The 922,746-nt window shown below is 72.9% G+C and carries 786 protein-coding genes, 10 tRNA genes, 1 other RNA gene, 3 pseudogenes and 4 riboswitches (2 of these 804 cut by a window edge); of the genes and pseudogenes, 444 read left to right on the forward strand and 356 right to left on the reverse strand.

All coding sequences use genetic code 11. The features are described from left to right. A protein-coding gene (locus K7396_RS23690) for a Gfo/Idh/MocA family protein (protein WP_086721242.1) crosses the window boundary here: on the reverse strand, positions 1 to 250 show its beginning. Its footprint begins 782 nt before the window's first position; only the first 250 of its 1,032 coding nucleotides appear in the window; the start codon lies at positions 248 to 250; the stop codon falls past the left edge of the window. 209 nt (positions 251 to 459) lie between these two features. Between K7396_RS23690 and K7396_RS23695 the strand changes: the two genes are divergently transcribed. Then, positions 460 to 1,551: a LacI family DNA-binding transcriptional regulator gene (locus K7396_RS23695; protein WP_086721241.1), complete on the forward strand. Its 1,092-nt coding sequence runs from the start codon at positions 460 to 462 to the stop codon at positions 1,549 to 1,551. Between the two features lie 53 nt (positions 1,552 to 1,604). On the opposite strand, the gene K7396_RS23700 is transcribed toward K7396_RS23695, so the two are convergent. The 6 genes from K7396_RS23700 to K7396_RS23725 form a co-directional block, all read right to left on the reverse strand. Next, positions 1,605 to 2,528, reverse strand: a complete 924-nt coding sequence (locus K7396_RS23700; RefSeq protein WP_086721240.1) for a 2-dehydropantoate 2-reductase — start codon at positions 2,526 to 2,528, stop codon at positions 1,605 to 1,607. A 121-nt stretch (positions 2,529 to 2,649) separates the two neighbouring features. After that, the gene (locus K7396_RS23705; RefSeq protein WP_086721239.1) at positions 2,650 to 2,844 is read right to left on the reverse strand and encodes a helix-turn-helix transcriptional regulator; all 195 of its coding nucleotides are present in this window, start codon (positions 2,842 to 2,844) and stop codon (positions 2,650 to 2,652) included. A gap of 365 nt (positions 2,845 to 3,209) precedes the next feature. Then, positions 3,210 to 3,575 carry a peptidoglycan-binding domain-containing protein gene (locus K7396_RS23710; protein ID WP_223660178.1) on the reverse strand — a complete coding sequence of 122 codons (366 nt, stop codon included), beginning with the start codon at positions 3,573 to 3,575 and terminating at the stop codon, positions 3,210 to 3,212. Positions 3,576 to 3,737: 162 nt separating this feature from the next. Beyond that, on the reverse strand, positions 3,738 to 5,153 hold the full coding sequence (locus K7396_RS23715; protein WP_086721243.1) for a sugar porter family MFS transporter: 1,416 nt from the start codon (positions 5,151 to 5,153) through the stop codon (positions 3,738 to 3,740). 346 nt (positions 5,154 to 5,499) lie between these two features. Next, the gene (locus K7396_RS23720) at positions 5,500 to 6,519 is read right to left on the reverse strand and encodes a Gfo/Idh/MocA family protein (RefSeq protein WP_086721928.1); all 1,020 of its coding nucleotides are present in this window, start codon (positions 6,517 to 6,519) and stop codon (positions 5,500 to 5,502) included. A gap of 194 nt (positions 6,520 to 6,713) precedes the next feature. Then, the gene (locus tag K7396_RS23725; protein WP_086721927.1) at positions 6,714 to 7,634 is read right to left on the reverse strand and encodes a sugar phosphate isomerase/epimerase family protein; all 921 of its coding nucleotides are present in this window, start codon (positions 7,632 to 7,634) and stop codon (positions 6,714 to 6,716) included. 357 nt (positions 7,635 to 7,991) lie between these two features. Here K7396_RS23725 and iolC point away from each other — a divergent pair, with 357 nt between their 5' ends. The 8 genes from iolC to K7396_RS23765 all read left to right on the forward strand — a co-directional run bounded on the left by iolC (position 7,992) and on the right by K7396_RS23765 (position 19,539). Next, positions 7,992 to 8,984 (forward strand): 5-dehydro-2-deoxygluconokinase, encoded by a 993-nt coding sequence (gene iolC / locus K7396_RS23730; protein ID WP_086721926.1) that lies wholly within the window; start codon positions 7,992 to 7,994, stop codon positions 8,982 to 8,984. 234 nt (positions 8,985 to 9,218) lie between these two features. Further along, complete coding sequence (locus K7396_RS23735) at positions 9,219 to 10,106, forward strand: Cgl0159 family (beta/alpha)8-fold protein (RefSeq protein WP_152104440.1); 888 nt, start codon at positions 9,219 to 9,221, stop codon at positions 10,104 to 10,106. Between the two features lie 30 nt (positions 10,107 to 10,136). Beyond that, positions 10,137 to 11,030, forward strand: coding sequence for a 5-deoxy-glucuronate isomerase (gene iolB / locus K7396_RS23740; protein ID WP_086717387.1), 894 nt, complete (start codon positions 10,137 to 10,139; stop codon positions 11,028 to 11,030). Further along, a complete protein-coding gene (gene iolD, locus K7396_RS23745) occupies positions 11,027 to 12,943 on the forward strand; it encodes a 3D-(3,5/4)-trihydroxycyclohexane-1,2-dione acylhydrolase (decyclizing) (protein ID WP_086717386.1) in 1,917 nt (638 codons plus the stop codon). The genes iolB and iolD overlap by 4 nt, the downstream gene beginning before the upstream one ends. 36 nt (positions 12,944 to 12,979) lie before the next feature. Beyond that, complete coding sequence (locus K7396_RS23750) at positions 12,980 to 14,473, forward strand: CoA-acylating methylmalonate-semialdehyde dehydrogenase (RefSeq protein WP_086717385.1); 1,494 nt, start codon at positions 12,980 to 12,982, stop codon at positions 14,471 to 14,473. Between the two features lie 175 nt (positions 14,474 to 14,648). Further along, positions 14,649 to 15,848 carry a hypothetical protein gene (locus K7396_RS23755; protein WP_086717384.1) on the forward strand — a complete coding sequence of 400 codons (1,200 nt, stop codon included), beginning with the start codon at positions 14,649 to 14,651 and terminating at the stop codon, positions 15,846 to 15,848. 137 nt (positions 15,849 to 15,985) lie between these two features. Continuing rightward, a complete protein-coding gene (locus K7396_RS23760; protein ID WP_086717383.1) occupies positions 15,986 to 18,682 on the forward strand; it encodes an alpha/beta fold hydrolase in 2,697 nt (898 codons plus the stop codon). Then, positions 18,679 to 19,539 carry an ABC transporter permease gene (locus tag K7396_RS23765; protein ID WP_086717382.1) on the forward strand — a complete coding sequence of 287 codons (861 nt, stop codon included), beginning with the start codon at positions 18,679 to 18,681 and terminating at the stop codon, positions 19,537 to 19,539. The genes K7396_RS23760 and K7396_RS23765 overlap by 4 nt, the downstream gene beginning before the upstream one ends. Positions 19,540 to 19,614: 75 nt before the next feature. On the opposite strand, the gene K7396_RS23770 is transcribed toward K7396_RS23765, so the two are convergent. Continuing rightward, on the reverse strand, positions 19,615 to 20,634 hold the full coding sequence (locus tag K7396_RS23770) for an alpha/beta hydrolase (RefSeq protein ID WP_086717381.1): 1,020 nt from the start codon (positions 20,632 to 20,634) through the stop codon (positions 19,615 to 19,617). 265 nt (positions 20,635 to 20,899) lie between these two features. Here K7396_RS23770 and K7396_RS23775 point away from each other — a divergent pair, with 265 nt between their 5' ends. The 3 genes from K7396_RS23775 (at position 20,900) to K7396_RS23785 (ending at position 25,506) form a co-directional block, all read left to right on the forward strand. Next, positions 20,900 to 23,038 (forward strand): FUSC family protein, encoded by a 2,139-nt coding sequence (locus K7396_RS23775; RefSeq protein WP_086717380.1) that lies wholly within the window; start codon positions 20,900 to 20,902, stop codon positions 23,036 to 23,038. Positions 23,039 to 23,142: 104 nt separating this feature from the next. After that, on the forward strand, positions 23,143 to 24,222 hold the full coding sequence (mreB, locus tag K7396_RS23780) for a rod shape-determining protein (RefSeq protein ID WP_086717379.1): 1,080 nt from the start codon (positions 23,143 to 23,145) through the stop codon (positions 24,220 to 24,222). A gap of 201 nt (positions 24,223 to 24,423) precedes the next feature. After that, positions 24,424 to 25,506, forward strand: a complete 1,083-nt coding sequence (locus tag K7396_RS23785; RefSeq protein WP_086717378.1) for an alpha/beta fold hydrolase — start codon at positions 24,424 to 24,426, stop codon at positions 25,504 to 25,506. Here the strand turns inward: K7396_RS23785 and K7396_RS23790 are convergent, their stop codons facing one another. Further along, a complete protein-coding gene (locus tag K7396_RS23790) occupies positions 25,507 to 26,280 on the reverse strand; it encodes a TetR/AcrR family transcriptional regulator (RefSeq protein ID WP_086717377.1) in 774 nt (257 codons plus the stop codon). It abuts the gene before it with no gap. A gap of 112 nt (positions 26,281 to 26,392) precedes the next feature. Between K7396_RS23790 and K7396_RS23795 the strand changes: the two genes are divergently transcribed. Both K7396_RS23795 and K7396_RS23800 read left to right on the forward strand, forming a co-directional pair. Then, positions 26,393 to 27,760 carry an FAD-dependent monooxygenase gene (locus K7396_RS23795; RefSeq protein ID WP_086717376.1) on the forward strand — a complete coding sequence of 456 codons (1,368 nt, stop codon included), beginning with the start codon at positions 26,393 to 26,395 and terminating at the stop codon, positions 27,758 to 27,760. A gap of 339 nt (positions 27,761 to 28,099) precedes the next feature. Then, positions 28,100 to 28,912 (forward strand): IPT/TIG domain-containing protein, encoded by an 813-nt coding sequence (locus tag K7396_RS23800; protein WP_086717375.1) that lies wholly within the window; start codon positions 28,100 to 28,102, stop codon positions 28,910 to 28,912. A 92-nt stretch (positions 28,913 to 29,004) separates the two neighbouring features. On the opposite strand, the gene K7396_RS23805 is transcribed toward K7396_RS23800, so the two are convergent. Further along, entirely contained in the window at positions 29,005 to 30,054 is a 1,050-nt protein-coding gene (locus K7396_RS23805) for a tyrosine-type recombinase/integrase (RefSeq protein WP_223660179.1), read from the reverse strand. A gap of 1,431 nt (positions 30,055 to 31,485) precedes the next feature. On the opposite strand from K7396_RS23805, the gene K7396_RS23810 reads away from it, so the two are divergent. The 4 genes from K7396_RS23810 (at position 31,486) to K7396_RS23825 (ending at position 40,514) form a co-directional block, all read left to right on the forward strand. Next, positions 31,486 to 31,692, forward strand: a complete 207-nt coding sequence (locus K7396_RS23810) for a DUF5988 family protein (RefSeq protein WP_223660180.1) — start codon at positions 31,486 to 31,488, stop codon at positions 31,690 to 31,692. 79 nt (positions 31,693 to 31,771) lie between these two features. Then, positions 31,772 to 33,106, forward strand: coding sequence for a beta-ketoacyl-[acyl-carrier-protein] synthase family protein (locus K7396_RS23815; protein ID WP_223660181.1), 1,335 nt, complete (start codon positions 31,772 to 31,774; stop codon positions 33,104 to 33,106). A 35-nt stretch (positions 33,107 to 33,141) separates the two neighbouring features. Continuing rightward, positions 33,142 to 39,495 (forward strand): type I polyketide synthase, encoded by a 6,354-nt coding sequence (locus K7396_RS23820; RefSeq protein WP_152104439.1) that lies wholly within the window; start codon positions 33,142 to 33,144, stop codon positions 39,493 to 39,495. Between the two features lie 611 nt (positions 39,496 to 40,106). Next, on the forward strand, positions 40,107 to 40,514 hold the full coding sequence (locus tag K7396_RS23825; RefSeq protein ID WP_086718440.1) for an ATP-binding protein: 408 nt from the start codon (positions 40,107 to 40,109) through the stop codon (positions 40,512 to 40,514). A 196-nt stretch (positions 40,515 to 40,710) separates the two neighbouring features. Here the strand turns inward: K7396_RS23825 and K7396_RS23830 are convergent, their stop codons facing one another. Continuing rightward, entirely contained in the window at positions 40,711 to 42,105 is a 1,395-nt protein-coding gene (locus tag K7396_RS23830; protein WP_086718423.1) for a transcriptional regulator, read from the reverse strand. Between K7396_RS23830 and K7396_RS23835 the strand changes: the two genes are divergently transcribed. After that, entirely contained in the window at positions 42,104 to 42,790 is a 687-nt protein-coding gene (locus K7396_RS23835; RefSeq protein ID WP_086718424.1) for a LysE family translocator, read from the forward strand. The genes K7396_RS23830 and K7396_RS23835 overlap by 2 nt on opposite strands. A gap of 45 nt (positions 42,791 to 42,835) precedes the next feature. On the opposite strand, the gene K7396_RS23840 is transcribed toward K7396_RS23835, so the two are convergent. Next, entirely contained in the window at positions 42,836 to 43,612 is a 777-nt protein-coding gene (locus K7396_RS23840; RefSeq protein ID WP_086718425.1) for a class I SAM-dependent methyltransferase, read from the reverse strand. Positions 43,613 to 43,978: 366 nt separating this feature from the next. On the opposite strand from K7396_RS23840, the gene K7396_RS23845 reads away from it, so the two are divergent. Further along, positions 43,979 to 44,704, forward strand: a complete 726-nt coding sequence (locus K7396_RS23845; protein WP_373866893.1) for a M24 family metallopeptidase — start codon at positions 43,979 to 43,981, stop codon at positions 44,702 to 44,704. A gap of 37 nt (positions 44,705 to 44,741) precedes the next feature. Here the strand turns inward: K7396_RS23845 and K7396_RS23850 are convergent, their stop codons facing one another. Together K7396_RS23850 and K7396_RS23855 are read right to left on the reverse strand one after the other, a co-directional pair. After that, the gene (locus K7396_RS23850) at positions 44,742 to 46,688 is read right to left on the reverse strand and encodes a copper resistance CopC/CopD family protein (RefSeq protein ID WP_170314263.1); all 1,947 of its coding nucleotides are present in this window, start codon (positions 46,686 to 46,688) and stop codon (positions 44,742 to 44,744) included. A 448-nt stretch (positions 46,689 to 47,136) separates the two neighbouring features. Beyond that, entirely contained in the window at positions 47,137 to 48,204 is a 1,068-nt protein-coding gene (locus K7396_RS23855; RefSeq protein WP_167392850.1) for a sporulation protein, read from the reverse strand. A gap of 584 nt (positions 48,205 to 48,788) precedes the next feature. Here K7396_RS23855 and K7396_RS23860 point away from each other — a divergent pair. Both K7396_RS23860 and K7396_RS23865 read left to right on the forward strand, forming a co-directional pair. Next, entirely contained in the window at positions 48,789 to 49,547 is a 759-nt protein-coding gene (locus K7396_RS23860; protein WP_152104437.1) for a DUF4232 domain-containing protein, read from the forward strand. 86 nt (positions 49,548 to 49,633) lie between these two features. After that, positions 49,634 to 49,882 carry a hypothetical protein gene (locus K7396_RS23865; protein WP_152104436.1) on the forward strand — a complete coding sequence of 83 codons (249 nt, stop codon included), beginning with the start codon at positions 49,634 to 49,636 and terminating at the stop codon, positions 49,880 to 49,882. A gap of 239 nt (positions 49,883 to 50,121) precedes the next feature. Here K7396_RS23865 and K7396_RS23870 read toward each other — a convergent pair whose 3' ends face one another. Next, a complete protein-coding gene (locus K7396_RS23870) occupies positions 50,122 to 50,484 on the reverse strand; it encodes a DoxX family protein (RefSeq protein WP_152104435.1) in 363 nt (120 codons plus the stop codon). A gap of 165 nt (positions 50,485 to 50,649) precedes the next feature. After that, a complete protein-coding gene (locus K7396_RS23875) occupies positions 50,650 to 51,177 on the reverse strand; it encodes a cupin domain-containing protein (protein WP_152104434.1) in 528 nt (175 codons plus the stop codon). 80 nt (positions 51,178 to 51,257) lie between these two features. Here K7396_RS23875 and K7396_RS23880 point away from each other — a divergent pair, with 80 nt between their 5' ends. From K7396_RS23880 to K7396_RS23890, 3 genes are all read left to right on the forward strand, one after another. Beyond that, entirely contained in the window at positions 51,258 to 52,109 is an 852-nt protein-coding gene (locus tag K7396_RS23880; protein WP_223660182.1) for a LysR family transcriptional regulator, read from the forward strand. 522 nt (positions 52,110 to 52,631) lie between these two features. Beyond that, positions 52,632 to 53,390, forward strand: coding sequence for a hypothetical protein (locus tag K7396_RS23885; RefSeq protein ID WP_143589275.1), 759 nt, complete (start codon positions 52,632 to 52,634; stop codon positions 53,388 to 53,390). Positions 53,391 to 53,513: 123 nt separating this feature from the next. After that, a complete protein-coding gene (locus K7396_RS23890) occupies positions 53,514 to 53,813 on the forward strand; it encodes a hypothetical protein (RefSeq protein WP_208629204.1) in 300 nt (99 codons plus the stop codon). A gap of 1,176 nt (positions 53,814 to 54,989) precedes the next feature. Here the strand turns inward: K7396_RS23890 and K7396_RS23895 are convergent. Next, positions 54,990 to 55,062, reverse strand: a tRNA-Arg gene (locus K7396_RS23895). A gap of 311 nt (positions 55,063 to 55,373) precedes the next feature. Here K7396_RS23895 and K7396_RS23900 point away from each other — a divergent pair. The 7 genes from K7396_RS23900 (at position 55,374) to K7396_RS23930 (ending at position 65,838) form a co-directional block, all read left to right on the forward strand. Continuing rightward, entirely contained in the window at positions 55,374 to 57,299 is a 1,926-nt protein-coding gene (locus K7396_RS23900) for a GTPase domain-containing protein (protein ID WP_152104470.1), read from the forward strand. 588 nt (positions 57,300 to 57,887) lie between these two features. Next, positions 57,888 to 59,840, forward strand: a complete 1,953-nt coding sequence (locus K7396_RS23905; protein WP_223660183.1) for a GTPase — start codon at positions 57,888 to 57,890, stop codon at positions 59,838 to 59,840. A gap of 374 nt (positions 59,841 to 60,214) precedes the next feature. Continuing rightward, positions 60,215 to 60,955, forward strand: a complete 741-nt coding sequence (locus K7396_RS23910) for a single-stranded DNA-binding protein (protein ID WP_308686894.1) — start codon at positions 60,215 to 60,217, stop codon at positions 60,953 to 60,955. Between the two features lie 226 nt (positions 60,956 to 61,181). Beyond that, the gene (locus K7396_RS23915) at positions 61,182 to 62,576 is read left to right on the forward strand and encodes an LAETG motif-containing sortase-dependent surface protein (protein WP_086720980.1); all 1,395 of its coding nucleotides are present in this window, start codon (positions 61,182 to 61,184) and stop codon (positions 62,574 to 62,576) included. Between the two features lie 435 nt (positions 62,577 to 63,011). Continuing rightward, a complete protein-coding gene (ettA, locus tag K7396_RS23920) occupies positions 63,012 to 64,676 on the forward strand; it encodes an energy-dependent translational throttle protein EttA (protein WP_086720979.1) in 1,665 nt (554 codons plus the stop codon). Positions 64,677 to 64,681: 5 nt separating this feature from the next. Continuing rightward, complete coding sequence (locus tag K7396_RS23925; RefSeq protein ID WP_086720978.1) at positions 64,682 to 65,116, forward strand: acyl-CoA thioesterase; 435 nt, start codon at positions 64,682 to 64,684, stop codon at positions 65,114 to 65,116. Beyond that, positions 65,113 to 65,838, forward strand: a complete 726-nt coding sequence (locus tag K7396_RS23930) for a hypothetical protein (protein ID WP_086720977.1) — start codon at positions 65,113 to 65,115, stop codon at positions 65,836 to 65,838. Before K7396_RS23925 ends, K7396_RS23930 begins: the two co-directional genes overlap by 4 nt. 150 nt (positions 65,839 to 65,988) lie before the next feature. On the opposite strand, the gene K7396_RS23935 is transcribed toward K7396_RS23930, so the two are convergent. The 8 genes from K7396_RS23935 to K7396_RS23970 all read right to left on the reverse strand — a co-directional run bounded on the left by K7396_RS23935 (position 65,989) and on the right by K7396_RS23970 (position 77,472). Further along, positions 65,989 to 66,393, reverse strand: a complete 405-nt coding sequence (locus tag K7396_RS23935; protein ID WP_086720976.1) for a globin — start codon at positions 66,391 to 66,393, stop codon at positions 65,989 to 65,991. A 127-nt stretch (positions 66,394 to 66,520) separates the two neighbouring features. Further along, positions 66,521 to 68,026, reverse strand: a complete 1,506-nt coding sequence (locus K7396_RS23940) for an FHA domain-containing protein (protein ID WP_223660184.1) — start codon at positions 68,024 to 68,026, stop codon at positions 66,521 to 66,523. A 60-nt stretch (positions 68,027 to 68,086) separates the two neighbouring features. Continuing rightward, the gene (locus tag K7396_RS23945) at positions 68,087 to 69,439 is read right to left on the reverse strand and encodes a vWA domain-containing protein (RefSeq protein ID WP_152104432.1); all 1,353 of its coding nucleotides are present in this window, start codon (positions 69,437 to 69,439) and stop codon (positions 68,087 to 68,089) included. Positions 69,440 to 69,616: 177 nt separating this feature from the next. Further along, complete coding sequence (locus tag K7396_RS23950) at positions 69,617 to 70,993, reverse strand: PP2C family serine/threonine-protein phosphatase (RefSeq protein WP_152104431.1); 1,377 nt, start codon at positions 70,991 to 70,993, stop codon at positions 69,617 to 69,619. A gap of 1 nt (position 70,994) precedes the next feature. Further along, a complete protein-coding gene (locus tag K7396_RS23955) occupies positions 70,995 to 73,586 on the reverse strand; it encodes a serine/threonine-protein kinase (RefSeq protein ID WP_152104430.1) in 2,592 nt (863 codons plus the stop codon). Further along, positions 73,583 to 74,905: a hypothetical protein gene (locus K7396_RS23960; protein ID WP_086719113.1), complete on the reverse strand. Its 1,323-nt coding sequence runs from the start codon at positions 74,903 to 74,905 to the stop codon at positions 73,583 to 73,585. The genes K7396_RS23955 and K7396_RS23960 overlap by 4 nt, the downstream gene beginning before the upstream one ends. A gap of 147 nt (positions 74,906 to 75,052) precedes the next feature. Continuing rightward, on the reverse strand, positions 75,053 to 76,078 hold the full coding sequence (locus K7396_RS23965) for a glutamate ABC transporter substrate-binding protein (protein WP_086719112.1): 1,026 nt from the start codon (positions 76,076 to 76,078) through the stop codon (positions 75,053 to 75,055). 20 nt (positions 76,079 to 76,098) lie between these two features. Further along, complete coding sequence (locus K7396_RS23970; protein ID WP_086719111.1) at positions 76,099 to 77,472, reverse strand: hypothetical protein; 1,374 nt, start codon at positions 77,470 to 77,472, stop codon at positions 76,099 to 76,101. Between the two features lie 301 nt (positions 77,473 to 77,773). On the opposite strand from K7396_RS23970, the gene K7396_RS23975 reads away from it, so the two are divergent. Continuing rightward, the gene (locus K7396_RS23975) at positions 77,774 to 78,466 is read left to right on the forward strand and encodes a FadR/GntR family transcriptional regulator (protein ID WP_086719110.1); all 693 of its coding nucleotides are present in this window, start codon (positions 77,774 to 77,776) and stop codon (positions 78,464 to 78,466) included. Between the two features lie 40 nt (positions 78,467 to 78,506). Here the strand turns inward: K7396_RS23975 and K7396_RS23980 are convergent, their stop codons facing one another. From K7396_RS23980 to K7396_RS23995, 4 genes are all read right to left on the reverse strand, one after another. Further along, the gene (locus tag K7396_RS23980; RefSeq protein ID WP_086719109.1) at positions 78,507 to 79,487 is read right to left on the reverse strand and encodes an N-acetylglucosamine kinase; all 981 of its coding nucleotides are present in this window, start codon (positions 79,485 to 79,487) and stop codon (positions 78,507 to 78,509) included. Beyond that, positions 79,478 to 80,797, reverse strand: a complete 1,320-nt coding sequence (locus K7396_RS23985; protein WP_086719108.1) for a 6-phospho-beta-glucosidase — start codon at positions 80,795 to 80,797, stop codon at positions 79,478 to 79,480. Before K7396_RS23985 ends, K7396_RS23980 begins: the two co-directional genes overlap by 10 nt. Positions 80,798 to 80,911: 114 nt before the next feature. Beyond that, positions 80,912 to 82,048, reverse strand: coding sequence for an ROK family transcriptional regulator (locus K7396_RS23990; RefSeq protein WP_086719107.1), 1,137 nt, complete (start codon positions 82,046 to 82,048; stop codon positions 80,912 to 80,914). A gap of 319 nt (positions 82,049 to 82,367) precedes the next feature. Beyond that, positions 82,368 to 83,456, reverse strand: coding sequence for a mechanosensitive ion channel family protein (locus K7396_RS23995; protein WP_174886870.1), 1,089 nt, complete (start codon positions 83,454 to 83,456; stop codon positions 82,368 to 82,370). A gap of 291 nt (positions 83,457 to 83,747) precedes the next feature. Between K7396_RS23995 and K7396_RS24000 the strand changes: the two genes are divergently transcribed. Beyond that, complete coding sequence (locus K7396_RS24000) at positions 83,748 to 84,284, forward strand: HNH endonuclease (RefSeq protein ID WP_006605595.1); 537 nt, start codon at positions 83,748 to 83,750, stop codon at positions 84,282 to 84,284. A 194-nt stretch (positions 84,285 to 84,478) separates the two neighbouring features. Here the strand turns inward: K7396_RS24000 and K7396_RS24005 are convergent, their stop codons facing one another. Then, on the reverse strand, positions 84,479 to 87,652 hold the full coding sequence (locus tag K7396_RS24005) for a beta-N-acetylglucosaminidase domain-containing protein (RefSeq protein WP_086717656.1): 3,174 nt from the start codon (positions 87,650 to 87,652) through the stop codon (positions 84,479 to 84,481). Positions 87,653 to 88,154: 502 nt separating this feature from the next. Between K7396_RS24005 and K7396_RS24010 the strand changes: the two genes are divergently transcribed. The 6 genes from K7396_RS24010 (at position 88,155) to alc (ending at position 94,541) form a co-directional block, all read left to right on the forward strand. Then, positions 88,155 to 88,424 carry a hypothetical protein gene (locus K7396_RS24010; RefSeq protein ID WP_086717658.1) on the forward strand — a complete coding sequence of 90 codons (270 nt, stop codon included), beginning with the start codon at positions 88,155 to 88,157 and terminating at the stop codon, positions 88,422 to 88,424. 6 nt (positions 88,425 to 88,430) lie between these two features. After that, positions 88,431 to 90,731, forward strand: a complete 2,301-nt coding sequence (gene malQ / locus K7396_RS24015; RefSeq protein WP_152104429.1) for a 4-alpha-glucanotransferase — start codon at positions 88,431 to 88,433, stop codon at positions 90,729 to 90,731. Beyond that, positions 90,728 to 90,976: a hypothetical protein gene (locus tag K7396_RS24020; protein WP_086716161.1), complete on the forward strand. Its 249-nt coding sequence runs from the start codon at positions 90,728 to 90,730 to the stop codon at positions 90,974 to 90,976. The genes malQ and K7396_RS24020 overlap by 4 nt, the downstream gene beginning before the upstream one ends. A gap of 299 nt (positions 90,977 to 91,275) precedes the next feature. Continuing rightward, a complete protein-coding gene (locus tag K7396_RS24025) occupies positions 91,276 to 92,256 on the forward strand; it encodes an acyl-ACP desaturase (RefSeq protein WP_086716163.1) in 981 nt (326 codons plus the stop codon). Positions 92,257 to 92,327: 71 nt separating this feature from the next. Beyond that, positions 92,328 to 93,305 (forward strand): LysR family transcriptional regulator, encoded by a 978-nt coding sequence (locus K7396_RS24030; RefSeq protein ID WP_152104428.1) that lies wholly within the window; start codon positions 92,328 to 92,330, stop codon positions 93,303 to 93,305. Positions 93,306 to 93,395: 90 nt separating this feature from the next. After that, positions 93,396 to 94,541, forward strand: a complete 1,146-nt coding sequence (gene alc, locus K7396_RS24035; protein ID WP_152104427.1) for an allantoicase — start codon at positions 93,396 to 93,398, stop codon at positions 94,539 to 94,541. A 202-nt stretch (positions 94,542 to 94,743) separates the two neighbouring features. Here the strand turns inward: alc and pepN (K7396_RS24040) are convergent, their stop codons facing one another. Then, entirely contained in the window at positions 94,744 to 97,338 is a 2,595-nt protein-coding gene (gene pepN, locus K7396_RS24040; protein ID WP_086721877.1) for an aminopeptidase N, read from the reverse strand. Between the two features lie 188 nt (positions 97,339 to 97,526). Here pepN (K7396_RS24040) and K7396_RS24045 point away from each other — a divergent pair, with 188 nt between their 5' ends. Continuing rightward, on the forward strand, positions 97,527 to 98,087 hold the full coding sequence (locus tag K7396_RS24045; RefSeq protein ID WP_086721876.1) for a DUF1203 domain-containing protein: 561 nt from the start codon (positions 97,527 to 97,529) through the stop codon (positions 98,085 to 98,087). A gap of 80 nt (positions 98,088 to 98,167) precedes the next feature. Here the strand turns inward: K7396_RS24045 and K7396_RS24050 are convergent, their stop codons facing one another. Then, on the reverse strand, positions 98,168 to 99,199 hold the full coding sequence (locus tag K7396_RS24050; protein ID WP_152104426.1) for an aspartate-semialdehyde dehydrogenase: 1,032 nt from the start codon (positions 99,197 to 99,199) through the stop codon (positions 98,168 to 98,170). 424 nt (positions 99,200 to 99,623) lie between these two features. Between K7396_RS24050 and K7396_RS24055 the strand changes: the two genes are divergently transcribed. Next, the gene (locus K7396_RS24055; protein WP_086717412.1) at positions 99,624 to 101,369 is read left to right on the forward strand and encodes a TIGR03767 family metallophosphoesterase; all 1,746 of its coding nucleotides are present in this window, start codon (positions 99,624 to 99,626) and stop codon (positions 101,367 to 101,369) included. A gap of 21 nt (positions 101,370 to 101,390) precedes the next feature. Here K7396_RS24055 and K7396_RS24060 read toward each other — a convergent pair whose 3' ends face one another. After that, positions 101,391 to 102,413 carry a hypothetical protein gene (locus K7396_RS24060; protein WP_086717413.1) on the reverse strand — a complete coding sequence of 341 codons (1,023 nt, stop codon included), beginning with the start codon at positions 102,411 to 102,413 and terminating at the stop codon, positions 101,391 to 101,393. Between the two features lie 125 nt (positions 102,414 to 102,538). Then, complete coding sequence (pepN, locus tag K7396_RS24065) at positions 102,539 to 105,127, reverse strand: aminopeptidase N (protein ID WP_086717414.1); 2,589 nt, start codon at positions 105,125 to 105,127, stop codon at positions 102,539 to 102,541. 126 nt (positions 105,128 to 105,253) lie between these two features. Here pepN (K7396_RS24065) and K7396_RS24070 point away from each other — a divergent pair, with 126 nt between their 5' ends. Then, positions 105,254 to 105,898, forward strand: a complete 645-nt coding sequence (locus tag K7396_RS24070) for a mycothiol-dependent nitroreductase Rv2466c family protein (RefSeq protein WP_086717415.1) — start codon at positions 105,254 to 105,256, stop codon at positions 105,896 to 105,898. A gap of 126 nt (positions 105,899 to 106,024) precedes the next feature. Here the strand turns inward: K7396_RS24070 and K7396_RS24075 are convergent, their stop codons facing one another. From K7396_RS24075 to K7396_RS24085, 3 genes are all read right to left on the reverse strand, one after another. Next, the gene (locus K7396_RS24075; protein WP_086717416.1) at positions 106,025 to 106,666 is read right to left on the reverse strand and encodes a superoxide dismutase; all 642 of its coding nucleotides are present in this window, start codon (positions 106,664 to 106,666) and stop codon (positions 106,025 to 106,027) included. A 173-nt stretch (positions 106,667 to 106,839) separates the two neighbouring features. Next, entirely contained in the window at positions 106,840 to 108,282 is a 1,443-nt protein-coding gene (locus tag K7396_RS24080; RefSeq protein WP_086717417.1) for an amino acid permease, read from the reverse strand. A gap of 295 nt (positions 108,283 to 108,577) precedes the next feature. After that, the gene (locus tag K7396_RS24085) at positions 108,578 to 110,026 is read right to left on the reverse strand and encodes an amino acid permease (protein WP_086717418.1); all 1,449 of its coding nucleotides are present in this window, start codon (positions 110,024 to 110,026) and stop codon (positions 108,578 to 108,580) included. 324 nt (positions 110,027 to 110,350) lie between these two features. Between K7396_RS24085 and K7396_RS24090 the strand changes: the two genes are divergently transcribed. Beyond that, complete coding sequence (locus K7396_RS24090; RefSeq protein WP_086717419.1) at positions 110,351 to 110,947, forward strand: biotin transporter BioY; 597 nt, start codon at positions 110,351 to 110,353, stop codon at positions 110,945 to 110,947. A gap of 56 nt (positions 110,948 to 111,003) precedes the next feature. On the opposite strand, the gene K7396_RS24095 is transcribed toward K7396_RS24090, so the two are convergent. Next, positions 111,004 to 112,494 (reverse strand): amino acid permease, encoded by a 1,491-nt coding sequence (locus tag K7396_RS24095; RefSeq protein ID WP_107421258.1) that lies wholly within the window; start codon positions 112,492 to 112,494, stop codon positions 111,004 to 111,006. Positions 112,495 to 112,715: 221 nt separating this feature from the next. On the opposite strand from K7396_RS24095, the gene K7396_RS24100 reads away from it, so the two are divergent. Both K7396_RS24100 and K7396_RS24105 read left to right on the forward strand, forming a co-directional pair. Next, positions 112,716 to 113,201: a ribose-5-phosphate isomerase gene (locus tag K7396_RS24100; RefSeq protein ID WP_152104425.1), complete on the forward strand. Its 486-nt coding sequence runs from the start codon at positions 112,716 to 112,718 to the stop codon at positions 113,199 to 113,201. Between the two features lie 70 nt (positions 113,202 to 113,271). Beyond that, positions 113,272 to 114,090, forward strand: coding sequence for an Fpg/Nei family DNA glycosylase (locus tag K7396_RS24105; protein WP_086721894.1), 819 nt, complete (start codon positions 113,272 to 113,274; stop codon positions 114,088 to 114,090). 25 nt (positions 114,091 to 114,115) lie between these two features. On the opposite strand, the gene K7396_RS24110 is transcribed toward K7396_RS24105, so the two are convergent. Further along, positions 114,116 to 115,345, reverse strand: a complete 1,230-nt coding sequence (locus K7396_RS24110; RefSeq protein ID WP_086721893.1) for a GNAT family N-acetyltransferase — start codon at positions 115,343 to 115,345, stop codon at positions 114,116 to 114,118. Positions 115,346 to 115,472: 127 nt separating this feature from the next. Between K7396_RS24110 and K7396_RS24115 the strand changes: the two genes are divergently transcribed. Continuing rightward, complete coding sequence (locus tag K7396_RS24115; protein ID WP_086721892.1) at positions 115,473 to 116,618, forward strand: PP2C family protein-serine/threonine phosphatase; 1,146 nt, start codon at positions 115,473 to 115,475, stop codon at positions 116,616 to 116,618. A 67-nt stretch (positions 116,619 to 116,685) separates the two neighbouring features. Here K7396_RS24115 and K7396_RS24120 read toward each other — a convergent pair whose 3' ends face one another. Further along, positions 116,686 to 117,846 carry an acyltransferase family protein gene (locus K7396_RS24120; RefSeq protein ID WP_086721891.1) on the reverse strand — a complete coding sequence of 387 codons (1,161 nt, stop codon included), beginning with the start codon at positions 117,844 to 117,846 and terminating at the stop codon, positions 116,686 to 116,688. Positions 117,847 to 118,543: 697 nt separating this feature from the next. On the opposite strand from K7396_RS24120, the gene K7396_RS24125 reads away from it, so the two are divergent. Continuing rightward, positions 118,544 to 118,738: a hypothetical protein gene (locus K7396_RS24125; RefSeq protein WP_030082107.1), complete on the forward strand. Its 195-nt coding sequence runs from the start codon at positions 118,544 to 118,546 to the stop codon at positions 118,736 to 118,738. Between the two features lie 44 nt (positions 118,739 to 118,782). Here K7396_RS24125 and K7396_RS24130 read toward each other — a convergent pair whose 3' ends face one another. Together K7396_RS24130 and K7396_RS24135 are read right to left on the reverse strand one after the other, a co-directional pair. Further along, on the reverse strand, positions 118,783 to 119,169 hold the full coding sequence (locus tag K7396_RS24130; protein WP_086718376.1) for an arsenate reductase family protein: 387 nt from the start codon (positions 119,167 to 119,169) through the stop codon (positions 118,783 to 118,785). Positions 119,170 to 119,280: 111 nt separating this feature from the next. Beyond that, positions 119,281 to 119,351 (reverse strand) — tRNA-Gly (locus K7396_RS24135). Between the two features lie 181 nt (positions 119,352 to 119,532). On the opposite strand from K7396_RS24135, the gene K7396_RS24140 reads away from it, so the two are divergent. The 5 genes from K7396_RS24140 (at position 119,533) to clpX (ending at position 124,325) form a co-directional block, all read left to right on the forward strand. Continuing rightward, a tRNA-Pro gene (locus tag K7396_RS24140) sits at positions 119,533 to 119,609 on the forward strand. A 230-nt stretch (positions 119,610 to 119,839) separates the two neighbouring features. Continuing rightward, the gene (gene tig / locus K7396_RS24145; protein WP_158101130.1) at positions 119,840 to 121,228 is read left to right on the forward strand and encodes a trigger factor; all 1,389 of its coding nucleotides are present in this window, start codon (positions 119,840 to 119,842) and stop codon (positions 121,226 to 121,228) included. 297 nt (positions 121,229 to 121,525) lie between these two features. Next, a complete protein-coding gene (locus tag K7396_RS24150; RefSeq protein ID WP_030283915.1) occupies positions 121,526 to 122,128 on the forward strand; it encodes an ATP-dependent Clp protease proteolytic subunit in 603 nt (200 codons plus the stop codon). 66 nt (positions 122,129 to 122,194) lie between these two features. Further along, positions 122,195 to 122,872 (forward strand): ATP-dependent Clp protease proteolytic subunit, encoded by a 678-nt coding sequence (locus K7396_RS24155; RefSeq protein WP_086718396.1) that lies wholly within the window; start codon positions 122,195 to 122,197, stop codon positions 122,870 to 122,872. Between the two features lie 169 nt (positions 122,873 to 123,041). Beyond that, complete coding sequence (gene clpX, locus K7396_RS24160) at positions 123,042 to 124,325, forward strand: ATP-dependent Clp protease ATP-binding subunit ClpX (protein ID WP_086718378.1); 1,284 nt, start codon at positions 123,042 to 123,044, stop codon at positions 124,323 to 124,325. 107 nt (positions 124,326 to 124,432) lie between these two features. Here clpX and K7396_RS24165 read toward each other — a convergent pair whose 3' ends face one another. Then, complete coding sequence (locus tag K7396_RS24165; protein ID WP_086718379.1) at positions 124,433 to 125,374, reverse strand: hypothetical protein; 942 nt, start codon at positions 125,372 to 125,374, stop codon at positions 124,433 to 124,435. A gap of 150 nt (positions 125,375 to 125,524) precedes the next feature. Between K7396_RS24165 and K7396_RS24170 the strand changes: the two genes are divergently transcribed. Beyond that, the gene (locus K7396_RS24170; protein ID WP_086718380.1) at positions 125,525 to 128,146 is read left to right on the forward strand and encodes a valine--tRNA ligase; all 2,622 of its coding nucleotides are present in this window, start codon (positions 125,525 to 125,527) and stop codon (positions 128,144 to 128,146) included. Here K7396_RS24170 and K7396_RS24175 read toward each other — a convergent pair. Continuing rightward, a complete protein-coding gene (locus K7396_RS24175) occupies positions 128,112 to 129,329 on the reverse strand; it encodes a hypothetical protein (RefSeq protein WP_086718381.1) in 1,218 nt (405 codons plus the stop codon). The two genes, K7396_RS24170 and K7396_RS24175, sit on opposite strands and share 35 nt — an antisense overlap. Before the next feature lie 214 nt (positions 129,330 to 129,543). Between K7396_RS24175 and K7396_RS24180 the strand changes: the two genes are divergently transcribed. The 9 genes from K7396_RS24180 (at position 129,544) to rodA (ending at position 140,156) form a co-directional block, all read left to right on the forward strand. Next, positions 129,544 to 130,998 (forward strand): peptidoglycan D,D-transpeptidase FtsI family protein, encoded by a 1,455-nt coding sequence (locus tag K7396_RS24180; protein ID WP_086718382.1) that lies wholly within the window; start codon positions 129,544 to 129,546, stop codon positions 130,996 to 130,998. A gap of 130 nt (positions 130,999 to 131,128) precedes the next feature. Continuing rightward, positions 131,129 to 132,643, forward strand: coding sequence for a bifunctional tetrahydrofolate synthase/dihydrofolate synthase (folC, locus tag K7396_RS24185; RefSeq protein ID WP_086718383.1), 1,515 nt, complete (start codon positions 131,129 to 131,131; stop codon positions 132,641 to 132,643). A gap of 2 nt (positions 132,644 to 132,645) precedes the next feature. Continuing rightward, positions 132,646 to 132,999 carry a DUF4233 domain-containing protein gene (locus K7396_RS24190; protein ID WP_086718384.1) on the forward strand — a complete coding sequence of 118 codons (354 nt, stop codon included), beginning with the start codon at positions 132,646 to 132,648 and terminating at the stop codon, positions 132,997 to 132,999. A gap of 126 nt (positions 133,000 to 133,125) precedes the next feature. Next, entirely contained in the window at positions 133,126 to 133,539 is a 414-nt protein-coding gene (gene ndk, locus K7396_RS24195) for a nucleoside-diphosphate kinase (protein ID WP_086718385.1), read from the forward strand. A gap of 294 nt (positions 133,540 to 133,833) precedes the next feature. Further along, positions 133,834 to 134,853, forward strand: coding sequence for a rod shape-determining protein (locus K7396_RS24200; RefSeq protein WP_003985182.1), 1,020 nt, complete (start codon positions 133,834 to 133,836; stop codon positions 134,851 to 134,853). A 237-nt stretch (positions 134,854 to 135,090) separates the two neighbouring features. Next, positions 135,091 to 136,023 (forward strand): rod shape-determining protein MreC, encoded by a 933-nt coding sequence (mreC, locus tag K7396_RS24205; protein ID WP_086718386.1) that lies wholly within the window; start codon positions 135,091 to 135,093, stop codon positions 136,021 to 136,023. 3 nt (positions 136,024 to 136,026) lie between these two features. Further along, complete coding sequence (gene mreD, locus K7396_RS24210; RefSeq protein WP_086718387.1) at positions 136,027 to 136,746, forward strand: rod shape-determining protein MreD; 720 nt, start codon at positions 136,027 to 136,029, stop codon at positions 136,744 to 136,746. A 48-nt stretch (positions 136,747 to 136,794) separates the two neighbouring features. Next, positions 136,795 to 138,945 carry a penicillin-binding protein 2 gene (gene mrdA, locus K7396_RS24215; RefSeq protein ID WP_086718388.1) on the forward strand — a complete coding sequence of 717 codons (2,151 nt, stop codon included), beginning with the start codon at positions 136,795 to 136,797 and terminating at the stop codon, positions 138,943 to 138,945. A gap of 29 nt (positions 138,946 to 138,974) precedes the next feature. Further along, complete coding sequence (gene rodA, locus K7396_RS24220; RefSeq protein ID WP_223660417.1) at positions 138,975 to 140,156, forward strand: rod shape-determining protein RodA; 1,182 nt, start codon at positions 138,975 to 138,977, stop codon at positions 140,154 to 140,156. 46 nt (positions 140,157 to 140,202) lie between these two features. Here the strand turns inward: rodA and K7396_RS24225 are convergent, their stop codons facing one another. After that, a complete protein-coding gene (locus K7396_RS24225) occupies positions 140,203 to 140,655 on the reverse strand; it encodes an ATP-binding protein (RefSeq protein ID WP_086718390.1) in 453 nt (150 codons plus the stop codon). Between the two features lie 183 nt (positions 140,656 to 140,838). Between K7396_RS24225 and K7396_RS24230 the strand changes: the two genes are divergently transcribed. The 9 genes from K7396_RS24230 to obgE all read left to right on the forward strand — a co-directional run bounded on the left by K7396_RS24230 (position 140,839) and on the right by obgE (position 153,884). After that, positions 140,839 to 142,467, forward strand: a complete 1,629-nt coding sequence (locus K7396_RS24230; protein WP_086718391.1) for a CYTH and CHAD domain-containing protein — start codon at positions 140,839 to 140,841, stop codon at positions 142,465 to 142,467. Between the two features lie 179 nt (positions 142,468 to 142,646). Then, on the forward strand, positions 142,647 to 144,572 hold the full coding sequence (locus tag K7396_RS24235) for a TIGR03960 family B12-binding radical SAM protein (protein ID WP_086718392.1): 1,926 nt from the start codon (positions 142,647 to 142,649) through the stop codon (positions 144,570 to 144,572). 76 nt (positions 144,573 to 144,648) lie between these two features. After that, on the forward strand, positions 144,649 to 145,203 hold the full coding sequence (locus tag K7396_RS24240; RefSeq protein WP_086718393.1) for a GNAT family N-acetyltransferase: 555 nt from the start codon (positions 144,649 to 144,651) through the stop codon (positions 145,201 to 145,203). A gap of 101 nt (positions 145,204 to 145,304) precedes the next feature. Next, positions 145,305 to 146,495 carry a hypothetical protein gene (locus K7396_RS24245; RefSeq protein ID WP_086718394.1) on the forward strand — a complete coding sequence of 397 codons (1,191 nt, stop codon included), beginning with the start codon at positions 145,305 to 145,307 and terminating at the stop codon, positions 146,493 to 146,495. Between the two features lie 48 nt (positions 146,496 to 146,543). Beyond that, entirely contained in the window at positions 146,544 to 147,344 is an 801-nt protein-coding gene (locus tag K7396_RS24250) for a TIGR03936 family radical SAM-associated protein (protein WP_086718395.1), read from the forward strand. A gap of 221 nt (positions 147,345 to 147,565) precedes the next feature. Further along, positions 147,566 to 151,399 (forward strand): Rne/Rng family ribonuclease, encoded by a 3,834-nt coding sequence (locus tag K7396_RS24255; RefSeq protein WP_152104424.1) that lies wholly within the window; start codon positions 147,566 to 147,568, stop codon positions 151,397 to 151,399. A 280-nt stretch (positions 151,400 to 151,679) separates the two neighbouring features. After that, the gene (rplU, locus tag K7396_RS24260; RefSeq protein WP_006605648.1) at positions 151,680 to 152,000 is read left to right on the forward strand and encodes a 50S ribosomal protein L21; all 321 of its coding nucleotides are present in this window, start codon (positions 151,680 to 151,682) and stop codon (positions 151,998 to 152,000) included. Between the two features lie 14 nt (positions 152,001 to 152,014). After that, positions 152,015 to 152,272, forward strand: coding sequence for a 50S ribosomal protein L27 (gene rpmA / locus K7396_RS24265; RefSeq protein ID WP_018088248.1), 258 nt, complete (start codon positions 152,015 to 152,017; stop codon positions 152,270 to 152,272). Between the two features lie 175 nt (positions 152,273 to 152,447). Further along, positions 152,448 to 153,884: a GTPase ObgE gene (gene obgE / locus K7396_RS24270; RefSeq protein ID WP_086718177.1), complete on the forward strand. Its 1,437-nt coding sequence runs from the start codon at positions 152,448 to 152,450 to the stop codon at positions 153,882 to 153,884. A gap of 136 nt (positions 153,885 to 154,020) precedes the next feature. On the opposite strand, the gene K7396_RS24275 is transcribed toward obgE, so the two are convergent. After that, positions 154,021 to 156,108: a hypothetical protein gene (locus K7396_RS24275; RefSeq protein ID WP_086718176.1), complete on the reverse strand. Its 2,088-nt coding sequence runs from the start codon at positions 156,106 to 156,108 to the stop codon at positions 154,021 to 154,023. A 440-nt stretch (positions 156,109 to 156,548) separates the two neighbouring features. On the opposite strand from K7396_RS24275, the gene proB reads away from it, so the two are divergent. The 5 genes from proB to K7396_RS24300 all read left to right on the forward strand — a co-directional run bounded on the left by proB (position 156,549) and on the right by K7396_RS24300 (position 161,696). Next, complete coding sequence (gene proB, locus K7396_RS24280) at positions 156,549 to 157,673, forward strand: glutamate 5-kinase (protein ID WP_167392764.1); 1,125 nt, start codon at positions 156,549 to 156,551, stop codon at positions 157,671 to 157,673. A 236-nt stretch (positions 157,674 to 157,909) separates the two neighbouring features. Continuing rightward, a complete protein-coding gene (locus K7396_RS24285) occupies positions 157,910 to 158,404 on the forward strand; it encodes a hypothetical protein (RefSeq protein WP_086718175.1) in 495 nt (164 codons plus the stop codon). A 72-nt stretch (positions 158,405 to 158,476) separates the two neighbouring features. Then, positions 158,477 to 159,745, forward strand: a complete 1,269-nt coding sequence (locus K7396_RS24290) for a glutamate-5-semialdehyde dehydrogenase (RefSeq protein WP_086718174.1) — start codon at positions 158,477 to 158,479, stop codon at positions 159,743 to 159,745. 62 nt (positions 159,746 to 159,807) lie between these two features. After that, a complete protein-coding gene (locus tag K7396_RS24295; protein WP_086718173.1) occupies positions 159,808 to 160,464 on the forward strand; it encodes an SCO2584 family spore wall biosynthesis protein in 657 nt (218 codons plus the stop codon). Between the two features lie 107 nt (positions 160,465 to 160,571). Then, positions 160,572 to 161,696: an SCO2583 family membrane protein gene (locus K7396_RS24300; RefSeq protein WP_086718172.1), complete on the forward strand. Its 1,125-nt coding sequence runs from the start codon at positions 160,572 to 160,574 to the stop codon at positions 161,694 to 161,696. An 18-nt stretch (positions 161,697 to 161,714) separates the two neighbouring features. On the opposite strand, the gene K7396_RS24305 is transcribed toward K7396_RS24300, so the two are convergent. Further along, positions 161,715 to 162,803, reverse strand: coding sequence for a M48 family metallopeptidase (locus K7396_RS24305; protein WP_086718171.1), 1,089 nt, complete (start codon positions 162,801 to 162,803; stop codon positions 161,715 to 161,717). A gap of 153 nt (positions 162,804 to 162,956) precedes the next feature. Here K7396_RS24305 and K7396_RS24310 point away from each other — a divergent pair, with 153 nt between their 5' ends. The 9 genes from K7396_RS24310 to K7396_RS24350 all read left to right on the forward strand — a co-directional run bounded on the left by K7396_RS24310 (position 162,957) and on the right by K7396_RS24350 (position 168,196). Continuing rightward, positions 162,957 to 163,106, forward strand: coding sequence for a hypothetical protein (locus K7396_RS24310; protein WP_167392763.1), 150 nt, complete (start codon positions 162,957 to 162,959; stop codon positions 163,104 to 163,106). A gap of 117 nt (positions 163,107 to 163,223) precedes the next feature. Further along, positions 163,224 to 163,385 carry a hypothetical protein gene (locus K7396_RS24315; protein WP_086718179.1) on the forward strand — a complete coding sequence of 54 codons (162 nt, stop codon included), beginning with the start codon at positions 163,224 to 163,226 and terminating at the stop codon, positions 163,383 to 163,385. Positions 163,386 to 163,436: 51 nt separating this feature from the next. After that, positions 163,437 to 164,048 carry a nicotinate-nucleotide adenylyltransferase gene (gene nadD / locus K7396_RS24320; protein ID WP_086718170.1) on the forward strand — a complete coding sequence of 204 codons (612 nt, stop codon included), beginning with the start codon at positions 163,437 to 163,439 and terminating at the stop codon, positions 164,046 to 164,048. A 24-nt stretch (positions 164,049 to 164,072) separates the two neighbouring features. Continuing rightward, positions 164,073 to 165,908: a LytR C-terminal domain-containing protein gene (locus K7396_RS24325; RefSeq protein ID WP_086718169.1), complete on the forward strand. Its 1,836-nt coding sequence runs from the start codon at positions 164,073 to 164,075 to the stop codon at positions 165,906 to 165,908. Between the two features lie 261 nt (positions 165,909 to 166,169). Next, positions 166,170 to 166,604, forward strand: coding sequence for a ribosome silencing factor (gene rsfS / locus K7396_RS24330; protein WP_086718168.1), 435 nt, complete (start codon positions 166,170 to 166,172; stop codon positions 166,602 to 166,604). Beyond that, on the forward strand, positions 166,601 to 167,254 hold the full coding sequence (locus K7396_RS24335) for a histidine phosphatase family protein (RefSeq protein WP_086718178.1): 654 nt from the start codon (positions 166,601 to 166,603) through the stop codon (positions 167,252 to 167,254). Before rsfS ends, K7396_RS24335 begins: the two co-directional genes overlap by 4 nt. A gap of 113 nt (positions 167,255 to 167,367) precedes the next feature. After that, a tRNA-Ala gene (locus tag K7396_RS24340) sits at positions 167,368 to 167,440 on the forward strand. Positions 167,441 to 167,710: 270 nt separating this feature from the next. After that, complete coding sequence (locus K7396_RS24345) at positions 167,711 to 167,959, forward strand: hypothetical protein (protein WP_086718167.1); 249 nt, start codon at positions 167,711 to 167,713, stop codon at positions 167,957 to 167,959. 3 nt (positions 167,960 to 167,962) lie between these two features. Further along, positions 167,963 to 168,196 (forward strand): hypothetical protein, encoded by a 234-nt coding sequence (locus tag K7396_RS24350; RefSeq protein ID WP_086718166.1) that lies wholly within the window; start codon positions 167,963 to 167,965, stop codon positions 168,194 to 168,196. Positions 168,197 to 168,316: 120 nt separating this feature from the next. Here K7396_RS24350 and K7396_RS24355 read toward each other — a convergent pair whose 3' ends face one another. Beyond that, the gene (locus K7396_RS24355) at positions 168,317 to 169,663 is read right to left on the reverse strand and encodes a glycosyltransferase 87 family protein (protein WP_086718165.1); all 1,347 of its coding nucleotides are present in this window, start codon (positions 169,661 to 169,663) and stop codon (positions 168,317 to 168,319) included. Positions 169,664 to 169,814: 151 nt separating this feature from the next. On the opposite strand from K7396_RS24355, the gene K7396_RS24360 reads away from it, so the two are divergent. From K7396_RS24360 to K7396_RS24395, 8 genes are all read left to right on the forward strand, one after another. Further along, positions 169,815 to 169,887 (forward strand) — tRNA-Ala (locus tag K7396_RS24360). A 356-nt stretch (positions 169,888 to 170,243) separates the two neighbouring features. Beyond that, positions 170,244 to 172,202 (forward strand): S53 family peptidase, encoded by a 1,959-nt coding sequence (locus K7396_RS24365; RefSeq protein ID WP_086718164.1) that lies wholly within the window; start codon positions 170,244 to 170,246, stop codon positions 172,200 to 172,202. 313 nt (positions 172,203 to 172,515) lie between these two features. Further along, positions 172,516 to 175,413: a leucine--tRNA ligase gene (locus K7396_RS24370; protein WP_086718163.1), complete on the forward strand. Its 2,898-nt coding sequence runs from the start codon at positions 172,516 to 172,518 to the stop codon at positions 175,411 to 175,413. Between the two features lie 328 nt (positions 175,414 to 175,741). Further along, the gene (locus K7396_RS24375) at positions 175,742 to 176,557 is read left to right on the forward strand and encodes a hypothetical protein (RefSeq protein WP_152104423.1); all 816 of its coding nucleotides are present in this window, start codon (positions 175,742 to 175,744) and stop codon (positions 176,555 to 176,557) included. A 287-nt stretch (positions 176,558 to 176,844) separates the two neighbouring features. Further along, positions 176,845 to 177,690, forward strand: a complete 846-nt coding sequence (locus tag K7396_RS24380) for a DegV family protein (RefSeq protein WP_086720997.1) — start codon at positions 176,845 to 176,847, stop codon at positions 177,688 to 177,690. A 580-nt stretch (positions 177,691 to 178,270) separates the two neighbouring features. Then, a complete protein-coding gene (locus tag K7396_RS24385; RefSeq protein WP_308686893.1) occupies positions 178,271 to 179,074 on the forward strand; it encodes a ComEA family DNA-binding protein in 804 nt (267 codons plus the stop codon). Further along, the gene (locus K7396_RS24390; RefSeq protein ID WP_223660186.1) at positions 179,071 to 182,160 is read left to right on the forward strand and encodes a ComEC/Rec2 family competence protein; all 3,090 of its coding nucleotides are present in this window, start codon (positions 179,071 to 179,073) and stop codon (positions 182,158 to 182,160) included. The genes K7396_RS24385 and K7396_RS24390 overlap by 4 nt, the downstream gene beginning before the upstream one ends. A 533-nt stretch (positions 182,161 to 182,693) precedes the next feature. After that, positions 182,694 to 183,488, forward strand: a complete 795-nt coding sequence (locus K7396_RS24395; RefSeq protein ID WP_086720469.1) for an arylamine N-acetyltransferase family protein — start codon at positions 182,694 to 182,696, stop codon at positions 183,486 to 183,488. A 188-nt stretch (positions 183,489 to 183,676) separates the two neighbouring features. Here K7396_RS24395 and K7396_RS24400 read toward each other — a convergent pair whose 3' ends face one another. Further along, positions 183,677 to 183,943, reverse strand: a complete 267-nt coding sequence (locus K7396_RS24400) for a hypothetical protein (protein ID WP_086720468.1) — start codon at positions 183,941 to 183,943, stop codon at positions 183,677 to 183,679. Positions 183,944 to 184,125: 182 nt separating this feature from the next. Between K7396_RS24400 and holA the strand changes: the two genes are divergently transcribed. Then, positions 184,126 to 185,109 carry a DNA polymerase III subunit delta gene (holA, locus tag K7396_RS24405; protein ID WP_086721648.1) on the forward strand — a complete coding sequence of 328 codons (984 nt, stop codon included), beginning with the start codon at positions 184,126 to 184,128 and terminating at the stop codon, positions 185,107 to 185,109. Between the two features lie 670 nt (positions 185,110 to 185,779). Here the strand turns inward: holA and K7396_RS24410 are convergent. Further along, the gene (locus tag K7396_RS24410) at positions 185,780 to 186,694 is read right to left on the reverse strand and encodes a hypothetical protein (protein WP_223660187.1); all 915 of its coding nucleotides are present in this window, start codon (positions 186,692 to 186,694) and stop codon (positions 185,780 to 185,782) included. A 772-nt stretch (positions 186,695 to 187,466) separates the two neighbouring features. Further along, complete coding sequence (rpsT, locus tag K7396_RS24415; RefSeq protein WP_152104422.1) at positions 187,467 to 187,733, reverse strand: 30S ribosomal protein S20; 267 nt, start codon at positions 187,731 to 187,733, stop codon at positions 187,467 to 187,469. A 448-nt stretch (positions 187,734 to 188,181) separates the two neighbouring features. On the opposite strand from rpsT, the gene lepA reads away from it, so the two are divergent. From lepA to K7396_RS24440, 5 genes are all read left to right on the forward strand, one after another. Further along, on the forward strand, positions 188,182 to 190,056 hold the full coding sequence (gene lepA / locus K7396_RS24420; RefSeq protein WP_152104421.1) for a translation elongation factor 4: 1,875 nt from the start codon (positions 188,182 to 188,184) through the stop codon (positions 190,054 to 190,056). Positions 190,057 to 190,365: 309 nt separating this feature from the next. Further along, positions 190,366 to 192,255, forward strand: coding sequence for an AMP-dependent synthetase/ligase (locus K7396_RS24425; protein ID WP_086717330.1), 1,890 nt, complete (start codon positions 190,366 to 190,368; stop codon positions 192,253 to 192,255). A gap of 311 nt (positions 192,256 to 192,566) precedes the next feature. Beyond that, positions 192,567 to 194,684 carry an ATP-binding SpoIIE family protein phosphatase gene (locus K7396_RS24430; protein WP_086717331.1) on the forward strand — a complete coding sequence of 706 codons (2,118 nt, stop codon included), beginning with the start codon at positions 192,567 to 192,569 and terminating at the stop codon, positions 194,682 to 194,684. 100 nt (positions 194,685 to 194,784) lie between these two features. Next, positions 194,785 to 196,017 (forward strand): radical SAM family heme chaperone HemW, encoded by a 1,233-nt coding sequence (gene hemW / locus K7396_RS24435; RefSeq protein WP_086717332.1) that lies wholly within the window; start codon positions 194,785 to 194,787, stop codon positions 196,015 to 196,017. A gap of 107 nt (positions 196,018 to 196,124) precedes the next feature. Then, entirely contained in the window at positions 196,125 to 196,694 is a 570-nt protein-coding gene (locus K7396_RS24440) for a Uma2 family endonuclease (RefSeq protein ID WP_223660188.1), read from the forward strand. On the opposite strand, the gene K7396_RS24445 is transcribed toward K7396_RS24440, so the two are convergent. Continuing rightward, positions 196,672 to 197,505: a DUF3097 domain-containing protein gene (locus K7396_RS24445; RefSeq protein ID WP_152104420.1), complete on the reverse strand. Its 834-nt coding sequence runs from the start codon at positions 197,503 to 197,505 to the stop codon at positions 196,672 to 196,674. The two genes, K7396_RS24440 and K7396_RS24445, sit on opposite strands and share 23 nt — an antisense overlap. Positions 197,506 to 197,566: 61 nt before the next feature. Next, entirely contained in the window at positions 197,567 to 198,301 is a 735-nt protein-coding gene (locus tag K7396_RS24450) for an MBL fold metallo-hydrolase (RefSeq protein WP_086720413.1), read from the reverse strand. A gap of 194 nt (positions 198,302 to 198,495) precedes the next feature. On the opposite strand from K7396_RS24450, the gene hrcA reads away from it, so the two are divergent. The 4 genes from hrcA to K7396_RS24470 all read left to right on the forward strand — a co-directional run bounded on the left by hrcA (position 198,496) and on the right by K7396_RS24470 (position 202,569). Beyond that, entirely contained in the window at positions 198,496 to 199,512 is a 1,017-nt protein-coding gene (gene hrcA / locus K7396_RS24455; RefSeq protein WP_086720412.1) for a heat-inducible transcriptional repressor HrcA, read from the forward strand. Beyond that, complete coding sequence (gene dnaJ / locus K7396_RS24460; protein ID WP_086720411.1) at positions 199,513 to 200,649, forward strand: molecular chaperone DnaJ; 1,137 nt, start codon at positions 199,513 to 199,515, stop codon at positions 200,647 to 200,649. Positions 200,650 to 200,746: 97 nt separating this feature from the next. Continuing rightward, positions 200,747 to 201,829, forward strand: coding sequence for a nitronate monooxygenase (locus K7396_RS24465; RefSeq protein ID WP_086720410.1), 1,083 nt, complete (start codon positions 200,747 to 200,749; stop codon positions 201,827 to 201,829). Beyond that, positions 201,826 to 202,569 (forward strand): 16S rRNA (uracil(1498)-N(3))-methyltransferase, encoded by a 744-nt coding sequence (locus K7396_RS24470; protein WP_086720409.1) that lies wholly within the window; start codon positions 201,826 to 201,828, stop codon positions 202,567 to 202,569. Before K7396_RS24465 ends, K7396_RS24470 begins: the two co-directional genes overlap by 4 nt. Before the next feature lie 67 nt (positions 202,570 to 202,636). Here the strand turns inward: K7396_RS24470 and K7396_RS24475 are convergent, their stop codons facing one another. Further along, entirely contained in the window at positions 202,637 to 203,065 is a 429-nt protein-coding gene (locus K7396_RS24475) for an OsmC family protein (RefSeq protein ID WP_086720408.1), read from the reverse strand. Between the two features lie 191 nt (positions 203,066 to 203,256). On the opposite strand from K7396_RS24475, the gene K7396_RS24480 reads away from it, so the two are divergent. Together K7396_RS24480 and K7396_RS24485 are read left to right on the forward strand one after the other, a co-directional pair. Beyond that, a complete protein-coding gene (locus K7396_RS24480) occupies positions 203,257 to 203,616 on the forward strand; it encodes a histidine triad nucleotide-binding protein (protein ID WP_086720407.1) in 360 nt (119 codons plus the stop codon). Positions 203,617 to 203,622: 6 nt separating this feature from the next. Further along, complete coding sequence (locus tag K7396_RS24485) at positions 203,623 to 204,528, forward strand: ribonuclease Z (RefSeq protein WP_086720406.1); 906 nt, start codon at positions 203,623 to 203,625, stop codon at positions 204,526 to 204,528. Between the two features lie 40 nt (positions 204,529 to 204,568). Here K7396_RS24485 and K7396_RS24490 read toward each other — a convergent pair whose 3' ends face one another. Further along, positions 204,569 to 205,384, reverse strand: coding sequence for an HAD family acid phosphatase (locus K7396_RS24490; RefSeq protein ID WP_152104419.1), 816 nt, complete (start codon positions 205,382 to 205,384; stop codon positions 204,569 to 204,571). Between the two features lie 314 nt (positions 205,385 to 205,698). Here K7396_RS24490 and K7396_RS24495 point away from each other — a divergent pair, with 314 nt between their 5' ends. After that, positions 205,699 to 206,784: an S-(hydroxymethyl)mycothiol dehydrogenase gene (locus tag K7396_RS24495; protein ID WP_086719378.1), complete on the forward strand. Its 1,086-nt coding sequence runs from the start codon at positions 205,699 to 205,701 to the stop codon at positions 206,782 to 206,784. After that, positions 206,784 to 207,413, forward strand: coding sequence for an MBL fold metallo-hydrolase (locus K7396_RS24500; protein ID WP_086719379.1), 630 nt, complete (start codon positions 206,784 to 206,786; stop codon positions 207,411 to 207,413). The genes K7396_RS24495 and K7396_RS24500 overlap by 1 nt, the downstream gene beginning before the upstream one ends. Before the next feature lie 126 nt (positions 207,414 to 207,539). On the opposite strand, the gene K7396_RS24505 is transcribed toward K7396_RS24500, so the two are convergent. Then, complete coding sequence (locus K7396_RS24505) at positions 207,540 to 208,880, reverse strand: family 4 glycosyl hydrolase (RefSeq protein WP_086719380.1); 1,341 nt, start codon at positions 208,878 to 208,880, stop codon at positions 207,540 to 207,542. Between the two features lie 66 nt (positions 208,881 to 208,946). On the opposite strand from K7396_RS24505, the gene K7396_RS24510 reads away from it, so the two are divergent. From K7396_RS24510 to era, 6 genes are all read left to right on the forward strand, one after another. Further along, complete coding sequence (locus K7396_RS24510) at positions 208,947 to 210,086, forward strand: carbohydrate kinase family protein (protein WP_086719381.1); 1,140 nt, start codon at positions 208,947 to 208,949, stop codon at positions 210,084 to 210,086. 174 nt (positions 210,087 to 210,260) lie between these two features. Further along, entirely contained in the window at positions 210,261 to 211,265 is a 1,005-nt protein-coding gene (locus K7396_RS24515) for a PhoH family protein (RefSeq protein ID WP_086719382.1), read from the forward strand. Between the two features lie 65 nt (positions 211,266 to 211,330). Further along, complete coding sequence (gene ybeY / locus K7396_RS24520; protein ID WP_086719383.1) at positions 211,331 to 211,828, forward strand: rRNA maturation RNase YbeY; 498 nt, start codon at positions 211,331 to 211,333, stop codon at positions 211,826 to 211,828. Between the two features lie 11 nt (positions 211,829 to 211,839). Next, a complete protein-coding gene (locus tag K7396_RS24525) occupies positions 211,840 to 213,183 on the forward strand; it encodes a hemolysin family protein (protein ID WP_086719384.1) in 1,344 nt (447 codons plus the stop codon). Positions 213,184 to 213,475: 292 nt separating this feature from the next. Further along, positions 213,476 to 213,841, forward strand: a complete 366-nt coding sequence (locus tag K7396_RS24530; protein ID WP_086719386.1) for a cytidine deaminase — start codon at positions 213,476 to 213,478, stop codon at positions 213,839 to 213,841. 115 nt (positions 213,842 to 213,956) lie between these two features. Further along, positions 213,957 to 214,904 (forward strand): GTPase Era, encoded by a 948-nt coding sequence (era, locus tag K7396_RS24535; protein WP_373866892.1) that lies wholly within the window; start codon positions 213,957 to 213,959, stop codon positions 214,902 to 214,904. Between the two features lie 244 nt (positions 214,905 to 215,148). Here era and K7396_RS24540 read toward each other — a convergent pair whose 3' ends face one another. The 4 genes from K7396_RS24540 to K7396_RS24555 form a co-directional block, all read right to left on the reverse strand. Continuing rightward, positions 215,149 to 216,396, reverse strand: a complete 1,248-nt coding sequence (locus K7396_RS24540; protein WP_152104418.1) for an MFS transporter — start codon at positions 216,394 to 216,396, stop codon at positions 215,149 to 215,151. Then, positions 216,393 to 217,766: a GH1 family beta-glucosidase gene (locus K7396_RS24545; RefSeq protein ID WP_152104417.1), complete on the reverse strand. Its 1,374-nt coding sequence runs from the start codon at positions 217,764 to 217,766 to the stop codon at positions 216,393 to 216,395. Before K7396_RS24545 ends, K7396_RS24540 begins: the two co-directional genes overlap by 4 nt. 103 nt (positions 217,767 to 217,869) lie before the next feature. Further along, positions 217,870 to 218,136, reverse strand: a complete 267-nt coding sequence (locus tag K7396_RS24550) for a protealysin inhibitor emfourin (RefSeq protein WP_152104416.1) — start codon at positions 218,134 to 218,136, stop codon at positions 217,870 to 217,872. Positions 218,137 to 218,249: 113 nt separating this feature from the next. Then, positions 218,250 to 219,338: a M4 family metallopeptidase gene (locus tag K7396_RS24555; protein WP_152104415.1), complete on the reverse strand. Its 1,089-nt coding sequence runs from the start codon at positions 219,336 to 219,338 to the stop codon at positions 218,250 to 218,252. A gap of 325 nt (positions 219,339 to 219,663) precedes the next feature. Here K7396_RS24555 and leuA point away from each other — a divergent pair, with 325 nt between their 5' ends. The 3 genes from leuA to K7396_RS24570 all read left to right on the forward strand — a co-directional run bounded on the left by leuA (position 219,664) and on the right by K7396_RS24570 (position 223,656). Next, a complete protein-coding gene (leuA, locus tag K7396_RS24560) occupies positions 219,664 to 221,442 on the forward strand; it encodes a 2-isopropylmalate synthase (RefSeq protein ID WP_086720775.1) in 1,779 nt (592 codons plus the stop codon). 182 nt (positions 221,443 to 221,624) lie between these two features. Beyond that, complete coding sequence (locus tag K7396_RS24565) at positions 221,625 to 222,710, forward strand: SGNH/GDSL hydrolase family protein (RefSeq protein WP_223660189.1); 1,086 nt, start codon at positions 221,625 to 221,627, stop codon at positions 222,708 to 222,710. A 238-nt stretch (positions 222,711 to 222,948) separates the two neighbouring features. Then, on the forward strand, positions 222,949 to 223,656 hold the full coding sequence (locus tag K7396_RS24570; RefSeq protein ID WP_086720773.1) for a TerB family tellurite resistance protein: 708 nt from the start codon (positions 222,949 to 222,951) through the stop codon (positions 223,654 to 223,656). Positions 223,657 to 223,735: 79 nt separating this feature from the next. On the opposite strand, the gene K7396_RS24575 is transcribed toward K7396_RS24570, so the two are convergent. The 6 genes from K7396_RS24575 to K7396_RS24600 are packed head-to-tail and all read right to left on the reverse strand — an operon-like array spanning position 223,736 to position 229,084. Next, complete coding sequence (locus K7396_RS24575) at positions 223,736 to 224,971, reverse strand: cytochrome P450 family protein (RefSeq protein ID WP_086720772.1); 1,236 nt, start codon at positions 224,969 to 224,971, stop codon at positions 223,736 to 223,738. Further along, a complete protein-coding gene (locus tag K7396_RS24580) occupies positions 224,887 to 226,269 on the reverse strand; it encodes a cytochrome P450 family protein (protein ID WP_086720771.1) in 1,383 nt (460 codons plus the stop codon). Before K7396_RS24580 ends, K7396_RS24575 begins: the two co-directional genes overlap by 85 nt. Then, a complete protein-coding gene (locus tag K7396_RS24585) occupies positions 226,266 to 226,844 on the reverse strand; it encodes a GTP-binding protein (RefSeq protein ID WP_086720770.1) in 579 nt (192 codons plus the stop codon). The genes K7396_RS24580 and K7396_RS24585 overlap by 4 nt, the downstream gene beginning before the upstream one ends. 28 nt (positions 226,845 to 226,872) lie before the next feature. Then, positions 226,873 to 227,235 carry a DUF742 domain-containing protein gene (locus tag K7396_RS24590; protein WP_086720769.1) on the reverse strand — a complete coding sequence of 121 codons (363 nt, stop codon included), beginning with the start codon at positions 227,233 to 227,235 and terminating at the stop codon, positions 226,873 to 226,875. Continuing rightward, positions 227,232 to 227,660: a roadblock/LC7 domain-containing protein gene (locus K7396_RS24595; RefSeq protein WP_086720768.1), complete on the reverse strand. Its 429-nt coding sequence runs from the start codon at positions 227,658 to 227,660 to the stop codon at positions 227,232 to 227,234. Before K7396_RS24595 ends, K7396_RS24590 begins: the two co-directional genes overlap by 4 nt. Next, on the reverse strand, positions 227,657 to 229,084 hold the full coding sequence (locus tag K7396_RS24600) for an ATP-binding protein (RefSeq protein WP_152104414.1): 1,428 nt from the start codon (positions 229,082 to 229,084) through the stop codon (positions 227,657 to 227,659). The genes K7396_RS24595 and K7396_RS24600 overlap by 4 nt, the downstream gene beginning before the upstream one ends. Before the next feature lie 891 nt (positions 229,085 to 229,975). On the opposite strand from K7396_RS24600, the gene recO reads away from it, so the two are divergent. Both recO and K7396_RS24610 read left to right on the forward strand, forming a co-directional pair. Then, positions 229,976 to 230,722, forward strand: a complete 747-nt coding sequence (recO, locus tag K7396_RS24605) for a DNA repair protein RecO (RefSeq protein WP_086720795.1) — start codon at positions 229,976 to 229,978, stop codon at positions 230,720 to 230,722. 90 nt (positions 230,723 to 230,812) lie between these two features. Continuing rightward, on the forward strand, positions 230,813 to 231,631 hold the full coding sequence (locus tag K7396_RS24610; RefSeq protein WP_086720792.1) for an isoprenyl transferase: 819 nt from the start codon (positions 230,813 to 230,815) through the stop codon (positions 231,629 to 231,631). 102 nt (positions 231,632 to 231,733) lie between these two features. On the opposite strand, the gene K7396_RS24615 is transcribed toward K7396_RS24610, so the two are convergent. The 7 genes from K7396_RS24615 to K7396_RS24645 form a co-directional block, all read right to left on the reverse strand. Beyond that, positions 231,734 to 232,333 (reverse strand): hypothetical protein, encoded by a 600-nt coding sequence (locus K7396_RS24615; RefSeq protein WP_086720791.1) that lies wholly within the window; start codon positions 232,331 to 232,333, stop codon positions 231,734 to 231,736. Positions 232,334 to 232,438: 105 nt separating this feature from the next. Continuing rightward, the gene (locus K7396_RS24620) at positions 232,439 to 233,473 is read right to left on the reverse strand and encodes an NlpC/P60 family protein (RefSeq protein ID WP_086720790.1); all 1,035 of its coding nucleotides are present in this window, start codon (positions 233,471 to 233,473) and stop codon (positions 232,439 to 232,441) included. A 201-nt stretch (positions 233,474 to 233,674) separates the two neighbouring features. Next, positions 233,675 to 234,031, reverse strand: coding sequence for a WXG100 family type VII secretion target (locus K7396_RS24625; protein WP_086720789.1), 357 nt, complete (start codon positions 234,029 to 234,031; stop codon positions 233,675 to 233,677). A 229-nt stretch (positions 234,032 to 234,260) separates the two neighbouring features. Continuing rightward, positions 234,261 to 234,692 carry a Fur family transcriptional regulator gene (locus K7396_RS24630; protein ID WP_086720788.1) on the reverse strand — a complete coding sequence of 144 codons (432 nt, stop codon included), beginning with the start codon at positions 234,690 to 234,692 and terminating at the stop codon, positions 234,261 to 234,263. Between the two features lie 140 nt (positions 234,693 to 234,832). Further along, complete coding sequence (locus K7396_RS24635) at positions 234,833 to 235,732, reverse strand: metal ABC transporter permease (RefSeq protein WP_086720787.1); 900 nt, start codon at positions 235,730 to 235,732, stop codon at positions 234,833 to 234,835. Then, entirely contained in the window at positions 235,732 to 236,511 is a 780-nt protein-coding gene (locus tag K7396_RS24640) for a metal ABC transporter ATP-binding protein (protein WP_086720794.1), read from the reverse strand. Before K7396_RS24640 ends, K7396_RS24635 begins: the two co-directional genes overlap by 1 nt. 32 nt (positions 236,512 to 236,543) lie before the next feature. Then, entirely contained in the window at positions 236,544 to 237,506 is a 963-nt protein-coding gene (locus tag K7396_RS24645) for a metal ABC transporter substrate-binding protein (protein ID WP_086720786.1), read from the reverse strand. A gap of 211 nt (positions 237,507 to 237,717) precedes the next feature. Here K7396_RS24645 and K7396_RS24650 point away from each other — a divergent pair, with 211 nt between their 5' ends. Beyond that, positions 237,718 to 239,100 (forward strand): glycine--tRNA ligase, encoded by a 1,383-nt coding sequence (locus tag K7396_RS24650; protein WP_086720785.1) that lies wholly within the window; start codon positions 237,718 to 237,720, stop codon positions 239,098 to 239,100. 382 nt (positions 239,101 to 239,482) lie between these two features. On the opposite strand, the gene K7396_RS24655 is transcribed toward K7396_RS24650, so the two are convergent. Further along, positions 239,483 to 239,935, reverse strand: a complete 453-nt coding sequence (locus tag K7396_RS24655) for a hypothetical protein (RefSeq protein ID WP_086720784.1) — start codon at positions 239,933 to 239,935, stop codon at positions 239,483 to 239,485. 175 nt (positions 239,936 to 240,110) lie between these two features. Here K7396_RS24655 and K7396_RS24660 point away from each other — a divergent pair, with 175 nt between their 5' ends. The 5 genes from K7396_RS24660 (at position 240,111) to K7396_RS24680 (ending at position 243,577) form a co-directional block, all read left to right on the forward strand. After that, on the forward strand, positions 240,111 to 241,337 hold the full coding sequence (locus K7396_RS24660; protein WP_086720783.1) for a sensor histidine kinase: 1,227 nt from the start codon (positions 240,111 to 240,113) through the stop codon (positions 241,335 to 241,337). Positions 241,338 to 241,345: 8 nt separating this feature from the next. After that, entirely contained in the window at positions 241,346 to 241,984 is a 639-nt protein-coding gene (locus tag K7396_RS24665; RefSeq protein WP_086720782.1) for a response regulator, read from the forward strand. Positions 241,985 to 242,248: 264 nt separating this feature from the next. Beyond that, complete coding sequence (locus K7396_RS24670) at positions 242,249 to 242,677, forward strand: VOC family protein (protein ID WP_086720781.1); 429 nt, start codon at positions 242,249 to 242,251, stop codon at positions 242,675 to 242,677. A 70-nt stretch (positions 242,678 to 242,747) separates the two neighbouring features. After that, positions 242,748 to 243,023: a DUF2087 domain-containing protein gene (locus K7396_RS24675; protein WP_086720793.1), complete on the forward strand. Its 276-nt coding sequence runs from the start codon at positions 242,748 to 242,750 to the stop codon at positions 243,021 to 243,023. Between the two features lie 2 nt (positions 243,024 to 243,025). Beyond that, entirely contained in the window at positions 243,026 to 243,577 is a 552-nt protein-coding gene (locus K7396_RS24680) for an anthrone oxygenase family protein (protein WP_086720780.1), read from the forward strand. Positions 243,578 to 243,655: 78 nt separating this feature from the next. Here K7396_RS24680 and K7396_RS24685 read toward each other — a convergent pair whose 3' ends face one another. Beyond that, complete coding sequence (locus K7396_RS24685) at positions 243,656 to 244,711, reverse strand: YncE family protein (protein WP_086720779.1); 1,056 nt, start codon at positions 244,709 to 244,711, stop codon at positions 243,656 to 243,658. A 222-nt stretch (positions 244,712 to 244,933) separates the two neighbouring features. On the opposite strand from K7396_RS24685, the gene K7396_RS24690 reads away from it, so the two are divergent. Next, positions 244,934 to 245,890 carry a LysR family transcriptional regulator gene (locus K7396_RS24690; protein ID WP_086720778.1) on the forward strand — a complete coding sequence of 319 codons (957 nt, stop codon included), beginning with the start codon at positions 244,934 to 244,936 and terminating at the stop codon, positions 245,888 to 245,890. Positions 245,891 to 245,915: 25 nt separating this feature from the next. Here K7396_RS24690 and K7396_RS24695 read toward each other — a convergent pair whose 3' ends face one another. The 3 genes from K7396_RS24695 to K7396_RS24705 all read right to left on the reverse strand — a co-directional run bounded on the left by K7396_RS24695 (position 245,916) and on the right by K7396_RS24705 (position 249,470). Continuing rightward, positions 245,916 to 246,497, reverse strand: coding sequence for a TetR family transcriptional regulator (locus K7396_RS24695; protein WP_086720777.1), 582 nt, complete (start codon positions 246,495 to 246,497; stop codon positions 245,916 to 245,918). Between the two features lie 206 nt (positions 246,498 to 246,703). Next, a complete protein-coding gene (locus K7396_RS24700; RefSeq protein ID WP_152104413.1) occupies positions 246,704 to 247,708 on the reverse strand; it encodes an aldo/keto reductase in 1,005 nt (334 codons plus the stop codon). A 244-nt stretch (positions 247,709 to 247,952) separates the two neighbouring features. Further along, on the reverse strand, positions 247,953 to 249,470 hold the full coding sequence (locus K7396_RS24705; RefSeq protein ID WP_223660190.1) for an MFS transporter: 1,518 nt from the start codon (positions 249,468 to 249,470) through the stop codon (positions 247,953 to 247,955). 101 nt (positions 249,471 to 249,571) lie between these two features. On the opposite strand from K7396_RS24705, the gene K7396_RS24710 reads away from it, so the two are divergent. Next, positions 249,572 to 250,492 (forward strand): helix-turn-helix transcriptional regulator, encoded by a 921-nt coding sequence (locus K7396_RS24710; protein ID WP_086715883.1) that lies wholly within the window; start codon positions 249,572 to 249,574, stop codon positions 250,490 to 250,492. Between the two features lie 39 nt (positions 250,493 to 250,531). Here the strand turns inward: K7396_RS24710 and K7396_RS24715 are convergent, their stop codons facing one another. Beyond that, positions 250,532 to 251,113, reverse strand: a complete 582-nt coding sequence (locus K7396_RS24715; protein WP_143589035.1) for a hypothetical protein — start codon at positions 251,111 to 251,113, stop codon at positions 250,532 to 250,534. A 103-nt stretch (positions 251,114 to 251,216) separates the two neighbouring features. Next, a complete protein-coding gene (locus K7396_RS24720; RefSeq protein WP_086715880.1) occupies positions 251,217 to 252,671 on the reverse strand; it encodes an MFS transporter in 1,455 nt (484 codons plus the stop codon). Between the two features lie 149 nt (positions 252,672 to 252,820). Here K7396_RS24720 and dusB point away from each other — a divergent pair, with 149 nt between their 5' ends. The 5 genes from dusB to K7396_RS24745 all read left to right on the forward strand — a co-directional run bounded on the left by dusB (position 252,821) and on the right by K7396_RS24745 (position 261,515). Further along, entirely contained in the window at positions 252,821 to 253,969 is a 1,149-nt protein-coding gene (dusB, locus tag K7396_RS24725; RefSeq protein WP_086715878.1) for a tRNA dihydrouridine synthase DusB, read from the forward strand. 285 nt (positions 253,970 to 254,254) lie between these two features. Beyond that, a complete protein-coding gene (locus K7396_RS24730; RefSeq protein WP_167392702.1) occupies positions 254,255 to 254,878 on the forward strand; it encodes a MarR family winged helix-turn-helix transcriptional regulator in 624 nt (207 codons plus the stop codon). A 686-nt stretch (positions 254,879 to 255,564) separates the two neighbouring features. Further along, complete coding sequence (gene ppdK / locus K7396_RS24735; protein ID WP_086715874.1) at positions 255,565 to 258,258, forward strand: pyruvate, phosphate dikinase; 2,694 nt, start codon at positions 255,565 to 255,567, stop codon at positions 258,256 to 258,258. 499 nt (positions 258,259 to 258,757) lie between these two features. Beyond that, positions 258,758 to 260,050 (forward strand): hypothetical protein, encoded by a 1,293-nt coding sequence (locus K7396_RS24740; RefSeq protein WP_086715872.1) that lies wholly within the window; start codon positions 258,758 to 258,760, stop codon positions 260,048 to 260,050. Between the two features lie 619 nt (positions 260,051 to 260,669). Then, a complete protein-coding gene (locus K7396_RS24745) occupies positions 260,670 to 261,515 on the forward strand; it encodes an ArsR/SmtB family transcription factor (protein ID WP_086715869.1) in 846 nt (281 codons plus the stop codon). Between the two features lie 174 nt (positions 261,516 to 261,689). Here K7396_RS24745 and K7396_RS24750 read toward each other — a convergent pair whose 3' ends face one another. The 5 genes from K7396_RS24750 to K7396_RS24770 form a co-directional block, all read right to left on the reverse strand. Next, positions 261,690 to 262,643, reverse strand: a complete 954-nt coding sequence (locus K7396_RS24750) for a TauD/TfdA dioxygenase family protein (RefSeq protein ID WP_152104412.1) — start codon at positions 262,641 to 262,643, stop codon at positions 261,690 to 261,692. 230 nt (positions 262,644 to 262,873) lie between these two features. Further along, a complete protein-coding gene (locus K7396_RS24755; RefSeq protein WP_158101190.1) occupies positions 262,874 to 263,014 on the reverse strand; it encodes a hypothetical protein in 141 nt (46 codons plus the stop codon). 116 nt (positions 263,015 to 263,130) lie between these two features. Next, positions 263,131 to 263,967 (reverse strand): carbohydrate ABC transporter permease, encoded by an 837-nt coding sequence (locus K7396_RS24760; RefSeq protein ID WP_086720666.1) that lies wholly within the window; start codon positions 263,965 to 263,967, stop codon positions 263,131 to 263,133. Between the two features lie 6 nt (positions 263,968 to 263,973). Then, positions 263,974 to 264,924: a carbohydrate ABC transporter permease gene (locus K7396_RS24765; protein ID WP_086720668.1), complete on the reverse strand. Its 951-nt coding sequence runs from the start codon at positions 264,922 to 264,924 to the stop codon at positions 263,974 to 263,976. Positions 264,925 to 265,010: 86 nt separating this feature from the next. Continuing rightward, positions 265,011 to 266,270, reverse strand: coding sequence for an ABC transporter substrate-binding protein (locus K7396_RS24770; protein WP_174886869.1), 1,260 nt, complete (start codon positions 266,268 to 266,270; stop codon positions 265,011 to 265,013). 328 nt (positions 266,271 to 266,598) lie between these two features. On the opposite strand from K7396_RS24770, the gene aac(6') reads away from it, so the two are divergent. Beyond that, positions 266,599 to 267,075, forward strand: coding sequence for an aminoglycoside 6'-N-acetyltransferase (gene aac(6'), locus K7396_RS24775; protein ID WP_086720667.1), 477 nt, complete (start codon positions 266,599 to 266,601; stop codon positions 267,073 to 267,075). Positions 267,076 to 267,141: 66 nt separating this feature from the next. Here the strand turns inward: aac(6') and K7396_RS36000 are convergent. The 15 genes and pseudogenes from K7396_RS36000 to K7396_RS24860 form a co-directional block, all read right to left on the reverse strand. Further along, positions 267,142 to 267,555 (reverse strand): annotated as a pseudogene (locus K7396_RS36000) (immunity 49 family protein); the annotation flags it as partial. 19 nt (positions 267,556 to 267,574) lie between these two features. Next, positions 267,575 to 267,886 (reverse strand): hypothetical protein, encoded by a 312-nt coding sequence (locus tag K7396_RS24785; RefSeq protein WP_086715612.1) that lies wholly within the window; start codon positions 267,884 to 267,886, stop codon positions 267,575 to 267,577. 211 nt (positions 267,887 to 268,097) lie between these two features. After that, a complete protein-coding gene (locus K7396_RS24790; protein ID WP_086715614.1) occupies positions 268,098 to 268,448 on the reverse strand; it encodes a toxin-antitoxin system YwqK family antitoxin in 351 nt (116 codons plus the stop codon). A gap of 2 nt (positions 268,449 to 268,450) precedes the next feature. Continuing rightward, a complete protein-coding gene (locus K7396_RS35835; RefSeq protein WP_308686896.1) occupies positions 268,451 to 275,848 on the reverse strand; it encodes a toxin glutamine deamidase domain-containing protein in 7,398 nt (2,465 codons plus the stop codon). 137 nt (positions 275,849 to 275,985) lie between these two features. After that, positions 275,986 to 276,456, reverse strand: a complete 471-nt coding sequence (locus K7396_RS24810) for a hypothetical protein (protein ID WP_086719901.1) — start codon at positions 276,454 to 276,456, stop codon at positions 275,986 to 275,988. Between the two features lie 165 nt (positions 276,457 to 276,621). Further along, a complete protein-coding gene (locus K7396_RS24815; protein ID WP_086719902.1) occupies positions 276,622 to 276,990 on the reverse strand; it encodes a hypothetical protein in 369 nt (122 codons plus the stop codon). A gap of 306 nt (positions 276,991 to 277,296) precedes the next feature. Then, positions 277,297 to 278,106, reverse strand: coding sequence for a maleylpyruvate isomerase family mycothiol-dependent enzyme (locus tag K7396_RS24820; protein WP_152104410.1), 810 nt, complete (start codon positions 278,104 to 278,106; stop codon positions 277,297 to 277,299). Positions 278,107 to 278,217: 111 nt separating this feature from the next. Then, complete coding sequence (locus K7396_RS24825) at positions 278,218 to 280,149, reverse strand: APC family permease (protein ID WP_152104409.1); 1,932 nt, start codon at positions 280,147 to 280,149, stop codon at positions 278,218 to 278,220. A 277-nt stretch (positions 280,150 to 280,426) separates the two neighbouring features. Beyond that, positions 280,427 to 281,371 (reverse strand): oxidoreductase, encoded by a 945-nt coding sequence (locus tag K7396_RS24830; protein ID WP_086720275.1) that lies wholly within the window; start codon positions 281,369 to 281,371, stop codon positions 280,427 to 280,429. A gap of 71 nt (positions 281,372 to 281,442) precedes the next feature. Further along, positions 281,443 to 281,748: an ArsR/SmtB family transcription factor gene (locus K7396_RS24835; RefSeq protein WP_086720274.1), complete on the reverse strand. Its 306-nt coding sequence runs from the start codon at positions 281,746 to 281,748 to the stop codon at positions 281,443 to 281,445. A gap of 116 nt (positions 281,749 to 281,864) precedes the next feature. Continuing rightward, the gene (locus K7396_RS24840) at positions 281,865 to 282,392 is read right to left on the reverse strand and encodes an SRPBCC family protein (protein WP_086720273.1); all 528 of its coding nucleotides are present in this window, start codon (positions 282,390 to 282,392) and stop codon (positions 281,865 to 281,867) included. 130 nt (positions 282,393 to 282,522) lie between these two features. Further along, a complete protein-coding gene (gene nirD, locus K7396_RS24845) occupies positions 282,523 to 282,924 on the reverse strand; it encodes a nitrite reductase small subunit NirD (RefSeq protein ID WP_086720272.1) in 402 nt (133 codons plus the stop codon). Beyond that, positions 282,924 to 285,584: a nitrite reductase large subunit NirB gene (gene nirB / locus K7396_RS24850; protein WP_086720271.1), complete on the reverse strand. Its 2,661-nt coding sequence runs from the start codon at positions 285,582 to 285,584 to the stop codon at positions 282,924 to 282,926. The genes nirD and nirB overlap by 1 nt, the downstream gene beginning before the upstream one ends. Positions 285,585 to 285,975: 391 nt before the next feature. Beyond that, positions 285,976 to 286,146: a hypothetical protein gene (locus tag K7396_RS24855; RefSeq protein ID WP_170314261.1), complete on the reverse strand. Its 171-nt coding sequence runs from the start codon at positions 286,144 to 286,146 to the stop codon at positions 285,976 to 285,978. A gap of 659 nt (positions 286,147 to 286,805) precedes the next feature. Continuing rightward, positions 286,806 to 288,815, reverse strand: a complete 2,010-nt coding sequence (locus K7396_RS24860; protein WP_086720270.1) for a glycoside hydrolase — start codon at positions 288,813 to 288,815, stop codon at positions 286,806 to 286,808. A 151-nt stretch (positions 288,816 to 288,966) separates the two neighbouring features. Here K7396_RS24860 and K7396_RS24865 point away from each other — a divergent pair, with 151 nt between their 5' ends. Both K7396_RS24865 and K7396_RS24870 read left to right on the forward strand, forming a co-directional pair. Then, positions 288,967 to 289,620, forward strand: coding sequence for a hypothetical protein (locus tag K7396_RS24865; protein ID WP_174886868.1), 654 nt, complete (start codon positions 288,967 to 288,969; stop codon positions 289,618 to 289,620). 116 nt (positions 289,621 to 289,736) lie between these two features. After that, a complete protein-coding gene (locus tag K7396_RS24870; protein WP_223660191.1) occupies positions 289,737 to 290,798 on the forward strand; it encodes a zinc-binding dehydrogenase in 1,062 nt (353 codons plus the stop codon). Between the two features lie 56 nt (positions 290,799 to 290,854). Here the strand turns inward: K7396_RS24870 and K7396_RS24875 are convergent, their stop codons facing one another. From K7396_RS24875 to K7396_RS24895, 5 genes are all read right to left on the reverse strand, one after another. Next, positions 290,855 to 291,142: a hypothetical protein gene (locus tag K7396_RS24875; protein WP_086720268.1), complete on the reverse strand. Its 288-nt coding sequence runs from the start codon at positions 291,140 to 291,142 to the stop codon at positions 290,855 to 290,857. Positions 291,143 to 291,181: 39 nt separating this feature from the next. Continuing rightward, the gene (locus tag K7396_RS24880; protein WP_164993062.1) at positions 291,182 to 291,340 is read right to left on the reverse strand and encodes a DUF7196 family protein; all 159 of its coding nucleotides are present in this window, start codon (positions 291,338 to 291,340) and stop codon (positions 291,182 to 291,184) included. Between the two features lie 280 nt (positions 291,341 to 291,620). Continuing rightward, positions 291,621 to 294,236 (reverse strand): beta strand repeat-containing protein, encoded by a 2,616-nt coding sequence (locus K7396_RS24885; protein WP_158101180.1) that lies wholly within the window; start codon positions 294,234 to 294,236, stop codon positions 291,621 to 291,623. Positions 294,237 to 294,584: 348 nt separating this feature from the next. Then, positions 294,585 to 294,872 (reverse strand): DUF397 domain-containing protein, encoded by a 288-nt coding sequence (locus tag K7396_RS24890; RefSeq protein ID WP_086720267.1) that lies wholly within the window; start codon positions 294,870 to 294,872, stop codon positions 294,585 to 294,587. Continuing rightward, positions 294,869 to 295,699, reverse strand: coding sequence for a helix-turn-helix domain-containing protein (locus tag K7396_RS24895; RefSeq protein WP_086720266.1), 831 nt, complete (start codon positions 295,697 to 295,699; stop codon positions 294,869 to 294,871). The genes K7396_RS24890 and K7396_RS24895 overlap by 4 nt, the downstream gene beginning before the upstream one ends. Positions 295,700 to 295,874: 175 nt before the next feature. On the opposite strand from K7396_RS24895, the gene K7396_RS24900 reads away from it, so the two are divergent. The 3 genes from K7396_RS24900 to K7396_RS24910 all read left to right on the forward strand — a co-directional run bounded on the left by K7396_RS24900 (position 295,875) and on the right by K7396_RS24910 (position 298,147). Next, complete coding sequence (locus K7396_RS24900) at positions 295,875 to 296,216, forward strand: hypothetical protein (protein ID WP_086720279.1); 342 nt, start codon at positions 295,875 to 295,877, stop codon at positions 296,214 to 296,216. A gap of 428 nt (positions 296,217 to 296,644) precedes the next feature. After that, on the forward strand, positions 296,645 to 297,859 hold the full coding sequence (locus tag K7396_RS24905) for a ferredoxin reductase family protein (RefSeq protein WP_373866899.1): 1,215 nt from the start codon (positions 296,645 to 296,647) through the stop codon (positions 297,857 to 297,859). 72 nt (positions 297,860 to 297,931) lie between these two features. Beyond that, a complete protein-coding gene (locus tag K7396_RS24910) occupies positions 297,932 to 298,147 on the forward strand; it encodes a hypothetical protein (protein WP_086720265.1) in 216 nt (71 codons plus the stop codon). A 47-nt stretch (positions 298,148 to 298,194) separates the two neighbouring features. Here the strand turns inward: K7396_RS24910 and K7396_RS24915 are convergent, their stop codons facing one another. Continuing rightward, positions 298,195 to 298,830, reverse strand: a complete 636-nt coding sequence (locus K7396_RS24915) for an aldo/keto reductase (protein ID WP_308686892.1) — start codon at positions 298,828 to 298,830, stop codon at positions 298,195 to 298,197. Positions 298,831 to 298,899: 69 nt separating this feature from the next. Between K7396_RS24915 and K7396_RS24920 the strand changes: the two genes are divergently transcribed. Beyond that, positions 298,900 to 299,688, forward strand: coding sequence for a sulfite exporter TauE/SafE family protein (locus K7396_RS24920; protein WP_086720264.1), 789 nt, complete (start codon positions 298,900 to 298,902; stop codon positions 299,686 to 299,688). Between the two features lie 200 nt (positions 299,689 to 299,888). Here K7396_RS24920 and K7396_RS24925 read toward each other — a convergent pair whose 3' ends face one another. Further along, positions 299,889 to 300,254 (reverse strand): cupin domain-containing protein, encoded by a 366-nt coding sequence (locus K7396_RS24925; RefSeq protein WP_086720263.1) that lies wholly within the window; start codon positions 300,252 to 300,254, stop codon positions 299,889 to 299,891. A 288-nt stretch (positions 300,255 to 300,542) separates the two neighbouring features. Between K7396_RS24925 and cutA the strand changes: the two genes are divergently transcribed. Beyond that, a complete protein-coding gene (gene cutA / locus K7396_RS24930; RefSeq protein ID WP_373866891.1) occupies positions 300,543 to 300,911 on the forward strand; it encodes a divalent-cation tolerance protein CutA in 369 nt (122 codons plus the stop codon). Position 300,912: 1 nt separating this feature from the next. Beyond that, positions 300,913 to 301,938 carry a trypsin-like serine peptidase gene (locus K7396_RS24935; protein WP_174886867.1) on the forward strand — a complete coding sequence of 342 codons (1,026 nt, stop codon included), beginning with the start codon at positions 300,913 to 300,915 and terminating at the stop codon, positions 301,936 to 301,938. A 31-nt stretch (positions 301,939 to 301,969) separates the two neighbouring features. Here the strand turns inward: K7396_RS24935 and K7396_RS24940 are convergent, their stop codons facing one another. Next, positions 301,970 to 302,689 carry a SanA/YdcF family protein gene (locus K7396_RS24940; protein WP_373866890.1) on the reverse strand — a complete coding sequence of 240 codons (720 nt, stop codon included), beginning with the start codon at positions 302,687 to 302,689 and terminating at the stop codon, positions 301,970 to 301,972. A 132-nt stretch (positions 302,690 to 302,821) separates the two neighbouring features. On the opposite strand from K7396_RS24940, the gene K7396_RS24945 reads away from it, so the two are divergent. The 8 genes from K7396_RS24945 to K7396_RS24980 all read left to right on the forward strand — a co-directional run bounded on the left by K7396_RS24945 (position 302,822) and on the right by K7396_RS24980 (position 312,808). Further along, positions 302,822 to 303,262 carry a gamma-glutamylcyclotransferase family protein gene (locus K7396_RS24945; protein ID WP_086721895.1) on the forward strand — a complete coding sequence of 147 codons (441 nt, stop codon included), beginning with the start codon at positions 302,822 to 302,824 and terminating at the stop codon, positions 303,260 to 303,262. A gap of 197 nt (positions 303,263 to 303,459) precedes the next feature. Next, positions 303,460 to 304,497, forward strand: a complete 1,038-nt coding sequence (locus tag K7396_RS24950) for an adenosine deaminase (protein WP_223660193.1) — start codon at positions 303,460 to 303,462, stop codon at positions 304,495 to 304,497. Between the two features lie 178 nt (positions 304,498 to 304,675). Further along, positions 304,676 to 305,557 carry a sirohydrochlorin chelatase gene (locus tag K7396_RS24955; protein WP_152104408.1) on the forward strand — a complete coding sequence of 294 codons (882 nt, stop codon included), beginning with the start codon at positions 304,676 to 304,678 and terminating at the stop codon, positions 305,555 to 305,557. Next, entirely contained in the window at positions 305,554 to 306,867 is a 1,314-nt protein-coding gene (locus K7396_RS24960; RefSeq protein ID WP_152104407.1) for a deoxyguanosinetriphosphate triphosphohydrolase, read from the forward strand. The genes K7396_RS24955 and K7396_RS24960 overlap by 4 nt, the downstream gene beginning before the upstream one ends. 247 nt (positions 306,868 to 307,114) lie before the next feature. Then, positions 307,115 to 308,380: an NAD(P)/FAD-dependent oxidoreductase gene (locus tag K7396_RS24965; protein WP_086717674.1), complete on the forward strand. Its 1,266-nt coding sequence runs from the start codon at positions 307,115 to 307,117 to the stop codon at positions 308,378 to 308,380. A gap of 9 nt (positions 308,381 to 308,389) precedes the next feature. Further along, positions 308,390 to 309,391 (forward strand): pyridoxal-phosphate dependent enzyme, encoded by a 1,002-nt coding sequence (locus K7396_RS24970; RefSeq protein WP_086717676.1) that lies wholly within the window; start codon positions 308,390 to 308,392, stop codon positions 309,389 to 309,391. 87 nt (positions 309,392 to 309,478) lie between these two features. Beyond that, complete coding sequence (gene dnaG / locus K7396_RS24975; RefSeq protein WP_086717678.1) at positions 309,479 to 311,395, forward strand: DNA primase; 1,917 nt, start codon at positions 309,479 to 309,481, stop codon at positions 311,393 to 311,395. A 267-nt stretch (positions 311,396 to 311,662) separates the two neighbouring features. Beyond that, the gene (locus tag K7396_RS24980) at positions 311,663 to 312,808 is read left to right on the forward strand and encodes an RNA polymerase sigma factor (RefSeq protein WP_223660194.1); all 1,146 of its coding nucleotides are present in this window, start codon (positions 311,663 to 311,665) and stop codon (positions 312,806 to 312,808) included. A gap of 103 nt (positions 312,809 to 312,911) precedes the next feature. Here K7396_RS24980 and K7396_RS24985 read toward each other — a convergent pair whose 3' ends face one another. Continuing rightward, on the reverse strand, positions 312,912 to 314,393 hold the full coding sequence (locus K7396_RS24985) for an FGGY family carbohydrate kinase (RefSeq protein WP_174886866.1): 1,482 nt from the start codon (positions 314,391 to 314,393) through the stop codon (positions 312,912 to 312,914). 66 nt (positions 314,394 to 314,459) lie between these two features. Then, on the reverse strand, positions 314,460 to 314,759 hold the full coding sequence (locus K7396_RS24990; protein WP_086717682.1) for a hypothetical protein: 300 nt from the start codon (positions 314,757 to 314,759) through the stop codon (positions 314,460 to 314,462). Between the two features lie 219 nt (positions 314,760 to 314,978). Here K7396_RS24990 and K7396_RS24995 point away from each other — a divergent pair. The 3 genes from K7396_RS24995 to K7396_RS25005 all read left to right on the forward strand — a co-directional run bounded on the left by K7396_RS24995 (position 314,979) and on the right by K7396_RS25005 (position 315,381). After that, positions 314,979 to 315,051: transfer RNA gene (locus K7396_RS24995), tRNA-Asn, on the forward strand. Between the two features lie 5 nt (positions 315,052 to 315,056). Continuing rightward, positions 315,057 to 315,129, forward strand: a tRNA-Asn gene (locus K7396_RS25000). A gap of 178 nt (positions 315,130 to 315,307) precedes the next feature. Then, positions 315,308 to 315,381, forward strand: a tRNA-Ile gene (locus tag K7396_RS25005). 428 nt (positions 315,382 to 315,809) lie between these two features. Here K7396_RS25005 and K7396_RS25010 read toward each other — a convergent pair. Beyond that, positions 315,810 to 316,058: a hypothetical protein gene (locus K7396_RS25010; RefSeq protein ID WP_086717684.1), complete on the reverse strand. Its 249-nt coding sequence runs from the start codon at positions 316,056 to 316,058 to the stop codon at positions 315,810 to 315,812. A 152-nt stretch (positions 316,059 to 316,210) separates the two neighbouring features. Further along, a complete protein-coding gene (locus K7396_RS25015; RefSeq protein WP_086717686.1) occupies positions 316,211 to 316,870 on the reverse strand; it encodes a hypothetical protein in 660 nt (219 codons plus the stop codon). Between the two features lie 288 nt (positions 316,871 to 317,158). Between K7396_RS25015 and K7396_RS25020 the strand changes: the two genes are divergently transcribed. After that, complete coding sequence (locus K7396_RS25020; RefSeq protein ID WP_086717690.1) at positions 317,159 to 318,112, forward strand: DUF5996 family protein; 954 nt, start codon at positions 317,159 to 317,161, stop codon at positions 318,110 to 318,112. Between the two features lie 136 nt (positions 318,113 to 318,248). On the opposite strand, the gene K7396_RS25025 is transcribed toward K7396_RS25020, so the two are convergent. Next, entirely contained in the window at positions 318,249 to 319,124 is an 876-nt protein-coding gene (locus tag K7396_RS25025; protein WP_086717688.1) for a glycosyltransferase family 2 protein, read from the reverse strand. A gap of 329 nt (positions 319,125 to 319,453) precedes the next feature. Here K7396_RS25025 and K7396_RS25030 point away from each other — a divergent pair, with 329 nt between their 5' ends. From K7396_RS25030 to K7396_RS25040, 3 genes are all read left to right on the forward strand, one after another. Next, the gene (locus K7396_RS25030) at positions 319,454 to 319,816 is read left to right on the forward strand and encodes a cupin domain-containing protein (RefSeq protein ID WP_152104406.1); all 363 of its coding nucleotides are present in this window, start codon (positions 319,454 to 319,456) and stop codon (positions 319,814 to 319,816) included. Positions 319,817 to 320,130: 314 nt separating this feature from the next. Beyond that, complete coding sequence (gene trxA / locus K7396_RS25035) at positions 320,131 to 320,541, forward strand: thioredoxin (protein WP_152104405.1); 411 nt, start codon at positions 320,131 to 320,133, stop codon at positions 320,539 to 320,541. Continuing rightward, positions 320,538 to 321,134 carry a histidine phosphatase family protein gene (locus K7396_RS25040; RefSeq protein ID WP_152104404.1) on the forward strand — a complete coding sequence of 199 codons (597 nt, stop codon included), beginning with the start codon at positions 320,538 to 320,540 and terminating at the stop codon, positions 321,132 to 321,134. The genes trxA and K7396_RS25040 overlap by 4 nt, the downstream gene beginning before the upstream one ends. 2 nt (positions 321,135 to 321,136) lie before the next feature. Here K7396_RS25040 and K7396_RS25045 read toward each other — a convergent pair whose 3' ends face one another. The 3 genes from K7396_RS25045 to K7396_RS25055 all read right to left on the reverse strand — a co-directional run bounded on the left by K7396_RS25045 (position 321,137) and on the right by K7396_RS25055 (position 323,942). After that, complete coding sequence (locus K7396_RS25045; RefSeq protein ID WP_152104403.1) at positions 321,137 to 322,168, reverse strand: rod shape-determining protein; 1,032 nt, start codon at positions 322,166 to 322,168, stop codon at positions 321,137 to 321,139. A gap of 141 nt (positions 322,169 to 322,309) precedes the next feature. Then, on the reverse strand, positions 322,310 to 322,969 hold the full coding sequence (locus K7396_RS25050) for a hypothetical protein (protein ID WP_152104402.1): 660 nt from the start codon (positions 322,967 to 322,969) through the stop codon (positions 322,310 to 322,312). Continuing rightward, on the reverse strand, positions 322,953 to 323,942 hold the full coding sequence (locus K7396_RS25055; RefSeq protein WP_152104401.1) for a TetR/AcrR family transcriptional regulator C-terminal domain-containing protein: 990 nt from the start codon (positions 323,940 to 323,942) through the stop codon (positions 322,953 to 322,955). Before K7396_RS25055 ends, K7396_RS25050 begins: the two co-directional genes overlap by 17 nt. 171 nt (positions 323,943 to 324,113) lie before the next feature. Here K7396_RS25055 and K7396_RS25060 point away from each other — a divergent pair, with 171 nt between their 5' ends. After that, entirely contained in the window at positions 324,114 to 325,733 is a 1,620-nt protein-coding gene (locus K7396_RS25060) for an MFS transporter (protein WP_152104400.1), read from the forward strand. Positions 325,734 to 325,858: 125 nt separating this feature from the next. On the opposite strand, the gene K7396_RS25065 is transcribed toward K7396_RS25060, so the two are convergent. Then, on the reverse strand, positions 325,859 to 326,290 hold the full coding sequence (locus K7396_RS25065) for a MarR family winged helix-turn-helix transcriptional regulator (protein WP_152104399.1): 432 nt from the start codon (positions 326,288 to 326,290) through the stop codon (positions 325,859 to 325,861). Between the two features lie 88 nt (positions 326,291 to 326,378). On the opposite strand from K7396_RS25065, the gene K7396_RS25070 reads away from it, so the two are divergent. The 8 genes and pseudogenes from K7396_RS25070 to K7396_RS25100 all read left to right on the forward strand — a co-directional run bounded on the left by K7396_RS25070 (position 326,379) and on the right by K7396_RS25100 (position 336,299). Then, the gene (locus K7396_RS25070; protein ID WP_152104398.1) at positions 326,379 to 327,398 is read left to right on the forward strand and encodes an NADP-dependent oxidoreductase; all 1,020 of its coding nucleotides are present in this window, start codon (positions 326,379 to 326,381) and stop codon (positions 327,396 to 327,398) included. A 417-nt stretch (positions 327,399 to 327,815) separates the two neighbouring features. Then, on the forward strand, positions 327,816 to 328,244 hold the full coding sequence (locus K7396_RS25075) for an organic hydroperoxide resistance protein (RefSeq protein WP_152104397.1): 429 nt from the start codon (positions 327,816 to 327,818) through the stop codon (positions 328,242 to 328,244). Between the two features lie 259 nt (positions 328,245 to 328,503). Next, on the forward strand, positions 328,504 to 328,629 hold the full coding sequence (locus K7396_RS35710; RefSeq protein WP_263295956.1) for a hypothetical protein: 126 nt from the start codon (positions 328,504 to 328,506) through the stop codon (positions 328,627 to 328,629). 489 nt (positions 328,630 to 329,118) lie between these two features. Next, on the forward strand, positions 329,119 to 330,120 hold the full coding sequence (locus tag K7396_RS25080) for a LacI family DNA-binding transcriptional regulator (RefSeq protein ID WP_152104463.1): 1,002 nt from the start codon (positions 329,119 to 329,121) through the stop codon (positions 330,118 to 330,120). A gap of 134 nt (positions 330,121 to 330,254) precedes the next feature. Continuing rightward, complete coding sequence (locus tag K7396_RS25085; protein WP_086721543.1) at positions 330,255 to 331,844, forward strand: sugar ABC transporter ATP-binding protein; 1,590 nt, start codon at positions 330,255 to 330,257, stop codon at positions 331,842 to 331,844. Next, a pseudogene (locus K7396_RS25090) lies at positions 331,834 to 333,809 on the forward strand (ABC transporter permease/substrate-binding protein). The gene K7396_RS25085 and the pseudogene K7396_RS25090 overlap by 11 nt, the downstream one beginning before the upstream one ends. 58 nt (positions 333,810 to 333,867) lie before the next feature. Then, positions 333,868 to 334,794 (forward strand): ribokinase, encoded by a 927-nt coding sequence (locus K7396_RS25095; RefSeq protein ID WP_086721546.1) that lies wholly within the window; start codon positions 333,868 to 333,870, stop codon positions 334,792 to 334,794. A gap of 392 nt (positions 334,795 to 335,186) precedes the next feature. Next, positions 335,187 to 336,299 carry a sensor histidine kinase gene (locus K7396_RS25100; protein ID WP_373866889.1) on the forward strand — a complete coding sequence of 371 codons (1,113 nt, stop codon included), beginning with the start codon at positions 335,187 to 335,189 and terminating at the stop codon, positions 336,297 to 336,299. A gap of 59 nt (positions 336,300 to 336,358) precedes the next feature. Here the strand turns inward: K7396_RS25100 and K7396_RS25105 are convergent, their stop codons facing one another. The 3 genes from K7396_RS25105 to K7396_RS25115 form a co-directional block, all read right to left on the reverse strand. Then, on the reverse strand, positions 336,359 to 337,003 hold the full coding sequence (locus K7396_RS25105) for a M15 family metallopeptidase (protein ID WP_086720518.1): 645 nt from the start codon (positions 337,001 to 337,003) through the stop codon (positions 336,359 to 336,361). 26 nt (positions 337,004 to 337,029) lie between these two features. Next, positions 337,030 to 337,473, reverse strand: coding sequence for a nitrilase-related carbon-nitrogen hydrolase (locus tag K7396_RS25110; protein ID WP_086720517.1), 444 nt, complete (start codon positions 337,471 to 337,473; stop codon positions 337,030 to 337,032). Positions 337,474 to 337,709: 236 nt separating this feature from the next. After that, positions 337,710 to 338,177, reverse strand: coding sequence for a MarR family winged helix-turn-helix transcriptional regulator (locus tag K7396_RS25115; protein ID WP_086720516.1), 468 nt, complete (start codon positions 338,175 to 338,177; stop codon positions 337,710 to 337,712). Positions 338,178 to 338,229: 52 nt separating this feature from the next. Between K7396_RS25115 and K7396_RS25120 the strand changes: the two genes are divergently transcribed. Continuing rightward, positions 338,230 to 338,898 carry a TIGR03086 family metal-binding protein gene (locus K7396_RS25120; protein ID WP_086720515.1) on the forward strand — a complete coding sequence of 223 codons (669 nt, stop codon included), beginning with the start codon at positions 338,230 to 338,232 and terminating at the stop codon, positions 338,896 to 338,898. A gap of 40 nt (positions 338,899 to 338,938) precedes the next feature. Here the strand turns inward: K7396_RS25120 and K7396_RS25125 are convergent, their stop codons facing one another. Together K7396_RS25125 and K7396_RS25130 are read right to left on the reverse strand one after the other, a co-directional pair. Then, on the reverse strand, positions 338,939 to 340,231 hold the full coding sequence (locus tag K7396_RS25125; protein ID WP_086720514.1) for a C15 family peptidase: 1,293 nt from the start codon (positions 340,229 to 340,231) through the stop codon (positions 338,939 to 338,941). Between the two features lie 160 nt (positions 340,232 to 340,391). Beyond that, on the reverse strand, positions 340,392 to 340,781 hold the full coding sequence (locus tag K7396_RS25130) for a hypothetical protein (protein WP_170314260.1): 390 nt from the start codon (positions 340,779 to 340,781) through the stop codon (positions 340,392 to 340,394). Between K7396_RS25130 and K7396_RS25135 the strand changes: the two genes are divergently transcribed. Beyond that, positions 340,770 to 341,348: an LppU/SCO3897 family protein gene (locus tag K7396_RS25135; RefSeq protein ID WP_223660195.1), complete on the forward strand. Its 579-nt coding sequence runs from the start codon at positions 340,770 to 340,772 to the stop codon at positions 341,346 to 341,348. The two genes, K7396_RS25130 and K7396_RS25135, sit on opposite strands and share 12 nt — an antisense overlap. Positions 341,349 to 341,382: 34 nt before the next feature. On the opposite strand, the gene K7396_RS25140 is transcribed toward K7396_RS25135, so the two are convergent. Beyond that, on the reverse strand, positions 341,383 to 342,063 hold the full coding sequence (locus tag K7396_RS25140; protein ID WP_373866888.1) for a TetR/AcrR family transcriptional regulator: 681 nt from the start codon (positions 342,061 to 342,063) through the stop codon (positions 341,383 to 341,385). A gap of 140 nt (positions 342,064 to 342,203) precedes the next feature. Here K7396_RS25140 and K7396_RS25145 point away from each other — a divergent pair, with 140 nt between their 5' ends. Next, positions 342,204 to 344,747, forward strand: coding sequence for a beta-glucosidase (locus K7396_RS25145; protein ID WP_152104394.1), 2,544 nt, complete (start codon positions 342,204 to 342,206; stop codon positions 344,745 to 344,747). A 50-nt stretch (positions 344,748 to 344,797) separates the two neighbouring features. On the opposite strand, the gene K7396_RS25150 is transcribed toward K7396_RS25145, so the two are convergent. From K7396_RS25150 to K7396_RS25160, 3 genes are all read right to left on the reverse strand, one after another. Further along, positions 344,798 to 345,499 carry a DUF4097 family beta strand repeat-containing protein gene (locus K7396_RS25150; RefSeq protein ID WP_086721075.1) on the reverse strand — a complete coding sequence of 234 codons (702 nt, stop codon included), beginning with the start codon at positions 345,497 to 345,499 and terminating at the stop codon, positions 344,798 to 344,800. 56 nt (positions 345,500 to 345,555) lie between these two features. Then, entirely contained in the window at positions 345,556 to 346,668 is a 1,113-nt protein-coding gene (locus K7396_RS25155; protein WP_086721076.1) for an aldose epimerase family protein, read from the reverse strand. A 91-nt stretch (positions 346,669 to 346,759) separates the two neighbouring features. Beyond that, on the reverse strand, positions 346,760 to 347,659 hold the full coding sequence (locus K7396_RS25160) for an SGNH/GDSL hydrolase family protein (RefSeq protein WP_086721077.1): 900 nt from the start codon (positions 347,657 to 347,659) through the stop codon (positions 346,760 to 346,762). Between the two features lie 322 nt (positions 347,660 to 347,981). Between K7396_RS25160 and K7396_RS25165 the strand changes: the two genes are divergently transcribed. Then, positions 347,982 to 348,476 (forward strand): DUF3145 domain-containing protein, encoded by a 495-nt coding sequence (locus tag K7396_RS25165; protein ID WP_086721078.1) that lies wholly within the window; start codon positions 347,982 to 347,984, stop codon positions 348,474 to 348,476. A gap of 70 nt (positions 348,477 to 348,546) precedes the next feature. Beyond that, positions 348,547 to 349,437, forward strand: coding sequence for an NAD(P)-dependent oxidoreductase (locus tag K7396_RS25170; protein WP_086721079.1), 891 nt, complete (start codon positions 348,547 to 348,549; stop codon positions 349,435 to 349,437). Between the two features lie 58 nt (positions 349,438 to 349,495). Here the strand turns inward: K7396_RS25170 and fabF are convergent, their stop codons facing one another. The 5 genes from fabF to K7396_RS25195 form a co-directional block, all read right to left on the reverse strand. After that, positions 349,496 to 350,758: a beta-ketoacyl-ACP synthase II gene (gene fabF, locus K7396_RS25175; RefSeq protein ID WP_152104393.1), complete on the reverse strand. Its 1,263-nt coding sequence runs from the start codon at positions 350,756 to 350,758 to the stop codon at positions 349,496 to 349,498. A 77-nt stretch (positions 350,759 to 350,835) separates the two neighbouring features. After that, positions 350,836 to 351,084 carry an acyl carrier protein gene (locus K7396_RS25180; RefSeq protein WP_006605825.1) on the reverse strand — a complete coding sequence of 83 codons (249 nt, stop codon included), beginning with the start codon at positions 351,082 to 351,084 and terminating at the stop codon, positions 350,836 to 350,838. Positions 351,085 to 351,189: 105 nt separating this feature from the next. Continuing rightward, complete coding sequence (locus tag K7396_RS25185) at positions 351,190 to 352,236, reverse strand: ketoacyl-ACP synthase III (RefSeq protein ID WP_152104392.1); 1,047 nt, start codon at positions 352,234 to 352,236, stop codon at positions 351,190 to 351,192. Positions 352,237 to 352,249: 13 nt separating this feature from the next. After that, positions 352,250 to 353,191, reverse strand: a complete 942-nt coding sequence (locus K7396_RS25190) for an ACP S-malonyltransferase (RefSeq protein ID WP_152104391.1) — start codon at positions 353,189 to 353,191, stop codon at positions 352,250 to 352,252. 89 nt (positions 353,192 to 353,280) lie between these two features. Further along, on the reverse strand, positions 353,281 to 354,465 hold the full coding sequence (locus tag K7396_RS25195) for a PucR family transcriptional regulator (protein ID WP_030081381.1): 1,185 nt from the start codon (positions 354,463 to 354,465) through the stop codon (positions 353,281 to 353,283). A 57-nt stretch (positions 354,466 to 354,522) separates the two neighbouring features. Here K7396_RS25195 and K7396_RS25200 point away from each other — a divergent pair, with 57 nt between their 5' ends. Continuing rightward, positions 354,523 to 355,194: a pirin family protein gene (locus K7396_RS25200; RefSeq protein ID WP_086720256.1), complete on the forward strand. Its 672-nt coding sequence runs from the start codon at positions 354,523 to 354,525 to the stop codon at positions 355,192 to 355,194. A gap of 73 nt (positions 355,195 to 355,267) precedes the next feature. Here K7396_RS25200 and K7396_RS25205 read toward each other — a convergent pair whose 3' ends face one another. Further along, positions 355,268 to 356,089, reverse strand: a complete 822-nt coding sequence (locus K7396_RS25205) for a serine hydrolase domain-containing protein (RefSeq protein WP_086720258.1) — start codon at positions 356,087 to 356,089, stop codon at positions 355,268 to 355,270. A gap of 185 nt (positions 356,090 to 356,274) precedes the next feature. Between K7396_RS25205 and K7396_RS25210 the strand changes: the two genes are divergently transcribed. Beyond that, positions 356,275 to 356,760, forward strand: coding sequence for a MerR family transcriptional regulator (locus tag K7396_RS25210; RefSeq protein WP_223660196.1), 486 nt, complete (start codon positions 356,275 to 356,277; stop codon positions 356,758 to 356,760). Between the two features lie 6 nt (positions 356,761 to 356,766). Continuing rightward, positions 356,767 to 357,792: an aldo/keto reductase gene (locus tag K7396_RS25215; protein ID WP_086720255.1), complete on the forward strand. Its 1,026-nt coding sequence runs from the start codon at positions 356,767 to 356,769 to the stop codon at positions 357,790 to 357,792. A 70-nt stretch (positions 357,793 to 357,862) separates the two neighbouring features. Here the strand turns inward: K7396_RS25215 and K7396_RS25220 are convergent, their stop codons facing one another. The 7 genes from K7396_RS25220 to K7396_RS25250 form a co-directional block, all read right to left on the reverse strand. Next, positions 357,863 to 359,101 carry an acyltransferase family protein gene (locus K7396_RS25220; protein WP_086720254.1) on the reverse strand — a complete coding sequence of 413 codons (1,239 nt, stop codon included), beginning with the start codon at positions 359,099 to 359,101 and terminating at the stop codon, positions 357,863 to 357,865. Between the two features lie 103 nt (positions 359,102 to 359,204). Then, positions 359,205 to 360,371 carry an alpha/beta hydrolase gene (locus K7396_RS25225; protein ID WP_086720253.1) on the reverse strand — a complete coding sequence of 389 codons (1,167 nt, stop codon included), beginning with the start codon at positions 360,369 to 360,371 and terminating at the stop codon, positions 359,205 to 359,207. 192 nt (positions 360,372 to 360,563) lie between these two features. Beyond that, positions 360,564 to 361,244, reverse strand: a complete 681-nt coding sequence (locus K7396_RS25230; protein WP_086720252.1) for a response regulator — start codon at positions 361,242 to 361,244, stop codon at positions 360,564 to 360,566. Further along, on the reverse strand, positions 361,241 to 362,644 hold the full coding sequence (locus tag K7396_RS25235; RefSeq protein WP_086720251.1) for a sensor histidine kinase: 1,404 nt from the start codon (positions 362,642 to 362,644) through the stop codon (positions 361,241 to 361,243). Before K7396_RS25235 ends, K7396_RS25230 begins: the two co-directional genes overlap by 4 nt. A gap of 116 nt (positions 362,645 to 362,760) precedes the next feature. Next, positions 362,761 to 363,639 carry a DUF4429 domain-containing protein gene (locus K7396_RS25240; RefSeq protein WP_086720250.1) on the reverse strand — a complete coding sequence of 293 codons (879 nt, stop codon included), beginning with the start codon at positions 363,637 to 363,639 and terminating at the stop codon, positions 362,761 to 362,763. Between the two features lie 206 nt (positions 363,640 to 363,845). Further along, positions 363,846 to 365,060 carry an alpha/beta hydrolase gene (locus K7396_RS25245; protein ID WP_086720249.1) on the reverse strand — a complete coding sequence of 405 codons (1,215 nt, stop codon included), beginning with the start codon at positions 365,058 to 365,060 and terminating at the stop codon, positions 363,846 to 363,848. Positions 365,061 to 365,275: 215 nt separating this feature from the next. Then, positions 365,276 to 365,929, reverse strand: coding sequence for a TetR/AcrR family transcriptional regulator (locus K7396_RS25250; protein ID WP_086720248.1), 654 nt, complete (start codon positions 365,927 to 365,929; stop codon positions 365,276 to 365,278). A 115-nt stretch (positions 365,930 to 366,044) separates the two neighbouring features. On the opposite strand from K7396_RS25250, the gene K7396_RS25255 reads away from it, so the two are divergent. Together K7396_RS25255 and K7396_RS25260 are read left to right on the forward strand one after the other, a co-directional pair. Next, the gene (locus K7396_RS25255; protein ID WP_086720247.1) at positions 366,045 to 367,646 is read left to right on the forward strand and encodes an MFS transporter; all 1,602 of its coding nucleotides are present in this window, start codon (positions 366,045 to 366,047) and stop codon (positions 367,644 to 367,646) included. 528 nt (positions 367,647 to 368,174) lie between these two features. Next, complete coding sequence (locus tag K7396_RS25260; RefSeq protein ID WP_086721100.1) at positions 368,175 to 368,594, forward strand: peptidase inhibitor family I36 protein; 420 nt, start codon at positions 368,175 to 368,177, stop codon at positions 368,592 to 368,594. A gap of 108 nt (positions 368,595 to 368,702) precedes the next feature. On the opposite strand, the gene aceE (K7396_RS25265) is transcribed toward K7396_RS25260, so the two are convergent. Then, complete coding sequence (aceE, locus tag K7396_RS25265) at positions 368,703 to 371,435, reverse strand: pyruvate dehydrogenase (acetyl-transferring), homodimeric type (protein WP_086721101.1); 2,733 nt, start codon at positions 371,433 to 371,435, stop codon at positions 368,703 to 368,705. Between the two features lie 515 nt (positions 371,436 to 371,950). Here aceE (K7396_RS25265) and K7396_RS25270 point away from each other — a divergent pair. From K7396_RS25270 to K7396_RS25295, 6 genes are all read left to right on the forward strand, one after another. Continuing rightward, positions 371,951 to 372,382: a DUF3052 domain-containing protein gene (locus K7396_RS25270; protein ID WP_030081424.1), complete on the forward strand. Its 432-nt coding sequence runs from the start codon at positions 371,951 to 371,953 to the stop codon at positions 372,380 to 372,382. A 147-nt stretch (positions 372,383 to 372,529) separates the two neighbouring features. Further along, the gene (locus K7396_RS25275) at positions 372,530 to 372,988 is read left to right on the forward strand and encodes a peroxiredoxin (RefSeq protein WP_086721102.1); all 459 of its coding nucleotides are present in this window, start codon (positions 372,530 to 372,532) and stop codon (positions 372,986 to 372,988) included. Positions 372,989 to 373,164: 176 nt separating this feature from the next. Continuing rightward, positions 373,165 to 373,740 carry a TerD family protein gene (locus tag K7396_RS25280; protein ID WP_086721103.1) on the forward strand — a complete coding sequence of 192 codons (576 nt, stop codon included), beginning with the start codon at positions 373,165 to 373,167 and terminating at the stop codon, positions 373,738 to 373,740. Between the two features lie 226 nt (positions 373,741 to 373,966). Next, positions 373,967 to 374,542, forward strand: coding sequence for a TerD family protein (locus K7396_RS25285; RefSeq protein WP_086721104.1), 576 nt, complete (start codon positions 373,967 to 373,969; stop codon positions 374,540 to 374,542). Between the two features lie 53 nt (positions 374,543 to 374,595). Further along, positions 374,596 to 375,726, forward strand: coding sequence for a DUF475 domain-containing protein (locus K7396_RS25290; protein WP_086721105.1), 1,131 nt, complete (start codon positions 374,596 to 374,598; stop codon positions 375,724 to 375,726). A 99-nt stretch (positions 375,727 to 375,825) separates the two neighbouring features. Next, positions 375,826 to 376,569, forward strand: a complete 744-nt coding sequence (locus tag K7396_RS25295) for a TerD family protein (RefSeq protein ID WP_086721106.1) — start codon at positions 375,826 to 375,828, stop codon at positions 376,567 to 376,569. Positions 376,570 to 376,632: 63 nt separating this feature from the next. Here the strand turns inward: K7396_RS25295 and K7396_RS25300 are convergent, their stop codons facing one another. Next, positions 376,633 to 377,796, reverse strand: coding sequence for a TerD family protein (locus K7396_RS25300; RefSeq protein WP_152104390.1), 1,164 nt, complete (start codon positions 377,794 to 377,796; stop codon positions 376,633 to 376,635). Between the two features lie 218 nt (positions 377,797 to 378,014). On the opposite strand from K7396_RS25300, the gene K7396_RS25305 reads away from it, so the two are divergent. The 4 genes from K7396_RS25305 (at position 378,015) to K7396_RS25320 (ending at position 383,465) form a co-directional block, all read left to right on the forward strand. After that, positions 378,015 to 379,187: an HpcH/HpaI aldolase/citrate lyase family protein gene (locus K7396_RS25305; protein ID WP_086719527.1), complete on the forward strand. Its 1,173-nt coding sequence runs from the start codon at positions 378,015 to 378,017 to the stop codon at positions 379,185 to 379,187. Between the two features lie 24 nt (positions 379,188 to 379,211). Continuing rightward, on the forward strand, positions 379,212 to 381,761 hold the full coding sequence (locus tag K7396_RS25310; protein WP_086719528.1) for a phosphoribosyltransferase: 2,550 nt from the start codon (positions 379,212 to 379,214) through the stop codon (positions 381,759 to 381,761). Next, complete coding sequence (locus K7396_RS25315; protein WP_373866887.1) at positions 381,761 to 382,636, forward strand: HAD family hydrolase; 876 nt, start codon at positions 381,761 to 381,763, stop codon at positions 382,634 to 382,636. Before K7396_RS25310 ends, K7396_RS25315 begins: the two co-directional genes overlap by 1 nt. Positions 382,637 to 382,841: 205 nt before the next feature. Continuing rightward, on the forward strand, positions 382,842 to 383,465 hold the full coding sequence (locus K7396_RS25320) for an O-methyltransferase (protein ID WP_174886881.1): 624 nt from the start codon (positions 382,842 to 382,844) through the stop codon (positions 383,463 to 383,465). 98 nt (positions 383,466 to 383,563) lie between these two features. On the opposite strand, the gene K7396_RS25325 is transcribed toward K7396_RS25320, so the two are convergent. The 7 genes from K7396_RS25325 to K7396_RS25355 all read right to left on the reverse strand — a co-directional run bounded on the left by K7396_RS25325 (position 383,564) and on the right by K7396_RS25355 (position 390,348). Then, positions 383,564 to 383,776: an FmdB family zinc ribbon protein gene (locus tag K7396_RS25325; protein ID WP_086719530.1), complete on the reverse strand. Its 213-nt coding sequence runs from the start codon at positions 383,774 to 383,776 to the stop codon at positions 383,564 to 383,566. 26 nt (positions 383,777 to 383,802) lie between these two features. Then, complete coding sequence (locus K7396_RS25330; protein ID WP_086719533.1) at positions 383,803 to 384,951, reverse strand: sugar kinase; 1,149 nt, start codon at positions 384,949 to 384,951, stop codon at positions 383,803 to 383,805. Continuing rightward, positions 384,948 to 385,568 (reverse strand): bifunctional 4-hydroxy-2-oxoglutarate aldolase/2-dehydro-3-deoxy-phosphogluconate aldolase, encoded by a 621-nt coding sequence (locus K7396_RS25335; protein ID WP_086719531.1) that lies wholly within the window; start codon positions 385,566 to 385,568, stop codon positions 384,948 to 384,950. The genes K7396_RS25330 and K7396_RS25335 overlap by 4 nt, the downstream gene beginning before the upstream one ends. A 237-nt stretch (positions 385,569 to 385,805) precedes the next feature. Then, entirely contained in the window at positions 385,806 to 386,951 is a 1,146-nt protein-coding gene (dgoD, locus tag K7396_RS25340; RefSeq protein ID WP_086719568.1) for a galactonate dehydratase, read from the reverse strand. A 145-nt stretch (positions 386,952 to 387,096) separates the two neighbouring features. Then, entirely contained in the window at positions 387,097 to 387,804 is a 708-nt protein-coding gene (locus K7396_RS25345) for a FadR/GntR family transcriptional regulator (protein ID WP_086719567.1), read from the reverse strand. Positions 387,805 to 388,028: 224 nt separating this feature from the next. Beyond that, entirely contained in the window at positions 388,029 to 388,820 is a 792-nt protein-coding gene (locus tag K7396_RS25350) for a DUF4383 domain-containing protein (protein ID WP_086719566.1), read from the reverse strand. A 139-nt stretch (positions 388,821 to 388,959) separates the two neighbouring features. Continuing rightward, the gene (locus tag K7396_RS25355) at positions 388,960 to 390,348 is read right to left on the reverse strand and encodes a coiled-coil domain-containing protein (protein ID WP_373866886.1); all 1,389 of its coding nucleotides are present in this window, start codon (positions 390,346 to 390,348) and stop codon (positions 388,960 to 388,962) included. A gap of 142 nt (positions 390,349 to 390,490) precedes the next feature. On the opposite strand from K7396_RS25355, the gene K7396_RS25360 reads away from it, so the two are divergent. The 4 genes from K7396_RS25360 to K7396_RS25375 all read left to right on the forward strand — a co-directional run bounded on the left by K7396_RS25360 (position 390,491) and on the right by K7396_RS25375 (position 394,002). Next, positions 390,491 to 390,562, forward strand: a tRNA-Val gene (locus tag K7396_RS25360). A gap of 433 nt (positions 390,563 to 390,995) precedes the next feature. Continuing rightward, a complete protein-coding gene (locus K7396_RS25365; RefSeq protein ID WP_086716971.1) occupies positions 390,996 to 392,387 on the forward strand; it encodes a hypothetical protein in 1,392 nt (463 codons plus the stop codon). A 414-nt stretch (positions 392,388 to 392,801) separates the two neighbouring features. Then, on the forward strand, positions 392,802 to 393,353 hold the full coding sequence (locus K7396_RS25370; RefSeq protein ID WP_086716972.1) for a DoxX family protein: 552 nt from the start codon (positions 392,802 to 392,804) through the stop codon (positions 393,351 to 393,353). Between the two features lie 148 nt (positions 393,354 to 393,501). After that, positions 393,502 to 394,002: a VOC family protein gene (locus K7396_RS25375; protein ID WP_086716973.1), complete on the forward strand. Its 501-nt coding sequence runs from the start codon at positions 393,502 to 393,504 to the stop codon at positions 394,000 to 394,002. 211 nt (positions 394,003 to 394,213) lie between these two features. On the opposite strand, the gene nicT is transcribed toward K7396_RS25375, so the two are convergent. The 3 genes from nicT to K7396_RS25390 all read right to left on the reverse strand — a co-directional run bounded on the left by nicT (position 394,214) and on the right by K7396_RS25390 (position 397,259). Further along, positions 394,214 to 395,422 (reverse strand): Nickel transporter NicT, encoded by a 1,209-nt coding sequence (gene nicT / locus K7396_RS25380; protein WP_373866898.1) that lies wholly within the window; start codon positions 395,420 to 395,422, stop codon positions 394,214 to 394,216. After that, a riboswitch (cobalamin riboswitch) is annotated at positions 395,421 to 395,632 on the reverse strand. Its footprint overlaps the gene before it by 2 nt. A gap of 101 nt (positions 395,633 to 395,733) precedes the next feature. Further along, complete coding sequence (locus tag K7396_RS25385; protein ID WP_086716974.1) at positions 395,734 to 396,588, reverse strand: alpha/beta fold hydrolase; 855 nt, start codon at positions 396,586 to 396,588, stop codon at positions 395,734 to 395,736. Then, the gene (locus K7396_RS25390) at positions 396,585 to 397,259 is read right to left on the reverse strand and encodes a MarR family winged helix-turn-helix transcriptional regulator (RefSeq protein WP_223660197.1); all 675 of its coding nucleotides are present in this window, start codon (positions 397,257 to 397,259) and stop codon (positions 396,585 to 396,587) included. The genes K7396_RS25385 and K7396_RS25390 overlap by 4 nt, the downstream gene beginning before the upstream one ends. A 168-nt stretch (positions 397,260 to 397,427) precedes the next feature. Between K7396_RS25390 and K7396_RS25395 the strand changes: the two genes are divergently transcribed. Beyond that, positions 397,428 to 397,850 (forward strand): hypothetical protein, encoded by a 423-nt coding sequence (locus K7396_RS25395; protein WP_086716975.1) that lies wholly within the window; start codon positions 397,428 to 397,430, stop codon positions 397,848 to 397,850. Here the strand turns inward: K7396_RS25395 and K7396_RS25400 are convergent. Beyond that, positions 397,807 to 398,463 (reverse strand): nucleoside/nucleotide kinase family protein, encoded by a 657-nt coding sequence (locus tag K7396_RS25400; protein ID WP_086716976.1) that lies wholly within the window; start codon positions 398,461 to 398,463, stop codon positions 397,807 to 397,809. The genes K7396_RS25395 and K7396_RS25400 overlap by 44 nt on opposite strands. A gap of 133 nt (positions 398,464 to 398,596) precedes the next feature. Between K7396_RS25400 and K7396_RS25405 the strand changes: the two genes are divergently transcribed. Continuing rightward, on the forward strand, positions 398,597 to 399,364 hold the full coding sequence (locus K7396_RS25405; protein ID WP_086716977.1) for a MerR family transcriptional regulator: 768 nt from the start codon (positions 398,597 to 398,599) through the stop codon (positions 399,362 to 399,364). Between the two features lie 157 nt (positions 399,365 to 399,521). On the opposite strand, the gene K7396_RS25410 is transcribed toward K7396_RS25405, so the two are convergent. The 7 genes from K7396_RS25410 to K7396_RS25440 form a co-directional block, all read right to left on the reverse strand. Continuing rightward, positions 399,522 to 400,730, reverse strand: a complete 1,209-nt coding sequence (locus tag K7396_RS25410) for a methyltransferase (RefSeq protein ID WP_086716978.1) — start codon at positions 400,728 to 400,730, stop codon at positions 399,522 to 399,524. Between the two features lie 258 nt (positions 400,731 to 400,988). Next, on the reverse strand, positions 400,989 to 401,570 hold the full coding sequence (locus K7396_RS25415; protein WP_086716979.1) for a GNAT family N-acetyltransferase: 582 nt from the start codon (positions 401,568 to 401,570) through the stop codon (positions 400,989 to 400,991). Positions 401,571 to 401,825: 255 nt separating this feature from the next. Then, positions 401,826 to 402,434 carry a DedA family protein gene (locus K7396_RS25420; RefSeq protein ID WP_174886879.1) on the reverse strand — a complete coding sequence of 203 codons (609 nt, stop codon included), beginning with the start codon at positions 402,432 to 402,434 and terminating at the stop codon, positions 401,826 to 401,828. Positions 402,435 to 402,768: 334 nt separating this feature from the next. Next, the gene (locus K7396_RS25425) at positions 402,769 to 403,239 is read right to left on the reverse strand and encodes a DoxX family protein (RefSeq protein WP_152104389.1); all 471 of its coding nucleotides are present in this window, start codon (positions 403,237 to 403,239) and stop codon (positions 402,769 to 402,771) included. Positions 403,240 to 403,318: 79 nt separating this feature from the next. After that, a complete protein-coding gene (locus K7396_RS25430; protein ID WP_223660198.1) occupies positions 403,319 to 405,445 on the reverse strand; it encodes an FAD/NAD(P)-binding protein in 2,127 nt (708 codons plus the stop codon). A gap of 207 nt (positions 405,446 to 405,652) precedes the next feature. Next, positions 405,653 to 407,401, reverse strand: coding sequence for an alkaline phosphatase D family protein (locus K7396_RS25435; protein WP_086720814.1), 1,749 nt, complete (start codon positions 407,399 to 407,401; stop codon positions 405,653 to 405,655). A gap of 142 nt (positions 407,402 to 407,543) precedes the next feature. Continuing rightward, positions 407,544 to 408,188, reverse strand: a complete 645-nt coding sequence (locus tag K7396_RS25440) for an HNH endonuclease family protein (RefSeq protein WP_086721270.1) — start codon at positions 408,186 to 408,188, stop codon at positions 407,544 to 407,546. A 212-nt stretch (positions 408,189 to 408,400) separates the two neighbouring features. On the opposite strand from K7396_RS25440, the gene K7396_RS25445 reads away from it, so the two are divergent. Together K7396_RS25445 and K7396_RS25450 are read left to right on the forward strand one after the other, a co-directional pair. After that, positions 408,401 to 409,159 (forward strand): ABC transporter permease, encoded by a 759-nt coding sequence (locus tag K7396_RS25445; RefSeq protein WP_086721271.1) that lies wholly within the window; start codon positions 408,401 to 408,403, stop codon positions 409,157 to 409,159. Between the two features lie 179 nt (positions 409,160 to 409,338). After that, the gene (locus tag K7396_RS25450) at positions 409,339 to 409,920 is read left to right on the forward strand and encodes a TMEM165/GDT1 family protein (protein WP_086721272.1); all 582 of its coding nucleotides are present in this window, start codon (positions 409,339 to 409,341) and stop codon (positions 409,918 to 409,920) included. A 127-nt stretch (positions 409,921 to 410,047) separates the two neighbouring features. On the opposite strand, the gene K7396_RS25455 is transcribed toward K7396_RS25450, so the two are convergent. Both K7396_RS25455 and K7396_RS25460 read right to left on the reverse strand, forming a co-directional pair. Next, positions 410,048 to 410,710 (reverse strand): HAD-IA family hydrolase, encoded by a 663-nt coding sequence (locus tag K7396_RS25455; protein ID WP_152104388.1) that lies wholly within the window; start codon positions 410,708 to 410,710, stop codon positions 410,048 to 410,050. Positions 410,711 to 411,037: 327 nt separating this feature from the next. Then, on the reverse strand, positions 411,038 to 412,150 hold the full coding sequence (locus tag K7396_RS25460; protein ID WP_223660199.1) for a peptidoglycan-binding domain-containing protein: 1,113 nt from the start codon (positions 412,148 to 412,150) through the stop codon (positions 411,038 to 411,040). 231 nt (positions 412,151 to 412,381) lie between these two features. Between K7396_RS25460 and K7396_RS25465 the strand changes: the two genes are divergently transcribed. Beyond that, positions 412,382 to 414,460 carry an MFS transporter gene (locus K7396_RS25465; RefSeq protein WP_152104386.1) on the forward strand — a complete coding sequence of 693 codons (2,079 nt, stop codon included), beginning with the start codon at positions 412,382 to 412,384 and terminating at the stop codon, positions 414,458 to 414,460. 85 nt (positions 414,461 to 414,545) lie between these two features. Here K7396_RS25465 and K7396_RS25470 read toward each other — a convergent pair whose 3' ends face one another. The 3 genes from K7396_RS25470 to K7396_RS25480 all read right to left on the reverse strand — a co-directional run bounded on the left by K7396_RS25470 (position 414,546) and on the right by K7396_RS25480 (position 416,004). Beyond that, the gene (locus K7396_RS25470) at positions 414,546 to 415,085 is read right to left on the reverse strand and encodes a GNAT family N-acetyltransferase (protein ID WP_086720164.1); all 540 of its coding nucleotides are present in this window, start codon (positions 415,083 to 415,085) and stop codon (positions 414,546 to 414,548) included. A gap of 63 nt (positions 415,086 to 415,148) precedes the next feature. After that, the gene (locus tag K7396_RS25475; protein ID WP_086720163.1) at positions 415,149 to 415,481 is read right to left on the reverse strand and encodes an antibiotic biosynthesis monooxygenase family protein; all 333 of its coding nucleotides are present in this window, start codon (positions 415,479 to 415,481) and stop codon (positions 415,149 to 415,151) included. Between the two features lie 61 nt (positions 415,482 to 415,542). After that, entirely contained in the window at positions 415,543 to 416,004 is a 462-nt protein-coding gene (locus K7396_RS25480) for a DUF2000 family protein (protein ID WP_086720162.1), read from the reverse strand. A 67-nt stretch (positions 416,005 to 416,071) separates the two neighbouring features. Between K7396_RS25480 and K7396_RS25485 the strand changes: the two genes are divergently transcribed. Further along, on the forward strand, positions 416,072 to 416,926 hold the full coding sequence (locus tag K7396_RS25485) for an AraC family transcriptional regulator (RefSeq protein WP_086720161.1): 855 nt from the start codon (positions 416,072 to 416,074) through the stop codon (positions 416,924 to 416,926). A 144-nt stretch (positions 416,927 to 417,070) separates the two neighbouring features. On the opposite strand, the gene proP is transcribed toward K7396_RS25485, so the two are convergent. From proP to K7396_RS25500, 3 genes are all read right to left on the reverse strand, one after another. Next, complete coding sequence (proP, locus tag K7396_RS25490) at positions 417,071 to 418,570, reverse strand: glycine betaine/L-proline transporter ProP (protein ID WP_086720160.1); 1,500 nt, start codon at positions 418,568 to 418,570, stop codon at positions 417,071 to 417,073. A gap of 484 nt (positions 418,571 to 419,054) precedes the next feature. Beyond that, on the reverse strand, positions 419,055 to 420,083 hold the full coding sequence (locus K7396_RS25495; RefSeq protein ID WP_152104385.1) for a CU044_5270 family protein: 1,029 nt from the start codon (positions 420,081 to 420,083) through the stop codon (positions 419,055 to 419,057). Next, on the reverse strand, positions 420,076 to 420,726 hold the full coding sequence (locus K7396_RS25500) for an RNA polymerase sigma factor (protein WP_152104384.1): 651 nt from the start codon (positions 420,724 to 420,726) through the stop codon (positions 420,076 to 420,078). The genes K7396_RS25495 and K7396_RS25500 overlap by 8 nt, the downstream gene beginning before the upstream one ends. A gap of 126 nt (positions 420,727 to 420,852) precedes the next feature. Here K7396_RS25500 and ctaD (K7396_RS25505) point away from each other — a divergent pair, with 126 nt between their 5' ends. Next, positions 420,853 to 422,499 carry an aa3-type cytochrome oxidase subunit I gene (gene ctaD, locus K7396_RS25505; RefSeq protein ID WP_223660200.1) on the forward strand — a complete coding sequence of 549 codons (1,647 nt, stop codon included), beginning with the start codon at positions 420,853 to 420,855 and terminating at the stop codon, positions 422,497 to 422,499. A gap of 26 nt (positions 422,500 to 422,525) precedes the next feature. After that, positions 422,526 to 422,867 carry a hypothetical protein gene (locus K7396_RS25510; RefSeq protein ID WP_152104988.1) on the forward strand — a complete coding sequence of 114 codons (342 nt, stop codon included), beginning with the start codon at positions 422,526 to 422,528 and terminating at the stop codon, positions 422,865 to 422,867. 65 nt (positions 422,868 to 422,932) lie between these two features. On the opposite strand, the gene K7396_RS25515 is transcribed toward K7396_RS25510, so the two are convergent. The 4 genes from K7396_RS25515 to K7396_RS25530 all read right to left on the reverse strand — a co-directional run bounded on the left by K7396_RS25515 (position 422,933) and on the right by K7396_RS25530 (position 426,322). Continuing rightward, positions 422,933 to 423,631 (reverse strand): hypothetical protein, encoded by a 699-nt coding sequence (locus K7396_RS25515; RefSeq protein ID WP_152104987.1) that lies wholly within the window; start codon positions 423,629 to 423,631, stop codon positions 422,933 to 422,935. A gap of 128 nt (positions 423,632 to 423,759) precedes the next feature. Next, a complete protein-coding gene (locus K7396_RS25520; RefSeq protein ID WP_152104986.1) occupies positions 423,760 to 424,176 on the reverse strand; it encodes a DUF6114 domain-containing protein in 417 nt (138 codons plus the stop codon). Further along, positions 424,167 to 424,787, reverse strand: coding sequence for a DUF6230 family protein (locus K7396_RS25525; protein ID WP_152104985.1), 621 nt, complete (start codon positions 424,785 to 424,787; stop codon positions 424,167 to 424,169). Before K7396_RS25525 ends, K7396_RS25520 begins: the two co-directional genes overlap by 10 nt. Before the next feature lie 302 nt (positions 424,788 to 425,089). Further along, on the reverse strand, positions 425,090 to 426,322 hold the full coding sequence (locus K7396_RS25530) for a cytochrome P450 (RefSeq protein WP_086721983.1): 1,233 nt from the start codon (positions 426,320 to 426,322) through the stop codon (positions 425,090 to 425,092). 241 nt (positions 426,323 to 426,563) lie between these two features. On the opposite strand from K7396_RS25530, the gene K7396_RS25535 reads away from it, so the two are divergent. The 3 genes from K7396_RS25535 to K7396_RS25545 all read left to right on the forward strand — a co-directional run bounded on the left by K7396_RS25535 (position 426,564) and on the right by K7396_RS25545 (position 429,300). Next, the gene (locus tag K7396_RS25535) at positions 426,564 to 427,733 is read left to right on the forward strand and encodes a steroid 3-ketoacyl-CoA thiolase (RefSeq protein WP_086721984.1); all 1,170 of its coding nucleotides are present in this window, start codon (positions 426,564 to 426,566) and stop codon (positions 427,731 to 427,733) included. Between the two features lie 173 nt (positions 427,734 to 427,906). Beyond that, a complete protein-coding gene (locus tag K7396_RS25540) occupies positions 427,907 to 428,665 on the forward strand; it encodes a hypothetical protein (protein WP_223660201.1) in 759 nt (252 codons plus the stop codon). Beyond that, the gene (locus K7396_RS25545) at positions 428,656 to 429,300 is read left to right on the forward strand and encodes a hypothetical protein (protein ID WP_208629197.1); all 645 of its coding nucleotides are present in this window, start codon (positions 428,656 to 428,658) and stop codon (positions 429,298 to 429,300) included. The genes K7396_RS25540 and K7396_RS25545 overlap by 10 nt, the downstream gene beginning before the upstream one ends. A gap of 86 nt (positions 429,301 to 429,386) precedes the next feature. Here K7396_RS25545 and K7396_RS25550 read toward each other — a convergent pair whose 3' ends face one another. The 6 genes from K7396_RS25550 to K7396_RS25575 form a co-directional block, all read right to left on the reverse strand. Continuing rightward, positions 429,387 to 430,268, reverse strand: a complete 882-nt coding sequence (locus K7396_RS25550; RefSeq protein ID WP_174886993.1) for an ECF transporter S component — start codon at positions 430,266 to 430,268, stop codon at positions 429,387 to 429,389. Continuing rightward, positions 430,265 to 431,956 carry an ABC transporter ATP-binding protein gene (locus K7396_RS25555; RefSeq protein ID WP_152104984.1) on the reverse strand — a complete coding sequence of 564 codons (1,692 nt, stop codon included), beginning with the start codon at positions 431,954 to 431,956 and terminating at the stop codon, positions 430,265 to 430,267. Before K7396_RS25555 ends, K7396_RS25550 begins: the two co-directional genes overlap by 4 nt. Beyond that, positions 431,953 to 433,155: a CbiQ family ECF transporter T component gene (locus K7396_RS25560; protein ID WP_152104983.1), complete on the reverse strand. Its 1,203-nt coding sequence runs from the start codon at positions 433,153 to 433,155 to the stop codon at positions 431,953 to 431,955. The genes K7396_RS25555 and K7396_RS25560 overlap by 4 nt, the downstream gene beginning before the upstream one ends. Further along, complete coding sequence (locus K7396_RS25565) at positions 433,152 to 433,823, reverse strand: SCO2322 family protein (protein ID WP_086720123.1); 672 nt, start codon at positions 433,821 to 433,823, stop codon at positions 433,152 to 433,154. The genes K7396_RS25560 and K7396_RS25565 overlap by 4 nt, the downstream gene beginning before the upstream one ends. Further along, positions 433,823 to 435,109 carry a prenyltransferase/squalene oxidase repeat-containing protein gene (locus K7396_RS25570; RefSeq protein WP_086720125.1) on the reverse strand — a complete coding sequence of 429 codons (1,287 nt, stop codon included), beginning with the start codon at positions 435,107 to 435,109 and terminating at the stop codon, positions 433,823 to 433,825. The genes K7396_RS25565 and K7396_RS25570 overlap by 1 nt, the downstream gene beginning before the upstream one ends. Before the next feature lie 217 nt (positions 435,110 to 435,326). After that, positions 435,327 to 435,453: riboswitch (cobalamin riboswitch) on the reverse strand. Positions 435,454 to 435,608: 155 nt separating this feature from the next. Beyond that, positions 435,609 to 436,658: an MBL fold metallo-hydrolase gene (locus tag K7396_RS25575; protein WP_086720127.1), complete on the reverse strand. Its 1,050-nt coding sequence runs from the start codon at positions 436,656 to 436,658 to the stop codon at positions 435,609 to 435,611. Between the two features lie 300 nt (positions 436,659 to 436,958). Here K7396_RS25575 and K7396_RS25580 point away from each other — a divergent pair, with 300 nt between their 5' ends. Further along, complete coding sequence (locus tag K7396_RS25580) at positions 436,959 to 438,410, forward strand: aldehyde dehydrogenase (protein ID WP_152104994.1); 1,452 nt, start codon at positions 436,959 to 436,961, stop codon at positions 438,408 to 438,410. Continuing rightward, positions 438,410 to 438,643, forward strand: coding sequence for a ferredoxin (locus K7396_RS25585; RefSeq protein ID WP_152104982.1), 234 nt, complete (start codon positions 438,410 to 438,412; stop codon positions 438,641 to 438,643). Before K7396_RS25580 ends, K7396_RS25585 begins: the two co-directional genes overlap by 1 nt. A 136-nt stretch (positions 438,644 to 438,779) precedes the next feature. Here K7396_RS25585 and K7396_RS25590 read toward each other — a convergent pair whose 3' ends face one another. After that, on the reverse strand, positions 438,780 to 439,469 hold the full coding sequence (locus K7396_RS25590) for a TetR family transcriptional regulator (RefSeq protein ID WP_152104981.1): 690 nt from the start codon (positions 439,467 to 439,469) through the stop codon (positions 438,780 to 438,782). Positions 439,470 to 439,708: 239 nt separating this feature from the next. Here K7396_RS25590 and K7396_RS25595 point away from each other — a divergent pair, with 239 nt between their 5' ends. The 4 genes from K7396_RS25595 (at position 439,709) to K7396_RS25610 (ending at position 444,065) form a co-directional block, all read left to right on the forward strand. Next, positions 439,709 to 441,121 carry a glycosyltransferase family 4 protein gene (locus K7396_RS25595; RefSeq protein ID WP_086721322.1) on the forward strand — a complete coding sequence of 471 codons (1,413 nt, stop codon included), beginning with the start codon at positions 439,709 to 439,711 and terminating at the stop codon, positions 441,119 to 441,121. Positions 441,122 to 441,192: 71 nt separating this feature from the next. Beyond that, on the forward strand, positions 441,193 to 442,131 hold the full coding sequence (locus tag K7396_RS25600; protein WP_086721321.1) for a class I SAM-dependent methyltransferase: 939 nt from the start codon (positions 441,193 to 441,195) through the stop codon (positions 442,129 to 442,131). After that, a complete protein-coding gene (locus K7396_RS25605) occupies positions 442,128 to 443,198 on the forward strand; it encodes a prenyltransferase/squalene oxidase repeat-containing protein (protein ID WP_086721320.1) in 1,071 nt (356 codons plus the stop codon). Before K7396_RS25600 ends, K7396_RS25605 begins: the two co-directional genes overlap by 4 nt. A 63-nt stretch (positions 443,199 to 443,261) precedes the next feature. Next, positions 443,262 to 444,065: a maleylpyruvate isomerase family mycothiol-dependent enzyme gene (locus K7396_RS25610; RefSeq protein ID WP_086721319.1), complete on the forward strand. Its 804-nt coding sequence runs from the start codon at positions 443,262 to 443,264 to the stop codon at positions 444,063 to 444,065. A gap of 15 nt (positions 444,066 to 444,080) precedes the next feature. Here K7396_RS25610 and K7396_RS25615 read toward each other — a convergent pair whose 3' ends face one another. From K7396_RS25615 to K7396_RS25635, 5 genes are all read right to left on the reverse strand, one after another. Next, positions 444,081 to 445,091: an LLM class F420-dependent oxidoreductase gene (locus K7396_RS25615; protein ID WP_086721318.1), complete on the reverse strand. Its 1,011-nt coding sequence runs from the start codon at positions 445,089 to 445,091 to the stop codon at positions 444,081 to 444,083. 152 nt (positions 445,092 to 445,243) lie between these two features. Beyond that, positions 445,244 to 446,068 carry a DUF5336 domain-containing protein gene (locus tag K7396_RS25620; RefSeq protein WP_086721317.1) on the reverse strand — a complete coding sequence of 275 codons (825 nt, stop codon included), beginning with the start codon at positions 446,066 to 446,068 and terminating at the stop codon, positions 445,244 to 445,246. A gap of 198 nt (positions 446,069 to 446,266) precedes the next feature. Further along, the gene (locus K7396_RS25625; RefSeq protein WP_086721316.1) at positions 446,267 to 447,175 is read right to left on the reverse strand and encodes an N-acetylmuramoyl-L-alanine amidase; all 909 of its coding nucleotides are present in this window, start codon (positions 447,173 to 447,175) and stop codon (positions 446,267 to 446,269) included. A 19-nt stretch (positions 447,176 to 447,194) separates the two neighbouring features. Beyond that, on the reverse strand, positions 447,195 to 447,860 hold the full coding sequence (locus K7396_RS25630; protein WP_086721315.1) for a class I SAM-dependent methyltransferase: 666 nt from the start codon (positions 447,858 to 447,860) through the stop codon (positions 447,195 to 447,197). A 517-nt stretch (positions 447,861 to 448,377) separates the two neighbouring features. Beyond that, positions 448,378 to 449,157: a TetR/AcrR family transcriptional regulator gene (locus K7396_RS25635; RefSeq protein ID WP_086720434.1), complete on the reverse strand. Its 780-nt coding sequence runs from the start codon at positions 449,155 to 449,157 to the stop codon at positions 448,378 to 448,380. Positions 449,158 to 449,241: 84 nt separating this feature from the next. Between K7396_RS25635 and K7396_RS25640 the strand changes: the two genes are divergently transcribed. From K7396_RS25640 to K7396_RS25655, 4 genes are all read left to right on the forward strand, one after another. Continuing rightward, complete coding sequence (locus tag K7396_RS25640) at positions 449,242 to 449,631, forward strand: VOC family protein (protein ID WP_086720433.1); 390 nt, start codon at positions 449,242 to 449,244, stop codon at positions 449,629 to 449,631. Positions 449,632 to 449,856: 225 nt separating this feature from the next. Further along, on the forward strand, positions 449,857 to 452,040 hold the full coding sequence (locus K7396_RS25645; RefSeq protein ID WP_086720432.1) for an acyl-CoA dehydrogenase: 2,184 nt from the start codon (positions 449,857 to 449,859) through the stop codon (positions 452,038 to 452,040). Positions 452,041 to 452,075: 35 nt separating this feature from the next. Next, positions 452,076 to 453,269 carry a lipid-transfer protein gene (locus tag K7396_RS25650; RefSeq protein ID WP_086720431.1) on the forward strand — a complete coding sequence of 398 codons (1,194 nt, stop codon included), beginning with the start codon at positions 452,076 to 452,078 and terminating at the stop codon, positions 453,267 to 453,269. A gap of 317 nt (positions 453,270 to 453,586) precedes the next feature. Beyond that, positions 453,587 to 455,032, forward strand: a complete 1,446-nt coding sequence (locus tag K7396_RS25655; RefSeq protein WP_174886991.1) for an MFS transporter — start codon at positions 453,587 to 453,589, stop codon at positions 455,030 to 455,032. Between the two features lie 37 nt (positions 455,033 to 455,069). Here the strand turns inward: K7396_RS25655 and K7396_RS25660 are convergent, their stop codons facing one another. Genes K7396_RS25660 through K7396_RS25675 form a run of 4 tightly spaced genes read right to left on the reverse strand, consistent with a single transcriptional unit; the run spans position 455,070 to position 458,826 of the window. Further along, on the reverse strand, positions 455,070 to 455,675 hold the full coding sequence (locus tag K7396_RS25660; RefSeq protein ID WP_086717508.1) for a response regulator transcription factor: 606 nt from the start codon (positions 455,673 to 455,675) through the stop codon (positions 455,070 to 455,072). Next, a complete protein-coding gene (locus K7396_RS25665) occupies positions 455,672 to 457,114 on the reverse strand; it encodes a sensor histidine kinase (RefSeq protein ID WP_086717510.1) in 1,443 nt (480 codons plus the stop codon). The genes K7396_RS25660 and K7396_RS25665 overlap by 4 nt, the downstream gene beginning before the upstream one ends. Positions 457,115 to 457,120: 6 nt before the next feature. Beyond that, positions 457,121 to 457,849 (reverse strand): ABC transporter permease, encoded by a 729-nt coding sequence (locus tag K7396_RS25670; RefSeq protein ID WP_086717511.1) that lies wholly within the window; start codon positions 457,847 to 457,849, stop codon positions 457,121 to 457,123. After that, entirely contained in the window at positions 457,849 to 458,826 is a 978-nt protein-coding gene (locus K7396_RS25675; RefSeq protein ID WP_086717512.1) for an ABC transporter ATP-binding protein, read from the reverse strand. The genes K7396_RS25670 and K7396_RS25675 overlap by 1 nt, the downstream gene beginning before the upstream one ends. A 352-nt stretch (positions 458,827 to 459,178) precedes the next feature. On the opposite strand from K7396_RS25675, the gene K7396_RS25680 reads away from it, so the two are divergent. The 3 genes from K7396_RS25680 to K7396_RS25690 all read left to right on the forward strand — a co-directional run bounded on the left by K7396_RS25680 (position 459,179) and on the right by K7396_RS25690 (position 462,333). Then, positions 459,179 to 460,054 carry a MaoC/PaaZ C-terminal domain-containing protein gene (locus K7396_RS25680; protein ID WP_086717514.1) on the forward strand — a complete coding sequence of 292 codons (876 nt, stop codon included), beginning with the start codon at positions 459,179 to 459,181 and terminating at the stop codon, positions 460,052 to 460,054. A 142-nt stretch (positions 460,055 to 460,196) separates the two neighbouring features. Further along, positions 460,197 to 461,273, forward strand: coding sequence for a Zn-dependent alcohol dehydrogenase (locus tag K7396_RS25685; protein WP_086717515.1), 1,077 nt, complete (start codon positions 460,197 to 460,199; stop codon positions 461,271 to 461,273). Positions 461,274 to 461,373: 100 nt separating this feature from the next. Then, a complete protein-coding gene (locus tag K7396_RS25690) occupies positions 461,374 to 462,333 on the forward strand; it encodes a 3-oxoacyl-ACP reductase (RefSeq protein WP_086717516.1) in 960 nt (319 codons plus the stop codon). A 107-nt stretch (positions 462,334 to 462,440) separates the two neighbouring features. Here the strand turns inward: K7396_RS25690 and K7396_RS25695 are convergent, their stop codons facing one another. Beyond that, positions 462,441 to 462,608, reverse strand: coding sequence for a hypothetical protein (locus K7396_RS25695; protein WP_167392746.1), 168 nt, complete (start codon positions 462,606 to 462,608; stop codon positions 462,441 to 462,443). A gap of 161 nt (positions 462,609 to 462,769) precedes the next feature. Next, positions 462,770 to 464,248, reverse strand: coding sequence for a hypothetical protein (locus tag K7396_RS25700; RefSeq protein WP_086717517.1), 1,479 nt, complete (start codon positions 464,246 to 464,248; stop codon positions 462,770 to 462,772). A gap of 230 nt (positions 464,249 to 464,478) precedes the next feature. Between K7396_RS25700 and K7396_RS25705 the strand changes: the two genes are divergently transcribed. The 3 genes from K7396_RS25705 to K7396_RS25715 are packed head-to-tail and all read left to right on the forward strand — an operon-like array spanning position 464,479 to position 467,291. Further along, a complete protein-coding gene (locus tag K7396_RS25705) occupies positions 464,479 to 465,357 on the forward strand; it encodes a Nif3-like dinuclear metal center hexameric protein (protein ID WP_174886990.1) in 879 nt (292 codons plus the stop codon). Further along, complete coding sequence (locus tag K7396_RS25710; protein ID WP_208629203.1) at positions 465,354 to 466,097, forward strand: zinc ribbon domain-containing protein; 744 nt, start codon at positions 465,354 to 465,356, stop codon at positions 466,095 to 466,097. Before K7396_RS25705 ends, K7396_RS25710 begins: the two co-directional genes overlap by 4 nt. Before the next feature lie 3 nt (positions 466,098 to 466,100). After that, positions 466,101 to 467,291 carry a bifunctional RNase H/acid phosphatase gene (locus K7396_RS25715; RefSeq protein ID WP_086721519.1) on the forward strand — a complete coding sequence of 397 codons (1,191 nt, stop codon included), beginning with the start codon at positions 466,101 to 466,103 and terminating at the stop codon, positions 467,289 to 467,291. 105 nt (positions 467,292 to 467,396) lie between these two features. On the opposite strand, the gene eda is transcribed toward K7396_RS25715, so the two are convergent. Then, entirely contained in the window at positions 467,397 to 468,125 is a 729-nt protein-coding gene (gene eda, locus K7396_RS25720; RefSeq protein WP_152104979.1) for a bifunctional 4-hydroxy-2-oxoglutarate aldolase/2-dehydro-3-deoxy-phosphogluconate aldolase, read from the reverse strand. 103 nt (positions 468,126 to 468,228) lie between these two features. After that, positions 468,229 to 469,026: a peroxide stress protein YaaA gene (gene yaaA, locus K7396_RS25725; protein ID WP_152104978.1), complete on the reverse strand. Its 798-nt coding sequence runs from the start codon at positions 469,024 to 469,026 to the stop codon at positions 468,229 to 468,231. A gap of 170 nt (positions 469,027 to 469,196) precedes the next feature. Here yaaA and K7396_RS25730 point away from each other — a divergent pair, with 170 nt between their 5' ends. Beyond that, positions 469,197 to 470,681: an RNB domain-containing ribonuclease gene (locus K7396_RS25730; protein ID WP_152104977.1), complete on the forward strand. Its 1,485-nt coding sequence runs from the start codon at positions 469,197 to 469,199 to the stop codon at positions 470,679 to 470,681. 41 nt (positions 470,682 to 470,722) lie between these two features. On the opposite strand, the gene K7396_RS25735 is transcribed toward K7396_RS25730, so the two are convergent. Together K7396_RS25735 and K7396_RS25740 are read right to left on the reverse strand one after the other, a co-directional pair. Then, positions 470,723 to 471,403 (reverse strand): hypothetical protein, encoded by a 681-nt coding sequence (locus K7396_RS25735; protein WP_223660202.1) that lies wholly within the window; start codon positions 471,401 to 471,403, stop codon positions 470,723 to 470,725. Next, a complete protein-coding gene (locus K7396_RS25740; RefSeq protein WP_152104976.1) occupies positions 471,400 to 472,212 on the reverse strand; it encodes a MerR family transcriptional regulator in 813 nt (270 codons plus the stop codon). Before K7396_RS25740 ends, K7396_RS25735 begins: the two co-directional genes overlap by 4 nt. Before the next feature lie 114 nt (positions 472,213 to 472,326). On the opposite strand from K7396_RS25740, the gene rnpB reads away from it, so the two are divergent. From rnpB to K7396_RS25765, 5 genes are all read left to right on the forward strand, one after another. Continuing rightward, an RNA gene (gene rnpB, locus K7396_RS25745) (RNase P RNA component class A) lies at positions 472,327 to 472,727 on the forward strand. A 661-nt stretch (positions 472,728 to 473,388) separates the two neighbouring features. Continuing rightward, a complete protein-coding gene (locus K7396_RS25750; protein ID WP_086718521.1) occupies positions 473,389 to 473,658 on the forward strand; it encodes a hypothetical protein in 270 nt (89 codons plus the stop codon). Positions 473,659 to 473,749: 91 nt separating this feature from the next. Next, the gene (locus K7396_RS25755; protein WP_223660203.1) at positions 473,750 to 474,421 is read left to right on the forward strand and encodes an ABC transporter ATP-binding protein; all 672 of its coding nucleotides are present in this window, start codon (positions 473,750 to 473,752) and stop codon (positions 474,419 to 474,421) included. Then, entirely contained in the window at positions 474,418 to 476,604 is a 2,187-nt protein-coding gene (locus K7396_RS25760; RefSeq protein ID WP_086718519.1) for a hypothetical protein, read from the forward strand. Before K7396_RS25755 ends, K7396_RS25760 begins: the two co-directional genes overlap by 4 nt. Before the next feature lie 484 nt (positions 476,605 to 477,088). Next, positions 477,089 to 477,820 carry a helix-turn-helix domain-containing protein gene (locus K7396_RS25765; RefSeq protein ID WP_086718518.1) on the forward strand — a complete coding sequence of 244 codons (732 nt, stop codon included), beginning with the start codon at positions 477,089 to 477,091 and terminating at the stop codon, positions 477,818 to 477,820. Between the two features lie 181 nt (positions 477,821 to 478,001). Here K7396_RS25765 and K7396_RS25770 read toward each other — a convergent pair whose 3' ends face one another. The 7 genes from K7396_RS25770 to K7396_RS25800 form a co-directional block, all read right to left on the reverse strand. After that, complete coding sequence (locus tag K7396_RS25770; protein ID WP_086718517.1) at positions 478,002 to 478,952, reverse strand: phytoene/squalene synthase family protein; 951 nt, start codon at positions 478,950 to 478,952, stop codon at positions 478,002 to 478,004. A 254-nt stretch (positions 478,953 to 479,206) separates the two neighbouring features. Next, positions 479,207 to 480,538 (reverse strand): FAD-dependent oxidoreductase, encoded by a 1,332-nt coding sequence (locus K7396_RS25775; protein WP_086718516.1) that lies wholly within the window; start codon positions 480,536 to 480,538, stop codon positions 479,207 to 479,209. Between the two features lie 159 nt (positions 480,539 to 480,697). Beyond that, positions 480,698 to 482,104, reverse strand: a complete 1,407-nt coding sequence (locus K7396_RS25780) for an MAB_1171c family putative transporter (protein WP_086718515.1) — start codon at positions 482,102 to 482,104, stop codon at positions 480,698 to 480,700. Beyond that, a complete protein-coding gene (locus K7396_RS25785) occupies positions 482,097 to 482,711 on the reverse strand; it encodes a hypothetical protein (RefSeq protein WP_143589117.1) in 615 nt (204 codons plus the stop codon). Before K7396_RS25785 ends, K7396_RS25780 begins: the two co-directional genes overlap by 8 nt. Positions 482,712 to 482,829: 118 nt before the next feature. Continuing rightward, positions 482,830 to 483,855, reverse strand: a complete 1,026-nt coding sequence (locus tag K7396_RS25790; RefSeq protein WP_223660204.1) for a trypsin-like serine peptidase — start codon at positions 483,853 to 483,855, stop codon at positions 482,830 to 482,832. Between the two features lie 183 nt (positions 483,856 to 484,038). After that, complete coding sequence (locus tag K7396_RS25795) at positions 484,039 to 484,974, reverse strand: SDR family oxidoreductase (protein WP_152104975.1); 936 nt, start codon at positions 484,972 to 484,974, stop codon at positions 484,039 to 484,041. Between the two features lie 49 nt (positions 484,975 to 485,023). Next, a complete protein-coding gene (locus tag K7396_RS25800; RefSeq protein WP_086719962.1) occupies positions 485,024 to 485,953 on the reverse strand; it encodes a DUF4429 domain-containing protein in 930 nt (309 codons plus the stop codon). 165 nt (positions 485,954 to 486,118) lie between these two features. On the opposite strand from K7396_RS25800, the gene K7396_RS25805 reads away from it, so the two are divergent. The 4 genes from K7396_RS25805 to K7396_RS25820 all read left to right on the forward strand — a co-directional run bounded on the left by K7396_RS25805 (position 486,119) and on the right by K7396_RS25820 (position 491,330). Beyond that, positions 486,119 to 487,747, forward strand: coding sequence for an alkaline phosphatase D family protein (locus K7396_RS25805; protein WP_086719960.1), 1,629 nt, complete (start codon positions 486,119 to 486,121; stop codon positions 487,745 to 487,747). A gap of 127 nt (positions 487,748 to 487,874) precedes the next feature. Next, positions 487,875 to 489,203 carry a multidrug effflux MFS transporter gene (locus K7396_RS25810; RefSeq protein WP_086719958.1) on the forward strand — a complete coding sequence of 443 codons (1,329 nt, stop codon included), beginning with the start codon at positions 487,875 to 487,877 and terminating at the stop codon, positions 489,201 to 489,203. Between the two features lie 77 nt (positions 489,204 to 489,280). Next, positions 489,281 to 490,336 (forward strand): serine hydrolase domain-containing protein, encoded by a 1,056-nt coding sequence (locus K7396_RS25815; protein WP_174886989.1) that lies wholly within the window; start codon positions 489,281 to 489,283, stop codon positions 490,334 to 490,336. Between the two features lie 40 nt (positions 490,337 to 490,376). Then, complete coding sequence (locus K7396_RS25820) at positions 490,377 to 491,330, forward strand: small ribosomal subunit Rsm22 family protein (protein WP_152104974.1); 954 nt, start codon at positions 490,377 to 490,379, stop codon at positions 491,328 to 491,330. Between the two features lie 40 nt (positions 491,331 to 491,370). Here K7396_RS25820 and K7396_RS25825 read toward each other — a convergent pair whose 3' ends face one another. Continuing rightward, positions 491,371 to 491,547, reverse strand: a complete 177-nt coding sequence (locus K7396_RS25825) for a DUF6243 family protein (protein ID WP_170314303.1) — start codon at positions 491,545 to 491,547, stop codon at positions 491,371 to 491,373. Positions 491,548 to 491,680: 133 nt separating this feature from the next. On the opposite strand from K7396_RS25825, the gene K7396_RS25830 reads away from it, so the two are divergent. After that, positions 491,681 to 492,280 carry a TetR/AcrR family transcriptional regulator gene (locus K7396_RS25830; RefSeq protein ID WP_152104973.1) on the forward strand — a complete coding sequence of 200 codons (600 nt, stop codon included), beginning with the start codon at positions 491,681 to 491,683 and terminating at the stop codon, positions 492,278 to 492,280. A gap of 163 nt (positions 492,281 to 492,443) precedes the next feature. Continuing rightward, a complete protein-coding gene (locus K7396_RS25835; RefSeq protein WP_086719752.1) occupies positions 492,444 to 493,187 on the forward strand; it encodes a bifunctional DNA primase/polymerase in 744 nt (247 codons plus the stop codon). A 96-nt stretch (positions 493,188 to 493,283) separates the two neighbouring features. Here the strand turns inward: K7396_RS25835 and K7396_RS25840 are convergent, their stop codons facing one another. Genes K7396_RS25840 through efeO form a run of 4 tightly spaced genes read right to left on the reverse strand, consistent with a single transcriptional unit; the run spans position 493,284 to position 497,682 of the window. After that, positions 493,284 to 494,156 (reverse strand): hypothetical protein, encoded by an 873-nt coding sequence (locus tag K7396_RS25840; protein WP_223660205.1) that lies wholly within the window; start codon positions 494,154 to 494,156, stop codon positions 493,284 to 493,286. Continuing rightward, entirely contained in the window at positions 494,143 to 495,135 is a 993-nt protein-coding gene (gene efeU / locus K7396_RS25845; RefSeq protein ID WP_086719753.1) for an iron uptake transporter permease EfeU, read from the reverse strand. The genes K7396_RS25840 and efeU overlap by 14 nt, the downstream gene beginning before the upstream one ends. Before the next feature lie 57 nt (positions 495,136 to 495,192). Continuing rightward, complete coding sequence (gene efeB / locus K7396_RS25850) at positions 495,193 to 496,506, reverse strand: iron uptake transporter deferrochelatase/peroxidase subunit (RefSeq protein WP_086719754.1); 1,314 nt, start codon at positions 496,504 to 496,506, stop codon at positions 495,193 to 495,195. Between the two features lie 24 nt (positions 496,507 to 496,530). Further along, the gene (efeO, locus tag K7396_RS25855) at positions 496,531 to 497,682 is read right to left on the reverse strand and encodes an iron uptake system protein EfeO (protein ID WP_086719755.1); all 1,152 of its coding nucleotides are present in this window, start codon (positions 497,680 to 497,682) and stop codon (positions 496,531 to 496,533) included. A 336-nt stretch (positions 497,683 to 498,018) separates the two neighbouring features. Here efeO and K7396_RS25860 point away from each other — a divergent pair, with 336 nt between their 5' ends. Further along, the gene (locus K7396_RS25860) at positions 498,019 to 498,684 is read left to right on the forward strand and encodes a PhzF family phenazine biosynthesis protein (RefSeq protein WP_152104972.1); all 666 of its coding nucleotides are present in this window, start codon (positions 498,019 to 498,021) and stop codon (positions 498,682 to 498,684) included. 50 nt (positions 498,685 to 498,734) lie between these two features. On the opposite strand, the gene K7396_RS25865 is transcribed toward K7396_RS25860, so the two are convergent. Next, positions 498,735 to 499,421: a biliverdin-producing heme oxygenase gene (locus tag K7396_RS25865; protein ID WP_152104971.1), complete on the reverse strand. Its 687-nt coding sequence runs from the start codon at positions 499,419 to 499,421 to the stop codon at positions 498,735 to 498,737. A 209-nt stretch (positions 499,422 to 499,630) separates the two neighbouring features. Next, positions 499,631 to 500,488: a type I methionyl aminopeptidase gene (gene map, locus K7396_RS25870; RefSeq protein WP_152104970.1), complete on the reverse strand. Its 858-nt coding sequence runs from the start codon at positions 500,486 to 500,488 to the stop codon at positions 499,631 to 499,633. 66 nt (positions 500,489 to 500,554) lie between these two features. On the opposite strand from map, the gene K7396_RS25875 reads away from it, so the two are divergent. After that, a complete protein-coding gene (locus tag K7396_RS25875) occupies positions 500,555 to 500,794 on the forward strand; it encodes a hypothetical protein (RefSeq protein ID WP_152104969.1) in 240 nt (79 codons plus the stop codon). 31 nt (positions 500,795 to 500,825) lie between these two features. On the opposite strand, the gene K7396_RS25880 is transcribed toward K7396_RS25875, so the two are convergent. From K7396_RS25880 to K7396_RS25890, 3 genes are all read right to left on the reverse strand, one after another. After that, on the reverse strand, positions 500,826 to 502,196 hold the full coding sequence (locus K7396_RS25880; protein ID WP_223660420.1) for an MFS transporter: 1,371 nt from the start codon (positions 502,194 to 502,196) through the stop codon (positions 500,826 to 500,828). Positions 502,197 to 502,354: 158 nt separating this feature from the next. Continuing rightward, entirely contained in the window at positions 502,355 to 502,984 is a 630-nt protein-coding gene (locus tag K7396_RS25885) for a hypothetical protein (RefSeq protein ID WP_152104967.1), read from the reverse strand. A 129-nt stretch (positions 502,985 to 503,113) separates the two neighbouring features. After that, a complete protein-coding gene (locus tag K7396_RS25890) occupies positions 503,114 to 504,073 on the reverse strand; it encodes a dihydrodipicolinate synthase family protein (protein ID WP_086721036.1) in 960 nt (319 codons plus the stop codon). Between the two features lie 162 nt (positions 504,074 to 504,235). On the opposite strand from K7396_RS25890, the gene K7396_RS25895 reads away from it, so the two are divergent. The 7 genes from K7396_RS25895 to K7396_RS25925 all read left to right on the forward strand — a co-directional run bounded on the left by K7396_RS25895 (position 504,236) and on the right by K7396_RS25925 (position 509,607). After that, positions 504,236 to 504,922 carry a FadR/GntR family transcriptional regulator gene (locus tag K7396_RS25895; protein WP_152104966.1) on the forward strand — a complete coding sequence of 229 codons (687 nt, stop codon included), beginning with the start codon at positions 504,236 to 504,238 and terminating at the stop codon, positions 504,920 to 504,922. Positions 504,923 to 505,100: 178 nt separating this feature from the next. Beyond that, positions 505,101 to 505,298, forward strand: coding sequence for a hypothetical protein (locus K7396_RS25900; protein WP_152104965.1), 198 nt, complete (start codon positions 505,101 to 505,103; stop codon positions 505,296 to 505,298). Then, the gene (locus K7396_RS25905) at positions 505,295 to 506,629 is read left to right on the forward strand and encodes an ABC transporter substrate-binding protein (protein ID WP_086721936.1); all 1,335 of its coding nucleotides are present in this window, start codon (positions 505,295 to 505,297) and stop codon (positions 506,627 to 506,629) included. Before K7396_RS25900 ends, K7396_RS25905 begins: the two co-directional genes overlap by 4 nt. Positions 506,630 to 506,637: 8 nt before the next feature. Then, complete coding sequence (locus K7396_RS25910) at positions 506,638 to 507,609, forward strand: carbohydrate ABC transporter permease (protein ID WP_086721939.1); 972 nt, start codon at positions 506,638 to 506,640, stop codon at positions 507,607 to 507,609. Then, positions 507,606 to 508,451 (forward strand): carbohydrate ABC transporter permease, encoded by an 846-nt coding sequence (locus K7396_RS25915; protein WP_086721937.1) that lies wholly within the window; start codon positions 507,606 to 507,608, stop codon positions 508,449 to 508,451. The genes K7396_RS25910 and K7396_RS25915 overlap by 4 nt, the downstream gene beginning before the upstream one ends. Positions 508,452 to 508,552: 101 nt before the next feature. After that, positions 508,553 to 509,284 carry an NADPH-dependent F420 reductase gene (gene npdG, locus K7396_RS25920; protein ID WP_086721938.1) on the forward strand — a complete coding sequence of 244 codons (732 nt, stop codon included), beginning with the start codon at positions 508,553 to 508,555 and terminating at the stop codon, positions 509,282 to 509,284. Positions 509,285 to 509,397: 113 nt separating this feature from the next. Then, positions 509,398 to 509,607: a hypothetical protein gene (locus K7396_RS25925; protein ID WP_086721976.1), complete on the forward strand. Its 210-nt coding sequence runs from the start codon at positions 509,398 to 509,400 to the stop codon at positions 509,605 to 509,607. Positions 509,608 to 509,673: 66 nt separating this feature from the next. On the opposite strand, the gene K7396_RS25930 is transcribed toward K7396_RS25925, so the two are convergent. Next, positions 509,674 to 510,480 (reverse strand): site-2 protease family protein, encoded by an 807-nt coding sequence (locus K7396_RS25930; RefSeq protein ID WP_086721977.1) that lies wholly within the window; start codon positions 510,478 to 510,480, stop codon positions 509,674 to 509,676. A 173-nt stretch (positions 510,481 to 510,653) separates the two neighbouring features. Here K7396_RS25930 and K7396_RS25935 point away from each other — a divergent pair, with 173 nt between their 5' ends. After that, entirely contained in the window at positions 510,654 to 514,094 is a 3,441-nt protein-coding gene (locus tag K7396_RS25935) for an AfsR/SARP family transcriptional regulator (protein ID WP_152104964.1), read from the forward strand. A gap of 52 nt (positions 514,095 to 514,146) precedes the next feature. Here the strand turns inward: K7396_RS25935 and K7396_RS25940 are convergent, their stop codons facing one another. From K7396_RS25940 to panB, 3 genes are all read right to left on the reverse strand, one after another. After that, positions 514,147 to 514,977: an ABC transporter permease gene (locus tag K7396_RS25940; protein WP_086721189.1), complete on the reverse strand. Its 831-nt coding sequence runs from the start codon at positions 514,975 to 514,977 to the stop codon at positions 514,147 to 514,149. Beyond that, on the reverse strand, positions 514,974 to 515,999 hold the full coding sequence (locus K7396_RS25945; protein WP_086721188.1) for an ATP-binding cassette domain-containing protein: 1,026 nt from the start codon (positions 515,997 to 515,999) through the stop codon (positions 514,974 to 514,976). Before K7396_RS25945 ends, K7396_RS25940 begins: the two co-directional genes overlap by 4 nt. A 578-nt stretch (positions 516,000 to 516,577) precedes the next feature. Next, a complete protein-coding gene (panB, locus tag K7396_RS25950; RefSeq protein WP_086721917.1) occupies positions 516,578 to 517,438 on the reverse strand; it encodes a 3-methyl-2-oxobutanoate hydroxymethyltransferase in 861 nt (286 codons plus the stop codon). A 194-nt stretch (positions 517,439 to 517,632) separates the two neighbouring features. On the opposite strand from panB, the gene K7396_RS25955 reads away from it, so the two are divergent. The 4 genes from K7396_RS25955 (at position 517,633) to K7396_RS25970 (ending at position 522,604) form a co-directional block, all read left to right on the forward strand. Continuing rightward, on the forward strand, positions 517,633 to 519,252 hold the full coding sequence (locus K7396_RS25955; RefSeq protein ID WP_086721918.1) for an MFS transporter: 1,620 nt from the start codon (positions 517,633 to 517,635) through the stop codon (positions 519,250 to 519,252). After that, positions 519,249 to 519,920, forward strand: a complete 672-nt coding sequence (locus K7396_RS25960) for a TetR/AcrR family transcriptional regulator C-terminal ligand-binding domain-containing protein (RefSeq protein WP_152105296.1) — start codon at positions 519,249 to 519,251, stop codon at positions 519,918 to 519,920. Before K7396_RS25955 ends, K7396_RS25960 begins: the two co-directional genes overlap by 4 nt. A 255-nt stretch (positions 519,921 to 520,175) precedes the next feature. After that, on the forward strand, positions 520,176 to 521,180 hold the full coding sequence (locus K7396_RS25965) for an endonuclease/exonuclease/phosphatase family protein (RefSeq protein WP_373866986.1): 1,005 nt from the start codon (positions 520,176 to 520,178) through the stop codon (positions 521,178 to 521,180). 164 nt (positions 521,181 to 521,344) lie between these two features. Next, on the forward strand, positions 521,345 to 522,604 hold the full coding sequence (locus K7396_RS25970) for an MFS transporter (protein WP_223660206.1): 1,260 nt from the start codon (positions 521,345 to 521,347) through the stop codon (positions 522,602 to 522,604). A gap of 81 nt (positions 522,605 to 522,685) precedes the next feature. On the opposite strand, the gene K7396_RS25975 is transcribed toward K7396_RS25970, so the two are convergent. The 6 genes from K7396_RS25975 to K7396_RS26000 all read right to left on the reverse strand — a co-directional run bounded on the left by K7396_RS25975 (position 522,686) and on the right by K7396_RS26000 (position 529,122). Next, positions 522,686 to 524,440 carry an NAD+ synthase gene (locus tag K7396_RS25975; protein WP_086721005.1) on the reverse strand — a complete coding sequence of 585 codons (1,755 nt, stop codon included), beginning with the start codon at positions 524,438 to 524,440 and terminating at the stop codon, positions 522,686 to 522,688. 167 nt (positions 524,441 to 524,607) lie between these two features. Further along, the gene (locus K7396_RS25980; RefSeq protein ID WP_152105297.1) at positions 524,608 to 526,242 is read right to left on the reverse strand and encodes a multicopper oxidase family protein; all 1,635 of its coding nucleotides are present in this window, start codon (positions 526,240 to 526,242) and stop codon (positions 524,608 to 524,610) included. 342 nt (positions 526,243 to 526,584) lie between these two features. Next, positions 526,585 to 526,821, reverse strand: coding sequence for a hypothetical protein (locus K7396_RS25985; RefSeq protein WP_152105298.1), 237 nt, complete (start codon positions 526,819 to 526,821; stop codon positions 526,585 to 526,587). Positions 526,822 to 527,154: 333 nt separating this feature from the next. Beyond that, positions 527,155 to 527,814 carry a hypothetical protein gene (locus K7396_RS25990; protein WP_086719503.1) on the reverse strand — a complete coding sequence of 220 codons (660 nt, stop codon included), beginning with the start codon at positions 527,812 to 527,814 and terminating at the stop codon, positions 527,155 to 527,157. A gap of 37 nt (positions 527,815 to 527,851) precedes the next feature. Then, positions 527,852 to 528,799, reverse strand: a complete 948-nt coding sequence (locus K7396_RS25995; protein ID WP_086719504.1) for a WXG100 family type VII secretion target — start codon at positions 528,797 to 528,799, stop codon at positions 527,852 to 527,854. Beyond that, entirely contained in the window at positions 528,796 to 529,122 is a 327-nt protein-coding gene (locus tag K7396_RS26000; protein ID WP_086719505.1) for a hypothetical protein, read from the reverse strand. The genes K7396_RS25995 and K7396_RS26000 overlap by 4 nt, the downstream gene beginning before the upstream one ends. A 317-nt stretch (positions 529,123 to 529,439) precedes the next feature. Between K7396_RS26000 and glnA (K7396_RS26005) the strand changes: the two genes are divergently transcribed. Beyond that, on the forward strand, positions 529,440 to 530,801 hold the full coding sequence (gene glnA / locus K7396_RS26005) for a type I glutamate--ammonia ligase (RefSeq protein ID WP_086719506.1): 1,362 nt from the start codon (positions 529,440 to 529,442) through the stop codon (positions 530,799 to 530,801). 28 nt (positions 530,802 to 530,829) lie between these two features. Beyond that, positions 530,830 to 533,853 (forward strand): bifunctional [glutamine synthetase] adenylyltransferase/[glutamine synthetase]-adenylyl-L-tyrosine phosphorylase, encoded by a 3,024-nt coding sequence (locus tag K7396_RS26010; RefSeq protein WP_086719507.1) that lies wholly within the window; start codon positions 530,830 to 530,832, stop codon positions 533,851 to 533,853. A 587-nt stretch (positions 533,854 to 534,440) separates the two neighbouring features. Here K7396_RS26010 and K7396_RS26015 read toward each other — a convergent pair. The 3 genes from K7396_RS26015 to K7396_RS26025 form a co-directional block, all read right to left on the reverse strand. Beyond that, positions 534,441 to 535,265 carry a phosphatase PAP2 family protein gene (locus K7396_RS26015; RefSeq protein WP_086721874.1) on the reverse strand — a complete coding sequence of 275 codons (825 nt, stop codon included), beginning with the start codon at positions 535,263 to 535,265 and terminating at the stop codon, positions 534,441 to 534,443. 119 nt (positions 535,266 to 535,384) lie between these two features. Next, positions 535,385 to 536,434, reverse strand: a complete 1,050-nt coding sequence (locus tag K7396_RS26020) for a LacI family DNA-binding transcriptional regulator (RefSeq protein WP_086719636.1) — start codon at positions 536,432 to 536,434, stop codon at positions 535,385 to 535,387. A gap of 24 nt (positions 536,435 to 536,458) precedes the next feature. Next, the gene (locus K7396_RS26025; RefSeq protein ID WP_152105202.1) at positions 536,459 to 538,132 is read right to left on the reverse strand and encodes a glycoside hydrolase family 13 protein; all 1,674 of its coding nucleotides are present in this window, start codon (positions 538,130 to 538,132) and stop codon (positions 536,459 to 536,461) included. Between the two features lie 224 nt (positions 538,133 to 538,356). Here K7396_RS26025 and K7396_RS26030 point away from each other — a divergent pair, with 224 nt between their 5' ends. The 6 genes from K7396_RS26030 (at position 538,357) to K7396_RS26055 (ending at position 544,341) form a co-directional block, all read left to right on the forward strand. After that, entirely contained in the window at positions 538,357 to 539,643 is a 1,287-nt protein-coding gene (locus K7396_RS26030) for an extracellular solute-binding protein (protein WP_086721441.1), read from the forward strand. Continuing rightward, the gene (locus tag K7396_RS26035) at positions 539,640 to 540,575 is read left to right on the forward strand and encodes a carbohydrate ABC transporter permease (protein WP_086721440.1); all 936 of its coding nucleotides are present in this window, start codon (positions 539,640 to 539,642) and stop codon (positions 540,573 to 540,575) included. Before K7396_RS26030 ends, K7396_RS26035 begins: the two co-directional genes overlap by 4 nt. Positions 540,576 to 540,577: 2 nt before the next feature. Next, positions 540,578 to 541,414: a sugar ABC transporter permease gene (locus K7396_RS26040; RefSeq protein WP_086721443.1), complete on the forward strand. Its 837-nt coding sequence runs from the start codon at positions 540,578 to 540,580 to the stop codon at positions 541,412 to 541,414. 1 nt (position 541,415) lies between these two features. Then, positions 541,416 to 543,002 (forward strand): glycoside hydrolase family 13 protein, encoded by a 1,587-nt coding sequence (locus K7396_RS26045; RefSeq protein ID WP_086721439.1) that lies wholly within the window; start codon positions 541,416 to 541,418, stop codon positions 543,000 to 543,002. Beyond that, positions 542,999 to 544,054, forward strand: coding sequence for a LacI family DNA-binding transcriptional regulator (locus K7396_RS26050; protein WP_174887029.1), 1,056 nt, complete (start codon positions 542,999 to 543,001; stop codon positions 544,052 to 544,054). The genes K7396_RS26045 and K7396_RS26050 overlap by 4 nt, the downstream gene beginning before the upstream one ends. A gap of 74 nt (positions 544,055 to 544,128) precedes the next feature. Further along, the gene (locus K7396_RS26055) at positions 544,129 to 544,341 is read left to right on the forward strand and encodes a DUF4287 domain-containing protein (protein ID WP_086721194.1); all 213 of its coding nucleotides are present in this window, start codon (positions 544,129 to 544,131) and stop codon (positions 544,339 to 544,341) included. A 59-nt stretch (positions 544,342 to 544,400) separates the two neighbouring features. On the opposite strand, the gene K7396_RS26060 is transcribed toward K7396_RS26055, so the two are convergent. The 3 genes from K7396_RS26060 to K7396_RS26070 all read right to left on the reverse strand — a co-directional run bounded on the left by K7396_RS26060 (position 544,401) and on the right by K7396_RS26070 (position 546,912). Continuing rightward, positions 544,401 to 546,032, reverse strand: a complete 1,632-nt coding sequence (locus K7396_RS26060; RefSeq protein ID WP_086721195.1) for a serine/threonine-protein kinase — start codon at positions 546,030 to 546,032, stop codon at positions 544,401 to 544,403. An 80-nt stretch (positions 546,033 to 546,112) separates the two neighbouring features. Beyond that, positions 546,113 to 546,373, reverse strand: a complete 261-nt coding sequence (locus K7396_RS26065) for a DUF397 domain-containing protein (protein WP_086721196.1) — start codon at positions 546,371 to 546,373, stop codon at positions 546,113 to 546,115. Then, positions 546,370 to 546,912, reverse strand: a complete 543-nt coding sequence (locus K7396_RS26070) for a Scr1 family TA system antitoxin-like transcriptional regulator (protein ID WP_086721197.1) — start codon at positions 546,910 to 546,912, stop codon at positions 546,370 to 546,372. The genes K7396_RS26065 and K7396_RS26070 overlap by 4 nt, the downstream gene beginning before the upstream one ends. Between K7396_RS26070 and K7396_RS26075 the strand changes: the two genes are divergently transcribed. The 5 genes from K7396_RS26075 (at position 546,811) to pulA (ending at position 554,638) form a co-directional block, all read left to right on the forward strand. Next, positions 546,811 to 547,257: an ATP-binding protein gene (locus K7396_RS26075; RefSeq protein WP_152105200.1), complete on the forward strand. Its 447-nt coding sequence runs from the start codon at positions 546,811 to 546,813 to the stop codon at positions 547,255 to 547,257. The genes K7396_RS26070 and K7396_RS26075 overlap by 102 nt on opposite strands. 114 nt (positions 547,258 to 547,371) lie before the next feature. Next, positions 547,372 to 547,671, forward strand: a complete 300-nt coding sequence (locus tag K7396_RS26080) for a trypco2 family protein (protein WP_086721851.1) — start codon at positions 547,372 to 547,374, stop codon at positions 547,669 to 547,671. After that, positions 547,668 to 550,619 (forward strand): NACHT domain-containing protein, encoded by a 2,952-nt coding sequence (locus K7396_RS26085; RefSeq protein ID WP_086721852.1) that lies wholly within the window; start codon positions 547,668 to 547,670, stop codon positions 550,617 to 550,619. Before K7396_RS26080 ends, K7396_RS26085 begins: the two co-directional genes overlap by 4 nt. After that, complete coding sequence (locus K7396_RS26090; RefSeq protein ID WP_308686928.1) at positions 550,616 to 551,584, forward strand: DUF6801 domain-containing protein; 969 nt, start codon at positions 550,616 to 550,618, stop codon at positions 551,582 to 551,584. Before K7396_RS26085 ends, K7396_RS26090 begins: the two co-directional genes overlap by 4 nt. Before the next feature lie 417 nt (positions 551,585 to 552,001). Beyond that, entirely contained in the window at positions 552,002 to 554,638 is a 2,637-nt protein-coding gene (gene pulA, locus K7396_RS26095; RefSeq protein ID WP_223660207.1) for a pullulanase-type alpha-1,6-glucosidase, read from the forward strand. A gap of 8 nt (positions 554,639 to 554,646) precedes the next feature. On the opposite strand, the gene K7396_RS36005 is transcribed toward pulA, so the two are convergent. Both K7396_RS36005 and K7396_RS26105 read right to left on the reverse strand, forming a co-directional pair. Continuing rightward, positions 554,647 to 554,844 (reverse strand): hypothetical protein, encoded by a 198-nt coding sequence (locus K7396_RS36005; protein ID WP_373866977.1) that lies wholly within the window; start codon positions 554,842 to 554,844, stop codon positions 554,647 to 554,649. Positions 554,845 to 555,232: 388 nt separating this feature from the next. Continuing rightward, positions 555,233 to 555,661: an RICIN domain-containing protein gene (locus tag K7396_RS26105; protein ID WP_086719431.1), complete on the reverse strand. Its 429-nt coding sequence runs from the start codon at positions 555,659 to 555,661 to the stop codon at positions 555,233 to 555,235. 426 nt (positions 555,662 to 556,087) lie between these two features. Between K7396_RS26105 and K7396_RS26110 the strand changes: the two genes are divergently transcribed. Beyond that, positions 556,088 to 556,804, forward strand: a complete 717-nt coding sequence (locus tag K7396_RS26110) for an MOSC domain-containing protein (protein WP_086719432.1) — start codon at positions 556,088 to 556,090, stop codon at positions 556,802 to 556,804. 275 nt (positions 556,805 to 557,079) lie between these two features. Here the strand turns inward: K7396_RS26110 and K7396_RS26115 are convergent, their stop codons facing one another. From K7396_RS26115 to K7396_RS26135, 5 genes and pseudogenes are all read right to left on the reverse strand, one after another. Further along, positions 557,080 to 557,787: a TetR/AcrR family transcriptional regulator gene (locus tag K7396_RS26115; protein ID WP_086719433.1), complete on the reverse strand. Its 708-nt coding sequence runs from the start codon at positions 557,785 to 557,787 to the stop codon at positions 557,080 to 557,082. Positions 557,788 to 557,835: 48 nt separating this feature from the next. After that, positions 557,836 to 558,066 (reverse strand): annotated as a pseudogene (locus K7396_RS26120) (2Fe-2S iron-sulfur cluster-binding protein); the annotation flags it as partial. A gap of 188 nt (positions 558,067 to 558,254) precedes the next feature. Continuing rightward, positions 558,255 to 560,225 (reverse strand): hypothetical protein, encoded by a 1,971-nt coding sequence (locus tag K7396_RS26125; RefSeq protein ID WP_152105198.1) that lies wholly within the window; start codon positions 560,223 to 560,225, stop codon positions 558,255 to 558,257. Between the two features lie 134 nt (positions 560,226 to 560,359). Then, positions 560,360 to 560,590: a DUF397 domain-containing protein gene (locus K7396_RS26130; RefSeq protein WP_086715096.1), complete on the reverse strand. Its 231-nt coding sequence runs from the start codon at positions 560,588 to 560,590 to the stop codon at positions 560,360 to 560,362. A 49-nt stretch (positions 560,591 to 560,639) separates the two neighbouring features. Next, on the reverse strand, positions 560,640 to 563,801 hold the full coding sequence (locus tag K7396_RS26135) for an alpha-N-acetylglucosaminidase (RefSeq protein WP_086715094.1): 3,162 nt from the start codon (positions 563,799 to 563,801) through the stop codon (positions 560,640 to 560,642). 422 nt (positions 563,802 to 564,223) lie between these two features. On the opposite strand from K7396_RS26135, the gene K7396_RS26140 reads away from it, so the two are divergent. From K7396_RS26140 to K7396_RS26150, 3 genes are read left to right on the forward strand one after another with little or no spacing between them, the layout of a single operon-like run. After that, positions 564,224 to 565,033: a GNAT family N-acetyltransferase gene (locus K7396_RS26140; RefSeq protein WP_152105197.1), complete on the forward strand. Its 810-nt coding sequence runs from the start codon at positions 564,224 to 564,226 to the stop codon at positions 565,031 to 565,033. Beyond that, on the forward strand, positions 565,030 to 565,989 hold the full coding sequence (locus tag K7396_RS26145; RefSeq protein WP_152105196.1) for a lysophospholipid acyltransferase family protein: 960 nt from the start codon (positions 565,030 to 565,032) through the stop codon (positions 565,987 to 565,989). Before K7396_RS26140 ends, K7396_RS26145 begins: the two co-directional genes overlap by 4 nt. Further along, a complete protein-coding gene (locus K7396_RS26150; protein ID WP_152105195.1) occupies positions 565,982 to 566,719 on the forward strand; it encodes a DedA family protein in 738 nt (245 codons plus the stop codon). Before K7396_RS26145 ends, K7396_RS26150 begins: the two co-directional genes overlap by 8 nt. 25 nt (positions 566,720 to 566,744) lie before the next feature. Here the strand turns inward: K7396_RS26150 and K7396_RS26155 are convergent, their stop codons facing one another. The 4 genes from K7396_RS26155 to glnII form a co-directional block, all read right to left on the reverse strand. Then, positions 566,745 to 567,365, reverse strand: a complete 621-nt coding sequence (locus tag K7396_RS26155) for a winged helix-turn-helix domain-containing protein (RefSeq protein ID WP_152105194.1) — start codon at positions 567,363 to 567,365, stop codon at positions 566,745 to 566,747. A 485-nt stretch (positions 567,366 to 567,850) separates the two neighbouring features. Next, complete coding sequence (locus K7396_RS26160; RefSeq protein ID WP_223660208.1) at positions 567,851 to 568,609, reverse strand: rhomboid-like protein; 759 nt, start codon at positions 568,607 to 568,609, stop codon at positions 567,851 to 567,853. Positions 568,610 to 568,619: 10 nt separating this feature from the next. Beyond that, positions 568,620 to 568,814: a DUF6891 domain-containing protein gene (locus K7396_RS26165; protein WP_152105193.1), complete on the reverse strand. Its 195-nt coding sequence runs from the start codon at positions 568,812 to 568,814 to the stop codon at positions 568,620 to 568,622. Between the two features lie 163 nt (positions 568,815 to 568,977). Further along, positions 568,978 to 570,000 (reverse strand): glutamine synthetase, encoded by a 1,023-nt coding sequence (glnII, locus tag K7396_RS26170; RefSeq protein WP_152105192.1) that lies wholly within the window; start codon positions 569,998 to 570,000, stop codon positions 568,978 to 568,980. A 248-nt stretch (positions 570,001 to 570,248) separates the two neighbouring features. Here glnII and K7396_RS26175 point away from each other — a divergent pair, with 248 nt between their 5' ends. The 3 genes from K7396_RS26175 (at position 570,249) to K7396_RS26185 (ending at position 573,218) form a co-directional block, all read left to right on the forward strand. Next, positions 570,249 to 571,193 (forward strand): Gfo/Idh/MocA family protein, encoded by a 945-nt coding sequence (locus K7396_RS26175; protein ID WP_086720485.1) that lies wholly within the window; start codon positions 570,249 to 570,251, stop codon positions 571,191 to 571,193. A 66-nt stretch (positions 571,194 to 571,259) separates the two neighbouring features. Next, the gene (locus K7396_RS26180; protein WP_086720486.1) at positions 571,260 to 572,819 is read left to right on the forward strand and encodes an AMP-binding protein; all 1,560 of its coding nucleotides are present in this window, start codon (positions 571,260 to 571,262) and stop codon (positions 572,817 to 572,819) included. Positions 572,820 to 572,945: 126 nt separating this feature from the next. Continuing rightward, positions 572,946 to 573,218 (forward strand): hypothetical protein, encoded by a 273-nt coding sequence (locus tag K7396_RS26185; RefSeq protein ID WP_086720487.1) that lies wholly within the window; start codon positions 572,946 to 572,948, stop codon positions 573,216 to 573,218. A gap of 69 nt (positions 573,219 to 573,287) precedes the next feature. On the opposite strand, the gene K7396_RS26190 is transcribed toward K7396_RS26185, so the two are convergent. Both K7396_RS26190 and K7396_RS26195 read right to left on the reverse strand, forming a co-directional pair. After that, a complete protein-coding gene (locus K7396_RS26190; protein ID WP_086720488.1) occupies positions 573,288 to 573,869 on the reverse strand; it encodes a PadR family transcriptional regulator in 582 nt (193 codons plus the stop codon). Positions 573,870 to 573,897: 28 nt separating this feature from the next. Beyond that, complete coding sequence (locus tag K7396_RS26195) at positions 573,898 to 575,913, reverse strand: NADPH-dependent 2,4-dienoyl-CoA reductase (RefSeq protein ID WP_086720489.1); 2,016 nt, start codon at positions 575,911 to 575,913, stop codon at positions 573,898 to 573,900. A gap of 360 nt (positions 575,914 to 576,273) precedes the next feature. Here K7396_RS26195 and K7396_RS26200 point away from each other — a divergent pair, with 360 nt between their 5' ends. Together K7396_RS26200 and K7396_RS26205 are read left to right on the forward strand one after the other, a co-directional pair. Then, positions 576,274 to 577,143: a HalD/BesD family halogenase gene (locus K7396_RS26200; protein WP_086720490.1), complete on the forward strand. Its 870-nt coding sequence runs from the start codon at positions 576,274 to 576,276 to the stop codon at positions 577,141 to 577,143. A 156-nt stretch (positions 577,144 to 577,299) separates the two neighbouring features. Continuing rightward, a complete protein-coding gene (locus K7396_RS26205; protein WP_152105191.1) occupies positions 577,300 to 579,114 on the forward strand; it encodes a choline/carnitine O-acyltransferase in 1,815 nt (604 codons plus the stop codon). Between the two features lie 107 nt (positions 579,115 to 579,221). Here the strand turns inward: K7396_RS26205 and K7396_RS26210 are convergent, their stop codons facing one another. After that, complete coding sequence (locus tag K7396_RS26210) at positions 579,222 to 580,091, reverse strand: Fpg/Nei family DNA glycosylase (protein ID WP_223660209.1); 870 nt, start codon at positions 580,089 to 580,091, stop codon at positions 579,222 to 579,224. 57 nt (positions 580,092 to 580,148) lie between these two features. On the opposite strand from K7396_RS26210, the gene K7396_RS26215 reads away from it, so the two are divergent. After that, positions 580,149 to 580,388: an NUDIX domain-containing protein gene (locus tag K7396_RS26215; RefSeq protein ID WP_223660210.1), complete on the forward strand. Its 240-nt coding sequence runs from the start codon at positions 580,149 to 580,151 to the stop codon at positions 580,386 to 580,388. A gap of 238 nt (positions 580,389 to 580,626) precedes the next feature. Here K7396_RS26215 and glnA (K7396_RS26220) read toward each other — a convergent pair whose 3' ends face one another. Further along, positions 580,627 to 582,036, reverse strand: a complete 1,410-nt coding sequence (gene glnA, locus K7396_RS26220) for a type I glutamate--ammonia ligase (protein WP_086715079.1) — start codon at positions 582,034 to 582,036, stop codon at positions 580,627 to 580,629. A gap of 338 nt (positions 582,037 to 582,374) precedes the next feature. Between glnA (K7396_RS26220) and K7396_RS26225 the strand changes: the two genes are divergently transcribed. Next, positions 582,375 to 582,842 (forward strand): RDD family protein, encoded by a 468-nt coding sequence (locus tag K7396_RS26225; protein WP_223660211.1) that lies wholly within the window; start codon positions 582,375 to 582,377, stop codon positions 582,840 to 582,842. Between the two features lie 284 nt (positions 582,843 to 583,126). Here the strand turns inward: K7396_RS26225 and K7396_RS26230 are convergent, their stop codons facing one another. The 4 genes from K7396_RS26230 to lipB all read right to left on the reverse strand — a co-directional run bounded on the left by K7396_RS26230 (position 583,127) and on the right by lipB (position 586,172). Next, positions 583,127 to 583,837 carry a DUF4191 domain-containing protein gene (locus tag K7396_RS26230; protein WP_086715074.1) on the reverse strand — a complete coding sequence of 237 codons (711 nt, stop codon included), beginning with the start codon at positions 583,835 to 583,837 and terminating at the stop codon, positions 583,127 to 583,129. 10 nt (positions 583,838 to 583,847) lie between these two features. After that, positions 583,848 to 584,066 (reverse strand): SCO2195 family GlnR-regulated protein, encoded by a 219-nt coding sequence (locus tag K7396_RS26235; protein WP_086715072.1) that lies wholly within the window; start codon positions 584,064 to 584,066, stop codon positions 583,848 to 583,850. A 213-nt stretch (positions 584,067 to 584,279) separates the two neighbouring features. Continuing rightward, positions 584,280 to 585,230, reverse strand: coding sequence for a lipoyl synthase (gene lipA / locus K7396_RS26240; protein WP_086715070.1), 951 nt, complete (start codon positions 585,228 to 585,230; stop codon positions 584,280 to 584,282). A gap of 183 nt (positions 585,231 to 585,413) precedes the next feature. Then, positions 585,414 to 586,172 carry a lipoyl(octanoyl) transferase LipB gene (gene lipB, locus K7396_RS26245; protein WP_086715068.1) on the reverse strand — a complete coding sequence of 253 codons (759 nt, stop codon included), beginning with the start codon at positions 586,170 to 586,172 and terminating at the stop codon, positions 585,414 to 585,416. 331 nt (positions 586,173 to 586,503) lie between these two features. Between lipB and K7396_RS26250 the strand changes: the two genes are divergently transcribed. Next, the gene (locus K7396_RS26250; RefSeq protein ID WP_086715066.1) at positions 586,504 to 587,961 is read left to right on the forward strand and encodes a regulator; all 1,458 of its coding nucleotides are present in this window, start codon (positions 586,504 to 586,506) and stop codon (positions 587,959 to 587,961) included. Between the two features lie 19 nt (positions 587,962 to 587,980). Here K7396_RS26250 and K7396_RS26255 read toward each other — a convergent pair whose 3' ends face one another. The 3 genes from K7396_RS26255 to K7396_RS26265 all read right to left on the reverse strand — a co-directional run bounded on the left by K7396_RS26255 (position 587,981) and on the right by K7396_RS26265 (position 591,083). Further along, positions 587,981 to 589,360, reverse strand: a complete 1,380-nt coding sequence (locus K7396_RS26255) for an NAD(P)/FAD-dependent oxidoreductase (protein ID WP_086715064.1) — start codon at positions 589,358 to 589,360, stop codon at positions 587,981 to 587,983. Between the two features lie 257 nt (positions 589,361 to 589,617). Beyond that, complete coding sequence (locus K7396_RS26260) at positions 589,618 to 590,502, reverse strand: TIGR01777 family oxidoreductase (protein ID WP_086715062.1); 885 nt, start codon at positions 590,500 to 590,502, stop codon at positions 589,618 to 589,620. A 62-nt stretch (positions 590,503 to 590,564) separates the two neighbouring features. After that, entirely contained in the window at positions 590,565 to 591,083 is a 519-nt protein-coding gene (locus tag K7396_RS26265; protein WP_086715060.1) for a DUF4240 domain-containing protein, read from the reverse strand. A 241-nt stretch (positions 591,084 to 591,324) separates the two neighbouring features. Here K7396_RS26265 and K7396_RS26270 point away from each other — a divergent pair, with 241 nt between their 5' ends. Both K7396_RS26270 and K7396_RS26275 read left to right on the forward strand, forming a co-directional pair. Beyond that, positions 591,325 to 593,217 carry a hypothetical protein gene (locus K7396_RS26270; RefSeq protein ID WP_086715058.1) on the forward strand — a complete coding sequence of 631 codons (1,893 nt, stop codon included), beginning with the start codon at positions 591,325 to 591,327 and terminating at the stop codon, positions 593,215 to 593,217. Between the two features lie 126 nt (positions 593,218 to 593,343). Next, a complete protein-coding gene (locus tag K7396_RS26275) occupies positions 593,344 to 594,282 on the forward strand; it encodes an SDR family oxidoreductase (protein WP_174887027.1) in 939 nt (312 codons plus the stop codon). Between the two features lie 17 nt (positions 594,283 to 594,299). Here the strand turns inward: K7396_RS26275 and K7396_RS26280 are convergent, their stop codons facing one another. The 7 genes from K7396_RS26280 to K7396_RS26310 all read right to left on the reverse strand — a co-directional run bounded on the left by K7396_RS26280 (position 594,300) and on the right by K7396_RS26310 (position 605,725). Further along, entirely contained in the window at positions 594,300 to 595,433 is a 1,134-nt protein-coding gene (locus K7396_RS26280) for a helix-turn-helix transcriptional regulator (protein WP_086715056.1), read from the reverse strand. Between the two features lie 433 nt (positions 595,434 to 595,866). Beyond that, positions 595,867 to 598,539 (reverse strand): pyruvate dehydrogenase (acetyl-transferring), homodimeric type, encoded by a 2,673-nt coding sequence (gene aceE / locus K7396_RS26285; protein ID WP_086715054.1) that lies wholly within the window; start codon positions 598,537 to 598,539, stop codon positions 595,867 to 595,869. 372 nt (positions 598,540 to 598,911) lie between these two features. After that, positions 598,912 to 599,535, reverse strand: coding sequence for a GntR family transcriptional regulator (locus tag K7396_RS26290; protein ID WP_086715052.1), 624 nt, complete (start codon positions 599,533 to 599,535; stop codon positions 598,912 to 598,914). 156 nt (positions 599,536 to 599,691) lie between these two features. Continuing rightward, entirely contained in the window at positions 599,692 to 601,425 is a 1,734-nt protein-coding gene (gene sucB / locus K7396_RS26295) for a 2-oxoglutarate dehydrogenase, E2 component, dihydrolipoamide succinyltransferase (RefSeq protein WP_152105190.1), read from the reverse strand. Positions 601,426 to 601,481: 56 nt separating this feature from the next. After that, positions 601,482 to 602,870 (reverse strand): dihydrolipoyl dehydrogenase, encoded by a 1,389-nt coding sequence (gene lpdA / locus K7396_RS26300; RefSeq protein ID WP_086721716.1) that lies wholly within the window; start codon positions 602,868 to 602,870, stop codon positions 601,482 to 601,484. Between the two features lie 325 nt (positions 602,871 to 603,195). Beyond that, the gene (locus tag K7396_RS26305) at positions 603,196 to 604,731 is read right to left on the reverse strand and encodes a leucyl aminopeptidase (protein WP_086721715.1); all 1,536 of its coding nucleotides are present in this window, start codon (positions 604,729 to 604,731) and stop codon (positions 603,196 to 603,198) included. 199 nt (positions 604,732 to 604,930) lie between these two features. Next, positions 604,931 to 605,725 (reverse strand): adenosylcobinamide-GDP ribazoletransferase, encoded by a 795-nt coding sequence (locus tag K7396_RS26310; RefSeq protein ID WP_086721714.1) that lies wholly within the window; start codon positions 605,723 to 605,725, stop codon positions 604,931 to 604,933. A gap of 125 nt (positions 605,726 to 605,850) precedes the next feature. On the opposite strand from K7396_RS26310, the gene K7396_RS26315 reads away from it, so the two are divergent. Further along, complete coding sequence (locus K7396_RS26315) at positions 605,851 to 606,588, forward strand: hypothetical protein (protein ID WP_086721713.1); 738 nt, start codon at positions 605,851 to 605,853, stop codon at positions 606,586 to 606,588. Here the strand turns inward: K7396_RS26315 and K7396_RS26320 are convergent. The 5 genes from K7396_RS26320 to K7396_RS26340 form a co-directional block, all read right to left on the reverse strand. Beyond that, positions 606,563 to 607,339, reverse strand: a complete 777-nt coding sequence (locus tag K7396_RS26320; RefSeq protein ID WP_174887026.1) for a hypothetical protein — start codon at positions 607,337 to 607,339, stop codon at positions 606,563 to 606,565. The two genes, K7396_RS26315 and K7396_RS26320, sit on opposite strands and share 26 nt — an antisense overlap. Then, positions 607,336 to 609,099: a phosphatidylglycerol lysyltransferase domain-containing protein gene (locus tag K7396_RS26325; RefSeq protein WP_152105189.1), complete on the reverse strand. Its 1,764-nt coding sequence runs from the start codon at positions 609,097 to 609,099 to the stop codon at positions 607,336 to 607,338. Before K7396_RS26325 ends, K7396_RS26320 begins: the two co-directional genes overlap by 4 nt. A gap of 144 nt (positions 609,100 to 609,243) precedes the next feature. Then, entirely contained in the window at positions 609,244 to 610,290 is a 1,047-nt protein-coding gene (gene cobT / locus K7396_RS26330) for a nicotinate-nucleotide--dimethylbenzimidazole phosphoribosyltransferase (RefSeq protein ID WP_086720767.1), read from the reverse strand. Between the two features lie 16 nt (positions 610,291 to 610,306). Beyond that, complete coding sequence (locus K7396_RS26335; protein WP_086720766.1) at positions 610,307 to 611,056, reverse strand: class I SAM-dependent methyltransferase; 750 nt, start codon at positions 611,054 to 611,056, stop codon at positions 610,307 to 610,309. A gap of 62 nt (positions 611,057 to 611,118) precedes the next feature. Continuing rightward, positions 611,119 to 612,450: a bifunctional adenosylcobinamide kinase/adenosylcobinamide-phosphate guanylyltransferase gene (locus tag K7396_RS26340; RefSeq protein ID WP_086720765.1), complete on the reverse strand. Its 1,332-nt coding sequence runs from the start codon at positions 612,448 to 612,450 to the stop codon at positions 611,119 to 611,121. 161 nt (positions 612,451 to 612,611) lie between these two features. Between K7396_RS26340 and K7396_RS26345 the strand changes: the two genes are divergently transcribed. After that, on the forward strand, positions 612,612 to 612,827 hold the full coding sequence (locus tag K7396_RS26345; protein ID WP_086720764.1) for a hypothetical protein: 216 nt from the start codon (positions 612,612 to 612,614) through the stop codon (positions 612,825 to 612,827). 180 nt (positions 612,828 to 613,007) lie between these two features. Here K7396_RS26345 and K7396_RS26350 read toward each other — a convergent pair whose 3' ends face one another. Further along, complete coding sequence (locus K7396_RS26350) at positions 613,008 to 613,604, reverse strand: DUF3043 domain-containing protein (RefSeq protein ID WP_086720763.1); 597 nt, start codon at positions 613,602 to 613,604, stop codon at positions 613,008 to 613,010. Positions 613,605 to 613,919: 315 nt separating this feature from the next. Between K7396_RS26350 and K7396_RS26355 the strand changes: the two genes are divergently transcribed. The 7 genes from K7396_RS26355 (at position 613,920) to K7396_RS26385 (ending at position 622,398) form a co-directional block, all read left to right on the forward strand. Beyond that, on the forward strand, positions 613,920 to 614,720 hold the full coding sequence (locus K7396_RS26355) for a PspA/IM30 family protein (RefSeq protein WP_086720762.1): 801 nt from the start codon (positions 613,920 to 613,922) through the stop codon (positions 614,718 to 614,720). 56 nt (positions 614,721 to 614,776) lie between these two features. Continuing rightward, positions 614,777 to 615,055, forward strand: a complete 279-nt coding sequence (gene pspAA, locus K7396_RS26360) for a PspA-associated protein PspAA (protein ID WP_086720761.1) — start codon at positions 614,777 to 614,779, stop codon at positions 615,053 to 615,055. Positions 615,056 to 615,136: 81 nt separating this feature from the next. Beyond that, positions 615,137 to 616,438 carry a sensor histidine kinase gene (locus K7396_RS26365; RefSeq protein ID WP_086720760.1) on the forward strand — a complete coding sequence of 434 codons (1,302 nt, stop codon included), beginning with the start codon at positions 615,137 to 615,139 and terminating at the stop codon, positions 616,436 to 616,438. Beyond that, positions 616,435 to 617,121, forward strand: coding sequence for a response regulator (locus K7396_RS26370; protein ID WP_086720759.1), 687 nt, complete (start codon positions 616,435 to 616,437; stop codon positions 617,119 to 617,121). The genes K7396_RS26365 and K7396_RS26370 overlap by 4 nt, the downstream gene beginning before the upstream one ends. 151 nt (positions 617,122 to 617,272) lie before the next feature. Further along, positions 617,273 to 620,512 carry an efflux RND transporter permease subunit gene (locus K7396_RS26375; RefSeq protein WP_086720758.1) on the forward strand — a complete coding sequence of 1,080 codons (3,240 nt, stop codon included), beginning with the start codon at positions 617,273 to 617,275 and terminating at the stop codon, positions 620,510 to 620,512. Between the two features lie 260 nt (positions 620,513 to 620,772). Then, a complete protein-coding gene (locus K7396_RS26380) occupies positions 620,773 to 621,858 on the forward strand; it encodes a methyltransferase domain-containing protein (RefSeq protein ID WP_086720757.1) in 1,086 nt (361 codons plus the stop codon). A gap of 99 nt (positions 621,859 to 621,957) precedes the next feature. After that, on the forward strand, positions 621,958 to 622,398 hold the full coding sequence (locus K7396_RS26385) for a hypothetical protein (RefSeq protein ID WP_086720756.1): 441 nt from the start codon (positions 621,958 to 621,960) through the stop codon (positions 622,396 to 622,398). Between the two features lie 245 nt (positions 622,399 to 622,643). Here K7396_RS26385 and nadA read toward each other — a convergent pair whose 3' ends face one another. Beyond that, positions 622,644 to 623,831 (reverse strand): quinolinate synthase NadA, encoded by a 1,188-nt coding sequence (nadA, locus tag K7396_RS26390; protein ID WP_086717021.1) that lies wholly within the window; start codon positions 623,829 to 623,831, stop codon positions 622,644 to 622,646. Positions 623,832 to 624,189: 358 nt separating this feature from the next. Between nadA and erpA the strand changes: the two genes are divergently transcribed. Then, positions 624,190 to 624,543: an iron-sulfur cluster insertion protein ErpA gene (gene erpA, locus K7396_RS26395; RefSeq protein WP_006606077.1), complete on the forward strand. Its 354-nt coding sequence runs from the start codon at positions 624,190 to 624,192 to the stop codon at positions 624,541 to 624,543. A gap of 123 nt (positions 624,544 to 624,666) precedes the next feature. Here erpA and K7396_RS26400 read toward each other — a convergent pair whose 3' ends face one another. Together K7396_RS26400 and K7396_RS26405 are read right to left on the reverse strand one after the other, a co-directional pair. After that, positions 624,667 to 626,193: a hypothetical protein gene (locus tag K7396_RS26400; RefSeq protein WP_086717022.1), complete on the reverse strand. Its 1,527-nt coding sequence runs from the start codon at positions 626,191 to 626,193 to the stop codon at positions 624,667 to 624,669. 104 nt (positions 626,194 to 626,297) lie between these two features. Beyond that, positions 626,298 to 626,525, reverse strand: coding sequence for a hypothetical protein (locus K7396_RS26405; protein WP_086717023.1), 228 nt, complete (start codon positions 626,523 to 626,525; stop codon positions 626,298 to 626,300). 159 nt (positions 626,526 to 626,684) lie between these two features. Here K7396_RS26405 and K7396_RS26410 point away from each other — a divergent pair, with 159 nt between their 5' ends. Next, on the forward strand, positions 626,685 to 627,659 hold the full coding sequence (locus K7396_RS26410) for a carbohydrate kinase family protein (protein ID WP_086717024.1): 975 nt from the start codon (positions 626,685 to 626,687) through the stop codon (positions 627,657 to 627,659). 11 nt (positions 627,660 to 627,670) lie between these two features. On the opposite strand, the gene K7396_RS26415 is transcribed toward K7396_RS26410, so the two are convergent. After that, positions 627,671 to 629,128, reverse strand: coding sequence for a cysteine desulfurase/sulfurtransferase TusA family protein (locus tag K7396_RS26415; RefSeq protein ID WP_086717025.1), 1,458 nt, complete (start codon positions 629,126 to 629,128; stop codon positions 627,671 to 627,673). Between the two features lie 385 nt (positions 629,129 to 629,513). Here K7396_RS26415 and ctaC point away from each other — a divergent pair, with 385 nt between their 5' ends. The 4 genes from ctaC to K7396_RS26435 all read left to right on the forward strand — a co-directional run bounded on the left by ctaC (position 629,514) and on the right by K7396_RS26435 (position 634,010). Then, positions 629,514 to 630,476: an aa3-type cytochrome oxidase subunit II gene (gene ctaC, locus K7396_RS26420; protein ID WP_174887025.1), complete on the forward strand. Its 963-nt coding sequence runs from the start codon at positions 629,514 to 629,516 to the stop codon at positions 630,474 to 630,476. Continuing rightward, entirely contained in the window at positions 630,473 to 632,209 is a 1,737-nt protein-coding gene (gene ctaD / locus K7396_RS26425; protein WP_223660213.1) for an aa3-type cytochrome oxidase subunit I, read from the forward strand. The genes ctaC and ctaD (K7396_RS26425) overlap by 4 nt, the downstream gene beginning before the upstream one ends. After that, positions 632,206 to 632,604 carry a cytochrome c oxidase subunit 4 gene (locus tag K7396_RS26430; protein WP_086717028.1) on the forward strand — a complete coding sequence of 133 codons (399 nt, stop codon included), beginning with the start codon at positions 632,206 to 632,208 and terminating at the stop codon, positions 632,602 to 632,604. The genes ctaD (K7396_RS26425) and K7396_RS26430 overlap by 4 nt, the downstream gene beginning before the upstream one ends. A gap of 134 nt (positions 632,605 to 632,738) precedes the next feature. Then, the gene (locus tag K7396_RS26435) at positions 632,739 to 634,010 is read left to right on the forward strand and encodes a L,D-transpeptidase (protein WP_174887046.1); all 1,272 of its coding nucleotides are present in this window, start codon (positions 632,739 to 632,741) and stop codon (positions 634,008 to 634,010) included. A 19-nt stretch (positions 634,011 to 634,029) separates the two neighbouring features. On the opposite strand, the gene K7396_RS26440 is transcribed toward K7396_RS26435, so the two are convergent. Continuing rightward, the gene (locus K7396_RS26440; RefSeq protein WP_086717030.1) at positions 634,030 to 634,431 is read right to left on the reverse strand and encodes a DNA-binding transcriptional response regulator; all 402 of its coding nucleotides are present in this window, start codon (positions 634,429 to 634,431) and stop codon (positions 634,030 to 634,032) included. Between the two features lie 265 nt (positions 634,432 to 634,696). Between K7396_RS26440 and ctaE the strand changes: the two genes are divergently transcribed. The 6 genes from ctaE to K7396_RS26470 all read left to right on the forward strand — a co-directional run bounded on the left by ctaE (position 634,697) and on the right by K7396_RS26470 (position 641,874). Continuing rightward, positions 634,697 to 635,317 carry an aa3-type cytochrome oxidase subunit III gene (ctaE, locus tag K7396_RS26445; protein ID WP_086717031.1) on the forward strand — a complete coding sequence of 207 codons (621 nt, stop codon included), beginning with the start codon at positions 634,697 to 634,699 and terminating at the stop codon, positions 635,315 to 635,317. Between the two features lie 77 nt (positions 635,318 to 635,394). After that, positions 635,395 to 636,204 carry a cytochrome bc1 complex diheme cytochrome c subunit gene (gene qcrC / locus K7396_RS26450; RefSeq protein ID WP_086717032.1) on the forward strand — a complete coding sequence of 270 codons (810 nt, stop codon included), beginning with the start codon at positions 635,395 to 635,397 and terminating at the stop codon, positions 636,202 to 636,204. After that, the gene (gene qcrA / locus K7396_RS26455) at positions 636,201 to 637,265 is read left to right on the forward strand and encodes a cytochrome bc1 complex Rieske iron-sulfur subunit (protein WP_086717033.1); all 1,065 of its coding nucleotides are present in this window, start codon (positions 636,201 to 636,203) and stop codon (positions 637,263 to 637,265) included. The genes qcrC and qcrA overlap by 4 nt, the downstream gene beginning before the upstream one ends. Then, positions 637,262 to 638,899 (forward strand): cytochrome bc1 complex cytochrome b subunit, encoded by a 1,638-nt coding sequence (gene qcrB / locus K7396_RS26460; RefSeq protein WP_086717034.1) that lies wholly within the window; start codon positions 637,262 to 637,264, stop codon positions 638,897 to 638,899. The genes qcrA and qcrB overlap by 4 nt, the downstream gene beginning before the upstream one ends. A gap of 139 nt (positions 638,900 to 639,038) precedes the next feature. After that, positions 639,039 to 640,103: an anthranilate phosphoribosyltransferase gene (trpD, locus tag K7396_RS26465; RefSeq protein ID WP_086717035.1), complete on the forward strand. Its 1,065-nt coding sequence runs from the start codon at positions 639,039 to 639,041 to the stop codon at positions 640,101 to 640,103. Positions 640,104 to 640,194: 91 nt separating this feature from the next. Further along, positions 640,195 to 640,312, forward strand: a riboswitch (SAM riboswitch). Positions 640,313 to 640,494: 182 nt separating this feature from the next. After that, the gene (locus K7396_RS26470) at positions 640,495 to 641,874 is read left to right on the forward strand and encodes an aminotransferase class V-fold PLP-dependent enzyme (RefSeq protein WP_152105287.1); all 1,380 of its coding nucleotides are present in this window, start codon (positions 640,495 to 640,497) and stop codon (positions 641,872 to 641,874) included. Positions 641,875 to 642,132: 258 nt separating this feature from the next. Here K7396_RS26470 and K7396_RS26475 read toward each other — a convergent pair whose 3' ends face one another. The 3 genes from K7396_RS26475 to K7396_RS26485 all read right to left on the reverse strand — a co-directional run bounded on the left by K7396_RS26475 (position 642,133) and on the right by K7396_RS26485 (position 643,907). Continuing rightward, positions 642,133 to 642,621, reverse strand: coding sequence for a GNAT family N-acetyltransferase (locus K7396_RS26475; protein ID WP_152105288.1), 489 nt, complete (start codon positions 642,619 to 642,621; stop codon positions 642,133 to 642,135). Positions 642,622 to 642,948: 327 nt separating this feature from the next. Further along, positions 642,949 to 643,230, reverse strand: coding sequence for an Lrp/AsnC family transcriptional regulator (locus K7396_RS26480; RefSeq protein WP_086716532.1), 282 nt, complete (start codon positions 643,228 to 643,230; stop codon positions 642,949 to 642,951). Beyond that, the gene (locus K7396_RS26485; protein ID WP_086716534.1) at positions 643,227 to 643,907 is read right to left on the reverse strand and encodes a rhomboid family intramembrane serine protease; all 681 of its coding nucleotides are present in this window, start codon (positions 643,905 to 643,907) and stop codon (positions 643,227 to 643,229) included. The genes K7396_RS26480 and K7396_RS26485 overlap by 4 nt, the downstream gene beginning before the upstream one ends. Positions 643,908 to 644,200: 293 nt before the next feature. Here K7396_RS26485 and K7396_RS26490 point away from each other — a divergent pair, with 293 nt between their 5' ends. The 5 genes from K7396_RS26490 (at position 644,201) to K7396_RS26510 (ending at position 649,855) form a co-directional block, all read left to right on the forward strand. Continuing rightward, the gene (locus K7396_RS26490) at positions 644,201 to 644,440 is read left to right on the forward strand and encodes a hypothetical protein (RefSeq protein WP_030086623.1); all 240 of its coding nucleotides are present in this window, start codon (positions 644,201 to 644,203) and stop codon (positions 644,438 to 644,440) included. A gap of 18 nt (positions 644,441 to 644,458) precedes the next feature. Next, positions 644,459 to 645,832, forward strand: coding sequence for an NYN domain-containing protein (locus tag K7396_RS26495; RefSeq protein WP_152105289.1), 1,374 nt, complete (start codon positions 644,459 to 644,461; stop codon positions 645,830 to 645,832). A gap of 295 nt (positions 645,833 to 646,127) precedes the next feature. Continuing rightward, positions 646,128 to 647,153 carry a C40 family peptidase gene (locus tag K7396_RS26500; protein WP_086716958.1) on the forward strand — a complete coding sequence of 342 codons (1,026 nt, stop codon included), beginning with the start codon at positions 646,128 to 646,130 and terminating at the stop codon, positions 647,151 to 647,153. Between the two features lie 233 nt (positions 647,154 to 647,386). Beyond that, positions 647,387 to 648,427 (forward strand): C40 family peptidase, encoded by a 1,041-nt coding sequence (locus tag K7396_RS26505; protein WP_086716957.1) that lies wholly within the window; start codon positions 647,387 to 647,389, stop codon positions 648,425 to 648,427. Positions 648,428 to 648,478: 51 nt separating this feature from the next. Then, a complete protein-coding gene (locus tag K7396_RS26510; RefSeq protein WP_086716956.1) occupies positions 648,479 to 649,855 on the forward strand; it encodes a hypothetical protein in 1,377 nt (458 codons plus the stop codon). 13 nt (positions 649,856 to 649,868) lie between these two features. Here the strand turns inward: K7396_RS26510 and K7396_RS26515 are convergent, their stop codons facing one another. Continuing rightward, positions 649,869 to 651,191: a glycosyltransferase 87 family protein gene (locus tag K7396_RS26515; protein WP_086716955.1), complete on the reverse strand. Its 1,323-nt coding sequence runs from the start codon at positions 651,189 to 651,191 to the stop codon at positions 649,869 to 649,871. Between the two features lie 228 nt (positions 651,192 to 651,419). Between K7396_RS26515 and K7396_RS26520 the strand changes: the two genes are divergently transcribed. Beyond that, on the forward strand, positions 651,420 to 652,562 hold the full coding sequence (locus tag K7396_RS26520; protein ID WP_086716954.1) for a glycosyltransferase family 4 protein: 1,143 nt from the start codon (positions 651,420 to 651,422) through the stop codon (positions 652,560 to 652,562). A gap of 167 nt (positions 652,563 to 652,729) precedes the next feature. Here the strand turns inward: K7396_RS26520 and K7396_RS26525 are convergent, their stop codons facing one another. Beyond that, entirely contained in the window at positions 652,730 to 654,526 is a 1,797-nt protein-coding gene (locus tag K7396_RS26525) for an AMP-dependent synthetase/ligase (protein WP_086716953.1), read from the reverse strand. A gap of 272 nt (positions 654,527 to 654,798) precedes the next feature. Between K7396_RS26525 and K7396_RS26530 the strand changes: the two genes are divergently transcribed. The 6 genes from K7396_RS26530 to K7396_RS26555 all read left to right on the forward strand — a co-directional run bounded on the left by K7396_RS26530 (position 654,799) and on the right by K7396_RS26555 (position 660,051). Beyond that, the gene (locus tag K7396_RS26530; RefSeq protein ID WP_086716952.1) at positions 654,799 to 655,575 is read left to right on the forward strand and encodes a metallophosphoesterase family protein; all 777 of its coding nucleotides are present in this window, start codon (positions 654,799 to 654,801) and stop codon (positions 655,573 to 655,575) included. 252 nt (positions 655,576 to 655,827) lie between these two features. Beyond that, entirely contained in the window at positions 655,828 to 656,331 is a 504-nt protein-coding gene (locus K7396_RS26535; protein ID WP_086716951.1) for an SRPBCC family protein, read from the forward strand. A 2-nt stretch (positions 656,332 to 656,333) separates the two neighbouring features. Then, positions 656,334 to 657,536 carry an ArsA family ATPase gene (locus K7396_RS26540; RefSeq protein ID WP_086716950.1) on the forward strand — a complete coding sequence of 401 codons (1,203 nt, stop codon included), beginning with the start codon at positions 656,334 to 656,336 and terminating at the stop codon, positions 657,534 to 657,536. A gap of 104 nt (positions 657,537 to 657,640) precedes the next feature. Beyond that, positions 657,641 to 658,114 carry a DUF5304 domain-containing protein gene (locus tag K7396_RS26545; protein WP_086716949.1) on the forward strand — a complete coding sequence of 158 codons (474 nt, stop codon included), beginning with the start codon at positions 657,641 to 657,643 and terminating at the stop codon, positions 658,112 to 658,114. Positions 658,115 to 658,238: 124 nt separating this feature from the next. Next, the gene (locus K7396_RS26550; protein ID WP_086716948.1) at positions 658,239 to 659,180 is read left to right on the forward strand and encodes an ROK family glucokinase; all 942 of its coding nucleotides are present in this window, start codon (positions 658,239 to 658,241) and stop codon (positions 659,178 to 659,180) included. A gap of 121 nt (positions 659,181 to 659,301) precedes the next feature. Next, positions 659,302 to 660,051 carry an endonuclease/exonuclease/phosphatase family protein gene (locus K7396_RS26555; RefSeq protein WP_086716959.1) on the forward strand — a complete coding sequence of 250 codons (750 nt, stop codon included), beginning with the start codon at positions 659,302 to 659,304 and terminating at the stop codon, positions 660,049 to 660,051. A 1-nt stretch (position 660,052) separates the two neighbouring features. On the opposite strand, the gene K7396_RS26560 is transcribed toward K7396_RS26555, so the two are convergent. Next, complete coding sequence (locus K7396_RS26560; RefSeq protein WP_086716947.1) at positions 660,053 to 660,655, reverse strand: hypothetical protein; 603 nt, start codon at positions 660,653 to 660,655, stop codon at positions 660,053 to 660,055. Further along, the gene (locus K7396_RS26565) at positions 660,642 to 661,439 is read right to left on the reverse strand and encodes an alpha/beta hydrolase (RefSeq protein WP_086716946.1); all 798 of its coding nucleotides are present in this window, start codon (positions 661,437 to 661,439) and stop codon (positions 660,642 to 660,644) included. Before K7396_RS26565 ends, K7396_RS26560 begins: the two co-directional genes overlap by 14 nt. Before the next feature lie 162 nt (positions 661,440 to 661,601). On the opposite strand from K7396_RS26565, the gene K7396_RS26570 reads away from it, so the two are divergent. The 5 genes from K7396_RS26570 (at position 661,602) to K7396_RS26590 (ending at position 666,835) form a co-directional block, all read left to right on the forward strand. Then, positions 661,602 to 662,348, forward strand: a complete 747-nt coding sequence (locus tag K7396_RS26570) for a lysophospholipid acyltransferase family protein (protein WP_086716945.1) — start codon at positions 661,602 to 661,604, stop codon at positions 662,346 to 662,348. Positions 662,349 to 662,449: 101 nt separating this feature from the next. After that, positions 662,450 to 663,742 carry a MacS family sensor histidine kinase gene (macS, locus tag K7396_RS26575; RefSeq protein WP_373866982.1) on the forward strand — a complete coding sequence of 431 codons (1,293 nt, stop codon included), beginning with the start codon at positions 662,450 to 662,452 and terminating at the stop codon, positions 663,740 to 663,742. Positions 663,743 to 663,762: 20 nt separating this feature from the next. Further along, entirely contained in the window at positions 663,763 to 664,407 is a 645-nt protein-coding gene (locus tag K7396_RS26580; RefSeq protein ID WP_373866983.1) for a response regulator, read from the forward strand. Positions 664,408 to 664,628: 221 nt separating this feature from the next. Further along, on the forward strand, positions 664,629 to 665,657 hold the full coding sequence (locus K7396_RS26585; RefSeq protein ID WP_086716942.1) for a 6-phosphofructokinase: 1,029 nt from the start codon (positions 664,629 to 664,631) through the stop codon (positions 665,655 to 665,657). A gap of 161 nt (positions 665,658 to 665,818) precedes the next feature. Further along, positions 665,819 to 666,835: a 2-hydroxyacid dehydrogenase gene (locus K7396_RS26590; RefSeq protein WP_086716941.1), complete on the forward strand. Its 1,017-nt coding sequence runs from the start codon at positions 665,819 to 665,821 to the stop codon at positions 666,833 to 666,835. Here K7396_RS26590 and K7396_RS26595 read toward each other — a convergent pair. Next, entirely contained in the window at positions 666,801 to 668,813 is a 2,013-nt protein-coding gene (locus tag K7396_RS26595) for an anthranilate synthase family protein (RefSeq protein ID WP_152105290.1), read from the reverse strand. The two genes, K7396_RS26590 and K7396_RS26595, sit on opposite strands and share 35 nt — an antisense overlap. Positions 668,814 to 669,065: 252 nt before the next feature. Here K7396_RS26595 and K7396_RS26600 point away from each other — a divergent pair, with 252 nt between their 5' ends. Together K7396_RS26600 and K7396_RS26605 are read left to right on the forward strand one after the other, a co-directional pair. Continuing rightward, the gene (locus tag K7396_RS26600) at positions 669,066 to 670,415 is read left to right on the forward strand and encodes a class II 3-deoxy-7-phosphoheptulonate synthase (RefSeq protein ID WP_086721173.1); all 1,350 of its coding nucleotides are present in this window, start codon (positions 669,066 to 669,068) and stop codon (positions 670,413 to 670,415) included. A 173-nt stretch (positions 670,416 to 670,588) separates the two neighbouring features. Then, entirely contained in the window at positions 670,589 to 670,843 is a 255-nt protein-coding gene (locus K7396_RS26605; protein WP_086721172.1) for a (2Fe-2S)-binding protein, read from the forward strand. Positions 670,844 to 670,907: 64 nt separating this feature from the next. Here K7396_RS26605 and bfr read toward each other — a convergent pair whose 3' ends face one another. Further along, entirely contained in the window at positions 670,908 to 671,384 is a 477-nt protein-coding gene (gene bfr / locus K7396_RS26610) for a bacterioferritin (protein ID WP_086721171.1), read from the reverse strand. 146 nt (positions 671,385 to 671,530) lie between these two features. Here bfr and K7396_RS26615 point away from each other — a divergent pair, with 146 nt between their 5' ends. Then, positions 671,531 to 672,163 carry a sulfite oxidase-like oxidoreductase gene (locus K7396_RS26615; RefSeq protein ID WP_086721170.1) on the forward strand — a complete coding sequence of 211 codons (633 nt, stop codon included), beginning with the start codon at positions 671,531 to 671,533 and terminating at the stop codon, positions 672,161 to 672,163. A 23-nt stretch (positions 672,164 to 672,186) separates the two neighbouring features. Here the strand turns inward: K7396_RS26615 and K7396_RS26620 are convergent, their stop codons facing one another. The 5 genes from K7396_RS26620 to thiO all read right to left on the reverse strand — a co-directional run bounded on the left by K7396_RS26620 (position 672,187) and on the right by thiO (position 678,016). Next, positions 672,187 to 673,080, reverse strand: coding sequence for a deoxyribonuclease IV (locus K7396_RS26620; protein ID WP_086721169.1), 894 nt, complete (start codon positions 673,078 to 673,080; stop codon positions 672,187 to 672,189). A 64-nt stretch (positions 673,081 to 673,144) separates the two neighbouring features. Further along, entirely contained in the window at positions 673,145 to 675,100 is a 1,956-nt protein-coding gene (gene pknB, locus K7396_RS26625; RefSeq protein WP_223660214.1) for a Stk1 family PASTA domain-containing Ser/Thr kinase, read from the reverse strand. A 607-nt stretch (positions 675,101 to 675,707) separates the two neighbouring features. Next, complete coding sequence (locus tag K7396_RS26630; RefSeq protein ID WP_233476849.1) at positions 675,708 to 676,448, reverse strand: thiazole synthase; 741 nt, start codon at positions 676,446 to 676,448, stop codon at positions 675,708 to 675,710. 120 nt (positions 676,449 to 676,568) lie between these two features. Further along, positions 676,569 to 676,796, reverse strand: a complete 228-nt coding sequence (gene thiS / locus K7396_RS26635) for a sulfur carrier protein ThiS (protein WP_152105236.1) — start codon at positions 676,794 to 676,796, stop codon at positions 676,569 to 676,571. Beyond that, the gene (thiO, locus tag K7396_RS26640; RefSeq protein WP_174887036.1) at positions 676,793 to 678,016 is read right to left on the reverse strand and encodes a glycine oxidase ThiO; all 1,224 of its coding nucleotides are present in this window, start codon (positions 678,014 to 678,016) and stop codon (positions 676,793 to 676,795) included. The genes thiS and thiO overlap by 4 nt, the downstream gene beginning before the upstream one ends. Continuing rightward, a riboswitch (TPP riboswitch) is annotated at positions 678,014 to 678,126 on the reverse strand. It overlaps the preceding gene by 3 nt. A gap of 156 nt (positions 678,127 to 678,282) precedes the next feature. On the opposite strand from thiO, the gene K7396_RS26645 reads away from it, so the two are divergent. The 5 genes from K7396_RS26645 (at position 678,283) to K7396_RS26665 (ending at position 683,148) form a co-directional block, all read left to right on the forward strand. Further along, entirely contained in the window at positions 678,283 to 679,524 is a 1,242-nt protein-coding gene (locus K7396_RS26645; protein ID WP_086720135.1) for an NAD(P)/FAD-dependent oxidoreductase, read from the forward strand. A 122-nt stretch (positions 679,525 to 679,646) separates the two neighbouring features. After that, on the forward strand, positions 679,647 to 680,012 hold the full coding sequence (locus tag K7396_RS26650) for an Rv2175c family DNA-binding protein (RefSeq protein ID WP_042162000.1): 366 nt from the start codon (positions 679,647 to 679,649) through the stop codon (positions 680,010 to 680,012). 120 nt (positions 680,013 to 680,132) lie between these two features. Next, complete coding sequence (thiE, locus tag K7396_RS26655; protein WP_086720137.1) at positions 680,133 to 680,783, forward strand: thiamine phosphate synthase; 651 nt, start codon at positions 680,133 to 680,135, stop codon at positions 680,781 to 680,783. Positions 680,784 to 680,973: 190 nt separating this feature from the next. Then, entirely contained in the window at positions 680,974 to 681,891 is a 918-nt protein-coding gene (gene metF, locus K7396_RS26660) for a methylenetetrahydrofolate reductase [NAD(P)H] (RefSeq protein WP_086720139.1), read from the forward strand. A 36-nt stretch (positions 681,892 to 681,927) separates the two neighbouring features. Beyond that, on the forward strand, positions 681,928 to 683,148 hold the full coding sequence (locus K7396_RS26665) for a hypothetical protein (protein WP_086720141.1): 1,221 nt from the start codon (positions 681,928 to 681,930) through the stop codon (positions 683,146 to 683,148). Positions 683,149 to 683,215: 67 nt separating this feature from the next. Here K7396_RS26665 and K7396_RS26670 read toward each other — a convergent pair whose 3' ends face one another. The 5 genes from K7396_RS26670 to K7396_RS26690 all read right to left on the reverse strand — a co-directional run bounded on the left by K7396_RS26670 (position 683,216) and on the right by K7396_RS26690 (position 689,793). Continuing rightward, entirely contained in the window at positions 683,216 to 684,733 is a 1,518-nt protein-coding gene (locus tag K7396_RS26670; protein WP_086720142.1) for a phytoene desaturase family protein, read from the reverse strand. A gap of 92 nt (positions 684,734 to 684,825) precedes the next feature. Then, a complete protein-coding gene (locus K7396_RS26675) occupies positions 684,826 to 685,446 on the reverse strand; it encodes a DUF4126 domain-containing protein (RefSeq protein WP_086720143.1) in 621 nt (206 codons plus the stop codon). A gap of 406 nt (positions 685,447 to 685,852) precedes the next feature. Next, on the reverse strand, positions 685,853 to 686,467 hold the full coding sequence (locus K7396_RS26680) for a TetR/AcrR family transcriptional regulator (RefSeq protein WP_086720144.1): 615 nt from the start codon (positions 686,465 to 686,467) through the stop codon (positions 685,853 to 685,855). Between the two features lie 145 nt (positions 686,468 to 686,612). Continuing rightward, entirely contained in the window at positions 686,613 to 688,820 is a 2,208-nt protein-coding gene (locus K7396_RS26685) for a YhgE/Pip domain-containing protein (protein ID WP_086720145.1), read from the reverse strand. After that, positions 688,792 to 689,793, reverse strand: a complete 1,002-nt coding sequence (locus K7396_RS26690; protein WP_152105237.1) for an ATP-binding cassette domain-containing protein — start codon at positions 689,791 to 689,793, stop codon at positions 688,792 to 688,794. Before K7396_RS26690 ends, K7396_RS26685 begins: the two co-directional genes overlap by 29 nt. Before the next feature lie 225 nt (positions 689,794 to 690,018). Between K7396_RS26690 and K7396_RS26695 the strand changes: the two genes are divergently transcribed. The 3 genes from K7396_RS26695 (at position 690,019) to K7396_RS26705 (ending at position 692,304) form a co-directional block, all read left to right on the forward strand. Further along, positions 690,019 to 690,504, forward strand: a complete 486-nt coding sequence (locus K7396_RS26695) for an SAV_6107 family HEPN domain-containing protein (protein WP_086721985.1) — start codon at positions 690,019 to 690,021, stop codon at positions 690,502 to 690,504. Positions 690,505 to 690,882: 378 nt separating this feature from the next. Continuing rightward, positions 690,883 to 691,638 (forward strand): methyltransferase, encoded by a 756-nt coding sequence (locus tag K7396_RS26700; protein ID WP_152105238.1) that lies wholly within the window; start codon positions 690,883 to 690,885, stop codon positions 691,636 to 691,638. A gap of 258 nt (positions 691,639 to 691,896) precedes the next feature. Further along, positions 691,897 to 692,304 (forward strand): DUF3040 domain-containing protein, encoded by a 408-nt coding sequence (locus K7396_RS26705; RefSeq protein WP_086721867.1) that lies wholly within the window; start codon positions 691,897 to 691,899, stop codon positions 692,302 to 692,304. 489 nt (positions 692,305 to 692,793) lie between these two features. Here the strand turns inward: K7396_RS26705 and K7396_RS26710 are convergent, their stop codons facing one another. From K7396_RS26710 to K7396_RS26725, 4 genes are all read right to left on the reverse strand, one after another. Further along, the gene (locus K7396_RS26710) at positions 692,794 to 695,235 is read right to left on the reverse strand and encodes a transglutaminase family protein (protein ID WP_152105239.1); all 2,442 of its coding nucleotides are present in this window, start codon (positions 695,233 to 695,235) and stop codon (positions 692,794 to 692,796) included. 124 nt (positions 695,236 to 695,359) lie between these two features. After that, the gene (locus K7396_RS26715) at positions 695,360 to 696,748 is read right to left on the reverse strand and encodes a DUF58 domain-containing protein (protein ID WP_152105240.1); all 1,389 of its coding nucleotides are present in this window, start codon (positions 696,746 to 696,748) and stop codon (positions 695,360 to 695,362) included. Continuing rightward, positions 696,748 to 697,761: an AAA family ATPase gene (locus K7396_RS26720; RefSeq protein WP_152105241.1), complete on the reverse strand. Its 1,014-nt coding sequence runs from the start codon at positions 697,759 to 697,761 to the stop codon at positions 696,748 to 696,750. Before K7396_RS26720 ends, K7396_RS26715 begins: the two co-directional genes overlap by 1 nt. A gap of 309 nt (positions 697,762 to 698,070) precedes the next feature. Beyond that, a complete protein-coding gene (locus tag K7396_RS26725; protein ID WP_086721769.1) occupies positions 698,071 to 698,631 on the reverse strand; it encodes a beta-class carbonic anhydrase in 561 nt (186 codons plus the stop codon). 506 nt (positions 698,632 to 699,137) lie between these two features. On the opposite strand from K7396_RS26725, the gene rsmH reads away from it, so the two are divergent. From rsmH to K7396_RS26805, 16 genes are all read left to right on the forward strand, one after another. After that, positions 699,138 to 700,106 (forward strand): 16S rRNA (cytosine(1402)-N(4))-methyltransferase RsmH, encoded by a 969-nt coding sequence (rsmH, locus tag K7396_RS26730; RefSeq protein ID WP_152105242.1) that lies wholly within the window; start codon positions 699,138 to 699,140, stop codon positions 700,104 to 700,106. Next, positions 700,103 to 700,651 carry a septum formation initiator family protein gene (locus tag K7396_RS26735; RefSeq protein ID WP_152105243.1) on the forward strand — a complete coding sequence of 183 codons (549 nt, stop codon included), beginning with the start codon at positions 700,103 to 700,105 and terminating at the stop codon, positions 700,649 to 700,651. The genes rsmH and K7396_RS26735 overlap by 4 nt, the downstream gene beginning before the upstream one ends. 7 nt (positions 700,652 to 700,658) lie before the next feature. Beyond that, on the forward strand, positions 700,659 to 702,650 hold the full coding sequence (locus K7396_RS26740) for a peptidoglycan D,D-transpeptidase FtsI family protein (protein ID WP_152105244.1): 1,992 nt from the start codon (positions 700,659 to 700,661) through the stop codon (positions 702,648 to 702,650). Positions 702,651 to 702,668: 18 nt separating this feature from the next. Continuing rightward, a complete protein-coding gene (locus tag K7396_RS26745) occupies positions 702,669 to 704,474 on the forward strand; it encodes a UDP-N-acetylmuramoyl-L-alanyl-D-glutamate--2,6-diaminopimelate ligase (RefSeq protein WP_373866979.1) in 1,806 nt (601 codons plus the stop codon). Between the two features lie 62 nt (positions 704,475 to 704,536). Continuing rightward, positions 704,537 to 705,988, forward strand: a complete 1,452-nt coding sequence (locus tag K7396_RS26750; RefSeq protein WP_086719199.1) for a UDP-N-acetylmuramoyl-tripeptide--D-alanyl-D-alanine ligase — start codon at positions 704,537 to 704,539, stop codon at positions 705,986 to 705,988. A gap of 5 nt (positions 705,989 to 705,993) precedes the next feature. Beyond that, complete coding sequence (mraY, locus tag K7396_RS26755; protein WP_086719201.1) at positions 705,994 to 707,058, forward strand: phospho-N-acetylmuramoyl-pentapeptide-transferase; 1,065 nt, start codon at positions 705,994 to 705,996, stop codon at positions 707,056 to 707,058. After that, positions 707,055 to 708,509, forward strand: a complete 1,455-nt coding sequence (murD, locus tag K7396_RS26760; protein ID WP_086719198.1) for a UDP-N-acetylmuramoyl-L-alanine--D-glutamate ligase — start codon at positions 707,055 to 707,057, stop codon at positions 708,507 to 708,509. Before mraY ends, murD begins: the two co-directional genes overlap by 4 nt. Positions 708,510 to 708,569: 60 nt before the next feature. Further along, positions 708,570 to 709,916, forward strand: a complete 1,347-nt coding sequence (ftsW, locus tag K7396_RS26765; protein WP_086719197.1) for a putative lipid II flippase FtsW — start codon at positions 708,570 to 708,572, stop codon at positions 709,914 to 709,916. 6 nt (positions 709,917 to 709,922) lie between these two features. Then, on the forward strand, positions 709,923 to 711,014 hold the full coding sequence (gene murG, locus K7396_RS26770; RefSeq protein ID WP_086719196.1) for an undecaprenyldiphospho-muramoylpentapeptide beta-N-acetylglucosaminyltransferase: 1,092 nt from the start codon (positions 709,923 to 709,925) through the stop codon (positions 711,012 to 711,014). 23 nt (positions 711,015 to 711,037) lie between these two features. Next, the gene (locus K7396_RS26775) at positions 711,038 to 711,853 is read left to right on the forward strand and encodes a cell division protein FtsQ/DivIB (protein WP_086719195.1); all 816 of its coding nucleotides are present in this window, start codon (positions 711,038 to 711,040) and stop codon (positions 711,851 to 711,853) included. A 282-nt stretch (positions 711,854 to 712,135) separates the two neighbouring features. Then, complete coding sequence (ftsZ, locus tag K7396_RS26780; protein WP_086719194.1) at positions 712,136 to 713,365, forward strand: cell division protein FtsZ; 1,230 nt, start codon at positions 712,136 to 712,138, stop codon at positions 713,363 to 713,365. A gap of 14 nt (positions 713,366 to 713,379) precedes the next feature. Further along, the gene (gene pgeF, locus K7396_RS26785) at positions 713,380 to 714,144 is read left to right on the forward strand and encodes a peptidoglycan editing factor PgeF (protein ID WP_086719193.1); all 765 of its coding nucleotides are present in this window, start codon (positions 713,380 to 713,382) and stop codon (positions 714,142 to 714,144) included. After that, a complete protein-coding gene (locus K7396_RS26790; protein WP_086719192.1) occupies positions 714,096 to 714,863 on the forward strand; it encodes a YggS family pyridoxal phosphate-dependent enzyme in 768 nt (255 codons plus the stop codon). The genes pgeF and K7396_RS26790 overlap by 49 nt, the downstream gene beginning before the upstream one ends. 123 nt (positions 714,864 to 714,986) lie before the next feature. Next, positions 714,987 to 715,607, forward strand: coding sequence for a cell division protein SepF (locus K7396_RS26795; protein WP_086719191.1), 621 nt, complete (start codon positions 714,987 to 714,989; stop codon positions 715,605 to 715,607). Positions 715,608 to 715,679: 72 nt separating this feature from the next. After that, positions 715,680 to 715,973 (forward strand): YggT family protein, encoded by a 294-nt coding sequence (locus tag K7396_RS26800; protein ID WP_086719190.1) that lies wholly within the window; start codon positions 715,680 to 715,682, stop codon positions 715,971 to 715,973. A gap of 49 nt (positions 715,974 to 716,022) precedes the next feature. Continuing rightward, the gene (locus tag K7396_RS26805; protein WP_086719189.1) at positions 716,023 to 717,138 is read left to right on the forward strand and encodes a DivIVA domain-containing protein; all 1,116 of its coding nucleotides are present in this window, start codon (positions 716,023 to 716,025) and stop codon (positions 717,136 to 717,138) included. A 166-nt stretch (positions 717,139 to 717,304) separates the two neighbouring features. On the opposite strand, the gene ileS is transcribed toward K7396_RS26805, so the two are convergent. Next, on the reverse strand, positions 717,305 to 720,448 hold the full coding sequence (ileS, locus tag K7396_RS26810) for an isoleucine--tRNA ligase (protein WP_086719188.1): 3,144 nt from the start codon (positions 720,446 to 720,448) through the stop codon (positions 717,305 to 717,307). 653 nt (positions 720,449 to 721,101) lie between these two features. Here ileS and K7396_RS26815 point away from each other — a divergent pair. From K7396_RS26815 to K7396_RS26830, 4 genes are all read left to right on the forward strand, one after another. Then, positions 721,102 to 721,839 carry a TraR/DksA family transcriptional regulator gene (locus tag K7396_RS26815; protein ID WP_086719187.1) on the forward strand — a complete coding sequence of 246 codons (738 nt, stop codon included), beginning with the start codon at positions 721,102 to 721,104 and terminating at the stop codon, positions 721,837 to 721,839. Positions 721,840 to 721,961: 122 nt separating this feature from the next. Continuing rightward, positions 721,962 to 722,564, forward strand: coding sequence for a signal peptidase II (gene lspA, locus K7396_RS26820; RefSeq protein ID WP_086719186.1), 603 nt, complete (start codon positions 721,962 to 721,964; stop codon positions 722,562 to 722,564). Between the two features lie 84 nt (positions 722,565 to 722,648). Next, the gene (locus K7396_RS26825; RefSeq protein ID WP_086719992.1) at positions 722,649 to 723,590 is read left to right on the forward strand and encodes an RluA family pseudouridine synthase; all 942 of its coding nucleotides are present in this window, start codon (positions 722,649 to 722,651) and stop codon (positions 723,588 to 723,590) included. A gap of 103 nt (positions 723,591 to 723,693) precedes the next feature. Continuing rightward, positions 723,694 to 725,289, forward strand: a complete 1,596-nt coding sequence (locus K7396_RS26830; protein WP_086719990.1) for a Na+/H+ antiporter — start codon at positions 723,694 to 723,696, stop codon at positions 725,287 to 725,289. A gap of 24 nt (positions 725,290 to 725,313) precedes the next feature. Here the strand turns inward: K7396_RS26830 and K7396_RS26835 are convergent, their stop codons facing one another. Continuing rightward, complete coding sequence (locus K7396_RS26835; RefSeq protein ID WP_086719987.1) at positions 725,314 to 726,402, reverse strand: mechanosensitive ion channel family protein; 1,089 nt, start codon at positions 726,400 to 726,402, stop codon at positions 725,314 to 725,316. Positions 726,403 to 726,514: 112 nt separating this feature from the next. On the opposite strand from K7396_RS26835, the gene K7396_RS26840 reads away from it, so the two are divergent. After that, a complete protein-coding gene (locus K7396_RS26840; RefSeq protein WP_174887037.1) occupies positions 726,515 to 727,126 on the forward strand; it encodes a dienelactone hydrolase family protein in 612 nt (203 codons plus the stop codon). 34 nt (positions 727,127 to 727,160) lie between these two features. On the opposite strand, the gene K7396_RS26845 is transcribed toward K7396_RS26840, so the two are convergent. The 6 genes from K7396_RS26845 to K7396_RS26870 all read right to left on the reverse strand — a co-directional run bounded on the left by K7396_RS26845 (position 727,161) and on the right by K7396_RS26870 (position 733,490). After that, complete coding sequence (locus K7396_RS26845) at positions 727,161 to 728,804, reverse strand: alkaline phosphatase D family protein (RefSeq protein ID WP_086719983.1); 1,644 nt, start codon at positions 728,802 to 728,804, stop codon at positions 727,161 to 727,163. 90 nt (positions 728,805 to 728,894) lie between these two features. After that, complete coding sequence (locus tag K7396_RS26850) at positions 728,895 to 729,833, reverse strand: thioredoxin domain-containing protein (protein WP_086719982.1); 939 nt, start codon at positions 729,831 to 729,833, stop codon at positions 728,895 to 728,897. A 46-nt stretch (positions 729,834 to 729,879) separates the two neighbouring features. Beyond that, positions 729,880 to 730,290, reverse strand: a complete 411-nt coding sequence (locus K7396_RS26855) for a hypothetical protein (protein WP_152105245.1) — start codon at positions 730,288 to 730,290, stop codon at positions 729,880 to 729,882. A 122-nt stretch (positions 730,291 to 730,412) separates the two neighbouring features. After that, on the reverse strand, positions 730,413 to 731,261 hold the full coding sequence (locus K7396_RS26860; protein ID WP_086721154.1) for a thioredoxin domain-containing protein: 849 nt from the start codon (positions 731,259 to 731,261) through the stop codon (positions 730,413 to 730,415). Positions 731,262 to 731,360: 99 nt separating this feature from the next. Continuing rightward, the gene (locus K7396_RS26865; RefSeq protein WP_152105246.1) at positions 731,361 to 732,020 is read right to left on the reverse strand and encodes a hypothetical protein; all 660 of its coding nucleotides are present in this window, start codon (positions 732,018 to 732,020) and stop codon (positions 731,361 to 731,363) included. Positions 732,021 to 732,131: 111 nt separating this feature from the next. Next, positions 732,132 to 733,490: a DUF2252 domain-containing protein gene (locus K7396_RS26870; protein ID WP_086717136.1), complete on the reverse strand. Its 1,359-nt coding sequence runs from the start codon at positions 733,488 to 733,490 to the stop codon at positions 732,132 to 732,134. Positions 733,491 to 733,722: 232 nt separating this feature from the next. Between K7396_RS26870 and dnaE the strand changes: the two genes are divergently transcribed. Then, on the forward strand, positions 733,723 to 737,280 hold the full coding sequence (dnaE, locus tag K7396_RS26875; protein ID WP_086717135.1) for a DNA polymerase III subunit alpha: 3,558 nt from the start codon (positions 733,723 to 733,725) through the stop codon (positions 737,278 to 737,280). Positions 737,281 to 737,358: 78 nt separating this feature from the next. On the opposite strand, the gene K7396_RS26880 is transcribed toward dnaE, so the two are convergent. Beyond that, on the reverse strand, positions 737,359 to 737,538 hold the full coding sequence (locus K7396_RS26880; RefSeq protein WP_030085912.1) for a hypothetical protein: 180 nt from the start codon (positions 737,536 to 737,538) through the stop codon (positions 737,359 to 737,361). A 273-nt stretch (positions 737,539 to 737,811) separates the two neighbouring features. Between K7396_RS26880 and K7396_RS26885 the strand changes: the two genes are divergently transcribed. The 4 genes from K7396_RS26885 (at position 737,812) to K7396_RS26900 (ending at position 741,825) form a co-directional block, all read left to right on the forward strand. Beyond that, on the forward strand, positions 737,812 to 739,119 hold the full coding sequence (locus tag K7396_RS26885; protein ID WP_086717134.1) for an NYN domain-containing protein: 1,308 nt from the start codon (positions 737,812 to 737,814) through the stop codon (positions 739,117 to 739,119). A gap of 162 nt (positions 739,120 to 739,281) precedes the next feature. Continuing rightward, positions 739,282 to 740,214 carry an ABC transporter ATP-binding protein gene (locus K7396_RS26890; RefSeq protein WP_223660425.1) on the forward strand — a complete coding sequence of 311 codons (933 nt, stop codon included), beginning with the start codon at positions 739,282 to 739,284 and terminating at the stop codon, positions 740,212 to 740,214. Positions 740,215 to 740,287: 73 nt separating this feature from the next. Next, complete coding sequence (locus tag K7396_RS26895) at positions 740,288 to 741,109, forward strand: ABC transporter permease (RefSeq protein ID WP_107421164.1); 822 nt, start codon at positions 740,288 to 740,290, stop codon at positions 741,107 to 741,109. Between the two features lie 68 nt (positions 741,110 to 741,177). Then, complete coding sequence (locus K7396_RS26900) at positions 741,178 to 741,825, forward strand: ABC transporter permease (RefSeq protein WP_174887038.1); 648 nt, start codon at positions 741,178 to 741,180, stop codon at positions 741,823 to 741,825. Positions 741,826 to 741,866: 41 nt separating this feature from the next. Here K7396_RS26900 and ybaK read toward each other — a convergent pair whose 3' ends face one another. The 3 genes from ybaK to K7396_RS26915 form a co-directional block, all read right to left on the reverse strand. Next, a complete protein-coding gene (gene ybaK / locus K7396_RS26905; RefSeq protein WP_086717131.1) occupies positions 741,867 to 742,361 on the reverse strand; it encodes a Cys-tRNA(Pro) deacylase in 495 nt (164 codons plus the stop codon). A gap of 66 nt (positions 742,362 to 742,427) precedes the next feature. Beyond that, positions 742,428 to 743,174: an LON peptidase substrate-binding domain-containing protein gene (locus K7396_RS26910; protein WP_086717130.1), complete on the reverse strand. Its 747-nt coding sequence runs from the start codon at positions 743,172 to 743,174 to the stop codon at positions 742,428 to 742,430. 603 nt (positions 743,175 to 743,777) lie between these two features. Further along, positions 743,778 to 745,379 (reverse strand): oxidoreductase, encoded by a 1,602-nt coding sequence (locus tag K7396_RS26915; RefSeq protein WP_086716856.1) that lies wholly within the window; start codon positions 745,377 to 745,379, stop codon positions 743,778 to 743,780. A 263-nt stretch (positions 745,380 to 745,642) separates the two neighbouring features. On the opposite strand from K7396_RS26915, the gene hisD reads away from it, so the two are divergent. From hisD to K7396_RS26970, 11 genes are read left to right on the forward strand one after another with little or no spacing between them, the layout of a single operon-like run. Continuing rightward, entirely contained in the window at positions 745,643 to 746,965 is a 1,323-nt protein-coding gene (gene hisD, locus K7396_RS26920; RefSeq protein ID WP_086716855.1) for a histidinol dehydrogenase, read from the forward strand. A gap of 8 nt (positions 746,966 to 746,973) precedes the next feature. Then, a complete protein-coding gene (locus tag K7396_RS26925; RefSeq protein WP_086716859.1) occupies positions 746,974 to 748,092 on the forward strand; it encodes a histidinol-phosphate transaminase in 1,119 nt (372 codons plus the stop codon). After that, positions 748,089 to 748,682, forward strand: coding sequence for an imidazoleglycerol-phosphate dehydratase HisB (gene hisB / locus K7396_RS26930; protein WP_086716854.1), 594 nt, complete (start codon positions 748,089 to 748,091; stop codon positions 748,680 to 748,682). Before K7396_RS26925 ends, hisB begins: the two co-directional genes overlap by 4 nt. A 3-nt stretch (positions 748,683 to 748,685) precedes the next feature. Further along, positions 748,686 to 748,850, forward strand: coding sequence for a hypothetical protein (locus K7396_RS26935; protein ID WP_167392733.1), 165 nt, complete (start codon positions 748,686 to 748,688; stop codon positions 748,848 to 748,850). After that, positions 748,841 to 749,497 carry an imidazole glycerol phosphate synthase subunit HisH gene (gene hisH, locus K7396_RS26940; RefSeq protein WP_086716853.1) on the forward strand — a complete coding sequence of 219 codons (657 nt, stop codon included), beginning with the start codon at positions 748,841 to 748,843 and terminating at the stop codon, positions 749,495 to 749,497. Before K7396_RS26935 ends, hisH begins: the two co-directional genes overlap by 10 nt. After that, complete coding sequence (gene priA, locus K7396_RS26945; protein WP_086716852.1) at positions 749,497 to 750,228, forward strand: bifunctional 1-(5-phosphoribosyl)-5-((5-phosphoribosylamino)methylideneamino)imidazole-4-carboxamide isomerase/phosphoribosylanthranilate isomerase PriA; 732 nt, start codon at positions 749,497 to 749,499, stop codon at positions 750,226 to 750,228. The genes hisH and priA overlap by 1 nt, the downstream gene beginning before the upstream one ends. A gap of 21 nt (positions 750,229 to 750,249) precedes the next feature. Further along, positions 750,250 to 750,657: a Rid family hydrolase gene (locus K7396_RS26950; protein WP_086716851.1), complete on the forward strand. Its 408-nt coding sequence runs from the start codon at positions 750,250 to 750,252 to the stop codon at positions 750,655 to 750,657. After that, the gene (hisF, locus tag K7396_RS26955) at positions 750,654 to 751,418 is read left to right on the forward strand and encodes an imidazole glycerol phosphate synthase subunit HisF (protein ID WP_086716850.1); all 765 of its coding nucleotides are present in this window, start codon (positions 750,654 to 750,656) and stop codon (positions 751,416 to 751,418) included. The genes K7396_RS26950 and hisF overlap by 4 nt, the downstream gene beginning before the upstream one ends. A gap of 26 nt (positions 751,419 to 751,444) precedes the next feature. Continuing rightward, entirely contained in the window at positions 751,445 to 751,714 is a 270-nt protein-coding gene (locus K7396_RS26960; protein ID WP_086716849.1) for an SH3-like domain-containing protein, read from the forward strand. Continuing rightward, entirely contained in the window at positions 751,704 to 751,991 is a 288-nt protein-coding gene (locus K7396_RS26965; RefSeq protein WP_086716848.1) for an SH3-like domain-containing protein, read from the forward strand. The genes K7396_RS26960 and K7396_RS26965 overlap by 11 nt, the downstream gene beginning before the upstream one ends. After that, on the forward strand, positions 751,988 to 752,578 hold the full coding sequence (locus tag K7396_RS26970; RefSeq protein ID WP_086716847.1) for a nitrile hydratase subunit alpha: 591 nt from the start codon (positions 751,988 to 751,990) through the stop codon (positions 752,576 to 752,578). Before K7396_RS26965 ends, K7396_RS26970 begins: the two co-directional genes overlap by 4 nt. Position 752,579: 1 nt before the next feature. Here K7396_RS26970 and K7396_RS26975 read toward each other — a convergent pair whose 3' ends face one another. Genes K7396_RS26975 through K7396_RS26985 form a run of 3 tightly spaced genes read right to left on the reverse strand, consistent with a single transcriptional unit; the run spans position 752,580 to position 755,987 of the window. Next, positions 752,580 to 753,323 carry a succinate dehydrogenase/fumarate reductase iron-sulfur subunit gene (locus K7396_RS26975; protein WP_086716846.1) on the reverse strand — a complete coding sequence of 248 codons (744 nt, stop codon included), beginning with the start codon at positions 753,321 to 753,323 and terminating at the stop codon, positions 752,580 to 752,582. Then, positions 753,320 to 755,278 (reverse strand): fumarate reductase/succinate dehydrogenase flavoprotein subunit, encoded by a 1,959-nt coding sequence (locus K7396_RS26980; protein ID WP_086716845.1) that lies wholly within the window; start codon positions 755,276 to 755,278, stop codon positions 753,320 to 753,322. The genes K7396_RS26975 and K7396_RS26980 overlap by 4 nt, the downstream gene beginning before the upstream one ends. Position 755,279: 1 nt before the next feature. Then, on the reverse strand, positions 755,280 to 755,987 hold the full coding sequence (locus K7396_RS26985) for a succinate dehydrogenase (protein ID WP_086716844.1): 708 nt from the start codon (positions 755,985 to 755,987) through the stop codon (positions 755,280 to 755,282). 95 nt (positions 755,988 to 756,082) lie between these two features. Between K7396_RS26985 and K7396_RS26990 the strand changes: the two genes are divergently transcribed. Together K7396_RS26990 and K7396_RS26995 are read left to right on the forward strand one after the other, a co-directional pair. Further along, entirely contained in the window at positions 756,083 to 756,979 is an 897-nt protein-coding gene (locus K7396_RS26990; RefSeq protein WP_086716843.1) for a LysR family transcriptional regulator, read from the forward strand. Positions 756,980 to 757,067: 88 nt separating this feature from the next. Continuing rightward, positions 757,068 to 757,700, forward strand: coding sequence for a TIGR03085 family metal-binding protein (locus tag K7396_RS26995; protein WP_086716842.1), 633 nt, complete (start codon positions 757,068 to 757,070; stop codon positions 757,698 to 757,700). A gap of 59 nt (positions 757,701 to 757,759) precedes the next feature. Here the strand turns inward: K7396_RS26995 and K7396_RS27000 are convergent, their stop codons facing one another. Further along, positions 757,760 to 757,900: a hypothetical protein gene (locus K7396_RS27000; protein WP_158101104.1), complete on the reverse strand. Its 141-nt coding sequence runs from the start codon at positions 757,898 to 757,900 to the stop codon at positions 757,760 to 757,762. 33 nt (positions 757,901 to 757,933) lie between these two features. Between K7396_RS27000 and hisI the strand changes: the two genes are divergently transcribed. From hisI to lgt, 11 genes are all read left to right on the forward strand, one after another. Continuing rightward, positions 757,934 to 758,323, forward strand: coding sequence for a phosphoribosyl-AMP cyclohydrolase (hisI, locus tag K7396_RS27005; protein WP_086716858.1), 390 nt, complete (start codon positions 757,934 to 757,936; stop codon positions 758,321 to 758,323). A gap of 11 nt (positions 758,324 to 758,334) precedes the next feature. Beyond that, a complete protein-coding gene (locus K7396_RS27010) occupies positions 758,335 to 759,879 on the forward strand; it encodes an anthranilate synthase component I (RefSeq protein WP_086716841.1) in 1,545 nt (514 codons plus the stop codon). Between the two features lie 100 nt (positions 759,880 to 759,979). Continuing rightward, the gene (locus tag K7396_RS27015) at positions 759,980 to 760,645 is read left to right on the forward strand and encodes a TIGR02234 family membrane protein (RefSeq protein WP_086716857.1); all 666 of its coding nucleotides are present in this window, start codon (positions 759,980 to 759,982) and stop codon (positions 760,643 to 760,645) included. 85 nt (positions 760,646 to 760,730) lie between these two features. Further along, positions 760,731 to 760,976, forward strand: coding sequence for an HGxxPAAW family protein (locus K7396_RS27020; RefSeq protein ID WP_086716840.1), 246 nt, complete (start codon positions 760,731 to 760,733; stop codon positions 760,974 to 760,976). A gap of 146 nt (positions 760,977 to 761,122) precedes the next feature. Next, on the forward strand, positions 761,123 to 761,584 hold the full coding sequence (locus tag K7396_RS27025; protein WP_152105232.1) for a DUF2752 domain-containing protein: 462 nt from the start codon (positions 761,123 to 761,125) through the stop codon (positions 761,582 to 761,584). A gap of 184 nt (positions 761,585 to 761,768) precedes the next feature. Continuing rightward, positions 761,769 to 762,578, forward strand: a complete 810-nt coding sequence (gene trpC, locus K7396_RS27030) for an indole-3-glycerol phosphate synthase TrpC (RefSeq protein ID WP_152105231.1) — start codon at positions 761,769 to 761,771, stop codon at positions 762,576 to 762,578. Positions 762,579 to 762,603: 25 nt separating this feature from the next. Further along, on the forward strand, positions 762,604 to 762,894 hold the full coding sequence (trpM, locus tag K7396_RS36010; RefSeq protein ID WP_152105230.1) for a tryptophan biosynthesis modulator TrpM: 291 nt from the start codon (positions 762,604 to 762,606) through the stop codon (positions 762,892 to 762,894). Between the two features lie 316 nt (positions 762,895 to 763,210). Beyond that, entirely contained in the window at positions 763,211 to 764,497 is a 1,287-nt protein-coding gene (trpB, locus tag K7396_RS27035) for a tryptophan synthase subunit beta (RefSeq protein WP_086721347.1), read from the forward strand. Further along, on the forward strand, positions 764,494 to 765,312 hold the full coding sequence (trpA, locus tag K7396_RS27040; RefSeq protein ID WP_086721346.1) for a tryptophan synthase subunit alpha: 819 nt from the start codon (positions 764,494 to 764,496) through the stop codon (positions 765,310 to 765,312). The genes trpB and trpA overlap by 4 nt, the downstream gene beginning before the upstream one ends. 114 nt (positions 765,313 to 765,426) lie before the next feature. Then, a complete protein-coding gene (locus K7396_RS27045) occupies positions 765,427 to 766,371 on the forward strand; it encodes a DsbA family protein (RefSeq protein ID WP_086721345.1) in 945 nt (314 codons plus the stop codon). 131 nt (positions 766,372 to 766,502) lie between these two features. Continuing rightward, positions 766,503 to 767,612, forward strand: a complete 1,110-nt coding sequence (lgt, locus tag K7396_RS27050; RefSeq protein ID WP_086721344.1) for a prolipoprotein diacylglyceryl transferase — start codon at positions 766,503 to 766,505, stop codon at positions 767,610 to 767,612. 76 nt (positions 767,613 to 767,688) lie between these two features. On the opposite strand, the gene K7396_RS27055 is transcribed toward lgt, so the two are convergent. Further along, on the reverse strand, positions 767,689 to 768,984 hold the full coding sequence (locus K7396_RS27055) for an ADP-ribosylglycohydrolase family protein (protein ID WP_152105229.1): 1,296 nt from the start codon (positions 768,982 to 768,984) through the stop codon (positions 767,689 to 767,691). A 440-nt stretch (positions 768,985 to 769,424) separates the two neighbouring features. Between K7396_RS27055 and K7396_RS27060 the strand changes: the two genes are divergently transcribed. The 3 genes from K7396_RS27060 (at position 769,425) to K7396_RS27070 (ending at position 776,521) form a co-directional block, all read left to right on the forward strand. Beyond that, complete coding sequence (locus K7396_RS27060; RefSeq protein ID WP_152105234.1) at positions 769,425 to 770,156, forward strand: VIT1/CCC1 transporter family protein; 732 nt, start codon at positions 769,425 to 769,427, stop codon at positions 770,154 to 770,156. A gap of 289 nt (positions 770,157 to 770,445) precedes the next feature. Then, a complete protein-coding gene (gene gltB / locus K7396_RS27065) occupies positions 770,446 to 775,068 on the forward strand; it encodes a glutamate synthase large subunit (RefSeq protein ID WP_086715589.1) in 4,623 nt (1,540 codons plus the stop codon). Further along, on the forward strand, positions 775,061 to 776,521 hold the full coding sequence (locus K7396_RS27070; protein ID WP_086715591.1) for a glutamate synthase subunit beta: 1,461 nt from the start codon (positions 775,061 to 775,063) through the stop codon (positions 776,519 to 776,521). Before gltB ends, K7396_RS27070 begins: the two co-directional genes overlap by 8 nt. A gap of 139 nt (positions 776,522 to 776,660) precedes the next feature. Here the strand turns inward: K7396_RS27070 and K7396_RS27075 are convergent, their stop codons facing one another. Continuing rightward, positions 776,661 to 777,248: a hypothetical protein gene (locus tag K7396_RS27075; protein ID WP_152105228.1), complete on the reverse strand. Its 588-nt coding sequence runs from the start codon at positions 777,246 to 777,248 to the stop codon at positions 776,661 to 776,663. Positions 777,249 to 777,315: 67 nt separating this feature from the next. Here K7396_RS27075 and K7396_RS27080 point away from each other — a divergent pair, with 67 nt between their 5' ends. Next, entirely contained in the window at positions 777,316 to 778,077 is a 762-nt protein-coding gene (locus K7396_RS27080) for a winged helix-turn-helix domain-containing protein (RefSeq protein WP_086719743.1), read from the forward strand. Positions 778,078 to 778,156: 79 nt separating this feature from the next. On the opposite strand, the gene K7396_RS27085 is transcribed toward K7396_RS27080, so the two are convergent. Beyond that, complete coding sequence (locus K7396_RS27085) at positions 778,157 to 778,735, reverse strand: MarR family winged helix-turn-helix transcriptional regulator (protein ID WP_086719742.1); 579 nt, start codon at positions 778,733 to 778,735, stop codon at positions 778,157 to 778,159. A 68-nt stretch (positions 778,736 to 778,803) separates the two neighbouring features. Here K7396_RS27085 and K7396_RS27090 point away from each other — a divergent pair, with 68 nt between their 5' ends. Further along, a complete protein-coding gene (locus K7396_RS27090) occupies positions 778,804 to 779,526 on the forward strand; it encodes an SDR family NAD(P)-dependent oxidoreductase (protein ID WP_086719741.1) in 723 nt (240 codons plus the stop codon). A gap of 20 nt (positions 779,527 to 779,546) precedes the next feature. Here K7396_RS27090 and K7396_RS27095 read toward each other — a convergent pair whose 3' ends face one another. Both K7396_RS27095 and K7396_RS27100 read right to left on the reverse strand, forming a co-directional pair. Then, positions 779,547 to 780,023 carry a PPOX class F420-dependent oxidoreductase gene (locus tag K7396_RS27095; protein WP_086719740.1) on the reverse strand — a complete coding sequence of 159 codons (477 nt, stop codon included), beginning with the start codon at positions 780,021 to 780,023 and terminating at the stop codon, positions 779,547 to 779,549. An 89-nt stretch (positions 780,024 to 780,112) separates the two neighbouring features. Then, a complete protein-coding gene (locus K7396_RS27100) occupies positions 780,113 to 780,601 on the reverse strand; it encodes a hypothetical protein (RefSeq protein ID WP_086719739.1) in 489 nt (162 codons plus the stop codon). Positions 780,602 to 780,762: 161 nt separating this feature from the next. On the opposite strand from K7396_RS27100, the gene K7396_RS27105 reads away from it, so the two are divergent. Both K7396_RS27105 and K7396_RS27110 read left to right on the forward strand, forming a co-directional pair. Then, the gene (locus tag K7396_RS27105; RefSeq protein WP_086719738.1) at positions 780,763 to 781,497 is read left to right on the forward strand and encodes an MBL fold metallo-hydrolase; all 735 of its coding nucleotides are present in this window, start codon (positions 780,763 to 780,765) and stop codon (positions 781,495 to 781,497) included. 137 nt (positions 781,498 to 781,634) lie between these two features. Beyond that, positions 781,635 to 782,330: an alpha/beta fold hydrolase gene (locus K7396_RS27110; RefSeq protein ID WP_086719737.1), complete on the forward strand. Its 696-nt coding sequence runs from the start codon at positions 781,635 to 781,637 to the stop codon at positions 782,328 to 782,330. A gap of 63 nt (positions 782,331 to 782,393) precedes the next feature. Here the strand turns inward: K7396_RS27110 and K7396_RS27115 are convergent, their stop codons facing one another. After that, a complete protein-coding gene (locus K7396_RS27115; RefSeq protein WP_086719736.1) occupies positions 782,394 to 783,290 on the reverse strand; it encodes an RING finger protein in 897 nt (298 codons plus the stop codon). A gap of 268 nt (positions 783,291 to 783,558) precedes the next feature. On the opposite strand from K7396_RS27115, the gene K7396_RS27120 reads away from it, so the two are divergent. From K7396_RS27120 to K7396_RS27140, 5 genes are all read left to right on the forward strand, one after another. Beyond that, on the forward strand, positions 783,559 to 784,368 hold the full coding sequence (locus tag K7396_RS27120; RefSeq protein ID WP_086719735.1) for a S1 family peptidase: 810 nt from the start codon (positions 783,559 to 783,561) through the stop codon (positions 784,366 to 784,368). 240 nt (positions 784,369 to 784,608) lie between these two features. Then, complete coding sequence (locus tag K7396_RS27125) at positions 784,609 to 784,785, forward strand: hypothetical protein (protein WP_158101169.1); 177 nt, start codon at positions 784,609 to 784,611, stop codon at positions 784,783 to 784,785. Positions 784,786 to 784,882: 97 nt separating this feature from the next. Then, a complete protein-coding gene (locus K7396_RS27130) occupies positions 784,883 to 785,563 on the forward strand; it encodes a response regulator (RefSeq protein ID WP_086719734.1) in 681 nt (226 codons plus the stop codon). A gap of 143 nt (positions 785,564 to 785,706) precedes the next feature. Then, entirely contained in the window at positions 785,707 to 786,795 is a 1,089-nt protein-coding gene (locus K7396_RS27135) for a sensor histidine kinase (protein ID WP_223660428.1), read from the forward strand. Between the two features lie 219 nt (positions 786,796 to 787,014). Beyond that, a complete protein-coding gene (locus K7396_RS27140; RefSeq protein WP_152105227.1) occupies positions 787,015 to 790,095 on the forward strand; it encodes an endo-alpha-N-acetylgalactosaminidase family protein in 3,081 nt (1,026 codons plus the stop codon). Positions 790,096 to 790,115: 20 nt separating this feature from the next. Here K7396_RS27140 and K7396_RS27145 read toward each other — a convergent pair whose 3' ends face one another. Continuing rightward, positions 790,116 to 791,900: a glycoside hydrolase family 35 protein gene (locus K7396_RS27145; protein ID WP_223660216.1), complete on the reverse strand. Its 1,785-nt coding sequence runs from the start codon at positions 791,898 to 791,900 to the stop codon at positions 790,116 to 790,118. Between the two features lie 157 nt (positions 791,901 to 792,057). Between K7396_RS27145 and K7396_RS27150 the strand changes: the two genes are divergently transcribed. Together K7396_RS27150 and pepN (K7396_RS27155) are read left to right on the forward strand one after the other, a co-directional pair. After that, positions 792,058 to 792,945, forward strand: a complete 888-nt coding sequence (locus tag K7396_RS27150) for a helix-turn-helix domain-containing protein (protein WP_152105225.1) — start codon at positions 792,058 to 792,060, stop codon at positions 792,943 to 792,945. Between the two features lie 436 nt (positions 792,946 to 793,381). Then, entirely contained in the window at positions 793,382 to 796,027 is a 2,646-nt protein-coding gene (pepN, locus tag K7396_RS27155; protein WP_152105224.1) for an aminopeptidase N, read from the forward strand. A 126-nt stretch (positions 796,028 to 796,153) separates the two neighbouring features. On the opposite strand, the gene K7396_RS27160 is transcribed toward pepN (K7396_RS27155), so the two are convergent. Next, positions 796,154 to 796,864 (reverse strand): N-acyl homoserine lactonase family protein, encoded by a 711-nt coding sequence (locus K7396_RS27160; RefSeq protein WP_086718785.1) that lies wholly within the window; start codon positions 796,862 to 796,864, stop codon positions 796,154 to 796,156. A gap of 211 nt (positions 796,865 to 797,075) precedes the next feature. Between K7396_RS27160 and K7396_RS27165 the strand changes: the two genes are divergently transcribed. Together K7396_RS27165 and K7396_RS27170 are read left to right on the forward strand one after the other, a co-directional pair. Continuing rightward, complete coding sequence (locus K7396_RS27165) at positions 797,076 to 798,509, forward strand: pyridoxal phosphate-dependent decarboxylase family protein (RefSeq protein ID WP_152105223.1); 1,434 nt, start codon at positions 797,076 to 797,078, stop codon at positions 798,507 to 798,509. Then, positions 798,506 to 799,936: a lysine N(6)-hydroxylase/L-ornithine N(5)-oxygenase family protein gene (locus K7396_RS27170; RefSeq protein WP_152105222.1), complete on the forward strand. Its 1,431-nt coding sequence runs from the start codon at positions 798,506 to 798,508 to the stop codon at positions 799,934 to 799,936. Before K7396_RS27165 ends, K7396_RS27170 begins: the two co-directional genes overlap by 4 nt. Before the next feature lie 83 nt (positions 799,937 to 800,019). On the opposite strand, the gene K7396_RS27175 is transcribed toward K7396_RS27170, so the two are convergent. Beyond that, on the reverse strand, positions 800,020 to 801,822 hold the full coding sequence (locus K7396_RS27175; RefSeq protein WP_086721788.1) for a bifunctional metallophosphatase/5'-nucleotidase: 1,803 nt from the start codon (positions 801,820 to 801,822) through the stop codon (positions 800,020 to 800,022). A 237-nt stretch (positions 801,823 to 802,059) separates the two neighbouring features. On the opposite strand from K7396_RS27175, the gene K7396_RS27180 reads away from it, so the two are divergent. After that, positions 802,060 to 802,797, forward strand: a complete 738-nt coding sequence (locus K7396_RS27180) for an SIMPL domain-containing protein (protein ID WP_152105221.1) — start codon at positions 802,060 to 802,062, stop codon at positions 802,795 to 802,797. A gap of 145 nt (positions 802,798 to 802,942) precedes the next feature. Continuing rightward, positions 802,943 to 804,379, forward strand: coding sequence for a pyruvate kinase (gene pyk / locus K7396_RS27185; protein WP_086720120.1), 1,437 nt, complete (start codon positions 802,943 to 802,945; stop codon positions 804,377 to 804,379). A 52-nt stretch (positions 804,380 to 804,431) separates the two neighbouring features. Here the strand turns inward: pyk and K7396_RS27190 are convergent, their stop codons facing one another. Both K7396_RS27190 and K7396_RS27195 read right to left on the reverse strand, forming a co-directional pair. After that, on the reverse strand, positions 804,432 to 805,220 hold the full coding sequence (locus K7396_RS27190) for a hypothetical protein (RefSeq protein ID WP_086720118.1): 789 nt from the start codon (positions 805,218 to 805,220) through the stop codon (positions 804,432 to 804,434). An 84-nt stretch (positions 805,221 to 805,304) separates the two neighbouring features. After that, positions 805,305 to 805,387 (reverse strand) — tRNA-Leu (locus K7396_RS27195). Between the two features lie 89 nt (positions 805,388 to 805,476). On the opposite strand from K7396_RS27195, the gene K7396_RS27200 reads away from it, so the two are divergent. Then, positions 805,477 to 806,133, forward strand: coding sequence for an ANTAR domain-containing response regulator (locus tag K7396_RS27200; protein WP_086720117.1), 657 nt, complete (start codon positions 805,477 to 805,479; stop codon positions 806,131 to 806,133). 116 nt (positions 806,134 to 806,249) lie between these two features. Here the strand turns inward: K7396_RS27200 and K7396_RS27205 are convergent, their stop codons facing one another. From K7396_RS27205 to K7396_RS27235, 7 genes are all read right to left on the reverse strand, one after another. Continuing rightward, complete coding sequence (locus tag K7396_RS27205; protein ID WP_086720115.1) at positions 806,250 to 806,966, reverse strand: ABC transporter ATP-binding protein; 717 nt, start codon at positions 806,964 to 806,966, stop codon at positions 806,250 to 806,252. Next, positions 806,963 to 807,925: an ABC transporter ATP-binding protein gene (locus K7396_RS27210; RefSeq protein WP_086720114.1), complete on the reverse strand. Its 963-nt coding sequence runs from the start codon at positions 807,923 to 807,925 to the stop codon at positions 806,963 to 806,965. The genes K7396_RS27205 and K7396_RS27210 overlap by 4 nt, the downstream gene beginning before the upstream one ends. After that, positions 807,922 to 809,718, reverse strand: a complete 1,797-nt coding sequence (locus tag K7396_RS27215) for a branched-chain amino acid ABC transporter permease (RefSeq protein ID WP_086720112.1) — start codon at positions 809,716 to 809,718, stop codon at positions 807,922 to 807,924. Before K7396_RS27215 ends, K7396_RS27210 begins: the two co-directional genes overlap by 4 nt. 5 nt (positions 809,719 to 809,723) lie before the next feature. Then, positions 809,724 to 810,653, reverse strand: coding sequence for a branched-chain amino acid ABC transporter permease (locus tag K7396_RS27220; protein WP_086720110.1), 930 nt, complete (start codon positions 810,651 to 810,653; stop codon positions 809,724 to 809,726). Positions 810,654 to 810,775: 122 nt separating this feature from the next. Next, a complete protein-coding gene (locus K7396_RS27225; RefSeq protein WP_086720108.1) occupies positions 810,776 to 811,996 on the reverse strand; it encodes a branched-chain amino acid ABC transporter substrate-binding protein in 1,221 nt (406 codons plus the stop codon). A 475-nt stretch (positions 811,997 to 812,471) separates the two neighbouring features. Continuing rightward, positions 812,472 to 812,945 carry a PaaI family thioesterase gene (locus tag K7396_RS27230; RefSeq protein ID WP_152105220.1) on the reverse strand — a complete coding sequence of 158 codons (474 nt, stop codon included), beginning with the start codon at positions 812,943 to 812,945 and terminating at the stop codon, positions 812,472 to 812,474. A gap of 115 nt (positions 812,946 to 813,060) precedes the next feature. Then, complete coding sequence (locus tag K7396_RS27235; RefSeq protein ID WP_152105219.1) at positions 813,061 to 815,346, reverse strand: FdhF/YdeP family oxidoreductase; 2,286 nt, start codon at positions 815,344 to 815,346, stop codon at positions 813,061 to 813,063. Positions 815,347 to 815,632: 286 nt separating this feature from the next. Here K7396_RS27235 and polA point away from each other — a divergent pair, with 286 nt between their 5' ends. The 5 genes from polA (at position 815,633) to K7396_RS27260 (ending at position 822,872) form a co-directional block, all read left to right on the forward strand. After that, positions 815,633 to 818,371: a DNA polymerase I gene (polA, locus tag K7396_RS27240; protein ID WP_152105218.1), complete on the forward strand. Its 2,739-nt coding sequence runs from the start codon at positions 815,633 to 815,635 to the stop codon at positions 818,369 to 818,371. Between the two features lie 210 nt (positions 818,372 to 818,581). Next, complete coding sequence (locus K7396_RS27245) at positions 818,582 to 819,283, forward strand: rhomboid-like protein (protein ID WP_223660217.1); 702 nt, start codon at positions 818,582 to 818,584, stop codon at positions 819,281 to 819,283. Between the two features lie 242 nt (positions 819,284 to 819,525). Beyond that, on the forward strand, positions 819,526 to 821,313 hold the full coding sequence (locus K7396_RS27250) for a lytic transglycosylase domain-containing protein (RefSeq protein ID WP_223660218.1): 1,788 nt from the start codon (positions 819,526 to 819,528) through the stop codon (positions 821,311 to 821,313). A 284-nt stretch (positions 821,314 to 821,597) separates the two neighbouring features. Beyond that, positions 821,598 to 821,732 (forward strand): SPW_0924 family protein, encoded by a 135-nt coding sequence (locus K7396_RS27255; protein WP_152104946.1) that lies wholly within the window; start codon positions 821,598 to 821,600, stop codon positions 821,730 to 821,732. 111 nt (positions 821,733 to 821,843) lie between these two features. After that, positions 821,844 to 822,872, forward strand: a complete 1,029-nt coding sequence (locus K7396_RS27260) for a DUF3068 domain-containing protein (protein WP_152104947.1) — start codon at positions 821,844 to 821,846, stop codon at positions 822,870 to 822,872. Between the two features lie 38 nt (positions 822,873 to 822,910). On the opposite strand, the gene K7396_RS27265 is transcribed toward K7396_RS27260, so the two are convergent. Together K7396_RS27265 and K7396_RS27270 are read right to left on the reverse strand one after the other, a co-directional pair. Beyond that, complete coding sequence (locus K7396_RS27265; RefSeq protein WP_152104948.1) at positions 822,911 to 825,763, reverse strand: ATP-dependent RNA helicase; 2,853 nt, start codon at positions 825,761 to 825,763, stop codon at positions 822,911 to 822,913. A gap of 808 nt (positions 825,764 to 826,571) precedes the next feature. Next, complete coding sequence (locus K7396_RS27270) at positions 826,572 to 827,393, reverse strand: class I SAM-dependent methyltransferase (RefSeq protein ID WP_086717409.1); 822 nt, start codon at positions 827,391 to 827,393, stop codon at positions 826,572 to 826,574. A gap of 378 nt (positions 827,394 to 827,771) precedes the next feature. Between K7396_RS27270 and rpsA the strand changes: the two genes are divergently transcribed. The 5 genes from rpsA (at position 827,772) to K7396_RS27295 (ending at position 833,112) form a co-directional block, all read left to right on the forward strand. Then, positions 827,772 to 829,289: a 30S ribosomal protein S1 gene (gene rpsA, locus K7396_RS27275; protein ID WP_086717408.1), complete on the forward strand. Its 1,518-nt coding sequence runs from the start codon at positions 827,772 to 827,774 to the stop codon at positions 829,287 to 829,289. Between the two features lie 522 nt (positions 829,290 to 829,811). Then, positions 829,812 to 830,765 (forward strand): PAC2 family protein, encoded by a 954-nt coding sequence (locus K7396_RS27280; RefSeq protein WP_086717407.1) that lies wholly within the window; start codon positions 829,812 to 829,814, stop codon positions 830,763 to 830,765. 302 nt (positions 830,766 to 831,067) lie between these two features. Further along, positions 831,068 to 831,658, forward strand: a complete 591-nt coding sequence (gene coaE / locus K7396_RS27285; RefSeq protein ID WP_086717406.1) for a dephospho-CoA kinase — start codon at positions 831,068 to 831,070, stop codon at positions 831,656 to 831,658. Positions 831,659 to 831,849: 191 nt separating this feature from the next. Further along, the gene (locus tag K7396_RS27290; protein ID WP_223660429.1) at positions 831,850 to 832,170 is read left to right on the forward strand and encodes a cupin domain-containing protein; all 321 of its coding nucleotides are present in this window, start codon (positions 831,850 to 831,852) and stop codon (positions 832,168 to 832,170) included. A gap of 519 nt (positions 832,171 to 832,689) precedes the next feature. Next, the gene (locus K7396_RS27295) at positions 832,690 to 833,112 is read left to right on the forward strand and encodes a tetratricopeptide repeat protein (RefSeq protein ID WP_086717405.1); all 423 of its coding nucleotides are present in this window, start codon (positions 832,690 to 832,692) and stop codon (positions 833,110 to 833,112) included. Between the two features lie 314 nt (positions 833,113 to 833,426). Here the strand turns inward: K7396_RS27295 and K7396_RS27300 are convergent, their stop codons facing one another. After that, on the reverse strand, positions 833,427 to 833,744 hold the full coding sequence (locus K7396_RS27300) for a DUF6343 family protein (RefSeq protein WP_167392744.1): 318 nt from the start codon (positions 833,742 to 833,744) through the stop codon (positions 833,427 to 833,429). A 71-nt stretch (positions 833,745 to 833,815) separates the two neighbouring features. After that, entirely contained in the window at positions 833,816 to 835,381 is a 1,566-nt protein-coding gene (locus K7396_RS27305; RefSeq protein WP_086717403.1) for a UvrD-helicase domain-containing protein, read from the reverse strand. Positions 835,382 to 835,559: 178 nt separating this feature from the next. Here K7396_RS27305 and K7396_RS27310 point away from each other — a divergent pair, with 178 nt between their 5' ends. The 4 genes from K7396_RS27310 (at position 835,560) to K7396_RS27325 (ending at position 842,343) form a co-directional block, all read left to right on the forward strand. Then, positions 835,560 to 835,724 (forward strand): hypothetical protein, encoded by a 165-nt coding sequence (locus K7396_RS27310; protein ID WP_158101115.1) that lies wholly within the window; start codon positions 835,560 to 835,562, stop codon positions 835,722 to 835,724. A gap of 294 nt (positions 835,725 to 836,018) precedes the next feature. Then, complete coding sequence (locus K7396_RS27315) at positions 836,019 to 838,961, forward strand: DEAD/DEAH box helicase (protein ID WP_086717402.1); 2,943 nt, start codon at positions 836,019 to 836,021, stop codon at positions 838,959 to 838,961. Beyond that, entirely contained in the window at positions 838,958 to 840,409 is a 1,452-nt protein-coding gene (locus K7396_RS27320; RefSeq protein WP_152104949.1) for an SWIM zinc finger family protein, read from the forward strand. The genes K7396_RS27315 and K7396_RS27320 overlap by 4 nt, the downstream gene beginning before the upstream one ends. Continuing rightward, a complete protein-coding gene (locus K7396_RS27325) occupies positions 840,406 to 842,343 on the forward strand; it encodes a helicase-associated domain-containing protein (RefSeq protein ID WP_170314302.1) in 1,938 nt (645 codons plus the stop codon). Before K7396_RS27320 ends, K7396_RS27325 begins: the two co-directional genes overlap by 4 nt. A 331-nt stretch (positions 842,344 to 842,674) precedes the next feature. On the opposite strand, the gene K7396_RS27330 is transcribed toward K7396_RS27325, so the two are convergent. After that, complete coding sequence (locus K7396_RS27330; protein WP_152104950.1) at positions 842,675 to 844,306, reverse strand: FAD-dependent oxidoreductase; 1,632 nt, start codon at positions 844,304 to 844,306, stop codon at positions 842,675 to 842,677. Between the two features lie 726 nt (positions 844,307 to 845,032). On the opposite strand from K7396_RS27330, the gene K7396_RS27335 reads away from it, so the two are divergent. From K7396_RS27335 to K7396_RS27350, 4 genes are all read left to right on the forward strand, one after another. Beyond that, complete coding sequence (locus K7396_RS27335) at positions 845,033 to 845,977, forward strand: quinone oxidoreductase family protein (RefSeq protein ID WP_086721646.1); 945 nt, start codon at positions 845,033 to 845,035, stop codon at positions 845,975 to 845,977. 153 nt (positions 845,978 to 846,130) lie between these two features. Further along, complete coding sequence (locus tag K7396_RS27340; RefSeq protein WP_086721645.1) at positions 846,131 to 847,060, forward strand: IclR family transcriptional regulator domain-containing protein; 930 nt, start codon at positions 846,131 to 846,133, stop codon at positions 847,058 to 847,060. Positions 847,061 to 847,222: 162 nt separating this feature from the next. Then, positions 847,223 to 847,861, forward strand: a complete 639-nt coding sequence (locus K7396_RS27345) for a nucleoside/nucleotide kinase family protein (protein WP_086721644.1) — start codon at positions 847,223 to 847,225, stop codon at positions 847,859 to 847,861. A 335-nt stretch (positions 847,862 to 848,196) separates the two neighbouring features. Continuing rightward, positions 848,197 to 848,658, forward strand: a complete 462-nt coding sequence (locus tag K7396_RS27350) for a type II toxin-antitoxin system PemK/MazF family toxin (protein ID WP_152104951.1) — start codon at positions 848,197 to 848,199, stop codon at positions 848,656 to 848,658. Between the two features lie 17 nt (positions 848,659 to 848,675). On the opposite strand, the gene K7396_RS27355 is transcribed toward K7396_RS27350, so the two are convergent. The 3 genes from K7396_RS27355 to K7396_RS27365 form a co-directional block, all read right to left on the reverse strand. Then, positions 848,676 to 849,218 (reverse strand): DUF1697 domain-containing protein, encoded by a 543-nt coding sequence (locus K7396_RS27355; RefSeq protein WP_152104952.1) that lies wholly within the window; start codon positions 849,216 to 849,218, stop codon positions 848,676 to 848,678. A gap of 52 nt (positions 849,219 to 849,270) precedes the next feature. After that, complete coding sequence (locus K7396_RS27360) at positions 849,271 to 849,870, reverse strand: methylated-DNA--[protein]-cysteine S-methyltransferase (RefSeq protein ID WP_152104990.1); 600 nt, start codon at positions 849,868 to 849,870, stop codon at positions 849,271 to 849,273. 79 nt (positions 849,871 to 849,949) lie between these two features. Next, positions 849,950 to 850,834: a glycerophosphodiester phosphodiesterase gene (locus K7396_RS27365; RefSeq protein WP_152104953.1), complete on the reverse strand. Its 885-nt coding sequence runs from the start codon at positions 850,832 to 850,834 to the stop codon at positions 849,950 to 849,952. Between the two features lie 636 nt (positions 850,835 to 851,470). Between K7396_RS27365 and uvrB the strand changes: the two genes are divergently transcribed. The 4 genes from uvrB to K7396_RS27385 all read left to right on the forward strand — a co-directional run bounded on the left by uvrB (position 851,471) and on the right by K7396_RS27385 (position 857,957). Continuing rightward, the gene (uvrB, locus tag K7396_RS27370) at positions 851,471 to 853,597 is read left to right on the forward strand and encodes an excinuclease ABC subunit UvrB (protein WP_086715887.1); all 2,127 of its coding nucleotides are present in this window, start codon (positions 851,471 to 851,473) and stop codon (positions 853,595 to 853,597) included. 238 nt (positions 853,598 to 853,835) lie between these two features. Continuing rightward, positions 853,836 to 854,414 carry a TerD family protein gene (locus K7396_RS27375; RefSeq protein ID WP_086715889.1) on the forward strand — a complete coding sequence of 193 codons (579 nt, stop codon included), beginning with the start codon at positions 853,836 to 853,838 and terminating at the stop codon, positions 854,412 to 854,414. Positions 854,415 to 854,529: 115 nt separating this feature from the next. Beyond that, the gene (locus tag K7396_RS27380) at positions 854,530 to 856,755 is read left to right on the forward strand and encodes a TerD family protein (protein WP_223660219.1); all 2,226 of its coding nucleotides are present in this window, start codon (positions 854,530 to 854,532) and stop codon (positions 856,753 to 856,755) included. Between the two features lie 218 nt (positions 856,756 to 856,973). Then, the gene (locus K7396_RS27385; RefSeq protein WP_086716872.1) at positions 856,974 to 857,957 is read left to right on the forward strand and encodes a TerC family protein; all 984 of its coding nucleotides are present in this window, start codon (positions 856,974 to 856,976) and stop codon (positions 857,955 to 857,957) included. Between the two features lie 122 nt (positions 857,958 to 858,079). Here the strand turns inward: K7396_RS27385 and K7396_RS27390 are convergent, their stop codons facing one another. From K7396_RS27390 to K7396_RS27400, 3 genes are all read right to left on the reverse strand, one after another. Further along, positions 858,080 to 858,736: an MBL fold metallo-hydrolase gene (locus tag K7396_RS27390; RefSeq protein ID WP_086716871.1), complete on the reverse strand. Its 657-nt coding sequence runs from the start codon at positions 858,734 to 858,736 to the stop codon at positions 858,080 to 858,082. 9 nt (positions 858,737 to 858,745) lie between these two features. After that, positions 858,746 to 859,489: a maleylpyruvate isomerase family mycothiol-dependent enzyme gene (locus tag K7396_RS27395; RefSeq protein WP_086716870.1), complete on the reverse strand. Its 744-nt coding sequence runs from the start codon at positions 859,487 to 859,489 to the stop codon at positions 858,746 to 858,748. Positions 859,490 to 859,640: 151 nt separating this feature from the next. Continuing rightward, entirely contained in the window at positions 859,641 to 861,200 is a 1,560-nt protein-coding gene (locus tag K7396_RS27400) for an FAD-dependent monooxygenase (protein WP_086716869.1), read from the reverse strand. A gap of 60 nt (positions 861,201 to 861,260) precedes the next feature. Between K7396_RS27400 and K7396_RS27405 the strand changes: the two genes are divergently transcribed. Both K7396_RS27405 and uvrA read left to right on the forward strand, forming a co-directional pair. Continuing rightward, positions 861,261 to 862,031: a TetR/AcrR family transcriptional regulator gene (locus K7396_RS27405; RefSeq protein WP_086716868.1), complete on the forward strand. Its 771-nt coding sequence runs from the start codon at positions 861,261 to 861,263 to the stop codon at positions 862,029 to 862,031. A gap of 264 nt (positions 862,032 to 862,295) precedes the next feature. Beyond that, positions 862,296 to 865,262: an excinuclease ABC subunit UvrA gene (uvrA, locus tag K7396_RS27410; protein WP_086716867.1), complete on the forward strand. Its 2,967-nt coding sequence runs from the start codon at positions 862,296 to 862,298 to the stop codon at positions 865,260 to 865,262. A gap of 84 nt (positions 865,263 to 865,346) precedes the next feature. On the opposite strand, the gene K7396_RS27415 is transcribed toward uvrA, so the two are convergent. After that, positions 865,347 to 866,342, reverse strand: a complete 996-nt coding sequence (locus K7396_RS27415) for a carbohydrate kinase family protein (protein ID WP_086716866.1) — start codon at positions 866,340 to 866,342, stop codon at positions 865,347 to 865,349. After that, positions 866,339 to 867,385 (reverse strand): LacI family DNA-binding transcriptional regulator, encoded by a 1,047-nt coding sequence (locus tag K7396_RS27420; RefSeq protein ID WP_086716865.1) that lies wholly within the window; start codon positions 867,383 to 867,385, stop codon positions 866,339 to 866,341. Before K7396_RS27420 ends, K7396_RS27415 begins: the two co-directional genes overlap by 4 nt. A 180-nt stretch (positions 867,386 to 867,565) precedes the next feature. Here K7396_RS27420 and K7396_RS27425 point away from each other — a divergent pair, with 180 nt between their 5' ends. From K7396_RS27425 to K7396_RS27435, 3 genes are read left to right on the forward strand one after another with little or no spacing between them, the layout of a single operon-like run. Next, positions 867,566 to 868,576: a zinc-dependent alcohol dehydrogenase family protein gene (locus K7396_RS27425; protein WP_086716864.1), complete on the forward strand. Its 1,011-nt coding sequence runs from the start codon at positions 867,566 to 867,568 to the stop codon at positions 868,574 to 868,576. A gap of 5 nt (positions 868,577 to 868,581) precedes the next feature. Beyond that, a complete protein-coding gene (locus K7396_RS27430) occupies positions 868,582 to 869,994 on the forward strand; it encodes a sugar porter family MFS transporter (RefSeq protein WP_086716863.1) in 1,413 nt (470 codons plus the stop codon). A gap of 22 nt (positions 869,995 to 870,016) precedes the next feature. Further along, entirely contained in the window at positions 870,017 to 870,430 is a 414-nt protein-coding gene (locus K7396_RS27435) for a Rieske (2Fe-2S) protein (RefSeq protein ID WP_086716862.1), read from the forward strand. 42 nt (positions 870,431 to 870,472) lie between these two features. On the opposite strand, the gene K7396_RS27440 is transcribed toward K7396_RS27435, so the two are convergent. Further along, complete coding sequence (locus tag K7396_RS27440; RefSeq protein ID WP_086716861.1) at positions 870,473 to 871,411, reverse strand: hypothetical protein; 939 nt, start codon at positions 871,409 to 871,411, stop codon at positions 870,473 to 870,475. 545 nt (positions 871,412 to 871,956) lie between these two features. Here K7396_RS27440 and K7396_RS27445 point away from each other — a divergent pair. From K7396_RS27445 to pgi, 11 genes are all read left to right on the forward strand, one after another. Further along, on the forward strand, positions 871,957 to 872,847 hold the full coding sequence (locus K7396_RS27445) for a hypothetical protein (protein ID WP_086716860.1): 891 nt from the start codon (positions 871,957 to 871,959) through the stop codon (positions 872,845 to 872,847). A gap of 135 nt (positions 872,848 to 872,982) precedes the next feature. Further along, positions 872,983 to 875,079, forward strand: coding sequence for an excinuclease ABC subunit UvrC (gene uvrC / locus K7396_RS27450; protein ID WP_152104954.1), 2,097 nt, complete (start codon positions 872,983 to 872,985; stop codon positions 875,077 to 875,079). Further along, complete coding sequence (gene rapZ / locus K7396_RS27455) at positions 875,076 to 876,020, forward strand: RNase adapter RapZ (protein ID WP_086719577.1); 945 nt, start codon at positions 875,076 to 875,078, stop codon at positions 876,018 to 876,020. The genes uvrC and rapZ overlap by 4 nt, the downstream gene beginning before the upstream one ends. Next, on the forward strand, positions 876,017 to 877,078 hold the full coding sequence (locus K7396_RS27460) for a gluconeogenesis factor YvcK family protein (RefSeq protein WP_086719578.1): 1,062 nt from the start codon (positions 876,017 to 876,019) through the stop codon (positions 877,076 to 877,078). The genes rapZ and K7396_RS27460 overlap by 4 nt, the downstream gene beginning before the upstream one ends. Further along, entirely contained in the window at positions 877,069 to 878,058 is a 990-nt protein-coding gene (whiA, locus tag K7396_RS27465; protein WP_018091880.1) for a DNA-binding protein WhiA, read from the forward strand. Before K7396_RS27460 ends, whiA begins: the two co-directional genes overlap by 10 nt. Positions 878,059 to 878,312: 254 nt before the next feature. Next, a complete protein-coding gene (gene gap / locus K7396_RS27470; protein WP_086719579.1) occupies positions 878,313 to 879,317 on the forward strand; it encodes a type I glyceraldehyde-3-phosphate dehydrogenase in 1,005 nt (334 codons plus the stop codon). 113 nt (positions 879,318 to 879,430) lie between these two features. Further along, positions 879,431 to 880,633, forward strand: coding sequence for a phosphoglycerate kinase (locus K7396_RS27475; protein WP_086719580.1), 1,203 nt, complete (start codon positions 879,431 to 879,433; stop codon positions 880,631 to 880,633). A 38-nt stretch (positions 880,634 to 880,671) separates the two neighbouring features. Then, positions 880,672 to 881,427, forward strand: a complete 756-nt coding sequence (gene tpiA, locus K7396_RS27480; RefSeq protein WP_086719593.1) for a triose-phosphate isomerase — start codon at positions 880,672 to 880,674, stop codon at positions 881,425 to 881,427. A 141-nt stretch (positions 881,428 to 881,568) separates the two neighbouring features. Beyond that, on the forward strand, positions 881,569 to 881,805 hold the full coding sequence (secG, locus tag K7396_RS27485; RefSeq protein ID WP_086719581.1) for a preprotein translocase subunit SecG: 237 nt from the start codon (positions 881,569 to 881,571) through the stop codon (positions 881,803 to 881,805). A gap of 156 nt (positions 881,806 to 881,961) precedes the next feature. Continuing rightward, positions 881,962 to 882,297 carry an RNA polymerase-binding protein RbpA gene (locus tag K7396_RS27490; protein ID WP_006606296.1) on the forward strand — a complete coding sequence of 112 codons (336 nt, stop codon included), beginning with the start codon at positions 881,962 to 881,964 and terminating at the stop codon, positions 882,295 to 882,297. A gap of 271 nt (positions 882,298 to 882,568) precedes the next feature. Beyond that, positions 882,569 to 884,221: a glucose-6-phosphate isomerase gene (gene pgi / locus K7396_RS27495; RefSeq protein WP_086719594.1), complete on the forward strand. Its 1,653-nt coding sequence runs from the start codon at positions 882,569 to 882,571 to the stop codon at positions 884,219 to 884,221. Positions 884,222 to 884,311: 90 nt separating this feature from the next. Here the strand turns inward: pgi and pgl are convergent, their stop codons facing one another. From pgl to tkt, 5 genes are read right to left on the reverse strand one after another with little or no spacing between them, the layout of a single operon-like run. Further along, positions 884,312 to 885,094: a 6-phosphogluconolactonase gene (gene pgl, locus K7396_RS27500; RefSeq protein WP_086719582.1), complete on the reverse strand. Its 783-nt coding sequence runs from the start codon at positions 885,092 to 885,094 to the stop codon at positions 884,312 to 884,314. Further along, on the reverse strand, positions 885,091 to 886,101 hold the full coding sequence (gene opcA / locus K7396_RS27505) for a glucose-6-phosphate dehydrogenase assembly protein OpcA (protein WP_086719583.1): 1,011 nt from the start codon (positions 886,099 to 886,101) through the stop codon (positions 885,091 to 885,093). The genes pgl and opcA overlap by 4 nt, the downstream gene beginning before the upstream one ends. Further along, positions 886,098 to 887,630 carry a glucose-6-phosphate dehydrogenase gene (zwf, locus tag K7396_RS27510; RefSeq protein WP_086719584.1) on the reverse strand — a complete coding sequence of 511 codons (1,533 nt, stop codon included), beginning with the start codon at positions 887,628 to 887,630 and terminating at the stop codon, positions 886,098 to 886,100. Before zwf ends, opcA begins: the two co-directional genes overlap by 4 nt. Before the next feature lie 6 nt (positions 887,631 to 887,636). After that, positions 887,637 to 888,755, reverse strand: coding sequence for a transaldolase (tal, locus tag K7396_RS27515; RefSeq protein WP_086719585.1), 1,119 nt, complete (start codon positions 888,753 to 888,755; stop codon positions 887,637 to 887,639). Positions 888,756 to 888,792: 37 nt separating this feature from the next. Continuing rightward, entirely contained in the window at positions 888,793 to 890,895 is a 2,103-nt protein-coding gene (gene tkt, locus K7396_RS27520) for a transketolase (protein ID WP_086719586.1), read from the reverse strand. 461 nt (positions 890,896 to 891,356) lie between these two features. On the opposite strand from tkt, the gene K7396_RS27525 reads away from it, so the two are divergent. From K7396_RS27525 to K7396_RS27535, 3 genes are all read left to right on the forward strand, one after another. Beyond that, the gene (locus tag K7396_RS27525) at positions 891,357 to 892,307 is read left to right on the forward strand and encodes a heme o synthase (RefSeq protein ID WP_373866958.1); all 951 of its coding nucleotides are present in this window, start codon (positions 891,357 to 891,359) and stop codon (positions 892,305 to 892,307) included. 15 nt (positions 892,308 to 892,322) lie between these two features. Then, positions 892,323 to 892,715, forward strand: a complete 393-nt coding sequence (locus K7396_RS27530; RefSeq protein WP_174886987.1) for a type 1 periplasmic-binding domain-containing protein — start codon at positions 892,323 to 892,325, stop codon at positions 892,713 to 892,715. Between the two features lie 136 nt (positions 892,716 to 892,851). Next, positions 892,852 to 893,898, forward strand: coding sequence for an amidohydrolase (locus K7396_RS27535; RefSeq protein ID WP_086719588.1), 1,047 nt, complete (start codon positions 892,852 to 892,854; stop codon positions 893,896 to 893,898). On the opposite strand, the gene K7396_RS27540 is transcribed toward K7396_RS27535, so the two are convergent. The 3 genes from K7396_RS27540 to K7396_RS27550 form a co-directional block, all read right to left on the reverse strand. Beyond that, positions 893,871 to 894,875, reverse strand: a complete 1,005-nt coding sequence (locus K7396_RS27540; protein WP_086719596.1) for a COX15/CtaA family protein — start codon at positions 894,873 to 894,875, stop codon at positions 893,871 to 893,873. The two genes, K7396_RS27535 and K7396_RS27540, sit on opposite strands and share 28 nt — an antisense overlap. Positions 894,876 to 894,962: 87 nt before the next feature. Next, positions 894,963 to 895,781, reverse strand: coding sequence for an ABC transporter permease (locus K7396_RS27545; protein WP_086719589.1), 819 nt, complete (start codon positions 895,779 to 895,781; stop codon positions 894,963 to 894,965). 180 nt (positions 895,782 to 895,961) lie between these two features. Further along, positions 895,962 to 896,924: an ABC transporter ATP-binding protein gene (locus K7396_RS27550; RefSeq protein WP_152104955.1), complete on the reverse strand. Its 963-nt coding sequence runs from the start codon at positions 896,922 to 896,924 to the stop codon at positions 895,962 to 895,964. A gap of 278 nt (positions 896,925 to 897,202) precedes the next feature. Between K7396_RS27550 and K7396_RS27555 the strand changes: the two genes are divergently transcribed. From K7396_RS27555 to K7396_RS27610, 12 genes are all read left to right on the forward strand, one after another. After that, positions 897,203 to 898,066 (forward strand): helix-turn-helix transcriptional regulator, encoded by an 864-nt coding sequence (locus K7396_RS27555; RefSeq protein ID WP_086718029.1) that lies wholly within the window; start codon positions 897,203 to 897,205, stop codon positions 898,064 to 898,066. Beyond that, entirely contained in the window at positions 898,063 to 899,484 is a 1,422-nt protein-coding gene (sufB, locus tag K7396_RS27560) for a Fe-S cluster assembly protein SufB (protein WP_086718023.1), read from the forward strand. Before K7396_RS27555 ends, sufB begins: the two co-directional genes overlap by 4 nt. Before the next feature lie 87 nt (positions 899,485 to 899,571). Then, positions 899,572 to 900,756 carry a Fe-S cluster assembly protein SufD gene (gene sufD / locus K7396_RS27565; protein ID WP_086718021.1) on the forward strand — a complete coding sequence of 395 codons (1,185 nt, stop codon included), beginning with the start codon at positions 899,572 to 899,574 and terminating at the stop codon, positions 900,754 to 900,756. After that, complete coding sequence (locus tag K7396_RS27570; protein WP_030086270.1) at positions 900,753 to 901,070, forward strand: non-heme iron oxygenase ferredoxin subunit; 318 nt, start codon at positions 900,753 to 900,755, stop codon at positions 901,068 to 901,070. The genes sufD and K7396_RS27570 overlap by 4 nt, the downstream gene beginning before the upstream one ends. 7 nt (positions 901,071 to 901,077) lie before the next feature. Further along, a complete protein-coding gene (gene sufC / locus K7396_RS27575; RefSeq protein ID WP_086718019.1) occupies positions 901,078 to 901,842 on the forward strand; it encodes a Fe-S cluster assembly ATPase SufC in 765 nt (254 codons plus the stop codon). After that, on the forward strand, positions 901,839 to 903,095 hold the full coding sequence (locus tag K7396_RS27580) for a cysteine desulfurase (RefSeq protein WP_086718017.1): 1,257 nt from the start codon (positions 901,839 to 901,841) through the stop codon (positions 903,093 to 903,095). The genes sufC and K7396_RS27580 overlap by 4 nt, the downstream gene beginning before the upstream one ends. Before the next feature lie 37 nt (positions 903,096 to 903,132). After that, entirely contained in the window at positions 903,133 to 903,591 is a 459-nt protein-coding gene (gene sufU, locus K7396_RS27585; protein ID WP_086718015.1) for a Fe-S cluster assembly sulfur transfer protein SufU, read from the forward strand. Further along, positions 903,588 to 903,923, forward strand: coding sequence for a metal-sulfur cluster assembly factor (locus tag K7396_RS27590; protein WP_086718002.1), 336 nt, complete (start codon positions 903,588 to 903,590; stop codon positions 903,921 to 903,923). Before sufU ends, K7396_RS27590 begins: the two co-directional genes overlap by 4 nt. A 131-nt stretch (positions 903,924 to 904,054) precedes the next feature. Continuing rightward, a complete protein-coding gene (locus K7396_RS27595; protein ID WP_086718000.1) occupies positions 904,055 to 904,375 on the forward strand; it encodes a DMT family transporter in 321 nt (106 codons plus the stop codon). Further along, positions 904,375 to 904,914, forward strand: a complete 540-nt coding sequence (locus tag K7396_RS27600) for a TetR/AcrR family transcriptional regulator (RefSeq protein ID WP_086717998.1) — start codon at positions 904,375 to 904,377, stop codon at positions 904,912 to 904,914. Before K7396_RS27595 ends, K7396_RS27600 begins: the two co-directional genes overlap by 1 nt. 114 nt (positions 904,915 to 905,028) lie before the next feature. Further along, positions 905,029 to 906,024: a 2,3,4,5-tetrahydropyridine-2,6-dicarboxylate N-succinyltransferase gene (gene dapD / locus K7396_RS27605; protein ID WP_086717996.1), complete on the forward strand. Its 996-nt coding sequence runs from the start codon at positions 905,029 to 905,031 to the stop codon at positions 906,022 to 906,024. A 138-nt stretch (positions 906,025 to 906,162) separates the two neighbouring features. After that, positions 906,163 to 907,113 (forward strand): EI24 domain-containing protein, encoded by a 951-nt coding sequence (locus K7396_RS27610; RefSeq protein WP_223660220.1) that lies wholly within the window; start codon positions 906,163 to 906,165, stop codon positions 907,111 to 907,113. Here K7396_RS27610 and dapA read toward each other — a convergent pair. From dapA to K7396_RS27625, 3 genes are all read right to left on the reverse strand, one after another. After that, positions 907,022 to 907,981 carry a 4-hydroxy-tetrahydrodipicolinate synthase gene (dapA, locus tag K7396_RS27615; RefSeq protein ID WP_086718031.1) on the reverse strand — a complete coding sequence of 320 codons (960 nt, stop codon included), beginning with the start codon at positions 907,979 to 907,981 and terminating at the stop codon, positions 907,022 to 907,024. The two genes, K7396_RS27610 and dapA, sit on opposite strands and share 92 nt — an antisense overlap. 153 nt (positions 907,982 to 908,134) lie before the next feature. Then, complete coding sequence (locus tag K7396_RS27620; protein WP_167392758.1) at positions 908,135 to 908,284, reverse strand: hypothetical protein; 150 nt, start codon at positions 908,282 to 908,284, stop codon at positions 908,135 to 908,137. Between the two features lie 123 nt (positions 908,285 to 908,407). Continuing rightward, a complete protein-coding gene (locus K7396_RS27625; RefSeq protein WP_086717992.1) occupies positions 908,408 to 910,249 on the reverse strand; it encodes an endonuclease/exonuclease/phosphatase family protein in 1,842 nt (613 codons plus the stop codon). Between the two features lie 242 nt (positions 910,250 to 910,491). Here K7396_RS27625 and K7396_RS27630 point away from each other — a divergent pair, with 242 nt between their 5' ends. Then, the gene (locus tag K7396_RS27630; protein ID WP_086717990.1) at positions 910,492 to 912,009 is read left to right on the forward strand and encodes a hypothetical protein; all 1,518 of its coding nucleotides are present in this window, start codon (positions 910,492 to 910,494) and stop codon (positions 912,007 to 912,009) included. A gap of 169 nt (positions 912,010 to 912,178) precedes the next feature. Next, positions 912,179 to 913,630 carry an alkaline phosphatase PhoX gene (locus tag K7396_RS27635; protein ID WP_086717989.1) on the forward strand — a complete coding sequence of 484 codons (1,452 nt, stop codon included), beginning with the start codon at positions 912,179 to 912,181 and terminating at the stop codon, positions 913,628 to 913,630. 23 nt (positions 913,631 to 913,653) lie between these two features. Here the strand turns inward: K7396_RS27635 and K7396_RS27640 are convergent, their stop codons facing one another. From K7396_RS27640 to K7396_RS27670, 7 genes are all read right to left on the reverse strand, one after another. After that, positions 913,654 to 914,529 (reverse strand): class I SAM-dependent methyltransferase, encoded by an 876-nt coding sequence (locus K7396_RS27640; RefSeq protein WP_086717986.1) that lies wholly within the window; start codon positions 914,527 to 914,529, stop codon positions 913,654 to 913,656. Positions 914,530 to 914,736: 207 nt separating this feature from the next. After that, the gene (locus K7396_RS27645; protein WP_152104991.1) at positions 914,737 to 915,981 is read right to left on the reverse strand and encodes a TerD family protein; all 1,245 of its coding nucleotides are present in this window, start codon (positions 915,979 to 915,981) and stop codon (positions 914,737 to 914,739) included. 73 nt (positions 915,982 to 916,054) lie between these two features. Beyond that, positions 916,055 to 916,327 (reverse strand): GlsB/YeaQ/YmgE family stress response membrane protein, encoded by a 273-nt coding sequence (locus tag K7396_RS27650; protein WP_086721970.1) that lies wholly within the window; start codon positions 916,325 to 916,327, stop codon positions 916,055 to 916,057. 141 nt (positions 916,328 to 916,468) lie between these two features. Then, positions 916,469 to 917,278, reverse strand: a complete 810-nt coding sequence (locus K7396_RS27655) for an NAD-dependent epimerase/dehydratase family protein (RefSeq protein ID WP_152104956.1) — start codon at positions 917,276 to 917,278, stop codon at positions 916,469 to 916,471. 165 nt (positions 917,279 to 917,443) lie between these two features. Beyond that, complete coding sequence (locus K7396_RS27660) at positions 917,444 to 918,154, reverse strand: response regulator transcription factor (RefSeq protein WP_086720442.1); 711 nt, start codon at positions 918,152 to 918,154, stop codon at positions 917,444 to 917,446. Between the two features lie 79 nt (positions 918,155 to 918,233). Next, entirely contained in the window at positions 918,234 to 919,478 is a 1,245-nt protein-coding gene (locus K7396_RS27665) for a sensor histidine kinase (protein ID WP_086720441.1), read from the reverse strand. A 229-nt stretch (positions 919,479 to 919,707) separates the two neighbouring features. After that, on the reverse strand, positions 919,708 to 920,478 hold the full coding sequence (locus K7396_RS27670; RefSeq protein WP_086720439.1) for an IclR family transcriptional regulator: 771 nt from the start codon (positions 920,476 to 920,478) through the stop codon (positions 919,708 to 919,710). Between the two features lie 137 nt (positions 920,479 to 920,615). On the opposite strand from K7396_RS27670, the gene K7396_RS27675 reads away from it, so the two are divergent. Further along, positions 920,616 to 922,157, forward strand: coding sequence for an aldehyde dehydrogenase (NADP(+)) (locus K7396_RS27675; protein ID WP_152104957.1), 1,542 nt, complete (start codon positions 920,616 to 920,618; stop codon positions 922,155 to 922,157). Positions 922,158 to 922,162: 5 nt separating this feature from the next. After that, positions 922,163 to 922,702 (forward strand): GNAT family N-acetyltransferase, encoded by a 540-nt coding sequence (locus K7396_RS27680; protein ID WP_152104958.1) that lies wholly within the window; start codon positions 922,163 to 922,165, stop codon positions 922,700 to 922,702. On the opposite strand, the gene K7396_RS27685 is transcribed toward K7396_RS27680, so the two are convergent. Continuing rightward, a protein-coding gene (locus tag K7396_RS27685) for a class I SAM-dependent methyltransferase (protein WP_152104959.1) crosses the window boundary here: on the reverse strand, positions 922,653 to 922,746 show its final stretch. 596 nt of this gene lie beyond the right edge of the window; the window shows 94 of its 690 coding nt (coding positions 597-690); its start codon lies off the right edge, out of view; it ends in the stop codon at positions 922,653 to 922,655. The two genes, K7396_RS27680 and K7396_RS27685, sit on opposite strands and share 50 nt — an antisense overlap.

Here is a 922,746-nt window from a genome sequence, read left to right on the forward strand (position 1 = left end):
CGGCGTCCAGGGCCTGATGGAGCAGCGCGGCGTGCGCACTGGTCGCGGCGGTGATCACCACGCCGTCGAGGCCGTCCGCGTACAACTCCCCGATGCTCGCGGCGGACCGTACGCCCAGGGCCGTGGCCAGGGACGCGGCGCGTGCGGTGTCCGCGTCGGCGACGACGAGGTCGGTGACGCCCGGGACGCCCAGCAGGGTGCGGGCGTGGAACGCGCCGATGCGCCCGGTGCCGATCAGGCCGATCTTCATGCCTCGGTTCCTCTCCGGGAGGGACGTGCGGACGCGCGCACCCGCACCTTTGGAACGGTCCAACGCTCACCGTCACGGGCACCCTGCATGTCCTGATGTCCGCATGTCAACCGTTCGTAGGCGTCGAGCAGGGGCGCACTGGCAGGGCGCGCGGGCGGGGCGTGTGCGGGCGTTGACGCCGATCCGGCCCGCTGCGAGGATCGGCGTCCATGGAACGGTCCAATGAGCAGCCGGGTGCGCGGTCCGGACAACCGCCCGCGGAGCCCCCCGCGGACCGGCATCCGACGATCCGCAGCGTCGCCGCGCGGGCGGGCGTCTCCAAGTCCCTGGTCTCGCTGGTGTTGCAGGGCTCGCCACGGGTCGGCGACGCCCGGCGGCAGGCCGTACTGGCGGCCATCGAGGAGCTGGGCTACCGCCCGAACGCCGCGGCCCGCAGCCTCGTCGCACGCCGCACCCACACCGTCGGCGTGCTGCTGCACGATATGCGCAACCCCTGGTTCGTCGAGGTCCTCGACGGCCTGAACTCCCTGCTGCAGGCGCACGGCCTGCGGATGCTGATGATCGACGCCCGGCTGGACCGCCGGGCCGGCCAGGACTTCGCCCGCACCTTCCAGGAGCTGCGGGTCGACGGCATCGTCGTCGTCGGCACCCTCCCGGACACCGAGGGGCTCGCCGAGGTCGCCGCGCGGCTGCCCATCGTCGTCGCGGGCAACCACGAACCCCGGCTGCCGCGCGTCGACCTCGTCGCCAACGACGACGAGCGCGGCGCCCGGCTCGCCACCGAGCACCTCATCGGCCTCGGCCACCGCCGGATCGCCCATATCGCCGGCCAGGGAATCGTCGGCGAGCTGCGCCGCCGCGGCTTCGAGGCCGCCGTACGCGCCCACGGCCTGACGCCGACCGCCGTGGTGGAGAGCGGCGACGGGACCGAGGAGGGCGGCTACCGCGCGGCCGTCCGGCTGCTCACCCCGGCGCGCGGCACCGGGCGCCCCGCCACCGGACGCCCCACCGCCCTCTTCGCGTTCAACGACATCTCCGGCGTCGGCGCGCTGTCCGCCGCCCAGGAACTGGGCCTGGCCGTCCCCGCCGACCTCTCCCTCGTCGGCTACGACAACACCTACCTCGCCCGCATCCGCCACCTCTGGCTGAACTCGGTGAACAACGCCAGCCACGAAGTCGGCCGACGGGCGGCCCGCTGCCTCCTCGACCGTATGGAGCGCCCGGACGCCCCGGCCGGGCAGCAACTCGTCACCCCGGAACTGGAGATCAGAGGCTCGACGGCAGCACCCCGCCCCACCTGAACCACGCGGGGGCGGGCGCCGGCCCCGGCCCGCTGCCCTGTGCTCCCACGTCTCTACGCCTTCCCGTCCCGCAGTTCGCGGTCCACCGCGCGCAGCAGGGTCAGCAGCATCCGGTTCAACGGGGTGGCGATACCGTGCCGTTCACCGGCCCTGACCACCGCGCCGGTGAGGAACTCATGCTCCATGGGGCGGCCCGCCATGCGGTCGTAGAGCATCGAGGAGCCGCCGTCGCGCGGGGCGGTGGCGTAGAGCTCCAAGGTCCTGGCGATGTCCGCCTCACCGATGTCCGCGCCCTCGGCGCGCGCGACGACGGCCGCCTCGCGCAGCAGATCGCGGGTGAGCGCGGCCATCTCCGGATCGGCGAAGATCCCGATCCGCTGCTGGAGAAGTGCCGTGACCGGGTTGGCCGCGAGATTGGTGAACAACTTCCGCCAAGCGGCCGTCGTGAAGTCGGGCACGCGGTGCACCCGCAGCCCGCTGCCGTCCAGCAGGGCGGCGAACCGGTCGGCCAACGGGCCCTCGGGTACGTGCAGTTCGCTGGCGACGTGGTGCAGGATCCGGCCCGGAGCGGTGCGCTCCGCCGAGATGTAGACCACGGTGGGCAGGATGCGGGTGCCCCGGGGGACGAGCGGAGCGACGCGCTCCTCCTGGCCGATGCCGTTCTGCAGCACCGCGACGGCGGTGTCCCGGCCGCACAGCCGCCGCAGCCAGCCCTCGGCGCCCGCGGTGTCCTGCGCCTTGGTGGTCAGCAGCACCCAGTCGACCGGCCCCACCTGCGCCGGATCGGTGACGATACGCACCGCCGCGGGCCGGACCTCCCCACCGCTCTCGACGCTCAGACCCGCCAGCGGGCTGCGGACGCACAGCGTGACGTCGAGGCCGGCCCACCGTGCGAGGGCGGCCGTGTAGCCGCCGATCGCGCCGCCGCCGATCACCGCGATCCGGGCGGGCGCCGCTGCTGGGGACGTCCGGGGCATACCTCGATCGTAGAGCCGGGATCGCGGCGCCGGGGACCTGACGGGTGGGTGCCGTCCGTGCCCCGGCGCCCGGTCCGCGGCGTCGCCCGGGCGGCGGGGCCCGGACCGGTTCCGGTGGCTCTCAGCGCCGGCCGCGTTGGCCCGGCCGCTGCGCCACCCACGCTCTGACCGTGTCGGCGAACCAGTACGGTTTTCCGCCCTCCACCAGATCCGGTTCGGGCAGCAGCCCGTGCTTGCGGTACGAGCGCACGGTGTCCGGCTGCACCTGGATGTGCGCGGCGATCTCCTTGTACGACCAGAGCTTGCGGTCGGTCATCTCTGCCACCTCCTGGGCGCCGTACGCAGGATCGGCCCGGGGGAGCCGGCAGGGGGCTGCGTACGGCCTGGTGATCACTCACCCTGTGCCTGGACAACGACACCGAGTAACCATGGGGGAGGGGCTGTTGATCGGCTGTGACGGAAGCCCCGCGTAACGGTGACAGCCGTGACGCGGGGCGGATGGCTGTGACGGGGGCGGGACGGTCCGCCGATGGCGCCGCCCGGGTGGCAGGCCCCGCCCCTCGAAAGGCCCGAAAGGCCCGGAAGGCCGTGCCCTGTCCGGGGACGCGGTGCGAAAAGCCGTGTGGCGGGCCGGTTCCCCCGCTGGGAACCGGCCCGCCACACGTACATGCCCGCCGCGGCTCAGGCGTACAGCGCCCGCCAGGTCTTCTTGCCGACCTTGCCGTTGGCGGTCAGATGGTGCCGGGACTGGAACTTCTTCACCGCGGCCAGGGTCTTCGGACCGAAGTACCCGGTCACGTCCCGCCACGGGAGATAGCGGCGGTTCGCCAGCAGGCACTGCACCTGCGAGACGCGGTCACCGCGCTGACCGTGGACCGTGAGGGCGGTTCCGTTGTAGTAGGCGCAGGCGGCGAGTGTGCCGGGCCGGGCGGCGGCCGGACCGGCGGCGGACGCCGGGCCGGTGAGCAGTCCGGCGGTCAGCAGCCCGGCGGTGGCGGTCAGGACGGCCGTGCGCTGGACGGCACGGCTGAGAGCATGGGCATTCACGAATTCCACCGTTTCCCCCGTTGGATGCGTTGGATGTGATTCCACCCGCTGTGACGCCGGGGGAGCGCTGCGTGGTTCCGGCGAATCCGGAGCAATTGCCGCGCGACGGCATACGGTTCGCTTGCCTTGCCTTGCCTTGCCTTGTCCGGCCCCGGCCCGCCGTCAACTCCCGCTCGTCGTCGCCGCCCTGCGCAGCTCGTGCTCCAGATCCTCCAGCGCCAGCCCCTTCGTCTCCGGGGCGAACCGCTTGCAGAACACCAGGGACAGCACGCACATCAGGCCGAAGAACCAGAACGTGGTGCCGGCCCCGACCGCGTCGAGCAGCAGCGGAAAGGCGAGCGCCACCCCGAAGTTGACCAGCCACATCATGAACACCGCGGCGCCCATGGCCAGTCCGCGCACCTTGAGCGGGAACATCTCGGCGAGCAGCAGCCAGACCCCGGTGTTGAGGGTGGCCTGCATGAACGCCATGTAGAGCACCATCAGGCCGAGGACGAGGGCGCTGACGGCGGGGGAGTGCGGCAGGCGGAAGGCGGCGCCCAGCAGGGCCAGCGAGCCGGCCATACCGGTCAGGCCCCACAGCAGCATCGGCCGCCGGCCGACCCGGTCGATCAGGGACATCCCGATCGCGGTGGCCAGGACGGAGACCGCGCCGACCGCGATGGTGGCGGTGATCGAGGCGCCGGTGCCCAGTCCCGTCGACGCCAGGATCTTGGGCGCGAAGTAGACGACGGCGTTGACCCCCGTGATCTGCTGCACGGCCGCCAGACCGATCCCGACCAGCAGCAGCCGCCGCACCCACGGCGTGCGCAACTGCTGCCAGGCGCCGCGCCGGGCGTCGGCCTCCAGGGCGCGGGCGTGATCGATACGGGCCAGCTCGGCGGGGACGTCCTCGGCCGGCAGCGTACGGTGCAACACCCGCGCCGCGTCGTCCGGTCGGCCCTTGCTGATGTACCAGCGCGGCGTGTCGGGCAGGAAGAACAGCCCGACGAACAGCGCCACGGCGGGCAGTGCCGCCAGGCCCAGCATCCAGCGCCAGGCCGCCCAGTGCGCCAGAACGGCGTTGATGAGGTAGGCGAGCAGCTGACCGCTGACGATCATCAGCGAGTTGAAGGAGACCAGCCGGCCGCGGATGTGCGGGGGCGCGATCTCGGACAGGTACAGCGGGGTGATGACGGAGGCGCTGCCGACGGCGAGCCCGAGGACGAAGCGCGCCGCGGTCATGAACGCCACGCCCGGGGAGAGCGCGACGGCCAGCGCGCCGCCGATGAACACGATGCCCGCCCACAGCAGCGCGTTGCGCCGGCCCAGCGCATCGGACATCCGGCCGCCGATCAGCGAACCGAAGGCCGCGCCGATCAGCAGCGCGCTGGTGATGACGCCCTCCCCGAGGGAGGTGAGGCCGAAGTGGTCCTCCATGAAGGGCAGGGCCCCGGAGATCACTCCGGTGTCGTAGCCGAACAGGGCGCCGCCGAGGGCGGCTATGGCAGCGATGCCGACGATGAAGCGCTTGGCGCCGCGGGCCCGCACGCTCTCGCGCGGGCCGGCGGACGCCACCTGGCTGGTCGGAGCCGCCATCGTCAGCTCCGGCACGCCGCGCGGGACGACCCCGCGGCCGGGGCCGGTGTCGGCGGCGCCGGAGAGCGGCGGGCCGGAGAGCCAGGAGCCGGGGAGCGTCGGGCGGGCGCCGGGCCCAGGGATATGCGGTCGGCGCGGAGCCGGCCGGCGGCGGGGGCGACGTACATGGTGCGGGGCCTTTCGGTGGAACGGGCCGTTCAGCGGGGCGAGCCGTCGGTGCGGCGGGCCTCTCGGTGCGGGGGCGCGGCGGCTCGGGTGCTCGCGGGCGCGGGAGGTCAGAGGCGCGGGCGCCTTTCGGGGGACGGGGTTCAGGGGGCGGACTCTTGAACTGCGACGGGGGTGCCCTCTAGCGGTACAACGCCGGCCGCTCGATCAGTTCGACGGGGACCCGTTCGCCGGTGGTCTGGGCCCGTACGCCCGCCTCGCACACCGCGGCCGCGGCGTAACCGTCCCAGCAGCTGGGGCCCTCTACCTCGCCGCGCCGGGTGGCGTTCACCCAGTGCTGCACCTGCCGGTCGTAGGCCTCCTCGAAGCGCTCCACGAAACCGGGCGGAACGGCGCCGCCCCAGCGGCCCGCGGCATTGCTGAACACGCCGTGGTCGTCACCGATGCGGGCGGTGCCGTTCTCGCAGACCGCCTCGCAGCCGACCTGGTAGCCGAAGCCGCAGTTGACGAAGATCTCGGTGTCCACGACCTGGCCGCCGGCGGTCTCGAACAGGACCAGCTGCGGGTCGCTGAGGCCCTCCGGGGCGTTGCCCGTGGGGGCCGGGCGCAGCACCCGGACCGCGGTGATCTCCTCCTCCAGCAGCCAGCGCGTCACATCGATCTCGTGCACCACCGAGTCGTTGATCATCATCGCGTTGGTGAAGCCGGGCGGGGTGTCGGCGTTGCGGTGCTTGTTGTGCAGCATCAGCGGACGGCCGTGGGCGCCCTGCTCCAGGAGGGACTTGAGGGAGCGGTAGTCCGCGTCGTAACGGCGCATGAAACCGACCTGGACGCGGCGGTGCCCCAGCGCCTGCTCGGCCTCCAGGACCCGCAGCGCGGAGGCGGCGTCCGGCGTCAGCGGCTTCTCGCACAGCACGGGCAGATCCCGCGCGAAGGCCGCCAGCAGCGCCGCCTCGTGCGCGGGCCCGGGCGAGGCGATCAGCACGGCGTCCACCGCGGGGTCGTCCAGGGCGGCGGCCGGGTCCGTGTACGGCGTGCACCCGGTGATGCCGTCGGCGAGGCGCTTGATGCGGTCCGCGTCGATGTCGACCACGGCCGCCACCCGGGCCCCGCTGATCACCTCGTTGATCCGGCGTACGTGGTCGGCGCCCATCCGGCCGGTGCCGATGACCGCCACACCGAGCGTTTCGTGCGAAGTCATGTCGTCCTCAAGTCCTTACGTGCTACGGAGTGTGATGTACGCTGGGAACCGATTACGCTCAGTAATCGTTGCCGGGGTGTGAGGAGGCGTCGTGAGGCATCCGCATGCGAGACATTCCTGTGCGAGACATACCTGCACGGGGCGCCCGCATCAAGGCGCGGATCGCAAGCGGGGCCGGCGTGGCGGCGACCGGCTCAGGCGCCGCAGGAGCGCAGGAAGCGGCGGGTGCGCTCGGCGATGGGGAACGGCTGGTCGGGCGGACAGGGGTACATGTCCTGCTCGACGATGGCGAAGAGGTCGACGTCCAGTTCCTGGGCGGCCTGCAGGACGGGCGGCAGCGCGGGCACGCCGAGCGGCGGTTCGCACATCACGCCCTGCCTGACGGCCGGCCCGAACGGGGTGCCCTTGGCGACCACGTCGCCGAGGATGTCCGGGTCGACCTGCTTGAGGTGGAGGTAGCCGATCCGCTCGCCGTAGGTGCGGATGAGCTTGACGCTGTCGCCGCCGCAGTACGCGTAATGGCCGGTGTCCAGGCAGAGGTTGACCAGGCCGGAGTCGGTGGCGTGCAGGAACCGCTCGACGTGCTCCTCGGTGTCGATGTGGGTGTCGGCGTGCGGGTGGACCACGATGTCCAGCCCGAACTCGTCCCGCACCCGCTTGCCCAGCCGCTCCATGCCGGTGGTCAGGTGCTTCCACTGCTCCACGGTCAGCTCGCGCGGCTCGATCTCCTCGGCGGTCTTGTCGTCCCGCCAGAAGGACGGGATGACGACGAGGTGCTTCGCGTCCATCGCCTGAGTGAGGGTGGCGACCTCGGAGACGTGCGCCCAGGTCTTGTCCCATACGGACGGGCCGTGGTGCAGCGAGGTGAAGATCGTGCCGGCTGAGACCCGCAGGCTGCGGCGGGCGATCTCGTCGTGCAGGACGGCGGGGTCGGTGGGCAGGTAGCCGTACGGGCCGAGTTCGATCCACTCGTAGCCGGCCTCGGCGACCTCGTCCAGGAAGCGCTGCCAGGGGACCTGCTGGTCGTCGTCGGGGAACCAGACTCCCCAGGAGTCGGGGGCGGAACCGACGCGGAGGCGGTCCAGGACGGGCGGGGCGGCATGGGGAACGGACATGCTGCGGCTCTCCTCTCGCCGGTCGGCGGTGACCGGGAGGCGCTGGGGCGGGTCGTTGGGGCGGTTCGTGGGGCACAGCCTCTCTGCCGCCCCGAGGGGTGTCAAGACTTCGTCCTGACATAAGGACTTAAGGACTTTGTGGCGTGGGGTGGCTTGCGGGAGGGGGCGGCGGTCTAGGTCGTCGAGGTCGTCGGGGAAGCCTTCTTCCGGGAGGGGGTGAGGGCTTCGGGCGGGTAGTTCTGCCTGACGTCAGTATGTAAGGACAAATTGTTGACAGGGTCTGGCTGTCCCCGTTAGACCTTTCCTCGGAGCCGAACCTGTCGAACCCGCCGCGCCGGCCGACCCGAAGGGGCGCACATGACCGAGCCGTACGACCTGATCACCATGGGGCGCATCGGAGTCGACATCTATCCGCTGCAGACCGGTGTGTCGCTGGCGCAGGTGGAGACGTTCGGGAAGTTCCTCGGGGGGTCGGCCACCAATGTGGCGGTCGCCGCGGCCCGGCTCGGCCGGCGGAGCGCGGTCATCAGCCGTACCGGGAACGACCCGTTCGGCGACTACCTCCACCAGGCACTGCGCGACTTCGGGGTGGACGACCGCTGGGTGACCCCCGTCGACGCCTATCCGACGCCGGTCACCTTCTGCGAGATTTTTCCGCCGGACGACTTCCCGCTCTACTTCTACCGCCGCCCCAAGGCTCCTGACCTGGTCATCCACCCCGAGGAGCTGGACCGGGACGCGATCGCGGCGGCCCGGATCTTCTGGATCACCGGCACGGGGCTGTGCGAGGAGCCCAGCCGCACCGCGACCCTCGCCGCGCTGGAGGCCCGCGCCAAATCCGGCCCGACCGTCTTCGACCTCGACTGGCGGCCGATGTTCTGGGGCGGCGAGGGCGGGGCCTCCGGGGACGGCGGCGCGAGCGGTGCCGCGGCGATGGCGGCCGCCCGCCCGCATTACGAAGCCGCCCTCCGGTACGCCACCGTGGCCGTCGGCAATGTCGACGAGGCCGAGGTCGCCACCGGGCTGCGCGATCCCGCCGCCTGCGCCCGGGCGCTGCTGGACATGGGCGTGGAGCTCGCCGTCATCAAGCAGGGCCCCAAGGGCGTGCTCGCCGTGCACCGCGACGGCCGCACCGCCGAGGTCCCGCCCACCCCCGTCGAGGTCGTCAACGGCCTGGGCGCCGGCGACTCCTTCGGCGGTTCGCTCTGCCACGGTCTGCTGGCCGGCTGGGACCTGGAGCCGATGATGCGCTACGCCAACGCGGCCGGCGCCCTCGTCGCCTCGCGCCTCGCCTGCTCCTCCGCGATGCCGACGGCCGACGAGGTCGAGGCGTTCCTCGCGGAACGGTGACCCCCATGGCCGTGACCGCCCCACCCTCCTCGTCCCGCCGGCCACCCTCGCCCCCGGCCACCCCGCCGTCACGGCCACCCGCCGTCACGGCCACCACGCCGTTACGGCACCCGGCCCCGTCGGCCACCCGGCCCCCTCGGTCACAGATCCCCCTCGGCCACCCGACCCCAGCAGCCGCCCCGCCCCTCACCCCATCCCCTCCCCGCCCGTGCTCCCCAGAAGGTGAGTTGAGTCTTGAACCCTCGGATCAGTGACCTCGCGACGCTCCGGGCCCGGCATCCCGAAGCCGTCGCGGAGGCCGCCGCGCGCCGCACCCGGCGGCCGCTGCTCGGCGACAGCGGGCGGCTGATGATCATCGCGGCCGATCATCCGGCGCGCGGCGCGCTGGCCGTCGGGGACCGGCGGCTCGCCATGGCCAACCGCCTCGATCTGCTGGAACGGCTGGTTCTGGCGCTGTCCCGGCCCGGCGTGGACGGGGTGCTCGCCACCGCCGACATCCTGGAGGACCTGCTGCTGCTCGGGGCCCTGGAGGAGAAGGTGGTGATGGGCTCCATGAACCGCGGCGGCATCGCGGGTGCCGCCTTCGAGATGGACGACCGGTTCACCGGCCACCGCCCCCAGGACCTGGTCCGGCTCCGCTTCGACGCCGGCAAGCTGCTGCTGCGCATCGACTACAGCGACCCCGGTTCGCTGACCACCCTGGAGGCCACCGCCCGCGCGATCGACGCGATGGCCGAGCGGCACCTGCCCGTCTTCGTGGAGCCGTTCCTCTCCTCACGGACAGAAGGCGCGGTCCGCAACGACCTCAGCGCCGAGGCCGTGACCCGCTCGGTGGCCATCGCCTCCGGCCTCGGCGGCACCTCCGCCTACACCTGGCTGAAGCTGCCGGTCACCGACGACCCGGACGCCATGGCCCGGGTCTGCGAGACCACCACCCTGCCGACCGTGCTGCTCGGCGGCGATATCGGCGGCACCGTCCGGGAGCAGGAGGCCGCCTACGAGAAGTGGCGCAAGGCGCTGCGGCTGCCGACGGTGCAGGGCCTGGTCGTCGGCCGTTCGCTGCTCTACCCGGCCGACGGCGATGTCGCGGCCGCCGTGGACACCGCCGTCGGCCTGCTGTGAACACCGCGATTTCCGCAGGAGACTCGAGATATGAGCACTGAATTCCACCTGACGGCCGCGGCGGCGGCCGACGGCCCGTACGTGCTGGACATCGACCCCGAGCGGGCGGGCTGGGGGTACTCCTCGCTGCGCGTCCTCGATCTGCCGCCCGGTGGCCGGCACTCCTTCGCGACCGGCGACAGCGAGTGGATCGTGCTGCCGCTGTCCGGCGGCTGCACGGTGCTCACCGACGACGGTGAGGTGTTCGAACTGACCGGCAGGGAGAGCGTGTTCAGCGGGGTCAGCGACTTCGCGTACGTACCGCGCGACGCCCATGTGCAGGTCGCGAGCGGCGCCGGCGGCCGCTTCGCGCTCACCGGCGCCCGCTGCGAGCGCCGGCTCCCCGCCCGCTACGGCGCCGCGTCCGACGTGCCGGTGGAGCTGCGCGGCACCGGCAACTGCTCCCGCCAGGTGAACAACTTCGGCGCCGCGGGCACCTTCGAGTGCGACCGGCTGATCGCGGTGGAGGTGCTCACCCCCGGCGGCAACTGGTCCTCCTATCCGCCGCACAAGCACGACGAGTGCCGGCCCGGTGAGGAGTCCGAGCTGGAGGAGATCTACTACTTCGAGGTCGAGCCCGCCCACGGCACCGAGGGCGTCGGCTACCAGCGTGTGACGCCCTCGGGGCGCGGCCGCGGCACCGATGTGCTGGCCGAGGTCCGCAGCGGTGACGCGGTCCTGATCCCCGACGGCTGGCACGGTCCGTCGATCGCGGCGCCCGGACACGCCCTGTACTACCTCAATGTGATGGCCGGGCCCGGCGAGACCCGTGAGTGGCTGATCTGCGATCACCCCGACCACGGCTGGATCCGCTCCACCTGGCCCGAGCAGCCCGTCGACCCCCGCCTCCCCCTCTACGAAGCACCCGCAGGAGACGCCCGATGAACGCTGTGACGACGCGCCGGCTGACGGTCGCCCAGGCCCTGGTCGAGTTCCTCGCCCACCAGTACACCGAGCGGGACGGCCGCCGGCACCGCCTGATCAACGCCTGCTGGGGCATCTTCGGCCACGGCAACGTCGCCGGCATCGGCCAGGCGCTGCTGGAGTCCGGCGCCGCGTCCCACCAGGGGGCAACCCCCGGGCCCCCGGTGCTGCCCTATCTGCAGGGCCGCAACGAACAGGCCATGGTGCACGCCGCGGTCGGCTACGCCCGGCAGCGTGACCGGCTCGCCGCGCAGGCCGTCACCACCTCCATCGGGCCCGGCGCCACCAACCTCGTCACCGGCGCCGCGCTCGCCACCGTCAACCGGCTCCCGGTCCTGCTGCTGCCCGGCGACGTCTTCGCGACCCGGCCCGCCGACCCCGTCCTCCAGCAGCTCGAAGTGCCCTCCGCCGGCGATGTCTCGGTCAACGACGCGCTGCGGCCGGTGTCCCGCTACTTCGACCGGGTCACCCGGCCCGAGGCGCTGATCCCCGCGGCCCTGCAGGCCATGCGGGTGCTGACCGACCCCGTCGACACCGGGGCCGTCACCCTCGCGCTGCCGCAGGACGTGCAGGCGGAGGCGTACGACTGGCCGGAGGAGTTCTTCGCCGACCGGGTCTGGCGGGTGCCCAGGCCCGCCCCCGACGCCGACGCCCTCGCCGAGGCGGTGCGGGTCCTGCGCGGCGCCCGCCGGCCCCTGGTCGTCGCGGGCGGCGGGGTCCATCACAGTGAGGCCGAGGACGCGCTGTGCGCGTTCGCCGACGCCACCGGCATCCCGGTCGCGTCCACCCAGGCCGGCAAGGGCTCGCTGCGCCACGACCACCCGGCCGACGTGGGCGGCATCGGCCACACCGGCACCGCCACCGCCGACGCCCTCGCCCGCGAGGCCGATGTGGTGCTGGGCGTCGGCACCCGCTACACCGACTTCACCACCGCTTCCTCGACCCTGTTCGCCGCGCCCGGCGTCCGCTTCGTCAACCTCAACATCGCGTCCTTCGACGCCCACAAGCTGGGCGGCCTGTCTCTGGTCGCCGACGCCCGCGCCGGGCTGGAGGCGCTGGCGAAGGAGCTGTCCGGCGAGCGCGTCGACGCCGAGTACGAGGCCGCCTACCGGGAGGCGAAGGCCGGCTGGGAGCGGCGGGTGGACGCCGCGTACGGGGCCGCGGACCCGTCGGCGCGGCCCTCGCAGACCCAGGTGCTCGGCGCGCTGGACGCCGTCGTCGACGACACCGACGTGATCATCAACGCGGCCGGGTCGCTCCCCGGTGACCTGCACAAACTCTGGCGCTCCCGGTCCCGCAGGCAGTACCACCTCGAATACGGCTACTCCTGCATGGGCTACGAGATCCCCGCCGCGATCGGGGTCCGGCTCGCCGCCCCCGACCGGCCGGTGTGGGCGCTGGTCGGCGACGGTACGTATCTGATGAACCCCACCGAACTGGTCACCGCGGTCCAGGAGGGCATCCACATCAACGTCGTCCTCGTCCAGAACCACGGCTACGCCTCGATCGGCGGGCTGTCCGGGGCCACCGGCGGTGAGCGCTTCGGCACCGACTACCGCTTCCGCGCCGCGGACGGCACGTACACCGGGGCGCCGCTGCCGGTCGATCTCGCGGCCAACGCCGCGTCGCTGGGCATGCGGGTGCTGCGCGCGGCCACCGTCGGTGAGCTGCGGGCGGCGCTCGCCGAGGCGCGGGGCGCGAACCGGCCCACATGTGTCTATGTCGAGACCGAAACGGCCGACACTGTGCCGGGCGCGCCGGAGGCCCAGGCCTGGTGGGATGTTCCTGTTGCCGAGACCGCGACACGTCCGGCGGCGGTGGCCGCTCGTGAGGCGTACGACCGGCAGGCCGCCGGGCGGCGCCGCCACCTCTGACTCCGCTCGAAGTCGTCACCCAGAAAGGCCCTCCGCATGAAGACCATCAGCCACTGGATCGGCGGGAAGCCCGTCGAGGGCGTCTCCGGCAACTTCGGCCCGGTCTACAACCCGGCCACCGGCGCCCAGGAGAAGCAGGTCGCCTTCGCCTCGGCCGACGAGGTCGACGCCGCCGTCCGCGCGGCGAAGGAAGCCTTCCGGACCTGGGGCACCAGCTCCCTGGCCAAGCGCACCTCGGTGCTGTTCAAGTACCGCGAGCTGGTCGACGCGCACCGCGAGGAGATCGCCCGGCTGATCACCGCCGAGCACGGCAAGGTGCACTCCGACGCGCTCGGCGAGGTCGCCCGCGGTCTGGAGATCATCGAGCTGGCCTGCGGCATTCCCGAGAAGCTGAAGGGCGAGCTGTCCACCCAGGTCTCCACCCGGGTGGACGTGGCGGCGATCCGCCAGTCCCTCGGGGTGGTCGCCGGCATCACGCCGTTCAACTTCCCGGCGATGGTGCCGATGTGGATGTTCCCGCTCGCCGTCGCCTGCGGCAACACGTTCGTGCTCAAGCCGAGCGAGAAGGTGCCCGGCGCCGCGTTCAAGCTGGCGGAGCTGGCCGCCGAGGCGGGGCTGCCCGACGGTGTGCTGAACGTCGTCAACGGCGACAAGGTGGCCGTCGACGCCATCCTGGAGCACCCGGACATCGCGGCGGTCTCCTTCGTCGGCTCCACCCCCATCGCCCGCTACATCCACACCACCGGCACCGCCAACGGCAAGCGGGTGCAGGCGCTGGGCGGCGCCAAGAACCACATGCTGGTCCTGCCGGACGCCGACCTCGACCTGGCCGCGGACTCCGCGATCAACGCGGCGTACGGCTCGGCCGGCGAGCGCTGCATGGCGATCTCCGTCGTGGTGGCCGTCGGCGAGACCGCCGACCCGCTGATCGGCAAGATCAAGGAGCGTGCGGACAAGCTGCGGATCGGCCCCGGCGACGACCCGGCCTCCGAGATGGGCCCGCTGATCACCAAGGTCCACCGCGACAAGGTCGCCTCGTACGTCACGGGCGCCGCGGCCCAGGGCGCCGACGTCGTCATCGACGGCACCGGCTACACCGTCGAGGGCTACGAGGACGGCCACTGGATCGGCATCTCGCTGCTGGACCACGTCACGCCCGAGATGGACGCCTACCGTGACGAGATCTTCGGCCCGGTGCTGTCCGTGGTCCGCGTCGACACCTACGACGAGGCCATCGCGCTGATGAACAGCTCGCCGTGGGGCAACGGCACCGCGATCTTCACCCGGGACGGCGGCGCGGCCCGCCGCTTCCAGATGGAGGTCGAGGCCGGCATGGTCGGCGTGAACGTGCCGATCCCGGTGCCGGTGGGCTACCACTCCTTCGGCGGCTGGAAGGACTCGCTCTTCGGCGACCACCACATCTACGGCAACGACGGGGTGCACTTCTACACCCGCGGCAAGGTCGTCACCACCCGCTGGCCCGACCCGTCGGACGGCGGCATCAACCTGGGCTTCCCCAGCAACCACTGACGGGGCCTTCGACGGACCCCCGGCCGGCACCCGCCGGCCGGGGGTCCGCCGTGTTCCGGAGGCGGCGGCCGCCCGGGGCGGAGGGCGCCGGTCCGGTGGGAGGGCGCCGGCCCGCGCGTTGCTACGGTGCTGCCTCGCGCAGCACCGACAACCGGGGGACGTAATGCCGCAATCCATGGCGCTCGCCAAGGGCGCCCGTATCACCGGCGGGATCTTCTGCCTGCTGTTCTTCCTGTTCACGGCCTACTGGCTGATCGTGGACCTCGGCGAGTCCGGCCCCGGCGGGCTCTGGGAGTCCTGGACCTTCCAGCACCGCGGCGCCACCGACCAGGTCACCGTCCCCTTCCATGTGGGCCTGGCCGCGGTCCAGTTGGCGGCGGTGTTCGCGGCCTTCGCCGGGCAGCGGGTGGCGGGCGGACTGCTGGCCGTCGCCACCACCCTCACCTTCGCCACCGCCCTGCAGGCCGCCATCAGCACCGGCACCCACACGGACGACAACCGCTGGTTCCTGCACGCCGACAACAGCTCCACGACCTTCGAGGGCGTCTTCATCGGCAGCGTGCTGCTGTTCCTGCTGACGCTGCCCGCCGGCCTCGTGCTGCTCGCCGGGATGCGCTCTTGGCCGCGCCGCACCCCCAGCGATCCGCCGATGCGGCCGGCCCGCACGGCCTCGGTGGTGGCCGCGCTGCTGCTCGGGGCGATGGTGCTGTGCAACCTGGCCTGGCAGGTGTACCTGCTGGTCCAGGGCGGTACCGGCTCGTTCACCATGTTCTACCTCGGCAAGGGCGTCCTCGGCTCGCTGCTGGCCCTGGCCCCGGGCTGGTCGGCGGTGTTCTTCCTGGTGCTGACGGTGGTGGCCGGGCTGAGCAGTGTGATGCGGGGCCCGGCGGCCCGCGGGCTGGCCTTCGGGCTGGCGATCGTGACGCTGCCCGGCGCCCTGGTGTCGGTGATCGGGACGGCCGGCAACGGCTCGCTGTTCTCGCTGGCCGGCGCCACGCCGGGGCTGACCGTGATCGGTGACCTCGGGCTGCTGCTCGACCTGTTCGGCTCGCCGGCCCTGCTGTTCCTGATGGCCCGCGGTGAGCCGGTCGCTCCCGCCTGGTTCCCGCCGGCGCCGGGCCCGCAGTTCGCCGCGCCCGGATTCGGGCCGCAGGCCGGGCCGGCGGGCGCGCAGCCGGGCTTCCCGGCCCCGCAGGCCCCGCAGCCCGGTTTTCCCGCTCCGCAGCCCGGCCCGCAGACCCCGCCGGCCTGGCAGCCGCCGGCCGGCCCGGTGCCCCCGGCCGGCGGTCCGCCGGTGCCGCCGCCCGGCATCCCGCCGATGCCGCCCGGCACCCCGGCGCCCCCGCAGGGCGGGTTCGGGCCGCCGCAGTACTGAGACGCGCAGGTCACGGGCGGGTCCGCCGGCGTGCCGCGGCCGCGGGAGAAGAGCGCGCACCCTACTCCCCGGGGCGGCCGCCGGGGTCGCCCCGGGGTACCGGCCGCCCGCCGCGGCCCGTCCCTAGGATTCACGGTATGGATCTCCGAGGACTCAGACCGCGCGCCCGCCGCCTGTACGCCGCGGCGGGCGCACTTGCCGTCCTCATAGGAGGCGGCACCTGGGCGGCCGCCTCCTCGGACGCCGCGCCCGCCGTCCACCGCGCCGACCGGGTGATGACCATGCCCGACCGGCCGGGCAGCGCGAAGCGGGTGCGGATCGACACCTCCTACTTCACGGCCGGCAGCCCCGCGCGGCGGCGGCCCGCGGTGCTGCTCGCCCACGGCTTCGGCGCCACCAAGGACACCCTCCGCCCCCAGGCCGAGAAGCTGGCCCGGGACGGCTACGCCGTGCTGACCTGGTCGGCGCGCGGCTTCGGCCGGTCCACCGGGAAGATCGGGCTCAACGACCCGCACGGCGAGGTCGCCGACGTCCGCCGGCTGATCGACTGGCTGGCGAAGCGCCCCGAGGTGCGGCTCGACAAGGCCGGCGACCCCCGGGTGGGCGTCGCCGGCGGCTCCTACGGCGGCGCGATCTCGCTGCTGGCGGCCGGCTACGACCGGCGCGTGGACGCCATCGCCCCGCAGATCACCTACTGGAACCTCGCCGACGCCCTCTTCCCCCACGGGGTCTTCAAGAAGCTGTGGGCGGGGATCTTCTTCACCACCGGCCCGGCGGGCACCACCGGCTCGCCGACCGCCTCCCCCTCGGCGCCCGGCGGCTGTGTGCGGTTCGAGCCGGAGCTGTGCCGGACGTACGAGCGGGTCGCCGAGAAGGGCCGGCCCGACGAGGCGGCCCGCCGGCTCCTGGAGGCCCGCAGCCCCGCCGCCGTCGGCGACCGCATCAAGGTGCCGACCCTGATCATGCAGGGCCAGACCGATTCGCTGTTCCCGCTCGGCCAGGCCGACGCCATGCAGCGGGCGATCCGCAAGAACGGCGCCCCCGTCGACGTCGACTGGATCGCCGGCGGGCACGACGGCGGCGACCGCGAACTCGGCCGCCTGGAGGCCCGTACCAAGGACTGGTTCGACCGCTATCTGAAGGGCGACGCGCACGCCGCCACCGGGCCCGCGTTCCGGATCAGCCGCACCGGGGGCGTGGACTCCACCGACGGCGCGGCGCGGCTTCGCGGCGCGAGCGGGGGCCGCTACCCGGGCCTGGACAACGACCCCCGGCGGGTCCGGCTCGCGGGCCGCCCCCAGACCTTCAGCAACCCGGCCGGCGCCGGACCGCCCGCGATCTCCGCGGTGCCCGGTGTCGGCGCGCTCGGCGACCTCTCCTCGATGGGCGCCGGCGGCCTGTCCGTGGACTTCCCCGGCCAGTACGCGGCCTTCCTCTCGGCGCCGCTGCGCACCCCCGTCCACCTCACCGGCAGCCCCACCGCCACCGTTCACGTGCGCTCCAGTTCCCGGGACGCGGTGCTCTTCGCCAAGGTCTACGACGTCGCCCCGGACGGCCGCCGCCAGGTGCTGCCGTCCCAGCTCGTCACGCCCTACCGCGTCAAGGACGCCCACGACGGCCGGACGGTGCGGCTGCACCTGCCGGCCGTCGACCACGAGCTGGCGGCCGGCCACCGGCTGCGGCTGGTGCTCTCCGCCACCGACCTGGGCTACGCCTCGCCGGCCGAACCCGCCACCTACCACGTCGCGCTGGAGGGCGGCGCCCTGAACGTGCCCACCGCGCCCCAGGTGCGCAGCGCCGCCACCCCGTTGCCGGCGTGGACCTGGCAGCTGCCCGCGGCGGCCGCGGTGGTGGCCGCGCTGCTGCTGCTCACCGCCCGTCGCAGGGCCGCGGCGCCCGCCCCCGACCCGGCGCTCGCCGAGGTCCCGCTGCGGATCAGCGGCCTGAGCAAGCGCTACGCGAAGTCCGCCGACCGCTACGCCGTCCAGGATCTCGGCTTCCGCGTCGAGCGGGGGCAGGTGCTCGGGCTGCTGGGGCCCAACGGCGCCGGCAAGACCACCACCCTGCGCATGCTGATGGGGCTGATCACGCCCGACGCGGGGGAGATCCGGATCTTCGGGCAGGCGGTCCGGCCGGGCGCCGAGGTGCTGTCGCGGGTCGGCGCGTTCGTCGAGGGCGCCGGTTTCCTGCCGCATCTGTCCGGCCGCGCCAACCTGGAGCTGTACTGGCAGGCGACCGGCCGTCCGGCCGCCGACGCGCACCTCGACGAGGCGCTGGAGATCGCCGGTCTCGGCGACGCCCTCCAGCGCGCCGTCCGCACCTACTCCCAGGGCATGCGGCAGCGGCTCGCGATCGCCCAGGCCATGCTCGGCCTGCCGGACCTGCTGATCCTCGACGAGCCGACCAACGGGCTCGACCCGCCGCAGATCCGGGAGATGCGCGAGGTGATGATCCGCTACGCCGCCGCCGGACGGACCGTCATCGTCTCCAGCCATCTGCTGTCCGAGGTCGAGCAGAGCGCCACGCACCTGGTCGTCATGGACCGCGGCCGGCTGGTGCGGGCCGGGCCGGTCGACGAGATCACCGGCTCCGGCGACACCGTCCTGGTCGGCGCCGCGGAGCCGGTCGGCGACGCCGTGGTGGAGAAGATCGGCGCGCTGCCGGGCGTCGCCTCGGCGGTACGGGCCGACGGCGGCCTCCTGGTCCGGCTGGACGGGGCCACCACCACCCACCTGCTCGCCGAACTCCTCCGGCTGGAGGTCGCCGTGGACCGCATCGGGCCGCACCGACGCCTGGAGGACGCCTTCCTCACCCTGATCGGAGGGGACCGATGACCGCACAGGACACCGCGCGGGCGCCGGGGTACCGCCCGCGCCGCACCCTCCCGCTGCGCGTCGAGGCCCGCCGCCAGCTGCGGCGCCGCCGCACCCTGGTGATCGCCGCGACCCTGGCGCTGCTGCCGTTGGTGCTGGTCGCCGCGTTCGAGCTGGGCGGCGGCCCGCACGGGCGCGGCAACGGCCGGGTCACCCTGATGGACGCCGCGACCGCCTCCGGCGGGAACTTCGCCGCCACCGCCCTGTTCGTCTCCGCGGGCTTCGTGCTGGTGGTGCCGGTGGCCCTGTTCTGCGGTGACACGGTCGCGTCCGAGGCGAGCTGGTCCTCGCTGCGGTACCTGCTGGCCGCGCCGGTCCTGCGGGCCCGGCTGCTGCTGAGCAAGCTCACCGTCGGGCTGCTGTTCAGCGCCGCGGCGATGGTGCTGCTGCCGCTGGTGGCGCTGGGCGCGGGCACCGCGGCGTACGGCTGGGGCCCGCTGCAACTGCCCACCGGCGGCGCGCTGTCCGCGCAGGCGGCGCTGCCGCGGCTGGCGGTCGTGGTCGGCTACCTCTTCGTGAGCCAGCTGGTCACCGCGGCCCTGGCGTTCTGGCTGTCGACGGTGACCGACGCGCCGCTGGGCGCGGTCGGCGGCGCCGTCGGGCTGACCATCGTCGGCAACGTCCTCGACCAGGTCACCGCGCTCGGCACCTGGCGCGAGGTGCTGCCCGCCCACTGGCAGTACGCCTGGGTGGACGCCCTGCAGCCGCGGATGGAGTGGGCCGGGATGGTGCAGGGGGCGGCGGTGTCGGTGTCGTACGCGCTGGTGCTGTGCGCGCTGGCGTTCCGGGGGTTCGCGCGCAAGGACGTGGTGTCCTGACGGGCCGGCGCGGTGCCGGGCCGTGGTCCGGTGGTGCCCCGGCCCGGCCGCGGTGGCCGGCCCGGGGCCCGGCGGTCAGGCGGTCGGCCCCTGCATGCGGGCGCTGACCCACCGCATCGTGCCCTCGCCCAGGCCCTGCACATAGGTCGCCGCGCTGTGCGTGCCGTCCGGGACGACCTGCAGCCGGGTGTGCACGGGGCCGTGCCCGTAGCGGGCGATGAAGTTCCGTACCTTCGGCAGCACGGTGTTCTCCCGGGAGCCGTCCTGGAAGGCGAGGTAGACCGGCGGTCCGCCGCGGGCGATCAGCCGGCGGGCGAGCACCTCGGGGTTGTTCTCCCGCTCCTGGCGGGCGTGGCCGTTCCACAGCGGTGAGTCGGGCACGATGTCGGGCCCGTTGGGGATCGCCACCTTGAACGCGTCCGGGTGCTGGAGGACGTTCTTCAGGGCCGCGAAGCCGCCCGAGGAGGAGCCCATGATGGCCCAGGCGTCCCGGGTCCTGAGGGTGCGGAAGTTCTGCCGTACGAGGTCGGGCACGTCCTGGCTGAGCCAGGTGCCGATCTTGGGCCGGCCCGGTATGTCGCTGCCGTCGTAGTACTGCTTGTCGTCGGGGTTGAGCACCGGCATGACGACGATGAACGGCAGGCTGCTGCCGTCCCGCGACCACTGGGCGAGGTTCTCCTCCAGCTTGAGGTCGGAGCCTGTCCAGTAGTTGACGGGGAAGCCGTACGAGCCGGGCAGCGCCTCCATCACCGGGAAGCCCTTGTGGGCGTTGCGCTTCTCGTAGTACTCCGGCGGCGCCCACACCCACACCTTGCCGGTGAAGCCCGACTTCGGGCCGTGCAGGGTGGTCACGCCGATCGGGGTGTCGCGGCCGGCCCCGCCGACCCGGCTCTCCTCGGTGAAGCTGATGGGGTGGGTGGGCCACTGCACCAGCGACCGCTTCCCCGGGGGCACGGCATGCAGGGCGGCGCCCGCCCGGGGGCCGCCGAACCGTACGGGGGAGGCCGGGGAGGCGCCGGTGCCGCAGCCGGCCGTACAGGCGAGGACGGTCAGGGCGATCAGCGCGATCACCGGACGGAACAGGGCTTTGCGCACGGGGCCTTCTCCTTGCCGAAACCCGGGAGCACTCCCGGCTGACCGGCTAGAGGGCGCCATGGCGGGCGGCGGTTTCCGTCCGGGGGTGTCGCCTTGGTCGCACCGCCGCGCGGAATCCCGGCATCCCCTTCGTGACCTGGGGTGCTTTACGTCCACGGGAAGGGGGGTTTACCAGGATTTTCCCGGTGGCGGGGCGGCGGGGCGCGCCCGGACGCCGTGCCCGCGGCGGTCCGGAACGTCCCTGCCCGGCCCGTATCCTCTCGCTATGACCTGGTCGCGCGCGCTCAAGGAAGCCGCTCGCTCGGGGGTGACCATCGAGCGGACCAAGCTCACCCCGCTGATCGCCCTCCGCGGCACGGCCGGCGTCGCCCTCGTCATCGGCCTGTGCCTGTGGCGCGGCGACCCGTCCCTCGCGGTCTCCTCCGCCTTCGGCGCGTTCTCCTCGGGCATCGTCACCTTCCAGCGCAGCATGCGGCCGCGCCCGGTGCTCGCCCTGGCCGTCGCCGGCGCGCTGGCGGTCTCCACCTTCCTCGGCTATCTGGCCGCCGCCCACCTCGTCGCCTTCGTCCTGCTGCTGGCCGGCTGGACCCTGCTGGCCGGGATGGCCTGGGCGATCGGCCCGGTCGCCGGGCTGATCGGCACCCAGACCGTGGCGATCATGCTGGTCACCGTCACCCTGCCGACGTCCGTCCTCGGCGCGCTGGCACACGCCGCCCTGATCTTCTTCGGCGGCCTCGTCCAGGCCACGCTCATCGTGCTCCTCCCGGTCCGCCCCTGGGGCACCCAGCGCGACGCGCTCGCCGACGCGCTCGCCGACGAGGCGGACTACGCCCGGCGGCTGCGGCACGACCCGGTCGCCCCGTTCGACCCCTCTCCCCTGATGGACGCCCGCCTCGCCTCCGCCGTGACCCCCCGTCAGGCCCGGCGCCGCCCCGTCCAGCTGCACGGCCCCCGGGGGCTCGCCGAACGCGTCCGGCCGGTCCTCGCCTCCCTCGCCGACCCGGTCGTCGGCGCCCCGCTGGAAGGGCCCGAACGCGACCGGGCCCGCGACCTGCTGGGCGCCGCGGCCACCGTCCTGGACGCCGTCGCCCACGCCGTACGGCACGCCCGGCCGGTCCGGCTGCCCCCCGAGGCGATGGCCACCCTCGAAGTCCCCGCCACCGGCCCGATGCTGCACGGGGCGGCCCGGCGCTCCGCCTACCGGCTGATCTCGCTCCTCGCCGACGCCGTCGAGCTCACCGACGAGCCGGTCCGGGCCACCCGCCCCACCACCGAGGCCGAGCGCGGCCATCTGCTGCGCCCCAGCGTGCCCCGGCTGGTGCCGGGCGCGCTGCGCTCGCTGCACCGCGAGGCCCGCTGGTCCTCGCACGTCCTCCGGCACGCCCTGCGGGTCTCCGCGGTCGCCTGCGCCGGCTATCTGCTGGGCACCGTCCTGCCGTTCGGCCACGGCTACTGGGCGCCGCTGGCCTCCGTCGTGGTGATGCGCCCCGACTTCGCCCAGACCTACTCCCGCGGCATCGCCCGCTTCCTCGGCACTCTCGTCGGCGTCACCGTCGCGGGCGCGCTGATGGCCCTGGCGCACCCGGGCACCTACGTCAGCGCCGGGCTCGCCGTGGTCTGCGCGGGGCTGATGTACCTGCTGATGCGCACCGGCTTCTCGGTGACCTCGGCGTGCGTGGCGGCCTACGTCGTCTTCCTGCTCGGCATCGCCGGCGCGGGCTGGGAGCAGACCGTCCAGGAACGCCTGGTGCTCACCCTCCTCGGCGGGCTGCTCGCGATGCTGTCGTACGCGCTGTTCCCCGCCTGGGAGACCCCCAAGCTCCGCGACCGGCTCGCCGAGTGGCTGGCGGCCAACGGGCAGTACGCGCTGGCCGTGTTCGACCTGTACGCGCAGCCCGCCGAGCGCCGCCCCCGGCAGGTCCGCGACGCCCTGCTGGACTCCCGCGCGGCCCGTGCCGCCTGGGAGGAGAGCGAGGCCCGCGCCGAGAAGGAACCGGTGCGCCACCGCGGCCTGTCGCTCGCCTCGGCGAACGCGGCCAGTACCGCGCTCGCCACGATGGGCCGGGTCACGATGATCCTGGAGGTGCACCTCCCGGAGCGGGACGCCGCGGCCTCGCCCGGTGCCACCGCGTTCGCCTTCGAGCTGCGCGCCTCCCTGGAGGAGGCCACCCGCGCCGTACGCGAGCGCGGCGAGTTGAACTGGAGCGACCTGCGCGCCGTATGGGAGAGGTGGGACGCGGAGGACGAGAGCCGCGGTGTCGCCCTGCGCGTGGCGGACCTGCAGCTCGACGCCCTCGACGACCTGGCGGAGGCGCTGTCCCGGGAGCCGCGCACGGACCCCGGGGAGGGCGGCCGCGATGCCGCGCGGGGCCGGGGGGAGGGAACCATTCCGGGCCCTGAGTAGTCTTATTGATTGCCCGCAATGAACGCCATTGCTCGCCCATGGGGTTGTCTGCGGGGCAATGTCCCAGGATCCCACTTTGTCGCGAGAGAGCACACGAAATCCCCATGGCGCCCAGCACTTCGTCCGGTACGTACGACATAGGCATCGACCTCGGCACGGCCAACACCCTGGTGTACGCCCGCGGCAAGGGCGTGGTGCTGAACGAACCCTCCGTCGTCGCGGTCAACGCCGCCGGTGACGTCATCGCCGTGGGCGCGGACGCCAAGCGGACCATCGGCCGCACCCCCTCCGGCATCACCGCGATGCGCCCGCTGCGCGACGGCGTCATCGCCGACTTCGACGCCGCCGAGCGGATGCTGCGCGCCCTGATGAAGAAGGCCCTGCCCAGCCGCCGGTTCTCCCGGCCCCGGGTGGTCATCTGCGTCCCCTCCGGCGTCACCGGCGTCGAGCGGCGCGCGGTCATCGACTCCGCCCGGAGCGCCGGCGCCCGCGAAGTGCACCTCATCGAGGAGCCGATGGCCGCCGCGATCGGCGCCGGGCTCCCGGTGGACGAGCCGGTCGGCTGCATGGTGGTGGACATCGGCGGCGGCACCACCGAGGTCGCCGTCATCTCCATGGGCGGGCTGGTCACCGCCCAGTCCGTACGGGTCGCCGGCGACGCCCTGGACGCCGCCGTCGCCGCCCACATCAAGAAGCAGCACTCCCTGGCCATCGGCGAGCGCACCGCCGAGGACATCAAGATAGCCATCGGCTCGGCGGTCTGGACCCCGGTCGACCTCGACGAGGACGGCGCACCCGACCGCCCCTTCTCCTACACGGTCCGCGGCCGCGACCACGTCAACGGCCTGCCCCGGGTCCAGGAGATCAGCGAGGAGGAGATCCGCGACGCGCTGGCCGAGCCGGTCGACGCGATCGTCCGCGCCGTGCACCGCACCCTCGACGAATGCCCCCCGGAGCTGTCCGGCGACATCGTCGAGCGGGGGATCGCCCTCACCGGCGGCGGCGCCCTGCTCCGCGGCCTGGACCACCGGCTGCGCCAGGAGACCGGCGTCCCGGTGACGGTCGCCGACGATCCCCTGGACTGCGTGGTCAACGGCACCGCCAAGTGCGTCGACGAATTCGCCTCCCTGCACGGCCTGCTGACGGGCGCGAAGGAACAACCGAGGCGGACGGTGCGGTTGTAGGAAGCGGCCGGGGCGCGGGGTCCCGCGTCCGGCCGGTTTGCCGTTCCGGCAAGATCCCTTGCGCGCGGTGGGACACCGCCGTGATCGTGGGGGAGCGGTCGCGGGGACCGCGGGCCGCGCCGGACCGGGGCCCGCGCGCCCGTGGCCGCCGCCCGCAGGCATCGCCACCACCGGCGCCGCCGCACTCCCCGAGGAGGATGCATGCCGCAGTCCGCCAACACGCCGTCCACACCCCCCGCTTCCCCGGCCGCCCCGGTGCCGCGGCCGCCGGCCGGCCCGCTGCCGGAGGCGGTCCACCGCACGGTCGAGGTCCCCGGCGGCCGTATCCACCTCGTGGAGCAGGGCAGCGGACCCCTCGTCCTGATGGTCCACGGCTTCCCCGAGTCCTGGTACTCCTGGCGCCACCAGCTCCCCGCGCTCGCCGCAGCGGGCTACCGGGCGGTCGCCATCGACGTACGGGGCTACGGGCGTTCCTCGAAGCCCCGTGACGTGGCGGCCTACCGGATGCTCGCCCATGTCGCCGACAACGTCGCGGTGGTGCGTGCCCTCGGCGAGGAGACCGCGATCATCGTGGGCCACGACTGGGGCTCGCCCATCGCCGCCAACACGGCGCTGCTGCGGCCCGATGTGTTCACCGCCGTGGCCCTGCTGAGCGTCCCGTACGCGCCCCGCGGCGGCATCCGGCCCACCGAGGCGTTCGCGCGGCTCGGCGGCGGGGGCGAGTTCTACATCAACTACTTCCAGGAGCCGGGCCGGGCGGAGGCGGAGATCGAGCCCGGTGTCCGCGACTGGATCGCCGGGTTCTACGTCGTGGCCTCGGGCGACGCCAAGCAGGACGCCGCGCGCCCCGGCTCCGCCCAGGACCACGTGGCGCACTTCTCGGTCGCCCCGGGCGGCAAGCTCTCCGACCGCTTCCCCGAGAAGCTCCCCCTGCCGCTGCCCTGGCTGGCCGAGGCCGATCTCGACTTCTACGCGGGCGAGTTCGAGCGCACCGGCCTGACCGGCGGCCTCAACCGCTACCGCAACGTCGACCGGGACTGGGAGGACCTCGCGGCCTGGGACGGCGCGCCGCTGCGGCAGCCGTCGCTCTTCATCGGCGGGGAGCACGACGCCCCCACCAACTGGATGGCCGACGCCATCAAGGCGTTCCCGCACACCCTCCCGGGCCTGTCCGCCTCCCACATCCTCGACGGCTGCGGCCACTGGGTCCAGCAGGAACGCCCCGAGGAGGTCAACCGCCTGCTGACCGACTGGCTGGGCTCCCTGCCCGGGACCGCGGCCTAGCTAGGACGTGCCCGCCCTGCCCGTATAGGACTCCAGGCCGTCCAGGATCCGCTCCAGGCCGAACTCCCAGGCCTGGTCGCGGGAGGCGCCGCCGCTGTCGGCGAGGGCCGCGGCGACCGCGGGGAAGCGGTCGGCGCGGCCGGCGAGCAGCTCGTTCAGCGCCGCGCTCATGGCCTCCTCCGGCCCCGTGGCCCGCGCGCCGCCCGGCCCCGTCGGCGCCGACACCTGGGCGAGGGTGCGGACATGGCCGGTCACCACGACCACGGCGTCGAGCCGCTCGGCGCCGGTCAGGCCGGTGCCGGCGAGCGCGGCGAGGGCGCGGTCGGTCCAGCCGAGTTCGTGCGGGCCCATCACGCGGGGGCCGACGGCGGTCTCCAGCAGCCAGGGGTGGCGGTGGTAGACCGCCGCGAGCGCCCCGGCCCAGGCGCGCAGCGCCGCCCGCCACCCGCTCCCGTCCCGGCCGGATGCCGCGGGCTCCGCCGCGGCCGGCGGCTCGCCCAGCGCCGTGTCGATCATCAGCGCGACCAGCTCGCCCTTCCCCGGCACATAGCGGTACAGGGACATCTTGGTGAAGTCGAGCTCGGCCGCGACCCGTTGCATGGAGACCGCCCCGAGCCCGCCGGCGTCGGCGAGGGCCATGGCCGTGCGCGTGATCCGCTCCAGGCTCAGCGCCGGTTTGGGGCCGCGGCTGGGACGCTCCCGCCCGCCCCACAGCACCTCGACACTCCCCGCCTGATCACCGAACACGCTGCGCCTGCCGTCGTCTGCCGCCATCCCCGCATCCTAAAACTGTGTCCGGGGTATACAAATCCGTGTCCGGCGGATACAGTTTCTTGTGTCGGTACGACGATCGAGGCCCGTGCGGCGGGCCATGGGGGAGTGTGTGATGACGTACGGAACGGCAAGGGAGTGCGGGGACGCCGTCGGGTCCGGCCAGGAGCCCGGCCAGGAGCAGTCGCGAACGGCGGCGCGGGGGCGCTCGGTTCTGATCTCCGGCGCGAGCGTGGCGGGCCCGGCGCTTGCCTACTGGCTCGGCCGCTACGGCTTCGAGGTCACCGTGATCGAGGTGGCGCCCGCCCTGCGCCGCGGCGGCTTCGCGGTCGACTTCCGCGGGGCGGCGCAGCTGACGGTGCTGGAGCGGATGGGCGTCCTGGACGCGATCAGGCAGCACAGCACGGGCGGCGGTGACCCGCTCACCTTCATCGACGCCCAGGGCCGCCCGCTGGCCGCTCTGCCGCCCGAATTCACGGGCGGCGAGGTCGAGATACTCCGCTCCGACCTGTCCCGCATCCTCTACGAACACAGCCTGACCCCGCACGCTCCCGGGCCTGCGCCCGGCGGCCCCGGCGCGCCCGAGCACCTCCCCGGGCGGCTTCCCGAGTACCTCTTCGGCGACTCCATCGCCTCCCTCGCCCAGACCGCCGATGGCGTCCAGGTCACCTTCGAGCGGAACGCGCCGCGCACCTTCGACCTCGTGATCGGCGCCGACGGTCTGCACTCCACCGTGCGCCGGCTCGCCTTCGGCCCCGAGCGGGACTTCGTCCGCCACCTCGGGTACTACGTCGCCGCCTGGGACCTCCCCGAAGACGCCGGGGACCTCGCCGCCCGCCCGGTCGGCTACGGCGAACCCGGCCGCCTGGTCACCGTCGGCCGCACGCCCCGCCGCGCCGGGGAGCCGGGCTACGGGGGCGAGGCGTTCTGCGTCTTCGCCTCCGAGGAGGAGTTCGCCCACGACCGGCGCGATCCGCGGACCCGGAAGCGGGCCATAGCGCGGGCCTTCGACGGCGCCGGCTGGCGGACGCCGGAACTCCTCGCCACCCTCGGGCAGGCCGGCGAGCTCTACTTCGACTCCATCAGCCGGGCCGACGTCCCGAGGTGGTCCACGGGCCGGATCGCGCTCCTGGGCGACGCCGCCCACGGCGCCACGGTCGGCGGCATGGGCACCGGCTCCGCGGTCATCGGCGCCTATGTCCTCGCCGGTGAACTCGCCCTCGCCGGGGACGACCACCGCACGGCCTTCGTCCGCTACGAAGACCGGCTCCGCCCCTATGTGACGCAGTGCCAGGAGGGCGGCCGCGGCGCCGGCGCCTTCCTCGCCCCGGCCACCCGGGACGCCATGGACGCCCGCAACGCCGCCCTGAACTCCCCCTCCGCCGTCGCCGCCATGCTGCAGCAGGGCCACGACATATCCGCCGCCCTCGCGCTGGAGGACTACCCGGCGCGAAGCGCCGCCGCGGTCCGCGCCCGGTGGTGAACGGGCCGGTCCGCACGCTGAGCCGGACGAGTGTTCCGGCGTCAACCTGATTGCCCGCCGTCACCTCTTCTGGGTTACTGGTGGGGCCTGGTCGGCGGCCGTCCATCCCCCTCGGGCTTCAGCAGTCGGCCCACCCTCCAGCCCTCTTCGCTGTGGGGCCCGAAGGACGGCCGGCCGCACGACGGCCCCCTCCCCGCCCCGGGTGCGACCGGCCACCGTGCGCCGTCCGGGCCGTCCTCCTGTCCGGCCGGCTGCTGCCAGTGCCCGGGCCCCGGCGTGTGCGCCAAGTCCGTCACGGGCGGGCCCGGCAGCAGCGAGCTCACACCGCAGGAGGACTCCATGTCCACACCCACCATCCAACCCGCCCTGCCGGCCCTGCCCTTCGCGCCCGTGCTGCTCGGCGTCGTGCCGAGCTCGGGGCCGCCCGCGGGCGGCAACACCGTCCAGCTGGTCGGGCTCGGCCTCGGCGGTGCCACCAGCGTCCTCTTCGGGACGTCGACGGCGACCATCGTCGCGCAGGACCCGCTGGGGCTGACCGTGACGGTCCTGGCCCCCGCACACGCCGCCGGCGCCGTGCAGGTCACCGTCACCACCCCCAGCGGGACCAGCAACCCGGCGTCTTACGTGTACGTGGCGCCCGTCCCGCCGACGGCCGCGGCCATCACTCCCGGCTCGGGCCCGGTCGCGGGCGGCACGTCCTTCCTCATCGCCGGCTCCGGTCTCCAGGGCGCGAGCGTCACCATCGGGGGCAACGCCGCCACCGTCGTGGGCACCGACCCCTCGGGCAGCATCCTGTTCGGCGTCACCCCGGCGGGACCGCCCGCCGGGGGCAACGTCCCGGTCGTGGTGACGACCCCGGGCGGCACCACGACCGTCCCCGGCGGCTACACCTACCTGGCGGCGCCGCCGACGGTCACCGGAACGGTCTCGCCGTCCTCGGCGGCGGCGGGCGCCTCCTTCACCATCGTCGGGACCGGTCTCCTCGGGGCGACCGTGCTCTTCGGGGCCGCGCCGGCCACCGGCGTGGTGGTCAACGCGGGCGGCACGTCCCTGACCGGTACCGTCCCGCCGGGCACGGTCGGCACGACCGTGCAGGTCAGCGTCCAGACGCCGGCCGGCAGCGCCAACGCCGGGTCGTTCACCTACCTGTGACGGCCCGCCCTCCGGGGTGACGGCCCGGCGCCCGGCCGGGGTCGGCGGGCCGCACCCGGCCCGCCCGGACCCGCCCGGGCCACCCGTCGCCGTCACCCCGCGGGGGGACGCCGGAAAGCGGTTCGGCCCCCGCCCGTCGTACGGGCGGGGGCCGAACTCACCGGTGGCTCCCCGGGGCGCTCCGCCGGCCTCACGGGCCGGTCGGGGGGCAGGTACCCCCGGGCCTCCTGCGGAGGGCGCCCGGCGGCGCCGCACAGCAATGGCAGCGGAAGCCCGGCGTCCGCCATCCAGGTCAGGCCCGTGTGACGCAGGTCCTGGCGCCGGAGGTGCTCGTGTCCGAGTTCGGCCACCACATCGTCCCAGCGGGTGGTGTCCCGCAGCACCGCGGCGGTGAACCGCCGGCGGTGCGGTCCGGTGAACAGCCGGGCCACGGGCGTGTGCCGCGCCGCCTCCAGCCGGGCGGCCGCCAGTTCGCGGGCGGCGGGGCGCAGCGGCACCACCCGGTGGTGCCTGCCCCGGCAGGCGCGGTCGTCCAGGCCCCCGGGCCCGGACACGGTGAGGCGCTGGACCTGCCAGGTCCAGGTGCTGATGTCGATGTCCTGGGCCTGCAGGGCGGACACCTCGCTGAAGCGGGTACCGGTCCAGGCGGCGAACCGGACGATGTCGCCCCAGCCCTCGTAGCCGTCCGACGACCGCTGGACGAGGGTGGTCGCCAGCCGCTCCAGCGCCTGCTCGTCCGGCAGGGCCAGCGTCCTGGGCGTGGCGCGTTCGCTCTGCGCGCGCTGGTACTCCTGCTGCCAGCCGGCCACCCGCGCCGGATTGGCGTCCAGCACCCCGTCCCGTACGGCCTGTTCCAGGACCCGGACGAGGACGGCGAGGCTGTTCTTCACCGTCGACAGGCCGCACTCGTCGGCGATCCAGCAGTGCAGCGCGCGGTTGACGACGCGGCGGGTGACGTCCCGGACGCGGACGTGGCCGATGCTGGGCACGACCCGCAGCCGCCACCCGGCCCGGTAGGGGGACATGGTCAGCTCCTCCAGGCCGTGCATCGCCGCCGGCCACCGCCGTTCCCCGTAGTCGGCGAGCGACATCGTGGGGATGCCGGCCTCCTCCGGAGTCGGGCACCCCGTGTTTTTGTTCATTATCGAATCACCCTTGTCTGCTGAGGAGTTATTCGGCTGTTCCGGTACTGATGGCGTGATTCGCTCTTGGGCGTGAAACCGGCGCCGGGGAATCGCGCGGACTTCCTGCCCGTGGACGGTGCGGTGAACTGCGGTCCCCGGCGCGGAGCGCTTTGGCGCGCTGTCCGCCGAGGGCGGGACAACGGACGGCCTGATCGGCGGAAAAGACCGGACTCTCCGCCGGGGGGCGGACCCGTGCCGGCGGCCGCCCGCGACTCTGCCGCCCGTTCAGTAGAATATGGAAATCTTCTTCAACTGGGTTATGGGGGAGAGGAGTTGTGCATGCGGCGCGGGGCGTTTGCCGATGCCGTAGAGACTTCCGGTGTCCGGTCGGTCCCGGTCGCTGCCGGTTCCTATTGGCGAAACGTCCGTTGTCGCCGCGTTCCGCGCACAAGAATGACAAGCGACGAGCTCGCTGCGGCGCACGGTTCTTCTGCGTGACCGGGCAGGAGCAGCGAGCAATCAAACGCTTCATCAGTCATGAGTGGAATAAAGGCATCTCCTCAGGCCATTGCGCAAGTTGGTACGAGTTCCTTCATTTCGCGCTGCTCCGAACGGGTGGCCTTATCGGTTGACTGTTGTAGCTCGCCGAGCCGCATGGATAACTAGTCGCATCCAACCGGTGGGCCGCCCATCCTCTCCGGGGAGCGGCACCTGGCCTACCCGTTGGCCCGGCCCAGCGCCTGGTTGCGGTCAGACCGAGATGCCGTATGGGCGTCCCCGGTAGAGGGTTTTGGATCCGTCAGCCGGTGTCGATTCGTCGGCACCGGCTGATCGGCCCCCACATTCGGTCAGGGGGCGTCATGCGAATCATTTCCATCCTTCGCTGGGTCTGCGGTCTACGCGCCTTGACCCCGGCCCTCACCACGACATCCCAGGCACTTGCCCGGTCCGGCGGCGATGCGACCCGCACGGTCCCGGCGCCCGGCACCCTGTCCGTGCCCGCCGCCGCGGATCATGTGCTTCCCGCGGCCCGCCGCTGTGCGCGGCTCCCGGCACCGTTCCGCAGCCGCCCGCACCGTGGCCCCCGCGACGGGGACGGCGCGCGGCGCGCACGGCTCCCGTACGGCACCGCGCAGGCCGCCCCGCGGGAGCCGCATCCCGCCCCCGCCGTCCCCGCGGCCCCAACGGTCCCGGGCGGCACCCCGTCCACGGCTCCCCGCCCCGCCGGCGCCCCCCTGCCCGTCTTCCTCCACGGGGCACGTCCGGCCCACTGAGGCCGGCCACGCCACCCTTCCACCGCGCCCCGGGCCGGACCCGGCCCTTTCCCACGGCAGCCCGGACCCGGGCCTGCCCAGGCCGCCGCACCCGCGGTGAGCCGCACCCGGGTTCCCCCGACCACATCCGAAGCCTCCCCAGAAATCCCACGGGTACAGAACACCGGAGGACAGCATGGCGCAACGAAAAATGGTGATCCTCGTCGACGGGCCGGAGGGAAATGGCCTGCCGCAGCATGCGCGCGACAACGCGAGCGATCCGATAAGGATCCTGCGGGGCAACGGGTACGAGCGTTTCGAATTCTACGGCGAGTACGCGGACTTGGGCGGAGACCCGGTCCCGGTCTATCGCTGGTGTTACCGCACACAAATCGCCGAATAGGTGCTGTGCGTCCCGAAGAAGAAAGCGATGCGCAGAGGAGAACAACCATGTGGAACCTCGTGAAGGACGGAGTCCTGTCGTGAACCGAGAATCTGGAAAAGACGAAAGCCGAGGCGGCGGCCGGGACGTGGTGGTGACCGGCGTCGGATTCTGCCTGCCCGGTGGCACGGAACCGGTCTTCACCGCCGACGACATGTGGGACGTCGTCTCCAACGGCCGGTCCTGCCTCAAGCGCGACGAGGTCTACTACGGCTCCGTCGAACTCACCCAGGAGATGTTCGACGAACGCCTCCCGGACGTCCCCCCGTTCTTCTCCCAGCATTACACCTCGGCACACCGTTTCGGTCTGGTGGCGATGGCGGAGGCCACCGCCGACGCCGGGCTGACATTCTGCGGCGGCGCCCTGGGAGAAGCCGCAATTCTGGTCGGACGCGGGGGCGTCGACTCGAATGTCGAGAGCTATCTCTCGGTGCTCGGTGCCGATCCCGGAAAGACCTCCGCGCCGGACGCGATGGAATTGTTCGTCGCGGCGCAGCAGGCCGTGACACCCTCCGACGTCGCCCTGGTGCAGGCGGCGCTGACACAGTCCAACGGCCCCTGCTACACCGTCTCGTGCGGCTGCGCCTCGTCCGCCGTCCAGATCGGCAACGCCCGGCGGCTGATCGCCCGCGGCGAGGTCGACATCGCCGTGGTGACCGGGGTCGACGTCTTCAACGTCCACCTCATCCAGAACATCCAGCGGCTGCTGAGCGGGGCCCAGCAGACCTACGACGCCCTCCGCACCACCGACATGCCGGAGCTGCTGCCGTCCTTCACCTCCCTGATGCGGCCCTACGACCGCCGGGCGGACTGCATCAACCACGGCGAGGGCGCCGCCACCGTGATCATGGAGAGCCGGGAGCACGCGGCCCGGCGCGGGGCGCACGTCTACGGCCAGGTGCTGGCCACCGCCATGACCCGCGACGGGCTGGCCAACCCCCTCGCCTGCGACGAGACCGGCGCGGAACTCGTCAGCGCCGTCCGCCGCTGCCTCGGCGACCGCCGGCGGATCAGCGATGTGCCGTACGTCCACGGCGGCAGCGACGGCAACGTCATCGTCACCGCCTTCGAGGCGAACGCCATCAAGGAGCTGTACGGGCCCGAGAGCGACGTGCTGGTGACGTCCCAGGAGGGCTGCTTCGGCCACAACGGCGCACCGGCCGGCTGCCTGGGCGTCGCCATGACGCTGATGATGATGGAGCGCGGGCAGGTCTGCCCCACCGCCAACTGCGAGCAGCCGGCCGAGGGGCTCCCCTTCGACCCGGTCCCCGGCGTGCGGACGCGGCCGCTCGACTTCGACTACGCGCTGAGCTTCAACTACCAGGTCGGCGGCGTGAAGAACGCCATTCTCCTCGGCAGTCCGGAAGCCGTGTGACCACGGGCAGATCACCTCCCACGTACGGAGCCCCGATGAGCAACGACATGCACGGCTCGACAGCCGAGATGCGACCCACCCACGAGACAGAGCAGATCGCCGTGATCGGCATGGGCTGCCGGCTGCCCGGCGACACCGACTCGCCCGCGGCCCTGTGGCGGCTGCTGGTCGAGGAGCGGGACGCGGTGGGCGAACTGCCCGCGGAGCGCCGCCGCCTCGTCCCGGAGGACTCCCCCGGCTCCCCGGGGCCGGGGAGCCGGGCGCCGACCCCCCGCCAGGGCGGATTCCTGCGCGAGGTCGCCGGGTTCGACGCCGCCTTCTTCGGCGTCTCGGGCCGGGAGGCCGACGTCCTCGACCCCCAGCACCGCCTGCTGCTGGAAGTCACCTGGGAGGCCCTGGAACACGCCGGCCTGCCACCGGACCGGATGAACGGCACCCCGACGGCCGTCTTCGCCGGCATCAGTTACAGCGACTACATGGACCGGCTGGCCGGGCAGCCCCAGGAGCTGGAGGGGTCGATCCTGACCAACGGCCACTGTGTGGCCGCCGGCCGGATCTCCTACCTGCTCGGACTGCAGGGCCCGTGCGTGGCGCTGGACACCGCCTGCTCCTCCTCGCTGGTGGCCGTGCACATGGCACGCCGGGCGCTGACCGCGGGGGAGTGCGACCTCGCACTCGCCGGCGGCGTCACCCTCAGCTTCCAGCCGCGCATCACCCGCTCCTTCGCCAGGATGGGCATGCTGTCGGCCGGCGGGCGCTGCCGGACCTTCGACGCCGGGGCGGACGGTTTCGTCCGCGGCGAGGGCTGCGGCGTCGTGGTGCTGAAACGTCTCTCCGACGCCGTACGGGACGGTGACCGGGTCCTCGCGGTGCTGCGCGGCTCGGCCACCAACCAGGACGGCTCGTCCGAAGGGCTGGCCGCCCCGTCGGTGACCGCCCAGGCGGCCCTCTACCAGGAGGCGCTGGCCGAGGCCGGCGTCGACCCGCGGGACGTGGGCATGGTCGAGGCCCACGGCACCGGCACCCCGGTGGGCGACCCGATCGAGTTCGCCAGCCTCGCCGAGGTCTACGGCAACGGACCGGGCCGCTGCGCCCTCACGTCCGTGAAGACCAACGTCGGGCACCTCGAACCGGCCGCCGGCATCACCGGGCTGATCAAGAGCGTGCTGTGCCTGCAACGCGGCACCATCCCCGCCAACCTGCACTTCCAGCGCTGGAACCCGGCCATCTCCGCGGCCGGCACCCGCTTCTTCGTCCCCACGGAGCTGTCCTCCTGGCCGCTGCGCACGCCCACCCGGCTGGCCGCGGTGTCCTCCTTCGGCTTCTCGGGGACCAACGCCCACGTCCTGCTGGAACAGGCCCCGGAACGCCCGGCCGCCCGGCACCGGGACACCGGCCGGCCGCCCCGGGGGACCTCCGAGGTCTTCCTCGTGCCGGCCGGCTCGCCCGACGTGCTGCCCGCCGCGGCCGGCCGGCTCGCGGACTGGATGGAGGGCGACGGCGCGAACGTGCCGCTGCGCGACCTCGCGCACACCCTCGCCCTCCGCCGCTGCGCCGGCCACGGGCGGCTCGGCGTGGTGGCCTCCGGCCGCCGCGAACTCCTCGCCGCCCTGCGGTCCTTCGCGTCCGGACAGCGGCACCCGGCGGTCGTGACCGGCGCCGTGGGCGCCGCCGTGGAGCGGCAGCCCGTCTGGGTGTTCTCCGGCCAGGGCTCCCAGTGGCCCGGCATGGGGCGCGGGCTGCTCGCGACCGAGCCGGCCTTCCTCGACGCGCTGACCGAGGTCGACGAACTCATCCGGGCCCAGAGCGAGGTCGCGGTCCTCGACGTGGTGCGGCGCGGTCAGCCGGTCCACGGCTGCGGCACCGTGCAGCCGGTCCTGTTCGCGCTGCAGATCGCCCTCGCCGCCACCTGGCGCTCGTACGGCGTCGAACCCGCCGCGGTCATCGGGCACTCGATGGGCGAGGTCGCGGCGGCGGTGGTGGCCGGGGCGCTGACGCTGGCCGACGGGGTCCGGGTGATCTGCCGGCGCTCCGGGCTGCTGAGTGACCTCGCGGGCTCCGGCAGCATGCTGAGCGTCGGCCTGGACGCCGAGACGGTGCGGGCGGAACTCGCGGACAGCGCGGCCGACACCGTGTCGGTCGCCGTCCTGTCCGCGCCCGACTCCACCGTCGTGGCCGGGCGGACCACGGAGGTGAGCCGGCTGGCCGCCGCCTGGGAGGCCCGGAAGGTCCCGGTCTTCCCGATCGCCGTGGACGTCGCCTCGCACTGCCCGCTGGTGGACCCGGTGTTGCCGGCCCTGCGCTCGGCCCTGGCCGGTCTGGATCCGCGCTCGCCCAAGGTGCCGTTCTACTCGACGGTCGTCGAGCCCGGTGAGACGCCGGCCTTCGACGCCGACTACTGGTGCGACAACCTGCGCCGCCCGGTGCGCTTCGCCGAGGCGGTGGCGGCCGCGGCCGCCGACCGGCACGTGGTCTACACCGAGGTCTCGCCGCACCCCGTGGTCACCCACTCCGTCGAGCGGAGCCTGGCCGGACTCGTCGCCGAGCCGGTCGTGCTGCCCACGCTGCGCCGCGAGGAGGACGAGCAGGCCACCTTCCGCACCCAGCTCGCCGCGCTGCACTGCGCCGCCGTGCCGGTGGACTGGCGGCGCCTGTACGGCGAGGGCAGCCTCGTGGACGCCCCCACCGTCACCTTCGACCGCCGCCACCACTGGGCCGACGCCGTCGCCCCGCCCGAGCCGGCCCCCGAGGCCCCCCGGGCCCAGCTGCCCGGCCACCACACCGAGTTCCCCGGCGAGCCCGCGCGGCACTGCTGGCGCGCCGACGCCGGCACCGACGCGCTGCCCTGGCTCGCCGACCACCGGGTGCACGGCAACGCGGTCCTCCCGGGCGCCGCGCACTGCGGGCTGGCGCTCGCCGCGGCCTGCGAGGTCTTCGGCGCGGCACCGCACGAAGTGGAGGTCACCGACGTCCACTTCACCCAGCTGCTGCGGCTCGGCGCGGACACCGAGATCTCCACCGCCGTCACGATGACCGCACCGGACCGGGCGCACTGCGAGATCCTCGCCCGCAACGAGCAGGGCGACTGGGAGGTGCAGGCCGACGCCGTGCTGCACCGGCTGAGCGTACGGCCCGACCTGCGGCCGAGATCCGTCGACGCGATGAGCCAGCGCCACCCGCTGCCGCTGGACCCGGCCGCGCTCTACGAGAGCCTGCGGCGGCGCGGCCTGGAGCACGGCCCGGCGTTCACCGGCGTCCTCGACCTGCACGCCGGCCGCCACAACGACAGCTTCTGGGCCAGGGTCGCGGTGCCGCCCCGGGCGAGCACCCCGCCACCGGGCCTGCCGGTCCACCCCGTCCTCCTCGACCTGTGCGCCCAGCTCGCCGTCGCGCCGCTGGTCAACGAGGACGACCCGGCGCTGGTGCTGCCGGTGGGCATGCAGGCGGTGCGCGTCCTGGCCGATCCCACGACCGCGGTGTACTGCCACGCGCACGTCAGCGAGATCACCCCGGAGGCCATCGTGGCCAATGTGCGCCTCCTGGACGACAGCGGCGCCGTGGTCCTCCTCGTCAACGGACTGCGCTTCGCCCGGCGGGCCAAGCGCGACACCCCGGAGGTCGACGACTGGCTCCTGGACATCGCCTGGCGGTCCGCGCCCCGCGCGGCGCCGGACGGCGGCCGGGCACCGGGCAGCTGGGTCGTCGTCGGCGAGGCGGACGGCTCGGCCCAGGCGCTGGCCGCCGCGCTGCGCTCCCGCTGCGCCCGCACCGTGGTCTGGGACCGTCCGCTGGACGACACCTCCCTCGGCGGGTTCCGCGACGCCCTCACCGGCCGCCTGGCCGCCACCCTCGAAACCCCGCGCGCGGTGGTGCTGGTGTGCGGACGGGCCCAGGGCGGGGAGCCGACCGTGCAGTCCCTGTGGCGCACCCGCCGGCTGCTCGGCGCCGTCCAGGCGATCGCCGCCACCTCCTCGTCCCCGCGCCTGTACGTCGTCACGCGGGGCGCCCGCGGGGTGCTGCCGTCCGACGAGGTCGACCTCGGGCAGACCGCGGTGCGCGGACTGCTGCGGGTCGCCGCGCTCGAACACCCCGAGATCCGGCCGGTGCTGGTGGACGCCGACCCGCACGACGCCGACCCCGAGGAGGTGGCCCTGGAGCTCCTGGCCGACGCGGACGACGACGAGGTCGCCCTGCGCGCGGGCGGCCGGCACGTCGCCCGTCTGGCACACGCCGCGCCCGGCGACGGGCAGGACCGGGCCGCCACCCCCTGCACGGTGCGCCACGGCGAGGACGGCTTCCGGCTGCGCGCGAGCCGGCTGGGCGACCTGTCGAGCCTGGAGTACGCCGCCACCGGCCGGCGGGCACCGGGGCCCGGCGAGGTCGAGGTGCGGGTCACCGCGGCCGGCCTGAACTTCCGCGACGTGCTCACCGCCATGGGCCTGCTCCCCGGCGACCTGGACGTCCGCTACCGGATCGGGTTCGAGTGCTCCGGTGTGGTCAGCGCGGTCGGCGCCGGGGTGGAACGGCCGCAGGCCGGGGACGAGGTGATCGCCGTCGATCTGCGCGGCGGGGCGTTCGGGTCGTACCTGACGCTCCCCGCCGACGCGGTCGCCCCCATCCCGTTCGGCATCGAACCGGTCGCCGCGGCCGGGCTGCCGATCGCCTTCCTGACCGCCTGGTACGCGCTGCGCTCGGTGGCCCGGCTGTCCGCCGGCGAGCGGGTGCTGATCCACTCCGCGACCGGCGGCACCGGGCTGGCGGCGATCGCGGTGGCCCGGATGCTGGGCGCCGAGGTGCTGGCCACGGCCGGCAGCGAGGACAAGCGCCGCTTCCTGCGGAGCATGGGCATCCGCCACGTCATGGACTCCCGCACGCTGGAGTTCGGCGAACGCACCCGCGAGGCGACGAACGGCGAGGGCGTCGACGTGGTCCTCAACTCGCTGTCCGGCGCGGCCATCCGCACCGGCCTGGAGACGCTGCGCCCCTTCGGCCGGTTCGTGGAGCTGGGGGTGCGCGACATCATGGCGGACGCCCCACTGGGGATGCTGCCGCTGCGGCACAACGTCACCCTGAGCACCGTCGACCTGATCGAGCTGCACCGCAACCGCCCCGACACCTTCGCCACGGTGTGGAAGGAGGTGCTCGGCGCGTTCGAGGAGGGGCGGCTCAAGCCCCTGCACTGCACCGAGTTCCCGCTCGCGGAGGCCACCACGGCCTTCCGCACCATGGCGGCCGCCGACCACATCGGCAAGCTGGTGCTGACCGTGCCCGGCGAGGGCGAAGCGCCCGCGGTGCTGCCCGAGATGGACATGCCGGTGGAGGAGGGCGGCGCCTACATCGTCACCGGCGGGCTGCGCGGACTCGGCCTGGCCACGGCGAAATGGCTCGCGGCACACGGCGCCGGGCATGTGGTGCTCAACGGCCGCAGCGCCCCGGAGCCCGACGTCGCGCAGACGCTCGCCACGGTGATCGGCAGGACCGCGAAGGTGTCGGTCGTCCTGGGCGACATCGCCGACCCGGACGTCTCCCGGCGGCTGGTGTCCACCGCGGTGGGCGACGGGTTCCGGCTCCGCGGCGTGGTGCACTGCGCCATGGTCCTGGACGACGCCGTGATCACCAATGTGCGGGACGACCAGCTGGAACGGGTCTGGCTGCCGAAGGTCGTCGGCGCCTGGCACCTCCACCACGCCACCCGGGACCATCCGCTGGACTGGTTCGCCGCGTTCTCCTCGATGGCCTCCCTGCTGGGCAACCCCGGCCAGGGCGCCTACGCGGCGGCGAACTCCTGGCTCGACGGGTTCGCGGCCTGGCGCTCCGGCCAGGGGCTGCCCACCGTCGCGGTCAACTGGGGCCCGTGGGGCGAGATCGGTGTCGCCACCGACTTCAGCCGCCGCGGATACCGCACCATCCCCACCGACCACGGCCTGGCGGCCCTGCGGACGCTGCTGGCCCGCCGGAAGGTGCAGACCGGGGTGCTCCCCGGCCCGCCGGACACCTGGATCCCGTCCGCCGGCCGGCATCTCCCGTTCTTCAGCGGGGTGTCGGGCCAGGCACCGCCGGAGGCGACCGCGCCGCCCGAGGAGGAGAGCGACGACATGCGCGCCCGGCTCGCCGCACTGCCGCCCGGCCTGGCCCGGAGGGCGGCGCTGGAGGAGCACCTGGCCGGACACGTCCGTGACGTGCTGCGGCTGGGGGAGAGCGCGCTCGACCCGCAGACGCCGCTGAAGTCCCTGGGCTTCGACTCCCTCCTGACGATGGAGCTGCGCGTCCGCATCGACCGCTCCTTCGGCATCTCCCTGCCGAGGAACTTCGTCTGGGACCACCCGACCCTGGCCGCGCTCGCCGCCGGCATCGCCGAGCACCTGGGCCTGGAACTGACGGCGAACTAGCCCCGGGACCCCGGGGACCGCACACGCCCGGCGGGCTGCCCACCAGCCCGCCGGGCGTCCGCGTGCGCGCCCGCGGGGATCGGCAGGAGGCTCCGGGGCCGGCCCGGCCCGCCCGCCACAAACGGATGCCGCAATTCCGAACTGCCGCAATGTCTGGTAAATTCTTGCCGCCGCAACTCCGGCCCCTTGCCGCGCATTACCGGTAATTATCCCACCGGTAATGCGCAACCGTTTTTTTATGGTCATAGTATTTCGCGTCGCGAAATGCCCCGCCCGCTCCCGCCGCCGCACCGTGCGCCTTCCCGGCCGCACTCCCGAACTGCTTGAATTATCAGGGAAAGTGAAGGTCGGAAAGCGGCCCGGTACGCACCGGGGGGCGACGCGGCGCACTGCGAGGGCCGCCGCCAGGACAGTTCGAGCGATGGCGCTGGCCGTGCTTCATGAGGCGAGAGCGGCATCGAGGTCCATGAGGCACGTCTGAAAGGGGTAGTCGCATGTTACCCACCACCACGCATTCGGCCGACGTCATGGTGACCGCCCGGCACATCGTGAGCTGGCCCCGGGAAAGAAATTCCTTGATTCCCGCCGACTGCTGGCGCTCCGCGCAGCGCGTGACATTTCGTCTGCCGGCCGTACGGCGGGCGGTGCCGGTCTGCCGGAACCTGGCCCGCGCCTGGCTCGACGGACAGGGAATCGATGACGACGACACACGCTATCCGGTGTTGCTCGTCATATCGGAGCTTTTCACCAATGCCGTCCAGTATTCCGCGGGACGGCGTGTCACCTGCCGGATATGGCGGTCGGAGAGCCTGCTGCACATCGAGGTGCACGACCGCGGGGGCACCGCGTCCGTTCCCCTGATGCGCAGCGCCGGCCAGAGCCAGGAGTACGGTCGCGGCCTGGCGCTGGTCGCCGGTTCCTCCTCGCGGTGGGGCCGCAGGACCGAGGACGACGACAGCTGCACGGTGTGGGCGGCGATACCCCTGGCGGCCGGCGTGCCGCACCCCATGACGCCGTGACACCGGACCCACCACGAGCGGCCGGCCGGACCGCCACCGGCGACCGGCACGCATCCGCCGCTGCCCCCACCCTCCGGGGTGGCACCCCGCCGCCGACGGCCGCGCAGGCACCGGCCCGCACCTCCCCGCGGGACCGGACGGCCACCCGGCCGTCGGCACCCGTACGGCCGGCGGTCCCGCGCGTCCCGGACCCGCGTCACCGGGGCACCCGCACCCCGCTCTCCTGCACCAGGGCGTCGAACTCGCGCACCGGCTGGGCCTCCGCGTACGGCCGCAGCTCGTCCCGGAAGTTCTGCAGGTACCGCTCGCCGAGCGCCGACCGCAGCCGGCTGAGCAACGCCACCGCCTGCGCCCCCGCCCGGCACGCCTCCTCGACGTCGCCGGCCTGCGCCAGCACGCAGGCGAGCAGCAGCAGATCGAGGGTGCGGCGGCGCACCCGGGTCCGCGGATGCCGGGCGAGCGCTTCCTCGGCCCGGCGCGCGGCCGGACGCGGCTGCTGGAGATCCCGGTAGCAGTGGGCCAGTTCGTCCGCCAGGTAGGCGCGGTCGAAGTGCGCGATCCACTCCGGGCCGTCCCCCGGGACGGCATGCGCCATCGCGTCCGTGGCCTTGTCCGCCAGTATTTTGCACATCCGGGCGTCCCCGAGCATGGCGTAGCCGCGGGCCTCGGCCGCGTAGAACAGGGCCTGGGCCGCCAGCGGGGCCCGCCCCCGGGTGCCCTCCTGGGCGGCCCGCGCCAGCTGCACCGCCTCCCTGGCGCAGCCGGCGCCGACGGCGAGACGGCTCAGGCCGGCCGCCAGCACATAGCCGCCGTAGCAGCGGTCGTCGGCGGCCTGCGCGAGCCGCAGCGCCTGGATGTAGTAGCGCTGCGCCAGGCCCGCCTGCCCGGTGTCCAGGGCGGTGTACCCGGCGAACTCCGTCAACCGGGCCGCCGCGGCGAACAGTTGCCGCCCCGTGGTCTCGCCGTAGCTCCCGTCCATCAGCCCGGACAGCACGCTGCTCAGGCACGAGACCACCACCGGCCGCACATATCCGCTGCCGACCCGGTGGTCGAGTTCGGCCAGCGCCTGGGTGGTCGCCCGGACCAGCTCCACGTCGGCCGTGCCCACCCGCGGCCCCGACCGCCCGTCGCGTGCCACCTGCGGGTCGGGGGAGCTGATCAGCCAGTCCCTGCTGGGCTCCACCAGCGCCGAGGCGGTCATGGCGGAACGGGACAAAAGCCCCCGGGATTCGGCGTCCATGTGCCATAGTTCACGGACCTGCTCCAGCGCGTCCTCGACGGTCGCCGCGAAGTGGAGCCCCACCCCGCAGGTCACGCTGTTGCCGTTGGCCATGCCGATCTCTTCCGTCGAGACCGTGCGGCCCAGCCTGCCGCTCAGTGCCTCGGCGATGATGGCGGGCACCCGGCCGCGTGGCCGCTGACCGCCCAGCCACCGGCTCACGGACGTCTTGTCGTACCGCAGATCCAGACCCTGTGCCTCTCCCAGGACGTTCACCTGGCGGGCCAGAGCGGAGTTGGACAGCGAGGCTTCCTGGATGAGGGACCGCAGTCGCTGGTTGGTCTGACGCGCGACGAGTGGTCGGGCGGCCATGGATCGCCTCCAAGCACATGCCGCCAACGGTTCACGTTGGCATATCCAGAGAGAACGGGATGGAACAGTCAATACCCAACAAGCGGGACTGAATCGCGATGACCAAAGTCAAGTAGCCGCCTGGGCGTGGCGCGCAGTAGCGCAGGCGCACCAAGGGGCTCCAGCCGTCGCCCACTTGCGCCCGGCACCCGTCCGCGCTCCCGCGGCCCCACCGGCGCCCGCCCCTCCGCACCGCGCACAACGGCGCGGCCCGGAGCGCGCGGGAGGGCCCCGCCTGGCCGGCGCCGCCTACCTGGTGTTCCTGGGCGTGCAGAGCCTGTGGGCCCACCGCCGCGGCGCACCGGCCGGGCCCGGGGCGCCCGGCGAGGGAGCGGAGCCGGCCCCGGCCGCCGGGCGGGCCTTCCGGCAGGGGCTGTTGAGCTGCCTGCTCAACCCCAAGGTGGGCGTCTTCTTCGTCTCGGTGGTCCCGCAGTTCCTCCCCGACGGCCACGCGGCGCTCGCCACGACCCTGCTCTTCGGGGCCATCGACGCCGCCATCGCCGCCGGGTGGCTGACGCTGGTCACGGTGTTCGCGGCCCGCATGCTGACCTGGCTGCGCCGCCCCCGCGTGCACACGGCGATGGAGCGCACCGCCGCCGGCGTCCTGGTGGCCCTGGGGCCGGGCACGGCCGTCGAGACGGTCTGAGGGGCCGGCGGCGTCCCGCTCCCGGCCGTCCCCCTCCGCCGCCCCTCAGGGCGTCGCGCGAACGATGACGAGCGCCCCTTCGTACGCCGGCTGCCTGCGCAGATGGCCGAACTCCCGGTCCCAGGCGCCGGACCCCAGATCCTGGCGCAAGGCCGCGTCGAAGTGTTCGCGGACGCGGTCGTCGACGAAGCTCCAGGCCGAACACGCCTGACGGGCCGCCGGATCGAGCAGCATCTCGGGGCGCCCGTAGTACGCCTCGTTGAAACCGTCCGTGCAGCCGAGGGGGATGGGCACGGACCGGACCGTGCAGGTGCCGCCCAGCGCGGCGGTCAGCCGGCCGACGGGCGGATAGCGGCGGGCCTCGGTGTCGAGGACCTCGGGCGCGTACCGGTACAGCCAGAAGTCCCGTACCAGGGCGGGATCGCAGGTGAGCAGGACGACCGGCCCGCGGGTCACGCGGCGCATCTCGCGCAGCCCGGCCCCGGCGTCGGACCACTGGTGCACGCTGAAGAGCGTCATCGCCCCGTCGAACGCCCCGTCGGGGAACGGCAGGTCCTCCGCGACGGCGTCGATCGCCCGCGCGAGCCGCGCCGGCCGCTGGGCGCGCATCGACTCCGAGGGCTCGACCGCCGTCACCGCGGGCACCGCGGCCTCGTACGACCCGGCGCCGGCGCCGACGTTGAGGACCGTGCGGCAGTCGCCCAGGGAACCGGCGATGAACCGGGCGATGCGCGCGTCCGGCCGGCGGAAGGAGGCGTACCCGGAGCCGATCGCGCCGTAGTCGACGTCGCCCGCGCTGCCGTCCTCGGTTCGTGTGGTCATCGGCCTTGCCTCGCCTCGTGAGCAGGAATCAGGAGAACATCCGCGGCCTCGGCACTCCCATCCTGCATCTGCGGCAGGAATTCGACAATCACCTGGTGATTGCCTGGTCCATCACCCAAACTGCATGGCGGAAGTGACGGCCGGAATTGGAGGTGGCGACAGCGCTCAGCAGGGGGGCGGGCGCACCTCCGCGCCCACACCTGCCTCGTGCCTCCACGCTTACGTGCGGAGCGAACCTGCTTGCCCCGGCGCACCCGGCCGGACGATGATCGACCGCGAACGCGCACCGCGTCCGGGCGGCCGCCCCGAAACGCCGCCTCGCGCCGGCCACGGCGGTGCGCCCGCCACCACGGGAGGGAAGACCTCGTGACAGACGAGACACCGGACGCGGACGGGACACCGAAGGTGCCGGAATCCCGGCGGGCCGAGGGGCTGATCGCGGCCCAGGAGAAGGCCGTCGCGCTGTTCGCCGAGACCGAGAGGCGCGGACTGGTGGCGCCCGGCCGGGGCGAGCGCGAGGTCAGCGACCTGATCCGCGACCTGGCCAACGACATGTTCGGCACCACCAAGCACTGGCACAAGCGGATCATCCGCTCCGGGCCCAACACCCTCCGGCCGTACCGGGACAACCCGCCGGACCGGGTCATCGGCCCCGACGACATCGCCTTCGCCGACTTCGGCCCGATCTTCGAGGAGTACGAGGCGGACTTCGGCCGCACCTACGTCTTCGGCGACGACCCGCACAAGCACCGCCTCAAGGACGACCTGCCGCGCATCTTCGACGCCGGCCGCGCCCACTTCGCCGCCCACCCGGACCTCACCGGCCGTGAGCTGTACGCCGAGGTGGACCGCCTCGCCACGGCCGCCGGCTGGAGCATCGGCATCTGGCACTCCGGCCACCTGGTCGGCGAGTTCCCCCACGAGACCAACGACGGCGCCAAGGCCGACTCCTACATCACCCCGGAGAACACCTCGCCCCTGCGCCGCACGGACCGCGCGGGCCGCACCTCCCACTGGATCCTCGAACTCCACCTCGTCGACCGCGCCCGGGGCTTCGGCGGCTTCTACGAACAACTCCTCGACCTCGCCTGACACCCCCGCCCCGCGGCCCGGCGGACGGGAACCCGCGTCAGCCGATCTCCAGTGGCGCGGTCTCGGTGTCCTGCTCGGTGTCGCTGGTGCGTACGGTGACGGTCACCTTCCACTTCCCGGGGAACGGGATCTCGAAGTCCTCCGCCGCCCAGTAGCCGCCGATCTTCTTCATCTTCACGGGAAGGGGGCCGAGGCCCTTTCCGGGGAGCGTGAGGGTCACCTTGAGCTCCGGCACGACGGCCACCCCGCCGTCGGGCGTACGCACCAGCGCGTTCAGGGCGTTCGTGCCGGTGGTGGCCGGGTCCACGGTGACGGCGACCTTTCCCTTGCCGCGGCCCTTCGGGGCGCCGGTGTCGAAGGGGATGTCGGCGAAGGCCGCGGCCCGCTCGCCCGCGGACGCGGGGGACACCCCTGCCGGGGCCGGGCGGCTGTCGTTGCGCCCGGGGTCGGTGCCGGTGAGCAGCGCGGTGAGGGCCAGGACGATGCCGCTGACGGCCGTCTCCACGGCAACGGAGCGGCGCAGGGCGCGGCGGGCGGGCGTCTCGGCGTCGCGGGGCACGGTGTGCGACGCGAGGGAGAGGCGGGCGGGGGCCGCGCCGACTCCGCCCGACGTGCCGCCTGCCTCCGACGTGTGGGCATCCTCGTCGGCCGACAGGGCCTCGGCCGAAGCGACATCCACCGGTCCGGCCTCCACCGAGGCGCCCGAGCGGACCGCCGAGCGGGCCCCCGACGGGACCGCGACCAGGTGGACTTCGGGCGTCCGGTCCCGCTCGATGTCGGCACGCGGGGCGAGGGGGCGCAGGTTCCGCGTCCACCGGCGGGAGAGCCCGGCCGCGAGCAGCATGAGCAGGACGGCGCCCACCTTGGCGAGCAACACCTTGCCGTAGAGGGTGGATCCGAGGGCGTGCCAGGAACCCACCTGCCGCCACGACTGGTAGATCCCCGTGAGGACGAGGGCCGCCACCGCGCCGAAGGCCAGCCGCGAGAAGCGGGCGGCGACGGCGTCCACGCCGTCGTCCTCCGCGGCGGCCCGCCGCAGCGCGACGAGCAGCGCGGCCAGCCCGCCGAGCCATACGGCCATCGCGACGGAATGCACCACGGACACCGGCACGGCCAGGGCCACCTGCGGCCCCACCGAGGCGTGCTCCGCCAGCGACCAGGTGCCGGCGACCGCGGCGGCGATGACGGCGCCGACGGCGAGGACGGCCTTCCGTGGTCCGCCGGCGAGATCGCCGCTCAGCCGCTGCCCGAGGAAGTTCCACAGCAGCCAGGTGCCGAGCAGGAGCGCCACCCGTGCCGTCAGGAACTGCCCGGTGTCGCTGATCAGGGTGTTGCGGAGGGCCGACACGTCCAGCGCGCCCCCCGGTCCGCTTCCGGACTCGTACGGTGCCCGCAGCAGCAGTTGGGTGACCGTGGACGCCAGCAGCAGCCCCCAGCCGGTGCCCATGAGCCGGCGCAGCGGCCGGAGGTTCATGCCCCGGGGGAGGCACAGGACGGCGAAGGCGGCCACGCCCACCATGAGCGCGTAGCCCGCGTAGGTCGTCCCGCGCGCCACGCCGTACAGCGCCCCCGTCACCTCGCCCGCCGGAGAGTCCGTCGGCACGACGGCACGGTGGGGGCTCGCCTTTCCGATGGAGAAGGCGAACGCCCCGGAGATCGGGTGGCTGTCCGCCGACACCGCTCGCCACGACACCGTGTAGGTGCCCTTGGCCAGGCCGTCGGGCAGCGCCGCGCGGATCGTGGCGTGGTCGTCCGGGGCCCACCCCGCCGGCCCGGTGCGCACCCGCTTGCCGTCCGGCGCGAAGACGCGCAGGGGCTGATCGGGCAGCGACATGGTCTCGGAGAAGGTGATCGCGACCGTCTTCGGCGCGGTTTTGACGATCGCGCCCTCCGCCGGAGCGGTACTGGACACCTTGGCGTGCGCGGACGCCGTACCCGCGCCGCCCAGCAACAGCCCCCAGGCGGAGGCCAGAAGCAGGAGCACGGCCAGGATCCCGCGGCGTGGGCGACCGCGCCGCGGCGTGCCAGTGGGCATGAGAGCTCTCCATACACTCGGTCGTCATCCGCCGGCCGGCTCGAACGGCACCCGCCCGAGTCCGCGTCGCGGCGGTGCCGGACGGGTGTTTCCCGGCGGCTCCGGGCCCGCGTCCGCACCGGTCCGCCGCGCCGCGGCGCGTCCGGCCCGCGCGCGGGAGGCCCGGACGCCGACGACCCTCATCACCTCATGAACACGTGCGCCGGAGACGCTCTTTGGCAGCTTCTGACATACGCCGCGCCCGCTCTTGCGCCCCCGCCGACCACGCTGTTAGGGGGACGGGAGAACGCGCCCGCGCCGGTGTGGCGCGGTCCGGGCCGACCGGGAAGGCGGCCCGGACCGTCACGCCTCCTCGGCGGGTACCGGGGGCCGGGGCCACCTGGGCGGCCCGGCCGCGTCAGTCGTCGTCGCCGTCGTCCTCGTCGTCGCCCTCGAAGAAGTCGCCCACCTCGTCGACGACTTCGGCGGCGACCATGCCGCCGACCACGCCGACGGCGACCCCCGCCGCACCGGCCGCGATGGCCGTGCCCATGCCGGGCCCGGAGCGGTGCCCGTGGCCGTCGCCGTGGCCGTGCGCGTCCTTGTGGGCGGTGCTGCCGTGCCCGGCGTAGGGGTCGCCGTGCCCGTAGTGGCCGCCGGGGTGCGGGACGTGTCCGTGCGCGCCGTGGTCGTACGAGCCGTGCCCGTAGGAGGCGCGGTGTTCGACCAGGCTGCGGATCCAGGAGTCGACCTCGGCGTTCCAGTCGACGTGCTCGACGCCGTGGTGGCCGACGGTGAAGCGGTTGACCGCGTCGTGGCCGCCGGAGAAGAAGCCGCCACGCTTGTCGGCCTCCAGGACCACCTCCAGCCCGCCCGGACCCGCGAGGAAGGTCAGCTCGATCTCGTTGACCTGGTGCGCGTACTGCGCTGACGGGGAGAGTTCGATCTCCTGGTAGAAGGGCAGTTGCTGGCCGGTGCCGCCGATGCGGCCCAGCTCCAGGTCCGCCGACCGGAAGCCGAACCCGAGCTGCCCGAGCGCTTCGAGGACGGCTTCCTGCGCGGGCAGGGGACGGACGGCCAGCGGGTCGATGTCGCCCTTGTCCTTCGCGCCCGCCACCGCGAGGTCGGTGCGCACCCCCAGGACGATGCCCAGGCTCTGGCCGTGCAGCTCGGTGATCGGCGTCTCCCACGGCACCGTCAGCCCGAAGGGCACGCTGCGCAGTTCACCGGCGGCGAGGCGGAAGCTCCCGCCGGCCCCGAACCGGTCGAAGACGACCGTGCCCTCGGCCTCCCCGTCGTCGTGCTCCGCCTCGACGTGCGCCACCAGCTCCAGGCCGATGTGCTCGATCGTGACGTCGCGGTCGCCGCCCTTGAGATGGACCTGTCCGCTCAGGGTCCCGCCGGGGAGCACCGGGCCGGGGTCCAGGACCGTGTCGACCGTGGGTCCGCCCACGCCGAGTGAGCCGAGCAGCCGCTTGAACACCATCGTGGCGTTCACTCCTTCATTGGTACGTGTGCGTCGGTACGTGCGGATCGCCAACTGCCGGCCGGCCGGGCCGGGTGCGAAGAGCGCGCAGCTCAGCGGCCGGTCGGGGTGCTTCTACACGTGTGTAGAAGCATAGGGGCGAGGGCCTCGCGAGGGGCGCATTCCGGCCTCGGTCGCCGGTCGTTCGACGCCGGCGTGGCCTGGCTCCCCTGGCTCACCCTGGCGGCCACGGGCCTCCTCTGCGCCGCGGCCATGGCGGGCCTCCACCGGGGCGGACACCTCACCCCACGGCCTGCGGTGGTGGCGACGGAGGGGTGAGGGCGGCCGCAGCGGGCGCACCGGACGGACTGGCCGCATCGGCCGCGCCGGGCGCATCGGGCGGGAGGACGACCCCGGGGCGTCCTCCCGCCCCTCTCGCTGCCCGTGTCACCAGCCCTCTCACCAGCCTTCTCACCAGCCATCTCCTCCATCTCACCCGTGTTAGCCGGACGTTAGCGGCGCGGCAGGTGAGCGATAGTGCCCCCGACCAGAGTGGGTGACGTACCGAGGAAACAACGACACCGACTGCCCCGGGGGACCCCGTCATGAGCGCCCAGACCACTGCCCGCACCGCCCGTCGCCGCCGCACTCTGCGCCTGGCCGCCGCAGCTCTGACCGCCGCCGCCGGCCTCACGCTGACGGCCTGCTCCGGCTCGGACGCCGCCGGCGCGAAGCCCGCGGGCCGTACGGACTCGGGCGCGGCCGCCGCGGAGACCGGCGGCGCGAACTCCTCCGGCGGAGCACAGGGTTCCGGCGCCCAGGCGGGTGGCTCCGGTACCCAGGCGGACGCCGGTGCCAAGCCGGGGGCCAAGTCGGGCGCCGCGGGCAAGCAGTCGGCGGGCGGCGGGCAGGCCGCGGGCGGTTCCGGTGCGAGCGGGGGCATCGAGCGGTGCCACACCTCCGGCCTGAAGGCGGCGTTCGCCACGGGCGGCGACGCGGCCCCGGACCCGGACGCGGAGGGAGCGACGACCACCAGCGTCGTTCTGACCAACAAGGGCGGCCGCGCCTGCAAGATCGGCGGCTTCCCGGGCGTGGACCTCAAGTCCGAGAACGGCGGCGAGCGCTGGGCGCTGGCCCGCTCGTCGAAGAAGTACGGCTCGATCACCCTGCAGCCCGGTGACAGCACCGACTTCACGATCAACGTCGCCATGACCAAGGAAGAAGAGGGCTTCTACCAGCCCGCCTACGCGGACGTCACCCCGCCCAACGAGACCAAGTCGATCACCATCCAGTGGCCCTGGGGCACGCTCGTCGACCAGCGCAGCGCCACCCACCCGGGCACCTTCGTCAACCCGATCGGCTGACCACCTCGGTGCCGCCCTGGGCGTGAGCCCAGGGCACCTCTGAGCCCGACCGGCTCGGTTCGTCGAAGAGGAACAAGGAGACCACCATGAAGTCGTGGCGCACCCGAATCGGCGTCGGTCTTGCCGTCTGTACGGCAGCGGTCGCCGTCCCCCTGACCGCCACCACCGCCTCCGCCGCCCCGCCCCCCGGCGAAGGCTGGGTCCCGATCGGCGCCGAGCGGTACCCCTCGAAGGGCGAGTGCGAAGCGAAGGAACTCCCGAGCGCCCAGGCGAACGGGTACCACGAGGTGTGGTGCGACGACAGCAAGGCCATCATGCCCATCTTCTACCGCTGACCGTTCCCCGCCCGGAGGGGACCTGTCCCGCTGACGCGGTACCGAGAAAGTCCGCTTTCTGCTGGAGCCGGAGCCGGAGCCGGAGCCGGAGCCGGAGCCGACGCCGATGTCGGAGCTGAAGCCGCTGGCGACTCCGACGCCGACGCCGAAGCCACTGGCGACGGCGCTGGCGACGGCGCCGGCGACGCGGATGTCCGCGGACGCAGGCACCCGCCGGCCGGGGGCCCGGCCCTCCCCCCTCACAGCCAACCGGCGGCCGCCCAGAGGGCCGCAGCCGCCGCGGCGAGGAGCCCGACGTTGAGCCCGATCCGGCGGTCCCGGCCGGTCAGGTGCACGGTGATCGCCCCGATCTGCAGGAGTACGAACCCGACGGCCGCGGCCGGGGCCAGCCAGGGCGCGAGGCCGGCCGCCGGCGGCAGCAACAGCCCGACGGCGCCCAGAACTTCGACCGTTCCCAGCGCCCTGACGACCGGGAGCGGTACACGGTCCACCCACGCCATCATCGGGCGCAGCAGATCGGGGCTGCGGACCACCTTGACCACACCCGAGTAGAGAGAGAACGAGGCGAGCAGCCCGGCGACGATCCAGTAGGCGATGGTCATGAGGTCCCTTCCTGGTCACCGCTGACGGATGACCCGCCGGTTCCTGGGTTGCGCACACCCGGAACCGGCACGTGAGCGTGAGCGAACGACCGGACGCCGGGAGCCGGGAGCGCCCGACCCGCGCCCGTCCGGTGGCGGCGGCCGGGGCGCGCCGCCCCACCTGCTTCAGGCGAATTCGGAAGCGGGCTCGGTGGCGTAGCGGCTCATCGTGGCGATGGTGTCCCGGGGCGTCAGCGGCCGGCCGTCGGCGGCCATGCTCCGGAGGTCCCGGAAGTACTGCACATACAGGTCCGGGGTGAACGTGCTGAGCATGACGGCGGGTTGGCCGGTCAGGTTGGCGAAGGTGTGCGGGGCGCCGCGCGGGACCATCACGAACGTGCCCGCGGTCGCTTCGTGCTCCTCGTCCCCGACGGTGAACCGCACCGTGCCGGAGATGACATAGAAGCCCTCGTCGTGCCGCGCGTGGCGGTGCTGCGGGGGGCCGGGGGTGTGCGGTGCGAGAACGGACTCGGCCATCCCCAGGCGATGCCCGGTGTGACTGCCGTCTTCGAGGACCCGCATACGCGTGGTACCCATGACGATCACCTCGCCGTCCTCGGGCCCGACCACGGATACGCCGGGGCCGGCCACCGATGCGTTGGGGACGGCCTGCGATTGATCACTCTTCTGATTGCTCTTCGCTTCGTCGGTCATGCTCCGAGTGCACCGTCAGGGCCCGGTGACTGTCCAAGACCTGTTCCGCCACGCCGATACCTCACGGGTATCGTTGCAGCGTGGAGCTACGCACCCTGCGCTACTTCGTGGCGGTCGCCGAGGAACTCCACTTCGGCCGCGCCGCCGCCCGACTGCACATGAGCCAGCCGCCGCTGAGCCGGGCGATCAAGCAACTGGAGTCGGAGACCGGCGCCCCGCTCTTCGCCCGCTCGCCCGCCGGCGTCACGCTCACCCCGGTGGGGGCGGTGCTGCTCGACGAAGCGCGGGCCCTGCTCGACCAGGCCGAGCGCCTCCGTGTCCGCGTGTCCGCGGCGGCCGGCGCCTCGTCCCTCACCATCGGCATCCTGGGCGACGGCACCGACCCCGGCAACACCAGGCTCGCGGCCGCCTTCCGCCGAACCCACCCCGGCGTCGACATCCACATCCGCGACACCGACCTGACCGACCCGACCTGCGGACTCCGCGCCGGACTGGTCGACGTCGCCCTGACCCGTGCGCCGTTCGACGACACCGCCCTGACGGTGCGCGAACTGCGCGCCGACCCGGTCGGCGCGGTACTGCGTGCCGACGACCCGCTGGCCCGTCGCGACCACCTGAACCTGGCCGACCTGGCCGACCGCCGCTGGTTCCAGTTCCCCGAGGGAACGGACCCGATCTGGCAGTCGTACTGGAACGGCGGCACTCCACGCGAGGGCCCCGTGGTGCGCGTCGTCCAGGAATGCCTCCAGGCCGTGCTCTGGAACAGCACGGTCGGCCTGGCCCCCCTCGGACACGACCTCCCCGAGCCCCTGACCACGGTCCCCCTGACCGACATGCCCCCGAGCCGGGTGGTAGCGGCCTGGAAAGCCGACGACACCAACCCCTTGATCCGCTCCTTCACCAAGATCGCACGAACCGCCTACCAAACCTGACCCGACCGATCCCCGCCCCACCGGTCATGCGCCCATCCCTCCACCCAATCCCTCGCCCCAGGCTGACCGGCGACAACAGCCCGCCCACGGTGGGCCCTGTCTGTACGCCACCGCCGACAAGCACCCCTGACCAGCAAAAAGCCATCCCATGGTTGCAGCCCATCTGTAACCGCGCAGCCCGGACACGTCGCGCCCAGGGCTGTCCGGGTCGTTTCCACAGGCCACAGCTTCAACCGGATAGTCGGACGGCTGGGGCAGGCAGGTCCAAACCTGCCACACAGGTCCGGAGGGTATGCCGCGACGTGCCGTCGCGGAGGTTCCTGAGCTAGGCCTGCTGCACTTCACCGTTCGCAGAGTCGGTCCACTCAGTTGCCTCTCACTGGGAAGTAGGCATGGCGATCGTTGCGGGGGAGTCGCCGCCCAGCGGCGACGTATCAACTTAGGTTTTTATAAGCGTGGTTGGCTAGGATCGCAGGCTCACGCGGACGTCATTGTTGGCTTCGGTTGAGTGAGGGGGAGAGCTTGGAGACGGCTCGGGTCTTCTTCGGTCTCGCAGCACCGTTGGCGGTCTCATGGGAACGGGAGTGGTTCTCCAACCGCCCGCGCCTGGCGCTCGTGTTCTCGCTCGCATATGGTGCATGCGCCATCGCGCCGTACAGAGATGACGCCAAGGCATTGGGGGCACTCGGTGTATCCGTACTCATGGCATTAGGGCTGTCGTTGGTATATGGCTCGCACCACGCGCTGTTCGCCAGCGTCTCCATCTTCACCCCCGTGACCAGTGGGCGGGCGACCATCAATAAGAAGCTGGGTGTGATCCTGCTGGCAATCGCGGCGGTAACTGCCGTGTGGGTGGCAGGTGCCACGATAGTGACCCTTGTCGCCCAGTTGTTGTTGAGTGATAAGGCCATCGTGATGACATCCGCCTTGCTCTTGGCGGTCTTCGGGGGTGGCTCGGTGGTCAAGGCCGCGACTGACCCGGTCAAGGAGGAGGTGCGCCAGCTGCAGCCGGGGCCGGCAAAGACGGCTGCTGAGGCTCTGGTAGCGAGTGGTGGCAGGAGTATTGGGCTCTTCGAGCGTGGGGTCTTATTTGTCTTCCTCGCTGCAGGCCAGCCCGAAGCTGCTGCGCTCGTGCTGGCGGCCAAGGCCCTGGCGCGTGCTCCTGTCGACCACGTTAATCACGCTTCCAAATATTTCCTCGTCGGTACGCTGGGCAGTGTCATCGCTTCAGCAGCTATGAGTATGGCTGCGCGTTCAGCGATCGGGTTGCCCATCTTGTAGGAGGTTGTCTTGGAGCTCAGGGGGCACCCACTTGTCCACAAGCTGCTTTCCCTTAGGTTGCCCCCGTCGGACTACGTGGTAGCAGGCAGCGGCCCCCTCCTCGCGCATGGCCTCAGGGACGAGGTGACTGACCTGGACGTAGTCGCGCGGGGCGAAGCCTGGAAGATTGCCACGGATATTGCCGAGCCGATGCCGCCACCTTCTGGCCACGGACTGCGTGTTGTGATCTTCGGCGGTGGCATCGAGGTTTTTGATCGCTGGTTGCCGGGCACGGTCGATGCTGATGAGTTGATCGACGGTGCCGAGTTGATTCAAGGTATTCCTTTCTGCCCGCTCTCCGCGGTTCTCGCCTGGAAGCGCAGGTCCGACCGAGAGAAGGACCAGGCAGATATCAAAGCGATACAGGATTTTCTGCGCCTCTAGGTACCCACAGCCTTGTTGGTGAAGCCAGGCGTTGGAAACGTCAATTCAGCCACTTCCCGCCGTTACTTCACGGCGTTTCGCAAGCATCCTGCGGACTGACTGCGGCGATAGTCGGTGTAGCGGGCACGCTCAGCGCTCCTGTCTTGTCGCAACGGCTGATGGGCCGTGTACAAAGAGAGCACTTCGAGAGTCAACAGCAGGTCGAGGCAGCTCAGTGGGTCCGAGAGCAGCAAGTTGCCGAGCTGGACCGCAAGCGCCACTGCTACTTGTCGGTGAACGCAGCCTTCCGAGAGTACCGAACCCACTTAATGAACTTCCTTTGGCTTGTGCACAAGGGAGAGGTGACGCCAGAAGCTCGTGAAGTGGTGGAGGAGGCGAGGCGCGCCCATCACGCCGCTTTTGCTCGTCACGCGACCGGACTGCCCAAACAGTCGTGCTCGGAGCTGTCCGGTTAGTTGGTGCAGGCCACAAGCCCTGTCAGGCAAAAGCTCCGCACTGATCTCTACCGTTCCATGCAGCCGTTGGCGGACGTCTGCAGGAAGGGCCACCGAGTTGCGGCAGCGGCACAGGGCTTGAGGACGCTACCTATGTGGGGAAGCTTCTCTTCCACGCTGCACGCCCCGAGGTGGGGCGGCAGTGGACGGACGTCGGCGAAGTCCACGAGGAGCGCGGGCTGAAGGGGCGAGCCGACGGCGATGCCCGCGGCGTACCGCGCCGTCGAGGCGGAGGGCCTGACGTCAGGCGACCGACTGTTCCAGGGTGAGTGGGGTGGCACGCTTGCTGGCTCCGTCATCTGTCGCCGATGGCGGAGTGCTCGGGCTGCTGTTCCCACCCCGGACCAACTGGCTCAACGCCGGCGTTTCGGCCGCGACCGTGGCCGAGTGGGCGGGCAACAGTGTCCCCGGTGCTACTGGCCACGTAGACCCGCTGCATCGACGGGCAGCTCGATGACCTGAGCGCAGGATCGAGGAGGCGGGGGAGCTGGCGGATCCGGCAGCCTCGGGGGCCTGAGAACTTCTCCGCGTATTCTCCGCCGCCACCCGCAGAAGCCCGGTTTCAGCCGGACACCGTCGGACGTGCCTCACCCCCGTCGAGGGGCGCGTCCGGCCCTGCGCCGCGCACTGGGAATGGGCTTTGACCAGCAAAAAGACCCTCCCGAGGGAGGGTCTTGCGGAGCGCCCCCGGCAGGACTCGAACCTGCGGCCAAGTGCTTAGAAGGCACCTGCTCTATCCACTGAGCTACGGGGGCCGGGTGTGGGCGTGGATCACGGACCGCGGTCAAGGATAGAGGTCCGGGTGCCTCGTCCCGGTTGCTTCACCTCCGTGGCACGTTGTGGAGGTTCGGTGAAGCGGTCCCGATAATCGCAGGCAGGTACGAATCCTGCACCGCTTTTGACGCCTCGTGCGGCGGGTGTTGTGCACTCGTTATGCCTGTGCCTCGCTTGTCGCGAGCGTCCCGTGCGTCACTCGTCCCGTTCTGTGAGGGTTCTCGCGGCGCGCACGAGGGGTTATACGCTTCAAAAACCTAACGAAATTGGGCATTCTGCACATGTGGCGACCTTGGACGTACGACCCCGGCTGATCGACGCACTGTCCGTTCTGCGCGACCGCGTCGACGCCGCACGCTTTCCCCTGCCACTCCGGGGCGCTGCCCGGGCCCGGCGCAACCGGGCCGAGCTGCTGGCCCAGCTGGACGACTATGTGATTCCACGCTTGCGCTCGCCGCAGGCCCCGCTGCTCGCGGTGATCGGCGGGTCGACCGGGGCGGGCAAGTCCACGCTGGTGAATTCCCTGGTGGGGCGGCGGGTCTCGGAGGCGGGGGTGCTGCGGCCGACGACGCGGACGCCGGTGCTGGTCTGCCATCCCGACGACCTCCACTGGTTCGCCGGGCCACGGGTCCTGCCGCAGCTCGCCCGGGTGTGGGTCCCCGAGCAGGACGACGGCGGCGAGGGCGGATACCCGGCGGCCGGAGACGGCCTGGGCCGGGGCGACTACGGCAGGCACGGCGCGGGCGGGACGGCGCCCGGTGGGGCGCGTGGGGCGTTCGGCGGCGGAGGGGCGTACGGCGGAGGGCCGTACGGCGGTGCGGGCGGCGGCGGTGGCGCGGGTCCGGACGGGCCACCGGGCTCGGGCCCTGCGGTGGGGGGCGGGAGCGAGGCGGGGCTGTTCACGGTGCGGATCGAGACGGACCGGGCGTTGCCCAGCGGGCTGGCGTTGCTGGACGCCCCGGACATCGATTCGCTGGTCGCGCGCAACCGGGAGCTGGCCGCGGAGCTGATCTGCGCCGCGGACGTGTGGGTGCTCGTCACCACGGCGGCCCGGTACGCGGACGCGGTGCCCTGGCATCTGCTGCGCACCGCGAAGGAGTACGACGTCACGCTGGTGACCGTGCTGGACCGGGTGCCGCATCAGATCGCCACGGACATCTCCGGGCGGTACGCGGAACTCCTCCAGCGGGCCGGCCTCGGCCATGTGCCGCGGTTCACCATTCCCGAGCTGCCCGAATCGGCCGGCGGCGGCAGCGGCCTGCTGCCCGCCACCGCCGTGGCGGCGCTGCGGGACTGGCTGGAGCGGCACGCCCAGGACCCCGTCGCCCGTACCGCCGCCGCGGACCGTACGGCCGCCGGAGTGATCGCGTCGCTGCGCAGCAGGCTGCCCGCGCTGGCGGGGGCCGCCGCCGCGCAGCACGCCGCGGCGCTGCGGCTGGCCGGGCGGGTCGAGGAGGCGTACGAACGGGCCGCGGAGCGGGTACGGCAGGAGGTCGCGGCCGGTGAGGTGCTGTCCGGGGACGCGCGGGCGCACTGGCGTGACCACGGGCTCGACGGCCGCTCCGACGAGCTGCTCGACGCGCTGACCCACGGGCTGGCCTCGCTGCTGACCTGTGCCGTGGAGGAGGCCGACGAGCGGGCCGCGGAGAGCTGGCGGCGCGATCCCGCGGCGGCCGAGGTCTCGCTGGCGGCCGCCGCGGGCGCGGCCGGCCGGCTCGGGGTGATCGTCCGGCGCTGGCGGCGCTGCCTGGAGGAGCTGGCCGAGGAGGAGACCCGGGAGGCCCGCGCGGGGCAGGCCGGTGAACGGGCGGGGTCGGTGGAACCGGAGGAGTCGGCGGCGCTGTTGGCCACGGCCCTGCTCGGCGGCCGGCGGGCCCGTACGGCGGGCGAGAACCTCGCCGACCTCCTGGGGGCCCAGACCGCGCTGCGGCTCTGCGACCGGGGCGCCCGGCTGCTGGCCACGTACGTGGAGCGCGCGCTCGACGGGGAACGTGAACGGCGCCTGGCGCCGCTGGACCAGCTGACCGTGCCACTGGACCAGCAGGCGGAGCTGATCGCCGCGCTGTCCGTACTGCAGAGGGAGCGGCAGACGGGGAGGCCGGGGGAGGTGGAGGAGCGCAGACGTCGGCGGGACGAGGAGGAGCGGGCGCGGGAGCGGGCCATGGAACGGGCTGTGGAGCGGGAGCGGCAGATGGAGAAGGAGGAGGTGTCGGGGTGAGCGATTCCGAGGCGGTGGCTGGTGCTGAGGCGGTGGCTGGTGTCGAGGGGGCGATTGGTTTGGGGGAGGCGGTTGGTTCGGGGGCGGCGGTTGGTTCCGGGGACGGGGTGGGGCTGAGGAAGGGGCTGGAGGCCGGGGAGAGGGCGGGGGAGAGGGCAGGGGAATGCGTGGCGTCGGTGGAGGGCGTTGGGGGTGCGGCGTCGGTGCCGGTGGGGGCCGGGGAAGTGGGTGGGGGCGGAGAGGCCGGGGGCTTGAGGGGCTTGGGGGCTTGGTGGGCAGGGGGAAGTCGGAGGAGAGCGGGAGAGGGGGGTGCTGGAGGAGCCGGCGGGGCGGGCGGTGGTGGCCGGTGGGACGTGGGATGACGGGTTGATCGCGCGGCGGGCGCGGGACGTGGGGGCGCCCCGGGCCGTGGTGCGGCAGGCGGGGAGTGAGGAGCGGGGCGAGGCGCCCGTGGCGGCGGGTGTGGCGTCGTCGGGTGGGGCCCATGTGGTGTCGGGGACGCGGGCGCCGGGGGCGTCGCGGGGGGTGTTCCGTGGTGAGGCGATGGTGCAGCCGCGTTCACCGGTGGAGGCGGAGGGAAGCGGGGGCATGGGCGGATACCGGTGGGTCGCCGACGGTGGCCGGCGGGCCGTGGTGGGCGGTCTGCGCGGGCGGCTGGATGCCCTGCGGGAGTTGATCGCGCTGTCCCGGTCCCGGCTGGACGGGCGGGCGCTGGAGGGCGCGGGGCGGGTGCTGGAGACGGCGGACGAGCGCTACCGGCTGTCCGGCGAGCACACCGTCGTCGCCATCGCGGGGGCGACCGGCAGCGGTAAGTCGTCGCTGTTCAACGCGCTGGCCGGGGCGAACCGTTCGCAGGTCGGGCCGCGGCGGCCGACGACCGCGGAGCCCGTGGCCTGTGTCTGGCCGGGCGGCCGGGCCGGCGCCGAGGGGCTGCTGCACCGGCTGGGAGTGCCCGCGCACCGGCGGCACGCCCCGGCGGACGGCAGCTCCGAGCTGCACGGACTCATCCTGATCGACCTGCCCGACCACGACTCCTCCGCCACCGAGCACCGCGCCCAGGTGGACCGGATGCTGGAGCTGGTGGACGCGGTGATCTGGGTGGTGGATCCGGAGAAGTACGCGGACGCGGTGCTGCACGAGCGGTATCTGCGGCCGCTGGCGGGCTACGCCGAGGTCATGTTCGTCGTCCTCAACCAGGTGGACCGGCTGCCCGGCGACGCCGCCGACCAGGTCGTGGACGATCTGCGCCGGCTCCTGGACGAGGACGGGCTCGCGCTCGGCGAGCACGGGGAGCCCGGGGCGGCGGTGCTCGCGCTGTCCGCCGCCACCGGCAAGGGAGTCGGCGAACTGCGGGAGGCGCTCGGCCAGTTCGTCGCGGAGCGGGGCGCCGCGGACCGGCGGCTGGCGGCGGACGTGGACGCGGCGGCCGAACGGCTGCGGTCCGTGTACGTGGCGCAGAGCCGGGTCGGGCTGACCGAACAGGCGCGGGCCGAGTTCGACGACCGGTTGGCGGAGGCGGTCGGGGCGGTGGCCACCGGGCGCGCGGCGGAACGCGATTGGCTGCGGTACGCGGAGCACGCGTACGGGTCGCCGTGGGCGCGGATGCGGGGGTGGCGGGGGAGCCGGTGGCGGGCCGGCGGCTCCGGGGCGGTGACCGGCGCGGGGGCTCTCGGGGGAGGGGCGACGGGTGCCGGACCGGCACATGGCGGGCAGGGCGCCGACGGATGGGGCTGTGCGGGGCGGACGGGGACGGGGAGAGCGGAGGTGCGCGGCACCGGGGCCGGGCGGGCCGAGGTGTGTGGGACCGGCGCCGGTCAGTCGGATGCGCGGAGGGGCGGGACCGGTGCGGCGGGTGTGGGTCGTCCCGGTGCCGGCCGGGCAGTTCCACGGCGTGGCGGCAGGTGGCGGGGATCGGTCGGGAGGCAGGCGGGCTCGGGGCATCTGCCGTCGGCCGCCGGCGCGTCCGGCAGCGCGGTCGAGGGGAGCGAACCGGCGGTGGACGGGCGGGCGGCGGCGCGGCCCGTGGTGGAGCAGGCCGTACGCACGGTGGCCGGTGACGCGGCGCACGGCTTGCCGGCACCCTGGGCCCAGGCGGTGCGGGAGGCGGCGGACCGGGGCGCGTACGGGCTGCCGGAGGCGTTGGACAAGGTGGCGGCGGACGCCGAGGAGTCGCTGCGGGGCGGACCGGCCGTGAAACCGCGCTGGTGGACGGTGGCCGCCTGGCTCCAGGGAATGCTGTGCGTGCTCCAAGTCGTCGGCCTGCTCTGGCTGCTGGGCGCGGTCACGGGCGCGGGCGGGGCGGCGGCCTGGATCTCGGGGCTGCTGCCCGTGCTGCTCGGCGCGGTGGGCGGGCCGGCGCTGACCTGGCTGTGCCGGGTGGTGGCACGCGGCCCGGCCAGGCGTTACGGGCAGGACGCCGAACGGCGGCTGCGGAGCGCGGCGGCCGGGTGCGGACGGGCACGAGTCCTGGAACCGGTCGCCGCCGAGCTGTTGCGCTACCGCGAGGTACGGGAGCAGTACGCGGTGGCGTCGGGCAGCTGAGGTGCGGGGGGGCGGGCGGCCGTCCGATGTCTGATCGGCGGTCGCCCGACTCGCGGTCCTCGGTCGCCGGACTTGTGACCTGCGGTCGGGCGGCACTTCACGCCCGGCCCCCGACGCTTGGCGCCCGACCCCGACGCCTGACGCCCGACGCCGACGCTTGGATTCGACCCCCGACCCCCGACCCCCGACCCCGACCGGCAGTTGCCCGACAGCGGGATGGGTGAGGGCGGATTCCCCCTCCCGGGTGGCCGGGTTTTCCACAGCCGGCCACCCGTCCACATGCTGCGGCGGCGCCTGCCGCAACCGTGCAGCATGAGGTCAACGCGGCGCGAGCGGCACATGGCAGGAGCGAGCGCCTGACGCGGGGGAGGCGGATGTCCGTGTACGACACGATGGTGACGCTGGTGGGGAATGCCGCGACGGCGGTGGAGCACCGGCAGACGACGGCGGGAGTGACGGTGGCCAGGTTCCGGCTGGCCACGACGTCCCGCCGGTGGGACCGGGCGCAGGAGCGCTGGACCGACGGGGGGACGAGTTTCTACACGGTCCGGTCGTGGCGCGCGCTCGCCGACAACGTCGCGGCGTCGGTGGCGGTGGGGGAACCACTGGTCGTCCAGGGGCGCTTGCGGCTGCGGGAAGGGGAATCACCCCCGGAGCGGGGCGGGCAGCGCTGGTTCTCGGCGGAGGTCGACGCCGTGGCGATCGGCCACGATCTCGCGCGCGGCACCGCGGCGTTCCGGAGAGTCGTCCGGCCGCCCCGCACGGAAGGGACGGTGCCGGTGGACGAGTCGCCGCCCGCCGACGCGGGTTCACCGCCGGACGCCGCGGACTCCCCGCCGACCGCCGCCAGTTCACCGGTGACAGAGGGCGAAGCCGGGACAGGACGCACAGCGCCGCCGGATGGGGTGGCGAGGGCGGAGGAAGGGGCGGGAGCAGCGGAAGCAGCGGCGGAAGCAGCGGCGGCAGGAGCGGAGCGGAAGACCTCCGCGAAGCCGCCCACGCCTCCCAAGAGGCCGTTCGCCGGCGTGATTTCGCCACCGTCCGAGCCGCCGGACGCTGCCGTTCCGCCGACCTCGACCGCACCCTCTTCGCCCGAGAAGGTAGCTATGCCCTGATAAGCCCCGGCGATTTGTCGATAATGCCAGGTCAGGGTGCCCGGTATCGGTAACGATTGCGATTCGGATCGCTTATGGGATGCCATTACTGGGGACCCTGATGCGCCTGCTCCATAAGATCCGACAAGTACTCACGGGGGCTGACGTGTTCGGCTGTTGAGTTCTTTGGGATCTTTCCGGCGAGGCATCCTCTCCCACTCGACCGCCTCGCCCAGAGGGGAAATTCATGCTTTCGATGAAGAGGCGGGGCGCAGCTCGCCTTGCCGCCGCGGTCGTGGCCTCGGGCCTGGTCGCGGCGGGTGCGATAGCCACCGCGGGCACTGCCGCGGCGGATGACGCGACCCCCACCCATGGGGGTGCCACCGCCACGCTCGGCGGTCTGAAGACGTTCGACCAGGCGGTCGTGCACAACGACGGAGGGGACCAGCGCGTCGGCGCCGGCCTCTTCGAGATGGCGGTCGACAACGGCGGCACGCTCCAGACGTACTGCATCGACATCCACAACCCGACGCAGCAGCAGGCCAAGTACCAGGAAGTGCCCTGGAGCGCCTCGTCGCTGCACAACAACGGGGACGCGGGCAAGATCCGCTGGATTCTGCAGAACTCCTACCCGCAGGTGAACGACCTGGCCGCGCTCGCGACCAAGGCCGGCGCCGGCAACCTCACCGAGAAGACCGCCGCGGCCGGCACCCAGGTCGCGATCTGGCGCTTCTCCGACCACGTCAAGGTGGACGCGGTCGACCCGGCGGCCGAGAAGCTCGCCGACTACCTGGAGAAGAGCGCGCAGAACGTCGGCGAGCCCCAGGCGTCGCTGACGCTGGACCCGCCGGCCGTCTCCGGCAAGTCCGGCGGCAAGCTCGGCCCGGTCACCGTGCACACCAATGCCGACAGCGTCACGATCTCCCCGGCCGCCGGTGCGCCGGCCGGTGTGAAGGTCGTCGGCAAGGACGGCAAGCCGGTCACCAGCGCGGCCAACGGCACCCAGCTGTTCTTCGACGTGCCGAAGGGCGCCGCCGACGGCAGCACCTCGCTGACCGCGCAGGCCGCCACCAAGGTCCCGGTCGGCCGTGCCTTCACCGGTATCGGTGAGCACGCCAAGAGCCAGACCCAGATCCTGGCCGGCTCCAGCGAGTCCACGGTCTCCGCGGCCGCGTCCGTCTCCTGGAAGAAGCAGGGCGCCATCCCGGCGATCACCGCCGAGAAGAACTGCGCCAAGGGCGGCGTGGACGTCACGGCGGCCAACAAGGGCGATGAGGCGTTCCGCTTCCAGCTCTCCGGCAAGCAGTACGAGATCGCCCCGGGCAAGTCGCAGACCGTGACCGTGCCGGTGGCCGAGGACCAGCCGTACAACATCACCATCAAGGGTGAGGGCGGCTTCAAGAAGTCCTTCTCCGGCGTCCTGGACTGCAAGACCGCCGGCAGCGGCGGCGGCAAGCCCTCCAGCAAGCCGAGCCCGGCCTCGGTCGGCGGCAGCACGGGCGGCGACAAGGGCGGCGACCTCGCCGAGACCGGTTCCAGCAGCGCCACCCCGGTGATCGCGGGCATCGCGGTCGTCCTCGTCGTGGTCGGCGGCGGCGCGGTGTTCTTCCTCCGTAAGAAGAAGACCGGCACCACCGCATAAGGACACGCGGCGCCCGGTGCGAACCGGTTCCCGGCGGCACCCGGCCGGACCGGCCGGCACCACCGGCGCACGGTGACCACCGGCGGCCGCTCGCCCACCCCGGGTGAGCGAGCGGCCGCCGAGCGGCAAACCCCCAGCGGCCCCGGAGCGCACCGACGCTCCGGGGCCGTCGGCGTCCGGCGGCCACTCAGCGGTGCGCCCTCCCGGCGCCGTGCCCCCCGCTCCGCGGTGACCAACGCTGACAGACGGCGACCAAGCGGACACCGGGTCGTGGCGGGCCGGTGCTGAACAGGGCTGCTCTGACCTACTCGTTTCCGCCAGAGCACAGGCGTACGGCAAGATGGGGTGTATCTGCCCTCCCTCGGATCCGTCGCACGACGGGCCGGGGCGGTGCCGCACAGACCCTGATCGATCCAATCTGCCGGACGGTTTCTCTTGGCTGAGTACATCTACACGATGCGCAAGGCGCGCAAGGCGCACGGCGACAAGGTCATCCTCGATGACGTGACGCTGAGCTTCCTGCCCGGCGCAAAGATCGGTGTCGTGGGTCCCAACGGCGCCGGTAAGTCCACGGTGCTGAAGATCATGGCCGGTCTCGAGCAGCCGTCGAACGGCGACGCGTTCCTCTCCCCGGGCTACACCGTCGGCATGCTCATGCAGGAGCCGCCGCTGGACGAGTCGAAGACCGTGCTGCAGAACGTGCAGGACGGCGCCGCCGAGATCATGGGCAAGCTCCACCGCTTCAACGAGGTCGCCGAGCTGATGGCGACCGACTACTCCGACGAGCTCATGGAGGAGATGGGCAAGCTCCAGGAGGACCTCGACCACGCCAACGCGTGGGACCTGGACACCCAGCTGGAGCAGGCCATGGACGCGCTCGGCTGCCCGCCCGGCGACTGGCCGGTCACCAACCTCTCCGGTGGTGAGAAGCGCCGTGTCGCCCTCTGCAAGCTGCTGCTGGAGGCCCCCGACCTGCTGCTCCTCGACGAGCCCACCAACCACCTGGACGCCGAGTCCGTGCAGTGGCTGGAGCAGCACCTCGCGAAGTACCCCGGCACCGTCGTCGCCGTCACCCACGACCGGTACTTCCTCGACCACGTCGCCCAGTGGATCTGCGAGGTCGACCGCGGCCGCCTGCACGGCTACGAGGGCAACTACTCCAAGTACCTGGAGACCAAGGAGACCCGTCTCAAGGTCGAGGGTCAGAAGGACGCCAAGCGCGCCAAGCGCCTCAAGGAAGAGCTGGAGTGGGTGCGCTCCAACGCCAAGGGGCGGCAGGCCAAGTCCAAGTCGCGACTGGCCCGTTACGAGGAGATGGCGGCCGAGGCCGACAAGATGCGGAAGCTGGACTTCGAGGAGATCCAGATCCCGCCGGGCCCGCGCCTGGGCAACGTCGTCGTCGAGGTCGACAAGCTCAACAAGGCCTTCGGCGAGAAGGTCCTGATCGAGAACCTGAGCTTCACGCTGCCGCGCAACGGCATCGTCGGCGTCATCGGCCCGAACGGCGCCGGCAAGACCACGCTGTTCAAGATGCTCCAGGGCCTGGAGACCCCGGACTCCGGCGACATCAAGGTCGGCGAGACCGTCAAGATCTCCTACGTCGACCAGAGCCGCGAGAACATCGACCCCAAGAAGACCCTGTGGGCCGTGGTCTCCGACGAGCTGGACTACATCAACGTCGGCCAGGTCGAGATGCCCTCGCGCGCCTACGTCTCGGCGTTCGGCTTCAAGGGCCCGGACCAGCAGAAGCCGGCCGGGGTGCTCTCCGGCGGTGAGCGCAACCGCCTCAACCTGGCGCTCACCCTCAAGCAGGGCGGCAACCTGCTGCTCCTCGACGAGCCGACCAACGACCTCGACGTCGAGACCCTGTCCTCGCTGGAGAACGCGCTCCTGGAGTTCCCGGGCTGCGCCGTGGTCGTCTCCCACGACCGCTGGTTCCTCGACCGCGTCGCCACGCACATCCTGGCGTACGAGGGCGAGTCCAAGTGGTTCTGGTTCGAGGGCAACTTCGAGTCGTACGAGAAGAACAAGGTCGAGCGCCTCGGTGCGGACGCGGCCCGTCCGCACCGCGCCACGTACAAGAAGCTGACCCGGGGCTGACCGCCGTGCGTCACCTCTACTCCTGCCCCCTGCGCTGGTCGGACATGGACGCGTTCGGCCACGTCAACAACGCGGTGTTCGTCCGCTACCTCGAAGAGGCGCGGATCGACTTCATGCGCCGGCTGGCGCCGGGGGACGGCAGCCCGTCGTTCACGGGCGGCTCGGTCGTCGCCCGGCACGAGATCGACTATGTGCGGCCGCTGGTCCACCGGCCCGAGCCGGTGGCCGTCGAGCTGTGGGTGACGAAGATCAGCGCCGCGTCGATGACGGTCGGCTACGAGGTCAAGGACGAGGACACCCTCTACCTGCGGGCCTCGACGGTCGTCGTGCCGTACAACTTCACCGAGGAGCGCCCCCGCCGCCTCACCGCGGAGGAGAAGGCGATCCTCAAGGAGTACCTGGACGACGCGTCGCGCCAGGAGGGGGCCGTCGCGGTATGACGGCGCTGCACCTCGCCGACGCGGGGGAGGCGGCGGACCTCGCCGCCTTCCTCGCCCGGCTGATCCACTACGACAAGGCCGCCGCGGTGCGTCTCCAGGCCGGCGGCGGGGTGCTCGCCGTGTTCGGCCGCCCGCCGTCCTTCGAGGTGCTGGCGATCCGCACCGCCCGGCTCGCCGAGGACAGCGCCCTGGACACCACCGTCTCGGCCGGTGAACTCCTCGACGGCATCGAGGAGCCGGCCGGCGCGGTGACCGTGCCGGCCGCGGTCACGGGCCCGCCGTGGACCGGGCTGCTGCCGCCGCGCGGCGGCTGGCAGCGGGTGCCGGGGCTGCCCGCCCCCGAGGCGCTGGTACGCACCGTGGCTGCCGCGGTGGCCGAATTCCGCGCCCGGGACGAGGCGTTGCCGCCGCAGCACCGCACCCGCGCCGAACGGGACCGTATCGGCCGGGAGATCTGGTCGCGGACCCTGGGCGACACCCACCTTCCGCTGCGCGCCGCCCATGCCGCGCAGTCCCTGGGCTTTCTGCGCCCGGCGCGCGCCGCCGCGCTCGTGGGGGGCGGTACGTCTCCCGGAGCCGCCGCCCCCGCGCACCGGCAGCCCCAGCCGCTGAGCCTGCTGTCGGCGGGCGGCTGGCTGCGCCTGAGCACCCCGTACGGGTCGGTTGCCGTACGGACCGGGGGCCCGGCCGGGCTGTCCGGTCTCACGGTGACGCCGGCCTGACGACGAGGCGGCGGGCGGCCGGTCGCGGACCGGCCGTGCCGGGACGGGACGGGGCCGGAGAGTCCTCGCCCCGCGGCGTCGCCCAGTCCACCGCGTCACCCGGCCCGCGGCATCACCCGGTCCGCGGCGCAGCTCGGTCCGTCGTGCTGATCAGTCCGCGGTGTTGACCATCGAGGCGGCCGCGTACGTCAGGTAGTTCCACAGCTGCGTCGCGTGGGCCTCGGAGAGGTCGAGGGAGTCCACCGCGTCCCGCATGTGGCGCAGCCAGGCGTCGTGGGCGGCCCGGTCGACGGTGAAGGGGGCGTGCCGCATCCGCAGCCGGGGGTGGCCTCGGCCGTCGCTGTACGTACGGGGGCCGCCCCAGTACTGCATGAGGAAGAGCGCGAGCCGCTCCTCGGCCGGGCCCAGGTCCTCCTCCGGGTACATCGGCCGCAGCAGCGGGTCCTCGGCGACTCCCTGGTAGAAGCGGTGCACCAGGCGCCGGAAGGTCTCCTCGCCACCGACCTGTTCGTAGAAGGTCTGCTCCTCGAGCGTGCCGCGTGGAATCTTGTTCACCCGTCCATGGTGGCAGACGCACCGGCTGAGGACTTCGGTCGTAGGACGCGAGGGGCGGCGGGGCCGGAAATGCGGCCGGGGCGTGACCGGTTGGTCACGCCCCGGGGTCGCGGGCCCTCGGCGGCGGTCAGCCGCGGCGGACGGTCAGCGTCGTCCAGGCACCGACGTGCACCCGGTCGCCGTCATGGAGCGGCACCGGCACGTACGGCTGGATGGGGTCCTCGGCCAGGTTGATCGTCGTTCCGTTGGTGGAGTTCTGGTCCACCACGGCCCAACTGCCGTCCTGCTGCTGCACCAGCAGCGCGTGCTGGTGCGAGACGCCCGGGTCCTCCGGCGCGCTGCCCAGATCGATGTCCGGGGCCTCGCCGGTGCTGTTCCGGCGGCGGCCGACCGCGATCTGGCCGTTGGCGAGCGGGAGCACCTGCTCGGGGGAGTACGAGGGCAGGTTGAGCCCCGCCGCCTCCGGGCCGCTGCGGCCCATCATCGCCATGAAGTACTCGCGGTCCGGCGCGATCGCCACCACCCAGCCGTCGCCGACGACCGGCGACGGACCCTGCGGCGGCGCGGCGGGACCCTGGCCGGGCCCGCCGTTCCACTGCTGGTCGGGGCCGGGCTGCTGCGGCGGCATCGGCTGCTGCTCGAACGGAGCCGGCGGCTGCTGCTCGAACGGCTGCTGCTGCTGCGGCGGGAACGGCGAGGGCTGCTGCTCGTACGGGGCCTGCGGGCCCGGGCCGGGCGGCGCGGGGGCCATCGGCGGGGGACCGGGCTGGGCGCTCGGCGGGTTCAGCGTCCAGTCGTCACCCTGCTGCGGCGGCGGGCCCGGCTGACCGGACGGGCCGGGGCCCGGCATGCCGGGGAAGCCGCCGGGGCCGCCGGGGGGCATGCCGTGCTGCTGCGGGGGCTGGGGCTGCTGCGGCGGCGGGAAACCGTAGCCGTCCTGGCCGCCCTGGGGGCCGGGTGCGGGCGGGGGAAAGCCGTAGCCGCCCTGGCCGTCCTGGTCGCCCTGGGGGCCGGGCGCGGGCGGCGGGAAACCGTAGCCGCCCTGACCGCCCTGCGGGCCCGGCTGCTGGGCCGGCGGGGCGTAGGACGTCGGGGAGTTGGTGAGGAAGTTGTAGCGGCACCCCTCACAGAACGGCGCCATCGACTCACGCGGCGTACCGCACTGCGGGCACGTCTCGGGCGCTCCGGACGGCGCGGGGCCGCCCTGGGGGCCCGGTGCGGGCGGCGGGAAGCCGTAGCCGCCCTGATTGCCCTGCGGACCCGGGCCGGGCGCGGGCGGGGGGAAGCCGTAGCCGTCCTGGCCGCCCTGGGTTCCGGGGCCGCCCTGCGGGCCGGGCGCGGGGGGCGGGAAGCCGTAACCGCCCTGGCCGCCCTGGTTGTCCGGGGCGCCGGGGCCGGGGCCGCCGAAGCCGGGCGGCGGTCCGGCCTGACCCGGGGGCGGGCCGGGCTGACCCGGAGGCGGACCTGCCTGACCGGGCGGCGGGCCGGGCTGCCCGGTGGGCTGGCTCGGCGGTGCGTTGAGAAAACCTGCAGGCAGGGAGGGCGGCGGGGGGACAGCGCCCGCCATCCGCTGGCCGCACACCTCGCACCAGTCTTCGGCCACCGACTGGTGGCCGCTCGGGCAGGTAGGCATGTCGGTTCTTCCCCCTCCGTACCGAATGTCTGCGGTGGTACTGCTCGGTACTGATCGTGGCTATTTCTTCACGCGAACGGTTCTCGTCGAGCGCGTCCCGAGAGTCATCTCGTCCGCCTCGGCGACCTTCGCCTTCAGTCGCACAGTACCGGTCGCCGCATCGACGACGTCCACCACCTTCGCAAGGAGTTTCGCAGTCTCCTCGTTCCCCGAGGCACCGGCCAGCTGTACCGCGCGGCCCAGTTTCGCGAGGGCGTCGGCGGTATCGCCCGACTTGCGCGCATCAAGTCCCTGTTGGATGACATGGGAGAGTTCCGCCTGTCCTGTGTAGTGCGCGACCTGCGGATCGATCGCTGTGGAAACCGCCACATCGTCCGTCCACACGGCGCGTACCAGCCCCTGGGACAGCGGCCGCGGCGGGCCGTCGGGCGCGGGGAGGCCGTCCGGCGCGGAGGCGATCAGGGTGACCCGGCCGGCGAGCATCTCCCGGCCGACGGCGGCGGCCGGGACCCGCAGGCAGAGGTGGTAGTCGCGGGACTCGTCGCCCCAGGAGCCGGTCGGATAGTCCCCCGACCGCGGACCGGAGTCCTGCCGCGCGCCGGTCAAGTCCGCCACGGTGGGCGCCACTTGCCGGACGAAGACGGTCTCGGCGCCCAGCGGGGTCCACAGCCGCAGGGCGACGCCGGCGATCCCCTTGGCCATCGCCTTCTCCATCAGCCGGGTGAAGTCGGCGGCGAGGCCCGCCGGATCGGCGACGATGTCGGCCGTGCCGAGCAGCGCCGAGGCGATGCCGGTGACCTCCTTGACCTCCCAGTCCGTGCCGACACCGCGGGCGTCGCAGGTGAACGCGCCGCCGCAGGCGTCCAGGGCGGCGCGCAGGTCCTCGGGCGACTCGTGCTCGTTGCGGCCGTCGGTGAGCAGGAGGGCGTGCCGGATGCAGGCGTCGGCGGACGACAGCAGCCGGCCGGTGAGCCGCAGCCAGCTCCCGATGGCCGTGCCGCCGCCCGCGTTCAGCCGCCGCAGGGCCTCCTTCGCGCGCGTACGGGTGGCCGCGCCGGCCACGGCCAGCCGGCCGCCGCCGGGGAAGATCTCGGCGGCACGATGGGTTCCGGCCACCACCGCGAAGCCGACCCCGTCACGCAGGGTGTCGATGGCGGCGGCCGTCGCCTCGCGGGCGCCGTGCATCTTCGCCGGCGGACGGTCCATCGACCCGGAGCAGTCCACCATGATCACCACGGCGGCGTCCGGTCCGCCGGTGCCCGCCGCGGGGACCGGACGGCCGCCGGTCGTCCCGCCCCCGGTCGCGGTGATCGTGACGATGGCGTGCACCTCGCGTCCGCCCTCGGGCAGATACGGGTTCTGGTGCACCTCGGCACGGAAGCGCGGCACACGGGACTTGGTGAGGTGGGCCATCCGTTCGCTCCTCGGGACGCCGTAACCGGTCGATCGGGTGCGCGGTGCGTGGTGCTGTTTTCCGTGGACGGGGCGGGGAGCGCCGGCTTCCCGCCCCTGACGCGCCGTTCCTCGCCGGCGGGGCGTCCGATGTGCCGCGCGCCCCGCCGGTGTCCGGCGTGTCCGGTGCTGGGCCGGTCAGGCCGGTGCGGCCTGCCCCGCGGGGGCGGGGAACGGCACCAGTGCCACCGTGACGTTGTCGTGCCCGCCGCCGTCGAGGGCGTGGGTGACCAGGGTGCGGGCGCTGTCGAGGGGGTGGGCGGGCGCGTCGTGCGGCAGCACCGCGGCCATCTGCTCCGCGGACTCCGCGTAGTTCCACAGCCCGTCGGTGCACACCACCACGACACCGGGACCGTCCGGCTTGAACGTGGCGGTGTGCGGCTCGACCTCGTAGGCGTCCGCGCCGAGCCAGCCGGTGATGGCGTGCGCCCGCTCGTCGGCGTTCGCCTCGGCCTCCGACATCAGGTTGTTGGCGACCATCTGGGCGGCCCAGGAGTCGTCCTCGGTGAGCCGGGCGGGCGGCGCCGTGCGGTCGTCGGGGATCCAGTAGACGCGGCTGTCGCCGACCCAGCCGACGGTCAGCAGTCCGCCGCCGACCACCGCGCCGACGAAGGTGCAGGCGGGGGCGTTCTGCCGGTGGTGCTCGTCATGGGCGGCGGCGGGGTCGGCGGCCAGCGCGTCGACCGCGGAGGAGGCCGCGAGGATCGCCTCGTGCATGGCCTGCTGGGGGTGGGTGCCGTGCGGCAGCGACGCCTGGAGTGCCTCGCCGGCGGCCTCGGACGCCGCCGCCGACGCCTCGTCGGGGCGGGTCGCCGAGGAGACGCCGTCGCAGACCACCGCGACCACGGCGGGGCTGCCGTCCGGGAGGGTGGCGGAGCGCAGCGCGAAGAAGTCCTCGTTGCGGTGGTGCCGGTGGCCGAGGTCGCTGACCGCCGCGACACCCGCCAACGCGCGCTCCATGTGGTCGCGTTCGCGGGGCCGGGCGTGGCCGCAGCGCTCGCAGTAGCCGTCCGGCCCCACCGCGCCGGACCGGCAGACGGCGCACAGGGCGGTGCCGTGGGCGGGGGTGCCGGCGGGCGCGTCGGCTGCCGGAGCGGGCGCGGCCTCCTCCGTGGCCGGGGCGCCGGACCCGGCGGCTGCCGCGTCGGCCGCCGCCGCGTCGGCCACCGCCTCGTACCCGGCGACGCGCGGGTCGGCGGGCGGTGGTGCGGCGGCCGTGGCCGGGCCGGGCACCGCGGGCGCATGGCCGGGCGGCGGCGGGACATGGCCGGACGGCGCGGCCGGGTCGCCGTACGGGAGGCGGGCCTGCGGGTCCGGCGGCGGCGGGCCGGGCGGCCCGGGGGGCGACGGCGGCAGCGGCGGCGGGGGCGGTACGGCGCCGGGCGCGGGCGGGGCGCCGTACGCCGGCGGCGCGGCGGGCGCCAGGAGCTCGGCGCCGCACCGCCCGCAGAAGTTGTCTCCCGCGTTCAGCGGTTCGTCACAGCCCGGACACCGGGACGGCCCAGTCACACCCATGTCACACCCACGTCCTGGGGCGGAAGCGGTTGGCCCGTTCCACCAGTTCGATCCTTTTCTCACCACGCTGCGCCAGCCGTGCCAGCAGGCGGTACGACCCCTCCAGGCCGAACCGCAGACCACGCTCGTCCAGCGGGCTGCCGAGCAACGAGCCCCGCTCGTCCACGGCCGCCGCGCCGTCCGGCCCGGCACCGTGGCTACCGGAGAGTACCCAGTCCAGGGCGCTGCCCAGTACTTCGGTGGTGAGTTGTTCCCTTCGTTCGGCGTCCAGACCGAAGTCCGCGAGCGCCTCGACCTGTTCGGCGGCCGCGTGCAGATCCACCAGCAGCGGATCGCGGGGCGGCCGGTCCCGCAGCCGGGCGCGGACCGCCGCGATCCGCGCCGCTATGTAGTGGATGGACGACTCCGGGACGGACTCCAGCGCCTCGACCGCGCCCGCGCGCTCGCCCGCCGTCAGCCGCACCCGCGCCAGCCCGAACGCCGCGCTGACATAGCTGCGGTCGGTCGCCCACACCAGGCGGTAGTACTCCACCGCGTTGTCCAACTGCCCCAGCAGCTCCGCGCAGATCCCCAGCGCCAGCTTCGGCGCCGGCTCACCGGGGAACGCGTCGTACACCGCGTCGAACGCCATCGCGGCGCTCTCGCGGTCGCCGCCCCACAGCGCCACCACGCCGCGGTGCCACACCACCCGCCAGTCCGCGCCCCAGGCGTCGGGCTCGTCGCCGCCCCGGCGGGCGGAGGCCCACTCCTCGGCGGGCGCCGCGGCGATCTCCGCCAGCACCCGCCGCGCCGCCGCGCCGTCGCCCGTCTCCAGATGGGCGCGCAGCGCGCGCAGCCGGACCTCCAGGGAGTCGACGGGCGCCGAGCGCAGGGCACCCAGCAGGTCGGCGGGCGGGGCGGCCAGCAGCCCGGCCAGCAGCTCGGCGTGCGGATCGCCCGGGTCGACCCGCGGCACCGGCAGGGCCAGGGCGGCGCCGGCGACGTCCAGCGGGAGCAGCGCGGGGCCGCCGGGGGCCGGCTCCGCCCGGCGCGCCGGCCCGGCGCCCCGCGCGCCCAGCCGCGAACTGTCGCCCTCCGCGGGGGCCGTCAGCTCCGTGTCGACCACCCGCAGTTCGGGCCCGAACAGCGGGGACAGCGCGGGCCGCGGCTCGCCCGACTGGAGCGCCACCACCTCCCGCAGCACGCCCGTCAGCTGCTCGGCCATCTCCTCCGCCGAGGCGAACCTGCGCCCCCGGTCCGGGTCCGTGGCGCGCACCAGCAGCCGGTAGAACGACTCGTAGGTGCGGAACACCTCGATGTGGTCGGGGTCGGGCAGGGAGTCCGCGAAGACGTTGGTGTAGCCCTGGAAGTCGAAGGTGAGGACCGCGAGGGTGCGCGCGACGGTGTAGAGGTCGGAGGCGACGGACGGGCCCAGCGCGGCGACCTCCGGCGCCTGGTAGCCGATCGTGCCGTAGATCGGGCTCTCGTGGTCGTCCATCCTGCGCACCGCGCCCATGTCGATCAGCTTGAGCCGGTCGTGCTGCTGGATGGCGTTGTCGACCTTGAAGTCGCAGTAGAGGTAGCCGCGGCGGTGGAGGTGGCCGAGCGCCTCCAGCGCCTCGATGCCGTACGCGCAGGCCTGTTCGACCGGCAGCGGATCGCGCCTGCCCCGGGGCGTGCGCCGGTCGTTGGCGAGTTCCTTGAGCGACTTGCCGCCGACGTACTCCATGACGATGTAGCCGTCGAGGCTGCCCGTCGCCCGGTCGAGGTGCTCCACGAAGTTGTAGATCCGCACGATGTTGGCGTGCTCGATCTCGGCGAGGAAGCGCCGCTCGGACATCGCCACCGCCAGCGCCTCCTCGTCGCCGGTGTCCAGCAGCCCCTTGAGCACCACCCACCGGTCGGAGACCGCGTGGTCCGTCGCGAGGTAGATCCAGCCGAGCCCGCCGTGCGCCAGACAGCCCACGACCTCGTACTGGCCGTGCACCATGTCGCCGGGCCGCAGCTTGGGCACGAAGCTGTACGGGTGGCCGCACTTGGCGCAGAACCCTTCCGTGCGGCCCGGCTCCTCGCCGCGCGCCCGGCCCACCGGAGCCCGGCAGTCCGCGCGGCTGCAGAACCGCTTGCGCTCCGGGACCTCCGGGTCCGCCAGCACCGCCGTCCGCGGATCGGGCCGCGGCACCTCCGGCACCGTCACCAGCCCCGCGCCCAGGCGCCCCCGCGCCGCCGCGGACGACGAGCCGCTGCCCGCCCCGCGCAGCGACACCGCCGCCTCGCCGGACGTGCCCTGCGACAGCCGTCCGGGCACCGAGCGGCGCGACGCCGAGGGGCGCGCGGTCGGCGTGCCGGCGCCGGAACCGGGGGCGGGCGAGGGCACCGTCAGCAGCGCGCCCGCCGCCTCGCGGTCCGCCGCGGCACCGGCGAATGCCCGGTCCGTCGCCTCGTCGGCGAGCGCCCGGCCGGTCAGCCCGGTGGGCGGCGACGACACCAGGCCGTCCGGCGAGACCACCGGCGCCAGCCCGCACAGGTCGCAGTACAGCTCACCGCCGCCGACATCCTCGTAGCTGCCCGCGCACTCCCGCCGCTGGCAGCGCTCGTCGGCCCGCTCCGTCACGAATCCCCCCTGCCCTCCCGCTGCACCGCCAACGCCTCCGCCGCCGCCTGCTGATAGCGCCACACCGCCTGCTCGGCCGCGCGCAGATCGCACGGCGCACTCCACAGCATCCGCCGCCCGACGTCGTACCGCTCGGTCAGCAGCGGATCCTCCGCCAAACCGTGACGTGCGAGCTTCGCGCGGTACGCGTCGAGGCGGCCGCGCAGCTCGGCCCGCACCGCCAGCGGCGCCGTCACCGCGGTCAACGACTCGCGGGCCCGCAGGAGTTCGTCCTCGGCCCGCTCCTCCAGGCTCTCCAGCAGCGGCGACAGCCGGTGCCACTGCGCCCGCCTGCGGTAGTCGGCGGCCGCCGCCAGCTGTTCGTGCAGCGCCGTCGACGGGCCGCTGACCGCCGGCACCTCCGACGCGGCGATCTTCGCCAGCACCTCGCCGCGGGCCTGCCGCGCCTCGGTCAGCGTGCGGTCCGCCCGCGACAGCACGTCCCGCAGCTGCATCAGCCGCCGCTCCGCGTCCTGCCGGACGTCGAGGACCGCCGCCACCTCCCGCCGGATGTCCTCCAGCGCACGGGCCGCGCGGTCGTAGCGCCCGGTGTCCGGACGGCCCCCGCCCGGCGCCGAACTCCCCGTCGACGACGACACCCAGTACGCCAGCGGATCCGCGATCACCTCGGCCCGCAGCCGCACCAGTTCGTCCGTGATCCGCTCCAGGTCGTCGCCCGCCGGGTGCTCACCGGGGCGCACGCCCACCGAGTGCGCCAGCGAACGCGTCCGCTGCAGCTCGGCGGAGAGCAGGTCTATCCGGGCGGGCAGCGTCGACCAGACCGCGTCGGCGGCGACGATGACGTCCAGCGACCGGGCGTACAGCCCGTTCATCCGCTCGACGAGCCCCTCCAGGCTGAACCGTTCGCCCGACGGCGCCGGAGACCCGGGGGCGTCGATGCCGGCCGCGGCCGCCTCCGGCACCGTCACCCCGTCGCCGTGCAGCAGTTCGGTCAGCTCCGCCAGGTCCTCCGGCGACGGCCGGCGCCGCCGCGCCCGCAGCTCACGCGCGCTCTCCAGCGCCGCCGTGTACGCGTCGAACAGCGTCCACAGGACCGTGATGGACCGCTCCGCCTCGGCCCAGCGCTCCTTGGTGCGCCCGGTCACGCCGGCGCCCTCCAGCAGCCGGCGCCCCGCGTGGTCCTGCAACGCGAGCAGTGATGTCTCGATCGCCTCGTACTCGGCACCGAGCCGCGCCAGGGCGCGGTCCACCTCCTCCCGGTCCAGCACCGGGGCATCGGGCCGCCCCGCAGGGCCGGGGAAGGATCCAGGGACCCCCATCGATCACCTTTCCACTTCGTGTACGGTGCACGGCGTTCGGCGCGGCCGGGCGGCCGCTGCTCGCTGCTCCTCCCACGTCCTGTTCCATAGTGACGGCATCGGGGCCTCCCGGGGCGTTCGGCGGGGGTGGTCCGCTCCTTGGAGCGATCAGTCGCTGTACTGCGGCGAAGGCGGCCCCGATATGCCCGGCAGGTCGGCCCGCAGCCAGGTGCGGTAGGCCCGCATCCAGGGGCTCTTGGCGCCGCCGCCGCGGTAGTCGTCCAGGACCTTGTTCACCCGCCGCACCAGATCCGTGTCGTCCTTGTTCATCGCCACGCCATAGGACTCGTCCGTGAAGGGCTTGCCCTTGAGCTCCACTGCCGGATCCTGTGCCGCCTGCGCCGCCGCCAGCGCGCTGTCCGTGACCACCGCGTCCGCCCGGCCCAGCTGCAGCCGCACCAGACAGTCGAGTTGATTGGGCACCGTCAGCACCTTCGCGCCGTGCGGCCGCGCCCTCAGCGCGGTCTCGCCGGTCGAACCCGCCGCCGTGCACACGCGTTTGCCGCGCAGCGAATCGTCGTACGCCGTGACCGCCGAGGAGACCGGGGCCAGCACCTGCTGGCCCGCCTGGAAGTACGAGGTCGAGAACGCCACCTGCTGCTTGCGCACGCAGTTGACCGTCATCGTCCGCACCACCATGTCGACCGAGCGCTTCCGCAGCGCCGGGATCCGCTGGTTGGTGGGCACCGCCTTGAAGACCACGGGCGGACGCGGCCCGAGGATGTCCTCGGCTATCGCCCGCGCCAGGTCGATGTCGAAGCCCTCCAGCTCGCCGGTGGCCGGATCGCGGTACCCCCACCGGTAGGTGTTCTGGTCCACCCCGACGACCAGCTGGCCCCTCTCCTTGATCCGCTTCACCGCCGCGCCGTCCTCCGAGGAGGGGCGCAGGCTCTCCGCGGCGGTGCGCGCCGTGCACGGCGCGGAAGCCGGCGCGGCCTGCGCCGCTCCCGGGACGTACGCCCGGTGCGTCGCCGCCGGAGGGGGGACCCGGCCGGGACCGGGCGCGTCCCGCGCGGCGTCGCCGCCCAGCGCCGGCACCAGGACGGCGGCGGCCGCGGCCATCACCCCCATCCCGGAGGCGACCGGTGCCAGCACGGCCCGCAGATTCACCAGGCCACGCGCGCGCACCCGCATCCCTCTCCCACCGGACCCCGTCACCGGTACTCCGCCAGCCTGCGGCCGATCCCCAGCACCGCGCCCACCGCTCCCGCCGCCGCCAGCACCGCGGCTCCCACCGCGAGGCCGCCCAGCGCCGCCCGCCCGGCGTCCGCCGCCGACCGGAACTCCGCCTGCTCGTGCACCAGCGCCCGCTGCAGCCCGGCGGCCACCCGGTCGAAGGACTCGCCGGTGGACCCCTCGGGGCCGATCACCTTGGCCAGCGCCCACTCGTAGTCGCCCTTGTCGTCCGCCGCCCGCGCCGCGCCGTGCCGCTCCTGCCACTGCCGCACCCCGGTCAGCGCCTCGCGCACCGGACGCCGCCCGGCCTCGTCGTCCGCCAGCGCCAGTGCCGCGCCCAGCCTGCTCCCCGGCCCCGCATCGCCGTGCTCGCCCCCGCCCGCCAGATCCGCCATCCCGGACCGGAAACCGGCCTCGTAGAAATCCTGCCCGCTCCCGGTCAGCACCGCACCGCGCGCCACCAGCGTGAGGTTCTCGTCCCCGCGCGCCCGCAGCGCGTCGATCCGCGCCTCGTTGAGCACCCGCAGCGACCGGGCACCGTGCTCGTACGAACCCGTCAGGCCCGTACGCGCCACCGTATGCCCCGCCACCAGCCACACCAACACCACGGCGGACGCGGCCGTCGCCGCCACCAGGCCGCGGTTGAACACCCGATTGGTGCGCCGGTAGTGCCGCCGCTGCGCCCACCCCAGCGCGCCGATCGCCACCACCCCCGCCCCCGTCGCGAGCCACGGCCGGGACCCGGCCGCGCGGTAGTCCGCCGTCAGCCGGTCCGTCTCCGCGTCGTACAACGCGCGTGCGGCGGGGAGGAGTTCCGTCCGCATCTGCTCGTTGGCGTACCGCAGGTACGCGCCGCCCAGCGGCAGCCCCTGCCGGTTGTTGGCCCGCGCCGTCTCCACCAGGCCCGTGTAGCGGGGCAGCCCGCTGTTGAGCCGGGCGATCTGCGCGCGTGCCGCGGGCGAACCACCGCTGTTGGCGGCCGCCTTGACCAGCAGCGCGGATGCGGTGGAGAGGTCGGCGGCATAGCGGTCGCGGATCGCCCCGTTCTCCTTGCGGCCGGCCAGGAAGCCGGCCGCGGCCGTCGTGTCGGCGTCCGCCAGCGAGCGGTAGATGCTCGCCGCGTCCGCGGTCAGCGGCTGGCTGTGCTCCACGACGTCGTCGGCGGCCGCCGCCCGGTTCGTGACCTGCCAGGCCGTCACCGCCCCGAACACCACCACCAGCAGGGCCAGTACGGCGCCGATCACCCGCAGACGGCCCGGCTCCGTGCGCGCCGCGGCCCGCAGTTCGTCCAGCCCCTCGGCCCAGGCCGTCCTGCGCCCCGTGGCCGGCGGTGAGGCGCTGCTGATCGACACGGAACCTCCCCCTGGGCGCTGACTTCGGTACCGGCCCCCGTGCCCGGCGCAGGGAGCGCTCACACGGAGGACTGGTGCATGGGCAGCAGTATGTCCGCAGCCGCCGGGGCACACACCGCGATTGCCCCGATCTTGTTCGGATCGCGATCCGGCGGGCCTGTCCCGCCACCGGGGCGGACGCTCCCCAGGGCCGGGGCTCGCGGGGCCGCCGCCACCGGGGCCCGCACTACAGTGGGCGGCAAGTCGTCAGACATCAGGTGAGACCGGATACCGGACACCGCGCCGGAGGGGGAGTGAGCTCGTGCAGTCGGTCCGCAAGGGCAGGGTGTCGCTCGTGGAGACCGCGACCGACGAGATCCGCGCCCAGATCGTGAACGGCACCTGGCCGGTGGGCAGCCGCATCCCGCCCGAGAGCGCGCTCTCCGACACCCTCGGCGTCAGCCGCGCCTCGGTCCGCGAGGCCGTCCGCTCCCTGGTGCACTCCGGCCTCCTGGAGCCCCGGCAGGGCGACGGCACCTTCGTGATCTCCGACGACGACAGCGCGGTCGCCCTGCGCCGCCGCCTCGAACGCGCCGAGCTCAGCCATGTCACCCAGGTCCGCCAGGGCCTCGACGTGGTCGCCGCCCGCCAGGCCGCCAAGCACCGCACCGACGCCCAGCTCGCCGGGATCGAGGCCGCGCTGACCCGCCGCAGGGCGGCCCTCGCCGCGCAGGACGACGAGGCGTTCACCGCCGCCGACGCGGAGTTCCACGTCCTGGTCGCCGAGGCGAGCGACAACCCCGTCCTCGCCGACATCTACCGCTCCCTGAGCGCGGCCCTGCGCGAGGAACTCCGGCGCGCCGCCTGCCTGGACACCGCCACCGCCGCTCCCGACGACCCGCACTCCCGCCTCACCGACGCCATCCGCGCCCGCGACCCGCAGGCCGCCGTGGACGCCGCGGTCCTCCTCCTCGCCGGGCACGTACGGGACCTGGCGCTTCCCGGGGAGGACTGAGGCAGGACCGGGCAGAGGGGCCCTTCCCGAAGGCGACCTGTCACTCCCACGCCCGCCTCAACCGCCGATAGGCCCCCGGCTCCGCCCCCGCCCGGTCCAGGGTGTCCAGGGCCGCGCCCAGGACCGGCGGGGCGGTCACCACAAGGGGGCGGGCCCCGGGGGCGCGTTCGGCGAGGAGCCGGGTGACCTGGTCGTCGAGGAGGGGGTGCCGGGCCGCCAGGACCCCGCCGCCCAGCACCACGGGGACCGGGGCGCCGAGGAGGCCGAGCCGGTCCAGGGCGACGCCGGCCAGCAGGGCGATCTCCTCCGCCTGGCGGGCCACGAGGGCGCGGGCGACGGCGTCGCCGGAGTCCGCGACGGCGAAGAGGAGCGGCGTCAGCTCGTGGCGGCGGTGGCCGGGCAGGGACCGCAGGTGCAGGGCCTCGGTCAGCTCCGCCACGGTGGTCAGGCCGAAGTGCGCGGGCAGGGCCGTGGCCAGCCCGGTCGGCGCGCCGCGGCCGTCCTCGGCACGGGCCGCGCACCACAGCGCCTCGTCGGCGAGGAACGCGCCGCCGCCCCAGTCCCCGGAGAGCCTCCCGAGGGCGGGGAAGCGCGCGGTGGCCCCCGCGCGGCCGGTCCCCGCGCAGTTGATGCCCGCCCCGCACACCACGGCGACGCCCACCCGCTCCCCGTCGTCCGGCAGCCCGGCCCGCAGCAGCGCGAAGGTGTCGTTGCGGACGTGCACCGTGCGCGCCCATCCGCGGCCCGCGATCTCGGCGGTGAGGGCGGCCTCCTCCACGGGGAGGTCGGCGTTGGCGAGGAAGGCGGAGAGGCGGTCGACGGGGCCGGTGTGTCCGGCCCCGGCCAGGACCGACCGCACCAGCGGCGCCAGGACGTCGACCGCGGGGCCGACGCCTGCCACCGGCGGCCGGAAGCCGCCGCCGCGTGCCGTGCCGAGCACCTCGCCGTCCGCGGCCACCAGCGCCACGTCGGTTTTGCTGTTGCCCGCGTCGACGGCGAGCGCCCTGCCCGTCAGGCCCACGCCAGGTGCTCCCGGTTGTGCGCGAGCAGCTGGTCGGTGAGCCGGCCGGCGCGGTCGGTCTGGCCGATGAGGGGGTGCGCGAGGAGCGCGGAGAACACGGCGTCGCGCCCGCCGGCCCGGTCCGCCCGCCGGCCGCCCCTGCCCCACAGCGCGGCCTCCAGGGCGAGGTGTTCGTAGGCGGTGACGTGGGCGACCAGCCCGGCGTACAGCGGTTCGAGGGGGCGCACGGGGAGCGGCGTCGCACCTGTGGCGTCCACGGTCGCCGGCACCTCGATGACCGCGTCGTCGGGCAGGAACGGCAGGGTGCCGCGGTTGAGGGTGTTGACGACCTGGGTGTCCCCGGTGTCCCGCAGGAGGGACGCGGTGAGCGCCACCGCGGCCTCCGAGTAGAAGGCGCCGCCGCGCCGCGACAGCAGCTCCGGCTTCTCGTCGAGCGCCGGATCGCCGTACTGCTCCAGGAGCCGCCGTTCGAGGGCGGCGACCTCCTCGGCCCGGGAGGGTCTGCCGCGCGACTCCGCGACGACCGCGTCGTGTTGGTAGTAGTAGCGCAGGTAGGAGGAGGGGACGGCGCCGAGGCGGTCGAGGAGCGCGCGGGGCAGGCGCAGGTGGTCGGCGAGGGCGTCGCCGTGTTCCGTCAGCAGCCGGGGCAGCACGTCCTCGCCCCCGACGCGCACGGCCCGCTCCCAGGTGAGGTGGTTGAGGCCGACGTGCTCCAGCTCGACCTCGCCGGGCGGGACGCCCAGCAGCGCGGCGAACCTGCGCTGGAAGCCGATGGCGACGTTGCACAGCCCGACGGCGTGGTGGCCGTGGGCGAGGAGCGCGCGGGTGACGATGCCGACGGGGTTGGTGAAGTCGACGATCCAGGCCCGGGGGGTGCGCCGGCGCACCCGTTCGGCGATGTCCAGGGCGACCGGGACCGTGCGCAGCGCCTTGGCGAGGCCGCCGGCGCCGGTGGTCTCCTGGCCGACGCAGCCGCACTCCAGCGGCCAGGTCTCGTCCTGGTGGCGGGCGGCCTGGCCGCCGACGCGCAGTTGCAGCAGCACGGCGTCCGCGCCGTCCACGCCGGCGTCCAGGTCCGCGGTCCAGGAGATCCGGCCCGGATGCCCCTGCCGGGCGAAGATCCGCCGGGCCAGGCCGCCCACCAGCTCCAGCCGGTCCGCCGCCGGGTCGATCAGGACGAGCTCCGCGAGCGGCAGGACGTCCCGCAACCGCGCGAAACCGTCGACGAGTTCGGGGGTGTAGGTCGAGCCGCCGCCGACCACGGCGAGCTTGAAGCCGGGGTGCGCGGTACGTCCCTGGAAAGCCGGCATACGGATCAGCCCTTCACTCCGGTGAGCGTGACGCCTTCGACGAAGACCTTCTGTGCGAAGCGGACAACGAGCGTGCACGGCGCCGCGGGCGGGCGGCGTCGCGGCGAGGCCCCCTCACCCCGTGGGGAACACCGCGTCGCGCGCCTGCGCGAGGGCGGTCCGCAGGGCGCCGATGAGGATCGGCGGGCCGTCGACCTCGCTCAGGCGCAGCGCGGGGCGGGGCAGCGCGAGGCCGGTGAACTCCTCCTCGACCAGGGCGCGCAGCGCTTCCCCGCCGGCGTGGGCGACCTCGCCGCAGAGCACCACCAGCCGTGGGTCGACCACCGCGACCACCGCCGCGATCCCGGTCGCCAGCCGCCGTGCGACCTCCGCCCGGACCTCGTCCCGCGCCAGCGCCCCGGCGACCGTACGGACCCGCGGGTCCCCGTGCTCCCGGGCCAGCGCGAGCACGCTCGGCGCCCCGACGAGCCGCTGGAAGCCGCCGCCGGCGTCCGGCCGCGCGGCGCTGCGGTCGCCGCCCCGGGACAACGGGGCACCGGGCAGCGGCATATAGCCGATCTCGCCCGCGCCCCCGGTGGTCCCGCGCAGCAGCCGGCCGTCCAGCACGATGGCGGCGCCGACCCCCTCGTCGACCCACACCAGCACGAAGTCGCCGACGCCCTGCGCCGCCCCCTCGTACTGCTCGGCGACCGCCGCCAGATTCACGTCGTTCTCGATGGTGACCGGCGTGCCCAGCACCTCCGTCAGCTCCTCCTTGAGCGCCCGCGAGTGCCAGCCCGGCAGGTGCGGCGCGTAGCGCAGCCGCCCGGTCCGCGGGTCCAGCGCGCCGGGCGTGCCGATCACCGCCCCGTGCACCTGCTCGCGGGCCAGCCCGGCCCGGGTCAGTGCCCCGTCGAAGGCCCGCGCGACCAGCCGCGTCGTCCGCTGCGGCGCGTCCTGGGCCGCGTCGCCGGTGCCGACCCGCTCCTGCCCGAGCACCTGCCCGGTGAGGTCGGCGAGGGCGGCGGTGACCCCCTGCCGGTCGACGGTCAGCGCGGCGACGTGCGCCGCCGCCGGATCGATCCCGTAGAGCCGCGCACTGGGTCCCGGCCGCCCGGTCACGTTCCCGGCCGACCGCACCAGCCCCGCCGCCTCCAGCCGCGCCAGCACCTGCGAGGCGGTGGGCTTCGACAGCCCGGTCAGCTCCCCGATCTGCGTACGGGTCAACGGCCCCCGCGCCACCAGCAGATCGAGCGCGGCCCGGTCGTTCATGGCCCGCAACACCCGCGGCGTCCCCGGCACCCCCCGCACACCCTGCCCCGCACCCATGCCCCACCCCGCCCACCGGCGGCCCCACGGACCGCTCATCTGTTAACAAACCTTCCAATAACTCCACAGGAAGGTAGGGGGCGGGCGGGGGCGCGTCAATGGGGCGAGCGGAGCGACTTCGCGGCGGTCCGCGGGGCTCCTGCCCGCCCGCCACTCGCCGGACAGGGGCGTCCGGCGCCCCGTCACAGGGACGGCGACGCGTGACGCCCCGGGCTCGGCGAGCGAGGCCCGGGGCGTCACGGCGGTGCGGCGTGGCGGGGTGCTACTTCCCCATCTTCGACGGCGCCGCGATCGGGTTGGTGGCCATGGACTGGGGGGAGAGGGGGTTGTTGAGGGCGGAGGGGGCGGACATGGCGGCGGTGGGGTCGGCGGCCTCCTCATCCTCTTCCTCGGGGGCCGGGCGGGGGGCGAGGTGGACGCCGGCGGCGTCGAGGGCGCGCTTGATGCGCCAGCGCAGTTCGCGTTCCACGCCGGGGGCCTTGCCGGGCATGGTTTTGGCCGAAACGCTGATGGTGACCGTGTCGAGGTGCACCTCGCTGAGGCCCAGGACCTCCACGCCTTCCCACAGCTGCTCGTTCCAGGGCTCGGACTTGGACATCTCCTCGCCGGCGGAGGTGATGGTCTCGCGGGCGCGCTCCAGGTCCTGGTCGGCGGCGATCACCACGTCGACGGCGGCGGTGGACCAGCCCTGGCTGAGGTTGCCGATCCGCTTGACCTCGCCGTTGCGGATGTACCAGATCGCGCCGTTGGGGCCGCGCAGCTTGGTGACGCGCAGGCCGACCTCGATGACCGTGCCGGTGGCCACCCCGGCGTCGATCTCGTCGCCGACGCCGTACTGGTCCTCCAGGATCATGAAGACGCCGGAGAGGAAGTCGGTGACGAGGTTGCGGGCGCCGAAACCGATGGCGACACCGGCCACACCGGCACTGGCCAGCAGCGGCGCCAGGTTGATCTTCAGGACGGAGAGCACCGTCAGCGCGGCGGTACCCATGATCACGAACGAGGCGACGCTGCGCAGCACCGAGCCGATGGCCTCGGAGCGCTGCCGGCGTCTCTCGGCGTTCACGAGCAGACCGCCCAGCGCGGTGCCCTGGGCGGCGGCCACGGTGCGGTTCATCCGCTCGATGAGCTTGGTGATCGTGCGGCGGATCACATGCCGCAGCACCACCGCGATCACGATGATGAGCAAGATCTGCAGGCCGGACGTGAGCCACGTCCCCCAGTTCTCCTGCACCCAGCCGGCGGCGTTGGTGGCCTTGTCCGTGGCGTCGTCGAGCGACGTCGGGCCGGATGAGCCGGGCGTGGCGGCGCGCAGGTGCGCGCCGGCGGCCGGCGAAGCGGACCAGAACACAGTCGAACCTTCCGTGTGGGACAGCAGACCCGGGCCTCGGCGGGACCCCGAGAAACCGGGCAGACCAACCACACTAACGGGGCAACGGGAGCGGTCCGCGCCCTTGTTCGAGTCGGATAGTTGTGCGGAGGCCGGAATGAGCCCGGTTCCGGACGGACGTGCTGGTGTGTGGTGGAAAACACCTCCGACCCGTTACTCGGTCATGGTGGCGCTCTCACCAGGCACCGGGGGACACTGTGGGGAGATCGTCCCGGCGCGAGCCACGCGCCGCCGGCGTACAAGGAGGCACCCGTGCCGCATGTCCTGGTCCTCAACGCGTCGTACGAGCCGCTCGGCGTCGTACCGCTCCGCCGCGCGCTCATCCTCGTCCTCAATGAGAAGGCTGTCAGCCTCGAGGAGTCCGGCGCCCTGATGCACAGTGCGACCCATGTCATACCCGCTCCGAGCGTGGTCCGCTTGAAGCGGTTCGTGCGGGTGCCCTTTCGCGGCCCCGTGCCCCTGACCCGCCGGGCGCTGTTCGCCCGTGACGGCGGGCGCTGTATGTACTGCGGTGGCGTCGCAACCAGCGTCGACCACGTCATCCCGCGCAGCCGCGGAGGTCAGCACACCTGGGAGAACGTCGTCGCCGCCTGCCGGCGCTGCAACCACGTCAAGGCCGACCGCCATGTCGCCGAGATCGGCTGGCGGCTGCGGCATCAGCCCGCCCCGCCGTCCGGACTGGCGTGGCGGATCATCGGTACGGGCCATCGTGACCCGCGCTGGCTGCCGTATTTGCAGCCGTACGGCGCGGATGACGCCCTGGCCCGGATCGACGCCGTATCGGCGTAGGTCCGGGTTTCTGCGTCTTCGACGGTGGTGCCGGACGTCCCGGGCTCCAGGGGACGTCCCGCTCCGGCCGGGGCGGACGCCGCCGGACCCTCGCCCCGTGGCCGCGCGCCGCGGCGACGAGGGTCCCGCGGCGCCCACGACGGCAGCCCGTTGTCCCGAGGGGGCCGCCCGCGCGCCCCGGTGGGCGCCTGCCCTCAGTCGTGGCCCGCGCCCGACTGCTCGGGCCCCTTCCCCTTCCCGGCCGGCCCGGAGCCGTTCCTGCCGCCCGGGCCGTCGCCCTTCCCGGCCGGCCCCCGGTCCGTGCCGTCCGGCCCGTGGTCCGGGTCCGCCGGCGTCCGGTCGGCGTCGTCCGGCCCCTGTCCCGCGACCGCGTACGCCTCCACCGACCACAGCGAGTAGCCGAAGCGGGTGGCCCGCTTGTCGCCCTGGACACGGACGAACCGGGCGTCCTTGGCGTCCATCCTGATGGATTCGCGGCCGCCCTTGCCGTCCCGGACCGTGGCCGCGGTGCGCCAGCTGCGGCCGTCCGCCGAGACCTGGATGCGGTAGCGGGCGGCGTAGGCGTCCTGCCAGTTCAGGACGACCCGGCCGAGGCGGGTCGGGCGGGCCAGCGCGAACTGCAGCCAGGCGCCGTCCTCGGCGGGGGAGGACCAGCGGGTCGCGGGGTCGCCGTCGGTGGCCGCCGACGCCGGGAAGCCGGCGGTCTCGTCCCCGGAAGAGGTGGCGACGGTGCCGCGCGCCAGGTCCCTGCCGCCGGTGCGCGGGTACGTCCGCACCGTCAGCGTCTGCTCCGCGCCGCCGATCTCCACCGGGATCCCGTACGTCCCCGACGGGGCGTCCTCGGGGACGTCGACGGTGATCCGGACCGTGGCCGTGCCGCCGCGCGGCGCGGTGACCTTCGCGGGGGCGTGCACCGTGAAGCCCTTGGGCGCCTTGACCGACAGCTTCCCGCGGACGTCGCCGGGGCGGCGGGAGTAGACCAGGGCGTCGACCGTGGCGCTGCCGCCGGTCTGGGCGTCCGCCTCCTTGCGGGACAGTTCGAGGCCGGCGGCCGGGGTGTCGTCGAACCAGGGCGTGACGGCGTGCACGGCCGGGGCGTCCGCGCCCTTCGCCCAGGTCAGCCGTACCGCGTCGGCGCGCAGCCCGGGGGTCTTCGACTCGGTCCAGCCGGTGGGGGAGAGGCGGTCGAGGCGGCGCCAGCCCTCGCCCGGGACGTGCGCCTCGACGGAGACGGCGCCCGCGGACGGGCCCGGGTCGGTCAGGGCGGTCACCGCGGCCAGCGGGCGGGTGCGCTGGAAGGGGACGGTCAGGGACGTCGTGCCGGCGCCGCCGTCGGGCCGGGGGGTGTCCCGGCGGGCGCCGGTCCAGGCGTCGGCCTCGGTCATCGCCCGCTGGAGGAACGGCGCCAGCACGCCCTTGCCGACCGTCGCCGGGCTGTGCGCGCACTCCGTGCGCAGCCGCTGCACCGCGCGCTGGGCCGACCAGGCCGCGTCGCCGTCGCCATGGGCCTGCGCCATGAGCGTGTCGACGGCCTGCTCGCCGGCGCTGCCGTAGCGGGCCAGCTGCTCGGCCCACGGACGGATCTCGGTGGCCAGGTCCGGGCGCAGGTCGCGGGGCACCGTGCTCATGGTGCGGAACGCGGCCCGCAGCGCCTCGGCCGCTTTGGCGAGGTCCGGGTCCCGGCCGGGCCGGCCGTGGTTGACGGCCGTCTCACGGGCCTTCCAGAAGCGGTCGATCAGTGGTCGCAGATACCCCGACTCGGTCCGGTCCAGCAGCGAGGAGGAGGCGTTGCCGGCCAGCGCGCGCAGCGCGGCACGGCCTCGCGCGTCGCCGCCCGCCAGATCGTCGACGGCCGCGTCCCAGGACCGGTCGGGATGGTAGTCGCGCGGGTTCCAGGCGTAGTCGGCGGCCGTGAACAGCGGGATGCGCGAGGCGAGGGGCTGTTCCATGGCGTTGGCGAGCAGCGCCGTGGAGCCGGTGGCGACGGCCGGTTCCCTGCCGCGGTAGGCGCCGAGGAAGATCCGGTCCTGGGCGTAGTCGTTGACCGGGTAGTTGTCCATGGTGACCAGGGAGTGGCCGAACGCCTGGCGGGCGGTGGACAGCTCGCCGCCGGTGATGGTCCGCGGGACCACGCCCACGCCGGTCCAGGCCACCTCGACCCGGTCGCCGAGCGCGTCGGACAGCGCCCGGCGGTAGGCCGTCGTGCCGTCCTGGTAGTACTCGGTCGGCATCAGCGAGAGCGCCGGGGCCTGCGGGTGGCGCCGCGCCAGGTGCGCGGCGAGCGCGTTGGCGACCTTGGCCTGCGCCTCGGCGGCGGCCCGGGGGCCGGAGCCGAACGCGTCCGCGTCGGCGTCGCAGTGCCACTCGCTGTAGCTGACGTCCTGGAACTGCAGCTGGAAGGAGCGCACGCCCAGCGCCCACATCGCGTCCACCTTGCGCCGCAGCGCCCGCAGGTCCTCCTCGGACGACAGGCACATCGCCTGGCCCGGGGCGACGGCCCAGCCCAGCGTGACGTGGTTGGCGCGGGCCCGCTCGGCCAGCGCACGGAAGCCGGCGCGCTGGTCGGCCGGGTAGGGGTCGCGCCACCGCGCCTGGCGGTACGGGTCGTCCCCCGGCGCGTACAGGTAGTGGTTCTGCTTGGTGCGGCCCATGAAGTCCAGCTGGGCGAGCCGCTGGGCCTGGCTCCAGGGCTGCCCGAAGAAGCCCTCGGTGGTGCCGCGCACAGCGGTGCCGGGCCAGTCGCGTACGGCGACCGAGGCCAGCTGACGGCCGGTCCGCCGCCCGCCGCCCCGGCCGGAACCGCCCCCGGAGCCGGTCCGGGAGGACCCTTCCGTGCCGTCGGTGACCAGCTGCCGCAGCGTCTGCGCCCCGTGGAAGAGGCCGTCGGGGCCGACGCCGTCCAGGGCGACGGTGTCCCGGCCCGCGACCTGGCCCACGGCCAGGCGGTAGCCGCCGGCGGGCAGGTCGCCGCGGGCCGGTGCCCGCAGCGCCCGCAGGGCGTCCGCGGCCTGCTCGCCGCCGACCCGGATCACCGGCCCGGCCGCGGGCAGCCGGTCGCCGGGCGCCACCTGCCGCACGGTGCGCACTCCGGCGTCCCGCAGCAGGTCGCGCAGCACGTCCAGCGTGTAGGGGTCGGTGTCCGGGGCGGCCACCAGGGTCGCCTGTTCGCCCAGCGGCACGGCGGTGCCGAGCTCCCGCATCGACTGCGGGCGCGGCCAGACGGCGGGCAGCCGCCCGGCGCCGGCCGGCCGGTCCGGCTGGTCGGGGGCGGCGCCGACGGTGTGGTCGGCGGGCGCCGCCTGGGCGCTGGGCACCCCGCCGAGCAGACCCCCGATGACCGCGGCGGCCAGCGCGGTGGTCCCCGCCACCCGCGCCCGCGCACCCGAGCCGGTCCCCCTGCCGCTCCTACCGATACTTCCGACGCTCCATCCGCCCCGGCCTCGCACGGCTGCTCCTCGTCCCCGTCCATCACCCGCCGGTCCGCACCGGCGCCCCGATTTACCCCGCCGATGCCCGTTCGGGCAGACCTTCGGCCGTGAGCCCACCATTGTGGCGGTTCGGGTGTCAACAAGGCGATGGCGGGTCCTGGACGGTCGGCCGCGGCCCTGTCGCCGGCCCCTCGGCGAGCGGGCCGGCGACCCCCTTCCCAGGCGGTGCCGAGAGCCGTCCCGGGGTGGTTCCCGGTCCGCAGGAATTCCGTCCCCGGGCCCCGCTTCCCGGCGTTCTGTACGCCCTCCGGGGCTCCGCGCAGTGAAATCGCCTGCGTGGGGGATAATGTGACGTGGGACACGTTTCGTGAGCAGATACGTCTGCGATCGTGTCGAGTGGGTAGGGCCAACGTGTCCCATTACCGATGAACGGGAGGCCCTCGTGGCCGCATCCGCTCAGCTGCTCCTCGACGCCCTGTCCTCCAAACCGGGAGGTGCGACGATGGAGTCCGACATCTTCGACGGGGTGTCCGACCCCGATTCCGGCCTGGACGGCTCCGGCTCCTTCAGCTTCGTCGAGCCGCCCCTGACCAGCGAGCCCCCGCTCGCCGACGCCGCCCCGCTGACCAGCGAGGTCCCGATCTCCGCCGAGCTGCCGCTGACCAGCGAGCCGACAGCCGCCGGCCTGGGTACGGAGTCCATGGAGGTCTGAGGACCCATGGGCCGCGCGCGGCTCGCCCGGCTGCACGGCATCGCCACCTCCTACGAGCCCTCGCCGGGCAGGAGCGTCCAGGTCGCCGGTGACACCGTCGTCGCCGTGCTCGCCGCACTGGGGGTCGACGCCTCCACGCCGCAGGCCGTCCGCAGCGCCCTGGCCGCGCACGAGGACCGCGCGGCCCGCGCCCTGCTTCCCCCCACCGTCGTCGCCCGACCGGGCCGCCCGCCCGACCTCGCCCCTCTCCCCGAAGGCACCGTCCTGCGGGTCGAGACCGAGGGCGGGGCCACCGCGGAAGGCCCGGCGGCTTCCGATCTCGCGGCCCTGGCCCGGCTGCCCCTCGGCATCCACGCGCTGCACGCCGCCGCCCCCGACGGCCGCGGCGCCCGCGCCCGGCTGATCGTCGCGCCCGACCGGGTGCCCGCGCCGCCCGGCCGCAGCCACGGCTTCCTGGTGCAGCTCTACTCCCTCCTGTCCCGGCAGTCCTGGGGCATGGGCGACCTGGGGGACCTCGCCGACCTCGCCGCCTGGTCCGGGCGCGCGCTGGGCACCGGCTTCCTCCAGCTCAACCCGCTGCACGCGGCCGTCCCCGGCCCGCCCACCGACCCCTCGCCCTACCGCCCCTCCTCGCGCCGCTTCCCCGACCCGGTCCATCTGCGCATCGAGCACATCCCGGAGTACGCCCGGCTCACCGGCGCCGCGCGATTACGGGCCGACGAACTCGCCGCGCGGGCCCGGGAGCTGCGCGACGGGGTGCTCGACGGGGGCGCGCTGATCGACCGGGACGCGGTCTGGGCGCTCAAACGCGAGGCCCTGGAGCTGGTGGGGACCATCCCGCTGACCCCGGGCCGCCGGGCCGCGTACTGCGACTTCCTCGCCGAGCAGGGACAGGCTCTGGAGGACCACGCCACCTGGTGCGCGCTCGCCGAGCGGCACGGCCCCGACTGGCGCGGCTGGCCCGACGGGCTGAGCGACCCGCGCTCCCCGGCCACGGCCCGGCTGCGGCCGCGGCTGCTGGACCGGATCGACTTCCACAGCCGGCTCGCCTGGCTCACCGACCAGCAACTGGCCGACGCCCAGCGCAGCGCGCGGGAGGCCGGGATGGAAGTCGGGCTGGTGCACGACCTCGCCGTCGGCGTCCACCCCTCCGGTGCCGACACCTGGGCGCAGCAGGACGCCTTCGCCGCCGGGATGTCCGTCGGGGCGCCGCCGGACGCCTTCAACTCCCGCGGCCAGGACTGGGGGCTGCCGCCCTGGCGTCCGGACGCGCTGGCCGCCGCCGGGTACGCCCCCTACCGGGACCTGCTGCGCGGCATGCTGCGGCACGCCGGGGCGCTGCGTATCGACCATGTGATGGGGCTGTTCCGGCTGTGGTGGGTCCCGGAGGGCCGGCCGCCGACGGAGGGCGCCTATGTGCGCTATGACGGTGAGGCGATGCTCTCGGTGCTCGCCCTGGAGGCGCACCGGGCTAGCGCCGCGGTGATCGGCGAGGACCTGGGCACCGTCGAACCGGGCGTCCGCGGCGCGCTCGCCGAACGGGGCGTCCTGGGGACGTCGGTGCTGTGGTTCGAGCGGGACTACGGGGGCGGGGAGGCCGGCGGGCCGGGCGGGGAAACGGGCGGACGGGGCGGGGAGGCCGGCCCGGAAGCCGCCTCGGATCCCGCCGGGGACCGGGCCCCGGCCCGCGTCCCGAAGCCGGCCTCCGAGCCCGCCCCGGATCCCGCCCCGAAGCCCGCCCCCGCCCCCGCCGCCCGCATCCTGGCGCCCGAGGAGTGGCGCGGTGCCTGTCTGGCCACCGTCACCACCCACGATCTGCCGCCCACCGCGGCCCGGTTGACCGGTGAGGACGTCGCCCTGCGCGAACGGCTCGGGCTGCTGGCCGGGCCGCCGGAGCGGGAGCGCTCCCGCGCCCGGTGCGAACGCACCGAATGGCTGCGGGAGTTGGTGCGGCGCGGCCTGCTGCCCGAAGGGGTGGCCGACGAGGAGGCGGCGGTCAAGGCCGTGCACCGCTTCCTGCTGCGGACCCCGGCGCGGATGGTGGGCGTCTGGCTGCCCGACGCGGTGGGGGACCGGCGCCCGCAGAACCTCCCCGGGACCTGGCAGGAGTACCCGAACTGGCGGCTCCCGCTCGCCGGCCCCGACGGCCGTCCGCGCACCCTGGAGGAACTGGCCGCCTCGCCCCGTCTGCACGCGCTGATGCGCGAAGTGTCCGACGGCCGGTGGTGGCCGCGTCCGGCCGGGGCCGCCGGTTGTGCGACCCCGGGCGCGCGGGGCGCGGGGGCGTCCGATACGTTGACTTCGTGAGCAACAAGGTCAATAAGAATGTCCTGCGCGCCGGAACCATCACCGCCGGCACCGCGCTGATGCTGCTGATGTCGTCCCCCGCGTTTGCGCTCACCCGCGACGATGGTGACGACCCGGGTCCGGGTCTGAGCGTGATCGCCACGCTCGGCCTCTATGTCGCTGCACCCATCGTGCTCTTCCTCGTCATCGCCGGACTGGTCGTCGCCGGCGACAAGTCCCGCAAGCAGGCCGGCTCCAAGGGCTGACGCCGGGCACCAGTGACGCCTTCGGGGCGCCTCGCGGTCACAGGACCGCGGGGCGCCCTTCGTCATGTCGAAAAGCGTCCCGGACCGGGCGCCCATCGGTGACAGAACCGAGGGGCGCCCTTTGTCGTACCCGGATATTTCCGCAGGTGGAAAAGGGGTTGCGGGGCGGCTATCGAGGGCTTTTCGGCCGGTTTGCTCGGGGGGAGGTGTTTAACCGGCCCTAACCTACGATGACGTAACCTACGCAGCCGTAGGTCAAACCTACGGACCCGTAGGTCATCGTCCCCAGGAGTTCCCCCGTGACCATCGCCCCCGCCCGCCATAACGGAGAGCTCGGCCAGGCCGCCTGGAGCGACGCTCAGCTGCTCTACGCGCTCGAAGAGGTCGTCGAGAAGGAACTCGACCGCCACCTGAAGGTCGCCAAGGACTGGATGCCGCACGAGTACGTGCCCTGGAGCGACGGGCGCAACTTCCCCGGGCCGCTGGACGGCGACGCCTGGGAGCCCGAGCAGTCCAAGGTCAGCGACATCGGCCGGATCGCCCTCGTGGTCAACCTCCTCACCGAGGACAACCTCCCCAGCTACCACCACGAGATCGCCACCCTCTTCGGCCGCGACGGCGCCTGGGGCACCTGGGTGCACCGCTGGACCGCCGAGGAGGGCCGGCACGGCATCGTGATGCGCGACTACCTCCTCACCAGCCGCGCCGTCGACCCGGACGAGCTGGAGCGCTTCCGCATGGCCCACATGTCGGAGGGCTTCGAGTCCGACAACGCGCACAGCATGCTGCACTCGGTGGCGTACGTCGCCTTCCAGGAGCTGGCCACCCGCATCTCGCACCGCAACACCGGCCACCACTCCGGCGACCCGGTCTGCGACCGGATGCTGGCCCGGATCGCCACCGACGAGAACCTCCACATGGTCTTCTACCGCAACCTCCTGGGCGCGGCCTTCGAGATGGCGCCGGACCAGACCATGTGCGCGGTGCGCGACGTCGTCACCGGCTTCCGGATGCCCGGCCACGGCATGCCCGGCTTCGAGCGGTCCGCCGCGCGGATGGCGATAGGCGGGATCTACAACCTGCGGATCCACCACGACGACGTGCTGCAGCCGGTGCTGCGCTTCCTGAAGGTGCTGGAGATCGGCGGGCTGGGTCCGGCCGGGCTGGCCGCGCAGGAGGAGCTGGGGCTGTTCATGGACGGCCTGGACGGCCAGGCGCGGAAGTTCGACGAGCGCCAGGCCGCCATCCTCGCCCGCCGCGAGGCCAACCGCCGCGCCTGACCCGGCGGGCCCTCCCAGGGGCCGCAGCCTGCGGGCGGGTGACCGGGCCGGCGGGTGCGTACGCTGCCCGCATGGCCGACTGGGATCTCAAGAAGCTGCGCATCCTGCGCACCCTCCACGAGCTGGGCACGGTCACCGCGACCGCCGAGGCGCTGCACATGACGCCCTCGGCGGTCTCCCAGCAGCTGACCGGGCTGGCCAAGACGCTCGGGGTCACGCTGCTGGAGGCGCAGGGCCGGCGGGTCCGGCTGACCGACGCCGCGCAGCTGGTGCTGCGGCACGCCGAGGCGGTCTTCGCCCAGCTGGAGCGTGCGGACGCGGACCTGCTCGGCTACCTCCAGGGCGAGGCCGGCCAGGTGCGGGTCGGCGCCTTCTCCACGGCCATCCCCGCCCTGGTGGTCCCGGCCGTCCAGGGTCTGCGCGCCAGCCACCCGGGGCTGTCGGTCGTCGTACGGGAGGCGGAGGCCGAGGCGGCGTACGAGCTGCTGGCCGAGGGCAGCGTCGATCTGGCGCTGTCGCTGGCCGCGCACGCCCCCACCCCGCGCGACCCCAAGTTCAGCCGGGTCGCGCTGCTCGCCGACCCGCTGGACGTGGCGCTGCCGGCCGGCCATCCGCGGGCCGGCGAGCCGGGGCTGCGGCTGGCCGACCTCGCGGGCGAGCCCTGGATCTTCGGCAGCAGCGGCCCCTGGTCGCAGATCACCACCGCCGCCTGTGAGAACGCCGGGTTCGTGCCCGAGCAGGCGCACGCCGCCGCCGACTGGAGCGCGATCTGGGCGATGGTCGCGGCGGGCATGGGTGTGGCGCTGGTGCCCCGGATGGCGCTGGCCGGCGGGCTGGCCGCCGGGCGCGGGGCGGCGGAGGGCGGCGTACGGGGCGGGGGCCGCGGAGTGGCGGTGCGGGTCCTGGACGCCGACCAGCCGCGCCGTCATGTGGTCGCCGCCGTCCGCCGCGGCTCCGAGGCCGCGCCGGGCCTGGCGCGGGTGCTCGCCGCGCTGCGGCAGGCGGCCGCCGCCCAGGCGCCGGGAGACCCGACCGTTCAGCCCAGCTGAACGTATTCCTCAAAAACTTTCGATGGACCTGAGGGGTGGGCGCTGCGACCGTGGAGGGGTCCGCACCGTTCACCTCGTCGAAAGGCCACGATGACCGCCGAACCGGCCGCCCACGCCACCGATCCGCACGCCAACGACGCGAACCCGTACGGCGGCGGAGACCCCTACGCCGACTACCGCGGCGGCGACTTCCCCTTCACCTCGCTCGTCGACCTCGCCGACCGCCGCCTCGGCGCCGGGGTGATCGCCGCGAACGACGAGTTCTTCGCCGAGCGCGAGAACCTGCTGAAGCCCACCCCGGCGGTCTTCGACCCCGAGCACTTCGGCCACAAGGGCAAGATCATGGACGGCTGGGAGACCCGGCGCCGCCGCGGCGCCGACGGCGACCACCCCTTCCCGGCCGACGACGAGCACGACTGGGCGCTGATCCGCCTCGCCGCCCCCGGCGTGATCCGCGGCGTGATCGTCGACACCGCCCACTTCCGGGGCAACTACCCCCAGCAGATCACCGTCGAGGCCACCGCGCTCCCCGGCAGCCCCGGCCCCGAGGAGCTGCTCGCCGACGGGGTGAAGTGGGAGGAGCTGGTCCCGCGCACGCCCGTCCGCGGCCATGCCGCCAACGGCTTCGCGGTCACCGTGGAGCGCCGCTTCACCCACCTCCGGCTCAAGCAGCACCCCGACGGGGGCATAGCCCGCCTGAGGGTCCACGGCGAGGTCGTGCCGGACCCGGAGTGGCTCGACGCGCTCGGCACCCTCGACCTGGTGTCGGTGCTGCACGGCGGCACCGTCGAGGACGCCTCCGACCGCTTCTACTCCTCGCCCACCCAGCTCATCCGGCCCGACCTGTCCCGCAAGATGGACGACGGCTGGGAGAACCGCCGCCGCCGGGTGCGGGGCACGAACGACTGGGTCCGCTTCCGGCTCGCCGCCCAGGGCGAGATCCGCGCCGTGGAGATCGACACCGCCTACCTCAAGGGCAACTCCGCGGGCTGGGCCGCCCTGTCCGGGTGCAATGGCGACCCGTCCGACGAGGCCGGCTGGTTCGAGATCCTGCCGAAGACCAGGCTCCAGCCCGACACCCCGCACCGCTTCCGGCTGCCGGCGGCCGTGACGGCCACCCACGTACGGCTGGACGTCTTCCCCGACGGCGGCCTGGCACGGCTGCGTCTGCACGGCGAACTCACCGCGGCGGGCCGCGAAGCCCTCGGCAGCCGCTTCACCGCCCTCGGCGGCTGAGCCGCACCCCCTCTTCCGCCGGGCCCCGCGGGAGGGGCCGGGGCCCGGCGGACACCGGCGCGCCCCGGCGTACGGACGAGACCGGCTCCCGTCCGCCGGGCGCCCCCACGGGCCGTGGCGGCGAAAGGGGCTCCCGCCGCCACGGCGGGAGCCCCGAGGGGCCGGGCGGGTTCCGCGAGGGCGGACCCGCCACGGGGGACGGTCAGGCCGCCGCGTCCGCGGCCTGCGCCTTCAGCGCCCGCTCGATGCCCGCGCGCGACTCCGTCATCAGCCGGCGCAGCGCCGCGCTGGGCTCGGCCGACGCCAGCCAGGCGTCCGTGGCGTCCAGCGTCTCCTGGGAGACCTGCAGCGCCGGGTAGAGGCCCACCGCGATCTGCTGCGCCATCTCGTGGCTGCGGGCGTTCCAGATGTCCTTCACCGCGTCGAAGTACTTCGCGGTGTAGGGCGCCAGCAGCTCCCGCTGGTCGGTCTGGACGAAGCCGCCGATGACGGCCTCCTGAGTGGAGTTGGGGAGCCGGTCGGACTCCACCACGGACGCCCAGGCCTCGGCCTTCGCCTCCGCCGTGGGACGCGCCGCGCGGCACGTGGCCGCGTACCGCTCGCCCGCCGAGGTCTTGTCCCGGTCCAGCTCCGCCGCGATGGCCTTCTCGTCCGCCCGGCCGGTGGCGGCCAGCCGGTGCAGCAGCGACCAGCGCAGCTCGGTGTCGACGGCGAGCCCGGAGAGCTCCTGCGTGCCCTCCAGCAGGCCCTGCAGCAGGTCCAGTTGCTCGTCGGTACGGGCCGCGGCGGCGAACGCGCGGGCCCAGGCCAGCTGGTGGTCGCTGCCCGGCTCGGCCGCCCGCAGCTGCTCCAGCGCCGCCGCCGTCCAGGCCGCCAGGCCCGTCTCGCGCCAGTCCGGGGCCGCGTACAGGTCCAGCGCCAGCTTCACCTGGCGGTGCAGCGACTGGACGACGCCGATGTCCGACTCCTTGCCGATGCCGGACAGCACCAGCGACAGGTAGTCGCGGGTGGCCAGTTCGCCGTCCCGCGTCATGTCCCAGGCCGACGCCCACGACAGGGCGCGCGGCAGCGACTCGGTGAAGTCGCCGAGGTGCTCGGTGACGGTCCTCAGCGACTCCTCGTCCAGCCGGACCTTGGCGTACGACAGGTCGTCGTCGTTGAGGAGCAGCACGGCGGGCCGCCGCTCGCCCGTCAGCTGCGGCACGGGGGTCAGCTCCCCGTCCACGTCCAGCTCGATCCGCCGGGTGCGCACCAGCTTGCCGTCCTGGAGGTCGTAGGCGCCGACCGCGATCCGGTGCGGCCGCAGCACGGGCTCGCCCTTGGCGCCGGCCGGCAGTGCCGGGGCCTCCTGCCGGACGGCGAAGGAGGTGATGACGCCGTCGGCGTCCACCTCGATCTCCGGCCGCAGGATGTTGATCCCGGCCGTCTCCAGCCACTTCTTCGACCAGGTCTTCAGGTCCCGCCCGCTGGTCTCCTCCAGCGCGCCGAGCAGGTCCGACAGCCGGGTGTTGCCGTAGGCGTGCGCCTTGAAGTACGCCTGGACGCCCTGGAAGAACTCGTCCGTGCCGACGTAGGCGACCAGCTGCTTGAGGACGCTGGCGCCCTTGGCGTAGGTGATGCCGTCGAAGTTGACCAGGACGTCGTCGAGGTCGTTGATCTCGGCCATGATCGGGTGGGTGGACGGCAGCTGGTCCTGCCGGTAGGCCCAGGTCTTCATGGAGTTGGCGAACGTGGTCCACGAGTGCGGCCACTTCGAGCCCGGGGCGTACGCCTGGCAGGCGATGGAGGTGTAGGTGGCGAACGACTCGTTCAGCCACAGGTCGTTCCACCACTCCATGGTGACCAGGTCGCCGAACCACATGTGCGCCAGCTCGTGCAGGATCGTCTCCGCGCGCACCTCGTAGGCCGCGTCCGTCACCTTCGAGCGGAAGACGTACTGGTCGCGGATGGTCACCGCGCCCGCGTTCTCCATCGCGCCGGCGTTGAACTCCGGCACGAAGAGCTGGTCGTACTTCTCGAAGGGGTAGGCGTAGTCGAACTTCTCCTGGAACCAGTCGAAGCCCTGCCGGGTGACCGCGAAGATCTCCTCCGCGTCCAGGTGCTCGGCCAGCGACGGCCGGCAGTAGATGCCCAGCGGCACCGTCCGCCCGTCCTTCTCGTAGGTGCTGTGCACGCTGTGGTACGGACCCACGATCAGCGCGGTGACGTACGTCGAGATCCGCGGGGTGGGCTCGAACCGCCAGATGGTGCCGGCCGGTTCGGGCGTCGGCGAGTTGGAGATCACCGTCCAGCCCTCGGGGGCCTTCACGGTGAACTGGAACGTCGCCTTCAGGTCCGGCTGCTCGAACGAGGCGAACACCCGCCGCGCGTCCGGCACCTCGAACTGCGTGTAGAGGTAGGCCTGCTGGTCCACCGGGTCGACAAAGCGGTGCAGTCCCTCACCGGTGTTGGTGTAGGCGCAGTCCGCGACCACCCGCAGCTCGTTGCGGCCGGCCCGCAGTCCGGACAGCGCGATCCGCGAGTCCTGGAACACCGCGTCCGCGTCCAGCGCCTCGCCGTTGAGCAGCACCTCGTGCACGGCCGGCGCGACCAGGTCGATGAAGGAGTCCGCGCCCGCCTCGGCGACGTCGAACCGCACCGTCGTCACCGACCGGTAGGTGCCGCCCCCGTTCCCGTCGTCGCCCGGGGTACCCCCTTCCTGCGCGCCGGAGAGGTCGAGATCGATCTCATACGCGTCCACGGTCAGCAGGCGCGCCCGCTGCTGTGCCTCTTCGCGGGTCAGATTCGTGCCAGGCACCAGGTCATCTCCTCGTAAGCGTCCTCGTATGCGGCGTTCGCGTCATCCTTCCACGGCACGGGCCCCTTGATCGTGGCCAGCCGGGGATCGGGCGCCGCCCGGCTTCGCGCCCGCGGCACGGGCGCCGCCCGCAGCGCGGCGTCCGATTCCCGCCAGCACCGCGCGCCCGCGACGCCGACCCTGGAGGCATGACGACCCACACCGTGTACCCGGCCCGCCCGCACACCACCGGCCACACCGCTCTCGCCATCCCCGGCACCGCACTGGAGGAGCTGCGGGTCACCGACGACGCCGGACGGCCCGCCGAACCGTTCACCGCCCGGGAGGACGGGGTGCCGCAGGACGCCGTCGGGGCGCCGCTGCGCTGCTGTCTGCGCGAGGTCCGGGCCGGCGAGCGGGTGGCGCTGGTCTCGTACGCGCCGCTGCGCCGCTGGGCGGCGGGGACCGGGGCGGCGCCCGGGGCGTACGACGAGCAGGGGCCGGTGTTCATCCACGCCGAGGCGTGCGGCGGGCCGGACGGCGCGGCCGGCCGGTACCCCGCGCTGCGGGCCGGTGCGCTGCGGGTGCTGCGCCGCTACAACGCCCGGGGGCAGATCATCGGCGGCCGCCTGCTGGAGGTGTCCGAGGACGCGCAGGCCGCGTTCGACGCCGCCCTCGCGGAGGCGTTCGCCGACCCGGACACGGCGCTGGTGCACGTACGGGCCGTGGAGTACGGCTGCTTCCACTTCGAGGTCCGGCCGGTCCGCTAGCCGGGGCGCCCGGAAGCCGAAACGGCGGGTGCCCCCGCGGAGACTCCGCCGGGGCACCCGCCGTGTTCCGGGGGCCGGGGTCAGCCGCGCAGCTCCGCGGCGACCAGCTCCGCGATCTGGACGGCGTTCAGCGCCGCGCCCTTGCGGAGGTTGTCGTTGGAGACGAACAGCGCCAGGCCGTTCTCGGCGGTCTCGTCCTCGCGGATCCGGCCCACGAAGGACGCGTCCTGGCCGGCGGCCTGGAGCGGGGTGGGGACGTCCGAGAGGGTGACGCCGGGGGCGCCGGCCAGCAGCTCCTGGGCACGGGCCGGGCTGATCGGCCGCGCGAAGCGGGCGTTGACCTGCAGCGAGTGGCCGGTGAAGACCGGGACGCGGACGCAGGTGCCGGACACCTTCAGCTCCGGGATCTCCAGGATCTTGCGGCTCTCGTGGCGGAGCTTCTGCTCCTCGTCGGTCTCGTTCAGACCGTCGTCGACGATCGAGCCGGCCATCGGCAGCACGTTGAAGGCGATCGGGCGGACGTACTTGTCCGGCTCGGGGAACTCCACGGCCGCGCCGTCGTGCGTCAGCTTGGTGGCGTCCTGCTCGACGGCCTTGCGGACCTGGCCGTCCAGCTCCTCCACGCCGGCCAGACCGCTGCCGGAGACCGCCTGGTAGGTGGCGACGACCAGGGAGACCAGGCCGGCCTCCTCGTGCAGCGGGCGCAGCACGGGCATCGCCGCCATGGTGGTGCAGTTCGGGTTGGCGATGATGCCCTTGGGCCGGTCGGTGATCGCCGAGGGGTTGACCTCGGAGACGACCAGCGGGACCTGGGGGTCGCGGCGCCAGGCCGAGGAGTTGTCGATCACGACCGGGCCGGCGTCGGCGACCTTCTCGGCCAGCGCCTTGGACGTGGCGCCGCCCGCCGAGAAGATCACGATGTCCAGCGCCGAGTAGTCGGCGGTGGCCGCGTCCTCGACCGTGATCTCGGTGTCCTGCCAGGGCAGGGTACGTCCGGCGGACCGGGCCGAAGCGAACAGCCGCAGCTGCTCGACCGGGAAGTTCCGCTCGGCGAGGATGCCTCGCACCACGCCGCCGACCTGTCCGGTGGCTCCGACGATTCCGATCCTCATGGGACTCCTTCTTTCTGGCCTGACATGGGTGTCTGCTCGGGACACCTGCTCAGTAGTGCCTCCATCATGTGTGTGATACCCGTCGCGTTGTCCAATCCGTTCCCTTCCGTGGCGGGTCGGGAGGCCGTACCGGCGCGTAGCGCGCCGGCGTGCTCACGGTGCGTACGGGGCCTGGCCGGCGCGGACCCGCGCGGCCCCCGGAGCGGGTCCGGCTACCCCGGGGGATGAACAGCCGGTGACCGCCGGCCGCACCGCCGGGCAGGGCTCCGTGGCCGGCAGGTGACCGGCAGATCCTCGTGCGGTGATGGGTTCTCCGCGTTGCGGTGGCGTTCACGCACCGGTCACCCCCGATGCCAACCATCCGAGGTGACAGGGCAGTTGTGCTGCCCGGCCGCCTTCGTGTTCGCACCCGGGGAGCCCGCGTATGTCCCGTATACGGTCCGCCGCCACCTTCGACCGCCGTACGTTCCTCACCGCCACCGGAGCGGCCGGCGCCGCCACCGGGCTCGGGCTCGCCTTCGGCGTCGGCCCGGACCGGCAGGCCCAGGCCGCCACCGTCACCTCCGGCCCGGCCCCGGCCGCGCCCGCCCCGGTACAGGCCCCGGCCGTCCCGCGCACCCCGTACACCCGGGGCACCACCCTCGCCGGGGTGTCCGCGCCGCGCGGCAGCGGGGGCTACCGCCGGCTCACCGACGGCCCCGCCTGGAAGCGGGTGGTCCGCTCCGACCTCGCCGCGGCGCACGGCGGGCGCGACGGGCGGCGCACCGCGCTGGCGTCGTTCGTGCAGTTCACCGACCTGCACCTGGTCGACGTGCAGAGTCCGCTGCGCTACGAGTACCTGCGCGCCGAGACCGCCAGCGCCTGGCGGCCGCAGGAGGCGCTGTCGGTGGCCGGGGTCGTGTCGCTGATCGAGCGGGTCAACGCGCTGCCCGGCGGACCCGCCACCGGCGCCCCGCTGTCGTTCGTGATGACCACCGGCGACAACACCGACAACAACTCCAAGCTGGAGCTGGAGTGGTTCCTGACCGCCATGAGCGGCGGCCGGATCACCCCGAACTCCGGCGACCCGCGCCGCTACGAAGGCGTCCAGGACAGCGGCCTGAAGCTGTACTGGCAGCCGGAGAGCGCGCTGCGCGACGCCGACAAGCAGGTGGGCTTCCCGCGGCTGGACGGGTTCCTCGACGCCGCGATCCGCACCGTCCACAGCCCGGGGCTGCGGCTGCCCTGGTACTCGACGGTCGGCAACCACGACTCGCTGCCCGGCGGGTGCTACGCCCCCGGCGACCCCTTCTGGGCCGAGTTCGCCACCGGCGACCGCAAGCTGGAGACGCTGCCCGCCGCCGAGGCCGCCAAGGTCTGGAAGGCGGTCAAGGACGGCCTCGACCCGCGGGGCGCGGACTTCAAGCGGCTGCTGACCTCGCACGCCAAGCAGACCCGGCAGGTCACCCCCGACGAGCGGCGCGCCCCCTTCACCCGGGCCGAGTACCTGCGCGCCCACCTCGACCCGGCGCACACCGGCCCCGGCCCGCACGGCCACGGCTACACCTCCGCCGACCTCGCGGCGAACCGGCTGTACTACACCTTCCGGATCTCCGACGACGTCCTCGGGATCAGCCTGGACACCACCGACCCCGGCGGCCACTACACCGGCTCGGTCGGCGACGCCCAGCTGCGCTGGCTGGAGCGGACGCTCAAGGGGAACGAGAAGGGGGAGAAGGCCCATGTGCTGGTCTTCAGCCACCACACCAGCAAGACGATGAACAACACCAGGACCGACCCGGCCCACCCGCACGAGCGCCGGCACACCGGCGCCGAACTGGTGGAGGTGCTGTCCGCGCACCCCTCGGTCGTCGGCTGGATCAACGGCCACAGCCACAAGAACGAGATCCTCGCGCACGACGGCTTCTGGGAGATCTCCACCGCCTCGCACATCGACTTCCCGCAGCTGGCCCGGGTCATCGAGCTGGTGGACAACCACGACGGCACGCTGTCGCTGTTCACCACCCTGATCGAGTCGGCCGCCCCGCACCGCACGGACTTCGACGACCTCTCGCAGACCGGGCTGGCGGCCCTCTACCGCGAGCTGTCCTTCAACGCCCCCAAGGCCCGTACGGACCTGGCGGGCACCGCCGGGGACCGCAACGTCGAGCTGCTGCTCAAGCGGCGCTGACGGGCCCGGGGAGCCGGCTCCCTAGCGCGGCAGCACCACCACATACGCGCTCGGCTCCCGGTCGCCCGCCGCCATCAGGGCCGTACGGATCACCGCGGCCTGCTGCTCGGGGGACGTGCGCAGGGTGCGCGGCAGGCAGCGGACGACGGTGATGCCCAGCCGCTCCAGGTGCTCGCGCTTGTGGAAGAACGGCGACTGCAGCGGGTCCTCCTCGGGGCGCGGCGCCCGGGTGTCGATCTCCAGGGCCACCGCGTGCTCCGGCCAGAAGGCGTCCACGCCGCCCAGGTGCGGCCCGCCCGGCAGCCGCAGCTCGACGTTCCACAGCGGGTCGGGCAGTCCGTGGGCGCGCACCATCGCGTAGAGCCGCTGCTCGGCCAGCGCCCGGCCCTCGGCCAGCAGGGTGTCCACCGCGTCCACCACGTGCGGCCGGGTCAGCAGCCGGGCCCGGCTCAGCTCCCGCACCACCGACGTCGCCTCGCAGTGCCCGCCGCGCACCGCCTCGGTCAGCAGCCGGCGCACCGTCGCGGCATCGGTCAGCGAGGCGACCGCGTCCGCCACCGCGCGCGGCACCGGCGCGGCCGGCACCCCGGTGATCTCCTGCGCGACGGGCAGCTCCACGGTCCGCACGATCCGGGTGAAGCCGGTCGAGCGCAGCCGCCGGGTACGGGCCACCAGCACCTCGATGCGGTCCAGGGCGAGCAGCGGGGGTGCCTCGGTGAAGCCGTGCAGGGCGAGCGCCGCCAGGCCGGTGATCATCGCCTCGGGGGCGTCCGCGGACTCGGAGCCCTGCCGGGGTACCGCGGGGCCCCGGTGGCTGGCGTACAGCAGGGCCGCGTGCAGCCGTTCCTCGCTGGTGGGAGGTCCCGCGTGCAGCAGGTAGATGCCGGGGAGCAGTTGCTGCCAGGGGCCGCCGGCGCGGCAGCGTTCGGTGGTCTCGGCGGACGGGACGCCGTGCTCCCGCAGCTGACGGGTGGTCATCACCCGGCACTGCGCCTCGGAGAGGTGACGGAGGGGGAGGGGGGAGAGCGGGGTGTCGTGGTTCATGTCACCTCGATTCCCGCGCCCGCTCCGCCCCCTAACCGCTGTTACACGCCCGTGCCACAAACCGGACAACCCTGTACTAAAGTACGGGCGTTCGACTGCCGAAACGGGGCTGGTCGCCCCGGGGGTTACGGCCTCGGCCCGGCCGCCTCGTCACAAGCCTGTGCCCGCAGCGCCCGCGCCAGATCGTCCCGCTTCTCCAGCACCAGCCGGCGCAGCGCGGGCGCCGCCTGCGGGTGCCCGTCCAGCCAGCCGTCCGCGGCGTCCAGGGTGGCCCGCTCCACCAGCCAGGCGGGGAAGAGCCCGTGCACCACGTCCATCGCGATCTCGATGGACCGCTCCCGCCACACCCGTTCGAGCGCCCCGAAGTAGCGCGGCAGGTACGGGGCCAGCAGCTCCGTCTGCCCGAACTGCGCGAACCCGGCGACCGTCGCCTCCACCAGGGCGTTGGAGAGCACGTCGGACTCCACGACCCGCGCCCACGCCTGCTCCTTGACCTCGGCCGAGGGGCGGGCGGCCAGGCAGCGCACCTGGTGGCGCCGGCCGGAGGCGGTGTTGTCGCGGGCCAGCTCGGCGGCGATCACGGCCTCGTCCGCGACGCCGTGCGCCGCGAGCGGCTCCAGGACCGTCCAGCGCAGCTCCTGGTCCACGTCCAGACCGTCGATCTTCGCCGTGCCGTCCAGCAGGCCCTGGAGCAGCTGGAGGTCGGCGGGGGTGGTGGCGACGGCGCTGAAATGCCGGGCCCAGGCGAGCTGGTGGCCGCTGCCGGGGTCGGCGAGCCGCAGCTCGTGCAGGGCGGCCTCGGCCAGCTCCCGGGCGGCCCGCTCCCGGCCCTCCGGCGCGGAGTACTGCTCCAGCGCCGTCTGGGCCTGGGCGTGCAGCGACTGCAGCACCCCGATGTCGGTCTCCCGGCCGGCGAACCGGCGCACCAGGTCGAGGTAGTCGCGGGCCGGCATCAGCCCGTCGCGGGTCAGGCCCCACAGCGCGGCCCAGCACACCGCCCGCGCCATCGGGTCGGTCAGGTCGCCGAGCCGGGCCCGCAGGGTGGCCAGCGAGCCCTCGTCGAACCGGACCTTGGCGTACGTCAGGTCCTCGTCGTTGACCAGCACCAGCTCGGGCCGTTCGAGGCCGGCCAGCTCGGGCACGGTGGTCCGCGGCCCGGAGACGTCCACCTCGGCGCGGGCGTAGCGCACCAGCGCCGAGTCCGCATCCTGCCGCCGGTACAGGCCGACCGCGACCCGGTGCGGCCGCAGCTGCGGGTGGGAGGGGGCCGCCTCCTGGAGGATGCCCAGCTCGGTGATCCGGTCCTGGGCGTCGTAGGTGACCTGCGGGGTCAGGGAGTTGACGCCCGCGGTCTCCAGCCAGGCCCGCGACCAGGCCGCCAGGTCCCGGCCCGAGGTCTCCTCCAGCACCGCCAGCAGGTCCGTCAGCCGGGTGTTGCCGTAGGCGTGCCGCTTGAAGTAGCGCCGGGCGCCCTCCAGGAAGGCGTCCTGCCCCACGTACGCCACCAGTTGCTTGAGGACGGCCGCGCCCTTGGCGTAGGTGATGCCGTCGAAGTTGAGCTTGGCGTCCTCCAGGTCCCGGATGTCGGCGGTGACCGGGTGGGTGGAGGGCAGCTGGTCGGCGCGGTAGGCCCAGGACTTGCGGCGGTTGGCGAAGGTGATCCAGCCGTCGGTGAAGCGCGTCGCGCCCACCAGCGCGAAGGCCCCCATGAAGTCCGCGTAGGACTCCTTGAGCCACAGGTCGTCCCACCACTGCATGGTGACCAGGTCCCCGAACCACATGTGCGCCATCTCGTGCAGGATGACGTTGGCCCGGCTCTCGTAGGACGCCTCGGTCACCTTCCCGCGGAAGACGAACTCCTCGCGGAAGGTGACGCAGCCCGGGTTCTCCATCGCCCCGAGGTTGTACTCCGGGACGAAGGCCTGGTCGTACTTCCCGAAGGGGTAGGGGAAGTCGAAGTGGTCGTGGAAGAAGTCCAGGCCCTGCTTGGTGACGGTGAAGATGTCGTCCGCGTCGAAGTGCTTCGCCAGGCCCTTGCGGCACAGCGCGCCCAGCGGGATCTCCAGCTCGGTCCCGTCGTCGAAGGCGCGCCGGTAGCTGTCGGAGACGTAGTGGTACGGGCCGGCGACCACGGCCGTGATGTACGTCGAGATCGGCTCGGTGGTGGCGAAGCGGTGCCGCCCGCCCTCGGACGGGCCCTCCTGCACCCCGTTGCTGAGCACCCGCCAGCCCTCGGGGGCGGTCACCTCGAAGGTGAACGGGGCCTTCAGGTCGGGCTGTTCGAAGTTGACGAAGACCCGGCGGGAGTCGGCCGGCTCGTACTGGGTGTAGAGGTAGACCTCGCCGTCCTCGGGGTCCACGAAGCGGTGCAGGCCCTCACCGGTCCGGCTGTAGGCGCACCGGGCGTCGACGACGAGGGTGTTCTGCGCGGCCAGCGCGTCCAGCGTGATCCGGGTGCCGTCGAAGACCTCGGCGGGGTCCAGCTCCCGGCCGTTGAGGGTGACGGAGGTGACCGCGGGCGCCAGCAGGTCGGCGAAGGTCGAGGCGCCGGGCTCGGCACAGGAGAAGCGCAGGGTGGTCAGGGAGCGGAAGGTCTCCGCGGCCGTACCGGAGGCGACCGCGGAGCGGACGTCCAGCGCCACGTCGTACGCGTCGACGCTCAGCAGCCGGCCCCGCTCGCGCGCCTCGTCCCGGGACAGATTCTCACCTGGCACGACGTGACTCCCTCGTCCTCGTATCGAATATCGAACAACGGGAATCATGGCACGCCCCCCGTCGGTTGAACCTTCCACAGAACGGCACCGCCTGCCGACGCAGCCGCGCTCTCAGAAGGAGACCCCGTGTCCGACCCCGCGAAGACCCCCGCAGACTTCTGGTTCGACCCGCTGTGCCCCTGGGCCTGGATGACCTCCCGCTGGATGCTGGAGGTCGAGAAGGTCCGCCCGGTCGAGGTGCGCTGGCACGTGATGAGCCTGGCGGTGCTCAACGAGAACCGGCTCGACGAGCTCCCCGCGGAGTACGCCGAGAACATGCGCCCCGGCGGCAAGGCATGGGGCCCGGTCCGGGTGGTGATCGCCGCCCAGCAGCTGCACGGCGACGAGGCCGTGGGCAGGCTCTACACCGCGCTCGGCACCCGCATCCACAACGAGGGCCTCGGGGTGACCCCGGAGAGCATCGCCGCCGCCCTGGACGACGCGGGCCTGCCCGCCGACCTGCTCGCGTACGCCGAGAAGGACACCTACGACGCCGAGCTGCGCGCCTCCCACAAGGCGGGCATCGACCTGGTCGGCCAGGAGGTCGGCACCCCCGTGATCGCCGTGCCGGGTCACGACGGCGAGCAGATCGCCTTCTTCGGCCCGGTGGTCACCCCGGCCCCCAAGGGCGAGGAGGCCGCCAAGCTGTGGGACGGCACGCTGACGGTGGCGTCCATCCCCGGCTTCTACGAGATCAAGCGGACCCGGACCCAGGGGCCCGTCTTCGACTGATCCCGGTCGCACGGGCACATGGGAGCGCCCCCGCACGTATCGGACGTGCGGGGGCGCTCCGTCATTCCGCCTGCCAGGTGAAGGGTGAGAAGACGATCACGAGGCAGGACGACGGGGGACCGTGCGTTACGGCACCAGCAGCAGGTTGTTGGCGCGCTCCTTGGCGGACGCGTACCGCTTGGCGACGTCCTGCCAGTTCACGACCTGCCACATGGCCTCGATGAAGTCCACCTTCTGGTTCTTGTACTGCAGGTAGAAGGCGTGCTCCCAGGCGTCGAAGACCAGGATCGGGACGGAGCCCTGCCCGACGTTGCCCTGGTGGTCGTAGACCTGCTCGACGACCAGGCGGCCGCTGACCGGCTCGTAGGCCAGCACGCCCCAGCCGGAGCCCTGGGTGGTGGCCGCGGCCTTGGTCAGCTGCGCCTTGAAACCGGCGTACGAGCCGAAGCTCTCGGCGATGGCGTCGGCCAGCTCGCCCACGCCGTCCTTCTCGTGCGGCTCGCCGCCGCCGTCACCGGTCATGTTGTGCCAGTAGATGCTGTGCAGGATGTGGCCGGAGAGGTGGAACGCGAGGTTCTTCTCCAGGCCGTTGATGTTGCCCCACGCTTCCTTGTCACGGGCCTCGGCGAGCTGCTCCAGGGTGTCGTTCGCGCCCTTCACGTACGCCGCGTGGTGCTTGTCGTGGTGCAGCTCGATGATCTCGGGGCTGATGACCGGTGCCAGCGCCGAGTAGTCGTACGGAAGTTCAGGAAGTGTGTAGGTGGCCATGCCGATCCCGCCTCCAAGCTGCTGATGAGCAGTAGTTGCAATCCATGTGCAGGAGCACGCTATCAGCAGGAGTGATCACCGGCCGGTTGCGGTGGACGGCCTGGTCCCAAAGACGGAGGCGGGGCGGGACCCCGGTAGGAGGTCCCGCCCCGCCTCGGGGGAGTGGGGGAGCGCTACTGCCCGGCCGGGCCCGCGCCCCTGCCCAGCGACCGCTGCCGGACGAGGCCGATCACGGCCAGCACCACGCCGAAGCCGCCGGTGAACAGCAGCTGGATCCGCTGGCTCTCGTCGCGCAGCATCAGCAGCAGCACGGCGACAATGCCCGCCAGCGCCACCCAGGTCAGGACCGGGAAGGCCCACATCTTCACCACGAGCTTCTCGGGCGCCTCGCGCTCCAGCGTCCGGCGCATCCGCAGCTGGGCGGTGGCGATGAAGCCCCACACCACCAGGACGGCCGCGCCGACCATGTTCAGCAGCCACTGGAAGACCGTGGTGGGCCACAGGAAGCTGAAGACGACCGCGAGGAAGCCGAAGGCGGAGCACAGCAGGACGGCGCGGCGCGGGACGCCGCCGCTGACCTTGCCGAGGAACGCCGGGCCCTGGCCGCGGGAGATGAGGGAGTAGGCCATCCGCGAGGAGCCGTAGAGGTTGGCGTTCACCGCGGAGAGCAGCGCGACCAGGATGACCACGTTCATGATCTGGCCGGCCGCCGGGATCTTCAGGTAGTCCAGGACCGCCACGTACGGGCCGCTCTTGGCGATGGAGGGGGCGCTCCAGGGGATGACGGTGACGATGACCGCCATCGAGCCGACGTAGAAGAGGGCGATGCGCCACATCGCGGTGCGCACCGCGCGGGCCACGCCGCGCACCGGGTCCTTGGACTCGGCGGCCGCGATCGTCACCGTCTCCAGGCCGCCGTAGGCGAACACCGAGGCCAGCAGGCCGACCATCAGCCCGTCGACGCCCTTGGGGAGGAAGCCGCCGTCACCGGTGAGGTGCGAGGCGCCCGGGGCCTGGGTGCCGGGCAGCAGGCCGAGGATGGCCAGCACGCCCAGGACCAGGAAGACGCCGATCGCCGCGACCTTCAGCGCGGCGAACCAGAACTCGAACTCGCCGAAGTTGGAGACCGCGGTGAGGTTGGTGCCGGTGAAGATCACCATGAACAGCAGGACCCACATCCACGGCTGGCTGGCGGGGAACCACTGCACCATCACGTCCGCGGCGCCCAGCGCCTCGGCGGCCACCGCCACGCACAGCAGCGCGGTGAACATCCAGCCCGCCGTGAACCCGGCCCAGGAGCCTATGGAGCGCTCGGCGTGCACGGAGAAGGAGCCGGAGGCCGGGTTCGCCGCGGCCATCTCGCCGAGCATCCGCATGATCAGCATGACCAGCGCGCCGGAGACGGCGTAGGCGAGCACGATCGACGGTCCGGCCGCCGCGATGCCGGCGCGGGAGCCGACGAACAGGCCCGCGCCGATCACCCCGCCCAGGGCGATCATCGAGAGGTGGCGCTGCTTGAGGCCGTTGGACAGCGTGGAATCGCTGCCGGGGCCGGCGCCCTGGACCGCGTCGCCGTGCTCGCGCGCGGGTGCGGCGGACGAGGGTGTCCGATTCATGTCGTACCTGTCCCAGTAGGTGAGAGCGGAGCAAGGCGTTACTGCGTTCTCCCCGGGCCGCGACCGGTGCGACGGTGCTGTCGGGCCCCCGGACCCCCACCGGGGCGGGCGGATCGCGCGGGGCCTGCCGACGGCTGGATCCGGGGTCCTCGGCAAAGCGGGCTCAGTTTGAGCGCCGCTGTCCGCTCAGGGCAACAGTCGTGCAGCGAATGTTCGGTATTCAGACGTGATCGCGACTGTCGGTGTTCGTTCTGTTGTCGATTGTGACGCGGGGTGATGTCTGCGACACCGGGTCTCAGCGGCGCGCGCGGCGCTCCCGCAGCGCCCGGACGCCCGCGACGAGCAGCACCACGGCGGTCGCCCCGGCCGACCACAGAAGCTGCGGCCGGGCCGTGTCGTCGGTCAGCATCAGCACCAGCACACCGCCCATCGCCACCAGCGACGCCCAGGTCAGATAGGGGAAGCCCCACATCGGCAGGGTCAGCTTGCCGGGCGCCTCGCGGGCGATCCGCGGCCGCAGCCGCAGCTGGGAGACGGCGATCAGGCCCCAGACGAAGAGCAGCACCGCGCCGACCGCGTTGAGCATGTAGAGGAAGACCGAATCCGGCCATTCCAGATTCAGCAGCACGGAGACGAAGCCGAAGGCCACCGAGGCGAGCACCGCCCGGCGCGGCACGCCTCCCCCACTCTCGGCCTCGCTCGAGCGGGGGGACCCCCCTTGGGACACCTTCAGCAGCGCCCGCGGTGCCTCGCCCCGCTGGGCCAGCGAGAAGACCATCCGCGACGAGCCGTAGAGGTTGGCGTTCAGCGCGGAGAGCAGCGCCACGAACACCACGATGTTCATGATCTGGCCGGCGCCCGGCACGCCGATGCTGTCCAGCACCGCGACGTAGGGGCTCTTGCCCGGCTGCATCGACGACCAGGGCAGCAGGGTCACGATGACCAGCATCGAGCCGACGTAGAAGAAGAGGATCCGCCACACCGCGCTGCGCACCGCCCGGCCCACCGCGCGCGCCGGGTCGTCCGACTCGGCCGCGGCGATGGTGACGACCTCCAGGCCGCCGAAGGCGAACACCACCGCGAGGACCCCGGAGACCACCCCGGACCAGCCGTGCGGCAGGAAGCCGCCCTGTCCGGTGAGGTTCGTCAGCCCCACGGGCTCGGTGTCCGGCAGCATCCCGAAGACCGCCAGCAGGCTCAGCGCGAGGAACAGCACGATCGCGGTGACCTTCAGGGTCGCGAACCAGAACTCGAACTCGCCGAAGTTCTTCACCGCGGTCAGGTTGGCGGCGGTGAAGACGATCATGAATATCAGCACCCAGCCCCACTGCGGCACCCCCGGCACCCAGCCGTTGGCTATCTGCGCCGCGCCGGTCGCCTCCACGGCGAGCACCACGACCAGCAGGAACCAGTACAGCCAGCCGACGCTGAACCCGGCCCAGCGCCCCAGCGCCCGCTCCGCGTGCACCGAGAACGCGCCGGAGGCCGGTATCGCCGCCGACATCTCGCCGAGCATCCGCATGACCAGCGTGGCCAGCGTCCCCGCGATCAGATACGACAGCACGATCCCGGGACCGGCCACCGCGATGCCGGCGCCGGAGCCCACGAACAGGCCCGCGCCGATCACCCCGCCCAGGCCCAGCATCGTCAGATGACGCTGCTTGAGGCCCGCGGACAGCGGCTCTTTCCCTTCGGTGACCGTCCCCGGGGAGGGCTCGACGGCGGTGGTCGGTGCGTCGTGCATGGGCTCGTACTCTCGCAAGGGCCGGGGCGGCGGGGCCGCCGGCGGGTTGGGGGAACTCCACAGGTCACCGCGGGGCGCGCCCAGTGTCGCCGCATGTCGCGCGCTACCACAAAACCGGCGTCCGGACGCGGCCAGGGCCGTGATGAGCGTCACGTGACCTGCGAGGACGTCCCGCGGCCCGCCGGGGCCGGGCATTCTGGCGGTTGTTCGGAACTCTCCAAGCGGGCCACCCCGGCTTTGTCGCCGCCACACGATGATCTCCAGTGGCCCGCTGGACTAACGTCAACGCGTCCGTCCCATCCCTCTCACACCCGCGGAGTCCCGATGAGCACCGCCGCTCTGTACCGCCCCGGCACCGTCCTCGCCGACCTGCTGCCGGCCGCCACCGCCTCCCGCGCCCGCGTCCGTGACGCCGCGCTGGTGCTCGGCGGCGCCGCGCTCACCGGCATCGCGGCGCAGATAGCCGTCCCGGTCCCCGGCTCCCCGGTCCCGGTCACCGGCCAGACCTTCGCCGCCCTCCTGGTCGGCGCCTCGCTCGGCGCGGGCCGCGGTCTGCTGTCGCTGGCGCTGTACGCCCTGGCGGGCATGGCGGGCCTGCCCTGGTTCGCCGGCGGTGCCTCGGGCGCGGGCGGGGCCACCTTCGGCTACATCATGGGCATGCTGCTCGCCGCCACCGTCGTGGGCGCGCTGGCCCGCCGCGGCGGCGACCGCGGGATGCTGCGCACCGCCGCCACCATGGCCGCGGGCACGGCCCTGATCTACGCCGTCGGTGTCCCCTACCTGGCGCTGAGCACCGGCATGTCCCTCGGCCAGGCCGTCGCCGCCGGCCTCGTCCCGTTCCTGATCGGCGACGCCCTCAAGGCCGCGCTGGCCATGGGCGCGCTGCCCACCGCCTGGAAGCTGGCCGGCCGCCGCGGCTGAGCGGACCGCACGCCGCGGGCGCACCGCGAGACGAAGAAGGGGCCGGGCCCGGTCCGTCAGACGCCGGCGCCCGGGGCGTCCGCCCCGTCCGCCACGGCCGTCCGCGGCCGCCGCCGGTCCAGGACCAGCCCGACCGCCAGCACCACCACGGCCGCGACCACCGACAGCACCATCTGCTGGCGCCCGTCCGGGTTGTAGAACATGTAGCCGATGACGAAGACGATCAGCGCGATCGTCGCGTACGTCAGCCACGGGTAGAGCCACATCCGCACCGTCAGCCGCTCCGGCGTCTCCCGCTCGATGGTCCGGCGCATCCGCAGCTGCGAGAAGCAGATGACCAGCCACACGAACAGCGCCACCGCGCCCGACGAGTTCAGCAGGAACTGGAAGATCGTGTCCTTCGAGGTGTAGCTGAAGATCGTCGCCACGAAGCCGAAGGTGACCGACGCCCAGATCGCGACCGCCGGCACCCCGCCCTTGTTGACGGTGGCGAACGACTTCGGCGCGTCGCCGCGCTGCCCGAGCGAGAACGCCATCCGGGAGGCGGTGTAGAGCCCGGAGTTCAGACAGGACAGCACCGCGGTCAGCACCACGACGTCCATCACGGTGCCCGCGTACGGGATGTCCAGCGACTCCAGCACGGCCACGTACGGGCTCTTCTCCACCGCCTTGGCGTTCCACGGCAGCAGCGTCACGATCACCGCGATCGAGCCGAGGTAGAAGAGCGCGATCCGCCAGATGACGCTGTTGACGGCCTTGCGGACGGCCTGCACCGGGTTCGGTGCCTCGCTCGCCGCCAGCGTGACGATCTCGCTGCCCATGAAGGAGAAGACCACCAGCAGCATGCCGGAGAGGATCGCGCCGGGACCGTGCGGCAGGAACCCGCCGTGCCCGGTCAGGTTCTCCGTGCCGACCGGGGCGTCGCCGGGCGGCAGCCCGAATATCGCCAGCGCGCCGACCACGATGAAGACGACGATCGCGACGACCTTGATCCCGGCGAACCAGAACTCGAACTCGCCGAACGACCCGACCGAGATCAGGTTCGTGCCGGTCAGCACGATCATCACCAGCAGCGCCCAGGCCCACTGCGGGACGGCCGGGACCCAGCCGGTGAGGATCGAGGCGGCCGCGGTCGCCTCGACGGCCAGCACGACCGACCAGAAGAACCAGTACAGCCAGCCGATGGTGAAGCCGGCCCAGCGGCCCAGCGCCCGGTCCGCGTAGGCGGAGAAGGAACCGGAGGTGGGGGAGGCCGCGGCCATCTCGCCCAGCATCCGCATGACCAGCACGACCAGCAGGCCGGTCAGCGCGTAGGAGAGCAGAATGCCGGGCCCGGCGGCCGCGATACCGGCGCCGGAGCCGACGAACAGGCCGGCGCCGATGACACCTCCGATGGCGATCATCGACAGATGGCGGTTCTTGAGTCCTGCCTGCAGCCCGTCCTGCGACTGCGCCCCGGTCACTCCGCCGCCGAGGTCACCGGGGACCGCTGTGGTGGTGGGGGTGCCCCCTGCTCCCTGAGAGCTCGGGGGAAGGTGCGCGCCCATGTGCACCGTCCTTCGTGGTTCGCGGATGGATCCCCCGCATTAGATCTTCGTTAACCGTGGATTGGAAGGTCTGACGCCGGATTGTTGTGTGAAACCCTGGGGGGTTGGGTGATGTGCTTGCGTACAGAAGGTGGGGGGTGGCTTTCTGTGCACGCCGCCGGGTGCTGCCCCGGGACAACCCGGCGGCGCCTACCCGGTCCCGCCCGTGTCACACTCATCGCATGCGCGTGTACCTCGGCTCCGACCATGCCGGCTTCGACCTCAAGAACCACCTCGTCGAGTGGCTCAAGGCCCACGGCCACGAGCCCGTCGACTGCGGTCCCCACATCTACGACGCCCAGGACGACTACCCGCCGTTCTGCCTGCGCGCCGCGGAGCGGACCGCCGCCGACCCGGACGGCCTCGGCATCGTGATCGGCGGCTCCGGCAACGGCGAGCAGATCGCCGCCAACAAGGTCAAGGGCGTACGGGCCGCACTGGCCTGGAGCGAGGAGACCGCCAAGCTCGGCCGCGAGCACAACAACGCCAACGTCATCTCCGTGGGCGGCCGGATGCACACCCAGGAGGAGGCGACCCGCTTCATCGAGGTCTTCCTCGCCACCCCCTACTCGGGTGAGGAGCGGCACACCCGCCGCATCGACATGCTCTCGGCCTACGAGACCACCGGCGAACTGCCGCCCGTCCCCGCCCACCACCCGCAGGGCTGACCCCCGCCCGCTCCGCCGCCCGCTCGCCCCGGACACCGGGGAGGGCGGGCGCGCCCACTGGAGGACACCCGTGCCCGAGGGGCATACGATCCACCGCCTCGCCCTGGACCACCGCTCCCGCTTCGAGGGCGCACCCGTACGGGCGAGCAGCCCCCAGGGGAAGTTCGCGGACGGCGCGGCGCTCGTCGACGGCCAGGTCATGACGAGCGCCGAGGCGCACGGCAAACACCTCTTCCTCGGCTTCGACCAGGACCGCTGGATCCACGTCCACCTCGGCCTGTTCGGCAAGCTCGGCTTCGGCACGGCCCCCGCCCCGCCGCCCACCGACACGGTGCGCCTCCGGCTCGCCAGTCCGTCCGCCTACGCGGACCTGCGCGGCCCCACCACCTGCGCACTGATCACCGACGACGAGAAGCACGCGATACACGACCGGCTGGGCCCCGACCCGCTGCGCCCCGACGACGACGGCACCCGCGCCTGGCAGCGGATCTCCCGCAGCCGCACGACGATCGCGGCGCTGCTGCTCGACCAGAAGATCATCGCCGGGGTCGGCAACGTCTACCGTGCCGAGGTCCTCTTCCGCCACGGCATCGACCCCTACCGCCCCGGCCGCGACCTCACCCGCGGCGAGTGGGACGCGATCTGGGCGGACCTGGTGTTCCTGATGGCCGAGGGCGTCCGGCACAACCGGATCGACACCGTCCGCCCGGAGCACCTGCCGGAGGCGATGGGCCGCCCGCTGCGGGTCGACGACCACGGCGGCGAGGTGTACGTCTACCGCCGCGACCGCCAGGGCTGCCACATCTGCGGCGCCGGGATCCGTACCGCGGGGCTCGCCGCCCGCAACCTCTTCTGGTGCCCGGGCTGCCAGCCGTCCACCGGCGGCTGACCGCGGGGGCGGGCCGGGCCGGCCCTCAGAACCCGTGCGGCAGCCAGGGCGCCACCTCCGACCCGAACGCCCGCGAGGCCGCCGTCAGCGCACCGGGCCGCAGCTCGCGCACCCGCCCCGCCGCCGCCAGCGCGGACAGCGCGAACCCGCCCAGATAGGCCGACCCCAGCTCCCGTACGGACAGCGCCAGGCCGGCCGGCGCCGTGGTCCGCTCGCAGACCGCGCCCTCCGCGTCGCCGGACAGCCGCCAACGCCCCTCGTTCCAGGGGCAGAACGGGTCCGATACCGCCAGCACCACGTCCACCGGCGTCCGGTACGTCCTTGCCGCCAGCGCCGCGCCCACCTCCACCGGGCGGACGAACAACGACTCCTCCAGCCGGATGCCGCACCGCCGCATGTCCGGTACGAGGTGCGGCAGCGCGTCGTCCACCGGCCGGCCGGGCACCGACACCGACGTCGTCAGGTCGATCCCGAACAGGAAGCCCCACAGCGCCGCGTACCCCACCGGGTCCAGCGCCTCGACGTCCCGGACCAGCACCGTGCCCGTCGGCCCGGCATGGTCGTGCGACGGCTTCACCGCGAAGCGCGCGTACCCCACCACCTCGCCCGCCGCCTCGGCCACCACGCACTGCAGCACCCCCGCCCCGTCCCGCCTGCCCGGCTCGTCCAGCACGGGGAGCCGCTCCCAGCCGGGCCGCCGGGCCAGCATCCCGGGACGGCCGGGCACCAGGCGGGCGTAGACCCGCTCGCAGTCGGCCACCGCGGCCGCCGGATCGACCAGCCGCAGCCGTACGTCCTCCACGCCGGGCAGGTCGGGGGCGGGCAGCCGCACGGTGTCCACGGACAGCTCCATGTCCTGGGTCGCGGGCCCGTAGCCGAACCGGCCGTAGATCGCCGGCTCGGAGGCGGTCAGCACCGCCAGCGGCTCCCCGCGCTCGCGCACGTCCCCCAGCTGCCGCCGCATCATCGACCGCAGCAGGCCGCGGCGGCGGTGCGTGGCGCGCACGCTCACCGCCGTCACCCCGGCCACCGGCACCTCGGCCCCGCCCGGCACCGTCAGCCCGAAGGAGAACGCCCCCGCCGTGCCGACACAGTCCCCGTCGTCCCAGATGGCCAGACCCCGTTCGACCTCGGTGAGGGCCCGCCGGAGCGCACGGTTCTCCCGGGACGGCGGCACCCCGCCGAACGCCCGGTCCAGCGCGTCGGACCAGTCGTCCCACTCGGCGTCCCGCAATGTCCGCAATTCGCTTGCCATGGCCCATGCCTAGCAGGGCGCTCTCCGCCCGCGCGACCGCATTTCGAACGGTGTTTCCCGGCTATTCTCCGGGGCGACGTGCGGCGAATCGACGCGCCGCCGAACGGGTGGATAAGGTCCCAGAGCTATGACAAGCGGCCAGGGCACAAAACCCCTGACGGCCCGGATGCACAAAGGTCTGCACCGGGCCCGCGTCGGCGTGCGCAAGGCCGGGGTCGACTACTTCCGCGGCGAGGGCTCCGACCGCTTCGCCCTCGCCGTCCTCCTCCTGGCCATACCCGCCATCGCCGCGGGCACCCTGTGGTGGCCCGAATGGATCGCCCCGGCGGCACTGGTCCTTCCGGTCATCGCCGGCGGCCTGCTGCTGCGCCCGGCCAACCTCCTGGTCCTCTACGGCGCGTCCGCGACCGCCCTGGTCGTCGAGGCCGCCCTGTTCGGCCCGTACGACGAGGGGCCGGACCGGATCACCCCGGGCACGGTCCTGGTCGTCGCCGCGGTCGGGCTCTTCGGCCTGCTGATCGCGCAGTTCCGCAGCCGGGTCGGCGTGCCCTGGCGGCGCGGCGGCACGATGCTCTTCGACCTGCGCGAACGGATCCGCGTCCAGAGCGAACTGCCGCGGCTGCCCGAGGGCTGGCACCACGAGATGGCGCTGCGCCCGGCCGGCGGCCAGTCCTTCTCCGGCGACTTCGTGGTGGCCTCCCGCACCCACGGCGGCGACATCCTCGAAGTGGTGCTGACGGACGTCTCCGGCAAGGGCATGGACGCGGCCTCCCGCGCGCTGCTGCTGTCCGGCGCCTTCGGCGGCCTGCTCGGCTCGCTGCCGCCGCACGCCTTCCTGCCCGCCGCCAACGGCTACCTGCTGCGCCAGGACTGGGACGAGGGGTTCGCGACCTCCGTGCACCTCGTCCTCGACCTGGAGTCCGGCGACTACGAACTCCTCTCCGCCGGCCACCTGCCGGCCCTCCAGCTCAGCGCCGGCAGCGGCCGCTGGGAGGAGAAGCCGGGGGAGGGGCCGCTGCTCGGCGTCTACGACGGCGCCCAGTTCGACCCGGTCAAGGGGACGCTGCGGCCCGGCGACGTGCTGATGCTGTTCACCGACGGCCTGGTCGAGGCCGCCGACCGCGACATCGCCGAGGGCATCGACCGCCTCACCGGCGAGGCCGACCGCTATGTCGCCAGCGGTTTCGCCGGGGCCGCCTGGCACCTGATCGAGGCCGTCGCCAAGGACGTCAACGACGACCGCGCGCTGCTGCTGATCTGCCGGGACGCGTGACGCGGACGCCGGGCCGGACTCTTCCGGCCCGGCGGGGAAGCCGATATCGGGCGCGGGCGCCGCGTGCTCAGGCGCCGACGCGGGCCCGCGCGGAGTCGGCCGGGTCCTTCCGGAACGCCCAGGCCATCGTCGGCTCCATCGCGAAACGGAACATCCGGCGGACCGGCGGGGTGCACAGGGCCGTCACGATGGCCGCCGCGATCAGCGTGACCGCGACCTCGCCGAGCGGCGAGTGCAGCCACTGGTAGTCGTCGAACCAGCCCCAGAACCGCGAGCCCTTGGCCAGGAAGCCGTGCAGCAGATAGCCGTACAGCGTCCCCGCGCCGAGCACCGTGAACCACGTCCGCCGCGTCGGCACCCAGGAGAAGAAGCAGGCCGTCATCACGATCGAGCAGCCGAAGAGCGCCAGCGTCATCACCGCGCCGATCCACCAGGTGGTGCCCAGTTCCTGGGCGCTGTCCCGGTGGTAGAACCACGCCGAGCTCATCCGGGGCGCCGCCCAGTAGGCCATCACCAGCGCACACGCGAAGACGGGCAGGGACGCGATCCGCACCGCCCGCCGCTGGACCATCGCGAAGTGCTCGGGCCGCAGCGACAGTCCCAGGACGAAGAACGGCAGGAACTGCAGCACCCGCTGGAGGTCCAGGTCGTCGCCGATGTCCGGGGAGACGGACGCGAGGACGGCGATGGCCACCGCGAGCGGGATCGGCCAGCGCACGACCTTCCACAGCGGGGTGGTCAGCCGCCAGATGAACAGGGCCACCAGGAACCACGTCAGGAACCACGGGTCCAGCAGGCTGATGGGGTGCCCGGGGTCGTCGTCCGCCCAGCGCTTGAAGAACGCGTAGGCGGTCTCGAAGAGGACATAGGGCACGGCGACGCCGGTGACCAGCCGCTGCAGCCGGTCCTTGCGCATGTCGAAACTGCGCGAGAAGTAGCCGGAGATGATGATGAAGGCCGGCATGTGGAAGGTGTAGACGGTCATGTAGAGCGCCTCGGCGGCGCGGCTGCCGTCGGTCAGCGGTTCCCAGGCGTGCCCCATCGCCACCAGCACGATGGCCAGGTACTTCGCGTTGTCGAAGAACGCGTTGCGGCCACCACTCTTCGGCGCGGGTGCCGCCGCGCCCTCGGCGCCGGACGGCCGGTCCGCGGACTGCGGCCGGTCGGTGCCCTCCGCCGCCCGGGCAGCGGGAAGTTCGGGTCGCGGTGTCGGCGCAGCGGGAAACATTGGAGGCACGATAGCGGCGGCCGGCGAATGCGTAAAACCGCACGGGACGCATTCCTCTTTTTCCTCGGGTTCCGCCGCGGACGGGCCCCGGATAAAATCCGCAATCACCGGGGAGAACCCGGAAAACCCCTCCCCAGGAATGTCCGGTTCATGGTCGTACGTCCCCCCAAATCGGGCTCTATCCCCCGCAAACGACTCAGGGGGAATGTCCGATTCCTTAGTCTTATGTCCTAATGCTAATAAGCCTCGATCGCGCCCATCGAGGCAGTGACGGATGCCACGGAAGAGAAATTCCCGCAGGCCGGAAAATGATCAGAATGCGGCCGGAAATGATCCGCGCGAATTATCGGAGCCGTGCCGGGAAACCTGACGCCGTCTCGGATGTGGAATCCGGTATCGCGCCGGCCGGGGGGAATGCGCCGGCCGCTCCGGCCCGCGCATCCCCTCCGGCCGGCCGCCGGGCACCGTCGCACGGGATCGTCGCGGCGGCTCCGCACCCCGCCCCGGCCGTCACCCTCGCGCCCCTCGCGTCACCCTGCCGCGGCCCCGCGGCCCCACCGGCCGGAATCGGGCAAAGCGTTGGCCGATGATTCGTCACCGGCCTGCAGTGGGCATGGAGTTGGTGGCACGATGGTGCAGGGGGTGTGCGCGGCATGCCCCGGGCCGGTGAGGCGTTCCGACCGAGGGTGTGATCAGTGTGGCTCTTTCGCTGTCAGTGGTGCTGCTGTTGGGGATCATTCTGATCGTCCTGATCAGAGGGAAGTCGATCAAGGCGGGGCCGGCGTTCGTCGCCATACTGTTCGGCTTCTTCCTCGCCTCCACGGGCATGGCGCCGTCCATCAACCGGTTCCTCAACTCGATTGCGGACACCATCAACCACATCACCTTCTAGGCGGCCCGCCGCCCGCCGCCCCCGTGCCGGGCGCCGTACCGGGCTCAGCCGTCCGAGGCCCCTTCGCCCCCGGCCCGCGCCACGGCCTCGCGTACGGCTTCCTCGCTCCGCCCCACCAGCGCCGAACCGTCGTCCGCGGTGATGATCGGCCGCTGGATCAGCCGGGGATGTGCCGCCAGCGCCGCGATCCACCGCTCGCGCGCGGCGTCGGTGCGCTCCCACTCCGCGAGGCCCAGCTCCCCGGCCTCGGCCTCCTGGGTCCGGGTGATGTCCCAGGGCTCCAGGCCCAGTCGCGCCAGCACGCCGCGCAGGTCCTCGGCGTCCGGCGGATCCTCCAGATACCGGCGCACGGTGTACCGGGCGCCCTCTTCGTCGAGGATCTCCACGGCCGAACGGCACTTGGAGCACGCGGGATTGAGCCAGATCTCCATGCGGCCACCCTATGGGGCCGCGGCCCCGGGGCGAAGAGGTGCGCGGGCACCCGGCGATCCGGCCCGGAACGCGGAAAACCCCAGGCCACCAGCCCGGGGTTTCCTCGGAAGAGCGGGCGACGGGAATCGAACCCGCGTAGCTAGTTTGGAAGACTAGGGCTCTACCATTGAGCTACGCCCGCGAGCGCCACAGGTCGCAGGACCTCGGCACGCAGTGCATCCTAGCGGGTCGCGGCGGTGTGCCGCACATCCCCTTCGCGCGGACCGTGTTCCCGGCCCGTCCGCGCCCGCGCGCCGCTCCGGGGCATCCCGATAACTGGCAGCCGCAGCGCGTGCGGCCATGTACCCTACGTGTCGCACCGACGGGGTGTGGCGCAGCTTGGTAGCGCGTCCGCTTTGGGAGCGGAAGGTCGTCGGTTCGAATCCGGCCACCCCGACCAGCAGGTCAGCCCGGCAGTACGCCGCCGGGCGGAACCCCGGCCCGCCCGGCAGCGCCGCAGGATCGGCGGCCATCCATGATCGCGTTGTGGGCGTCATCCTCCTTGCGGTTACTATGCAAGCTGCGTGCCCGTGTGTCTGTGTACCGGGCGTGATCGGCCGGACCCGGATCAGCCGGGAACCGGCGGATCCCATGCAGAACCCCAGAAGTCAGCCCCAAGGAGACCGAACCGTGAAGAGCGCCGTGGAGACCCTGAACCCGACTCGGGTTCGGCTCACTGTCGAGGTGCCCTTCGAGGAGCTCAAGCCCAGCCTCGACGCGGCGTACAAGAAGATCAACCAGCAGGTCACGGTGAAGGGCTTCCGCCAGGGCAAGATCCCGGCCCGGGTCATCGACCAGCGGTTCGGCCGTGGCGCCGTGCTGGAGGAGGCCGTCAACGACGCGCTCCCGAAGTTCTACACCGAGGCGGTCAACGAGGGTGAGCTGAACGTCCTCGGCCAGCCCGAGGTCGACATCACCGAGCTGAAGGACGGCGAGCTGCTGGCCTTCACCGCCGAGGTCGACATCCGCCCCGCCCTCGAGATCCCGGACTACTCCGGCATCGAGGTCGAGGTCGACGCCGTGGAGGTGTCGGACGAGGACGTCGACAAGTCCGTCGAGCAGCTGCGTGAGCGCTTCGCGACGACCAGCCCGGTCGAGCGCGCGGCCCAGGACGGCGACGTCCTGACGCTGAACCTCGAGGCCAAGGTGGACGGCGAGGTCCTGGAGGACGGCGTCGCCCAGGGCGTGACCTACACCGTCGGCTCCGGCGAGCTCCTCGACGGCATCGACGAGGCCGTCACCGGCGTGGAGGCCGGCAACAGCGCGACCTTCACCTCCGAGCTCAAGGGCGGCTCCGCCGAGGGCAAGGAGGCCGAGGTCACCGTCGAGGTCACCGAGGTCAAGTCCCGCGAACTGCCCGAGCTGGACGACGACTTCGCCCAGCTGGCGAGCGAGTTCGACACCCTCGAGGAGCTCAAGGCGGACAGCCGCAAGCGCCTCGCGCAGATGAAGAAGTACGACCAGGCCACCCAGGCGCAGGAGAAGGTCCTGGACGAGCTGCTCAAGCTCGTCGAGGTGCCGATGCCGGAGAAGCTGCTCGCGGACGAGATCCAGACCCGCAAGCACAACCTGGAGAACCACCAGCTCGCGCAGATGGGCCTCGACCTCGCGAAGTACCTGGAGATCCAGGGCAAGAGCGAGGAGGAGTTCGACGCCGAGACCAAGGAGCAGGCCGAGAAGGGCATCAAGACCCAGTTCATCCTGGACGAGCTGGTCAACAAGGAGAAGCTGAACGTCAGCCAGGAGGAGCTCACCGAGCACCTCATGCGCCGCGCGCAGTCCTCCGGCATGTCCCCCGACCAGTTCGCCCAGGCCGTCGTCGAGGGCGGCCAGGTGCCGATGCTCGTCGGTGAGGTCGCCCGCGGCAAGGCCCTCGCGGTCGTCGTCGAGGCCGCCACGGTCAAGGACACCAACGGCGAGGTCGTCGACCTCGACGACGAGGACGAGACCGCCGAGACGGTCGAGGCCGGCGAGGCCGCCGAGGCCGAGGCCGGCGCGGAGGAGAAGCCCGAGGCCTGAGCCCCGGACGCCGCCCTGCGCCTGCGCGCAGCTCTCTGACCACGGGCCCGAACACGCACGTCCGCGTGTTCGGGCCCGTGGTCGTACCGCCCCGTGAGCCTGCGCTCACAGCGAACAGTTATCGATGCGGGATGGCGTTGTCCGACCTGCGCGTTAGGGTCCGTAGATACGAGGGCAGGGGAGTCCCTGAAACCGCGCCGGGCCCACACACGGCGCCGCCTCCCCACGCCCCGGCAGACGACGCTGAGACGGCCTGGAGCCGTCCGACAACGAGCAGGTGGACACGTGACGATCCCGATGCCTTCCGCCGCCGCTGAGCCGACCTTCGGTGGCCTCGGCGACCAGGTCTACAACCGGCTGCTCGGCGAGCGGATCATCTTCCTCGGCCAGCCGGTCGACGACGACATCGCCAACAAGATCACCGCGCAGCTGCTTCTCCTCGCCGCGGACCCGGACAAGGACATCTTCCTCTACATCAACTCCCCGGGCGGCTCGATCTCGGCCGGGCTGGCGATCTACGACACCATGCAGTACATCAAGAACGACGTGGTGACGATCGCGATGGGCCTCGCCGCCTCCATGGGACAGTTCCTGCTGAGCGCCGGCACCCCCGGCAAGCGCTTCGCGCTGCCGAACGCCGAGATCCTCATCCACCAGCCCTCCGCGGGCCTGGCGGGCTCCGCGTCGGACATCAAGATCCACGCCGAGCGGCTGCTGCACACCAAGAAGCGGATGGCGGAGCTGACCGCCTTCCACACCGGTCAGACCGTCGAGCGGATCACCCAGGACTCGGACCGCGACCGCTGGTTCTCCGCCGATGAGGCCAAGGAGTACGGCCTGATCGACGACGTGATGACCTCCGCCGCCGGCGTTCCGGGCGGGGGCGGCACCGGGGCCTGAGCCCCGTACCACTCGCCCTACAGCCCCCCAGCCCACTTGATCGCCACCAGGACGGTGAACACCACGATGAACAACTTCCCCGGCAGCGGCCTCTCGCAGGGCGCGGAGTCCGAGTTTTCCGGCCCGCGCGCCGAGTCCCGCTACATCGTCCCGCGCTTCGTCGAGCGCACCTCGCAGGGCGTGCGCGAGTACGACCCGTACGCGAAGCTGTTCGAGGAGCGCGTGATCTTCCTCGGCGTGCAGATCGACGACGCCTCGGCCAACGACGTCATGGCGCAGCTGCTGTGCCTGGAGTCGATGGACCCGGACCGGGACATCTCGATCTACATCAACAGCCCCGGCGGCTCCTTCACGGCGCTCACGGCCATCTACGACACGATGCAGTTCGTGAAGCCGGACATCCAGACGGTCTGCATGGGCCAGGCGGCCTCCGCCGCGGCCGTGCTGCTCGCCGCCGGCACCCCCGGCAAGCGGATGGCGCTGCCCAACGCCCGGGTGCTGATCCACCAGCCCTACAGCGAGACCGGCCGCGGCCAGGTCTCCGACCTGGAGATCGCCGCCAACGAGATCCTGCGGATGCGTTCGCAGCTGGAGGACCTGCTGGCCAAGCACTCCTCCACGCCGGTCGAGAAGATCCGTGACGACATCGAGCGTGACAAGATCCTGACCGCCGAGGAGTCGCTGGCGTACGGTCTGGTCGACCAGATCGTCTCGACCCGCAAGTCGTCCGTCTCGATCGGCTGACGATCTTCGCGAAGTGAGCCGGAGCGTTGCCCCCTTGGACCGGATTCGGAACGAGTGAACCGAGTCGGTCCAAGGGGGGCCCGTACGGGGGGCCCGGCAAGGTACCGTCGATAGGCAAGCACCCGGGTCCGCGGAGCAATGCGGATCCCAGGCGAAGGGGAAGCACCTCGTGGCACGCATCGGTGACGGCGGCGACCTGCTCAAGTGCTCATTCTGCGGAAAGAGTCAGAAGCAGGTGAAGAAGCTCATCGCGGGACCTGGTGTGTACATCTGCGACGAGTGCATCGACCTCTGCAACGAAATCATCGAGGAGGAGCTCGCCGAGACCTCCGAGGTGCGGTGGGAGGAGCTCCCCAAGCCGCGGGAGATCTACGAGTTCCTGAACGGCTACGTCGTCGGCCAGGATCCCGCCAAGAAGGCCCTCTCGGTGGCCGTCTACAACCACTACAAGCGGGTGCAGGCGGGCGAGAACGGCCCCGGCCGCGGCGACGAGGGCATCGAGCTCGCCAAGTCCAACATCCTGCTGCTCGGCCCCACCGGCTCCGGCAAGACGCTGCTCGCGCAGACCCTCGCCCGGATGCTGAACGTCCCCTTCGCCTTCGCCGACGCCACGGCGCTGACGGAGGCCGGCTACGTCGGCGAGGACGTCGAGAACATCCTCCTCAAGCTGATCCAGGCCGCGGACTTCGACATCAAGAAGGCCGAGACCGGCATCATCTACATCGACGAGATCGACAAGGTCGCCCGGAAGAGCGAGAACCCGTCGATCACCCGCGACGTCTCCGGCGAGGGCGTCCAGCAGGCGCTGCTGAAGATCCTGGAGGGCACCACCGCCTCCGTGCCGCCCCAGGGCGGCCGCAAGCACCCGCACCAGGAATTCATCCAGATCGACACCACCAACGTCCTCTTCATCGTCGGCGGTGCCTTCGCCGGCCTGGAGAAGATCATCGAGGCCCGGTCCGGCGCCAAGGGCATCGGCTTCGGCGCCACGATCCGCTCCAAGCGCGAGATCGAGTCCAAGGACCAGCTCCAGGACGTCATGCCGGAGGACCTGGTGAAGTTCGGGATGATCCCGGAGTTCATCGGCCGCCTCCCCGTCCTCACCTCGGTCCACAACCTCGACCGCGAGGCCCTGCTGCAGATCCTGGTCGAGCCGCGCAACGCGCTCGTCAAGCAGTACAAGCGCCTCTTCGAACTCGACGGTGTCGAGCTGGACTTCGACCGCCCGGCCCTGGAGGCCATCGCCGACCAGGCCATCCTGCGCGGCACCGGCGCCCGCGGTCTGCGCGCCATCATGGAGGAGGTCCTCCAGGCGGTGATGTACGAGATCCCGTCCCGCAAGGACGTGGCCCGCGTCGTCATCACCGAGGACGTCGTCCACTCGAACGTGAACCCGACCCTGGTCCCGCGGGGCCGCGGTGAGTCGGGAGAACCCCAGGAGAAGAGCGCATAGGCGCCCGCGACGCATGACGAGAGCCGCCCGGCAGCGCATCACGCTGCCGGGCGGCTCTGTTGCGCGGCCGGTCACCGGCGGCGCGGCCCTCGGGCCGCCCGGCGGGGCTACTTCTCCTTGCGGACCTCGTCGCGGATCTTCGCGGTCTTCTCGGAGAGCTGTTCGGCGGTGGCGGCCTGGGCCGACGGGGCGCTCGGGGTGGGGACCGCCTGGTTCAGGACCACGCCCACCGCGCTGGAGTCGCCCCAGATGCAGACGCTCATCCCGCCGGACGCGGTGATGGTCCCGGCGGTGAAGGAGACCTTGTAGGCCTTGCACTTCATGACCTCGCCGTCGAAGCCCTCCGGCGAGTAGGTGGTGACCGGCGTGACCGTCTCCACCTTGGCCTTGGACTCGCTCTGCTTCTGGCTCTCGTCGAGCTTGGCGAACATCTTGTCCACGGCTCCGGACGGGTCCGCGATGTCGCCGTAGACGCCGCCGACACTGATCTTGTCCGTCTTGGACTTCTGGTAGCTCGCGTTGACCGAGGTGCCGTTGGTGATGCCCATCGCCTTGGCTTCCTTGTCGTCGGCGAGGGGCTTGGAACCGCCGGCTCCGCCGTCGGCCGCCTTGGTGTACTCACCGTTCAGCAGGCTGCCCGGCAGGACCATCGTGTACGGCTTCACATCCCCGCCCGAGCCGAAGGCGAAGTACGCGCCCACGCCGATCGCGGCGACGACCGCGACCGCGCCGACGATCAGGCCGATCTTCTTGCCGTTGCCGCCGGTCTCGGGGGCGCCCTGGGGGATCATGCCGTAGGGGGTCTGCTGGCCGCCGTAGGGAGCCTGCTGGCCGTAGCCTGCCTGGGCGCCCTGCTGGGGGTAGCCGTAGCCCTGCGCGGGGGCCTGCTGCGGGTAGCCGTAGCCCTGTTGCTGTCCAGGCACCTGGCCGCCCTGCTGCGGGTAGCCGTACCCCGGCTGCGGGGCCTGCGGCTGCGGCGGCTGGCCGTACGGGCCGGGCTGCGCGGGCTGCTGGCCGTACGGGCCGGGAGGCGGCTGGTTGAAGCTCATGGAGCGGTTCCCCTCGTGACAACTGAAGCCAGTTGAGTGCTGCGTGATGTTTATACGCTCCCGACATCCTGTACGACGCCGCCGACAACCGTTGCCCCGGGGGCGAAACCGATTCGAAGCTGCTACATCCGCGCCCGTACACTGTGCGTCGTGACCGAGAACACTCAGCAGAGCAACCACAGCGCCCCCGAACTGCCGACTCAGTACACGCCGGCCGATGTAGAGGGGCCGCTGTACGAGCGCTGGGTAGAGCGGGGTTACTTCGAGGCGGACGAGAAGAGCGACAAGCCGCCGTACACCGTCGTCATCCCGCCGCCGAACGTCACCGGCTCCCTGCACCTGGGGCACGCCTTCGAGCACACGCTGATCGACGCGCTCACCCGCCGCAAGCGCATGCAGGGCCACGAGACGCTCTGGCAGCCGGGCATGGACCACGCCGGTATCGCGACCCAGAACGTCGTCGAGCGCGAGCTCGCCAAGGAGGGCCTCTCCCGGCACGACCTGGGCCGTGAGGCGTTCGTCGAGCGGGTCTGGCAGTGGAAGAACGAGTCCGGCGGCCAGATCTCGGGCCAGATGCGGCGCCTGGGCGACGGCGTCGCCTGGTCCCGTGAGCGCTTCACCATGGACGAGGGCCTGTCCAAGGCCGTCCAGACGATCTTCAAGCGCCTCTACGACGACGAGCTGATCTACCGCGCCGAGCGCATCATCAACTGGTGCCCGCGCTGTCTGACCGCCATCTCGGACATCGAGGTCGAGTACCAGGACGACGACGGCGAGCTGGTCTCGATCCGGTACGGCGAGGGCGACACGTCGATCGTCGTCGCCACCACCCGCGCCGAGACGATGCTCGGCGACACCGCCGTCGCCGTCCACCCCGAGGACGAGCGCTACGCCCATCTCGTCGGTACCGAGATCGAGTTGCCGCTCACCGGCCGCCGTATCCCGGTCGTCGCCGACGAGCACGTCGACCCGGAGTTCGGCACCGGCGCGGTCAAGGTCACCCCGGCCCACGACCCCAACGACTTCGAGATCGGCCGCCGGCACGACCTGCCCAACCTCGCCGTCCTCGACGAGCGCGGCGTGATCACGGCCCACGGTCCCTTCCAGGGCCTGGACCGCTTCGAGGCCCGCTCCGCGATCGTCGGCGCGCTGCGCGCCGAGGGCCGGATCGTCGCCGAGAAGCGCCCGTACACCCACTCCGTCGGGCACTGCTCGCGCTGCAAGACCACCATCGAGCCGCGGCTGTCGATGCAGTGGTGGGTCAAGGTCGGCCCGCTGGCGCAGGCCGCGGGCGACGCGGTCCGTGACGGCAGGGTCGCGATCCACCCCAAGGAGATGGAGTCCCGCTACTTCGGCTGGGTCGACAACCTCCACGACTGGTGCATCTCGCGGCAGCTGTGGTGGGGCCACCGCATCCCGGTCTGGTACGGGCCGAACGGCGAGGTCGTCTGCGTCGGACCGGACGACGAGGCGCCCACCGGCGAGGGCTGGACGCAGGACACCGACGTCCTCGACACCTGGTTCTCCTCCGGACTGTGGCCGTTCTCCACGCTCGGCTGGCCCGAGCAGACGCCCAGCGTCGGGAAGTTCTACCCGAACTCCGTCCTGGTCACCGGCTACGACATCCTCTTCTTCTGGGTCGCCCGGATGATGATGTTCGGGCTGTACGCGATGGACGGCACCCCGCCGTTCCACACCATCGCGCTGCACGGCATGGTCCGCGACCAGTTCGGCAAGAAGATGTCGAAGTCCTTCGGCAACGCGGTCAATCCGCTGGACTGGATGGACGCGTACGGCTCCGACGCCGTCCGCTTCACCCTGGCCCGCGGCGCCAACCCCGGCGTCGACGTCCCGATCGGCGAGGACTGGGTCCAGGGCTCCCGGAACTTCGCCAACAAGATCTGGAACGCCACCCGCTTCGCGCTGATGAACGGCGCGACGGTCGAGGGCGACCTCCCGCCCGCCGAGCAGCTGTCGGCGACCGACCGGTGGATCCTGTCCCGGCTGAACTCGGTCGTCGCCGAGGTCGACGCGTACTACGACGACTACCAGTTCGCGAAGTTGTCGGACACCCTCTTCCACTTCGCCTGGGACGAGGTCTTCGACTGGTACGTCGAGCTGTCCAAGACGACGTTCATGGCGGGCGGCCCGGCCGCCGAGGTCTCGCGCCGGGTGCTGGGCGAGGTCCTGGACGTCACGCTGCGGCTGCTGCACCCGATCGTGCCGTTCGTCACCGAGGCCCTGTGGACGACGCTGACCGGCGGTGAGTCGGTCGTGATCGCCGACTGGCCGAAGGACTCCGGCTTCCGGGACGCGGCCGCCGAGCGGGAGATCGAGACCGTCCAGCAGGTCGTGACCGAGGTCCGCCGCTTCCGCTCCGACCAGGGTCTGCAGCCGGGCCAGAAGGTCCCCGCCCGGCTGGAGCTGTCCGGCACGGCGCTGGCGCCCCACGAGGCCGCGATGCGCTCGCTGCTGCGGCTGCAGCCGGCCGGTGAGGGCTTCAGCGCCACCGCGTCGCTGCCGGTCGCGGGTGTCACGGTCGCGCTGGACCTGTCCGGTGCCATCGACGTCGAGGCCGAGCGCAAGCGGCTGACGAAGGACCTGGGCGCCGCCGAGAAGGAGAAGGCGCAGGCCACCGCCAAGCTCGGCAACGAGGCGTTCCTCGCCAAGGCGCCGGAGAAGGTCGTGGACAAGATCCGCGGCCGGCTGGAGGCCGCGGAGGCGGACATCGTCCGGATCACCGCGCAGCTGGCGGCCCTGCCCACGGCGTAGCCGCGGGCCCCGGGCCGTCCCCGGGAGCGCCCTGCGCAGGCCCCTCGTCCGTACGGGCGGGGGGCCTGCGCCGTCCCGGCCCCCGCCGGCCCCGCTCGCGCACCGGCCAGAGCAGCACATACGCCGTCGAGACGGCCACGAACGCCAGGCGGATCAGGCCGCGGGCGGCATCGTCGGGCACCGCGAAGACACTGCCGTAGAGGATCAGCAGGGCCAGCCAGCTCCACCAGGGGACCAGCCGGCGCTGGCCGATGACGTCCCACAGCAGGGTGCCGAGCAGCACGGACGCGGTGTAGTACGTGTAGACGCTGGGGTCGAGGACGATGCGGGCGTTGGCGCCGAGCAGCACGACCGCCGCCCAGCGGCCCCGCCGGACGGCGATCGCGCCCAGCGCCAGGCCGAGGGCCGCCTGGGCCGGGCGGTCCCAGGAAGGGGTCTCGGGGTCGCCGACGCCCAGCCAGCGCAGGGCGGACGCTGGATGGTTGGGGATGGCGAACTTCGCCGCGGCGAAGGACTGCGGGTCGCCGAGGAAGAACGGCAGCCAGGCGACCGCGACCAGCCCCGCGCACCACAGGGCGGCGCGCGGCCACTTCTCCCTCGGCAGTGCCAGCAGCAGCGGGACGAAGGCCAGCGCGGTGGGCTTGGAGTCCATCGCCAGGGCCAGGCAGGCGCCGGTGAGGGCGGCGTTGCCGCGGGTGAGGGCGCGGACCGCGAGGGCGGTGAAGAACAGCGCCAGGACGTCGTCGAGATGCCCGAAGCGGACCGCGACCTCGGTCCACATCGGGATGAAGGCCAGCCCGGCGATCAGTACGCGCTGCCGCAGCCGCTGGTGGTTGGTGCCGGTGCCCAGGAAGTGGAAGGCGGCGCTGCGGCCCGCCAGCACCACGATGACCAGGCCGAGCAGCGACATCAGGGCCGCGGCCAGGAACTGCCCGGTGGCCTCGGGGAAGGGGTTGAACAGGCCCGCGGCCAGGAAGCTGAGCGGGCCCATCTGGAGCTCGGGGTGGTGGGCGTAGAGGTTCAGCCCGCCGGAGCCGTCGCCCGCGCCGCCCTGGTAGATCAGTTCGCCGCCGGTACGCAGGTAGTGCCAGGAGAAGCCGCCGTGCGGCTCGACGACGACGAACCACAGCACCGTCCAGGCGGTGAGCAGTATCAGATGCGTCCGCTGACCGATTGCCGGCACCCGTCCTCAGCTCCTGCCGTCCCGCGTCCTGCCTCGTGGTGATCATCGGGGGAGACCACAGCCCGCCGTGGAAGAGGGCGAAAGGCGGCGGGAAGTTGTCCCGGGACGGTGGATCCGTCCGTTCTCATCGCTCTCTCATGTGGCCGGGGCACGGTGGACCGGAATGCCGGAGTTCCGGTGCCACCGCACGCCCCCCACCGAGGAGCCGCGACCCATGAACAAGCCCCTGCGCCGGGCCGCGATCTTCTGCCTGTCCCTGATCGTCGCGCTGATGGGCTGGGCCACCTGGATCCAGGGCGCGAAGGCCGGCGACTACAAGGAGGACCCGCACAATCCGCGGGTGACGATCGGCAAGTACGCGGCGCCGCTGGGCAACATCCTCGTCGGCGGGGAGCCCGTGACCGGCTCCGCCGCCACCGACTCCACGCTCAAGTACAAGCGGACCTACAAGGACGGCCCGCTCTACGCCCCGGTCACCGGCTTCACCTCGCAGATCTACGGCAGCAACCAGCTGGAGAGCCTCTACGGCGACCTCCTCGACGGCTCCGACAGCCGGCTGCAGAGCCCCGCCGACGCGCTGACCCGCACCCGGGCCAAGGGCGGCGACGTGGCCACCACCATCGACCCCGCGGTCCAGAAGGCCGGCTACCGGGCGCTGGCCGGCAAGAAGGGCGCCGCCGTCGCCATGGACCCGGCCACGGGGCGCGTCCTGGGCATGGTCAGCACCCCGTCGTACGACCCGGGGAAGTTCTCGGGCTCCTCGGGGGCCGACCAGAGGGCCTGGAAGAAGATGTCCGGTGACGCGGAGCACCCCGAGGTCAACCGGGCGCTGCGGCAGCCGCTGCCGCCCGGCTCCACCTTCAAGCTGGTGGTCGCCGCGGCCGCGCTGGAGAACGGCCTGTACTCCTCGGTGGACGAGCCCACCGACAGCCCCGACCCGTACACCCTCCCGCACACCCGCACCAAGCTCACCAACGAGAACCGCGCCGCGCCCTGCAAGAACGCGGACATCCGCACCGCGCTCCAGTACTCCTGCAACACCGTCTTCGCGAAGATGGCCGTCGACCTGGGCAAGGACAAGGTGAAGGCGCAGGCCGAGAAGTTCGGCTTCAACGACGACAAGGTGGACACCCCGGTGCGGGCCGGCAAGAGCGTCTATCCCTCGGACATGGACGAGGCCCAGACCGCGCTGTCCGGCATCGGCCAGTTCGACGACCAGGCGACGCCGCTGCAGATGGCGATGGTCTCCGCGGCCATCGCGAACGGCGGCGAGCTCAAGGCCCCGCAGCTGGTCGACAAGCTCACCGACGGCGGCGGCAACACCGTCCAGGACTTCGGGCCGCGGACGTACCGCGACGGCCGGACCATGTCGGCGCGCACGGCACAGCAGCTGCGGTCGGCCATGCAGACGGTCGTGGACAAGGGCACCGGGTCCGGCGCGAAGATCGGCGGACTGACCGTCGGCGGCAAGACGGGCACCGCCCAGCACGGCGTCGACAACAGCGGTACGCCCTACGCCTGGTTCGTCTCGTACGCCGAGGACGGTAAGGGGCACCAGGTGGCGGTGGCCGTGATGGTCGAGGACGGGCACGCCGCCCGCAACGAGGTCTCCGGCAACGGCCTGGCGGCCCCGACCGCGCGGGCCATGATGAAGGCGGCACTGGGGTAGGGGGCGGCTCCGGCGTACGGCGGGCTCCGGCGGGCCGGTCGCCCGCCGGCCGGGCCCCCGGGCGCGGGCGGTGCCCCGGGAGGGGCGGCGCAGCGCACCGCTGTCACACGTGCCTCGTAGACTGGTCGGCGTGAGCGAGCGCCCCCAGAACGACGACCCCGACCCGAACGAAGCCTTCGACGAACTGGTCGAGGCGGAGACCGACCGTGACCCGGATCTTGCGGTGATCGAGGCCGGCAGCCGGACCCTGCGCGCCCAGGCCGGGCCGCCGCAGGGGGACGGGATCCCCGCCCGGCCGGCCGATCCCGAGGTCGACCGTGCGCTGCGCGCCGTCGAGGACGAGCTGGCCGGCCGCTGGGGCGAGACCAAGCTCGACCCGTCGGTGCAGCGCATCGCGGCGCTGCTGGACATCCTCGGCGAACCCCAGCGCGCCTACCCCTCCATCCACATCACCGGCACCAACGGCAAGACCAGCACCGCCCGCATGATCGAGGCCCTGCTGTCCGCCTTCGACCTGCGCACCGGCCGCTACACCAGCCCGCACGTCCAGTCGATCACCGAGCGGATCAGCCTGGACGCCGCCCCGATCTCCGCCGAGCGCTTCATCGAGACGTACCGGGACATCGCCCCGTACGTCGAGATGGTCGACGCCCAGCAGGAGTACCGCCTGTCGTTCTTCGAGGTGCTCACGGCCATGGCGTACGCCGCCTTCGCCGACAGCCCCGTGGACGTCGCGGTCGTCGAGGTCGGCATGGGCGGCACCTGGGACGCGACGAACGTCATCGACGGCGATGTCGCCGTGGTCACCCCGATCTCGCTGGACCACACCGACCGGCTGGGGGAGACGCCCGAGGAGATCGCCGGCGAGAAGTCCGGGATCATCAAGAAGGACGCCACGGTCGTGCTGGCCCAGCAGCCGGTGGACGCGGCGTCGGTGATGCTCAAGCGCGCGGTCGAGGTGGACGCCACGGTCGCCCGTGAGGGCATGGAGTTCGGCGTGCTCAGCCGCGAGGTCGCGGTCGGCGGGCAGATGCTGACCCTGCGCGGGCTGGGCGGCGAGTACCCCGAGATCTTCCTGCCGCTCTACGGCGCCCACCAGGCGCACAACGCCGCGGTGGCGCTCGCCGCGGTCGAGGCGTTCTTCGGCGTCGGCTCGGACCACGCCCGCACCCTGGACATCGACACCGTCCGCTCCGCGTTCGCCGCCGTCAGCTCGCCCGGCCGGATGGAGGTCGTGCGGCGCAGCCCGACGGTCGTGCTGGACGCGGCGCACAACCCCGCGGGCGCGCGGGCGACGGCCGAGGCGGTCACCGAGGCGTTCGGCTTCAGCCGGCTGGTGGGCGTCGTCGGGGCCAGCGGGGACAAGGACGTGCGCGGCTTCCTGGAGGCGTTCGAGCCGATCTTCGCCGAGGTCGTGGTGACGCGTAATTCCAGCCATCGTGCGATGGACCCGGACGAGCTGGCGGCCGTCGCCGTCGAGGTCTTCGGCGCGGAGCGGGTCCAGGTCGAGCCGCGGCTGGACGACGCCCTGGAGGCGGCGATCACCCTCGCCGAGGAGGAGGGCGAGTTCTCCGGAGCGGGTGTCCTGGTGACCGGCTCGGTGATCACGGTCGGCGAGGCCCGGCTGCTGATGGGGAGGGGCTGACCATGCGCACGCTGTGTGCGAGCACCCTGATAGGCGAATTCTTCGTGATCGGCTTCGCGGGCCTGGTCGCGATGCAGATGACCGATCTGCCGGCGGCCACGGTCTGGACGGTCAGCGGCGTCGCGATGCTGCTGTGCCTCGCGCTGTGCGGGATGCTGACCCGTCCGGGTGGTGTCCAGCTCGGCTGGGCGTTGCAGATCGCCCTGATCGCCGGCGGTTTCGTGGTGCCGACGATGTTCTTCCTGGGCGTGGTCTTCGCGGCCCTGTGGTGGGCGTCGGTCCACTTCGGCCGCAAGATCGATGAGGCGAAGGCCCGTTGGGCCGCGCAGGCCGAGGCGTCGGGCGAGGCCGTCTAGCGGCCGTCCGCGCGGCCCCCGGACGGCCGGTGTCCGCAGACCGGGGGCGGGGCCGCTGACGGCCCGGTCACCCATGTAGCCTCAGTTCACCCGCTGACCCGTTGTTCATATCCAGGGAGTTTCTCCGTGAGCCAGCGCACCCTCGTCCTTCTCAAGCCCGACGCCGTCACGCGCGGCCTGATCGGCGAGATCATCGGCCGTATCGAGCGGAAGGCCGGCTGGACGATCACCGCGCTGGAGCTGCGCAGCCTGGACCGTGCCCTTCTGGAGCAGCACTACGCCGAGCACGTCGGCAAGCCGTTCTACGAGCCGCTGGTCGCCTTCATGTCCTCCGGTCCGGTGGTCTCGATGGTCGTCGAGGGCGAGCGGGTGATCGAAGGCGTGCGGATGCTCGCCGGTCCGACTGACCCGATTGCCGCACCGGGTGGGTCCATTCGTGGGGACTTCGGAACGATCACCCGGGAGAATCTGATCCATGCGTCGGATTCCGAAGAGTCCGCCGAGCGCGAGATCAAGATTTTCTTTCCCGGCATTTCCTGACGAGTCATCAGCTGTACACCCCTCGTGACCAGGGGCGACCGAAAAAATCATCGGTCGCCCTTTGGTGTATACGACACGATCGGGGGAACGCATCATCGCGACACGACGTCACCATTAAGGGGGGCGGGTGCGTGTACGGCTGACAATGGCGGAACAGCCTCCCGACGTGTTCGAGTGGGCGCACTACGAACTACGATGGAGACTTCCGCGCCGCACAGCGCATCACCTCCTGCCGACCTCCAGTAAGCATTCGCTCCAGTTGGGAAGGCCAGACGTATCCTCATGGGGAACAACATGTCGTTCATCGGCCGTGACATGGCTGTCGACCTCGGGACCGCCAACACGCTGGTGTACGTCAGGGGCCGCGGCATCGTCCTCAACGAGCCGTCGGTCGTGGCCATCAACACCAACACCGGCGGCATTCTCGCGGTGGGTGCTGAGGCGAAGAAGATGATCGGGCGCACGCCCGGCAACATCGTCGCCGTACGGCCCCTGAAAGACGGCGTGATCGCCGATTTCGAGATCACCGAGCGGATGCTCCGCTACTTCATCCTCAAGATCCACAAGCGGCGCTATCTGGCCCGCCCGCGGGTCGTGGTGTGTGTCCCCTCCGGCATCACCGGAGTGGAGCGCCGCGCGGTCATCGAGGCCTCCACCCAGGCCGGCGCGCGCCAGGTCCACATCATCGAGGAGCCGATGGCCGCGGCGATCGGCTCCGGCCTGCCGGTCCACGAGGCCACCGGCAACATGGTCGTGGACATCGGCGGCGGCACGACCGAGGTCGCGGTCATCTCGCTCGGCGGCATCGTCACCGCGCAGTCCATCCGGGTGGCCGGCGACGAGCTCGACAACGCGATCATCCAGCACATCAAGAAGGAGTACAGCCTTCTGCTGGGCGAGCGCACCGCCGAGAGCATCAAGATCACCATCGGCTCGGCGTACGACCTCGAACAGGACGAGCACACCGAGATCCGCGGCCGTGACCTGGTCTCCGGCCTGCCGAAGACCGTCGTGATCTCGGCCGCCGAGGTCCGCAAGGCCATCGAGGAGCCGGTCAACTCCATCGTCGACGCGGTCAAGACGACGCTCGACAAGTGCCCGCCGGAGCTGTCCGGTGACGTCATGGACCGCGGCATCGTGCTCACCGGAGGCGGCGCCCTGCTCCGCGGCCTCGACGAGCGGCTGCGCCGCGAGACCGGTATGCCGATCCACATCGCCGAGGACCCGCTCGACTCCGTCGCGCTCGGTTCCGGCAAGTGCGTCGAGGAGTTCGAGGCGCTCCAGCAGGTCCTCGACTCCCAGCCGCGCAGGTAGCACGGCCCGGGTCCCGGTCCGCGCCGCGGCCGTCGAACGGCGTCCGCGGCGCCCGGGAACCCCGGCGCCGGCGGCCGGGTCCGCCCGGCCGCTGGTATACAGGCACAACACCCCGACAGACACGGTGCGCTGACGCTCCATCACCCGGGCACCGTCACACAGGCACAACAACTCCCGAACGAGACCGGCGGGGCCCGCAGCCGGCCGGTCCTACGAGGAAGGACACGGCCGCCGCACGTGAGGGACACACGAGAGAGCCGGCTGCTGCTGGTGCTGCTGGTCGCGATCGCGTTCGCGCTGATCACGGTCGATATCCGCGGCGGCGAACAGTCCCCGCTCGACGGTGCCCGGCAGGTCGCCGCCTCCGCCTTCGGCCCCGTCGAGAGCGGCGTCGCCCGCGTCGTCAATCCGGTCGGCAACGCCATCGGCGCCGTGCGGGACTCCGGCAGCCGGCACGACCGGATCACCAGGCTGGAGCACCAGAACGAGGCGCTGAAGGCCAAGCTCGGCTCCTCCGACCGCAACCGCAGCCGTGCCGCCCAGCTGGACAAGATCCTCAAGATCGCCGGCACCGGCCAGTACGGCATCAAGGGCGCCCAGGTCATCGCCATCGGCTCGGCCCAGGGCTTCTCCTGGACCATCACCATCGACGCCGGCCGCCGCGACGGCATCGCCCGCGACATGACCGTGCTCAACGGCGACGGTCTGGTCGGCCGGGTCACCACCGTCGGCGCCGACACCTCCACCGTGCTGCTGGCCGCCGACCCCGACTTCACCGTCGGCACCCGCATGGAGAAGACCAACGAGATCGGCTTCGCCAACGGGCAGGGCGTCCGCTCGCTGCGCGTCCAGCTCCTCAACGGCAAGGCCAACATCAAGCGGGGCGACCGCCTGGTCACCTTCGGCTCCAGCCGGGACAAGCCGTTCGTGCCCGGCGTGCCCGTCGGCCGGGTCGTCCGGGTCGAGCCGTCCAACGGCGATCTGACCCGCAACCTCCAGGTGCGGCCCTTCGTGTCCTTCTCCCAGCTCGACATCGTCGGCGTGGTCGTCGCGCCGCCCCGCGAGGACCCGCGCGACACCGTGCTGCCGCCCGCGCCCGCGAAGCCCAAGCCGACGCCGACGGTCACCGTCACGGCCACCCCCTCCGCGAGCGCCTCCCCCAGGAGCTGACCGATGCGCATCAACCGGATCCTGCTCTCGGCCCCGCTGGTGGTCGTCGCCCTCGTCATCCAGGTCACCATGCTCGCCAGACTCCAGCTTCCCGGCGCGGTACCGGATCTGCTGCTGCTCGTCGTGCTCGGTCTGGCGCTGGTCTACGGCCATGTCGGCGGCGCCCTGGTCGGGTTCTTCGCCGGGCTGCTGGCCGACCTCGCCCCGCCCTCCGACCACGCCATCGGCCGCTATGCGCTGGTGCTCTGCGTCATCGGCTACGTCGCGGGCCTGACCAAGCCGGACTCCGGCCAGCACCGTTCGGCGACGCTGCCGCTGATCGTCGTCCTCGGCGCGGCCGTCGGCTCCACGCTGATGTACGCCGGCGTCGGCGCGCTGGTCGGCGACACCGCCGCCCGGCACGTCGGCATCGTCGGGCTGGTGCTCAGTGCCACCCTCTACGACCTGCTGCTGGCCCCGTTCACGGTGCCGTTGGTGATGGCGCTGGCGCGCAGAACCGAGGGCGATCTGCTGACCGGTGACGGTTCGAGCAGTACCAGCGGGGCCGGCGGCAGCCGCGACGCGGGCTACGGCTGGCTCACCACCGGCACGGGCCTGAAGGCCAGCCGCGGCGCCATGAAGTCCCTGCGCACGGGGACGGGCATCGGCAGCCAGCGCGGCAGTCTGCTCGGCAAGTCGGCCCGCGACAAGGTGGGCCGCATCAAGGGGGTCAAGCGACTGTGACGCCCTCCCCTCTCCCGACCACCACCCCTCGTGGAGGCGCTGCGCGCCATGAGTAATCTCCCGGAAACCCGGACCTCCCGGGTCGGCGTCCGGCTCATCGCGATCCAGATCCTGGTCTTCTCCCTGCTGCTGACCCTCGGCGGGCGGCTGTGGTATCTGCAGATCCGCAACGGCCAGGAGTACGCCACCGAGGCGAAGAACAACCACGTCCAGCAGGTCATCGAGCCCGCCACCCGCGGCTCCATCCTCGACGCGCGCGGGGTGCCGCTGGCCGACAACCAGACCCGTCTGGTCGTCTCCGCGAGCCGTACCGAACTGCTGAAGATGAAGGACGACGGCAAGGCCGTGCTCGGCCGGCTGGCCGACGTGCTCGGCATGTCCGAGAAGGAGATCCGCAACAAGGTCCGGCTGTGCGACGCCAAGACGCCGCAGCCGTGCTGGAACGGCTCGCCGTACCAGCCGATCCCGATCACCGACGAGGCCACCACCCAGCAGGCCCTCCAGATCCGGGAGCGCTCCGAGGACTTCCCCGGCATCAGCGCCGAGCCCACCGCCGTGCGCCGCTACGCCGAGCCCGGCAACGCCAACACCGCCCAGGTGCTCGGCTATCTCTCGCCGGTGACCGACGAGGAGATCAACAAGGCCAAGGACACCAGCTCGCCGTTCCTGCGCTCCGACCAGATCGGCCGGTCCGGTCTGGAGCGGACCTACGACCGCTACCTGCGGGGCAAGGCCGCCGTCACCCGCTACGAGGTCGACAACCTCGGCCGGGTCATCGGCCGGGCCGACAGCGAGAAGGGCCAGGGCGGCGCGAGCGTCGTCACCAGCATCGACGCGAGGGTCCAGGCCATAGCGGAGAAGCAGCTCGAACAGGCCATGAAGGACGCCCGCAAGGTGCACGACAAGAACACCGGCACCAACTACAAGGCCGACTCGGGCGCCGTGGTCGTGATGGAGGCCAAGACCGGCCGGGTGGTGGCGATGGCCTCCAACCCCGCCTACGACCCCAACGCCTGGGTCGGTGGCATCTCCGGCAAGGACTACGCCCACCTCACCGGCAAGGACTCCAACTACCCGCTGCTCAACCGCGCCATCCAGGGACAGGCCGCCCCCGGCTCGATCTTCAAGGTCATCTCGACCACGGCCGCGATCAACGCGGGCTACGACTTCAACGGCCACTACCCCTGCACCAGCTCGTACAGCATCGGCGGCCAGGTCTTCAAGAACTTCGAGGGCGAGGGCCACGGCGACATCAGCCTCGGCCGGGCGCTGGAGGTCTCCTGCGACACCGTCTTCTACCGGCTCTCGCACGACGAGTGGAAGAAGGACGGCGGGGACAAGCCCAAGAAGAACCCCAAGGACTGGTTCTACCGCACCGCCCACCAGTTCGGCCTGGGCAAGGAGACCGGCATCGACCTCCCCAATGAGGTCACCGGCCGGGTCCCCGACCGCAAGTGGAAGACCGACTTCTGGAAGGCCAACAAGGCCGGCTGGTGCGAGCAGGCCAAGGCCTGGCCCAAGAAGAAGGACTTCGGCACCAAGCTCGCCCGTGAGGGCTGCCTCGAAGGCATGAAGCTGCACGCCTACGACTCCATCAACTACGCGATCGGCCAGGGCGACACCCTCGTCACCCCGATCCAGATGGCGACCATCTACGGCGCGATCGCCAACGGCGGCACCCTCTACAACCCGACCGTCGGCAAGGCGATCGTCAGCCCCGACGGCAAGCGGGTGCAGCAGATCAAGCCCACGTCCCACGGCAAGCTGCCCGACAGCCCCAAGACGCTGCGGCAGATCGACTCCGCGCTGGCCGGTGTGGCCACCCGCGGTACCGCCGCCTGGCGCTTCCAGGGCTGGCCGCAGGACAAGATTCCGATGCACGCCAAGACCGGTACCGCCGAGGTCTACGGCAAGCAGACCACCTCGTGGTTCGCGACGTACACCAAGGACTACACGATCGTCATGACGATCGCTCAGGGTGGTACCGGCTCCGGCGCCTCCGGTCCGGCCGTGCGCAACATCTACAACGCCCTGTACGGAGTCGACGAGAAGGGGGGGATCAACCCGAAGGCCGCCCTGCTGCCGAAGCCCCAGGGCTCGCTCCCCAAGATCGAGGGTGACGGGACCATCCAGGCTCAGCCCATCAAGCCGTACGTCCCGCCGTCGCCGTCGCCGTCCGCATCGGAGAGCCCACAGTGACGACCAGCCATACCTCCCGGGCGTTCTCGATCCGGCGCTACACCCCCGAGCTCGGCACCTGGGGCAAGCTGACGGCGCGCGATTCGGTGCTGCGCAAGCTGGACTGGATACTGCTGCTGTCCTGCCTGGTGCTCTCGCTGATCGGCTCGCTGCTGGTCTTCTCCGCCACCCGCAACCGCACCGAGCTCAACCACGGCGACGAGTACTACTACTTCCTGCACCATCTGCTGAACCTCGGCATCGGCCTGGCGCTGACCGCCGGCACGATCTGGCTCGGGCACCGCACGCTCCGCGGCGCGGTCCCGATCCTCTACGGCCTGTCGGTGGTGCTGGCGCTGCTGGTGCTGACGCCCCTGGGCGCCACCATCAACGGATCGCGCTCCTGGCTCGCGATCCCCGGCGGCTTCTCGCTCCAGCCCGCCGAGTTCGCGAAGATCACCATCACGCTCGGCATGGCGATGATCCTGGCCTCCCGGGTCGACGCGGGCGACCGCCCGCACCCCGGCCACCGGACCGTCGTCCAGGCCCTCGCGCTGGCCGCCGTCCCCGTCGCCGTGATCATGCTGATGCCGGACCTCGGCTCGGTGATGGTGCTGGGCGCCGTCATCCTGGGCGTCCTGCTCTCCTCCGGCGCCTCCAACCGCTGGATCCTCGGGCTGGCCGGCACCGGCGTCGTGGGCTGTGTCGCGATCTGGCAGCTCGGACTGCTGGACGCCTACCAGATCGCCCGCTTCGCCGCGTTCGCCAACCCGAGCCTCGACCCTGCCGGTGTCGGCTACAACACCAACCAGGCCCGGATCGCGATCGGCGGCGGCGGACTGACCGGCTCCGGCCTCTTCCACGGCAGCCAGACCACCGGCCAGTTCGTCCCCGAACAGCAGACGGACTTCATCTTCACCGTCGCCGGTGAGGAACTCGGCTTCCTGGGGGCGGGCCTGATCATCGTGCTGCTCGGCGTCGTGATGTGGCGGGCCTGCCGGATCGCGCGCGAGTCGACCGAGCTCTACGGCACGATCGTCGCCGCCGGCATCATCGCGTGGTTCGCCTTCCAGTCCTTCGAGAACATCGGGATGACCCTGGGCATCATGCCCGTCACCGGCCTTCCCCTGCCGTTCGTCTCCTACGGCGGCACGTCGATGTTCGCGGTCTGGATCGCGATCGGGCTGCTGCAGTCGATCCGCGTACAGCGCCCCCTGTCGGCCTCGCGCTGACGCCGGCGCCCCGCCCGCGACGCCCGTGCGCCGTCCCCGCCCGCGCTCACGCCGCGGCCGGGAGGCGCAGTTCGAACCAGAGGGTGGTGGACCGGGGCAGGTCCCCGGGCGGGGTGGTGCCCCAGTCGTCGGCGAGCCGGCCGGTCAGCAGCAGCCCGTAGTCGCCCTGCGGCTCGCCGGCCGCGGAGCCGGGGCGCGGAATCCGGACCGGTGCGTCGTCGTGCACGCTGATCCGCAGGCCGTGCCCGGCGGTCAGCAGCCGCAGCCGGATGTCGGCGGTGCGCGGGGTGTGCAGATGGGCGCGGGTCACCGCCTCCGACGTGAGCAGCACGGCGGTGTCCAGGAGCGGGGCGAGCGGGCCGCGGCGGAGCACGGCGCGGACGAAGTCGCGGGCCGTCTTCGGGGCCCGGGGAGTGCTCGGTGCGGCAAGGACGTACGGGCGGGCGCCTGCCGGGACGCGGATGGGCGACCGGGTGACGGATGCGGTCGAGGGGTGCACGGGGGTCTCCCTCCCCGAGGGGTCGAGTGGGCGCCGGTTCGGCTCCGCACTCTGCGTATTCGTTTCATCACGCAGCGTAAGTCATCGTGTGCGGTGGGTGCCACCCGCTCCGGGCATCCCGTCGCGCGGAGTTCCCCGGTCGGGCGGGTGGCCCCGGCGGGGGCGGGTGGCTAGCCTCGATGCATGGCGGACACCGTGCGGGAGATCGAGCGGAAGTACGAGGTCGACGACGACGCGCACCTGCCCGACCTGGCCGGCGCCGGCCGGGTCGCCACGGTGGGGAAGGCCGGGGCCGAGGAGCTCGACGCCCTCTACTACGACACCCCTGACCAGCGCCTCGCCGCCGCCCGCATCACGCTGCGCCGGCGCACCGGCGGCAAGGACGCGGGCTGGCACCTGAAGCTGCCGGTCGCGCCCGGAGTGCGGGACGAGGTGCGGGCCCCGCTGTCCGAGGAGCCGCCCCCGGAGCTGACCGCCCTCGTCCGGTCGCGGGTGCTGGACCGGGAGCCCGTCCCGCTCGTACGGCTGCGGACGCGGCGCACGGTCCGGGTGCTCAAGGACGCCGCGGGGGCGCCGCTCGCGGAGCTCGCGGTCGACGAGGTCCGCGCCCGCCGGGCGGGGAAGGCCGGCTCGGGGCCGGCCGAGGTCCGCTGGCGCGAGATCGAGGTGGAGCTGCTCGGGGGCGGCGATGCGGCGCTGCTGGACGAGGTCGGCCGGGCGCTGGTCGCGGCGGGGGCGCGTCCCGCCGTCGCGGAGTCCAAACTGGCGCGGGCGCTGGCCGAGACGGGTCTGGACCGCGACCGGCCCGCGCCCCCGGGCGCACGGCCGCACACCCCGCGACCCCGAGGCGCCGGGAAGCGCGGGGGGAAGGTCAAAGGCAAGGGGGAGGGCAAGGGCAAGGCCAAGGGCGCCGGGAAGAAGGCCGGGCCCACCGCCGCCGACGTGGTGCTCCGGTACGTCCGCGAACAGGTGCGGGTGATCGTCGAGCTGGACCCGGCGGTGCGGCGGGACCTGCCCGACGCGGTGCACCGGATGCGGGTCGCCACCCGCCGGCTGCGCAGCGTCTTCCGCTCGTACACCACGGTGCTCGACCGCGCGGTCACGCTGCCCCTCGGCCTCGAACTCAAGTGGCTGGCCGCGGAGTTGGGGATCGACCGGGACCGCGAGGTGCTGACCGAACGGCTGCAGGGCGCGCTGGCCGAGGTGCCCCGGCCGCTGCGGCTCGGCCCGGTGCCCGCCCGGCTGCGCATCTGGTCCGAGCGGCGGCGGGCCGGCTCGCGCCAGGAGGTGCTCGCCGTATTGGACGGGTCTCGCTATCTGGCGCTGCTGAAGAGCCTGCACGCCCTCCTGGAGGCGCCGCCGCTGCGCCCGGCCGCCGATCGCCCGGCGCCCGGGATCACGGCCGCGGCCGTGCTGAAGGACTACCGGCGGCTGGCCCGCCGGGTGGAGGCCGCGCTGGCGGCACCGGCCGGGCGGGAGCGGGACGAGGCGCTGCACGGCGCCCGCAAGGCCGCCAAGCGGGCGCGGTACGCGGCGGAGGCCGCCCGACCGGCGCTCGGCGGGCCGGCGAAGGCGTTCGCCAAGCGGATCAAGCGGGTGCAGCAGCTGCTGGGCGACCACCAGGACAGCGTGGTGGCGCGCGGCGCGCTGCGCGAGCTGGCCACCCAGGCGCACCAGGCCGGCGAGGGCGGCTTCACCTTCGGGCTGCTGTACGGGCGCGAGGAGGCCCGCGCGGCGGACCGCGAGCGGGAGCTGCCGGGCCTGTGGCAGAAGGTCTCCCGGCGCAAGCACCGGGACGCGCTCCGGGCGTGACGGCGCGCGCCGGCCCGCCGCCGCGCCCCGGCACACCGGCACGCGGCCCGGCGGAAGGCAGAGCGCGTGCGCCGGCCCCCGGCGGGCCCTTGCCGCGGCCCGCCGGCCGCCGTGCGAGGGGGGTGCCCGCGAGCGGTTACGCTTGAGAGTCGCCCCCTGCCAGCTCACGAAGGTTCGAGATGTCTGCCGAGTCGGTCTTCCCGCAGCTCGAGGCCCTGCTCCCGCATGTGCAGAAGCCCATTCAGTACGTCGGCGGTGAGCTGAACTCCACCGTCAAGGACTGGGACTCCTGTGACGTGCGGTGGGCGCTCATGTACCCGGACGCCTACGAGGTCGGTCTGCCCAACCAGGGCGTCATGATCCTCTACGAGGTCCTCAACGAACGCGAGGGCGTGCTCGCCGAGCGCACGTACAGCGTGTGGCCGGACCTCGAAGCGCTGATGCGCGAGCACCACGTCCCGCAGTTCACGGTCGACGCGCACCGCCCCGTCGGCGCCTTCGACGTGCTCGGGGTCTCCTTCTCCACGGAGCTGGGATACACCAACCTCCTCACGGCCCTGGACCTCGCCGGCATCCCGATGGAGGCCAAGGACCGCACCGAGGACCACCCGATCGTCCTGGCGGGCGGCCACGCGGCCTTCAACCCCGAGCCGATCGCGGACTTCCTGGACTGCGCGGTCGTGGGCGACGGCGAGCAGGCGGTGCTGGAGATCACCGAGATCATCCGCGCCTGGAAGGCCGAGGACCGGCCCGGCGGCCGCGACGAGCTGCTGCTGCGCCTCGCGAAGACCGGCAGCGTCTACGTCCCCAAGTTCTACGACGTCGAGTACCTCGCCGACGGACGGATCTCCCGCGTCGTGCCGAACCGCTCCGGCGTCCCGTGGCGGGTGTCCAAGCACACCGTCATGGACCTGGACGAGTGGCCCTACCCCAAGCAGCCGCTCGTCCCCCTGGCCGAGACCGTCCACGAGCGGATGTCGGTCGAGATCTTCCGTGGCTGCACCCGCGGCTGCCGTTTCTGCCAGGCCGGCATGATCACGCGCCCCGTACGGGAGCGAAGCATCACCGGCATCGGCGACATGGTGGACAAGGGCCTGAAGGCCACGGGATTCGAGGAGGTCGGCCTGTTGTCGCTGTCCTCCGCGGACCACACCGAGATCGGTGACATCGCCAAGGGGCTCGCCGACCGGTACGAGGAAGACAAGATCGGCCTGTCGCTGCCGTCGACCCGGGTCGACGCCTTCAACGTCGACCTCGCCAACGAGCTGACGCGCAACGGCCGTCGCTCCGGTCTGACCTTCGCGCCCGAGGGCGGCTCCGAGCGGATGCGCAAGGTCATCAACAAGATGGTCTCCGAAGAGGACCTGATCAGGACCGTCTCGACGGCCTACGGCAACGGCTGGCGGCAGGTGAAGCTGTACTTCATGTGCGGTCTGCCGACCGAGACCGACGAGGACGTGCTGCAGATCGGCGACATGGCGGTCAAGGTCATCGCCGAGGGCCGCAAGGTCTCCGGGCAGAACGACATCCGCTGCACGGTCTCCATCGGCGGTTTCGTGCCCAAGCCGCACACCCCGTTCCAGTGGGCGCCGCAGCTGTCGGCCGAGGAGACGGACGCCCGGCTCGAAAAGCTCCGGGACAAGATCCGCGGCGACAAGAAGTACGGCCGCTCCATCGGCTTCCGCTACCACGACGGCAAGCCCGGCATCGTCGAGGGCCTGCTCTCGCGCGGCGACCGCCGCGTCGGCTCGGTCATCCGCGCCGTCTACGAGGGCGGCGGCCGCTTCGACGGCTGGCGCGAGCACTTCTCGTACGACCGCTGGATGAAGGCCGCCGAGGAGACGCTGCCCGGCTTCGGCGTGGACGTCGCCTGGTACACCACCCGCGAGCGGGAGTACGAGGAGGTCCTGCCCTGGGACCACCTGGACTCCGGCCTCGACAAGGACTGGCTCTGGGAGGACTGGCAGGACGCCCTCGACGAGACCGAGGTCGAGGACTGCCGCTGGACCCCGTGCTTCGACTGCGGCGTCTGCCCGCAGATGGACACCGAGATCCAGATCGGCCCGACCGGCAAGAAGCTGCTGCCGCTGTCCGTCGTCAAGTAGCCCTTCCCGTACGCCCCTTCGGCCCGGCCCCCGCATCTGGGGGCCGGGCCGCGGTGCGTTCCCGCACAATGGGGTGATGCCGCCTCAGCTCATCGCCCCCACCGTCGCCGTCCACGCCTCCTTCCTCGCCGCGATGGCGGAGTTCCGCGCCGACGGCACCGAGCACGTACCGCACTCCGGCCTCGCCCGGGAGCTGCGGACCTGGGCCGGCCGCTGGCCGACCGCCGAGGGGTTCGCCGCGTACGTCGGCACGGTAGGGGACGCGGCACCGGTGGAACGCGCCGACGGCGTGGTCCCCGTGACGACCCGGTGGTGGGTGGCGGACGGCGTCTACCTGGGGCGGGTCACGTTCCGCCACCGCCTCACCGACGAACTCCTCCACTACGGCGGCCACATCGGCTATGCCGTGCGCCCCGGCGCGCGCCGCCAGGGCCACGCCACCGCGATGCTGCGCGCCGCCCTCCCGGTCGCCCATCACGAACTGGGCATCGACCCGGTGCTGGTCACCTGCGACGACACCAACACCGGCTCGCGTAAGGTCATCGAGTCCTGCGGCGGGATCTTCGAGGACCGGCGGGACGAGAAGCTGCGCTACTGGATCCACGCGCCCGCCACCGCCGCCGGGCGGTAGCGGAACCGGCCCGCCCGGAGGGGGCGGGGAGCGCCGGCGCGCATCCGGGGCGGCGGTCCCGGGACGCGGCAGGACGAGGACGGACGTACGGGGGAACGGGAATGGAGCGGGAACACACGGGGACGGACCGGCAGGTGCCCGCCCGGTACGAGCCGGGCGAGGGCTGTGTGACCCAAGTGGTCCGGATTCCGGTGCGGATCGTGGTGCTGGTACTCGTGGTGCCGGTGCGCCTGGTGTGGGACGCGCTGACCGCGGCCGGCCGGGCCGTCGACCGCAGCGTGCTGCGCCCCCTCGGACGCGGCCTCGCCCGGCTGTGGCACACCCTCGTGGTCCGCCCCGTGGCCTGGGCCTGGCGCACCCTCGTGGTGGTGCCGGTCGCCTGGGCCTGGCGCACCCTCGTCGTGCTCCCGCTCGGCTGGACCTGGCGCACGCTGGTGCTCGCCCCGCTGGGGTGGCTGTGGCGCGCCGTCCTCGCCCCGGCGGGCCGGGGAACCGGCAGGGCGGCGGCCTGGCTGGTGCGGTACCTGCTCGTGGTCCCCGTCCGGTGGTTGTACGCGCAGGTTTTCACGCCCCTGGGGCACGGCCTCTCCTGGCTGCTGCGCGGCCTGGGCGCGGCCCTGCTGTGGCTGGGCGGCGCGGTGTTCGTCCGGCCGTGGGTGGCCCTGTGGCGGTACGTCCTGGTGCCCGTCGGCCGGGCGGCCGGCGCGGCCCTGGTGTGGCTGGCCCGCCACCTCGTCGTGGTCCCCGCCCAGTGGCTGTACGCCCACGTGCTGGCGCCGTGCGGACGGGGCATCGCCTGGCTGGTGCGCGGCACCGGCACCGTGCTGGCCGCCCTCGTGCGATGGCTCGTGATCGTGCCGCTGGTCACCCTGTGGCGGTATGTGCTGGCGCCCGCAGGACGGCTGCTGGCCGCGGTGGTGACGGTGGTGGTGCGCGAGACCGGGGCGGCGCTCGGGCACTGCTGGCGCGCCGCCGGCATCGTCTCCCGTGCCGTCGGCCGGTTCCTCGCCGCGGTGCTGCGGTGGCTCGTCGTCGAACCGCTGCGCCGGACCTACCGCACCGTGCTCACCCCGCTCGGGCACGGCATACGCGACGGCGTCTGGCGACCGGTCCGGCAGGCGCTGCGCAGCGCCCGCGAGACCGTGCGGCAGACCCGCGGGGAGATCCGGCGGGCACTGTTCGGCGCCCCCGAGGAGCCGCGGCGGGTTCCGGCCGCCCGCCCCCGGCGGGAACCGCGGGCGCCCGGGACACGTACTCTAGGTAGCAGTACGACCGCACTCACGAAGGACTGAACGACACTGGGCAAGCGACAGCCCGAAGGCCCGCCGCCCGCACCGGCGGTGCAGCGCATCCGACTGCGCTACACCAAGCGCGGCCGCCTCCGGTTCACCAGCCACCGCGACTTCCAGCGCGCTTTCGAGCGGGCGCTGCGCCGCGCCGAGGTCCCCATGGCCTATTCCGCGGGCTTCACCCCGCACCCCAAGGTGTCGTACGCCAACGCCGCCCCGACCGGTACGGGCAGCGAGGCCGAGTATCTGGAGATCCAGCTCGCCGAACGCCGCGACCCGGACGTCCTGCGCACCCTCCTCGACGAGTCGCTGCCCGACGGGCTCGATGTGACCGACGCGGTCGAGGCCCGCACCAGCGGCCTGGCCGACCGGCTGCAGGCCTCGGTGTGGGAGATCCGGCTCGACGGCGTCGAGGCCCCGGAGGCCGCGCGCGCCGTCGAGGCGTTCCTCGCCGCCGACGAGGTGCTGGTCGAGCGGCGGACGAAGAACGGCATCCGCACCTTCGACGCGCGCGCCGCCGTGGCGCGTCTGGAGGCCGCCGGCCGCGACAGCGATAGGCCCGACGGCAAAGCCTGTGCGATACTGCGGCTGGTTGTTCGGCATCTGACACCTGCCGTTCGACCCGACGACGTCCTGTCCGGCCTCCGAGCTACGGCCGACCTGGCGCCGCCGGTCCCCGCAGCGGTGACCAGGCTGGCGCAGGGGCTGCTCGATGAGGAGACCGGCGCGGTGACCGACCCGCTCGTGCCCGACCGCGACGCTGCCACGGCCGCCCCACCCACGGCCGCCGGGCTGAGTGCCGCGAAGGCGACGAGCGGGGCCTCCCCGGCAGCCGGGGACGGTACTGCGTAGGACCGCCGTCGTCGCGTCGCCGATCAGCCAGGGAGCCACCCCGGTCCGGCAGGCGCACTGACCAGGAGACTTTCGCCGGTCACCGCCCTACGGGGACCGGCGAGCGAGACGACAGCTCCCGTGCGGCGCCCACGCCCCGGACAGCGGGACCGCGCTCATCACGCGGACCGCGGGCCGGAACCAGGCGCGGCGCCCGGGAGCGTGACGGGAGAACCGCCCGCATGCTCGAGCCCATTGAGCCCACCCGCTCCACGCCGTCCCAGGACCGTGGCGCCGACGACAACCACTCACCCAGCGACACCCTGCCGCCGCGCCGCCGGCGCCGTGCGGCCTCCCGGCCGGCCGGTCCTCCGGTGGCCGGCGGCGTCGCCGAAGAGGTGGTGAGCACCGAGACCGCGGCCGCGGCCGATCCGGCCCTCGACGAGGAGACCACCGCCTCCGCGGTCACCACCGGGGACGAGGCGAAGCCCGCCCGTACCCGCCGCCGCGCGACCCGTAAGGTCACCGCCCCGGCCGGCGCCCCGCAGCCCGCCGACGCCGAGCCGGCCGAGGCCCCCGCCGAACCCGCCGCCGAGGCCCCCGCGCCCGCCGCGGAGACGCCCGCCGAGGTGCCGCAGGCCGAGGACGCCGCGCCGCGCCGTACCCGCCGCCGCGCGACCCGCAAGGTCACCGCTCCGGCCGGTACCCCGCAGCCCGAGGCCGTCCAGGAGACCGCCGCCGAGGAGACCGCGCCCGCCGCGCAGCCCGCCCCGGAGGCCCCGGCCCCGGTGGAGGCCCCGGCCGCCGCCGAGACCGAGGACGCCGCACCGCGCCGTACCCGCCGCCGCGCGACCCGCAAGGTCACCGCTCCGGCCGGTGCCCCGCAGCCGGACGCCGCCGAGGAGGCCGCCGCCGAGACCACCGCGCCGGCCGCCGAGAGCGCCGCGCCCGCCGCCGCCGAGGAGGAGGCCCCGGCCCCCGCCGAGGACGCCAAGCCGCCCCGGGCGCGTCGCCGTGCCACCCGTAAGGTCACCGCGCCCTCGGGCGCCCCGCAGGTGACCGCGGAAGCCGAGGAGGCCGAGGAGGCCGAGGCCGAGGCGCCGGTGGCCGAGCCGGCCCCCGCCGCCGAGGACGCGGCCGCCGAGGCCCCCCGCCGCCGGGCGCGCCGCCGTGGCGAGCGCCCCGCCGAGCAGCCCGCCGCCGAGGCGCCCCGCGCCGAGGAGGAGCCCGCCCAGGAGGCGCCGCAGCGCGGCCGCCGCCGGGCGCAGCGGCCGCCGACGGCCGTCTTCCAGGCTCCGGTCTTCACCGAGCCGATGTTCCAGACGCCGGAGACCGCGGCCGCGGCCGCTGCCGCGGCGCGCCAGGAGGAGACCGCCGCCGAGCCGGCCGTGGAGGAGCAGCCCGCCGCCGCGCGCCGCCGTCGCCGTCGTGGCGCCCCGGCCGAGCCGGAGCAGGTGACCGCCGCCCCCGTGGCGGAGCCGGTGGCCGAGGAAGCCGAAGCGGTGGCCGAGCCGGAGACCGCGCAGGCCGAGGGCGGCCAGGGCGAGGACGAGTCCGGCGACCGTCCCTCGCGCCGCCGCCGCCGTGGTGGCCGTCGCCGCCGTCGCGGTGAGGCCGCCGAGGGCGCCGACGAGCAGCCCGCCGAGGGCCGCGGTGCCGAGGAGCGGGAGAGCGCGCAGGCCGAGCCCGAGGAGGCCGACGAGCAGCCCGAGGCGGAGGACGAGGCCGACGAGCAGCCGGGCGGCGGCTCCAGCAGCAGCCGCCGTCGCCGTCGCCGCCGCCGTCGTACCGGTGACGCGGGCGAGGAGGGCACCGGCGGCGCCGACGACCCGGAGCGCACGGTCGTCAAGGTCCGCGAGCCCCGCAAGAAGGACGAGAGCACCAGCGCCGACGAGGTGCAGTCGATCAAGGGGTCGACGCGCCTTGAGGCCAAGAAGCAGCGCCGCCGGGAGGGCCGCGAGCAGGGCCGCCGCCGGGTGCCGATCATCACCGAGGCGGAGTTCCTCGCGCGCCGCGAGGCCGTCGAGCGGGTGATGGTCGTCCGCCAGAGCGGCGAGCGCACGCAGATCGGCGTCCTCGAGGACAACGTGCTCGTCGAGCACTTCGTCAACAAGGAGCAGGCGACCTCGTACGTCGGCAATGTCTACCTCGGCAAGGTGCAGAACGTCCTGCCGTCGATGGAGGCCGCCTTCGTCGACATCGGCAAGGGCCGCAACGCCGTGCTGTACGCCGGTGAGGTCAACTTCGAGGCGCTCGGCATGGCCAACGGCCCGCGCCGCATCGAGACCGCGCTGAAGTCCGGCCAGTCCGTGCTGGTGCAGGTCACCAAGGACCCGATCGGCCACAAGGGCGCCCGGCTCACCAGCCAGGTCTCGCTCCCCGGCCGCTACCTGGTGTACGTGCCCGAGGGCTCGATGACCGGCATCAGCCGCAAGCTGCCCGACACCGAGCGGGCGCGGCTCAAGCAGATCCTCAAGAAGATCGTCCCCGAGGACGCGGGCGTCATCGTGCGCACCGCCGCCGAGGGTGCGAGCGAGGACGAGCTGGCGCGCGACGTCCAGCGGCTGCAGGCGCAGTGGGAGGAGATCCAGAAGAAGGCGAAGGCCGCCTCCACCAGCTCCCCCTCGCTGCTCTACGGCGAGCCGGACATGACCGTCCGGGTCGTCCGCGACATCTTCAACGAAGACTTCTCCAAGGTCATCGTCAGCGGTGACGACGCCTGGAAGACCATCCACGGCTATGTCGCGCACGTCGCCCCGGACCTCACCGACCGGCTGCAGAAGTGGACTTCGGACGTCGACGTCTTCGCGACGTACCGCATCGACGAGCAGCTGATGAAGGCGCTGGACCGCAAGGTCTGGCTGCCCAGCGGCGGTTCGCTGGTGATCGACAAGACCGAAGCGATGGTCGTGATCGACGTCAACACCGGGAAGTTCACCGGTCAGGGCGGCAATCTCGAGGAGACCGTCACCAGGAACAACCTGGAGGCGGCCGAGGAGATCGTGCGCCAGCTGCGGCTGCGCGACCTCGGCGGCATTGTCGTCATCGACTTCATCGACATGGTGCTGGAGTCCAACCGGGACCTGGTGCTGCGGCGGATGCTGGAGTGCCTGGGCCGGGACCGTACGAAGCACCAGGTCGCCGAGGTCACCTCGCTCGGCCTGGTCCAGATGACCCGCAAGCGGGTCGGCCAGGGTCTGCTGGAGTCCTTCTCCGAGTCGTGTGTGCACTGCAACGGCCGCGGCGTCATCGTCCACATGGACCAGCCGACGACGGCCGGCGGCGGTGGCAAGCGCAAGAAGAAGGGCAAGGGCACCCAGCCCGAGCCGCACGTCCACGAGGCCGAGGCCGCCGAGCCGACGCCGGACGGCGGTGCCCCCGAACTGGAGCCCGCCCCCGTGACGGAGGCCGAGCTGCAGCCCGCGGTGGACGGGACCGACGAGTGGTTCAGCAGCCCGGCCGAGGCCGAGGCGGCTGCCGGGCGCGGCCGGGGCCGCCGCCGGGCGAGCCGGAAGGTGTCCGCTCCGGCGGGCGCGCCCAAGGCCGCTGAGGAGGCCGCGGAGATCGTGGTGCCGGCCGAGTCGGCCCCGGTGGCCGAGCCGGTCGCCGAGCCGGAGCCGGCCGAGGCCCCGGAGCCGGTCGCCGAGGCGCCCGCCGCGGAGCCCGTACCGGCCCGTCCACGCCGCCGGGCGACCCGTAAGGCGACCGCTCCTGCGGGTGCCCCCAAGGCTGCCGGGGAGGCCGCGGAGATCGTGGTGCCGGCCGAGTCGGCCCCGGTGGCCGAGCCGGTCGCCGAGCCGGAGCCGGCCGAGGTCCCGGAGCCCGCCGAGGGCGCCGAGGCGGAGGCGGAGCCCGCGGCCAAGAAGACCGCGAAGAAGGCGACGGCCAAGAAGGCCACCGCCAAGAAGACCGCGGCGAAGAAGACCACGGCCAAGAAGACGGCTGCGAAGAAGACCACCACCGCCAAGAAGGCCACGGCGAAGAAGACCGCCACCAAGAAGGCGACGACCAAGAAGGCGACGGCCAAGAAGACCGCTGCCGCCGAGGAGTCGTCGGTGGCCGAGGGCGCGGCGTAAGCCGCTCCGGCGGTGCCCCGGGTGTCGCACCCGGGGCACCGCCGGAGGCCCGGACAGCAGGGCCGGGTCCCGGACCGTCGCGGCGGTCCGGGGCCGGTTTGACCCCCTGGTCAAGGCCCCGTAACCTTGACCGTCGGTGTCTGTGACACCAAACCCCTGAGCACACACCTCTCGGTCCGCCGAGGGAGGCCGCTCGTCCTTCGGATTCCACGGGCCCTATCCCGAGCCCGTGTGAGCGGCTGGCATCAGAGGATCCGTTTCTAGCGAAAGAGAGTTCCGCGTGTACGCGATCGTGCGCACCGGCGGACGCCAGCAGAAGGTTGCTGTTGGCGACGTCATCGAGGTTGACCGTATTTCCACCAGCAAGGTCGGCGACACCGTCGAGCTCTCGACGCTGCTGGTCGTCGACGGCGACTCGGTCACCAGCGACCCGTGGGTCCTGGCGGGCGTGAAGGTCCAGGGCGAGGTCGTCGACCACCACAAGGGCGACAAGATCCGGATCCAGAAGTACAAGAACAAGACCGGTTACAAGAAGCGGATCGGCCACCGCCAGCTCCACACGGCGCTGAAGATCACCGGCATCGACGCTCCGGCGAAGTAAGGGACTGAGGAGACATGGCACACAAGAAGGGCGCATCGTCCACTCGGAACGGTCGCGATTCCAATGCTCAGCGGCTCGGCGTGAAGCGCTTCGGCGGTCAGGCCGTCCTCGCCGGTGAGATCCTGGTCCGCCAGCGTGGCACCCACTTCCACCCCGGCACGGGCGTCGGCCGCGGCGGCGACGACACCCTGTTCGCCCTCGCTGCCGGTGCGGTGCAGTTCGGCACCCACCGTGGCCGCAAGGTCGTGAACATCGTTCCGGTCGCCGAGTAATTCCGGCCTGACCGAGCGATAGCTCAGCATCAGCAGCACTCAGGGGCGGACCGCCTTCTCCCGCGCGAGCGGGAAGGCCGGTCCGCCCTTGCGTGTTAGTACAGACAGTGCGCGCTGCCCCAGACATGCGCGCAGCACAGCGACACACCCGTAGTTACCTGGAGGCACCCCCACCATGACCACCTTCGTGGACCGCGTCGAGCTGCACGTCGCCGCGGGTAACGGAGGCCACGGCGTGGCCTCCGTGATGCGGGAGAAGTTCAAGCCGCTCGGCGGCCCGGACGGCGGCAACGGCGGCCGCGGCGGCGATGTGATCCTGGTCGTCGACCCGGACGTCACCACGCTTCTCGACTACCACCACCACCCGCACCGCAAGGCCACCAACGGCGCACCGGGCGCGGGCGACAACCGCTCCGGCAAGAACGGCCAAGACCTGGTCCTGCCGGTCCCCGACGGCACCGTCGTCCTGGACCGCGCGGGCAATGTGCTCGCCGACCTCGTCGGCCGGGGCACCACCTTCGTCGCCGGCCAGGGCGGCCGCGGCGGCCTCGGCAACGCCGCGCTGGCCTCCGCCCGCCGCAAGGCTCCCGGTTTCGCGCTGCTGGGCGAGCCCGGCGAGGCCCGCGACATCGTGCTGGAGCTCAAGACCGTCGCGGACGTCGCGCTGGTCGGCTACCCGAGCGCCGGCAAGTCCTCGCTGATCTCGGTGCTCTCCGCCGCCAAGCCCAAGATCGCCGACTACCCGTTCACCACCCTGGTGCCCAACCTCGGTGTGGTGACCGCCGGTTCGACCGTCTACACCATCGCGGACGTCCCCGGCCTGATCCCCGGCGCGAGCCAGGGCAAGGGCCTGGGCCTGGAGTTCCTGCGGCACGTCGAGCGCTGCGAGGTGCTGGTGCACGTCCTGGACACCGCGACGCTGGAGTCCGACCGCGACCCGGCCTCCGACCTCGACGTCATCGAGGAGGAGCTCACGCAGTACGGCGGCCTGGAGAACCGGCCCCGGATGGTCGTCCTCAACAAGATCGACGTGCCGGACGGCAAGGACCTCGCCGACCTGGTGCGCCCCGACCTGGAGGCGCGCGGCTACCGCGTGTTCGAGGTCTCCGCGGCCGCCCACACGGGTCTGAAGGAGCTGTCCTACGCGCTCGCCGACGTGGTCGCCAAGGCCCGCGCCGCCAAGCCCGTGCAGGAGGCCACCCGTATCGTCATCCGGCCCCAGGCCGTCGACGACGCCGGCTTCACGATCACCGCGGAGGGCGAGAACTTCTTCCGCGTGCGCGGCGAGAAGCCCGAACGCTGGGTCCGCCAGACCGACTTCAACAACGACGAGGCCGTCGGCTACCTCGCCGACCGCCTCAACCGTCTCGGCGTCGAGGACGAGCTGCGCAAGGCGGGCGCGCACGCGGGCGACGGCATCGCCATCGGCCCCGAGGACAACGCGGTCGTCTTCGACTGGGAGCCGATGATGGCGGCCGGCGCGGAGATGCTGGGACGGCGCGGCGAGGACCACCGCATGGAGGCGCCCCGGCCGGCCGCGCAGCGCCGCAAGGACCGCGACCTGGCACGGGACGAGGCCGACCAGGAGTACGACGGCTTCCGGCCCTTCTGACGGTCCGCCGGGCCGCCCGGCCGCCCCGCGGCGGGGGCACGCACACGCCAACGGGGAAGGCCCCCGGGAGGAGAACTCCCGGGGGCCTTCCCCGTTGCTGTGTCGCGCCGCGAGGCCGTGAGCGGCCCGCTGCGGCCTAGACGGTGGCCGTGGTGTCCGAGGCGCCGTTGGACTCCTGCCCGGCCGTCTCGGAGGCGTCCACGTCCTCCTGGGAGCGCTGGCCGGGGATACCGGACAGCCGGTTCTCCATCCGGACGCGCCGCTCGTCGGCCTTCGCGGCCAGATCCAGCGCGGCCTGGTTGAAGCGGACCGACGACGGCGGGTCCGACGGGCCCAGCAGGTGCTCCTTGAGCTCGGCCCGCTCCGCGGCCAGGGTGTCCTGCCGCGGGTCGCGGACCGCGTCGAGCAGGCCGGCCACGCCGTCCGCCGCGGGCGTGAGGATCGTCGCCGCCCGCACCGTCGGGAAGTTCGCGCGGAAGTCGTCCTCGGTCATCCCCGAGGTGTTGGCGACCGCGTACGGCTTCTCGCTGCTGAGGTAGTCCGAGACGACGCTGGAGACATCGCTGATCAGCACGTCGGCCTGGTTGAAGCAGCTGAAGATGCCGGGGCGGGCGGTGGTGATGACGCGGTGCTCCCACTCGGGGAACGAATTCCAGTACGCCGCCTCCCAGGCGGTGACGGCCGCGTCCACGGCGGCCGCGCGGCCCTCCTGGGGAGTGCCCTGCAGCCGCATCCGCTCCAGCTCGTCCGCGCTCTTGCGGAACGCGGAGGTGGTCAGCGCGTTGAGCTCCTCGGTACGGCGGGCCAGTTCGGCGGCGGCCTCCGGGCCGGGACGCGCCCCGCCGCGCCGGGTGTTGGCCTCCGCGATCATCGCCTGGATGCGGGTGTTGGCGGCGCCCGCGCGCGGGTCCACGGAACCGGTCATCGGGTGCGGCTTGTACAGCAGCCGCACGTTCTCGTCGGCGAGCAGCTCGCGGACGATGTTCTCGCCCGCCAGGATCACCGAGGTGTTGCCCGGGTTGCCGTCCCAGCCCTCCCAGGTCGGGGCGTACAGCACGGTCGTCATCCGGTCGGCCGGGGCGCCCGCGTACGGCTGGATCGGGGCCAGCTGGGGGCGGCCGACCTCGATGACGTCCTTGTCCTCGACGCCGATGTCGGCGAGCTGGTAGCGGTCACGGGCCGCCGGGCCCGCCACCCACACCTCGTCGTACGCCTTGGCGTACGGGTTGCAGGAGGACAGCTTGTCGCTCTCGCCGTGGTTGGTGAAGGCGTGCTTGATGGAGGGGATGCGCAGGATCTGCGAGGTCTTGCCGGAGTTCGCCGGGTGCAGCAGGACCTTGAGCGTGGAGTGCTCCAGGCGCATCAGGTTGGCGACCTTGGGGATGCAGACGATCGGCACGTCCGTGGCCTCGATCTTCTGCACCATGAAGCGCTCGCGGAGCACGATGATCGGGTTGCCGTCCAGGGAGGCCAGGGTGCTCAGCCACATGTTGGCCTGGTAGGCGGAGGAGGAACCGCCGGAGAAGTACATGCCGACCGTCGGCTGGTACTCCGTCAGCCAGTTGTCCAGCCACTCCAGTGCCTGCTTCTCGCCGGCCACCCGCTTCTTGGGCAGCAGCCAGGCGCCCAGGTAGAGGGTGCCGCCGGCGGAGAGGGCCAGGGAGACGGCGAGGCCGACGCCGCCCCAGAACGCGTCGGTGGTGATCGCGGTGAGCATCATGCCGGTGGTGGTCGGCACCGAGAAGCGCAGCAGGCGCCGGCCCGTCTGGCGGGAGAGGATGCGCGGCGGGGCGTCGGACAGCCGCAGCGCGCTGGCGTCGATGTTGCGGGTCACGAACGGCAGGCTGCGGGTCCGGCGGACCAGCACCGCGACCGCCTGGCACACGAAGTGGGTGCCGTAGAAGAGCAGCAGCGTGATGGTGAGCGGCGCCTGCTCCTCGAGCGGGTTGATGCCGTCGATGTGCAGCAGGCCGACCAGTATCAGCATGTCGCGCAGCAACTGGCGCACCGTGACGTCGAACCGGATCCGCCCGAGCACCGCGAGCAGGCCGGGCTGCTTGTGCTGGAGGACCAGGTCGAGACCGAGGTTGACCACGGATGCGGCGATGAACAGCGGGATGACGGGCAGCAGCGCACCGACCAACTGGGCGGTGAACGCGACCATCATCGCGAGGAGTGCCGCGAGCTGGACGGCTCGGCGGGGGGCGATTCCGGCGGAAGGCACGGGGGAGGGCTCCTGGCAGCACGAAAGGTCAAAGGGGAGGCCGAGGGGGGCGGCCGGGTCCCGCGCTGCGACGCCGCCGGAGCGGCGATACGGGACCGATGGACACCCGACCGTATGACCTTGTTGGCCTTGGTGACAATCTGCTGTGGCTCTCATCACCGCGAAAGCGGACCAATCGAACGCAACCTCTTGGCCTCGGCTTCCGTCTAAAGGAAAACCGTATAGGGGAGAAAAAGCCAGGAACTCCGGGCCCCATTCTGCGCCCTTTCCGGCGCGCCGTGACAGGGGGCCCGGGCCCCGGACGGGGGTCCGCGGGGCGTCCGCCAGGCGATATCACGAAGCGCCGCGGGGCCGGCCTGCCGTAGATTGCGCCCGTAGGGCCGTGGTGCGGGCCGGACGGCAGTCCCCCGTACGGCGGTGGGATCGGCAAGCACAGGGGTATGCAGGTGGCAGGCGCAAGGCAGGACGTGAAGGACGCTCGCCGGATCGTGGTGAAGGTCGGCTCGTCCTCGCTGACCACGGCCGCCGGGGGACTGGACGCGGACCGCGTGGACGCGCTGGTGGACGTGCTGGCCAAGCACCAGGACAAGGAGATCGTGCTGGTCTCCTCCGGAGCCATCGCGGCGGGCCTGGCCCCCCTGGGCCTCGAACGACGGCCCCGCGACCTGGCCCGGCAGCAGGCCGCCGCCAGCGTCGGACAGGGCCTGCTGGTCGCCCGCTACACCGCGTCCTTCGCCCGCTACGGCCGCCGCGTCGGCCAGGTGCTGCTGACCTCCGACGACACCAGCCGCCGGGCCCACTACCGCAACGCCTACCGGACCCTCGACCAGCTGCTGGCCATGGGCGCCGTACCGATCGTGAACGAGAACGACACCGTCGCCACCGACGAGATCCGGTTCGGCGACAACGACCGCCTGGCGGCCCTGGTCGCCCACCTCGTCCGCGCCGACCTGCTGATCCTGCTCTCGGACGTGGACGGCCTCTACGACGGCGACCCGTCCGCCCCCGGCACCTCCCGGATAGCGGAGGTGCGCGGGCCCGGGGACCTGGAGGGCGTCTCCATCGGCAGCGCGGGCAAGGCCGGCGTCGGCACCGGCGGCATGGTCACCAAGGTCGAGGCGGCCCGGATCGCGGCCGCGGCCGGCATCCCGGTCGTCCTGACCTCCGCCGTGCACGCCGCCGAGGCGCTGGCGGGCGGGATGACCGGCACCCACTTCCTGCGCACCGGTCGCCGCTCCGCCGACCGGCTGCTGTGGCTCGCGCACGCCTCCACGCCGCGCGGCGCCCTGGTCCTGGACGACGGGGCGGTGCGGGCCGTCGTCGAGCGGCGCTCCTCCCTGCTGCCGGCCGGCATCGCCTCCGTCGACGGCGAGTTCTCCGCCGGTGACCCGGTCGAGCTGCGGGACGCCGAGGGCCGCGCGGTGGCCCGGGGCCTCGTCAATTTCGATGCCAGGGAAATCCCCCGATTGATGGGGCGTTCGACCCGCGATCTCGCCCGTGAGCTGGGCCCCGCCTACGAGCGGGAGGTCGTGCACCGCGACGATCTGGTGCTGCTGCACCCCTGACGGCGCCCGCCGGCCGGCCGTCGTCACGGTCCGTGCACACTCGCCGCCGCGCGGTGCGGAGACCAGCCTTTCCGTACAGACCTTGGTGAAAACGCCCCGCGACGGGCCGCGGGCTGGTCAACTTTGTTGCGGGGGCGCCGTGGGGAGCGGCGCCCGCAGCGCGCGAGCGCACCCGCCGACGTACGACGGCTCCGCACCTTCGAGGGCGGAGCGATTCGCATCACAGGAGGCCGCCGGTGAGACGAGGGCGCCCAGGGGCGCCGCCCCGAGGGACGGCGGAGCGCGCGCTGACCAGCGTCGGCACCGGCGAGGACACCGTCCTGCCGGACGACCGCGGTGCCCGGCCGGACGGGACGGCGCGGCACGGCCCCGAGGGCGGGCGCCGCGAGACCTCCCGGCTGTGGCACATCACCCTCAGCGTCTCGGGCGCCGAGGCCCCGCTCAAGGAGGTCCGGCGGGCGCTGGAGCAGCTCGCCCACGACCACCCCTTCCTGCTGACCAGCCGCTACGCCAACGACCACGCCGAGATCCGCTACTGGGAGGAGGCCCGGGACCTGCACGACGCCGCGGCGGTCGCGCTGCGGCTGTGGGGCGAGCACCGCTCGACGGCCAAGCTGCCGCCGTGGGAGATCGTCGGCCTGGAGGTCATCGACCGCGAGACGTACCACCAGCGCGTCGCGGAGGGTTACGGTCCGCCACCGGCCTCCCCGGTCGGCGTCCACCCCTTCTGACCCTCGGTCGCCGGCGTCCCGCGCTGTGAGATACCGCGTGGCCGCGGCCCGCCGCCCCGTTAGGCTGCGGCCATGACCAGCAGCGCATCGCACACCTCGCCCGTCCTCGAGACCGCCCGCCGCGCGCGGGAGGCCGCCGCCGTCCTGGCGCCGCTGCCGCGTACGGCCCGTGACGCAGCGCTGCACGCCATCGCCGACGCCCTGGTGGAGCGGACCGGCGAGCTGGTCGCCGCCAACGCCGAGGACATCGCCAGGGCACGGGCCGCGGGCACCGCCGAGTCGATCGTGGACCGGCTCACCCTCACCCCCGAGCGGATCGCGGCCATCGCCGCCGACGTCCGCCAGGTCGTGGCGCTGCCCGACCCGGTCGGCGAGGTGGTGCGCGGCTCGACCCTGCCCAACGGCCTCGACCTGCGGCAGGTCCGGGTCCCGCTCGGTGTGATCGGGATCATCTACGAGGCCCGGCCGAATGTGACGGTGGACGCCGCCGCCCTGTGCCTGAAGTCCGGCAACGCGGTGCTGCTGCGCGGCTCGTCCTCCGCCTACGCCTCCAACAGCGCCCTGGTCGAGGTGCTGCGCGACGCCGTCCAGAGCGCCGGGCTGCCCGCCGACGCGGTGCAGCTGGTGCCCGGCGAGAGCCGCGACTCGGTGCGCGAGCTGATGCGCGCCCGCGGCCTGGTCGATGTGCTGATCCCGCGCGGCGGCGCGTCCCTGATCCGTACGGTCGTCGAGGAGTCCACCGTCCCGGTGATCGAGACCGGCACCGGCAACTGCCACGTCTACGTCGACGAGGCCGCCGACCTCGACATGGCCGTCGACATCCTGGTCAACTCCAAGGCCCAGCGGCCCAGCGTCTGCAACGCCGCCGAGACGGTGCTGGTGCACGCCGGGATCGCCGAGAAGTTCCTGCCGCGCGCCCTGGAGGCGCTCACCCAGGCCGGCGTGATCGTGCACGGCGACGCCGCCTGGCAGCAGGCCGGCCCCGGGCTGGTCGCCCCCGCCACCGACGAGGACTGGGCGACGGAGTACCTCTCCTACGACATCGCGGCCGCCGTGGTGCCCGACCTGGACGCGGCGGTGGCGCACATCCGCCGCTGGACCTCCGGCCACACCGAGGCGATCGTCACCACGTCCCAGGCCGCCGCCCGCCGCTTCACCCAGTTGGTCGATTCCACCACCGTCGCGGTCAACGCCTCGACCCGCTTCACCGACGGCGGCCAGTTCGGCTTCGGCGCGGAGATCGGCATCTCGACGCAGAAGCTGCACGCCCGCGGCCCCATGGGACTGCCGGAGCTGACCTCCACCAAGTACATCCTCACGGGCGACGGCCACACCCGCTGAAGCGTCCCCCGGATTCCCCGTTCTCCCTGCCCAAAACGACGGCCCGGGGCTAACCTGGACGGGTGCCGGACGACGTGGGGGGCAAGCCGTTCCCGGACGGTGAAGAGCCCGACGAGCACCACCACGGGAGCCACGGAAACGCGGACGAAGAATTCGCCTCCGTGGTCTTCGACGAGGAATTCGTCCGGTCCGCACAGATCCACGAACCCTCGGCGGTCGAGCGCATGCTGGCCGCCGCCGAGGCGCGGGCCGAGGCCGAGGCGGCCCGCTCCGGCCCCGGATTCGGCCCCGAGGGCGACGACGGGGACGAGCCCGGCCCCCGCGGCCCCCGCCGCGCCCCCGGGGACGGCTACGACGGGTACACCGACTACGCCGAGTACGACGACGGCGAGCTGGGCGAATACCCGCCCTACGGCCCGTACGGCCCCTACGGCGGCGCGCTGCGGCCCTACCGCAGCAGCACCCGCTGGCACCGCCCGGTCGCCTGGGTGCTGGCCGTGGTGATGGGCATCGGGCTGGTCGCGCTGGCCTTCAGCGCCGTCTACCGCGGCTCCTCGGGCCGGAACCAGAGCCCGGCACCGGCGCCCACGTCCAGCGGCGTGGACGCCCCCACCACCAGCGGGGTGGACAGCGTCCGCACGGCGCGCCCCGGCCTGCCGTCGCTGCCGTCGGCCGAGCCCCTGCGCCCGTCGTTCTCGGCGGTGCCCAGGCCGGACTGACGGCGGGGCGCCGTGCCCGCAAAACGGGCTTTCGAAACGCGGTCCGGCGGCGAAGTTGCCCGCGGCCCCGGCGTTTACGTTCGCCCCGGCGGACCTACTCTTGTTGTATGACCGGGCCTGGTGACCCTCCCGAAGGGACGCCCAACGGCGCCCCGGGAGGCGGTGAGGACGAGTACCGATCCGTCGTCTTCGACGAATCGTTCGTCCGGGCTGCGCGACTGCAGGAGTTCTCCGCCGACGAGCGGCTGGGCGAGCACCACTCGCCGGCCGTGCGGACCCGGCACGCGTGGATGCGGCTGGGTGGCTCCCGGCAGGCCGTCCTGCTGGTGCTGCTGATCGTGCTCGCCTTCGGCACCGCCGTCTACATGGGCATCCGCCACCCCTACAAGACCCCGGAGACCGTCCGGGCGCAGCCGCTGCGGTCCGCGGTGGTGCCGCTCGCGCCGGCCGGGGCGGTACCGGGCGCGACGCCCGCCGACCTCTTCGCCCACAGCCCCGCGGCCAACTACCGGATCGGCGCCGCGGGCATCAATCTGCCCGCCGTCGTCCGCACCGAGCACTTCTCCGACGGCCAGATCGTCTCCGCCCTGACCATCGCGAAGGACTACCTCGTACGGTCCTCGCTGGACCCGGGCACCCTCACCGGCCGGTCCGTACGGCCCGTACGGCTGCTGCTCGACACCGGCCAACTCGACCAGTTCGACCGCAGCCTGGCGCGCCCCGACGACAACGGCCGCGACGCGGCCACCGGCTGGCTGGTCCGCTTCGACCCGCAGCAGACCCGGCTCGCCGACCGGAGCGTACGGGTCAACGGCACGCTCGCCGCTTCGGAGTTGAGCCCGGACGCGCTCGACGTCACCGCCGACTACACCTTCGTCTACGCCGTCCGGCCCGCCCCCGGCGCGCCGCACACCGGCCCGGGCCAGGGCGTCGGCAAGCCCACCCCGGGCGCCGCCTCGCTGGTCACCGTGCGGCGCGAGGTGCACTTCCGGCTGAGCCGGGAGAACCTCAACGACCACCGCCTGGAGGTCGTGCAGAGCAGCCTGCAGGCCGGGCCGCTGGCCTGCTCGTCGCGGCCCGCCGACGCGCTGCGCCCGCTGTTCGCGGGACAGCACGCCGGCCAGGACCGCCCCACGGGCACCGACCCCTACGCCAGGGACCGCGCCAACCCCTCGCTCTGCGGTGAGCTGGCGTCCTCCGCCCAGCCGAAGCCGAGCCACCCCCTGCGTTAGTCGGGAGCCCTCCGGACGTCAGGAGCCCTCCGGACGGCCGGCTCCGCCCGTGCCGTTGCCGCCGCCGTCGGGGCGTCCGCCGGGGCGGAAGACCGTGTCGCGCAGCTTGCCGCCCAGGTCGCCCGCGCCGCCCGCGATGTCGCGCACCAGGCCCATCAGCGGGTCCTTGCTGTTGCGCACCGAGTCGGCGTAGTGGGCGGCGGAGTCCCGGAACGAGTCGGAGACCGAGGTGTCCTTGTCGTCGTCCCGGCGCGGGTAGTGGCCGTCCATGATCCGCTGGTAGTCGCGGCTGGCCGCCCACTTCTTCAGCTCGGCCGCCCGCACGGTCGTGAACGGGTGGCTGCGCGGCAGCAGGTTGAGGATCTTCAGCACGGAGTCGCGCAGGTCGCCGCCCGCCTCGTACTCGTCGGCCTGCTTCAGGAAGGCGTCGACGTTCATCTCGTGCAGGTGGTTGCCGCCGGCCAGCTTCATCAGCCCGCGCATCGACGCCTGCAGGTCCTGCCCGACGAGCAGCCCGGCACGGTCCGCCGACAGCTCCGACTTGCGGAACCACTCGCGCAGCGCCGTCACGATCGCCATGATCGCGACGTTGCCCAGCGGGATCCAGGCGACCTTCATCGCCAGGTTCGTCAGGAACAGCAGGATGGTGCGGTAGACGGCGTGCCCGGACAGCGCGTGGCCGACCTCGTGGCCGATGACCGCCCGCATCTCCTCCTCGTCGAGCAGCTCGACCAGGCCGGTCGTCACCACGATGATCGGCTCGTCCAGCCCGATGCACATGGCGTTGGGCTGCGGGTCCTGGTTGACGTACATCGGCGGGACCTTCTCCAGGTCCAGGATGTAGCAGGCGTCGCGCAGCATGTCGTGGAGGTGCGCGAACTGCTGCTCGCCCACCCGCACCGAGTCCGACAGGAACAGCAGCCGCAGGCTGCGCTCCGGCAACAGGCCGCTGAGCGTCTTGAAGACGGTGTCGAACCCGCTCAGCTTGCGCAGTGCCACCAGCGCCGAGCGGTCCGCCGGGTGTTCGTACGACCGCGACGAGATGCCGGGGAACCGCCGCCGGTCCCGGCTCGGTACGTTCGCGCTGCCGCCTGGGCTCTCCGTCATTGGGGCCTCCCCCTGTTCGACTGCGTGTGATTCAGACTAGAGGACGCCGCTGACAGAGGATTGGATGCTCGGGCGTACGCTGGCGATCGCACCGATGACCGCACAGACCCGCCCAGATCACCGCGCGGGCCGTACCCGAGGGAGCGCACCGTCATGCCGTATCCGAGCGTGCTGCTCGCCGCAGCCCAGGAGACCGCCAGGGACGGCGGACCCGGATGGATCCTGCGCACCGTGATCATCGCCGGCTTCGTGGGCGCCGGCCTGCTCGCCTGGTTCCTGCTGCGCGGCTACGGCCAGGACTGAGGCCGCGGGGCCTCTCCCGGGGCCCGGGGACGGAGTCGGCGTGAGCCCGGGGTGAGGCGGCGCTTACGATGTGGTGGAAGTCTCTGCCCGCCCCAGCCCGGATTGGTCCTGCTGACGATGAGCCTGCACACCACCGCACAGTCCCTGGTTTCCCTCGCCGCCGAGCCCGGACACGAGGGCGGTCACGCCAGCCTGAGCCCCTTCGTGACCGGCGGCGGCGCCCTGATTGTCCTGCTCCTCCTGCTCTGGATCACCACCCGTTTCAACCGGGACCGCTGAGCCCGGCACCCGGACCCCGGCATCGCGCGGCGCCCAGTAGGGTCTGCACGCATGGGAGAGCACACAGGGCCCGTGAAGCGGCGACTCGGAGTGATGGGCGGGACGTTCGACCCGATCCACCACGGACACCTGGTCGCCGCCAGCGAGGTGGCCAGCCAGTTCCACCTCGACGAGGTCGTCTTCGTGCCGACCGGACAGCCGTGGCAGAAGAGCCACAAGCTGGTGTCCCCGGCCGAGGACCGGTATCTGATGACGGTCATCGCGACCGCGTCGAACCCGCAGTTCTCCGTCAGCCGGATCGACATCGACCGCGGCGGCAAGACGTACACGATAGACACGCTGCGTGACCTTCGTGCGGAGCACCGTGACGCGGATCTGTTCTTCATCACCGGCGCCGACGCGCTCAGCCAGATCCTGACCTGGCACGACGCCGCGGAGCTGGTCTCGCTCGCCCACTTCATCGGGGTGACCCGGCCCGGCCACGTCCTCGCGGACCCCGGGCTGCCCGCGGGGGCGGTGTCCCTGGTCGAGGTGCCGGCGCTGGCCATCTCCTCGACCGACTGCCGGGCGCGCGTCGCCCAGGGGGATCCGGTCTGGTACCTGGTGCCGGACGGTGTGGTGCGCTACATCGACAAAAAACAGCTGTACCGCAACGACCGCTGACGGGGCTGACGGAAAGGGGCACCGGTGAGCGACCGACACGATCCGTACGGGCCGCAGGACCCGTATGCCCACGACCCCTATGCCCAGGAGCGGCAGGGGCAGGCCGGCTACACCTACGACGCCTACGGGCAGCCGGTGTACGGCGACGCCGCACAGCCGTCGTACGAGCAGCACTACGACGCCTACGGGCAGCAGACCGCCCCGTCCGGCTACGAGGGCTACGACCCCTACGGCGGCCAACAGGGCGGCGGCCAGGCGCCGCAGGGGCAGCACGGGCACGGGACGTACCCGGGGCAGCCGGAGTACGGCTACGACGCCTACGGCCGCCCCCAGGTGCAGGACCGCCACGGCTACCCCCAGCAGTACGACCCCTACGCCCGGCCCGAGCCGCAGCAGGCACCCCAGCAGCAGCCGCACCAGCAGGAGTGGATCCCGCAGCAGGCCCAGCAGTCCCCCTACGAGCAGACCTCCTACGCGGACCAGCCCCGCTACGACGAGCCCGCCCCGCAGGGCGACGCGCGGCCCCGGCCGACGGGCCGGCGCCGCGCCCCGGCCGAGGAGAGCGCGGAGCAGGAACCGGGCGGCCCGCCCGGTTCCCCCGGCGAGGGCGAGGAGTACCGCACCGATCAGTTCTCCTTCATCGAGGAGCCGGACGAGGACTCCGAAGACGTCATCGACTGGCTGAAGTTCACCGAGAGCCGCACCGAGCGGCGCGAGGAGGCCAAGCGGCGCGGCCGCAGCCGGATCGTCGCGCTGTCCGTCGTGCTGGCCCTGCTGGTCGCCGGCGGCGCGGGCTACCTGTGGTGGGCGGGTAAGCTGCCCGGCCTGGCCGGTCCCGCCGCGGGCCCGGCGGCCGCCGCCGGACAGAAGCGCGACGTCCTCGTGGTCCACCTCCGGGACACCAGGACGGGCAGCAGCTCCACGGCGCTGCTGGTGGACAACGAGACCACCCACAAGGGCACCACCGTCCTGCTGCCCAACAGCCTCGTCGTCCCCAAGGACGACGGCAGCAGCACCACCCTCGGCAAGTCCGTCAAGGACGACGGCACCGAGCCGACCCGCGACTCCCTCAACAGCCTCCTGGGCGCCGACCTCAAGGCCAGCTGGCGGCTGGACACCCCCTACCTGGAGAACCTCGTCGAGACGGTGGGCGGGATCACGCTCGACACCGACGCCACCGTGCCCGGCGCCAAGAAGGGCGCCTCCCCGGTCGTCAAGCAGGGCCGGGCCCAGGACCTGGGCGGCCAGGCCGCCGTCGCCTACGCCACCTACCAGGCGCCGGGCGAGCCCCAGACCCGGCAGCTCCAGCGGTTCGGCCAGGTCATGCAGGCGACCCTGAAGAAGGTCTCCAGCGACGCCGACGGCGCCACCGCCACCGTGAAGTCGCTGCTGCAGGTGCTCGACCCGCCGCTCACCGAGGGCCAGCTGGGCAGCTCGCTGGCGCAGCGGGCGGAGCTGGCGAAGACCGGCGCCTACCGCACGGCCCTGCTGCCCGTACAGGCCAACGGCACGCTCAGCCAGGCCACGGCGGCCGGTGTGGTCAAGGACGTGCTCGGCGGCACGGTCAAGAAGACCGCCCCCGACGCGACCGCCCGGGTCGCCGTCCGCAACGCCACCGGCACCAAGGGCGCCACGAACAAGGCGCAGGTGGCGCTGCTCAACGGCGGCTACAGCTTCGTCGACGCGGGCATCACCGGCGCGGCCGCCACCTCCCGGATCACCTACGAGGACGCCGCGCAGAAGGCCAGGGCCGCCGAGGTCGCCAAGACCCTGGGCCTGCCCGGGGGCGTGGTCAGGCAGGGCAAGAGCGCCTCGAACGCCGACATCACCGTGGTCCTGGGACAGGACTTCAAGGGCTGACGGGCGGCGCGCCCGGCCCGGTCGGTCCCCACCGGCCGGGGCCGGGCGCCCGCTCGCCCCGGCGCTGACCAGCCCGGACACCGCAACCGACCGGCCGGTTCGAAAACCCAGTCGGGAGTGTCGGTGGTCCGTGAGACCCTTGAGGGGTACTTGACCGCCGATCCGGTCGCCCATGGGGACTGCGGCCCGCGCCGCGGCTCAGCAGTGAGCCAGCCGCCCCTGCCCGGCCGGAGAGGCTGCCCTCGACCCGGAAAGCCGCTTGTGACCGCCACGGACCGTTCCCTCGAGCTCATCAACGCCGCCGCGCAGGCCGCGGCCGACAAGCTCGCGCACGACATCATCGCGTACGACGTCAGCGACGTCCTCTCGATCACCGACGCCTTCCTGCTGGCCTCGGCGCCCAGCGACCGCCAGGTCAAGTCGATCGTCGACGAGATCGAGGAACGCCTCAACAAGGACCTCGGCGCCAAGCCGGTCCGCCGCGAGGGCGACCGCGAGGCCCGCTGGGTCCTGCTGGACTACGTCGACATCGTGGTGCACGTCCAGCACAGCGAGGAGCGGGTCTTCTACGCCCTCGAGCGCCTGTGGAAGGACTGCCCCGAGATCGATCTCCCCGAGGAGGCCAAGGCCACCCGCGGCAAGGCCGCCGAGCACGCCGAGGCCACGGCGGGCGAGCAGGACGGAGAGCTGCGCTGAACGGCACCACGGGCGGCCGGGGCCGCCGCATCGTCCTCTGGCGCCACGGCCAGACGGCGTGGAACCTGGAGCGCCGCTTCCAGGGGTCGACGGACATCGAGCTGACCGAGGAGGGCCGCGGCCAGGCGCGCCGCGCCGCCCGCCTCCTCGCCGCCCTGCGGCCGGACGTCATCATCGCCTCCGACCTCCAGCGGGCCGCGACCACCGCGAGCGAGCTGGCCGCGCTCACCCGCCTAGAGGTCACGCACGACGCGGCCCTGCGGGAGACCTACGCGGGCTCCTGGCAGGGCCTGACGCACGACGAGATCCTCGCGCGCCACGGCGAGCAGTACACCGCCTGGAAGCGCGGTGAGCCGGTGCGGCGCGGTGGCGGCGAACTGGAGACCGAGGTCGCCGACCGGGCCGCGCCCGTCGTCCTGGCCCACGCCGACAAGCTGCCCGACGACGGCACCCTGGTCGTCGTCAGCCACGGCGGCACCATCCGCACCACCATCGGGCGGCTGCTCGGCCTGGAGGCCCACCACTGGGAGGGCCTGGGCGGCCTGTCGAACTGCTGCTGGTCCGTGCTGGGCGAGGGCGCGCGGGGCTGGCGCCTGCTGGAGCACAACGCCGGCACCCTCCCGGAGCCGGTGCTCGGCGACGACGACTGACCCCGTCGGAGGCGTCCGGCCGACCCGGATTTCACATCTGGGCAGGTCGCAGGCTAAAGTTCTTCTTGTTCGCGGCGCCGCCGGGGGAAACCCGGAGGAGCGGAACAAGACCCGGGGCTATAGCTCAGTTGGTAGAGCGCCTGCATGGCATGCAGGAGGTCAGGAGTTCAATTCTCCTTAGCTCCACAACCCGGAAGATCCCGCCTCCAGACGGAGGCGGGATCTTTTGCGTGTACGCGCTCGCCGTCTTCGCGGGGGAGCGGTGCCGGCGCGGAGTCCGTGTACGGGCGGGGCGCCGTGTGCCCCCGGTCCGCGCGGGGCCGCCCCGCGCCGCCGTCGGGCAAGTCCCGTTGGCACGCGCATGGGAGGCTTGCCGGGATGGCGAGAAGGCGGGCCTGACCCGGCCCGTGGTCCGTGGCAGAATCGGACGGCGCCGGCAGGGGAGGAGACAACGCGATGCCCACGAGCATCCTCGAGGAGGTCGACGACCTGCTCGAAGTGGCCGAGGCGCAGGGCGATGACCGGCTTTCGGCGCGTGCGCTCCGCTTCACCTGCCCCGTTGATGCTCCCCTCCCCGCGGCCGCCGGCGACGACGGCGCTGCGCCGCAGTGCCCGCCCTGCGGCTCCTCCCCTGTGGCACAGATGCCGGGGGACCACGGGGGCATCTCCTTCGTTTGTCCGGCCTGCGGCCACAGTTGGAGCTGATGGATGGGCGCCCACAGCAGGAAATGCGACTGGTGCGGCAGCGGTACGCCGATCGTCCGCGACATGGAACCGGTCAACACCGACTACCAGTACTGGTGCGAGGAATGCGCCCGCGCCCTCGTCATAAAGGGCGACCCCATCGAGACCTACCGGGAGCTCGACGGGGAGCCGATCTACGGACGGCTGCTGGACGAACACTGCACGCTGAAGCGGTTCTACTCGTTCGCCTCGGCCTGAGCGGGGCCCTCCCCGGCGAAGACGGGGCCGGCCGGCGCGTGGCGGAACTGCCGGAGGCGCGGGCGGCGTTGGGCCGGGGGCGCGAGGGCCGCCGGGTCGTCCCGCGGCGCGGGCGGCCGTTCAGGCGCCCCGGCCGGCCGCGGCGGCCGTCCGGGGCCCGTTGTTCTTTCCCGGCCGCCTGCCGCGCCGCCACAGCCGGGCGGCGGTCAGTGCCAGCAGGGCCAGGCCGGCGAGCGGATAGACGTCGGAGAGCAGCATCTGGACGCCGTTCTGGTGCAGTTCCTCGTGGTGGTGCCAGCGGTGCGGCACCCACCACAGCGCGAAGGAGCCGAAGCACAGGCCCAGCGCGACGGTCGCGGTCCACCAGCGGCGGGCGGCGGGGCCGGTCCGGTGCAGCGCCTCGGAGCCGAGCAGGATCAGCATCGGCACGCCCCACACCCAGTGGTGGGACCAGGAGATCGGGCTGACCAGGAGGGCGGTGGCCGCGCAGGCGACAGCCGCCCAGGCGCGCTGCCCGTACAGCAGCGACCGGACCGCCAGGGTCAGGCCGAGGATCACGGTCAGCGCGGCGGCCACGGCCCAGACGAGGCCCGGATCGTGGGTGTGCAGCAGCCGGGCGAGGGCGCCGCGCAGCGACTGGTTCGCGGTGATCTCCACCTCGCCGACCCGGTCGGCGGCGAAGACGATCCCGGTCCAGAAGCGGTGCGAGTCGCGCGGCAGCACCAGCGCGGCGAGGACGACGGTGGCCAGGAAGGCGCCGGTGGCGACGCAGGCCTGCCGCAGCCAGGGGTTCCAGGCGCCGCGCGGCCCCGTGCCGGAGCGGAGCAGCTGCCCGGCCCGGACGGCCCCGGCCAGCGCGAGGAGCACGGCGAACAGCGCCGGGGTGAGTTTGAGGCCGGCCGCGATGCCGATGCCGAGGCCCGCGAGCCGCTGGGTGTCCCTGCGGGTCAGGTCCCACAGGACGAGGGCGGTGAGCAGAAGGTTGATCTGGCCGTAGCGCAGCGTCGTCCACACCGGCTCGCACCACACCAGCAGCGCCGAGAGCGCCAGCGTCGCGGCGGGGCCGGGGAGCCGCCGGGGCCGGCCCACCAGGCGCAGCGAGAGGTGGACGACGGCGAGGAGCAGCAGGAGGTTGCCGGCGGTGGCCAGGGTGCGCATCGCCGGGACGCCGACGAGGGTGAGCGGGGTGAACAGCAGCGCGGCGAAGGGCGGGTAGGTGTTGGGCAGGTGCGCCGAGGTCGCCACCATGTCGTAGAGGGACCCGCCGGTGCGGACGGTGAGGCCCTCGGCCCGGTAGACCATGAGGTCGAGCATCGTCACCTGGGCGAGGCGCTGCACGGTCCAGAAGGCCGCGAACGAGACCAGGCAGGCGAGCGCCGCCGCGCGGGTGGGGTGCCTGCGGAGGAGGCCCCGGCCGGAGCGGGTGCCGCGGGGGTCGGTGGGCGCGTCCAGCTCCAGCGCGGTCACGGCGTACGGCTCCCCAGGACGAATCGGGCACGGCGTGCCGACAGTACCGTGGGTCGCGCCGGGGGCCCCGGGCAGGATTTGGCAGAAGCCGGGGAGGTCCGTGTAATGTAGGCGATGCCGCAGCGGGGAACCGGGGCGGGAAACAGAATACGGGGCTATAGCTCAGTTGGTAGAGCGCCTGCATGGCATGCAGGAGGTCAGGAGTTCAATTCTCCTTAGCTCCACAGTGAACGAAGCGGGTCGTCCGATACGGACGGCCCGCTTCGTCGTGTGCCTCCGGGGCTGCTCGCCCTGGAGTTCCGGGCCCGGCGGGAGTTCCGCCCGTATTGCGCTGATATCCGGTCAGTGGGGCGTCCGTTGTGGTGAGTTGAGTGTTCGCTCTCTGTTCGTTCCTGGTCAGTCCTTGCCATTCCTTGGGCTCTTCTTGGTGATCGCATGTCCCTGACATGAACGGTTCACCGAAAGAGTGGCGCATCGCGTGAACGTCACATCCCGCGCATTCACCGCGTGTGCGGTGCCGTGCGCGTGCGCCCCGGCGCAGCGCGGCACCCCGCACCGCATCGCCACAGCAGGGGGTTACATGAGATCCAGCCGCACCAGATCACCGCGCGCCCGCGCCGGTCTGGCCTGGGCAGCGACGCTGCCGCTGGTCGCCGGCGCGCTCGCGCTCGGCGCGCCCGCCGCCGACGCCGCGGGCCACGACGGCGGACGGCACGCGCTGCAGGGCACCAAGCCCCTGTGGGCCACCCGGCAGGCCGACCAGGGCGACACCGCCGCCTCCGCGGCCGTCACCGCCCGCGTCTACCTGGCCGGCCGCGACGCCAAGGGGCTCGCCGACTACGCCAGGGCGGTGTCGGACCCGCACTCCGCCACGTACGGGAAGTACCTGAGCCCCGCCCAGGTGCGTGCCCGCTTCGGCGCCACGCACGACCAGATAGCCAAGGTGACCGACTGGCTGAAGAAGTCCGGCCTGACGGTCACCGGCACCACCAACCGGTATGTCACGGTCCACGGCGACGCGGCCGCCGCCGAGCGGGCCTTCGCCACCGACCTGCACAACTACCGCAAGGGCGGGCACATCTACCACGCCCCGTCGACCACCGCCTCCGCGCCCGCCCCGCTGGCCGACGCGGTGCTGACGGTCACCGGCCTGAACAACGCGCCGCGCCTCGCCAAGCACCACTCAAGCGAACTGCCGCCGCCGGAGGGCGTCTTCCGCAACTCCGGCCCGTTCTCGTCGTACTACGGCTCCCGGACCGACAAGACGCTGCCGTCCGCCTACGGGGGCAAGGCGCCGTACGCGATCAAGGGCTACACCGGCAAGCAGCTGCGCGCCGCCTACGGGGCGAAGAAGTGGACCGGCAAGCACGTCACCGTCGCGATCACCGACGCCTACGCCTCGCCGACCATCGCGCAGGACGCGGACAAGTACGCCGCCCGCAACGGTGACCCCCGCTACCGCCGCGGCCAGCTCTCCCAGGTGCTGCCCAAGGACTACACGCACATCGAGGACTGCGGCGCGGCCGGCTGGTACGGCGAGGAGACCCTCGACGTCGAGGCCGTCCACGCGGTCGCCCCCGACTCCGACATCGTCTACGTCGGCGGCGCCTCCTGCATGGACGACGACCTGCTCGACTCGCTCGGCAAGGTCGTCGACGGGCACCTCGCCGACATCGTCTCCAACTCCTGGGGCGACATCGAGGCGAACGAGACCCCGGACGTGGCCGCCGCCTACGACCAGCTCTTCCAGCAGGGCGCGGTGCAGGGCATCGGCTTCTACTTCTCCTCGGGCGACAACGGCGACGAGGTCGCCAAGACCGGCACCAAGCAGGTCGACACCCCGGCGAACTCCGCCTGGGTGACCGCGGTCGGCGGCACCTCCCTGGCCGTCGGCAAGCACGACGCGTACCAGTGGGAGACCGGCTGGGGCACCCTGAAGGCGCCGCTCTCCAAGGACGGCAACGACTGGACCGGCTTCCCCGGGGCCTTCAACGGCGGCGCCGGCGGCGGCACCAGCAAGTCCGTCGCGCAGCCCTTCTACCAGCGCGGCATCGTCCCGGACGGGCTGGCGAAGGCGAACGGCGGCGGTGCCATGCGCACCGTCCCGGACATCGCCGCGGTCGCCGACCCCAACACCGGCTTCCTCGTCGGCCAGACCCAGACCCTGCCGGACGGCAAGCTCGGCTACGACGAGTACCGCATCGGCGGCACCTCGCTGGCCGCGCCGGTGATCGCGGGCGTCCAGGCGCTCGCCCAGCAGGCCCGGCACGGCGTCGCCATCGGCTTCGCCAACCCCGGCATCTACCAGCGCTACGGCACCGCCGCCTACCACGACGTCACCGACCACCCGCTGGGCGCCGGCCGTGACCTGGCCGTCGTCCGCGTCGACTACGTCAACGGCGCCGACGCCGGCAAGGGCACCACGACCTCGCTGCGCAGCCTGGGCAAGGACAGCTCGCTGCACGCGGGCGTCGGCTACGACGACGTCACCGGCGTGGGCTCGCCGGGCGCCGGATATGTGAGCTCCTACCGCCCCTGACACCGGGGCGCGGCGCCGCCTCCCCGCACCGCACGTGACCCGGTGGGGGCGGCGGCAGGGGCACGGAGTCACGGGGGCGGGGCCCGCGTCGGGGGAATCCTCGGCGCGGGCCCCGTACGCCCTGCGGTACCCTGACGCCATGCGTGCCGTACGCCTTCTGCTTAGCGGGCCGCGCTGATCAGTGCCGACGGATCCCAGATCCCGTCGGAATCGGCGCGGCGTCCCCTCCTGTGCGAGGGGCCTTTTTGTTTCCGGCGTGCCGGATTGTGGCGCGTTTCCGCAGGCAGAGACGATCGATGGAGCTTTGAGGACGATGAGCGAGACGACCACCGCTGCCGAGGTGGCAGCGCCGCACCGCTATACGGCCGCGCTGGCCGCCGACATCGAGGCACGCTGGCAGGACTTCTGGGAGACCGACGGGACCTATGAGGCCCCGAACCCCAGCGGTGAGCTGGCCGGCGACGCCGCGGTCGCGGCCCGCCCCAAGAAGTTCATCATGGACATGTTCCCGTACCCGTCGGGCGCGGGCCTGCACGTCGGCCACCCCCTGGGGTTCATCGCCACCGACGTCTACGCCCGCCACCAGCGCATGACGGGCCACAACGTCCTGCACACCCTGGGCTTCGACGCCTTCGGCCTGCCCGCCGAGCAGTACGCCGTCCAGACCGGCACCCACCCGCGGGTCTCCACCGAGGCCAACATCGTGAACATGCGGCGCCAGCTGCGCCGCCTGGGCCTGGGCCACGACCAGCGCCGTTCGGTCGAGACGATCGACCCGGCGTACTACAAGTGGACCCAGTGGATCTTCCTGCAGATCTTCAACTCCTGGTACGACCCGGAGGCGGACGCGGCCCGCCCGATCGACACCCTGGTCGCCCAGTTCGAGGCCGGAACCCGCCCGACCCCGGACGGCCGGGACTGGAGCGCCCTGAGCCCCATCGAGCGCGCCAACATCCTGGGCGAGTACCGCCTGGCGTACGCCTCCGACGCGCCGGTCAACTGGTGCCCCGGCCTGGGCACCGTACTGGCCAACGAGGAGGTCACCGCCGACGGCCGCTCCGAGCGCGGCAACTACCCGGTCTTCAAGGCCAAGCTGCGCCAGTGGAACATGCGCATCACCGCCTACGCCGACCGGCTGCTGAACGACCTGGACGCGCTGGACTGGCCGGAGGCCATCAAGCTGCAGCAGCGCAACTGGATCGGCCGCTCCGAGGGCGCCCGCGTCGACTTCCCGGTGGGCGACGAGAAGATCACCGTCTTCACCACCCGCCAGGACACCCTGTTCGGCGCCACCTACATGGTGCTGGCGCCCGAGCACCCGCTGGTCGCCGGCTCCGACAACGGCACCGGCACCGGTTCGATCGTCCCGGAGGCCTGGCCCGAGGGCACCCACGACGTCTGGACCGGCGGGCACGCCACCCCGGCCGACGCCGTCGCCGCCTACCGCAAGCAGGCCGCCTCCAAGTCGGACGTCGAGCGGCAGGCCGAGGCCAAGGACAAGACCGGCGTCTTCACCGGCGCCTTCGCGACCAACCCGGTCAGCGGCGCGCAGGTCCCGGTCTTCATCGCCGACTACGTCCTGATGGGCTACGGCACCGGCGCGATCATGGCCGTGCCCGCGCACGACAGCCGTGACTTCGCCTTCGCCCGCGCCTTCGAGCTGCCGATGGGCTGTGTGGTCGAGCCGTCGGACGACCGCGGCACCGACCCGTCCACCTGGGACGACGCCTTCGCCTCGTACGACGCCAAGATCGTCAACTCGTCGGGCGCGGCGGTCTCGCTGGACGGCCTGGGAGTGACCGAGGCCAAGGCGAAGATCACCGACTGGCTGGCCGCCGAGGGCATCGGCGAGGGCACCGTCAACTTCCGGCTGCGGGACTGGCTGTTCAGCCGGCAGCGCTACTGGGGCGAGCCGTTCCCGATCGTCTACGACGAAGACGGTGTGGCGCACGCCCTGCCCGAGTCGATGCTGCCGCTGGAGCTGCCCGAGGTCGAGGACTACTCCCCGCGCACCTTCGACCCGGACGACGCCGACACCCAGCCGGAGACCCCGCTGTCCCGCAACGAGGACTGGGTCCACGTCGACCTGGACCTGGGCGACGGCAACGGCATCAAGCGCTACCGCCGCGAGACCAACACCATGCCCAACTGGGCGGGTTCGTGCTGGTACGAGATGCGCTACCTGGACCCCCACAACGGCGACGCGCTGGTCGACCCGGAGACCGAGCAGTACTGGATGGGCCCGCGCGAGGGGCAGCCGGCCGGCGGCGTCGACCTGTACGTGGGCGGCCAGGAGCACGCCGTACTGCACCTGCTGTACGCGCGCTTCTGGTCCAAGGTGCTGCACGACCTGGGACACGTCTCGTCCTCCGAGCCGTTCCACAAGCTGTACAACCAGGGCATGATCCAGGCCTTCGTCTACCGGGACAGCCGCGGCATCGCCGTCCCGGCCGCCGAGGTCGAGGAGCGCGACGGCGGCTACTACTACCAGGGCGAGAAGGTCAGCCGCGTCCTGGGCAAGATGGGCAAGTCCCTGAAGAACGCCGTCACCCCCGACGAGATCTGCGCGGAGTACGGCGCGGACACCCTGCGCCTGTACGAGATGGCGATGGGCCCGCTGGACGTGTCGCGGCCGTGGGACACCCGGGCCGTCGTCGGCCAGTACCGCCTGCTGCAGCGGCTGTGGCGCAACGTCGTCGACGAGACGACCGGCGAGGTCACCGTCGTCGACACCGAGCCGGACGAGGCCACGCTGCGGGCCCTGCACAAGGCGATCGACGGCGTCACCCAGGACCTGGCGAACCTGCGCTTCAACACCGCCATCGCCAAGGTGACCGAGCTGAACAACCACCTGACCAAGGCGGGCGGCCCCGTCGCGCGCACGGTCGCGGAGCGGCTGGTGCTGCTGATCGCCCCGCTGGCGCCGCACATCGCCGAGGAGCTGTGGCGCAAGCTGGGCCACACGGACACCGTGGTGCACGCGGACTTCCCGGTGGCCGACCCGGCGTACGTCGTCGACGAGACCGTGACCTGCGTCGTGCAGATCAAGGGCAAGGTCAAGGCCCGCCTGGAGGTCGCCCCGTCGATCTCCGACGCGGACCTGGAGGCGACGGCGCTGGCCGAGCCCGCCGTGGTCGCGGCGCTGAACGGCGCGGGCATCCGGAAGGTCATCGTCCGGGCGCCGAAGCTGGTGAACATCGTTCCGGCCTAGGGCGGTGCGGGGCGGGTCGCGGAGCAGGCGAGCGAGGCGGCCCGGAGCTGTGCAGGGCGGCTGATGGGGCTGGTGCCGGGCCCCGGGCCGGTGGCCGGGGACGGTTCCGGGCCCGGGCCTGGCAGTCGGTTCCGGGGCTGGGCCTGGCGGTCGGGGACGGTTCCGGTTCCGGGCCCGGCGGTCGGGGTCGCTCCGCCGCCATGGGTGGTTTCCCTTAAGGGCAGGTTGGGGGTTCGTCAGGAACCCGTGACCTGCCCTGGCCGTTTACCGTGGAGATACAGGGCGCGGGCGAGACAACCGGCGCCGCCGACACCTCTGGGGAGAGCCCATGGAAGCCGCTGCCGCCATCCTCGGGCTGTTGTTCGTGCTGTTCGTCCTGGCAGGAGTGTTCGTCACGGTCAAGGCGGTGAAGGCGGCCAAACGCGGCGTCGACCGCACGGTCGCCCAGGCCCGCAGAACCGTCGAGGACACCGGCCTGCGCGCCCGGCAGTTCGCCCAGCCCGGCGTGGTCGGCGAACTCGCACAGCTGCGGCTCTCACTGCGTACGTCCATGCGCGCCACCCAGGACGTGCTCTACGGCGGATCCGCCGACGACGCCTCCCTCAAGGAGGCGATCGGGCTCTTCGAGCGCCTGAGCGCCCACGGCCATGAGCTGGACGACGAGCTGAAGCGGCTCGAACGCGAGCCCGACCGGGCCACCAGCGCCGCCCGCCTCCCGGAGCTACGGGAGCGCCTGGAACGGATCACGCATTCCGCGGAGTCGCTGCGCTGGGCCGCCCGCGACCGCGCCCGCAAGTTCGCGGAGGACGACCTGGCGTCGCTGAGCGACCAGATCGACGTCGAGGCGGGGGCGCTGCGCCACTGGACCCGGGTCGACGACGCCGCGGACCCGTTGCGGGAGCCCGTAAGCCCCCCTGCGGGCGAGCAGCCCCGGGCGCGTGCCACGGAGGGCACCCGGGACGCGGGCAGCCGGCGGGGCCGGGACGCGGCCGGGGGCGGCCACTCCGGCAGCCCGGCCGCCGAGGACCCGCCGGCGGTCACCGCCCGGGACCCGCGCACCCAGCCGGCCTACCCGTGGCAGAAGGCACCCCGGCGGACGGAGGGCACGCCCACGGACGGAGGCCACGCCCCCATGAGGCCGTAGGGCCTCCCATATGAGGCCGTAGGGCCGCGGGGGAGGAGAGGGGTGGGTGGGGGCGGGGCGGGGCCCCCGGGGGGAGAGACGGCAACGGGGGAGAGGCGGCGACGCCAGAGACGGGCAGCGTGGAGCCGGGTGAGGCGGAGCCGGGCGTGGTCCGCACGGGTACGCGTATCCGGGAGCAGGGACGGCCGCTTCCGGGGCCCTCTTGGCAGAGCCTTGGGGAAACCTGGAAGATCTTGGGGAGGGGCCCGCACTGTGCGGCGTCCGGATCCCCGGATAACCTCCCATTCATGTCCCGCCATGTCGCGATCGTCACCGATTCCACGGCCTACTTGCCGCGGTCGGCGATCGAGCGTCACCGCATCACGGCCGTTCCGCTGACCGTCGTCCTGGGGGACCAGGCCCTGGAAGAGGGCACCGAGATCTCCGCGAGATCCGTCGCCCAGGCGCTCCAGAAGCGCCGTGCCGTGACGACCTCCCGGCCCAGCCCCACGGTCTTCGCGGACACCTACCGCAAGGTCGCCGCGGCCGGCGCGAGCGGCATCGTCTCGCTCCACCTCTCCTCGGAGATCTCCGGGACGTACGACGCGGCAGTACTGGCGGCCAAGGAGGCGCCGGTGCCCGTGCACGTCGTGGACACCGGGATGGTCGCGATGGCCCTCGGCTTCTGCGCCCTCGCCGCCGCGGAGACGGCGGAGGCGGGCGGAAACATCGACGAAGCGGTGGCCGCCGCGGAGAAGCGTGCCGCTGCCACCTCCGCCTACTTCTACGTCGACACCCTCGACTACCTGCGCCGGGGCGGACGCATCGGCACGGCCCAGGCGCTGCTGGGCTCCGCGCTCGCCGTCAAACCGCTCCTCCAGCTGGCCGACGGACGGATCGAGCTGCTGGAGAAGGTGCGTACCGCCTCCAAGGCCATCGCACGGCTCGAGGAGATCGCCGCGGAGCGGGCGGGCGAGGGCCAGGTCGATATCGCGGTCCACCATCTCGACGCGGCGGAGCGTGCGGATGCCCTGGCCCAGCGGCTCAGGGAGCGGGTGCCGGGGCTCAACGAGTTGCTGGTGAGCGAGGTGGGCGCGGTGATCGGCGCACACACGGGGCCGGGGCTGTTGGGGGTCGTGGTTTCGTCGCGGTGAGAGGGGCGGGCGATGGCCCTGTGGGTGACGGAGTTGTCCACAACTGGGGCTCTGTCCACCGGAATTGCGGCCGCTCGGCGAGATCTGCGCGAGGTGCTTAGCGTCGGGCGGTATGAACTCGTCCCGATCTGACTGGGGGGTCGTTCCGGCCTCGTCAGTTGCTTCTGTTCCTTCGTCTTCGTCTTCGTCGGGTTTGCCGGTGGCTTTGGCCGGCTGGCCGGGGGCTTTGTTGGGCCTGCCGGGGGCGCCGCTGGTGGGGGCTTCCTTCGGGCCTCCGGCCTCCGCGGGCTCGGCCTCGGCCTCCGCCTCGGGCTCCCCGGGGTTCGGCTTTGCTGCGGCGCTGGACGGTCCGCCTGATCGCTCCGATCCCTTGGATTCCCCTGCCTCCCCCGGTTCTGCTGCCCCTTCGACTGCCCCTGCTCTCTCGGCCTCCGTTGGTTCCGCGGCGCCATCCGGTGTGGCGGGGCGGCGGGAGTGGGAGCGCGAGCGGGCGCGGGCTCGGATGGCGGCGATCTTCGGTGACACGGGTACGGATGCGGGCGCGGGCCTGGGCCCGGGTGGGCCCGGGAGCACGGGGTCGGTGGCCGCATCCGGGGGTGGTCCGCCGCCCCCGGGGCACGATCCGCCGGACGCGGGCCGACGGGAGCGGATGTGGCTCGCCGTACGCGAACGGCTGCCGCTCTGGGTGCAGTTACGGTGCGGCACCGACCCGAAGGCGCTCGCCGCACTGGTCCTGGTGCTTGTGCTGGCCGTGGGATTCGCCGTGCAGCACTTCTGGACCGGACGACCCGAACCGGTACGGGCACCGGCGGCCGAACGGCCCCCGGCGGCAGCCGACCGCGCGCCGCACTCACCGTCTCTGCCCTCGTCGTCCGCCGCCGGGCCGCCGCACGGCCCGCCGGGCGGTGCGGGGCGGCAGCTGGTCGTCGACGTCACGGGCAAGGTCCGGCACCCGGGAATTCACCGGATGCCGCCGGGGTCGCGGGTGATCGACGCCCTGCAGGCCGCGGGCGGGGTGCTGCGCGGAGCGAGCACCGGTGGGCTGAACCGGGCCCGCCTGCTGACCGACGGCGAACAGATCGTGGTCGGGGGCGGGGCTGGCGCAGGCGGTGGCGGGGGCTCTGCCGGCACTGCCGGTTCGGGGGCCGACGGGCCGGGAAGCGGGTCGCCGGGTGCCGGAGGCGGCCCGGCCGGACCGGTCAGCCTCAGTACGGCGAGCGAGCAGCAGCTCGACTCGCTCCCCGGAGTGGGTCCCGTCCTGGCCCGGCACATCGTCGAATTCCGCACTCAGCACGGCGGGTTCACTTCGGTGGACCAGCTCCGTCAGGTGACCGGTATCGGTGACCGCCGCTTCGCCGATCTGCGTCCCCTGGTGCAGCCATGACCGGTGCCCGCACCACCGTGCACGCCACGGCGCCGTCGCCCCACGGCTCCTCGGACCCCCATCAGGAGGGCCCGGCCGATCTGCGGCTCGTCGGGCCCGCGCTGGCCGCCTGGGCGGGCGCGGTGATCAGCCTGGGCGCCCCCGGTGGGGGAGTGGCGGCGGTCTGCGGCGTGGCAGTGGCGCTTGCGCTGGTCGCGTGGCGGATGGCGGTGGTCCGGCGCAGGGCGGAGCAGTGTGCTCCGGAGGGGGACGAGCGGCCCGACACCGCCCGGCCGGGGCTGCTCCGCCTCCGTCCCCGCTCGCCCCGTCGCTGGTCCTCCGGGGCGTTCCTGGCCCTGGCCGCGGTGCTGCTGTGCGCCGTGGCGGGGGCCGCGTCCGCGGCGCTGCATGCGTCGGACGTGCGGCGCGGACCGCTGCCGGATCTGGCGGAGCGCTACGCAACGGTGAAGGCGGAGCTGGTGGTGACCGGCGACCCACGGTTGACCCGGCCCAAGGTGCGCGGATCGCAACGGACCCCGCCGGTACTGGTGTTCACGGCCGACGCCGTCCGGGTCACGGCGCCGGACGGTGCGGTCACCGCCGTACGCACCCCGGTGCTGGTGGTCGTGCAACAGCACGGAGGGGGTGACGAAGCACGTGGCACGGAAGGCGGCCAACAGCATGGTTCCGAGGCTCGCGGAGGGCTCTCGTCGGCATGGCGCGGGCTGTTGCCCTCGACGCGTATCCGGGTGGCGGCGCATGCGGCACCGCCCCTGTCGTCGGCCGACCAGGTTGCCGCCGTGCTCCGGGTCACCGGCACCGAGCCGCCGGTCGGAGCCGGTGCGCCGTCATCCCTCCAGCGGCTGGCCGGACACCTGCGCGCCGGACTGCGGGAGGCCACCGACGGGCTGCGTCCCGATGCCCGAGCCCTGTTGCCCGGACTCGTGGTGGGGGACACCTCGCGCGTGCCGCCGGACCTCGACGACGCCTTTCGTGCCAGTGATCTGACGCATCTGCTGGCCGTCTCCGGCAGCAATCTGACCATTGTGCTCGCCCTGTTGATCGGGCCGCCCCACCTCGCCACGCGTGCCGAGCGCCGAGGGCTGGCACCACGCCTGGGCCTGTCGCTGCGCGGCACGGCCCTCATCGGCGGCACGCTCGCGCTCGCCTTCGTCGTGGTGTGCCGCCCGGACCCGAGCGTGCTGCGGGCCGCCGCCTGCGGCCTGATCACCCTGCTGGCGATCGGGACCGGACGCCGCCGCTCGCTGCTCCCCGCCCTCGCCGCCGCGGTCCTGTTGCTGGTGCTCTACGACCCTTGGCTCGCCCGTAGTTATGGCTTTCTGCTGTCCGTGCTGGCGACCGGTGCGCTCCTGCTGCTCGCGCCGCGCTGGAGCGCCGCCCTTCAACGGCGCCGGGTGCCGCCCCGGATCGCCGAGGTGATCGCCGCAGCGGCCGCCGCCCAGGCGGTCTGTGCGCCGGTGGTCGCCGTGCTGGCGGCCCGGGTGGGCCTGGTCGCGGTGCCCTGCAACCTGCTGGCCGAAGTGGCCGTGGCCCCCGCGACGGTGCTGGGCTTCGCTGCCCTCGCCCTCGCCCCGGTCGCGATGCCGGTCGCCCAGGGGCTGGCGTGGTGCGCGGGCTGGCCGGCCGTGTGGATCGCCGGTGTCGCCCGTACGGGGGCGGCGCTGCCCGGGGCGGAATTCGACTGGCCGGACGGCTGGGCCGGCGGGCTGATGCTGGCGGCTGCCACGGTGGCCGTGGTGCCGGTCGTCCGAAGGGTGCTCCGGCGTCCCTGGCTGTGCGTGCTGTGTGCGCTGGCTGTGATCCTGGCGGTGTGCCGCCCCGCCCCGTTCACCCGTGTCCTCACCGGCTGGCCGCCGCCGGGGTGGCGGGCCGTGGTCTGTGATGTGGGGCAGGGCGACGGTCTGGTGCTGGCGGCCGGGGACGGTACGGCGCTGGTGGTGGACACCGGGCCCGAGCCCCACGCCATCGACCGCTGCCTCACCGACCTGGGCATCCGCCGTATCCCGCTCCTCGTACTGACCCACTTCCACGCAGACCATGTGGACGGGCTCCCGGGGGCGCTCCGTGGCCGTGCGGTCGGTGCGATCGAGACTACGACGCTGCAGGATCCCCCGGGGCAGGCGCAGTTCGTGCGCGGTACGGCTGCGGCGGCCCGGGTGCCGATCGTCCGCGCCGAACCGGGGGAGCGGCGGCGCCTGGGCCCTCTCACCTGGGAGGTTCTGTGGCCGCCGGCTCCGCCCGTTCCACCCACGTCGCCTGACCTCCCGAGCCCCGGCAGCCCCGGAGACCCCACCGCCCCCGACAGCCCACCGGCCGATCCCGACGCCCTCGACGGCCCCAACGACGCCAGCGTGACCTTGCTCGTCCGTACAGGCGGGCTGACCCTCCTGCTGCTGGGCGACCTCGAACCACCCGCACAGCGCGCGCTGTTGGCGGCTCACCCGGAGCTGGGCGACGTCGATGTCCTGAAGGTGGCACACCATGGCTCCGCCTACCAGGACCCACCGCTGCTGCATCGGCTGGCGCCACGCCTGGCATTGATCTCCTGCGGTACGGGCAATCCGTACGGCCATCCGGCGCCCCGCACCATCGCGGCGCTGCGCGCCCAGGGCGCCCGAGTGCTCAGGACGGACACCGACGGATCGATTGCGATCCTCGGCACCACGGCTCGGCTGTCGGCAACGGTCAACGGCCATCGCTCCCGGCCCGGCCCGGCCGACGACCGGAGAGCCCGGCCCCGTCCGGCCGAGGGACGTCCGGCCGACGGTCGCCGAGTCGGTAGTCGTCCAGCAGGTGGTGGTCGGTTCGGACGCCGCCGGTTCGGATGCCGCCGAGTCGGACGCCCCGGAGTCGGACGCCGCCCAGGTGGATGTCGGCGGGCCGGTGGCTGGCGACCGCTCGCCCGCCGAGTCGGGATACGCGGGCCCGGCCGTCGGTGCTCGGGGGCCTGTTCCCGCGGTCCGCCTGCTGATGGCCGCTGCCGGCAAGTCCGCCGGCAGTCCGCCTGCTGTCGGCCGCTGTCGGCGAGCCACAACCTCGGATACGCCTGTTCCGGACCACGGAGGCGCCTAACCCCTGCTCTATAGACTCCAGAAGGTGAGGATGAGTGAGGGCAGGCGTCGGGTGGGGCGTGCTCTGCTGCCTGACGCCGGCCGGGCTCGACGGGGACGGGCCGCTGTCCACCGCTCGGCCGGCTGCCTCGTGCCGGTTGTCGGCGATCGGCTTGGACGAGCGACGGCAGGCGCCGGCCCGAGCCGGGATCGTGCGCTCAACTCCCGGCACGCGGGCCGGTGTCCGGCTGGCACGACTGCCGGAGCGGATCACCCTCGGGAACGTCGTCGCGCGTTCGAGGGCGCCGAAGACGCCTTCCGGTGTTTCGAGATTCGTCGGCGCGGAGTTGGTGCCGGGGTGTCCGGGAGGAAGTACGGGTGGCCGTGCGGCCTCACCACAGCGATGCGCAGGGACGAGCCGGCCTGGCGACTGGCCTGCAGACCGGCCTGGAGGCCGCCCTGGCGACGTGGGTTGGCCGCGCAGACCACCGCCGGCCTGATGGCCGCCACCTCGCCTCGGCAACGGAACGGAACCGTCGCCGGTTCGCCTCGGAAAGGATCCCCCTCTGATGGATGCCGCTGCCGCTGACGCCTACCTCGCCCGGATCGGTGCGACCCGCCCCACGTCGCCCGACGCCGGGGCGCTACGGGCGCTGCACCTCGCTCACCTGCGTTCCGTCCCCTTCGAGAACCTGTCCGTCCACCTCGGTGAAGAGATCGTGCTCGCGGAACAGCCGGTGCTGGACAAGATCGTCCGCGCCCGGCGGGGCGGCTTCTGCTACGAGCTCAACGGTGCTTTCGCCCTGCTCCTGGGTGCGCTCGGATACGAGGTCGAGCTGCTCGCCGCCCGTGTGTTCGGCGCGGACGGTCTCGGGATTCCGTACGACCACCTCGCACTGCGCGTACAGACGCCGAGCGGACCGTGGCTCGCGGACATCGGCTTCGGCAGGAACAGCCACTTTCCGCTGCGCTGGGACAACCGTGCCGAGCAGGCCGATCCTGCTGGGGTGTTCCGGATCGAGGAGACGGGCGAGGGAGACCTCGACATCCTGCGGGACGGCGAACCGCAGTACCGGCTTGAACAACGGCCGCGTGCCTACGCGGATTTCGAGGCCGGATGCTGGTGGCACCGGACCTCGCCCAAGTCGCACTTCACCCAGTCCCTGGTGTGCTCACGGCTGACCGGGACCGGACGGGTGACGCTCACCGGGCGCACGCTCGTGACCACCGGGGCGGACGGTGCACGGGAGGAGCGTCAGGTGGGCGGGGACGAGGTTCTCGCCGTGTACCGGGAGCACTTCGGGATTGTTCTGGAGCGGGAGCCCGAGGTCGGCGCGGCCTGGCGGGGTACGGGCGCCCGGTAGCGGAACTCGGCCCCGCAGCCCTGGTAGACCTGTGGGCCCCGCAGCCCCGTCAGCCCTGTGGCTTCCGCAGCCCCGTAGCCCCGGCAGTGCTGTGGCTTCCGCAGCTCCGTGGCTCCGGAGGCCCGTGGATTCCGCAGGCCCGGTGGCTCCGGCAGCCCCGTGGGTTTCGCAGCCGCCGCGGCCCGGCGTTACTCGGACTCGCGCCAGCCCTCGTACTCGGCCGCGAGGTCGTCCAGTTGCGCGGGGTCGTGGGCGGCGTCCCGGTCTTCGACCACCACCAGCCACTGGGCGTCCTCGGCGTCGTCCTCACCGGCCAGGGCGTCCCGTACGAGCTGGGGCTCCTCGGCGACCCCGAAGCGTTCGGTCAGGGCCTCGGCCACCTCCTCCGCGGCGTCGCGGTCGGGCAGTACCAGTACATGTCGTACGTGTGGTGGGTGTGGGGCAGCGTCATTCACCCCGCCATTGTCCGACAGGGGGAGGATGCTCCGAACCGGCAGGGGCCCCGGTGGGGCGGGGGCCCGAGTGCTGCAGACGCTCCGGTCCGGCAAGGTGTCCCGGCGCGGGCCGGGCGGGGACGCTGAGCTGGGGCGGGTTGGGCCGGGCGGGGCTGTCAGTGGGGCGTGGGATGCTGGACGCGATGGCCAGGAAGACAGCTCAAGACGACCCGCTCGCCCCCGTCACGATCGCGGTGGGCCAGGAGGACCTGCTGCTGGACCGCGCGGTGCAGCAGGTGGTGGCGGCTGCCCGGGCGGCGGATGCGGACACCGATGTGCGCGACCTCACTCCCGAACAGCTCCAGCCCGGCACCTTGGCCGAGCTGACCAGCCCCTCGCTCTTCGCGGAGCGCAAGGTCGTCGTGGTGCGCTCCGCCCAGGATCTCTCCGCGGACACCATCAAGGACGTCAAGGCGTATCTCGGCTCGCCCGCAGAGGAGATCACGCTGGTGCTGCTGCACGCCGGCGGCGCCAAGGGGAAGGGCCTGCTGGACGCGGCCCGCAAGGCCGGGGCGCGGGAAGTGGCCTGCCCCAAGATGACCAAGCCGGCCGACCGGCTGGCCTTCGTACGGGGCGAGTTCCGTGCGACGGGGCGTTCGGCGACGCCCGAGGCCTGCCAGTCGCTGGTCGACGCGATCGGCAGCGATCTGCGTGAGCTGGCCTCGGCCTGCTCGCAGCTCGCCGCCGACGTCGAGGGCACCATCGACGAGGCCGTCGTCGCGCGCTACTACACGGGGCGGGCCGAGGCGTCGAGCTTCACCGTCGCGGACCGTGCCGTCGAGGGCCGGGCCGCCGAGGCGCTGGAGGCCCTCCGCTGGGCGATCGCCACCGGCGTCGCCCCCGTCATGATCACCAGCGCACTCGCCCAGGGCGTCCGCGCCATCGGCAAGCTGGCCTCCGCCCCGCGCGGCGCCCGTCCCGGCGACCTCGCCCGCGATTTGGGCATGCCGCCCTGGAAGATCGACCGGGTGCGGCAGCAGATGCGCGGCTGGTCGGCGGACGGCGTGGCCACGGCGCTGCGCGCGGTGGCGGCGGCCGACGCCGGGGTGAAGGGCGGCGGTGACGATCCGGAGTACGCCCTGGAGAAGGCCGTCGTGGCGATTGCTCGCGCGGCCCGCTCGCGGTGACGCGGTAGCGCCGGGGCGGGGGCCGGGGCGGGCGCAGTGTGGGCAGGACGGCCGCTGTGGGGCACCGACTTCGGCGTGATGGACGAGCGTGGCTGCTAGCCGTTGTCGGATGGTTCATTGTGCGGCGGCCCACGTAGGCAATCTCAGCGCGATCAGCGGTTCAACGGCCGACGTTGACGATGACCGGGCCGATGGGGGCGCTGGCCGTCCGTCGCGTCGGCGTCCGTCCGTCGCCGCAGCCGGGTGAAGAGCCACCCGCCGCAGCGGTCAACGGCCGCGCCGGCCGACAACCACGGCATCAACGGCCACGGCATCAGCGGTCGCGTCCGCCAACGGCCGTGGCATCGACGGCCGCGGCTCTCCATGGCGCGAAGCCCGACCTCAGCGAAGCCCGACCTCAGCGGGGCACGCCGCAAGCCGCCACGGCGGTCCGAGGCACCAGCGAGCCGGTCGCTCCCGGCGGCGCGCTCGGGCTCACCTGACCGACCGGCTTCACCGACCGACCGGCCCCAGCGAACAGGTTGGCCCCACCGGAGCGGTCGGCCTCACACCCCCACCGGAGCAGTCGGCTTCACACGCCCCACCTGACCGGCCGGCTACACCCGACCGCCCGGTCTCACCGGACCGCTCGGCCCCGACGGACCGATCGGCCTCCCGCAACCCACCGGCCTCACTGTGACCGTGAGTTCTGCAGGCGCTTGAGTGTCTCCGTGGCGCTGGTCTTGAGCATCGTCGCCACTTCGGTGGCTGTGGGCTGATTGCTGGTGCTGCCGCTGCTGCTCGATGTGTAGCTCGACCAGGTCGACTGGTAGGTCAGCCAGCCGTCGCGGACGCCGAGGATCACATACGAGCTGTTGCTCGTGCTGGCGTCGTCCTGGCGGGTCACCAGATAGGCCTCGTCGCCGAGGCCCGGCACGGTCTCGACGCGGTAGGCGACAGAGGTGTCCTGCTTCTCGTACGAGCGGTAGGTGTCCGCGAACTCGGGCGTCGGGTCGGTCTTCCGGTGCAGCGTGGCGGTGCTGTAGAGCCAGGTCGAGGAGTAGCCGGAGCTGCTCGTGCCGTCCTGATCGAACGAGACGTTGCACGTCATCGTGTCCAGGGAGGCGAGCTGGGCGCCGCTGTGCTGCGGGTTGGCGTCCTTCGAGGTGGTTCCGGTGTTCGCCTTGGTCCTGAAGTGGGCGTTCTCGAAGGGGGTCAACGAGGTGTCCGCGCACAGATCGCCGGTGTAGGCGTAGCCCGCGAGGTCGGGGCTGGGTTCCGAGGAAAAGCCTCCGGTGGCGAACAGCACCGAGCCCCAGATCGCGGACGCGGCGACCACTCCGCCGAGGGCCCAGAGCCAGCCGGACACGCCGCGGCCCGCGCCACCACCGGGTGCTGTGACGGGGGCTCCGGCGGGTGGCCCCGGGGGAGGGGCGGGTACGCCGGGTGCCGGATAGCCGTATCCGCCGGCCTGCCCCTGCGGAATGCTCTGTTGTGCGTAGGGATTCTGCTGTGGCGGCACCGGATTCTGGGGTGCGGGCACCTGGCCGTAGGGGTGGGGCTGCGGCTGGGAGTACGGATTGTTTTGGTCCCCCGAATGCGACATGGCGGCAGCGTAGCGGACCGCGCGGAATGCGAACCCGGCTCTGCGGCGATGAATTCCCCGGGAGGCAGGTCGTACGGGCCTCCTGCCTGGTCCCATCCGTCGGCCCGCGCAGCTTCCGCACCAGGGCGGAAGGCTCATGCGGCCTCCGGGTCGAGGCCACCGCCGGTCGGCCGTCGCTCTACCGGACCGGCTAGGAATGCGCCGCCGCAACGGGTCGTCGTCCGCAACTCCACGCGCAATTTCAAACGGAAATCGACAAAGACCCTCGCCGCAATGACCCCTGTTATAGCCCCTGCCCCAAAAGTCCCACGAAAGGTCAACCGTCACCCGCCACCCGCCACGGCAATACAAGGCGACCGGAAATCCCCGGCAGTAATTCACAGCAACAAAACCCCATGGGGAACCCCACAGAGAACGCCATGGAGAACGCCACGGAGAGTCCGGAGAACCCGCACGCAGTCGCCGCGCGGCGAAGCGCCACGGAGAAATCCGCCCCGCCCCCACCCCACGAACAAAAGCCCCGCCTCGCCCCGGGGAAGGGGCGAGGCGGGGCCTCGGATCAAGCTGTTGCGGCCTGGTCGGAGGTGTACGCCGAGTGGCCGGGTGCGCCGCACCCGCGTGGCGAACGCAGGCCGTGTGCGGCGCGGTGGTGCATCGGTCAGGGAGCGGAGAGAGGGGCCGCTGGACCCCTGCCGACAGAGGTGGTGCAGGTGTTGCGGTGGGTGGAGGAGGACCACGCCTGGAGGAGCGATGGCCTTCTCCGGGGGGAAGGTCAGGCCTTGAGGGCCGCGACCTTCTTCGCCAGCGCCGACTTCTTGTTGGCGGCGGCGTTCTTGTGGATGACACCCTTGCTGACGGCCTTGTCGAGCTTCTTGGCAGCCTCGGCCTGGGCGGTGGTGGCCTTCTGCAGGTCACCGGCCTCCACGGCCTCGCGGGTGCGACGGATCGCGGTCTTCAGAGTGGACTTGACAGCCTTGTTGCGCTGACGAGCCTTCTCGTTGGTCTTGATCCGCTTCATCTGGGACTTGATGTTCGCCACGAAAGAGCCTTTTCAGGTTCGTTGGAGTTTCGAGTTGCGCCTCGTACGAGAGAGGGCACGAAGCGCAGTGGACCAGGCTACCAGCAGGGTCTACGCCCGCCCAAACCGGACCGGACGCCCCCGCCCGGCCCTCCTCGCCCACGGTCCGCCCGCCCCCACCACCAGCGCCCCCATCCCAGAGGCACATCCTCAGAGACACCGCGCCCGGATGCGGCAGAGCCCCCGCCCCATAGCCGTCCCCCCGCCCCAGAGGCCCACGGCACCCCCGCCCGCACCCCCGCAAAGCTCCCTGACAAGCCCCCCCGACAAGCTCCCCGACAAGCCCCCGAGAACCCCCCGCTCCCGCCTCGCCCCGCCCAAACCGGACCGGGCCCCTCGCTCATGGGACGATGGGGGTGACGTCACATACCCGAGTCCCGCCTACCCGCGTTCACTGAATGGACCCTGCGTGCCCGCGACCCCTACGAACGTGCCGGAGCCGAGCCGTACCGATCCGGCCCTCCTCCGTAACTTCTGCATCATCGCGCACATCGACCACGGCAAGTCGACGCTCGCCGACCGGATGCTCCAGATCACCGGTGTCGTCGACCAGCGGCAGATGCGCGCGCAGTACCTCGACCGCATGGACATCGAGCGCGAGCGCGGCATCACGATCAAGTCCCAGGCGGTCCGTCTGCCCTGGGCCCCCACCGAGGGTGAAGAGGGAAGTGGCACGACCCACATCCTGAACATGATCGACACCCCGGGCCACGTCGACTTCACCTACGAGGTCTCGCGCTCGCTCGCCGCGTGCGAGGGCTGCATCCTCCTGGTCGACGCCGCTCAGGGCATCGAGGCCCAGACCCTCGCCAACCTGTACCTGGCGATGGAGCACGACCTCACGATCATCCCCGTCCTCAACAAGATCGACCTGCCGGCCGCCCAGCCCGAGAAGTTCGCCGCCGAGCTGGCCAACCTGGTCGGCTGCGAGCCCGAGGACGTGCTGCGGGTCTCCGCCAAGACCGGCGTCGGCGTGGCCGAGCTGCTGGACAAGGTCGTCCGCGAGGTGCCGGCCCCGGTCGGCGTCAAGGACGCCCCCGCCCGCGCGATGATCTTCGACTCGGTCTACGACGCCTACCGCGGCGTCGTGACCTACGTGAAGGTCGTCGACGGCACGCTCGGCAAGCGCGAGCGCATCCGGATGATGTCGACCGGCGCCGCGCACGAGCTGCTGGAGATCGGCACGAACTCCCCGGAGATGAAGGCGGCCGACGGGCTGTCCGTCGGCGAGGTCGGCTACCTGATCACCGGCGTGAAGGACGTCCGGCAGTCCAAGGTGGGTGACACGATCACCCAGCTGAACAAGGGCGCCGAGGAGCCGCTGGGCGGCTACAAGGACCCCAAGCCGATGGTGTTCTCGGGGCTGTACCCCCTGGACGGCTCGGACTACCCCGAGCTGCGCGACGCGCTGGACAAACTGCAGCTCAACGACGCCGCGCTCGTCTACGAGCCGGAGACCTCCGCGGCCCTGGGCTTCGGCTTCCGCGTCGGCTTCCTCGGCCTGCTGCACCTGGAGGTCATCCGCGAGCGCCTGGAGCGCGAGTTCAACCTCGATCTGATCGCCACCGCGCCGAACGTGGTCTACCGCGTCGACATGGAGGACGGGACCGAGCACGAGGTCACCAACCCGAGCGAGTTCCCGACCGGCAAGATCGACAAGGTGCACGAGCCGGTCGTCCGGGCCACGATCCTGGCGCCCAGCGAGTTCATCGGCGCGATCATGGAGCTGTGCCAGAACCGCCGCGGCAACCTCCTCGGCATGGACTACCTCTCCGAGGACCGCGTCGAGATCCGCTACACCCTCCCGCTCGCCGAGGTCGTCTTCGACTTCTTCGACCAGCTCAAGTCCAAGACCCGCGGCTATGCCTCGCTGGACTACGAGCCCACCGGCGAGCAGGTCGCCGACCTGGTGAAGGTCGACATCCTGCTGCACGGCGACAAGGTCGACGCGTTCTCCGCGATCTGCCACAAGGACAAGGCGTACGCGTACGGCGTCCGCCTGGTCGCCAAGCTGCGCGAGCTGATCCCGCGGCAGAGCTTCGAGGTGCCGATCCAGGCCGCCATCGGCAGCCGGGTCATCGCCCGGGAGACGGTCCGCGCCATCCGCAAGGACGTCCTCGCCAAGTGCTACGGCGGTGACATCTCCCGTAAGCGGAAGCTGCTGGAGAAGCAGAAGGAAGGCAAGAAGCGGATGAAGATGGTCGGCAGCGTGGAGGTCCCGCAGGAGGCCTTCATCGCGGTGCTGTCCTCGGACTCCGACGGCGACGCGAAGTCGAAGAAGTAGGAAGACGCGCAAGCGGAAGAACGCGCGAGGCAGGGCGCGGGTCCCCGGAGCGGGGGCCGGCGCCCTGTCGGCTTTCCTCCGGAGCACGGCTGCCGCCCGGTCCGGTCCCCGGTCCCCGGCGGTCCGCCGCGGGCGCTCGCCGCAGCGCCCTATCGGACATTGCGCGTGCTACCTACACCTATCGCACGGGTCACATCCTCAACCAGTAGGTCGTAGCCCCTTACGTGGGGGCGGATCGCGCTCTAGTCTGATCACTGCTCAAAGGTTACTCACGAGTCACCAGCATCGAAGCGGGCCCCGGAGGACGCCGTGACGGACACCCACACGCTGATCGAAAACCGGCCGCCTTCCGTGGCGCACCTGTTCCTGGAGCGGGTCGAGGCCACGCCCGACATCGAGGCCTATCGCTATCCGGTCCCCCCGGCCTCGGGGCAGGGGGCGGACGACTGGAAGGCGATCAGCTGGGCCCAGGCCGCCGAGCGGGTCTACGCCGTGGCCGCCGGCCTCATGGCGCTCGGCATCCTGCCCGAGGAGCGGGTGGCGCTGGCCGCCAACACCCGCGTCGAGTGGATCCTCGCCGACCTCGGCGTGCTCTGCTCGGGCGCGGCCACCACCACGGTCTACCCCAGCACCAACGCCGAGGAGACCGCCTACATCCTGGCCGACTCCGGCAGCCGGGTGCTGATCGCGGAGGACGCCGGACAGCTCGCCAAGGCGCGCGAGCGGCGCGCCGAGCTGCCCGACCTGGCGCATGTCGTCGTCATCGACGAGGCCGGCGCGGAGCCCGCCGAGGGCGACCCGGAGGGCTGGGTGCTCACCCTGGCCGAGCTGGAGAAGCGCGGCACCGCCTATCTCCAGGACCACCCGGACTGCGTCACGGAGCGGGTCGCCGCGCTGCGCGCCGACCAGCTGGCCACGCTGATCTACACCTCCGGGACCACCGGCCGCCCCAAGGGCGTGCAGCTGCCGCACGACTGCTGGGCGTACATGGCACGGGCCATCCCGGCGACGGGCATGGTCACCGAGGAGGACGTGCAGTACCTCTGGCTGCCGCTGGCGCACGTCTTCGGCAAGGTGCTCACCGCGGGCCAGATCGCGGCCGGCCATGTGATCGCGGTCGACGGCCGGGTCGACAAGATCATCGAGAATCTGCCGGTGGTCCGGCCCACCTACATGGCGGCCGTGCCGCGGATCTTCGAGAAGGTCTACAACGGGGTCGCGGCCAAGGCCCGGCAGGGCGGCGGCGCCAAGTACAAGATCTTCCAGTGGGCGGCCGAGGTGGCCCGCGAGTACGCCAAGGTCTCGCAGGACAACTTCCGCCGCACCGGCACCGCCTCGGTGCCGTTCGCGCTCGGCGCCAAGCACCGGATCGCCGACGCCCTCGTCTACGCCAAGCTGCGGGACGCCTTCGGCGGCCGGCTGCGCGCCGCGGTCTCCGGCTCGGCCGCGCTCTCCCCGGAGATCGGCTACTTCTTCTCCGGCGCCGGGATCCACATCCTGGAGGGCTACGGCCTGACGGAGTCCAGCGCCGCCAGCTTCGTCAACCCCGGCGAGGCCTACCGCACCGGAACGGTCGGCAAGCCGCTGCCCGGCACCGAGGTGCGGATCGCCGAGGACGGCGAGATCCTGCTGCGCGGCCCCGGCATCATGCAGGGCTACCACGGCCTGCCGGACAAGACCGCCGAGGTCCTGGAGGCGGACGGCTGGTTCCACACCGGTGACATCGGGGAGCTCTCCCCGGACGGCTATCTGCGGATCACCGACCGCAAGAAGGACCTGATCAAGACCTCGGGCGGCAAGTACATCGCGCCCGCCGAGGTCGAGGGCCAGTTCAAGGCGGTCTGTCCGTTCGTCTCCAACGTGCTGGTGCACGGCGCCAACCGGAACTTCTGCACCGCGCTGATCGCCCTCGACGAGCCGACGATCCTGAGCTGGGCCGCCGAACACGGCCTGGCGGGCAAGCCGTACGCCGAGGTCGTCGCGACCGAGCAGGTCCGCGAGCTGATCGACGGCTATGTCGAGCGGGTCAACGAGGGGCTGCAGCGCTGGCAGCAGATCCGCAAGTTCCGGCTGCTGCCGCGTGACCTGGACATCGAGCACGGCGAGGTGACCCCGAGCCTCAAGGTCAAGCGGCCGGTGGTGGAGCGGACGTTCAAGGACCTGCTCGACGAGATGTACGCGGGCACGCGCGAGGCGTAGTCGCGAGGGCGCGGCGGCAGGGCGTGGGGCGGCGCACTCCCTGCCGCCGCGCGCCCTGTCGTCGCGCCGTGCTGCCGCGCCCGTACGGGTGACGGCGGCCGCCCGGCGGGGGAGTCGCGGCCGCCCCCTGAGGCGGTCCGTACGGCCCCCGGCGGGGCTCGGCGCGCGTCGGCCAACTCCCGCGGTGCGTCAGCCGAATTGACGGCTGTGACCACCCACTTCTGTGACTCAGTGCTTATGGGTGCGCTCGTTCTGTCACTCTGGTCGTCGGCGCATCCGGCGCTGTAGCGGAGCTGCTCGGGAGTTGCTCAATGCGGACGACCACTTCGTCTCCACGGGACGACGACGTCACGGCGATGCGCAGGGCGAGGCCGGCCGGGTCCTGTGGCGGGCCCGCGGCCGCACCTGCCGAGGGGGCCGCGGCCCGTTCCCGCCGGGCCAGCCTGCCCGGTGACCCGCAGGCCGCTGCCGCCGCCCGCCGCTTCGTCCGGGCCGCGTTCGCCGACTGGTCCGGCCAGGAGCTGCCCGGCGCGGACGCCCTGTCGGGCCGGCTCGGGGACGAAGCGGTGCTGCTGGTCAGCGAGTTGGTGACGAACGCGGTGGTGCACGCAGGCACCACCGTCGAGCTGCGCTGCCGGCTGGAGCCGGAGCGCGAGCCGGGCGCGGAGTCCCGCGGCGGCCGGAGCGGCGGGCCCTACCGGAGCCGGAGCGGGGAGCCGTACCCGGCGCCGTACGCGCACGCCCCCGGCGCGGGCCCCGACGGCGCACCCGGCCCGGGCCTCCTCATCGAGGTCTCCGACCACCACCCCGCCCAGCCGGTCCGCGCCCACGACGACGCCGCCGAGGACGGCGGCCACGGCCTCCAGCTGATCAGCGCCGTCGCCGAATCCTGGGGCGTCACCTACCGCCGGGCCATGAAGACCGTCTGGTTCCGGCTGCCCCTGGCCGACCGGGACGGCGCCGGGACCGACCCGGAGCCCGCCTTCGACGGCCGGCTGCTGCAGCGCGGACTGCGCGCCGCCGAACTCCTCGCCCCGGCCCCGCGCCGGTCCGCCCCGCCGGACCACGAGACCGACCGGGCCGGCAACGGCGCCCTCTCCTTCCTCGCCGAGGCATCCGACCTGCTCTCCGGCCAGCTCGACGCCGACCAGGTCGCCGCGCTCGCCGCCCAGCTGATCGTGCCGCGGCTCGCCGAATGGTGCGCGGTGTGGCTCTACGACGGCGACAGCGGCGCGCCCGGCCGGGGCATCGCGCCGGACGGCGAGGAACAGCGGCTCGCCCGGGTCTGGCACACCTCGGAGAACCGGATCGACGCGCTGCGCACGGCGCTGGAGAAGCAGCCGCCGGACCTGCCCGACGGCGGCCCGCCCAGCGGCGCCCCCGGCGCGGTCCCCTGGCCCTGGCCCTACGAACCGGGCGGGTACGGGCCGGGCGGCGCCGCCCTCGCCTGCCCCCTGGTCGCCGGCGGCCGCCGTCTCGGCACCCTGCTGCTCGGCCGGGGCGGGCTGGTGCGCTTCCCCGACGAGGTGGTCGGGCTGATCGAGGACCTGGGCCGCCGGGTCGCCCGCGCCGTCGCCACCGCCCGCGCCTACAGCCGCCAGGAGCGCATCAGCCAGGTCCTGCAGCGCAGGCTGCTGCCGCGGGGACGGGCGCAGGTGCCCGGCGTCGAGTCGGCGGTGGTCTACGAGCCGCGCGAGGGCGCCTGGGCGGGCGGCGACTTCTGGGACCTGTTCGACGCCGGGGACGGCCGCTGGTGCTTCGCCCTCGGCGACGTCTGCGGCAGCGGGCCCGAGGCGGCCGCGGTGACCGGGCTGGCGCGCCCGGTGCTGCGGCTGCTGGCCCGGGACGGCTTCGGGGTGGCCGCTGTGCTCGACCGGCTCAACAAGACCATGGCGCGGGAGGCCGCGGACTCGGTCGCGGCGGTCGCGGCGGCGGTGGCGGCGGCCGGCGCGGGGGCGGAGGCGCCGGTCGAGATCCGCGAGGAGGGCGAACAGGCCCGCTTCCTGTCCCTGCTCTACGGCGAGATCGTCCCGTACCCCGGCGGCGCCGGCGGCGCCCGCTGCACCCTCGCCAGCGCCGGCCACCCGCTGCCGCTGGTCCTGGGCACGGACGGCACGGTCCGGATTGTCGCGGCACCGCAGATGCTGCTGGGGGTGGTGGAGGACGCGGCGTATGTCAGCGAATCGTTCGACCTCCGCCCCGGGGAAACGCTTCTGTGCGTCACCGACGGGGTGACCGAGCGGCGCTCGGGACGGCGGCTCTTCGACGACGAGGACGGCCTGGCCACCACCCTCGCCGGGGGCGCCGGCCTGAGCGCCACCGACCTCGCCGACCACATCCGCAACACCGTCCACGCCTTCGGCCCGGTCCCGCCCGACGACGACCTGGCCCTGCTGGTCCTCCAGGCGGCCGGGCCGGGGGTGCCGTAGTCCCGGGGTGCCGCAGGCCCGGGGTGCCGCAGGCCCGGGGTGCCGCAGGGCACACCGCGCCCGGACCGGCACCGCCCCGCCATGACGGACAATGGTTCCCATGCCTTCCGCACTGCCCGATGGTGAGCCGATGCCCGAGGACGGGGCGCTGCCCGGTCACACCCCGGCGGCCGCCGCCGGCCGGCCCCTCGGCTTCTACCTGCACGTGCCGTACTGCGCGACCCGCTGCGGCTACTGCGACTTCAACACCTACACCGCGAGCGAGCTGCGCGGCTCCGGCGGCGCCCTGGCCTCCCGCGACACCTACGCCGACACCGTCGTGGACGAGATCCGGCTGGCCCGCAAGGTGCTCGGCGACGACCCGCGCCCCGTCGAGACGGTCTTCGTCGGCGGCGGCACCCCGACCCTGCTGCCCGCCGCGGACCTCGGCCGGATGCTGGCCGCGATCCGCGAGGAGTTCGGCCTCGCACCGGGGGCGGAGATCACCACCGAGGCCAACCCGGAGTCCGTCGACCCCCGCTACCTCGACGAGCTGCTCGCGGGCGGCTTCAACCGGGTCTCCTTCGGCATGCAGAGCGCCCGGCAGCACGTCCTGAAGATCCTCGACCGCACGCACACCCCCGGCCGCCCCGAGGCCTGCGTCGCCGAGGCCCGCGCGGCCGGCTTCGCGCACGTCAACCTCGACCTGATCTACGGCACCCCCGGCGAGACCGACGACGACTGGCGCGCCTCCCTGGACGCCGCGATCGGGGCCGGCCCCGACCACGTCTCCGCCTACGCCCTGATCGTCGAGGAGGGCACCCAGCTGGCCCGCCGGATCCGCCGCGGCGAGGTCCCGATGACCGACGACGACGTGCACGCCGACCGTTACCTCATCGCCGACGAACGCCTCGCCGCGGCCGGTTTCCGCTGGTACGAGGTCTCGAACTGGGCCACCACCGACGCCGCCCGCTGCCGCCACAACGAGCTGTACTGGACCGGCGCCGACTGGTGGGGCGCGGGCCCCGGCGCCCACAGCCACGTCGGCGGCGTCCGCTGGTGGAACGTCAAACACCCCGGCGCCTACGCCCAGGCCCTCACCGAGGGCCGCTCCCCGGGCGCCGGCCGCGAACTCCTCTCGGACGAGGACCGCCGCGTCGAACGCATCCTCCTCGAACTCCGCCTCGCGGACGGCTGCCCCCTGGACATCCTCGCCCCGGCGGGCGCCCGGGCGGCCTCCCGCGCACTGGCCGACGGCCTGCTGGAGCCCGGCCCGTACGAGGCGGGGCGGGCCGTCCTGACCCTCCGCGGACGGTTGCTGGCGGACGCGGTGGTGCGGGATCTGGTGGACTGATCACTCGGTCGGGGGATCTCACCCGGAGACCCGGCCCACCCGGCCACGCCGTCCCTAGGCTGCAGGCAATACCCCGGCAGGCAAGGGCAGTTGGGCGGTTGGTCACGGTGCACGATCAGCACATCGAGGAGTACTTCGCGGCGTTCGAGCCGCCGGAGGGGCTGCGGGCGGAGCTCCTGCGCCGGGAGATTCTGCTGACCGGCGGGACGGATATCGTCCACAACAGGATCGTCAGCGACGTGGTGGGCCAGATTCCGCACGACCGCTGGCACAGGTTCGCGACGCTGCACGTCTCGTTCCCGGGGGACGTCAGCAAGCCGCAGCCCGATCTCGTGGTGATGGAGCGCGAACGGCCCGACGGCTGCGGATGGCTCGTCCCCGCTTCGGACGTGACCCTGTTGCTCGAGGTGGTGTCCCTGCGCAGCGCCGACCGCGACTACGGCCTGAAGCGCTCCGTCTACGCCGCAGGGGCCGTCCCCGCGTACCTGATCATCGACCCGTACGACGCCCGCTGTGTCCTGCTGACGGAGCCGTGCGGCGCGGGAGAGGACGCCGACTACGAGGTTCGGCGCACCGTCCCGTTCGGTGTTTCTCTCCGCGTCGACGCCCTCGGCATCACGCTGGACACCTCCCGGTTCGGCACCCTTCCCGCCGTCACCCGCCACCGCCGGCCGTGACGAAGTCGATCAGCTCCTCCACCCGCCCCAGCAGCGCCGGCTCCAGGTCCTTGTAGGAGCGCACGCAGGACAGGATGCGCTGCCAGGCGGCGCCGGTGTTCTCCGGCCAGCCCAGTGCCCGGCACACGCCCGTCTTCCAGTCCTGGCCGTGCGGGACGGACGGCCAGGCCGCGATGCCGACCGAGGACGGCTTCACGGCCTCCCAGATGTCGATGTAGGGGTGGCCCACCACCAGGGCGTGGTCCCCGGTCACCCCGGCCGCGATGCGCGACTCCTTCGAACCGGGCACGAGGTGGTCGACGAGGACGCCGAGGCGGGCGTCCGGGCCGGGGGCGAAGCCGCGGACGATCGCCGGCAGGTCGTCGATGCCCTCCAGGTACTCCACGACGACGCCCTCGATGCGCAGGTCGTCGCCCCACACCCGCTCCACCAGCTCGGCGTCGTGCCGGCCCTCCACATAGATGCGCCCGGCGCGGGCGACCCGCGCGCGGGCGCCGGGCACGGCGAGCGAGCCGGAGGCCGTACGGGCCGGGCCGCCCGGCGCCGGGCGGCCCTGGGGGCGTACGAGGGTGACGGCCTTGCCCTCCAGGAGGAAACCGCGCGGGGTCATCGGGAAGACCCGGTGCTTGCCGAAGCGGTCCTCCAGGGTGACCGTCGGGCCCTCGGCCGTCTTCTCGCAGCGGATCACGGCGCCGCAGAAGCCCGTGGTGACCTCCTCGACGACCAGATCCGGGTCGGCCGGCACCTCGGGGGCGGGGCGCTGCTTCTTCCAGGGCGGGGTCAGGTCGGGGCTGTAGCGCTTGCTCTGCATGGGCCTGCTTCTGTTTCGGGGAGAGGGGGCGCGGAGTGAGGGACGGGCGGCCGGGGCGGCGTCAGGACGGCGCGACGCCGAAGCGGGCCGCGAGGGCGTCGCGTTGGGTACGGACGAAGGCGGCGTCCACCACGGCACCGTGCCCGGGAACGTACCGCGCGTCCTCGCCGCCTAGGGCCAGCAGCCGGTCCAGCGCGCCGGGCCACCGCTGGGGCAGCGCGTCGGGGCCCGCCTGGGGCTCGCCGGACTCCTCGACCAGGTCGCCGCAGAAGACGATCTCCGGCTCGCCGTGCCGGCCCGGCACCAGGACGGCCAGGTCGTGGGCGGTGTGCCCGGGGCCGACGTTGGCGAGCAGCACCTGCCGGTCGCCGAGTTCGACGGTCAGCTGGCCGTGCACCTGGTGGTGCGGGGCGACGAGCAGGTCGGCGGCCTCCGCGGCGGCGGCGGGCGCGACCCCCTGCCGCACCGCGTCGTGGCGCAGCTCGTCCTTGCCGCGGCGCAGCAGCTCGCCGAGGCCGGCCGCGCCGAACACCTCGACGCCCGCGAAGGCCGCCGTGCCCAGGACATGATCGAAATGCGGGTGGGTGAGCGCGACATGCGTCACTTCCCGGCCCAGCACACCGCGGATCGTCCGGCGCAGGTCCGCGCCGTCGCGCAGGGTCGCGCCGGTGTCGACGATCATGACTCCGGTACTGCCGGCGATCACCCCGATCGTCTCGTCCCAGCCCGGCATCCGGCGCCTGGCGACACCGTCACCGAGTCGTTCCCAACCCGCCTCTTCCCAAGCACTGTGCATACCGAGACGCTAGCGCCATCGCGATAGCGTTGCCCGACAGATCGGCCGAACACGGTCATCGGGCGGGTGCTCCGTGCGGCGGCCCTTGCCGCGCCCGTGCTACCCGGCCGTACACTGGCTCAAGGTCTGGCACTCGGCCCGGGTGAGTGCCAGGGGAGACGAGACGGCGGACGGCCGGACTGGAGGTGCGCGGGATGCTCAGTGAACGCAGGCTGGAGGTGCTGCGTGCCATCGTCCAGGACTATGTCGGGACGGAGGAGCCGGTCGGCTCCAAGGCGCTCACCGAACGCCATCGGCTCGGGGTCTCCCCGGCCACCATCCGCAACGACATGGCGGCCCTGGAGGACGAGGGGTTCATCGCCCAGCCGCACACCAGCGCCGGGCGGATCCCGACCGACAAGGGCTACCGCCTCTTCGTCGACAAGCTGGCCGGCGTCAAGCCGCTGTCCAGCCCGGAGCGGCGGGCGATCCAGAACTTCCTGGACGGCGCCGTCGACCTCGACGACGTGGTCGGCCGCACCGTCCGGCTGCTGGCGCAGCTGACCCGGCAGGTCGCCGTCGTCCAGTACCCGTCCCTGACCCGGTCCACGGTCCGGCACGTCGAGCTGCTGGCCCTGGCCCCGGCCCGGCTGATGCTCGTCCTGATCACGGACACCGGGCGGGTCGAACAGCGGCTCATCGACTGCCAGGCGCCGTTCGGCGAGACGTCCCTGGCGGATCTGCGGGCGCGGCTCAACAGCAGGGTCGTCGGCCGCCGGTTCGCGGATGTGCCGCAGTTGGTGCAGGATCTCCCGGAGTCCTTCGAGCAGGACGACCGCGGCACGGTCTCGACAGTGCTGTCGGTGTTGCTGGAAACTCTGGTGGAAGAGACCGAGGAACGGCTGATGATCGGCGGCACCGCCAATCTCACCCGCTTCGGTCACGACTTCCCGCTGACGATCCGGCCGGTGCTGGAGGCCCTCGAGGAGCATGTGGTGATGCTCAAGCTGCTCGGGGAGGCCAAGGACTCGGGCATGACCGTACGCATCGGGCATGAGAATGCCCACGAAGGCCTGGCGTCCACATCGGTCGTCACGGTCGGCTACGGTTCGGGCGACGAGGCAGTCGCCAAACTCGGCGTGGTCGGACCGACCCGCATGGACTACCCCGGAACGATGGGAGCGGTACGCGCAGTGGCACGTTACGTCGGACAAATCCTCGCGGAGTCGTAAGTGGCCACGGATTACTACTCGGTCCTCGGTGTCGGCCGCGACGCCTCGCAGGACCAGATCAAGAAGGCCTTCCGCCGGCTGGCGCGCGAGCTGCACCCGGACGTCAATCCGGACCCCAAGACCCAGGAGCGGTTCAAGGAGATCAACGCCGCTTACGAGGTGCTGTCGGACCCGCAGAAGAAGCAGGTCTACGACCTCGGCGGGGACCCCCTCTCGCAGGCCAACGGCGGCCAGGGCGCGGGCGGCTTCGGCGCGGGCTTCGGCAACTTCTCCGACATCATGGACGCCTTCTTCGGCACCGCGTCGCAGCGCGGTCCGCGCTCGCGCACCCGCCGCGGGCAGGACGCCATGATCCGGCTCGACATCGAGCTGAACGAAGCGGCCTTCGGCACGACCAAGGACATCCAGGTCGACACCGCCGTCGTCTGCACCACCTGCACCGGTGAGGGCGCGGCGCCCGGCACCTCGGCGCAGACCTGCGACATGTGCCGCGGCCGCGGTGAGGTCTCGCAGGTCACCCGGTCCTTCCTCGGCCAGGTCATGACGTCGCGGCCCTGCCCGCAGTGCCAGGGCTTCGGCACGGTCGTGCCGACCCCGTGCCCCGAGTGCGCCGGCGACGGCCGGATCCGCTCCCGCCGCACGCTGACCGTCAAGATCCCGGCCGGTGTCGACAACGGCACCCGCATCCAGCTCGCGGGGGAGGGCGAGGTCGGCCCCGGCGGCGGACCCGCCGGCGACCTCTACGTGGAGATCCACGAGGTGGCGCACCCGGTCTTCCAGCGGCGTGGCGACGACCTGCACTGTACGGTCACCATCCCGATGACGGCGGCGGCGCTGGGCACGAAGTGCCCGCTGGAGACGCTGGACGGGGTGGAGGAGATCGACGTCCGGCCCGGTACCCAGTCCGGCCAGTCGATCCCGCTGCACCAGCGCGGCGTGACCCACCTGCGCGGCGGCGGCCGGGGCGACCTCATCGTGCACGTCGAGGTGATGACGCCGTCCAAGCTCGACGCCGACCAGGAGGAGCTGCTGCGGCGGCTGGCCAAGCTGCGCGGCGAGGAGCGGCCCACGGGGCAGTTCCAGCCGGGACAGCAGGGTCTCTTCTCGCGGCTGAAGGACGCCTTCAACGGGCGATAGCCCCAGGTGGGCCCGGGGACGCAGCGGTCGCCCGGGCCCGGCGCGGCGGCCTCGGCCCCGGTTCGGAGCGGGCCGGTGGGCGTGACACGATGTGCTCATGCCCACCGCACCGACCGATCTCTGCCGCTACCCGATCGTGCAGGCCCCGATGGCGGGAGGCGGCTCGGGTCCCGAGCTGGCCGCCGCCGTCTGCGGCGCCGGCGGTCTGGGCTTCCTCGCCGCCGGCTACAAGACCGCCGACGGCATGTACCAGGAGATCAAACAGCTGCGGTCGCTGACCGACCGGCCCTTCGGCGTCAACCTGTTCATGCCGCAGCCGTCGCTCGCCGACAGCTCCGTCGTCGAGGTCTACCGCGAGCAACTCGCGGGCGAGGCGGCCTGGTACGAGACCGAACTCGGTGACACCGACGGGCCCATCGACGACGGCTACGAGGCCAAGCTCGCGATCCTGCGGGACGACCCGGTGCCGGTGGTCTCCTTCACCTTCGGCTGCCCCTCGCGCACCGTCCTCGATGCCTTCGCCAAGGTCGGCACATACACCGTCGTCACGGTCACCACCGCCGCCGAGGCACAGGCCGCGCAGTGGTCGGGCGCCGACGCGGTGTGCGTGCAGGGCGTGGAGGCCGGCGGCCACCAGGGCACCCACCGGGACGATCCGCACGCGGACGGCACCGGCTCGGGGCTGGGCCTGCTGGCGCTGCTCGGCCAGGTGCGCGAGGCCGTGCAGATCCCGGTGATCGCCGCGGGCGGGCTGATGCGCGGGGCGCAGATCGCGTCGGTGCTGGCCGCCGGGGCGAGCATGGCGCAGCTGGGCACGGCCTTCCTGGCCACCCCCGAATCGGGCGCCAACCCGCTGCACAAGCAGGCGTTGACCAACCCCCTGTTCACGCATACCGAGTTGACCCGGGCGTTCTCCGGGCGGCCGGCCCGCGGGCTGGTCAACCGCTTCCTGCGCGAGCACGGCCCGTACGCCCCGGCCGCCTACCCCGCCGTCCACTACCTCACCTCGACCGTGCGCAAGGCCGCGGCCAAGGCGGGCGACGCGCAGGGCATGAACCTGTGGGCGGGGCAGGGGCACCGGCTGGCGCGGGAGCTGCCCGCCGGGCGGCTCGTGGAGGTACTGGCGGTCGAACTCGACGCGGCGCGTGCCGCGTTGGGCCGCCGGGGCGGTGCCGCATGACCGCCCCGGTCTTCCTCGTCGACTCGCTCGCGGACGTACGGGCCGGCGCCACCGTGACCCTGGACGGCCCCGAGGGCCGGCACGCGGTGTCGGTGCGCCGGCTGCGGGCCGGCGAGGAGGTCGTCCTGACGGACGGTCGTGGCACCGGCGCGCTCGGCACGGTCGCCGCAGCCGAGGGCAAGGACCGGCTCACCGTCGCCGTCGCGGAGCTGCGCACCGAGGCGCCGCCGCGGCCCACGATCACCGTCGTCCAGGCGCTGCCCAAGGGCGACCGCGGCGAGCTGGCCGTGGAGACGATGACCGAGACCGGCGTGGATGCCATCGTGCCCTGGGCGGCGGCGCGTTGTGTGACGCAGTGGAAGGGCGAGCGGGCGGCCAAGTCGCTGGGCAAATGGCGGGCCACGGCCCGTGAGGCGGGCAAGCAGTCGCGCCGGCTGACCTTCCCCGAGGTCGCCGATCCGCTGACCACCAAGCAGGTGGCCGCGCTGCTCGCCGACGCCGACTTCGCCGCCGTCCTCCATGAGGAGGGCAGCACCCCCCTCGCCACCGCCGCACTCCCCGCCGAGGGCCGGATCGTGCTGGTCGTCGGGCCGGAGGGCGGGGTCTCCCCGGAGGAGCTCGCCCTCTTCGCCGAGGCGGGCGCCGGACCCTACCGCCTGGGGCCGAGCGTGCTGCGCACCTCCACGGCGGGCACGGCGGCCACGGCGCTGCTGCTGGGGCGCACGGGGCGCTGGAGCTAGCGGGGCTCGCCGGACTCCCGCCGCCCGCCACAGGGCGGACGGCGGGAGGCCGGTCCCGGTGCTCCGGTCAGACCAGCTCGGCCGCCAGCGTGATGTTCTTGACGCCCGCGAGCGCCTGGCTCACCGGGCAGTTGGCCTTGGCGTCCTGGGCCGCCGCCTGGAAGTCCTCCTCGGACAGGCCCGGGACGCGGGCCTTGACGGTCAGCACGATGCCGGTGATGCCCTCACCGGGCTGGAAGGTGACATCGGCGCGGGTGTCCAGGGTCTCGACGGTGTACCCCTTGCCCGCCAGGCCGTGCGAGAAGGCCATCGAGTAGCAGGACGAGTGGGCCGCCGCGATGAGCTCCTCGGGGCTGGTGGTGCCGTTCGGCTGCTCCGCGCGGGCGGGCCAGTTCACGTCGTAGGTACCGACCTTGGAGGACTCCAGGGCGACGGTGCCCTTGCCCTCCATGAGGTTGCCTTCCCAGTGGGTCTTGGCGGTGCGCGTGGTGGCCATGGTGCACGACTCCCGGTGGTGGGCGTAAGCGATCACCGGCCAGCTTAGAGGGCCGGGGTGCCGATGCGCGGCCGGCGGGCCGTGGCGGCCGCGCGGCGTGGGGTGGGGTGGGCCCCGGGGTACGGGCCGCCCGGTAGCATCCGAGGCCGTGCGCACCGTGCGCGCGGCAAACGACCCGGGAGGTGCCACCGGTGGCGGGAGAACCGCAGGCCGACTGCCTGTTCTGCAAGATCGTGGCGGGGGAGGTGCCGGCGACCATCGTCCGGGAGACCGACACCACGGTCGCGTTCCGCGACATCAACCCCCAGGCGCCCACGCACGTCCTGGTGATCCCCAAGGTGCACTACCCGGACGCGGCGAGCCTGGCCGCCGCCGAACCGCAGGTCATCGCCGACATACTGCGCGAGTCGCGCGAGGTCGCCGCCGAGGACAAGGTCGAGGACCGGGGCTACCGGGTCGTCTTCAACACCGGCGCCGGCGCGGGCCAGACCGTCTTCCACGCCCATCTGCACGTACTCGGCGGCCGCGGCCTCCAGTGGCCCCCCGGCTGACCGCGCGTGTCCGTACGTGAACTGGTGGTCCTGGGCACCGCGAGCCAGGTCCCCACGCGGCACCGCAACCACAACGGCTATGTGCTGCTCTGGGACGGCCAGGGGCTGCTCTTCGACCCCGGCGAGGGGACCCAGCGTCAGATGCTGCGGGCCGGCGTCGCCGCGCACGACCTCCACCGGATCTGCGTCACGCACTTCCACGGCGACCACTCGCTGGGCCTGGCCGGGGTGATCCAGCGGATCAACCTCGACCGGGTGCCGCACCCGGTCACGGCCCACTACCCGGCCAGTGGCCAGCACTTCTTCGACCGGCTGCGGTACGCCACCGCATACCGGGAGACGGTCCGGCTGGTCGAGCGGCCGGTGGCGGTCGACGGCGAGCTGGAGCGCTCGGCGTCGTACGTTCTGGAGACGCACCGGCTCTCCCACCCCGTCGAGTCGTACGGCTACCGCCTCGTCGAGCCGGACGGGCGCCGGATGCTGCCGGAGCGGCTGGCGGCGCACGGCATCGCCGGACCGGACGTGGGGCGCCTGCGGCAGCTCGGCGAGCTGAACGGCGTCACCCTCGACGAGGTCAGCGAGGTGCGCCCCGGCCAGCGGTTCGCGTTCGTCATGGACACCCGGCTGTGCGAGGGCGTCCACGCGCTGGCGCAGGACGCGGACATGCTCGTGATCGAGTCGACGTTCCTGGACGAGGACGTCCGACTGGCCACCGACCACGGGCACTTGACCGCCGGGCAGGCGGCGCGGGTGGCGGCGTCGGCTGGGGTGCGGCACCTCGTGCTGACGCACTTCTCGCAGCGCTACGACGACCCCGCGCAGTTCGAGCGGCAGGCCCGCGCGGCGGGCTTCACGGGCGAGCTGACCATCGCCAGGGACCTGATGCGGGTGCCGGTGCCCAAGCGGCGCTGACCGCCCGGCGGAGGACGGTCCGCCGGGCGCGCGCCGTCCCCTACGGCAGGAAGTACATCGGGTTCGGCAGCTTGAACGTCCGGTCGCCGGCGCCGCCGTTCAGATCGCTGTACTGGTCCCCGAAGTTGGCGACGACGTCGTAGCCGAGGGACTCGATGTGCTTGCGGGTGCCCGACTTGTACTCGACGGTCGTGCAGGTGGCGCCGCAGGGCAGGTAGGCCGGCGGGTGCTCCTTGTCCTTCAGGAAGACGTGCCCGCGGTCCAGCGCCACGTGGTAGCCGGCGTTCTTGAGGTTGCGCACGCTCCAGGTGCGCTGCGCCTCCTTGCGGCCGGTCAGGAAGAAGACCTCGGCGCCCTTGTCGTGCGCCCAGTCGACCAGGCGGTTCATGCCGAAGACCGGGTCCATGTCGGTGTGCGCCAGGTACTTGTCCTGGCTCTCCTCGGTGAAGTGGAAGCCGACCTGGAGCTCGTAGTTGTAGGTGAGCAGGGTGGTGTCGTCGATGTCGAGGACGATCGCCGGCCTGCCCTTCCCGCCCGTCCGGTCGTGCCGGGCGAGGGCCTTGGACAGGTAGCCGCGGGCCTTGGCCTCGATGCCGCGGACCTGCCGTGCGTAGTTGCTGTGCGGGGAGGCGTAGTGCTCGCCGTCCGCCGTGACCGTGTCCCCGTAGTACGCCTTGATCTTGTCCTGGACCTGCGTGAGGTTGGGTATCTCCTTGTCGGTGCGCGGCACGGAGTGCTCGGCGGTGGCCTGGCCGGCGCCGAAGGCCGCCGTGCCGGCGACGAGAGCGGTGACCGCGGCGGCGCCGAGGCGGGCCCTCCGGGAGAGGGCGGGGCGGAAACGGGCGGGGCGGGGCATGCGCGGCTCCTTGGAGAGGGGGGTGGGCCTCAGTAGGTCTAACAGAGCCTCAATTCGGTATCTACGCGCGAAGATTCAACCCTTGGCAAAGGCTTGCGCGGTGCGGGCTCTTGACGCTCGCGCGGCGGGCCCCCCGCCCTCCGACTCCCCCGGCGGACGCCACGGGCGGGCCCGCGGTCGGCGGCCCCGGGCCGCGGGTCACGGACCCGGCCGTGGTCCTGTGCGCGGTGGCCCGGCACGCGTACGGTGAGGCACGGATCGGTGGCGGTGCGCCACAGTGGTCCCGTACGTGATCTTTGAAAGGGGCTGTCCCGATGGCACAGGAAGTGCGCGGCGTGATCGCGCCGGGGAAGAACGAACCGGTCCGGCTGGAGACCATCCTGGTGCCGGATCCGGGCCCCGGTGAGGCCGTGGTGAAGATCCAGGCGTGCGGGGTGTGCCACACCGACCTGCACTACAAGCAGGGCGGCATCAACGACGACTTCCCGTTCCTGCTCGGCCACGAGGCGGCCGGCGTGGTGGAGTCGGTCGGCGCCGGGGTCACCGACGTCGCGCCGGGGGACTTCGTCGTCCTCAACTGGCGTGCGGTGTGCGGCCAGTGCCGCGCCTGTCTGCGCGGCCGCCCCCAGTACTGCTTCGACACCCACAACGCCCGCCAGAAGATGACGCTGAAGGACGGCACGGAGCTGACCCCGGCGCTGGGCATCGGAGCCTTCGCCGACAAGACGCTGGTCGCCTCCGGGCAGTGCACCAAGGTCGACCCCCGCGTGGCGCCCGAGGTGGCCGGGCTGCTGGGCTGCGGCGTGATGGCGGGCATCGGCGCCGCCCTCAACACCGGCGGCGTCGGGCGGGGCGACTCGGTCGCGGTCATCGGCTGCGGCGGCGTCGGCGACGCGGCCGTGGTGGGCGCGCGGCTGGCCGGCGCGGCCACGATCGTCGCGGTGGACATCGACGACCGCAAGCTGGAGACCGCGCGTTCCATGGGCGCCACCCACACCGTCAACTCCCGCGACACCGACCCCGTCGAGGCGGTCCGCGAGCTGACCGGCGGTTTCGGCGCGGACGTCGTCATCGACGCGGTCGGCCGCCCCGAGACCTACCGGCAGGCGTTCTACGCCCGCGACCTGGCCGGCACCGTCGTCCTCGTCGGCGTCCCCACTCCCGACATGACCCTGGAACTCCCCCTCCTGGACGTCTTCGGCCGCGGCGGCGCCCTCAAGTCCTCCTGGTACGGCGACTGTCTGCCCTCCCGCGACTTCCCGATGCTCGTCGACCTGCATCTGCAGGGCCGGATCGACCTGGGGGCGTTCGTCACGGAGACCATCGGCATCGACGACGTCGAGCGGGCCTTCGCGCGGATGCACGCGGGCGACGTGCTGCGTTCGGTGGTGACGCTCTGATGGCGGCGCGCATCGACCACCTGGTCACCTCAGGCACCTTCTCCCTCGACGGCGGCACCTGGGACGTCGACAACAACGTGTGGATCGTCGGCGACGACGAGGAGGCGATCGTCATCGACGCCGCCCATGACGCCGACGCCATCCTCGAAGCCCTCGGCGGCCGGACGCTGCGCGCGATCGTCTGCACCCACGGGCACAACGACCACATCGACGCGGCCCCGGCACTGGCCTCCCGCACCGGCGCCCGGATCCATCTGCACCCCGCCGACCTGCCGCTGTGGAAGATGACCCACCCGGACACCGCGCCGGACGCGGAGCTGGCGGACGGCCAGGTGCTCACCATCGCCGGCACCGACCTGACCGTGCTGCACACGCCGGGCCACGCGCCCGGCGCGGTCTGCCTCCACGCCCCCGAGCTGGACACCGTCTTCACCGGCGACACCCTCTTCCAGGGCGGCCCCGGCGCCACCGGCCGGTCCTTCTCGGACTTCCCGACCATCGTGGCCTCGATCCGGGAACGGCTGCTGACCCTGCCGCCGCGGACACAGGTGCGCACCGGCCACGGCGACGCGACCACGATCGAAGCGGAGGCCCCGCACCTGGAGGAGTGGATCAAGCGGGGCCACTGAGGGGCGCGAGCCACCGGCCGTGCCGCGCCGGACCATTAGGGGCGGGGCGGCCGGATCCCGTAGGGGGTGCGGGCGCCCCTTGCGGGCCACAACGCGGCGGGGGCGGAGGGTATTCCGCCCGTCGCCTCACGCCTCCCCGGCCGCCCGTTCCAGGATGCGGGCGGCCACCGCGGGGGAGTCCACCAGCGGATGCAGCGCCAGCGCCCGCAGCGCGGCGTCCCGGTCCTTGTACACGGCCGCCTCCACGGTCGCCCGCTCCACCGCCTTGACCTGGAGCATCAGCCCCAACTGGGCGTCCTGCAGCGGCGCGCAGGGCAGCGGCCGCGCGCCCTGCGCGGTCACCTCGCACACCGTCTCCACGATCGCGTCCGGGGCCAGCTGCGGCACCGTCGTCCCGTTGCGGACGTTGAGGATCAGCCGGGTCCCGCTGTCGCCGGTGATGGCGTGCATCAGGGCCAGCGCCACCCGGTCGTAGCCGCCGCCCTCCAGGTCGTGGCTGTCGCGCTGCCAGCCGCCGCTCGCCTCCCGGCTGTGCGCCATGTACGTCTCCTCGCGCTCCAGCCGGGTGCGCTCCCACAGCGCGTACGCCCGCTCCGGGCCGCCGGCCGCCGCGGCCCGCTCGAAGAAGCCGCCCTGCTGCCGGTCGAGGAACTCGCCGCGGGTCTGACCGGTGTCCCGTACGGAGCCGAGGGTCTCGCGGCGGAAGTAGTAGTAGTGCAGGTACTCGTTGGGCAGTGCGCCCAGGGCCCGCAGCCACTCGGCGCCGAAGAGCCGGCCCTCCTCGAAGGAGCCCAGCGCCCGGTCGTCGGCGAGCAGGCCCGGCAGCAGATCGGTGCCGTCCAGCGTCAACGACCGCAGCCAGCCGAGGTGGTTGAGCCCCACGTAGTCGTAGCCCGCGCGGGCCGGGTCCGCGAGGGCCGCCGGGTCCGCGCCGGCCGCCCGCGCCGCCCGCCGCACCAGCCCCACCGGCGAATCGCAGATCCCGATGACACGGTCGCCGAGCACCTGGGACATCGCCTCGGTGACCGTGCCCGCGGGGTTGGTGAAGTTGATGACCCACGCCCCCGGGGCGAGCGCCGCGACCCGCTCGGCGATGTGCAGGGCCACCGGAACCGTCCGCAGGCCGTAGAGGACGCCGCCCGCGCCGACCGTCTCCTGGCCGAGCACCCCCTCGGACAGCGGGATCCGCTCGTCGCGCACCCGCCCGGCCGTGCCGCCCACCCGGATCGCCGAGAAGACGAAGCCGGCCCCGGCCAGCGCGTCGTCCAGCCGCTCCTCGACCCGTACCGGCACCGGAGCCGGATGCCCCCGCGCCAGCCGTGCCAGCACGTCGGCGATCACCGCCACCCGGCGCGGATCGGTGTCGTGCAGCACCACCTCGGAGACGGCGGGAGCCGGGTCGTCCAGCAGCGCGCGGTAGACCAGCGGCACCCGGAAGCCGCCCCCGCCCAGAATCGTCAGCCTCATGGGGCGGAACGTACCGCAGCATCAGGCACACTGGCGGCACGTGCCGATACGAGAGGAGCGAGCACGGTGAGCAGCCGACGCGACGACCTTCCGGGCCCGGCGGCAGTACCGGCGGCCCTCGACCCGCTGGCCGGAGTGCGCGCCCCCGGCGATCCGCGCACCGACGTCTACCTCACCGGCACGGTGTTCCTGGACATCATCTTCACCGGCCTGGACTCCGCGCCGGTCCGCGGCACCGAGTCCTGGGCCCGCGGCATGGGCTCCAGCCCCGGCGGCGTCGCCAACATGGCCACCGCGCTGGCCCGGCTCGGCCTGCGCACCTCGCTCGCCGCCGCCTTCGGCGACGACCACTACGGCGAGTACTGCTGGGAGGCGCTCGAACAGGGCGAGGGCATCGACCTGGCGCTGTCGCGCACCGTCCCCGGCTGGCACTCCCCGGTGACCGTCTCCATGGCGTACGAGGGCGAGCGCACGATGGTCTCGCACGGCCACGAGGCGCCGCCGCCCGACTTCGCCTTCGACGGCAAGCACGCCCCGGGCTGTCCGCCGCCGTCCCGCGCCTGCGTCGCCTCGCTGGTGCCGGGCCGCCGGGAGGGCTGGCTGGGCTGTGCGGCCGGCCGCGGCAGCCGCATCTTCGCGGACGTGGGCTGGGACGACACCGGCCGCTGGGACCCGGCCGACCTCGCCGACCTCGAACACTGCGAGGCGTTCTTGCCCAACGCCGAGGAGGCGATGCGCTACACCCGTACGGACTGCCCGCGCGACGCCGCCCACAAGCTCGCCGACCGGGTGCCGCTGGCGGTGGTCACGCTGGGTGCCGAGGGCGCCTACGCGGTGGACGGGCGCAGCGGCGAGAGCGCCGAGGTGCCGGCCATCGCCGTGGAGGCGCTGGACCCCACGGGCGCCGGGGACGTCTTCGTCGCCGGGTTCGTCACCGGCACGCTCGCCGACTGGCCGCTCGCCGACCGGCTCTCCTTCGCGGGCTTGAGCGCCGCACTGTCCGTGCAGGAGTTCGGCGGCTCGCTGTCCGCGCCGGGGTGGGCCGAGATCGCCGGCTGGTGGCAGCAGGTGCGGGCCTGCGAGGCGGGGGCGCCGGGCGCGCTGCGCCGCCAGTACGCCTTCCTGGACGAGGTGCTGCCCGCGGCCTACCGGCCCGCGCCGCTGGCCCGCGCCCTGCCCACCCTCGGTTTCCGCCGCCCGGCCTGAGCGCGCGCCGGGGCCGGGCCGGGCGGGCTCCGGCGGCCGCCCGGGGGAAAAGCTCTCGGGCTTGTCGGTGCCCCGTCGTACTCTTGTATCCCAAGGAGTCGGGTGCAGGTCGCGAGCAGGCAGGCACCTCATACGAGCAAAGGATGGGGGTCGAGCAGGCCACCGAGCCGCCCCATGACGCAGACACCCACGCAACCGCAGGCGCGCGCCCAGTTCACCGTCCCGGCCAAGCACCCGATGGTCACGGTCCTGGGATCCGGAGACTCCCTTCTGCGCGTGATCGAAAAAGCCTTCCCGGCGACCGACATCCATGTCCGGGGCAACGAAGTCAGCGCTGTCGGCGACGCCGGGGAGGTCGCCCTCGTCCAGCGCCTTTTCGACGAGATGATGCTGGTGCTCCGCACCGGACAACCGATGACGGAGGACGCAGTGGAACGCTCCATCGCCATGTTGCGCGCGGCGGAGGACGGCGAGGGAGCGGTGAGTGAGACGCCCGCCGAGGTGCTCACCCAGAACATCCTGTCCAACCGCGGCCGCACGATCCGGCCCAAGACCCTCAACCAGAAGCGCTACGTCGACGCCATCGACGAGCACACCGTGGTCTTCGGCATCGGCCCGGCCGGCACCGGCAAGACCTACCTGGCGATGGCCAAGGCCGTGCAGGCGCTGCAGGCCAAGCAGGTCAACCGGATCATCCTGACCCGCCCCGCGGTCGAGGCCGGCGAGCGGCTCGGCTTCCTGCCCGGCACCCTCTACGAGAAGATCGACCCGTATCTGCGCCCGCTCTACGACGCGCTGCACGACATGCTCGACCCCGACTCCATCCCGCGCCTGATGGCCGCGGGCACGATCGAGGTCGCCCCGCTGGCGTACATGCGCGGCCGGACGCTCAACGACGCGTTCATCATTCTCGACGAGGCGCAGAACACCAACCCCGAGCAGATGAAGATGTTCCTCACCCGCCTCGGCTTCGACTCGAAGATCGTCATCACCGGCGATGTCACCCAGGTCGACCTGCCCGGCGGCACCAAGAGCGGTCTGCGCCAGGTCCGGGAGATCCTGGACGGCGTGGACGATGTGCATTTCTCCCTGCTCACCAGCCAGGACGTGGTCCGCCACAAGCTGGTCGGCCGTATCGTCGACGCCTACGAGAAGTACGACAGCCGCAACGGCAAGTGAGTCCCGGCCGGCCGGGACCACCGGCCGGCCCGTGCCGAGCAACCAGAAGCGAGACGCAACTCCCCATGTCCATCGACGTCAACAACGAGTCCGGCACGGACATCGACGAGCAGGCCATCCTCGATGTCGCCCGCTACGCCGTCGCCCGGATGCGCATCCATCCGCTCTCCGAGCTGTCCGTGATCGTCGTGGACGCCGAGGCCATGGAGCAGCTCCACCTGCAGTGGATGGACCTGCCGGGACCGACCGATGTCATGTCCTTCCCGATGGACGAGCTGCGTCCGCCGGCCAAGGACGACGAGGAGCCCCCGCAGGGGCTGCTCGGCGACATCGTGCTGTGCCCCGAGGTCGCCAAGAAGCAGGGCGAGGAGGCCCCGACCGGGCACAGCATGGACGAGGAGCTCCAGCTGCTCACCGTCCACGGCGTGCTCCACCTCCTCGGCTACGACCACGAGGAGCCGGACGAGAAGGCCGAGATGTTCGGCCTGCAGGCGGCGATCATCGACGGCTGGCGGACCGAGCAGGGCCTGACCGGCCCCTCGCCGGCCCCCACCGTGACCTGACGGGACACCCGATGACCACCCAGCTGATCGCGGTCGCGGTCCTGCTCGTCGTGATCGCCTGGCTCGCCGCCTGCGCGGAGGCGGGCCTGGCCCGGACCACCAGCTTCCGCGCCGAGGAGGCCGTCCGCTCCGGCCGCCGCGGCAGCGCGAAGCTCGCCGCCGTCGCCGCAGACCCCACCCGCTACCTCAATGTCGCCCTGTTGGTGCGGGTCGGCTGCGAGATGGCGGCCGGTGTCCTGGTGACGTACGCCTGCCTGCGCTCCTTCGACAAGACGTGGCAGGCGCTGACCGTCGCCATCGCCGTGATGGTGCTGGTCTCCTATGTGGCCGTCGGCGTCTCGCCGCGGACCATCGGCCGCCAGCACCCGCTGAACACCGCGACCGCCGCCGCCTACGTCCTGCTGCCGCTGGCCCGTGTCATGGGCCCCGTCCCGCAGCTGCTGATCCTCCTCGGCAACGCCCTCACCCCGGGCAAGGGCTTCCGCAAGGGCCCGTTCGCCTCCGAGGCGGAGCTGCGCTCGCTGGTCGACCTCGCGGAGCAGGAGTCGCTGATCGAGGACGAGGAGCGCCGGATGGTGCACTCCGTCTTCCAGCTCGGCGACACCCTCGTGCGCGAGGTGATGGTGCCGCGCACGGACCTGATCTCCGTCGAGCGCTTCAAGACCATCCGCCAGGCGCTCACCCTCGCCCTGCGCTCCGGCTTCTCGCGCATCCCGGTGACCGGCGAGAACGAGGACGACGTCGTCGGCGTGGTCTACCTCAAGGACCTCGCCCGCAAGGTCCACATCAGCCGCGACGCCGAGAACGAGCTGGTCTCCACCGCCATGCGTCCGGCCGTATTCGTCCCCGACACCAAGAATGCGGGCGATCTGCTGCGGGAAATGCAGCAGGACCGCAATCATGTCGCGGTGGTCATCGACGAATACGGCGGCACCGCCGGAATTGTCACCATCGAGGACATCCTGGAGGAGATCGTCGGCGAGATCACCGACGAATACGACCGGGAACTGCCGCCCGTCGAGGATCTCGGCGACGGCCGCTACCGCGTCACCGCCCGGCTCGACATCGGCGACCTCGGTGAGCTGTACGGCCTGGCCGAGCTGGACGACGAGGACGTCGAAACCGTCGGCGGCCTGCTCGCCAAGCTCCTCGGCCGGGTGCCCATCGCCGGTGCCACCGCCGAGGTCGACCTCACCGACGACGCCTCCGACCCGGGTCTGCAGGCGCTGCGGCTGACCGCGGAGTCCTCGGGCGGCCGCCGCAACAAGATCATCACGGTGCTGTGCGAGCCGGTGCGCCCCCGGGGCGCGACCGCGGCCGAGGAGTCCTCGGCGGGCGGGCGCTCCGCCGGCTGAACGCGCACGGAATTCGCCGCGTAATTCACTGCGGCGCGGAAATGTTCCCGGCACCGCACCCGGCGCCGTTACTCATCTCCAGTGCACCGGAAATGTTCTGCAAGCCATGTCCGGTGGGCCTGGATCCCGCCGCGCCTCTCATGGAAAGATCTTCAGGCGGCCGCAGGGAACACGGCGGCCGCAATGGGTGAGGACCTGGCGAGAGCGATCTCGCCGCGCAGGCTGCCCCGGAGCGGGGGACCGGGGCAGCCACCTTCCCTTCTCCTCGGCCGTGCCGCATATGCTCGCCCGTATGAGCGAAGCCGCACCGCTGGACCCGGAAGACCGCAAGATCATCACGCTCGCGCGTTCGGCGCGGGCCCGTAACGGCGTGCCCGAGGGCGCCGCCGTCCGCGACGAGACCGGCCGCACCTATGTCGCCGGCACCGTCGCCCTGGACTCGCTGCAGCTCAGCGCACTGCAGACGGCCGTGGCGATGGCCGTCGCCAGCGGGGCCACCTCCCTGGAGGCCGCGGCCGTGGTCACCGACGCCGAGCGCGCCGCCGACGCGGACCGCGCCGCCGTACGGGACCTCGGCGGGCCCGCGACGCCGGTCCTGATCGCCGGCCTCGACGGCACCCTGCGCGGCACCGTCCCGGCGGGCGACGCACCGGCCTGAGCGGCCGGAGCCGCGGACCGCGGACGGGGCGGCCACCGGAGTCCGGCGGGCCGCCCCGCGCTGTCGGCCGGGTGCCGGGGCCGGGTGGTCGGAGGCGCGCCCGGGATCGGGGAGAATGGGCGCCATGAGCGTTCGTACAGAGTCCTCCGCCGCGCACCGCGCGGGCTTCGCCTGCTTCGTCGGTCGCCCCAACGCGGGCAAGTCCACCCTCACGAACGCTCTCGTCGGCACGAAGGTGGCCATCACCTCCAACCGCCCGCAGACCACCCGCCACACGGTCCGCGGCATCGTGCACCGCCCCGAGGCGCAGCTGGTCCTCGTCGACACCCCTGGTCTGCACAAGCCGCGCACCCTGCTCGGTGAGCGGCTGAACGACGTCGTGCGGACCACCTGGTCCGAGGTGGACGTGATCGGCTTCTGCCTGCCCGCCGACCAGAAGATCGGCCCCGGCGACCGCTACATCGCCGCGGAACTGGCCGACATCAAGAAGACCCCCAAGGTCGCCATCGTCACCAAGACCGACCTGGTCGACTCCGAGGCGCTGGCCGCCCAGCTGATCGCCATCGACCAGCTCGGCAAGGAGCTGGGCATCGAGTGGGCCGAGATCATCCCGGTCTCCGCGGTCGGCGACACCCAGGTGGCGCTGCTCGCCGATCTGCTGGTGCCGATGCTCCCGGAGAGCCCGCCGCTCTACCCCGAGGGCGACCTCACCGACGAGCCCGAGCAGGTCATGGTCGCCGAGCTGATCCGCGAGGCCGCGCTGGAGGGTGTCCGCGACGAACTGCCGCACTCCATCGCGGTGGTCGTCGAGGAGATGCTGCCGCGGGCGGACCGTCCCGCCGACAAGCCGCTCCTCGACATCCACGCGAATGTCTACATCGAGCGCCCCAGCCAGAAGGGGATCATCATCGGCCCGAAGGGCAAGCGCCTGAAGGAGGTCGGCACGAAGTCGCGCAAGCACATCGAGGCGCTGCTCGGCACGCCGGTCTTCCTGGACCTGCACGTGAAGGTCGCCAAGGACTGGCAGCGCGACCCGAAGCAGCTGCGCAAACTGGGCTTCTGAGCCCGGCCGGCCCGGTGGCGCCGGGAAATTGCCGGCCAGGCGGAATTCACCGGACCGGCGCCCCGTACACCGCCTGAATCCGCTGGATGTCCTCCTGGCCCGGCGTGGCCTTCGCAGGACACCCCCCTGGCCGTCAATGGCCGCGTTATCACCATGGGCGCCGGTGGAGAACCCCACATTGCGTACGCGGGCGCGCAGCCCCCCCGCCGCATGCCGGTGAACACACACGCCGGGGCACCGGCCCCTACGCCACGCCCCGTATCCGCCGCACCAGCAGCGCTCCCACCAGCCCGACCGCCGCCGCCAGCGCGTACAGCATCCGGTAGCCGCCGAGGTGGTGGACGACCGGCGCGGCCAGCGCGGGGGCGGCCACCTGCGGCAGCGCGTTGGCGATGTTGATGACGCCCAGGTCCTTGCCGCGGTGCGCGGCGGCCGGCAGCACCTGCGTCATCAGTGCGAAGTCGACCGAGGTGAAGACGCCGAACCCCACCCCGAGCAGCGCCGCGGCGCACAGCGCGCCCGGCCAGGTCTGCCACCCGGCCAGCAGCCCGGTCGCCACCGTCATGATCACCCCGGCCCACAGCACGAACGGCTGCCGCCGCCCGACCCGGTCCGACCAGAACCCGCCGACCACGACCGTGCCCAGCAGGGTCACACCGTTGACCGCGGTCAGCACCAGCACCCCGCCGCCGGGGTCGGGACGGTGCAGCACATCGCGCAGGTAGTACAGCAGGTACAGCAGGGCCAGCGCGTTGCCGAGGTTGATCAGGAACCGGGTCAGCCACGCCCAGCCCAGATCGGGGTGGCGGCGCGGACTGATCCAGAACCCGGCGACCAGGGCCCGCAGGCTCAGCTCCGGGCGCCGCTCGGCCGGCAGCACCGCCTCCCGCCGCGCCAGCACGTACGGAAGGGTGCCCAGCACCACGAAACCGGCGCAGGCGAGATAGCCCGCGGCCACGGTGCCCGCCACCGTCGCCAGGCCCGTCCCGGCCACCACGCCCAGGATCTGCGCGGCGCCCAGCCAGCCGCCCACCGCCCCGCGCTGCCGGCGCGGCACCCGGTCGGGCACCGCCGCGGTGATCGCCGCGAACGCCGCGTTGAGGGTGAGCTGTACCAGGCACCATCCCAGCACCATCATCCCCACCGAGCCCGCCCCGGCCAGCAGGACGAGCGCGCCCGCCCCGCCCGCGGCCCCCGCGGCGATCCACGGCGTGCGCCGCCCGAACCGCGAGGCCGTACGGTCCGACAGCGCCCCGAAGAGCGGGTTCGCCACCATCGAGACGACGGCCCCCGCCCCGGTCACCCACGCCAGCACCGACTCCTTCGCCGTCCCCGGCGGCGCGAGCTGCGCGGCCTGCAGCGCGAGCAGGATCTGCAGGGGCCCGTACCACCCGGCCCAGATCGCCCCGTTGCCCAGCGACAGCGCGGCCGTCCAGGCCCGCCCGGCCCGCTGCGACGGCTCCGCAAGCGCCTCGGGAGCCGGCCCGCTCATCCCCGGGCCTGCTCCCGCAGCACGTCCCGCAGCCAGTGGTACGAGGACTTGGGCGTACGCTCCAGCGTCGCGTAGTCGACGTGCACCAGCCCGAACCGCCGGGCGTAGCCCTCCGCCCACTCGAAGTTGTCCATCAGCGACCACACGAAGTAGCCCCGCACGTCCACCCCGGCCGCCATCGCCGCGTGCAGCGCCCGCAGATGCCCGTCCAGGAACACGATCCGCTCCCGGTCCTCGATCCCCTCGTATGAGCATCCGTTCTCGGTGATCACCACAGGCGGCAGCCGGTCCCCGTACCGCTCCCGGAACGACACCAGCAGCTCGGTCAGCGCCTCCGGCACCACCGGCCAGCCGAAGTCGGTGCGCGGATATCCCTCGATCTCCCGGGGTGCGAAGGGCAGTTCGGGCGGCAGCCGGATCCCGCCGAAGTCGGCCGCCCCCACGCCGTCCGCCCCCGGGGCGCCCACCAGCGTCGGCTGGTAGTAGTTGATCCCGTACCAGTCCAGCGACTGCCCGATCACCGTGAGATCGTCCGCGACCGGCCCCGGCAGCAGCGCCGCCAGCTCCTCGTCCGGGTACCGCCCCAGCAGCACCGGCTCCGCGAACAGCCGGTTGAGCAGCAGGTCGTAGAGGCCGGCCGCCGCGATGTCCGCCTCGGAGCCGCTCGCCGTCCAGGTCGGCCCGTGCGAATTGGCGATCCCGATGTCCGTCGCGCCGCGGGCCCGCAGCGCCTGTACGGCCAGGCCGTGCCCCAGCAGCTGGTGGTGCGCCGCCGGCAGCGCGTCGAACAGCAGCTGCCGCCCCGGCGCGTGCTGCCCGAGTCCGTAGCCCAGCAAGGTCACTTCGGCCGGCTCGTTGAGGGTGATCCAGCGCGCCACCCGGTCCCCGAGCCGCGCCGCCACCGCGTCCGCGTACGCCGCGAAGTGCTCGGCGGTCTCCCGGACGAGCCACCCGCCGCGGTCCTCCAGTGCCTGCGGGGTGTCCCAGTGGAAGAGCGTCGGCACCGGGGCGACGCCCGCCGCCAGCAGCGCGTCCACCAGCCGGTCGTAGAAGTCCAGCCCGGCCCCGTTGACCGCCCCGTCCCCGTCCGGCACCACCCGCGGCCAGGCCACCGAGAACCGGTACGCCCCGGCCCCGAGCCGCTCCAGCAGCTCCACGTCCTCGCGGTAGCGGTGGTAGTGGCCGGTCGCCACCCGGGCGTTCGACCCGTCCTTGATCCGCCCGTCCTGCGCCGCGAAGACGTCCCACACGGAGGGCCCCCGCCCGCCGTCCGCCACCGCCCCCTCGATCTGCGGGGCGGACGTGGACACCCCCCACACGAAGTCACGGGGGAAGCGGGGCAGCGGGGCGGGCACCGGTTCGCTCGTCATGCGCCGGATCTTTGTAACCGGCGGTAACGGTGTCAAGGGGCGGGCTGGAAAGGGAAGTTGGGACGGCCGCCCGGCCACCGGAGGGCGCGGTGGCCGCCCCGGGCTACGACCCTTCCTTCATCACCTTGGTGATCAGCGTGCGCTGCTCGTCCGTGAGGCGTGGGTCCGAGCAGTACACCGTGTGGCCGTCGACGGTGATCTGGTAGCTGAAGCCGTCCGGTACCCCGACGGGGGGCTCGGTGCGGGCGGTGGCGACGGCGCGTTCGGCGAGGGACTGCCAGTCGCGGGCGTCAGGGCGGTCGGCGGTGTCGACCTCGGCGCGGCGGTCGACGCCCGCGAAACCGCCGGTGCGGTGAATGTGAATGCGCATAACGGACTCCTCCGACGTCCTCCGACGGACTCCTACCCCGTACGTCCATGCTTACCGCGCGCGGTGCGGGCGCGCCTGCCGGCGGCGCCCGCACCGCGGACCTCGTGGCGCCGTTACTTCGGGGTCACGCCGACCTGGGTCCAGGCCTTGACCATGGCCTCGTGCTCGGCGCCGGCGCCGAAGCGGGCCTGGGCGGCCTTGATGGTGAGGGCGGCGAAGTCGGCGAACTGCGCGTCCTTGGAGAGCTTGCCGCCGGTCAGGACGTCGTACCAGACCTGCCCGGCCTTCTCCCACGCCTTGCCGCCGAGGGCGGTGGCGGCGAGGTAGAAGGCATGGTTGGGGATGCCGGAGTTGATGTGGACGCCGCCGTTGTCGTCGGTGGTGCGGACGTAGCCCTTCATCGTGGCGGGCTGCGGGTCCTTGCCCAGGACGTCGTCGTCGTACGCGGTGCCCGGGGCCTTCATCGAGCGCAGCGCCTTTCCGGTGACGTTCGGGCCGAGGAGGTCGGCGCCGATCAGCCAGTCGGCCTGGTCGGCGGTCTGGCCGAGGGCGTACTGCTTGATCAGTACGCCGAAGACGTCGGACACGGACTCGTTGAGGGCGCCGGGCTGACCCTCGTAGGTGAGGTTGGCGGTGTACTGGGTGACGCCGTGGGTCAGCTCGTGGCCGATGACGTCGACGGGGATGGTGAAGTCCTTGAAGAGGTCGTTGTCGCCGTCGCCGAAGACCATCCGCTCGCCGTCCCAGAAGGCGTTGTCGTACTTCCGGCCATAGTGGACGGTGGCGTTGAGCGGCAGGCCGGCGCCGTCGATGGACTTGCGGCCGTAGACCTTGAGGTAGAGCTCGAAGGTGGCGCCGAGGCCGGTGTGGGCGCGGTTGACCGAGGCGTCTTTGGAGGGGCCGTCCTTCTCCCCGCGCACCTTGTGACCGGGAAGGTTCTCCTGGTGCCGGGCGTCGTAGACGGTGCGGTTGGGCTTGTCGGGGGAGGCGCCGGGCTCTCCCGGGGTCAGCCCGCCGCGGGCGGCGAGCTCGCGGCGCTCGGTGCGCCGCGCGTGGTCGTGCTCCAGGGTGCGGCGGGCGGGTTCGTGCCGCTCGGGGTCGTCCGACTGCGCCAGGTTGTCGAGGATGTGCGGCGGGATGATCGTGCAGAACACCGGGGTGTGGCCGGTGGCGGGATCTGACTGTGCGTCGTTGAGGTCCATGCACAAACGGTGGCACTGTGTGATCCGGCTGTCACTCCCCGCGTCCAAGATTCCCGAAAAAGTGTGGTTGGTCGCATTTGGGGAACTCTGCGCGTCCGGTCCCGCATACTGATACGCGACCGCCGGACAGGGCGGACCTCGGCTAAGGTGCTGTGCATCATGCGTTTCGGGCTGCTTCTCCTTAGCTGCCGCGGCGAGGGCCTGTAGTCGTAGGCCGACCCCCTCCCCGCGGAGTTCCGGTGTTGCGATTTTCGCCCCGTCGGCCTCTCCCTGGCTCCCGAGGAGCAGGGGGACCCCAGCGGACATACGAGGAGCCCCACGCACCATGACGAATCCGTCGAGCCCCGCAGATCACGCCGTCGGCCGGCCGACCCCGGTCACCAACGCGACGCAGCTGCAGCGGCCCTCCGGTATGCCGGTCCACAAGTACCGCCCCTACGAGGCCGTCGACATCCCCGACCGCACCTGGCCGGACAACCGCATCACCGTCGCGCCCCGCTGGCTGTCGACCGACCTGCGGGACGGCAACCAGGCGCTGATCGACCCGATGTCGCCGGCCCGCAAGCGCGAGATGTTCGATCTGCTGGTGCGCATGGGCTACAAGGAGATCGAGGTCGGCTTCCCGTCCTCCGGCGAGACGGACTTCGCGTTCGTCCGCTCGATCATCGAAGAGGGCGCGATCCCCGAGGACGTGACGATCTCCGTCCTGACGCAGGCCCGCGAGGAGCTGATCGAGCGCACCGTCGAGTCGCTGCGCGGCGCCCGCCGCGCCACGGTGCACCTGTACAACGCCACCGCGCCCACCTTCCGCCGGGTCGTCTTCCGCGGCTCGAAGGAGCAGGTCAAGCAGATCGCGGTGGACGGCACCCGACTGGTCATGGAGTACGCCGACAAGATCCTCGGCGACGAGACGATCTTCGGCTACCAGTACAGCCCGGAGATCTTCACCGACACCGAGCTGGACTTCGCGCTGGAGGTCTGCGAGGCGGTCTGCGACGTCTGGCAGCCCGAAGAGGGCCGCGAGATCATCCTGAACCTGCCGGCCACCGTCGAGCGCTCCACGCCCTCCACCCACGCCGACCGCTTCGAGTGGATGGCGCGCAACCTGTCCCGGCGTGAGCACGTATGCCTGTCCGCACACCCGCACAACGACCGCGGCACCGCCGTCGCCGCCGCCGAGCTGGCGATCATGGCGGGCGCCGACCGCATCGAGGGCTGCCTGTTCGGCCAGGGCGAGCGCACCGGCAACGTCGACCTGGTGACGCTGGGGATGAACCTGTTCTCCCAGGGCGTCGACCCGCAGATCGACTTCTCGCAGATCGACGAGATCCGTCGTACCAGCGAGTACTGCAACCAGATGGAGATCCACCCGCGCCACCCCTACGCGGGCGATCTGGTCTACACCGCCTTCTCCGGCTCCCACCAGGACGCCATCAAGAAGGGCTTCGACGCCATGCAGGCCGAGGCCACCGCCGCCGGCAAGACCGTGGACGACATCGAGTGGGCGGTCCCGTACCTGCCCATCGACCCCAAGGACGTCGGCCGCTCCTACGAGGCCGTCATCCGCGTCAACTCGCAGTCCGGCAAGGGCGGTATCGCCTACGTCCTGAAGAACGACCACAAGCTGGAACTGCCGCGCCGGATGCAGATCGAGTTCTCCCGGATCATCCAGGAGAAGACCGACGCCGAGGGCGGCGAGGTCACGCCGGCCGCCATCTGGTCCGCCTTCCAGGACGAGTACCTGCCCAACCCGCACAACCCGTGGGGCCGCATCCAGGTCAGGAACGGCCAGACCACCACCGACAAGGACGGCGTCGACACCCTGACCGTCGAGGCCGAGGTGGACGGCGCGGAGACCGTGCTGGTCGGCACCGGCAACGGCCCGATCTCCGCGTTCTTCGACGCGCTGCAGGGCATCGACGTCGACGCGCGGCTGCTGGACTACCAGGAGCACACCATGAGCGAGGGTGCCTCCTCGCTGGCCGCCTCGTACATCGAGTGCGCCATCGGCGACAAGGTCCTGTGGGGCATCGGCATCGACGCGAACACCACGCGCGCCTCGCTGAAGGCCGTGGTCTCCGCCGTCAACCGCGCGGGCCGCTGACGCACCTCCGCCCCTTCGGCGCCCCCGCGGCTCGCACCGGGCCGCGGGGGCGCCGTTGTGCGACCCCGCCACCTGAAGGTGGGGTTTGGGAGCTGCGAGGATAACGGTGAGTGAGTGAATCGGTACGTTTGGTGACCGGCGCCGGTCGGACTGGCCACGGCGCGGATCCCAAGGACGTGCAGATGACCAGATTTCGCATGCCCGCACTCTCCCGGCTCGCCGTCGCGGCGGTCGCCTCGCTCGCCGTGGCGGCCTCCGTGTTCGCCCCGGCGGCGTCCGGGGCCCCGGCCCGGTCGGCGGACCGGCCGGAGTACGTGGCGCTCGGCGACTCGTACAGCGCCGGGGTGTTCGTCCGCCCCTGGGACGACAGTGACGGCTGCGGCCGCTCCTACCGCAACTACCCCCATCAGGTGGCGGAGCGGTTCGGCTACCGGCTGCGGGACGTGACCTGCGGAGCGGCCGAGGTCGTCGACGGGATCCTGGAGCCCCAGCCGTCCGACAAGATCCTCGGGCCGCCCACGGTCCCGCCCGAGGGGGGCTGGCCGGAGCTGCCGGCGCAGCTGGAGGCCCTGTCCGCGGACACCGACGTCGTCACCGTCGGCATCGGCGGCAACTCCCTCGGCTTCGGGACCATCCTGGCCAAGTGCCTCGAACTCGGCCTCACCCAGCCCCTGAAGAGCAAGCCGTGCACCGACCACTACACCGGCAGCGGCGCCGGGGCGCCCTGGCTGGCCGACCGCTTCGCGCAGCTCGACGCCGACTTCGGGCGCATGATGCGGGCGATCCACGCGGCCGCGCCGCACGCCCGGGTCGCCGTCGTCGGCTACCCGGCCATCGTCCCCGACAACTCCGGCTGCACCTTCCTGCACTGGAACCAGCTCGGCAGCGTCAAGAAGGGTGACATGCCCTGGCTGGACGGGCTCGAACAGCGCCTGAACGACCTGCTGCGCCGGCACTCCGGCCATCAGAACGCGGCCTACGTCGACACCTACGGGCCCAGCGTCGGCCACGGGGTGTGCCGGAGCGGGGACGCCAAATGGATGTACGGCATCAGGGACAACCTCACCGGTGACGGCGACCAGACCGACCCGCCGACCGAGCTGTGCGACGACATCCCCGGCTCCGGCGAAGCCTGCACCCTGGTCCACCCCAACGCCCGCGGTCTGGACAACCAGGCTCGGGAAGTGGCCAAGGTCCTCCAGCACGACGGGGGTACACCCCCGGGGCGGTTGACGCCCGCAGGGCTGACGCCGCCGGACCGCCGCTGACCCCGTACCGCCGACGACCTCGGCCAACGGGCGGCCCCTGGGCCCCGGCAGGGCGCCCAGGGGCCCCGAGCCGCCCCCGGGGAGCGGCGCGGGGCCCTTCGGCATCCGGCCAGTTGTCCGGTACGAGGTGCTGACGCCACATCACGTATGTGGCTAACATCACGTCCCAGACGGCGAGGGGGCCACGGGTACCTCCTGTGCCTCGACGGCTACGGGGTAGTTACGGAGGGCTGACGTGATGCGCAAGATGGGTGTGACGGGCGTGCGCACGTCCTGGCGCACCGTCGCCGACGGCGAGTTCTTCTGCCCGGACTGCGGCGGGGACCGCAACTACCTGCGCCGCACCGGCCGCCGCCGCCTCACCCTCCTCGGCGTCCCGCTGCTGCCCCGCGGCGCCGCCGGCCCGGTCCTGGAGTGCTCGGCCTGCCACGGCCGCTTCGGCCCGGACGCCCTCGACCACCCCACCACCGTCCGCTTCTCCGCGATGCTCAGGGACGCCGTCCACACCGTCACCCTCGCGCTGCTGGCCGCCGGCGGCACGTCCTCGCGCGCCGTGCGCGACACCGCCGTCGACACGGTCCGCGCGGCCGGCTTCCCGGACTGCTCCGAGGACGAACTGCTGACCCTGCTCGCCGCCCTCGCCGCCGACACCGGCCGGCTGACCGGCACCTACGACGCGGTCACCGGCGGCCCCTGCGGCCCCCAGGGCCTGGACCCGTGCGGCACCGCGCTGGCCATAGAGCTCCACGAGGCGCTGGAGCCACTCGCTCCGCACCTCGCCCCCGCGGGCCGGGAGGCGGTCCTCCTCCAGGGCGCCCGCATCGCCCTCGCCGACGGCTCCTACACCCCCGCCGAGCGCGAGGTGCTGAGCACGGTCGGCAACGCCCTGATGCTCCGCCCCGCCGAGACGAACCGGCTGCTGGCGGCGGCCCGCACCCCCTCCTGAGGCGGGCGGCGCGGCCACCGGAACGGCCCCGCCACCACAGCAGGGTGACGGGGCCGGTTGCCCGAAACGGCCGGTCGGTTCAGGCCGGCGTCAGCCGCACCGGCAGGCTGCGCAGGCCGCCCGAGATGAAGCCGCTGGTGGGCTCCAACTCCTCGCCCGGTGTGGCCAGTCGGAGGCCGGGGAAGCGGGCGAAGAGGGCCGGGAGCGCGATCCGGGCCTCCATACGGGCCAGCGGGGCGCCCAGGCAGTGGTGGACGCCGTGCCCGAAGGCCAGGTGCTCCGGGCGGGGCCGCCGGATGTCGAAGGCGTCCGCCGTCTCGCCGTGGAAGGCGGCGTCCCGGCCGGCCGCCGCGTACGCCGGGAGAATCGCCTCGCCCTTGCGGATGGTGGGTCCGTCCGGGATCTCGATGTCCGCCACGGCGAAGCGGAGCGGGAGCGCGGCGATGCTGGGGGCCCAGCGCAGCGTCTCCTCGATCACGTCGTTCCAGGCCACCTCCCCCGAGAGCACCAGCTTGAGCTGCTCGGGGTGGGTGAGCAGGGCGTGCACGGCGTTGCCGAGGAGGTCCACGGTGGTCTCGTGACCGGCGCCGATGACGAGGAGGAGGGTGTCGAGCAGCTCCTGCTCGGTCATCCGCCGGCCCTCGTCGTCCCGCGCGGAGACCAGCAGGCTCGTCAGGTCGTCGGCCGGGTCCGCCCGCTTGTCGGCGACCAGATCGGACAGCAGCCCGTGGACGGCCGCGCCGGTGGCGGCGGCCTGCTCCGGGGTGGCCGTGGTGTCCATGATCGCCTCGACGAGGCGGGCGAGTTCGGCGCGCTGCGCGCCCTCGGGGAAGCCGAACAGCTCGCAGATCACCTGCAGGGGCAGCGGGTGGTTGAAGCGGGCACGCAGGTCCACGGGCTCGCCCGCGGGGTGCGCGGCGAGATCGTCCAGGAGGGCCGTGGCGATGGCCTCCACGCGCGGCAGCATGGCCTCGGTGCGGCGGGCGGTGAACGCCGGGGCGATCAGCTTGCGCAGCCGGCGGTGGTCGGGGCCGTACGCGGTGAACATGTTGGTGACGCCGATCCACGACTGCAGCCAGCTGCCGCGGATGTCGTCGCGCTGCCACAGCGGCCAGTGCTCCCGGGGGTTCTTGGAGACCCGGTCGTCGGTCAGCAGCTGCTTGAGGAGCGTGTGGCTGGTGACCGACCAGGCCGCGATGCCGCCGGGCAGCTCGGTGCGCGCGAGCGGGCCTAGCGCGCGGAGGCGTGCGGCCTCTCCGTGGATGTCGCTTCCGGCCGGGTCGATGACGTAGGGCCGCTGTCCCTGTTGTGCCACGGAGTTGCTCCTGCCTGGTCGGGGGTGATGGGGGTGAACCGGGCCGGGAGCGCGGCGAGGGCCCGGTGGAACGCGCCGTTGCGCCACTGCAACTCGCTCGCGTCCACGGCGAGTTCGATGTCGGAGAGCCAGGCGGTGAGCCGCTCGATCGCGGTGGTGGCGATCAGCAGCGCGTGCCGCTTCACGGGGCAGGCGTGCGGCCCCGCAGCCCAGGACAGGTGCGAGCCGCCCCCGGAGCCGGGTCCCGCCTGCCCGGTGGTGTCGAACTGGCTGTTGGCGGCCGCGTACGACACCATTACCAGCTGCCCCCTGCGCACCCAGGTGCCGTGGAAGAAGACGTCACGGACCGGGTAGTGGGCGGAGTAGTTGGCCAGCGGCGGGTCGTTCCACAGGACCTCGTTGAGCGCGTCGTGCGCGGTCAGCGCCCCGCCGGAGAGGGTGTTGTAGTAGCGGTCGTCGGAGAGCATCCGCGACAGCGCGTTGCCGATGAGGTTGGCCAGCGGCTCGTTGCCCGCGCCCATCGTGAGGATGATGTTGTGGATCAGTTCCTCGTCGTTGAGCGCGTTCGGGTGGTCCATGAACCAGGAGGTCAGGTCCGGCCCGCGCTGGGCCTTCTTCGCGCCGACCAGCTCCATGATGTAGCTGGTGTACGCCTCGTTGGCGGCGGCGGCCTCCTCGGGGGAGTTGCCGTCCAGCATGCCGCCGATGGCCGCGATCAGCCGGTCGCTGTACGAATCCGGCAGCCCGAAGAGGTTGTTGAACATCAGCAGCGGGATCAGCCGCGCGTAGTCGGCGATCAGGTCGACCTCGCCGTGCGCGCCGAAGCGCTGGATCAGGGAGTCCGCGGCGTGGTGGACGCGGGCGCGCAGCTCGTGCGGCTCGACGAGCTTGAAGCTGTCGACGACGACGTCCCGGTAGCGGACGTGCGCGGGCCCGTCGGCGTAGAAGATGTTGGGACGCCACATCAGCATCGGCATGACGGGGGAGTCCGGCGGGACCGTGGTCATCCACTCCCGCGAGTCCTTCGACCAGGTGGCGTCGTCGTGCAGCAGGTCGAGGGCGGCCCGGTAGTCGGTGACCAGCATCGCGGTCACGTCCGGGGCGATCTCGACCGGGGCCAGCGCCCCGAACTGCCGCAGCTGGGCGTAGAAGCGGTGCGGGTCGGCGGCGAAGTCCGGTCCGTAGAGCTTCACCGGCGTCTGGGTGTCGGGCTGCGCCGGCGGGTACTGCTGCGCGGGGGCGGCGTGTGCCGGGCAGCCCGGTGGCGGTGCGGCTCCCGGCTGGTGCGGGGAAGTCACGGGTTCGGGTTCTCCTCGGGAGTGTGGGCCAGGACGTGCCCGACGAGCGCGATCAGCGCGTCGACGGACTGCTCCCGGTCGCGGGCGTCGCACATCACCAGCGGCGTCTCGGGGTGCAGATCGAGCGCCTCACGGAGCTTTTCGACGTCGTACTGGGGCGCGTCGGGGAAGGTGTTGACCGCCACCGCGTAGCGCAGCCCGGCCTCCTCGACGATGTCCATCACCTCGAAGGAGTCCGCCAGCCGGCGGGTGTCGGCGAGGACCAGGGCGCCCAGCGCGCCGCGGGCGATGTCCTGCCACAGGGGGCGGAACCGTTTCTGCCCGGGGGTGCCGAACAGGTACAGCACCATGTCCCCCGGCAGCGTCAGCCGCCCGAAGTCGATGGCGACGGTGGTGGTGGTCTTTTCCCGGACGCCGGCGAGATCGTCGACGATCGCGCCGGTCTGGGTCATGACCTCTTCGGTGTGCAGCGGCGGCGTTTCGGACAGCGCGCGGATGAGCGTCGTCTTGCCGACGCCGAACGGTCCCGCCACCAGGAGCTTGACCAGTGTCTGGTTCTCGCCGGAGAGGTACATGCTGCCGGTGTTCGCGCCGGGGTCGGCGCTAGGACTTGAGAGAGCGGAGTCCATCGAGAACCCTCTCCAGGATCTGTCGGTCGAATTGCTCGGCTTCGGGAATGGGCACCCGGGCGTGCAGCCGCCCGGCGTCGACAAGGTCGGCCACCAGCACCTTCACCACGCTCACCGGCAGGTGAAGGTGGGCGGCGACCTCGGCCAGAGACAGCGCCCCGGGCTGCAGCAGCTCCAGGATGCGGTGCTCCTCCGGGCGTACCTCGCTGGTGATCGGCATGCCCACGCTGTGCAGCAGGGTGAGCCGGTCCAGGGTGTTGCGGCTTGGCTGGGCGCGTCCGCCGGTGGCCAGGTAGGCCGGGACGAGGCGCCTGCCGCTGCTCTGGCGGGGGGTCATACGGGGTTGCCCAGGTCCCGGGCCGGGCTGTTCATGGCCTTGTTGCCCAGGGTCGTGACCTGGATCTGCATGTGGTGGGCGACGACGCCCATGTTCACCTCCGGACCGGCGAAGACCGCCAGGCAGGTGTTCTCGCCGGCGGGTATCGCGAAGACGAAGCCGTCGTCGGACTCGATGACCGTCTGCCGCAGCCGGGCGTCGTCCTTCCCGGCGAACGCCGCGGTCACGGCGCGGCCCGCACCCTGGAGCGCGGACATCATCGCGGCGACGCCCTCGCCGGCCTCACGCTGCAGGCCCGGCGAGGCGCCCTCGATGAAGCCGTCGCCGGAGATCACGGCTGCGTGAACAACATGCGGCAACTCCATCAGGGGCGCCAGCACCCAGGACTTGTCCTCGGCGACACGGCGGCGGGTGGGGCTGTTCATGACTGTGCGTTCCCTTCGGGACTGCGAGGGGGTTCTGACTGGGCGGCTGCCCGGCCGGATTCGGTACCGCGCTGGAGCGCGGCCCAACGGGATCCGGTCTCCTCCGGGGAGCGCGGGGGAAGCGATGCGGTGCGCTCGGCACTCTCATCGAGTTCGGAGACGGGCTTGCGGCGGCGCCGGCGCGGCAGCTCGCCCTCGGCCTGCTGGACGGGCGCCTCGTAGGAGGGCGCGGGCTGCGCGGCGGGCGCGGGCTGTGCGGCGGCCGGGGGCGGCGTCGCGGAACCGGTGGGCAGGACGGAGGAGGAACGATCCGGCACCGCGGAACGGTGCGGCAGGGGAGCCATCACGGACATCGGCTGGGCGCTCTCGTCGAGGACGGTGAGGAGGGGGTCACCCGGGATGTACACGACCGCCCGCACACCGCCGTACGGCGACGGCTCGACGTGCACCCCGAAGCCGTACTGGCGCACCAGCTGGCCGGCCGCCGCGAACCCGGACCGCGGCGGGTCGCCGAGCTGGGTGAGCAGCAGGTCGTCGTCGCCCGACAGCAGCTCCATCGCGGCCTTGAGCTCGTCGTCGTGCATGCCGACGCCGTAGTCGTCGACGATGACCGAGGCGCCGCGGTTGCCCTGCTGGAGGGTGATGGTGACGGGCAGTTCACGGTGCGAGTGGTGCAGCGCGTTGGCCAGCAGCTCGGTCACCACGATCGCGATCGGCTCCACGGCCCGCGCCACCACGGCGATCGGGTCGCGCAGCTGGTTGCTGACCTGCACCCGCTCGTAGCCGCGCAGCCGGGAGGTGGCGCCGACGACCAGCTCGGCGAGGTAGGAGTCCTCGCGGGTCAGCCCCGGCCAGGCGCCGCAGACGACACCGGTGGCCTGGATGCGCCGCAGCGCCTGCTCGTTGAGGAAGTCCGCGTTCAGCAGGTCCTGGGCGACGTTCGGGTCGTCGTAGCGGTGCTGCATGTCCTGCAGCGCCGTCTGGAGGCGGTAGAGCAGCGCCTGGATGGTGGTGGTCGCGCCGCGGAGGGTGGACTGGGCGGCGGCGTCGACCCGCGCCCGCTCCTTGGTGATCGCGTCGCTGACCTGCTCCAGTACGGCGTTCAGCGCCTGGTCGGTCTCCGTCCCGGCGAACCGGGCGTCCATCAGCCCCGGTACGGGCACGTGCGGGTGGGCCAGCGCCAGCGTCAGGTCGGGGAGCCGGGTACCGGCCAGGTGCCGGATCTCGGCCTCGGTGGCGCGCAGCCGGGCCGACAGCTCCGTATTGCTGTGCAGCGTGGCGCTGTTCTGTTCCTCAGCGGCGGAGAGGCGTGATCTCAGGTCCGCGCGCTGCCCGCGCGCCCGGATCGAGAGCGCCGCCAGGACCACGGCGGCGGCCGTACCTGCGCTGAGGCACCACAACAGCGCCTCCGGTATGGATGTCATCGAGATCCTCAATTGGGGTACTGACTGGGTCGGCCGGCCATCACGGCGTTGTGCTGCCGATCATCACGGGATGCTACCGGGCAGTTGACGTGCCGTGAGGGCCACTTCCCACGGGGGACTGAGAAGTGTGGAAGGTCGCCTTCCGCCCGCGATGCCCCGGACGATAACGTGATGTGGCCCCGTCATCCAGTGGGATGGCGGGGCCTTTGTGTGGCTGGTGTGTACGCCTGGTGAAAAGCGTTCAGGAGACGCCGAGATGCCCGTCTTTGACGGCTTCGGCGAAGGCGGCCCAGGGGGCGGCGGGGAGGGTGGGCGCCGGGCCGGCCGGGCTCGCGCATCGTCGGAGTCCCTCCACCGCCGGTCCGGTCAGGGGCAGGGGCGCCTCCGGCGGCAGTGCGGCGACCCCCGGACAGATCGTAGGCCGCTCGCGTCCGCGAACTCACGGCAGGATCGGCCACGCCACACCCGCAATACCGCCTCTTTGTGGAGCAGTTGGCGGGGCGTCATCGAGTGGCCTGAGCTGCGGGGGGCCGACTCCCGTTATTTCCGCCCCGGTTGTCGGCGGCGCCTCGGCCGGGACTGCCTTTCCTTCGCCCTTCTTCTGCGAGCTTCCCTGCGCGCTTCTCATACAAAGCAGCTGTATAGCTCATTTCCTTGCGCCGCCCCGATGCGCAGCGTCACTCTCCGAATGCGAACAGTGAAACCGTGGAAGGTGGGAACGCGATGAAGTGGATCGGGGAAACGGGAAGCGTGACGACCGCCGCCCGACGGCTGGCCGATGCCCGGCGGGCTGACGGCGGGTACAAGGCCGCAGTCGGGGCCGGCGCACGGTCCGGGTGCCGCGACGGGCCGGAGGACCGTGGCTCCGTCGCGATGCGCGAGAATGGCGCCATGAGTCTGTTCCGCGACGACGGCATCGTGCTGCGCACCCAGAAGCTGGGGGAGGCGGACCGGATCATCACGCTGCTGACCCGGGGGCACGGGCGGGTCCGGGCGGTGGCGCGCGGGGTGCGGCGGACGAAGTCGAAGTTCGGGGCGCGGCTGGAACCGTTCTCGCATGTCGACGTGCAGTTCTATGCGCGCGGCAGCGAGCTGATCGGGCGCGGGCTGCCGCTGTGCACGCAGAGCGAGACGATCGCGGCGTACGGCGGCGGGATCGTCACGGACTACGCCCGCTACACGGCCGGGACGGCCATGCTGGAGACCGCCGAGCGGTTCACCGACCACGAGGGCGAGCCGGCCGTGCAGCAGTACCTGCTGCTGGTCGGGGGGCTGCGGACGCTGGCCCGCGGCGAGCACGAGCCGCATCTGGTGCTGGACGCCTTCCTGCTGCGCTCGCTCGCCGTCAACGGCTACGCGCCCAGCTTCGACAGCTGCGCGCGGTGCGGGATGCCCGGTCCGAACCGGTTCTTCTCGGTCGCGTCGGGCGGGGTGACCTGCGGTGACTGCCGGGTGCCGGGGAGCGTCGTACCCTCCTCTGAGGCCATCGGGCTCCTCAGCGCGCTGCTGACCGGCGACTGGGAGACCGCGGACGCCTGCGAGGCCCGCCACGCCCGGGAGGGCAGCGGGCTCGTCACGGCGTATCTGCACTGGCACCTGGAGCGGGGCCTGCGTTCCCTCCGGTACGTAGAGAAATAGCGAAGACCACCTCAAGACACATACGTCCTTCAAGACACATACGCCCCTCAAGGCAAGACGCCCTCAAGACACATAGGAGACGTGGGCCGCATGGCACGACGCGGGATTCTGGGCCGTAATCGACGTGAGTACGTGACGCCCGAGCCGCACCCTTCCGGTGCGCGGCCGCCGAAGATCCCCGGTGAGCTCGTTCCCAACCATGTGGCGGTCGTCATGGACGGCAACGGCCGGTGGGCCAAGGAGCGCGGGCTGCCGCGCACCGAGGGCCACAAGGTCGGCGAGGGCGTCGTCATGGATGTCCTCAAGGGCTGCATCGAAATGGGCGTGAAGAACCTTTCGCTGTACGCCTTCTCGACGGAGAACTGGAAGCGGTCGCCCGACGAGGTGAAGTTCCTGATGAACTTCAACCGCGATGTGATCCGGCGGCGCCGTGACGAAATGGACGCGCTGGGTATTCGTATCCGGTGGGTCGGGCGGATGCCGAAGCTGTGGAAGTCGGTCGTGCAGGAGCTCCAGATCGCCCAGGAGCAGACCAAGAACAACGACGCGATGACGCTGTATTTCTGCGTGAATTACGGCGGGCGGGCCGAGATCGCCGATGCGGCGGCGGCCATCGCGGCGGATGTGCGGGCCGGAAAGCTGGACCCGTCGAAGGTGAACGAGAAGACCGTCGCGAAGTACATGTACTACCCGGACATGCCGGATGTGGATCTCTTTGTGCGGCCGTCCGGTGAGCAGCGGACCTCGAATTACCTGATCTGGCAGAGCGCGTACGCCGAGATGGTGTTCCAGGACATCCTGTGGCCGGACTTCGACCGGCGGAACCTGTGGCAGGCGTGCCTGGAGTACGCGAAGCGGGACCGCAGGTTCGGGGCGGCCCCGGAGGCGGAGGAGCAGCCCGCGACGTAGGCGCCGGGAGGCGTGAAGAGGGGCCGGTGGCGTTCGTCCGGACGCCGCCGGCCCCTCTTCCGTGCTGCCTGCTGTGCTGCCTTTCCGTATTGCCGGGACCCGTCAGGAGTGCCAGATCTCGCGGAGGTGCGTCACGGCGCCGGAGCCGTTCAGGGTGAGTTCGTAGATGTCTCCCGAGCAGGCGAGCGGCGGCTCGACCCGGTCGTGCTTCAGGCAGGCGGTGAGGTGCCCGGCGAGCGTGGTGAGGGGGACCGTGCGGTGGCCGGTGGCGCTGGTGGTCAGTTCGGCCGTGGCGCCCGCGGCCAGCCGGTACGCGGCGGCCTTGCCGGCTCCCGCGTATCCGCCGCCGTTGGGGTCGCAGGCGAACCGCGCCTCTTTCGCGGACAGCCGGCCCCCGGCCGGTGCCCCGGTGACCTGCACCATCCGGTGCCCCTTGGCGAGCCGCGCCGGGGTGCAGTCGGACGACGGCTCCGGGTCGATCGGCAGGTCCTTCTGCTCGGAGGCGGACGCCGCGGGGGACGGGCCGTCGGTGGGCGCGTCGGTCGGCGGGGCGCTCTCCGCGTCGGTCGGTGTGGACCGCGGTGACGCGGCGGCGGAGGCGTGCGTCTCCGGGGCGGCGGCGGGGTCCTCGCCCTTGCAGGAGGTGAGGGCGGCCAGCGCCGCGGTGGCGGCGGCTGCGGCGAGCAGGCGGCGGGTGAACATGCAGGCGTTCTCTCTCGTGTGCGGGCCCGGACGCGCCGGGACCGGCCCGGGGCGGGCCGCGGTGCCGGGCGCCGCGGCCCCGGGGGCCGGTGGGTCGGACGCGTCCTAGAGGCCGTTGCGGCGGTAGGGCACGTACGGCTTGCCGATCGACCTTTCGTGCGCGGCGTCGCCGGAGTAGTACGGGTACGGGATGACGTGCGAGACGGTGCCCTGGGAGCCGTTGTCCTCCAGGGCGATGTACTTGGTGTGCTCCTTGTCGGCCCAGCCGCCGAAGAGGACGGTGTGGTCCCCGGCGATCAGCGCGTCGCCCGGCTGCAGGTCGTCCTTGGTGATCACATGGGCGGTGTCGTTGCCCATCAGGCCGTAGGTGTTCAGGCCCGGCGGCTCCAGGCCCCAGGCGGCGGAGACGAAGCCCGAGCAGTCGTCGCGGTAGCCGTTGGTGGTGGCCGACTGGCTGTAGCCGATGCGGTGGTTCACCCGCTCCAGGGCGCGGTCGATGATGTCCTTGCGCTCGCCGGGCAGACCGGAGGTGTCGGGCGCGGTCTCGACGCCAGCGCCGGTGGTCGTGTGGTGCTTGCCCGGCGACCAGGCGTCCCAGTCGCCCTTCGTCTCCCACTTGCCGTCGCCGTGCCCCTGCTCGGGGGCCGGGCCGCCACTGCCACCGGCGGCGCCACCGCCGCCGCCCCCGCCGCCACCGGAGGAGCCGCCGTTGCCGCCGCCGGTGCTGCCGCCGCCGGTGTGCCCGGGGGAGTGCGGGGCGTCGTGGTCCTTCTTCCGGTCCTTGATCTTCTTGAGCGCGTCCTCGATCTTCTTCTCATTGGCCTCGTACTCGGCCTTGACCATCTTGATCTTCTCGGCGTCGCCGGCCAGCTCGTCGAGCAGCTTCTTCTTGCTCGCCTCCAGACGCGCGCTCACCTCGGCGATGTCCTTGACGTCCGCGAGCACCTGGTAGGCGATGCCGAAGCCGGGGAGCGAGGCGAGCGGCGCGGTCGCGAGGTCGATGCCCGCCGCGGTGATCAGCGTTTCCTTGATCTCGCCGAGCCGCTGGTTCAGCTCCACCATCCGCCGGCTGACCGAGAGCCAGTCCTTCTGGATCTTGGCGAGTTCCGCCGTCTCCACGCCGAACGTGTCGCCTGCCATCCGTACAACCCCCGTGATGTGGTGGTGAACCGCGAAAAGCACCCGGCGCGGCGGGTGGTGCGGTGCGAAGGACCCGGGCTCCGAGGAGAGGGAGCCGGTGAACGAGGAGCCCGGCGGACGCCGGTTCCGTGGGCGCAGCGCCCCGAGGAGGCTGCGAAAGGCTGAGGTGCCGTCAGCGGGCCCGCCGTCAGCGGACCGCCGTCAGTAGACCTGGGACAGGCGGGTGACGGACGTGCTCAGCGTGGAGAGGTCGTCGGAGATCTGGTTCATCTCCTTGACGCGGCCGTGCGCGACCCGGACGAAGGCGTCGGAGGCCGGGCCGTGCCACGTGAGGTGGCCGAGGGCGGAGTTGATCTCCTTGGTCAGGCCGTCCAGCTCGGTGCTGAGCGTCTTCAGCTCGGTCGCGATCTTCTGCAGGTCGGCCTCGCCGCCGCCGAACATCTGGGTCAGCGCCCAGTGGGCGATCTCGGCCGGCGCCATCAAGACGTCCTTGCCGATCTCGACCGCGTCGCCGACCAGCTTCGTGCCGTCGTCCCAGAGTTCTCCGAGAACGCCCATGTTCTACCCCCGTGTGTGCGTGTGGCTCCACGCTGTTGCCGCGGCAAGGCTAGCACCAGCGTGTACCTGACAGTCATCCCCTGGCGCGGTCCGCGAGGGCCCCGAACCGTCCGCCGGCGCGGTCCGGGACGGGACCGGGAGCCGGGGCCCGGACGGACGGGCCGGGCGGGCCGGACGCGCAAAAGGGCCGCCTCCGTGGGGAGACGGCCCGTTCGCTGCTGCTTCTCGGCTACTTCTTCTCCGCGGCCGGCGCCGCCGCGCACTCCCCGCAGGTCCCGAAGATCTCGATGGTGTGCGCGACGTCCCGGAAGCCGTGCTCGGCGGCGATCTGGTCGGCCCACTTCTCCACCGCGGGGCCCTCGACCTCGACGGCCTTGCCGCAGGCCCGGCACACCAGATGGTGGTGGTGGTCGTCGGTGCTGCACCGGCGGTAGACCGCCTCGCCCTCGCTGGTGCGCAGTACGTCGACCTCGCCGGCGTCGGCGAGGGACTGCAGCGTCCGGTAGACGGTGGTCAGCCCGACGGAGTCGCCCTTGTGCTTGAGCATGTCGTGCAGCTCCTGCGCACTGCGGAACTCGTCGACCTCGTCGAGTGCGGCCGACACCGCGGTCCGCTGCCGCGTCGACCGGCCGCGTACCGGAGATCCCGCGCTCGTCGCCACCGTTGCCTCCCTAGAACGTCAGGACTTCCCCCTGTACGTGCGTCCCGCCATTGTGCCAGGTGATGACCGGACCACCGGGGGAACGCTTACGCGCCTCGCTCCGTATCGCACAGTGCCTTCCCGGACATCTCTACCCGTCTTCACCCGCCCACGCTCACCTCGTCCGCGGCGGTGCGGCTGCCGGGTACCTCCAGAGTGCACCCCTCGGTGCCCTCCGCGGCAGCCCTGGCGCGCTTTTTCGCGAGCGGCGCGGCGAGCGCCGTGAAGACCACGAACAGTCCGATGGCGAACAGCACGATCGTGGCGCCGGACGGCACGTCCACGTAGTACGAGGTGGCGGTGCCCGTAAGAGTGACGGCGACACCGATGGCGACGGCCACCGCGAAGGTGACCGCGAAGCTGCGGCTGATCTGCTGGGCGGCCGCGACCGGGATCACCATCAGGGCGCTGACCAGCAGCAGCCCCACGACGCGCATGGCGACGGTGACGGTGACCGCGGCGGTGACCGCGACCAGCAGGTTGAGCAGCCGCACCGGCAGGCCCGTCACCCGGGCGAACTCCTCGTCCTGGCAGACGGCGAACAGCTGGCGGCGCAGCCCGATCGTGATCGCCAGTACCAGGGCGGCCAGCACGTAGATCGTCGTCATGTCCTGCGACGAGACGGTGGTGATCGAGCCGAAGAGGTAGGTGCCGAGGTTGGCGTTGGAGCCGGCGTCGGAGAGGTTCATCAGCATCACGCCGCCCGCCATGCCGCCGTAGAACAGCATGGCCAGAGCCAGGTCGCCGCGCGTGCGGCCGTACCAGCGGATCAGCTCCATGACGACGGAGCCGGCGATGGCCACGGCGGTGGCGACCCACACCGGGCTGGTGTTGAGCAGGAAGCCGAGGCCGACGCCGGTCAGCGCGACATGGCCGATACCGTCGCCCATCAGGGCCTGGCGGCGCTGGACGAGGTAGATGCCGATGGCGGGGGCGGTGATGCCGACGATCAGCGCGGCGATCAGGGCCCGCTGCATGAAGGCGTAGTCGAGGATCTCCATCAGCTCAGCAGCCCCGTCCGGATCGGTTCCGCCGCCACGTCGGCGTGCGGGTGGACATGGTCATGGCCGGGCAGCGCGTGCTGGCCCACGGCCTCGGGCGGCGCGCCGTCGTGGACGACACAGCCGTCCCGCAGCACCACCGCACGGTCGATCAGCGGCTCCAGCGGCCCCAGCTCGTGCAGCACGAGCAGGACGGTGGTGCCGCGGCCGACCTGCTCGCGCAGCGCGGAGGCGAGCACCTCCTGGCTGGCCAGGTCGACGCCGGCCATCGGCTCGTCCATGATCAGCAGTTCCGGTTCGCCGGCCAGCGCACGGGCGATCAGCACCCGCTGGTGCTGCCCGCCGGACAGCGCGTTGACGGAGTCCTTGGCGCGGTCCGCCATGCCGACCAGCTCCAGGGCGCGGCGCACCGCGGCCCGGTCGGCCTTGCGCAGGACGCCCAGCTTCGTACGGGCGAGCCGGCCGGCCGTGACGACCTCGCGGACGGTGGCGGGGACGCCGCCGGCCGCGGTGGTGCGCTGCGGGACGTAGCCGACCCGGGCCCAGTCCCGGAAGCGCCGGAACGGGGTCCCGAAGAGGGCCAGCTCGCCGCCGGTGAGCGGCACCTGGCCGATCACGGAGCGGACCGCGGTGGACTTGCCGGAGCCGTTGGCGCCGAGCAGCGCGACGACCTCCCCGGTGTGCACCGTCAGGTCGACGCCGCGCAGCACGGGGCGGGCGCCCAGCGAGGCGGTGGCGCCGCGCAGGTCGATGACCGGCTGGGCGGGCGACTGGTTCATGGTGACCTCCGTCACGTGCTGTGCGGTGTCCGTCACTTGCTGCCGAGCGCCTTCTGGAGCGCGGCGAGGTTGGCGCGCTGCACCCCGAAGTAGTCGGTTCCGCGGGACTTGCCGTTGATCCCTTCGAGCGGGTCGAGGACGTCGGTCTTCAGGTGCAGGTCGCCGGCGAGGGTCTTCGCGGTGGCCGGGTTGGCGATCGTCTCGAAGAAGACGGTGGAGACGTGGTGCCGGGCGGCGAGGGTGTGCAGGTCCCTGATGCGGTGGGCGCTGGGCTCGGACTCGGGGTCGAGGCCGCTGATGGCCTCCTCGGTCAGGCCGTAGCGCTCGGCGAGGTAGCCGAAGGCCGCGTGGGTGGTGAGGAAGGTGTCCGAGGACCGCTTCTTCAGCCCGTCCCGGAACTCCTTGTCCAGCCCGTCCAGCCGCTTCACCAGGGCGTCGGTGTTCTTCTGGAAGTCGGCCCTGTGGTGCGGGTCGGCCTTGGCGAGGGTCTTGTTGACGCCCCGGGCGACCTCGGCGTACTTCACGGGGTCCAGCCAGATGTGCGGGTCGTCGCCGCCCTCGGCCTCGGAGTGCGAGTGGTTGTCGCCGGTGGTGTGGTGGTGGCCGTCGACCTCGGTGCCGTGCTTTTCGAGGGAGGTGAGCGCGGCGGCGTCGGCGACGTGCTTGTTGCCGGACTGCGCCACGGCGTCGTCCACGGCGGGCTGCAGGCCCTTGAGGTAGACGATCGCGCCGGAGTCGCCGAGCTGGCCGGTCTGCTTCGGGGTGAGCTCCAGGTCGTGCGGCTCGACGCCCGGCTTGGTGAGGTCGGTCACCTCGACGTGCTTCCCGCCGATCTGCCGGGCGAGGAACTCCATGGGGTAGAAGGACGCCGTCACGCGCAGCCTGCCGTCCTCGGTGCGTGCCCCGCCGGCGGGGGAGCAGGCGGAGAGGGCCAGCAGGCCGAGTGCCGAGACCCCGGCGAGGGCCGCGGTGGATATGCGACGACGTATGTTCATGACACTCATTTTCAACAATGTTGGAAACGATTGTCAACAACAGTCGGGGCGGTGTGAGCGGGACGACAACGGGGCCGGAACCGATTTGATCCAGAGGGTACGGCCGCCGGTACCCTGAACTATTCGCCCACCCGTCTCCCGACCACCACCCCCCAGCGAGGCGCTAGGGCGCTGCCCATCCATCGTTCGTCGTCGTAATGAAGAGAGCACCGTGGCCGCCGACAAGATCGATACCATCGTCAGCCTGAGCAAGCGCCGTGGCTTCGTCTACCCCTGCAGTGAGATCTACGGCGGCTCCCGCGCTGCCTGGGACTACGGTCCGCTGGGCGTCGAGCTCAAGGAGAACATCAAGCGCCAGTGGTGGCGCGCCATGGTCACCTCGCGCGAAGACGTGGTCGGTATCGACTCGTCGGTGATCCTGGCCCCCGAGGTGTGGCAGGCGTCCGGCCACGTCGCCACCTTCACCGACCCGCTCACCGAGTGCACCTCCTGCCACAAGCGCTTCCGCGCCGACCACCTGGAAGAGGCGTACGAGGCCAAGCACGGCCGGCTCCCCGAGAACGGCATGGCGGACATCAACTGCCCGCACTGCGGCAACAAGGGCGGCTTCACCGAGCCCAAGCAGTTCTCCGGCCTGCTCTCCACCCACCTCGGCCCGTCCCAGGACACCGCCTCGGTCGCCTACCTGCGCCCCGAGACCGCCCAGGGCATCTTCACCAACTTCGCCCAGGTGCAGCAGACTTCCCGCAAGAAGCCCCCGTTCGGCATCGCGCAGATGGGCAAGTCCTTCCGCAACGAGATCACGCCCGGCAACTTCATCTTCCGGACCCGCGAGTTCGAGCAGATGGAGATGGAGTTCTTCGTCAAGCCGGGCGAGGACGAGCAGTGGCAGGAGTACTGGATGGCCGAGCGGTGGAACTGGTACCGCGACCTCGGCATCCGCGAGGAGAACATCCGCTGGTACGAGCACCCGGCCGAGAAGCTCTCGCACTACTCCAAGCGCACCGCCGACATCGAGTACCGCTTCAACTTCGGCGGCACCGAGTTCTCCGAGCTGGAGGGCGTGGCCAACCGCACCGACTACGACCTGTCCGCGCACGCCAAGGCGTCCGGCCAGGACCTGTCGTACTTCGACCAGGAGGCCGGCGAGCGCTGGACTCCGTACGTCATCGAGCCGGCGGCCGGTGTGAACCGCGCGATGCTCGCCTTCATGCTCGACGCGTACATCGAGGACGAGGCGCCCAACGCCAAGGGCAAGATGGAGAAGCGCACCGTCATGCAGCTCGACCCGCGCCTGGCGCCGGTCAAGGTCGCGGTGCTGCCGCTCTCCCGTAACCCGCAGCTGTCGCCGAAGGCGAAGGGTCTGGCCACGGACCTGCGCAAGAACTGGAACATCGAGTTCGACGACGCGGGCGCCATCGGCCGCCGCTACCGCCGCCAGGACGAGATCGGCACGCCGTTCTGCGTCACCGTCGACTTCGACACCCTCGACGACAACGCGGTGACCGTCCGCGAGCGCGACACCATGAAGCAGGAGCGGGTCAGCCTGGACCAGATCCAGGCGTACCTGGGCGCGCGACTGCTGGGCTGCTAGTCCGCCGAGGGGGGCGGGTCCGTCCTTGGTGGGGCGGCGCCCGTTCCTTGGGTGGGGGTGCTGGTCCGGTGGTGGGGCGGTTCCCCCGCGTGTGGTCCTGAGCGCCGGCCGGGTTCGGATTCTTTCCGGGCCCGGTCGGCGCTTTTGGTGTGTGGGGGTGGGGCTGGTCGTCGGTGGTGTGCTGGTGGTGCTGTGTGCGGGGCGGCGGGGTGGGGAGGGCGCGCGTTCTCCGGGCCCCGCGCTGCGGGAGTTCTCCCCGGCACCCCCGCGCTGCGGCAATGCTCCCCAGCGCCCCCACGCAGTGGGAATGCCGCTCCGTGCCTCCGCGTTGTGGCCCCGAAGGGGGGCCTCGCGTCCCCTACGGGAAGTGTTCGGCCGTCCCCTAGGCCCTGTCGCGGGCCGCTCGCGCCGGCCGCGACGCCAGGTACGCGCACAGGGCCGCCAGCGGGAGTTCCGCGCCGATGGCCATGGCCAGGGCGGTGATCCGCTCCACGCCGGGCGCGGCGGTCGCGAGGTCGAGGCAGGCGTCGGCGACGAGGAGGACGGCCGCGGCGAGGGCAGGGGCGCGGTGGCGGGGGTCGGCGCGCAGCAGGCGGGTGCCGGCCGTGAGCAGGGCGGCCGCCTCCAGGGCGTCGAGGGCGACCCAGGCGGCGGCCTCGGCGGGCGGGAGCGTACCGGCGAGGTAGCCGAGCCAGGGGAGGAGGGCGAGCCCGGCGCCGGTCAGGATCCGGCCCGGCAGGCGCCGCGACCTGCCGGGCCGGGCGGTGTCGCGGGCATCCCGGACGGCGGAGTAACTCCCGCTTTCGAAGGGGGAGTTGAAGGCGATGAGGGTCATGGGTCGGGTCTCTTCCGGAGTCGTGAACCCGGCCGTCGGGCTCGTCGTCAACACTCCGGATTCCGCGGGCCACCGTCAGTAACGCGGCTGTCCGACATGAGGTGGCACCAGCTACACCCCCGTCACGGATATTGCTGTCATGGTCACAGCGGGAAGGGCCCCATACGGTGACACCATGACCGTCCCGCCCCGGCTGCGCCGGGCTCTCGTACGCCTGCGCCGTGACATCGCCTTCACGGCCGCCGGGCTGACGCTCCATCTCCTCCCGCTGCTGCTGCACTTCTGGGTGGTGATGCTGGCGCTCGGCACCGCGTTCGACCCGGACCCCGACACCCCGGTGGTGCTGGCGTGCACGCTTCCCCTGGAGATCGTCGCGGGCTGGGGGCTGACCGAGCCGCAGCGCTGGCGGTTCCGGGCACTGTGCGGCGTGGAGCTGCCGCGGCTGCGGTTCAGGGAGGCCAAGCGGCAGTTCGCCTACCACCTGCTGATCGGTCCGCTGCTCGGGCTGCTGGAACTCCTGCTGCTGGCACTGCTGGTGGCGGGCCTGGCGGCCTCGCTGGTCCTGGTGTGGATCTGGCTGGTGCCGGCCCCGTGGCGGATCGCGCACGTCGGCTACACCACCACGGCCTCCTACGTCACCGTGCTCGGCCTGGCGGCGCTCGCCACGGTGCCGGCGCTGGCCGGCGGACTCGTCCGGCTGGAGATCCTGGTCGGACGCGCCGTACTGGGCGTCAGCCGCTCCGACGAACTGGCACGCCGGGTCGAGGACCTCACCGAGAGCCGGGCCGGCGCGGTGGACGCCGCCGATGCCGAGCGCCGGCGCATCGAGCGCGACCTGCACGACGGCGCGCAGCAGCGGCTGGTGTCCCTGGCGTTGAACCTCGGGCTGGCCAGGGCGACCCTGACGGACCTGCCGCCGGAGGCCCGGCAGGTCATCGATGCCGCACACCGCGAGGCGAAGGACGCCATCGAGGAGCTGAACAATCTGGTGCGCGGGCTCCATCCGGCCGTCCTCGACGAACTGGGCCTGGACGCCGCGCTGTCGGGGCTCGCCGCCCGCGCCCCGCTGCCCGTACGGCTGCGGGTGGATCTGCCGCCCGACCTGCCGCGGCGCACGGCCCCGGCCGTCGAGGCGGTCGCCTACTTCGTCGTCTCCGAGGCGCTGACGAACGTCGCCAAGCACGCACGGGAGGCGACCCGGGCGGAGGTGACGGTCACCCGGCTCGGCGAGATACTGCGGGTGGTGATCGCCGACGACGGTCCGGGCGGCGCCGATCCGTCCGGGGGCAGCGGCCTGAAGGGCCTGGCCCAGCGCGTGCGGTCCGTGGACGGAACCTTCCGGATGAGCAGCCCCGTGGGGGGCCCGACCATGATGAGCGTGGAGCTGCCGTGCCCGATGTGAGACGTGCCGTGATCGCCGAGGACTCCGTTCTGCTGCGGGTCGGGCTGGTCAAGGTGGTGGAGATGGCCGGCTTCGAGGTGGTGGCCGAGGCGGGGGACGCGCAGGAGCTGCTGGCGGTGGTCGAGGAACACCGGCCCGACCTCGCGGTGGTGGACGTCCGGATGCCGCCCGGTTTCACCGACGAGGGCGTGCGCGCCGCACTCTCCATACGCCGGGGGCACCCCGCCACCAAGGTGCTGATCCTCTCCCAGTACGTCGAGGAGCGCTACGCGGCCGATCTGCTCGCGACGAACACCAGCGGCGTCGGCTACCTGCTCAAACAACGGGTCGCGGACGTCGAGGAGTTCATCGAGGCGCTCCGCCGGGTGGCGGCCGGCGGCACCGCCCTGGACCCGCAGGTCGTCGCCCAGTTGCTGGTGCGGCGCGCCAGCGATCCGGTGGAGCGCCTGACGGCCCGCGAACGCGAGGTGCTCGCCCTGATGGCGGAGGGGCGCTCCAACGCGGGCATCGCCGCGCAGCTCGTGGTGAGCGAGAGCGCGGTCGCCAAGCACATCAACAACATCCTCGCCAAGCTGGACCTGCCGAAGGCGGACGCGGATCACCGCCGGGTGCTGGCGGTGCTGCATTTCCTCGGGGTGGGCGGCTAGGGGGCCGGGGGCTGAAGTCGCGGGGACGTCGGCCGAGTGCGCCGGGGTGCAGGAGCCGGAAAAGGCGTTGCCCCGGCCCGGGTTGATCCCTAAGGTCGGCCGGGTGACTGCCGGGTCGGCCTTGGGCCACGCACGAGTGGGGTTCCCGGCCTCGGCGTGAGCGCGAGGCGGGCCAGAGCCCCGCCCTTCTTCCGCGTCTTCTGCGCAGCGCCCGTATGCGGCGCCCCTCCCAGCGGATACCGAGACCCGGAGACACCACCCCACATGTCGCACGAACCACAGCACCCGAAGGCGGCCGGACCGCCGACGACCGCCGTCCAGCTGAACCACACCGCCGTCTACGCCAGGGACCGGCGGCTGTCGGCCGACTTCCTCGCCGCGATACTGGGATTGGCGGTCGGCGCGCCGTTCGGCCCGTTCCTCCCCGTCGACCTCGGCAACGGCGTGACGCTCGACTACTACGAGCGGCGTGACGAGCCCGTCCAGCCGCAGCACTATGCGTTCCTCGTGCCCGACGAGCAGTTCGACGGCATGATCGCCCGCCTGGAAGCGGTGGGGGTCACCTACTACGCCGACCCCCACCACACCGAACCCGGCCGGATCAACCGCCTGTTCGGCGGTCGCGGCGCGTACTTCGACGACCCGGACGGCCACAACATGGAGATCATGACCCGGCCCTACGTCCGGCCCTAGCCGGGGCCCCACGCCGCCGCCTCCAGGGAAAATGCGTTGCCCGGAGGCGGCGGCGCGGGAGGCTGCCGGCATGACTGACCAAGGGCCGAGCGGTTCACAGGGGGTGGCCGCCCTCTTCTCCCGGGGCCGGCTGACGGCGATCCCGCGGAAGGCGGCCCGCCGCGAGCAGTTGCTCGTCCATCTCACGGAGACGCTGTTCGAGCGGGACCGGGAGTACAGCGAACGCGAGGTCAACGAGGCGTTGTTGACGGTGCACGAGGACTGCTCGGCGCTGCGCCGCTACCTCGTCGTGGCGGGCCTGCTGACCCGGCCCAAGGACGGCAGCAGCTACCGGAGAGCCGGGTAGCCGTGCGGGCTCTGCAGACCGCCACGCTGCTCGTCGCGACGCTCGGCGCGGGCCTGATGGCCGGCCTGTTCACCGCCTTCGCCTACGCGGTGATGCCCGGCCTCGGCCGTACCGCCGACCGCACCTTCGTGCAGGCCATGCAGAACATCAACCGGGCCATCGTCAACGGCTGGTTCCTGCTCGCCTTCCTGCTGCCTGTTCCCCTGCTCGTCCTCGCCACCGTCCTGGCCTGGAACGGGCACGGCCGGGTCGCCCTGCCCTGGATCCTGGCCGCCCTGGTGCTGTACCTCGCGGGCTTCCTCGTCACCGGTGGCGTCAACGTCCCGCTCAACAACGCGCTCGACAACGCTCCGGCGGACGGGGAACCGGCCGCCTCCGGTGGGCCCGGCGGCCCGGCCGACCGGTCCGGCCCGCTCGCAGCCGCACGCGACGGTTTCGAGGGCCGGTGGGTGACCTGGAACCTCGTCCGCGCGCTCGCCCACACCGCCGCCTTCGGCGCGCTGGCCTGGGCCCTCTTCCTGCACGGCACGGCCGGTCCGGGGGGCGCGGCCTGAGGAGCCGCCCGCGCCGGGGCCGGGCCGCTCGGGTCAGGCCGCTCGTGGTCAGGCCGCGCGGAGTCAGGTCGCGCTGGGTCAGGCCGCCCGGGGGATGTACGCCAGGCCGTGGGCGCCGGGCTCGCCACGCTTGGCGATGTCCAGCCGGGTCAGGACCTGCAGCGTCTCCAGGTCGACGATGTCGACGGTGGACGAGACGACGCAGGCCACATACGCGAGCCGGCCGTCGGGAGACGAGGTGATGGTCAGCGGGAAGAGCCCCACCTCCAGCGTGCCCAGTTGCTTGCGGGTGTCCGCGGAGAACACCGTGAGGCGTCCGGGCGCATGGCGGCCGGGCCCGGACGCCGGGTCCGCGGTCATGCACATCTCGCCCGCGAGCAGCTTTCCCGATGACGTCAGGTGCACCGGCATGACGATGTTGTCCGTGAACAGGGTGTCGGTGACGGACGCCGTTCGGGCGTCGACGACCCTGATCCCGGTGGCCGGCCGTTCCCCGTCGGGGGCGGAGACGGTGCCGGCGTAGGGCGAGGCGACGAAGGCGCGCGTACCGTCGGCGGAGACCGCGAGCCCCTCACTGCCCGGCACCTCGGCCTTCCCGGTGAGGACGCCCCGTTCGAGGTCGACGACCGACACGAACGGCGCCTCCTTGTTGGTGGCGAAACCCGTCTTTCCCGCCGGGTCGATGGCGAACCAGTGCGGGCCGGGCGCGTCCGTGTCGATCCGGCCCAGGGGCCGCCGGGTCTCCGTATCGATCACCACGACCCCGCCGGGCCGGTCCGCCGAGCCCTCCACGCTGACGTAGAGGCGGCGGCGTGCCGCGTCCAGCGCCAGTCCGTGCGGCCCGTGTTCCGGGGCGAGGTCGACGACCTCGACGATGCGCCGGGTGTCGGGGTCGATGACGGTCAGTTCGGTGCGCCGGCCGCTGTTCGCGTGGTAGTAGCCCGAGTGGTACGCCGAGGCGCACCACAGCAGGCGCTGTGTCGGGTCGAAGCACAACTCGTGCGGCTCGGCGAGGACTTCCACCGTGCCGACGTGCTGGTCGGAGGCGGCGTCGAAGAACGAGACGGTCGGGCCGCTCTGGCTGACCACGGCCAGCACATCGCCTTCTCGGCCGGTGCGGGGGGACTGCTGCACAGGAGGCTCCTTCAGTGGGGCGGTGGATGTCGCGCGGTGTCCTGCGTGCGGTGCGTGCGGCGTGTGGTGCGTGGCGCCGGGCGCGATGCGCGTCGCGCAGGGCGCGAGTGTCTTTCGCGGACCCCCTCACTCTCGGCGGGAAGCGATTGCGCGGCAATGCAAAGATTGGCATCGAATAGTTGACTCAGGTGGAAAAATGCAGATCAGGAGCGCTGACCGACGATGGATCTCAACCTGTTGCGTGTCCTGGACGCCCTGCTGCAGGAGAACAGCGTGACCCGCGCGGCGGAGCGGCTCGGCACGTCGCCCGCGGCGGTCAGCCGCACCCTGGCCCGGCTCCGCCGCGCCGTCGGCGACCCGCTGCTGGTCCGAGCGGGCCAGGGCATGGTCCCGACCCCGCGCGCCCTGGAACTCCGCGAGGAGGTGGGCGTGTTGCTGCGCGGCTGCGACAACGTCCTGCGGCCCGGGGCGGGTTTCGATGCCGCGCATCTGCAGCGCACCTTCACCGTGCAGGCCGCCGACCTGCTCCTGGTGGGGCTGGCCGGGACCTTGACCGAACAGATCCACCGGGAGGCCCCGCAGGTGGACGTGGTCTTCCTGCCGGAGGCTCTGGAGGGCGGCCCGGCGCTGCGGCAGGGCTGGGTGGACATCGAACTGGGCGTCCTGGGAGACCTGGACCCGGAGATCCGGACCCGGCCGCTCACCCGGATGACGATGGTCGGCGTCGCCCGCAGCGACCACCCCCTCTTCGACGGGCGGATCGACGCCCGCCGTTTCGCCGCCGCCGACCACATCGGCGTCTCCCGCCTCGGCAAACGCCTCGGCCCCATCGACAGCGCCCTCGCGGAACGCGGGCTGCGGCGCCGCGTCGCGGTCGTCGTCCCCAGCCATACGAGCGCGATGCTGCTCGCCCGGAACACCGACCTCGTGGCGCTCACCCTCGCCGACTGGCTCCCCGACACCCTCTCCGCACTCGGCCTGCGGGCCTTCCCCGTCCCTCTCGACCTGGCCCCCCTCGACCTCGGGATGGCCTGGCACCCCCGCAACTCGGCCGATCCGGGGCACCGTTGGTTCCGTGACCGCCTGGCGGCCGCGGTCCTGGACCCGTCGGGGACGGGGAGAACGACGGACGACGGCTCCGGGGAGGGCGACGGCTCCCCGAAGGGCACCTCGTCGTAGGGGCGAGGGCGTGCGGCTGGGTGTTTCAGCCGCGCAGGCCCCGTAGCACCAGGTCGCGGACGGCCTCGAAGTCGGCGGTGATCTCGGGGCGGGACCACTCGGGGGCGTAGCAGGGGTCGTGGAAGCGGCCGGTGGCGTCGAAGACGGCGCGGGCGGTGGTGGCGGGGGAGGGGGTGCGGAACGCGCCCTGGTCCACGCCGGCTTCGATGATGGTCGTGAGCTGGGCTTCGAGATCGGTGACGTGCCGGTCGACCACGCCGCCGCTCTCCCCGATCAACGTCATATAGGTGGCGAAGAGTTCGGGGTCGTCGCCGGCCTTGTGCCGCTTGGCCTCGAAGAGGGCGGTCAGCCAGCGGTCCAGCCGCTCCGGAGCCGGCCCTTCCGCCGAGACGATGACCGAGAGCTCCTCGCTCGTACGGTTCAGCCAGCGCTCCGTGACCGCCTCCCGCAGCGCCGCCTTGGTACGGAAGTGGCGGTAGACGCTGCCATGACTGACGCCCAGGGCGCGCGCCACGTCCACGACCGTGGCCTTGGCCGGGCCGTAGCGGCGCAGCACCTCCTCGGTGGCTTCGAGGATGCGCTCTGGGGTCAACGTCTCGGGCGGCATGGGGCGGGGCGGCCTTTCGGGAGAGCGGGGCGGGCGGGGCCGGCGAGCGGTGCCGACCGGCACCCGGGAGGTGCCGGGTGCCCGGGCGGACGGGCCCACGCACACCGGAACCGTGCGCCGGGGGCATGTACGGCTGCGTGCACCGGCCTACGGACGGTACCTGGCCGTGCCCCGTACCCGCTCCGGTGGTCACGCTTCCCCCGCGGTCAGCGTTCGCTGTCCAGGTGGGCCATCTGGTCGGAGGGGTAACGGTCGCCGGCGGCGGCATCGGCCGGGACGGCGCCTTCGATGGCGGCCAGATCGTCGGCGTCGAGGACGACGTCCAGGGCGCCGAGGGCCTCGGTCAGCCGGTCGCGGCGGCGGGCGCCGACCAGCGGGACGATGTCCTCGCCGCGGGAGAGCACCCAGGCGATGGCGGTCTGCGCGACCGAGACGCCCTTCTGCTCGGCGATCTTGCGCAGCGCGTCCACCAGGTCGAGGTTGCGGTCGAGGTTCTCGCCCTGGAAGCGCGGGCTCATGCCGCGGAAGTCGTTGGCGGCGAGCTTGCGGTCGCGGTTGAAGTGGCCGCTGATCAGGCCGCGGGACAGGACGCCGTAGGCGGTGACGCCGATGCCCAGCTCGCGGGCGGTCGGCAGGATCGCCTCCTCGATGCCGCGGGAGATGAGGGAGTACTCGATCTGGAGGTCGGAGATGGGGGCGACGGCGGCGGCCCGGCGCAGGGTCTCCGCGCCGACCTCGGAGAGGCCGATGTGCCGGACGTGCCCGGCCTCGACGAGTTCGGCGATGGCGCCGACGGTCTCCTCGATCGGGACGTCGGGATCGACGCGGGCGATGCGGTAGATGTCGATGTGGTCGGCGCCGAGGCGCTGGAGGGAGTAGGCGGCGAAGTTCTTCACCGCATGCGGCCGGCCGTCATAGCCGGTGAAGCCTCCTTCGACGGTGCGCAGGGCACCGAACTTGACGCTGAGCTGAGCCCTTTCGCGGGCCGCCGCGGGGGCGGTGCGCAGGGCCTCGTTGATCAGCAGTTCGTTGTGGCCCATGCCGTAGAAGTCGCCGGTGTCGAGCAGGGTGATGCCCGCGTCGAGGGCGGCGTGGACGGTGGCGAGGGATTCGCCGCGGTCGGTGTCGCCGTAGAGGGCGGACATGCCCATGCAGCCGAGGCCGAGGGCGGAGGTCTGCGGGCCGCTGGTGCCCAGGGTGCGGGTCTGCACTGCGTGCTCCTGAAGAACGGGTGAGAGGTGAAGGGTGTACGGCTGCCGTGCCTCCACTGTGACATGACGACTGACAGATTTCAATATCTGTCAGCCGTCACGTCATTCCCCGCTCCCGGTGCCCGCCCCCGCCCGGTCCGCCCCGTGTCGGTCGGCCGCGATCGGCCCAGGTCGGCGGGAGGCCGGCGCGGACCGGAGCGGTCCGGCGGAGGCCGGTGCGGGCAGGTGCGCGGGCGGAGGCGGCTCAGCGCAGGCGTCGCGGCAGGCGCAGCGCCAGCAGCGTCGTGCCCGCGACGATCACCAGTTGCGTCAGCAGGGCGGCGAGCATCGCGTCGCGGATGCCGAGGGTCGGCAGCAGCGCGAGGAAGAGGGTGCCGAGGGTGGCCACGCCCAGGGCGAGGCCGGACTGCTGAGTGGTGACCATGACGCCGCCGCCCACGCCCGCCTGGGCGACCGGCAGTTCGCTCAGCACGATGCGCATCAGCACCGGCAGCACCATTCCCTGCCCGAGGCCCAGGATCGCCATGCTCGACGCGAGCCCGGCCACCGATATCCCGGGCCAGCCCGTGTGCACGGTCAGTGCCAGGGCGATCAGGCCGGTGCCCTGGATCAGCGAACCGGCGACCACCACCCGCCGCCCGAACCGCAGCACCAGCCGCGGACCCGCGAGCGAGGCGAAGAAGAACGTGACGCACAGCGGCGCCAGGGACAGTCCGGCCGCGAACGGGCCGTAGTGCAGGCCGTTCTGGAGCGCGACGGCGACCACGAACATAAAGCCGCCGAAGCCCAGCGTGAACGGGATGATCATGGTGAGTCCGCTGTTCACGGAGGGGATGCGCAGCAGCGAGGGCGGGACGAGCGGGGTGCGGCCCGCGCGTTCGGCCCGGTGCTCGACGAGGAAGAACGCGGCGGCGGCGAACGGGAAGACGGCCAGCAGGGCCCACGACCACACCGGCCAGCCCGCCGCCCGGCCCTCGGTCAGCGGCAGCAGCAGGGAGATCAGCGTCGCGGCGAGCAGCGCGGTGCCGGCGCCGTCCACCCGGCTCGGGTGCGGGGAGCGGGTCTCGGGGACCGTACGGGCGGCCAGCAGCCAGGCCGCGGCGGAGATCGGCACGTTCACCAGGAAGACCGCGCGCCAGCCGGTGCCCGCCAGGTCGACGGAGACCAGCAGGCCGCCGAGGACCTGCCCGACGGCGCTGGCGACACCGGCCGTGCCGCCGTACAGGCTGACCGCCTTGGCGCGCCGCTTGCCGGTGGTCGTGGCCTGGATGGTGGCCAGCACCTGCGGCAGCAGCAGCGCTGCCGCGGCGCCCTGGGCGACCCGGGCGGCCACCAGCGTCCCGGCGTCCGGTGCGAGACCGCAGGCCAGCGAGGTGATGCCGAAGGCGGCCAGGCCCCACAGGAACAGCCGCCGGCGGCCGATCATGTCGCCGAGCCGGCCGCCGAGCACCAGCAGCATGGCGTAGGCGACGCCGTAGCCGGCCACCACCATCTCCAGCATCGCGGGCCCCGCGTGCAGGTCGTGGTCGATGGTCGGCAGGGCGACGTTGACGATAAAGAAGTCGATCATCGGGAGGGCCGCGCCCAGCAGCACGGTCAGCAGGCCGAGCGGGGTCAGCACGGTCGTGGCCGGCTCGCGTCGCGGGGCGGTGGGGCCGGTCGCCGCCGCCTCCGACGTGGCGGCGCCCGGGAGGGGCGCCTGGGCTTCAAGGGTCGCGGCCGCGGCTTCCGCGGTGGTCGTCTGTGCTCGGGTATCGCTCACGGACTCGACGATCGTCGACCGCCCAAGCTGGTACCAGAGTGTTCTTATCCTGGTACCGGCGCTACCTGGCAACCGGGTCCGGCCTGCGGCACGCTGGAGGCATGACCGCCGACACGACCCCGACGCAGACTGCCACAGGCCCCGGTGGCGCCGCCCCGCGACGCGGCACCGCCCCGGGCGCCGACGCCGTCCGCCGGGCCGAACTCGCCGCCTTCCTGCGCAGCCGGCGGGAGCGGATCACGCCGGAGCAGGTCGGGCTGCCCCGGGGCAGCCGCCGTCGCACCCCCGGGCTGCGCCGGGAGGAGGTCGCGCACCTGGGCGCCGTCGGGGTCACCTGGTACACCTGGCTCGAACAGGCCCGGGACATCCACGTGTCGCCGCAGGTCCTGGACGCCGTCGCGCGTGCGCTGCTGCTCGACCGCGCCGAGCGCAGCCATCTGTTCGCGCTGGCCGGGGAGGCCGACCCGACGCCGGGCAGGGAGTGCGGGGGCGTCACGCGCGAACTGCGGCAGATGATGTGCCAGTTGGAGCCGTTCCCCGCCGTCCTCCAGAACAGCCGCTTCGACATCCTCGCCTACAACGCCACCTACGGCCGCCTGATGTGCGACCTCGACGCGCTGCCCGAGGAGGACCGCAACTGCATGTGGCTGGCGTTCACCCACCCCGAGTGGCGGGCGAGCACGGTCGACCTGGACGCCACGATGCGGGTGATGGCGGCCAAGTTCCGGGCGTCGATGGCCGAGCACGTCGCGGAACCGGCCTGGAAGGCGCTGGTCGCGCGGCTGACGGAGGCGTCGCCGGAGTTCCGGGAGATCTGGGCGCAGCACGAGGTGATCCGCCCGATGAGCGCCGTGAAACTCTTCCGGCACCCCCGGGTGGGCGTGCTGCAGCTGTCCTCCACGAGCCTGTGGACGGGCCCCAACCCCGGCCCCAAGCTGATCTCCTACACGCCCGTGGACGAGCAGACCCGCGAACGGCTGGAGCGCCTGGCCGCGGAGGCGGCGGGGCTCGTCACGGCGTGAGGGCCGGGCCGGTGACCGGGTCCCGGCCGGCCTCCGCCGTCACCGGGGTTCGCGGAACGTGAGGCCGAGGTGGCGCTGGAGCCCCGCGCGCTGCTCGGCCGTGGCCAGGACCACGATGTCGTCGTTGCCGCCGAAGGGGTTCTCCCTGCTGTTGTCGACGCAGCGGAAGGACCGGGGATCGTCGTCGGGGCTGAGCGCCTCGACGGCGGCCCGGGCCGCGTCCATGTCGAGGTAGTCGTTCGACTCCTGCTCGATGAGGAACGAGAGTTCCTCGCCGTTGCGCGTGAAGTACAGCGTTCCGCGGCCGGCCTCCGCGTCGTCCGTGTCCTCCCTGTCGAAGCGGAAGGCGCCGACGGTGACCTTCCCTCCGGTGAGGGCCGCGGCTTCTTCCAGGAGCCAGGGGTAGTGCGAGTCGGCGGAGTCGACGTCGTCGGCGTGGATGCTGACGGCCACGCCGAAGGCTTCGAGGGCACTGGCGATGTGCTGCCGCAGGGGCAGCGCGCCGTGTGCGCGGTCGCCGAAGCTGGCCACGACGTCGCGCGCGGTCTCCCGGGTGATCATGCCGAGGCCGGTGAGGACCTCGGCCACCCGTAGGTACGTGATGGTGGGAGGTGTCGCCATGGGGTGATCCTCCCAGCCGGAGATCATTCCCGGGCGGTCTTCGATCAAGCTGCCGCACGAAGCGGCCGGTCTCCGCCCGCGCGGCCCGGTCCGCCCCTACGGCCTACGACCGCGCGTCCGCCGCCCGCTGCCCCCGGGGCTCGTCGTCGAACAGCGTCGCCGTGCGGGCGGCCGTCGCCTTCGCCCAGCGGCCGGTCGTCAGGGCGCCGAGCAGCAGAACGGCCGCGCCGCAGCCGGCGATGATCCACCACGCCGGGCGGGCGGCCGCGACGAAGGCGCCCGCGCCGGCGGCGGCGTGTGCCCCGCCCGCCAGCACGGCGCCGATCACCGCGACGCCCAATGACTGCCCGACCTGCCGGCTGGTGGAGGCCACGGCGGCGGCCACCCCGGCCTGGGCGCGGGGCATCCCGGACACCGCGGTGTTGGTGATCGGCGCGTTGACCAGGCCGAACCCGATGCCGAAGAGGACATACCCGGTGAACAGCAGCGGGTTCGTGGCCTGGGCGTCGAACGCCGCGAAGAGCAGCCCGCTCGCCCCCATCGCCGTCCCCGCCAGAAGCAGCGGCAGCCGGGGGCCCCGGTTGCCGACCAGCCGCCCCGAAACCGGCGCGAAGACCAGCGTCATCCCGGCCATGGGCAGCATGTAGAGACCGGCGGCCAGAGCGGACAGGCCACGGATGTTCTGCAGGTACAGCGTGTTGATGAAGAGGAAGCCGGCGAGCGCGGCGAAGGCGCACACCGCCACGACGGTGGCCCCGCTGAACGGTGCGCTGTGGAAGAACCGCAGGTCGATGAGGGGTTCCGGGCGGCGTCGCTCGTAGGCGACCAGCGCGGCCAGGGACACCAGCGCGACCAGCACGAACGCCAGGATCTCGGGGGACGTCCAGCCGGCGCCCGGGGCCTCGATGATCGCGTACGTCAGCGAGCCGAGCAGCGCGATCACCAGCAGCTGGCCGACCGGGTCGACGCGGCGCGGGCGCGGCGCCCGGGACTCCGGGACGTAGCGCAGGGTCAGGAAGAACGCGAGCGCGCCGATCGGGACGTTGATCCAGAAGATCGACCGCCAGCCGACGCTCTGCACCAGCAGCCCGCCGATCACCGGCCCGGCCGCCATGCTGATGCCGACGACCCCGCCCCACACCCCGATCGCCCGCGCCCGCTCGCGCGGTTCGGTGAAGGTGTTGGTGATGATCGACATGGCGACGGGGTTGAGCATCGAGCCGCCGACGGCCTGCACCATCCGGAAGACCACCAGCCACTCCAGGCCGGGAGCCAGGCTGCACAGCAGCGAGCCGACGGCGAAGACCACCAGGCCGACCAGGAAGATCCGCCGCCGGCCGAGCCGGTCGGCGGTGGAGCCGGCCAGCATCAGCAGCGACGCCAGGACCAGGGTGTAGGCGTCGATCGTCCACTGCATGCCGGAGACCGAGGCGTGCAGCTCGTGCTGGATGGACGGCAGGGCGACGTTGAGGATGGTGTTGTCGAGGCTGACGATCAGCAGGCTCATGCAGCAGATCGCCAGCACCAGGAGACGCCGTCGACGGCTGAGCTCAGGCATGGTTGAACGCTACAACGATCCCGTGCCGGTGGCCCTGGCGGGGCCGCTCGCGCGGTGCGGGACAATGGGAGACCGCAGCGGCCGGCCGCCCGTGAGCGCCGCGCCCGCCCGGTCGAAGGAAGCCGAAGAAAGCCGAAGGTATCGCCGTCATGACTCTGCTGCAGATCGGTCCGCACGCGGTGCAGCCGCCCGTGGTCCTCGCGCCCATGGCCGGGATCACCAATGCCCCGTTCCGGACGCTGTGCCGGGAGTTCAGCGGCGGCAAGGGCCTGTTCGTCAGCGAGATGATCACGACGCGGGCGCTGGTCGAGCGCAACGAGAAGACCATGCAGCTGATCCACTTCGACGCGACCGAGAAGCCGCGCTCGATCCAGCTCTACGGCGTCGACCCGGACACCGTCGGCAAGGCCGCCCGCATGATCGCGGAAGAGGACCTCGCTGACCACATCGACCTGAACTTCGGCTGCCCGGTCCCGAAGGTGACCCGCAAGGGCGGCGGCTCGGCGCTGCCGTACAAGCGGAACCTGCTGCGCGCGATCCTGCGCGAGGCGGTGGCGAACGCCGGGTCGCTGCCGGTGACGATGAAGATGCGCAAGGGCATCGACGACGACCACATCACCTACCTGGACGCCGGACGGACCGCCGCCGAGGAGGGCATCACCGCGATCGCCCTGCACGGCCGGACCGCGGCCCAGCACTACGGCGGCACCGCCGACTGGGACGCCATCGCCCGCCTCAAGGAGCACGTCCCGGAGATCCCGGTGCTCGGCAACGGCGACATCTGGTCGGCCGACGACGCCAAGCGGATGATGCGCGAGACCGGCTGCGACGGGGTGGTCGTGGGGCGCGGCTGCCTGGGGCGGCCGTGGCTGTTCGGCGACCTGGTCGCCGCCTTCGAGGGCACGGGAACCGGCGGTGACGGCTCCCAGGGGTACGCACAGCCCACGCTCAAGGAGGTCGCCGCGGTGATGCTGCGGCACGCCACCCTGCTCGGCGAGTGGATCGGCGACGAGAAGCGCGGAGTGATCGACTTCCGCAAGCACGTCGCCTGGTACACCAAGGGCTTCTCCATCGGCTCCGAGATGCGCCGCAGCCTCGCGGTGACCTCCTCGCTCGACGAGCTGGACGCGCTGCTGTCGGAGCTGGACCTCGACCAGCCGTGGCCGACGGGCGCGGACGGCCCCCGCGGCCGCACCTCAGGACGCAACCGCGTCGTCCTGCCGGACGGCTGGCTCGACGACCCCTACGACTGCGCGGGCGTGGACGCGGACGCGGAGCTGGACACGTCGGGCGGCTGAGGCCGCGGCGGATTCCGAGACGGCAGCGCAGGGGGGGCACGGGCGAGCCGCCCGGGCTCCCCGTGGGTGCGGCGGGCGGGCGGTCCGTCGGCGTGTCGCGGTGACGAGCGCGGGCGAAGGGGCCGGCGCTCGTTACCGTTTGAGTCCGTACGGGGTTGCGCGCGTACCGGACCGCCCGCGAGACGCGGGAGCGCCGCCGCGGCAGCCCGCGGACACCCGCACGGCCCGTGGCCCTCTCCGGCACGTGGCGGGCGGGATCGCGGACGACGCTGAGGAGACGCCGTGGTGAGCGGCCACCGTTCCATCGACGACACCGAGAAGGCCGTCCGGGCCAAGCTCGGCGACACCCCGGTCCGCCACGAGCAGATGGCCGCGGTCGCGAACATCTACCGCGCCGCGGCCGCCGTACGCCAGCACTTCGAGAACTCCGTGCTGCGCGGCGCCGAGCTGACCTGGACCTCCTTCGTGGTGCTCTGGGTGGTGTGGATCGGGGGTGAGACGGAGACCCGCCGGGTCGCCGAGGAGGCCGGCATCTCCAAGGGCACGCTCACCGGCGTCGCCCGCACCCTCCAGGCCCGCGGCCTGATGGAGCGCAGGGTCCACCCGGCCGACGGGCGGCTCGCCCTGCTCGCGCTCACCCCCGAGGGCGAGCGGCTGATGAGCCGGGTCTTCCCGGAGTTCAACGCCGAAGAGGTCTTCGTCACCCAGGGCCTCAGCGACGACGAGGCGCTGGACCTCGCGGACCTGCTGGGCCGGATCGTGGCGCAGGTCGAGACCCGCGGCGCGGACCGCCGCCTGGAACTGCTGGACGGCCACGACCCCCGCCCGCGCCGCAGCGGCCGCCGCGCCAGGACACCGCAGCCGACGGGGTCGGAGGGGCGGGACGTCACGGACGCCGCCTCGCCGTGAGGGCTGCGGGACGGGCCGGAGCGGGGCCACGCGCTCGACGGGCGGTCGTCGGCCGTGTCGGCCTTGTCGGCCGAGCGGTATACGAACGTCGGAGGGCGACGTGGCCTTCCCGGCCCCCGGGAACTATGGCCTGATCCTGACACGGAGGTGCGACGCCGCCCGGAGCCGTGGGTGGCCGGATTGTGGGTGGATCTTCCGGCTGTGCGGGAGAGGGTGCGCGTTCCGGTCGGCGCGACCCTCGCTCAGGGGGTGGAGCGAGTGCAGGAAGAGCCGTCGAGGAGGGTCCAAATGATGGAACCCGGTCACACATGAGCGCGTGATTCTCGCCACCCCTGATAGGGGCTGCGCTCAGATGAGCAGTGAGTGTGGGGTTCCATCTCTCCAATGGTGGCACCGGGTGCCACCGCTAGTGCGTTCGACTCTTGATGTCTTCCATTGCTCTGAGTGGCGTAACTGCGCAATTCGAGTGCGCAGTGTAATGATGCATTCAGGTAATGAAGTACCCGCCAAATACATGATCACTTTCGATCTGGTGGCGGACGACTGGTTACACGGGTATGTCGACCAAGTGGACGTACCCATACGCCTTCGATCTGGGTATGTTCCTCGCCGTCAGGGCAGCCCGTCGGCGAGGAGTCAGTGCCGTGCCGGAAACGCAAGATCCCCACGTAACCCAGCCTTCGTCCGTGAAGTTCGTCTACGACTTCACCGAGGGCAACAAGGAGCTCAAGGACCTCCTCGGCGGCAAGGGTGCGAACCTCGCCGAGATGACCAACCTGGGACTTCCCGTCCCGCCCGGCTTCACGATCACCACCGAAGCCTGCAAGGTCTACCTCGACAGCGGCACCGAGCCCGCGGCACTGCGTGCCGAGGTCTCCGAGCACCTGGACGCCCTTGAGCAGCAGATGGGCAAGAAGCTCGGCCAGGCCGACGACCCGCTGCTCGTATCGGTCCGTTCCGGGGCGAAGTTCTCCATGCCCGGCATGATGGACACGGTCCTCAACATCGGCCTCTCCGATGCGTCGGTTTCCGGCCTCGCCGCGCAGGCCGGCGACGAGCGCTTCGCGTGGGACTCCTACCGCCGCCTCATCCAGATGTTCGGCAAGACCGTGCTGGGCGTCGACGGCGAGCTCTTCGAGGAGGCGCTGGAGGAGGCCAAGCAGGCCAAGGGCGTCCGCGTCGACATCGACCTCGACGCCGCCGACCTCAAGAGCCTGGTCGCGCACTTCAAGGACATCGTGTCCAAGGAGACCGGCCGCGACTTCCCGCAGGAGCCGCGCGAGCAGATGGACCTCGCCGTGCGCGCGGTCTTCGACTCGTGGAACACCGACCGCGCCAAGCTCTACCGCCGCCAGGAGCGCATCCCCGGCGACCTCGGCACCGCGGTCAACGTCTGCTCCATGGTCTTCGGCAACCTCGGCCCCGACTCCGGCACCGGCGTCGCCTTCACCCGCGACCCCGCCAGCGGCCACCAGGGCGTCTACGGCGACTACCTGCAGAACGCGCAGGGCGAGGACGTCGTCGCCGGTATCCGCAACACCGTGCCGCTCGCCGACCTCGAGAACATCGACAAGGCGTCGTACGACGAGCTGATGCAGATCATGGAGACGCTCGAAACGCACTACAAGGACCTGTGCGACATCGAGTTCACCATCGAGCGCGGCAAGCTGTGGATGCTGCAGACCCGGGTCGGCAAGCGCACCGCCGGTGCCGCCTTCCGGATCGCCACCCAGCTCGTCGACCAGGGCCTGATCGACGAGGCCGAGGCCCTCCAGCGGGTCAACGGCGCGCAGCTGGCGCAGCTGATGTTCCCCCGCTTCGACCTGGGCGCGAAGTCCGAGACGATCGGGCGCGGCATCGCCGCCTCCCCGGGCGCGGCGGTCGGCAAGGCCGTCTTCGACTCGTACACCGCCGTCAAGTGGTCGCGCTCCGGCGAGAAGGTCATCCTGATCCGCCGCGAGACCAACCCCGACGACCTCAACGGCATGATCGCCGCCGAGGGCATCCTCACCTCCCGCGGCGGCAAGACCTCGCACGCCGCCGTCGTCGCCCGGGGCATGGGCAAGACCTGTGTCTGCGGCGCCGAGGAGCTGGAGGTCGACACCAAGTCCCGCCGGCTGACGACCAGCGACGGCACCGTCATCGAAGAGGGCGACGTCGTCTCCATCGACGGCTCCACCGGCAAGGTCTACGCCGGTGAGGTGCCGGTCGTGCCGTCCCCGGTCGTGGAGTACTTCGAGGGCCGGATGCACGCCGGCGCCGAGGACGCCGACGAGCTGGTCAAGGCCGTCCACCGGATCATGGCGTACGCGGACCGGGTGCGCCGGCTGCGCGTACGGGCCAACGCCGACAACGCCGAGGACGCCGCCCGCGCCCGCCGGTTCGGCGCGCAGGGCATCGGCCTGTGCCGCACCGAGCACATGTTCCTCGGTGAGCGCCGCGAGATGGTCGAGCGCCTCATCCTGGCCGACACCGAGAGCGACCGGGAGGCCGCGCTCAGCCAGCTGCTGCCGCTCCAGAAGGCCGACTTCATCGAGCTGTTCGAGTCGATGGACGGCCTGCCGGTGACCGTGCGGCTGCTGGACCCGCCGCTGCACGAGTTCCTGCCCGACATCACCGAGCTGTCGGTCCGGGTCGCGCTCGCCGAGGCCCGCAAGGACGCCAACGAGAACGACCTGCGCCTGCTCCAGGCCGTGCACAAGCTGCACGAGCAGAACCCGATGCTGGGTCTGCGCGGCGTCCGCCTCGGGCTCGTCATCCCCGGTCTGTTCGCCATGCAGGTACGGGCGATCGCCGAGGCCGCGGCCGAGCGCAAGAACGCCAAGGGCGACCCGCGCGCGGAGATCATGATTCCGCTGGTGGGCACCGTCCAGGAGCTGGAGATCGTCCGCGAGGAGGCCGAGCAGGTCATCGCCGAGGTCGAGAAGGCCCACGGCGTCAGCCTCAAGCTCACCCTCGGCACGATGATCGAGCTGCCCCGCGCCGCCCTCACGGCCGGTCAGATCGCCGAGTCCGCCGACTTCTTCTCCTTCGGTACGAACGACCTCACGCAGACGGTCTGGGGCTTCAGCCGCGACGACGTCGAGGCCAGCTTCTTCACCGCGTACCTGGAGAAGGGCATCTTCGGCGTCAGCCCGTTCGAGACCATCGACAAGGACGGCGTGGGCTCGCTGGTCCGCAACGCCGCCGCGGCCGGCCGGGCCACCCGCCCGGATCTCAAGCTCGGCGTCTGCGGCGAGCACGGCGGTGACCCGGAGTCCGTCCACTTCTTCCACGAGGCGGGCCTGGACTACGTCTCCTGCTCCCCGTTCCGCATCCCGGTCGCACGGCTGGAGGCGGGCCGCGCGGCGGCGGAGTCCAAGGGCAGCGACAGCCGCTGACCGCGCCGGGGCCGGTCCTCACCGCCGGCCCCACCGGTCACCGCGGGCGCCGAGCGCGCCCGCGGTGACCTGAAACCACCACCGGAGCCGGCGGTACGGGGCCAACCCTCAGCCTCCCGGCTTGTCGGCTCCGGAACCCCGACGAGGGCGGCACCTGTGCGGAGGTGCCGCCCTCGGTCTTTGGCCGGCCCCTGTGCTCCTGCCGGTCCGGGGTGACGCAACGCCCCACCGGTGTCGTGCAGTTGAAGGGCGGTCGCGGCCGGGCGAAGGGTGGCCGTCGGGACCCGTTGGCTAGATCACAGAAATGCCCGCGGCAAAGAGGGCAACTGCTCGGTATTGCCCCGATTTGCGCGCCGGGAGACGCGGTCGCGGGGCGCATGTGCCCAGTAATTTCCTGGCCCTTAAACCCTATGCCGGTCATAGGATCCCAGGCATCCCGCACGCCTGAGCGCCACGCCCACGCGGCGGGTTCCCTTCTCTGACCAGGAAAAGGTCTCCAGTGAACCTTCGCCGTACCCTCGCGACCGCCGCTGTCGCCGCCGTGACCGCGCCCGCGGTCCTGCTCTCCGCGGGCGCTGCCTCCGCCGCCCCGAAGACCCCGGCGCAGACGCAGCAGAAGCCGACCTACGCGGAACTGAAGAAGGCCGCCGACGACGCGAAGAAGGCGTACGAGGACGCGGTTGCCGCCGAGCAGGCCGGCCGCGAGAAGATCGACGCCACCATGGCCGCCCTGGACAAGGACTCCCACCCGCTCAAGGCGGCCGTCCTCGCCGCGGACCGGGCGGCCAAGGCCGCCGCCGCCGACAAGACCGCCGCCGACAAGGCCGTCACGGACGCCAGGGCCGCACTGGACGGGGCCGCGGACGAGGCCGGGAAGGCCAAGGCCCAGGAGGCGCTCGACGCCGCCGAGGCCCGCGCCAGGACCGCCGCCGAGGCGGAGACGAACGCGGACGCCGAGCGCAGGACGGCCCAGGACGCCTGGGACGACGCCCGGGTCGCGGCGCTGCGGGAGTGGAACAAGGTCCGCAACGCCTCGGCCGACGCCCGCAAGGCCAAGGACGCGGCCGACCGGGCGCTCGCCGCTGCCACCGACTGCGTACGCGTGCCGGGCCTGACCGTCCTCGCCAACCGCCTGCCCTCGAAGGCGGTCGCCGGGACCACGGTCGACTTCTCCTTCACGGTGGCCAACGCCACCGACCGCACGCTGAACGTGGACCCGCTGGTGTTCTTCCGCCTGAACTCCACCGACCAGGAGCAGCACTTCATGAAGGTGCGGTGGGCCGACGGCTCCGGCTGGCACGACCTGGACCCCAACAGCCCCTCCCACCTCGCCGGCGTCAAGGACATGGAGCCCGGCGCCCGCACCGATGTGAAGATGCGGATGACGCTCGAAGCGGCCGCCCCGGCCATCGACGGCTTCGCCCTCTTCGCGGGAGACGCCTCCGACGCGTACAACCCGTGCGTTCTCGGCCCCATGAAGCGCTATGACTTCACGGTGCTCCCGGCCGGCAGCAAGCCCGGCACGGCCGGCGAGGCGAAGCCCGGCAAGGTCGAGGACAAGGACCGCCCGAAGCCGAAGCCGAAGGCGGCCGCGCAGGCCGCTTCCGCCACCTCCGCCGACCCCACCTCCGCCGCGCAGCCGGCGTCGGCCGTCACCGGTGGCAGCCTCGCCACCACCGGTGCGGCGCCCGCCGCGCCGCGGCTCGCCCTCGCCGGCGGCGGCGCCGTGCTGCTGGGCACCGGAGCGGTCTTCGCCGTGCGCCGTCGGCGCGGGGTCCGCGGCACCCACTGACCCCAGGCACCGAAGCGGGCCCGCATCCGAGCGAGGGATGCGGGCCCGTCCGTACGCGGTCCCAGTGGTGTGCCGCCGCAGTGCCCACGGGCTCCGCGGCGCCCACGGCCCCCCGCGGTTCGGGTTTTTCTCAGGTCAGGGGAACGAGGGCGGCACCTGTGCGGAGGTGCCGCCCTCGCTTTCTCCGGACTCCCCCCTCGGGAGCTGCCGCCACCCCGGTCGGCGCGGGAAGGCGGCCTTCAGCGGGGCTGGCGAGCGGCCGGGTGGTTGCCCATCACCCCCCACGGGATCGAGCAACCCGGTCCGTTCGCGCCGCCGCCGAATTGAGTACAAGCTTTCCTCTGACCTGCCCCGTCGCGCGACCACTTTCAAGTCTGGCCAAAAGGGCATGGTGACCGCGCGTGTTGGCGTGCATACTCAGGCGTGCCGGGGGCCGACGGAGCAAACACAGGGGTGGGGTTCGGTGTTACGCGTCCATTTCAGTGGACTCGATCTGGCCCGCGTGCGCATTGCGGCACGCCCGGACGCACTGTGGGAGACCGTCTTAAGCTTTCACCGCCTGCGCGACCGCCGGGACGATTCGGCGTTCGGCAAATGGCGATCGGAAACGCGCGGAAAGTTGAATGGCGAAGCGCGACTGCTGGCGCCGCTCGTGCCCACCCGCGGGTATTTTCCCGATTTCCTGACGCCCGCCGAAGGGCTCCTCGGCATGACCGACGCGCTCGCCGCGCTGCGCGAGACGCCCGCCGCCCGGCTGCACGAGGAACTCGCCCGGCTCTCCACGGCCACCCGCCCGTTCCCGTCGTGGATACGGGAGATGGCCGAGGGTGACACCCGTGCCCTCGGCCGGCTGGCCGGCATCCTCCAGCGCTACTACGAGGTGGCCGTCGCCCCGTACTGGCCGCGCGTCCAGAGCCGCATCGAGGCCGACCGGGCCGCCCGCGGCAGGGCGCTGCTCGACGGCGGCGCGGACCGGCTGCTGGCCTCGCTCCCGCCGATGATGCGCTGGCGCCCGCCCGTTCTGGAGGCCGACTATCCGGTGGACCGCGACCTCCACCTCGGCGGCCGGGGGCTGTTGCTGCTGCCGTCGTACTTCTGCCGCCGCACCCCGGTCACCTTCCACAACACGGATCTGACGCCGGTGCTGGTCTACCCCGTGGAACACCACACGCCGCGGCTGACCCCGCAGGTCCCGCCGGAACGTTCCCTCGGCCGGCTGGTCGGCCAGACCCGCTCCGCGATACTCCAGGGCATCGGCGTCGGCTGCACCACCAGCGAACTCGCCCGCCGCGCCGATGTGTCGCTGGCCTCCGCCAGCCAGCACGCGACGGTGCTCCGCGACGCCGGCCTGCTGGTCACCCTGCGGCAGGGCAACGCGGTGCTGCACACCCTCACCCCGCTGGGCGCGGCCCTGCTGCGCGGCGCCCGCCCGGCGGAGGCGGCGACGTACGAACGGCTGGCGTGAGCGCCACCGGGGACGTCTCCGGGCGCGCGGGGTGCTTCGGGCCGCGTGTCGGGGGTGGCCCGGGTGCGGGGGTCGGTCTGCCGTCCTCCGGGGACGTCCGGACGCTGTCCCGGGACGTCCCCGTGCCCGCCCGATACGTCCCGACGGGCGCCGGCTGCGCGGGGCGGCCATCCGTCAGCGGGGCCGGTCGCCCGCGATGGCGACGCGTTCGGCGACCCGGCGGTGCGGCCCGTAGTCGTTCACGGCGTAGTGCTGGGTGGCGCGGTTGTCCCAGAACGCGAGGTCCCCCGCCCGCCAGTGCCACCGCACCTGAAACTCCGGCACCTGCGCCTGCTGGAACAACAGCCGCAGCAGCCGGTCGCTCTCCGCCTCCGCCAGGCCCACGATCCGGGTGGTGAAGGAGGCGTTGACGAACAGCATCCGCCGCCCGGTCTCCGGGTGCCGGCGCACCACCGGGTGCTCAACCGGAGGGAACTCCTCCTGAAATGGCGCCAGTTGAGCCGCGGAGTAGAAGCGCGCGAAACCCGGGAGATAGTCGTGCACCGCCCGCGCGTCATTGATCCGTGCCCGGATTTCCGGCGGCAAATTGTCGTATGCCGCCGCCATATCGGCCCACATCGTGTCCCCGCCCGTGGGCGGGACCTCCCGCAGTTGCAACACCGCGCCCAGCGCCGGCCGTTCCCGGAACGTGACATCCGTGTGCCATACGTTCTCGAACGTCGTGACCCCGCCGGCCGCCTTGTCGAACCGCGCCACATCCTTCGAATCGCCGCGCGCCAGCAACGGGTTGCTCTCCAGCTCACCCCAATTACGGGCGAATTCGCGCTGCGCCGCGGAGCTCAGATGCTGCCCGCGGAAGAACAGCACCTTCCACTCCAGCAGCGCCCGGTTCAGCTCCGCGCGCAGCCCGTCGGACAGCGGGCGGGACAGGTCCAGGCCCCGGATCTCGGCCCCGATGGTGGCCGCCTGCGGCACGACCTCGAAGCGCTCGTACGGCCGGTCGTCCCAGTCCTCGGGGGTCCGGCGCAGGACGCGGTGGCCCTCGTACAGGCCGTCGGCGGGGATGCGGTGGGGGCGCAGGGCGGGGGCCGGGGCCGGGGGAGCCGCGGAATCGGCGAGCGTCGTCAACTGGTCCTCCTGAAGGGGCGGCGGGACGGGAGGGGAGGGCGCGCCGGGGGCCGTGTTCCTGGTGAGCGGGGGCGGACCGGGAGGTGGCGCGCGGGGAGGGGAGTGGAAGCGAGGGGCGAGGGGCGGGAGCGTCGTGCGGCCGCGGTGGGCCGGCGTACGCGGCTGTGGCCCGGGAACCAGCGGCCGTCGAATGCCGAATGCCGAATGCCGAATGCCGGCGCGTGAAGCCGTCAGGCCGTACAGAGACAGCGGGCCGGGGGAGACCCCACCCGGCCGCGGCGGCGCAGGAAGCTCAGGCCGCGGGGCGCGCACTCGCCGTGGGGGCCGCGCTCGCGCGGTGCCACCTCACGGAAGGTCGGGTGCGTGCTCATGCCACGCACCGTACCCGCTCGGGCGGGCGCGCTCAATCCGTCGGTCCCCATCCGCCGGTCCCCATAGGTCCCCGTCCACCGGTCCCCATCCACCGGTCCTCATCGCTCCCCAGCCGTCAGTCGTCGATCCCGCTGCGCTCCACGCCCGCGACGATGTACCGCTGGAGCAGCAGGAAGACCACCACCAGCGGGACGATCGAGACCCCCGCGGCCACGAACAGCTCGTGCAGATTGAGGTTCTGCGCGGTGGTGAACGTCGACAGCGCGACCTGCACCGTCCAGGACTCCTGGTCCTGCCCGATCACCAGCGGCCACAGGAACGCGTTCCAGGCGCCGATGAAGACGATGGTGCCGACGGCGGCGAAGACCGGCCGGGCGTTGGGCACCACGATGCGCCAGTACGTCCGCCAGTAGCCGAGCCCGTCGACCCGCGCCGCGTCCTCCAGCTCCTTCGGGAAGCCCAGGAAATACTGCCGGAAGACGAAGCAGGCGAACGCGCTGAACAGCGTCGGGATGACCAGCCCGCGCAGCGTGGAGATCCAGCCGAGCGACGACACCAGCACGAAGCTCGGCACGAACGTCACGGCCGCCGGGACCATCAGCGTCCCCAGGATCGCGTAGAAGACCACATTGGCCCGCCGGTAGGGGATGCGGGCCAGGCCGTAGCCCGCCAGCGACGCCAGCAGGACCGTACCGAGGGTCGTCGAGACCGCGATCAGCGTGGAGTTGAGCAGCGTCCGGCCCAGGGGGAGGTTCGGGTCCCGGAAGACCTCGGTCAGGTTCGACCACTGGAGCGTGTGCGGGAAGAGCGTCCAGCCGGGGGCCGTGATGTCCCGCTCGGTCGCCAGCCCGTTCCGCACCAGCAGGTAGAACGGGATGAGGAACAGCAGCGCGAGGACGATCAGCAGGGCGAGCCGCAGTGCGCGCCCGGCCCTGGTCAGCGCGTCGTGCATCGGTGCTCACTCCTCCTTGCGGCCGAGGCCGAACCAGCGGGCCTGGACGACCGTCGCCACCGCGATGATCAGTGCCAGGATCACCGCGCCCGCGCTGCCCAGCCCGAGGTTCTGGTCCCGTCCGAGTGCCGTGTAGTACAGGTAGACCAACGGGGGCCGGGCGTAGGGCGGGTAGCCGCGCGCATCGCTCAGCAGGTTGTAGAACTCGTCGAACGCCTGGAACGCGTTGATCACCAGCAGCAGCACCACCGCGACGGACGTGGCCCGCAGCTGCGGCAGGGTGATGTGCCGGAGGACCTGCCAGCCGGGCCGTGCCCCGTCCACCGCCGCCGCCTCGTACAGCTGCGGCGAGATCCGCTGCAGCCCGGCCAGGAAGAGGATCATGTAGAACCCGGCCTGCAGCCACAGCCGTACGGTCACGATGACCAGCCAGTACCAGGGCGGGTCGGTCGTCGACAGCCAGGCGGTCTGGTCCGCGCCGAACCACCCCAGCACGGTGTTGGCCAGCCCGAACCGCACCCCGTTGAAGATCGACAGCTTCCAGATCACCGCCGCGACCACGTACGAGCAGGCCGTCGGCAGGAAGAACACCGAGCGGAAGAACGCCCGGGCGAACCGCAGCCGGTTCACCATCAGCGCCAGCGCGAGCGACAGCACATAGGTCGCCGGCACGATGAACGCCGTGAACAGCACGAACGTGCCCAGGCTGCCGAGGAAGGCCGCATCGCCCAGCATCGCACCGTAGTTGCCGAGCCCGACGAAGTCCGAGCCGGCCGGGCTCACCGTGTTGTGCGCGTCGAAGAAGCTCAGGTAGACGCTCCACGCCAGCGGCACGTACGTGAACAGCCCCAGCCCGATCGCGAACGGCCCGACGAAGAGCCAGAACCAGAGGTTCCGCCGCTGCGGGCCGAGCAGCCGGGCGCCCAACGAGCGGGGCCCGGCACCCGGCGCCGCCACGGCACGCGGGGCCGGTACGTCGGTGACCGCCTCTGTGACCGTCTCTGTGGCCGTCTCTGTGACCGCCTTTTCGGTCCCGTCCGCCGTCACTGCTTCCTGACCCGCTGGAGCTCGGCGCCGACCTTGCGCACCACGGCCTTCAGCTCGCTCTCCGGGTTGGCGCCGCCCTTGATGATCCGGCTCAGCGCGTCCTGATAGGCGGTACGGCTCCCGGTCGTCCACAACAGCGGCTCGGCATAGCCGTGCTCGGCCGAGAACCGGACCGCGTCGGCCGCCGGCCCGCTCTGCAACTGCCGCGCCTTCTTCGCCAGGGAGATCCGGGCCGGGATGTGGAAGCCGTACGACAGCGCGAAGTCCTGCTGGAAGTCGCCGCGGTCCACCCACAGCCACTTGGCGAACGCCTTGGCCTCCTGCTTGCGCCGGCTCCGCGCGCTGACCGCGGCGGCGTAGGCCCCCACCGGAACGGACGGCTTCCCTCCGCTCCCGTCCTCCGGGAACGGCAGTACCCCGAAGTCGTCCCCCAGCGCCTTCCTGATCTGCGGCAGCGCCCACAGCCCCGACCACTGCATCGCGGTCAGCCCCTGGATGAAGGCGGCCGGATCCGACCAGTCCGTGGGCGCACCGAGCAGCAGCGACTTGTCCGCGTACAGCTGCCGGATCTTGCCGAGCGCACGGGCCGCCGCCGGATCGTCGAACCCGACCTTGCCCTCCGGGGTGACCAGGCTCAGCCCGGCGGCGAACAACGGCGTCCCGCCCAGCACTCCGGCCCCGCCGTCATTGCCCAGGAACAGCCCCTTGGTCTGCTTGCCGCTGAGCTTCTTCGCCCCGTCCACCAACTCGTCGAGCGTCCGCGGCGGCCGCACCCCGGCCTTCCTCAGCAGACTCTTGCGGTAGTACAGCACCTGCATGTCGACGGCCTGCGGAATGCCCCAGATCTTGTCCCGCCAGATCTTCGGCGCCAGCACCGCCTGGTGGAAGTCGTCCTTGGCCGGCTCCACCTCGGCGGTCAGATCGACGACCTGTCCGCCCCGGATCTGCTCCAGCAGCGGCCCGTTGACCTCGAAGACGTCCGGCCCCGAGTCCGTGAGCAGGGCGGCCGCCGTCTGCCGGTCGTAGTCGCCGGGCCGCCACTGCACCGCGACGTCCGCCTTCCGGTACGCGGCGGCGTACCGCTTCACGGCCCGCTCGACCCCCGGCTCCCCGTACTGGTGGTACCACTGACTGATCCCCGACCCCGAACCACCGCCGCCCCGCCCGGTGTTGGACCCACACGCCGTCGCCAGCCCCGCGGCCAGGACCACCCCACCACCGGCCGCCAACAGCCGCCGCCTGCCGATCTCCGTCATGGCACGTCGCCCCCTGCGCTCGTAACCTCCCGGTGATCGTCGATCACCGACGGTGCGACCGTCCACTTTGCCGCACGACTGTGAAGCGCGCATGGCATCTGGACGAAAGGGGGCGGGGGAGGCGGGATCGTGACGGGAATCGTGACGGGAGGCGAGCGCGGAACCGGAGGCCCGTCCCGGCGGTTCCGCGGTGGCTCGTCCTCGTCCCCGTGCGCTTGGCCGGCAGGAGAATGCGGGCATGAACCGGGAGAACCACAGGGGTCGTATGGATCGCACGGATCGCATGGGTTGTGTGGATCGCACGGGCCGTACGGACCCCACGGACCGTATGCAGCCGCTTCGCGGGGCCTCGGTCGTTCTCCGGCCGACATCGGACGCCGACATCGAGACGCTCGACCGCATCGTCCGGGAGCCGGAGGTCGCGGCCTGGTGGTCGGTGCCGGACGACTACGGGGACATGCTCGCGGTCGTCGTCGCCGGTGAGGTCATCGGGGCGATCCAGTTCGACGAGGAGACCGACCCGGAATTCCGTCACGCAAGCATCGACATCTTCCTGACGGCACACCGGCAAGGCCAGGGCCTCGGCACCGACGCCGTACGCACCCTGGCCCGCTGGCTGATCCGCGAGCGCGGCCACCACCGCCTGACCATCGACCCGGCCGCCGCCAACACCGCCGCCATCCGCAGTTACCGCAAGGTCGGCTTCAAGCCCGTCGGCATCATGCGCGCCTACGGCCGCGACTACCGGACGGGCGGCTGGGCGGACGGACTGCTGATGGACCTGCTGGCGGATGAGGTGACGTGAGGGGGCGGGGCGGGGCCGGGCGCGCCGCCTCGAAGGCGGGGCAGAGGAAGCAGACTTGTCCTCGTCGCCGCGGACCAGCTGGGTCAGCAGGTTCATCGGCGGGTACATCAGGTGGAGGACGCCTTCCGGTTCGGTGTGCCGGATGACGTCGGGGTCGGTGCCGTCCACAGCGGCCACCAACTTGTCGCCGAGCTGCGGTTGCTGGAGCCAGTACCCCTGGAGGGCCTCCACCCAGTGGTAGAGGTACGCGTCGAATGCCGCGCCCGAACCCCGCAGGAGCGATACCGGAACCTGGCACAGCTCGTTCAGACGCCCCTTCTCCCGGCATACACAGGCCGGCCAGAAGGCCGTCAGCCAGTGGCCGGCATCCACCCAGTCCGCAGCACCGGCCGGGACGGTCCGCAGATCGTGACCGATACGGCATTCCACAGTCCCACTACCCGCCCGCGCCGAGGCAAAGAGCGCAGACCCCACCTGCATCGCCGTGGCGAATCCCTCGCTACGTGTTGGCCTGCCGCTGCTTGCGGTACAGCTCGATGGCCGCTTCGGTGGGGAAGTTGGGCACGGTGACGGTCTCGCCGGTGTCCTTGGCCACGATGATCTTCGATCCGCCGGGCTGGGCGGGCTGGGGCCGGCCGGATGCGTCCGGGGTGCGGGGGAACGTGGCGTACACGAGGTAGCCGATATCGAATTCGTGGACGTGCATCGGGGCTGGCGAACCGTCGGGCAGCTTGGGCTCGGCGTAGCGGCTGCGGACGATGGCGAGCGCTTCGTCGGGGGTGGAGGGCGGCGTGGCGCTGTCCTGGGGCATGGCGGGTTGTCTCCTGATCGGCGAGGTTCTTACCGGGTAACTTGCTACCTGTCCATCGAGTAGAACTCCAAGCTGCAGACACCCTGCGTCGGTGGCAAATCGTGGTGCTTTGCAGGTTTGCCAGGGCAGGCAAAGGTCCTTCGCTAGCCTCTTGCTTGGTGAATCCCCCGTCAGGCCAATGTGCTTCCAGGCCGGACGGAGTGACGGCACATCACGTCGAAAACGACTTGTCCTCCGTGAGGTTGCCGTCCTTGTCCCACCGCTGGCGGCGCTCACGCCTGCCCTGAAGATTGAAAACGGAATGTTCGGCCAGTTGGCCGTTCGGGTGCCATTTCCGCCAATCTCCGACGGCGATACCCCATCTGGTCTGGCCCTCCTTCTTCTTGGACCCATCGGAGTACCACCGGGTCTGCGGCCCAGACGGGACACCGTCGATATAGGAGATGAGGCCGGTTACCTTGCCCTCCTTGTCGCGATAGACGACCTCCCCGGTGAAGGGCTCATCTTCGTAGTGGACGCGCATGTCGTCGTCCCGGTAGGAGTCTTCATCTTCGATGCGCATGATTAATCCGTTGCGGGAGGTATCTGATTTGATTCGTCTTTGCGCCGGTAGTCGCCGATGGAGTACTGCTGGCGACCCCCATAGCTCGGCACGCCCCTGAGGACACCGTGGCAGTTGGGGCAGGCGGGGGCGGTTTGGCCCGGAAGATGAATGATATTTCCCTTGTTCTTTCCCTTCTTCACCCTGGCATCTTCGATCCATCTCGGGTCGAATCGCATTTCGTTCAGCACCTCGCGGCCCAGCTTCGGGGGCGTGGAGTCCTCTCCGTGATCCGCGCGCCGGTCCTTCTCCAGCTGTCGCTGGCGAGCCCAAAGAAGTTCGTTAACTGCCTTTACCTCGGCATGCCGCAAGGGTGCGTCAAAGTATGCTCGACCAGTGTAGACCATCTCCGAATTGGGGATTACTTTTCCGTTTTCATCCCGCTCCGCCGTGCCATCCGGTGCGATCTTGTTTCCGATCCGGATCTTATTCTCTTCCTCCATGATGGGGTGCATCCAGGCGGCAAGACCCGAGTAATTGTCGCGCAGTAGCGGGTGGAGATTTTCGAGGTCGATGACGTCGTCCGGAGCGCCGTTGAGGCCCTCGGTGATCATTCCCGTCCGCCGGTCGATCGCCAGGGCCGAACAGGGGCCCTCATCGTCTTCCCGCATTTCGGCGTGCCGGATCGCCCGAGTCTCTGACAGCTCCTGCAGGTATTCCTTGACGGTTCTGCCGTCGATGGTGGTGATCAGGCCGTCGCTGTCGACTTCGACCCGATCCGTGTCATCCAAGTCGATCTGCTCGACAAGGCCGCCGCGGGCCTTGTCCTCCACCTCGGAATCCAGATCCTGAGTGTTGGGGGTCTCGCCGGGATCAACTGGGTCCGGGAAATTCGGCGGATCTTCAACGGGTACATCACTGGCCGATGGGGCCTTGTAGCGCTCGGCAGGGTCATCGCTCTCGTCGTGATGGCCGCCGTCGTCGGTCGGCAGATCCGGCTCGCTTCCTGCCGGGTCGGCGGGTGGCTCGCTGTGCTCCGGCTCGTTCGGGCCCTCGTGGTTGCTGCCGGAAGGCGACGCCGGAGCCGCCGGGCTCGGCGGCTTGTTGCTGTCCGGGCTGGGCCTGCCATTGGAGTCGGTTTGGCTATGGGCGCCCTGGTCGTGACCTGCCTGATTGTCGGTGGCCTGGTTCGTGGTCGAAGTCGGCTGCTGCGATTCCTGACGGTGAGGGGGCTGTGTCGCCGCTTGGTGCTCGGCCGATTCCGCCGGGGGCTTGCCGTAGGTCAGAGGGTTGTGGTCGTTGCGGAGCGCGTTGGCGATGTGATGGGAGGCTTGCGCGCTGCGGTTGTGGGGTGTGCTTTCGCGGTCGCCCGGGGGGAGGGGGGACTGCTGCTGATCGCCGGGGGGCTGTTCGGGGTGCGGCGTGGACTGGTGGGTCGGAGGGGTGCCGGAATCGGGGAAGGCTTGGTCGCCGGGCGGTGCGTCGGTCGTGGGATCGGCGGGAGTGATGTGATCGGGGGAAGAGCCGTCGTTCGCCGTGTCGGTGTGGGGGGCGGTTGCACCGTCGGACGTGGTGTCGGTGTCGGTGTGGGGCGTGGATGAGGCGTCGGGCTGGTGCTGGTCGGGGGCGGCGTGGTCGGGCTTGGGTACGGCCTGGTGGGCGTGGAGGGGCTGGCGGTTGGCGTCGAGGGGGATGTGCCAGACGTGCTCTGCGTCGGCGATGTGGATCGGGTCGTGGCTGACCTGTCCGGTCTGGGTGTCGATCCAGATGATCTTGCCGTGGTGGTTGACGGCGTTGAAGGCGTGGCCGCCGCCGTCGTTGGGCCAGTCGACCTGGACGATCGCTGCCGCTCCGTGCCCGGCCTGCTGGAGGTCGTGGGCGATACGGGCAGGAGTGTGGGGGTCGTTGCCCGGGCCGGCGTAGGTGTGCCTGGCGCCGCTCCAGCGGATCTGGTTCTCGTTCGCGTCGTTCTCGGGAGACCAGGTGTCCGGGTTGCCGTTTGCGTCGGTGTCGGGCGTGCGGGGAGCCGAGACCTGCGGGTTGCCGTACCAGGTCTCCAGGAAGGAGCGGGAACAGTCGGCGCAGTTGTTGCTGCGTCCCGGGACGGTGTTGCCGCCGTCGTTCTGGAGCTGGCCCCAGGGGTCGAAGGGGTTGGCGAAGCGCTGCGGCGTGCCGTCGGGGTTGCGCGGGTGGGCGTTCTCCAGCAGTTGTTGGTCGTGCGGGTGGGGCGGGAGGAGGCCGCCGGTGTCCTGCTGGAGGTCGTTCCGGATCGCGCCCAGGCTGTTGGGGTTCTCCGCATTGTCCTGCGGAGTTGCGGTGCCTTCTTCGCCGGCGGACGGATTGTCCTGGGCAGGCGGTTCCTGGGACGGCTGCTGGTGGTGGGGCTGCTGCTGGTGCGGTTGAGCGTTAGGGCTCTGTTGCTGTTGCTGTTGCTGCAGGTGGTGGGGATTTTGCTGGTGTGGCGCCTGCTGCTGCGGCGGCTGTTGTTGGGTCTGGGGGGCCTGCTGCTGAGCGTGGGGCTGCGGCTGCGCGTAGGGCGACTGCTGCTGAGGGCTCGGCTGTTGCGGGTTGGGTTGCTGGGCGTATGGAGCCTGCTGTGGGTACGGCTGAGAGGCGTACGGAGCCTGCTGTTGGTGCGGCTGAGCGTACGGGCTGGGCTGTTGCTGAGGCGTTTGTTGCAGTGGCGGCTGGGAGTGGGGGGCCTGCTGCTGGTGCTGGGCGTACGGGTTCGGCTGGGACTGCTGCTGGGTGTACGGCTGCTGCGGAGGCGCATAGGGGCTCGGCTGCTGGGGATGCGGCCCAGGCTGCGGCTGGTGCGGAGCAGGCTGCGGTGATTGTGCGTGCGGCTGTTGCTGCTGGTGTTGCGGTGGTTGCTGGGTGTAGGGGTTCTGCTGCGGGTGGGGCGACTGCTGCTGCGGAGCCGGCTGCTGGGCGTACGGGGCCTGCTGCTGGTGGGGTTGCTGATGCGGGACCGGCTGCTGGGCGTACGGGTGCTGCTGTTGGTGCGGCTGGGCGTAGGGGTTTGGCTGCTGGTGGTGATGTTGGTACGGGCTCGGCTGCTGCTGCTGCGCGTGGGGAGTCGGCTGTTGGTGCGGCTGTTGCGCGTAGGGGTTGGGCTGCTGGACGTGCGGTGCCGGCTGCTGCTGGTACGGGTTGTGCTGCTGTTGGTGTTGCTGCGGGCCTGGCTGCTGGGAGTGCGGAGCCTGCTGCTGGTGGGGTTGCTGGTATGGCCCCGGCTGCTGCTGCTGCTGTACGTACGGAGCCTGATGGTGCGGCTGGGCGTACGGGCTGGGCTGTTGAGTCTGTGGCTGTTGGTTGTGGGGGCTCGGTTGCGGCTGCTGGGCGTATGGGTGGGGCTGCTGTTGAGCCTGCGCCTGCTGCTGTGCGTGAGCCTGTTGCTGGTTCTGCTGGTTCTGCTGGTTCTGCTGGTTTTGTTGGTGCTGTTGTGTTTGCTGGTTGGCGTGGGCTTGGGCCTGAGACTGAGCTTGCTGCTGGGCCTGCTGGGTCTGAGCCTGCTGTTGTGCCTGTGCCTGTTGCTGAGCCTGGTGCTGGGCTTGCTGTTGTTGGTTGTGGGGCTGGTTCTGCTGGTGCCCTTGTTGCGGGGTTTGGTTCTGGTTCGTGGCGGGGGTGAAAGGCTTGCGGTTGGCGTCCAGGACCAGGTGCCAGACGTTTTTGGCCTGGGTGTTGATGGGCTGGTCGCTGACCTTGCCGGACTGGCTGTCGACCCACACGACGCGGCCGTCGTGGTTGACGGCGTTGAAGACGTGTGCGCCGCCGGGGTCGCCGTTGGGCTTGTCCGGCCAGGTGACCAGGACCGCTGCCGCGGCACCGGGGCCGGCCTCGCGGAGCTCGTCGGCTATTCGGGCGTAGCCGTCCTGGGAGTTCGGGCCGGAGTTGCGGAACGTGGTGCCCGCGTAGTCCTGGATGTTGGCGGTGCCGTTCCGTTCGCCGGACTGGCGGTCGATGCCGCCGTTGCCGTCCGGGTCGTAGGTGCGGGGCGAGGACACCTGCGGGTTGCCGTACCAGGACTCCATGAAGGAGCGGGTGCAGTCGGCGCAGTTGTTGGAACGGCCGAGGACGCCGATGCCGCCGTCGTTCTGGAGCTGCGCCCAGGGCTGGAACGGGTCGTTGAACGGACGCGGCGTGCCGTCCGGGTTCCGGGGGAAGCTCGCTTCCAGCGCCTGTTGGTCGTGGGGGAACGGCGAATAGAGGCCGTGTGGCTGGATGTTGAGCCCGATGCGTACGTCGGTGTGGCTCCGGAGGTTCGGGGGTTGCGGGACCGGCGCTGCGTGCTGGGGCTGGTGGTCCGGCATGGGCTGGGTGTGGTCGGGGTGCTGGCCCTGTTGGTGCGGTGCGGGCTGCTGGTGGGGAGCCGGGTGCTGCTGCTGGACGTGCTGCGGCTGTGGCTGGTGTTGCGGTTGGTGTTGAGGCTGGTGGTTCTGGGGCGTCTGCTGTTGGGGGTGCTGCTGTGGGGGTGCCTGGCTCTGCAGCGTGGGCTGGTGCGGGTTCTGCTGGTGGGGCTGCGGGGTCTGCTGGTGTTGCGGCTGCGGCTGCGGCTGCGGCTGCGGCTGTGCCTGGTGTTGGGGCTGTTGTTGCGGCTGCTGGTGCGGGAAGTTGGGGGTCGGGGCGCCGGGGGTTGCCGCGACCGGGTGTGGCGGGGCCTGGTGGGGGGTGCTCGCCTGAGGCTGGGCCGCGCGGGTGGGGTCGGTTTGTTGTGCGGTGTCCGGGTGTGTGGTGGTGGCGCCGCTGGGGTTGGCGGGGGCCGGCGGGCGGGTGTCGTCCTGGTGAGGGGAGTCCGGCCGGCCGTTGTCGGTGCCGTCGGGGCGGGAGTTGTCGCGGGGAGCCGGCCCGTCGAGGCGGGGGTTGTGCGGGGGGCGCTCGGGGGTGGGCTGCTGGGTGTGGTCGTGGACGATCTGTGAGCCGTCGGGGCGGCGGTTGTCGCCGGGAGGTGTGGCGGGGGCGTCGCGGCGGGGGCCGTCCAGGCGGGGGTTGTAGGGCCGGGAGGTCTCTTCCCGGCGAGGGCCGTCGAGGCGGGGGTTGTAGGCGGGGCGGTCCGGGGCGGGCTGCTGGGTGACGTCGCGGATGGCCTGGGAACCGTCGGGGCGGCGGTCGCTCGGGCGGATGGACGTGGTGCCGCTGCCGGTGGGCGGGGTGCCGCCGCGGGGTGTGGTGGTGCCGCGGGGTGTGGTGGTGCCGGGGCCGCCCTGGGGCGGCACGGCGCCCGTCATCATCGGGCCATTGGCCTGGGGGCTGTTGGGCGGGGACTGCTGGGGGCCGGGCGTGGTGGGGGACGTGCCGGCGTCGGGGGCGTGCTGGGTGGGGGGCGGGAGGGTCGCGGTGTCCGCGGACTGGGTGGTGACGGTGGTGTCGTCGGGGTCGTCGACGGTGGGCATGGGGTCGCCCGGTGCCGGGTCACGCTGCTGGATGGGCTGGCCGGTCGACGGGGTGTGCTGTACGGGGGCGCCCTGGGGTGGGGCGCCGACGTGCGGCATCGAGGGACGGCCGCCACCGGTGGCGGAGTTGTTACCGGCTGAGGTGTCACCGGCGGAGTGGTCCCCGGTGTGGGTGCCGTTGGCGTTCCCGTTGGCGTTGCTGGTGCCGTCCGGGGCGTTGTGGGGGCTGTCGCCGTAGGAGGGCGGGTTGCCGGCTACGGGGTCCGGGGCCTGTGAGGGGGCCGGGGACGGCTGGGCGGCGTCGGGGTGTGCGGGGCCGCCTGCCTGGGGTGTGTCCGGGTGCGAAGGCCCGGTGTGCTGGGGGGACTGGTCGGGTGCGGGGGCGGGGCGGGCACCGTCCGGGGTGTTGTCGTGGGCCGGTTGGGTGCTGACCGAGTCCGCGTCGGGGCGTGCTGCCTCGGGGGTGTGGTCGGGCGTCGGGTGGGTGCTGATGCCGTCCGCGTCCGGGCGGGCGAAGTCGGGGGTGTGGTCGGGCGCTGGTTGGGTGCTGACCGAGTCGGGGTCGGGACGGGCCGCGTCCGGGGTGTTGTCGGGGGTGGGGGCAGGGGACGCGTCAGGGGTGGGGTGGGTGCTCGGGGCGTCCGCGTCGGGGCGGGACGCGTCCGGCGTGGGGTCCGGGGACGGGCGGGACGTATCCGCGGTGGAGTCCGAGTCCGGGGTGTGTCCGGCGTCGGCGGTGGGTCCGCCGTCGGGGGTGTGGGACCCGTCGTACGGGCTGTCGTTGCTGCTGCCGCCCTGGAAGCCCTCGTCGAAGGGGGAGCGCTGGTCCGGGGGTGGCAGGGGCTGGGCGTCGGGGACGCGGTGGGCGGGGTCGGAGTTGTGGGAGGGGCTGTCGGAGGAGGACGGGTTGGTGCCCGCGCCGCCGTTGTCCGGCCCGCTTCCCGCACCCGTGCCGGCGTTGTCCGAGGCGCGGGGGCTGTGGGTGGTGGAGCCGCCGCCGTCCGAGCCGCCGCGGTTGCCGGTACCGGTGCCGCCGGAGTCGTTGGAGGTGGAGGTGCCGCCGTTGTCGGAGCCGCCGTCGGACGTGCTCCCGGAGCCGCCGTCGGAGCCCGACCCGTTGGACGAGCTGCTTCCGGAATCCCCGGAGGACCCGGACCCGGACCCGGAGCTGTCGCCGGACCCCGACCCGCCGCCGTCCCTGCTGCCGCTGCGCGATCCACTGCCCGAGTCGCTGTCCGAGCTGCTGGAGCCGCTGCTGTCGTCCCCGCCGCCGTCGCCGTGTTCGCCGCCGCGTCCCGCCGCGTGGTCCAGTCCGCCGCGGGCCCGGTGGCCCGCGCGGTGGCCGGCGCCGTCGCGGAGGCTCTCGCCGAGGGATTCGCCGGTGTTCTTGATCGCGTCGGTGGCGGCGCTCTGGCCCTCCTTGAGGGTCCGGCCGACGTTGTAACCGTTCTGGGCGCCGAAGTTCTGGTTGACGGTCTGGGCGATCAGGTCGGAGGCCATGGCCTCCAGTGCGGAGATCACCGGTTCCTTGGCGGCCTCCAGGATGGCGTCCAGGACCTGCTTGGCGACTTCCTTGAGGATCTTGCGGACCATTTCGCGGGTCGCCAGAGTGGCGGCCGCGCCACCGATCTCGGACAGTCCGAGGGTGAACGGGGCCGCGGCCTGCGCCGCGATGATTTCGGCGGCGAGGATCGCCAACTGGACGATGACGGCGACCTTCATGCCGATGACCAGCGCGGCGGCGGCCTCGAAGGTGAAGGCGAGGACCTCGGCCGCCTCCGCGGCATCGTTCAGATAGCCCGAACCGTCGGCGAACTTGTCCCATGCCTTGCTGAAGCCCTCGATGGCGTCGCCGGAGTTCTCCCCGAGCACATTGCCCGCGTAGGTGTTGCCGCGGGACTGGTGTCCCTGGACCTCCGCCGCGAACGTCCGCCAGACCTGGGCGCATTCGATGAGTTTGTCTTCGTCTGCGGTCGGCCAGTTGAAGCCGAGCATCTCCAGGACCCACTCAAGAGGATCCGGCAGCATGACGGACACGATGGAGCTCCCCCGTGAAAAACGTACATTCAGGCGTGTGACGGATGCGGGGCCCGCAGGAGGGCCACCGCGTCAGAGTGTTCGCGACCGACAGGTGGAATTCAGTGCTGTGCGGGTCGCCGCGAGGTTCAGTGCTGTGCGGGTCGCCACGACGTGCGGACGACGGCGTCGTCCTGGGCCGTCGGGTCCTGCCACGCCTGCTCGTTCTTGACGTGCTGCTTCATCAGCGAGTCGTTGAAGTCCTCGTTCTCCGCATGGTTCCTGGACATCGACGTCAGCGCCTTGCCGATTTCCTGGAGTTTCGAGGAGAGGTGGCCCATCGACTCGTACATGCCGTCCCGCACGCCTTCGTAGACGACACCGAACTTCTCGCCGAGGTCGTCGTCCCCCCACGGCGGGGCGCCGTCCTTGCTGTCGAACGTCGTCAGGCCGCTCATGAACTGCTGGCCGAACGACTTCTCCGGCGGCGCCTGCTCCTTGCCGTTGCTGGGCGGCCCTGCCCCCAGCGCGTGCAGGCCGTCCATCAGCCGCGCCACCGAGGAGTAGAAGTCCTCGCCGAGCTTGACGAAGTTCGTTCCCTCAGCTTTGAGGCTCTCCACATCGGTCTGGAATCCGCCAGCTCCGGCCACGACGTCCCCCGTGTTGGTAATGGCTGCCCAATGAGATTTCAGGCCAAAGTTTAGCTTCCCGTATTGACAGCCCACCAGGTGCAGGAGCCGGGTCCGTCCGTCTCCGCAGGCCAGGGAGCACCGACCGGGAAGGGCTCAGGAGGCCCTCCGGTCGAGTATCTGGTGGTAGAGCTCCACCGCGCTCTCCGGGGGGAAGTTGGGGACGAACGTCACCTCGCCGTCGGTCTTGGAGATGACGACGTTGCTGCCGCCGAGTTCCGCGGGCGGGGCGGTGGGGTCCTCGGGGCGCGGCCAGCTCGCGTGGACCAGGTAGCCGATGTCGAATTCGTGGACGAACAGGGCGGACGGGCCGCCGGGCGAGCCGACCTCGGGGAAGTGCTGCCGGCCGATCGCCAGCGCCTCGGCCTCGTTCGTCGGCAAGGGCTCCGGGCCGAGTCGCGGGCGGAACGGAGGGGGCGTGGGCGGCAGGCCGGGGGTGCTGTCCGGCCGCTCGGATTCGGTCATGGTGCTGTCTCCTCGGCGCTGGTTCCTGTGGGTGGGGGTCAACCTAACTCACGCCGCGGTGGCTCGATCGGTTCGCGTCCGGGGCCGCCGGCGGGCGGGTGGCCGCCGCATCGGGGGCTGGGCCGGGTGGGCTGTTGCTCTGGGCGCAAGCCGTACCGCCCCACGTCGTCGGCCGCGTGCCCGTATGCACTGCCGGTCCTTCCCGTACGCCCGTTCTCCCGTAGGTCCGGTTCCTGTCGTCCCCCGTGCGTCCGCCTTCCTGTCGTCCCCCGTACGTCCGTCCTCGCGTGAATAGTCCCCCCGCCCTCATCCGAACAGCACCCGTGCCAGCCAGAAGTCCAGCAGTTCCGCGTCGCCGGTGATGTCGAAGGTGTCGCCGTCGGCGGGGGTGCGGCCGTAGATGAGGAGCAGGAGGTCGGTGAGGGGGGCGCGGACGGAGACGGCGGCCGGTTCCTGGGCGCGGCGCCAGGCGAGGGTGTCGCCGGTGAGGTCGACGAGCCAGTCGGCGCCGGCTTCCGGCGGGGTGTCCGTGGCGTGGAAGTGGAGGGTGCGGCCGGGGCCGAGAAGTTCGCGCCGGTCCGGGTGGAAGTCGAACATCTCGGGGAGCGAGCCGAGTTCCATCCACTCGTCGAGGGTGTCGAGGGCGACGGAGTGGTCGACGGTGAAGGCGCTGCCGAGGGCGAGTGCGACGTCGGCCCGGTGCATGACCGTCTCGTGGGCCATGCGGCGGGCGAAGAAGCGCGGGGAGCCGGAGGGGAGCGGGGTCCAGATCCGGACGTCCGGGCCCGTGGTGCGGAGCGTGTCCGCGAGGCGCCGGGCGCCTTCGGTGAGCCAGGCGGCGACCTCGGCGGGGGACTGGTGGGTGTCGCGGGGGAGGACGCGGAGGGCGTTGTCGGGCGGGGGATCGGTCGCCCGGGTCCGGACGAGTTCCTCGACCCAGCGATGGGCTTCGCCCAGATGCCGGAGCAGTTGGGCGAGGTTCCAGTCGGGGCAGGAGGGGACGGTGGTCGTCAGGTCGGCGTCCTGCTCCGTGAGGCAGGACGCCAGCAGTACGGCCTGGTCGACGAGGGCGGCGCAGTGACCGTCGAAATCCATGGCGGGCTTTACGGAGTTCATGTCCTCACGGTAGGACGCACCACTGACAACGGAGCGTAACCGCGAGGGGTGCCGTGTCACGGGCGGTGAGCGACTCCGCCGCACGAGGTGGCCCCCGCACTCCCGGCCCCCTCACGACCGTCCCCCCTGCTCCAGCCGGAACCGCAGCCGGCAGATGACGGCGTCCGTGTCCCGGCGTACCGCGCGGGCGACGACCGCGCCGCGCCGGTTCTGCAGCAGGCGCTGCCAGCGGTGGGCGGGTTCGGCCTCCGGGATCAGGACGGTGATGCGGGTGGCGGGGCGGCGGGCCGTCAGGCCGGTGACGCAGGCGGCGATGGGGCGGCCGAGGGAGCGGGTGGCGGAGGGCAGTTCGAGGAGTTCCACGCCGGGGTTCCACAGTTCCCAGTCGCGGCGCAGCGCCTCGGCCGCCGGGCGGTCCTCGGGTGCGTCGTGGGTGACGGTCACGGCCACCACCTCGTCGCCCAGCGACACCGCCGCGTTGAGGGCCTCGCAGGTCAGCCGGGACAGATGGGAGACGGGGACGACGACGAGGGAGGGGGCGCGGTGCGGGGCTTCGGGGATGCGGCCCAGGCCGAGGCGCTCGCCGATACGGGCGTAGGCGCGGTGCACGGCTTCGAAGGCGAGGACCAGCAGCGGCAGGGCGATGACGAGGAGCCAGGCGCCCTCGGTGAATTTGGTGGCGGTGACGACGAGTGCGCAGACGCCGGTGAGCAGCGCGCCGAAACCGTTCAGCAGGGCCTTGCCGCGCCACCCCGGGGACCGGCCGAGGCGCCAGTGCCGGACCATGCCGATCTGGCAGAGCGTGAAGCCGACGAAGACTCCGATGGCGAACAGCGGGACGAGCGTGTTCACGTCGCCGCCGGAGACGGCCAGCAGGGCCGCGGCGACGGCGGCGAGGGCCAGCACGCCGTGGCGGTGGACCTGACGGTCCGCCTTGAGGCCGAAGACGTGCGGCAGGTAGTGGTCCCGGGCGAGCAGGCCCATCAGGACGGGCAGCCCACCGAAGGAGGTGTTCGCGGCGAGTGCCAGGAGGACCATGGTGGCGAACTGGACCACGTAGAAGGCCGCGTTGTGGCCGAGGGAGGCGTCCGCGAGCTGGGCGAGGACGGTGACGCCCTCGACCGGCTGGAGGTGGAAGCGCCCGATCAGTACGGACAGGCCGATCAGCATCACGCCGAGCAGGGCGCCGAGCGCGACCTCGGTGCGCTGGGCGCGCCTGGCCGCCGGCGCGCGGAAGGACGGCACCGCGTTGGCCACCGCCTCGACACCCGTCAGCGCCGAGCAGCCGGACGCGAACGCCTTGAGCAGGAGCAGCGCGCCGACGGCGGTGGCGTTCGGGGCGAGGGCGGAGGGGTGCCCGTCGGCGGTGACGGTGGAGGCGGGGGCGTCGCGGACGAGGCCGGCGACGATCATCGTCAGGACGGCCGTGACGAAGACGGCGGTGGGGAGGAGGAACGCCTTCGCCGAGTCGACGATGCCGCGCAGGTTGATGCCGGTGATCAGCAGCAGCACCGCCAGGCAGATCGCCGTCCGGTCGTCGTAGAGCGCGGGGAACGCCGAGGTCAGGGCCGCCACTCCGGCCGTCACGGAGACCGCGACATTGAGGACGTAGTCCAGGAGGAGGGAGGCGGCGGCCACCAGGGCTGCCCGGCGGCCGAGATGCGCCTTGGCCACCGCGTACGAGCCGCCGCCGTGGGGATAGGCGGCGATCACCTGGCGGTACGAGGCGACCAGGACGGCCAGCAGCGCGGCGATGGCGAGCGTGACGGGGAGGGTGAAGCCGAGGCCGTGGGCGCCCGCCGCGGCCAGGACCAGCACGATCGACTCGGGGCCGTAGGCGACGGACGCCATGGCGTCGAGGGAGAGGGCGGCCAGGCCCTGGAGGGTGGTGAGGCGGTGGCGGTCGTCGGCGGCGGGGGCGGCAGGGGAGGCGGATGCGGGGATGGGGGCGGTTGCGGAGCCGTACGGCCGGGTGGTGACGCCGCCGCCGGCGGTATCCGGGGGTTCCTCGGGCCGGCCGTCGGGCTGGGAAACCATCGACATCTGTCGTCGTACCTCCGTGCAACACCGTGCGGGACCAGCTCAGCGTGCGGGGCGCGAACGGCCGCGTCGCCGGGCCTTGGCGGCCCTTTGGCGGGCGGCGGGGTGTTCTTCACGGGGTCTTGACGCGGGGACAGGCCGAGGGGCGGGCAGGGGAGAACCCGGGAGGCCGAACGAGCTGCCCTTCTGCCCTTCCATCGGTCGCCGGTCAGCCGGTCAGCCGGTCGTAGCTCGTCGGTCGTCGATCACCGTCGCCGGTCGCCGGGTCCCCGGCCGCAGGTCAGAGTGCCGTCGGCGGCCGGGAGAAGTCGTAGTGGACGCCGGTGAGCTCCTCCGAGGCGGCCCACAGGCGTTCGCCGCTCGCGGCCTTCCTGGTCCAGGGGGCGCGGAAGGACTGGAGGGGCGCGCCGCGCAGTCCGCTGCGCGGGCCGAGGAAGGAGTCCGGCCGCATGTGCGGGGCGGTGGCCGCGCAGAGGGTGCCCAGGGCGCCGCCCTCGGGGGACTGGGCGAGCGCGCGGTTGGCCAGGTCGACCATGCGCTCGGCGGAGGTGCGGCCCTCCATCCGGACGCCCGCCGTCGCCAGGTTGGTGGCGGCGTACCCGGGGTGCGCGGCGGCCGCGACGACCTGGGAGCCGGCCGCGGCCAGCCGCCGGGCCAGCTCGTGGGTGAAGAGGAGGTTGGCGCTCTTGGAGCGGCCGTAGGCGACCCAGCGGCGGTAGGAGCGCTCGCTGTTGAGGTCGTCGTAGTCGAGGTCGGCCAGGACGTGCAGCATGCTGGAGACGGTGACCACCCGGGCGCCGGGGGTGGCCAGGAGCTTGGGCAGCAGCAGCCCGGTCAGCGCGAAGTGCCCGAGATGGTTGGTGCCGAACTGCATCTCGAAGCCGTCGGCGGTGGTCCGGTACGGCAGCGCCATCACGCCCGCGTTGTTGATGAGCAGGTCGAGGCGCTCGCCGTCGAAGTCGTCGAGGGCGGCGGCGAAGTCGCGTACGGAGGACAGGTCGGCCAGGTCGAGGGCCCTGAACTCGGCCTCGGCGGTGGGGACTTCGGACCGCAGTCGGTCCAGGGCCGCCATGCCCCGGGTCCGGTTGCGGCAGGCCAGCAGTACGCGGGCGCCGTGGCGGGCCAGTTCACGTGCCGTGGCGTAGCCGATTCCGCTGTTGGCACCCGTGATGACCACCGAGCGGCCGGTCTGGTCGGGGATGTGGCTGGTGTTCCACCGGGTCACGCCTGTGCTCCTCCGTACGGGGGCGACCAGGGTACGTGGGCGGGGCGGCCGGGACCGGAGGGGCCCGGTGGTCACTCTTCCTCGGCGAGGCGCTTGATCGCCGAGAGGCGGGTGTCCCAGGCGGCGGCCACCCGGTCCATCCAGCGGGCGGTGACCCCCAGCCGCTCCGGTATGACCCGGTAGCGCGCTTCCCTGCCTTCCCGGTGGCCGGCGACCAGGCCGGCCCGGTCCAGGACCCCGAGGTGTTTGACGATGGCCTGGCGGCTGACCGGCAGTTCGGTGGCCAGGACCGTGGCGGTCGCCTCGCCGTGTGCGGCGAGGGCGTCGAGTATCCGGCGGCGGGTCGGGTCGGCCAGCGCGGACAGCACCTCCGCCACGGTGTCCGACCCGGTGTCCGACCCGGAACCCTGACCGGCCCCCGACGCCGAGCCCGAGTCCCGGCCCGCCTCCGGCCCCGAGCCCCGACCAGTGACGCCTCCGCCTTCCTCCCCCCTCATGTCGCGAGCTGCTCCGCGTACCGCCGGATGTTCTCCACCTGGCCGGACCAGCCCGCGGCGTGGCTCTCGTATCCGGCGGTCTTCTTGCGGTCCTCGGGGATGCGGAGGCCGGCGAACCCGCTCTCCACCACGCGCAGGTGGGTGCCGTCGCCCTCCTCGGTGAGGGTGAATTCGACGAGGGTGGAGTTGCCCTCGACCGCCACCTCGCCGGGGTGGGCGCTGGCCCAGCGGTACGAGAAGTGGTGCGGCGGGTCCACCTTCACGATCTTGGTCAGGAACTGGCCGTACTCACCGTGGTCGAGCTCCATGATCCCGCCCGGCCGCAGGTCGACGGGTGCGGGCTCGCCCTGGCCGAACCACGAGCCGACGTGCTCCGGCTCGGTGAGCACGGCCCACACGCGCTCGACGGGCGCGGCGATGCTGATCTCCCGCTCGATGCGGTCATCGGTGCTGCCCGAGCCCGAGCCCGAGGCCGCGCTCGTCCCCGCGCCGCCGTCCTTGTCCTGATTGCTGTCGGTGCTCATGAGGTGCTCCTCCTGCCGTGCCTTCCGATACCTGATCGCTTGATCCGATACCTGACGTGCCACTCGATGGTTGCACGTGACGGCAGGAGGTGCAACCAATGGGTTGCTCTTTCGTCGGAGCGGTCGGCCCTCAGGCGTCGTCCGCCCCGCCCCGCGTCCGTACGGGATAGGCCGGCACCGAGACCGACGGGTCGTCCAGGCAGGCCCCCGACGCCAGGTCGAAACGCTGTTTGAGCAGCGGTGACGCCACGAACGCCCGGCCGTCGGCCGAGCCGGTCAGGCCGCGGGAGAGGACCTGGGCGCCGGTGAACGGGTCGCGGTTGGCGATCGCGTACGCCCGGCCGGCGCGGTCGACGAACAGTGCGGCCTGGGTGCCGTCCGGGAGGAGGGCGGCGACTCCGCGGCCCGGGGCGAGGTCGTCCAGGGTGCACACCGGGACCCAGCCCTGGGGGCAGCGGATCTCGACCGTGACGGCGGTGCCTGCCGGGGCGGTGGTGACGGGGCGGGCGAGGGGAGTGAGTGCGGTGGTCATCAGACGGAGGTCCCTTCCAGGGTGCGAACGGGCAGGGTCGGCCCGGCCAGCAGCGTCAGATCCGGCTTGACCTGGTCGCGCTCCGGTACGAAGCGGACCGACGGGTCCGGCGCGTCGGGCGCGTTGACGAACGAGACGAAGCGGGCGAGCCGTTCGGGGTCGGCGAGGGTCTCGGCCCACTCGTCGCGGTAGTGGGTGACATGGGCGGCCATCAGGGTCTCCAGCTCGTCGCACAGCCCCAGGGAGTCGTGCACGACGACGTCCCGTACGTGGTCGAGGCCGCCCTCGATCCGCTCCAGCCAGGCGGAGGTGCGCTCCAGGCGGTCGGCGGTGCGGATGTAGAACATCAGGAAGCGGTCGATCAGGCGGATCAGCCCGGTGTCGTCGAGGTCCTGGGCGAGCAGGTCGGCGTGGCGCGGGTCCGCGCCGCCGTTTCCGCCCACGTACAGGTTCCAGCCCTGGGAGGTGGCGATGACGCCGAAGTCCTTGCCCCGGGCCTCCGCGCACTCCCGCGCACAGCCGGAGACCGCGGACTTCAGCTTGTGCGGGGAGCGCAGGCCCCGGTAGCGCAGCTCCAGTTCGATGGCCATCCGGACCGAGTCCTGCACGCCGTAGCGGCACCAGGTCTGTCCCACGCACGACTTCACGGTGCGCAGCGCCTTGCCGTACGCGTGCCCCGACTCGAAGCCGGCCGCCACCAGCCGGGCCCACACCTGCGGGAGCTGGTCGACCCGGGCGCCGAACAGGTCGATCCGCTGACCGCCGGTGATCTTGGTGTAGAGGCCGAAGTCGCGGGCCACCTCGCCGATCACGATCAGCTTCTCCGGCGTGATCTCCCCGCCGGGGACGCGCGGCACGATCGAGTACGAGCCGTTGCGCTGGAGGTTGGCGAGGAAGTGGTCGTTGGTGTCCTGGAGGGCGGCCTGCTCCCCGTCGAGGACATAGCCGTCGGCGCCCACGCTGGGCGCGAGGGAGGCGATGATCGAGCCGACGGTGGGCTTGCAGATCTCGCAGCCCTCGCCGTTCCTGGCCTCCGGGCGGCCGTGCGAGTCCAGCAGCGCGGCGAACGACGTCAGCCGCAGCGTCCGCACGATCTCGTAGAGCTCGGCGCGGGTGTGCCCGAAGCAGCCGCACAGGCCGGTGTCGACGGTGACGCCGGACGCGGCCAGCTCGTCGTTCATCACGGCGGTCAGCGACTTCACGCAACTGCCGCAGCCGGTACCGGCCCTGGTGCACTTCTTGATCTCGGGGAGGGTGCCGCAGGAGTGCTCGGTGACCGCGGCCCGTACCGTCCCCTTGGTCACGTTGTGGCAGTTGCACAGCACCGCGTCGTCCGGCAGCGCGGACGGGCCGAGCCCGCCGCCGCCCTCGGCCGCGACCCCGGCGGGCAGCACCAACTGCTCGGGTGCCAGCGGCGGAACGGTGCCGGTCAGCGGCCGCAGCATCCCGTACGCCTCGGCGTCCCCGACCAGTACGCCGCCCAGCAGCTCCCCGGCGGCGCCGATCACCAGCTTCTTGTAGACGCCGCTGCGGGAGTCGGCGTAGACCACGTCCAGGCAGCCGTCGGTGGTGCCGTGCGCATCGCCGAAGGACGCGACGTCCACGCCGAGCAGCTTCAGCTTGGTGGACAGGTCAGCGCCGGTGAAGACGGCGCCCGCCCCGGTGCCGGGGCCGGGGACGAACCGCTCGGCGAGGGCCTCGGCCGCGACCCGGGCCATGTCGTAGCCCGGGGCGACCAGGCCGTAGACCCGGCCGTCCGGGGCCAGCGCGCACTCGCCGATCGCGTAGACGGCGGGGTCGTCGGTGCGGCAGCGCTCGTCGACGGCGATGCCGCCCCGCTCGCCGACCGGCAGCCCGCAGTCCCGGGCGAGCTGGTCGCGGGGGCGGACACCGGCCGAGAAGACGACGAGGTCGGTGTCGATACGGGAGTCGTCGGACAGACCCATGGCCGTGACCGCGCCCGTCCCGTCCGCGACGATCTCCTTGCCGCCGACGCCGGTGTGCACCTCCAGCCCCATCCCCTCGACGGTGCGGCGCAGCGCCCGGCCGCCGCCCTCGTCGACCTGGAGGGCCATCAGCCGCGGGCTGAACTCCACGATGTGGGTGCGCAGCCCGAGCCCCTTGAGCGCCCCGGCCGCCTCCAGGCCGAGCAGCCCGCCGCCGACCACCACACCGGTGCGGGCGTTCTTCGCGTACTCCTCGATCGCGAGCAGGTCCTCGATGGTGCGGTAGACGAAACAGCCCGCGCTGTCCTTCCCCGGCACCGGCGGCACGAACGGGTACGAGCCGGTGGCCAGCACCAGCGCGTCGTAGCGGACGGTCAGGCCGCTGCGGGCGGTGACCGTGCGGGCCGCGCGGTCCACGGCCGCGGCCGGGTCGCCGAGGTGCAGTTCGATGCCGTGCCGGGCCAGGAAGTCCGGATCGGTCAGGCTCAGGTCGTCCGGGGTGCGGCCGGCGAAGTACGACGTGAGCTGGACGCGGTCGTACGCCGGCCGGGGCTCCTCGCACAGCACGACCACCCGTGCCCGCCCGGTCACACCGCGCTCGGCCAGCTCCTCCAGGAAGCGCTGGCCGACCATGCCGTGGCCGACGAGGACGAGGGTGGGGGTGCCGGGGGCGGCGTCCGGCGTGGCATCGGGGTGCGGCGGCATCGAGGTCATGCCCGTCAGCCTGCGGCGCGGCTGTTACCCGCCCGCATCTGCCCTGTTTCCCGGGCGGAACGCTGCCCTCAGCGGCGGGACCGCCGCCGTGTGAGGGCGGCGGCGGTCCCGCGGGCGCACCTGTCCGGCGACATCGATCAACGCGGGATCGGTCTGCTCGCGCCGAAGCGCCCGCTCGACCTCCCGCCCAGGGGGTACGGCGACTGGTTCCCGTCGCCGCCGTTGATTGTCCGGTCCGGCGCACCTTGAGGGTGGTAACTCATCGGATCAAACCTCGAATTCAAGCCATCAGATAATTCCCGCTTGCCTCCGACAACGCCCTGATGCGATGATCATCTTTCGCTGTCTGTGCGTTGACGCGGTTGCGAGTTGCGAGAGTTTCAGCCGATAGCTAAGGGACCGTATCGCCGATGCGGATGGTTCCGGTGAATTCTCTCGGGTCGGCGTCAATCCATTCAACGGCGCCGAATTCGCGCATGACCGGCACGAATTCGGTGAGGAAACCGCGCGAGGAAGAATCAATTCGGGGAAGCTCCATGCATGACAAGAGGGGAATTTCCATGCGTGACAAGAACCGCACGAACCGCCGAGGCGGAGCGCTGCGTCGTACGGCTGCCGCCGCATCTCTGACCCTGATCGTAGGCGCTCTGCCGGTGGCTCTCGCGACGCCCGCCTCGGCGTCCCAGGGAGCGTGCGAGAGCTACCTGGCCTCGAAGGGCTACACGGTCGGCAAGTGGGTGAAGAAGGCATGTGGCGTCGCGTCAGGTGCCACGGGCCCGGTGGGCGACAGTGCCTGCCGGTCGGAGCTCTGGGACCTCGGAGTCAAGGAACCCTACGCAAGCGAGGCATGCGACCGGGCGTAAGTAGCGCTGACCGGCTTCGCGAGGGTGTGACGTCGCCGGACTGCGGCCTCGGCCGGGAATACGGCGAAGGGCCGAGGGTGGCTAACTCCGCGGAGCACGACGCTCCGGCCTGATCAGGACGAAACGCTGAGAAGCCCATCAGCCCAACGGTTGTCGCAGAGCAGGCTCCCGGGACCGAGTCCCGGGAGCCTGCTGCGTTATACCGCCTCTGCGGCTTCTCACCCCCTACCGCGCACCGCTCCCGGTAGTCCCCCGGGGAACGGGGACATACGACTCACGGCCGATCACCACCCGGTCCGCGCTCATACCTCCAGCGCTGTGGCCAAGGCGGCCGCGGGCTCCACATCCCATTGCCGTATCAGCCACTCAACCGCCCCGGACAAAGCCGTCGCGGCTGCTGGTCGCCGGGCAGCTCGGCGTCCACGCAGCGGCCCGGCAGGCCGGCCACGGTCTTGGTGCCGAAGTTGGCGGTCACGGTCAGCTTGTTGTTGCCGAAGACCGTCCGCTGGACGGTGCGGTCGCCGGTCAGCCACCGGAACGAGGTCAGCTGCTCGGTGCCCGCCGCGCGGTGCAGCGGCGAGAAGTACTTCTGCAGGGCGGCCAGCTCGGGCCCGTTCCTGTCGATCGTCGGGCCGTCGAGGACGTAGTTGAGCGGGGTGTTGTAGAGCATCGCCAGCAGTGCCCTGGTGGTCTTCTGGGCCGGCAGCTTGTCGTACGACAGTTCCCAGCGCTCCACGTTGACCAGCGAGCCGTGCAGGGCGGTCTCGTAGAGCGGCGCGCGGTACGTGGGGTCGTACATGGCGGTGGCCATCCGGCCGGGCAGCCGGACCGGCTTGAAGAAGGTGGCGGGAGCCTTCTCCGGGTAGTAGCCGCCCCACGTCTGCCGGTCCTTCTCCAGCTTCCACAGGCCGTCGTCGACCGGGGTGAGCGCGCCGTGGTTGTAGGCGATCACCTTGTTGGCCCACGCCTGGGCGCTCTCCGAGCCGAGGACGAGGTTCTCCGACAGCCGCCGCATCCGCGCCAGGCGGTTCGTGCGGTCGCCGGCCTTGGTCATCTCGTGGCCCTTGGTGTGGTCGCGGAACACCTCTCCGGTCGCGTCCACGTCGAGGAAGTAGCTGTCCGCGCCGTTGGCGACCATCGTGCGGGTGCGGTCGGCCAGGTAGTGCTTGGCCGGCTCGGCCTTCTCGAAGGCGCGCGAGCTGAGGTAGCAGCCGCGGCCGTGGAAGCCGGTCTCCGGGGTGCCGTCGGCCTTGCGGACGCAGAAGTCGGGGTAGACCCGGTCCGGCCAGACGGAGGTGGGGGTGTCGGCGCCCTTGGGGTCCTGGCCGTTGTCGAAGGTGTCGTACGGGCCGACGAGGTAGCCCGCCTTCTCGGCGGCCCGCACCGCCCGCGCCTTCATCGGGTCGGAGTCGGCGTCGTAACCGAGCCACATCCGGTCCACGCCCAGCTTCTTCAGCTTGTCCACCCCGGCGGCGGTCCGCGCATCGCCCCACACATAGGCGTGGAACGCGCCGAGCAGCTTGCCGTTGGCCGGGTTCCGCTCGATCTTCTCGCGCAGGCGGCCGAGTTGGCCGTGCTGCGCGAGGTAGGAGCGGTAGTCGGCGGCGGAGGCGACCGGGTTGCCGTCGGTCAGGGCGAAGGAGACCTCGTAGTCGCGGGTGCCCTCACCGGCGTCGAAGGCGTGCTCGGCGGTGGTGCGCAGCCGGCCGCCGGTGGAGGCGAACGTCAGCGAGGTGCCGAGGTCGGTGGGGGTGAGGTAGCTGACGCCGTGCCCGCCCTTGCCGCCGGCCCTGCCCAGGGAGTAGCCCCACAGCGGCATCGAGAGGGCCTCGCCCATGTCGACGGTGCTGCCGGCCAGCCCGCCCTTCTCGGGACCGGCGTTCCAGAAGGCGTCCTTCACCGGGATGTCCAGCCCCTCGCCGCGCGGCACCTGCACGGCCGAGGCGGACCGGTCGGTACCGGTCACCGGCCAGCTCACCGACCCGTCACGCTCCGCCCGCAGCCTGATCCGCAGCCGCCCGCGCTCCGAACTCGCCGTCACCTTCAACCCCTTGCCGGGGTAGCTCCAGTGCGCCCCGTCGGCCGTACGGGTCACCGGCCCCGGCTTCCCGAGCCCGCGGCCGGCCGCGGCCGACAGCACCAGCTGCCGCCCGTCGTCGGTCCGCGCGTTCACGGCCAGCGAGGCGGTGTCGACGACGGCCGTGCCACCCGCGACCGGAAGCGAGAGGCGACTGCCCTCCAGGGTGCCGGCCGAGGCACTGTCACATCCGGTGAGTCCGACGGCGGTCGCGCCGAGCGCGAGGGAAACAGCGAGGACCCGGGTACCGCGCCGGCGTCGCCCGGTGGTCTTGGGCAGGTGGGGTTTCATACGTCAGTGAATAGTCAGGGGGATTAAGAGAGTTCTAAGAGGGCTTCTTGCGCGGGCGGTTGGCTGCTGTGCCGGCATGAGCGGGTAAGAAGATCGGCGTGATCACCTCCTACGGCAAGGGCATGCATAAGTGCCTGAATTGGGTAAATCAGTGACAGACGAGCACGAAGAGATCGTGGAGCAGCAGGCCGACATCACGGGCCTGTTGCTCCACCACGTTTACGCGCCCCTCATCGAGGACCAGCACGTGCGGGGTGTCCTCCCGGCGCCTCCCACGAGGGACGCCGTGCGCGTGGTCCTTGGGGACAGGGACGCGTACGCCACCGACCGGCTCACCGCCTACGAGATCCCTCTGCGCGTGGACGATGAGCTGCGCACACCGCACGACGTCGCCGGTCTCCTGCGCACCGTCCACACCGGCACCCACATCTATCCCGGCGACAAGGTCGGCTCCGTCATGGGGATGACCCTGATCACCGTGGATCCCACGACCGTGGATCCGGCCCCGTTCACCCACGACGACTGGACCCTCACGCTCCTTCGCTGCCTGACCACCCCCTCCACCGAGGAGAGCCCCGAGGCGCGCCTGTGCGGATTCCTGTTCCTGGCCCCGGATCGCCTGCGCCTCTACCTCGACTCCAGTGAGGAGGCTCTTCCCGGGATGACCGCCGCCGACGTTCGCCCCGGTGGCGCCCTCACCGCCTTGCTGGCGGCCCTGCCGTCGCTGCTCGACGAGCAGTGGCTCACCACCACCGACGCCGACGACCCGCACTGCTCACGCGTCGTCGACCTCACCGACTGGTGACCACCGACTGGTGACCACCGGCCGGTCCGCCGAACGGGCGGAAGATGACGCCATCGCCATCGACGGGCCGCCGTCGCGGGAAGACCGAGGGGATGCGGGCTTTTGTTCTCCGGAGGGTGGGTGAGGTCGGCGTCATCGGGAAGCCGGTCCCCGAACCCGGACCCACCGACGTGGTGGTGCGGACCACCGCGGCCATGGTGTGCACCAGCGATGTGCACACCATGCGGGGCGCGATCCCGGTCGCGCCGGATGTGACGCTGGGGCACGAGGCGGTCGGAGTGGTCCACGCGCTGGGCTCGGCCGTCGAGGGGCTGGCCGTGGGGGAGCGGGTCGCGGTGGGCGGGGTCACGCCCTGTTTCCAGTGCGAGTCCTGCCAGCGGGGGTTCTCCTCGCAGTGCCAGGGGCGGATGCTGGGCGGTGCCAGGTTCACCACACAGCGGGACGGGAATCTCGCCGAGTACTTCCTCGTCAACAACGCCCGGGCCAACCTGGCCCCGATCCCCGCGTCGCTCTCCGACCACCAGGCCCTGTACGCCACGGACATGCTCTCCACCGGCTTCGTCGCCGCCGAGCACGCGGAACTCGCCCTCGGTGAGACCGTGGCGGTCTTCGCCCAGGGCGCGGTGGGGCTCTCGGCGACGATCGGCTGCCGGCTCCGCGGCGCGGGCCTGATCATCGCCGTCGAGTCCGTGCCCGCCCGTCAGGAACTCGCCCGCCGCTTCGGCGCCGATCTGATCGTCGACCACACGCGGTGCGATCCGGTCGAGCGGATCATGGAGCTGACGGACGGCCAGGGTGTCGACGCCGCCATCGAGGCGCTCGGCGCCCCGCAGACCTGGGAGGCGGCCTTCCGGGTCACCAAGCCGGGAGGCCGTATCTCCAACGTCGGCTACCACGGCGAGGTGCACGAGCCGCTGCGCATCCCCCTGGAGCCGTTCGGCCACGGCATGTCCGACAAGCAGGTCTACGCGGGCTTCAACCGTGGGGGCCGGGGGTGGCTCCGGCGGATCTTCCGGCTGCTGGAGACCGGGAAGGTCGACCCCACGCCGATGACCACGCACGAGTTCGGCTTCGACGAGATCGAGCGTGCCTTCGCCCTCATGGCCTCGAAAGCGGACGGAATCATCAAGCCGCTGATCCACTTCGATGTCGGTGCGGAGGGTGCGGAGGGTGCGTAGGCGTGGGGGACGGGGGGCGGGTGCTCCCGCGGGCTCCCGCCCCTCACCGGCCCGGTTCAGTCGAGCCACCGGGAGGCCAGCCCGGCGAGGTAGGAGAGGGACAGTGCGGTCGCGGTGAGCTGGAATCCGGTCGTCCCTCCGGTCCAGTGGGCGAGCGGGGCCACGACGGCGGCCACCCAGATGCTCGAACACCAGCTGCAGCCGACCAGGTAGGCGGGTTTGGAGTCGTCGCCGAAGCGGCCGGCCACCCAGGAGCGGAAGCCCGCCGCGAGCGTGTCCTTCGTCAGGAATCTGGTGATGCGGCACGTCGCGCCGAGGGAAAGGAGAAACACCACAAGGCTCATGAGATCCACCCCGTCACCGTGCAAGGACCCGGCCGGTCGTCACTGATTGAGGACGAGGATGGTGCCGATGCCGCCCGCGCGCTGGTTGGCCGCGTCGGCCTCCTGCCAGGTGTAGTACTGGCGCACGGTGCCGTCGGGCAGGTTCAGCTGGTAGATGATGACGGTCGGGCGGGCACCGCCGCCGCAATTGCAGCCCATGTTCCGCTCCTTCTGTGACGTGGTGCGATACGGGTCTACGGCCCCGCCGGCCGGCCGGCGTACCGCCGTGCCCTCGGGGCCTATCCTTGGGGGCCGGCGGCCGTCCCCCGTACTTGCACTACGGGGGACGGCCGTTTCCCGGCTGTTTCGTCGGGCTTTCAGCCGGCCTTTAAGCCGGCCGTTCTGCCGGGCCGCTCACGAACTCCCTTGCCGGTCACACCGGTTCAGGTGAGCTGCGGTACGGCGTTTCCGGCCGCGGTACGCGAACCGGGGCAAGCTGTCAGGTGAGGCAGATGGACAGGGTGCTGGACGACGAAGCGCCGCCGCTGGTCGCGGTGTAGCTGGTGAACAGCACCTGGCCGACGGTGAGGGTGGCCGTGCAGCTGGCGTTCCCGCTCGCGTCGGCGACGGCGGTGCACGCCACCGGGCCGGCGGCGCCGTCCAGGTGGAAGGTGACCGTCGCGCCGGGGGTCGCGCCACTCGCGCTGAACGTGGCAGTGGCGAAGGCCGAGGGCAGCGGGGGAGTGTTGATCCGGTAGCAGGCGGGGTGCGCCGTGAGGCTCGTCCCCCCGCCCGCACCCACGGTCACGGTCACGGTCCCGAAGACACCGACGCAGTTGCAGCCGGGGCTGGCGGTGAGCACGGTGGCGGTGACGACGGTGCTGCCGGCGGGCAGTGCGGTGGTGGTGACGGTGGCCTGGCCGGAGGCGTTGGTGAGGCCGATGCCGACTGGTCCGCTGGTGGTGCTGAACAGCACGACCGCGCCGGGGACCGGTACGCCGTTGCAGGTGACGGTGGCGGTGAGGGTCACCGGCTGCCCGGCGGCCGGCTTCTCCGGCGACGACGTCACGGTGACGGCACAGCGCGGCGCGGCCCCGACGGTCACGGTGGCCGTCGCGGAGACGCCGACGCAGTTGCAGCTGGAGTTGGCGGTGAGCACGGTGGCGGTGACGACGGTGCTGCCGGCGGGCAGTGCGGTGGTGGTGACGGTGGCCTGGCCGGAGGCGTTGGTGAGGCCGATGCCGACCGGTCCGCTGGTGGTGCTGAACAGCACGACCGCGCCGGGGACCGGTACGCCGTTGCAGGTGACGGTGGCGGTGAGGGTCACCGGCTGCCCGGCGGCCGGGTTGGCCGGGCTGGACGTCAGGGTGACGGCGCACCTCCGCGCGGCTCCGACGTTCACGGTTGCCGTGGCGGCCACACCGACGCAGGTGCAGGTGCTGGTGCCCGCGATCACGGTGGCCGTGACCACGTTGGCCCCGGCGGGCAGCAGGCTGGTGGTGAGGGTGGCGGTGCCCGCGGCGGTCGTGACGCCGACCCCCAGGGGCCCGTTCGTGGTGGCGAAGAGCACGGTCGCGCCGGAGACGGGTGCGCCGTTGCAGGTGACGGTGGCGGTGAGGGTGACCGGCTGGCCGGCGGCCGGGTTGGCGGGTGTGGAGGTCAGGGTGATCGCGCAGTTCTGCGGCGCGGTGACGTTCACGGTTGCCGTGGCGGCGGTGCCGATGCAGGTGCAGGTGGTGGTGGCCGCGATCACGGTGGCGGTGACGACGCTGCTGCCTGCGGGCAGTGCGCTGGTGGTGAGGGTGGCCTGGCCCGCGGCGTTCGTGGTGCCGATCCCCAGGGAACCGCTCGTGGTCGTGAAGAGCACGGTCGCTCCGCTGACCGGTGCGCCGCCGCAGGTGACGGTGGCGGTGAGGGTGACCGGTTGTCCGGCGGCCGGGTTGGCCGGCGAGGAGGTCAGGGTGATCGCGCAGTTCTGCGGCGCGGTGACGTTGACGGTTGCCGTGGCGGAGACGCCGATGCAGGTGCAGGTGCTGGTGCCGGCGATCACGGTGGCGGTGACGACGTTGGCTCCGGCGGGCAGCAGGCTGGTGGTGAGGGTGGCGGTGCCTGCGGCGGAGGTGATGCCGACGCCGAGGGAGCCGCTGGTGGTGGCGAAGAGCACGGTCGCGCCGGATACGGGTGCGCCGCCGCAGGTGACGGTGGCGGTGAGGGTGACCGGTTGTCCGGCGGCCGGGTTGGCCGGCGAGGAGGTCAGCGTGATCACGCAGTTCTGCGGCGCGGTGACGGTCACGTTGACCGAGGCGGCGATGCCGATGCAGGTGCAGGTGGTGGTGGCGGCGATCACGGTGGCCGTCACGACGTTGGGCCCCACTGGCAACAGGTTCGTCGTGAGGGTGGCTTGCCCCGCGGCGGTCGTGACGCCGACCCCTAGGGAGCCGCTGGTGGTCGCGAAGAGCACCGTCGCCCCCTCAACCGGAGCCCCGTTGCAGGTGACGCTGGCGGTGAAGGTCACCGGCTGGCCCGCGGTCGGGTTGGCGGGCGAGGAGGTCACGGTGACCACGCAGTCCGACAACGCGGTGACGGTGATGTCGACCGAGGCGGCGACGCCGATGCAGGTGCAAGTGGTGGTCGCTGCGGTCACGGTGGCCGTCACGACGTTGAGCCCGACCGGCAGCAGGCTGGTGGTGAGGGTGGCCTGCCCCAACGCGGTCGTGACGCCGACGCCCAGGGAGCCGCTGGTCGTGGCGAAGACGACGGTCGCTCCCTGGACGGGGGTGCCGTCGCAGGTCACGGTGGCGGTGATGGTCACCGGCTGGCCGGGGGCCGGGTTGGCGGGCGTGGACTCCAGCGTGACCACACAGTTCGCCGCCGTCGTCACGGTCACGGTCGCGGTGGCGGCTCCACTGGTGGCACCGGCGGCCGTCACCACGCCCGACGTGGTCCCTGTGAATGTGACGCTGGCATTGCCGGAGAGGTCGGCGACCGCGGTCTGCGGGACTGCCGCGTCGTACGTGAAGGTGATCAGCTCTCCCGCTACGGCACCGGTGACAGCGGCTTGGAAGGTCTGGCCCGTCGTGACCGAGGACGGAGTGAGAGTGAGAGCGAGTGCCATGTTGGACAGCCCCTTTCGAAGGCTCCACGAAGGAGGCGGGGAGCTGCTGCACGCCGGAGGGCAGGGATCCGCCCGAGCGCGCACACCTGTCGGGGGCGCCCTGAAGAACATGACGAAGCCGCCGCATGACGGCAGTCGTCCATGGTCCCCCGACAGGGGATGGGCACCCCACCGTCGGTAGCACCGATTGAAGGGAACGGCGGGACGCCGCGCTACGGTTGACGACCGGGTTAGCCCGGATGGCGCAGCGTGCGTCGGCGGCGCGTACCGACCCCCCGGCCGTACGCGGGAACGACGACGGCCCCCGCCATACGACGGGGGCCGGTCATGCGGAGGCTTCGCCGGGCCTCAGGCGGTGAACTCCCCGCCCTTTACGGCCGTGATGAACGATGACCAGCCACCCGCCGGGAACACGAGTGCCGGACCGTCCGGGTTCTTGGAGTCACGGACGGGGACGAGGCCGTGGGCCTCGGTGAGGGCGCGGGAGAATTCGATGCACGCCCCGCCGTTGCCTTCGCTGTACGACGACTTGGTCCAGGCGAAGTCGCGGGAGAACTCGACGCAATCTCCGCCGTTGCCCTCGCTGTAGGACGACTTGACCCACGTGGCGGTGGTGAGATCCAAGTCGGGGCTCATGCTCGGTACTCCTTCAGCAGAGACTTGATCAGGGGCAATGATTCGTCCGGGGACAACGCATTCGCCCTGAGCAGATCATAGTCGTCCAGGGCCGCGTCGACCGCTTGTTCGGAGCCGTGCATCCGGGCTCCTGCCCGGGTCTCCGTGTACAACACCGTCGGGGAACTCGGAAAGCGCAGCACGATGAAGGGCATCGTGGACGTGGCGGGGATACCCGCGGAGAACGGCATGACCTGGAGCTCGATGCGTGGTGATGTGCCCACCGACAGCAGGTAGTCGAGCTGACCGGTCATGACCTCGGCGCCACCGACCGTGGTTCGCAGGCACGCCTCATGAAGGATTACCCATAGGTGCGGTGGAGCGTCCCGCTTGAACACCTCACGCCGTCGTAGTCGCGCGGCAACCTTGTCCTCGATAGCCTCGGCACTCGCATGAGGGTTGGATACGCGGAACACGGACCGTGCATAGCCCTCTGTCTGGACGATGCCCGCCACGAGGTTCGTCTCATACGTCAGAATCCGCGAAGCCTTCCGCTCCAGGTTGAGGTACGGCACGAACCAGCTCGGGTGATCCCCCTCGTCGATCCTCTGCAGCAGGCCCGAGAACAACTCGCCCGTCCCGAAGGTGAGATCGCAGCCCGTGGCGAACTTCTGGCTGGGTCTGGGCAGCAGGGTGCCGGACTCGACCTTGCAGACGTATGCCTCGGAGTAGCCGGTGGTCCTGCCCAGGTGTTTTTGTGTGAGCTTGCGGGCCAGCCGGACCTGTCTGATGTCACGGCCGAATCGCTGCAGGGGATTCAAGTGCTCGGGCGGCGTCGTCTCGTCCAACGCGGTGACCTCTCGTCATATGCACGCAGGCCGGCATCGCGGCAGGTCGCGGACTTGAGCGAGGCCGGATCAAGCACCCCCATTCTATTGCGCGTTGCGTTGTCCGAGTGACCGATTGGCTACACCCGGTACACATCAGGGGTGGCCGCGAGCACGGAGCGACGGAGTGGACGGCATGGCGGACGCAGCGGGCACGGACGGCACGGGCGGGGTGGGGGAGACCGGTGCGCGGCTGCTGCCGTGGTCGACCCCGGAGGGCAAACCGTGTTTCGTCGTGAGCGACGGCAGTGGGTATGTGTCGCGTCTCGCCGACGAGATCGAGGCGGCGCAACTCGGCCTGGCCGCCGAGCGGATCGAGGCGGCGCGAAGGGTGCTGGAAGGGCGGCGGTGGACCGCCGGGGAACTGCATCTGATGGCCGTGGAGTTGACCGAGACGCTCGTGGAGGTGCACCGGGTCGCGGAGAGCCGCGGCGCTCGCCTGGCCGCGCGGAGCGGCTCCGGAAGCCGTGGTTCTTAACCCCCGGTCAGCCGATCCTCAAGGCCGCCTTAAGGATCTGCGAAGAGTGCTTGACCTGCTCTTTCCGGTGTCCGGGCAGCCGTATTTTCGACGCCGTGACGATCCAGGCCGACCTCAGCGACGGGTACGCACCGGGCGGCGCGCCCGGTCCTGGTGCCCCGACTCCGGGACCCGCCGACCCACCGCCCACCCATCCGCTGTACTCGCGACTCGACCCCCGGCCCCTGCCGCCCAGGCCCGTCCGCGCGCCGCGCACGGCACCGCGCACGGCACCGCGCAAGGCACCGCGCAGGGCGCCGCGCGGGACGGCGCGCAGGGCGCCGGTGGCCGCGCCGCCGCTGCGCCTGACACCGGTGGTGCTGGGGCGGGTGCTGGCCGGCGGTGCGGTGCTGGTCGTCGGCCTGTGGCTGGTGCAGGCCGAGCCGTCGATGCGGCTCGACGCGCTGTTCGCCACTCTGGCCCACCTCAGCGGACTGCTCGGGGGCTACGGAATCCTGGTGATGCTGCTGCTGATGGCCCGGGTCCCGGCCGTCGAACACGGCGTCGGCGCCGACCGGCTGGCCCGCTGGCACGCGCTCGGCGGCCGCCATGTCCTGACCCTGTGCCTCGCCCACACCGTCTTCGCGCTGTGCGGCTACGCCGCCCACACCGGCACCGATGTCCTCCGCGCCGCCGTCGGCCTGATGGGCTACCCGGGCCTGGCCGCTGCCGCCATCGCCACCGCGCTGCTGACCGCCGTCGGCGTCACCTCGGCCCGTACGGCCCGCAGGCGGCTGCGCCATGAGACGTGGCGCGGCGTGCACCTGCTGACCTACGTGAGCGCCGCTCTCGCCTTCGCCCACCAGCTGTCAGGACCGGATCTGGCCGGCGGCCCGGTCGCCGTCTGGGTGTGGACCCTGCTGCACACCACTGTCGGCACCCTGCTGGTCTGGTACCGCCTGGTCGTGCCGGTGCGCCAGGCGCTGCGGCACGGCCTGCGGGTCACCGAGGTGCGCATCGAGGGGCCGGATGTGGTCTCGGTCGTCATGCGGGGCGTGGGCCTGGACGCGCTGCGGGCCGAGCCGGGGCAGTTCTTCCGCTGGCGGTTCCTGCACCGGCGGCTGTGGCGGACGGCGCTGCCCTTCTCGCTCTCCGCGCCGGTGCGCGACGACACGCTCCGGATCACCGTGAAGGCGTGCGGCGACCACACCCGCCGGATTCGCCGGCTGCGGCCGGGCGTACGGGTGCTGGCCACCGGCCCGTTCGGCGCGCTGACCGCGCACCGGCGGACCCGGCGCAAGGTGCTGCTGCTCGCCGGCGGTGTCGGGATCACCCCGATGCGCGCGCTCTTCGAGACGCTGCCGGGCGGCCCTGGGGACCTCACGCTCCTCTACCGGGCGGGCAACGCCGCGCAGTTGGTGCTGCGCGAGGAGCTGGAGGGGATCGCCGCCGCCAGGGGCGCGGCGCTGCACTACCTCCTCGGCCCGTCCGACGGCCCCTTCGACCCGCTGGCGCCCCGGGCCCTGCGCGACCTCGTCCCGGACCTGGTGGAACACGACGTCTACCTGTGCGGGCCGCCCGGGATGTCCAGGGCCGCGGCCGCCGCCCTGGAACGGGCCGGGGTGCCGGCCAACCGCATCCACTCCGAGCAGTTCACGTTCTGAGGGCGGCCCGCCACCCCGCCTCACGCGCCCCGCAATCCCCGATAGTCCCCCCACTCGTAAGGAAGACGCCCCATGGCACGACACCGCAAACCGCACACCGTCCCGGCCGTCACCCTCCGGGCCCGCCGCCGGCTCGCCGCCTGTCTGCTGGGGGCGAGCGCGCTCACCGCCACCCTGGTGTCCCGGACGGTCACCCCGGCCGCTCCGCCCGCCCCCGACCGCGCACCGGCCGGGTACAGCCTCCCGGACCGCACCGGCGCCGTGGAACTGGTCCAGGCGGAGCGGTGAGGATGGCCCGCGCGCCGCGTCCTGCCCCGGCCGTCCTCGCGGCGGGGCTACCCCAGGGCGTCCAGCCGGGCCATGTCCCCCTCCGTGAGGGCGATGCCGGCCGCCGCCAGGTTCTCGTCGAGGTGGTCCGGTGAGCTCGTGCCGGGGGTGGGGAACAGGACGGGGGAGCGGTGCAGCAGCCAGGCCAGGGCGATCTGGCCGGGGGTCGCGTCGTGCCGGGCGGCGACCGCGGCGAGTGCCGTGCCCGCGTCGTCGGTCAGCGCGCCGTTGCCCAGCGGGAACCACGGCAGGAACGCCGTGCCGTGCTGCTCGCACAGCGTCAGGACGTCCTCCGCGGCGCGGTCCAGCAGGTTGTAGCGGTTCTGCACCGAGGCGATCGGGGTGATGTCCTGCGCGCGGGCCAGTTCGTCCGCGGTGACGGAGTCCAGGCCGATGTGGCGGATCTTTCCGGCCTCCTGGAGTTCCCGCAGGGCGCCCAGCTGGTCGGCCATCGGCACCCGCGGGTCGAGCCGGTGCAGCTGGTAGAGGTCGAGGGTGTCGGTGCGCAGCCGCCGCAGGCTCGCCTCGCACATGGCGCGCAGGTCTTCGGGCCGCCCGGCGACGTGCCACCGGTCCGGACCGGTGCGGACCACCCCGCCCTTCGTCGCGATCACCAGGCCCGCCGGATACGGGTGTTGCGGCATCGATCACAGCCGGGTGCGGCATCGATCAATGCCGAGCGTAGAGCGGGACGCGGTTCATAGGATCAACCGGTGCCCGCTGACATATCGCTGTTCACCGTGACCCTGCTGTGCCTGGCCGCCCTCGCGGCGGGCTGGATCGACGCTGTCGTGGGCGGCGGCGGACTGCTGCTGCTCCCCGCCCTGCTCGTCGGCCTGCCGCACACCCCGGTCGCGTACGTCCTGGGAACGAACAAGTCCACCGCCATCGTGGGCACCACCGCGGCCGCGGTCACCTACGTCCGCAAGGCCCCGATCGATGTGCGCACCGCGCTGCGGATCGGGCTCGCCGCGATGGGCGGTTCGCTGGCCGGGGCGTTCTTCGCGGCCGGGATCAACAGCCAGGTGCTGCGCCCGCTGATCATGGGCGTCCTGCTGGGGGTGCTCGCCTTCCTGCTGTTCCGCCCGGCCTTCGGGACCGCGCCCGCGCCGTCGGGGCCGGTCTCCCGCCGGCGGGTGGTGACGGCCGTCCTCGTCGCGGGGCTGGGCATCGGCTTCTACGACGGCCTGATCGGGCCCGGGACCGGCGCGTTCCTCGTCGTCGCGCTCACCGCGATCCTGCACATGGACCTGGTCTCCTCGTCGGCCACCGCCAAGGTCGTCAACGTCTGCACCAATATCGGCGCGCTGACGATGTTCGCGGTCCAGGGCACCGTGCTGTGGCAACTCGGCGCCCTGCTGGCGCTGTTCAACCTGGTCGGCGGCATGGTGGGCGCCAGGATGGCCCTCAAGCGCGGCGCCGGCTTCGTCCGGGGCGTGCTGGTGGTCGTGGTCGTCGCCCTGCTGTGCAAGCTGGCCTACGACCAGTGGCTGGCGGCCTGAAGCCGGAGTGCGGGCGCGGGCTCCTGCGCCGGCCGCGACCCTCGCGTCGCCGGCCGCCGGGCCCGGAACGGGCAGGTCCAGCGCGATGCGTAACTTTCACAAAAACGTGAAGACTCGGAATCCCGGCCGCCACCTGCCCCGGCCGCGACCTGCCCGGCTGTGGTCCACCCCCGGCCGTGGTCCACCCCCCGGCCGCGGTCCTACCCCGGCGTCGCCGCCGCGGCCGCCGTGCGGCGCTCGCTCAGCGGGACCCCCGTGACGGCCGTCAGCACCACCGCCGCGTTCTCCAGGGCCAGCAGTCCGTGCCGTTCGCGCGGGAGCATGGCGACCTGACCGGCCTTCAGCTCCGGGCCGCCGCCCTGCCCGGTCAGCCGGACCCGGCCGTGCAGGACGTGCAGGCTCGCGGCCGGGGGAGTGTTGTGCTCGTCCAGCTCGGTGCCCGCGGTCAGGGCGATCACGGCCTGCCGCAGCGGGCCGTCGTGCAGGAAGAGGTGGGCGCTGCGTCCGTGCGCGGAGGTCATGGCCTCGTCGAGCAGGTGACGGGCGAGTGCATCGAGATCGTCCATGAGGCCGGCCTTTCGCGTGCGGACGCGGCGGAGCTTCCTTTCCATCGTTGCCGGTGCGCCCGGGGACGCAACCGGGGAGCGCGCCCGCGGGCCGGGAGCCGGCCCGCGAAGGGGGCGGCGTCCGGGTGCATACCGGTGCCGGGGCGGGCCGGTCCCTTACGGGATGATCATCTCGGTCCGTACGATGCGGAGCGGTTCCGCGGCCGCCGAGCGCGCCTGCTCGCCCGGCGCGGGCCCCTGTCCCGTCTGTCCCGATCCCTCCCGACCCCCACCGCGAAGGATGCACCTGTGACCGACCCGACCGACCCGACCCCACCGCCCGGCTCCACCGGGCAGCCGGACGCCCGGTTCCTGACCGTCATGACGACCGTCGACAGCGAAACCAGGGCCGCCGGCCTGGCGCGCGGCGCGATCGAGCGGAGACTCGCCGCCTGCGCGCAGATCAGCGCCCCGGTGACCTCGGTCTACCGCTGGGACGACGCGATAGAGACCGGCCAGGAGTGGCAGGTGCTCTTCAAGACGACCCGGGCGCGCTACGAGGCCCTGGAGACCTACCTCCTGCAAGCGCACGACTACGACACCCCCGAGATCATCGCCACGCCGGTCACCCACGGGGGCGCCGGCTACCTGTCCTGGGTCGCGAAGGAGACGAGCTGACGTGGAACGCAACACCACTGGGCGCGGCACGACGACGCGGCACGCGCAGAAGCGGCCGGCCCGGCGGCGCTGGATCGCGGCCGGGTCCGCGGTGGCCGGTGCGGCGGTGTGCCTGAGCCTCGCCTCCGTGGGCCACGCCGCCCCGGACACCCCGCACGCGGCGGCGCACCGCGACCGGCCGAGCCCCGCCCCCCACCCCGACACCAACTGGACCAGCCGGGACGCCGCCGCCTACTGGACGCCCGACCGGATGGCGGCCGCCGCACCGGCCGACCCCGAACGCGGCCCCTCGGACCGGGCCGCCGCCGCGCCCGGGACCAAGGCCGCCCCCGCCGCCAAGTCCGCCGCCACCGCACGGCACTTCGACGGCATCCCGTCCGTGGGCGTGCTGTTCTCCGTCGACGGGGACGCCCGCGCGCACCACTGCACCGCCAGCGTGGTGCACAGCCCGCACGGCAACCTGATCCTGACCGCCGGGCACTGCAATCCCGGCACCCGGGCCGCGTTCGTACCGCAGTATCGTTCCGGCACCGACAAGCAGCCGTACGGGGTGTGGGCGATCGAGGACAGCTTCGCCTACCCCGGCCGCGGCACCACCGGCGCCGGGGCGGACCTCGACTTCGCCTTCGCCACCGTCGCCCCCGGCGAGGACGGCCAGACCGTCGAGGAGGTCACCGGCGGCAACACCCTCTCCCCGACGCCCGGTTACACCAATGACGTCACCGTCGTCGGCTACCCGAAGGTCCACAACGACCCCGAGGACCGGGCCGTACGCTGCGCCACCCGCACCAGCCGGCTGTCCGGCACCCGTGAACTGCGCATGGAGTGCGGCGGGTTCTACGGCGGCACCTCCGGCAGCCCCTGGCTGACCGACTTCGACGAGGAGAGCGGGACCGGCCACGTCATCGGCGTGATCGGCGGCCTCAACGGCGGCGGCCCCAAGGGCCCGGACAACGACCGGATCTCCTACAGCCCGTACTTCGGGGAGAAGGTCCTCGATCTCTACGCCCGGGCGTCCCAGGAGTAGCCGGCGCCTGCCGCGAGGGGTGGCGGGGCCGCTAGCGCAGCGCCTCCGCCACCCCCTTCTCGTGCGGCCCGAGGAAGTGCGGATCGGGCCGCAGCAGCGCGTCCGCCGCCGCCTTCGAGGCCGCGAAGATCTCCCGGACACCGCCGTACGCCCAGGTCACATCGTGCTTCGCGGCCACCCCGACGCCGTAGGAGTCGACCCCGGCCGCCGAGCACAGTGCCAGCGCGCGCCGGATGTGGAAGCCCTGGCTGACCAGCACCGCCCGGTCCACGCCGAAGACCCGGTGCGCGCGGCTGCAGGAGTCCCAGGTGTCGAAGCCCGCGTAGTCGCTGACGATCCTGCGGCCCGGGACGCCGTGCCGCAGCAGATAGGCGCGCATCGCGTCCGGCTCGTCGTAGTCGTGGCGGCTGTTGTCGCCGGTGACCAGGACCGCGCGGACGGTGCCCCGCTCGTACAGCGCGGCGGCCGCGTCCAGCCGGTGGGCGAGGTACGGCGAGGGCGCGCCGTTCCACAGGCCCGCGCCGAACACGATGGCGACCGGCGCGGCCGGGGCGTCGGCGACGCCGCGCACCCGGGGGCCCGCGGTCGCGTTCATCCAGGTCGCGGGCGCCAGCGCGAGCACCGTCAGGGCCACGACGGCCTGGAAGGCGCGGCGCCCGCCCCGCCGGGTCCGGGGCAGCCGTATCCGGCGCACCCCGTTCACCGCGCGCCGCCATGCCCGCCGCACCGGCCCCGGTACCCGCCCTGGCATCCGTGCCCCCGTTCCCGGCCACGCCGGTCGTGACCGCTCTCGCAGGCTGCGACGCCCACCGCGCCGTGATGGTTGCGGCGGCGGCCTGGCATCGTGGCAGAGGGAGCACCCGGCCCGGAGAGGACGCACGCCATGACCACCGAGCCCGAGCGGCTGCCGTTCTTCGTCTACGGAACGCTGCGCCCCGGCGAGGCCAACCACGCCTGGGCCCTGCGCGGCCGCACGGCGGCCGAGGAACCGGCGCACATCGGCGGCGCGTTGCTCTACGACGGGCCCGGGTACCCGTACGCGACCCGGGGCCCCGCCGGGGCGGTGGTCCACGGCACCCTCGTCCGGCCCCGCGACAGCGACTACGACGAGGTCCGCGCGACCCTGGACCGGCTGGAGGACTACGCCCCCGGGGACCCGCGGAACGTCTACGAGCGGGTGTGCACCGAGGCCGTGTGCGCGGACGGCAGGACCGTACGGGCCTGGGTCTACCTGGCCGCCGACCGCCTCGCCGCGCGGTTGCGCGCCACCGGCACCCCCATCGAGGGCGGCGACTGGCCGGCGTCGCGGGCCGCGGCCGGCTGACCGCGCCCGCCGCCGGGACGAACTCGCGCGCGGCCGCCCAGGGGCGCCGCCGCGGCACCGGCCACCGGCCCCGATAGCCTGGCGGCTCCTCACCGGACGGGCCCCTTCCGGTTCACCGGCGAGGCCCCGTACCCGCCGTCCGCAACCCTTCCCGTACCGCAGAACCCTTCCCGTACCGCAGAACAGGTGTGACCCGCGTGGCTTCCTCCCCGTCCTCCCCGTCCTCCCCGTCCTCCCCTTCCGCCGCAACCGCCCCGCTGCCCAAGGCGGAGCTGCATCTGCACATCGAGGGCACCCTGGAGCCCGAGCTGGCTTTCGCGCTCGCCGCACGCAACGGCGTCACGCTGCCGTACGCCACCGAGGACGAGCTGCGCCGCGCCTACTCCTTCACCGACCTGCAGTCCTTCCTGAACCTCTACTACGCGCTGATGGCCGTGCTGCGCACCGAGGACGACTTCGCCGACCTGGCCCACGCCTACCTCGCCCGCGCGAAGGAGCAGGGCGTCCGGCACGCCGAGATCTTCTTCGACCCGCAGGCGCACACCGCGCGCGGCGTCCCGATCGGCACCGTCATCGACGGCCTGGCCCGCGCCCTCGACAGCGCCCGGGAGATCTACGGCATCAGCACCCGCCTGATCATGTGCTTCCTGCGCGACGAGAGCGCCGAATCCGCCCTGGCGACGTTCGAGGCGGCCCGCCCGCACCTCGACAAGATCACCGCCGTCGGCCTGGACTCCGCCGAGGTGGGCCACCCGCCGTCGAAGTTCGCCGAGGTCTTCGCGCTGGCCCGGGAGGCCGGCCTCAAGTGCGTGGCGCACGCGGGCGAGGAGGGGCCGCCGGCCTACGTGTGGGAGGCCCTGGACGTCCTCGGCGTGGACCGGATCGACCACGGGGTGCGCTCCCTGGAGGACGAGCGCCTGGTGGCACGCCTGGTCGCCGACCAGGTGCCGCTCACCGTCTGCCCGCTGTCCAACGTCCGCCTGCGGGTCATCGACGACCTCGCCGACCACCCGCTGCCCGCCATGCTGGACGCCGGACTGCTGGTGACCGTCAACTCCGACGACCCGGCCTACTTCGGCGGCTACGCGGACGACAACTTCACCGCCGTCCGCGACGCCCTCGGCCTCGACCCCGAGACGCTGCGCACCCTCGCCCGCAACTCCTTCCGCGCCTCCTTCCTCGACGAGGCGGACCGCGCCGCGTACCTGCGGGAGGTCGACGCGCACGGGGCGTAGGGCGCGGCGCGGGCCGGAAGCAGAGGGCAGGCACTCGGGGCGGGCTCCCCCGTCCGCCCCGTCCGCCGGTCCTCTCCGCCCGCCCTGTCCGCGCCGCCGGGCCCGGTGGCAGCCGGAGGGAACACGGAGTTCGCCGCGGGGAAACGGCACCGCAACGAGCCGCTGCCAGGCTCACCGCATGACGGCGCCGATACCGCACCCGCCCTCCGCGTTCCCCGGCCCCCTCGGCGCGGGAGACCTCGCCGCCGAGATCAGCGCACAGCTCGGCACCCGGCTCGGCCGGGTCCGGCTGCACGGCTTCCACCGCCCGGCGCCGCCGCCCCCCACCCTCGTCGCCGTGGCCCACGGCAGCCGCGACCCCCGGGCCCTGCCCGCCGTCCGGGCCCTGCTCGACCGGGTCCGCGCGCTGCGCCCCGGTCTGCCGGTACGGCTCGGGCACATCGAGCTGAACGGCCCGCTGCTCGCCGACACCCTCGCCGGGCTGGACGGCGCGGCCGTCCTCGTCCCGCTGCTCTTCGGTCGGGGCCACCACGTCACCCACGACCTGCCCGCCGCGCTGCGCGGCGCACCCCACCTGACCGGCCGGGTCGCCGGACCCCTCGGGCCGCACGCCCTCCTCGCCGAGGCGCTGCACGGCCGCCTCCTGGAAGCCGGATTCCCCGACGCCCCCGGCCCGCGCGGCGCCGTCGTCCTGGCCGCCGCCGGCTCCCGCTCCCCGCGTTCCGCCCGGGACACCGAGCACACCGCCCGGCTGCTCTCCGACCGGCTCGGCGGCACCCCCGTCCTGCCCGCCTACGCCTCCGCCGCGGACCCCACCGTCCCCGACGCGGTCGCCGCGCTGCGCGACCGCGGCCACGACCGCATCGCCGTGGCCTCCTGCTTCACCGCCCCCGGACACTTCGCCACCCGGTGCGCGGCCGCCGCCCCCGGGCCCGCCGCCGCACCCCTGGGCGACCACCCCGCCCTGGCCCGTCTCGTGCTGCACCGCTACGACCAGGCGCTCCTCACGCGTACCGGATCCGACCCGGAGAGCGCCGAGGCGGCTACCGTCGCGGTATGACGGGCACACCACCGACCATCCCCGGCTACACCACGGCCGACACCGAGCGCTGGGTCCCCGAGCCCGACAAACGGCCCGGACGCACCGCCTTCCAGCGCGACCGCGCCCGGGTGCTGCACTCCGCCGCGCTGCGCCGGCTGGCCGGCAAGACCCAGGTCGTCACCCCGGGCGCGCACACCCCCGCCTGGGACGCCAGCCCGCGCACCCGCCTGACCCACTCCCTGGAGTGCGCCCAGGTCGGCCGGGAACTCGGCGCCGCCCTCGGCTGCGACCCGGACCTGGTCGAGACCGCCTGCCTGGCGCACGACCTCGGCCACCCGCCCTTCGGGCACAACGGCGAGCAGACGCTCAACGACGTCGCCGCGCCCTGCGGCGGCTTCGAGGGAAACGCCCAGTCCCTGCGGCTGCTGGCCCGTCTGGAGCCCAAGCGGTTCGTGCCCGCCCCGGACGGCTCGGCGGTCAGCGTCGGCCTGAACCTCAGCCGCGCCGCCCTCGACGCGGCCACCAAGTACCCCTGGACGCGCGGCGCGCATCCCACCGACCCCGGATCGCCGAAGTTCGGCGTCTACGAGGACGACCTGCCGGTCTTCGACTGGTTCCGGCAGGACGCGCCCGACGGGGCGCGGAGCTTCGAGGCGCAGGTCATGGACTGGTCCGACGACGTGGCGTACTCGGTGCACGACGTCGAGGACGGGCTGCACGCCGGACACCTCGACCCCAACCTCCTGCTCGCCGACGCCGAACGCGCCGAGATCTTCGCGGTCGCCGGTGAGCGCTACGCGCCCGGCGCCGGCGCCGAGGAGCTGGCCGCGGCGCTGGACCGCCTGCTGGAGCAGGAGTGGTGGCCGCACGGCTACGACGGCTCCGCGCTCGCCCAGGCCCGGCTGAAGGACGCCACCAGCCAGCTGATCGGCCGTTTCTGTCTCGCGGCGGAGAGCGCGACCCGGGCCCGCTGGGGCACCGGGCGGCTCACCCGCTACGCGGCGGAGCTGGTGGTTCCGGCCGAAACCCGGCTGGAATGCGCCGTCTTGAAAGCGGTCGCCGACCGGTACGTCATGCAGCGTCCCGACCAGGAAGCGCTCCGCGCCGACCAGCGCGTCGTCATCGCCGAACTGGCCGACACGCTGCTCGCCCGCGCCCCCGACGGCCTTGACCCGCAGTTCCGTTCACTGTTCGACGCGGCCTCCGACGACACCGCACGCATGCGCGCCGTCATCGACCAGATCGCCGCCCTGACCGACACCTCGGCCCGTTCTCTGCACGCCCGTCTCACCCGACACCCTGGTCACAGCACGGACGACCGAGGGTGACCCTAGGGGGAAGCCCCTCTTCCCCCCTCACGCTCCGTGCGGGACGCTCGAACCCGACCGTTCTCGAACGGAGCACCCTGACAACAGCGCACACAGCACCCTGACCACAGCGCACGGGACACCCGTGCACCGGGGAACGGAACCCCGACGGCACCGAGCACATCCATCGGGGAGACGACGGGGGGACACCGGGGGGCGTTTACGGACGCGGACGCGGACGTACGGCACCGCAACGAGGAGGAAGCAAGTGGTCGACGCACACCAGACGTTCGTCATCGTCGGGGGTGGCCTGGCCGGCGCGAAGGCCGCGGAGACGCTCCGCGCGGAGGGCTTCACCGGCCGGGTGATCCTCATCTGTGACGAGCGCGACCACCCGTACGAGCGCCCCCCGCTCTCCAAGGGGTTCCTGCTCGGCAAGGAAGAGCGCGACAGCGTGTTCGTCCACGAGCCCGCCTGGTACGCCCAGGCCCACATCGAGCTGCACCTCGGCCAGCCCGCCGTCCGCCTCGACCCCGAGGGCAGAACCGTCCGCCTCGGCGACGGCACCCTGATCGCCTACGACAAGCTGCTGCTGGCCACCGGCGCCGAGCCGCGGCGCCTGGACATCCCCGGCACCGGCCTGGCCGGCGTGCACCACCTGCGCCGCCTCGCCCACGCCGAACGGCTGCGCGGCGTCCTGGCCTCCCTCGGCCGCGACAACGGCCACCTCGTGATCGCCGGCGCCGGCTGGATCGGCCTGGAGGTCGCCGCGGCGGCCCGCTCCTACGGCGCCGAGGTGACCGTCGTCGAGCCCGCCCCGACCCCGCTGCACGGCATCCTGGGCCCCGAACTCGGCGGCCTGTTCACCGACCTGCACCGCGAACACGGCGTGCGCTTCCACTTCGGCGCCCGCTTCACCGAGATCGTCGGACAGGACGGCATGGTGCTCGCCGTGCGCACCGACGACGGCGAGGAGCACCCCGCCCACGACGTGCTCGCCGCGATCGGCGCCGCCCCGCGCACCGCGCTCGCCGAACAGGCCGGGCTGGACCTCGCCGCCCCGGAGACCGGCGGCGGCGTGGCCGTCGACGCGGCGCTGCGCACCTCCGACCCCTACATCTACGCCGCCGGTGACGTCGCCGCCGCCGACCACCCCCTGCTGGACACCCGGCTGCGGGTCGAGCACTGGGCCAACGCCCTCAACGGCGGCCCGGCCGCCGCCCGCGCCATGCTCGGCCAGGACATCAGCTACGACCGCGTCCCGTACTTCTTCTCCGACCAGTACGACGTCGGCATGGAGTACTCCGGCTACGCCCCGCCCGGCTCCTACGCCCAGGTCGTCTGCCGCGGCGATGTCGCCAAGCGGGAGTTCATCGCCTTCTGGCTGGCGGCGGACGGCCGGCTGCTCGCCGGCATGAACGTCAACGTCTGGGACGTCGCCGAATCCATCCAGCAACTGATCCGCTCCGGTGCCCCGTTGGAGCCCGCCGCGCTGGCCGATCCGGAGGTTCCGCTGGCGGCACTGCTCCCGTAGCGTGCGCCCATGACGCCAAGCCCCACCGGCCCCACCGGCTCCGGCAGCACCGACGTCCCGGCCGTCACCCTCGACGACGTCCGGGACGCCGCCCGGCGGCTGGCGGGCGTGGCCCACCGCACCCCGGTCCTGCGCTCCCGCACGCTCGACGCGCTGGTCGGCGCCGAGGTCCACCTCAAGTGCGAGAACTTCCAGCGGATCGGCGCCTTCAAGTTCCGCGGCGCCTACAACGCCCTCTCCCGGCTCTCCCCGCGGCAGCTGGCCCGCGGGGTCGCCGCCTACTCCTCCGGCAACCACGCCCAGGCCGTCGCGCTGGCCGCCCGGGAGCTGGGCAGCCGTGCCGTCATCGTGATGCCCGAGGACACCCCGCGGTCCAAGTGGGACGCCACCGCCGGATACGGCGCCGAGATCGTCCCCTACGACCGCTACACCGGCGACCGGGTCGCGATCGGCCGCCGGCTCGCCGAGGAACGCGGCCTCGCCCTGATCCCGCCCTACGAGCATCCGCACATCATCGCCGGCCAGGGCACCACCGCCCTGGAGCTGATCGAGGAGACCGGCCCGCTCGACGCCCTGCTGGTCCCGGTCGGCGGGGGCGGGCTGATGGCCGGCGCGGCCACCGCCGCCACCGCGCTGGTCCCCGGCATCCGGATGATCGGCGTCGAGCCGGAGGCCGGCGACGACACCGCCCGCTCGCTCGCCGCCGGCCACCGCGTCACCGTCCCCGTGCCGCGCACCATCGCCGACGGCCAGGCCGCCGAGACCCCCGGCGAGCTGACCTTCGCCATCAACCGCCGGCTGCTCGACTCGGTCGTCCTGGTCAGCGACGACGAGATCCGCGCGGCCATGCGGCTGGCCTTCGAACGCCTCAAGATCGTCACCGAACCCAGCGGCGCCACCGCCCTCGCCGCCCTCCTCGCCGGACGCGTCACCCCCCTGCCGCCCCGCATCGGCGTGATCATCTCGGGCGGCAACGTGGGGGTGGAACGGTTCGTGGAGCTGATGGGGTAGGCGGGGCGGCGGTGGCCCGGGGAAGCCGTCGGCGTTCGCGGGCGGCTCGCGGCCGGACGTGTCCGACCCCGGCCGTAGAATTCACGCGTGGCAGGACGGATCAACGATGACGATGTGAAGGCGGTGCGGGACGCGGTCCCGATCGACGCCGTCGTGTCCGAGTATCTCCAGCTCCGCAACGCCGGCGGCGGCAACCTCAAGGGCCTGTGCCCCTTCCACGACGAGAAGTCCCCGTCCTTCCACGTCAGCCCGGCCAAGGGGCTCTACCACTGCTTCGGCTGCCAGGAGGGCGGCGACACCGTCGACTTCATCATGAAGCTCGACCACCTCTCCTTCGCCGAGACCATCGAGCGGCTCGCCTCCCAGGCCGGCATCACCCTGCGCTACGAGGAGGGCGGCTACACCCCCGGCCGCCAGCAGGGCGAGCGCACCCGCCTGGTGGAGGCCCACAAGGCCGCCGCCCAGTTCTACGTCGAGCAGCTCGACAGCCCCGAGGCCGAGATCGCCCGCGCGTTCCTCGCCGAGCGCGGCTTCGACCAGGCCGCCGCCCAGCACTTCGGCGTCGGCTACAGCCCGGCCGGCTGGGACCACCTCACCCGCTTCCTGCGCGGCCGCCGCTTCAGCGACCAGGAACTGGTCCTCTCCGGCCTCGCCCAGGAGGGCCGCCGCGGCCCCATCGACCGCTTCCGCGGCCGCCTGATGTGGCCGATCCGCGACATCGCCGGCGAGGTCGTCGGCTTCGGCGCCCGCAAGCTCCGCGACGACGACAACGGCCCCAAGTACCTCAACACCCCCGAGACCCCCATCTACCGCAAGTCCCAGGTCCTCTACGGCATCGACCTCGCCAAGAAGGAGATCGCCAAGACCAACCGCGCGGTCGTCGTCGAGGGCTACACCGATGTCATGGCCTGCCACCTCGCCGGTGTCACCACCGCCATCGCCACCTGCGGCACGTCCTTCGGCGAGGGCCACATCAAGATCCTCCGCCGGCTGCTGATGGACAACGCCGGCTCCGAGGTGGTCTTCACCTTCGACGGCGACGCCGCGGGCCAGAAGGCGGCCCTGCGCGCCTTCGAGGACGACCAGAAGTTCGCCGCCGAGACCTCCATCGCCATCACCCCCGGCGGAATGGACCCCTGCGACCTGCGGCTCGCCAAGGGCGACGCGGCCGTCGCCGACCTCGTCGAGGCCCGCACCCCGCTCTTCGAGTTCGCGCTGCGCCATGTCGTCTCCCGGCACAACCTCGACACCACCGTCGGCCGCGCCGCCGCCCTCGACGAGGCCGCCCCCATCGTCGCGAACATCAAGAACAGCTCGATCCAGCACGAGTCCGCCGTCCAGCTCGCCGGCATGCTCGGCATCCTGGACACCCAGTTCGTGGTCAAGCGCGTCAGCCAGCTCGCCCGCTGGGCCCGTGAGCGCGGCCGTGACGGCGGCCCCGACCAGGGCCGTCAGCAGCGCCGCGGCCGGCCCCCCGCCGCCGAGCAGGCCCGCCCCGCGCCCGGCCCGCGCGGCCCGGCGCTCAACCTCCGCAGCCCCGCCCACCGCGTCGAGCGAGAGCTGCTCAAGCTCGCGCTGCAGCGCCCCGACCTGGTCTCCCCGGCCTTCGACGCGTACGGCGCCGACGAGTTCACCGCCCCGCCCTACGCGGTGGTCCGCCAGTGCATCGAGGAGGCCGGCGGCGCCACGGCCGGCGCCAACGACAGCGCGTACGTCCCCCGGGTGCGGGAGGCCGCCCCGGACGACACCGTCCGCGCCATGGTCACCGAACTCGCCGTCGAACCGCTGCACACCCGCCGCGACCCCGACGAGGCCTACGCCGGCGTCCAGTTGGTCGCCGTCCGCCTCGCCGCCGTCAACCACCGCGTCACGGAGATCCGCGGCACCCTCCAGCGCCTCGGCCCCCGCGCCGACCCCGCGCACCTCGCCGCCGTGCAGAACGAACTCTGGGTCCTCCAGCAGTACGGCCAGTCGCTCCGCGAACGCGGCTACGCCGCCCTGTAGGAGATCTCCCGGGGCCTTTCGGGGTTCTTCGGGGGCCTTCGGAGGTCTCCGAGGGCCTCTTAGCGCCTCCGGACACTCCCCGCGGTAGCCGTCCGGTCACGGACCGGACTCAAAAAGTGGTCGCACGCCCCTCGTGGCGGGACTGTGTCGTACTCCACACTGAGGAGCGGTGCCTGAGTCCTCGGAGCGCGGCGGGCCCGGACGCCCCGCACCGGAATCCCCCGCGGAACCGCTCTTGACGGGACGGACGGCGGCTCGGCCGCAACCGTGCCCGACCTTTCTGCCGCCTCAGCAGCGATCACCCTGGAGGTCGCCCCCGTGCAGACCCAGACCCTCGCCGACGCGCCGCCCGCAGCAGAGCCGGTCACGGAGCCTGATCCGGAACCGGATGCGGAACCGGACCCCGATCCGCTCACCGTGCCGCAGCAGGCCGACCCGCCCGCCGCCGAGATGATCGTCGAGGAGATCATTCCGGAGCGGGCACCGCGCCCCGAGACGGGCAGCCCCTCCTCCGACCTCTTCCGCCAGTACCTCCGCGAGATCGGCCGCATCCCGCTGCTCACCGCCGCCGAGGAGGTCGAGCTCGCCCGCCGCGTCGAGGCAGGTCTCTTCGCCGAGGAGAAGCTCGCCAACACCCCCGACCTCTCCTCTCAACTTGCCTTTGACCTCGACCAGTTGGTGGTGCTGGGCCGGATGGCCAAACGCCGCCTGATCGAGGCCAATCTGCGCCTGGTGGTCTCGGTCGCCAAGCGCTACGTCGGCCGCGGCCTGACCATGCTCGACCTCGTCCAGGAGGGAAACCTCGGACTGATCCGCGCGGTCGAGAAGTTCGACTACGCCCGCGGCTACAAGTTCTCCACCTACGCCACCTGGTGGATCCGTCAGGCCATGTCCCGCGCCCTCGCCGACCAGGCCCGCACCATCCGCGTCCCGGTCCATGTCGTCGAGCTGATCAACCGCGTGGTGCGGGTCCAGCGCCGGATGCTCCAGGAACGCGGCTACGAGCCGACGCCCGAGGAGGTCGCCGCCCACCTCGACCTGACCGGGGAACGCGTCAGCGAGGTCCTGCGGCTGGCCCAGGAACCGGTCTCGCTGCACGCCCCCGTCGGCGAGGAGGAGGACGTCGCCCTCGGCGACCTCATCGAGGACGGCGACGCCACCTCACCCGTCGAGTCTGCCGCGTTCCTGCTGCTCCGCGAGCACCTCGACGCGGTCCTGTCCACCCTCGGCGAACGCGAACGCAAGGTCGTCCAGCTCCGCTACGGCCTCGCCGACGGCCGCCCCCGCACCCTGGAGGAGATCGGCCGGATCTTCGGCGTCACCCGCGAACGCATACGGCAGATCGAGTCCAAGACCCTCAACAAACTCCGCGACCACGCCTTCGCCGACCAGCTCCGCGGCTACCTCGACTGAGGCCGGCGGGACGCGGGGCGGGCCGGGCCACCGGGCGGATGGGCCAACGAGCACGCGTCCCCGCACCGCACCCCGACGGCTCCGACCACCCCGACGGCTCCGGTCACCCCGACCGCTGGAACGCCCCGGGATGGATCTCGTCGCGCACCGTCGTGTACTGCTGGCGCACGGCCTGGCCGACCGGCAGCTCCTCGCCCGGCTCGAAGACCTGGCTCGCGGCGGCCGGCCACTGCGGCGGATCGACCCATGCGGCTCCGCCGCCCGCGCCGGACTCCGCGCCCGGGGCCGGGGTGAGCGTGCCGTGCGCCACACCCCACGCCCAGGCCGCCTGCCGCGCCGCGCCCAGCGCGGCGTAGTCGGCCGGCTGCGGCACCACGACCGGCACCCCGAACAGCCCCGGCGCCACCGTCTGCACGGCGCCCAGCTCGGCGGCCGCGCCCAGCAGGAACACCCGGCGCACCGCCACGCCCCGCCCGCGCAGCACGTCCAGCGCGTCCGCGAGCCCGCAGAGCATGCCCTCCACGGCCGCCCGCGCCATGTGCTCCGGCTTCATGCTCTCCCGCCGCATCCCGTGCAACGACCCGGCGGTGTGCGGCAGATGCGGCGTCCGCTCACCCTCCAGGTACGGCAACAGCACCATGCCGTACGCGCCGGGCGACGACTTCAGCGCCAGCTCGGACAGCCCCTCCAGGTCCGTCCCCAGCATCTCCGCCGCGCCGCGCAGCACCCGCACGGCGTTGCTGGTGTGCACCACCGGGAGATGCCGGCCGGTCGCGTCGGCGAACGAGGTGATCGTGCCCGTCGGGTCCGCCAGTGCCTCGTGGTGGATGCCGAACACCGACCCCGAGGCGCCCAGCGACACCACGGCGTCGCCGACGCCGACGCCGAGCCCGAACGCGGCGGCCATCGTCTCGCCCGTCCCGGCGGAGATCAGCAACCCCTCAGGGGTGAAGCCGGCCGTCCCCGACGGGCTCAGCACCTCCGGCAGCCGCACCTGATGGCCCAGCGCCAGCTCCACCAGATCCGGCCGGTACGTCTCGGTCGCCGCCGACCAGAAGCCGGTCGCCGAGGCCCCGCCGCGGTCCGTCGTACGCCGCGCGGGGCGCCCCAGCAGCTGCCACGCCAGCCAGTCGTGCGGCTGCATGATCTCCGCGATCCGGGCCGCGTGCGCCGGCTCCGTACGCGCCAGCCAGCGCATCTTCGTGATGGCGTGGGTCGCCTGGGGCACCGCGCCGACGGCCTGCGCCCACGCGCTGCGCCCGCCCAGCGAGTCGATCAGGTCCGCGGCGGCGCTCTGCGCCCGCTTGTCGTTGCCCACCAGCGCCGGGCGGACGAGGTTGCCCTCGACGTCCAGCGGGATCAGACCGTGCGGCTGCGCGGAGACGCCGATCGCCTGCACCCCTTCGAGCAGCCCGCGGCCCGCCGCCTCGCCGAGTGACATCAGCCACGCCTGCGGGTCGACCTCGGGCCCCTTCTCGACCGGGTGCGGTGCGTACCCCTGCCTGACGACGGCACCCGTGTCGGCATCGCAGACGACGATCCGTGTGCTCTCGGACGAACTGTCCAATCCGGCGACTATCCCCATGGACCCAGATGATGCCCCATACGACGCATAGGAGCAGCCTCAGGGTTTCCCCCGGGTACGGCCGGCTCAGGTGTTGCTCGTGCCCCAGTCGTCCTCGTCGGGGGAGCGCCGCTCGCGCAGTGAGCGGACCCGGTCGCCGACCGAGCCGGGCAGCCGGTCGCCGACCTTCGCCGACACCGTCCCGAGCGCCTTCGACGCCGCCTCGCGCCCGGTCAGCGCGGCGGACTCCGCGGTGTTCCGGACCGCCGGGTTCTGCGTGATCCGCTGGGCGGTCTTGCGGAGCTGCTCGTACCGTTCCCGGCCTGCCCGTGTGCCGAGCACATACCCCGTGGCCAGTCCCGCGATGAACGTGAGCCGGTAGCGCATTGCTCCACCCTTCCTGTCGTCGGACCCCTCCGGTGCCGGTACGCACCCGAGTGTCTGGCTGTCTCGCGCGCCTACCCTCCGGGGCCGGAGATCACCCGAGGTGACCTGAGGCGATACCGATTGGCGGAGCACCCCCCTGCTTGCGCTAATGTATGTGTCGCAGCGAACGCGCGCCGTCCGGAGCCCCGGACAGCAGTGCATTCGAGGCACACAGAGCAATCCCCTGTAGCTCAATTGGCAGAGCAGCCGGCTGTTAACCGGCAGGTTACTGGTTCGAGTCCAGTCGGGGGAGCTCGGTCCCCTGTAGCTCAATTGGCAGAGCATTCGGCTGTTAACCGGAGGGTTACTGGTTCGAGTCCAGTCGGGGGAGCAGAGAGAAGAGGACCCCGGAAGGGGTCCTTTTTCTTGTGCCGTGGAACCGAACGACCCGTGATCGAAGTCCTCTTGGGCGTGCGTGGTCGCCGGACGGCAGCCCTCACGGGCAACAGATCGTATGAGCGGCTATGCTGCGGCAGACGGCGCGCACAAATGTGCGCGACGCGCCGTGGGGGGCGGTAGCTCAGCCGGTTAGAGCAGCGGACTCATAATCCGTCGGCCGTGGGTTCGAGTCCCACCCGCCCCACCGCACGGCATCCAGGTGACCTGCGGGAACCTCCCTCCGGGGAGGTCCCGCAGAGCCGCAACCCCGCACAGGCCCCACGGGCCCTCGTGCGAGACCTTCCCGGCTTCGCCCACGGCCACCCCGCGCATGCGCGAAGACCCCTCACACGCCGTGCGCCGCCGGCCGCCGGTCCGCACGGGCAGCCGGCACCGCGAGACCTCCGCCGACGAGAACGCGGCGACGCCCTGGTGAACGTGACGGGTTGGCCGTGGTGGGGTGAGCGATGGACCCGCTTGGCCGGTTGGCCCCGGGGCGGATGCCTCGGGCCGGGAAAGCGCGTCGATATGACGGTCCGTGAAGCGGAAAGTCCGCTGCCCCGGTGTGAGGCACCGGGGCAGCGGACTTCTCGGCGTGGTGCCGGTGGGACGAGTCCGCGCCGGGGGAAACGGTCAGCGGCTGTAGATGGCCATGATCGTCTCGCTGTCGTCGCACCACACCTCGTGGTAGCCGTTCGCCTGGGCCTGGGGGAGTTCGGCCGCTTCGCACGCCGCCTTCGACGGGTACTTCAGGGCGCCGACGGGGACCCAGCCGTCGCCGGGCGGCGGGGCGGCGGAGGCGGTGGTGGCGGTCAGGGGAATCGCGACCGCTGCGGCGCTGACCGCGAGACCGACACCGACACGGGTACGCCACGACTTCATGGTCTTCTCCTTGCTTGTCATTGCTGCTCCGGGCTGGTCCCGCTCGGAGGTGTGCTCGGCCCCTGTCCAGGGCCGGTACCGAGGCCCCTCGGCCGAGGGGGCCGGCCGACGGGGACGATGAAGGCGGACGGGTGAGTGGGCCGGGTGGGCGGTTACGCGTGGGCGCTGATCACGCCGCCGGCGCTGAGCACGATGTAGATGCCGTTGGCGTCGACACCGGTGTCCTGCTGGTTCGCCTCCAGCGTGGCGGCCACGCCGTCGTGGCCGATGATCTGCGCGCGGTACCGGGCGTCGCCGGTCTTCGTGACCTTGGCCGTCCAGCCGCCCGCGAGCTTGAAGGTGCCCGGGCCCTGGTGCCCGCCGCCCATCCAGGAGTGGACCTGGCCGTCCAGCGTGAGCGTGACGAACATGTCGTTGGCGTCGAGCCCGGCGTCGCCCTTGTTCGTCTCCATCGTGGCCAGGACCGAACCGCGGGCGACGATCTTGGCGCGGTAGTGCTGGTCGCCGAGCTTGGAGATCTCGGCCGTGCTGATGCCGTCCGCCAGGCGCTGGGTGCGGACCGAGGACGCCGCCTTGGTGCCGGTCTCGGCGGCGGAGCCCGCCTTGGCGTGGGTGCTCTGCAGCCCGGACCAGCCCGCGGCGCTGGAGTCGGCGGCGGCCGCGCTCTTGTCGGTGTGGGCCGCGGGCTTCGTGCCGGCGGCGTCCGCGCCGGAGCAGGCGGTCAGGGTGAGGCCGGCGGCGGCGACCAGGGCCGCGGCGGCAACGCGCAGGGTGCGGCGGCGAGCGGTGCGGACGGTGGTGCTGGAGCTCATGTCGGTCCCCCCAGGACTTCGGTTCGATGTCTCCTCGGTACGTCACCCACTCTGCTCGGGGCCGCTATCGCGAAGCTGCCGCTCCGCTAACGTCCGGCTAACCCCCGTGTGAGCAGGGGAAAGAAGGCCAAGGAGGCCCAGGGGAGACCGGAGCCGGGTCGCGCCGGATGGGTGGGGTTGGGCCTCTTGGGTCCGAGGATGTGCCGTCTGCCGGCGGGCGTGGTCATCTGGTCGTCCAGGCCCCGTCCGGCCGTCAGGAGTGCCGGGCGGGAAGGGCAGGTGATGACGATGGAGCTGTTTCCGCCGATCCCGTATGCCGAGTGGCGGGACACCAAAGAGACGCTCCATCGGTTCGCGCAGATCGTGGGGAAGATCCGGCTCGCGGCCAGTGCCCGGCGCAACCACTGGTGGAACGTGCCGTTCCATCTGACCGGACGGGGCATCACCACCCGTCCCATGGGGCAGCTCGACGGGAACCCGATCTTCACGATCGACTTCGACTTCGTCGGGCACCAGCTCGTCGTCGCGACGCTGGACGGCCGGGCGGTGTCCTTCCCGCTCGCCGGACGGTCGGTGGCGTCCTTCCACGGCGCGGTCATGGAGGCGCTGGCCGCGCTGGGCGTCCGGGTGCGGCTGGCGATCCCGCGGCCGTTCGATCTGCCCGACGCCGGGCGGCCGTTCGCCGAGGACACCGAGCACGCGACCTATGACGCGGGGCACGCCCGCCGCTACTGGCAGGTGCTGAGCCAGGTGGCGTCGGTGCTGGAGGAGTTCGCCGCGGACTATTCGGGGAAGGTCAGCCCGGTGCACCACTTCTGGCACACCTTCGACATCGCGCACACCCGGTTCTCCGACCGGCGCGTGGACCAGCCCGGACAGATCGATCCGGTGACCCGGGAGGCGTACTCCCGGGAGGTCATCAGCTTCGGCTTCTGGTTCGGCGACGACTCCTTCGGCGCGCCCGCGTTCTACTCCTACACCGCTCCGGAGCCCGAGGGACTGGCCGACGAGCCGCTCCGGCCCGCGGCGGCGCAGTGGGCCGACCGGGGCGGCAGCCACTTGGCGGTGCTGCCCTACGACGAGGCCCGCACCGCGGCCGATCCCCGCGCGGCCGTGCTCGGCTTCTACGAGAGCGCGTACCAGGCCGGTGCCCGGCGTGCCGGGTGGGACAGCGAACGGCTGGCCTGTCCGGACGGGGTGACGGACCCGTATCTGCTGGCGAGGGCGGCGCGGGCCCGGTAGGTGGCCCGGGGGCTGCGAGCCCCGGCTGCGTAGGCGACCGGTGGCTTCCGTCAGACGGCCGGTGGGCGGACCGGGCCCGTTGGGTGACCGGTGAGCAGGCCGTCCCCGTGAGACGACCGGCAGCGGCCCAGCCCCCTCAGACGACCGGTGGGCGGCCCAGCCTCGTCATGTGCCATACCGTGTGCCAGCGCATCGGGCGGCGTCGTCCGCACGGGGTGCGTACTCCCTCGGCGAAGCCCGCCGCCCAGGCCCGCATGCCCGCGGCCGAGCGGCTGCGGGCGGCGGTCAGCAGAGCCCAGACGCCGAGGTAGAGCGGTACCAGAAGGGCGGGGAGGTGCCGCTTGGCCAGCCAGACGCGGTTCCTGGCGACCATGCGGTGGTAGACGGCGTGCCGGGTGGGGGAGGTGTACGGGTGCTGGAGCACCAGCTCCGGCGCGTAGCGGATGCGCCAGCCGCGGTCCAGGGCCCGCCAGGCGAGGTCGGTCTCCTCGTGCGCGTAGAAGAACTCGTCGGGCCAGCCGCCGATTTCGTCCAGCATCGGGACGGACAGCGAGTGGCCGCCGCCGAGGAAGGTGGTGACGAGGCCGCCGCGTGCCGGGTCGCCGACGCGCAGGCGGGGGACGTGCCGTCGCTGGGTGCGGCCCAGCTCGTCGGCCACGCGGAAGCTCACGACACCCAACTTCGGGTCACTGGTGTGCAGTTCGGCCAGCCGGCTGAAGACGTCGGGGCTGATCAGCAGGCCGTCGTCGTCCAGGTCGACCACCAGGTCGAGGTCCCCGAGCTTGCGCAGCTCGTCCAGCGCGACGTTCCGGCCGCCGGAGATGCCCAGGTTGTCGCTCAGCTCGACGCCCACGGCGCCGTGCGGCAGCGGGGGGAGCGGCGAGCCGTTTCCGATGACCACGATGTGGGCCGGCGGGAGGTCCTGCTTGGCGACCGAGTCCAGCAGCGCCTGCAGTTCGGCGGGACGGTTTCCCATGGTCAAGATGGCGACGCCTACGCGCAGATGACGCACAGAAGAAGCTCCGTTCTTGGCGGTCCTTTCGCGATGCTAGCCGCCGGGGGAGGCCGTTGCGCGCTACGGCACCTCCCCGGCGACATCCCGGCCGGGCGCCCGCGGGGGAGCCGGATTTCCCGCGCCCCGGGGAGGGCGGTACGGGGCATGGGCCGGTGGCGAGCCCCCGGACTGTCCGCCTCCCTGTCTCCCCACCTCCTCGCCCGCCCGCCCGGAAGCTCGTCCGCCCGGACGCCCGGACGCGGTGGCCGGGCGCTCCGGCGCGGCGCACCATGGAAGGACCAGGGGGGACGCAAGGATGGCCAGGGGGGTGGATGGAGGAAGCCCTCATGATGGAAGTCAAGACGGTCGACAAGCCGGATGAACGGCGCGACTTTCCCCGAGGCCACCTCGAAGCCCTGCACCTGACCGGACTGGACTTCGCCGTGGCCACCTTCGAGCCCGGCTGGCACTGGACGGAGTCGGTGGGGCCGATCGTCGGCACCGAGAGCTGCGAGGTCCACCACAACTGCTACATGGTCCAGGGCCGGATGCGGATCAAGATGAACGACGGCGCGGAGTCCGAGGTGGGGCCCGGCGACGTGTTCGTCATTCCGCCCGGTCACGACGCCTGGGTCGTGGGGGACGAGCAGGTCGTCCTGTACGACTTCGCGGGCGGTATGGCGACCGACTACGCCAAGGCGAAGAGCTGAGTGCGGCGCATGGTGCGCTTCGGGGCGGCCGTGGGGGGCGAGGTCCCCGGGGCGCGCCGGAAGGGCGGGAGCGGAGGGGCGGAAGAGGGGGAGCGGAGGGGGGGAGATCAGAGGGGCGCGGGGCGTCCTGGGTGCCGTGGTGGAGCCTGGTGGACGGCGTGGGGTTCGCCACGTTGATCGCGATGTCTAGGAACGCGATCGGTGGGCAGGGGTGCGGGACGGTCCGGCGTGCGGAATACGTCACGGGTTGTGCCCGTTACCGCAGCCGGAGACCGACTGGCAATCGTCGACAGACCGGAAGCAGGGAAACACGCATGAGCACCATCGAGCTCACCAAGGACAACTTCGACGAGATCGTCTCCGGCAACGACTTCGTCCTCATCGACTTCTGGGCCGAGTGGTGCGGGCCGTGCAAGCAGTTCGGCCCGGTCTTCGAGAAGTCCTCCGAGACGCACGACGACCTGGTCTTCGCCAAGGTCGACACGGAGGCGCAGCCCGAGCTGGCCCAGGCCCTCCAGATCCAGTCCATCCCGACCGTGATGATCGTCCGCGAGAACATCGCGGTCTTCGCCCAGCCGGGCGCGCTGCCCGCGGAGGCCCTGGAGGACGTCATCGGCCAGGCCCGCGCGCTGGACATGGACGAGGTCCGGGCGTCGGTCACCGAGGCCCAGCAGGGCGAGCAGGCCCAGGCCGCCGAGCAGGGACAGCAGGCGCAGGGCTCGTGAGCGACCTCCTTCTGGTCCGGCACGGCGAGACCGAGTGGAGCCGGGACGGCAGGCACACCAGCTGGACCGACCTGCCGCTGACCGCCGACGGTGAGGAGCAGGCCCGCGCACTGCGGCCGCTGCTGTCGGACCGGAAGATCGGGCAGGTGTACGCCAGCCCGATGCGGCGGGCGCTGCGCACCGCCGAGCTGGCGGGCCTCGCCCGCCCGGAGACCGACCCCGACCTGCGGGAATGGGACTACGGCGGCTACGAGGGCATCACCACCGCCGAGATCCACCGCAGCCGGCCCGGCTGGTACCTGTTCTCCGACGGCGTCGCCGAGGGGCCCGACGGGCATCCCGGTGAGTCGCCGGAGCAGGTCGGGGCGCGGGCCGACCGGGTACTGGCGCGGCTCACGCCCCGGCTGGCGGCCGACGAGGGGGATGTGGCGCTGGTGGGACACGCCCACTTCCTGCGGGTGCTGGCCGCCCGCCGGCTCGGACTGCCGCCCGGCGCCGGGGGGTTGTTCACGTTCGAGACCGGCGCGGTCGGCGTCCTGGGGACCGAGCACGACCGCCCCGCCGTGGTCGCCTGGAACGCGCGGAGTCTGTAGTCCTACGGGTCCATCGGATCGAGGTGCAGGGGCTGCACCTTGCCCTCGATCATGGCGCCGAGCCCCATGACGGCACAGATGTCGGGGCGGTCGGCGGTGTGCACCGGCATGGCCGTGGCCTGGTGGATCATCGGCTCCAGCCCGGGGATCAGCGCGCTGCCGCCCGCGAGCACGATGCCGCGCTCCCCGAGGTCGGCCACCAGGTCCGGCGGGCAGCGCCGCAGTACGGACCCGATGCCGTCGAGGATCGCGGTCAGCGGCGTGGTGATGGCGTCCCTGACCCGTTCGGTGTCGACGTGGACGGAGCGCGCCATCCCGCTGACCACGTCCCGGCCGTGCACCTCGGTGGAGCCGGGGGTCAGGCCGTCGCCGCCGGAGAGGATCATCTGCAGCGGCCGTACCGACTGGCCCGCCAGCATCAGCTCGTGGTGCAGCCGCAGGTGCTGGATCACCGCGTGGTCGATGGCGTTGCCGCCCACCGGCACGGTCTCCGCCGCCACGATCGAACCGAGCGAGAGCACCGCGACCTGCGTGGTGCCCGCGCCGCACACCACGATCATGGTCGCCTCGGGCTGCTCCACCGGCAGTCCGGAGCCCACCGCGGCGGCGACCAGGGTGTCGACCAGCTCCACCCGCCGCGCCCCCAGCCCGGTGAGCGTCTCCACGGCCGCCCGCTGGGCCAGCGGCTCGCTGCCGTACGGGAGGCAGACCGCGGCCCGGGTCGTGGGGCGGCGGCGCCAGGTCTTGCGCAGCCGTTCGCCGACCAGGGTGCGCAGCAGCCGCTGGGCCATGTCGATGTCGACGATGGTGCCGTTGGAGACCGGCCGCACCACCCGGATGTAGTCGGGGGTGCGCCCGTCCATCACCTCGGCCTGCGCGCCCACGGCCAGCAGTGCGCCGGTACGGGTGTTGATGGCGGCGACGGTCGGCTCATCGACCACCAGCCCCTGGTTCTTCACGTACACCCTGGTCCGGGCCGCTCCGAGGTCGACGGCGGCCGAGCACCGCCGCAATTGGGCGAGGCTGATGGTCATGGATGATTCCTCCCCGACGGGCCGGTATGGACGAATGCGCTCGTGCGGCCTGTTCGCAGGGACCGCTCGTGCGCCATCCTCCGGTCGCGCCCGGACGTCCGCCCGCTGGGAAGGTCCGCCCGGGGGACGGGCGAGGGGCGGTTAGGGCGAAGGGGTGACGCCGGGGCCCTCGGCCGGTGCGGCGGGGGCCCGTCCGGTCAGCCGCTGGTACAGCCCCCAGGTGAACTCCGCGACGATCTCCTCCGGTGTGCCGTCGGGGCCGGGGGCGGTGCAGGCCAGCTGCCAGCGGGTGGGGGCGCTGCCCTCCCTCGGGCGGGCCGGTGCGAAGGCGCGGGCGACCTCGTCGACCGTGCACGACCAGGGCCGGAGATCCTCGATCGTCCGCAGGTCAGGGGCCCTGGCGCCGGGTGCCCGGACGAGCCAGGCGTTCCAGACGGCGCCCCGGGTGCCGGTGAGGACCTCGAACCGCAGATCGGGCCAGAGCGGCACCGGCCAGGTCAGGGCCTCGCAGGTCAGGTCGCCGAGGCGGCGGGCGGCGACGGTCTCGGGGGTGCCGAGCAGCGCACGATACGGCTGGATGCCGCCGCGCGCCCGCGGGGCGTGCATCCGTGCCTGCCAGCGGCGGTTGGCCTCGCGCAGGTCGGCGCGGGAGACCCGCAGGGTGCGCAGCGCGTCCTCGACCAGGCCGGGGTGGTGGTCGGCCATCCGGCGCAGCAGGACGAGCTGGAAGGCGACCGGTCCCGGCAGCCCGGACGCGGTGCCGGAGCCGGCGGGCGGTTCGGTGTCAGAGGTGCCGTTCATGAGGGCCATGGTCGTGGACGGCGCGGCTCTCCGCGGCGGCGGGGCGCGGGCCGTCGACGAGCGTCGCCATGCCGTCCAGCAGGCGGGCCAGCCCGAACTCGAAGAGCGAGTCCGGGGTCACCAGGTCCGCGTCGGTCCCCGAGACGCCCGCGTACATGGGGTAGCTGCCCGAGGCGAGGATGCCCTCGAACACCGGCTCCATCGTGGCCATCCACTGGCCCTGGTCCATCCCGGTCTCCTGCTCGGCCTCCAGGTCGTCCTCGAACCCGGCGGCGGTGGCCCGGACGAACCCCAGCAGCGTCAGCGCCAGGTGAATCAGCGTCACCGGGTCCGTGCCCCGCACCCGCGCCATGGTCCATTCGATCAGTGCCATGGCCCGCGGCATCGGCTGCGGCCGGGTGAGCGACAGGTACTGCGCCAGCCAGGGGTGGCGCCGGTAGAGCTCCCACTGCAGCCGCGCGCCCGCCTCCATCCGCGCGCGCCAGTCGTCCGGCGCCGGTTCGGGCAGCTCGATGTCGTCGAACGCGGCGTCCGCCATCAGCAGCACCAGCTCGTCCTTGCCGGCCACATGACGGTAGAGCGCCATCGAGGACACCCCGAACTCGGCGGCCACCCGGCGCATCGACAGCGCCCGCAGTCCCTCGGCGTCGGCGACCTTGATCCCGGCCCGTACGACGCGGTCGCGGCTGAGCCCGCTGTCCGTCTCGCCGGGGCGCCGCTCGCGCACGGGGGCGCCGCGGCCGGTCCGCCGGGGCTCGGCCACGACCGTCCCCACCCCCGGTACGGCCCGGACGAGGCCCTCCTGACGCAGCGTCGTCAGCACCTTGGTGGCGGTCGCCATCGCCACCCCCCACTCCTGGGTGATCCGCCGGGTCGAGGGCACCCGGTCGCCCGGCGCCAGCTCGCCGGTGTCGATGCGGTGCCGGATCGCGTCGACGATCCGACGGTAGGGCGGCGGTGACGAGCGCTCCACGAGGCGACCTCCGTACTAGTGCACTGGGGTGGTGATGCCGGGGTGAGAGCGTAACAGTCCGCCCGCCATCAGGGGGTTGCGCTGGGCAGGTGCACTAGTGTGATGCACCTCCAACTCCCTTGTCCACGCTGATGTTTGCACCGTAAGCGTGCACTGCTTACGGTGTCTCCCATGTCGTTTACTCCGTACACATCCGCGCCGCCGGCCGGCCGCCGGGAGTGGACCGCCCTGGCCGTCCTCCTGCTGCCCTGTCTCCTCGTCTCGATGGACGTCTCGGTCCTCTACTTCGCGGTGCCGTTCCTCACCGCGGAGCTGAAGCCCAGCAGCGTCCAGCAGTTGTGGATCCTCGACGTCTACGGCTTCGTCCTGGCCGGCCTGCTGATCACCATGGGCGCGCTGGGCGACCGCATCGGCCGCCGCAGGCTGCTGCTGTCCGGCGCCCTCCTCTTCGGACTCGCCTCCGGCGCCGCCGCGTACGCGCAGAGCGCCGGAATGCTCATCGCCGCACGGGCGTTGCTCGGCATCGGCGGGGCGACCCTGATGCCGTCCACCCTCGCCCTGATCCGCAACCTCTTCCACGACGCCAAGCAGCGCGGAAAGGCCGTCGCGATCTGGTCGACGGCGGTGACCGGCGGCATCGCGATCGGCCCGGTGCTCAGCGGGGTGCTGCTGGAGCACTTCTGGTGGGGATCGGTGTTCCTGCTCAACGCCCCGGCGATGGTGCTGCTGCTGGTCTGCGGGCCGCTGCTGCTCCCGGAGTCCAAGAACCCGGCGGCCGGACGCTTCGACCTGCCCGGCTCGCTGCTGTCGCTGCTCGCCCTGCTGCCGGTCGTCTACGGGGTCAAGGAGATCGCCCGGGACGGGCTGGCGGCCGCGCCCGTCCTCGCGCTGGTGGCCGGCCTGGCGGCCGCCGCGGCGTTCGTGCACCGCCAGCGCACCGCCCGCCATCCGATGCTCGACCTGGAGCTGTTCCGGCACCGCGGGTACCGCGTCTCGGTGCTGCTGAACCTGCTGGCGATGTTCGCGATCGTCGGCTGCGCGGTGTTCTTCACCCAGTACCTGCAGACCGTACGGGGCATGAGCCCCATGGAGGCGGCGCTGTGGAACCTGCTGCCGACCCTCGCGGTGGGCGGGATGGCGCCGGCGGCGGCCGCCCTCGCCCAGCGCACGGACCGGGCCCATGTCATCGCCCTGGGCTGCCTCATCGCGGCCGGCGGTTTCGTCTGGCTGTCCTGGCTGGAGCCGGGCTCGGCCCTGTGGTTCGTCCTGACCGCCTCGGCGGTGTACGCCTCGGGCCTGGTGGTGGTGATGTCGCTCGGCAATGAACTGGCCATCGGGCTCGCGCCGCCCGAGCGGGCGGGCTCCGCCTCGGCCGTGCTGGAGTCCGGCACCGAACTGGGCGGCGCGCTGGGCATGGCGGTGCTGGGCAGCATCGGCAGCGCGGTCTACCGCGGCGACCTCGGCGGTGCGCTGCCGGCCGGTCTGCCGGCGGCCGCGGCCGACGCGGCACGGGAGACGCTTGCGGGCGCCGCCGCGGTCGCCGGTGCTCTACCGGGCCGGGCGGGGGAGACGCTGCTGACCGCGGCCCGCGCCGCGTTCACCCACGGCCTGCAGGCGGCGGTACTGGTCGCCGCGGGCGTCATGGTCTGCGCCGCGGTGCTGGCCCTGACACTGCTGCGGGGCCTGCGGGGCACGGGAGTTGAGGGGGAGTCGGACGGAGGCGCGGTGGACGGGGTGCCGCAGGGGGGCGCGGTGGTGGCGGGTGTGGAGGGGGGTGTGCCCGGGGTCTAGAGGGGAGTCGCGGTGCGGGGCGTGGCGGCCGGGGGAGCCGTGCAGGGGGGCGGCCGCCCGCCCTGTGCCCGGCTGCGGGGTCGCCATTGCCGGCCGTCTCGCCATCGCCGGCCGCCTCGCCCGGCTCACTCGGGCGCGACGCCCAGCATCCGCTGCAGCAGCTCCTTCAGCAGCGTCCGCTCGGCGACCGTCAGGCGGCCCAGCGGCTCGCGGGCGAAGTGGAGCGAGGTGCGCAGCGCCTCGGCCGTGCGCGCGCCGTCGTCCGTCGGGGCGGCGAGCTTGACCCGGCGGTCGGCCGGATCGGGGCGGCGCTCGACCAGGCCGCGGGACTCCAGGCGGTCCACGATGCCGGTGACGTTCGACGGCTCGCACTTCAGGCACTCGGCGATCTTGCGCATCGGCAGCGGTTCGAGGGAGAGCAGCCTGAGCACCCGGGCCTGCGCGCCGGTGAGGGAGTGCTCGGCCGCGGCGTGCTCGTACTCCTCGTAGTAGCGGGCGACGACGGTGCCGATGAGATCGACGACCTCGACGGTCAAGGAGTCTGCGCGGGGGGTCATGCAGACGAGGATACCCAATTACTTGACAACGTGAAATATCGAGGAGCATGGTTGTTTCAGTACATGAAGCTTTAGGAGGATCCGCGCTATGTCCGCACTGCCCACGACCGGCCGCGAATGGCACCTCGTCGCCCGCCCCCACGGCTGGCCCACCCCGGAGGACTTCGCGCTGCGCGAGGCCGCTGTGCCCGAGGTGGGCGAGGGCCAGATCCTCGTCCGCACCACCCACTTCTCCGTCGACCCGTACATGCGCGGCCGGATGAACGACGTGAAGTCCTACGTCCCGCCCTTCCAGCTCGACCAGCCGATGGACGGCGGCGCGGTCGGCGAGGTCATCGCCTCGCGCGACGACTCCGTCGCCGTCGGCGACCACGTCCTGCACGGCCTCGGCTGGCGGGAGTACGCGGTGCTGGACGCCAAGCGCGCCGCCAAGGTGGACCCGTCGCTGGCTCCGCTCACCGCCTACCTCGGCGTGCTGGGCATGCCGGGCCTGACCGCCTACGCCGGCCTGCTGGAGGTGGCGTCCTTCAAGGAGGGCGACGCCGTCTTCGTGTCCGGCGCGGCCGGCGCGGTGGGCAGCGAGGTCGGCCAGATCGCCAAGCTGAAGGGCGCCTCCCGCGTCATCGGCTCGGCCGGCTCCGACGAGAAGGTCAAGCTCCTGGTCGAGGAGTACGGCTTCGACGCCGCCTTCAACTACAAGAACGGCGATGTCGCCAAGCAGCTCAAGGAGGCCGCGCCGGAGGGCATCGACGTCTACTTCGACAACGTCGGCGGCGACCACCTCGAAGCGGCCATCAGCTCGCTCAACGTCCATGGCCGCGCCGCCATCTGCGGCATGATCTCGATGTACAACGCCACCGAGCCGAGCCCCGCCCCGCGCAACCTCGCGATGGTGATCGGCAAGCGGCTGCGCCTGCAGGGCCTGCTGGTCAGCGACCACGCCGCGCTGCAGCCGCAGTTCGTCGAAGAGGTCTCCGCCTGGATCCGCTCCGGCGAACTCAAGTACAGCGAGACCAAGGTGGCCGGCATCGAGAACGGCGTCGACGCCTTCCTGGGCCTGCTGCGCGGCGAGAACACCGGCAAGATGATCGTGAGCCTCGCGGACTGACGGAGCGTTCGGGGGTGGCGACCGCGCCGGGGGCTGGGCCGGTGGCCGCCCGGCCGGTGGCTGCCCGGCCGGTCGGCCCCGCGCACCGGCGGCCGCCCCGCGCACCGGCGGTCGCCCTGCGCACCGGCGGCCGCACCGCGCACCGGCGGCCGGTTGCCGGACCGGCCGGCGGCGAGGCCCGCGACGGCGGTGCCCGGCCCTGGGGAGGCGGCGCGCCTCGTGGGGTGGTGTTCCGTGTGAGTGGGGGGGCTCCTGGCGGGGCGGTGTTCCTGTCCGTGGGGTACCCGCCCCGGAAGGCGTCCTCCCCGGACGGCATTGGCATGCCCCCCTCGGGGCCTTGCGTACGACCGTTAGGCTCGGCGGCAAGCCGTCGCGATCCGTGGGCGCGAGTCGCGGCGAACCACAGGAGGATTCGGTATGTCCATCCAGTCCGTCGACGTCGTCTACACCGCCGTCGCCACCGCCGAGAACGGCCGTGACGGCCGCGTCGCCAGCGACGACGGCAAGCTCGACGTGATCGTCAACCCGCCCAAGGAGCAGGGCGGAAGCGGTGCCGGCACCAACCCCGAGCAGCTCTTCGCGGCCGGCTACAGCGCCTGCTTCCAGGGCGCGCTCGGCGTCGTCGCCCGCCGGGAGAACGCCGACGTCTCGGGCTCCCGGGTGACCGCCAAGGTCGGCATCGGCAAGGCCGCGGACGGTGGCTTCGGCCTCACGGTCGAGATCTCCGCCGCGATCCCCAACGTCGACGCGGCCACCGCCCGGGACCTCGTGGAGAAGGCGCACCAGGTGTGCCCCTACTCCCGCGCGACCCGCGGCAACATCGAGGTCACGCCGACCGTCGCCTGACCCTCCGCGCCACCGGCGCTGCTTCCCAGGGGCCGCATCCCGTGACGGGGTGCGGCCCTCCGGTGTCCGCGGCGGGTGCGCGCCTCGGTGTCCGGGGCCTGTTGCCGGGGCAGCGCTCCGGCCCCGGACTTTCGTCCCTATGGCGCCAACTCGCGCTATTCTTGCGGGGCTTCACCACGTTCCTCCCCACAGCTCCGCCGGTGACCGTCCGGCGGGGGCCCTGGTCTCCGGGGCCTGTCCGGAGGAGCGAGGAGGAGCGATGGACGATCAGGACACGGAGCAGGAGAGCACCAGGTGGGCGCCGCCTGACAGATGGCAGGTGGTGATCGGGATGCTGGGTCTGCTGGTGGCGATCGTCGCGTGTGTGGGGCAGTTCGCCCGGTAAGCGCCGGGTCGGGCCCCGCTGGGTCCGGACACGGCCGGAGCCCGCCGTCGAGCGGGACGGTCAACGGGGGAGTGCCCGGGCTCGGATGGTCCCTGGCTCGGAATCGTCCCGCGCCCCGAAGGTCCCGCGGAGCGACGGGCCCGTCCTGTGAAGGTCTCTCGCGCGCAGGCCCCGCGCCCGAACACCCCGAGCCCCGGCCGGCCCGCACCTTCGCCCCCTCGGCGCCCGCGCCTGCGCTCGGTACCCGCGCCTCCGTCCCCCTCGGCGCCCGCGTCCGCGCTCGGTGCCCGCGCCTCCGCACCCCTCCCGCCTCCGCCCCCCCCCGCGCCATGCGTGTGACGCAGGCAACATTCACCTCGTCTTGACGCGCCACCCGTGTAATCGATTTCGTAGCCCCCACGCAGTGCTCAGGAAATCGATTACACGTCGATCATGCGCACCCGCTCCCCGCACGGTGGGCGGGTGCCCGGACAGGATGGCAACGGCGCCATGGCGAACATCAAGGATGTGGCAGAGCGGGCAGGGGTCTCCGTCGCCACGGTCTCCCGGGTCCTCAACGGGCACAGCCCGGTCGCGGAGACCCGTGAGCGGGTGCTCGCCGCCGTACAGGAGCTGGGCTACCGCCCCAACAGCGTCGCCCGCGCGCTGCGCACCGCACGGACCGGCGCGCTCGGCCTGATCATCAGCGACCTCACCAACCCCTTCTTCACCGAGCTGGCCGACGCCGTCGAGGACGCGGCCCGCAGCCTCGGCTACAGCCTGGTCATCGGCAACGCCGGCGAGCGCCCCGCCCAGCAGGACGACTACATCCGCACCCTGCTCGACCGCCGGATAGACGGCCTGCTGGTCAGCTCGGCCGGCACCGGCTCGGCGATGCTCCGCGAGGTCGTCGCCTCGGGCACCCCGCTGGTCCTGCTGGACCGCGCCGTGCCCGGCATCGACGCCCCCTGCGTACGCGCCGACGGCCGCGCCGCGCTCACCGAACTCGCCGCCCACCTCGCCGCCCTCGGCCGCCGCCGCCCGGCGATCATCGTCGCCCCGGCCGGCACCCCCACCGGCGACGAACGCCTCGCCCTCTTCCGTACGGCGCTGGCCGGATACGGCCTCACCCTGCCCGACGAGCGGGTCGGCGCCACCCCCGATCTCCAGCACACCGGTGGCCGGCAGGTGATGAGCGCCTTCCTCGACCTCGCCGAGCCGCCGGACGCGGTGCTGGCCACCGACAACCTGATGGCGCTGGGCGCGATGGACGAACTCCGCGCCCGCGGCCTGCGGGTCCCCGACGACGTGGCGCTGGTGGTCTACGACGACGTGCCGTGGTTCGCCCACACCGATCCGCCGCTGACCGCCATCGCCCAGCCCACCCGCGAACTGGGCCGGGCCGCCGTCCACGCCCTGCTGGCGCGCATCGAGCGGCGGCCCGTCGAGTCGGTGCTGCTGCCGGCCCGGCTGGTCGCCCGCCGCTCCTGCGGCGAGGCGCCCACCCCCTGAACAGGCCCGCCCGGCGCCCGGGACCGGCACTCCGGTCCCGGCTCCCCCGGCCGGGCGGGCCACCCGAGCCGGCCTGCACAGGTCACCCGAGCACGTCACCACCCAGAACCACCCGAGGAAGAGAGGGGCAGCGCATGACCGGCGTCAACGACGACGAACCGGGCGGCCGCGAACTGCTGCGCGTGGAGGGGGTGACGAAGTCGTTCCCGGGCGTCCGCGCGCTGGACGGCGTGGACCTGACCCTGCGCACCGGTGAGGTGCACGTCCTGCTCGGCGAGAACGGCGCGGGCAAGAGCACCCTCATCAAGATGCTCTCCGGCGCCCACCGCCCCGACGAGGGCCGCATCCTCGTGGACGGCGAGGAGGTCACCATCCGTTCGGCGCAGGACGCCGAACGGCACGGCATCGCCACCATCTACCAGGAGTTCAACCTCGTCCCCGGGCTGACCGTCGCCGAGAACATCTTCCTGGGCCGCCAGCCGCGCACCGCGCTCGGCCTGGTCGACCGCAAGACGATGCGGGCACGGGCCGCCGAGCTGCTGCGACGGGTACGGCTCGACGTCTCCCCGAACACCCCGGTCGCCGAACTGGGCATCGCCCGCCTCCAGATGGTCGAGATCGCCAAGGCGCTCAGCCTGGAGGCCCGCGTCCTGATCATGGACGAGCCGACCGCGGTCCTCACCTCCGAGGAGGTCGAGACCCTCTTCGGGATCGTCCGCGAGCTGCGCGAGACCGGAGTCGGCATCATCTTCATCACCCACCACCTGGAGGAGATCGGCGCCCTCGGCGACCGGGTCACCGTCCTGCGCGACGGCCGCTCCGTCGAGGAGGTGCCGGCCTCGACGGACGAGGACGAGCTGATCCGCCTCATGGTGGGCCGGGACATCGCCGAGCAGTATCCGCGGCAGCGCCCCGAGGCACCGGGCGCGCCCCTGCTGCGCGTCCGCGGCCTGACCCGCAACGGCGCGGTGGCCGGTCCGGTCTTCGAGGGCATCGACTTCGAGGTGCGGGCCGGTGAGGTCGTGGGCCTGGCCGGGCTGGTCGGCGCGGGCCGCACCGAGGTGGTCCGGGCGGTCTTCGGCGTGGACCGCTACGACGCCGGGACGGTCGAGATCGACGGCAAGGAGCTGGCCCGCGGCGACGTCCGCGCCGCCATGCGCGCCGGGCTCGGCCTCGTACCGGAGGACCGCAAGGGCCAGGGCCTGGTCCTGGACGCCTCCCTCCAGGACAACCTGACCCTCGCCCGCCTCGACCGCGACACCCGCGGCGGGCTGGTGGACCGGGGCGCGCAGCGGCGCGAAGCGGCCGCCGTCGCCGAGCAGTTGAAGGTCCGGATGAGCGGGCTCGGGCAGCACGCCCGCACCCTCTCCGGCGGCAACCAGCAGAAGATCGTCATCGGCAAGTGGCTGCTGGCGGACACCAGGCTGCTGATCCTCGACGAGCCGACGCGCGGGATCGACGTCGGGGCCAAGGTCGAGATCTACCAGCTCATCAACGAACTGACCGCGTCCGGCCGCGCGGTGCTGATGATCTCCAGCGATCTGCCCGAGGTGCTCGGCATGAGCGACCGGGTGCTGGTGATGTCGCAGGGCCGGCTGGCCGGAGAGCTGTCGGCCGACGAGGCCACCCAGGACGCCGTGATGGAGCTGGCGCTCCAGTCCCCGCACGGCACGAGCACGAAGCACAACGACGAGAGCGCGATGGAGGGCTCCGATGTCCACTGAGGTGAAGACGGGAGCCGCCGCCGAGGCGGTGGGGCGGGCACCGGACCGCGACGGCGCGGGAGCGTGGTTCTCCCGGGCGGTCCTCAGGAACGGCCCGCTCGGCGGACTGATCGCCCTGGTCGTGGTGATGGCGGTGCTGTCCAGGGACTTCCTCAACGGCCAGAACCTCCTCAACGTCGGCGTCCAGGCGTCGGTCACCGCGATCCTCGCCTTCGGCGTCACCTTCGTGATCGTCTCGGCCGGGATCGACCTGTCCGTCGGCTCGGTCGCGGGGCTCGCCGCCACGGTCGTCGCCTGGGCGGCCACCAACGAGGGCCTGCCCGTCTGGATGGCGGTCCTGCTCGGCCTGGCGGTCGGCGCGGGCGCCGGTCTGGTCTCCGGCGCGCTGGTCGCCTACGGCAGACTGCCCGCCTTCATCGCCACGCTGGCGATGCTCTCGGTCGGCCGCGGTCTGGCCCTGGTCATCTCCGGCGGCTCGCCGATCGCCTTCCCCTCGTCGGTCGGCGCGCTCGGCGACACCCTCGGCGGCTGGCTGCCGGTGCCGGTCCTCGTCATGATCGCCATGGGGCTGATCGCCGCGCTCGTCCTGGCCCGCACCTACTCCGGCCGGGCGATGTTCGCGATCGGCGGCAACGAGGAGGCGGCCCGCCTCTCCGGCATCCACGTCAAGCGCCGCAAGCTCGTCATCTACGCGCTGTCCGGGCTGTTCGCCGCGGTCGCCGGCATCGTGCTCGCCGCCCGGCTCACCTCCGCCCAGCCGCAGGCCGCCACCGGCTACGAGCTGGACGCCATCGCCGCCGTCGTCATCGGCGGGGCCAGCCTCTCCGGCGGCTCCGGCAAGGCGTCCGGCACCCTCATCGGCGCGCTGATCCTCGCCGTCCTGCGCAACGGCCTCAACCTGCTGAGCGTGTCGGCGTTCTGGCAGCAGGTGGCCACCGGACTGGTCATCGCGCTCGCCGTGCTGCTGGACACGCTGCGCCGCCGGAGCGCGCGATGAGCGCCCGCCGGACCGAGCAGCGGAGCGCCCGGACGACCGCGCGCGGGGCCGCCCGGCTGCGGACGCCGCTGGTGGCAGGGCTGGCCGCGACCGTCGCCCTCGGGCTGGCCGGCTGCGACCGCGGGGGCGACACGGACCTGGGCCTGGCGCTGTCGACGATGAACAACCCGTTCTTCGTCGGCATCAAGAAGGGCGCCCAGGCCGAGGCGGACGCCCGCCACCTGCACCTCAACATCACCGACGCCCAGAACGACCCGACCCAGCAGATCAACCAGATGGAGACGTTCACCAGCCAGAACGTCAAGGCCGCCATCATCAACCCGGTCGACTCCGACGCCGCCGTCCCGGCCGTCGGCGTCGCCAACCGGGCGAAGGTGCCGGTGATCTCCATCGACCGCGGTGTCAACGGCGGCAAGGTCGGCTCGACCATCGCCTCCGACAACGTCGCGGGCGGCCGGCTCGCCGCGAAGACGCTGGCCGATTCGCTCGGCGGCAAGGGCAAGGTGGCCTTCCTGGAGGGCCAGGCCGGCACCTCCGCGGCCCGCGAGCGCGGCAAGGGCTTCGAGGAGGGCATCAAGAAGTACCCCGGCATCCAGGTCGTCGCCCGGCAGCCCGCGGACTTCGACCGCACCAAGGGCATGGACGTGATGTCCAACATGCTGCAGGCGCACCACGACATCGGCGGGGTGTTCGCCGCCAACGACGAGATGGCGCTGGGCGCGTCCAAGGCGCTGGGCGGCCGCTCCGGCAAGGACGTGAAGGTGGTGGCGTTCGACGGCACCCCGGACGGCGTCAGCGCGGTCCGCAACGGCACACTGACCGCGACCGTCGCCCAGCAGCCGGAGCTCCTCGGCAAGCAGGCCGTGGAGTGGGCGCTGAAGGCGTCCCGCGGTGAGAAGCTGCCGCAGTCGGTCAGGGTGCCGGTGGTGCTGGTGACGGCGAAGAACGCCGCGAAGTTCGACGGCTGAGAGTGCGGCCCGGCGGTGCGCCGGGCCACGACGGAGGAGAGAAGTGGAAGAGCGGCGGATGTACGACGTCCTGGTGGTCGGGTCGGCCAACGCGGATCTGACGGTGCGGGTCGCCCGGCGGCCCGGCGCGGGCGAGACCGTGACCGGCACCGACCTGGTCGAGTCGGCCGGCGGCAAGGGCGCGAACCAGGCGGCAGCGGCGGCCCGGATCGGCGGGCGCACCGCGCTGCTGGCGCGGGTCGGCGGCGACGCGTACGGCGAACTGCTGCTCGGCGCCCAGCGCGACGCGGGCACCGACGTCACCCCGGTGATCGTGGACGACACGGCCCGCACCGGCACCGCGATGATCATCGTCGACCCGGACGGCGACAACAGCATCGTGGTCTCGCCCGGCGCCAACGCCGCCCTCACCCCGCAGGACGTGACGGCGGCGCAGGACACCATCGCCGCCGCCTCGGTGGTCTCCCTCCAGCTGGAGATCCCCATGGAGTCCGTACGGGCCGCCGCCACGGCCGCCGGGCAGGCCGGCACCCGCGTCGTCCTCAACCCCTCCCCGGCACCCGAGGCGGCCGCGCTGGCGCCCGGACTCCTCACGGCGGCCGACCCGTTGGTGGTCAACGAGCACGAGGCACGGCAGCTCTCCGGGCTCGCCGACGGCACACCCGCCGCCTGGGCGCGGGCGCTGCGCGACCGGGGCGCCCGCTCCGTCGTGGTCACCCTCGGCGGCGACGGCGCGCTGGTCCTGGACGACGGCGGTGCCGTCGAGGTCCCGGGCGTACGCGTCAAGGCCGTGGACACCACCGGCGCCGGCGACGCCTTCACGGGCGCCCTCGCCACCCGCCTGGCCCGCGGCGACTCGCTGCCCGAGGCGGCGCGCTTCGCCGTACGGGTGGGCGCCGCGGCCGTCACCAAGCCGGGGGCCCAGCCGTCCTACCCGACCCGGGCCGAGCTGGAGGTCCTGGCGCCCGAGCTGCCGCGGGACTGAGGCGCGCTCGGCTGCCGGCCCGCCACGGGCGGGCGGCGGCCGACCGGTCCCGGCGCGGCGGCGTGCCGGGACCGGCGTGACGATCCGTGCTTACTGCCGGTTTATGGGTCCTTTGGGCAGGATGGGTGCTGTGGGGCAACTGTCGTGTGCCTTACGGGATCTGAGGAAGGACCAGCAGTGCACCCACCCGCCGTCCCGGTATCCGTCGCCGTGCCCGCTTCACCGGGACCCCGGGGCTGACCGCCGTGGCCCCCTCGTCGCCGCCCTCCGCACCGCCCTCCGCGCCCGCGGCCGCACCGCCGCGGCCCGCCGAGGGCCTTCCGCCGCACCCCCGCCCGGCGCCGTGGCTGCGGCCGACGATCCGGATACGGCTGACGCTGCTGTACGGCGGCATGTTCCTGATGGCCGGCGTCGTGCTGCTGGCGCTCATCTACCTGCTGGCGGCCAGGACCCTCAAGGACGGCACCCCGGAGTTCCGGGTGTTCGGCAGCAACGTCCGGCTGAGCAACCTCCGTTGTCCCGGCCTGCCGCCGGCGGGCACCGCCGACGAGATCAACGCCGCGATCGCCCACTGCGTCCGCAACCAGCGCGCGCTGGCCCTCAACAGTCTCCTCAATCGTTCGTTGCTGGCGTTGTTGGGGTTGACGGTGGTGGCGTTCGCGTTCGGTTATGCGATGGCGGGGCGGGTGTTGTCGCCGTTGGGCCGTATTACGCGGACGGCGCAGCGGGTGGCGGGGTCGGATCTGCATCGTCGGATCGAGTTGGGTGGTCCGGATGATGAGTTGAAGGAGCTTGCGGACACGTTCGACGAGATGTTGGACCGGTTGGACCGGGCGTTCGAGTCGCAGCGGCGGTTCGTGTCGAATGCGTCGCACGAGTTGCGGACGCCGTTGGCGATCAATCGGACGTTGTTGGAGGTGCAGCTGGCGGATCCGGGGGCGTCGGCGGAGTTGGTGCAGTTGGGTCGGACGTTGCTGGCGACGAATGAGCGCAGTGAGCAGTTGGTGGAGGGGCTGTTGTTGCTGGCGCGCAGTGAGAACAAGGTGGTGGATCGCCGGCCGGTGGATCTGGCGGAGGTGGCGTCGCAGGCGGTGGATCAGACGCGGGCGGAGGCGCTGGCGGCGGGGGTGGAGTTGCGGGGTGTGCGGGAGCCGGTGGTGGTGCAGGGCAGTGGGGTGTTGTTGGAGCGGATCGCGTTGAATCTGGTGCAGAACGCGGTGCGGTACAACGTGGCGGACGGGGGGTGGGTGGAGGTGTCGACGCGGGCGCGGCCGGGGTGTGCGGTGTTGGTGGTGTCGAATACGGGGCCGGTGGTTCCGGCGTATGAGGTGGAGAACCTCTTCGAGCCGTTCCGTCGGTTGCGGACGGAGCGGACCGGCAGTGACAAGGGTGTGGGGCTGGGGTTGTCGATCGTGCGGTCGGTGGTGCGGGCGCACGACGGGACGATCACGGCGGTGCCGCGGGAGGGCGGCGGCCTCGACATGCGGGTCGTCCTGCCGGTGTAGGAACGGCCGGGCGGCCGCGCGCGCCGCTCGCGATCACTGCCCGCGATCACCGCCCGCCATCACTCCTCGTCCCCCTCCCGTGGCCCGTACAGCGCGTGGTCCGCGCCGGTGGCCAGCGCCCAGTAGCGGTCGCCGTAGGACCAGTGCCACCACTCGGTCGGGTAGTTGACCAGCCCGGCGGAGTGCAGCGCGGCGTTCAGCACCCGCCGGTTGGCGCGGGCGGCGGGCGTCAGACCCGGCGCGGCCGTGTAGCAGGCGCCGTCGCTCTCCTCGGGGGAGGCATTGACCGGTGTCCCCATGTCGACTTCCACGCCCTGCGCGGTGACGAGAGTGACATCCACCGCGCCGCCCGCGCTGTGCGGGGCGATCCCGGGCGGAGACACATAGCGGCTGGCGGCCCGGTGGATTCGCCCCGCCTCCCAGCCGGGGTGCGCGGCGCGCAGGTCGTCCGCGTACTCCTCGAAGTAGCGGCGCTGCAGCTCCGGCGGCCGGTAGCCCTCGACGAGCTGCAGCCGCAGGCCGTCCGGCAGTGCCTCCTGCGCCGCGAGCAGCCGCCGCAGCACCCCCGCACGCAGCCGGGCGAAGGCGCCCCGCGCGTCCTCGCGGGCCGCGGCCACCAGCAGTCCGGGCGCCTCGGTCCGTACGTCCACCAGCGGTTCGCCGCACTCCCGCACCGGGATCGCGGCCACCGCCGGGTCCCCCATCAGCGTGATCCGGTCGCGGACATCGCTCAGCACCAGTTCCGCACCGTCACCCGCCGCCGTCCCGGTCCACTCGGCGGCCGACGCCACCCGCTCGCCGGACGGCAGCCAGGCGCCGCTGAGACCGCACCCCGAAGCGGGGCTTCCGGTCCCCGCGCCGTTGGCGAGCAGCACCTGCAGTCCGTCGGACGGCCCCCGCCGGCACCGCGGCCCGCCGCGTTCACCACCGCCGCGACCCCCGAGGCCCGGCACGCCTCGCGGACGGGGGCCAGTCGGGCGTCGTCGTCCGTGACCGTCATGCCCGTCGGGTCGGCGGCTATCCGGTCCAGGTCGTAGTGCGTCAGCGCGAGTTCGGAGAAGACCACCAGCCCCGCACCGCGCGTCGCGGCCTCGGTGAGGAGCGCGGCCATCCGCGCGGCATTGGCCTCGATATCGCCCGGTACCGGGAGGAACTGTGCGGCAGCAATGATCATTCACCCATCATGCCCGGGACCGTCCGACGCCGGCCCGGACGAGGACGTCAACAGGCCGGCACGCCCCGACACGCCAGGACGGCGAGGAGCCAGGACCGCAGGGAGTCAGGGCCGCGAGGGGGCAGGCCCGCAAGGAAGACAGGACCACAGCGCGTCCGGACCGCAAGGGAGCCAGGTCCGCAGCGAGTCCGGACCGCAAGGCGCGGCACCAAGGCGTCGCGACGCCAAGTCCCTCGTCACCCCCGCAGTTCCGGCAGTGCGGACAAGGCCCGCAGCCCCTTGAGGAAGCCGGCCCGGTCGGCGGCCGGCAGGTGGGCGAGCAGCCGTTCCTCGCCCTGCTGGATCGCGGTCTGCGTCGCGTCCCGCAGCCGCCGGCCCTCGGCGGTGAGCGACAGCAGACGCACCCGCCGGTCCGCGGGGTCAGGCCGGCGGCGGATCAGCTTCCGGGACTCCAGGTCGTCGAGGACGGTGATGATGCGGGTCTTGTCCGCCCGGATGGCCTCGGCCAGTGCCGCTTGGGTGCGGATCGGTGTCTCGTCGAGGTGCAGCAGCACCGAGTACGCCCACATCGTCAGGCCGTGCGCGTCGAGAACCGGCTGTTCGGCCGCCATGAGCGCACGCCCCAGGGGCACGATCATCGCCGCCAGATCGGGGCGGTTCGGCCGCCCTTGGGGTGTGCCGCTGTCGGCTGCGTTCTCGGCCATGGCCAAGAAAATACCTGTTGACACATCATGTGCTCGCGCAGATCGTAAGCACATGCCTACGAATACGGATATCGAGAGCCCGACCCCGCCGTCCGCGGATTTCGCGCGGCTCCGGTGCCTCCATGCCCGCGCGGTCCGGGACAGCGTGGCGCTGGTTCGCCGGATCACCCCCGACGATCTGCTCAGGCCGACCCCCTGCGCGGCGTGGACGCTGACCGATCTGCTCGCCCATATGACGGCCCAGCACCACGGGTTCGCGGCGGCGGCGCTCGGGCGCGGACGGGACCTGGCGCACTGGACGGTCGGGCCGCTCGACGCGGACCCCGTCGTGCAGTACCGCGATGCGGCCGAACACGTCATCGCCGCCTTCGCGACCGTGGACCGCCCCGACCGCCCGTTGGCCCTCCCCGAGTTCAGCCGCACGCGGACCTTCCCCGCCGCCCGTGCCCTCGGCTTCCACCTCATCGACTACCTGGTGCACAGCTGGGACGTCGCCCGCACCCTGGGCCTCCCGTACGCACCCACGCCCGAACTCCTCCGGGCCGCACTGCCGATCGCCCGCGCCGTCCCGGACGACGACTCCCGGCTGGCCCCGGGCAGCGCCTTCCGGCCGGGACTGTCCACGGACCACCACGCGGGCACCCTGGAGCAGATCCTCGCCGCCCTCGGCCGGTCACCGGACTGGCGGCCCCCTGCGTCGCCGGGCGTGAGCGGCGACTAGGACCGTCCCGCCGTTCGGGCAACGACGGCCGACGGGAGTGCTAGCCCCGGCCGTCCCCGGCCGGCGTGGCCTCCGAGGCCGCCACCGTCAGGATCGTCCGTACCTGTTCGGTGATCGTGACCCGGTGGTGCACGAAGTCCGGGTCGGTGATCCGGCCGTGTGCGGGGTCGGTGTTGCCGGGGCCGAACTCCAGTACCGGGGTGTGGAGATGGCCGCCCGGGAGGGCCGGGCGGACCGCGTCCCTCAGCAGGGTCGCGCGGTAGGCGATCTCGTTGGAGAGGTAGTCGCCGCCGCCCCCGGCGCGGGCCGTCGATCCCGGAGTGGGGCCGTCCGGGCGGTCGACCGGAGCGGTGCCGCCCGCCGGGATCTCCGTGACCTCGGTGTGGTCGACGACGGGGAAGGGGCCGGTCCCGGCCGCCACGATCCGGGCGTACGGCAGGCTGGTGGTCGTCCACTGCGGCTGCGGTCGCACGGTCGGTACGCCGGCCGGAATCGGCACGGTCTCCGTACGCGACTCCCGCGCATTGTCCGGATAGCCGCCCCGCCAGGCCCCGTTGGTCCGCTCGACATCGAACCGGCCGGGCCGTCCCTGGCTGATCGTCGTGAACAGGTCGGCCTGCCGCGGGCCGCGCCGGAAGTGCGGCAGCAGGGTGCGCTCCACCGTGCCGTCGGCGAAATCGGCCCACCGTACGGGGAAGACCGCGGTCTCGATCCGGGCCGGACGTCCGGAGGCGGTGCGCACCGTCGTCCCGTCCAGCGCGAGGGCCGCCGCCCCCGACGGGTTGCTGCGCCGCGGATCGGCGTCCAGCTGGAACGGGTCGAACCCGGTCACCACGATCCGCAGGACACCCTTGTCCGCGGGCAGTTCGACCGAGTCCTGGCCGCGCGAGCCGCGCTCCAGCGAACCGAGGAGGGCGCCGCGCTCGGACTCCGTCAGTCCGAAGTCCGGCTGCCATTGCCGTAGTTGCCTGGTCATGGCCAGTCGTGCCCAGTACAGGGGACGGTCGTCGTCCCGGCTGAGGTCGCCGCCGTCGGGCCCGCGTCCCTGCACCCGGTCCACGGCCCGCCGCCACAGCGCCCGCCCCTGGTCCGCGACGTAGCGCCGGGCCTCTCCGTAGGTGGCGACCCGTGCCAGGCCGCGCCCGAACTCCCGCTCCGACGCGTCGAATCCACTGCGTCGCAGGATCTCCTGCGGCGCGGCCTGCGTCAGGCGGCCCTCCTCCACCGTCGCCTCCGCCGGGGCGGCCGCGGCGGGCGGTGCCGTCAGGGACAGCGGGGCGACGGCCAGCAGCGCGGCGCCGAGCGCGCCCATCCTGGTACGTATGCGTCTCATGGGGGCGAGTAAAGCGGTGCGCGCGGCGGGGCGGTAGAGGTCCTCGGCCTTGCCGCGGCGCCCTGGTCCGCCCTGCCCCGCGCCCGCCGATCAGCCGCGGATAGGGTTCCTGGTTCGGCCGGGCCCGGTCCGCCACCGCGTCCGGCGCACTCCACGAGACTCAGGGGGATTCTCTGTGGCCACCCCGCCACCACCGCACGGCCCGCACCCGCACGCCCACCCGCCCGCGGGGCCATACCCGGCGGCGGCGCCCTACCAGCCGACGGGGCCCTGCCCGCAGCAGCCCGCCGGTGCCGCCCCGCACCAGCCGCCGGGCACCCACCCGCACCCGCCCGCCGGCCCGTACGCCCCACCGCCGGGATACCCGGCCCCGGCTCCACACCCGCACCCGAACGCCCAGCAGTACCCGCACCCACACCCACAGCAGCACCCACACCCGCAGCAGTTCGCCCAGCAGTACCCGCACCCGCACCCGCAGTCGTTCGCCGGTGCCCCGGGCTGCCAGTTGTGCGGTGCGCAGCCCGCCGTGCAGGCCACCGTGCGCGGGCATCAGGGCCTGCTCTTCCTGATGCGCTTCCTCAGCCGCGGCGGCATGTTCTGCCGCTCCTGCGGGCTGGCCACCTACCGCGAGATGTCCGCGAAGACGCTGTGGCAGGGCTGGTGGAGCCCGCTGTCCGTGGCCATCACCCCGCTCACCCTGCTGATGAACCTCGGCCCCCGGGGCCGCTTCCGGAAACTGGCCGCCCCCGTAGGCGGCTTCCGGCCCTCGCTCGACCCGGGCAAGTCCCTGCTGCGCCGGCCGGAGGCGTTGCTGTTCCTGGTGCCGATGGCCCTCGTGGCGGTGGCGATCCCGGCCCTGGTCGTCTTCGGCGCGTTCGTCGACGGGACCGGTCTCGGGAAGGCACCCACCCTCGCCGTCGGTGACTGCGTCCGCGACGACGGGGACGGGCAGGACGAGGACTGGGAGGTCGTGGACTGCGGTTCGGCCGACGCGGAGTACAAGGTGACCCGCAGGCTCGACACCTCGGAGGGCCACTGCGCCGGCGGCGACATGCTCGCCGGTCCCGAATACAGCCCGGACAAGGCGACGATCTCCTGCCTTTCCCCCGCCCGCTAGGACGCCGCGAGGCGCTCGGGGGACCACCCCACGCTCACCCCACGCCCGGCTCCCCGCCGGATCCGGCTCCGGCGTCCCGCCCCTCCGCTCGCCCCAGCAGCGCCAGGAAGTCCCGGAACGCGGCCGGCATGTCGACCGCCTCCGGGTCCAGGAGCCACTGGAGTTGGAGGCCGTCCATCACGGCGGCCATCAGGGGCGCCGCCCGTTGCGGGGTCAGGCCGCCGGGCAGGGTGTCGCCGCACTCGGCGTGCAGGATCTCGGCCATCGCGGCCCGTACCGCGCGGAAGCGGGCTTCGAAGAAGGCGCGGGCGGGGTGGTCCTCGGTGACGCTGTCGGCGGAGAGCACCGTGTAGGTCTGGACGATGCCGGGGCGGGTGGCGTTGTAGTCGACGATCTGGGCGAGGGCGTCGGTGCGCCAGGCGCCGGACGCCGCGACGGACCAGGCCAGGTCCCAGCGGTCGCGCGCCTCCAGCACCCCGACCAGCAGCAGTTCCTTCGTCGGGAAGTGGTGCAGCAGCCCCTGCTGGGTCAGGCCGGCGCGCTCGGCGACGGCGGCGAGTGAGGTACGGCGGTAGCCGCGTTCGGCGATGAGTTCCATGGCGGCCTGCAGGATGGCCTCGCGCCGCTCCGCGCTCCGGGCCTCCCGTCCGCCGCCGCCCCGCCGGCCGCCCGCCCCGCCGTCGTGGCGGGATCCGTCCTGGTCTGGTGCAGTCACCGGCCGAGCGTAACCCTCCCGTGGAGATCCCGTACGGCTGAAGTAACGGAAAGGTAACGACGCCTACCACCTGGCAGGTGGGGCGGCAAGAATCCCGGAAGGGGGCCCGCACGACCACTCATGGAGCACCGGAGAACCACATGACCGACGCCCAGCCCCACGATCGCGCCGATGCCGCATCCCACCACCGCGCTCCCGGCGACGCGCACGACTACACCGCAGTGGTGGAGCGGGCCCTCGCCGCGCTCGACCTCGACACCAAGGCCCGGCTGCTGTCCGGCCAGGACACCTGGACGCTCCCGGCCGTGCCCGCGATCGGGCTGCGCTCGCTGGTGATGTCGGACGGCCCGGTCGGGGTACGGGGCCGGGGATGGGACGCCGAGGACCCCTCGGTCGCGCTGCCCAGCCCCACCGCGCTGGCCGCCACCTGGGACCCCGCGCTCGCCCGCCGGGCCGGTCACCTCCTCGCCCAGGAGGCCCGCCGCAAGGGCGTGCACGTCCTCCTCGCGCCGACCGTCAACCTCCACCGCTCGCCCCTGGGCGGCCGCCACTTCGAGTGTTACGCCGAGGACCCGCTGCTCACCGGCGTGATCGGCGCCGGGTATGTGCGCGGTGTGCAGGAGGGCGGCGTCGGTACGACGGTCAAGCACTTCGTCGGCAACGACGCGGAGACCGACCGGTTCACGGTCGACAACCGCATCGCCCCGCGCCCGCTGCGCGAGCTCTACCTCGCGCCCTTCGAGCACATCGTCGAACACGCCCGCCCCTGGGCCGTGATGACCGCCTACAACCGGGTCAACGGCTCGACGATGACCGAACACCGCGCTCTCGTGCGGGGCGTGCTCCGCGGCGAATGGGGCTTCGACGGCGTCAACGTCTCCGACTGGACGGCCGCCCGCGACACCGTGCGGGCGCTGCGCGGCGGCCTGGACGTGGCGATGCCCGGGCCCCGTACGGTCTACGGCGCGCCGCTCGCCGAGGTCGTCCGTGCGGGTGAGGTGGCCGAGTCGGAGGTGGACGACGCGGTGCGCCGGGTGCTGCTGCTCGCCGCCCGCACCGGATGCCTGGACGGGGTGCCCGCCGCGGTCGAGCAGGGCGCAGTACCGCAGGGGCTCGACGGCCGGGCGGTGGCCCGCGAGATCGCCCGGCGGGCGTGTGTCCTGCTGCGCAACGAGCCGGTGGACGGGGGGCGGCGGGCGCTGCCGGTCGATCCCGCGGCCGTCCGCAGGGTCGCCGTCATCGGGGCGGCCGCCCGCGACGCGCGGGTGCTCGGCGGCGGGTCCGCGACCGTCTTCCCCGGCGCGGTGGTCTCTCCTCTGGAGGGGCTGCGCGCCGCGCTCCCCGACGACGTCGAGGTCACCTTCACGGTGGGCGCTGAGCCGCGCACCCGGCTCCCGCACGCCCGTGAGGGCTTCACGCTGCGCGCCCGCTACCTGGCCGCCGACGGGCGTGTGCTCGCGGAGGAGCCGCGGTCCGACGGCAGGGTGCGGCTGATGGGCCGCTTCCCCGAGGGCGTCACCCGGCAGAACCTGGGCGCCGTCGAGCTGACCGGCAGCTTCACCCCGCGGCTCACCGGCGACCACGCCTTCGCGGTCCAGGGCACCGGCGAGCTGCGGCTGACCGTCGGCGGCGCGGTCCTCTTCGACGGCCGCTGCGCGCCCGGGGGCAGCGATCCCTTCGAGGCGTTCCTGCACCCCGTCGAGCAGCGGGTGACGGCACCGCTGACGGCGGGCGAGAGCGTGGCGGTCACCCTGCGGTACGTGCCCGGCGGCCCGGACCTGGGCGACGGCCTCGCCGGGCTGAACTTCGCCCTCGGCCACGGCGAACCGCGGCCCGACGCCGACGCGGAGATCGAGGAGGCGGTCCGCGCCGCGGCCGGCGCCGATGTCGCGGTCGTGGTCGTCGCCACCACCGACGAGATGGAGTCCGAGGGCTTCGACCGCGGCGACCTGCGGCTGCCCGGCCGTCAGGACGAGCTGGTCACCCGGGTCGCGGCCGCCAACCCGCACACGGTCGTGGTCGTCAACTCCGGTTCCCCGGTGGAGCTTCCGTGGCGCGCGCGGGTCCCCGCCGTGCTGCTGGGCTGGTTCCCCGGGCAGGAGGCCGGTGCGGCGCTCGCCGACGTCCTGCTCGGTGCCCATGAGCCGGGCGGCCGGCTCCCCACCACCTGGCCGGCCCGGCTCGCCGACGCCCCGGTCACCGACGTCACCCCCGTCGGCGGTCAACTCGCCTACTCCGAAGGGGTGTACATCGGCTACCGCGCCTGGCAGCGGTCCGCCACCGCGCCCGCCTACCCCTTCGGCCACGGACTCGGCTACACCGACTGGGAGTACGAGTCGCTGGACACCACGCCCGACTCGGTGCGGGTGCGGGTCCGCAACGCGGGGGAGCGGCCCGGCCGCGAGGTCGTGCAGATCTACCTGGCGCCCACCGCGGACGCCGCCCCGGACGCTCCGGAGCGCCCGGCCCGCTGGCTGGCCGGCTTCGCCGTCGTCGAGGCCGGTCCGGGGGAGAGCGCCGAGGCCGAGATCCCGCTGCCGGACCGGGCGTTCGCGGTCTGGGACGAGGAGCAGGGCGGGGCGGCGGAGGGCGGCGGCTGGCGCCGGGTCAAGGGGGTCTACCGCGTCGAGGCGGCGCGCAGCGTCGAGGACCGCAGGCTGACGGCGGAGGTCACCGTCGGCTGACGCGGCCGGGGACGGGGGCGCTCCCGCGCGCGGACGCCCCCGGTGCCCCCTCATGAGCGAACCACCGACACATCACCGCCACTCGATCGCGCCATCACCTTGTGCGCGGATTCCTCGTCCGTCGGGACGGAGACCTCGCGGTCGCCGCCGCTGGTCGAGGCGTCCACCGCGTACGAGCCCTTCGGGAGGCGGATGGTGACATCGCCCCCGCTGGTCCGGCCCGACACCTCGTCGGGTGCCGCGGACAGCGCGAGGTCCACGTCGCCGCCGCTGGTCCGCGCCTTCGCCGTGCGGGCCGGGGAGTCCGCGACGTTGATGTCGCCGCCGCTGGTCTCCGCGGTGATCCCGCCCGCGGCGCCGTGGACGGTGATGTCCCCGCCGCTGGTGCGCAGTTCGACCGAGGCGTTGCGCGGCAGCAGGACGCGGTAGCCCACCTCGCACCTGCGCCCCATGCCGCAGTCCGCGGCCTTGAGCGTCAGCCGGCCGTCCTTGACGCTGTGCTCGGGGGTGGGCTTCCTCTCGTTGTACACATACTTCTCCGTCACCTTGACCGAGCCGCCGGCGTCCACCGGCACGACCTCGATGTTCCCGCCGTGCGTCGTCGCGGTCAGGGCGGTGACCTTGTCGGGCACGGAGTACGTCCGCTCGGACCGCTTCGGCGGGCCGTATCCCGGCAGCGAGCAGCCGACCGTCAGGGTGGTCAGCGCGACGCCGGAGAGCAGGAGAAGGGGAACGCGGAGGCGGCGGGCCATGGTGTGGGGTCTCCCGGATCAGAGGGCGGACGAAGGACCGGGGCTCCGGTCACCGCTCATCGTTCCTTCTCCGCCGCTCCCGCGCGTCGCCGCACAGGATGACGTTGCCCGCCCCGTGCCCTTAGGGGGTGTCCCGCACTCCCCGGCCGCGCCGAGAACGCGTACACCGTCTCGGACCGGTAGCGCTCGCCGGGCCGCAGCACCGTCGTGGGGAAGTCCGGCCGGTTCGGGGAGTCCGGGAAGTGCTGGGTTTCCAGGGCGAGTCCGGCCGCGCGCCCGTAGGGGAGGCCCGAGGTGCCGGTCAGGGTGCCGTCGAGGTGTTCCGCGGTGTAGAGCTGCAGGCCGGGCTCGGTGGTGGACAGCTCCAGGGCGCGGCCCGAGCGCGGGTCGTACAGCTCCGCGACCGTGCGCGGCGCCGCGCACACCCCGCCGTCCAGCGCGAAGTTGTGGTCGTAGGCGCCCGCCACCGCGCGCGGCGCCCGGAAGTCGAAGCGGGTGCCGGCGACTTCGGCGGGCGCACCGGGCAGCGGGATGCCGGTGTCGTCGACGGGCGTGTACCGGGAGGCGGCCAGCCGCAGTTCGTGGCCGGCGGCGGCGCCGCTGCCGTCGCCGCCCAGGTTGAGGTAGGTGTGCTGGGTGAGGTTGACGACGGTCGGCGCGTCGGCCGTCGCGCACGAGACGACCCGCAGCGCGCCCCCGTCGGTGAGGGTGTATGTCACGCGGACGTCCAGGGCGCCGGGAAAGCCCTCCTCGCCGTCCGGGCTGACCCGGTGCAGCTCCACACCCCCGTCGGTCTCCCGGGCGTCCCACACCACCCGGGAGAAGCCGCCCGGCCCGCCGTGCAGACTGTGGCGCCCGTCGTTCGGCGTCAATGCGCGGGTCCGGCCGTCGAGCGTGAAGGACGCCCCGGCGATCCGGTTCGCGTACCGCCCGACCAGCGCGCCGAAGTACGACCCGCCGTGTGCGACGTACGACGCGAGGTCGGCGAACCCCAGCGCCAGCTGCCCCCGCGCCCCGTCCCGGTCCGGCGCCTCCACCGTCTGGACGATCCCGCCGTACGTGAGGACGCGCACCCGCAGCGCGTCCGGGCCCGCGTCCAGGGTCCAGCGGTCGACGCGGGTGCCGTCGTCCAGCGTGCCGAAGGGTTCCCTGCTGACCTGCGTCGTCATGCGCGTGAGCCTATGCCCGCCGCGGGGCGGTCGTCGTCCCGGGCCCGCGCGCGAAGCCCGCGCGCGGGGGCCGGCGACGCGGCGGACGGGCCTACGGCCGCGGCCTGGTGACCGTGCGGAACGCCAGCTCCGCCAGCTCCTTCTGGCCGCGGGTGCCCGGGTGGAACCAGTCCCAGGTGCTCAACTCGCGGCCGGAGAAGCGGTAGTCGAAGACCGACTTGTCGAAGCGGCACAGCGGATCCTTGCCGCAGACCTCCGCCAGCGCCGAGTTGTAGGCCATCACCTGCTCGCGCACCGTCGCCCTGCGGTCCCGCGCCGCCTTCGTCAGGTCGTCCGGATCGCGCAGCATGGACCCGCAGATGCCCAGCTTCCACACTTGTTTGCCGAGCGGGTTCTTGCGCCCCTCGGACCACAGCCGCAGCAGGTCGGGGACCGCCGCGACATACACCTGGGTGTGCGGCAGGGCCTTGCGCAGGCGCTTCATGGACCGTGCGAAGTCGGCGCGGAAGGCGGCCTTCGGCGTCATCGCGCCGACATCGCGCCGGCAGGCGTCGTTGGCGCCGATCAGGACCGTGACCAGCTCGGGCCTGCGGGCGACGGCGGAGGTGACCTGGCTCAGCAGGTCGCTCATCAGGGCACCGGTACGGGCGAAGTTCCAGCTGTGCGTGGCGGGGCGCTCGACCAGCCGTCGGGCGAGGCTGTCGACCTTGGGGTCGGTGCCGGTGGCCCAGGAGACCTGCGGGCAGTCGGACAGGAGCGTACAGGCGTCGAAGCCGGCGGTGATGGAGTCGCCGAGCGCCGCGATCGAACCGGGGTCGGTGTGCCACACGGGCGCCGGCTTGGCGGGCTTGCCGGGGTGGTGACCCGATCCGCCGTCGGCGCTACAGGAAGTGAGCGCGATGACCAGGGCGGACACGACGGCGACGGTGCGTGAGGAGCGGGGGCCGAAGCGGATGCGCCGGGGGCGAACAGGCCGATCGGTCCGCGTCATCCCCTGTCCCCTCCGGCGTGCGAGTGATATCTCTTCGGGTACCGACGGTACGTCACCCGCTCGACCGGCACCGCGCGGTAGCTTTGCCCCGTGCCTGCCGGGCGGTGACCCAAAGTGGCTGGTGCAGTCGGCACAGACAAATTACATCACGTCATTTCCTGTCCCATTTGCGGCAAATTCCGCCTAATGGTGTTTACTGTAGGTCACCAGCATGCTGGTGCCGAAGTGATCACTGGGGCAGAATGGCAACTGTCCCGGCCGCAACCGGAACGGGCACGAGGCCGCTGGGGAAGGCGAACCTCGAACCGCACTGGAGGTCCCGGTGACGACACGTGGAGTTCTGTACGTCCACTCCGCTCCGCGCGCGCTGTGCCCGCACGTCGAATGGGCCGTCGCGGGCGTCCTCGGTGTGCGCGTCAACCTCGACTGGATCCGCCAGCCGGCGTCCCCGGGCACCTGGAGAGCCGAGTTCTCGTGGCAGGGGGAGGCGGGCACCGCCTCCAAACTGGCCTCCGCGCTGCGCGGCTGGCACCTGCTGCGCTTCGAGGTGACCGCGGAGCCCTGCACCACCGCCGAGGGCGAGCGCTACAGCTCCACCCCCGACCTGGGCATCTTCCACGCCGTCACGGGCATCCACGGCGACATCCTCATCCCCGAGGACCGGCTGCGCGCCGCCGCCGCCCGCGCCGCGCGCGGCGAGACCGAGCTGGCCGCCGAGGTCGACAAGCTCCTCGGCAAGCCCTGGGACGACGAACTGGAGCCGTTCCGCTACGCGGGCGAGGGCGCCCCGGTCCGCTGGCTCCACCAGGTCGTCTAGCGTCCCGGGAGCCCTCCCGACACGCGGTGGCGGTTGCCCTGGAGCGCGCTCCACGGCCTAGCGTGCCGTCATGGCCGACAACAATTCCTCCGACGCCCCGTCAGTAGCCGTGCTCGGCACCGGAATCATGGGTGCCGCGATGGCCCGCAACCTCGCCGCGGCGGGGCTCGATGTCCGCGCCTGGAACCGTACGCGCGCCAGGGCCGAGCCGCTGGCCGCCGACGGCGTCCGGGTGGCCGACACCCCCGCCGAGGCGGTGGCGGGCGCCGAGGTGGTCCTCACGATGCTCCTGGACGGCGAGGCCGTCCTGCACGCGATGCGGCAGGCCGCGGAAGCCCTGCCGCCCGGCGCCCTGTGGCTCCAGACCAGCACGGTCGGCGTCGCGTCCCTGCCGCGGCTCGCCCGGTTCGCCGACGAGCACCGCCTGCGGTTCGTGGACGCCCCCGTGCTGGGCACCAAGGCCCCGGCGGAGAAGGGGGACTTGACGATCCTGGCGGCCGGGGCCCCGGACGTCAGGGAGCGCGCCGAGCGGGTTTTCGGCATCGTCGGCAGCCGGACCCTGTGGGCCGGCGAGGACGCGGCGAGCGGGGCCGCCAGCCGTCTCAAGCTCGTCGTCAACAACTGGGTGCTGACGGTCATCAACGGTACGGGTGAGTCCCTGGCGCTCGCCGGGGCGCTCGGCGTGGACCCGCGGACCTTCCTCGACGCGGTCGCCGGCGGGGCGCTCGACATGCCGTATCTCCGGCTGAAGTCCGAGACGATCCTGTCCGGGAACTACCCGCCGAGCTTCACGGTGTCCGCGGCCCGCAAGGACGCCCGGCTCATCCTGGAGGCCGCCGGGGACGCCGGCGTACGGATGGACCTGGCGGCGGCGGCAGCGGAGCGCCTGCGCCGGGCCGAGCGGCAGGGCCACGGGGAAAAGGACGCCAGCGCCGCGTACTTCGCCGCCTTCGAGAGCTGAGACACGCGAGGGGCCCGCCCGGTGACAGTCACCGGGCGGGCCCCTCGTACGCCGTGGGTCAGACCGTGCGGAAGGCCAGGACCACGTTGTGGCCGCCGAAGCCGAACGAGTCGTTCAGGGCCGCGATCCGGCCCTCGGGCAGCGGACGCGGCTCGCCGCGCACGATGTCCGCCTGCGCCTCGGGGTCGAGGTTGTCGATGTTGATCGTCGGCGGGGCGACGCGGTTCTTGAGCGCGAGGACCGTGGCCACCGTCTCGATACCGCCGGCGCCGCCGAGGAGGTGACCGGTCATCGACTTGGTGCTGGTGACGGCCATGTGGTCGACGTCGTCGCCGAAGGCCTTGCGCAGCGCCCGCAGCTCACCGACGTCACCGGCAGGCGTCGAGGTCGCGTGCGCGTTGACGTGCACGATCTCGGCGGGCTTGAGGTCGGTGTTGTCGAGGAGGTTCTGCAGCGCCGCCGCGATGCCGTTGCCGGACGGCTCGGGCTGGGTGATGTGGTGGGCGTCGGAGGAGATGCCCTGGCCGACGGCCTCCGCGTAGATCGCCGCGCCGCGGGCCCTGGCGTGCTCCTCGGACTCCAGGACGATCACGCCCGCGCCCTCGCCGAGCACGAAGCCGTTGCGGTCGGCGTCCCAGGGGCGGGAGGCGCCCTGCGGGTCGTCGTTGTTCTTGGACATCGCCATCATGTTGCCGAACGCCACGATCGGCAGCGGGTGGATGGCGGCCTCGGTGCCGCCCGCGACGACCACGTCGGCGCGGCCGGAGCGGATCATCTCGATCGCGTAGCCGATGGCCTCCGCGCCCGACGCGCACGCCGAGACCGGCGTGTGCACACCGGCGCGGGCGTTGAACTCGATGCCGACGTTGGCGGACGGCGAGTTGGGCATCAGCATCGGCACGGTGTGCGGGGAGACGCGGCGTACGCCCTTCTCCTTGAGCACGTCGTACTGGTCGAGCAGGGTCGTCACGCCGCCGATGCCGGAGGCGATGACGGCGCCGAGCCGGTCGGGGTCGACCGAGGCGTCCTCGCCCGCCTTGGCGGTGAAGCCGGCGTCCTTCCAGGCCTCCTGGGCCGCGACGAGCGCGAACTGCGCCGAACGGTCCAGCTTGCGGGCCTGCGGGCGCGGCAGGATCTCGGTGGGCTCCACGGCGATCTGGCCGGCGATACGGACCGGCAGCTCGGCCGCCCAGTCCTGTTCGAGGGGGCCGACACCGGAACGTCCGGCGAGCATGGCCTCCCAGGTCGAAGCGCTGTCGCCACCCAGCGGTGTGGTTGCGCCGATACCGGTGACGACCACGGTGCGATTGGTCGCGTTCACGGGAATTCTTACTCCACGGGTAGAGGGGTCTGAATCGACGGCGCCACCGCGGGGTGGCGACATGCGCGGGAGCTGGATCAGCTCTGGTGCTTGAGGATGTAGTCGGTCGCGTCGCCGACCGTCTTGAGGTTCTTGACGTCGTCGTCCGGGATCTTCACGTCGAAGCGCTCTTCGGCGGCGACGACGACCTCGACCATGGACAGCGAGTCGACGTCCAGGTCGTCGGTGAAGGACTTGTCCACCTGGACGTCCTCGGTGGGGATCCCGGCGATCTCGTTCACGATCTCGGCGAGACCGGCGACGATCTCTTCCTGAGTGGCGGCCATGATGGCGCTCCTTCGGTCATTTTATGGGGAAACTGCGTTACTTGCGGTGAGGATCCGTGCGACGGCCGACACGTCCGGGGACGTACGGCCCTGCGCAGATCTTGCCTAGGGGAGGGTAACGACCGTCGCGGCGTAGACGAGACCCGCCCCGAAGCCGATGACCAGCGCGGTGTCGCCGCTCTTGGCCTGCCCGGTCGCCAACAGCCGCTCCATGGCGAGCGGAATGGAGGCTGCCGAGGTGTTGCCGGTGGTCTCCACGTCGCGGGCGACCGTCACGCTCTCCGGCAGCTGCAGAGTCTTCACCATCGAGTCGATGATCCGCATGTTGGCCTGGTGCGGGATGAAGACGTCCAGGTCGTCCGGGCTGACGCCGGCCGCGTCCAGCGCCTGCTGGGCGACCTTCGCCATCTCGAACACCGCCCACCGGAAGACCGACTGGCCCTCCTGGGTGATGGCGGGGTACCGGATCTCCTCCGGAGCCGGGCGGCCCTCGGGGGCGTCCCCTCCGGGGAGCGGGGTGGTGCGGTAGACGTCCCAGCCGAGCGTCTGCTTGATGGTCTCGGACTTGTCGCCCTCCGAGCCCCAGACGGTCGGGCCGATCGCGGGCTCGTTCGCCGGGCCGACGATCACGGCGCCGGCGCCGTCGCCGAAGAGGAAGGCCGTCGCGCGGTCCTCCAGGTCCGTCAGGTCCGAGAGCCGCTCGACGCCGAGGACCAGGACGTACTCCGCCGAGCCCTCCGTCACCAGGCCCTTGGCCAGCGTCAGGCCGTAGCCGAAGCCCGCGCAGCCCGCCGAGATGTCGAACGCGGCCGGCTTGCCGGCACCGATGCGGTGCGCGATCTCGGTCGCGATGGCCGGGGTCTGCTTGAAGTGCGAAACGGTGGAGACGATCACGGCGCCGATCTGCTCGGGCGTGATGCCCGCGTCGGCGATGGCCTTGCCCGACGCCTCGACCGACATGGTCGCGACGGTCTCCTCGGGGCTCGCCCAGTGGCGGGTCGCGATGCCGGACCGTGAGCGGATCCACTCGTCGGACGAGTCGATGTGCTTGAGGATCTCCTCGTTGGGCACGACACGGGTCGGGCGGTAGCCGCCCACCCCCATGATCCGCGCGTACGGGGCGCCCTTCGAGGGCTTGATCTTCGAGGTCATGCGCTTCGGACTCCTATTCGGCCGGTGCAGAATGCTCGGCGATCAGCGTGCGGGCCGCGTCGAGGTCGTCGGGCGTCTTGAGGGCGAGGGTCCGCACGCCGGGCAGGGCGCGCTTGGCCAGGCCGGTGAGCGTGCCACCGGGAGCCGCCTCGATGAGCGCGGTGACACCGAGCTCCTTGAAGGTCTCCATGCACAGGTCCCAGCGCACGGGGTTGGCCACCTGGCCGACCAGCCGCTGCACCAGTTCCTGGCCGGAGGGGACCGGCCGGCCGTCCTTGTTGGAGACGTAGCGGGTGTGCGGATCGGCGACCGACAGCTGGGTGGTCGCGGAGTCCAGGGCCGAGACAGCGGGTGCCATGTGGTGAGTATGGAACGCGCCGGCCACCTTCAGCGGTACGACCCGGCGAGTGCCCTCCGGCTTGTTCTCGACCAGAGCGGCAATCTGCTCGGCGGTACCGGCGGCGACGATCTGGCCTGCGCCGTTCACATTGGCCGGGGTCAGGCCCAACTGCTCCAGATGCGGGATGACGACGGCCTCGTCACCGCCCAGGAGGGCGGCCATTCCGGTCTCGGTGACCGCGGCGGCCTCGGCCATCGCCCGGCCGCGGATGCGCACCAGCTTCATCGCGGCCTCGTCGGAGACCGTGCCGGCCAGCGCGGCGGCGGCCAGCTCACCGACGCTGTGGCCGGCCGTCGCGCCGACCTGGGCGGCGACGTCGCCGGCCGCGGGGAACAGCTGCCGGGCGGAGACGAGGGCGGAGGCCACCAGCAGCGGCTGCGCCACCGCCGTGTCGCGGATCTCCTCCTCGTCCGCCTTGGTGCCGTAGTGGACCAGGTCCAGGTCGATGGCGTCCGACCAGGCACGGAGCCGGTCCTCGACACCGGGAAGGTCGAGCCAGGGGGTCAGGAAGCCGGGCGTCTGAGCGCCTTGGCCGGGAGCGACGAGTACGAGCACCCTCACACTCTCTCTTGTGGGTGGTTCCGCCCGCCCGTGGGGACAGGGACCAAGAACCATCGGGGGAATTGTTGGTGTCCGACAAAAGTCTAGGGTTGCGCCTCACCGTCAGCCAGACGCCCCAGAATCAACGCGATACGGAGGGTGAACGCCGAGCGCACGTCGGAGGGTGACCAGCCGGTGACGTCGGTCACACGTCGGAGCCGATACCGCACGGTGTTGGGGTGCACGAACAGCATCCGCGCGGCACCCTCCAGGCTGCTCGCCTGTTCCAGGTAAACGCTCAGCGTCTCCAGAAGTGCCGATCCCGCTTCCTCCAGCGGTCTGTAGATCTCCTCCACCAGCTGCTCGCGGGCGACCGGGTCCGAGGCCATCGCGCGCTCCGGCAGGAGATCGTCGGCGAGCACCGGGCGCGGCGCGTCGGGCCAGGCGGCACACGCCCGCAGCCCGGCCGCGGCGGCCTGTGCCGAGCGGGTCGCGGCCAGCAGGTCGGAGACCACCGGGCCGGCCACCACGGCACCGGCGGCATACGGCCCGATCAGCGCCTTCGCGGCCTTCAGCGGATTGTCCGAGCCGCCCGCGATCACCACCAGGCGGGAGCCCAGCACCCCGGTCAGCACCTGGAGCTTGGCGTGCCGGGCGGCCCGCCGGATGGCCTCCACGGTCAGTTCGCTGTCCCCGTCCGGGGCGGTGCCCAGCACCACGCACACATGCTCGGGGGAGTTCCAGCCCAGCGCCGCCGCGCGGGAGACCGCGCCCTCGTCCGCCTCGCCCGACAGCACCGCGTTGACCACCAGCGACTCCAGCCGGGCGTCCCACGCGCCGCGGGCCTCGGCGGCCTGGGCGTAGACCTGGGCGGTGGCGAAGGCGATCTCCCGGGCGTAGACCAGCAGCGCCTCGCGCAGCACCGACTCGTCGCCCGGGGCCGCGACCTCGTCGATCGCGGACTCCATGACCTCGATCGTGGTGCGGACCATCTCCACGGTCTGGCGCAGGGTGATCGCCCGGGTCAGCTCGCGCGGCGCCGTGCCGAAGACGTCGGTACTGATCGCTTGCGGGGTCTCCGGGTGCCGGAACCACTCGGTGAACGCGGCGATACCGGCCTGCGCCACCAGGCCGATCCAGGAGCGGTTCTCCGGGGGCATCGCGCGGTACCACGGCAGGGTGGCGTCCATGCGGGCGATGGCCGCGGCCGCCAGTTTGCCGGAGGAGTTCTCCAGGCGCCGGAGGGTGGCGGAGTGCGGGTGCGCGTCGCGCGATGCGGGTTCAGACACGGGACAAGCCTGCACTATCGGGGCGGGAGGGTGCGGGGGCGGGGCTACGGTGGGCCCATGATTCAGGTGCGCAGAGGCCATGAACGGTATCCGGGCGGGGACGCGGAAGCCGGGATCGCGTCGCTGCACGCGTTCTCCTTCGGGCCCCACTTCGACCCGGACAATCTGCGCTTCGGCGCGCTGATCGCCTGCAACGAGGAGCGCCTGGCGGCCGGCGCCGGATTCGACGAGCATCCGCACCGCGACACGGAGATCGTGACCTGGGTGGTCGAGGGCGAGCTGACCCACCGCGACTCGGCCGGCCACGAGACCACGGTGCGCGCCGGCGATCTCCAGCGGCTCAGCTCGGCCGGCGGCGTCCGGCACGTGGAGCGCAACGACGGCACGGGCCCGCTGCGCTTCGTCCAGATGTGGCTGGCGCCGCTCGCGTTCGGCGGCGAGCCGTCGTACGAGGTGGTGCGCGGCATCGCCGACGGCACCCCGTACGCGGTCGCGCGGGCCGGGGCGCTGCTGCATCTGCGCCGCCTCGCCGAGGGCGAGCGCACCGCGGTCCCCGACGCCGCCCGCGCGTATGTCCATGTGGTGCGCGGCGCCGTACGGCTCGGCGGGGAGCGCCTGGAGGCCGGTGACGAGGCGCGGATCACCGACGGGGCGGGGCTGGAGCTGCGGGGGCTGACGGCGTCGGAGTGCCTGGTGTGGGAGATGGGGACGGAGCCGGCGCACGGGTGAGGCCGGCGCCCGGCCCGGGGCCCGCGGCGGCGCCCCCGGGTCCCGTGAGCGCCGTCCGGGCCGTGCCGCGCCGTCAGGCCGACCGCGCCAGCTCGGCGAGCACCGCGTCGGTCAGCGGCGGCCAGGCCTCGATCGCCCACGGCCCGAAGGCCCGGTCGGCCAGCGCCACACACGCCGCGCCCGCGTCCGGGTCCACCCACAGGAACGTCCCGGACTGCCCGAAGTGCCCGAACGTGCGGGGCGAGGACGCGCTGCCCGTCCAGTGCGGTGCCTTGCCGTCGCGGATCTCGAAGCCCAGCCCCCAGTCGTTGGGCTTCTGGTGGCCGTAGCCCGGCAGCACACCCGTCAGACCGGGGAACGCCACCTGGGTGGCCTGCGCGAGGGTCTCCGGGGCGAGCAGCCGCGGCGCCTGCAGCTCCGCGGCGAACCGGGCCAGGTCGGCGACGGTGGACACGCCGTCCTTCGCGGGCGAGCCGGTCAGCTCCGTCGCGGTCATCCCGAGCGGGGCGAGCACCGCCTCGTGTAGGTACTGCGGGAAGGGGATGTCCGTCGCCTTGGCGAGGTGATCGCCCAGCGCCTCGAAGCCGGTGTTGGAGTAGAGCCTGCGGGTGCCGGGCTCGGCCATCGTGCGCTGCTCGTCGAAGGCCAGCCCCGACGTGTGGGCGAGGAGGTGACGGACCGTGGACCCCTCGGGACCGGCCGGTTCGTCCAGCTCGACGGCCCCCTCCTCGACGGCCAGCAGAGCGGCGTACGCGGCCAGTGGCTTGGTGACGGACGCCAGCGGGAAGCGGTGGTCCTGGGGGCCGTAGGATCCGGCCACCGACCCGTCGGCTCGTACGACGGCGGCCGCAGCGGTGGGCACCGGCCAGTTCTCGATCATCCGCAGGCTCTGCATGCCCACGAGCCTAGGCGGTGCCCGGTCCGCCCCCGCCGGGAGGTCCGTGGCTTCTCAAATCCCGGTCAAGTCCGGCCAAGATCCGCACTTGCCTGGAGTGCACTCGAAGTCTCTAGCGTTGAGCACGTCGAGGACATCCGGCGCGAGGGCCGGGAGACATCCGGCGATACAGGGGAGCACGGGGCATGACGGTCACGCAGCAGGAGAAGGCCACGAGCCCGGCCGCGGCCGGGAGGCTGCCGAAGCGGCCGCGCGGCTGCGGCACCGAGCGCGCGCACCCGCGGCCCGCCGGCCGGGACCAGTACACGATCGGCGAGGTGGCGGAGCACACCGGGCTCAGCGCCCACACCCTGCGCTGGTACGAGCGCATCGGCCTGATGCCGCACGTGGACCGCACCCACACCGGCCAGCGGCGCTTCACCAACCGCGATCTGGACTGGCTGAGCCTGGTGACCAAGCTGCGGCTGACCGGTATGCCGGTCGCGGACATGGTCCGCTACGCCGAGCTGGTACGGGACGGCGAGCGCACCTTCGCCGAGCGCGAGGAGCTGCTGACCGCGCACCGCGAGGACGTACGGCAGCGGATCGCCGAGCTGCAGAGCACGCTGGACGTACTCGACTACAAGATCGACATCTATGCCGACGCCCGGCGGGCGTCCGAGAGGTTCTGAGGTCTGATGGGTAGCGACAAGATCGAGACGGTCGAGCTGGGCACCGGCGGGCCGCGGGTCGGGGTGCAGGGCCTCGGCTGCATGGGCATGAGCTTCGCGTACGGCCCGACGGACGCCGACGAGGCGCGGGCCACGCTGGAGCGGGCCCGGGAGCTGGGCGTGACGCTCTTCGACACCGCCGACATGTACGGCAGGGGCGAGAACGAGAAGTTCATCGCCCCGTTCGTCCGGGCACACCGCGACGAGGTCGTGCTGGCCACCAAGTTCGCGATCTCCCCCGACCCGGACCACCCGGACGACCCGTTCAAGCGCGTCATCCGCAACGACCGGGCCTACATCCGGCAGGCCGTCGAGGGCAGCCTCACGCGCCTGGGCGTCGACGAGATCGACCTGTACTACATGCACCGGCGCGATGTGAACGTCCCGATCGAGGAGTCGGTCGGCGCGATGGCCGAGCTGGTGGCCGAGGGCAAGGTCAAGCACCTGGGGCTGAGCGAGGTGACCGCCGCCGAGCTGCGCGCGGCGCACGCCGTGCACCCGATCGCCGCCCTGCAGTCGGAGTGGTCGCTGTTCAGCCGGGACATCGAGGACGGCGTGGTGCAGGCCGCGGCCGAGCTCGGCGTCGGCCTCGTCCCGTACTCGCCGCTCGGCCGGGGCTTCCTCACCGGCGCGTTCGTCAGCGCCGACAAGGAGCTGACGCAGGACGACTTCCGGCGCACCCAGCCCCGCTTCACCGGCGACAACGCCACCGCCAACGCCGCGCTGCTGGAGCCGGTCCGCACGATCGCCGAGGCCCATGGCGCGACGCCCGGCCAGATCGCGCTGGCCTGGGTGCAGCAGCAGGCCGCGGTCCACGGGGCCGCCGTCGTGCCGATCCCCGGCACCCGTAAGCGCAGCCGCGTCGAGGAGAACACCTCGGCCACCCGGATCCGGCTGAGCGAGCAGGACCTGGTGCTGCTGGAGCCGATCGCCGGGCAGGTCGCGGGGGCGCGGTACGCGGACATGACGCACACCTCGCAGGGCCGGTCGTAGGACGTGCGGGGGCGGGGCGAGGTGACGCCCCGCCCCCTCGGCCCCCGGCCGAGCCGCGCCGGCCGGGTGCTCACGCCAGCCGCAGCGCGAAGACGGCGAACCCGGCGGCCAGGAGCGCCGCGGCCGCCCGGCGGGCTCCGGTGACACCGGTCCAGGGCGCCTCGAAGCGGCGGGTGGTGCGGCCGATCAGGAGCAGCGCCGCGGCGAACAACGGCAGCCAGGCGAGCCGGGCGAGGAGCCAGCCGACGCCGTCGGGGGACGAGGTCAGGCCCGGCACCTCGCCCAGGAACGACGCGGGCACGGCCGCCGAGAGCAGTGCCGTCTGGTGCCAGCACAGGACCGTCATGGCCGAGAGGTTGACGACGGTGACCGGTGCCCACAGGGCGGGCCGGCGCAGCAGCCGGGCGAGCCGGTCCCGGAGCAGGACGGCGGCGCCGGACTGGGCCGCGGCAAGCGCCACGACCAGCAGCGACGGCGGGTGGGAGTTCGTCCGGTCCTGCCCGGGGACGCCGACCATGCTCGCCGGGTAGTGGAAGAACAGCAGCAGGGCCGCGAACAGCGCGGTGCCCCCGAGCAGCAGCGTCCAGGCGGCGCGCCGGCCGAGCCGCCGCTCGCCCCAGGACACCCCGAGCTGATAGGCGAACAGCCAGCCGGGCAGGAGGGTGAGCAGGCCGAGCCAGGCCGGTACGGCGTCGGCGAACGGCCCGTAGCGCAGGAAGTCCACCGCCGCCACGGCCGCCGCCAGCGGCGCCGCGGCCCAGGCGCCCCACCGCCGGGCGGCCCGCAGGCAGTACGGCGTCAGCGCGGTCACCGCCGCGTACACGCCGACGAACCACAGCGGCTGGATCACCAGCGTCGCCCCGGTCCGCAGCGTCGCCTCCGGCACCCCCAGGCCGTACAGCACGGGGAGCAGCATCGCCCATACGGCCGTCACCCCGAGCACCGGGCGGCCCAGCCGGACGATCCGGCCGCGCAGCCAGGTCCGGACGGGCTCGCCCCGCTCGCCGGCGCGCCGCAGCGACCGGACCGACGCATGGCCGCCGACCAGGAAGAAGATGCCGAGCATCTGCAGCACCCAACTGGCGGGCGCGAGCGCGCCGACGGCGCTCAGCACGCTGCTGTTGTGGAGCGCGCCGCCGGCGTCGCGGGTGAAGCCCCCGACCAGCCAGTGGCCGGCGGGCACCGCGAGCAGCGCCAGCGCGCGCAGGCCGTCGAGGGCGCGGTCGCGGTCCGCGGGCGTGCGGTCCTCGATGGTGCGGACCGTGGTGCGGGCGGCGTCTTTGAGGGCCGCGGGGAGGGCGAGAGTCATGAGGCGTCCTTGAGTGAAGGGCCGAAGAGCTCGGGAGCGGCGGAGCGCGGGCGTCCGGGCGGCCGGTGAGACGGCGTCCCCCGGCGGTCCGGGAGCCCCGGTGTCAGCGCACGGCGCCGTAGCGGCCCAGCACGATGGCCGCGAAGTTGCGGAGGGAGTCCGTACCGGGGGCGAGGTAGCCGGTGTGGCCCACGGCGCGCACGGCGGGGACCCGGCGGGCGCCGAAGGCGGGGTCGGTGGGGTCGGTGCCGTGCCCCAGGCCGAACAGCTCGACGTTCGGGACGTCGCCGATCCAGTCGGAGGCGTCCCGCGCCGCCCAGACCCGGGCCGGGGTGCGCAGTTGCGCCACGCTGTCCCGGCGGATGCCGGGGGAGCCGAAGAGGACCAGGTCGGCGACGCGGCCACCGTCCGCACGTGCCACGGCCAGCCCGCAGACCACCGAGCCGTAGCTGTGGCACAGCACCGCCGGTGCCGGGGCGCCGACTGCGGCCAGGCCGGACAGGAAGCGGGCCAGCCGTGGGGCTCCGGCATCGGCGAGCCGCCCGGTCATGGCATCCGGGCCGATACCGACCGGCGTGGTGTACCCGGCCCAGGCGACGACCGCGGTACGGGTCCCGGGCGCCTCGGCGGTCAGCCGGGTCCGCAGCGACCCGGCCATCCCGGCCGGTGTGCCGTACGGGTCCCGCGCGCGGTCGAAGGAGCCCAGGTCGATGTCCGAGCCGGGCACGATCACTGCGGTGCGCTCGGCCGTGGCCAAGTCGCCGTACACCTCGGCCACTTGGCCGCGGCCGCGGGGGTCGAAGGCGAGGATGTGCCGACCGGGGGAGAGGAGCGAGGCGCAGCGGGCGGCCGCCTTCCCGGCCTGCCGGCGGTCCTCGGAGGTGCCGGCCGGATCGGCGGCCCGGGCCCGCTGGCGGTCCCGCTCGGCGGCCAGCGCACGGGAGTTGGCCGCGTACCGCACGGCGGGGGGCACGCCGTCGAGGTTGCCGACGGTGAGCGGATGCCGGGCCACCAGCGCCCGCCGCTGCCCGTCGGTCAGCGCGGCGAAGAAGCGCGCGACGTCGGCGGGGCGGGCGGTCGCCGGGTCCGGCAGCCGGACGCCGAGGGAGTGGTCGGCGCGCCAGGCGGCGGCGCCGGGCGGCGGGCCCGTGACGGCACTCTGCGCGGTGCCGGCCGCCCAGCCGCCGGTGCCGGCGGCCACGGCCAGCGCGAGCGCGGCGCCGAGGAGTGTGCGCCGGCCGCGTCGAGTGACGGCTCGCAGCCTGGTCATGGTGGTGTCTCCCTCTCCCGGTGGTGTGGCGGAGGGAAACGTAGGAAGAGGGCTTATGACGCGGCGTCACACCGCGGAGCCAACTGCCGGGTGATACCCCGGTAGGGGGGAGACGCCTCCCTCCTCCTCAAGGAGGGGCAGGGCGGAAGGGCACGCCCGGGAACCCTCCCCGGCCGCTGCTGCTCCCGGCCGCTACTGCTCCCCGGGCGTGACCAGCCCCGACTCGTACGCGAAGATCACGGCCTGGGCGCGGTCCCGCAGCACCAACTTGGCGAGCACCCGGCTGACATGGGTCTTCACGGTCTGCTCGGCGACGATCAGCGCGGCGGCGATCTCCTGGTTCGACAGACCGCGGGCGATCAGCTCCAGGACCTCCGTCTCGCGCGGGGTGAGGCCCTTCAGCCGCAGTGCCGCCCGGCCCTTGCGCGGCGCGGGCCGCCGGCGGGCGAAATCGGCTATCAGCCGCCGGGTCACGGACGGGGCGAGCAGCGCCTCGCCCGCCGCCACGACCCGGACCGCGGAGATCAGATCACCCGGCGGCGCGTCCTTGAGCAGGAACCCGGACGCCCCCGCCCGCAGCGCCTCGTAGACGTAGTCGTCGACATCGAAGGTGGTCAGCATCAGCACCTTCGGGCGGTGCAGCACACCGGGGGGCGGATCGAGCAGCTGCCGGGCCGCCTCCAGGCCGTCCATCTCCGGCATCCGGACATCCATCAGCACCACATCGGGGTGCGTCCGGCGGCTCAGCTCCACTCCCTGTACACCGTCCGGCGCATCGCCCACCACCTCGATGCCGTTCTGCGCGGCGAGCAGCGCGGCGAAGCCCGCACGCACCATGGCCTGGTCGTCGACGATGATCACGCGGGTGGTCATAGGGAGCCGGAATCCTTCGGTGAAAGGGGTACCGCCGCGGCGGGCGGCGGCGAAAGGGGGAGCTGCGCGGCCACCCGGAACCCGCCGTCGGGCAGCGGCCCGGTGTCGAGCGAACCGTCCACCAGCCGCACCCGCTCCCGCATGCCGATGAGGCCGTGGCCGGTGCCGTTGGTCTCCAGCGGCGCGGCGGGCGCGGACGGCGCGGGCGGCGGGGAGTTGACGACGAGAACGGTCAGCCGTGAGCCGTCCGCCGTCGTCGTCACCGACACCTGGGCCGGTGCACCCGGGGCGTGCCGTACGACATTGGCCAGCGCCTCCTGCACGATGCGGTAGGCCGACAGATCCACCGCCGGTTCGAGCGGTATCCGTTCCCCGGGCAGCGACAACTCCACCGGCACACCCGCCCGTACGGTCCCCTCGACCAGCTTCGGCAGCATGCCGATACCGGGCTGCGGGGTCTTCTCCGGGCCGCCGTGCCGCTCCGCCTCCTCGCTGCGCAGCACACCGAGCAGTCGGCGCATCTCCGCCAGCGACTCCCGTGCGGTCGCCGCGATCGACCCGAACTCCTCCTCGGCCTCCCGGGGTATCCCGCTGATGCGGTACGGGGCGCTGTCGGCCTGGACCGTGATCACCGACATGTGGTGGGCGACGACATCGTGCAGCTCGCGAGCGATACGGGTGCGCTCCTCCAGCAGCGTCCGACGGGCCCGCTCGGCCTCGCTGATGGTCTCCTGCTCGATCAACTTCCGCCGGGCGTCGCCGCGTTCCCGCAGCGTGGCGCCCATCATCAGCACCACTCCGGTCAGCACGAACAGCAGCACCCAGGTGCTGTTGATCCGGTCCGAGGTGACCGGGGGGACCGGGGTGACCGGGGCGACCGCCTCGGAGAGGATGCCCGCCAGACCGGTCGTCAGCCAGACGGCGATCAGGGTGCGGCCGCGCTCGCGCAGCGACAGCGCCACCATCAGCGCCAGATAGCCGACGATCGTCATGGGCGTCCAGGGCCAGGCGCGGCCCTCGATGCCGTCCGCGTGGATGAGCGCCAGGGCGGTGACGATGTCCGCCGTGAAGATCACCCACCAGGCCTGCAGCGGCCGGGTCACCGCGAGCAGCAGCGGCGCGACCTGCGCGGTGCCCAGCGCGCCGGACAGCCCGCCGTCCAGGCCGTAGTCGTGGCTGAGGACGGTGATGGTCGTCGGCAGCAGGGACACCGTGAACACGAACGCGACCAGATACGGCAGCCGGCGCAGCCAGGCGCTCCGGACGCTGCTGAACAGCGGGGTGCCGGGTTCGGTCGGTGTGCCGAGCTCGACGGCGAGGAGGCGCAGCGCCTGCCGTACGGCGCGCAGCACCCGGCGTCGGGTCGGTTCGTCCGCGGGGTGGGAAGAGGGTCCGGTCATCGCGACTCCATCCAAGCGGACCGCCGCGGCCGTGACGTCATACCAGGGGCCGGACTTCCACCCCCTACCACGGTATGAGCCCCCGGATCCCGTCTCGGGGTCCGGACCCCGAGACGCTACAGCTCCGCGAGCAACTCGGCCTTCTTCGCGCTGAATTCGTCGTCGGTCAGCAGGCCCGCCCCGTGCAGCTCGCCGAGGTGGCGTATCCGGTCCGCGATGTCGGCGGGGTCCCGGCGCGCGTCCCCGGTCCGGCGGCGCGGTTCGCCCTCCTCCGGGTCCTGCGCCGGCTCGGCGGCGCGTACGGCCTGCAGCACGGCGGCCGCGAACGGCAGTGACTCGTGCACCGGGCCGTACCCCAGCCCGAAGACCACCGCGGCCGGATCCTGGTCCGCCTCGCCCGCCCCGGGCTCGCGGGCGCCGCGCGCCAGCAGCCGCAGATAGCCGTTGAGGATCTCCGGGGACCGCCACTCGACGCCGGCCAGCTCGCCGACCGGGAAGGTCTGGTCGCCGCACTTCCACTTCGCCGAGGACGCGCCCGTCCAGAACCACCGGAAGACGACCGCTCGCCCGTCGAAGGACGCCTTCCCGTCGTACGCCTTGAAGTGCAGGGGAGGCTCCGGCGCGGCGACGAGATGGCGGTCGGCGGGCTCCTTCGCGTCGGGGCCGAGCACCGTGCGCAGCTCGTCGGCGTAGTACTCGGCCAGCGTCCCGCGCTCGGCCGGGAGCACCAGCCGGTACGGATCGGCGTCCTCCTTGAGCTGTCCGTCCGCCGCCTCCATCAGCGGGTCGGCGCCGGGCCGGGGCACGGCGTGCAGCACCACCGTGCCGCGTCTGCCCCCGCTCACCTCGACGGAGCTCAGCGCCTCGTACGGAATGCGTCGCTCGCCGAGCGCCTGGAACAGCTTCGGCTTGCGGATCCCCCGTTCGAAGCGGATGAGTACGGAGTCCGTGTCGAACTCCCAGACGGCATGAAAACCGGCCAGCACATCACCCATGCGGCTCATCGTATGCGGGCGGTTGCCCGCCCGTCCCCCCTCCGGACACCTCGGGGGCGGCTGCCGGAGCTACGCGCGTCACCCCGGTCACCCGCCGTGTTCCTGCCTGGTGGACGCCGCCGGCGCCGGGTGCGGTTCCCGCGGGCACGGCCCGTCCCCGGGCGCCGGGCCGTGCCCGCGGCACCGGTCGTGGGGCCCGGCGGCCCTCAGGCCAGGTCCGAGCTGCAGTGCGGGTCGTCGGAGGCGCAGGAGACCGTGCTGGTCGCGCCGACGCCGACGAGCGCGAAGTTGCGCAGGCTGCGGGTGCCGGGCGCGAAGTAGCCCGCGTGCCCCACGGCGCCCTCGGCCGACAGGATGCGCGAGCCGAAGGACGGATCGACCGGGTCGGCGCCGTGGCCGAGCCCCCCGACCTCCAGGTAGGGCACGTCCGCGATCCAGTCGTCGGCGTCCCGCATGGCCCAGACGCGGGCGCGGGTGCCCAGCCCGGCGAGGCTGCCGGCCCGCATGCCGGGGCTGCCGGCCACCGCGATGTCCTCGACGTTGGACGGCAGGGTGCGGGCCGCGAGCCCGCACACCACGGAGCCGTAGCTGTGGCAGAACAGCGAGACGGTGTCGGAGGAGGGCAGCGCGTCGACCAGGGCGCGCAGCCGGACCGCGCCGTCCGCGGCGAGCTTCCCGGTGGCCGCCTCGACGCCCATCCCGGCCGGGGAGGTGTAGTCGGCCCAGGCGATCACGGCGGTACGGGTGCCGGGGCGGGCCTCGCGCTCGGCGCCGTAGAGGGACCGCGCCATGCCGACGGGGGCGCGGGTGGCCGCCGTGGTGCGCTCGAAGGTCGACAGGTTGGTGTCCACACCGGGCACCACGACCGAGACCCGCTGCGCCGCCGGCAGGTTGCCGAAGACCTCGGCGGCCCGGCCGTCGCCGGCCGGGTCGAAGGCGAGGATCTGCCGGCCGGGACTCATCATCGAGGCGAAGCGGTGCATCAGCCGGCCCGCCTCCTGGCGGCCGACGGGGGTGAGCCGGCGGTCGCCCATCCGCTGCTTCTCGATCGCGCGGGCGTCGTCGAGCGCCATCCGGTTGGCGCGGTAGCGCAGCGGCACGGGGGCGCCGTTCATATTGCCCACGACCAGCGGGTAGCGCCGGGCGAGCTGCTGCTTCTCGCCGCCGGTGAGCTTGCCGAAGAAGGCCCGGAGGGTGGCCGGCGGGCCCTTGGGGTCGGGCAGCCGGTGGCCGTGGAAGGTGGCGTGCTGCCAGGCGGTCCTGGCGGTGGCCAGCGGATTGGCGTCTTCCTTGGTACCTCTGACGGCCGTCCAGCCGGTCAGCGCGAGCATCACGAACACCACCGCCAGGGCGAGCGCGGCGCGCCAGGCGGAGGACTGCAGGAAACCGGAGGAGGGGGCGAGGCCCGGGAAAGAAGTCACCGCGGGCCACCCTAGGAGACGCGGCGGCGTGCTCGCTGTGACCGTGAGTGAGATCACGTTTCGGGGTGGGTATTTCGACCAAACCGGACACGTGTCGCCCGTTTTCGGTGCTCAGTCGTGCATACGTGAACTCAGGAGGGGGAGCGGAACCCTCGCGCAAAGATGGATGGCCGCTACAGGGAGTAGGGGATGGCGGCGGCCGCCGGGGGCCGCGCTCAGTCCGTCCGCCAGTCGTCGTCCATCGCCGGACCGATGTGGTCCAGGTAGGACCGGGTCAGCTCCCGGATGGAGGCCACGCTGCAGTCCTGGCCCTCGCCCCACACCTTGCCGGCCACCCGCATCACCCCGCTGAACGCGGCGACGAGCACCCGCGGCCGCGGATCGGCGTCGACGTCCAGCCCCTCGCGCCGGGCGATCAGCCGCGCGATCTCCTCCTCCAGCTCGGAGGAGCGCCGCAGATGCGCGGCGACCAGCGCGGGCGTCGACTCGATCATCTGGTACGAGCGCATGTGCAGCTCCACCGGGATCACCGACTCGATGGAGCTGCCGATGTCGTCCCAGGCCACCATCACGGCGCTGCGCAGGGCGGTGAGCGGCGCCTCCGCCGCGGGCCGGGCGAGCAGCTCGTCGAGGAAGCGGGCCTCGACCATCGTCTGGACGGCGAAGGCGACGTCCTCCTTGTTGGCGAAGTAGCGGAAGTACGTCCGCTGGGAGACGTCCACCGCCTCGGCGATCTCATCGATCGTCGTCGTCTCGTACCCCTGCTCGGTGAAGAGTTCGAGCGCCGCGCGGATCAGGGCGTCGCGGGTGCGCTGCTTCTTGCGTTCCCGCAGGCCCGCGGGGGCCGTCTGCGGCGTCGGGGTCGCCATCCTGAGCCGCCTTTCTCCGGTGTTCTCGCTGCTCAGGTTACCTGTGAGCGAGATGACAGTTACCGACTCATGAAATGCTTTGTCAACTGTCAGTGGCTGACATTAGCCTCGTCGTATGAGTTCCCAGACCCCGGTTGCCGTCGCAGCGCCGGACCTTCCCGCACCCGAGACCTCCAAGGGGCTGCGCGGCCATCCGTGGCTGACCCTCTTCTCCGTCGCCATCGGCGTGATGATGGTCGCCCTGGACGGCACGATCGTCGCCATCGCCAACCCGGCCATCAAGGAAGACCTCGGCGCCTCGCTCGCCGACGTGCAGTGGATCACCAACGGCTACATGCTCGCGCTGGCCGTCTCGCTGATCACCGCCGGCAAGCTCGGTGACCGCTTCGGCCACCGCCAGACCTTCCTCATCGGCATCCTCGGCTTCGCCGCCGCCTCCGGCGCCATCGGCTTCTCCCACGAGGTCGCGCTGGTCATCACCTTCCGTGTGCTGCAGGGCCTGTTCGGCGCGCTGCTGATGCCGGCCGCGCTGGGACTGCTGCGCGCCACCTTCCCGGCCGAGAAGCTCAACATGGCGATCGGCATCTGGGGCATGGTCATCGGCGCCTCCACCGCCGGCGGTCCGATAGTCGGCGGACTGCTGGTGGAGCACGTCAACTGGCAGTCCGTGTTCTTCATCAACGTCCCGGTCGGCGTGCTGGCCCTGGTCCTCGGCCTGGTGATCCTCAAGGACCACCGTGCGGTGAACGCCCCGCGCTCGTTCGACATCCCCGGCATCGTGCTGCTCTCCGGCGCGATGTTCTGCCTGATCTGGCCGCTGATCAAGGCGTCGGCCTGGGGCTGGGGCGACCAGAAGACCCTGGGCTTCCTGATCGGCTCCGTGGTCCTCTTCGCGCTGTTCGCCGTCCTGGAGACCAAGGTCCGCGAACCGCTCATCCCGCTGCGGATGTTCCGCTCCCTGCCGCTGACCGCCGGCACGGTCCTGATGGTGCTGATGGCCTTCGCCTTCATGGGCGGCCTGTTCTTCGTGACGTTCTACCTCCAGAACGTCCACGGCATGACCCCCGTCGACAGCGGTCTGCACCTCCTCCCGCTCACGGGCATGATGATCGTCGGCTCGCCGCTCGCCGGCGCCCTGATCACCAAGCTCGGCCCGCGCATCCCGCTGGTCGGCGGCATGGTCCTCACCGCCGTCGCCATGTACGGCATGTCCGGTCTCGACACGGACAGCACCACCGGCCCGATGTCCCTGTGGTTCGCGCTGCTCGGCCTGGGCCTGGCGCCCGTCATGGTCGGCGCCACCGAGGTCATCGTCGGCAACGCCCCGCTGGAGCTCTCCGGCGTCGCCGGCGGCCTCCAGCAGGCCGCGATGCAGGTCGGCGGCAGCCTCGGCACGGCCGTGCTCGGCGCGGTGATGGCCTCCCGCGTGGACCACGATCTCCCGGGCAACTGGAAGTCGGCCGGCCTCCCGCCGGTCCCGCCCGCGCAGGCGTCCCAGCTGTCCGACGCGGTCTCGGCCGGTATCGCCCCGGTCCCGAAGGGCACCCCGCCGGCGTTCGCCGAGAAGATCGTTTCCGTCGCGCACGACACCTTCGTGTCCGGCATGGGCCTGGCCTTCACCGTCGCCTGCGGCGTGGCGGTCGTCGCCGCCGTCGTCGCCGTCTTCACCAAGCGCGGCGCGAACGCCGAAGCGGGCGCGGGCGTCGGCCACATCTGACCCGGGTCCCCGGCTCCTGGCCGCAGACTCCCGGCGCGCGGCCGGTCCGAGGCTCGACCTCGCCCGGCCGCGCGCCGTTGCTGTGATGCATGTGTGCGCGCCGCCCGCGCGCTGACGTCAACGGCGGGCGTCAACCGGCCTCCCCGGCCCCCGCCCTGGCCCTCCCGCCGTACGCCCGCCGGGAGTTGGCCCCTGCCCGAGCGCCGAATCCCTCATCCGGATGAGCCGGCCGGGGAACCGAACCGGGCACCGGCCTTCTCCGGGGCGCCGGCCACCTCCCGGACCCCGGCAGCCCATGGGGCGAACGGTTTCCGCACCACGCCCCGCCGCCCCGTCCCCCGTCAACGCCGTGCACCGGCGCCCCGATCCGGGCCGCTCCGCCTGTCCACATACCTGATCCGGGTGGCCGTGCCACCACGGCCTTGGCAACCGCGCCGCGCCCTCGCGAAGCTCGACACGCAGCACCCGCCGCGGGCGACCCGCCCGCGGCGGAACGCCATCGTCGTACTCCACGGGGGAGAGATTCCTATGCGCCTGCGTCCGCACCCGTCCCGCACCACCGCGCTCCTCACCGGCCTCGCCGCGCTCACCGCGGCCCTCACCGTCCCGCCCGCCCTCGGCACCCCGGCCGCGCACGCGGCCCCCGGCGGCCGGGCCGGTGCCGCCTCGGGCCCCTGCGCGGCGGGAGCGCTGTGCCTCTGGCCGAAGGCGGACTTCGGCGGCACCCGGCGGACCTACGAACTGTCGGACACCGACATCGAGAGCTGCACCCCGCTGCCCAAGGGGACCACCGCCGTCGCGCTCGCCAACCGGACCGGACGGCCGGTCACCACCTACCAGAGCGCGGAGTGCGCCGAGACCGCCGAGTTCGACACCTATCCGGGCGGCGGCAGCTGGGTGCCCCGATCCCCGTACCAAGTAAGGGCGTTCAAGGTATGGGAACGCTGACCCGGCCCCGCCCCCGCACCCGCACCCGCACCACAGCGCCCCCCGACCGGCGCAGAACGCTGGTCGGGGGGCGCGGATGAGGCGGTGCGGCCGTCGGCCGCGGAGAGGTCAGGCGTCGCCGCCGGCCTCCCCGGCCTCGGCGGCCGTGACGTCAAGGAGCTGGTAGCGGTCGATCGCCTGCTTCAGCAGCGACCGGTCGACCTTGCCCTCCTTGGCGAGCTCGGTGAGCACGCCCAGGACGATGGACTGCGCGTCGATGTGGAAGAAGCGACGGGCCGCGCCACGGGTGTCCGCGAAGCCGAAGCCGTCGGCACCCAGCGACTGGTACGTGCCGGGAACCCAGCGCGCGATCTGGTCGGGAACCGCCCGCATCCAGTCCGAGACGGCGACCGTCGGGCCCTCGGCACCCTGGAGCTTCTGCGTCACGTACGGGACGCGCTGCTCCTCCTCCGGGTGCAGAAGGTTGTGCTCCTCGACCTCCACCGCGTCGCGGCGCAGCTCGTTCCAGGAGGTCGCCGACCAGACATCGGCCTTGACGTTCCACTCGTCCGCGAGGATCTGCTGGGCCTCGACGGCCCACGGCACCGCGACACCCGAGGCGAGGATCTGGGCCGCGTGCTCGCCCTTCTCGCCCGCCTTGATGCGGTGCAGACCCTTGAGGATGCCCTCGACGTCGGTGTCGGACGGCTCCGCCGGGTGCTGGATCGGCTCGTTGTAGACGGTCAGGTAGTAGAAGATGTCCTCGGAGTTCTCCCCGTACATCCTCCGCAGACCGTCCTTGACGATGTGCGCGATCTCGTAGCCGTAGGCCGGGTCGTAGGCGACACAGGCCGGGTTGGTCGAGGCCAGCAGCTGGGAGTGGCCGTCGGCGTGCTGCAGGCCCTCACCGGTCAGCGTCGTCCGGCCCGCGGTCGCACCGAGCACGAAGCCGCGCGCGAGCTGGTCGGCCATCTGCCAGAACTGGTCGCCGGTGCGCTGGAAGCCGAACATCGAGTAGAAGACGTAGACCGGGATCAGCGGCTCGCCGTGCGTCGCATAGGCGGAGCCCGCCGCGATCAGCGAGGCCGTGCAGCCCGCCTCGGTGATGCCGTCGTGCAGCATCTGGCCGGTCGGCGACTCCTTGTACGCGAGGAGCAGTTCGCGGTCGACCGACTCGTACTGCTGGCCCAGCGGGTTGTAGATCTTGGCCGACGGGAAGAACGCGTCCATGCCGAAGGTGCGGTACTCGTCGGGCGCGATCGGCACGAAGCGCTTGCCGATCTCCTTGTCCCGCATGAGGTCCTTCAGGATGCGGACGAACGCCATGGTCGTGGCGATCTTCTGCTGTCCCGAGCCCTTCTTGGCGCCCGCGTAGGCCTTGTCGTCCGGCAGCGGCAGCGGCTCGGCGCGCACGACACGGGTGGGGACGTACCCGCCCAGGCCCTTGCGGCGGTCGTGCATGTACTGGATCTCTTCGGAGTCCCGGCCCGGGTGGTAGTACGGCGGCAGGCCGTCCTCCAGGTCCTTGTCCGGGATCGGCAGGTGCAGCCGGTCGCGGAAGCCCTTGAGGTCGTCGACCGTCAGCTTCTTCATCTGGTGGGTCGCGTTGCGGCCCTCGAAGTTCGGGCCGAGCGTCCAGCCCTTGACGGTCTGCGCGAGGATCACCGTCGGCTGGCCCTTGTGGGCCTTGGCCGCCGCGTACGCCGCGTAGATCTTCTTGTGGTCGTGACCGCCGCGGCCCAGGTGCAGGATCTGGTCGTCGGTCATGTTCTCGACCATGGCGCGCAGCCGGTGGTCGTCGCCGAAGAAGTGCTCGCGGATGTACGCGCCGGTCTCGGTGGCGTACGTCTGGAACTGGCCGTCGGGGGTGGTGTTGAGCTTGTTGACCAGGATGCCGTCGCGGTCCTGCGCGAGCAGCGGGTCCCAGCTGCGGTCCCACACCAGCTTGATGACGTTCCAGCCGGCGCCGCGGAACTGCGACTCCAGCTCCTGCATGATCTTGCCGTTGCCGCGGACCGGGCCGTCGAGGCGCTGCAGGTTGCAGTTGACGACGAAGGTCAGGTTGTCCAGGCCCTCACGGGCGGCGATGGACAGCTGGCCGAGCGACTCGGGCTCGTCCATCTCGCCGTCGCCGAGGTAGGCCCATACGTGCGACTTGGAGGTGTCGGCGATGCCGCGCGCCTCCATGTAGCGGTTCATCCGCGCCTGGTAGATCGCGCCGAGCGGGCCGAGGCCCATCGAGACGGTCGGGAACTCCCAGAAGTCCGGCATCAGCCGCGGGTGCGGGTAGCTGGACAGGCCGTCGGGGGCCTTGGACTTCTCCTGGCGGAAGGCGTCGAGCTGCGCCTCGGAGAGTCGGTCCAGGAGGTACGCACGGGCGTAGACACCGGGCGAGGCGTGGCCCTGGAAGAAGATCTGGTCGCCGCCGTCGCCCTCGTCCTTGCCCCGGAAGAAGTGGTTGAAGCCCACGTCGTACAGGGAGGCGGAGGACGCGAAGGTGGCGATGTGGCCGCCGACGCCGATGCCCGGACGCTGGGCGCGCGAGACCATGACGGCGGCGTTCCACCGGGTGGCGTTGAGGATCTTGCGCTCGATCTCCTCGTTGCCCGGGAAGAACGGCTCGTTCTTGGTCGCGATGGTGTTGATGTAGTCCGTGCTGCGCATCTCGGGCACGGCCACCCGCTTCTCTCGCGCGCGCTCGATCAGGCGGAGCATGAGGTAGCGGGCACGTTCCCGGCCGCGCTCGTCGACGGCTGCGTCGAGCGAGTCGAGCCACTCCTGGGTCTCTTCGGGATCGAAGTCCGGGACCTGGCTGGGAAGGCCGCCAATGATGATCGGGTTTCGATCGGATCCGGAAGCCACGCTGTTCCTTCGTGTTCGGTTCGTTTCGTGCTCTGCAGGCTATTGATGCTGTGCACGGGACGAATGCTGTCGCTGCCTTGGTGTCGCGCCGTCTTCCATCGTGTACCGAGCCACAGGGATACGTCACCTCTACCGATGGGTAACCATCCGTAGAGAGATGGCGCTGAAAAGGCCGATTTCTCGCGTCGGCCAAATCGCAACCATACGCCCATGTCGAAAGTGCTTCGCGTACGGACGTGCGGGCGCCGAAATCGGGTCCGGGGGCGGCCGCCGCCCCCCGAAGGGACCAGTCCCGCGCGAGTACCCGATAAACTTCACAGAAAGCTGTGGCGTGAATCACTTCAGCCTGGCCTGCGGGGGTCGTGCTTGCGGCGAGACGCCTCGGAACGTCACCGTTTCGGCGGTCTGGACCGCCGGGTACTTGCGCGATCCGCCCGGCCCGTGTGGACTACGCCCAATGCTCCGCGCACGCGCGGGGTCCCCGAGCATTTCCGAAACATGACAGGAGGCAATCCGTGAGCGCGACCGCGGACCACGCGGAGGAGCGGACCAACCCTGCCGCCAGGCTGGGGTTCGAGCCCGGACAGGTGGTCCAGGAGATCGGCTACGACGACGACGTCGATCAGGATCTCCGCGAAGGCATTGAGACCGTGATCGGCCAGGATCTCGTCGACGAGGACTACGACGACGTGTGTGACGTCGTCCTGCTGTGGTTCCGGGACGAGGACGGCGACCTCACGGACGCGCTGGTGGACGCCATCGGGCTGATCGACGAGGGCGGGCAGATCTGGCTGCTGACCCCGAAGACCGGCCGCGACGGTTACGTCGAACCGAGCGACATCAATGAGGCCGCGCAGACCGCGGGTCTGTCCCAGACCAAGAGCATCAACGCGGGCAAGGACTGGGCCGGAAGCCGCCTGGTCACGCCCAAGGCGGGCAAGCGCTGAGCCGCACCGTCCCACCGTGCGCCACCGAGCCCCCTCCGCCTGTTCCGGAGGGGGCTCGGCCCTGTTCAGGACAGGTTCCCCGGACGTGCACACCGGCGCGTAGGGTTGGTCGCGTCCTGTTGCGAGTGAGCGGAAGGGAAGCACCCCATGGCGATCGAGGTCGGCACGAAGGCTCCGGATTTCGAGCTGAAGAACCAGCACGGCGAGCTGGTCAAGCTCTCCTCCTTCCGCGGCGAGAAGGCCGTCGTCCTCCTCTTCTACCCCTTCGCCTTCACCGGCGTCTGCACCGGTGAGCTCTGCGCGCTCCGCGACGAGCTGCCGAAGTTCGTCAACGACGACGTCCAGCTGCTGGCCGTCTCCAACGACTCCCCGTTCTCGCTGCGCGTCTTCGCCGAGCAGGAGGGCCTGGAGTACCCGCTGCTGTCGGACTTCTGGCCGCACGGCGAGGTCTCGCGGGCGTACGGCGTCTTCGACGAGGAGAAGGGCTGCGCGGTGCGCGGCACGTTCATCATCGACAAGGAGGGCGTGGTGCGCTGGACGGTCGTCAACGGCCTGCCCGACGCCCGCGACCTGAACGAGTACGTCAAGGCGCTCGACACCCTCTGAGGGCGCGCGCCCGCCCCGGCCGGCGCCCTCCTGCGCCCACCGGGCCGAATCCGCACGGATCCAGGTGCGGGATCTGCAATCGGTGGGAACCGGTCACTAGGATCAATTCGTTGATCCGATGCCATGCACGATGGGGGCGCAATCTTTACGTACCCCTCGAATCTATGGGAGGACTCGTGGGAGTCAGCCTCAGCAAGGGCGGCAACGTCTCGCTGACGAAGGAAGCCCCCAATCTGACCGCCGTCGTCGTCGGTCTGGGCTGGGACGCGCGCACGACCACCGGTACGGACTTCGACCTGGACGCCAGCGCCCTGCTGACGAACGACCAGGGCAAGGTGGCCAACGACCAGAACTTCGTGTTCTTCAACAACCTGAAGAGCCCGGACGGTTCGGTCGAGCACACCGGCGACAACATCACCGGTGAGGGCGAAGGCGACGACGAGCAGATCAAGGTGAACCTGGCCGCGGTGCCGGCCGACGTCTCCAAGATCGTCTTCCCGGTGTCGATCTACGACGCCGAGACCCGCCAGCAGAGCTTCGGCCAGGTCCGCAACGCCTTCATCCGCGTGGTCAACCAGGCCGACAACAACGAGCTGGCGCGCTACGACCTGAGCGAGGACGCCTCGACCGAGACCGCCATGGTCTTCGGCGAGCTGTACCGCAACGGCGCCGAGTGGAAGTTCCGGGCCATCGGCCAGGGCTACGCCTCGGGGCTGCGCGGCATCGCGCAGGACTTCGGCGTCAACGTCTGATCCGGCGGGACCTGACGGATCCGACGGGATTCGTCAGGGCCCGGGGGATCCAGCCATCTGATCGTCGGTCCCGGGACCGGGCGGCTGCCGCAGCGGCCGGCCGGTCCCGGGAGCGACGGCGTCCGGCGCCGTACGCCCTGCCCGGGGACGTGCGGCGCCGGACGCGCATCGAGGACACGGGCCGCGCCGGGCACGGCCCGCACGGACGCAGGGGAGGAAGCGAACGATGAGCGTCACGCTTGCCAAGGGGGGCAATGTCTCCCTGTCCAAGGCCGCGCCGGATCTCACGCAGATCATGGTCGGCCTCGGCTGGGACGCGCGGTCCACGACCGGAGCACCCTTCGACCTCGACGCCAGCGCACTGCTGTGCCGGTCGGGCCGGGTGCTGGGGGACGAGTACTTCGTCTTCTACAACAACCTCAAGAGCCCCGAGGGCTCCGTCGAGCACACCGGGGACAATCTCACCGGCGAGGGAGAGGGCGACGACGAGTCGGTTCTCGTCGATCTCTCGCAGGTTCCCGAGCAGGTCGACAAGATCGTTTTTCCGGTCTCGATCCATGAGGCCGATGCGCGCGGCCAGAGCTTCGGCCAGGTCAGCAATGCCTTTATCCGGATCGTCAATCAGGCAGACGGCAGCGAACTCGCCCGTTACGACCTCAGCGAGGACGCCTCCGCCGAAACCGCAATGATCTTCGGCGAGGTGTACCGCCACAACGGCGAATGGAAGTTCCGTGCGGTGGGGCAGGGGTACGCGTCGGGTCTGCGGGGCATCGCTCTAGACTTCGGGGTCAACGTTTCGTAAAGCGCCGCGCGCTGCGCGCGGGGGACCCCATACAGCGAGGGATTGGGTAGGCAGTGCTCCTGAAAACCTTTGGCTGGTCGTTCGCCATCACGGTGATAGGCCTCGCCTTGGCGGGCGTGCTCTGGGGGTGGCAGGGGCTGGCGATTGTCGGGATCCTGTCCATCCTGGAGATCTCGCTCTCGTTCGACAACGCCGTGATCAACGCGGGCATCCTGCGCAAGATGAACGCCTTCTGGCAGAAGATCTTCCTCACCGTCGGCATCCTCATCGCGGTGTTCGGCATGCGGCTGGTGTTCCCGGTCGTCATTGTCGCGATCACCGCGAAGCTGGGGCCGATCGAGGCGGTCAACCTCGCCATCAACGACAAGGCGCAATACCAGGAACTGGTCACCAGCGCGCACCCGGCCATCGCGGCCTTCGGCGGAATCTTCCTGCTGATGATCTTCCTCGACTTCATATTCGAGGAGCGCGACTACAAGTGGCTGTCCTGGATCGAGAAGCCCATGGCCAAGATGGGCAAGCTCGACATGCTGTCGGTCATCATCGGGCTGGTCGTCCTGCTGGTGACCGCGATGACGGTGGCCACCGACGCCGCGCACGGCGCCGGTGACAAGAGCGCCACGGTCCTGCTGGCCGGCGTCGCGGGCATGATCACGTATCTCGTCGTCGGCGGCGTCTCCGGCTACTTCGAGGACAAGCTGGAGGACGACGAGGACGACGAGGGCGAGGAGGCCGCCGCGGCCCCCGCGACGAAGGGCACCGGCGCGGCCGTGGGCCTGGCCGGCAAGGCCGCGTTCTTCATGTTCCTCTACCTGGAGGTCATCGACGCGTCGTTCTCCTTCGACGGTGTCATCGGCGCCTTCGCGATCACCAACGACATCTTCATGATGGCGCTGGGTCTGGGCATCGGCGCGATGTACATCCGTTCGCTGACGGTCTTCCTGGTCCGCAAGGGGACCCTGGACGACTACGTCTACCTGGAGCACGGCGCCCACTACGCGATCGGCGCGCTGGCCGTGATCCTGCTGGCCACGATCAAGTACGAGATCCCCGAGGTCGTCACCGGCCTGGTGGGCATCGCGCTGATCGGCCTCTCCTTCGTGTCGTCCGTGATCCGCAACCGGCGCGAGGGCAGGCCCGGGGACACCTCGGGAACACCGTCGGAAGTCACCTCCGGAGTGTGACGCGACGCTGATTGAGGAACGCTCTTTGCGGGGCGGCTGCGAGGTGCGGACCTCGGGCCGCCCCGCAGTGATGTGGGGCCGAGCTATGGGGTGGGCAGAGTGTCGTTCCTGGGGAATCTGTGGCGTGGTGGCGGCGCGAAGTTCGACTTCGACAGCGGCGGGGCGTCGTACGTCGTCGAGCTGACGAAACGGAGTCCGGTCGTCTCGCTGACCAAGCAGGGGGCGGCCTCCGGGCATCTGCGGGTCAATCTGCACTGGCAGATGCGGACCTCGGACCTGCACGAGCGCGGCGGGCAGGGCAGGGGCGGGCTGCTGCGGAATCCGGGCAAGCTGTTCAAGCCCGAGATAGTGCAGGCGCAGGGGCCGGCCGTGGTCAATGTCGACCTGGACCTGGCCTGCCTGTACGAGCTCCAGGACGGCACCAAGGGCGTGGTACAGCCGCTGGGCAACTTCCTCGGCGACCTCAACGCCCCGCCCTTCGTGAAGCTCAGCGGCGACGACCGCTTCGGTTCGGGATCCGGCGAGACGCTCTACATCAACCTCGATCACCGCGACGAGATCAAGCGCATGCTGCTCTTCGTCTACATCTACGACGGGACGCCCGCGTTCGACCGTACGCACGCGGTCGTGACGCTCTATCCGAGCAGCGGGCCGCGGGTCGAGGTCAAGCTGGACGAGCGGGCGCCGCAGGCCCGTTCCTGCGCCATCTTCATGCTGGAGAACGTCAAGGGCGAGCTGACGGTGCGCCGCGAGGTGAAGTACGTCTACGGCTTCCAGGCGGAGCTCGACCGGCTGTACGGCTGGGGCCTGCAGTGGGGGCGGGGCTACAAGACGAACGCGTGAGGCGGGCGTGCCCGCCCCGGTCCCTGCCCGCATCGCGTCGGCAGGGACCGTTGCCGGAGATCGCTAACGCCGCTGGAACTGCGGTCCCTGGGGCGGCAGGACGAACGACGGGTCCGGCACGAAGGGCTGCTGCGGCGGGTAGCCGTAGGTCGCGGGGGACTGCTGCGGCGGCTGCGGAGCGCCGTACGGCGCCGGGGGCGGCTGCTGGGGCTGGTACTGCGGCGGCGGCCCCGGGTAGCCGTAGGCGGGCTGGGCCGGGGGCTGGGTGGGCGGCGGGGGCACGTTCTGCGGGTAGCCGTAGCCGCCGCTGGTGGGCGGCGTCCCCGGCGCCTGGGACGGCGCGGCGGGCGACGGCAGCGGTGCGGACGAGAAGGGCTCCGGCATGGCGTCCGGGACGTGCTGGGTGACCGCGTCCGGGTCCGACGCCGAGGACGCCTGCCCGTCCGCCGCGGACGGGGGGCCCGAGGCTTCCTCGGGCCAGGTGCTGGGCGGCGGGGTCGCGGAGGCGGCCGGGGCGCTCGCCGCCGGGGCCGGGTCGGGCGTCGCCGCGGGCTCGGGGCCGGAGGGCGCCGACGCCGGCGCTTCCGATGCCGGAGCCTCCGAGGCGGGTGCCTGCGGCCTCGGTGCCGCCGAGGCCGGTGCGGACGCCTCGTCCGGCGTCGCCGGGCCGTCGCCGTCCGCCTCGCCCTCCTCCACCGAGATCCCGAACTCGGTCGCCAGGCCCACCAGGCCGGTCTCGTACCCCTGCCCCAGGGCGCGGAACTTCCAGCCGTCCGCGCGCCGGTACAACTCCCCGCAGATCAGGGCCCGCTCGTCGCCCGTCTCGGGCACCACGTCGAAGACCGCGACCGGCTCGCCGTCGCTCGCCGCCGCGTCGTACAGCAGGACCCGCAGATCCGGGACCCCCGCGAACACGCCGCCGTCCGAGGACGCGGCCAGCACCACCCGGTCCACCGACGCGTCCAGCGCCGACAGATCCGCCTCGATGGTGTCGGTCAGGCTCTCGTCGAGCCGGGTCTTGGGCAGGTGCCGCACCAGGCCGCTGGGGTGCCGCGGTTGGTTGTAGAAGACGAAGTCCTCGTCGGAGTGCACGCGCCCCTCGGGCCCCACCAGCAGGGCCGAGGCGTCGACATCGGGGACGCCTGTGCCGGGGGTCCAGCGCAGGACGGCCCGGACAGCCGTGGCATCGAGGGGGACGTTCGACCCTTTCAGCATCGCGTGCGTCATGCCGCAATCCTGCCTTCCCTGAGGTCGCAGCGACAACGCGGGGGGCCACGAGCCGCCTTCGGGGTGCGACGGCAGGTACCCGGGAGCCCCGTGGGGGTTACGTGATTTTCACGCACGCGGGAACTAACCAGGCCCCCACACACGTACGATTACCGGCTGGATCCAGACAGCGAGACGCAGCGGGGGTGCCCGGGTCCCGCATGTATACGGGGAGTTGTATGCGGCACTTTGGGCACCTTCCGCCCGACATCCACAAGACGCTGTTCCACCAGGAGCCGGTGGAGTTCTCCGCGGACTCCCCGGCCCGCACCCTCGCGGTCGCCCTGGGCGCGACGCTCTACAGCCCCGCCACCCGCCCGCGGCTCGCCGCCGATGTCGTCAAACAGGCCGCACTCGGCGTGAAGTCCATGGTGCTGTGCCTGGAGGACTCCATAAGCGACGCGGACGTCGAGGCCGGCGAGGAGAACCTCGTGCGGCAGCTCGGTCTGCTGGACGAGGCGGCCGCCGCGGGCACCGACCTTCCGCTGCTGTTCGTCCGCGTCCGCGCGCCCGGCCAGATACCGGATCTGGTGCGCCGGATGGGCGCCGCCGTGCACAGGCTGTCCGGATTTGTACTTCCGAAGTTCACCGAGGAGCGCGGCGTCCCGTTCCTCGAAGCGCTGACCGCCGCCGAGGCCGACTGCGCCCGGCGGCTCTTCGCGATGCCGGTGCTGGAGTCGCCGGAGCTGCTGCATCTGGAGAGCCGCGCCGAGACCCTCCGGGGCATCGCCAGGACCGTGGACAAGTTCCGGGACCGGGTGCTCGCCCTGCGGCTCGGTGTCACGGACTTCTGCTCCGCCTACGGGCTGCGCCGGGCCCCTGACATGACGGCGTACGACGTGCAGATCGTCGCCTCCGTGATCGCCGACGTGGTGAACGTACTGGGCCGGGCCGACGGCACGGGCTTCACGGTCACCGGCCCCGTGTGGGAGTACTTCCGGCTGCAGGAGAGGATGTTCAAGCCGCAGCTGCGCCGCAGCCCGTTCCTCGGCCGCGCCGAGGAGCTGCGCACCGCCCTGATCGAGCACGACATGGACGGCCTGCTGCGGGAGATCGAACTCGACCGCGCGAACGGCCTGCAGGGCAAGACCTGCATCCACCCCTCGCACGTCGCGCCGGTGCACGCCCTCTCGGTCGTCAGCCATGAGGAGTTCAGCGACGCGGTCGACATCCTGCGGCCCGAACGCGGCGACGGCGGGGTGTTGCGCTCCGCCTATACGAACAAGATGAACGAGGTGAAGCCGCACCGGGCCTGGGCCGAGCGGACCCTGCTGCGCGCCGAGGCGTTCGGCGTGGCCCGCGAGGGCATCGGGTTCGTGGAGCTGCTGGCGGCGAGCCTGCCGCAGAGCTGAACGGCGGCGGACGCGGTGAGACGGATGAACGGTACGACGAAGGAGACGGAACGCGTGGTCTGGACGGGAGAATGGGTCGCCGGCCGGCTCGGGGTCTCGCTGAGCGGCGGGGACGAGCTGCCGGAACTGCTGGGGCTCGCGCTGCGCCGCAACCCCAAGCGGGCCCATCTGCTCGTGTCGAACGTGCTCGGCAAGCATGTGCCCCAGCGCCCCGGCGTGGTCCACGGCGCCGGCGTCGGGCTGGGACGCCGGGTGCGCGAGTTGCTGGGTGACGAGGCCGCCGCCCGCGCCGTCGTCCTGGGCTACGCCGAGACCGCCACCGGCCTGGGGCACTCGGTGGCCGACGGCCTGGCCCTCGCGCCGTACCTGCACTCCACCCGCCGCCCGGTGGCGGGCGTGGCGCAGGTGGGCGGATTCGAGGAGGAGCACAGCCACGCCACCTCGCATCTGCTGCTCCCCGAGGACCGCGCCCTGCTCGCGGGCGACGGACCGCTGGTGCTCGTCGACGACGAGTTCTCCACCGGCAGGACCGTCCTGAACACGATCAAGGCGCTGCATGCGCAATTCCCGCGTGAGCGGTACGTGGTCGTCGCCCTGGTCGACATGCGCTCCGACGCGGACCGCGGCCGTCTGGAGAAGTTCGCGGCCGACCTGGGCGCCCGCGTGGACCTCGTGGCGCTCGCCGCGGGGGGCGTGGAGTTGCCGGAGGACGTCCTGACCCGCGGGCAGGAACTCGTCGCCGCCCATGAGGCCGGTGAGGGGCTCGGGGGCGGGGATGCCCCGGCGCCCGGCGGCGGGGCGGATGTCGTACGGGTCGATCTGGGCTGGCCCGCCGGGCTGCCGGACGGCGGCCGGCACGGCTTCGCACCGGCGCACCGCGCCCGCCTGGAGGCCGCTCTGCCGGGCATGGCCGCCCGGATCGCCCGGCACCTGGACGGTGCCCGCCGCGTCCTCGTCCTCGGCAACGAGGAGTTGATGTACGCGCCGCTGCGGATGGCCGAGGCGCTGGACACCCTCCTGGCCGAGGAGGCGAGCGGCGCCGGGCCGGCGCCGGACGCCGAGGGTGCCGCGGCGGCGCCCCGGGACGGTCGGGTGTCCGCGACGCCCGCGGGTCCGGGCGTCTTCTTCTCCACCACCACCCGGTCGCCGGTGCTCGCCGTCGACGACCCCGGCTACGCGATACGGACCCGGCTGTCCTTCCCCGCCCACGACCAGCCCGCCGACGGGCCGGGGGAGCGGTACGCCTACAACGTCGCGGCCGGCACCGACCCGGAGCGCGGCTTCGACGCCGTCGTGGCCGTCGTGGACTCCCGCGGCGACCTCCCGGAGCTGCACACCGCCGGCGGTCTGCTGGACCGGCTCGCCGGGCACGCCGGCCGGCTGCTGCTCGCCGTCGTCCCCTCCTACGCCCCGCGGCCCCCGGCCCGGTCCGCGTCCCTCCCCGAGCCGCTGCGCGGCCCCGGCTTCTCCTCCTACACCGCCGACGAGGTCGGCTGGCTGCTGCAGGACCTCTCCGACATCACCCTGGAGGCGCCGACCGAGGAGCGCGAGGAGGCCATCCAGCGCGGTGGCGCCCACTACGCCGAGTCGCTGCCGGTCGAATACCAGCCGAGCGAGCAGTACCGGGCGCTCTTCCACAGCGCGCTGGAGACCTCCGCGGGCCGTGTCGCGCGGGCGGTCGGGACCGTCACCGAGACCGTGCTCGCCGAGCGCGGCCCGCGCCCCGTACTGGTGTCGCTGGCCCGCGCCGGCACCCCCGTCGGGGTGCTGATGCGCCGCTGGGCGCTGCACGCCCACGGCCTGGAGCTGCCGCACTACGCGGCCTCGATCGTCCGCGGCCGGGGCATCGACACCACCGCGCTGCGCTGGCTGGCCGCGCACCACGATCCGGCGGACGTCGTCTTCGTGGACGGCTGGACCGGAAAGGGCGCCATCACCCGCGAACTCGCCCTGGCCCTGGAGGACTTCCCGGGCTTCGACCCGCGGATCGCCGTGCTCGCCGACCCCGGTGGCTGTGTCGAGACCTACGGCACCCGGGACGACTTCCTCATCCCGTCCGCCTGCCTCAACTCCACCGTCTCCGGCCTGATATCCCGCACCGTCCTGCGCGACGACCTCGTGGGACCGGACGACTTCCACGGCGCGAAGTTCTACCGCGAGCTGGCCGGGGACGACCTGTCGCGGGTGTTCCTGGACGCGGTGAGCGCCCGCTTCGACGAGGTGGCCGACCAGGTCGCCTCGGACGTGAAGGAGCTGGCCGCCGCCGACCGGGCACCCACCTGGGAGGGCTGGGCGGCCGTCGAGCGGATCAGCGAGGAGTACGGCATCGACGACGTGAACCTCGTGAAGCCCGGGGTCGGCGAGACCACGCGGGTGCTGCTGCGCCGGGTGCCCTGGAAGATCCTGGCCCGGCAGGGCGCCGGGGCCGACCTCGACCATGTGCGCCTCCTGGCGGAACAGCGGGGCGTGCCCGTCGAAGAGGTCGGCGAACTGCCCTACACCTGCGTCGGGTTGATCCACCCCCGCTTCACCCGCGGGGCCACGGGCGCCGACGGCAAGGCGGTGGCCTCCTGATGGACGGCCGGCCCCTCGCCCACCACCACCCTTCCCCGGAAGCGCTGCGCGCTGCCCCTCTTCTGGTCGCCAGCGACCTCGACCGCACCCTGATCTATTCGGCCCCCGCCCTGGGCCTGACCATGCCCGACGCCGAAGCCCCCCGGCTGCTGTGCGTCGAGACCTACGAGCACAAGCCGCTGTCCTACATGACGGAGACGGCCGCGGCCCTGCTCGCCGAACTGGCCGGCGCCACCACGTTCGTCCCGGCCACCACCCGTACGCGCGAGCAGTACGGGCGCATCCACCTGCCGGGCCCGGCGCCGGAGTTCGCCGTCTGCGCCAACGGCGGCCATCTGCTGGTGCACGGTGAGCCGGACCCGGACTGGCAGCGCACCGTCGCCGGGCGGCTCGCCGCGCGGTGTGCGCCCCTGGACGAGGTCCGCGCGCATCTCGTCCGCGCCGCCGACCCGGCCTGGCTGCTCAAGGAGCGTGTCGCGGAGGACCTCTTCGCCTATCTCGTCGTGGAGCGGCCGCTGCTGCCGGACACCTGGGTGAAGGACCTCGCCGGCTGGGCGGACGAACGCGGCTGGACCGTGTCCCTCCAGGGCCGCAAGATCTACGCCGTGCCGAAGCCGCTGACCAAGAGCGCGGCCGTGGCGGAGGTGGCCCGCCGCACCGGGGCGTCCGGGATCCTCGCGGCCGGCGATTCCCTCCTCGACGCCGATCTGCTGCTGGCCGCGGACCGCGGCTGGCGGCCCGGACACGGGGAGCTGGCGGACTCCGGCTGGCACGCCCCGCACGTCACGGCGCTCGACGAGCGGGGCGTCGCCGCGGGCGAGGAGATCGTGCGGGCCTTCCTCGGTGGCGTGGTGCCCCCGGGCCACGCCGGCTGACCCGGGCGACGACGAGGACCGCCGCCGCGGACGCGGTGGCGGGGCGCGGGGGAGGGGAAGCGCGGAAAGCGGTGGCCGGAGGTGAGGGCTCGGTTAGTCTCGCCGGGGCGGCCGGCCGCATCGTCCGGTGACCGGCCGGGACCGCGATCCTTGATCAAGAGGAGAGGCTGTGGCTGAGTCCAAGAGCACGCCGATCACGGCGGAGATGTACGACTACGTCCTCGCCCACAACCCACCCCTGAACGCCGCGCAGCGGGACATCATCGAGCTCACCCGTCAGCAGTTCCCGGACGCCGCGGGCATGCAGTCGGCCGAGGAACAGGGGCCGCTGCTGGCGTTCCTGGTGCGGCTGATCGGGGCCCGTCATGTCGTCGAGGTGGGCACGTTCACCGGCTTCTCGGCGCTGTCCATGGCCCAGGCGCTGCCCGCGGACGGCACGCTGATCGCCTGCGACGTGTCCGAGGAGTGGACGGCGTACGGCAGGGAGGCGTGGGAGAAGGCCGGCGTCGGCGACCGTGTCGAGCTGCGGATCGCGCCCGCGCTGGAGACGCTGCGGGCGATGCCGGCCGAACCGCACATCGATCTCGCCTACCTCGACGCGGACAAGGGCGGCTATATCGCCTACTGGGAGGAGCTGGTGCCCCGGATGCGGCAGGGCGGCCTGATCGTCGCGGACAACGTCCTGTACCACGGCCAGGTCACCGACCCGGCGGCGACCGGCTCGGCCCTGGCGATCAGGGCGTTCAACGACCACGTCATGGCGGACTCCCGTATGGAGGCGGTGATCCTCACCGTGGCGGACGGGGTGACGCTGGCCCGCAAGAGGTAACGGCCGCCCCGCACGGGCGCGGTGGCAGGGACCGGGGCCGCGCGGCCCGGCCATGGGTGCCCGCGGGGCCGGGCTCGGGGCCCGGCCCGGGACGTGCCCTAGCCGCAGCAGCCGCCTCCGCAGCAGCCGCCGCCTCCGCCGCCCTTCGGGGCCGGAGCGGAGGCGGAGCCGCCGACGGCGACCGCGGAGAGGAGCTTCACGGTGTCCTCGTGCCCCTCGGGGCACACGGCCGGGGCGGAGGACTCGGCCATCGGCCGGTTCAGCTCGAAGGTGGAGTCGCAGGGGCGGCACCGGTATTCGTAACGAGGCATGGGCACAGGTTAGCCGTGGCCCCCGCTCAGCGGACGACGGTGCCGGGTGGCGCGCCCAGCATGCCCAGCTCCGCGCGGGTCGGCGCGCCCTCCCAGTCGCCGGGGGACGCGACGGCGAAGGCTCCGGTGGTGACGGCCCGCTCCAGGCAGCCGGCCGGGCCCTCGCCGTCCAGCAGCGCCGACAGATAGCCCGCCACGAAGGCGTCGCCGGCGCCCACCGCGTCCACCGCCCGCACGGCCCTGGCGGGCCGGTGCAGGGAGCCGCCGCAGGTGAAGGCCGTGGCCCCGGCCGCACCGAGCTTGACCACGACCTCACCGACGCCCAGGTCCAGCAGAGCCCGGGCCTGCGAGGCGAGGGAGTCGGGGGAGGCGAGGGAGTCGGAGGAGCCGGAGGAGTCGGGGGCCGGGCCGGCGGGTCCCGCCCCGGCGGCTGCCGCCGTGCCGTCCGGTCCGTCCCCGTCTTCCGGCAGGCACAGCGGGAGTTCGTCATCGGAGGCGATCAGGACGTCCACGAAGGGCATCCATTCCCGGAGGACCGCCGCGGCTTCCCCGGCGGTCCACAGGCGGGCGCGGAAGTTGACGTCGAGGCAGACCAGCGAGCCGTGTTCGCGTGCCAGCCGGAGGGCGCGGAGGGCCGCCGAGCGGGCCGCTGGGCTCAGCGCCGGGGTGATGCCCGTCAGGTGCAGCACGCGGGGCGGGGCCGCGTGGAAGGCACGGCCGACGGTGTCCGCGGCGAGCCGCGAGCCGGCCGATCCCGCCCGGTAGTAGTGCACCCGTGTGACCTCGGGCAGCCGCGGCTCGAAGAGGAGCAGCCCGGTCGGGGCGTCCGGATCGGTCGCGGCGCCGGACACCTCCACGCCCTCGGCGCGCAGCGTGCGCAGCACCAACTGGCCGGCCTCGTCCTCGCCGACCGCGCCCGCCCAGCGGACGTCGTGCCCGAGCCGGGCCAGGCCGATGGCGACATTGCTCTCCGCCCCGGCGACGGAGACCCGCATCGTGCCACCGAGCTTCAGCGGGCCGCTGCCGCGCAGCGCGACCATGGTCTCGCCGAAGGTGAAGACGTCCGGGCGGCCCGGCTGGCGGGGGACCCGAGGGCGGCCCGGGGCGGTCCCGGGGAGGGGAGCGGCGCCGGCCTGCGGTTCCTCCCCGCCCCCGGAGAACGGCTGTCCCGTCATCGGGCGCACACCGCCCTGAACTCCGCCGCGCGCTTGCGCAGCCCGTCCAGGTCGCCGCCGTCCGCCGCGTCCCCGACCAGCGGCGAGCCGACGCCCACCGCCACCGCCCCCGCGGCGAAGTACTCCTGGGCGGCCGCCGCGTCCACCCCGCCGACCGGCACGAACGGCAGCTCGGGGAAAGGCGCGCGCAGCGTCCGCAGATACGCGGGCCCGCCGGCCGACGCCGGGAACAGCTTCAGGGCCGAGACCCCCAGCGCGTCGGCCGCGATCACCTCCGACGGCGTCATCACCCCGGCGAGCGTCGGCAGCCCCTGGCGTACGGACTCCTCCAGGCCGGCGCCCAGGCCGGGCGTGACGATGAGGTTCGCCCCGGCCTCGGCGGCGCGCCGGGCGTCGGCGGCGGTCAGGACGGTGCCGGCGCCGAGCCAGGCCGCGTCGCCCAGTTCGGCGCGCGCGCGTCGGATCACGGTGAGGGCGTCCTTGCCGCTGAGCGAGACCTCGATCAGCGGGAGTCCTGCTTCCACGAGCGCCATGACCGTGCGGAAGGACGCCTCCGCCTCTCTGCCCCGGATGATGGCGACCAGCCGCTCGGTCCGGAGTGCGGTGCTGAGGTCCATGGCGTTTCCTGCTTTCTCCTGCGCCCCCGCCGCGTAGGTGCTGCGCTGCCGGGGCGTTCGGGCACGCGGGTGACGCCTTCGATTATTCCGGTCCGGCCTGACGGGCGTGCCGGGTGTGCCGCCTGGAACGGGCCTGGAGTCGTGGGGGTGACCTGCGGGTTCGCGGACGGTACCGGGGGCGGGTACCGGGGGACGGGGTGGCGGCCCCGCGCCGGCGCCGGGGCGGCGTACGGCTCCTCACCACTCGGCGAACGCCCCGTCCTCATGGCGCCACACGGGATTGCGCCAGGCATGGCCCCGCCCGTCCGCCGCCCGCACCGCGGCCTCGTCCACCTCCACGCCCAACCCGGGCCGGTCGGTCCGCAGCAGCGACCCCTTGTCGAAGCGGAACGGCTCCGGGTCCACCACGTAGTCCAGCAGCTCGGCGCCCCGGTGGTAGTGGATGCCGAGGGACTGCTCCTGGATCAGGAAGTTCGGCGTGGTGAAGGCGACTTGCAGGCTGGCGGCGAGTGCGACCGGGCCGAGCGGGCAGTGCGGGGCGAGCTGGGCCCCGTACGCCTCCGCGAGGGCGGCGATCCGGCGCAGCTCGGAGATACCGCCCGCGTGCGAGATGTCGGGCTGCAGGATCGCGACGCCGGCCTGCAGCGGAGCCAGGAACTCCCGCCGGGTGAAGAGACGTTCACCGAGTGCGAGGGGGATGTTGGAGGCGTTGACGAGATCGGGGAGGGCCTGGAGGTGATCGGGGAGCACCGGTTCCTCGACGAACATCGGCGCGCAGTCGGCCAGCAGGGGGAGGAGCCTGCGGGCGTTGGCGGGCGAGACCCGGCCGTGGAAGTCGAGGCCGAAGTCCCGTTCCTCGCCGAGCACTTCGCGCGCGGTCTCGGCGCGCCGCAGGCACTCCCGTACCTCGGCGCGGGTCGCCACCGGCGCCATCCGGCCGCAGCCGTTCATCTTGACGGCGGTGAAGCCGGCCTCCACCTGCGCGGCGACCGCGTCGCGGACGGCATGCGGCTCGTCGCCGCCGACCCACGCGTAGGCGCGGATCCGCTCGCGGACCGGCCCGCCCAGCAGCTGGTGGACGGGCACGCCGTGCCGCTTGCCCTTGATGTCCCACAGCGCCTGGTCCAGGCCGGCGACGGCGGACGACAGGACGGGACCGCCGCGGTAGAAGCCGCCCTTGGTCATGACCTGCCAGTGGTCCTCGATACGCGCCGGATCCCGGCCCAGCAGGTACTCGGACAGCACCTCCACCGCCGCCCGCACCGGCTCGGCCCGCCCCTCCACCACCGGCTCGCCCCAGCCGACGACGCCCTCGTCGGTCTCCACTCGTACGAACATCCAGCGCGGCGGGGCGAGGAACGTCTCGATGCGGCTGATCTGCATGGACCGGTCCGTCCTTTCGGCGTGCGGCGGTACGGCCGGCCCACGCGGCGCGCGGCGCCCGGCGTCCGGGCCGTGGGCGGGGTCCTGCCCACCCCGGGCGGCGCGCTAACGGGGCAGGTACCTCCGCCGGTGCCCCGCTCCGCGCCTACGGATGCTCCCGCGCCGACAGATCGAGCAGTTCCAGCATGGCCACGTACGCCCCGTCCACGTCCCGGTTCCGCACGGCCTCCACCACGGCGGCATGGGCGGCGTGCGGGTGCTGCCCGGAGGTGTCGTCCGCGGTCGGCACGGCCCGGCCCCGCTGGACCAGCACCGGCACGATCACCCGGTGCATCTGCGCGTAGAAGCGATTGTTCGACGCGACCAGCATCGCCCGGTGGAACGACGCGTCGGCGCGCACGAGCAGCTCCGGATTGTGGTCGGTGGCGGCCATCGCACGGAGCGCGTCGTCCAGCACCGCGAGGTCCTCGTCCGTACGGCGCTCCGCGGCGAGCGCGGCCGCCGCGGGCTCGATGGAACGGCGCAGTTCGAGCACGTCGGCGAAGAAGTCGGAGGAGACGCCGGCCGCGAGCTTCCAGTGCAGGACGTCCGGATCCAGGAGGTTCCAGTCCTCCCGGGGGCAGACGAAGGTGCCGCGTCTCTCGTCGCTGTCGAGGAGGCCCTTGGTGGTCAGTACCTTGATCGCCTCGCGCAGCACGGTCTGGGACACGTCCAGCTCCGCCTGCACCTCCGGCATGACCAGGCTGTCGCCCTCACCGTAGGTGCCCTTGAGGATCCGCTCGGCGAGCGCTTCGACCGCCGCGTGGTGAGGACCGTGCCCGGTGGGGGAGGAGTCGTGCCCCGGACGGCTCATCGTGTGCTCCCTGCTCTCCCTGGCTCTCCCTGCTTCGCGTTGCCCGCCCCGCTGCCCGCTGCCCGCTGCCCGTTCCTCGGGGCCGGCCTGCTCCGGGGAGCGAGCCGTGGACACCCCCGCACGCCCATCCGCCGTCGTCCGCCTCCCCACCCCCCATCGGTCATCAGGGCGTACCGAGCACCCCAATCCCACCTCGGTACGCCCTGACGTCTCCTCGCCCCGGCTCAGCGCTTCGTGCCGCCGGAGCCGGCGCTGGTGCCGGTGTCCGTTCCGGCGCTGGTGCCGGGGCCCGTTCCGGATTCCGTGGGGGTGCCGGAGGCGGTGGTCCCCGCACTCAGGCGGGACCTGCTCCCGCTGGTGCCGGCGCCGAACGAACCGCGTCCGGCGTGCGACGCGCCCTGCATCCTGACCCGCGCCGCCTGCCGTGCGGCCGTCATGCCGGAGGCGGGGTGCAGCTGACCGCGGTCGAACCGCTCCGCCTCCTCCGGGTGCCGGGCGCGCCAGTACGGATTGTCGTGCGAGAGGCCGCCGCTGACCCGCCCGTACATCCCGAAGACCAGCAGCAGCAGCCCGACCACGAAGCTGAAGAGGACGTTCTGGAGCCGGAACGCGAGGAAGTTCGCGTCGGTCTGCAGCAGGGCCAGGTTCACGAACCCGCTCAGGAGGAACAGGCCGCCGAACACGATGTTGAGGGTCGAGGCGAAGTTTCCGCCGATCACCATCCCGGCGACGAGGATCGCGCCGACGACGATCGACAGGATGCTCAGGGAGCCGTTGGTGTTCAGCCCGGCAACGGTGTCGCCGCCGGTGTCGAAGAAGCCGATGTGGTGGGTCAGTCCGAGGATGCCGAACGCGATCAGCACCAGGCCCATCAGGCCCGCACCGACGCGGTAGACCTTGCTGAGCCGGTGGTCCACGGGCAGATGCTCGTCGAGCCGGGTGTGGTGGTGCGTCTTCGCCCGGTGGAACGGGTTCGAGGGCCCGTGGAGGGTCTGGCCAGTAGCCCCAGTAGCCATCTCCGGCCTCCTTCGCGCAGGTGTGCCGCCTGGGCCGTACTTCTCTCCAGGATCCGACAGCGCGGGACATCACGCCATCGCGCCCGGCACCGGGCGCATACGCCGCCTCCGGGGCCGGGGAACGGTGCCCCGGGGCCCCTCAGCCGCCGCCGGCCCCCGCGCCGCCCCTGGACCCGCGGATCTCCTGCACCACCCGGGCCGCCGTCTCCCGCACCGCCTCGGTCTCCGTCAGGAAGTGCCACCAGTCCGGATGCCGCCCCTCCAGGCCCGCGACCGCACGGTCCAGCCGCGCCACCGCCTCGTCCAGGGGACCGGCATGCCGCGGGTCGGGGGTGCTGCGCCCGGACATCGCCAGCCGCTGCGCGTCCCGGACGGCGAACCGCGTCCGCTCGACCTCCTTCTGCCGGTCGAACGACACCGCGTCGAGCCGCTGCAGCCGGTCGCTCGCCGCCGAGACCGCCTCGTCGGTGCCGTCCAGCAGCGCCCGTACGGTCGCCAGCAGGCTGGTGGCATCCGCCCAGCGCTGCTCGTCACGCGCCTGCTGCGCCTCCCGCAGCTTGACCTCGGCCTGCCGGACGGACCGCGCGGCCTGCTCCGGCACCTGCTGGAGGTCCTGCCAGCACGCCGCGCTGTAGCGCCGGCGCAGCTCGCTGAGGACCGGGTCGACCTTCCCCGCACGCGTCGTGATCGCCTGCGCCCGGGTCCGCAGCGACACCAGCCGCTTGTCGATCTCCGCCGCTCGCCCCGGCAGCCGCTCGGCCTCGGCCCGGACGTCCTCGGCCCGGCGCACCACGTCGTCGGCGCGCTGGATCGTCTCCGGTACGCCGTGCTGCCCGGCGCCCTGATTGAGCTTGGTCAGCTCGGGCCCCAGCGCCGCCAGCCGGGTCGCGAGATCATCGGCCCGCAGGCCCTGTGCACGGACCGCGTCGAGCGCGTTGCTCGCCCCCAGCAGCGCCTGCCGGGCCCGCTCCACGGCCGGGGCGAGCCGCGCCAGCTGCGTCTCGGCGGTCCGCAGCAAGGGCCCGAGCCCCTGCGCGAACCGCTCCAGCTCGCCCCTGACCCGGTCGAGCTCCTCCTTGGCCCGCGTCAGATCGGCCCGCGCCCGCGCCACCGCGGCGCCGTCGAGATCGTCACGGTCCAGATCGTGGGAGTCGACCGCGGTGATGTACCGCTGACTGACCTCGTCGATCCGCCGGCCGAAGCCCTCGTACTCCTCCGCGGCCTTCCGCGCGGGCGGCGAATGATCCACCGCGGTGATCGTCTCTATGGAGATCCGCAGGTCACGGTGGGCGGTGTCCAGCTCGTAGAACGCGGCCGCCGCGGCGTCCTTCGCCGCCTGCGCGTCGGCCCGCTGACTCTCCCCGCGCCCGAACCAGCGCCGGGTCCCCCCACCCGCGAACGACATCGGCCGCATCGCCACCAACAACGGCAACGGCAGCAACACGAGCCCCACCACATCCCGGAGCGGACCCCCACGGCCGCGACGGCGTTCTCGCTGCTCATGCGGCTGCGTGTCTGTCGCCGTCACTTCCCTCTCCCGATCGGATCGCCCCAGGACCGAATGTCATTCTCCCACTCACCGGAAACGAACACACCGGCCGGTAAGTTCGCCCTTCGCGCACTGGTTTGCCGTTCAGCCCTGGAGGCAAGGTAGTCTGTCGGCTCGGCCAGGGCGCATAGCTCAGCGGTAGAGCGCTGCTCTTACAAAGCAGATGTCACAGGTTCAAATCCTGTTGTGCCCACCCTTCCCGCCAGTGTGAATGGCGGAGAAAGCCCAGGTCAGGAAGATTCCTGGTCTGGGCTTTCCGCTTTCGTTCTCCTTGCGCGTACGGTCTTCGATCTTCCGCGAACGGTCTGGGCTCCCGGTGCCGTTTCCCGGATTCCTCCCGCCGGTCCAGCGGTGAGGCGTGTGGGTGGCGCGACCGGTGGAAGCCGCACCGATGGCGCGCCCCGCCTCCGCCCCCTGCCCCTGTCCGGCCGGTCAGGGGTCTTGCCGTCGCTCGCTCGGCACTCCTTCATCCGCATCCGTCGGTATTCGTCCGTATCCATCGGTATCGATCGGTCAAATCCTCATGCGTCGGTCTGCGGTGCGCGCGTACGATCCCCTCGCCGCTCGTACGTCAGTGCGCATCAGCGCACCGCGTGCGGGCGCCCTACGGGAGGGATCACTTGACCATGTCCTTCGGCGCGAGACCCCGTGCAGTCCTCGCTTCTCTGGGAACCCTCGGCCTGGTACTGGCCGCCGCGACGTCGCCCGCGAGCGCGGCCGACGGGGCGCCCACCGCACCGACTCAGCTGTTCAACGGATACCGGCACTGCTCGACCGACGCGAACCGGCCCTCGTACCAGTCGACCCGCGAGGGCCTCGTCGTCGAGGGCATCCCCGGGGTCACCGACGCCACCGGCAACCCCCGGGTCGGCGTGCGGTATCAGTCCTGGCCGGTCACCGACCCCACACGGATCACGACGGTCACCCGCGACCGCGTCCCCCCTGGCTTCGAGGCCCCCGCCACCCTGCCCGCCAGTGCGCTCGACGAAGGGCGGACCTACGCGTGGCGGGCGCAGACGGTGGCCGGGGGCGCGGCCTCGGACTGGTCGGCTCCCTGCTATGTCACCCCCGACAAGACGGCCCCGGCCGCGCCCACCGTCACCTCGCCGAACTACCGTCCGGACGAGGACGGGTGGAACAAGGGTGGCGAGCCGGTCGAGTTCACCCTGGGCGCGAGCGGTGTCGACGATGTCGAGGGGTTCGAGTTCTCCTGGCAGCAGGACATGCCGGTCATCGGCACGAGCATCGGTGACCACGGCGTTCCGCGGCCCGTCGACCCGTACTCCGACACGGCGTACTTCAAGCGCGCCGACGCGCTCGGCGGTTCGGCCGGGCTCAGCCTCGTCCCGCCGGGCGGCTCCGGTGTGCACACGCTGTGGGTGCGCAGCCTGGACCGGGCCCACAACAGGTCGGCGATCGCCGGCTACACCTTCCGCGTCAGCTCCACGACGCCCACCGTCACCCCGGCCGTCCCGAAACCCGAGTTCGGTGAGCCGACCGGGTTCACGCTCCGTCCCGCCCCCGAGCTCCAGGCGAAAAGCCCGGTCGTCAGCTACTCGGTGCGGACCGGCGGCCTTCAGAACGACAGGACCTTCGAGGTCGCGGCGGGGGCGGACGGCACGGCGACCGTGGATCTCGCGCTGGACGGCATCTACGGCGGGAACCTCCAGGTGACCAGCAAGAGCGCGAACGGCTGGGTCAGCGACCAGGCTTGGTGGAGCATCGACTACGACACCACTCCCACCGTCGCTTCAAACGCCTACCCGGAGAACCGTTCGCGCGGCGGCGCCGGCGTCCCGGGAACGTTCACGTTCACGCCGAAGGTGAAGGATGTCGTGAGCTACACGTACACCTTCCACAACGGTGCCCCGGAGGTCACGGTCCCCGCGGACGCCGACCACACCGCGACCATCGACTGGACCCCGGCCTCGGACGGTTGGCACGACCTCACGGTCTACGCGACAACCCGCTCCGGCATTCAACTGGCGCCCTACGACTACTTCTTCACCGTGGGCTGAGCCCCCGAACCGGCCGGCCGCGAATCGGCATGCCCAGGGCCCGTCGAAGCGGGTAGTGAGCCCGGACGGCCGATCGTGACAACCTCCGGAGCGGGTTCGGTCGCACCCGCACAGCAGAAGTCACGGGGTTCGCCTTCTGCTGCGCCCGCTCCTTGTGCAGAACCGCGAAGGCCCAGGTGATCCGCTCTGAACGCGGATCACCTGGGCCTTGATTTCTTCCCCTGCGGACGATGCCCGCGGGGCGGGGCTCGTGCCGCCCATGTGCCGGGTGGCCCGTCCGGCCGCCCCGGCTTCCGCGGTGCCTTGTTGTCCGTTGTGGGGGCGCTGTGTATCGTCGGGAGGGTGACTTGAAGTTTCAAGTAGTTTTCCGCGATGCCTCGCGGACTCGTCCCCGACCTGCGAAAGAGCGCTCCTATGACGTCCTCCCTCAGCACTGTCGAGACCTCGCACCTCGGTGCCTCGACGCGCTCCGCCCCCTCCCTGCACGGCTATGACGCCGGGCTGCTTCTGCTGCGGCTGGCGCTCGGTCTGACCATGGCCGGCCATGGCGCCCAGAAGCTGCTGGGCTGGTTCGGTGGTCCGGGGCTGGACGGGACCGGACAGTTCTTCACGATGAGCGGCTATCCGTCGGGTCGCGTGATGGCCGTCGTCGCCGGTCTGAGCGAGACGCTCGGCGGGCTGGGGCTGGTGTTCGGGCTGCTCACGCCGCTCGCCGCCGCGGCGGTCGTGGGCACGATGATCAATGCGCTTGCCGTGAAGTGGGGCGGGGGCTTCTTCGCGCCCAAGGGCGTGGAGTACGAACTGCTGCTGACCGCGGGGGCGGCGGCGCTGGCGCTGACCGGCCCCGGACGCTACGCCGTCGACCGCTTCCTGCCGGGCCTGCGCGCGCATCGGCTGCTCTACGGCGTGGTGGCGCTGGTGCTGGGTGTGGTGCTGGCGGGCGCGGTTCTGCTGATCAAGAAGTGAGTCACTGATCAAGAAGTGAGCCCCGCGCCGGAAGGCGCGGTGCGGAGATTCGGGGTCCGGCGCCCGGAGTGTGGGGGCCGGACGCCGAGCAGGGGAGGCGCGGCGTCGCTTGGCGGCGCTGCGGTGGGAGAGTTGGGGAGCAGGCTGTATGTCCGTACGACGACTGAATCACGCGGTGCTCTACGTCCGTGAGGTGCACCGGTCCGTGGGCTTCTATACCGAGGTGCTCGGGCTGGGGGTGAGGGCCGAGATGCCGGGGCGGGCGGCGTTCCTTCGCGCTTCCGGGTCGCTCAACGATCATGACCTGGCGCTGTTCTCGGTGGGGCCGGACGCGCCGGGGCCCGAGGCCGGGCGGGTCGGGCTCTACCACCTGGCCTGGGAGGTCGGCACCCTCGGTGAACTCGTCGCGGCGCATGCGCGGCTCGTGGAGCGGGGCGCGCTGGTGGGGGCGAGTGATCACCTCGTCGCGCTGTCGCTGTACGGCAAGGACCCGGACGGTATCGAGTTCGAGGTGATGTGGCGGGTCCCGAGGGCGGACTGGCCGGGTCCGGATCAGCCGGACGGGCTGCGGCCGCTCGATCTGGCCGCGGCGCTGGAGCGCTGGGGGCCGGACCAGACGACGGGCGCGGCCGCCGGGTCGGCCACCTGAAGGTCAGTCGGGCCCGTCGTGCCGGCGGGGCGCCGGTCCCTGCCGTGCCTGGCGGGGCACCGGGCCTCGCCACACCTGATGGGGCTGTCGTGCCCCGTCATACCTGACGAGGCGATTGCGCCCCGGCGCCCATCGGCGGCGCCGGGGACGCATGGGACTCGACGCATAGGGCTCGACGTGTCGGGCCCGGGGCTCATGGGGCCGATACGGCTCAGGGGGCGTCCGGGGTGTCCGGGGTGGCCGAGGTGGCCGGCTCCGCCGGTGCCGGCTGCTCGGTCGGGCCGGTTCGCTTGGCGCGTTCCGCCCAGCGCTTCTCGACGCCGGACAGGCGCCAGTACGACAGCGCCGCGGCCCACACCACCACGAACAGGCCGACGATCAGGAACCCGACGTTGTCGAGGTCGAGGCCGGAAATCCAGCCGGTCAGCGGGTCGTCGAGGCCGAGCTTCTCGTGGAGCACGGTCACCAGCTCGATCGTGCCGATGAAGAAGGCGACGGCGATCGACAGGCCGGTGATGGTGAGGTTGTAGTAGACCTTGCGCACCGGGTTGGAGAACGCCCACTGGTAGGCGAAGTTCATGAAGGTGCCGTCGAGCGTGTCGAAGAGGCTCATGCCGGCCGCGAAGAGCAGCGGCAGGCACAGCACGGCGTACCAGGGCAGGCCGGCCGCGGCGCCGCTGCCGGCCATCACCATCAGGGTCACCTCGGTCGCGGTGTCGAAGCCGAGACCGAAGAGGAAGCCGAGCGGGAACATCTGGCCGGGGCGGGAGACGGAGCGGGTGAAGCGGCCCAGGAAGCGGTTCATGAAGCCGCGCGAGTCGAGGCGCTGCTCCAGCTCGGCCTCGTCGTACTGGCCGCTGCGCATACCGCGGAAGACCCGCCAGATGCCGGCCAGTGCGATCAGGTTGAGGGCGGCGATGAGGTAGAGGAAGGTCCCCGAGATCGTGGTGCCGATGGTGCCCAGGATCTGGTGGGTACGGGACTGGTCGTTGAGCAGGGTGCCCGCGAGCTGCGCGCCGCCCGCCACCAGGGCCGCCATCGCGACGACCACGCTGGAGTGGCCGAGGGCGAACCAGAAGCCGACCGAGACCGGCCGCTTGCCGTCGGCCATCAGCTTGCGGGTGGTGTTGTCGATCGCGGCGATGTGGTCGGCGTCGAAGGCGTGCCGCATGCCGAGGGTGTACGCGGTGACGCCGAGGCCGACACCGAAGACCTGGCTGCCCACGGCGTAGTGGTGCGGCACCACGAGCAGGAAGAGCACGCCGAAGGCGACGACGTGCAGGCCGGCTATGACGGCCATCAGGCCCGCGGTGCGGACGGTGTCCTGGCGGCGCCAGCGGAACGCGGCGGCAGCAGGGGTATGGCGGGTATCGGTGGACAGGGCCATCCGGCGGTCACGCTCCAGCACCTCGTGGATCAGTTCGTGAGATGCCGTGGCCGGTCTCCTGGCTTACGGGTGCCCGTGCCCGCCCCCGCCTTCCCGGCCGCGGGCTGCGGTCAGTGGCGCCGCAGGCGCGTGCGCCTGCGGAAGGGACGGAAACTCCCCGATCACAGTGGCGAGGGCCGCTCCGGTCTGGGACCACAAGGTCCGTCACCGGTCTTCCCGAACACCACGGCCCGGTCACTCTAACCGCCGCCGGGGAGGGGTGGGGTTGGCGGGGTTGGCGGGGTTCGTCCCGAGGTGAGCGAGAGCGCCGGTGGCCGCGGTCCGCGGCCGTGGCCCGCGGCGGTTCAGTGGCCGTAGTCCAGGGACGAGAGAAAGGCGTGGAGTTCGCGGTCGAAAAGGGCGGTGTTCTCCAGATTGACCATATGGGCCGCGCCCGGTATCCGGACTCTCCGGGCGCCGGGGACGGTCAGCGCTATCGCATGGGCGTTGGCGGAGATGTCGCTGCTGTCGAGGTCGCCGTCGAACACGACCGTCGGCACCCGGATCTCGGCCAGGCGGTCGGCGGCGCCGACCTCGAGCGGCATACCGGCACCCGCGCCGTCGGCGTGCACCTCCACATTGGCCTCGGCCGAGGCGCGCATCCGCTCGCGGAATCCCGGGTGCACCGCGGACGGTTCGCGATGCGGTCCGTCCACCCACATCCGCAGGAAGTGCTCCACATACCGTTCCGCGCCGTCCGGTGTGCCGATCGCCGCCACCTGTGCCCTGATGTGCTCCAGGATGAAGGGGTCGGAGAAGGCGCGGCCGCTGATGCCGGGGGAGGCGAGCGCCAGGGCCGTCACCCGCTCCGGGCGGGCTATGGCGGTGTCGAGCGCGACCCGCGCGCCGTGGGAGAGGCCGACGAGGACGGCGTCGGGGACATCGAGGGCGTCGAGCAGGGTGCAGAGGTCGTCGTGGTTGGCGTAGTCACCGGCCACCGTCGAGGACAGGCCGTGGCCGCGGAAGTCGTAACGGATCGCGCGCAGGCCGGAGTTCACCAGCCAGGCGAACTGCTCGTCCCACATGTGCTGGTCGAGCATCCCGCCGTGGAGCAGTACCACCGCGGGGCCCGAGCCGGCCGTCTCGTAGAACAGCTCGCCGTCGTCGACCGGCACGATGCCGTTGTCGATCTCGGACCAGGCGGTGATGCCTCGGGTCATCTTCTGGACCGTCCTTTGTGCGCCGGATGCAGAGGAGTGGGTGTGATGCCGTTGTCACCGCCATTGTCGCTGTTGGGGTGATTGCGGTGACTGTCGGGGCTGTCTGTGCTGTCGGTTTCCTCCGGCGCCGGGCCTTGGTCGTTCGCGAGGTGCCGGAACTCCTCGCCGAGCCGGTCCAGTACGTGCAGTGCGGTGCGGACGTCCTCGGCGGGCAGGTCGGCCAGACGCCGGCGCAGCTGAGTGACTTCGAATTCCTGGACGCCGCGTATCGCCTCGGTGCCCCGGGGGGTGAGGCGGATCAGGGACGAGCGGCGGTGTGCGGGGTTCGGGGCCGTCACGACCAGGCCCAGTTCGGCGGCGTGGTTCACCCAGCGCTGCACCGGCTGCCGGTCGAGGCCCATCCCGCGCGCCAACTGCGGCACGGTGCGCGGGCCTTCGGTGCGCAGGGCGTCCAGCAGGGCGTGTTCGCCGGCGGTCATGCCCGTGCCCGCCAGCTCGCGCTCCACGGCGCGGACGACCGTGCGGTGCAGGGGCCACAGGCGCCGGATGACGCCGTACAGCAGGTCTTCGGCGGGGGTTGCCTCTTCGGTGAGTGCTTCGGTGGTGGTCAGGCTTCCGATGGGTGTGGGGCCATCGCCGTCGGTGCCTTCCGGGTCGTGCGTGTCTTTCATGGGTTCCGTGCCCCTCGCCTCGTCGCGGCTTATCCTTCATCGACACTTGTGATGTCATGATGACATCGTTGATGTCGTTTGAGAAGGGGGGTGCCGCGGAAAGGAGTTGAGGAGGCGGACGGGTCCGACGGGACTCGTGCGGGCCGTCGACGAGAAGGGTGGAGGCGAATGAAGGTCGGTCTGTTGCGTGCGGTCGGGGTGGCCACGGCCGTGTACGGGGTGGCGGTGGCGGCGCTGCCCGATCTGCTGGCGCGGCCCTCGGGTCTGGTCGACGGCCAAGGGCGGACCGCGCCGGCGACCCGGACCTCGCTGCGCCCACTGGCCTGGCGGGACGCGGCGAGCGGGCTGGCGATGGCGCTGGCTCCGGACGGTCCGGCGCTGCGCACCGCCGCGTACGTGCGGATCGCGGCGGACTTCGGGGACGCCGTGCTCCTCGGGGTGACGCTGCCGGGCCGAGACCGGAGGCTGAAAGCCGTGGCGGTGTCGGTCGGGTGGGGAGCGCTGTCGGTGGCCGGGCTGCTCGCCCGAGGGCGGCGGGGGAGCGGGATTATGGGCGCGGTGGAGGCGGGGCCTCTTCGGGTGCGAAGGTGACGACGAGGTCGGCGCGGTCGCGAGTGGCCGCGACGACGCGGGCGTTGGCCTCGTCCGAGGTGTGCACGAACCGCTCGGCGTCGGCGCGCGGGCGCCCGAACCGCTCGTGCCGGTCGACCAGGCGCCGGACGCGTTCGGAGGTCTCCAGCTCCACGTACCAGACCTCGTCGAGCAGTTCCCGGACCCGCGGCCACGGGGCGGAGTCGAGGAGGAGGTAGTTGCCCTCGGTGACGATGAGCGGAATGTGGGGTGCCACGGGGATGCTGCCGGCCACCGGCTCCTCGATACGGCGGTCGAAGGCCGGGGCGTAGACGGCGGTGTCCGGCTCCGGGGAGCGCAGACGCGCCAGCAGCGCCGCGTACCCGGCGGGGTCGAAGGTGTCCGGGGCGCCCTTGCGGTCCGTACGCCCCAGACGGCGCAACTCCGCCTCGGCGAGGTGGAAGCCGTCCATCGGGACGAGCGCCGCGCTGCCCGCCAGCTCGGCCACGAGGTGGGCGGCGAGGGTGGACTTGCCGGCGCCGGGCGGGCCCGTGATGCCGAGCAGCCGCCGTCGGCCGGGGGTCGCGGTGGCCGCGAGCCGGCGGGCGCGGGAGAGGAGGTGCCGGGGATCCATGGTGTCTCCATCGTGCCTGAGGGGGCGGGGTGCCCCATAGGACTTGCGGTTGCCGCCGCGTCAACTTCTACGGTCGTTCGTGAGCCGGAGAAACCGGCTCGGTGAGGGTGAGCCCGCGAGGAGAGGCACGGCGATGGCCTGGTCGATTGCGGAGGTGGCCCGGATGTCCGGGGTGACGTCCCGGACACTGCGGCACTACGACGAGATCGGTCTGCTACCGCCCGCGCGGACCGGCAGCAACGGGCACCGCTACTACGAGGAGGCCGATCTGCTGCGGCTGCAGCAGATCCTGCTGATGCGGGAGTTGGACCTGGGGCTGCGCGAGATCCAGGCGGTCCTGGACAGCCAGGTCGACCGGGTTGCCGTGCTGCGCGAGCACCACCGGCGGCTGAGAGCGGAGCGGGACCGGCTGGAGACGCTGGTCCGCACGGTCGGACGGACCCTCGCCGAACTGGAGGAGCACGAGGAAGGCAGTGGCATGACGAAGATCAACAGGCCGGAGAACCTGTTCGAGGGGTTCGAGTCCGCCCGCCCCGACGCCGAGGCCGAGGTGCGGGAGCGATGGCCGGCGGCGTGGGAGCGGACCCAGCAGGTCGTCGCCGCGATGTCCGCCGAGGACATGGAGCGGTGGCAGCGCGAGGTGACGGCGCAGATGATCCGGCTGGCGGAGTTCATGGTGGCCGGCACCCCGGTCGCCGATCCCGCGGTGCAGGCCGAGATGGACGTCCACTACCAGGGCATCTGCCGGTTCTGGACCCCGAACGCGGAGGCGTACAAGGGGCTGGGCCGGACCTACAGTGACGACCCGCAGTTCCGCGCGAACTACGACAAGATCGCCGAAGGGCTGGCCGACTACCAGCGCGACGCGATGGTCGTCTACGCGGACGCGCGGCTCAGCTGACCGTGGCCCGGCCGGCTCGGCAGACGCACGGCCGAGCCGGCCGACGCACGGCCGGGCCGGCCACGGCATCCGAGGCGACCAAGGCGACCGAGGCGACCAAGGCGGCCGAGCCGGCCGAGGCACCGCCTCGTCGGGCGAGGCAGGCTTCCGCGCCCGGCTAGGTGGCGTCGACCGTGTCCCGGCCCGCGAGACCCAGGCGCCACAAGGAGGTGACCTCGGCCGCGCGGGCCACATGGAGCGGGTCGGAGGTGTCGCGGGCCCGGGGGTGGCGCGGGGAGATGTCGAGCCGGCCCAGGACCGTGAGGCCGGCCTTGGCGAAGGCGTCGAGGAGGTCGGCGTGCGAGCGCAGGCCGAGGTGTTCGGCCAGGTCGGAGAGGACCAGCCAGCCCTCGCCGTCCGGTGTCAGATGGTCCGCGAGGCCGCTCAGGAAGCCGTACAGCATCCGGTTGCCCGGGTCGTACACCGCGTACTCCACGGGCGAGGTCGGCTTCGCGGGCACCCACGGGGGGTTGCAGACGATCAGCGGGGCGCGGCCGGCCGGGAACAGATCGGCCTCGACCACGTCCACCTGCCCGGCGACGCCCAGCCGTTGGGTGTTCTCACGGGCACAGGCCAGCGCGCGCGGGTCCTGGTCGGTGGCCACGACCCGGCGGACGCCGCGCCGGGCGAGCACCGAGGCCAGTACGCCGGTGCCGGTGCCGATGTCGAACGCCAGCTCCGCACCGGGCAGCGGCGCCTCGGCCACCAGGTCGACGTACTCGCCGCGGGCCGGGGAGAAGACGCCGTAGTGCGGGTGGATGCGGTCGCCGCCGAGCGCCGGGATCTCGACGCCCTTCTTGCGCCACTCGTTGGCGCCGATGAGGGCGAGGAGCTCGCGCAGCGAGACGAGGGAGGCGGCCGGAGCCGTGCCCCCGGTGGCGCCCGCGGTCTCCTCGGACGTCTCCCCGGTGGCGGGCTCGCCGGGCCCGTACGCCCTGGCGCAGGCCTCGCGGACATCGGGCGCGCGGTGCAGCGGGACGGCGAGATCCGCGTCGAGCGGGACCAGCAGCATGCCCAGGATGCGGGCGCGGTGGTTCTGCGCGGCCCGGTGCACATGGAAAGCCTGGGTGACATCGGCGGGTGGCGTCTTGCGGGGACGGCGGTCGATGCGGCGGGCCAGTGCCGTCAGCAGCTGGCGGGCGTTGTGGAAGTCGCCGCGCCACAGCAGCGCGGTGCCCTCGCAGGCGGCCCGGTAGGCGTCGTCGGCCTTCGTCCGGTCGTCCGCGATGACGATGCGGCGGGGTGGCGGGGCGCCGTTCTCGGAACGCCAACGGGCGGATCGGGGCTCGTCGGCCTCGGTCCATTCGACGACCGGCGGTGGGTTCACCGAAAAGTGCCTCTGTGTGTGGTTCGGGCCCGTCCCAGGGGTGCCGCTGTGGTGCGGCGCCGGTCCGGCGCCGGGGAGCGGCGAGGCGCTCGCGGGGACGGTGGGCGGGGGTGGTGAAGGTCGACTTTACTCTGTGCCGGCCGCGCGCCCCGCCCCCGCGGTCGGCGGCGCGGGCCCGGCGTCGGGCCGGTCGCGGCCGTGGCGCCAGCGGAACCGGGCAGGCCGGGAGCGGGCCGTCAGCCGTCCACCGGGCCGGGGTCAGGCGATGCCGAAGGCCGCGGCGTAGCGCACCGTGCCGCGCGGGGGCGGGGAGCCGTCCAGGGAGAGTGCCAGGAATGCCTCGTCCGGCCAGGGCTGCGGGGGCAGGATGCCGAACCCGGTGGCGGGGGTGAAGCCGAAGCGCGGGTAGTACGGCGGGTGGCCGAGCACGATCGCGGTCCGCTCGCCGGCCTCCCGCGCCGCCTCCAGGAGCGCGCTGATCACCGTGCTGCCCGCACCGCACTTCTGGTACCCGGGCAGCACCGCGCACGGGGCGAGCGCCACGGCCGGGACGTCGTCGATGTGGCAGCGCGTCAGCAGCGCATGGGCGACGGGGGCGCCGTCCGGTGGCCCGGCGACGTAGGACAGCTGCGGCAGCCAGGCCGCCGGGTCGCGGCGCAGCGCGTCGACGAGGTCTGCCTCGCCCGCCGTCTCGAACGCGGCGAGGTTGATCCGGCGGACGACCGGTACGTCCTCGGCGGTCTCGGGACGGGGATGCCAGGCGCCGTGGGCGGCGGCCCCGGCCCGGGGAGCACCGCTTCCGGTGGCCGGTGCGCCGTCGTTGTCGTGGGTGCTGCTCATGCGCGGCATCGTCGCACCGGGGGACGGCGGACGGCCAAGGTTTTTCGGGGCCTACGGATGAGGGCCAAGGGTTTTCGGGGTCGATGGGGAAGGGCGGCCGTCAGGGGCAGCCTTGACTCTGCCGTCCGGGGCAGCTCTGACTCTGCCGTCCGGGGCAGCCCCGACTCTGCCGTCCGGGGCGGTGCTGGGCGATTGCCGAGACCCTCCGGCGTCCTTCCGTCCGTCCGGCCCCGTCCCCGCCCTGCCCCCGCCCGGTCAGTGGGCGGTGTGGCGGTCCGGGCGGCGCATCAGGAAGGCGGCGGCGGAGCCGGCGGCGAAGAGGGCGATCACGGAGAGGGCGGTGCTCACCCAGGACGTGCCGAGCCAGTGGCCGCCGAAGTAGCCGAGGCTGACGCTGTAGGCGGCCCAGGCCAGGCCGGCCAGCGCCGACCAGGGGAGGAACTCGCGGACCGTGCGGTGCGCGACGCCGGCGCCGAGGCTGACCACGGAGCGTCCCGCGGGGGCGAAGCGGGCCAGGACGACGATGCCGCCGCCCCCTCGCGTCAGCGCCGCGCCGAGTCGTTTCTGCGCCGCCGTCAGACGGCGGGAGCGGCCTATGGCGCGGTCGAAGCGGTCGCCGCCGCGCCAGGCGAGCCGGTAGGCGACCATGTCGCCGAGCACCGAGGCGGTGGCCGCGCACAGGATCAGGGCGAACATCTCGGCGGGGTGGGTGTGGGCGGCGGAGGTGACGTCGACGCCGCCGGCCGCGTCCACCGCGGTGCCGGTGCCGGCGGCCGTGGTGGCCGCGGCGATCACCAGGACCCCGCTGGGCAGGATCGGCACGAACACGTCGAGCACGATCGAGAGACTGACGATCAGATACATCCACGGGGTGCCGCTGAGGGCCCCCAGCCTTTCCAACAACGTCCTGCTCCCGGTCCGAACCCCGCCGCGACGTCGCTCGGTGCGGCAGGGGCGGCCCTTCAGCCATACAGCGTACGCCTGGGATTCACGGGGCCGCGGGACGGGGTGCGGGGAGGACCCGCGGCCCGTGGGCATGGCCCGTGGCCCGTGCGAGGGGATGGCCCGTGGCCCGTACGGCAGGGGTGCGCCCAAGGTCCGTACGGCGCCAGGACACGGCGCGGCCCGCACGGCGGGGATGCCGTGCGGGCCGCGTCAGGGCGGGGCCGCGGGGGCCGGGTCCCCGCCCGGGTGTGCGTCAGGCGGCGGAAGGCTCCTGGTGAGCGGCCGGAGCCGGAGCCGGGGCCCGCTCGCCCTCGCCGAAGAAGACCCGGTCGAGGGCCCACGCGCCGGGGCCGATGAAGAGGATCAGCAGGAAGGCCCAGCAGAACATCGCGGAGGCCTCGCCGCCGTTCTGTATCGGGAACAGCGCCGAGCCCTGATGGGCGGAGAAGTAGGCGTACGCCATCGAGCCGGAGCTGATGAACGCCGCGGGGCGGGTGCCCAGGCCGAGCAGCACGAGGAGGCCGCCGGCCAGCTGGATCACGGCCGCGTACCAGCCCGGCCAGGCGCCGGCGGGGACGGTGCCGCCCTGGCCCATGGCGCCGCCGAGGACGCCGAAGAGCGAGGACGCGCCGTGGCAGGCGAAGAGCAGCCCGACGACGACGCGGAAGAGCGCCTGGACGTGCGGGGCCGATCTCTGGAGGAGCGGGGAGAGGGGTGTGGACATGTGGGGACTCCTAACGGTTTTGGGGACGAGGTAACCGTCGGAGACAGAGGTTAGGGAAACCTAATCAGTACTTGCAACTTCAACCTCTGGTCAAAGGGCACCTTTGGCCTGAACTGGCCGCGCCGACCACCGGAACCACGGCCGGAACCACCCCGGCTCCCGCCTCCGCGCCCCTTGCCGGCCCCGAGCCCCGCCCCGTCACCGGCCCCGAGCCCCGCCCCGTCACCGCGACCGCGCCCCCGCCCCGGCCCGCACTCCCGCCGACCGCCGCATCCGCCCCCGCACCCGGGCCCGCCGTCGCGGCCCGCGCGCCCGTCGCACCCGCCCGCGCGCCCGCCGCCGCCCGCAGCGCCGCCCGTGCCACGGCGTCCGTGTCCGCCAGGGTGACCGATCCGACGCCGGGGCGTGCCCCCGCCGCCGTCACCCAGTGCACGCCCTCGGTCGGCACGCCGACCGCGAAGCGCCGCAGATGGTGCCGGCCGTCGGCCCCGACCAGGTGATACGGGCTCGGTGTCACATCGAGCCCGCCCGTCTCGTAGCCGTCCACGGTGTGCGGGCGGCAGCCGCCGTCGGCCAGCAGGCGGGCCAGCAGCGGGTCCGCGGTGCGGCGCAGATCCGGTTCCGGCAGCCGCGCCTCGACCAGCGCCGTCGCCGTCACCTCCGAGCCCGGGACCTCCGGTGAGTGTGCCGTGAAACCGGGGCCGCCGTCGGCGGTGCCGAGCCGGACGGACATCCGGGGGCCGACCACCTCCAGCACCCCCGCCTCGATCAGCGCGGTCATCTCCTCGATCCGGCGCCGCGGCGGGCCGATGGACAAGAAGGCGTTGAGCGGGGTGTACCAGCGGTCGAGGTGGTCGCGGCGGGAGACGCCGGCCAGCCCGCCGTGATCGACTATCTGCCGCAGCTCGTTGCGCAGGTCCCGCAGCACGTCGAGGGCCGCCTTCAACGGGCCGGACACGTTGTCCTGCCGGGCGTGGGCCACGTCCTGGCGCAGATGTCCCAGCAGCCACTCCCGGAAGGCGGCGCGGTCGGCGAACGACCGCTGCGCGTACGGCCGGGAGAGGCGGTCCCAGTCCCAGCGTGCTTCCGGGGCGATCCCGAAGGCGTCCAGGGCGGCGGCCTCCTCGGGGCCGCGGTGGGCGCAGCTCACGAAGCGCTCCCGGAAGCGGTGGCGCACCTCGTCGCCCGCGCCGCGCCGCAGCAGCAGCGCCTCGTAGTGGACCGCCTCCACCTCCTTGGCCACCAGCGGCCACACCTCCGTCAGGAAGTCGGGCAGGTCACCGGAGTCCGCGCGCTTGCGGAAGGCCGCTATCACGTCCGGGGTGAGCAGCAGCGGCAGATGACGGCCGTGCGCGCCCTTCGCGTTGTCGCCGCGGGCGTGGTACGGGATGCCGCGCCGGGAGCCCGCGTACAGCCGGGGCTCACGGCCGGACGGCAGATACGTCAGCGCCCCTTCGGCACCGCGGACGAAGCGGCCGCCGCGGGCCGTGGTCAACAGCGCCATGTGGTCGAAGAAGTTGAGGCCCAGGCCGCGCAGCAGCACGGGGCGGCCCGGGGCCAGCGCCGCCAGGCCGGCGGAGAGGTCGGCCGGGTTGGCGGGCGGGAAATAGTGCAGGCCGTGCCCGGCGGCGTAGTGGGCGAGGTGCTGCTGCCCGGGGTCGGCGACGGCCGGCAGATGGCCCTGGGCGAGCACCACCGCGCCCAGAGCGTGCAGCGTGCGGCCGTCGTCGAGGACGAGCGACTGCGAGCCGTCGGGGGCCTCCGTCAGGCGCACCGCGCGGGCCCGGTGCACCACGACCGTCACCTCCTCGGGGGCGGTGCGCACCGTACGGCGGAAGACCCACTCCAGATAGCGGCCGTACAGCGCGCGCCCCGGGTAGTCGTCCGGGCCGACGTCGCAGCCCTCCCAGTCGTACAGGCTCGGGCCGGTGCGTATCGGTCCCGCGCACTCGACGCTGTCGTCGGTGAACAGCGTGACCTGCGAGGCCACGGTGTTCATCAGCAGCTCCGGCGGCTGGGCGGTGCGCCACACCTGGCCCGCGCCGGGCGGGGCGGGGTCGATGACATGGACGGTCAGGCGGGCGCCCGGGGCCAGTTCGGCGGCCGAGGCGCAGATCCGCTCCAGAACGCTCGTCCCGCGCGGGCCCGCGCCGACGACGGCGAGGGCGGGCCGGTGCTGGCGGTCGGCGAGATGGTCGGCGGCCAAGAGAGGCCCTCCCTGGGGCGGCGGACGGCCGGCGCGCGTGGGCGCGGCCGCCCGGGAGTGCGGGCGACGGGCAAGAGTGCGCCCCATCATCACCGCCCGATCCGCCGTTGCGGCACCCGGGGGTGGGCAAAAATCCGTTCGGGTCCGGGGCCGTCGCCGGGCCCGTCGGAGCCCTGACGGACCCTTAGCGGAACCGGAGCGTCCGCATCATCCGGTCTTCGGCCGTTCGGTTCCCGGCGCACGCCCGCCCGCATCACCCGAATTCCCGGCAAGGCGCGCATCGGACAGCGCCGCCCGCCAGACCGTGACGAGCCGGACGCCGCCGCGCTTCTCCCGGCGGGCCTGGTCCAGGGCGAGGCGCGCCGTCCGGCCCGCCAGGGTCAGCGTCATCAGCTGGTTGCCGAACCACGGGCCGCCCGTGCGCCGCCACTTCACCGCAGGACGGGTCAGCCGCCCGTGCCGGGCCAGCAGCTTGCCCAGCCAGCGGCCCGGCCGGCTCCAGCCGAAGCGGAAGCCGGCCTGCAGCGAGCCGGGGATGCTGTTGTGGACGGGGGAGCAGGTCAGCTGCAGCACCCGGCTCGTGGGGCGCGGGCCGGCGCCGCGCCAGTGCGGCTCCGCCACGTACGCGTGGTGCACGTCCCCGGAGAGCACACAGACCGTCGCCGGCGCGTCCGTACCGGCGGCGGCCTCGGCGATCAGCTCGGTGAGCGCGGTGAACGAACCGGGGAAGGCCGCCCAGTGCTCCAGGTCGGCGCGCTGGCGCAGGAATTCGCTGCGGCGGGCCCAGCGGGGGCCGCGCTCACCGGCGCACAGCGCGGCGTTCCAGCCCTCCGCGGCGTGGATGAGATGCGGCAGCAGCCAGGGCAGCGAACTGCCGAGCAGCAGATGGTCGTAGCCGCCGCGCCCCTCCAGCACCGCCTGCCGCAGCCATTCCCCCTCGGCCTTGTCGAGCATCGCGCGGCCGGACTCGTCCAGCACCCGGGTGGCCCGGGTGTCGATCATGACCAGGCGGACCCGGCCGAAGTCGCGGCGGTAGCTCCAGCGCGCGCACGCCGGATCGGCGTCCGCGTCGGCCGCGAACTCCCGCACCGCGTCCGTCGCGTCCGGCAGCTCCCGCACCCGCGCGTACAGCTCGTCGGCGGCCAGCTCGGCGGGCGAGAGATTGCCCAGGTGCTGGTGGACCCAGTACGACATCAGGCCGCCGAGTATCCGCTCCCGCCACCAGGGGGCCGCCCGCATCCGGGCCAGCCAGGCCGCCGAGGTGTTCCAGTCGTCGATCACATCGTGGTCGTCGAAGATCATGCAGCTGGGGACGGTGGACAGCAGCCAGCGGACCTCGGGGTCGAGCCAGGACTCGTAGTAGAGGTGGGTGTATTCCTCGTAGTCGGCGACCTGCTTCCAGGGCGGCTCGCCGAGGTCGCGGCGGCCGGCCAGGACGCGGGCGGTCGCCTCGGAGGTCTGGTCGGCGTAGACCTGGTCGCCCAGCAGGAGCAGCACGTCCGGGCGCGGCCGGCCGGGATCGGCGGCCAGCGCGGCGGCGAGGGTGTCCAGGGCGTCGGGGCCGACCGGGTCGTGCGCCGCGCCGGAGGGCGTCGCCGACCAGCGGCAGGAGCCGAACGCGAACCGCAGCGGTTCGCCGTCGGAGGCGGACAGGGTGCGGATCGTGCTCGCCGGGAAGCGGCTGCGGGGCGGCGGCCAGACCTGCTCCCCGCCGTCGCCGGCAGCGGCGTCCGGCGCGTCCAGCAGGACCCGGTAGGGCGTCTCGGTGCCGGGGGCGAGGCCGGTCACCGGCACCAGCGCGTAGTGGTGCCCGGCCACCTGCCAGGTCCGTTGTGCGCCGGCCGCCCCGTCGTCGCAGCGGACGCGCACCACGCACGGCTCGTCGGTCTCCACCCACACCGTCGCGCTGTGCGCGTCGACGTAGCGCAGCAGCGGCCCCAAGCGCAGTCCGGCCATCGTGCCTCCCCACTTGTCGTGGTCAGAGGATAGGAGCACGAGGGGCGCGGTGGGGGGCCGGGGCGGCGGCGCGCCCGCCGGCCGGTGGTTTCGGCCGACGGGCGCGCGAGGCCGGTTCCGCGGGCCCGCGGAACCGGGTCGCTCAGCAGCCGTCCAGGATCTTCTTCAGGGCGGCCTTCTCCGCGGAGTCCGCGGTCATGCCGTACTCATGCTTCACCCACACCCACATCCGGGCGTACTCGCAGCGGTACGAGGTCTTCGGCGGCAGCCACTTCGCCGGGTCCTGGTCGCCCTTCTCCTGGTTGAGGTTGTCGGTGACGGCGATCAGCTGGGAGTGGGTCAGGTCGTTGGCCAGCTCCTGGCGGCGCGCGGTGGTCCACTGCGCGGCGCCCGACTTCCAGGCCTCCGACAGCGGTACGACGTGGTCGATGTCGAGGTCGGCCGGGTCGGTCCAGGTCTTTCCGTCGTAGGCCGAGACCCACTTGCCGCTGGTCGCGGTGCAGCTGTCGTTCTGCTTCACGTCCGTGCCGTCGCGCTTGAGCACGACCTCGCGGGTGTTGCAGTTCTTGCCCTGGTCGATCCAGTGCGGGAACTTGTCGCGGCTGTAGCCGTCCTGCGGGCCCTCGGCCTGTTCCTTGATCTGGCCGAGGTACGTCCGCGCGGTGGCCGCGTCCGGCGGGCTGGGCGGTGCCGCCTGGGCGGACTGGCCGCTGAGGGCCAGGGTGCAGACCAGCGCCGCGGCCGAGCCCGCGGCGAGAGTGACTCGACGCGCGTAGACCTTTTTCATCGAAAACTCCCGGAATGTGGGGGGAAGTTACCGTGCGATGCGGAGCCCATCGTGGCGTTGTGGGGTTTCCACGAGATGGGCGCCAGGTAACAGAGTGGCGACATGCCCACGTCAGTTCAAGGGGCAGCTGACGAGGCGCCATAAATGCATCACGGCACTCCGGTTGAGCCGCTCCCGCGCATGCGCCCCCGACGCCGCCCTACAGTGAGCGCGTGCTGCTGCCGGTCAACATCACCCTCGGGGTCGTCCTCGCCGTCCTGCTGGCCGCCGCCGTGGCCGTCGCCGCACTGGCGCGCCTCGGCCATGCCCGCGCCATCGCCGTCGCCGGACTGCGCGCCGCCGCCCAACTCGCCGCCGTCTCCTACCTCATCGGCTGGGTGGTGCACGCGCTGCCCTGGCTGCTGGGCTTCCTCCTGCTGATGTTCGCCGTCGCGGTGCGGACCGCGGGCCGCCGGATCACCCAGAACCGCACCTGGTGGTGGGCCGCCGCGCCGATCGCCGCCGGGGTCGTCCCGGTGGTGGCCCTGCTGCTGCTCACCGGCCTGGTGCCGCCGCGCGGCCTGACCCTGATCCCCGTCGCGGGCATCCTGATCGGCGGCGCGCTCACCGCCACCGTCCTGGGCGGGCGGCGGGCGCTGGACGAGCTGAAGCTGCGGCACGGCGAGTTCGAGGCGGGCCTGGCGCTGGGGCTGCCGGACCGCGAGGCGCGGATGGAGGTCGCCCGCCCGGCCGCCTCGGACGCCCTGCTGCCGGGGCTCGACCAGACCCGGACCGTGGGATTGGTCACACTGCCCGGCGCGTTCGTCGGGATGCTGCTGGGCGGCGCCTCCCCCGTACAGGCGGGTGCCGTCCAGCTGTTCGTGCTGGTGGCCCTGCTGGCGGTGCAGGCGGCGGCCTGCGCGACGGTGCTGGAGCTGGTGGCCCGCGGACGGCTGCACCGCGTACCCTGGACGGCAGCAGAAGGGGAGTAGCTCTCTGCCGGACCGTCGACATACTGCCCGCCCGCGTGGCGGGCCGGCGCCCGGAGCGCGGTGCCCATCCGTACCGCGCCAGCGAGACCTTCGGCCGCAGTGTTCGACGCTGCCGTGCCGAAGCGACCCCTTTCCCGGGCCCCTTTGGTGCGGCCCGACCGATCGAGGTATCCCACCCCGTGTTCAGCCTTACCGTCGCCGCCGTCGTCTTCGGCGTCGTCTTCCTCGCCGAACTTCCCGACAAGACCGCCCTCGCCGGCCTGATGCTCGGCACCCGCTACCGCGCCTCGTACGTCTTCGCCGGCGTCGCCGCGGCCTTCCTCGTGCATGTGGCGCTCGCCATCGCCGCGGGCAGCGTGCTCACCCTGCTCCCGCACCGCTGGGTGCAGGGCGTGGTCGGGGTCCTCTTCCTGGCCGGCGCCGCCGTGCTGCTGTTCCGCAAGGGCGACGACGAGGAAGAGGTGAAGAAGCCCGCCGACCAGAGCTTCTGGAAGGTCTCCGGGGCGGGCTTCATGATGATCCTGGTCGCCGAGTTCGGTGATCTGACCCAGATCATGACCGCCAACCTCGCGGCCCGTTACGACGACCCGCTCTCGGTCGGCGTGGGCGCCGTGCTGGCCCTGTGGGCGGTGGCGGGCCTGGGCATCCTGGGCGGCCGCACGCTCATGAAGTACGTACCGCTGACCCTCATCACCAAGATCGCCGCAGGTGTGATGCTGGTGCTGGCGGGCTTCAGCCTCTACGAGGCGATCGCCGGCTGAGACGCCGGCGGGCCGGGACGGCCGTCGGGGGAAGGGCGGGCTCTTCGGGGGCGTCTCGGGGACGGGTTTCCTCGGGGACCGGCTCCTGGGGAGCGCCCTCCCGCTCGCGGCCCCCGGCGCGGGGTCCTCAGGCCGTGAGGTGCACCGCGACCGTGCCGTCCGCCAGCACCTCGACCCGGACCTGGGTCAGGTCGCGGACCTGCGCGGTGGGGCCGAAGGCGGCGGCCCGGTCGCCCACGCCGACCACCCGCATGCCGGCCGCCCGGCCCGCCTCGATGCCCGCCTCGGAGTCCTCGAAGACCAGGCAGTCCTCGGGCGCGTGGCCCAGTTCGGCGGCGCCCTTGAGGAAGCCCTCCGGGTCGGGCTTGCTGGCGCTCACGCTCTCCGCCGTGATCCGTACGGCGGGCATGGGCAGTCCGGCGGCGCCCATCCGGGCGTCGGAGAGCGGGACATCGGCCGAGGTCACCAGGGCGTGCGGAACGGTGGCGAGGGCGGCCATGAAGGCGGGCGCGCCGGGGACCGGCACCACGCCGTCCATGTCGGCGGTTTCCTGGGCCAGCATCCGGCGGTTGTCCGCCAGGTTGAGTTCCCTCGGGCGGTCCGGCAGCAGCGCGGCCATGGTGGCCCAGCCCTGCCGGCCGTGGACGACCTTGAGGACCTCGTCCGCGTCCAGCTCCTGCTCGGCGGCCCAGCGTCGCCAGCAGCGCTCGACGACGGCCTCGGAGTTCACGATCGTGCTGTCCATGTCCAGCAGCAGGGCTCGGGCGGTGAGCGTGGTGGTGGCCGGCATCGGCGGGCTCCTGGGCGCTACGGGCACACGGGCGCTGCGGCCGTATGCGGACGGTGCGGATCGCACGAGGAAAAACAGAGCGGTTCCGCCCGCCGGTCAGGGAGTGCGGGCGGAACCACTTTGTTTCTTCACGATACAAAGCATACCCCCGTATCGACAACCGGGCTGGTCAACGACCTGGAGCGGGGGGGCGGCGGAAACGGACGCGGCGGGACGCGGCCGGAGGTGATCGGAGGCGATCGGAGGTGATCGGGGCGGCCGCGAAGCCCCGCCGGCGGAGCGCGTCGGGGCTTACGGCTCACGGTTCTCCGGCTCACGGCGTCCGGTTCACGGCTCGTGGGTGCGGGACTCCAGGGATGCCCGGGTCTGCGCGCCGTAGACGCCGTCCGGGTCGCCGGTCACTCCGTAGGTCTGCTGGTAGCGGGACACGGCGGCCCGCACCGCCGCGCCGTAGCGGCCGTCGTCCGGGCCCGGGTAGAGGGACAGTTCCCGCAGCCGCCCCTGGAGTTCGGCCACTTCCGGGCCGGCGGCCCCCTCGCGCAGCACGATCGGTCCCGTGGGCGGGGCACTGGGGCGGTGGCTTCCGGGGGAGTGCGTGACGCTGCCGGACGCCCGGGTGGGAGCGGGGGCGGGTGGCGTCCCGGTCCGGTGGCGCCGTACGCCGACCGTGGGGCCGGGGAGGCCGGTCGGGGCGGTCGGCGGCGGGCGGGTCGCGGAGCGGGAGGGGGCGGCGCCGCGGCGGGTGGGGGCGGGGGCTTCGCCGGTGGGGAGGCCGGCGCTGGGGGAGGCGGTGCCGAGGTCGGGCGGCGCGGCCCGGTCCCGGGTGCCGCCTGACAGGGCATCGGTGCTGATCAGGACCGCGGCGGCGGCCACCGCGGCCCCGGCGGCCGCGAGGGCGGCCGGCACGGCGCGCCGGCGGGCGGGAGCGGAGGCCACGGCGCCGGCGGGCGGCTCGTCCTCCGCGGCGCTGAACGTCCGGGACGTCGGACCGGGGCGGCGCCGTGGCCGGGGGACGAGGGGGTCATGGGCGGCGGGGCCGGTGGAGACGGAGGCCGGGCCGGGGGCCTGCGGCGGACCGGGCAAGAGCGGTCGCCCGGCGGCGGAGCGGTCGGTGGTGCCGTCGGCGGGTGAGGGTCTTTCGGCCCGGTGCACCGCCGCGTCCACCCCGGGTAAGTCGTCCAGCGGGTCGCCCCGGCTCAGCAGGCCGCCGCCCGCTGCGCCGTCGGTGTTCCGCGCGCCGCCGTACGCGGGGTCGCCCGCGCGGCCGCCCGCGCCCTGGCCGTCGTCCTCGTCCCCGCCCCCGCCCTCGTCGGGCAGTGACACGTACGGCCGAACGCGCAGCGGGTCAAAGTCGTCCGCATCGACCGCCGCACACAGGCAGGTCGGCCGGCCGTCGCCGCGTACGGGGGCGGAGCAGTGCGGGCATGGCGGTGCCGTCACGAGCGGTCCCCTCCCTGGAGGCATCGAACCGGCAGCGATTATCCAGAGGACGCACCCGTTCGCGCAGGCGCTCGAAGACATCCGTGCGGCATCCCCGGGGTGTCCCCTGAACGGCCCCGGATACCGAACGCCGTTCGGCGGGCCATATCCGGGCGAACCGCCCAGGATGGAAGGGGCCCGAGGGCGGTCCGTGACGGAAGGGGCGGCCCGGCCGAACAGAGGGAGACGCCCATGGCGCAGGACACCAGCGCTCCTGCCGTCCCCGGCGCGGACCGGTCCCGGCGGACGGTCCTCGTCGCGATCGGCGCGCTGCTGCTCGGCATGCTCATCGCGGCGCTCGACCAGACCATCGTCGCCACCGCGCTGCCCACCATCGTCAGCGAGCTCGGCGGCCTCGACCACCTCTCCTGGGTGGTCACCGCCTACCTCCTGGCCGCGACGGCGGCGACTCCGCTGTGGGGCAAGCTCGGTGACCAGTACGGCCGCAAGAAGCTGTTCCAGACCGCCATCGTGATCTTCCTGATCGGGTCGGTGCTGTGCGGGATCGCGCAGAACATCGGGGAGCTGATCGCCTTCCGGGCCCTCCAGGGGCTGGGCGGCGGCGGGCTGATCGTGCTGTCGATGGCGATCGTCGGTGACATCGTGCCGCCCCGCGAACGCGGCAAGTACCAGGGCCTGTTCGGTGCCGTCTTCGGCGGCGCCAGCGTCCTGGGGCCGCTGCTCGGCGGGCTGTTCGTGGACCACCTCAGCTGGCGCTGGGTGTTCTACATCAACGTGCCCGTCGGCATCGTCGCGCTCGCCGTCATCGCCGCCGTGCTGCACATCCCGCGCCGCCGCACCCCGCACCGCATCGACTACCCGGGCACCGCCCTGATCGCCGCGGTCGCCGCCTGCTTCGTCCTGATGACCTCGCTCGGCGGCGTGAGCTACCCGTGGTCCTCCTGGCAGATCGTGGGGTGCGGGGCACTCGGCGTCGTGCTGCTGGGGGTGTTCCTCGCCGTCGAGCGCCGGGCGGCCGAACCCGTCCTGCCGCTGCGCCTGTTCCGCAGCCGCTCCTTCACGCTGACCGCCGTCATCGGCTTCGTCGTCGGTTTCGCGATGTTCGGATCGATGACGTATCTGCCGACGTTCCTGCAGGTCGTGCAGGGGGTGACGCCGACGCTGTCCGGGGTGCACATGCTGCCGATGGTGTGCGGCATGCTGCTGGCCTCCACCGGGTCCGGGCAGCTCGTCAGCCGCACCGGCCACTACAAGGTCTTCCCCGTAGCCGGCACCGGCGTCGTCGCGGTCGGACTGCTGTTGCTGCACCGGCTCGACCCCTCCAGCGGCGTCGCCGAGATGAGCGCGTACTTCTTCGTCTTCGGGTTCGGGCTCGGCCTGGTGATGCAGGTGCTGGTGCTCATCGCGCAGAACTCCGTCGCCTACCAGGACCTGGGCGTCGCCACCTCCGGCGCCACCTTCTTCCGCTCCATCGGCGGCTCTTTCGGCGTGTCCCTCTTCGGCACGGTCTTCACCAACCACCTCCGCCCGCGGATCGCCGACGCCGTCGCCGGGGTGCCGCTGCCGCCGGGCGTCGACGCCGCCACCATCGCCGAGGATCCGCGGACCGTCGCCCGGCTGCCGTCCGGACAGGCGGCCGGCGTCCTGCACGCCTACGCCGACTCGATCACCGATGTCTTCCTCTACGCCGTCCCCGTCGTCCTGGTCGCGTTCGTCCTGGCCTGGTTCGTCAAGGAGGAGCCGCTGCGCGGCAGCGTCACCGCCCCCGACACCAGCGAGGTGCTTTCCTCCAACCCCGTCGAGCGGTCCTCGCGCGACGAATGCGCCCGCGCGCTGTCCAAACTCGGCAGCAGGGAGGGCCGCAAGCACATCTACGAGAAGATCACCGCACGGGCCGGCCTGGACCTCAGACCCGCCGCCGGCTGGCTGATCCTGCGCATCCACCGCTGCGGCGCGGTGGAACCGGCGCGGCTCGCCGAACGCAGCACCGTCCCGCTCGGGGTGATCGCCGAGAGCGTCCGGCAGATCGAGGAGCGCGGACTCGCCACCCGCGAGGGGGTGTTGCTGCGGCTCACCGACGACGGACGGGAGACCGCCGAGCGGCTCTCGGCGGCCCGGCAGCAGTCGCTCGCGGAGATGCTCGGCGACTGGTGGACCGACGACCGGCCCACCGACCTCACCGCCCTCGTCCGCGAACTGACCGCGGAACTGTGCGGCTCGGACGAGGAGGAGCCCCACCACGGCGACCCCCGCCGCCCGCTGCCCCGCGTCCCTCCGCGCACACCGGGACCGCCGGGTCTGGCCAAGTGAGGGGGAGGGGAGGGGAGTTGGCGGGGGAGATTCGGCGATGGTGACGCGGTGACCGGGTCTCGCGCCGCCCGTCGGCCGGAGCCGGTCAGTGCGCCCCGCCGCCCGCCCCGCCTGCCAGCCGCTTCTCGAAGAAGATCTCCGCGTAGGGGTCCTCGTGGTACGGATCGATCTCCGCGAAGCCGTGCCGCCGGTAGAGCGCGACGGCCTCCACCAGGTCCAGCCGGGTGTCCAGCCGCATCCGCTCGGCGCCCAGCCGCACCGCGGCCCGCTCGGCGGCCGTGAGCAGCGCGTCCGCCCCGCCGCGGCCGCGCCGGGCGGCCCGTACGAACATCTGCTTGAGCTCCGCGGTCCGCGCGTCCAGCAGCCGTACGCCGGCGCAGCCCGCCACCGCCCCGCCGTGACGGGCCACCAGCAGCACGCCGTCCGGCGGCGTCAGATCGGCACTGGGGTACTCCGCGAGGCCCTCGTCGATCTCCGCCGGCGTCGAACGGCGGCCCTCGTGCAGCGCGAAGTACCGGTCGGCCACCTCGGTGTAGTACTCGCGCAACAGCGCCGCGGCGTCCGGCGACCCGGCCGGCTCCGGCGCGACGGTCCAGGGGAGGCGGAGGGTGGCGGCGTCGCTCATGCCGTCATTGTGGCCACCGGAGCGGCCCACGGCGCAACGGATTTCGAGCGACGCCGCCGGTGCTCAGCCCTGCTTCGGGCCGGTCTGCTGCACCACCTCGAAGGACCACAGCGTGGACCCGGTCGCGGCGGGCTTGGGCCGCTCGCCGCCCTCGGTGCCGGCGCCCTGCTGGTGCGCGGCCTTCATCGGCCCCTCCATCCACGCCTGGAACGACTCCTCGTCCCGCCACCGGGTGTAGACGAGGTACTGGTCGGTGCCCTCGACGGGGCGCAGCAGTTCGAACCACTCGAAGCCGTCCGAGGAGTCCACCGTGCCGGCGCGGGAGGCGAAGCGCTTCTCCAGGACCTCGCGCTGTTCGGCGGGCACGGTCAGTGCATTGATCTTCACGATGCTCATGGCGACCATCGTGCCGCATGGTGTGCGGCGGGCGCAGGCCAGGGCGGTCGGCGCGGCCCGGTCAGCCGTGCAGCTTCAGACCCTTGGTGATCTTGTCGACGATGCCGCGGGGGCCGTACACGCCGAGCCCGACCAGGTCCAGGTCGTCGGCGGCCACCGCCCGTACCGCCGCCCGGTTGTCGTCGTCGTTCCCCGTGGCGAACATGTCGGCCGTGTACAGCGCGGTGGGCACGGCCCGGCTGAGCGCGCGGGCGTGGGTGCGGGTCAGGGCCGCGGCGTCGGCGGTGTAGCAGAGCACCGGCTCGCGCAGCAGCGCCAGATAGCCGTGGCCGGAGGCGTCCTGGTACGGCTTGCCCATGATGTCGCCGGAGGCGTGCGCGATGCCGCTGGCGAGGAACGCGGTGACGTTCAGCTTCTGCCAGCCGGCGAGGTCGTCCCGGACGATCACGGCGATCTTGGTCTCGAAGCGGGGAGCGGCCGGTGCCGTACGGGGGGACTCGGTTGCGGTGGGTGCGGTCGTCATGGGGAGAGTCTCGTCCGGCATCCGGACCGCCGTATTGAACGCTGGTGCGGCCCGGCAGACTGGAGCGATGAGCAGGCAGCACGACGGGGACGGGGACTGGGCGCGCTACTGGCGCGATCCGGACCGGCCACTGGAAGCGATGCACGCGCACTTCGTCCGCCATGTCTTCCACCCGCACAGCCACGACGCCTATTCGTTCGCGGTGACCGAGAGCGGCGCCCAGCGCTTCACCTGCCGCGGCGCGGGCCACACCAGCGCCGCCGGCATGGTGATGGCGTTCAACCCGGACGACCCGCACGACGGGGAGTCCGCCGTCGACCTCGGCTTCACCTACCGGATCATGCACATCGGCCCGGACGTCGTACGCGCCGTGCTCGACGACGTGACCGACGGCCGGGGCGCCATGCCGCTGTTCGACCGGCCGGTGGTCGACGACCCGGTGCTGGCCCGCGCGCTGCGGCGGCTGCATCCGGCGCTCGTCGGCGGCGCCGATCCCCTCGTACGCGAGGAGCGGCTCACCGCGGCCGTCGAGGCCATGGTGCGGCGCAACGCCACCGGCGGCGCCGCGGCGGCCGGACCGCGCGAACTCCCCGCGGGCGCCCAGGCCGCGGCGGCCCGGCGGGCGCGGGATCTGCTGGTGGCGGCCTTCGACCAGCCGCTGACGGCCCAGGAACTCGCCGACGCCGCGGGCTGCAGCCGCTTCGCGCTCTACCGGGCGTTCCGCGCCGAGTACGGCATGGCGCCCAGCGACTTCCAGCGGCTGCTGCGCCTGCGCCGCGCCCGCACCCTCCTCGTCGAGGGCCGCGCCACCTCGGATGCCGCCACCGAGGCGGGCTTCGCCGACCAGGCGCACTTCCACCGCTGGTTCGTGCGCTGCTTCGGCATCACCCCGGGGGCGTTCCGCCGGGCCGGCGCGGGGTGAGGCGGGGTCGCGCCCGGTCGTGACGCCCCGGCCGGCTTGGGGGAGGCCGGCGCCGGGCCCCGCCCGGAACAGCACTCCGCCCCGCCGGCGAGGGCCGGCGGGGCGGAGCGGTGCGACGGGGGCCGGGGGCGTCCGGCCGGGCGGTCAGGCCGCCGCGTCGGCCGTGGCCGGGGCGCGGACCTCGCGGGCCTCCGCCTCGGTCTCGACGGCCGGCGGGGAGCCGGGCAGCGGCTTGCGGGCGCTCTCCGACATCAGCAGGACGGCGATGCCGCCGATCACGGCCGCGGCCATCATGTAGTAGGCGGGCATCATCTTGTTGCCGGTCGCGCCGATCAGGGCGGTGACCACCAGCGGCGTCGTACCGCCGAAGAGCGACACCGAGACGTTGAAGCCGATCGACAGCGAGCCGTAGCGCACCTTGGTCGGGAACAGCGCGGGCAGCGTGGAGGGCATCGCCGCGGTGAAGGTGACCAGCAGCAGGCCGAGGGCGGCCATGCCGATCGCGATGGCGGCCAGCGATCCCTGCCGGATCAGCAGCAGGGCGGGGACGGACAGCACCAGGAAGCCGGCGCAGCCCGCGCCGATGACCGGGCGGCGGCCGAAGCGGTCGGTGAGCCGGCCCGCGAACGGCTGGACGCACATCATCAGGACCATCACCGCGAGCACGACCAGCAGGCCGTGGGTCTCGTCGTACTTCAGCTCCGAGGTCAGGTAGCTCGGCATGTACGACAGCAGCATGTAGTCGGTGACGTTGAAGACCAGGACCAGGCCGATGCACAGCAGCATCGAGCGCCACTGACCGAAGATCATCTCGCGGACGCCGATCCGCTTCTCGGCCTCGCGGCGCGCCTTCTCCTTGGTCCGCGCCTCCTTCTCCAACTGGGCGAAGGCCGGGGTCTCTTCGAGCCGCATCCGCAGGTAGAGGCCGATGATGCCCATCGGTCCGGCGATCAGGAACGGGATGCGCCAGCCCCAGGAGGTCAGGTCCTCGGTGGACAGCAGCGCGGTCATCAGGGTGACCAGGCCGGCGCCGCCGACGTAGCCGGCCAGGGTGCCGAACTCCAGCCAGCTGCCGAGGAATCCGCGCTTCTTGTCGGGCGCGTACTCGGCGATGAAGGTGGAGGCGCCGCCGTACTCGCCGCCGGTGGAGAAGCCCTGCACCAGGCGGGCGACGAGCAGCAGGATCGGTGCCCCGACGCCGATGGAGGCGTAGGACGGGATCAGACCGATGGCGAAGGTGCCCGCGGCCATCATGATCATGGTGATCGCGAGGATCTTCTGCCGGCCGATCTTGTCACCGAGCGGCCCGAAGACCATGCCGCCGATGGGGCGGACGAGGAACGCCGCGGCGAACGCCCCGAACGTCGACAGCAACTGCGCGGTCGGATTCCCGGACGGGAAGAAGACGTGTCCGAGGGTGACCGCGATGTAGCTGTACACGCCGAAGTCGAACCACTCCATCGCGTTGCCGAGCGCGGCCGCCGAGACGGCACGCTTGACCATCACGGGGTCGACGACGGTCACCTCGCCCGACGTCTGCCGCGCCGCATCGGACGGCTGTTCCGGCTGCGGATCGGTCGCGGTGTCGGCGCGGCCGCCGACGGGATCGCGGGGCCCGGGGGCGACGGGGGACTGCGTCGGCACGTGCTCGCTCGCCTGCGCTCTCTTTGGACGACAACATGGTTCAACCCGCCACGGGGGCGGGCCACGGCCCGCCATGGACCGGCGGGCAAAGGTCGACCATAGGGGCAGACCGGATCATCACGGACAGTGCGCGGACGACCGCGCAGGTGGCCGTATACCCGCTCCTTGCTGGGTAAACGCCCTGTCGGGAAGCAATCGGCGGCGCTTATGTCTGTGATCCATATCGCGGTGATCCGCTGCAACCCTCGCCGGATTGTGGGGTGCGTCACGGACGAGGCGGGTGGCCGGCCGCCGGGGAGGAGGCGTCCGGGGCCGGCGGCGGGAGCGCGCCGCTCGGGGCACGAGTCCGGCGCGTACGGACACGAGAACGGCGCGGCGGCACACTGCTGCCCGCCGCGCCGAGGTGGATCGTCGCGTTCTCTCAAGGATCGGCCATCACCGCCGGCCCCGCCACTCGGGCGGGGCCCGGCGGCCGGGCGCCGGCTCATGGCATCCACGCCTCGTACGACATGACCTCCCCCGCCTTGACCTTGGAGTCCGGGTCGTCCCTGGTGAAGGTGATCTCCAGCCCGAGGAGGTCGCCGGTGCGCGGATCGAGGATCACCATCTGGCGGGTGGCGTCCGCGGCGCCGTCGCGACCGTCGTACACATAGGCCAGCCCGCGCCGGCCCAGCCGGTCGGTGACCGCGCCCGCCTGCCGGAGCCCGCCCGCGTCGGCCAGCACCCGGACGACGGCGGCCGTCTCCCGCGGCCCCGGGGTCCACTCCCGGCGGAAGGAGGAGAGCGCCGAGAGGAGCTCGGGAGTGGTGTGCAGGCCGCCGGCCCCGCCGTACAGCCACGACAGCTGGTCCCGCAGGCCCGCGGCGTCCGTCGCCGGCCGGGTGCGCGAGGCGAGGCCGCTGTGCTGGGCCTCCGAGCCCGCGGGGTAGGTCTTGCGATGCAGCACCTTGCCGTCGCTCACGGTCCGCCACCGGCCGTCGGCCTCGTGGATCACCGGGCGGCCCGGATGCCGCGGGTCGGTGGCCACCACCAGCTCCGAGCCGCTGCCGTCGGCGTGCCAGCGGGTGATGCTCTCCTCGGGCACGGTCACGGGCGGATCGGCGTCGGGCCCCGACTCCATGCTCATGTACCAGCTCTGCAGATGACTGCCCCGGCGCGGCCCGTCCCCGGCGCCGGCCGTCCGCGCCCTGGCCTCCGCCCTGCGGGCGAGGACGTCCAGCGGGACGGACGGGGCGTCGGCGTGCAGGGCGAGGGCGACGGGCGCGGCGACGGCGGGGCTGCTGCCGGCACCGGAGAAGGTCAGCGCCACGGCGGCGACGGCGGCCGCCGATACGGCGGTCAGGCCCATCACCAGGCGGCGGCGCACGGGACGGGGGCGGCCGCGCGGCGCGGGGCCGGCGGTCAGGGCCCGCAGACCGGCCTCGGCCCGCGCGGTCAGCGGGCGGTCGCGCCAGGGTCCCTCACCGGCGGAGACGGGGTCGGCCTGCCGCAGCAGCTCCAGTTCCTCAGACATGGCGGCGGCCTCCCGCTCGGGTCGGTACGGGGTGGGGGGAGAGCCGGGTGGGTCCGGGGGAGGGGGCACGCGGCGGCGGTGCGTCGGACCGCGGCGGAGGCGACTCGGACCGCGGCGGCGCCTCGGGCCGGGTGGTGCCCTTCTGCCGCATCCGCTCGATCTGCGTACGGAGCCGCCCGCGCGCCCGGTGCAGCCGCATGGCCGCCGCGCTGCGGCCGCACCCGAGGGCCACCGCCAGCTCGTCGATGCCCAGTTCCTCCCAGGCCGTCAGGCGCAGCACCTCCTGGTCGGCCGGGGAGAGCCGGGCCAGCGCCTCGTGCACCCAGGAGCCGGGCCGCTCGGCGTCCGGGCTCTGCACGGTCAGGTCGCGCCGCGCCGCCTCGTGGTTGCCGAGCCGGTGCAGCAGCCGCCGGTAGCGGCCCAGCCCCCGCACCGTGTTGGCCAGACAGTTGCGGGCCACCCCGTACAGCCAGGGCAGCGGCGTCTCGGGAAGTTCGGCGCGCCGTCTCCAGGCTGTGGAGAAGACCTCCGCCACCACTTCCTCGACCTCGTGTGCCTGCCCGTCCAGCCGTCGCGCCACAAAGCGGCTGACCGCCCAGTAGTGCGCGCGATAGGCCTCGGCGAAGGCGTCGTCCGTGCTCATGAACCCTTGGTGTCCGGCAGGACGCCGATCTTCACACCCCGGTGGGGTGAGTCTTCCCACCGGCCGCCGGGGCCGCCGTCGCGCCCCGGGTGTGACGTGCGCGGCGGCGGCGGACACCTACGGGGCATGAGATCCCCCGTGAAGTGGCTGACGACCACCGACCACAAGACGATCGGCACGCTCTACCTGGTCACCGCGTTCGCGTTCTTCTGCGTCGGCGGGGTGATGGCGCTGCTGATGCGCGCCGAACTGGCCCGCCCCGGCCACCAGATCATGTCGAACGAGCAGTTCAACCAGGCGTTCACGATGCACGGCACGATCATGCTGCTGATGTTCGCGACGCCGCTGTTCGCCGGTTTCGCCAACTGGATCATGCCGCTGCAGATCGGCGCGCCGGATGTCGCCTTTCCCCGCCTGAACATGCTCGCCTACTGGCTCTACCTCTTCGGTTCGCTGATCGCCGTGGGGGGATTTCTGACGCCCCAAGGAGCCGCGGATTTCGGGTGGTTCGCGTATGCGCCGCTCTCCGATTCCGTTCATTCCCCCGGTATCGGCGCGGACATGTGGATCATGGGTCTGGCCTTCTCCGGTTTCGGTACGATCCTGGGTTCGGTCAACTTCATCACGACGGTCATCTGCATGCGGGCGCCCGGCATGACGATGTTCCGGATGCCGATTTTCACGTGGAACGTGCTGCTGACCGGTGTGCTGGTGCTGCTGGCGTTCCCGGTGCTGGCGGCGGCGCTGTTCGCGCTGGAGGCGGACCGTGAGTTCGGGGCGCGTGTCTTCGACGCGGCCAATGGCGGGGCGTTGCTGTGGCAGCACCTGTTCTGGTTCTTCGGGCATCCCGAGGTGTACATCATCGCGTTGCCGTTCTTCGGGATCATTTCCGAGGTCATTCCGGTGTTCTCGCGGAAGCCGATGTTCGGTTACATCGGTCTGATCGCGGCGACGATTTCGATCGCGGGTCTGTCGGTCACGGTGTGGGCGCACCACATGTATGTGACGGGCGGTGTGCTGTTGCCGTTCTTCTCGTTCATGACGTTCCTGATCGCGGTGCCGACCGGTGTGAAGTTCTTCAACTGGATCGGCACGATGTGGAAGGGCTCGCTGTCCTTCGAGACGCCGATGCTGTGGACGATCGGGTTCCTGATCACCTTCACGTTCGGTGGTCTGACCGGTGTGATCCTGGCGTCGCCGCCGATGGACTTCCACGTGTCGGACTCGTACTTCGTGGTGGCGCACTTCCACTACGTGGTGTTCGGTACGGTCGTGTTCGCGATGTTCGCGGGCTTCCACTTCTGGTGGCCGAAGTTCACCGGCAAGATGCTGGACGAGCGGCTCGGCAAGATCACGTTCTGGACGCTGTTCGTGGGCTTCCACGGCACCTTCCTCGTCCAGCACTGGCTCGGCGCCCAGGGCATGATCCGCCGTATCCCCGACTATCTCGCCGCCGACGGATTCACCGCGCTGAACACCGTCTCCACCCTTTTCTCCTTCCTCCTCGGACTCTCCCTGCTGCCGTTCTTCTACAACATCTGGAAGACGGCGAAGTACGGCGAGAAGGTCGAGGCCGACGACCCGTGGGGCTACGGCCGCTCGCTGGAGTGGGCGACGTCCTGCCCGCCGCCGCGGCACAACTTCCGCACCCTGCCGCGCATTCGCTCCGAATCCCCGGCATTCGACCTGCACCACCCGGAGATCGCCCAGGACGCCGGTGCCCTCGCGGACACCGGAAAAGCGCCCGCGGCCGGAATCGGGGCACGGATATGAACGAGGGCACACGACGGTGTGAGGAAATGCCGCTCGACCGGGAACGGGCCGTCAACGAGATCGAGGGATTCCTGCTCTGGGAGGCGGAGAAGGACCGGGCGCGCAGCCGTGCGCGGGCCTTCTGCGACGGCCTGCCCTGGCTCACCGATGCGCAGCGGTGGGAGGTGGAACGGCGCTACTGCCAGGACCGGCGCGACACCTCCCGGGCGTACCTGGAGCGCATCGCGGTCCGCAGCGCCGCCCTGCGGACCGAATACGAAGGCGTCTACCGGGCCCTGCGGCGACGGCTGCTCACCGCTGTCCTGAGCGGCACGGTGGCGGTGGCGGCGCTGCTCACCGTGGCGGCCGTCGGTCTGGCAGGGCGCTGAGCGGACGGCGGCCCGCCCGGTGCGGGACGGTCGACCGGCCGGCCGCCGCCGGCCGGTCGGCCGGGTCAGCCGGTGACGGTGATCTGCGAGGCGGGAGCGGTGGTGTCGGCCACCTTGTAGAGGGCGTTGAATGTCGAGCTGGTCGCGCTCGTCGGGCAGCCGAAGCCGCCGGTCACCTTCACCGGCACCTGGGCGTTGGTGAAGGCGAGGGTGGAGGGCGCGCCGTTGGTCCAGGTGCCGTTCACCGTGGCCGCCGAGGTGGGCGCCGCGGTCACCGTGCACGACGCCAGACCGCTGGTCTTGAGGACGAACCCGCCGGTGGGGATGGTCAGTCCGGCGGTCACCGGCGCCCCGTTCTGCATGGCCACGCCCCAGGTGCCGGAGGTGGTGACGCTCGCGCTGACGCCGGGCATGCTCGTCGTGCAGGAGCTGTAGGTCGCCGGGGTGGTGGAACTGCTCACCGGGCCCGCGGGGTTGTGGTTGCCGGGCGCGGCCGGGACCTGCCCGCTGGAGGAGGAGACCGTACAGGTGACGGTCACCGAACCGGCCTTGAAGGTGGCCTTGCCGCTGAGCGTGGCCGTGAAGCCGTGGCCCGCGGGGGTCACGGTCGTGGACGCCGCCGCGGCGGACGGCGCGGGCGCGGGCTGTGCCGTCGCCGGGCCCGTCATGGCGAGCGACAGGCCGAGGGCCGCGGTGACCCCGGTGCCGGCGGTGAGGAGGGCGCGCCGGCGGGCCGGCCGGCGGGCGGCATGCGTCATGGTCATCGTGGGTCTCCTTCGAGGGGTGGGTGCCGGGGGAGCGGTGCGGCGGGTGGTGCGGGCAGCGCTCGGTTCCCGTCCGCGGACGAAGGCGTGGGGGTACGCGAACGGGAGGGCCGCGGGCCGGGGGCGGGCTACGGCTCGCTGGGTGCGGGGGTGCCGCCGCCGGGCTCGCGGGCGGCCCCGGGCGCGGCGGACGGTACGGGTTCGGCGGCGACCGGCTGCCAGGCGAAGATCATCGAGCCGCCGAGGATCCCGATGACGGTGCCGATCAGGAAGCCGCCGAGGTTGGACATCACCAGGGCGGCCGCCGCGCACAGCACGGTGAGCACGCCCGCGAGGCCCCGGTAGTGCGGCGCGAACCACGCCGAGAGCCCCATCACGATCATCACCAGCCCCATCAGCACGGACGGGATACCGGCGATGCCCTGTTGCAGCATGATCTTCAGCGGTGCCAGCGGGATGGCGCAGATCTCGGCGCCGGCGACGACGGCCGCCAGGCCGCCCCAGAAGGGCCGCCCCTTCCGCCAGCGCCGCCAGGTCAGAAGCATTCCTTCTTGCCCTTGGAGATCTTCATGTTGAGGCCGGACAGCTTGAAGGTCCCCGCGTTGGTGGCCCAGGCGGTCTGCCGGAGGTTGCTGATGTTGATGTCGTCGGCCTGCTGGGCGAAGAGGTCCTGCATGCCCTGGGCGCTCTCCGGTCCCTTGTCGAGGGTGGAGGCGTCCCGGCCGATTTCGATCTGGTGGAAGGACGCGTCGCCGGAGAGCTGGGTGGCGTCCACGAAGAGATTGGCCGCCTCGACGGGCTTGCCGCCCGTACCGGCGCTGAGGTTGAGCGAGATGTCGCCGATCACCGGGAGGTGGGTGACGACCGACTGGCACAGACGGTTCATCCGGGCCGACTTGATGGCGGTGACGGCGACCGGCAGGAGATCTCCCCTGGCGTTCGCGTCCACGCCGCCGTACTGGGCGAAGCCCTCGCCCTTGAGGCTGTCCGCGGAGACCTTGAACTGCTGTCCCGAGACGGCGAACGACGCCGCCAGTGCCCCGTTGGCCAGGGCGATTCCCAGGGCGGCGGTGCCGGCGAGGGCCGGGACGGACAGCACGGCGAACTTCCGCCAGCTGATGCGTCCCGTGACAGGTCTGCCGTGTGCGTCCTTCATCGTGGTGTGTCCCCTTCGAAGAGCGGTGGAGCGCACTGTCGAAACACGTGGGGGAGTGCGGGTGCGCGTGGAGCGCGTGGTGCAAGAGACGCGCGGGGAGCCGGCGGGTGCCTCCGTGGGGGAGCACGTGCGGCTCGGGGGTGCGCGGTGCCGGACGGTGCGCGAAAATGCCGAACTGCCAAGTGTTACCGGCGAGTTGAATGTAAGTCTGCCCGTGACGACTGGCAAGGTTGACGGCGGAACCGTTTTCGGACATACCGCTGGTCCGGCTTCCGCCGGGGCCGGGTCGGGCGCCGCCCCCGTCATCCGTAGCGGACCTGCAGCTCCTTGACGCCGTTGAGCCAGGCCGAGCGGAGCCGGCGCGGGTCGCCCGCCAGGGTGATGCCGGGCATGGCGTCCGCGAGCGCGTTGAAGATCAGGTCGATCTCCAGGACCGCGAGCGACTTGCCGAGGCAGAAGTGCGGTCCGCCGCCGCCGAACCCCAGGTGGGGGTTGGGGTCGCGGGTGATGTCGAAGACCTCGGGGCGGTCGAAGACCTCCGGGTCGTGGTTGGCGGAGGAGTAGAAGATCCCCACCCGCTGCCCCTTTTTGATCTCCGCCCCGCCCAGCTCGGTGTCCCGGGTGGCGGTGCGCTGGAAGGAGACCACCGGGGTCGCCCACCGCACGATCTCCTCGGCCGCCGTCCGGGGGCGCTCGCGCTTGTAGAGCTCCCACTGGTCGGGGTGGGTGAGGAAGGCGTGCATCCCGTGGGTGATGGCGTTGCGCGTGGTCTCGTTGCCGGCCACCGCCAGCAGCAGGACGAAGAAGCCGAACTCGTCGGAGCCGAGGTTGCCCTCGTGCTCCGCCGCCACCAGCCGGCTGACGATGTCGTCGGCCGGGCACTCCTTGCGGGCCGCGGCGAGGTTCATCGCGTACGAGATCAGTTCCATGGCCGCGTTGCTGCCGACCTCTTCGGTGATGGCCAGTTCGGGGTCGTCGTAGGCGACCATCTTGTTCGACCAGTCGAAGATCCGGGCCCGGTCGTCCTGGGGGATGCCGATGAGTTCCGCGATGGCCTGCAGAGGGAGTTCGCAGGCGATGTCGGTGACGAAGTCCCCGGACTCCTTGCGGCGCGCCTCGGCGACGATGTGCGCCGCCCGGTCGCGCAGTGCGCCCTCCAGCGCGCGGATGGCGCGCGGGGTGAAGCCGCGCTGCACGATCTGGCGGACCCGGGTGTGCTCGGGCGGGTCCATGTTCAGCATGATCAGCTTCTGGACGTCGATCTGTTCGCGGGTCATGGACGCCTGGAAGCGGATGATCGAGGTGTTGAGGTTCGCGGAGAAGATCTCCGGCTTGGTGGACACCTCCTTGACGTCCCGGTGGCGGGTGACGACCCAGTAGCCGTCGTCGCCGAAGCCGGCGATGCCGTGCGGCTGCGCGTTCCACCACACGGGTGCGGTCTGCCGCAGCCGCGCGAACTCGGGGAGCGGAACGCGGGACTGGTAGACGTCGGGGTCGGTGAAGTCGAACCCTTCGGGCAACGCGGGGCATGGCATCGGTGACTCCTGGGTCCATCCGGATGTCTGACGGTTCATCAGGTATGGGTCGCGGTGAAGGTAGTAACGAGTTCTACAAGTGGCAAGGGGCGGGGCGCGTCCCTTTACGGACAAGGGTGTTGCATGCCCCTTGCGCCCCGGGGGGCGGCTCATAAGACTGTTTCCATAACTAGAACGCGTACTAGTTCTTCTTCCGTGGGTGCCGGGACGCCCGCGGACGCGAGGAGAGGACGAGTCAGTCATGGCCGCGGAACCCGTCATCGTCGAAGCAGTACGCACCCCGATAGGCAGGCGCCAGGGCGCGCTCGCCAACCTGCACCCCGCCTACCTCCTTGGTGAGACCTACCGCGAACTCCTCGCCCGTACGCGCATCCAGCCCGACTGCGTCGAACAGATCGTCGGCGGCACCGTCACCCACGCCGGTGAACAGTCCATGAACCCGGCCCGCAACGCCTGGCTGACGATGGGCCTCCCGTACGAGACCGCCGCGACCACCGTGGACTGCCAGTGCGGCTCGTCCCAGCAGGCCAACCACATGGTGGCCAACATGATCGCGGCCGGCGTCATCGACATCGGCATCGGCTGCGGCGTCGAGGCGATGTCCCGGGTGCCGCTCGGCAGCGGCTCCAAGCACGGGCCCGGCAAGCCCTGGCCCGACGAGTGGAACGTCGACCTGCCCAATCAGTTCGAGGCCGCCGAACGGATCGCCCGCCACCGCGGCCTGACCCGCGAGAACGTCGACTCCCTCGGCCTGCTCTCCCAGGAGCGGGCGGCCGCCGCCTGGGCCGAGGAACGCTTCAAACGGGAGACGTTCGCCGTCCAGGTCCCCACCACCGAGGACGAACAGGCCGCGGGCCAGGGCATGTGGCGGCTGGTCGACCGCGACGAGGGGCTGCGCGACACCAGCATGGCGGCCCTCGGCGGCCTCAAGGCCGTGATGCCGACCGCCGTCCACACGGCGGGCAACTCCTCGCAGATCTCCGACGGCGCCGCCGCGGTGATGTGGGCCTCCAAGCGCATGGCCCGCGCCCTCAAGCTCCGGCCGCGGGCCCGCATCGTGGCCCAGGCGCTGGTCGGCTCCGATCCGCACTTCCACCTGGACGGCCCCATCGACGCCACCCGGGCCGTGCTGGGCAAGGCGGGCATGTCCCTCAAGGACATCGACCTCGTCGAGATCAACGAAGCCTTCGCCTCCGTCGTGCTCTCCTGGGCGCAGGTCTTCGAGCAGGACCTGGAGAAGGTGAACGTGAACGGCGGGGCGATCGCCCTGGGCCACCCGGTCGGCGCCACCGGCGCCCGGCTCCTGGCCACCGCACTCCACGAACTCGAACGCCGGGACAAGGAGTTCGCGCTGATCACCATGTGCGCGGGCGGGGCGCTGGCGACGGGGACCATCATCCAGCGGCTGTAGCGGCTGTAGCGGCTGTAGCGGCTGTAGCGGGGGGCGGCGGCGTCCGGGGCCGCCGCCGGGCCGGGCGGGCACGGGGCCGCGGGGGGCCTCCGTCCCGACCTGGGGAAAACCCCCACCGGGCCGGGCGGGAAACCGCATTCCGCGAGGCCCGCGCGCTCCGTAGCGTCGGCGGCATGACGAAGAGCACCTCACCGCACCAGCATCCACCGTCTCCCGTGTCCGGTACGCCGTTATCCGAGTCCGGCACGCCGGACGAGACCGGGAGAGCCCGCGCACGACGACGCGCGCCGCGGGCACTGGCCGCGGGGGCCGCTCTCGTGCTGGCCGCGCTCACGGCGGCCCCGGCCGCGCTCGCGGCACCGCCGCACAGGACCACGGGCGCCGCGCACCGCGCGCAGGACGCCGCCACCGGTGCCCGGACGGCCCCCGGCCCCGCACGGAGCACCGGCCACCGGCGCGGCACGCTGCTGTCCGTCACCCCCCTCGGCCGGCAGAACCGCGCCGAGGTCGCCGCCGAGGCGCGGAAACAGGGCCTGGCGGCCGGCACCGCCCGGCACGGCGTCGCCGCGTACCGCCTGATCTACCGCACCCGCACCCCCGACGGCCGCCCCACCACCGCCTCCGGCCTGCTCGCGCTCCCCGTCGGCACGGGCCACCGCCCGCTGCCGCCCGTCGTCCACAGCCACGGCACCCTCGCCCGCCGCGGCGACGCACCGTCGGTGGCGAAAGGCCCCGACCGCGCGGTGTCGGTGCTGTACGCCTCGGCCGGCCGCGCCGCCCTCGCCCCCGACTACCTCGGTCTCGGGGCCGGCCCCGGGCGCCACCCCTACATGGACGCCCGGTCCGGCGCCTCGGCCTCCCTCGACCTGCTCCGGGCCGCACGCTCCGCCGCCCCGGGCTCGGCGCCACCCTCGGCCGCACCGTGTCCCTGACCGGCTTCTCGCAGGGCGGGCAGGTCACCATGGAACTGGGCCGTGCGCTCGCCCGCGGCGCCGATCCCCGGTTCCGGGCCGGACTGCTCGCGCCGGTCGGCGGGCCCTACGACCTCGAAGGGAGCGAACTGCCCGGCATGTTCGACGGTCGTGTCGACCCCAGGGCCGCCGTCTACTACCTCTCCTACTTCCTCACCGCCCAGAACCGCCTGCACCCCCTCTACCGCGATCCGGGCGAGGTGTTCCGCGCCCCGTACGCCCACCGCGTCGAGGACCTCTTCGACGGCGGCCACTCGGAGAAGGAGATCATCGAAAAGCTCCCCGGCCGCATCGAGGACCTGCTGACGCGGACCTGGTACGAGAAGCTCCGGCACCCCTCCGGCGCCCTGCTCGACGTCCTCCGCGCCAACGACCGCACCTGCGACGGGAAGCCGGGCCGGGGCGCGCGGACCACCCTCTACACCGCCGCCGGCGACCGCGACGTACCGATGGCCAACGCCCGGGGCTGCGCGACGGAACTGGCCCGCCGCGGCGCCCGGGTCACGGTCGTCGACCAGGGCGCCGACGCCTCCCACGGCGTCTCGTTCCTGCGCTCGGAGCCGTCCATCGCCCGCGCCCTGCCCGTCGCCCGCTGACACCGCCCGGGACGGTGCCGGGCCCCGCCGGCGGTGCTCCCCCGGGGAGCCGCACCGCACCGGTCACGTGCGGCGGCCCCCGGGGGTCACGGGCCGGCGGACCCCCGGGGCGGATCGGCGCGGAAGGCGACGGGGGCGTCGAAGGCCGCCCGGCGGGTGGCGCGGCGCAGGGCCTTGAGGACGGTGCCGCCCAGGGTGCAGGTCAGCAGGACGGTGACCACGGCCCGGGGGACGTCCCAGCCGAGGGAGGTGGCGAGGCAGTAGGCCAGGTAGCGGGCGAGGTTCTGCGCGAGCGGGTCCCCGGGGACGAAGGAGACCGCCGAGGCCATGCCGCCGATGTAGGGCCAGCCCTGAAGGTTCATGACCAGGCCGTAGAGGACGGCCGCGACGGCTCCGTAGGCGGCGAGCAGGGCCAGTTCACGGCGGCCGCGCAGCCGGTCGGGCCCCGGCAGCAGGCCGGCGCCCATCGCCACCCAGCCCATCGACAGCATCTGGAACGGCAGCCACGGGCCGACCCCGCCGGTCAGCAGCGCCGACGCGAACATCGCCACGGACCCCAGCACGAACCCGAATCCGGGCCCGAGCACCCGCCCCGACAGCACCATCAGGAAGAACATCGGCTCGATGCCGGCCGTCCCCGCTCCCAGCGGGCGCATCGCGGCCCCGGCCGCGGCCAGCACGCCGAGCATGGCGATGGCCTTCGCGTCCAGGCCGGTGTCGGCGATGGTCGCCACGACCACGGCGAGCAGCATCGGCAGCAGCGCGGTGAACAGCCAGGGCGCGTCCCGGGAATGGGCGAGCCCGGAGGCGGAGTCGGCGAGGAGCGGCCACCCGAAGGCCATCACGCCGACGGCCGAGACGAGCACCAGCGCGGCGACGGAGCGGGGGCCGAGCCGCACGGCACGGGTCCGGCGGCCGGGTCCGGCGGCCGGCCGCCCGCCCTCCGGGGGGTGGGGGGCCGCGCTCATCCGGCGGCCTCCAGGACGTGCGCCACCTGCGGGACGGTCAGCCAGGGCAGCGGGGCGAGCACCTTGGTGACCTGCGGCGCGAACGAGGGGGAGGAGACGACGACCTGGCCGGTGGGACCGTCGGCGACGATCTCGCCGTCGGCGAGGATGACCACCCGGTGGGCCAGTTCGGCGGCGAGCTCCACGTCATGGGTGGCCAGGACGAGGGCGTGGCCCTCGGCGGCCAGCGCGCGCAGCACCTCGACCAGACGGGCCTTCGCGGCGTAGTCCAGGCCGCGGGTGGGCTCGTCGAGGAGGAGCAGCGGGGGCCGGGCGGTCAGCACGACCGCCAGGGCCAGGGCGAGGCGCTGGCCCTCGGAGAGGTCACGGGGGTGGACGGAGTCGGGGACGTCGGGCAGCAGCCGGCCGACCAGGGCCCGGCAACTGCCGGCGGCGGCCCCCGCGTCCTGGTCCGCCGCGGTGCACTCGGCCGCGACGGTGTCCGCGTAGAGCAGGTCGCGCGGTTCCTGGGGGACCAGGCCGACGTGCCGCAGGAGGGCCCGGGGGCCGGTGCGGTGCGGGACGGCGCCGCCGACCCGCACCGTTCCGGAGGACGGGGTGTGCATCCCGACGAGGGTGCCCAGGAGGGTGGACTTCCCCGCGCCGTTGCGGCCCATCAGGGCCACCATCTCGCCGCCCCGCACGGTCAGATCCACCTGGTGCAGCGCCTCGGTCCGCCCCCGGCGCACACCGAGCCCGCGCACGACCGCGGCGGCGTCGTCCGGGGAGCCCGCGGGTGCGGGCACCGGCAGCGCCGGTACGGTCCCGGCACCGGCACCGGCACCGGAGCCGGCGCCGGTGTCCGTGCCCGTCCCGGGCGACGGCGGGGTGACGCCCGCCAGCCGCTCGCGCAGGGGCGCGGCCTTGCGTCGCGCGTCGCGCACCGACAGCGGGAGCGGTGACCAGCGGGCGAGGCGGCCGAGGGCCACCACCGGGGGGTGGACCGGGGAGACGGCCATGACCTCGGCGGGGGCGCCGACGACCGGCGGTGCGCCGGGGGAGGGGAGCAGGATGACCTGGTCGGCGTACTGGACCACCCGCTCCAGGCGGTGTTCGGCCAGCAGCACCGTGGTGCCGAGGTCGTGGACGAGGCGCTGGAGGACGGAGAGGACCTCCTCGGCGGCAGCGGGATCGAGGGCCGACGTCGGCTCGTCGAGGACCAGGACCTTGGGGTGGGCGGTGAGGACCGAGCCGATCGCCACCCGCTGCATCTGGCCGCCCGAGAGGGTGGACAGGGCGCGGTCGCGCAGCTCGGCCAGGCCCAGCAGGTCCAGGGTCTCCTCGACCCGGCGCCGCATCACGTCGGGGGCGAGGCCGAGCGACTCCATGCCGTAGGCGAGTTCGTCCTCGACGGTGTCGGTGACGAAGTGCGCCCGCGGGTCCTGGCCCACGGTGCCCACGACATCGGCGAGTTCGCGCGGCCGGTGGGTGCGGGTGTCGCGGCCGTCGACGGTGACCCGGCCGTGCAGGGTCCCGCCGGTGAAGTGCGGGACCAGGCCGCAGACCGCGTTCAGGACGGTGGACTTGCCGACGCCGGACGGGCCGACCAGCAGGCACAGTTCGCCCTCGGGGACGGTCAGGTCGATGCCGTGGACGGTGGGCGCCGCGGCGTCGCCGTAGGTCACCGAGACCTGCTCGAACCGGATCACTGGGTGGGCTCCTTCGTGCGCGGATCGACAGCGGGGGCACGGCCACCGGACGCGGCCCGGTCCGTGCGGTCCGCCCCCTCCGGCCGCGGCGGCCGGTCCCCGCGCTCCGCCCGGTCCGTGCGCGGCGGGAGCGGGGCGGCGAGGGCGGGCAGCAGCCCCACGAGGACGGAGGCGGCCGGCCAGAGGGGGAGGACGGGGGCGGTGAGCGGCACCGCGGGCGGGTGCAGGGCGGCGGACGCGTAGCCGTTCGCCCAGATCATCAGGGCGGCGACGGCGATACCGGAACCCGCCACCAGCCAGGCGCGCACCCCCCACCGGTCGGGCCGGTAGCGGCTGCGCACCGACCGGCGGCCGCCCAGCCACAGCCCGGCGAGCGCCGCCGCCAGCCCGGCGAGCAGCAGCGGCAGCCCGTAGCCGCCGCCGGCCTCGCCCAGCAGCCCGTACGTCCCGGCGCAGACGCCGAGCAGCCCGCCGAGCGTGAGGACGGAGGTCAGGCGCCGTACGCCGGGCGGCACTTCGGCGCTGCGGCCGTAGCCGCGCGCGTCCATCGCCGCGGCCAGCGCCACCGAGCGCTCCAGCGCGCCCTCCAGGACCGGCAGCCCGACCTGCAGGAGCGCCCGGAACCCGCGGTCGGGGCGGCCGCGCAGCCGGCGCGCGGCACGCAGCCGCTGGACGTCGGCGACCAGATTCGGCGCGAAGGTCATCGCGACGACCACCGCGACGCCCGCCTCGTAGAGCGCGCCGGGCAGCGACTTCAGCAGCCGCGCCGGGTTCGCCAGCGCGTTGGCGGCACCCACGCAGATGAGGAGGGTGGCCAGCTTCAGGCCGTCGTACAGCGCGAAGACCATGCCCTCGGCGGTGACCCGGCCGCCGAGCCGGACACCCTTCGCCCAGTCGGGCAGCGGCACTTCGGGCAGCGTGACCAGGGTGTGCGTGCCGGGGATCGGCGAGCCGAGGACGAACGCGAAGAGCAGCCGGACGCCGATCACGAACAGCCCGACCTTGACGAACGCCCCGTACGAACGCGCCCACGGCGCATCGGTGCGGCGGGCCGCGACCACATAGCCGGCCACCCCCACCAGCAGCCCCAGCAGCAGCGGGTTCGTGGTGCGCGAGGCCGCGGTGGCCAGGCCGAGCGCCCACAGCCACCAGGCGCCGGCGTGCAGCGCGGTGGTACGGGTCGCCCGCGGGGCGCTCATCCGCGCCGGCGGCGCGCCTGCCACACCGCCGCCGCGCCCAGCACGACCACCGCCGCGCCGCCGCCGATCAGCCCGGCGGACGGGCCGCCGTCGCCCCCGCCGTCCGCCGCGCGCCCGTCCGCCGCCGTGCCCGACGACGGCGCGGGTTCCTTCGCGCCCTTCTGCCCCTTCACCTGGTCCGCGCACCCCGACGCCGGATAGCCGGCGATGGCGCACAGCAGGGCGCTGGAGTCGTAGCGCAGCGGCCGGGCGACCGCCGCCAGCGCCTCGCCCGCCGAGGCGTCCTCGGGCACCTGGGCACACTCCGTCCGGGGCTTCGGCGGCCGTTCGCCGCCGGGCGCGTCCGCCGCGGTGCCGAAGTCGACGACGACGCCGATCCGCTTGCGGCCGTCCTTCGCCGGGGTGCCGTGGCAGATCGCGTCGAAGCCGGCGGCCGCCCGCGGCTTGCCGGCCGCGGCGGAGTCGGCGCTGACGGTGAAGCGGAACCCCGCCACCTCGCCGTCGGCCGGGCGCAGCGTGGCCGGCCCCTCGGTGGCGTACGCCCAGGAGCCGCCCTTGCCGTGCCAGAAGGACCAGTAGCGGTACTCCTGCGCCTGGGCGGGTGCGGCGGCCAGGCCGGTGACCGCCCCGGCCAGCAGCGCCGCGCCGGCGATCCCGGTGCGACGCATCAGAGCCCGCTCTTCTTGCGGCTGCTCAGCAGGAAGCCGATGCCGGCGCCGATGGCGAGGCCGATGCCGATGATCCAGGGCAGACCGATGCCGCCGCCCTCGGAGTCGCCGCCGTCCTCGGCGTCCTTCTTCGCCGCGGCGGCCGGGGCGGGGCCGGTGGCGTTGAGCGCGGCCACCAGGTCGGTGCCGCCGAACGACCGCGGGTCGGTGCCGGTGGCGTGCGCGGCCAGCACCAGCTGGGCGTACGCGGCCGGGCCGCTCTGCTTCGCCCAGCCCGCCGCGTTCTTCTCCAGCCACGCCAGCGGCTTCGCCGCGGCGGCGCCGTGCCCGCCGGCCGCCAGCGCCACCACGGCGTCGGCGGTGTTGCCGACGTCGGGCTGCTTCTTCGCCCCCGGCATCGCGGAGAGCAGGTGCTGCCCGTTCTTGTCGAGCTGGGCGACGAGGTAGCCGTCGCCGCCCTCCGCGGCCCGCACCGGGTCGCCGCCCGCCTTCTTGTCCTCGTCGCCCTCGCAGCTCAGCGGCTTGACGGGGGCGGTGGCGTTCTTGCCGGCCGGTGCCACGACGAAACCCTTGCCGAGCGCGGCGGTCGCGGCGGCCGCGGTGGCGTCCGCGTTCGGGGCCGCGCCCTTGAGCTGGAAGGTGAAGGCGCCGCGCCCCTCCGCCTTCTCCTCACAGCCCAGCCGGAAGGTGAGCAGCGCGTCGTACGGCGACTTGCCGCCCTTCTTCGACGTCACCGACCGGGGCTTCTCACCGGCCGCCGTGAGCGCGCCGATGACCACGGAGGTGGAGTTGGCGTCGCTGGCCGAGCCGGGCGCCGAGCTCCAGCCGCCGTCGTCGTTCTGCACCGACTTCAGCCACGTCACGGCCTTGTGCACGGCGTCGCCGTGCCCGCCCAGCGCGGCCAGCGCCTGCACCGCGGCGGCCGTCGGGTTGGTGTCCCGCCGGGTCTTGGCGTCGCAGGGCGTGCCCGGCTCGGCCCGGTAGGCGGTGAACGCGCCGTCGGCGCACTGCTGGCCGGCCAGCCACGTCACGGCGGACGGGGCCGGGCGGATGCCCACGGTGTCCTGGGCCAGCAGCGCGAGCGACTGCCGCCAGACCCCGTCGAACTGCGGGTCGTTGGTGCCGTACAGCCCGTCGGGCAGCTTCCCGGGGGACGCGGAGTCGGCGTACGCGGCGGGGGCAGCGGCCGCGCCCAGCACCGCCACGGCCGCCAGCGCCGTGGCGGCGCGGCGCGCCAGGAAGGCGACGGAGTGCGTCAAGGGGGCCTGGTGAGCCATGGGGGCCATCGGGTCGGTGCCTCTCGGGTCGGGTCGCGGCGATGCTACGCAGCCGCGCTCGGCCGGCCACCCGCCCGCCGATCCGGGATCGGCCGCGGTGGCACCGGGCTCAGCTCCGTATACCTCGACGGTGCCGCGCACCGGCCGTCCGCGGGGGCGGGCGGCCGTGGTGGCGCGAGCCTTGGTCGTGCCCCTCGGGTGCTCCGGCTCGTACGGCCCCGCTCCGGGCCGGGGCGCGGTGCGGGCGGGCCGTCCTCACGGTTGCGGGTCAGCGCCGGATTTCCACCGGCTTCCCCCGATCGGGTACGGATGAAGTTGTCCCGCATACCTTAACCGGCGCCCGGCGGGCCACTCGCTCGCCCGTACGAACCGTGCGAGCGGTATGAGAGGTGCGAGCGGTACGGGCGAGCGCGAGCGCTCCCAGCGGTACGAGCGGTCCCAGCGGCGCGCACCGTACGAGCAGCGGAGCCGTGCCCCGGACCGCACCACGCCCGGTGCCGCCGCCCCCTCACACCGCCTGGTACCGCACCGGATCGGACCCCGCCACCCGCTCCGCCCGCCCCAGCTTCACCAGCCGGCGCAGGTGGGCCTCGGCCTCCGTGACGGCGATGGTGCGGGAGGCGTAGGGGATCTGCTCCCAGGGGCGGTTCCACTCCATGGCCGTGGAGAGCTGCCAGGGGGTGCGGGGCTCGCGGAGCAGCTCCCGCAGCTGGGAGAGCCGCGCCTCGTGGTGGGCGAGCAGCTCGCGGACGCGGCCGCCGGCGTCGGTGAAGGCGTGCTGGTGGGCGGGCAGCACCTCGGCGGGCGCGAGCCGGCCGACGCGTTCCAGGGAGGCGAGGTAGTCGCCCAGGGGGTCGAGGGCCTCGCCCCCGTCGCCCTCCGGGTCCTCGTACAGGCCGATGTGCGGGGTGATGCCGGGGAGCAGATGGTCGCCGGAGAAGAGCCGGCCGAAGCCGCCGGCCCGCCCCGACGGGTGCTCCTCCTCCAGGTGCAGGCACACATGGCCGGGGGTGTGCCCCGGTGTCCAGACGGCGCGCACCCGGCGCCCCGGCAGGTCGAGCAGCTCGCCGGGCGCGATGTCGCGGTCCGGCAGGGCGGCCCCCCGGCCGGGCGGTCTCCCGCCGCGTCCCCCGGCACGCGCCTCGCGCAGCGGCGCCAGGTGCGCGTCCGGTGCGCCCGCCGCCGCGAGCCGGGCGGTGAGGTGGTCGAGCCACTGGCCCGGTGCGGCCTCGCGGGTGCGGCGGACCACGGCGGTGTCCGCGGCGTGCATCGCGATCCAGGCGCCCGAGACCTCCCGCACCCTGCCCGAGAGGCCGTGGTGATCGGGGTGGTGGTGGGTGATCAGGACGCCGTGGAGATCGTTGACGGCGAAGCCGCAGGCGCCGACGCCGGCGACGAGGGTGTCCCAGGAATCCGGGTCGTCCCAGCCGGTGTCGACGAGCACGGGCCCGCGTCCGGTCTCCAGCAGGTGGACGAGGGTGTGGCCGAGCGGGTTGTCCGGTATGGGGACGGCGATGCTCCACACCCCGCCCTTGTGGTCGGTCACCTGTGGCGTCATCCCGGTCCCCTCTCGGTGTGGCATACACCTGGCAGCCGGCCCTCACTATAACTAGAACCGGTTTCAATGCGGCGTGAAGTGACCCTTCCGTCCACGCCGGTTCGCGCGGCGAGGGCGCCCTTCGTGCGGCGAGGGCGCGGTTCGCGCGGCGGCCCGGCCGGGGTCGGCGTTTCGGCCGCGCGCTGTGGACTCCTCCCACTGGAACTGGTATCAGTTCCCGGTGCAACGACCTTTGTGATGGAGCGTCAGGAACCGTCAGGGATCGCCGGACAGGCGGCCAACCCGCAGGAGGCGGCAGCGATGAGCGACCTCGTCGAGCACACCAGGCTCTACATAGGCGGTGAGTGGGCCGATCCGGCCGGCCGGGACGTGATCGAGGTCGTCTCGCCGCACACCGAACAGGTCATCGGCCGGGTGCCGCACGCCTCGCGGGCCGACGTCGACCGCGCGGTGGCCGCGGCCCGTACGTCGTTCGACTCCGGGGTGTGGGCGAACGCCCCGCTGGCGGACCGGATCGCGGTGGTGACGCGTATCAAGGACGCCTTCGCCGCCCGCAGCGAGGAGATCGCCAGGGTCATCAGCTCCGAGAACGGCACGCCCTTCACCTCCGGCGTGATGGTGCAGTCGCTGGCCGCGATGCTGGCGTGGGACGCGGCGCTGACCGTGGCCCGGGACTTCCCGTTCGAGGAGCGGCGGGACGGCGTGCTGGGGCCGCTGCTGGTGCGGCGGGAGCCGGCCGGCGTGGTCGCGGCCGTCGTGCCGTGGAACGTCCCGCAGTTCACCGCCGCCGCCAAGCTCGCGCCCGCGCTGCTGGCCGGCTGCTCGGTGGTGCTCAAAGTGTCGCCGGAGACCCCGTTGGACGCGTACCTCCTCGCCGAGATCGCGACGGAGGCCGGGCTGCCGCAAGGCGTGCTGTCGATCCTCCCGGCGGACCGCGAGGTGAGCGAGTACCTCGTCGGGCATCCGGGCGTGGACAAGGTGTCGTTCACCGGCTCGGTGGCGGCGGGCAAGCGGGTCATGGAGGTCGCGGCCCGCAACCTCAGCCGGGTCACGCTGGAACTGGGCGGCAAGTCCGCCGCGGTGATCCTGCCGGACGCCGACCTGGACGCGGCGGTGGCCGGCATCGTCCCGTTCGCCTGGATGATCAACGGTCAGGCGTGCGTGGCCCAGACGCGGATCCTCGCGCCGCGCAGCCACTACGACGAGATCGCCGACCGGTTCACCGCGGCGGCGTCCGCGCTCACCGTCGGCGACCCGCTGGATCCGGCCACCGAACTCGGCCCGCTGGTCGCCCGCCGCCAGCAGCAGCGCTCGCTGGACTACATCGAACTCGGCCGCAAGGAGGGCGCCGAGGTCCTCACCGGCGGCGGCCGGCCCGAGGGGCAGCCGACGGGCTGGTACGTCGAGCCGACCCTCTTCGGCCGGGTCGACAACTCCATGCGGATCGCCCGCGAGGAGATCTTCGGCCCGGTCATCTGCCTGCTCCCGTACGACGACGAGGCCGAGGCGGTACGGATCGCCAACGACTCCGACTACGGGCTCTCCGGCTCGGTGTGGACGGCCGACGTCGACCACGGCGTCGACCTCGCCCGGCAGGTGCGCACCGGCACGTACTCGGTGAACACCTTCAGCATCGACATGCTCGGGCCGTTCGGCGGCTACAAGAACTCCGGCATCGGGCGGGAGTTCGGGCGCGAGGGCTTCGGCGCCTACCTGGAGCACAAGATGATCCACCTGCCGGCGGGTGCCTGATGGGCGACCGCTGGCGGGTGGAGGTGGACCGGAGCATCTGCATCGGCTCCGGGATGTGCGCGGGCACGGCACCGGACGGCTTCCGGCTGGACTCGGCCCGGCAGTCGCATCCGGTGGCGCCGGAGACGGACGCCGACGAGTCGGTGCTGGCGGCCGCCGAGGGGTGCCCCGTGGAGGCGATCACCGTGACCGTGGCCGGCAGCGACGAGGCGGTGTTCCCGCCGGAGGAGTGAGGGGGCGGGGGCGGGGTGGAGGGAGGCCCGTAGGGGGGCGGGACGGTGGTCCCGTAGGGGGTCGGTGGGCCCCTTGCGGGCCAACTACCCCGGCCGACGGCGGAACGAACGCCTCAGGCTCCCGCCCGCCCCGCCGCTACCGCTTCCCGCCGCGCCCGTTCCCTTCCCGGGCCGTGAGGTCGATCAGGCGGCAGACCGTCTCGATGTCTATCTTCACCTGGGCGATCGAGGCCCGGCCCGACAGCCAGGTGATCAGGGCGGAGTGCCAGGTGTGCTCGATGACCCGGACCGCGGAGAGCTGTTCGGGGGTGGGCGAGACGGAGGGGCGCGCCGGCTCCCGCGCAGGGTGGTGGTGGGCGACGGGCGGGGCCATCGCGTCGAGGATGATCGCGGTGGTCAGCCGGGAGACGGTGTCGACCTCGGGGCTGACGGAACGGTCGGCGAAGGTCAGCGCGCGCACCATCGCGTCCGCGAGGTGCGGCTCGCGCTGCAGCGCGCGGAAGGCCCGCATCAGGGTCTGGGCGACCCGGGCGCCCGGGTCCTGCTCCGACGGCGGGCGCTTGCGCAGGGTTTCGTGCATGTGCTGGAGCTGGTCCTGCATGGTGGCGACCAGCAGGTGCACCTTGGAGGGGAAGTACCGGTAGAGGGTGCCGAGCGCGACGCCCGAGGACTCGGCGACCTCGCGCATCTGCACGGCGTCGAAGCCACCACGGGACGCCAGCTTGGCGCTGGTGTGCAGAATGCGGCGGCGCCGTGCCTCCTGACGCTCGGTCAGGGGAGGACTCGCGGGAAGCGTCGGCCTGGCCGCCTTGGATTCCGTAGTCATATTTCCCATTCCGTGGCACTCCGTCCGCGATGCGGCGAGTGCCGGTGGTGTGATCGGCACAGCATGGCAGGGGGGCGGGTGGTGGCGCGAATCACCTGGTGCGGCTCTTTTCGCATCGTTCTCGGCCGGTAGATTCGAAGCTCGGTGAACTGATGAGTAGCCCAGCAGTTCTGAAACTTGTTCTAGATTACCGCCAGCGGTTACGCTCCGGCGAAAGTCCAGTGAGAAGGGGGCCGAGCGTGACCGCAGAGGCCGTCCAGGCAGCCGCGCCCCGCCCCGCCGAGGCCACCTCGGCCTCCGCCCCGCCGAACGGCGAAGGTCCCCTGCGGATAGCCATGCTCACGTACAAGGGGAACCCGTTCTGCGGCGGACAGGGCGTCTACGTCCGCCACCTCTCGCGCGAACTGGCCCGCCTCGGCCACACCGTCGAGGTCATCGGCGCCCAGCCCTACCCCGTCCTCGACGACGGGGTGACCCTGACCGAGCTGCCCAGCCTGGACCTCTACCGCCAGCCGGACCCGTTCCGCACGCCGAAGCCCGGCGAGTACCGCGACTGGATCGACGCTCTTGAGGTCGGCACGATGTGGACCGGCGGCTTCCCCGAGCCGCTGACCTTCTCCCTGCGGGCCCGGCGTCACCTCGCCGCCCGCCGCGGCCAGTTCGACGTCGTCCACGACAACCAGACCCTCGGCTACGGCCTGCTCGGCGGCCCCGGCGCGCTCGGCGCCCCGCTGGTCACCACCATCCACCACCCCATCACCGTCGACCGGCGCCTCGATCTGGAGGCCGCCGACGGCTGGAAGCGCCGCGCCTCGGTGCGCCGCTGGTACGGCTTCACCCGCATGCAGAAGCGCGTCGCCCGGCGGCTGCCGTCGGTGCTGACCGTCTCCGGCTCCTCCCGCCAGGAGATCGTCGACGACCTCGGGGTGTCCGCGGGACGGATCCACGTCGTCCATATCGGCGCCGACACCGACCTGTTCTCGCCGGACGCCTCGGTGGCCGAGGTGCCGGGCCGGATCGTCACCACCTCCAGCGCCGACGTGCCCCTCAAGGGACTGATCCACCTGGTCGAGGCGCTCGCCAAGGTGCGCACCGAGAACCCCGACGCGCATCTGGTGGTCGTCGGCAAGCGCGCCGACGACGGCCCGGTGGCCGCCGCCATCGAACGGCTCGGCCTGTCCGGCGCCATCGAGTTCGTCAAGGGCATCACCGACGGCGAACTCGTCGACCTGGTGCGCAGCGCCCAGATCGCCTGCGTCCCCTCCCTCTACGAGGGCTTCTCGCTGCCCGCGGCCGAGGCGATGGCCACCGGCACCCCGCTGCTGGCCACCACCGGCGGCGCCATCCCCGAGGTCGCCGGGCCGGACGGCGAGACCTGCCTCGCGGTGCCGCCGGGCGACGCCGGCGCGCTGGCGGCCGGACTGCTGCGGCTCCTGGGCGACGAGACGCTGCGCCGGCGGCTCGGCGCGGCCGGCCGGGAACGGGTGCTGGCCCGCTTCACCTGGCGCCAGGCCGCCATCGGCACCGCCGAGCGCTACCGCGAGGCCATCGCCCTCCAGGGCGGCCGGGCCGCCGCCCGGACCTCCCCGCGGGCCGCGTCCGCGGGGACCGCCGGCGCCGCGCCCGCGCCGACCACCGCCGGGCACGTCTGATACCGCCGCCCGGCCCGCAGTTCCCTCCGCAGCCACCACCGCCACCCACCGCCGGACGAAAGCAGAACGCCGTGCTGACCGTCGACTTTTCCCGCTTCCCGCTCGCTCCGGGCGACCGCGTGCTCGACCTGGGGTGCGGCGCCGGCCGGCACGCCTTCGAGTGCTACCGGCGCGGCGCGCAGGTCGTCGCCCTGGACCAGAACGGCGACGAGATCCGCGAAGTCGCCAAGTGGTTCGCCGCGATGGAGGAGGCGGGCGAGGCCCCGGCGGGTGCCTCCGCCACCGCCATGGAGGGCGACGCGCTGAACCTGCCGTTCCCCGACGACAGCTTCGACGTCGTGATCATCTCCGAGGTCATGGAGCACATCCCGGACGACAAGGGAGTGCTCGCCGAGATGGTCCGGGTGCTGCGTCCCGGCGGCCGGATCGCCGTCACGGTCCCGCGCTACGGCCCCGAGAAGGTCTGCTGGGCGCTCAGCGACGCCTACCACGAGGTCGAGGGCGGCCACATCCGCATCTACCGCGGCGACGAACTCCTCGGCAAGATGCGGGAGGCCGGGCTGGAGCCGTACGGCACCCACCACGCCCACGGGCTGCACAGTCCCTACTGGTGGCTCAAATGCGCCTTCGGGGTGGACAACGACAAGGCGCTGCCGGTGCAGGCGTACCACAAGCTCCTGGTCTGGGACATCATGAAGAAGCCGCTGGCCACCCGGCTCGCCGAGCGGGCCCTCAACCCCGTCATCGGCAAGAGCTTCGTCGTCTACGCCACCAAGCCGCACCTTCCGGAGCCGGGCGCCGCAGAGCCGGCCGCCACCGCGGAGAGCGAGCCCGCCGAGCCCGCCGCCGCGGCCGCGAAGCCGGCGCCCGCTTCCTCCGCCCCGGCCAAGCCCGCCCGGAGCGCCACGTCCGGTGCCAAGTCCGGTGCCAGGACCGGTGCCAAGAAGGCCGCGGGCGCCACGCCGGCCGCCAAGTCCGCCGCCAAGAACTCCGCCGGGGCCGCCAAGTGACAAGTCCCGGGCGTACCGAACGGCTCGTTCTGCCGGGGGTCCTCACGGCCGAACAGGCGGCCCGCACGGTCGCCGGCATCCTCGCGGTGCAGCGCTCCGACGGCGCGATCCCCTGGTTCCGGGGCCACCACCTCGACCCGTGGGACCACACCGAGGCCGCCATGGCCCTGGACGCGGCCGGCGAACACGAGCGTGCCGAGGCCGCGTACGACTGGCTGGTGCGCCACCAGAACCCGGACGGTTCCTGGTACGCGGCCTACGCCGACGGCGATGCCGAGGCCCCCACCGACCGCGGCCGGGAGACCAACTTCTGCGCCTACCTCGCGGTCGGCGTCTGGCACCACTACCTGTCCACCGGCGACGAGACCTTCCTCGACCGCATGTGGCCCGCGGTGCACGCCGCGGTCACCTTCGTGCTGGAACTCCAGCAGCCCGGCGGGGAGATCGGCTGGAAGCGCGAGGACGACGGCACGCCCGTCACCGAGGCGCTGCTGACCGGCTCGTCCTCCGTCTACCAGGCGCTGCGCTGCGCGCTCGCCCTCGCCGAGCAGCGCGAGGAGCCGCAGCCCGACTGGGAACTGGCGGTCGGCAGCCTCGGCCATGCGATACGCAGCCACCCCGAGCGGTTCCTCGACAAGTCCCGCTACTCCATGGACTGGTACTACCCGGTCCTGGGCGGCGCGGTCCGCGGCGCACAGGCCCGTGAGCGCATCGACGCGGAGTGGGAGAACTTCGTCGTGCCCGGCCTGGGCGTGCGCTGTGTGCTGCCCAACCCCTGGGTCACCGGCGGGGAGAGCGCGGAACTGGCGCTGGCGCTGTGGGCGATGGGGGAGTCCGAGCGGGCCGTGCAGATCCTCAAGTGGATCCAGCACCTCCGCGCCGAGGACGGTATGTACTGGACCGGCTACGTCTTCGACGACGACGCGATCTGGCCACGTGAACTCACCTCCTGGACGGCCGGTTCGCTGCTGCTGGCGGTGGCCGCCCTGGGCGGCGACGAGGCCACCACCTCGGTCTTCGGGGGCGAGCGGCTGCCGACCGGACTCGACCCGGACTGCTGCCGGTAGGGGGCGGCGAGAACGCGCCAGAAGGGGAGGAAGAGCCGTGGCGGGCGCACTACTGTGCGACGCATGACACTCCAAGGCTCCCTCACCCACGAGGAATACTGCGCCGCGCTCCTCGCCGAGACCGACAGGTTCCGGGAGATCGTGCGGAAGGCCGATCTCTCGGCGACCGTGCCGACCTGCCCCGACTGGACGCTGGCCGACCTCGCCCGGCACGTGGGCGGCGCGCACCGCTGGACCGGCGCGATCGTCACCACCCGCGCGTCGGAGAGCGTCGACCCCGCGGACGTCCCCGGGGGCGCCGGACCCGAGGGCGAGGACGCGGCGGCGCTCGACGCCTGGCTGGCGGAGGGCGTCGAGCAGACCGTGGCCGCGCTGCGCGAGGCCGGCCCCGACGCGGAGGTCTGGAGCTGGACGACGGCCCGGAACACGGGGTTCTGGGTCCGCCGGATGGTCCATGAGACCGTCGTCCACCGGGCCGATGCCGCCCTCACCGCCGGCGTCCCCTTCGAGGTCCCCGCGCCGGTCGCCGCGGACTGTCTGGAGGAGTGGCTGCAGATCGGCGAACTGCCGATGGTGGTGGCCCGCTTCGCCGAGCGCGGCGGAAACCTGCTCGGCGAGGGCCGGACGATCCACGTCCACGCCACCGACGCCCCGCCCGGCCTGAACGCCGAGTGGCTGCTCGACCTCACGGGCGAGGCGCCCACCCACCGCCGCACCCACGAAAAGGCCGCGGTCGCGCTGCGCGGCCCCCTCACCGACGTCCTCCAGGTCCTCTACCGCCGGCTGCCCGCCGACAGTGACCGCGTCGAGGTGCTGGGCGAGCGCGCCCTGCTCGACCGGTGGCTGGAGTGGGCGACCTTCGGGTGAACGGACCCGCCCCGGTCAGGAGTTGAGCTCGGCCAGGACCCGCAGCGTGTGCGGGTCCTGGGCGGTGACCAGCAGGTCGGTGACCGGCCCGGTGCGCCACAGCTCCAGGCGTTCGGCGATGCGGGCGCGCGGGCCGACCAGGGAGATCTCGTCGGCGAAGGCGTCCGGCACGGCGCGGACGGCCTCCTCCCTGCGGCCTTCGAGGAACAGCCGCTGCACCCGCCGGGCCGCCTCCTCGAAGCCCATCCGTGCCATCAGGTCGGCGTGGAAGTTCCTGGCGGCGTGCCCCATCCCGCCGATGTAGAAGCCGAGCATCGCCTTGACCGGCGCCAGCCCTTCGGCGAGGTCGTCGCAGACCACGGCGCGCGCCATCGGCGCGACGAGGAACCCGTCCGGGGCGTCCGCCAGCGACGCCCGGTAGACGTCGGTGCGCTGCGGTGACCAGTACAGCGGCAGCCAGCCGTCCGCGATCCGGCTGGTCTGGGCGATGTTCTTGGGGCCCTCGGCACCCAGGAGGAGCGGGAGGTCCGCCCGCAGCGGGTGGGTGATGGGCTTGAGGGGTTTGCCGAGGCCGGTGCCGTCCGCGCCGCGGTAGGGGTGCGGGTGGAAGAGCCCGTCCGAGGCCACCGGCCCCTCCCGGCGCAGGACTTGGCGGATCACGTCCACGTACTCGCGGGTGGCCGTGAGCGGGCTCTTGGGGAACGGCCGCCCGTACCACCCCTCGACGACCTGCGGCCCGGACAGCCCCAGGCCCAGCAGCAGCCGCCCGCCGCTGAGGTGGTCGAGGGTCAGGGCGTGCATCGCGGTGGCGGTGGGGGTGCGGGCCGCCATCTGCGCGATACCGGTGCCCAGTTTGATGCGGGAGGTGTGGGCGGCGATCCAGGTGAGCGCGGTGAAGGCGTCCGAGCCCCAGGACTCCGCGGTCCACACCGAGTCGTAGCCCAGCCGCTCGGCCTCGCGGGCGAGTTCGAGGTGCCGGGGGTCCGGGCCGCGTCCCCAGTAGCCCAGGTGCAGACCGAGTCGCATGCTGATCGCCTCCCGAACGCGGTGACCGCTCACGTGCTGACGGTACGTCAGGTCTGGTGCGTGCGGTGACTGTACGGGCGGGGCGCGGACATGGCAACGGCCCCCCGCCCGTGAGGGCGAGGGGCCGGGAGCGGACCGCCGGGCGTCCGGTGTCAGCCGCGCTGGATACCGGTGGTGTCCTGCAGGACGCCGCGTCGGCCGTCCTGGGTCTGGGCGATCAGGGCCTGGCCGCGCTGCTCCACCGCGAGGTACCAGGTGCCGGGCGCCAGTTCGGCGATCGGCGCCGGCGAACCGTCCTCGCCGTACAGCGGGCGCGCGACGGGCACCGCGAACCAGAACGGCGCGAACTCCGCGGGGGCGCCGGCCGCCGGGGCGGCGCCCATGGGGCCGGCTGCCGCCTGGCCGCCGGCCGTGGCGTCGGCCCCGGCCTGCTGCTGGCCGTAGGGCTGGCCGGCCTGCGGCTGCTGCTGGCCGCCCGGGTAGCCGTAGCCGTGGTTCGCCTGCTGCTGGGCGCCGGGGTAGCCGTAACCCGGGTTGGGGCCCGCGCCGTACGGGGCGGCCTGCGGCTTCGGGGCGCTGATCAGGGCGGCCTGGAGCGGCGGCAGGAGCGGCGTGGCGACGGCGCCGCCGGCCAGGACCAGGGCGGCGATCAGACCGAGGATCAGACCCGCGCCGACGCTGGGGAAGGAGAAGAGGGTCCACAGTTCCGTCCACGCCGCGAAGACGGTGAGGGCGACACCGAACTGGGCGAGGTCGAGACCGGCCACCTTGCGCGGCGCCGACTGCGGCAGCGCACGGCCGACGACGATGATCGCCGCGCCGATCACTCCGGCCAGGTACACGCTCATGAGGAGGTTCAGCGAGTCCCAGGCGTTGGCGGCGGAGAAACTGGCGAGATCGAGGAACGAGGCGATGAACAGCAACACCGCTGCTCCGATCACCACGCCGTCGCCTCGAGTGAGGGAGCGGATGTTCACGTAAGGGTCCTTTGTCGGTTTCGTGGGTCCGGTCGTCGCTGTCGCGGTGGCGCAGTGCGGGGCACGGCGGTGGCCACCCATCGTAAAGGGGAACCTATCGCCGGATCCTGTGGGCCGTCCTCTTCGCCGGCCGCGCTATCGGCGTGCGGTATCGGAGCCGGTATCGGGCGGGTTTCGCGGATGCGGCCGGCGCTCCGGTCAGTGCTCCAAGAAGTCCGTAATGCCCTCGGTGATCCCGCGGGCCGCTTTTTGCCGCCACCGGGCGTCGGTCAATTGCGCGGCGTCCTTCGGATCGCGCATATTGCCGCACTCGAGGAAGACCTTCGGCACCGTGGAGAGGTTGAGGCCGCCGAGATCGGAACGCACGTCGAGTCCGGTGCCGTCGCCGATGTAATTGGAACGCGCGCTTCCGGTAATCGCGTGGAACCGGTCGGCGAGCCGTTCGCCCAGCCGCCGCGAGGGCTTCACGATCGCCGCGGTGTCGGCCGGGCCGGCCGTGACGCGCGCGGGCAGGATCACGTGGAAGCCGCGGTTGCCGGCGGCCGAGCCGTCGGCGTGGAGGGAGAGCGCGGCGTCGGCGTGCGCCCTGTTCCCGATGGCGGCGCGCTTGTCCACGCACGGCCCGTACGAGCGGTCGCCGTCCTGGGTGAACACGACCTTCGCGCCCGCCTTCTGCAGGAGGGTGCGGGCGCGGCGGGCGACGTCGAGGGTGAAGGAGGCCTCGGCGTAGCCGTCGTCGGTGGAGGTGCCGGTGGTGTCGCACTCCTTGCGGCTGTTGCCGATGTCGACCTGCCGGGCGATCTCCCGGCCGTGGTCGCGGTTGTGCGGGTTGTGGCCCGGGTCGATCACCACGACCTTGCCCCGGAGGCTGCCCTGGCCCTTGCCGGGGCCGCTGCCCCGCGAGCCGTGGCCGCCGTCCTCGCCGGCCGGGCGGTGTCCGGTGCCGTGCCCGGATATGCCGCCGGCCCGCGGCGGTTCGCCGCCGGCGCCCGGTGACCGCCAGACCAGCCAGCCCCCCAGGCCGACGACCGCCACGGCGGCCACCACGACGAGGAGGGTGCCGCGCAGGCGGCGGCGGGGCGCGGGGGGTGTACTGCCGTTCGACACGTCGGCGATGGTAGCCCGCTCAGATGCCGGTCCCGGTCCGCCGCAGGACGCGCAGCGACCCGTGGGCCGAGGTCTCGGTGAAGGCGCCGGACTCCAGGGCCCTGCGGTAGACGCGGTACGGGGCCTGGCCCGTCCACTCGTCGACCGGGTCGGGGAACACGTCGTGGATCACCAGCAGCCCGCCGGGCGCGACATGCGGGGCCCAGCCCTCGTAGTCGGCGGTGGCGTGCTCGTCGGTGTGCCCGCCGTCGATGAAGACCAGGCCGACCGGCGCCTGCCAGACCTTCGCGGCCTGCGGCGACCGGCCCACCAGGGCGATCACCTGGTCCTCCAGGCCCGCGGCGTACAGGGTGCGGCGGAAGGTGGGCAGGGTGTCCATCCGGCCGACCTCGGGGTCGACGACGGCCGGGTCGTGGTAGTCCCAGCCGGGCTGCTGCTCCTCGCTGCCCCGGTGGTGGTCGACGGTGACGGCCATGACCCCGGCGGCGCGGGCGGCGTCCGCGAGCAGGATCGTGGACCGGCCGCAGTAGGTGCCGACCTCCAGCAGCGGCAGTCCCAGCGCCCCCGCGCCCGCCGCCGCCGCGTACAGCGCGAGGCCCTCGTCCACGGGCATGAAGCCCTTCGCCGCCTCGAACGCGGCGAGGATCTCCGGCTGCGGAGCGGTCGGAGCCGTGGGAGCGGACATGGGCTTCCTCCTGGTGGTGCGGTCAGGGGGTCATCGTGCCGTACGGGGCGCGGCGCGCGAGGTGCGGGTCTCCCCTCGCGGACTTCCGGATATCGGAACGGGGTTCCTCATTCCGCACGCCGGACATCCCGGATTCCGCGCGCCGCGCATCCCGGCCGTTCTCCGCGCCGTTCCTCCCGGCCGTTCCCGCTGTCCGTTCGTGTCGGATACCGCCGGGTTTCCGTCCGCTTCCCGCCGCATTCCCGCCCGTTCCCGGCCTTTGCCCGCCGCTGGTTTCTCCCGGCGCCGGAAAGCGGCGAATTCGCGTACGGGACGGTGGGCGGGAAGAGAAAGGCGAGGCGCGGCGCCGCGAACTGCCGGGTACTGCCGCGTCCCGGAATTCACCGAACCGTTTGCGGCGCGTATCCGTGGCGTTCCCCGGGGAATGGCGGACGGCCGCCTGAGGGGGCGGCGGGGAGGGGGAGCCCGCCCCGGCCGGGTGGCAGTGGACGCGTCGGCAGGGCGCGGGCGGAGGGGGCTACCGCGGTTCGGTCCCGGTGCGGCTGTCGACGAGGGCGGCGAGCCCGTCGAGGACGCGGCCGAGGCCGAACTCCCAGGCGTGCTCGGGGCTGTACGCGGCTCCGTGGGCGGTGCCCGCCGCCGTGCCGACGCGGGCGGCGGTGGGGTAGGCGCGTGGATCGAGGACCTTTTCGAGCAGGGGGGCGTTGGCGGCCCACCACTGCTCCTCGTCCATCGCGCTGTCCTGCCGGGCGGCGTGGGCCTCCGCCGCGGAGCGGGCGTGGGCCTGGACGAAGGTGAGCAGGTAGGTCAAGGCGGCGTCCATCTCGACGTCGTCGAGGCCGAGTCCGTCCAGTGCCGTCAGTTCGTGCTCGTACTTGGCCATCATCCCCGGACCCAGGGGCGGGCGGCTGGTGGAGACGGCCGCGGCCCACGGGTGCGCCTCGAACAGCGCCTTGTTCTCGTCGGCCACGGCGGTCAGCCGGGCCCGCCACGGCCGACCGGAGGTGTCGGCCCGCGGCATCCGGGCGTAGGCGGAGTCCAGCATGAGATCCAGCAGTTCGGCCTTGCCCGGCACGTAGGTGTACAGCGTCATCGGGGCCACCTTCAACTGCTGCGCGACGCGGCGCATGGTGACCGCCTCCAGGCCGTCGGCGTCCGCCAGGCCGGTGGCGACGGCGAGGACCGTGTCGATGTCCAGCCGCTGCTGCGGGCCGCGTCGCGGGGCGTCGGCGGGGACGCGCCAGAGCAATTCCAGGGAGCGGGCCGGATCACCGGCGCTGCTTCGGTCGATAGGCACGGGAACATCCTCGCCCATGAAACAACTTCGTACGTAGTACACTGTACTGCGTACGAAGTAGTCGTGCCTGACCAAGGAGCACTTGTGTCGATCACCGCTTCCGCCGTGTCCCTGAACGTCGACGACGTCGCGGCGTCCAGCGCCTTCCTCACCGGCCACTTCGGATTCCGCGAGGAGGCGGCCGCCGACGGCTTCGCCTCGCTGACCCGCGAGGACGCCGGGATGAACGTCGTCTACCTGCGCCGAGGGCTGGCCTCGCTCCCCGACGATCAGCGCGAGGACCACGCCGACGGGGTGATCCTCGCCTTCGTCGTCGACGACCTCGAAGCCGAACTGGCCCGCCTCGCCGCCGAAGGGGTCGTGATCACGATGCCGCTGCGCGAGGAGCCCTGGGGTGAACGCGCCTTCCAGGTCACCGACCCCAACGGCGTCATCGTCCAACTCGTCGACTGGAACGCGTCCACGGGTCGCTGAGCCGGCCGTCGGGTCAGTGCGGGGCGGTGCCGCGACGGGCCGCCCCGCACTGCCCCCGGCGTGCCCACTTCCGCCGGGCGAGAGGGGGTTGTGTCCCTTTGAGGGGCGTGCTCCCTGCCGACACCTCACCGCATCCCGCCTCGAATCCGTCCGCCGGAGGTCCCGCCGCGGTCCGTCCCGGTGCTGACCTTCCGTCAGAATGAAACGTGTTCTAGCCTGCCCCGCATGGGCATCGGAATCACACCGGAACACCGTGACCTGGCCGACGCGGCGAGGGGCTGGGCCGCGCGGGCCGTGCCGCCCGAGGAGGTCCGCAAGCTCCTCGACGGCGCGCACGGGCGGCGGGAGCGGCCCGCCCACTGGGACCAGTTGGCCGCGCAGGGCCTGCTCGGGCTCCACCTCCCCGGGACCGACGGCGGTGGCGGGGGCGACCTGCTCGACCTCGCCGTCGTGCTGGAGGAACTGGGCCGCGCCGCGTTCCCCGGCCCGTACCTGCCCACCACCCTCGCCGCCGAGCTGCTGCACCGCGACGGCGCCCACCGGCCCCTCGTACGGGCCCTCGCCGCCGGGGAACGCCTCGCCGCCGTCGCCCTCGGCCCCGGCACCCTCACCGCCGAGGCGCACGGCGACGGCTACGTCCTGGACGGCACCGCACCCCCGGTCCTGGCCGGCGGTGACGCGGACCTGATCGTGCTGCCCGCGCGCACCCCCACGGACACCGTCTGGCTCGCCGTCGACGCCGGGACGCTCGCCGTACGCGTCCAGGAGAGCGCCGACCCGACCCGGCCGACCGCCGACGTGCGCGCGGACGCGGTGCCGGTGCCCGGCGACCGGGTGCTGCGCCTCGACGACGGCCTGGTCCGCGACACCGCCGGGGTCCTGTTCGCCGCCGAGAGCTGCGGCACGGCAGCCTGGGCACTGCACACCGCCGCGGAACACGCCAAGGTGCGCGAGCAGTTCGGCCGGCCCATCGGCCAGTTCCAGGCGGTCAAACACCTCTGCGCCGACATGCTCGTACGCTGCGAGCAGGCCCGCGCCCTGGTCTGGGACGCGGCCCGCGCGCTGCACGAGCCGCCCGGCGTCCGCGCCCTGGTCGCGGCGCTGGCCACCGCGACCGCCCTCGACGCCTCCTTCGGCTGCGCCAAGGACTGCATCCAGATCCTCGGCGGCACCGGCTTCACCTGGGAACACGACGCCCACCTCCATCTGCGGCGGGCGACCGTCGCCCGCCAGCTGCTCGGCGCCCCGGACACCCACCGGCAGCGCGCCGCCCACCACGCCGCCGAGGGCGCCCGGCGCGCGCTGCGCCTCGAACTCCCCGCCGCGGCACAGCAGTACCGGACCGCGGCCCGCGCGGTCATCGACGGCGTACGCGGCCTCGACCCCGCGGCCGCACGGCGCGCCCTCGCCCCCGCCGGCTACGCGGCGCCGCACCTCCCCGAGCCCTACGGGCTGGGCGCGGGCCCCGTGCAGCAGCTCGCGATCCAGCAGGAGCTGGCCGACGCCCGGGTCACCGTCAGCGACCTGGGCATCGCCACCTGGGTGGTCCCCTCGCTGATCGCCCACGGCACCCGCGAGCAGCAGGAGCGCTATCTGCCGCCCTCGCTGAGCGGCGAACTGCTGTGGTGCCAGCTGTTCTCCGAGCCCGAGGCCGGCTCGGACCTGGCCTCCCTGCGGACCCGCGCGGAGCGGGTGGACGGCGGCTGGCGGGTCAACGGGCAGAAGGTGTGGACCTCGGCGGCGCAGTGGGCGGGCCACGGCATCCTGCTCGCCCGCACCGACCCGGACGCGCCCAAGCACCAGGGACTGACCTTCTTCGTCGTCGACATGAAGACCCCCGGCATCGCCGTCCGCCCGCTGAAGGAGATCACCGGCGACGCCCTCTTCAACGAGGTCTACTTCGACGAGGTGCTGCTGCCGGCCGACGCGGTGGTCGGCGCGGTCGGCGACGGCTGGAAGGTGGCCCGTACCACCCTGGACAACGAACGCGTCCACATGGCCGACCAGATGACCTTCGACACCGGCCTGGCGGCCCTGCTCGACCGCGCCGCCGCGCGGGACGGCTCGGTGCGGGCGAGGGCGGGCGCGCTGGCCGCCGAGGCGCACGCCCTGGGCTGCATCGGGCTGCGCACCACGCTCCAGCAGGTGTCGGGCCTGGAGCCGGGGGCGGGCGCCAGCATCCGCAAGCTGGTGCAGACCCCGCACCAGCAGAAGGTCGCCGAGCTGGCCCTGGAGCTGCTCGGGCCGGACGGCGCGGTGCGCGAGGGGGCCGGCGAACGGGCCCTGCACGGCTTCCTGATGTCGCGCTGCCTGACCATCGCCGGCGGCACCACCCAGGTGCAGCTGAACGTCGTCGCGGAGCGGCTGCTCGGCCTGCCCCGGGACCCGGAGCCCCGCCCCCTGATCTGAACTCCCCGTATCCGGCCGCTTCCAGGAGGACATCCATGGCTGGCAAGGCGTACGTCGTAGGCGTCGGGATGACGAAGTTCGAGAAGCCCGAGACCCGCGAGTGGCAGTACTGGGACATGGCGGAGGAGGCGGGCACCGAGGCGCTCGCCGACGCGGGCATCGGCTACGAGGCGGTCGAGCAGCTGCCGGTCGGCTTCTGCTACCAGGCCTCGACGGCCGGCCAGCGCGCCGCGTACGAACTGGGCCTGACCGGCATCCCGGTCTACAACGTCAACAACAACTGCGCGACCGCCTCCACCGCGCTGATGATGGCGCGCCAGTTCGTCGAGGCCGGGATCAACGACTGCGTGATGGCGCTCGGCTTCGAGAAGATGAAGCGGGGCGCGCTGGGCGGCGGCGCGGACAGCGGCGACTTCCGGACGTCGCCGGTGGCCCGCCACTACGGGGTGATGGCCGCCGCCCACGGCTTCGAGATGACCCCGCCCACGGCCCAGATCTTCGGCAACGCGGCCCGCGAGCACATGGAGCGCCACGGCACCACCGCCGAACAGCTCGCCGCGGTCGGCGCCAAGAACCACCGGCACTCCGCCCACAACCCCCGCGCCCAGTTCCGGGACGTCTACACGGTCGAGGAGGTCCTCGCCGCGAAGACCATCCACCGGCCGCTGACCCGGTTGCAGTGCTCTCCGACGTCCGACGGCGCGGCCGCCGCCGTGGTCGCCTCCGAGCGGTTCGTGCGCGAACACGGGCTGGCCGACCGGGCGGTGGAGATCGTCGCGCAGGCCATGACGACGGACACCGAGGAGAGCTTCGCGTCCGGGTCCTGCATCGACGCCGTCGGCAAGCCCATGACGCGGGCCGCGGCCCGGCAGGCGTTCGCGGCCGGCGGCCTCGGCATCGAGGACGTCGACGTCATCGAGCTGCACGACTGCTTCTCGGTCAACGAGCTGCTGACGTACGAGGCGCTGGGCATGTGCGCGGACGGGGAGTCGGGGAAGCTGGTCGCCGACGGCGCCACGACCTACGGCGGCCGGTGGGTGGTCAACCCGTCCGGCGGCCTGATCTCCAAGGGGCATCCGCTGGGCGCGACGGGGCTGGCCCAGACCGCCGAACTGGTCTGGCAGCTCCGCGGCACGGCGGGCGAGCGACAGGTCCCCGGCGCCCGGGTGGGCCTGGCCCACAACATCGGCCTGGGCGGGGCCGCGGTGGTGACGGTGCTGCGAAGGTGAGCGGGGCGGTGCGGTCGTCCCGCCCCCGTCGTTGTGGCCGTCCGGCGGTGCGGGAGTCCTCCCCGCCGCGGGTGCGGTCATCCTGCCGGTGCGGTCATCCTGCCGGTGCGGTAATCCCGCCGTTTTCTTGGGTAGTTGGCCCTTCGGGGGCACTCCCGTCCCCTAGGGGCCAGCCCCTACGGCGCCTGCGCACCCCTGAGCCCCGCCCCCTCACGGCCCCGGCCCCCGCCCGAGTCCTCCGCCCGGCGGCCTGGGTCCCCGGCCGGATGGCCTGTGCACCGATATACCGATGCGGGATTCAAGCGGCGAATGCGAGCATGGGCGGCATGCCGCCGATAGCCGCCCCCGCCACCCTGCCCGGAACCACCCGCCGGACGGCCGCACCGGCCTGGCTGGTGATGGTGCTGGTGTGTGCGGGGCAGTTCCTGGTCGTCCTGGACGTCTCCGTCGTCAATGTGGCCCTGCCCGCCATGCGGACCGGGCTGGGCCTGAGCGAACTGGGCCTGCAGTGGATCGTCAACGCGTACGTGATCACCTTCGCCGGCTTCATGCTGCTCGGCGGCCGGGCCGCCGATCTCTTCGGCCGTAAGCGGATCTTCGTCCTCGGGCTGGCGCTGTTCACCGTCGCGAGCCTGGGCGGCGGGCTGGCCCAGCAGCCCTGGCAGCTGATCGCGGCCCGGACGGTCCAGGGCATCGGCGCCGCCGTGCTCTCGCCGGCCACCCTCACCATCCTCACCACGTCGTTTCCGGCCGGTCCGGCCCGTACGCGTGCCATCGCCACCTGGACGGCGGTCGGCGCCGGCGGTGGCGCGGTGGGCGGTCTGGTCGGCGGGGTGCTCACCGAATACCTGTCCTGGCGCTGGGTGTTGCTGATCAACGTCCCGGTGGGGGCGCTGGTGCTGGCCGGCGCGGTGCTGTGGCTCACCGAGAGCAGGCAGGGTGCCGCGCGGCGGCTGGACGTGCCCGGCGCGGTGCTGGTGACCGCCGGGCTCGCGCTGGTGGCCTACGGGATCGTGCAGACCGAGACGGTCGGCTGGGCCTCGGCCGCCGCGCTGCTGCCGCTGGCCGCCGGGCTGGTCGTGATCGCGGTGTTCCTGGCCGTCGAGGCGCGCGCCAAGGCGCCGCTGATGCCGCTGGCGCTCTTCCGGGTGCGCTCGGTCTCGTCGGCGAACGGGGCGATGGTGCTGGCCGGCGCCGCGATGTTCTCGATGTGGTACTTCCTGTCGCTGTATGTGCAGAACGTGCTGGGCTACCGGCCCCTGGAGGCCGGGCTCTCCTTCATCCCGCACTCGCTGTCCATCGTGCTCGGCTCCAAGATCGGGCCGCGGCTGATGAACCGGGTGGGCGCCAAGACCCTGGCCGTCACCGGTGCGGTGATCTCCGCGTCCGGTATGGCGTGGCAGGGCACGATGGACGTCCACGGCACCTACCTCGGCACGATCCTCGGCCCCGGCATCCTGATGGCGCTGGGCGCGGGCCTGACCGCGACGCCGATCGCGGCGATCGCCACGTCCGGTGCCGACCCCGCCGACCAGGGCCTGGTCTCCGGACTGATCAACACCTCCCGCCAGATGGGCGGCGCGCTGGGCCTGTCGGTCCTGTCGACCGTCGCCGCGACCCGCAGCGCGGCCGGGCACGGCCCGAAGGCCCTGGCGGACGGGTACGGTCTGGCCTTCCACGTCGGCGGCGGGATCCTGCTGGGCAGCATCGTGCTGATGGTCCTCGCGCTGCCCCGGCGACCGGCGGACGCCGCCCACGACTGAGCCGCGAGCGGGCCCCGGCTCCCGCGTCGGCCCCCACCTACAGCCAGCCGTTGCGCCGTGCGGCCCGCACCGCCTCCATGCGGTTGCGGGTGCCGGTCTTGCCGATGGCGGCGGAGAGGTAGTTGCGGACGGTGGCCTGGGAGAGGTGGAGCCGGCCGGCGATGTCGGCGACGGTGGCGCCGTCCACGGCGGCGGTCAGGACGTCGCGTTCGCGCTGGGTCAGGGGGTTGGGGCCGGCGCTCAGCGCCGCCGCGGCGAGACCGGGGTCGATCACCCGCTCGCCGGCGAGCACCCGGCGGATCGCCGCCGCCAGATCCTCCACCGGGCCGTCCTTCACCAGGAAGCCGGAGGCCCCGGCCTCCATCGCACGGCGCAGATAGCCGGGCCGGCCGAAGGTCGTCACGATGAGGACCTTGCAGGACGGCAGTTCCGTGCGCAGGTCGGCCGCGGCGTCCAGGCCGCTGCGGCCGGGCAGTTCGATGTCCAGGAGCGCGATGTCGGGACGGGCTTCCAGGGCGGCGGCGACGATCTGGTCGCCCGCCGCGACCTGGGCCACGACCCGCATGTCCTCCTCCAGGTCGAGCAGCAGCGCCAGCGCGCCCCGCATCATTCCCTGGTCCTCCGCCAGCAGGACCTTGATCACCTGGTCAACTCCTCCACGTCCGCCATATCGCCCGTGCCGACCGGCAGTTCGGCCGTGACACGGAAGCCGCGCCGGCCGTCCGGGCCGCTGCGCAGGGTGCCGCCCACCGCGGCCAGCCGCTCGGCCAGCCCCTTCAGGCCGGTGCCGCCCACGGGCCCCGAAGAGCCGGCCGCCGCCGGGGTGTCCGGTGCGCCGGAACCCCGTGCGGGGTCCGGACGGCCAGGGTCCGCCGTGCCGTAGGCGCCGTCCGTACCGCTCCGCCCGCCGGCCGCCCCGCCGCCGTCCGGGTCGTCGCCGCCTCCGGGGATGCGGTCGCGGTGCCTGGCCGGGCCGGGTGTCGCGGCAGCACCGGAGCTTACGGGACCGCGGCCGTCGTCCGTGATCGTCAGCCGGACCCGCTCCTCGTCGGCGTGCACGTCGATCTCGCAGCGGGTGGCGCCGCTGTGCCGGACGGTGTTGGTGACGCCCTCGCGGACCACCCAGCCCAGCAGCGCGCCGGCCTGCGGGGGCAGCGGCGGCCCCGCCTGCCGTACGACGGGCTCGATCCCGGCCGCCTCCAGCGCCGAACGGGCCCGGTCGAGTTCGGTGGTCAGGCTGCCCTCGCGGTAGCCGGTGACCGCCTCGCGGATCTCGGTCAGCGCCTGCCGGCCGACCGCCTCGATGTCGGCGGCCTGGGCGAGCGCCGCCTCCAGGTCGCGCGGGGCCAGGCGGCGGACCGCCTCGGCCTTGACCACCACGACGGACAGGGTGTGCCCCAGCAGGTCGTGCAGATCGCGGGAGAAGCGCAGCCGCTCCTTCTCGACGGCGCTGCGGGCCAGCTCCTGGCGGGTGGTGTTCAGCTCCTGGATGGTGTCGAAGAGGCTGAGGACCGTGGCCGTCACCGCGCCGGACAGGAAGCTGCCGTAACCGATGCCGAACGAGCCCCACGGCTGGTCGTTGTGGCCGCCGGCCAGATACCCGGCCGTGCCGCTGAGCGAGATCAGCCAGAGGGCGAGCTTCTTGCCGCGCAGGGCGCGGACCGTGCCCGAGGCCAGCGACAGCAGCGGGAAGAACAGGAACCAGTTGCCGCCGAACCCGAGGGCGATGGCGAAGGTGACGGCGGTCAGCAGGCCCAGCGCGTACACCGGCCGCCGGGAGTGCCGCAGCCGCGGGTCGAACGACGACCAGACGACGGTGATGTAGAGGGAGTTGAAGGCGAGCAGCCCGAGGCCGGCCAGCCAGGGGTTGCCGGTCTTGCCCTGGATGATGTTGGAGAAGGCGCCCAGGCCCATCAGCAGCCAGGGCAGGAAGGCGTACTTGCCCGGCCCCCGGTCGGTCTTCGTGCCGGGCTGCTTCGGCCGGCACGCGCGGCCGTCGGCGCCCTCCGCGCCGCCGGGCCCGTCGTCCCCCGCGGCCCACTGCTTGGTCTGCTGCACTGTCGCTTCCCCGGTCTGCGTCATCGTCGATCACACCGTGCGTGCGGCCCGACGGTACGCGTACACCGCGTAACCGCCGAAGAGTGCCAGCCAGGCGGCCAGGACCGCCACTGTGTCCAGGCCCGGTGCGCCGCCCTGGGTGATGCTCTGGCCGAGTTCGGCGAAGCGGTTGCCGGGGGTCCAGGAGGACAGCGCGCGCAGCCAGCCGGGGAACAGCTCGGCCGGGAACCACAGGCCGCCGACGATCGACAGCAACAGCAGGCAGCCGGTGTTGACCACGCCGGTGGACTGCGCGGTCAGGCGGTAGCCGTTGCCGAGGCCGAGCAGGGTGAAGGGGGCGGTGCCGATCCACAGCAGCCCGGCCAGCGCGGCCCACTGCCAGGCCGGCAGCCGGACGCCGTTGACCAGCGCGCCCACCAGCAGCACGGAGGCGAGGGCCGGCAGCACGGTCACCGCGGAGGTCAGCCCCCGGCCCACGACGACCTGCACCGGGCCCAGCGGGGTGATGCGCAGCTGCCGCAGCCAGCCCAGTTGTTTGTCCTCGGCGACGCCGGTGCCCGTGCCGATCGCCGCGCCCAGCGCGCCGTACGCGGCCATGCCGACCATCGACGCGGTCTTCCACTCCATGCCGGCGCCGCCGGGGCCCGCGCCGATGTTGGTCATCAGCAGGTACATCAGCACCGGCATCCCGATGCCGAAGATGACGAAGCCCCGGTCGCGCAGGGTGCGGCGCACTTCGAGACGGATGTAGTCGAGCATCACGCGAGCTCCTTCGCGGACCGGGTGGCGGCGGGCGCCGGGGTGGGGGAGGCGTTGCCGGAGGTGAGGGCGAGGAAGGCGTCCTCCAGGCCGGCGGGGGCGACCTGGAGCCCGCGGACGAGGCCGAGTCCGGCCAGCGCCACGACCGTCGCGTCGGAGTCCGCCGTCCGCAGCAGCGCGCGGTCGCCGCGCACCTCCACGGCGCTCACGCCGGGCAGTCCGGCCAGTGGCCCGGTCGACGCGCCCGCGAGGTCGAAGGAGACCAGCGAGCCGCCGGCCCGGCGCTTGATCGCGTCGCCGGTGCCGTCGGCGACCACCCGGCCGGCGTCCATCACCACGATCCGGTCGGCGTGCTCGTCCGCCTCCTCCAGATAGTGGGTGGAGAACACGACGGTGTTGCCGCGGCGGGCGTAGGCTCGCATCGCGCGCCAGAAGACCCGGCGCGCCTCGACGTCCAGTGCCGCGGTCGGCTCGTCGAGCACCAGCAGTTCGGGGTTGCCGGCCAGCGCGACCGCGAAGCGGACCCGCTGGGCCTGCCCGCCGGACAGCCGGTCCACCCGTCGCCCGCCGAACTCGCCCAGGCCCGCCAGCTCCAGGGTCTCGGTGACGTCCAGGGGACGGGGGTACGTGCCGGCGACGAAGGTGATCAGTTCGCGGACGGTGACCCGCGGTACGGCCTTGCCGTCCTGCAGCATCGCGCCGACCCTGCCCGTCCGCACCGCGGTCTCCGGGGTGCCCGCGAACAGCCGCACCGAGCCCGTGCCGGGCGGCAGCAGGCCGAGCAGCAGGGCGAGGGTGGTGGACTTGCCCGCGCCGTTGCGGCCGAGCAGCGCCACCGTCTCGCCCGCCGCGATCTCCAGGTCGAGCCCGTCCACCGCGCGCACCGCGCCATAACTCCGCGTCACCCCGGAGAAGGCCACGGCCGGCGCCCTCGCTGCGGTGTGCGCCGTGCTGTCCGGCCTTTTCGTCTGCGTCATGCCCGCCCCGCCTCTCGTTCCGATGCCTACGACGTTACGGAGAGTTTCCGGGCGGCGTCAGAGGCGAATGTGTGTGATCCCGACTGACAAATGTCACGGTTGGGCGCGGCCAGGAGCGCTCCGAGGGCCGGAGGGCGGCGGGGACACGGCGTATCTGACAAAGTGTCAGAGGGGTTCCGGGTGCCGGGCGGATCGGCTATACATGGGAGCCATCGGCTAGAACGCGTTCTAGAAGTGCACGCGGTGTGCTGTCCGAGCGCGGCCGCGCCGACCAGATACGACCCCGGCACGGTCGACGGTGCGGACGGCCGGGCCGGGGTCTTCGCAACGTGGTGAAGGAGCAAGCAGCCCCATGCCCATCGACGCCGCCAAGGCCACCTCCGCCGAGCCGCGGACCACCGAACTCGCCTGGGACCACAAGGACGTCCAGCTCTACCACCTCGGTATCGGGGCCGGCGCGGCCACACCGGAGAAGCCCCACCCCGCCACCGACCCGGACGAACTGCGCTACACCCTGGAGAGCGCGCTGCGGGTCCTGCCCGCCTTCGCCACCGTCGCGGGCGGCGGCATGGCGGTCGCCGGCGGACTCGCCGCGCCGGGCATCGACGTCGACCTCGCCGCGGTCCTGCACGGCGGACAGACCGTCACCGTGCACCGCGCCCTCCCGGTGAGCGGCCGCGCCACCCAGACCTCGTCCGTGCCCGCCGTGTACGACAAGGGCAAGGCGGCCGTCATCGTGCTGCGCTCCGAAGTCGCCGACGACGACGGTCCGTTGTGGACCTGCGACACCCAGATCTTCGTCCGCGGCGAGGGCGGTTTCGGCGGCGAGCGCGGCCCCTCCGCCCGCCTCGAACTCCCCGACCGCGCCCCCGACCTGCGCACCGAACGCCACATCCGCCCCGACCAGGCGCTGCTCTACCGCCTCTCCGGCGACTGGAACCCGCTGCACGCCGACCCCGAGTTCGCCAAGCTCGCCGGCTTCGACCGGCCGATCCTGCACGGGCTGTGCACCTACGGGGTCACCCTCAAGGCCGTGGTCGACACGCTGCTCGGCGGCGACGTGACCCGGGTGCGGTCGTACACGACCCGCTTCGCCGGGGTGGTCTTCCCCGGGGAGACGCTGCGAATCCGAATGTGGCAGGAGCCCGGCCGGGTCCAGGTGTCGGTCACGGCCGCCGACCGCGACGAGGCGCCCGTACTGGCCGACACCGTGGTGGAGCACAGCTAGCGCCGTCCCTTCCGGCCCGGGGCCCCACGAGCCGGCGCCGCACGACGGGCGCGGCCGCGCGGCGCCGCCCCGGTGCGGGCCGTCCCCGGCCGGTCGCAAACGGGGGCGGACATGCCTTCGTACGTACGAGAGGAGCCGTGACATGCGCGCAGCCGTACAGCACGAGACAGGCCAGGACAAGCTCGAAGTCGTCGACGACATCGAGGCGGTGGGGTTCGGCCCCGGCAAGGTCAGGATCCGTATCCGGGCGACCGGACTGTGCCACTCCGACCTCTCGGCGATGAACGGGGTGCTGCCGCAGCCCGCCCCCTTCGTCCCCGGGCACGAGGGCGCCGGCGAGATCCTCGACGTGGGCGACGGCGTCACCGGGCTCGCCCAGGGTGACCGCGTCCTGATGTGCTGGCTGCCCGCCTGCGGCAGCTGCCCGTCCTGCAAGCGCGGCCAGACCCACCTGTGCCTGGCCGGGTTCATGAACGCCGGCACCCCCAACTTCCGGCGCGCCGGCGGCGACGTCTTCGGGTTCGCCGGTACCGGCACCTTCACCGAGGAGGTCGTGGTCGCCGCCCACTGCGCCGTCCCGATCCCGGATGACGTCCCCTACGAGATCGCCGCGCTCATCGGCTGCGGCGTCACCACCGGACTCGGCGCGGCCCTCAACACCGCCCAGGTGGAGGCCGCTTCCTCGGTCGCGGTGATCGGCTGTGGCGGCGTGGGCATCTCCGTCATCCAGGGGGCGCGGGCCTGCGGCGCGGCCCAGATCATCGCCGTCGACCCGGTGCCCGCCCGCCGGGAGGCCGCGCTCCGCTTCGGCGCCACCGAAGCCGTCGCCCCGGAGGAGTTCGCCGACGCCAAGGCCCGGATCACCGCGGGGGAGGGCTTCGACTACGTCTTCGAGGTGGTCGGCAAGTCCGCCACCGCCCGCACCGCCTACGAGATGACCCGGCGCGGCGGCACCCTGTGCGTGGTCGGCGCGGGCGCCATGGACGACACCTTCCAGGTCAACATGTTCGAGCTGTTCTTCGACGAGAAGCGGATCCTGCCGTCCCTGTACGGCGGCGGGGACGTGCTGCGCTCCTACGAGCGCGCCATCGCCCTGTGGCGGGCCGGCCGGATCGACCTCGAAGGTCTGATCACCCACCGTGTACGGCTCGCCGAGATCAACGAGGCGCTCGACCAGATGCGCTCCGGGACCGCGCTGCGCACCTGCATCGAGATCTGACGCCCGCGGCGCCCACGCTTCCACGGGAGCGCGCCGCCGCTCCCCTCACCCCGTATCCACCGCACCGCATCGCGCTCCGAGACGACTGGAGAGGACAGGAATGGCACAGCCACTGGAGGGCCTGACCGCGATCGTCACCGGTGCCGGGCGCGGCCTGGGCCGCGCCGAAGCCCTGGAACTCGCCCGCCTCGGCGCGTCCGTCGTGGTCAACGACTACGGACAGCCGGGCCGCGACGGCTCGGGCGAAGCCTCGGCGGCACCCGCCGAGGACGTCGCCGCCGAGATCCGCGCGGCGGGCGGCCGGGCCGTCGCCCACCTCGGTGACGTCGCCGACCACGACCACGCCCGCGCCCTGGTGCACCTGGCGGTCGAGACGTACGGACGGCTCGACATCCTGGTCAACAACGCGGGCATCCTGCGCGACCGGATGGTGTTCTCGATGACCGAGGACGAGTGGGACTCGGTCATCCGCGTGCACCTCAAGGGCCACTTCAACACCACCCACTTCGCCGCCGTCCACTGGCGCGAGCGCGCCAAGGCGGGTGGCGGCCCGGTGCACGGCCGGATCATCAACACCTCCTCCGAGGCGTTCCTCGCGGGCTCGGCGGGCCAGCCCAACTACGCCGCGGCCAAGGGCGGCATCGTCGGCCTGACCACCTCCACGGCACTGGCGCTGGGCAAATACGGCGTGACCGCCAACGCGATCTGCCCGCGCGCCCGTACCCGTATGACGGAGGACGTCTTCGCCGGCTTTCCCGCCGAGCCTGCGGGCCGGGAGCCCGGGGAGGGCGGGCTCGACGTGCTCGCGCCCGAACACGTCGCACCGCTCGTCGGCTACCTCGCCTCGCCGGCCGCGGCCGGGGTCAACGGCCAGCTGCTGGTCGTGCACGGCGGCATGGTGGCCGTCGCCGAACGCCCGCGGATCGCCGCCAAGTTCGACACCGCCAAGGACCTCTTCAGCTTCGAGGAGCTGGACGGCCTGCTGACGCCGTACTTCGCCGAGCGCCCACCGGGGGAGACGTTCGCGGCGGCCGAGGTGCTGGCCCTCAAGCACGGCTGACGGCCCCGGGCGCGGCACGCACAACGGCCGTGGCCACCGTCTGCGCGATGCGGTGCGGTGGCCACGGCCGTGCGTACGGTCGGGGGCCGGGGCCCGCCGGACCGCCCTTACGCGTCCTGCGGCTGCTTGTCCCGGCGGTGCCGGCCATGGGCGGCGGAGCCGGACTCCTCAGCGGCGGCCGGGCCACGGTGCCTGCCGGAGCTTGCGGCCTCGGCGGCCTGGGCGGATGCCTCCTGGGGGCTCGCCTGGGTCGTGTCGGTTCGGGCTTCGGACATGGAAAGAGTCACTCCGTCAGATCGCTTACAGCTGTACGCGTCGGGACCTCGCCCGACGGCCGCCAAGGCTGACCCAGAGCGGCACTGTCGGTGGCCGGTCAACCGGCTGCGCAGCCCCCGCCCGGAATTCTAACGGGGCCGGAAATAGCGCTCCACCGGGTCTACCGGGCCGCCAGCGGCGCCTGCTGCAACGGCACTGGCCTGCGAATGTGAGGATGCGCGGGCAGGCGCCGCGGTTCCGCGGGCCGGGCCTGCGGATGTGCAGATGCTGTGGAGCGGTTGTCGGCGACTCCTGCATCCAGGACAATCCCCCCGCCGCTCCCGGCGCCCGCCCCGCAGGGCGCTCCCCGCAGTGGCTGTACGGGGACGTCGAGTGGTCGTGGCGAGGGTGCCGGGCCGGGCGGCCGGGGCGCTGCCACTGCCCGCGGAGGGTCCGCCGGCAGCGGCAGCGGCTGCGGCAGCGGCTGCGGCATCGCGCCCGCCGGTCGCGCCGGGGGCATCGGGCCCGCCGGCCGCCGCGCCTCCACGGCCCGCGGCGGCTCCACCGGATTCACCGATTCCACGGGCTCCACCGATTCCAGAGGCTCGGCCGGCTCCACGAATTCCACGGGCTCCACGGGCTCCGCCCCCCGTCCCGGTCCCGCCACCCGTGCCACCCCGCACGGCTCCGCCCCCGTCGCGTACGGCAGGAGCAGCGCGCCCGCCGCCGTCCACAGGCCGGATCCGGCCAACCACCCCTCGGGGGCCGGGAGGTGCCGCACCTGCCGTTCCGCGGGTCGCCAGACGACCGGCCAGGTGCCGTTCGCCGTCTCCATCCGGAACGCCACCGCGCAGCTCTCCGGCGCCGGCATCTGCCCCGGCTGCATCGCGAACGGGGTGAGCGTGCCCTCCGCCGGCCGCAGGCACTCCGGGAAGCGCACCGGGCGGCTGCTGCCCCATACGCCCCAGCCCAGCCGGTCGTGCCCCGGGGCGTCGGACCGTACGAGCAGCAGCCCGCTGTCCGGATCGGCGAGCAGCAGCCGGTCGTTGCTCTCCTCGGTGATCTGCAGCAGCGGGCCGGTCTCGCCGCCCCGCTCCAGATCGGCCACCACGGTCTTCGTCCGGCCGTCCCGCTCCCGGTCCAGGGCCAGCAGCCGGCCGCCGCGGTCCAGCCAGACGCCGCCCGTGCAGCGGCCGGTGATCCGGGCGATCCGCTCGGGGCCGCCCGCGCCGCCGTGCAGCAGCCACAGCGCGGTGTGGTGCGCCTCGGGCGCCAGGGCGTAGGCCCGCCTCCCGTCGGGGGCGGGCGGCAGCAGGGTGAGTTCGGGGACCGGGACGGCGCCCAGCAGGAGTTCGCCGGTGCCGGGGCCCGCCGGGTAGAGCAGGGAGGCGGCGAAACGGTCGGCGATCCGGCGCAGGATCAGCACCCGCCCGTCCGTGAGCGGCAGCAGGGCGCTGTCCGGCTCCTCGGGCTGGGTGCCCTGCAGCGGCACGGCGTACGGCTCGGGGCCGCTCAGCGTCCAGCGCTCCGGAAACCAGCTCCCGGCGGCGTCGTCGTGACGGGCGAGCCGGGCGGCGTACGAGCCGTCGGCGGCGATCGTCAGCGCCGCGCGGTGCGTGCTGACCGGCGCCGTGGCGTCCTCGGGGGCACAGATCGTCATCGAGTGGTCACCTCCAGTCCGCGGCCGACGCTAGTTTTCGTACGTCCGGCCGATCGCCGACAGGTGCCACACTTCACGCATAAGGGTGGCGATTGTCCGGTTCGCCGGTGTTCAAGAGGGCCGTCGTGCTTCGGAATGCACGCAGGGGCCGAGCGGCGGAGGGGGAGGGGCCGGGGGAGACGTCCACAGGGCCCCGCGCCATGTCACAGCTGGGGGGTAACCTTCCACCCGTGCCCGTACTGTCTGAAGTCCTCACCGCGCTCGACGCCCTCTGGCCCCCCGAGCGGGCCGAAGGGTGGGACGCCGTCGGCACGGTCTGCGGAGACCCCGGCAGCGAGGTCCGCCGGGTGCTGTTCGCCGTCGACCCCGTCCAGGAGATCGTCGACGAGGCGGTGCGGCTCGGCGCCGACCTCCTCGTCACCCACCACCCGCTCTATCTGCGCGGTACGACGACGGTCGCGGCCTCGACCTTCAAGGGCAAGGCCGTGCACTCGCTCATCAAGCACGACATCGCCCTGCACGTCGCGCACACCAACGCCGACACCGCCGACCCCGGCGTCTCCGACGCCCTGGCCGGCGCCCTGGACCTGCGCATCCTCGGCCCGCTCGTCCCGGACCCGAGCGATCCGGCGGGCCGCCGCGGCCTCGGCCGGATCTGCGAGCTGCCGCACCCGATGACGCTGGCCGAACTCGCCGCCCACGCCGCCGAGCGGCTGCCCGCCACCGCGCAGGGCATCCGGGCGGCCGGCGACCCGGACCGCGAGATCCGGACCCTCGCCGTCTCCGGCGGCTCCGGCGACAGCCTCTTCGACGACGTGCGGGCGGCCGGTGCGGATGCCTTCCTCACCGCCGACCTGCGCCACCACCCGGCCTCCGAAGCCACTCAGACCACCGGGCGGAACAGCCCGCTGGCGCTGCTCGACGCCGCCCACTGGGCCACCGAGTGGCCGTGGTGCGAGCAGGCCGCCGCACAGCTCGACGCGATCTCCGACCGGCACGGCTGGGGACTGCGTACGCACGTCTCCCGCACGGTCACCGACCCCTGGACCGCCCACGCGGCGTCCACCCCCCTCTCCACCCCGACCCACACCACAGGAGCCCCACGCTGAACGCCGCGCCCGCCGACCAGATCCGCCTCCTCGACGTCCAGGCCCTGGACGTGAGGCTCACCCAGCTCGCCCACCGGCGCAACAACCTGCCCGAACTGGCCGAGCTGCAGACCCTGGAGGCCGACCTCATCCAGCAGCGCGACCTGCTCGTCGCCGCGCAGACCGAGGAGAGCGACACCAGCCGCGAGCAGACCAAGGCCGAGCAGGACGTCGACCAGGTGCGCCAGCGCGCCGCCCGCGACCAGAAGCGCCTGGACTCCGGTGCCGTCACCTCCCCCAAGGATCTGGAGAACCTCCAGCACGAACTGACCTCGCTGGCCAAGCGCCAGGGCGACCTGGAGGACGTCGTCCTGGAGGTCATGGAGCGCCGCGAGAGCGCCCAGGAGCGGGTCACCGAGCTGACCGGCCGGGTCGACGCCATCCAGGCCAAGGTCGACGACGCCACCGCCCGCCGGGACGCCGCCCACGCCGAGATCGACGCCGAGCGCGGCACGGTCGCCAAGGAGCGCGAGCTGACCGTCGCCGACATCCCGGCCGACCTGCTGAAGCTCTACGACAAGATCCGTGCGAAGGAGGGCGGCGTCGGAGCGGCCCGCCTCTACCAGCGCCGCTGCGAGGGCTGCCGCCTGGAGCTGAACATCACCGAGGTCAACGACGTGCGCGCGGCCGCCGCCGACGCGGTCCTGCGCTGCGAGAACTGCACCCGCATCCTGGTCCGTACGCCCGACTCGGGTCTCTAGGCCGTGACCCGCACGCTGATCGTCGAGGCGGACGGCGGGTCCCGGGGCAACCCGGGGCCGGCCGGCTACGGCGCGGTCGTCCTCGACCCGGAGTCGGGCGAGGCACTGGCCGAGGCCGCCGAGTTCATCGGCACCGCGACCAACAACGTCGCCGAGTACAAGGGCCTGGTGGCCGGTCTGCGGGCGGCCCACGCGATCGCCCCGCAGGCCCGGATCCGGGTGCGGATGGACTCCAAGCTCGTCGTCGAGCAGATGTCGGGGCGCTGGAAGATCAAGCACCCGGACATGAAGCCACTGGCCGCCGAGGCCGGTTCGGTCTTCCCGTCCGGCCAGGTCACCTACGAGTGGATCCCGCGCGCGCGGAACAAGCACGCCGACCGGCTCGCCAACGAGGCGATGGACGCCGGGAAGGCCGGCCGGCAGTGGGAGCCGGGCCACTCCACGGCGGCGCTCGCCACGGCCGCCGCGCCCGCCCGCAGCGCCGCCGCCCGGGCCGCCGACGAGGCGGTGGCGACGGCGGAGGACTCCGCCGCCGGCGCCCCGGCGGTCGGCTGGGGCTCTCCCGACCTCGGCCCGCCCGCGACCTTCGTCCTGCTGCGGCACGGCGAGACCCCGCTCACGCCCGAGAAGCGGTTCTCCGGCAGCGGCGGCACCGACCCCGCGCTCTCCGCCGCAGGACGCCGCCAGGCCGAGGCGACCGCCGCCGCGCTCGCCGCCCGGGGCACGATCCAGGCCGTCGTCAGCTCACCGCTGCGGCGCTGCCGGGAGACCGCCGGGGCGGTCGCGGAGCGGCTCGGCCTGGAGGTCCGTATCGAGGAGGGCCTGCGCGAGACCGACTTCGGGGCGTGGGAGGGGCTGACGTTCGCCGAGGTGCGCGAGCGCCACCCCGAGGACCTCGACGCCTGGCTCGGCTCCGCCAAGGCGGCGCCCACCGGGGGCGGCGAGTCCTTCGCGACGGTCGCCCGCCGCGTCGCCGTCGCCCGCGACAAGCTCCTCGCGCGCTACGCGGGCCGGACCGTCCTTGTGGTCACCCACGTCACCCCCGTCAAGACGCTGGTCCGCCTCGCGCTGGGCGCCCCGCCGGAGTCGCTGTTCCGGATGGAGCTGTCCGCGGCGTCGCTCTCGGTCGTCGCGTACTACGCCGACGGCAACGCCTCGCTGCGGCTGCTGAACGACACCTCGCACCTGCGGTAGGGCCGCTGCCGGGGCCGTGGACCCCGTCGTACGCCGCTGCGTACGCGACAGGGCCCGGCCGCCACCGGATGACCGGTGGCGGCCGGGCCCTTCGTGCGTGCGGGCTCAGGCCGCCAACGCCGCCGCCTCCCGGGCGAGTCGGCGCACCCGGTCCCAGTCCTTGGCGGCTAGTGCCTCGGCGGGCAGCATCCAGGTGCCGCCGACGCAGCCGACGTTCGGCAGCGCCAGGTAGGAGGGGGCGGAGACCGGGCCGATGCCCCCGGTCGGGCAGAAGCGGGCCCGCGGCAGCGGCGCGGCCAGGGAGGCGAGATAGGCGGTGCCGCCGGCCGCCTCGGCCGGGAAGAACTTCAGCTCGGTGAGGCCCTCCTCCAGCAGGGTCACCACCTCCGAGGCCGTGGAGACCCCCGGCAGGAACGGCAGCCCGGAGTCCTTCATCGCGCCCAGCAGCCGCGGCGACCAGCCGGGGCTGACCAGAAAGCGGGCGCCGGCCGTGCGGGCCGCCTCGACCTGTCCGGGGGTGAGCACGGTGCCGGCGCCGATCACCGCCTCGGGGACCTCGGCGGCCACGGCCCGGATCGCGTCCAGCGCGGCGGTCGTCCGCAGGGTCACCTCGATCGCGGGCAGCCCGCCCGCGACCAGGGCACGGGCGAGCGGTACGGCGTCGGCCGCGTCGTCCAGCACGACGACCGGGATGACGGGGGCGAGCCCGAGGACCGACGGGGCGGCTCGGTCCTGCTCGGACGCGGAGGAGGGCGCGGGGGCGGCGGGCGCGGAGGGGCCGGCGGGACCGGGGGACGCGGAAGAGGAGGCGGCGGCGCGAGTCACGCCGCCCATACTGCGCGCGGGGGCCGCACTGTGCAACGAGTGTTGCACAGGGCGCAACGAAGGCTTGGCGGTCCGCGCTCCGGCCCCGCCCCCGGGCCCTCCTCGCCCCGCCCTACAGCTCCGTCACGATCACATCGACGGCCCACGCCTTGCCGGCCTTCGCCGGAGGCTCCGCCTCCACCACGTACCCCAGGTCCCGCAGCGCCTCCACCAGCTCCGCGGGGCCGGCCGGCGCCAGGCCCGCCGACAGCAGGTCCCGGACCAGCCGTCCCTTGGTGGCCTTGTTGAAGTGGCTGACCACCGTCCGCTTCTCCACCCCGGCCACGGTCTTCGACTGCAGCACCCGCACCGTCGCGGTGCGCCCGGCCACCTCGCCCTTGGGCTTCCAGGCCGTCGCATACGCCGCCGAGCGCAGATCGAGCACCAGCCCCTCCCCGGCGGCCTCGGGCAGCACCTCGGCCATCGGCGCCCGCCAGTACGCGCCCAGCGCGCCGAGCCCCGGCAGCTTCACGCCCATCGAGCAGCGGTAGGACGGAATCCGGTCGCCGACCCGTACGGCGCCCCACAGGCCCGAGAACACCAGCAGGGACCGCTCGGCCCGCTCACGCGCCGCCCCGTCCAGGGAGGCCAGGCCGAGCGCGTCGTAGAGCACCCCGGTGTAGATCTCCCCGGCCGGCCGGGTGCCCGCGGTCCGCAGCCCGGCGTTCTTGGCGATCTCGCCCCTGAGGCCGTCGCTGAGCCCGAGCACCTCCCGGGCCTTGGTCTCGTCCGCCGCGCACAGCCCGACCAGTTCCTCCAGCACCGCCTCGCGCGCGGCGGTCAGCGCCGGCAGCGACAGCGCACCGGTGTCCAGCGGCGCCCCGGCCGCGACCGCGGCCTTCCCTTCGGACGGCGGCAACAGCACGAGCACGGTGTTCTCCTTCACGGCGGTACGGGCGGGGGTGCGGCCCCGGGAAAGCGTATGGCCTGCGGCGGGCGGCCGGAGAACCGCCGGGGACCCCGGGGCGGCCCGTCGCGTCGAGCGCCCGCCGTCACCCGCCTGCCGCGCCGGGAGCGGCCGCCCGCCATACGCTCGATGGCATGCCCCGTCTCCATATGCACGTGACCGACGCGGCCGAGGCCCCGCTCCGGGTCGCGCTGCGTGAGCTGCGCGGAAGGCTGGAGATCCCGGACCACTTCCCGCCCACGGCACAGGCCGAGGCGGAGAGCGCCGCCCGCGCCCCGCGCATCCCGGCCGCCGACGGCGCGGTGGCGACCACGCACGCCCTGGAGGACGCCGGCGACCTTCCGCTCTTCACCCTCGACCCGCCCGGCTCCCTCGACCTCGACCAGGCCATGTTCCTGTCCCGGCGACCCGGCGGGGGCTATCGCGTCCACTACGCCATCGCCGACGTCGCCTCCTTCGTGACCCCCGGCGGCGCCCTGGACGCCGAGGCCCACCAACGGGTGACGACCCTCTACTTCCCCGACGAGCACGTCCCGCTCCACCCCCACGTGCTGAGCGAGGGCGCCGCCAGCATGCTGCCCGACCGGGACCGCCCGGCCGTCCTGTGGCAGCTCGACCTCGACGCCGACGGCGCGCTGACCGACACCTCCGTACGCCGCGCCCTGGTCCGCTCCCGCGCCCGGCTCGACTACGCCGGCGTCCAGCGGGTCCTCGACGACGGGACGGCCGAGGAGCCGCTCGCCCTGCTCCGCGAGATCGGCCTGCTGCGGGAGGAGCGGGAGGTCGCGCGGGCCGCGATCTCGCTGAACGTCCCCGAGCAGGAGATCGTCGAGCGCGACGGCCACTACACCCTCGAATACCGCGCCCCGCTCCCCGCCTACGGCTGGAACGCGCAGATCTCCCTGCTCACCGGCATGGCGGCGGCCGAGCTGATGCTTGCCTCCGGCACCGGCATCCTCCGTACGCTGCCCTCCGCCCCCGACGGCTCGGTCGCCCGGCTCCGGCTGACCGCCCGCGCGCTCGGCGTCGACTGGCCGCACCACACCTCGTACGCGGCGCTGATCCGGACCCTCGACCCGCGCTGCCCCGCGCACGCCGCCTTCCTCCAGGAGTGCACCGCCCTGCTGCGCGGCGCCGGCTACACCGCCTTCGACGGCACCGCGCCCCCGGCCTCCAAGTCGCGGCACGCCGCGGTCGCCGCCCCCTACGCGCACGCCACCGCGCCGCTGCGGCGGCTGGCCGACCGCTACACCTCCGAACTGTGCCTGGCGGCCTCGGCCGGCAGGGAACCGCCCGGCTGGGTGCGTAGCGCGCTGCCCGCCCTGCCCCGCGAGATGGAGGCCGGCAGGCGGCGCGCCAACCAGGTGGAGCGGTCCTGTGTCGACCTCGTGGAGGCGGCGCTGCTGCGGGACCGGGTCGGCGAGATCTTCGAGGCGCTGGTCGTCGACATCCAGGAGAAGGACCCCACCCACGGCACCGTCCACCTCTACGACCCGGCCGTCATCGGCACCGTCGAAGCCGCCCCGGAAGGCCCCGCCCTGCCGCTGGGCCACCGCATCCCGGTCCGCCTCGCCGAAGCCGACCCGGGCCACCGCCCGGTCCGCTTCACCGCCGCCTGACCGCGCCCCCGGCCGCCCCGGACACCGCGTCCCGGCCGCCCTCAGCCGCCGCCTCCGCGCCCCGCGCCCCTCGCCGTCCCTTCCGCCCGCGGGACCGCCCCCGCCGCCTGCTCCCGCCGGGCCGCCACCGCCGCCACCCGCTCCCGCAGCTCCGCCACCGCCGCCCGCGCGTCGTCGGCGTGGAACCGCACCGTACGCACCGACTCCCGCCGCCCCAACAGCCCGACGGCCACGACCGGTTCGGACAGTTCGACGGTGACCGAGGTCTGACCGCCGACCGCCAGCTCCACCGCCTCGCCGCCGCCCTTCTCCGCTGCCCTGACGAACCGGAGGTCGTGGCGCACCGCGGCGATCCGCTCCAGCGGAATCCGGATGTCCCGGCGCGCGCCCTCCCGCAGCCACAGCGTGTCCGCGCCCAGCACATGCGGCCGGGTGACCGCCGCCGCCTGCAACCCGAGCATCATCACAACCGTGTAGCAGTCCAGGACCAGCATCACCGCGTGCGCCACGGGATGGTCCGCGAGCAGCACCGCGAGCCCGACCGTCTCCACCACGCACACGAACGTCAGCCCGTACACGAACGCCGCCTGCGCCCCCGCGTACCCCAGCGCCCGCTCGCCCGGCGCCACCCCGATCCGCCGCCGGGCCGCCCACCAGCCCAGGCTGACCAGCCACCGCGCCTCGTGGGCGGCCAGCCGGCGCAGCGCGCTCTCCCGGCTCACCGCGCACGCTCCGCGACCATCCGGATGGCCCGGCGCAGAGCCTGCGCCTGCGCCGGCGCGAAGTGCGCGTAGTACGCCGCCATGAAGCCCTCGTCCGCCTCCTGGCCCGCCCCGGCGACCCGTTCCCAGTGCTCCGCCTCGACCTCGCCGGCCAGCGCCGCCGGAATGCAGTCCGCGAGGGCCCGCGCGGCCGGTTCCACCCGCGGGTCGTCCACCGCGGCGTCCGCCAGCGCGTCGAGCAGCCCGTACACCTCGTACGTCCGGTCCATCGCCCCCGGCGCCGCGGCCATCTCCCCGAGCAGCTCCACCATCCGCTTCCTCCCCGCCGCCCCGCCCGTCGATTCGAGCAGCGCCAGCACCTCCCGCTCCTTCGCCGCCATCGCGGGCTCCGGGCCGGGGCGCCCGGCCGAGGTCCGCGCCATCTCCGCGAAGAGCGCCGCCAGTTCGTCCGACACCGGTCCCTCCGCGGGCAGCCCGCCGTGCTGCTCCGCCTGCCGCCGCACCGCCGCCAGCCGGGCCCGCCGCGCCCGGATCTCCTCCTCCTGGCGGGCCAGGTCCGCGTCCAGCCCGTCCAGCACCTCGTGCAGCTCCCGCCCGGCGTCGTCGGCGAGCACGTCCCGCGCCTCGTCCAGCCCGAGCCCCAGCTCCGTCAGCCGGCGCACCCGGGCGAGCGCGACGGCGTCCCGCAGCCCGTAGTCCCGGTAGCCGTTGGCCCGGCGTTCCGGCTCGGGCAGCAGCCCCAGGTGGTGGTAGTGGCGTACGGCACGGGTACTGACGCCGACCAGACCTGCGAGTTCACCGATTCTCATGCGCCCAGTACAAACGTTGCCGCTGCGACAAGGTCAAGAGCGGGGCCCAGCGGCGTACGGGCCAGCCCGGCGAGGGCCGGTGTCCCCTACGGGTAGCATGGTCGCCACGGCGGACGAGCCGGCCGGACGGCCGCGTGGGGATCGACGATCTCCCCGAGGAACGTCCGGGCTCCACAGGGCAAGGTGGTGGGTAACGCCCACCCGGGGTGACCCGCGGGACAGTGCCACAGAAAACAGACCGCCGGAGGCTTCGGCCCCCGGTAAGGGTGAAACGGTGGTGTAAGAGACCACCAGCCTCCGAGGTGACTCGGAGGGCTAGGTAAACCCCACCTGGAGCAAGGTCAAGAGGAGGCATCGGCTGATGCCTCTGCGCGGACGACCGAGGGCTGCCCGCCCGAGTCCGCGGGTAGACCGCACGAGGCTGCCGGCAACGGCAGCCCTAGATGGATGGCCGTCTCCCCCCGGCCCGCAAGGACCGGGGGCGACAGAACCCGGCGTACAGGCCGACTCGTCCGCCGCCCAGCTCTTCTGAGCTGGGCTTTCTCTTTTCCCCTGCTTTCCCGTCCGGGGGCGGGGAGAATTCGGGGAGTGCGGGGAATGCGAAATTCCGTGGCCTTCCGGGCGGCCCGGCCTCGTATTCGTGAACCCCGTCAGGCCGAGGAAAAGCGGCCGTGGGGATTCCGAACCCGACGGCCGTGTATTCAGGCCACGCGCTCGGCGAACTGCCGGAACGGCGGGCGGGGGACGGGAATGACCGCTTCAGTGGGTGGCGCGAGTCCCGTGGCGGGCCGGAGAATCCTTGCGGTACAAGGGGTGGCGTCGTTTCCCGGATTTTGTGGAAGGGGCGGTTCACCTCGTGTTCCGCGACGGCCCGGAACGGCCGGTGCGGAGGCCGATGAGGGAGCGCGCACTTCCACTTGGTGACCCGCGCAGGAATGCGTTCGAACCCGGGTGGGAACGGCCGCCCGCCAGGCGCAATGGCCGGAATGCTCCTTCAGGCCGTCGCTGCCGACTGTAAAGATCGGGTTCGCTCATCGCCCCTCGGTCTTTGCCGGAGGGCGTCTGCCTGACAACGGGAGAGGCTTCATGAAGAGAACCGGCAGATTGGTGTCACGGGCAGCTGTGGTGGTCGCGGGGGTTGCCATAGCAGCGGGATCCACGGCCGCCTTCGCGGACATGGACCGGTACACGTCCGGCGCGCACGCCTGGCGTACGGGCGGCGGTGCCCAGGTCGGCCTGCAGGACACCAAGGGAGACGGCAACTCCGTCAAGGCCGAGTACAACCGCAACAGCCCCAGCACCGAGTTGTACACCCTCTGGAATCACAGTGGGCAGGGCACCAAGGTGTACAGCAACAAGGGTGGAAAGGTGTGGGACATGCGAGTCTGCACCGAGATCGACAAGTGGCCGGACGACTGTTCCAACTGGTGGAGCGACGACCACTGAGCCATCACGGCCACCAGAAGACCGCGCTGCCCGGGACGCTCTTCGCCCGGGCGGCGCATTTCTGATTCTCTTCTCCTGAAAGGCAGATGGCGTGTCGCATGCGTTGCCCCTGGAAGTCCGCGGGCTGGGGTACGAGGTCGGGGGCCGGCGCCTGCTCGACGGGCTCGGGCTTGTGGTGAGCGCCGGCGAGTCCGTCGCCGTCATGGGCCCTTCGGGTTCCGGGAAAAGCACCCTTCTCTCCATCCTGCTGGGTCTGGTCCGTCCTGATACCGGATCAGTCGTCGTCGCCGGAAGCGATGTCGTCGCCTTACGCGGCCGCCGCCTGACGGAACACCGCAGAAAACACCTGGGAATGGTCTTCCAGTTCGGGGAATTGCTGACCGAACTCTCCCCGGTCGAGAATGTGGCGCTGGCAGCCCTGCTGGACGGCACGGACCGCGACCGCGCCTACGAGGACAGCCGTCAGCTCCTGGACGAACTCGGTGTGCCCGCCACCGACACCGCCACCAGCGACCTCTCGGGTGGTGAGCGCCAGCGGGTGGCCGTGGCCCGGGCACTGATCGGCAGCCCCGCACTCCTCCTGGCGGACGAGCCCACCGGCGCGCTCGACGAAGCAGCGCGCGACCATGTGGCCGAAACGCTGTTCGCGGTACCCGCCGCGCGCGGATGCGGACTGCTCGTCGTCACCCATGACCCCGCCGTGGCCCACCGGGCCGACCGGGTCCTGCACCTGGAACAAGGGGCCCTGGCGGGTGCGCGATGAAGCGCGGCCGCATCCACCACCTGCTCCGCATCGGCCGGGCGGCCGGGCGGACCGCCGAGGGGGGCCGGGCCCGGTTCTGGGCGCTGGCGGCCGCCACGGCGGTCGTCGCCGTCGTGCTCTGCTCGCTGGTCGCCACCGCGGCCACGTGGCAGGGGCGCGAGCAGCGCGGGGCGGCGCGCGTGCCCACCCTCGCGGGGCCCGGGCAGCACGCCTCGGCCCTGTGGAGCCGTTACTGGGACGGCTACCGAGGACGCCAGTTCACCGTGGTCGTCATCGCCCCGCTGACCAAGGACGCGCCGCTGCCGCCCGGGATCGGGCGCTGGCCGGCCCCCGGCGAGGTGTTCCTGTCGCCGGCGCTGGCCGAGGGGCCCGCCGACGAGGACTTCACCCACCGCTACGGCACCGGCGTCGGCACCATCTCCGCCGAGGGGCTGGCGTCACCGGGGGAACGGCTCGCTTATGTGCGTCCCACCGCGGCGATGCTCGGCACGGCGCAGCTGGAGCGGATCACCGGGTACGGAGGCCCCGGGCCGGTCTTCGGCGATCTGCGGATCGTCGGCCCCCGGTCGTCGATGATGGCCGTCCTGGGCGTGCTGCTGGGACTTCCCGCTCTGGGGCTCGCGGCAGCGGCGGCCCGGATGGGCGCCGCCGGACGGGACCGCCGCGACGCGCTGCTGCACACCCTCGGCGCCGGCCGGGCGGCCCGTGCCTGGCTGGACATCGGGGCCGCGGTCCGGCCCGTGGGCCTCGGGGCCGCGCTCGCCGCCCTGTGCACCGTTCCCTTCCTGCTGGTGGACGTCCGGCTGCCGTGGATCGACTACACCCTCTACGCGGTGGACCTGCGGCGTGCCGGGGTGACGCTGGCGGCCGCCGTGGCCGCCGCCGCGGTGGGAATGCTCGGACTGATCCTCGTGCTGCGCCCCGCCGCCCTGCGCAAGGCGGCCTCGACGCGGCCCCGCGCGGCAGGCAGCGGACTGCTGCGGCTGCTGGCCCTGGGGTCCTGCCCCGCGTTTCTCGTCCTGGCCCTGACGTCAAGGTCCTTCGGGGCGCAACGCTCGGCCGCGGCCTACCTGTTCGCGGTCGTCGGCGTGTGGGTGACGCTGCCCTGGGTGATCGGCTGGGCCGCGTCCCGGATCAGCGGCCGGGCCGCGAAGTCGCCGCACCACAGCGGTGCCCCGGCGCGCCTGATCGCCGCCCGCACCACCGCGGCCCGGCCCGGCACGGTCGTCCGCCTGGTCGCCGCAATGATCATCGCCATCGGTGTCATCGGCCAGACCCAGATCATCACCAGTCTCCTGTTCGCCCGCTCCGGGGACGAGGAACAGCTCAACTCCGCGCAGGGCCGGACCATGGCGCTCGTGTCCACGTCGGCGCCGCGGCTCACCGACGCCTTCACCGCCGCGCTTCCCGCGGGGGCGCACACGGTGGCCATCGGCACGGGGAACCTCCAGCCCGACGGGTCCAGCGCCGGCCGCGTCCTCCAGGCGCCGTGCGCCGGCCTGCGTGCCCTACGGCTCCCCTGTCCTCCCGCCGGGCACGAGGCCACGGTCCCGTACGGGGAACTCGACAAGCGGCTCAGGGTCTCCGGCTACCAGACCTTCGGGCAGACCCCCGCCGTCGTACGCACCGGTCCGGTCAGCGCCGTCAACCGCTCCGACGGTCTGCAGGCCGTGGTCTTCACCGACCTCGACGAGCCCATGGACATCCCGGCCGTCAAACGCGCCGCCCACCTGCACCTGAGCGTGAAGGCACGCACCGAGCCGGTGGCCGAGGACGGCGCCAAGTCCTTTGCCGTCGGCTACCAGTCACGATGGATTCCCTTCCTCGGCACCCTCGGTACGCTCGTGCTGCTCACCGCCATGGCACTCGCCGCCCTCTCGGAGTTCCTGCGGTTCTCGCAGACGCTGGCGCCCCTCACGGTGCTCACCGGACGCAGCCAGGTCTTCCACGAGACGGCGTTCTGGTGCCTCGGGGTCCCGCTGCTGGGCGCCGGCGCCGTCGGCGCCTTCGTCCACGTCGTCCTGGTCCAGCCCGTCACCGGAGGAGAGAGCGGGGCGACCCTGTCGTGGAACCTCGTCACGGCCGTCCTGACCGCGACGGTCCTGCTGGCCGCCGCCGCAACAGCCGCGGGCGGCACCACGGCCGCGCGGCGTGCGCTGGCCTGGCGGCCCCGGGCCGACTGACCGGAGGGGGGTGAGCAACTGCCGTCCGAGACGGCGCGCTTCCCCGGCCCCGGTCCTCCGCGCCTGCCCCGGCCGCGCGGGAACGGTCTGCCCCTCACGCCGGCAGACGCCGGTCCCGCGCGGCGTCGCGCACTGCGGCCTCGTACGAGACGTCGTGGTGCCGGGCTCTCCCCTGTGGAGCCCGGCACCACCGCCGGGTGGGGCGGCAGTTGCGCGCGCGGGACCATGTGAGCGGCCTCCCGCGCAAGGTGCACACCGGTCGTTCGGTGGCACCGCCTTGGCGAGGATCCTTCAACCGCACGGCGTTGTCAACAATCGTTTAATTCGTCAGCGTTGGGGGCGCTACAGTGGGTCAGGAGAGAGACTCCCCGACACAATTGTGGTGCCACTCATGGCGTACGGTGCTTGCTGACCGTTAGTCTCAGAGCGGCCGCGAGTGCGCCGCCGTCCCGTCTGCCCACCGACCAGGAGACCGCCCATCGCCATGGATGCCTCGGACGTGGACCCGGCGGATGGACTGCAGGCCGTCGTCGCGGCGATCGACGAGCTTCTCCGGGACCTCGACCTGGGGCGCGACGTCATCGACCTCGACCACCTCTCGCACCGGACGGGCCTCACGGTTCCCCGCGTACAGGCGCTGCTCGACCACACCGGCGAGGACTCCGGGAGCGTCCAGGACTCCTTCCAGGAGCGCCTGGTCTTCCTGCGGGAGACCCGCCGCAAGCCCGACGGGAAGATGTACACCCTCGACGAGATCGGCGCGGGGGCCGGCATCTCCCACGGCCAGGTCGGCTACCTGCTGAACGGGAAGCGGAAGAGTCCCGGGCTGGACGTCACCCGGAAGCTGGAGAAGTTCTTCGAGGTCGAGCCCGGCTTCTTCACCGCCACCGAGCGCCAGGCCCTCTACCGGGCACTGCAGTCGACGCACGAGCAGCTGACCCACCTGGCGCTGCTGCGGGGCAAGGGCATCAACCGGCTGGCGATGCGCAGCGGCACCTGCGGCGACAGCCGGATCGACCGGGAGCTGCGGGACGCGCTCTCGGAGGCGCTGAGCCGGCCGGAGGGCGAGGACCCCGAGGTGCGCGAGCTCACCGACCGGATGCGCTCCCTGCCCTCCAGGAGCAGACGGCGGGTCTTTCCGCTGATCCAGGGGTTGTTGGGGCTGGCCAGGCCGGAGACCGAGGACCGTCCGGCCCCCGGGTGGCGCGGCGACTGAACGGGGCCGGGGCGGGGACGGGGCCGTACGGCGTCGGTCCGCTCGGTACAACAGGCCCCAGCCTGCCCGGTCCACCTGATCCGTCGGTCCAACTGGTCGAACCGGTCCACCCCGTCTGCCGGGTCCACCTGGTCCGTCCGGTTCAACCGGTCCGCCCCGTCCGCCCGGTCCGCCTCAGGGGTCAGTCCGTGCCGCCGCCCGTCCCTGTGGAGCCGCCGGGTGCGGGCAGCCGGTGCGTCGCCGCGTACTCCCGGGCCAGGACCCGCAGGGCGGCGGCCGTGTTCGGCCGGGCGGAGCCGTCGAGCAGGGCGGCCCCCTTCCGGGCCGCCGCGCGCAGGGTGAGGCCCTGGATGCTGAGGAGCGCGCGGACGAACGGGCGGTTGCGGGCGGGCACCAGGTCCACCAGCCCGTACGACGCCCTCAGCCCCGTACGGATCTGCCTGGCCTGGTCGCCGAGCAGTGCCCGGAACCCGTCCGGGGCGCCCTCCCCGGGCGTCAGGCCGGCGCGGGTCAGGCCGTGCCGGGCGAGGAGTTCCTCGGGGAGGCCGAGGCGGCCTTCGGCCAGGTCCTCGGACAGGTCGTTGAGGAAGTCCAGCCGCTGACCGGCCTCGATGAAGGTGCGGCAGCCGGCGACGAACCGGTCCGTGGGCGCTCCGTCGACGAGCAGGCAGGCGATGAGCAGGAACGCGGGCAGCGAGTAGCCGTCGATGTACTGCTGGAGGTCGTGCTCCGTGGCGAAGCCCGTCGTCCGCACCTCCAGCGGTGCCCCGGAGAGGAAGTCCTCGACGCGGTCGCGCAGTTGCGGCCGCCTCGTGGCGGCGTCGAGGAGGGCGCGCAGCACGGGCCGGTCGGCCTCGCCGGTCTTGAGGGCGGCGTGCACCCGGCTCTCCCAGTCGGCCAGCGCGGCGATGCGCTCGTCGGCCGGCCCCCGGTCGATGAGGTTGTCGCTGTGGTGCATGAACGCGGTCGCGGCGAGAACGTCGGGCACGAGCGGTGCGGGGAGCAGCAGCCGTACGGCGGTGTACTCGGCGCGGGCGAAGCGCGCCACCAGCGCACGCTGCGCGCTGTGGTCCCGGCGCAGCGCGGGGTCCGTGATCCCTGCCCGGTCGAGCGTCTTCGGCCATGTGGGCATCGCCGGCTCCCCTCTTGGTGACGGTCCTGGGTGACGGGCCTTCGGGCGGGCCCGTCGTGAGGGGCCCGTCGAGTCGGCCCGTCTGACCGGCCGGTCGTGCCGGACCCGCCGCGACGGCCCCACTGCCCGGCCCCAGTTGGCGGTGCGGCTTCACCTTAGGCGATGGCCGGTGCGGGGCCCTCGCCTCGTCCCACGGCGCCGCCGCGCCGCACCGCGGGCCGGCAGGGGAGGGGCGGTGCGGCGCGCGGCGGTCGTCAGCGGGCGGTGGCGAGCACCCGGGCCGTTCTGGCGAGTACGGCCGGGCGGGTCAGCGACTTGGGATGCCGGCGCATGTGCGCCACGTCCATGAAGGCCCGGTTCACCTCGACGTCGAGGACGGAGGCTGCCGTGATCTTGTCGACGGCCCAGCGGGCGAGCCGGTAGCCGCGGGGGTAGGGGCCCGTCACATGGGGCTGGGCGAGGTCCGCGGTCGCCGACAGCTGCCAGGCCGCGTCGACCACCACGGCGGCCCGCCGGAAGTAGTCCAGGGCCGGAGCGTGCGGCCGGGCCCCGGTGCGCAGGTACGACGAGAGGCAGGTGGCCTGCAGTGCGGCAAGGGTCAGGCCCTGCCCGTAGATCGGGTTGACCGAGGCGACGGAGTCCCCGACGGCCACCAGCCCGCCGGGGAACCGGCGCAGCCGGGTGAAGTCGCGGCGCCGGCTCTCCGGGAAGTGGAAGGTCCGCACCTCGCCGAGCAGGGCGCAGCGGTCGGCCACCTCGTGCAGCGGGGGGACACAACGCCGCATCCGGGCCAGGAAGTCGGCCGGATCGCGTCCCGGGCGGTGGCCGGTGTAGCCGGCCAGCACCACCATCCAGCGGTCGCCCTCCACCGCCACCATCGCCCCCGGCTCGCTGAGCGTGGGCTGGTACCCGCTGGCCGGGCCCGGGGACGCGTGCGCGACGACGGTGCGGGGGAGCTCGTCGCCGCGGCGGAACAAGGCCGTGGCGTAACCGAGGTCGATCCTCATCCGGTGCAGCGGAGCCTGGTCCCATCCGCCGCGCAGCAGCCAGGTGCCCAGGCGGCTGGAGCGCCCCATGGCGTCGACGACCAGGTCGGCGTCGAGTTCCTCGCCGCGACCGGCCTGATCCGGTGCGTCGTCGGCGGCGGTGTAGCGCACGCCGCGGACCCGGCCGGAGCCGAACAGCAGATCACGGGCGCGGCCCCGCACGATGCGGACCCCGGGGAGGGCCGCGACCCGCCGGCGGACCCGGGTTTCGAGGAACGGCCGGGTGGCGCCCAGCATCCGGAGGTCGGGGACGGGCGCCTTGAGCGTGCCGTCCACGTAGAACTGCACCTCGTGGCCGACTCCCGGGCGCGCCCCGCCGGCGACGAGTTCGGCGGTGATGCCCGGGAACCAGCCTTCGAGGTGGGCGTGGCCCATGGCCAGCAGGGCGTGCAGTTGGAGTCGTTGCGGAGCGCCGCGCCCCGTGCCGTCCTCCCCCAGGTCGTCGGCCTCGATGACGACGACCTCGTCGGCGTGGTCGCTCAGCACCCGCGCGGCGTACAGGCCCGCGATGCTCCCGCCGAGGACAACAGCTCGTCTCACAGGAATCCCCCCATGTGGTTCGAAGACGCCCCGCGCCACGGGGCGCCGGGCGGGGTCGAGCGCCCGGGGCCGGCACGGGGGCGGCCCATTCTGCCGCAGCCGGCCGGCGGAACGGGCGGGCGCGGAGCGCTCCGGCCCGGAGCGCCGATGTCCGGCCGGCTACTGCCGCTCGGCCGCCTCTGCGGCCTCTGCCGCCCCGGCTGTTGCCGCCGTTCGGGCCGCCTCGCCTGTTGCCGCCGCCTCGTCCGTCGCCGCCCCCTCGTCCGTCTCCGCCGTCCCCGCCACGTCCGCCGTCTCGTCGGCCGAGCGCTGGATGCGCACGTCTCGCAGCGCCGTGGCGACCAGCGGGTCGGTGAGCGCCTGGGCGACGCGCAGCAGCCGTCCGCGTTCGCCGGAGGCCGGGGTGTCCTCGCCGGGCAGTGCCACCGGCGGGCCCGCCGGCGGCTGCGGCCGGCCGGCGTGTCCCCGCTGCGTCGCCGCGCGCCGGGCCGCCTGCAGGCGCTGGGCCGCGTCCCGCAGGGCGGCGGCGGTGGCGGCCGCCTGCAGCTCCCGCTCCGAGCGGCCCGGGGCGTCCGCGGCGCCACGGGCCGTCTCCCGCTCGTGGGCGGCGTGCACGGCGGCCGCGGGCAGGGGCGACACCCAGGGGCGCAGCGCGCGCATCCCGTCGAGGATCTCGATCACGCGCCGGTGCAGGTTGAAGCCGACGTTCCAGGCCAGACGGTGGCTGCGGGCGCTGTCCACGCTGAAGGCGAGCTCCTCGTCGACCCCTGCGACGACGAGGTCCCACAGCGGCTGCAGGGCCCTGATGTCGCGGCGTTCGCGCAGCCACGCGCCGACCGCGGCCCCGGAGAGGCCGTAGCTGGTGATCAGGGCGCCGATCGAGCCGAAGGTGGAGCCGAGCACGCCCACGGTGTCCAGGGCGTGGTTCCCGGAGGCGGCCAGGACGATCGCGGGGACGGAACACACCACATAGCCGAAGACGAACAGCATGGCCGTGCCGAAGGAGCGCAGCGCGCGCCGGAACCGGGCGCCCTCGGGCCGCAGGGTGCGGCACCGCCGGTAGGTGCTCAGGGTCGCGCAGGCCAGGGTGGCGAGGAAGATCCCCAGGAACACCTGGATCTCCGGCTCGTCGGCGAAGTCGGTGTTGAACGTCAGCGGGTCCGCGGGCCCGGACAGGTCGGCGGAGCAGAAGGCGGCGACCATGACGGCGGGCGCCGCGACATACGCCGCCGACCACACCGTGACCCGCCGGCGCAGCACCGCCGGGCGCTGCCGCAGCCGGGGGTCCCACAGCATCGTCAGGACGTGGAGCAGGGAGAAGCAGGTCAGGATGCCGAGGTACACGGGAAGGGTGGCGAAGCCGGCGACGCCGGTGAGCTGCCCCAGCATCCGGTAGCCCGCGGGCGCGGCCATCGCGAACACCAGGCCGGACGCGACGAAGTTCACCGTGATCAGGGAGAGCGTCGTGGTGCGGTCGCGCAGGAGCGCCAGGCACTTCCACCCGGCGATCACGAAGTCGATGAGTGCGATGGCCAGGTAGACGACGTTCGAGGCGCTCTCAGACACCGGACCTCCGGTGGGCGAGCGCCGAGGAGAGGAACCCGTCGGCGCGCTGGTCCCGCCGCAGTTCGAGGTGGCGCTGGAGCATCACGGTGGCGAACGCCTCCGCCCGCCGCTCGTGGGCGCTGTCGTAGTGCGACCGGTTCAGGATCTGCAGCACCGGGCCCGTCTTCAGCCCGGGGAGCAGCTGCCGCACGGTCTCCTCCGTCATGAGCCCTCCGGCGGATCCCTCCTCGGCCGGGTGCTCCTCCCACAGGTGGAACAGCTCGTGCAGGCCGGCGTGCAGGCGGGTCAGTTCGTTCGCGGTGGAGTCCACGACGATGAAGTCACGGTCCCGGCCCCGGGCGCAGAACCCGGACACCTGCTGCGGGAGCGGCACTTCGGTGAGGGTGATCGGCTTGTTGCGCCGTACGGCCACGGCGTCCACGAGGCCCTGCATGTCCCGGACCCCGGACAGCCCGAGGTCGCGGTGGACGAGGCGGGTGACGGACCAGGTGGCGAGGAGGACCGCCAACTGCTCCCGGAGCGAGGTCCACGGGGAGCCGGGGGGCCGGTGGGCGGGCTGTGGCAGCTTCTCCTGCTGCGCTGGACCATGACGGCGGGGCCACCACATGAACGTGTACTCCTACGGCTCTTGCTGCGCTCGGGGTGCGGACGGAACAGTACGGCGCCCGGCGCGACCGCGCACCCGGCCGGCGTCCGGAGGCCGGACGCCGGGCGGGCAGGCCGGGTCAGGTCGACTGGGCCGTGGTGTAGAGGTTCTTGGCGTCGTCGCCGAAGTACGGGCCGAACATGGTGTTGGGCCAGAACTGGTAGCCGAAGCTGTTCACCGAGGACTGCAGGCCGGTGCCGGTCTTCTCGTCGAACGAGGTGAACCAGGGGCCGCCGCTGGAGCCGCCGGTCATGTTGCAGGCGAGGCCGTGGTCGCCGGAGAACAGCGGGTCCTTGAAGGTGGTGCCGCTGCAGTAGACGAGCTTGCTGCCGTCGTACGGGGCGGCCGCGGGGAAGCCGAAGGCGTACATCGGCTTGCTGTAGCCGGAGTTGAAGGACAGGCCCTGGCCGCCGACGACATCGGTGAGCTTCTTGCCGTCGAGCGGGGCGACGACCGCGGCGCCGACGTCGTAGTTGATGTCCTCGCTCGCCGTCCACTGGGGAGTCGAGAGCGTCTTGGCCGCGGACCACTTGCCGTACGGGGCCTCGCCGTCGTGGTAGCCGGGGACGAAGACCCAGTTGGTGTGCCAGGCGCCGCCCAGCTTCACACAGTGCCCGGCGGTGAGGACGGTGCTTTTGTTGCCGCTGGTCACCGCGTCGCCGGAGCAGGACGCGGTACGGCCCTGGTAGGTGAAGAACACCCGGCCGGTGGTCTTGGTGACCGCGCCGCCGCCGGTCCAGGGCCCGCCGGCCTGGGGGAGGGTGGCGGGGAGCAGCGGGGCGGGGGTCTTCGACGTGCGGGGGAGGCTGGGGGACACCGTGAGCGGGGCGCTGCGCGGGACCGCGGTGCCGGGCCGGTGCGCGGGCGCGGCGAGGTCCAGGGGCGCCGCGGCGCGCATCCGGGCCGCGGTCCAGAAGGCGGCGGCGGTCTGCGGGGCGGGGGAGCGGTGGGAGTTCTGCACGGCGGCGGCCGGGCCGGTGGGGAGCAGCAGGGCGAGGAGCGTACCGGCGGCCGTCAGGGTGCCGAGGGCGACCCGGGACCGGCGGGCGGGGTGCGCTGCCGGTATGCCCTGAACCGCGGGTATGCCACGAACGGTTCGTCTCACGCGTAACTCCTTCTGCGGGGACCGCGCGCGACGGGGCGCGCAGCCGCGGGGGAACGGGACCGCGCGCGGCGCGGCCCCGGCAGACGAGTGGTGCGGATCCGAGGCAAGGGTGCCACCGGAAGCGGCAGGAGGGCAGGGGTCGTACGGGGATTCGACGCCCGCCCCCCCCGCTCCGCAGTGGCCTCAACCCCGCCCGATGTACGGCATGTTGGTCGCCATCACCGTCGCGAACTGCACATTGGCCGCCAGCGGCAGCGCCGCCATGTGCACCACCGTGCGGGCCACGTCCGCCGCGTCCATCACCGGCTCCACCGCCAGCTCGCCGTTCGCCTGCAGAATGCCGGTCTGCATCCGGCCGGTCATCTCGGTCGCCGCGTTGCCGATGTCGATCTGGCCGCAGGCGATGCCGTACGGGCGGCCGTCCAGCGAGAGCGACTTGGTCAGGCCGGTCATCGCGTGCTTGGTGGCGGTGTAGGCGACGGAGTGCGGGCGCGGGGCGTGCGCGGAGACCGAGCCGTTGTTGATGATGCGTCCGCCCTGCGGCTCCTGGGCCTTCATGGCGCGGAACGCGGCCTGCGCGCAGAGGAAGGAGCCGGTGAGGTTGACGTCGACCACTGCCCGCCAGTCGTCGGGGGAGAGGTCCTCCAGCGGCACCGCCCGGCCGAAGGTGCCCGCGTTGTTGAAGAGCAGGTCGACCCGGCCGAAACGTTCGCGGGCGGTGGCGAAGAGGGCGTCGACCTGGTCGGGGCGGGTGACGTCGGTCGGCACGGTGAGGACCGCGGGGCCGCCGGCCTCCACCGGGCCCGCCAGCCGGGCGGTTTCGGCCAGTGCCGGTGCGCGCCGCCCGGCCAGGACCACCGTCCAGTGGGCGTCGAGCAGCGCGTGGGCGACCGCCCGCCCGATGCCGGAGCCGGCGCCCGTGACCACGGCGACCTTCCGGGGCGCCGCCCCGTCCTGCCGTGCCTCCTGGGGCACGGGTGCCGTCTGCGTGCTGTGCCCGCCCCGTGAGACGGGCGCCGGCAGTGTGGGCCGGTCCGCGGTCGCCGTGCCGCCCACCTGCCCGGCCCGTGCCCTCGGTGTCGTCCGCGCTGCCCCTGCCGGCTCTGTGTTCTCTGCCATGGCGGCAGCGTAAACGGCGCACGGCGGGCGGACGGGCAGCCGCCGCGCCTCAGTCGGTGGTGTGGAAGCGCCGCAGCACCGCGGCCTTCGTGGCGGTGAACTCCTCCTCGGTGAGGATGCCCTCCCGGCGCAGCTCGCCCAGTTCGCGCAGCCGCCGCAGCAGCGCGTCATGGCCGTCGGCGCCGGCCGCGCCGTCCGCCGGGGGCGCGGCCGGCGCGGCTGCCGCGGCGGCGGGCAGGGCCGGGGCGGACGCGGTCAGGGCCTTGTCCTGGCCGGCCGACGGATGCGGCAGCCGCGCCGCGACCGCGGCCGCCAGCAGCGCGGTCGTGCCGCTCTCCTTCTTGAAGCCCCACAGCTCGACGGCGTTGGGGTCGTGCTCCGGCTTGACGCGTTCCGTCGTGCCGCGCGGCCGGAAACGGAGGTAGCCGGACTCAAGCCCCGCGGCGGCCCGCCACTCCACGGCCTCCAGGTCGGCCGTCGAGAACTCCCTGGGCCCCCATTGCCGTTTGGTCTCGCTGGTGTTCCAGCGCCATTCGAGACGCACCCGCTCGCCGTCGAACGAGGCGAGTCCGTCCACCCCGGCCGCCGACAGCGGAACGGCAGGACCCGGCAGCAGATAGCGGTCGGCGGGCCCGTCCGGCACCTGCTCCAGCAGCAGGGCCCGGCGCACCGCGTCCACGAAGTACTCGGCGACATCGGTCCGTGCGGCGTCCACGGCCACCTGGTACGGGTTCGCCTCGTCCGGCAGGCTGCCGCCGGTGACCTGGAGCAGCGGGTCGGCGCCGTCCCGCAGCCGGAGCCGCAGCCGGCCGCCCTTGCGGGCCGGTTCGTAGGCGATACCGGCCATCGCGGTCAGCGGCACGGTGAACTCGCCGAGATCCTGGCGGAGTTTGTGCACCCCGCGCTCGTGCCCCGGCACGATCCGCACGGCCGCGTCGTCGAAGGTCCAGGTGCCGTCTCGCCCCATCAGCTCAGCCATGCCCCGAATCCTACGGAGGCAGCTCGGGTGCCGCGATTGTCCGGCCGCGTCCGTTGCGGGCCCACTCCTCATCCGGCTGTCATGCATGCGTCGTGCACGGGACAGCGCCGCGCCGTCCCGCGGCCCTCCAATCACTGGGGACAACCACCGCCAGGGGAGGGCCAGATGACGCACCACGCACCGCACGAGCAGGAGATCCGGGCCGCTGCCGCACACTTCGGCCGCCGCCGCTTCCTCACCGTCACCGGGGCCGCCGCCGCGCTCGCCTTCACGACCAACCTCCCCGGCGGGGGCGCCTTCGCCGCCGAGGCCGATCCGCGGAAGATCACCGAGAACCCCTTCACGCTCGGCGTGGCCTCCGGCGACCCGCAGCCCGGCTCCGTCGTGCTGTGGACCCGGCTCGCCCCTCGCCCGTACGAGCCCGGCGGCGGCATGCCGGACGCCAGAGTCGCCGTCCGCTGGGAAGTCGCCTACGACGAGCGCTTCACACGGCTGGCCGGCCAGGGCCGCGCCGACGCACACCCGGAGTTCAACCACTGTGTGCACATCGAACCCACCGGCCTCGCGCCCGACCGCGTCTACCACTACCGCTTCCGCGCCGGCAGCTGGATCAGCCCGGTCGGCCGCACCCGCACCGCACCCGCCCGCTCCGCCCGCCCCGCCGCCCTGAAGCTCGCCGCGGTCTCCTGCCAGGCCTACCACGACGGCTACTTCACGGCCTACAAGCACCTGGCCGAAGAGGACCTCGACGTCGTCTTCCACCTCGGTGACTACCTCTACGAGTACCCGGTCGACGCGGCCGGCGGCGTCCGCCGCTACACCGACCGCACACTGCCCGCGGTCTTCAACCGGGAGACCGTCACCCTGGAGGACTACCGGCTGCGCTACGCCCTCTACAAGTCCGACCCGGACCTGCGGGCCGCGCACGCCGCCCACCCCTTCGTCGTCACCTGGGACGACCACGAGGTGGAGAACAACTACGCCTCCGACATCAGCGAGGACAACCTCCCGCGCGAGGCGTTCCTCGTCCGCCGCGCCGCCGCCTACCGCGCGTACTGGGAGAACCAGCCGCTGCGCCGCCCCCAGCGGCCCGACGGCGCCGACGCCCGGCTCTACCGCCGCGTCCAGTACGGGCAGCTCGCCCAGTTCGACATCCTCGACACCCGCCAGTACCGCTCCGACCAGGCCTACGGCGACGGCTGGCACGCCCCGGGCCCCGAGTCCCTGGACCCCGCCCGCACCCTGACCGGCGCCGCCCAGGAACGCTGGCTGATCGACGGCTGGCGGCAGTCCTCCGCGCGCTGGAACGTCCTGCCCCAGCAGGTCACCTTCTCCGAGCGGCGCAACGCCACCGGCGCCGGCTACCAGCTGAGCATGGACGCCTGGGACGGCTACGCGGCCTCCCGCGACCGGGTCCTCGCGGGCGCCGAGTCGGCGGGCGTGGACAACCTCGTCGTCCTCACCGGCGATGTGCACGTCCACTACGCCTTCGACATCAAGAAGGACTTCAAGGACCCCGGCTCGCGCACCGCGGGGGTGGAGTTCGTCACCACCTCGATCGCCAGCGGCAAGGACGGCGCGGACAAGCCCGCCAACTGGGCCACGTACCTGGCCGCCAACCCGCACCTGAAGTTCTACAACGGCCGGCGCGGCTACGTCACCGTCACCCTCGACCAGGACACCGCCCGCGCCGACTACCGCACGGTGTCCGCCGTCACCACCCCCGGGGCGCCGGTGCGCACCGCCGCCTCCTTCGTCTCCGAGGCCGGCGATCCGGGGCTGAAGCCCGCCTGATCCGGGACCCGCGGACCAGGACCGCGGAACGAGCCGGTCTCCGCCCAAGGGACCGGTCCGGAACCTGCTGGGAGCCGCCTCGCGCGTGACACCATGGTGCAGCCCTCGACGACCCATGGAGACGCAGATGACGGAGTCCGGCGCGGCCGATCCCCAGGACCTTCCCGCCATAGCCGGGCGGGACGCGGCAGCGGCAGCACCCGCTGCACCCGTCGCGTCCCGCCGCACCAGCCTCCTGGTCACCCTCGTCCTCGGCGGCCTCACGGCGGTCCCGCCGCTCTCGATGGACATGTATCTGCCCGCCCTGCCGCAGGTCACCGCCGCCCTGCACAGCCCCGCTGCCACCGTCCAGCTCACCCTGACCACGTGCCTGGCGGGCATGGCGCTGGGGCAGATGATCGTCGGCCCGATGAGCGACAAGTGGGGCCGCCGCCGTCCGCTGCTGGCCGGGATGGTGGTCTACGTCCTGGCGACGGCCCTGTGCGCGTTCGCCCCCACCGCCGAACTCCTCATCGCCTGCCGCCTGTTGCAGGGACTCGCGGGGGCCGCCGGCATCGTCATCGCCCGGGCGGTGGTCCGCGACCTGTACGACGGCGTCGCGATGGCCCGGTTCTTCTCCACCCTGATGCTGATCTCCGGGGTGGCGCCGGTCGTCGCCCCGCTCATCGGCGGCCAGATCCTGCGGATCACCGACTGGCGCGGCGTGTTCGTCGTCCTCACCGCCGTCGGGGTGGCGCTCACCCTCCTGGTGTGGCGCAGGCTCGACGAGACCCTGCCGCCCGCCCGCCGCCACCCCGGCGGCCTCGGCCAGACCCTGCGCACCATGCGCGACCTGCTCGCCGACCGGCCCTTCTCCGGCTACCTCCTGGTCGGCGCCTTCGCCTTCGCCGCCCTCTTCTCCTACATCTCCGCCTCCCCGTTCGTGGTCCAGGAGATCTACGGCGCCTCCCCGCAGACCTTCAGTCTGCTCTTCGGGCTCAACTCCGTCGGCCTGGTGCTCGTCGGCCAGTTCAACGGCAAGTTCCTGGTCGGCCGGGTCGGGCTCGACAAGGTGCTCGGCACCGGACTGGCCGTGATCGCGCTCGCCGCGGCCGCGCTGCTGGTGATGTCCTCCGGCGTCCTCGGCCGCCCCGGCCTGGTCCCCGTCGCCGCCGGCCTCTTCGTCCTCATGGCGGCGATGGGCCTGGTCATGCCGAGCACCAACACCCTGGCGCTGCTGCGCACCCCGCACGCGGCCGGCTCCGCCTCCGCGCTGCTGGGCACCTCCACCTTCCTGCTCGGCTCGGTGGCCTCCCCGCTGGTGGGCATCGCGGGCGAGCGGACGGCCCTGCCGATGGCCCTCGTACAGCTCTCCTGCGCCATATTGGCGCTCGTGAGCTTCCTGGGACTGTGCCGCCCGTGGCAGCGTAGGGGGGAGACCACCGGGAGCACGGCCGGAGAGAGGACCCCGCGCTGAACGCACCGAGACTCACCTACGGCACGCCGTCCCGGGCGGGGCTGGACCCCGCCTGGACCGAGCGGCTGGTCCGCGGCGTGCGGGCGCTGCCCGAGGGCCGTCCGCCCTGGGCGCCCGGCGCCGTCGTCCTGGCCGGCCGCGGCCCCGTCGTCGCCGCCGAGGCCGCCGCGGGCTGGGCACTGCGCTACCGCGCCCACGACCCCGACCGCGACCGCGGCATCGACCTGCCCCGCGACCAGTGGGAGCCGATGCGGGTGGGCACCGTCTTCGACCTCGCCTCGCTCAGCAAGCTCTTCACCGCCATCGCCGCGGTCCAGCAGATCGAACGCGGCCGGCTGGCCCTCGACGACGAGGTCCGCGCCGAGCTGCCCGCCTTCGCCCCCGGCATCACCGTGCGGCAGCTCCTCACCCACACCTCCGGCCTCGCGCCCGAACTGCCCTTCCACGACCACCGGACCCGCGCCGCCCAACTGGCGCTCCTGTGGACGGAGGCCGCCGCCCCCAGCGGCCGCCCCGGCGCCGCCCACCGCTACTCCGACCTCAACCTCATCGCCCTCCAGCTGCTCCTGGAACAGCGCACCGGCCACCGGCTCGACGCCCTGATCCGGGACGGCGTCACCGGCCCGCTCGGCATGTCCAGCACCACCTACGGCCCGCTGGCCCCCCAGGGCGTGGCGGCGACCGAGGACCAGCGGCGGCCCTGGGCCAAGGCGGACCGCGGCCTGGTCCGCGGCGAGGTGCACGACGAGAACGCCTGGGCCCTGGGCGGCGTGGCCGGCCACGCGGGCCTCTTCTCCACCGCCCAGGACCTGGCCGTACTGTGCCGCACGCTGCTCAACGGCGGCGCCTACGGCACCGCCCGCATCCTCGGCCCCCGCGCGGTCGCCGCCCTGCTCGACCCGCCCGGCCTCGGCTTCGCGGTCGACCAGCCGTATTTCATGGGCGAGTTGGCGGGCCGCGGCGCCGCCGGGCACACCGGCTTCACCGGCACCAGCCTGGTCCTCGACCGCGCCACCGACACCTTCCTCGTCCTCCTCGCCAACACCGTCCACCCCCGCCGCCGTGACGGCGGCAGCGCCCCGCGCGCCGCGGCCGCCACCCGGCTGGCCCGCGCGGTCTCCCGCGCCACCTGACCGGGCGGGGCCCGCCGCGGGGCCCCGTAGAATTTCCCCCATGCACGAGGAACTGCGCGCCGCGCTGGCGGGCCTGCTCGACGGCCTGCCGCCCAAACAGGCCGCGCAGGCCGTCGAGCGGCTGATCACCAACTACCGGGGGACCACCCCCACCGACGCCCCGGTCCTGCGCGACCGCGCGGATGTGGCCGCCTACGCCGCCTACCGCATGCCGGCCACCTTCGAGGCGGTACGCGCCGCCCTGGCCGCGTTCGCCGCCCGGGTCCCCGACTGGTCCCCGGCCACCCATACCGACATCGGCGGCGGCACCGGAGCCGCCACCTGGGCCGCCGCGGCCACCTGGGACGGCCACCGCAGCACCGTCCTGGACTGGGCCCAGCCCGCCCTCGACCTCGGCCGGGAGCTGGCCGCCAAGACCCTGCCCGACACCGAGTGGCGGCGGCAGACCATCGGCGCGGGCCTGACCGTCCCCGACGGCACGGACCTCGTCACCGTCTCCTACGTCCTGGGCGAACTCCGCCCCGACGACCGCCGCGCCGTCGTCGCCGCCGCGGCCGCCGCCGCGACGGCCGTCGTCCTGATCGAACCGGGCACCCCCGACGGCTACCTCCGCATCCGCGAGGCCCGCACCCAGCTCACCGAGGCCGGCCTGCGCATCGTCGCCCCCTGCCCGCACGGCGACACCTGCCCCATCGTCCCCGGGGAAGACTGGTGTCACTTCGCGGCCCGGGTCAGCCGCTCCTCCCTGCACCGCCAGGTCAAGGGCGGCTCCCTCCCGTACGAGGACGAGAAGTTCAGCTACGTCGCCGCCACCACCCTCGACGCGGCCCCCGCCCCCGCCCGCGTCACCCGCAAGCCCCAACTCCGCAAGGGCCAGGTCCTCCTGGACCTGTGCACGGCCCGCGACGGCCTCCAGCGCACCACCGTGACCAAGCGCCACGGCACCCACTACCGCGAGGCCCGCGACACCTCCTGGGGCGACCCCTGGCCCTGACCCCGCCGCACCGGCAGGGCCCCGCCCACCGCAACCCCCACTATTCCTCCCGCACCCGCTCCTGGAACCTCCGCAGCAACTCCTGCCGCCGCTCCTCCGCACGGCCCCGCGCCCGTCCGGCGGCATCCGCGCCGCCGCCTCCCCGCAGCGCCCCGCGCGAAAGCTTGGTACGGGTACCGCCGACCCCGAGCATCCCGCCCGCGTTTCCCCGGCTCATGGAGTTCCCCTTCCTCATCGTCCGCTTCACCAGCGAAGCGAGACGAGGCGTCTCGCTCGCATCCACTATGAGCGAGACGGTGCGTCTCGTCAAGGCGATACGTCTCGCCTTCCGTCTCGCTAGACTCCGCCGCATGGCCGACAAAGCAGCCCCTGACTCCACCCGCCGCAGCGAACGCTCCCGCCGGGCGATCTTCGACGCCGCCCTCGCCCTCGTCGGCGAGGTCGGCTACGACAAGCTCACGATCGAAGGCATCGCCTCCCGGGCCGGGGTCGGCAAGCAGACGATCTACCGCTGGTGGCCCTCCAAGGCCGCCGTCCTGCTGGACGCGTTCACCGTCGGCGTCGAGGACTACTCCGCGCAGGGCCTGCCGGACACCGGCGACCTGGCCGCGGACCTGAAGGCCGTGCTGCACGCCACCGTCGACGAGTTCAACGATCCGGCGTTCCAGGCCCCCTACCGCGCCCTGGCCGCCGCCGGCGCCAACGACGAGCAGCTCTCCCGCACCTTCGTCGCACGGCTGATGGAACCCGGCACCCAGGTCTACATCGACCGGCTGCGGGCGGCCCGGGAGGCCGGGGAGATCGCCGACGGCGTCGATCTGCGGATCGCCACCGAGATGATGCTGAGTCCCTTCTCACAGCGCTGGCTGATGCGCACCGGCGAACTGACCTACGACTTCGTCGACACCCTCGTCGACCAGGCACTGTGCGGACTGCGGCCCCGAGGCTGAACCCACCCGGCGGCCGGTCGCCGGCGGCGGCACACTGCCGCCGATGACCTGAATTGCCGGTATTGGTCCGCCCTTCGTTCACCCCGGATCTCCACACCGGTCACCCGAGGAGCAGGATGGTGGCAGCATTGATCCCAGACCACCGCTCGAAGTGAGGGGATAGATGGAACGCAAGAGCAGGTTCTCCCAGTGGCTGCGCCGGCCGAAGAGCGGATCAAACGGCGGCGATACGGACACGGGATCGGCGGCTGCGCGCAGCCGCGAGGACCTGCTGCTGGCGGCGGCCGACGCGGGCTTCCCCGTGGCGCCGGCGGCGCACCCCTCCGGCTACGGCTGTTCCTGTGAACGCATCGGCTGTCCCACCCCCGCCCGCCATCCCATCTCCTTCGGCTGGCAGACCGTCGCCACCACCGACCGCGACAAGGTCGCCGCCTGGGTCCGCACCCTCCCGCAGGCCAACTTCATCACCGCCACCGGCATCACCCACGACGTCCTGGACGTCCCCGTCGAGGCGGGCCGCAGCGCCCTGGGGCGGCTGGACGCGGCGGGCATCGACGTCGGCCCGATCACCCTCAGCGGCGCCGGCTTCGACGGCCGGATGCTCTTCTTCACCGCCACCCGCGGCACCCCGGACGACGAGGACGAGTGGTGGCCCTGCGAGCTGGACTGCCACCCCGAGACCATGGACGAGCACCCGGGCCTGCGCTGGCACTGCCGCGGCAGCTATGTGCTGCTGCCCCCCTCGGCGCTGCCCGGCGAGCGGCCCGCGGTGAGCTGGCTGCGCGGCCCCGAGCTGCCCCTGCCCGACCCGCTGACGCTCCTGGAGTCGCTCACCGACGCCTGCGCGGAGTTCAACGACCGCGAGCCGCACCACCACGAGGCGGCGGCCTGGCCGATCGGCCGCTGAGCCTTCCGCCGCACCCCTCCGCACACGCCGTACCCACACCGAAGGGCCGCCGGGTCACCCCGACGGCCCTGTGCGCGAGCCCGTTTCCCCGGCCGGCTACATCGGCTTGACCGCGGTCTTCGCCTCGATCCGGTTGAGCACCTCGACCTTCCCGCCGGCGCTCTTGGCGGGCACCCGGACCGTCTGGCCGGAGACCGTGGTGAAGAGCATCCGGTTGGTCTTCTTCGGCGGCCCGTCCAGGAGGCCCTTCAGCCGCCCGACCGAGATCGTCGCCCCGGCGAACAGCGTCTGCTGCTGGTGGTAGACGGTCGAGAAGAACACCAGCGCGCCGCCGTCCGTGGTGCGCAGCGCCACCGGCGGGTAGCTCGCGGGCGAGTCCTCCCACATGATGCGCTGGCCGGGCTTGTTGGCGTCCTTGGCCCGCCGCTCCCGCCAGCCGTCGGTCTGCGGGCCGGGGGCGAAGGTGCCGCCCTTGCCGGTGTTGAGGTAGGCGGCGTAGGAGCTGCTCAGCTTGCCCGGGGCGACCGTGAGGCCGGAGGCCGTGCCGGCCGGCACCGCCTCCGCGTAGCCGTCCTTGTCCGTCTTCAGCTCCGGTGCCTTGTTGTCCGCGAACGTCGCCAGGTACACCGCGCGCCACTGCTCGTCGATGCCGTCGCGGCTGAACACCAGGAACCAGCGGGTGTGCTGCCCCCGGGCGTTCTTGCGGTTGCTGGCCGCGTCCGCGATGAAGTACTTCGGCCAGCCCGCCTGCTTGGGCACCGTGAAGTGCGGATCGGTGAACGCCAGGTCCGGGAAGCCCGGATTGCCCTGCGGCCGGAGGGCCTGCGACGCCTTTATCCCGGCCTGGTCGATGGCGAGCAGCGCGCCGCCCTCGAAGGAGGGGTTCAGCGACGGGTCGAGCCGGCGGTTGGCCTTGTTGAAGCTCTTGGTGAAGTGCGTGAGCGCCTTGGTGCCCTCAGCCTTCGACACCGCCGGCAGCATCTCCCTCTCGCCGTGCACCGTCATGCACCCGCTCAGTATCACCAGCGCCGCCACGGTCGACGTCAGTGTTGCGGGCACCCGGAACGGCGACCTGCGTGTCATGGGGCTCGGGCTCCTTCGGGGCGACCGGGGCGGACGGGGCGGCCGCCGGGGTGGCACGATTCGGCGCAACCCTACCGGGGGCGAAGAAGAACAGGAGGGTGGGGACCAGATACAGAGCCCACACCGTGACCTGAAGGACGGTCGGGTCCGGCTGGAAGTTGAAGATGCCCTTCAGCACCGTGCCGTACCAGCTGTCGGCCGGGATCTGTGCGCTGACGTCGAACGCCTGCGAGGTCAGCCCCGGCAGGATGTCCGCCTCCTGCAGGTCGTGGAAGCCGTACGCCAGCACGCCCGCCGCGACCACCACCAGCATGCCGCCGGTCCAGGTGAAGAACTTCGCCAGGTTGATCCGCACCGCGCCGCGGTAGAACAGCCAGCCCAGCGCCACCGCCGTCAGCAGGCCCAGCAGCGCACCGACCAGCGGCCGCACCCCGTCGTTGGCGGACTGCGCGGCGGTCCAGATGAACAGCGCGGTCTCCAGGCCCTCGCGGCCCACCGACAGGAACGCGGTGACCACCAGCGCCACGGTGCCCATCTGCAGCGCCGCGTCCAGCTTGCCGTGCAGCTCCTTCTTCAGATGCCGCGCGGTGCGCCGCATCCAGAAGACCATCCACGTCACCAGGCCCACCGCGATGATCGACAGCGAACCGCCCAGTGCCTCCTGCGCCTTGAACGTCAGGGTCTGCGACCCGAACTGCAGCGCCGCGCCGAACGCGAACGACAGCACCACGGCGAGGGTGATGCCGAGCCAGACCGGGCGCAGCGCCTCCCGCCGCCCGGTCTTGACCAGATAGGCGATGAGGATGCAGACGACGAGGCTGGCTTCCAGGCCCTCGCGCAGACCGATCAGGTAGTTGCCGAACACGTCGGTTCCTTCCCTTCCTTCATGGTGCCGGCGCGCCGTGATGCGGCGCCGACGGTGTCAGGCGAACAGTTCCCGGCCCCACCAGTCGTCCGCGCCGCGGACGCCCGGCGGCACCGCGAAGAGCGCGGAACCCACGTGCTGGATGTACTCGTTGAGCGCGTCGTTCGCCGCCAGCCTCCGCTGGAGCGGCACGAAGCCCTCACGCACGTCGTGCTGGTAGGCGAGGAAGAACAGCCCCGCGTCCAGCCGCCCCAGGCCGTCCGTACCGTCCGTGAAGGAGTAGCCGCGGCGCAGGATGCGTATCCCGCCGTTGGAGTCCGGGTGCGCGAGGCGGACGTGCGCGGTCGGCAGCATCGACTTCAGGTGCGGGGCGTCCCGCTCGTGCTTCTTGCCGACCGGCGCGCCCTCGGCCTTGTCCCGGCCGAAGATGTCCTCCTGCTCCTTGCGGGAGGTGCGGTCCCAGGTCTCGATGTGCATCCGGATGCGGCGGGCGACGAGGTAGGAGCCGCCGGCCATCCAGCTCTCCTTGCCCTTCGCCGCGCCGTCCGCGACCCAGACGTGCTTGTCGAGCGCGGCGGTGTCGGTGCCGGCGAGGTTGTGGGTGCCGTCCTTGAAGCCGAACATGTTGCGCGGGGTCTGCGCGTCCGGCGTCGTCGAGGACGTCTTGCCGAAGCCCAGCTGTGACCAGCGGATCGCGACCTTGCCGAAGCCGATCCGGGCCAGGTTGCGGATCGCGTGCACCGCCACCTGCGGGTCGTCCGCGCAGGCCTGGACGCACAGGTCGCCGCCGCTGCGCGCGGTGTCGAGGTTGTCGCCGGGGAACTTCGGCAGGTCGATCAGCGCCTCGGGGCGCCGCCCCTTGAGGCCGAACCGGTCCTTGCCGTCCTTCTCGAACAGCGTCGGGCCGATGCCGAAGGTGAGGGTGAGCCGGGACGGCGGCAGCCCGAGGGCCTCGCCGGTGTCGTCCGGCGGGGCCTCCGCGAGACCGCCGACCGCGCCGTCGCCGACCGTGTCCCCGGCCGTCATCCGCGCCGCCGCCTTCGTCCACTCCTTGAGGAGCGCGATCAGCTCGTCGCGGTCATCGGTGGTGACGTCGAACGCGGCGAAGTGCAACCGGTCCTGGACGGCGGTGGCGATGCCCGCCTGGTGCCTGCCGTGGAAGGCGACCGCGGAGCGCGAGGTCGCGTCCGCGCCGGCCGGCTGGGCGTCGCCGCCGGTGCGCAGCGCCGCCGCCGTGCCGCCGGCCGCGACCGCGCCCAGCGCCAGCCCCGCGCCTCCCCAGCCCAGCAGGGAGCGCCGGGAGGGGGCGTGCCCCTCGGCGGTCCGTGCGGCCCCGGCGTCCTCGGTGGTCGTGCCCTCGTGCTCGGTCATCGTGCTCCTCTGCCCGGCGGCGGACTACTTGGTGGTGGCCACGGCGGCGGCCAGCTTGGACAGCGGCTCGGCGAGCGCGTTGACGCCGTCGGAGAGCTTCTTGCGGTCGCCCTTGCCGACGGTGTCGTAGGAGGCGAAGCCGTCGGCGGACTTGCTGTCGCGGTGGTCGTCGAGCAGCGCGCGGATCGCCTTGAACTGCTTGTCCAGCTCCTTGGCGAGCGCCGGGTCGTTCTTGGCGACGACCGGCTTGAGCAGCTCGTACGCCTTCTCGGCGCCCTCGACGTTGCCCTGGAAGTCGACCAGGTCGGTGTGGCTGTAGCGCTCTTCCTCACCGGTGACCTTGCCGGTGGCCACCTCGTCGAGCAGCTCCTTGGCCCCGTTGGCCATGCTGGTCGGGGTGATCTCGGCCTTGCCGACCCGCTTCTGCCAGTCCTTCAGGTCGGTGATGAGCTGACCGGCGAGCTTCTTGTCGTCCCCGGAGATCTTCTTCTCCTCCCACAGGGACTTCTCCAGCTTGTGCCAGCCGGTCCACTTCTGGCCCTTCTCCACGCCGTCGGCGCGCACATCGACCTTGGGGTCGATGTCGCCGAAGGACTCGGCGACCGGCTCGGTGCGCTCCCAGCCCACCCGGGACAGCGCGTAGGTCTTCTTGGCGGCCGCGACGTCGCCGCCCTTGACCGCGTCGGCGAACTTCTGCGCCGCGGGCAGCGTCTGGTCGGCCTGCTCCTGGACGTAGTGGCGGTAGGCGGCGACCGCGGCGTCCAGCTTCGGGTCGCGCTCGGCGGGCGCGCCCTTGCCGCTGGCGGTCACCTTCTGGCGTATGCCGTCGCCCTTCATGCCGGGCTTGCAGGCGACCTCGTACGAACCGGCCTTGATCTCCGCGGTGATCTCCGCGCTGGTGCCGGGGCCGATGTTCTCCCGCTCGGTCACGATCCGGTCGCCGGCGGCGTAGACGTACACCTCGGTGACCTTGGAGCCCTTGTTCTGCACCGCGAACCGGACATGTCCGGCGGGGAACTCCTTGGCGGAGAGCTCACAGCTGGAGTCGGTCGCGGTCACCTCGATGGCACCCTTGCCGCCTCCCTTGCCGTCGTTCTTCGCGGCGCAGCCGGCGACGGCGGTGACGGCCGTGACCGCCGCGAGGGCGGCGACGACGGAGGAGCGGTGGGCTCGCATACGGGGCTCCAGGCGGGCTCGGTGGTACGGAGGTGTCGTACCGGAACGATAAACAGTCACTGCGGTCGCCGCTAAGGCGGCCCTAACTTATCTGAGGCTTACCTAGTTTTTCCCGCCCCGTCCAGTGATCCCGCTCTCATGGACAACGGCTCGATCACGGGTTGACGCGCCCCCGGTCACGAATCCGTCATGCGGCGGTCAAGGTAAGGGGCATGCGACGCGACGGGTCGTGACCGGCGGATCTCCCGGCCGGCGGGCATCCGGCCACCCGGCGCCGGGCCGCGAGGCGGCGGCCCGCCCCGCCTGCGCCGCCCGGCCCTGCGGTTCACTGTCCGGATGACCGAACTCGATGTGCTCCGGGTGTTCTGCGGCCCCGACGGGACCGGCGGCAATGTGCTGGGCGTCGTCCGCGACGGCGCGGCCGTCCCCCACGCCGCCGAACGGGCCGCCCTCGCGGCCGAACTCGGCTACAGCGAAACGGTGTTCCTCGACGACGCCGACCGCGGCACCGTGGACATCCGTACCCCGAGCACCCGCCTCCCCTTCGCCGGCCACCCGCTGGTCGGCCTGGCCTGGCTGCTGCGGTCCCTGGGGCGGCCGCCGCGCACCCTGCGCCCGGCCGCCGGGGAGGTCGCGGTCCGCTTCGAGGGCGACCTCGTCTGGGTGCGCGGGCGCCCGGAGTGGGTCACCGCCCGCACGACCCGGCGGTACGCCTCGGCGGCCGAGGTCGACGCCCTGCCCGCGCCGCCGCCGGGCGAGGGCTGGCTCTACGCCTGGGCCTGGCGGGACGAGGCCGCGGGCGTGGTCCGGGCGCGGGCCTTCCCGCGGCGCGGCGACGGTGTCGTCGAGGACGAGGCGACCGGCGCCGCCGCCCTGCTGCTGACCCACGAACTCGGGCGCCCGCTCGACATCCGCCAGGGCGCCGGCTCCCGGATCCTCACCCGCCCGTACCCGGACGGCACCGTCGCCGTCGGCGGCCGGGTGTGCCCCGCCGGGCCGTAGCGGAGGTGAGCGGCCAGGGGGCAGCCGGCGACGGCCGCCCCCGCGGGCCGCTACGCGCTCAGCGGGAACTGCCCGCCCAACTCCCGGAAGACCGCGCTGTTCAGCCGGAACGCGCGCTTGCACTCGTCGACCACCCGCTGCTTCTCCAGCTCGTCCACCGGCAGGGCGTCCAGCAGGGCGCGGTACTCGCGCTTGAAGGCCGCGGGGTTGGGGATGTCCTCGAAGACGTAGAACCGCACCCCGTCGCCCTTGCGGGCGAAGCCCCAGGTCTTCTCGGCGGTGCCGCGGATGATCTGGCCGCCCGAGAGGTCGCCGAGGTAGCGGGTGTAGTGGTGGGCGACGAAGCCGGCCGGCCAGTCGCGGGTGCAGGCCGCCACCCGGTCCGCATAGGCGGCCGTGGCCGCGAGCGGCTCCAGGCCGGTGCGCCAGCGCGGGCCGCCGAGGTGGGCGAGGTCGCGCTCCAGCGCGGCGGTGCGGGCCAGCTCGGGGCGGATGAAGGGGCCCGCGACCGGGTCGGCGGCCAGCGACGGGGAGGCGTCCTCCAGCGCGCGGTAGACGAACCACAGCTGCTCGGTGTAGCGCCGGTAGGCCCCGACGCCGAGCCGGCCGCCGAGGAGGTCGCTCATGAAGGAGGAGTTCTCGGCCTCGGTGTGCTGCTCGTGGGACGCGGTGCGGATGACCGCCGAGAACGGAGCGGGGGCGGACGGAGGGGGCGGGGCCGGGCTGGACGCTTCCAAGACGGACCTCCGGGGGCCGAGGCGGGGGTCCCCCTGCTCGGATTCGAGAGCTTGGGGGAGGACGGGAACAGGCCGGCTCCGCGGAGCCGCCGACCCTGGGCTCACCCAACTGCTGAGGCTCACCTGAGTCGACCCGTTCCCGACGTCCTGTCGGTAACGAGCCTACCCCTGTTCCCGACGCCCTGTCGGTAAAGTTCCGGCCGCTCCCGTCAGGGCAGCGTGAGGATCTCCGCCCCGGTGTCCGTGACCACCAGCGTGTGCTCGAACTGCGCGGTCCGCTTGCGGTCCTTGGTCACCACCGTCCAGCCGTCGTCCCACATGTCGTAGTCGTAGGACCCCAGCGTCAGCATCGGCTCGATGGTGAAGGTCATGCCGGGCTTGATGTCGGTGGTGTGGTGCGGGCTGTCGTAGTGCGGAACGATCAGGCCGGAGTGGAAGGAGGAGTTGATGCCGTGGCCGGTGAAGTCCCGGACCACTCCGTAGCCGAAGCGCTTGGCGTACGACTCGATGACCCGGCCGATGATGTTGATCTGCCGGCCCGGCTTGACGGCCTTGATCGCGCGGTTGAGCGCCTCCCGGGTCCGCTCGACCAGCAGCCGGGACTCCTCGTCCACGTCACCGCACAGGTAGGTGGCGTTGTTGTCGCCGTGCACGCCGTTGATGTACGCGGTGACGTCCAGGTTCACGATGTCGCCGTCCTGGAGGACGGTCGAGTCCGGGATGCCGTGGCAGATCACCTCGTTGAGCGAGGAGCACAGGGACTTGGGGAAGCCGCGGTAGCCGAGCGTGGACGGGTAGGCGCCGTGGTCGCACATGAACTCGTGGGCGACCCGGTCGAGTTCGTCGGTGGTCACGCCGGGCGCGATCAGCTTGGCGGCCTCCGCCATCGCCTGCGCGGCGATCCGGCCGGCGATCCGCATCTTCTCGATCGTTTCGGCGTCCTGCACCTCGGGCCCCGTGTACGGGGTGGGTGCGTCCTTCCCGACGTACTCGGGGCGCGGGATCGAGGCGGGGACGGGGCGGGTGGGGGAGATCTTCCCCGGGACAAGAAGCGACTGGCCAGACATGCCAGCGAGTGTATCCGCGGGCCGTCGGGCAGGATGGTGGCACAAGAGCATCCACAGGAGGCGGCAATGGCGCTGTTCAAGAGGCGTACGACCGGCAAGCCGGGCGAGTGGTACTACTGCCTCGAACACGGGACGGTCGAGGAAGGGCCCCAGTGCCGCGCCGCCGACCGCTTCGGCCCGTACGGCACCCGTGAGGAGGCCGCCCACGCCATGGAGACCGCCCGCGAGCGGAACCAGGAGTGGGACAACGACCCGAAGTGGCACGACGGCCAGGGCCGGGGGAAGAGCGGCAGCAAGGAGGCGTAGCGGGGCGGGGCGTCCCGCTACGCCGCCGGCCTCAGGCCGGTGCCGGGTCGGTGTCCGGGGCCGGGGAACCGGCCCCGGGGCCGTCACCCCGCTCGGCCGCGCCGTCCGGGCCGCCCGCCGCGGGCGGCCCGGCCCCCTCGCCGCCGCGGGCCACGGCGGCGGAGCGGCTTTCCCGCATCCGCCGGGCGTGCGCGTCCGTCCTGGCGTCGTAGGACATCAGCTTCGGCAGGCCGAGGGCCAGCAGGCCGACCCCCGCGAAGCACAGCAGGCCGCCCAGCGACACCGCCGCCCGGACGCCCGTCAGGGCCGCCATGCCGCCGATCCGGACCTGGCCCAGCTGCGGCCCCGCCGCGTACGACAGCAGCTCGATACCGGCCAGGCGGCCGCGCAGCTCGTCGGGGATCGTCTGGTTCCACATCGCCGACCGGAAGATGCCACTGATCATGTCGCAGGCGCCGGCCACGGTCAGCAGGAGCAGCACCGCCCAGACGTGGTCCAGCAGCCCCGCGGCGGCCACCGCCAGCCCCCAGCCCGCGGCGGCGAGCACGATCGCCCGGCCCTGCCTGTGGACGCGTGAGGTCCAGCCGCTGGTCAGGCTCACCAGCAGGGACCCGGCCGGCAGCGCCGCGTACATCAGTCCCAGCGCCCAGGGCGCGTCGAGGTCGTCGGCGAGGAACGGGAAGATCGCCAGTGGGAAGGCGAACAGCATCGCGACGACGTCGACGGCGTAGGTGCCGAGCAGCTCCTTACGGCTCCAGGCGTAGCGCGCGCCCTCGGCGATCCCGCGCAGCGACGGCCGCTCGGCGTCGTGCGAGGCGGGCGACGGGGCCAGCCTCAGGGCGAGCAGCACCGAGACCACGAAGGTGGCCGCGTCGACGGCGTACGCCCAGCGCAGCCCGGCGAGGGCCAGCAGCCCGCCGGCCAGCGCGGGCCCGGCGATGGCGCCGAGCTGCCAGCGCAGCGCGTTGAGGGCGGCGGCCGCGGCGAGCTCGGCGTGCGGGACGATCCGTGGCACGAGCGCGTCCAGGGCCGGCCGCTGCAGACCGGTCAGCGCGCTGGTGGCGGCCGCGGCCGCGTACAGCGGCCACACCATCGGGTGCGGCAGCGCGCTGTTGAGCAGCAGCAGGACGGAGACCAGGCCGAGCGCGGTCTCGGTCCACAGGACCAGCCGGCGGCGGTCGAAGGCGTCCGCGAGCGCCCCGCCGTAGAGGCCGAAGACGATCAGTGGGACCAGCTCCACCGCGCCCAGCGCCCCGACCGCGAGGGTGGAGCCGGTCAGCTCCTTCAGCTGCAGCGGCAGGGCCACGAAGGACAGCGAGCTGCCGAAGACCGTGATCACGCCCGCGCACCACAGCAGCCGGAAGTCGCGCGAGGAGCGCCAGGGCGCCAGGTCCGGCAGCAGCGCGGAGAGGCGCCGGCGGACGGGCCGCGAGGGGCCGGTGGCAGGCGGGGGAGCGGGGGCCGAGGGGGGAGCGCTGTCCGAGGTCACGGGGCACCATCGTGCGTACCGGCACGGACCGGCGCAAAGGGTTTTCGCCCGCCGGCGGGGCCCCGCGGGGGCTACCAGCGGGGCGGGGGCGGAGCCGTCAGCCGGTCCGTGAGGCGGGCCAGCCGGTCGCGGAAGCGGCGGTGTCCGCGGGGCGCCGGCAGGCTGTTCTCGCCGGCGGCCGCGCTCACCAGGTGCTGGACCGTGTCGAGATCGAGGCCGGCGGACGCCGCGTCCGTGCCGTCGGGCGGGGCCGGGGACGCGGCGAGCGCGTCGTGCGCCAGGGTGTGCAGGTCGCGGTCGCCGCCGTCCAGGGCGAGCACCGTGGCGCCGTTGCGGCGGGCGTCGTGCACCCGCTCCAGCAGCCCGGCGCCCGGCTGCTCCGGCGTCACCACCAGCAGCGTCTCGCCGCGCCCGGCCGCCGCCAACCGGCCGAGCCCCACCGCCAGATGGGCCGGCGCCCCGCCGGGGACGCGGTGGCGCACCAGGGTCGGCGACAGCTCGGGCAGGCCCGACCAGGCGGCCTCGTCGTCGAGATGGGCGGCCAGGTGCCAGGGCTCGTACCCGGCGCTGCCGACCAGCAGCAGGCCCCCGCCATGGGGGGTGACGGCGCCGCGCAGCGTCCCCGCGAAGCGGCGGGTGGACTGCACCCACTCGGTCCCGGCGAGCACCTCGCGCAGCAGGGCGACCCGTACGGCATCCATGGCCCGGATCCTGCCGCAGTGCGGCGCCGTCCGGCTGCCGTTTCCACGGGCGTCACCCGTACGGGACTTGGGGCCCTGGCGGAGGGCGGGGCGGGTGTGCCGTCCGGCCCGCCGCCGTGGGATGCGGGCTCAGCGGACGGGGGTCAGGCCGGCGGAGGTGAGCCGACGTCCCACCTCCGCCACGGCGTCGTCGCTCAGCGGGCGCTGCGGAACGGCGGTGGTCCCCCGGTCGATCACGCCGAGGAGGTGCAGCGCCGCCTTGAACGCGCCGAGCGCCGAGGAGCTGCGGCCCATCTCGGGCTCAGGACCGACGTCGACCATCGTGAACAGGGCGACCAGACGCTCCTGTTCGGCGGCCGCCCGCTCCCAGTCGCCGGCCCGGGCGGCGTCGAAGAGGCGGACGTAGCCGGCCGGGTCGACGTTGCCGAGGCCGGGGACGACGCCGTCGGCGCCCGCCAACAGGGCCGCGTCCACGGTCAGTTCGGAGCCGGTGAGGACCGAGAAGCCGGGGGCGGGGCCGGTGCGCCGGGCGGCGCGGCCGCCGAGCGCGGTGAGCAGGCGGCGCAGCGAGCCCTCGTCGCCGCTGCTGTCCTTGAGGCCGGCCAGGGTGTCGTCCCCGGCCAGCTCCCGCACCAGCGACGGGGACAGCTTGCTGTGGACGGCGGCGGGGATGTCGTAGGCGAACAGCGGGAGGCCGACGGCCGTGCGCAGGTGGCGGAAGTGCGCGGCGATCTCCCGGGGGTGGGTGCGGGTGTAGAAGGGCGCGGTGGCGACGAGGGCGTCGGCGCCGAGGGCGGCGGCGGTCCGGGCGTGGTCGAGGACCCGCGGGGTGGTGGTGTCGATGACCCCGGCGAGCACCGGGACCCTGCCGTCCGCGGCCTCGAGGACGGTTTCCAGGGCGGTGGCGCGCTGGGCGTCGGTGAGGTAGGCGGCCTCGCTGGTGGAGCCGAGGGCGAACAGCCCGTGGACGCCGCCGTCGAGGAGGTGGTGCACCAGGCGGGTCAGCGAGGCGGTGTCGATCTCGCCGTGCGGGCCGAGCGGGGTGCAGACCGGCGGGACGACGCCGTGCAGGGGGGCGGGCAGTGCCATGGGGGCTCCGGGGTCTCCGAGTCCGACATAGGACATCCCATGTCCTATGTCGAGCACAATAGACCTGTTCACAGGCGGTCGGTCAAGGATCCGCGGCCCGGCGCGGGGGGCGGCGGACGGGCCGGCCGCGTGGCAGGCGCGGGAGCGGGAGAGGGAGTTTCCATGGCACGAGGGACGATGGCCGAGGATGTGCAGGCGCAGATCAAGCAGTTGATCCTGCGGCGCGGGCTGACCCCGGGCGATCCGCTGCCCACCGAGGCCGAGCTGGTCGGCCTGCTCGACGTGAGCCGCAACTCGGTGCGCGAGGCGCTCAAGGCGCTGCAGGCGATGCGCATCGTGGAGATCCGGCACGGCTTCGGCACCTACGTCGGCCCCCTCACCCTGGAGCCGTTCGTCGAGGGCGTCGCCTTCCGCGCCGCGGTCCGCCACCACCAGGGCGAATCCAGCCTCTACGAGCTGATGGAGGTCCGCGAGGCGCTGGAGGCGGGCCTGATCGGGACCGTCGCCCGCGACCTGTCCGCCGAGGATCTCGCCGTCCTCAAGGGCCTGGTGCAGCGGATGGCGGAGGAGGCGCGGGGCGGGCAGGTGCAGAGCGCCACCGACCGCGCCTTCCACCTCGCCCTGTACCGCTCGCTCGGCAACCACCTGCTGAGCGAGGTGCTGGACGCGTTCTGGGCGGCGCTGCGCCGGGTGCGCGAGGACCTCTCCGACGACGGCCCCGACCCGGACGTGACGTACCGCCAGCACCAGGAGATCGTCGACGCGTTGGAGGCGGGCGACGGCGACCGCGCCGTGGCGGCGATGCACCGGCACTTCGACGGCATCCGGCGCCGGCTGACCGAGCAGTGACGCGCCCGCGCCGGACCGTGCGCCGCCGCCCCCGTTCACCGGGATGTCACCCTCCGTCGGCGGCGCCGTCGCCGGCGCGGAATGTGCCATGTGCGGTGTCTTGACGGCCAGTTGGGCACTCCCTATGGTCGCCGCAGGACAAGGGACGTCCTACGTCCTTGCCCGTTGGGGGTGACCCATGGCGGACGAGAGCTCCGTGCCGTACGGGGCCGGGACCGAGGGGCCCACCGGCCCGCGCCCGCGCACCTGCCCGCCGCGCGACCCCCGCCCCCACTTCCCCCGCACACCGGCCGACGGCCACCCGGCCGGGACGGGCGGCTTCCGCAGGCACTGCACGATCACCTTCCGCCGCACACCCGTGGAGGAGCCGACATGACCAACAGCCCCGTGCACCGCAGAACGGTCCTGGGCGGGGCGGCCGCCGTCGCCGCCGGCTGGGCACTCGCCGGCTGCGGCGACAGCGGGGACGGCGACGGCGACGCGCCCCGCGAGCGCGCGAAGGGGCAGCGGATCCAGCTGACCTTCTGGTCCTGGGTGCCGGGCATCGACAAGCCCGTCGACCTGTGGAACCGCAGGCACCCCGAAGTGCAGGTCAAGGTCGAGAAGGTGTCGGCCGTCAACGGCGCGCAGTACGCGAAGATGCACGCCGCCGTCAAGGCCGGCAACCCGCCCGACCTGGGCCAGATCGAGTTCCCCGTCCTCCCCGGCTTCCTCCTCGACGACGGGCTGCTCGACCTCGCCCCGCTCGGCGTCGCCCGTCACAAGGACAAGTTCACCGGCTGGCAGTGGCAGCAGGCCGTCTTCGGCCGCGGCGTCTACGCCGTCCCGCAGGCCTCAGGGCCGATGGGCCTCTTCGTCCGCCAGGACCTCTTCGACGCGTGGGAGGTGGCCACCCCGCGGACCTGGGACGAGTACGAGGACGCCGCCAAAGCCGTCCGCAGGAAGGGCGCCTGGATCGAGACCTTCGCCCCCACCAACGGCAACCGCCTCGCCGGCCTCGCCTGGCAGGCCGGCGCCAGGTGGTACGCGACGCACGGCGACACCTGGATCGTGCACATCGACGACGAGCCCACCCGCAAGGTCGCCGACTACTGGGAGTCCCTGGTCCGGCGAAAGCTCGTCAAGACCATCCCGGACCGGCAGAACGCCTGGTACAAGGATGTGCAGACCGGCGCCATCCCGGCCTGGCTGGGCGCCAGTTGGGGCGACGCCCTGCTGGCCGGCAACGCGCCGGGCACCAAGGGCAAGTGGCGGGCCGCGCCGCTGCCGCAGTGGAAGGCCGGCGCCCAGGACTTCGCCAACTGGGGCGGCTCGACAACCGCCGTCTTCGCCAAGGCCCGCTACCCCAGGGACGCCCTGGACTTCGCCGTCTGGCTCAACACCGCCCCCGAGTCGATCGCCCTGCTCATCGACGGCGGCTACGGCTTCCCCAGCGCCAAGAAGGGCTGGGACACCACCGACCTCGACGTCGACAAGGACTTCTTCGGCGGCCAGGCGTACAGCAGGGTCTTCGCGGACGCCGGGGCGCATGTGGACACCAGCTGGCGCTGGGGCCCCGGGGTGGACACGCTCTACCAGCGGCTCGGCGACGCCTTCACCGACGCGCTCGCCGACGGCAGTTCGTTCCGCTCGGTCCTGGCGACGGTGCAGCGCCAGACCCTCGACGACCTCAGGGGCAAGGGCCTGAAGGCGGAGAGCGGCGGGTGAGCGGGGCCGTGCCGAGCGGGCCGGAGCAGGCCGGGCGGAAGCGGGCCCGCGGGGCCGGCGGCAGCCGCCCGCGCCGCGCCCGGCGCACCCGCACCCGCGACGCCCGCGCCGCCGCCGGGTTCGTCCTGCCCTTCCTCGCCCTCTTCTGCCTCTGCTTCCTCGCCCCCCTCGGCTACGCCCTCCACCAGAGCCTGCACCGGACCGAACGCACCGGCCCGCTCGGCCTCGGCCGGGAACACGAGACCTTCGCCGGCCTCGCCAACTACGCCCACGCGCTCGCCGACGACCGGTTCCTGGCCGGCTTCGGCCGGGTGCTGCTCTTCGGCGCCGTCCAGATCCCGCTGATGATCGTGCTGGCCACCGCCCTCGCGCTGCTGCTGGAGAGCGCGAGCGCCCGCGGGGTCGCCTTCTTCCGCACCGCCTTCTTCCTGCCGTACGGCGTGCCCGGAGTGATCGCCTCCATCCTGTGGGGCTTCCTCTACGTGCCGGGCATCAGCCCGCTGGTGAAGATCGCCGACTCCCTGGGCTGGCACCTCGACTTCCTCTCCCGCGGCACCGTCCTGTGGTCCCTCGCCAACATCGTCACCTGGCAGTTCACCGGCTACAACATGCTGGTGCTGATCGCCCAGCTCAAGTCCGTACCGGGAGAGCTGTACGAGGCGGCGCGGATCGACGGGGCGAGCGCCTGGCAGGTCGCCCGCCACATCAAGATCCCGCTGATCCGCCCGGCGCTCCAGCTCACCGGTGTCTTCAGCATCATCGGCACGCTCCAGCTGTTCGCCGAACCCATGGTGCTGCGCCCGCTGGCCTCCTCCGTCGACTCCGGCTACACCCCCAACCTGCACGCCTACAGCGAGGCGTTCGTCGGCAACAACCCGCAGGTGGCGGCGGCCGAGGCGGTCCTGCTCGCGCTGGTGGCGTGCGCGCTGTCCTTCGGCTTCCTGCGGCTGGCCGGCGGGCACGCCGGGGAGCGCCGGTGACCCCGCCCCCGCTCCGCCACCGGATCATCACCGCCTCGCTGCTGACCGTCGCCGCGCTCTACTTCCTGGTCCCCGTCTACTGGCTGGTGGTCTCCGCCACCAAGAACAGCGCCGACCTCTTCGGCACCTTCGGCTTCTGGTTCGCCGACCCGCACCCCGTCGACCGCCTCACCGAGGTGCTGGCCTACGACCACGGCATCTACGTCCGCTGGCTCGCCAACTCCCTCCTCTACGCCGGGACCGGCGCGGTCTGCGCCACCCTGCTGTCCGCGGCGGCCGGCTACGCGCTCGCCAAGTTCCCGTTCCCCGGCCGGGACGCGGTCTTCACCGTGGTGCTGGCCGGCGTGCTGGTCCCCGGCACCGCGCTGGCCCTGCCGCTCTACTTCCTCTTCAGCGCGATGGGGCTGGCCGACACCTACGGGGCGGTGCTGATCCCCAGCGCGGTCAGCCCGTTCGGCGTCTACCTGTGCCGGATCTACGCGGCCGCCGCGGTTCCCGACTCGCTGCTGGAAGCGGCCCGGATCGACGGAGCCGGGGAGGCCAGGATCTTCGGCGGGCTGGCGCTGCGGCTGATGACCCCGGCGCTGGTGACCGTCTTCCTGTTCCAGTTCGTGCACATCTGGAACAACTACTTCCTGCCGCTGGTGATGCTCTCGGACTCCGGCCTCTACCCCGTCCAGCTGGGCCTGACCTCCTGGACCGGCTACGCCGACCGCCAACCGGTGCTCTACCAGTACACGGTGGGCGGCGCCTTCCTGTCCGTGGTGCCGCTGATGGTGCTGATGACGGTGCTCCAGAGGTACTGGCGCACCGGCCTGACCGACGGCAGCCTGAAGGCGTGAGCGCGTGAGGGGGCGCCGCGGCGGGCGCGGGGCGGCGGGCCGGGCGGTGTGATCCCGAGGACCCGGGCGGTTCCCCGCCGGGGCGTGACAGGATCGCTGTCATGACTACTCCTGACGATGCCCGGTCCCCGAACGCCGCGACCCGCGCGAAGGCCGCCCTCCAGCGCGATCCCTGGGACCTTCCGGACGTCTCCGGCCTGGTCGTCGGCGTCCTCGGCGGCACCGGCGACCAGGGCCGCGGCCTGGCCTACCGGCTCGCCCGGGCCGGCCAGAAGGTGATCATCGGCTCCCGCGCCGCCGAGCGCGCCCAAGCCGCCGCCGGGGAACTCGGCCTGGGCATCGAGGGCGCGGAGAACGCCGACTGCGCCCGGCGCAGCGATGTGGTGATCGTGGCCGTGCCGTGGGAGGGCCATGCCAAGACCCTGCAGGCGCTCCGCGAGGACCTGGCCGGCAAGCTCGTCGTCGACTGCGTCAACCCGCTCGGCTTCGACAAGAAGGGCGCCTACGCGCTCAAGCCGGAGGAGGGCAGCGCCGCCGAGCAGGCCGCCGCCCTGCTGCCCGATTCCCGGGTCGCCGCCGCCTTCCACCACCTGTCCGCGGTGCTGCTGCAGGACCCCGAGACCGAGCGGATCGACACCGATGTGATGGTCCTCGGCGAGTCCCGCGCCGACACCGACGTGGTGCAGGCGCTGGCCGCCCGTATCCCCGGCATGCGCGGCGTCTTCGCCGGCCGGCTGCGCAACGCCCACCAGGTGGAGTCGCTGGTCGCCAACCTGATCTCGGTCAACCGGCGCTACAAGGCGCACGCGGGACTGCGGATCACCGACGTCTGAGCCGCACCCCGCGGGAACGGGCGACGGCGAGGGCCGCCGGACCGCCGGCCGGCGCACACGGGGCATGGGGGACACTGGGGAGGACCGCACCACTCCCGACAGGAGCCGCCCCCATGCCCCTCTTGCCCCCGTCCGGCCCGGCCCGCCGGCTCGCCCTCATGGCCCTCGCCGTGTGCGTCCTGTCCGTCGCCGCGGCCGTGGTCGCGTTCGTCCAGGGCAGCTTCGTCGGCATCGTCTGGATCCTGCTGGCGGGCATCTCCAGCAACATGGCGTGGTTCTACCTGCGCCGGGCGAAGCTCCAGCGGGCCGGGCAGTCCGGCTGAGCACGGCGGCCCCCGCCCAGGACCGCCGGGGCCGGCCGCTCCGGCGGACCGGCCCGGCGCGGCCCCTCAGAAGACGCCGCCGCCCTGCGGCAGCTGCGGCTCGCCCTGCCAGAAGCGGAAGAGCTGCTGGCCGAGGTAGCTGTCGAGGGACGAGACACCGAGGCCGTGCAGGATCGTGTCCACCAGGCCGAAGAACGCCTGGTTGACCTCCGGGACCCACAGCAGCCCGAAGACCGCCAGCAGGCCGAACGGCGCGAACGGCTCCACCTGCCGCCGCAGCTTGTACGACAGCCACGGCTCGATCACGCCGTAGCCGTCCAGGCCCGGCACCGGCACGAAGTTCAAGATCGCGGCGGTCACCTGCAGCAGCGCCAGGAACGCCAGCGCGAAACGGAACGGAGCGGGCACCCCGGCCAGCCCGTCCAGCCAGAACGGCGCCGTGCACACCGCCGCGAACACGATGTTGGTCAGCGGCCCGGCCGCCGAGATCAGACTGTGCCGCCAGCGCCCCTGGATCCGGCCCCGCTCGATGAACACCGCCCCGCCCGGCAGCCCGATCCCGCCCATGATCACGAAGATCACCGGCAGCACGATGCTGAGCAGCGCATGGGTGTACTTCAGCGGGTTCAGCGTCAGATAGCCCCTGGCCTCCACCGAGATGTCCCCGCTGTGCAGCGCGGTCCTGGCATGCGCGTACTCGTGCAGGCACAGCGACACGATCCAGCCGGACACCACGAACAAGAACACCGCGAAGCCGGTGTGCGCCGCGAGCGTGCCGCTCCACACGGCCCACCCCGACACCGCCATGACGGCGACGAGCCCGAGGAAGACCGGGCTGATGCGGCGGTCGGCGCGTCGGATTGCTGTGGTCATGGTGCGGGGCTCCCGGTGGTCCGATGAGGGGCAGCCCTGACCGTAACCGCGTCACGGCGGCCGGCGCACGGCACGGCGCCGACGGGCTCGTGCACGGACCCCTGCCCCGGACCGGTGGGCCCGAAAACGACACTCGGTCCTGGGGACTTCCCGACGTGAACGACAATGGGCCGGTGCGTTACGGAATTCTCGGCACCACCCAGGCCAACCGGACCGACGGCACGCCCGTCGCGCTCGGCGGACCCCGCCTGCGCGCGCTGCTCGCCGCCCTCGCGCTGCGCCCCGGCCGGGCCCTGTCCCCGGACGTACTGATCGCCGACATCTGGGGCCTGGACCCGCCCGCCGACGCGGCAGGCGCCCTGCAGGCGCTGGTCGGCCGGCTCCGCCGCGCCCTGGGGCACGCCGCGGTGGTCTCGGCCGACGGCGGCTACCGGCTGTGCGCCGAGCCCGACGCGGTCGACCTGCACCGCTTCGAGCGCCTCGCGGCGGAGGGCGGCCGGGCGCTCGGCGCCGCGGACCCGGCCGCCGCCGCCGCCCTGCTCGACGACGCCCTCGCGCTCTGGCGCGGCCCGGTCCTCGCCGACCTGCCCGACGCCGGCGTCGAGGCGGCCCGCGCGGAGAGCCGCCGGCTGGACGCCCAGCGCACCCGCCTCGCCGCCGACCTCGCCCTGGGCCGGGCCGACCGGGCGCTGCCCACCCTGCTCGCGCTGTGCCAGGACCATCCGCTGGACGAGCCGCTCCAGGCGCTTCGGCTGCGCGCCCTGCGCGCGGCGGGCCGCACCGCGGAGGCCCTGGCGGCCTACGAGGACATACGCACCGGCCTCGCCGACCGCCTCGGCGCGGACCCCGGCCCGGAACTGCGCGCCCTGCACGCGGAACTCCTCCGTCCGCCGCCGCAGACGCCGCCGGCGCAGCCCCCCGCGCCGCAGCCGCAGCCGGCACCCGGACCCGCGGCCGTCGCCCCCGCCCCCCATCCCGTCCCCGCCCCCTTCCTCACCCCGCCGCACCCCCGGCCCGGCAACCTCCGGGCCCGGCTCACCTCCTTCGTCGGGCGGGACACCGACCTGGCGGCGCTCCGCGCCGACCTCGCCGGGCACCGGCTGGTGACGCTGCTGGGCCCCGGCGGCGCCGGCAAGACCCGGCTGTCGCAGGAGGGCGCGGAGACCGCGGCGGCCGCCCGCCCGGACGCCTGGCCGCACGGCGTATGGCTGGCCGAGCTGGCGCCGGTGGACGATCCGCAGACCGTCCCCGAGGCCGTGCTGACCGCGCTCGGCGCCCGCGAGACCGTGGTCCGCGGCACCACGGCGGAGGGGCTGCGCGCCGCCGCCGACCCGACCGCCCTCGACCCGCTCGGCCGGCTCGCCGAGCACTGCGCGGGGCGCCGGATGCTGCTCGTCCTCGACAACTGCGAGCATGTGATCGGCGCCGCCGCCGCACTCGCCGAGCGGCTGCTGGCCGACTGCCCCGGCGTGACGGTGCTGGCCACCAGCAGGGAGCCGCTGGCCGTACCGGGCGAGGTGCTGCGTCCTGTCGAGCCGCTGCCCGACCCCGTCGCGCTGCGGCTGCTCGCCGACCGCGGGGCCGCCGCCCTGCCCGGCTTCCGCGTCGACGCCGACGAGGAGACGACGGCGGCCTGCACCGAGATCTGCCGGCGCCTCGACGGGCTGCCGCTGGCCATCGAACTCGCCGCGGCCCGGCTGCGGTTGCTGACACCCCGGCAGCTCGCCGACCGGCTCGACGACCGCTTCCGGCTGCTGACCAGCGGCAGCCGGACCCTGCTGCCCCGGCAGCAGACCCTTCGGGCCGTCGTCGACTGGTCCTGGGACCTGACCGACGAGCCCGAACGGGCCGTACTGCGCCGGCTGTCCGTCTTCGCCGGGGGCTGCGACCTGGCCGCCGCGGAGGCGGTGTGCGGCGGCGACGGCGTCGACCCGCGCGAGGTGGCCGGGCTGCTCGGCTCGCTCATCGACAAGTCGCTGGTGGTGGCGGCACCGGCCGGGACCGAGGACGGCGACGACCGTCCGGCCGACGGCGGCCGCGGCGCCCGCGCCGGGGGGCAGATGCGCTACCGGCTGCTGGAGACGGTGGCGGAGTACGCCGGCGAGCGGCTGGACGAGGCGGGGGAGCGGGCCGGAGCCGAACGCCGCCACCTCGTCGCCTACCGCGAACTGGCCCGCACCACCGACCCGTTGCTGCGCGGCCCCGGCCAGCGCGCCGCCATGGAGCAACTGGAGCTGGAGCACGACAACCTGCGCACCGCGCTGCGCCGCGCCCTGGCCGCGCGCGACGAGCACGAGGCGCTGTGCCTGGTGCTGTCCCTGCAGTGGTTCTGGTCGCTGCGCGACCACCGCAGCGACGCCCGCCACTGGGCGACGGCGGCCGGCGCGCTCGGCCCCAACCCCTTCGGCCCCACCGCCGGACCCGCCCCCGACCTGGACGTCAGCCCCATCCACGCACCCCCGCCGATGGCCCCCGAACAACTGCTGGAGGCCCGCCGGGAGGTCCGGCTGGTCGCCCTCTCCAGCATGGACAGCGACATCGAGGCGCTGCGCGACCCCGAGATGCAGCGGGAGCTGACCGGGATGCTCGCCGTCTACCGCCCGGGCATGCCGCAGACCTGCCGGGTGCCCGGCGCGCTGTGGTACTACGCGGTGCTGCTCACCGGGCAGTTCGACGACCTGGCGGAGCTCGTCGACGGCGCGGTGGCGGCCTGCCGCGGCTTCGGCTACGCCTGGGAGCTGGCCTACATGCTGCAGTTCCGCTCCAAGATCCTCAACGACCGCCCCCGCGGGCTGTCCCAGGCCACCCGGGACGCCGACGAGGCGCTGCAGATCTTCCTGAGGATCGGCGACGTCTGGGGCGCGGCCGAGGCGCTGTCGGGCCGCGGCGAAACCCACGAGCGACGGGGCGCGTACGCGCCGGCCGCGCGCGACTACCGGGCGGCGATGGTGCACGCCGAGAACCTGGGGGCGCACGGCCAGACGCTGCTGCTGCGCTGCCGGCTGGCCGCCGTGCTCATCGAGGACGGCCAGGAGGAGACCGGCGAGCGGATGCTGCGCGAGGTGCTGGCCGAAGCCGTCAAGGGCAACAGCGGCCGGGACACCGAGCCGTTCGCGCGGCTGACCCTCGCGATGCTGCTGACGGTTCAGGGGCGGCTCCCGGAGGCGCGGGCCGAACTCCACACGGTGCGCGAGATCTTCACCCCGCGCGCCCCCGACCTGTTCTCCGGGATGCTGGAGACCTCGCTGGTCTCCCTGGACCTGGACGAGGGCGGCCGCGACGAGGAACTGCTGACGAGGTTCCGGACGGCCCTGGCCACCCTGCAGGACTCCCTGACGCAGATGGTCGCGCCGGACCTTCCGGTGGTGCAGCTCCTCACCGGCGCACGGGTGGTGATGGCGGTACGCGGCCCGTCGGCCGGTGTGGACGCGGCGCGCCTGGTCGGGGCGTACGACGGGCTGCGGGCGGACAGCCATGTCCCGCCGCGGATCATCCGCGACGACCGGGAGCGCACCGAGGCGGCCGCGCGGGCGCTGCTGGGCGACGCCGCCTACGCGCGGGCACACGCCGAAGGCGGTGGCCTCTCCCTCGAAGAGGCCACCGCCCTCATCTGACGCGAGCCGGGCGAAGGACCGTCCCGCGGGGAGAACCCCCGCGGGACGCGCGTCAGGTCTTCTTGCGGAACTTCGCCACCGCGAGCGGCATCGTGACGGCCGTGATGGCGACCGCCCAGCCGAGGGTGACCAGGGTCGGATGGGCCACCGCGCCCTGGCCGTTGATCAGCGCGCGGGCCGCGTCCGCCAGGTTGGACAGCGGATTGACCTCGGTGAAGCCCTTCAGCCAGCCGGGCATCTTCGTCGTCGGCGTGAAGATCGACGAGCCGAACTGCAGCGGCATCAGCACCAGCATCGCCACGCCCTGCACCGCCTGCGGGGTCTTCATGGCGAGCCCCAGCAGAATGAAGATCCACATCAGGGCCGCACCGAAGACCGTGGACAGCACGATCGAGGCCAGGAAGGCGGGCATGCCGCCCTTGATCTCCAGGCCCAGCAGGAAGCCCATGCCGAGCAGGATCGCGGTGGCGACCAGCATCCGGCCGATCTCGACGACGATCTTGGCGATCAGGACCGAGGACCGGGCGATCGGCATGGTCCGGAAGCGGTCCATCACGCCCTTGCGGAAGTCCTCGTTGACGCCCGTGCCCACCGCCATCGCGATGTTCATGCCCATCATCGCCATCATCCCGGGCACCAGGTGCTGGACGTAGTCCTGCTGATGGCCCTTGCCGGCGATGGCACCGCCGAACACATAGGTGAACAGCAGGATGAAGATGATCGGCATCAGCACGGCGTCGAACATCGACTCCGGGTCCTGCCGGATCTGCAGCGCGTTGCGCCGCACCAGCGCGCCGATGTGCCGCAGATTGGCGCGCACGCCGATCCGCCCCTCGTCCGCCGCGGCCTTCAGCCGGGGCGCCGTCATCGTCGCCGCGCTCATGCCGGCACCTCCGCGTACTGCTGGTCCATGACGTCCTCGGAGCCCGCCTCGGAGGTCTTCTGGCCGGTGATGGCCAAGAACACCTCGTCCAGGCTGGGCAGATGGGTGCTGATCCCGGCGAGCGCGATGCCCTCCCGGCCGAGCACGTTCACCACCGCCGTCAACTGCTCGTCGCTGACGATCGGTACGTTGACCACACCCCCGTCGTGGTCAGCCGTGGCGCCGGCGATACCGTCCAGACCGGCCCGGGCGACGGCCCCCGCCATCCGGTCCAGCTCGCCGGGGTCCGACGGCCGGATCTGCAGCGTCCGCCCGCCGACCTTCGCCTTGAGGTCGTCGACCCGCCCCTCGGCGATCACCCGGCCGCGGTCGATGACCGTCAGCTCGTTCGCCAACTGCTCGGCCTCTTCCATGTACTGCGTGGTCAGCAGCACCGTCGCGCCCTCGCGCACCATCTGCTGGACCTCCTGCCACACCTCGTTCCGGGTGCGCGGGTCCAGCCCGGTCGTCGGCTCGTCCAGGTACAGCACCGCCGGCCGGCCGATCATCGACGCGGCGAGGTCCAGCCGGCGGCGCATCCCGCCGGAGTACTTGGCCGCCGGCCGCTTGGCGGCCTCGGTCAGCGAGAACCGCTCCAGCATCTCATCCGCGCGGCCCCGGGCGTCCTTGCGGGACAGATCGAGCAGCCGCCCGATCATGTAGAGGTTCTCCCAGCCGGAGAGCTTCTCGTCGACCGAGGCGTACTGCCCGGTCAACCCGATGGTGCGGCGCAGCGCGCGCGGCTGGCGCACCACGTCGAAACCGGCCACGACGGCATGGCCGGCGTCCGGCACGAGGAGCGTCGACAGGCACCGCACGAGCGTCGTCTTCCCGGCCCCGTTCGGACCGAGCACACCGAGCACGGTGCCTTCCTTCACGTCCAGGTCCACCCCGTCGACGGCCCTGACCGCCCCGAAGTGCTTGACCAGACCGCGCACCTCCACGGCGTTGCCGCCCTTGGCGGATATCTTCTGTCGCGTCATGCCCCCACCGTGCCAGGGGCTGCCGACAGCGCGCCTACATGTCTCCGACAGGGGCCTCCCACGTTGTCGGCTTTGCCGACGTGGGGGGTTCTGTTTTTCGCCTGCGGCGGGCGTTGCCGCTGCGCGGGGCGGGGTCCGCTGCGCGGGGCTGTCGGGGTGCGGTGACGGGCCTGCGCGGGTGGGGTGCCGGACTGCTTCGCTTTACGTCCGGACACCCCCACCCGCTCCGACCCGTCCCCTCCCGTTGAGGGGTCGGTGAAAGGCCGGTGGGGGTGGACCTCGGTGGTCCGGTGCGCCTGGTGGGCACACGAAACCGGGCCACCCGTAACGACAGGGCAGGGTGGGGGCGGCCACGACAACGGCCCGCCCCCACCCACCTTCACTTACTCACTCACGGGAGGGGACGGGCCGGAGGGGTGGGTGTGTGGGACGTAAAGCGAAGCAGTCCCACACACCCACCCCGGAGGCCCGTCACCGCACCCACAGCCCCGCGCAGCGGACCCGGCCCGCCGCCAGGCGCAACGGCGAGAAACCCCCACGGCGGGCCAGCCGACAACGTGGGAGATACAGGAACCCGCTTAGTGAAAGACGTGCGGCTCCGCCGGAAACGCGCCGCCGACGACGTCCTCGGCGAATTCCTTGGCCGCGTCACCGAGCAGTTTCCGCAGGGCCAGATATTGCTTGACGAACTTCGGGACGCGGCCGGCGGTCATGCCGGCCATGTCGGTCCAGACCAGGACCTGCGCGTCGCAGTCGGGGCCCGCGCCGATGCCGACGGTGGGGATGGCGAGGGAGCGGGTGACCTCGGCGGCCAGTTCGGAGGGTACGGCCTCCAGGACGACCGCGAAGGCGCCCGCGTCCTGCACCGCCTTCGCGTCCCGCAGCAGTTGCTGGGCGGCTTCCTCGCCGCGGCCCTGGACGGGGTAGCCGCCGTAGGCGTTGACGGACTGCGGGGTGAGGCCGACGTGTGCCATGACGGGGATGCCGGAGGAGACCAGCAGCTCGACCTGCCCGGCGGAGCGCTCGCCGCCCTCCAGCTTGACGGCGCCCACCCCGGCTTCCTTCACCAGCCGGGTGGCGTTGCGCAGCGCCTGCACCGGGCCTTCCTGGTAGGAGCCGAACGGCAGGTCGCCGACGACGAGTGCGCGCTTGGTGCCCCGGACGACGGCCGCGGACAGCAGGGTGATCTCGTCCATGGTGACCGGCACGGTCGACTCGTAGCCGAGGTGGCAGTTGCCCATCGAGTCGCCGACGAGCAGGACCGGGATGCCGGCCTCGTCGAAGACGGAGGCGGTCATGGCGTCGTAGGCGGTGAGCATCGGCCACTTCTCGTCGCGCGCCTTGGCGGCGGCGACGTCGCGGACGGTGATCCGGCGCGAGCCGGTGCCTCCGTACAGCGACTTGTCGACCGGCTTCTGGGCAGGCGAAAGCTGCGTCATGGTGACGGCTCCTGTTCGTCATCTCGAGGCACCCTGACGGTGTCCCCGGACTCCCCTCCATGCTGGCACGGCCCGCGCGCAAAGGAAACGGGGAGCGGGTGTGACCGGTCTTGCTTCGCCCGGAAGACGGGACCCGCCCGCGTGGCTTCCCGATACGGAACGGTTCCGTATCGGAACGCCCCTAGGGTCCGGCCATGGCCTCCTCCTCCAGCCCCCCGGGCGCACCGCCGGTCCGGGAGATCCCGGAACGCATCCACCGCCGCCGCTGGGCGGTCCTGTACACCCTCATGCTCAGCCTGCTGATCGTGGTGCTGGACAACTCGATCCTCAACGTCGCGATGAAGACGATCGCGACCCCGGCTCCGGTCGGCCTCGGCGCCACCCAGAGCGAGCTGGAGTGGGCGATCAACTCCTACACGCTGGTCTTCGCGGGGCTGCTGTTCACCGCGGGGCTGCTCGGCGACCGCCTGGGCCGCAAGAAGGTGCTGCTGGTCGGCCTGGCCGTGTTCGGCGCCGGGTCGGTGTGCGCCGGCATCTCGCAGTCGCCCGCCGAGCTGATCGCCTTCCGGGCCGTGATGGGTCTGGGCGGCGCCCTGGTCATGCCGGCCACCCTCGCCATCTTGATGAACGTCTTCGAGCACGACGAGCAGCCCAGGGCGATCGGCATCTGGGCCGGTGGGGTGGGGCTGGCGATCGCGGTCGGGCCGGTCGCCGGCGGGCTGCTGCTCGACCACTTCTGGTGGGGCTCGGTCTTCATGATCAACGCGCCGGTGGTGGTGCTCTCGCTGATCGCGATGGTGGTCCTGGTGCCCGACTCCAGGGATCCCGCCCCCGGACGGCTGGATCCGGTCGGGGTGCTGCTGTCGGTGGTCGGGCTGGTCCTGCTGGTCTACGGCATCATCAAGGGCGGTCAGCTCGCCGACTTCACCGGCCCGCAGGTGGTCGGCCCGATCGCCGTGGGGCTGGCGGTGCTGGTGGTCTTCGTGGCGCACCAGAAACACAGCGACCATCCGTCCATCGACATCGGCTACTTCCGCAGCCCGGCCTTCTCGGCCGCCATCGCCGCCATCGCGCTGGTCTTCTTCGCGCTGATGGGGGTCGCGTTCTTCACGGTCTTCTACGTCCAGAGCGTGCGCGGCTACAGCCCGCTGCAGGCCGGGATGCTGTTCCTGCCGCTGGCCGCCGCCCAGACGATCTTCGCGCCGCGGGCCCGGCTGGCCGTGGAGCGCTACGGCGCCCGCGCGGTGTGCACCTTCAGCATGTTCGTGGTGGCCGTCACCATGACCGGCATGCTGCTGCTGGACACCCGCACCCCGATCTGGGTGCTGGAGGCGCTGTTCTTCCTGCAGGGCGCCGGGATGGCGCACATCATGCCGCCGGCCACCGTCGCGGTCATGCAGGCGCTGCCCCGGGAGAAGGCCGGTTCCGGCTCGGCGCTCAACAACGTCTTCCGGCAGGTCGGCGGCACGCTCGGCGTGGCCGTCCTGGGCTCGCTGCTGTCGACGACCTACCGCGACGGCATGCGGCGCGAGCTGGACGCGCTGCCGGGCGTCCCGGCCGCCGCCCGGCACGCGGCCGGCGAGTCCATCGAGGCGACCCACGGCCTCGCCGGCCGGCTGGGCCCCGCGGGCCGGCCGCTGATCGCCGCCGCCGACCACGCCTTCCTCCACGCCATGCACGTCACCGCGCTCGGCTCGGCCGCGGTCGCCCTGCTCGGGCTGGTCGTGGCCGCGGCGTTCCTGCCGGGGAAGGTGCCGCCGGCGCCGCGGGCGGCCGCGCCGCGGGAGGAGCCGAAGGCGGGCGCGGAGCGATGACCCGGGCGGCGGCGGGGCCCGGGGCGGTGGCGGATGCGGTGGCGGCGGGGGAGTGGCCGGGCCCGGCGGCTCCCGGGCGCCGCGGCCGTCCGCGCAGCGCCGCGGCCGGCCCCGCCGTCATCGAGGCCGTGCTGCGCCTGGTCGAGGACGGTGCCTGTCCGGGCGAGCTGTCCATGGAGCGCATCGCCCGCGAGGCGGGCGTCGGCAAGGCCACGGTCTACCGCCGCTGGCCCGGACGTACCGCCCTGATGCGCGACGTCCTGCGGTCCCTGGACGTGCCCGGCCCGCCCCTGGACGGCACCTCGGTGCGCGACGACCTGGTCGCCCTGCTGGAGTTCCTGCGCCGCGGCCCCGCCGGGCGCGGCTCCGCGCTGCTGCGCACGCTCGCCGGCCATGCCGGGGCCCGGCCCGAGCTGTGGGCGGAGTACCACGACACGCTCGTACGGGCCCGCCACGAGGCGCTGCTGGCGGTGCTCCGGCGCGGGGTGGCGAACGGTGAGATCCGCACCGACCGGGACCTGGAGACCATCGCGGACCTGTTCACCGGCCCGGTGCTGGCCCGTGCCCTCCTCCACGAGCGGACAGAGCCGCCCGGGAGCCTGTCGGCGGACCTCGTCGACCTGGTGCTGGAGGGCGTGCGGCCGGTGGCGGGCGCGGCCGCGGGCTGAACTCCGGGGCGACGGGGCGGCCTTGGGGGCGGGTCCGGACGCCCGGGAGGTCCGGGCCGGCGCGCCGTCGTATGACCGGATCATGCCCGTTCTGTCACAGCCGCCGTGACGAGGGCGGATGCCGGAACCCCGACCCGCCACCGCGCCGTCCTCACTTCTAAGAAAGCGCATTACGGACCATCGCCTAGGGTCGGAGACCACAGGTGAGGCGCAGCGGAGCAAGGCAGTGAGGGCAGCTACATGGCGCAGGCATACATGACGGAACCGGGACAGGGGCACAACCCCGGGCAGGCCGGTTCCCGGGCCGACCGCCTGCGGAACTGGTGGCGTCCGGAGGGCATGTGGCGGCGCGGCATCGTGCTCGCGGTGCTCGCGGTCCTGCTCGGTCTGGTGATGATGCTGCACGCCCAGATCCCCAACACCGTGGGAAACCTGGGCAGTCTGCTGGAGACCTTCCTGCCGTGGCTGGGGCTGTGCATCCCGCTGCTGCTCGTCGTCGCGGTGCTGCGCCGCTCGGCGACCGCGCTGCTGGCGCTGGTGCTGCCGGTCTTCGCCTGGGTGAACCTCTTCGGCGGGCAGATCACCGACAAGGCGGGCAACGGCGGCAATCTCACCGTCGCCACCCACAACGTCAACGCCGACAACCCCGACCCGGCGGCCACCGCCCGGGACATCGTGGCCTCCGACGCCGACGTCGTGGCCCTGGAGGAGCTGACCGGCGAGGCCCTGCCCGCCTACCGCCAGGGGCTGGCGAAGGCGTACCCGTACCACACGGTCGAGGGCACCGTCGGGCTGTGGAGCAAGCGCCCGCTGTCCGGCACGCGGCCGGTGGACATCAAGATGGGCTGGACCCGCGCGCTGCGGGCCACCGTGACCGCCGAGGACGGCCAGAAGTTCGCCGTCTACGTCGCGCACCTGCCGTCGGTGCGGGTCAAGGTCGAGGCGGGCTTCACCGCCAACCAGCGCGACGGCAGCGCGGCGGCGCTCGGCGAGGCGATCGCCGCCGACCCGGAGAAGAAGGTCATGCTGCTCGGCGACCTCAACGGCACCATGAACGACCGCTCGCTGGCCCCGGTCACCTCCCAGATGCGCTCGGCGCAGGGCGCGGCGGGCGACGGCTTCGGCTTCAGCTGGCCGGCGGCGTTCCCGATGGCCCGGATCGACCAGATCATGATGAAGGGGATGGATCCGGTCAGGGCCTGGGTGATGTCCTCCACCGGCAGCGACCACCTTCCGGTCGCGGCGTCGGTGAAGATCTGACCAGGTCCGGCGCCCTGGGAGCGGGTTCCGACGCGAGATCGTCACGTCCCGTTCCCACGCCGGAATACTGCGCCTGAGAGACTTTGTTCCGTAAGAGAACTTATGGAACTCTCGGTCCGCGCGCCGCGTGCCCGCTCGCACGCGAAACCCTGGAAAGGTCTTTCATGCCCTTGGCTCTGCTCGCGCTCGCGATCTCGGCCTTCGGTATCGGCACCACGGAATTCGTGATGATGGGCCTGCTGCCCAACGTCGCGGACGATCTGGGCACCTCCGTGCCCACCGCCGGCTACCTCGTCTCCGCCTACGCCCTCGGCGTCGTCATCGGCGCCCCGCTCCTGACCGCCCTCGGCTCCCGTATCCCGCGCAAGCGGATGCTGGTGGGCCTGATGGCGGTCTTCACGGTCGGCAACCTCGCCTCCGCCCTGGCCCCCACCTTCGGCCTGCTGGTCGCCGGCCGGCTGCTGGCCGGGCTCCCGCACGGCGCGTTCTTCGGCGTCGGCGCGGTGGTCGCCGCCCGGCTGGTGCGCGAGGGCCGCCAGGCCCGCGCGGTCGCCACGATGTTCCTCGGCCTGACCGTCGCGAACATCGTCGGTGTCCCCGCCGCGACCCTGCTGGGCCAGCAGCTCGGCTGGCGCGCCACCTTCCTCGTCGTGGCCGGCATCGGACTGGCCGCCATGGCCGCCCTGGCCCGGCTGGTCCCCCCGCTGCCGGCCGAGGAGCGCACCGGCCTCGGCAGCGAGCTGCGGGCCCTCGGCGACCGCCAGGTGCTGCTCGGCCTGCTCACCACCGTCTTCGGCTTCGCCGGGATCTTCGCCGTCTACAGCTACCTCGCGTCGATGCTGACCGAGGTCACCGGCTTCGCCGCGGGCTCGGTCCCGCTGGTCCTGGCCCTCTTCGGCATCGGGATGACCCTCGGCGCGCTCGCCGCCGGGCCGCTCACCGACCGGGCCCTGCGCCCGACCCTGTACGGCTCGCTGGGCGCGCTGGCCCTCGTGCTGGCCGCCTTCCCCCTCGCCGCGCGGGCCGGGTGGACGGCGCTGGTGGCGGTCGTCCTGATCGGCGCCGTCGGCTTCCTGACCACCACGCCGCTCCAGATGCTGGTCATGAACAAGGCCCAGCAGGCGCCGACCCTGGCCGCCGCCTCCAACCAGTCCGCCTTCAACCTCGCCAACGCCGGCGGTGCCTGGGTCGGCGGCCTGGCCCTCTCGGCCGGGTGGGGCTGGACCTCCCCCGCGCTGGTCGGCGCGGTGCTGGCCGCCCTGGGGCTGGCCGTCGCCGTGACCGCCGGTCTCCTGGACCGCGGCGCCGGCGACACCTCCCGGATCGTGGCCCGCGGCGGCGAGGCGGAGACGGCGGCGGAGCCGGCGGCCGAGTCGGGCGCGGCCCCGGCCGCGGAGCTGCCCGCCGGGGGCCGCAGAGGCTGACGGCTCACGGGGCCGCGCGGCCGGGAAAGCCGCCCGGACCGCGCGGGCCGGGAGTCCGGCCCGCCGGACCCCGACCTCTCGTCAGGCCCCTTCCCGCCAGTGGTTGGTGATGGGCAGCCGGCGGTCCTTGCCGAAGCCCTTCGCGGAGATCTTGGGGCCGGGCGGGTACTGGCGGCGCTTGTACTCGGCGTGGTCGACCATCCGCAGGACACGCGTCACCAGGGCCTCGTCGAAGCCCTCGGCGACGATGTCCTCCCGGCCGCGGTCGTGGTCGACGTACAGCTCCAGGACGCGGTCCAGGACGTCGTAGTCGGGCAGCGAGTCGGTGTCGACCTGGCCGGGGCGGAGTTCGGCGCTCGGGGGCTTGGTGAGGGTGTTCTCCGGGATCGGCGGGGTCTGTCCGCGGTCGGCGGCGGCCTGGTTGCGCCAGCGGGCCAGCTGGTAGACGACCGACTTGTAGACGTCCTTGATCGGGCCGTAGCCGCCCACCGAATCGCCGTACAGGGTCGAATAGCCGCAGGCCAGCTCGGACTTGTTGCCGGGGGCCAGGACCAGGTGGCCCTCCTGGTTGGAGAGGGCCATCAAGGTGGTGCCCCGCAGCCGCGACTGCAGGTTCTCCTCGGCCAGGCCGGTCAGCGGCAGCGCCGCCATGTAGGCGTCGAACATCGGGCCGATCGGCACCGTACGGAACGCCAGGCCCGTACGGCGCGCGAGTTCGGCGGCGTCGGTGAGGGAGTGCTCCGACGAGTAGCGCGACGGCATCGCCACGGCGTGCACCCGCTCCGCGCCCAGGGCGTCGCAGGCGAGCGTGGCGACCAGCGCCGAGTCGATCCCGCCGGACAGGCCCAGCACCACACTCCCGAAGCCGTTCTTGGTCACATAGGCGCGCAGGCCGACGACCAGCGCGGTGTAGATCTCCTCCAGGTCCGGGAGGCGTGCGGCCTCGTCGCCGGGCGCCCGCGGCGGGTAGGGCGGCAGCGGATCGGGCGTCAGGACGCGGTGGTCGACGCGCAGGCCGTCGTCCAGCACGCCCGAGGGCGGCACCGGCGCCGCGGCCGGCAGGTCGAGATCGACCAGCACACAGCCCTCCGCGAACTGCGGCGCCCGCGTGATCACCGTGCCGTCCCGGCCGACGACGATCGAGTCGCCGTCGAAGACCAGCTCGTCCTGGCCGCCCGTCATCGCCAGGTAGGCGGTGGTGCAGCCGGCCTCTTGGGCCCGCTTGCGGACCAGTTCGAGCCGGGTGTCGTCCTTGTCCCGCTCGTAGGGCGAGGCGTTGACCGAGAGCAGCAGCCCGGCGCCGGCGCTGCGGGCCGCCGGCACCCGGCCGCCGTCCTGCCACAGGTCCTCGCAGATGGCGAGCGCCACATCCACGCCGTGCACCCGTACGACGGGCAGGGTGTCGCCGGGGACGAAGTAGCGGAACTCGTCGAAGACGCCGTAGTTGGGCAGGTGGTGTTTGGCGAAGCTCAGCGCGACCTCGCCCTGGTACAGCACGGCGGCGGCGTTCTGCGGGGCGCCCGCCGGGCGGCCGTAGCGCGGCTTCGCCTGGGTGCCGCGGTCGAGATAGCCGACGATCACCGCGAGGCCGCCCAGGCCCTGCGCGGCCAGCCGGCCGGCCAGCGTCCGCAGCGTCGCGCGGCTCGCCTCGACGAACGAGGGGCGCAGCGCGAGGTCCTCGACGGGGTAGCCGGTCAGCGCCATCTCGGGGAACGCGACGAGGTGTGCGCCCTGGTCGGCGGCGTGCCGGGTCCAGCGCAGGATCGTCTCGGCGTTCCCGGCGAGGTCGCCGACGCAGGAATCGATCTGGTTGAGGGCGAGGCGGAGTCGGGGCACCCCGCCAGTCTAATCGTCTTTCTGACGCAATGGGGGGTCGGAGGTGTGCCGGCGGTGCTTCGGGCGTGTGACGGGCGGGCCGGGAGGGATCCGCCGGGCCGCCCGCCGCGCGCCTGCCCGGGGCCGCCGGCCGCGCCGCCCCGGGCCCGCTCCCGGGCCGCTGCCGCCTACTTCTTCCGGTAGCCGATGATCGTCATCATCCCGGACTCCGAGTGGTAGATGTTGTGGCAGTGGACCATCCACAGGCCGGGGTTGTCGGCGTGGAAATCGACGTCGACCCGGCGGCCGGGCAGCAGGATCGTGGTGTCCTTGCGGGGGCCGCCGTGCGGCATGTCGAAGGTGTGGCCGTGCAGGTGCATCGGGTGCCACATCCGGGTGTGGTTGCGGAAGATGATCCGGACCCGCTCACCGGCCTCGACGGGATACCGCTGGTCGGGCGTGTACGGGCTCCCGTTGATCGCCCAGTCGTACTTCTCCATCGTCCCGGTGAGGGTCATCTCCAGGGTGCGGTCCGGGCGGCGCGGTGCGGACCGCACGGACTCGGCGGCGCGCAGCCGGTCCACGGTCATGATCCTGCCGTACAGGTTCCTCGGCCGGACGGACGGGCCGGGCGCCTCACCGCTCCCGGTGCGCAGCAGCCCCATCGTCGCGCGGCCCTTGCCCTCGGCCAGCACGGTGAGCGGGAAGACGCCGTCCTTGGCCGTGACCATCACGTCGTAGCGCTCGGCCATCCCGATGAGCAGCGCGTCGGCCTCGGCGTGCTCGACGGGGAAGCCGTCGGTGTGCGTCACGGTCATCGGGTGGTCGCCGAGGGCCACGCGGTAGGCGGTCTCGCTGCCCGCGTTGATGAACCGGATCCGGACGCGGTCGCCGGGCTTGGCGTGGAAGGTCCGCGGGTCGCGCGCGGTGCGGCCGTTGACCAGGTGGTACGGGTGGTCCACGTCCCCCGCGTCATGGCCCAGCAGCCTGCTCCGGGCGCCCTTGAGGAGCCGCGAGGGGCCGTCGGCGGGAACGGCGGCGCCGTCCCTGGCGCGGGTGCCCCGGCCACCGCCCTTCGCGTGGTCGTGGGCCATCTCCGTCTCGCCGTGGGCCATGGGGCCGCGGTCCACGCCCCCGTGCAGCTGCCTGAGCACCGATTCCGGGGTGCTGCCGTCCACCCCGTCGACCCAGTCGTCCAGCAGGACGATCCACTCCTTGTCGTAGGAGAGCGGCTCCCTGGGGTCGTCGACGATCAGCGGCGCGTACAGCCCGCGGTCCAGCTGGAGGCCGGAGTGCGGATGCACCCAGTGCGTGCCGGGGGTGGTGACGGCGAAGCGGTAGTCGAACGAGGCGCCGGGGCGCACGGAGCGCTGGGTCACGCCGGGGACGCCGTCCATGTCGTTGCGCACCGTCAGCCCGTGCCAGTGCAGCGTCGTGTTCTGCGGCAGGCGGTTGGTGAGGGTCAGCGCGATCCGGTCGCCCGCGTCGACACGCATCACCTTGCCGGGCAGCTCGTCGCCGAACGTCCAGGTGCGGACGGTGCGGCCGCCCAGGTCGATCCGGCTCTGGGTGGCGGTCAGCGCGAAGCGGCGCACGGGGCCCGCGCCCCGCCTGCGCTCGGCCTCGGCGACCTCCGGGCCGTCGGGGGAGACATAGCCCGACGGCGGGTGCCGGTCCGGGCCGGAGAAGGCGGCGGTGCCGTACATGCCGTTCATGCCGTCCGTGCCGGAGGCGGCCTGGCCGCCGGCACAGGCGGACAGCAGGCCGCTGCCGGCGGCGGCGATACCCGCACCGAGCAGGGTGCGGCGGGAGTGCGTACGCATGGGGAGAAACACCTCGAGACGATGTCGGTGGCGATCTGGGCGGGGTGAGGGCACTGCCGCGGTCTCCGGTGGGCGTCGGCGGCGGGGCGCGCCCCCAGGACGCGTCCGCAAGGTCCCGTGCGGTTCGCGACTCCGGGCGGACGACGGGACTTTGAAGACAGGCCCTAGGGCCTGTCTTCAAAGTCCCGCCTGCCTCGCGGCGCCTGGCACGCACGCTCGCCGCGTTGTCGGGATCATCCCGGTACAACCCAGTACCGGGACGACCCTCCGCCTTGCGATCGCACGCACCAGACACCGCGAGGCCCGCCCTTCGGGCGAACGACGGGACTTTGAAGACAGGCCCTAGGCGCGCGGCACCGACAGTCGGGCGAGGAGTGTGGGGCGCGGCGCCCGGGATATCGGCCACGGGCCGCGCGCGAGGCCGCCGCGCGGGACGCCGGCGGGGCCGCTCGCGCGGCGCCGGGCCGGTGCGCCGGCGCCGGGGAGGCCCGGGAGGGCGGAGGTCAGGACGCCGGTGAGCACCGCGGCGAACAGCGGCAGACGGCCGCACCACGCGGCGGCCTTGCCCTGTTCGTGCATCGCGGACCTCTCGACGGACGGCGGACCGGCGGACGCGGGGGAGGCCCGCCCTGACGACGCACCCTACCCCCGAGGGGTATGGGCTCCGTGGTGGCCCGCCGAACGGAGAGCCGTGGCATCCGTCCGCCACCGGATCGGGGCCCTCCCGCGCCCGCCGCTGCGGCTCGTCGCGCCGGTGTCCCCGCTCAGCTTTCCCCGCCGGCCCCCGCTTGCCACCCCACGCCACCCGCGTGCCCGGGGGACATCCCCGGGTCGGCCGGTCACCGGCCCCGCCCGCCCGTCCGGCCCGTCACACGGCCGCGCCGCCGGACCGGCGGGACTCGGACGGCACGCCTAGGCCCGCCCGCCCCCGACCGGTGAGAGGAGCCCGGTGAGCTGCGGTACCTGTTCCCGTTCCGCGGCCTCCAGCGCCAGCCAGGACCCGTCGGGGAAGGCGAGGTCCACCCGGTGGGTGTGGCGCGCCGGATGCGGCTCGGGCCGCAGGGTGAACCGCCCGCGGGGCAGTTCGCCGAGGAGTCGCGCGGCCTCCCGCTCCGGCAGCACGGGGTGGCTCAGCAGCAGCAGTCGCTGGTCGGTGAAGGCCAGCGCGAGCTGGTCGTTGTCGTGCCCGAGCGAGTCGTCGGTGCCCGACCGGGTGGTGACCACGAACCATCCGGCGGCGCTGTCCCAGCCGCCCTGCCACACCCGGCCGCGGAACAGCCGGCGGAACCCGTGCCAGGTGTGGTGGGCGCCCCGCTCCAGCAGGCCGGCCGGCAGGGCGCACACCCACATCACGAAGGACACCGGCAGGAGGATCCGCCACCATCCCTTGAACCGCTCCCGCTCCTCCGCCTCCGGCTTGGGCCGGCGGCGGCGCCTGGGGATGCGGTCGGGCACCAGGGGGTCGAGCCGCACCGGCAGGGCGCCGTACAGCGTCTCCCCGGGCCGCAGCAGGGCCGAACTGTGCGGGAGGAGCCAGGCGTCCCGTTCGGGGACGACGGGGGTGGGGTGCATGTCCGTCTCTCGTCCGTCTCTTCGTCCGCTCCGGCGCTCAGCCGAAGGTGTCCTCGATACTGCCCTTGGGCACGCGGTACGGCTTCGGCTCCTCGGGGCCGTCGTCCGACAGCGCCTCCTTGCCGAAGTGCTCGGCCGCTTCCGTGGCGGGCCCCTTGAAGTCGCCGGTGAGACCGGTGACGGCGCCGATGACCGGCTTCGAGCCGTGGCCGGCGATCTGGCCGGTCACGAGGTGGTGCGCCCACCAGTTCCGGGTGCGGTAGGCGCCCTCGCCGAAGGCGCCGCCCGCCTTGCGCAGCGCCCCGGCCGCCGCCTTGGCCTCCTTGAACGCCGCCCAGGACTTCTTCCCCGCCTTGAATTTCCGGACGGCCTCCATCAGTTTGCGCAGCGTCTCCGCCAGCTTGAGCGAGACCTTCTCCACCCTGCCGAGGAAGACCGCCACCTCCGCCTCGGCCACCAGCCCGTCCACCACCGTGGCCAGGCCGAGGGTGAGGATGTCGGTGACGACCATCGCGGCCAGCGTCATCGCCGCCCACTCGATGGCCTCGCGGATGATCTCGACGACGGCGTCCTCGGCGAACTTCGACTCCGCCGCGGCCTGGCTGAGGATGTGTGCCGTCTCGCCCATCTCCGTGGCCGTGCCGTCGATCGCCTCGACGATCTCGCCCATGCCGTGCCCGAAGCCCTCGGACGCCTCGCCCGCCCAGCGCTCGGGCAGCGGGCGGGCGGCCTGCCGCAGTCCGTCCGCCACCTTGTGCAGCGCCGCGGCCTGCGCCCGCCACTCGTGCGCGGCCGCGGTGAGCTGCGTCGGCATCCCGGTGACCTCTTCGAGCTTGTCCATCAGCCCGACCTTGTCCAGGAACCACCGGATCGCGTCGTCGAGCCCGGCGTCGATGCCGTGCTCCTCGCTGTTGTGGATCTCCGGTATGTCCGGGAGTTTCGCGATCTCCCGGTCGACCCAGGCGTAGGCGTCCGTGACCGTCATGCCGGGATGCTCCCGCCGCCGTTTCCGAAGCCTTCCCGGGTGGCGTACTCGTTGGCGACGTAGTGGCCGGCCACGGCCCGCAGCTTCTCCGCCGCGTCCCGCAGCAGCTCCGCGATGTCGTGGAGGTCCTGCTGCGCCGCGTGCGCATGCTCCTTGTAGGACGCGTGCAGCTCGTCCGACTCCGGCAGCTTGCCGAACGCCCCCTGGGGGATCTCCACGTGCTCCAGTGCCCGCGCGAGGCGGGGCACCTCCTCGTGCTGCCGTTCCGTGCCCGACGCGCAGCGGAATATCGCGTCCGGATCGGTCCGGAACCCCTGTGCCATTGCTTCTCTCCCCACGACGCGGGCCGTTCCTGGTCCGCGATCAGCGTAGGAAGGGCAGGGAACGGGCCCTTCAATGCCGGGTCAACGGCCGCTCAGGCGGGCTTCAAGACTCCGCCAAGCCCCCCGTTTGCCCCCGCCCGCTGCGCTGAGCATGCTCACCGCGGGAAGGATGCGGGGTGAGGGTTACGGGACGGCGGTTCTGATTCAGGCCAAGGGTGCGTAATGTGACGGTAACCCCTTCACGTGATACTGGTGTGCCACACCGCGTGATCCAGCGCACGTGGATAGGCCGATTGACCTGCAAGGATTGGTGACCCATGGACAAGCAGCAGGAGTTTGTGCTCCGAACGCTCGAGGAGCGCGACATCCGCTTCGTACGGCTGTGGTTCACCGATGTGCTCGGGTTCCTCAAGTCCGTGGCGGTCGCCCCCGCCGAGCTGGAGCAGGCATTCGACGAGGGCATCGGATTCGACGGCTCGGCCATCGAGGGCTTCGCCCGGGTGTACGAGTCCGACATGATCGCCAAGCCGGACCCGGGCACCTTCCAGATCCTGCCCTGGCGCGCCGAGGCCCCCGGCACCGCCCGGATGTTCTGCGACATCCTGATGCCGGACGGCTCCCCCTCCTACGCCGACCCGCGCTATGTCCTCAAGCGCATCCTGGCCAAGACCTCCGACCTCGGGTTCACCTTCTACACCCACCCGGAGATCGAGTTCTTCCTGCTGAAGGACAAGCCCGTGGACGGCCAGCGGCCGACCCCCGGCGACTCCTCCGGCTACTTCGACCACACCCCGCAGAACGTCGGCATGGACTTCCGCCGCCAGGCGATCACGATGCTGGAGTCGATGGGCATCTCGGTGGAGTTCAGCCACCACGAGGGCGCCCCCGGCCAGCAGGAGATCGACCTGCGCTACGCCGACGCCCTCTCGACCGCCGACAACATCATGACGTTCCGGCTGGTCATGAAGCAGGTGGCGCTGGAGCAGGGCGTCCAGGCGACGTTCATGCCCAAGCCGTTCTCGGAGTACCCGGGCTCCGGCATGCACACCCACCTCTCGCTCTTCGAGGGCGACCGCAACGCCTTCCACGAGTCCGGCTCGGAGTACCAACTCTCCAAGGTCGGGCGCTCGTTCATCGCCGGACTGCTGCGCCACGCCGGCGAGATCTCCGCCGTCACCAACCAGTGGGTCAACTCCTACAAGCGCATCTGGGGCGGCGCCAACCGCACCGCGGGCGCCGGCGGCGAGGCCCCCTCGTACATCTGCTGGGGCCACAACAACCGCTCCGCCCTGATCCGCGTCCCGATGTACAAGCCCGGCAAGATGGGCTCGACCCGGGTCGAGGTCCGCTCCATCGACTCCGGCGCCAACCCGTACCTGAGCTACGCGGTGCTGCTCGCGGCCGGCCTCAAGGGCATCGAGGAGGGCTACGAACTCCCGGCCGGCGCCGACGACGACGTCTGGGCGCTGTCCGACTCCGAGCGCCGGGCGATGGGCATCGAGCCGCTGCCGCAGAACCTCGGCGAGGCCATCGAGCTGATGGAACGCAGCGAACTGGTCGCCGAGACCCTCGGCGAGCACGTCTTCGACTTCTTCCTGCGCAACAAGAAGCAGGAGTGGGAGGAGTACCGCTCGGAGGTCACCGCCTTCGAGCTGCGCAAGATGCTGCCCGTGCTCTGAGCCACCGCGCCACCGAGAGGCTGCCCCCATGGCACTACCCGCTCCGCAGGGACGGCGGAGCAGCACGTTCACCCGGCTGCTGAGACACGGTTTCACCGACCCCTCGGCGGCCGGGCAGCTGCTCGACGCCCCCGAACTCGCCTCCGTACGCGACGACTCGGTGCTGCTCGAAGCGCTGGGCGCCACCGCCGACCCGGACCTGGCCCTGCACGGCCTGGTCCGGCTGGTGGAGGCACAGGAGGACGAGGAACAGCAGACGCTGCTGAGCACGATCGTCGCGGCGAAACCGCTGCGCGACCGGCTGCTGGGAGTGCTGGGCGCCTCCGAGGCGCTCGCCGACCACCTCGTCCGCCACCCCCGCGACTGGCAGTCACTGGTCACCTACGAGTCGGCCGACCTGCACCCCACCACCCCCGAGTTCGAGCTGGCGCTCGCCGAGGGGATCTGGGGCGGCACGAACGCCGAACGCCCCCGCGCGGACGCGCTGCGCACCGCCTACCGCCGCTCTCTGCTGGGCATCGCGGCCCGCGACGTCTGCGGCACCACCGATGTCGCCGAGGCCGCCGCCGAGCTCGCCGACCTGGCCACCGCCACGGTCCGGGCCGCCCTGGAGATCTCCTACGAGGAGGCCCCCGGGGACGCCGCGGTGTGCCGGCTCGCCGTCATCGGCATGGGCAAGTGCGGCGGCCGCGAGCTGAACTACGTCTCCGACGTCGACGTCATCTTCGTCGCCGAGGCCAAGGAGGGCGTGGACGAGGCCAAGGCGCTGCAGGCCGCGACCCGGCTCGCCGCCCGCATGATGCGGCTGTGCTCGGACAACACCGTCGAGGGCACCATCTGGCCGGTGGACGCCAACCTGCGCCCCGAGGGCCGCAACGGCCCGCTGGTGCGCACCCTCTCCAGCCACCTCGCCTACTACCAGCGCTGGGCCAAGACCTGGGAGTTCCAGGCGCTGCTCAAGGCCCGCCCGATGGCCGGCGACCTCCAGCTGGGCCAGGCGTACGTGGACGCGCTGGCGCCGATGGTGTGGGACGTCGCCGAGCGGGAGAACTTCGTCGCCGACGTGCGCCAGATGCGCCGCCGGGTCGTCGAGAACATCCCCGCGGCCCAGGTCGAACGGGAACTCAAGCTCGGCCCCGGCGGACTGCGCGACGTCGAATTCGCCGTCCAGCTACTGCAGTTGGTCCACGGCCGCAGCGACGCCACCCTGCGCAGCGCCACCACCCTCGACGCCCTCGCCGCGCTGGCCGCCGGCGGCTACGTCGGACGCCAGGACGCCGCGGCCCTCGACGCCGCCTACCGCTTCCTGCGCACGCTGGAGCACCGCATCCAGCTCTTCCGGATGCGCCGCACCCACCTGATGCCCGAGGACGAGGGCGAACAGCGGCGCCTGGCACGCTCGCTGGGCCTGCGCACCGAGCCCGTCGACACCCTCCGCAAGGAGTGGCGCTGGCACGCCAGGGAGGTGCGCCGGCTGCACGAGAAACTCTTCTACCGCCCGCTGCTCGATGCCGTCGCCACCCTGGAGCCCGGCGAGACCCGGCTCTCGGCCCGAGCCGCCGGCCACCGCCTCGAAGCCCTCGGCTACGCCGACCCGGTGGCCGCGCTGCGGCACCTGGAGGCGCTGGCGTCCGGTGTGACCCGCAAGGCCGCCATCCAGCGGACCCTGCTGCCGGTGCTGCTGGCCTGGTTCGCGGACTCCGCCGACCCCGACGCCGGCCTGCTCAACTTCCGCAAGGTCTCCGACGCGCTCGGCAAGACCCCCTGGTACCTGCGGCTGCTGCGCGACGAGGGCGCGGCCGCCGAGAACCTCGCCCGGGTGCTGTCCGCCGGCCGCCTCGCCCCCGACCTGCTGCTGCGCGCCCCCGAGGCGGTCGCCCTGCTCGGCGCCTCCGACGGGCTCCAGCCGCGCGGCCGGGCCGCGCTGGAACAGGAGGTGCTGGCCGCAGTCGGCCGCGCGGACGGCGCGGAAGCGGCGGTCGCCGCGGCCCGCGGCGTGCGCCGCAGAGAGCTGTTCCGCACGGCCGCCGCGGACGTCATCGGCGCGTACGGCACCGAGTTCAGCCCCGCGGACACCGACCACGGCCGCTCCGTCGACGCCGTCGGCTCCGCGGTCTCCGACCTCAACGCCGCCACCCTCGCCGGAGCCCTGCGCGCCGCGGTCCGCCAGCAGTGGGGCGACACCCTGCCCACCCGCTTCACGGTGATCGGCATGGGCCGCTTCGGCGGCCGCGAACTGAGCTACGGCTCCGACGCCGACGTCCTCTTCGTCCACGAACCGCGCGAGGGCGCCGACGAACAGGAGGCCGCCAAGGCCGCCCACGCCGTCGCCAACGAGATGCGCCGGCTGCTGGAACTCCCCTCTTCCGACCCGCCGTTGCCCATCGACGCCGACCTGCGCCCCGAGGGCAGGTCGGGCCCGCTGGTACGCACCCTCGCCTCGTACGCGGCCTACTACCGGCGCTGGTCGCTGGTCTGGGAGTCCCAGGCCCTGCTGCGCGCCGAACCGGTCGCCGGCGACGCCGAGCTGGGGCAGCGCTTCATCGACCTCATCGACCCGCTGCGCTACCCCGCCGAGGGCCTCGGCGACGACGCGGTCCGCGAGATCCGCAAGCTCAAGGCCCGCATGGAGGCCGAACGGCTGCCCCGCGGCGCCGACCCCACCACCCACGCCAAGCTCGGCCGCGGCGGCCTCAGCGACGTCGAATGGACCGTGCAACTGCTGCAGATGCAGCACGGCTGGGAGGTCCCCGGCCTGCGCACCACCCGCACCCGCGAGGCGTTGGCGGCGGCCCACGCCGCCGACCTGATCGACACCGAGGACGCCCAGACCCTCGACGAGGCGTGGGTCCTGGCGGCCCGCGTCCGCAACGCCGTCATGGTCGTCCGCGGCCGCCCCGGCGACACGTTCCCCGTCGACGGCCGCGAGCTGGCGGCCGTGGGCCGCTACCTGGGCTACGAGGAGGGCCACGTCGGCGAGATGATCGACGACTACCGCCGTGTTACGCGCCGGGCGCGTGGCGTCGTTGAACAAATCTTTTATGGCGCGTAGCCCCTTCGCTGCGCTTTGCTTTCGGCCCACGTTTTCGGCTGTCCCGCCGTGGGGGTTTGTCGCCGTTTCGCCTGCGGCGGGCGGGGTCCGCTGCGCGGGGCTGTGGGTGCGGTGACGGGCCTGCGGGGCGGGGGTGTGGGACTGCTTCGCTTTACGTCCCACACCCCCGCCCCTCCGGCCCGTCCCCTCCCGTGAGTGAGTGAAGTGATCGTGAGTGGGGGCGGGCGTCGATCACAGCCAATTCCCCGCGCCACAGCCATTTCCCGATGCCCACGGCCCTTTCCCTACGTCGTCCACAACGCGCACCGGACCACCCAGATCCACCCCCACCGGCCTTCTTCCCACCCCCCAACGGGAGGGGACGGGCCGGAGCGGGTGGGTGTCCGGACGTAAAGCGAAGCAGTCCGGACACCCACCCGCGGAGGCCCGGCACCGGCACCCGAAACGCCCCGCGCAGCGGACCCGGCCCGCCGCTGGGGGTACCTCCCACGCCCTTTAGGCAGTGGGGGAGCAACGCCGGGCGCACCCGCGCAGCGGGGCGAAACACGGCGAGCAACAACCACGGCGGGAAAGCCAAAAACGTGGGATCAGGCTCGCGCCAGCCGATGCGGCGCGGCGCCGAACCACACGCTCGCCACCCCCACCCCGAAGGACAGGCACAGCACGCCCCCGATCGCGTCGAGCCAGAAGTGGTTGGCGGTGGAGACGATGACCAGGAGGGTCGTCGCGGGGTAGAGCAGGCCGAGTGCCTTGACCCACCGGCGTCGCGCGAGGAGCGCGATCGTGAGGCCGCACCACAGGGACCAGCCGATGTGCATGGACGGCATCGCGGCGTACTGGTTGGACATCGAGGCGAGGTTGCCGGAGGCGATGGAGCCCCAGGTGCCGTGGTCGACGAGGGTGTCGACGAAGCCGCCGCCGGTCATCAGCCGGGGCGGGGCCAGGGGGTAGAGGTAGTAGCCGATGAGGGCGACGCCGGTGGTGGCGAAGAGCGCCGTGCGGGCGGCGGTGTAGCGGCCGGGGTGCCAGCGGTAGAGCCAGACCAGTACGCCGATCGTGACGATGAAGTGCAGGGTGGCGTAGTAGTAGTTCATCGTGACGATCAGCCATGTCACGGAGTCCACCGCGTGGTTGACGGTCCGCTCGACGGCGATGCCGAGCGAGTGCTCGGCCTGCCAGATCCAGTCGGCGTTCCGCAGGGCCTGGGCCTTCTGTTCGGGCACGGCGTTGCGGATCAGCGAGTACGTCCAGTAGCTGACGGCGATCAGCAGGACCTCGAACCAGAGGCGGGGGGTGCGGGGAGCGCGCAGGCGGGCCATCCGCCGTGGGACCACGGGGTGGTCCGCGCGTTCCCCCTTGGGTGGCGGGGTGGTCGGCGGGCCGTCCAACGTCCTCGTTTTCGCATCACCCATAGGCAGACAGTCTGCCAGAAAGGGGCGTACCGGCGATCATCCTTCGGTCGGGTATTCGACGCCGCAAATCGGTCTCGCGGGGGATGCCCGAACCCCGTACTTCTGGGGGAGGGCGGGGGTCAGGGGGTCCGCAGCGGCTTCGGGATCCGGGCCGGCTTGGGGGCCGAGGCGGTCGAGCCGCGCACCACCAGCTCGGGGTGGAAGACGAACTCGCTGTGCGGGGCGGGGGTGCCGCCGATCTCCTCCAGCAGCGCGCGCACGGCGGCCTGCCCCATGGCCGTGACGGGCTGCCGGATGGTGGTCAGCGGCGGGTCGGTGAAGGCGATGAGCGGGGAGTCGTCGAAGCCGACCACGGAGAGGTCGCGGGGGACGTCGAGTCCGCGCTGCCGGGCCGCGCGGATCGCGCCGAGCGCCATCATGTCGCTGGCGCAGACGATGGCCGTGGCGCCCCGCTCGATGAGCGCGCTCGCCGCGGCCTGGCCGCCCTCCAGGGTGTAGAGGGAGTGCTGGATGAACGGCTCCGCCTCGGTGGGGCCGGTCTGCAGCCGTTCCCGCATGGCGCGTACGAAGCCCTCGATCTTGCGCTGTACGGGCACGAAGCGCTTGGGGCCGAGGGCCAGCCCGATCCGCCGGTGGCCGAGGGCGCCGAGGTGGGTGACCGCGAGGTCCACCGCGGCGCGGTCGTCGGGGGAGACGAACGGCGCCTGGACCTTGTCGGAGAAGCCGTTGATGAGGACGAACGGTACGCCCTGGCCGCGCAGCTGCTCGTAGCGCTGCATGTCGGCGGAGGTGTCGGCGTGCAGTCCGGAGACGAAGATGATGCCGGCCACCCCGCGGTCGACCAGCATCTCGGTCAGTTCGTCCTCGGTGGAGCCGCCCGGCGTCTGGGTCGCCAGGACGGGCGTGTAGCCCTGGCGGGTCAGCGCCTGCCCGATGACCTGCGCGAACGCCGGGAAGATCGGGTTGTCCAGCTCCGGGGTGATCAGCCCGACCAGCCCGGCGCTGCGCTGCCGCAGCCGCACCGGGCGCTCGTAGCCCAGCACGTCGAGGGCGGCGAGCACGGACTGGCGGGTGGTGGCGGAGACGCCGGGCTTACCGTTGAGAACCCGGCTGACGGTGGCCTCGCTGACACCCGCCTGTGCTGCGATATCGGAGAGCCGGGCGGTCATGGGTGGGACTGTACCGGTCTGCTGTCAGATTGCCCACCAGGTACAGCTGTCACCGGGGAGCCGTGCGGTGCCGTCCTGGACGGTCACCGGGGCGCTGGACAGCAGCGGTGTCCCGGGCGCGGGCAGTTCGACGTCGTGCCCCAGGGTGTTGACGGTGCACAGCACCCCGGGGCGGGTGAAGGCGAGCACCCCGTCGGGGGCGGGCGCCCAGCTCATCGGGCCGTCGCCCAGTCCCGGCAGCCGGCGCCGCAGCTCCAGGGCGGCGCGGTAGAGCTCCAGGGTGGAGGCGGGGTCGCCGGTCTGGGCCGCGACGGTGAGGGGTGCCCAGCCGGCGGGCTGCGGCAGCCAGCTGCCGCCGGGCCCGAAGCCGTACGGCGGTGCCTCGCCGGACCAGGGGAGCGGCACCCGGCAGCCGTCGCGGAAGCCGTCCTGGCCGCCGGCGGCGGCGACGCCGTCGGGGGCGGACTCGGTGTCGGTGCCGGGGCCCGCCGCGCCGGTCGCCCGGCCGCCGCGGAAGAACGCCGGGTCCTGGCGGACCTCGTCGGGCAGGTCGGTGACCTCGGGCAGGCCCAGTTCCTCGCCCTGGTAGAGGTAGGCGGAGCCGGGCAGCGCCAGCATCAGCAGGCTGGCGGCGCGGGCGCGGGCGAGGCTGCCGCCGAGGCGGGTGGTGTGGCGGACCACGTCGTGGTTGGACAGCACCCAGGTGGTGGGCGCGCCGACGGAGGCGGTGGCGGCGAGCGAGGCGTCGATCACCGTGCGCAGGGCGTCGGCCTGCCACGGGGCGTTGAGGAACTGGAAGTTGAAGGCTTGGTGGAGTTCGTCGGGGCGCACGTAGAGGGCGAGGCGCTCGGGGGTGGGGGCCCATGCCTCGGCGACGCCGATGACCTGCCGGCCGCTGCCGTCGCCGTAGCCGTCCAGCAGCCGGCGCCAGGCGCGGTGGATGGCGTGCACGCCGTCCTGGTCGAAGAACGGCAGCACCTGGGAGCCGATCAGCTGGGCCTGGGCGCCGTGGCCGATGTCCGGCAGGCCGGGCGCCTTGATCATGCCGTGCGCGACGTCGACGCGGAAGCCGTCCACCCCGAGGTCGAGCCAGAAGCGCAGGATGGCCTCGAATTCGGCGTGCACCTCCGGGTTCTCCCAGTTCAGGTCGGGCTGCTGGGGGGCGAAGAGGTGGAGGTACCAGTCGCCGCGGTCGGTGCGGGTCCAGGCCGGGCCGCCGAAGACCGACTCCCAGTCGTTGGGCGGGAGTTCGCCGTGCTCGCCCTTGCCGGGGCGGAAGAGGTAGCGCTGCCGGGCGAGTTCGGGGTCGGTGAACCACGGGTGCCGGTCGGAGGTGTGGTTGGGGACGATGTCGACGATCACCCGCAGGCCCAGGTCATGGGCGGCGCGGAGCAGCTCGTCGGCGTCCTGGAGGGTGCCGAAGAGCGGGTCGACGGCGCGGTAGTCGGCGACGTCGTAGCCGCCGTCGGCCTGCGGCGAGGCGTAGAACGGGGTGAGCCAGACGGCGTCCACGCCCAGGTCCTTGAGATGGGGCAGCCGTTCGCGGACGCCGCGCAGGTCGCCGATGCCGTCGCCGTCGCTGTCGGCGAAGGAGCGGACGTACACCTGGTAGATGACGGCGTCGCGCCACCATGCGGGACCTCGGCCCGCTCCGGGGGCCCGGGGGGCGGGGCTGGGGGAAGTGAGCTCCTGGGTCATCTGCCGTCCCTGTCGAGGTCAAGAGGCGTCGGTGCCTTCACCGGATAAACGCTCGACGGGGCGCGGGGTGACGGTGCCGGGAGCGCCCCGAGGGTCCCGTTCCAGCCAACTCGTTGCAGTTCGTTCCCGTAGTCTTGCAGAAATTTACCGCAAGGTCTTTCGGTTTGTTTTCCGCGCTGTTACGTTCCTGACCGCCATCTGAGGCATTTCCCTAAGGAGTTCACATGCGGCGTGGCATACGGGGCGCAACGGCCACCGCGCTGGTAGCGGGCCTGGCACTGGCGGCGACGGCGTGCGGCGGAGGTGACGGCGGCAGCGGTGCCGACAGCGGGGGCGAACTGTCCGGAACCGTTACCTTCTGGGACACCTCCAACGACGCCGAGAAGGCGACGTACCGCAAACTTGCCGAAGGTTTCCAGAAGGAGCACCCGAAGGTCCACGTCACATATGTGAACGTGCCGTTCGGCGACGCCAACGCCAAGTTCAAGAACGCCGCGGGCGGCAACTCCGGCGCCCCCGACGTGATGCGCACCGAGGTCGCCTGGGTCGCCGACTTCGCCAACCTCGGCTACCTCGCGCCCCTCGACGGCACCCCCGCCCTCGACAAGGCCGACGACTACCTCCCGCAGGCCGTCGGCTCCACGAAGTTCAAGGGCAAGACCTACGCCGCACCCCAGGTCATCGACACCCTCGGCCTCTTCTACAACAAGAAGCTCCTCAAGGACGCCGGCGTCGGGGTGCCCAGGACCTTCGACGAACTCGCCAAGAGCGCCAAGAAGATCAAGTCCAAGACCGGCGCCACCGCTCTCTACCTGCGCGGCGACGACCCCTACTGGTTCCTGCCCTACCTCTACGGCGAGGGCGGCGACCTGGTCAACGCCCGCGACAAGGTCGTGGAGATCGACGACGGCGCCGGCGTCAAGGCGTTCAAGACGATCAAGAGCCTGGTCGACTCCAAGGCCGCGGTCACCGACGCCACCGACGGCCAGGAGAACCAGCTCAAGGCCCTCAAGGACGGCACCGTCGCGATGGCCGTCGACGGCCCCTGGGACATCGAGGGCGCCCGCGCCGGCAAGGCCTTCAAGTCCCCTGCCAACAAGGAGAACCTCGGCGTCGCCCCCGTGCCCGCCGGCAGCACCGCCCAGGGCTCCCCGCAGGGCGGCTGGAACCTCTCCGTCTACGCCGGCAGCAAGAACCTGCGCGCCTCCTACGCCTTCGTCAAGTACATGAGCTCGGCGAAGGTCCAGCAGCAGACCACCGAGAAGCTCAGCCTGCTGCCCACCCGCAGGTCCGTGTACGACGTGCCGGCCGTCAAGAACAACGAGATGGTCAGGTTCTTCAAGCCCGCCGTCGACGGCGCCGTCCAGCGCCCCTGGATCGCCGAGGGCAACTCCCTCTTCGAGCCGGTCAAGGTCCAGATGAACAAGGTGCTCACCGGCTCCGCCACGCCCGAGCAGGCCGCCAAGGCGGCCGGCGACGCCTACCGGAAGCTGCTCAAGGACTACAAGTGACCCTCGCTGTACGGGTGCGCCGGGCACTGGGCACCCACTGGTACGCATGGACGATGGTCGCCCCGGTGGTACTCGTCATCGGGGTGATCATCGGCTATCCGCTGGTGCGCGGCCTGTTCCTCTCGCTCACCGACGCCAACGAGGCCAACGTCGAGCGGAACATCGGCGTCAACCACCTCCCCGCCACCTACAAGTTCACCGGCCTGGACAACTACAAGGCCGTGCTGGGCGACGGCGTCTTCTGGGACCGCCTGGGCTGGACCGTCGTCTGGACCGTCGGCTGCGTCTCGCTGACCTTCCTGATCGGCCTCGCCCTCGCCAACATGCTCAACCGCACGCTGCGCGGCCGCACCGTCTACCGCCTGGCGCTGATCCTGCCCTGGGCCATCCCCGCCTTCATCTCGGTCTTCACCTGGCGGATGCTCTACAACGAGAAGAACGGCATCCTCAACAAGCTGCTGGCCGGCGGCGGCATCGACGCCGTGCCCTGGCTCAACGACCCGACCTGGGCCAAGCTCTCGGTCATCGCCGTCAACGTCTGGCTGGGCGTGCCCTTCATGCTCGTCGCGCTGCTCGGCGGCCTGCAGTCCATACCCGGCGAGCTCTACGAGGCCGCCGAGATGGACGGCGCGGGCCCCTGGCAGCGGTTCCGGAACATCACCGTCCCCGGCCTGCGGGCCGTCAGCAGCACGGTGATCCTGCTCTCCACCATCTGGACCTTCAACATGTTCCCGGTGATCTTCCTGCTGACCCGGGGCGGCCCCGGCGACGCCACCGAGATCCTGGTGACCTACGCCTACCGGCTCTCCTTCATCGACAGCCCCCGCAACTTCTCCGAGTCCGCGGCCTGGGGCGTCCTGATCCTGCTCCTGCTCTCGGTCGTCGCGGTCGTCTACCGGCGGGCGCTGCGCAAGCAGGGAGAGGTGTGGTGACCATGACCCGCAAGCGCCACCAGCGCTCCCGCCCGGCCTCGGTCGCCCTGCACGCGGCCCTGCTCGTCGCCGCCGCGGTGGCCGTCTTCCCGCCGCTCTGGCTGCTGGTGACCTCCTTCAAACCGAGGAACGACGCCTTCTCCACCAGCCTCGTCACCCACTTCACCCTCGCCAACTACACCCACGTCATCGCCGACACCGAGTTCCTGACCTGGTTCCAGAACTCCGTGATCATCGTCGGGCTGACCACCGTCCTCGGTGTCTTCATCGCCGCCACCACCGGCTACGCCGTCAGCCGCTTCCGCTTCCCCGGGATGCGCCCGCTGATGTGGCTGCTGCTGATCACCCAGATGTTCCCGGTCGCGGTGCTGATCGTGCCGCTGTACAACCTGCTGGCGAGCCTGGGCCTGCTCAACCAGCCGGCCGGCCTGGTCGTCACCTACCTGACCATCGCCGTCCCCTTCTGCGCCTGGATGATGAAGGGCTTCTTCGACACCATCCCGGTGGAGATCGACGAGTCCGGCCGGGTCGACGGCCTCAACCCCTTCGGCACCTTCTGGCGCCTGGTCCTCCCGCTCGCCCGACCGGGCCTGGCCGTCACCGGCTTCTACACCTTCGTCACCGCCTGGGCCGAGGTCGCCTACGCCTCCGCCTTCATGACCGGCGAGGAGAACCTCACCCTCGCCGGCGGCCTGCAGACCTTCGTCAACCAGTACACCAACGACTGGGGTTCGATGACCGCCGCCGCCGTGATCATCGCCGTGCCGGCCGCGCTCGTCTTCGCCTTCGCCCAGCGCCACCTCGTCGCCGGACTGACCGCCGGCACCACCAAGGGATGACATGACCCCTCAGCACAACGTCACTCCTGCCACCGGCTGGTGGCGCCACGCGGTGATCTACCAGGTCTACCCGCGCAGCTTCGCCGACGGCAACGGCGACGGCATGGGGGACCTGGCGGGCATCCGCAGCCGCCTGCCGTACCTGCGCGACCTGGGTGTGGACGCCGTCTGGCTCAGCCCCTTCTACGCCTCGCCGCAGGCCGACGCCGGCTACGACGTCGCCGACTACCGCACCATCGACCCGATGTTCGGCACCCTGGCCGACGCCGAGGCGGTCATCGCCGACGCCCATGACCTGGGCCTGCGCATCATCGTCGACCTGGTCCCCAACCACTGCTCCGACCAGCACGAATGGTTCCGCCGCGGGCTGGCCGAGGGCCCCGGCTCGGTGCTGCGCGAGCGTTTCCACTTCCGCAAGGGACGGGGCGAGAACGGCGAGGAGCCGCCCAACGACTGGGAGTCCCTCTTCGGCGGCCCGGCCTGGACCCGGGTGTCCGACGGCGAGTGGTACCTCCACCTCTTCGCCCCCGAGCAGCCCGACTTCAACTGGGACCACCCCGCCGTCCGGGACGAGTTCCGTTCCATCCTCCGCTTCTGGCTCGACCTGGGCGTGGACGGCTTCCGGGTCGATGTGGCCCACGGCCTGGTCAAGGCCCCCGGCCTGCCCGACATGGGCCACGGCGAACAGCTGAAGCTGCTCGGCAACCAGGTCCTGCCGTTCTTCGACCAGGACGGCGTCCACGACATCTACCGCTCCTGGCGCACCGTCCTCGACGAGTACCCCGGCGAGCGGATCGCGGTCGCCGAGGCATGGACCCCCACCGCCGACCGCACCGCCCGCTACCTCCGCCCCGACGAGCTCCACCAGGCTTTCAACTTCCATTACCTGAACACGGGTTGGGACGCGGCCGCCCTGCGCGAGGCGATCGACTCCTCCCTCGACGCCATGCGCCCGGTGGCGGCCCCCACCACCTGGGTGCTGTCCAACCACGACGTGGTCCGCCACACCACCCGCCTCGGCGGCGGCCCGGACCGCGCCCGCGCCGCGAGCCTGCTGATGCTGGCGCTGCCCGGCTCCGCCTACCTCTACCAGGGCGAGGAGCTGGGCCTGCCCGAGGTCACCGACCTGCCCGACGAGGTCCGCCAGGACCCCTCCTTCTTCCGGGACACCGGGCAGGAGGGCCTGCGCGACGGCTGCCGGGTCCCGCTGCCGTGGAGCGGCGACCGCGCCCCCTACGGCTTCGGCGACGGCGGCAGCTGGCTCCCGCAGCCCGCCGACTGGGCACCGCTCACCGTCGCGGCCCAGACCGGCGATCCCGCCTCCACCCTGGAGCTCTACCGCACCGCCCTGGCCCTGCGGCGCGCCCACCCCGGCCTCGGCGCGGGCGACGCGGTCGAGTGGCTGGCCGCCCCCGACGGCGTCCTGGCCTTCCGGCGCCCCGGCGGCCTCGTCTGCACCGCCAACACCACCGCCGCCCCCGTCCGTCTGCCCGCCCCCGGCCGGCTGCTGCTCGCCTCCGGCCCGCTGGACGACGCGCGGGGGGACGTCGAGCTGCCCGCCGACACCACCGCCTGGTGGGAGGAGTGACCCTGCCGGACCCCCATGCCACCCCCCGGCTGTCCGACATCGCCGCCCAGGCGCAGGTCAGCGAGGCGACCGTCAGCCGGGTCCTGAACGGCAGGGCGGGCGTGGCGGCGAGCACCCGGCAGCGGGTGCTCGCCGCGCTCGACGTCCTCGGCTACGAGCGACCGGTACGGCTGCGGCGGCGCAGCGCCGGGCTCGTCGGCCTGGTCATCCCCGAACTCACCAACCCGATCTTCCCGGCCTTCGCCCAGATCATCGAACAGGCGCTGGCCGGCCACGGCTACACCCCGGTGCTGTGCACCCAGATGCCGGGCGGGACCACCGAGGACGAACTCGTCGAGCAGTTGGAGGAGCGCGACGTCACCGGCATCGTCTTCCTGTCCGGCCTGCACGCGGACACCGGCGCCGACCCGTCCCGCTACGCCCGCCTGGCGGCCCGGGGCGTCCCGTACGTCCTCGTCAACGGCTGCAACGAGCGCATCGACGCGCCGTTCGTCTCGCCCGACGACCGGGCGGCGGCCCGGATGGCCGTGCGCCACCTGGCCGAGCTGGGACACGAGCGGATCGGGCTGGCCGTCGGCCCGGCCCGCTATGTGCCCTCCCGCCGCAAGGCGGAGGGCTTCGTGGCGGCGCTGGGGGAGTCGTTCGGCCTGTCGAGGGGGCAGGCCGAACGGCGCGTCCGGCACACCCTGTTCAGCGTCGAGGGCGGGCACGCGGCGGCCGCCACCCTGCTCGACGACGGCTGCACCGGTGTCGTCTGCGGCAGCGACCTGATGGCGCTCGGCGTGGTCCGCGCGGCCCGCCAGCGCGGCCTGGCCGTCCCCGCGGACCTCTCGGTCGTCGGCTTCGACGACTCCCAGCTCATCGCCTTCACCGACCCCCCGCTGACCACCGTCCGCCAGCCGGTCCAGGCCATGGCGACGGCAGCGGTCGGCGCCCTGATCGAGGAGATCCACGAACGCGCCGCGGGCCGCCGGGAGCCGCCCCGCCGCACCGAGTTCGTCTTCCAGCCGGAACTGGTCGTACGGGGGTCGACGGGGGCGGTGCGGACCTGACCGCGGCCGCGGGGGGGGGGGGGGAGGGACGCGGGCCCGGCCGGATTGTCAGTGGGGGGTGCCATGCTGCACCCATGACCAACACCGTGCAGGGGCCCGCGAGTTACTTTCCGTCGATCGAGAAGAAGTACGGCCGTCCGATAGCCGAGTGGCAGAGCCTGATCACCGCCTCGCCGCTGACCCGGCACATGGAGCTGGTGGCCTGGCTCAAGGCCGAACACGGCCTGGGCCACGGCCACGCCAACGCCCTGGTCGCCCACACCCTCGCCCAGGCCGAGGGCCGGTAGTCCGCGGCGCGGGGCAGCGGCGGCGGGGCGCCCCTCCGGGCCGGGCGGCGCGGAGGGGCTCAGGGCTTGCGGACGTCCAGGTTGGCGATCGCGATCCGGGCGATCTCGCGGCCGCGGGCGGTGAAGTCGCCCTTGCCCGGGTAGTCCACCCACAACCGGTACATGTCACCGGCGTGGGTGCGGTAGTAGAACGCCTTGGCCTCGCGCGGGACGTCCCCGTCGATGTCCACGCCGGAGCCGCTCGTGCCGTAGGTGACGGTGTTCAGGGCCGCGTCGCGTTCCTGGTACGTGACGTTGGCGTCCGTGCTGCTGCCGGTCTTCGTGTCGGAGGACATCGACAGGCCCGCCCCGGAGAAGGAGCCGCCCTTGATCGCGTCCGAGTCCTTGAACGCCTGGGCGTCGGCGGTCCCCGAGATGTCGCTCTTCTGCCGCACGTGGTCCCACCGGGCCAGCTCGACCGTGACCGCTCCGCTGGGATCCTTGTACGTGATCACGGACGGGTCCGCGTCGTCCGGGATCCGGAGGTAGCCGGCGGGCACCGCGATGTCCGCGTTCAGCGGCGCCGCCTCCTGGTGCTTCTTCCACCCCTCGGGCAACGGCCCGGCGAACGGATCCGCCAGGACCAGGTAGGCGCCTGCGGCCAGTGCCACGACTGCGGCGGCGCCCCCTGCGAGAGCCTTGCGGCCGAGGCGGACCCCCTTACCGGCCTCGGGGCCACCGGTCCGCACGACCGGGGGCGGCGGCTGCACAGCCCGTTCGAGCAGTTCGCGCACCCGCGTCGCGTTCGGCCGGCGCGCCGGATCCTTCTGCAGCAGACCCTGGACGGCCTCGGCCAGCGGACCGCCGCCGGCCGCGCTCGGGGCGGCCGGCGTCGCGTTCAGCACGGCCTGCAGCGTGGCGGGGGTGTTGGTGCGGCGGAACGGCGAGACGCCTTCCGTCGCCGCGTACAGCACGACGCCGAGCGACCACAGGTCGGAGGCGCTGCCGGGCTGCTGTCCCAACACGCGCTCGGGCGCGATGAATTCGGGGGAGCCGACGAACCCGCCGGTCTCGGTCAGCTTGGTCTCGCCCTCGATCTGCGCGATGCCGAAGTCGGTGAGGATGACGCGGTCGTGGCGGCCGAGCATGACGTTGTCCGGCTTCACGTCGCGGTGCAGGATCCCGGCGGCGTGCGCGGCCTCCAACGCGCCGAGCACCTCCAGCCCGATCCGCGCGGCGTCGCGCGCGCCGAGCGTGCCCTCCTGGAGCGCGTCGCCGAGGGAGCGCCCCTGGACGAACTCCATGACGATCCAGGGCTGTCCCTCCTCGACGGCGACGTCATGGACGTTCACCACCGCGGGATGATCGAGGCGGGCCGCGGCCCGTGCCTCGCGCCGCATCCGTTCGAAGAGGCCGGCCCGCTCCCGCTCCGGCAGGTGGTCGGGGATCCGGGACTCCTTGACGGCGACCTCGCGGTCCATGACCTCGTCGCGGGCACGCCACACGGTGCCCATGCCGCCGTGCCCGAGCCTGCTCAGCAGCCGGTAGCGGCCCGCCACGAGCCGGCCCGCGCCCGGATCGGACTGCGGCGCCACCTGCGCGGCCGGCGCCGGGGCGTGCTCCGTGAGCGGCGCCTGGGCAGGCTGCGGCGGTTGCAGCCGGAAGCTCGTGGGCTCGTGCGGACGCGGTGCGGTTCCCCCGATGTCATTCATGTGCTCATCTTTATCCTCAGTGGCGTCCGGCGTACCACTGGGGTCGGGGACAGGTGACCGCGTGACAGGCCGGCCCGCACTCAGCCCCTTACGTGGCCCCGCCGCACCGCGTACGCCGCGAACTCCGCCCAGGCCGGGGCGGGCACGGCGAGCTGCGGGCCGCCCTTGTCCTTGGAGTCGCGGACGTGGACGGTCGTGGGGCAGGCGGCGACCTCCACGCAGTCGCCGTCACCCCCGCTGCTGTAGCTGGACTTCCGCCAGGAGAGGGCGACCTCCACGCAGCTGTCGCCGGAGCTGCCGCTGTAGCTGCTCTTGAACCACGCCAGTTCCGGGATGCTCATAGCGCTCCTCGCATCTGCTCCAACAGGCTCCGGGAGTCATCCGGGGTGAGGGCCTGTGAACGCAGTTTCGCATACCGTATGTGGAGGGCACTGAGCTCTTTCGGGTCGGAATGGAACAGGCCGCCGAACAGCGTCCGGGCGTACGCCTCGGTCTGTAACAGGCCCGGAACCAGCCGGTTCTCGTAGGTGTAGAGGTTGAGCGCCTGCTCCTCAAGGCCCGCCCAGACCCGGAACCAGGAGGCGAAGCCGCGCCGCCTGCAGAGGTACTTGGCCGCCTTCCGCAGCACCTTGCCCGCGTCCAGCGCCTCCTCCGACCGCTCGATGAACGTCTCCGACGGCAGCCGCCGGCCCTGTTCCACCGAGGCGATGTAGTGCGACGAGTACTGGATCTCCGGTGCCAGGGACTCCTGGGTGAACCCGGCCTTCTCCCGTAGTGCCTGGTACACCGCCCCGAAGATGCGCAGGCTGTCGGACGGTCCCAGCGCTTCAGCTCCACCCGGCGCGGCGCCCGGCTCGCCCGTTACCTCGCGCTCCAGCAGCTCGACGTCTGGGGCTTCCCGTACGGCGGCGAGGTCTCCGACGCCGCCGCCCTGATCGTCGGCGAACTCGCCGCCAACGCGGTGACCCACGGCCGGGTGCCCGGCCGGGACTTCGAGCTGCGCCTGACGAGGGTGCCGGGCTCGGCGCGCCCCGGCACCCTGCGGATCGAGGTCGCCGACACCCGCACCGAGCAGCGCCCGCCCGGCCCCGGCACGTTCACGCCCCCGCCACCCGACTCCAAAACCGGCCGTGGCCTCCTCCTGGTGGCCGCGCTCGCCACTCGCTGGTCGGTGCTCGACCGGGGGCCGGTCGGCAAGGTGGTCAGTGCCGAACTGGACCTGTAGCGGGGGATTCCCAGGGGATTGGTGGGGATAGGGGGGCAGTGCCCGCATCGCGCGGCTAAAGTCCTCGGTGACCGACCGGTGACCGGTGGTGGGCTCGGGGCGAAGGGGTGCGGAGTGATCGAGCTGGCCAGTGTGATCAGAGATCTGCGCGAGGAGCTGGAGCAGGCGGTTGCCGCGGCCGAGGGCGCGGAGCTGCGCTTCGAGTTGGGGACGATCGAGCTGGAGGTGTCGGTCGCCCTGGAGCGGTCCGCCCACGCGGGGGCGAAGGTGCGGTTCTGGGTGGTGGAGTCCGGCGCGGACGCGACGGTCGGCGCCACCAGGACCCAGCGCCTCACCCTGGCCCTGCAGCCGACCCTCACCCGGTCGGGCAACCCGCCGTTCGTCTCCGGAACCACCGGCGCCAACGAGCAGTGAACCCCGCGGACAGCAGGGCCTCCGGGCCGGCCGGGCTCGACCCGGGGCGCGTGGTCCAGGTCCTCACCACCTGCCGGGCGGGCCCGGGGCGGCGCGGGTCGGGCTACCGGGTGAGCGGGCACGCGGTGCTCACGGCCGCGCATGTGGTGAGCGACGCGGCGTCGGTGCGGCTGCGCTTCCTCACCGAGGACGGCGGCACGACGGAGGTGTCCGGCGAGCCGGTCTGGGCGGACGCGGCCATGGACGTCGCGGTGCTCAGGATCGCGGGGGACGCGCGCACCGGCCCACCGGGCGCCGCCGGGATCACGCCCGTGCGGTTCGCCGGGATCACGCGGCCCGTGGAGTGCGAGGCGCTGGGATTCCCGAGGTTCAGGCTGCGCCCCGACAGGGAGTCGGCGGACGGTGACGGCCCCACCTGGTACCGGGACTCCCACCACGCCCGCGGTACGACCACGCCGCTGTCGTACCTGCGCGCGGGCAGCCTGGAGATCACCGTGGAGCCTCCCGAGTACGACCCCGAGCCGGGGCGCTCCCCGTGGGAGGGGATGTCGGGGGCCGCGGTGTGGAGCGGCGGGTACGTGATCGGGGTGGTCAGCGAGCACCACCGCTTCGACGGGCTCGGCAGGTTCGCGGCGAGCCAGGTCAAGCGCTGGTACCGCCTCGCCCCGGACCGGCTCGACGCGCTCAGCGCGCTGATCGGCCTGCCGGCCGGCGCCGACCGCCTCACACAGCTCCCGCTCCCGCCGCCGCGGCCGCCGGACGGGCCGGAGCAGCCCGATGCGCCGGAGGTGCGGAAGGCGGCCGGGAAACTCGCCCACGACGTGTACGAGCAGTGGCACCGCGAGGGGCAGCGGCGGCGGGCCGGAGACCCGTTCCCGCTCGCCGTCCGCTTCGACTGCACCGAACGGAACGTCTTCGACCACTGGGCCAACATCCGCCGGGCGCCGTCCGGGACGCCCGCGGCGCCCCTGCCCCTGGACGGCCGGCTCGACCGGATCGTGGACGTGTACGAGTCGGTTCCGTCCCGTCGGCTGGTGGTGCTGGGGGAGGCCGGTTCCGGCAAGACGATCCTGACGCTGCGTTTCGTTCTGGACCGGCTCAGGGCCCGCGCCGCCGGCGACCGGGTGCCGGTGATCTTCGGCCTGGGGTCATGGGACCCGGTCACCACCTCGCTGGACGACTGGCTGTGCGCCCAACTGGTGCGCGACCACCCCTTCCTGGCGGCTCCCGCGGACAGCGGAGGCGACCTCGCCGGTCTCCTGCTCGACGAGGACAGGATCCTTCCGGTGCTCGACGGCTTCGACGAGATCGCGACCGGCCTGCACGGCGCGGCGTTCCGCGCGCTCAACCGCACCATCACGCCGCTGCTGTTCACCAGCCGCCCGGCGGAATTCGGCCGGGCCGTGGCGGCGAACGGCGTGCTGCGCGAAGCCGCCGTCATCGAGCTGGCGGACCTCACCGTGGACGACTACGCCGACTACCTGCACCGCGGCAGCCGGCCGGTCAGGGACGGCGGCGCGGACAGCTCCGTGTGGGAACCCGTCCTGGCCGCGCTGCGCCAGGAGCCGCGCGGCGCGGGCGCGGCGAACGTCGCCACGGCGCTCGCGACCCCGCTGATGGTCGGCCTGGCCCGCACGGTCTACGGGGGCGCCACCGAGGACAAGCCCTCCGACCTGCTGGACACCGAGGATTTCGGCACCCCCGAAGACGTGCAGGACCATCTCCTGTCGGCCTTCCTCCCGGCCGTCTACGACCCCGCACCGACCGGCCGCGGCTCCCGCCCCCGCCGTCGCCGGTACCACCCCGAACGCGCCCGGCGCTGGCTCGGCCACCTCGCCACGCACCTGCACGACCTCGACACCCGCGACCTCGCCTGGTGGGAGATGGGCACCACCATGCGCCTCGCGTCGCGCATGCGCGTGGTCGGGTTGCTGGCCGCGCTGGCCTTCGGGGTGACGACCGGGATCGGGAACGTGCCCGTGGACCTGGTCGCGACCGACCTCGGCATCGGGTTCGCACTCGGCCGGGGACTCATGGTCGGGCTCCTGCACGGGCTCCTCGCCGGGCTGGTCTTCGGGTTCGTGTACGGGGTCGTGTCCGGGGGCGCGCCGCGTGAGCCGTCGCGCGTCCGGATACAGATCTTCGGCGGGACGCGGCAGACGCGCGCCAAGGTCGTCCCCAGGGCCCTGCTGGGGGTCGGGTTCGGGATCCCGGTGGCGGTCGTGCTGGTGCTCGTGGACCGGTTCGTGGTCGCTCCGCTGGGGTTCGACGACGGGCTCGACGGAGGGCTGGTGGGCGCCCTCCTCTTCCCGCTCGAGGTCGGGCTCGGCGCCGGACTCGTGCTCGGCCTCATGGCCTGGCTGGAAGCCCCCGTGGAGATCGGATCCGCGGTCAGCGCCGCGGACCTGTTGAGCACGAACCGCAAGAACGTGGTCGTCCACATGCTGGTGTGGATGCTCGTGATCGGGATCCCCGCCGGGCTCGGCTTCGGGCTCGTGCCCGGTCCCGTCGGCGGGCTCATGCCCGGCCCGGTCCGCGGGCTCCTGGCCGGGCTCGTGTTCGGGATCGAGGCGGCGTTCGGGGGCGGGCTCGGGTACGGGCTGAGTTTCACCGCCTGGGGCCAGTGGGTGGCCCTGGTGCGGATGTGGCTGCCGCTGACGGGCCGGCTTCCGTGGGCGGTGATCGCGTTCCTGGACGACGCCCACCAGCGGGGTGTGCTGCGTCGGGCCGGCGCGGTCTACCAGTTCCGCCACGCCCGCCTCCAGGACCACCTGGCCCGGGTTTCCCGGGCGCACCACTGCCCCCACCGGCCGGGTGCACCGGGCACGGCGGACCCGGACGGCACCGGGAACTGCCCGCGACCCCAGGAGCGTCCTGATTCTGGTAACACCTGCCGGACGCATACCGATGGGCCAGACAGCGGAACAACTCACGGGGGTGCCACATGACTGCCAGGCGCGGGGCGCGAAGGCCACAGGTGAGGATCGCCCTGGGGGCGGTGACGGCGTTAGGGACCGCCGCCACGGTCGTCGGGATTTCCGGAGCCGGAACCGCGGCCGCACAACCGGTTTCCCGCACGCTGAAATACACCTGCAAGGTCCCGGTGATCAAAAGCCTGCCCTTCACGGTGAGGATCGACGCGGACATTCCGCAGTCGGTCGGGGTCGGCGAAGCCAGCCGGAAATTCGCCATCGGCGCCCGGACCACGGTGGACGCGGACCTCACGGCGAAGCTCCGCTTCCTCGGCGTGAAGACCGTGACGGGCCGGGTGGTCGCGAAGATCGGCGTGTCCGCGCCGCAGGGCGACCGGCGCCTCAGCGTTCCCCTCGGCGTCACCAGGACCCGTATCCCGGCGTCCGGTTCCTTCGACGTCGCCGCGACCGGCACCGCACCCGCTCTCACGTTCAGCCGGCCGGGCAAGGCGCGGATCACCGTCGGCGACATCGCCCTGCACGTCGTCGGGAAGAAGGCGGACGGTGCCGCACTGGGCGAGGTCGACGCGGGGTGCAGGCTGAACGCCGGGCAGCGGGACGTCGTGGGGTCGTTCCAGATCACGGCAGCGGGCGCGGGGGCCGGGAAGGCCAACGGCTCGGCCAGGGCCGGGTCTTCGGCGACGGCCGGGGTCTCGGGCACGTCCGGCGCCCCGGGCACGTCCGGCGCCCCTGGTACGTCCGGCGGCTCGACCCCGTCCGGCGGCTCGGGCACGAGCGCCAAGGGCACGACGGCCTCGGGCGCCACGCCTGAGCGGACCTTCCTCGCGACCGACGGTACGGCGACGGGGACCACCGCGACCACCGGCCGGAACACCAGAAACCTGGTGCTGCCGATCGCCGGCACCCTCGTCGTGGCCGCCCTCGCCTTCTGCTTCGGCGCGTGGCACAAGAACCGCCGCCGCGCCGCCGACGGCGACTGAGGGGATCGCCTCGCGGATCCCGGCGTCGGGGTCCTGTCCGCCTGCCACCGGCCCGGCCTCACGGGCGCCGACGCGGCCCGCGGCCGCACGCCGGGCCCCTGGCGCACCGTCACCTTCGAGGATGCCGGCTGCATCCGCCGTGCCCGTGCCCGCGTCAGCCCCTCCGCGAGAGTCATCCCCCGACGCCGGTCCGGCCGTCCGGGCGCGTGGACCCGCAGGGCGGGTCTCCGGTCGGCCGGACCGGCTGCCAAGGGAACGTAACACCCTTGCAATGCCTTGCGTAAGGTCTTGCAACAACCCGTTCGGGCAGCTAGAACCGTCACCAACACCGGCGCCGTCGTCCCTCGGCGCCGTTCAACGGCCTTACGGGCACGGTGCGTTGCCGAGCAAGGTCACTCCACCCCGTCAGGAGGAACCGTGCTCCACCGGATCAGAAGCGCCGCCCGCAGACCCGCGGTCGCCGCACTCGCCCTCCTCGCGGGCGCGGCGGCCCTCGTCGCGCCGCCGCCGGCGACCGCCGCCCCGCCGTCCGGCCCGTCCGAGGCCCTGGCCCAGTGGATCGACCGCGACACCGTCGTGTGGAAGGGCGCGGAACACACCGCCGCCCAGCTGGAGTTCGGCTCGCACGCCGCACGCATCCGGCTCGTGCCCGGCACCCTCAGCCCGGCCGAACGGCTCGCCCACCCGCATCTGACGGGCTACCCGGCCTTCACCGTCGACCCCCGCGACCGCGGCCTCGCCCCCACCGCCCTGCGCGGCAGACTCCTCGCCGCCCAGCGCACGGCCGACGGCGGACGCGCCACCACCGGGGTCCAGATCCCCGGCGTCCTCGACGACCTCTACGGCGCCCGCGCCCGGCACGCCACCCTGGGGCCGGACTTCCACCACGGCCGCCCCACCCTCACCGTCTGGGCGCCCACCGCCCGCACCGTCGCCCTCGAACTCGACGGCCGCAGGGTCCCGATGCGGCGCGACGACACCACTGGCGTCTGGCGCGTCACCGGCGCCCGCGACTGGGCCGGAAAGCCGTACCGCTACCTCGTCACGGTCTGGGCGCCCACCGTCGGCAAGACCGTCACCAACAAGGTCACCGACCCCTACTCCACCGCCCTGACCGCCGACTCGGCCCGCAGCCTCGTCACCGACCTCGACGCCCCGGAACTCGCCCCGCCCGGCTGGTCACGGCTCGCCAAGCCCGCCGCGGTGCCGCTGCGCCGCGCCCGCATCCAGGAACTGCAGATCCGCGACTTCTCCGCCGAGGACCGCACCTCCCGGCACCCGGGCCGGTACCTCGCCTTCACCGACCGCCGCTCCGACGGGATGCGGCACCTGGCCTCCCTCGCCCGGTCCGGCACCTCCTACGTCCACCTCCTGCCGGCCTTCGACTTCGCCACCACGCCCGAGCGGCCCGCCGACCAGGCCCGCCCCGGCTGCGACCTGGCCTCGTACGCCCCTGACTCCGACCGCCAGCAGGACTGCGTCGCCAAGACGGCCGCCCACGACGCCTACAACTGGGGCTACGACCCGCTGCACTACACCGTCCCGGAAGGGTCCTACGCCTCCGACCCCGACGGCACCGCCCGCACCGTCGAGTTCCGCCGCATGGTCCAGGGCCTCAACGGCGCCGGCCTGCGCGCCGTCATGGATGTCGTCTACAACCACACCGCCGCGAGCGGCCAGGACCCGCACTCCGTCCTGGACCGCATCGTCCCCGGCTACTACCAGCGGCTCCTGGACGACGGCGGCGTCGCCACCTCCACCTGCTGCTCGGGCACCGCCCCCGAACACACCATGATGGGCAAGCTCGTCGTCGACTCCGTCGTCACCTGGGCCAAGGAGTACAAGGTCGACGGCTTCCGCTTCGACCTCATGGGCCACCACCCCAAGGCCAACATCCTGGCCGTCCGGAAGGCCCTCGACGCGCTGACCCCCGCGAAGGACGGCGTCGACGGCAAGAAGATCATCCTCTACGGCGAGGGCTGGAACTTCGGCGAGGCCGCGAACGACGCCCGCTTCGTCCAGGCCACCCAGCGGAACATGGCCGGAACGGGCATCGCGACCTTCAACGACCGGGCCCGCGACGCGGTCCGCGGCGGCAGCCCCTTCGACGCCGACCCCCGCGTCCAGGGCTTCGCCTCGGGCCTGTACACCGACCCCAACTCCGCGCAGGAGAACGGGAGTCCGGCCGAACAGCGCACCCGGCTCCTCCACTACCAGGACCTCCTCAAGGTCGGCCTCACCGGCAACCTCGCCGACTACACCTTCACCGACAGCACCGGCCACCGCGTCAAGGGCTCCGGCATCGACTACAACGGCACCCCGGCCGGCTACGCCGCCGCCCCCGGCGACGCCCTCGCCTACGCCGACGCCCACGACAACGAGACCCTCTACGACGCCCTCGCCTACAAACTCCCGCCGCGCACCGGCGCCGCCGACCGCGCCCGCATGCAGGTGGTCGCCCTCGCCACCGCCGCCCTCTCCCAGGGGCCCGCGCTCTCCCAGGCCGGCTCCGACCTCCTCCGCTCCAAGTCCCTGGACCGCAACTCCTTCGACAGCGGCGACTGGTTCAACGCCCTGCACTGGAACTGCGCCGACGGCAACGGCTTCGGCCGCGGACTGCCCCCGGCCGCCGACAACAAGGACAAGTGGCCCTACGCCCGGCCCCTCCTGGCCGACCCGGCACTACGCCCCGGCTGCGCCACCATCCGGCACACCGCCGCCGCCTACCGCGACCTGCTCCGCATCCACGCCACCGAACCGGCCTTCGGCCTGCCCACCGCCGCCGCGGTACAGAAGGCCCTCTCCTTCCCCCTGTCCGGCAAGGACGAGACACCGGGCGTGCTCACCATGCGCCTCGCCAACCTCGTCATCGTCTTCAACGTCACGCCCCAGCGCGCACACCAGACCGTCCCGTCCCTCGCGGGCACCCCCTACACCCTGCACCCCACCCAGGCCCACGGCACCGACCCCACCACCGCCACCGCCACCTACACCCGCCCCTCGGGCACCTTCACGGTCCCGGCCCGCACGGTCGCGGTCTTCCGGCGGGGGTGAGACCCGGCTCAGGCCCCCAGCCGCTTTTCGAGGAGGGTGACGGCGTACCGGCTGCCGTCGTCGCCCTCCTTGGCGGGCTGTTCCCCGACGACGGTGTAGCCGGCGCCCCGGCCGGAACCGGTCGGGCGATGCTGGCGCATGCCCAGGTCCACCAGTCGCCGCAGGTCGGCGCCGTCCCCGGCGAGGCGGAAGCTGATCTCGTCCATGCCGCGATGATGTCGCACGGCGCGCCGCCGCCTGCGGCCGGGCCGCGTACGGGCGCCCACAGGTGATCGCGGTCGCACCCCCGAGCTACCAGACGGCACGGTGTGGCACATCAACAGCGGCAACGAGATCTACCGGTACATCGGCGACCAGCCCAGCTGATCCCGGCCGAACCATTCGTGCGGCTGCCGGCCGGAACACGCCGGAAGCCGCAGCGGTCCGATAGGACTCGGTACCCCGGAGAGGCGAAGGGGCGCCGACAGCAGCGTCGCCGCCTCATCAACGCCCGCTCACTCAAGACGCAGCTGCCCGTCGGCGATTCACCGGCGGGCAGCTGCCGTTCGGCCTCGAAGTTCAGCGGAAGGCGCTGGGTGATCCGCCGGACAGTCCTCAGCCGAGCCGGAAGTGCTGGTTGGTCTTGTTCACGTCCTCCCACTGGACGAGCTTGGCTCCGTTGTCGGTGCTCTCGGCCAGCACAGACAGGACCTTGCCGCTGTGACGCGCCTCGATCGCGAAGTAGTGGCCGCTCTTCTGGATGAGCCTCCACTCCTGGTTCTGCTTGCCCGGTACGTAGTCCCACTGGACCACCTGGGCGCCATCGTTGAAGCCCTCGGCCAGCACGGACAGGCACTTGCCGCTGTGGGTTGCTCGGACGAGGTAGTAACCGCCCGTTGTCGCCTCCAGGTTCCAGATCTGGTTCTTCTTGCCGTGGACGTACTCCCACTGCACGACCTCGGCCCCGTTGTCGGTGCTCTCGGCGAGGACCGAGGCGCACTTGTCGCTGTTCTCGGCTACCAGAGTGGCGGTGAAGACAGACATACTTTCTCCCTAATTGCCAGTCACAGGAGGTTCCTCACCTTTGTTACCGACCGGATCGGCAACTAAGCGGGCAGGCAAGGGGCTTGGCTGGTCGGGGGCTATCAATGGCCCGGAAAAATCGTCGGCTGTCGAACGGCGTCCCTCGCTCCTCCGCATCGTCGCCGTTCACCCAGCCAGGCTCCCCGTTGCCCGAAGCAGCCGGCCTCCACGGCTTCAACCGAGCCCACCACTGAGAGTCCCTGTGCGCAGCTCTCGGCCAGTTGCGATCGCCAAAACGAGACTCCTGTTCCACGCCCACCCCTCAAGATCGGAAAGACAACAGCCACTCAGGGCAGACTGACCCCACACGGACCGCGCGACGGGCGCGGCGGCTCCGGGGCCGGCGAGCCACGGAAGCCGGGGGAAGTCGACTCAGGGGGCGGGGACATGGGCACGATGCTCGGCACGATCGAACGGATCTGGCGGTACCCCATCAAGTCCACCGGCGGCGAACTGCTCGACGAGGCCGCCGTGGACACCCGGGGCCTGGCCGGCGACCGGCTCTGGGCGGTGCGCGACGCCGAGGGCAAATTCGGCTCGGGCAAGAACACCCGCCGGTTCCGCCGCATGCCAGGACTGCTGCAGTTGCGCTCCCGCTACCCCGGCGGCGCCGTCACCAAGACGCCCGAACTGCTGGCCCCGGACGGCGAGCCCGTGGCGGACCCCACCTCCTACATGCGGCGCTACCTGGACCGGAACGACGTCGAAGTGGCCCGTGAGGGCACCGTCTCGCACTTCGACCAGCTCCCCCTCAGCGTCCTGACCACCGCCACCCTCGACTGGGTCCGCGCGGCCGTCCCCGGCGTCCCGGCCGACGAGCGCCGCTTCCGCCCCAACCTGCTGCTGCGCACCCCACCGGGCACGCCCCCCTTCGTGGAGGACGAGTGGTTCGGCAGCACCGCCCGCGTCGGCACCACCCTGCGGATACGTTTCGAGCGCTCCAGCGAACGCTGCGCCATGACCAACGACGCCCAGCAGGACCTTCCCCACTCCCCCCAGATCCTGCGAGCCATCGCCCGGGCCCACGACATGCGCCTGGACGCCCTGGCCACTATCACCCACCCCGGCCGCATCCGCCTGGGAGACCCCATCGAACTGACGTGACGCCCCACCCACGTTTCACTTAACTCCCCCACGGGAGGTGACGGGCCGGAGCGGGTGGGTGTCCGGACGTAAAGCGAAGCAGTCCGGACACCCACCCGCTCCGGCCCGTCACCGCACCCACAGCCCCGCGCAGCGGACCGGCCCGCCGCAGGCGCAACGGCGGGAAAGACAAAAACGGGGCGAGGCAAAGCGCAGCGGACCGGCCCGCCGCCAGGCGCAACGCCGGGCGCACCCGCGCAGCGGGGCGAAATACGGTGAGAAACCCCCACGGCGGGTCAGACAAAAACGTGGGCCGAAGGCAAAGCGCAGCGAACCCGTCCCGCCAACTCCGCGAACATCCCGCCCTCCGGCTCGTCGGCGAGGATCTGCCGCACCACGCCCGCCATCCGCTCGTCGTACGCGGCGCTCACCGCCGCCAGGGCCGCGAAGTCGTGGACCAGCTGCCGTTCGAGTTCGGCGCGGGGGATCGGGCGTCCGTCCAGCCACAGGAGGGCGGTGGTCTCGGCGAGCGAGATCCAGGAGCGGACCACCAACTCCAGCCGGGGGGCGGGGTCGGGGATGCCGAGATGGGCGAGGATTTGCAGGTAGGCGGCCTGGCGGACGCCGTCGATCATGGCGTTGGTGCGGGCCGAGCCGATGGCGGGGCCGCCGCGCATCAGGGCCGAGAAGCCGGGGCCGTGCTCCTCGACGAAGTCGAAGAAGCGCTCCATGACCCGCAACAGCCGGGCGCCGAGCGGGCCTTCGTGCGGCTCGACGAACCGGGCCGTGAGTTCCTCGGCGGCGCGCCGCAGCGCGGCCTCGTACAGCTGCTGCTTGCCGGGGAAGTAGTGGTAGACCAGCGGGCGGGAGATGCCGGCCGCCTCGGCGACCTCGTCGATCGACACGTCCTCGGGGGAACGGTGGCTGAAGAGGTCGAGTGCGACGGCGATCAGCTGCTCGCGCCGCTCCTCGACGCCCATCCTGCGGCGCGCCCCGGTGGTCATGCCGACCAGCGTAACCACCCGGGGCGCGGCACGGAATCACAGGTCAAATCACAGATCGAGCACAAGACGGCCGCCGTGTGCCCGCGAGACGCACAGCAGCAGCGAATCGGCGCGCTCGGCGTCCGTCAGCAGGTCGTCGCGGTGGTCCACCGTTCCGGCCGGCACCCGCTGTTGGCAGGTGCCGCAGAATCCCCGCTCGCAGGAGTACGGCAGATCGGGCAGCGCCTGCGCGCGGATGGCCCGCAGCGCGCTGGTGTCCGCGGGGACCGCCACCGTACGGCAGCACCAGGTCGAGGTGCGCGCCCGGCTCCCAGTCCGGAAGGCCGTCCCCCTCCAGGCGCAGCCGGACCACGCCCTCGGCCTCCTCGGCGCGCTCCGCCACCCGCAGCCACCGGGCCCCGGCGCCGCCGCGGCCCTGCCCGGAGACCGGCGGGTCCAGCGCGGGCAGTCGGGCGCGACGAGGCGGTCTAGCCCACCGCCCCGATCCCCTTGCCGTTCGTCAGGCGTCCCCGGAGTTCCGCGCGGTCGCCCGCCTTCGCCGGGAGGGTCAGCAGGCGTCCGGTGGCCCGGCCGTGCACGCCGCCGGTGGTGGTGATCGAGGCGACCTGGCGGCTGCCCGCCGCCAGCAGCCACCACTGCCCGGCGGGGGACTTCCACAGCACCCCGGCCAGGGCCCGCGGCGACCGGGGCCCGCAGGCCGTACCGCCCTCGGCGTGCGCCGTCACGGAGCCCGCCGCATAGGGCCGACCGCCCGGTGCCGGGGTCTGGATCTGGGCCATCGTCCGGCTGCCGGGACCGCGCCAGGTCTCGGCGCGGGTGCACAGCCAGGCCGCGGTGCCCGCGCCCCCGGGCAGCGGCTGGCGGGCGAACTCCCAGGCGTTCACCGCGCGGACGCCCTGGCCGCGCACCGCGGCCAGCTGGCAGGCCGTGCGCGCCCACGCCGTCCCGGCCCGCGGCCCGGTCACCTCGCCCGGCCTGCGGGGGGCGCCGTACGTCAGCCGGGCCGGGGTCAGTTCGCCGAGATCGGTGAGCAGCCGCCCGCCCATCCGCAGCGCGGGCCAGCCCGAGCACGTCGGCGCGGGCCGCGGGGTGGGCACCGGGTCGGTCATGCCGCCCGGCCCGATCCGCACCGGGCTGCCCGCCGCGCCCGGCTTCAGCAGATCGACCAGCCGCGCCGATGTCACCCACGGGGCGGTCAGATACCGGACGTTGCCCTGCGTACGGCTCACGACCAGCGCGCTCGCCGACGCCGCCGCGGCGCCGTCGGTCCGGGCGAAGTCCACCGCCGCGCCCGTGCCGTCGCCCTGCCCCTCGCCGTCGGCGGCCTCCGCGTAGCGCACCACCCGCAGCCCGTCGTGGAAGAGCACCACCACGACGTGGTCCACCACGCCCGCGAACAGCAGTTGGGCCGGGCCCGACGCCGGTCCGGTCGGGGTGCCGGGCGTCGCCGAGACCGGCACCCCGGCGCCCGGCCTGGCCCACACCGCCAGCGCCCGCCGCAGCAGCGCCTTGTCGTGGATGCGGTCGCCGCGCGCGGGCCAGGCCGAGAAGTCCTGGCGGGCGGCGCTCCTCCAGGCGGTCGCGGAGGTCACCGTGAGCTTGCCGGGGTCCAGGGCCGCTTCGGCCGCCGCGTTGCGCGCGTACGGCGGGGCGGCGGCGCCGTCCGGGCCCCAGCCGTCGCCCGGCAGCCCCAGCAACGCCCCGCACACCAGCACCGCCGCACCGGCCGTCAGCACCGCCCGGCCGTGCTGCCGCCGCCGGATCAGATCCGTCGGCCTGGCCTGCAGCGCGCACGGGTCGAACTCGGGCGACTCCAGCAGCGAACGGTCCCGGCTCCCGGCCGGCGTCGCGGCCCGCTCCGCCTCCTCCAGCGCCGCACGGGGGTGGGCCACCCCGGCAGCCTCCAGCACCCGGCGGGTCTCCGGCGCGCTCAGCCGCTCCAGATCGCGCAGCACGAACGCCGCCCGCCCCGGCCCGGACAGCGCCGACAGCGCCTGGTCCAGGGCGAGTTCGTCGGCGCCGCCGGAGCGCGGGAAGAGCCGCAGGCCCCAGACCTGGGGGAGCGGGGGCGGCGGCACCGGCAGCCAGCGACGCGAGCGGCCGGCGGCCAGGGCGGCCCGCAGGACCCGCAGCCGGACGAAGGCGTAGCCGGGGTCGATCGCCGCGTCCGCGCCGGCGCGCTGGGCGGGCAGTCCCAGACCTCGGGTGGAGCTGCGCTGGCGCGGCAGGGTCCGCTGCACGACGGCGTGGGCGGCCAGCACCCGCCGGCCGCGGCTGGGGCCCGGCGGCAGCACGAGGTAGGCCAGCCGGACCAGCCGCGGGTAGTGCTCGACCAGCGCCGCCTCGGCCTGCTCGACGTCGATGACGTCGCCGAGGTCCTCGAGGCTGCCGGCGGGGGCGCGGTCCGGACGCTGGGGTGTCGCTTGCTGCTGCTTCACGTTCGGTGAAACGAGTGATTCCTGTGATGGTCACCGGCCCCGCACGGGGCCCCGGCGGGTGACCCGCACCCGGCCGCGGCCACCGCGGTGCGCCGACCGCGGTGGCCGCTCCGGGGCTGCCGGACCCGCCGGCTTCAGCGCTGCAGGTCGAACTCGCCGTCCCGGGCGCCGAGGACGAAGGCCCGCCACTCGGCCTCGGTGTAGCGCAGTACCACATCGGGGTCCGTGGAGTTGCGCATGGCCACCGCGCCCCGCTCCAGGAAGGCGATCTCCACGGCCTCCTCGGCGTCGCCGGGGGCGCGCTGCCAGACGGCGTCGGAGATGTCGAGGGCGTAGAGCCACTCCTTCTCAGCTGCGGCACTCATACCGTGATCCCCTCGCTCGTGGTGCGTTCCCGGTCAGCGTACGCGGCGCTCAGGCGAGCTTCCACCGGCGGAATTCCGCCGTCCCGCGGTCCCCCGTCGCGGAGTTGGCGGCGGACTGGTGCAGGCCGGTGTCCTGCCGGGCGGCCGCTCCGGGGACGCTGACGGTGGCGATCTCGCGCCAGGTCGCGCCGTCGTCGGTGGAGCAGGAGCCGGTGTACGTGCCCCCGGCCGCGGTGTCCTTCCCGCGGGTCAGGCGGAGCAGGACGGGCGCGGTGACGCCGGTGATCCGGCGGTAGGTGTCCAGGGTGCCGTCGCCGCTCGCGTCGTAGGACAGCACGACGCCGTTGGCGGGGGTCACCGACAGGTTGAGGAAGCCGAGGGCGTCCGGCGCGCCCGGGGCCGGGGGCGCGGTGAGGCGGTTGCGGACGACGAGGCCGGCGCGGGCCCAGGGGCCGGTCGGGTCCTGGGAGGTGACCTCGACGGTGGCCGAGCCGCCCGCGGCGAGCGCCCCCGGCCGGTAGACCGCGCCGAACTCGGCGGTGCCCTTCCACAGGTCGGCGCCGCCGCCGTTGACGGCCAGCCGGTCGTCCAACTGGCCGAAAACCGCCGCATTGGTGGTGACGGTCCGCAGCCCGTCGTCCAGCGGGCCCGCCACGAACAGGGTGCCGTGCCGCGCCGCGCGGACCCGCGGCTCGCCCCGGGGGCCGTAGTCGACGGCGAGGTCGTAGGGGAGCGGGCGCAGGGGGGCGTCGAGCCGTCCTGCGGGGGCGGTGACCCGCCAGCGGGCGCGGCCGGTGCCGCCGGGCGGGAGCGACGGCAGCGACACCGGGCCCGACGCGGTGGCGTCGACGCCGGTCAGCGCGAAGTCCACCCGGCCGGTCGCGCGCAGCCCGTTGACGTTGCGCAGCGCCGCGGTGACGGTGGCCCGGCCGCCCGGCGGCAGCGCGGGCGGATCGGCGGTGACCGTGACGGTGCCCTGGTAGGGAGCCTTGGCGAGGGTGTCGTGGACGCGGCGCGCGGTGCGGTACGCGTCGGTCGTCGGGCGCAGCGGATGGCCGGTGCGCGCGCGGGTCCAGGGTTCCTCCATGGCGTACCAGTCGAAGGTCTTCGGCGGCCGGCCGGCGGCCAGCGCGTCGGCGAGTTCGTCCAAGTACGCCTGCCACTGCGGGAGATGGACCTCGCCGATCAGGCCGTGCCAGTCGCGGTTGGCGTAGTTGGCGAGGGAGCCGCCGTCGGCGGTGGCCCGGTCCGCCCAGGTGGTGATCAGCGCGCGGGCACTGTGCTCCAGCCGCGCCTCCTCCTCGGCGTCGCCCGCCATGGCCCTGGCCTGGGCCAGCCACGGGCCGAGGAGGAAGGACCGGTGCGCGCCGGTGACCTCGTCGCTGAGCCGCATCAGCCGCAGCCACAGGTCCGCCAGCGCGCCGAACGCCGCCCGGTCCTCGCGCCGGTACGCCTCCTGGAGCTGCCCGATCAGCTGCCAGGACCGGTTGGCGAGGGCCTGCCGGGCGGCGTCCGTCAGGTCGTGGCGGTAGGCGTCGCCGGCGCGCAGTGCGGGGCGGACCCGCAGCAGCGCGGCGAAGGCGGTGTCGAACGCCGCCGGGTCGAAGGCCGGGGTGTGGGTGGCGTAGACGGTGCCGGAGCGGGCGGCCAGCGACGGGCGGGCGGCGAAGACCGAGTCGTGCGGCCGGCCGTCCGCGCTGGAGATCTCGTACGCGCTGGTGCGCAGCGCGGCGTACGCGGCTCGGGCCGCCTCGTCGCGGGCGCCGTAGCGCAGGTCGGCATAGCCGTCGAACCACGCGGCGCGGTCCACCGGGCGCTCCCGCCAGGCCAGTTCGCAAAACAGCTCGAAGGCGGCCGGGTCGCGTTCGGCGGCCTCCGGCATGTACGCGGTCCCGGCGAGCTTGCTGCCCGGCTTGTCGCGCCAGGCGGTGAAGCGCTCGGCCCAGAGGTGGGTCCTGGCGCCGAGGGTGGTGCGGCCGCCGAAGTTGGGGATGGAGCCGAAGGCGTACGGCACCCCGCCCCAGTCCCGCTCCCGGTCGGTGACCGTGTCCAGGTCGCTGAGGCCGTCCACGATCAGCATCCGGTCGTGGTCGACGGCGTCCAGCAGGTCGCGCCGCGGGTTGCCCTGCCAGCCCAGGATCACCCAGGTGGCGTCGGGGCGGGCGGTGCGCAGCGCCTTCTCGACGGCGCGCGCGGCGTCCGGCACGGGCACGTCGCCGGGGTCGCCGCCCTCGTGCAGCAGATCCATCTTGAAGTGGTCGGCGGGGCCGAGGAGTTGCTGCTGATGGCGGTAGAAGGAGGCGGCGGCCGCGGCGAAGGCGTCGGTGCGCGGATCGAGCCAGTCGGGGCGTTTGAGGCCGGACCAGGTGCCCTGCGGCACGGTGCGGGCGCCGGGGTTGCGGGCGGCGAAACCGTCCGGGACGGTGCCGAAGTAGCCGGGCAGGACGGGGTGCATGCCGAGTTCGCGCAGCCGGTCGGTGATCCTGCGGCCCAGCTCGGCCCGCCTGTCGATCAGGCCGTGGCTGAGCGGGCCGCCGTAGCCGCTCATGTTCTGCAGCAGCCACCAGGGCTGGTGCGAGGGCGCCGGGAGCCAGGCGCGGGCCTCGGCGTCGGAGTAGCCGGAGTCGGTGAACAGCCGGTGGTAGACGGCCTCGGCGCCCGGGGTGACCAGCACCTCGTTCACCCCGTGCAGCGCCAGCACGTCGAGCAGCCGCTCCCAGTGCGGCCAGTCGGCGTACGGGGCGGTGTAGCCGTCGTGGGTGTCGTTGAGGGCGAAGCGGTGGCGCAGCGCGGTGGACCGCTCGACGGGCGCGGCCGGGGCGGGCAGCCGGCCGGGAAGATCCACCTGGTCGCCGGCCCAGGACAGGTGGGCCCGGCAGGTGTACTTGAGGTACCAGTGGACGCCGGTCAGCAGGACGGCGGGGGTGGTCCCGGAAACCGTGATCCGGCCCGCCCGGCCGTCCACCCGGAAGCGGTCGGCGCCGCCGTCCGGGGTGAGCGGCACCAGATGGAACTGGTCGGCGTGCCGGGGCAGCAGCCGGGTCAGCGCGGCCCGCGCCGGTGCGGTGTCGTGGGCCGGTGCCCGCTCCGGGCGGCGGGCGGAGGTCCCGGCGGCCGCGGCGCCGCCGGCGGGGGCGGCCCCGCCGAGCGCCGCCCCGGCGCCGATCGCTCCGGCGGTTCCCAGCAGTGCGCGTCGTGACGGTCGGCTCACGTGTGCCCCCCAGGGCTCGGTGTCATCCACAGTCCCGTGCGGGGGGCACGCTAACGGCCGGCCGGCCGCCGTCCAAGTAGGCAACGGGCCCGTATCAGGGGGCCCGGGACCGGCAGGAGCGGGGCGGCCGGCCCGCTCGCTTCGGGCTCCGGTGCCCGGCCCCGGAGCGCGGCGACCAGTGTTCCGCGGACCCTCATCCGTTCGCTCCCTGGGCTTCACGCGCCCGGCCGGCGGGCCCGGGAACAGTCAGCAGCGTAGCGAAGGGCCAGGTCATCGGGCTGTGCCGGCGGGCCGCGCCCCACCCCAGGGGCGTGTCCGGCACCGGCCCGAGCAGACCACCACCTGCTCCGCCCGGCCCACCGGCCCGCCGTCTCACCGCCCGTCGACCCGCACCGCCTCCCCACTCCCCACGGAGGGCTCTCATGAGCATGGCATCGACCGCGAACGCCGCCGTCCCCCGCACCGCTCCCGTCCACACCCCCGCTCCCGCCGCCACGCCCACGGCCGCCCCCGACGGCCCCGGCTACACCGCGGAGATCGCCGGCACCCGCGCCCAGATCCGCGCCGCACAGCGGCTGCGCCACCAGGTCTTCGCCGGCGAGATGGGCGCGACCCTGCACTCCCCGCTGCCCGGCCACGACATCGACGCCGTCGACGACCTCGCCGACCACCTCGTCGTCACCCACACCGCCACCGGCGACATCGTCGGCACCTACCGGCTGCTGCCGCCCGGCCGCAGCGCGCGCCTCTACTCCGACGGCGAGTTCGACCTCGGCGCGCTGGCCGGGCTGCGCCCCGCCCTCATCGAGGCCGGCCGCTCCTGCGTCCACCCCGACCACCGCAGCGGCGCCGTGATGACCCAGATGTGGTCCGCGCTCGCCCGCTACACCCTGCTCTCCGGCCACCGCTACCTCGCGGGCTGCGCCTCCGTGCCGCTCGCCGACGGCGGCACCGCCGCCGCCCACGCCTGGGGCCTGGGCCGCACCCGCCACGCCGCCCCGCCCGGACTGCGGGTCACCCCGCACCACCCCTGGCACCCCACCGTCCCCGTCCCCGAGCGCCCCTCCCTCGCCCAGTTGCCGCCGCTCCTGCGCGGCTACCTGCGCATCGGCGCGTTCATCTGCGGCGCGCCCGCCCACGACCCGGAGTTCGACGTCGCCGACTTCTTCGTCGTCCTGGACATGGAACGGCTCGACGACCGCTACCGGCGCTACTTCCTGGGGGAGCGGTGAACGGCCCCTGGGACGTGTGGTCCGACTGCACCCCGGACTGCGCCGCGCACGCCCTGCCCCGCGTGACGGCGCCCCGCGTCGCCCGGCGCGGCGCGGCCTTCGCCGGTGCCGTACGGCGGGCGCTGACGGACGGCGCGCGGATGGCCGATCCGGTACGGCTGCGGGCGCACGCCGCGTCGCTGCTCGACGCGCTCGGGGTCCGCGTCGAGGGCCCGGCCGCGCTCACCGCGGGGGACGGCCCCGGCACCCTCGTCGTCGTCAACCACATCTCCTGGCTCGACATCCTCGCCCTGCTCGCCGTCGAACCGGTCACCCTGCTCGCCAAGCGCGAGGTCGGCGCCTGGCCGGTCGTCGGCGGCCTGGCCCGCCGGGCCGGCACCCACTTCATCGACCGTACGAGCCCCCGCCGGCTGCGGCTCACCGTCCAGGAGGTGTCCGAACTGCTCGGCTCCGGGCGGTCGGTGGCGGTCTTCCCGCAGGCCACCACCTGGTGCACCGCCGACCGCGGCGGCTTCCGCCGGGCCACCTTCCAGGCCGCCCTCGACGCGGGCGCGCCGGTCCGCCCGGTGACCCTCGACTACACCCAGCAGGGCCTGCCCAGCACGGTGGCCGCCTTCTGCGGCGAGGACACCTTCGCCGCCTCGCTGCGCAGGGTGCTCGCCGCCCGCGCGCTGACCGTACGCGTCACGGCCCATCCGCTGCTGACGGCGGCGGACGGCAGCCCCGACCGGCGGGAGCTGGCGGCGCGTGCGGCGCGCGCGGTGCTCGGCGGCCGGCCGGAAGCCGGGCCGGTGGTACGGCCCGAGGCCGCGGCCGCGGTCCGGCGGGCGACTCCCGCGCGGACCGCCCTGCGGCCCGCCGCGGCGCTGCCGGACTCCCCGGCAGCCGGCTGTCCGCTCCCGGGCTCCGGCGCCGCGCCCCACGCTCCCGCACCCCACCCCCCGGCCCATGTTTGAGCAACTCGACCAGCTCACCGAGCCGTTGCGGGGCATGCTGGGCTCGCCCTGGCTGTGGGTGGTCGTCCTGCTGGTGTCGGGCCTGGACGCGCTGCTGCCGTTCATGCCGAGCGAGACCACCGTCGTCCTGGTCGCCGTGCTCATCGGCCCCGACCTGCCGCTGCTCGCCCTGCTGGCGGGGGTGGCGGCGGCCGGGGCGCTGGCCGGTGACTGCCTGGGCTACGCGGTCGGACGCTACGCGGGACCGCGCGCGGTCGCCCGCCTGCTGCGGGGCGAGCGCGGCCGGGCCCGGCACTCCAGGGCCCGGGCACGGGTCGAGCGCCATGCCGCCCTGCTCATCGTCGCCGGCCGCTTCCTGCCCGGCGGCCGGGTGGTCGCCGCGCTGTCCACCGGGAGCGTCCGCTTCCCGCTGCGCCGCTTCGTGGCGCTGGACGCGGTGGGCGCCGGCGTCTGGGCCGTGGGCAGCGCGGCGCTCGGCGGCGTGGGCGGCCCGGCGCTCACCGACTCCCCGGCCGAGGGCATGCTGCTGGTCTCCGGCACCGGGCTGGTGGTGGCCGGCTGCGTGGGCGCGCTGCACCGCCGGACCGGCTCGCAGGACGGGAACCGGGGCGGTGGGCGGGACACCGGGCACGACGTGCCGAAGCGGTGCGGGCCGTGGCCGGGCGCGCCGTCCGGCCGGGCGGGGGAGCACCTGACCGCCCGGCCGCGCCCTCGCCGGGAGGGCGTCTGAGGGGCCGCTCCGAGGCGCCGGGCCCTCAGACGCTCGGCACGTACTTGTAGCCGACCCGCCGCACCGTCACGATCGACGCCCGGTGCGCGGCGCCCAACTTGCGCCGCAGCCGGGCGACATGGACATCGACCGTCCGGCCGTCGCCGACGTGCCCGTAGCCCCACACCGTGGTCACCAGCTGGTCGCGGGTGTGCACCCGGTGCGGGTTCGCCACCAGATGCGCCAGCAGCTCGAATTCGAGGTACGTCAGGTCCAGAGGCCGGCCCTGGACCTGCGCGGTGCGGTGCTCGGGGTCGATCCGCACGATCGCGTCACCGGTCGGCGCGCTCACCGGCGGCGCGGCGGCCGGCGGCGCGGTCGCGGCCTCGGCGGCCGGGACGAGGACGAGGTAGCCGACCATCGGCGGGCTGCCGGGCAGCGCGGGCAGGCTGTGCTGCGGGGCGGGCAGCCAGGTGGCGCCGGCGTCCAGCAGTTCGGCGACCGAGGGGACGCCGTCGGGTGACGCGCCACCCGGGGCGGGGACGGGCGCGGGACGGGCCTCGCCCGGCGCCACGGCGCGCAGCCGGTGGCGAGGGGGGTGCGGGGCGGGGTGGGCGGGGAGCGGCGTCGTCGCGGAACCGGCGGTGAGGGTACGGGCGTTCGTCATGGGAGTCAGCTCTTTCGCGCAGAGGGGCGTCGGGGACGTCGTACGCGCGGGCAGGGCGGGAAACGCCGGTCAGCGGCGTCGGTGAGGCGTGTGCGGGCCCGCGCTCAGTGCGCGCGGCAACACAGGCGGTCGAAGGCGTGCGCCTGCCGGGAGGGCCAGAAGGGCTCCAGGTCGCTGCGACCCGTCGCGGTGTCTGTGAGGCTGGCCATGGCCCTATTGAACCAGACGGTCGGTGATCTGTCCCTCGGGTGGCGGCCCCTGTGACATGAATCCGCCGCGTCCCGGCCGCGCGGGCGACGGCCCGGACGCCGGACCGGTCGACGGCCGATCCCGACTCCGCGTTCCCGCGGCGGAGTTGGCGCACACGCAAGCAACTGCGGCGGGAGCGGCCGGAATCCGCTATGCGTCACATATCCCTCTTCCTGTACGTCTTCCCCCTCCCACGAGGCATCCCCTCCCGTGCGGCTTCCCCCTCCCGCGCCGCTTCACGTTCGCGTGCCGCTTCCCCTTCCGGCCGGTCTCCTGGCCCCCGCCCGCATGCCCGCCCCCATCGCGACGCCGAGGGCGAGCGCCACCAGGTGTCCCGCGTCGGTGAACGTCCGCTCGCGGCGCAGTACGGGGCGTATCGCCAGCGCCAGCAGGCCGGCCGTCGCCGCCGTCCGCGCGCCGCGGTGCGGGACGGTCGCGGCGAGCGCGCCGACCGTGGCGTTGAAGCCGTAGCTGGCCCCGACGTCGATGGCCCGCGCGGTCACGTCCGGCCCGGTCGCGTCCCGCCCGGCCGCGTCCGGCACGCGCTCGCCCGGTGTGGTCAGGACCGGCGCGCCCGGCTCCCGTGCGCCCGTGTCCCGCGTGCCCGAGCCCGTGGCCGCCACCCGGCATGCGGGCGGCGCCGCGGCGCCGGCCGGCGGAGCGTGCCCCGCCGTCCGTGCGCGCAGGGCCGCGTAGACCAGCAGGCTGGCCCCCACATGACCGGCCGCGAACACCGCGGCCGTGCGCCGGGCGCCCCAGCGCCACTCGGCCGTGCCGAGCGCGGCGAGCAGCCCGGCGCCGTACGCGAGGGGCAGCGGCTCCTCGACGAAGGCCGCGCTGGTGGCCAGCGTCTGCCACCGGCCGGCCCGCAGGTTGTCGACGTTGGTGGAGTGCGTCCGCAGCAGCTCCGTGCGCCGGTGGCCGGGCAGCCGCGCGGCGGCGTACGCGCCGAGTTGTACGGCGCCGACGTACAACGGCGCGGCCCAGGGCACCATGCGCGGCATCTCAGTCCCCCGTCCGCGGCAGTCGCCTGCGCCGGTCCAGCGGGGCGACCTCGATGACCCGGTCGGGATCGCCGTCCCACCGGGCCGGCAGCCCCGCCCCGGCGAACGCCGCGACCACCGCCCGTCCGGCGTCGTCGCTGGTCGCGCGGAAGTGCCGCTCCGGCCCTGGCGCGGTCTTGACGCTGATCTCAAGCATTTCTCCAGCCTGCCAGCAGCCACTGACAACCGGGCCCCGAACGGCCCGCCGGACGACCCCCGGGGCGCAGCCGAAGGGCCACGCGCGGCCGGAGGGTGTCCGGGAGCAGCCGAAAGGGCCGGACCGCACCGGCCCGGCCCTTTCGGCCGTGATCACGCGAGGGTCAGATCTGCTCGCGCCGCGCCAGCTCCGTGCAGCAGGTGTCCACGATCAGCCGGGTGACCACGTACGGGTCGACGTTGGCGTTGGGGCGCCGGTCCTCGATGTAGCCCTTCTTCTCGACCTCGACCTGCCAGGGGATGCGCACCGAGGCGCCGCGGTCGGAGGCGCCGTAGGAGTACGCGTCCCAGGGGGCGGTCTCGTGCGCGCCGGTCAGCCGGTCCTCGATGCCGGTGCCGTACTGGCGGACGTGCTCCAGCGGCTTGTCGTCCTGGCCCAGCGCCTCGCAGGCGGTGATGATCGCGTCGTAGCCCTCGCGCATCGCCCGGGTGGAGAAGTTGGTGTGCGCGCCCGCGCCGTTCCAGTCGCCCTTGGCCGGCTTGGCGTCCAGCGACGCGGTGACGCCGAACTCCTCCGCCGTGCGGTGCAGCAGCCAGCGCGCCACCCACATGTGGTCGGAGACCTCCAGCGGGGCCAGCGCGCCCACCTGGAACTCCCACTGGCCGGGCATGACCTCGGCGTTGATGCCGGACAGGCCCAGGCCGGCCGCCAGGCACAGGTCGAGGTGCTTCTCGACGATCTCCCGGCCGAAGATCGCGTCGGCGCCCACACCGCAGTAGTAGTCGGCCTGCGGCGCCGGGTAGCCGCCCCCCTCGGGGAAGCCGAGCGGACGGTCGCCCTTGAGGAAGGTGTACTCCTGCTCGATGCCGAAGATCGGCTCCTGTCCTGCGAACCGCTCCGCCACCGGGCGCAGCAGCGCGCGGGTGTTGGAGGGGTGCGGGGTGAGGTCGGTGTGGAGCACCTCGCACAGCACCAGCAGGTGGTCGCCGCCGCGGATCGGGTCCGGGCAGCTGAACACCGGCTCCAGCACGAGGTCCGAGGCGTGGCCTTCGGCCTGGTTGGTGCTGGAACCGTCGAAGCCCCACCGCGGAAGCCGGCTGCCGTCGGGCAGGATCCGGGTCTTGGAACGGAGCTTGGCGGTCGGCTGGGTGCCGTCGATCCAGATGTACTCGGCCTTGATGCTCACGGGGTCCTCTTCACGGTCGGTGCGGGTACGGTGCGGGCGTGCCGCGGCACTCTCGCAACGCGCCATTTCTCGTCCGTTGCCCGTTTGTGAACCACAGGTTACCGAGCCGGACATCCCGCCGTTCCGAAGGATTTCCCCCCAGGGAACCTGGGATTCCATGCCGTAATGTGCTCGTCTTCACATCATTCCGATGTGACCCAGACCTCAGGGCCGCCCCTTCGGCGGCCCTTCGAAGAGACACTGACCGCATGACCACCCCGCGCATCGGACTCCTCGGCACCGGACCCTGGGCGCGGCGCGTCCACGCCCCCGCGCTCGCCGCCCATCCCGGTGTCGAGTTCACCGGCGTCTGGGGGCGCAGGGCGGAGGCCGCCGCCGCGCTGGCCCAGGCGCACGGCACCCGCCCGTACGAGAGCCCGGACGAGCTGTTCGAGGTGTGCGACGCCGTCGCGATCGCGCTGCCGCCGTCCGTGCAGGCCGCGTTGGCCCTCCGTGCCGCGGCGGCCGGCTGCCATCTGCTCCTGGACAAGCCGGTGGCCACCACCGTGCCCGAGGCCCGTGCGCTCGTCGCGGCCGCCGACCGGGCGGGCGTCGCCTCGGTGGTGTTCTTCACGGCGCGCTTCGGGGAGCGGGAGGGGGCGTGGATCGCCGCCCAGGCCGCGGCCGGCGGCTGGTTCAGCGCGCATGCCGACTGGCTCGGTTCGGTCTTCGCCGAGGACAGCTCCAGCCCGTACGCCCACTCGCCCTGGCGCCGGGAGAAGGGCGGGCTGTGGGACGTCGGGCCGCACGCGCTGTCGGTGCTGCTGCCCGTGCTCGGCGACGCGGAAGAGGTCACCGCGACCCGCGGCCCGGCCGATGCCGTGCTGCTGACGATGCGGCACAGCAGCGGGGCGGCCAGCTCGGCGACGCTCGGGCTGACCGCGCCCGCCGCGGCGGCCGGTGTCGAGGTCACCCTCCGCGGCACCGCGGGCACCACCTGCCTGCCCCGGCGCCAGGAGGGTCCCGAAGCGGCCTACCGCCACGCGGTCGACGCCCTGCTGGCCGCCGTGGAGACCGGTCTGCCCAACGCCTGCGACCTCCGCTTCGGCCTCCGGGTCACCGAGATCCTGGCGGCCGCGGAGGAGGCGCTTCCCCCGCTCATGCCTCAGGAGTCATCACCACATGGCGAATTTGGTCGTGGAGGGCATCAGTAGGTGTCCGTAGCGTCGGTGCCGTGACCGCTTCGTCACGCTCCTTGCCACCGGACCGAGGGACCCGCCATGCCATCCGCCACCGGCTTCACCAGTTACGCCGACGCCCTCCTCGCCGCCCTCGCCCGCGACCCGTCCCGCACCGCGGTGACCGTGGGGGAGAGCGGCGAGGAGATCACCGCGGGCGCCCTGCACGCCACCGTCCACCGCATGGCGGCGGTCCTCGGCGGCCGGGGCATCGGCCGCGACCGGACCGTCTGCCTCCTCAGCGGCAACCGCCCCGAGGCGCTCGCCGCCCGCTACGCCGCGAGCCTCCTCGGCGCCCGGGTGGTCTTCCTCTACGACGGCATGGCCGCCGAGATCCTGGCCCGGATCGCCGGCAGCGTGGAGGCCGCCCTGCTGCTCGTCGACCCGGCCCTGCACACCACCGCACGGGAGCTGCTCCGGCACACCCCGGGCCCGCTCCCCGCGGTGATGACGCTGGGGGAGGGCGCCGCCGACCTCGGCCCCGACCTGCTCGCCGCCGCTGCCGCGCTGCCCGCCACCCCCGAGGTGCCGAGCGCCGCCCGCCCCGGGGACGACTGGTGCATCCGGCACACCGGAGGCACCACCGGCGTCCCCAAGGGCGTCCGGATGCGGCACGCCCCGTACGCCGAGATGGTGCTCCACCAGCGCATGGCGGCCGCCGGCGATCCGCCCCGCTTCCTGGCCTGCACCCCGCTCGCCCACCTCGCGGGCATCCTGGCCGACGCCACGCTCGTGGCCGGCGGCACCGTCGTGCTGCACCGCGTCTTCGACCCCGCCGCCGTGCTCGCCGCCGTCGCCCGCCACCGCATCACCCACCTCTGGCTGCTGCCCCCGCTCCTCTACCGGCTCCTCGACGACCCCGCCCTGCCCACCACCGACCTCGGCTCCCTCACCCGCATCACCTACGGCGGCTGCCCGGCCTCCCCGGCGCGGCTGGCGCGGGCCGCCGAGGTCTTCGGCCCGGTCCTGTTCGGGATGTACGGCCAGGCCGAGGCGATGTCGATCACCGAGGCCGGCCCGGAGGACCACCTGCGCACCGGACCCGGCGGACGGATCACCGTCGGCCGCCCGCTGCCCGGCGTGACACTGGCCGTGCGCGACGCGGACGGGCGGGACCTGCCGGCGGGGGAGCGGGGCGAGGTCCACGTCCGCTCCGCCGGGGTGATGAACGGCTACTGGAAGCAGCCCGAGGCGACCGCGCGGGTGCTGGCCGGCGACGGCTGGCTGCGCACCGGAGACGTCGGGGTGCTGGACGACGAGGGGCGGCTCTACCTCGTCGACCGGGTCAAGGACGTGATCATCGTCGTGGGCGGGCACGTCCACCCAGCGGAGGTCGAGGACCTGCTGCACACCCACCCGGCGGTCGCCCACTGCGCGGTCTACGGGGTGCGCGGGGCGGACGAGACGGAGGAGGTGCACGCCGCGGTCGTCCCCGCCCCGGGCCGGACGGTGGACGCCGCCGGTCTCCGCGCTTTCGTCACGGAGCACACGGGCGCCCTGTACGCCCCGGCGGTCGTCCGGTTCCTCGACGCCATCCCCCTCACCCCGGTGGGCAAACCGGACCGCGCGCTGCTGCGCGCGACGGCCGCGAAGGGGCGCTGAGAAAGGCCGCCGACACGGCCCTCCCAAGGGCGTCAAATCCCCTCTGGCCAGGGGCTTTTGTCAGTGCCCGGCAGTAGAATGGGAACCAGTCAGTGAGGGTTCATCCACCGCTCCAGGAGGTCGCCGATGGCCGCTGCCACACTCATGACGAAGTCTCTCCCGGCCCACCCGCTGCCCAAGAAGCCGCTGCCCGCCGGATGGCCGCGCGAACGCTACGAATCGCACAACCGCCGCCTGAAGGCCATGCGGCTCGCCATAGCCCTGCTCGACACCGGCGTCTACCGCCCCGAGCAGGCCCACAACCGCACGATCCGCAGCACCGCGGCCGAGATCGGGGTCCACGCCCCGTCCGACACCACCTGCCGCATGGTGCGCGCCCTCCTCTACGACCACTGCTGACGGACGGCCGGCACACCAACAGGGCGGCCGTCCCCGGGACTTCCCCGGGGACGGCCGCCCCTCGCCCGCTCACCCGGCCGGGCCGTCGCCCGGACCCTCGGGCCCGTCCTCCGCGGCGGCGTCCAGCTCCGTCACCTCCGCCAGCGCCTGGGCCAGCCACTCCACCCAGAACGTCTCCAGCCCGATCCCGGCCCGCAGCACCAGCCGCCGCAGCCGGTCCTCGGGATCGGTCGCGGCCCCGAAGTCGCGGTCCTCGATCTCCTCGTACTCCGCCAGCTGCCGCCGGTGCAGCGTCAGATGCCGCCGCAGCTCCTCGTCGAGTCCGGCCCGCCCCACCACCGCCGACGCGCGCAGCCGCAGCAGCAGCGCGTCCCGGATGGGCTTGGAGTCCTGCTCGCCGCCGGCCCAGCGGGTCAGCTCGCGCCGGCCCGCGGGCAGCACCTCGAACTCCTTCTTCTGCCCGCGGGACGGCTGCGCGCTCGGCAGCGCCCGGATGAACCCGGCCTGCTCCAGCTTTCCCAGCTCGCGATAGATCTGCTGGTGCGTGGCCGACCAGAAGTAGCCGATCGACCGGTCGAACCTGCGGGTCAGCGCCAGCCCCGACGACGGCTTCTCCAGCAGGGCGGTGAGGATGGCGTGCGGGAGTGACATACGGCAATCCTAGGCAGCCGGCGGCAGGTCACAGCGCCGCCGCCAGCTCCGTCCCCTGCGCGATGGCGCGCTTGGCGTCCAGCTCCGCCGCGACGTCCGCGCCGCCGATGAGGTGCACGGCGCGCCCCTCGGCCCGCAGCTCCTCGTACAGGTCCCGGCGCGGCTCCTGCCCGGTGCACAGCACCACGGTGTCCACGGGCAGCGTGCCGGGCGTGCCGTCGACGGTGACGTGCAGGCCCTCGTCGTCGATCCGGTCGTACGTCGCCCCGGCGACCATGGTCACGCCCCGGTGCCGCAGCTCCGCGCGGTGGATCCAGCCGGTGGTCTTGCCGAGGCCGGCGCCGACCTTCGACGCCTTGCGCTGCAGCAGGTGCACCTGGCGCGGGGGCGTGGGCCGCTCGGGCGCCCGCAGCCCGCCGCGCTCGCCGTACGACGTGTCGACGCCCCAGGCGCGGAAGTACGTCTCCGGGTCCTGGCTCGCCGCGTCGCCGGCGTCGGTGAGGAACTCCGCGATGTCGAAGCCGATGCCCCCGGCCCCGATGACCGCGACCCGCTCGCCGACCGGCGCGCCGTCGCGCAGCACGTCGAGGTAGCTGACGACGCTCGGGTGGTCGATCCCCTCGATCTGCGGGGTGCGCGGGGTGACACCGGTGGCGACCACGACCTCGTCGTACCCGTCGAGGTCCCCCGCCGCCACGGGGGTGTTCAGCCGGACGTCGACGCCCTGCCGCACCAGCTGCGTACGGAAGTAGCGCAGCGTCTCCTCGAACTCCTCCTTGCCCGGCACCCGCTTGGCGAGGTTCAGCTGCCCGCCGATCTCGGCCGCGGCGTCGAACAGGGTGACCTCGTGGCCGCGCTCGGCGGCGGACACGGCACAGGCGAGCCCGGCCGGCCCGGCGCCGACCACCGCGAGGCGCTTGCGCCGCCGGGTCGGGGAGAGGACCAGCTCGGTCTCGTGGCACGCCCGCGGGTTGACCAGGCAGGACGTGATCTTCCCGCTGAAGGTGTGGTCGAGGCAGGCCTGGTTGCAGCCGATGCAGGTGTTGATCTCCTCGGCCCGGCCGTCCTGCGCCTTGTTGACGAAGTCCGGGTCGGCGAGGAAGGGCCGGGCCAGCGACACCATGTCGGCGCGCCCGTCCGCGAGCAGTTCCTCGGCCACCTCGGGGGTGTTGATGCGGTTGCTGGTCACCAGGGGGATGGTGACCGAGCCCATCAGCCGCTTGGTCACCCAGGTGTAGGCGCCGCGCGGCACCGAGGTGACGATGGTGGGGATGCGGGCCTCGTGCCAGCCGATGCCGGTGTTGATGATCGTGGCACCGGCCGCCTCGATCTCCTTGGCGAGCGCCACCACCTCCTCCAGCGTCGAACCGCCCGGGACGAGGTCCAGCATGGAGAGCCGGTAGATCAGGATGAAGTCCGTGCCGACGCGCTCCCGGGTGCGGCGGACGATCTCCAGCGGGAAGCGCACCCGGTTCTCGTACGAGCCGCCCCAGCGGTCGGTGCGCCGGTTGGTGGCGCCGGCGATGAACTCGTTGATCAGGTAGCCCTCGGAGCCCATGATCTCGACGCCGTCGTAACCCGCGGACTTGGCCAGCTCCGCCGCCCGCACGTAGTCCTCGACGGTCTGCTCGACCTCGTCGTCGGTGAGCTCGTTCGGCACGAAGGGGCTGATGGGCGCCTGGATCGCGCTGGGGGCCACCAGATCGGCGTGGTACGCGTACCGCCCGAAGTGCAGGATCTGCATCGCGATCCGGCCGCCCGCGGCGTGCACCGCGTCGGTCACCGCGCGGTGCTGCGCCGCCTCCTCCTCGGTGGTCAGCTTGGCCCCGCCGTCGTACGGCCGTCCCGCCTCGTTGGGCGCGATGCCGCCGGTCACCATCAGGCCGACGCCGCCGCGCGCCCGGGCCGCGTAGAAGGCGGCCATCCGCGCGAAGCCGTTCTCCGCCTCCTCCAGGCCGACGTGCATCGACCCCATCAGGACCCGGTTGGGAAGGGTGGTGAACCCGAGGTCGAGCGGGCTCATCAGGTGCGGGTACTGGGTCATGGGGCCCTCCTGGCGCGGTGGTGGTGACAGCAGTTGTAGACCAGCCGGAGAGCCTTATGCAACAAGTTGCATAAAACAGTGACGCAGACGACGCGCACGACGCCCGGCGCGCCCCCGGGCGCCGCGCCCGCACCGCACGCATCCGCCGCATCGGCGCAGTGTGGCGTATCACAGACAACGCGGCGGGGCTGTGGGAACTTCAACTGTGCTGCTCCTCAATGGAGTTGCCGAAGAGCCGAAGGTGCGGGCCGGACGGCGCGCGGACCGCACGGAACGCCTGGTGGGGGCGGCCGGGGCGAGGCCGCGGGCGGCGGCGGGCATGCGGCTCGGGCCGGTCTGCCCGTACGTGGAGAGGGTCGCATGAGCACTGTGCAAGCCATCACGCTCGACCAGGTGGTCGACACCGCCCGGTACCCCCTGTCGCAGCTCGACGGCCCCGAGGGGCGGGCCGTGCTGTCCCGCGCCCGGCGCGAACTCTCGGACCTCGGCTGCACCGTGCTGCCGGACTTCATCCGCCCGTCCCTCCGGGCGACGCTGGAGGACGAGTGCGCGGCCATCGCCCCCCAGGCGCACTACGACGTCGAGACCGTCAACGTCTACAACATCGCGGTCGACTCGGACCTGCCCGAGGACCACCCCGGGCGCCGCACCTTCCAGCGGGGCAACGCGTTCGTCGCACGCGACCGCGTCCCCGCCGAGTCCGTCATCAGCCGGCTCTACTCCCACCCCGCCTTCCAGGACTTCATCGCCCGCTGCTTCGGGCTGCCGCGCCTCCACGAGCTGGCGGACCCGCTCTCCGGACTGGTCCTCAACGTCGTCGCGCCGGGCATGGAGCACCCCTGGCACTTCGACACCAACGAGTTCACCGTGAGCCTGCTGACCCGCGGCGCCCAGGACGGCGGCGTCTTCGAGTACTGCCCGAACATCAGGTCCGCCGCGGACGAGAACTTCGACGACGTCCGCGACGTCCTGGACGGCCGGGGCGAGCGGCTGACCCGGCGCCTCCCCCTGCACCCCGGCGACCTGCAGCTGTTCAAGGGGCGCTATTCGCTCCACCGGGTGAGCCCGGTGCGCGGCGACCTCGCGCGCCACTCCGCGATCTTCGCCTACAGCGAGCGCCCCGGCGTCATCGGGAGCGTGGCCCGCACCCGGCAGCTCTTCGGCCGGGTCCTGCCCGAGCACCTGGCGGCCGAGGGCCGGGCCGTGCGGGGCGACCGGCTGCTGGACTGACGGCGCGCGCGGACGCGCCGCCACGGCCGTACCTCCGGCGGGACCGGACACGGCCGGTGACGGCGCGACCATGAACGAGTGACATCACGGCCGACAGGCCCCACGACCGGAAGCGAGAGAGCAGAATTGAATACCCGTCAGGAAAGGGCAGCAGCCATGACGACCTTCGCCCACGAGGAGCGCCTCCCACGGGTGCCCCTGCCCACGTTGGAGGCCAGCTGTGAGCGCTTCCTCGCCTGGTGCGCGCCGCTGCTGACCGCCGACGAGCTGGCCGCGACCGAGGCGGAGGTGACCGCCTTCCTCCGCCCCGGCGGCCCCGGCCGGACGCTGCACGCCGCGCTGGAGGAGTACGACGCCACCGAGGGCGTCCACAGCTGGCTCGACACCTTCTGGCCCTACCGCTACCTGGGCCGCCGCGACCGGATCGCGCTCAACGCCAACTTCTTCTTCCTCTTCCAGGACCCCCCGCCGCACCGGCCCCGCACCCAGGTCGAGCGGGCCGCCGGGCTCATCGCCGGAGCCGTCGCCTACAAGCGGCAGCTCGACCAGGAGACCCTCCCGCCGGTGGCACTGCGCGGCGTGCCCCAGTCGATGGTCCAGAACAAGTACCTGTTCTCCGCCACCCGTATCCCCGGCGCCCGGCAGGACTCCGTCCGCAGCCCCTACACCGACGCCTGGCCGGGCCCCTCCGACGCCCGGCACATCGTGGTGTTCCACCGCGGCAGCATGTTCCGGATGGACGTGCTCGGCCCGGACGGCGTCCCGTACGGCCTCGACGATCTCGAAGCGGGCCTGCGCGCCGTACAGAAGGCCGGCGCCGAACCGGCCCCCGCCGACACCTCGGTGGGCCACCTCACCACCATGGCCCGCGCCGAGTGGGCCGCCGCCCGGGAGTCCCTGCGCGCCCGCCACCCCCGCAACGCGGACGCCCTGGAGGACATCGAGACCGCCCTGTTCTGCGTCTGCCTGGAGGACTTCGCCCCCGCCGGCATCCAGGAGGCCTGTGACGAGCTGCTGTACGGCGACCGCGGCAACCGCTGGTTCGACAAGGCCGTCTCCCTGATCGTCTTCGCGGACGGCCGGGCGGGCATCAACGTCGAGCACTGCGAGCTGGACGGCACCACCATCCTCGCCTTCACCGACGCCCTGCTCGACACCCCCGCCGAGGAACACTCCCGCCGCTCCGGAGCCCGCTCCCAGGGCCAGCCCGCCGTCGAGCCGGTCGTCTTCGAGCTGGACGACACCCTCCGCTCCCAGGTGCGCGCCGCCGCCGAGGCGTTCGCGGAGTACGGGGCGGACACCGCCACCCGCACCGTCTCCTTCGACGACTTCGGCAGCACCACCGCCAAGGCCCTCGGCTCCTCGCCCGACGCGTTCGTCCAGCTCGCCTACCAGCTGGCCCACCAGCGCGCCAAGGGCCACCTGGGCGCCACCTACGAGTCGATCGCCACCCGCCAGTGGCGGCACGGCCGCACCGAGGCGATGCGCGTGGTCACCCCGGAGATCCAGGAGTTCGTCGCCGCGATGGAGGACCCGGCGACGGACGCGGAGACCCGCCGGGCCGCGTTCCGGGCCGCCGCCGCGCAGCACGTCGCCCGCGCCAAGGAGTGCCAGGCCGGTGACGCGCCCGAGCAGCACCTGTGGGAGCTGGAACTCATCCAGCGCCGCCGCGGAAGCGAACTCGGCGTGACCGAGCAGCCCGCCCTCTACCGGACACCCGGCTGGCTGACGATGCGCGACGACTACCTGAGCACCAGCTCCGCGCCGTCCGCCAACATCCAGTACTTCGGCTTCGGCTCCACCAGCAGCCGCTGCATCGGCGTCGCCTACGTCCTGCTGCCCGACCGCTTCCACCTCTACCTGAGCACCCCGCTGGCCGTCGCCGACCAGATGCTGACGTTCGCCGACCGGCTCCGCGAGGCGGTCGCCGAACTCCGCGAACTGCTGGCGCCGGGGGAGGACGGGGCCTGACCGCTCGCACCACCGGACGGCGGCGGGCCGGTCAGGGACCCTGCCCCCCGACCGGCCCGCCGCCGTCCGCCCTGCCCGGCACCCCGCTTTTCCCCCGCCTGCTCCGCCTACTTCAGCAACCGGGACATCCGCCGGTCCGCGAGCACCTTGCCCCCGGTCTGGCAGCCCGGGCAGTACTGCATCGACCAGTCGCTGAACGACACCTCACGGATGGTGTCCCCGCACACCGGGCACGCCTCCCCCTTCCGCCCGTGCACCCGCAGCCCGCTCCTCTTCTCCGCCTTGAGGTCCTTGAGCGCCAGCCCCCGCGACCGCTCCACCGCCGCGGCGAGCGTCGTGCCGATGGCCTCGTGGAGCCGCGCCACCTCCTCCGCCGAGAGCCGGGCGGCCGGCTTGAACGGCGACATCCTCGCCGCGTGCAGAATCTCGTCCGAGTACGCGTTCCCGATCCCGGCGATCACGCTCTGATCCCGCAGCACCCCCTTGATCTGCCGGCCTTCCCCCGCCAGCAGCCCCGCGAACGCCTCCGCCGTGAAATCGCCGGAGAGCGGATCCGGCCCGAGCCGCGCGATCCCCGGCACCTCCTCCACCTCCCGCACGACATACACCGCCAGGTGCTTCTGACTCCCGGCCTCGGTCACCTCGAACCCCGCACCGTCATCGGGCTCCCCGAGCCGCACCCGCAACGCCAGCCGCCCCTTCCCCGGCCGCGGCGGCACGGCCGGCAGCCGCTCGCTCCACCGCACCCACCCCGCCCGCGCGAGGTGCATGACCAGGTGCAGCTCCCCGGCCCCGAGATCGAGGAACTTCCCGTGCCGGCGCACCACGTCGAACGCCCGCCCTTCGAGCGCGGTGAGCGGCGGCTCGTACGTCTTCAGCGCATGAACGGAAACCGGATACACCCGCTCGACGACCCGCCCCACGACATGCTCACCCAGGAACCGCGCGAGCGACTCGACCTCCGGCAATTCAGGCATAACGCCAGTGTGCCTCGGAAGCGCGGGGGGCACCGGTCGCGGCTGGGGGGCGGAGGCGTGCGCGGGACTGTGGCGGCGACCGCGGCGGGGGGCAGCGGCAATGGCCGGGGCACGGCAGCGGCCGTCGTCACCGACGCCAACCGCGTCCTCCTGGTCCGCCGCAAGCCGGACGACTTCATGGGCGGCCTGTGGGAGGTGCCGTCCGGCCATGTGGACGCCGGAGAGAGCTGGGCCGCCCTCGCCGGCGACCTGCCGGGTGTCACCGACGGCGTACGGGAGGTTCTGGCCTGCGTGTAGGAAAGCGACGAAGAGACGCGGGCCAGAGAGCCGGGCCAAGCCGGCGAGGGCCGCTGCCCCGGGTGCGGGGTAGCGGCCCTCGTGACGATTCTGACATCAAGTCAGAGAACTGGCCGGGCGGTGCACACGCGGTGCACAGGGGTGGAAACAAGCGGGAACAGCGAGAACGACTGAGACGTGCCTCCGCGGTTCAGGGCCTGTTTCCAGGGCTCTCGCCCAGGTCGCCCAGCTCTGCTCTTTAGATGTCGAAGTACAGCTCGAACTCGTGCGGGTGCGGGCGGAGCTGGATCGGGGCGATTTCGTTGGTGCGCTTGTAGTCGATCCAGGTCTCGATCAGGTCGGAGGTGAAGACGCCGCCCTGCTGGAGGTACTCGTTGTCGGCCTCGAGGGCGTCGAGGACGGCCGGGAGGGAGGTCGGGACCTGGGGGACGCCCGCGTGCTCCTCGGGGGCGAGCTCGTAGAGGTCCTTGTCGATCGGCTCGGCCGGCTCGATCTTGTTCTTGACGCCGTCCAGGCCCGCGAGGAGGAGGGCGGAGAAGGCGAGGTACGGGTTCGAGGACGGGTCCGGGGCGCGGAACTCGACGCGCTTGGCCTTGGGGTTCGAGCCCGTGATCGGGATGCGCATGGCCGCGGAGCGGTTGCGCTGCGAGTAGACCAGGTTGACCGGGGCCTCGAAGCCGGGGACCAGGCGGTGGTAGGAGTTCACCGTCGGGTTGGTGAAGGCCAGCAGCGACGGGGCGTGCTTGAGGATGCCGCCGATGTAGTAGCGGGCGGTGTCCGAGAGGCCCGCGTAGCCCTGCTCGTCGTAGAAGAGGGGGCTGCCGCCCTGCCACAGGGACTGGTGGACGTGCATGCCGGAGCCGTTGTCACCGAAGATCGGCTTGGGCATGAAGGTCGCGGTCTTGCCGTTGCGCCAGGCGACGTTCTTCACGATGTACTTGAAGAGCATCAGGTCGTCGGCGGCGGCGAGCAGCGTGTTGAACTTGTAGTTGATCTCCGCCTGGCCGGCGGTGCCGACCTCGTGGTGCTGGCGCTCGACCTGCAGGCCGGCCGCGTCCAGCTCCAGGGAGATCTCGGCGCGCAGGTCGGCGAAGTGGTCGACCGGCGGGGCCGGGAAGTAGCCGCCCTTGTAGCGGACCTTGTAGCCGCGGTTGTTCTCCTCCGAGCCGGTGTTCCAGGCGCCGGCCTCGGAGTCGATGTGGTAGAAGGACTGGTTCGCGCCGGTCTCGAAGCGCACGCTGTCGAAGACGTAGAACTCGGCCTCGGGGCCGAAGAACGCGGTGTCCGCGATGCCGGTGGAGGCGAGGTAGGCCTCGGCCTTCTTGGCGATGTTGCGCGGGTCACGGCTGTACTGCTCGCCGGTGATCGGGTCGTGGATGAAGAAGTTGATGTTGACGGTCTTGTCGCGGCGGAACGGGTCCACGCGGGCCGTCGACAGGTCCGCGCGCAGCGCCATGTCGGACTCGTGAATGGCCTGGAAGCCGCGGATCGAGGAGCCGTCGAAGGCGAGTTCCTCGGCCGGGTCGAACGCCTTTGCCGGGATGGTGAAGTGCTGCATCACACCGGGCAGGTCGCAGAACCGGACGTCGATGAACTTCACGTCCTCGTCCGCGATGAACTTCTTGGCCTCGTCGGCGTTCTGGAACATCCAACTCCTCCTAGCCCGGTCACCGGTCGGCGGACGCGGGATTGCTACTCGGAACGCGACCATGTGCGGTGGCGCGTTGCCCGACCATAGGCAGGCGGGATTTCCCAAGCATGACCCATTTGTTTCGCCGAGGTTAACCGGCGCACGCCTGCCTTTATTCACCAGTGTGACCCATAAAGTGGCATTTTGGCCCGGGGTGGCGGGCCGTTCGTTGCGGCGCGGCGCCGAGTCGTTCCCCACCTCCGGGCTCGCCCCGGGGCCGGGCCGGAAGAGGGGCCGAACCGTCCCGTACCGGACCTCCGCGCAGCGAATGTATGCGGTCGCAGTACCGTGGTCGGGTGGACAACAGGCAAGCAATCGGATCGTGGATCTCCGGGCCCCGCGCGGCAGCCGAGGACATGGGCGTCGAGTTCGGCTACCGCGGGCAGCAGCTCGGGCTGCCGGAGACGGGGCCGGGCTCGATCGCGCGCCCCGGACGGCGCTTCGCCGCGCTCTTCCTCGACTGGGCGCTGTGCATGCTCATCGCGTTCGGGCTGCTCAGCGGCGGTCGGGCGCAGGCGGCGAGCAACTGGGCGCTGCTGGTTTTCGCGGTGCTCGGCGTGCTGACGGTCGGCACGGTCGGCTTCACGCCCGGCAAGCGGCTGCTCGGCCTGAGGGTGATCGCCGAGGGCGGCGGCCGGCTCTCGCTGCCGCGGGTCGTGCTCCGCACGGTGCTGCTCGTCGTGATCATCCCGGCCGTCGTGTGGGACCGGGACGGCCGGGGCCTGCACGACCGCCTCTCGCGCGCCGTACAGGTCCGCATCTGAGGAACCCGGCCCCTACGGGTTCCGGTCCGCCCTGAGGCCGTACGGGTCACGGGTCCCGCCTGCCCCGGGCCGCCCCCCCCCGAAGCGCGGAGCCGCACAGCGAAACGCCCCGGAGCCTTCGCCCCGGGGCGTTTCGTCGTTCGTCGGTGTGCCGGTACCGCCGGCCGGGCGCGGGTGCGGCCGGTCCGTGCGGTCATCGCGCCTCGTCGTCGCCCGCGGGCGTCCGCATGCCCTTCGGCATCCGGCCCGTGCGGACCGGCGTGTTGCTGATCAGGTCACCGCGGTCAGCGGGCCTTGCCGCCGCCCTTGGGCATCCGCATGCCCTTCGGCATCGGGCCCTTCGGGACCGGCATGTTGCTCATCAGGTCGCCGAGCGCCTTGAGGCGGTCGTTGACGGCCGTCACCTGGGCGCCGGGGAGCACGCGCGGCAGCTTCAGCAGCGTCGTGCGGAGCTTCTTCAGCGGCACCTGGCCCTCGCCGTCGCCCACGATGATGTCGTGGACCGGGGCGTCGGCGACGGTGCGCGCCATCCGCTTCTTCTCGGCGGCCAGCAGGCCGCGCAGCCGGTTCGGGTTGCCCTCGCCGACCAGCACGATGCCGGCCTTGCCGACGGCGCGGTGGACGACGTCCTGGCTGCGGTTCATGGCCACCGCGGGGGTGACCGTCCAGCCGCGGCCGACGTTGTCCAGCACCGCGGCGGCCGCGCCGGGCTGGCCCTCCATCTGCCCGAAGGCAGCCCGCTCGGCGCGCCGTCCGAAGACGATCGCCATCGCGAGGAAGGCCAGGACGAAGCCCAGGATCCCGCCGTAGATGGGGTGGCCGATCGCGAAGCCGATGGCAAGGAGAACGCCGAATACGACGATGCCTACACCAGCGACGACAAGACCGACCTTGGAGTCGACCCGACGGGTCATCTTGTAGGTCAGGGCGATCTGCTTCAGCCGCCCGGTGTTCTCAGCGCCGGCAGCGCCGTCTGAGTTTGCCTTCCTCGCCATACAGCGAAGTTTACGTGGCGTGCGGGCGCCCGGTCGCCGCGGCCTCCAGTACGAACTCGGCTTCGTGGCGGTCCTTGGCGCGGCGGCGGTCCTCCAGGACCGATGTCCAGGCGTTACGGCGGGCGGTGCGCTGTCCGCCGCGCATCAGGACGGCCTCGACGGCACGCAGTGCACCGGTGACCGAAGGGATGGGGAGGGCGGGATTGGCGCGGAGCGGCGCGGCCTGCATGGTGGGTGACTCCCTCTGAATCTGTTCGGAGAAGCAGGAGTAGGTGCGGGAGCGGTGCGTGCATCCATCGTCACGGAAAGGTGTTACCAACGGATGACCTGCCGGTCAAACACCGATGAAACGTTGACGCGGCCCCCACGCCCCCCGTCAGGGGGAGTGCGGGCCGCGTCCTCCAGCATGTGCCACGATTCACAAGACGGCGCGCCGGGGAAATCAAACCGCCTGACTGGACGCCTCGGCCTCGCGCCGCTCCATGGCCTGCTGGTAGAGGCGGCCGGCGCGGTAGGAGGAGCGGACCAGCGGGCCGGACATCACGCCGGCGTAGCCGATCTCCTCGGCCTCCTCCTGGAGCTCCACGAACTCGGCGGGCTTGACCCAGCGCTCGATCGGGTGGTGGCGCACGGAGGGGCGCAGGTACTGGGTGATCGTGATCAGCTCGCAGCCCGCGTCGTACAGGTCGTGCAGCGCCTGGCTGATCTCCTCGCGCTCCTCGCCCATGCCCAGGATGAGGTTGGACTTGGTGACCAGACCGGCCTCGCGGGACTTGGAGATGACCTCCAGCGAGCGCTCGTAACGGAAGCCGGGGCGGATCCGCTTGAAGATGCGCGGGACGGTCTCGACGTTGTGCGCGAGGACCTGGGGCCGCGACGAGAAGACCTCGGCCAGCTGCTCGGGGACCGCGTTGAAGTCGGGGATCAGCAGCTCGACGCCGGTGTCCGGCATCGCGGCGTGGATCTGCCGGACGGTCTCGGCGTAGAGCCAGGCGCCGCCGTCGTCCAGGTCGTCGCGGGCGACGCCGGTGATCGTGGCGTACTTCAGGCCCATGGTCTGCACGGACTCGGCGACCCGGCGGGGCTCGTCGCGGTCCAGCTCCTGCGGCTTGCCGGTGTCGATCTGGCAGAAGTCGCAGCGGCGGGTGCACTGGTCGCCGCCGATGAGGAAGGTCGCCTCGCGGTCCTCCCAGCACTCGAAGATGTTGGGACAGCCCGCCTCCTGGCAGACCGTGTGCAGACCCTCGCTCTTGACCAGGCCCTGGAGGTGGTTGTACTCGGGCCCCATCTTCGCCCGGGTCTTGATCCACTCGGGCTTGCGCTCGATGGGGGTCTGGCTGTTCCGGACCTCCAGACGGAGCATCTTGCGTCCGTCGGGTGCGACTGCGGACACGACCGGCGCCCCTTTCTGCTTACGCGGCATTCGATTCTGCGGCGTACACCAGGGTACGCCCGTTGATTCGCACGTCCTTACGTGCGGGGCAACCGCCTATGACGGGGTTGCATTCCCGGCGGCCCCGGGCGGACCCGGGCCGGGCGGCCGCCGGACCGTGGGGCCCGGACTGCGGCCGTCCGGTCAGACCGCGCGGGGGAGCAGTTCGGCGCCCTCCAGGACGTCCCGCAGGTGCTTCTCGGCGACGGGCAGGACCTCGGCGATGGTGATCTCGCGGCCCAGCTCGCCCGCCAGCGAGGCGACGCCGGCGTCCCGGATGCCGCACGGCACGATCTTGTCGAACGAGGTGTTGTCCGGGTTCACGTTCAGTGCGAAGCCGTGCATCGTCACGCCCTTGGCGACCCGGATGCCGATCGCGGCGAGCTTGCGGTCCTCGCGGCGCTGGCCGGCGTTGGACGGCGCGTACTCCGGACCGCTGAGCCGCGGGTCGAACAGCTCGTCCGCCACCCGCGGGTCGAAGTCGAGGTTCAGCCCGCCCAGGGCCGCCCGCTGCTCGACCGGGTCGCCCAGCACCCACACGCCGCTGCGGCCCTCGATCCGGGTGCCCTCGACGCCGAACTCGGCGCAGACCCGGATCAGCGCCTCTTCGAGCCGTCGGACATGGGCCACGACGTCAACCGGACGCGGCAGCTTCTGGATGGGGTAGCCCACCAGCTGGCCGGGCCCGTGCCAGGTGATCTTGCCGCCGCGGTCGACGTCGACGACCGGGGTCCCGTCCAGCGGGCGCTCGTCGTCGGTCGTACGCCGGCCCGCGGTGTAGACGGCCTGGTGCTCCAGCAGCAGGCAGGTGTCGGGTGCCTCGTCGGCGAACCGGGCGGCGTGCACCCGGCGCTGCTCCTGCCAGGCGGTTTGGTACTCGACGGCGTCGGCGCCGAAGCCCATGTGCACAAAGCGCAGCCCCTCGGGTACGGGGGTCGCCCCCCGAGAGATCGCAGTCACGGCAGCTCCTCTTCGAACCTCTGTTGCACTTTGCTGCAACGTTGATGCCACTTCGCGCCCATGCCACTGTACGGCCGCCCGCTCCGGAGCCCGCAGGCGGCCGGTGTCCGGCCCTCCCGTCCCTGCTCACACGATCGGATGAACGCGGGGAAGAGGCCGGGAACGGGGCCCCGAAGGCCGTTACATTCACGCCGTTCCACAAGGGCGATGAGCATGCCGGACAGGGTCCGCCGAACCCGGCAGCGGCCCGGAAGGCAGGAGACCGGTAAAGCTGATGACGGAACGACCCCCGCACCACACTCCCAACCGCCAGCTCGCCGCGCTCATCGCCGAGGCGGGCTTCTCGAACGCCGGGCTGGCCAGACGGGTGGATCAGCTCGGCATCGAGCACGGCCTCGACCTCCGCTACGACAAGACGTCGGTGACCCGCTGGCTGCGCGGCCAGCAGCCCCGGGGCACCACCCCCGCCCTGATCGCGGAGGTCTTCACCCGCCGGCTGGGGCGCCGGCTGTCCGCCCAGGACCTCGGCCTGGACGCCTGTGCGCCGGTGTACGCCGGCCTGGAATTCGCCGCGAGCCCCAGCGAGGCCGTGGACATCGTCAGCGGCCTGTGGCGCAAGGACTCCGGCAGCCACGCCGAGCTCCGCAAGATCGCCTTCACGCCGGCCGGGCTCGTGGTGCCCAGCCGCGACTGGCTGATCGGCCGCGCCGACGAACGGGTCGCCCGCGGTGAGCCGGCCCCCGCGGAGGCGGCGGGCCGGGTCCCCGCACAGGGCCGGACCACGGTTCCCCGGCAGCGCCGCACCGACCGCGTCGACCGCACCCAGGGCTCCAAGGTCACCTCCGGCGACATCGCGGCCCTGCGCTCGGTCGGCGAGCTGTTCCGGGCGCTGGACCACGCCTACGGCGGCGGCCACGCCCGGCAGGCCCTGGTGCGCTACCTGGAGCACGAGGCCGAGCCGATGCTCCGCGGCAGCTACGGCGAGGCCACCGGCCGCAGACTCTTCGCCGCCGCCGCCGATCTGACCCGGCTCGCGGGCTGGACCTCGTACGACATCGCGGCCCACGGGCTCGCCCAGCGCTACTTCGTCCAGGCCCTGCGGCTGGCCCAGGCCGCCGGGGACCGGGCGTACGGGTCCTACGTCCTGGTGACCATGAGCCGGCAGGCCGTCTACCTGGGGCACGGCAGGGAGGCCGTGCAGCTCGCCCGGGTCGCCCAGCAGGGCATCGGCAGCAGCGCGCCGCCCGCCGTGCAGGCGCTGCTGCACTCCGCCGAGGCCCGCGGCCACGGCGTCCTGGGCGAGATCCGGGCCTGCACGACGGCGCTGGCCCGCGCCGAACGCGCGCTGGAGACCGTCCGCCCCGGCGACGACACCCCCTACTGGGCGCGCTTCTTCGACGAAGCGCAGCTCGCCGACGAACTGGCGCACTGCCACCGCGACCTCCAGCAGTACCGCGCCGCCTCCCAGCACGCCGAGCGCTCCCTCCAGCTGCGTGCGGCCGGCTTCGCCCGCAGCAGGCTCTTCTGCCGGGTGGTGCTGGCCACCGCGCGGCTGGGCCTGGGCGAACTGGAGCAGGCCTGCACGCTGGGCGCCGAGGCCGCGCTCCAAGCGTCCGAGATGCGCTCCGTACGGGCCCACGAGTACGTCAGGGAGTTCGAGCGCCGCCTGGAGCCCTACCGGGACGCGGCGCCGGTGCGGGGCTACCGCGAACGGGTGGCGGCGCTGGGCTGACGCCGGGCCGGCGCCCGGCTCAGGCCGCCGTGGGCAGGGTGTCCGGTTCCGTGGTGAAGGCCGGCAGGCCGAAGTCCTGGAGGAGCGCGCGGGCGGCGCGGCGGCCCGAGTTCAGCGCGCCCTGGAGCGTGCTGGTGTCCCGGTGGTCGCCGCACACATAGAGCCCGGAGAGCACCCGCACCGTGCGCTCCGGGTCGTGCGGCGCCGGCATCGCGGGAACCGCGTACGGGTCGTGATGGGCGGTCAGCAGCTGCCAGTCGTCGGTGTGCGCGGCGTAGATCCGGTCGAGCTGGGGGCGGATCGTCTTGTCGAGCACGGACGGCGGCAGCGCCGCCGCGGCGCCGAGCACGGTCGTGGTGACCAGGGACCGGCCCGGCGGGGTCCGGGACGGGTCGATGGCGCCGGCGGCGTAGCTGTAGGCGACGGCGCCGTCCGTCGGCAGGACCAGGGCCGTGTCGCGGGACGGCGCGCCGTCGCAGGACGCCGCGGTGTGGTGCAGGACGGCGACCGGATGGAACGCGGGCACCCGCAGCCCCGGCAGCAGCTCGGCCGCATCGCGCGCGCCGGTGGCCACCACCACCGCCCGGCAGGGGATGGGGCCGTGCTCCGCGGTGCTGACACCGGTGGTGGAGACGGCCGTGACCCGCACGGACGTACGGACCGTGCCGGGCGGCAGCGCGGCGGCGAGCAGCTCGGGGACGGCCGCGGCGCCGCCGGCCGGCAGCCACAACCGGCCCTGTGCGAAGGCGCGAAGGGCCGCCGCCCCGCCCCGGCTGGAACCGCGCAGCTGGGGGTCGCACAGCAGCGCCGCCAGCAGCGGCCGCAGGAACGCGTCGTGGCCGCGGTGCGGGAAGGCGGGGCGGCTCGCCAGGGCGTCGCGGATCGGACGGTCGGCGGACGGGGCGTGCGGCCCCGGGGACGGCGCGGTGGCGGCGTCGGCGCGGCGGTCGGCACTGCGGACCGTGCGGCGCTCCGCGGACGGCAGGGCCCGCCGGTCGGTGAGGCGCACGGACTGACGGTCCGTCCGGCGTTCCGCGCGGCGGCCGGCCCGCGAGAGGGCGCGCGCCGCGGACAGCGCGCCTTTCGCACTGCGGGGCGCGCTGACGCGCTGCGTCCGCTGCCCGTTGTGGACGCTCAGGCCGGGCGCGAACGGGCGGAGCGTCAGATCGCCGAGGCCCGGCGTCCGGCGCAGCTCGGCGACGGAGACCGCCAGCGGCCGGCCGCAGCGGTCCAGCCGGAACCCGTCGAGGCGGTCGGTGGCGGACCGGCCGCCGATCCGTGGCGCGGCCTCCAGGACGGTGACGGACACTCCGGCGCCGGTCAGATGCCGGGCGGCGGCCAGCCCGGCCGGACCGGCCCCCACGATGACGACGTCCACGGCCGATGCGGTGCGCAGCACATGCCCCTCCCGAGGTCGGTCCCGACGACGGCGCGCCCGAGTCGTGCCCGGTGCCGCCGTGGGGGATACCGAGATGAGGCGTGCGAGGACGGCGGGGCGGTGACGTTCGACAGGGGGCGTCCGGGGGCGCGTGCACCGCGCCCCTTGGCCAAAGCTTCCCGTGCGACGCTGCGGCTATGCCGCCCGGAGGGCGTTGTGACGCGTACGACTCCACGGACCGGCCGGCCGGTCCGCCCGGACGACCCGCGGCCGGACGGCTACGCGGCCCGGACCGCCTCGATGATGCGCGGATGGGCGAACGTGAAGCCGGATTCCAGCAGCCGCTGCGGCACGATCCGCTGGCTGCCCAGCACATCGCCCGCGAACTCGCCCAGGGCCGCGCGCAGGACCGGGGCCGGCACGGTGAACAGCGTGGGGCGGCGAAGGACATGGCCCATCACCGCGGTGACCTCGCGGTTGGTGACCGGCTCCGGGGCCGTCAGATTGACCGGCCCGGTCAGCTCCCCGGTGTCGAGGAGGTGGCGCAGCGCGCTGATGTGGTCCGCCAGGGAGATGAAGCTCCAGTACTGGCTGCCGTCGCCGAGCCGGCCGCCCAGGCCGAGCCGGAAGAGCGGGAAGAGCCGGCCCCAGGCGCCGCCCGAACGCGCCACGACCAGCCCGGTGCGGGCGAAGACGGTACGGATGCCCGCGTCCTGGGCGGGCTTCGCCGCGTCCTCCCAGGCCACACAGAGCTCCGGCAGGAAACCGCGGCCGGCCGGCGCGCTCTCGTCCGTCCGCCGGTCGCCGGTGTCGCCGTAGTAGCCGATCGCGCTGCCGCACACCAGGACCCCCGGCGGGGCGTCCATGGCGGCGAGCGCCGAGGCCAGGGCCCGGGTGCCCAGGACCCGGCTGTCGCGCAGCTCCTGCTTGTAGGCCGCCGTCCACCGGTGGTCGCCGACCCCGGCCCCGGCCAGGTGGACGACCGCCCCGCAGCCGGCCAGCCCGGCGGTGTCGACCTCCTGCGACCTGGGGTCCCAGCGCACCTCGTCGGCGGCCGAGGGCGCGCGCCGTACGAGCCGGACGACGTCATGGCCCTCCGCGCGCAGGGAGCGTACGAGCGCCGTGCCGATGAGTCCGGTCGAGCCGGTGATCGCGATCCGCATGGGGCCATACTGCCCGCACCGGCGGGCCGGCGGGGACATCCGGGCGGGACCCCGCGCGCGCCCTACGGCCTGAAACGGTCCCAGAGGGTGGGGAAGCGCTCCGCCATGGTCCGCTCGTCGTCGAAGTCGAGGTAGCTGCCGAGCGGTTCGCGCGGCGGCGGGGGCAGTTCCAGATCCGGCATCACCCCGCCGGTCATCTGCTCGTACGCCTCGTCGGCCGCGTAGCCCAGCTCCTCGGCGTCGCCGTCGACCCGCTCGTCGAAGTCGTCGAGCAGCTCGGCGAGCTGGTCCGGGTCGTGCAGCGCGCCCTCGAAGACCTCCCGGCCCTGCCCGATCAGCCAGCAGCGGAAGTAGTCGAAGGCGTCGTCGCTCGCGCCGCCCAGCAGCACGGAGGCCGCGGCCCACAGGTCCCAGGAGTAGGCCCGGTTGTAGCGGGCCTCGAAGTGGCGGGCGAAGTCCACGACGGCATCCGGGTCGAGCCCGAGGAGCCGCTCGACCAGCGCGTCGGCCTGCTCCTCGGGGTCGCCCTCGGCGGCCTCGCGGGAACCGTCGATCAGCTCCCAGAACTCCGTCTCGTCCATCACCGCTCCAGCATCTGCCCTGCCGGGGCCCGCCGCATGCGGAGTACCCCGGATGCGACGGGGTCGTTATCCGGATCGGTGACGCGGCGGGCGCGCCGGTGACGGGGTGTTCGGATCGGTTCGCGCACGCCGGCCGGTCCGCCGCCGGGTGACCGCCCCAAGGATCACTCGTTGGACGGCGTGCAACGACCGAACGACGCCAAACCCACCATTTCGCGGAGGGCTGTTCCAGGCCATGCCCATGGACGAACGCACCCGGGCCGATGTCGAGCGGGCCGAGGCGGCCATCGTCGAGCACTATCCACGGCTCGTCCGCCTCGCCTACCTCGTCCTGCCCCCGTCGATGGGCCGCCACCGCCGGGTCCTGACCGCGCACGGACTGGTCCAGCGGGCACTGCCGCGGGCCCGGCTGCGGCGGCCGGACGGCGGGCTGCCCGCCCAGCGCGGCCCGGCGGCCGAGTCGGGCTACGACGGGGTACGGCTGCGGGCCCTGCGGCTGGCGCTGGCGCACGAGGCACGGGCGGTACGGGGACCGGCCGCCATGCCCCAGGTCTGGGGGCTGCGGCTCTTCCCGCGGGCCGGCGGCGCCGAGGAACTCGCCCTGGACCAGGCGCTGTCCGCCGTCCCCGCGCCGGTACGGGCCGCCCTCGGACTGTGGCAGCTGGAGGGCCTCGACGAGGACGCCGCCCGCAGCGTGCTGGCGCGGGCCGGGGTCGAGGATCCGGACGCGGCACAGCGGGCCGCCGCTCAGCTGGACCGGGAGACCGGGGCCGGCGCCGGGGCGCTGCTGAACTCCGCGGAGTTCGACCCGTGCACGGTGCAGACGCGGCCCACCGACCTGCTGCGCCGCCGGCAGCGGGTGCGGGTGGCGCTCGCGCTGGCGGCGGCGCTGGCGGTCGGCGCGGCGGCCGTCGGGCTGTCGCGTGGTGACGGGGACCGGACCGGGCACCCCGAGACCGCCGCGGAGCGGGCGCTGGACCCCGGGCGGCTGCAGCGCACCCCCAACGAACAGTGGGCCGACACCTCCCGGGTGGACTTCACCGCCTGGCCCGCCCGTGGCCGGCAGGCCGGCGACCGGGAGCTGCTGGGGCGGGCCCTGCGGGTGTGGGCGGCGCCGCCCGCCGACACCCGGATCGTGACCTCGGCGGACACCTCCACCCGGCCGCCCGACCACCCGCCGCAGCTGCTGTACGCGGGCCTGATCGACAACGTGCGGGTCGTGGTCCTCCACGACGGCGAGCGGCTGGTGCGCTACGCCGAGCCCGAGGACGCCACGCCCACCCTGCACTTCGCACGGGTCGACGGCGCGGACCCGACCACCGGTGCCGCGCTGGTGATCGGGCGCGGCAACGGCTGGATGCGCTATCTGCTCGCGCCGTGGATCTCCGAGGTCACCGTCCGCGACCTGCTGGCACCGGCCGCCCCGGGGCACGGGCTGCACGTCGCCCCCGACGGCGTCACCGACCGGATCCCGACACCGCCCGAGGGCGGCACCGGCTGCGGACACTGGCCCGCGGCGCAGTTCCGGCCCTCGGCCCGCATCGGGACGACTGCCGCGAGCCAGCCCTTCCTGGTGACCGACCTCGACGACCTCGTCCCCGCCCGCCTCACCTCCCCGCCGCCCGGCGGCGCCACGGCGGCCGGCACGGAGGGAGCGACCGCCGCTCCGGCCCTGCGGCGCTGGGCCCGTACGGGCTGCTCGCTCGGGGAGCTGCGGGGCGCCGGCGTACGGTCCGTCGGCAACTGGGCGTTCGCCGAACAGCGCCTCCCGGAGGGCGGCGGCAGCGCGACCTGGCTGTGCACCCGCGCCGACACCTGGCGCGGCCCCGGCAGCGCGACCCTGACCTTCCTGCCGCCCGCCGGCCCCGGCCGGATCGCCGGACGGGCCGCGGACACCGCCGCCTGCGGCCGCTTCGGCGGTCCCGTGGTGGGCGACGTCCGCTGGCGGGCGAAATCCGGCACGTGGTACCTGCTCGCGGCCGGCAGCCACGACGTCGGCGGCCTCGACATCACCGGCGGGGCGCGGGCCACCGGTGCGGAGAACACCCTCGCCGCCCCGGCGGGGCCGGACGCTCCCGCCGAGGTCACCGGGCGGCTGCCCGGCGGGGGGAGCGTGCGCGCGCTCCGTCCGTAGCCGCCTGCCGGCCCGACGGAGCGGCTCACCGAAGGCCGCCGGTGAATCCGGACAGAAGGTGTCGGGTTTACCTGTCACGGTCGCCGTGTACGGATGCGAGGCACCTGACAGCGAGGAGTGGCGTACGTGACGGGACAGCAGGAACCGGCGGGACAGCGGGAACTGGCGGGACGGGTGGCGCTGGTCGCCGGGGCGACCCGCGGGGCCGGCCGTGCGATGGCCGTCGAACTGGGGCGGGCCGGCGCCCTGGTGTATGTGACGGGACGGACGACCCGCGAGCGGGTCAGCGAGGTCGGCCGGCCCACGGAGACGATCGAGCAGACCGCGGAACTGGTGACCGCGGCGGGCGGCACCGGCATCGCCGTACCGACCGACCACCTGGACCCGGCGCAGGTCAAGGCGCTGACCGAGCGCATCGACCGGGAACAGGGGCGGCTGGACGTACTGGTCAACAGCGTCTGGGGCGGCGACCGGCTGATCGAGTTCGACACCCGGCTGTGGGACCTCGACCTCGAAAAGGGTCTGCGGATGTTCCGCCTGGGCATCGACACGCACGTCATCACCGGCCACTACGCCCTGCCGCTGCTCATCAGGCGGCCCGGCGGGCTGGTCGTCGAGGTCACCGACGGCACCGCCGCCTTCAACCGCACCTACCGCGAGAACCTCTGCTTCGACCTCACCAAGAACGCACCCCACCGCATCGCCTTCGGACTCGCCGCCGAGCTGAAGGAACACGGCGGCACGGCGGTCTCCCTCACCCCCGGCTTCCTGCGGTCCGAGGAGATGCTCGACCATTTCGGCGTGACCGAGGAGACCTGGCGCGACGCGGTCGCCCAGGAGCCGCACTTCGCCATCGCCGAATCGCCCGCCCTGATCGCCCGCGGCGTACGGGCCCTGGCCGCCGACCCCGCCAAGGAACGCTGGAGCGGCCAGTCGCTCTCCAGCGGGCAGCTGGCGAAGGAGTACGACTACACCGACACGGACGGCTCGCGGCCCGACTGCTTCGCGTACTTCGAGGACGTCGTCTTCGGCGGGAAGGAGGCGACGGCGGACGCCTACCGGTGACCGGGGCGGGCCGCGGGTCATGGCTCGTCCGGGTCCGGCGGGTTCGCCGTGTCCGGCGCGTTCGGCGTGTCCGGTGCGTTCACCGCGTCCGGTCCGTTGGGCGGCCCGTCCGTCTCCGCGTACAGGGCGGCCGTTCTGCGGGCCGCCGACGCGAAGCGCTCACGCAGCCCGGAGGGCGCGAGGATCTCGCCCTCCGGGCCGAGCCCCAGCAACTGGGCGAAGGCGACCTCGGCGGACTCCACGGCCAGGGTCACGGTCAGCCGGCCCTCCACGTCGGGGCCGCCCGCGGTCCGCGCCCGCGCGAGCGCCTCCTGGGCCGCGGCGCGTTCGGTGACGTACGGCAGCTGGAGGGCGCCGCGCGGGGTGAGCCGCAGCACCACCTCCTCGCGCAGGATCGACCGGGCGAACTGGGCCGCCCGCTCCCCCCAGAACCCCGGGAGGTCGAAGGAACCGTCGCGGCGGAAGTGCGGGCCGGCGGCGCCGGTGGCCGTGTCGCCGCCGGAAGCCGTCTCGCTCTCGGCAGTCGTGTCGCTTTCCGTGGGCGTCACCGCGGTGAACCGGTCGACGCGGTACACGCGGTAGTCGCTCTGGACCCGCGCCGCCAGGTACCAGACGCCCGCCTTCAGCACCAGGCCGTACGGCTCCAACTCCCGCTCCACCTCGGTGTCCTTGCGGAGGTAGCGGGCGGTGATCCGGCGGTCGTCCCAGACCGCGTCCGCGATCTCCGGCAGGAGGGCGGGTGTCTCGGGCTCCTGATACCAGCCGGGCGCGTCGAGGTGGAAACGCTGGGCGGCGCCCGTCGCGGCGTCCCGCAGCTCGGGGAGCAGGGCGGCGGAGACCTTCAGGCGGGCGGCGGAGGCGGCGTCCGCCAGGCCCATCTCGCGCAGGGCGGAGGGCACGCCGGACAGGAAGAGGGCCTCCGCCTCGCTGCGGCCGAGGCCGGTGAGGCGGGTGCGGTAGCCGCCGATGAGGCGGTAGCCGCCGGCCCGGCCGCGGTCGGCGTAGACGGGCACCTCCGCCTCGGAGAGCGAGAGCACGTCCCGGGCGATGGTCCGCTCGGACACCTCCAGCTCCCGCGCCAGTGCGGCGGCCGTCATCGACGGTCGGCCCTGGAGCAGCAGCACCAATTTGATCAGGCGGGCAGCGCGCATGGGTCCATGATGCGGGGGGCCACTGACAGTGGCCGGGGCGTCGTTGTTTGTCTGCGGGCCGGTTGTGGCCGGGCGCGCAGTTCCCCGCGCCCCTTTGGGGCGTCGTTGTGCCGGCCTCGGTTCGGTCGCTTGCGTGGGTGGGGGCACCTCCCGGCCGAAGGCTGGGGGAGGGGTACCGGGCGTCCCCTCCGGCCCCCCACCCACCGGGAATGGGCGAAACGGGACCAGCCACACGGAACTCGCACCAGGTCCACACCGCGAAGCGACCCCGTGCCCGGCGCAAGCCACACCCCGCCGCTAGAAAGACAGCCCGGCCCGGCCGTAGTCAGGGCGTGGTCGGCCGGGCCGGTGGTGGGTTCCCGTGTGGAGGCCCCGGGCGCGGGAAGGTGGCCTCCACACGGGAGTTGGGGTGCCCCGGGAGGGCGGGCGGCGGTCAGAGCCCGTAGCGCTCCCGGGCTTCCTTGACGGCCTCCGGCTTGACCTCGCCGCGGCGGGCGAGCGCGGCGAGCGCCTGGACGACCACGGACTGCGGGTCGACACCGAAGTGGCGGCGGGCCGCCTCACGGGTGTCGGAGAGGCCGAAGCCGTCGGTGCCGATGGAGGTCCAGTCCTGCTCGACCCAGGGGGCGATCTGGTCGGGGACCGCGCGCATCCAGTCGCTCACCGCGACGACCGGGCCGGGGGCGCCGGCCAGGGCACGGGTGACGTACGGGATGCGGTCCTCGCCCTCCAGGCGGGCGGCATCGCACTCCAGGGCGTCGCGGCGCAGCTCCGTCCAGGACGGCGCCGACCAGACGTCCGCGGCCACGCCCCAGTCGTCGGCCAGCAGCCGCTGTGCCTCCAGGGCCCAGTGGATGGCGGTGCCGGACGCGAGGAGCTGCAGCTGCGGGCTGTCGGCCTCGGGCCGGGTGCCCTCGTTGAAGCGGTACAGGCCCTTGAGGATGCCCTCTTCGACGCCCTCGGGCATGGCCGGCTGGACCTTGGTCTCGTTGTAGACCGTGAGGTAGTAGAAGACGTCCTCGGCGTCCGGGCCGTACATGCGCCGCAGGCCCTCCTTGACGATGACCGCGACCTCGTAGGCGAAGGCCGGGTCGTAGGAGAGCGCCGCCGGGTTGGTGGAGGCGATCAGGTGCGAGTGGCCGTCGGCGTGCTGGAGGCCCTCGCCGGTCATGGTGGTGCGGCCGGCGGTGGCGCCGATGACGAAGCCGCGGCCCAACTGGTCGGCGAGCGCCCAGAACTGGTCGGCGGTGCGCTGCCAGCCGAACATCGAGTAGAAGATGTAGAAGGGGATCATCGGCTCGCCGTGCGTCGCGTAGGACGTGGCGGCGGCGGTGAAGTCGGCGAGCGAGCCGGCCTCGGTGATGCCCTCGTTGAGGATCTGGCCGTCCTTGGCTTCCTTGTACCAAAGGAGCTGGTCACGGTCGACGGGGTCGTACGTGGCGCCCTTGGGGGAGTAGAGGCCGGCGGTCGGGAAGAGGGACTCCATGCCGAAGGTGCGGGCCTCGTCGGGGACGATCGGGACCCAGCGCTTGCCGGTCTCCTTGTCCCGCATGAGGTCCTTGACCAGGCGGACGAACGCCATGGTGGTGGCGATCTCCTGGCTGCCGGAGCCCTTCTTCAGGGCGTCGAAGGTCTTGTCGGCGGGCATCGGCAGCGGCTTGGCGGTGACCTTGCGGGCGGGGGCCGGGCCGTCGAGGGCGGCGCGCCGCTCGCGCAGGTAGACCATCTCGGGGGAGTCGTCGGCCGGGCGCCAGTACGGGACCCGGTCGCCCTCCAGCGCGCTGTCGGGGATGGGGAGTTCGAGGACGTCACGCATGGTGCGGAACTCCGCCATGGTGAGCTTCTTCATCTGGTGGTTGGCGTTGCGGGACTCGAAGCCCGTGCCGAGGGTGTAGCCCTTGACGGTCTGCGCCAGGATGACGGTGGGGGCGCCCTTGTGCTCGACGGCGGCCCGGTAGGCGGCGTAGACCTTGCGCGGCTCGTGGCCGGCGCGGGAGGTCTGGAACAGCTCCAGCAGCGTGGCGTCGGTGAGGCGGCTGGCGAGCGCGCGCAGTGAGTCGTCGGCGCCGAAGAAGTGCTCGCGCAGGTAGGCGGCGTCGCGGGTGGCGTAGGTCTGGAACTGCGCGTCGGGGGTCTCGCCGAGGCGGCGGATCAGGGCGCCGTCGGTGTCGAGCGCGAAGATCTCGTCCCAGGCGCGGCCCCACAGCGATTTGACGACGTTCCAGCCGGCCGCGCGGAACTGGGCCTCCAGCTCCTGCACGATCTTGAAGTTGGGGCGGACCGGGCCGTCGAGGCGCTGCAGGTTGCAGTTGATGACGAAGGTCAGGTTGTCCAGGCCCTCGCGGCCGGCCAGCGCCAGGGCGGCGGTCGACTCGGGCTCGTCCATCTCGCCGTCGCCCAGGAACGCCCAGACGTGGGAGTTCGCGGTGTCCTTGATGCCGCGGTGCTCCAGGTAGCGGTTGAAGCGCGCCTGGTAGATGGCGGAGAGCGGGCCCAGGCCCATGGAGACGGTGGGGAACTCCCACAGCCAGGGCAGCCGCCGCGGGTGCGGGTAGGAGGGCAGGCCCTCGCCGCCGGCCTCCTGGCGGAAGTGGTCGAGGTGGTCCTCGGTGAGGCGGCCTTCGAGGAAGGCGCGGGCGTAGATGCCGGGGGAGGCGTGGCCCTGGATGTAGAGCTGGTCGCCGCTGCCGTCGCCCTCCTTGCCGCGGAAGAAGTGCTGGAAGCCGGTCTCGTAGAGCCAGGCCGCCGAGGCGAAGGTGGCGATGTGGCCGCCGAGGCCGAGGGCGGAGCCGCGGGTGACCATCGCGGCGGCGTTCCAGCGGTTCCAGGCGGTGATCCTGGCCTCCATCGCCTCGTCGCCGGGGAAGGCGGGCTCGGCGGAGGTCGGGATGGTGTTGACGTAGTCCGTCTCCAGGAGGGACGGCAGGGCGGTGCCTTCGGTGCGCGCGGTGTGCTCCAGGGCGCGGCGCATCAGGTACGAGGCGCGATGCGGGCCCGCTGCCTTGGTGACGGCGTCGAGCGACTCGCGCCACTCGGCGGTCTCCTCGGGGTCGAGGTCCGGGAGCTGGTCGAGCTGGCTGTACGGCAGACGCACGGGTTCGGGCATGGGTGGCCCCTTTCCGGACGGGGGTAGCTCGGGGGTGCCGTCGTGATGGGGCCGCGTCCTCAGGGTGGACGGCGGCCGCGACGGCACCCCCTACGAGTTCGGCAGGCAGGGTTGTCGCGCCCCGTCGGAAGACGATACGCCTCTGATCGATGATCGATCAACGATCGGGAGGGGAATCACCGCAGGTCGGCACGGGGTGCCGCATTTGCGGGCACGGCGTGCCAGAGGTGAGGAGGGCGTACGGCCGTCGGGAAGGGGCCGGACACCTGGTCCGGAAGGGGCGGAAACGCGGTCCGGGAGGGGCCGGAAGCGCGGTCCGGAAGGGGCCGTTCACCCCGTCGGGAACGGCCGCTCACCCTCCCGGAGGCCGGGTCAGACGCGCGGCGCGCAGCTCAGCACGTGCGACTTGAGCAGGGCGCCGATCTTCGGGTCGCGGCGCCGGAACGCGTCCACGATCTCCTGGTGGTCCTGGGCGTGCGACCGCGGCTCCGGGCTGAACCAGCGGATCGACAGCGTCGTCCAGACCTCGATGCCCAGCGACTCCCAGGTGTGCAGCAGCACGGCGTTCCCGGCGGCCCGGACGACCTCCCGGTGGAAGGCCACCGTGTGCCGCACCTGCGCCTCCCCGTCACCGGCCAGGTCCGCCTCGCGCAGCGCCGCCACCTCGCGCTCCAGCGCCACGGTGTCCTCGGCCAGCCGCCCGGCGGCGAGTTCGGCGGCCACCTGCTCCAGGCCGGCCCGCACCGGGTAGCTCTCCTTGAGGTCGTCCGCGGTCAGGTTCCGCACCCGTACGCCCTTGTTCGGCGCCGACTCGATCAGCTGCAGCGACTCCAGCTCCCGCAGCGCCTCCCGCACGGGCGTCTGGCTGACCTCCAGCTCCACCGCGATCCGCCGCTCCACGATCCGCTCGCCCGGCTGCCAGCGGCCGCTGACGATCCCCTCGAGGATGTGCTCGCGGATCTGCTCGCGCAGCGAATGGACGACGGGCGGGGTCATGAGGTGCTCCTTCAGAGCGCGTGGTGACGAGGGGGCCATTATCGGGGACGGCCACGAGGCCCGGGCAAAGATGCGCAGGGTGCGCAAAAGGGCCGGCCCCGGCTCGTTCGAACCGGGGCCGACCCCTGTGGCACACCTATGGTGCGACTGCCGGACTCAGAGACCGATCTCGGTCTCGAACTCGGCGGCCTCCAGGATCTGCTTGACCGTGGTCAGGTAGCGGGCGGCGTCCGCGCCGTCCACCAGACGGTGGTCGTAGGAGAGCGCCAGGTACGTCATGTCGCGCACCGCGATGGTCTCGCCGAGGTCCGGGTGGTTGATGACCACCGGGCGCTTGACGGTCGCACCGATGCCCAGGATGCCGACCTGGTTCGGGGGCACGATGACGGTGTCGAACAGGGCGCCGCGCGAACCGGTGTTGCTGATGGTGAAGGTCGCACCGGACAGCTCGTCCGGCGTGATCTTGTTCGCGCGGACCTTGCCCGCCAGGTCCGCCGTCTTGCGGGCGATACCGGCGATGTTGAGGTCACCGGCGTCCTTGATGACCGGGGTCATCAGGCCCTTCTCCGCGTCCACCGCGATACCGACGTTCTCGGTGTCGAAGTAGGTGATCGTGCCCTCGTCCTCGTTGATCCGGGCGTTGACGACCGGGTGGGCCTTCAGCGCCTGGACCGCGGCCTTGACGAAGAACGGCATCGGGGAGAGCTTGACGCCCTCACGCTGCGCGAACCCGTCCTTGGCCTTGTTGCGCATCCGCATGATCGCGGTGATGTCCACCTCGACCACGGAGGTCAGCTGCGCCTGGCCGTGCAGGGCCTTCATCATGTTGTCGCCGATGACCTTGCGCATCCGCGGCATCTTGACGGTCTGGCCGCGCAGCGGGGACGCCTCGATGACCGGGGACTTGGCAGCGGCGGCCGGGGCGGCGGCCGGAGCCGGCGCGGCGGCCTTGGCGGCCTCGGCGGCGGCGATGACGTCCTGCTTGCGGATGCGGCCACCGACGCCGGTGCCCTTGACCGTGGACAGGTCCACGCCGTTCTCCGCGGCGAGCTTGCGCACCAGCGGGGTGACGTAGGCACCCTCGCCCTCACCGGCGGCCGGAGCCGGAGCGGCAGCGACCGGCTGGGGGGCCGGAGCGGCCGGGGCCGGGGCGGGAGCGGCCGGAGCCGGAGCGGGCGCCGGGGCAGCGGCGGCGGGCGCCGGAGCCGGAGCCGGGGCGGGCTCCGGAGCGGCGGCCGGGGCCGGAGCGGCCGGAGCCGGGGCGGCGGCGCCCTGACTGGCAGAACCGATGACGGCGAGCTTGGCGCCGACCTCGGCGGTCTCGTCCTCACCGACGACGATCTCCAGCAGGGTGCCGGACGCCGGGGCGGGGATCTCGGTGTCCACCTTGTCGGTGGAGACCTCCAGCAGCGGCTCGTCGGCCTGGACCTCCTCGCCGACCTCCTTCAGCCAGCGGGTGACGGTGCCCTCGGTGACGCTCTCGCCGAGCGCGGGGAGGACGACGTCCGTGCCCTCGGCGCCACCCGCGGGGGCGGCGGCGGGGGCGGGGGCCTCGGCGGCCGGGGCCGGCTCGGGCTGCGGCTCGGCCGCGGGAGCCTCGGCGGCGGGGGCCTCGGCCGCGGCCGGGGCCGCCTCGGCCGCGGGCGCACCGCTGCCGTCGTCGATGAGGGCCAGCTCGGCGCCGACCTCCACGGTCTCGTCCTCGGCCACCTTGATGGCGGACAGGACGCCGGCCGCCGGGGCCGGGATCTCGGTGTCGACCTTGTCGGTCGACACCTCGAGCAGCGGCTCGTCGGCCTCGACGCGCTCACCCTCGGCCTTGAGCCAGCGAGTGACGGTGCCCTCGGTGACGCTCTCGCCGAGCGCCGGCAGGGTTACGGAAACCGCCATGGTTTCAGTTGCTCCTTACAAGTGTGGTGCGGATGTGGTCGCGCCCGGGACTGGGGTCAGTCGTGGGAGTGGAGAGGCTTGCCGGCCAGGGCCAGGTGGGCCTCGCCGAGGGCCTCGTTCTGCGTCGGGTGCGCGTGGATGAGCTGCGCAACCTCGGCCGGCAGGGCCTCCCAGTTGTAGACCAGCTGGGCCTCACCGACCTGCTCGCCCATACGGTCACCGACCATGTGGACGCCGACCACGGCACCGTCCTTGACCTGGACGAGCTTGATCTCGCCCGTGGTCTTGAGGATCTTGCTCTTGCCGTTGCCCGCGAGGTTGTACTTGAGAGCGACGACCTTGTCGGCGCCGTACAGCTCCTTGGCCTTGGCCTCGGTGATGCCCACCGAAGCGACCTCGGGGTGGCAGTACGTGACGCGCGGAACGCCGTCGTAGTCGATCGGCACGGTCTTCTGACCGGCCAGCCGCTCCGCCACCAGCATGCCCTCGGCGAAGCCGACGTGCGCGAGCTGGAGGGTGGGAACGAGGTCACCGACGGCCGAGATGGTCGGCACGTTGGTCTGCATGTACTCGTCGACGAGGACGTAGCCGCGGTCCATCGCGACGCCCTGCTCCTCGTAGCCCAGGCCCGCCGAGACCGGCCCGCGGCCGATCGCGACCAGCAGCACCTCGGCCTCGAAGGTCTTGCCGTCGGCGAGGGTGACCTTCACGCCGTCGGAGGTGTACTCGGCCTTGTCGAAGAAGGTGCCGAGGTTGAACTTGATGCCGCGCTTGCGGAAGGCCCGCTCCAGCAGCTTCGAGCTGTTCTCGTCCTCGACCGGGACGAGGTGCTTGAGGCCCTCGACGATGGTCACGTCGGTGCCGAAGGACTTCCACGCGGAGGCGAACTCGACGCCGATGACGCCGCCGCCCAGCACGATCGCGGACTTCGGCACGCGGTCCAGCGTGAGCGCGTGGTCCGAGGAGATGATGCGGTCGCCGTCGATCTCCAGGCCCGGCAGCGACTTCGGCACGGAGCCGGTCGCCAGCAGGACGTGGCGGCCCTGGACACGCTGGCCGTTCACGTCGACGGAGGTCGGGGAGGACAGCCGGCCCTCGCCCTCGATGTAGGTCACCTTGCGGGAGGCGATCAGGCCCTGCAGACCCTTGTACAGGCCCGAGATGACCTCGTCCTTGTACTTGTGGACCGCCTTGATGTCGATGCCCTCGAAGGTGGCCTTGACACCGAACTGCTCGCTCTCGCGAGCCTGGTCGGCGATCTCACCGGCGTGCAGCAGAGCCTTGGTGGGGATGCAGCCGTTGTGCAGGCAGGTGCCGCCGACCTTGCCCTTCTCGATCAGGGCGACGTCCAGGCCCAGCTGCGCCCCGCGCAGGGCAGCGGCGTAACCACCGCTACCGCCTCCGAGGATCACTAGGTCGAAAACGGTGCTGGCGTCGTTCGCCACGTCACGTCCTCCATGCATGGGTACGCCGGAGCCGGTCTCCGATGACCGGGCGGCGGCTGTGGTTCGGCCGCTTTTACTTCGGCCCTGGGTAAGGGGGGCCCTGTCCTGCCGAGAACCCATCTTCGCACTTGTTCCGTGAAGCCGGGACGGCGGGCCGGGCTCGGGGCGGACGATCAGCCCGCCCGTAGGGGTTACCGGCGCGTACCGGCGTGCGGATTTCGTCGAGGGCGAACACCGGGCGCGCACGCGCCGACGGCCCCGGGCGGTATGCCCGGGGCCGTCGGGATGTGACCGGCAAGAGGGAGGAAGCTCCCCGGGTTGACCGTCAGCCCAGGTCGCCCGCGGCGGTGCGCTCCGCCAGCCGCACCAGGGTGCGCACCGCGGATCCCGTGCCGCCCTTGGGGGTGTAGCCCCAGGGCGCGCCCTCGTGGAAGGCGGGGCCCGCGATGTCGAGGTGGGCCCAGGTGATGCCCTCGCCGACGAACTCCTTCAGGAAGAGGCCGGCGACCAGGCCGCCGCCCATCCGCTCGCCCATGTTGGCGATGTCGGCGACCGGGGAGTCCATGCCCTTGCGCAGCTCGGACGGCATCGGCATCGGCCAGGACTGCTCGCCGACCTCCTCCGCGATCTCGTGGATCGAGGTACGGAAAGCGTCGTCGTTCGCCATGATCCCGAAGGTGCGGTTGCCCAGCGCCAGCACCATCGCGCCGGTCAGGGTGGCGACGTCCACGATCGCGTCCGGGGTCTCCTCCGAGGCGCGGGTCAGGGCGTCGGCCAGCACCAGGCGGCCCTCGGCGTCGGTGTTGAGGACCTCGACGGTCTTGCCGCTGTACATGGTCAGCACGTCACCGGGGCGGGTGGCGGAGCCGGACGGCATGTTCTCGGCGAGCGCCAGCCAGCCGGTGACGTTCACCCGCAGGCCGAGGCGGGCGGCGGCCACGACCGCGGCGAACACCGCGGCGGCACCGCTCATGTCGCACTTCATGGTCTCGTTGTGGCCGGCCGGCTTGAGCGAGATGCCGCCCGAGTCGTAGGTGATGCCCTTGCCGACCAGCGCCAGGGTCTTGTCGGCCTTGGGGTGGGTGTGCGCGATCCGCACCAGCCGCGGCGGGGCCTCCGAGCCCTGGCCGACGCCCATCAGGCCGCCGTAGCCGCCCTTCTTGAGCGCCTTCTCGTCCAGCACCTCGACCTTGAGGCCGAACTCCTTGGCCGCGGCCTGCGCCTCGGCCGCGAAGGTCTTCGGGTCCAGGGCGTTGGACGGCATGTTGATCAGGTCGCGGGCGCGGTTGATCTCCGCGGCCAGCGCCTGGGCGCGCTCGGCGGCGGCCTTGAACTCCTTGTCGCGCGGCTTGCCGCCGAGGATCGCGGCCTCCGCCAGCGGCGCCGACTTGGCGTCGTTCTTCTTGGCGCCCTGTCCGTTGCCGTTGCTGCGGAAGGCGGTGAAGGAGTACGCGCCGAGCAGCGCGCCCTCGCCGACCGCCGCGGCCGCCTCGGCGTCCTCGACGGGCAGCGCGAAGCCGGCCTTCTTGGTGCCGGTCAGCGCGCGGGCGGCGCTGCCCGCCGCGCGCCGCAGCGCCTCGGTGTCGTAGTCCTCGTCCTTGCCCGGTGCCTCGCCGAGGCCGACCGCCAGCACGACCGGAGCCTTGAGGCCGTCGGCGGCGGGCAGCTTGGTCACCTCGCCCTCGGCACCACTTGCGCCGAGGGTCTCCAGCACGGCGGCGAGCTTGCCGCCGAAGGCCTTGTCCACGGCCTCGGCGCCGGGGGCGACAACGACGCCCTTGGCGCCCTTGGCCACGCCGACGACGACGGCATCCGCACGCACCGTTGCGGCGGAAGAAGTACTGAGGGTCAGTGCAGTCACGGTGATGAAAGTCCTGTTCCGTCCGGGGAATCCGTCTGCGCACAGGGCGCTGCTCCGGCTGAGCCTACGCTCGGCGGCGCCACAAGGCCCGTCCGATACCACACCGGCACATAACGGGGCCCCGGCAGTTGTCCGCGTACGAAGTGAACTCCCTTGGTGGGAAAGCGAGTTGGGGTGAACCCCGGTGGTGGGGCGGGGGCTACCCGAGAGACAGCGCCACCAGCGCCGTGAGCCCCGCGCTCTCCGCGAGCGCCCCGAACACATCGCCGGTCACCCCGCCGAACCGCCGCCGGCAGTGCCGCAGCAGCATCTCGCCCAGCCCGAGGCCGAGCAGCGCCGCGAGCCCGGCGTGCAGCGCGCCGTACGCCCCGAACGCGGCGCCGGCCGCCGCGCATCCGGCCGCCACCACCCCCGCGCACAGCAGCGCCGCCCGCACCGGGACGGCGCCCGCGACCGCCGCGCCGAGCCCCTCGGGACGGGCGGCCGGCACCCCCGCGCGGGAGGCGAGGGTCAGGGCGCCGCGCGCCACGGTCGCCGCGACGACCGCCGCGACCGCGCCGCGCGCCCAGCCGTCCGCGTACAGCGCGTCCAGCGCCGCCACCTGGGCCAGCAGGGCGAACAGCAGCGTGACGACGCCGAACGGGCCGATGTCGGACTGCTTCATGATGCGCAGCGCCTCCTCGGCGGGCTTGCCGCTGCCCAGGCCGTCGGCGGTGTCGGCGAGCCCGTCCAGATGCAGCCCGCGGGTGAGCACGGCCGGTACGGCGGCGGTGGCGACGGCGGCGAGCAGCGGACCGCCGCCGAGCAGCAGCAGCGCCGCGCCGAGCGCGGCCGCGCACAGCCCGACGACCAGTCCGGCCAGCGGTGCGCAGAGCATGCCGCCGCGCGCCGCCTCCCCGTCCCAGCGGGTCAGGCGCACCGGCAGCACGGTCAGCGTCCCGAACGCGAAGCGCAGGGCGTCGGAGGGGGCCGGGGGAGCGGGGGTGTCGGTCACCGCGGCAGGCTATCCGGGCGCCCGCCACGATCCGCCGGCGGTCCGGACCGTCGCCCGACGAACCGGGCCCCGGGGTGGTGAAGTGTCCCTACCCGACAGATCCCGACAGATGGGGAGCGCGTGGGATGGGCCACTGGTGGTACCGCAACATCGTCGAGCCGGGGAAGCTGCCGCTGCTGCTGGCCCTCGCCTCCTTCGTGCTGACCTTCCTCGTGACCCGGGTCATCACCCGGCTGATCCGCGCGGGCCGGGGCCCGTTCCGCAACATCACCCCCGGCGGCGTCCACGTCCACCACGTCGTGCCCGGGGTGATCCTCATGGTCCTGGGCGGATTCATCGCCCTCGCGGGCGGCCGGCGCGGCTTCGGCGCCGGGGTGGCCGCGGTGCTCTTCGGCATCGGAGTGGGCCTCGTCCTGGACGAGTTCGCGCTGATCCTCCACCTCGACGACGTGTACTGGACCGAGGAGGGGACCAAGAGCGTCGAGATCGTCATCCTCACCGCGGCCCTGGTCGCCCTGATCCTCGCCGGGTTCCTGCCGTTCGGCGTCAACGAACTCGGCGCGGAGGAGGCCACCGACCGCTTCACCGTCGTGCGGACCGTGGCCGTCAACTTCCTCTTCGCGCTCGTCGCGCTCACCAAGGGCAAGGGCCGGATCGCGGTCGTCGGGGTCTTCGTGCCGTTCGTGGCGCTCTTCGGCGCGATCCGGCTGGCCCGCCCCAACTCGCCCTGGGCCAGGCGCTTCTACCGCAAGCGCCCCAGGGCGCGGGCCCGCGCCCGGGTCCGCGCCTACCGTCACGACCGCCGCTGGTCGGCGCTGCGGCGCAAGGTCGGGCACGTCATCGGGGGTGCGCCCAGCCGGTGACCGGCGCCACGGCCCCGCGCTCGCCCGGCCGCCACACCTCCCGCAGCGCACACAGCACCAGCACCGCCAGCACCGCCGCGACGTGCTCCTTGCCCGCCAGGTTGCTCTTGATGGACACCACCTCGACGACCATCGCCACGGCGACCGCGGCGCAGGTGAACCAGGCGCGGTAGCGCCAGCACACGAACACCGCCAGCCCCACCACCGCCGCCGACGGCCCGGTGTCGATCACGTACTTGTCCGAATCGGGCAGCCCCAGGGGGCTCACCGGGCCGATCCAGATGCCGATCCGCGCGTACATCGTCCCGGCGAGCGTGGCGAGGTAGGCGACCAGCAGGGTCTGCCGCCGGCCGACGCAGATCTCCGCGATCCCGAAGACCACCAGGATCTGCGCCAGCGCCCCCCACACCGGAAGGTCCAGCGCCGGGACGAACAGCGACAGCGGGGTGCGCAGCAGCGCCAGCCACAGGTGCTCCCAGGCCTGGATGGAGCCGACGTTCTGGACCGCGTGGTAGCCCCAGGTCTGGTTCTGCACGAAGTGGAAGACCAGGGTCAGGCCCACCGCGGTGAGCGTCACCGGAATCGCCCGCAGCCTGGCCGTGACCAGCGAGGAGCCGACCATGCGCAGCAGCGGGCCCCACTCCGCGCGCGCGGCGCGGCCCAGCGCGGACGCCTCCCGCCGCCCCGGCACCACTCCTTCCCGCCGCCCCGGCACCACTCCTTCCCGCCGCCCCGCCCCAGCAGTACTCATCTGGCCTTCTCCAGGTGCTTGCGGTTCAGCCACTTGGGCAGACCGGGGGCTTCCAGAAAGCCTTCCGCACGGCCGGCGGCGATTCCGATGCGCAGCAGATCGGTGCTCTTTTCGAAGAGCAGGTACCGCGGCTCCCAGATCGGCCGGTATTTCGCATTGGCGCGATAGAGCGATTCGATTTGCCACCACCGGGAGAAGAAGCTGAGCAGTGAGCGCCACAGGCGCAGCACCGGGCCCGCGCCGAGCCGCGATCCACGTTCGAAGACGGAACGGAACATCGCGAAGTTGAGCGAGAGCTGAGTGATCTCCACCTCCTTCGCCCGCTGGATCAGCTCCAGCACCATGAACTCCATCAGCCCGTTCTCGGAGTTCCTCTCCCGCCGCATCAGATCCAGCGAGAGCCCCTTCTCGCCCCAGGGCACGAAGCTCAGCAGCGCCCGCAGCTCGCCCGCTGCCCCGTCCGTGCCGCCGTCCCGGCATTCGAGCATCACGCAGCGCCCGTCACCCGGGTCGCCGAGCCGGCCCAGCGCCATCGAGAACCCGCGCTCGGTCTCCCCGTCGCGCCAGTCGTCGGCCAGCTCCAGCAGCCGCGCCAGCTCCGCCGCGGGGATGTCCTCGTGGCGCCGGACGGTGACCGTGTAGCCGGCCCGCTTGATGCGGTTGTAGGCCTGCCGCACGGTGCGCATCGCCCGGCCGTCGAGGGTGAACTCCGCGGTGTCCACGATCGCTTCGTCGCCGAGCTCCAGCGCGTCCAGGCCGTGCCGGGCGTAGACCGTGCCGCCCTCCTCGCTCGCGCCCATCACCGCGGGCGCCCAGCCGTGCTCCCGCGCCTCGGCCAGCCACACCTCGATCGCCCCGGGCCACGCCTCGGGGTCCCCCAGCGGGTCGCCGGAGGCCAGCGACACCCCGCCCACGACGCGGTAGGCGACGGCCGCCTTGCCGCTGGGGGAGAAGAGCACGCTCTTGTCGCGGCGCAGCGCGAAGTAGCCCAGCGAATCGCGGTCGCCGTGCCGCGCCAGGAGCGCGCGCAGCCGCTCCTCGTCGTCCTCGCCGAGCGCCTCGGTGCTGCGCACCGACCGGAACGCCGCCCACAGCACCGCGACCAGCAGCAGCGTGCTGAGCACGTTGATGGTGACGTTGACCCAGTTCGGGGTGGCGATCTCCGGGAACGCGCGGTCGTCGGCGGCCAGCGACACCAGCCGCATCAGGCCGTAGCGCCAGCGCTGCACGAACGTCGAGGCGTCCCCGGCGGTGTTGGTGACGGTCACCAGCAGCGCGGCGAGCAGCGAGGCGCCCAGCAGACCGCCGGCCGCGACCACCGCCGCCAGCTTCGGGTTCGCGCGGTCGCCCTTCGCGGAGAACTCGCGGCGCCCGGCGATCAGCGCGGCGGCGAACAGCACGGTCAGCGCCAGCGACACCCAGTTCTGCACGGGGGCGCGGAACTCGGGGGCCACCGCCATCCCGAATCCGAAGACCAGCGCCAGCAGCCCGGACAGCACCAGATTCAGAATCCAGGCCGCCCGCTTGCGCCGCCGCAGGGTCACCGACAGGAAGAGCGAGAAGGCGCCGGAGGCGAACCCCGCCGTCAGCAGATACGGAGTAAAGAATTCCGCGATGTTGTGCCGGCGGATGTCATTGCCGAACGACACCCATACCGCGCTCAGGAAATTGATGAACGTGACCGTGCGCAGATACCAGATGCCGAATGCGGCGCCGCGCTGTGACCACGGGCCGCGGGGGCGGTCTTCGTCCGGACTCAAGCGATGTCTCCCATAAAACGTGTAAAGCGCGATCTTATGGGGAGCCGCCGGTGGCCCGGTACGGGCAGGAAGTGGTGAGCGCCCCGGCAGGGCGCTCGTCCGGTCGCTTCGTCCGCCGGCCGGCCGGGGCGGGCCGGCGGCGGATCAGTCGCGTACGGGCAGTTCCGCCGCCAGGGACGCGGCCGCCTGCACCAGCGGCAGGGCGAGCAGCGCCCCCGTCCCCTCTCCGGCAGTGACGCCGTGGTCGAGCAGAGGGTTGAGCGCGATCCGGTCCAGCGCCTTCGCCTGCGCCGGCTCCCCGCTCGCCTGCCCGGCCACCCACCAGTCCGGCGCCCGGAACGCCACCCGCTGCGCCACCAGCGCACACGCCGCCGAGACCACCCCGTCCAGGATCACGGGAGTACGGCGCACCGCGCTCTGCAGCAGGAAACCGGTCATCGCGGTCAGGTCCGCGCCGCCGACCGTGGCCAGCAGCTCCAGCTGGTCGCCGAGCACCGGCCGGGCCCGCCGCAGCGCGTCGCGGATCGCCGCGCACTTGCGCATCCAGGCCAGGTCGTCGATGGGGGCGCCGCCCCGCCCGGTGACCACCGAGGCGTCCGTGCCGCACAGCGCGGCGATCAGCGTGCTCGCCGCGGTCGTCCCGCCGACGCTCAGATCGCCCAGCACCACCAGGTCGGTACCGGCGTCCGCCTCCTCGTCCGCGAGCGCCGTGCCGGTGCGGAACGCCGCCTCGGCCTCCTCGGCCGTCAGCGCGTCCTCGATGTCGATCCGCCCCGAACCGCGCCGCACCCGGTAGCGGGTGACGTCCTCCGGCAGTTCCTCCGGGTCGCAGTCCACCGCCAGGTCCACCACGCGCAGCTGCGCCCCGGCCCGCCGGGCCAGCACCGCCGCCGGGCTCGCCCCGTCCAGCACGGCCCGTACGAGGTCCTTGGCGCCGCCGGCCGGCCGGGCCGACACCCCGAGCGAGGCCACCCCGTGATCGCCCGCGAACAGCACGGCCCGCGCCCGCTCGACGGGACGCACCGGAACCTGCTGCTGTGCGGCGGCCAGCCAGTCACCCAGCTCGTCGAGGCGGCCGAGCGCGCCCGGCGGCACGGCCAGCCGCGCCCGCCGCTCCTCGGCGTCACGGCGCACCCCGCCGTCGGGGCGCTCGATCAGGTGGGCGAAGTCGTCGAGGTTCAAGGCGCTCATTGGGCGCAGATTACCGTCAACTCACCGGTGACGAGGCGTGCCGGGGGGAACGGGCCGGCGCGAACCGGACCTCGGCCACCAGCGGCGTCAGCGCGCGCAGCACCGGGAGACGGCCCGCCCGCCACATCAGCCGGGCCGGCAGACCGCCCGCCGCGGCGCACCGCGGCGACGCCGGCACCGGGCCGAGTTCGCGCACCGCCTCGATGCCCGGGTGCACCCCGGCCACCCGCGGCAGTTGGGCACGGTCCAGCGCCCAGCGCACCGGATCCGGCCCCCGGCCGCCCGCCGCGGCGGCCCGGCGGGCCAGCGCCCCCGCCAGTCGTGGCAGGGCGTCAAAGACCAGCACCCCGCCGGGAAACCGCTCCGCACAGGCCGCCAGCAGCGCGCGCACCGCGGGCGGCGGCAGCCGCATCAGCACCCCGGGCGCAGTGACCACGACCCCGCGCCACGGCTCCGGCACCGCGTCCAGCCAGCCGGGATCGGTCACCGCGCAGGCGACCGTGCGGTGCCGGGCGCCGTCCGGGAGCAGCATCCGGCGGGCCGCCGCGGTCCGCGGGGGCACCACCGTCAGCCAGGTGAGCCGCCCGTTGTCCAGCCGCCAGAAGCCGGTGCCGAGCCCCTCGCCGAGCGCGACCACCGTCGCCCGCGGCCACCGCTCCAGGTAGGCGCGTACGGCCGCGTCGAAGAGCCGCCCGCGCCCGCTCGGCTCCCGGGCCGCGCCCCACCCGCCCGGCGCTTCGGATGCGGTCCGCTCGGATTCGGTCACGGGTCAAGAGCACCCGGCGCCGCGCCCCCGGGCAAGCGGACACGGGCCCCGCCGGGCATCCGTCATCCGCGCAGCGCAAGCGCCTGGCCCGCGACGACCAGCAGCACCTGCTCGCACTCCGCGGCGAACGCCGCGTTCAGCCGCCCCAGTTCGTCGCGGAACCGGCGGCCCGCCGCGGTCGCCGGGACCACCCCGGAACCGACCTCGTTGCTCACCGCCACCACCGGCCGGTGCGTCTCCCGCACCGCCGCCACCAGCGCGTCGGTCCGCTCGCGCAGCGCCTGCCGGCCGCCCGCCTCCCAGGTCGCGTCGTCCCACGCCCCGACCTCGTCCATCACCTGCGTCAGCCACAGCGCCAGACAGTCGATGAGCAGCGGCGACACCCCCGTCGGGCGGCCGCCGCCGAGGCGCGCCCCGGGCCCGTGGCCCTCCTCGTCCGTCCAGGCGGCCGGCTCCGCCGCGGCTTCCCACTCCGGACCCGGGACCAGCAGCGGCACCAGGTCGCAGGTCTCGACGGTGCGCCAGCTGCCGGGACGCCGCTCGCGGTGCAGCGCGACCCGGTGCGCCCAGTCCTCGTCGCCGTCCCGGGTGCCCCCGGTGGCCACGTACACCACGTCCGGGAAGGCCGCGAGCCGCCGCTCCGCCTCCACCGACTTGCCGCTGCGCGCCCCGCCCAGCACCAGGGTCCGCCGCGGCAGGTCCGGCACCGCGTGGAACTCCCCGACCAGCAGCGTGCTGCCGTCCGCCACCGCGCGGGCCCCCGCCGCCGCCAGCCTGCGGTGCAGCTCGGGACCCGGCGGCACCTGGTGGTCGAGGTGCACCGCGACCACGTCCGTCGCCGCGTCGACCGCGCCGCTCGCCCGCAGCCTGGCCAGCGCGTCGGGCCGCGCCAGGACGTCCAGCAGCACCAGGTCGTACGGCGGGGCGCCGCCCGGACCCCCGTCACCGCCGCCCGCCGGCCGGCCGCCGTTGCCCAGTCCGGCCGGCGCCGCGCCCGGCGGCAGGTACAGCAGCCGCTCGCCGTCGGCGCCGGAGATCTCGTAGCCGGTGCCCGGGACGTCCACCGCGGTGGCCCTCACCCGGTGCCCGTCGAGCAGCGCCAGCTCCCGCCCGTCCGCGACCCGGGCCGGCTGTGGCAGTCCGGCGGGCACCTCCATCACCGGGCCGTCGTGCGGATGCGAGAGCAGCACCTGCCGTACGCCCGCCAGCGACCGGCCGGCCCGGGCGGCGGCGAAGGCCGGGCCCGGCGTCAGGTCGATCATCAGCGCGCCGTCGACGAGCAGCGCGGTCGCCGCCCGCGCCTCGTCGCCGACGGCGGTCGCGCAGGCGGCACACGGGCAGCCGGGGCGCGGCAGCCCCTGCGGGGCCCCGGTGCCGAGGAGAGTCACATCCACACCGCCGAGTTTCTCGCGTCCGTCCCGGGCGGGCGCGGCGGGGGCGGACTCGACACGGCCGTTAGGCTGCCGATCAGCACGGAAGCACGGCACCGCGGGGTGTGTCAGGTCGCGCCCCGCGGTGGCACAGATTCGTACCCGGTGGGATCCAGGAGGCGCACATGGCGTGGACGTGGCGGTTCGAGAAGGCCGACGGTTCGGAGGCGGCGCCGGCCGTGCAACCGGAGGAGTTCACCACCCAGGGCGACGCGGAGTCCTGGATCGGCGAGGAGTGGAAGGCCCTCCTGGAGGGCGGCGTCGACCAGGTCAGGCTCTTCGAGGACGGCACCGAGATCTACCCGGGCCCCATGAGCCTGCACGCGGACGCGGAGGGCTGAGCCCCGACGACGCGGCGGGGCACCGAACGACGTGTGGCCGGGCCCGTTCGGGCCCGGCCACACGTCACAAAGCATCCCGCCGCGCCGGCGCGTCACCACGACGGCGAGGGGCTGGGGGCACCTCCCAGCGTTGGCCGGGGGAGGAACGACCGGCCGCCGCAACCCCCGCGTACGACACGGCTACGGCCGCTGCCCCCGCTTCACCTGCGGCTTGGGCAGCCTCAGCCGCCGCATCTGCAGCGTGCGCATCACCGCGTACGCCTTCACGCCCTTGAGGTTCTCGTTCGGGAAGCGCTCCTGCAGCCGCTTGCCGAGCCGGAACCAGATCAGCACCGAGTCGAGCACGATCAGCACGATGATCACGAGCCACAGCAGCAGCGCGATGCTCTGGATGGACGGCACCCGGATCATGGTGAGCACCAGGATCACCACGGCCATCGGCAGGAAGAACTCGGCGACGCACCAGCGGGAGTCGACGAAGTCCCGCGCGAACCGGCGCACGGGTCCCTTGTCGCGCACCGGCAGATACCGCTCGTCGCCGCTGGCCATCGCCTCGCGCTGGCGGGCCATGTCGGCGCGGCGGGCCTCGCGCTGGGCCTTCGCCGCGTCCTTGCGGTTGGCCGGCGTATGCGCGCGGGAGCGGCGCTGCGACTGCGCGTCGCTGCGTTTGGGCGTCGGGCGGCCCTTGGGGGCCTGCGGATCGCGGGGCTGCTGGGGCTGGTCCGCGGTCACCTTGGCGGTCGCGGCCTGCTCATCCTTCGAACGGCTTCGGAACACAACACCCAAGGGTACGTGCTCGGCGCGGGTGGGCCACGGTCCGACGGGGCACGATCCGGCAACGGAGCCCCGGGCACCCGGCGCCCGGCCGCGCCCACATCCCCGCCCTACCAGGACACAGCGGGCGGTGTACCCCTTGTCCGGACTCTCCCTACTCCTTGCGCGGGAGAGGACGGGCCGCCGATCGTCCTGGAGGAGGAGCGCATCCGGGCGCGAACAGTGCGGTAATGGAACCAGGGCCCGTACTGTGGGGTCTGTAGATGTGCTGGAGCCTAAGCCCGAGGTGACTCGGTCAGAAGGGGGCGCGCGAGGCCCATGAGCGATGGTGTCATGAAGCGGATGGGGATGATCTTCCGCGCGAAGGCCAACAAGGCCCTGGACCGGGCCGAAGACCCGCGCGAGACCCTCGACTACTCGTACCAGAAGCAGCTGGAGCTGCTGCAGAAGGTACGCCGCGGCGTCGCCGACGTGGCGACCTCCCGCAAGCGCCTGGAGCTGCAGCTCAACCAGCTCCAGGGCCAGTCCGCCAAGCTGGAGGACCAGGGCCGCAAGGCGCTGGCGCTCGGCCGCGAGGACCTGGCCCGCGAGGCGCTGAGCCGGCGCAGCGCGCTGCAGCAGCAGGTCACCGACCTGGAGACGCAGCACCAGACGCTGCAGGGCGAGGAGGAGAAGCTCACGCTCGCCGCGCAGCGGCTGCAGGCCAAGGTCGACGCCTTCCGTACGAAGAAGGAGACGATCAAGGCCACCTACACGGCCGCCCAGGCGCAGACCCGGATTGGCGAGGCCTTCTCCGGCATCTCCGAGGAGATGGGCGACGTCGGCATGGCCATCCAGCGTGCGGAGGACAAGACCGCACAGCTGCAGGCCAGGGCCGGTGCCCTCGACGAGCTGATGGCCTCCGGCGCGCTGGACGACCCGTCCGGCATGGCCAAGGACGACATCACCGCCGAGCTGGACCGGCTCTCCGGCGGCAGCGACGTCGAACTGGAGCTGCAGCGGATGAAGGCCGAGCTCGCGGGCGGTTCCTCGGCCGGACAGCAGGCCATCGAGAGCGGCCAGAACGGCGAGGGGCAGTCCGCCCCGCAGCAGGACCGGCCGCGTTTCGACAAGCAGTGACGACGGGCGGCGGATAGCCTCGCAGGGATCGTCGGACCGGACCAAGGGAGACCGTCGTGATCGTACGGATCATGGGGGAGGGCCAGGTGAAGCTGGACGATGCCCACTTCGCCGAGCTCAACAAGCTGGACGATGAGCTGCTCGCCGAGATGGAGAGCGGCGACGAAGCAGGTTTCCAGCGCACCCTCGGCGCCCTCCTGGACGCGGTGCGCCGGCTCGGCTCGCCGCTCCCCGACGACGCCCTCGCACCGTCCGAACTCATCCTGCCGTCCCCGGACGCCTCCCTCGAAGAGGTCCGGGAGATGCTCAGCGACGACGGCCTCATCCCGGGCTGAGCGCCGGTCCGCTCAGGTCACTCCACTCCAGCGCACAGCGCCCCGGCCCCTCGGCGGACCGGGGCGCTACCGTTTGCTCTTGTGAGCCTCCTCGATCCCCGCCCGGACGCGCCCCGCGCCGGCCGCTTCCAGTGGCACCGGACGCATCCGCTCGCCTTCGACGCCGTCCTGGCGGTGGCCGTCCTCGTGTGTATCCTGTGCGGCCCGGTGGCCGGTCCGCACGGCCCGCACGCCCCCCGGCTCGGCACCGGCCACCTGTCCGCCGCGACCGCGGTGCCGGCCGCGCTGGCCTGCGCCGCCCTGGTCCTGCGCCGCCGGCTGCCCCGCACCGTCCTGGCCGTCACCGGCGGCTGCACCCTCGTCGAGCTGCTCGCCCGCTCCGGCGACCCCGGCGCCCCCGTGGCCGCCTCCGCGGTGATCGCCCTCTACACCCTGGCCTCGCGCACCGACCGGCCCACCACCTGGCGGGTCGGCGCGCTGACCATCGCCCTGCTGACGGCCGCCGCGATGCTCTACGGCCCCCGGCCCTGGTACGCGCAGGAGAACATCGCCCTCTTCGCCTGGACGGGCATGGCGGCGGCCGCCGGCGACGCGGTCCGCAGCCGCCGGGCCGTCGTCGACGCCATCCGCGAGCGCGCCGAGCGCGCCGAGCGCACCCGCGAGGAGGAGGCCCGGCGCCGGGTCGCCGAGGAGCGCCTGCGGATCGCCCGTGAGCTGCACGACGTCGTCGCCCACCACATCGCCCTGGTCAACGTCCAGGCCGGGGTGGCCTCGCACGTCATGGACAGCCGGCCCGACCAGGCCAAGCAGGCGCTGGCGCACGTCCGGGAGGCGTCCCGTTCGGCGCTGGAGGAACTCCGCACCACCGTCGGCCTGTTGCGGCAGTCCGACGACCCCAAGGCGCCGACCGAGCCCGCGCCGGGCCTCGGCGTCCTCGACCAGCTCGTCGACGGGTTCGTCCGCGCCGGCCTCCCCGTCGACCTGGAGATCCCGCACCCGCCCCGGCAGCTGCCCGCCTCCGTCGACCTCACCGCCTACCGCGTGGTCCAGGAAGCCCTGACCAACGTCCACAAGCACGCCGGTGAGGGGGCCCGCGCCACGGTGCGGATCCTGCACTCCGACACCGCGCTGACCGTCACCGTCCTGGACGACGGCGCGGGCCGGGCCGGCATCCCGCGGCAGAAGGGCGGCGACCGGCCGCCCGTGGAGCCGGGCGGGCCCGGCGAGCCGGAGGACAGCGGCGGCGGCCACGGCCTGATCGGGATGCGCGAGCGGGTCTTCGCCCTGCGCGGCACGGTCGTGACCGGCCCGCGCGCGGCCGGCGGCTTCCAGGTGCGGGTCACCCTTCCGCTGCAGACCGCCCGTACGGGGGAGACGACATGACGATCAAGGTGCTGCTCGCCGACGACCAGGCGCTGCTGCGCAGCGCGTTCCGGGTGCTGGTCGACTCCGAACCCGACATGCGGGTGGTGGGGGAGGCGTCCGACGGTGCCCGGGCGTACGAGCTGACCCGCGCGCAGCGTCCCGACGTCGTCCTGATGGACATCCGGATGCCCGGGGTGGACGGCCTGGCGGCCACCCGCATGATCAGCGAGGACCCGGAGCTCACCGACGTCCGGGTGGTCATCCTGACGACCTTCGAGGTCGACGACTATGTCGTGCAGTCGCTGCGGGCCGGTGCCAGCGGCTTCCTCGGCAAGGGCGCCGAGCCGGACGAGATGCTGGGCGCGATCCGGATCGCGGCGGCCGGCGAGGCGCTGCTGTCGCCCGTCGCGACCAAGGGCCTGATCGCCAAGTTCCTCGCGCAGGGCGGCAGCACGGCGGAGGGCGGGCCCGGCGGCGCGGGAACCGAGCGGCTGGCGACGCTGACCGGCCGCGAGCGCGAGGTGCTGACCCTGGTGGCGGGCGGCCTGTCCAACGACGAGATCGCCGAACAGCTCGCGGTCAGCCCGCTCACCGTCAAGACGCATGTCAACCGGGCCATGGCCAAGCTGGGCGCCCGCGACCGCGCCCAGCTGGTGGTCATCGCCTACGAATCGGGACTCGTACGCCCACGGGTGCAGTGAAGGTGGAGCGCCCCGTACTCCCAACGCGGTACGGGCGGCGGCCGGAAACCGACCTGCGAGCGAGGAAATCCGGCCAGGACATGGCGGAAGGTGTAGGTGGGCCCGGGAAAGGCCCCGCCGACCGTTTCAGAACAGAAGAGAGACCCCACCCATGTCCTGGCTGTCCCGACTCAGCCTCGTACAACGGGGCCTGATAGCGCTGATGTCGATCGTGGCGATCGCCTTCGGCGCCATCGCGATCCCGCAGCTCAAGCAGCAGCTCCTGCCGTCCATCGAACTCCCGATGGTGTCCGTGCTGGCCCCCTACCAGGGCGCCTCCCCGGACGTCGTCGAGAAGCAGGTCATCGAGCCCCTGGAGGACGGCGTCCAGGGCGTCGACGGCATCAAGTCCGTCACCTCGACGTCGAGCGAGGGCTCGGGCGTCATCATGGCGCAGTTCGACTACGGCAACGACTCCAAGCGCCTGGTCGCCGACGTCCAGCAGGCGGTGAACCGCGCCCGCGCCAAGCTGCCCAAGGACGTCGACCCGCAGGTGGTGTCCGGCTCGACCGACGACATCCCCACCGTGGTCCTCGCCGTCTCCTCCGACTCCAAGGACCAGCAGACGCTGGCCGACCAGCTCAACCGCGGCGTCGTGCCGGACCTGAAGAACATCGACGGCGTCAGCCAGGTCACCGTGGACGGCGTCCAGGACCGGATCGTGGCGGTCACCCCCGACGACAAGAAGCTCGCCGCCGCCGGGCTGAACGCCCAGTCGCTGGGCCAGGCGCTGCAGAACGGCGGGACGTCGGTGCCCGCGGGATCGTTCTCCGAGGACGGCCGGAGCAAGACCGTCCAGGTCGGCGCCGGTTTCACCTCCGTCGCGCAGATCAAGGACCTGCGGCTCGCCCCGTCGGCGGGCGGCGCCTCCGCGGGCGGTGACGCCTCCGCGGGCGGCGGCGCGTCCGCCGGCGGTGCCCCCTCCGCCGGCGGCGGTCCGTCTGCGGGCGGGCGTCCGGGCGGCGCGGTCCGCCTCGGCGATGTCGCCACCGTCAAGGAGGAGCAGGCCACCCCGACCTCCCTGACCCGCACCAACGGCAAGCCCAGCCTCGCCGTGAACGTGACGATGGACAAGGACGGCAGCGCGGTCGCCATCTCCGACGCCGTCAAGGACAAGCTCTCCACGATCCGTCAGGACCTGGGCAAGGGCACCCACGTCACGGTCGCCTCCGACCAGGGCCCGCAGGTCTCCAAGTCGATCGACTCGCTGACCACCGAGGGCCTGCTCGGCCTCGCCATGGCGGTCATCGTCATCCTGGTCTTCCTGCTCAGCCTGCGCTCCACGCTGGTGACCGCGGTCTCCATCCCGCTCTCGGTCGTCATCACCCTGATCGTGCTGTGGACCGGCGACCTCTCCCTCAACATGCTCACCCTCGGCGCGCTGACCATCGCGATCGGCCGCGTCGTCGACGACTCCATCGTCGTCCTGGAGAACATCAAGCGGCACCTGGGCTACGGCGAGGAGCGCCGCGAGGCCATCCTCAACGCGGTCAAGGAGGTCTCCGGAGCGGTCACCTCCTCCACCCTCACCACGGTCGCGGTCTTCCTCCCGATCGGGGTGGTCGGCGGCATGGTCGGCGCCCTGTTCGGCTCCTTCTCGGTGACGGTGACCGTCGCCCTGCTCTCCTCCCTGATCGTCTCCCTGACCGTCGTCCCGGTGCTGTCCTACTGGTTCCTGCGGGCCCCGCGGATCCCCGAGGGCACCACCGCGGACGACCTGCGCCGGGCGGCCGAGGAGAAGGAGGCCAAGAGCCCCCTCCAGCGCTTCTACGTCCCGGTCCTGCGGTTCGCCACCCGCCGCCGGCTCACCAGCCTGGGCATCGCCGTGGTGATCCTCCTCGGCACCTTCGCCATGGGCCCCCTGCTCAAGACCAACTTCCTCGACCAGGGCGCCCAGGACACCCTCACCCTCAAGCAGGAGCTCAAGCCCGGCACCAGCCTGGGCGCGGCCGACAAGCAGGCCGAGCGGGTCGAGAAGGTGCTCGCGGCCAACGACGACATCGCCGACTACCAGGTCACCGTCGGCTCCTCCGGCTTCATGGCGGCCTTCGGCGGCGGCACCGGCGCCAACCAGGCCTCCTACCAGCTCAAGCTGAAGGACTCCGCGGACTCCGACAAGGTCACCGACGCGCTGCGCGCCGACCTCGACAAGCTCGGCAAGTCCATCGGCGACACCAGCTTCGCCACCGGCGGCGGCTTCGGCAGCCAGGACCTGAGCGTGGTCGTCAAGGCCGGTGACGCCGGTGTCCTGAAGACGGCCAGTGAGCAGGTCCGCAAGACCGTCGCCGGCCTCGACGACGTCACCGACGTCCAGAGCGACCTCTCCCAGAGCGTCCCCCGGATCTCCGTGAAGCCCAACGCCAAGGCGGCCGCGGCCGGTTACGACCAGGCTTCGCTCGGCGCGGCGGTGACCCAGGCGGTCCGCGGCACCACCAGCGGCAAGGCCGTCCTGGGCGACACCGAGCGGGACATCGTCGTCAAGTCGGCCCACCCGGCCACCACCGAGGACGAGCTGAAGAACCTGACCGTCCCGACCCCGTCCGGCCCGGCGAAGCTCAGCAGCCTGGCCACCGTGCGGACCGTCCCCGGCCCGGTCCAGATGACCCGGATCGACGGCGCCCGCTCGGCGACCATCACCGCCAAGCCGACCGGCGACAACACCGGCGCGGTCAGCACCCAGCTGCAGCAGAAGATCGACGCGCTGAAGCTGCCGGACGGCGCCACCGCCACGATCGGCGGCGTCTCCCAGGACCAGTCCGACGCGTTCTCCTCGCTCGGCCTGGCGATGCTGGCGGCCATCGCCATCGTCTTCATGCTCCTGGTGGCCACCTTCCGCTCCCTGATCCAGCCGATGATCCTCCTCGTCTCGATCCCGTTCGCGGCGACCGGCGCGATCGGCCTGCTGGTCGCCACCGGTACCCCGCTGGGCGTCCCGGCGATGATCGGCATGCTGATGCTGATCGGCATCGTGGTCACCAACGCCATCGTGCTGATCGACCTCATCAACCAGTACCGCTCGCAGGGTTACGGCGTCGTCGAGGCGGTCGTCGAGGGCGGCCGCCACCGCCTCCGCCCCATCCTGATGACGGCACTGGCCACCATCATGGCGCTGCTCCCGATGGCCCTGTCCATCACCGGCGACGGCGGCTTCATCTCCCAGCCGCTCGCCGTGGTCGTGATCGGCGGTCTGATCACCTCCACCCTGCTCACCCTCCTCCTCGTCCCGACGCTCTACGCGATGATCGAGCTCCGCAAGGAGCGCCGGGCCGAGAAGAAGGCGGCGAAGCGCTCCGGCAAGAACGGCCCGCAGACCGAGGAGAACGACCGCGCCCCGGAGCCGGCCGGCGTCTGACACCGACCCGGAGAGATCCCGGAGCAGAAACGATGCCCCCGCAAGCACCCGCTTGCGGGGGCATCGTGCCGGGCATCGGACCCTGGGGCGGCCGGACCGCCCCACGACCGACCACACCGGAAAAAGGGGGGCCGCGATGGGAAAGCACGGTGACGGCAAGGGCGGCGCGGACGGCGACCGGCAGCAGAGCCCGAAGGAATCCGACGGCCGGTGGACCAAGCCGGTGACCGACCCGCCGAAGAAGAAGTAGGGGCGGCGCCATGTCCTCGCCGGGCCGGCTGGTGGAAATCCTGCACAACAAGGGTGAGTTGCCCCCGGAATGGGCCCCGACGGTCGCCGCCGTCGACCGCGCGCACTTCGTCCCGGACACCTTCGAGGTGGCCGACCGCACGGTCTCCCGCTCCGCGGACGAGCCCGAGTGGCGCCGGATGGTCTACGCCGACCTGCCCCTGATCACCCAGCACAACGACGGCCGGCGCGCGGCGGACGAGGTGGCCTTCCCCACCTGCTCGACCTCCATGCCCTCCCTCATGCTGGCGATGGCCGCGGTCGTCCGGGACGGCGACGCGGTCCTGGAGGTCGGCACCGGCACCGGCTACCACGCCGCCTGGCTCGCCCACCGCCTCGGCGGGGACCGTACGACCACGATCGAGACCGACAAGGCCCTGCACGACATCGCCCGGGACAACCTCGCCCGGGCGGGCCTGCACCCCCACACGGAGTGCGGCGACGGCCTGGCGGGCGTCCCCGCGCGGGCCCCCTTCGACCGGATCATCGCGACCTGCACGGTCCGCGACATCCCCTACGCCTGGGTGGAACAGACCGCACCGGGCGGCACGATCCTCACCCCATGGGGCTCCTCGTTCCACTCCTACTCGTTCGCGACCCTGACCGTCCAGGACGGACAGGCAACCGGCCGCTTCTCCGGCCGCCCCGCCTTCATGTGGGCCCGCCAGCAGCGCCGCTCCTACGGCCGCATCCGCGACTGGTACCACGGTGAGCAGGGCGACCGCGGCACAACCAGCCTCGACCCCCGCGTACTGGAGCAGAACCCGGACGCCCGCTTCGCCGTCGGCCTGCGGGTACGCGACGCCTGGCCCCTGCTGTGCCCCGCCGACGACGGCAGCGACGAGGCCACCTACTGGCTCTTCGACGACGCCCGCACCTCCTGGGCCACCGTCGAATACGTCCCCGGCCACGGCACCTACGAGACCGAACAGCACGGCCCGCGCCGCCTGTGGCACGAGGTGGAATCCGCCTACCGCGCCTGGACCGCCGAGGGCAGCCCCACCCGCGACCGCTACCGCATCACGGTCACCCCCGACGGCCAGCACGTGTCCCTGTGACGGCCCGCGCGGTACGCGTTCGGCGGCACATCTCTCGCCGATCTCCGCGGACGGTGGTTACGTGACCTGTGCCGTCCGACCGACGAAAGGTGAGCGAGCGTGCCGTCCGTCCCACGCCGCAAGGCCGCCCCCGTGGCCGCCGCCGCACTCGCCTGCGCACTGACCTGCGCGGCCGCCCCGCCCGCCGCATCGAGCGACGTCCGCGTCCGCGTCGCCGTCACCGGCGGCCCCTACACCGCCAGCGTGGGACTCGTCATCACCGGCCCCCGCACACTCCTCGGCGGCTACTACTGCGCCGCCGACGGCCTCGCCCCCACCCCCCTCACCGCCCTGGTCGACGCCGACGAGCAGTACGGACTGGGCGGCGTACAGGCCCGCTGGGACGCGTCCACCCAGGACTTCGTCGTCACCCGTATCCACGGCGACGCCGCCGACGGCAAGAAAAAGTGGAACGCCTACATCAACGAGGAAAAAATCAAAAAGGGCCCCTGCCACACCCCCATCAAGGGCGGCGACAAAATCCGCTGGACCCTGGAGTAACCCAAAAGCGATGGCCCGCCCCCACCCACCTGATCCTCACCCACCCACGGGAGGGGACGGGCCGGAGGGGCCTGGTGTGGGGACGTAAAGCGAAGCAGTCCACACACCAGGCCCCGCAGGCCCGTCACCGCACCCACAGCCCCGCGCAGCGGACCCCGCCCGCCGCAGGCGCCCCGGCGAGCGCACCGCGCCAGCGGGCGAAACACGGCGAGAAGAACCCACGGCGGGAAAGCCAAAAACGTGGGCTACGGCAACGCCAACATCCGCTCAAGAGCCATCTTCGCGAAGCTCTCGGTCTCGTCGTCGACCTGGATCCGGTTGACGACCTTCCCCGCGGCCAGCGACTCCAGGGCCCACACCAGGTGCGGGAGGTCGATGCGGTTCATCGTCGAGCAGAAGCAGACCGTCTTGTCGAGGAAGACGATCTCCTTGTCCTCCGCGGCGAAGCGGTTGGCCAGCCGGCGGACCAGGTTGAGTTCGGTGCCGATGGCCCACTTCGAGCCGCGCGGGGCGGCTTCCAGCGCCTTGATGATGTACTCCGTCGAGCCGACGTAGTCCGCCGCGGCCACGACCTCGTGCTTGCACTCGGGGTGGACCAGGACGTTGACGCCGGGGATGCGGGCGCGCACGTCGTTCACCGACTCCAGCGAGAAGCGGCCGTGCACCGAGCAGTGGCCGCGCCACAGGATCATCTTGGCGGCCCGCAGCTGTTCGGCGGTCAGGCCGCCGTTGGGCTTGTGCGGGTTGTAGACCACGCAGTCGTCCAGGGACAGGCCCATGTCGCGGACGGCGGTGTTGCGGCCGAGGTGCTGGTCGGGCAGGAAGAGCACCTTCTCGCCCTGCTCGAAGGCCCAGTCCAGCGCCCGCTTGGCGTTGGAGGAGGTGCAGATCGTGCCGCCGTGCTTGCCGGTGAAGGCCTTGATGTCGGCCGAGGAGTTCATGTACGAGACGGGGACGACCTGCTCGGCGACGCCGGCCTCGGTGAGCACGTCCCAGCATTCGGCGACCTGCTCGGCGGTGGCCATGTCGGCCATCGAGCAGCCGGCGGCCAGGTCGGGGAGGATGACCTGCTGGTCGTCGCCGGTGAGGATGTCGGCGGACTCCGCCATGAAGTGCACACCGCAGAAGACGATGTACTCGGCGTCCGGCCGGGCGGCGGCGTCCCGCGCGAGCTTGAAGGAGTCGCCGGTCACGTCGGCGAACTCGATGACCTCGTCGCGCTGGTAGTGGTGCCCCAGGACGAAGACCTTGTCCCCGAGCGCCGCCTTGGCCGCGCGGGCCCGCTCGACGAGGTCGGGGTCCGACGGTGCCGGCAGGTCGCCGGGGCACTCCACACCGCGCTCGCTCTTCGGGTCGGCCTCGCGGCCGAGGAGGAGCAGCGCCAGCGGGGTCGGCTGGACGTCCAGGGGCTGGGCGGTGGTCACAACACGCACCCTCTCTTTTCTTCGATGAGCGCGGCGCAGCCGCATCAGGGGAGCCGGTGCACGCACCGGGAACCTTTTCGTCTATATGACGCTATCTATCATAGCTGCTTCACGTCACTTTGACGATGGCCATTGTGTCGATGTGACGCATCAGCACCCGTGGTCCCGGCCGTGTGCGGTCGGCCACGTGTTCTCGGCGCCCGATGTGCGAGCATGAGGAGAGAACAAGGCGAGAGGCCCGCCCGGACGGTGTCCGGAAACCGGCTTCTCGGCAATTCGCGCCCAGCCGGAATTAATCCGGGACGTCGCCGGTTGCAGCTGGTTGCATCCGATGACAAGCGGTCCGTACAACCCGGGAGAGATGTAGATGAGCGTTCAGGACGAGACCACCGTCAGCGACGGCATCATCCTGTCCGACGCGGCCGCGTCGAAGGTCAAGAGCCTGCTGGAGCAGGAAGGCCGGGACGACCTCGCGCTGCGGGTGGCCGTTCAGCCCGGCGGCTGCTCCGGACTGCGCTACCAGCTCTTCTTCGACGAGCGTTCGCTCGACGGCGATGTCGTCAAGGACTTCGACGGTGTCAAGGTCGTCACCGACCGGATGAGCGCCCCCTACCTGGGCGGTGCCTCCATCGACTTCGTCGACACCATCGAGAAGCAGGGCTTCACGATCGACAACCCGAACGCCACCGGCTCCTGCGCCTGCGGCGACTCCTTCAGCTGAGGGACACGGGCAGCACGCACGAAGGCGGCGCCCCCCGAGTGGGGGAGCGCCGCCTTCCGTGTTCCCGTCTTCCGGCCGGCCGCCTCGGCGGGCCGGCGCCGCGGGAGGCCCCGCGGCGTCCGCTCACCGCTTCGGCACGGCGTCACCGGTCGACACGTCGACCACCTTCCGGCCGTCCAGCGGCTTCTCCAGCGTGACGGTCTTGGTGAACTCCTTGGCGATCTTCACGCAGACCTGGCCCGGCTTCTTGTCCTTGCCGGTGACCTTGGTCTTCACGGTGCTGCCGGACTCCTCGGCGCTCACCGAGTAGACACTGCACACGCCGCCCCAGAAGTGCACCGTCAGCTTCTTGCCGCCGTCGCCCACGTCGTACGACTCCAGGGCCATCGCCCCGGGCTTCCCCGAGGGCTTCCCGGACGGCTTCTGCGGGCTCTGCGACGCGCCGTCGCCGTCCCGGTGGGCCAGGTACTTCGGGTTCACCGCGGGGTGCGCGACCGTCGAGGTGCCGTCCGGGCCGCTGCCGGCGCCCGGCTCGCGCACCCTGTACAGCCACGACGGCACCAGCGCCTGCCCGCCGTCCACGTACTGCACCGAGAGCCCGAAGACCGCGCCGGTCACCTCGCTCGGCGGCTGCGCCTTCGTCGGCGCCGGCTCGCACGGGGCTATCCCGCCGCCCTTGCCCTTGCCGTCCTTGCCGTCCTTGGCGCCGGGCAGCGAGGGGCAGTCGGCCGGCTTGTGGTCGCCGACCGAGTTCAGCCGGTCCAGCGTCCCGTCGGCACCCAGCACCGGATAGTCCGCGCCCTTGACCGGGTTCGCCAACTGGCCGCTGCCGCCGACCACCTGGCCGTCCGAGCCGACCTGCAGATCGCTCTGCCAGCCGTACGTCGGCAGCCCGCCGAGCACCGGATTCGCGCTGACGATCCGCACCGCGCCGGACAGCCCGCCCGCGTCCAGCCGGGCGTTCTCCTGGCCGAGCGCCTTCAGCACCGGCCGCACCGCCCGCTCGGCCTTCGCCGGTGACACCGCGCCCTTGCTGTCGTCCTCGGTCGTGACGTCCCCGCCGCCGCGGTACGACGGACAGCCGGGCCGGCCCGACGGCGCCGCGCCGTCGGCGTGGTCCTGGCCCTTGCCGCCCTTGGGTGAGGCGGGCAGCGCGCAGTTCGTGCCGCCCGGGGTGCCGTACTGCGAGTACGTCCAGGCGCCCGAGCCGGACTTCTTGACCTCCAGGACGGGGCCGCGGGCGTCCCGCGTCTGGCCGCCGACCTTCCAGGAGGTGCCCTCCGAGCGCACCTTCCCGGACACGTCCAGCGCCTTCGCCAGCCGCTCCACGGTCTCCTGGCCGATCTGCCCCTTGGGGCGGTACACCGGCGCGGACGCCGGGCCGCCGGGCAGCTTCTTCACCGCGCGGTACTTCGCACCCTGCGGATTGGGCTCACCGGCCGCGATCGACCCGCCGCCGGTGTAGCCGTCGAGCGCCAGCGGCGGCGGATCGCCCTTGGCGGGGGAGCCGCCGTCGCCGGACGCGGAAGAGACCCAGTAGGCGCCGCCCCCGGCGAGAAGCACCGCCGCGGCCATCGAGGCGACCACCACAGGGGTGCGCCGCCCGCGCTCCTTGGGGTTCGGGGTGTCGGTCGTGTCCTCGGTGTTCACCGCATCGCTCCTTCGGCTCCGCTGAACATCTGACGTGCCATCCTCCGTGAGGTGACGCCGATGAGACGGACCGGGGGTGCATACGGTTCCGGCCGGGCGGCCGGTCAGTCGCCGTACTCGGACATTCCGTCCACGAGCGCGGCCGAGCGGGAGGGGACCTCGATGCCGTGCAGATCGGCGGCGCGCCCCGCCGGGGGTGCCGGGCGCCGCCCGGCCCGGAAGCGGCCGGCCATCCGCGCGCAGTCGCCGCGCAGCTCGTCGAGCGATTCGGGGTCCTGCGCGGTGGGTGAGGGGCTCTTGCGTGATGTGACGGCTTTCACAGGCTTGGTCATAGGGGCACCGTACGCAGCCAGATAGTGACGAGAAAGACCTACTATTGGGTAGTTTCAGCCTATCCAAGTGTCCGGGATGACCGGGTGGCGCGCGACCCCGACGGGTAGCGTTGCTACACGTCCGCCCGCCCCTACGCCTTCCGCAGGAGCAGACCCGTCGTGCGTATCGCAGTCACCGGCTCCATCGCCACCGACCACCTGATGACCTTCCCCGGCCGCTTCGCCGATCAGCTGGTCGCCGACCAGCTGCATACGGTCTCCCTTTCCTTCCTGGTCGACCAGCTCGACGTCCGGCGCGGCGGTGTCGCCGCCAACATCTGCTTCGGCATGGGCCAGCTCGGCACCTCGCCGATCCTGGTCGGTGCCGCCGGCAACGACTTCGAGGAGTACCGCGCCTGGCTCGACCGCCACGGCGTCGACACCCGCTCCGTCCGCATCTCCGAGGTGCTGCACACCGCGCGCTTCGTGTGCACCACCGACGCCGACCACAACCAGATCGGCTCCTTCTACACCGGCGCGATGAGCGAGGCCCGGCTGATCGAGCTGCAGCACGTGGCCGAGCGGGTCGGCGGCCTGGACCTCGTCGTGATCGGCGCGGACGACCCCGAGGCGATGATCCGGCACACCGAGGAGTGCCGGACCCGCGGCATCCCCTTCGGCGCCGACTTCTCCCAGCAGATCGCCCGGATGGACGGCGACGCCATCCGCACCCTCCTGGAGGGCGCCGCCTACCTCTTCTCCAACGAGTACGAGAAGGGCCTGATCGAGTCCAAGACCGGCTGGACCGACGCGGAGATCCTCGCCAAGGTCGGCACCCGCGTCACCACCCTCGGGGCCAACGGCGTCCGCATCGAGCGGGTCGGCGAGCCGGCCATCGAGGTCGGTGTCCCGGAGGAGAACGCCAAGGCCGACCCGACCGGCGTCGGCGACGCCTTCCGCGCCGGCTTCCTGTCCGGCCTGGCCTGGGGCGTCGGCCTGGAGCGCGCCGCGCAGATCGGCTGCATGCTGGCGACGCTGGTCATCGAGACCGTCGGCACCCAGGAGTACGAGCTGCAGCGCAGCCACTTCATGGACCGCTTCACCAAGGCGTACGGCCACGAGGCCGCGGCCGAGGTCCAGCAGCACCTGGCCTGACCGGCCCGGTCTCAGGCGCGGCGCCGCACGACGTACGCGGCGCCGCGCTCGGCCGCCCGCTCGCCCGCGTACTCCTGGTCGCGCATGGCGCACCAGGCGGGGATGTCCTGCCGGGCGGCCTCGTCGTCGGAGAGCACCGTCACCGTCCCGCCGACCGGCACCTCGCCGATCGCCTTCGCCAGCTCGATGACCGGGATCGGGCAGCGCTTGCCCAGCGAGTCGACGACCAGACCGGGGGCCTCGGCATTCTCGGAGGCGGCCCCGGAGGCTTCGGCGGACCCGGACCCGGACCCGGACCCGGCCTCGGGGGACCTGGCGGCCCCGGCCCCCGCCACAGGAACGCCCAGCCGCGCCCGTACCGCGTGCACCACCCGCGGCAGCACCTCCAGGAAGCGGTCCACCTCCGCCTCCGCCGTGCCGTACGGCAGCGAGACCCGCACGTTCCCCTCGGACAGCACGCCCATCGCGCGCAGCACATGGCTCGGCGTCAGGGTGCCGGACGTGCACGACGACCCGGACGACACCGAGAAGCCCGCCCGGTCCAGCTCGTGCAGCAGCGCCTCCCCGTCGACATAGAGACAGGAGAAGGTGACGAGATGGGGCAGGCGGCGCACCGGATCGCCGACGACCTCGACGTCCGCCACCAGCCGGGGCACCCGTGCCCGGATCCGGTCGACCAGCCCCCGCAGCCGCTCCGCCTCCGCCCCGGTCCCCGGGTCCGCCCGCAGCGCGCGCAGCGCCGCCGCGGCGGCCACGACGGCCGGGATGTTCTCGAAGCCCGCGCTGCGGCCCGACTCCCGCTCGTCCCGCGGCCCCTGGGGCGCGAACCGGGTGCCCTTGCGCACGGCGAGCAGGCCCACGCCGGGCGGGCCGCCCCACTTGTGGGCGCTCGCGGTCACCAGCGACCAGGCGCCGGGCACCGGGCCCCACGGCAGCGACTGCGCGGCGTCCACCAGGAGGGGGACCCCGGCCTCCCGGCAGAGCGCGGCCACCTCCTCGACCGGTTGTTCGGTTCCCACCTCGTGATTGGCGGACTGGAGGCAGGCCAGCGCGGTGTCCGGGGTGAGCGCCGCGGCGACGTCACCGGCCGCCACCCGGCCCGTACGGTCCACGGCCAGCTCCACGCGGCTGCCGCCGGCCGCCTCGTGGGCCTCGGCGGCATGCAGGACGGAGGAGTGCTCCACGGCGGAGTGCAGCAGCCGCCGGCCGGCCCGCCGGCGGCCCGCCAGCGCGCCGGAGACTCCCGCGTGCACCGCCTGCGTCCCCGAAGGGGTGAAAACCACTTCGTCCGGGCGGCAGCCCACGGCCTCGGCCGCGGTCTCCCGCGCGGCGTCCAGCAGCATCCGGGCGCGCCGTCCCTCCCGGTAGAGGCGGGCCGGGTCGGCCCACCCCTCGTCGAGGGCGGCGAGCAGGGCCTCGCGGGCGACGGGGTGCAGGGGGGCGGCGGACGCCGTGTCGAAATAGGCCACGTACGAGACGGTAGTACCCCGGCCCGCGCCGCGGGGGGTCCCCAGGTCCCGCCCCGCGCGGGGCGGAGGGCTCCCCGCGCCGGGCCGGCCGGCGGGCGCCCGCCGGGGGCGGCGCGGGAGCGGTCCCGGGCGCGGCGTCAGATGCCTGGTGGAAGCGGGTATTCGGGGGTTATCCGGGGGTTCGGCGGGGGTCTCCCGGGGGCCGTGGCCACCCCTTAGGGGTGCGTCGCGGCGCGTTGGGCACCCTCCCCGCGCGACCCCAAATAGCGTCCAGTAGGGTTTGGTCCGCATAAACATCCAAACCCCTGCCCGACGCAGGGCGGCGACCGACCAGCGAGTAAGGCCGCAGCCGACCGCGCGGGCGAGACTCTCGGGAAGGCGCTACGTGAGTCCCAACGGCTCCGACCGCTCGTCGCGGCGCCCGATGCGGCGGAAGCTGCCGCAGGTGCTTGCTGCGGGCCTGGTCCTGGCGACCGCTACTGGTTGCACATATAAGGACTTCCCCCGCCTCGGCATGCCGACGCCCGTCACCGACGAGGCGCCGCGGATCCTCTCTCTTTGGCAGGGCTCCTGGGCCGCCGCCCTCGCAACGGGCGTGCTGGTCTGGGGCCTGATCATCTGGAGCGTGATCTTCCACCGCCGCACCAGGACCAAGGTGGAGGTCCCCGCACAGACGCGGTACAACATGCCGATCGAGGCGTTGTACACGATCGTCCCCTTCATCATCATCGCGGTGCTGTTCTACTTCACCGCGCGCGATGAGAGCGCGCTCCTCAAGACCTCCAAGAAGCCGGACCACGTCGTGAACGTGGTCGGCTTCCAGTGGAGCTGGGCGTTCAACTACCTGGAGAACGTGGACGGCGACAAGTCGACCTCGGCCATCAACTCCAGCGCGCTCTCCGGGATCCCGGACAAGTGGAAGAAGACCGCGCCGGCCGGTGCCGACGGTGTCTACGACACGGGCACCCCGGGCGAGCGCAACCCGCAGACCGGTAACCCCGGTCCGACCCTGTGGCTGCCGAAGGGCGAGACGGTTCAGTTCGTGCTGACCTCTCGTGACGTCATCCACTCCTTCTGGGTGGTGCCGTTCCTGATGAAGCAGGACGTCATCCCGGGCCACACCAACGTCTTCGAGGTGACCCCCAACAAGGAGGGCACCTTCATGGGCAAGTGCGCCGAGCTCTGCGGCGTCGACCACTCCCGGATGCTCTTCAACGTCAAGGTCGTCTCCCCCGAGCGGTACCGGGAGCACCTGAAGGACCTGGCGAAGAAGGGCCAGACCGGATACCTGCCGTCGGGCATCAAGCAGACGGATCACGCCAGGAATGCGGAGACCAAGAACCAGTGAGCATCCTCAACGAACCTCAGGGTGCCGCCGCCGAATCGGCTCCGGCAGCACCGCCTGTACGCAAGAAGCAACCCGGCATCGCCGCCGTGAAGTGGCTCACCACCACTGACCACAAGACCATCGGCACGATGTACCTGGTCACGTCGTTCGCGTTCTTCTGCGTCGGCGGACTGATGGCGCTGCTGATGCGCGCCGAGCTCGCCCGTCCCGGCACGCAGATCATGTCGAACGAGCAGTTCAACCAGGCGTTCACGATGCACGGCACGATCATGCTGCTGATGTTCGCGACGCCGCTGTTCGCCGGTTTCGCGAACTGGATCATGCCGCTGCAGATCGGCGCGCCCGACGTGGCGTTCCCGCGGCTGAACATGTTCGCCTACTGGCTGTACCTCTTCGGCTCGCTGATCGCGGTGGCCGGCTTCCTCACCCCGCAGGGTGCGGCGGACTTCGGCTGGTTCGCGTACTCGCCGCTCTCGGACGCGGTGCGTTCGCCGGGCGTCGGCGCGGACATGTGGATCATGGGTCTGGCCTTCTCCGGTTTCGGTACGATCCTGGGTTCGGTCAACTTCATCACGACGATCATCTGCATGCGGGCGCCCGGCATGACGATGTTCCGGATGCCGATTTTCACGTGGAACGTGCTGCTGACCGGTGTGCTGGTGCTGCTGGCGTTCCCGGTGCTGGCGGCGGCGCTGTTCGCGCTGGAGGCGGACCGTAAGTTCGGGGCGCATGTCTTCGACGCGGCCAATGGCGGGGCGTTGCTGTGGCAGCACCTGTTCTGGTTCTTCGGGCATCCCGAGGTGTACATCATCGCGTTGCCGTTCTTCGGGATCATTTCCGAGGTCATTCCGGTGTTCTCGCGGAAGCCGATGTTCGGTTACATCGGTCTGATCGCGGCGACGATTTCGATCGCGGGTCTGTCGGTCACGGTGTGGGCGCACCACATGTATGTGACGGGCGGTGTGCTGTTGCCGTTCTTCTCGTTCATGACGTTCCTGATCGCGGTGCCGACCGGTGTGAAGTTCTTCAACTGGATCGGCACGATGTGGAAGGGCTCGCTGTCCTTCGAGACGCCGATGCTGTGGACGATCGGGTTCCTGATCACCTTCACGTTCGGTGGTCTGACCGGTGTGATCCTGGCGTCGCCGCCGATGGACTTCCACGTGTCGGACTCGTACTTCGTGGTGGCGCACTTCCACTACGTGGTGTTCGGTACGGTCGTGTTCGCGATGTTCGCGGGCTTCCACTTCTGGTGGCCGAAGTTCACCGGCAAGATGCTGGACGAGCGGCTCGGCAAGATCACGTTCTGGACGCTGTTCGTGGGCTTCCACGGCACCTTCCTCGTCCAGCACTGGCTCGGCGCCGAGGGCATGCCGCGGCGTTACGCGGACTACCTCGCGGCCGACGGCTACACGACGCTGAACACCATCTCGACGATCAGCTCGTTCCTGCTGGGCCTGTCGATCCTGCCGTTCCTCTACAACGTCTGGAAGACGGCGAAGTACGGCGAGAAGGTCGAGGTCGACGACCCGTGGGGTTACGGCCGCTCGCTGGAGTGGGCGACGTCCTGCCCGCCGCCGCGGCACAACTTCCTCACCCTGCCGCGCATTCGCTCCGAATCCCCGGCGTTCGACCTGCACCACCCGGAGATCGCAGCCCTCGACGCGCTGCACAACGGCCGCGCCTCCGAGGACGACAAGGCCCTCGCCGGCGGCAAGGAGGCGGGCAAGTGAAGATCCAGGGCAAGATGTTCATCTGGCTCTCCGTCTTCGTCCTCGCCATGGCGATCGTCTATGGCGTCTGGTCGAAGGAGCCCGCGGGTACCACCGCGCTCTTCCTCGCCTTCGGCCTGTGCATCATGGTCGGCTACTACCTGGCCTTCACGGCCCGGCGGGTCGACGCGGGCGCACAGGACAACGAGAACGCCGAGGTCTCGGACGACGCCGGTGAGCTGGGCTTCTTCAGCCCGCACAGCTGGCAGCCGCTGTCCCTGGCCGTCGGTGGCGCGCTCGCCTTCCTGGGCGTGGTCTTCGGCTGGTGGCTGATGTACTTCTCGGCACCGGTGATCCTCGTCGGCCTGTTCGGCTGGGTCTTCGAGTACTACCGCGGCGAGAACCGCACGCAGTAACCACGGCGCACGGCCGTGGAGCGGGCCCGGACACCTCAACAGGTGTCCGGGCCCGCCTCGTTTGGCCGCCGGAGGCAGACCCGTTTGCACTCCTCCAGCGCGCTGGGACAGGTGATTCTTCATATTTTTGGGGCATGAGTCACAGACCTCGAACCCGGACGGTGCTGAGCTGCGGCCTCCTGCTCGTGCCCCTTGCGGTGAGCGCCACCGCGTGCGGGGGCTCGGATTCGGATGCGCTCTCCGCCAATCCCTACGACGCGGCCGACCAGATCTCGGCCAACATGCCCCAAGGCGGCAAGCAGGCGGATCCCGACAAGCCGCTGGAAGTCTCCGTCAAGGGCGACGACGCGCGGATCACCGACGTGACCGCCACCGACGGCACCGGCCGCTTCGTACGCGGCGAGCTGAGCGCCGACGGCAGGCACTGGCGCACCACGGTGCCCCTGGCCGCCGGCAGCCGCTACACGGTGCGGGTGAGCACCGAGGAGGGGGACGGCTCACCGGGCCGCAAGACCCTCTCGGTCAACACCCGCGGCGTCGACGGCCAGTTGACCGCCACCTTCGGCCCGAAGGAGGGCGAGTACGGCGTCGGCCAGCCGGTCACCGCCGAGCTGAGCCAGCCGATCAAGGACCCGAAGGCCAGGGCCGTCGTCGAGAGCGCCCTGAAGGTGGACTCCATGCCCCGGGTCCAGGGCTCCTGGCACTGGGTGGACGACAAGAAGCTGCACTTCCGCCCCAAGGAGTACTGGCCCGCGCACGCCACCGTCTCGGTGCACAGCAACCTGGCCGGACTGAAGGTCGCCAAGGGGCTCTACGGAGGCGCGTCCAAGCCCGTGAAGCTCACCACCGGCGACCGGGTGGAGGCCATCACCGACGCGGCGGCGCACCACATGACGGTGCTGCGCAACGGCGAGTCGATCAACACCATCCCCGTGACCACCGGCAAGCCCGGTTTCTCCACCCGCAACGGCATCAAGGTCGTCCTCGGCAAGGAGAGCTTCGTGCGGATGCGCAGCTCCACCGTCGGCATCGCCGCCGGGAGCTCGGACTCCTACGACCTGCCGGTCCACTGGGCCACCCGGGTGACCTGGAGCGGCGAGTACGTGCACGCCGCCCCCTGGTCCGTCGGGTCCCAGGGCGCGGCGAACGTCAGCCACGGCTGCACGGGCATGTCCATGAGCAACGCCCAGTGGTTCTTCAACACCGTGCGGGTCGGCGACATCGTCAGGGTCGTCAACAGCGGCGGCGAGACCATGACGCCCTTCGACAACGGCTTCGGCGACTGGAACCTGTCCTGGGCCCAGTGGCGCGACGGCAGCGCCCTGAAGGACAAGTCCGCCACCACGGGAGCCGCCGACCGCTCCCAGGACCCCGCCGCCGACGCCCGGCTGCGCCCGAAGTTCTGAGCGCCGCGGGCGGGGCCCCTCAGGCCTGTACGAGGTTCCTGCGGCGCAGCAGGCCGGCCAGGGCGTCGGCGAAGGCGACCGGGTCCAGCGGATGCGTCACCGCGGCGTCCGCACGGCTCCAGGTCGCCAGCCAGGCGTCCTGGGGGCGGCCGATCAGCAGCAGCACCGGCGGGCACTGGAAGATCTCGTCCTTGATCTGCCGGCAGACGCCCATGCCGCCCGCGGGCGCGGTCTCGCCGTCCAGCACGCAGACGTCGATGCCGCCCTGCTCCAGGGCCGTGAGGACGGCGGGCGCGGTGGCGCACTCCAGGATCTCGATCTGCGGGGCATCGGCGGCGGGGCGCCGTCCGGCCGCCAGCCGGACCTGCTCGCGGGTGTGGGCGTTGTCGCTGTAGACCAGCACCGTGGCAGTCGCCTGCATCGTTCCTCCACGCTTCGTAGCGGCACAGCATCGGGTGAGGCGGATGCTACTCCCGCGACGGGGGCCCACAGGAGGGGTTGAGCGGATCCGGGATCGTCCCGACGGGCCGTCAGAAGGGGCTCCGGCGGGGCCGGCGGACACCGGGGGCGCCCGGCGCTTCCCCCCTTCGGGCGACTGCCGAAATTGGGCCGTACGAGCAGGGCATACGTCCTTGACACACCGAACGGCACCCCCCGGAGTGAGGGCGGGATAAGCGACCGACATAATGTCGGTCGTGGCGACAGCAACGACAGTAGAAACCGGGCACGCGCACCCGTCGGTCAATCGGCCGAACCTCACCAGCGTCGGAACCATCATCTGGCTGAGTTCCGAGCTGATGTTCTTCGCGGCCCTCTTCGCGATGTACTTCACCCTTCGTTCGGTGACCGGATCCGAGTATTGGAAGGAATCCGCCAGTGCGCTGAATCTTCCGTTCTCCGCGACCAACACCACGATCCTGGTGCTCAGCTCCCTGACCTGCCAGCTCGGCGTGTTCGCCGCCGAGCGCGGCGACGTCAAGAAGCTCCGGGCCTGGTTCGTGGTCACCTTCATCATGGGTGCGATCTTCATCGGCGGTCAGGTCTTCGAGTACACGGAGCTGGTCAAGCACGAGGGCCTGTCGCTCTCGTCCGGCCCGTACGGCTCGGTGTTCTACCTGACCACCGGCTTCCACGGACTGCACGTGACGGGCGGCCTGATCGCCTTCCTGCTGGTCCTGGGCAGGACGTACGCGGCCAAGAGGTTCACCCACACGCAGGCCACCGCGGCCATCGTCGTGTCCTACTACTGGCACTTCGTCGATGTCGTCTGGATCGGCCTCTTCGCCACGATCTACCTGATCCGGTAACCGGTTCGACCGGTACCGCATATCAGACAGACATAGCCAAAGCATCGACGCAGAAGATCCTGACACCGGGGTAATCCGTGAAAAAGCTCTCCGCACGACGGCGCCATCCGCTGGCGGCGCTCGTCGTCCTACTCTTCGCGCTGGCGGTCACTGGGGGGCTGTACGCCGCGTTCGCGCCGGCGGACAAGGCTCAGGCCGATGACACCGCCCAGTCTCTTGCCGTCAAGGAGGGCAAGAAGCTCTTCGCCGTGGGCTGCGCCAGCTGCCACGGCACCGGCGGTCAGGGCACCTCCGACGGCCCGAGCCTGGTCGGCGTGGGCGCCGCAGCCGTGGACTTCCAGGTGGGCACCGGCCGTATGCCGGCCCAGCAGCCCGGCGCCCAGGTGCCGCGGAAGAAGAACATCTACACCAACGCCCAGATCGACCAGCTCGCGGCCTACGTCGCGTCGCTGGGCCCCGGCCCGAGCGTCCCGGCCAAGGAGCAGTACAGCTCCGACGGTGCCGACATCGGCAAGGGCGGCGAGCTGTTCCGCACCAACTGCGCGCAGTGCCACAACTTCACCGGTAAGGGCGGCGCCCTGACCAACGGCAAGTTCGCACCGACGCTCGAGGGTGTGGACCCCAAGCACATCTACGAGGCCATGGAGACCGGCCCGCAGAACATGCCCTCCTTCGGCGACGGCTCGCTGTCGAAGGAGAACAAGAAGGACATCATCGCGTACCTCGGCGCCGTCAACGGCGATGAATCCGAGAGCCCCGGAGGCCTCGACCTCGGCGGTCTGGGCCCGGTCAGCGAGGGTCTCTTCGGCTACATCTTCGGCCTGGGCGCGCTGATCGTGGTCGCCATCTGGGTCGCAGCCCGGACTACGAAGGCCAAGAAGTCATGAGCGAGACTGGACGACACGAAGACGTGCCAGAAGAAACCCTTCCCACTGAGCGGGAGACGGCGCACGAAGGTGCGGTGGCGACGGCGGAGAACCCGTTCGCCGACCCGGGCCTGCCGCCCCACGAGCACCGCGCCCAGGACATCGACGAGCGGGCCGCCCGGCACTCCGAGCGCACCGTGGCGATGCTCTTCGTCGTGTCGATGGTGGCCACGGTCGCCTTCATCGCCTCGTACGTGGCGATCCCGATCGACAAGATCGTCTACATCTGGCCGATCGGTCACATCAGCGCGCTGAACTTCGCGCTCGGTCTGACCCTCGGCGCGGCGCTCTTCTGCATCGGCGCCGGCGCGGTCCACTGGGCCCGCACGCTGATGTCGGACGAGGAGGTCGCCGACGAGCGCCACCCGATCGAGGCCGCCCCCGAGGTCAAGGCCAAGGTCATGGCGGACTTCGCGGCGGGCGCCAAGGAGTCGCAGGTCGGCCGCCGCAAGCTGATCCGCAACACGATGTTCGGCGCGCTGGCCCTGGTGCCGCTCTCCGGCGTCGTGCTGCTGCGCGACCTCGGCCCGCTGCCCGGGACCAAGCTGCGCACCACGAACTGGAAGAAGGGCGTCCGGCTCGTCAACCAGTCCACCAACCTCCCGCTGCGTCCCGAGGACATCGCGGTCGGCTCCCTGACGTTCGCCAAGCCCGAGGGCCTGGAGGAGGACGACGAGGAGTTCGCGGAGAAGATCGCCAAGGACGCCCTGATGCTCGTGCGGATCCAGCCGCAGGACATCAAGGACAAGCACGAACTCTCCTGGTCGCACGAGGGCATCGTGGCGTACTCGAAGATCTGCACCCACGTGGGTTGCCCGATCAGCCTGTACGAGCAGCAGACCCACCACGTGCTCTGCCCCTGCCACCAGTCGACGTTCGACCTCTCTGACGGCGGTCGGGTGATCTTCGGTCCTGCCGGACACGCCCTGCCGCAGCTGCACATCACGGAGAAGGACGGCTTCCTGGAGGCCGCGAGCGGCTTCGGGGAGCCCGTCGGCCCGAGCTTCTGGGAGCGCGGATGAGTAACGAGACAACCGCGACCACCACACGCCGTGGCCCGGCGCCGCGGGGCGAGCGGATCGCGGACTGGGCGGACGGCCGGCTGGGCATCTACAGCCTCGCCAAGTCCAACATGCGCAAGATCTTCCCGGACCACTGGTCCTTCATGCTGGGCGAGGTCGCGCTCTACAGCTTCATCATCATCATCCTGACCGGTGTCTACCTGACGCTGTTCTTCCACCCCAGCATGGCCGAGGTGACCTACCACGGTTCCTATGTGCCCATGCAGGGGATCCGGATGACGCAGGCCTTCGAGTCGACGCTGGACATCAGCTTCGACGTCCGCGGCGGCCTGCTCATCCGCCAGATCCACCACTGGGCCGCGCTGGTCTTCCTGGCCGCGATGATGGTCCACATGATGCGGGTGTTCTTCACCGGCGCCTTCCGCAAGCCGCGCGAGGTCAACTGGCTGTTCGGCTTCCTGCTGTTCGTGCTGGGCATGTTCACCGGCTTCACCGGCTACTCGCTCCCCGACGACCTGCTCTCCGGCACCGGTGTGCGGTTCATCGAGGGCGTCATCCTGGCGATGCCGCTGGTCGGCTCGTACCTGCAGTTCTTCATCTTCGGCGGGGAGTTCCCGGGACACGACATCATCCCGCGGTTCTTCACGGTGCACGTCCTGCTGCTGCCGGGCATCATGCTCGGCCTGCTGGTGGCGCACCTGATCCTGGTCTTCTACCACAAGCACACCCAGTTCCCGGGTGCCGGCAAGACCAACAACAACGTCGTGGGCATGCCGCTGCTGCCGGTCTACATGGCCAAGGCCGGAGGCTTCTTCTTCCTGGTCTTCGGTGTGATCGCCGCGATCGCCGCGATCGCCAGCATCAACCCGGTGTGGGCCATCGGCCCGTACCGCCCCGACCAGGTGTCCACCGGCGCCCAGCCCGACTGGTACATGGGCTTCGCCGAGGGTCTGGTGCGTGTCATGCCGGGCTGGGAGTGGAACTTCTGGGGCCACACCGTCAACTTCGGCGTGCTGATCCCGATCCTGGTCTTCCCGCTGGTCCTGGTCGCGATCGCGGTCTACCCGTTCGTCGAGTCCTGGGTCCGCGGCGACAAGCGCGAGCACCACATCCTGGACCGCCCGCGCAACGTCCCGACCCGTACCGGCTTCGGCGTCGCCTGGCTGATCGCGTACTTCGTGATGCTGATCGGTGGCGGCAACGACCTGTGGGCCACGCACTTCCACCTGTCGATCAACTCGATCACCTGGTTCGTCCGGATCGCGTTCTTCGTCGGGCCGGTGCTGGGCTTCATCGCCACCAAGCGGATCTGCCTGGGTCTGCAGCGGCGCGACAAGGACAAGGTGCTGCACGGCCGCGAGTCCGGCATCATCAAGCGCCTGCCGCACGGTGAGTTCATCGAGGTCCACGAGCCGCTCGACCAGGAGCAGCTGCACGTGCTCACCCAGCACGAGCAGCCCGCCCCGATCGAGCTCGGCCCGGAGGTCGACGAGAACGGTGTGGCACGCAAGGTGTCGCGCTCGCAGAAGCTGCGCGCCAAGCTCTCCAAGAGCTACTACGGCGAGGACAACGTCATCGCCAAGCCCACGGTCGAGGAGTACAAGGAGATCACCAGCGGCCACGGCCACCACTGATCACCTCGGCGCCTCGTAGCGCACCGTAGGAGTACGCCACCCAAAGGGCCCTGTCCGCTGAGCGGACGGGGCCCTTCGGCCTGCCCGGCGGCTCGATAGGGTGAACGCACAAGCAGGAGACAAATCAGGAGTGTGGACCATGAACGTTGCGACCCCCCTCGGCGGCGACAGCGTGGCGGCCCACACCTGGCCCGGCGTCCTCAACGCCCTGCTCGACGGCCGGGACCTCGCCGCGGAGGACACCGCGTGGGCGATGGACCGGATCATGCGGGGCGAGGCCAGCGACGCCCAGATCGCCGGCTTCGCGGTGGCACTGCGGGCCAAGGGCGAGACCGTCGCCGAGATCTCCGGGCTCGTCCGGACCATGTACGAGCACGCCCGGCTGATCGAGGTTCCGGGACCGACCGTGGACATCGTCGGCACCGGCGGCGACGGCGCCAAGACCGTCAACATCTCCACGATGTCCTCGATCGTGGTGGCCGGCACCGGCGCCCGGGTCGTCAAGCACGGCAACCGCGCGGCGTCCTCGGCCAGCGGCGCCTCCGACGTCCTGGAGAAGCTCGGCGTCAACCTCGACCTCACCCCCCGGCGGGTCACCGAGGTCGCCCAGGAGGCGGGCATCACCTTCTGCTTCGCGGTGAAGTTCCACCCCTCGCTGCGGCACGTCGCCAACGCCCGCGCCCAGCTCGGCATCCGCACCACGTTCAACGTGCTGGGCCCACTGACCAACCCCGCCAAGGTCCGCGCCCAGGCCACCGGCGTCGCGGACGCGCGGATGGCACCGATCCTGGCCGGGGTGCTCGCCGAGCGCGGCTCGTCGGCGCTGGTCTTCCGCGGCGACGACGGCCTCGACGAGCTGACCACCACCGCGACCTCCCGGGTCTGGATCGTCCGGGACGGCACGGTGCGCGAGGAGTCCTTCGACCCTCGGGACGTGGGGATCCCCCTGGTGCCGGTGGAGGCGCTGCGCGGCGCGGACGCCTCGTACAACGCGGAGGTGGCCCGCCGGCTGCTGGACGGGGAGACCGGCCCGGTGCGTGACGCGGTGCTGCTGAACTCCGCGGCGGCGCTGGTCGCGCTGGAACCCGCCGACGCCCCGCTGGCCCAGCAGATCAGGGCCGGCATCGACCGGGCCGCCACGGCCATCGACTCCGGAGCGGCCCGCCAGGCCCTGGAACGCTGGGTGACCGCCAGCAACACCTGAGCGCGCGGTCACGCAGCGTGTGACGCAAGCCCCGTTCCGCCATCCGGACCGGGGCTTGCGCGATGTTGCCCTTGTGGCATGATTCTGCGCAGGTCACGAGTGACAGCGACGCAGGCCCCGGCCCGCTGTCCGGCAACCCTCCTTCCGTGGCGGGGTGCCCCGGGTGATGACCAGGCCGTAGGCAGCGAGGTCTGCGGCAAGCGCGGATCCCTCGCCAGGGATCCTGGTCCTCGAGGGAGAACTTCCGTGAATCAGCGAATGCGATAGGGCTCGACGGCCCCTTTTCCGCATCCCCTTTTTCTCTCCGCTGCGGCGCCCTGCCCGTGCGCCCCCGCGCACCCGACGCGCTCCGCCCCGCAGCGAATTCACTTGCCTCTTACGGGAGTTCGCCATGTCTGTTTCCGCCGTTGCCGCCGACCGCTCCGTCTGTGCCCCGCTGCCCGTCCTCGGCCGGGACGTCCTCGTCCCGCTGGTGACCGGCGGCGAGGTCGACTACGCCGCGCTGGACTACGCCGCCAGCGCCCCCGCGCTGCAGCGGGTCTGGGACGACGTGGCGGCCTACGCCCCGTACTACGGCAGCGTGCACCGCGGCGCCGGGTACCTCTCGCAGCTCTCCACCGACCTCTTCGAGAACAGCCGCCGCACCATCGAGAAGTTCCTCGGCTGCGGCACCGAGGACCAGGTGGTCTTCACCCGCTCGACCACCGACTCCCTCAACCTGCTCGCCTCCGTCCTCCCGCAGGACACCCGGGTGTTCGTCTTCGAGACCGAGCACCACGCCTCCCTGCTGCCGTGGGAGCAGCGCGCGGACACCACCGTGACCTACCTCGACGCGCCCCGCACCCCGCGGCAGGCGGTCGACACCCTGGAGAAGGCACTGGCCGAGCGCGACCCCTACGGGCCGGCGCTGGTCTGTGTGACCGGTGCGTCCAACGTCACCGGTGAACTGTGGCCGGTGCGGGAGCTGGCGGCCGCCGCGCACGCGCACGGCGCGCGGATCGTGCTGGACGCGGCCCAGCTCGTCCCGCACCACCCCGTGGACATCGCCGAACTGGACGTCGACTGGGTCGCCTTCTCCGGCCACAAGCTGTACGCGCCGTTCGGCGCCGGCGTGCTGGCCGGCCGCGCGGACTGGCTGCAGGCCGCCGACCCCTACCTGGCCGGCGGCGGCGCCAGCCGCAAGGTCTCCCGGCGCACGGACGGGGGCGTCGACGTCGAGTGGCACACCACCGCCGCCCGGCACGAGGCCGGTTCGCCCAACGTCATCGGCGCCTACGCCATCGCCTCCGCCTGCCAGGCCCTGACCGAGGCCGGCTTCGACGACCTGGTCGCCCGCGAACAGGACCTCATCGCCCGCCTCCGCGCCGGCCTGGCCGAGGTGCCCGAGGTCAACGTGCTCTCCCTCTTCGGCGACGACGCGGCACGCGTCGGCGTCCTCTCCTTCGTCGTCGAGGGCTGGAACAGCTCGCACTTCGCCGCCGCCCTGTCGGCCGAGTACGGCATCGGCGTCCGCGACGGCCTCTTCTGCGCCCACCCCCTCGTCCGCACCCTCCTCGGCAGCGCCCCCCAGGACCCCGGCGAGTGCGGCGCCCCCGACGCGGCCCCTGGCGAGAGCTCCCTCAACGCCATCCGCGTCAGCGTGGGCGTCGGCACGCCGGACGAGCATGTCGACCGCTTCGTCCACGCCGTCAAGGAACTGGTCACGAACGGCGCCCGCTGGAACTACCACACGGAGGACGGCCGTTGCGTGCCCGCGCGAAGCGCGGTGTGAATCCCACGTTTTTGTCTTTCCCGCCGTGGGGGTTGCTCGTCGTTTGCCGCCCGCTTCGCGGTGCGCCCGCCGTTGCGCCTGCGGCGGGCGGGGTCCGCTGCGCGGGGCTGTGGGTGCGGTGACGGGCCTGCGGGGCGGGTGTGTGGGACTGCTTCGCTTTACGTCCCACACACCCGCCCCTCCGGCCCGTCCCCTCCCGTGAGGGAGTAAGTGAAGGGGGGTGGGGTGGGGGCGGGGGTGGTAGTAGCTGTGCGGCCGCTACAGGTCGCGCCGGTGCCAGGTGCCGGGCTTGCCGCCGAGGTCGGTGGGGGCGGCCGGGCCGACCGGAGTGAAACCGGCCTTGGCGAGGACCCTCTGGGACGCGGCATTGTCGTGGGAGGTGGCCGCCCGCAGTGTGCGCAGCCCGTGCCGCGTGGCTGCCAGCCGGCACAGCTCCCGGACGGCAGTGGTCGCCACGCCGCGGCCGGCAACACGCTGCGCGACCCGGTAGCCGAGTTCAGCGGTGCCGTCCTCGAAGTCGTACAGGTTGAACCGGCCCAGCACCGCGCCGTCCTCGGCGACGAGCACGTAGAAGGCACTGATGCCGGCCTCTTGCTCGGCCAGCAAGGCGCTGTACCGGTCGGCGAACCGGTCGAAGAACGCGTCACCGCGGTCGGAGACCGAGGCGGCGAAGTAGGCGCGGTTCGCCAGCTCGAAGGCCAGTACCGCGGGCGCACAGCCGGCACACAGCCGCTTCAACTCGGACACGGCCCGACAGTACCCAGATGCCCCGCCGAGGCCACCCGACTTTCCCGCCCTGGCACTCCCCGATCCGCAGCCTGACTACCAGACGCACTCCCACCGGTCTTTTCCCCCACCCTCAACGGGAGGGGACGGGCCGGAGCGGGTGGGGTGCCGGACGTAAAGCAAAGCAGTCCGGCACCCCACCCGCGGAGGCCCGGCACCGGCACCCGAAACGCCCCGCGCAGCGGCAACGCCCGCCGCAGGCGCAACGCCGGGCGCACCGCGCAGCGGGCGGAACACGGCGGGAAGAACCCACGGCGGGAAAGCCGAAAACGTGGGAAAAAGCTTGGGCTACGCGTCGAGCCCAATCGCAAAGGCCGCCTCAAGGTCATGCTGCGAATACGTGCGGAACGCGATATGCGTCTCGGTGGAGGCGACTCCGGGGACCTTGCTGATGCGGCCGGGGATGACGTCGGCGAGGTCGTCGTGGGCGGCGACCCGCACCATCGCGATCAGGTCGTGGGCGCCGGTGACCGAGTAGACCTCGCTGACGCCTTCCAGCGCGGCGATCTTCTCGGCGATCTCCGGGATCTGGTCCACGTTGGTCTTGATGAGCACGATCGACGTGATCACGGCTGGCTCTCTCCCTCGGTCGCCCGGTCATCTCCCCTGGTGGCCCCCACACTATCCCTCCCGTAGCGGGCCCAGGCGTAGAGGAAGCCGAGGGTGAAGCCGACGACGTGGGCGAGGTAGGCGACGCCGGGGCCGCGGGGGTCGTCCTGGGCGGCCTGCCACTGCAGGACGAACCAGAACAGCAGGACGATCCAGGCGGGGAAGCGCAGCGGGAGGAAGAAGAGGAACGGGAAGACGCTGGTGACGCGGGCCGTGGGGAAGAGGAAGAGGAAGGCTCCCAGTACGCCGGAGATCGAGCCGGAGGCGCCCACCAGGGTCTGGCCCGAGGCGGCGTGGGCGGCCGCGTAGCCGAGCAGCGCGAGGTAGCCGATGATGAGGTAGAAGGCGGCGAACGGCAGCCTGCCCATGCGTGCCTCGGTCATTCCGCCGAAGACGTAGAGGAACAGCACGTTGCCGAGCAGGTGCAGCCAGCTGCCGTGCACGAACAACGCGGTGAGCGGGGTGATGAGCGCCCGTGCCGAACCGCTCCACAGCTCCAGCGGGATCACCCCCCACCGCTCGACATAGGCGGTCTGGGCCTTCAGCAGGGCGTCGCCGGTGCCGTATATCCGGTTCAGGCCGGAGGCGGGGCCGATCACGAAGACCGCACAGCACAGGCCGATCAGCACATTCGTCATCCGCGAGAACACCGCGGCCAGTGACCGGGTGGGGTGCGGAGGGCGGGGGAGGAGACCGGACGAGCGGGGAGAGCGGGGTGAGGGGGCCGGCACCGTCATGAGGTGATCATTGCCCAATGGGGGCATTCGGGACAGAGTGCCTCGCCGCGTCCCGGCACCTGGGCGGGCCCGCACCGGCCGCCCGTCAGGCCGTAGGGTTACGGGCAGTACTTTGCGTACTTCCGCGATCCGACGGCGCACCGCGTGAACCGCGCAGCAGCACGAGACCGACGAGCACGAAAGAGGACGACACGATGGCTGTTCCCCTGCCGACGGACGGGACCCGGTGGCGCTGCACGCTGTGCGGCAACCTCACGCGGTTCGATGTGACCCGCCGGTCCAAGGTCGTGGAGTACGTCCACCTGGACCTGGCCGGGGCGCCGACGGTGGAGGAGCGCGAGGTCCTCAGTGAGAGCATCGAGTCCGTGCGCTGCCGCTGGTGCAACGCGGTCGACCAGATCGAGCTGGTGGACCGTCCGGGCGCGAACGCCTGAGATCGGAGCGATGCAGCCGTGGTGGACCGTCCAGAAGGGGAGCCGGGGGAGCGGCGTGCCCAGGCACCGGAGGGTGCGGGCGACGAGGTGCTCGACCGTCCGCTGCCCGAGGGCGTACGGCGCCGTGTCGTGGCGCTCACCGCGGAGTCGTTCGGCGCGCTGTCCCTCGCCGAACTCCCGCCCCCGCTGCGGCAGTACGCCCGGTTCACCCCGACGCGTCGGGCGAAGTTCGCCGGCAACGCGATGGCCGCGGCGCTGGAGAGCGACGCGGTCTTCCGGCAGCGGATCGCGGGCAAGCTGCGCGAGGCGCAGTCGGAGCTGGTCGCGGCGCTGGAGCACGGCACCCCGCCCGCGGCGGCCGATCCGCTCGATGTCGCGGCGGCCGCCTATGTGCTGCGCCCCGAGGGCTGGGTCAAGCTCGTCGCGGCGGCCGGCGAGGAGGCGCAGCGGGCGCGCGCCGAGCGGGCCGGCGAGGAGGCCGAACGGGAGCTGGCCAGGCTGCGCGAGGAGCTGGCGCAGGCGCGCGGCGAGGCCCGTACGGAGGCCGACCGGATCCGGGTGGACCTGGACGCGGCCCGCAAGGAGAACGAGTCGCTGCGGCGCAAGCTGCGCAGCGCGCTGAGCGACGTCAAGCGCGGTGAGGCCGCGGTGCGCAAGGCCGAGGCGGCCGTCGCGGACGTACGGGACCGGGCGGCGACGGAGAAGACCGCGGCCGACAGTGAGGTGCGCCGGCTCAAGGCGCGGATCGCCGAGGCGGAGACGGCGCTGGAGACCAGCCGGCGCTCCGCCCGCGAGGGCCGCAGCGTCGAGGACATGCGGCTGCGGCTGCTGCTGGACACGGTCCTGGACGCGGCCCAGGGGCTGCGCCGCGAGCTGGCACTGCCGCCCGCCAGCGTCCACCCGGCGGACACCGTCGAGGCGGTCGCGCCGGGGCGGATGACGCCCAAGGACATCGCGGCGCGGGCGCTGTCGGAGACGGACCCGGCGCTGCTGGACCAGCTTCTGGCGCTGCCGCAGGCACATTTGGTGGTGGACGGCTACAACGTCACCAAAACCGGCTATCCGACCATGCCGCTGGACAAGCAGCGGCTGCGGCTGCTGGGCGGCCTCGCGGTGCTGGCGGCGCAGACCGGCGCGGAGATGACCTGTGTCTTCGACGGGGCGGAGCTGGCGGCCCCGGTGCTGCTCGCGCCGCCGCGCGGGGTCCGGGTCCTGTTCAGCAAACCGGGCGTAACGGCCGATGAGTTGATTCGTCAGCTGGTTCGGGCCGAACCGCCCGGACGCCCGGTGGTCGTGGTCTCCACGGACCGGGAGGTGGCCGACGGCGTGGCGAAGGCCGGGGCGCGTCCGGTGGCATCGGCGCTGCTGCTCAAGCGACTTGCCCGGACCTGACGTCGGGGCGGCCGGGGCGGCGAAAGTGCCGGCGTTCGGTCTCTGAGCGTCAAGTGGCGCTCACTGCCTGTGCGATGTTGGTAAAGGATGGGGCTCGTGGCGCAGATTTTTCCCCTGAGGATTTGAAGCGATCACAGCTCGGTTACTAAGGTCAGGCCCCGAACCTTCATGCATCTGATCATCCAACCGGGATGAACCGTGAAGGAACCGCCGAGTCCGCGGCGTTCACGCGGAGCCGGGGTCTCACCCCCCCCACTTCCCGGTAGGCGGCTGGAGGAAGAAGGAGCTCGCCCCCGTGGCGTCCCACCGTCGACCCAAGCAGCCGAGCCGTACTCGCGTGACCGTGCTCACCGCCACCGCCGCGGCGGCCGTCGCCCTTTCGTCCCAGGCCGCCCAGGCCGACCCCCACCAGTCGAAGAAGGACGTCAAGTCCGAGGTCGACAAGCTCTACAACGAGGCCGAGCAGGCCACGGAGAAGTACGACGGGGTCAAGGAGCAGCAGGACAAGCTCCAGAAGGAGGTCGACGACCTCCAGGACAAGGTGGCCCGCGGCCAGGGTGAGCTCAACCAGATGCGCAAGGGCCTCGGTGCGGTCGCCTCCGGCCAGTACCGCAGCGGCAGCATCGACCCCTCGGTGCAGCTGTTCCTCTCCGGCGACCCGGACACCTACCTCGAAAAGGCCGCCACCCTCGACCAGTTGAGCGGCAAGCAGGCCGAGCAGCTCAAGACCGTCGCGGACAAGCAGCGCCGGCTCGCCCAGGAGCGCGAGGAGGCCGCGGCCAAGATCAAGGACCTCACCGAGACCCGCAAGGCGCTCGGTGACAAGAAGGACGAGATCAAGGGCAAGCTCGGCAAGGCGCAGCAGCTGCTCAACCAGATGACCGCCAAGGAGCGGGCGGCCATGCAGGCCGAGGAGAACCGCGCCAACCGCAGCAACGAGCGGGTCAACCTCGGCGACGACGTGCCGGCCTCGCAGCGCGGTGCGGCCGCCCTGGCCGCCGCCCAGTCCAAGATAGGTTCGCCGTACGTCTGGGGCGCCACCGGGCCGTCGTCCTTCGACTGCTCGGGTCTGACGTCCTGGGCCTACCAGCAGGCCGGCCAGTCGCTGCCGCGCACCTCGCAGGCGCAGGCCAACGCCGGTACCCGGATCGCCTCGCAGAGCGACCTCAAGCCCGGCGATCTGGTGCTCTTCTACAGCGACCTGCACCACATCGGCCTCTATGCGGGCAACGGTCAGGTGCTGCACGCGCCGAAGCCCGGCGCCGCCGTGCGCTACGAGCCCATGAGCAACATGGAGTTCGCGTTCGGCGTGCGGGTCTGAAAAGCCTCACAACCGCCTCAACCTGCCGCCCGAACGGGCGAATTGCGGCCCCGGCCGCTGACCTGCCGCCCCGCCGGTGACCTGCACGGTCACCGGCGGGGCGGCGTTGTGCGGGCGGAAAGAGCGCTTTGGCCGGTGTGCGCCGCCGCCGTTACTGTCTGCCGTCGCAGCATCCCGGTTCACCGACCGCCCTCCCGGGGCGGCAGGGGCTGCACGGAAGGAGTGCGGCCCTCGTGGTGTCCCACCGCCGTACCTCGCAGCACGGCCCGACCACCCTCGCCGGAGTCACCGTGCTGTCCGCCGCCCTGGCGACCGCGGCCGCCGCGCTGTCGGCGCCGCAGGCCCTGGCCGAGCCCACCGCCCCCGCCGGCCGCGACGCGGCGACCGCGCGCGTCGACCACCTCTACGAGCAGGCGGAGCGGGCCACCGAGAAGTTCAACGGCGCCAACGCCCGGACCGGGAAGCTGCGCACGCAGGTGGCGGCCCTCCAGGACCGCACCGCCCGCGCCCAGGAGCGGGTCAACCGGATGCGCGGCAGGCTGGGCGCGCTGGCCGCCGCCCAGTACCGGGCCGGCGGCATGGACCCCACCGTCCGGCTGATGCTCTCCGAGCGGCCCGACACCTTCCTGGAGAAGGCCGCCGCCCTCGACCGGATCGGCGCCGGCCAGGCCCGCGAGCTGCGCGGCCTGCGGGCCGCCCAGCGCTCCCTGGAGCAGCAGCGCAGGGAGACCGTGCGGAAGCTGGCGCAGCTGGAGGCGGGCCGCAAGGAGGTCGCCCGCCACAAGAAGGACGTCCAGCACAAGCTGGCCACCGCGCGGCGGCTGCTGGCCGCCCTGCCCAAGGACGCCAGGGCGGCCTACGCGCGGGCCGCGCGCGGCGGCGGGCACCACGAGGCGGTCCCGGACCTGCGGGGGGCCGTACCGTCCTCCGGGCGGGCCGCGGCGGCCGTCGCCGCGGTGCGGGCCGCGGTCGGCCGGCCGTACGCCTGGGGAGGCAACGGACCCGCGGCCTTCGACTGCTCCGGACTCACCCGATGGGCCTACGGGCGGGCCGGCGTCTTGCTCCCGCGCACCTCGCAGGCGCAGCGCGGGGCCGGACGGCAGGTGCCCCTCAGCCAGGCGCAGCCCGGTGACCTGGTCATCTACCGCGCGGACGGCAGTCACGTCGGGATGTACGTGGGCAACGGCCAAGTGGTCCACGCGCCGTATCCCGGCGCACGGGTGCGCTACGACCCCGTGGGGATGATGCCGATCTCGTCCATCACCAGGCCCTGAGGCGCGGCGCAGCGTTTTTGCCCCGGCCGGGCCGGATCTACGATCGTCCGCATGTCACACCAGTGGGCCCGACGGCGGCCGCCGCGGGCCGTGGCGGCGGGCTGCGCCGCCCTGGTCCTCGCGCTGCTCGCCCCGCTGGCCGGCTGCGCGCCCGCGACTTCCCCACCGGCCCGATACCCGGACGTGCAGCGGATGCTCGACAACCGTGCGCGGGCCGTGCAGCGGCGGGACGCGGCGGGCTTCCTCGCCGCCGTCGACCCGCGGGCCACCGGCTACCGGGACCGCCAGCGCGCGATGTTCGCCCACCTGGCAGGGGTGCCGCTGGCCGACTGGCACTACGACCTCGACGCGACCGGCGCCTTCCCGCTCGCCACCGGGGAGGACGGCACCCACCTGGCCGCGAAGGTGCAGCTGCGCTACCGCCTCAAGGGCTATGACACCTCGCCGGTGCACGCCGTCCAGTACCTCACCCTGACCCGGCGCGACGGCCGCTGGCTGATCTCCTCCGACACCGACGGGGCCGCGGTCGGCCGCGGCGGCACCCGCCAGCTGTGGGACCAGGGCCCGGTGCGGCTGGTCCGGGGCCGGCACAGCCTGGTCCTGGGCGGCGCCGGGCACCTGGCGCGGCTGAAGGACCTGGCGCACCGGGTGGACGAGGCGGTGCCCGCCGTCTCGGCCGTCTGGAAGGGGGAGTGGGCGCACAAGGTCGTGGTGGAGGCGCCGGACTCGGTCGAGCGGATGGCGCAGCTGATGGGCAGCGACGACGCGGCCGGCTACGCGGGGATCGCTGCGGTCACCACCGGGGAGGCCGGCGTCACGGCGCCCGCGCCCGCGGACCGCGTGATCATCAACCCGGACGCCTACGAGGAGCTCAACGACCTGGGCCGCAGGGTGGTCCTCACCCACGAGACCACCCATGTCGCCACCCGTACGGTCACCACGTCGGCGACCCCGCTGTGGCTCTCGGAGGGCTTCGCCGACTGGGTCGCCTACCGGGGCAGCCACCGCAGGGCCACCGCCACCGCCCCCGAACTCACCCGCGCCGTCGCCCGCGGCAAGGTCCCCGACAGCCTGCCCGGCAACCAGGACTTCGGGTTCACGGCCGGTGCCGACCGGCTGGCCAGGGCGTACGAGGGCAGCTGGCTGGCCTGCCGGATGATCGCCGCCAAGTGGGGCGAGGCCAAACTGATCGCCTTCTACCGGGCGGCCGGGAAGAGCGGCCTCCGCGGCTCCTCGGGGAGCGCGGCGGCGCCGATGGAGGCGGCCACGGCGGTCGCCGCCGGCTCCCGTCCCGGCGCGCCCGGCGCCGGACGGCGGCCCGCCCGCGCCGACCGGACGGACAGCGCTCTCCGCTCCCAACTGGGCGTCGGCCTCGCGGAGTTCACCCGGCAGTGGCGGGCGTATGTGAAGGCACAGCTGCGGCGCTGAGGAGGGGCCGGGCTCAGTGCCCGGAGGGCGCGGGGCCGTCCGCGGGCGGCTGCGGGGCAAAACCCGTGAGCTGCGGGGCGGCGGCGGGCGCCGCGTCGGACGGCCCGCGTGCGGCCACCACCCCGGCCTGCTCCGTACCGCCGCTCCCGTCGCCCCGCGTCGAGACCCACAGCCGGCGGCAGGCGATCAGCGACGCGGCGACCAGCAGGCCGTTGCGCACCACCAGCAGCGCGACGGCCTGCGGGTCGCTCGCCACGACGTGCGCGAACCACACCGGGAACTCCAGCTGGGTGAGGCCGGTGGCCACCAGCACCAGCACGGCCGGCAGCGTCAGCCGGGAGGCCCGTACGGTCGCGCAGACCGCGCCCAGCCCCACCAGCCAGAGCATGTACTGCGGGCTGATGACGCGGCTGGTGGTGGTGAAGAGCAGGGTGGCGGTGAAGGCGGCGTCGCACAGCGTCGCGGGCCCGAGTTCCCGGGCGCGCACCCGCCACAGGAACAGCCAGCCCGCGGCGGCCAGGCTCAGGGTGAGCGCCACGGTGCTGACGAGCGGGACACCGGGGCCGAGGAACTCCAGCGAGCCGTAGTGCAGCAGCACCTGCCCCTCCCACCCGTAGTGCCGGGCGAGGTGGAAGACCAGCGCGCCGAGCGACTCGACCTCCGTGCCGCGGTCGCGCTGGAAGGTGAGGAAGGCCAGCGCGCCCGGCGCGGCGGCCACGAAGAACAGGGTCAGCCCGGCCGCGGTGCCGGCCGCGCTCCGCCACAGGGCGCGGGCCCGCCGGCCGCGCACCGCCGCCCCCGCCAGCAGCAGCACGGGCCAGACCTTCAGCAGCGCGCCGAAGGCGGCCAGGGCGCCCGCCACCCGCGGCCGGCGGGCGGCCGCGAACAGCGCGGCGGCGGCCACGGCGGCGACCATCAGGTCGTAGCGGGCATAGGCGGTCGGGCCCAGCAGCGCCACGCCCGCGATCCACACCCAGGCCCCCGCCGGGCGGTGGCCTGGGCGCCGCCCGGCCCGCAGGAAGAGCGCCAGCGCCGCCGCGTCCGTGAGCAGGATCAGGGTGAAGAACGCGGGGGCGTAGTCGAGGAACGGCAGCAGGCCGGGGGAGAGGATCGCGAGCGCGGCGGCCGGCGGGTACTGCCAGGTCACATCGGCCAGCGGGAAGGTGCCGGTCCTCAGGACGTCGAACCAGCCCTGGTAGATCGCCGAGACATCGGTGGTGACGTCCGGGCCCGGCAGCACCAGCACCCTCAGGACGCACAGCAGGACCACGGCCCTGGTCACGGCCCAGACCGCGACCGGGAGCCACACCCCGCGCGCTCTGCTGATGCTGCTCATCGTCACCTCGTCGTTCGCCGGCCGCCGGCCACAGGCGTCGCCCGCGGCCCCGCGGCCCGTGTGTCCCGCTCTGTCCGACGCCGCCCGCCCGTGCTGTCCGCAGGATGCCGGTGGCGGCTGGTCACGACCGTAGACGAGGGACGGGCGTGGCGGGGTGGGCCGCCCCCTGCCGCCCGCCGACCGGTACTGTCGGGCGCGACCGCCGAGACCGACCGCCGAGAGACCATCGTGCACAAGACCCTGATCGTCACGAACGACTTCCCGCCCCGGCCCGGCGGCATCCAGGCCTTCCTGCACAGCATGGCGCTGCGCCTGGACCCCGCCCAGGTCGTCGTCTACGCCTCGACCTGGAAGCGTGGCGCGGAGGGCGCCGCGGCCACCGCCGCCTTCGACGCCGAGCAGCCGTTCCCGGTGATCAGGGACCGTACGACGATGCTGCTGCCCACCCCGAGGGTGACCCGGCGGGCCACCGGGCTGCTGCGCGAACACGGCTGCTCCTCCGTGTGGTTCGGCGCGGCGGCGCCGCTCGGGCTGATGGCCCCCGCGCTCCGCTCGGCCGGTGCCCGCCGCATCGTGGCGACCACGCACGGCCACGAGGCGGGCTGGGCGCAGCTGCCGGCCGCCCGCGGCCTGCTGCGCCGGATCGGCGAGGGCACCGACACGCTCACCTACCTCGGCGAGTACACCCGCTCCCGGATCGCCGGCGCGCTCACCCCGCAGGCCGCCGGGCGGATGGTCCAACTCCCGCCCGGCGTCGACGAGAAGACCTTCCACCCCGGCTCGGGCGGCGACGCGGTACGGGCCGCGCTCGGCCTCACCGGCCGCCCCGTGGTGGTCTGCGTCTCCCGGCTCGTCCCGCGCAAGGGCCAGGACACCCTGATCGAGGCGATGCCGGCCGTCCTGTCCGCGGTGCCCGACGCGGTCCTGCTGATCGTCGGCGGCGGCCCGTACGAGAAGGAGCTGCGGGCGCTGGCGGCGGAGAAGGGCGTCGGGGACGCGGTGCGCTTCACCGGCGCGGTCCCGTGGGAGGAGCTGCCGGCCCACTTCGGCGCCGGCGACGTCTTCGCGATGCCCTGCCGCACCCGCCGCGGCGGCCTCGACGTCGAGGGCCTCGGCATCGTCTACCTGGAGGCCTCCGCCACCGGACTCCCCGTGGTGGCGGGCGACTCGGGCGGCGCCCCCGACGCCGTCCTGGACGGCGAAACCGGCTGGGTCGTCCCCGGCGGCAGCCCGGCCCCCACCGCGGAGCGCCTCGTCACCCTGCTCCAGGACCCGGACCTGCGCCGCGCCATGGGCGCACGCGGCCGCGCCTGGGTGGAGGAGAAGTGGCGCTGGGACCTGCTCGCGGAACGGCTCAGGGAACTGCTCTGAGGGGTCCGGTCCCGGGGGCGACGGGCCGCGCGGCCACCAGCCACCGGCCTGCCCCGGGCCGGCCGCGTCGCCACGGAGAGCCCGGCCCGTAACGGCGATCCGCCGCCGTGGCGCTGCCACGACGGCGGATTCCGGTGTATCGGCGCGGGCCCCGCGGGGCCGGCTTCCTAGGCGCGGTAGATCGCTTCGATCTCCTCGGCGAAGTCCTTCGCCACCACGTTCCGCTTGAGCTTCAGCGACGGCGTGACATGGCCCGACTCCTCGGTGAACTGGGCCGGGAGGATACGGAACTTGCGCACCGACTCGGCCTTGGAGACGGCCGCGTTGCCGTCGTCGACGGCCCGCTGCACCGCGGCCAGCAGCTCCGGGTCCTCGGCGACCTGGGACGGCGTCACATCGGCCGGGTGGCCGTGCTCCTCGGCCCAGCGGGGCAGGAACTCCTCGTCGAGGGTGACCAGCGCGCCGATGAACGGCCGGCCGTCGCCGACGACCATGCACTCGGCGATCAGGGCGTGCGCCCGGATGCGGTCCTCGATCACGGCGGGGGCGACGTTCTTGCCGCCCGCGGTGACCAGGATCTCCTTCTTGCGGCCGGTGATGGCGAGGTAGCCGTCCTCGTCGAGGGTGCCGAGGTCGCCGGTGTGGAACCAGCCGTCGGACAGCGCCTCCTTGGTGGCCGACGGGTTGTTCCAGTACTCGGTGAAGAGGTGCTCGCCGTGCAGCAGCACCTCGCCGTCGTCGGCGATCCGGATGACCGAACCGGGCAGCGGCTGGCCGACGCTGCCGATCTTCTGCCGGTCCCAGGGGTTGAAGGCGGTCGCCGCGCAGGACTCCGTCAGGCCGTAGCCCTCCAGGACGGTGAAGCCGATGCCGCGGTAGAAGTGACCGAGGCGGTCGCCGAGCGGGGCGCCGCCGGAGATGGCGTGGGTGGCGCGGCCGCCGAGGACGGCCCGCAGCTTGCTGTAGACCAGCCGGTCGAAGACCTTGTACTTGAGCTTCAGGCCGAACGCCGGGCCCTCGGGGGTGTCCAGCGCCCTGCTGTAGGCGATCGCCGTGTCCGCCGCCTTGTCGAAGATCTTGCCCTTGCCGTCCGCCTGCGCCTTGGCCCGCGCCGAGTTGTAGACCTTCTCGAAGACCCGCGGCACGCCCAGCACCAGCTTCGGCCGGAACGAGGCGAGGTCGTCGGTGAGGTTCTTGATGTCGGGGGCGTGGCCCAGCTTGATGGGCGCCATCACCGCGGCGACCTGCACCAGCCGGCCGAAGACATGGGCGATGGGGAGGAAGAGCAGCACCGAGGACTCGCCGGTGCGGAACAGCGGCCGCAGGCGTTCGACGATGTTGCCGCACTCGGCGAAGAAGCTGCGGTGGCTGAGCACACAGCCCTTGGGGCGGCCGGTGGTGCCGGAGGTGTAGACGATGGTGGCCGGGGCGTCCGCGTCGGCGAGCGCGCTGCGCGCGTCCACCTCCTCGTCGGAGACGGCGGTGCCCGCCGCCCGCAGCCGGGCGATGGCGTCCCGCTCGATCTGCCAGATGTTCTCCAGGTCCGGCAGCCGGTCGCGGACCGATTCGACGGTGGCCTCGTGGGAGGGGGACTCCACCAGGCAGGCCACCGCGCCCGAGTCGCCCAGAATCCACTGGATCTGCTCGGCCGAACTGGTCTCGTACACGGGGACGGTGACGGCGCCCGCGTACCAGATGGCGAAGTCCAGCAGCGTCCACTCGTAGCGGGTGCGCGACATCAGGCCGACCCGGTCGCCGGGCCGCACACCCGAGGCGATCAGACCTTTGGAGGCGGCGCGGACCTCGGCGAGGAAGGTGGCGGCGGTGACGTCCTGCCACGCACCGTTCACCTTGCGTCCCATGACGGCAACATCCGGGTGCTGCGCGGCATTTCGACGGATAAGATCCGTCAGATTGCCGTCCGCGGGGACCTCGTACAGGGCCGGAAGGCTGAACTCGCGCAAGACTGCTGCTCCTCAAAAGCGCCGGCGCCACGACGCTGTGTGCACACCGGCGGCGGTCCACGATCATGCAGGGGGGATTGGACTGCCCGGACGTTACCCATGGGTATTGCTTTTGGGATAGGGGGGAAAGGCCAGATGTTCGATGCGTCACAGCTGGGGGACACGCCATGGGACTTGTCCCGCGCAGACTAGACCAGCGGGTCGGTGACCCGAAAGTAACCCTGACCTCCGGCCCCCTCCCCGCACCGGCCCGCGCGATCTAGGGTGACGCCATGCGAGTGCACGTGGTCAGTGACGTACATGGCAACAGCCGGGACCTCGCGTCGGCCGGAACCGGCGCCGACGCCCTGCTCTGCCTGGGTGACCTGGTCCTCTTCCTCGACTACGCCGACCACTCGCGCGGCATCTTCCCCGAGCTGTTCGGCGCCGCGAACGCGAGCGCCCTCGTCGAACTGCGCACCGCCCGCCGCTTCGAGGAGGCCCGCGCACTGGGCCGCCGGCTGTGGGGCGAACTCGACCGCACGGGCGTGAGCCGGGAGTCGGTCATCGAGGGCGCGGTCCGCAAGCAGTACGCCGAACTCTTCGCGGCCTTCCCCACCCCCACGTACGCCACCTACGGCAACGTCGACATCCCGCGCCTGTGGCCCGAGTACGCCGCGGCCGGCACCACCGTCCTCGACGGCCAGCGCGTGGAGATCGGCGGCCGGGTCTTCGGGTTCGTCGGCGGCGGGCTCAGCACACCGATGCGCACTCCCTACGAGATCGGCGACGAGGAGTTCGCCGCCAAGGTCGAGGCGGTCGGCGAGGTGGACGTGCTGTGCAGCCACATCCCACCGGACGTCCCCGAGCTCTGCTACGACACCGTCGCCCGCCGCTTCGAGCGCGGCAGCGCGGCCCTGCTGCACGCCATCCGCACCGCCCGGCCGCGCTACGCCCTCTTCGGCCATGTGCACCAGCCGCTCGCCCGCCGGGTCCGGATCGGCCGCACGGAATGCGTCAATGTCGGCCATTTCAATGCGACCGGGACGCCCTACGTCATGGAGTGGTGAGACCGCGGACCCCGGGGTACGAGCCCGGTGGCGGGCGGCCGGAGGAGCGCCCCGCCCCGTCGTGGCGGGCCTGCTGGTGTCCGCCCGCGTTCCCCCGCGCGGTAGCCTTCAGCAGCAGAGACACCGCGTCATGGAGTCTCCCCCCGCACACGGGGGTGCCTCCGCTCCGGCGAAGCCGGGAGCGGGGGAGGCAGGGAGAGCCGGGGGAAGAGTCGGCGGACCGGCACGAATCGGCATGGAGGAGTCACGGCGATGGCCGAACACACCAGCTCGAGCATCACGATCGAGGCGGCACCCGCCGACGTGATGGGAGTGATCGCCGACTTTGACCGCTATCCGGAGTGGACCGGCGAGGTCAAAGAGGCAGAGGTCCTGGAGAAGGACGACCACGGCCGCGCCGCGCAGGTGCGCCTGCTGCTGGACGCCGGAGCGATCAAGGACGACCACACCCTCGCCTACACCTGGACCGGCGCGAACGAGGTCAGCTGGTCCCTGGTCAAGTCCCAGATGCTGCGCGCCCTCGACGGCTCCTACCGCCTCGCCGCGCTGGACAACGGCACGCGCACCGAGGTGACGTACCAGCTCACCGTCGACGTCAAGATCCCGATGCTCGGCATGATCAAGCGCAAGGCGGAGAAGGTCATCATCGACCGCGCGCTGGCCGGGCTGAAGAAGCGCGTCGAGAGCGGTCCCGCCGGCCACGCCGCGGGCGCCGCCGACGCGACCGCTTCCGCCGACGAGGCCAAGAAGCTCTGAGCGTGCGCACCGTCCTCGTCACGGGCCCCGGCGGCGCGGGCCGCACCACGCTCGCCGCCGCCACCGCCCTGGCGGGCGCCCGCCGGGGCGCTCGTGCACTCCTGCTCACCACCGAGAGCAGCGCCCCGGAAACGGTCCTGGGCACGCCGCTCGGCGCCGACGCCCCCACCCCGATAGCACCGGGCCTGCACGCCCTGCGCATCGATTCCGGCGACCGCTTCCGCCAGGAGTTCCTGGCCTTCCAGGAGCGGGCCGCCGCGGCCCTCGACCTGCTCGGCGCCGGCCCCCTCGACGAGGACGAACTCACCGAACTCCCCGGCTCCGAGGACTTCGCGCTGCTGCAGGCGCTGCGCGCCGAACACGCCTCGGACGACTGGGACCTGATCGTCGTCGACATGCCCCCGGCCGCCGAGACGATCCGGCTGCTCGCCCTGCCGGCCCAGGTCCGCCGCTATCTGCGCCGGCTGCTGCCGCCCGAGCGCCAGGCGGCCCGCGCGCTGCGCCCGGTGCTCGCCCAGCTCGCCGGCGTCCCGATGCCGGCCCAGAAGCTCTACGACGCCGCCGAGCGCTGGGAGCGCGAACTCGCCGCCGTCCAGAGGACGATCGACGACCCCGGCACATCCGTGCGCCTGGTCACCGACGCCGGACCGGTCGCCGCCGCCAACCTGCGCGCGACCCGCGCCGGCCTGGCGCTGCACGGCCGGCGCACCGACGGCCTGGTCGTCAACCGGCTGCTGCCCACCGGCTCGGCGGACCCGTTCCTCGCCGCGCTCTCCGGCAGCCAGCAGACCGCCCTCAAGGCGCTGCGCGAGGAGTTCCCCGACCTCCCCGTCCACGAGGTGGCGCACCTGGGCCGCGACCCGCGGGGCGCCGACGAGCTGGACGGGCTGCTCGACGGGCCGGCCGGCGAGGCCGGCCCCGCGGCGCCCGCCGACGGGCCCCGCCCCGACCCCTGGACCGTCGAGGACCGGCTGGCGGCCGACGGCATCCTCGTCTGGCGGGTGCCGCTGCCCGGCGCCGAGCGCAAGGGCCTCGGCCTGGTGCGCCGCGGCGACGAGATCGTGGTCAGCGTCGGCCGCTTCCGGCGGATCCGCACCCTCCCCTCCGCGCTGCGCCGCTGCACCGTCTCCGGCGCCGGACTGCGCGACGGCGTCCTGGAGATCCGCTTCACCCCGGATCCCGCGCTGTGGCCGCAGAGCGACTGAACGGGCCACCGCCGTTCGGGTACCGTCAAGGGTGGGCCCCGCCCGAGATGCCGCCGCGCACCTCTTCGCCGTACCGCCTCGCCGCAGGAGTCACGGAGTTCCTCATGAGTGATGCCACCGAGCCCGCCGACCGCAGGGCCGAGCCGGATGCCGACGCCTGGGAGACGGCCTGCGCCGAGGACCTCGCCGAGGAGAAGGCCCGGCACCGCGCCGCCCACGGCCCGCAGCCGGGCAGCGCGGCCGAGGAGCTGCGCAAGCTCGCCGACGCGGTGACCGACAAGCTCGCCGGCATCCAGCTTCCCGGGGCGCTGGGCGGCATCGCCGCGCAGGGCGCCGTCAGTCAGCTGTTCAAGCAGGCGAAGGCCGCCGTCGAGCCGGTCATCGAGCGCAACCCCGACCTCTTCGACCACCTCGCCGCGGCCGGCTCCGAGCTGCTCGCCGCCTACCGCTCCGCCGTCGAGAGCAGCGAGCGCCGCTGGACCCGCGACGACTCCGCCGAGCGGCCCGCCGCCGGCCGCGGCGACGACCCGCGCGACGACGACGGTCCCACCGGCACCGAACGGATCGATCTCGACTGAGTCCCCGCCGCCCCGCACCACCGGGAAGGCCGCCCCGGTCCGCCGTCCGGAAGGGGCGCGGCCGCCGCCCCCGCCTCCGGTACGGTGGGTCCCGGCGGGGTTCGAGCGAAAAACTGAGGGACACATGGGACTCACCATCGGCGTCGACATCGGCGGCACGAAGATCGCGGCCGGCGTGGTCGACGAAGAGGGCTCGATCCTTGAGACGTGCAAGGTGCCGACTCCGCATGCCACCGAAGCGCTGACCGAGGCCATCGCGGAGGCGGTGCGCACCGTCGGCGCGGGCCATCACGTCGAGGCCGTCGGCATCGGCGCCGCCGGCTACGTCGACGAGAAGCGGGCCACGGTCCTGTTCGCGCCGAACATCGACTGGCGCCACGAACCGCTCAAGGACAAGGTCGAGCAGCGCGTCGGCCTCCCCGTGGTCGTCGAGAACGACGCCAACGCCGCGGCCTGGGGCGAGTACAAGTTCGGCGCCGGCCAGGGGCACAGCGACGTCATCTGCATCACCCTCGGCACCGGCCTGGGCGGCGGCATCATCATCGGCAACAAGCTGCGCCGCGGCCGCTTCGGCGTCGCCGCCGAGTTCGGGCACATCCGGGTCGTCCCCGACGGCCTGCTGTGCGGCTGCGGCAACCAGGGCTGCTGGGAGCAGTACGCCTCCGGCCGCGCCCTGCTGCGCTACGCCCGCCAGCGGGCCTTCGCCACCCCCGAGAACGCCCAGATCCTGCTGTCGCTCGGCGACGGCACCTCCGAGGGCATCGAGGGCCGGCACGTGAGCGAGGCCGCCCGCCAGGGCGACCCGGTCGCCATCGACTCGTTCCGCGAACTGGCCCGTTGGGCCGGCGCCGGCCTCGCCGACCTCGCGTCGCTCTTCGACCCGTCGGCCTTCATTGTCGGCGGGGGCGTCTCGGACGAGGGCGAACTCGTCCTCGGCCCGATCCGCAAGTCCTTCCGCCGCTGGCTGGTCGGCAACCAGTGGCGGCCGCACGCCCAGGTGCTCGCCGCCCAGCTCGGCGGCAAGGCCGGACTGGTCGGCGCGGCCGACCTGGCGCGCCAGGGCTGAGGGCCCCGGGGCGGCCGGCGCCCCTCCTTCGTACGACACCGTCCGTCGCGTCCCCCGGGGGCGCGGCGGACGGTGCTCTATCTTGGCCCGCGTGACGATCCCGGTGATTGGACCCGCCGCCTTGATCCCGCTGCCCGACTCCCGCACCGAGCCCGACGGCACGGCCGTGATCCGGGTGCTCAGCTACAACATCCGCTCGATGCGCGACGACCGGGCGGCGCTGGCCCGGGTGATCCGGGCCTGCGCCCCCGACCTCGTGCTGGTCCAGGAGGCTCCGCGGTTCTTCCGCTGGCGCAAGGCCGCCGAGAAGCTCGCCCGCGCGGCCGGTCTGGTGTACGTCACCGGCGGCGGCACGACCGCGGGCCCGATGATCCTGTCCACCCTGCGCGCCCATGTGGAGCGCACCGAGGACGTCCTGCTGCCCCGCACCCCCGGACTGCACCAGCGCGGATTCGCCATCGCGGTGGTGCGCATCGGCGGGGCCCGGCTCGGCGTGCTCAGCTGCCATCTGAGCCTCGCCGCCGGGGAGCGGGCCGAGCAGGCCGGGCTGCTGCTGGAGCGGCTGGCGGCCCTGGGCGTGCCGTACGCCGTCGCCGGCGGCGACGTCAACGAGCGGCCGGAGGGCCGCGGTTTCCGCCGGCTGGCGGGGGCGCTCACCGACGCCTGGGCGGAGCGGCCGTGGGGCGGGGAGCTCACCTCCACGCCCCACGACCCGCGTCAGCGGATCGACGCGATCTTCACCACGCCGGGCGTGGAGGTGCTCGGCTGCGGTGTGCCGCACGGTCTGCCGGGAGTGCGGGAGAGCGACCTCAGGGCCGCGACGGACCACCTGCCGGTGCTGGCCGCGCTGCGGGTGCCGGCCGGGGGCTGACTCACACCACCGCGCCGCTGCCCGGCAGGTCGTTGTCGTCCTCGTCGTCGCTCTTCATGCGGGCCACCAGGGTGGCGAACCCGCCGAGGAAGCCGCCGATGCCCAGGACCGTGATCCACCACGTCACCGGCTGCTGCAGCAGCACCATCGCCACCAGCAGCAGCGGTCCGCCGATCACCGCGATCCAGGCGAACTTGGCGGTGACATCGGCCTGGGGCAGCGGGGGCGGCTCGGGCGGGGTGAAGTGGCCCTCGTCGGTCTCGTCGAAGTCGTCGTCGGACGCCTCCGCCGGGGACCAGTTGCGCGGGCCGACGCCCGGCGCGAAGACGACGAAGCTGCCCGGACGGGAGGGCCCCTCGTCCCCGGGACCGTCGTCCTCCGCGGCCTTCCCGGCGTTCTCCCCGGCACCCTTCCCGGGGGTCTCGTCGGCGCTCCCGGCGCCGCTGTCCCCCGCCGGCGCGTCCTTGCCGTCGCTGTCGGCGCCCTCGGCGTCGTCGTCCTCCGGGGGGAACGACGGCTGGTCGCCGTAGCCCGCCACGATCTCGGCCCAGGCGGCCTCTTCGTCCAGCGGGTCCCGGGGGTCGCGGGGGCTACGCTCCGCCACTGGCAGCCGTCCCCTCCGACGCCGCGTCCGCCCGCGCCTGCGGCGCGAGGCGGGTGATGAAGGCGGCCGTCTCCCGGAAGATCTGCTCCGCGTCGTGGTCGAGGGTGGCGACGTGGAAGCTGCGCTCCAGGAGCGTGTGCCGGACGTCGGTCGAGGACACCCGGCTCAGGATGCGTTCGGAGTCCGCGGGCGGGACGACGTGGTCCTGCGGGCTGGTCATCACCAGCAACGGCTGGGTGACGCCAGGGAGTTCGGAGTCGACCTGCTGGAAGAAGCGGCGCACCGAGTGCGCGGCGTGCAGCGGCACCCGGTCGTAGCCGACCTCCTCGGCGCCGGGCTTGGCGATGTCGCTCGTCAGCCCCTTGGTCGTGCGGACGAGGTGGCGCAGCACCGGCAGCAGCGGCCCGGCCGCGTCGTGGACCTTGTTGGCGGGGTTGACCACGGCCACGCCGCTGACGGCGTCGCCGTGCCGGGCGGCCAGCCGCAGCGCCAGGGCGCCGCCCATCGACAGGCCGCATACGAAGACGGACGTGCAGCGCTCGGTCAGCGCCCGCAGCTCGCGGTCGACCTCGGCGTACCAGTCCTGCCAGGTCGTGATCTGCAGGTCCTGCCAGCGGGTGCCGTGACCGGGCAGCAGCGGCAGACTGACCGTGAGTCCCTGGTCGGCCAGATGCTCGGCCCAGGGGCGTACGGACTGGGGGGAGCCGGTGAAGCCGTGGCACACGAGGACGCCGACCTCTCCGCCGTCACGGCGGAACGGCTCGGCTCCGGGAAGGAGCGGCACCGGGGGACTCCGATCGATGAGGGGGCCTGGCGGGTTACCTCAGGGTACGCAAAGTAACGGCGGGCGGATAGGTCCGGCGGCGGCCGCGGCGCGAGCGGGCCACCGGGGCAGGTTAAGGTCTTTGCGTCACACACAGGAGGCAGTCGGTTGATCTACGGCGCAATGAAGTTTTCCATCGGCGGGTCGCTGAAGCTTGCCTTCAGGCCCTGGGTGGAAGGCATCGAGAACATCCCCGCCGAGGGCCCGGCGATCCTCGCGAGCAACCACCTGTCCTTCTCGGACTCGTTCTTCCTGCCCGCGGTGCTCGACCGCAAGGTCACCTTCATCGCGAAGTCCGAGTACTTCACCTCCCCGGGGGTCAAGGGCAAGCTGACGGCCGCGTTCTTCAAGGGCGTGGGCCAGCTCCCGGTGGACCGCTCGGGCGGCCGGGGCGCGGGCGAGGCGGCGATCAAGAGCGGCATCGAAGTGCTGGAGCGCGGCGAGCTGTTCGGCATCTACCCGGAGGGCACCCGCTCGCCGGACGGCCGGCTCTACCGCGGCAAGCCGGGCGGCCTGGCGCGGGTGGCGCTGGCCACCGGGGCGCCGGTCATCCCCGTGGCGATGATCGACACCGAGAAGGTGCAGCCGCCCGGGAAGATCGTGCCGAAGATGATCCGGCCGGGCATCCGCATCGGCAAGCCGCTGGACTTCACCCGCTACCAGGGCATGGAGGGCGACCGCTTCATCCTGCGGTCGGTCACCGACGAGGTCATGTACGAGATCATGAAGCTCTCCGGCCAGGAGTACGTCGACATCTACGCGACGGCGGCCAAGCGGCAGATCGCCGACGCGGCGAAGGCCGAGGCGGCACAGGCCGAGGAGCGGAAGAAGGCCGAGGCGGAGCGGGCCAAGAAGGCGGCCGCCGAATAACAGACGGGCAGGGCCGAGACCGGGCGTGAGCACGCCCGGCAAGGGGGACGGCAATGACGGAAACGGACACGGACACCGGCACACGGACCACGGGCGGCGCCATGGCCGCCCGGCGCCATGGCACACGCCCGCCGAAGGCGCTGCGGATGTCCGTCGAGCTCCCGCTGTGGCGCGCGCTCACCGGCTACCGGATCCTCACCCTCGTCTACACCGCGTGCCTGGTCGCGCTCTCCTACCGGCGGTACGCCCATCCGCTGGGCGCCGCCGCCTACATGGGCGTGCTCACCGTCTGGATGGTGCTGACCTGGCGCTGCACCACCTCGGCGGAGCGCTGCACCCGGCGGTTCCTGGTCGCCGACCTCGGCTTCGCGATCGGCGGCATCCTGCTGACGCTGGTGGTCGACACCCACGCCCGCATCATGGGCGGCGGGCCGACGCTGCCGTCCATCTGGACGGCGGGCGCGGTCCTGGGCTTCGCGATCAAGGGCGGCTGGCGCTGGGCCGCGGTGGCCTCCACCGTCGTGGCGGTGGCCAATCTCGTCGAGCGCCAGGAGCTGGCCCGCGACACCATCCACAACGTGGTGCTGGTGTGGGTGGCCAGCGTCGGCCTGGGCTACGTCGTCGAGGTGGCCCGCTCCAGCGAGCGCACCCTCGCCCGCGCCCTGCAGATCGATGCCGCCACCCGCGAGCGGGAGCGGCTGGCCCGCGACATCCACGACAGCGTGCTCCAGGTGCTGGCGATGGTGCAGCGGCGCGGTGCCGAGATCGGCGGAGAGGCCGGCGAACTGGGCCGGATGGCCGGGGAGCAGGAGGTCGCGCTGCGGACCCTGGTCGCCGGCGGGCTGGTCCCGCCGCCCGGGATCCGGCCCGGCGGGTCGGCGAGCGGGGTGCCGCGTCAGGCCGGCGAGGGCGCGGGCGAAGGCGCCGCGGTGCCCGCCGGGGCCGCGCCGGCGGGCGACGACGCCGGACCGTGCGACGTCCGGGCCCTGCTCGCGCCGTTCGCGGGCGCCGGTGTCACCTTCTCCGAGCCCGGCGCCCCGGTCGCGCTGCCGCCCGCGGCGGCGGCCGAACTCGCGGCCGCCGTCAGTGCCGCGCTGGACAATGTACGGGTGCACGCGGGGGCCGGTGCCCACGCCTGGATCCTGGTGGAGGACGAACCGCACGCGGTGGTCGTGACGGTCCGCGACGACGGCCCCGGCATCCCCGAGGGCCGGCTCGCGGACGCCGAGCGGGAGGGCCGCCTGGGGGTGGCCCTGTCGATCCGCGGCAGGCTGCGGGACCTGGGCGGCGGCGCGGAGTGGATCTCCGTCCCCGGCCAGGGCACGGAAGTGGAGTTGACGGTCCCCAAGGGCACCGCGCCCGAGGGCGGACGACGGGGGAAGGCGGGCGCGTGAGCGAGCAGGGTCTGAAGGTCATGGTGGTCGACGACCACCCCATGTGGCGGGACGCGGTCGCCCGGGACCTGGCGGCGGCCGGCTGCGAGGTGGTCGCCACCGCCGGCGACGGACTCCAGGCGGTGCGCAGGGCGCAGGCCGCCGGGCCCGAGGTGCTGGTCCTGGACCTCAACCTGCCCGGGATGCCCGGCGTGCGGGTGTGCCAGGAACTGGTCGGCGCCAATCCGGCGCTGCGGGTGCTGGTGCTGTCCGCGAGCGGTGAGCACGCCGACGTCCTGGAGGCGGTCAAGTCCGGGGCGACCGGCTATCTGCTGAAGTCGGCGAGCACCGAGGAACTCCTCGACGCGGTGCGGCGCACGGCCGCGGGCGACGCGGTGTTCACCCCGGGCCTGGCCGGTCTGGTGCTCGGCGAGTACCGCAGGCTGGCGACCGAGCCGGCCCCCGCGACGCCGGACGAGGCGGGCGCGCCGCAGCTGACGGACCGGGAGACCGAGGTGCTGCGCCTGGTGGCCAAGGGCCTCTCGTACAAGCAGATCGCCGAACGGCTGGTCATCTCGCACCGCACGGTGCAGAACCACGTCCAGAACACCCTCGGCAAGCTGCAGTTGCACAACCGCGTCGAGCTGGTGCGGTACGCGATAGAGCGCGGCCTCGACGAGGCATGACGGGCCCGGCCCGGGGGTGTGACCGGCGCGGTCGCCTGCCGCCCCGGCCGCTCCCCGAAAGGAGCCGCTCGTACGGGTGAACACCCCCTGCCAACTCCCCGGTAAATCACGGACCTCACCGTCTGCCCCATCCCGGAGTGACCCAGATCACCATTAGCGTGACCGGGGTCGGCTCACACACGGCCGTGCGCGGCCACTGACGGGATGTAGGTGAAGCAGCGATGCGGGTCGGAGTACTGACCGGCGGCGGCGACTGCCCCGGTCTGAACGCAGTGATCAGGGGCATCGTCCGCAAGGGCACCCAGGAGTACGGGTACGAGTTCGTCGGCTTCCGGGACGGCTGGCGCGGGCCGCTGGAGGGCGACACGGTCACGTTGGACATCCCGGCGGTGCGCGGCATCCTGCCCCGCGGCGGCACCGTCCTCGGCTCCTCGCGGACCAACCCGTTCAAGGAACGCGACGGCGTCCGCCGGATCAAGGAGACGCTCGCCAAGGAGGAGGTCGAGGCGCTGATCGCGATCGGCGGCGAGGACACCCTCGGCGTCGCCGCCCGGCTCTCCGGCGAACACGCCGTCCCCTGCGTCGGCGTCCCCAAGACCATCGACAACGACCTGTCGGCCACCGACTACACCTTCGGCTTCGACACCGCCGTCGGCGTCGCCACCGAGGCCATCGACCGGCTGCACACCACCGCCGAGTCCCACATGCGGGTGCTCGTCGTCGAGGTGATGGGCCGGCACGCCGGCTGGATCGCGCTGCACTCCGGCCTCGCCGGCGGGGCGAACGTCATCCTCATCCCGGAGCAGCGCTTCGACATCGAGCAGGTCTGCCGGTGGATCGAGTCCCGCTTCAAGGTCCGCTACGCCCCGATCGTGGTCGTCGCCGAGGGCGCCATGCCCAAGGACGGGCAGATGGTCCTCAAGGACGACTCCACCGACTCCTTCGGGCACGTCCGGCTGTCCGGGGTGGGGGAGTGGCTGGCCAAGGAGATCGAGGCGCGCACCGGCAAGGAGGCGCGCACCACGGTCCTCGGGCACACCCAGCGCGGCGGCACGCCCAGCGCCTTCGACCGCTGGCTGGCCACCCGCTTCGGGCTGCACGCCATCGACGCGGTGCGCGACGGCGATTTCGGGAAGATGGTCGCGCTGCGCGGCACGGACATCGTCCGGGTGCCGATCGCGGAGGCCACCGCCAAGCTCAAGACCGTCGATCCGGCGCTCTACGCCGAGGCCGGCGTGTTCTTCGGCTGAGCCGGCCGCCGTCCCCCCCCGCCCCCGAGACCGCCGTCCGCTCGTCCGGCGCTCCGGGCGGCACCCCCGGGCGAGGCGCCGTATATTCGCCCTACGCGATACATCCGGCCCCTCGCCCCCGGGCGGCGGCGCGCCACCCGGGGGGAGAACCGGGAGAGCTCGTGGAGATCGTCGCCTTCGGGGTGCAGGCCGATGAGCGGCCGTTCCTGGACCGGGCCTTCGCCGGCCGGCACCAGGTCCGCAGTCTCGATGTCTTCCTCGACCGCGACACCGCGCCCATCGCGCACGGCTACGAGATCGTCAGCTCCAGCGTCAACGCCGATCTGGGCGCGGAGGTCCTGCAGACCCTCGCGGCCGGCGGCACCAAGCTGATCGCCCAGCGCTCCACCGGCTTCAACAACATCGATCTGCGGGCCGCGGCCGACCTCGGCCTGAGCGTCGGCCGGGTCTCCTGCTACTCCCCGCACGCGGTCGCCGAGTTCGCCTGGGCCCTCGCGCTGGCCGTCAACCGGCGGCTGGTCCGGGCCACCCACCGCACCCGCGACTTCGACTTCCGGCTGGACGGCCTGATGGGCCGGGATCTGTACGGGCGGACGGCGGGGGTGCTCGGCACCGGCAGGATCGGCGAGGCGTTCACCCGGATCGCCCACGGCTTCGGGATGAACCTGCTGGGCTGGGACCTCGTGGAGAACCCGCGCTGCACCGCGCTGGGCATGACGTACGTCCCCCGCGAGCGGCTGTTCGCCGAGGCCGACCTGATCTCCCTGCACCTCCCGCTGGTGGACGGGACCCGGCGGGTCGTCGACGCCGCCGCGCTGGCCGCGATGAAGGACGACGCGGTCCTGGTCAACTCCAGCCGCGGCGGGCTCGTCGACACCGCGGCCCTCGTCGAGACGCTCAAGGCCGGCCGGCTCACCGGGGTCGGCCTGGACGTCTACGAGGAGGAGGCGAAGTTCTTCTTCGTCGACAAGTCCCTGGACATCGTCGACGACGACACCCTCGCCCGCCTGATGACCTTCGGGAACGTGCTGGTCACCTCGCACCAGGCGTACTTCACCGCGGACGCGGTCGGCCAGATCGTCGAGGCCACCGTGGCCAACGTCGAGGACCACCTGGCCCACCGCACCAACGAGAACATGCTGGTCACACGAGGACAGCTGCCAGCAACTGCGCGGTGACCGAGGCGCCGTCCAAGGTCAGCACCGACTCCGGGTGGAACTGCACACCGGCGAAGCCCGGACCGCGCAGCGCGTGCACCTCCCCGGTGTCCGCGTCCCGGCTCAACTCCACGCGGTGCATGGCGAGTTCCGTCCGGGTGCGGTCGTCGCAGCGGGCCGTGAAGGTGTTGTAGAAGCCGACCGTCTCCGGACGCCCGAAGAAGTCGATCCGCTCCTGCGCGCCCTGGTAGGGCACGTCCTTGCGGACGATCTCCAACCCCAGCTCGGCGGCGATGAGTTCGTGCCCGAGGCAGACCCCGAGCAGGCCCTCGGGACACCCGGAGCGGTGCCCGGCGAGCAGCTCGGCGGTCAGCGACCGCAGGAAACGCATCTTGGGATCGGTGGCGTCCGACGGGTCGCCCGGCCCCGGGCCCAGCACGACCGGACCCGGGTGCGCGAGGGCCGCCTCGCGCAGCCCCGGCTCGTCGAAGCGGCGCACGGTGACGTCCAGCCCGGAGGTGCGCAGCAGATGCGCCAGCATCGCGGTGAAGGTGTCCTCCGCGTCGATCACCAGCGCGTGCCCGCTCAGCTCGGCGATCGGCGCGGTCGTCTGCAGCCGCAGCCAGAAGGGCGCGAGGCCGTCGCGGCGGGCGTCCAGCGCGGACCGCACCCGGGGGTCGTCGGCCAGCCGCTGCCCGCGGCCCCCGGCCGGCCCGCGCGCGGGCGCCGGCCGCACCCCCAGCGCGCTCAGCACCCCCGCGGCCTTGGCGTGCGTCTCGGCGACCTCGCCGCGCGGGTCGGAGGCGCGGACGAGGGTGGCGCCGACCGGCACCCGCAGCCGGCCGTCGGCGGAGATGTCGGCGGTACGGATCAGGATCGGCGAGTCCAGCGTCTGCGCGCCGCCCGCGTCCCGCCCGAGGAGCGCCAGCGCCCCCGCGTAGTAGCCGCGGCCCCGCCCGTCGCCGTCCACCGGCTCGTACCGCTCGATCACCCGGCAGGCGTTCTGCACCGGCGACCCGGTCACCGTCGCCGCGAACATCGTCTCCTTGAGCACCTCGCGCACATCGAGGGTGGAGCGGCCGCGCAGCTCGTACTCGGTGTGCGCGAGGTGCGCCATCTCCTTGAGCCGGGGCCCGATCACCACCCCGCCCCGGTCGCCGACGGTGCACATCATCTTCAGTTCCTCGTCCACCACCATCGACAGTTCCTCGGCCTCCTTGCGGTCGGCGAGGAACGCCAGCAGGCTCTCGGCGGTGGGGCCGCCCTCCGGGTAGCGGTAGGTGCCGCTGATCGGGTTCATCACGACCGTCCCGGCCGCCCGCCCGCCGTCCCCGGGCTCACCGGGGCCGCCCCTGCCCCCGGTCATCCGCACGTGCACCTCGGGGCTGGCGCCGACCAGGGTGCGCACCCCGGGGCGGTGCACCACATACGTCCAGTACGCGCCGCGCTCACCGGCCAGCAGCCGCCGGAACAGCGCCAGCGCGCCGGCCGCCGAGAAGTCCTCGACCGTGCCCTCGAACGTCCTGCGGATGACGAAGTTGGCGCCCTCACCGGTGCCGATCTCGTCCCGCACCACCCGCCCGACGATCTCCGCGTAGGCGTCGTCGTCCACGTCGAACGCCCCGTCCCGCACCCGCACCTCCTGCGCGGGCAGCGCCGCCAGCATGTCGTCGAGCGGCAGCTCGGCGCTCTCGCGGGGGCGCAGCACGGCCAGCGGCGTGCCGTCGTCGTGGGCCCGGAAGCCGCGCTCGCGGATCTGCCGGAACGGGATCAGCGCGAGCGCGTCGGTCACCGGCGCGTCCGGCACCCCCTCGCCCAGCGGGATGTCCGCCAGCCGCCCGACCTCCTCGACCTCGCCGATCAGTATCTCGACGGTGGGGGAGGCCGCCTCCCGTCCGGGCGTACGGCGGTGGAGCAGGGCGAACGGCGGGCAGGCGGGGTCGAGCAGCCGCCGGACGAGTGCGGCGGCGTCCGGGGCGGCGGGGGGCTCGCGGTGCATGACGGGGGTTCCTTCCAGGAGAGGAGGAACGGCCGCCGCACAAGGCTGAAGGCCGCCCCTCGGGCGGCCTTCGCGAAGTGTGTGGGTGCGCGCGAATCAGTGGGCCGCCGGATGAGCGGTCCACCACCAGTTCATGTTCATGGCCGGTCGCGTGCACATGGGGGGCACCCTACCGGACCGTCCGGGTGCCGTGCGTCTCACAGTCCGGATGCCCGGACGGACACCCTCGCGGGACCCCGTAATGTGGGACTTGTGACCGTGAACGCTGAAACCCACGCCGGTGGACACACCTGGCGAGACCTGCCCGCGGCGCAGCAGCCTGACTGGCCGGACCAAAAGGCTCTGCGCGATGTGATCGCGGAGCTCGAGTCCTATCCGCCGCTCGTCTTCGCGGGCGAGTGCGACCAGCTGCGCGAGCGCCTGGGAGCGGTCGCCCGTGGTGAGGCGTTCCTGCTTCAGGGCGGCGACTGCGCGGAGGCCTTCGACGGCGTATCCGCCGAGCACATCCGCAACAAGCTCAAGACGCTCCTCCAGATGGGCGCCGTCCTGACCTACGCCGGGTCCGTCCCGGTGGTGAAGGTCGGCCGGATCGCCGGCCAGTACAGCAAGCCGCGCTCCAAGCCCACCGAGACCCGCGACGGGGTGACGCTGCCGACCTACCGCGGCGACTCCGTCAACGGCTTCGAGTTCACCGAGGCGGCCCGGATCCCGGACCCCGAGCGGCTCAAGCGGATGTACCACGCCTCCGCGGCGACCCTCAACCTCGTGCGCGCCTTCACCACGGGCGGCTACGCCGACCTGCGGCAGGTGCACGCCTGGAACCAGGACTTCGTGAAGTCCTCGCCCTCCGGACAGCGCTACGAGGCGCTGGCCCGCGAGATCGACCGCGCGATGAACTTCATGAACGCCTGCGGGGTGGACCCGGAGGAGTTCAAGACGGTGGAGTTCTTCTCCTCGCACGAGGCCCTGATCCTGGACTACGAGTCGTCGCTGACCCGCACCGACTCGCGCACCGGCAACCTCTACGACGTCTCCGGCCACATGGTCTGGATCGGCGAGCGCACCCGTCAGCTCGACGGCGCGCACATCGAGTTCGCCTCGCGCATCCGCAACCCCCTCGGCGTCAAGCTCGGCCCGACGACGACGCCCGAGGACGCGCTGACGCTCATCGAGCGCCTCGACCCGGAGCGGGAGCCGGGCCGGCTGACCTTCATCACCCGCATGGGAGCGGACAAGGTCCGCGACAAGCTCCCCGAGCTGGTCGAGAAGGTCACCGCCTCCGGCGCGCAGGTCGCCTGGATCTGCGACCCGATGCACGGCAACACCTTCGAGGCGGCCTCCGGTCACAAGACCCGGCGCTTCGACGACGTGCTGGACGAGGTCAAGGGCTTCTTCGAGGTCCACAAGAGCCTCGGCACCCACCCGGGCGGCATCCACGTCGAGCTGACCGGTGACGACGTCACCGAGTGCGTGGGCGGCGGCGACGAGATCTTCGTCGACGACCTCCACCAGCGCTACGAGACCGCCTGCGACCCGCGGCTCAACCGCAGCCAGTCGCTCGACCTGGCCTTCCTGGTGGCGGAGATGTACCGCGACCAGTGAGCCGGACGGACGCTGACCTGCGCTGACGGCAGGGAACAACGACAGTGGGGCGCGGATCACAGGATCCGCGCCCCACTGTCGTTGTGCAGTCCCCGCCGTGGCAGGTAAGGTAAGGGTAACCTCACTCAAGATCAGCCGGACGGGTGAGGCGACTCCACGGAAGGTGAAGCCGCGTGTACGTCTGCTCCTGCTTCGGGATCACCGAGCAGCAGGTCCGTGAGCACGCGGACACGGGCGCCTGCACGCCCCGGCAGATCGCCTCCGCCTGCAAGGCCGGCACCGACTGCGGTGGCTGCGTCAAGCGCATCCAGTCCCTGCTCGGCCGGGGTGCCTGCCCCCGCCGGGAGCTCATCGACACCGGCGCGCCCGAGCCGCTGGGCGCGGAGGCGGACGCCGTGGGGCCCGCGGCGCTCTCGGAGGCCGCGTAGCCCGGAGGGCCGACGGGGATCTCCCGCGGCCGCTGCGCCGAAGGACGGGCATCCGGCCGCCCGCTCAGCTCGGCTGCTCGATGACCTGGGCGATGTAGAGCGCCTCACCGAGCTTCTCCACCAGCTCCAGCTGGGTGTCGAGATAGTCGATGTGGTGCTCCTCGTCCGCGAGGATGTCCTCGAAGATGTTCGCCGAGGTGATGTCGCCCTTGTTGCGCATCAGCTCGACGCCCCGCTTGAGCCGGTCGATGGCCTCGATCTCGATCTGCCGGTCGGCCTGGAACATCTCCGTGACGGTCTGCCCCACCCGTACGTGGAACAGCCGCTGGTAATTCGGCAGAGCCTCGAGGAAGAGAATCCGGTCCGTCAGGATCTCTGCGTGCTTCATCTCGTCGAAGGACTCTGAGCGGGTGTACTTCGCGAGCTTCGTCCAGCCGAAGTTCTCCTGCATCTTGGCGTGCAGGAAGTACTGATTGATCGCGGTGAGCTCGGCGGTCAGCTGCTCATTGAGGAATTCAATGACCTCGGGGTCGCCCTGCATGGCTGCGGGCTCCTTCCACGCGAGAAACTGGGCAGGTGCCGCATCCTCGCACCGCCCGGAGCGGGCCGTCCAGTAAGTGCATGCTTAGTGCGAGTTGCCCGAATCCCGCTCTCCCTGGTCATCGGCACCCCCTCCGGTCTGACACCATGGAGGGCATGGGTCAGCCGGAAAGCCGCGAAGAGGAGCCTCCTCAGCTGCCTCCGGGACAACGGTTGCAGCGGGGCTGGCCGGTGACGCATTACGGCCCGGTGCCGAAGTTCCGCGCCGAACGCTGGGAGTTCCGGGCATTCGGCGCCACCGCCGACGGCGAGAAACACTGCTGGTCGCACGAGGAATTCACGGCACTGCCGTACACCACGGTCGTTGCCGATATGCACTGCGTGACGAAATTCAGCATGCTGGGAGCCGAATGGGGCGGGGTGCGCACCCGGACGATCCTGGAACTCGCGCCGCCGGCTCCCGATGTCACCCACGTCATGGTGTGGGCCGAGTACGGCTTCAGCTCGAATGTGCGCATCGAGGATTTCGCCGCCGACAACTGCCTCTTCGCCACCCACCGCTCGGGTGAGCTGCTCACCGCGGAGCACGGCTTCCCGGTGCGCCTGATCGTTCCGCACCTGTACGCCTGGAAGGGCCCCAAGTGGGTCCGCGGCATCGAATACATGCGGGCCGACCGCCGCGGCTTCTGGGAGGAGCGCGGCTACCACAACCTGGGCGACCCCTGGCAGGAGCAGCGCTACTCGTACCAGGAAGAGCCCGGGGACGGCCCCGAGCTCTGATCCCGGCATCCGCGGGGCGGGGCTCAGTGCCCGCGCAGCTCCTTGAGCCGGGCCACGTCCGCCGCGTGCCCCTCCTTGCCGCCGGGGGTCTCGACCACCAGCGGCACCCCCTCCGTCGCCGGGTGGCGGAACAGCTCACCGAACGGCTCCGCACCGAGGTGCCCCGCGCCGATGTTCTCGTGCCTGTCCTTGTGGGCGCCCACGACATCCTTGGAGTCATTGGCGTGGATCAGCTTCAGCCGCCCCTCGCCGGCCACCTCCACCAGCTCGTCCAGCAGCGCCTTCATGCCGCCCGGCGCCGCCATGTCGTGCCCGGCCGCGAACGCGTGACAGGTGTCGAGGCAGATCCCCACCCTGGGGTGCCGGTCCAGCGCCTCGAAGTACGGGCCGAGATCCTCCGCCAGCGCACACAGCGACGCCCCCTGCCCGGCCGTCGGCTCCAGCAGCAGCCAGGGGTCGTCCGCGTGCGTCAGCTCGTCGAGCAACGGCAGCATCCGCTCCCTGACCTGCGCCATCGCCGTCTCGCGCGGCCGCCCGCCGGTCGCCGAACCGGTGTGCACGACCACGCCCAGTGCGCCGATCTCCCGGCCGCGGCGCAGCGAGTGGCGCAGCGACGCCACCGACTTGTCGACGGTCGCCCCGGTGTGCGAACCGAAGTTGATCAGATACGGCGCATGGACGTACGCCGGGATCCCCTCCTCGGCGCAGGCCGCCCGGAACGCCTCGTCCTGCTCGGGGCTGCCGGGCAGCGTGGCCCAGCCGCGCGGGTTGGCCACGAAGACCTGGACGACCTCGTCGCCCATCTCGCGGGCGTAGGGAAGGCCGGTCTTCGCCAGGCCGCCGGCCACCGGGACATGGCCGCCGACCGGGTTGCGTGCACGGGCGCGCCGCTCGGCGCCCTCGGGGGAGGTACTCACCCTCCCAGGGTGCCAGGTGCCCCGCGCCCGCCGGACGGCGGCCGCGGGGCACCGGTGGCGCGGCCTACAGCCCGCCGTCGAGCTCGATGGTGATCCTGCCGCCCTTCGGCGCCTTCTTGCCGGGCTCGACGGACTGAGTGTCGACCGTGTCCTTCGGGAAGAAGAACGGCTTCTTCACCTCGACCTGGAAGCCCAGGTCCGTCAGCTGCCTCTTGGCGTCGTCGACGTTCTTGCCGGTGACGTTCGGGACGGCGATCATCTCCGGGCCCTTGGACAGCGTGAGGGTGATCGTGTCGCCCTTGCCGCGCGTCTGGCCCTCGGCCGGGTTCTGCCGGGCGACGGTGCCCTTGTCCTGGGTGGAGTAGACCGGCTCGTCGGCGAACCGCACCTGGAAGCCGGCCTCCCGCAGTGTGTTCGCCGCGTCCGCCCGGTCGCTGCCGAGGACGCCCGGCACATCGACGGCGCTGCCACGGCTGACCGTCAGCCCCACCGCGGTGTCCGGCCGCCGCTTGGTGCCGCCGGCCGGGTCCGTACGGATCACCGAGCCCTTGGCGACCTCGTCGCTGAACTCCCGGTTCACGGTGCCCGGGATCAGCCCCCGGTCGCGCAGCTTGCGCTTGGCGTCCGCGAACGGCGTGCCCGACAGGTCGGGCACGGAGACGATGTCCGGACCGCGCGAGACGGTGAGGGTGACCGTGCCCGTGCCGCGGATCCGCTTGCCGTTCGCCGGGTCGGTCTTCATGATGTGGCCGCGCTCCACGTTCGAGCTGAAGCCGCGCACCACCTTCACCCCCAGACCCTCGTCCCGCAGGGTCTTCTCGGCCTTGGCCTGCGGCATGTCCAGCACCGCGGGGACGGTCGTGAACTGACCGGAGGTGACGTACCAGACGCCCGTGCCGACCCCGAGGACCAGCAGGACCGCCGCGACGACCGTGACGAGCCGCCGCCGGAGCAGCCCGCCCCGGGGCGGCGCCTCCTCGGCGGGCACCGGACGCAGCCGGGTGGTCCGCTCGGACTCCTGCGGCACCTCCAGACGGCTGGTGCGGTTCAGCTCCGCCCCGGTGTCGCCCGGCAGCTGCCCGCCCGCGGTGCGCGGTATCACGTCTGTCGGCTCCGAACCGTCGCCCGCGGCCACCGTCCTCGCCTCCGGCGGCACGATGTCCAGCTGGGCGTCGGACAGCTGCGCACGGGCCTCCTGCGCCCGGAAGAGCAGCGCCACCGCGTCCTGCGGACGCAGCTGCGGATCGCGGGCACAGGCCAGCGCGACCAGCTCGTCCAGCTGCGGCGCGAGGCCGGGCACCAGGCCCGACGGCGGCAGCACGTCCTCGTGGAGATGCTGGTAGAGGATCTGTGCCACGGTGCCACCGGTGTGCGGCTTGCCGCCGGTCAGCATCTCGTAGAGCACCACACCGCAGGCGTACACATCGACCCGGGCGTCCGCGGTGCCGTGCTCCAGCTGCTCCGGGGCGAGGTAGGAGACGGTGCCCAGCACGGAGCCCGTCGAGGCGGTGGTGTTGGTGTCCACCGCGCGCACCAGACCGAAGTCGGCGACCTTCACCCGGCCGTCGTCGCCGATCAGGACGTTCTCCGGCTTCATGTCGCGGTGCACCAGCCCCGCGCGGTGCGCGGCCCCCAGAGCGGCCAGGATCGGCTCCAGGACGTCCAGCGCCGCCCGCGGCTGCAGGGCGCCCCGCTCGCGCAGCACGTCGCGCAGCGTGCAGCCGGCGACGTACTCCATGGCCAGATACACGTACGTACCGTCCGTGCCCTGGTCGAAGACGCCCACCACATTCGGATGCGACAGCCGCGCCACCGACTTCGCCTCCCGGATGAAGCGCTCCACGAACGCCTCGTCCGTGGCGAGCCCCGGGTGCATCACCTTCAGCGCGAGCACCCGGTCGAGCCGGGTGTCCACGGCCTGATAGACCGTGGCCATGCCGCCTGCGGCGATGCGCGCCTGGACACGGTAGCGGCCGTCGAGCAGCTGGCCCACGAGCGGGTCCTGAAGGGTGGTATCCACGGGAGACGAGTCTAACGTTCCGCTGCGCTTGGCTTTTGGCCCACGTTTTTGGCTTTCCCGCCGTGGTTGTTGCTCGCCGTGTTTCGCCCGCTGGCGCGGTGCGCTCGGCGTGGCGCCTGGCGGCGGGCGGGGTCCGCTGCGCGGGGCTGTCGGGGTGCGGTGACGGGCCTGCGCGGGTGGGGGTGTCCGGACTGCTTCGCTTTACGTCCGGACACCCCCACCCGCTCCGGCCCGTCCCCTCCCGTGGGTGGGTGGGAAAGACGGTCGGTGGGGGTGGACCTCGGTGGTCCGGTGCGCGTTGTGGACGTGGGGAAACGGCCGTGGGCATAGGGAAAGGGCTGCGGCGCAGGGAGTTGGCTGTGATCGACGCCCGCCCCCACCCACCTGTACTCACTCTCCCCACGGGAGGGGACGGGCCGGAGGGGCCTGGTGTGTGGACGTAAAGCGAAGCAGTCCACACACCAGGCCCCGGAGGTCCGTCACCGCACCCACAGCCCCGCGCAGCGGACCCCGCCCGCCGCAGGCGCCCCGGCGAGCGCACCGCGCCAGCGGGCGAAACACGGCGAGAAGAACCCACGGCGGGAAAGACAAAAACGTGGGAGGCCCCTTAGAACGCTGGCCGCTCGGGGTCGAACTCCGGCATTCCCTGCGTCGGGGATGACGCCAGGGCGAAGTGACGTCGTGGGATGCGCCCCGCGCAAAACGCCAGGCGGCCCGCCGTGACCGCGTACCGCATGGCCGAGGCCATGAGTTCGGGTTCCTGGGCGCGGGTCACGGCGGAGGCCAGCATGACCGCGGCGCAGCCGAGTTCCATGGCCTGGGAGACGTCCGAGGCGGTTCCGGCGCCCGCGTCGAGGATGACGGGGACGCCGGCCCGTTCGGTGATCAGCTGGAAGTTGTGGGGGTTGCGGATGCCCAGGCCGGAGCCGATCGGTGAGCCCAGGGGCATGATCGCGGCGCAGCCCACGTCCTCCAGCTTGCGGGCCAGTACGGGGTCGTCGTTGGTGTAGGGCAGCACCGTGAAGCCGTCGTCGACGAGGGTCTCGGCGGCGTCCAGCAGCTCGATGGGGTCGGGCAGAAGGGTGCGCTCGTCGGCGACGACCTCCAGCTTGACCCAGTCGGTGCCGAGCGCTTCGCGGGCGAGCCGGGCCGTGAGCACCGCTTCGCCGGCGGTGAAGCAGCCCGCGGTGTTCGGCAGCACCTTGATCTTGTGCCGTTCCAGTACGGACAGCACGGAGCCCTGCACGGTCGGGTCCAGGCGCCGCATGGCGACGGTGGTCAGCTCCGTGCCGGAGGCGAGCAGGGCGCGCTCCAGGACGTCGAGGCTGGGCGCGCCGCCGGTTCCCATGATCAGGCGGGAGCCGAAGGTGGTGCCGGCGAGGGTGAGGGGGTCGCGGTCCGGGGCGGGGCCGCTGTCGGGGGCGGGGGCGGTGTCCTTGAGCGTGGTGGTGTCGGGCATGGCGGCGGATCAGCCTCCCTGGACCGCGGTGAGGACCTCGACGCGGTCGCCGTCGCCGAGGGGGGTGGCCGCCCACTGGGCGCGGGGCACCACGACGTCGTTGACCGCCGCGGCCACCCCGGTGGGTGCCTGGGAGAGGGTGGCGACGAGCCGGTCGAGGGTCAGTCCGCCGGGGACCTCGCGGGCCTGCCCGTTGACGGACACCGAGACGGGAGGGGCGGACGGGGCGGCGTTCATACGGGCTGCTCCTGGGGGGCACGGGTGCGCTCGGGGCCCGGGGCGGCGGGGGAGAAGCGCGCGGGGGAGAAGGGGCGGGCCTCTTCGGGGAGGAGGCCGGTGGCGAGTACCTCGGCCATCGCGTCACCGGTGACGGGGGTGAGCAGCACTCCGTTGCGGAAGTGGCCGGTGGCCAGGTGGAGGCCGGGCAGTGCGGTCGGCCCGAGCATCGGGGCGTTGTCGGGGGAGCCGGGGCGCAGTCCGGCGCAGGTCTCGACGAGCGGGAGTTCGGTGATGCCGGGGACCAGCTCGTGGGCGTCGCGCAGCAGCTCGTAGACGCCGCCGGCGGTCACGGTGGTGTCCCAGCCCAGCTCCTCGCTGGTGGCGCCGACGACGAGTTCGCCGTTCTCCCGGGGGACCAGGTAGAGCGGGCCGCCGCGGACGACCGCCCGTACGGTGCGGGAGAGGAACGGGGGGCTGCCGGCGGGCATCTCGGGCAGGCGCAGCCGCAGGACCTGGCCCTTGACGGGGCGCACCGGCGGCAGCACCTCGTCGGGCACGCCGTCGAGCCGGCCGCTCCAGCTGCCCGCGGCCAGCACGACCTGGCCGGCCGGGACCCGGGTGCCGTCGGCGAGTTCGGCGCCGGCGGCCCGGCCGCCGTCGACCGTCAGCCGCACCGCCCGGCTCCGGTGGAAGGCCACCCCGGAGCGCTCGCAGGCGGTCGCCAGCGCGCTCGCCAGCCGGCGCGGATCGACCTGGTGGTCGCCGTCGACCCGCAGGCCGCCGCGCACCCCGGGGGCCAGCATCGGCTCCAGCCGCCGGCATTCGCGCCCGGTGAGCCACTGCGACTCCAGTCCCGAGCGGGTCTGCAGGGCGTGCAGGTCGCGCAGGTGGGCGCGGTCGTCGGCGTCCAGTGCGACGGCCAGGGTGCCGCACCGCCGGTGGCCGACGGTCTGGCCGGTGGCCTCCTCCAGCTCGTCGACGAAGGCGGGGTAGCGCCGCGCGGAGGCGAGGTTGAGGCCGAGCAGGGTCTGCTCGCCGTAGTGGAGCTCGCTGACCGCGGCCAGCATCCCGGCCGCGACCCGGGCCGCGCCGCCGCCGGGGGCGGGGTCGGCGACCGCGGCGCTCAGTCCGCGCACGGCCGCCCGCCAGGCGGTGACCAGGCCGATGAGCCCGCCGCCGATGACGAGCACATCGGGGCTCGGCGGGGTGGTGTTCGGGTGCGTGACAGCTGTCTGCATGGGTGTCCAGCCCCTCCCTTCGCCGGCATGACCCGGATCAGGTTCGTACGGTCGGAGGCCGGCCAGCCTCCCTCTCAGCCCGGTGCGTCCGGGCTCCCGCGAGTGCGTGTATCCGTCACCCTAATACGGGGCCGCGAGGCGCCGTAAGGCAGCGTCCCGGGGCTCCCGGGGGCCGGCGTCCCGGGTGGCCGTGGCCGTGACGCTGTGTCAGAGATCTCCTTGCGCGCTGCTGCGAGCCGCGTCACACCCCGTCCTAGAGTGATCGGGTGAGCGAGCAGAGCAAGTCCTCCCAGGCCCCTGACCGCACGCCGCACGTCGTGATCGCCGGCGCGGGAATCGCGGGTGTGCAGACCGCTGTCGCCCTGCGAGAACAGGGCTGGCCCGGCGCGATCACGCTCCTGGGCGACGAGCCCCACCAGCCCTACGACCGCCCGCCGCTGTCCAAGGCGGTGCTGCTGGGCAAGGCCGAGGGCTCCGCCTTCGACGTCGACTTCGCCGCGCTCGGCATCACCCTCCACCTCGGCCGCCCGGTCACCGGCCTGGTGCCGCAGGACCATGTGATCGAGACGGCCGAGGGCCCGGTCCGCTACGACTACGCGGTCCTGGCGACCGGCGCCGACCCGATCGTGCTGCCCGGCAGCGAGGGCATGCCCGGCGTCCATCTGCTGCGCACCCTGGACGACGCCGAGCGGCTGCGGCCGGTGCTCGCCGCCCAGCACGAGATCGTGGTCGTCGGGGCCGGCTGGATCGGCGCCGAGTTCGCGACTGCGGCCCGTGAGGCGGGCTGCGCGGTCACCGTCGTCGAGGCCGCCGACCGCCCGCTGGCCGGTGCGCTGCCCGCCGAGGTCGCCGCCCACATGACCGGCTGGTACGCGGACGCGGGCGCCGAGCTGCGCACCGGCGCCCGGGTCGCGTCCGTCACCGCGGGCGCGGTCACCCTCGACGACGGCACGGTGCTGCCCGCCGACGCGGTGGTCATCGGCATCGGCGCCCGCCCCGCGACCGGCTGGCTGGCCGGCTCCGGCGTCGAGGTCTCGCCGCGGGACGGCTCCGTGCTGGCCGACGAGCAGCTGCGCACCTCCGTGCCCGACGTCTACGCCGTCGGCGACTGCGCCTCCTTCCCCTCCGCCCGTTACGGCGCCCGCCTGCTGGTCCACCACTGGGACAACGCGCTCCAGGGCCCGCGCACGGTCGCCGAGAACATCGTCCGCGGCGAGGCGGAAGGGGTGGCCTACGATCCCGTCCCGTACTTCTGGTCGGAGCAGTTCGGCCGGTTCGTGCAGTACGTGGGGCATCACGGGGACGCCGACGAGCTGGTGTGGCGCGGCGACCCGGCCGGGGCCGCCTGGTCGGTGATCTGGCTGCGGGAGGGCCGGCTCGTCGCGCTGCTGGCCGTCGGGCGGCCGCGGGACCTCGCCCAGGGCCGCAAGCTGATCGAGCGGGGCGTGGTCCTGGACCGGGAGCGGGCCGCGAACGCGTCGGTGCCGCTGAAGGCCGCGGCGCAGTAGCCGGACGCGCCGTGACCGGTGGTCGTCGGCCGGGCGCCCGCCGTCACCCTCCGGTGTGCCGGAAAGCCCCTGATGGCGATGCCCGGCTACCGGCTGTCAGTGTGAGGTGGCAGGCTTGTGCCGTGACCGAGATTGACGCAAACATCGATGGACTCGTCCCCGCCTGGCTCACCCTCCCCGACATCGCCGAACAGCTCGGCGTCGAGGTGACGCGCGTCCGGCAGCTGGTCAAGGAGGGCCAGCTGATCGCGGTGCGCCGCGGCGAGAACCGGGCGCTGCACGTGCCCGCCGATTTCATCAAGGACGACAAGGTGGTCAAGGGCCTCGTCGGCACCCTCACCCTCCTCAAGGACGACGGCTTCACCGACGAGGAGATGCTGGAGTGGCTGTTCACCCCGGATGAGACCCTGCCCGGCACGCCCGCCCAGGCGCTGCGCGAGAATCGCGGCACGGAGGTGAAGCGGCGGGCCCAGGCGCTCGCCGTCTGACGCCTCCGGCGCGGCCCGCCCTCCGCCGGCGGCCGTCGCAGCACCCGTGACCGCATCCGCGGGGCGTACGGACCGGAAGGCCCGGCCCGTACGCCCCCGAACCTGGGGGGAAGCCGCCCGATGACCACCGCACGCCCGGCCCTGTCCGACGCCCGGCTCTACCTCTGCACGGACGCCCGCCGGCGGCAGGGCGACCTCCCGCAGTTCCTGGACGCGGTGCTCTCCTCGGGCGTGGACATCGTCCAGCTGCGGGACAAGGGCATGGAGGCCGGCGAGGAGCTCCGGCATCTGGAGGTCTTCGCGGACGCCTGCCGGCGGCACGGCAAGCTGCTCGCGGTCAACGACCGCGCGGACGTCGCCCACGCGGCGGGCAGCGACGTGCTGCATCTGGGACAGGGCGACCTGCCGGTTCCTGCCGCCCGCGCCCTGCTGGGCCCGGACGTCCTCATAGGCCGCTCCACCCACGCCGAGGCCGAGGTGGACGCCGCGCTCACCGAACCCGGCGTGGACTACTTCTGCACGGGCCCGTGCTGGCCGACCCCCACCAAGCCGGGCCGCCACGCGCCCGGCCTCGACCTGGTCCGCTATGCCGCGGCCCGCGCCTCCGAGCGCCCCTGGTTCGCGATCGGCGGCATCGACGCCGGGAACCTCGACGAGGTGCTGCGGGCCGGCGCCCGCCGGATCGTGGTGGTCCGCGCCCTCACCGAGGCGGACGACCCGGGAGCCGCGGCCGCCTCCCTGGCCAAGCGCCTCCGCACCTGGGACGAGTGAGGACCCTTTCGGCGCCGGCCCGTCCGGCCCGCGGGGACGGGTGACGAGGATCACTGCGCACGGTGCCGGACACCGGGCGTCCGACGTCCGGGCGACCGGAACATGTCCACCCAGTGGACACCGAGCCGACCAACCAGGCATTACGCCGGACGCGGTTGGTGTGGGACCTGCCGGTGGTTAACCTGCCGGTATGGCCCTAGGTACAGCTTCCACCAGGACTGATCGCGCCCGCACGGTGCGCGACCTGCTTGCTTCCGGTAAGCAGTCGTATTCGTTCGAGTTCGCCGCCCCCAAGACGGAGAAGGGCGAGCGGACCCTGTGGAACGCCATTCGCCGCATCGAGGCCGTCGCGCCGACCTTCGTCTCCGTGACGTACGGCGCCGGCGGCACCTCCCGTGACGGCACGGTCCGCGCCACCGAGCGCATCGCCACCGACACCACCCTGACCCCGGTCGCCCATCTCACCGCGGTCAACCACTCCACGGCCGACCTGCGCCACATCATCGGCCAGTACGCCGACGCCGGGATCCGCAACATGCTTGCGCTGCGCGGCGACCCGCCCGGCGACCCGATGGGCGAGTGGGTCAAGCACCCCGACGGCATCGGCTACGCCGCCGAGCTGGTCCGGCTCATCAAGGAGTCCGGCGACTTCTGCGTCGGCGTCGCCGCCTTCCCCGAGATGCATCCGCGCTCGACGGACTGGGACACGGACGTGGCGCACTTCGTCGACAAGTGCCGCGCCGGTGCGGACTTCGCCATCACCCAGATGTTCTTCTACCCCGAGGACTACTTCCGGCTGCGGGACCGGGTTTCGGCCGCGGGTTGCTCCACGCCGATCATTCCGGAGATCATGCCGGTGACGAACGTGCGCCAGATCGAGCGGTTCGCTCAGCTCAGCAACGCGGCCTTCCCGCCCGAGCTGGCCGAGCGGATCCTCGCCGTCAAGGACGACCCGGCGGCGGTACGCTCCATTGGTATCGAGTACGCAACGGACCTGTGCGCACGCTTGATGGCCGAGGATGTTCCCGGGTTGCACTTCATTACCCTGAACCACTCCACGGCGACCCTGGAAATCTACGAGAATCTGGGACTGCACCAGCAGTCCTGATCACGGTTGCCGGCGAGCGGCGGAAGAGGGGCGTATATGGGCTGGACGGTCCTCTACATCGCGTTCGGCCTGGTCGCTCTGTGGCTGTTGGGTGAGGTCCTGCTCCAGAACAAGGCGCGGCTGCGCTGGCGGCTGCTGGCCTTCGCCGGATTCCTCGCCGTGGTCGTCGGCGTCGTCATCCCGTCAATAGTCGTGATCGGGCTGGGACTTGTCGCCTTCGCCATCGGCCAGACGAATGTGACGCTGTCCTTCCGCCGCGGTTTCACCACCGGCTGGGCCCTGCGCGCCAAGCCCGAGGCCGCTCCCGAGGGCGGCCGGCGCCGCCGGGCCCGCACCTCCGCGCCGCCGCCCGCCGAACCGACCCTGGAGGTCTCCGGCCTGGAGGCGGTGCCGCCCGGCGAGAGCACCGGCCGGTTCGGCGACGGGGGCCCGGACACCTTCGAGAGCACCGGCGGCTTCCAGCGCATCGACGCCTCCGCCGGACGGGACACCTCGGCAGGGCGGGACGCCTCCGCCGGGCAGGGCTCCTACGGCACAGGCGGCGCCTACGGGGCGCAGGACGGCTTCGCCGGGCAGAACACCGCCGCGGGGCAGGAGGCGTTCGCCGCGCAGGAGACCGTCGTCGGCCAGGGCTTCTACGCCTACGACGCCGGCGACGACTACCGCGCCCAGGACCCGTACCAGGCGCAGCAGGGCCAGGACGCCTACGCCACCCAGGCGTTCGCCGCCCCGGACGACTTCGCGCGGGCCGACACCACCGCCGTCTACGCGCCCCAGCCGATGCCCGAGGAGACCGGCCAGTACGGCGTCTACAGCCCCGACGCCCGCGGCCAGCAGCCCGGTTACGGCGGCTACGACGCCTACAGCCCCGCCGCGGGCGGCGACAGCAACGGCAACGGCTATGCGTACGGCGGCGGTTACGACCCGAACGGAGCCGGCCGGGCCCCGTACGCCGACCCCTACGCGGCCTACGGCGACGGCCAGGGCCAGCAGGCGCCCTACGCCGACCCGTACCTCGGCGGCCAGCAGTACGCCGCGCCCTACGACCCCTACCAGCAGGCCGACCCCTACGCGGGATCGCCGTACGCGGCGCAGCAGTACGACGCCCAGGGGCAGCCGCTCGGCCAGGGCTACGGCGAGACGCCGCCCGGTGGCGTCTGGGTGCCCCAGCAGCGCGACGGCGAACTGCCGCCCGAGCAGCAGCCCTACCCGCCCTACCAACAGCCGGGATACGACGGGCAGCAGTACCGCTACTGAACGGCCGGACGGGCGGCGCCGCGTCGCGCCTCGGCTCCGGTCCGGCGGGAGTGCCGGGCCGCGCCGCTCAGGTGGAGCCCTGCCAGTCGTCGCCGTTCACGATCAGGCCCGCGACGATCGCGCCGGACATCCCGGCGTGCGCCGGGCCGCCGCCCGGGTGCGACCAGCCGCCGACGGCGTAGAGCCCCGGTATGCGGGTGCGGTTGCCGGGCCGCAGGAAGCGGCCCTCCCGGCCCGCCAGCGCCGGCCCCGGCACCAGCGTCTCCGGCGTCGGGGGCAGCACCTCCCGCCACAGCACCCGCTCCCGCAGCCCGGGGACCGCGGCCTCGGCGCTCTCGGTCATCCGCTCCGCCGCGGCCGCCACCACCTCCCCGTCGAGCCAGTCGACCGGGCCCGGCGGCGCCACCGTCGCGGTGAGGGTCACCGCCTCATGGGCCTCGTCCGGCCGGGACGAGGGATCGTCGGGCCGCAGCACCGTCACCGTGGGCCGCTCGCAGGGGGTCCGCTGCCCGGAGCCGTCGCCGAACACGCCCGCCAACTCGGCCGCGCGGTCCGGAGCATGGACCACCGTGCGGTGCGCGGCGTCCGCCGGGCGCGCGCCGCGCAGCGCCAGACAGACCGTGAGCCGCCCGGTCGCCCGGTCACCCGGGACCGGAGCGGGCCGCACGTCGTCGGCGCCCCAGGGCTCGCGGTCCCCGCACAGCTCCACGAGGCGGACCGGATCGATGCCCGCCACCACGAACTCCGCCTCGCACACCCGGCCGTCGGCCAGCTCGACGCCCGCCGCCCGGCCGTCCTTCCCGACGATCCCGGTCACCTCCGCGCCGAAACCGAACTCCACCTTGCGCGCCAGGCAGCGCTCGTACAGCGCGTCGGCCAGCGCCCGCATACCGCCGCGCGGATACCAGCTCCCGAAGGTCTGCTCCATGTACGGCAGCACGGCGGCGCTCGCCGGGGCGCTGCGCGGGTCGAAGCCGTACGCCAGCGCATGGCTCTCCAGCAGCGCCGTCAGCCGGGGGTCGGCCAGCTCGCGGCGGGCCACCTCGGCGAGCGTGGCGGTGGTGGGCCCCTTGCCCCGGCCGAACAGCCCGCGCCTGCGCACCGCCGGATACGGATCACGCCCCAGCACCCGCCAGTCCGGCCACAGCGGCTCCTCCAGGAGCGGCCTGCGGGTGGCGTCCCAGGCCTCGCGGGCCCGGCTCATCACATCGCTCCAGCGTTCGCCGCGGCCCGCGCCCAGCGCCTCGTCCAGGGCCGCAAGCACCCCGGCCCGTGAGGCGTTCGGCAGCGACACGGCCGTCCCGTCGGCGAAGACGTGCCGGCTCGCGGGGTCGACCTGGGACAGCTCGACGCACCGCTCCAGCGCCTCCCGGCCGGTCTTGAGGAACAGATCGCGGTAGACGGCCGGCAGATGCAGCAGGCCGGGGCCCGTGTCGAAGGCGAAGCCATCCCGTTCCCACCGCTTGAGCGCGCCGCCGTGCGTCGCGCCGCGTTCGAAGACCGCCACCCGGTGGCCCGCGACGGCCAGCCGGGCGGCGGCCGCCATCGCGCCCATCCCGGCGCCGATCACCGCAATCCGTGCCATGCCTGCGACTTTATCCGGCCCCACCGACAACGCCCGCACGGCCGGGGTCCGGCCCGGCAGCGGCGGTCCGAGGGCCGGCGGCGGGCCCGCCGTCAGACCGCCGGTGGCAGCGCCCCGCCCGCCGTCGCCAGCCGCTTCTCCTCGCGCCGCTGCCGGCGCCGCCGCAGGTACCGGCGGATCCGCGACCACAGGAAGACCACCAGCGCGATCCCCGCCAGCAGCAGCGTCGCCGCGATGACCGCGGCGGCCACCGGATGGAACACGGCGAAGGCGATCAGCCCGGCCACACCCAGATCCTCGGCGAGGCTCAGCACGATGTTGCTGGCGGGCTCCGGCGAGGTGTTGACGGCGATCCGGGCACCTGCCTTGACCAGATGGCTCAGCAGCGCCGTGGAACCGCCCACCGCGCCCGCCGCCAGCTCGGGCAGCGAACCGTTCTGACCGGCCAGCAGCGCCCCCACGACGGCGCCGGACACCGGCCGGATCACCGTGTGCACGGAGTCCCAGACCGAGTCGACGTACGGGATCTTGTCGGCGACCGCCTCGCACAGGAAGAGCAGCCCGGCCACGATCAGTACATCGGGGCGCTGCAGCGCCGCCGGGACCTCGTCGGTGACGCCGGTCGCGCCGAGCAGGCCGAAGAGCAGGACGACGGCGTAGGCGTTGATCCCGCTCGCCCAGCCACTGGTGAACACCAAGGGAAGTACGGACACGCGGGAAAGCGTAGGCCCCCACTGGGGCGGGGTGCTCAGGTTTGAGTATCCGTACTCAGACCCCGAGATGAGTAGGTACGCGGATGGGCCGGCACCCGCCCGGAAGGAAGAGTGGGGACCACGGAAGGGAAGCGCGCCGCACCGCCGACACGGGGCGGCGGAACGGCGCGGGTCCCGGACGTGACGGGGGATACGGGGGAAGCACGGGGGAGTACGGGGGAAGCGCTGTCCTGGTCGGATCGACGGGGGAACGATCCGTGCCAGGGCAGCGCGCTTCCGTGTGCGGGCCCCGGGGGGAAGAAGCGCGGTGCGCGCCGGCCCCGACCGGCCGGCGCGCACCGCTTCCCCTTCCCGGCGGGCCTGGGGCTGCCAGGCGCCGCGAGGCAGGCGGGACTTCGGACAGGGCCTAGGAAGGCCGGGCGCTGACCCGTCCCTGGAGCAGCCGCGACAGCGCCGCGTGGACCTCGTCGATCGACCGGTCCGGCTGGTAGGACTGCCAGTCCAGGGCGGCCACCAGGACCATCCCGAACAGCGCCGACGCGGTCAGCGGGATGTCGATCTCCTCGCTCAGCTCGCCGCCCGCCACCGCCTCGCGCAGCACGCCCTGCACCACGGCGACGGCCCGCTCGCGCACCACCATCAGCGTCGACTGCCAGGCCCGGTTGGTGCGCCACAGCTCGGCGACGTAGAGCTGGGTGAGCGCCGGGTAACGGGAGATGAATTCCAGCCCGGCACGGATCATCGCGTCCAGCGCGTCGATCCGGCTGCCGCCCCGGCCGGTGACCTCCTCGGCGGCCGCCTGCAGGGACGTCGCCAGCATCTCGATGCCGTGCCGCAGCAGCTCTTCGAAGAGCACGTTCTTGCTCGCGAAGTTGTAGTAGACCGTGCCCTTCGCGACGCCGGCACGCTCGGCGATCTCGTCCACCGTGGTGGACGAGAAGCCCTGTTCGGCGATGAGCGTGACCGCGGCCTCGAAGAGCTTGCGCCGGGTGGCGTCGCGGCGTGAGTGGGAGCTGTCCATGGGGGTGATTGTGCCGGTCCCCGCCGGTCGGTGCGCGCCGCGCCGGAGGCTCCCCCCCCGGACGGGTTCCGGGGGGGGGGAGCCTCCGGCAGGGCGGCGGTGCGCCGGGGTCACTTCCCGGCGGCAGCCGGGGGAGGGAGGACGCTCACAGGCTCAGCTCCGGGTGGAGATCCTTCATCCGCACCACCTGCCGGCCGCGCGCCGTCAGGGACGTCAGCACGAGCGCCCCCGCGGTGAACGCCACCAGCACCGCACTGCCCTGCCACACGGGCGCGAGCTCCCCGCCCGTGATCAGCCGGCGCAGCCCCTCCACGATGTAACTCATCGGCAGATACGGGTGGATGGCCCCGAAGAAGCCCGGACTGGTCTGGACGGGATAGGTGCCGCCCGCGGAGGTCAGCTGGAGCATCAGCAGCGCCAGCACCAGGATCCGGCCGGCCGGGCCGAACTGCGCGTTCAGCCACTGCACGATCGCCGAGAAACAGGCCGTGACCAGCACGAGGAAGCCCAGCGTGCCCGCCGCCCGCGCCATCTCCAGGCCGAGCCCGAAGTGCAGTACGGACATCAGCGCCGCGGTCTGCAGCACCCCCACTCCGAACACCGGCAGCCACCCCGAGACCGCCACCCGCCAGGAGGACGCGCCCATCGCCAGTGCCCGCCGGTTCAACGGCTGGATCAGCATGTACGCCACCATGGCGCCGACCCACAGGGACAGCGGGATGAAGTACGGGGCGAACCCGGTGCCGTAGTTCGGCGCCTTGTGGGCGGCGTCCGAGGCCAGCTGCACCGGGTCGGACATGACCCGGGTGCGCGCGTCGCGGTCCTTCCTGCCGTAGTCGGGGATCTGCCGCGCCCCGTCGTGCAGCCCGCCGGCCAGCTTCTGCGAGCCGTCGGAGAGCTTGAACATCCCGCCGTTCAGCGTGTGCGCGCCGTCCTTGAGGCGGCCCACACCGGAGTCGAGGTCGCCCATGCCGCTCGCGGCGCGGCCCGTACCGTCGTGCAGCGCGGACGCGCCGTCCCTGAGCCTGTCCGCGCCGGCGGCCAGCCGGGCGTTGCCCGCGGCCAGCTTGCGCGCCCCCGCGGACACCCGATGCGCCCCGTCGTTGAGATCGTTGATCTTCTTCACGGCGGCGTCCATGTCGGCGCCCAGCGTCGGCCCGCGCCGCGCCAGCTCGCCCGCCAGCGAGTGCAGCGTGTCCAGGTCCCGGCCCAGCCGGTCGAGGTTCTTCTGGTCGTGGACGTAGCCGCTGACCTCCTCGGCCTGGTCCGCCGCGGCGGCCGCCTGCCGGGTGAGCTGCTTCAGCTCCGTGCAGGAGGTGTCGAGCCGCACCGCGCTCTCGCAGCGCAGCCGGTAGTAGGCGGCCAGGTGGTCGGACATCCCTCGGGAGAGCTCCGCCCCCGTGGACGCCGCGGCGGGGAGCTTGCCGAGGTGGTCGCGGAGCGCCTGCGAACCGTCGGCGACGAGCCGCGCCGCCTCGCCGATCTCCTTGCCGTGCGCCCGGATGAAGGGCCCCACCTTGCCGACGACCCCGTTGACCGTGTCGGCCAGCTGCTGGGTCCCCTGAGCCACCTGCCCGGAACCGTCCGCCAGTTGGCGCGAGCCGTCGGCCGCGCTCCCGGCTCCCCGGGCGAGGTCGGAGCTGCCCCGGGAGAGCCGCCCCGCGCCCGCGTCGAGGTCGCCCAGGCCCGCGACGAGCTTGCCGCTGCCGTCCTTCGCCGTGCCCAGCCCGTCGGCCAGTTCACCCGCGCCGTGCCGGGCCTGCCCGATGCCGTCGTTGAGCCGGTCGGCGCCGTCCGCGGCCTCTTCGGTCCTGCCGTGCAGCGTCGAGAACGACACGAAGATCTTGTCCAGGAAGGTGCGCGACGACTTCGCGGAGGCCGCGGAGCGCACCTCCGAGAACACCGTCCGGGAGATCTGCCCGACGATGTAGTTGTTCGCGTCGTTCGTCCGCACCTTGAGGGCGCCCGTCTCCGGGTGGTCGCCCGAACTGGAGGCGATCCGACGGCTGAAGTCCTTCGGGATGGACAGCGACAGGTAGTACGTGCCGTCCTCGATGCCCTTCGCGGCCTCCTCGGCATCCACGGGGTGCCAGTCGAAGGTGTGGCTGCCGGCCAGCCCGTCGACGATGCTGTCGCCGGCCGAGAGGTGCTTCCCGTCGACGGCCGCGCCCCGGTCCTCGTTGACCAGCGCCACCGGAACCTTGTCCAGCCGCCCGTACGGGTCCCAGAAGGACCACAGGTACAGCGCGCCGTACAGGAGCGGCAGCAGCAGGAGAGCGGCCAGCGCGGCACGCGGCAGCTTCCCCCTCCCGAACCGCTTCAGCTCAAGCGCGGCCAGCTTCGGCGAGCGCATCGGCCGCCGCCTCCTTGTCGTCGTGGGGCCGGGGCTGCTCGTTGCCGGCGGGGCGGGACTGCTCGGTGGGCTCAGCGGGCTCGGCGGTCTCGTCGGGCTTGGTGCCGTGGGCGTCCTGGCTGGTCGCGGAGTCCCCGGGGTGCGGGCTGTTCGCGGCGTCGGTGACGTCGGTGGCCTTGGTGGCGTCGGTGTCGTCCGTGGGGGCCGCGGCGTCCGTGGTGGCGGGGGAAGTGCCCGGCGTGCCCTTCGGGGTGTCCCGTTCCGGGCGGCCGCCGGTGCGCACCAGCACCACGCCCTCGCCGTCCTCCGGCGGCTCGCTGCACACCGCGAGCACGGTGGTGCCGGCCGCCGCCAGGCCGCGCAGCAACTCCCAGGCCGCGGCGCGCTCGTGGCCGGACAGCTTCAGGTCGGTGTCGTCGACGGCCAGCAGCCGCGGGCCGCCGATCAGCGCGAGCGCCACCGAGAGCCGCAGCGCCTCCAGCCGCTCCAGATCGCGGACGGACGTACGGATCCCCTTGGGCAGCGACTCCAGGTCGAGACCGGCCGCCGCGAGCGCGGCGTCCACCAGGGCGCGGGCCTCGGCTCGCCGCTCGCGCCGCGGCCGCAGCAGTGCGCGCAGCGAGCTGCCGAACCGGCCCTGCAGCAGGGCGCGTTCCCGCAGGTGCTCGCCCACGGTGAGCGCGGGGTCCAGCTCGGCGACCCCCGGGACATGGGCGAGTGCGGTGACGGACCGGACCGCGGCCTTCTTCTGCGGCAGCGGCAGCCCGCCGACCTCGGCGGTGCCGGCGGCGGACTTCATCCGGCCCGTGAGGGCGAGCAGCAGACACGTACGGCCCGAGCCCGAAGGGCCCTGTACGGCGATCAGTGAGCCGGGTCCGGCGGTGAGGTCGATGTCCCGGAACGCCCATCCGCGGGGGCCCTTGACCCCGAATCCCGCGGCCGTGACCGCCGCCCCGTGCGGGGTGCTGTCCACGATCCCCTCCTTGAACTGACTGGTCAGTTCAAAAAGTATGCGGTATCCCACCCCGCGTTCCGCAAGGGGGCGTGGGGAACCCGTCGCGGATTCCCCCGGCCCGCGTCCCCTTTCTCAACGAAAGTGCAGGTCGGAGTCGATTGTCAGTGGCGTACGTCACGATGGCTTCATACGGTCCGAATCGGCTTCGGTCCCGAACCGGCATGCGACGACAGGAGGTTCGTCATGGCAGCTCGTCCCCATGGGGGCAGCTCCGCTGCGTACGGTCCCCCGAGCGATGTCCACCCCGTCCTGCGGCGGGCGACCGCGCCACCCGCCGCCCTCGACCTGCTCACCCAGGCCCAGCAGGGCCTCGACGAAGCACAGACGCTGGAAACCCCCAACGAGCAGTTCGCCACGGCCCATCTGGCCGCGCTGCGCACCGCCGCCGCCGTCCTCGCGGTCCGCGGCCGGCCGGAGTCCACGGTGCGCCGCAGGCAGCGTATCCGCAGCGCCTGGGAGGTCCTCCCCGAGGTCGCACCCGAACTCGCCGAGTGGAGCGCCCTCTTCGCCGCCGGCGCCGCCCGCCGCGCGAAGGCCGAGGCGGGCATCACGGGCGCGGCCTCCCGCCGGGACGCCGACGACCTTCTGCGCGACGCCGCCATGTTCCTGCGCCTGGTGGAACGGATGCTGCTCCTCCAGCCGTCACTGCCGCCCCAGCGGGCGGGATAGGGGGCGCGGGGGAGGAGGGAGCGGAGGCCACCGGGGCATGGGGCGCGGGTCGGCGGGTCGCCGCGTCACCCGTACCGGCGGGGCGACGGCGGGGTGACGCGGCGATGGGCCGGCGGGGCCGGGGTGGCGGGAGTCCGTCGGTCGGTGGGGGAGTGGGGTGGGGTGGGTGGGGGCGGCGCCCCGGGGGGGGGGAGGGGAAGGCGGAATGCGTGACCAGCCCCCGTCGCCCGCCGGCCCGCCCCTGCCGCTGCCCTGCCTCCCGCCCCCGCCCGCCCCGCCACCCGGTGCTCGGACGGCTCCGTAGACGGCGGACGGCGCGGGACGGAATAGGGTGGTGGGCGCCTAGACGTTCATGCCCCCGCCGAGGAGCCACCCGCCGTGTCTGACCCGCTGCGCCCCCGCGCATCCCTTCGTACCGCCGTGGTCTGGGAAGTCCTCAAGGACGCCCTGGAGCGCCGGGTCAAGGCCGCCGGGCGCGACGCCCTGGACGTCCTCGACACCGGCGGCGGCACCGGCAACTTCGCCGTGCCGGTGGCCCGCCTCGGCCACCACGTCACGGTCGTCGACCCCAGCCCCAACGCCCTCTTCGCCCTGGAGCGCCGCGCCGCCGAGGCCGGCGTCGCCGACCGGGTACGGGCGGTGCAGGGGGACGTCCACGGCCTGTTCGACGTCGTCGAGCGCGGCGGCTACGACACCGTGCTCTGCCACGGCGTGCTGGAGTACGTCGACGACCCGGCCGAGGGCATCCGCAACGCCGTCGACGCCCTGCGCCCCGCCGGCACCCTCAGCCTGCTCGCGGCCGGCCTGGGCGGTGCCGTCCTCGCGCGCGCCCTCGCGGGCCACTTCACCGAGGCCCACCAGGCCCTCACCGACCCGGCCGGCCGCTGGGGCGAGGGCGACCCGATGCCCCGCCGGTTCACCGCCGACCAGCTCTCCGAGCTGGTGTCCGCCACCGGACTGCAGGTCGGTGCGGTGCACGGCGTGCGGGTCTTCGCCGACCTCGTCCCCGGGGTGCTGGTCGACACCGAGCCGGGCGCCATGGAAGCCCTGCTGAAGCTCGAAGCGGCCGCCGCCGAACAGCCCGCGTTCCACTCCGTGGCCACTCAGCTGCACGTCCTCGCCGAGCGCGACTGACCCACCCGGCACACCCGGCTACCGCGTGCAGTCGGCCACAGACCACCCGATCAGCCCCTTCGCCCCGTATGATCGGGGTACGACGTTCCGGCATGGCGGACAGGCGGGTGGGGAATGCAGGCAGCATCACCACCGGTCGCCGCGGCGGCCCGGACAGTGAATTGGCGTCGAGGGGCGGGTTTCACGGGGACGATTCCCTGCCTATCCTGAAAGGGTCGCACCCCGGTCGCCCCCGCGACCGACGAGTAGGAGGACTCCGTGCCGCTCTCGGAGCACGAGCAGCGCATGCTCGAGCAAATGGAGCGAGCGCTGTACGCCGAAGATCCCAAGTTCGCGACAGCGCTTGAGGGAAGCGGGCTGCGTACGTACACCCGGCGACGGGTCTACCAAGCGGTCGCGGGCTTCCTGGTGGGTATCGCCCTGCTCATGGCCGGCATGGTCGCGCAGCAGATCTGGATCAGCGTGGTGGGATTCCTCGTCATGCTCGGCTGCGCGGTGCTGGCGGTCACGGGCTGGCGCAAGGCTCCCAAGAACGGTGAGCAGCAGTCCGGCGCGGGTGCCGGAGGTGGTGCTCCGGCGCGCCGACAGGCCAGGCAGCGGCGCTCGATGATGAACCGCATCGAGGACCGTTGGCAGCGGCGCAGGGACGAACAGCAGGGCCACTGAGCCGACGAGCAGGAGTCCGCCGGACCGCCTCCACCGGGTCTGGCGGACCGTTTCTGCCGGTCCGGACGGTTTCCCTCCACCGGGTCCGGGCGGACGGTTTCCGCCGGGTTCCTGCCGGGTTCCGATGGTGCGTGCATTCCTGCTCCGGAGAGTCACCGTGCCCTGCGGGAGTTAATCCGGCCTTTTTGTTTCTCATCCCTTTCTTGCGCTGCTTTTCCGGCTTTTCCCGGGCCTGTTTCTTACCGCCTCTTCCTGCCTCTCTTTCGTAGCTTCCGCGCGGTTTCCTCCCGGCCTTTCCACGGCGGCGTTCCCGGTGTGCCGATACGTCCGCCCGGCAGCGCGCGGGCGGGAGCTGATCGCTTCTGGTCCGGTTCCGGTTTTCCGGTGGGCAGGCGCCGGATTCCGGCCGTGGGAAGCGGGGGTCTCCGTGTGGTGGCCGCCCGGTCTCCCGGGCGGCCACCACACGTTTTCCCGCCACATGCCTCGTGACTATGCGCGCTGACGGCCCGGCCGGAGGGAAGCCGCCGCGCGCCGTGCCGCGGCCACCGGGCGGCTGGTGCGGCACCGGACCAGCCACGCAGTCCAGCGGGCGGACCAGGCCCAGCGCAGGCGGGCGGCGGAGCGCGGTGCGAGCTGGGCGCGCAGCCGCACCGCACGGCTCGCCCCGTCGCGCAACCCGGCACGGACGTGGTGCACGTCCGCGGCGAGCCCGGAGACCGGCTGTGGTTGCGGTGCGTACAGGACCTGTTCCACCGCCGCCGCGACGCGCTGCACAGCCGCTGCGGACTCCGGCGGCAGCTGCCCGAGGCGGATGATCCGCGCGGCCGCCTTGCGCGGGGTCAGCGAGTCGTCCGGCGGGATGTCGAAGTCCCAGGCGGTGTCCAGCAGCTCCCGCCAGGCGGCGAGGGTGCCCGCCGCGCCGTCCCCGTCCGGGCCGTCGCCCGCCAGCCGTCGGGAGCGCAGACGCCGGCGCCACAGCAGCGGGACCGTGGGCAGCAGCAGAACGAGCGCGCCGGCCAATGCGAGGCCGAGGGGCGCCCAGGAGGACGAGCCGCTCTCCGGCGGGTGGGTGCCGGTCTCCGTGGGCAACGAGATGCAGCCCGGGGTGGAGCCGGACCGCTGCCCGTCGGGGCCGCAGGACGGGTCCGCGGAAGGGTGCTCCGAGGGGGCCGTGGGCCGGGAGGGCGCGGGGGCCGGGGTGTCGGGGCCGGTCGTGCCCCGGCTGTCGGGGTACGCGTAGTCGGGGATGCTGCCGCGGCTCGGGGTCGGCTCGAAGCGGGTCCAGCCGATGCCCTGGAAGTACAGCTCGGGCCAGGCGTGGGCGTCCTTGAGACCGACCGAGGTCGTGCCGTCGGGCTGCTTGGTGCCCGGGGTGAAGCCGACCGCGACCCGGGCCGGGATGCCCAGCGTCCGGGCCATCGCCGCCATCGAGAAGGAGAAGTGGACGCAGAAGCCTTCCTTCTGCCGCAGGAACCGCGCGATGGCCCCGGAACCGCTGCCCGCCCGGACGTCCGTGTTGTAGCTGAAGCCGCCGTTGACCGCGAACCAGTCCTGGAGTTTGACGGCCTTGGCGTAGGTGGTCGGTGCGCCGCGGGTGACCCGGCGGGCGGTGTCGCGGACGACGGCGGGCAGTGAGGCCGGGACCTTGGTGTACTCGCGGAGCAGGCCCGCGGGCGGCGCCGGCGCGGCGGCCAGCTGCCCGGGGGTGGGGCGTACTTGGAGGCTCTCGACCTGGTACTGCAGGCCGTGGGTGTTCTGCCCGCGGTCCCCGACGAGCGTGCGGCCCTTGGGCTCGAAGCGCCAGCGCCCGGAGATGTCCACCTTGGACGCCGGGTAGGGCAGCGGCAGCCAGTTCTGGGCGTACCACCCGGCGGTCGAGATCGAGGTGTTGATCCGGGTGAGGTCGACGGTGGAGCCGAGGCCGGGCGGCCGGGGGAGCCGCTCGGGGACGTCCGTGACGGTGCGTTCGGACGGCTTCCACGTCGTGCCGTCGAACTGGTCGAGGGCGACGATCCGCAGGTACAGATCGCGGGTGTCGGAGGCGGTCGTGCGGTAGTTGAGGACTTCCCTGTCCTCGGGCTGGTTGAGGCTGTCCTGCAGCGACACCAGCGGGTTCACCGCGGAGATGGTGCCGCCGCCGCTGCCGGGCCCCGCGCCGTTGCCGGAGCCGACCAGCAACCCGCCGTCGAGGGTGGGCAGCAGGGCGGGCACCACCACGGCGAGCCCGAGCGCCAGCGCGCCGATCCTGCGGCCCGTACGCACCGGGGCACCGGCGGGGCCGCCCGCGCCGGCGGCGAACCCCCGTCCGCCGCCCGGCCGGTCCGCGCCGTTGCCCGGCCCGCCGAACACCCGGCCCCACTGGGAGAGCCGGTCGCGGCCCTCGGCCAGCAGGAGCAGCAGATAGCCGGCCGCCGCGATCAGGAACAGCAGCCAGCCGGCGCCGCCCCGGGACAGTCCGGCCGCCACCGAGTACAGCGCGAGCAGCGGCAGCCCGGCGGGCGCCGCGGTGCGGTAGGTGACCGCCAGCGCGTCCACGGCCAGCCCTATCACCAGCACGCCGGAGACCAGCAGCAGCCGGATGCCGGGGGTGACGGGGGCGGGGATGGCGTACCGGCCGACGTCGCGGACACCGTCCTCCAGCAGCCGGCCGAACTCGGTGAGGGCGTCCGGGCCCGGCAGCAGCCCGAGGACCGCTTCGTCCCGGACGAACAGCAGGGTCATCAGGGGGACGCCGGCCAGGGCCTGTACGGCGATGGTCAGCGGTCCGGCGAGCGGGACCCGGCGGGCGGCCGCGCCCACGCCGCTCATGAGGGCCAGCAGGATCGCCGCCTCGAACATCCAGGTGACCGGGTCCACCAGGGGTAGCAGCGCGCAGGCCGCGCACAGGGTGGCCACCGTCGCGCACAGCGCCAGCCGCGCCCGGCCGCTCATGCCCGCGCCCCGCTTCCCCCGGCCGCCGGGCGCCGCCTGCCGGCCCGGCCGCGGAGCGCGACCGGCCCGCCGCCTGCTCGCCGCCGCCCGTCCGTCGTCGTCCCTGTGATGTCCCTGCCCCCGTTCATGTCCGGCCCCCGCTCACCGTCTTCGGTGCCTCCGTGCCCGTGCCCGTGTCCGCCGGCGGCAGCGGCCCGCCGCCGTCCGCAGCGGCGCGCCACAGGTCGGCGAGCGCGTCGCCGGGGACCACCGGCAGCGCCGTCCAGCCGGCCCTGCGCAGCAGCCGCAGCCGTTCGGCGACCGGGACCTGGCCGGCGGCGAACCTGATGCCGCCGGGGCCCCGCGTCCAGGCATCGCCGTCCAGCACGAAGGCCACGGCCGCGCCGCAGCGCTGCCGCATCCGTCCGGCGACCGCCGCCTGTTCCTCGTCCAGATCGCCGAAGAAGGCGATCAGCAGTCCTTCGTTGCCGCCGCGCACGGCGTCGTACGCCGCCGAGAGGCCCTCTTCCTCGGAGTGGTCCACGACGGCGAGGGTGTCCAGCAGCAGGCCCACGGCGTCGGCGGATTCGGTGCCGCCCGCGATGCCGCCGGCGCCGTCGGGGCCCGGTACGGAGGTCCCGGTGTCGGTCAGCAGCCGCACCGAGAAGCCGCGCTCCAGCAGGTGCACGGCGGCCGAGGCGGCGCCCGTCACCGCCCACTCGAAGGCCGAGTCGGGGCCCGCTCCCGGGTGGGCGGTCCCGCGGGTGTCGAGCAGGACCGTGCAGCGCGCCTTCTGCGGCTGCTCCTCCCGGCGGACCATCAACTCGCCGAAGCGCGCGGTGGACCGCCAGTGGACCCGGCGCAGGTCGTCGCCGTGCCGGTAGTCGCGCGGGATGAGGTCGTCCTCGCCGGCCAGCGCAAGGGAGCGCTGCCGGCCGTCGCCGTACCCGGCCGCCTCGCCCGCCAGCCGCACCGGCGGCAGCGGTTCGACGCGCGGCACGACGGTGAGGGTGTCGACGGAGCTGAACGAACGGGTCAGCTCGCACATCCCGAAGGGGTCCGAGAGCCGCAGCTGCAGCGGGCCCAGCGGATAGCGTCCGCGCAGGTCGGAGCGGACGCGGTAGGACACCTCGCGGCGGCCGCCCGCCTCGACCCGGTCCAGGACGAAGCGCGGCCGGGGACCGAGGACGTACGGCACCCGGTCCTGGAGCATCAGCACGCCCGTCGGCAGCCGGGAGATGTTCTCCATCCGCAGCCGGACGCGGGACTCGGCCGCGGCGGGCACCCGGGCGGGGGCGAGCGCGCGGCTGCCCGCGACCCGGTAGCGGGTGCGGTGCAGCACCAGGACGCACACCAGCGGGAGGGCGGCGAGCAGCAGCCCGACCCGCAGCAGATCCGCCTGGCCCAGGAGGTAGGAGCAGGCAACGGCGGCCACCCCGGCCGCCAGGAACGACCTGCCCCGTGTCGTCAGCCCCCCGAGGGCCGCCCGTACCCCGCCCCGTTCCGCCGTGCCCTCGTCGCCCCCCTCGGACATCACAACCCCCGTACCCCGGGCGGCTGCTGGCCGGGCACTCGCCAGGCCGGCGCGGACGGGTCGGGGACCGGGACGCGCTGCACGATCTCCCGCACGATCTGGTCGGCCGTCCGGCGGTTCAACTGGGCCTGGGCGGTGGGCAGCAGCCGGTGCGCGAGGACCGGCGCCGCCAGCGCCTGGACGTCGTCCGGGAGGGCGTACTCCCGTCCCTGGAGCGCGGCGGACGCCTTGGCCGCGCGCAGCAGGTGCAGGGTCCCGCGCGGCGAGGCGCCGAGCCGCAGCTCGGGATGGGTGCGGGTGGCCGCGACCAGGTCGACGGTGTATCTGCGCACGGTCTCTGCGACATGGACCGAGCGCACCGCGTCGATCAGCTTCAGGATGTCGTGGGCGTGCGCGACGGGCTGGAGGTCGTCGAGCGGCGAGGCGCCGCCGTGCACGTCCAGCATCTGCAGCTCGGCCGCCGGACTGGGGTAGCCGATCGACACCCGCGCCATGAAGCGGTCGCGCTGCGCCTCGGGGAGGGGGTAGGTGCCCTCCATCTCGACCGGGTTCTGGGTGGCGACCACCATGAAGGGGCTGGGCAGCTCGTAGGTCTGCCCGTCCATGGTGACCTGGCGCTCCTCCATGGACTCCAGGAGCGCCGACTGGGTCTTGGGCGAGGCGCGGTTGATCTCGTCGCCGATCACGATCTGGGAGAAGATCGCGCCGGGCTTGAACTCGAAGTCCCGCCGCTGCTGGTCGAAGATGCTGACGCCGGTGATGTCGGAGGGCAGCAGGTCGGGCGTGAACTGGATGCGCCGCACCGAGCAGTCGATGGAGCGGGCGAGGGCCTTGGCCAGCATGGTCTTGCCGACGCCGGGCACGTCCTCGATCAGCAGGTGCCCCTCGGCCAGCAGCACGGTCAGCGCGAGCCGTACGACCTCCGGCTTGCCCTCGATCACGGCCTCCACCGAGCGGTGCACACGCTCCGCGGTGGCGGTCAGATCCCCCCGTGCGCCCGGCTCGTCCCCCACACTCGGCTCCGCGCGGGCGGGGGGAGCCCCGTACGCGGGGGTTCCCCCAAGGCTCGCTCGTTCGTCATACGCCGTCACTCGGCCCTCCTCGGCCCCGAACCACGGGCCGATACCCCCTTTGCGGACCGGCCCACCCCGAACGTGGCGTCCCGCCCGGCCGTTGCCGGGACGACGTCACCCCCGCATTCTTGCCGCCCGCGCGGCCTCACGTCATGACCTGTGGATAACTCACAAGGATAAGTCCCGGCCTTCACGACGAAACCGACTTTCCGGGCCGACCCGCACGTCAGGCGGGGCGGCCCGGACGCCTCAGCCCTGCGGGTCGATCTCCCGCAGCAGTCCGGTGGTGACGTCGAAGACGAAGCCGCGGACATCGTCGGTGTGCAGGAGGAAGGGGGAGGTGCGCACCCGCTGCATGGACTGCCGTACGTCCTCGTCGAGGTCCTTGAACGCCTCGACCGCCCAGGTCGGACGCTGCCCGACCTCGGCCGCCAGGTCGTGGCGGAAGTCCTCGGTGAGGCCGAGCAGGCCGCAGCCGGTGTGGTGGATGAGCACGACCGAGCGGGTGCCCAGGGCGCGCTGGCTGATGGTCAGCGACCGGATGATGTCGTCGGTGACCACGCCACCGGCGTTGCGGATGGTGTGGCAGTCGCCGAGCTCCAGGCCGAGCGCCCTGTGCAGGTCGATCCGGGCGTCCATGCAGGCCACGACGGCGACCTTCTGGACGGGCCGGGCGTCCATCCCGGGGTCGGTGAAGGCATCGGCGTAGCGCCGGTTGGCCTCGACGAGACGGTCGGTGACGCTGCCGCCCGCGGGGGCGGCAGCGCTGTCGGCGGACGGGGGCAGCGGCTGCGATGCAGGTATGGGCATGGATTCAAGGTAATCGCCGCCCGCCCTTCCGGCCGCACGGAAGGGCGGGCATAGGGGGCAACATCACCCCTTGTGAGGTACTCCACAGGGCCGTTCGTGGCGCCGCCGTCCGGGTGACGGGCCCGTGGGGAGGGCGGCGCGAAAGCCGTCGCGGGACGCGCGGAACCGGTTGATTGACCGGGGCGGGCGGTGGACTAAAGTGGCGCGAAGTGGGAGGCGTGACGCTCTCCTTGGATACCGGAATCCTCGCGTGCGCGCATCGTACGTACGGCTCGGCCTCCTCCCGCTCCCAGGGTCTTCCGACGTCACTTCCCCGTCGCCGGAGGGCCACTTCCCCTTCAGAGCGGGCGGGGACCAAGCGGTACGTGCGGCATCCCCCAGCCAGCGGCCGGGGCCCCACCTGCCGCCCAGCCCATCGGAAGGCACATGAGCCAGCGTAGCGAGCGAATCAGGAAGCGGTGCGCGCCCGCCGCCCGCAGGCGGGCCGAGCGCAGCGGGGCCGTCGCATGACCAACAGCACTCGCCACGTCCCCGTCATGCTCCAGAGGTGTCTGGACATGCTCGCCCCCGCTCTCGCGGAGCCCGGCGCGGTCGTCGTCGACTGCACGCTCGGCCTCGGCGGGCACAGCGAGGCACTGCTGGCCACCTTCCCGGCGGCCCGGCTGATCGCCCTCGACCGCGACCCCTCGGCCCTGAAGCTCGCGGGGGAGCGGCTCGCCCCGTACGGGGACCGCGCCACCCTGGTGCACGCCGTCTACGACGAGCTCCCCGAGGTCCTCGACCGTCTCGGCACCCCGCGTGTGCAGGGCGTCCTGTTCGACCTCGGGGTGTCCTCCATGCAGCTCGACGAGGCCGACCGCGGCTTCGCGTACGCGCAGGACGCCCCGCTGGACATGCGGATGGACCAGACGACCGGCATCAGCGCCGCGGAGGTCCTCAACACCTACGCGCCCGGTGAGCTGGTCCGGATCCTGCGGGCCTACGGGGAGGAGAAACAGGCCAAGCGGATCGTCGAGGCCGTCGTCCGCGAGCGCGCGAAGGAGCCGTTCACCAACAGCGGGCGGCTGGTCGAGCTGATCCGTGACGCGCTGCCGCAGGCCGCCAAGCGCACCGGCGGCAACCCCGCCAAGCGCACGTTCCAGGCGCTGCGCATCGAGGTCAACGGCGAGCTGGCGAGTGTCGAGCGGGCGATCCCGGCCGCCGTGCGGGCGCTCGCAGTGGGCGGCCGGATCGCCGTGCTCTCCTACCAGTCGCTGGAGGACCGGCTGGTCAAGCAGGTCTTCGCGGCCGGCGCCGCCAACACGGCGCCCGCCGGGCTCCCGGTCGTCCCCGAGCGCTACCAGCCCCGGCTCAAGCTGCTCACCCGCGGCGCCGAACTCCCCACGGAGGAGGAGGTCGCCGAGAACCGCCGCGCGGCCCCCGCCCGGCTGCGCGGCGCGGAGCGCATCCGCGAGAACGTCGAGGACACCGCATGAAAGCCCAGGGGAGGCCGCGCGGCAGACAAAAACGCCTGACCGCGCTGCTCCCCTCCGGCGGCGGATCCGCCGGCACCGCGGCGCGCACGCCCTTCGTGGTCCTCATCGTCGTCCTGCTCGGCTCCGGGCTGATCACCCTGCTGCTGCTCAACTCCGCTCTTAACCAGGGGTCGTTCGAGCTCAGCAAGCTGGAGAAGAAGACCGACGAGCTGACCGACGAGCAGCAGGCGCTGCAGCAGGAGGTGGACGCGTACTCCGCCCCGGGCGCGCTGGAGCGGCGGGCCCGCCGGCTGGGCATGGTGCCCGGCGGCAGCCCCGCGTTCCTGCTCCCGGACGGCACCGTCCGCGGCCGGACGGGCGCGGCCACGTCGCAGGGCGCGCCGCTGAGCACCTCCGCCGAGCCGTCGGCGCCGGGCGCGAGGGGCCACCGGCCCCCGTCCGCCCCGCCCCTCCCGCCGGTCCGGGACCTCGCCGGCGCACCGGCCCCGGACGGCGCCGCACCGGCGGCCCAGGCCGGCCCCTCCCCGACGACCTCCGGCAGGTGATGGCGGCATGACCGAGCCCAGGGATCCCCGCCGGGTGCCGCGCCCGGCCCAGCGCGGCGGCCAGGCCGGCGGCCGCGCCGGACGCCCGCAGGCCCGGCGCCCCGCACCCCGTCCCGGCCCCCGGCCGCCCGCCCGCCGCCCCGCCCGTCCCCGCTCCGGGCCGCAGGCGCTGCGCCTGGGCAGCCCGCGCCCCCGGCTGCGGCTGGTCTCCCTCGCGCTGACGCTGGTGATGCTGGTCTTCGTCGTCCGCCTCTTCCAGGTGCAGGCCGTGGACGCCGGGGCGTTCGCCGCCAAGGCCAACGAGAACCGCTATGTGCCGGTCAAGCTGGCCGCCGAGCGCGGCGCGATCACCGACCGCAACGGCGTGGACCTCGCCACCACCGTCGACGCGTACGACATCACCGCCGACCCGAGCCTGCTGGCGCCCGCCAAGACCAAGATCGACGACGCCCCGCAGCGGGCCGCCGCGCTGCTCGCCCCGATCCTCGGCGAGGACAAGGCCACCCTCGCCGCCAAGCTCGACCAGCCCAAGGCGCGCTACGTCCTGCTCGCCCGGCAGCGCACCCCGCAGGTCTGGAAGCGGATCAAGGACCTGCGCGCCGGCCTCGACGCCAAGGCGGCGGCCGCCCCCAAGAGCGCGCCCCGCCCCGACGTCCTCGTCGGGATCTTCGCCGACAAGCACAGCAAGCGCCTCTACCCGAACAAGGACCTCGCCTCCGGCGTCCTCGGCTTCGTCAACGGCGCCGGCAAGGGCGGCGGCGGCCTGGAGGCGCTGCTGGACAAGCAGCTGGAGGGCAAGGACGGCAAGCTCGTCTACGCCCAGTCCGGCGGCCGGCGGGTGCCCACCGCCGACACCCAGGAACACCCCGCCGTGCCCGGCAGCGACGTCGAGCTGACCCTCGACCGCGACATCCAGTGGGCGGCCCAGCAGGCCATCACCGAGCAGGTCGCCAGGTCGAACGCCGACCGCGGCTACGTCGTCGTCCAGGACACCCGTACCGGAGAGATCCTGGCGCTCGCCAACGCGCCCGGCTTTGACCCCAACGAGGTGTCGAAGGCCGATCCGGAGGCGCTGGGCAACGCCGCGCTGTCCGACGCCTTCGAGCCGGGGTCCACCAGCAAGCTGATGTCGATGGCCGCCGTCCTGGAGGAGGGTGTCGCCACGGCGGGCACCCGCGTCACCGTGCCCAACCGGCTGCACCGCGGCGACCGGCTGTTCGCCGACGACGTCGACCACGCCACCTGGCACCTCACGCTCAACGGCGTGCTCGCCAAGTCCAGCAACATCGGCACGATCCTCGCCGCCGGCCAGCTCGGCAGGACCCAGCCCCGGGCCAACCAGGTCCTCTACTCGTACCTGCGGAAGTTCGGCATCGGGAAGCCGACCGGGCTCGGCTTCCCCGGGGAGACCGACGGCATCCTGGCCAAGCCGCAGGACTGGAACACCTCGCAGCAGTTCACCATCCCGTTCGGCCAGGGGCTGTCCCTCAACGCCGTACAGGCCGCCTCCGTCTACTCCACGATCGCCAACGGCGGCGAGCGCATCGCCCCCACGCTGGTCCGCGGCAGCACCGGACCCGGCGGCCACTACACACCGGCGCCCGAGCCCGAGCGGAACCGCGTGGTCGGCCCGAAGACCGCGCGCACCCTGGCCACCATGCTGGAGTCGGTGGTCGACGACGAGGAGGGCACCGGGGCGAAGGCGAAGATCGACGGCTACCGCGTCGGGGGCAAAACCGGGACGTCCAACCGGGTGGACCCCAAAACCGGCCGCTACCACGGCTACACCGCGTCCTTCGCCGGCTTCGCACCCGCCGACAAGCCCCGCATCACGGTCTACTGCGCCGTGCAGAACCCCACCTCGGGCAGCTACTTCGGCGGCCAGGTCTGTGGCCCGATCTACCAGCAGGTCATGGCCTTCGCGCTGAAAACCCTCCAGGTCCCGCCGACCGGCGCGGGGCCCCCGCGGCTGCCGGTCACCTTCACGCCAGGCCAATGAAATCGAGGCAATCCCGCCGTGACGACCATCACTCCCGACGGCACCCCCGACGGCACCCCCGTCCCGGGGAACTGCTCCTCCCCACGGCCCTCACTTCGCCCCGGGCCGGTGGTGCCCGGTACGCTCACCGCCGTGTCACACGCTGATCAGTCCCCGAAAGCCCAGCACGCCGAGAAGGGTGGGCCCGGCACCTACCCGGGAGCGCCACGCCCTGAAACGGTCCGCCCCACCCCCCTGGCGGACCTCGCCGAGCAGCTGGGATGCCCCGCCCCGGATCCCGGCCACCCCGGTGCAGGCACCGGCTCCACCGGAGCGGCTGACGCCGCGCAGCCAGTGATGGTCACCGGCATCACCCATGACTCCCGGGCGGTCCGCCCCGGCGACGTCTACGCCGCGCTGCCCGGCGCCCGTCTGCACGGCGCCGACTTCGTCGCCCAGGCCGCCGACCTCGGCGCCGCGGCGATCCTGACCGACCCGACGGGCGCCGAGCGCGCCGCGGCCACCGGCCTGCCGGCCCTCGTCGTCGAGAACCCGCGCGCCCGGATGGGCGCCCTGGCCGTCTCGATCTACGGGGCGCCGGGCGAGGACCTCCTCCAGATCGGCATCACCGGCACCTCCGGCAAGACCACCACCGCCTACCTCATCGAGGGCGGGCTGCGGGCGGCCGCCGCGAAGCGCACCGACGGGGGACTCACCGGGCTGATCGGCACCGTCGAGACCCGTATCGGCGACGAGCGCATCAAGTCCGAGCGCACCACCCCCGAGGCCACCGACCTGCAGGCGCTGTTCGCGGTGATGCGCGAGCGCGGCGTGCGCGCCGTCGCCATGGAGGTCTCCAGCCACGCCCTGGTCCTCGGCCGGGTCGACGGCTGCGTCTTCGACGTCGCGATCTTCAACAACCTCAGCCCGGAGCACATGGAGTTCCACTCCGGGATGGAGGACTACTTCCAGGCCAAGGCCCAGCTGTTCACCAAGGCCCGCAGCCGGGCCGGCGTCGTCAACCTCGACGACGAGTACGGCAAGCGGCTGGCCGAGGGCGAGTCCGAGGTCCCGGTCACCACCTTCTCCGCCGAGGGCCACCCGGACGCCGACTGGCGGGCCTCGGACGTCGAGGTCGGCGCGCTCGGCTCGACCTTCACCGTGCACGGCCCGGACGGCCTGACCCTGCGCGCCGCCTCGCCGATCGCCGGCCCGTTCAACGTCGCCAACGCGCTCGCCGCGATCGTCTCGCTGGTCGTCGCCGGCATCGACGCGCGGACCGCGGCCGACGGCGTCGCCGCGGTGCCCGGGGTCCCCGGCCGCCTGGAGCGCATCGACGCCGGCCAGCCGTACCTGGCGGTCGTCGACTACGCCCACAAGACCGACGCCGTCGAATCGGTTCTGCGCGCGCTGCGCAAGGTCACCGACGGCAAGCTGCACGCCGTCCTCGGCTGTGGCGGCGACCGCGACCCGCACAAGCGCGGCCCGATGGGTGCCGCGGTCGCCCGGCTCGCCGACACCGCCATCCTGACCTCCGACAACCCGCGCGGCGAGGACCCGCTCGCGATCCTCGCCACCATGCTGGCGGGCGCCGCCGAGGTCCCCGTGCACGAGCGCGGCACGGTGCTGGTCGAGGAGGAGCGGGCCACCGCCATCGCCGCCGCCGTCGCCCGCGCCGAGCCCGGCGACACCGTGATCGTCGCGGGCAAGGGCCATGAGCAGGGCCAGGACATCGCCGGAGTGGTACGCCCCTTCGACGACCGCCAGGTGCTGCGCGGCGCCATCGAGGACTCGTTGAAGCCGTCGCCGTCGCAGCAGTCACCGCAGCCGAACCACCAGGGATGACACACCGCCATGCGCGCACAACCCCTTTACCGTCACCGCCCGCCCCGTACCGGGGGTGACCTGTGATCTCCCTGTCGCTCGCCGAGATCGCGAGCATCGTCGGCGGCCGGCAGTACGACATACCGGACGACGGCCTCCGGGTGACCGGCCCGGTCGTGGCGGACTCCCGCGCGGTGTGTCCCGGCGCCCTGTTCGTGGCGTTCGCCGGTGAACGCGCCGACGGCCACGACTTCGCGCCGGGCGCCGTCGAAGCGGGCGCGGTGGCCGTGCTGGCCGCCCGCCCCGTCGGCGTCCCCGCGATCGTCGTCGACGACGTGGTCGCGGCCCTCGGGGCGCTCGCCCGCGCCGTGGTCGAGCGGCTGGGCACCACCGTCGTCGGGCTGACCGGCTCGGCCGGCAAGACCAGCACCAAGGACCTGATCGCCCAGCTGCTGCAGCGCACCGGCCCGACGGTCTGGCCGGAGGGCAACCTCAACAACGAGATCGGGCTGCCGCTGACCGCGCTGCGCGCCGATGAGACGACCCGTCACCTCGTCCTGGAGATGGGCGCCCGCGGCGTCGGCCACATCCGCTACCTCGCCGGGCTGACCCCGCCGAGGATCGGTGTGGTGCTGAACGTCGGCAGCGCGCACATCGGCGAGTTCGGCGGCCGTGAGCAGATCGCCCTGGCCAAGGGCGAACTCGTCGAGGGGCTGCCGGCGGCCGAGGACGGCGGGGTCGCGGTGCTCAACGCCGACGATCCGTACGTGCGTGCCATGGTCCCCCGCACCCGTGCCCGGACGATCCTGTTCGGCGAGGCCGAGGACGCCGCGGTACGTGCCGAGAATGTCCGGATCACGGAGGCCGGACAGCCCGCCTTCACGCTTCACACACCCTCCGGGTGCAGCGATGTGACCATGCGGCTGTACGGTGAGCACCACGTGTCGAACGCGCTCGCCGCGGCCGCCGTCGCCCATGAGTTGGGCATGCCCGCAGACGAGATCGCCACCGCGCTCTCCGAAGCCGGCACGCTCTCCCGCTGGCGGATGGAGGTCACCGAGCGCGCGGACGGCGTGACGGTCGTCAACGACGCCTACAACGCGAATCCCGAGTCCATGCGAGCGGCGCTGCGTGCGCTGGTCGCCATGGGCTCCGCCGCCAAGGCGAAGGGCGGTCGTACGTGGGCGGTGCTCGGTGAGATGGCCGAGCTCGGCGAGGACGCGCTCGCCGAACACGACGCGGTCGGGCGCCTGGTCGTCCGGCTCAACGTCAGCAAGCTCGTGGCAGTCGGCGGCAGGGAAGCGGCCTGGCTCGACATGGGCGCCAAGAACGAGGGTTCGTGGGGTGAGGAGTCGGTGCACGTGTCCGACGCGCGGGCGGCGGTCGACCTGTTGCGCAGCGAGCTGCGACCGGGAGACGTCGTGCTGGTGAAGGCGTCCAGGTCGGTGGGGCTGGAGCGGGTCGCCGCAGCATTGCTGGACGACGGAAGCACGCTGGGCGCCGCGGGCGCCGAGGGCGGAGTCGCGTCCCGATGAACTCGATGAAGCAGATCCTCTTCTCCGGAATGATCGGGCTCTTCCTGACCCTGATCGGTACCCCGCTGCTGATCAAGCTGCTGGCCAAGAAGGGGTACGGGCAGTTCATCCGCGATGACGGCCCCCGGACCCACGGCAGCAAGAAGGGCACGCCCACCATGGGCGGTATCTCCTTCATCCTGGCCACGATCATCGCCTACGCCGTGACGAAGGTGATCACCTCCAGTGATCCGAGCTTCTCCGGCGTACTGGTGCTCTTCCTCTTCGCGGGCATGGGCCTGGTCGGCTTCCTCGACGACTACATCAAGATCGTCAAGCAGCGTTCGCTGGGCCTGCGGGCCAAGGCGAAGATGGCCGGCCAGCTGATCGTCGGTATCGCCTTCGCGGTGCTCTCGCTGCAGTTCGCCGACCTGCGCGGGCAGACCCCGGCGTCCGACCGGCTCTCCTTCACCCAGGACTTCGGCTGGCAGATCGGCCCGGTGATCTTCGTGATCTGGGCGCTGTTCATGATCCTGGCGATGTCCAACGGCGTGAACCTCACCGACGGCCTCGACGGCCTCGCCACCGGCGCCTCGGTGATGGTCTTCGGCGCGTACACCTTCATCGGCATCTGGCAGCACCAGGAGTCGTGCGCCAACCAGATCACCGCCGGTCCCGCCTGTTACGAGGTCCGCGATCCGCTCGACCTCGCGGTCGTCGCCTCCGCGCTGATGGGCGCCTGCTTCGGCTTCCTGTGGTGGAACACCTCGCCCGCCAAGATCTTCATGGGCGACACCGGTTCGCTGGCCCTGGGCGGCGCGCTGGCCGGTCTGGCCATCTGCTCCCGTACGGAGCTGCTGCTGGCCATCCTCGGCGGCCTCTTCGTCCTGATCACCATGTCGGTGGTCATCCAGGTCGGCTCGTTCCGGCTCACCGGCAAGCGGGTCTTCCGGATGGCGCCGCTCCAGCACCACTTCGAACTCAAGGGGTGGTCGGAAGTCCTGGTGGTGGTCAGATTCTGGATCATCCAGGGCATGTGCGTGATCGTCGGACTCGGCATCTTCTACGGCGGCTGGCAGGCGGCCAAGTGAGCACCCCGAGCCCGGCGGACTTCGCCGGCCAGCACATCACCGTCGCCGGCCTGGGCGTGAGCGGCATCAGTGCCGCCCGCGCGCTGGCCGGCCTCGGCGCCCGCGTCACCGTCGTGGACGGCGGCGACGGGGAGAAGCAGCGGGCCGCCGCGCGGGAGCTGGCGGCGGAGGAGATCACGGTCCGCCTCGGCGACGGCGCGACCCTCCCCGAGGGGACCGACCTCGTCGTCACCTCGCCCGGCTGGAAGCCGGACAGCCCGCTGTTCGCGGCGGCCGCCGCGGCCGGGGTGGACGTGGTCGGCGACGTGGAGATCGCCTGGCGGCTGCGGGGTCCCGACGCCGCGGCCTGGCTCGGGGTCACCGGCACCAACGGCAAGACGACCACGGTCCGGATGCTGGCCTCGATCCTGGCCGCCGAAGGACTGCACACCGCGGCCGTCGGCAACATCGGCACCCCGATCATCGATGTGGTCCTCGGCCAGGGCCAGGACGGCGCGCAGCCCTACGACGTGCTCGCCGTCGAGCTCTCCAGCTACCAGCTGCACTGGGCGCCGTCGCTGCGCGCCCACTCCGCCGTGGTCCTCAACCTCGCGCCCGACCACCTCGACTGGCACGGCTCCATGCAGGCGTACGCCGCCGACAAGGGCCGGATCTACGAGGGCAACACCGTCGCCTGCGTCTACAACGCGGCCGACAAGGCGACCGAGGACCTGGTGCGCGAGGCCGACGTCGAGGAGGGCTGCCGCGCCATCGGCTTCACCCTCGGCACCCCGGGCCCCTCCCAACTGGGCGTCGTCGAGGGCATCCTCGTCGACCGCGCCTTCGTGGAGAACCGGCAGCAGCAGGCCCAGGAACTCGCCGAGGTCTCCGACATCGCGCCCGGCTCCGGGACCCCCGCCCCGCACAACATCGCCAACGCCCTCGCGGCGGCGGCGCTGGCCCGTGCGTTCGGCGTCCGGCCCGCCGCCGTCCGCGACGGACTGCGCGCCTTCCACCCGGACGCCCACCGCATCCAGCACGTCGCCGAGCTGGGCGGCGTCACCTACATCGACGACTCCAAGGCCACCAACACCCACGCCGCCGAGGCGTCGTTGGCGGCGTACGAGCACATCGTGTGGATCGCCGGCGGCCTCGCCAAGGGCGCGACCTTCGACGAGCTGGTGCAGAAGTCGGCGGCCCGGCTGCGCGGCGCGGTGCTGATCGGCGCCGATCGGGCGCTGATTCGCGAAGCCCTGGCGCGACACGCCCCCGATGTGCCGGTGGTCGACCTCGACCGGACCGACACTGGGGCGATGTCCGAGGCGGTCCGGGAAGCGGCCCGCCTGGCCGAGCCCGGCGACACCGTCCTGCTGGCTCCGGCCTGTGCCTCGATGGACATGTTCGTCAATTACAACAAGCGGGGCGAGGCCTTCGCCGACGCGGTCGGCGAGCTGACCGCACGGGATCACTAGACCGTTTCTCCCCGCCGTCGTCGTCAGCCGGCGGCGCGCGCACCTGTGGAGGGCACGAGGATGACGGCCCGATCGGCGAAGCCGGCCCCGTCGCGTCCGGGCCGCCCGTCCCCGGTGCGCGTGCCGCGCACGGCCCGCGCCCCCGGCGGCCCCCGGGGGCTCCACACCCGCCTCAAACGGGCCTGGGACCGCCCGCTGACCGCGTACTACCTGATCCTCGGCGGCAGCCTGCTGATCACCGTCCTGGGGCTGGTGATGGTCTACTCGGCGTCCCAGATCAAGGCGCTGCAGTCCGGCCTGGCCCCGACGTACTTCTTCCGCAAGCAGCTGCTCGCCGCCGTCCTGGGCGGCGGGCTGCTGCTCGCCGCCTCCCGGATGACGGTACGGCTGCACCGCACACTGGCCTACCCGCTGCTCGCCGTGTCGGTGTTCCTGATGTGCCTGGTGCAGATCCCGGGCATAGGGGTCGCGGTCAACGGCAACCAGAACTGGATCAACCTCGGCGGGCCTTTCCAGATGCAACCGAGCGAGTTCGGCAAGCTCGCGCTGGTGCTGTGGGGCGCCGACCTGCTGGCCCGCAAACAGGACAAGAGGCTGCTGGTGCAGTGGAAGCACCTGCTGGTGCCGCTGATCCCGGTGGCCTTCCTGCTGCTCGGGCTGATCATGCTCGGCGGCGACATGGGCACCGCGATCATTCTCACGGCGATCCTCTTCGGACTGCTGTGGCTGGCCGGAGCACCGACCCGGCTGTTCGTGGGGGTGCTGGGCGGCGCCACCCTGATCGGGGCGCTGCTGATCAAGACCAGCGCCAACCGGATGTCCCGGCTGGCCTGCATCGGCGCGACCGACCCGGGGCCCGGCGACCAGTGCTGGCAGGCCGTGCACGGCATCTACGCCCTGGCCTCCGGCGGATTCTTCGGTTCGGGCCTCGGCGCGAGTATGGAAAAATGGGGAGAACTCCCCGAACCGCACACCGACTTCATCTTCGCCATCACGGGGGAGGAACTGGGTCTGGCGGGGACGCTGTCGGTGCTCGCCCTCTTCGCGGCTCTAGGCTATGCGGGTATCCGCGTGGCCGGACGCACGGAGGACCCCTTCGTACGGTACGCCGCGGGAGGCGTGACCACCTGGATCACGGCCCAGGCCGTGATCAACATCGGTGCGGTGCTCGGCCTGTTGCCGATCGCCGGTGTCCCGCTCCCGCTGTTCTCCTACGGAGGCTCCGCCCTGCTGCCGACGATGTTCGCCGTCGGGCTGCTGATCGCCTTCGCGCGTGACGAGCCCGCCGCACGGGCGGCGTTGTCGGCACGGTCGGCGCGGAGGCCGGTATCCGGAAGGAGACCGGCCGGGGTGAGATGGAAGACGATGAGACGGCGCGTCAAGAAGCGGCCGTCCGGAGAGCGGTGAATTTCGGTGCATGTCGTACTCGCCGGTGGGGGGACCGCCGGCCACATCGAGCCCGCGCTCGCCCTCGCGGACGCACTGCGGAGGCAGGACCCCACCGTGGGGATCACGGCACTCGGTACGGAGAAGGGCCTGGAGACCCGGCTCGTCCCGGAACGCGGCTATGAGCTGGGTCTCATCCCCGCCGTACCGCTGCCGCGCAAGCCCACGCCCGAACTGATCACCGTCCCCGGGCGGCTGCGCGGCACGATCAAGGCCGCCGAGCAGATCCTGGAGCGCACGAAGGCGGACTGTGTCGTCGGCTTCGGCGGCTATGTGGCGCTGCCCGGCTACCTCGCCGCCAAGCGCCTCGGCGTGCCGATCATCGTCCACGAGGCCAACGCCCGCCCCGGCCTGGCCAACAAGATCGGGTCGCGGTACGCCAAGTTCGTCGCCGTCAGCACCCCCGACAGCAAGCTGCGCGGCGCCCGCTACGTCGGCATCCCGCTGCGCCGCACCATCGCCACCCTGGACCGCGCCGCGGTCCGCCCCGAGGCGCGCGCGACCTTCGGCCTCGACCCCAACCTCCCGACCCTGCTGGTGTCCGGTGGTTCGCAGGGTGCCCGCCGGCTGAACGAGGTCATCCAGGCCGCCGTGCCGGTCCTCCAGCGCGCCGGCATCCAGGTGCTGCACGCGGTCGGCCCGAAGAACGAACTGCCGCACGTGGACAACATGCCCGGGATGCCCCCCTATGTCCCGGTACCGTACGTGGACCGGATGGATCTCGCGTACGCCGCGGCCGACATGATGCTCTGCCGCGCGGGCGCGATGACCGTCGCCGAGTTGTCCGCCGTCGGGCTGCCGGCCGCGTTCGTCCCGCTGCCCATCGGCAACGGCGAGCAGCGGCTCAACGCCCAGCCGCTGGTCAACGCCGGCGGGGGCCTGCTGGTCGACGACGCCCAGCTGACCCCGGACTGGGTGCAGAACAGCGTGCTCCCCGTCCTGGCCGATCCGCACCGGCTGTACGAGATGTCCCGCGCGGCCTCCGAGTTCGGCCGCAGGGACGCCGACGAGCTGCTGGTCGGCATGGTGTACGAGGCGATCGCGCAGCGCGACAAGTAGCGCACGAGAGAAGGCAGGGGAGCGTGGCCGGACCGGCAACCGCCCGACGCGGCGAGAAGAAGTCACCGTCCGGCCCGTCCTCCGCCGCGCCACCCCGCGCACCGGGGTCGTGGCGGGCGCGCATTCCCCTTCGCGCGCCGGGCCGCCGTGGTCTGATCATCATCCTGGTCACCGCGGCGCTGCTCGGCGCGTTCGGCGTCTGGGTCCTCTACGCCTCGAACTGGCTGCGGCTGGAACGCGTCAGGGCCACCGGCACCGCCGTGCTGACGCCGCATGAGGTCGTCGCGGCGGCGCACGCCCCGATGAACGAGCCGCTGGCCTCCGTGGACACGGACGCGCTCGCGCGCCGGCTGCGCGCACGGCTGCCGCGCCTCAAGACCGTTGACGTCGAGCGGTCCTGGCCGCACACGATCGGTCTGAAAGTGACCGAAAGGAAGCCGGAACTGCTGATGCGGGCGGGCGGAAGGTTCGTCGAAGTGGACGCCGAGGGCGTCCGGTTCGCCACCGTCAGCGCCGCCCCCCGGGGCGTTCCGCTTCTGGAAATGACCGCATCCGACTCCCCGAGTCTGCACCAGTTCGGAATCGACCGGTTGCGACGGGCGGCGGTCACGGTCGCCCGGGACCTTCCCCCGGCGGTGCGTACGGACCTGCGCAAGGTCCGTGTACGGTCCTACGACGCCGTCACCCTCGAACTGACCGGCGGCCGCACGGTCGCGTGGGGCAGCCGCGAAGAGGGCGCCGAAAAGGCAAAGGTGCTGACCGCGCTGCTGAAAGCGGCGCACGACGGGCGCCACTTCGACGTCTCGGTCCCCAGTGCCCCTGCGGTGTCCGGGAGTTGACGCCCGCGGGCGCGGGCCAGCACCCTGGATGGCTACGACTATGGGTGATCACATAGGGTGAAAAGAAAAACGGGAGGTTCGGCGTGTTCGTTGAACGCGCGCGCCTTGTCGACTTAGTGTCTCGTTCCAAAGGGACTTTGGAACCAAGGAACACAGGCACAGGTAACCCTAAACTTCAACGTTAGGGTTCGGGTCGGCGATACGAACCGTCCCATCGGCATCAGTCGGCGTCCACACGCACGTGCGGCGACGACACGTAACTCGAGGCGAGAGGCCTTCGACGTGGCAGCACCGCAGAACTACCTCGCAGTCATCAAGGTCGTCGGCATCGGCGGCGGTGGCGTGAACGCCATCAACCGGATGATCGAGGTCGGGCTCAAGGGCGTCGAGTTCATCGCGATCAACACCGATGCGCAGGCGCTGCTGATGAGCGACGCCGACGTCAAGCTCGACGTCGGCCGCGAAATGACGCGCGGACTCGGCGCCGGCGCCAACCCGGATGTGGGTCGGAAGGCGGCCGAGGACCACCGCGAGGAGATCGAGGAGGTCCTCAAGGGGGCCGACATGGTCTTCGTGACCGCGGGCGAGGGCGGCGGCACCGGCACCGGCGGCGCACCCGTCGTCGCCAACATCGCCCGCTCGCTGGGCGCCCTGACGATCGGCGTGGTCACCCGGCCGTTCACCTTCGAGGGCCGCCGCCGCGCCAACCAGGCCGAGGACGGCATCGCGCAGCTGCGCGAAGAGGTCGACACCCTCATCGTGATCCCCAACGACCGGCTGCTGTCCATCTCGGACCGCCAGGTGAGCGTGCTCGACGCGTTCAAGTCCGCGGACCAGGTGCTGCTGTCGGGTGTCCAGGGCATCACCGACCTGATCACCACACCGGGTCTGATCAACCTCGACTTCGCCGACGTCAAGTCCGTGATGTCGGAGGCCGGTTCCGCACTCATGGGGATCGGCTCGGCACGCGGCGACGACCGCGCGGTGGCGGCGGCGGAGATGGCGATCTCCTCGCCGCTCCTGGAGGCCTCCATCGACGGCGCCCGCGGGGTGCTGCTCTCCATCTCCGGCGGCTCCGACCTCGGTCTCTTCGAGATCAACGAGGCCGCCCAGCTGGTCAGCGAGGCCGCGCACCCGGAAGCCAACATCATCTTCGGTGCGGTCATCGACGACGCGCTGGGCGACGAGGTGCGGGTGACGGTCATCGCCGCGGGCTTCGACGGCGGCCAGCCGCCGGCCCGCCGCGACGCCCAGTCGGCACTGTCGTCCCCGAAGCGCGAGGAGCCGGCCGCCCCGGCCCCGAGCCGTCCGGCCACCCCGCCGGAGCCGCGTTCGTCGTCCTTCGGCGGACTGGGTGCGGTGCCCGTGCGCGACGAGGAGCCGGCCCCGGCCGAGTCCCCGGCGCTGGGCGAGGTCCCCTCGTCCCCGGCGAGCACGCCGCAGGTTCCCCCGGCCCGTCCGTACTCGGACTCCGCGGCCGAGGAACTCGACGTCCCCGACTTCCTGAAGTGACGTAAAGCACCGAAGTGATAGGGCAACAGCACCACGAGAGCGGCGCGCACTTCGCCTTCACCGACAGGTGGGGCGGGGTGAGCGCCGCTCCGTACGATCAGCTCAACCTGGGCGGCGCGGTCGGCGACGACCCGCGGGCGGTACGCGCCAACCGTGCGCGGGCCGCCGCGGAACTCGGTCTCGACCCGGCCGCGGTGGTCTGGATGAACCAGGTGCACGGCCGGGACGTCGCGGTGGTCGACGGACCGTGGCACGGCGACGAGGTCCCCGGGGTCGACGCGGTGGTGACGGACCGCCGGGGGCTCGCGCTCGCCGTGCTGACCGCCGACTGCACCCCGGTCCTGCTGGCCGATCCGGTCGCCGGGATCGCGGGGGCCGCGCACGCCGGCCGGCCCGGTCTGGTCGCCGGGGTCGTCCCGGCGGTCGTCGAGGCCATGGTGAAGCGGGGGGCGGTGCCGGAGCGGATCGTCGCGCACACCGGACCGGCGATCTGCGGACGGTGCTACGAGGTGCCCGAGGCGATGCGGTCCGATGTCGCCGCGGTGGTGCCCGAGGCCCGTGCGACGACCCGTTGGGGTACTCCCGCGGTGGACGTCACCGCAGGTGTGCGGGCCCAACTCGCCGCGGCGGGCGTACCGGTGCGTGACGATTCCCACATCTGCACTCGCGAATCCGCCGACCATTTCTCTTACCGGCGCGACCGTACGACGGGACGGCTCGCGAGCTATGTATGGCTCGGGGAGACCCCCGGCCCGCGGCTGGGGGAGGCCGAGCTGTGACGGACGACCGCAAGACGCAACTGGCCGAGAACCTGGACCGGGTGGAGGAACGTATCTCCGCCGCCTGCGCCCGGGCCGGCCGGGCGCGCGACGAGGTGACCCTGATCGTGGTCACCAAGACCTACCCGGCGAGCGACGTCCGGTTGCTCGCGGAGCTCGGGGTGCGGCAGGTCGCGGAGAACCGCGACCAGGAGGCGGCACCCAAGGCCGCGGAATGTGCTGATGTGCCGCTTACTTGGCACTTCGTCGGTCAACTGCAGACGAACAAGGTGCGCTCTGTGGCCGGTTATGCCGGAATTGTTCAATCGGTCGACCGGGCCCGGCTCGTCACCGCGCTCTCCAAGGAGGCGGTGCGTGCCGGGCGCGAACTGGGGTGCCTGATCCAGGTGGCGCTCGACGCGGAGGCGGGCGAGCGGGGCGAGCGCGGCGGGGTGGCGCCCGACGGGGTCGAGGCGCTCGCCGAGGCGGTCGCCGGGGCCCAAGGTCTGCGGCTGGACGGTGTGATGACCGTCGCGCCGCTTGCCGGGCCCTACGCGGGACGTGAACTCGCCGCTTTCGAGCGGCTCATGGAAATCTCATCCGACCTGCGCGCGGCTCATCCTGCTGCCACCATGGTGTCCGCAGGCATGAGCGCGGACCTCGAAGAGGCCGTGGCGGCCGGGGCGACACATGTGCGCGTCGGCACTGCGGTACTCGGAGTCCGACCACGGCTCCGGTAACGTCGCCAAGCAAGTCGGACCACAGCACAAAATATGGTCATTACCGCAAAAAGCGGGCAGGCCGCGTGGATCCAAGGCCCCTGGTGACGGAGCCGATCCACCACAGAGCGGAGGACGCAGAGAATGGCCGGCGCGATGCGCAAGATGGCGGTCTACCTCGGCCTCGTGGAGGACGATGGGTACGACGGCCGGGGGTTCGACCCCGATGACGAGTTCGAGCCCGAGCTTGATCCGGAGCCCGACCGGGGGCGGCGTCAACAGCACCCAGTGCAGGCCGAAATTCCCCCCGAAAGGGAGGAACCCGTCCGCGCCGTGACACCTCCGGCGCAACGTGAACCGGCCCCGCTCACCGCGGAAAACGGACGACCCGCGCGAATCGCCCCCGTGGCATCCATCACACCCGAACGTCCAAATCTGGAGAAGAACGCACCGGTGATCATGCCCAAGGTTGTGTCCGAGCGGGAGCCCTACCGCATCACCACGCTGCACCCGCGGACCTACAACGAAGCCCGTACCATCGGGGAACACTTCCGTGAGGGCACTCCGGTGATCATGAATCTCACGGAGATGGACGACACCGACGCGAAGCGACTTGTCGACTTTGCGGCCGGTTTGGTGTTTGGTCTTCACGGCAGCATCGAGCGGGTGACGCAGAAGGTGTTCCTGTTGTCGCCTGCTAACGTCGATGTCACGGCGGAGGACAAGGCCCGCATCGCAGAGGGCGGGTTCTTCAACCAGAGCTGAGACGCACCACCGGGCACACCGCGGCCGTGAGGCCAACACAGGAGCAAGGCAAGGGGAGAGGGACAGCGCGAGATGAGTGTCTTTGGTCAGGTGATCTACATCGCGCTCTCCTGCTACCTGATCGTGTTGATCTTCCGGCTGGTGATGGACTATGTCTTCCAGTTCGCCCGTTCATGGCAACCCGGCAAGGCGATGGTGGTCATTCTTGAGGCCGCCTACACTGTCACTGATCCGCCACTCAAGCTTCTGCGGCGGGTAATTCCGCCGCTGCGTCTCGGGGGCGTGGCGCTCGACCTGTCCTTCTTCGTATTGATGATCATCGTGTACATCCTGATCACCGTCGTGAGGTCGGTGTTGTTGGTGTGAACGATACGGTCTTGCCGATTGCCGACGACTACGTTGAGGTGAAGTAGAGATGCCGTTGACCCCCGAGGACGTGCGGAACAAGCAGTTCACGACCGTCCGCCTCCGAGAAGGCTATGACGAGGACGAGGTCGATGCCTTCCTCGATGAGGTCGAAGCCGAACTGACCCGGCTCCTGCGGGAGAACGAGGACCTTCGCGCCAAGCTGGCCGCCGCCACCCGCGCCGCGGCGCAGAACCAGCAGCAGCAGGGACTGCGCAAGGGACCCGACCAGCAGCAGGACCAGCAGCAGCAGCGGCCCGGGGCTCCGGTGCCCGCCGCCATATCCGGTCCGCAGCCGGTGCCGCCGCAGCAGCAGGGGATGGGTGGACCTCCCCAACTGCCCGGTGGAGCACCTCAGCTGCCTCCTGGTCCCGGTGGCCACGGCCCCGGCCCGCAGGGCCCGCACGGCCCCGGTCCGATGGGTCCCGGCGGTCCGATGGGCGGCCCGATGGGCGGCCCCGGCGGACCGCAGCTGCCGCAGGCCGCTCAGCAGGGCGGCCCCGGCGGTGACAGCGCCGCGCGCGTGCTGTCGCTGGCACAGCAGACCGCCGACCAGGCGATCGCGGAGGCCCGTTCCGAGGCCAACAAGATCGTCGGCGAGGCGCGCAGCCGTGCCGAGGGCCTGGAGCGGGACGCCCGCGCCAAGGCCGACGCGCTGGAGCGGGACGCGCAGGAGAAGCACCGCGTGGCGATGGGCTCGCTGGAGTCGGCCCGCGCGACGCTGGAGCGCAAGGTCGAGGACCTGCGCGGCTTCGAGCGCGAGTACCGCACGCGGCTGAAGTCGTACCTGGAGAGCCAGCTGCGTCAGCTGGAGAACCAGGCCGACGACTCGCTGGCCCCGCCGCGGACCCCGGCGACCGCTTCGCTGCCGCCGTCCCCGTCGATGGCGTCGGCCGGTGCCGGCACCATGGGCGGCAACCACACCATGGGTGGCGGCCAGCAGATGGGCGGCAACCACTCCATGGCCGGTCAGTCCAACGGTGGTCCGTCCTACGGCGGCGGTCAGCAGCAGATGTCGCCGGCGATGACCCAGCCGATGGCTCCGGTGCGGCCGCAGAGCCCGCAGCCGATGCAGCAGACGCCGTCGCCGATGCGCGGCTTCCTCATCGACGAGGACGACAACTGACGTCCGCGTAGCGCGCATCGTCGGCAATCAGGGCCGGGCCCCGAGGGAACATTCCTTCGGGGCCCGGCCCTTTTGTGTGTACCTGTCCGCGGGGGCGTGCGGTGTCGGCGGGACGGCGAAGCCCCCCGGCGCGGGCTGCGCCGGGGGGCTTCGGGGGACGTGGTGACTACGCCTTGCGCAGCTGGAACGTCAGGGACAGGCTCTCGTCGGTGAACGCGGAGCCGTAGGTTCCGTCGCCCTCGCCGGGGGCGAAGTCGTCGGCGAGGACCTCGTCGGCGATCAGGCCGGCGTGGTCGGCCAGTGCCGTGCGGACCTCCTCGTCGGTGGACCGCCAGCGCAGCGCGATGCGGTCGGCGACGTCCAGGCCGCTGTTCTTGCGGGCCTCCTGGATCAGCCGGATCGCGTCCCGGGCCAGGCCCGCCCGCCGCAGCTCCGGGGTGATCTCCAGGTCGAGGGCGACCGTGGCGCCGGCGTCGGAGGCCACCGACCAGCCCTCGCGCGGGGTCTCGGTGATGATCACCTCGTCGGGCGCGAGCGAGACGGTCTCGCCGTCGACCTCGACACTCGCCGTGCCGTCGCGCAGCGCGAGCGAGAGGGCCGCGGCGTCCGCGGCGGCGACGGCCTTGGCGACCGCCTGGACGCCCTTGCCGAACCGCTTGCCGAGGGCACGGAAGTTCGCCTTCGCGGTGGTGTCGACGAGCGAGCCGCCCACCTCGGACAGCGAGGCCAGCGAGCTGACGTTGAGCTCCTCGGTGATCTGCGCGCGCAGGTCCTCGGGCAGGCCGGCGAAGCCGTGGGCCGCCACCAGCGCACGGGACAGCGGCTGGCGGGTCTTCACCCCCGACTCGGCGCGGGTGGCGCGGCCCAGCTCGACCAGCCGCCGCACCAGCTGCATCTGGCCGGACAGCGCCGGGTCGATGAGCGCGCGGTCGGGGGCCGGCCAACTGGAGAGGTGCACCGACCCCGGGGCCTCCGGGGCGACCGGGACGACCAGGTCCTGCCAGACCCGTTCGGTGATGAACGGGGTGATCGGGGCCATGAGGCGGGTGACGGTCTCGATGACCTCGTGGAGGGTGCGCAGCGCGGCGGCGTCGCCCTGCCAGAAGCGGCGGCGGGAGCGGCGGACATACCAGTTGGAGAGGTCGTCGACGAAAGTCGACAGCAGCTTGCCGGCCCGCTGGGTGTCGAACGCCTCCAGGGACTCGGTGACCTGCTCGACCAGGGTGTTCAGCTCGCCGAGCAGCCAGCGGTCCAGCAGCGGGCGGTCGGCCGGGGCCGGGTCGGCCGCGGACGGCGCCCAGCCGGACGTACGGGCGTACAGCGCCTGGAAGGCGACGGTGTTCCAGTACGTCAGCAGGGTCTTGCGGACGACTTCCTGGATGGTGCCGTGGCCGACCCGGCGCGCGGCCCAGGGGGAGCCGCCGGCGGCCATGAACCAGCGGACCGCGTCGGCGCCGTGCTGGTCCATGAGCGGGATCGGCTGGAGGGTGTTGCCCAGGTGCTTGGACATCTTCCGGCCGTCCTCGGCGAGGATGTGACCGAGGCAGACCACGTTCTCGTACGAGGACTTGTCGAAGACGAGGGTGCCGACCGCCATCAGCGTGTAGAACCAGCCGCGGGTCTGGTCGATGGCCTCGGAGATGAACTGCGCCGGGTAGCGCTTCTCGAACAGCTCCTTGTTGCGGTACGGGTAGCCCCACTGTGCGAACGGCATCGAGCCGGAGTCGTACCAGGCGTCGATGACCTCGGGGACGCGGGTGGCGGTGAGTGTGCAGCCCTCGTGGGAGCAGGTGAAGGTGACCGCGTCGATGTACGGGCGGTGCGGGTCCAGGCCGGACTGGTCGGTGCCGGTCAGCTCGGTGAGCTCGGCGAGCGACCCGACGCAGGTGAGGTGGCCCTCCTCGCAGCGCCAGAGGGGCAGCGGGGTGCCCCAGTAGCGGTTGCGGGACAGCGCCCAGTCGATGTTGTTGGTGAGCCAGTCGCCGAAGCGGCCGTGCTTGACCGACTCGGGGAACCAGTTGGTGTTCTCGTTCTCCCGCAGCAGGGCGTCCTTGACCGCGGTGGTGCGGATGTACCACGACGGCTGGGCGTAGTAGAGCAGCGCGGTGTGGCAGCGCCAGCAGTGCGGGTAGCTGTGCTCGTAGGCGAGGTGGCGGAAGAGCAGGCCGCGGGCGTCGAGGTCGGCGACCAGTGTCTCGTCGGCCTTCTTGAAGAACTGGCCGCCCACCAGGCGGAGTTCCTCCTCGAACGTGCCGTCCGGGCGGACCGGGTTGATCACCGGCAGGCCGTACGCCTTGCAGGTCCTGAGGTCGTCCTCACCGAAGGCCGGGGCCTGGTGGACGAGGCCGGTGCCGTCGTCGGTGGTGACGTACTCGGCGTTGACGACGATGTTGGCGCCGTCCAGCTCGACGAGGTCGAAGGGGCGCTCGTAGGCCCAGCGCTCCATCTCGCGGCCGGTGAAGGACTCGCCGGTGGCGGTCCAGCCCTCGCCGAGGGCCTTCTCCAGCAGCGGCTCGGCGACGACCAGCCGCTCGCTGCCGTCGGTGGCGACGACGTAGGTGACGTCGGGGTGGGCGGCGACGGCGGTGTTGGAGACCAGGGTCCAGGGGGTGGTCGTCCAGATGAGCAGCGCGGCCCGGCCGGCCAGCGGGCCGGAGGTCAGCGGGAGGCGGACGAAGACCGAGGGGTCGACGACGTTCTCGTAGCCCTGCGCCAGCTCGTGGTCCGACAGGCCGGTGCCGCAGCGCGGGCACCAGGGGGCGACACGGTGGTCCTGGACCAGCAGGCCCTTGGAGAAGATCTCCTTCAGCGACCACCACACCGACTCGATGTAGTCGGGGTCCATCGTGCGGTACGGGGCGTCCAGGTCGGTCCAGTAGCCCATACGGGTCGTGAGCTCGGCGAAGGCGTCGGTGTGGCGGGTCACCGACTCGCGGCACTTGGCGTTGAACTCGGCGATGCCGTACGCCTCGATGTCCTTCTTGCCGCTGAAGCCCAGCTCCTTCTCCACGGCCAGCTCGACCGGGAGGCCGTGGCAGTCCCAGCCGGCCTTGCGGTCGACGTGGTAGCCCTGCATCGTGCGGAACCGGGGGAAGACGTCCTTGAAGACGCGCGCCTCGATGTGGTGCGCGCCGGGCATGCCGTTGGCGGTCGGGGGGCCCTCGTAGAAGACCCACTCGGGCCGGCCCTCGGACTGCTGGAGGGTGCGGGCGAAGACCTTCTGCTCCTGCCAGAACTCGAGCACGGCGTGCTCGAGGGCGGGGAGGTCTACCTGGGCGGGTACCTGGCGGTACTGGGGCTGCGGACTCATCGGGGGCTTCCTCCGGCGGACACCTGCTGCGTTCTCCGTCCGGAGGGACGAGAGCCTGCGCTCCCGCGGTACCACCCTCCTTGGCGGTGCCGCTGCACCGCCCCCTCATTGGGGTCGCGCTGCCGGTTCTAATCGCCCTGGGCGGCCCGAGGCCCGTGGGCGGGGCCCACTGTCCAAAGCTTTCTTCCGGCGGCTCCGGGGTGATTTTCGCGTCGTGCACACCCCCGGGCTCCCACCGTCCCCGGGTCGCTGCTGGCTGCGTACGGCGCTACTCGTCCCGTCAATGCCTCTCGCTCGGCCCAGTGTACGGGGCCGGGCCGACAACGGCCGACCGGATTTCGGCGACCGGGGGAGGGGACGGCCCCGGGGCACCGTACGAGGGTGTCCCGGGCGCCGTACCGTGCCATGTTCCGACCGCTGTCCGCCCGCCCGGCCCGAGGGTGCGCGGTGACCCGAATGGCGCTCCGGCGGGTACCGCGCGGGCGGGCGGATTCACCGGCCGGGGAGCGGGGCACGAACGAGGCAGAACGGACGCCGGGGCCGGGTGGCGGGCCCGGGGAGGGCGGTGCGTCCCGTTGCCGCGTGGCGTGCGGCGATTTATCGTTCCCGTCACGATTCGCGAACAAAGTCACATAGGTGAAGGGGTCGCGGCCATGGTGGCGAAGAAGACCGCCGCGGAGCAGAGCACGACGCCTGCCGACGAGGCCGCGGCGAAGCAGCCTGCACCGAAGAAGACAGCACCGAAGAAGACAACTCCGAAGAAGGCCGCGGCCAAGAAGACGGCCGCGAAGACGACGGCGAAGAAGACGGCTGCGAAGAAGACGGCCGCCAAGAAGACGGCGAAGAAGACCGCGAAGAAGGCTCCGGCCGAGAAGGCCGCGGTGCCCGCGAAGAAGACGGGAGCCAAGACGGTGGTGGCGAAGAAGACTGCGGCCGCGACGGCCAAGGCCCACGGCGATGACTCCGCGGTGCCCATGGCCCGGGTGGCCGCGGCGCCGGGGGAGCTCGCCGTACGGCCGGGCGAGGACCCGTGGACGCCCGACGAGGTCGCCGCGGCGCGGACCGAGCTGATGGAGGAGACGACGCGGCTGCGCCTGGAGATCGTCTCCGCCGAGGACGCCATCGCCGGGCTGATGCGCGACTCCGGCGACGGAGCGGGCGACGACGAGGCCGACACCGGCACCAAGAACATCACCCGCGAGCACGAGCTGGCGCTCGCCTCCAACGCCCGCGAGATGCTCCACCAGACCGAGCGGGCCCTCGGCCGGCTGGACGCGGGCACCTACGGGCTCTGCGAGAACTGCGGCAACCCCATCGGGAAGGCGCGGATGCAGGCCTTCCCGCGTGCGACGCTCTGCGTGGAGTGCAAACAGAAGCAGGAGCGCCGCTGAGGCCGCCGGCGGTTTGTCGTGAGCGGCACCCGAACCGCCCGGCACCGCAGGTGTGTGCCGTACTCTCGTGGTTCAGCCGGGCACGGCCCGGCCGGGGACACAACGGGCTGAGGGACTCACACGTGGCAGAGGCGGAACGCATCACCGGCACGCCGGAACCCGAGCGGGGAACCGGAGCGGATTCCACCGCGGAATCCGAGGGGGGAGGAGCGGTGGCGTCGGAAGCGGGCACCGGCCGCGGCAAGCGGCGGATCACCGCACTGCTGCTGGTCGCTCTCCTCGTCTACCTCCTCGACCTGGGCAGCAAGCTGCTGGTGGTCGCGAAGCTGGAGCACCACGAGCCCGTCCAGGTCATCGGGACGCTGCTGCAGTTCACCGTGATCCGCAACCGCGGTGCCGCGTTCAGCATGGGCGAGGCGCTGACGATCTTCCTCACGCTGATCGCGGTGGCGGTGATCGTGGTGATCGCCCGGATCGCCCGCAAGCTCTACAGCCTGCCCTGGGCGATCGCGCTCGGGCTGCTGCTCGGCGGCGCCTTCGGCAACCTCACCGACCGGCTGTTCCGCTCGCCGGGGGTCTTCGAGGGCGCGGTGGTCGACTTCATCGCCCCGGCGCACTTCGCGGTCTTCAACCTCGCCGACTCCGGGATCGTCTGCGGCGGCATCCTGATCGTGATCCTGTCCTTCCGGGGGCTTGATCCGGACGGGACCGTACACAAGGACTGAGCACCCCGTGGCGGGGTGGGCCGGGGCGGGGGCCGGTTTCGGGTGGTGGGCAGGGCACTGGGGTGCGACTGCCATACTCGTGGGGTGAGCACCATTCCCGAGATCCGCACCCTGCCCGTACCGGACGGTCTGGAGGGCGAGCGCGTCGACGCCGCGCTGGCCCGGATGTTCGGCTTCTCCCGTACGAAGGCGGCCGAACTCGCCGCCGCCGGCAAGGTCCGGGTCGACGGCTCCGAGGTGATGAAGTCCGAGCGGGTCAGCGGCGGCGCCTGGCTGGAGGTCGAGATGCCGCAGGCCGCGCCGCCCGTGGAGATCGTCGCCGAGCCCGTCGAGGGCATGGAGATCGTGCATGACGACGACGACATCGTCGTGATCGTCAAGCCCGTCGGCGTCGCCGCGCACCCCAGCCCCGGCTGGACGGGAACCACCGTCATCGGCGGCCTGGCCGCGGCCGGCTTCCGCATCTCCACCTCCGGTGCCGCCGAGCGCCAGGGCATCGTGCACCGCCTCGACGTCGGCACCTCCGGCCTGATGGTGGTCGCCAAGTCCGAGCGCGCCTACACCCTGCTCAAGCAGCAGTTCCGCGAGCGCACCGTCGACAAGCGCTACCACGCCCTGGTCCAGGGCCACCCGGACCCGATGAGCGGCACCATCGACGCCCCCATCGGCCGGCACCCCCAGCACGACTACAAGTGGGCGGTGACGGCCGAGGGCAAGCCGTCCGTCACGCACTACGACCTGATCGAGGCGTTCCGCGCGGCCAGCCTGCTCGACATCAAGCTGGAGACCGGCCGCACCCACCAGATCCGGGTGCACATGTCCGCGCACCGCCACCCCTGCGTCGGCGACCTCACCTACGGCGCCGACCCCACCCTCGCCAAGCGCCTCGGCCTCACCCGGCAGTGGCTGCACGCCATGCGGCTGGGCTTCGAGCACCCCTCGGACGGCCGCTGGGTCGAGTTCGAGAGCGCCTACCCGGACGACCTGCAGCGCGCCCTGGACACGGTCCGCGACGAGAGCAGCTGACGCGGCGGGCACCCGGGCGGGAGGCGACACGGCGGGCAAGGGCCGGTGACGTGGCACGCTGGGGTCGGCAAGTGATCGAATCCGACCCCGGAGCGCCGACACCGTGGACCAGCTCGCTCTGATCTTCGTCCTGTTGCTCGGGGCCGTCGTCATGGTCCCGGTCGGCGACCGGCTGGGGCTCCCGTCACCGGTGCTGATGACCCTCGCCGGCGCCGTCCTGGCCCTGCTGCCGTTCGTGCCGAACGTCGAGGTGCCGCCCGAGTTCATCCTGCCGGTGGTGCTGCCGCCGCTGCTCTACGCGGCGGTGCAGCGCACGTCCTGGCGGCAGTTCACCGCCAACCTGCGGCCGATCTTCCTGCTCGCCGTGGCCCTGGTCTTCGCCACCACCGCCGCGGTCGCCGCCGTCGCCCAGGCGGTGGTGCCGGGGATGCCGGTGGCCGCCGCGGTGGTGCTCGGGGCGCTGGTCGCCCCGCCGGACCCGGTGGCCGCGACCGCCGTCGCCGGCAAGCTCGGGCTGCCCCGCCGGCTGGTCTCCATCCTGGAGGGCGAGGGGTTGTTCAACGACGTCACCGCCATCGTGCTGTATCACGTCGCGCTCACCGCGGCGGTGACCGGCACCTTCTCGGTGCCCGGCGCGATCGGCTCGCTGGTGCTCTCCGCGGGCGTCGCCATAGCGGTCGGCCTGGGGCTCGGCTGGGTCACCAACAAGCTGATGGGGCTGCTCGGCGACCCGACGCTGCAGATCGGCCTGACGCTGCTGGTGCCGTTCGTCGCCTACGTCCTGGCCGAGGACTTCCGCGGGTCCGGTGTGCTCGCGGTGCTGACCTGCGCGCTGTTCCTGGCCGAGTACGCGGTCGACCCGGACGACGTGATGGGGCGGCTGGCCGGCTACACCTTCTGGGAGGTCGTCGACACCCTCGTCACCGGGGTCGCCTTCGGGCTGATCGGCCTGGAGCTGCACAACATCTTCGGGGCGGCCTCCCACCGCTGGGGCCAGCTGCTCGGCGCCGGCGCCGCCGTCGTCGGGGTGGTGGTCGGCGTCCGGCTGCTGTGGCTGCTGCCCGCCGCCTGGCTGGCCAAGCGGATGCACAAGCGCCGCGACTACGACGAGGAGATCCCGATGAGCTGGCGGGAGACGCTCATCATGTGGTGGTCGGGGATGCGCGGGGTGGCCTCGGTGGCGCTGGCGCTGGCCATTCCGTACAGCGTCGACGGCGGGGACGACTTCCCGGTCCGCGACGACATCCTCTTCATCGCCTTCGCCGTGGTGCTCAGCACCCTCCTGGTCCAGGGCCTGACGCTGCCCTGGCTGGTGCGCCGGCTGCGGGTACGGGCCGACACCGACGCCGTCGACGCGCTGGAGCGGGAGCTGGCGCTCCGGGTGATCAAGGCGTCCAAGCGGCGGCTGAAGGAGATCCTGGAGGTCGAGGAGCTGCCCGACGAGGTCAGCGAGCAGCTGGCGCGGCGGGCGCACGACATCGGGGCCCGGATCGCGCCGGACATCGTCGACGACGAGCGGCGGGAGCTGTTCGAGAAGCGCATCACCCGGATGAAGAAGGTGCAGCGCATCCAGGGCGAGATGCTCTCCGCCGCCCGGCACGAGGTACTGGCGGCGCGCAGCGAACCGGGCGCGGACCCGGAGATCGTCGACCGGGTGCTGCGGCACCTGGACATGCGCAGCCTGCGGGGCGCACCGTAGCGCCGCAGGGTCCGGGCGCGGGGCTCAGCCCGGCAGGGACCGGGGGCCCGGCTCCTTGCCGAGGGCCGGTGCGGAGGTGCCCGGCGCCGGCGCCGTGGCGATCCGCGGCAGCGCGTAGGAGTGCTCGGCCTGCAGCCACTCCAGCAGCCGCTCGCGGACCTCGCAGCGCACCGTCCACAGGGCGTCCGAGTCCCGGGCGGTCACCAGCGCCCGCACCACGATCGTGGTCGGTGTGGTGTCGGTGACCACCAGGCTCCAGGACCGGCCGTCCCAGTCCGGGCACTCCTGGAGGATCTCCAGCAGCCGCTGGCGCATCTTCTCCACCGGCGCGCTGTGGTCGAGGTGGAAGAAGGCCGTGCCGGTCATCTGGGCGCCGCCGCGCGACCAGTTCTCGAACGGCTTGCCGGTGAAGTACGACACCGGCATGGTGATCCGGCGCTCGTCCCAGGTCCGCACGGTGAGGAAGGTCAGGGTGATCTCCTCGACGGTGCCCCACTCGCCGTCCACGACGACGGTGTCCCCGATGCGCACCATGTCGCCGAACGCGATCTGCAGCCCGGCGAAGAGGTTGCCGAGGGTGGACTGGGCGGCGATACCGGCGACGATGCCCAGCAGCCCGGCCGACGCCAGCATGGACGTGCCGACCGCCCGCATCGCCGGGAACGTCAGCAGCATCGAGGCGGCCGCGACGACGATCACCACGGCCGTCACCACCCGCTGGATCAGCGTCACCTGGGTCCGTACCCGCCGCACCCGCGCCGCGTCCCTGGCGCCCGCCGCGTAGCGCGAGTACGAGGACTCGACGATCGCCGCCGCGGCCCGCACGACCAGCCAGGCGGTGGCCGCGATCAGGACCAGGGTCAGCGCCTGCCCGATGCCCGCCTTGTGCTCTTCGACGGACTCCAGTCCCGTGTGCTCGAACGAGCCGCGCAACAGGGCCGCGCAGAGCACCACTTGCAGCGGTATCCGGCAGCGCCGCAGCAGCCCCCACAAGGGGGTCTCCGGGTGGGCGGCGTCGATCCGGCGCAGCGCCCGGTCGGCGAGCCAGACAAGGACGAGCGCGAGCAGGACCGCGCCGCCGATCACGACGACCGGACGCAGGACGTCCTCCAATGACACGAGTTTCCTCCTCCATGGGGTGCGAGGGGCCGTGGTGTGCTGGTACCCGGTCCCCGCGACCGTAACTGGCAGGATGGGGCGAGATCGATCCGACCCCAGGGAAGTGATGTCAGTGCCGCCCGCCTCCGAGTCCCCGACCAGCGGACTTCCGACGATTGTGCTGTTCCATTCGGTGTGCGGGCTGCGTCCCGCGGTGCACGCCGCGGCGGACCGGCTGCGCGCCGCCGGGCACGAGGTGATCGTCCCCGACCTGTTCGACGGACGGACGGCCGACTCGGTCCCGGACGGCATCCTGATCAAGGACGAGATCGGCCGGGAGGAGCTGCTCAGGCGCGCCGTCACGGCCGTGGCGCCCCACTCCGACCGCGGACTGGTCTACGCGGGCTTCTCCTTCGGCGGCGCGGTCGCCCAGAACCTCGCGCTGGGCGACGAGAAGACCCGCGGGCTGCTCCTGCTGCACGGCACCTCGGACCTCGCGGAGGACGCCGTCGCCGACGACCTGCCGGTGCAGTTGCACGTCGCCGACCCCGACCCGTACGAGCCGCACGACTGGCTGAACGCCTGGTACCTCCGGATGCGCCGGGCCGGCGCGGACGTAGAGGTCTTCCGCTACGCCGGCGCCGGCCATCTCTTCACCGACCCCGAGCTGCCCGACTACGACGCGGAGGCGGCCGAGAGCGCCTGGAAGGTGGCGCTGGGCTTCCTCGCCGAGCTGTGAGCCGGCGGGCCGGGCCGGGCCCGGGGGACGTTCCCTAGACGAGCGGCTGCTCCGCGCGCTCCATCTGCTGGGTGCCGGAGCGGGTCCGGTAGGAGCGCAGCAGGGTGCTGGTGGCGTTCGGGTCGGTCTTGTCGGAGATGCCGAAGTAGTCCATCTGGGTCCGCTCGGCGTCGATGTCCAGGACCCCGTAGCCGTGCGAGTCCATGTCCAGCCACTTCACGTGCCGGTTGGCGGCCTTGATGGCGGCGACCCCGGCCAGGGAGACCGTGTGCGGGGCGACGTGCAGGAAGTCGTCCACGTTGTCGGAGGTGACGGACGTGACCACGAACTCCGTCGCCACCGCGTGGTCGGCCGGGTAGGTCGCCGCCTTGAGCGGCACCTCGTTGGCCCAGGCCATGTGGATGTCGCCGGTCAGGAACACGGTGTTGTCGATGCCGCGGTCGCTGAGGTGGCTCAGCAGCTCGCGCCGGTCGTCGGTGTAGCCGTCCCACTGGTCGGTGTTGACCGCCAGGCCCTCCTTGGGTATCCCGAGGATCTCGGCGAGCGGGCCGAGCAGATGCGCGGGGACGGCGCCGAAGGCGACCTGCGAGATCATCACCGAGGTGCCGACCAGCCGCCAGGCGGTGTCCGAGCGCTCCAGCCCGGACTTGAGCCAGTCCAGCTGGGCCCGTCCGGTGATGGTGCGGTCGGGGTCGTCGACCGCGCCGCTGCCCGTCTTGGCCTGGGCGTCACGGAACGAACGCAGGTCCAGCAGATGCAGGTCGGCGAGGGTGCCGAAGCGCAGCCTGCGGTAGGTGGTGCCGGCGATCGAGGGGCGCACCGGCATCCATTCGAAGTACGCCTGCTTCGCCGCGGCCATCCGCGCGGACCAGGGGCCCTCGGTTTCCGGGGTGTGGTTCACCGCGCCGCCCTTCCAGGCGTTGTCGGCGAACTCGTGGTCGTCCCACATGGCGATGACCGGGTGCGTGGCGTGCATGGCCATCGCGTCCGGGTCGGTCTTGTGGACGCCGTGCCGGATGCGGTAGTCGGCGAGCGTCAGCAGCTCGTGGGCGGGGGTGTGCGGGCGGACGACGTACTTGAAGTCCGGGTACTCGCCGGACTTGTACTCGTAGAGGTAGTCGCCGACGTGCAGCACCGCGTCCAGCTCGGTACGGGCGGCCAGGTGCCGGTAGGGCGAGAAGTAGCCGGACTCCCAGTTGGAGCAGGAGACCACGCCGAAGCGGATGCTGCCCGCCGCGGCGTCGGCGGCGGGGGCCGTACGGGTCCGGCCGACGGGGGAGTGCTGCCCGTCGACGGTGAAGCGGTAGTAGTAGTGGGTGGCCGGGCGCAGGCCGCGGACGTCGGCCTTGACGGTGTGGTCACTGGCGGCGGAGGTGGTCAGGGTCCCCCGTGCGACGACGGACGCGAAGCCCTTGTCGCTCGCCACCTGCCAGCTCACCTTGGTGGCCGGGCCGCGGCCGGAGCCGGGGGTCGCCGACGCGGTCGGCGTGACCCGGGTCCACAGCAGGACGCCGTCCGGGAGCGGGTCCCCGGAGGCGACCCCGTGCTGGAAGAAGGAGCCCTGGTCCCCGGCTCCTTGGGCGTGCGCGGTGGCGGCGCCGGCGAACGGCAGGAGTGCGGCGGTGGCGGCTACGGCCGTGACGGCAGTGCGGCGCGAGATCTGGTCATGATCGGTCACGGCCGATCACCTTACTGGCCGGTAAGCGAACCCGGGAGGGCGAATTCCGGGTAACTCCGGGAATTCGCCCGCCCGTTGTCCGAAAGTCACTCAGCGAGTGCCCGAGGGGTCCTTTTCGCCCTCGCGGATGCCCTTCGCGCCGCCTTCGCCCGCGCTGCCGCCCTTGCCCGGGTCGCCGCCCGCCGCACCCTTCGCCGGGCCGAACTCGTTGTCGATCATCTTCTTGAAGTTGGCCTGCGCCAGCTGGTTGTACTGCGCCTGGGTCATCTGCCGCTGCGGGACCTGCGCCATCTCCAGCTTCTTGTCGCCGTGCATGAACGTGGGGGTGCCCCGGACGCCCTTGCGGCCGAACAGCGCGGTCATCTCCATCGCCCAGCGGTCGTACGTGCCCTTCTTGACCGCCGTGGCGAACGCCCTGTCGTTCTTCAGCTCCGGCACCTCGGCGGCGACCTTGAGCAGCTCGGAGTCCTTGGCGTAGAGGTCCTCGCGCTCGTCGGGGTGGTACTTCGTGGAGTACAGCGCCGACTTGTACTTCAAGAAGGCTTCCGGGCTGACGTTCAGCGCCGCGCCGAGCGCGCTCAGCGCGTTCTTCGAGCCCTCGCCGCCGGCCGCCCCGTCGATGAAGGTGTACATGGTGAAGCGGACCCGGTACCGGCCGTCCTCGATGTCCTTGACCAGGGCCTTGCCGCTGCTCTGCTCGAAGGCCGCGCACGCCGGGCAGCGGACGTCCTCGAAGACCTCCAGCGTCTGCTTGGCCTTCTTGTCGCCTATCAGGATCTCGGTGCCGTTCTTGCCCTGGGTGTGCGCGGGCTTGACGAGACCGGCCTCCTTGGCGGCCTCCCAGCCCTTGGGCTCGTTGGCCTTCATCACGAAGTAGCCGATGCCGCCGGCCACGGCCAGGATGCCGACCACCGCGCCGGCCACGGTCAGCTGGCGGCGCGCCCTCTCCTTCTTCTTCTGGCGTTCCCGCTCGGCCCGGATGCGTTCGCGGGCGGCGGTCTTGTTGGCCAGGTGGTTGCGGTTGCTCATGGGTGGTGGGGTCCCCTCGAGGTCGTGCCGGCTTTCGGTGTGCTGGTCAGGCGCTGGCCGGGCGGGGCGGGCCGCGGCGCCGTACGCAGTGCACGAGGAGGGGGAGCGGGCGGGCCGGCGGCAGCGGGTGCAGCGGGCGGATCCGCCGGCGGGGCGGGGCGGGGGCGGCGGTGCGCTCCGCCGCCGCGGTGCGCAGGGAGCGGAAGCCGCCGGCCGCGGCGGCGCGCAGCACGGCGTCGAGGGCGGCATCGCCACGGTGCAGCCAGGCCGCGGCGAAGACGCCGGCGCAGACGGCCGCGACCGGAGCGGGCGGCAACGGGACGCGGGAGAGCAGGACATGGGAGGTCGCGGACAGGGTGGTGCACAGCACGGTGAACAGTGCCGCGCGCACCGCCCTGAGCTGGACCCCCGGCGCGGCCGCCGGCCGGGTCCCGGGGCGTCCTCCCCTCGCCTGCATGGGCGGGAGTCTGCCATGTGCACGGCATGCGCCCGGGTCAAGATTTGGCATCGGCCGGCGTGCACGGAGCACGCCGGCCGCGGGGACGGCACGCGGCCCGGCCGGTGGCCGGGCCGCCCGCATCACTTCTTCAGTGCCTTGTCCACCATGGAGTTGAAGGCGGCGGGGCTGGACGGCGCCACCTTGCCCTGCGGGCTGTCCGTGCCCAGCACCGTGTCATTGAGCTTGATCGTCGGAGTGCTGGTGACGTCCTTGACCGCGCTGAAGGCGTCGGACATCTCCAGCGCCCACCGGTCGTACGTGCCGGACTTGACGGCCTTCTGGAAGGCCGCGTTGCCCTTGAGCGCCGGGACGGTGTCGGCGACCTTGATCAGGTAGCTGTCGTCGGCGAACTTGTCCGGGCCGGTCTCGTCCGGGTGGAACTCCTTGGAGTACAGCGCGTACTTGTACTTCAAGAAGGCGTCCGGGCTGACGTTCAGGGCCGCGCCCAGCGCGCTCAGCGCCTCCTTGGAGCCGGTGCCCTTGAGGTTGGCGTCCAGGAACGTGCCCAGGTGGTAGGACGCCTTGTACTTGCCGTCCTTGATGTCCTTCTCGACGGTGGCCCCGACGTTCTGCTCGAAGGCGGCGCAGCCCGGGCAGCGCGGGTCCTCGAAGAGGTTCAGGGTGTTCTTGGCGTCCTTCTTGCCGACGACGACGGTGGTGCCGTTCTTGCCGCTGGTGTTCTGCGGCTTGACCAGCGGGGCCTTCGCGGCCTTCGCCCAGTCGCCGCTGCCCCCGCTGCCGGCCGAGCTGCCGCTGTCCATGTTCGAGACCGCCACCCCGATGCCGCCGGCGATCGCCAGGACGCCGACGATGGCGCCGCCGACGATCAGCTGCCGGCGGATCCGGTCCTTCTTCGCCTGCCGCTCGCGTTCGGCGCGCAGCCGCTCGCGGGCTGCCTGCTTGTTGGCCTGGTTGTTGCGGTTGCTCATGACTGTTCCTGCTCCGTGAAAGGTCCGTGGGACGTCGGGTGCGTGCTGAGGAGGGCGTACGCGCGCGGTGCGGGCGTACGCGGCCGCGTGGCCGAGGGCTCAGGCGGCGAGCACGCAGGGCGGCCCGCGGCGCACGACGCAGTGCACCAGCAGGGGGAGCGGGCGGGCCCGGCGCCCGGACCGGCCGGGTGCGGGCGCGGGGCGGCGGGGTGCGGTGGCGGCGGCGACGACCGCGACGGCGATCAGCAGCGGGCGGAAGGCGAAGCCCGCCACCGCGCCCAGCAGCCGGCCCAGCGCGGCCTCGCCGCGGCGCAGCCAGCCCGCCGCCAGCAGCGCGGTGCACACATGCGCCACGAGCAGCACCAGCCAGGCGGCCACCGGGGCCGGGTCCTCGTGGGAGAGCCGTGCCAGCGGTGAGCCGACGGGGTCGCCGCCGCACAGCAGGTCCACGCCCAGCGAGCGCAGCGGGCCGGCGACCGGGCCGCCGGCCTCCCCGTAACAGGTGTGCTGTCCCAGGCTGAAGACCAGGTCGGCGGCGAGCTCCAGGGGGACCAGCAGCGCCGCGATCCGCCAGAAGCCGCGCTCGTGGCCGGCCAGCGCGTAGGCGAGGGCGAAGACGGCGGCACCGATCCCGGCGACGGTGGTCAGCGGCAGCGGCATACGGGACAGCAGCACGTGCGACGCCGAGGACAGCGTCACGCACAGCGCCGTGAAGAGCGCCGCGCGCAGTGCCCGCAGGTGTGCCGCCGAGATGTCCATTGCCGCCGAGTGTGCCATGCGGCGGGATAAGCGGCGGCTAAGGGGTTCCGGAGCCGTACGCACCGCTTCACGCGGTGCGTACGGCGCACGTCGGAAGCCGTCCCGGCGCCCCTACAGGCCCGGGATCCGGCCGTTGCGGAAGAGGTCCACGAAGATCTGGTGGTCGGCGCGGGCGCGAGCGCCGTAGGAGTGCGCGAAGTCCACCAGGAGGGACGCGAAGCCGTCCTCGTCGGCCGCGATGGCCGCGTCGATGGCCCGCTCCGTCGAGAACGGCACCAGCGAGTGGCCGCTCTCGTCGTCCGCGGCGCCGTGCATGGTCGCGGTGGCCCGGCCCAGGTCGGCGACGACGGCGGCGATCTCCTCCGGGTCGTCGATGTCCGACCAGTCCAGGTCGACGGCGTACGGCGAGATCTCGGCGACCAGCTGGCCGGCCCCGTCGAGTTCGGTCCAGCCCAGCCACGGGTCGGCGTGGTCCTGCAGGGCGCGCTGCGAGATCACCGTGCGGTGGCCCTCGTGCTGGAAGTAGCCGCGGACCGCGGGGTCGGTGATGTGCCGCGAGACGGCCGGGGTCTGGGCCTGCTTCATGTAGATCACGACGTCGTTCTCCAGGGCGTCGCTGTTGCCCTCCAGCAGGATGTTGTACGAGGGCAGGCCGGCCGAGCCGATGCCGATGCCGCGGCGGCCCACCACGTCCTTGACGCGGTAGGAGTCCGGGCGGTCCAGGCTCGACTCCGGCAGCGTCTCCAGATAGCCGTCGAAGGCGGCGAGGACCTTGTAGCGGGTCGCCGCGTCCAGCTCGACGCTGCCGCCGCCCGGCGCGAACCGCCGCTCGAAGTCGCGGATCTCCGTCATGGAGTCCAGCAGCCCGAACCGGGTCAGCGAGCGGGCGTCGCGCAGCGCGCCCAGCAGCGGCCCCTCCGCGGTGTCGAGCGTGAAGGGCGGCAGCTCGTCCCGGTCGGAGCTCTTGGTTCCCGAGGCGAGGGCGTGGATGCGCTCCCGGTAGGCGGCGGCGTAGGTGCGCACCAGGTCGGTGATCTGCTTGTCGCTGAGCGCCTTGGCGTAGCCGATCAGCGCCACCGAGGCGGCGAACCGCTTGAGGTCCCAGGTGAAGGGCCCGACGTACGCCTCGTCGAAGTCGTTGACGTTGAAGATCAGCCGGCCCGTGGAGTCCATGTAGGTGCCGAAGTTCTCGGCGTGCAGATCGCCGTGGATCCACACCCGGCCGGTCCGTTCGTCCAGATACGGGCCGCTGTCCCTGCCGCCGTCCTCCTGGGCGGCGTCCAGGTCCCGGTAGAACAGACAGGCCGTGCCCCGGTAGAAGGCGAAGGCGGAGGCGGCCATCTTCCGGAACTTCACACGGAAGGCCGCGGGGTCGGCGGCGAGCAGCTCCCCGAAGGCGGTGTCGAAGACGGCGAGGATCTCCTCGCCGCGCTGCTCGGCGTCCTGCGCCGGGGCGTGCTGGGACGGCATCGCTGGGTGCCTCCTGAGGGTGCGGAAGGGGTACGGGGAACCGTGGCGGAGCCCGTCGCGGATCTGCCACTGACAACGCGCGAGGCTACTCGTCGGTGCCCGCCGGTTGTCAGTCAGGAGTCGTAGACTTCGAGACCGTCATCCATCCGTCGCCGGCCGTCCCCGCGTGGTCCGACCGCCGCCCCCCGCCGAGGCGCTCTGCGCCGCTCCGTACCTCTGGAGGTCCTCCGCCGTGGCAGCCTCGTCCAGGCCCCCCTTCACGCACCTGCATGTCCACACCCAGTACTCCCTGCTGGACGGTGCGGCGCGGCTGTCGGACATGTTCAAGGCGTGCAACGAGATGGACATGACGCATATCGCCATGTCCGACCACGGCAACCTCCACGGCGCCTACGACTTCTTCCACTCCGCGCAGAAGGCCGGGGTGACGCCGATCATCGGCATCGAGGCGTACGTGGCGCCCGAGTCGCGGCGCAACAAGCGCAAGGTCCAGTGGGGCCAGCCGCACCAGAAGCGCGACGACGTCTCGGGTTCGGGTGGTTACACCCACAAGACGATCTGGGCGGCGGACAAGACCGGTCTGCACAACCTCTTCCGGCTGTCCTCGGACGCCTACGCCGAGGGCTGGCTGCAGAAGTGGCCGCGGATGGACAAGGAGACCATCGCCCAGTGGTCCGAGGGCCTGATCGCCTCCACCGGCTGCCCCTCGGGCGAGCTGCAGACCCGGCTGCGGCTCGGCCAGTTCGACGAGGCGCTGAAGTCCGCCTCCGAGTACCAGGACATCTTCGGCAAGGACCGGTACTTCCTGGAGCTGATGGACCACGGCATCGAGATCGAACGCCGGGTCCGCGACGGACTGCTGGAGATCGGCAAGAAGCTCGGCATCCCGCCGCTGGTCACCAACGACTCGCACTACACCTACGCCCACGAGTCCACGGCGCACGACGCCCTGCTGTGCATCCAGACCGGCAAGAACCTCTCCGACCCGGACCGCTTCCGCTTCGACGGCACCGGCTACTACCTCAAGTCCACCGACGAGATGTACGCCATCGACTCCTCGGACGCCTGGCAGCAGGGCTGCGCCAACACCTTCCTGGTGGCCGAGCAGATCGACACCAGCGGGATGTTCGAGAAGCGCGACCTGATGCCGAAGTTCGACATCCCGGAGGGCTTCACCGAGGTCACCTGGTTCCAGGAGGAGGTCCGGGCCGGCATGCAGCGCCGCTTCCCGGACGGGGTCCCCGAGGACCGGCAGAAGCAGGCCGAGTACGAGATGGACATCATCATCCAGATGGGGTTCCCCGGCTACTTCCTCGTCGTCGCGGACTTCATCATGTGGGCCAAGAACAACGGCATCGCGGTCGGCCCCGGCCGTGGCTCCGCGGCCGGCTCGATCGTGGCGTACGCGATGGGCATCACCGACCTCGACCCGATCACCCACGGACTGATCTTCGAGCGGTTCCTCAACCCCGAGCGCGTCTCCATGCCCGATGTCGACATCGACTTCGACGAGCGCAGGCGCGTCGAGGTCATCCGGTACGTCACGGAGAAGTACGGAGCCGACAAGGTCGCCATGATCGGCACCTACGGCAAGATCAAGGCCAAGAACGCCATCAAGGACGCCGCGCGCGTCCTGGGCTACCCGTACGCGATGGGCGACCGCCTCACCAAGGCCATGCCCGCCGACGTCCTCGGCAAGGGCATCGACCTCAGCGGCATCACCGACCCCAAGCACCCGCGCTACAGCGAGGCGGGCGAGATCCGGGGGATGTACGAGAACGAACCGGACGTGAAGAAGGTCATCGACACCGCCAAGGGTGTCGAGGGCCTGGTCCGGCAGATGGGTGTGCACGCCGCCGGCGTGATCATGTCCAGCGAGCCGATCGTCGATCACGCCCCGGTCTGGGTGCGGCACACCGACAACGTCACCATCACACAGTGGGACTACCCCCAGTGCGAGTCGCTGGGCCTGCTCAAGATGGACTTCCTGGGCCTGCGCAACCTCACCATCATGGACGACGCCGTCAAGATGGTGCGGAAGAACAAGGGCGTCGAGCTGGAGATGCTCACCGTCCCGCTGGACGACCCCAAGACCTACGAAATGCTCTGCCGCGGTGACACGCTCGGCGTCTTCCAGTTCGACGGCGGCCCGATGCGCTCGCTGCTGCGGCTGATGAAGCCCGACAACTTCGAGGACATTTCCGCCGTCTCGGCGCTGTACCGCCCCGGCCCCATGGGCATGGACTCGCACACCAACTACGCGCTGCGCAAGAACGGCCTCCAGGAGATCACCCCGATCCACCCGGAGCTGGAGGAGCCCCTCAAGGAGGTCCTCGGCCTCACCCACGGCCTCATCGTGTACCAGGAGCAGGTGCAGAAGGCCGCCCAGATCATCGCCGGGTACTCCCTCGGCGAGGCCGACATCCTCCGCCGCGTCATGGGCAAGAAGAAGCCCGAGGAGCTGGCGAAGAACTTCGTGCTCTTCCAGGAGGGCGCCCGCAAGAACGGCTTCTCCGACCAGGCCATCCAGGCCCTGTGGGATGTCCTGGTCCCGTTCGCCGGCTACGCCTTCAACAAGGCGCACTCCTCCGCGTACGGCCTGGTCACCTACTGGACCGCCTACCTCAAGGCCAACTACCCGGCCGAGTACATGTCCGCGCTGCTGACCTCGGTGCGCGACGACAAGGACAAGTCGGCGGTCTATCTGAACGAGTGCCGGCGCATGGGCATCAAGGTGCTGCCGCCGAACGTCAACGAGTCCGAGGCCAACTTCGCCGCCCAGGGCGACGACGTGATCCTCTTCGGCCTCACCGCGGTCCGCAACGTCGGCCAGAACGTCGTCGACTCGATCATCCGCTGCCGCAAGGCGAAGGGGAAGTACTCCTCCTTCCCCGACTACCTCGACAAGGTCGACGCGGTCGTCTGCAACAAGCGCACCACGGAATCACTGATCAAGGCCGGCGCCTTCGACGAGATGGGCCACACCCGCAAGGGCCTGACGGCGCACTACGAACCGATGATCGACAACGTCGTCCAGGTCAAGCGCAAGGAGGCCGAGGGACAGTTCGACCTCTTCGGCGGCATGGGCGACGCCGGCGACGGCGCTTCCGAGGGCCCCGGCTTCGGGCTGGACGTGGAGTTCTCGGACGTCGAGTGGGACAAGACCTACCTCCTCGCCCAGGAGCGCGAGATGCTCGGTCTCTACGTCTCCGACCATCCGCTCTTCGGCCTGGAGCACGTGCTCTCCGACAAGGCCGACGCGGCCATCGCCCAGCTGACCGGCGGCGACTACTCCGACGGCTCGATCGTCACCATCGGCGGCATCATCTCCGGGCTGCAGCGCAAGATGACCAAGCAGGGCAACGCCTGGGCGATCGCCACCGTCGAGGACCTGGCCGGCTCCATCGACTGCATGTTCTTCCCTGCGACCTACCAGCTGGTGTCCACCCAACTCGTCGAGGACACCGTGGTCTTCGTCAAGGGCCGCCTCGACAAGCGGGAGGACATCCCGCGGCTGGTGGCCATGGAGATGATGGTCCCCGACCTCTCGGAGGCCGGTACCAACGCCCCCGTGACGATCACCATCCCGACGGTCAAGGTCACCCCGCCGATGGTCGAGAAGCTCGGCGAGGTGCTCAGCAGCCACCGCGGCTCCACCGAGGTGCGGATCAAGCTCCAGGGCGCACGCAAGACGACCGTGCTACGGCTGGACCGGCACCGGGTCACGCCCGACCCGTCGCTGTTCGGCGACCTGAAGGTGCTGCTCGGCCCGTCCTGCCTGGCGGGCTGACCCGCCGGCGCCCGGCCCTTTCAGCCCCGAGGGGCGCGTCCGCCGCGGACGCGCCCCTCAACCTCTGTTCGGCGTGGATCAGTTGTGACCGAAGCGCCGCTGGTGCTTACGCGCAACATCCGCCGGGCTGCCCTGCGCCTGCGACCGCGACTGGGACTGTGCTTCCAGGCTCGCCTTCTGGGCCTCCTGCTGGCCGCGTTCGGCCGCGGATGCCGTCTTCTGCTGCTGACTGCGGTCCTGCTTCTTGTCCTTGGCCATGATCGTGCCTCCTGAGGGGGAATCCGGGATCGGGGCCGGAACCAGACTTACACGCGGGACAGAGCGCTGCATTTCGGGCAATTACCCTGTGTGAAGCGCGTGATCACGCGCTGTACTCACGATCCCCGCCGAATCCGCCACGCCGATGATCGAGTTCGGGCAGATAACGCCCGGTAGGGTCGGGCAGACTCGACGCACAGCCGAAGAGAACTCGTGCCACGCGCCGAGCCGGGGGGCGACCGGACATCAGCACCTCAGGGAAGAGGGTGGATCGTGGATCGCTGCGTCGTCCTGGTGGACGCCGGGTATTTGCTCGGTGCCGCGGCGAGCCTGCTCGCCGGAGAGCCCGCCCGTTCCCGGATCACGGTGGATCACGCCGCCCTCATCCAGGGCCTGCGCCAGCGTGCCGAGGCGGACACCGAGCGGCCGCTGCTGCGGATCTACTGGTTCGACGGCGCGCCCGACCGCGTCCCGCAGCCCGAACACCGCCGGCTGCGGGTGATGCCCCGGGTCACCGTCCGGCTGGGCGCTCTCACCCGCAGTGACGGGCGCTGGGCGCAGAAGGGCGTGGACGCCGCGATGCACGCCGAGCTGACCGAACTCGCCCGTAACCGCGCCTGCTCCGACATCGTCCTGGTCACCGGCGACGGCGACCTCCTGCCCGGCCTGATGTCGGCGAAGGAGCACGGCGTCGCGGTTCACCTGTGGGCAGTCCAGGCCGCGGACGGCGACTACAACCAGTCCGAGGACCTGGTCGCCGAGGCCGACGAGCGGCGGGTGCTGGACCGGACCTGGATCACCCGCGCGGTCCGCGCCAAGGAACTCGGCGGCCCCTGCGCGCCACCGCCGGTGCCGCGCCCCGAGATCGCCGCGATCCTCTCCGCCCCGCTGCCCGAGTCCGCGGTCGCGGCCGCCGCCGCGGCCGCCGCCGCGTCCGGCCCCGAAGCCGCCGAGCACGCCCACGAGCACAACGGCGTGGGCGGCGTCTCCCGGCCGCCGGCCGGCACCCAGGGCGCGCCGGCCGCCGGGGACGACGCCGGCGCGGCGGGATCCCGGGGCGTCCCCACCCCCAAGGACCTGGCCGGGCTCGGCCGGGCCCATGCCGCGGGCCAGGCGGCCGCCGCCACCGGCGGCTCCGCCCCGCAGGCCCCGGCGGCCGGCGCCACCCTGCGCTGGTCGTCCGACAAGGGCTGGGTCGAGCGCGGCGGCCCGGTCGGCGAGCCCTCCGAGACCGCGGTCCTGCCCACCCTCGCCCAGCTCACCAGCGCCGAGCAGCGCTGGGCCGACCGCGAGGAGGACATCACCGCCGTCAGCGGGGACCCCTTCGAAGTCGGCCAGGTCTTCGCCCGCCGCTGGACCGACCGGCTCTCCGACACCACCCACCTCCAGCAGCTGTCCACGGAGTACCCGCGCATCCCGCACCGCATCGACGGTGAACTGCTGCGCTACGCCGCCCGGTTCGGGCTGCTGGCCCACAAGGACGACCAGATCGACGAGCACGACCGCTACGCGATCCGGGCCGGATTCTGGCGCGAGGTGGACCTGCGCACGGCCGCCGAGCACGCCCCGGCCGGGGACTGACCGGCCCGGCGGCACCCCGCCCCGGCCCGCCCGCCGGAGCCCCGCGGCCCGGAGGCGGCCCGGGGACGCGTACCCTCATAGCTCGTGAGGACGGGCGCAAAACAGGTGGAGCGCGGGGTGCCGGTGTGCGCCGTGCGGGACCTGGTCAAGACGTACCCCGCGATGCGCGGGCGCCGCGGGGCGGCACGGCCGTCCGCCGTACGCGCCAACGACGGGATCACCCTGGACGTGCGCCGCGGCGAGATCTTCGGGCTGCTCGGACCCAACGGGGCCGGCAAGTCCACCCTGGTCCGCCAGCTGACCGGGCTGCTGCGCCCGGACTCCGGCAGCATCTCCGTCCTGGGCCACGACCTGGTGCGCCACCCCGAGCGGGCCGCCCGCCTGCTGGGCTACCTGGGGCAGGAGTCCACCGCCCTGGACGAGATGACCGTCGCGCTGGCCGTGGAGACCACCGGCCGGCTGCGCGGCCTGGGCGCCCGCGAGGCGCGCGCCGAGCGCGACGCGGTGATCGACGAGCTGGGCCTCGACGCCCTCACCGGACGGGCCCTGAACAAGCTGTCCGGCGGGCAGCGGCGGCTGGCCTGCCTGGCCACCGCGCTGATCGGTGAGCGGCCGCTGCTGGTACTGGACGAGCCGACCACCGGGATGGACCCGGTCGCCCGGCGCGCCGTGTGGGCCGCGGTGGACCGGCGCCGGGCCGAGCGCGGCGCCACGGTGGTGCTGGTGACCCACAACGTCCTGGAGGCCGAGAGCGTGCTCGACCGGGTCGCGGTGATCGACCGGGGCCGGGTCATCGCCTGCGACACGCCCGGCGGGCTGAAGGAAATGGTGAGCGAGGAGGTCCGGCTGGAGCTGGTGTGGCGCGACCGCCCGCCGCTGGAGGTGCCCGAGGTCGCCGCCCTGGAAGCCGCCGCGCACACCTCGGGGCGCCGCTGGACCCTGCGCCTGCCCGCCGACCGGGCCCGGTCCGCCGTCGCCGCGGTCACCGCGGGCCCCGCCTTCGCCGCCCTGGACGACTTCACGCTGGCCACGCCCAGCCTGGAGGACGTCTACCTGGCCCTGGGGGGCCGTGCGGAGGGGCTGGTCAAGGCGTGACGGGCGTGAACGGGGACGGGCACGGCGGACGTATGGAGTACCGCGGGGGCGGCGAGGAAGGCTGGGTGGCAGGGTGAGTGTGGTTCCCGCGCAGGCGGTGGCCGGGGCGGTCCCGGACACGGGCGCGCGCACCGAGGAGGCCGCTCCGCTGGCGCCGCGCGCCCGCCTGGTGCCCGCGCTGGGCGCCGTCTACCGCGCCCAGCTCTCCCGGGCCCGGGTCGCACGGATCCCGCTGCTGTTCGTCGCCACCTTCCAGTCCATCGGGATCATGGTCCTGCTGCGCGGGGTGGTCGACGGCGGCGACCCGGCCCGTGCCGTGGTGTCCGGCTCCAGCGTGCTGGTCGTCGCGTTCGTGGCGCTCAACCTCCTCGCCCAGTACTTCGGCCAGCTGCGGGCCGGCGGCGGGCTCGACCACTACGCCACGCTGCCGGTGCCGCCGGCCGCGGTGGTGCTCGGCGCCGCCGCCGCGTACGCCTCGTTCACCGTGCCGGGGACGGTGGTCACCGCGGTCACCGGCTGTGTGCTCTTCCAGCTGCCGATGACGCACCTGTGGGTGCTGGCCGCCGTGCTCCCGCTCGCCGGGGCGGCGCTGGCCGGTCTCGGCGCGGCCCTCGGCCTGCTCGCCCCCCGGCCCGAACTCGCCACGCTCTGCGGCCAGTTGGGGATGTCGGCGGCGCTGCTGCTGGGCGTGCTGCCGGCCGGGAGGATGCCCGAGGTGATCGGCTGGGCCCGCGACCTGCTGCCCTCGACCTACGGAGTGGAGGCGCTGGCCCGCAGCTTCGACCCGCATCCCGACTGGATCGCGGTCGGCGCGGACCTGGGCGTGTGCGCGGCCGTCGGCGTGCTCTCGCTGGCCGTCGCCACCTGGGCGTACCGCCGGGCGGCGGCCCGATGACCGGCGCCACCCCGCCGAACGGCCGTCCTGCTTCCGGTCCCACCGGCCCCACCTGGCACGATGACGGGGTGACCGCACCGCTGACGCCCCCCGACAACCAACCGCCCGACGAGCCGCGGCACCCCGCGGCCGCGCCCGCCGCCGACCACGGCGGCCCGGTCGGCCCCGAACTGGCCCGTGAGCTGCGCGAAGGCGCACTGATCGCGCTCGTGGTCGCGGTGAGCGGCGTCCTGCTCGGCGTGCTGTGGAACTGGCTCGCACCGCACACCCCGCTGATCGCGGACACCCGCAACGTCTACCTCAAGAACACCGAGGGCGAGGAGGCGATCGGCGCGGACGGCACCTTCGTCCTGCTGTCCCTCGCCTTCGGGGCCCTCACCGCCGCCGCGGTCTTCCTCTTCCGCAGGCGCGGCGGGATCCCGCTGGTCGTGGCGCTGGTCGTGGGCGGACTGCTCGGCGCGGTGCTGGGCTGGGTGACGGGCATGTGGCTGGGCCCCACCCCGGACGTGGCCGCGCACGCCAAGCAGGTCGGCCCCGGCGTGACCTTCAACGGCCCGCTGCGGCTGCAGGCCAAGGGCGCCCTGCTGGCCTGGCCGATCGCCGGGATGCTCACCCAGCTCGCGCTGACCGGACTGTTCGGCCCGCGCGACCCGGAACCGGACGCCCCGCACTGGCCCGGGGACGAGCACCTGCCGCAGCCGCCCGAAGCGCACTGACCTCCGGGGCGGCCGGTCCGCCGGCCGCCCCGCGGCACGTCTCAGCCGCGGGCGATCGGCGCGAGGTGCGCCCCCGTGAGCGCCACCAGGTCCCCGGGCGACAGCTCGACCTCCAGGCCGCGCCGCCCCGCCGACACACAGACCGTCGGCCGGCCCTCGGCCGAGGCGTCCACGACCGTGCGCAGCCGCTTGCGCTGCCCAAGCGGCGAGATCCCGCCCAGGACGTAGCCCGTGCTGCGCTCGGCCGCCGCCGGGTCCGCCATCGTCGCCCGCTTGCCGCCCACCGCGGCCGCCAGCGCCTTGAGGTCCAACGACCCCGACACCGGGACCACGGCGACCGTCAGGGTGCCGTCGACATCCGCCAGCAGCGTCTTGAACACCTGGTCGGGCGCGACACCGAGGGCCTCGGCGGCCTCCTCGCCGTACGACGCGGCGGCCGGGTCGTGCGCGTAGGAGTGCGTGGTGAACGCGACGCCCGCCGCGGTGAGGGCGGCCGTGGCCGGGGTGCCGACGGACTTCCTGGACTTCTTCGCCACCGTCTTCGTGCCTCGCGTGGGGTCGGGCCGGGGCACCGGACACGTCGTCCGGATGGGGCCGGTCGGTCAGTTGGGGCTGGTCGGCTGCCGGGTCAGGTCCACCGCCGGCAGCGACGGGAGCTTACCGAGCAGCGCCGACTCCTGGCGAAGCAGTTTCAGCTCCTGCCCCAGCCGGGACGCGGTGTCCGGCGCCTCCAGCAGCCGCTGCTTGGCGGGTACGTCCAGCACGGCCGCGGCGGCCACCAGGTACGACAGCACCGACGGGTCGGCCGGCAGGTCCTGCCCGCTCGACAGGGTCCGCTCGTTCGCCCAGGCCAGCCGCTTCTGATACGTACGGAACGCCCGCACGACGCCCGAGGCGAGCGCGCCCGCGCCCTCCCCGTCGCGGTCCTCCAGCTCCTCCAGCTCACCGGTCAGATACGGCCCCGAGGCGTCCACCGACAGCAGCCGGAAGCGGGTGGTGCCGGTGGCGAGGATCTCGTAGCCGGTGTCGTCGTCGGACGACTTCTCCCGGATGGTCGCCGCGTCGGCGATGCAGCCCACGGTGTGGAACGCCTGTATCGGGTCGTCGCCGAAGCCCGCCGCGGGGCCGTCCGCCGCCGGCAGCGTGGCGTCCGGCATGCCCTGCGCGGTGGCGGCGACCTCGCGGCCGTCCCGGATCGCGATCACGGCGAAGCGGCGGTCGTCCTCGGACACCGCGCTCAGATCGCGCATCATCGCCCGGTACCGCGCCTCGAAGACGTTCAGCGGGAGCACGAGCCCCGGGAACAGCACCGAGTTCAACGGGAAGAGCGGGAGGCGGAGGGAGGTCACAGCCGGTAAGCCTAGACGCTGCGCTGGGCTGGGGGTCCATGTGGGCGGGGAATCTGTTTTCGGCTGTCCCGCCGTGGGTTCCGCTGCGCTTTGCCTCTGCCCCGTTTTTGGCTTTCCCGCCGTGGGGGTTCGTCGCCGTTGCTCCCCCACTGCCTTAAGGGCGTGGGAGGTACCCCCAGCGGCGGGCGGGGTCCGCTGCGCGGGGCTGTGGGTGAGGGGACGGGCCGGAGGGGCCTGGTGTGTGGACTGCTTCGCTTTACGTCCACACACCAGGCCCCTCCGGCCCGTCCCCTCCCGTGGGTGAGTGAAGTGATCGTGGGTGGGGGCGGGCGTCGATCACAGCCGATCCCCCCAGCCGACGAGGTGCACCGGACCAGCCACATTGACCCCCACCGGCCTTCTTCCCACCCCTCAACGGGAGGGGACGGGTCGGAGCGGGTGGGGGTGTCCGGACGTAAAGCGAAGCAGTCCGGACACCCCCACCCGCGCAGGCCCGGCACCGGCACCCGAAACGCCCCGCGCAGCGGACCCCGCCCGCCGCAGGCGAACCAAGAGAAACCCCCACGGCGGGAAAGCCGAAAACGTGGGAGGGCCCGGCTGTCGCTATTGCCGCCGCAAAAGGCGGGACGCCCCCGCGGCCACCGTCGTGGCGAGGATCCACCCCGCCAGGATCAGGACGGCGGCCACCCACTGCGCGCCGCCGCCCGGCTTCCACGCGGTGCTCTGGTTGAGGTCGATCACCGGCAGGAGGAGGTCCAGGGAGTAGAGGTAGGGGTTCCAGGGGGGTGCCTCGCCCGCTTTGAGGGGTGGGGGCGGGGACATCGAGAAGTAGGCGGTGCCGATCGCCCACAGGATGGCCATCCAGACCGCGGCCCGGCCGGGGCGGTAGCCGTAGGCCACGGTCCAGTCCTGGAGGAAGCCCCAGGTCTTGGCCGCCAGCGGCAGCGTCTCGCGGCGGCGCCGCTGCTTGGCCAGCAGCACCTCGCGGGCATCGGAGTCCTCGCCGGTGGTGCGCAGCGAGGCGGCGAGCATCTCGTACGGCTCGGGCGCGTACTCCGGGGTCGCCGCGGCCACCCACCGCAGCCGCTGTGCCAGCGGGAAGGGGCCGCGCGGGATCAGCGTCTCGTACGCGAAGCCGGCCATCCACAGCCCGCCGAGCCCCGGCCAGCTCGCCGACTTGTCGATGAGGTTGACGACCCGGGCGCCGGAGAGGATGACCCGGCCGCGCTGCGGGCGCTCGCCGAGGAAGCGCAGCTCGGGGGTCTGGATGCGGCGCAGCGAGAGTTCCTGGTCGGACTCCATGACGAACCGGGCGTGCTCGAAGTCGACGGCGTCGCCGAACCGCCCGTCGTCCAGCCGCATCCCGCCCTCGCATTCGAAGCGCTGCATGCGGGTGCCGCGCGAGGGGGTGTGCACGGTGCCGTACGGGGGAGTGGTGCCGCTGGAGAACGGCGAGTTGGCCAGGCCCGCCGCGGTCAGGTGGAGGGTGCGCTCGACGGTCAGCTGCGGGGCGTTGAGCGCCCGGCGGCCGAAGGGGTTGCTCAGCCGGCTGCCGCGCAGGCTCAGCGACCCGCCGACGGTGGCGCCGCGCAGCGACAGCTCGCCGTAGGACTCCAGCATCTCGGCCTGGAGGTCCTGGGCGACGGTCATCCCGTCCGCCATGATCGACCGGCCCTGCCGGTCCTTGTGCACCATGGTCTGGTTGAGCATCAGGTCCGTGCCGATCTGCGCGTCGGAGAGCCGGACCCCGGAGTGCACCACGCAGCGCGGCAGGTGGAGGTCGCCCTCGGTGTGCAGCCGGGCCGCCTCCAGCCGGGGTATCGCGCAGTTCACCAGCCGCAGCGTGGTGAAGCGGCTCTCGGGCAGCACCACCTCGGCCTCGAAGCGGCAGTCCCGCAGCTCGACGAATGGCTTGATCGTGCCGCCCGCAAGGTCGAGAGTGTCCGTGATGTACGCGCCGGTGAGCTGGAGCGCGGAGACCCGGCCGGGCTGCGGCGGCGGCCCGTCGAGCAGCAGCAGCGCCACGACCCGGGCCCGCACCCGGCGCTCCGGGCCCCACAGGTGCTGCCCGTGCGGATCGTCGCGCTCCGGGTCGCCGATGTGCAGATCGCAGGTGCTGCCGTTGCGGAAGGCCTGCCACATGCTCCATTCCGCCGACGTCAGCTGCAGATCGGCGGGCGCGTCGCCGTCCCCGGGCTCGGTCACAGTGGATCCCCCTTGTTCTCCCGTGGTGTGTCGCAACCTGTTCGGACGCACTTCGTGCACTGGTCATCGGGCGTCCGACAGGCGTCCCCGTACGCCGTCACCGGGCCCTTGCCCGCCCCGTGACGGCTTGAACACGCGTGGTCAGGGCCAACTCCGGTCAACTTCCGGGACCCGGATCACGGTGTGTGGAGCGCATGTGCCGCTGTGTATCACTGAGTGATACGGCCGCTCGGGCCCAGGAGCGGGTCTGAGACACTGGGAGGGTGATCTCCCGAATCGATCTGCGCGGTGACGCCCTCCCCGAGGGCGGCGCCCTGCGCGACCTGCTGCCCCGTGCCGAGTTCGACGTGGAAGCCGCCCTGGAGAAGGTGCGGCCCATCTGCGAGGACGTGCGCCATCGTGGCACCGCGGCGCTGATCGAGTACGCGCGGCGGTTCGACGGTGTCGAGATCGAGCGGGTACGGGTGCCGGCCGAGGCCCTGCGGGACGCGCTCGACGGGCTGGACCCGGCCGTCCGGGCCGCCCTGGAGGAGTCCATCCGGCGCGCCCGGATCGTCCACCGCGAACAGCGCCGCACGGACGTCACCACCAAGGTCGTCCCCGGCGGCACGGTCACCGAACGCTGGGTCCCCGTCGAGCGGGTGGGCCTGTACGTCCCCGGCGGCCTGGCGGTCTACCCGTCGTCCGTGGTCATGAACGTCGTCCCGGCGCAGGAGGCCGGGGTCTCCGGCATCGCCGTCAGCTCCCCGCCGCAGAAGGAGTTCGGCGGCCTGCCGCACCCCACCATCCTCGCGGCCTGCGCCCTGCTCGGCGTCGACGAGGTCTACGCCGCCGGCGGCGCCCAGGCCGTCGCGATGTTCGCGTACGGCACCGACGAGTGCCTGCCGGTCAACCTCGTCACGGGCCCCGGCAACATCTTCGTCGCCTCCGCCAAGCGCCTCCTCAAGGGCCGTATCGGCATCGACGCCGAGGCCGGGCCCACCGAGATCGCGGTGCTCGCGGACGCCACCGCCGACCCCGAGCACGTCGCCGCCGACCTGATCAGCCAGGCCGAGCACGACACCCTCGCCGCCGCCGTCCTGGTCACCGACTCCGCCGAACTCGCCGACGCCGTCGAGGAGGCCCTCAAGCGGCAGGTCGCGGCCACCAAGCACATCGAGCGGATCACCGAGGCGCTGGGCGGGCGGCAGTCCGCCGTCGTCCTCGTCGACGGCATCGACGAAGGTCTCAAGGTCGTGGACGCCTACGGCGCCGAGCACCTGGAGATCCAGACCGCCGACGCCTCCGCCGTCGCCGCCCGGGTCCGCAACGCCGGCGCGGTCTTCGTCGGCCCCTGGGCCCCGGTCTCGCTCGGCGACTACTGCGCCGGGTCCAACCACGTCCTGCCCACCGGCGGCTGCGCCTGCCACTCCTCCGGCCTGTCCGTGCAGTCCTTCCTGCGCGGCATCCACGTCGTGGACTACTCGCGCGACGCGCTGGCCGAGGTCGCCCACCACGTGGTGACCCTCGCCGAGGCCGAGGACCTCCCGGCCCACGGCGCCGCGCTGAAGGCCAGGTTCGAATGGAAGGTCCCGCAGAGCAAGTGAGCAGGCACGTGACCCGCATCGACGATCTCCCCATCCGGGACGAGCTGCGCGGCAAGTCCCCCTACGGCGCACCGCAGCTGGACGTCCCGGTGCGCCTGAACACCAACGAGAACCCCTATCCGCTGCCCGAGCCGCTGGTCCGCCGGATCGCCGAGCGGGTGACCGACGCCGCCCGCCTGCTCAACCGCTACCCCGACCGGGACGCGGTCGAGCTGCGCACCGAGCTGGCCCGCTACCTCACCCGCACCGGCGGTCACCCGGTCACCACCGAGCAGGTCTGGGCGGCCAACGGCTCCAACGAGGTCATCCAGCAGCTGCTGCAGACCTTCGGCGGCCCCGGCCGCCACGCCCTCGGCTTCGAGCCGTCGTACTCCATGCACGGGCTGATCTCCCGCGGCACGGGCACCGGCTGGACCTCCGGCCCGCGCAACGACGACTTCACCATCGACGTCGAGGCGGCGCGGGCGGCCATCGCCGAGCAGCGGCCCGACGTGGTCTTCATCTGCTCGCCGAACAACCCCACCGGCACCGCCGTCGAGGCGGACACGGTGCTTGCGCTGTACGACGCCGCCCAGGCGGCCCGGTCCGACGGCGCCGGCGCCCTGGTGGTCGTCGACGAGGCCTACGGCGAGTTCAGCCACCGGCCCTCGCTGCTGCCGCTGATCGAGGGCCGCCCGAACCTGGTGGTCTCCCGGACCATGTCCAAGGCCTTCGGCGCCGCCGGGCTGCGGCTGGGCTACCTCGCGGCCGACCCCGCCGTGGTCGACGCGGTGCAGCTGGTCCGGCTCCCGTACCACCTCTCGTCCGTCACCCAGGCCACCGCGCTCGCCGCGCTGGAGCACACCGACACGCTCCTGAAGTACGTCGAGCAGCTCAAGGCCGAGCGGGACCGCCTGGTCACCGAGCTGCGGGCGGCCGGCTGCCAGGTCGTCGACTCCGACGCCAACTTCGTGCAGTTCGGCCTCTTCGAGGACGCGCACGCCACCTGGCAGGCGATCCTCGACCACGGCGTGCTGGTCCGTGACAACGGCGTACCGGGCTGGCTGCGGGTCACCGCCGGCACCCCGGCAGAGAACGACGCGTTCCTCGACGCGGTTCGCGCAGTACTGAAGGAGAACAAGCGATGACCCGCGTAGGACGCGTGGAGCGCACGACGAAGGAGACGTCCGTGCTCGTCGAGATCGATCTCGACGGCAGGGGCGAGGTGGACGTGTCGACCGGTGTGGGCTTCTACGACCACATGCTCGACCAGCTCGGCCGGCACGGCCTGTTCGACCTCAAGGTCAAGACCGACGGCGACCTGCACATCGACACCCACCACACCATCGAGGACACCGCGCTGGCGCTGGGCGCCGCCTTCAAGCAGGCCCTCGGCGACAAGTCCGGGATCTACCGCTTCGGCAACTGCACCGTCCCGCTGGACGAGTCGCTCGCCCAGGTGACCGTCGACCTCTCCGGCCGCCCGTACCTGGTGCACACCGAGCCGGAGAACATGGCGCCGATGATCGGCTCCTACGACACCACGATGACCCGGCACATCTTCGAGTCGTTCGTCGCCCAGGCCCAGATAGCGCTGCACATCCACGTCCCGTACGGCCGCAACGCCCACCACATCGTGGAGTGCCAGTTCAAGGCGCTGGCCCGCGCCCTGCGCTACGCCAGCGAGCGCGACCCGCGCGCGGCCGGCATCATCCCCTCCACCAAGGGGGCCCTGTAGCCCGTGAACGGACTCTCGACCGTCTTCATCCTCCTCGGGCTCTTTCTCCTCGGCGGTGTCTACTCGTTCTGGAAGCAGCAGCTGCCCAAGGGCCTGATCGTGCTGCTGTCCGTCGGTTCGGCGCTGTGCCTGCTCGCCGGCGTGCTGCGGCTGGAGGTATGGAATTGACCCCCTCGGCACCCCGTAAGAAGGTCGTGGTCTTCGACTACGGCTTCGGCAACGTCCGCTCCGCCGAGCGCGCCCTGGCGCACGTCGGCGCGGAGGTGGAGATCACCCGGGACTTCGACCGGGCGATGAACGCCGAGGGCCTGCTGGTCCCCGGAGTCGGCGCGTTCGCCGCCTGCATGGCCGGGCTCAAGCAGGCCCGCGGCGACTGGCTCGTCGGCCGCCGGCTGTCCGGCGGACGCCCCGTGATGGGCATCTGTGTCGGGATGCAGATCCTCTTCGGCCGCGGCATCGAGCACGGCGTGGAGACCGAGGGCCTGGACGAGTGGCCCGGCACGGTCGGCCCGCTCAAGGCCGACGTCGTCCCGCACATGGGCTGGAACACCGTCGAGGCCCCCGCGGACTCGCGGCTCTTCGCCGGGCTGCCCGCCGACGCCCGCTACTACTTCGTGCACTCCTACGCGGTGCACGACTGGGAGCTGGAGGTCGGCAACCCGCACCTCGCCGCGCCGAAGGTCACCTGGGCCACGCACGGCGAGCGGTTCGTGGCCGCGGTCGAGAACGGCCCGCTGTGGGCCACCCAGTTCCACCCCGAGAAGTCCGGCGACGCCGGCGCCCAGCTCCTGACCAATTGGATCGAGACCCTGTAATGCCGAACGCCGCAAAGCTCGAACTCCTCCCCGCCGTCGATGTCCGCGACGGCCAGGCCGTCCGCCTCGTGCACGGCGAGTCCGGCTCCGAGACCTCCTACGGCGACCCGCTGCAGGCGGCCCTCGCCTGGCAGCGGGCGGGCGCCGAGTGGCTGCACCTCGTCGACCTCGACGCGGCCTTCGGCACCGGCGACAACCGGGCGCAGATCGCCGAGGTCGCCCGCTCCATGGACCTCAAGGTCGAGCTGTCCGGCGGCATCCGCGACGACGACACGCTCGCCGCGGCCCTGGCCACCGGCTGCCGCCGGGTCAACCTCGGCACCGCCGCGCTGGAGACCCCCGAGTGGGTCGCCAAGGTCATCGCCGAGCACGGCGACAAGATCGCGGTCGGCCTGGACGTCCGCGGCACGACGCTGCGCGGCCGCGGCTGGACCCGCGACGGCGGCGACCTCTACGAGACGCTGGCCCGCCTCGACGCCGAGGGCTGCGCGCGATACGTCGTCACCGACATCAACAAGGACGGCACCCTCCAGGGCCCCAACGTCGAGCTGCTCAGGAACGTCTGCGCGGCCACCGACCGGCCCGTGGTCGCCTCCGGCGGGGTCTCCTCGCTCGACGACCTGCGGGTACTGGCCTCGCTGGTACCGGAAGGTGTCGAGGGCGCCATCGTCGGCAAGGCGCTCTACGCGAAGGCGTTCACCCTCGAAGAGGCACTGGCAGCAGTGTCGTAACGGCGAACGAAAGGCCGCAAGATGACCATCGAGCGCGTACGGACCGGCAATCCCTGGGAAGAGAAGATCGGCATCGCACGCGCCGTGGCGGCCGGCGACCGGATCCTGGTCGCCGGCACGATGCCGGTGGTCGACGGCGTCCTGCAGGGTGAGGGCGACCCCTACGAACAGACCCGGGCCGCCTTCACCCACGCGCTGGCCGCGCTCAAGCCCTTCGGCCTGGGCGCCGAAGCGGTCCTGCGCACCCGTGTGTACCTCACCCACCTGCGCGACGTGGACGCGGCCGGCCGCGCCCACCGGGAGCTGTTCGCGGCGCAGCCGCCGGTCTCGACCCTGGTCGTGGTCTCCGGCTTCGCCGACCCCCGGGTGCTGGTGGAAGTGGAACTGGAAGCCTTCCGAGAACTGTCAGAGAGGCCTGAACCGACATGACCCTGGCGGTCCGAGTCATCCCTTGCCTGGACGTCGACAACGGCCGGGTCGTCAAGGGCGTCAACTTCCGTAACCTGCGGGACGCGGGCGACCCCGTGGAGATGGCCAAGATCTACGGTCAGGAGGGCGCCGACGAGCTGACCTTCCTCGACATCACCGCCTCCTCCGGCAACCGCGAGACCACCTACGACGTGGTCCGCCGCACCGCCGAGCAGGTCTTCATCCCGCTCACCGTCGGCGGCGGCGTCCGCACCCCCGAGGACGTCGACAAGCTGCTGCGGGCCGGCGCCGACAAGGTCGGCGTCAACACCGCCGCCATCGCCCGCCCCGACGTGATCCGCGAGATCGCCGAGCGCTTCGGCCGCCAGGTCCTGGTCCTCTCGGTCGACGCCCGCCGCACCGACGCCGGCACCCCGTCCGGATACGAGGTCACCACCCACGGCGGCCGCCGCGGCACCGGCATCGACGCGGTGGAGTGGGCGCACCGCGCCGCCGAACTCGGCGCCGGCGAGATCCTCCTCAACTCCATGGACGCCGACGGCACCAAGGACGGCTACGACGTCGAGATGATCGAGGCCGTCCGCAAGCACGTCAGCGTCCCGGTGATCGCCTCCGGCGGCGCGGGCCGGCTGGACGACTTCGCCCCGGCCGTCGCGGCCGGCGCCGACGCGGTCCTGGCCGCGTCCGTCTTCCACTTCGGCGACCTGCGCATCGGCCAGGTCAAGGACGCGCTCCGGGGGGCCGGGCACACCGTGCGCTGACCGGCGGCCGCCCGTAGGCTCGCCCCATGAGCCGTGTCAACGATGTGGGTGGCCAGGGCGGGTTCGGGGCGCTGGAGATCGAGGCGGACGAGCCGCCGTTCCACGCCGACTGGGAGGCGCGGGTGTACGCGCTGAACTCCGTGCTGGTGCGCAACGGCGTCTACCGGCTCGACGAGTTCCGGGACGCCGTCGAGCGGATGCCCCCGCGCGCGTACCTGGCCGCGTCGTACTACGAGCGCTGGCTGTACGCGATCGAGACGCTGCTGGCCGGGCGGGGGCCGGCCGGTGAGGGCTGAGTTCCGGGCGGGGGAGCGGGTGCGGGTGCGCGCCGTCGACCCCGCGGGTCACACGCGGGTGCCGCGGTACGTACGCGGGCACGTGGGGCGGATCGTCGAGTGCCAGGGCCGCTGGCCGCTCGCCGACGAGTGCGCGGCGGGGGTGGCCGAGCCGCGGGTGGAGCCCGTCTACACCGTGGCGTTCGCCGCGGGCGACCTGTGGGGCGAGGGCGGTCACGAGGTCACGGTCGACCTCTGGGAGTCGTACATCGAGCGGGCAGGGAAGGACGGGGCATGAGCGGCGAGCACACGAGCCTGCCGGTGGCGGCGCGGGTCAGGCGGCTGGAGGAGCGGCTGATCGGGGCCGGGGTGGTCGCCCAGGAGCAGCTGGACGAGGCGCTCGGCGCGATGCTGAAGGGGGCCTCGCCGGTCAACGGCGCGCGGATCGTGGCGCGGGCCTGGAGCGACGCGGGGTTCCGGGAGCGGCTGCTGGCGGACGCGAACGCGGCGCTGCCGGAGGTGGGTCTCTCGATGGCGGGCGGCATCCAGGAGCAGCGGCTCAAGGTCGTCGAGAACACCGCCACCACGCACCACGTCCTCGTGTGCACGCTGTGCTCGTGCTATCCGATCGGGCTGCTGGGGCCGTCGCCGTCCTGGTACAAGAGCGAGGCCTACCGCGCCCGGGTGGTGCGCGAACCGCGCGCCGTGCTGGCCGAGTTCGGGCTGGAGCTGCCGGAGTCCACCACCATCACGGTGTGGGACTCCAGCGCCGAGAGCCGCTACCTGGTCCTGCCCCGGCGGCCCGCGGGCACCGCGGGCCGCAGCGAGGCGGAGCTGGCCGCGCTCGTCACCCGCGAGGGCCTCATCGGGACCGCCGCGGTCTGACTCACCGTCCCTTGCGCGCGGCCCGGACGAACTCCCGGTTCATCGTGGCGATGCTGAACAGGGGAACGCCCTTGGGGCAGGCCGTCGCACACGCCCCGGTGTTGGTGCAGCCGCCGAAGCCCTCCGCGTCCATCTGCCCCACCATGTCCAGGACGCGGCTCTCCCGCTCCTGGGCGCCCTGGGGCAGGGCGCCCAGGTGGACGACCTTGGCGGCGGTGAAGAGCATCGCCGAGCCGTTGGGGCAGGCCGCCACGCAGGCGCCGCAGCCGATGCACGCGGCGTGCTCGAAGGCGGTGTCGGCGGCCGGCTTGGGCACGGCGGTGGCGTGGGCCTCGGGGGCGGAGCCGGTCGGGGCGGTGATGTAGCCGCCGGAGGCGATGATGCGGTCGAAGGCGGAGCGGTCGACGACCAGGTCCTTGACGACCGGGAAGGCGGCGGCCCGCCAGGGCTCGATGTCGAGGGTGTCGCCGTCCTGGAAGGAGCGCATGTGCAGCTGGCAGGTGGTGGTCTGCTCGGGGCCGTGCGCCTCGCCGTTGATGACGAGCGAGCAGGCGCCGCAGATGCCCTCGCGGCAGTCGTGGTCGAAGGCGACCGGGTCCTCGCCGTCCAGCAGGAGTTCCTCGTTGAGGGTGTCGAGCATCTCCAGGAACGACATGTCCGGTGAGATGCCCGCCACCTCGTAGGTGACCGGGGCGCCGGGGGCGTCGGCGTTCGGCTGGCGCCAGATGCGCAGGGTGAGGTTCATGCGTAGCTCCGCTGGGTGGGGTGGACGTGCTCGAAGACCAGGTCTTCCCTGTGGAGGACGGGGGCCTCGCCGGTGGCGGTGAACTCCCAGGCGGCCGCGTAGCAGAACTCCTCGTCCCGGCGGGCGGCCTCGCCGTCCGGGGTCTGCGACTCCACGCGGAAGTGGCCGCCGCAGGACTCGGCGCGGTGCAGGGCGTCGAGGCACATCAGCTCGGCCAGCTCCAGGTAGTCGACGAGGCGGTGGGCCTTCTCCAGGGACTGGTTGAACTCCCGGCCGGTACCGGGCACCTTGACGCGGCGCCAGAACTCCTCGCGGATCCGCGGGATGCGGTCCAGGGCCGTGCGCAGCCCCTCCGCCGAGCGCGCCATCCCGCAGTGCTCCCACAGCAGGGTGCCGATCTCGCGGTGGAAGGAGTCCGGGGTGCGGTCGCCGCCGACGGCCAGCAGCCGGTCCAGGCGCGCCGTGGTCTCCTCCAGGGCCGCGGCGGCCGCCGGGTGGCCGGCGTCCACGTCGCCGGTGCGCGGATGGCGGGCCAGGTAGGCGTTGAGGGTCGTCGGCAGGACGAAGTAGCCGTCGGCGAGGCCCTGCATCAGGGCGGAGGCGCCGAGGCGGTTGGCGCCGTGGTCGGAGAAGTTGGCCTCCCCGATGGCGAACAGGCCCGGGACCGTGGTCTGGAGGTCGTAGTCGACCCACAGGCCGCCCATCGTGTAGTGCACGGCGGGGTAGATCCGCATCGGCACCTCGTACGGGTCCTCCGCGGTGATCCGCGCGTACATGTCGAAGAGGTTGCCGTACTTCTGCTCGACCGCCGCGCGGCCGGTGCGCGCGAGGGCGTCGGCGAAGTCCAGGTAGACGCCCTGCCCGCCGGGGCCGACGCCCCGGCCCTCGTCGCAGACCTGCTTGGCGGCGCGGGAGGCGATGTCGCGGGGGACGAGGTTGCCGAAGGACGGGTAGAGGCGCTCCAGGTAGTAGTCGCGCTCCTCCTCGGGGATCTGCCCGGGCGGGCGGCGGTCGCCCGCGGCCTTCGGGACCCAGATGCGGCCGTCGTTGCGCAGCGACTCGCTCATCAGCGTCAGCTTGGACTGGTGGTCGCCGGTGCGCGGGATGCAGGTGGGGTGGATCTGGGTGAAGCAGGGGTTGGCGAAGTACGCGCCCCGCCGGTGCGCCCGCCAGATCGCGGTGGCGTTGGAGTTCATGGCGTTCGTCGACAGGTGGAAGACGTTGCCGTAGCCGCCGGTCGCCAGGACCACCGCGTCCGCGACGTGGCACTCGACGCGGCCGGTGACCAGGTCGCGGGCGACGATGCCGCGGGCCCGGCCGTCGACGACGATCAGGTCGAGCATCTCGGTGCGGGCGTGCAGCCGCACCGCGCCGGCCGCGATCTGGCGGGAGAGCGCCTGGTAGGCGCCGAGCAGCAGTTGCTGCCCGGTCTGGCCGCGGGCGTAGAACGTCCGGGAGACCTGGACCCCGCCGAAGGAGCGGGTGTCGAGCAGACCGCCGTACTCGCGGGCGAACGGCACGCCCTGGGCCACGCACTGGTCGATGATCTCGACGGAGATCTGCGCGAGCCGGTGCACATTGGACTCCCGGGCCCGGAAGTCGCCGCCCTTGACGGTGTCGTAGAACAGCCGCTGGACGGAGTCGCCGTCGTTGCGGTAGTTCTTCGCGGCGTTGATCCCGCCCTGGGCGGCGATGGAGTGCGCCCGGCGCGGCGAGTCCTGGTAGCAGAACTGCTCGACGTGGTAGCCCTGTTCGGCGAGGGTGGCCCCGGCGGCGCCGCCCGCGAGGCCGGTGCCGACGACGATGACGGTGTGCTTGCGGCGGTTGGCCGGGCCCACCAGCCCGGCCTCGAAGCGGCGGCGGTCCCAGCGTTCGGCGACCGGCCCGCCGGGGGCGGCCGTGTCGGCGAGGGGCGCGCCGGTCGGGTAGTCGGCGTAGCCGGGGTACGAGGTCATGTCAGCTCACCACTTCGGTCATGACGGCGACGGGTACGGAGACGAAGCCCACGGTCAGCACCAGGGCGAGGGCGTCGGCGGTGGTCCTCAGGAGGCGGTCGCGGGTGCGGCTGCCGACGCCGAGGGTCTGCGCGGCGCTCCAGAAGCCGTGCCGGACGTGCAGCCCGAGCGCCAGCACCGCGGCGATGTAGACGACGTTGCCGTACCAGGTCGAGAAGGTGTCGACCACGTTCCGGTACGGGTGGCCCTCCTGGAAGCCGCCGGGGTGCGCGGTGCCCGTCGTCAGGTCGAGGACGTGCCAGACGAGGAACAGGCCGAGGATGATCCCGCCCCAGCGCATCGTGCGGGTCGCGTAGCTCGCCCGTGCTGTGCGGTGCGCGTACTTGTCAGGGCGCGCCCGGAGGTCGCGGCGGCTGAGCTGGTACGCGGAGACGGCGTGCGCGACGACCGCGGCGACCAGGACCACCCGGACCAGCCAGAGCGTCCACTCCTTGTGCATGAACGGTTCGCCGACCACCCGCAACCAGTGCGCGTAGTGGTCGAAGGTGTCCGGCCCGAAGAAGATCTTGAGGTTGCCCAGCATGTGGACGACCAGGTACAGCAGCATCACCAGGCCGCTGACGGCCATCACCGTCTTCTTGCCGACGGTCGAGCGCCACATCAGCGCGGCGAAGGACGGCCGTCGGTCCGTCCGTGTGTCCAGTGCCATGGATCCCGACGGTAGGGACCGGCCCTGTCATCAGTCCAAGACATGGTCCGGCTCATCTCCATAGCCGGGGCCTATCATCGCCTACCCTTCCCGGTATGCAGCTGCAGCAGCTCCGCTACTTCACCGCCGTGGCCGACACCCGGCACTTCACCCGCGCCGCCGCGCGCGAACACGTCGCCCAGCCCTCGCTCTCCCAGCAGATCCGGTCGCTGGAGCGGGAGTTGGGCGCCGAGCTGTTCCACCGCGCCCGCGGCCACATCACCCTCACCGACGCCGGCGAGACCCTGCTGCCGCTGGCCCGGCGCATCCTCGCCGACGCCGAGACCGCCCGCCGCGAGGTCCAGGAGGTCGCCCGGCTGCGCCGCGGGCGGCTGCGCCTCGGCGCCCCGCCCAGCCTGTGCGCCAGCCTCGTCCCCGACGTCCTGCGGGCCTTCCACACCGCCTATCCGGGCGTGGAGCTGATGGTGACCGAGGACGGCTCGCAGGACCTCGTCCGGGCGCTGGCCGACGGCGCGCTGGACCTGGCCCTGGTCATCACCCCGCTCCCGGTCCAGGCCCCCGCCCTGACCACCGCCGAGCTGCTGCGCGAGGAACTCGTCGTGGTCTCCGCGCCCGACCGCCCGGCCCCCGTCGGCCGGCGCACCCGCATCCGGGTCGAGGATCTGCGGGACCGGCCGCTCGCCATGTTCCGCCGCGGCTACGACCTGCGGGAATTCACCACCGCCGCATGCCGCGCGGCCGGCTTCGAGCCGGCCTTCACCGTCGAGGGCGGCGAGATGGACGCGGTCCTCGGCTTCGTCCGGGCCGGGCTGGGCGTCGCCGTCGTCCCCAGCATGGTCGCCGAACGCTCCGGCCTGCGCGTCACCCGCTTCGCGACGCCCGGGATGCACCGGGTGGTGTCCGTCGCCCACCGCGGCGACGTCTCCCCGCCGCGCGCCGCCCGCGAACTGCAGCGCATCCTGCACGACCACCTGGAGCCGGGCGGGTCCTGAGCGGGTGCCGCACCGCCGTGCGGGGGAGTGCGGCCGGTCCGGGCGCGGCCCCGTGGCAGGGGGCGGTGGCCGGTCGTAGGCTGGCCGCATGTCGACCCATGCGAAGCGTGAACGGCTCCTTCTCGCCGACCTGTTGGAGAGCGCCGGGCCCGAGGCCCCGACGCTGTGCGAGAACTGGAGCGCGCGGGATCTGGCCGCGCATGTGGTGGTGCGCGAGCGGCGCGCCGACGCGGCCGGCGGACTCCTGGTCAGGCCGCTGGCCGCACGGCTGGAGCGGGTGCAGGCGGAGTTCGCCGCCCGGCCGTACGAGGAGCTGCTCCGGCTGATCAGGACCGGGCCGCCGCGGATGTCGCCGTTCGCGCTGAAGCAGCTCGACGAGGCGTCCAACACCGTCGAGTTCTTCGTCCACGCCGAGGACGTGCGGCGCGCCCAGGCGGACTGGGCCCCGCGCGAGCTGGACACCGTCTTCGCGGACGCCCTGTGGACCAGGATCGAGCGGATGGCCCGGGTGCTGGGCCGGAAGTCGCCGGTGGGGCTGGTGCTGCGGCGCCCGGACGGCCGCACGGCGGTGGCCCACCGCGGCACGCCCGTGGTCACGGTCGTCGGCGAGCCGGGCGAGCTGACGATGTTCGCCTTCGGCCGGCAGGGCGCCGCCGACGTGGAGCTGGACGGCGACAAGGAAGCCATCGAGCGGCTGCGGACGGCGAAGCTGGGCGTCTGACCCCGCCGCGGCCCGCCCTTCCCGTCACCGCCCGTGGTCCGCGGGCGGACCACACCGCCTCACCCGTGGAACACCACCACCGCGACCACCACACCGACCACCACCGCCGCCAGGAACACCGCCCCCAGCACCCGCGCCGCCACCCGCGCGGCGCGGTCCGGGTCCGGCGGCGGTGGCACGGGCGGCTGCTGATGATGCATGTGTGCAGGATGCCGCACGGCACAATGGACACCATGAGCAGCCGCGCCTCCACCCCGGACACCACCTCCGCCCTGGACCCCGCCATCGCCGCCCGCCTCAAGCGCGGCGCCGACGGCCTGGTCCCCGCCATCGCCCAGCAGTACGACACCGGCGAGGTGCTGATGCTCGGCTGGATGGACGACGAGGCGCTGCACCGCACCCTGACCACCGGCCGCTGCACCTACTGGTCCCGCAGCCGCCAGGAGTACTGGGTCAAGGGCGACACCTCCGGCCACGTCCAGCACGTCAAGTCCGTGGCCCTGGACTGCGACGCCGACACCCTCCTGGTCCGCGTCGACCAGGTCGGCGCCGCCTGCCACACCGGCGACCGCACCTGCTTCGACGCGGACGTACTGATCACCGGTCCGGGCCGGGACCAGTAGGCTCCGCTGCCATGACCACGGGAACCACCGGCACCGCCACTCCGGACCTCGACACCTTCCGCACCCTCGCCAAGGACCGGCGGGTCATCCCCGTCACCCGGCGCCTGCTCGCGGACGGCGACACACCGGTCGGGCTCTACCGCAAACTCGCCGCCGAACGCCCCGGCACCTTCCTCCTGGAGTCCGCCGAGAACGGCCGTACGTGGTCGCGCTACTCCTTCATCGGCGTCCGCAGCGCCGCCACCCTCACCACCCGCGACGGACAGGCGCACTGGCTCGGCACACCGCCCGTCGGCATGCCCACCGGCGGCGACCCGCTCGCCGCGCTGCGCGCCACCGTCGAGGCGCTGCACACCCCCCGGGACCTCATCGAGGGCGCGGGACTGCCGCCGTTCACCGGCGGCATGGTCGGCTACCTCGGCTACGACATCGTGCGCCGCCTGGAGAAGGTCGGCGAGCAGACCGAGGACGACCTGCGGCTGCCCGAACTGACCATGCTGCTCACCTCCGACCTCGCCGTTCTCGACCACTGGAACGGCACCGTCCTGCTGATCGCCAACGCGATCAACCACAACGACCTCGACACCGGCATCGACGAGGCGTACGCGGACGCGGTGGCCCGCCTGGACACCATGGCCGACGACCTCGCCCGGCCCGCGCAGGCCAGTGCCGCCGCGCTGCCCCCGTCGGAGGTCCCGCCGTACACCGCCGAGTGGGGCGGCCCCGCCTTCCAGGACGCCGTCGAGGACATCAAGGAGCGCATCCGGGCCGGCGAGGCCTTCCAGGTCGTGCCCTCCCAGCGCTTCGAAACCCCCTGCACGGCCAGCGCGTTGGACGTCTACCGGGTGCTGCGGGCCACCAACCCCAGCCCGTACATGTACCTCTTCCGCTTCGAGGGCGGCGCGGACGGCGCGGGCGCGGCTTTCGACGTCGTCGGCTCCAGCCCCGAGGCGCTGGTGAAGGTCGAGGACGGCCGGGCCATGGTCCACCCCATCGCCGGCACCCGCCCGCGCGGCGCGACCGTCCAGGAGGACCAGGCCCTCGCCGACGAACTGCTGGCCGACCCCAAGGAGCGTGCCGAGCACCTGATGCTGGTCGACCTGGGCCGCAACGACCTGGGCCGGGTCTGCGAGCCGGGCAGCGTCGAGGTCGTCGACTTCATGTCCGTCGAGCGCTACAGCCACGTCATGCACATCGTCTCGACGGTGACCGGCACGGTCGCCGAGGGCCGTACCGCCTTCGACGTGCTCACCGCCTGCTTCCCCGCGGGCACGCTCTCCGGCGCCCCCAAGCCCCGCGCCCTGCAGATCATCGAGGAGCTGGAGCCGACCCGGCGCGGCCTGTACGGCGGCTGCGTCGGCTACCTCGACTTCGCCGGCGACTCCGACACCGCCATCGCGATCCGCACCGCCCTGCTGCGGGACGGCACCGCCTACGTCCAGGCGGGCGCCGGCATCGTCGCCGACTCCGACCCGCTGGCCGAGGACACCGAGTGCCGTAACAAGGCGGCCGCGGTGCTGCGGGCCGTGAACACCGCCAACCACCTGGGCGGGTAGCTCGCCGAGGGCTGGTCCAGCGGGCGGGACCTCCAACGGTTCCTGCCCCGGTCCACCCCGCGCACCGGCCCCCGCCGGCCGGTGCGCGATAGTGGTACGCGTGAGTGCCGTACCCCAGACCCCCGCCGGGACCGAGTCCCCCGCCCCGACCGGCCCCGCGCAGGCCCGGTCCGCGCCCCGTGCGCGGCGCAGTCTCGCCCTGGCCCTGCCGGCCGGCGCGCTCGGCGCAGCCCTGGCGCTGCTGGCCTCCGGCCGTACCTGGGCCAAGGGCTCCGCGCAGCTGGCCCAGGGCGAGCTGCCGCGCAGCGTGACCGGCGCCGATGTGACCGGCGTGCCCGGCGCGCTGGCCGTCGTCGGCCTGGCCGCGCTGGTCGCCGTCTTCGCGGTGCGCCGGGCCGGCCGGATCGCGGTCGCCCTGCTGCTCGCGCTCAGCGGCGTGGGCATCGCCGTCGCCGCGGTGCTGGGCAACTCCGACACCTCCGCGCTGCGGGAGAAGGCCGCCACCGCGGTCGGCCTGACCGGAGCCGATGTGCATCACGTCACGCACACCGGCTGGCCGTGGGTGGCCGCCGCCGGCGGTCTGCTGCTGCTGTTCGCCGGGGTCCTGGCGCTGGTGCGCGGCCGCCACTGGCCCGCCATGTCGGGCCGTTACGAGCGCACGCCCGGCGGCCCCCGCGGCCCCCGCCGCGCCCCGGCGGCGCCGGATCTGGACCGCCCGGAGGAGATCTGGAAGTCCCTGGACCGCGGCGAGGACCCCACCCGGTAAAAGGACCCCGTCCGGCATCGGTGACAATGGGCGCTGAGGATCACCGCGCCCCGACCCCGGCGCGAGAGAGCAACGAGGAGCATTCATGTCGAGCAGTGGCCACGGACACACCCCCGCCGCCTGGACCGGCGTCATCATCTCGTTCATCGGCTTCTGTGTCTCCGGAGCCTTCATCGTGCTGGCGAACGTGCCCGGCTTCTGGGCAGGCATCGTGCTGATCGGCCTCGGTGCCGTGGTGGGCGGCCTGATGCGGGCGGCCGGCCTGGGCCAGGAGCCCAAGCGCTCGGCCAAGCCGCGTCCCCAGGCGCAGGCGCAGCCGCAGGAGGGCTGAGCTCCCGCTCCCGTGGCGCCGCGGCCCGGCGCCACCCTCGTGGCACCCCTCGAAGGCGCCGCTTCCCGGCCCGTGCGCACCCCCGGTGCCGTACCCGCCGTCCGTGCCCCTTTCCGTACGGCGGCCGAGAAGCTGCGCCTTCGCGCATGCCGCCGCACAATCGGCACGTGAGCGAACCCGCGGCACGGCCCCAGGCCCGACTCCCCGGCGGCCTGCCCCGCCGTCTCGCGGCACCCCTGGGCGTCCTGGCCGCCGCCACCGCCGCCTTCGCGTGGCTGGGCGCCGTGGACCCGAACGAGCCCGGCCACTACCCCGTGTGCCCGCTGCTGCACCTCACCGGCCTGTTCTGCCCGGCCTGCGGCGGCCTGCGCAGCGCCCACGCCGTCGCCCACGGCGACCTCGCCGCCGCGCTGGGCGCCAACGCCCTCGCGGTGGCCGGCTATACCGCCGGAGCGGCCTACTGGGCCCTGTGGGCGTGCCGTGCGGCGCGCGGCCTGCGTACGGCGGGCCCGCGGCCGCGAGCCGTCCACTGGTGGGCGCTGGGCGCCCTGCTGCTGGTCTTCACGGTCCTGCGCAACCTCCCCTTCGGCAGCGGGCTGGCACCGTGACCCGCCGCCCCTGCGGCCCCGCCCCGCACCCCGCGGGCGGCCCCCGGGAAGTCCAGGTCGTGGGACCGTGGTCCACCGGATGTGAGACCTGCCTCCCCTGGCGGATACCATCGGAGTGCCGGATGGGGCAGCTCGTCCCGCTGGCCACTGTCCACCTCCACCGCTCAAGAAGGAGGCCGCTCGCGTGAGTGTGCTCGACGAGATCATCGACGGCGTCCGTGCCGACCTCGCAGAGCGGCAGGCGCGCGTCGGCCTCGACGAGCTCAAGGAGCGGGCCCAGAAGGCGCGCCCGGCCAAGGACGGTGTCGCCGCCCTCAAGGGCGAGAGCGTCACGGTGATCTGCGAGGTCAAGCGCTCCAGTCCCTCCAAGGGCGCGCTCGCCGCGATCGCCGACCCGGCCGGCCTGGCCGCCGACTACGAAGCGGGCGGCGCCGCGGTCATCTCCGTGCTGACCGAGCAGCGCCGCTTCGGCGGCTCGCTGGCCGACCTGGAGGCGGTCCGCGCCAAGGTCGACATCCCCGTCCTGCGCAAGGACTTCATCGTCACCGCCTACCAGCTGTGGGAGGCCCGTGCCTACGGCGCCGACCTCGCGCTGCTGATCGTCTCCGCGCTGGAGCAGGAGGCGCTGGTCTCGCTGATCGAGCGGGCCGAGTCGATCGGGCTGACGCCGCTGGTCGAGGTGCACGACGAGGAAGAGGTCGCCCGCGCGGTGGATGCCGGCGCCAAGATCATCGGCGTCAACGCCCGCAACCTGAAGACCCTGGAGGTCGACCGCGGCAACTTCGCCCGGGTCGCCCCCGAGATCCCCGACCACATCGTCAAGATCGCCGAGTCCGGGGTGCGCGGCCCGCACGACCTGATCGCGTACGCCAACGACGGCGCGGACGCGGTGCTGGTCGGCGAGTCGCTGGTGACCGGCAAGGACCCCAGGACCGCGGTCGCCGACCTGGTCGCCGCGGGCTCCCACCCGGCGATCCGGCACGGCCGGTCCTGAGCGCCCGGGGACGGCACACACCGACATGACCGCCACTGCCGCGAGGCTCAGCTGCCAGGTCCGGGTCCCGCACCCGGGCCCGGCCGGCGCGCGCCCCGCGGCGGAGGCCGGACGCGTCCCGGCCCCGGGACCGGTCCGCGGCGTCCCGTCCGCCGACCGTCACCACCCCGCCCCGCAGCGCTGCGCCCTGCCCCCGTGGCACCGCGGCTGCCGGGCGCCCGCCCGGCGGGTCCACGGCCGCCGGGTCAGGTACCACATCGGATCCGAGCCGGGCCAGATCAACGGCCGGCGATGGCGACCGGGGCCCGCGCGCTGACGCGCCGGCCCCGCCCGGGCGCCGGGGAGGGGAGGGCCGCGGGGGTCATCTGACCGCCTGCTCACCCCCCCACCCCCGAACCCACCCCCCGCCCCTCCCCCGAAGGGGGAGAGGGGGAGGGGGCGGGGGAGCGCCGCGGCCCGGTCCCGCGACACCGCCCGGCCCTGCGCGCGAACGCCCGCCGCGGCGGCAGCGGTCCCTCCGGGCCCCTGCGTACCGCGCGCCGCCCGCCGCGCCGCCCGAATCCGCCCACCTCCGCATACCTCCGACACAACCGGACCTCCGGGGCAGCCGCCCCGGCCTAGGAGTGCGTCTGATGTCCTCCGATTTCTTCCTTCCCGACCCCGAGGGTCGCGTCCCCAGCGCCGAGGGCTACTTCGGTGCCTTCGGCGGCAAGTTCATCCCCGAGGCGCTGGTCGCCGCGGTCGACGAGGTCGCCGTCGAGTACGAGAAGGCCAAGGCGGACCCCCTGTTCGCCGCCGAGCTCAATGACCTGATGGTCAACTACACCGGGCGCCCCAGCGCGCTCACCGAGGTGCCGCGGTTCGCCGAACACGCGGGCGGGGCCCGGGTGTTCCTCAAGCGCGAGGACCTCAACCACACCGGCTCGCACAAGATCAACAACGTGCTGGGCCAGGCGCTGCTCACCCGGCGGATGGGCAAGACCCGGGTCATCGCCGAGACCGGCGCAGGCCAGCACGGCGTCGCCACCGCCACCGCCTGCGCCCTGTTCGGCCTCGACTGCACCATCTACATGGGCGAGATCGACACGCAGCGCCAGGCCCTCAACGTCGCCCGGATGCGGATGCTCGGCGCCGAGGTCGTCGCCGTGAAGTCCGGCAGCCGCACCCTCAAGGACGCCATCAACGAGGCCTTCCGCGACTGGGTCGCCAACGTCGACCGCACCCACTACCTGTTCGGGACCGTCGCCGGACCGCACCCCTTCCCCGCGATGGTGCGCGATTTCCACCGCGTCATCGGCGTCGAGGCGCGCCGCCAGGTCCTGGAGCGCGCGGGCCGCCTGCCCGACGCGGCCGTCGCCTGTGTCGGCGGCGGCTCCAACGCCATCGGCCTCTTCCACGCCTTCCTCCCGGACGCCGGCGTCCGGCTCGTCGGCTGCGAGCCCGCGGGTCACGGCATCGACACCGGCGAGCACGCGGCCACCCTGAGCGCGGGCGAGCCGGGCATCCTGCACGGGTCCCGCAGCTACGTCCTCCAGGACGAGGAGGGGCAGATCACCGAGCCGTACTCCATCTCGGCCGGTCTCGACTACCCGGGCATCGGGCCCGAGCACGCCTACCTCAAGGACAGCGGCCGCGGCGAGTACCGCGCCGTCACCGACGACGCCGCGATGCAGGCGCTGCGCCTGCTCTCGCAGACCGAGGGCATCATCCCGGCCATCGAGAGCGCCCACGCCCTGGCCGGGGCGCTGGACCTCGGCCGGGAGCTGGGCCCGGACGGGCTGCTCGTCGTCAACCTCTCCGGGCGCGGCGACAAGGACATGGACACCGCCGCCCGCTACTTCGACCTGTACGACACGGACGCCGCCGTCGAGGCGGACAACGCCGCCGCCGGCGCGGAGATCGAGGGGGACGCCAAGTGAGCGGGAACATCAAGCTGTTGAGCGACACCCTCGCCGCCGCGAAGGCCGAGGGCCGGTCGGCGCTGATCGCCTACCTGCCGGCCGGGTTCCCGACCGTCGAGGGCGGCATCGAGGCGGCCAAGGCCGTCTTCGCCGGCGGCGCGGACGTCGTGGAGGTCGGGCTGCCGCACAGCGACCCGGTCCTGGACGGCCCCGTCATCCAGACCGCCGACGACATCGCCCTGCGCGGCGGGGTGAAGATCGCGGACGTGATGCGCACGGTGCGCGAGGCGCATCGGGCGACCGGCAAGCCCGTCCTCGTCATGACGTACTGGAACCCCATCGACCGCTACGGCATCGAGCGGTTCACCGCCGAGCTCGCCGAGGCGGGCGGCGCCGGCTGCATCCTGCCCGACCTGCCGGTCCAGGAGTCCGCGACCTGGCGGGAGCACGCCGACAAGCACGGCCTGGCCACCGTCTTCGTCGTCGCCCCCAGCAGCAAGGACGCCCGGCTCGCCGAGATCACGGCGGCCGGCTCCGGCTTCGTCTACGCCGCCTCGCTGATGGGCGTCACCGGCACCCGCGAGTCGGTGGGCGCGCAGGCGCAGGACCTCGTACGGCGCACCAAGGCGACCACCGACCTGCCGGTCTGTGTCGGCCTCGGCGTCTCCAACCCCGAACAGGCCGCCGAGGTGGCCGGGTTCGCCGACGGTGTGATCGTCGGCTCGGCGTTCGTCAAGCGGCTGCTGGCGGCCGACGGCGATCTGGCGGACGGGCTCGACGGCGTCCGCACCCTGGCGGCCGAGCTGGCCGAGGGCGTGCGCAAGCGGGCCTGACCACGGCGCGCGGCCGGGTCCCGGGCGGCCGGGACCCGGAGGGCTGTCCCTCGATAGGGCGAACATCGGTGCGGAGGGGTGCGGCGGCACCCCTCCGCTTCGTTGTCCAGGGGCGTGAGCCAGAAGAACCATGACGGTAAGAGAACCGCCCGCGAGCGGATGCAGGAACAGCGGGAAAAGGAGCGGGCGCGCGCCCGCCGCCGCCGGCAGGCCGTGGTCGCCGGATCGGTGGTGGCGGTGCTGGCGGTGGCCGGCGGCATCGCCATCTGGGCGACCTCGTCCGGCGGCGGCAAGGGCAGCTCCGACAACGAGACCGCCCGTCCCCGGCAGGCCAGCGGCGGCAGCAGGCCCGCCATCCCGGTCGGTGCGCCGGGCGCCGCCTCCACCCTCACGGTGTGGGAGGACTTCCGCTGCCCGGCCTGCCAGCAGTTCGAGACCGGCTTCCGCCCGGTCGTCCATGAGCTGGAGGACTCCGGCCGGCTCAAGAGCGAATACCACCTCGTGACGATCATCGACGGCAACGCCGGCGGCAAGGGGTCCCTCAACGCCGCCAACGCCGCCCTGTGCGCCCAGGACGCCGGGACGTTCCGCGCGTACCACGACGTCCTCTACTCCCACCAGCCGCCCGAGACGGAGGACAAGTTCGCCGACAAGCAGTACCTCCTCCAACTGGCGGGCAAGGTCAAGGGACTGGTCACCCCCGCCTTCACCACCTGCGTCAACGACGGCAGGTACGACCGCTTCGTGCAGAAGTCCACCGACGCCTTCGCGCGGTCCGGATACCGCGGCACCCCGACGGTCCTGCTCAACGGCAAGGACCTGGCGAAGGAGAAGGGCGGCCGGTTCACCCCGGCGGACCTGAAGAAGATGGTGCTGGACGCCGACAAGGGCAAGCAGCCGGGCGGCAAGAGCGCCTCGCCGCACCCGGGCGCCCCGGCCCGGCACAAGCACGCCGGACCGGACGCCCCGCCCCGGGCCGGCCACTCCGCCCCGGGCCCGGTGCCGAGCGCCGCGCACCAGGGCACGCGGCACGGAGCGGAGGGCGCGCCGGCCTACTAGGGGCCGGTGGACCGGTGGCGCCGCCGTCCTCGCGGACACGCAGCGTCATCGTCCGAGCGCGGCGTCGTTACGCAGCCGTTGCCGGGCGGGTTGCCGCCGACCCCGCCCGGCGCGGTAGCGTCGACCCTGCCATGGACCTCGCATTCATTCCCAGCCCGTCGGTCGGCGTCGTACATCTCGGCCCGATCCCGCTGCGCGGCTACGCATTCTGCATCATCATCGGCGTCTTCGTCGGCGTCTGGCTCGGCAACAAGCGCTGGGTGCAGCGCGGCGGCCGCTCCGGCACCGTCGCCGACATCGCCGTGTGGGCCGTGCCCTTCGGGCTGGTCGGCGGCCGCCTCTACCACGTCATCACGACGTACGAGCCGTACTTCGGCCCGAACGGCCACCCGATCGACGCCTTCAAGGTGTGGGAGGGCGGCCTCGGCATCTGGGGCGCAGTCGCGCTCGGCGCCGTGGGTGCCTGGATCGGCTGCCGCCGCCGCGGCATCCCGCTCCCCGCCTACGCCGACGCGCTGGCGCCGGGCCTGGCCATCGGGCAGGCGATCGGCCGCTGGGGCAACTGGTTCAACCAGGAGCTGTACGGCAAGCCGACCGATGTCCCGTGGGCGCTGAAGATCAGCTCCGACCCGGCCATCGGACGGATCGGCGGCACCTACCACCCGACGTTCCTCTACGAGTGCCTGTGGTGCCTGGGCGTCGCGGCGCTGGTGATCTGGGCGGACAAGCGCTTCCGGCTCGGCCACGGGCGGGCCTTCGCGCTGTACGTCGCCGCCTACTGCGCCGGCCGCGCGTGGATCGAGTACATGCGGGTCGACGAGGCGCACCACATCCTGGGCCTGCGGCTCAACGTCTGGACCGCGCTGATCGTCTTCGTCCTCGCCGTCGGCTACTTCGTGGTCTCCGCCAAGAAGGCACCCGGCCGGGAAGCCGTCGTCGAGCCGGGGGCCCAGCCCGCCGGGGACGAGGACGGCGAGAGCGCCGAGGCCGCCGGGAGCGCCGGTGACGCCGAGGCCCCGGGCGACGAGCCCGCGTCGAAGGCGGCGTCCGGCGACGACGCCACGGAGCCGGACGCCGACGGCGCCGCCGAGGCCGCGAAGGCCGCGGAGCCCGAGAAGGCCGCCGGGACCGAGAAGACCGCCGAGGCCGGGGCCGGTGGCGAGAAGGCCGCGGACGACGCGGACGCCCCGGAGGGGAAGGCCGCCAAGCCCGCGGGCAGCGGCAGCACCAAGAAGTCCTGAGACGGCCACCGGCTGCCCACCGCGCCGGGCGGTCCCGATACGTCGGGGCCGCCCGGCGCCGTGCTGTCGGCGGCCGTCACCGCCCGTCCGCCTCCGTCATCGCCGGGATGGCCGTGATCGCGGTGAAGGCCTGCTCGTGGGTGCGGGCGCGGGCCCGGTCCCGGGTGAAGATCTCGCGGGCGACGGCGGCCAGCGCGGCCCCGGGGGCCTGCAGGTCGAGGCGGCTGGCGCGGGCGACCTCCTCGCTCCACTCGGCCGGCACCGCCGCCGCGCCGCGCAGCGCCCCGACGAGGGCACCGCTCATGGTGGCGATCGAGTCGCAGTCGCGGCCGTAGTTGACCGAGCCGAGGACCGTGGCCCGGAAGTCGCCGCCGCCGACCAGCACCATGCCCAGGGCGATGGGGAGTTCCTCGACGGCGTGCAGCCGGGAGGGGCGCCGGGCACCGAGCGACGGGTTGCGGTAATCCGGGCCCACCGTGTCGAACGGGGCGATCGCCGCCCGCAGCGGCAGCAGCGCCGCCTCGGGGTCGGTGAGGTTCGCCGCGGCCTCGCAGACCGCCTCGATCGCGGCGCGGGTGCCGTCCTTGGCCAGCCGCAGCGCCTGGACGATGACCGAGGACGGGGTGGCGTCCGGCAGGAACGCGGCCGCCACCGCCGCCGCGAACACCCCCGCCGCCTCCCGCCCGTAGGAGGACTGGTGGGCGGCGGAGATGTCCAGCGCCTCGGCGTACGCCCGGTCCGGATTGCCGGCGTTGACGATGCCGACCGGCGCCATGTACATCGCCGCGCCGCAGTTGACGATGTTCCCGACGCCCGCCTCGCGCGGGTCCGCGTGCCCGTAGTGCAGCCGTGCCACGATCCACTTCTCGGCGAGGAAGATCCGCTGCAGCGGCAGCGCCTCGGTCTCCAGCTCCGGGATCCAGCGCGGGGTGCCGATCAGATCCGGGACCAGGTGGTCGGCGATGTCGTAGGCGTCGAGGTGGTCGCGCACCGCCTCGTAGACCCGCACCAGCGCGTGCGTCATCAAGGTGTCGTCGGTGACGTGCCCGTCGCCCTTGTGGTACGGCGCGATCGGGCGGGCGGTGCGCCAGTCGTCGTGGAACGGTCCGACGATGCCGCCGACCCGGCCGCCGTGCCGCTTGACGATCTCCTCCGGCGACCAGCCCTGCACGGGCCCGCCGAGCGCGTCGCCGACGGCGGCGCCGGCCAGGGCGCCGACCGCCCGGTCCTCCAGGGACGGCGGGGCGGCGACGACGGGCGGCACCGGACGCGGGGGCACCGGGGCGGTGACCGGGGCGGCGGCGGTGGCCGGCCCGGCCGGTGCGTCGGCGGGGTGCGGTGCGGCCGGTGTCCGCTCGCTTGCGTGGGTCATGTGCGGGTGAGTCCTTCCACGGTGGGGGAGAGGGCGGCCGGCCCGGCGCCGGGGACGGCTCGGGCGGGGGCCGGGGCGACGGGCCGCCCCGGCGGCATCGGGCCGGAGCGCCGCCCGGGACCGCGGGGCGCCGGCCGGCCGGGGACCGCTGCCCTGTATCCGTGCCACGCGGCGGCCCGGCTCTCCTGTCCCGGGCGGCAGGGTCACCCGGTCGACTCCCTCCGGCGGCGCCCGGCAGTGGCCGGTACGGGACCCGAAAAGGGGGGTGTGACCCGGATCTCATCGCCGACTCCGGGGAAAAGCCGCAGGTCAGCGCGGTAAGTTCGGCCTTCCTTGCTAGCGGTGGAGGGTAATGCCCGCATAACTTCGAGGTGTTGGAGGGGGAAGTGCCGCCATCGGCCCACACCTCGCTGCAGGGAGTAGGTACCGATATGTCCGTCATGGAGATCATGGATGCCGCGGCGCCGACGCACGCCGCGCACCGCGACAACCACACCCACCGCGATGTGAACGGCGGCTGGCTGCGCCCGGCCGTCTTCGGCGCGATGGACGGGCTGGTCTCGAACCTCGCCCTGATGACGGGTGTCGCCGGCGGCGCGCTCTCGCAGCAGACGATCATCATCACCGGCCTGGCGGGTCTGGCCGCCGGCGCCTTCTCGATGGCCGCGGGGGAGTACACCTCGGTCGCCTCGCAGCGCGAGCTGGTGCAGGCCGAGCTGGATGTCGAGCGGACCGAGCTGCGCAAGCACCCGAAGGACGAGCTGGAGGAGCTGGCGGCCCTCTACACCTCGCGCGGAGTCGAGCCGGCGCTCGCCCGGCAGGTCGCGGAGCAGCTGTCCAGGGACCCGGAGCAGGCCCTGGAGATCCATGCCCGCGAGGAGTTGGGAATCGACCCCTCCGACCTTCCTTCTCCCACCGTTGCCGCGGTGTCCTCCTTCGGATCGTTTGCGCTGGGTGCGCTTCTGCCTGTCCTTCCGTATCTGTTGGGGGCGTCCGCGATCTGGCCCGCGGTGCTGCTGGCGCTGGTCGGACTCTTCGCCTGCGGTGCCGTCGTGGCGCGGGTGACGGCGCGTTCCTGGTGGTTCAGCGGGCTGCGGCAGCTGGCCCTCGGCGGCGCGGCCGCGGGTGTGACGTACGCCCTGGGAGCACTCTTCGGAACCGTCGTAGGCTGACGTGTCATACGGGTGACCGCATAATTACCGCGTTACCCAGCGGTTTCGTTTTGTTGACGACCGGGCATAAGGCCCAGGCGTCGCGGGCAACGTCGCTCGCCGAACGCCGCCTTGTGGGACGGCCTGGATTCCGTCCGTGCACTGACTCACCGCCCGTGCGGTGTCCGCATGTTGGAAGCCCCTTTTCGCTTTTTGAGAAGGGAGTCATCCTGTAACCTGCACGAAATTTCGCGGAGGGCCAACGTCGTCCCTCGGCAATGCCTATGCCACGACGACGTTGGGAGAGCCGATGCGTCTCGCGTCCACGCACTCCGCGACCACCAGCAGCGCCAGCGCCGCCGCCTGGTCGCCCATGGACGGCCGCCCTGCCCAGCAGGGCATGTACGACCCGCGCAACGAGCACGACGCCTGTGGCGTCGGCTTTGTGGCCACCCTCACCGGCGAGGCCAGCCACGCACTGGTCGAGCAGGCACTCACCGTCCTGACGAATCTGGAGCACCGCGGTGCCACCGGCTCCGAGCCCGACTCGGGCGACGGCGCCGGCATCCTGCTCCAGGTGCCGGACGCGTTCCTCCGCGAGAACGTCACCTTCGAGCTCCCCGACGCCGGCGCCTACGCCGTCGGCATCGCCTTCCTGCCGTCCGATGCCCAGGAAGCGGCCGACGCCGTCTCGCGCATCGAGACGATCGCCGGCGAAGAGGGCCTGGACGTCATCGGCTGGCGGGTGGTCCCGGTCGCCCCGCAGCTGCTCGGCAACGGCGCCCGCGCCACCATGCCGGCCTTCTCCCAGATCTTCGTCGGCGACGGCAAGAACACCGGTCTGGCGCTGGACCGCAAGGCCTTCGCGCTGCGCAAGCGCGCCGAGCGGGAGGCCGGGGTCTACTTCCCGTCGCTGTCCGCCCGGACGATCGTCTACAAGGGCATGCTGACCACCGGCCAGCTGGAGCCCTTCTTCCCGGACCTGTCCGACCGCCGCTTCGCCACCGCCGTCGCGCTGGTCCACTCGCGGTTCTCCACCAACACCTTCCCGAGCTGGCCGCTCGCCCACCCGTACCGCTTCGTCGCGCACAACGGCGAGATCAACACGGTCAAGGGCAACCGCAACTGGATGCGGGCCCGCGAGTCGCAGCTGGCCACGAAGCTGTTCGGTGAGGGGACCGCAGACAGCACAGAGAACCTGGAGCGGCTGTTCCCGGTCTGCACCCCGGACGCCTCCGACTCCGCCTCCTTCGACGAGGTCCTGGAGCTGCTCCACCTCGGCGGCCGCTCGCTGCCGCACTCCGTGCTGATGATGGTCCCCGAGGCGTGGGAGAACTCCCCCTCCATGGACCCGGCCCGGCGCGCCTTCTACCAGTACCACTCCACGATGATGGAGCCCTGGGACGGCCCGGCCTGCGTCACCTTCACCGACGGCGTCCAGGTCGGCGCGGTCCTCGACCGCAACGGTCTGCGCCCCGGCCGCTACTGGGTCACCGACGACGGCCTGGTCGTGCTCTCCTCCGAGGTCGGCGTCCTGGACATCGACCCCGCCAAGGTCGTCCGCAAGGGACGCCTGCAGCCCGGCCGGATGTTCCTGGTGGACACGGCCGAGGGCCGGATCATCGAGGACGACGAGATCAAGGCCCAGCTCGCCGCCGAGCAGCCCTACCAGGAGTGGCTGGACTCCGGTCTGATCGAGCTGGCCGACCTGCCCGAGCGCGAGCACATCGTGCACACCCACGCCTCGGTCACCCGCCGCCAGCAGACCTTCGGCTACACCGAGGAAGAGCTGCGCGTCATCCTCGCCCCGATGGCCAAGGCCGGCGCCGAGCCCATCGGCTCGATGGGCACCGACTCGCCGATCGCCGCGCTGTCCGAGCGCCCCCGGCTGCTCTTCGACTACTTCACCCAGCTCTTCGCGCAGGTCACCAACCCGCCGCTGGACGCCATCCGCGAGGAGCTCGTCACCTCGCTGATCTCCTCGCTGGGCCCGCAGGGCAACCTCCTGGAGCCCACCGCGGCCTCCTGCCGCAGCGTGACCCTGCCCTTCCCGGTCATCGACAACGACGAGCTGGCCAAGCTCGTCCACATCAACGCCGACGGCGACATGCCCGGCATGAAGGCCGTGACCCTCTCCGGCCTCTACCGCGTCTCCGGCGGCGGCGAGTCGCTGGCCGCCCGGATCGAGGAGATCTGCGCCGAGGCCGACGCCGCCATCGACGACGGCGCCCGGCTGATCGTGCTCTCCGACCGCCACTCCGACGCCGAGCACGCGCCGATCCCGTCGCTGCTGCTCACCGCCGCGGTCCACCACCACCTCATCGGCACCAAGGAGCGCACCCAGGTCGGTCTGCTCGTCGAGGCCGGCGATGTGCGCGAGGTGCACCACGTCGCGCTGCTCATCGGCTTCGGTGCCGCGGCCGTCAACCCGTACCTGGCCATGGAGTCGGTCGAGGACCTGGTCCGCGCCGGCACCTTCCTGCCGGGCATCGAGGCCGAGACCGCCATCAAGAACCTGATCAAGGCGCTCGGCAAGGGCGTCCTGAAGGTCATGTCCAAGATGGGCATCTCCACCGTCGCCTCCTACCGGGGCGCGCAGGTCTTCGAGGCCGTCGGCCTGGACGAGGAGTTCGTCGCCCGGTACTTCCACGGCACCGCCACCAAGATCGGCGGCGCGGGCCTGGACGTCATCGCCAAGGAGGTCGCGGCGCGGCACGCCAAGGCCTACCCGGCCTCCGGCATCGCCGCCACGCACCGCGCGCTGGAGATCGGCGGCGAGTACCAGTGGCGCCGCGAGGGCGAGCCGCACCTCTTCGACCCGGACACCGTCTTCCGGCTCCAGCACTCCACCCGCTCGCGCCGCTACGACATCTTCAAGCAGTACACCGACCGGGTGAACGAGCAGTCCGAGCGGCTGATGACGCTGCGCGGCCTGTTCTCCTTCGCCGCCGACCGCCCCTCGATCCCGATCGAGGAGGTCGAGCCGGCGTCCGAGATCGTCAAGCGCTTCTCCACCGGCGCCATGTCGTACGGCTCCATCTCCCAGGAGGCGCACGAGACCCTCGCCATCGCCATGAACCAGCTGGGCGGCAAGTCCAACACCGGTGAGGGCGGCGAGGACCCCGAGCGGCTCTACGACCCGGCGCGCCGTTCGTCGATCAAGCAGGTCGCCTCCGGCCGCTTCGGCGTGACGTCGGAGTACCTGGTCAATTCCGACGACATCCAGATCAAGATGGCCCAGGGCGCCAAGCCCGGCGAGGGCGGCCAGCTGCCCGGCCACAAGGTCTACCCGTGGGTCGCCAAGACCCGGCACTCCACCCCGGGCGTCGGCCTGATCTCGCCGCCGCCGCACCACGACATCTACTCCATCGAGGATCTGGCCCAGCTGATCCACGACCTCAAGAACGCCAACCCGGCCGCCCGCATCCACGTGAAGCTGGTCTCCGAGGTCGGCGTCGGCACGGTCGCCGCGGGTGTCTCCAAGGCGCACGCGGACGTGGTCCTGATCTCCGGCCACGACGGTGGCACCGGCGCCTCGCCGCTCACCTCGCTCAAGCACGCGGGCGGCCCCTGGGAGCTGGGCCTGGCCGAGACCCAGCAGACGCTGCTGCTCAACGGCCTGCGCGACCGCATCGTGGTGCAGACCGACGGCCAGCTCAAGACCGGCCGCGACGTCGTCATCGCCGCCCTGCTGGGCGCCGAGGAGTTCGGCTTCGCCACCGCACCGCTGGTCGTCTCCGGCTGCGTCATGATGCGGGTGTGCCACCTCGACACCTGCCCGGTCGGCATCGCCACCCAGAACCCGACGCTGCGCGAGCGGTTCAGCGGCAAGGCCGAGTACATCGTCAACTTCTTCCAGTTCATCGCCGAAGAGGTCCGTGAGCTGCTGGCCGAGCTGGGCTTCCGCAGCCTCGACGAGGCCATCGGCCACGCCGAGCTGCTGAACACCTCCCGCGCGGTGGACCACTGGAAGGCGCAGGGCCTGGACCTGGCCCCGCTGCTGCACGTCCCCGAGCTGCCCGAGGGCGCCGTTCGCCACCAGGTCATCGAGCAGGACCACGGCCTGGAGAAGGCGCTCGACAACGAGCTGATCAAGCTCGCCGCCGACGCCCTGGCCGCGGACACCGCCGAGGCCGCCCAGCCGGTGCGCGCGCAGATCGCGATCCGGAACATCAACCGGACCGTCGGCACCATGCTCGGCCACGAGGTCACCAAGAAGTTCGGCGGTGCCGGTCTGCCCGACGACACCATCGACATCACCTTCACCGGCTCGGCCGGCCAGTCCTTCGGCGCGTTCCTGCCGCGCGGCGTCACGCTGCGCCTGGAGGGCGACGCCAACGACTACGTCGGCAAGGGCCTGTCCGGCGGCCGGGTCGTGGTCCGCCCGGACCGCGGCGCCGACCACCTCGCCGAGTACTCCACCATCGCCGGCAACACCCTCGCCTACGGCGCCACCGGCGGCGAGCTGTACCTGCGCGGCCGGGTCGGCGAGCGCTTCTGCGTCCGCAACTCCGGCGCCACGGTCGTCTCCGAGGGCGTCGGCGACCACGGCTGCGAGTACATGACCGGCGGCAACGCGGTCGTGCTGGGCGAGACGGGCCGCAACTTCGCGGCCGGTATGTCCGGCGGCTTCGCCTACGTCATCGACCTCGACAAGGCCAACGTCAACAAGGAGCTCGTCGACGCGGTCAACCCGCTGGACGACGCCGACAAGCAGTGGCTGCACGACGTCGTGCAGCGCCACCAGGAGGAGACCGGCTCGACCGTGGCCGCCAAGCTCCTCGCCGACTGGGATGCCGCGGCCGCGCGCTTCAGCAAGGTCATCCCGCCCACCTACCAGGCAGTGCTCGTCGCCAAGGACGCCGCTGAGCAGGCCGGGCTCTCCGAGTCCGAGACCCACGAGAAGATGATGGAGGCGGCGACCAATGGCTGACCCCAAGGGCTTCCTGAACCACGAGCGCGAGATCGCCAAGACCCGCCCCGTCGAGGAGCGCGTCAAGGACTGGAACGAGGTCTACCAGCCCGGCTCCCTGCTGCCGATCATCAGCAAGCAGGCGTCGCGCTGCATGGACTGCGGCATCCCGTTCTGCCACAACGGCTGCCCGCTCGGGAACCTCATCCCCGAGTGGAACGACTACGCCTACCGCGAGGACTGGACCGAGGCCAGCGAGCGGCTGCACGCGACCAACAACTTCCCGGAGTTCACCGGCCGCCTGTGCCCCGCGCCCTGTGAGGCCGCCTGTGTGCTGGGCATCAACCAGCCGCCGGTGACCATCAAGAACGTCGAGGTCTCCATCATCGACAAGGCGTGGGACAACGGCGACGTGACCCCGCAGCCGCCCGAGCGCCTTTCCGGCAAGACCGTCGCCGTCATCGGCTCCGGTCCGGCCGGCCTGGCCGCCGCCCAGCAGCTGACCCGGGCCGGTCACACCGTCGCCGTCTACGAGCGCGCGGACCGGATCGGCGGCCTCCTCCGCTACGGCATCCCCGAGTTCAAGATGGAGAAGCGGCACATCAACCGCCGCATCGAGCAGATGCGCGCGGAGGGCACCAAGTTCCGTACCGAGGTGGAGATCGGCCGCGACCTCGACGCGAAGAAGCTGCGCAAGCGCTACGACGCCGTCGTCATCGCCGCCGGTGCCACCACCTCCCGCGACCTGCCGGTGCCCGGCCGGGAACTGAACGGCATCCACTTCGCGATGGAGTACCTGCCGCTGGCCAACAAGGTGCAGGAGGGTGACCTGACGGTCGCCCCGATCAGCGCCGAGGGCAAGCACGTCGTCGTCATCGGCGGCGGCGACACCGGCGCGGACTGCGTCGGCACCGCCCACCGCCAGGGCGCCGCCTCGGTCACCCAGCTGGAGATCATGGGCAAGCCGGGCGACGAGCGGAACGCCAACCAGCCCTGGCCGACCTTCCCGATGCTCTACAAGGTCACCTCCGCGCACGAGGAGGGCGGCGAGCGGATCTACTCCGTCTCCACCACCCACTTCGAGGGCGACGAGGACGGCAACGTCCAGTGGCTGCACCTGACCGAGGTGGAGTTCAAGGACGGCCGCCCGGAGCCGAAGCCGGGCACCGAGCGGAAGATCCCGGCCCAGCTGGTCACCCTCGCCATGGGCTTCACCGGCACCGACCGGGAGAACGGCCTGGTCGAGCAGTTCGGCCTGGAACTCGACGAGCGCGGCAACATCGCCCGCGACAAGGAGTTCGCCACCAACGTCCCCGGCGTGTACGTCGCCGGTGACGCGGGCCGCGGCCAGTCGCTGATCGTGTGGGCCATCGCCGAGGGCCGTTCCGCGGCCAAGGGCGTGGACCGCTTCCTGACCGGAGCCAGCGCCCTGCCGGCCCCCATCAAGCCGACGGACCGCGCACTGACCGTGTGATCCGTCCCCCGATGTCCCGTACAACGTCGTACGGAACAACCGCGGCGCCTGTCCCCCTCCCCCGACCGGGAGGGCAGGCGCCGCGGGCCTGTGCCACGGCGCCCGGTCCCGACGGACCAGGAACCGTGGCACAGTCGCGTCACGCGCCGCCGCTCGGGGCCGGGAAGCGCCGCTCCCGCTGCCGCGCCCGCTCTCGCGCGGGCACCGGCACGGCCCGCGGCGGGGGAGTGGCCGACGGCCGGAAGTCGTGCACCGGCGGATGCCAGGACTCCAGCCCGCCGACCGGGCCGCTCACCGGCAGCACCCACCGGGGATCGGCGTGCACCCGCAGCACCTGCGCCTCGATCCGCGTCCACGCCCCGTCGGTGACCGTCCGCCCGCCGACCCGGCGGGCCTCCAACTGCACCGGGCAGTGCGCGAGCCGGGGCGGCCGCACCAGTTCGGACGGTTCCGTCCACGGCGCGTCCGCACACGGCACGGCGCCCGCCCCCTCCTCGGCCGCCGCCCCCTCCTCGGCCGCCGCCCTCTCCGGCGGCAGGTTGAACACCACGTCGGGGCGCACCGCGAGGTTCTGCGCGGTCCGGCCGCGCGACGGCAGCCAGACGCTGACGACCGGCCCCCGCTCCCAGCGGATGCGCAGCTCGACCAGGACGAACGTCCCGTCGTCGTTCTCCGTGGACAGCAGCGCCGGGGCGACCGAACTGCTCTTCTCCAGCGCGACCTTCATGGTCCCGAGGATAGAAGCCGGATGATTCGGTGCTCACCGAAATGTGATCAGAGGTTACTCTGTGTACATGAAACGATGGGACGCCGATCAGGAAAGCGCCGCGGATGCCCCCGATCTGGCCGCCCTCGCGGCGCTGCTCGCGGACCGCACCCGCGCCGCCATCTGCATGGCCCTGCTCGACGGCGGCGCCTGGACAGCCGGTGAACTGGCCGAGTACGCCGCCGTGGCACCGTCCACCACCACCGAGCACCTCAACCTCCTGGTCTCCGGCGGCCTGCTCGCCGAGGAGCGCCGCGGGCGGCGGCGCTACGTACGCCTGGCCGGGCCGGAGGCCGCGGAGACCCTGGAGAACCTCGCCGGCCTCGCCCCCTACCGCCGGGTCCCGGTCCGCTCCCTGGCCGAGGCCAACCACCGCAGGGCCCTGCACCACGCCCGCACCTGCTACGACCACATCGCCGGGGCGCTCGGCGTCGCCATCGCCGAGACGATGACCGAACGCGGCCTGCTGGGGCGGGACGACGGCCCGGTGCTGACGGCGGCGGGTGCCGCCTGGCTGGCCGGCCTCGGCATCGCCGACGCCGCCCCCTCGGCCGCCCACCGCGCCCATGTCCGCACCTGCCTCGACTGGACGGTGCGCCGCCGGCACCTCTCCGGCGCGGTCGGCGCCGCCCTCTACCGGCACGCCCTCGAACACGGCTGGGTCGTCAAGGCCGTCGCCACCCGCATCCTCACCGTCACCGCGGCGGGGCGCACGGCCTTCCGCGACCGGCTCGGGCTGCCCGACGAGGCGCTGTTCCCCTCCCTCGCCCTCGCCCCGCCCCGCGCCTGACCGTCCGCGTCCGGTCGGGGGCGGTCTTCGCCCCGGACCCGGTCCCGGCCCTCGCCCGGCGCCCGCCCCGGCCCGCGTCTCAGTCCTCGCCGACCTGGCTCAGCCGGTCGTCGCCGAGCTTGCGCTGGGTGTCCTGGAGCAGGATCCGCAGCAGGCCGGCGAGCTGCTCCTGCTGCTCCGGAGTGAGCCCGTCGATCAACTCGGCCTCGCGGTACAGCACTTGGTCGACGGTCGCCTCGATCCGCTCGTGGCCGGCCGGGGTCAGCGCGACCAGGACGGTGCGCGGGCGGCCCTCGCCGGGCCGCCGGGTGACCAGCCCCTCGCGCTCCGCGCGGGCCACCCGCTGGGAGACCGCCCCGGCGGTGATCAGGGAGCGGCGGCCGAGTTCACGCGTCGTCAGGGTGTACGGCTCGCCGCTGCGGCGCAGCACACTGAGCAGGTCGAGGGTGGCCGGGTCCATCCCCGCGCGGGCCAGCACCCGCCGCCGGTCGTCGCCCAGCAGCTTCGCCAGCCGCCAGATCGGCGTCACGATGCCGATGGAGGAGACCGGGGTGCCGGGGCGTTCGCGCTCCCAGGCGGCGGCGATCTCGGCGACGGGGTACGCGGAGTCGGCGTCCGGGTGGCCGCGGCCGTCCTCCGCCTCGGGTTCTCTTGCCACGGGCCCTCCCTGGAATGTTATGTTCAGCTCTAAATTTAGACCTGAATGTAATGGACGGAGCTCAGCATATGTCACGCACCATCCTGGTCACCGGCGGCGGAACCGGCATCGGACGCGCCGTCGCCCACCACTTCGCCGGCGCCGGCGACGACGTCATCGTCACCGGCCGGCGCCCCGGCCCCCTCGACGAGACCGCGGCCGGCCGGCGGCGGATCCGCCCCCTGGTGTGCGACCACACCGACCCCGCCGCGCTCACCGTGCTGCTCGCCGGACTCCCCGGCCGGATCGACGTCCTGGTCAACAACGCCGGCGGCAACACCGACCTCGACGCGGACGGCGCCACCGACCTGGCGGCCTACGCCAGGGAATTCCGCGCCAACCTCGACGCGAACCTGCTCAGCGCCGTGCTGACCACCAGGGCGGTGGACGACCGGCTGGCGGCCGGCGGCGCGGTCGTCCACCTGGGGTCGATCGCCGCCGACCACGGCAACGGCGCCTACGGAGCGGCCAAGGCCGGCCTCGCCTCCTGGAACATCGGCCTGTCCCGGACGCTCGGCCCCCGCGACATCACCGCCAACGTCGTCTCGCCCGGCTACATCGCCGACACCGGCTTCTTCCGCGACCGGCTCACCGACGAGCGCCGCGACCAGCTGGTGACCGCATCCGCGGTCGGCCGCGCCGGCTCCCCGGACGACATCGCGGGGACCGTGGCCTTCCTGGCCTCACCGGCGGCCCGGCACGTCACCGGCCAGGTGCTGAACGTCAACGGCGGTACCCGCGGCACCCGTTGACGCCCCGGCCGGTGCGCCGGCTACGCGCCGTCGTCGTCCGCGAGCCGGGCCGGGAAACCGCCGGTCGCGACCGGCCCCCAGCGCAGCGGCGTCACCCGGATCAGCGACTTGCCCTGCCGGCGCATCGCCTCCCGGTACTCGTCCCAGTCCGGGTGCTCGCCGGCGATGTTGCGGTAGTACTCGACGAGCGGCTCGACCGAGTCCGGGGCGTCGATGACCTCGGCCTCGCCGTCGATCTGCACCCACGGGCCGTTCCACTCGTCGGACAGCACGATGACGCTGACCGAGGAGACCCGGCGGGCGTTGCGGACCTTGGCGCGCTCCGGATACGTCGACATCACCAGCCGGCCGGAGTCGTCCACCCCGCAGGTCAGCGGCGAGCCCTGCGGGGTGCCGTCGCCGCGGCGGGTGAGCAGGATCGCGCGGTGACGGGGGCGGACGAACTCCAGCAGCTCGGGCAGCTCGACACGGGTGTTACGGGCGATGGAAGGGCTCATACCGGCGAGCCTAGGGGAGAGGTCCCCCCGGGGCGTGGAGTGCGCGCGCACGCGCAGCGCGCAGCGGACGCGCACCCACCCCTCGCCGGTCAGCCCTTGAGGAGCTGCTTGCCGGTCGCCGCGTCCACGACCTTGCGGCCGTCCAGGGCGCTCTTGAGGTGCACCGTCACCTTGTCGGTGGCCAGTTGCTCGGTGCACATCCCCTTGGCGCTCTTCCGCTTGCCCCAGCCGGTGATCACGACGAGGTCCTTCGACTCGTGGCTGCGCGCACCGAAGCGGACGTCGCAGGCACTGTGCCCGACGGTGACGGTGATCTCCCGGGCCCCCGCCGACTTCGGGCGCGCCGCCTCCACCAGCGGCAGCAGCGCCTGCTGCCGGCCGTGGACCGGGGAGACCTTCGGCCAGTCGTGCACGATCTGATCCGCGCGCCGCTCGAACGCGTCCGGCTTCTTCGGTGGCGCCGCGGGGGCCGCCTTCTGCTGGTTCTGGCCGCAGCCGGACAGGGCGACGGCGCCGGTCGTCGCCAGCGCGAGCACGGCGGTGAGGGTACGGGTGCGGGAGAGGTGGGATCCTCGCATGACATTGCCTCCTTGTGTCACGGATGGGACGTGACAGGCGCAAGTCAGGTTCCGGCCGCTTTTCCGGCCCGGCCGAGGGGCCGGGGGAGCGGCCGCGGCGCCCGGTCCGCCCGCGGCGAAACGGCACGGCGCGACACCGCCTGCCCGCTAGCGTCCGGACCATGGACGCACCCATCGAGATCACGCCCACCGTCTGGCAACTCCCCTTCCCCGTCGGGCACGTGTACGCCGTCGCGCTGCCCGACGACGGTTACGCGCTGGTCGACACCGGCCTGCCCGGCTCGGCCCCCGCGATCCTCGACGCCCTCGCCACACTCGGCGGCCGGCCGGACCGGCTGCGGCAGATCGTGCTCACCCACTACCACCTCGACCACATGGGTTCCGCCGCCGACCTGGCCGACGCCACCGGCGCCCGGGTGCTCGCCGGCGCCCTGGAGGCCCCCTACATCCGTGGCACCGCCCCCGAACCCACGCCCGTCCTGACCCCCGCGGAACGGTCCCTGCACGAAGGGATCACGGCTCGCCTGGAAGCCGTCGGCACCCCGCCGCCGCGCCCCGTCGAGGTCGACACCGTCCTGCACGACGGGGACACCCTCGACGGCTGGGGCGAGCCGGTGCGGGTGCTGCACGTGCCCGGACACACCCCCGGCGGGATCGCCCTGCACCTCCCCGAGAGCCGGCTGCTCTTCCCCGGCGACCTCATCGGCACCGACCCCGACGGCCGCCGCGCGGTCCTCGGGCCGTTCAACGTCGCGCGCGAGCAGGCCGTCGCGTCCTTCCGGCGGCTCGCCGCGATCGACGACGTCGACACCGTGTGCGTCCCGCACGGCGTCCCGCTCCGCACCGGCGCCCGGGACATCCTGGCCGCGGCCACGCCGGACACGGACTGGCGCTGAGCGGTGCCCGGGCGGGGCGCGGCGCGTCCCGCGCGCCTGCCCGCCCGGGTAATCTCGCGCGGGTGCGGCCCGGCCGGAGAGCCCCGGCCGGGGGCATCGGCAGGCGGCGCGCACGGGATGCGAGGAGAGGCACGGGCATGCAGCTGCACACCCACGAATGGGGCACCGGCGAGCGGACCGCGGTGCTGGTCCACGGGCTGATGTCCGATCACCGCACCTGGCACCGCGTCGCTCCGGCGCTGGCCGACCGGGGCTACCGCGTCCTCGCCGTCGACCTGCGCGGCCACGGCCGCAGCCCGCGCGGCGACTACAGCACCGAGCTGTTCGCCGAGGACCTCGTGGAGACCCTGCCCGCCGCCCCCGAGGTCGTCATCGGGCACTCGCTGGGCGGGCTGGCGCTGTCCCTGGCGGTGGAGCGGCTGCAGCCGCGGCGCGCGGTCTACAGCGATCCGGCGTGGTCGTTCCCCCGGTTCCAGGAACCGGTCGACCCGGCCCTGTTCCTCGCGTTCAAGCGGGCCGACCGGGCGATGCTGCGCACCTTCAACCCGCGCTGGAACGACACCGATCTCGACCTCGAACTGGCCACCGTCGCGCAATGGGACACCGCCACCGCCCTCGCGCTGTCCGCCGTGCACCGCGAGGACCATGTGCCCGAGAAGGCGGTCGTCCCGTCGCTGGTGCAGTTCGCGGGGGAGGGCTTCCTCTTCTCCGAACAGGCGGCGGACGAGCTGACCGGCCGCGGCTTCGAGGTCCGGACGGTGCCCGGCGCCGGCCACACCATCCACCGCGACGACTTCGACGGCTTCATGGCGGGGCTGGAGGGGTGGGTCTAGGACCGCACGCCCCCGGGCGGCGGGTCCCGGGGCGCCGCGCCCGGGGGAGCGGCCGCCGCCCCGTCACGTATCGCAGTCCAGCAGCGTCTTGCACAGCCCGCAGCGGGCCTGCAGCCGGCCGCGGACCGGGACGCGGATCCGCTGGTGGCAGGCGGGGCAGCGGAAGGACACCCGCGGCGGCGGGCCGCTCTCGAAGGCGTAGTCGGCGGTGGCCGGCGGCCGGCCGGCGCGCCGCGGGTCCTGGGCGGCCCGGCGGTCCTTGGCGTAGCGCAGCCGGGCCGCCCAGGGCGCGGCGGCGAGCGGGGGCCGGCGCGCGTCCCGGCGGACCCGGGCCGCGCCCGCCGTGTACGCGTCGTACGCCTGCGGGCTGGTGAACCACGGCGACGGGTCCTCGCCGAAGAACCCGGCCCGCTGCGCGAGGACATAGCCGAACTCCTCCGGCGTCAGATAGCCGAGCTTCTGCGAGAACGGGCCGTGCTCGCGGTAGGCATCCAGCAGCAGCCAGCCCGCGCCGAGGTACGCGGCGGCGGTGTCGGTGAGGATCTCGTTGTCGCGGGTGCCGGGGAACGACAGGTCCAGACGGTGCAGATACAGGTGCGTCACCTCATGGGCCAGCGCGGCGCCGATGTCCCTGCGGTGCTTCGCGAAGCGGTCGTTGAGTTCGATGAAGTACTCGGGGCCCGCGGTGAGTTCGACCGCGGCGGCGTGCTCCATCTCCCGGAAGGTGATGACCGTCCTGGCGTCCGGCAGACGCAGCTGCCGGAGCATGGCGCGGGCCACCCGCTGCGCGCCCAGGTGCAGGTCCTCGGTGTCGTCGAAGGCCACGTCGACCGGCAGCACGCTGGTGGCGAAGGTGCTCATCGTGTCGTACGAGAGGCGTTTGAACAGCGCGTGGACGGCCGCGTGCACCGTGTCGAGATGAGGGTATCCGTGCTCGATCTCACTGCCGCCCGTGGTCACCCGGCCACTGTACGGCGGGCCGGGAAGGTCCGGTATGGGCCGTACGGGGCGGGTGGGGCGGGGGAGTTGGCCGGATGCGCACCCTTGTCACTCTGATCGGACACTCCACATAATCACAGGGCGCTCTACGGACTCATCCCCCACTGGGTCCGGACGCCTCACGGCGTGCTGCCGTCCTCCACACTCCCTTTCGCGGCGGCCACGTCCGGCTCCGGTGTTGGCATGGGCTCGTCATCGACGCGCGCAACCCCCCACGAAAGGAAGCCCGTTGCGCAGCTACCGGAAGCCCCTCAGCAGATCCACCGCCCTCGCCGCCGTCGCCCTGGCCGCCTTCAGCCTCCAGCCCGGCTCCGCCTCGGCCGCCCCCGCACCGGCCTCCGCCGGCTCCGTCCACACCCAGGTCGTCGGCGGCACCAAGGCCGGCCAGGGCGAATTCCCGTTCATGGTCCGCCTGTCGATGGGCTGCGGCGGCGCGCTGTACGCCAAGGACATCGTGCTCACCGCGGCGCACTGCGTCGACGGCAGCGGCGACAACACCTCCATCACGGCCACCGCCGGCGTGGCCGACCTGGAGGACTCCGCCGCCGTCAAGGTCAACTCCACCAAGGTCCTGCAGGCGCCCGGCTACAACGGCAAGGGCAAGGACTGGGCGCTCATCAAGCTCGCCAAGCCCGTCGACCAGCCCACCCTGAAGATCGCCGAGAACGACAAGCTCAACAGCGGCGACTTCACCATCGCCGGCTGGGGCGCCGAGAAGGAAGGCGGCTCCCAGCAGCGCTACCTCCTCAAGGCCACCGTGCCGTTCGTCGACGACGCCGCCTGTGAGAAGGCCTACGGCGACCAGCTGACGCCCGGCGACGAGATCTGCGCCGGCAAGCTGGACACCGGCGGTACCGACACCTGCCAGGGTGACTCCGGCGGCCCGATGTTCCGCAAGGACGACGCCGGACAGTGGCTCCAGGTCGGCATCGTCTCCTGGGGCGAGGGCTGCGCACGGCCCGGCAAGCCCGGTGTCTACAGCGAGGTGAGCACCTTCGCCGCGGACATCAAGAAGGCCGCCGGCGAACTGGGCGGCTGACCGCACCACGCACCACGCACCACGCACCACGCACCACCGGGGCCCGGGGGCTTGGCTTCCCGGGCCCTTCGCCGGGACCGGATTCCCCGGCCTCGGTCCGGGCCCTTGGTCCCGGCGCGCCACGGTCTTTGGTCCGTCCGCCCCGGGACCAAGCTCGTTCCCGCGGCCGGGCCTTGTGCCGTCACGGATGACCGGACGGCCTATGGGCGGCCCCCGCCACGGCTTCCTACGGTGAACGGTATGACCACCGAGCACCGCCCCCGCCCCCCGGCACACGACCGCGACCGCCGTACGACGGTCCTCGCCGCACTGCTCCTCGCCGCCTCCGCCGCGACCCTCGCCTATGTGCTGCTCGGCGGCCCCCACGACGCCGTCGAGCTGCCGTCCGACGAGCCCTCGAACGCGGTCCGGGGCTGACCGGCGCGCCCCGGACGGCCGGCCCGCGGCCCGTGAGCACACCGGGCACGGGGGCGGACACGGAGCCGGGACCCCGAGGGCGCCGAGGAGGAACGACATGCCGATCAGTGTGGTGATCGCGGACGACCAGGAAGTGGTCCGGATGGGCTTCCGGATGGTCCTGGAGAGCCAGGACGACATCCGGGTCCTCGCCGACGTCACCGACGGCGAGGCCGCCCTCGACGCCGTCGACCGGCTGCGCCCCGACGTGCTGCTGCTGGACATCCGGATGCCCCGGACCGACGGCCTGGAGGTCACCCGCCGGCTGACCGGGCGCGCCGCCGGCCGCCCCGAGCGCGCGCACACCCCCCGCATCGTCATCGTCACCACCTTCGACCTGGACGAATACGTGCACGCCGCGCTGCACGGCGGTGCCTCGGGCTTTCTCCTCAAGGACGCCAGCCCCGCACTGCTCGTGGAGGCCGTGCGGGCCGCGGCCGCCGGCCACTCGCTGCTGTCGCCCGCGGTCACCGCCCGGCTGCTGCGCGACCTGGCCCCGGCGGGCCGTACCGGCCGGGCGGCCCGCACCCCCTCCGAGCCGCTCACCGACCGCGAACGCGACGTCGTCCAGGCGCTGGCCGGCGGCCGGACCAACGCCGAGATCGCCGGCGCCCTCTACCTGTCGCTGTCGACGGTCAAGTCCCATCTGGCGAACGTGCAGCACAAGCTGGACGCCCGCAACCGGGTCGAGGTCGCCTTCTGGGCCTGGCAGAGCGGCCTGTCCTCCGGCACGTCGTGACCGAGCACGGCGAGGGCACCGGCATCCGGCGCGTCCCGGGCGCCGGACCCGGCCGCGCCCGGCGGGACGCCCCCAGGAGCCGGCCGACGCGGTGGGCCGACGCCCACCCGCGGGAAGCCGTCGCCGCCCGGGCCGCGCCGGCGGTGGCGCTGCTGCTCCTCGTCGGGTTCGAGGCCGTGGCGACGGCCCGCCGGCCCACCGGTCCGCACCTGGTCGTGGTGGCCGCCGGCCTCGTCGTCTGCCTCTGCGCCGTGCCCGCCGCCCGGATCCCGCCGGCCGCCCGCGCCGGCACCGCCGCCGCGGTCTCCCTCAGCGCGTCGGCGGTGCTGATCGCCGGGCAGCACCCGCGGGAGGTGTGGGGCCTGGGCGAGGGCATCGCCCTGCTCGTCCTGCTCACCGCCGTGATCCGCCGCGCCCCCGGCCGCACCGCCGCCGTCCTCGGCCCGCTGCTGGGCCTGGCCTGCGTCCTCGCCCCGCTGCGGGACGTCCGGCCCGGCCTGTTCACCGTCGTCTCCGCCGTGGTCACCGCGGTCGTCGCCGCGTACTCCACGATCCTGCGCCGGCAGGACGCCCGGCGGCTGCGGGAACTCGCCGCCGTCCGGGCCGCCGAGCGCCTGGAACTGGCGCGGGAGCTGCACGACCTGGTCGCCCACCACGTCACCGGCATCGTCGTCCAGGCCCGCGCCGCCCGCTTCGCCGCCCTCGACGGACGGCAGGCCGGACCCACCCTCGAACGCATCGAGGCCTCCGGCAGCGAGGCGCTGGGCGCGATGCGGCGGCTGGTGCGGGTGCTGCGCGAGGACGGGGTACATCCCCAGCCGGTCGCCGGGCTCGCCGAGGTCTGCGCGCTGACCGAGGCGTTCGCCCGTACCGGCCCGCCGGTCGTCCTCTCCCTCGACAAGGGCCTGGCCGAGGCGCTGCCCGACGACGTGGCCGCGGCGGTCTACCGCATCGTGCGCGAGGCGCTGACCAACGTCCGCAAGCACGCGGCGGACGCCACGGCGGTACGGATCGGCCTGCGGTCCGTCCCCTCCGGCGCGGAGCTGCGCATCGCCAACGACGGCGGCAGCCCGGCCCGCCTGGGCGAACAGGCCCGCGGCGGCGGCTTCGGCCTGGCCGGCCTCACCGAGCGGGCCGAGGCGATGGGCGGCCGGCTCCTCGCGGGCCCCGCCGCCGAGGGCGGCTGGGAACTCACCGCCGTACTGCCCCTCGACGACGGCGCGACGGCCTGACGGCGGCACCGGACGGTGGCACCGCGGGGCCCCGGCCACGCCGTTTCCGCGCGGGACCGGCTCTCGGCGTCACGGACCCCCGCGGCCCGCCCGCACCGCCGCCCCGGCCCGCCCACATCTGTCCAACACCTGCCCCTCCTTTGTCCATAGGCGCCCCGCCCGCACGCGCAGCACGCTGTCCGCCGACAGGCAGTGCCGCCACGGAGGAGGACAGCGCGCGTGAACGAACAGACAGCCGCCCCGCACGGGCCCAGCCGCCGACAGGTCGTCGCCGCCACCGCGCTCGCCGGGGCCGCCGGCGCCCTCCCGCTCGGCACCCACCCCGCCACCGCCGCACCCCGTGCCGGCGAGGCACAGCTCCGGTCCGACGCGCTGGAGGTCCGCGTCGACACCGCCTTCCCCCGCGTCGTCTCCTACACCGACCGCGGCACCGGCGCCGTCCTGCACGGCCAGACCGCCCCCGTCACCCAGGTCCTCCTCGACGGCACCGCCCACACCCCCCGCGTCACCCACCACGCCCGCGCCGACCGCGCCACCTACACCCTCGCCTTCGACGGCGGCACCACGATCACCGTCGAGATCGCCGTCCGGGGCCACCGCACGACCTGGCGGGTCACCGGCATCGCCGACACCCCGGCGCTGCCCGTCGGCACCCTGGAGATCCCCGGGCTCGCCCTGCTGAGCGTCCGCAGCGACCAGCCCGGCGCCACCCTGCTGGCCGCCCGGATCGCACTCGACAAGGCCACGAGCGGCGACACCCTGGTGCGGGTCACCGACACCACCCCCGTCGACGCCGCACCCACCGGATGCGCCTACGCCGTCGTCGCCACCGACGCCCTGGCCGCCGCCGTCGAGACCAACACCTGCTACGACACCCCCGCCGGCGCCACCACCTGGGAGAACGGCCGCCTGTGGCGGCAGACCACCAGAGGCGACGGCTTCGTCGAGGCCCGGCTGTCCTGCGGCCAGTGGACCCACCGGGCGGCCGGGCAGCCCCGGGACGCCACCGACCCGCTGCCGTACGCGACCGTCATCGTCACCCGCGACCGCAACGGCGACGGCAGGACCGACTGGCAGGACGCCGCCATCGCCCTGCGCGACATCATGGTCATGCCGCCGGGCGCCGCCGAGCAGCACCTGCGGGTCGTCCCGCACATCCCGTTCAACTTCGCCAGCCAGGCCACCAACCCGTTCCTCGCCACCCTCGACAACGTCAAACGGATCGCCCTGGCCACCGACGGGCTGCGGCAGTTCACCCTCCTCAAGGGCTACCAGTCCGAAGGCCACGACTCCGCCCACCCCGACTACGGCGGCAACTACAACACCCGGGCCGGCGGCCTCGCCGACCTCAACACCCTGCTGCGCGCCGGCAAGAAGTGGAACAGCGACTTCGCGGTGCACGTCAACGCCACCGAGTCCTACCCCGTCGCCCACGCCTTCTCCGAGCAGCTCGTCGACAAGGACGACAAGCAGTGGGACTGGCTCGACCAGTCCTACCGCATCGACGCCCGCCGCGACCTGGTCTCCGGCGACATCGCCCGGCGCTTCGCCCAGCTGCGCGAGGAGACCGACCCCGCGCTCGACACCGTCTACCTCGACGTGTTCCGCGAGTCCGGCTGGAACTCCGACCGGCTGCAGCGCCACCTGCGCGACCAGGGCTGGCGGATCGCCACCGAATGGGGCCACGGCCTGGAACGCTCCGCCCTGTGGTCGCACTGGGCGAACGAGACCGACTACGGCCCCGACACCTCCCGCGGCATCAACTCCCGGCTGATCCGCTTCCTGCGGAACCACCACAAGGACGTCTTCGCCGACAAGTGGCCCACCCTGCTCGGCAACCCCCGGATGGGCAACTTCGAGGGCTGGGTGGGCAAGACCGACTGGAACGCGTTCCACACGATCATCTGGACCGACGCGCTGCCCGCCAAATACCTCCAGGCGTACCCGATCAGGACCTGGGGCCCGCACGAGATCACCTTCGAGGGCCCCACCGCCACCTCCGTCAGCGACGCGGGCGGCACCCGCAAGATCACCACCGACGGCCGGCTGGTCTACGACGACGGCACCTACCTGCTCCCCTGGGAACCCCGCCGGGCCACCGACCCGCACCGGCTCTACCACTACAACCCCCGCGGCGGCACCACCACCTGGACCCTGCCCCGCGGCTGGACGGACACCGCGGCCGTCCACGCCTACCGCCTCACCGACCAGGGCCGCACCGACGAGACCCCGATCCCCGTGAACGGCGGCAGGATCACCCTCACCGCCCGGCCCGGCGTCGCCTACGTCGTCCACCGCACCAAGGCCCCCGCCCCGAAGGACCCCCACTGGGGCGAGGGCACCCCCCTGACCGACCCCGGCTTCCACTCCGGCGACCTCGCCGGCCGGCAGGTCACCGGCCCGGCCGCGGTCCGGCTCAGCGACCGGGGCGACTACGAACTGGTCATCGGCGCGGGCGCCGCCGCCCGCGTCGCCCAGCGCCTCGCCCGCCTCGCCCCCGGCGACTACGCCGCCTCCGTCCAGGTCGAGGTCGGCGCCACCGCGGGCGAGCGACGGCGGGCCGCCCTGGAGATCCGCACCGCCGACGGCGTCACCGCCGCCAACTGGACCGACACCTCCACCGCGGGCAACTACGTAGCCGCCGACCGCAAGTCCGGCACCCGCTTCCAGCGCCTCTTCACGCACTTCACCGTCCCCGAGGGCGGCGGCCCCGTCACCCTGGCCCTGACCGCCGCGGCCGGCCGGGCCCGGGTCCGCTTCGACAACCTCCGCGTCGTACCCGCCAGGACCACCACCCGCGAGGGCACCCTGGTCCACGAGGACTTCGAGCACGTGCCCCAGGGCTGGGGCGTCTTCGCCAAGGGCGACGCGGGCGGCAGCACCGACCCCCGCACCCACCTCGCCCAGCGGCACGCCCCCTTCACCCGGCGCGGCTGGAACGGCAAGGCCGTCGACGACGTCATCGACGGCGCCCAGTCGCTCAAGTCACGCGGCGAGAACACCGGACTCGTCTACCGGACCCTCCCGCACACCGTCCGCTTCACCCCCGGCCGCCGCTACCGCGTCACCCTCCGCTACGAGAACGAGAAAGCCGGCCAGTACGCCTGGGTCACCGCCGTCGACACCCCCGCGCCCCGCGAACTCACCCGCACCCCCCTGCCCGCCGCCGTCCACCCCGCCACCCACACCTACGAGTTCACCGCACCGGACGGCGGCGAGGCATGGGTGGGACTGCGCAAGGTGGCCGACGACGGGACCGCGGAGTTCGTCCTGGACACCTTCGAGGTCCGCGAGATCTGAACCACGGGGCGCACGGAACCTCAGCGCCCGCCCGCGCAGGGATACAGACCGGGCGCCCCCGCCTCGTCCACCGGGGCCGGGGCGCCCTCCCACTCCCACAACAGCAGCTCGTTGGCGCCCTCGCGCAGCACCGGCCCCGGCACATACAGCGTCCGCTGCGGTCCGAGGGCCCAATAGCGCCCCAGACAGAACCCGTTGATCCAGGCGAACCCATGGCTCCACCCCGGCAGCACGAGATCCGCGTCACCCGGCCGCCCGGCCACCGTCACCGACCCCCGGTACAGCCCCGGAGCCCCCGCCGCCTCCGCCACCGCTTCGAACGGCACCCGCGCCAGCGCCCCCGGCTCCTCCATCGCGTCCAGCCGCAGCCCCCGCGACCGGACACCGTGCAGGAACTGCCGCTCGTGCAGCAGCCCGCCCGTGATCCCCTTCGACTCACCCAGCCGCGGGCCGTAGTTGACCCGCCCCAGCGACGCCACCCACACCTCCACCGACGCGGGCCCGGCCACCTCCCCCAGCACGGCGTCCTCGGTGTCCACCACCGGCCCGCGCACCCCGTCGACCCACACCACCGCCCGGTCCCGCAGCCCGAGCACCCGCAGCGGCCGCGCGGCACGCGGCCCCGGCACCTCGACCCGGTAGCGGACCACCCCCCGGTCCACCCCCAGCTCCTCGAACGTCGCCGGCCCGCCCCCCTCGGCCTCCGCACCGCCCAGCGCCCCCATCACGTCCCCGGCACCCGCCCACTCGCCGACCACCGCACGCACCGGCTCCGCCAGCACCGGCAACGGCTCCGGCACCCGCGGCAGCGGCCCGTCCGCCCACTCGGCCAGCACCTCCCGGAACCGCCAGAACTTCTCCGTCGGACGGCCACGCTCATCGACCGGCGCCCCGTAGTCGTACGAGGTGACCGTCGACCGCAGCGCCCCGTCATGGAGCTCACCGGCCCGGTTCGCCCCCGCCCAGCCGCCGAAGTTCGTCCCGCCGTGCGCCAGGTAGATGTTGACCGACGCACCGCACTCCAGGATCTCCCGCAGCGCCGCCGCGGCATCCTCCGGAGCGCGCGGCACCTGGCCCTGCCCCCAGTGCGCGAACCACCCGCACCAGAACTCCATGCACATCAGCGGCCCCCGCGCCTGATGGCGCCGCAGCGCCGCCAGCGCCTCCCGCGCCCCGGAACCGAAATTGACCGTGGCCGGCAGACCCGGCACCGAACCACCGGTCAGCATGTGGTCCTCGGGCCCGTCCGACGTGCACAGCGGCACCCGCACCCCCAGCGCCCGCAACCGCGCCACGAGGTGCGCCAGATACGCGCCGTCGCTGCCGTACGAGCCGTACTCGTTCTCCGCCTGCACCATGATCACCGGGCCGCCGGCCCCGCACTCCCGCGCCACCACCTGCGGCAACAGCCGCGCGAACCAGGCGTCCACGGCCCGCAGAAACGCCGCGTCCCGGGTCCGCACCCGCCGCCCCAACGGCCCGGTCAGCCAGTGCGGCAGCCCGCCGTTCTCCCACTCCGCGCAGATGTACGGACCCGGCCGCACGATCGCCCACAGCCCCGCCGCCCGCACCGCGTCCAGGAACCGCCCCAACGCCTCCGGATCCCGGAACTCGCCCGGCCGCGGCTCGTGCAGATTCCACGGCACATAGGTCTCCACACAGTTCAGGCCCATCGCCCGGAGCATCGCCAGCCGGTGGTCCCACTGCGCCTCGTGCACCCGGAAGTAGTGCAACGCCCCGGACAGCAGCCGCACCGGCCGCCCGTCCACCAAGAAGTCCCGCTCGCCCACCTCGAACCGCGTCACGTCACCCGCCCCTGTGTCGTCTCCCGCGCGCCACCGACCCGGGGGCGCCCGCTCCCCGGCCACCCTCGCCCTCTGGCGGTGTGACGGTCCATGGACAAAGATCGATCGTGATTGGACGGTTCGACGGTCCGGCGAAGCGGTACGGAGAGGTACGGGCATGTACCACACCTGGATGCGCTACTTCACCCCGAGCCCGGTCCACCACCGGCTCGGCCTGGTGTGCCTGGGGGTCGGCCTCCAGCACGGCACCCTGCCCGCGGTCGGTCCCCGCACCCTCGACCACCACGTCGCCCTCGTCATCAGCGCCGGCCGCGGCTGGTTCACCACCCCCGACGGCCACCGCCACACGGTGACCGCACCCGCCCTCCTGTGGATCGTGCCGGGAATACCGCACCACTACGGCGCCGACCCGGACACCGGCTGGGACGAGAGCTTCGTCGACTTCACCGGCCCGGCCACCGCCACCTACACCGAACTCGGCTACATCGAACCCGACCGCCCCGTCGTCCCCCTCGCGGACACCGGCCCCGCCCGGACCGCCATCGGACGCATCGCCCGCGCGGCACGGCGCGGCAACCCCCTGCTGGAGGTGGAGACCTCGGCCGCGGTCCACGAACTCCTCGTCGCCCTGCGCCGCGCACGCGCCGACACCGACGCCGACGGCGACCCGGTCCTCCAGGCGCTCGCCCGCGACGCGTTCCTGCCCCTCTCCGTCGCCGAACACGCCGCCCGGCACGGCATGACCCCCACCGAACTCCGCACCGCCGTACGACGCGGCGCCGGCTGCAGCCCCAAGGACTACCTGCTGGGCATCCGCCTGGGCCGCGCGAAGGAACTCCTGGTCGCCACCGAACTCCCGGTCGCCGCCGTGGCCCGCCGCGTCGGCTACGACGACCCCGCCTACTTCAGCCGCCTCTTCACCCGCCGCGTCGGCACCGCCCCCGTACGCTTCCGCGACCGCCAGACCCACAACGTCCCCGGCGGCTGGTCCACCCAGATCCCCGACCCGGACGACCCACCGTTGGTCAGGGGCTGGAACGGCTGACGGGGGCGGGGGTGGGGGGTGGCTTGCGCCGGGCACGGGGTCGCTTCGCTGGATGGTCTTGGTGCGGGTCGCCTGTGGCTGGGGCCGTTTCGCCCATTCCCGGTGGGTGGGGGGGGCCGGAGGGGACGCCCGGTACCCCTCCCCCAGCCTTCGGCCGGGAGGTGCCCCCACGGCGCGGGCGCATCTGGTACGTGCGGAAGTCGACCCGGCGTTCGCTCCGGTCCTGCGGGCGGGGCACCGGACATCCCCTCCGACCACCGCGCGTCGGCGGCCGTCCCGCCGTACCGATCCCTGTTACGGCTCCGAGACGGCCCCTCACAACGGCGCCCCAAAGGGGCGCGGGGAACTGCGCGCCCAGCCACAACGCACCCGCAGACAAACACCGGCCCCCAGAACACGGATGCACCCCCGCCAGGGGGTACGGCAGCATGACGTCATGCCCGCACTGCAGCGCAACGAGGCGCAGACCCGTTCCCAGCTCATCGACGTCCACCGTTACGACATCGCCCTCGACCTCACCCAAGGCGAGGACCTCTTCGGCTCCCGTACGGTCATCCACTTCACCGCGCACGCAGACGGCGACACCTTCGTCGAGGTCAAACCGGCCGAGCTGCACTCCGCCACCCTCGACGGCCACCCCCTCGACCCCGCGGCCCTCGACGGCAACCGCCTCCCGCTCAGCGGCCTCACCCCGGGCGCCCACGAACTGCGCCTGGACGCCACCATGCGCTTCTCCCGCACCGGCGAAGGCATGCACCGCTTCACCGACCCGGCCGACGGCGAGACCTACGTCTACACCCAGCTGTTCATGGAGGACGTCCAGCGCGTCTTCGCCGCCTTCGACCAGCCCGACCTCAAGGCCGTCTTCGCCCTCACCGTCACCGCCCCCACCGACTGGACGGTCCTGGGCAACGGCATCGCCACCCAGGGCGACCCCGGCCACTGGACCCTCGCCGCAACCCCCCTGATCAGCACCTACCTCGTCGCCGTCGCCGCCGGCCCCTGGCACTCCGTACGCACCGAACACGCCGGCCTGCCCTTCGGCATCCACTGCCGCCGCTCCCTGGCCCCGCACCTGGACGCCGACGCCGACGAAATCCTCGGCCTCACCCGTAGCTGCTTCGACCGCTATCACGAGATCTTCGACGAGCCCTACCCCTTCGACTCGTACGACCAGGCATTCGTCCCCGAGTTCAACGCCGGCGCCATGGAGAACCCGGGCCTGGTCACGTTCCGGGACGAGTTCGTCTTCCGCTCCGCCGTCACCGACACCGAACGCCAGACCCGCGGCATGGTCATCTCGCACGAGATGGCCCACATGTGGTTCGGCGACCTCGTCACCCTGAAGTGGTGGGACGACATCTGGCTGAACGAGTCGTTCGCGGAGTACATGGGCTACCAGGTCCTGGCCGAGGCGACCCGCTTCACGGACACCTGGACCGACTTCGCGATCGCGCGCAAGGGCTGGGGCTACGACGCCGACCAGCGCCCCTCCACCCACCCCGTCGCCCCGGCCCCCGAGGACGTCCCCGACACCGCCTCCGCGCTCCTCAACTTCGACGGGATCTCCTACGCCAAGGGTGCCTCCGCCCTGCGCCAACTCGTCGCCTGGATGGGGGAGAAGGAGTTCCTCGCCGGCATCAACGACCACTTCGCCCGGCACCGCTTCGGCAACGCCACCCTCGCCGACTTCATCGACTCCCTCTCCCGCGCCACCGACCGCGACGTCCACGCCTGGGCCGAGAGCTGGCTGCGCACCACCGGGGTCGACACCCTGGCCCCCGTCGTCGAGGAGGGCCCGGACGGCCACTGGAGCGTCTCCGTCGAACAGACCGGAAGCACTCAGCCCGGAAGCACGCAGCCCGACGGCGAGCACACCGCAGCCGCGTACGCCGAGGGCCCACAGACCCGCACCCGCCCGCACCGGCTCACCATCGGCCTCTACGACCACGACCGCACCGCCCCCGGCCGCCTGCTCCCGCGCGAGCCGCTGTCCCGGGACGTGCCCGACGGCGGTACCCACACCGGTACGGGCGGCCGCCCCGCCCTGCTGCTCCTCAACGACCAGGACCTCACCTACGCCAAGGTCCGCCTCGACCCCGTCTCCTGGGACACCGCCCTCGGCGCACTGTCCGGGCTGCCCGACCCGCTGACCCGCGCCGTGGTGTGGAACGCCGCCCGCGACATGGTCCGCGACGGCGAACTCGCCCCCACCGCCTACCTGGACGCCGCCCGCGCCCACCTCCCGTACGAGACCGATCTCGCCGTCGTCCAGGGCGTCCTGGCCTTCGCCCGCACGCAGATCGCCGACCGCTACCTCGCCGCGGGTCCCGCGGCCGCGCAGGAACCGGGCGGCGCCCCCGGCCCGCGCCACGCCGCTCTCACCACGCTCACCGCCCTCAGCCGCGACATACTCCGCCGCACCGAAGGCCCCGAGCACGGCTCCGAGGCGGGGCTGCGGCTCACTGCCGTCCGCGCCTTCATCGACAGCGCCACCACCCCCGAAGGCATCCAGGACTGGCTCGACGACGGCAGCGTCCCCGGCGGCCCCCGCCTCGACCCGGAACTGCGCTGGCGCATCCTCGGCCGGCTCGCCACCCTCGGCGCCTCGCCGCTCGACGAGCTGCGCGCCGCCATCGACGCCGAACTCGCCCGCGACCCCAGCGCCACCGGCCGCGAGGGCGCCGCCCGCTGCCGCGCCGCGCTGCCCGACCCGGCCGCCAAACAGGCCGCCTGGGACGCCCTGTTCACCACCGACGACAAGGAAGCGCTCTCCAACTACCTGTTCACCGCGACCGCCGCCGGCTTCTGGGCCCCCGAGCAGCTCGACCTGCTGCGCCCCTACGTCCCCCGCTACTTCACCGACGTCCCCGCCCTCGCCGCCGCCCGCGGCCCCGCCCTCGCCGACGCCGCGGGCCGCTACGCCTTCCCGGCCGTCTTCGCCGAGGAGCACACCCTCCGGCTCGGCGAAGCCTGCCTCGCCGACGGCGACCCGACCCCCGCCCTGCGCCGCAAGCTCATCGACCAGCTCGACGATCTGCGCCGGGCGCTGAAGGTCCGCGCGGCAGCCGACGGCGCCTGACGCCTGACGACCGGGGGAGTGCCGTCCCGACCCCGGCCGCCCTCGCGCGGTGAGCGGGACGGTGCCCCTCGGCCCCCGGGAGCGGAGCCCGGAGCCCGGGGACCCGGGACGGCGTGGCCGGAGACCTCAGCCGCTGTGCCCGGACGGTTCCCAGACCGAGCAGTCGTGGGCGAACAGCACACGCCGGGGAGCGAAGTCGGCGAGCCGGTCCAGCCATGGCCGGTACGGCGGAAGCGGCTGCGCCACGCCGTCGCGGGCGGCCCGCCGGGCGAGGTGGTCCGAGGCGAACGAGGAGGCGAAGTCGTGGGCCTGGCCGGCGAGGACCACCGTACCGTCGCCTCCCCGGACCACCATCGACTGGTGCCCGTCGGTATGGCCGGGGGTCGGGACGATCCAGACCCCCGGCCAGACCTCGGCCTCGCCGTCGAGCTCCTCGTAGACCGCCCCGGGGAAGTCGACGAGCGCGTCGATCGTGTAGTCGCCCGCGCGGGCCTCGGCCAACTCCGTGCTCTGCACCAGGATCGGCCTGCCGCCCAGCAGGGGGTTCCCGCCGCAGTGGTCGAAGTGCAGATGGCAGTTCACGACCAGGGAGATGTCCCCGAGCGAGACGCCGGCCGCCGCGAGCGCACCCTCCAACGGCCGCCGCCGCGGGCGGTAATGCGCCTCGGCCTCGGCGTCACCGGACCCGATCCCGGTGTCGAACAGGATCAGCCCCTCCTCGCGCCGCACCAGATAGGCGAGTACGGGCTCCACCCGCGGCAGGGGGCCACCCGTCTCGGACGCGGGCCGGACGAAGTACCCGAGGTCGAGCCGGCGCACCGTGGTGTTCTTCTCCATCAGCCCATTCTGACGGCGCGTCGGGCCCGGCGCGCCGGTGGTGACGGCAGATGACGGCACCCAAACTCCGGCGGTGCACCCGTACCACTTACGGGTGGTATGACCGCACAACCAGTGGATACAGGCTGTACAGGGAAAGTAACTTAACGCTGCCTGAGGGCTGATCCCCACGGGACCGACGCCCCAACTCCCCTGACAGAAAAGCACATTGATGCCTGTGCCCCCTGCCGGCACCGCCCTCGCAGGCGGCACCAACGGCCCCCGCGCACTCCGCCCCCTCCTCGACACCGTCCTCGACGCCCTCACCACCGGCGCCGAGCACCGCGCCGGCCCCCTCCCGCACGGCGGACCCGCCACCGTCACCCGCGCCGTACACGACGCCTGCCACCCCCTCCTCCCCGACCACGGCACCGGCCCCCACACCGCCCTGCGCACCCTCGTCCACACCCTCGCCGCCGGCGCCGCCGACCCCGCCGACCCGCACTGCGCCGCCCACCTGCACTGCCCGCCGCTGGCCCTCGCCGCCGCCGCCGACCTCGCCGCCTGCGCCCTCAACCCCTCCATGGACTCCTGGGACCAGGCCCCCGCCGCCTCCGCCCTCGAAACCCTCACCAGCCGCGCCCTCGCCGCGCTGGTCTACCCCCGGGCCACCGACCCCGACGCCCTGATCACCACCGGCGGCACCGAATCCAACCAGCTCGCCCTCCTCCTCGCCCGCGAAGCCGCCGCCCCCGCCGCCACCGCGACCGACCCCCACGGGCCCGCCCGCCCCCTCCAGATCGTCTGCGGCGCCAACGCCCACCACAGCATCCACCGCTCCGCCTGGCTCCTCGGCCTCCCCGAACCCGTCACCCTCCCCACCCCCGACGGCGTCCTCACCCCCGACACCGTCCACACCGCACTCGCCGCCCTCGCCGGACGCAGCGGCCCCGTCCTCCTCACCGCCACCGCCGGCACCACCGACTCCGGCGCCATCGACCCCCTCCCCGCCCTCGCCGACCTCGCCGACCACCACGGCGCCCGCTTCCACGTCGACGCCGCCTACGGCGGAGCCCTCCTCTTCAGCGACACCCACCGCGCCGCCCTGGACGGCCTCGCCCGCGCCCACACCGTCACCCTCGACCTGCACAAACTCGGCTGGCAACCCGTCGCGGCCGGACTCCTCGCCGTCCCCGGCCCCGCCACCCTGACCCCCCTCGCCCACCAGGCCGACTACCTCAACGCCGACGACGACACCGAAGCCGGCCTCCCCGACCTGCTCAGCCGCTCACTGCGCACCACCCGCCGCCCCGACATCCTCAAGATCGCCGTCACCCTCAAGGCCCTCGGCCGCCACGGCCTCGGCGAACTCGTCGACCGCACCCTCGCCGCCGCCCAGACCCTCGCCGACCTCATCGAGGCCCACCCCCGCTACGAACTCCACTCCCGCCCCCGCCTCAGCACCGTCCTCTTCCGCCCCACCGGCACCGACGACCGCACCCTCGCCACCATCCGCCGCACCCTCCTCACCGACGGACGGGCCGTCCTGGGCCGCGCCACCACCCCCACCGGCCTCTGGCTCAAAGCCACCCTCCTCAACCCCCACACCCAACCCGGAGACCTCACCACCCTCCTCAAACTCGTGGAAGGCCACACGCCCCGATGAGCACCACCCCGCGCCCCGAAAACACCACCGACACCACCGGCCCCGACGAACCCCTCGACCTCGCGGGCATCGGCATCGGCCCCTTCAACCTCTCCCTCGCCGCCCTCGCCCACCCCCTCACCACCCTGCGCACCGCCTTCTACGACCAGCGCCCCGCCTTCCACTGGCACCCCGGCCTCCTCATCGACGGCGCCACCCTCCAAGTCCCCTTCCTCGCCGACCTGGTCACCCTCGCCGACCCCGCCAGCCCCTGGACCTTCCTCAACTACCTCAAGACCCGCGAGCGGCTCTTCCCCTTCTACTTCGCCGAACGCTTCCACCTCCACCGCGCCGAATACGACGCCTACTGCCGCTGGGTCAGCGAAAACCTGCCGGGCCTCCACTTCGGCCACCAGATCGACGCCGTCCGCTGGAACCCCGAACGCGAACTCTTCGAAGTCGACTTCACCCAGCTCGACGCCGACGGCGAAGCCGAAGCCCTCGGCCGCACCTACGCCCGCAACCTCGTCCTCGGCATCGGCACCACCCCCCACATCCCCGTCCCCCTCCGCCCCCTCGCCGCGTCACCCGCCGTCCCCGTCATCCACTCCGCCGACTACCTCGCCCACCGCGACACCCTCCTCGCCGCCGACCACGTCACCGTCATCGGCGCCGGCCAGTCGGGCGCCGAGATCTTCCTCGACCAGCTCCGCGCCCGCCCCGCCGGCCGTGAAGGTCTCCACTGGCTCGCCCGCACCCCCGCCTTCGCCCCCATGGAATACAGCAAGCTCGGCCTCGAACACTTCACCCCCGACTACACCCGCTACTTCCACGCCCTGCCCGAACGCGTCCGCGACGACCTCGTCCCCGGCCAATGGCAGCTCCACAAGGCCATCGACCACGCCACCCTCGGCGCCATCCACGACGAGCTCTACCGCCGCACCCTCGACGGCGGCTGGCCCGACGCCACCCTCACCCCCGGCGTCTTCGTCCGCACCGCGGGCCGCGTCGGCACCACCAAGGTCGAACTCCACCTCGACCACACCCAGCAGGGCACCCGCTCCCGCCTCACCACCGACGCCGTCGTCCTCGCCACCGGCTACCGCGAACGCCGCCTGGACACCCTCCTCGCCGCCATCGACCCCTACCTGCGCCGCGACTCCAGTGCACGCCCCCGCATCGACGCCGACCACCGCCTCGTCCTCGACCCCGCCGTCACCGGCTCGGTCTACGTCCAGAACGCCGAGACCCACACCCACGGCGTGGGCACCCCCGACCTCGGCCTCGCCGCCTGGCGCAGCGCCACCATCCTCAACTCCCTCACAGGCAACACCCCCTACCCCCTCCCCAGCCGCACCGCCTTCACCAGCTTCGGCCTCCCCCAGCCGCCGACGGGCCCCATGGGGAAGGTCCCCCGCCAGGGCTCCACCCTCGTCCCCCGCCGCTGAACCACACCGTTCCCTCCGGCCCGCTCCGGTCACCTCGACGGCTTGCGACGCCGGCGCCGGAGGGAGTGGCCCCGCCCCCGGCCTCAGAACACCGGCACCCCGTCCCGCGTCAACTTCCAGTCCACCGAGGCGAACTGCGCGGGATCGATCTGCCCGGTCTCCTGCACCCACCCGATGATGAGATTCCGGATCTCGTCCGACGTCGACCACACCTGCTCGGCGGCCGCCACATGCGGGAAATTGCCGCCACCGCTCGCCCGGTAATTGTTCACCGCCAGCACGAACCGCGCCGCATCGTCCAGCGGCTTCCCGCCGAACATCAGCTTCCCGATCCGCTGCCCCGCCGGCTTCGCGATATCGACCTCGTACGAGACCCCGCTCACCACGTCATAGTTGTAATCCGGCGTACCGTCCGCGTTCGTCACCTTCGACGGATCCACCGGGCCACCCGCCGCCGTCCGCACGTAATACCGCGCCGAGAACTCCAGATACGCCCGCACCTGCGCACCCGTCAGCACCCGCGCCTCCAGCGTGTTGTCGAACGGATACAGCGCCGCCATCGACCGGATCGTGACATCCCCCTCCGGCACCCGCGCCGTCCGCGAAAAGCACGACGCCTGCGACAGCACCGGCAACGACGCGTGCGCCGTCCCCGCCAGCGCCTTGCGCACCACCTCCGCCTGCACGAACGCGATGAAATCCAGGACCGGCGTGTCCTTCACCGGCGCCTCGGCCGCCGTCATCTCCGCCTTCGACCGGCCGATCACCCGGTTCACATACGCCACGACCTTCCGGTGCTCGGCCCGCAGCAACCCCGTGATCCGCGCGTCCTCCGCCACCGCGTTCGAGTTCAGCACCCGCGAACCGGCCGACGCCACCTCCCAGCGCCCCCGACGCCACTCCACCGCGATATCGAAGAGCGTCAGCCGCTGCCCCCACTTCAGCGGCTCCGAGAGCACCACCTCCCGGCCCGACTCCTTGTTCACCACCCGCCGCTCCGGAACCTCCACATGCGCGTGCCCCACCAAGATCGCATCGATCCCCGGCACCTGCTCCGCCACCAACGCAGCCGCGTTCTCCACATACGGCACCTGATCCCCGTACGACGACGTGCCGCTCATCCCGGAATGCGCCGCCACGATCACCACATCCGCGCCCATCGACCGCAGCTTCGGCACCCATGCCGCCGCCTGCTCCACCAATCCCGGAAACGCTAGCTTCCCCTGCACATGCGCCTTGTCCCAGATCGCGATCCCCGGATTCGTCAGACCCAGCACCGCCACCGTCACCACCCGGCCCCGCGGTGACCGCAATCGCTTCAGCACATACGGCCGGAACGCCGGACGCAGCGATTTCGCATCGACCGCATTCGCCCCCAGCAGCGGGAAATCACAGCTCTCCTCGAACTTCCGCAGCACCGGAATGCCGTAATTGAACTCATGATTTCCCAGCGCCGCGGCGTCATAGCCGATCGCATTCATCGCCCGCGCCATCGGATGCACCGGCCCGCCCGGAGCCGTGATCGGATCCACCTTGGCGTAGTAATACGCCAACTGCGTCCCCTGAATGGTGTCGCCCGCGTCGATCAGCAGCGTGTTGTGCCGGCCCTTCTCCCGCCGCACCCGGGACACCAGCGTCGAGATCTTCGCCAGGCCGACATCGTTGTGCGCCGGGTCGTCGAACTCCGCGTCCGTGGCGTAGTCCCAGTTGAAGACATTGCCGTGCAGGTCCGTCGTGCCCATGACCGTGAAGGCGTACCGCTCCCGCCGGTGCCCACGTCCGGTGTCCCGCGCCTCCGACGCCGGCGCGCCCGCCGCCCCCGCGAGGGCCATTCCGGCTCCCGTCACCACGGAACGCCCCAAGAACTTCCTACGGTCGAGCGACATGCCAACTCCCTTGGATGAACGCCAAAAACGCGGATGAGCGCCGCCACACAGCGGGGACAACGCGCGTAGATTCTGACGCAGTCACCCCCTGTGCGACACCCCTCACCCGCACCCCTCCGATGCCCCGCCCCGGCGGTCCCGGTATGCGACCCTTCACCACTCGCACCCGAGCACCCACGGCCCACCCCACCGGACACTCACCCCACCGGACACCCACCCGACCCCCGGGAGCCACCCATGACCGACCCCGCCGACCAGAGCGCCCCCACCGCCCCCGCGAGCGGCACCACCCCGACCGCCCTCCCCTACGGCACCCCGGACACCCCCCGCCTCGCCGTGCGCGGCGAAGCCCGCCTCGACGTCGACCCCGAAATCGCCCGCATCGCCGTCACCGTCACCGCCCGCGGCACCGACCGCACCACCGCCCTCGCCGACCTCACCCGCCGCAACGAAGCCGCCCTCACCCTCATCAGGAGCCACGGCGACGCCGTCGAAAGACTCGAAACCGGCACCTTCAGCCTCACCCCCCAACTCACCGAGAAGGGCCGCCACGAACGCGTCCGCGCCTACCACGGACGCGTCACCCACACCGCCGCCCTCAACGACTTCACCACCCTCGGCGAACTCACCACCCGCCTCGCCGACCTCGACCTCACCCGCGTCGACGGCCCGTGGTGGGACCTGCGCCCCGACTCACCCGCCCACCGTGCCGCCCGCACCCAGGCCGTCCGCGAAGCCGTCCAGCGCGCCCGCGAATACGCCGAAGCCCTCGGCGCCCGCCTCGACGCCCTCCTCGAAATCGCCGACCTCGGCGCCGAGGACGCCACACCCCCGGCCGGCCCCGCCCTGCGCTCCTTCGCCGGCTACGGCGCCGCCGCCCAGGAATCCGCCCCCGCCCTCGATCTCGAACCCCAGCGCCAAACCGTCCACGCCCATGTCAACGCGCGCTTTACGATGACCCGTCCCGCACTCTGAGATCCACGCGCCGGGAGATGACATTCCGCTCATCGGAGCGGCTCCGCGCCCATTCCAATACTTGTCAACAGCCTTTCATGAAGCGCTCGTTGAGCAGTCACTTCTCCACCGTTCCCTACCGCCCGGTAAGTCATAGAGTCGAAACATGCGCCGAGCAAAGATCGTCTGCACACTGGGACCCGCCACCGACTCGTACGAGCAGATCAAAGCCCTCGTCGACGCCGGAATGGACATCGCCCGCTTCAACCTCAGCCACGGCACCTACGCCGAACACGAAGCGCGATTCGACCGGGTCCGCAAAGCATCCGAAGAAACCCGCCGCAGCGTCGGCATCCTCGCCGACCTACAAGGTCCGAAGATCCGACTCGGCCGATTCCGCGAAGGCCCTGTACTTCTCGAACGCGACGACGAGTTCACCATCACCGTGGAACCCGCCGTCGAAGGCGACCGGCAGATCTGCGGCACCACCTACAACGGCCTCGCCGCCGACGTCACCACCGGCGAACGCATCCTCGTCGACGACGGAAAGGTCACCCTCGAAGTCACCGACGTCGACGGACCCCACGTCCGCACCAGGGTGGTCGAAGGCGGCATGGTCTCCGACCACAAGGGGCTCAACCTCCCCGGCGTCGCCGTCTCCGTCCCCGCCCTCTCCGAGAAGGACCAGGACGACCTCCGCTGGGCCCTGCGCTACGGCGCCGACATCATCGCCCTCTCCTTCGTCCGCAGCGGCCGCGACATCGAGGACGTCCACCGCATCATGCGCGAGGAGGGCCGCTTCCTCCCCGTCATCGCCAAGGTCGAAAAACCCCAGGCCGTCGACAACATCGACGACATCGTCGCCGCCTTCGACGGCATCATGGTCGCCCGCGGCGACCTCGGCGTCGAAATGCCCCTCGAAACCGTCCCGATCGTCCAGAAGCGCGCCATCAAACTCGCCAAGCGCAACGCCAAACCGGTCATCGTCGCCACCCAGATGCTCGACTCGATGATCGACAACTCCCGCCCCACCCGCGCCGAGGCCTCCGACGTCGCCAACGCCGTCATCGACGGCACCGACGCCGTCATGCTCTCCGGCGAGACCAGCGTCGGTAAGTACCCCACCGAGACCGTCAAGACGATGAGCCGCATCGTCGAGGCCGCCGAGGAAGACCTCCTCGCCAAGGGCCTCCCGCCGCTCACCGAGGCCAACAAGCCCCGTACCCAGGGCGGCGCCGTCGCCCGCGCCGCCGCCGACATGGGCGACTTCCTCGGCGCCAAGTTCCTCGTCGCCTTCACCCAGTCCGGCGACACCGTCCGCCGCCTCTCCCGCTACCGCTCGCCCATCCCGCTCCTGGCCTTCACCCCCGACCCGGCCACCCGCTCCCAGCTCAACGTCAGCTGGGGCGTGGAGACCTTCCTCGGCCCGACCGTCGACTCCACCGACGAAATGGTCGCCCAGGTCGACGAGCAGCTCCTCCGGCTCGGCCGCTGCCAGAAGGGCGACGTCGTCATCATCACCGCCGGCTCCCCGCCCGGCGTCCCCGGCTCCACCAACCTCGTCCGCGTCCACCACATCGGCGAGGACGACTCCCCGAAGTAGCCCCACCCGCACCGCGCTCCCGCTGGGCCGAGGTACCTGACTGCCGTCCCTGTCAGTACTTCGGCCCGATGTGTGCGTCCATGAGAGCCACGGAGTCTTTGCGGGCGACGGAGATGTTGAACGGATCGCTGCCGCGGGCGAGCACGGTCCACTCGACACCGACCTTGGTGAGGGTGTCCGAGAAGAGCCGGCGGATGTCGTCGGACTTGTTGGCGAAGAGGTACCTCGGGTACTCGTAGCGCTTGCGCTCCCCGCCGACCATGCGCGTCGTCCAGTTGGTGATCCGGCAGCCGTCGGAGTGGACGAGTCCGCGGAGGAACTCCCAGGGGTGCGCGTCCACGATCTGCTGCTGCCATGCTTCGAGCGCGATCGGCCGCTCGTGCTTCTTGCCGGGGCCGTGCTGGGGGAACAGGCACCACAGGTGCTTCGAGTAGACCTTCACGTTGTGGCAGCCGGTTTTGCGCACCCGGCACACGGAGTTGTCGGGGAAGACCGTGCGCATGGCGGCTTCGCAGGCGTCCATGAGGCCCGGCCAGTCGTCGCCGCACGTGATCATGAGGCTCGGTGCGCGGTGAGCCGAGTACTGGATGATGTGGCCGTCGCCGAGGTAGAGGGCCAGGAGGTAGGAGTATGCCGCTGCGTCGAGCTCGCGCCCGTCGCAGCGTGGGCACTTCGGCCGGTGGGCTCCTGGGCACTCGCCGCGTTCCGCGCGGTCCTTGTGCAGCCAGTAGCCGACGGTGCCGAGGGGGACGCCCAGGGCGCGGGCGACCTCTGCGTTCTTGGCCCCCGCGCGGAGCCGGGCGATTGCCTTGCGTCGGACATCTGTGCCGTGGAAGCTCATGACATCACTGTGTGTGACGCATCATGAGTGCGGGGCGAAAGTGCGTGCGAACCACGCGAAGGTGAAATTCCGCTTGTTCAAAGGTGCCCGGTGTGGGATTCGAACCCACATGCCCAAGGGCACGGCTGTTTGAGAGCCGCGTGTCTGACCAGTTCCACCAACCGGGCCGGTTGCGAGAGACACCCTACCGTGTGCAGCTCTACGCCCGCCTCTAGGTAGGCTGCAATGGCACCACCTGCCTGGAACGAGGAGTCCCGTGAGCGCCGCCGAGCCCGAGCAGCCCGTCGCCGATGACGATCAGTCGCATGTCCCGCCGCTGACCACGCGCGTCGTGATCGCGGAGGACGAGGCCCTCATCCGTCTCGATCTCAAGGAGATGCTGGAGGAGGAGGGCTATACCGTCGTCGGCGAGGCCGGGGACGGTCAGACCGCCGTGGAGCTGGCCCGGGAGCACCGTCCGGACCTGGTGATCCTGGACGTGAAGATGCCGGTGCTGGACGGCATCTCGGCGGCCGAGAAGATCGCCGAGGAGAGCATCGCGCCGGTGCTGATGCTGACCGCGTTCTCGCAGCGTGAGCTGGTGGAGCGGGCGCGGGACGCGGGTGCGATGGCGTATCTGGTGAAGCCGTTCTCGAAGAGCGACGTGGTTCCCGCGATCGAGATGGCGGTGAGCCGGTTCACCGAGCTGAAGACGCTGGAGCAGGAGATCGCGGATCTCACCCAGCGGCTGGAGACCCGGAAGCTGGTGGACCGGGCGAAGAGCATTCTGCAGACGCAGTACGGGCTGACGGAGCCGGCGGCGTTCCGGTGGATCCAGAAGACGTCGATGGACCGGCGGCTGTCGATGCAGCAGGTCGCGGAGGCGGTCATCGAGGACGCCGAGGAGAAGAAGCAGCAGCAGAAGGACCAGTGACCGGCGGCAGCCGGGCTGGTTCCTGAGCGCGCGGGCGGCCCCGCACCGATCTTCATCGGTGCGGGGCCGCCCGTTTTTTGATGCGGTGCGGATCTCTGCCCTCCGTCCTGCCGTTCTCAGTCCTCGCCGAGATAGGCCTTGCGGACGGATTCGTCGTGGAGGAGGGATGCGCCGGTGCCGGAGAGGACGATGCGGCCGATTTCCATGACGTGTCCCTGGTCGGCGAGGGAGAGCGCGGCCTGGGCGTTCTGTTCGACGAGGAGGATGGTGGTGCCCTGGGAGCGGAGTTCGCGGATGGTTTCCATGATCTTCTGCATCATGATCGGGGAGAGGCCCATGGAGGGCTCGTCGAGCATGAGGAGTTTGGGGCGGGACATCAGGGCGCGGCCCATGGCGAGCATTTGCTGCTCGCCGCCGGAGAGGGTGCCGGAGGCTTGTTTGCTGCGTTCGCCGAGGATGGGGAAGAGCTCGTAGACGCGCTGGATGTCTTTCGTAATGCCGTCGGTGTCCTTGCGGAGGAAGGCGCCGAGCTGGAGGTTTTCGGCGATGGTGAGGCGGGGGAAGAGGCGGCGGCCTTCGGGGGAGTGGGCGAGGCCGCGTTCGACGATCTTGTGGGCGGGCACGCCGTCGAGGGGTTCGCCGTCGAAGGTGATGGTGCCGCCGAGGGGCTTGAGGAGGCCGGAGAGGGTGCGCAGGGTGGTGGTCTTGCCGGCGCCGTTGGTGCCGATGAGGGTGACGGCCGAGCCGGCTTCGACGGAGAACGAGATACCTTTGACGGCTTCGATCTTGCCGTAGGCGACGCGGAGGTCCTTGACTTCGAGCAGTGCGGTCATGGGGTGTCTCCGGTCTGTCCCTGGGCGGGCGGGTCGGTGGGGGCCGCCTCGTCCGCTGCGTCGGGTGCTGCTGTCGCGTCCGGGGTGTCGGGTGCGGCCGTGTCCGGTGGGGCGGCGGCCGGGTCCGTGGCCGTGTCGGGGGCGGCGGTGTCCTCGACGGGGGTGCCCAGGTAGGCGGCGATGACGCGTTCGTCGGCCTGGACGACGTCGGCGGTGCCCTCGATGAGTTTCTGGCCCTGGACGAGGACGGCGACGCGGTCGCAAAGGTTGAAGATGAAGCGCATGTCGTGCTCGATGACGAGGACGGCGGTGCCCTGTGCGCGGATGGCGAGGACGAGGTCCTGGGTGGCGCGGGTCTCCTGGGGGTTCATGCCGGCGGTGGGTTCGTCCAGGAGCAGCAGTCCCGGTTCGCTGGCGAGGGCGCGGGCGATTTCGAGCTTGCGCTGTTCGCCGTAGGGGAGGTTGCGGGCGAGGTGGTCGCGTTTGTGGGCGAGGCCGGTGAATTCCAGGAGTTCCATGGCGCGTTGTTCGCTGGTGCGTTCGGCTTTCTTGAAGCCGGGGCTGCGCAGGAGGGCGGACCAGAGTCCTTCTTTGGTGCGGGTGTGCCGTCCGACGAGGACGTTTTCGAGGACGGTCATGTTGGCGAAGAGGCGGATGTTCTGGAAGGTGCGGGCGACTCCGGCCTGGGTGACGAGGTGGGGTTTGCGGGAGAGGCGGGTGCCTCGGTAGCTGACGGTGCCTTCGGTGGGCACGTAGAGGCCGGTGAGGCAGTTGAAGAAGGTGGTTTTGCCGGCGCCGTTGGGGCCGATGAGGCCGACGATTTCGCCGGTGCCGACGGTGAGGCTGACGTCGCGTACGGCGGTGAGTCCGCCGAAGCGCATGGTGACGCCGTCGGCTCGCAGGACGGTGTCGGTGTCGGTGGTGGGTGCGAGGCTGGGTGTGGTGGTCATGGTCGTCACGCCTTTGCCTGGGTGGCGCCGAGGGTGGCGTCTGCGTCGGGGAGGCGCTGGTCGGGCACGTCGAGTTGGCCGGTTTCGTGGAACTCCAGCTGTTTCCTGCGGTCGGGGATGAGGCCTTCGGGGCGGAAGCGCATGAGGAGGACGAGGGCGATGCCGAAGAGGAGGAGTTGGTAGTCCTGGAGGAAGTCGAGTTTGGCGGGGATGAGGAAGAGGAGGGCGGCGCCGACGAGGGGGCCGCTGAGGGTGCCCATGCCGCCGAGGATGACGGCGGCGAGGAGGAAGGCGGAGTTGGGGGGCTGGGGGCCGGCGAACTGGAACTGTTCGGGGGTGGCGGTGGTGACGACGTGGGCGTGGACGGTGCCGGCGAGTCCGGCGAGGGAGGCGCCGAGGGCGAAGGCGAGGAGGCGGAGGCGGAAGCTGTTGATGCCCATGGCGATGGCGGCGGTCTCGTCCTCGCGGATGGCGATCCAGGCGCGGCCGATGCGGGAGGCGGCGGCACGCCGGAAGACGAGGACGACGAAGGCGGTCACGAGGATCATCAGCAGGTAGTAGTTGCCGTAGGTGGCGATGGGGATGCCGAGGATGTGGTGGGGTTCGCCGAAGTTGAACCCGAAGATTTCGAGGTTGGGGATGTTGGGGATGCCCATGGCGCCGTTGGTGACGTCGGGGCCGGTGGTGCCGTTGAGGTTGAGCATGGCGATGCGGAAGATCTCACCGAAGCCGAGGGTGACGATGGCGAGGTAGTCGCCGCGCAGCCGGAGGGTGGGGGCGCCGATGAGGACGCCGAAGACGAGGGAGGCGGCGGCGCCGGTGAGGAGGGCCGCCCAGAAGGGGAAGTGGAGTCCGAGGGCGGATTCGGGGGAGCCGGAGACGAGGGCGGCGGCGTAGGCGCCGACGCCGAGGAAGGCGACGTATCCGAGGTCGAGGAGGCCGGCGAGGCCGACGACGACGTTGAGGCCCAGGGCGACGGTGGCGAAGATCAGGATGTTGGCCCCGATGATCGTGTACTGGTCGGTGTCCTGGGTGAAGGGGAAGCAGGCGGCGGCGGCGAAGGCCGCGCCGAGGGTCACGCCGCGGTGGGTGTGGGTGAGTGCGGTGAGGCGGGCGATGAGTCCGGCCCGGTGGAGGGCGGGGACGGCGAGCGCCATGAAGATCAGGTAGCCGACGAAGGGGGCGCCGTCATCGGTGTCGATGCCGTAGGTGAAGGCGAGGAGGCCGGCGGCGAAGGCGCCGGCGATGATCAGGATCTCGGCCCAGGAGGGGAGTTCGCGGGTGCGGCGCCTCGGGGGAGAGGCGGCGAGGCTCGCGGTGAAGCGCTGCCATGGCCGGGTGGGCGGCCGGTCGGCGGCCTGGTCGGGGGGCAGGGCGAGGGCGCCGGCGAGGGTGATCAGCGAGGCGAGGCCGGCGAGTGCGCCGCCGGGTTCGAGGTTGACCAGCCCGCCGAGCTGGACGGCGATGGCGAGGAGGGTGAACCAGGTGGCGGCGAAGGTGGCGAGGGCGGCGAGGAGGGTGGGGGCGTTGCGTCCTGCGGGGGTCAGCCACTGCAGGCCGCGGACGCCGAGTGCCGCGGTGGCCAGGAGGAGGGTGAACAGGCCGCCGACGAGGGTGATGAGCTGCAGGCCGGCGGGGGATCCGTAGTAGGTGAGGTCGCCGGGGAAGTCGCTGCTCCAGGTCCAGGAGAGGCCGGTGGTGGCGGCGGTGGCGAGGGCGCCCGCGGCGGTGGTGAGGCGCGCGGTGCGTTCGGGGAGCGGTATCAGGCCGCGGGCGGGGGTCGTGGTGGTGTGGGTGGTCATCGGTATCACGCCCGATCCGCGACGCGTTCGCCCAGGAGGCCTTGTGGTCGCAGCAGGAGTACGAGGATGAGGAGGACGAAGGCCCAGACGTCCTTCCAGGCTCCGCCGCCGAATTGCTGCATTCCGGGGATCTCTTCGATGTAGGCGGTGGCGAGGGCTTCGGCGATGCCGAGGACGACGCCGCCGAGCATGGCGCCGTAGATGTTGCCGATGCCGCCGAGGACGGCCGCGGTGAAGGCCTTGAGGCCCATGATGAAGCCCATGCGGAACTGCACTTCGCCGGTGCGCAGCCCGTAGGCGACGGCGGCGACGCCGGCGAAGGCGGCGCCGATGGCGAAGGCGAGGACGATGATGCGGTCGGTGTTGATGCCCATGAGCTGGGCGGTGTCGGGGTCCTGGGCGGTGGCCTGCATGGCGCGTCCGCTGCGGGTCCTGGCGACGAAGAAGCCGAGGGCGATCATGCAGGCGGGGGCGGCGATGAGGACGAAGAGGTCGCCGCGCTGGACGGTGGCGCCCAGGATGTCGAAGGCGTGGCCCTTGAACTGGGGGAAGACGCGGGCCTGTTTGCCGTCGGGGTACCACTTCCAGACGGCCTGCTGGAGGGCGATGGACAGGCCGATGGCGGTGATGAGGGGGGCGAGGCGGGGGGCGCCCCGCAGCGGCCGGTAGGCGAAGCGTTCGGCGGCGATGCCGACGAGGACGGATACGGCGATGCCGCCGAGGAGCATGGCCGGCAGGGCGAGGGCGAGTGAGGTGCCGGCGGGGAGGGCGAGGAAGACGCTGAGCGCCCCGAAGCCGCCGACCATGAATATCTCGCCGTGGGCGAAGTTGATGAGCTGGACGATTCCGTAGACCATCGTGTAGCCGATCGCGATGAGTCCGTACATCGCGCCGAGGATGAGTCCGTTGGCCAGCTGTTGCGGCAGTTCGCTCACCGCAGGGCCTCCGTTGCGTGGGAGTGAGGAGGGGGCCGGGGTGTCCCGGTGTGCCACGGGCCGCGCCAGGGTCGGTGGTGCGTCCTGGCGCGGCCCGGTGGTGTGGTGGGTGGTGCGGTCGGTCAGCTCTTGTCGAACTTCTTGAATTCGGCGCTGAAGCGGGAGGCCCAGGCACCCTTGTCGACCTGGTAGGCGGTGATCATGGTGTTGGTGGTGTCGCCGTATTTGTCGAAGGCGATGGGGCCGGTGACGCCGTCGAAGGTGACCTTGTTCATGGCGTCGACGACCTTTTTGCGGGCGTCGTCGGGGAGCTTGCCGTCGTTGTCCTGGACGACCTGCTTGACGGCCTGGATGAGGGCCCAGGTGGCGTCGTAGGTGGAGCCGCCGTAGGCCTCGTAGGCCTCCTTGAAGCCGGCGGCCTTGTAGCCGGCGATGAACTTCTTGGCGGAGGGGAGTTCCTCGACGGGCTTGCCGACGGAGGAGGCGTAGTCGCCCTGGGCCTTCTTGTTGAGCTTGATGTAGTCGGCGCTGTACATGCCGTCGCCGCCCATGAGGGGGACGGTGACGCCGCCGTCCTTGAGCTGCTGGCTGAGCGGGCCGGAGGCGGGGTACTCGCCGCCGTAGAAGACCAGGTCGGGCTTGGCGGACTTGACCTTGGACACGACGGCCTTGAAGTCGCGGTCGTCGGGGCTGACGTGCTCGGTGCCGACGATCTTGCCGCCGAGCTTGCCGAACTGGTCCTTGAAGGAGGAGGCGAGGCCGACGCCGTAGGTCTTCTGGTCGTCGATGACGTAGGCCTTCTTGGCCTTCATCTTCTCCCACGCGTACTGGCCGTCGAAGGCGCCCTGGACTTCGTCGGTGGTGGCGGTGCGGAAGTAGGTGGGGAAGGGGCGTACGCGCTTGTTCTGCTTCCAGTCCTTGCCCTGGGTCAGGTCGGGAGTGGTGTTCGCCGGGGAGATCAGCGTGAGGTCGTTCTGCTTGGAGACCTGCTGCATGGACTGCGCGACGCCGGAGTTGAGGGGGCCGACGACGCCGAGGACGTTCTTGTCGGCGGCGAGTTTGGTGGCGTTCTGCTGGCCGACGTTGGGCAGCGCCTTGTCGTCGAGGGCTTCGAGTTTGAAGCTGACGCCCTTGACCTCGCCGGCCTTGTTGGCGTTGTCGATGGCGAGCTGGGCGGAGTTGCGGATGCCCAGGCCGAGCGCGGAGAGCTCGCCGGTGGTGGGGGCGTCGAGGCCGATGACGACGGTGGACTTGCCTTCGCCGCTCTTGTTGTCGTCGCCGCGCGAACCGCACGCGGAGAGCGTGAGGGCGCCGGTGGTGACTGCGGTGGTGAGGATGAGCAAGGAACGGTGACGCACGATCAGTCCTTTCCCTGGCGCGGCCACGACTGTCGCATGGCCGGATCGCACGCCGGGTCGTACGGGCCGTACAGGCTCCGTGCGTGCAGCGCACCCGGCGGCGCGGTGACTGGCCGTGACTCTAGAGCGGTGTTCGTCGCACCGGCAGATGCGCTGAGCAGGATGTGACGCTCTTGTTATGACCTTCGATGAGCGTTATGCCGTTATGGTCCTTACACCGGAGGGCGAACGCGGTGCGGAGGGTGAACTCGCACTTCCACGGGGGAATCGGGCGCGCGGCGGCCGGGCGGCGTCCGGATACCGGACACGGTGCGCGCGGCGCCCCCGGGGCCGGTGCGGGGGACGGGGAGCGGGGCCGGAGCCGCGGGGCGCGATTGTCACGCAGTGTCACGGAAATACGGACGGCCCCGCTCCCGGTGTCCGGGTGCGGGGCCGTGGGCGGAGGTCCGCCCGGCCGATATCAGCCGCGGTAGACGTCGGGCTCGGTGTCGCGCAGCATGCAGGTCAGGCGGGCGGTGCAGACCCGCTTGCCCTGCTCGTCGGTGATGACGATCTCGTAGGTGGCGGTGGACCGGCCGCGGTGCACGGGGGTGGCGACGCCGGTGACCAGCCCGGAGCGGGCGCCGCGGTGGTGGGTGCAGTTGAGGTCCACGCCCACCGCGATCTTGGTGGGGCCGCCGTGCAGCATGGAGCCGACGGAACCGAGGGTTTCGGCCAGGACGGCGGAGGCGCCGCCGTGCAGGAGCCCGTAGGGCTGGGTGTTGCCCTCGACCGGCATGGTGCCGACGACCCGGTCCGGGGCGGCTTCGGTGACCTGCACGCTCATCCGCTCGCCGAGGTGGCCGGCGGAGAAGAAGGACGGCAGGTCGAGGCCGAGGCCGGCCCACTGGTCGAGGATCTCCTGCGGAAACGTGGTCGTGCTCTGCTCACCCATGCCCTGGCTCCGTTCGCTCGCCCGTGATCGTCGTCGATCCCTGCCTGTTCCTATCAGGCCCCTGAGCAAGCGCTCAGCGCGGGGTGGTCGTTCCCGCCGCCCGGCCCGCCGGCGGTCACTCCTCGCGGGGGCTCTCCAGGCGGATCACCAGGGACTTGGCCGCGGGGGTGTTGCTGGTGTCGGCGGTGTGGTCCAGCGGGATGAGGACGTTGGTCTCGGGGTAGTAGGCCGCCGCGCAGCCGCGGGCCGTGGGGTAGTGCACCACGCGGAAGCCGGGCGCGCGCCGTTCGCTGCCGTCCGTCCACTCGCTGACCAGGTCGGCGTACGCCCCGTCGGCCAGGCCCCGTTCGCGGGCGTCCTCGGGGTGGACGAGGACGACTCGGCGGCCGTTCTTGATGCCGCGGTAGCGGTCGTCGAGGCCGTAGATGGTGGTGTTGTACTGGTCGTGGGAGCGCAGCGTCTGCAGCAGCAGCCGGCCCTCGGGGACGGCGGGGTACTCGACGGGCGCGGCGGTGAAGTTGGCCTTCCCCGTGGCGGTGGGGAAGCTGCGGCTGTCCCGGGGGGCGTGCGGGAGGGCGAAGCCCCCGGGGCGGGCCACCCTGGCCTGGAAGTCCTCGAAGCCCGGGACGACGCGGGAGATGCGGTCGCGGATCGCCGCGTAGTCCTTCTCGAACTCCTCCCAGGGGGTGCGGCTTTCCGCGCCCAGGACGCGGCGGGCGAGGCGGGTGACGATGGCCGTCTCGGACAGCAGCTCGGGGCTCGCGGGCTCCAGCCGGCCGCGCGAGGCGTGCACCATGCCCATGGAGTCCTCGACGGTCACGAACTGCTCGCCGCCGGCCTGCAGATCGCGTTCGGTGCGGCCCAGCGTCGGCAGGATCAGCGCGCGGGCGCCGGTGACCACGTGCGAGCGGTTGAGCTTGGTGGAGACGTGGACGGTCAGCCGGGCGCGGCGCACGGCGGCCTCGGTGACGTCGGTGTCGGGGGTGGCGGAGACGAAGTTGCCGCCCATCGCGAAGAACACCTTGGCCTGCCCGTCGCGCAGGGCGCGGATGGCGCGGACCACGTCGAGGCCGTGCTCCCGGGGCGGGGCGAAGCCGAACTCCTTCTCCAGGGCGTCGAGGAAGGCGGGCGCGGGCCGCTCGAAGATGCCCATGGTGCGGTCGCCCTGGACGTTGCTGTGGCCGCGGACGGGGCACACGCCGGCCCCGGGGCGGCCGATGTTGCCGCGCAGCAGGAGGAAGTTGACCACTTCCCGGATGGTGGGGACGGAGTGCTTGTGCTGGGTCAGGCCCATCGCCCAGCACACGATGGTGCGGCGCGAGTCGAGGATCATGGCCAGCGCGCGTTCGATCTCCTCGCGGGTCAGGCCGGTCGCGCGCAGCGTCTCGTCCCAGTCGTCGTCGGCGCGGGCCCGCTCCGCGAACTCCTCGAAGCCGTGGGTGTGGGTGCGGATGAAGTCCTCGTCGAGGGCACCGTCGGTGTCGAGGAGGAGGCGGTTGAGGGTGCGGAAGAGCGCCTGGTCGCCGCCGAGGCGGATCTGCAGGAACAGGTCGGTGAGCGCGGTGCCGCCGCCGGCCAGGCCGCGCGGGGTCTGCGGGTTCTTGAAGCGTTCCAGGCCGGCTTCGGGCAGCGGGTTGATCGAGATGATCTTCGTCCCGCCGGTCTTGGCCTTCTCCAGGGCGGTGAGCATCCGCGGGTGGTTGGTGCCCGGGTTCTGCCCGGCGATGATGATCAGGTCGGCCTCGTAGAGGTCCTCCAACAGGACGCTGCCCTTGCCGATGCCGAGGGTCTCCGTCAGCGCGGAGCCCGACGACTCGTGGCACATGTTGGAGCAGTCGGGGAGGTTGTTGGTGCCGTATTCGCGGGCGAACAGCTGGTAGAGGAAGGCGGCCTCGTTGCTGGTGCGCCCGGAGGTGTAGAAGACGGCCTCGTCGGGGGAGTCGAGGGCGGTCAGCTCCTCGCCGACGAGGTCGAAGGCCCGCTCCCAGGTCACCGGCTCGTAGTGGTCGGCACCCTCGGCCAGGTACATGGGGTGGGTGAGGCGGCCCTGCTGGCCGAGCCAGTAGCCGCTGCGGGTCGCGAGGTCGGCGACGGAGTGGGCGGCGAAGAAGTCCGGGGTGACACGGCGCAGGGTGGCCTCTTCGGCGACGGCCTTGGCGCCGTTCTCGCAGAACTCGGCGGTGTGCGGCTTGCCGGGCTCGGGCCAGGCGCAGCCGGGGCAGTCGAATCCGTCGCGCTGGTTGACCCGCAGGAGGGTGAGGGCGGTACGGCGGACGCCCATCTGCTGCTGGGAGACGCGCAGGGCGTGGGTGATGGCCGGCAGCCCGACGGCGGAGTGCTGGGGTGCGCTGACCTCGGGTGCGTCCTGGACGGGATCCGATGCGGGCGGCTTGCCTGCCATGGCGCTCTCCTCGAGCCGTGAACCGGTGCTCGCTCCGCCGGGCGCGGCGGATCGTTGCCGTACACATCCGATCCTGTCACGGACGGGTGGGGCGGTGTAGGGGCGAGCGCGGCGGGTGGCCGGGGGGTGCGGCCGACGGGGCGTCGGGGCCGGTCCGGGACGGTGCGCGGGGCTGGGCCCGGGAGGGGTCCGGACGGGCTCCGTGGCGGGGCCGGGGGCCGGGCGCGGAGCGGAGCGGTGGCCGTCGCGGCGGGGATTGTCAGTGGGGCGTGGCAGGATCGGGGGCGTGGCAGCAAAGGCAGCGAAGAAGAGCGAAGCGACCGGCACCGAGGCGGCGGCGGGCGGCCGTCCCCGACTGCTCCTGATGGACGGGCATTCCATGGCATACCGGGCGTTCTTCGCCCTGCCCGTGGAGAATTTCACGACCGTCACGGGACAACCGACCAATGCGATCTACGGCTTCGCGTCGATGCTCGCGAACACCCTGCGCGACGAGGCGCCCACGCATTTCGCGGTGGCCTTCGACGTCTCGCGCAAGACCTGGCGCTCCGAGGAGTTCGCCGACTACAAGGCGAACCGTTCCAAGACGCCCGACGAGTTCAAGGGCCAGGTCGAGCTGATCGGCGAGCTGCTCGACGCGATGCACGTCAAGCGGTTCGCGGTCGAGGGCTTCGAGGCCGACGACGTCATCGCCACGCTCACCGAGCAGGCCACCGCCCAGGGCTTCGAGGTCTCGATCGTCACGGGCGACCGCGACTCCTTCCAGCTGGTCTCCGACGACGTCACGGTCCTCTACCCCACCAAGGGCGTCTCGGAGCTGACCCGCTTCACCCCGGAGAAGGTCTTCGAGAAGTACGGCCTGACCCCCGCCCAGTACCCGGACTTCGCCGCGCTGCGCGGCGACCCGTCGGACAACCTCCCCGGCATCCCCGGCGTCGGCGAGAAGACCGCCACCAAGTGGATCAACCAGTTCGGTTCGTTCGCCGAGCTGGTGGAGCGGGCCGAGGAGGTCAAGGGCAAGGCCGGCGCCAACCTCCGCGAGCACCTGGACGCCGTGAAGCTCAACCGCCGGCTGACGGAGATGGTGCGCGACGTCGCGCTGCCGTGCGGCCCGGCGGAGCTGACCCGCCAGGCGTACGACCGCGAGGCGCTCACGGTGTTCCTCAACTCCCTGGAGATCCGCAACCAGGGCCTGCGCGACCGGCTGCACGCCGTCGACCCCGGAGCGGCCGAGGCCGCCGAGGAGGCGGCCCCCGCGCCGGGCGTCGAGGTGGACGGCGCGGTCATCGGCACCGGCGAACTCGCTCCGTGGCTGGCCGAACACGCCACCGGCCCGCTGGGCGTGGCCACGGTCGACGTCTGGACCCTCGGCAGCGGCAGCGTCGCCGAGGTGGCGCTCGCCGCCCCCGGCGGCCCGGCCGCCTGGTTCGACCCCGCGCAGCTCGACGAGGCCGACGAGCGGGCCTTCGCCGCCTGGAGCGCGGACGCCGACCGCCCCAAGATCATGCACAACGCCAAGGGCCTGATGCGGGTCTTCGGCGAGCACGGCTGGACCATCGACGGCGTCACCATGGACACCGCCCTCGCCGCCTACCTGGTCAAGCCCGGCCGCCGCTCCTTCGCGCTGGACGCGCTGTCCCTCGAATACCTGGGGCGCGACCTCGCCCCGGCCGCGGCCGGCGACGGCCAGCTGGCGTTCGGCGCGGACGAGCAGGCCGAGGCGGACGCCCTGATGGGCCAGGCCCGCACGGTCCTCGACCTGGGCACGGCGTTCGGGACGAAGCTGGCCGAGGTCGGCGCGGCCGAGCTGCTGCGCGAGATCGAACTGCCGACCAGCGAGCTGCTGGCCCGGATGGAGCGGGCCGGTATCGCCGCCGACCGGGGCTGGCTGGAGCGGATGGAGCAGCAGTTCGCGGGCGCGGTGCAGCAGGCCGTCAAGGAGGCGCACGACGCCGCGGGCCACGAGTTCAACCTCGGCTCGCCCAAGCAGCTCCAGGAGGTCCTCTTCGGCGAGCTGGGCCTGCCCAGGACCAAGAAGACCAAGACGGGCTACACCACCGACGCCGATGCCCTGGCCTGGCTGGCGGCGCAGACCGACAACGAGCTCCCGGTGATCATGCTCAGGCACCGTGAGCAGGCCAAGCTGCGGACCACCGTCGAGGGCCTGATCAAGACCATCGCCGCCGACGGCCGGATCCACACCACCTTCAACCAGACCGTCGCCGCCACCGGCCGGCTGTCCTCCACCGACCCCAACCTCCAGAACATCCCGGTGCGTACGGACGAGGGCCGGGCGATCCGCCGCGGCTTCGTCGTCGGCGAGGGCTTCGAGTCGCTGCTGACCGCCGACTACAGCCAGATCGAGCTGCGGGTGATGGCACACCTCTCCGAGGACGAGGGCCTGATCGAGGCGTTCACCTCCGGCGAGGACCTGCACACCACCGTCGCCTCCCACGTCTTCTCGGTCGACACGGCCCAGGTCGACCCGGAGATGCGCCGCAAGATCAAGGCGATGTCCTACGGCCTGGCCTACGGCCTGTCGGCGTTCGGCCTTTCCCAGCAGCTGGGCATCCAGCCCGACGAGGCCCGCAAGCTGATGGACAACTTCTTCGAGCGGTTCGGCGGCGTGCGCGACTACCTCCAGCGCGTCGTGGAGGAGGCCCGCGCCACCGGCTACACCGAGACCATGCTCGGCCGCCGCCGCTACCTCCCCGACCTCAACAGCGACAACCGCCAGCGCCGCGAAATGGCCGAGCGGATGGCGCTCAACGCCCCGATCCAGGGCACCGCCGCCGACATCGTCAAGATCGCGATGCTGCGGGTGGACGCCGCGCTGCGGGCCGCCGGGCTGCGGTCCCGGATGCTGCTCCAGGTCCACGACGAAATCGTCGTCGAGGTCGCCCCCGGCGAACGCAAGAAGGTCGAGGAACTGCTCCGCCGGGAGATGGCCGCGGCGGTCCAGCTGCGCGCCCCGCTGGACGTCTCGGTCGGCTCCGGCAAGGACTGGGAGTCGGCGGCGCACTGAGCCGGCGAAGCGGGCCGGGTGCGGCGCGGAGGTCTCGCGCCGCACCCGGCCGCACGGCCCGGCCGTACCGAGCCGCACAGCCCGGCCGGCACCGCATACCCCACCGGGCCCCGGCCGGCTCCGGCCCGCTCGACGATGGCCCGGAAGCGGTCGTCGTCCGACGCGTCATGGAGCGTGTCCACCTCGGAAGCGCTCTGCTTTGATCACCGCGTGATACGTCGTGCGGCCCGAGCGCTGGGCACCTATGTCTCCCGCAGCCCGGTCACGACCGGCTATGCCGGACTGCTGCTGTCGACCCATCTGTGGTGCACCGCGATGCTGTCCCCCGCGGACGCACAGCGTGTGATGCTCGGCGTCAGTACGAATCTGGACAACCTGCAGGACCATCCGCTCCGGGTACTGGCGGGCAGCATGCTGTTCTTCGACGGCACGCTGACCGAGATCACCTCGGAGGCCTTCGCCGGCACGCTGATCACGCTCGGCCTCGGCGTCATCGTGTGCCTGGCCCGGCTGGAGCGACGGTACGGAGCGAGGCGTGCCTATGCCCTCTTCGTCCTGGGGCATCTCGCCGCCACGCTGCTGACCGTGCCGGTGATCCACCTGGGCCTCGCCCACGGCTGGTACCCCGACAGCGTCCGGCACGCCACCGACTTCGGCATCAGTTACGGGGCCGAGACGGTCCTTGCGGCGAGTGCGCTCCTGCTGCGCCGGGCGCGGTGGCTCGCGGCGGCCGGTGTCGTCGCCTGGCCGGTGCTCGGCGGCGACTGGAGCGGGACACTGCCCGACTTCACCACCGTCGGACATCTGCTGGCGGCCGCCATCGGCTTCGTCTGCGGGGCCTTCCTGCTGCGCGCCGTCCGGCGCACCGCCCCGGCCCCGGCACCGCAACCCGGCCCGGCACTGGTCGAGTAGCCCTACGAGCACCGAGGGCGCGGGTGTCCGACGGGCGCTCGGGGCGCCGTCACCTCAGCGCCGCGCGACATGACGGAGCGTGAAGGGCATGACGCCTCTCCCAGGATCGATTCAGATCATTATGTGTCCGATGTTGGTGGTAGATGCCTGGCCCGACTTGTCGTAGTGTCACCTGAGTTGGAGCGCTGGGGAGCGCGACACCGTGTCAGGGACGCGGTGGGGCAACGCGGAGGGGACCACGTATGGCAGCCACATACCGAAGGCGGCTCCAGAGGGGAGCGGCCTCGACAGCCGTGGCGGCCCTGGTGCTCGCCGCCCTGACGGCGTCTCAGGCACCGACCCTCTCCGAGACCGCGGCGGCCCGGAAGCAGAAGCCCGCCCCGCCCGCCGACACCCCCATCGACGGCGGTTCGGCGTACTTCACCGACCGGCCGCCCCTCAACAGGCCCGCGCCGCACCCCAAGAAGCACGAAAGCGGCCCCGGCCCCGTCGTCGTCACCGGGCCCGCCGAGGCCGGCCTGCCCGCCACCGTCCTGGCCGCGTACAAGAAGGCCGCATCGGCGGTCCACGCGTCCGACCCGGGCTGCCGGCTGCCCTGGCAACTGCTCGCCGGCATCGGCAAGGTCGAGTCCGGGCAGGCGCGCGGCGGCGCCGTCGACGCCGAGGGCACCACCCTCCAGCCGATCATCGGCCCGCAGCTCAACGGCCACGGCTTCGCCCTGATCACGGACACCGACGGCGGCCGCTACGACGGCGACCTCACCCACGACCGTGCCGTGGGACCGATGCAGTTCATCCCCTCCACCTGGTCCAACGGCGGCCCCGACGGCGCCGGTTGGGGCGCCGACGGCAACGGCGACGGCAAGAAGGACCCGCACAACGTCTTCGACGCCGCGCTCGCCGCGGGCCACTACCTCTGTGCCGGCGGCCGCGACCTGTCCGCCCAGGGCGACCTGGACCGGGCGATACTCGGCTACAACGACTCCGAGGACTACCTGCGCACGGTGCTGTCCTGGTACACGTTCTACCGCAAGGGCACCCACGAGGTGCCGGACGGCCGGGGCGTCCTCCCGGTGCACCACGGCGGCGCGGGCCGGACCGGCGACCGCGACGTCCGTACGCAGCCCGAGCACGGCGCCGGCGCCCCGGACCGCCACCCGGGATCCGGCAAGCCCGGTAAGGCCGGTAAGCCGGACCGCCCCGGCAAGCCCGGCGGTTCCCACGGCACCGGCCCCACCCCGGGCGGCACGGGAACGCCCTCCCCGAAGCCCACCCCGACGCCGCCCGCCCCGAAGCCGCCGACCGAGCCCACCCGGCTCACCGTCCTCGAACGGGTCGGCGACGAGGACCTGAGCGCCACCGCCGGCGGCGAGTTCGCCACGTCGCCGCGGGTGCGCGCCAAGGACGCCGCGGGCCAGGCCGTCGCCGGCGCACCCGTCCGCTTCACGCTGCCCGCGGCCGCCGGCGCCCGCTTCCCCGGAGGCGCCACCAGCGTCACCGTCCCCACGGACAAGGACGGCCTCGCCACCGCCCCCACCCTGCGTGCGGGCGACAAGGCCGGCGCCTTCACCATCCGGGCCACCGCCGTGGGCCGCACCGCCCCCGCCGTCGCCTTCGGCGCCACCGTCGAGGCCAAGCCCGCCCCGAAGGCCGACAAGATCGCCCGCACCTCGGACAAGGAGCTGACGGCGACCGCCGGACAGCCCTTCGCCGAGGACGCGGTCGAGGTCGAGGCCACCTACCAGGGCAAGGCCGTACCGGGCGCGGCGATCACCGCGACCATGATCACCGCAGGACCGAAGCCCGAGGAGAACGACAAGGGCCCCTACTTCAAGGACCCCGAGGCCACCGGCGCCGGCAAGGGCAAGCCGGTCCGCACCCTCACCGGGCTCACCACGGACGCCAACGGCCTGCTGAAGCTCCCGAAGATCTACACCGACAAGCACGCCGGCACGTTCCTGCTGCGGCTGACCACCGCCGACGGCGCCGTCCTCACCGTCAAACTGAAGGTCGCCCCGGCCGGTTCCTGACCACACGGCGGCCCGGCCGACCGGCCGGGCCGCGACCGCACCCCGCCCCGGCACCCCGGCCGGGTCCCGACCGCACCGCCGGTCCGCCGGGCCAGGTGCCCTGCCGCGCCACCCGGTCCGCCGCCACGGCCGGCCGGTCAGCCGGGCCGGCCACCGCGCCGGCCCGTCACCGCCGTTCCGCCCTCCGTCCGGGGCGGGACGGCGGTGCCACGTGTTCTCATCTCGGCCGCCCGTTGCTACGGTGCCCCCGCCCTGACGCTGCATCAGCTCTCGGGAGGCCGACCATGCGCGCCCTGACAGCAGCCGCGGCCGGACTGGCCGCCGCGCTCGCCCTCGTCCTCACCCTCACGGCGACCGGCGCACCCGACGGCACGACCTCCCCCAAGCCGCTGCTCACCACCGTCCCCAAGCACCCCTGACGGAGGGACGCCACCGCCATGCGCCGCACCGAGCCCCCGGGGGAGCCCGCCCCCGCGCCCCCGGCCGACCCCCGCACCGCCCGCCCCGGCCGGCGCCGAGAAGCACGAGGCATGCGCCGCACGGCGAGCCTGGTACTGCTCGCCTTCGCCGTCTTCTTCACCGCCCTGTCGCCGCTGATGCGGTGGTACGCCTTCCCCCGGCTCGCCAAGATCCCGCCCGGCCAGTACCAGGACATGGTCCTGGAGGCCCGGCCCGCGACCCTCCTCGACTACGGGACGATGAAGGCCGAACGCGTCCCCAAGGTCACCATCGTGCAGACCCTCAAGGGCGATGTCGCCGCCTCCGAGCGCATCGAGCAGTCCGCGGGCCGCGACGTCGTCGTCTGGGACGCGCTGTCCTACGTCGTCGGCCCCGACGGCAAGATGGTCTCCGAGATCCCCGAGCGCTACCTCTTCGACGCGCACTCCCAGGAACCCGTGCACGCCACCGGCGAGATGGTCGACGGCGACCCGGTCCGCCGCGAGGGCATCGAGTTCAAGTGGCCGTTCCTCACCGAGAAGCGCGACTACGCCTACTTCGACGCCCAGACCCGCACCTCGGCACCCATCCACTACAAGGGGACCCGCACCTTCCACGGCCTGGAGGTCTACTGCTTCGAGCAGACCATCCCCTGGACCAAGGTCGCCCTCCCCAAGAAGATGCCGGTCAAGGGCATCACCCCCCGGTCCGTCGAGAAGATGGGGACCACCCGCTGGTACACCACCAAGCGGATGTTCTGGGTGGAGCCGGTCACCGGCGCCCCGGTCAACGGCGAGGAGATCCACCAGGAGGAACTGCGCGGCGGCGATCTGCTGCCCGGCGGCGGCAAGGTCACCGCCTTCGCCGGCCATGTGAAGATGCGCGCCGACTACGTCGACTCCACCGTGGCCCTGGTGACCTCGCAACGCACCCTCGTCCTGCTGCTCACCAGCTACCTCCCCTGGGGATTCCTCGCCCTCGGCGCCGTACTGCTCGCCCTGAGCCTGCGCCTCGAAGCCCGCGGCCGCCGCCCCCGCGCACCGGCAGGCGAGCCGCCCGTCCCCGCGCCGCCGTCGAGCGGCGAGGCGTTGTCAGTGCCGGACCGTAACGTGGACACATGACGTCAGCGAGCCGCCTCCGCGCCCCTCCCGCCCCGCGCTCAGCCCCGCTTGAGCCGCGCCGAGGTGTGCCGGGTCGGCTCGGCCGCCGAAGGGTCCTCCGGCCAGGGATGCTTGGGGTAGCGCCCGCGCAACTCCGCGCGCACGGACCGGTATCCGTCCCGCCAGAACGACGCGAGATCCGCCGTGACGGCAGCCGGACGCCCCGCGGGCGACAGCAGATGCACCAGCACGGCCACCCGCCCGCCGGCCACCCTCGGCGACTCCTGCAGACCGAACAACTCCTGCAGCTTCACGGCCAGTACGGGCTGCTCGCCGTCGTAGTCCACCCGCACCCGCGAACCGCTCGGCACCTCGATGCGCTCCGGCGCCAGCTCGTCGAAGCGCGCCGCGTCACCGGTCGCCCACGGCAGCAGCCGGGACAGCGCCTGCCCCGCGTCGACCCGCGCCAGATCGGCCCGCCGCCGCGCCCGGCCCAGCTCCACCCCCAGCCACTCCTCGGCCCGCTCCAGCAGTGCGGCATCCGACACATCGGGCCACGGCTCGCCCAACTCCCGATGCAGAAACCCCATCCGCTGCCGCAGCGAGACCGCCGCCGGCGCCCACCGCAGCAGACCCGGCCCCTCCTTCCGCAGCCCCGAGACCACCGCGTCCCGCACCAGCCCGGGATCCGGCGCGGACAGCGGCCGCGACACCAGCTCGATCGCCCCCAGCCGCGTCACGCTCCTGGCCACGACATCCCCGTCCGACCAGCGGACCTCGTCACCCGAGGCGTACAACGCCCGCGCCGCGGCACACGCCGTCTCCTCGTCGATCACCGCCGCGAGCCGGACCCGCGCGGACACCGCCGCCACCGGCCGGTCCGCCACCGCGACCGCCAGCCACCCCGCATCCCGCAGCCCCGACCCGGCACCCCCGCCCGAAGCCCCCGGACCGCGCCCCCATCCGGCCCGCTGCCCCGCGGAGCCCGCTCCCGCCAACTCGGCCCCCGTCCCCGACGCCATCAGATAACTCCCGGCCCCCCGGGCCCGCGCCACCCGCTCGGGAAACGCCAACGCGGCGATCAGCCCGGCGACGGCATCGTCGCCACCCGCCGCGGCACGACCACGGGAGCGGCCGGCCCGGCCGCTCCCGCCCTCCCCGGAGCCCCCCTCGGCACCGACACCCGATCGGGCCCGGCCGCCCGCATCTGCCCCGGCCACTGGGGCGTCCGAGCTTGCAGGGGCTGCAGGGGCTGCAGGGGCTGCAGGGGCTGCAGGGGCAGCTTGGGCGTCCGAGCGCGCCTGGGCCTCTGTGACCTCCGCGACCTCCGCGTGAGCGTCCGATTCCGCCCCGTCCATCGCGCCGGCCTCCACGCCCGCGCCCGCCCCGGCCCTCGGCTCACCCGCCGCCGACGCCAAGCGCCGCGCCTCCTGCCGCCACCTCGCCGCGTACGCGTCGCCGCCCCGCCGTGCCGTACGCCACGCGGCCGCCAGATCGTCCCCGTACGCCCGCGGCGGCTCCTCGCTCAACAGGGCGACCACCTCGGCGGCGCGCCGCACACCGACCTCCGGCGCGCCGTCCAACAGGGCCCGCGCCAGCCGGGGGTGCAGCCCCAGCCTCGCCATACGTGCGCCCCGTGCCGTCACCCGGCCGGCGCCGTCCACCGCGCCGATCGCCGTCAGCACCTCCCGCGCCGCCGCCAGCGCGCCGGCCGGCGGCGCATCGAGCAGGGCCAGCCCGGAGGCCGCCGGATCGCCCCAGCAGGCCGCCTGCAGGGCGAATGCCGTCAGATCGGCGACCTTGATCTCCGGATCGGGGAACGCGGGCAGCCGCCCGTCCTCGCCCTCCGACCAGCAGCGGTACACCACACCCGGCGCCTCACGCCCCGCCCGCCCGGCGCGCTGACGGCCCGCCGCCCGGGAGGCACGCACGGTCGTGAGCGCACTGAGCCCCCGCGCATGATCCGTCCGCGGCACCCGCGCCAGCCCGCTGTCCACCACCACCCGCACGCCCGGCACCGTCAGGCTGGACTCGGCCACCGACGTCGCCAGCACCACCCGGCGCCGGCCGTCCCCGCCCGCCAGCACCGCGTCCTGCACCTCGGCCGGAGCCCGCCCGTGCACCTGCAGCACCTCGGCGTCCACCCCTGCCAGCTCCCCGGCAACCCGCCCGATCTCTCCGACGCCGGGCAGGAAGCACAGCACGTCACCGGCCTGCTCGCGCAGCGCCCGCCGCACCACGGCCGCCACATGCGCCAGCAGCGCCGGATCGACCCGCATCCCGTGCGCCGGCTTCACGGGCCGCTCCGGCGGCGCCCACACGACCCCCACCGGATGCGACACACCCGCCGCCTCGACCACCGGCGCCGCGCCTTCCGGGCCGCCCAGCAGCCCCGCCCACCCCTCGGCATCCGTCGTCGCCGACGCCGCCACCAGCCGCAGCTCGGGCCGCAGCGTCTCCCGTACGTCCAAGAGGAACGCCGCGGAGGTATCGGCGTCGAGATGCCGCTCATGGCACTCGTCGAGCACCACCACATCGACGCCCACCAGCTCCGGATCCCGCTGCAGCCGCTGCAGCAGCACCCCGGTCGTCACCACCTCCACAGCGGTACGGGGCCCGGCCCGCCGCTCCCCGCGCACCGTGAACCCGACCCGGTCCCCGACCTTCTCGCCCAGCAACCAGGCCATCCGCCGCGCCGCCGCACGGGCCGCGATCCGCCGCGGCTCGGCGACCAGCACCCGCCGCCGCGGCCCCTCGCCGGCCAGCCCCGCCAGCTCCAGCGGCACCAGCGTCGTCTTGCCGGTGCCCGGCGGCGCGCACAACACCGCGGCACCACGCCCGTCGAGGGCGCCCCGCAGCGCGGGCAGCGCAGTACGCACGGGCAACTGCTCAAGAACATCACGACGGATCACGCCCCCAGTCTGCCGCCCCGACAGGCCCCACAGGCCGGCTGCCCCGGCGTCGGCACCACCGGCCGGCCGGCCCGGCGCGGGCGCCACCGGCAGGCTGCCCCGATGGGGGTGCCACCGGTCCGCGGGCTTCGTCGCGTCCGCCACCGCGGGGCTGTCAGTTCGGGCTGCCACCACCGAGGCGGGCGAATTGGGCCGTCATCACCGGGGCCGGGTGGCTCGGGCCGGCAGGGGCGGCGCCTCGCTGGTGGCATCGCCGGACGGGGCGACTCAGACTGCCGCCGCTGGCCCGCTGGCCCGCTGGCCCGCTGGCCCGCTGGCCCGCTGGCCCGCTGGCCCGCTGGCCCGCTGGCCCGCTGGCCCGCTGGCCCGCTGGCCCGCCGGCCTGCGGTCGTCAGGGCCGGCCTGCGCGGCCGTCGGGGCGCGGAAGCCCCGGAACCGATGAAGCCGCGGAACCGATATGGGCCAATGGGCCGAGGCGGCGCCACGAGCCCGCTACGGAGCGCTGACGCCCAACCGGACCCCGGGGACAACCGGGCGCCCCCAACGGCTCAACCGGACCCCGTGAGCCAGGCCGAGGCGAGGCGACGAACCCGGTCCGGAGCCCACCCCTCCGACCATGGCCGACAGATCCGCCCGGGGCATCCGGGTGCCACCCGGCCCCGGAACCCGGTCCTTCGCCTCGCCGCCGGAGGCCCTGCTCCGCTTCCTCCGGCCCGTAGCCAGTGGGCCCGAGACCCCAATGGCCCAACCCGCCCCAACGGGATCCAGGCGTCCACAAGGGGGCCCTGGGGCTACAGGCCAGGTGCCGCTAACCCTCCGCCGAGCACACGAAGATCGCCGTCCCCGGGATCAGATGCCCCCGCAGCGGGGACCAGCCGCCCCACTCCTGGGTGTTCCATTCCGGCCAATCCGGCTCGACGAGATCCTCCAGCCGGAACCCGGCGGCCACCACGTCCCGCACCCGGTCGCCCAGCGTGCGGTGGTGCTCGACGTACACGGCCCGGCCGGACTCGTCCTGCTCGACGTACGGCGTGCGGTCGAAGTAGGAGGCCCCCACCGACAGCCCCTCGGGTCCCGGTTCGTCGGGAAAGGCCCAGCGGATCGGGTGGGAGACGGAGAAGACGAACCGGCCGCCCGGCCGCAGCACCCGCCGCACCTCGCGCAGCACCCGCACCGGATCGGCGACGAACGGCAGCGCCCCGTACGCGGAACAGGCGAGGTCGAAGCTGGCGTCGCGGAACGGCAGCGCCCCGGCGTCCGCCTCGACCAGCTGGGTCGCGTCGTCCGGCGACCCCTCGGCGATGCGCAGTGCGTGCTGCAGCTGCCGGTGGGAGAGATCGAGCGCCACCGGGAGCGCCCCCTGCGCCGCCAGCCAGCGGGAACACTGCGCCGCACCGGCCCCGATCTCCAGGATCCGGCGCCCCTTCAGGTCGGCGGCCGGCCCGAGCAGCGCCGCGTCCGCCTCGTCCAGTCCCTCGGGGCCCCAGACGAACCGGTCGTCCCCGAGGAAGGCGCCGTGCTCGCTCTGGTACTCGTCCGCGTTGCTGTCCCACCAGCCCCGGCTGGCGCGGCTGCTTTCCGTATCGGAGGCGTCACGGCGAGTCGCCTCCGGCTCGTGGTCTTGGTTCATCGCGCCCGTCGTCGTAGTGTTCGCTCTGCTTGTCGCTGCAGGGACTGTGAGGCCGTTCGACCTCGCGGAACATCGCGTGTGCCGGTTATGGGGTGATCTGCCCCCGGTGTGCGCGTTCGCGCATTGACCGGGTCCGGCTGCCCCCGTATGCTACAAGTTGCGCTGCGGGCTTGCGCGCCTCAGACGGAGCAGGCCGCGCTCGCATCTGTATGTATGTCCCCTCGGTTTTGAGGCGTTGCGGGTCGCTCCGAATGCTCCGGCATTTGCGGGCTACCAGTGAATACGTCTTTGACACTGTCCGGCTTATGCAGAGGCGATACGGGCTCTCGGCGTAGCAGTACCTACGACTTCAATGTCCGTACCGGAGCCCTTTCCCACATGACGAGCAGCACCGAGACCACCGCCACCACCCCGCAGGTTGCGGTCAACGACATCGGTAACGAGGAAGCCTTCCTCGCCGCGATCGACGAGACGATCAAGTACTTCAACGACGGCGACATCGTCGACGGCGTCATCGTGAAGGTCGACCGGGACGAGGTCCTGCTCGACATCGGTTACAAGACCGAAGGTGTGATCCCGAGCCGCGAGCTCTCGATCAAGCACGACGTCGACCCCAACGAGGTCGTCGCCGTCGGTGACGAGATCGAGGCCCTGGTTCTCCAGAAGGAGGACAAGGAAGGCCGCCTGATCCTCTCGAAGAAGCGTGCCCAGTACGAGCGCGCCTGGGGCACCATCGAGAAGATCAAGGAAGAGGACGGGATCGTCACCGGTACCGTCATCGAGGTCGTCAAGGGTGGTCTCATCCTCGACATCGGCCTCCGTGGCTTCCTCCCGGCCTCCCTGGTCGAGATGCGCCGCGTCCGCGACCTGCAGCCCTACGTGGGCAAGGAGCTCGAGGCCAAGATCATCGAGCTGGACAAGAACCGCAACAACGTGGTCCTGTCCCGCCGTGCCTGGCTGGAGCAGACCCAGAGCGAGGTCCGCCAGACCTTCCTCACCACCCTCCAGAAGGGTCAGGTGCGCTCCGGCGTCGTCTCCTCCATCGTCAACTTCGGTGCCTTCGTGGACCTGGGCGGCGTCGACGGTCTCGTCCACGTCTCCGAGCTGTCCTGGAAGCACATCGACCACCCGTCCGAGGTCGTCGAGGTCGGCCAGGAGGTCACGGTCGAGGTCCTGGACGTCGACATGGACCGCGAGCGCGTGTCCCTGTCGCTCAAGGCGACCCAGGAAGACCCGTGGCAGCAGTTCGCCCGGACCCACCAGATCGGTCAGGTCGTCCCGGGTAAGGTCACCAAGCTCGTTCCCTTCGGTGCGTTCGTGCGCGTCGACGAGGGCATCGAGGGCCTGGTCCACATCTCCGAGCTGGCCGAGCGCCACGTCGAGATCCCGGAGCAGGTCGTCCAGGTCAACGACGAGATCTTCGTCAAGGTCATCGACATCGACCTCGAGCGTCGCCGGATCTCGCTGTCGCTGAAGCAGGCCAACGAGTCCTTCGGCGCCGACCCGTCGGCCGTCGAGTTCGACCCGACCCTGTACGGCATGGCCGCGTCGTACGACGACCAGGGCAACTACATCTACCCCGAGGGCTTCGACCCCGAGACCAACGACTGGCTCGAGGGCTACGAGACCCAGCGCGAGGCCTGGGAGAACCAGTACGCCGAGGCGCAGCAGCGCTTCGAGCAGCACCAGGCTCAGGTCATCAAGTCCCGCGAGGCCGACGAGCAGGCTGCGGCCGAGGGCGCTGCGGCGCCGGCGGCGCAGGGTGGCGGCCAGGCCGGCGGCGGCCAGGCCGGCGGCGGCTCCTACTCCTCGGAGTCGGCGGACAACTCCGGCGCCCTGGCGTCGGACGAGGCCCTCGCCGCCCTCCGCGAGAAGCTGGCCGGCGGCCAGAGCTGAGCTTGCGCCAACAGCAGCGACTCGCTGCTGGGCACTAGCCGATAGTCGAAGGCCCGCCCCCCTCCGGGGGGCGGGCCTTCGGCGTGTTTGGGGGATGGGGTGGTGGGGCGGGCGGCACGGTGTTTTGATCCGGCCGCCGTCTGTGCGTGGAGCCGTATCCTCCTTCCCGCCCTCGGCTCTCGTACGGGTGCTTCGTGCGGTTCGTGCGTCGCTCCCCCCCGCGCGCGCCCGTCGCCTATCGAGCCTGTGTCTCTCCTGCGTTGACGCCCGGGCGAAGCGGAGGCCATGGCTTGAGTGGGGGAGAGGCGCCGCGCAACGCGGGGCGGGGGAGGCACAGTGGTGAACCCTGGTTATGCGTAGGTGAGTTTGCGTCTCTGGATCGGTGTGAGGTCGACCGGAGGGTGCGTTGGCGGGACCTGGGAGCCGGGGCAAGGTGGGGGGAGACAGGGGCGTCCGCGTCGTCGGGAATGCTCGCGTGGGATCGTGCGTTGCCGCTGATGAGAACGAGGAGGAGCGGTCACTGTGTTGGATCCCCAGGGTTTGTACGAATGGGAGCCGAGCGGGCTCGCGGAGGTCGAGGCGATTGCCTCCAGGGACTCCGCCGGACTGGTGCTGCTGTACCACTTCGACGGGTACATCGACGCCGGCGAGACCGGCGACCAGATCGTCGCGAGGCTGCTGGACGGCCTGCCGAACCAGGTCGTCGCCCGCTTCGACCACGACCGACTCGTCGACTACCGTGCCCGTCGCCCGCTGCTGACCTTCGAGCGCAGCCGCTGGACCGCGTACGAGACCCCGAGCATCGAGCTGCGGCTCGTACGGGACACCACCGACGCACCGTTCCTGCTGCTGTCCGGGCCCGAACCCGACGTCGAGTGGGAGCGGTTCGCGGGTGCCGTGAAGGAGATCGTGGAGCGTCTCGGGGTGCGCCTCTCGGTGAACTTCCACGGCATCCCCATGGGCGTCCCGCACACCCGTCCCGTGGGCATCACCCCGCACGGCAACCGCACCGACCTGATGCCCGGTCATGGCGGCTTCTTCGACGAGGCGCAGGTGCCCGGCAGTGCGGAGGCGCTGATCGAGTTCCGGCTGGCGGAGGCGGGCCACGACGTTCTGGGCGTGGCGGCGCACGTACCGCACTACATCGCCCGGTCCGCGTACCCCGACGCCGCGCTGACCGCACTGGAAGCCGTGACGGCCGCGACCGGGCTGGTGCTCCCCGGCGCCGCGCATTCACTGCGTACCGAGGCGCTGCGGACGCAGGAGGAGATCGAGCGGCAGATCTCGGAGGGGGACGAGGAACTCGTCGCGCTGGTCAGCGGGCTGGAGCATCAGTACGACGCGGTGGCCGGGGCGGAGAGCCGGGGGAACCTGGTGGCCGAGCCGGCGGAACTGCCATCGGCCGACGAGATCGGCCGGGAGTTCGAGCGCTTCTTGGCGGAGCGCGAGGGTGAGGGCGGCGCGGGCGGGGCCTGAGCGCGCGGCGGGAGCGGGAGCGCGGTTGGTGGCTGGGGGTGGCTCGGTTCCGGTGCGGGTGGGGCTGCGTGTGGCCGGAGCCCCGGGACGGCTGGAGTTCCGGCGGGCCGAGTTTTGCCGGGGCTGAAGTTCCGGCAGGGCTGGTTGTGATGGAGGGGCGAAGCCGGTCGAGGGGGCTGAGCGAGGCCCGATCCGGGCGAAGTCGGGCTCGGGCGAGGTCGGCTTCGGATGAGATGGGGGTCCGGACGAAGCTGAGCCCTCCTGGCCACCTGCCGTGTGGCCGCAGCGTATAGCGTGGGCCCATGGTGAAGGTGGGGCTGACCGGCGGTATCGGTGCGGGCAAGAGTGAGGTTTCGCGGTTGCTGGCGTCGTACGGCGCGGTGATCGTGGACGCGGACAAGATCGCACGGGAGGTCGTCGAGCCCGGTACGCCCGGACTGGCGGCTGTGGTCGAGGAGTTCGGAAGCGACGTCCTCGCCCCGGACGGCACGCTGGACCGGCCGAAGCTGGGACGGATCGTGTTCGCCGACCCCGAGAAGCTGAAGGCGCTGAACGCGATCGTGCACCCCTTGGTGGGGGCGCGGTCGGCCGAACTCGAAGCGTCGGCCGGGCCGGACGCGGTCGTGGTGCACGATGTCCCGCTGCTGACGGAGAACGGTCTGGCGCCGCTGTACGACCTGGTCGTCGTGGTCGACGCCGCGCCGCAGACCCAACTGGACCGCCTGGTGCGGCTGCGCGGCATGGCACAGGACGAGGCCGGCTCCCGGATGGGGGCCCAGGCGACCCGCGAACAGCGGCTTGCCGTCGCGGATCTCGTCATCGACAACGACGGACCGCTGGAGGCGCTGGAACCCCAGGTCCGCGCCGTGTGGGAGCGGCTGCGGAGCGCCTGAGGCCGGAAGGTACCCTCGCCGCCATGACTGCTCCTTCCGGCTTTGATGCCCAGACCTCCGCCACCGCGTCCGCCACCACCGCGGAGCCCGGATCCGACCACGGCCCCGGCTCGGTTTCCGAGCCCGAGTCCGCCACGGCGCCTGTTCCCGGCGATCCGGCGCCCGCGTCGTTCGTCGTCAATATCCCCGGCATCGCGGACGCCGATCTGGAGCCGGAACCGCTGGACGCTTCCCAGATCGTCGCCGGCGATCCGGTGGTCACGGGCAAGGTGCTGTGGGAGTCCCCGGACGGGCAGCAGATCCGCGGAATCTGGCAGATCACGCCGGGCGTCGTGACGGACACCGAGGCCAATGAGCTGTTCGTGGTCGTCAGCGGGCGCGCCACCATCGAGGTCGAGGGCGGCCCGGTGCTGGAGGTGGGCCCCGGCGACGCCTGCGTCCTGCGCGAAGGCGACCGCACGCAGTGGACCGTTCACGAGACGTTGCGCAAGGCGTACCACATCAGCCTGTAGGGACGCGGACCCGAGCCGGGGGCGAGCCACGAGCCCATGGGCAGTCGGACGGGAACCCGTATGGGCAGCTGAACGGCGGCGACGGGCTGGCGGCCAGGGGGGCGACGGCGCGAGGGGTGCTGGCTTGAGCCTTCGTTTCGTCTTGCGTTGGTTATGGCCGGCCGTCGGTCAGGGCCGGCGGCCAGTCGTGGCTGTCCCGCCGCCCATGACAGATCGCCGATCATGGCCATCCCATTCGTCCGGGTCGTGACCTGCCCCAGCCCGAGTGCCCGCGCCGTCTTGCCTCCCCCTTCCCGCGGCGCGTTTCTCCCGTCGGTTCGCCTGTCGTCCTTCGTGAACTCTGAGTGCCGTCTGGATGGCCTCTGCCCCTTCGGGGCGTGTGCTTGCCCTGAGGGTGGGAGAGTCGGTTGAGGTCTTGTCGGCCGGGGAATGCCGCGACCGACGGGATTGTTGTGCCGCAGGTAGCGCCGTACGGTCCGTGGCTGATGCGTGCCCCGACGGCGAGGGAGAGGAGCAGCCGTGCCCGAGAGCAGCCCCGAGACGCATGTCATCGACTTCCGCGCCGCGGAGCAGCTGTTGGCGGCCCGTGACCCACGCGGTGCGATCCGGCTGCTGGACTCGGTCATCACCGCGCACCCTGAGAACACCGCCGCCCGACTGCTGCGGGCCCGTGCCTTCTTTCTCTCCGCTCAACTGCGGCCCGCAGAACTCGAGTTCCAGATCGTGCTGGAACGTGAGCCGGACAATGCCTTCGCGCACTTCGCGCTCGGCCGCACCCTCGAGCGCGCCGACCGTGCGGAGGAGGCGCTGCGCCACTTCCGACTGGCAGCGGCGCTCGAACCGCGCCCGGAGTTCGTCGAAGCCGCCCGTTTCGCACCCGGAACGGGCACCGGCGATCAGGACCGCAACCGTCCGGACGGCGATCCCGGCGATTTCGAGTAGCCGCACCCTCCGCTAGCCGCGCCCTCCGCGTCGCTCGCACCGTCCCGTCGGCGGCGCTCTCTGGGGCGGAGGTGCACGCTGCGCCGCCCGTCCCTCTCTTTCGGCTGCCGTCTCTGCGGCCCGCGCCTTCTGCCTCGGATGCACCTTGCGTGTATCGCCCGCGCCCTCCGCGTCGGCCGCATGTCCGTGCTCTCCGCTGTGCCCGTGCCCTCCCTCTGCGTCGATCGCTGCCGGATGTCACTCCTCCCTGGCCATGGTGGCGCCGACCCGTTCTGTCGCGTGTCGCGATACACGGGCCCCTCGCGCCGCGGTTTCTACGGCTTGGTGTTCCGTCTCCGGCCGGCGGGGCCGTTCCGTATGCCGAAGGCGTCGTTCCGGCCTCGGTCGGGGGCGTACGGCGGTATGTCCCTTCCCGGCTGGTAGTGCGGTCCCTGGCGGATGTGGCGGATCACCATGACCAGGTCCGTGACGGCCACCATGGCCAGTGCGGCGCACGCCGCCGCCCATTCCGGCCGCCCGGCATTGATGAAGGCCACGGCTCCGGCGATCGCCCACAGCAACCCCCACAGCGCCAGTCCGCAGCGGATTCTCAGCGGGCTGCGTGCCTGAAGGGGCTCATTTCCCGTACGCATCGGCACCCATCTCCCACCTCCAGGATCCTCCCGTTCGGTGCGCCGGTCACTCGTCCCCGGCACTTCTTTCCCTAGCTTTTCCTGAGACGTGTTGGTCTGGACTTCGGCTCTTCCAGGGGTGTCCTTGTGGCGGGGCCGATGAGGCGTGGGTCGGAGGGTGGTGGGGCGCCGGAGGGGTGGCTGTTGATCCAGGACAGTCCGCCGATGTCGAGGAGGGAGCGGGCACGGGTCACAGCGACATAGGCCAGGCGGGCCTCGTCGAGGTCGATCGGGCCGGGCGCCGGGGTTCCGTCGTCGCCGGGCTCGTCGAGGTCGTCGGGGCCCGTGAAGTCGTCCGCGATGCGCACGCTTGCCCACTCCCGGCCCTTGGCCCGGTGGGCCGTGGACACCGTCACTTCGGCAAAGTCCTCGTGCGAGAGCTGTCCCAGGGCGTGCAGCAATGCTTCCGTGCCGTGCTCGTCGACGAGTTCCACCAGGGGCAACAGGTCCCGTCCGGCCGGATCGAACTCCGCGTACTCGCGCAGCTCGGCCCAGGTCTCGAAGAGCATCAGCTCCGGGTGGACGGTGCGACGGCCGGCTTCGAGATCGTAAGCGGCGCGTGCGAGGGCGCCGAGAGCCTCGCCGCCGCCCGCGAGGGCGACGCGCCGGCCCGCCTCCAGTTGCCGTATCACCTCCACCATCGCTCCCACGTTCGTCCGGCACAGGATCGCCTCCGGTGCGCGGACCGTACATAACTCCGTGTCCAGGCAGGGTGATCCGGTGAGCCGGATCGGGGCGCCGATGATGGTGAGCCAGCGATTGGCCTCGGCCGCGAGTGCCGGTCCGAAGCGGAACGAGCGGGAGAGGCTGAGCTGTTTGCCGTCGAAGCCGGTCATGACGTCGCGCGCGCCGCGCCAACCGTAGATGGCCTGGGCCGAGTCTCCGACCAGCACCAGTTGTGCGTGGTCGCGCTGTGCGGTGAAGACCTGCTCGACCACGGGGTTGGTGTCCTGCGCCTCGTCCAGCAGCAGGAAGTCCGCCGGGATGACGGGGGCGCGCAGCGCCCACATCTTGAGGTAGTGGTCGTGCTCGAAGCGGACGACGCCGCGGTCAGGGTGCTGCAGGTCGGCCCAGGCTCTGCGGGCGTAGGGGAGGACGAGATCGGCGAGTTGTGCGTGCAGCGTGGCGGCCTCTGCTCCGCGCAAGGGTGGGACGTGGTGCGGTGCGATCTCCTGGTCCGCCGACTGGCAGAAGCGGGTGACGGTGCGCAGGACCGTGTACGAGAGGGCCTTGTGGGTCATCTTGCGTGCGCCGATGCGCACGGTCATGGTCTCGTCGATGCCCAGGGCGGCGCCCGTGCGCCACCCTGCTCGCCGCGGGGCGTTCATCCGTGCCTGGTAGCGCCTGCCCACTGCGGTGTAGGCGAGGGCGTGGGCAGTGCCGCAGGACACTTCGGCGGGAAACGATCGCGTGGCATGACGCGCGACGGCTCTGTTGAAGGCGATGTACCGGCCTGTTCGACCCTGCCGGCGCGCGGTGCGGGCGAGCATCGCGAGGGTCGTCGTCTTGCCGGTCCCGGCACCGGCCTGGATCACCAGGTGCGAGCCGGTCGGGAAGGCCTCTGCCGCTGCGGACTGCTCGGGCGTGGGGACGTGCATGGCGTGCTCCTCACCGATTCCATTCGATTACTGAGAGTGATTGCGTCGCTGACGGTAGCGGATTTCGGGTGGAGGGCGAGAAGGGCTTTTGCGGGCTGTGGATAACTCCGGCGGGGGCGCAGAAGGGCCTGGTCAGGGCGGGGTGGCACGGCGTTGTCAGTGCCGTCTGCTTCCATCGATGACGATGCAGATGCCGAGGGCGAAGTCCATGGCGCAGACGCAGACGCCGCTGCTCACGCCGGTGGCGTCGGCGCGGCTGGGTGCCGGGCGGGGCGCGGCCGACAGGCGCCGGCTCGGGTCAGGCGCGCGTCCGGTGCTTCATGGCTCGGCGCAGGTGTACTGAGGGAGGTGGGAAGGCTGGGGAGGGACGCGGGAGGCGTGGCACGTACGCCCTAGACTCGCAGGTCGGGGCGGCGATGCAGTGGACGGTCGAGCAGCGAACGGCCACGCGGCGGACGTCGATGCCGCGGGCGCCCGAGCGGCGATGGCCTGCACGGCGGACGGCCGTGTCGTGCCCGGCCGAGTAGCGAACGACCAGGCAATGAACGCCCACACAGTGCACAACCAGGCAACGGTGAGCAACCGAGCAACGGTGAACGCCCAAGCAGTAGTCAACGACCGAGCAGTGAGGAACGACATGGCAAGGCGATGGGAGGCGAAGACGGCAGGGGAGACCCGCCCCGTGCCCGCGTCCCTCGCGTCCCGCGCCGGAGGCATGGAGGAGAGCGCTGACAGCGGCGCTGCGGCGGTGCGTTGCGCTGCAATCTTCCTGCCCGCCCAGCCCCCGCGCGCCGGGAAGATCGCCCTGTGGCGTCCCGATGGCGGCCCGCTCCCGGATGTCGGGCGCGGAGGGAGCGGCGAAGCGACGGCGGGCAGCGGTGGGGCCGTCGAGACGGGGGAGATCGTCGTTGCCCGGCGCCATGGGAACGGCGCTCGTGGCCGTACGGTCCCCGCCGTGCTGCTGCCGCTGGTCGAGGCCGTCCCGCTGCTGGTCCGTGCCCGGCACGACCCGGCCGCGCACCCGGCCAGCGCCTGCTGGGGCGCGGCCACCCTGCACGCGCTGCATCTCGCCGCCCGCGGCAGGCTGCTCCCCGGGCTGACCGCCGAGGACACCGACGCCTGGCGCGCCGGGCCGCTGGACCCCGAGGACATCGCGCACCTCCGTGCCGTCGCCGCCGCCATGCCCGCCGAGGCCCACGCCGTGCCGATCGCCGGCAGCCGCCCGCTCCAGGTGCACGATCCGGCGGTCCTGGTACGGCTCTACGTGGACGCGGTCGCCGACGCGCTGCCGCGTACGCCGGCCGCCGGACTGGTGGCCGGTGCCCCGTTCGCCGCGAGCGAGCCCCAGCACCTCCCCGGTGCACGGGAGTGGGCCGCCGAGGTCGCGGCCGGGGTCGACGCCGGGGTGCGGCTCTCGCTGCGCCTCGATCTCGCCCCGCACAAGGTCTTCGACCGGAGGGAGGACAGCGGGACGGGCGGCACCGAAGAGCGCAGTGCGGCCGCCGCCGTCCTCCAGGTGCACAGCCTCACCGATCCCACCCTGGTCGCGGACGCCCGCGGCCTGTGGGAAGGCGAAGGGCCCGACCACTTCGGGCCGCGCTCCCGCGTCGACACCCTCCTCGCCCTGCGCCGCGCCGCCCGTATCTGGGCTCCGCTCACCCGCCTCCTGGAACAGCCCGTCCCGGACGTACTGCCGCTCGCCGAGGACGAGTTGTACGACCTGCTGGGCGAAGCCGCGCCGCGCCTGGGCGCCGCCGGAGTGGGCGTCCACTGGCCCAGGGAACTGGCCCGCGGCCTGACCGCGACGGCGGTGCTGCGATCGGCGCCGGGCTCGGCCACCGACGGCTTCGGCTTCTTCGACACCCGCGAACTGCTCCACTTCCGCTGGCAGGTGGCCATGGACGGGGTGCCGCTGAGCGAGGCGGAGATGGACGCCCTCGCCGAGGCGCACCGCCCCGTCGTCCGGCTGCGCGACCAGTGGGTCCTGGTCGATCCGGGGCTCGTCCGCAAGGCCCGGAAGCGCGAACTGGGCTACCTGGAGCCCGCGGACGCCCTCGCCGCGACGCTCCACGGCACCGCGGAGGTGGACGGGGAGGAGGTCGAGGTGGTGCCCCAGGGCGCCCTCGCCGCGCTGCGCGCTCGTCTCACCGCCGAAGCCCGGCCCCTGCCCCAGCCGCCGGGACTGCGGGCCACCCTGCGCGACTACCAACTACGGGGCATGGCCTGGCTCGACACCATGACCTCGCTCGGCCTCGGCGGCTGCCTCGCCGACGACATGGGCCTGGGCAAGACCATCACCGTCATCGCGCTCCACCTGCACCGCCGGCCCGCCGCACCCGTCCTCGTCGTCTGCCCGGCCTCCCTCCTCGGCAACTGGCAGCGCGAGATCGAACGCTTCGCCCCCGGCACCCCCGTACGCCGCTTCCACGGCGCGGGCCGCAGCCTCGACGGCCTGGACGGCGGCTTCGTCCTGACGACCTACGGGACCATGCGCAGCAGCGCCCCCGAACTGGCCGGACGCCCGTGGGCCTGGGTCGTCGCCGATGAGGCCCAGCACGTGAAGAATCCGCGCTCCTCGACGGCCAGGGCGCTGCGCGGCATCCCGGCCCCGGCCCGGATCGCCCTCAGCGGCACACCCGTCGAGAACAACCTCTCCGAGCTGTGGGCCCTGCTCGACTGGACGACACCCGGGCTGCTCGGGTCCCTCAAGACGTTCCGCGCGCTGCACGCCCGTGAGGTCGAGGGCGGTGAGGACCCGCGGGCGGCCGAGCGGCTGGCCCGGCTGGTGCGCCCGTTCGTCCTGCGCCGCAAGAAGTCCGATCCCGGTATCGCCCCCGAACTGCCGCCCAAGACCGAGACGGACCACCCGGTGGCGCTGGGCCGTGAACAGGCCGCGCTCTACCAGGCCGTCGTCCGCGAAACCCTCGCCCGGATCGAGACCGCCGAGGGCATCGCCCGCCGCGGCCTGGTCATGAAGCTGCTCACCGCCCTGAAGCAGATCTGCAACCACCCCGCGCAGTACCTCAAGGAGGCCGCGCCCGGCCTTGCCGCCCGTGCCGGGAAGCTCGAACTCCTCGACGAACTCCTGGACACCATCCTCGCCGAGGGCGGCGCGACCCTGGTCTTCACCCAGTACGTGGGCATGGCGCGGCTGCTCGAACGCCATCTGACGCACCGGGGCATCCCGGTGCAGCTGCTGCACGGCGGCACCCCGGTCGCCGAACGGGAGAAGATGGTCGACCGTTTCCAGTCGGGCCACGCCCCGGTCTTCCTGCTGTCCCTCAAGGCGGCGGGCACCGGCCTGAACCTGACGCGCGCCGGCCACGTGATCCACTACGACCGCTGGTGGAATCCGGCGGTGGAGGAACAGGCCACCGACCGTGCCTACCGCATCGGGCAGACCCAGCCCGTCCAGGTGCACCGGCTGATCACCGAGGGCACGGTCGAGGACAACATCGCACAGCTCCTCGGCGCCAAAAGGGCGCTCGCCGACGCGGTGCTCTCCGGGGGCGAGAGCGCGTTCACCGAACTCTCCGATGCCGACCTCGCCGACCTCGTCTCCCTCAGGAGGCCCGGATGACCGCCCGCCCCTCCTCCGGGCGCGCCGCCGCCGCGGACCGGCTGGCCCGCGCGGACCGCTCGCGCACCTTCCCGCCGCTGCCGGCCCGGACCGGCGCCCGCGGGCTGTTCGCCGAATCCTGGTGGGGCAGCGCCTGGCTGGACGCCCTGGAGACCACGGCCCTCGACAGCGCCCGGCTCGCCCGCGGCCGCACCTACGCCCGCGACGGCCACGTCGACACCATCAACGTCACGCCGGGCCGCATCGTCGCCACCGTACGCGGCAGCAGACCCCGCCCCTACAGCGCCGAGATCCGCCTCCGGACCCTCACCGACCAGGAGTGGGACGGCCTCCTGGACGCCATCGCCGCGGACCCGGGACAGCTCACGGCCCTGCTGTCCAAGAAGCTGCCCCGGAACCTGGCCGAGGGCGAGGCGCGCCTCCTCCCGGGGCCGGGCGACCTCGTGCCCCGATGCTCCTGCCCCGACCAGGGCAGGCCCTGCAAACACGCCGCCGCGCTCTGCTTCCAGACCGCCCGCCTGCTCGACGCGGACCCGTTCGTCCTGCTGCTGATGCGCGGCCGCGGCGAACGCGAACTCCTCGACGCGCTCTCCCGCCGCAACACCGCCCTCACCGCACACGAGGCCCGCGCCCACACGCCCGCCACGGCCCAGCCGTCCCCGCACCACCGCACCGCCGGTCCCGCCACGGCGCCGGCCGTCTCCGCATCTGGCGCCCCGGCAGCCCCGGACGCGACCCCCGGTGAGCCTGCGGGCAAGGCCGCACCACCCGCCCGCGGCGTCCTCGCCAGGGAGGCGCTCGCCGACCGCCCCCGCCCGCCGCTCCCCCCACCGTTGCCGGTCCCGCCCCGGCCCGGCCGGCCCCCTGTCCTGCCGGACGCCGACCACCTCCCCTTCGACCCCGAGACCCTCGCCCTCCTCGCCGCCGACGCCGCGGCCCGCGCGCACGCCTGCGTATCCGCCGCCGGCGCCCCGGTCCCCGGGGACGGCGGGCCGCCCGTCCCCGGCCCCTTCCCGGCGCTGCCCGTATGGGAGGACGCCATCCGGCTGGCGGCCACCGCCCACCCCACCGCCGGCCTCACCTCCGCCACCCGTGCCCTCTACCGCGACCTCGCCGCGGCGACCGGCCGTACGACCACGGACGTGGCCCGCTCGGTCGCCGCCTGGCGGCAGGGCGGCCCCGAAGGACTCTCCCTCCTCGAAGCCACCTGGAACCCCCCGGCCGGCGACTTCGACCGGGCCCGCAGCGCCCTCCTTGCCGCGGACCTCCCGGCCCTGCGCCCGCGCCACAACCACCTCACCGACCCCGACCGCGGCATTCAGCTCCGCTTCGGCCACGACCACCGCTGGTATCCGTACGAATCCGAACCCGGCACCGACGACTGGTGGCCGACCGGACCCGCGGACCCCGACCCCGTGGGCGCCCTCACCGCCCTGCTCGCGCGATGACTAACCTCGACGCCGTGGAAGGTCTCGACGCAGTCACCCGGTCCCTCGCCCGGCGCACCCCCGAGCAGCTCGCCGCGCTCCTCACCCGCCATGCCGAACCGCTCGCCCGCCGGCCCGCGCCCACCGAACTGCGCGGCCTGGCCCAGGCGTTGTGGTCCTACGAAACCCTCCACCACCTGGTGCTGCACCTCGACCACCCCCGGCTCCAGGTGCTCGCCACCACCGCCCGCATCAGCCAGGACCGCGCCGCGCAGGCCGCCCCCGGGCCCGCCGCCCCCGCACCGGGGGCCGACTACCAGTCCCTGATGGCCCACCGGCTGTCCTTCGCGCACCTGGCCACCGAACCCGTCCCGCCCGAGGACGTGTACGCCGCCCTCGGCGCGGCCTCGCCCGGCCCCCCGCGCGCCGCCGCCGAGACCGCGCTGCAGCGGCTCTACGACGACGGACTCGCCGCGCCGGCCGGTGACGGCGCGATCGTCGTGCCGCCGCGCGTCCCGCAACTCCTGGCCGCCCACGACCTCGGCCCGTTCCTCGCCGACGCCCCGCGGCCCGCCCCGGACGACACCGCCCCCACCGCGACCGTCGCCCCGACCTCGCCGCACGACGAATCCCGGGCCGCCGCGGCGACCCTCGCCGCCACCGCCGACCGGCTGCTGGCCGCCCTGGCCACGCAGCCCGCCGCCCTGCGCAAGTCGGGCGGGCTGGCCGTCCGCGAGATCAAACGCCTCGCCAAGGCGGCCGGCGCCACCGCACCGCACACCCGCCTCCTCCTCGACCTCGCGCTCGCCGCCGACCTGATCGCGCTGACCCGGAGCCCGTCCGGTATCACCGCCCTGCCCACCGGCGCCTACGACGACTGGCTCGGCCGCCCGCCCGGAGCGCGCCTCGCGCCCCTCCTGGCCGCCTGGTCGGGACTGTGGGACATCCCCACCCACACCCCGTTCGGCGAGACCCCGACCGCGCTGGTCCGCGGCCACGACCGGCACGCCCCCGCCCTCCGGCACGCACTCCTCGCCGCCCTGGCCACCGTCCCCCTCGGCGCGGAAACGCCCCTCCCGACGCTGCCACTCCCCGATGCCCCGGAGCAGGAGGCGGGCACCAGCACCCCCTGGGACGACCTCCTGCGCGCCGCGGACTGGCACCGCCCCCTCGCCCTCCGGCATCAGCCGATGGCGCACGACCGCGCCGCCCACATCCTCCACGAGGCCGCCTTTCTGGGCCTGGTCGCCCATGGCACCCTCACCCCCCTCGGCCGGGTGCTCCTCGACGACCCGCGCTCCCTCGACGAGCCGCTCGCCGACCTGCTCCCGCCGCTCCTCGAAGAAGCCCATTTCCAGGCCGATCTGACCGCCGTCGTCCCCGGCCGCCCCGCCGCCGCGCTCGCCGGACTCCTCGCCGCCGCGGCCGACCGCGAATCCGAAGGCCACGCCGTGACCTGGCGCTTCACCCCGCAGTCCGTACGCCGCGCACTGGACGCCGGCCACCGGGCCGACACCCTCCTGGAAGACCTCACCCGCGCCTCGTCGACCGGCACCCTCCCGCAGCCGCTGTGCTACCTCGTCCAGGACGCCGCCCGCTCGCACGGCCGGATGCGGGTCCTGCCCGCCGCCTGCTGCATCCGCTCCGACGACGAATCCCTCGTCGAAGAGCTGGCCGCCCACCGCGCACTGCGCGACCTCCAACTGCGCGCCATCGCCCCGACCGTCCTGGTCAGCAGCCGCCCGCCGGCCGCCACCCTGGACGCGCTGCGCGCCGCCGGCTACGCCCCGGCCCTGGAGTCCGACACCGGCACCACCACCGTCGAACGCCTCCCCGCGCACCGCACCAAGGCCCCCGCCCCGTCCCGCAATCCGCACGCGCCGCTCGCCCTCGCCCACCGCCTCCTGGGTCTCCCGGCGCAACCCCAGGAGGCCGCAACGACCGGGGACGCCTGATCTGTTGCCGCGCCGCACCGTCGGCCTGTGGGCGGCGGGGGTCGGCGGTGCGTACTCCGCGCCGACCCTGAGTGCCGGATACGCGTCGCCGATCACCTTCGCGATGGCCCGCCCAGTGCTGCTCTCAAAGCGGCCCCCGGAGCAGGACGCACGGCCACACCCTCCCGGACGTCCACCACACGCCCCGACGGCGCCTAGGGAGCCTCGGCCGGCTCCCTCAACCACGGTGTGCCGTAAGGGCGGTGGATCTCCCTCGCGTCGCCCGGCTCCGGGTGGCATCAGGCGCCGTGCCGACGCCCCGGGCCGGGGGGCCGGTTCTGTCGGCGCCGCTTCAGCCGTCGGCCGGTTTCCGTCGGCCTGCCCCGCCGATACGGCGCAGTGCCGTCGGCCCGAAGCAGAGGCGGGGGAGGCGCTTGGAGGCGGAGTCGGAACCGGGGCGGCGGGACGGCGGGGCCGCGGGCGCTTCCGGCGCGGCGGAGAGCGTGGCGGCGGGCGTCGGCGAGAGGGCGGGGCCGGACGCGGGCGTCGCCGGGGGCCGTGGCGCGGAGGGCTGCGCCGGGCCCGCCGTCGCCGGCAGTGGGGCGGGGGCTGCCTTCGGCGCGGCCGGCCCGCCCGGGGTGCCGTCGGCCGCGGGACCGGTGCGTGCCGGACCCCGGAACAGGCCGAGAGCGGCGGAGAGGCGCAGCGCCGGGGGCGTCGGGGCGGTGGGCGCGACGACGTCCAGGTAGGCGCGGCCGACGGTGGGGCGGTCTGCGGCGGGGGAGGGGAGGCCCGTGCCGGTGGCCAGGGCCCACGGTGCCCGGACCAGGCGTCCGAGGGCCCGCTGCACCTTCCGGGACAGCGCCGGATCGTCCATGCCGTGCCGCCGTAGTGCCCCGCGCAGCGCGGCGGCGCCATGGGCGGCGAGGGACAGGCCCTGGCCGCAGTCGGGGGTGAGCGAGACCAGCGCGCCGCCGAGGACGACGAACCCCGAGGGCCAGGACGGCAGTTGTTCGTAGCGTCGCCGCCGGCTGGTGGTGTCGCGGGACAGCCGCACCTCGCTCAGCGGTTCGGCGTCCGCGATGAGGTCGCCGATGACGGCGTTGCCCGTGCGGCGGGCGAACGGCACGAAACGGCCCGCGTGTTCGCTGGGCCGGTCGTCGCCGGTGCCGGTCAGGGTCACCAGCCAGCGCCCGCCCTCGATCGGGACCAGCGTCGCCGTCCTGGCCGGAACCGGGCGGCCTGGTGCCGCGGGGCCGGAGACCGGGTCGGGGAACGCCGAACGAGTGGTGAGCACCGGGCAGTTCTCCAGGCCGGCGGGTGCGCGGAAGATGCGGGTCGCCGAGACGGTGTTGCCGTCCACGACGTCCTCGCGGGCGGCGGGCAGGCCCAGCGCGGCCAGCCGGTCCTGGGTGGTGGAGTGCCGGCCGGTGGCGTCCACGACGAGGTCGGCGTCCAGACGGTACGTGGCGCCGGTCGTGGTGTCCCGGACGCGCACCCCGGTGACGTGTTCCGCGGTGCCGGTGAGCCCGGCGGCTTCGGTGCCGTCGAGCACCGTCACCCCGGGAAGGGCCGGTACCTGTTCCCGTACGACCCGGTCGAGCAGGTCGCGGGAACAGGCGATCAGCTGCTGCGCGCGGGGCCGTCGGCGTAACCGGGCGGCAGGCTGCCGGCCCGCGAACTCCTCCGGTTCCGGCACCCTGCGGGCGCCCCCGGCCAGCCAGCGTTCGACGCTGCCGGGCAGCAGGGCGTCGACCAGCCGGGCGCCGTCCGCCGTCAGCAGATGGGCGTGCCGGGCCTGCGGAAGGTCCGTGGGGAGCGCGGGGGTGCGCGGCAGCCGCTCGCGCTCGACGACGACGACGTCGGCGTGCCGGGACAGCGCCGCGGCGGCGAGCATGCCGGTGAAGCCGCCGCCGAGCACCACGGCGAGGTGCGGATGGGTGAACTGGAGCCCGTTGCTGCTCGTCGTGCTCGACCCGTTCATGGGCAGTCCCTTTCTCGGCGGCGGAGCACGGATTCCCGGCGGGTGCGGGACACGTCCAGGAAGGGCGGTGCCGCATACGGGCGGGAACGCCGGCGCGCGGCGGCGATGACGGCGTCGGTGGCGGCCGTGAACGAGGCCGGCAACGAGAACGGCAGGGACGCGGACGCGGTCCGCAGAAGGCGCAGCGGCGCCGGTGGAAGCAGGTGCGCCCGTTGTGGGATCCGGCAGGCCGGCGCGAACGCCGGCCTGCCGCCCCCCGATTTCCCCATCATGATTCCCCCTCAGGCCGTGCCCGCCCCGCCCTGCGCACCGCCCCGTCCTCCTCCGCCACCCGCCCGTATCACCGGGTGGGGTGGGCGAGCACCACTGCCTCGGATCACGCGTGCTGCCCCGGGGGACGCGGCCGTCGTCTCCGGTCAACGGCGGACACCCTTCCGGATCGTAGGCGGCGGCGATCACAACCGACAGCCAGGTTTGAGCGAGAGACGCGTGGTGGCCACCCCCGGGATACCGCTGGGTAGATCTGCAGCAAAACGGCGCAATGGGCGGAAACCGCTGCGGGGTTTTCTCGTGACGCGAGAAAGCGGACGGGAAAATTTCGCGAGAAGAGGGGTGGTGAGGCGTGAAGTCCCGCAGGGTTGGCGCGAAATGATCGGGCACCGGCGCCCGGGCGGCGGGCCTGCCTACCCTGTGCGGGCACCGCACAGGAGAACCATAGGGAGAGTCGTGCGCGCGATTGTGATGCGAGAATTCGGCGGCCCGGACGTGCTGCGGCTCGAAGACGTCCCCGAGCCCGCACCCCGCGCCGGCCACGCGCTCGTCGAGGTGACCCTCGCCGGTGTCAACTACGCCGATGTGCACGTACGGGGCGACTCCTACCTCGCACCCGTCGAGCTGCCGTACGTCCCCGGGAACGAGGTCGTGGGGACGGTGGACGGCGGACGGCGCGTCGTCGGGCTGTGCCGCGGCGGCGGATACGCGGAGCGGGCGCTGCTGCACCGCCGCGTGACCTGGGACGTCCCCGACGCCATCAGCGACGAACAGGCCGTCGCGCTGGCGCTGCAGGGCAACAGCGCCTGGCACCTGCTGTTCACCTCGCTGCGCCTCGCCGCGGGCGAGACCGTCGTCGTACCGGCCGCGGCGGGCGGCGTCGGGTCGCTGGCCGTCCAGCTCGCCGCACATGCCGGCGCCAAGGTCATCGGGCTCGCGGGCTCCCCCGAGAAGCGCGAACTGGCCCGGGAGCTGGGCGCCCACGCGGTCGTCGACTCGACCGCCGAGGACCTGACCGAGCGCATCCTGGACGCGGCCGGCGGCCCCGTCGCGGCGGCGCTGGAGATGACCGGCGGGGCCACCTTCGAGCGGACCCTCGCCGCCGTCGCACCGCGCGGCCGGCTCGCCGTCTACGGGTTCGCCGGCGGCGACCTGGCGACCGTGCCGACCCGGGAGCTGATGGCGCGCAGCATCACCGTCTCGGGCTTCTGGCTGCCACAGCTCTACGCGGACCGCACGGCGCTGCCGACGTCGATGCGGGCGCTGTTCGACGCGGTCGCCGACGGCACCCTCACGCCGCGGACCGGTGCGGCGTACGCACTCGGCGAAGCGGCCCGGGCGCACCACGATCTGGCCGCCCGCACCCCGACCGGGAAACTGGTCCTCGACGCCGCCCGATAACGGCGGCGGCCCGGGGCGCCGCACGGCCGTCACGGCCGCGCGAGCGCACCCCGCGGCCGGCCGCCGGGAACCGCGGGCCGCGGGGGCGTCGGCCCGCGGCGCACAGGCACCGCGCCTCAGGGCGCCCACCACTGCCAGGGGAGAGAGCACACGATGGGCAACAGCACCACGGCGACGGGATCGCCTGCCTCGGCCGACGCGGCCGCCACCGGCGTGGCGCCGCGTAGCGCGGGCCACGCCAAGAAGGCGCGCCAGACCCCCAAGGGCACGGCGTCCGCCGGCTCCCGGCCATCGGGATCCGGCCATGCCGAGCGGGTCTTCCTCGTCCAGACGGCCTTCGCCGAGCTGGGCGGCTCCGCCCACGGGCCGGGAGAGATCGCGGAGTTCACCGGCCTGGACGACTCCGTCGTCTACCGCATCCTGCAGTCCGGCATCTACCAGCGCATCTTCGAGCGGGTGGACCGCGGCCTCTACCGGCTGCGGACCTCCGCCGCCCAACTCGCCTTCACCGCCCTCGACCACCGCCTCGACGGCGCCGCCTCGCAGACGGTGCTGCGCGACCTGCGGCGGGCCACCGACGGCGGGCTGGCGTTCCTCTACATGGTGGCGCCCTTCTCCGGCGCGCAACGGCAGTGCATCGACATGGCCGTCGGCGACTCCGACCTCGCGGAGCTGGGGATGACCCCGCGCGATGTGCTGTCCGTGACGCGGTCGCTGCGCACCGGTGCCTCCGGGCGGACGATCCTCGCCTACCTGCCGGAGGTGCTCCAGCAGCGGGTGCTGGCCGAGCCCGTCCCCGAACAGGCGGGTCCCGGCGTCTACCGGGACAACGACGCGCTGGTGGCGTCCCTGGCCGAGGTACGTGACCTCGGACACGCGCTCGGCTACGAGGAGTGCATGGCCGGCTGGAACTCCTGTGCCGCGCCGATCATGTGGGACGGCTCCATCATGGGCGCGGTGCTGCTCCTCAAGCTCACGTCCGTGATGCCGGTGGCCCCCGACGGCGTCATCGAGGCGACGAAGGAGGCGGCGGCCGAACTCAGCCGTTACGGAGCCGCCCGGCCGTCCGCCGACCAGGCCTGAACCACGTCCCCCGGACGCCGGCCCGCTCGGGGCACCGTCCCGCCTCTCCCACGGGGCAGCGGCGGCCGCACCGGGCCGTGACCTCCGAGCTGCCACGGGAGCCGGCCGCTCGCGGGCCGGTGCGGGACGCCCCGCGCCGGCCCGGCCGGGCAGAATGGCGGGGTGCGGCTCGAAGCGATCACCTGGGAACGGCTCACCGACGCGCTCGCCGAGCGCATCGCCACGATGCCGGCGAAGGACGGGGGTCCCTGGCTGCGCGTGGCCCTCGACGGGGCGCCCGCGGCCGCCCCCGGCGCGCTCGCCGGCCGGCTCGCCGAGGCACTGCGGCTGAGGGGGCGGGCGGTGCACAAGGCCGGCACCTTCGGCTTCCTGCGCCCCGCCTCGCTGCGGCTCGAATACGGCCGGGAGGACCCCGACGCCTTCCACGACGAGTGGTTCGACCGGCAGGCCCTGTGGCGCGAGGTGTTCCAGCCGCTGGACCCGGGCGGCAGCGGCCGGGTGCTGCCGGACCTCTGGGACCCCGTGGCGGACCGGGCCACGCGCAGCGCCCGTACGGAGCTGCCGCCCGGCGGCGTCCTGCTGCTGCACGGCCCGCTGCTGCTCGGCCACTGGTTCCCCTTCGATCTGTCGGTGCACCTGAAGCTGTCACCGGCCGCCCTCGCCCGCCGCACCCCGCAAGGCGAGCGCTGGACCCTGCCCGCGTTCGCGCGCTACGAGGCCGAGACCCGGCCCGAGGAGGCGGCGGACGTCGTCGTGCGGGCCGACGATCCCCGCAGGCCGGCCTGGAGCGGCCTGCTCTGACCACGGGCCGGACCCGCCCGCCCGGCCCCGGACGAACCGCCGGATTTCGCCGCGTACGCGGGGGAACCCGCCCTCGGCCGCCGACAGTTCACCGACGACCCACCGCGCCGGACGGCCGTGCCCCACACCTCCGCCGCAGGTAACTGGTGGGCACGGAAACCTTCTTGACGTAGCGTCAGGCGTGTCGTGGTCCCGGCCATGACGATCCCCTCCCCGGGCGGCCCCCGCGGCCGTTCCCGCTGGAAAAACCGTACGGCCGACCACTGACAATCGGTCCCGGACCGCCTGGCGAGACCGCTGATCGCCGTGCCGGCGGCGGAGGTTAGCGTGGGCCCGTGAGCACTTCATTCCCTGCATCCGACGAGCCCGAAGCGCTGCCCGGCAGCCAGGGGCCCACCGCGACCGTCGAGGCCCGGCCGCGGTCCGTCGGCACCGTGACGATGTCCTACGCGCCCGACCCCGACGGCGACCCGGATCCCGGCGAGATCGTGTGGACCTGGGTGCCCTACGAGGAGAACGACGGACGGGGCAAGGACCGCCCCGTGCTGGTCGTCGCCCGGGAGGCCGGCGGGACGCTGCTGGCCGTGCAGCTGTCCAGCAAGCGGCACAACAACGACCGGGAGTGGGTCCCCCTCGGGACGGGCCCGTGGGACCGCGCCGGCCGCGACTCGTGGGTGGCCGTGGACCGGGTGCTGCGGGTGCACCCGGCCGGGATGCGGCGCGAGGCCTGCGCGCTGGACCGGGGCCGCTTCAACCTCGTCGTCAACCGGCTGCGCGAGCGCTACGGCTGGCGCTGACGGCCCGAGCCCGGGCCTCAGGCGTCGGCCAGGGCCAGGAGCTTGGTGACGGTGTTCCAGTTGCGGGCGGTGGCCGTCACCCCGAGACGGGCACGGCCCACCGCGTCGGCGAGCTTGGAGCGGCCGATGCCGCCGGGACACCACAGATACAGTTCGCGCCCGATCAGCCGGTACTGGTCGGGCGCGAACGCGGCCGCGTCGAGCGCGTCCAGCCGGGAGGTGTCGGCCGGCTCCGCCGACAGGAACGTGACGTGCAGGCTCTTGGGCTCCGGCGCGGCCAGGGGAAACGGGTTCGCGGCGACGGCGGCGGCCAGCTCCTCGCGGGTCCGCACCACGACCGGCACCGTCAGGCCCAGCTCGTCGGCGATCCGCTCGTGGATCACCCGGGCGGTCTCGGACGGCGGCGTACCGGGGTCGGCGAAGACGATGTTGCCGGTCTGCAGGAGCACCGAGACGTCCCGGTACCCCAGCGCCTCGGCCAGCTCCAGCTGCTTCGCCTTGGGGAAGGAGTTGTGGCCGCCGACATTGATGCCGCGGAGCAGAGCGATCTGACGGGACATGGTGCTGCCCTTCGTAGGAGCCGGCCCCGGTGAGGGCGGACGACGGTCGGGATCAGAAGAGCGGAGCGGGCAGCACCCCTTCGAGGGCCAGCAGGGCCCGCTTGGTCTCCAGCCCGCCGCCGAAGCCGCCGATGCCGCCGTCGCTCGCCACGACGCGGTGGCACGGGACGACGACCGGCAGCGGATTGGAGCCCATCGCGGCGCCCACCGCGCGGGCCGCGCCCGGCTCCCCGACCCGGTCGGCGAGGTCCTGATAGCCGACGACGCTGCCATAGGGGACGTGGGCGGCCAGCGCCTGCAGGACCCGGGCGGAGAAGCCGGAGGACAGCGACCAGTCCAGCGGGACGGTGAAGGACCGCAGCTCTCCGGCGAAGTAGGCGGTGAGCTCGTCCGCCGCCGCCGCCGTCGCCGGCGCGGGGAGCGCGGGCAGCGGCGGTCCGCCGAAGAGCCGCTCCAGGCGGGCCGTCTCACGGCGGGCGGTCCGCTCGTCGGCATGGAAGACGACGCGGACCAGGCCCTCCTCGGTCGCGGCGAGCAGCAGCGGGCCGATCGGGGTCGCCAGCCTGGTCCGGGCCCAGTCGCGCCGGGCCGCCGCTGCCGCGGGCCCGGCGTCCGGTGCCGCCGCGGGGCGGGAAACCTGCTCGGAATGCATCACCTGATCAGGGTAGGACGCACCACTGACAGCGCGGCGGGGAACGGACCGGCCGCCCCGTCCCCCGGCGGCCGCGGGCTCAGTCGTCGCTGCCCCCCAGCGCGTCGCGCACCACGTCCGGCTTGTTGGTGATGATGCCGTCGACGCCCAGAGCGGCGACCTTGACCGCCGTGGCCGGGTCGTCGACGGTCCAGGTGTACAGGTCCAGCGGCCGGCTGTGCGGGCCCTTCAGACCGTGCACGGCGGCGACGTACTCCGGGGTGACGGCCGTGTGGACCGGGTTGATCTGGTCGCAGTACTTCGCGAACTTCGGGAGGTCGGCGACGGACGGATTGCCCAGGAAGCCCGTCTTCACGTCCGGCCGCAGGCGGTGCACCGTCTTGATGGCGTCGGCGTTGAAGCTCTGGATGATCAGATGGCGCTTGACGTGCGTCTTGTCCAGCCAGCCCGCGCGGCGCAGCTCGGCGAGGGTCTGCCGCTCGATGCCCGGGTAGAGCTCCGGCGACTTCAGCTCCATCAGCAGGCTCTGGTCGTTGTTCTCGACCTCGTCCATGTAGTCCTCGAGGGTCGGCACCCGCTCACCGCGGAACTTCGGACCGAACCAGCTGCCCGCGTCCAGCTTCTCGATCTCCTTCAGCGTGAAGTCCGCCACGTTCCACGGGGAGCGTCCGGGGAAGACCTGCTCCACGTTGGTCGTCCGGGCGAGCGAGTTGTCATGGAGGATGACCAGCTCGCCGTCCTTGGTGCGCTGTACGTCGTTCTCGACCCACTCGAAGCCCCGCCGGTCGGCCGCGTCGATCGAGGCGAGGGTGTTCTCGGGCGCGTACGACGAGGCGCCGCGGTGGGCGACCGTCACCGGAGTGCGTCCGGACGGCGCCGCCTGGGCGACGGTCGTGGAGAGGGCGAGCGCGGACAGACCCATGAGCGCACCGGCGGCAACGGTGGCAACGGGGCGAATACGCATACGGACTCCTCGTGACGTCGTGGACGTGAGCTGACGTGAAGTGACGTGAACCGGGTCGGACGGGCAGAGGCTCGCAGCCGGGCCGTAGCGGGAGGCGGTCGTGTGGTTTCCGGGCGCTGAACGGGACGTGGCCGGTTTCCTTGTGGAGCGACGCGCAGTTGCAGGATGCCCGGATCAGCCGTGCTACAGACGTACGCTCCGACGCCGTCCAACTTGCCGGAGCCTCGGCATCCGCGCATCTTGGCCGATGATGCGTCACCCCTCGTGCGTCTGAACGGTTTTGATGGGCCACCGGAAGGACACGCCACCCCCGGCCGACGCCTCGCGCGGCTCCTCGGCCGGCTCCCCGCCCGGCGCGTCGCGCGCACGGCCCTCGTCCGGATCCGGAGGAGAGACCGGAGCCGGTGGGGAGACCGACGGCGCTCCCGTGCGGGCCCCTGCGCGTGAGGTCGTACGGGCACGGCTCCGCGGCGCCCCGGCCTCGCCGTGCTCCGGCCCCGCCGCGCCGTCCGGCACCTGTCCTCCGGCCCGGCCGGCCCCCGCCGCCCCGCCCGCGACTATCGCCCGTCCCCCCGAAACCGCAGCTCAGGGCGCTCGCAGCGTCGATTGTCAGTGCCGAGTCGTACGGTGGATCCCATGCGGCCCGTATCAAGCATCGAACGCACGGTGGCGCCCTTCGAGGTCGTCAGCCCCTTCCAGCCCAGCGGCGACCAGCCCACGGCCATCGCCGAACTCGAGCGGCGCATCCGCGGGGGTGAAAAGGACGTCGTCCTGCTCGGCGCGACCGGCACCGGAAAGTCGGCGACCACCGCGTGGATGATCGAGAAGCTGCAGCGCCCGACCCTCGTCCTGGCGCCCAACAAGACGCTCGCGGCCCAGCTCGCCAACGAATTCCGCGAGCTGTTGCCCCACAACGCCGTCGAGTACTTCGTCTCCTACTACGACTACTACCAGCCCGAGGCGTACGTCCCGCAGTCCGATACGTACATCGAGAAGGACTCCTCCATCAACGAGGAGGTCGAGCGGCTGCGGCACTCCGCGACGAATTCGCTGCTCACCCGGCGTGATGTCGTCGTGGTCGCCTCGGTGTCCTGCATCTACGGCCTCGGTACGCCGCAGGAGTACGTCGACCGGATGGTGCCGCTGAAGGTCGGTGACGAATTCGACCGGGACGCCCTGCTGCGCCGCTTCGTCGACATCCAGTACACCCGCAACGACGTGGCCTTCACCCGCGGCACCTTCCGGGTGCGCGGCGACACCATCGAGATCTTCCCGGTGTACGAAGAGCTGGCCGTGCGGATCGAGATGTTCGGCGACGAGGTCGAGGCGCTGTCCACCCTCCACCCGCTCACCGGCGAGGTCATCAGCGACGACCAGGAGCTGTACGTCTTCCCGGCCAGCCACTACATCGCGGGCCCCGAGCGCATGGAGCGGGCCATCGCCGGGATCGAGGCCGAGCTCGCCGACAGCCTCGCCACGATGGAGAAGCAGGGCAAGCACCTGGAGGCCCAGCGGCTGCGGATGCGCACCACCTACGACATCGAGATGATGCGTCAGATCGGCTCCTGCTCGGGCATCGAGAACTACTCGATGCACATGGACGGCCGCGAGCCCGGTTCCGCGCCCAACACCCTCCTCGACTACTTCCCGGACGACTTCCTCCTGGTCATCGACGAGTCGCATGTCACGGTCCCGCAGATCGGTGCCATGTACGAGGGCGACGCCTCCCGTAAGCGCACCCTCGTCGAGCACGGCTTCCGGCTGCCGTCCGCCATGGACAACCGGCCGCTGAAGTGGGAAGAGTTCCTGGGCCGCATCGGCCAGACCGTCTACCTTTCCGCGACCCCGGGGCCGTACGAGCTCGCCAGGGGCGACGGGTTCGTGGAGCAGATCATCCGGCCGACCGGTCTGGTCGACCCGGAGGTGGTGGTCAAGCCCACCGACGGGCAGATCGACGACCTGGTGCACGAGATCCGTACGCGCACGGACAAGAACGAGCGCATCCTGGTCACCACCCTCACCAAGAAGATGGCCGAGGACCTCACCGACTACTTCCTGGAGCTCGGTATCCAGGTCCGCTATCTGCACAGCGACGTGGACACCCTGCGCCGGGTGGAGCTGCTGCGCGAGCTGCGATCGGGTGAGTACGACGTCCTGGTCGGCATCAACCTGCTGCGTGAGGGCCTCGACCTGCCCGAGGTCTCCCTGGTGGCCATTCTGGACGCCGACAAGGAGGGGTTCCTGCGGTCCGGTTCGGCGCTCATCCAGACCATCGGACGTGCGGCGCGCAACGTCTCCGGCCAGGTGCACATGTACGCCGACAAGGTCACCCCGGCGATGGAGAAGGCCATCGACGAGACCAACCGCCGCCGGGAGAAGCAGCTGGCGTACAACAAGGAGAACGGCATCGACCCGCAGCCGCTCCGCAAGAAGATCGGCGACATCGTCGCCACCATCGCCCGCGAGGAGATCGACACCCAGGAGCTGCTGGGCACGGGGTACCGCAAGGGCACCGAGAAGGAGGCGCAGGGCAAGGCGCCGGTCCCGGCGCTCGGCGGCAGGGCCGCGAAGGGCAAGGGCGGCAAGGCGGAGGCGCTGACGGACCGTCCCGCCGCCGAACTGGCCGAGCTCATCGAGGAGATGACGGAGCGGATGCGGGCCGCCGCGGCCGAGCTGCAGTTCGAGGTCGCCGCCCGGCTGCGCGACGAGGTGGGCGAACTGAAGAAGGAACTGCGGCAAATGAGGGAAGCCGGGGTGAAGTAGGGGGAACGGCAGCGGCCGACGGGGGGACCGGGGCGGCGCGCGGCGGTCCGCCGCGCGGCGGCCCGCCCTCGCCCGGTGCGGTATCGCCGCACGTGGGCGGGGTGCGTCCGGCGGTGCCCGGTGTGTTGCAGAAGCGCCACAAAACGCGGGTCCCGTGCCTCCCCGGCCCGGCGTCGTGCATAGGGTCGAAGGGGCCGCCGGAGAGCTGGGCGGGGACAGTACAGAGAGGGGACGACGCGTGACGGTCAACTTGTCCAAGGGACAGGGCATCAGCCTGCAGAAGTCCGACGGAGGGAACCTGACCGCGGTGCGGATGGGGCTGGGGTGGCGCTCGGCGCCGCGCCGCGGCCTGTTCGGCAGGCGGACCAGCGAGATCGACCTCGACGCCTCGGCGGTGCTGTTCGCCGACAAGAAGCCGATAGACGTCGTCTTCTTCCAGCACCTGGTCAGCGATGACGGCGCGGTCCGGCACACCGGCGACAACCTGGTCGGCGGCGCGGGCCAGGGCGGCGACGACGAGGCGATCCTGGTCGACCTGGCCCGGGTGCCGGTGCACATCGACCAGATCGTGTTCACCGTCAACTCCTTCACCGGCCAGACGTTCGCCGAGGTGGAGGACGCCTTCTGCCGCCTGGTGGACGAGACCACGGGCCAGGAGCTGGCCCGCTACACCCTCACCGGCGGCGGCAACTACACCGCACAGGTCATGTCCAAGGTGCACCGCGTGGGCAACGGCTGGCAGATGACCGCCATCGGCGAGCCCTCCGTCGGCCGCACGTTCCAGGACCTGGTGCCGGCGATCCTGCCGCACCTGTAACCGTCACCGCCGCACCACCACCGTCGCGGCAGCGCGCACCGGGCCGCGCTGCCGGACCCCCGGGGCCGGTGCCCGGGTACGGCCCGGGCACGCCACCACCCCAGGGGGAACAACGATGACGGCCGAGCTGGTCCGGGGGCAGAACCATCCACTGGACCGGAGCCGGGTGGAGATTCGGGTGACGGCGGGCTCCGCCGTCATGGCCGGGGTCACCCTCGGCGACGAGCAGGGCAGGCTCGCCGGCGCCGAGGCGGTGGCCCACCCGGGCGCGCCCCGGCGCACCGGCGTCGAGGTTTCCCGCCAGGCGGCCGCCGAGCACCGTCTTGCGGTGGACCTCGACGCGCTGCCCGCGGCCGTCCACCGGGTGAGCGTGCTGCTGGCGCTGCCCGGCGGCATCGGCGCCGTGACCGCCTTCGGGGCGTGCGCCGCGCCCTCCGTCACCGTCACCGGCCCCGACGGCACCGGCATCGCCCACTACATCGTCACCGGCCTGGGCGCCGAGTCCGCCGTCGTCGCCGTGGAGCTCTACCGCAGGCAGGGCGACTGGAAGGTGCGCGCCGTCGGCCAGGGCTACGCCGACGGCCTCACGGCGATGCTGCACGACCAGGGTCTGCCGCAGGCGGCGGAGCTGGCCACGGAGATCGAGGACGCGGTCAGCCGGGGGCAGGCCCGCGCGGTCCCCTCGCCCGCCCCCGTGGCGGCGAGCCGATCCGACCGCCCCGCGACCGGCCCGGCCGCAGCGGACCGGCCGGCTCCCACGGACCGTCCGGCCCCCGCACACCCTCCCGCCTCCGACGGCCCGGCACCCACCGGCACCGACAGCGACACCGGCCGCGGAACCGGAACCGGCGGCGGAACGGGCCCCGGCGACCGAACCGACACCGGCCACCGAACCGACACCGGCCACCGAACCGACACCGGCCACCGAACCGACACCGGCCACCGAACCGACACCGGCCACCGAACCGACGCGGACCCCCGCCCCGAGCCCGCCGCCGACGCGTCAGCCTCCGCCGCCGGCGCCCGCATCGACTACCGCCACCCCAAGCGCCGCAGCGCCCCCGCCCCCGGCCCGGCCAACGCTCCGGCCGAGGCCGGTCCGGCTCCGGCCGCGCCCGCCTCCTCGCCCCACGGCAGCCCCGGGGCGTCCGACGGCCCCCCGGCGCCCGTGGCCGGTGACGCCGCCGGCTGGAGCATGGAGGAGCGGCTCTACAACCAGGTCTGGGGGATGTTCGAGGACCTGGCCCGCTCCGTCGCGGCCTACCGCAGCGCGTCCGGCTTCGCCGAGTCCCGGATGGAGCAGGAGCTCGACCAGGCCCTGTCCGACCCGCGCCACCGCCTCGGCACGGCCGCCGACGCCGCCCGCGCCACCGCCCGCGACCGGCACGCCGCCCTCGTCGCCCAGGCTCGCGCCGCCCTCGACCGCGACCTCGCCCAGCTCGCGGCCGAGTCGGCGGTCGTCGAACCCGCCCTGCCGCCCGCCTTCGCCCGCTGGGACAACCCCGTCTGGCAGGGCTACCACGTCCCGTCGGAGCGTCCGATGGCGCTGCGCCTGGGCGACCTGCACCTCCCGGAAGTCCTGGACCTGCGCATTCCCATGCTCGTCCGCCTTCCCCTGGAGCGCGGGCTGTGGATCGACAGCGGGACCGACGCCCACGCCGCGAGCCCCGGCCCCGGGCGCGACGTCACCCGGCGGGAGCTGGGCAGCGCGCTCACCGACGGGCCGCCCGACGAGGCCGCGGTGCGCCGGCTGGCCATGGAGACGGCCGTGGCGATCGCCGCCCGGCTGCTCGCCGTCCACCCCGCGGGTGACTTCGCGGTCCAGGTCATCGACCCCGGCGGTACCGCGGCGCCCGCGCTCGCGCCGCTGGTGGAGAGCGGCGCGCTGGCCGCGGCACCGATGCCCGGCGCGCGGGGCGTGGCCGCGGTGCTGGAGATGCTGACCCGCCGGGTGGAACTCGTCCGGATGGCGGTGCGCCACCGGGCCGGGGACTCGCTCCCGCCGGATCTCGACACCGCCGACCAGCTGCTGATCGTGCACGACTTCCCGCACGGCTTCGACGACCGCGCCCTCACCCGGCTCCGCTACCTCGCCGACGAGGGGCCGGCCGTCGGCGTGCATCTGCTGATGGTCGCCGACCGTGCCAGGACCGGGGAGTACGGCCCGGTCCTGGACCCGCTGTGGCGCTCGCTGCTGCGGATCACACCGGTCCCCGACACCCATCTCGCCGACCCCTGGGTCGGCCATGCCTGGACCTACGAGCCCTCGCTCGTCCCGGCGGGGAGCCAGGTGGTGCGTCAGGTGCTGGGCCGGGTCGCGGCTGCCCGCCGAGCATCCTGACCAGCTGTTTTGCCTATTTCTTTACTATTCATTGTCCTTCCTTTACGCTTCTTGGTGCGGAGGGGAGTATTCCCACTGCGACGTACCCGTCATCACGGATTGCGAGTGTGACGAGATCCCGGGGCGTCGGTCCCGTTCCCCCATCCGGCGGAACGGGGCGGAAGAGACCTCCGGCAGCGACGACGCTGTAAGTGCCGTACGACTCTGCCGGAGGAGCAGTGGACGTTTCCCCTACCCTGTGGGCCCTGACCATCCTTGGCCTGTGCGCCCTGATCGCCGCCGATTTCTTCATCGGCGGCCGCAAACCGCACGAGGTCTCCCTCAAGGAGGCCGGCATCTGGACCGGCGTCTGGATCGCGCTGGCCACGCTCTTCGGCCTCGGGCTGCTGCTGTTCGGCGGCGCCGCCCCGGCCGGTGAGTTCTTCGCGGGCTTCATCACCGAGAAGTCCCTGAGCGTCGACAACCTCTTCGTCTTTGTCCTGATCATGGCGAAGTTCGCGGTCCCGACGATCTACCAGCAGCGGGTGCTGATGGTGGGTGTGCTGATCGCGCTGGTGCTGCGGGCCGGCTTCATCGGCGCGGGCGCCGCGATCATCGCCAACTTCTCCTGGGTCTTCTACCTCTTCGGCGCGTTCCTCATCTGGACCGCATGGAAGCTGATCAAGGAGGCGCGCGCCGAGGAGGAGGACGAGGAGTTCGAGGAGAACCGCTTCCTCAAGATGGTCGAGAGGCGCTTCCCGTCGACCGACAAGTACCACGGCACCAAGCTGTTCGTGGTCGAGAACGGCAAGCGGCTGATGACGCCGATGCTGATCGTCATGCTGGCGATCGGCACCACCGACGTCCTCTTCGCCCTGGACTCCATCCCGGCGATCTTCGGCCTGACCCAGGACCCGTACATCGTCTTCACCGCCAACGCCTTCGCCCTGATGGGTCTGCGGCAGCTGTACTTCCTGATCGGCGGACTGCTCAAGAAGCTGGTCCACCTCTCGTACGGCCTGTCGGTCATCCTCGGGTTCATCGGCGTGAAGCTGGTGCTGCACGCCCTGCACGAGTCCGGGGTGCCCGTTCCGGAGATCAGCATTCCGGTGTCGCTGGGCGTCATCTGCGCCGTCCTGGTCGTCACGACGCTCACCAGCCTGCGCGCCTCGAAGAAGCAGGCCGTCGCCGACGCGGCGGCCAAGGAGCGCATCGACGTCTGAGGCCGGCCCACGACACGGCGCCCGGGTCCCCCTTCCCGCAGGAGGGGGACCCGGGCGCCGCCGTTCGTACGGGCCCGCCCCCGGGAGGCGTGGGCGGGCCCGTACGAACGGCGGCACCCGCGCTACCAGCCGCGCTCGCGCCACTCGGCGAGGTGCGGCCGCTCGGCGCCGAGGGTGGTGTCGTTGCCGTGACCCGGGTAGACCCAGGTCTCGTCGGGCAGTTCGCCGAAGAGCTTGTGCTCGACATCGTCGATCAGGCGGACGAAGTTCTCGGCACTGCCGAAGGTGTTGCCGACCCCTCCGGGGAACAGGCAGTCGCCGGTGAACAGATGCGGGGCGCCGTGCGGGTCGTCGTAGACCAGTGCGATGCTGCCCGGGGTGTGGCCGACGAGGTGACGGGCGGTCAGCTCGACCCGTCCGACGGTGAGGGTGTCGCCGTCGTCGAGCAGCACGTCCGTGGGTACCGGGATGCCCTCGGCGTCGTACCGCCCCGCGCAGGTCCGCGCACCCGTCGCATCGACCACCTCGCGCAGCGCGCCCCAGTGGTCGCCGTGCCGGTGCGTGGTGACCACGGACCCGATGCCGCTGTCGCCGATCAGCGAGAGGAGGGTGTGCGGTTCGGCGGCCGCGTCGATCAGCACCTGCTCATCGGTCGCCCGGCACCGCAGCACATAGGCGTTGTTGTTCATCGGACCGACCGCGACCTTCGAGATCATCAGGTCGGTCAGCTCGTGCACGTCGGCCGGTCCGCCGACCTTCACTGCTCCGCTGTAGCCCATGGGACCACTCTAGAGCGGCGGCACCACGGGCAGGTCGGAGCCGTGACTGTCGAGTTTGCCGCCCTCGTCGCGCCCGGTGAGCCAGCCCACCAGCGCCGTCGCGGAGCCCGTCACCACCACGGGGCCGTTCCCGGCGCCGGGGCCGGTGGCGAGCGCGCCGGTGCGCCAGCGGCGGCCGTCGTCGGTCCGCAGCTCCAACGGGGGCAGATCCGGGTGGCCGGCGAACTTGATGGTGGCCAGGAAGGCCAGTTCGCTGTCGACGAAGGCGGGCGAGAGCTGGTCGACGGTGTGGCCCACGCCGAGGTCGACATGGTGCAGTTCGAGCTCGGCCAGCCGGCGCAGGGGCAGCCGGTCGGCCCGTTCCACAACGTTGTTGCGCATCTCGACCTGGTAGGTCCGGCGATCCCGCGGCAGGGCGTCCATCGCCTTGTCGAACCGTGCCGCGGACTCCCTGAGGTCCGCCAGATGCGCCGCCAGCGGGCGGTCGGCGCCCCGCTCGATATCGGCCTCGCGGGCCTCGGGACCGGCGTACATCGGCGTGCGCACATCGGTCCGCGCCCAGGTCAGGAGGTTGCCCAGGGCGTCGGCGTTGCGGGCCAGATGGGACAGGACGTGGCCGCGGGTCCAGCCGGGCAGCAGCGACGGCTCGCCGATCGCCGCGTCGTCGAGCGTGCCGACCGCGGCGAGGAGCCGGTCGGTGGCCTCGCGGACGGCGGCCACGTCGTGCGGGAAGTCAGGCGCGGTGGGGGTCATGGTCCGACGCTAGCGCCGTCGGGGCGGGCGCGGGAGTGGGCCGGCGCCGATCGGGGTGCACACGGGCGGAGCGTGGTGCACGCGGGCGGAGCGGGCGGCGCACGACGGCGGCGGACAACCGCCGGTCCGCGCCGCCCGCGAGGAGCGAGGTTCAGACCGCCGCCGTGGCGGGCGACCCGAACCAGCGCCGGAGCGCGGCGTCCAGCTCGTCCGGGGTGCCCGGGCCGCCGGGGGAGTCCGCCGCCCAGGCGGTGCAGCCGTCGGGACGCACCAGCAGAGCGGCCAGTTCGGGCCGCCCCGGGCAGCGCGAGGGGAGCACCCGTATCCGGTCCTCGTATCCGGCGGCACGCCCGCGTACCCCGGCGTCCCCGGCGAGATCGAGCAACAGCCCCTGCCCGCCGTGCAGATGGTCGGCGAGCCGGGTGCCGTCGGCGAGTTCCAGGTCGGGTGCGCTGCGGCCGGTCAGCGGATGGTCGCCGGGCAGGTCGTAGCGCTGCCCGACCCCGGAGATCTTCTTGGCGAAGAAGGTGGTGGCGGCGGTCGTCCCGGTCAGTTCGGCGATCACCCCGCGCAGCGCCCTGGCGTGCGACTCCGGGCGCATCAGCGCCACTTGGGCCCGGGTCCACTCCAGCACCCAGGCGCCCAGCGGGTGCCGCTCGGCGGTGTACGTGTCGAGCAGTCCCTCGGGTGCCCAGCCGCGGACCGTGGCGGCCAGCTTCCAGCCGAGGTTCATGGCGTCGCCGAGGCCGAGGTTCAGCCCCTGGCCGCCGAACGGCGAGTGGACGTGCGCCGCGTCCCCGGCGAGCAGCACCCGCCCGGACCGGTAGTCGGGCACCTGCCGTGCGTGGTCCGTGAACCGGGTCGCCGAGAGCACCTTGTCGACGGTGACGTCCGCGACCCCCGACACCTTCCGCAGGGCGGTCTGCAACTCCTCGGCGGTGACGGGTGCTTCGCGGTCCGCGGGCGGCCCGTCGAACTCCACGGTGAGGATCCGGCCGGGCATCGGGCCGTGTGCGTACGTCCCGGTCTTTGTCCAGTTCCAGCCGGCGCCCAGGGCGTCGGCGCCGGTCAGCTCCACGAGGGCCTGGTGGCCGGTGATCTCCGGGTCCGTACCGGGGAACGGGAAGCCGGCGAGGCGGCGGACGGTGCTGCGGCCGCCGTCGCAGCCTGCCAGCCAGCCGGTGCGCAGCGACCCGTGGGAGGTGTGGACGCGCACCCCGTCCTCGTCGGCGTCGAAGCCGGTCAGGGTCACCCCGCGGCGCAGCTCGACGCCCAGTTCGGCGGCGCGGGCACCGAGCAGCCGCTCCAGGGCCTCCTGCGGTACGAGGCCGACCTCGGAGGCGGGCCCGAGGCCCTCGAAGTCCGGGTCGGACTCGTCCAGCAGGTCGCCGCGCAGCATGATGCCCGCGAAGTGCCCGGCGAACCTGGGAGGTTGCCGCACTCCGGTGGCGCCGGCCGCCTGGCGCTGCCGCAGGAACGCGCCGAACCTCTCGAAGGCGTCGCGCTGCGCGGCCCCCAGGGCGGGCAGCATCCCGCGCCGCTGAAAGGCCTCGGCGCTGGGGAAGTTGATCGCCCCTGCCTTGATCTTCGTATCCACTTCGGTCAGCCGCTCCAGGACGACGACCGACACGTCCGCCAGAGCCAGTTCGCAGGCGAGCATCAGCCCCACCGGGCCGCCCCCTGCCACTACTACGTCTGCGTCATGCTTCATGAGTGGAAGTGTAGTCACTATAAATTTGTTCCGGCTAAAGCCAGGGCTACCATTTCGGCCATGGCGGAGGGCGTGACGGACGGTGCGAGGAACGGCGTGGACGACGGCGGGACGGAGGGCGAGCGGCGCGGCGGGGGCACGGCGGCGGACGACGGGACGGACGGCCCGTGGAAGGAGACCGGTTTCACCGAGGACGAGGGGCGGCTGACGCTGCGCGAGCGCAAGAAGCTGCGCACCCGGCAGCGGATCTCCGGCGAGGCCACGCTGCTGTTCATCCGCCGCGGCTTCGACCACGTCACCGTCGCCGAGGTGGCCCGCGCCGCCGAGGTGTCCACGATGACGGTCTTCAACTACTTCCCGCGCAAGGAGGACCTCTTCCTCGACCGGATCCCCGAGGCGGGGGAGCGGATCACCCGCGCCGTCCGGGAGCGCGGCGCGGACGAGACGCCGCTCGCCGCGCTGCGCCGGCTCACCCTCGGTCTGCTCGCCGAGCGGCATCCGCTGGCCGGGGTGGGGGAGGGGTTCGAGCACTTCTGGCGCACGGTGCTGGACTCGCCGGCGCTGCGTGCGCGGGCTCGCGAGGCGGTCGAGGAACTGGAGCAGACCCTCGCCGCGCTGCTGTCGGAGGCGGCGGGCGGCGACCCGGAGCGCCCCGGCCGTACGGACCGGCTGGCCGCGGCACTGATCATCGCGGGGATCCGGGCGGCCTTCGTCGAAGCGGTGACCCGGCAGCTCGGGGGTGACCCGGTGGCGGCGGTGGCCGTTGAACAGGCGGAGGTGCTGCGGCGCACGTTCGATGCGCTGGAGCGGGCACTGGCCCGCGACGTCTGACGGGAGCATTTCCGCAGCGCACGGGCGTGCGGCGGGGCGGGAAGATTGTGGCTCCGCCACACGTTCGGGTGAAGAGGACTTGCGAGCCCGCTAAATCGAATGCGCGTGCTATAAGCTCGTGTGTGGCATCGCAAAGACAGTGCCGCGGCGGGCCCCATACCCTGGGGCGGGGGCTCCGCTCCGCTCCGTCGCCTCTGCTCACCCACCGCGCGGCGGACGCAGAGCCGCGGCCCTCCGCCCCCTCCAAGAAAGGTGCCGACCGGCGTGGCCGACCGTCTCATCGTCCGTGGCGCTCGCGAGCACAACCTCAAGAACGTCTCGCTCGACCTCCCCCGCGACTCCCTCATCGTCTTCACGGGGCTCTCCGGGTCGGGCAAGTCCTCGCTCGCCTTCGACACGATCTTCGCCGAGGGGCAGCGGCGCTATGTCGAGTCGCTCTCCTCCTATGCCCGGCAGTTCCTCGGGCAGATGGACAAGCCCGATGTGGACTTCATCGAGGGCCTGTCCCCCGCGGTATCCATCGACCAGAAGTCGACGTCGCGCAACCCGCGCTCGACGGTCGGCACGATCACCGAGGTCTACGACTACCTCCGCCTGCTCTTCGCCCGTATCGGCAAGCCGCACTGTCCCGAGTGCGGGCGGCCGATCGCCCGGCAGTCGCCGCAGGCCATCGTCGACAAGGTGCTCGAACTCCCCGAGGGCAGCCGCTTCCAGGTGCTCTCGCCGCTGGTGCGCGAGCGCAAGGGCGAGTTCGTCGATCTCTTCTCCGACCTCCAGACCAAGGGCTACAGCCGGGCCCGCGTCGACGGGGAGACCATCCAGCTCTCCGAGCCGCCGAAGCTGAAGAAGCAGGAGAAGCACACCATCGAGGTGGTCGTCGACCGCCTCACGGTCAAGGAGTCCGCCAAGCGGCGGCTGACCGACTCCGTCGAGACCGCCCTCGGGCTCTCCGGCGGCATGGTGATCCTCGACTTCGTCGATTTGGACGCCGACGACCCGCAGCGCGAGCGGATGTACTCGGAGCATCTGTACTGCGCCTACGACGACCTCTCCTTCGAGGAGCTGGAGCCCCGCTCCTTCTCCTTCAACTCCCCCTTCGGCGCCTGCCCCGACTGCACCGGCATCGGCACGCGCATGGAGGTCGACCCCGAGCTGATCATCCCCGACGAGGACCGCTCCCTTGACGAGGGCGCCATCCACCCCTGGTCGCACGGCCACACCAAGGAGTACTTCGGCCGCCTGGTCGGTGCGCTGGCGGACGCCCTCGGGTTCCGTACGGACATCCCCTGGGCCGGGCTGCCCAGCCGCGCCAAGAAGGCCCTGCTGAACGGCCACAAGACCCAGATCGAGGTGCGCTACCGCAACCGGTACGGCCGCCAGCGCGCCTACACCACCCCCTTCGAGGGCGCCGTCCCGTTCGTCAAGCGGCGGCACTCCGAGGCGGAGAGCGACAGCAGTCGGGAGCGCTTCGAGGGCTATATGCGCGAGGTGCCCTGCCCGACCTGTGAGGGCACCCGGCTGAAGCCGATCGTGCTCGCCGTCACGGTCCAGGAGCGGTCGATCGCCGAGGTCGCGGCCATGTCGATCAGCGACTGCGCCGACTTCCTGCGGGAGATGAAGCTCACCGCCCGCGAGAAGAAGATCGCCGAGCGGGTCCTCAAGGAGGTCAACGAGCGGCTGAAGTTCCTGGTCGACGTCGGCCTGGACTACCTCTCGCTGAACCGCGCGGCCGGCACCCTCTCCGGCGGCGAGGCCCAGCGCATCCGCCTCGCCACCCAGATCGGCTCCGGTCTGGTGGGCGTGCTCTACGTCCTCGACGAGCCGTCGATCGGTCTGCACCAGCGCGACAACCACCGCCTGATCGAGACCCTGGTGCGGCTGCGCGACATGGGCAACACCCTGATCGTCGTCGAGCACGACGAGGACACCATCAAGGTCGCGGACTGGGTGGTGGACATCGGCCCCGGCGCGGGCGAGCACGGCGGCAAGGTCGTGCACAGCGGCCCGATGAAGCAGCTGCTGGCCACCAAGGAGTCGATCACCGGCCAGTACCTCTCCGGCAAGAAGACCATCGCGACCCCCGACGTCCGGCGGCCCGCCGACCCGTCGCGGCAGCTGACGGTCCACGGCGCGAAGGAGAACAACCTCCGCGACATCGACGTCTCCTTCCCCCTCGGGGTGTTCACCGCCGTCACCGGCGTCTCCGGATCCGGCAAGTCGACGCTGGTCAACGACATCCTCTACACCCACCTGGCGCGCGAGCTGAACGGTGCCAAGTCGGTGCCGGGCCGGCACACCCGGGTGGCCGGCGACGACCTGGTGGACAAGGTCGTACACGTCGACCAGTCGCCGATCGGCCGCACCCCGCGCTCCAACCCGGCCACCTACACCGGCGTCTTCGACCACGTCCGCAAGCTCTTCGCGGAGACGATGGAGGCCAAGGTCCGCGGCTACCTGCCGGGGCGCTTCTCCTTCAACGTCAAGGGCGGCCGCTGCGAGAACTGCTCCGGCGACGGCACGATCAAGATCGAGATGAACTTCCTGCCGGACGTGTACGTGCCGTGCGAGGTCTGCCACGGCGCGCGCTACAACCGGGAGACGCTGGAGGTCCACTACAAGGGCAAGTCCATCGCCGAGGTGCTGGACATGCCCATCGAGGAGGCGCTGAGCTTCTTCGAGGCGGTGCCCACCATCGCCCGGCACCTCAAGACGCTCAACGAGGTCGGCCTCGGCTATGTCCGGCTCGGCCAGTCCGCGCCGACGCTCTCCGGTGGTGAGGCGCAGCGCGTCAAGCTGGCCAGCGAGCTCCAGAAGCGCTCGACGGGCAGCACCGTCTACGTCCTCGACGAGCCGACCACCGGTCTGCACTTCGACGACATCAGCAAGCTGATCAATGTGCTGTCCGGCCTGGTGGACAAGGGCAACACGGTGATCGTCATCGAGCACAACCTCGATGTGATCAAGACGGCGGACTGGGTCGTCGACATGGGCCCCGAAGGCGGCAACGGCGGCGGCCTGGTCGTCGCCGAGGGCACCCCCGAGGGTGTCGCGTCGATCCCGGCCAGCCACACCGGCAAGTTCCTGCGGGAGATCCTCGGCGACCGCGTCAGCGACGCCGCGCCGGTGGGGGCCACCCCGAAGAAGCCGGCGGCCAAGAAGGCCGCGGCAAAGAAGACGGCCGCGAAGAAGACCGCGGCCAAGAAGACGACGGCGCGGGCCCGCAAGGCCTGATACCGCCGGACGGCACCGGCCGGGCCGTCACCGCTCTCCAGACGAGGGAGCGGTGGCGGCCCGTTTCGCCGCCGCCACCGCCGCCTACGCCGCCAACTCCGTGGCGAACGGCGGTTCCGCGCCCGCGCGGGAGCAGGTGACGGCGGCCGCGCGGGCGGCGAAACGCAGGATGTCGCGCCAGTCGTCGTCGCCGAGAGCGGCCACGGCGGGGTACGAGAGGGCGCCGTGGACGTCCAGACGGTGCAGCAGCGCGGCGTTGACGGTGTCGCCGGCCCCGATGGTGTCGACGACGGTGACCCGCTCACCGGGGACCGTCACCTCCCCGCCGCCCCGTGTCAGCACCGTCAGTCCGTCGCCCCCGCGGGTGAGGACGATCGCCGCGGGCCCGGCGGCCAGCCAGCCCTTCGCCGCCGCCGTGACCGCCTCCCAGGTGCCGCCGGCCGCGGCGCCGGGCCCGGCCAGCCACAGGGCGTCCTCCTCCGACAGCTTCAGCAGGGCGACGTCGGGGAGCCAGGAACGGAAGCGGGCCCGGTAGGCGTCCGGGTCCGGGATCAGACCGGGCCGGATGTTCGGGTCGAGGGCGGTGAAGACACCGCGCCGGGCCTCGCGGCGCAGCAGGGACTCGTACGCGCTCGCGCCCGGCTCCAGGACGAGCGAGCAGGTGCCCAGGGAGAGCGCGCGGGCCGCGGCGGGCAGCGCCGGCGGCAGGGTGAAGAGCCGGTCGGCGGTGCCGTCCGCGTAGAAGCCGTAGCCCGCCGAGCCGTCCGCGCTGATGTCCGCCACGGCGAGGGTGGTCGGCTCGCCGCCGCGCTGCACCAAGGACGTGTCGACACCGCCGCCGCGCAGCCCCTGGAGCAGCGCCTCGCCGAAGCTGTCGGTCGAGATCCGGGAACAGAACGCGGCGGGCGAGCCCAGCCGCCCCAGCGCGACCGCGGTGTTGTACGGGCCGCCGCCGCGCCGCGGCAGCAGCGCCGGCAACCTGCCGTCCGCGGTGGCGGCGCCGGTGCCCCCGTCGGAGGGGGAGGTGTCCTGCGGGCTGGGGACGAGGTCGATCAGTGCCTCGCCTGCGACGACGATCACGGGGCGGGGTTCCTTTCCTGGGCGGCCGAGGGCGTGGCCGGGGCGGGTTCGGCGCAGCCGCACGACGTACGGTGCACGAAGGTGCAGGGGAGACGGACGGTGCGCGGGGGCCGGTCCGGCTCCGCCAGGCGCTCCAGCAGCAGCCGGACCGCCGCCGCCCCGATGTCCTTGCTGGGCTGGGCGATCGCGGTCAGCCGCGGGGTGAACAGATCGGCCCACGAGAAGTCGTCGAAACAGGCCAGCGCGATGTCGCGGGGCACCTCCAGGCCGAGGTCGCGCAGTGCCCGGAGGGTGCCGATGGTCATCGCGTTGTTGGCGGTGATGAGCGCGGTGGGCGGCTTCGGGGCGGCCAGCAGCCGGCGGGTGGCGTCCTCGGCGCCGGCCGCCTCGGAGTTGCCGCCGGCGAGGAGTCCGGGCGCGAAGGGCAGGCCGGCGGCGCGCAGCCCCTCGCGGTAGCCCTGGACCCGCTCGGTGGTCGTGCTCAGGCCGGGCAGACCGGCCACCAGACCGATCCGGGTGTGCCCCGACTCGGCCAGATGCCCGACCAGTTGGCGCACCGGGCCGGCGTTCTCGGCGCACACCTGGTCGTGGTCGTCGCCGACCAGCCGGTCCAGGAAGACGGTGGGCACCTCGCGGCGGGTCAGGTACTCCACCAGCCCGGCGGGCTCCGCGGAGGGCGCCACGATCATGCCGTCCACGCGGCGCTCGTGCAGCAGCTGGACGACCTTGCGCTCGTGCCGCGGGTCGTCGTGCGGATCGGTGATCAGCAGGCTGTAGCCGGCCTCCAGGGCGCCGGCCTCGACGCCCTGGAGGATCTCGGTGAAGTACGGGTTGCTGATCGCGGAGACCGCCAGGCCGATCGAGCGGGTGCGGGAGGTGACCAGGGAGCGGGCCAGGGTGTTGTGGGTGTAGCCGAGTTCCTCGATGGCGCCGAGGACCGCGGCGCGGGTGTCGGGGCGGACCGGACGGGTGTCGTTCAGCACATGCGACACCGTGGCGACGGAGACTCCCGCGCGCCGTGCCACATCCGTCATCGTCGTCATCCGGTTCTTCCTCCCCGAGCGTGCGGCACCCCGTCGGTGCCGCGGCCTCCCACGGCCGCGTCCCGCGAAGTCCACCACACTACGAGCACCCGCCCCGAATCGTAAACGCTTGCGTAAGCGTTTACGCCCAAGCTACCTTCCCGGCATCGCAATCCCGCACGACGTCGTGAGGAGGCGCCGATGCGCGCTCTCGTGGTCACCGCACCGGGCAAGGGGGGCAGCACCGCTGTCACCGAGCTGCCCGACCCCTGCCCGGAGCCCGATGAGGTGGTCGTGCGCGTCACGTCCTGCGGGCTGTGCGGCACCGATATGCACCTGCTCGGCGGCGAGCTGCCGGCCGCGGTCTATCCGCTGGTGCCCGGGCACGAGCTGACCGGCGAGATCGTGGCGGTGGGCGCCGCGGTGACCGGCCGGGCGGTCGGGGAACGCGTCGCCGTCGACCCCAACATGCCGTGCGGCGCCTGCCACTACTGCCGGATCGGCCGCGGCAACCTCTGCGAGGACTACACCGCGGTCGGCGTCACCCGCGCCGGCGGCTTCGCCGAGCTGGTCGCCGTGCCCGCACGCTGCTGCTACGTGCTGCCCGACGGGCTCTCGGAGGCCGCGGCGGGACTCGTCGAGCCGCTGTCCTGCGCGGTGCACGGCCTCAACCGGCTGCCGCGCCGGCCCGGCGAGCACTACCTGATCTACGGCGCCGGCACCATGGGCCTGATGATGGCCGCCCTCGTCCAGGCCGCGGGCGCCGCCTCGGTGTCCGTCGTGGACCTCAACGAGGACCGGCTGGCGTTCGCGGAGTCCTTCGGCGTCGACGTGGCGGTGACCGGCGCCGACCGGCTCGGGCGCACGCCCGGCTTCGAGGTCGTGGTCGACGCGACCGGCGCCGTCGCGGCCATCGAGGACGGGCTGGGCCGGGTCCGCCGCGGCGGCACCTTCCTGCAGTTCGGCGTCGCCGACCCGGCGGGCACGGCGTCCTTCTCGCCGTACCGCGTCTACCACCACGAGATCGACATCATCGGTTCGATGGCGGTCCACCACAGCTTCCAGCCCGCCATCGACCTGCTCGCCTCCGGGACGGTCGCCCTCGACGCCCTGGTCAGCGACGTCTATGGTCTGCACGAGTTCGACGAGGCGGTGGCCCGGTTCCGGGCGGGCACCGGCCGGAAGATCCACATCGCCCCGCAGAAGGGCTGAGCGCGGTGCCCACACGCATCAAGAACGCACTGATCTGGGTCTTCGGGGCCCTCGGCGGCATCCTGTGGGGCTATGACACCGGAGTCATCTCGGGCGCCATGCTCTTCATCAAGAACGACATCGCCCTCACCCCGCTCCTGGAGGGCCTGGTCGTCTCGGGCCTCCTGGTGGGCGCCATGCTCGGCGCCGGTCTCTCGGGACGGCTGGGCGACTCCTGGGGGCGCCGCCGGCTGATCCTCGCGGCCTCCGGGGTCTTCATCCTCGGCACCCTCGGCGCCTCCTTCGCCTTCGGCCCCGCCTCGCTGATCGCCTCCCGGTTCGTGATCGGCATCGGCGTCGGCATCGCCTCCGTCGTCGTCCCGCTCTACCTCACCGAACTCGCCCCCAAGCAGGTGCGCGGCGGGCTGACGTCCCTGATGCAGCTGCTGGTCACGGTCGGCATCTTCGTCGCGTACGGCACCGACTACCTGCTGGCCGGCGCCGGGGCCTGGCGCTGGATGATCGGCCTCGGCGTGATCCCGGCCGCCGTGCTGGCGCTGGGCATCCTCACCCAGCCGGAGAGCCCGCGCTGGCTGGTGCGCAAGGGCCGCACCGACGAGGCCCGTACGGTGCTGACCCGGCTGCGCGGGGACGCCGGCGCGGCGGGGGAGGAGCTGGCGGAGATCGAGCGGGCCGAGCACGCCGAACGGGCGCAGAGCGAGCCGCTGACCCTGCGGCGGCTGCTGTCGCCGCAGCTGCGCCCGGTGTTCGTGGTGGGGATGCTGCTGGTCCTCTTCCAGAACTTCGTCGGCATCAACACGATCATCTACTACGCGCCGACCCTGCTCACCGACATCGGTTTCGGCTCGGACGGCGCGATCCTCGCCAACGTCGGCATCGGCCTGCTCAACATGCTGATGACGCTCCCGGCGATGCGGCTCATCGACCGCCGGGGGCGCAAGCCGCTGCTGCGGTGGGGCGCGCTGGGCATGTGCGCGGCGATGGTGCTGCTGGCCGTCACCAACCTCTCCGGACTCGGCTACGGCGCGCTGCTGTCCGCGCTCACCCTCCTGGGGATCGCGCTCTACATCGCGTCGTTCGCCGTCTCCTGGGGGCCGGTGCAGTGGGTGATGCTGCCCGAGCTGTTCCCGATGCGGATCCGGGCGGCCGCGGTCGGCCTGTGCGTGCTCTTCAACTGGCTGTTCAACATGATCGTGGCGCTGGTGTTCCCCTCGCTGCTGCAGACCTGGGGCGCCGGCGTCAACTTCCTGTTCTTCGCCGGGACGACCCTGCTGGCGTTCCTCTTCGTGCAGCGGCTGCTGCCGGAGACCAAGGGCCGCAGCCTGGAGGAGATCGAGCAGGACCTGCTGCGGGGGCGTCCGGCCCGGCCGGAAGCGGAGCGGTCTGTGCCGGTATCGTCGGGAGCCGCCCACCACTGACGCCCTGACCTCTGGAGCAGCCATGAGCCAGCCCCCCGCCCGACGGACCGTGCTGCGGGGGGCCGCGCTCGCCGGTGCCGCGGGCCTCGGCCTGACGGCCTGCTCGACGGGGGACTCCGGCGCGAACGCCTCGGCGGTGCCCGCCGAACCGGTCGACCTCGGGGCCGCCGCCGCGGTGCCGGTCGGCGGTGCCAAGCTCTACCGCGAGGACCGCCTCGTCGTCTCGCAGCCCGCCAAGGGCACCTACAAGTGCTTCAGCGCCAAGTGCACACACGCCGGCTGCATCCTGGCCGAGGTCGAGAAGAAGGAGGGCGGCTGCCCCTGCCACGGCAGCCGCTTCGACGTCACCACCGGCAAGGTCGTCCAGGGCCCGGCGTCCGAGCCGCTGCCCGAGGTCCCGGTCAAGGCCGAGAACGGCAAGCTGATCGCGGGCTGAGGCGCGGGCCGCCACCCAGGGCCGGGCCCCGGTGACCCCGGCCTACTCCCAGTCCCAGGCGATCCCCAGTATCCCGGGCCGTACCCCCTGCTCCACGAGGTGCACGGCGCGGTGGTGCTCGCTGAGCGGCAGCTCCTGCCGGCCGCTGCGCGGGGCGCCGGCCGCGACCTGTGCGAAGCGGGTGCAGCGCACCGGCAGCGCCGCCTCGTCGAAGCGCACCTGCAGGACGTACTGCCCGCCGGCGACGCCGAAACCGCGCTGGTACTCCGTGCTCGGGCCGCCGCTGCCGTCCTCGAAGCCGTAGCCGAAGACATGGGTGTCACCGGCCCGCAGCCGGGCGTCGAAGAGCAGCTCGGCGATCACCACTCCGGCCTCGGCGTTCCCGCGCACCCGGCCCAGCCGGCAGTTCTCGGCGGCCCGCACCCGCACCCGGGAGGGATCACAGCCCGCGTCGCCCCGGTGGACGGCCACGAAGCGGTCCACGCCGTCCCGGTGCGCGCGGACCACGTGGAGCGATTCGCGGGCGAGGAGCCGGCGCTCGGGCCCGATACGGACGCGTTCGTGATGGCCCACGGTGTGCAGCCCGCCGTCCACCGGGGCGTCCAGCTCGTCGAACAGCCGCCGCACCGTGGTGGCGGGCGCCGCCGGCGAGCGGTACGAGCGGGCGGGCGGCCGCTCGGCCTCCGGGCGGGCACCGCCCTCCGGCACCAGCAGCCGGTGCAGCGAGCGCGCCGGCAGGTCGAGGACCTCTTCCAGGGCGCGCACCGCCCGCAGCGACTCGGGGCGCTGCGGCCGCCGGGCTCCCTGCTGCCAGTAACTGAGGCTGGTCACCCCGATGGTGACGCCGCGCTGGGCGAGCTTGTGCTGTACGCGGGTGAGGGCGAGCCCCCGCTCGGTGAGTGCGGAGCGCAGCGCGAGATGGAACGGCCCGGTCCGCAGCAGTTGGGCCAGCTCCGCCGACCGGGGGGTGTCCTGTGCCATGGTTTCGGTCCTCCGGTCGCGCGGGGTGAACGTTCACAACCGGATCGCACGCTGTGGGCGCCGCCTGCCTGTTCACCGCAGTACGCCGGGCACCGGCCGTTCCCATGGGGGCGGTCCGTCCACACCCTCATGCCACCCCGCATTGAAGCGTGTCGACCTGCCTGCGACAACACCTGACGCTCCTGCGCGGTATCCGGAGGCGCTCCTCTTCCCTTCACCCCGGGGTCGGGAGGAGTGCCGCCCCCGCGCAGCACGCTTCCGGCCGGATGGGGTCGACTCCGGTGCGTACGCGACCGGTTGGTTTCGCTGTGGCACCCCGCCGAGCGAGACCGACGCCGACCGGCCCGTCGGGACCGGGGCCCCATGGGCCGCCGGCAGTGGCCCCCTGCATGTGATCCACGGATATGACACGGACCGCCACCGGGCGCACCGGGGTGATCCATGATCGGCCAACAACCGCTACAACTGGGGCGATTTCGGCTACAACCCGAACGACGGCGCCTTCTCCTGGACACACTCCCCGTACCGGATAGGAGCCTGGGGCCATGAGGAAGCGCACCGCCGTCCGTACCGCCCTCCGTGCCGTCGCCACCGGCACGTCCGCCACGGCCCTCCTCGGCCTCACCCCGCACCTCGCCCTGGCCGCGCCCGCCCCCGTGCCACGGACCCCCGCGGCGAGCCTCACCGCCGCCCATGCGGCGGCCACCGCCCCCGCGGCCCTCGACACCGTCGCCCGGTTCTTCGCGGCCGAGCGGGAGCGCGGCGGCGCCCGCACCGGTGGCCCCGGCGCCGTGCGGGCCGCGCCGCGCGTCGAGGGAGCCGTCGTGCCCGTCTACGTCCTGTCACCGGACTTCGTCCGCGGCCGCGAGGGTGCCCCCGTCGCCCGCCTGGCGTTCCTCGCCGGCAGGGCCGTCGCGGGCGACGGCCGCACGGCCTCGGTGCGGATCGCGCGGCGGGGCGCCGCCTGGAAGATCGTCCGCATCGCCGCCGGCGACGACGAGACCCGCTACAGCGCGGCCGGGGCCGCACGGGCGAAGGGCGGCACGGTCTTCCGCGAGCCGGGGACCGACGCCTGGTACGTGCAGCGCGGCGACCGCGTCGAGCCGCTGGACGCGGAAGCCCGGCAGGCCGTCGGCGCGCACGGCACCACGGTCGCCGCCTACCGGGAACGGGTCGCGCGGGCCTACGGGGACAAGCTCCCCGGCACCGCGTACGACCGGCGCGGCGCGGCGGGCGGCTACGGTCCGGTGGCCGGGGCCGGGACCGCCACGGGGGCCGGTGCCCGGCAGCCGCACGCCCCGCGGCCCGTCACGACGGCCGGGCTCGCGGACGACAGCCTGCCGGTGACCGCCGCCACGACCCTCGCGGGCGCCGCCGCCCTGCTCGCCCTGGCACTGTCCGCCTCGGCGCCACTACGGAGGCGGCGCAGCGGCTGAGGAGGGGCGGAGGGGGAGGGGGCGCGCAACGCCCACCCACCTCCCGCCCGCCCCGCCGCCGTTCGCCGCCGCCGATGCCGGACGGCGACGGTCCGGGAACGGTGATTGTCGGTCCCGGTCAGTAGGGTGGTGTGCATGGCAGACCCCAGCAGCTACCGACCCAAGCCGGGACAGATCCCCGACTCGCCGGGGGTCTATAAGTTCCGCGACGAACACGGCCGGGTCATCTACGTCGGCAAGGCCAAGAGCCTGCGCCAGCGCCTGGCCAACTACTTCCAGGACCTGGCCGGACTCCACCCGCGGACGCGCACGATGGTCACCACCGCGGCCGCCGTCGAGTGGACCGTCGTCACCACCGAGGTCGAGGCGCTCCAGCTCGAATACACCTGGATCAAGGAGTTCGACCCGCGCTTCAACGTCAAGTACCGCGACGACAAGAGCTATCCGTACCTCGCGGTGACCCTCAACGAGGAGTTCCCGCGCGTCCAGGTCATGCGCGGCGCCAAGAAGAAGGGCGTGCGCTACTTCGGTCCGTACGGCCACGCCTGGGCCATCCGCGAGACCGTCGACCTGATGCTGCGCGTCTTCCCGGTGCGGACCTGCTCCGCGGGCGTCTTCAAGCGCTCCGCGCAGATCGGCCGCCCCTGCCTGCTCGGCTACATCGGCAAGTGCTCGGCCCCCTGCGTCGGCCGGATCTCCCCGCAGGAGCACCACGAACTCGCCGAGGAGTTCTGCGACTTCATGGCCGGCCGCACCGGCGCCTACCTCCGCCGCCTGGAGCGGCAGATGCAGGACGCGGCCGAGGAGATGGAGTACGAACGCGCCGCCCGGCTCCGCGACGACATAGGCGCCCTCAAGCGGGCCATGGAGAAGAGCGCCGTGGTCCTCGCCGACGCCACCGACGCCGACCTGATCGCCGTCGCGGAGGACGAACTCGAAGCCGCCGTCCAGATCTTCCACGTCCGCGGCGGCCGGGTGCGCGGCCAGCGCGGCTGGGTGACGGACAAGGTCGAGGCCGTCACCACCGGCGGCCTCGTCGAGCACGCCCTCCAGCAGCTGTACGGCGAGGAGCGGGGCGACGCCGTCCCCAAGGAGGTCCTGGTCCCGGCGCTCCCCGAGCCGGTCGAGCCGGTCGCGCAGTGGCTCTCCGAGCGCCGCGGCTCCCAGGTCTCGCTGCGCATCCCGCAGCGCGGCGACAAGAAGGACCTGATGGCCACGGTCGGCCGCAACGCCCAGCAGGCCCTGGCCCTGCACAAGACCAAGCGCGCCTCCGACCTCACCACCCGCTCCCGCGCCCTGGAGGAGATCGCCGAGGCGCTCGGCCTGGACGCGGTGCCGCTGCGCATCGAGTGCTTCGACATCTCCCACCTCCAGGGCGACGACGTCGTCGCCTCGATGGTGGTCTTCGAGGACGGTCTCGCCCGGAAGAGCGAATACCGCCGCTTCCAGATCAAGACCTTCCAGGGCCAGGACGATGTCCGGTCCATGCACGAGGTCATCGGCCGCCGCTTCAAGCGCTACCTCCAGGAGAAGCAGAAGTCCGGCGAGTGGACACAGGAGCCGGCCGGGGACCCCCAGGGGGACGTCAACGGCGTCACCGGCAGCAGCGGCGGCGTCACCGTCCACGACGGCGAACCGGAGCCGGACCCCCTGGCCGGCCGCCCGACCGACGAGGACGGCCGCCCCAAGCGGTTTGCCTACCCGCCCCAGCTCGTGGTCGTCGACGGCGGCGCCCCGCAGGTCGCGGCCGCCCGCCGGGCCCTGGACGAGCTCGGCATCGACGATGTCGCCGTATGCGGCCTGGCCAAGCGCCTCGAAGAGGTCTGGCTGCCCGAGGAGGACGACCCGGTGGTGCTGCCGCGCAGCAGCGAGGGCCTCTACCTCCTCCAGCGCGTCCGCGACGAGGCGCACCGCTTCGCGATCACCTACCAGCGCAGCAAGCGCGGCAAGCGGCTGAAGTCCTCCCCGCTCGACGCCGTCGCCGGACTCGGCGACACCCGCCGCCAGGCGCTGCTCAAGCACTTCGGTTCGGTGAAGAAGCTGCGGGCCGCGACGGTCGACGAGATCTGCGAAGTCCCGGGCGTCGGCCGCAAGACCGCGGAGACGGTCGCCGCGGCGCTGGCCGGGGCGGCGCCGTCCGCCCCCGCGGTGAACACCGCCACAGGAGAGATCATTGAGGATGACGGGGCCCCACCGGCCGCGTTGTCGGCAGAACGGGGGCAGGAACGATGAGCACACCGCACGAAGCGCAGGAACCCGAGAGAGACGGTGCACAGGTGAGTACGGGCACGACCGACCAGGGCGAGAGCGCCGCGATCCCCGAGTTGGTGATCATCTCCGGGATGTCCGGCGCCGGCCGGAGCACGGCCGCGAAGTGTCTGGAGGACCTCGGCTGGTTCGTCGTCGACAACATCCCGCCCGAGCTGATCGCGCCGATGGTCGAGCTGGGCGCCCGCTCGCAGGGCAACGTCGCCCGGATCGCGGTCGTCGTCGATGTCCGCGGCCGCCGCTTCTTCGCCAACCTCAAGGAGTCGCTGGCCACCCTCGACGCGCAGAACGTCAAGCGCCGCATCGTCTTCCTGGAGTCCTCGGACGAGGCCCTGGTGCGCCGCTTCGAGTCGGTGCGCCGCCCGCACCCCCTCCAGGGCGACGGCCGGATCGTCGACGGCATCGTCGCCGAGCGCGACCTGCTGCGCGAGCTGCGCGGCGACGCCGACCTGGTCATCGACACCTCCAGCCTCAACGTCCACGAACTCCGCGCCAAGATGGACGCCCAGTTCGCCGGCGAGGAGGTCCCCGAGCTGCGCGCCACGGTCATGTCCTTCGGCTTCAAGTACGGCCTGCCGGTCGACGCCGACATGGTCATCGACTGCCGGTTCATCCCCAACCCGCACTGGGTGCCCGAGCTGCGCCCCTTCACCGGCCTGAACGAAGAGGTCAGCGGCTACGTCTTCAGCCAGCCGGGCTCCAAGGAGTTCCTGGACGGCTACACCGAGCTGCTGCGGATCGTGGCCGAGGGCTACCGCCGTGAGGGCAAGCGCTATGTGACCATCGCCGTGGGCTGCACGGGCGGCAAGCACCGCAGTGTCGCGATGTCCGAGAAGCTCGCCCGCCGCCTGGTCTCCGAAGGGGTGGAAACCGTCATCGTCCACCGCGACATGGGGCGCGAGTGAGCGGGCGGGCACCACGGCTGCGCCGGGTCCGGCGATTCGTCCCCAGCGGCCGTATGACGAAGGGGGCCACCCCCAAGGTGGTGGCACTGGGCGGCGGCATGGGCCTGTCCGCCTCGCTCACGGCGCTGCGCCGGATCACCGGCGACCTGACCGCGGTCGTCACGGTCGCCGACGACGGCGGCTCCAGCGGCCGTCTCCGCGACGAGCTGGGCGTCCTGCCGCCCGGCGACCTGCGCAAGGCGCTGGCCGCGCTGTGCGGCGACGACGACTGGGGCCAGACCTGGTCGAGGGTGATCCAGCACCGCTTCACCAGCGAGGGCGAGCTGCACGACCACGCGGTCGGCAACCTGCTGATCGTCGCGCTGTGGGAGCAGCTCGGCGACCACGTCCAGGCGCTCGACCTGGTCGGCAGGCTGCTCGGCGCGCACGGCCGGGTGCTGCCCATGTCGGCGGTGCCCCTGGAGCTCCAGGCTCAGGTCAAGGGCCATGAACCGGGCAGCCCGGACGCGATCACCACGGTCCGCGGCCAGGCCACCGTCGCGCTCACCCGTGGCGAGGTGCAGTCCGTCCATGTGGTCCCCGAGGACCCGCCGGCCGTTCCCGAGGCGGTCGCCGCGGTGCGTGACGCCGATTGGGTGGTGCTCGGACCGGGTTCCTGGTTCTCCTCCGTGATCCCGCATCTGCTGGTGCCGGAGCTGCGCGAGGCCCTGGAGGAGACCAAGGCGCGGAAGGTCCTCTCGCTCAACCTTGCGCCCCAACCCGGCGAAACCGATGGCTTCTCCCCGCAGCGTCATTTGGAGGTTTTGGCCCGACACGCCCCTAAACTCGCCTTCGACGTGGTGCTGGCCGACAAGGCCGCCGTGCCCGACACCGAAGGTCTGACGGTTGCCGCGAAGCAGCTGGTCGGCAGCGAGGTCGAGCTGGCGGCGGTCGCCGCACAAGGAGACGACGCCCGGTCGAGCGCCGGGGGAGCCCCCGACCGGCACGACCCGGAGCTGCTGGCAGCCGCGTACGACCGTATTTTTCGGATGCATGGAAGGATCGGCCCATGGCGATGACGGCAGCGGTGAAGGATGAAATCTCCCGGCTCCCCGTCACCCGGACCTGCTGCCGGAAGTCGGAGGTCTCGTCGATCCTGCGGTTCGCGGGCGGTCTGCACCTGGTCAGCGGGCGCATCGTGATCGAGGCGGAGCTGGACACGGGCATCGCCGCCCGGCGGCTGCGCAAGGACATCCTGGAAATCTTCGGGCACAGCTCCGACCTGGTGGTGATGGCCCCCGGCGGCCTGCGGCGCGGCAGCCGCTACGTCGTACGGGTCGTCGCCGGCGGGGACCAGCTGGCGCGCCAGACCGGTCTGGTGGACGGCCGCGGCCGCCCCATCCGCGGGCTGCCGCCCCAGGTGGTGTCCGGCGCGACCTGCGACGCCGAGGCGGCCTGGCGCGGCGCCTTCCTGGCCCACGGCTCGCTGACCGAGCCCGGCCGCTCCTCGTCGCTGGAGGTCACCTGCCCCGGGCCCGAGGCGGCGCTCGCGCTCGTCGGCGCCGCCCGCCGGCTCGGCATCGGCGCCAAGGCCCGTGAGGTGCGCGGCGTGGACCGCGTCGTCGTCCGTGACGGTGACGCGATCGGCGCGCTGCTGACGCGGCTCGGCGCCCATGAGTCGGTGCTGGCGTGGGAGGAGCGGCGGATGCGCCGCGAGGTGCGGGCCACCGCCAACCGCCTCGCCAACTTCGACGACGCCAACCTCCGCCGCTCGGCCCGTGCCGCGGTCGCCGCCGGCGCCCGGGTGCAGCGGGCCCTGGAGATCCTGGGCGAGGAGGTGCCCGAGCACCTCGCCGCGGCCGGCCGACTGCGCATGGAGCACAAGCAGGCATCCCTGGAGGAGCTGGGTGCCCTCGCCGACCCGCCGCTGACCAAGGACGCGGTCGCCGGCCGGATCCGCCGGCTGCTGGCGATGGCCGACAAGCGCGCCCAGGACCTCGGCATTCCCGGCACGGAGTCCAACCTCACCGAGGAGCTGGCGGAGGGCATGGTCGGCTGAAACCCCGCCGGGCCTTCTCCCGTACGCGCCCCCGGCGCCCGCACTGGGCACCGGGGGCGCAGTGCTGCGCGGGGCGACGACGGGGCGCGCCCGGGTGCACGTCAGAGGGGCTGAAGGGCGCTCACTTGAGCATCTTTCGGCGCCGATGTCAATGTCACGTACGTCTCTTGCAGGGGGTAGGGTCGGAGGCGGTCGGGGACAGCCCATACAGCTCGCCGGTAACCCATCGGCGTACCTAACGAGGAGATCGGTTCGTGACGATCCGCGTAGGCATCAACGGATTCGGCCGCATTGGTCGTAACTACTTCCGCGCGCTCCTGGAGCAGGGCGCGGACATCGAGATCGTCGGTGTCAACGACCTGACCGACAACGCCACCCTGGTTCACCTGCTGAAGTACGACACCATCCTGGGTCGCCTCAAGCAGGACGTCAGCCACACCGACGACACCATCACGGTCGGCAACCAGACCTTCAAGACGATGGCCGAGCGCGACCCGGCGAACCTCCCCTGGGGTGAGCTCGGCGCCGACATCGTGATCGAGTCGACCGGCATCTTCACCAAGAAGGCCGACGCCGAGAAGCACCTCGCGGCCGGTGCCAAGAAGGTCCTGATCTCCGCGCCCGCCAAGGACGAGGACATCACGATCGTGATGGGCGTCAACAACGACAAGTACGACGCCGCCAAGCACCACGTCATCTCCAACGCCTCCTGCACCACCAACTGTGTGGCGCCCATGGCGAAGGTGCTCGACGAGAACTTCGGCATCGTCAAGGGCCTGATGACCACGGTCCACGCGTACACCAACGACCAGCGCATCCTGGACTTCCCGCACAGCGACCTGCGCCGCGCCCGGGCCGCCGCGGAGAACATCATCCCGACCTCGACCGGTGCCGCGAAGGCCACCGCCCTGGTCCTCCCGCAGCTCAAGGGCAAGCTGGACGGCATCGCCATGCGCGTCCCGGTCCCCACCGGCTCGGTCACCGACCTGGTGCTGGAGCTCGACCGCGAGGTCAGCAAGGACGAGATCAACGCCGCGTTCCAGAAGGCCGCCGAGGGCCAGCTCAAGGGCATTCTCGAGTACACCGAGGACCCGATCGTCTCCTCGGACATCGTGAACTTCCCGGCCTCCTGCACCTTCGACTCCTCCCTGACGATGTCGCAGGGCAAGCAGGTCAAGGTCGTCGGCTGGTACGACAATGAGTGGGGCTACTCCAACCGTCTGGTGGATCTGACCACCTTTGTCGGCGGCCAGCTCTGATCACTGGTTGACACCTGAGGCACCGAGATGTGAGGACGGGGCTCGTATGACGCGAAGATGCGTCGTACGGGCCCCGTCCCGTGACCGACCTACGCAAACGGAGTCACTTCCTCATGAAGACGATCGACGACCTCCAGGTCGCCGGACAGCGCGTCTTTGTCCGCGCTGATCTCAACGTGCCGCTGGACGGCACCACCATCACCGACGACGGCCGGATCCGCGCCGTCGCCCCGACGATCGCCAAGCTCGCCGAGCGCGGCGCAAAGGTGATCGTCGCCTCGCACCTGGGCCGTCCCAAGGGTGCTCCGGACGCCGCCTTCTCGCTGGCCCCCGCGGCCCGGCGGCTGGGCGAGATCCTCGGGCAGGACGTGGCGTTCGCGACCGACACGGTGGGTGACTCCGCCCGCTCCGTGACCGGCGGCCTCGCCGACGGCCAGGTGGCCGTCCTGGAGAACCTCCGCTTCAACGCGGGCGAGACCAGCAAGGACGACGCCGAGCGCGGCGCCTTCGCCGGCCAGCTCGCCGCCCTCGCCGACCTGTACGTCGGCGACGGCTTCGGTGCGGTGCACCGCAAGCACGCCTCGGTCTACGACCTGCCCCGGCGCCTCCCGCACGCCGCCGGTGACCTGATCGCCGCCGAGGTCGCCGTCCTGAGGAAGCTCACCGAGGACGTCAAGCGCCCCTACGTCGTCGCGCTGGGCGGCGCCAAGGTCTCCGACAAGCTCGCCGTCATCGACCAGCTCATCGAGAAGGCCGACCGCATCCTGGTCGGCGGCGGCATGGCGTACACCTTCCTCAAGGCCAAGGGCCACGAGGTCGGCATCTCGCTGCTGCAGGAGGACCAGGTCCCGGCCTGCCTGGAGTACCTGGCGCGGGCCGAGAAGCGCGGCGTGGAGTTCGTCCTCCCCGTCGACGTGCTGGTCTCCGCCGAGTTCCCGGACCTGAAGACCAAGGCCCCGGCCCACCCCGACATCGTCGCCGCGGACGCCATCCCGGCCGACAAGGAGGGCCTGGACATCGGCCCGAAGACCCGCGAGCTCTACGCCGCGAAGCTCGCCGACGCGGGCACCGTCTTCTGGAACGGCCCGATGGGCGTCTTCGAGCACCCCGACTACGCCGGCGGCACCAAGGCCGTCGCGCAGGGCCTGCTGGACTCGGACGCCTTCACCGTCGTCGGCGGCGGTGACTCGGCCGCCGCCGTGCGCCTGCTGGGCTTCGACGAGAATGCATTCGGCCATATTTCGACCGGTGGCGGCGCCAGCCTCGAATACCTCGAAGGCAAGACGCTGCCCGGCCTCGCCGCTCTGGAGGACTGAACAACGTGACCGCTCTCAACAACGGCCGCACCCCGCTGATGGCGGGCAACTGGAAGATGAACCTCAACCACCTCGAGGCCATCGCCCACGTCCAGAAGCTCGCGTTCGCGCTCGCCGACAAGGACTTCGACGCCGTGGAGGTCGCCGTCCTGCCGCCCTTCACCGACCTGCGGTCGGTGCAGACGCTGGTCGACGGCGACAAGCTCAGGATCAAGTACGGCGCCCAGGACATCTCGGCGCACGACGCCGGCGCCTTCACCGGCGAGATCTCCGGCGCGATGCTGTCCAAGCTCAAGTGCGCCTACGTGGCCGTCGGGCACAGCGAGCGCCGCCAGTACCACGGCGAGAACGAAGAGATCTGCAACGCCAAGGTCAAGGCCGCGTTCAAGAACGGGATCACCCCGATCCTGTGCGTCGGCGAGGGCCTGGACGTCCGCAAGGCCGGCAACCAGGTCGCGCACACCCTCGCCCAGGTCGACGGCGGCCTGCTGGACGTCCCGGCCGAGCAGGCCGAGACCATCGTGATCGCCTACGAGCCGGTGTGGGCCATCGGCACCGGCGAGGTCGCCACCCCCGAGGACGCGCAGGAGGTCTGCGGTGCCATCCGCGGCCGCCTCGCCGAGCTCTACAGCCAGGAGCTGGCCGACAAGGTCCGCATCCAGTACGGCGGCTCGGTCAAGTCCGGCAACGTCGCCGCGATCATGGCGCAGCCCGACGTCGACGGCGCGCTGATCGGCGGCGCGGCGCTGGACGCGGACGAGTTCGTGAAGATCGTCCGCTTCCGCGACCAGTAGCAGCTATGACGAGGGGGAGCCCTCGTCGTACCCTGTCGGGGCCGGGACCGGTGCAGCAGCGCCGCCCCCGGCCCCGCACCGTCTCGTGCGGATATCGTGATCCAAACGTCCGTCCGTCAGTCCTAGAGAGTTGGTCCAGCCGTGGTCATCGGGTTCTCGATCGCCCTCATCGTCTTCAGCCTGCTGCTGATGATGCTGGTGCTCATGCACAAGGGAAAGGGTGGCGGCCTGTCCGACATGTTCGGCGGCGGTATGCAGTCCTCGGTCGGTGGCTCCTCGGTCGCCGAGCGCAACCTCGACCGCATCACCATCGTGGTGGGTCTGCTGTGGTTCGCCTGCATCGTGGTGCTCGGCATCCTGATGAAGCTCAGCAACTGACGCTGCGTCGGAGGTGCGGCCTATCATTGAGGGAGGCGTCCTCGGACGGGTAACTCCAGCCACTGGACGCGCGTTGGGCCTTACGTAGACTGGGGCGTTCCGCAGCGCAGCTGCTGCGAGAGGCTGTGCAGCACCATTACGCAGGGAGTTACGACCGTGGCAAGTGGCAACGCGATCCGAGGAAGTCGGGTCGGGGCGGGGCCGATGGGGGAGGCCGAGCGCGGCGAGTCCGCGCCGCGCACCCGCATCTCCTTCTGGTGCTCCAACGGGCACGAGACGCAGCCCAGCTTCGCCGGCGACGCGCAGGTTCCGGACACCTGGGACTGCCCGCGCTGTGGTTTCCCGGCAGGCAAGGACCGGGACAGCCCGCCGGACCCGCCGCGCACCGAGCCGTACAAGACCCACCTCGCCTACGTCCGGGAGCGGCGCAGCGACGCCGACGGCGAGGCGATCCTCGCGGAGGCACTCGCCAAGCTCCGCGGCGAGATCTGACGGACCCGCAGACACACCGGCCGGCCCGGCCGGAGGGACACACCGCCCTCCGGCCGGGCCGCTCGCGTATCCGCCGCCCCGCGCGGCGGCCCCCGGGGCGCCGGCGCCGCCACCTGTTCTTCAGGTGTCCGACAGCGCCCCGTCCCGCGGCGGACAGATACCTTCCCCCGCTCTCGGCTTCGCTCGAGTGGGAGGTGCTCCCCTCGCGCGCTGATCAATTAGGTTGGGGGGCGGCGGGGCCGGTACGAGATGAAGAAGGCTGATGTCCGAGATGAACGCAGAAGGCCGCAGCAGGCTCGATCAGTTGCCTGAGTGGACCGCGCTGGGCAAGCACCGCGAGCAGATGGCGCAGGTGCATCTGCGCGAGCTGTTCGAGCGGGACCCGGGGCGCGCCGAGCGCTACACCCTCCAGGTCGGCGACCTGCACCTGGACTTCTCCAAGCAGCTGGTCACCGACGAGACGCTGCGGCTGCTGCGCGACCTGGCCGCGGCGACCGGCGTGGCCGAGCTGCGGGACGCGATGTTCCGCGGGGAGAAGATCAACATCACCGAGCAGCGCTCCGTGCTGCACGTCGCGCTGCGCGCCCCCGCCTCCGAGGCGATCATGAGCGACGGCGAGAACGTCGTGCCCGGCGTGCACCACGTCCTGACGAGGATGGGCACCTTCAGCGACCGGGTCCGCTCCGGCGACTGGAAGGGCCACACGGGCCGGCGCATCAAGACCGTCGTCAACATCGGCATCGGCGGCTCGGACCTGGGCCCGGCGATGGCGTACGAGGCGCTGCGCGCCTACAGCCACCGGGACATGCAGTTCCGCTTCGTCTCCAACGTGGACGGCGCCGACCTGCACGAGGCGGTCCGCGACCTGGACCCGGCCGAGACACTGTTCATCGTCGCCTCGAAGACCTTCACCACCATCGAGACCATCACCAACGCCACCTCGGCGCGCGACTGGCTGCTGACCGGTCTGGGGGCCGGCCAGGAGGCCGTCGCCAAGCACTTCGTGGCGGTGTCGACCAACGCCGGGAAGGTGGCGGAGTTCGGCATCGACACGGACAACATGTTCGAGTTCTGGGACTGGGTCGGCGGCCGCTACTCCTACGACTCCGCCATCGGCCTGTCGCTGATGGTCGCGATCGGCCCGGAGCGCTTCCGCGAGATGCTGGCCGGCTTCCACCTCGTCGACGAGCACTTCCGCAGCGCCCCGCCGGAGGAGAACGCCCCGCTGCTGCTCGGGCTGCTGGGCGTCTGGTACGGCAACTTCTGGGACGCCCAGGCGCACGCCGTGCTGCCCTACAGCCACTACCTCTCCAAGTTCACCGCCTATCTCCAGCAGCTGGACATGGAGTCCGACGGCAAGTCCGTGGACCGCGAGGGCCGCCGCGTCGACTGGCAGACCGGCCCCGTCGTCTGGGGCACGCCCGGCACCAACGGCCAGCACGCCTACTACCAGCTGCTCCACCAGGGCACCAAGCTGATCCCGGCCGACTTCATCGGCTTCGCCCGGCCGGTCGACGATCTGCAGCCGGGCCTGGTCGCCCAGCACGACCTGCTGATGGCCAACCTGTTCGCCCAGGGACAGGCGCTGGCGTTCGGCAAGACGCCCGAGGAGGTGCGTGCCGAGGGCGTGGCAGAGGAACTGGTGCCGCACAAGACGTTCCCTGGCAACCGACCCACCACCACCATCCTGGCCGGCGAACTCAGCCCCTCGGTGCTGGGCCAGCTGGTCGCGCTCTACGAGCACAAGGTGTTCGTCCAGGGCGCGGTCTGGAACATCGACTCCTTCGACCAGTGGGGCGTGGAGCTGGGCAAGGTCCTCGCCAAGCGTGTCGAACCGGCCCTGACGGAGGGCGCCGAGGTGCCGGGCCTGGACGCCTCCACGGCAGGTCTGGTCGCCAAGTACCGGGCGCTGCGCGGGCGTTGAGCCGGGAGGCGGCGGCCCGGTGACCGCGGTGACGCCGAAGGCCCCGCACCCTCGGGGGTGCGGGGCCTTCGGCCTGTTCCGGTGCGGCCCTCAGGCCGACGCCGGCGGGTAGAGGCCGCGGGGGAGCTGGGCCGCCGCCGCCTCGTCCAGCAGCCACAGGGTCCGGCTGCGGCCCCGGGCGCCGGCCGCCGGGGCCTGCACCTCCCCGGCGCCGGAGAGGGCGATGGCCGCGGCGTTGGCCTTGTCCTCGCCGGCCGCCAGCAGCCAGACCTCCCGTGCCGCGCGGATCGCGGGCAGGGTCAGCGAGGTGCGGGTGGGCGGCGGCTTCGGCGCGCCGTGCACCCCCACCACCGTCCGCTCCTGCTCGTGGACCGCGGGCAGCTCGGGGAAGAGCGAGGCCACATGGGTGTCCGGGCCGACGCCCAGCAGCAGGACGTCGAAGGAGGGCACCGGGCCGTGGTCCTCGGGGCCCGCGGCGGCGGCCAGTTCGGTCGCGTACGCCGCGGCGGCCGCGTCGGCGTCGTTGCCGCACGGGCCGTCCGACGGGGGCATCGGATGCACCCGGGCCGGGTCCAGTGGGACGCTGTCCAGCAGCACCTGCCGGGCCTGGGTGTGGTTGCGCTCCGGATCGCCGTCCGGCAGGAACCGCTCGTCGCCCCACCACAGGTCGAGGCGGGACCAGTCCACGGCGTCGCGGGCGGGCGCCTCGGCGAGGGCCGCGAGCAGCCCGTTGCCGTTGCGCCCGCCGGTCAGCACCACGGAGGCAGAGCCGCGGGCGGACTGGGCGTCCACGATCTTCGTGATCAGCCGGGCCGCCGCGGCCTTGGCCATCAGCTCCTTGTCGCGGTGGACGACGACCTGCGGAGCGCTCACTTGGCGGCCGCCTTCTTGGCGGCCTTCTTCGCCGCGGGCTTGGCCGGTGCCTCCTCGGCGGCCGCCGGCTGACCGGCGGTGCCGTCTCCGATCCGGTCCACGCCGTACCGCAGGGCGCCGGCGTAGATCTCGTCCGGGTCGAGCCGGCGCAGCTCCTCGGCGAGCAGCTCGGCGGTGTCCCGCCGCTTGAGCGCCACCGCGCGGTCGGGCTGGCCGCGCATGGAGAGCGTGGCCAGCGAACCGTCCGGGCGGTCCAGCACGATCGCGCCGCTGCTGGACTCCAGCCGCACGGCCGTCAGACCGGGGCCGTCGGACACCTTGCGGGTGACCGGGACCCGGAGCCGGTCGGCCAGCCACATGGCGAGCAGCTCGCAGCTGGGGTTGAACTCCTCGCCGGTCACCTCGGCCGAGCTGACCGTGCACGGGGCCTGGTCGAGCGCCGCCGCCAGCATCGAGCGCCAGGGCGTGATGCGGGCCCAGGACAGGTCGGTGTCGCCCGGGGTGTAGGTGTCCGCGCGCGCCGACAGCTCCTCGATGGGCTGCTCGGCGGCGTACGCGTCGGTGACGCGGCGCTGGGCCAGCGCGCCGAGCGGGTCCTTGGCGGGGTCCAGCGGGGCGTTCACCGCCCACCAGACCACGACCGGCGCGTCCGGCAGCAGCAGCGGGAGCACCACCGACTGGGCGTGGTCGATCACATCGCCGTAGAGCCGGAGTATGACCGTCTCGCCGGTGCCGGCGTCGGTGCCGAGCCGCACCTCGGCGTCGAGGCGCGCCTTGGCGCGGTCGCGCGGCGACCGGCTGACCCGCTTGACGACGACGAGGGTGCGCGAGGGGTGCTCACGGGACGCGTCGTTGGCGGCCTTCAGCGCGTCGTAGGCGTTCTCCTCGTCGGTGACGATGACGAGGGTGAGCACCATGCCTATGGCCGGGGTGCCGATCGCGCGGCGCCCGTCGACCAGCGCTTTGTTGATCTTGCTGGACGTGGTGTCCGTCAAATCGATCTTCATGGCCGACGCCAGCTCCGTCCGTCTCGTGCGAGCATTTCGTCCGCCTCGGCGGGGCCCCAGGTGCCCGCCGGGTACTGCGCGGGCCTGCCGTGCTTCTCCCAGTACGCCTCGATCGGGTCGAGGATCCGCCAGGACTGCTCCACCTCCTCCACACGCGGGAAGAGGTTGGCGTCGCCGAGCAGCACGTCGAGGATGAGCCGCTCGTAGGCCTCGGGGCTGGACTCCGTGAAGGACTCGCCGTAGGCGAAGTCCATCGACACGTCCCGTACCTCCATCGAGGTGCCCGGGACCTTGGAGCCGAACCTGACGGTCACGCCCTCGTCCGGCTGCACCCGGATGACCAGGGCGTTCTGCCCCAGCTCCTCGGTGGCGGTGCGGTCGAAGGGGGAGTGCGGGGCGCGCTGGAAGACCACCGCGATCTCGGTGACGCGGCGGCCCAGGCGCTTGCCGGTGCGCAGGTAGAAGGGGACGCCCGCCCAGCGGCGGTTGTCGATCGACAGCTTGATCGCGGCGTAGGTGTCGGTCTTCGACTTGGGGTCGATACCGTCTTCCTGGAGGTAGCCGACGGCCTTCTCGCCGCCCTGCCAGCCCTCCGCGTACTGCGCGCGGACCGTCTCCTTGCCGAGGTCCTTGGGCAGCCGGACCGCGCCCAGCACCTTGGTCTTTTCCGCGACCAGCGCGTCGGCCTCGAAGGAGGCGGGCTCCTCCATGGTGGTCAGCGCGAGCAGCTGGAGGAGGTGGTTCTGGATGACGTCACGGGCGGCGCCGATGCCGTCGTAGTAGCCGGCCCGGCCGCCGATGCCGATGTCCTCGGCCATCGTGATCTGGACGTGGTCGACATAGCTGCGGTTCCACAGCGGCTCGAACATCGTGTTGGCGAACCGCAGCGCCAGGATGTTCTGGACCGTCTCCTTGCCCAGGTAGTGGTCGATCCGGAAGACCTCGTGGGGCGGGAAGACCTCGTGGACGATCCGGTTGAGCTCCTTGGCGCTCTCCAGGTTGTGCCCGAAGGGCTTCTCGATGACCGCGCGCCGCCAGGAGTCCTCCTTCTGGTCGGCCAGCCCGTGCTTCTTCAGCTGCTGGACGACCTGGGGGAAGAACTTCGGGGGCACGGACAGGTAGAAGGCGAAGTTGCCGCCGGTGCCCTGCGCCTTGTCGAGCTCGTTTATCGTCTCCTTCAGCGTTTCGAAGGCCTCGTCGTCGTCGAAGTTGCCCTGGACGAAACGGCAGCCCTGGACCAGCTGCTGCCAGACCTCCTCGCGGAACGGCGTGCGGGCGTGCTCCTTGACCGCCGCGTACACCTCCTGCGCGAAGTCCTCGTGCTCCCACTCGCGGCGGGCGAACCCGACGAGCGAGAAGCCCGGCGGCAGCAGACCGCGGTTGGCCAGGTCGTAGACGGCGGGCATCAGCTTTTTACGGGACAAATCGCCCGTGACGCCGAAGATCACCAGACCCGACGGCCCCGCGATACGCGGGAGCCGTCGGTCCAGGGCGTCACGAAGCGGGTTGGCTCCGTGTGCATCAGACAAGGGAGATCAGCCCTCCGAGGGAGCGAGGCGCTCGAGCTCCGCCTCCGTGGACTTGAGCAGGTCGTTCCAGGACGCCTCGAACTTCTCCACGCCCTCGTCCTCCAGGACCTGGACGACGTCGTCGTACGAGATCCCGAGCTTCCCGATCGCCGCCAGGTCGGCCTTGGCGGCGTCGTACGTGGCGCGCACCGTGTCACCGGTGATCTGGCCGTGGTCGGCGGTGGCCTCCAGGGTGGCCTCCGGCATGGTGTTGACCGTGCCCGGGGCGACCAGGTCGTCGACGTACAGGGTGTCCTTGTACGCGGGGTCCTTGACGCCGGTCGAGGCCCACAGCGGACGCTGCTTGTTGGCGCCGGCCTTGTCGAGGGCGGCCCAGCGCTCCGAGGAGAAGACCTCCTCGTACGCCTGGTAGGCCAGCCGGGCGTTGGCCAGCGCGGCCTTGCCCTTGAGGGCCTTGGCCTCGTCCGTGCCCAGCTTCTCCAGGCGCTGGTCGATCTCGGTGTCCACCCGGGACACGAAGAACGAGGCGACCGAACGGATCAGGGACAGGTCCAGGCCCGCGGCCTTGGCCTTCTCCAGGCCCGCGAGGTAGGCGTCCATGACCTCGCGGTAGCGCTCCAGAGAGAAGATCAGGGTGACGTTGACGCTGATGCCCAGGCCGATGACCTCGGTGATCGCCGGGAGGCCCGCCTTGGTGGCCGGGATCTTGATCAGCGTGTTGGGGCGGTCCACCAGCCAGGCCAGCTGCTTGGCCTCGGCGATGGTCGGGACGGTGTGGTGCGCCAGGCGCGGGTCCACCTCGATGGAGACCCGGCCGTCCTGGCCGCCGGTGGCGTCGAAGACCGGGCGCAGGATGTCGGCGGCGTCGCGGACGTCCGCCGTCGTGATCATGCGGATGGCCTCCTCGACGGTGACCTTGCGGGCGGCGAGGTCGGCGACCTGCTGCTCGTAGCCGTCGCCCGCGGAGATCGCCTTCTGGAAGATCGACGGGTTCGTCGTGACACCGACGACGTGCTGCTGGTCGATCAGCTCGGCGAGGTTGCCGGACGTGATGCGCTTGCGCGACAGGTCGTCCAGCCAGATCGCGACGCCTTCGTCGGAGAGGCGCTTGAGTGCGTCTGTCATGGGTTCTGCATCTCCTACTTGTCGTGTGCGGGCGTCGTCAGCGCGCGGCGGCGGCGAGGGATTCCCGGGCGGCGGAGGCGACCGCGTCGGCGGTGAAGCCGAACTCGCGGAACAGGGTCTTGGCATCGGCCGAGGCACCGAAGTGCTCCAGGGACACGATGCGACCGGCGTCACCGACGAAGCGGTACCAGGTCAGACCGATGCCGGCCTCGACGGCGACCCGGGCCCTGACGGACGGCGGGAGCACGCTGTCGCGGTAGGCCTGGTCCTGCTGGTCGAACCACTCGACCGACGGCATCGACACCACGCGGGTGGGCACACCCTCGGCCTGCAGCTGCTCGCGCGCCTCGACGGCGAGCTGCAGCTCGGAGCCGGTACCGATCAGCACGACCTGCGGCGTGACGGCCCTGCCGTCGGCGTCCTCGGCCTCGAACCGGACGTAGCCGCCCTTGACGGTGTTCTCGTCGGCCGGGTACGTCGGCACGCCCTGGCGGGTCAGCGCGAGGCCGTGCGGGGCGCCGACGCCGTACTCCTTGGTCCAGCGCTTGAGGATCTCGCGCCAGGCGAGCGCGGTCTCGTTGGCGTCGGCCGGGCGGACGACGTTCAGGTTCGGGATGGCGCGCAGCGAGGCCAGGTGCTCGACCGGCTGGTGGGTCGGGCCGTCCTCGCCCAGGCCGATGGAGTCGTGCGTCCACACGTACGTCACCGGCAGGTGCATCAGCGCGGACAGCCGGACGGCGTTGCGCATGTAGTCGGAGAACACCAGGAAGGTGCCGCCGTAGACCCGGGTGTTGCCGTGCAGCGTGATGCCGTTCATCTCCGCGGCCATGGAGTGCTCGCGGATACCGAAGTGGATCGTGCGGCCGTACGGGTTCGCGCCCGGCAGGGGGTTGCCCTCCGGCAGGAACGACGAGGTCTTGTCGATCGTGGTGTTGTTCGAGCCCGCGAGGTCCGCGGAACCGCCCCACAGCTCGGGGATGACCGCGCCGAGCGCGTGCAGCACCTTGCCGGACGCGGCGCGGGTGGCCACGGCCTTGCCGGTCTCGAACGACGGGAGGTGGTCCTCCCAGCCCGCGGGCAGCTCACCGGCGGCGACGCGGTCGAACTCCGCGGCGTGCTCGGGGTTGGTGGTGCGCCAGTCGGCGAACCGCTTGTCCCACTCCTTCTCCAGGTCGCGGCCGCGGTCGAGGGCGGCGCGGGTGTGCGCGAGCACCTCCTCGGGGACCTCGAAGGACTGCTCCGGGTCGAAGCCGAGGACGCGCTTGGTGGCCGCGACCTCCTCCTCGCCCAGCGCCGAGCCGTGCGCGGCCTCGGTGTTCTGCGCGTTGGGGGCCGGCCAGGCGATGATCGAGCGCATCGCGATGAACGACGGGCGCCCGGTCTCGGCCTTGGCCGCCTCGATGGCGTGGTGCAGCGCCTCGGGGTCGAGGTCGCCGTTGGCCTTCGGGGCCACCCGCTGGACGTGCCAGCCGTAGGCCTCGTAGCGCTTGCAGGTGTCCTCGGAGACGGCGGTCTCGGTGTCGCCCTCGATCGAGATGTGGTTGTCGTCCCACAGCATGATGAGGTTGCCGAGCTTCTGGTGGCCCGCGAGCGAGGAGGCCTCCGCGGAGATGCCCTCCTGCAGGCAGCCGTCACCGGCGATGGCGTAGATGTGGTGGTCGAAGGGCGAGCTGCCCTCCGGCGCGTCCGGGTCGAAGAGGCCGCGCTCGTAGCGGGCGGCCATCGCCATGCCCACCGCGTTGGCGACGCCCTGGCCCAGCGGGCCGGTGGTGGTCTCCACGCCGGCCGTGTGGCCGTACTCGGGGTGGCCGGGGGTCTTCGACTCCCAGGTGCGGAACGACTTCAGGTCGTCCAGCTCCAGGCCGTAGCCGGCGAGGTAGAGCTGGATGTAGAGGGTCAGGCTGGAGTGGCCCGCGGAGAGAATGAAACGGTCGCGGCCGGTCCAGTTGGGATCCGCCGGGTCGTGCCGCATCATCTTCTGGAAGAGAAGGTAGGCGGCCGGAGCCAGGCTCATGGCCGTACCCGGATGGCCGTTACCGACCTTCTGCACGGAATCCATGGCCAGGACACGGACCGTATCCACTGCCCGCTGATCCAGTTCGGTCCACTCGAGGTCTGTGGTGGTCGGCTTGGTGCTCACCCTGAGTCAGGGCTCCTCTCCACATGTCGAATGCCGCGGACGGTATGTCCGCCAGGCGGTGTCGAGCCTACCCCCGCAAGTGCGTGCGTCTTTTCGACGCTCAGTCGATGTTCCCGGCGCTCAGTCGCAGGCCGGAACGGCACGACAGCTCGTCGCTTCGGGCAACCGCACCGGGGCCGGGAGCATTCCCGTCCCCGAGGCGACGGTCCTACGCACCAGACTGCCGGGAGGCGGTCGCCTTCGCCTCCCGAACACCGGGCGGACGGCCGCCGGAAGATGCCGCCGGGCGCCCGCCGCGCGGCACCCAACACGACCCCACCCCCGCGAAGATCGCTCTATGGCCAACGTCTAAAGTGGCGTGGTACGCGCAGGCCCTTCACCGGGTATTCACGGCCGGATGGGCTTGCAGGCCTAATTTCTTCCGCGGCAACAGGCCGCTGATGTTACTTCCAGGGGTGTGCGTGACGGCCGTCGAATCCCGTCCTGTGGGGGCGCTTTCTCCGGTCCCCGGGAGTCCCGGCGACCGGCCGTTCGGGGCCCGCGTCAAGGCGTTCGTGGAGCTGACCAAGCCGCGGGTCATCGAGCTGCTGCTGATGACCACGGTGCCGGTGATGTTCCTGGCCGCCGGTGGTGTGCCGAACCTGTGGCTGGTGCTGGTGACCTGCGTCGGCGGATACCTCTCCGCCGGCGGTGCCGCCGCGTTCAACATGTACCTCGACCGCGACATCGACGCGCTGATGGACCGTACGTCCCAGCGGCCCCTGGTCACCGGCATGGTGAGCCCCCGCGAGTGCCTGGTCTTCGCGACCGCCCTCGCGGTGGGGTCCACGGCCCTGTTCTGGTTCCTCGTCAACCCGCTGTCGGCGATGCTGTCGCTCGGTGCGCTGCTTTTCTACGTGGTCGTCTACACGATGATCCTCAAGCGCCGCACCACGCAGAACATCGTCTGGGGCGGCATCGCGGGCTGCATGCCGGTCTTCATCGGCTGGTCGTCGGTGACGAACTCCGTCTCCTGGGCCTCGTTCATCCTCTTCCTGGTCATCTTCTTCTGGACGCCGCCGCATTACTGGCCGCTCTCGATGAAGGTCAAGGACGACTACGAGCGGGTCGGGGTGCCGATGCTGCCGGCCGTCGCGGGCAACAAGGTCGTCGCGCGGCAGATCGTCGCCTACAGCTGGGTGATGGTGGCCGTGTCGCTGCTGCTGCAGCCGCTGGGCTACACGGGCTGGTTCTACACCGTCGTCGCGGTCGCCTGCGGCGCCTTCTGGCTCAAGGAGGCGCACGGTCTCCAGGCCCGCGCGAAGGCCGGGATCACCGGCGCCAAGCTCAAGGAGATGCGGCTGTTCCACTGGTCCATCACCTATGTGTCGCTGCTCTTCGTCGCCGTCGCCGTGGATCCCTTCCTTCGTTGATTACCGATGGGTAGCATGCTGTTCATGGCAGACACCCAGCAGGCGGACGAGCAGACGGAGACCGGGGCCGACGCGGCGGCCCGGACGCGCACCGACAAGCGGGCCGGCAAGCAGGCGGACCGGCTCGCCAAGCAGATCCGCGCCTTCGCCGCCGCACACGGCGGCAGCGCCGAGGGCCAGCTCGCGCACATCGGCCGGGGCCGCACCCGGATCGCGCTGGTCGGCGCCGACGGCGAGTGGGGCAACCTCGTCGCGGACACCTTCGGATCCGCCCAGGACGCCGCCGGCAAGGCGGGCCTCACGCTCCACGACGACTTCGACGGCGACCTCGCCGCCAAGGTCCGCACCGGCCGCTACGAGTGGTCCCGGATGGCGGGCATCCAGGTGGGCGGCCCGGCCAACGGCTGACCCACCGGGGCCGCGCGCCGTGCGCCGGAGCGCACGCCGGAAGCGGAGCCCGCTACCTCACCACCTCCTCGCCCGTTAAGCCCACCGGGCGCGGCGCTCGGGCCGCGCCCGGCGGGTCCACGGCGAGGAGGAGCGGATGGACGGGCTTCCACCGCTCATCGACCAGCACAGCCACGGCGCGGTGCACGGTGAGCTCGGCCTCGGCTCCTTCGAGACCCACCTCGCCGCCGCGGTCGGCGCCCGGGGCCCGGCCCCCGTCGGCACCACCTACTTCGACAGCCTCACCGGCCTGGCGATACGCCGCTGGTGCCCCCCGCTGCTCGGCCTGGAACCGCGGTGCCCGCCCGCCCGCTACCTGGCCCGCAGGCGCGAGGTGGGCGCCTACCGGGCGGGCCGGCTGCTGCTGCGGGGCTCCGGCATCGGCACGTTCCTGCTGGAGGCCGGCGCCCCCGGCGAGCTGACCTCGGCCTGCGAACTGGCCACCGCCGCCGGGACCGGCGCCCACGAGATCGTCCGGCTCGAACCGCTCGCCGAGCAGGTCGCCGACACCTCCGGCAGCGTCGACTCCTTCCTCGGCTACACCGCCGAGGCCCTCTACGCCGCGGCCCAGCACGCCACCGCCTTCGCCTCCGGGGCCGCCCACTGCGACGGGCACGCCCCCGGCGCGGGCGAGGTACGGCGCGCCGCGGACCGCTGGCTGTGCGGCCGCCGCCCCGGGGAGCGGCTCGGCGAGCCCACGCTCGTACGGCACCTGCTGTGGAGCGCGGTGGCGGCCGGCCTTCCGGTGCAGCTGCACTGCCGCGATCCGCGGCCGCTGGCGGGCTTCCTGCGCGCCACGGCCGGCATCGGCCCCGACCTCGTCCTGCTGCCGCGGGCGCCGCACCACCGGCGGGCGGCGGAGCTCGCCGCGGTGCACCCCCATGTGTACGCGGACGCCGGGCCGTGCCCCGAGGAGACGCTCGGCCGGGCGCCGTTCGGCAAGCTGCTGTTCTCCTCGGGCGCCCGCGGGCTGCCCGAGCTCTATGTGACCGGCGCGCAGCGCTTCCTGCGCGCCATGGGGCGCCTGGTCCGGGAGTGGGCCGACGAGGGGCTGTGCGGCGCCGAGGACGGGCGGCGGATCACCGAGATGGTCGGGTCGGGGACCGCCCGCCGGGTCTACCGGCTGAGCGCGGAGGCGGGCTGAGGCTCCGGCGCCTCCGCCTCGCCCGTGGGAACGGACCCGGCCGGGTCCTCCTCCGGGAGCGGCCCGCGGTCGCGCAGCGACAGGGCGACCCGCAGCACACAGACCCACACCAGGGCCGACCCCAGCATGTGGAACCCGATGACGATCTCGGGCAGGCCCGTGAAGTACTGGACGTAGCCGATGACGCCCTGCAGGAGGAGGCAGACGAACAGCTCCAGGACCGTCCGGCGCGGGGCGGCCGGCGCCTTGACGGCCCGCAGGGTGAACCACAGCGCGACGGTCAGGCCGACGACGATGTAGACGAAGTCGACGTGCAGCTGGGTGATCTCCTGCCAGTCCAGCGGGATGCGGTGGACTTTCTTCGCGTCGCCGGCGTGCGGGCCGGCGCCGGTGACGACCGTGCCGATGACGGTGAGTGCGGCGGCCGCCCCCACCAGCAGCCACGCCAGCTGCCGCACCGGACGGGCGACCAGCTCGCGGGGCTCCTCGTCGCCCTCGCACGCCCGCTTCCAGCTCAGCATGGCGACCGTGAGCAGGCCGGTGGCCGCCAGGAAGTGCGAGCTGACGATGTACGGGTTCAGGCCGGTGAGGACCGTGATGCCGCCGACGACGGCGTTGGTCATGACGAGCCAGAACTGCGCCCAGCCGAGGCGGGTGAGCGAGCGGCGCCGGGGGTGGCGGGCGCGGGCGGCGATGATGAACAGCCCGACGACCACGCACAGCACGTCGGTCAGCATGCGGTTGCCGAACTCGATGATGCCGTTGATGCCCATCGCGGCGGTCGGGGTCAGGCTGTCCGGCGTGCACTTGGGCCAGGTCGAGCAGCCCAGTCCGGACTGGGAGAGCCGGACGGCGCCCCCGGTGACGACGATGATCACGGCCATCACGACGGTGGCCAGCGCGGCCCGCCGCACGAAGGCCGCGGACGGCTGCCAGCGGCGGGCGATCAGCTCAAGGGGGTTCAGCGAGTTCGGCACGGGAGACATCGTAGGCGGGTCCTTGTGCATGTTTTCACGAGGGGTGCGCCGGGCAGCCGGCCGGCACCGCGGCGGCCGCCGCGCGGCTCACTCCCAGCGGAAGAAGCGGGCCGCCGTGCCGAGGCCGAGCACCGACCAGACGGCCAGGACGCCGAGGTCGCGCCAGGGGATGCCGGCGCCGTGCTGGAGGACGTCGCGCAGCCCGTCGGACAGCGCCGCGATCGGCAGCAGCCCGAGCACGCTCTGCACGGCCTCCGGGAACTTGTCCAGCGGGACGATCACGCCGCCGCCGACCAGCAGCAGCAGGAACACCAGGTTGGCGGCCGCCAGGGTGGCCTCCGCCTTGAGCGTGCCGGCCATCAGCAGGCCCAGGCCCGAGAAGGCGGCGGTGCCCAGCGCGAGCAGCAGCACCGCGTGGAGCGGGTTGCCCTGCGGGGACCAGCCCAGCGCCAGGGCCACGGCCGTCAGCAGCACGGTCTGCAGGACCTCGGTGACCAGCACCGCGCAGGTCTTCGCGGCCATCAGGCCCCAGCGCGGCAGCGGCGAGACCGCGAGCCGCTTGAGCACGCCGTAGCGCCGCTCGAAGCCGGTCGCGATGGCCTGGCCGGTGAAGGCGGTCGACATCACGGCGAGCGCCAGGATGCCGGGCGCCAGAAAGTCCACGGCGCTGCCCTTGCCGCCGGCCGTGCCGGTGGGCACCGCGATGATGTCGACGGCGGAGAACAGCACCAGCAGCAGCGTCGGGATGATGACGGTCAGCAGCAGCTGCTCACCGTTGCGCAGCAGCATCCTGGTCTCCAGGGCCGCCTGCGCGCGGATCATCCGGGGCAGCGGGGCCGCGCCGGGCCGCGGGGCGAACGTGCCGGTGCCGGCGGCGGTGCCGTTTCCGGCCTCCAGGGCGGTCATGCGCGCAGCTCCTTGCCGGTCAGCTCCAGGCTGTGCTTTCCCGGGGGGCGACCCCCGGACCCCCGGCCGGACATCGGGTGGCCGTGATTCATGCGCGCAGCTCCTTGCCGGTGAGCTCCAGGCTGTGCTTTCTCGGGGGGCGACCCCCGGACCCCCGGCCGGACATCGGGTGGCCGTGATTCATGCGCGCAGCTCCTTGCCGGTGAGCTCCAGGAAGACGTCCTCCAGGGTGTGGCGCTCGACGGCTATCGCGTCGGGCATCACGCCGTTCTGGGCGCACCAGGAGGCGACGGTGGCCAGCAGCTGCGGGTTGACCTTGCCGTGGACGCGGTAGACGCCGGAGGCCGGTTCCGCGGCGGCGCTGTCGGCGGGCAGCGCCTTGAGGAGCGAGGCGAGGTCGAGGCCGGGGCGTCCGGTGAAGCGCAGGCTGTTCTCCGCGCCGCCGCGGCACAGCTCGTCCGGCGTGCCCTGGGCGATCACCCGGCCGCCGTCGATGATCGCGACATCGTCCGCGAGCTGCTCGGCCTCGTCCATGAAGTGCGTGGTCAGCACGGTGCTGACGCCGTCGGCGCGCAGCTCCCGTACGAGGTCCCAGGTGGCGTGCCGGGCCTGGGGGTCGAGGCCGGCCGTCGGCTCGTCGAGGAAGACCAGCTCGGGGCGTCCGACCACGGCCATCGCCAGCGCGAGGCGCTGCTGCTGGCCGCCGGACAGCCGCCGGTAGGGGGTGCGCCCGCAGCTGCCCAGGCCGAGGCGCTCGATGAGCGCCCCGACGTCGAGGGGGTGGGCGTGCAGGGTGGCGGTGTGCCGCAGCATCTCCTCCGCCCTGGCGCCCGCGTAGACGCCGCCGGACTGCAGCATCACGCCGATCCGCGGGCGCAGCGCGGCGGCGTCGGCGACCGGGTCCAGGCCCAGGACGCGGACCCGGCCGGCGTCCGGGCGGCGGTAGCCCTCGCAGGTCTCGACGGTGGTGGTCTTGCCGGCGCCGTTGGGGCCGAGCACGGCGGTCACCGCGCCGCGCGCGACGGTCAGGTCGAGGCCGTCCACGGCGGTCTTGGTCCCGTACCGCTTGACCAGGCCGACGATCTCGACGGCAGGCTCTCGTCCGGGGGGCCGGGGGTCGCCCCCCGGGGAGGTGCTGGGCATGGCGGGCAGTCTACGGAGAGTGGCGGGGCGTTCTTCAACGGGGGCGCCGGAGCTTTTTCACGCCGGGGTACGCAATACGGCGGTGTGCGGCCGCCCTGATTCCGCCGCGTCGCGCGCCCTGGTGCGCCCCTCCGGGCGGGACCGGCCCGTCGCAGGTCGGGGCGGTGGTGAGGGGCTCGGAAGGCGCTTGAATTAGGGCAGCCTAAGTGATAGAGGCCACCCGTCCGTGATCCGGACGAGGCTTGTATCGCTTCGATTAATTACGCAACAATGGCGTTGTGAAATACGCGAGCGAGGAACAGGAAGGGCCCGAGGTCGAGCAGACCGCCGGGCCGGCCCCCTCCGCGCCCGAGCAGACCGAGCGCCGCGCACCGGACGCCGCGCCCGCCCCGGCGCCGCACGACGAAGCACAGGGCACCCGCAACCGCGTCGCCCGCTCCATCCTCGACCACGGTCCGTCCACCGCGGCCGAGCTGGCACTGCGGCTGAAGCTGACCCAGGCCGCCGTACGCCGGCACCTGGACGCGCTGGCCGCCGAGGGCGTCGTCGAACCCCGCGAGAAGCGGGTCTACGGCGCGCGCGGCCGCGGCCGCCCGGCCAAGGCATTCGTCCTCACCGACTGCGGCCGGGACGCCTTCGACCAGGCCTACGACCAGCTCGCCTCCGACGCGCTGCGCTGGATCGCGCAGAGCGCGGGCGGCGGCGAGAAGGGCGAGGCCGCCGTCGCCGCGTTCGCCCGCGCACGGCTCGCCGCCCAGGCGGAGGGCTACCGCGAGGCCGTGGAGAGCGCCGATCCCCAGGCCCGTACCGAGGCCCTGGCGAAGGCGTTGACCGCGGACGGGTACGCTGCTACGGCGCGCAGCGCCCCCAATCCCCAGCTCGGTGAACAGCTCTGCCAGCACCACTGCCCGGTCGCCCATGTCGCCGAGCAGTACCCGCAGCTGTGCGAGGCGGAGACCGAGGTCTTCTCCCGATTGCTCGGGACCCATGTGCAGCGGCTCGCCACCATCGCCCACGGCGACGGGGTGTGCACGACCTTCGTCCCGAAGGCCGGCGCCGGCAAGGCGGCCGCGCACAGCACCGCACGCACCACCAAGACCACCACAGCATCTGCAAGCACGGCCGGGAGGAACCCCGCATGACGCTCCCCACGGAGACTGCTCACCCCGAGCTCGAGGGCCTGGGCAAGTACGAATACGGCTGGGCCGACTCCGACGTGGCCGGCGCCTCCGCCAAGCGCGGTCTTTCCGAGGCCGTCGTCCGCGACATCTCGGCGAAGAAGAACGAGCCGGAGTGGATGCTCAAGCTCCGCCTCAAGGGTCTGAAGCTGTTCGACAAGAAGCCCATGCCGAACTGGGGCTCGGACCTGTCGGGCATCGACTTCGACAACATCAAGTACTTCGTCCGCTCCACGGAGCAGCAGGCCGCCTCCTGGGAGGACCTGCCCGAGGACATCAAGAACACCTACGACAAGCTCGGCATCCCCGAGGCGGAGAAGCAGCGCCTGGTCGCCGGTGTCGCCGCGCAGTACGAGTCCGAGGTCGTCTACCACCAGATCCGCGAGGACCTGGAGGCGCAGGGCGTCCTGTTCCTGGACACCGACACCGCGCTCAAGGAGCACCCGGAGATCTTCCAGGAGTACTTCGGCACGGTCATCCCGGTCGGCGACAACAAGTTCGCGTCGCTGAACACCGCGGTGTGGTCCGGCGGCTCGTTCATCTACGTGCCCAAGGGTGTCCACGTCGACATCCCGCTGCAGGCCTACTTCCGGATCAACACCGAGAACATGGGCCAGTTCGAGCGGACGCTGATCATCGTCGACGAGGACGCCTACGTCCACTACGTCGAGGGCTGCACCGCGCCGATCTACAAGTCGGACTCGCTGCACTCCGCGGTCGTCGAGATCATCGTGAAGAAGGGCGGCCGCTGCCGCTACACGACCATCCAGAACTGGTCGAACAACGTCTACAACCTGGTCACCAAGCGCGCCGTCGCCTACGAGGGCGCGACCATGGAGTGGGTCGACGGCAACCTCGGCTCCAAGGTGACCATGAAGTACCCGGCCGTCTACCTGATGGGCGAGCACGCCAAGGGCGAGACCCTGTCCATCGCCTTCGCGGGCGAGGGCCAGCACCAGGACGCCGGCTCCAAGATGGTCCACATGGCGCCGAACACCTCCTCCAACATCGTCTCCAAGTCGGTGGCGCGAGGCGGCGGCCGCACCTCCTACCGCGGTCTGGTCGAGATCGGCGAGGGCGCGGCGGGCTCCAAGTCCAACGTGCTGTGCGACGCCCTGCTGGTGGACACCATCTCCCGTTCGGACACCTACCCCTACGTCGACGTCCGCGAGGACGACGTGTCCATGGGCCACGAGGCGACCGTCTCCAAGGTCAGCGAGGACCAGCTCTTCTACCTGATGGCACGCGGCCTGTCCGAGGACGAGGCCATGGCGATGATCGTGCGCGGCTTCGTCGAGCCGATCGCCCGTGAGCTGCCGATGGAGTACGCGCTGGAGCTTAACCGCCTGATCGAGCTGCAGATGGAAGGCGCGGTCGGCTGACGGCCCCGGCACACCCAACGACCGACGCGGCGGCCGTCCTGCGGGCAGGCCGAGGATCGCAACCAGAAAGCGAGCACGACAACAGCCATGGCTGAGGCTCAGAACATCCCGGCCGGTTCCACGACCACCGGCTCCCTTGCGGTGGCTGCGGAGTCCACCGTCGCCACCCGGATGAGCGCCCCGCCGTCCTACGACGTGGCGGACTTCCCCGTGCCGCACGGCCGCGAGGAGGAGTGGCGCTTCACCCCCCTCGCGCGCCTGAAGGGCCTGCACGACGGCAGCGCCGAGGCCGGTGGTCCCGACCTGAAGATCGACATCACCGCTCCCGAGGGCGTCACCCACGAGCTGGTCGACCGCGCCGACCCGCGGGTCGGCAAGGCCGGCAAGCCCGTCGACCGGGTCGCCGCCCAGGCGTACAGCTCGTTCGAGAAGGCGTCGGTGATCTCGGTCCCCAAGGAGGCCCGGCTCGCCGAGCCGATCCGGATCAGCGTCCACGGCGAGGGCGGCACGGCCTACGGCCACCAGGTCATCGAGCTGGGCGCGTTCGCCGAGGCCGTCGTGGTCATCGACCACACCGGTGACGCGGTGCTCGCCGCCAACGTCGACTACCTCCTCGGCGACGGCGCCAAGCTGACCGTCGTCTCCGTCCAGGACTGGGACGACCACGCGGTCCACGCGGGCCAGCACAACGCCCTCGTCGGCCGGGACGCCACCTTCAAGTCCGTGGTCGTCACCTTCGGCGGCGACCTCGTCCGCCTGCACCCGCGCGTCACCTACGCGGCTCCCGGCGGCGAGGCCGAGTTCTACGGCCTGTACTTCACCGAGCAGGGCCAGCACCACGAGCACCGTCTCTTCGTCGACCACGAGGCGACCAACTGCCGCTCCCACGTCGTGTACAAGGGCGCGCTGCAGGGCGACGACGCGCACGCCGTGTGGATCGGCGACGTGCTGATCCGGGCCTCGGCGACCGGCACGGACACCTACGAGCTCAACCGCAACCTCGTCCTCACCGACGGCGCGCGGGTCGACTCGGTGCCCAACCTGGAGATCGAGACCGGCGAGATCGTCGGCGCCGGCCACGCCTCGGCGACCGGCCGCTTCGACGACGAGCAGCTCTTCTACCTGATGGCCCGCGGCATCCCGGCCGACGAGGCCCGCCGGCTGGTCGTCCGCGGCTTCTTCGCCGAGCTGGTCCAGCAGATCGGTCTCCCGGACGTCGAAGAGCGTCTGATGAGCAAGGTCGAGGCCGAGCTGGAAGCGGCCGCGGCATGACCTACGTACGCGCAGCGGCGCTCAGCGAGCTGGAGGAGGACACCCCCAAGCGGGTGGAACTCGACGGCACGCCCGTCTCCTTGGTCCGCACCGAGGGCGAGGTGTTCGCGATCAACGACATCTGCTCGCACGCCAACGTCTCCCTCTCCGAGGGCGAGGTCGAGGACTGCTCCATCGAGTGCTGGCTGCACGGTTCGAGCTTCGACCTGCGCACCGGCAAGCCGAGCGGCCTTCCCGCGACGCGCCCCGTCCCCGTATACCCCGTAAAGATCGAAGGGGACGACGTGCTCGTCTCCGTCACCCAGGAGTCCTGAGTTCCCCATGGCAACGCTTGAGATCCACGACCTGCACGTCTCCGTCGAGGCCGAGAACGGCCCGCGCGAGATCCTGAAGGGCGTCGACCTGACCGTGAAGCAGGGCGAGACGCACGCCATCATGGGCCCCAACGGCTCCGGCAAGTCGACCCTCGCCTACTCCCTCGCGGGTCACCCCAAGTACACGATCACCGGCGGCACCGTCACCCTCGACGGCGAGAACGTCCTGGAGATGTCCGTTGACGAGCGCGCGCGGGCCGGCGTCTTCCTCGCCATGCAGTACCCGGTCGAGGTGCCCGGCGTCTCCGTCTCCAACTTCCTGCGCACCTCCGCGACCGCGATCCGCGGCGAGGCCCCCAAGCTGCGGCTGTGGGTCAAGGAGGTCAAGGAGGCCATGGAGCGGCTCCAGATGGACCCCTCCTTCGCCGAGCGCAACGTCAACGAGGGCTTCTCCGGCGGTGAGAAGAAGCGCCACGAGATCCTCCAGCTGGAGCTGCTGAAGCCCGCGATCGCGATCCTCGACGAGACCGACTCCGGTCTGGACGTCGACGCGCTGCGCACCGTCTCCGAGGGCGTCAACCGCGTCCGCGAGACCGGCGAGGTCGGCACCCTGCTGATCACCCACTACACGCGCATCCTGCGCTACATCAAGCCCGACCACGTCCACGTCTTCGCCAACGGCCGCATCGCCGAGTCCGGCGGCGCCGAGCTCGCCGACAAGCTGGAGGCCGAGGGCTACGAGCAGTACACGAAGGGTGGCGCAACCGCGTGACACAGCTGCCGGGCCTCCTCGACACCGAGGCGATCCGTAAGGACTTCCCCATCCTGGATCGCCAGATCCACGACGGGCGGAAGGTCGTGTACCTGGACAACGCGGCGACCTCGCAGAAGCCGCGTCAGGTCCTCGACGCCCTGAACGCCTACTACGAACGTCACAACGCCAACGTCCACCGCGGCGTGCACGTGCTCGCCGAGGAGGCCACGGCGCTGTACGAAGGCGCCCGCGACAAGGTCGCCGCCTTCATCAACGCGCCGAGCCGCGACGAGGTGATCTTCACCAAGAACGCCTCGGAGTCGCTCAACCTCGTGGCCAACATGCTCGGCTGGGCCGAAGAGCCCTACCGCGTGGACCGCGAGACCGAGATCGTCATCACGGAGATGGAGCACCACTCCAACATCGTGCCGTGGCAGCTGCTCTCGCAGCGCACCGGCGCGAAGCTGAAGTGGTTCGGCATCACCGACGACGGCCGTCTCGACCTGTCCAACATCGACGAGATCATCACCGAGCAGACGAAGATCGTCTCCTTCACGCTGGTCTCGAACATCATGGGCACCATCAACCCGGTCGAGACGATCATCCGCCGTGCCCAGGAGGTCGGCGCGCTGGTCTGCATCGACGCCTCGCAGGCCGCCCCGCACATGGTGCTGGACGTCCAGGCGCTGCAGGCCGACTTCGTGGCCTTCACCGGCCACAAGATGTGCGGCCCGACCGGCATCGGTGTGCTGTGGGGCCGCCAGGAGCTGCTGGAGGACCTCCCGCCGTTCCTCGGCGGCGGCGAGATGATCGAGACCGTCTCGATGCACTCCTCGACCTATGCGCCCGCGCCGCACAAGTTCGAGGCCGGTACGCCCCCGATCGCCCAGGCCGTCGGCCTCGGCGCGGCCGTGGACTACCTCTCCTCGATCGGCATGGACAACATCGCCGCGCATGAGCACGCGATCACCGAGTACGCCGTCAAGCGGCTGCTGGAGGTCCCCGACCTGCGCATCATCGGCCCGAGCACGGCCGAGGAGCGCGGGGCGACGCTCTCCTTCACGCTCGGTGACATCCATCCGCACGACGTCGGCCAGGTGCTGGACGAGCAGGGCATCGCGGTCCGCGTGGGTCACCACTGCGCGCGGCCGGTCTGCCTGCGCTTCGGAATTCCTGCGACCACGCGAGCGTCGTTCTATCTGTACTCCACCCCGGCCGAGGTCGACGCCCTGGTCGAGGGCCTGGAGCACGTCCGCAACTTTTTCGGTTAAACAAGCACAGCGGATGAGGACGAGGACTGACTGAGCCGTGAAGCTGGATTCCATGTACCAGGACGTCATCCTGGACCACTACAAGCACCCGCACGGGCGCGGTCTTCGGGACGGCGACGCCGAGGTGCACCACGTCAACCCCACCTGCGGCGACGAGATCACGCTGCGCGTGCGGCTGGACGGCACGACGATCGAGGATGTGTCCTACGAGGGCCAGGGCTGCTCCATCAGCCAGGCCAGCGCGTCGGTGCTCAACGACCTCCTGGTCGGCAAGGAGCTCGGCGAGGCGCAGAAGATCCAGGAGACGTTTCTGGAGCTGATGCAGTCCAAGGGGCAGGTCGAGCCGGATGACGCCATGGAGGAGGTGCTGGAGGACGCGGTGGCGTTCGCCGGTGTCTCGAAGTACCCGGCGCGTGTGAAGTGCGCGCTGCTCAGCTGGATGGCCTGGAAGGACGCCACGGCCAAGGCCCTCTCCGAGGAGGCGAAGACCGCATGACCGACACCCCGACCACCACCAAGCCGGCGTCCGAGGAAGAGGTCCGCGAGGCCCTGTACGACGTCGTGGACCCCGAGCTGGGCATCGATGTCGTCAACCTCGGGCTGATCTACGGCATTCACGTCGACGACGCCAACATCGCCACCATCGACATGACGCTGACCTCCGCGGCCTGCCCGCTGACCGACGTCATCGAGGACCAGGCGAAGTCCGCCACGGACGGCATCGTCAACGAACTCAAGATCAACTGGGTCTGGATGCCGCCGTGGGGCCCGGACAAGATCACCGACGACGGCCGCGAGCAGCTCCGCGCGCTGGGCTTCAACGTCTGACGAGCTCCCCCGAGCAGTACGGCCGTGCCCGCCAGCCACCACTGGCGGGCACGGCCGTTTCGGCGTTGTGGGGGCACAGGGGAACGCGCGCTTATGTACGCCCGTACGCATCGTTGTGTACGCTCGTACGCATGGTCTATGTGACGCTCGCCGCCGCGATCCTCTCCGAGATCCTGGCGACCACCGCGATGAAGTACAGCGACGGGTTCAGCCGGCTGTGGCCGTCGCTGGCCACGGGGGCGGGGTATCTGGTCGCCTTCGTGCTGCTGGCGCAGACGCTCAAGTCGATGAGTGTCGGGACCGCGTACGCGATCTGGTCGGGCGCCGGGACGGCGGTGATCGCGGCGATCGGGATGGTGTTCCTGGGGGAGAGCGCCAGCGCGCTGAAGATCCTCGGGGTGCTGCTGGTGATCGCCGGGGTCGTGGTGCTCAACCTGGACGGGGCGCACTGATGGCCCGGCGCTACGACCCGGACCGGCGGCAGCGGATCATCGACGCGGCGATCGCCGTGGTCGGCGAGTGCGGGATCGCCGGGCTCAGCCACCGTGCCGTGGCGGCCGCCGCGGATGTCCCGCTCGGCTCGACCACCTACCACTTCGCGACCCTGGACGAGCTGCTGGTTGCCGCGCTGCGGCAGTCCAACGTCGTGTGCCTGGCCGACTTCGCGCGCTGGGTGGACAACATCGACCCGGCGGCGCCGCTCGCCGAGGAGGTCGCGCGGCTGGTCGAGGACACGCTGTCCGGCGACCGCCGGCGGATGGAGCTGGAGTACGAGCTGTATCTGGCGGCGCTGCGGCACGAGGCGGTGCGGCCGATCGCCGCCGAGTGCCTGGACGAGATGGTGCGGCTGCTCGGAGCGCGGATCGGCGACCTGCGCACCGCGCGGACGGTGGTGGCCCTCACCGACGGGCTGGTGCTGCAGCATCTGCTGACCGGGCAGCCCTTCGACCCCGAGGCGGTGCGGGCCGGGCTGGCCGGGGTGCTGGGCTGAGCCGTCGGCGGGACCGGTGCGCGGGACCCGCGGACGGGCGGCCGCGGCCGCGGACCTGGCCCGATCGCTGAGACCGGTTCGCCTCGGCGGGCGCCCTCCGGTTAGGTTTCGGATATGACCGATGCTGCTGTTTCCGCTTCCTCTCTCACCGGCGCCGTCGCCGCCGGGCTCGCCACCGTCACCGCCGACGGCACCGTGCTGGACACCTGGTTCCCGGCCCCCGAGCTGGTGAGCACGCCCGGCCCGGCCGGCACCGAGCACCTCGACGACGCACGCGCCACCGAACTGCTGGGCGCCGCCGTGCTCAAGGCGATCGGTCCCGACCCGGTCCGTGGTGTCGAGGTCGTCGCCGTCCGTACGGTCATCGCCTCCCTCGACGACAAGCCGCTGGACGCGCACGACGCCTACCTGCGCCTCCACCTCCTCAGCCACCGCCTGGTCAAGCCGCACGGCCAGAACCTGGAGGGCCTCTTCGGGCTGCTGGCCAACGTCGCCTGGACCTCGCTGGGCCCGGTGGCCGTCGACCAGGTCGAGACGGTGCGGCTGAACGCCCGCGCCGAGGGGCTGCACCTTCAGGTCACCAGCATCGACAAGTTCCCGCGGCTGACCGACTACGTCGCGCCCGCCGGGGTGCGGATCGCGGACGCCGACCGGGTGCGCCTGGGCGCGCACCTCGCGGCCGGCACCACCGTCATGCACGAGGGCTTCGTCAACTTCAACGCCGGGACGCTGGGCACCTCCATGGTCGAGGGCCGGATCAGCGCGGGCGTGGTCATCGGCGACGGCTCCGACATCGGCGGCGGCGCCTCCACCATGGGCACCCTCTCGGGCGGCGGCAAGCAGATCATCTCCATCGGCGAGCGCTGCCTGCTGGGCGCCGAATCGGGCATCGGCATCGCGCTCGGCGACGAGTGCGTCGTCGAGGCCGGGCTGTACGTGACCGCCGGTACCCGCGTCACGCTGCCCGACGGCCAGATCGTCAAGGCCCTGGAGCTGTCCGGCGCGGACAACATCCTCTTCCGCCGCAACTCCACCACCGGCACGGTCGAGGCCCGCCCGAACAAGGCGACCTGGGGCGGCCTCAACGAGGTGCTGCACAGCCACAACTGAGGCGACGGACCGGGCAGGCCGTGCGGCCGGCCCGGCACGGCGGCGTCAGCGGCCCGGCGGGAGATCCGCCGGGCCGTTCGGCTTCCGCCCCCGCCGCCCCGCTCCCCGCGCCGCCCGGACGCGGATAGGCTGTGTGTCATGCGTGATCTTGTAGCGGGGATGCGGTATCTGGGCAAGGGGCAGCGCTGGGTCGCCCAGCACGGCCGGTGGTGGGGCTTCGGGCTGATCCCGGCGCTGATCGCCCTGGTGCTGTACGCGGCGGTGCTGACCGTGCTCGCCCTCTGGTCCGGCGACATCGCGGCCTGGGCGACGCCGTTCGCCGACGGCTGGGGCACGCCCTGGCAGGGGCTGCTGCGCGGGGTGTTCGTGGCGCTGTTGATCGCCGGCGGGCTGACGCTGTCGGTGCTGACGTTCACCGCGGTCACGCTGCTGATCGGCGACCCCTTCTACGAGTCGCTGTCGGAGAAGGTGGAGGAGTCCGAGGGCCACTGCCCGCCGTCCCCGGACCGGCCGCTGTGGCAGGAGATCTGGATCGCCCTGCGGGACAGCGTCCATGTGCTGCTGCGGGCCGCCGGATTCGGGATCCTGCTGTTCGTCCTCGGGTTCGTGCCCTTCGTCGGGCAGACCGTGATCCCGGCCATCGGCTTCTGCGTCTCCGGTTTCTTCCTCGCCGTCGAGCTGACCTCGGTGGCCATGCAGCGCCGGGACGTTCCGGTGCGGGAGCGGCTGCGGCTGCTGCGGGGCCGCAAGGGGCTCGCGGTCGGCTTCGGTACCCCGGTCGTGCTGCTGTTCCTGATCCCGTTCGTCGCGGTCGTGCTGATGCCGGGCGCGGTGGCCGGCGCGACGCTGCTGGTGCGGGACCTGATGGCGGACGAGGAGGAGCCGCCCGCGCCGGAGCGGGGCGAGGGCGCGGCCGCGCGGGGACCGGCCGCCGGCGCCCCGTACGGGCAGCCGGGCGCGCCGGGCGGCTTCGGGCCGGCCCCCGCGGGGTTCCCCGCTAACCAGGGACAGCCGCAGGCACCGCAGGGGTATCCGTATCCGCAGTCCGGTCCAGGGTCGTCCGCAGCGCGTCCACCAGCCGGCTGGTGAGGTCGGCGTCCGCCGCCAGCAGCGGGCCGCGGACCGGTCCGGCGGGCAGGCCGAGGTGGTTGAGCAGTGCCTTCGCGGTGACCGTGCCGGGGGCCTGGCCGCCGGTCAGCTGCTCGACGAGCGGGACCAGCGCGAGCTGACGGCGGGCCGCCCCGGCCGTGTCGCCGGCGTCGAAGGCGTCCAGGACGGCGCGCACCGCCCGCGGCGCGGCGTTGGCGGCGGTGCTCACACAGCCGGCGCCGCCGAGCGCGCGCAGCGGCAGGATCTGCTCGTCGCAGCCCGCGTAGTAGGCCAGGTCCGTCGAGGCCAGGACCTTCGCCGACTTCAGCAGGTCGTAGCCGCAGTCCTTGACGGCCGCGATCCGCGGATGGGCGGCCAGCCGCAGAAGGGTGTCCCAGGCCAGCGCGACGCCGGTGCGGCCCGGGATGTCGTAGAGCATCACCGGCAGCCCGGTGACGTCCGCGACCGTCCGCAGGTGATGGGCGACGGCCTCCTGGGTGGGCCGTGAGTAGTAGGGCGTGACCACCAACAGGCCGTGTGCGCCCGCCCGTTCGGCGCCGCGGGCGAGGGCGACGGAGTGCCGGGTGTCGCTGGTGCCGACCCCGGCGATGATCCGTGCCCGGTCGCCGACGGCCTCGACCACGGCCCGCAGCAGGGCCTCCTTCTCGGCGTCCGAGGTCGTCGGGGCCTCCCCGGTGGTGCCGCTCAGCACCAGTGCGTCGCAGCCGCCCTCGTCGACGAGGTGGGTGGCGAGCCGCTGCGCGCCGTCGGTGTCGAGCGCCCCGTCGTCGGTGAACGGGGTGATCATGGCGGTCGCGGTACGGCCGAAGGGCGAGGCCGCGACCGGGGGTACGAGGGGGGCGGGCATGGTCTCCCCGCCGGGAGTCTGGGGGTGCCTCATATGTCACGTCCAACGTGGTGGTGCCGGCTGGTTCCTCGGACAGCGCTCCGTGCGGGGCCGGAACGCGGAAGCGGCCGCCGCGCCTTACGGTGCGACGGCCGCTCGGGCATCACAGGCCCATCACGCGCCAGTCAGGCCATTCCGCGAACGCTTCAGGTCCTGGGTCCGCTCGGTTGCGGACTCCTCCGACGACTTCGGCTTCCGCTGGTCGGTGCGCCGCTCGGCGGCACGGTCCTTGTTGCCCGACTTACGGTTCTGGGACTTCGGCATGATGACTCCCTATGTCTCGCCGAATGGTTCTTACATGCCCAGTACCGCACCCCCCGCGGCAGTCGGCCCCCCGGCGTGGGCCAGGCGGGTGACAGGAGGGTCACGCGGGGTGATGTTCCTCGGTCACGGCTTGATGCGCAGGACCTGCGGGTCGTGGTCGCTGGCCTGGTCCGCGTACTCGGCGTTGATGTGCACGATGTCGTAGTCGGACCGGGTCAGCGGACGGGTGGTGAGCATGTGGTCCAGCACCTGCGAATTGCCGTTGTAGACATAGCCGTAGCGCTCCGCCGCGGGCAGCCGGCGGACCTGGTCGGTGAGCACGCCGCCGGCGGTGAGGTCCTTCAGCGCCGGTGAGAACTCGTAGTCGTTGAGGTCGCCGGCCACCACCACGCCGGCCTTCGGGTCCTTGGCCAGCAGGTCCTTGACGAAGCTGTTGACCAGCCGGGCCTGGGCGGTGCGCTGGGTCTCGGAGCTGCGGGCCGGGGGCTGGAAGCGGCTGTCCAGGCTCTGGTCGCCGCCCTTGGAGTTGAAGTGGTTGGCGATCACGAACACCCGGCTGCCGGGGCGGCTCTTGGCCGAGAACTGCCCGACGAGGGGCTTGCGGCTGTCCTTCCACGCCTCGTCGGCGGGCGCGATCCGGCCCGGGGACGCGGACAGCGTCGCCTTGCCGTGGTCGTCGACCACCTTCACGGGGGTGGTGGCGTCGCCGCCCTTGACGTCCGTGAAGGACGCCCGGTCGGGGTTGAACAGGAACGCCGTGCGGATGTTGCCGCCGGGCTGGCCGCCGTCCTTGTCGTTGACCGGGTCGATCTGCCGCCACTCGTACGCCGGGCCGCCGGCCGCCTTGATGGCGTCGGTCAGCTTCTTGAGCGTCTCCCCGGCGGTGACCACCCCGTTGTCCTTGGCGCCGCTGTCGTCCTGGACCTCCTCCAGCGCGACGACGTCGGGCGAGGACAGGTTGTGCACCAGCGCCTTCGCCAGCCGGTCGAACTTGGCCTGCGGGGTGGTGGGGGAGAGGTTCTCGACGTTGTACGTGGCGACCGCCAGCTCGTCGGACTTCTGCTTGCGGGTGGTCTCCGGCTCCGGGCTCGTGCCGGCGACCTTGCCCAGTTCGGTGGCCTGCAGGGTGTAGCCGCCGAAGTTGTCGTAGTCCAGCGGGCCCGCGGTGGTGCCGGTCAGCTTCTGGCCGACGTCGGCCACCGGGAACGGCTGCTCGGCGAACGGGATCAGCGACGCCAGCTTGATGCGGCCGCCGTTGGGGTCCGCGTACGAGCGGTAGAGGGTGCCGCCGCGGGCCGTGCGGTGGTGGCGGGGCTCGGCGGTCGTCCACAGCTCGTGGTGGGTGTTGGTCGCGCCGACGACCGGGGCGTCGGCGACCGCGACGCGCATGCCCTCCAGGGACTCGTAGCGGTCCAGGGCGTACGAGCCGGGGCGCAGCTTCAGCGACTCGATGCTCTTGCCGTCGCCCGCGGTGGGGGCGTAACGATTCGGCACCGAGGCCGGGTTGAGCTTGAAGGCGGCCGGCAGCGGCGCGCCGGAGGACGCCACCTTCCAGGTGGCGTCGGTGATCTCGGTGACGGACTGCAGGCCGGCGTCCTTGCCGCCCGGGTAGTACTCGCTGACCGTGCCGGAGAAGGTGATCGCGTCGCCGACGGCGACCTTCGGAGTCTCCTTCCCGGTGTAGACGAAGACCGCCTCGCTGGTGGCCGGGTTGCGGTCCGGGTGCGGGTCCTGCACCCAGAAACCGCGCGCCGAGCCGAACGAACGGATCGCGGTGACCGTACCGGGCACCTCGCTGACCTGCTGTCCGGCCAGCGGGGATATCCGGGTGCTGCCCTGGATGTCGTGGATGCGCGCACCCGCCGCCGAGGCGGACTGGGTGGCGGTGAGCAGTCCGCCGGCCAGGGCGGCACAGGCCACCGCGCTGACGGCGACCGGTGTGCGGAGCGAACGACGGGACGGCATGCATGCCTCCGAGGGTGATGGGGGGTGGTCGGCGCAGCGTGCCTACGGGTCGGTAACCAGCACGCTACGCGCGTCAATCTCTTGCGCACGGAGGGGAGTTGTCAAGCTTTCTCCCGATGACCGGGAGGGGACGCGTGGGTGAACCGTCCGAGTTACGGCGAATTCCGTCTACGCTTGGTCGGCGCTCCCGGCACCGCTGGGAGTACCCCCAGCCGTAGTCCGTCCGAGGAGCTGAACACCCGATGTCCGCAGACCGCCCCACCCTGCCGCCGGTGCGGCTGCACTCCGAAGCGGAACTGGCCAGGGACGCGCTGAGCACCCCGCTGCTGGCCCGCGCCGCGAAGCTGGCCCGCTGGGCCGAACGGGGCGTCCCGGTCGGCGTCGGCGGCCAGATCCTCGACGAGCCGCTGGCCGCCGCCACCGAGCTCCTCGGCCTGGCCGGCGACGAGGACGGCGCCGCCTGCACCGCCGAGGCCTGGCAGCTGGCCGTGGACACCGGACTCGTGGAGATCGAGGAGACCGCGGACAGCGAGGACGGCGAGGACCTCCCCGACGACGCCGCCGCCGGCACCGCCACCCCCGGCGAGGAACTCGGCCTGCTCACCTCCGGCAGCCCCCAGGACATCCTCGACATCTGGCTCGGCGGCATGGAGACGGTGCTCGCCGACGCGGCCGCCCCCGACCTCGCCGACCTCGCCGACCAGCTCACCGAGGGCGGCGAACTCGACCTGGACGCCATCGACTGGAACCCGGAGGAGGAGGCCGAGCTGCTCGACGGCATCCTCGGCAACCTCTACCTGCTCACGGCCCTGAACGAGCACCCCGGCCAGGACGTCCCGCTGCCCGCGCTGGCCGCCTCCATGATCGTCCCGGACGACATGGACGAGCCCACCGACGACGTCCTCGAAGAGGTCTCCGAGGCGATGATGCGCCTGGACGACCAGTTCCGGGTGCTGGAGCCGATCGGCCTGGTCGCCTACCGGCCCGTCGACGAGGCGCTCATCGAGGAGCTGGACGAGGACGGCGAGACGGTCCTGAGCCCGGCGGCCTCCTCGGACGGCTCCGGCGCCGAGCCGCTGTCGGACGAGGACGTCTCCCGCTACGGCCTGGTGCGCCTGACCCCGCTCGGCGTCTACGGGGTGCGCGCCCGGATGCTGGACGCGGGGGTGCACGCCCCGGCCGTCGGCGACCTCGCCGACAAGGGCGCCGACGTCCTCCTGGACGCGCTGCCCGACTACCCCGAGGCGCTCGCCCAGGCCGAGTCCGAGCAGTGGCTCGCCGCCCGTACGCCCCTGGACGCCGCCCGGGACCTGCTCACCGCCGCCCGCGGCGACGACGACCGCGCCCCGCGGCGCCGGCTGGCCGCCCAGCAGACCCTCTCGCTGGTCTCGCCGGACGCCGAGGACGCGCTGCGCGAGGTGCTCGACGACCGGCAGCTCGGCGGCCTGGCCCGGGTCTGGCTCGCCGAGCGCGCGCTGCCCGGTATCCCCGAGCCCTCCCAGGAGATGATCTTCTGGCTGACGGTGGACACCATCGCGGCGCAGCTGGAGAGCGCCGACGAGGACGCCGCGGACGAGCTGCGCGACCTGGTGCAGGGCCTGACCGAGCAGCACAGCGGGTTCTTCGACACCGCCTGGCGGGTGGACCACCCGGCCACCGCCGACGTCCTGGAGGCCATGGGCCGGCTGCACCCGGACAAGAAGGCCGCCAAGGAGGCCCGCAAGGCCGCGTTCAAGGCGCGCTCGCGGCAGTCCGGCTGACGCGGACACCGGACACGGCCGGGGCGGATCACCGCCCCCGGGGCCGGTCCGGCGGACCGGCCCCAACTGCTTCCTGGATGTCGCGCGGCGTTCAACTGGAGTTCGGCGACGCACGAGAGCGTGTGCGGCGCAGGCACAGGGGAAGACACCGGCCATCCAGGAGATGAGAATGCCGCTCACCCGCAGAGACTTCGCCAAGCGTTCCGCCCTCGCCGGCGCGGGGGTCACGCTGGCCGGCAGCGTCGGGGTGCTGGCCACCGCGCCCGGGGCCATCGGCGAGGAGCTGCCGGACTCCGCGCAGGGCGACGCGGCGGACGGTCACGCCGCCGGCTACGGCCCGCTGGTCCCGGACCCGGAGGGCATCCTGGCGCTGCCCGCCGGGTTCTCGTACCGGATCATCACCCGCACCGGCGTCACCAAGCTCGACAGCGGTGAGTCCACGCCCTCCAACCACGACGGCACCGGCACCTTCCCGGGCCACCGCGGCAGCACCCTCCTGGTCAACAACCACGAGCTGAAGGGCCCGCGCGCCGACTGGCCGCACCCGGTGCCGCTGGCCGAGGGGTTGGTCTACGACCCCGCGGCGTCCGGCGGCTGCACCGTCGTCGAGGTCGCCAAGGACGGTACGCCGGTCGGCGAGTGGGTGGGGATCGCCGGTACCTCCACCAACTGCGCGGGCGGAACCACCCCGTGGGGCACCTGGCTCACCTGCGAGGAGAGCGAGGACAAGGCCGGCGAGCACGGCATGACCAAGGACCACGGCTACGCCTTCGAGGTCGACCCGCACGACGTGAAGGCCGGCCGCGACCCCCGGCCCGTCAAGGCGCTGGGCCGCTACGCCCACGAGGCCGTCGTCGTCGACCCCCGGCGCGGCCACCTCTACCTGACCGAGGACGCCGCCGGCCCCAACGGCCTGTTCTACCGCTGGACCCCGCCGCACGGCTTCCGCCACGGCCGCGGAGCGCTGCGCACCCTCGCCGACGACGCGGGCGTGCTGGAGGCATTCAAGTGCTTCGACTCCGGCGGCCGGTTCGTCGACGACCTCTCGCGCGCCACCAAGGCCGGCACCGTCTACGGCGTCGACTGGGTCGAGGTCCCCGACCGTGACGCCCGCAAGGTCTCGGTGCGCAAGCAGTTCACGGCCGGTCAGGTCACCCGCGCCCGCAAGCTGGAGGGCCTGTGGTGGGCTGACGGCGGCGCGTACGTGGTGTCGTCGTACGCCCGGGACGAGAGCCCGGTCCAGCACGACGGCCAGGTCTGGTTCTACGACCCGCGGCGGCGGACCCTGACGCTGAAGGTGCTGCTGGGCGTCAACAAGGAACCGTCGAAGGACGGCGCCCTGGACGGCCCCGACAACATCACCGTCTCGCCCTACGGCGGGCTGGTCATCGCCGAGGACGGCGAGGGCGTACAGCACCTCTTCGGGGCCACCGACGACGGCCGCACCTACCCGATCGCCCGCAACGAGCTCAACATCGGCACCGCGGACAAGCCGGAGTTCAGCGAGTTCACCGGGCCGGTGTTCTCCCCGGACGGGCGCACGCTGTTCGCCAACATCCAGGAGCCCGGCATCATGCTGGCCATCACCGGCCCCTGGAAGCGGCACCGTCGTCAGCGGTAGCACCGCCGCGGCCCGCGGGTCTGTCAGCCCGCCCCGGCCGTGAGCAGGTAGTAGTCCAGCAGCCCGGTCTCGTACGCCGTCAGATAGCGGCGCGGCCACTCGTCGCGGAGGGCGGGCTGCTGGGCCATGTAGCGGTCGTAGCACTCCCAGACGCCGTCGCCGACGGACCGCACCCGGACCTCGCGCAGGCCCGCCGCCCGCAGCGCCGCGGCGGCCTCGTCGATCACGTGCGGGACGTCCAGGCCGTCGGCGAACGGGGGCAGCAGGGCGGGCAGCGCGCGGGCGGCCTCCGGGGTACGGGCGAAGAACGTCGTCAGGGCCAGCCGGCCGCCCGGACGCAGGACCCGCGCCGCCTCCCGCGCGAAACCGGGCAGATCGCGGAAGTGCTGTGCCGCCTCGACGGAGAAGAGGCAGTCGACGCGGTCGTCGGGGAGCGGGATGCGCTCGGCCGCGCCCCGCAGGAACTCCAGCCGCCCGGGGGAGCCCGCTCGGGGGGCCAGCAGCGCCGCGTTCGCCTCCCGGGCACGGGCGATCTGGTCGGGGTGCGCGTCCATGCCGATGACGGTGCCCAGGCCGAACTCCCGCAGCGCCAGCGCGGAGCCCAGCCCGCGCCCGCAGCCCACCTCCAGGGCGGTGCGGCCCCGCGGCCGGTCGAAGGCGCCGAGCACCAGACGGTAGAGGTCCTGCTCGCTGCGCACCCGGTCGTCCTCGGTCAGCGGGCGGCCGGCGGGTCCCGGCAGGCCCGTCCAGTAGCCGAAGTTGATGAAGCCGCCGGCGAAGGCGGGGACCGTGCTGAGGTCGAGCTCGCCGTAGACCCGCGCGACCCGGTCGGGAAGGTCCGGGCCCGCTGGGCCGTCCGGGGGACCGGCGGGCTGGGCCGGCGGCGGATGCTGCGTCATCGAACGCTCCTCGTGTGTGCCGTGGGGACGCGCCGGGGCGGGCGGACGGGGGCCGGGCGGCGGTGCGCCGGAGGGCGCGAACGCCGCCAGGGGCGGGCACGGACGCCACAATCTTCGGCCCTGGGCCGCTCCCGCACCAGGGCGCCCCGCGACGCTCCCGCCGCCCCGGCGCGCCCGGAGGCCGCCGGGGACGCCGGGGTCAGCGGTTCAGAGGGCCTGCGCGGCGGGCTTGACCATGCCGCGCACCGTACGGGCGTCGACGAACTCGCCCATCGCGGTCATCTCCCACTCGCCGGAGAACTGCCGGATCAGCTTCGCCATCATCACGCCGGTACGGGGCTCGGCGTGGGTGAGGTCGAAGCGGACCAGCTCCGCGCCGCTCTGGGCGTCCACCAGGCGGCAGTACGCCTTGGCGACGTCGGAGAACTTCTGGCCGGAGAAGGAGTTCACGACGAAGACCAGGCCGGTCACCTCCGGCGGCACCCCGCCGAGGTGGACGGTGATCGCCTCGTCGTCGCCGGCGCCCTCGCCGGTGAGGTTGTCGCCGGAGTGCTGGATCGCGCCGCCCAGGATCATCAGCTTGCCGAAGAAGCAGTTGTCGATCTTCTTGCGGTCCGGGCCGTAGGCGATGACCGAGGCGTCCAGGTCGATGCTCTTGCCGCGGAAGGCGGGCTCCCAGCCGAGGCCCATCGTGACCGAGGTGAGCAGCGGCCTACCGCCCTTGACCAGCGACACGGTCTGGTTCTTCTGGAGGCTGACGCGGCCCTTGTCGAGGTTGATCTTGCCGGAGCCGGGTGCGGGCGCCGCCGCCGGATCGGCGGCCGGGGCCGGGGGAGCGGCGGCCGGCGGCGGGGCGGCCGGGGCCGGGGTGCCCGCGGGCGGTCCCCACTGGGCCGCGGGGGCCGGGGCGACGGGCGGTGCCGGGGGAGCCGGGGGTGCCTGCGGGGCGGCGGGCGCGGCCGGTTCCTCCACGGTGACACCGAAGTCGGTGGCGATCCCCGCCAGCCCGTTGGCGTAGCCCTGGCCGACGGCCCGGACCTTCCAGACGCCGCCGCGGCGGTAGATCTCGACGACCACCAGCGCGGTCTCGGACCCCAGCCGCGGCGGGGTGAAGGAGGCGATGACGCTGCCGTCGTCGGCGTTGCGGACCGTGCCGGTCGGCTCGGTGCCGGCGAAGGTCGCGCCGGGGGCGTCCGGGCTCGCGGTGACCACGATCTTCTCGATGCCCTCGGGGACGGCGGCGGTGTCCACCGTGATGGTGTCGCCGCCGCCGGCCGCGGCGGAGTGCGTCACGCCAGGTCCGCTGGGCTGGTTGTAGAACACGAAGTCGTCGTCGGAGCGCACCTTGCCGTTGGCGGCGAGCAGCAGGCCCGACACGTCCAGCCGCACGGGGGCGGTGACGTCCACCGCCACCCGCACGGCGTTGAGCGGGAGGTTCGAGCCAGGAGTCATAGCGGTCATGCCGGGCTCAACGATCGGCCCGCCTTTGCGGTTCCATTACCTGCGCGCCGCCCTCCCGGACCGGTCACCGGCGTTCGCGGGAGTTGCCGAAGAGCAGCCGGTAGGCGATCAGCAGGACCAGCGCTCCGGCGATCGAGGCGATCCACATGGACGGTTCGCCGAAGTCCTTGGGGATCGGGCGGTGCAGGAACTTCGTGGAGAGCCAGCCGCCGATGAAGGACCCCACGATGCCGATGAGGGTCGTGCCGACGATGCCGCCCGGGTCCCGTCCCGGCAGCAGGACCTTCGCGATGATGCCCGCGATCAGCCCGAGTACGAGCCAGCTGACGATGCCCATGATGCGTTCCTCGTTCCTGCGCGACGGGTGGGTACACAGACCAGGACGCCGGGCGGGCGGCGGGGGTTCCGCGGGGTGGCAGGGGCCACGTTCCCCTCCCGGGCCGGGCGGCGGGTCGGCGCTGCCGTCGAGGCGGCCGGATCAGTGCTGCCACCGCGGCGGGTCGGTGCAGAAGGTGCCGCCGAGGTGGGCGTGGCCGGGGTTCGCGGGGTCCAGTGCGCCCTGGGCGGCGAGCAGCGCTTCCGCGTACGGCTCGGAGTCGTCCTGCGGGTCGTACCCCAGAGCGCGGGCGCTCGACAGGTCCCACCACAGGCGGGTGTTGGCGGAGGAGCCGTAGACGACGGTGTGGCCCACATCGGGTGCGGTGAGCGCGGCGTGCAGCAGCCGGGCGCAGTCGGCCGGGCTCAGCCAGATCGACAGCATCCGCACCGAGGCCGGCTCGGGGAGGCAGGAGCCGATGCGGACCGACACGGTCTCGATGCCGTGCCGGTCCCAGTAGAGCGAGGCCAGGTCCTCGCCGAAGCCCTTGGACAGCCCGTAGTAGGTGTCGGGGCGGCGGGGCGCGCCGACGGGTATGGCGCCGGAGCCGTCCGCGGGGCGCGGGGTGAAGCCGACGGCGTGGTTGGAGGAGGCGAAGACGACACGGCGCACGCCCGCCTCCCGCGCCGCCTCGTACAGGTGGTGCACGCCCTCGATGTTGGCGCGCACGATCTCCTCGAACCCGGCCTCCAGGGAGATGCCGGCGAGATGGATCACCGCGTCGACCCCGCGCACCGCCTCGCGCAGCGCCCGGGTGTCGGCCAATTCGGCGGTGATCGCGTCCGGTTCGCCCTCGACAGGGCGCCGGTCGAAGAGCCGCAGCCGGTACCCGTAGGGGGGCAGCAGCTCGCGCATCAGGGTGCCGAGCCCGCCGGCGGCGCCGGTGAGCAGGACGGTGCGGGGTGCGGTCATGGGCGGGTACTCCTCCGGCTGAACTCCAGGGAAACGCCAGGGCTGACTGCCCGTCGGCATTCAGATGTGCGGACACGCTAGGAAGCGGGGTTTCGGCCGGTCAAGGCGCTTGACGGGCTCGGTGAATCCGCTTGCGGCGCGGGAGTCGCGCACCCCTGGCCGGCCTCACCCCGGCCGGACGAACCCGCACTCGTACGCGGCGATCACCGCCTGGGTCCGGTCCCGCACCCCGAGCTTGGCCAGTACCCCCGCCACGTGCGTCTTGACCGTGGCCGCGCCCACCTCCAGCCGGTCCGCGATCTCGGCGTTCGTCAGCCCGGCCGTCATCAGCCGCAGCACCGCCCGCTCCCGCCCGGACAGCCGGGCCCGCAGCGCCGCCGCCGCGTCGGCCGCGGCCCGCTCCCCGGCGTGCCGGGCGGCCAGCCGGCGGACCGCGGCGGGGAACAGCAGCGAGTCGCTGCGCGCCACCAGCCGTACGGCCTGCACCAGGTCCTCCGCGCCGGACCGCTTGAGCAGGAACCCGCTGGCGCCGGCCCGCAGCGCGTCGTAGACGTGGGCATCGTTCTCGAAGGTGGTCACCACGATGACGCGCGGCGGCTCCGGCATCCCGGCGAGTACCTGCTCGGTCGCCCGGATGCCGTCGATCTCCGGCATCCGCACGTCCATCAGCACGACGTCGGGGCGCAGCGCACGGATCAGCGGCACCGCCTCCGCGCCGGTCGACGCCTCGCCGACGACCTCCATGTCCGGCTCGGCGCCCAGGATCGCGCGCAGCGCCGTCCGCACCATCCGCTCGTCGTCGGCGAGGACGAGGCGCAGCGGGCGAGGGCCGTCCCCGCCGGGCGCCTCGTGGCCGTGCTCCTGCCGCGTGGTCATGTCCCCCGGCATGGTCATGTCTCCCGGCATGGTCATGTCTCCCGGCATGGTCATGTCTCCCGGCGTGGTCATGCGCCGCTCACCCCGTTCCTGTCCCGGTCCTTGTCGTCGGCCCTGGCCCTGGCCCTGGCCCCGTCCCCGTCCCCGTCCTCGGCCCTGCCCCCGCCGACGGCAGCCGGACCGCCAGTCGCCACACCCCGTCCCGGGCCGCTGCCGTGGCCTCGCCGCCCAGCAGGCGGGCCCGGTCGGCGATCCCCCGCAGCCCGTGGCCGCCGCCCGGACGGGCCGCCGCAGCGGGGCGGGCGGCCCCTGGCCCGGCCACCGGATTCTCCATCAGGATCGTCAACTCCCCTTCATGTGACCGCAGATGAAGCCGGACCGGTACCGGTCCGGCGTGCCGCAGCGCGTTGCCGAGGCCCTCCTGCACGATCCGGTAGGCCGCCCGCGAGACCACCGGCGCCAGGCCGGCGCACCGCCCCTCGACCGTCGCCTCGACCGCCACGCCCGCCGCCCGGGTCCGGCCGAGCAGCGCCGGAAGGGCGTCCAGAGCGGGTGCGGGCGCGGCCGGATCGGTGCCGTCCTCCGCGCGCAACAGGCCCAGTACGGTGTCCAGTTCGGCGACCGCCTCGCGGGTGGTCTCCTCGATGGCGGCCAGCGCCCGGCGGGCGAATTCCGGGTCGGCGTCCAGCACCCGGCGGGCCGCGCCCGCCTGGAGGGTGACCGCGCTCAGCGCGTGCCCGACGGCGTCGTGCAGCTCGCGGGCCAGCCGGTTGCGGGTCGCCAGATCGGCGGCCCGGCGTTCGGCGGCGGCCAGCCGGTCGGCGGGCGTCGGCCCCAGCAGCACCGGCGCCAGGCGCCCCAGCAGCGCGCCTGCCCCCCAGGCGGTGCCGGTCGTCAGGGCCAGCAGCGCCAGCCCCGCGAGCGGCCCCAGTACGCCGGGCAGTTCGGGCCGGCCCAGCGCGGTGTGCCGCAGCGGATCGGCGAACGGCAGCATCAGGAGCACGACCGCGGCCGGCGGCGCGGACAGCGTCATACCGCTGACGACGCCACCCGCCAGCAGATGCGCCGTGAACCACAGTGCCGTGCGCCGCCGGGCCGCCCACGAGAGCGCCGGCCCCTCGGCCAGCAGCTCGGCGGGCACCGCGCACAGCGCGCGTACGGCGGCCACCTCCAGTGGCCGCACCAGCGGGAAGAGCAGCCCGGCGAGGGCGGCCGGCGGCAGGGCGCAGCCGAACGCGACGAACTGCCAGCGCACGTCGCGCAGCGGATCGGCGCCGTCCACCACGAGTGGGATCACCACCGCGACCAGTAGGAAGAACGGCATCAACAGCGCGCCGCCCAGCACCAGATGGACCCAGCGCCTGCCGGTCAGCCGCACCGGACCGCCTCGCGTGGGGCGGCCTGGGGACGGTCGGGCGCTGACGGCTGCGATGCCCGTGCGGGGCGGCCGGTGCGGGGGTTCATGGCGCCCAGCCTTCCGGAGGCCGTCCCGGTGCGCGTCGTCCCCGGCGGCGATCCGCCTCCGCCGTACGGGGGAGGCGAAGGCCGGGGCGTCACAGCCGCCGGGTGGCCAGCGCCAGCCGGTCGCGGGCGTCGAACAGGGTGTCCTTGATCAGCTGCTCGTGCGCCGGGGTCAGCCGGGCCACCGGCACCGAGCAGCTGATCGCGTCCCTGGCCGGGGTGCGATACGGGATCGCGACGCCGAAACAGCGCAGGCCCAGGGTGTTCTCCTCGCGGTCGACCGCATAGCCCTGCTCGCGCACCGCGTGCAGCTCCTCGATCAGCTGCTCGCGGTCGGTGAGGGTGTGCTCGGTCAGCTGCGCGAGGGCCGGCGGCAGCAGCGCCCGCACCTGGTCGTCGGTGTACGTGGCGAGCAGCGCCTTGCCCAGCGAGGTCGAGTGGGCGGGCAGCCGCCGGCCGACGCGGGTGAAGGGGCGCAGGTAGTGCTGCGACTGGCGGGTGGCGAGGTAGACGACGTTGGTGCCGTCCAGGCGGGCGAGGTGGATGGTCTCGGTGGTGTCGTCGGAGAGCCGGTCCAGCGTCGGCCGGGCCGCGGCGACCACCTCGTCGCCGTCGATGTAGGACGTGCCGACCAGCAGCGCGCGCACGCCGATGCCGTAGCGGGTGCCGGTGGCGTCGGTCTCCACCCAGCCCAGGTCGACCAGGGTGCGCAGCAGCATGTAGAGGCTGGACTTCGGGTAGCCGACGGCCTCCTGGACGGACGCCAGGCTGTGCATGCCGGGGCGGCCCGCGAAGTACTCGAGCAACTCGACCGTCCGCACGGCGGATTTGACCTGGGATCCACCGGTCTCGGCAGCTGGCATCGCCCTTGACCCCCCTGTTCCGACAGCCATAGAGTCCCAGTTGTTCACCATCTGGGACAGCGTTCAGCATATCGAACGCTCCGCAATGCGGCAGGATGCGGAAAGACTCGGCAGGCATCGCCCGGGAGGAATGCACGGTGACAGCAGCACCAGTCTGGAGTGTCGACCCCCGAACCGGAAAGCAGCGGGAGCAGGTTGCGGTGGAGGCCACAGCCGGCGAGGTGGACTCCGTGGTCCGCGCGGCCCACGCCGCCCGCGGAGCGCTCGCCGACCGTGCCCCGCGCGCCGCCCTGCTGCGCCGCGCCGCCGACCTGCTCGACGAGGCGGGCGACGCGGTCATCGAGGCCGCCGACGCCGAGACCGCCCTCGGCCCCGGCCGGCTCACCGGCGAACTCGCCCGCACCACCTACCAGTTGCGGGCCTTCGCGGACCAGGTGGCGGAGGGCTCCTTCCTCGACGTACGGATCGACCACGCCGACCCCGGCCTCACCCCGCCCCGGCCCGACCTGCGCCGCTACAAGATCCCGCTGGGCGCCGTCGCCGTCTACGCCGCCAGCAACTTCCCGCTCGCCTTCTCGGTCCCCGGCGGCGACACCGCCAGCGCGCTGGCGGCCGGCTGCCCCGTCGTCGTCAAGGCGCACCCGGACCACCCGGCCACCTCCGAGCTGTGCGCCGCGCTGCTGCGCCGGGCCGCCGCCGAGGCCGGGCTGCCGGAGGGTGTGCTGCACCTGGTGCACGGCTTCCAGGCCGGTATCGACCTGGTGCGCCACCCGCTGATCACCGCGGCCGGGTTCACCGGCTCGGTGCGCGGCGGCCGCGCGCTGTACGACGCCGCCGCGGCCCGCCCGCACCCCATCCCCTTCCACGGCGAACTGGGCAGCCTCAACCCCGTCGTGGTCACCGAGGCCGCGGCCCGGGAACGCGCCGAGCAGATCGGCGCCGGGCTGGCCGGCGCGATGACGCTCGGCGCCGGACAGTTCTGCGTCAAGCCGGGCCTGGTCCTGGCGCCCGCGGGAGCGGCCGGCGACCGGCTGCTGACCTCGCTGACCGCCGCCGTGAGCGACACCGAGGCCGGAGTGCTGCTCGACCACCGGATGCGGGAGGCGTTCCTCGACGGGGTGCGCTCCCGCGCCGCCCTTCCCGACGTCGAGGCGCCGGTGACCCCCGGTGCGGGCGGCCCGCACACCGTCAGCGCCGGATTCCTCGCCGTCCCCGCCGCCCGCCTCGCCGCCGAAGGCCCGCACGACCTCCTGCTGGAGGAGTGCTTCGGCCCGGTCACCGTCGTCGCCCGCTACACCGACGAGGCCGAGATCGGCGCCGTCCTCGCCCGGCTGCCCGGCAACCTCTCCGCGACCCTCCAGCTCGGCGACGCGGAGAGCGCCGGCACCGACGACGCAGGTGCCGGCGCCCGGCTGCTGGCCGCGGTCACCCCGCTCGCCGGCCGGGTGGTCGTCAACGGCTGGCCGACCGGTGTCGCGGTCGCCCCCGCCCAGCACCACGGCGGCCCCTACCCGGCCACCACCTCCACGTCCACCTCCGTCGGCGGCACCGCCGTCGAACGCTGGCTGCGCCCCGTCGCCTACCAGGACGCCCCCGCCGCGCTGCTGCCGCCCGAGCTGCGCGAGGACAACCCGCTCGGCCTGCCGCGCCGGGTCGACGACCGCGCCGAGGGCGCGTAGGCACCGTGCGCCCCGCCCCCGACGCCGCCCTCCGGATCCGTGCCGCGACCCGCGCGGACCTGGCGGCGATCGCCGCCCTGCACACCGGCGCCCACGCCGCCCTGCACCGCGCCCGCTTCCCCGGCGTCCCCTTCGACGCCCCGGCCGAACACACCCGCCGGCACGACGCCTGGTCGCGCGACCTTGCGGCCGACGACACCCCCGTGCTGTGCGCCGCACGGCACGGCACGGTCGTCGGCGCGGCCGCCTATCGCCGGCGCGACGGCGCGGGCCGGCCGGCCGTCACGCTCCACCAGCTCCAGGTCGACCCCGGCCACTGGGGGACCGGCGTCGGCCGCACCCTGCACGCCTCCTGCCTGCGGGCCTGGCACACGGACGGCTTCACCCGGGCCGGCCTCGACGTGCTCTGGCACAACCACCGCGCCCGCGCCTTCTACGCCGGCCTCGGCTGGCGCCCCGACCCGGACCGCCGCCCCGCCCCCGACGCCACCCACCTCACCCTGACGCTGGACCTGGCGACGGCTCCGGCCCCGCCGGCTCCCTGACGGCGATGAGCTGCAGCCGCTCCGCCGTCCGCCCGTCCAGCGTG

It is taken from the genome of Streptomyces angustmyceticus, assembly GCF_019933235.1.
Classification (GTDB): domain Bacteria; phylum Actinomycetota; class Actinomycetes; order Streptomycetales; family Streptomycetaceae; genus Streptomyces; species Streptomyces angustmyceticus.

Coding starts and splice junctions, on each gene's coding strand:
- K7396_RS25390 (WP_223660197.1), bottom strand. CDS start 397,259: ATGAAAGACACGCACGACCCGGAAGGCACCGACGGCGATGGCCCCACA.
- K7396_RS24380 (WP_086720997.1), top strand. CDS start 176,845: ATGTCCCGCCATGTCGCGATCGTCACCGATTCCACGGCCTACTTGCCG.
- K7396_RS27445 (WP_086716860.1), top strand. CDS start 871,957: ATGAGGAAGCGCACCGCCGTCCGTACCGCCCTCCGTGCCGTCGCCACC.
- K7396_RS25310 (WP_086719528.1), top strand. CDS start 379,212: ATGAACGGTACGACGAAGGAGACGGAACGCGTGGTCTGGACGGGAGAA.
- K7396_RS25835 (WP_086719752.1), top strand. CDS start 492,444: ATGGAACGCAAGAGCAGGTTCTCCCAGTGGCTGCGCCGGCCGAAGAGC.
- K7396_RS25440 (WP_086721270.1), bottom strand. CDS start 408,188: ATGAAAAAGGTCTACGCGCGTCGAGTCACTCTCGCCGCGGGCTCGGCC.
- K7396_RS26105 (WP_086719431.1), bottom strand. CDS start 555,661: ATGTCTGTCTTCACCGCCACTCTGGTAGCCGAGAACAGCGACAAGTGC.
- K7396_RS26470 (WP_152105287.1), top strand. CDS start 640,495: ATGTCTGTTTCCGCCGTTGCCGCCGACCGCTCCGTCTGTGCCCCGCTG.
- ybeY (WP_086719383.1), top strand. CDS start 211,331: ATGTCCATCGACGTCAACAACGAGTCCGGCACGGACATCGACGAGCAG.
- K7396_RS23820 (WP_152104439.1), top strand. CDS start 33,142: ATGAGCAACGACATGCACGGCTCGACAGCCGAGATGCGACCCACCCAC.
- npdG (WP_086721938.1), top strand. CDS start 508,553: ATGACTACTCCTGACGATGCCCGGTCCCCGAACGCCGCGACCCGCGCG.
- K7396_RS25900 (WP_152104965.1), top strand. CDS start 505,101: ATGGCGGACGAGAGCTCCGTGCCGTACGGGGCCGGGACCGAGGGGCCC.
- K7396_RS25630 (WP_086721315.1), bottom strand. CDS start 447,860: ATGTCCGCTCCCACGGCTCCGACCGCTCCGCAGCCGGAGATCCTCGCC.
- K7396_RS25285 (WP_086721104.1), top strand. CDS start 373,967: ATGAGCGTCACGCTTGCCAAGGGGGGCAATGTCTCCCTGTCCAAGGCC.
- K7396_RS25115 (WP_086720516.1), bottom strand. CDS start 338,177: ATGGCCGAGAACGCAGCCGACAGCGGCACACCCCAAGGGCGGCCGAAC.
- K7396_RS25075 (WP_152104397.1), top strand. CDS start 327,816: ATGTCCATCCAGTCCGTCGACGTCGTCTACACCGCCGTCGCCACCGCC.
- thiS (WP_152105236.1), bottom strand. CDS start 676,796: ATGAACGCCGCCCCGTCCGCCCCTCCCGTCTCGGTGTCCGTCAACGGG.
- K7396_RS26795 (WP_086719191.1), top strand. CDS start 714,987: ATGGCCGGCGCGATGCGCAAGATGGCGGTCTACCTCGGCCTCGTGGAG.
- K7396_RS26175 (WP_086720485.1), top strand. CDS start 570,249: ATGACCACCCCGCGCATCGGACTCCTCGGCACCGGACCCTGGGCGCGG.
- K7396_RS24030 (WP_152104428.1), top strand. CDS start 92,328: ATGGCCGACTGGGATCTCAAGAAGCTGCGCATCCTGCGCACCCTCCAC.
- K7396_RS24790 (WP_086715614.1), bottom strand. CDS start 268,448: ATGCGCATCGAAGATGAAGACTCCTACCGGGACGACGACATGCGCGTC.
- K7396_RS25345 (WP_086719567.1), bottom strand. CDS start 387,804: ATGAGCCGTCCGGGGCACGACTCCTCCCCCACCGGGCACGGTCCTCAC.
- K7396_RS27625 (WP_086717992.1), bottom strand. CDS start 910,249: ATGCCGTCCCGTCGTTCGCTCCGCACACCGGTCGCCGTCAGCGCGGTG.
- K7396_RS27100 (WP_086719739.1), bottom strand. CDS start 780,601: ATGCGAGGATCCCACCTCTCCCGCACCCGTACCCTCACCGCCGTGCTC.
- glnA (WP_086719506.1), top strand. CDS start 529,440: ATGGACAAGCAGCAGGAGTTTGTGCTCCGAACGCTCGAGGAGCGCGAC.
- K7396_RS24785 (WP_086715612.1), bottom strand. CDS start 267,886: ATGCCCCAGGACAGCGCCACGCCGCCCTCCACCCCCGACGAAGCGCTC.
- K7396_RS24715 (WP_143589035.1), bottom strand. CDS start 251,113: ATGGCGACACCTCCCACCATCACGTACCTACGGGTGGCCGAGGTCCTC.
- K7396_RS24470 (WP_086720409.1), top strand. CDS start 201,826: ATGACCGCCCCGGTCTTCCTCGTCGACTCGCTCGCGGACGTACGGGCC.
- K7396_RS27390 (WP_086716871.1), bottom strand. CDS start 858,736: ATGGGCTACAGCGGAGCAGTGAAGGTCGGCGGACCGGCCGACGTGCAC.
- K7396_RS25010 (WP_086717684.1), bottom strand. CDS start 316,058: ATGAAGTCGTGGCGTACCCGTGTCGGTGTCGGTCTCGCGGTCAGCGCC.
- K7396_RS25655 (WP_174886991.1), top strand. CDS start 453,587: ATGGGCGGCATGCCGCCGATAGCCGCCCCCGCCACCCTGCCCGGAACC.
- K7396_RS24315 (WP_086718179.1), top strand. CDS start 163,224: ATGAGCCTGCACACCACCGCACAGTCCCTGGTTTCCCTCGCCGCCGAG.
- K7396_RS24495 (WP_086719378.1), top strand. CDS start 205,699: ATGGCACAGGAAGTGCGCGGCGTGATCGCGCCGGGGAAGAACGAACCG.
- K7396_RS25670 (WP_086717511.1), bottom strand. CDS start 457,849: ATGCTCGACTACATCCGTCTCGAAGTGCGCCGCACCCTGCGCGACCGG.
- K7396_RS27320 (WP_152104949.1), top strand. CDS start 838,958: ATGACCGCCCGCCCCTCCTCCGGGCGCGCCGCCGCCGCGGACCGGCTG.
- K7396_RS26065 (WP_086721196.1), bottom strand. CDS start 546,373: ATGAGCATCCCGGAACTGGCGTGGTTCAAGAGCAGCTACAGCGGCAGC.
- era (WP_373866892.1), top strand. CDS start 213,957: ATGGGCGCCATGAGCGTTCGTACAGAGTCCTCCGCCGCGCACCGCGCG.
- K7396_RS26110 (WP_086719432.1), top strand. CDS start 556,088: ATGGGCACGATGCTCGGCACGATCGAACGGATCTGGCGGTACCCCATC.
- K7396_RS25095 (WP_086721546.1), top strand. CDS start 333,868: ATGTACGACGTCCTGGTGGTCGGGTCGGCCAACGCGGATCTGACGGTG.
- pyk (WP_086720120.1), top strand. CDS start 802,943: ATGCGCCGAGCAAAGATCGTCTGCACACTGGGACCCGCCACCGACTCG.
- K7396_RS24095 (WP_107421258.1), bottom strand. CDS start 112,494: ATGGGCGCGCACCTTCCCCCGAGCTCTCAGGGAGCAGGGGGCACCCCC.
- K7396_RS27260 (WP_152104947.1), top strand. CDS start 821,844: ATGCGCCGCACGGCGAGCCTGGTACTGCTCGCCTTCGCCGTCTTCTTC.
- mrdA (WP_086718388.1), top strand. CDS start 136,795: ATGAGTAATCTCCCGGAAACCCGGACCTCCCGGGTCGGCGTCCGGCTC.
- K7396_RS23785 (WP_086717378.1), top strand. CDS start 24,424: ATGCCGCAGTCCGCCAACACGCCGTCCACACCCCCCGCTTCCCCGGCC.
- K7396_RS25230 (WP_086720252.1), bottom strand. CDS start 361,244: ATGACCACCCGCGTGATCATCGTCGACGACCAGGCCATGGTGCGTGCG.
- K7396_RS26200 (WP_086720490.1), top strand. CDS start 576,274: ATGAGCACTGTGCAAGCCATCACGCTCGACCAGGTGGTCGACACCGCC.
- K7396_RS25730 (WP_152104977.1), top strand. CDS start 469,197: ATGCCCCGTCTCCATATGCACGTGACCGACGCGGCCGAGGCCCCGCTC.
- K7396_RS24155 (WP_086718396.1), top strand. CDS start 122,195: ATGAACAACTTCCCCGGCAGCGGCCTCTCGCAGGGCGCGGAGTCCGAG.
- K7396_RS25305 (WP_086719527.1), top strand. CDS start 378,015: ATGCGGCACTTTGGGCACCTTCCGCCCGACATCCACAAGACGCTGTTC.
- K7396_RS25435 (WP_086720814.1), bottom strand. CDS start 407,401: ATGGCCGGACTGCGCTTGGGGCCGCTGCTGCGCTACGTCGACGCGCAC.
- K7396_RS25485 (WP_086720161.1), top strand. CDS start 416,072: ATGAGCAGGCAGCACGACGGGGACGGGGACTGGGCGCGCTACTGGCGC.
- K7396_RS24530 (WP_086719386.1), top strand. CDS start 213,476: ATGAGCGAAGCCGCACCGCTGGACCCGGAAGACCGCAAGATCATCACG.
- tal (WP_086719585.1), bottom strand. CDS start 888,755: ATGACAGACGCACTCAAGCGCCTCTCCGACGAAGGCGTCGCGATCTGG.
- K7396_RS25530 (WP_086721983.1), bottom strand. CDS start 426,322: ATGCCATGCCCCGCGTTGCCCGAAGGGTTCGACTTCACCGACCCCGAC.
- K7396_RS24395 (WP_086720469.1), top strand. CDS start 182,694: ATGGATGCCGCTGCCGCTGACGCCTACCTCGCCCGGATCGGTGCGACC.
- K7396_RS26865 (WP_152105246.1), bottom strand. CDS start 732,020: ATGGACATCTCGGCGGCACACCTGCGGGCACTGCGCGCGGCGCTCTTC.
- K7396_RS27080 (WP_086719743.1), top strand. CDS start 777,316: ATGAAACGATGGGACGCCGATCAGGAAAGCGCCGCGGATGCCCCCGAT.
- K7396_RS26985 (WP_086716844.1), bottom strand. CDS start 755,987: ATGGCACTGGACACACGGACGGACCGACGGCCGTCCTTCGCCGCGCTG.
- map (WP_152104970.1), bottom strand. CDS start 500,488: ATGTCTGGCCAGTCGCTTCTTGTCCCGGGGAAGATCTCCCCCACCCGC.
- K7396_RS26515 (WP_086716955.1), bottom strand. CDS start 651,191: ATGAGCAGCATCAGCAGAGCGCGCGGGGTGTGGCTCCCGGTCGCGGTC.
- K7396_RS25965 (WP_373866986.1), top strand. CDS start 520,176: ATGACGGAACCGGGACAGGGGCACAACCCCGGGCAGGCCGGTTCCCGG.
- K7396_RS24365 (WP_086718164.1), top strand. CDS start 170,244: ATGAGATCCAGCCGCACCAGATCACCGCGCGCCCGCGCCGGTCTGGCC.
- K7396_RS26140 (WP_152105197.1), top strand. CDS start 564,224: ATGAGCATGGCATCGACCGCGAACGCCGCCGTCCCCCGCACCGCTCCC.
- hisB (WP_086716854.1), top strand. CDS start 748,089: ATGACCCGCGTAGGACGCGTGGAGCGCACGACGAAGGAGACGTCCGTG.
- K7396_RS24165 (WP_086718379.1), bottom strand. CDS start 125,374: ATGAGCTTCAACCAGCCGCCTCCCGGCCCGTACGGCCAGCAGCCCGCG.
- K7396_RS27055 (WP_152105229.1), bottom strand. CDS start 768,984: ATGACCCACGCAAGCGAGCGGACACCGGCCGCACCGCACCCCGCCGAC.
- K7396_RS25395 (WP_086716975.1), top strand. CDS start 397,428: ATGAAGGTCGGTCTGTTGCGTGCGGTCGGGGTGGCCACGGCCGTGTAC.
- K7396_RS26150 (WP_152105195.1), top strand. CDS start 565,982: ATGTTTGAGCAACTCGACCAGCTCACCGAGCCGTTGCGGGGCATGCTG.
- K7396_RS24990 (WP_086717682.1), bottom strand. CDS start 314,759: ATGCGCTACCGGCTCACGTTCATCGCGGGACTGGCCACGGGGTATGTG.
- K7396_RS25470 (WP_086720164.1), bottom strand. CDS start 415,085: ATGAGCGACGCCGCCACCCTCCGCCTCCCCTGGACCGTCGCGCCGGAG.
- K7396_RS25160 (WP_086721077.1), bottom strand. CDS start 347,659: ATGACGCGGACCGATCGGCCTGTTCGCCCCCGGCGCATCCGCTTCGGC.
- K7396_RS27570 (WP_030086270.1), top strand. CDS start 900,753: ATGACCTACGTACGCGCAGCGGCGCTCAGCGAGCTGGAGGAGGACACC.
- K7396_RS26250 (WP_086715066.1), top strand. CDS start 586,504: ATGACGGAACGACCCCCGCACCACACTCCCAACCGCCAGCTCGCCGCG.
- K7396_RS23860 (WP_152104437.1), top strand. CDS start 48,789: ATGAGCGCCCAGACCACTGCCCGCACCGCCCGTCGCCGCCGCACTCTG.
- K7396_RS23715 (WP_086721243.1), bottom strand. CDS start 5,153: ATGGCGGCTCCGACCAGCCAGGTGGCGTCCGCCGGCCCGCGCGAGAGC.
- pepN (WP_152105224.1), top strand. CDS start 793,382: ATGCCCGCACTGCAGCGCAACGAGGCGCAGACCCGTTCCCAGCTCATC.
- nirD (WP_086720272.1), bottom strand. CDS start 282,924: ATGACCACCGCACTCACTCCCCTCGCCCGCCCCGTCACCACCGCCCCG.
- K7396_RS23905 (WP_223660183.1), top strand. CDS start 57,888: ATGGGCGGATACCGGTGGGTCGCCGACGGTGGCCGGCGGGCCGTGGTG.
- K7396_RS26740 (WP_152105244.1), top strand. CDS start 700,659: ATGACCGAGCCCAGGGATCCCCGCCGGGTGCCGCGCCCGGCCCAGCGC.
- K7396_RS23755 (WP_086717384.1), top strand. CDS start 14,649: ATGGCGCTCGCCAAGGGCGCCCGTATCACCGGCGGGATCTTCTGCCTG.
- K7396_RS27325 (WP_170314302.1), top strand. CDS start 840,406: ATGACTAACCTCGACGCCGTGGAAGGTCTCGACGCAGTCACCCGGTCC.
- K7396_RS23705 (WP_086721239.1), bottom strand. CDS start 2,844: ATGACCGACCGCAAGCTCTGGTCGTACAAGGAGATCGCCGCGCACATC.
- K7396_RS24450 (WP_086720413.1), bottom strand. CDS start 198,301: ATGCACAGTGCTTGGGAAGAGGCGGGTTGGGAACGACTCGGTGACGGT.
- K7396_RS26950 (WP_086716851.1), top strand. CDS start 750,250: ATGACCATCGAGCGCGTACGGACCGGCAATCCCTGGGAAGAGAAGATC.
- K7396_RS24695 (WP_086720777.1), bottom strand. CDS start 246,497: ATGCCGCCCGAGACGTTGACCCCAGAGCGCATCCTCGAAGCCACCGAG.
- K7396_RS26435 (WP_174887046.1), top strand. CDS start 632,739: ATGAGTCACAGACCTCGAACCCGGACGGTGCTGAGCTGCGGCCTCCTG.
- K7396_RS24565 (WP_223660189.1), top strand. CDS start 221,625: ATGACCAGATTTCGCATGCCCGCACTCTCCCGGCTCGCCGTCGCGGCG.
- K7396_RS25905 (WP_086721936.1), top strand. CDS start 505,295: ATGACCAACAGCCCCGTGCACCGCAGAACGGTCCTGGGCGGGGCGGCC.
- K7396_RS24375 (WP_152104423.1), top strand. CDS start 175,742: ATGGAAGCCGCTGCCGCCATCCTCGGGCTGTTGTTCGTGCTGTTCGTC.
- K7396_RS25065 (WP_152104399.1), bottom strand. CDS start 326,290: ATGACCCCCCGCGCAGACTCCTTGACCGTCGAGGTCGTCGATCTCATC.
- K7396_RS25785 (WP_143589117.1), bottom strand. CDS start 482,711: ATGTGGTGGCCCCGCCGTCATGGTCCAGCGCAGCAGGAGAAGCTGCCA.
- K7396_RS25795 (WP_152104975.1), bottom strand. CDS start 484,974: ATGGCAGAGAACACAGAGCCGGCAGGGGCAGCGCGGACGACACCGAGG.
- K7396_RS25955 (WP_086721918.1), top strand. CDS start 517,633: ATGGCCTCCTCCTCCAGCCCCCCGGGCGCACCGCCGGTCCGGGAGATC.
- K7396_RS23930 (WP_086720977.1), top strand. CDS start 65,113: ATGACGGCGCTGCACCTCGCCGACGCGGGGGAGGCGGCGGACCTCGCC.
- K7396_RS27365 (WP_152104953.1), bottom strand. CDS start 850,834: ATGCGTATTCGCCCCGTTGCCACCGTTGCCGCCGGTGCGCTCATGGGT.
- K7396_RS27590 (WP_086718002.1), top strand. CDS start 903,588: ATGACCGACACCCCGACCACCACCAAGCCGGCGTCCGAGGAAGAGGTC.
- K7396_RS25150 (WP_086721075.1), bottom strand. CDS start 345,499: ATGGCCCGCCGCCTCCGCGTTCCCCTTCTCCTGCTCTCCGGCGTCGCG.
- K7396_RS26180 (WP_086720486.1), top strand. CDS start 571,260: ATGCCATCCGCCACCGGCTTCACCAGTTACGCCGACGCCCTCCTCGCC.
- K7396_RS25330 (WP_086719533.1), bottom strand. CDS start 384,951: ATGACGGGACAGCCGTTCTCCGGGGGCGGGGAGGAACCGCAGGCCGGC.
- K7396_RS23695 (WP_086721241.1), top strand. CDS start 460: ATGGAACGGTCCAATGAGCAGCCGGGTGCGCGGTCCGGACAACCGCCC.
- dapA (WP_086718031.1), bottom strand. CDS start 907,981: ATGCCCGCCCCCCTCGTACCCCCGGTCGCGGCCTCGCCCTTCGGCCGT.
- K7396_RS25405 (WP_086716977.1), top strand. CDS start 398,597: ATGGCCTGGTCGATTGCGGAGGTGGCCCGGATGTCCGGGGTGACGTCC.
- K7396_RS24655 (WP_086720784.1), bottom strand. CDS start 239,935: ATGACCCTCATCGCCTTCAACTCCCCCTTCGAAAGCGGGAGTTACTCC.
- K7396_RS23795 (WP_086717376.1), top strand. CDS start 26,393: ATGACGTACGGAACGGCAAGGGAGTGCGGGGACGCCGTCGGGTCCGGC.
- K7396_RS24645 (WP_086720786.1), bottom strand. CDS start 237,506: ATGAACATACGTCGTCGCATATCCACCGCGGCCCTCGCCGGGGTCTCG.
- K7396_RS24445 (WP_152104420.1), bottom strand. CDS start 197,505: ATGCAGAGCAAGCGCTACAGCCCCGACCTGACCCCGCCCTGGAAGAAG.
- K7396_RS23720 (WP_086721928.1), bottom strand. CDS start 6,519: ATGACTTCGCACGAAACGCTCGGTGTGGCGGTCATCGGCACCGGCCGG.
- K7396_RS26585 (WP_086716942.1), top strand. CDS start 664,629: ATGCGGGTCGGAGTACTGACCGGCGGCGGCGACTGCCCCGGTCTGAAC.
- K7396_RS27655 (WP_152104956.1), bottom strand. CDS start 917,278: ATGACCGCACCCCGCACCGTCCTGCTCACCGGCGCCGCCGGCGGGCTC.
- K7396_RS26010 (WP_086719507.1), top strand. CDS start 530,830: ATGGCACTACCCGCTCCGCAGGGACGGCGGAGCAGCACGTTCACCCGG.
- holA (WP_086721648.1), top strand. CDS start 184,126: ATGGCCAGGAAGACAGCTCAAGACGACCCGCTCGCCCCCGTCACGATC.
- K7396_RS26595 (WP_152105290.1), bottom strand. CDS start 668,813: ATGCACCGCGAGCCCCCCGCCGCCCCGGACGCCGCCGCACTCGTCCGG.
- K7396_RS25765 (WP_086718518.1), top strand. CDS start 477,089: ATGGATGCCTCGGACGTGGACCCGGCGGATGGACTGCAGGCCGTCGTC.
- K7396_RS25130 (WP_170314260.1), bottom strand. CDS start 340,781: ATGCCCGCGCACGGTGGCCTGCACGGCGGGCTGCGCACCGCACAACTG.
- K7396_RS25050 (WP_152104402.1), bottom strand. CDS start 322,969: ATGAACGGCACCTCTGACACCGAACCGCCCGCCGGCTCCGGCACCGCG.
- K7396_RS26665 (WP_086720141.1), top strand. CDS start 681,928: ATGGGCTGGACGGTCCTCTACATCGCGTTCGGCCTGGTCGCTCTGTGG.
- K7396_RS25125 (WP_086720514.1), bottom strand. CDS start 340,231: ATGAGACGCATACGTACCAGGATGGGCGCGCTCGGCGCCGCGCTGCTG.
- K7396_RS25565 (WP_086720123.1), bottom strand. CDS start 433,823: ATGCGTCGCACCGGGATCGCCGGCGCGGCGCTGCTGGCCGGGGCGGTC.
- proB (WP_167392764.1), top strand. CDS start 156,549: ATGCAGGTGGCAGGCGCAAGGCAGGACGTGAAGGACGCTCGCCGGATC.
- K7396_RS24960 (WP_152104407.1), top strand. CDS start 305,554: ATGACGGGCACACCACCGACCATCCCCGGCTACACCACGGCCGACACC.
- K7396_RS26805 (WP_086719189.1), top strand. CDS start 716,023: ATGCCGTTGACCCCCGAGGACGTGCGGAACAAGCAGTTCACGACCGTC.
- K7396_RS24090 (WP_086717419.1), top strand. CDS start 110,351: ATGAGCACCGCCGCTCTGTACCGCCCCGGCACCGTCCTCGCCGACCTG.
- K7396_RS26260 (WP_086715062.1), bottom strand. CDS start 590,502: ATGCGGATCGCGATCACCGGCTCGACCGGACTCATCGGCACGGCGCTC.
- K7396_RS27305 (WP_086717403.1), bottom strand. CDS start 835,381: ATGCACGTCCCCACGCCCGAGCAGTCCGCAGCGGCAGAGGCCTTCCCG.
- K7396_RS27535 (WP_086719588.1), top strand. CDS start 892,852: ATGGACGGGCTTCCACCGCTCATCGACCAGCACAGCCACGGCGCGGTG.
- K7396_RS27060 (WP_152105234.1), top strand. CDS start 769,425: ATGGAGATCATGGATGCCGCGGCGCCGACGCACGCCGCGCACCGCGAC.
- K7396_RS26185 (WP_086720487.1), top strand. CDS start 572,946: ATGGCCGCTGCCACACTCATGACGAAGTCTCTCCCGGCCCACCCGCTG.
- K7396_RS24940 (WP_373866890.1), bottom strand. CDS start 302,689: ATGCCAGGGCGGGTACCGGGGCCGGTGCGGCGGGCATGGCGGCGCGCG.
- K7396_RS27105 (WP_086719738.1), top strand. CDS start 780,763: ATGGACGCACCCATCGAGATCACGCCCACCGTCTGGCAACTCCCCTTC.
- K7396_RS24120 (WP_086721891.1), bottom strand. CDS start 117,846: ATGTTTCCCGCTGCGCCGACACCGCGACCCGAACTTCCCGCTGCCCGG.
- K7396_RS27010 (WP_086716841.1), top strand. CDS start 758,335: ATGACCACGGGAACCACCGGCACCGCCACTCCGGACCTCGACACCTTC.
- K7396_RS25110 (WP_086720517.1), bottom strand. CDS start 337,473: ATGATCATTGCTGCCGCACAGTTCCTCCCGGTACCGGGCGATATCGAG.
- K7396_RS26570 (WP_086716945.1), top strand. CDS start 661,602: ATGAAGTTTTCCATCGGCGGGTCGCTGAAGCTTGCCTTCAGGCCCTGG.
- K7396_RS25700 (WP_086717517.1), bottom strand. CDS start 464,248: ATGACGATCTGTGCCCCCGAGGACGCCACGGCGCCGGTCAGCACGCAC.
- mreD (WP_086718387.1), top strand. CDS start 136,027: ATGCGCATCAACCGGATCCTGCTCTCGGCCCCGCTGGTGGTCGTCGCC.
- K7396_RS25510 (WP_152104988.1), top strand. CDS start 422,526: ATGCCGCTCGACCGGGAACGGGCCGTCAACGAGATCGAGGGATTCCTG.
- K7396_RS26870 (WP_086717136.1), bottom strand. CDS start 733,490: ATGCCGTCCCAGCACGCCCCGGCGCAGGACGCCGAGCAGCGCGGCGAG.
- thiO (WP_174887036.1), bottom strand. CDS start 678,016: ATGCAGACAGCTGTCACGCACCCGAACACCACCCCGCCGAGCCCCGAT.
- panB (WP_086721917.1), bottom strand. CDS start 517,438: ATGACGCAGCTTTCGCCTGCCCAGAAGCCGGTCGACAAGTCGCTGTAC.
- K7396_RS24230 (WP_086718391.1), top strand. CDS start 140,839: ATGGCGGACACCGTGCGGGAGATCGAGCGGAAGTACGAGGTCGACGAC.
- K7396_RS25255 (WP_086720247.1), top strand. CDS start 366,045: ATGAGTTCCCAGACCCCGGTTGCCGTCGCAGCGCCGGACCTTCCCGCA.
- K7396_RS24770 (WP_174886869.1), bottom strand. CDS start 266,270: ATGACGGAGATCGGCAGGCGGCGGCTGTTGGCGGCCGGTGGTGGGGTG.
- K7396_RS24410 (WP_223660187.1), bottom strand. CDS start 186,694: ATGTCGCATTCGGGGGACCAAAACAATCCGTACTCCCAGCCGCAGCCC.
- K7396_RS24820 (WP_152104410.1), bottom strand. CDS start 278,106: ATGAACTCCGTAAAGCCCGCCATGGATTTCGACGGTCACTGCGCCGCC.
- K7396_RS26535 (WP_086716951.1), top strand. CDS start 655,828: ATGGCCGAACACACCAGCTCGAGCATCACGATCGAGGCGGCACCCGCC.
- K7396_RS26490 (WP_030086623.1), top strand. CDS start 644,201: ATGGCTGTTCCCCTGCCGACGGACGGGACCCGGTGGCGCTGCACGCTG.
- K7396_RS27165 (WP_152105223.1), top strand. CDS start 797,076: ATGCCTGTGCCCCCTGCCGGCACCGCCCTCGCAGGCGGCACCAACGGC.
- hemW (WP_086717332.1), top strand. CDS start 194,785: ATGCCTTCCGCACTGCCCGATGGTGAGCCGATGCCCGAGGACGGGGCG.
- K7396_RS25570 (WP_086720125.1), bottom strand. CDS start 435,109: ATGGCCCCCATGGCTCACCAGGCCCCCTTGACGCACTCCGTCGCCTTC.
- K7396_RS25520 (WP_152104986.1), bottom strand. CDS start 424,176: ATGCTTCTGACCTGGCGGCGCTGGCGGAAGGGGCGGCCCTTCTGGGGC.
- K7396_RS27125 (WP_158101169.1), top strand. CDS start 784,609: ATGACCACCGAGCACCGCCCCCGCCCCCCGGCACACGACCGCGACCGC.
- K7396_RS27630 (WP_086717990.1), top strand. CDS start 910,492: ATGTCCGCAGACCGCCCCACCCTGCCGCCGGTGCGGCTGCACTCCGAA.
- K7396_RS26995 (WP_086716842.1), top strand. CDS start 757,068: ATGTCGACCCATGCGAAGCGTGAACGGCTCCTTCTCGCCGACCTGTTG.
- K7396_RS35835 (WP_308686896.1), bottom strand. CDS start 275,848: ATGCTGCCGGATCCTCTTGAGTGGGTCCTGGAGATGCTCGGCTTCAAC.
- K7396_RS23990 (WP_086719107.1), bottom strand. CDS start 82,048: ATGAACGACCGGGCCGCGCTCGATCTGCTGGTGGCGCGGGGGCCGTTG.
- K7396_RS23800 (WP_086717375.1), top strand. CDS start 28,100: ATGTCCACACCCACCATCCAACCCGCCCTGCCGGCCCTGCCCTTCGCG.
- K7396_RS27020 (WP_086716840.1), top strand. CDS start 760,731: ATGTCGAGCAGTGGCCACGGACACACCCCCGCCGCCTGGACCGGCGTC.
- nadD (WP_086718170.1), top strand. CDS start 163,437: ATGGGAGAGCACACAGGGCCCGTGAAGCGGCGACTCGGAGTGATGGGC.
- K7396_RS24660 (WP_086720783.1), top strand. CDS start 240,111: ATGACCGTCCCGCCCCGGCTGCGCCGGGCTCTCGTACGCCTGCGCCGT.
- K7396_RS27635 (WP_086717989.1), top strand. CDS start 912,179: ATGCCGCTCACCCGCAGAGACTTCGCCAAGCGTTCCGCCCTCGCCGGC.
- K7396_RS25690 (WP_086717516.1), top strand. CDS start 461,374: ATGGCACAGCCACTGGAGGGCCTGACCGCGATCGTCACCGGTGCCGGG.
- K7396_RS25695 (WP_167392746.1), bottom strand. CDS start 462,608: ATGTCCGAAGCCCGAACCGACACGACCCAGGCGAGCCCCCAGGAGGCA.
- K7396_RS24955 (WP_152104408.1), top strand. CDS start 304,676: ATGACGGCGCCGATACCGCACCCGCCCTCCGCGTTCCCCGGCCCCCTC.
- K7396_RS27550 (WP_152104955.1), bottom strand. CDS start 896,924: ATGCCCAGCACCTCCCCGGGGGGCGACCCCCGGCCCCCCGGACGAGAG.
- alc (WP_152104427.1), top strand. CDS start 93,396: ATGACCGCCGAACCGGCCGCCCACGCCACCGATCCGCACGCCAACGAC.
- K7396_RS24045 (WP_086721876.1), top strand. CDS start 97,527: ATGACGACCCACACCGTGTACCCGGCCCGCCCGCACACCACCGGCCAC.
- K7396_RS26840 (WP_174887037.1), top strand. CDS start 726,515: ATGTCAGTGCCGCCCGCCTCCGAGTCCCCGACCAGCGGACTTCCGACG.
- K7396_RS23945 (WP_152104432.1), bottom strand. CDS start 69,439: ATGGCCCACCTCACCAAGTCCCGTGTGCCGCGCTTCCGTGCCGAGGTG.
- K7396_RS25990 (WP_086719503.1), bottom strand. CDS start 527,814: ATGCACCCCACCCCCGTCGTCCCCGAACGGGACGCCTGGCTCCTCCCG.
- K7396_RS25425 (WP_152104389.1), bottom strand. CDS start 403,239: ATGTCCACACCCCTCTCCCCGCTCCTCCAGAGATCGGCCCCGCACGTC.
- K7396_RS26315 (WP_086721713.1), top strand. CDS start 605,851: ATGGGCCACTGGTGGTACCGCAACATCGTCGAGCCGGGGAAGCTGCCG.
- dgoD (WP_086719568.1), bottom strand. CDS start 386,951: ATGCAGATCAGCCGCATCGAGACGTTCCTCGCCCCGCCGCGCTGGATG.
- K7396_RS25760 (WP_086718519.1), top strand. CDS start 474,418: ATGAAGCGCGGCCGCATCCACCACCTGCTCCGCATCGGCCGGGCGGCC.
- K7396_RS24545 (WP_152104417.1), bottom strand. CDS start 217,766: ATGACGAGCGAACCGGTGCCCGCCCCGCTGCCCCGCTTCCCCCGTGAC.
- K7396_RS24100 (WP_152104425.1), top strand. CDS start 112,716: ATGCGCGTGTACCTCGGCTCCGACCATGCCGGCTTCGACCTCAAGAAC.
- sufB (WP_086718023.1), top strand. CDS start 898,063: ATGACGCTCCCCACGGAGACTGCTCACCCCGAGCTCGAGGGCCTGGGC.
- K7396_RS25225 (WP_086720253.1), bottom strand. CDS start 360,371: ATGACCAGGCTGCGAGCCGTCACTCGACGCGGCCGGCGCACACTCCTC.
- K7396_RS26090 (WP_308686928.1), top strand. CDS start 550,616: ATGACTGCCAGGCGCGGGGCGCGAAGGCCACAGGTGAGGATCGCCCTG.
- K7396_RS25375 (WP_086716973.1), top strand. CDS start 393,502: ATGTCCGTACGACGACTGAATCACGCGGTGCTCTACGTCCGTGAGGTG.
- K7396_RS27235 (WP_152105219.1), bottom strand. CDS start 815,346: ATGGCAGGCAAGCCGCCCGCATCGGATCCCGTCCAGGACGCACCCGAG.
- K7396_RS27400 (WP_086716869.1), bottom strand. CDS start 861,200: ATGAAGCATGACGCAGACGTAGTAGTGGCAGGGGGCGGCCCGGTGGGG.
- K7396_RS26210 (WP_223660209.1), bottom strand. CDS start 580,091: ATGCCTGAATTGCCGGAGGTCGAGTCGCTCGCGCGGTTCCTGGGTGAG.
- lipB (WP_086715068.1), bottom strand. CDS start 586,172: ATGGGCTTCGGCGCCGACGCCGTCGAGTACCAAACCGCCTGGCAGGAG.
- K7396_RS25580 (WP_152104994.1), top strand. CDS start 436,959: ATGAGCGACCTCGTCGAGCACACCAGGCTCTACATAGGCGGTGAGTGG.
- K7396_RS24390 (WP_223660186.1), top strand. CDS start 179,071: ATGACCGGTGCCCGCACCACCGTGCACGCCACGGCGCCGTCGCCCCAC.
- K7396_RS25535 (WP_086721984.1), top strand. CDS start 426,564: ATGGCCGCGGAACCCGTCATCGTCGAAGCAGTACGCACCCCGATAGGC.
- K7396_RS27300 (WP_167392744.1), bottom strand. CDS start 833,744: ATGCGTACGGGAAATGAGCCCCTTCAGGCACGCAGCCCGCTGAGAATC.
- K7396_RS25320 (WP_174886881.1), top strand. CDS start 382,842: ATGTACGACTACGTCCTCGCCCACAACCCACCCCTGAACGCCGCGCAG.
- K7396_RS25185 (WP_152104392.1), bottom strand. CDS start 352,236: ATGACCTCGAAGATCAAGCCCTCGAAGGGCGCCCCGTACGCGCGGATC.
- K7396_RS27310 (WP_158101115.1), top strand. CDS start 835,560: ATGACGATGCAGATGCCGAGGGCGAAGTCCATGGCGCAGACGCAGACG.
- rpsA (WP_086717408.1), top strand. CDS start 827,772: ATGACGAGCAGCACCGAGACCACCGCCACCACCCCGCAGGTTGCGGTC.
- K7396_RS24310 (WP_167392763.1), top strand. CDS start 162,957: ATGCCGTATCCGAGCGTGCTGCTCGCCGCAGCCCAGGAGACCGCCAGG.
- sufC (WP_086718019.1), top strand. CDS start 901,078: ATGGCAACGCTTGAGATCCACGACCTGCACGTCTCCGTCGAGGCCGAG.
- K7396_RS24075 (WP_086717416.1), bottom strand. CDS start 106,666: ATGGCCACCTACACACTTCCTGAACTTCCGTACGACTACTCGGCGCTG.
- K7396_RS24925 (WP_086720263.1), bottom strand. CDS start 300,254: ATGGACGATCTCGATGCACTCGCCCGTCACCTGCTCGACGAGGCCATG.
- recO (WP_086720795.1), top strand. CDS start 229,976: ATGAGTCTGTTCCGCGACGACGGCATCGTGCTGCGCACCCAGAAGCTG.
- K7396_RS23750 (WP_086717385.1), top strand. CDS start 12,980: ATGAAGACCATCAGCCACTGGATCGGCGGGAAGCCCGTCGAGGGCGTC.
- K7396_RS27070 (WP_086715591.1), top strand. CDS start 775,061: ATGGCTGACCCCAAGGGCTTCCTGAACCACGAGCGCGAGATCGCCAAG.
- K7396_RS27075 (WP_152105228.1), bottom strand. CDS start 777,248: ATGAAGGTCGCGCTGGAGAAGAGCAGTTCGGTCGCCCCGGCGCTGCTG.
- K7396_RS25240 (WP_086720250.1), bottom strand. CDS start 363,639: ATGGGTGATGTGCTGGCCGGTTTTCATGCCGTCTGGGAGTTCGACACG.
- K7396_RS24515 (WP_086719382.1), top strand. CDS start 210,261: ATGACGCAGACACCCACGCAACCGCAGGCGCGCGCCCAGTTCACCGTC.
- ctaE (WP_086717031.1), top strand. CDS start 634,697: ATGTCGGTCGTGGCGACAGCAACGACAGTAGAAACCGGGCACGCGCAC.
- tpiA (WP_086719593.1), top strand. CDS start 880,672: ATGGCGGGCAACTGGAAGATGAACCTCAACCACCTCGAGGCCATCGCC.
- K7396_RS26530 (WP_086716952.1), top strand. CDS start 654,799: ATGCGAGTGCACGTGGTCAGTGACGTACATGGCAACAGCCGGGACCTC.
- trpB (WP_086721347.1), top strand. CDS start 763,211: ATGTCCTCCGATTTCTTCCTTCCCGACCCCGAGGGTCGCGTCCCCAGC.
- K7396_RS27650 (WP_086721970.1), bottom strand. CDS start 916,327: ATGGGCATCGTCAGCTGGCTCGTACTCGGGCTGATCGCGGGCATCATC.
- K7396_RS24710 (WP_086715883.1), top strand. CDS start 249,572: ATGACCGCCGACACGACCCCGACGCAGACTGCCACAGGCCCCGGTGGC.
- K7396_RS24490 (WP_152104419.1), bottom strand. CDS start 205,384: ATGCCCCGCCCCGCCCGTTTCCGCCCCGCCCTCTCCCGGAGGGCCCGC.
- macS (WP_373866982.1), top strand. CDS start 662,450: ATGGCCGCCCGGCGCCATGGCACACGCCCGCCGAAGGCGCTGCGGATG.
- K7396_RS23835 (WP_086718424.1), top strand. CDS start 42,104: ATGGATCGCCTCCAAGCACATGCCGCCAACGGTTCACGTTGGCATATC.
- K7396_RS27190 (WP_086720118.1), bottom strand. CDS start 805,220: ATGAGCTTCCACGGCACAGATGTCCGACGCAAGGCAATCGCCCGGCTC.
- K7396_RS27420 (WP_086716865.1), bottom strand. CDS start 867,385: ATGACGACGATGACGGATGTGGCACGGCGCGCGGGAGTCTCCGTCGCC.
- K7396_RS23775 (WP_086717380.1), top strand. CDS start 20,900: ATGACCTGGTCGCGCGCGCTCAAGGAAGCCGCTCGCTCGGGGGTGACC.
- K7396_RS24900 (WP_086720279.1), top strand. CDS start 295,875: ATGGCGGACGCAGCGGGCACGGACGGCACGGGCGGGGTGGGGGAGACC.
- K7396_RS23760 (WP_086717383.1), top strand. CDS start 15,986: ATGGATCTCCGAGGACTCAGACCGCGCGCCCGCCGCCTGTACGCCGCG.
- qcrA (WP_086717033.1), top strand. CDS start 636,201: ATGAGCGAGACTGGACGACACGAAGACGTGCCAGAAGAAACCCTTCCC.
- K7396_RS25260 (WP_086721100.1), top strand. CDS start 368,175: ATGCGCCTGCGTCCGCACCCGTCCCGCACCACCGCGCTCCTCACCGGC.
- K7396_RS25885 (WP_152104967.1), bottom strand. CDS start 502,984: ATGGATGCCGTACGGGTCGCCCTGCTGCGCGAGGTGCTCGCCGGGACC.
- K7396_RS24300 (WP_086718172.1), top strand. CDS start 160,572: ATGACCGGGCCTGGTGACCCTCCCGAAGGGACGCCCAACGGCGCCCCG.
- K7396_RS26855 (WP_152105245.1), bottom strand. CDS start 730,290: ATGCAGGCGAGGGGAGGACGCCCCGGGACCCGGCCGGCGGCCGCGCCG.
- K7396_RS25740 (WP_152104976.1), bottom strand. CDS start 472,212: ATGAGAATCGGTGAACTCGCAGGTCTGGTCGGCGTCAGTACCCGTGCC.
- K7396_RS24760 (WP_086720666.1), bottom strand. CDS start 263,967: ATGCACGACGCGCTGACCAGGGCCGGGCGCGCACTGCGGCTCGCCCTG.
- K7396_RS25685 (WP_086717515.1), top strand. CDS start 460,197: ATGCGCGCAGCCGTACAGCACGAGACAGGCCAGGACAAGCTCGAAGTC.
- K7396_RS27170 (WP_152105222.1), top strand. CDS start 798,506: ATGAGCACCACCCCGCGCCCCGAAAACACCACCGACACCACCGGCCCC.
- gltB (WP_086715589.1), top strand. CDS start 770,446: ATGCGTCTCGCGTCCACGCACTCCGCGACCACCAGCAGCGCCAGCGCC.
- K7396_RS26160 (WP_223660208.1), bottom strand. CDS start 568,609: ATGGTGCCCTGGGCCGCGCCGTTGTACGTCGGCGCCGTACAACTCGGC.
- K7396_RS24060 (WP_086717413.1), bottom strand. CDS start 102,413: ATGAACCACGACACCCCGCTCTCCCCCCTCCCCCTCCGTCACCTCTCC.
- whiA (WP_018091880.1), top strand. CDS start 877,069: ATGGCGATGACGGCAGCGGTGAAGGATGAAATCTCCCGGCTCCCCGTC.
- K7396_RS27530 (WP_174886987.1), top strand. CDS start 892,323: ATGCTGTTCATGGCAGACACCCAGCAGGCGGACGAGCAGACGGAGACC.
- K7396_RS26440 (WP_086717030.1), bottom strand. CDS start 634,431: ATGCAGGCGACTGCCACGGTGCTGGTCTACAGCGACAACGCCCACACC.
- K7396_RS26970 (WP_086716847.1), top strand. CDS start 751,988: ATGAGCGGCGAGCACACGAGCCTGCCGGTGGCGGCGCGGGTCAGGCGG.
- K7396_RS24720 (WP_086715880.1), bottom strand. CDS start 252,671: ATGCCTGAGCTCAGCCGTCGACGGCGTCTCCTGGTGCTGGCGATCTGC.
- K7396_RS27475 (WP_086719580.1), top strand. CDS start 879,431: ATGAAGACGATCGACGACCTCCAGGTCGCCGGACAGCGCGTCTTTGTC.
- efeO (WP_086719755.1), bottom strand. CDS start 497,682: ATGCGAGCCCACCGCTCCTCCGTCGTCGCCGCCCTCGCGGCGGTCACG.
- K7396_RS25170 (WP_086721079.1), top strand. CDS start 348,547: ATGGCCGACAACAATTCCTCCGACGCCCCGTCAGTAGCCGTGCTCGGC.
- K7396_RS27000 (WP_158101104.1), bottom strand. CDS start 757,900: ATGCATCATCAGCAGCCGCCCGTGCCACCGCCGCCGGACCCGGACCGC.
- K7396_RS25890 (WP_086721036.1), bottom strand. CDS start 504,073: ATGGCACTGCCCGCCCCCCTGCACGGCGTCGTCCCGCCGGTCTGCACC.
- K7396_RS24255 (WP_152104424.1), top strand. CDS start 147,566: ATGCTCGAGCCCATTGAGCCCACCCGCTCCACGCCGTCCCAGGACCGT.
- K7396_RS26670 (WP_086720142.1), bottom strand. CDS start 684,733: ATGGCACGGATTGCGGTGATCGGCGCCGGGATGGGCGCGATGGCGGCC.
- hisI (WP_086716858.1), top strand. CDS start 757,934: ATGAGCAGCCGCGCCTCCACCCCGGACACCACCTCCGCCCTGGACCCC.
- K7396_RS23950 (WP_152104431.1), bottom strand. CDS start 70,993: ATGGGTGTGACTGGGCCGTCCCGGTGTCCGGGCTGTGACGAACCGCTG.
- K7396_RS23915 (WP_086720980.1), top strand. CDS start 61,182: ATGCTTTCGATGAAGAGGCGGGGCGCAGCTCGCCTTGCCGCCGCGGTC.
- K7396_RS26270 (WP_086715058.1), top strand. CDS start 591,325: ATGGACGAACGCACCCGGGCCGATGTCGAGCGGGCCGAGGCGGCCATC.
- K7396_RS26800 (WP_086719190.1), top strand. CDS start 715,680: ATGAGTGTCTTTGGTCAGGTGATCTACATCGCGCTCTCCTGCTACCTG.
- K7396_RS24110 (WP_086721893.1), bottom strand. CDS start 115,345: ATGGCAAGCGAATTGCGGACATTGCGGGACGCCGAGTGGGACGACTGG.
- qcrB (WP_086717034.1), top strand. CDS start 637,262: ATGAGTAACGAGACAACCGCGACCACCACACGCCGTGGCCCGGCGCCG.
- K7396_RS26685 (WP_086720145.1), bottom strand. CDS start 688,820: ATGCGCTCGCCGAAGCTGGCCGCGCTTGAGCTGAAGCGGTTCGGGAGG.
- K7396_RS24885 (WP_158101180.1), bottom strand. CDS start 294,236: ATGGCACTCGCTCTCACTCTCACTCCGTCCTCGGTCACGACGGGCCAG.
- nirB (WP_086720271.1), bottom strand. CDS start 285,584: ATGACCTCGATGCCGCCGCACCCCGATGCCACGCCGGACGCCGCCCCC.
- K7396_RS25930 (WP_086721977.1), bottom strand. CDS start 510,480: ATGACCACAGCAATCCGACGCGCCGACCGCCGCATCAGCCCGGTCTTC.
- K7396_RS23725 (WP_086721927.1), bottom strand. CDS start 7,634: ATGTCCGTTCCCCATGCCGCCCCGCCCGTCCTGGACCGCCTCCGCGTC.
- K7396_RS24905 (WP_373866899.1), top strand. CDS start 296,645: ATGCGGCTCGACGCGCTGTTCGCCACTCTGGCCCACCTCAGCGGACTG.
- K7396_RS24570 (WP_086720773.1), top strand. CDS start 222,949: ATGCGCAAGATGGGTGTGACGGGCGTGCGCACGTCCTGGCGCACCGTC.
- K7396_RS26890 (WP_223660425.1), top strand. CDS start 739,282: ATGCGCGGGCGCCGCGGGGCGGCACGGCCGTCCGCCGTACGCGCCAAC.
- K7396_RS26815 (WP_086719187.1), top strand. CDS start 721,102: ATGGTGGCGAAGAAGACCGCCGCGGAGCAGAGCACGACGCCTGCCGAC.
- K7396_RS27250 (WP_223660218.1), top strand. CDS start 819,526: ATGGCAGCCACATACCGAAGGCGGCTCCAGAGGGGAGCGGCCTCGACA.
- K7396_RS27175 (WP_086721788.1), bottom strand. CDS start 801,822: ATGTCGCTCGACCGTAGGAAGTTCTTGGGGCGTTCCGTGGTGACGGGA.
- K7396_RS27620 (WP_167392758.1), bottom strand. CDS start 908,284: ATGCCGAAGTCCCAGAACCGTAAGTCGGGCAACAAGGACCGTGCCGCC.
- K7396_RS23965 (WP_086719112.1), bottom strand. CDS start 76,078: ATGCGGGTGCGCGCGCGTGGCCTGGTGAATCTGCGGGCCGTGCTGGCA.
- K7396_RS24815 (WP_086719902.1), bottom strand. CDS start 276,990: ATGACCGAATCCGAGCGGCCGGACAGCACCCCCGGCCTGCCGCCCACG.
- K7396_RS26545 (WP_086716949.1), top strand. CDS start 657,641: ATGAGTGATGCCACCGAGCCCGCCGACCGCAGGGCCGAGCCGGATGCC.
- K7396_RS24615 (WP_086720791.1), bottom strand. CDS start 232,333: ATGTTCACCCGCCGCCTGCTCGCCGCAGCCGCCGCCACCGCGGCGCTG.
- hisH (WP_086716853.1), top strand. CDS start 748,841: ATGGAATTGACCCCCTCGGCACCCCGTAAGAAGGTCGTGGTCTTCGAC.
- K7396_RS25385 (WP_086716974.1), bottom strand. CDS start 396,588: ATGACCCGAGGCATCACCGCCTGGTCCGAGATCGACAACGGCATCGTG.
- K7396_RS25180 (WP_006605825.1), bottom strand. CDS start 351,084: ATGGCCGCCACTCAGGAAGAGATCGTCGCCGGTCTCGCCGAGATCGTG.
- K7396_RS27180 (WP_152105221.1), top strand. CDS start 802,060: ATGACCGACCCCGCCGACCAGAGCGCCCCCACCGCCCCCGCGAGCGGC.
- K7396_RS26040 (WP_086721443.1), top strand. CDS start 540,578: ATGACCCGCAAGCGCCACCAGCGCTCCCGCCCGGCCTCGGTCGCCCTG.
- K7396_RS25750 (WP_086718521.1), top strand. CDS start 473,389: ATGGACCGGTACACGTCCGGCGCGCACGCCTGGCGTACGGGCGGCGGT.
- K7396_RS25875 (WP_152104969.1), top strand. CDS start 500,555: ATGGCGCTGTTCAAGAGGCGTACGACCGGCAAGCCGGGCGAGTGGTAC.
- K7396_RS25455 (WP_152104388.1), bottom strand. CDS start 410,710: ATGCCGGCCACCACCACGCTCACCGCCCGAGCCCTGCTGCTGGACATG.
- K7396_RS24525 (WP_086719384.1), top strand. CDS start 211,840: ATGACCACCCAGCTGATCGCGGTCGCGGTCCTGCTCGTCGTGATCGCC.
- K7396_RS23865 (WP_152104436.1), top strand. CDS start 49,634: ATGAAGTCGTGGCGCACCCGAATCGGCGTCGGTCTTGCCGTCTGTACG.
- K7396_RS26355 (WP_086720762.1), top strand. CDS start 613,920: ATGAGCGATGGTGTCATGAAGCGGATGGGGATGATCTTCCGCGCGAAG.
- K7396_RS24860 (WP_086720270.1), bottom strand. CDS start 288,815: ATGAAACCCCACCTGCCCAAGACCACCGGGCGACGCCGGCGCGGTACC.
- K7396_RS26205 (WP_152105191.1), top strand. CDS start 577,300: ATGACGACCTTCGCCCACGAGGAGCGCCTCCCACGGGTGCCCCTGCCC.
- K7396_RS25215 (WP_086720255.1), top strand. CDS start 356,767: ATGGGTAGCGACAAGATCGAGACGGTCGAGCTGGGCACCGGCGGGCCG.
- K7396_RS26715 (WP_152105240.1), bottom strand. CDS start 696,748: ATGTCCGAGGGGGGCGACGAGGGCACGGCGGAACGGGGCGGGGTACGG.
- K7396_RS24240 (WP_086718393.1), top strand. CDS start 144,649: ATGCCGCCTCAGCTCATCGCCCCCACCGTCGCCGTCCACGCCTCCTTC.
- K7396_RS27025 (WP_152105232.1), top strand. CDS start 761,123: ATGCCGCCGCACAATCGGCACGTGAGCGAACCCGCGGCACGGCCCCAG.
- K7396_RS24550 (WP_152104416.1), bottom strand. CDS start 218,136: ATGCGCATTCACATTCACCGCACCGGCGGTTTCGCGGGCGTCGACCGC.
- lgt (WP_086721344.1), top strand. CDS start 766,503: ATGGACCTCGCATTCATTCCCAGCCCGTCGGTCGGCGTCGTACATCTC.
- K7396_RS27110 (WP_086719737.1), top strand. CDS start 781,635: ATGCAGCTGCACACCCACGAATGGGGCACCGGCGAGCGGACCGCGGTG.
- K7396_RS24640 (WP_086720794.1), bottom strand. CDS start 236,511: ATGAACCAGTCGCCCGCCCAGCCGGTCATCGACCTGCGCGGCGCCACC.
- K7396_RS23805 (WP_223660179.1), bottom strand. CDS start 30,054: ATGAACAAAAACACGGGGTGCCCGACTCCGGAGGAGGCCGGCATCCCC.
- K7396_RS26980 (WP_086716845.1), bottom strand. CDS start 755,278: ATGACCTCGTACCCCGGCTACGCCGACTACCCGACCGGCGCGCCCCTC.
- K7396_RS27130 (WP_086719734.1), top strand. CDS start 784,883: ATGCCGATCAGTGTGGTGATCGCGGACGACCAGGAAGTGGTCCGGATG.
- K7396_RS24465 (WP_086720410.1), top strand. CDS start 200,747: ATGCCCACCGCACCGACCGATCTCTGCCGCTACCCGATCGTGCAGGCC.
- pgi (WP_086719594.1), top strand. CDS start 882,569: ATGAACGCAGAAGGCCGCAGCAGGCTCGATCAGTTGCCTGAGTGGACC.
- K7396_RS24500 (WP_086719379.1), top strand. CDS start 206,784: ATGGCGGCGCGCATCGACCACCTGGTCACCTCAGGCACCTTCTCCCTC.
- K7396_RS25995 (WP_086719504.1), bottom strand. CDS start 528,799: ATGACGGTCACGGACGCCTACGCCTGGGTCGACCGGGAGATCGCGAAA.
- K7396_RS25220 (WP_086720254.1), bottom strand. CDS start 359,101: ATGACTCTCGCCCTCCCCGCGGCCCTCAAAGACGCCGCCCGCACCACG.
- K7396_RS26630 (WP_233476849.1), bottom strand. CDS start 676,448: ATGGGAACCGGCGGCGCGCCCAGCCTCGACGTCCTGGAGCGCGCCCTG.
- iolC (WP_086721926.1), top strand. CDS start 7,992: ATGACCGAGCCGTACGACCTGATCACCATGGGGCGCATCGGAGTCGAC.
- K7396_RS25610 (WP_086721319.1), top strand. CDS start 443,262: ATGACACTCCAAGGCTCCCTCACCCACGAGGAATACTGCGCCGCGCTC.
- K7396_RS24825 (WP_152104409.1), bottom strand. CDS start 280,149: ATGTCGATGGTTTCCCAGCCCGACGGCCGGCCCGAGGAACCCCCGGAT.
- iolB (WP_086717387.1), top strand. CDS start 10,137: ATGAGCACTGAATTCCACCTGACGGCCGCGGCGGCGGCCGACGGCCCG.
- K7396_RS26130 (WP_086715096.1), bottom strand. CDS start 560,590: ATGAGTGCCGCAGCTGAGAAGGAGTGGCTCTACGCCCTCGACATCTCC.
- rsmH (WP_152105242.1), top strand. CDS start 699,138: ATGACCAACAGCACTCGCCACGTCCCCGTCATGCTCCAGAGGTGTCTG.
- K7396_RS25825 (WP_170314303.1), bottom strand. CDS start 491,547: ATGAGCCGGGGAAACGCGGGCGGGATGCTCGGGGTCGGCGGTACCCGT.
- K7396_RS25665 (WP_086717510.1), bottom strand. CDS start 457,114: ATGACGCAGACCGGGGAAGCGACAGTGCAGCAGACCAAGCAGTGGGCC.
- K7396_RS25960 (WP_152105296.1), top strand. CDS start 519,249: ATGACCCGGGCGGCGGCGGGGCCCGGGGCGGTGGCGGATGCGGTGGCG.
- uvrB (WP_086715887.1), top strand. CDS start 851,471: ATGCGGCCCGTATCAAGCATCGAACGCACGGTGGCGCCCTTCGAGGTC.
- eda (WP_152104979.1), bottom strand. CDS start 468,125: ATGGGCGGCGTGACTCGCGCCGCCGCCTCCTCTTCCGCGTCCCCCGGT.
- K7396_RS23985 (WP_086719108.1), bottom strand. CDS start 80,797: ATGCCGGCTTTCCAGGGACGTACCGCGCACCCCGGCTTCAAGCTCGCC.
- K7396_RS25650 (WP_086720431.1), top strand. CDS start 452,076: ATGGCTGGCAAGGCGTACGTCGTAGGCGTCGGGATGACGAAGTTCGAG.
- ctaD (WP_223660200.1), top strand. CDS start 420,853: ATGAGATCCCCCGTGAAGTGGCTGACGACCACCGACCACAAGACGATC.
- K7396_RS26880 (WP_030085912.1), bottom strand. CDS start 737,538: ATGGCCAAGGACAAGAAGCAGGACCGCAGTCAGCAGCAGAAGACGGCA.
- K7396_RS24945 (WP_086721895.1), top strand. CDS start 302,822: ATGACCACCGAGCCCGAGCGGCTGCCGTTCTTCGTCTACGGAACGCTG.
- K7396_RS24345 (WP_086718167.1), top strand. CDS start 167,711: ATGCCCACGAGCATCCTCGAGGAGGTCGACGACCTGCTCGAAGTGGCC.
- K7396_RS25590 (WP_152104981.1), bottom strand. CDS start 439,469: ATGACTACGGAATCCAAGGCGGCCAGGCCGACGCTTCCCGCGAGTCCT.
- K7396_RS26060 (WP_086721195.1), bottom strand. CDS start 546,032: ATGAATGACATCGGGGGAACCGCACCGCGTCCGCACGAGCCCACGAGC.
- K7396_RS26195 (WP_086720489.1), bottom strand. CDS start 575,913: ATGACCCAGTACCCGCACCTGATGAGCCCGCTCGACCTCGGGTTCACC.
- K7396_RS25080 (WP_152104463.1), top strand. CDS start 329,119: ATGGCGAACATCAAGGATGTGGCAGAGCGGGCAGGGGTCTCCGTCGCC.
- K7396_RS27610 (WP_223660220.1), top strand. CDS start 906,163: ATGCGTGATCTTGTAGCGGGGATGCGGTATCTGGGCAAGGGGCAGCGC.
- K7396_RS24080 (WP_086717417.1), bottom strand. CDS start 108,282: ATGAATCGGACACCCTCGTCCGCCGCACCCGCGCGCGAGCACGGCGAC.
- K7396_RS25525 (WP_152104985.1), bottom strand. CDS start 424,787: ATGAAGGACGCACACGGCAGACCTGTCACGGGACGCATCAGCTGGCGG.
- K7396_RS27090 (WP_086719741.1), top strand. CDS start 778,804: ATGTCACGCACCATCCTGGTCACCGGCGGCGGAACCGGCATCGGACGC.
- K7396_RS25820 (WP_152104974.1), top strand. CDS start 490,377: ATGCACGAGGAACTGCGCGCCGCGCTGGCGGGCCTGCTCGACGGCCTG.
- K7396_RS26020 (WP_086719636.1), bottom strand. CDS start 536,434: ATGACCGCCCGGCTCTCCGATATCGCAGCACAGGCGGGTGTCAGCGAG.
- glnA (WP_086715079.1), bottom strand. CDS start 582,036: ATGTTCCAGAACGCCGACGAGGCCAAGAAGTTCATCGCGGACGAGGAC.
- K7396_RS24085 (WP_086717418.1), bottom strand. CDS start 110,026: ATGCACGACGCACCGACCACCGCCGTCGAGCCCTCCCCGGGGACGGTC.
- K7396_RS26990 (WP_086716843.1), top strand. CDS start 756,083: ATGCAGCTGCAGCAGCTCCGCTACTTCACCGCCGTGGCCGACACCCGG.
- iolD (WP_086717386.1), top strand. CDS start 11,027: ATGAACGCTGTGACGACGCGCCGGCTGACGGTCGCCCAGGCCCTGGTC.
- K7396_RS26165 (WP_152105193.1), bottom strand. CDS start 568,814: ATGCTTGAGATCAGCGTCAAGACCGCGCCAGGGCCGGAGCGGCACTTC.
- K7396_RS26030 (WP_086721441.1), top strand. CDS start 538,357: ATGCGGCGTGGCATACGGGGCGCAACGGCCACCGCGCTGGTAGCGGGC.
- K7396_RS24910 (WP_086720265.1), top strand. CDS start 297,932: ATGGCACGACACCGCAAACCGCACACCGTCCCGGCCGTCACCCTCCGG.
- K7396_RS24855 (WP_170314261.1), bottom strand. CDS start 286,146: ATGGAAATTCCCCTCTTGTCATGCATGGAGCTTCCCCGAATTGATTCT.
- K7396_RS26265 (WP_086715060.1), bottom strand. CDS start 591,083: ATGGACGAGACGGAGTTCTGGGAGCTGATCGACGGTTCCCGCGAGGCC.
- dapD (WP_086717996.1), top strand. CDS start 905,029: ATGACCGATGCTGCTGTTTCCGCTTCCTCTCTCACCGGCGCCGTCGCC.
- dusB (WP_086715878.1), top strand. CDS start 252,821: ATGACTCTGCTGCAGATCGGTCCGCACGCGGTGCAGCCGCCCGTGGTC.
- K7396_RS27660 (WP_086720442.1), bottom strand. CDS start 918,154: ATGACCACGCGGCAGGAGCACGGCCACGAGGCGCCCGGCGGGGACGGC.
- K7396_RS27315 (WP_086717402.1), top strand. CDS start 836,019: ATGGCAAGGCGATGGGAGGCGAAGACGGCAGGGGAGACCCGCCCCGTG.
- K7396_RS24305 (WP_086718171.1), bottom strand. CDS start 162,803: ATGACGGAGAGCCCAGGCGGCAGCGCGAACGTACCGAGCCGGGACCGG.
- K7396_RS26320 (WP_174887026.1), bottom strand. CDS start 607,339: ATGAGTACTGCTGGGGCGGGGCGGCGGGAAGGAGTGGTGCCGGGGCGG.
- K7396_RS25800 (WP_086719962.1), bottom strand. CDS start 485,953: ATGGCTGAGCTGATGGGGCGAGACGGCACCTGGACCTTCGACGACGCG.
- K7396_RS26230 (WP_086715074.1), bottom strand. CDS start 583,837: ATGGCGAGGAAGGCAAACTCAGACGGCGCTGCCGGCGCTGAGAACACC.
- K7396_RS27545 (WP_086719589.1), bottom strand. CDS start 895,781: ATGACCGCCCTGGAGGCCGGAAACGGCACCGCCGCCGGCACCGGCACG.
- K7396_RS26960 (WP_086716849.1), top strand. CDS start 751,445: ATGAGCCGTGTCAACGATGTGGGTGGCCAGGGCGGGTTCGGGGCGCTG.
- K7396_RS24430 (WP_086717331.1), top strand. CDS start 192,567: ATGCGGACGACCACTTCGTCTCCACGGGACGACGACGTCACGGCGATG.
- sucB (WP_152105190.1), bottom strand. CDS start 601,425: ATGGCGGTTTCCGTAACCCTGCCGGCGCTCGGCGAGAGCGTCACCGAG.
- K7396_RS27595 (WP_086718000.1), top strand. CDS start 904,055: ATGGTCTATGTGACGCTCGCCGCCGCGATCCTCTCCGAGATCCTGGCG.
- K7396_RS26290 (WP_086715052.1), bottom strand. CDS start 599,535: ATGACCCCGCCCGTCGTCCATTCGCTGCGCGAGCAGATCCGCGAGCAC.
- K7396_RS26345 (WP_086720764.1), top strand. CDS start 612,612: ATGGCGTGGACGTGGCGGTTCGAGAAGGCCGACGGTTCGGAGGCGGCG.
- K7396_RS26000 (WP_086719505.1), bottom strand. CDS start 529,122: ATGGCACAGGGGTTCCGGACCGATCCGGACGCGATATTCCGCTGCGCG.
- K7396_RS27150 (WP_152105225.1), top strand. CDS start 792,058: ATGTACCACACCTGGATGCGCTACTTCACCCCGAGCCCGGTCCACCAC.
- K7396_RS25300 (WP_152104390.1), bottom strand. CDS start 377,796: ATGACGCACGCGATGCTGAAAGGGTCGAACGTCCCCCTCGATGCCACG.
- K7396_RS26380 (WP_086720757.1), top strand. CDS start 620,773: ATGTCCTCGCCGGGCCGGCTGGTGGAAATCCTGCACAACAAGGGTGAG.
- K7396_RS24290 (WP_086718174.1), top strand. CDS start 158,477: ATGACCAGCAGCGCATCGCACACCTCGCCCGTCCTCGAGACCGCCCGC.
- obgE (WP_086718177.1), top strand. CDS start 152,448: ATGACCACCTTCGTGGACCGCGTCGAGCTGCACGTCGCCGCGGGTAAC.
- K7396_RS26735 (WP_152105243.1), top strand. CDS start 700,103: ATGAAAGCCCAGGGGAGGCCGCGCGGCAGACAAAAACGCCTGACCGCG.
- uvrC (WP_152104954.1), top strand. CDS start 872,983: ATGGCAGACCCCAGCAGCTACCGACCCAAGCCGGGACAGATCCCCGAC.
- K7396_RS27270 (WP_086717409.1), bottom strand. CDS start 827,393: ATGAACCAAGACCACGAGCCGGAGGCGACTCGCCGTGACGCCTCCGAT.
- K7396_RS23765 (WP_086717382.1), top strand. CDS start 18,679: ATGACCGCACAGGACACCGCGCGGGCGCCGGGGTACCGCCCGCGCCGC.
- K7396_RS25940 (WP_086721189.1), bottom strand. CDS start 514,977: ATGAGCGCGGCGACGATGACGGCGCCCCGGCTGAAGGCCGCGGCGGAC.
- K7396_RS25030 (WP_152104406.1), top strand. CDS start 319,454: ATGATGGAAGTCAAGACGGTCGACAAGCCGGATGAACGGCGCGACTTT.
- K7396_RS24610 (WP_086720792.1), top strand. CDS start 230,813: ATGGCACGACGCGGGATTCTGGGCCGTAATCGACGTGAGTACGTGACG.
- cobT (WP_086720767.1), bottom strand. CDS start 610,290: ATGAGCGCCTTGAACCTCGACGACTTCGCCCACCTGATCGAGCGCCCC.
- K7396_RS26710 (WP_152105239.1), bottom strand. CDS start 695,235: ATGAGCGGCCGGGCGCGGCTGGCGCTGTGCGCGACGGTGGCCACCCTG.
- aceE (WP_086715054.1), bottom strand. CDS start 598,539: ATGCCCGAACCCGTGCGTCTGCCGTACAGCCAGCTCGACCAGCTCCCG.
- K7396_RS25210 (WP_223660196.1), top strand. CDS start 356,275: ATGACGGTCACGCAGCAGGAGAAGGCCACGAGCCCGGCCGCGGCCGGG.
- K7396_RS27435 (WP_086716862.1), top strand. CDS start 870,017: ATGAGCCAGCCCCCCGCCCGACGGACCGTGCTGCGGGGGGCCGCGCTC.
- K7396_RS26045 (WP_086721439.1), top strand. CDS start 541,416: ATGACCCCTCAGCACAACGTCACTCCTGCCACCGGCTGGTGGCGCCAC.
- K7396_RS25250 (WP_086720248.1), bottom strand. CDS start 365,929: ATGGCGACCCCGACGCCGCAGACGGCCCCCGCGGGCCTGCGGGAACGC.
- K7396_RS25495 (WP_152104385.1), bottom strand. CDS start 420,083: ATGTCTGAGGAACTGGAGCTGCTGCGGCAGGCCGACCCCGTCTCCGCC.
- K7396_RS25615 (WP_086721318.1), bottom strand. CDS start 445,091: ATGCGACTCGGTCTGCACCTGGGCTACTGGGGACGCGGCCCGGACCCC.
- K7396_RS24875 (WP_086720268.1), bottom strand. CDS start 291,142: ATGAGCCTTGTGGTGTTTCTCCTTTCCCTCGGCGCGACGTGCCGCATC.
- K7396_RS25335 (WP_086719531.1), bottom strand. CDS start 385,568: ATGGACCTCAGCACCGCACTCCGGACCGAGCGGCTGGTCGCCATCATC.
- K7396_RS26695 (WP_086721985.1), top strand. CDS start 690,019: ATGGCAGCTCGTCCCCATGGGGGCAGCTCCGCTGCGTACGGTCCCCCG.
- K7396_RS23840 (WP_086718425.1), bottom strand. CDS start 43,612: ATGACCACACGAACCGAGGACGGCAGCGCGGGCGACGTCGACTACGGC.
- K7396_RS26235 (WP_086715072.1), bottom strand. CDS start 584,066: ATGCAGGCCGCGCCGCTCCGCGCCAATCCCGCCCTCCCCATCCCTTCG.
- K7396_RS24115 (WP_086721892.1), top strand. CDS start 115,473: ATGACAAGCGGCCAGGGCACAAAACCCCTGACGGCCCGGATGCACAAA.
- K7396_RS26280 (WP_086715056.1), bottom strand. CDS start 595,433: ATGCGCGCTGCCCGCCTGATCAAATTGGTGCTGCTGCTCCAGGGCCGA.
- K7396_RS26850 (WP_086719982.1), bottom strand. CDS start 729,833: ATGAGCAACCGCAACCACCTGGCCAACAAGACCGCCGCCCGCGAACGC.
- K7396_RS24235 (WP_086718392.1), top strand. CDS start 142,647: ATGTCTGCCGAGTCGGTCTTCCCGCAGCTCGAGGCCCTGCTCCCGCAT.
- K7396_RS26550 (WP_086716948.1), top strand. CDS start 658,239: ATGGGACTCACCATCGGCGTCGACATCGGCGGCACGAAGATCGCGGCC.
- K7396_RS24915 (WP_308686892.1), bottom strand. CDS start 298,830: ATGCCGCAACACCCGTATCCGGCGGGCCTGGTGATCGCGACGAAGGGC.
- K7396_RS25315 (WP_373866887.1), top strand. CDS start 381,761: ATGGACGGCCGGCCCCTCGCCCACCACCACCCTTCCCCGGAAGCGCTG.
- K7396_RS24555 (WP_152104415.1), bottom strand. CDS start 219,338: ATGGACCTCAACGACGCACAGTCAGATCCCGCCACCGGCCACACCCCG.
- K7396_RS25045 (WP_152104403.1), bottom strand. CDS start 322,168: ATGACCATCAGCCTCGCCCAATTGCGGCGGTGCTCGGCCGCCGTCGAC.
- K7396_RS27405 (WP_086716868.1), top strand. CDS start 861,261: ATGGCGGAGGGCGTGACGGACGGTGCGAGGAACGGCGTGGACGACGGC.
- K7396_RS25235 (WP_086720251.1), bottom strand. CDS start 362,644: ATGACCGGACCCTCTTCCCACCCCGCGGACGAACCGACCCGACGCCGG.
- K7396_RS24890 (WP_086720267.1), bottom strand. CDS start 294,872: ATGAGCCCCGACTTGGATCTCACCACCGCCACGTGGGTCAAGTCGTCC.
- K7396_RS25480 (WP_086720162.1), bottom strand. CDS start 416,004: ATGACGACCGCACCCACCGCAACCGAGTCCCCCCGTACGGCACCGGCC.
- K7396_RS25015 (WP_086717686.1), bottom strand. CDS start 316,870: ATGAGCTCCAGCACCACCGTCCGCACCGCTCGCCGCCGCACCCTGCGC.
- K7396_RS24200 (WP_003985182.1), top strand. CDS start 133,834: ATGTCGTTCATCGGCCGTGACATGGCTGTCGACCTCGGGACCGCCAAC.
- K7396_RS27340 (WP_086721645.1), top strand. CDS start 846,131: ATGGGCAACAGCACCACGGCGACGGGATCGCCTGCCTCGGCCGACGCG.
- K7396_RS25200 (WP_086720256.1), top strand. CDS start 354,523: ATGATTCAGGTGCGCAGAGGCCATGAACGGTATCCGGGCGGGGACGCG.
- K7396_RS25585 (WP_152104982.1), top strand. CDS start 438,410: ATGGGCGACCGCTGGCGGGTGGAGGTGGACCGGAGCATCTGCATCGGC.
- erpA (WP_006606077.1), top strand. CDS start 624,190: ATGAGCGTTCAGGACGAGACCACCGTCAGCGACGGCATCATCCTGTCC.
- K7396_RS25985 (WP_152105298.1), bottom strand. CDS start 526,821: ATGCACGAACAGGGCAAGGCCGCCGCGTGGTGCGGCCGTCTGCCGCTG.
- K7396_RS25540 (WP_223660201.1), top strand. CDS start 427,907: ATGACGAAGAGCACCTCACCGCACCAGCATCCACCGTCTCCCGTGTCC.
- K7396_RS27205 (WP_086720115.1), bottom strand. CDS start 806,966: ATGACCGCACTGCTCGAAGTCAAGGACCTCCGCGTCGCCTACGGCAAG.
- K7396_RS24585 (WP_086720770.1), bottom strand. CDS start 226,844: ATGTACCTCTCCGGCGAGAACCAGACACTGGTCAAGCTCCTGGTGGCG.
- K7396_RS25365 (WP_086716971.1), top strand. CDS start 390,996: ATGTCCTTCGGCGCGAGACCCCGTGCAGTCCTCGCTTCTCTGGGAACC.
- K7396_RS25325 (WP_086719530.1), bottom strand. CDS start 383,776: ATGCCTCGTTACGAATACCGGTGCCGCCCCTGCGACTCCACCTTCGAG.
- K7396_RS25205 (WP_086720258.1), bottom strand. CDS start 356,089: ATGCAGAGCCTGCGGATGATCGAGAACTGGCCGGTGCCCACCGCTGCG.
- K7396_RS23700 (WP_086721240.1), bottom strand. CDS start 2,528: ATGCCCCGGACGTCCCCAGCAGCGGCGCCCGCCCGGATCGCGGTGATC.
- rpmA (WP_018088248.1), top strand. CDS start 152,015: ATGGCACACAAGAAGGGCGCATCGTCCACTCGGAACGGTCGCGATTCC.
- K7396_RS25810 (WP_086719958.1), top strand. CDS start 487,875: ATGACGGAGTCCGGCGCGGCCGATCCCCAGGACCTTCCCGCCATAGCC.
- K7396_RS26580 (WP_373866983.1), top strand. CDS start 663,763: ATGGTGGTCGACGACCACCCCATGTGGCGGGACGCGGTCGCCCGGGAC.
- K7396_RS25645 (WP_086720432.1), top strand. CDS start 449,857: ATGGGCATCGGAATCACACCGGAACACCGTGACCTGGCCGACGCGGCG.
- hisF (WP_086716850.1), top strand. CDS start 750,654: ATGACCCTGGCGGTCCGAGTCATCCCTTGCCTGGACGTCGACAACGGC.
- K7396_RS27440 (WP_086716861.1), bottom strand. CDS start 871,411: ATGGCACAGGACACCCCCCGGTCGGCGGAGCTGGCCCAACTGCTGCGG.
- K7396_RS25515 (WP_152104987.1), bottom strand. CDS start 423,631: ATGACCATGACGCATGCCGCCCGCCGGCCGGCCCGCCGGCGCGCCCTC.
- K7396_RS24475 (WP_086720408.1), bottom strand. CDS start 203,065: ATGGCCACCACGCGCACCGCCAAGACCCACTGGGAAGGCAACCTCATG.
- K7396_RS24370 (WP_086718163.1), top strand. CDS start 172,516: ATGAGCGAGACGACCACCGCTGCCGAGGTGGCAGCGCCGCACCGCTAT.
- thiE (WP_086720137.1), top strand. CDS start 680,133: ATGACCACCGCACGCCCGGCCCTGTCCGACGCCCGGCTCTACCTCTGC.
- K7396_RS24150 (WP_030283915.1), top strand. CDS start 121,526: ATGCCTTCCGCCGCCGCTGAGCCGACCTTCGGTGGCCTCGGCGACCAG.
- K7396_RS24130 (WP_086718376.1), bottom strand. CDS start 119,169: ATGGAGATCTGGCTCAATCCCGCGTGCTCCAAGTGCCGTTCGGCCGTG.
- K7396_RS25970 (WP_223660206.1), top strand. CDS start 521,345: ATGCCCTTGGCTCTGCTCGCGCTCGCGATCTCGGCCTTCGGTATCGGC.
- K7396_RS26375 (WP_086720758.1), top strand. CDS start 617,273: ATGTCCTGGCTGTCCCGACTCAGCCTCGTACAACGGGGCCTGATAGCG.
- K7396_RS24540 (WP_152104418.1), bottom strand. CDS start 216,396: ATGAGCGGGCCGGCTCCCGAGGCGCTTGCGGAGCCGTCGCAGCGGGCC.
- priA (WP_086716852.1), top strand. CDS start 749,497: ATGCCGAACGCCGCAAAGCTCGAACTCCTCCCCGCCGTCGATGTCCGC.
- opcA (WP_086719583.1), bottom strand. CDS start 886,101: ATGAAGATCGATTTGACGGACACCACGTCCAGCAAGATCAACAAAGCG.
- K7396_RS24620 (WP_086720790.1), bottom strand. CDS start 233,473: ATGGCAGGCGACACGTTCGGCGTGGAGACGGCGGAACTCGCCAAGATC.
- K7396_RS25120 (WP_086720515.1), top strand. CDS start 338,230: ATGCCTACGAATACGGATATCGAGAGCCCGACCCCGCCGTCCGCGGAT.
- K7396_RS24755 (WP_158101190.1), bottom strand. CDS start 263,014: ATGAGCACGCACCCGACCTTCCGTGAGGTGGCACCGCGCGAGCGCGGC.
- K7396_RS24350 (WP_086718166.1), top strand. CDS start 167,963: ATGGGCGCCCACAGCAGGAAATGCGACTGGTGCGGCAGCGGTACGCCG.
- K7396_RS26370 (WP_086720759.1), top strand. CDS start 616,435: ATGACGATCAAGGTGCTGCTCGCCGACGACCAGGCGCTGCTGCGCAGC.
- K7396_RS24985 (WP_174886866.1), bottom strand. CDS start 314,393: ATGGGGATAGTCGCCGGATTGGACAGTTCGTCCGAGAGCACACGGATC.
- K7396_RS25830 (WP_152104973.1), top strand. CDS start 491,681: ATGGCCGACAAAGCAGCCCCTGACTCCACCCGCCGCAGCGAACGCTCC.
- K7396_RS27600 (WP_086717998.1), top strand. CDS start 904,375: ATGGCCCGGCGCTACGACCCGGACCGGCGGCAGCGGATCATCGACGCG.
- K7396_RS26680 (WP_086720144.1), bottom strand. CDS start 686,467: ATGGACAGCTCCCACTCACGCCGCGACGCCACCCGGCGCAAGCTCTTC.
- malQ (WP_152104429.1), top strand. CDS start 88,431: ATGGGCCGCGCGCGGCTCGCCCGGCTGCACGGCATCGCCACCTCCTAC.
- coaE (WP_086717406.1), top strand. CDS start 831,068: ATGGTGAAGGTGGGGCTGACCGGCGGTATCGGTGCGGGCAAGAGTGAG.
- K7396_RS26025 (WP_152105202.1), bottom strand. CDS start 538,132: ATGACCCAGGAGCTCACTTCCCCCAGCCCCGCCCCCCGGGCCCCCGGA.
- K7396_RS25475 (WP_086720163.1), bottom strand. CDS start 415,481: ATGAGCATCGTGAAGATCAATGCACTGACCGTGCCCGCCGAACAGCGC.
- K7396_RS26055 (WP_086721194.1), top strand. CDS start 544,129: ATGACCAACACCGTGCAGGGGCCCGCGAGTTACTTTCCGTCGATCGAG.
- K7396_RS24880 (WP_164993062.1), bottom strand. CDS start 291,340: ATGGGCTGCAATTGCGGCGGCGGTGCCCGCCCGACCGTCATCATCTAC.
- K7396_RS25805 (WP_086719960.1), top strand. CDS start 486,119: ATGACGCACCACGCACCGCACGAGCAGGAGATCCGGGCCGCTGCCGCA.
- K7396_RS27665 (WP_086720441.1), bottom strand. CDS start 919,478: ATGCCGTTCTTCCTACTGGTCGCGGTGGTGATCCCACTCGTGGTGGAC.
- K7396_RS24670 (WP_086720781.1), top strand. CDS start 242,249: ATGTCGCACGAACCACAGCACCCGAAGGCGGCCGGACCGCCGACGACC.
- K7396_RS25275 (WP_086721102.1), top strand. CDS start 372,530: ATGGCGATCGAGGTCGGCACGAAGGCTCCGGATTTCGAGCTGAAGAAC.
- mreB (WP_086717379.1), top strand. CDS start 23,143: ATGGCGCCCAGCACTTCGTCCGGTACGTACGACATAGGCATCGACCTC.
- bfr (WP_086721171.1), bottom strand. CDS start 671,384: ATGCAGGGCGACCCCGAGGTCATTGAATTCCTCAATGAGCAGCTGACC.
- K7396_RS25980 (WP_152105297.1), bottom strand. CDS start 526,242: ATGCGTACGCACTCCCGCCGCACCCTGCTCGGTGCGGGTATCGCCGCC.
- sufD (WP_086718021.1), top strand. CDS start 899,572: ATGGCTGAGGCTCAGAACATCCCGGCCGGTTCCACGACCACCGGCTCC.
- K7396_RS24505 (WP_086719380.1), bottom strand. CDS start 208,880: ATGAGGCTGACGATTCTGGGCGGGGGCGGCTTCCGGGTGCCGCTGGTC.
- K7396_RS25925 (WP_086721976.1), top strand. CDS start 509,398: ATGCCCCTCTTGCCCCCGTCCGGCCCGGCCCGCCGGCTCGCCCTCATG.
- K7396_RS27215 (WP_086720112.1), bottom strand. CDS start 809,718: ATGACCACCCACACCACCACGACCCCCGCCCGCGGCCTGATACCGCTC.
- trpM (WP_152105230.1), top strand. CDS start 762,604: ATGACCGCCACTGCCGCGAGGCTCAGCTGCCAGGTCCGGGTCCCGCAC.
- K7396_RS26790 (WP_086719192.1), top strand. CDS start 714,096: ATGGCTCGGGGAGACCCCCGGCCCGCGGCTGGGGGAGGCCGAGCTGTG.
- K7396_RS27395 (WP_086716870.1), bottom strand. CDS start 859,489: ATGACCCCCACCGCGCCTGACTTCCCGCACGACGTGGCCGCCGTCCGC.
- K7396_RS26485 (WP_086716534.1), bottom strand. CDS start 643,907: ATGACGAATGTGCTGATCGGCCTGTGCTGTGCGGTCTTCGTGATCGGC.
- K7396_RS23830 (WP_086718423.1), bottom strand. CDS start 42,105: ATGGCCGCCCGACCACTCGTCGCGCGTCAGACCAACCAGCGACTGCGG.
- K7396_RS27355 (WP_152104952.1), bottom strand. CDS start 849,218: ATGTCCCGTCAGATCGCTCTGCTCCGCGGCATCAATGTCGGCGGCCAC.
- K7396_RS25945 (WP_086721188.1), bottom strand. CDS start 515,999: ATGACGCGACAGAAGATATCCGCCAAGGGCGGCAACGCCGTGGAGGTG.
- metF (WP_086720139.1), top strand. CDS start 680,974: ATGGCCCTAGGTACAGCTTCCACCAGGACTGATCGCGCCCGCACGGTG.
- K7396_RS27255 (WP_152104946.1), top strand. CDS start 821,598: ATGCGCGCCCTGACAGCAGCCGCGGCCGGACTGGCCGCCGCGCTCGCC.
- K7396_RS25070 (WP_152104398.1), top strand. CDS start 326,379: ATGTCCGCACTGCCCACGACCGGCCGCGAATGGCACCTCGTCGCCCGC.
- K7396_RS25550 (WP_174886993.1), bottom strand. CDS start 430,268: ATGAGCGCGGCCCCCCACCCCCCGGAGGGCGGGCGGCCGGCCGCCGGA.
- K7396_RS27380 (WP_223660219.1), top strand. CDS start 854,530: ATGACGGCCGAGCTGGTCCGGGGGCAGAACCATCCACTGGACCGGAGC.
- K7396_RS27640 (WP_086717986.1), bottom strand. CDS start 914,529: ATGACGCAGCATCCGCCGCCGGCCCAGCCCGCCGGTCCCCCGGACGGC.
- K7396_RS25860 (WP_152104972.1), top strand. CDS start 498,019: ATGACCGAACTCGATGTGCTCCGGGTGTTCTGCGGCCCCGACGGGACC.
- K7396_RS25420 (WP_174886879.1), bottom strand. CDS start 402,434: ATGTATCTGATCGTCAGTCTCTCGATCGTGCTCGACGTGTTCGTGCCG.
- leuA (WP_086720775.1), top strand. CDS start 219,664: ATGACGAATCCGTCGAGCCCCGCAGATCACGCCGTCGGCCGGCCGACC.
- K7396_RS25100 (WP_373866889.1), top strand. CDS start 335,187: ATGTTCCTGATGGCCGGCGTCGTGCTGCTGGCGCTCATCTACCTGCTG.
- K7396_RS24635 (WP_086720787.1), bottom strand. CDS start 235,732: ATGGAGATCCTCGACTACGCCTTCATGCAGCGGGCCCTGATCGCCGCG.
- K7396_RS25575 (WP_086720127.1), bottom strand. CDS start 436,658: ATGACGCCACAGGTGACCGACCACAAGGGCGGGGTGTGGAGCATCGCC.
- K7396_RS26015 (WP_086721874.1), bottom strand. CDS start 535,265: ATGGGTGATGCGAAAACGAGGACGTTGGACGGCCCGCCGACCACCCCG.
- K7396_RS25085 (WP_086721543.1), top strand. CDS start 330,255: ATGACCGGCGTCAACGACGACGAACCGGGCGGCCGCGAACTGCTGCGC.
- K7396_RS24190 (WP_086718384.1), top strand. CDS start 132,646: ATGCGCACGCTGTGTGCGAGCACCCTGATAGGCGAATTCTTCGTGATC.
- K7396_RS24055 (WP_086717412.1), top strand. CDS start 99,624: ATGTCCCGTATACGGTCCGCCGCCACCTTCGACCGCCGTACGTTCCTC.
- K7396_RS25465 (WP_152104386.1), top strand. CDS start 412,382: ATGGCGCAGGACACCAGCGCTCCTGCCGTCCCCGGCGCGGACCGGTCC.
- K7396_RS35710 (WP_263295956.1), top strand. CDS start 328,504: ATGGACGATCAGGACACGGAGCAGGAGAGCACCAGGTGGGCGCCGCCT.
- K7396_RS27360 (WP_152104990.1), bottom strand. CDS start 849,870: ATGCATTCCGAGCAGGTTTCCCGCCCCGCGGCGGCACCGGACGCCGGG.
- K7396_RS23790 (WP_086717377.1), bottom strand. CDS start 26,280: ATGGCGGCAGACGACGGCAGGCGCAGCGTGTTCGGTGATCAGGCGGGG.
- K7396_RS24600 (WP_152104414.1), bottom strand. CDS start 229,084: ATGACATCCATACCGGAGGCGCTGTTGTGGTGCCTCAGCGCAGGTACG.
- K7396_RS23940 (WP_223660184.1), bottom strand. CDS start 68,026: ATGCCTACCTGCCCGAGCGGCCACCAGTCGGTGGCCGAAGACTGGTGC.
- K7396_RS24590 (WP_086720769.1), bottom strand. CDS start 227,235: ATGACCCCCCGCCAGAGCAGCGGCAGGCGCCTCGTCCCGGCCTACCTG.
- K7396_RS26860 (WP_086721154.1), bottom strand. CDS start 731,261: ATGAGCAACCGCAACAACCAGGCCAACAAGCAGGCAGCCCGCGAGCGG.
- K7396_RS24180 (WP_086718382.1), top strand. CDS start 129,544: ATGAACAAGCCCCTGCGCCGGGCCGCGATCTTCTGCCTGTCCCTGATC.
- K7396_RS24595 (WP_086720768.1), bottom strand. CDS start 227,660: ATGAACAGCCCCACCCGCCGCCGTGTCGCCGAGGACAAGTCCTGGGTG.
- K7396_RS27645 (WP_152104991.1), bottom strand. CDS start 915,981: ATGACTCCTGGCTCGAACCTCCCGCTCAACGCCGTGCGGGTGGCGGTG.
- K7396_RS27160 (WP_086718785.1), bottom strand. CDS start 796,864: ATGGAGAAGAACACCACGGTGCGCCGGCTCGACCTCGGGTACTTCGTC.
- efeB (WP_086719754.1), bottom strand. CDS start 496,506: ATGACCGAGCACGAGGGCACGACCACCGAGGACGCCGGGGCCGCACGG.
- K7396_RS25400 (WP_086716976.1), bottom strand. CDS start 398,463: ATGGATCCCCGGCACCTCCTCTCCCGCGCCCGCCGGCTCGCGGCCACC.
- K7396_RS23875 (WP_152104434.1), bottom strand. CDS start 51,177: ATGACCGACGAAGCGAAGAGCAATCAGAAGAGTGATCAATCGCAGGCC.
- K7396_RS25895 (WP_152104966.1), top strand. CDS start 504,236: ATGGCACGAGGGACGATGGCCGAGGATGTGCAGGCGCAGATCAAGCAG.
- K7396_RS24245 (WP_086718394.1), top strand. CDS start 145,305: ATGGAGCGGGAACACACGGGGACGGACCGGCAGGTGCCCGCCCGGTAC.
- K7396_RS27230 (WP_152105220.1), bottom strand. CDS start 812,945: ATGGGTGAGCAGAGCACGACCACGTTTCCGCAGGAGATCCTCGACCAG.
- K7396_RS25370 (WP_086716972.1), top strand. CDS start 392,802: ATGACGTCCTCCCTCAGCACTGTCGAGACCTCGCACCTCGGTGCCTCG.
- K7396_RS23960 (WP_086719113.1), bottom strand. CDS start 74,905: ATGGGGGTCCCTGGATCCTTCCCCGGCCCTGCGGGGCGGCCCGATGCC.
- K7396_RS25145 (WP_152104394.1), top strand. CDS start 342,204: ATGACCGACGCCCAGCCCCACGATCGCGCCGATGCCGCATCCCACCAC.
- K7396_RS25560 (WP_152104983.1), bottom strand. CDS start 433,155: ATGAGCGCCCCGCGGGCGACCCGTACCACCGCGCTGCACGCCGGCGCC.
- K7396_RS25060 (WP_152104400.1), top strand. CDS start 324,114: ATGTCGTTTACTCCGTACACATCCGCGCCGCCGGCCGGCCGCCGGGAG.
- K7396_RS27095 (WP_086719740.1), bottom strand. CDS start 780,023: ATGAGCCCTTCCATCGCCCGTAACACCCGTGTCGAGCTGCCCGAGCTG.
- K7396_RS24675 (WP_086720793.1), top strand. CDS start 242,748: ATGACTGACCAAGGGCCGAGCGGTTCACAGGGGGTGGCCGCCCTCTTC.
- K7396_RS25770 (WP_086718517.1), bottom strand. CDS start 478,952: ATGCCCACATGGCCGAAGACGCTCGACCGGGCAGGGATCACGGACCCC.
- K7396_RS27670 (WP_086720439.1), bottom strand. CDS start 920,478: ATGCCAGCTGCCGAGACCGGTGGATCCCAGGTCAAATCCGCCGTGCGG.
- K7396_RS25415 (WP_086716979.1), bottom strand. CDS start 401,570: ATGAGCAGCACCCACGACAACGACGGCGCACCGGCCACCGGAAGCGGT.
- K7396_RS23910 (WP_308686894.1), top strand. CDS start 60,215: ATGTCCGTGTACGACACGATGGTGACGCTGGTGGGGAATGCCGCGACG.
- K7396_RS26975 (WP_086716846.1), bottom strand. CDS start 753,323: ATGAACCTCACCCTGCGCATCTGGCGCCAGCCGAACGCCGACGCCCCC.
- K7396_RS25020 (WP_086717690.1), top strand. CDS start 317,159: ATGGAGCTGTTTCCGCCGATCCCGTATGCCGAGTGGCGGGACACCAAA.
- K7396_RS24840 (WP_086720273.1), bottom strand. CDS start 282,392: ATGAGCACCGACAGCAATCAGGACAAGGACGGCGGCGCGGGGACGAGC.
- K7396_RS25675 (WP_086717512.1), bottom strand. CDS start 458,826: ATGACGCAGACGAAAAGGCCGGACAGCACGGCGCACACCGCAGCGAGG.
- K7396_RS26405 (WP_086717023.1), bottom strand. CDS start 626,525: ATGACCAAGCCTGTGAAAGCCGTCACATCACGCAAGAGCCCCTCACCC.
- ftsW (WP_086719197.1), top strand. CDS start 708,570: ATGACGGCCCGATCGGCGAAGCCGGCCCCGTCGCGTCCGGGCCGCCCG.
- K7396_RS24970 (WP_086717676.1), top strand. CDS start 308,390: ATGACGCCAAGCCCCACCGGCCCCACCGGCTCCGGCAGCACCGACGTC.
- K7396_RS26190 (WP_086720488.1), bottom strand. CDS start 573,869: ATGTCACTCCCGCACGCCATCCTCACCGCCCTGCTGGAGAAGCCGTCG.
- trpD (WP_086717035.1), top strand. CDS start 639,039: ATGAACGTTGCGACCCCCCTCGGCGGCGACAGCGTGGCGGCCCACACC.
- K7396_RS26615 (WP_086721170.1), top strand. CDS start 671,531: ATGGAGGGCATGGGTCAGCCGGAAAGCCGCGAAGAGGAGCCTCCTCAG.
- K7396_RS27425 (WP_086716864.1), top strand. CDS start 867,566: ATGCGCGCTCTCGTGGTCACCGCACCGGGCAAGGGGGGCAGCACCGCT.
- K7396_RS23855 (WP_167392850.1), bottom strand. CDS start 48,204: ATGGTGTTCAAGCGGCTGCTCGGCTCACTCGGCGTGGGCGGACCCACG.
- K7396_RS25680 (WP_086717514.1), top strand. CDS start 459,179: ATGCCCATCGACGCCGCCAAGGCCACCTCCGCCGAGCCGCGGACCACC.
- mraY (WP_086719201.1), top strand. CDS start 705,994: ATGAAGCAGATCCTCTTCTCCGGAATGATCGGGCTCTTCCTGACCCTG.
- trxA (WP_152104405.1), top strand. CDS start 320,131: ATGAGCACCATCGAGCTCACCAAGGACAACTTCGACGAGATCGTCTCC.
- K7396_RS24690 (WP_086720778.1), top strand. CDS start 244,934: ATGGATCTCAACCTGTTGCGTGTCCTGGACGCCCTGCTGCAGGAGAAC.
- K7396_RS26155 (WP_152105194.1), bottom strand. CDS start 567,365: ATGACGAACGCCCGTACCCTCACCGCCGGTTCCGCGACGACGCCGCTC.
- hrcA (WP_086720412.1), top strand. CDS start 198,496: ATGCTCAGTGAACGCAGGCTGGAGGTGCTGCGTGCCATCGTCCAGGAC.
- K7396_RS26115 (WP_086719433.1), bottom strand. CDS start 557,787: ATGACCACCGGGGCGCGCCGCAGGATGGGCGTCGAGGAGCGGCGCGAG.
- ileS (WP_086719188.1), bottom strand. CDS start 720,448: ATGAGTCCGCAGCCCCAGTACCGCCAGGTACCCGCCCAGGTAGACCTC.
- K7396_RS24625 (WP_086720789.1), bottom strand. CDS start 234,031: ATGGGCGTTCTCGGAGAACTCTGGGACGACGGCACGAAGCTGGTCGGC.
- K7396_RS26725 (WP_086721769.1), bottom strand. CDS start 698,631: ATGCCCATACCTGCATCGCAGCCGCTGCCCCCGTCCGCCGACAGCGCT.
- K7396_RS24050 (WP_152104426.1), bottom strand. CDS start 99,199: ATGAGGATCGGAATCGTCGGAGCCACCGGACAGGTCGGCGGCGTGGTG.
- K7396_RS27330 (WP_152104950.1), bottom strand. CDS start 844,306: ATGAACGGGTCGAGCACGACGAGCAGCAACGGGCTCCAGTTCACCCAT.
- K7396_RS36005 (WP_373866977.1), bottom strand. CDS start 554,844: ATGGACGAGATCAGCTTCCGCCTCGCCGGGGACGGCGCCGACCTGCGG.
- K7396_RS25105 (WP_086720518.1), bottom strand. CDS start 337,003: ATGGGGGACCCGGCGGTGGCCGCGATCCCGGTGCGGGAGTGCGGCGAA.
- K7396_RS25500 (WP_152104384.1), bottom strand. CDS start 420,726: ATGAGCACGGACGACGCCTTCGCCGAGGCCTATCGCGCGCACTACTGG.
- K7396_RS23870 (WP_152104435.1), bottom strand. CDS start 50,484: ATGACCATCGCCTACTGGATCGTCGCCGGGCTGCTCGCCTCGTTCTCT.
- rapZ (WP_086719577.1), top strand. CDS start 875,076: ATGAGCACACCGCACGAAGCGCAGGAACCCGAGAGAGACGGTGCACAG.
- K7396_RS23810 (WP_223660180.1), top strand. CDS start 31,486: ATGGCGCAACGAAAAATGGTGATCCTCGTCGACGGGCCGGAGGGAAAT.
- K7396_RS25350 (WP_086719566.1), bottom strand. CDS start 388,820: ATGGCTACTGGGGCTACTGGCCAGACCCTCCACGGGCCCTCGAACCCG.
- K7396_RS26510 (WP_086716956.1), top strand. CDS start 648,479: ATGTCACACCAGTGGGCCCGACGGCGGCCGCCGCGGGCCGTGGCGGCG.
- K7396_RS25155 (WP_086721076.1), bottom strand. CDS start 346,668: ATGACGACGCAGGTCAGCAGGGAACCCTTCGGCACGCTGGACGACGGC.